This window comes from Fischerella sp. JS2 (genome assembly GCF_032393985.1).
Classification (GTDB): domain Bacteria; phylum Cyanobacteriota; class Cyanobacteriia; order Cyanobacteriales; family Nostocaceae; genus Fischerella.
The window spans coordinates 3,344,952-4,267,697 of sequence record NZ_CP135918.1 but is presented as its reverse complement, the minus strand read 5'-3'; the positions used below and the strand labels follow the sequence as shown (position 1 = coordinate 4,267,697).

The 922,746-nt window shown below is 40.6% G+C and carries 786 protein-coding genes, 2 tRNA genes, 24 pseudogenes, 4 CRISPR repeat arrays and 1 riboswitch (2 of these 817 running past the window's edge); of the genes and pseudogenes, 373 read left to right on the top strand and 439 right to left on the bottom strand.

The annotated features are described in order from the left end of the window. From RS893_RS18120 to RS893_RS18110, 3 genes are all read right to left on the bottom strand, one after another. Positions 1-1,140 carry the 5' portion of a ParM/StbA family protein gene (locus RS893_RS18120; RefSeq protein WP_315786405.1) on the bottom strand. Its footprint begins 9 nt before the window's first position, so only the first 1,140 of its 1,149 coding nucleotides appear in the window; it begins with the start codon at positions 1,138-1,140; the stop codon falls past the left edge of the window. 260 nt (positions 1,141-1,400) lie between these two features. After that, on the bottom strand, positions 1,401-2,015 hold the full coding sequence (locus tag RS893_RS18115; protein ID WP_315786403.1) for a DedA family protein: 615 nt from the start codon (positions 2,013-2,015) through the stop codon (positions 1,401-1,403). A gap of 192 nt (positions 2,016-2,207) precedes the next feature. Further along, the gene (locus RS893_RS18110) at positions 2,208-3,299 is read right to left on the bottom strand and encodes a Gfo/Idh/MocA family oxidoreductase (RefSeq protein WP_315786400.1); all 1,092 of its coding nucleotides are present in this window, start codon (positions 3,297-3,299) and stop codon (positions 2,208-2,210) included. A gap of 646 nt (positions 3,300-3,945) precedes the next feature. Between RS893_RS18110 and queC the strand changes: the two genes are divergently transcribed. Further along, on the top strand, positions 3,946-4,620 hold the full coding sequence (gene queC, locus RS893_RS18105) for a 7-cyano-7-deazaguanine synthase QueC (RefSeq protein ID WP_315786398.1): 675 nt from the start codon (positions 3,946-3,948) through the stop codon (positions 4,618-4,620). Positions 4,621-4,767: 147 nt separating this feature from the next. Here queC and RS893_RS18100 read toward each other — a convergent pair whose 3' ends face one another. Together RS893_RS18100 and RS893_RS18095 are read right to left on the bottom strand one after the other, a co-directional pair. Next, positions 4,768-6,111 (bottom strand): hemolysin family protein, encoded by a 1,344-nt coding sequence (locus RS893_RS18100; protein ID WP_315792014.1) that lies wholly within the window; start codon positions 6,109-6,111, stop codon positions 4,768-4,770. 123 nt (positions 6,112-6,234) lie between these two features. Then, entirely contained in the window at positions 6,235-6,933 is a 699-nt protein-coding gene (locus RS893_RS18095; protein ID WP_315786396.1) for a hypothetical protein, read from the bottom strand. 175 nt (positions 6,934-7,108) lie between these two features. On the opposite strand from RS893_RS18095, the gene RS893_RS18090 reads away from it, so the two are divergent. Then, a tRNA-Ile gene (locus tag RS893_RS18090) sits at positions 7,109-7,181 on the top strand. 208 nt (positions 7,182-7,389) lie between these two features. Here RS893_RS18090 and RS893_RS18085 read toward each other — a convergent pair. Continuing rightward, positions 7,390-7,830 carry a hypothetical protein gene (locus RS893_RS18085; RefSeq protein ID WP_315786394.1) on the bottom strand — a complete coding sequence of 147 codons (441 nt, stop codon included), beginning with the start codon at positions 7,828-7,830 and terminating at the stop codon, positions 7,390-7,392. 201 nt (positions 7,831-8,031) lie between these two features. Here RS893_RS18085 and pyrE point away from each other — a divergent pair, with 201 nt between their 5' ends. Next, on the top strand, positions 8,032-8,652 hold the full coding sequence (gene pyrE / locus RS893_RS18080) for an orotate phosphoribosyltransferase (protein WP_315786391.1): 621 nt from the start codon (positions 8,032-8,034) through the stop codon (positions 8,650-8,652). Positions 8,653-8,736: 84 nt separating this feature from the next. Here the strand turns inward: pyrE and thiC are convergent, their stop codons facing one another. Then, positions 8,737-10,110: a phosphomethylpyrimidine synthase gene (thiC, locus tag RS893_RS18075; RefSeq protein ID WP_315786389.1), complete on the bottom strand. Its 1,374-nt coding sequence runs from the start codon at positions 10,108-10,110 to the stop codon at positions 8,737-8,739. A gap of 7 nt (positions 10,111-10,117) precedes the next feature. After that, positions 10,118-10,212: riboswitch (TPP riboswitch) on the bottom strand. A gap of 1,493 nt (positions 10,213-11,705) precedes the next feature. On the opposite strand from thiC, the gene RS893_RS18070 reads away from it, so the two are divergent. After that, on the top strand, positions 11,706-12,692 hold the full coding sequence (locus tag RS893_RS18070; RefSeq protein WP_315786386.1) for a terpene synthase family protein: 987 nt from the start codon (positions 11,706-11,708) through the stop codon (positions 12,690-12,692). 118 nt (positions 12,693-12,810) lie between these two features. Next, on the top strand, positions 12,811-14,196 hold the full coding sequence (locus tag RS893_RS18065; protein ID WP_315786383.1) for a cytochrome P450: 1,386 nt from the start codon (positions 12,811-12,813) through the stop codon (positions 14,194-14,196). A gap of 7 nt (positions 14,197-14,203) precedes the next feature. Here RS893_RS18065 and RS893_RS18060 read toward each other — a convergent pair whose 3' ends face one another. Then, positions 14,204-19,873, bottom strand: a complete 5,670-nt coding sequence (locus RS893_RS18060) for an ATP-binding sensor histidine kinase (RefSeq protein ID WP_315786380.1) — start codon at positions 19,871-19,873, stop codon at positions 14,204-14,206. A gap of 220 nt (positions 19,874-20,093) precedes the next feature. After that, positions 20,094-20,669, bottom strand: coding sequence for a response regulator (locus tag RS893_RS18055; protein ID WP_315786377.1), 576 nt, complete (start codon positions 20,667-20,669; stop codon positions 20,094-20,096). A gap of 209 nt (positions 20,670-20,878) precedes the next feature. Here RS893_RS18055 and lipA point away from each other — a divergent pair, with 209 nt between their 5' ends. Further along, the gene (gene lipA / locus RS893_RS18050) at positions 20,879-21,754 is read left to right on the top strand and encodes a lipoyl synthase (protein ID WP_315786375.1); all 876 of its coding nucleotides are present in this window, start codon (positions 20,879-20,881) and stop codon (positions 21,752-21,754) included. Between the two features lie 340 nt (positions 21,755-22,094). Then, a complete protein-coding gene (locus RS893_RS18045; RefSeq protein WP_026086226.1) occupies positions 22,095-22,241 on the top strand; it encodes a photosystem I protein PsaX in 147 nt (48 codons plus the stop codon). Between the two features lie 144 nt (positions 22,242-22,385). On the opposite strand, the gene RS893_RS18040 is transcribed toward RS893_RS18045, so the two are convergent. After that, positions 22,386-23,252, bottom strand: coding sequence for a branched-chain amino acid ABC transporter permease (locus RS893_RS18040; protein WP_315786372.1), 867 nt, complete (start codon positions 23,250-23,252; stop codon positions 22,386-22,388). 152 nt (positions 23,253-23,404) lie between these two features. On the opposite strand from RS893_RS18040, the gene hrmK reads away from it, so the two are divergent. Continuing rightward, a complete protein-coding gene (hrmK, locus tag RS893_RS18035) occupies positions 23,405-25,231 on the top strand; it encodes a hybrid histidine kinase/response regulator HrmK (protein ID WP_315786369.1) in 1,827 nt (608 codons plus the stop codon). Between the two features lie 48 nt (positions 25,232-25,279). Here hrmK and RS893_RS18030 read toward each other — a convergent pair. From RS893_RS18030 to RS893_RS18015, 4 genes and pseudogenes are all read right to left on the bottom strand, one after another. Next, a pseudogene (locus tag RS893_RS18030) lies at positions 25,280-26,087 on the bottom strand (Rpn family recombination-promoting nuclease/putative transposase). Positions 26,088-26,235: 148 nt separating this feature from the next. After that, positions 26,236-27,559: pseudogene (locus RS893_RS18025) on the bottom strand (protein kinase domain-containing protein). 390 nt (positions 27,560-27,949) lie between these two features. Beyond that, entirely contained in the window at positions 27,950-29,059 is a 1,110-nt protein-coding gene (locus tag RS893_RS18020; protein WP_315786367.1) for an S-(hydroxymethyl)glutathione dehydrogenase/class III alcohol dehydrogenase, read from the bottom strand. Between the two features lie 115 nt (positions 29,060-29,174). Further along, the gene (locus RS893_RS18015) at positions 29,175-29,999 is read right to left on the bottom strand and encodes a class I SAM-dependent methyltransferase (RefSeq protein WP_315786364.1); all 825 of its coding nucleotides are present in this window, start codon (positions 29,997-29,999) and stop codon (positions 29,175-29,177) included. A gap of 148 nt (positions 30,000-30,147) precedes the next feature. Here RS893_RS18015 and rimM point away from each other — a divergent pair, with 148 nt between their 5' ends. Together rimM and RS893_RS18005 are read left to right on the top strand one after the other, a co-directional pair. Continuing rightward, positions 30,148-30,774, top strand: a complete 627-nt coding sequence (gene rimM / locus RS893_RS18010; RefSeq protein WP_396336371.1) for a ribosome maturation factor RimM — start codon at positions 30,148-30,150, stop codon at positions 30,772-30,774. Positions 30,775-30,879: 105 nt separating this feature from the next. Further along, entirely contained in the window at positions 30,880-31,218 is a 339-nt protein-coding gene (locus RS893_RS18005; protein WP_315786358.1) for a helix-turn-helix domain-containing protein, read from the top strand. 85 nt (positions 31,219-31,303) lie between these two features. On the opposite strand, the gene RS893_RS18000 is transcribed toward RS893_RS18005, so the two are convergent. The 4 genes from RS893_RS18000 to RS893_RS17985 form a co-directional block, all read right to left on the bottom strand. Next, positions 31,304-31,708: a salt stress protein, Slr1339 family gene (locus tag RS893_RS18000; protein ID WP_315786356.1), complete on the bottom strand. Its 405-nt coding sequence runs from the start codon at positions 31,706-31,708 to the stop codon at positions 31,304-31,306. Between the two features lie 330 nt (positions 31,709-32,038). After that, a complete protein-coding gene (locus tag RS893_RS17995; protein ID WP_315786353.1) occupies positions 32,039-32,644 on the bottom strand; it encodes a VWA domain-containing protein in 606 nt (201 codons plus the stop codon). 88 nt (positions 32,645-32,732) lie between these two features. Beyond that, on the bottom strand, positions 32,733-33,338 hold the full coding sequence (locus RS893_RS17990) for a VWA domain-containing protein (protein WP_315786351.1): 606 nt from the start codon (positions 33,336-33,338) through the stop codon (positions 32,733-32,735). Between the two features lie 100 nt (positions 33,339-33,438). Beyond that, a complete protein-coding gene (locus RS893_RS17985) occupies positions 33,439-33,624 on the bottom strand; it encodes a hypothetical protein (protein WP_315786348.1) in 186 nt (61 codons plus the stop codon). Between the two features lie 26 nt (positions 33,625-33,650). On the opposite strand from RS893_RS17985, the gene RS893_RS17980 reads away from it, so the two are divergent. Both RS893_RS17980 and RS893_RS17975 read left to right on the top strand, forming a co-directional pair. Next, the gene (locus tag RS893_RS17980) at positions 33,651-33,896 is read left to right on the top strand and encodes a hypothetical protein (RefSeq protein ID WP_315786345.1); all 246 of its coding nucleotides are present in this window, start codon (positions 33,651-33,653) and stop codon (positions 33,894-33,896) included. After that, positions 33,877-34,176: a hypothetical protein gene (locus tag RS893_RS17975; RefSeq protein WP_315786342.1), complete on the top strand. Its 300-nt coding sequence runs from the start codon at positions 33,877-33,879 to the stop codon at positions 34,174-34,176. The genes RS893_RS17980 and RS893_RS17975 overlap by 20 nt, the downstream gene beginning before the upstream one ends. A gap of 424 nt (positions 34,177-34,600) precedes the next feature. Here the strand turns inward: RS893_RS17975 and panB are convergent, their stop codons facing one another. Further along, positions 34,601-35,377, bottom strand: a complete 777-nt coding sequence (gene panB / locus RS893_RS17970; RefSeq protein ID WP_315786340.1) for a 3-methyl-2-oxobutanoate hydroxymethyltransferase — start codon at positions 35,375-35,377, stop codon at positions 34,601-34,603. A 104-nt stretch (positions 35,378-35,481) separates the two neighbouring features. Next, the gene (locus RS893_RS17965) at positions 35,482-36,624 is read right to left on the bottom strand and encodes a ligand-binding sensor domain-containing protein (RefSeq protein WP_315786338.1); all 1,143 of its coding nucleotides are present in this window, start codon (positions 36,622-36,624) and stop codon (positions 35,482-35,484) included. A 657-nt stretch (positions 36,625-37,281) separates the two neighbouring features. Here RS893_RS17965 and RS893_RS17960 point away from each other — a divergent pair. The 3 genes from RS893_RS17960 to RS893_RS17950 all read left to right on the top strand — a co-directional run bounded on the left by RS893_RS17960 (position 37,282) and on the right by RS893_RS17950 (position 39,607). Continuing rightward, positions 37,282-38,712, top strand: a complete 1,431-nt coding sequence (locus RS893_RS17960; protein WP_315786335.1) for a form I ribulose bisphosphate carboxylase large subunit — start codon at positions 37,282-37,284, stop codon at positions 38,710-38,712. Positions 38,713-38,797: 85 nt separating this feature from the next. Continuing rightward, positions 38,798-39,214 carry a RuBisCO chaperone RbcX gene (gene rcbX / locus RS893_RS17955; RefSeq protein ID WP_315786332.1) on the top strand — a complete coding sequence of 139 codons (417 nt, stop codon included), beginning with the start codon at positions 38,798-38,800 and terminating at the stop codon, positions 39,212-39,214. Positions 39,215-39,271: 57 nt separating this feature from the next. Then, complete coding sequence (locus RS893_RS17950) at positions 39,272-39,607, top strand: ribulose bisphosphate carboxylase small subunit (RefSeq protein WP_315786329.1); 336 nt, start codon at positions 39,272-39,274, stop codon at positions 39,605-39,607. A 143-nt stretch (positions 39,608-39,750) separates the two neighbouring features. Here RS893_RS17950 and RS893_RS17945 read toward each other — a convergent pair whose 3' ends face one another. Next, complete coding sequence (locus tag RS893_RS17945; protein ID WP_315786326.1) at positions 39,751-40,551, bottom strand: Rpn family recombination-promoting nuclease/putative transposase; 801 nt, start codon at positions 40,549-40,551, stop codon at positions 39,751-39,753. 118 nt (positions 40,552-40,669) lie between these two features. On the opposite strand from RS893_RS17945, the gene RS893_RS17940 reads away from it, so the two are divergent. Continuing rightward, complete coding sequence (locus RS893_RS17940; protein ID WP_315786323.1) at positions 40,670-41,929, top strand: ribulose bisphosphate carboxylase small subunit; 1,260 nt, start codon at positions 40,670-40,672, stop codon at positions 41,927-41,929. Between the two features lie 96 nt (positions 41,930-42,025). On the opposite strand, the gene RS893_RS17935 is transcribed toward RS893_RS17940, so the two are convergent. Then, the gene (locus tag RS893_RS17935; protein ID WP_315786321.1) at positions 42,026-42,829 is read right to left on the bottom strand and encodes a tetratricopeptide repeat protein; all 804 of its coding nucleotides are present in this window, start codon (positions 42,827-42,829) and stop codon (positions 42,026-42,028) included. 156 nt (positions 42,830-42,985) lie between these two features. After that, on the bottom strand, positions 42,986-44,089 hold the full coding sequence (gene ruvB / locus RS893_RS17930; RefSeq protein WP_315786318.1) for a Holliday junction branch migration DNA helicase RuvB: 1,104 nt from the start codon (positions 44,087-44,089) through the stop codon (positions 42,986-42,988). Positions 44,090-44,243: 154 nt separating this feature from the next. Here ruvB and hisF point away from each other — a divergent pair, with 154 nt between their 5' ends. Both hisF and RS893_RS17920 read left to right on the top strand, forming a co-directional pair. Next, positions 44,244-45,014 (top strand): imidazole glycerol phosphate synthase subunit HisF, encoded by a 771-nt coding sequence (hisF, locus tag RS893_RS17925; RefSeq protein ID WP_315786316.1) that lies wholly within the window; start codon positions 44,244-44,246, stop codon positions 45,012-45,014. A gap of 107 nt (positions 45,015-45,121) precedes the next feature. Continuing rightward, positions 45,122-45,313 carry a hypothetical protein gene (locus RS893_RS17920; protein WP_009458276.1) on the top strand — a complete coding sequence of 64 codons (192 nt, stop codon included), beginning with the start codon at positions 45,122-45,124 and terminating at the stop codon, positions 45,311-45,313. Between the two features lie 214 nt (positions 45,314-45,527). Here the strand turns inward: RS893_RS17920 and RS893_RS17915 are convergent, their stop codons facing one another. The 3 genes from RS893_RS17915 to RS893_RS17905 all read right to left on the bottom strand — a co-directional run bounded on the left by RS893_RS17915 (position 45,528) and on the right by RS893_RS17905 (position 47,320). Then, a complete protein-coding gene (locus RS893_RS17915; protein ID WP_315785248.1) occupies positions 45,528-46,103 on the bottom strand; it encodes an IS630 family transposase in 576 nt (191 codons plus the stop codon). Further along, on the bottom strand, positions 46,094-46,600 hold the full coding sequence (locus tag RS893_RS17910; RefSeq protein WP_315785251.1) for a helix-turn-helix domain-containing protein: 507 nt from the start codon (positions 46,598-46,600) through the stop codon (positions 46,094-46,096). The genes RS893_RS17915 and RS893_RS17910 overlap by 10 nt, the downstream gene beginning before the upstream one ends. 102 nt (positions 46,601-46,702) lie before the next feature. After that, a complete protein-coding gene (locus RS893_RS17905) occupies positions 46,703-47,320 on the bottom strand; it encodes a transglutaminase family protein (RefSeq protein WP_315792012.1) in 618 nt (205 codons plus the stop codon). 89 nt (positions 47,321-47,409) lie between these two features. Between RS893_RS17905 and RS893_RS17900 the strand changes: the two genes are divergently transcribed. Continuing rightward, complete coding sequence (locus tag RS893_RS17900) at positions 47,410-47,808, top strand: hypothetical protein (RefSeq protein ID WP_315786276.1); 399 nt, start codon at positions 47,410-47,412, stop codon at positions 47,806-47,808. A 163-nt stretch (positions 47,809-47,971) separates the two neighbouring features. Here the strand turns inward: RS893_RS17900 and RS893_RS17895 are convergent, their stop codons facing one another. Then, entirely contained in the window at positions 47,972-48,409 is a 438-nt protein-coding gene (locus tag RS893_RS17895) for a peroxiredoxin (protein ID WP_315786274.1), read from the bottom strand. A 139-nt stretch (positions 48,410-48,548) separates the two neighbouring features. Between RS893_RS17895 and RS893_RS17890 the strand changes: the two genes are divergently transcribed. The 3 genes from RS893_RS17890 (at position 48,549) to RS893_RS17880 (ending at position 51,163) form a co-directional block, all read left to right on the top strand. Next, on the top strand, positions 48,549-48,953 hold the full coding sequence (locus RS893_RS17890; protein WP_315786272.1) for an Npun_F0494 family protein: 405 nt from the start codon (positions 48,549-48,551) through the stop codon (positions 48,951-48,953). A gap of 478 nt (positions 48,954-49,431) precedes the next feature. Continuing rightward, complete coding sequence (gene cobQ / locus RS893_RS17885) at positions 49,432-50,910, top strand: cobyric acid synthase CobQ (RefSeq protein ID WP_315786268.1); 1,479 nt, start codon at positions 49,432-49,434, stop codon at positions 50,908-50,910. 13 nt (positions 50,911-50,923) lie between these two features. Next, entirely contained in the window at positions 50,924-51,163 is a 240-nt protein-coding gene (locus RS893_RS17880; RefSeq protein WP_102152061.1) for a 2Fe-2S iron-sulfur cluster-binding protein, read from the top strand. Between the two features lie 122 nt (positions 51,164-51,285). Here RS893_RS17880 and RS893_RS17875 read toward each other — a convergent pair whose 3' ends face one another. The 5 genes from RS893_RS17875 to RS893_RS17855 all read right to left on the bottom strand — a co-directional run bounded on the left by RS893_RS17875 (position 51,286) and on the right by RS893_RS17855 (position 58,027). After that, complete coding sequence (locus RS893_RS17875; protein WP_315786266.1) at positions 51,286-51,732, bottom strand: SRPBCC family protein; 447 nt, start codon at positions 51,730-51,732, stop codon at positions 51,286-51,288. A gap of 47 nt (positions 51,733-51,779) precedes the next feature. Continuing rightward, entirely contained in the window at positions 51,780-53,219 is a 1,440-nt protein-coding gene (gene zds / locus RS893_RS17870; protein WP_315786263.1) for a 9,9'-di-cis-zeta-carotene desaturase, read from the bottom strand. 208 nt (positions 53,220-53,427) lie between these two features. Continuing rightward, positions 53,428-53,598 (bottom strand): ribbon-helix-helix protein, CopG family, encoded by a 171-nt coding sequence (locus tag RS893_RS17865; RefSeq protein WP_315786259.1) that lies wholly within the window; start codon positions 53,596-53,598, stop codon positions 53,428-53,430. A gap of 338 nt (positions 53,599-53,936) precedes the next feature. Further along, the gene (locus RS893_RS17860; protein WP_315786256.1) at positions 53,937-55,064 is read right to left on the bottom strand and encodes a hypothetical protein; all 1,128 of its coding nucleotides are present in this window, start codon (positions 55,062-55,064) and stop codon (positions 53,937-53,939) included. A 1,310-nt stretch (positions 55,065-56,374) separates the two neighbouring features. Continuing rightward, complete coding sequence (locus RS893_RS17855) at positions 56,375-58,027, bottom strand: DUF6930 domain-containing protein (RefSeq protein WP_315786254.1); 1,653 nt, start codon at positions 58,025-58,027, stop codon at positions 56,375-56,377. Positions 58,028-58,416: 389 nt separating this feature from the next. Here RS893_RS17855 and RS893_RS17850 point away from each other — a divergent pair, with 389 nt between their 5' ends. From RS893_RS17850 to RS893_RS17840, 3 genes are all read left to right on the top strand, one after another. Further along, positions 58,417-58,776, top strand: coding sequence for an iron-sulfur cluster assembly accessory protein (locus RS893_RS17850; protein WP_315786251.1), 360 nt, complete (start codon positions 58,417-58,419; stop codon positions 58,774-58,776). 78 nt (positions 58,777-58,854) lie between these two features. Continuing rightward, on the top strand, positions 58,855-59,277 hold the full coding sequence (locus tag RS893_RS17845) for a tetratricopeptide repeat protein (RefSeq protein WP_315786249.1): 423 nt from the start codon (positions 58,855-58,857) through the stop codon (positions 59,275-59,277). Between the two features lie 90 nt (positions 59,278-59,367). After that, a complete protein-coding gene (locus RS893_RS17840) occupies positions 59,368-59,610 on the top strand; it encodes a hypothetical protein (protein WP_026085987.1) in 243 nt (80 codons plus the stop codon). A 60-nt stretch (positions 59,611-59,670) separates the two neighbouring features. On the opposite strand, the gene thyD is transcribed toward RS893_RS17840, so the two are convergent. Both thyD and RS893_RS17830 read right to left on the bottom strand, forming a co-directional pair. Further along, complete coding sequence (gene thyD, locus RS893_RS17835; RefSeq protein WP_315786243.1) at positions 59,671-60,591, bottom strand: thylakoid membrane protein ThyD; 921 nt, start codon at positions 60,589-60,591, stop codon at positions 59,671-59,673. Between the two features lie 298 nt (positions 60,592-60,889). Beyond that, positions 60,890-61,581 (bottom strand): IS1 family transposase gene (locus RS893_RS17830; RefSeq protein ID WP_315784082.1). Its coding sequence is split into 2 segments (ribosomal slippage): positions 60,890-61,257 and positions 61,257-61,581, totalling 693 coding nucleotides; the frame shifts between segments, so codons are not numbered across the junction. Positions 61,582-61,642: 61 nt separating this feature from the next. Here RS893_RS17830 and RS893_RS17825 point away from each other — a divergent pair. After that, on the top strand, positions 61,643-62,791 hold the full coding sequence (locus RS893_RS17825) for a transposase (RefSeq protein WP_315786241.1): 1,149 nt from the start codon (positions 61,643-61,645) through the stop codon (positions 62,789-62,791). A gap of 292 nt (positions 62,792-63,083) precedes the next feature. Beyond that, positions 63,084-63,431, top strand: a complete 348-nt coding sequence (locus tag RS893_RS17820) for a hypothetical protein (protein ID WP_315786238.1) — start codon at positions 63,084-63,086, stop codon at positions 63,429-63,431. 95 nt (positions 63,432-63,526) lie between these two features. Here RS893_RS17820 and RS893_RS17815 read toward each other — a convergent pair whose 3' ends face one another. From RS893_RS17815 to sufB, 9 genes are all read right to left on the bottom strand, one after another. After that, positions 63,527-64,030, bottom strand: coding sequence for an FHA domain-containing protein (locus tag RS893_RS17815; protein ID WP_315786236.1), 504 nt, complete (start codon positions 64,028-64,030; stop codon positions 63,527-63,529). Positions 64,031-64,351: 321 nt separating this feature from the next. Beyond that, positions 64,352-66,826 (bottom strand): heavy metal translocating P-type ATPase, encoded by a 2,475-nt coding sequence (locus tag RS893_RS17810; protein WP_315786233.1) that lies wholly within the window; start codon positions 66,824-66,826, stop codon positions 64,352-64,354. A 595-nt stretch (positions 66,827-67,421) separates the two neighbouring features. After that, positions 67,422-67,697, bottom strand: a complete 276-nt coding sequence (locus RS893_RS17805; protein ID WP_315786230.1) for a TM2 domain-containing protein — start codon at positions 67,695-67,697, stop codon at positions 67,422-67,424. A gap of 819 nt (positions 67,698-68,516) precedes the next feature. Next, a complete protein-coding gene (locus RS893_RS17800; protein WP_315786227.1) occupies positions 68,517-70,097 on the bottom strand; it encodes a CPBP family intramembrane glutamic endopeptidase in 1,581 nt (526 codons plus the stop codon). A gap of 618 nt (positions 70,098-70,715) precedes the next feature. Beyond that, the gene (locus tag RS893_RS17790) at positions 70,716-71,351 is read right to left on the bottom strand and encodes a Uma2 family endonuclease (protein ID WP_315786224.1); all 636 of its coding nucleotides are present in this window, start codon (positions 71,349-71,351) and stop codon (positions 70,716-70,718) included. A 92-nt stretch (positions 71,352-71,443) separates the two neighbouring features. After that, entirely contained in the window at positions 71,444-72,712 is a 1,269-nt protein-coding gene (locus tag RS893_RS17785; protein WP_315786222.1) for a SufS family cysteine desulfurase, read from the bottom strand. 138 nt (positions 72,713-72,850) lie between these two features. Beyond that, positions 72,851-74,227: a Fe-S cluster assembly protein SufD gene (gene sufD / locus RS893_RS17780; RefSeq protein ID WP_315786219.1), complete on the bottom strand. Its 1,377-nt coding sequence runs from the start codon at positions 74,225-74,227 to the stop codon at positions 72,851-72,853. Further along, on the bottom strand, positions 74,227-75,015 hold the full coding sequence (gene sufC / locus RS893_RS17775; protein ID WP_315786216.1) for a Fe-S cluster assembly ATPase SufC: 789 nt from the start codon (positions 75,013-75,015) through the stop codon (positions 74,227-74,229). Before sufC ends, sufD begins: the two co-directional genes overlap by 1 nt. 116 nt (positions 75,016-75,131) lie before the next feature. Further along, positions 75,132-76,568 (bottom strand): Fe-S cluster assembly protein SufB, encoded by a 1,437-nt coding sequence (gene sufB, locus RS893_RS17770; RefSeq protein WP_315786214.1) that lies wholly within the window; start codon positions 76,566-76,568, stop codon positions 75,132-75,134. Between the two features lie 220 nt (positions 76,569-76,788). Between sufB and sufR the strand changes: the two genes are divergently transcribed. Beyond that, positions 76,789-77,463 carry an iron-sulfur cluster biosynthesis transcriptional regulator SufR gene (sufR, locus tag RS893_RS17765; RefSeq protein WP_315786211.1) on the top strand — a complete coding sequence of 225 codons (675 nt, stop codon included), beginning with the start codon at positions 76,789-76,791 and terminating at the stop codon, positions 77,461-77,463. 152 nt (positions 77,464-77,615) lie between these two features. Continuing rightward, on the top strand, positions 77,616-77,876 hold the full coding sequence (locus tag RS893_RS17760) for a hypothetical protein (protein ID WP_315786209.1): 261 nt from the start codon (positions 77,616-77,618) through the stop codon (positions 77,874-77,876). Positions 77,877-77,953: 77 nt separating this feature from the next. On the opposite strand, the gene RS893_RS17755 is transcribed toward RS893_RS17760, so the two are convergent. Both RS893_RS17755 and RS893_RS17750 read right to left on the bottom strand, forming a co-directional pair. Beyond that, positions 77,954-78,589 carry a hypothetical protein gene (locus tag RS893_RS17755; protein ID WP_315786206.1) on the bottom strand — a complete coding sequence of 212 codons (636 nt, stop codon included), beginning with the start codon at positions 78,587-78,589 and terminating at the stop codon, positions 77,954-77,956. A gap of 352 nt (positions 78,590-78,941) precedes the next feature. After that, the gene (locus RS893_RS17750; protein ID WP_009458250.1) at positions 78,942-79,268 is read right to left on the bottom strand and encodes a YbjQ family protein; all 327 of its coding nucleotides are present in this window, start codon (positions 79,266-79,268) and stop codon (positions 78,942-78,944) included. A 667-nt stretch (positions 79,269-79,935) separates the two neighbouring features. Here RS893_RS17750 and RS893_RS17745 point away from each other — a divergent pair. Continuing rightward, on the top strand, positions 79,936-80,559 hold the full coding sequence (locus tag RS893_RS17745) for a tetratricopeptide repeat protein (RefSeq protein WP_315786167.1): 624 nt from the start codon (positions 79,936-79,938) through the stop codon (positions 80,557-80,559). Positions 80,560-80,561: 2 nt separating this feature from the next. Here the strand turns inward: RS893_RS17745 and RS893_RS17740 are convergent, their stop codons facing one another. Next, the gene (locus tag RS893_RS17740) at positions 80,562-81,413 is read right to left on the bottom strand and encodes an ABC transporter ATP-binding protein (RefSeq protein WP_315786164.1); all 852 of its coding nucleotides are present in this window, start codon (positions 81,411-81,413) and stop codon (positions 80,562-80,564) included. 241 nt (positions 81,414-81,654) lie between these two features. On the opposite strand from RS893_RS17740, the gene RS893_RS17735 reads away from it, so the two are divergent. Continuing rightward, positions 81,655-82,002: a hypothetical protein gene (locus RS893_RS17735; RefSeq protein WP_315786162.1), complete on the top strand. Its 348-nt coding sequence runs from the start codon at positions 81,655-81,657 to the stop codon at positions 82,000-82,002. 154 nt (positions 82,003-82,156) lie between these two features. Here the strand turns inward: RS893_RS17735 and RS893_RS17730 are convergent, their stop codons facing one another. The 4 genes from RS893_RS17730 to RS893_RS17715 form a co-directional block, all read right to left on the bottom strand. Beyond that, complete coding sequence (locus tag RS893_RS17730; protein ID WP_315792011.1) at positions 82,157-83,905, bottom strand: NAD+ synthase; 1,749 nt, start codon at positions 83,903-83,905, stop codon at positions 82,157-82,159. 84 nt (positions 83,906-83,989) lie between these two features. After that, complete coding sequence (locus RS893_RS17725; protein ID WP_315786159.1) at positions 83,990-84,736, bottom strand: NUDIX hydrolase; 747 nt, start codon at positions 84,734-84,736, stop codon at positions 83,990-83,992. Then, entirely contained in the window at positions 84,697-85,296 is a 600-nt protein-coding gene (locus RS893_RS17720) for a nicotinate-nucleotide adenylyltransferase (protein ID WP_315792010.1), read from the bottom strand. The genes RS893_RS17725 and RS893_RS17720 overlap by 40 nt, the downstream gene beginning before the upstream one ends. A gap of 38 nt (positions 85,297-85,334) precedes the next feature. Continuing rightward, the gene (locus RS893_RS17715; protein ID WP_315786156.1) at positions 85,335-86,705 is read right to left on the bottom strand and encodes a nicotinate phosphoribosyltransferase; all 1,371 of its coding nucleotides are present in this window, start codon (positions 86,703-86,705) and stop codon (positions 85,335-85,337) included. A gap of 372 nt (positions 86,706-87,077) precedes the next feature. On the opposite strand from RS893_RS17715, the gene RS893_RS17710 reads away from it, so the two are divergent. Next, positions 87,078-87,215 carry a hypothetical protein gene (locus RS893_RS17710; protein ID WP_009458242.1) on the top strand — a complete coding sequence of 46 codons (138 nt, stop codon included), beginning with the start codon at positions 87,078-87,080 and terminating at the stop codon, positions 87,213-87,215. 575 nt (positions 87,216-87,790) lie between these two features. Here the strand turns inward: RS893_RS17710 and RS893_RS17705 are convergent. After that, positions 87,791-88,486: a hypothetical protein gene (locus tag RS893_RS17705; protein WP_315786148.1), complete on the bottom strand. Its 696-nt coding sequence runs from the start codon at positions 88,484-88,486 to the stop codon at positions 87,791-87,793. Between the two features lie 396 nt (positions 88,487-88,882). Between RS893_RS17705 and RS893_RS17700 the strand changes: the two genes are divergently transcribed. After that, the gene (locus RS893_RS17700) at positions 88,883-89,278 is read left to right on the top strand and encodes a hypothetical protein (protein ID WP_315786146.1); all 396 of its coding nucleotides are present in this window, start codon (positions 88,883-88,885) and stop codon (positions 89,276-89,278) included. Between the two features lie 130 nt (positions 89,279-89,408). Here the strand turns inward: RS893_RS17700 and RS893_RS17695 are convergent, their stop codons facing one another. Then, positions 89,409-90,119, bottom strand: coding sequence for a diacylglycerol/polyprenol kinase family protein (locus RS893_RS17695; RefSeq protein ID WP_396336370.1), 711 nt, complete (start codon positions 90,117-90,119; stop codon positions 89,409-89,411). A 58-nt stretch (positions 90,120-90,177) separates the two neighbouring features. Between RS893_RS17695 and yidD the strand changes: the two genes are divergently transcribed. Next, entirely contained in the window at positions 90,178-90,399 is a 222-nt protein-coding gene (yidD, locus tag RS893_RS17690) for a membrane protein insertion efficiency factor YidD (protein ID WP_315786143.1), read from the top strand. 331 nt (positions 90,400-90,730) lie between these two features. On the opposite strand, the gene RS893_RS17685 is transcribed toward yidD, so the two are convergent. Continuing rightward, positions 90,731-90,880 (bottom strand): hypothetical protein, encoded by a 150-nt coding sequence (locus tag RS893_RS17685; RefSeq protein WP_315786141.1) that lies wholly within the window; start codon positions 90,878-90,880, stop codon positions 90,731-90,733. A gap of 189 nt (positions 90,881-91,069) precedes the next feature. Between RS893_RS17685 and gatB the strand changes: the two genes are divergently transcribed. The 8 genes from gatB to RS893_RS17645 all read left to right on the top strand — a co-directional run bounded on the left by gatB (position 91,070) and on the right by RS893_RS17645 (position 108,155). After that, positions 91,070-92,545, top strand: a complete 1,476-nt coding sequence (gatB, locus tag RS893_RS17680) for an Asp-tRNA(Asn)/Glu-tRNA(Gln) amidotransferase subunit GatB (protein ID WP_315786139.1) — start codon at positions 91,070-91,072, stop codon at positions 92,543-92,545. Positions 92,546-93,355: 810 nt separating this feature from the next. Further along, entirely contained in the window at positions 93,356-94,597 is a 1,242-nt protein-coding gene (gene argJ, locus RS893_RS17675; RefSeq protein ID WP_315786136.1) for a bifunctional ornithine acetyltransferase/N-acetylglutamate synthase, read from the top strand. A gap of 359 nt (positions 94,598-94,956) precedes the next feature. Further along, positions 94,957-96,523: direct repeats of the CRISPR family, unit length 37 nt; unit sequence GTTTCAATCCCTAATAGGGATTAGTGTAAGTTGCAAC. Between the two features lie 89 nt (positions 96,524-96,612). Further along, positions 96,613-97,302 carry an IS1 family transposase gene (locus tag RS893_RS17670; RefSeq protein WP_315786134.1) on the top strand — a complete coding sequence of 230 codons (690 nt, stop codon included), beginning with the start codon at positions 96,613-96,615 and terminating at the stop codon, positions 97,300-97,302. A gap of 20 nt (positions 97,303-97,322) precedes the next feature. Then, a CRISPR array of direct repeats spans positions 97,323-100,843; the repeat unit is 37 nt; unit sequence GTTTCAATCCCTAATAGGGATTAGTGTAAGTTGCAAC. 1,225 nt (positions 100,844-102,068) lie between these two features. Further along, complete coding sequence (gene psaB / locus RS893_RS17665) at positions 102,069-104,297, top strand: photosystem I core protein PsaB (RefSeq protein WP_315786132.1); 2,229 nt, start codon at positions 102,069-102,071, stop codon at positions 104,295-104,297. A gap of 226 nt (positions 104,298-104,523) precedes the next feature. Then, complete coding sequence (locus RS893_RS17660; protein ID WP_315786129.1) at positions 104,524-105,489, top strand: SDR family oxidoreductase; 966 nt, start codon at positions 104,524-104,526, stop codon at positions 105,487-105,489. Positions 105,490-105,507: 18 nt separating this feature from the next. Then, positions 105,508-106,323 carry an alpha/beta hydrolase gene (locus RS893_RS17655; RefSeq protein ID WP_315786127.1) on the top strand — a complete coding sequence of 272 codons (816 nt, stop codon included), beginning with the start codon at positions 105,508-105,510 and terminating at the stop codon, positions 106,321-106,323. Continuing rightward, complete coding sequence (locus RS893_RS17650) at positions 106,304-107,752, top strand: hypothetical protein (RefSeq protein WP_315786121.1); 1,449 nt, start codon at positions 106,304-106,306, stop codon at positions 107,750-107,752. Before RS893_RS17655 ends, RS893_RS17650 begins: the two co-directional genes overlap by 20 nt. Before the next feature lie 247 nt (positions 107,753-107,999). Then, a complete protein-coding gene (locus tag RS893_RS17645) occupies positions 108,000-108,155 on the top strand; it encodes a hypothetical protein (RefSeq protein WP_315786118.1) in 156 nt (51 codons plus the stop codon). Between the two features lie 415 nt (positions 108,156-108,570). Here the strand turns inward: RS893_RS17645 and RS893_RS17640 are convergent, their stop codons facing one another. Beyond that, complete coding sequence (locus tag RS893_RS17640; protein ID WP_315786114.1) at positions 108,571-109,260, bottom strand: dienelactone hydrolase family protein; 690 nt, start codon at positions 109,258-109,260, stop codon at positions 108,571-108,573. A gap of 720 nt (positions 109,261-109,980) precedes the next feature. On the opposite strand from RS893_RS17640, the gene RS893_RS17635 reads away from it, so the two are divergent. Beyond that, the gene (locus tag RS893_RS17635; protein WP_315786111.1) at positions 109,981-110,652 is read left to right on the top strand and encodes a DUF4142 domain-containing protein; all 672 of its coding nucleotides are present in this window, start codon (positions 109,981-109,983) and stop codon (positions 110,650-110,652) included. A 92-nt stretch (positions 110,653-110,744) separates the two neighbouring features. Here the strand turns inward: RS893_RS17635 and RS893_RS17630 are convergent, their stop codons facing one another. Further along, the gene (locus RS893_RS17630) at positions 110,745-111,950 is read right to left on the bottom strand and encodes an MFS transporter (RefSeq protein ID WP_315786108.1); all 1,206 of its coding nucleotides are present in this window, start codon (positions 111,948-111,950) and stop codon (positions 110,745-110,747) included. A 437-nt stretch (positions 111,951-112,387) separates the two neighbouring features. Here RS893_RS17630 and RS893_RS17625 point away from each other — a divergent pair, with 437 nt between their 5' ends. Together RS893_RS17625 and RS893_RS30330 are read left to right on the top strand one after the other, a co-directional pair. Further along, positions 112,388-112,783: a hypothetical protein gene (locus tag RS893_RS17625; RefSeq protein ID WP_315786105.1), complete on the top strand. Its 396-nt coding sequence runs from the start codon at positions 112,388-112,390 to the stop codon at positions 112,781-112,783. Positions 112,784-112,806: 23 nt separating this feature from the next. Beyond that, positions 112,807-112,896 (top strand): annotated as a pseudogene (locus RS893_RS30330) (hypothetical protein); the annotation flags it as partial. A 180-nt stretch (positions 112,897-113,076) separates the two neighbouring features. Here RS893_RS30330 and RS893_RS17620 read toward each other — a convergent pair. Continuing rightward, a pseudogene (locus tag RS893_RS17620) lies at positions 113,077-113,361 on the bottom strand (HEPN domain-containing protein); the annotation flags it as partial. A gap of 1,191 nt (positions 113,362-114,552) precedes the next feature. On the opposite strand from RS893_RS17620, the gene RS893_RS17615 reads away from it, so the two are divergent. After that, entirely contained in the window at positions 114,553-116,310 is a 1,758-nt protein-coding gene (locus RS893_RS17615; protein WP_315786103.1) for a WD40 repeat domain-containing protein, read from the top strand. Positions 116,311-116,616: 306 nt separating this feature from the next. On the opposite strand, the gene RS893_RS17610 is transcribed toward RS893_RS17615, so the two are convergent. Then, entirely contained in the window at positions 116,617-116,871 is a 255-nt protein-coding gene (locus RS893_RS17610) for a hypothetical protein (RefSeq protein ID WP_315786100.1), read from the bottom strand. A gap of 127 nt (positions 116,872-116,998) precedes the next feature. Here RS893_RS17610 and RS893_RS17605 point away from each other — a divergent pair, with 127 nt between their 5' ends. The 3 genes from RS893_RS17605 to RS893_RS17595 all read left to right on the top strand — a co-directional run bounded on the left by RS893_RS17605 (position 116,999) and on the right by RS893_RS17595 (position 120,731). Next, positions 116,999-118,009: a hypothetical protein gene (locus tag RS893_RS17605; protein WP_315786098.1), complete on the top strand. Its 1,011-nt coding sequence runs from the start codon at positions 116,999-117,001 to the stop codon at positions 118,007-118,009. A gap of 468 nt (positions 118,010-118,477) precedes the next feature. Further along, positions 118,478-119,074, top strand: coding sequence for a protein-S-isoprenylcysteine O-methyltransferase (locus RS893_RS17600; RefSeq protein ID WP_315786096.1), 597 nt, complete (start codon positions 118,478-118,480; stop codon positions 119,072-119,074). A gap of 388 nt (positions 119,075-119,462) precedes the next feature. After that, entirely contained in the window at positions 119,463-120,731 is a 1,269-nt protein-coding gene (locus RS893_RS17595; RefSeq protein ID WP_315786093.1) for a hypothetical protein, read from the top strand. A 130-nt stretch (positions 120,732-120,861) separates the two neighbouring features. Here the strand turns inward: RS893_RS17595 and RS893_RS17590 are convergent, their stop codons facing one another. Further along, entirely contained in the window at positions 120,862-121,602 is a 741-nt protein-coding gene (locus RS893_RS17590) for an SDR family NAD(P)-dependent oxidoreductase (RefSeq protein ID WP_315786090.1), read from the bottom strand. Positions 121,603-121,743: 141 nt separating this feature from the next. After that, complete coding sequence (pepE, locus tag RS893_RS17585; RefSeq protein ID WP_315786088.1) at positions 121,744-122,457, bottom strand: dipeptidase PepE; 714 nt, start codon at positions 122,455-122,457, stop codon at positions 121,744-121,746. Positions 122,458-122,713: 256 nt separating this feature from the next. Here pepE and RS893_RS17580 point away from each other — a divergent pair, with 256 nt between their 5' ends. From RS893_RS17580 to RS893_RS17565, 4 genes are all read left to right on the top strand, one after another. Next, a complete protein-coding gene (locus RS893_RS17580; protein WP_315786085.1) occupies positions 122,714-123,823 on the top strand; it encodes a carboxylate-amine ligase in 1,110 nt (369 codons plus the stop codon). A gap of 110 nt (positions 123,824-123,933) precedes the next feature. Then, complete coding sequence (locus RS893_RS17575; protein ID WP_315792008.1) at positions 123,934-125,562, top strand: FAD-dependent thymidylate synthase; 1,629 nt, start codon at positions 123,934-123,936, stop codon at positions 125,560-125,562. A gap of 80 nt (positions 125,563-125,642) precedes the next feature. Then, complete coding sequence (locus RS893_RS17570) at positions 125,643-126,320, top strand: energy-coupling factor transporter transmembrane component T (protein ID WP_315786082.1); 678 nt, start codon at positions 125,643-125,645, stop codon at positions 126,318-126,320. Between the two features lie 6 nt (positions 126,321-126,326). Continuing rightward, entirely contained in the window at positions 126,327-127,829 is a 1,503-nt protein-coding gene (locus RS893_RS17565) for an ABC transporter ATP-binding protein (protein ID WP_315786078.1), read from the top strand. A gap of 258 nt (positions 127,830-128,087) precedes the next feature. Here RS893_RS17565 and RS893_RS17560 read toward each other — a convergent pair whose 3' ends face one another. Then, positions 128,088-128,714 carry a 4Fe-4S single cluster domain-containing protein gene (locus RS893_RS17560; RefSeq protein WP_315786075.1) on the bottom strand — a complete coding sequence of 209 codons (627 nt, stop codon included), beginning with the start codon at positions 128,712-128,714 and terminating at the stop codon, positions 128,088-128,090. A gap of 610 nt (positions 128,715-129,324) precedes the next feature. On the opposite strand from RS893_RS17560, the gene eno reads away from it, so the two are divergent. Continuing rightward, positions 129,325-130,605: a phosphopyruvate hydratase gene (eno, locus tag RS893_RS17555; RefSeq protein WP_315786073.1), complete on the top strand. Its 1,281-nt coding sequence runs from the start codon at positions 129,325-129,327 to the stop codon at positions 130,603-130,605. A 73-nt stretch (positions 130,606-130,678) separates the two neighbouring features. On the opposite strand, the gene argC is transcribed toward eno, so the two are convergent. Continuing rightward, positions 130,679-131,737, bottom strand: coding sequence for an N-acetyl-gamma-glutamyl-phosphate reductase (gene argC, locus RS893_RS17550; protein WP_315786071.1), 1,059 nt, complete (start codon positions 131,735-131,737; stop codon positions 130,679-130,681). A 594-nt stretch (positions 131,738-132,331) separates the two neighbouring features. Here argC and ribBA point away from each other — a divergent pair. After that, positions 132,332-134,011 carry a bifunctional 3,4-dihydroxy-2-butanone-4-phosphate synthase/GTP cyclohydrolase II gene (gene ribBA / locus RS893_RS17545; protein ID WP_315786068.1) on the top strand — a complete coding sequence of 560 codons (1,680 nt, stop codon included), beginning with the start codon at positions 132,332-132,334 and terminating at the stop codon, positions 134,009-134,011. A gap of 113 nt (positions 134,012-134,124) precedes the next feature. Here the strand turns inward: ribBA and RS893_RS17540 are convergent, their stop codons facing one another. Then, positions 134,125-135,102, bottom strand: a complete 978-nt coding sequence (locus RS893_RS17540; protein WP_315786065.1) for a peptidoglycan recognition family protein — start codon at positions 135,100-135,102, stop codon at positions 134,125-134,127. A gap of 274 nt (positions 135,103-135,376) precedes the next feature. Here RS893_RS17540 and RS893_RS17535 point away from each other — a divergent pair, with 274 nt between their 5' ends. Then, positions 135,377-136,084 carry a class I SAM-dependent methyltransferase gene (locus RS893_RS17535; protein WP_315786063.1) on the top strand — a complete coding sequence of 236 codons (708 nt, stop codon included), beginning with the start codon at positions 135,377-135,379 and terminating at the stop codon, positions 136,082-136,084. On the opposite strand, the gene RS893_RS17530 is transcribed toward RS893_RS17535, so the two are convergent. Continuing rightward, positions 136,081-136,956: a type II CAAX endopeptidase family protein gene (locus RS893_RS17530; RefSeq protein ID WP_315786060.1), complete on the bottom strand. Its 876-nt coding sequence runs from the start codon at positions 136,954-136,956 to the stop codon at positions 136,081-136,083. The genes RS893_RS17535 and RS893_RS17530 overlap by 4 nt on opposite strands. 303 nt (positions 136,957-137,259) lie before the next feature. Then, on the bottom strand, positions 137,260-137,694 hold the full coding sequence (locus RS893_RS17525) for an AbrB family transcriptional regulator (protein ID WP_315786057.1): 435 nt from the start codon (positions 137,692-137,694) through the stop codon (positions 137,260-137,262). 1,422 nt (positions 137,695-139,116) lie between these two features. Here RS893_RS17525 and RS893_RS17520 point away from each other — a divergent pair. Next, the gene (locus RS893_RS17520; RefSeq protein WP_315786054.1) at positions 139,117-140,121 is read left to right on the top strand and encodes a succinate dehydrogenase/fumarate reductase iron-sulfur subunit; all 1,005 of its coding nucleotides are present in this window, start codon (positions 139,117-139,119) and stop codon (positions 140,119-140,121) included. A gap of 258 nt (positions 140,122-140,379) precedes the next feature. Here the strand turns inward: RS893_RS17520 and RS893_RS17515 are convergent, their stop codons facing one another. The 4 genes from RS893_RS17515 to psbX form a co-directional block, all read right to left on the bottom strand. Further along, complete coding sequence (locus RS893_RS17515) at positions 140,380-140,904, bottom strand: Tol biopolymer transporter periplasmic protein (RefSeq protein ID WP_315786051.1); 525 nt, start codon at positions 140,902-140,904, stop codon at positions 140,380-140,382. A 64-nt stretch (positions 140,905-140,968) separates the two neighbouring features. After that, a complete protein-coding gene (locus tag RS893_RS17510; RefSeq protein WP_315786047.1) occupies positions 140,969-141,526 on the bottom strand; it encodes a hypothetical protein in 558 nt (185 codons plus the stop codon). 47 nt (positions 141,527-141,573) lie between these two features. Next, on the bottom strand, positions 141,574-142,494 hold the full coding sequence (locus RS893_RS17505) for a Ycf66 family protein (RefSeq protein ID WP_315786043.1): 921 nt from the start codon (positions 142,492-142,494) through the stop codon (positions 141,574-141,576). Positions 142,495-142,700: 206 nt separating this feature from the next. Continuing rightward, complete coding sequence (psbX, locus tag RS893_RS17500) at positions 142,701-142,820, bottom strand: photosystem II reaction center X protein (RefSeq protein ID WP_315786042.1); 120 nt, start codon at positions 142,818-142,820, stop codon at positions 142,701-142,703. Between the two features lie 350 nt (positions 142,821-143,170). Between psbX and RS893_RS17495 the strand changes: the two genes are divergently transcribed. Further along, positions 143,171-143,458, top strand: a complete 288-nt coding sequence (locus tag RS893_RS17495; RefSeq protein WP_315786039.1) for a YggT family protein — start codon at positions 143,171-143,173, stop codon at positions 143,456-143,458. A 78-nt stretch (positions 143,459-143,536) separates the two neighbouring features. Here RS893_RS17495 and accC read toward each other — a convergent pair whose 3' ends face one another. Further along, the gene (gene accC / locus RS893_RS17490; RefSeq protein ID WP_315786036.1) at positions 143,537-144,880 is read right to left on the bottom strand and encodes an acetyl-CoA carboxylase biotin carboxylase subunit; all 1,344 of its coding nucleotides are present in this window, start codon (positions 144,878-144,880) and stop codon (positions 143,537-143,539) included. Between the two features lie 636 nt (positions 144,881-145,516). On the opposite strand from accC, the gene RS893_RS17485 reads away from it, so the two are divergent. Further along, a tRNA-Leu gene (locus RS893_RS17485) sits at positions 145,517-145,597 on the top strand. A 479-nt stretch (positions 145,598-146,076) separates the two neighbouring features. Here RS893_RS17485 and RS893_RS17480 read toward each other — a convergent pair. From RS893_RS17480 to RS893_RS17465, 4 genes are all read right to left on the bottom strand, one after another. Further along, positions 146,077-148,860: a pitrilysin family protein gene (locus tag RS893_RS17480; protein WP_315786033.1), complete on the bottom strand. Its 2,784-nt coding sequence runs from the start codon at positions 148,858-148,860 to the stop codon at positions 146,077-146,079. A gap of 240 nt (positions 148,861-149,100) precedes the next feature. Further along, a complete protein-coding gene (locus RS893_RS17475; protein ID WP_315786031.1) occupies positions 149,101-149,439 on the bottom strand; it encodes a KGG domain-containing protein in 339 nt (112 codons plus the stop codon). A gap of 819 nt (positions 149,440-150,258) precedes the next feature. Then, positions 150,259-150,855, bottom strand: a complete 597-nt coding sequence (locus RS893_RS17470) for a DUF3177 family protein (RefSeq protein WP_315786029.1) — start codon at positions 150,853-150,855, stop codon at positions 150,259-150,261. Positions 150,856-151,487: 632 nt separating this feature from the next. Next, positions 151,488-151,709, bottom strand: coding sequence for a Calvin cycle protein CP12 (locus RS893_RS17465; RefSeq protein WP_315786027.1), 222 nt, complete (start codon positions 151,707-151,709; stop codon positions 151,488-151,490). 364 nt (positions 151,710-152,073) lie between these two features. On the opposite strand from RS893_RS17465, the gene RS893_RS17460 reads away from it, so the two are divergent. Next, entirely contained in the window at positions 152,074-153,285 is a 1,212-nt protein-coding gene (locus tag RS893_RS17460; protein ID WP_315786025.1) for an FIST signal transduction protein, read from the top strand. Between the two features lie 114 nt (positions 153,286-153,399). Here RS893_RS17460 and RS893_RS17455 read toward each other — a convergent pair whose 3' ends face one another. Beyond that, positions 153,400-154,506, bottom strand: a complete 1,107-nt coding sequence (locus RS893_RS17455) for a metallophosphoesterase family protein (protein WP_315786022.1) — start codon at positions 154,504-154,506, stop codon at positions 153,400-153,402. 389 nt (positions 154,507-154,895) lie between these two features. Here RS893_RS17455 and trmB point away from each other — a divergent pair, with 389 nt between their 5' ends. Together trmB and RS893_RS17445 are read left to right on the top strand one after the other, a co-directional pair. Then, on the top strand, positions 154,896-155,537 hold the full coding sequence (gene trmB / locus RS893_RS17450; protein ID WP_315786019.1) for a tRNA (guanosine(46)-N7)-methyltransferase TrmB: 642 nt from the start codon (positions 154,896-154,898) through the stop codon (positions 155,535-155,537). Positions 155,538-155,600: 63 nt separating this feature from the next. Next, a pseudogene (locus tag RS893_RS17445) lies at positions 155,601-155,753 on the top strand (Uma2 family endonuclease); the annotation flags it as partial. 61 nt (positions 155,754-155,814) lie between these two features. Here the strand turns inward: RS893_RS17445 and RS893_RS17440 are convergent. The 5 genes from RS893_RS17440 to ppsA form a co-directional block, all read right to left on the bottom strand. Continuing rightward, positions 155,815-156,990 carry an ATP-binding response regulator gene (locus tag RS893_RS17440; RefSeq protein WP_315786017.1) on the bottom strand — a complete coding sequence of 392 codons (1,176 nt, stop codon included), beginning with the start codon at positions 156,988-156,990 and terminating at the stop codon, positions 155,815-155,817. A gap of 132 nt (positions 156,991-157,122) precedes the next feature. Then, positions 157,123-157,569, bottom strand: a complete 447-nt coding sequence (locus RS893_RS17435; protein WP_026086174.1) for a response regulator — start codon at positions 157,567-157,569, stop codon at positions 157,123-157,125. Then, positions 157,517-159,820, bottom strand: coding sequence for an ATP-binding protein (locus tag RS893_RS17430; RefSeq protein WP_315786004.1), 2,304 nt, complete (start codon positions 159,818-159,820; stop codon positions 157,517-157,519). The genes RS893_RS17435 and RS893_RS17430 overlap by 53 nt, the downstream gene beginning before the upstream one ends. A gap of 522 nt (positions 159,821-160,342) precedes the next feature. Beyond that, on the bottom strand, positions 160,343-161,812 hold the full coding sequence (locus RS893_RS17425; protein ID WP_315786001.1) for a dolichyl-phosphate-mannose--protein mannosyltransferase: 1,470 nt from the start codon (positions 161,810-161,812) through the stop codon (positions 160,343-160,345). 116 nt (positions 161,813-161,928) lie between these two features. Continuing rightward, positions 161,929-164,448, bottom strand: a complete 2,520-nt coding sequence (gene ppsA, locus RS893_RS17420) for a phosphoenolpyruvate synthase (protein WP_315785998.1) — start codon at positions 164,446-164,448, stop codon at positions 161,929-161,931. Between the two features lie 798 nt (positions 164,449-165,246). On the opposite strand from ppsA, the gene RS893_RS17415 reads away from it, so the two are divergent. The 4 genes from RS893_RS17415 to folP all read left to right on the top strand — a co-directional run bounded on the left by RS893_RS17415 (position 165,247) and on the right by folP (position 169,892). Continuing rightward, positions 165,247-166,476: a hypothetical protein gene (locus tag RS893_RS17415; RefSeq protein ID WP_315785996.1), complete on the top strand. Its 1,230-nt coding sequence runs from the start codon at positions 165,247-165,249 to the stop codon at positions 166,474-166,476. Between the two features lie 389 nt (positions 166,477-166,865). Next, on the top strand, positions 166,866-167,921 hold the full coding sequence (locus tag RS893_RS17410; protein ID WP_315785992.1) for a tellurite resistance TerB family protein: 1,056 nt from the start codon (positions 166,866-166,868) through the stop codon (positions 167,919-167,921). Positions 167,922-168,277: 356 nt separating this feature from the next. Further along, complete coding sequence (gene tpiA, locus RS893_RS17405; protein WP_315792007.1) at positions 168,278-169,003, top strand: triose-phosphate isomerase; 726 nt, start codon at positions 168,278-168,280, stop codon at positions 169,001-169,003. Positions 169,004-169,046: 43 nt separating this feature from the next. After that, the gene (gene folP, locus RS893_RS17400) at positions 169,047-169,892 is read left to right on the top strand and encodes a dihydropteroate synthase (protein ID WP_315785989.1); all 846 of its coding nucleotides are present in this window, start codon (positions 169,047-169,049) and stop codon (positions 169,890-169,892) included. A gap of 70 nt (positions 169,893-169,962) precedes the next feature. On the opposite strand, the gene RS893_RS17395 is transcribed toward folP, so the two are convergent. The 4 genes from RS893_RS17395 to RS893_RS17380 all read right to left on the bottom strand — a co-directional run bounded on the left by RS893_RS17395 (position 169,963) and on the right by RS893_RS17380 (position 175,720). Beyond that, positions 169,963-170,802, bottom strand: coding sequence for an SPFH domain-containing protein (locus RS893_RS17395; protein WP_315785987.1), 840 nt, complete (start codon positions 170,800-170,802; stop codon positions 169,963-169,965). Between the two features lie 304 nt (positions 170,803-171,106). Further along, complete coding sequence (locus RS893_RS17390) at positions 171,107-172,750, bottom strand: alpha/beta hydrolase (protein WP_315785985.1); 1,644 nt, start codon at positions 172,748-172,750, stop codon at positions 171,107-171,109. Positions 172,751-172,894: 144 nt separating this feature from the next. After that, positions 172,895-174,391 carry an SLBB domain-containing protein gene (locus RS893_RS17385; protein ID WP_315785982.1) on the bottom strand — a complete coding sequence of 499 codons (1,497 nt, stop codon included), beginning with the start codon at positions 174,389-174,391 and terminating at the stop codon, positions 172,895-172,897. A 354-nt stretch (positions 174,392-174,745) separates the two neighbouring features. Further along, the gene (locus RS893_RS17380) at positions 174,746-175,720 is read right to left on the bottom strand and encodes an ABC transporter ATP-binding protein (RefSeq protein ID WP_315785979.1); all 975 of its coding nucleotides are present in this window, start codon (positions 175,718-175,720) and stop codon (positions 174,746-174,748) included. 380 nt (positions 175,721-176,100) lie between these two features. On the opposite strand from RS893_RS17380, the gene RS893_RS17375 reads away from it, so the two are divergent. Continuing rightward, positions 176,101-176,241 (top strand): hypothetical protein, encoded by a 141-nt coding sequence (locus tag RS893_RS17375; protein ID WP_315785977.1) that lies wholly within the window; start codon positions 176,101-176,103, stop codon positions 176,239-176,241. A 220-nt stretch (positions 176,242-176,461) separates the two neighbouring features. On the opposite strand, the gene RS893_RS17370 is transcribed toward RS893_RS17375, so the two are convergent. Further along, entirely contained in the window at positions 176,462-176,749 is a 288-nt protein-coding gene (locus tag RS893_RS17370) for a Mo-dependent nitrogenase C-terminal domain-containing protein (protein ID WP_315785975.1), read from the bottom strand. A gap of 414 nt (positions 176,750-177,163) precedes the next feature. Here RS893_RS17370 and RS893_RS17365 point away from each other — a divergent pair, with 414 nt between their 5' ends. The 5 genes from RS893_RS17365 (at position 177,164) to RS893_RS17345 (ending at position 182,450) form a co-directional block, all read left to right on the top strand. Beyond that, positions 177,164-178,177, top strand: a complete 1,014-nt coding sequence (locus RS893_RS17365; RefSeq protein WP_315792006.1) for an XdhC/CoxI family protein — start codon at positions 177,164-177,166, stop codon at positions 178,175-178,177. A 129-nt stretch (positions 178,178-178,306) separates the two neighbouring features. After that, on the top strand, positions 178,307-178,927 hold the full coding sequence (locus tag RS893_RS17360; protein ID WP_315785973.1) for a hypothetical protein: 621 nt from the start codon (positions 178,307-178,309) through the stop codon (positions 178,925-178,927). Next, positions 178,896-179,522, top strand: a complete 627-nt coding sequence (locus RS893_RS17355; protein WP_315785971.1) for a nucleotidyltransferase family protein — start codon at positions 178,896-178,898, stop codon at positions 179,520-179,522. The genes RS893_RS17360 and RS893_RS17355 overlap by 32 nt, the downstream gene beginning before the upstream one ends. A gap of 410 nt (positions 179,523-179,932) precedes the next feature. Then, positions 179,933-180,619, top strand: coding sequence for a conjugal transfer protein TrbI (locus tag RS893_RS17350; protein ID WP_315785968.1), 687 nt, complete (start codon positions 179,933-179,935; stop codon positions 180,617-180,619). Positions 180,620-181,202: 583 nt separating this feature from the next. Then, complete coding sequence (locus tag RS893_RS17345) at positions 181,203-182,450, top strand: S-layer homology domain-containing protein (RefSeq protein WP_315785966.1); 1,248 nt, start codon at positions 181,203-181,205, stop codon at positions 182,448-182,450. 69 nt (positions 182,451-182,519) lie between these two features. On the opposite strand, the gene RS893_RS17340 is transcribed toward RS893_RS17345, so the two are convergent. Continuing rightward, positions 182,520-183,833: a sensor histidine kinase gene (locus tag RS893_RS17340; protein WP_315785963.1), complete on the bottom strand. Its 1,314-nt coding sequence runs from the start codon at positions 183,831-183,833 to the stop codon at positions 182,520-182,522. Between the two features lie 354 nt (positions 183,834-184,187). Here RS893_RS17340 and RS893_RS17335 point away from each other — a divergent pair, with 354 nt between their 5' ends. Next, a complete protein-coding gene (locus RS893_RS17335) occupies positions 184,188-184,505 on the top strand; it encodes a DUF3155 domain-containing protein (RefSeq protein WP_026086363.1) in 318 nt (105 codons plus the stop codon). Between the two features lie 625 nt (positions 184,506-185,130). On the opposite strand, the gene RS893_RS17330 is transcribed toward RS893_RS17335, so the two are convergent. After that, positions 185,131-185,661, bottom strand: a complete 531-nt coding sequence (locus RS893_RS17330) for a cofactor assembly of complex C subunit B (RefSeq protein ID WP_315785953.1) — start codon at positions 185,659-185,661, stop codon at positions 185,131-185,133. A gap of 54 nt (positions 185,662-185,715) precedes the next feature. Continuing rightward, on the bottom strand, positions 185,716-186,063 hold the full coding sequence (locus RS893_RS17325) for a PadR family transcriptional regulator (RefSeq protein ID WP_009459843.1): 348 nt from the start codon (positions 186,061-186,063) through the stop codon (positions 185,716-185,718). An 828-nt stretch (positions 186,064-186,891) separates the two neighbouring features. Between RS893_RS17325 and RS893_RS17320 the strand changes: the two genes are divergently transcribed. The 7 genes from RS893_RS17320 (at position 186,892) to RS893_RS17290 (ending at position 194,448) form a co-directional block, all read left to right on the top strand. Continuing rightward, a complete protein-coding gene (locus RS893_RS17320; protein ID WP_315785941.1) occupies positions 186,892-187,461 on the top strand; it encodes a DUF3611 family protein in 570 nt (189 codons plus the stop codon). A 496-nt stretch (positions 187,462-187,957) separates the two neighbouring features. Continuing rightward, entirely contained in the window at positions 187,958-188,182 is a 225-nt protein-coding gene (locus RS893_RS17315; protein WP_315785939.1) for a hypothetical protein, read from the top strand. Between the two features lie 259 nt (positions 188,183-188,441). After that, the gene (serS, locus tag RS893_RS17310; RefSeq protein WP_315785936.1) at positions 188,442-189,722 is read left to right on the top strand and encodes a serine--tRNA ligase; all 1,281 of its coding nucleotides are present in this window, start codon (positions 188,442-188,444) and stop codon (positions 189,720-189,722) included. A 1,080-nt stretch (positions 189,723-190,802) separates the two neighbouring features. Then, the gene (rseP, locus tag RS893_RS17305) at positions 190,803-191,885 is read left to right on the top strand and encodes an RIP metalloprotease RseP (protein ID WP_315785933.1); all 1,083 of its coding nucleotides are present in this window, start codon (positions 190,803-190,805) and stop codon (positions 191,883-191,885) included. A 273-nt stretch (positions 191,886-192,158) separates the two neighbouring features. Beyond that, entirely contained in the window at positions 192,159-192,851 is a 693-nt protein-coding gene (gene nth / locus RS893_RS17300) for an endonuclease III (RefSeq protein ID WP_315785930.1), read from the top strand. Between the two features lie 248 nt (positions 192,852-193,099). Further along, positions 193,100-193,789, top strand: coding sequence for a hypothetical protein (locus RS893_RS17295; protein ID WP_315785928.1), 690 nt, complete (start codon positions 193,100-193,102; stop codon positions 193,787-193,789). 320 nt (positions 193,790-194,109) lie between these two features. Then, the gene (locus tag RS893_RS17290; RefSeq protein WP_009459835.1) at positions 194,110-194,448 is read left to right on the top strand and encodes a P-II family nitrogen regulator; all 339 of its coding nucleotides are present in this window, start codon (positions 194,110-194,112) and stop codon (positions 194,446-194,448) included. Positions 194,449-194,509: 61 nt separating this feature from the next. On the opposite strand, the gene rdgB is transcribed toward RS893_RS17290, so the two are convergent. Both rdgB and RS893_RS17280 read right to left on the bottom strand, forming a co-directional pair. Beyond that, on the bottom strand, positions 194,510-195,085 hold the full coding sequence (gene rdgB, locus RS893_RS17285; protein WP_315785857.1) for an RdgB/HAM1 family non-canonical purine NTP pyrophosphatase: 576 nt from the start codon (positions 195,083-195,085) through the stop codon (positions 194,510-194,512). 58 nt (positions 195,086-195,143) lie between these two features. Continuing rightward, positions 195,144-196,580, bottom strand: coding sequence for a phosphoglucomutase/phosphomannomutase family protein (locus tag RS893_RS17280; protein ID WP_315785855.1), 1,437 nt, complete (start codon positions 196,578-196,580; stop codon positions 195,144-195,146). Positions 196,581-196,909: 329 nt separating this feature from the next. On the opposite strand from RS893_RS17280, the gene arsM reads away from it, so the two are divergent. Next, on the top strand, positions 196,910-197,878 hold the full coding sequence (arsM, locus tag RS893_RS17275; RefSeq protein ID WP_315785852.1) for an arsenosugar biosynthesis arsenite methyltransferase ArsM: 969 nt from the start codon (positions 196,910-196,912) through the stop codon (positions 197,876-197,878). Between the two features lie 225 nt (positions 197,879-198,103). Next, positions 198,104-199,090, top strand: coding sequence for an arsenosugar biosynthesis radical SAM (seleno)protein ArsS (arsS, locus tag RS893_RS17270; RefSeq protein WP_315785849.1), 987 nt, complete (start codon positions 198,104-198,106; stop codon positions 199,088-199,090). A 338-nt stretch (positions 199,091-199,428) separates the two neighbouring features. Here the strand turns inward: arsS and RS893_RS17265 are convergent, their stop codons facing one another. The 5 genes from RS893_RS17265 to RS893_RS17245 form a co-directional block, all read right to left on the bottom strand. Then, positions 199,429-200,007, bottom strand: coding sequence for a methylmalonic aciduria and homocystinuria type D protein (locus RS893_RS17265; protein ID WP_315785847.1), 579 nt, complete (start codon positions 200,005-200,007; stop codon positions 199,429-199,431). A gap of 243 nt (positions 200,008-200,250) precedes the next feature. Beyond that, a complete protein-coding gene (locus RS893_RS17260) occupies positions 200,251-200,457 on the bottom strand; it encodes a hypothetical protein (RefSeq protein ID WP_016869914.1) in 207 nt (68 codons plus the stop codon). A gap of 251 nt (positions 200,458-200,708) precedes the next feature. Continuing rightward, a complete protein-coding gene (devC, locus tag RS893_RS17255) occupies positions 200,709-201,875 on the bottom strand; it encodes an ABC transporter permease DevC (RefSeq protein ID WP_315785811.1) in 1,167 nt (388 codons plus the stop codon). Between the two features lie 665 nt (positions 201,876-202,540). Continuing rightward, positions 202,541-202,996: a hypothetical protein gene (locus tag RS893_RS17250; protein ID WP_315785810.1), complete on the bottom strand. Its 456-nt coding sequence runs from the start codon at positions 202,994-202,996 to the stop codon at positions 202,541-202,543. Between the two features lie 439 nt (positions 202,997-203,435). Beyond that, on the bottom strand, positions 203,436-203,663 hold the full coding sequence (locus RS893_RS17245) for a DUF4327 family protein (protein ID WP_315785809.1): 228 nt from the start codon (positions 203,661-203,663) through the stop codon (positions 203,436-203,438). Positions 203,664-203,836: 173 nt separating this feature from the next. Between RS893_RS17245 and RS893_RS17240 the strand changes: the two genes are divergently transcribed. Continuing rightward, the gene (locus RS893_RS17240; protein ID WP_315785807.1) at positions 203,837-204,376 is read left to right on the top strand and encodes a hypothetical protein; all 540 of its coding nucleotides are present in this window, start codon (positions 203,837-203,839) and stop codon (positions 204,374-204,376) included. 124 nt (positions 204,377-204,500) lie between these two features. On the opposite strand, the gene RS893_RS17235 is transcribed toward RS893_RS17240, so the two are convergent. From RS893_RS17235 to RS893_RS17225, 3 genes are all read right to left on the bottom strand, one after another. Next, on the bottom strand, positions 204,501-205,754 hold the full coding sequence (locus RS893_RS17235; RefSeq protein ID WP_315785787.1) for a DUF4336 domain-containing protein: 1,254 nt from the start codon (positions 205,752-205,754) through the stop codon (positions 204,501-204,503). Positions 205,755-205,785: 31 nt separating this feature from the next. After that, positions 205,786-205,926 carry a hypothetical protein gene (locus RS893_RS17230; RefSeq protein WP_315785785.1) on the bottom strand — a complete coding sequence of 47 codons (141 nt, stop codon included), beginning with the start codon at positions 205,924-205,926 and terminating at the stop codon, positions 205,786-205,788. A gap of 409 nt (positions 205,927-206,335) precedes the next feature. Continuing rightward, positions 206,336-207,073: a DUF2993 domain-containing protein gene (locus tag RS893_RS17225; protein ID WP_315785783.1), complete on the bottom strand. Its 738-nt coding sequence runs from the start codon at positions 207,071-207,073 to the stop codon at positions 206,336-206,338. Between the two features lie 680 nt (positions 207,074-207,753). Here RS893_RS17225 and rppA (RS893_RS17220) point away from each other — a divergent pair. Together rppA (RS893_RS17220) and rppB are read left to right on the top strand one after the other, a co-directional pair. After that, positions 207,754-208,458, top strand: a complete 705-nt coding sequence (gene rppA / locus RS893_RS17220) for a two-component system response regulator RppA (protein WP_315785780.1) — start codon at positions 207,754-207,756, stop codon at positions 208,456-208,458. Continuing rightward, a complete protein-coding gene (rppB, locus tag RS893_RS17215; RefSeq protein WP_315785777.1) occupies positions 208,445-209,848 on the top strand; it encodes a two-component system sensor histidine kinase RppB in 1,404 nt (467 codons plus the stop codon). Before rppA (RS893_RS17220) ends, rppB begins: the two co-directional genes overlap by 14 nt. A gap of 235 nt (positions 209,849-210,083) precedes the next feature. Here the strand turns inward: rppB and RS893_RS17210 are convergent, their stop codons facing one another. Then, positions 210,084-210,686, bottom strand: a complete 603-nt coding sequence (locus RS893_RS17210) for a class I SAM-dependent methyltransferase (protein ID WP_315785774.1) — start codon at positions 210,684-210,686, stop codon at positions 210,084-210,086. A gap of 132 nt (positions 210,687-210,818) precedes the next feature. Continuing rightward, complete coding sequence (locus RS893_RS17205; RefSeq protein WP_315785771.1) at positions 210,819-211,337, bottom strand: pentapeptide repeat-containing protein; 519 nt, start codon at positions 211,335-211,337, stop codon at positions 210,819-210,821. A gap of 204 nt (positions 211,338-211,541) precedes the next feature. On the opposite strand from RS893_RS17205, the gene RS893_RS17200 reads away from it, so the two are divergent. From RS893_RS17200 to RS893_RS17185, 4 genes are all read left to right on the top strand, one after another. Next, on the top strand, positions 211,542-212,291 hold the full coding sequence (locus tag RS893_RS17200) for a TIGR04283 family arsenosugar biosynthesis glycosyltransferase (protein WP_315785768.1): 750 nt from the start codon (positions 211,542-211,544) through the stop codon (positions 212,289-212,291). 173 nt (positions 212,292-212,464) lie between these two features. Then, complete coding sequence (locus RS893_RS17195) at positions 212,465-213,169, top strand: TVP38/TMEM64 family protein (protein WP_315785766.1); 705 nt, start codon at positions 212,465-212,467, stop codon at positions 213,167-213,169. Between the two features lie 132 nt (positions 213,170-213,301). Continuing rightward, positions 213,302-214,066, top strand: a complete 765-nt coding sequence (locus RS893_RS17190) for a TVP38/TMEM64 family protein (RefSeq protein WP_315785764.1) — start codon at positions 213,302-213,304, stop codon at positions 214,064-214,066. Between the two features lie 173 nt (positions 214,067-214,239). After that, positions 214,240-215,787 carry a mercuric reductase gene (locus RS893_RS17185; protein WP_315785762.1) on the top strand — a complete coding sequence of 516 codons (1,548 nt, stop codon included), beginning with the start codon at positions 214,240-214,242 and terminating at the stop codon, positions 215,785-215,787. A gap of 257 nt (positions 215,788-216,044) precedes the next feature. Here RS893_RS17185 and RS893_RS17180 read toward each other — a convergent pair whose 3' ends face one another. Continuing rightward, complete coding sequence (locus tag RS893_RS17180; protein WP_315785758.1) at positions 216,045-216,623, bottom strand: DUF3611 family protein; 579 nt, start codon at positions 216,621-216,623, stop codon at positions 216,045-216,047. A 590-nt stretch (positions 216,624-217,213) separates the two neighbouring features. Next, positions 217,214-217,555, bottom strand: coding sequence for a hypothetical protein (locus tag RS893_RS17175; RefSeq protein ID WP_315785755.1), 342 nt, complete (start codon positions 217,553-217,555; stop codon positions 217,214-217,216). A 586-nt stretch (positions 217,556-218,141) separates the two neighbouring features. Here RS893_RS17175 and mgtE point away from each other — a divergent pair. Continuing rightward, complete coding sequence (gene mgtE, locus RS893_RS17170) at positions 218,142-219,545, top strand: magnesium transporter (RefSeq protein WP_315785752.1); 1,404 nt, start codon at positions 218,142-218,144, stop codon at positions 219,543-219,545. 130 nt (positions 219,546-219,675) lie between these two features. After that, complete coding sequence (locus RS893_RS17165; protein WP_315785751.1) at positions 219,676-221,307, top strand: N,N-dimethylformamidase beta subunit family domain-containing protein; 1,632 nt, start codon at positions 219,676-219,678, stop codon at positions 221,305-221,307. Positions 221,308-221,386: 79 nt separating this feature from the next. Here the strand turns inward: RS893_RS17165 and RS893_RS17160 are convergent, their stop codons facing one another. Both RS893_RS17160 and RS893_RS17155 read right to left on the bottom strand, forming a co-directional pair. Beyond that, the gene (locus RS893_RS17160) at positions 221,387-221,644 is read right to left on the bottom strand and encodes a hypothetical protein (protein ID WP_315785748.1); all 258 of its coding nucleotides are present in this window, start codon (positions 221,642-221,644) and stop codon (positions 221,387-221,389) included. A 153-nt stretch (positions 221,645-221,797) separates the two neighbouring features. After that, entirely contained in the window at positions 221,798-222,658 is an 861-nt protein-coding gene (locus RS893_RS17155; RefSeq protein WP_315785745.1) for an SDR family oxidoreductase, read from the bottom strand. A gap of 709 nt (positions 222,659-223,367) precedes the next feature. Here RS893_RS17155 and RS893_RS17150 point away from each other — a divergent pair. Beyond that, a complete protein-coding gene (locus tag RS893_RS17150; protein ID WP_315785743.1) occupies positions 223,368-224,975 on the top strand; it encodes a peptide ligase PGM1-related protein in 1,608 nt (535 codons plus the stop codon). 218 nt (positions 224,976-225,193) lie between these two features. After that, positions 225,194-226,966 carry a serine/threonine-protein kinase gene (locus tag RS893_RS17145; protein WP_315785741.1) on the top strand — a complete coding sequence of 591 codons (1,773 nt, stop codon included), beginning with the start codon at positions 225,194-225,196 and terminating at the stop codon, positions 226,964-226,966. 71 nt (positions 226,967-227,037) lie between these two features. Here the strand turns inward: RS893_RS17145 and RS893_RS17140 are convergent, their stop codons facing one another. Both RS893_RS17140 and RS893_RS17135 read right to left on the bottom strand, forming a co-directional pair. Then, a complete protein-coding gene (locus RS893_RS17140; RefSeq protein ID WP_315785737.1) occupies positions 227,038-227,526 on the bottom strand; it encodes a DUF1772 domain-containing protein in 489 nt (162 codons plus the stop codon). A gap of 130 nt (positions 227,527-227,656) precedes the next feature. After that, positions 227,657-227,725: pseudogene (locus RS893_RS17135) on the bottom strand (FMN-dependent NADH-azoreductase); the annotation flags it as partial. 162 nt (positions 227,726-227,887) lie between these two features. On the opposite strand from RS893_RS17135, the gene RS893_RS17130 reads away from it, so the two are divergent. From RS893_RS17130 to RS893_RS17120, 3 genes are all read left to right on the top strand, one after another. Continuing rightward, positions 227,888-228,760, top strand: a complete 873-nt coding sequence (locus RS893_RS17130) for an AraC family transcriptional regulator (protein WP_315785735.1) — start codon at positions 227,888-227,890, stop codon at positions 228,758-228,760. Positions 228,761-229,042: 282 nt separating this feature from the next. Next, a complete protein-coding gene (locus tag RS893_RS17125; RefSeq protein ID WP_315785733.1) occupies positions 229,043-229,606 on the top strand; it encodes a pentapeptide repeat-containing protein in 564 nt (187 codons plus the stop codon). A gap of 299 nt (positions 229,607-229,905) precedes the next feature. Continuing rightward, the gene (locus RS893_RS17120; RefSeq protein WP_315785730.1) at positions 229,906-231,087 is read left to right on the top strand and encodes a M20 family metallopeptidase; all 1,182 of its coding nucleotides are present in this window, start codon (positions 229,906-229,908) and stop codon (positions 231,085-231,087) included. 142 nt (positions 231,088-231,229) lie between these two features. Here RS893_RS17120 and ppk1 read toward each other — a convergent pair whose 3' ends face one another. Together ppk1 and RS893_RS17110 are read right to left on the bottom strand one after the other, a co-directional pair. Then, positions 231,230-233,371 carry a polyphosphate kinase 1 gene (gene ppk1, locus RS893_RS17115; protein ID WP_315785727.1) on the bottom strand — a complete coding sequence of 714 codons (2,142 nt, stop codon included), beginning with the start codon at positions 233,369-233,371 and terminating at the stop codon, positions 231,230-231,232. 428 nt (positions 233,372-233,799) lie between these two features. Then, positions 233,800-234,003 carry a hypothetical protein gene (locus RS893_RS17110; protein ID WP_315792005.1) on the bottom strand — a complete coding sequence of 68 codons (204 nt, stop codon included), beginning with the start codon at positions 234,001-234,003 and terminating at the stop codon, positions 233,800-233,802. Positions 234,004-234,114: 111 nt separating this feature from the next. Between RS893_RS17110 and RS893_RS17105 the strand changes: the two genes are divergently transcribed. Further along, positions 234,115-234,510, top strand: coding sequence for a hypothetical protein (locus RS893_RS17105; protein WP_315785724.1), 396 nt, complete (start codon positions 234,115-234,117; stop codon positions 234,508-234,510). A gap of 175 nt (positions 234,511-234,685) precedes the next feature. Here the strand turns inward: RS893_RS17105 and dprA are convergent, their stop codons facing one another. The 4 genes from dprA to RS893_RS17085 all read right to left on the bottom strand — a co-directional run bounded on the left by dprA (position 234,686) and on the right by RS893_RS17085 (position 238,257). Further along, complete coding sequence (gene dprA / locus RS893_RS17100; protein WP_315785722.1) at positions 234,686-235,804, bottom strand: DNA-processing protein DprA; 1,119 nt, start codon at positions 235,802-235,804, stop codon at positions 234,686-234,688. Between the two features lie 180 nt (positions 235,805-235,984). Next, the gene (locus RS893_RS17095; protein ID WP_315785719.1) at positions 235,985-236,677 is read right to left on the bottom strand and encodes an ElyC/SanA/YdcF family protein; all 693 of its coding nucleotides are present in this window, start codon (positions 236,675-236,677) and stop codon (positions 235,985-235,987) included. Continuing rightward, the gene (locus RS893_RS17090) at positions 236,677-237,333 is read right to left on the bottom strand and encodes a DUF2301 domain-containing membrane protein (protein ID WP_315785716.1); all 657 of its coding nucleotides are present in this window, start codon (positions 237,331-237,333) and stop codon (positions 236,677-236,679) included. The genes RS893_RS17095 and RS893_RS17090 overlap by 1 nt, the downstream gene beginning before the upstream one ends. 87 nt (positions 237,334-237,420) lie before the next feature. Further along, positions 237,421-238,257 (bottom strand): SAM-dependent chlorinase/fluorinase, encoded by an 837-nt coding sequence (locus RS893_RS17085; RefSeq protein ID WP_315785713.1) that lies wholly within the window; start codon positions 238,255-238,257, stop codon positions 237,421-237,423. 115 nt (positions 238,258-238,372) lie between these two features. Between RS893_RS17085 and RS893_RS17080 the strand changes: the two genes are divergently transcribed. Beyond that, positions 238,373-238,528: a hypothetical protein gene (locus RS893_RS17080; protein WP_315785710.1), complete on the top strand. Its 156-nt coding sequence runs from the start codon at positions 238,373-238,375 to the stop codon at positions 238,526-238,528. Positions 238,529-238,556: 28 nt separating this feature from the next. Here the strand turns inward: RS893_RS17080 and RS893_RS17075 are convergent, their stop codons facing one another. Next, a complete protein-coding gene (locus RS893_RS17075; protein WP_315785709.1) occupies positions 238,557-238,727 on the bottom strand; it encodes a hypothetical protein in 171 nt (56 codons plus the stop codon). A 472-nt stretch (positions 238,728-239,199) separates the two neighbouring features. Between RS893_RS17075 and psbU the strand changes: the two genes are divergently transcribed. The 3 genes from psbU (at position 239,200) to RS893_RS17060 (ending at position 241,168) form a co-directional block, all read left to right on the top strand. Continuing rightward, entirely contained in the window at positions 239,200-239,664 is a 465-nt protein-coding gene (gene psbU / locus RS893_RS17070; protein ID WP_315785706.1) for a photosystem II complex extrinsic protein PsbU, read from the top strand. Between the two features lie 482 nt (positions 239,665-240,146). After that, on the top strand, positions 240,147-240,347 hold the full coding sequence (locus RS893_RS17065) for a hypothetical protein (protein WP_315785704.1): 201 nt from the start codon (positions 240,147-240,149) through the stop codon (positions 240,345-240,347). Between the two features lie 278 nt (positions 240,348-240,625). Next, positions 240,626-241,168, top strand: a complete 543-nt coding sequence (locus RS893_RS17060) for a hypothetical protein (protein WP_315785700.1) — start codon at positions 240,626-240,628, stop codon at positions 241,166-241,168. Positions 241,169-241,586: 418 nt separating this feature from the next. On the opposite strand, the gene RS893_RS17055 is transcribed toward RS893_RS17060, so the two are convergent. Further along, positions 241,587-241,856 (bottom strand): GlsB/YeaQ/YmgE family stress response membrane protein, encoded by a 270-nt coding sequence (locus RS893_RS17055; protein WP_315785697.1) that lies wholly within the window; start codon positions 241,854-241,856, stop codon positions 241,587-241,589. A gap of 654 nt (positions 241,857-242,510) precedes the next feature. Between RS893_RS17055 and RS893_RS17050 the strand changes: the two genes are divergently transcribed. The 4 genes from RS893_RS17050 to RS893_RS17035 all read left to right on the top strand — a co-directional run bounded on the left by RS893_RS17050 (position 242,511) and on the right by RS893_RS17035 (position 244,961). Further along, positions 242,511-243,473 carry a protochlorophyllide reductase gene (locus tag RS893_RS17050; protein ID WP_315792004.1) on the top strand — a complete coding sequence of 321 codons (963 nt, stop codon included), beginning with the start codon at positions 242,511-242,513 and terminating at the stop codon, positions 243,471-243,473. A gap of 114 nt (positions 243,474-243,587) precedes the next feature. Then, complete coding sequence (locus tag RS893_RS17045) at positions 243,588-243,824, top strand: hypothetical protein (protein WP_315785694.1); 237 nt, start codon at positions 243,588-243,590, stop codon at positions 243,822-243,824. 2 nt (positions 243,825-243,826) lie between these two features. Further along, the gene (locus RS893_RS17040; RefSeq protein ID WP_315785692.1) at positions 243,827-244,060 is read left to right on the top strand and encodes a hypothetical protein; all 234 of its coding nucleotides are present in this window, start codon (positions 243,827-243,829) and stop codon (positions 244,058-244,060) included. Between the two features lie 118 nt (positions 244,061-244,178). Continuing rightward, complete coding sequence (locus tag RS893_RS17035) at positions 244,179-244,961, top strand: alpha/beta hydrolase (protein WP_315792003.1); 783 nt, start codon at positions 244,179-244,181, stop codon at positions 244,959-244,961. 56 nt (positions 244,962-245,017) lie between these two features. Here the strand turns inward: RS893_RS17035 and RS893_RS17030 are convergent, their stop codons facing one another. Then, positions 245,018-245,842, bottom strand: coding sequence for a zinc-dependent peptidase (locus RS893_RS17030; protein ID WP_315785690.1), 825 nt, complete (start codon positions 245,840-245,842; stop codon positions 245,018-245,020). A gap of 142 nt (positions 245,843-245,984) precedes the next feature. Beyond that, a complete protein-coding gene (locus RS893_RS17025; RefSeq protein ID WP_315785687.1) occupies positions 245,985-246,695 on the bottom strand; it encodes a hypothetical protein in 711 nt (236 codons plus the stop codon). 468 nt (positions 246,696-247,163) lie between these two features. Between RS893_RS17025 and RS893_RS17020 the strand changes: the two genes are divergently transcribed. Then, entirely contained in the window at positions 247,164-248,516 is a 1,353-nt protein-coding gene (locus tag RS893_RS17020) for a sensor histidine kinase (protein ID WP_315792002.1), read from the top strand. A gap of 196 nt (positions 248,517-248,712) precedes the next feature. Here the strand turns inward: RS893_RS17020 and RS893_RS17015 are convergent, their stop codons facing one another. Together RS893_RS17015 and RS893_RS17010 are read right to left on the bottom strand one after the other, a co-directional pair. Then, a complete protein-coding gene (locus RS893_RS17015) occupies positions 248,713-249,561 on the bottom strand; it encodes a DUF2382 domain-containing protein (RefSeq protein WP_315785684.1) in 849 nt (282 codons plus the stop codon). 186 nt (positions 249,562-249,747) lie between these two features. Beyond that, positions 249,748-250,671 (bottom strand): DUF2382 domain-containing protein, encoded by a 924-nt coding sequence (locus RS893_RS17010; protein ID WP_315785681.1) that lies wholly within the window; start codon positions 250,669-250,671, stop codon positions 249,748-249,750. A gap of 418 nt (positions 250,672-251,089) precedes the next feature. Here RS893_RS17010 and glgA point away from each other — a divergent pair, with 418 nt between their 5' ends. After that, entirely contained in the window at positions 251,090-252,568 is a 1,479-nt protein-coding gene (gene glgA / locus RS893_RS17005) for a glycogen synthase GlgA (RefSeq protein WP_315785678.1), read from the top strand. Between the two features lie 50 nt (positions 252,569-252,618). Here the strand turns inward: glgA and RS893_RS17000 are convergent, their stop codons facing one another. Next, positions 252,619-253,611, bottom strand: a complete 993-nt coding sequence (locus RS893_RS17000; RefSeq protein WP_315785675.1) for a D-glycerate dehydrogenase — start codon at positions 253,609-253,611, stop codon at positions 252,619-252,621. Positions 253,612-253,723: 112 nt separating this feature from the next. Here RS893_RS17000 and aroC point away from each other — a divergent pair, with 112 nt between their 5' ends. Further along, positions 253,724-254,812 carry a chorismate synthase gene (gene aroC / locus RS893_RS16995; protein WP_315785672.1) on the top strand — a complete coding sequence of 363 codons (1,089 nt, stop codon included), beginning with the start codon at positions 253,724-253,726 and terminating at the stop codon, positions 254,810-254,812. Positions 254,813-255,345: 533 nt separating this feature from the next. Next, positions 255,346-255,579 (top strand): hypothetical protein, encoded by a 234-nt coding sequence (locus RS893_RS16990; RefSeq protein WP_315785670.1) that lies wholly within the window; start codon positions 255,346-255,348, stop codon positions 255,577-255,579. A 381-nt stretch (positions 255,580-255,960) separates the two neighbouring features. On the opposite strand, the gene RS893_RS16985 is transcribed toward RS893_RS16990, so the two are convergent. The 15 genes from RS893_RS16985 to RS893_RS16915 form a co-directional block, all read right to left on the bottom strand. Beyond that, positions 255,961-256,281: a hypothetical protein gene (locus RS893_RS16985; RefSeq protein WP_315785667.1), complete on the bottom strand. Its 321-nt coding sequence runs from the start codon at positions 256,279-256,281 to the stop codon at positions 255,961-255,963. Between the two features lie 142 nt (positions 256,282-256,423). Continuing rightward, the gene (locus tag RS893_RS16980) at positions 256,424-256,648 is read right to left on the bottom strand and encodes a hypothetical protein (protein ID WP_315785664.1); all 225 of its coding nucleotides are present in this window, start codon (positions 256,646-256,648) and stop codon (positions 256,424-256,426) included. A gap of 246 nt (positions 256,649-256,894) precedes the next feature. Then, positions 256,895-257,071 carry a hypothetical protein gene (locus RS893_RS16975; RefSeq protein ID WP_315785661.1) on the bottom strand — a complete coding sequence of 59 codons (177 nt, stop codon included), beginning with the start codon at positions 257,069-257,071 and terminating at the stop codon, positions 256,895-256,897. Between the two features lie 255 nt (positions 257,072-257,326). Beyond that, positions 257,327-257,512, bottom strand: coding sequence for a hypothetical protein (locus RS893_RS16970; RefSeq protein ID WP_315785658.1), 186 nt, complete (start codon positions 257,510-257,512; stop codon positions 257,327-257,329). Positions 257,513-257,932: 420 nt separating this feature from the next. Beyond that, positions 257,933-258,715 carry a peptidylprolyl isomerase gene (locus tag RS893_RS16965; protein ID WP_315785655.1) on the bottom strand — a complete coding sequence of 261 codons (783 nt, stop codon included), beginning with the start codon at positions 258,713-258,715 and terminating at the stop codon, positions 257,933-257,935. A 131-nt stretch (positions 258,716-258,846) separates the two neighbouring features. Continuing rightward, complete coding sequence (locus RS893_RS16960) at positions 258,847-260,379, bottom strand: HlyD family efflux transporter periplasmic adaptor subunit (protein WP_315785652.1); 1,533 nt, start codon at positions 260,377-260,379, stop codon at positions 258,847-258,849. A 179-nt stretch (positions 260,380-260,558) separates the two neighbouring features. Continuing rightward, complete coding sequence (locus RS893_RS16955; protein ID WP_315785649.1) at positions 260,559-263,633, bottom strand: peptidase domain-containing ABC transporter; 3,075 nt, start codon at positions 263,631-263,633, stop codon at positions 260,559-260,561. Positions 263,634-264,009: 376 nt separating this feature from the next. After that, positions 264,010-264,165 (bottom strand): hypothetical protein, encoded by a 156-nt coding sequence (locus RS893_RS16950; protein WP_315785647.1) that lies wholly within the window; start codon positions 264,163-264,165, stop codon positions 264,010-264,012. A gap of 1,426 nt (positions 264,166-265,591) precedes the next feature. Then, complete coding sequence (locus RS893_RS16945) at positions 265,592-266,347, bottom strand: peptidylprolyl isomerase (RefSeq protein ID WP_315785645.1); 756 nt, start codon at positions 266,345-266,347, stop codon at positions 265,592-265,594. Positions 266,348-266,986: 639 nt separating this feature from the next. Continuing rightward, on the bottom strand, positions 266,987-267,184 hold the full coding sequence (locus RS893_RS16940; protein ID WP_315785641.1) for a hypothetical protein: 198 nt from the start codon (positions 267,182-267,184) through the stop codon (positions 266,987-266,989). Positions 267,185-268,082: 898 nt separating this feature from the next. After that, positions 268,083-271,226 (bottom strand): translation initiation factor IF-2, encoded by a 3,144-nt coding sequence (gene infB, locus RS893_RS16935; RefSeq protein WP_315785638.1) that lies wholly within the window; start codon positions 271,224-271,226, stop codon positions 268,083-268,085. Positions 271,227-271,647: 421 nt separating this feature from the next. Then, positions 271,648-271,923 carry a YlxR family protein gene (locus RS893_RS16930; protein ID WP_315785635.1) on the bottom strand — a complete coding sequence of 92 codons (276 nt, stop codon included), beginning with the start codon at positions 271,921-271,923 and terminating at the stop codon, positions 271,648-271,650. A 15-nt stretch (positions 271,924-271,938) separates the two neighbouring features. Beyond that, positions 271,939-273,267, bottom strand: a complete 1,329-nt coding sequence (gene nusA, locus RS893_RS16925; protein ID WP_315792001.1) for a transcription termination factor NusA — start codon at positions 273,265-273,267, stop codon at positions 271,939-271,941. A 243-nt stretch (positions 273,268-273,510) separates the two neighbouring features. Then, on the bottom strand, positions 273,511-273,972 hold the full coding sequence (gene rimP / locus RS893_RS16920) for a ribosome maturation factor RimP (protein WP_009458839.1): 462 nt from the start codon (positions 273,970-273,972) through the stop codon (positions 273,511-273,513). Positions 273,973-274,403: 431 nt separating this feature from the next. After that, on the bottom strand, positions 274,404-275,810 hold the full coding sequence (locus RS893_RS16915; protein ID WP_315785600.1) for a hypothetical protein: 1,407 nt from the start codon (positions 275,808-275,810) through the stop codon (positions 274,404-274,406). Positions 275,811-276,158: 348 nt separating this feature from the next. On the opposite strand from RS893_RS16915, the gene RS893_RS16910 reads away from it, so the two are divergent. Then, positions 276,159-276,815: a peptidoglycan-binding domain-containing protein gene (locus RS893_RS16910; RefSeq protein WP_315785597.1), complete on the top strand. Its 657-nt coding sequence runs from the start codon at positions 276,159-276,161 to the stop codon at positions 276,813-276,815. Positions 276,816-277,035: 220 nt separating this feature from the next. Here RS893_RS16910 and RS893_RS16905 read toward each other — a convergent pair whose 3' ends face one another. The 3 genes from RS893_RS16905 to RS893_RS16895 form a co-directional block, all read right to left on the bottom strand. Then, positions 277,036-277,929: an SDH family Clp fold serine proteinase gene (locus RS893_RS16905; protein WP_315785595.1), complete on the bottom strand. Its 894-nt coding sequence runs from the start codon at positions 277,927-277,929 to the stop codon at positions 277,036-277,038. Then, a complete protein-coding gene (locus RS893_RS16900; RefSeq protein ID WP_315785592.1) occupies positions 277,926-278,063 on the bottom strand; it encodes a hypothetical protein in 138 nt (45 codons plus the stop codon). Before RS893_RS16900 ends, RS893_RS16905 begins: the two co-directional genes overlap by 4 nt. 241 nt (positions 278,064-278,304) lie before the next feature. Further along, the gene (locus tag RS893_RS16895; RefSeq protein WP_315785589.1) at positions 278,305-280,113 is read right to left on the bottom strand and encodes a serine/threonine-protein kinase; all 1,809 of its coding nucleotides are present in this window, start codon (positions 280,111-280,113) and stop codon (positions 278,305-278,307) included. A 694-nt stretch (positions 280,114-280,807) separates the two neighbouring features. Here RS893_RS16895 and RS893_RS16890 point away from each other — a divergent pair. Continuing rightward, positions 280,808-281,716: a c-type heme family protein gene (locus RS893_RS16890; protein WP_315785586.1), complete on the top strand. Its 909-nt coding sequence runs from the start codon at positions 280,808-280,810 to the stop codon at positions 281,714-281,716. A gap of 132 nt (positions 281,717-281,848) precedes the next feature. Further along, a complete protein-coding gene (locus tag RS893_RS16885) occupies positions 281,849-282,802 on the top strand; it encodes a c-type heme family protein (RefSeq protein ID WP_315792000.1) in 954 nt (317 codons plus the stop codon). Positions 282,803-282,932: 130 nt separating this feature from the next. Here the strand turns inward: RS893_RS16885 and RS893_RS16880 are convergent, their stop codons facing one another. Then, positions 282,933-284,360 carry a serine/threonine-protein kinase gene (locus RS893_RS16880; RefSeq protein ID WP_315785583.1) on the bottom strand — a complete coding sequence of 476 codons (1,428 nt, stop codon included), beginning with the start codon at positions 284,358-284,360 and terminating at the stop codon, positions 282,933-282,935. Between the two features lie 363 nt (positions 284,361-284,723). Continuing rightward, the gene (locus tag RS893_RS16875; RefSeq protein ID WP_315785581.1) at positions 284,724-285,632 is read right to left on the bottom strand and encodes a phosphate/phosphite/phosphonate ABC transporter substrate-binding protein; all 909 of its coding nucleotides are present in this window, start codon (positions 285,630-285,632) and stop codon (positions 284,724-284,726) included. Positions 285,633-286,051: 419 nt separating this feature from the next. Between RS893_RS16875 and RS893_RS16870 the strand changes: the two genes are divergently transcribed. Further along, the gene (locus tag RS893_RS16870; protein ID WP_315785578.1) at positions 286,052-288,481 is read left to right on the top strand and encodes an ATP-binding cassette domain-containing protein; all 2,430 of its coding nucleotides are present in this window, start codon (positions 286,052-286,054) and stop codon (positions 288,479-288,481) included. 59 nt (positions 288,482-288,540) lie between these two features. On the opposite strand, the gene RS893_RS16865 is transcribed toward RS893_RS16870, so the two are convergent. The 3 genes from RS893_RS16865 to radA all read right to left on the bottom strand — a co-directional run bounded on the left by RS893_RS16865 (position 288,541) and on the right by radA (position 292,749). Then, entirely contained in the window at positions 288,541-289,341 is an 801-nt protein-coding gene (locus tag RS893_RS16865; RefSeq protein ID WP_315785575.1) for a Uma2 family endonuclease, read from the bottom strand. Positions 289,342-289,408: 67 nt separating this feature from the next. Then, positions 289,409-291,058 carry a serine/threonine-protein kinase gene (locus RS893_RS16860; protein WP_315785572.1) on the bottom strand — a complete coding sequence of 550 codons (1,650 nt, stop codon included), beginning with the start codon at positions 291,056-291,058 and terminating at the stop codon, positions 289,409-289,411. A 143-nt stretch (positions 291,059-291,201) separates the two neighbouring features. Beyond that, positions 291,202-292,749, bottom strand: coding sequence for a DNA repair protein RadA (gene radA, locus RS893_RS16855; protein ID WP_315785569.1), 1,548 nt, complete (start codon positions 292,747-292,749; stop codon positions 291,202-291,204). A gap of 169 nt (positions 292,750-292,918) precedes the next feature. Here radA and rpaB point away from each other — a divergent pair, with 169 nt between their 5' ends. From rpaB to RS893_RS16840, 3 genes are all read left to right on the top strand, one after another. After that, positions 292,919-293,647 carry a response regulator transcription factor RpaB gene (rpaB, locus tag RS893_RS16850; protein WP_026087249.1) on the top strand — a complete coding sequence of 243 codons (729 nt, stop codon included), beginning with the start codon at positions 292,919-292,921 and terminating at the stop codon, positions 293,645-293,647. 92 nt (positions 293,648-293,739) lie between these two features. Continuing rightward, on the top strand, positions 293,740-294,393 hold the full coding sequence (locus RS893_RS16845; RefSeq protein WP_315785556.1) for a cofactor assembly of complex C subunit B: 654 nt from the start codon (positions 293,740-293,742) through the stop codon (positions 294,391-294,393). A gap of 196 nt (positions 294,394-294,589) precedes the next feature. After that, entirely contained in the window at positions 294,590-295,105 is a 516-nt protein-coding gene (locus RS893_RS16840) for a DUF456 domain-containing protein (RefSeq protein ID WP_315785553.1), read from the top strand. Positions 295,106-295,242: 137 nt separating this feature from the next. Here RS893_RS16840 and RS893_RS16835 read toward each other — a convergent pair whose 3' ends face one another. After that, entirely contained in the window at positions 295,243-295,518 is a 276-nt protein-coding gene (locus tag RS893_RS16835; RefSeq protein ID WP_315785550.1) for a peptidase, read from the bottom strand. Between the two features lie 315 nt (positions 295,519-295,833). On the opposite strand from RS893_RS16835, the gene RS893_RS16830 reads away from it, so the two are divergent. Beyond that, a complete protein-coding gene (locus RS893_RS16830; RefSeq protein ID WP_315785547.1) occupies positions 295,834-296,274 on the top strand; it encodes a DUF4363 domain-containing protein in 441 nt (146 codons plus the stop codon). A gap of 167 nt (positions 296,275-296,441) precedes the next feature. Here RS893_RS16830 and RS893_RS16825 read toward each other — a convergent pair whose 3' ends face one another. The 5 genes from RS893_RS16825 to RS893_RS16805 all read right to left on the bottom strand — a co-directional run bounded on the left by RS893_RS16825 (position 296,442) and on the right by RS893_RS16805 (position 299,698). After that, positions 296,442-297,212, bottom strand: a complete 771-nt coding sequence (locus RS893_RS16825) for an MBL fold metallo-hydrolase (RefSeq protein ID WP_315785544.1) — start codon at positions 297,210-297,212, stop codon at positions 296,442-296,444. After that, the gene (locus RS893_RS16820) at positions 297,212-297,820 is read right to left on the bottom strand and encodes an aminodeoxychorismate/anthranilate synthase component II (protein WP_315785541.1); all 609 of its coding nucleotides are present in this window, start codon (positions 297,818-297,820) and stop codon (positions 297,212-297,214) included. Before RS893_RS16820 ends, RS893_RS16825 begins: the two co-directional genes overlap by 1 nt. 123 nt (positions 297,821-297,943) lie before the next feature. Beyond that, positions 297,944-298,576, bottom strand: coding sequence for an ABC transporter permease (locus tag RS893_RS16815; RefSeq protein WP_315785539.1), 633 nt, complete (start codon positions 298,574-298,576; stop codon positions 297,944-297,946). After that, on the bottom strand, positions 298,573-299,316 hold the full coding sequence (locus RS893_RS16810; RefSeq protein ID WP_315785536.1) for an ATP-binding cassette domain-containing protein: 744 nt from the start codon (positions 299,314-299,316) through the stop codon (positions 298,573-298,575). Before RS893_RS16810 ends, RS893_RS16815 begins: the two co-directional genes overlap by 4 nt. Positions 299,317-299,482: 166 nt before the next feature. Continuing rightward, a complete protein-coding gene (locus RS893_RS16805; RefSeq protein ID WP_315785533.1) occupies positions 299,483-299,698 on the bottom strand; it encodes a hypothetical protein in 216 nt (71 codons plus the stop codon). A 204-nt stretch (positions 299,699-299,902) separates the two neighbouring features. Between RS893_RS16805 and RS893_RS16800 the strand changes: the two genes are divergently transcribed. Further along, complete coding sequence (locus RS893_RS16800) at positions 299,903-300,172, top strand: helix-turn-helix transcriptional regulator (protein WP_315785531.1); 270 nt, start codon at positions 299,903-299,905, stop codon at positions 300,170-300,172. A 64-nt stretch (positions 300,173-300,236) separates the two neighbouring features. On the opposite strand, the gene RS893_RS16795 is transcribed toward RS893_RS16800, so the two are convergent. From RS893_RS16795 to RS893_RS16765, 7 genes are all read right to left on the bottom strand, one after another. Further along, on the bottom strand, positions 300,237-300,362 hold the full coding sequence (locus RS893_RS16795; protein WP_315785528.1) for a hypothetical protein: 126 nt from the start codon (positions 300,360-300,362) through the stop codon (positions 300,237-300,239). A 204-nt stretch (positions 300,363-300,566) separates the two neighbouring features. Next, a protein-coding gene (locus RS893_RS16790) for an IS1 family transposase (protein WP_315784082.1) occupies positions 300,567-301,258 on the bottom strand; the annotation gives its coding sequence in 2 pieces (ribosomal slippage) (positions 300,567-300,934 and positions 300,934-301,258; 693 coding nt in all). A gap of 47 nt (positions 301,259-301,305) precedes the next feature. Then, positions 301,306-302,892, bottom strand: coding sequence for a B12-binding domain-containing radical SAM protein (locus tag RS893_RS16785; RefSeq protein ID WP_315785526.1), 1,587 nt, complete (start codon positions 302,890-302,892; stop codon positions 301,306-301,308). A gap of 608 nt (positions 302,893-303,500) precedes the next feature. Continuing rightward, positions 303,501-304,169 carry an S-layer homology domain-containing protein gene (locus tag RS893_RS16780; RefSeq protein ID WP_315785523.1) on the bottom strand — a complete coding sequence of 223 codons (669 nt, stop codon included), beginning with the start codon at positions 304,167-304,169 and terminating at the stop codon, positions 303,501-303,503. Positions 304,170-304,391: 222 nt separating this feature from the next. Next, entirely contained in the window at positions 304,392-304,583 is a 192-nt protein-coding gene (locus tag RS893_RS16775) for a hypothetical protein (RefSeq protein WP_102170973.1), read from the bottom strand. Positions 304,584-304,868: 285 nt separating this feature from the next. After that, positions 304,869-305,945 carry a PstS family phosphate ABC transporter substrate-binding protein gene (locus RS893_RS16770; RefSeq protein ID WP_315785516.1) on the bottom strand — a complete coding sequence of 359 codons (1,077 nt, stop codon included), beginning with the start codon at positions 305,943-305,945 and terminating at the stop codon, positions 304,869-304,871. 125 nt (positions 305,946-306,070) lie between these two features. Further along, on the bottom strand, positions 306,071-307,168 hold the full coding sequence (locus tag RS893_RS16765) for a serine/threonine-protein kinase (RefSeq protein ID WP_315785513.1): 1,098 nt from the start codon (positions 307,166-307,168) through the stop codon (positions 306,071-306,073). 401 nt (positions 307,169-307,569) lie between these two features. Between RS893_RS16765 and RS893_RS16760 the strand changes: the two genes are divergently transcribed. Beyond that, positions 307,570-307,806, top strand: coding sequence for a hypothetical protein (locus tag RS893_RS16760; RefSeq protein WP_315785511.1), 237 nt, complete (start codon positions 307,570-307,572; stop codon positions 307,804-307,806). 13 nt (positions 307,807-307,819) lie between these two features. On the opposite strand, the gene RS893_RS16755 is transcribed toward RS893_RS16760, so the two are convergent. Then, positions 307,820-308,395: a GerMN domain-containing protein gene (locus RS893_RS16755; protein ID WP_315785509.1), complete on the bottom strand. Its 576-nt coding sequence runs from the start codon at positions 308,393-308,395 to the stop codon at positions 307,820-307,822. Between the two features lie 383 nt (positions 308,396-308,778). On the opposite strand from RS893_RS16755, the gene RS893_RS16750 reads away from it, so the two are divergent. Then, complete coding sequence (locus RS893_RS16750) at positions 308,779-311,919, top strand: MFS transporter (protein ID WP_315785506.1); 3,141 nt, start codon at positions 308,779-308,781, stop codon at positions 311,917-311,919. Positions 311,920-312,138: 219 nt separating this feature from the next. Here the strand turns inward: RS893_RS16750 and rpsU (RS893_RS16745) are convergent, their stop codons facing one another. From rpsU (RS893_RS16745) to RS893_RS16735, 3 genes are all read right to left on the bottom strand, one after another. After that, positions 312,139-312,333 carry a 30S ribosomal protein S21 gene (gene rpsU, locus RS893_RS16745; RefSeq protein ID WP_315785503.1) on the bottom strand — a complete coding sequence of 65 codons (195 nt, stop codon included), beginning with the start codon at positions 312,331-312,333 and terminating at the stop codon, positions 312,139-312,141. A gap of 120 nt (positions 312,334-312,453) precedes the next feature. Further along, positions 312,454-312,774 carry an RNA-binding protein gene (locus tag RS893_RS16740; RefSeq protein WP_315785500.1) on the bottom strand — a complete coding sequence of 107 codons (321 nt, stop codon included), beginning with the start codon at positions 312,772-312,774 and terminating at the stop codon, positions 312,454-312,456. Between the two features lie 490 nt (positions 312,775-313,264). Then, entirely contained in the window at positions 313,265-314,134 is an 870-nt protein-coding gene (locus tag RS893_RS16735; protein ID WP_315785497.1) for a substrate-binding domain-containing protein, read from the bottom strand. Between the two features lie 330 nt (positions 314,135-314,464). On the opposite strand from RS893_RS16735, the gene RS893_RS16730 reads away from it, so the two are divergent. Beyond that, complete coding sequence (locus tag RS893_RS16730) at positions 314,465-315,235, top strand: putative hydro-lyase (protein WP_315785494.1); 771 nt, start codon at positions 314,465-314,467, stop codon at positions 315,233-315,235. Then, positions 315,228-316,196 carry a DUF4392 domain-containing protein gene (locus tag RS893_RS16725; protein ID WP_315785491.1) on the top strand — a complete coding sequence of 323 codons (969 nt, stop codon included), beginning with the start codon at positions 315,228-315,230 and terminating at the stop codon, positions 316,194-316,196. The genes RS893_RS16730 and RS893_RS16725 overlap by 8 nt, the downstream gene beginning before the upstream one ends. A 152-nt stretch (positions 316,197-316,348) precedes the next feature. Here the strand turns inward: RS893_RS16725 and RS893_RS16720 are convergent, their stop codons facing one another. Both RS893_RS16720 and RS893_RS16715 read right to left on the bottom strand, forming a co-directional pair. Then, positions 316,349-317,209, bottom strand: coding sequence for a 3'(2'),5'-bisphosphate nucleotidase CysQ (locus RS893_RS16720; protein WP_315785488.1), 861 nt, complete (start codon positions 317,207-317,209; stop codon positions 316,349-316,351). A gap of 89 nt (positions 317,210-317,298) precedes the next feature. Then, positions 317,299-318,168, bottom strand: a complete 870-nt coding sequence (locus tag RS893_RS16715; RefSeq protein WP_315785486.1) for a sugar kinase — start codon at positions 318,166-318,168, stop codon at positions 317,299-317,301. A gap of 140 nt (positions 318,169-318,308) precedes the next feature. Between RS893_RS16715 and rsmI the strand changes: the two genes are divergently transcribed. Beyond that, positions 318,309-319,163, top strand: a complete 855-nt coding sequence (rsmI, locus tag RS893_RS16710) for a 16S rRNA (cytidine(1402)-2'-O)-methyltransferase (RefSeq protein WP_315785483.1) — start codon at positions 318,309-318,311, stop codon at positions 319,161-319,163. Positions 319,164-319,375: 212 nt separating this feature from the next. Continuing rightward, the gene (gene rpsU / locus RS893_RS16705) at positions 319,376-319,555 is read left to right on the top strand and encodes a 30S ribosomal protein S21 (RefSeq protein ID WP_009459242.1); all 180 of its coding nucleotides are present in this window, start codon (positions 319,376-319,378) and stop codon (positions 319,553-319,555) included. A 318-nt stretch (positions 319,556-319,873) separates the two neighbouring features. Here rpsU (RS893_RS16705) and pth read toward each other — a convergent pair whose 3' ends face one another. From pth to psbH, 3 genes are all read right to left on the bottom strand, one after another. Further along, entirely contained in the window at positions 319,874-320,524 is a 651-nt protein-coding gene (gene pth / locus RS893_RS16700; protein WP_315785457.1) for an aminoacyl-tRNA hydrolase, read from the bottom strand. A gap of 85 nt (positions 320,525-320,609) precedes the next feature. Beyond that, positions 320,610-320,858 carry a TatA/E family twin arginine-targeting protein translocase gene (locus RS893_RS16695; RefSeq protein ID WP_315785455.1) on the bottom strand — a complete coding sequence of 83 codons (249 nt, stop codon included), beginning with the start codon at positions 320,856-320,858 and terminating at the stop codon, positions 320,610-320,612. 198 nt (positions 320,859-321,056) lie between these two features. Further along, on the bottom strand, positions 321,057-321,260 hold the full coding sequence (gene psbH / locus RS893_RS16690; RefSeq protein ID WP_009459237.1) for a photosystem II reaction center phosphoprotein PsbH: 204 nt from the start codon (positions 321,258-321,260) through the stop codon (positions 321,057-321,059). Between the two features lie 85 nt (positions 321,261-321,345). On the opposite strand from psbH, the gene psbN reads away from it, so the two are divergent. Continuing rightward, a complete protein-coding gene (gene psbN / locus RS893_RS16685; protein WP_016871838.1) occupies positions 321,346-321,477 on the top strand; it encodes a photosystem II reaction center protein PsbN in 132 nt (43 codons plus the stop codon). Between the two features lie 269 nt (positions 321,478-321,746). Here the strand turns inward: psbN and RS893_RS16680 are convergent, their stop codons facing one another. Continuing rightward, positions 321,747-322,496, bottom strand: a complete 750-nt coding sequence (locus tag RS893_RS16680) for an SDR family oxidoreductase (RefSeq protein WP_315785409.1) — start codon at positions 322,494-322,496, stop codon at positions 321,747-321,749. Positions 322,497-322,627: 131 nt separating this feature from the next. Beyond that, complete coding sequence (locus RS893_RS16675) at positions 322,628-325,990, bottom strand: alpha-mannosidase (protein WP_315785406.1); 3,363 nt, start codon at positions 325,988-325,990, stop codon at positions 322,628-322,630. A 376-nt stretch (positions 325,991-326,366) separates the two neighbouring features. Here RS893_RS16675 and RS893_RS16670 point away from each other — a divergent pair, with 376 nt between their 5' ends. The 3 genes from RS893_RS16670 (at position 326,367) to RS893_RS16660 (ending at position 329,257) form a co-directional block, all read left to right on the top strand. Continuing rightward, positions 326,367-327,806 (top strand): hypothetical protein, encoded by a 1,440-nt coding sequence (locus tag RS893_RS16670; protein ID WP_315785403.1) that lies wholly within the window; start codon positions 326,367-326,369, stop codon positions 327,804-327,806. Positions 327,807-327,885: 79 nt separating this feature from the next. Beyond that, complete coding sequence (locus RS893_RS16665; protein ID WP_315785400.1) at positions 327,886-328,383, top strand: DUF427 domain-containing protein; 498 nt, start codon at positions 327,886-327,888, stop codon at positions 328,381-328,383. Between the two features lie 133 nt (positions 328,384-328,516). Then, positions 328,517-329,257, top strand: coding sequence for an N-acetylmuramoyl-L-alanine amidase (locus tag RS893_RS16660; RefSeq protein ID WP_315785397.1), 741 nt, complete (start codon positions 328,517-328,519; stop codon positions 329,255-329,257). 94 nt (positions 329,258-329,351) lie between these two features. Here RS893_RS16660 and RS893_RS16655 read toward each other — a convergent pair whose 3' ends face one another. Both RS893_RS16655 and RS893_RS16650 read right to left on the bottom strand, forming a co-directional pair. Next, positions 329,352-330,365 carry a metal ABC transporter solute-binding protein, Zn/Mn family gene (locus RS893_RS16655; protein WP_315785394.1) on the bottom strand — a complete coding sequence of 338 codons (1,014 nt, stop codon included), beginning with the start codon at positions 330,363-330,365 and terminating at the stop codon, positions 329,352-329,354. Positions 330,366-330,454: 89 nt separating this feature from the next. Further along, positions 330,455-330,715 carry a hypothetical protein gene (locus tag RS893_RS16650; protein WP_315785392.1) on the bottom strand — a complete coding sequence of 87 codons (261 nt, stop codon included), beginning with the start codon at positions 330,713-330,715 and terminating at the stop codon, positions 330,455-330,457. A 4-nt stretch (positions 330,716-330,719) separates the two neighbouring features. Here RS893_RS16650 and RS893_RS16645 point away from each other — a divergent pair, with 4 nt between their 5' ends. Together RS893_RS16645 and RS893_RS16640 are read left to right on the top strand one after the other, a co-directional pair. Next, positions 330,720-330,941, top strand: coding sequence for a DUF4160 domain-containing protein (locus RS893_RS16645; RefSeq protein ID WP_315785389.1), 222 nt, complete (start codon positions 330,720-330,722; stop codon positions 330,939-330,941). Between the two features lie 6 nt (positions 330,942-330,947). Further along, positions 330,948-331,226: a DUF2442 domain-containing protein gene (locus RS893_RS16640; RefSeq protein WP_315785387.1), complete on the top strand. Its 279-nt coding sequence runs from the start codon at positions 330,948-330,950 to the stop codon at positions 331,224-331,226. Positions 331,227-331,365: 139 nt separating this feature from the next. On the opposite strand, the gene RS893_RS16635 is transcribed toward RS893_RS16640, so the two are convergent. From RS893_RS16635 to RS893_RS16625, 3 genes are all read right to left on the bottom strand, one after another. Continuing rightward, positions 331,366-335,217 carry an N-acetylmuramoyl-L-alanine amidase gene (locus RS893_RS16635; protein ID WP_315785385.1) on the bottom strand — a complete coding sequence of 1,284 codons (3,852 nt, stop codon included), beginning with the start codon at positions 335,215-335,217 and terminating at the stop codon, positions 331,366-331,368. A 349-nt stretch (positions 335,218-335,566) separates the two neighbouring features. Then, positions 335,567-337,288: an AAA-like domain-containing protein gene (locus RS893_RS16630; protein ID WP_315785382.1), complete on the bottom strand. Its 1,722-nt coding sequence runs from the start codon at positions 337,286-337,288 to the stop codon at positions 335,567-335,569. Positions 337,289-337,509: 221 nt separating this feature from the next. Then, complete coding sequence (locus RS893_RS16625) at positions 337,510-337,887, bottom strand: hypothetical protein (RefSeq protein WP_315785379.1); 378 nt, start codon at positions 337,885-337,887, stop codon at positions 337,510-337,512. A 903-nt stretch (positions 337,888-338,790) separates the two neighbouring features. Here RS893_RS16625 and RS893_RS16620 point away from each other — a divergent pair. The 21 genes from RS893_RS16620 to RS893_RS16520 all read left to right on the top strand — a co-directional run bounded on the left by RS893_RS16620 (position 338,791) and on the right by RS893_RS16520 (position 359,250). Then, positions 338,791-340,155: a Rieske 2Fe-2S domain-containing protein gene (locus tag RS893_RS16620; protein ID WP_315785376.1), complete on the top strand. Its 1,365-nt coding sequence runs from the start codon at positions 338,791-338,793 to the stop codon at positions 340,153-340,155. 1,294 nt (positions 340,156-341,449) lie between these two features. Beyond that, positions 341,450-342,892, top strand: a complete 1,443-nt coding sequence (nifB, locus tag RS893_RS16615; protein WP_315785373.1) for a nitrogenase cofactor biosynthesis protein NifB — start codon at positions 341,450-341,452, stop codon at positions 342,890-342,892. A gap of 133 nt (positions 342,893-343,025) precedes the next feature. After that, positions 343,026-343,370, top strand: a complete 345-nt coding sequence (locus RS893_RS16610; protein ID WP_315785370.1) for a 4Fe-4S binding protein — start codon at positions 343,026-343,028, stop codon at positions 343,368-343,370. 95 nt (positions 343,371-343,465) lie between these two features. Then, complete coding sequence (gene nifS / locus RS893_RS16605) at positions 343,466-344,710, top strand: cysteine desulfurase NifS (RefSeq protein ID WP_315785367.1); 1,245 nt, start codon at positions 343,466-343,468, stop codon at positions 344,708-344,710. 45 nt (positions 344,711-344,755) lie between these two features. Continuing rightward, positions 344,756-345,649: a Fe-S cluster assembly protein NifU gene (gene nifU, locus RS893_RS16600; RefSeq protein WP_315785365.1), complete on the top strand. Its 894-nt coding sequence runs from the start codon at positions 344,756-344,758 to the stop codon at positions 345,647-345,649. 208 nt (positions 345,650-345,857) lie between these two features. Beyond that, positions 345,858-346,748 carry a nitrogenase iron protein gene (gene nifH, locus RS893_RS16595; protein WP_180976454.1) on the top strand — a complete coding sequence of 297 codons (891 nt, stop codon included), beginning with the start codon at positions 345,858-345,860 and terminating at the stop codon, positions 346,746-346,748. Between the two features lie 138 nt (positions 346,749-346,886). Then, on the top strand, positions 346,887-348,377 hold the full coding sequence (nifD, locus tag RS893_RS16590; RefSeq protein ID WP_102149992.1) for a nitrogenase molybdenum-iron protein alpha chain: 1,491 nt from the start codon (positions 346,887-346,889) through the stop codon (positions 348,375-348,377). Between the two features lie 152 nt (positions 348,378-348,529). Beyond that, positions 348,530-350,068: a nitrogenase molybdenum-iron protein subunit beta gene (nifK, locus tag RS893_RS16585; RefSeq protein WP_315785356.1), complete on the top strand. Its 1,539-nt coding sequence runs from the start codon at positions 348,530-348,532 to the stop codon at positions 350,066-350,068. Between the two features lie 114 nt (positions 350,069-350,182). Next, a complete protein-coding gene (locus RS893_RS16580) occupies positions 350,183-350,509 on the top strand; it encodes a Mo-dependent nitrogenase C-terminal domain-containing protein (RefSeq protein WP_315785353.1) in 327 nt (108 codons plus the stop codon). 170 nt (positions 350,510-350,679) lie between these two features. Beyond that, positions 350,680-352,140: a nitrogenase iron-molybdenum cofactor biosynthesis protein NifE gene (gene nifE, locus RS893_RS16575; RefSeq protein ID WP_315785350.1), complete on the top strand. Its 1,461-nt coding sequence runs from the start codon at positions 350,680-350,682 to the stop codon at positions 352,138-352,140. Then, positions 352,140-353,462 carry a nitrogenase iron-molybdenum cofactor biosynthesis protein NifN gene (gene nifN / locus RS893_RS16570; RefSeq protein ID WP_315785347.1) on the top strand — a complete coding sequence of 441 codons (1,323 nt, stop codon included), beginning with the start codon at positions 352,140-352,142 and terminating at the stop codon, positions 353,460-353,462. The genes nifE and nifN overlap by 1 nt, the downstream gene beginning before the upstream one ends. Positions 353,463-353,592: 130 nt before the next feature. Continuing rightward, positions 353,593-354,009, top strand: a complete 417-nt coding sequence (nifX, locus tag RS893_RS16565; RefSeq protein WP_315785344.1) for a nitrogen fixation protein NifX — start codon at positions 353,593-353,595, stop codon at positions 354,007-354,009. Continuing rightward, positions 354,006-354,482, top strand: a complete 477-nt coding sequence (locus RS893_RS16560) for a NifX-associated nitrogen fixation protein (protein ID WP_315785341.1) — start codon at positions 354,006-354,008, stop codon at positions 354,480-354,482. Before nifX ends, RS893_RS16560 begins: the two co-directional genes overlap by 4 nt. A gap of 90 nt (positions 354,483-354,572) precedes the next feature. Beyond that, complete coding sequence (locus tag RS893_RS16555) at positions 354,573-354,773, top strand: CCE_0567 family metalloprotein (protein ID WP_315785338.1); 201 nt, start codon at positions 354,573-354,575, stop codon at positions 354,771-354,773. After that, positions 354,770-355,087 (top strand): nitrogenase-stabilizing/protective protein NifW, encoded by a 318-nt coding sequence (gene nifW, locus RS893_RS16550; RefSeq protein WP_315785336.1) that lies wholly within the window; start codon positions 354,770-354,772, stop codon positions 355,085-355,087. The genes RS893_RS16555 and nifW overlap by 4 nt, the downstream gene beginning before the upstream one ends. Positions 355,088-355,097: 10 nt before the next feature. Beyond that, entirely contained in the window at positions 355,098-355,886 is a 789-nt protein-coding gene (locus tag RS893_RS16545; protein ID WP_315785333.1) for a HesA/MoeB/ThiF family protein, read from the top strand. A gap of 92 nt (positions 355,887-355,978) precedes the next feature. After that, positions 355,979-356,350, top strand: coding sequence for a HesB/IscA family protein (locus tag RS893_RS16540; RefSeq protein WP_102173094.1), 372 nt, complete (start codon positions 355,979-355,981; stop codon positions 356,348-356,350). An 86-nt stretch (positions 356,351-356,436) separates the two neighbouring features. After that, positions 356,437-356,736, top strand: a complete 300-nt coding sequence (locus RS893_RS16535; RefSeq protein WP_315785317.1) for a 2Fe-2S iron-sulfur cluster-binding protein — start codon at positions 356,437-356,439, stop codon at positions 356,734-356,736. Positions 356,737-356,981: 245 nt separating this feature from the next. Further along, complete coding sequence (locus RS893_RS16530; protein WP_315785313.1) at positions 356,982-357,233, top strand: FeoA family protein; 252 nt, start codon at positions 356,982-356,984, stop codon at positions 357,231-357,233. Positions 357,234-357,504: 271 nt separating this feature from the next. Next, complete coding sequence (locus tag RS893_RS16525; protein ID WP_315785310.1) at positions 357,505-358,449, top strand: heme o synthase; 945 nt, start codon at positions 357,505-357,507, stop codon at positions 358,447-358,449. A gap of 109 nt (positions 358,450-358,558) precedes the next feature. Further along, positions 358,559-359,250, top strand: a protein-coding gene (locus tag RS893_RS16520; protein ID WP_315784082.1) for an IS1 family transposase whose coding sequence is annotated in 2 segments (ribosomal slippage) — positions 358,559-358,883 and positions 358,883-359,250 — 693 coding nt in all. Because the reading frame shifts where the segments join, the coding sequence is not laid out codon by codon here. Positions 359,251-359,293: 43 nt separating this feature from the next. Here the strand turns inward: RS893_RS16520 and RS893_RS16515 are convergent. Next, positions 359,294-359,503 carry a molybdopterin-binding protein gene (locus tag RS893_RS16515; RefSeq protein WP_315785308.1) on the bottom strand — a complete coding sequence of 70 codons (210 nt, stop codon included), beginning with the start codon at positions 359,501-359,503 and terminating at the stop codon, positions 359,294-359,296. Positions 359,504-360,124: 621 nt separating this feature from the next. On the opposite strand from RS893_RS16515, the gene RS893_RS16510 reads away from it, so the two are divergent. Further along, positions 360,125-360,721, top strand: a complete 597-nt coding sequence (locus RS893_RS16510; protein ID WP_315785304.1) for a CBS domain-containing protein — start codon at positions 360,125-360,127, stop codon at positions 360,719-360,721. A 750-nt stretch (positions 360,722-361,471) separates the two neighbouring features. Continuing rightward, positions 361,472-361,840, top strand: a complete 369-nt coding sequence (locus RS893_RS16505; RefSeq protein WP_315785302.1) for a hypothetical protein — start codon at positions 361,472-361,474, stop codon at positions 361,838-361,840. A 45-nt stretch (positions 361,841-361,885) separates the two neighbouring features. Here the strand turns inward: RS893_RS16505 and RS893_RS16500 are convergent, their stop codons facing one another. Beyond that, on the bottom strand, positions 361,886-362,377 hold the full coding sequence (locus RS893_RS16500) for a hydrogenase maturation protease (RefSeq protein ID WP_315785299.1): 492 nt from the start codon (positions 362,375-362,377) through the stop codon (positions 361,886-361,888). A 166-nt stretch (positions 362,378-362,543) separates the two neighbouring features. On the opposite strand from RS893_RS16500, the pseudogene RS893_RS16495 reads away from it, so the two are divergent. From RS893_RS16495 to RS893_RS16465, 7 genes and pseudogenes are all read left to right on the top strand, one after another. Then, positions 362,544-363,138, top strand: a pseudogene (locus tag RS893_RS16495) (Uma2 family endonuclease). Positions 363,139-363,419: 281 nt separating this feature from the next. Next, positions 363,420-363,650 (top strand): DUF6887 family protein, encoded by a 231-nt coding sequence (locus RS893_RS16490; RefSeq protein ID WP_315785296.1) that lies wholly within the window; start codon positions 363,420-363,422, stop codon positions 363,648-363,650. Between the two features lie 582 nt (positions 363,651-364,232). Then, a complete protein-coding gene (locus RS893_RS16485) occupies positions 364,233-364,733 on the top strand; it encodes a DUF2231 domain-containing protein (RefSeq protein ID WP_315785293.1) in 501 nt (166 codons plus the stop codon). Beyond that, on the top strand, positions 364,730-365,338 hold the full coding sequence (locus RS893_RS16480; RefSeq protein WP_315785290.1) for a DUF2231 domain-containing protein: 609 nt from the start codon (positions 364,730-364,732) through the stop codon (positions 365,336-365,338). The genes RS893_RS16485 and RS893_RS16480 overlap by 4 nt, the downstream gene beginning before the upstream one ends. A gap of 66 nt (positions 365,339-365,404) precedes the next feature. After that, entirely contained in the window at positions 365,405-366,316 is a 912-nt protein-coding gene (locus RS893_RS16475) for a cytochrome c oxidase subunit II (RefSeq protein WP_315785288.1), read from the top strand. 12 nt (positions 366,317-366,328) lie between these two features. Beyond that, entirely contained in the window at positions 366,329-368,032 is a 1,704-nt protein-coding gene (gene ctaD, locus RS893_RS16470) for a cytochrome c oxidase subunit I (RefSeq protein WP_315785285.1), read from the top strand. 110 nt (positions 368,033-368,142) lie between these two features. Next, on the top strand, positions 368,143-368,745 hold the full coding sequence (locus RS893_RS16465; RefSeq protein WP_315785281.1) for a heme-copper oxidase subunit III: 603 nt from the start codon (positions 368,143-368,145) through the stop codon (positions 368,743-368,745). Positions 368,746-369,563: 818 nt separating this feature from the next. On the opposite strand, the gene RS893_RS16460 is transcribed toward RS893_RS16465, so the two are convergent. The 11 genes and pseudogenes from RS893_RS16460 to RS893_RS16415 all read right to left on the bottom strand — a co-directional run. Next, positions 369,564-370,103 carry a hypothetical protein gene (locus RS893_RS16460; protein ID WP_315785278.1) on the bottom strand — a complete coding sequence of 180 codons (540 nt, stop codon included), beginning with the start codon at positions 370,101-370,103 and terminating at the stop codon, positions 369,564-369,566. 314 nt (positions 370,104-370,417) lie between these two features. Further along, the gene (locus RS893_RS16455; protein WP_315785275.1) at positions 370,418-370,876 is read right to left on the bottom strand and encodes an acyl-CoA thioesterase; all 459 of its coding nucleotides are present in this window, start codon (positions 370,874-370,876) and stop codon (positions 370,418-370,420) included. 148 nt (positions 370,877-371,024) lie between these two features. Further along, on the bottom strand, positions 371,025-371,612 hold the full coding sequence (locus tag RS893_RS16450) for a hypothetical protein (RefSeq protein ID WP_315785272.1): 588 nt from the start codon (positions 371,610-371,612) through the stop codon (positions 371,025-371,027). Positions 371,613-371,637: 25 nt separating this feature from the next. Next, the gene (locus RS893_RS16445; protein WP_315785269.1) at positions 371,638-376,305 is read right to left on the bottom strand and encodes an SDR family NAD(P)-dependent oxidoreductase; all 4,668 of its coding nucleotides are present in this window, start codon (positions 376,303-376,305) and stop codon (positions 371,638-371,640) included. Between the two features lie 40 nt (positions 376,306-376,345). Beyond that, a protein-coding gene (locus RS893_RS16440; protein WP_315784082.1) for an IS1 family transposase occupies positions 376,346-377,037 on the bottom strand; the annotation gives its coding sequence in 2 pieces (ribosomal slippage) (positions 376,346-376,713 and positions 376,713-377,037; 693 coding nt in all). Between the two features lie 17 nt (positions 377,038-377,054). Next, positions 377,055-378,296, bottom strand: a complete 1,242-nt coding sequence (locus tag RS893_RS16435; protein ID WP_315785266.1) for a polyketide synthase — start codon at positions 378,294-378,296, stop codon at positions 377,055-377,057. Positions 378,297-378,299: 3 nt separating this feature from the next. Then, complete coding sequence (locus RS893_RS16430) at positions 378,300-379,223, bottom strand: RnfABCDGE type electron transport complex subunit D (protein ID WP_315785263.1); 924 nt, start codon at positions 379,221-379,223, stop codon at positions 378,300-378,302. Further along, complete coding sequence (locus RS893_RS16425; RefSeq protein ID WP_315785260.1) at positions 379,223-381,199, bottom strand: CRTAC1 family protein; 1,977 nt, start codon at positions 381,197-381,199, stop codon at positions 379,223-379,225. Before RS893_RS16425 ends, RS893_RS16430 begins: the two co-directional genes overlap by 1 nt. After that, on the bottom strand, positions 381,196-382,146 hold the full coding sequence (locus RS893_RS16420; protein WP_315785258.1) for a DUF1702 family protein: 951 nt from the start codon (positions 382,144-382,146) through the stop codon (positions 381,196-381,198). Before RS893_RS16420 ends, RS893_RS16425 begins: the two co-directional genes overlap by 4 nt. A 757-nt stretch (positions 382,147-382,903) precedes the next feature. After that, positions 382,904-383,059, bottom strand: coding sequence for a hypothetical protein (locus RS893_RS30325; protein WP_396336463.1), 156 nt, complete (start codon positions 383,057-383,059; stop codon positions 382,904-382,906). Positions 383,060-383,099: 40 nt separating this feature from the next. Next, positions 383,100-383,243: pseudogene (locus tag RS893_RS16415) on the bottom strand (IS4 family transposase); the annotation flags it as partial. Positions 383,244-383,746: 503 nt separating this feature from the next. Here RS893_RS16415 and RS893_RS16410 point away from each other — a divergent pair. Further along, a complete protein-coding gene (locus RS893_RS16410) occupies positions 383,747-387,277 on the top strand; it encodes an AAA-like domain-containing protein (RefSeq protein ID WP_315785255.1) in 3,531 nt (1,176 codons plus the stop codon). Between the two features lie 281 nt (positions 387,278-387,558). Then, positions 387,559-390,201, top strand: a complete 2,643-nt coding sequence (locus RS893_RS16405) for a C1 family peptidase (RefSeq protein ID WP_315785254.1) — start codon at positions 387,559-387,561, stop codon at positions 390,199-390,201. A gap of 231 nt (positions 390,202-390,432) precedes the next feature. Here RS893_RS16405 and RS893_RS16400 read toward each other — a convergent pair whose 3' ends face one another. Further along, positions 390,433-391,149, bottom strand: coding sequence for a pirin family protein (locus RS893_RS16400; RefSeq protein ID WP_315785253.1), 717 nt, complete (start codon positions 391,147-391,149; stop codon positions 390,433-390,435). Positions 391,150-391,507: 358 nt separating this feature from the next. Here RS893_RS16400 and RS893_RS16395 point away from each other — a divergent pair, with 358 nt between their 5' ends. Together RS893_RS16395 and RS893_RS16390 are read left to right on the top strand one after the other, a co-directional pair. After that, the gene (locus tag RS893_RS16395) at positions 391,508-392,014 is read left to right on the top strand and encodes a helix-turn-helix domain-containing protein (RefSeq protein ID WP_315785251.1); all 507 of its coding nucleotides are present in this window, start codon (positions 391,508-391,510) and stop codon (positions 392,012-392,014) included. Beyond that, a complete protein-coding gene (locus RS893_RS16390; protein WP_315785248.1) occupies positions 392,005-392,580 on the top strand; it encodes an IS630 family transposase in 576 nt (191 codons plus the stop codon). The genes RS893_RS16395 and RS893_RS16390 overlap by 10 nt, the downstream gene beginning before the upstream one ends. A gap of 222 nt (positions 392,581-392,802) precedes the next feature. Here the strand turns inward: RS893_RS16390 and dps are convergent, their stop codons facing one another. Together dps and RS893_RS16380 are read right to left on the bottom strand one after the other, a co-directional pair. Continuing rightward, on the bottom strand, positions 392,803-393,366 hold the full coding sequence (gene dps / locus RS893_RS16385; protein WP_315785245.1) for a DNA starvation/stationary phase protection protein Dps: 564 nt from the start codon (positions 393,364-393,366) through the stop codon (positions 392,803-392,805). Between the two features lie 202 nt (positions 393,367-393,568). Next, on the bottom strand, positions 393,569-394,621 hold the full coding sequence (locus RS893_RS16380) for an aldo/keto reductase (protein WP_315785241.1): 1,053 nt from the start codon (positions 394,619-394,621) through the stop codon (positions 393,569-393,571). A 286-nt stretch (positions 394,622-394,907) separates the two neighbouring features. Between RS893_RS16380 and RS893_RS16375 the strand changes: the two genes are divergently transcribed. After that, a complete protein-coding gene (locus RS893_RS16375) occupies positions 394,908-395,312 on the top strand; it encodes a thiol-disulfide oxidoreductase DCC family protein (protein WP_315785238.1) in 405 nt (134 codons plus the stop codon). Between the two features lie 57 nt (positions 395,313-395,369). On the opposite strand, the gene RS893_RS16370 is transcribed toward RS893_RS16375, so the two are convergent. From RS893_RS16370 to RS893_RS16330, 9 genes are all read right to left on the bottom strand, one after another. Continuing rightward, entirely contained in the window at positions 395,370-395,831 is a 462-nt protein-coding gene (locus RS893_RS16370; RefSeq protein ID WP_315785235.1) for a hypothetical protein, read from the bottom strand. An 85-nt stretch (positions 395,832-395,916) separates the two neighbouring features. Further along, a complete protein-coding gene (locus RS893_RS16365) occupies positions 395,917-396,399 on the bottom strand; it encodes a HugZ family protein (RefSeq protein WP_315785231.1) in 483 nt (160 codons plus the stop codon). 320 nt (positions 396,400-396,719) lie between these two features. Beyond that, positions 396,720-398,135, bottom strand: a complete 1,416-nt coding sequence (locus RS893_RS16360; RefSeq protein WP_315785228.1) for a cation:proton antiporter — start codon at positions 398,133-398,135, stop codon at positions 396,720-396,722. Positions 398,136-398,497: 362 nt separating this feature from the next. Then, positions 398,498-400,216, bottom strand: a complete 1,719-nt coding sequence (locus tag RS893_RS16355) for a SulP family inorganic anion transporter (protein WP_315785225.1) — start codon at positions 400,214-400,216, stop codon at positions 398,498-398,500. 763 nt (positions 400,217-400,979) lie between these two features. Next, a complete protein-coding gene (locus tag RS893_RS16350; RefSeq protein WP_315785222.1) occupies positions 400,980-401,849 on the bottom strand; it encodes a nitrate ABC transporter ATP-binding protein in 870 nt (289 codons plus the stop codon). Between the two features lie 100 nt (positions 401,850-401,949). Further along, positions 401,950-403,953 (bottom strand): nitrate ABC transporter ATP-binding protein, encoded by a 2,004-nt coding sequence (locus RS893_RS16345; protein WP_315785220.1) that lies wholly within the window; start codon positions 403,951-403,953, stop codon positions 401,950-401,952. 89 nt (positions 403,954-404,042) lie between these two features. Beyond that, the gene (gene ntrB, locus RS893_RS16340) at positions 404,043-404,882 is read right to left on the bottom strand and encodes a nitrate ABC transporter permease (protein ID WP_315785216.1); all 840 of its coding nucleotides are present in this window, start codon (positions 404,880-404,882) and stop codon (positions 404,043-404,045) included. A gap of 92 nt (positions 404,883-404,974) precedes the next feature. Further along, entirely contained in the window at positions 404,975-406,351 is a 1,377-nt protein-coding gene (locus RS893_RS16335) for a CmpA/NrtA family ABC transporter substrate-binding protein (RefSeq protein WP_315785213.1), read from the bottom strand. 893 nt (positions 406,352-407,244) lie between these two features. Next, positions 407,245-407,424, bottom strand: a complete 180-nt coding sequence (locus RS893_RS16330) for a DUF4278 domain-containing protein (RefSeq protein WP_315785210.1) — start codon at positions 407,422-407,424, stop codon at positions 407,245-407,247. Between the two features lie 336 nt (positions 407,425-407,760). On the opposite strand from RS893_RS16330, the gene RS893_RS16325 reads away from it, so the two are divergent. Then, positions 407,761-408,582: a carbonic anhydrase gene (locus RS893_RS16325; RefSeq protein WP_315785207.1), complete on the top strand. Its 822-nt coding sequence runs from the start codon at positions 407,761-407,763 to the stop codon at positions 408,580-408,582. 154 nt (positions 408,583-408,736) lie between these two features. Here the strand turns inward: RS893_RS16325 and RS893_RS16320 are convergent, their stop codons facing one another. Together RS893_RS16320 and RS893_RS16315 are read right to left on the bottom strand one after the other, a co-directional pair. Continuing rightward, on the bottom strand, positions 408,737-410,011 hold the full coding sequence (locus RS893_RS16320) for an ATP-grasp domain-containing protein (protein ID WP_315785204.1): 1,275 nt from the start codon (positions 410,009-410,011) through the stop codon (positions 408,737-408,739). 575 nt (positions 410,012-410,586) lie between these two features. Continuing rightward, positions 410,587-411,513 (bottom strand): alpha/beta hydrolase, encoded by a 927-nt coding sequence (locus RS893_RS16315; RefSeq protein ID WP_315785201.1) that lies wholly within the window; start codon positions 411,511-411,513, stop codon positions 410,587-410,589. Positions 411,514-411,708: 195 nt separating this feature from the next. Here RS893_RS16315 and RS893_RS16310 point away from each other — a divergent pair, with 195 nt between their 5' ends. Next, complete coding sequence (locus RS893_RS16310) at positions 411,709-413,718, top strand: caspase family protein (RefSeq protein WP_315785198.1); 2,010 nt, start codon at positions 411,709-411,711, stop codon at positions 413,716-413,718. A 123-nt stretch (positions 413,719-413,841) separates the two neighbouring features. Here RS893_RS16310 and RS893_RS16305 read toward each other — a convergent pair whose 3' ends face one another. Then, positions 413,842-414,072: a hypothetical protein gene (locus RS893_RS16305; RefSeq protein WP_315785196.1), complete on the bottom strand. Its 231-nt coding sequence runs from the start codon at positions 414,070-414,072 to the stop codon at positions 413,842-413,844. A gap of 261 nt (positions 414,073-414,333) precedes the next feature. Between RS893_RS16305 and RS893_RS16300 the strand changes: the two genes are divergently transcribed. After that, entirely contained in the window at positions 414,334-414,693 is a 360-nt protein-coding gene (locus RS893_RS16300; protein WP_315785193.1) for a hypothetical protein, read from the top strand. A gap of 325 nt (positions 414,694-415,018) precedes the next feature. On the opposite strand, the gene RS893_RS16295 is transcribed toward RS893_RS16300, so the two are convergent. Next, positions 415,019-415,710, bottom strand: a protein-coding gene (locus tag RS893_RS16295; RefSeq protein ID WP_315784082.1) for an IS1 family transposase whose coding sequence is annotated in 2 segments (ribosomal slippage) — positions 415,019-415,386 and positions 415,386-415,710 — 693 coding nt in all. Because the reading frame shifts where the segments join, the coding sequence is not laid out codon by codon here. Between the two features lie 272 nt (positions 415,711-415,982). Between RS893_RS16295 and RS893_RS16290 the strand changes: the two genes are divergently transcribed. The 3 genes from RS893_RS16290 (at position 415,983) to RS893_RS16280 (ending at position 425,223) form a co-directional block, all read left to right on the top strand. Beyond that, a complete protein-coding gene (locus RS893_RS16290) occupies positions 415,983-420,485 on the top strand; it encodes a caspase family protein (protein WP_315785191.1) in 4,503 nt (1,500 codons plus the stop codon). A gap of 3 nt (positions 420,486-420,488) precedes the next feature. Further along, positions 420,489-421,598, top strand: a complete 1,110-nt coding sequence (locus tag RS893_RS16285) for a precorrin-8X methylmutase (RefSeq protein ID WP_315785188.1) — start codon at positions 420,489-420,491, stop codon at positions 421,596-421,598. Between the two features lie 739 nt (positions 421,599-422,337). Beyond that, the gene (locus RS893_RS16280; RefSeq protein ID WP_315785185.1) at positions 422,338-425,223 is read left to right on the top strand and encodes a DUF4912 domain-containing protein; all 2,886 of its coding nucleotides are present in this window, start codon (positions 422,338-422,340) and stop codon (positions 425,221-425,223) included. A 146-nt stretch (positions 425,224-425,369) separates the two neighbouring features. Here RS893_RS16280 and RS893_RS16275 read toward each other — a convergent pair whose 3' ends face one another. The 4 genes from RS893_RS16275 to RS893_RS16260 all read right to left on the bottom strand — a co-directional run bounded on the left by RS893_RS16275 (position 425,370) and on the right by RS893_RS16260 (position 430,155). Then, positions 425,370-426,263 (bottom strand): ABC transporter ATP-binding protein, encoded by an 894-nt coding sequence (locus RS893_RS16275; protein WP_315785183.1) that lies wholly within the window; start codon positions 426,261-426,263, stop codon positions 425,370-425,372. A gap of 165 nt (positions 426,264-426,428) precedes the next feature. Beyond that, complete coding sequence (locus tag RS893_RS16270) at positions 426,429-427,202, bottom strand: ABC transporter permease (protein ID WP_315785181.1); 774 nt, start codon at positions 427,200-427,202, stop codon at positions 426,429-426,431. Between the two features lie 310 nt (positions 427,203-427,512). Then, a complete protein-coding gene (locus RS893_RS16265; RefSeq protein WP_315785179.1) occupies positions 427,513-427,887 on the bottom strand; it encodes a hypothetical protein in 375 nt (124 codons plus the stop codon). 555 nt (positions 427,888-428,442) lie between these two features. Beyond that, positions 428,443-430,155 carry an AarF/ABC1/UbiB kinase family protein gene (locus tag RS893_RS16260; protein WP_315785177.1) on the bottom strand — a complete coding sequence of 571 codons (1,713 nt, stop codon included), beginning with the start codon at positions 430,153-430,155 and terminating at the stop codon, positions 428,443-428,445. Between the two features lie 896 nt (positions 430,156-431,051). Here RS893_RS16260 and RS893_RS16255 point away from each other — a divergent pair. Both RS893_RS16255 and RS893_RS16250 read left to right on the top strand, forming a co-directional pair. Then, positions 431,052-432,353 carry an acetyl ornithine aminotransferase family protein gene (locus RS893_RS16255; RefSeq protein ID WP_315785175.1) on the top strand — a complete coding sequence of 434 codons (1,302 nt, stop codon included), beginning with the start codon at positions 431,052-431,054 and terminating at the stop codon, positions 432,351-432,353. Between the two features lie 119 nt (positions 432,354-432,472). Then, positions 432,473-433,381 carry a DUF1338 domain-containing protein gene (locus RS893_RS16250; protein WP_315785172.1) on the top strand — a complete coding sequence of 303 codons (909 nt, stop codon included), beginning with the start codon at positions 432,473-432,475 and terminating at the stop codon, positions 433,379-433,381. A gap of 87 nt (positions 433,382-433,468) precedes the next feature. Here the strand turns inward: RS893_RS16250 and RS893_RS16245 are convergent, their stop codons facing one another. From RS893_RS16245 to murG, 4 genes are all read right to left on the bottom strand, one after another. Continuing rightward, complete coding sequence (locus tag RS893_RS16245) at positions 433,469-433,594, bottom strand: hypothetical protein (RefSeq protein ID WP_315785169.1); 126 nt, start codon at positions 433,592-433,594, stop codon at positions 433,469-433,471. Positions 433,595-433,669: 75 nt separating this feature from the next. Then, positions 433,670-433,927 (bottom strand): DUF6737 family protein, encoded by a 258-nt coding sequence (locus RS893_RS16240; protein ID WP_315785167.1) that lies wholly within the window; start codon positions 433,925-433,927, stop codon positions 433,670-433,672. A gap of 339 nt (positions 433,928-434,266) precedes the next feature. Beyond that, complete coding sequence (locus RS893_RS16235) at positions 434,267-434,710, bottom strand: hypothetical protein (protein WP_315785164.1); 444 nt, start codon at positions 434,708-434,710, stop codon at positions 434,267-434,269. Between the two features lie 60 nt (positions 434,711-434,770). Next, positions 434,771-435,844, bottom strand: a complete 1,074-nt coding sequence (gene murG, locus RS893_RS16230) for an undecaprenyldiphospho-muramoylpentapeptide beta-N-acetylglucosaminyltransferase (protein ID WP_315785161.1) — start codon at positions 435,842-435,844, stop codon at positions 434,771-434,773. A 159-nt stretch (positions 435,845-436,003) separates the two neighbouring features. Between murG and RS893_RS16225 the strand changes: the two genes are divergently transcribed. The 4 genes from RS893_RS16225 to RS893_RS16210 all read left to right on the top strand — a co-directional run bounded on the left by RS893_RS16225 (position 436,004) and on the right by RS893_RS16210 (position 440,151). Next, entirely contained in the window at positions 436,004-436,816 is an 813-nt protein-coding gene (locus tag RS893_RS16225) for a nuclear transport factor 2 family protein (RefSeq protein WP_315785158.1), read from the top strand. A 100-nt stretch (positions 436,817-436,916) separates the two neighbouring features. After that, positions 436,917-437,699, top strand: coding sequence for an SDR family oxidoreductase (locus tag RS893_RS16220; RefSeq protein ID WP_315785155.1), 783 nt, complete (start codon positions 436,917-436,919; stop codon positions 437,697-437,699). Positions 437,700-437,871: 172 nt separating this feature from the next. Then, positions 437,872-438,528 (top strand): DUF1295 domain-containing protein, encoded by a 657-nt coding sequence (locus tag RS893_RS16215; protein WP_315785152.1) that lies wholly within the window; start codon positions 437,872-437,874, stop codon positions 438,526-438,528. A 606-nt stretch (positions 438,529-439,134) separates the two neighbouring features. After that, positions 439,135-440,151, top strand: a complete 1,017-nt coding sequence (locus RS893_RS16210) for a 2-hydroxyacid dehydrogenase (protein WP_315785149.1) — start codon at positions 439,135-439,137, stop codon at positions 440,149-440,151. 179 nt (positions 440,152-440,330) lie between these two features. Here the strand turns inward: RS893_RS16210 and RS893_RS16205 are convergent, their stop codons facing one another. From RS893_RS16205 to RS893_RS16195, 3 genes are all read right to left on the bottom strand, one after another. Continuing rightward, a complete protein-coding gene (locus RS893_RS16205) occupies positions 440,331-440,753 on the bottom strand; it encodes a hypothetical protein (RefSeq protein ID WP_315785146.1) in 423 nt (140 codons plus the stop codon). 137 nt (positions 440,754-440,890) lie between these two features. Beyond that, positions 440,891-442,486, bottom strand: a complete 1,596-nt coding sequence (locus RS893_RS16200) for a nickel-dependent hydrogenase large subunit (RefSeq protein WP_315785141.1) — start codon at positions 442,484-442,486, stop codon at positions 440,891-440,893. Positions 442,487-442,660: 174 nt separating this feature from the next. Continuing rightward, positions 442,661-443,623 carry a hydrogenase small subunit gene (locus RS893_RS16195; RefSeq protein ID WP_315785138.1) on the bottom strand — a complete coding sequence of 321 codons (963 nt, stop codon included), beginning with the start codon at positions 443,621-443,623 and terminating at the stop codon, positions 442,661-442,663. 1,054 nt (positions 443,624-444,677) lie between these two features. Between RS893_RS16195 and RS893_RS16190 the strand changes: the two genes are divergently transcribed. The 11 genes from RS893_RS16190 (at position 444,678) to hypB (ending at position 454,871) form a co-directional block, all read left to right on the top strand. Then, entirely contained in the window at positions 444,678-445,628 is a 951-nt protein-coding gene (locus tag RS893_RS16190) for a hypothetical protein (RefSeq protein ID WP_315785136.1), read from the top strand. A gap of 19 nt (positions 445,629-445,647) precedes the next feature. Next, positions 445,648-445,887 (top strand): hypothetical protein, encoded by a 240-nt coding sequence (locus RS893_RS16185; RefSeq protein ID WP_315785133.1) that lies wholly within the window; start codon positions 445,648-445,650, stop codon positions 445,885-445,887. A gap of 8 nt (positions 445,888-445,895) precedes the next feature. After that, complete coding sequence (locus tag RS893_RS16180; protein ID WP_315785130.1) at positions 445,896-446,120, top strand: hypothetical protein; 225 nt, start codon at positions 445,896-445,898, stop codon at positions 446,118-446,120. Positions 446,121-446,268: 148 nt separating this feature from the next. After that, positions 446,269-446,745: a NifU family protein gene (locus tag RS893_RS16175; RefSeq protein WP_315785127.1), complete on the top strand. Its 477-nt coding sequence runs from the start codon at positions 446,269-446,271 to the stop codon at positions 446,743-446,745. A 36-nt stretch (positions 446,746-446,781) separates the two neighbouring features. Beyond that, positions 446,782-447,957, top strand: a complete 1,176-nt coding sequence (locus RS893_RS16170; protein WP_315785124.1) for a hypothetical protein — start codon at positions 446,782-446,784, stop codon at positions 447,955-447,957. Between the two features lie 131 nt (positions 447,958-448,088). Further along, complete coding sequence (gene hypF, locus RS893_RS16165; RefSeq protein ID WP_315785122.1) at positions 448,089-450,494, top strand: carbamoyltransferase HypF; 2,406 nt, start codon at positions 448,089-448,091, stop codon at positions 450,492-450,494. A gap of 85 nt (positions 450,495-450,579) precedes the next feature. After that, positions 450,580-450,834, top strand: a complete 255-nt coding sequence (locus RS893_RS16160) for a HypC/HybG/HupF family hydrogenase formation chaperone (RefSeq protein WP_315785120.1) — start codon at positions 450,580-450,582, stop codon at positions 450,832-450,834. An 80-nt stretch (positions 450,835-450,914) separates the two neighbouring features. Next, complete coding sequence (gene hypD / locus RS893_RS16155; protein ID WP_315785117.1) at positions 450,915-452,042, top strand: hydrogenase formation protein HypD; 1,128 nt, start codon at positions 450,915-450,917, stop codon at positions 452,040-452,042. Positions 452,043-452,390: 348 nt separating this feature from the next. Then, complete coding sequence (hypE, locus tag RS893_RS16150; RefSeq protein ID WP_315785115.1) at positions 452,391-453,476, top strand: hydrogenase expression/formation protein HypE; 1,086 nt, start codon at positions 452,391-452,393, stop codon at positions 453,474-453,476. A 208-nt stretch (positions 453,477-453,684) separates the two neighbouring features. Next, positions 453,685-454,026: a hydrogenase maturation nickel metallochaperone HypA gene (locus RS893_RS16145; RefSeq protein ID WP_315785113.1), complete on the top strand. Its 342-nt coding sequence runs from the start codon at positions 453,685-453,687 to the stop codon at positions 454,024-454,026. Then, entirely contained in the window at positions 454,017-454,871 is an 855-nt protein-coding gene (gene hypB / locus RS893_RS16140; RefSeq protein WP_315785110.1) for a hydrogenase nickel incorporation protein HypB, read from the top strand. The genes RS893_RS16145 and hypB overlap by 10 nt, the downstream gene beginning before the upstream one ends. 173 nt (positions 454,872-455,044) lie before the next feature. Here the strand turns inward: hypB and RS893_RS16135 are convergent, their stop codons facing one another. The 3 genes from RS893_RS16135 to psaK all read right to left on the bottom strand — a co-directional run bounded on the left by RS893_RS16135 (position 455,045) and on the right by psaK (position 457,245). Beyond that, positions 455,045-456,247 (bottom strand): site-2 protease family protein, encoded by a 1,203-nt coding sequence (locus tag RS893_RS16135; protein WP_315785107.1) that lies wholly within the window; start codon positions 456,245-456,247, stop codon positions 455,045-455,047. A 269-nt stretch (positions 456,248-456,516) separates the two neighbouring features. Next, the gene (locus RS893_RS16130; protein WP_315785104.1) at positions 456,517-456,795 is read right to left on the bottom strand and encodes a photosystem I reaction center subunit PsaK; all 279 of its coding nucleotides are present in this window, start codon (positions 456,793-456,795) and stop codon (positions 456,517-456,519) included. 198 nt (positions 456,796-456,993) lie between these two features. Continuing rightward, complete coding sequence (gene psaK, locus RS893_RS16125) at positions 456,994-457,245, bottom strand: photosystem I reaction center subunit PsaK (protein ID WP_315785101.1); 252 nt, start codon at positions 457,243-457,245, stop codon at positions 456,994-456,996. Between the two features lie 105 nt (positions 457,246-457,350). Between psaK and RS893_RS16120 the strand changes: the two genes are divergently transcribed. Continuing rightward, positions 457,351-457,986, top strand: coding sequence for a phosphoribosylanthranilate isomerase (locus RS893_RS16120; RefSeq protein ID WP_315785098.1), 636 nt, complete (start codon positions 457,351-457,353; stop codon positions 457,984-457,986). Positions 457,987-458,047: 61 nt separating this feature from the next. Here RS893_RS16120 and folE read toward each other — a convergent pair whose 3' ends face one another. The 6 genes from folE to RS893_RS16090 form a co-directional block, all read right to left on the bottom strand. Then, a complete protein-coding gene (gene folE, locus RS893_RS16115) occupies positions 458,048-458,755 on the bottom strand; it encodes a GTP cyclohydrolase I FolE (protein ID WP_315785095.1) in 708 nt (235 codons plus the stop codon). 113 nt (positions 458,756-458,868) lie between these two features. Next, the gene (locus tag RS893_RS16110) at positions 458,869-459,588 is read right to left on the bottom strand and encodes an SDR family oxidoreductase (RefSeq protein WP_315791999.1); all 720 of its coding nucleotides are present in this window, start codon (positions 459,586-459,588) and stop codon (positions 458,869-458,871) included. A gap of 372 nt (positions 459,589-459,960) precedes the next feature. Beyond that, entirely contained in the window at positions 459,961-460,941 is a 981-nt protein-coding gene (locus RS893_RS16105; RefSeq protein ID WP_315785092.1) for an acetyl-CoA carboxylase carboxyltransferase subunit alpha, read from the bottom strand. A gap of 144 nt (positions 460,942-461,085) precedes the next feature. Beyond that, positions 461,086-462,105, bottom strand: coding sequence for a long-chain acyl-[acyl-carrier-protein] reductase (locus tag RS893_RS16100; RefSeq protein ID WP_315785089.1), 1,020 nt, complete (start codon positions 462,103-462,105; stop codon positions 461,086-461,088). 512 nt (positions 462,106-462,617) lie between these two features. Further along, on the bottom strand, positions 462,618-463,313 hold the full coding sequence (locus tag RS893_RS16095) for an aldehyde oxygenase (deformylating) (RefSeq protein WP_315785087.1): 696 nt from the start codon (positions 463,311-463,313) through the stop codon (positions 462,618-462,620). A gap of 48 nt (positions 463,314-463,361) precedes the next feature. After that, positions 463,362-463,508 carry a hypothetical protein gene (locus tag RS893_RS16090; protein WP_315785084.1) on the bottom strand — a complete coding sequence of 49 codons (147 nt, stop codon included), beginning with the start codon at positions 463,506-463,508 and terminating at the stop codon, positions 463,362-463,364. 161 nt (positions 463,509-463,669) lie between these two features. Here RS893_RS16090 and RS893_RS16085 point away from each other — a divergent pair, with 161 nt between their 5' ends. Then, the gene (locus RS893_RS16085) at positions 463,670-464,497 is read left to right on the top strand and encodes a carbohydrate ABC transporter permease (RefSeq protein WP_315785082.1); all 828 of its coding nucleotides are present in this window, start codon (positions 463,670-463,672) and stop codon (positions 464,495-464,497) included. Positions 464,498-464,669: 172 nt separating this feature from the next. Here the strand turns inward: RS893_RS16085 and RS893_RS16080 are convergent, their stop codons facing one another. From RS893_RS16080 to RS893_RS16070, 3 genes are read right to left on the bottom strand one after another with little or no spacing between them, the layout of a single operon-like run. Further along, a complete protein-coding gene (locus tag RS893_RS16080; RefSeq protein ID WP_315785079.1) occupies positions 464,670-464,903 on the bottom strand; it encodes a hypothetical protein in 234 nt (77 codons plus the stop codon). After that, positions 464,896-465,165: a hypothetical protein gene (locus tag RS893_RS16075; protein WP_315785076.1), complete on the bottom strand. Its 270-nt coding sequence runs from the start codon at positions 465,163-465,165 to the stop codon at positions 464,896-464,898. Before RS893_RS16075 ends, RS893_RS16080 begins: the two co-directional genes overlap by 8 nt. 6 nt (positions 465,166-465,171) lie before the next feature. Continuing rightward, positions 465,172-465,423 carry a hypothetical protein gene (locus RS893_RS16070; protein ID WP_315785074.1) on the bottom strand — a complete coding sequence of 84 codons (252 nt, stop codon included), beginning with the start codon at positions 465,421-465,423 and terminating at the stop codon, positions 465,172-465,174. Between the two features lie 167 nt (positions 465,424-465,590). On the opposite strand from RS893_RS16070, the gene RS893_RS16065 reads away from it, so the two are divergent. Both RS893_RS16065 and RS893_RS16060 read left to right on the top strand, forming a co-directional pair. Further along, positions 465,591-466,526 carry an SPFH domain-containing protein gene (locus RS893_RS16065; RefSeq protein WP_315785071.1) on the top strand — a complete coding sequence of 312 codons (936 nt, stop codon included), beginning with the start codon at positions 465,591-465,593 and terminating at the stop codon, positions 466,524-466,526. 3 nt (positions 466,527-466,529) lie between these two features. Continuing rightward, positions 466,530-466,709: a hypothetical protein gene (locus RS893_RS16060; protein ID WP_315785068.1), complete on the top strand. Its 180-nt coding sequence runs from the start codon at positions 466,530-466,532 to the stop codon at positions 466,707-466,709. A gap of 186 nt (positions 466,710-466,895) precedes the next feature. Here RS893_RS16060 and RS893_RS16055 read toward each other — a convergent pair whose 3' ends face one another. From RS893_RS16055 to RS893_RS16035, 5 genes are all read right to left on the bottom strand, one after another. Continuing rightward, on the bottom strand, positions 466,896-468,611 hold the full coding sequence (locus tag RS893_RS16055) for a serine/threonine-protein kinase (RefSeq protein WP_315785065.1): 1,716 nt from the start codon (positions 468,609-468,611) through the stop codon (positions 466,896-466,898). A 244-nt stretch (positions 468,612-468,855) separates the two neighbouring features. Further along, positions 468,856-470,823 carry an outer membrane protein assembly factor gene (locus tag RS893_RS16050; RefSeq protein ID WP_315785063.1) on the bottom strand — a complete coding sequence of 656 codons (1,968 nt, stop codon included), beginning with the start codon at positions 470,821-470,823 and terminating at the stop codon, positions 468,856-468,858. 201 nt (positions 470,824-471,024) lie between these two features. Then, entirely contained in the window at positions 471,025-471,456 is a 432-nt protein-coding gene (locus tag RS893_RS16045; RefSeq protein ID WP_315785060.1) for a DUF2358 domain-containing protein, read from the bottom strand. 11 nt (positions 471,457-471,467) lie between these two features. Then, a complete protein-coding gene (locus RS893_RS16040) occupies positions 471,468-472,622 on the bottom strand; it encodes a glycoside hydrolase family 10 protein (protein WP_315785058.1) in 1,155 nt (384 codons plus the stop codon). A gap of 69 nt (positions 472,623-472,691) precedes the next feature. Further along, positions 472,692-473,507: a DUF1206 domain-containing protein gene (locus RS893_RS16035; protein WP_315785056.1), complete on the bottom strand. Its 816-nt coding sequence runs from the start codon at positions 473,505-473,507 to the stop codon at positions 472,692-472,694. 497 nt (positions 473,508-474,004) lie between these two features. Between RS893_RS16035 and RS893_RS16030 the strand changes: the two genes are divergently transcribed. After that, positions 474,005-474,868, top strand: coding sequence for an alpha/beta hydrolase (locus RS893_RS16030; RefSeq protein WP_315785054.1), 864 nt, complete (start codon positions 474,005-474,007; stop codon positions 474,866-474,868). A gap of 3 nt (positions 474,869-474,871) precedes the next feature. Then, positions 474,872-475,462 (top strand): Npun_F5749 family FMN-dependent PPOX-type flavoprotein, encoded by a 591-nt coding sequence (locus RS893_RS16025; protein WP_315785053.1) that lies wholly within the window; start codon positions 474,872-474,874, stop codon positions 475,460-475,462. A 176-nt stretch (positions 475,463-475,638) separates the two neighbouring features. Here the strand turns inward: RS893_RS16025 and RS893_RS16020 are convergent, their stop codons facing one another. The 9 genes from RS893_RS16020 to RS893_RS15980 all read right to left on the bottom strand — a co-directional run bounded on the left by RS893_RS16020 (position 475,639) and on the right by RS893_RS15980 (position 490,286). After that, positions 475,639-476,100 carry a chemotaxis protein CheW gene (locus tag RS893_RS16020; RefSeq protein ID WP_315785051.1) on the bottom strand — a complete coding sequence of 154 codons (462 nt, stop codon included), beginning with the start codon at positions 476,098-476,100 and terminating at the stop codon, positions 475,639-475,641. Next, entirely contained in the window at positions 476,097-479,117 is a 3,021-nt protein-coding gene (locus tag RS893_RS16015) for a hybrid sensor histidine kinase/response regulator (protein ID WP_315785049.1), read from the bottom strand. Before RS893_RS16015 ends, RS893_RS16020 begins: the two co-directional genes overlap by 4 nt. 183 nt (positions 479,118-479,300) lie before the next feature. Further along, the gene (locus tag RS893_RS16010) at positions 479,301-483,164 is read right to left on the bottom strand and encodes a GAF domain-containing protein (protein WP_315785046.1); all 3,864 of its coding nucleotides are present in this window, start codon (positions 483,162-483,164) and stop codon (positions 479,301-479,303) included. Positions 483,165-483,196: 32 nt separating this feature from the next. Then, positions 483,197-483,745 carry a chemotaxis protein CheW gene (locus tag RS893_RS16005; RefSeq protein WP_315785043.1) on the bottom strand — a complete coding sequence of 183 codons (549 nt, stop codon included), beginning with the start codon at positions 483,743-483,745 and terminating at the stop codon, positions 483,197-483,199. An 11-nt stretch (positions 483,746-483,756) separates the two neighbouring features. Beyond that, positions 483,757-484,122: a response regulator gene (locus tag RS893_RS16000; RefSeq protein ID WP_315785040.1), complete on the bottom strand. Its 366-nt coding sequence runs from the start codon at positions 484,120-484,122 to the stop codon at positions 483,757-483,759. Between the two features lie 431 nt (positions 484,123-484,553). Then, positions 484,554-485,807: a response regulator gene (locus RS893_RS15995; RefSeq protein ID WP_315785037.1), complete on the bottom strand. Its 1,254-nt coding sequence runs from the start codon at positions 485,805-485,807 to the stop codon at positions 484,554-484,556. Between the two features lie 936 nt (positions 485,808-486,743). Continuing rightward, positions 486,744-487,511: a serine O-acetyltransferase gene (gene cysE, locus RS893_RS15990; RefSeq protein ID WP_315791998.1), complete on the bottom strand. Its 768-nt coding sequence runs from the start codon at positions 487,509-487,511 to the stop codon at positions 486,744-486,746. Between the two features lie 251 nt (positions 487,512-487,762). Further along, positions 487,763-488,251 carry a hypothetical protein gene (locus RS893_RS15985; protein WP_315785034.1) on the bottom strand — a complete coding sequence of 163 codons (489 nt, stop codon included), beginning with the start codon at positions 488,249-488,251 and terminating at the stop codon, positions 487,763-487,765. 361 nt (positions 488,252-488,612) lie between these two features. Beyond that, on the bottom strand, positions 488,613-490,286 hold the full coding sequence (locus RS893_RS15980) for a DUF3352 domain-containing protein (protein WP_315785031.1): 1,674 nt from the start codon (positions 490,284-490,286) through the stop codon (positions 488,613-488,615). Between the two features lie 320 nt (positions 490,287-490,606). Here RS893_RS15980 and RS893_RS15975 point away from each other — a divergent pair, with 320 nt between their 5' ends. From RS893_RS15975 to RS893_RS15960, 4 genes are all read left to right on the top strand, one after another. Continuing rightward, the gene (locus tag RS893_RS15975; RefSeq protein WP_315785029.1) at positions 490,607-490,954 is read left to right on the top strand and encodes a rhodanese-like domain-containing protein; all 348 of its coding nucleotides are present in this window, start codon (positions 490,607-490,609) and stop codon (positions 490,952-490,954) included. Positions 490,955-491,547: 593 nt separating this feature from the next. Beyond that, entirely contained in the window at positions 491,548-492,639 is a 1,092-nt protein-coding gene (gene hrcA / locus RS893_RS15970) for a heat-inducible transcriptional repressor HrcA (RefSeq protein WP_315785026.1), read from the top strand. Next, complete coding sequence (locus RS893_RS15965) at positions 492,636-493,286, top strand: DUF2834 domain-containing protein (RefSeq protein WP_315785024.1); 651 nt, start codon at positions 492,636-492,638, stop codon at positions 493,284-493,286. Before hrcA ends, RS893_RS15965 begins: the two co-directional genes overlap by 4 nt. 135 nt (positions 493,287-493,421) lie before the next feature. Continuing rightward, a complete protein-coding gene (locus RS893_RS15960; protein ID WP_315785021.1) occupies positions 493,422-493,940 on the top strand; it encodes a hypothetical protein in 519 nt (172 codons plus the stop codon). Between the two features lie 253 nt (positions 493,941-494,193). Here the strand turns inward: RS893_RS15960 and crtW are convergent, their stop codons facing one another. Both crtW and RS893_RS15950 read right to left on the bottom strand, forming a co-directional pair. Beyond that, on the bottom strand, positions 494,194-494,946 hold the full coding sequence (crtW, locus tag RS893_RS15955; RefSeq protein WP_315785018.1) for a beta-carotene ketolase CrtW: 753 nt from the start codon (positions 494,944-494,946) through the stop codon (positions 494,194-494,196). A gap of 97 nt (positions 494,947-495,043) precedes the next feature. Next, complete coding sequence (locus RS893_RS15950; RefSeq protein ID WP_315791997.1) at positions 495,044-495,235, bottom strand: high light inducible protein; 192 nt, start codon at positions 495,233-495,235, stop codon at positions 495,044-495,046. A gap of 350 nt (positions 495,236-495,585) precedes the next feature. Between RS893_RS15950 and RS893_RS15945 the strand changes: the two genes are divergently transcribed. Then, complete coding sequence (locus tag RS893_RS15945) at positions 495,586-496,404, top strand: SDR family oxidoreductase (RefSeq protein WP_315785015.1); 819 nt, start codon at positions 495,586-495,588, stop codon at positions 496,402-496,404. A 207-nt stretch (positions 496,405-496,611) separates the two neighbouring features. On the opposite strand, the gene RS893_RS15940 is transcribed toward RS893_RS15945, so the two are convergent. The 5 genes from RS893_RS15940 to RS893_RS15920 form a co-directional block, all read right to left on the bottom strand. Continuing rightward, positions 496,612-497,463, bottom strand: coding sequence for a peptidase (locus RS893_RS15940; RefSeq protein WP_315785011.1), 852 nt, complete (start codon positions 497,461-497,463; stop codon positions 496,612-496,614). A 150-nt stretch (positions 497,464-497,613) separates the two neighbouring features. Further along, positions 497,614-497,847: a preprotein translocase subunit SecG gene (gene secG / locus RS893_RS15935; RefSeq protein ID WP_315785008.1), complete on the bottom strand. Its 234-nt coding sequence runs from the start codon at positions 497,845-497,847 to the stop codon at positions 497,614-497,616. Between the two features lie 88 nt (positions 497,848-497,935). Further along, complete coding sequence (gene gpmI, locus RS893_RS15930) at positions 497,936-499,534, bottom strand: 2,3-bisphosphoglycerate-independent phosphoglycerate mutase (protein ID WP_315785006.1); 1,599 nt, start codon at positions 499,532-499,534, stop codon at positions 497,936-497,938. A 320-nt stretch (positions 499,535-499,854) separates the two neighbouring features. Further along, positions 499,855-500,546 (bottom strand): IS1 family transposase gene (locus tag RS893_RS15925; RefSeq protein ID WP_315784082.1). Its coding sequence is split into 2 segments (ribosomal slippage): positions 499,855-500,222 and positions 500,222-500,546, totalling 693 coding nucleotides; the frame shifts between segments, so codons are not numbered across the junction. A 64-nt stretch (positions 500,547-500,610) separates the two neighbouring features. Further along, a CRISPR array of direct repeats spans positions 500,611-505,513; the repeat unit is 37 nt; unit sequence GTTGCAACTTAAATAAATCCCTATTAGGGATTGAAAC. Positions 505,514-505,996: 483 nt separating this feature from the next. Beyond that, entirely contained in the window at positions 505,997-506,167 is a 171-nt protein-coding gene (locus RS893_RS15920) for a hypothetical protein (protein WP_315785003.1), read from the bottom strand. Between the two features lie 179 nt (positions 506,168-506,346). On the opposite strand from RS893_RS15920, the gene RS893_RS15915 reads away from it, so the two are divergent. Next, entirely contained in the window at positions 506,347-506,601 is a 255-nt protein-coding gene (locus RS893_RS15915) for a hypothetical protein (protein ID WP_315785000.1), read from the top strand. Between the two features lie 470 nt (positions 506,602-507,071). On the opposite strand, the gene RS893_RS15910 is transcribed toward RS893_RS15915, so the two are convergent. Next, positions 507,072-507,242, bottom strand: coding sequence for a hypothetical protein (locus tag RS893_RS15910; RefSeq protein ID WP_315784997.1), 171 nt, complete (start codon positions 507,240-507,242; stop codon positions 507,072-507,074). 7 nt (positions 507,243-507,249) lie between these two features. On the opposite strand from RS893_RS15910, the gene RS893_RS15905 reads away from it, so the two are divergent. The 6 genes from RS893_RS15905 to RS893_RS15880 all read left to right on the top strand — a co-directional run bounded on the left by RS893_RS15905 (position 507,250) and on the right by RS893_RS15880 (position 510,405). Next, positions 507,250-507,381, top strand: coding sequence for a hypothetical protein (locus tag RS893_RS15905; RefSeq protein ID WP_315784994.1), 132 nt, complete (start codon positions 507,250-507,252; stop codon positions 507,379-507,381). A 133-nt stretch (positions 507,382-507,514) separates the two neighbouring features. Continuing rightward, positions 507,515-507,712 (top strand): ribbon-helix-helix domain-containing protein, encoded by a 198-nt coding sequence (locus RS893_RS15900; protein WP_396336369.1) that lies wholly within the window; start codon positions 507,515-507,517, stop codon positions 507,710-507,712. 238 nt (positions 507,713-507,950) lie between these two features. After that, positions 507,951-508,193 (top strand): hypothetical protein, encoded by a 243-nt coding sequence (locus RS893_RS15895; protein WP_315784988.1) that lies wholly within the window; start codon positions 507,951-507,953, stop codon positions 508,191-508,193. 48 nt (positions 508,194-508,241) lie between these two features. Further along, the gene (locus tag RS893_RS15890) at positions 508,242-509,159 is read left to right on the top strand and encodes a histone deacetylase (protein ID WP_315784985.1); all 918 of its coding nucleotides are present in this window, start codon (positions 508,242-508,244) and stop codon (positions 509,157-509,159) included. A gap of 462 nt (positions 509,160-509,621) precedes the next feature. Beyond that, on the top strand, positions 509,622-509,783 hold the full coding sequence (locus RS893_RS15885) for a hypothetical protein (protein ID WP_315784982.1): 162 nt from the start codon (positions 509,622-509,624) through the stop codon (positions 509,781-509,783). Positions 509,784-509,958: 175 nt separating this feature from the next. After that, a complete protein-coding gene (locus RS893_RS15880) occupies positions 509,959-510,405 on the top strand; it encodes a tellurite resistance TerB family protein (RefSeq protein ID WP_315784979.1) in 447 nt (148 codons plus the stop codon). A 239-nt stretch (positions 510,406-510,644) separates the two neighbouring features. Here RS893_RS15880 and tsaB read toward each other — a convergent pair whose 3' ends face one another. Further along, positions 510,645-511,289, bottom strand: coding sequence for a tRNA (adenosine(37)-N6)-threonylcarbamoyltransferase complex dimerization subunit type 1 TsaB (gene tsaB / locus RS893_RS15875; protein ID WP_315784976.1), 645 nt, complete (start codon positions 511,287-511,289; stop codon positions 510,645-510,647). Positions 511,290-511,510: 221 nt separating this feature from the next. On the opposite strand from tsaB, the gene RS893_RS15870 reads away from it, so the two are divergent. After that, positions 511,511-511,795, top strand: coding sequence for a DUF427 domain-containing protein (locus RS893_RS15870; RefSeq protein WP_315784973.1), 285 nt, complete (start codon positions 511,511-511,513; stop codon positions 511,793-511,795). A 60-nt stretch (positions 511,796-511,855) separates the two neighbouring features. Here the strand turns inward: RS893_RS15870 and RS893_RS15865 are convergent, their stop codons facing one another. After that, entirely contained in the window at positions 511,856-512,617 is a 762-nt protein-coding gene (locus RS893_RS15865) for a PIG-L family deacetylase (protein ID WP_315784970.1), read from the bottom strand. 148 nt (positions 512,618-512,765) lie between these two features. Next, positions 512,766-513,632: a glycosyltransferase family 2 protein gene (locus RS893_RS15860; RefSeq protein ID WP_315784967.1), complete on the bottom strand. Its 867-nt coding sequence runs from the start codon at positions 513,630-513,632 to the stop codon at positions 512,766-512,768. Positions 513,633-514,618: 986 nt separating this feature from the next. On the opposite strand from RS893_RS15860, the gene RS893_RS15855 reads away from it, so the two are divergent. Next, positions 514,619-515,905, top strand: coding sequence for an APC family permease (locus RS893_RS15855; protein WP_315784964.1), 1,287 nt, complete (start codon positions 514,619-514,621; stop codon positions 515,903-515,905). Between the two features lie 226 nt (positions 515,906-516,131). On the opposite strand, the gene RS893_RS15850 is transcribed toward RS893_RS15855, so the two are convergent. Beyond that, positions 516,132-519,032, bottom strand: coding sequence for a methyl-accepting chemotaxis protein (locus tag RS893_RS15850; RefSeq protein WP_315784962.1), 2,901 nt, complete (start codon positions 519,030-519,032; stop codon positions 516,132-516,134). Between the two features lie 1,138 nt (positions 519,033-520,170). Then, positions 520,171-523,056, bottom strand: a complete 2,886-nt coding sequence (locus tag RS893_RS15845; RefSeq protein WP_315791996.1) for a GAF domain-containing sensor histidine kinase — start codon at positions 523,054-523,056, stop codon at positions 520,171-520,173. Between the two features lie 545 nt (positions 523,057-523,601). Here RS893_RS15845 and RS893_RS15840 point away from each other — a divergent pair. After that, positions 523,602-526,229, top strand: coding sequence for a tetratricopeptide repeat protein (locus tag RS893_RS15840; RefSeq protein ID WP_315784959.1), 2,628 nt, complete (start codon positions 523,602-523,604; stop codon positions 526,227-526,229). Between the two features lie 386 nt (positions 526,230-526,615). On the opposite strand, the gene RS893_RS15835 is transcribed toward RS893_RS15840, so the two are convergent. Continuing rightward, positions 526,616-527,161 (bottom strand): COP23 domain-containing protein, encoded by a 546-nt coding sequence (locus tag RS893_RS15835; protein WP_315784956.1) that lies wholly within the window; start codon positions 527,159-527,161, stop codon positions 526,616-526,618. Between the two features lie 137 nt (positions 527,162-527,298). On the opposite strand from RS893_RS15835, the gene RS893_RS15830 reads away from it, so the two are divergent. The 4 genes from RS893_RS15830 (at position 527,299) to RS893_RS15820 (ending at position 536,267) form a co-directional block, all read left to right on the top strand. Beyond that, complete coding sequence (locus RS893_RS15830; protein WP_396336368.1) at positions 527,299-530,346, top strand: filamentous hemagglutinin N-terminal domain-containing protein; 3,048 nt, start codon at positions 527,299-527,301, stop codon at positions 530,344-530,346. Positions 530,347-530,510: 164 nt separating this feature from the next. Next, positions 530,511-531,464, top strand: a complete 954-nt coding sequence (locus RS893_RS30320) for a hypothetical protein (RefSeq protein ID WP_396336367.1) — start codon at positions 530,511-530,513, stop codon at positions 531,462-531,464. Beyond that, the gene (locus RS893_RS15825) at positions 531,454-533,271 is read left to right on the top strand and encodes a ShlB/FhaC/HecB family hemolysin secretion/activation protein (RefSeq protein ID WP_315784953.1); all 1,818 of its coding nucleotides are present in this window, start codon (positions 531,454-531,456) and stop codon (positions 533,269-533,271) included. Before RS893_RS30320 ends, RS893_RS15825 begins: the two co-directional genes overlap by 11 nt. A 314-nt stretch (positions 533,272-533,585) precedes the next feature. Continuing rightward, positions 533,586-536,267, top strand: coding sequence for a CHAT domain-containing protein (locus tag RS893_RS15820; RefSeq protein WP_315784951.1), 2,682 nt, complete (start codon positions 533,586-533,588; stop codon positions 536,265-536,267). Between the two features lie 97 nt (positions 536,268-536,364). Here the strand turns inward: RS893_RS15820 and RS893_RS15815 are convergent, their stop codons facing one another. Further along, positions 536,365-538,569, bottom strand: a complete 2,205-nt coding sequence (locus RS893_RS15815) for a glycoside hydrolase family 65 protein (RefSeq protein ID WP_315784947.1) — start codon at positions 538,567-538,569, stop codon at positions 536,365-536,367. Between the two features lie 580 nt (positions 538,570-539,149). After that, positions 539,150-539,821, bottom strand: coding sequence for a triacylglycerol lipase (locus RS893_RS15810; RefSeq protein WP_315784945.1), 672 nt, complete (start codon positions 539,819-539,821; stop codon positions 539,150-539,152). 598 nt (positions 539,822-540,419) lie between these two features. Between RS893_RS15810 and RS893_RS15805 the strand changes: the two genes are divergently transcribed. After that, entirely contained in the window at positions 540,420-541,016 is a 597-nt protein-coding gene (locus tag RS893_RS15805; protein WP_315784942.1) for a hypothetical protein, read from the top strand. A gap of 225 nt (positions 541,017-541,241) precedes the next feature. Here the strand turns inward: RS893_RS15805 and RS893_RS15800 are convergent, their stop codons facing one another. Further along, positions 541,242-542,315, bottom strand: a complete 1,074-nt coding sequence (locus RS893_RS15800) for a tetratricopeptide repeat protein (RefSeq protein ID WP_315784940.1) — start codon at positions 542,313-542,315, stop codon at positions 541,242-541,244. Positions 542,316-542,349: 34 nt separating this feature from the next. Then, on the bottom strand, positions 542,350-543,081 hold the full coding sequence (locus RS893_RS15795) for a 16S rRNA (uracil(1498)-N(3))-methyltransferase (protein WP_315784937.1): 732 nt from the start codon (positions 543,079-543,081) through the stop codon (positions 542,350-542,352). 345 nt (positions 543,082-543,426) lie between these two features. On the opposite strand from RS893_RS15795, the gene dacB reads away from it, so the two are divergent. Beyond that, positions 543,427-544,881, top strand: a complete 1,455-nt coding sequence (gene dacB, locus RS893_RS15790; protein ID WP_315784935.1) for a D-alanyl-D-alanine carboxypeptidase/D-alanyl-D-alanine endopeptidase — start codon at positions 543,427-543,429, stop codon at positions 544,879-544,881. Between the two features lie 260 nt (positions 544,882-545,141). Further along, entirely contained in the window at positions 545,142-546,053 is a 912-nt protein-coding gene (locus RS893_RS15785) for a hypothetical protein (RefSeq protein ID WP_315784933.1), read from the top strand. A 53-nt stretch (positions 546,054-546,106) separates the two neighbouring features. Here RS893_RS15785 and RS893_RS15780 read toward each other — a convergent pair whose 3' ends face one another. Then, complete coding sequence (locus RS893_RS15780; protein WP_016868198.1) at positions 546,107-546,652, bottom strand: NADPH-dependent FMN reductase; 546 nt, start codon at positions 546,650-546,652, stop codon at positions 546,107-546,109. A gap of 560 nt (positions 546,653-547,212) precedes the next feature. Here RS893_RS15780 and ftsH point away from each other — a divergent pair. Next, entirely contained in the window at positions 547,213-549,129 is a 1,917-nt protein-coding gene (gene ftsH, locus RS893_RS15775) for an ATP-dependent zinc metalloprotease FtsH (RefSeq protein ID WP_315784925.1), read from the top strand. A gap of 113 nt (positions 549,130-549,242) precedes the next feature. On the opposite strand, the gene RS893_RS15770 is transcribed toward ftsH, so the two are convergent. From RS893_RS15770 to RS893_RS15750, 4 genes and pseudogenes are all read right to left on the bottom strand, one after another. Continuing rightward, a complete protein-coding gene (locus tag RS893_RS15770) occupies positions 549,243-550,802 on the bottom strand; it encodes an HlyD family efflux transporter periplasmic adaptor subunit (protein WP_315784922.1) in 1,560 nt (519 codons plus the stop codon). Positions 550,803-550,864: 62 nt separating this feature from the next. Continuing rightward, positions 550,865-553,512, bottom strand: a pseudogene (locus RS893_RS15765) (peptidase domain-containing ABC transporter). A gap of 145 nt (positions 553,513-553,657) precedes the next feature. After that, complete coding sequence (locus RS893_RS15755; RefSeq protein ID WP_315784912.1) at positions 553,658-554,413, bottom strand: peptidylprolyl isomerase; 756 nt, start codon at positions 554,411-554,413, stop codon at positions 553,658-553,660. Between the two features lie 122 nt (positions 554,414-554,535). Next, positions 554,536-558,612: an esterase-like activity of phytase family protein gene (locus tag RS893_RS15750; protein WP_315784910.1), complete on the bottom strand. Its 4,077-nt coding sequence runs from the start codon at positions 558,610-558,612 to the stop codon at positions 554,536-554,538. Between the two features lie 636 nt (positions 558,613-559,248). Between RS893_RS15750 and RS893_RS15745 the strand changes: the two genes are divergently transcribed. The 6 genes and pseudogenes from RS893_RS15745 to RS893_RS15720 all read left to right on the top strand — a co-directional run bounded on the left by RS893_RS15745 (position 559,249) and on the right by RS893_RS15720 (position 562,849). Next, the gene (locus RS893_RS15745) at positions 559,249-559,413 is read left to right on the top strand and encodes a hypothetical protein (RefSeq protein ID WP_315784908.1); all 165 of its coding nucleotides are present in this window, start codon (positions 559,249-559,251) and stop codon (positions 559,411-559,413) included. A gap of 27 nt (positions 559,414-559,440) precedes the next feature. Then, a pseudogene (locus RS893_RS15740) lies at positions 559,441-559,653 on the top strand (DUF4351 domain-containing protein); the annotation flags it as partial. Between the two features lie 665 nt (positions 559,654-560,318). Further along, the gene (locus tag RS893_RS15735) at positions 560,319-561,350 is read left to right on the top strand and encodes an AI-2E family transporter (protein WP_315784905.1); all 1,032 of its coding nucleotides are present in this window, start codon (positions 560,319-560,321) and stop codon (positions 561,348-561,350) included. A gap of 28 nt (positions 561,351-561,378) precedes the next feature. Then, positions 561,379-561,903, top strand: coding sequence for an alpha/beta hydrolase (locus RS893_RS15730; protein WP_315784902.1), 525 nt, complete (start codon positions 561,379-561,381; stop codon positions 561,901-561,903). Between the two features lie 235 nt (positions 561,904-562,138). Then, a complete protein-coding gene (locus RS893_RS15725) occupies positions 562,139-562,321 on the top strand; it encodes a hypothetical protein (RefSeq protein ID WP_315784899.1) in 183 nt (60 codons plus the stop codon). Positions 562,322-562,483: 162 nt separating this feature from the next. After that, positions 562,484-562,849, top strand: coding sequence for a phage holin family protein (locus RS893_RS15720; RefSeq protein ID WP_315784896.1), 366 nt, complete (start codon positions 562,484-562,486; stop codon positions 562,847-562,849). 38 nt (positions 562,850-562,887) lie between these two features. Here the strand turns inward: RS893_RS15720 and RS893_RS15715 are convergent, their stop codons facing one another. Both RS893_RS15715 and RS893_RS15710 read right to left on the bottom strand, forming a co-directional pair. Continuing rightward, complete coding sequence (locus RS893_RS15715) at positions 562,888-563,148, bottom strand: MoaD/ThiS family protein (protein WP_315784893.1); 261 nt, start codon at positions 563,146-563,148, stop codon at positions 562,888-562,890. A gap of 305 nt (positions 563,149-563,453) precedes the next feature. Next, complete coding sequence (locus RS893_RS15710; protein ID WP_315784890.1) at positions 563,454-564,344, bottom strand: LysR family transcriptional regulator; 891 nt, start codon at positions 564,342-564,344, stop codon at positions 563,454-563,456. 167 nt (positions 564,345-564,511) lie between these two features. Here RS893_RS15710 and RS893_RS15705 point away from each other — a divergent pair, with 167 nt between their 5' ends. Together RS893_RS15705 and RS893_RS15700 are read left to right on the top strand one after the other, a co-directional pair. Next, positions 564,512-564,784, top strand: coding sequence for a hypothetical protein (locus RS893_RS15705; protein WP_315784888.1), 273 nt, complete (start codon positions 564,512-564,514; stop codon positions 564,782-564,784). Between the two features lie 69 nt (positions 564,785-564,853). Beyond that, entirely contained in the window at positions 564,854-565,507 is a 654-nt protein-coding gene (locus tag RS893_RS15700; RefSeq protein ID WP_315784885.1) for a glutathione S-transferase family protein, read from the top strand. A gap of 117 nt (positions 565,508-565,624) precedes the next feature. On the opposite strand, the gene RS893_RS15695 is transcribed toward RS893_RS15700, so the two are convergent. From RS893_RS15695 to RS893_RS15685, 3 genes are all read right to left on the bottom strand, one after another. After that, positions 565,625-566,071 carry a GNAT family N-acetyltransferase gene (locus RS893_RS15695; protein ID WP_315784882.1) on the bottom strand — a complete coding sequence of 149 codons (447 nt, stop codon included), beginning with the start codon at positions 566,069-566,071 and terminating at the stop codon, positions 565,625-565,627. Between the two features lie 186 nt (positions 566,072-566,257). Next, a complete protein-coding gene (locus tag RS893_RS15690) occupies positions 566,258-567,082 on the bottom strand; it encodes an alpha/beta fold hydrolase (protein ID WP_315784878.1) in 825 nt (274 codons plus the stop codon). A gap of 75 nt (positions 567,083-567,157) precedes the next feature. Beyond that, complete coding sequence (locus RS893_RS15685) at positions 567,158-567,880, bottom strand: 1-acyl-sn-glycerol-3-phosphate acyltransferase (protein ID WP_315784875.1); 723 nt, start codon at positions 567,878-567,880, stop codon at positions 567,158-567,160. A gap of 636 nt (positions 567,881-568,516) precedes the next feature. Between RS893_RS15685 and metG the strand changes: the two genes are divergently transcribed. The 4 genes and pseudogenes from metG to RS893_RS15665 all read left to right on the top strand — a co-directional run. Next, positions 568,517-570,112 (top strand): methionine--tRNA ligase, encoded by a 1,596-nt coding sequence (metG, locus tag RS893_RS15680; RefSeq protein WP_315784872.1) that lies wholly within the window; start codon positions 568,517-568,519, stop codon positions 570,110-570,112. Between the two features lie 153 nt (positions 570,113-570,265). Further along, on the top strand, positions 570,266-570,895 hold the full coding sequence (locus RS893_RS15675; RefSeq protein WP_315791995.1) for an NYN domain-containing protein: 630 nt from the start codon (positions 570,266-570,268) through the stop codon (positions 570,893-570,895). Next, a complete protein-coding gene (gene lptC, locus RS893_RS15670) occupies positions 570,892-572,178 on the top strand; it encodes an LPS export ABC transporter periplasmic protein LptC (RefSeq protein WP_315784871.1) in 1,287 nt (428 codons plus the stop codon). The genes RS893_RS15675 and lptC overlap by 4 nt, the downstream gene beginning before the upstream one ends. A gap of 377 nt (positions 572,179-572,555) precedes the next feature. Next, positions 572,556-573,101 (top strand): annotated as a pseudogene (locus tag RS893_RS15665) (dihydrofolate reductase family protein); the annotation flags it as partial. A gap of 169 nt (positions 573,102-573,270) precedes the next feature. Here RS893_RS15665 and ltrA read toward each other — a convergent pair. Then, complete coding sequence (ltrA, locus tag RS893_RS15660) at positions 573,271-574,605, bottom strand: group II intron reverse transcriptase/maturase (RefSeq protein WP_315784868.1); 1,335 nt, start codon at positions 574,603-574,605, stop codon at positions 573,271-573,273. Positions 574,606-575,214: 609 nt separating this feature from the next. Between ltrA and arr the strand changes: the two are divergent. The 5 genes and pseudogenes from arr to RS893_RS15635 all read left to right on the top strand — a co-directional run bounded on the left by arr (position 575,215) and on the right by RS893_RS15635 (position 577,441). Then, a pseudogene (arr, locus tag RS893_RS30520) lies at positions 575,215-575,952 on the top strand (NAD(+)--rifampin ADP-ribosyltransferase). A gap of 347 nt (positions 575,953-576,299) precedes the next feature. Further along, positions 576,300-576,560 carry an SDR family NAD(P)-dependent oxidoreductase gene (locus RS893_RS15645; RefSeq protein ID WP_315784865.1) on the top strand — a complete coding sequence of 87 codons (261 nt, stop codon included), beginning with the start codon at positions 576,300-576,302 and terminating at the stop codon, positions 576,558-576,560. 41 nt (positions 576,561-576,601) lie between these two features. Beyond that, a complete protein-coding gene (locus RS893_RS30315; RefSeq protein WP_396336462.1) occupies positions 576,602-576,697 on the top strand; it encodes a hypothetical protein in 96 nt (31 codons plus the stop codon). 94 nt (positions 576,698-576,791) lie between these two features. After that, complete coding sequence (locus RS893_RS15640; protein ID WP_315784863.1) at positions 576,792-577,067, top strand: hypothetical protein; 276 nt, start codon at positions 576,792-576,794, stop codon at positions 577,065-577,067. Beyond that, entirely contained in the window at positions 577,064-577,441 is a 378-nt protein-coding gene (locus tag RS893_RS15635) for a clan AA aspartic protease (protein ID WP_315784860.1), read from the top strand. Before RS893_RS15640 ends, RS893_RS15635 begins: the two co-directional genes overlap by 4 nt. A 7-nt stretch (positions 577,442-577,448) precedes the next feature. Here the strand turns inward: RS893_RS15635 and RS893_RS15630 are convergent, their stop codons facing one another. Then, on the bottom strand, positions 577,449-578,771 hold the full coding sequence (locus RS893_RS15630; protein WP_315784856.1) for a D-alanyl-D-alanine carboxypeptidase: 1,323 nt from the start codon (positions 578,769-578,771) through the stop codon (positions 577,449-577,451). A 497-nt stretch (positions 578,772-579,268) separates the two neighbouring features. Between RS893_RS15630 and plsX the strand changes: the two genes are divergently transcribed. The 6 genes from plsX (at position 579,269) to RS893_RS15600 (ending at position 585,390) form a co-directional block, all read left to right on the top strand. Next, positions 579,269-580,312 (top strand): phosphate acyltransferase PlsX, encoded by a 1,044-nt coding sequence (gene plsX, locus RS893_RS15625; protein ID WP_315784854.1) that lies wholly within the window; start codon positions 579,269-579,271, stop codon positions 580,310-580,312. 121 nt (positions 580,313-580,433) lie between these two features. Next, a complete protein-coding gene (locus RS893_RS15620; RefSeq protein WP_315784851.1) occupies positions 580,434-581,426 on the top strand; it encodes a beta-ketoacyl-ACP synthase III in 993 nt (330 codons plus the stop codon). A 171-nt stretch (positions 581,427-581,597) separates the two neighbouring features. After that, positions 581,598-582,476: an ACP S-malonyltransferase gene (gene fabD / locus RS893_RS15615; protein ID WP_315784849.1), complete on the top strand. Its 879-nt coding sequence runs from the start codon at positions 581,598-581,600 to the stop codon at positions 582,474-582,476. Positions 582,477-582,669: 193 nt separating this feature from the next. Next, complete coding sequence (locus RS893_RS15610) at positions 582,670-583,599, top strand: S41 family peptidase (RefSeq protein WP_315784847.1); 930 nt, start codon at positions 582,670-582,672, stop codon at positions 583,597-583,599. Positions 583,600-584,074: 475 nt separating this feature from the next. Beyond that, positions 584,075-584,623: a Uma2 family endonuclease gene (locus RS893_RS15605; protein ID WP_315784844.1), complete on the top strand. Its 549-nt coding sequence runs from the start codon at positions 584,075-584,077 to the stop codon at positions 584,621-584,623. A 128-nt stretch (positions 584,624-584,751) separates the two neighbouring features. Beyond that, positions 584,752-585,390, top strand: coding sequence for a lysophospholipid acyltransferase family protein (locus tag RS893_RS15600; protein WP_315784843.1), 639 nt, complete (start codon positions 584,752-584,754; stop codon positions 585,388-585,390). A 34-nt stretch (positions 585,391-585,424) separates the two neighbouring features. Here RS893_RS15600 and RS893_RS15595 read toward each other — a convergent pair whose 3' ends face one another. After that, entirely contained in the window at positions 585,425-585,703 is a 279-nt protein-coding gene (locus tag RS893_RS15595) for a lipopolysaccharide assembly protein LapA domain-containing protein (protein ID WP_315784841.1), read from the bottom strand. Positions 585,704-586,234: 531 nt separating this feature from the next. Between RS893_RS15595 and RS893_RS15590 the strand changes: the two genes are divergently transcribed. The 3 genes from RS893_RS15590 (at position 586,235) to RS893_RS15580 (ending at position 587,876) form a co-directional block, all read left to right on the top strand. Then, positions 586,235-587,062, top strand: coding sequence for a PD-(D/E)XK nuclease family protein (locus RS893_RS15590; RefSeq protein ID WP_315784838.1), 828 nt, complete (start codon positions 586,235-586,237; stop codon positions 587,060-587,062). Between the two features lie 126 nt (positions 587,063-587,188). Then, positions 587,189-587,482, top strand: a complete 294-nt coding sequence (locus tag RS893_RS15585; protein ID WP_315784835.1) for a hypothetical protein — start codon at positions 587,189-587,191, stop codon at positions 587,480-587,482. Next, positions 587,445-587,876, top strand: a complete 432-nt coding sequence (locus RS893_RS15580) for a type II toxin-antitoxin system VapC family toxin (RefSeq protein ID WP_315784832.1) — start codon at positions 587,445-587,447, stop codon at positions 587,874-587,876. The genes RS893_RS15585 and RS893_RS15580 overlap by 38 nt, the downstream gene beginning before the upstream one ends. A 3-nt stretch (positions 587,877-587,879) precedes the next feature. Here RS893_RS15580 and RS893_RS15575 read toward each other — a convergent pair whose 3' ends face one another. From RS893_RS15575 to RS893_RS15565, 3 genes and pseudogenes are all read right to left on the bottom strand, one after another. Then, positions 587,880-588,011 carry a hypothetical protein gene (locus RS893_RS15575; RefSeq protein WP_315784830.1) on the bottom strand — a complete coding sequence of 44 codons (132 nt, stop codon included), beginning with the start codon at positions 588,009-588,011 and terminating at the stop codon, positions 587,880-587,882. 504 nt (positions 588,012-588,515) lie between these two features. Further along, positions 588,516-588,803, bottom strand: a pseudogene (locus RS893_RS15570) (tetratricopeptide repeat protein); the annotation flags it as partial. Positions 588,804-589,344: 541 nt separating this feature from the next. Beyond that, positions 589,345-591,015, bottom strand: a complete 1,671-nt coding sequence (locus RS893_RS15565; RefSeq protein WP_315784827.1) for a transglutaminase family protein — start codon at positions 591,013-591,015, stop codon at positions 589,345-589,347. A 292-nt stretch (positions 591,016-591,307) separates the two neighbouring features. Between RS893_RS15565 and RS893_RS15560 the strand changes: the two genes are divergently transcribed. The 4 genes from RS893_RS15560 to RS893_RS15545 all read left to right on the top strand — a co-directional run bounded on the left by RS893_RS15560 (position 591,308) and on the right by RS893_RS15545 (position 597,391). Continuing rightward, complete coding sequence (locus RS893_RS15560) at positions 591,308-594,196, top strand: cation-translocating P-type ATPase (RefSeq protein WP_315784824.1); 2,889 nt, start codon at positions 591,308-591,310, stop codon at positions 594,194-594,196. A 172-nt stretch (positions 594,197-594,368) separates the two neighbouring features. Next, entirely contained in the window at positions 594,369-595,538 is a 1,170-nt protein-coding gene (gene recF, locus RS893_RS15555; RefSeq protein WP_315791993.1) for a DNA replication/repair protein RecF, read from the top strand. A 14-nt stretch (positions 595,539-595,552) separates the two neighbouring features. Beyond that, entirely contained in the window at positions 595,553-596,449 is an 897-nt protein-coding gene (locus RS893_RS15550; protein WP_315784821.1) for an AraC family transcriptional regulator, read from the top strand. 99 nt (positions 596,450-596,548) lie between these two features. After that, positions 596,549-597,391: an alpha/beta hydrolase gene (locus RS893_RS15545; protein WP_315784818.1), complete on the top strand. Its 843-nt coding sequence runs from the start codon at positions 596,549-596,551 to the stop codon at positions 597,389-597,391. 517 nt (positions 597,392-597,908) lie between these two features. Here RS893_RS15545 and RS893_RS15540 read toward each other — a convergent pair. Next, positions 597,909-599,396 (bottom strand): hypothetical protein, encoded by a 1,488-nt coding sequence (locus RS893_RS15540; RefSeq protein ID WP_315784815.1) that lies wholly within the window; start codon positions 599,394-599,396, stop codon positions 597,909-597,911. A gap of 538 nt (positions 599,397-599,934) precedes the next feature. Between RS893_RS15540 and RS893_RS15535 the strand changes: the two genes are divergently transcribed. Continuing rightward, a complete protein-coding gene (locus tag RS893_RS15535) occupies positions 599,935-600,849 on the top strand; it encodes a TauD/TfdA family dioxygenase (protein ID WP_315784813.1) in 915 nt (304 codons plus the stop codon). 200 nt (positions 600,850-601,049) lie between these two features. Here RS893_RS15535 and RS893_RS15530 read toward each other — a convergent pair whose 3' ends face one another. Both RS893_RS15530 and RS893_RS15525 read right to left on the bottom strand, forming a co-directional pair. After that, complete coding sequence (locus RS893_RS15530; protein WP_315784811.1) at positions 601,050-602,561, bottom strand: hypothetical protein; 1,512 nt, start codon at positions 602,559-602,561, stop codon at positions 601,050-601,052. 352 nt (positions 602,562-602,913) lie between these two features. Then, entirely contained in the window at positions 602,914-603,738 is an 825-nt protein-coding gene (locus RS893_RS15525; protein ID WP_315784808.1) for a sulfatase-like hydrolase/transferase, read from the bottom strand. Positions 603,739-604,176: 438 nt separating this feature from the next. On the opposite strand from RS893_RS15525, the gene RS893_RS15520 reads away from it, so the two are divergent. The 3 genes from RS893_RS15520 (at position 604,177) to RS893_RS15510 (ending at position 607,068) form a co-directional block, all read left to right on the top strand. Then, a complete protein-coding gene (locus tag RS893_RS15520; protein WP_315784805.1) occupies positions 604,177-605,619 on the top strand; it encodes a cytochrome ubiquinol oxidase subunit I in 1,443 nt (480 codons plus the stop codon). Between the two features lie 8 nt (positions 605,620-605,627). Next, entirely contained in the window at positions 605,628-606,641 is a 1,014-nt protein-coding gene (gene cydB / locus RS893_RS15515; protein ID WP_315784802.1) for a cytochrome d ubiquinol oxidase subunit II, read from the top strand. 211 nt (positions 606,642-606,852) lie between these two features. Next, positions 606,853-607,068 carry a hypothetical protein gene (locus tag RS893_RS15510; RefSeq protein ID WP_315784799.1) on the top strand — a complete coding sequence of 72 codons (216 nt, stop codon included), beginning with the start codon at positions 606,853-606,855 and terminating at the stop codon, positions 607,066-607,068. A gap of 91 nt (positions 607,069-607,159) precedes the next feature. Here the strand turns inward: RS893_RS15510 and RS893_RS15505 are convergent, their stop codons facing one another. Then, the gene (locus tag RS893_RS15505; RefSeq protein ID WP_315784797.1) at positions 607,160-608,032 is read right to left on the bottom strand and encodes a helix-turn-helix domain-containing protein; all 873 of its coding nucleotides are present in this window, start codon (positions 608,030-608,032) and stop codon (positions 607,160-607,162) included. 190 nt (positions 608,033-608,222) lie between these two features. Here RS893_RS15505 and RS893_RS15500 point away from each other — a divergent pair, with 190 nt between their 5' ends. Both RS893_RS15500 and RS893_RS15495 read left to right on the top strand, forming a co-directional pair. Further along, positions 608,223-609,602 carry an MATE family efflux transporter gene (locus RS893_RS15500; protein ID WP_315784794.1) on the top strand — a complete coding sequence of 460 codons (1,380 nt, stop codon included), beginning with the start codon at positions 608,223-608,225 and terminating at the stop codon, positions 609,600-609,602. Between the two features lie 287 nt (positions 609,603-609,889). Beyond that, positions 609,890-610,132 carry a hypothetical protein gene (locus tag RS893_RS15495; RefSeq protein ID WP_315784791.1) on the top strand — a complete coding sequence of 81 codons (243 nt, stop codon included), beginning with the start codon at positions 609,890-609,892 and terminating at the stop codon, positions 610,130-610,132. 29 nt (positions 610,133-610,161) lie between these two features. Here RS893_RS15495 and RS893_RS15490 read toward each other — a convergent pair whose 3' ends face one another. Both RS893_RS15490 and hisG read right to left on the bottom strand, forming a co-directional pair. Further along, the gene (locus RS893_RS15490) at positions 610,162-610,869 is read right to left on the bottom strand and encodes a class I SAM-dependent methyltransferase (RefSeq protein ID WP_315784788.1); all 708 of its coding nucleotides are present in this window, start codon (positions 610,867-610,869) and stop codon (positions 610,162-610,164) included. Between the two features lie 87 nt (positions 610,870-610,956). After that, the gene (hisG, locus tag RS893_RS15485) at positions 610,957-611,601 is read right to left on the bottom strand and encodes an ATP phosphoribosyltransferase (RefSeq protein WP_315784785.1); all 645 of its coding nucleotides are present in this window, start codon (positions 611,599-611,601) and stop codon (positions 610,957-610,959) included. A gap of 67 nt (positions 611,602-611,668) precedes the next feature. Here hisG and rppA (RS893_RS15480) point away from each other — a divergent pair, with 67 nt between their 5' ends. Further along, positions 611,669-612,361, top strand: coding sequence for a two-component system response regulator RppA (gene rppA, locus RS893_RS15480; protein WP_315784780.1), 693 nt, complete (start codon positions 611,669-611,671; stop codon positions 612,359-612,361). A 60-nt stretch (positions 612,362-612,421) separates the two neighbouring features. Here the strand turns inward: rppA (RS893_RS15480) and RS893_RS15475 are convergent, their stop codons facing one another. Next, the gene (locus RS893_RS15475) at positions 612,422-612,826 is read right to left on the bottom strand and encodes a DUF4359 domain-containing protein (RefSeq protein WP_315791992.1); all 405 of its coding nucleotides are present in this window, start codon (positions 612,824-612,826) and stop codon (positions 612,422-612,424) included. 111 nt (positions 612,827-612,937) lie between these two features. Beyond that, the gene (locus tag RS893_RS15470) at positions 612,938-614,032 is read right to left on the bottom strand and encodes an IS701 family transposase (RefSeq protein WP_315784777.1); all 1,095 of its coding nucleotides are present in this window, start codon (positions 614,030-614,032) and stop codon (positions 612,938-612,940) included. 657 nt (positions 614,033-614,689) lie between these two features. Here RS893_RS15470 and RS893_RS15465 point away from each other — a divergent pair. From RS893_RS15465 to RS893_RS15450, 4 genes are all read left to right on the top strand, one after another. Beyond that, the gene (locus RS893_RS15465; RefSeq protein WP_315784774.1) at positions 614,690-615,562 is read left to right on the top strand and encodes an aldo/keto reductase; all 873 of its coding nucleotides are present in this window, start codon (positions 614,690-614,692) and stop codon (positions 615,560-615,562) included. A gap of 58 nt (positions 615,563-615,620) precedes the next feature. Then, complete coding sequence (ilvC, locus tag RS893_RS15460) at positions 615,621-616,616, top strand: ketol-acid reductoisomerase (protein ID WP_315784771.1); 996 nt, start codon at positions 615,621-615,623, stop codon at positions 616,614-616,616. After that, positions 616,598-616,846: a hypothetical protein gene (locus tag RS893_RS15455; RefSeq protein ID WP_315784770.1), complete on the top strand. Its 249-nt coding sequence runs from the start codon at positions 616,598-616,600 to the stop codon at positions 616,844-616,846. Before ilvC ends, RS893_RS15455 begins: the two co-directional genes overlap by 19 nt. Positions 616,847-616,921: 75 nt before the next feature. After that, positions 616,922-618,853 (top strand): amino acid transporter, encoded by a 1,932-nt coding sequence (locus tag RS893_RS15450; protein ID WP_315784768.1) that lies wholly within the window; start codon positions 616,922-616,924, stop codon positions 618,851-618,853. Between the two features lie 140 nt (positions 618,854-618,993). Here RS893_RS15450 and egtD read toward each other — a convergent pair whose 3' ends face one another. Both egtD and RS893_RS15440 read right to left on the bottom strand, forming a co-directional pair. Next, a complete protein-coding gene (gene egtD / locus RS893_RS15445; RefSeq protein WP_315784765.1) occupies positions 618,994-620,034 on the bottom strand; it encodes an L-histidine N(alpha)-methyltransferase in 1,041 nt (346 codons plus the stop codon). A 277-nt stretch (positions 620,035-620,311) separates the two neighbouring features. Beyond that, a complete protein-coding gene (locus tag RS893_RS15440) occupies positions 620,312-621,319 on the bottom strand; it encodes a hypothetical protein (RefSeq protein ID WP_315784762.1) in 1,008 nt (335 codons plus the stop codon). A gap of 297 nt (positions 621,320-621,616) precedes the next feature. On the opposite strand from RS893_RS15440, the gene RS893_RS15435 reads away from it, so the two are divergent. Then, positions 621,617-622,291, top strand: a complete 675-nt coding sequence (locus tag RS893_RS15435; protein WP_315784760.1) for a rhomboid family intramembrane serine protease — start codon at positions 621,617-621,619, stop codon at positions 622,289-622,291. 338 nt (positions 622,292-622,629) lie between these two features. Here the strand turns inward: RS893_RS15435 and RS893_RS15430 are convergent, their stop codons facing one another. Together RS893_RS15430 and RS893_RS15425 are read right to left on the bottom strand one after the other, a co-directional pair. Beyond that, the gene (locus RS893_RS15430; protein ID WP_315784757.1) at positions 622,630-623,166 is read right to left on the bottom strand and encodes a low molecular weight protein-tyrosine-phosphatase; all 537 of its coding nucleotides are present in this window, start codon (positions 623,164-623,166) and stop codon (positions 622,630-622,632) included. Positions 623,167-623,221: 55 nt separating this feature from the next. Further along, a complete protein-coding gene (locus tag RS893_RS15425) occupies positions 623,222-623,569 on the bottom strand; it encodes a YbaB/EbfC family nucleoid-associated protein (RefSeq protein ID WP_062245087.1) in 348 nt (115 codons plus the stop codon). 413 nt (positions 623,570-623,982) lie between these two features. On the opposite strand from RS893_RS15425, the gene RS893_RS15420 reads away from it, so the two are divergent. After that, positions 623,983-625,089, top strand: a complete 1,107-nt coding sequence (locus tag RS893_RS15420) for a peptidylprolyl isomerase (RefSeq protein WP_315784742.1) — start codon at positions 623,983-623,985, stop codon at positions 625,087-625,089. A 160-nt stretch (positions 625,090-625,249) separates the two neighbouring features. Next, entirely contained in the window at positions 625,250-627,202 is a 1,953-nt protein-coding gene (locus RS893_RS15415) for a S9 family peptidase (RefSeq protein WP_315784740.1), read from the top strand. 143 nt (positions 627,203-627,345) lie between these two features. Here RS893_RS15415 and RS893_RS15410 read toward each other — a convergent pair whose 3' ends face one another. Beyond that, the gene (locus RS893_RS15410; RefSeq protein ID WP_315784738.1) at positions 627,346-627,852 is read right to left on the bottom strand and encodes an Hsp20/alpha crystallin family protein; all 507 of its coding nucleotides are present in this window, start codon (positions 627,850-627,852) and stop codon (positions 627,346-627,348) included. A 389-nt stretch (positions 627,853-628,241) separates the two neighbouring features. Here RS893_RS15410 and RS893_RS15405 point away from each other — a divergent pair, with 389 nt between their 5' ends. After that, on the top strand, positions 628,242-629,321 hold the full coding sequence (locus RS893_RS15405; protein WP_315784735.1) for a glycosyltransferase family 4 protein: 1,080 nt from the start codon (positions 628,242-628,244) through the stop codon (positions 629,319-629,321). A gap of 27 nt (positions 629,322-629,348) precedes the next feature. Here RS893_RS15405 and RS893_RS15400 read toward each other — a convergent pair whose 3' ends face one another. Further along, a complete protein-coding gene (locus RS893_RS15400; protein WP_315784732.1) occupies positions 629,349-630,473 on the bottom strand; it encodes an AAA family ATPase in 1,125 nt (374 codons plus the stop codon). A 313-nt stretch (positions 630,474-630,786) separates the two neighbouring features. Beyond that, positions 630,787-631,572, bottom strand: coding sequence for an RNA ligase family protein (locus tag RS893_RS15395; RefSeq protein WP_315784729.1), 786 nt, complete (start codon positions 631,570-631,572; stop codon positions 630,787-630,789). A gap of 483 nt (positions 631,573-632,055) precedes the next feature. Between RS893_RS15395 and hpsL the strand changes: the two genes are divergently transcribed. The 4 genes from hpsL (at position 632,056) to hpsP (ending at position 637,504) form a co-directional block, all read left to right on the top strand. Beyond that, positions 632,056-633,711, top strand: coding sequence for a hormogonium polysaccharide biosynthesis protein HpsL (hpsL, locus tag RS893_RS15390; RefSeq protein WP_315784727.1), 1,656 nt, complete (start codon positions 632,056-632,058; stop codon positions 633,709-633,711). A gap of 150 nt (positions 633,712-633,861) precedes the next feature. Next, positions 633,862-634,872, top strand: a complete 1,011-nt coding sequence (gene hpsN, locus RS893_RS15385; protein WP_315784725.1) for a hormogonium polysaccharide biosynthesis glycosyltransferase HpsN — start codon at positions 633,862-633,864, stop codon at positions 634,870-634,872. A 131-nt stretch (positions 634,873-635,003) separates the two neighbouring features. Further along, complete coding sequence (gene hpsO, locus RS893_RS15380) at positions 635,004-636,188, top strand: hormogonium polysaccharide biosynthesis glycosyltransferase HpsO (protein ID WP_315784724.1); 1,185 nt, start codon at positions 635,004-635,006, stop codon at positions 636,186-636,188. A gap of 140 nt (positions 636,189-636,328) precedes the next feature. Next, complete coding sequence (hpsP, locus tag RS893_RS15375) at positions 636,329-637,504, top strand: hormogonium polysaccharide biosynthesis glycosyltransferase HpsP (RefSeq protein WP_315784721.1); 1,176 nt, start codon at positions 636,329-636,331, stop codon at positions 637,502-637,504. A 66-nt stretch (positions 637,505-637,570) separates the two neighbouring features. On the opposite strand, the gene RS893_RS15370 is transcribed toward hpsP, so the two are convergent. From RS893_RS15370 to RS893_RS15355, 4 genes are all read right to left on the bottom strand, one after another. Further along, positions 637,571-638,005: an NUDIX hydrolase gene (locus RS893_RS15370; protein WP_315784719.1), complete on the bottom strand. Its 435-nt coding sequence runs from the start codon at positions 638,003-638,005 to the stop codon at positions 637,571-637,573. Positions 638,006-638,009: 4 nt separating this feature from the next. Further along, complete coding sequence (locus tag RS893_RS15365; RefSeq protein WP_315784716.1) at positions 638,010-638,450, bottom strand: NUDIX hydrolase; 441 nt, start codon at positions 638,448-638,450, stop codon at positions 638,010-638,012. Between the two features lie 18 nt (positions 638,451-638,468). Further along, positions 638,469-638,921 (bottom strand): DUF3531 family protein, encoded by a 453-nt coding sequence (locus RS893_RS15360; RefSeq protein ID WP_315784713.1) that lies wholly within the window; start codon positions 638,919-638,921, stop codon positions 638,469-638,471. 253 nt (positions 638,922-639,174) lie between these two features. Further along, a complete protein-coding gene (locus tag RS893_RS15355) occupies positions 639,175-640,113 on the bottom strand; it encodes a Sll0314/Alr1548 family TPR repeat-containing protein (protein ID WP_315784710.1) in 939 nt (312 codons plus the stop codon). 368 nt (positions 640,114-640,481) lie between these two features. On the opposite strand from RS893_RS15355, the gene RS893_RS15350 reads away from it, so the two are divergent. Further along, on the top strand, positions 640,482-641,156 hold the full coding sequence (locus RS893_RS15350) for an energy-coupling factor ABC transporter ATP-binding protein (RefSeq protein WP_315784707.1): 675 nt from the start codon (positions 640,482-640,484) through the stop codon (positions 641,154-641,156). 122 nt (positions 641,157-641,278) lie between these two features. Here RS893_RS15350 and RS893_RS15345 read toward each other — a convergent pair whose 3' ends face one another. After that, entirely contained in the window at positions 641,279-641,539 is a 261-nt protein-coding gene (locus RS893_RS15345) for a hypothetical protein (RefSeq protein WP_315784704.1), read from the bottom strand. 190 nt (positions 641,540-641,729) lie between these two features. Beyond that, positions 641,730-642,629 (bottom strand): pyridoxamine 5'-phosphate oxidase family protein, encoded by a 900-nt coding sequence (locus RS893_RS15340; protein WP_315784701.1) that lies wholly within the window; start codon positions 642,627-642,629, stop codon positions 641,730-641,732. A 297-nt stretch (positions 642,630-642,926) separates the two neighbouring features. Here RS893_RS15340 and RS893_RS15335 point away from each other — a divergent pair, with 297 nt between their 5' ends. Both RS893_RS15335 and RS893_RS15330 read left to right on the top strand, forming a co-directional pair. After that, positions 642,927-646,640 (top strand): NB-ARC domain-containing protein, encoded by a 3,714-nt coding sequence (locus RS893_RS15335; RefSeq protein WP_315784698.1) that lies wholly within the window; start codon positions 642,927-642,929, stop codon positions 646,638-646,640. A 193-nt stretch (positions 646,641-646,833) separates the two neighbouring features. After that, complete coding sequence (locus RS893_RS15330) at positions 646,834-648,189, top strand: cytochrome P450 (protein WP_315784695.1); 1,356 nt, start codon at positions 646,834-646,836, stop codon at positions 648,187-648,189. Positions 648,190-648,267: 78 nt separating this feature from the next. On the opposite strand, the gene RS893_RS15325 is transcribed toward RS893_RS15330, so the two are convergent. Next, entirely contained in the window at positions 648,268-649,317 is a 1,050-nt protein-coding gene (locus RS893_RS15325) for a hypothetical protein (RefSeq protein ID WP_315784692.1), read from the bottom strand. A 367-nt stretch (positions 649,318-649,684) separates the two neighbouring features. On the opposite strand from RS893_RS15325, the gene RS893_RS15320 reads away from it, so the two are divergent. After that, positions 649,685-650,305 (top strand): CBS domain-containing protein, encoded by a 621-nt coding sequence (locus tag RS893_RS15320; RefSeq protein WP_315784689.1) that lies wholly within the window; start codon positions 649,685-649,687, stop codon positions 650,303-650,305. 257 nt (positions 650,306-650,562) lie between these two features. Here the strand turns inward: RS893_RS15320 and RS893_RS15315 are convergent, their stop codons facing one another. The 6 genes from RS893_RS15315 to RS893_RS15290 form a co-directional block, all read right to left on the bottom strand. Then, positions 650,563-651,678, bottom strand: coding sequence for an LptF/LptG family permease (locus RS893_RS15315; protein WP_315791991.1), 1,116 nt, complete (start codon positions 651,676-651,678; stop codon positions 650,563-650,565). 183 nt (positions 651,679-651,861) lie between these two features. Beyond that, positions 651,862-652,590 (bottom strand): LPS export ABC transporter ATP-binding protein, encoded by a 729-nt coding sequence (lptB, locus tag RS893_RS15310; protein ID WP_315784686.1) that lies wholly within the window; start codon positions 652,588-652,590, stop codon positions 651,862-651,864. A gap of 315 nt (positions 652,591-652,905) precedes the next feature. After that, positions 652,906-653,400, bottom strand: coding sequence for an LptA/OstA family protein (locus RS893_RS15305; RefSeq protein WP_315784683.1), 495 nt, complete (start codon positions 653,398-653,400; stop codon positions 652,906-652,908). Positions 653,401-653,593: 193 nt separating this feature from the next. Continuing rightward, positions 653,594-653,989, bottom strand: a complete 396-nt coding sequence (locus tag RS893_RS15300; protein ID WP_315784679.1) for a DUF309 domain-containing protein — start codon at positions 653,987-653,989, stop codon at positions 653,594-653,596. 132 nt (positions 653,990-654,121) lie between these two features. Continuing rightward, positions 654,122-654,487, bottom strand: coding sequence for a ferredoxin thioredoxin reductase catalytic beta subunit (locus tag RS893_RS15295; protein ID WP_315784676.1), 366 nt, complete (start codon positions 654,485-654,487; stop codon positions 654,122-654,124). 216 nt (positions 654,488-654,703) lie between these two features. Then, positions 654,704-655,861, bottom strand: coding sequence for a DUF58 domain-containing protein (locus RS893_RS15290; protein WP_315784673.1), 1,158 nt, complete (start codon positions 655,859-655,861; stop codon positions 654,704-654,706). 242 nt (positions 655,862-656,103) lie between these two features. On the opposite strand from RS893_RS15290, the pseudogene RS893_RS15285 reads away from it, so the two are divergent. Next, positions 656,104-657,335 (top strand): annotated as a pseudogene (locus RS893_RS15285) (type IV pilus twitching motility protein PilT). Between the two features lie 151 nt (positions 657,336-657,486). Here RS893_RS15285 and RS893_RS15280 read toward each other — a convergent pair. Together RS893_RS15280 and typA are read right to left on the bottom strand one after the other, a co-directional pair. After that, the gene (locus RS893_RS15280; protein WP_315791990.1) at positions 657,487-658,074 is read right to left on the bottom strand and encodes a Uma2 family endonuclease; all 588 of its coding nucleotides are present in this window, start codon (positions 658,072-658,074) and stop codon (positions 657,487-657,489) included. A gap of 334 nt (positions 658,075-658,408) precedes the next feature. After that, positions 658,409-660,199, bottom strand: a complete 1,791-nt coding sequence (gene typA / locus RS893_RS15275; protein WP_315784668.1) for a translational GTPase TypA — start codon at positions 660,197-660,199, stop codon at positions 658,409-658,411. A gap of 300 nt (positions 660,200-660,499) precedes the next feature. Here typA and RS893_RS15270 point away from each other — a divergent pair, with 300 nt between their 5' ends. Next, a complete protein-coding gene (locus tag RS893_RS15270) occupies positions 660,500-660,730 on the top strand; it encodes a DUF433 domain-containing protein (RefSeq protein WP_315784665.1) in 231 nt (76 codons plus the stop codon). A gap of 81 nt (positions 660,731-660,811) precedes the next feature. Then, a complete protein-coding gene (locus tag RS893_RS15265; protein ID WP_315784663.1) occupies positions 660,812-661,387 on the top strand; it encodes an HD domain-containing protein in 576 nt (191 codons plus the stop codon). 109 nt (positions 661,388-661,496) lie between these two features. Here the strand turns inward: RS893_RS15265 and RS893_RS15260 are convergent, their stop codons facing one another. The 3 genes from RS893_RS15260 to RS893_RS15250 form a co-directional block, all read right to left on the bottom strand. Beyond that, positions 661,497-661,919, bottom strand: coding sequence for a hypothetical protein (locus RS893_RS15260; RefSeq protein ID WP_315784660.1), 423 nt, complete (start codon positions 661,917-661,919; stop codon positions 661,497-661,499). Positions 661,920-662,124: 205 nt separating this feature from the next. Beyond that, entirely contained in the window at positions 662,125-662,877 is a 753-nt protein-coding gene (locus RS893_RS15255) for a DUF1995 family protein (protein ID WP_315784657.1), read from the bottom strand. Between the two features lie 181 nt (positions 662,878-663,058). Next, the gene (locus tag RS893_RS15250) at positions 663,059-664,225 is read right to left on the bottom strand and encodes a cysteine desulfurase family protein (RefSeq protein WP_315784654.1); all 1,167 of its coding nucleotides are present in this window, start codon (positions 664,223-664,225) and stop codon (positions 663,059-663,061) included. 172 nt (positions 664,226-664,397) lie between these two features. Here RS893_RS15250 and RS893_RS15245 point away from each other — a divergent pair, with 172 nt between their 5' ends. The 3 genes from RS893_RS15245 to RS893_RS15235 all read left to right on the top strand — a co-directional run bounded on the left by RS893_RS15245 (position 664,398) and on the right by RS893_RS15235 (position 668,569). Beyond that, a complete protein-coding gene (locus RS893_RS15245) occupies positions 664,398-665,807 on the top strand; it encodes a phospholipase D-like domain-containing protein (protein WP_315791989.1) in 1,410 nt (469 codons plus the stop codon). Positions 665,808-666,414: 607 nt separating this feature from the next. Beyond that, positions 666,415-667,893, top strand: coding sequence for a carotenoid oxygenase family protein (locus tag RS893_RS15240; protein ID WP_315784651.1), 1,479 nt, complete (start codon positions 666,415-666,417; stop codon positions 667,891-667,893). Between the two features lie 4 nt (positions 667,894-667,897). Further along, entirely contained in the window at positions 667,898-668,569 is a 672-nt protein-coding gene (locus tag RS893_RS15235; protein ID WP_315784649.1) for a DUF2834 domain-containing protein, read from the top strand. A 21-nt stretch (positions 668,570-668,590) separates the two neighbouring features. On the opposite strand, the gene RS893_RS15230 is transcribed toward RS893_RS15235, so the two are convergent. After that, entirely contained in the window at positions 668,591-668,722 is a 132-nt protein-coding gene (locus RS893_RS15230; RefSeq protein WP_315784646.1) for a hypothetical protein, read from the bottom strand. A 179-nt stretch (positions 668,723-668,901) separates the two neighbouring features. Here RS893_RS15230 and RS893_RS15225 point away from each other — a divergent pair, with 179 nt between their 5' ends. From RS893_RS15225 to RS893_RS15215, 3 genes are all read left to right on the top strand, one after another. Then, positions 668,902-669,213: a ChaB family protein gene (locus tag RS893_RS15225; protein ID WP_315791988.1), complete on the top strand. Its 312-nt coding sequence runs from the start codon at positions 668,902-668,904 to the stop codon at positions 669,211-669,213. A 223-nt stretch (positions 669,214-669,436) separates the two neighbouring features. Beyond that, complete coding sequence (locus RS893_RS15220; RefSeq protein WP_315784643.1) at positions 669,437-670,630, top strand: NAD(P)/FAD-dependent oxidoreductase; 1,194 nt, start codon at positions 669,437-669,439, stop codon at positions 670,628-670,630. Between the two features lie 385 nt (positions 670,631-671,015). Continuing rightward, the gene (locus tag RS893_RS15215; RefSeq protein WP_315791987.1) at positions 671,016-671,663 is read left to right on the top strand and encodes an HAD family hydrolase; all 648 of its coding nucleotides are present in this window, start codon (positions 671,016-671,018) and stop codon (positions 671,661-671,663) included. Between the two features lie 113 nt (positions 671,664-671,776). Here RS893_RS15215 and RS893_RS15210 read toward each other — a convergent pair whose 3' ends face one another. Then, the gene (locus RS893_RS15210) at positions 671,777-672,175 is read right to left on the bottom strand and encodes a DUF4278 domain-containing protein (RefSeq protein ID WP_315784642.1); all 399 of its coding nucleotides are present in this window, start codon (positions 672,173-672,175) and stop codon (positions 671,777-671,779) included. Positions 672,176-672,671: 496 nt separating this feature from the next. Between RS893_RS15210 and RS893_RS15205 the strand changes: the two genes are divergently transcribed. Further along, positions 672,672-673,745 (top strand): tetratricopeptide repeat protein, encoded by a 1,074-nt coding sequence (locus tag RS893_RS15205; RefSeq protein ID WP_315784640.1) that lies wholly within the window; start codon positions 672,672-672,674, stop codon positions 673,743-673,745. Between the two features lie 77 nt (positions 673,746-673,822). Here RS893_RS15205 and RS893_RS15200 read toward each other — a convergent pair whose 3' ends face one another. After that, the gene (locus RS893_RS15200; protein WP_315791986.1) at positions 673,823-674,518 is read right to left on the bottom strand and encodes a TrkA family potassium uptake protein; all 696 of its coding nucleotides are present in this window, start codon (positions 674,516-674,518) and stop codon (positions 673,823-673,825) included. 91 nt (positions 674,519-674,609) lie between these two features. Then, on the bottom strand, positions 674,610-675,944 hold the full coding sequence (locus RS893_RS15195; RefSeq protein ID WP_315784638.1) for a TrkH family potassium uptake protein: 1,335 nt from the start codon (positions 675,942-675,944) through the stop codon (positions 674,610-674,612). Positions 675,945-676,226: 282 nt separating this feature from the next. On the opposite strand from RS893_RS15195, the gene RS893_RS15190 reads away from it, so the two are divergent. The 5 genes from RS893_RS15190 to RS893_RS15170 all read left to right on the top strand — a co-directional run bounded on the left by RS893_RS15190 (position 676,227) and on the right by RS893_RS15170 (position 682,065). Next, on the top strand, positions 676,227-677,087 hold the full coding sequence (locus RS893_RS15190) for a methyltransferase domain-containing protein (protein WP_315784635.1): 861 nt from the start codon (positions 676,227-676,229) through the stop codon (positions 677,085-677,087). A 175-nt stretch (positions 677,088-677,262) separates the two neighbouring features. Then, positions 677,263-678,195, top strand: a complete 933-nt coding sequence (locus RS893_RS15185; protein ID WP_315784632.1) for a homogentisate phytyltransferase — start codon at positions 677,263-677,265, stop codon at positions 678,193-678,195. A 147-nt stretch (positions 678,196-678,342) separates the two neighbouring features. Next, the gene (locus tag RS893_RS15180) at positions 678,343-680,235 is read left to right on the top strand and encodes an ATP-binding protein (protein ID WP_315791985.1); all 1,893 of its coding nucleotides are present in this window, start codon (positions 678,343-678,345) and stop codon (positions 680,233-680,235) included. Between the two features lie 30 nt (positions 680,236-680,265). Beyond that, the gene (locus RS893_RS15175; protein WP_315784629.1) at positions 680,266-681,543 is read left to right on the top strand and encodes a sensor histidine kinase; all 1,278 of its coding nucleotides are present in this window, start codon (positions 680,266-680,268) and stop codon (positions 681,541-681,543) included. 51 nt (positions 681,544-681,594) lie between these two features. After that, positions 681,595-682,065, top strand: a complete 471-nt coding sequence (locus RS893_RS15170) for a tetratricopeptide repeat protein (RefSeq protein WP_315784626.1) — start codon at positions 681,595-681,597, stop codon at positions 682,063-682,065. Between the two features lie 156 nt (positions 682,066-682,221). Here RS893_RS15170 and RS893_RS15165 read toward each other — a convergent pair whose 3' ends face one another. From RS893_RS15165 to RS893_RS15155, 3 genes are all read right to left on the bottom strand, one after another. Then, positions 682,222-682,356 carry a hypothetical protein gene (locus RS893_RS15165; protein WP_315784623.1) on the bottom strand — a complete coding sequence of 45 codons (135 nt, stop codon included), beginning with the start codon at positions 682,354-682,356 and terminating at the stop codon, positions 682,222-682,224. Positions 682,357-682,551: 195 nt separating this feature from the next. After that, on the bottom strand, positions 682,552-682,791 hold the full coding sequence (locus tag RS893_RS15160; RefSeq protein ID WP_315784620.1) for a hypothetical protein: 240 nt from the start codon (positions 682,789-682,791) through the stop codon (positions 682,552-682,554). 46 nt (positions 682,792-682,837) lie between these two features. Then, entirely contained in the window at positions 682,838-683,047 is a 210-nt protein-coding gene (locus RS893_RS15155) for a high light inducible protein (protein WP_396336366.1), read from the bottom strand. Positions 683,048-683,173: 126 nt separating this feature from the next. Between RS893_RS15155 and cobA the strand changes: the two are divergent. From cobA to RS893_RS15125, 5 genes and pseudogenes are all read left to right on the top strand, one after another. Then, a pseudogene (cobA, locus tag RS893_RS30310) lies at positions 683,174-684,808 on the top strand (uroporphyrinogen-III C-methyltransferase). Between the two features lie 79 nt (positions 684,809-684,887). Continuing rightward, positions 684,888-685,475, top strand: coding sequence for a dephospho-CoA kinase (coaE, locus tag RS893_RS15140; RefSeq protein WP_315784612.1), 588 nt, complete (start codon positions 684,888-684,890; stop codon positions 685,473-685,475). A gap of 47 nt (positions 685,476-685,522) precedes the next feature. After that, the gene (locus tag RS893_RS15135) at positions 685,523-686,428 is read left to right on the top strand and encodes a LysR family transcriptional regulator (RefSeq protein ID WP_315784610.1); all 906 of its coding nucleotides are present in this window, start codon (positions 685,523-685,525) and stop codon (positions 686,426-686,428) included. A 37-nt stretch (positions 686,429-686,465) separates the two neighbouring features. After that, the gene (gene speB / locus RS893_RS15130) at positions 686,466-687,503 is read left to right on the top strand and encodes an agmatinase SpeB (protein ID WP_315784608.1); all 1,038 of its coding nucleotides are present in this window, start codon (positions 686,466-686,468) and stop codon (positions 687,501-687,503) included. 15 nt (positions 687,504-687,518) lie between these two features. Further along, positions 687,519-687,839 (top strand): MGMT family protein, encoded by a 321-nt coding sequence (locus RS893_RS15125; protein ID WP_315784606.1) that lies wholly within the window; start codon positions 687,519-687,521, stop codon positions 687,837-687,839. Between the two features lie 351 nt (positions 687,840-688,190). On the opposite strand, the gene RS893_RS15120 is transcribed toward RS893_RS15125, so the two are convergent. After that, positions 688,191-688,931 carry an MHYT domain-containing protein gene (locus RS893_RS15120; RefSeq protein WP_315784604.1) on the bottom strand — a complete coding sequence of 247 codons (741 nt, stop codon included), beginning with the start codon at positions 688,929-688,931 and terminating at the stop codon, positions 688,191-688,193. Between the two features lie 867 nt (positions 688,932-689,798). Between RS893_RS15120 and ypfJ the strand changes: the two genes are divergently transcribed. Together ypfJ and RS893_RS15110 are read left to right on the top strand one after the other, a co-directional pair. After that, positions 689,799-690,644 carry a KPN_02809 family neutral zinc metallopeptidase gene (gene ypfJ / locus RS893_RS15115; RefSeq protein ID WP_315784602.1) on the top strand — a complete coding sequence of 282 codons (846 nt, stop codon included), beginning with the start codon at positions 689,799-689,801 and terminating at the stop codon, positions 690,642-690,644. A 288-nt stretch (positions 690,645-690,932) separates the two neighbouring features. After that, on the top strand, positions 690,933-691,517 hold the full coding sequence (locus RS893_RS15110; protein WP_315784599.1) for a GNAT family N-acetyltransferase: 585 nt from the start codon (positions 690,933-690,935) through the stop codon (positions 691,515-691,517). Positions 691,518-691,709: 192 nt separating this feature from the next. Here the strand turns inward: RS893_RS15110 and prfA are convergent, their stop codons facing one another. From prfA to rplC, 31 genes are all read right to left on the bottom strand, one after another. After that, a complete protein-coding gene (prfA, locus tag RS893_RS15105) occupies positions 691,710-692,810 on the bottom strand; it encodes a peptide chain release factor 1 (RefSeq protein WP_315784596.1) in 1,101 nt (366 codons plus the stop codon). A gap of 102 nt (positions 692,811-692,912) precedes the next feature. Next, positions 692,913-693,152, bottom strand: coding sequence for a 50S ribosomal protein L31 (rpmE, locus tag RS893_RS15100; RefSeq protein ID WP_016868067.1), 240 nt, complete (start codon positions 693,150-693,152; stop codon positions 692,913-692,915). Between the two features lie 130 nt (positions 693,153-693,282). Next, the gene (gene rpsI / locus RS893_RS15095; RefSeq protein WP_315784590.1) at positions 693,283-693,699 is read right to left on the bottom strand and encodes a 30S ribosomal protein S9; all 417 of its coding nucleotides are present in this window, start codon (positions 693,697-693,699) and stop codon (positions 693,283-693,285) included. After that, a complete protein-coding gene (rplM, locus tag RS893_RS15090; protein ID WP_315784587.1) occupies positions 693,699-694,154 on the bottom strand; it encodes a 50S ribosomal protein L13 in 456 nt (151 codons plus the stop codon). Before rplM ends, rpsI begins: the two co-directional genes overlap by 1 nt. Positions 694,155-694,280: 126 nt before the next feature. Continuing rightward, on the bottom strand, positions 694,281-695,108 hold the full coding sequence (gene truA, locus RS893_RS15085; protein WP_315784584.1) for a tRNA pseudouridine(38-40) synthase TruA: 828 nt from the start codon (positions 695,106-695,108) through the stop codon (positions 694,281-694,283). A 67-nt stretch (positions 695,109-695,175) separates the two neighbouring features. Next, positions 695,176-695,526: a 50S ribosomal protein L17 gene (gene rplQ / locus RS893_RS15080; RefSeq protein ID WP_016868071.1), complete on the bottom strand. Its 351-nt coding sequence runs from the start codon at positions 695,524-695,526 to the stop codon at positions 695,176-695,178. Positions 695,527-695,619: 93 nt separating this feature from the next. Then, positions 695,620-696,567, bottom strand: a complete 948-nt coding sequence (locus RS893_RS15075) for a DNA-directed RNA polymerase subunit alpha (RefSeq protein ID WP_315784578.1) — start codon at positions 696,565-696,567, stop codon at positions 695,620-695,622. A gap of 473 nt (positions 696,568-697,040) precedes the next feature. Then, positions 697,041-697,436 carry a 30S ribosomal protein S11 gene (gene rpsK, locus RS893_RS15070; RefSeq protein ID WP_009455552.1) on the bottom strand — a complete coding sequence of 132 codons (396 nt, stop codon included), beginning with the start codon at positions 697,434-697,436 and terminating at the stop codon, positions 697,041-697,043. A gap of 54 nt (positions 697,437-697,490) precedes the next feature. Then, positions 697,491-697,871, bottom strand: a complete 381-nt coding sequence (gene rpsM, locus RS893_RS15065) for a 30S ribosomal protein S13 (protein ID WP_016868073.1) — start codon at positions 697,869-697,871, stop codon at positions 697,491-697,493. A gap of 105 nt (positions 697,872-697,976) precedes the next feature. Then, positions 697,977-698,090, bottom strand: a complete 114-nt coding sequence (rpmJ, locus tag RS893_RS15060) for a 50S ribosomal protein L36 (protein WP_071588098.1) — start codon at positions 698,088-698,090, stop codon at positions 697,977-697,979. A gap of 113 nt (positions 698,091-698,203) precedes the next feature. Then, a complete protein-coding gene (infA, locus tag RS893_RS15055) occupies positions 698,204-698,428 on the bottom strand; it encodes a translation initiation factor IF-1 (protein WP_006276978.1) in 225 nt (74 codons plus the stop codon). A gap of 229 nt (positions 698,429-698,657) precedes the next feature. Next, complete coding sequence (locus tag RS893_RS15050; RefSeq protein ID WP_315784249.1) at positions 698,658-699,209, bottom strand: adenylate kinase; 552 nt, start codon at positions 699,207-699,209, stop codon at positions 698,658-698,660. After that, positions 699,209-700,534 carry a preprotein translocase subunit SecY gene (gene secY, locus RS893_RS15045; RefSeq protein WP_315784247.1) on the bottom strand — a complete coding sequence of 442 codons (1,326 nt, stop codon included), beginning with the start codon at positions 700,532-700,534 and terminating at the stop codon, positions 699,209-699,211. Before secY ends, RS893_RS15050 begins: the two co-directional genes overlap by 1 nt. A gap of 155 nt (positions 700,535-700,689) precedes the next feature. Continuing rightward, complete coding sequence (gene rplO / locus RS893_RS15040; protein WP_315784244.1) at positions 700,690-701,133, bottom strand: 50S ribosomal protein L15; 444 nt, start codon at positions 701,131-701,133, stop codon at positions 700,690-700,692. Between the two features lie 98 nt (positions 701,134-701,231). Next, positions 701,232-701,756, bottom strand: coding sequence for a 30S ribosomal protein S5 (rpsE, locus tag RS893_RS15035; protein WP_315784241.1), 525 nt, complete (start codon positions 701,754-701,756; stop codon positions 701,232-701,234). A gap of 170 nt (positions 701,757-701,926) precedes the next feature. Beyond that, positions 701,927-702,289: a 50S ribosomal protein L18 gene (rplR, locus tag RS893_RS15030; RefSeq protein WP_009455540.1), complete on the bottom strand. Its 363-nt coding sequence runs from the start codon at positions 702,287-702,289 to the stop codon at positions 701,927-701,929. Between the two features lie 2 nt (positions 702,290-702,291). Beyond that, a complete protein-coding gene (gene rplF, locus RS893_RS15025; RefSeq protein WP_315784234.1) occupies positions 702,292-702,840 on the bottom strand; it encodes a 50S ribosomal protein L6 in 549 nt (182 codons plus the stop codon). A 174-nt stretch (positions 702,841-703,014) separates the two neighbouring features. After that, on the bottom strand, positions 703,015-703,416 hold the full coding sequence (gene rpsH / locus RS893_RS15020; RefSeq protein ID WP_315784231.1) for a 30S ribosomal protein S8: 402 nt from the start codon (positions 703,414-703,416) through the stop codon (positions 703,015-703,017). Between the two features lie 21 nt (positions 703,417-703,437). After that, entirely contained in the window at positions 703,438-703,983 is a 546-nt protein-coding gene (gene rplE, locus RS893_RS15015; RefSeq protein WP_315784228.1) for a 50S ribosomal protein L5, read from the bottom strand. A gap of 128 nt (positions 703,984-704,111) precedes the next feature. Next, on the bottom strand, positions 704,112-704,462 hold the full coding sequence (gene rplX, locus RS893_RS15010; protein ID WP_315784226.1) for a 50S ribosomal protein L24: 351 nt from the start codon (positions 704,460-704,462) through the stop codon (positions 704,112-704,114). Further along, complete coding sequence (rplN, locus tag RS893_RS15005; protein WP_009455531.1) at positions 704,462-704,830, bottom strand: 50S ribosomal protein L14; 369 nt, start codon at positions 704,828-704,830, stop codon at positions 704,462-704,464. The genes rplX and rplN overlap by 1 nt, the downstream gene beginning before the upstream one ends. Positions 704,831-704,918: 88 nt before the next feature. Continuing rightward, the gene (rpsQ, locus tag RS893_RS15000; protein ID WP_009455529.1) at positions 704,919-705,167 is read right to left on the bottom strand and encodes a 30S ribosomal protein S17; all 249 of its coding nucleotides are present in this window, start codon (positions 705,165-705,167) and stop codon (positions 704,919-704,921) included. Between the two features lie 6 nt (positions 705,168-705,173). Further along, entirely contained in the window at positions 705,174-705,401 is a 228-nt protein-coding gene (rpmC, locus tag RS893_RS14995) for a 50S ribosomal protein L29 (RefSeq protein ID WP_315784173.1), read from the bottom strand. 3 nt (positions 705,402-705,404) lie between these two features. Next, a complete protein-coding gene (gene rplP / locus RS893_RS14990; protein WP_016859441.1) occupies positions 705,405-705,836 on the bottom strand; it encodes a 50S ribosomal protein L16 in 432 nt (143 codons plus the stop codon). 85 nt (positions 705,837-705,921) lie between these two features. Further along, a complete protein-coding gene (gene rpsC, locus RS893_RS14985; protein ID WP_315784165.1) occupies positions 705,922-706,674 on the bottom strand; it encodes a 30S ribosomal protein S3 in 753 nt (250 codons plus the stop codon). A gap of 44 nt (positions 706,675-706,718) precedes the next feature. Continuing rightward, entirely contained in the window at positions 706,719-707,081 is a 363-nt protein-coding gene (rplV, locus tag RS893_RS14980) for a 50S ribosomal protein L22 (protein ID WP_315784162.1), read from the bottom strand. Positions 707,082-707,168: 87 nt separating this feature from the next. Then, positions 707,169-707,444 (bottom strand): 30S ribosomal protein S19, encoded by a 276-nt coding sequence (gene rpsS, locus RS893_RS14975; RefSeq protein ID WP_315784160.1) that lies wholly within the window; start codon positions 707,442-707,444, stop codon positions 707,169-707,171. A gap of 144 nt (positions 707,445-707,588) precedes the next feature. Next, positions 707,589-708,452 (bottom strand): 50S ribosomal protein L2, encoded by an 864-nt coding sequence (gene rplB, locus RS893_RS14970; protein WP_315784157.1) that lies wholly within the window; start codon positions 708,450-708,452, stop codon positions 707,589-707,591. Between the two features lie 141 nt (positions 708,453-708,593). After that, positions 708,594-708,908 carry a 50S ribosomal protein L23 gene (locus tag RS893_RS14965; RefSeq protein ID WP_016868088.1) on the bottom strand — a complete coding sequence of 105 codons (315 nt, stop codon included), beginning with the start codon at positions 708,906-708,908 and terminating at the stop codon, positions 708,594-708,596. Next, complete coding sequence (gene rplD, locus RS893_RS14960) at positions 708,901-709,533, bottom strand: 50S ribosomal protein L4 (protein WP_315784147.1); 633 nt, start codon at positions 709,531-709,533, stop codon at positions 708,901-708,903. Before rplD ends, RS893_RS14965 begins: the two co-directional genes overlap by 8 nt. A 121-nt stretch (positions 709,534-709,654) precedes the next feature. Continuing rightward, positions 709,655-710,293, bottom strand: coding sequence for a 50S ribosomal protein L3 (gene rplC / locus RS893_RS14955; RefSeq protein WP_315784144.1), 639 nt, complete (start codon positions 710,291-710,293; stop codon positions 709,655-709,657). 1,145 nt (positions 710,294-711,438) lie between these two features. On the opposite strand from rplC, the gene RS893_RS14950 reads away from it, so the two are divergent. Beyond that, complete coding sequence (locus RS893_RS14950; RefSeq protein ID WP_315784141.1) at positions 711,439-711,915, top strand: NAD(P)H-quinone oxidoreductase subunit N; 477 nt, start codon at positions 711,439-711,441, stop codon at positions 711,913-711,915. A 104-nt stretch (positions 711,916-712,019) separates the two neighbouring features. Here the strand turns inward: RS893_RS14950 and RS893_RS14945 are convergent, their stop codons facing one another. Continuing rightward, positions 712,020-713,555, bottom strand: coding sequence for a SulP family inorganic anion transporter (locus RS893_RS14945; protein WP_315784138.1), 1,536 nt, complete (start codon positions 713,553-713,555; stop codon positions 712,020-712,022). A 454-nt stretch (positions 713,556-714,009) separates the two neighbouring features. Here RS893_RS14945 and RS893_RS14940 point away from each other — a divergent pair, with 454 nt between their 5' ends. From RS893_RS14940 to RS893_RS14925, 4 genes are all read left to right on the top strand, one after another. Next, positions 714,010-715,011, top strand: a complete 1,002-nt coding sequence (locus RS893_RS14940) for an iron ABC transporter permease (protein WP_315784135.1) — start codon at positions 714,010-714,012, stop codon at positions 715,009-715,011. A gap of 27 nt (positions 715,012-715,038) precedes the next feature. Next, complete coding sequence (locus tag RS893_RS14935; RefSeq protein ID WP_315784132.1) at positions 715,039-715,818, top strand: ABC transporter ATP-binding protein; 780 nt, start codon at positions 715,039-715,041, stop codon at positions 715,816-715,818. A gap of 70 nt (positions 715,819-715,888) precedes the next feature. Next, entirely contained in the window at positions 715,889-716,794 is a 906-nt protein-coding gene (locus RS893_RS14930) for an ABC transporter substrate-binding protein (protein ID WP_315791982.1), read from the top strand. 58 nt (positions 716,795-716,852) lie between these two features. Then, positions 716,853-717,680, top strand: a complete 828-nt coding sequence (locus RS893_RS14925; protein WP_315784130.1) for a carbohydrate ABC transporter permease — start codon at positions 716,853-716,855, stop codon at positions 717,678-717,680. Here RS893_RS14925 and RS893_RS14920 read toward each other — a convergent pair. Further along, complete coding sequence (locus tag RS893_RS14920) at positions 717,661-717,837, bottom strand: hypothetical protein (RefSeq protein ID WP_315784127.1); 177 nt, start codon at positions 717,835-717,837, stop codon at positions 717,661-717,663. The two genes, RS893_RS14925 and RS893_RS14920, sit on opposite strands and share 20 nt — an antisense overlap. 336 nt (positions 717,838-718,173) lie before the next feature. On the opposite strand from RS893_RS14920, the gene psbV reads away from it, so the two are divergent. The 3 genes from psbV (at position 718,174) to petJ (ending at position 719,993) form a co-directional block, all read left to right on the top strand. Next, the gene (psbV, locus tag RS893_RS14915; RefSeq protein WP_315784124.1) at positions 718,174-718,665 is read left to right on the top strand and encodes a photosystem II cytochrome c-550; all 492 of its coding nucleotides are present in this window, start codon (positions 718,174-718,176) and stop codon (positions 718,663-718,665) included. 226 nt (positions 718,666-718,891) lie between these two features. Continuing rightward, positions 718,892-719,302: a plastocyanin gene (petE, locus tag RS893_RS14910; protein ID WP_315784121.1), complete on the top strand. Its 411-nt coding sequence runs from the start codon at positions 718,892-718,894 to the stop codon at positions 719,300-719,302. Positions 719,303-719,648: 346 nt separating this feature from the next. Continuing rightward, positions 719,649-719,993, top strand: coding sequence for a cytochrome c6 PetJ (gene petJ, locus RS893_RS14905; RefSeq protein ID WP_315784118.1), 345 nt, complete (start codon positions 719,649-719,651; stop codon positions 719,991-719,993). 45 nt (positions 719,994-720,038) lie between these two features. Here petJ and RS893_RS14900 read toward each other — a convergent pair whose 3' ends face one another. Continuing rightward, positions 720,039-721,568, bottom strand: coding sequence for a hypothetical protein (locus RS893_RS14900; RefSeq protein ID WP_315784115.1), 1,530 nt, complete (start codon positions 721,566-721,568; stop codon positions 720,039-720,041). Positions 721,569-722,427: 859 nt separating this feature from the next. Here RS893_RS14900 and RS893_RS14895 point away from each other — a divergent pair. The 3 genes from RS893_RS14895 (at position 722,428) to RS893_RS14885 (ending at position 727,276) form a co-directional block, all read left to right on the top strand. Beyond that, positions 722,428-723,513 carry a serine/threonine-protein kinase gene (locus tag RS893_RS14895; RefSeq protein ID WP_315784112.1) on the top strand — a complete coding sequence of 362 codons (1,086 nt, stop codon included), beginning with the start codon at positions 722,428-722,430 and terminating at the stop codon, positions 723,511-723,513. Positions 723,514-724,026: 513 nt separating this feature from the next. After that, positions 724,027-726,066 (top strand): serine/threonine-protein kinase, encoded by a 2,040-nt coding sequence (locus RS893_RS14890; RefSeq protein WP_315784108.1) that lies wholly within the window; start codon positions 724,027-724,029, stop codon positions 726,064-726,066. 157 nt (positions 726,067-726,223) lie between these two features. After that, positions 726,224-727,276: a WD40 repeat domain-containing protein gene (locus RS893_RS14885; protein ID WP_315784105.1), complete on the top strand. Its 1,053-nt coding sequence runs from the start codon at positions 726,224-726,226 to the stop codon at positions 727,274-727,276. 230 nt (positions 727,277-727,506) lie between these two features. Here the strand turns inward: RS893_RS14885 and RS893_RS14880 are convergent, their stop codons facing one another. Continuing rightward, positions 727,507-728,841 (bottom strand): peptidase, encoded by a 1,335-nt coding sequence (locus tag RS893_RS14880; RefSeq protein WP_315784102.1) that lies wholly within the window; start codon positions 728,839-728,841, stop codon positions 727,507-727,509. A 551-nt stretch (positions 728,842-729,392) separates the two neighbouring features. Here RS893_RS14880 and RS893_RS14875 point away from each other — a divergent pair. Further along, entirely contained in the window at positions 729,393-731,459 is a 2,067-nt protein-coding gene (locus tag RS893_RS14875; RefSeq protein ID WP_315784099.1) for a serine/threonine-protein kinase, read from the top strand. A 375-nt stretch (positions 731,460-731,834) separates the two neighbouring features. On the opposite strand, the gene RS893_RS14870 is transcribed toward RS893_RS14875, so the two are convergent. The 5 genes from RS893_RS14870 to RS893_RS14850 all read right to left on the bottom strand — a co-directional run bounded on the left by RS893_RS14870 (position 731,835) and on the right by RS893_RS14850 (position 735,452). Next, entirely contained in the window at positions 731,835-732,155 is a 321-nt protein-coding gene (locus tag RS893_RS14870) for a hypothetical protein (protein ID WP_315784094.1), read from the bottom strand. 102 nt (positions 732,156-732,257) lie between these two features. After that, a complete protein-coding gene (gene glp, locus RS893_RS14865) occupies positions 732,258-733,496 on the bottom strand; it encodes a gephyrin-like molybdotransferase Glp (RefSeq protein WP_315784091.1) in 1,239 nt (412 codons plus the stop codon). A 172-nt stretch (positions 733,497-733,668) separates the two neighbouring features. Next, complete coding sequence (locus tag RS893_RS14860) at positions 733,669-733,854, bottom strand: hypothetical protein (protein ID WP_315784088.1); 186 nt, start codon at positions 733,852-733,854, stop codon at positions 733,669-733,671. Continuing rightward, positions 733,854-734,429, bottom strand: a complete 576-nt coding sequence (locus tag RS893_RS14855) for a hypothetical protein (protein WP_315784085.1) — start codon at positions 734,427-734,429, stop codon at positions 733,854-733,856. The genes RS893_RS14860 and RS893_RS14855 overlap by 1 nt, the downstream gene beginning before the upstream one ends. 331 nt (positions 734,430-734,760) lie before the next feature. Next, positions 734,761-735,452, bottom strand: a protein-coding gene (locus RS893_RS14850; RefSeq protein ID WP_315784082.1) for an IS1 family transposase whose coding sequence is annotated in 2 segments (ribosomal slippage) — positions 734,761-735,128 and positions 735,128-735,452 — 693 coding nt in all. Because the reading frame shifts where the segments join, the coding sequence is not laid out codon by codon here. Positions 735,453-735,545: 93 nt separating this feature from the next. On the opposite strand from RS893_RS14850, the pseudogene RS893_RS14845 reads away from it, so the two are divergent. The 5 genes and pseudogenes from RS893_RS14845 to RS893_RS14825 all read left to right on the top strand — a co-directional run bounded on the left by RS893_RS14845 (position 735,546) and on the right by RS893_RS14825 (position 741,965). Continuing rightward, positions 735,546-737,953 (top strand): annotated as a pseudogene (locus RS893_RS14845) (response regulator). A 151-nt stretch (positions 737,954-738,104) separates the two neighbouring features. Next, positions 738,105-740,507: a response regulator gene (locus RS893_RS14840; RefSeq protein ID WP_315784079.1), complete on the top strand. Its 2,403-nt coding sequence runs from the start codon at positions 738,105-738,107 to the stop codon at positions 740,505-740,507. A gap of 13 nt (positions 740,508-740,520) precedes the next feature. Then, complete coding sequence (locus RS893_RS14835) at positions 740,521-740,901, top strand: response regulator (RefSeq protein ID WP_315784076.1); 381 nt, start codon at positions 740,521-740,523, stop codon at positions 740,899-740,901. A 324-nt stretch (positions 740,902-741,225) separates the two neighbouring features. After that, positions 741,226-741,672 carry a hypothetical protein gene (locus tag RS893_RS14830; RefSeq protein ID WP_315784074.1) on the top strand — a complete coding sequence of 149 codons (447 nt, stop codon included), beginning with the start codon at positions 741,226-741,228 and terminating at the stop codon, positions 741,670-741,672. Next, on the top strand, positions 741,669-741,965 hold the full coding sequence (locus tag RS893_RS14825; RefSeq protein ID WP_315784072.1) for a Mo-dependent nitrogenase C-terminal domain-containing protein: 297 nt from the start codon (positions 741,669-741,671) through the stop codon (positions 741,963-741,965). The genes RS893_RS14830 and RS893_RS14825 overlap by 4 nt, the downstream gene beginning before the upstream one ends. A gap of 143 nt (positions 741,966-742,108) precedes the next feature. On the opposite strand, the gene gor is transcribed toward RS893_RS14825, so the two are convergent. After that, the gene (gor, locus tag RS893_RS14820; protein ID WP_315784069.1) at positions 742,109-743,488 is read right to left on the bottom strand and encodes a glutathione-disulfide reductase; all 1,380 of its coding nucleotides are present in this window, start codon (positions 743,486-743,488) and stop codon (positions 742,109-742,111) included. 365 nt (positions 743,489-743,853) lie between these two features. After that, positions 743,854-745,257 (bottom strand): hypothetical protein, encoded by a 1,404-nt coding sequence (locus RS893_RS14815; protein WP_315784067.1) that lies wholly within the window; start codon positions 745,255-745,257, stop codon positions 743,854-743,856. A gap of 162 nt (positions 745,258-745,419) precedes the next feature. On the opposite strand from RS893_RS14815, the gene RS893_RS14810 reads away from it, so the two are divergent. The 3 genes from RS893_RS14810 (at position 745,420) to RS893_RS14800 (ending at position 748,394) form a co-directional block, all read left to right on the top strand. Beyond that, on the top strand, positions 745,420-745,794 hold the full coding sequence (locus RS893_RS14810) for a response regulator transcription factor (protein ID WP_315784064.1): 375 nt from the start codon (positions 745,420-745,422) through the stop codon (positions 745,792-745,794). Between the two features lie 12 nt (positions 745,795-745,806). Further along, complete coding sequence (locus RS893_RS14805; RefSeq protein WP_315784061.1) at positions 745,807-747,219, top strand: sensor histidine kinase; 1,413 nt, start codon at positions 745,807-745,809, stop codon at positions 747,217-747,219. A gap of 176 nt (positions 747,220-747,395) precedes the next feature. Beyond that, complete coding sequence (locus RS893_RS14800) at positions 747,396-748,394, top strand: zinc-dependent alcohol dehydrogenase family protein (RefSeq protein WP_315784059.1); 999 nt, start codon at positions 747,396-747,398, stop codon at positions 748,392-748,394. A 352-nt stretch (positions 748,395-748,746) separates the two neighbouring features. Here the strand turns inward: RS893_RS14800 and RS893_RS14795 are convergent, their stop codons facing one another. From RS893_RS14795 to RS893_RS14775, 5 genes are all read right to left on the bottom strand, one after another. Then, entirely contained in the window at positions 748,747-750,438 is a 1,692-nt protein-coding gene (locus RS893_RS14795; protein WP_315784056.1) for a sodium:solute symporter family protein, read from the bottom strand. Next, positions 750,438-750,701 carry a DUF4212 domain-containing protein gene (locus tag RS893_RS14790; protein WP_315784053.1) on the bottom strand — a complete coding sequence of 88 codons (264 nt, stop codon included), beginning with the start codon at positions 750,699-750,701 and terminating at the stop codon, positions 750,438-750,440. The genes RS893_RS14795 and RS893_RS14790 overlap by 1 nt, the downstream gene beginning before the upstream one ends. A gap of 49 nt (positions 750,702-750,750) precedes the next feature. Continuing rightward, positions 750,751-751,587, bottom strand: a complete 837-nt coding sequence (locus RS893_RS14785) for a tetratricopeptide repeat protein (RefSeq protein ID WP_315784050.1) — start codon at positions 751,585-751,587, stop codon at positions 750,751-750,753. Positions 751,588-751,815: 228 nt separating this feature from the next. Further along, positions 751,816-752,736, bottom strand: coding sequence for a ribonuclease D (locus tag RS893_RS14780; RefSeq protein WP_315784048.1), 921 nt, complete (start codon positions 752,734-752,736; stop codon positions 751,816-751,818). Positions 752,737-753,316: 580 nt separating this feature from the next. Further along, positions 753,317-753,694: a hypothetical protein gene (locus RS893_RS14775; protein ID WP_315784045.1), complete on the bottom strand. Its 378-nt coding sequence runs from the start codon at positions 753,692-753,694 to the stop codon at positions 753,317-753,319. A 100-nt stretch (positions 753,695-753,794) separates the two neighbouring features. Here RS893_RS14775 and RS893_RS14770 point away from each other — a divergent pair, with 100 nt between their 5' ends. From RS893_RS14770 to RS893_RS14755, 4 genes are all read left to right on the top strand, one after another. After that, positions 753,795-754,472, top strand: a complete 678-nt coding sequence (locus RS893_RS14770) for a response regulator transcription factor (RefSeq protein ID WP_315784042.1) — start codon at positions 753,795-753,797, stop codon at positions 754,470-754,472. A gap of 82 nt (positions 754,473-754,554) precedes the next feature. After that, positions 754,555-754,839, top strand: a complete 285-nt coding sequence (locus tag RS893_RS14765) for a DUF2281 domain-containing protein (RefSeq protein WP_315784040.1) — start codon at positions 754,555-754,557, stop codon at positions 754,837-754,839. Then, positions 754,839-755,249: a type II toxin-antitoxin system VapC family toxin gene (locus RS893_RS14760; RefSeq protein ID WP_315784037.1), complete on the top strand. Its 411-nt coding sequence runs from the start codon at positions 754,839-754,841 to the stop codon at positions 755,247-755,249. Before RS893_RS14765 ends, RS893_RS14760 begins: the two co-directional genes overlap by 1 nt. A gap of 118 nt (positions 755,250-755,367) precedes the next feature. Then, the gene (locus RS893_RS14755) at positions 755,368-756,627 is read left to right on the top strand and encodes a sensor histidine kinase (RefSeq protein ID WP_315784034.1); all 1,260 of its coding nucleotides are present in this window, start codon (positions 755,368-755,370) and stop codon (positions 756,625-756,627) included. Positions 756,628-756,785: 158 nt separating this feature from the next. On the opposite strand, the gene RS893_RS14750 is transcribed toward RS893_RS14755, so the two are convergent. Beyond that, entirely contained in the window at positions 756,786-759,083 is a 2,298-nt protein-coding gene (locus RS893_RS14750; protein WP_315791981.1) for a polysaccharide biosynthesis tyrosine autokinase, read from the bottom strand. Between the two features lie 863 nt (positions 759,084-759,946). Then, entirely contained in the window at positions 759,947-760,915 is a 969-nt protein-coding gene (locus RS893_RS14745) for a ribonuclease Z (RefSeq protein ID WP_315791824.1), read from the bottom strand. Between the two features lie 452 nt (positions 760,916-761,367). On the opposite strand from RS893_RS14745, the gene RS893_RS14740 reads away from it, so the two are divergent. Then, positions 761,368-764,001, top strand: a complete 2,634-nt coding sequence (locus RS893_RS14740; protein WP_315791823.1) for a CHAT domain-containing protein — start codon at positions 761,368-761,370, stop codon at positions 763,999-764,001. Between the two features lie 343 nt (positions 764,002-764,344). Here RS893_RS14740 and RS893_RS14735 read toward each other — a convergent pair whose 3' ends face one another. The 12 genes from RS893_RS14735 to cobU form a co-directional block, all read right to left on the bottom strand. After that, positions 764,345-765,004, bottom strand: a complete 660-nt coding sequence (locus RS893_RS14735; protein WP_315791822.1) for a DUF928 domain-containing protein — start codon at positions 765,002-765,004, stop codon at positions 764,345-764,347. Between the two features lie 578 nt (positions 765,005-765,582). Beyond that, complete coding sequence (locus RS893_RS14730; protein ID WP_315791821.1) at positions 765,583-767,466, bottom strand: CHASE2 domain-containing protein; 1,884 nt, start codon at positions 767,464-767,466, stop codon at positions 765,583-765,585. 90 nt (positions 767,467-767,556) lie between these two features. Then, positions 767,557-768,234 (bottom strand): response regulator transcription factor, encoded by a 678-nt coding sequence (locus RS893_RS14725; protein ID WP_315791820.1) that lies wholly within the window; start codon positions 768,232-768,234, stop codon positions 767,557-767,559. 304 nt (positions 768,235-768,538) lie between these two features. Then, the gene (locus RS893_RS14720) at positions 768,539-769,198 is read right to left on the bottom strand and encodes a hypothetical protein (protein ID WP_315791819.1); all 660 of its coding nucleotides are present in this window, start codon (positions 769,196-769,198) and stop codon (positions 768,539-768,541) included. Positions 769,199-769,642: 444 nt separating this feature from the next. Continuing rightward, positions 769,643-771,052: an HlyD family secretion protein gene (locus RS893_RS14715; protein WP_315791818.1), complete on the bottom strand. Its 1,410-nt coding sequence runs from the start codon at positions 771,050-771,052 to the stop codon at positions 769,643-769,645. Between the two features lie 128 nt (positions 771,053-771,180). Next, on the bottom strand, positions 771,181-773,331 hold the full coding sequence (locus tag RS893_RS14710) for a peptidase domain-containing ABC transporter (protein ID WP_315791817.1): 2,151 nt from the start codon (positions 773,329-773,331) through the stop codon (positions 771,181-771,183). Between the two features lie 91 nt (positions 773,332-773,422). Continuing rightward, complete coding sequence (locus tag RS893_RS14705) at positions 773,423-773,734, bottom strand: hypothetical protein (RefSeq protein ID WP_315791816.1); 312 nt, start codon at positions 773,732-773,734, stop codon at positions 773,423-773,425. 187 nt (positions 773,735-773,921) lie between these two features. Next, complete coding sequence (locus tag RS893_RS14700) at positions 773,922-774,170, bottom strand: CTB family bacteriocin (RefSeq protein WP_315791815.1); 249 nt, start codon at positions 774,168-774,170, stop codon at positions 773,922-773,924. 80 nt (positions 774,171-774,250) lie between these two features. Further along, positions 774,251-774,502, bottom strand: a complete 252-nt coding sequence (locus RS893_RS14695) for a CTB family bacteriocin (protein WP_315791814.1) — start codon at positions 774,500-774,502, stop codon at positions 774,251-774,253. A gap of 42 nt (positions 774,503-774,544) precedes the next feature. Continuing rightward, a complete protein-coding gene (locus RS893_RS14690) occupies positions 774,545-774,793 on the bottom strand; it encodes a CTB family bacteriocin (protein WP_315791813.1) in 249 nt (82 codons plus the stop codon). A gap of 331 nt (positions 774,794-775,124) precedes the next feature. Further along, positions 775,125-775,565, bottom strand: coding sequence for a hypothetical protein (locus RS893_RS14685; RefSeq protein WP_315791812.1), 441 nt, complete (start codon positions 775,563-775,565; stop codon positions 775,125-775,127). 188 nt (positions 775,566-775,753) lie between these two features. Next, positions 775,754-776,326, bottom strand: coding sequence for a bifunctional adenosylcobinamide kinase/adenosylcobinamide-phosphate guanylyltransferase (cobU, locus tag RS893_RS14680; RefSeq protein ID WP_315791811.1), 573 nt, complete (start codon positions 776,324-776,326; stop codon positions 775,754-775,756). Positions 776,327-776,716: 390 nt separating this feature from the next. Here cobU and RS893_RS14675 point away from each other — a divergent pair, with 390 nt between their 5' ends. The 4 genes from RS893_RS14675 to hpsU all read left to right on the top strand — a co-directional run bounded on the left by RS893_RS14675 (position 776,717) and on the right by hpsU (position 780,547). Then, positions 776,717-777,484, top strand: coding sequence for a hypothetical protein (locus RS893_RS14675; RefSeq protein WP_315791810.1), 768 nt, complete (start codon positions 776,717-776,719; stop codon positions 777,482-777,484). A gap of 266 nt (positions 777,485-777,750) precedes the next feature. Then, positions 777,751-778,686, top strand: a complete 936-nt coding sequence (locus RS893_RS14670) for a glycosyltransferase family 2 protein (RefSeq protein WP_315791809.1) — start codon at positions 777,751-777,753, stop codon at positions 778,684-778,686. A 170-nt stretch (positions 778,687-778,856) separates the two neighbouring features. Continuing rightward, positions 778,857-779,798: a glycosyltransferase family 2 protein gene (locus RS893_RS14665; protein ID WP_315791808.1), complete on the top strand. Its 942-nt coding sequence runs from the start codon at positions 778,857-778,859 to the stop codon at positions 779,796-779,798. Positions 779,799-779,932: 134 nt separating this feature from the next. After that, positions 779,933-780,547 carry a hormogonium polysaccharide biosynthesis acetyltransferase HpsU gene (hpsU, locus tag RS893_RS14660; protein ID WP_315791807.1) on the top strand — a complete coding sequence of 205 codons (615 nt, stop codon included), beginning with the start codon at positions 779,933-779,935 and terminating at the stop codon, positions 780,545-780,547. A gap of 146 nt (positions 780,548-780,693) precedes the next feature. Here hpsU and hemH read toward each other — a convergent pair whose 3' ends face one another. Beyond that, complete coding sequence (gene hemH / locus RS893_RS14655) at positions 780,694-781,857, bottom strand: ferrochelatase (RefSeq protein WP_315791806.1); 1,164 nt, start codon at positions 781,855-781,857, stop codon at positions 780,694-780,696. Between the two features lie 94 nt (positions 781,858-781,951). On the opposite strand from hemH, the gene RS893_RS14650 reads away from it, so the two are divergent. Next, on the top strand, positions 781,952-782,575 hold the full coding sequence (locus tag RS893_RS14650; RefSeq protein WP_315791805.1) for a class I SAM-dependent methyltransferase: 624 nt from the start codon (positions 781,952-781,954) through the stop codon (positions 782,573-782,575). A gap of 271 nt (positions 782,576-782,846) precedes the next feature. Here the strand turns inward: RS893_RS14650 and RS893_RS14645 are convergent, their stop codons facing one another. The 6 genes from RS893_RS14645 to RS893_RS14620 all read right to left on the bottom strand — a co-directional run bounded on the left by RS893_RS14645 (position 782,847) and on the right by RS893_RS14620 (position 791,982). Beyond that, positions 782,847-783,611, bottom strand: coding sequence for a DUF928 domain-containing protein (locus tag RS893_RS14645; RefSeq protein WP_315791804.1), 765 nt, complete (start codon positions 783,609-783,611; stop codon positions 782,847-782,849). Positions 783,612-784,026: 415 nt separating this feature from the next. Next, positions 784,027-786,369: a CHASE2 domain-containing protein gene (locus RS893_RS14640; protein ID WP_315791803.1), complete on the bottom strand. Its 2,343-nt coding sequence runs from the start codon at positions 786,367-786,369 to the stop codon at positions 784,027-784,029. 5 nt (positions 786,370-786,374) lie between these two features. Beyond that, complete coding sequence (locus RS893_RS14635; protein WP_315791802.1) at positions 786,375-787,613, bottom strand: DUF1822 family protein; 1,239 nt, start codon at positions 787,611-787,613, stop codon at positions 786,375-786,377. A gap of 6 nt (positions 787,614-787,619) precedes the next feature. Beyond that, positions 787,620-789,152, bottom strand: coding sequence for a sigma-70 family RNA polymerase sigma factor (locus RS893_RS14630; protein ID WP_315791801.1), 1,533 nt, complete (start codon positions 789,150-789,152; stop codon positions 787,620-787,622). 300 nt (positions 789,153-789,452) lie between these two features. Further along, the gene (locus tag RS893_RS14625; protein ID WP_315791799.1) at positions 789,453-790,070 is read right to left on the bottom strand and encodes a class I SAM-dependent methyltransferase; all 618 of its coding nucleotides are present in this window, start codon (positions 790,068-790,070) and stop codon (positions 789,453-789,455) included. Between the two features lie 202 nt (positions 790,071-790,272). Then, positions 790,273-791,982 (bottom strand): serine/threonine-protein kinase, encoded by a 1,710-nt coding sequence (locus tag RS893_RS14620; RefSeq protein WP_315791798.1) that lies wholly within the window; start codon positions 791,980-791,982, stop codon positions 790,273-790,275. Between the two features lie 515 nt (positions 791,983-792,497). On the opposite strand from RS893_RS14620, the gene RS893_RS14615 reads away from it, so the two are divergent. Together RS893_RS14615 and RS893_RS14610 are read left to right on the top strand one after the other, a co-directional pair. Further along, on the top strand, positions 792,498-793,559 hold the full coding sequence (locus tag RS893_RS14615) for an SDR family oxidoreductase (RefSeq protein ID WP_315791797.1): 1,062 nt from the start codon (positions 792,498-792,500) through the stop codon (positions 793,557-793,559). Positions 793,560-793,573: 14 nt separating this feature from the next. Next, positions 793,574-793,777 (top strand): ChaB family protein, encoded by a 204-nt coding sequence (locus tag RS893_RS14610; protein ID WP_315791795.1) that lies wholly within the window; start codon positions 793,574-793,576, stop codon positions 793,775-793,777. A gap of 285 nt (positions 793,778-794,062) precedes the next feature. Here the strand turns inward: RS893_RS14610 and RS893_RS14605 are convergent, their stop codons facing one another. The 8 genes and pseudogenes from RS893_RS14605 to smc all read right to left on the bottom strand — a co-directional run bounded on the left by RS893_RS14605 (position 794,063) and on the right by smc (position 804,468). Then, positions 794,063-794,911 carry an alpha/beta hydrolase gene (locus RS893_RS14605; RefSeq protein WP_315791794.1) on the bottom strand — a complete coding sequence of 283 codons (849 nt, stop codon included), beginning with the start codon at positions 794,909-794,911 and terminating at the stop codon, positions 794,063-794,065. A gap of 360 nt (positions 794,912-795,271) precedes the next feature. Next, positions 795,272-795,394: pseudogene (locus RS893_RS14600) on the bottom strand (photosystem II q(b) protein); the annotation flags it as partial. A gap of 210 nt (positions 795,395-795,604) precedes the next feature. Beyond that, on the bottom strand, positions 795,605-796,165 hold the full coding sequence (locus tag RS893_RS14595) for a DUF4126 domain-containing protein (protein ID WP_315791793.1): 561 nt from the start codon (positions 796,163-796,165) through the stop codon (positions 795,605-795,607). Positions 796,166-796,438: 273 nt separating this feature from the next. Further along, positions 796,439-797,734, bottom strand: coding sequence for an adenylosuccinate lyase (gene purB, locus RS893_RS14590; protein ID WP_315791792.1), 1,296 nt, complete (start codon positions 797,732-797,734; stop codon positions 796,439-796,441). A 225-nt stretch (positions 797,735-797,959) separates the two neighbouring features. Beyond that, positions 797,960-798,856 (bottom strand): YihY/virulence factor BrkB family protein, encoded by an 897-nt coding sequence (locus RS893_RS14585; protein WP_315791791.1) that lies wholly within the window; start codon positions 798,854-798,856, stop codon positions 797,960-797,962. Positions 798,857-799,169: 313 nt separating this feature from the next. Then, positions 799,170-799,559, bottom strand: a complete 390-nt coding sequence (locus RS893_RS14580; RefSeq protein ID WP_315791790.1) for a DNA-binding protein — start codon at positions 799,557-799,559, stop codon at positions 799,170-799,172. 165 nt (positions 799,560-799,724) lie between these two features. Then, on the bottom strand, positions 799,725-800,720 hold the full coding sequence (locus tag RS893_RS14575; protein WP_315791789.1) for a PRC-barrel domain-containing protein: 996 nt from the start codon (positions 800,718-800,720) through the stop codon (positions 799,725-799,727). A 58-nt stretch (positions 800,721-800,778) separates the two neighbouring features. After that, positions 800,779-804,468, bottom strand: a complete 3,690-nt coding sequence (gene smc, locus RS893_RS14570; RefSeq protein ID WP_315791788.1) for a chromosome segregation protein SMC — start codon at positions 804,466-804,468, stop codon at positions 800,779-800,781. Positions 804,469-805,750: 1,282 nt separating this feature from the next. On the opposite strand from smc, the gene RS893_RS14565 reads away from it, so the two are divergent. Beyond that, on the top strand, positions 805,751-806,314 hold the full coding sequence (locus RS893_RS14565) for a 2'-5' RNA ligase family protein (RefSeq protein ID WP_315791787.1): 564 nt from the start codon (positions 805,751-805,753) through the stop codon (positions 806,312-806,314). Positions 806,315-806,533: 219 nt separating this feature from the next. Here the strand turns inward: RS893_RS14565 and RS893_RS14560 are convergent. Further along, positions 806,534-807,106: pseudogene (locus RS893_RS14560) on the bottom strand (Uma2 family endonuclease). 57 nt (positions 807,107-807,163) lie between these two features. Continuing rightward, complete coding sequence (locus RS893_RS14555; RefSeq protein ID WP_315791786.1) at positions 807,164-809,005, bottom strand: tetratricopeptide repeat protein; 1,842 nt, start codon at positions 809,003-809,005, stop codon at positions 807,164-807,166. A 346-nt stretch (positions 809,006-809,351) separates the two neighbouring features. Here RS893_RS14555 and RS893_RS14550 point away from each other — a divergent pair, with 346 nt between their 5' ends. Further along, a complete protein-coding gene (locus tag RS893_RS14550) occupies positions 809,352-809,951 on the top strand; it encodes a DnaJ domain-containing protein (protein WP_315791785.1) in 600 nt (199 codons plus the stop codon). Here the strand turns inward: RS893_RS14550 and rnc are convergent. Next, the gene (gene rnc / locus RS893_RS14545) at positions 809,943-810,632 is read right to left on the bottom strand and encodes a ribonuclease III (protein WP_315791980.1); all 690 of its coding nucleotides are present in this window, start codon (positions 810,630-810,632) and stop codon (positions 809,943-809,945) included. The genes RS893_RS14550 and rnc overlap by 9 nt on opposite strands. A gap of 107 nt (positions 810,633-810,739) precedes the next feature. On the opposite strand from rnc, the gene RS893_RS14540 reads away from it, so the two are divergent. The 6 genes from RS893_RS14540 to RS893_RS14515 all read left to right on the top strand — a co-directional run bounded on the left by RS893_RS14540 (position 810,740) and on the right by RS893_RS14515 (position 813,192). Beyond that, on the top strand, positions 810,740-811,333 hold the full coding sequence (locus tag RS893_RS14540; protein WP_315791784.1) for a Uma2 family endonuclease: 594 nt from the start codon (positions 810,740-810,742) through the stop codon (positions 811,331-811,333). Positions 811,334-811,432: 99 nt separating this feature from the next. Further along, complete coding sequence (locus RS893_RS14535) at positions 811,433-811,798, top strand: CHAT domain-containing protein (protein WP_315791783.1); 366 nt, start codon at positions 811,433-811,435, stop codon at positions 811,796-811,798. A 39-nt stretch (positions 811,799-811,837) separates the two neighbouring features. Continuing rightward, positions 811,838-811,975 (top strand): hypothetical protein, encoded by a 138-nt coding sequence (locus tag RS893_RS14530; RefSeq protein WP_315791782.1) that lies wholly within the window; start codon positions 811,838-811,840, stop codon positions 811,973-811,975. Next, a complete protein-coding gene (locus RS893_RS14525; protein ID WP_315791781.1) occupies positions 811,923-812,093 on the top strand; it encodes a hypothetical protein in 171 nt (56 codons plus the stop codon). The genes RS893_RS14530 and RS893_RS14525 overlap by 53 nt, the downstream gene beginning before the upstream one ends. 131 nt (positions 812,094-812,224) lie before the next feature. Beyond that, positions 812,225-812,350, top strand: a complete 126-nt coding sequence (locus tag RS893_RS14520) for a hypothetical protein (protein WP_315791780.1) — start codon at positions 812,225-812,227, stop codon at positions 812,348-812,350. Between the two features lie 365 nt (positions 812,351-812,715). Beyond that, the gene (locus tag RS893_RS14515; protein WP_315791779.1) at positions 812,716-813,192 is read left to right on the top strand and encodes a hypothetical protein; all 477 of its coding nucleotides are present in this window, start codon (positions 812,716-812,718) and stop codon (positions 813,190-813,192) included. Between the two features lie 335 nt (positions 813,193-813,527). Here the strand turns inward: RS893_RS14515 and RS893_RS14510 are convergent, their stop codons facing one another. Then, positions 813,528-814,115, bottom strand: a complete 588-nt coding sequence (locus tag RS893_RS14510; RefSeq protein WP_315791778.1) for a Uma2 family endonuclease — start codon at positions 814,113-814,115, stop codon at positions 813,528-813,530. Positions 814,116-814,257: 142 nt separating this feature from the next. On the opposite strand from RS893_RS14510, the gene bchD reads away from it, so the two are divergent. Next, on the top strand, positions 814,258-816,375 hold the full coding sequence (gene bchD / locus RS893_RS14505; RefSeq protein ID WP_315791777.1) for a magnesium chelatase ATPase subunit D: 2,118 nt from the start codon (positions 814,258-814,260) through the stop codon (positions 816,373-816,375). 502 nt (positions 816,376-816,877) lie between these two features. Here bchD and RS893_RS14500 read toward each other — a convergent pair. From RS893_RS14500 to RS893_RS14465, 8 genes are all read right to left on the bottom strand, one after another. Beyond that, positions 816,878-818,413: a SagB/ThcOx family dehydrogenase gene (locus tag RS893_RS14500; RefSeq protein ID WP_315791776.1), complete on the bottom strand. Its 1,536-nt coding sequence runs from the start codon at positions 818,411-818,413 to the stop codon at positions 816,878-816,880. 503 nt (positions 818,414-818,916) lie between these two features. After that, the gene (locus tag RS893_RS14495) at positions 818,917-819,957 is read right to left on the bottom strand and encodes a 1-acyl-sn-glycerol-3-phosphate acyltransferase (RefSeq protein ID WP_315791775.1); all 1,041 of its coding nucleotides are present in this window, start codon (positions 819,955-819,957) and stop codon (positions 818,917-818,919) included. Positions 819,958-820,104: 147 nt separating this feature from the next. Beyond that, on the bottom strand, positions 820,105-820,488 hold the full coding sequence (gene arsC / locus RS893_RS14490) for an arsenate reductase, glutathione/glutaredoxin type (RefSeq protein WP_315791774.1): 384 nt from the start codon (positions 820,486-820,488) through the stop codon (positions 820,105-820,107). Positions 820,489-820,530: 42 nt separating this feature from the next. Next, the gene (locus RS893_RS14485) at positions 820,531-821,226 is read right to left on the bottom strand and encodes an MIP/aquaporin family protein (RefSeq protein WP_315791979.1); all 696 of its coding nucleotides are present in this window, start codon (positions 821,224-821,226) and stop codon (positions 820,531-820,533) included. Then, positions 821,192-821,332, bottom strand: a complete 141-nt coding sequence (locus RS893_RS14480; RefSeq protein ID WP_315791773.1) for a hypothetical protein — start codon at positions 821,330-821,332, stop codon at positions 821,192-821,194. Before RS893_RS14480 ends, RS893_RS14485 begins: the two co-directional genes overlap by 35 nt. Positions 821,333-821,576: 244 nt before the next feature. Further along, a complete protein-coding gene (locus RS893_RS14475; protein WP_315791772.1) occupies positions 821,577-821,900 on the bottom strand; it encodes a metalloregulator ArsR/SmtB family transcription factor in 324 nt (107 codons plus the stop codon). 33 nt (positions 821,901-821,933) lie between these two features. Beyond that, positions 821,934-823,145, bottom strand: a complete 1,212-nt coding sequence (locus RS893_RS14470) for an aspartate aminotransferase (RefSeq protein WP_315791771.1) — start codon at positions 823,143-823,145, stop codon at positions 821,934-821,936. 184 nt (positions 823,146-823,329) lie between these two features. Beyond that, on the bottom strand, positions 823,330-824,517 hold the full coding sequence (locus RS893_RS14465; protein WP_315791770.1) for an iron-containing alcohol dehydrogenase family protein: 1,188 nt from the start codon (positions 824,515-824,517) through the stop codon (positions 823,330-823,332). Between the two features lie 393 nt (positions 824,518-824,910). Here RS893_RS14465 and RS893_RS14460 point away from each other — a divergent pair, with 393 nt between their 5' ends. Next, a complete protein-coding gene (locus tag RS893_RS14460; protein ID WP_315791769.1) occupies positions 824,911-825,399 on the top strand; it encodes a peptidoglycan-binding protein in 489 nt (162 codons plus the stop codon). A 127-nt stretch (positions 825,400-825,526) separates the two neighbouring features. Here RS893_RS14460 and RS893_RS14455 read toward each other — a convergent pair whose 3' ends face one another. After that, a complete protein-coding gene (locus RS893_RS14455; protein WP_315791768.1) occupies positions 825,527-826,054 on the bottom strand; it encodes a Ycf51 family protein in 528 nt (175 codons plus the stop codon). Positions 826,055-826,293: 239 nt separating this feature from the next. Between RS893_RS14455 and RS893_RS14450 the strand changes: the two genes are divergently transcribed. From RS893_RS14450 to RS893_RS14425, 6 genes are all read left to right on the top strand, one after another. Next, positions 826,294-827,469, top strand: a complete 1,176-nt coding sequence (locus RS893_RS14450) for an aminotransferase class V-fold PLP-dependent enzyme (protein ID WP_315791767.1) — start codon at positions 826,294-826,296, stop codon at positions 827,467-827,469. A gap of 150 nt (positions 827,470-827,619) precedes the next feature. After that, entirely contained in the window at positions 827,620-828,699 is a 1,080-nt protein-coding gene (locus tag RS893_RS14445) for a glycosyl transferase (RefSeq protein WP_315791766.1), read from the top strand. A gap of 587 nt (positions 828,700-829,286) precedes the next feature. Further along, positions 829,287-829,700: a secondary thiamine-phosphate synthase enzyme YjbQ gene (locus tag RS893_RS14440; protein ID WP_315791765.1), complete on the top strand. Its 414-nt coding sequence runs from the start codon at positions 829,287-829,289 to the stop codon at positions 829,698-829,700. Positions 829,701-829,811: 111 nt separating this feature from the next. Further along, entirely contained in the window at positions 829,812-830,615 is an 804-nt protein-coding gene (locus RS893_RS14435; RefSeq protein WP_315791764.1) for a Nif3-like dinuclear metal center hexameric protein, read from the top strand. A 351-nt stretch (positions 830,616-830,966) separates the two neighbouring features. Further along, the gene (locus RS893_RS14430) at positions 830,967-831,182 is read left to right on the top strand and encodes a hypothetical protein (protein WP_315791763.1); all 216 of its coding nucleotides are present in this window, start codon (positions 830,967-830,969) and stop codon (positions 831,180-831,182) included. Between the two features lie 682 nt (positions 831,183-831,864). Continuing rightward, a complete protein-coding gene (locus tag RS893_RS14425) occupies positions 831,865-832,176 on the top strand; it encodes a DUF6679 family protein (RefSeq protein WP_016868657.1) in 312 nt (103 codons plus the stop codon). Between the two features lie 65 nt (positions 832,177-832,241). Here the strand turns inward: RS893_RS14425 and RS893_RS14420 are convergent, their stop codons facing one another. Continuing rightward, positions 832,242-833,909, bottom strand: a complete 1,668-nt coding sequence (locus tag RS893_RS14420; RefSeq protein WP_315791762.1) for an MBL fold metallo-hydrolase — start codon at positions 833,907-833,909, stop codon at positions 832,242-832,244. 697 nt (positions 833,910-834,606) lie between these two features. Beyond that, positions 834,607-835,959, bottom strand: a complete 1,353-nt coding sequence (gene aroA / locus RS893_RS14415) for a 3-phosphoshikimate 1-carboxyvinyltransferase (RefSeq protein ID WP_315791761.1) — start codon at positions 835,957-835,959, stop codon at positions 834,607-834,609. Between the two features lie 631 nt (positions 835,960-836,590). On the opposite strand from aroA, the gene RS893_RS14410 reads away from it, so the two are divergent. Beyond that, the gene (locus RS893_RS14410) at positions 836,591-837,055 is read left to right on the top strand and encodes a hypothetical protein (protein ID WP_315791760.1); all 465 of its coding nucleotides are present in this window, start codon (positions 836,591-836,593) and stop codon (positions 837,053-837,055) included. A gap of 405 nt (positions 837,056-837,460) precedes the next feature. Here the strand turns inward: RS893_RS14410 and RS893_RS14405 are convergent, their stop codons facing one another. The 3 genes from RS893_RS14405 to RS893_RS14395 form a co-directional block, all read right to left on the bottom strand. After that, complete coding sequence (locus RS893_RS14405; protein WP_315791759.1) at positions 837,461-838,132, bottom strand: response regulator transcription factor; 672 nt, start codon at positions 838,130-838,132, stop codon at positions 837,461-837,463. A 245-nt stretch (positions 838,133-838,377) separates the two neighbouring features. Further along, a complete protein-coding gene (gene era / locus RS893_RS14400) occupies positions 838,378-839,289 on the bottom strand; it encodes a GTPase Era (protein ID WP_315791978.1) in 912 nt (303 codons plus the stop codon). 359 nt (positions 839,290-839,648) lie between these two features. Beyond that, entirely contained in the window at positions 839,649-840,779 is a 1,131-nt protein-coding gene (locus tag RS893_RS14395; protein WP_315791758.1) for a succinylglutamate desuccinylase/aspartoacylase family protein, read from the bottom strand. 305 nt (positions 840,780-841,084) lie between these two features. On the opposite strand from RS893_RS14395, the gene RS893_RS14390 reads away from it, so the two are divergent. The 4 genes from RS893_RS14390 (at position 841,085) to RS893_RS14375 (ending at position 845,322) form a co-directional block, all read left to right on the top strand. Next, positions 841,085-842,134 carry an LD-carboxypeptidase gene (locus RS893_RS14390; protein WP_315791757.1) on the top strand — a complete coding sequence of 350 codons (1,050 nt, stop codon included), beginning with the start codon at positions 841,085-841,087 and terminating at the stop codon, positions 842,132-842,134. An 88-nt stretch (positions 842,135-842,222) separates the two neighbouring features. Then, positions 842,223-843,329: a methyltransferase domain-containing protein gene (locus RS893_RS14385; protein WP_315791756.1), complete on the top strand. Its 1,107-nt coding sequence runs from the start codon at positions 842,223-842,225 to the stop codon at positions 843,327-843,329. Then, the gene (locus RS893_RS14380) at positions 843,329-843,982 is read left to right on the top strand and encodes a glycosyltransferase family A protein (RefSeq protein ID WP_315791755.1); all 654 of its coding nucleotides are present in this window, start codon (positions 843,329-843,331) and stop codon (positions 843,980-843,982) included. The genes RS893_RS14385 and RS893_RS14380 overlap by 1 nt, the downstream gene beginning before the upstream one ends. Before the next feature lie 20 nt (positions 843,983-844,002). Next, positions 844,003-845,322, top strand: coding sequence for an ABC transporter substrate-binding protein (locus tag RS893_RS14375; RefSeq protein WP_315791754.1), 1,320 nt, complete (start codon positions 844,003-844,005; stop codon positions 845,320-845,322). 81 nt (positions 845,323-845,403) lie between these two features. Here the strand turns inward: RS893_RS14375 and RS893_RS14370 are convergent, their stop codons facing one another. Together RS893_RS14370 and RS893_RS14365 are read right to left on the bottom strand one after the other, a co-directional pair. Then, on the bottom strand, positions 845,404-847,476 hold the full coding sequence (locus RS893_RS14370; protein WP_315791753.1) for a S9 family peptidase: 2,073 nt from the start codon (positions 847,474-847,476) through the stop codon (positions 845,404-845,406). Between the two features lie 25 nt (positions 847,477-847,501). Beyond that, positions 847,502-848,137: a hypothetical protein gene (locus RS893_RS14365; RefSeq protein WP_315791977.1), complete on the bottom strand. Its 636-nt coding sequence runs from the start codon at positions 848,135-848,137 to the stop codon at positions 847,502-847,504. 396 nt (positions 848,138-848,533) lie between these two features. On the opposite strand from RS893_RS14365, the gene hemE reads away from it, so the two are divergent. The 4 genes and pseudogenes from hemE (at position 848,534) to RS893_RS14345 (ending at position 851,734) form a co-directional block, all read left to right on the top strand. Further along, positions 848,534-849,589 carry a uroporphyrinogen decarboxylase gene (gene hemE, locus RS893_RS14360; RefSeq protein ID WP_315791752.1) on the top strand — a complete coding sequence of 352 codons (1,056 nt, stop codon included), beginning with the start codon at positions 848,534-848,536 and terminating at the stop codon, positions 849,587-849,589. Positions 849,590-849,937: 348 nt separating this feature from the next. Beyond that, entirely contained in the window at positions 849,938-850,441 is a 504-nt protein-coding gene (locus RS893_RS14355) for a hypothetical protein (protein WP_009460015.1), read from the top strand. A 268-nt stretch (positions 850,442-850,709) separates the two neighbouring features. After that, positions 850,710-851,133 (top strand): annotated as a pseudogene (locus RS893_RS14350) (MAPEG family protein). A 109-nt stretch (positions 851,134-851,242) separates the two neighbouring features. Then, positions 851,243-851,734 carry a YajQ family cyclic di-GMP-binding protein gene (locus RS893_RS14345; RefSeq protein WP_315791751.1) on the top strand — a complete coding sequence of 164 codons (492 nt, stop codon included), beginning with the start codon at positions 851,243-851,245 and terminating at the stop codon, positions 851,732-851,734. A 57-nt stretch (positions 851,735-851,791) separates the two neighbouring features. On the opposite strand, the gene RS893_RS14340 is transcribed toward RS893_RS14345, so the two are convergent. Continuing rightward, positions 851,792-852,349 carry a glutathione S-transferase family protein gene (locus RS893_RS14340; protein WP_315791750.1) on the bottom strand — a complete coding sequence of 186 codons (558 nt, stop codon included), beginning with the start codon at positions 852,347-852,349 and terminating at the stop codon, positions 851,792-851,794. A gap of 189 nt (positions 852,350-852,538) precedes the next feature. After that, positions 852,539-853,003: a hypothetical protein gene (locus tag RS893_RS14335; RefSeq protein ID WP_315791749.1), complete on the bottom strand. Its 465-nt coding sequence runs from the start codon at positions 853,001-853,003 to the stop codon at positions 852,539-852,541. A gap of 329 nt (positions 853,004-853,332) precedes the next feature. On the opposite strand from RS893_RS14335, the gene RS893_RS14330 reads away from it, so the two are divergent. Continuing rightward, positions 853,333-854,046, top strand: coding sequence for a tetratricopeptide repeat protein (locus RS893_RS14330; protein ID WP_315791748.1), 714 nt, complete (start codon positions 853,333-853,335; stop codon positions 854,044-854,046). Between the two features lie 170 nt (positions 854,047-854,216). On the opposite strand, the gene RS893_RS14325 is transcribed toward RS893_RS14330, so the two are convergent. Together RS893_RS14325 and psaM are read right to left on the bottom strand one after the other, a co-directional pair. Further along, positions 854,217-854,627: a hypothetical protein gene (locus RS893_RS14325; protein ID WP_315791747.1), complete on the bottom strand. Its 411-nt coding sequence runs from the start codon at positions 854,625-854,627 to the stop codon at positions 854,217-854,219. Positions 854,628-855,012: 385 nt separating this feature from the next. Then, a complete protein-coding gene (gene psaM, locus RS893_RS14320) occupies positions 855,013-855,108 on the bottom strand; it encodes a photosystem I reaction center subunit XII (RefSeq protein ID WP_016868447.1) in 96 nt (31 codons plus the stop codon). Positions 855,109-855,282: 174 nt separating this feature from the next. On the opposite strand from psaM, the gene RS893_RS14315 reads away from it, so the two are divergent. Beyond that, entirely contained in the window at positions 855,283-856,539 is a 1,257-nt protein-coding gene (locus RS893_RS14315) for an FGGY-family carbohydrate kinase (RefSeq protein WP_315791746.1), read from the top strand. 8 nt (positions 856,540-856,547) lie between these two features. Here the strand turns inward: RS893_RS14315 and RS893_RS14310 are convergent, their stop codons facing one another. From RS893_RS14310 to RS893_RS14295, 4 genes are all read right to left on the bottom strand, one after another. Further along, positions 856,548-857,549 (bottom strand): hypothetical protein, encoded by a 1,002-nt coding sequence (locus RS893_RS14310; RefSeq protein ID WP_315791744.1) that lies wholly within the window; start codon positions 857,547-857,549, stop codon positions 856,548-856,550. A gap of 186 nt (positions 857,550-857,735) precedes the next feature. Beyond that, a complete protein-coding gene (locus RS893_RS14305; RefSeq protein WP_315791743.1) occupies positions 857,736-857,999 on the bottom strand; it encodes a hypothetical protein in 264 nt (87 codons plus the stop codon). A 140-nt stretch (positions 858,000-858,139) separates the two neighbouring features. After that, entirely contained in the window at positions 858,140-859,036 is an 897-nt protein-coding gene (locus RS893_RS14300) for an ABC transporter permease (protein ID WP_315791741.1), read from the bottom strand. Positions 859,037-859,144: 108 nt separating this feature from the next. Beyond that, a complete protein-coding gene (locus tag RS893_RS14295; RefSeq protein ID WP_315791740.1) occupies positions 859,145-860,164 on the bottom strand; it encodes an ABC transporter ATP-binding protein in 1,020 nt (339 codons plus the stop codon). Positions 860,165-860,450: 286 nt separating this feature from the next. Here RS893_RS14295 and cas6 point away from each other — a divergent pair, with 286 nt between their 5' ends. Then, positions 860,451-861,572 (top strand): CRISPR-associated endoribonuclease Cas6, encoded by a 1,122-nt coding sequence (gene cas6, locus RS893_RS14290; protein ID WP_315791739.1) that lies wholly within the window; start codon positions 860,451-860,453, stop codon positions 861,570-861,572. 255 nt (positions 861,573-861,827) lie between these two features. Here the strand turns inward: cas6 and RS893_RS14285 are convergent, their stop codons facing one another. The 8 genes and pseudogenes from RS893_RS14285 to RS893_RS14250 all read right to left on the bottom strand — a co-directional run. Then, entirely contained in the window at positions 861,828-862,472 is a 645-nt protein-coding gene (locus RS893_RS14285) for a hypothetical protein (RefSeq protein WP_315791738.1), read from the bottom strand. Positions 862,473-862,474: 2 nt separating this feature from the next. After that, positions 862,475-863,497, bottom strand: coding sequence for an RAMP superfamily CRISPR-associated protein (locus RS893_RS14280; protein ID WP_315791737.1), 1,023 nt, complete (start codon positions 863,495-863,497; stop codon positions 862,475-862,477). Then, positions 863,494-864,015 carry a hypothetical protein gene (locus tag RS893_RS14275; protein ID WP_315791736.1) on the bottom strand — a complete coding sequence of 174 codons (522 nt, stop codon included), beginning with the start codon at positions 864,013-864,015 and terminating at the stop codon, positions 863,494-863,496. Before RS893_RS14275 ends, RS893_RS14280 begins: the two co-directional genes overlap by 4 nt. Next, the gene (locus tag RS893_RS14270) at positions 864,012-864,965 is read right to left on the bottom strand and encodes an RAMP superfamily CRISPR-associated protein (RefSeq protein ID WP_315791735.1); all 954 of its coding nucleotides are present in this window, start codon (positions 864,963-864,965) and stop codon (positions 864,012-864,014) included. The genes RS893_RS14275 and RS893_RS14270 overlap by 4 nt, the downstream gene beginning before the upstream one ends. A 26-nt stretch (positions 864,966-864,991) precedes the next feature. Further along, positions 864,992-865,612 carry a hypothetical protein gene (locus RS893_RS14265; protein ID WP_315791734.1) on the bottom strand — a complete coding sequence of 207 codons (621 nt, stop codon included), beginning with the start codon at positions 865,610-865,612 and terminating at the stop codon, positions 864,992-864,994. 10 nt (positions 865,613-865,622) lie between these two features. Next, the gene (gene csx7, locus RS893_RS14260) at positions 865,623-866,537 is read right to left on the bottom strand and encodes a type III CRISPR-associated RAMP protein Csx7 (RefSeq protein ID WP_315791733.1); all 915 of its coding nucleotides are present in this window, start codon (positions 866,535-866,537) and stop codon (positions 865,623-865,625) included. Positions 866,538-866,778: 241 nt separating this feature from the next. Continuing rightward, a complete protein-coding gene (locus RS893_RS14255) occupies positions 866,779-867,189 on the bottom strand; it encodes a hypothetical protein (protein WP_315791732.1) in 411 nt (136 codons plus the stop codon). After that, positions 867,186-867,596 (bottom strand): annotated as a pseudogene (locus tag RS893_RS14250) (type III-D CRISPR-associated RAMP protein Csx10); the annotation flags it as partial. The pseudogene RS893_RS14250 and the gene RS893_RS14255, both read right to left, overlap by 4 nt. 244 nt (positions 867,597-867,840) lie before the next feature. On the opposite strand from RS893_RS14250, the pseudogene RS893_RS14245 reads away from it, so the two are divergent. The 3 genes and pseudogenes from RS893_RS14245 to RS893_RS14235 all read left to right on the top strand — a co-directional run. Beyond that, positions 867,841-868,785 (top strand): annotated as a pseudogene (locus RS893_RS14245) (transposase); the annotation flags it as partial. A 64-nt stretch (positions 868,786-868,849) separates the two neighbouring features. After that, the gene (locus RS893_RS14240) at positions 868,850-869,356 is read left to right on the top strand and encodes a helix-turn-helix domain-containing protein (protein WP_315785251.1); all 507 of its coding nucleotides are present in this window, start codon (positions 868,850-868,852) and stop codon (positions 869,354-869,356) included. Beyond that, positions 869,347-869,922 carry an IS630 family transposase gene (locus RS893_RS14235; RefSeq protein ID WP_315785248.1) on the top strand — a complete coding sequence of 192 codons (576 nt, stop codon included), beginning with the start codon at positions 869,347-869,349 and terminating at the stop codon, positions 869,920-869,922. The genes RS893_RS14240 and RS893_RS14235 overlap by 10 nt, the downstream gene beginning before the upstream one ends. A gap of 184 nt (positions 869,923-870,106) precedes the next feature. Here RS893_RS14235 and csx10 read toward each other — a convergent pair. The 4 genes and pseudogenes from csx10 to RS893_RS14215 all read right to left on the bottom strand — a co-directional run. Then, positions 870,107-871,057, bottom strand: a pseudogene (csx10, locus tag RS893_RS14230) (type III-D CRISPR-associated RAMP protein Csx10); the annotation flags it as partial. Continuing rightward, positions 871,054-871,767, bottom strand: a complete 714-nt coding sequence (locus RS893_RS14225; RefSeq protein ID WP_315791730.1) for an RAMP superfamily CRISPR-associated protein — start codon at positions 871,765-871,767, stop codon at positions 871,054-871,056. The pseudogene csx10 and the gene RS893_RS14225, both read right to left, overlap by 4 nt. After that, entirely contained in the window at positions 871,764-872,942 is a 1,179-nt protein-coding gene (gene cas10 / locus RS893_RS14220) for a type III-B CRISPR-associated protein Cas10/Cmr2 (RefSeq protein WP_315791729.1), read from the bottom strand. The genes RS893_RS14225 and cas10 overlap by 4 nt, the downstream gene beginning before the upstream one ends. Positions 872,943-873,017: 75 nt before the next feature. Then, positions 873,018-874,073 (bottom strand): hypothetical protein, encoded by a 1,056-nt coding sequence (locus RS893_RS14215; RefSeq protein ID WP_315791728.1) that lies wholly within the window; start codon positions 874,071-874,073, stop codon positions 873,018-873,020. Positions 874,074-875,443: 1,370 nt separating this feature from the next. Between RS893_RS14215 and RS893_RS14210 the strand changes: the two genes are divergently transcribed. From RS893_RS14210 to RS893_RS14170, 9 genes and pseudogenes are all read left to right on the top strand, one after another. Then, positions 875,444-882,076, top strand: a complete 6,633-nt coding sequence (locus RS893_RS14210; RefSeq protein WP_315791727.1) for a HAMP domain-containing protein — start codon at positions 875,444-875,446, stop codon at positions 882,074-882,076. Positions 882,077-882,361: 285 nt separating this feature from the next. After that, positions 882,362-886,015, top strand: coding sequence for a response regulator (locus RS893_RS14205; protein ID WP_315791726.1), 3,654 nt, complete (start codon positions 882,362-882,364; stop codon positions 886,013-886,015). Positions 886,016-886,190: 175 nt separating this feature from the next. Continuing rightward, a complete protein-coding gene (locus RS893_RS14200; RefSeq protein ID WP_315791725.1) occupies positions 886,191-887,015 on the top strand; it encodes a protein-glutamate O-methyltransferase CheR in 825 nt (274 codons plus the stop codon). 77 nt (positions 887,016-887,092) lie between these two features. Beyond that, entirely contained in the window at positions 887,093-887,674 is a 582-nt protein-coding gene (locus RS893_RS14195) for a chemotaxis protein CheB (RefSeq protein ID WP_315791724.1), read from the top strand. 193 nt (positions 887,675-887,867) lie between these two features. Beyond that, the gene (locus tag RS893_RS14190; RefSeq protein WP_315791723.1) at positions 887,868-890,228 is read left to right on the top strand and encodes a hybrid sensor histidine kinase/response regulator; all 2,361 of its coding nucleotides are present in this window, start codon (positions 887,868-887,870) and stop codon (positions 890,226-890,228) included. Positions 890,229-890,457: 229 nt separating this feature from the next. Further along, the gene (locus RS893_RS14185; protein WP_315791722.1) at positions 890,458-890,787 is read left to right on the top strand and encodes a hypothetical protein; all 330 of its coding nucleotides are present in this window, start codon (positions 890,458-890,460) and stop codon (positions 890,785-890,787) included. A gap of 117 nt (positions 890,788-890,904) precedes the next feature. Beyond that, positions 890,905-891,177 (top strand): annotated as a pseudogene (locus RS893_RS14180) (DUF2887 domain-containing protein); the annotation flags it as partial. Between the two features lie 258 nt (positions 891,178-891,435). Continuing rightward, positions 891,436-892,500, top strand: a pseudogene (locus RS893_RS14175) (transposase); the annotation flags it as partial. A gap of 261 nt (positions 892,501-892,761) precedes the next feature. Beyond that, on the top strand, positions 892,762-894,456 hold the full coding sequence (locus tag RS893_RS14170; protein WP_315791721.1) for an ABC-F family ATP-binding cassette domain-containing protein: 1,695 nt from the start codon (positions 892,762-892,764) through the stop codon (positions 894,454-894,456). A 45-nt stretch (positions 894,457-894,501) separates the two neighbouring features. Here RS893_RS14170 and RS893_RS14165 read toward each other — a convergent pair whose 3' ends face one another. Then, a complete protein-coding gene (locus tag RS893_RS14165; protein ID WP_315791720.1) occupies positions 894,502-895,899 on the bottom strand; it encodes a GAF domain-containing protein in 1,398 nt (465 codons plus the stop codon). A 153-nt stretch (positions 895,900-896,052) separates the two neighbouring features. On the opposite strand from RS893_RS14165, the gene RS893_RS14160 reads away from it, so the two are divergent. Beyond that, a protein-coding gene (locus tag RS893_RS14160; RefSeq protein WP_315784082.1) for an IS1 family transposase occupies positions 896,053-896,744 on the top strand; the annotation gives its coding sequence in 2 pieces (ribosomal slippage) (positions 896,053-896,377 and positions 896,377-896,744; 693 coding nt in all). 42 nt (positions 896,745-896,786) lie between these two features. Beyond that, positions 896,787-898,415: a CRISPR direct-repeat array (repeat unit 37 nt; unit sequence GTTTCAATCCCTAATAGGGATTTATTTAAGTTGCAAC). A 584-nt stretch (positions 898,416-898,999) separates the two neighbouring features. Next, complete coding sequence (locus RS893_RS14155) at positions 899,000-899,179, top strand: twin-arginine translocase TatA/TatE family subunit (protein WP_315791719.1); 180 nt, start codon at positions 899,000-899,002, stop codon at positions 899,177-899,179. A gap of 75 nt (positions 899,180-899,254) precedes the next feature. Here RS893_RS14155 and cphA read toward each other — a convergent pair whose 3' ends face one another. Both cphA and RS893_RS14145 read right to left on the bottom strand, forming a co-directional pair. After that, on the bottom strand, positions 899,255-901,957 hold the full coding sequence (cphA, locus tag RS893_RS14150; protein WP_315791976.1) for a cyanophycin synthetase: 2,703 nt from the start codon (positions 901,955-901,957) through the stop codon (positions 899,255-899,257). Between the two features lie 171 nt (positions 901,958-902,128). Next, the gene (locus tag RS893_RS14145; protein WP_315791718.1) at positions 902,129-902,992 is read right to left on the bottom strand and encodes a cyanophycinase; all 864 of its coding nucleotides are present in this window, start codon (positions 902,990-902,992) and stop codon (positions 902,129-902,131) included. A gap of 1,074 nt (positions 902,993-904,066) precedes the next feature. On the opposite strand from RS893_RS14145, the gene trmD reads away from it, so the two are divergent. From trmD to argH, 6 genes are all read left to right on the top strand, one after another. Then, positions 904,067-904,771, top strand: a complete 705-nt coding sequence (gene trmD / locus RS893_RS14140; RefSeq protein WP_315791717.1) for a tRNA (guanosine(37)-N1)-methyltransferase TrmD — start codon at positions 904,067-904,069, stop codon at positions 904,769-904,771. 163 nt (positions 904,772-904,934) lie between these two features. Continuing rightward, positions 904,935-905,414, top strand: coding sequence for a 2-C-methyl-D-erythritol 2,4-cyclodiphosphate synthase (gene ispF, locus RS893_RS14135; protein WP_315791975.1), 480 nt, complete (start codon positions 904,935-904,937; stop codon positions 905,412-905,414). A gap of 339 nt (positions 905,415-905,753) precedes the next feature. Continuing rightward, positions 905,754-907,547, top strand: coding sequence for an ABC transporter substrate-binding protein (locus RS893_RS14130; RefSeq protein WP_315791974.1), 1,794 nt, complete (start codon positions 905,754-905,756; stop codon positions 907,545-907,547). 203 nt (positions 907,548-907,750) lie between these two features. After that, positions 907,751-908,539 carry a nickel pincer cofactor biosynthesis protein LarB gene (larB, locus tag RS893_RS14125; protein ID WP_315791716.1) on the top strand — a complete coding sequence of 263 codons (789 nt, stop codon included), beginning with the start codon at positions 907,751-907,753 and terminating at the stop codon, positions 908,537-908,539. A gap of 358 nt (positions 908,540-908,897) precedes the next feature. Next, positions 908,898-909,083, top strand: a complete 186-nt coding sequence (locus RS893_RS14120) for a hypothetical protein (RefSeq protein ID WP_026719652.1) — start codon at positions 908,898-908,900, stop codon at positions 909,081-909,083. Between the two features lie 149 nt (positions 909,084-909,232). Further along, a complete protein-coding gene (gene argH / locus RS893_RS14115; RefSeq protein ID WP_315791715.1) occupies positions 909,233-910,618 on the top strand; it encodes an argininosuccinate lyase in 1,386 nt (461 codons plus the stop codon). A 458-nt stretch (positions 910,619-911,076) separates the two neighbouring features. Here the strand turns inward: argH and RS893_RS14110 are convergent, their stop codons facing one another. The 5 genes from RS893_RS14110 to RS893_RS14090 form a co-directional block, all read right to left on the bottom strand. Next, positions 911,077-911,964: an aspartoacylase gene (locus RS893_RS14110; protein WP_315791714.1), complete on the bottom strand. Its 888-nt coding sequence runs from the start codon at positions 911,962-911,964 to the stop codon at positions 911,077-911,079. A 376-nt stretch (positions 911,965-912,340) separates the two neighbouring features. Further along, positions 912,341-913,993, bottom strand: coding sequence for a mechanosensitive ion channel (locus tag RS893_RS14105; RefSeq protein ID WP_315791713.1), 1,653 nt, complete (start codon positions 913,991-913,993; stop codon positions 912,341-912,343). Positions 913,994-914,386: 393 nt separating this feature from the next. Continuing rightward, the gene (gene nadB / locus RS893_RS14100; RefSeq protein WP_315791712.1) at positions 914,387-916,060 is read right to left on the bottom strand and encodes an L-aspartate oxidase; all 1,674 of its coding nucleotides are present in this window, start codon (positions 916,058-916,060) and stop codon (positions 914,387-914,389) included. Between the two features lie 115 nt (positions 916,061-916,175). Next, a complete protein-coding gene (gene tatC, locus RS893_RS14095) occupies positions 916,176-916,979 on the bottom strand; it encodes a twin-arginine translocase subunit TatC (RefSeq protein ID WP_315791711.1) in 804 nt (267 codons plus the stop codon). 217 nt (positions 916,980-917,196) lie between these two features. Continuing rightward, entirely contained in the window at positions 917,197-917,547 is a 351-nt protein-coding gene (locus RS893_RS14090; RefSeq protein ID WP_315791710.1) for a hypothetical protein, read from the bottom strand. Positions 917,548-917,995: 448 nt separating this feature from the next. On the opposite strand from RS893_RS14090, the gene RS893_RS14085 reads away from it, so the two are divergent. Next, positions 917,996-919,039 (top strand): DMT family transporter, encoded by a 1,044-nt coding sequence (locus tag RS893_RS14085; RefSeq protein ID WP_315791709.1) that lies wholly within the window; start codon positions 917,996-917,998, stop codon positions 919,037-919,039. Between the two features lie 392 nt (positions 919,040-919,431). Here RS893_RS14085 and RS893_RS14080 read toward each other — a convergent pair whose 3' ends face one another. The 4 genes from RS893_RS14080 to RS893_RS14065 form a co-directional block, all read right to left on the bottom strand. Further along, positions 919,432-920,193, bottom strand: a complete 762-nt coding sequence (locus tag RS893_RS14080) for an ABC transporter permease (RefSeq protein WP_315791708.1) — start codon at positions 920,191-920,193, stop codon at positions 919,432-919,434. After that, positions 920,177-921,085 (bottom strand): ABC transporter ATP-binding protein, encoded by a 909-nt coding sequence (locus tag RS893_RS14075; RefSeq protein WP_315791707.1) that lies wholly within the window; start codon positions 921,083-921,085, stop codon positions 920,177-920,179. Before RS893_RS14075 ends, RS893_RS14080 begins: the two co-directional genes overlap by 17 nt. 15 nt (positions 921,086-921,100) lie before the next feature. After that, complete coding sequence (gene purU, locus RS893_RS14070) at positions 921,101-921,955, bottom strand: formyltetrahydrofolate deformylase (RefSeq protein WP_315791706.1); 855 nt, start codon at positions 921,953-921,955, stop codon at positions 921,101-921,103. Positions 921,956-922,176: 221 nt separating this feature from the next. Next, a protein-coding gene (locus RS893_RS14065; RefSeq protein ID WP_315791705.1) for a DUF4340 domain-containing protein crosses the window boundary here: on the bottom strand, positions 922,177-922,746 show its 3' portion. Its footprint extends 51 nt past the window's final position; 570 of the gene's 621 nt are visible here — the last part of the coding sequence; the start codon falls outside the window, past its right edge; its stop codon occupies positions 922,177-922,179.

The window sequence follows — 922,746 nt, the reverse complement described above, 5'->3', positions numbered from 1 at the left end:
AGAAGAGCGATTAGCGGATAGCTGTGCCTCTGCATAAATGAACTGACCTAGAGCGTTAGCTTGTCGTGATGGCGATGCTAAGTGGGCATTAATTTTTGCTTCTTTCAACAGACGTTGAACGTCTTCCCAGAAGAACTCCCCACCGCCACCGGTGAGAATCACATCAGTGACACGCTCTGGTAGCCATGCTAACACACGACTGCAAATTTCACGCGAAAACATTTCTATCAAGTTGGGCAGAAAATCATCTAGGTTGGCAGGTTTGCCTGCACCTCTAGGACGGTAGTATCGATCGCCTTTGGGACGGTTAACAGCAGCGATTAAAGCCAAAGATTGACTATCTGCTCCTTCTATTTCGGCGGCTACTAGTTCATAAAACTTACTCATACCAAAGTCTTCACTTTTAGAAGCACCTCGGGCAAAGCGGAAGTTATCTACCATCAAGCAATCGATGGTTTGATGTCCAATATCAACAATCGCTACTGATACCTTAGTAAAATCTGGCATTGCTGCGGTTTTTTTCGGTTGGGCTTCGCACCACAAGAGACTACCATAGCCTTCTGGCATTACCCAAACCTTACTGATGTTTAACGACACATCTTCGCCGCGAAACTTCATTGTGTGAGGACCACTCAATTGGCTAATTAGCTGGGCTTTTTCCTTTTCAAACTGTTCTTGGGAAAGGTAAGGCAAACCCAACACAACAGAAATGTCATCTTTGAGCTTGAAGTAACCAGCACAAGCCAAAGTTTTCACAAGTGCATCTTCTACTTTAGATTGACCTACACCCAAATTAGCACCAAAATCGGCAGCTAGTTGACCGACAGCATAGCCACTACCTTGATACTCCAACCATAAATCCATCAAAGGATCTGTGGCGCGGGCTTCAAAAACGCCTCCCCGCACTTGTTCCATCGACATTTCTTTAACGTTGGCGGAGACGAATATTACATTCCCTGGTTCGCGACTAACACAAGCTTTTGTGGAAGTTCTACCTAAGTCAACACTAAGAATCTTTTTACCTGTGCTGCTACTGACTGTTGGTGTAGGAGTAGCGTTGATCGGAGTCGATGCCGATACTCTATTCATTGGTATGGCTGCGGCATTCATCGGGGTGGCTGCGGAAGGTTGGTCTGTCATGAAAGCTCCTAGTACTTACTTACCTTGAAAAAGTTACCATGCTCATCTTACAAAAATGCGTGTATCAGAAATTATTGGTAAGCTCAACATCTAGCTGAAAACTTGCCAAGAATTACTTAATAACTTAGTGTGAGTTAGTTTGCCAAGGCTATGCTGAGATAAAGTCAAATAGCAAGCCACTTGTAGCACTTTGCCATTTATAGCGCTACTTTTTACACCAAAACAGTTGTTTTTGTAAATTATGATTGGGGACAAGTTTTTTATCTTCTCCTACGTTTGTGCTTCCGCTTTAATACCAAGACAAGAAATGCTAAAAGTATAACCGCAAACACAATTTTTGATACAGGAGCAAGGTACTTGTCCACAAGTTCATATTGGCTACCCAATATATATCCTGAGTATGTTAGCAAACCTACCCAAACAGCGCTACCCACAGTTGTATAAAATATAAAAGATGGCAAGGGCATATTGCTGATGCCTGCGGGTATAGAAATCAAGGTACGAACTCCTGGTACTAGGCGTCCAAACAGTACAGCTTTGTTACCTTGCTTATCAAACCAATGTTTAGACTTGGTAATATCTTTACTAGTAATGGTTATCCACTTACCATATCTATCTGCCCAGACTTTTAAACGGTTTTCCCCAAGAAATTTACCAGGATAGTACCAGATGAGTGCGCCTAGCACAGAACCTACTAGCCCTGCAAAAAATACACCAGTAATGTTGAGCTTCGCATCTGGTAAATTTGCCGTATATCCTGCTAGGGGCATGATCAATTCCGAAGGAATAGGGGGAAAGAGGTTCTCAAGGAACATCAGCAGGGCAATTCCCACATAGCCCATAGATTCGATAGTGGTTTTGATCCAATCTGTCATTGAGTCAATTCCTCAGATTGCTATTGAATTCTATTTGTTAAGTTAAATGTTGTTTGTTGGTTGTTGTTTATTGTTTGGAAAACCCAGCAACCAACAACTATCAACCATCAACAATTTACATAGATTAAAGGAGAGGGAAAGAGTAATTTCTTACTTCTTCCCCTCTCCTGCTGTTTCACTCTCCCACTCCGGTTAAACGGTAGGTGTCAAAGATTGTACTCTCGATTCAGATTCCCAATCCAATGGATTCCAAACTCTTTCTTCCAAAGCCATTTGCTCAATTAGACTTGCCAATCTTAAAGCTTTAAGTGCTTGTTCGCCGCCAACCGAAGGTTGATTACCACCACGTACGCAGTTGACAAAATGTTCCAATTCTGCCCCCAATTTATCAGTATTGCTAGTATAAACTTTTTCAATCACACCATCTTGCTTGTAAAGCACTTGCCGATAGTCTGTCATAGAGTTAGCTATGGTATGACGATGAATCAAAATTTCATTCTTGAGAAAATCTGCCTCTGTATATGAAGTTTTACAATGGGCGACTATACTACGGATTTTGCGGTGAGTGACTTTGCTGGCAGTCAAGGTGGCAACAATGCCATTAGCAAATCCTAAAGTTGCAGTCACGTAATCTAAATAACCAGAGTCTAAGGTACGATTACCACTAGCCGTTAGTTTCACCACTGGTGAGGCGGCTAATTCCAACAGTAAGTCAATATCATGGATCATTAAATCCAGAACAACTGAGACGTCGTTGGCACGATTTGAGTAAGGACTCATACGATGGGCTTCTAATGCCAACACTTCCTCAGTCTTCAACACTTTGCTCAATTCCTGAAAGGCTGGACTAAAGCGTTCAATGTGACCTACTTGGAGAATACAACCAGATTCGGCTGCGGCATTGACTAGCGATTCTGCCTCAGAAATACTGGCTGCGATCGGTTTTTCTACCAAAACGTGAATTCCTGCCAAAAGGCAAGAAATTCCCACAGCGTAATGTAGGCGCGTGGGAACGGCAATGCAGACCGCTTCCACATGGGGCAGCAGATCGCAGTAATCCTCAAAAAAACGCACCTTATATCTACTGGCGGTTTCTAAGCCTCGTTCGACGTTTATATCTGCAACACCAACCAGTTCAACGTCTTTCATGGAACTTAGGATACGGGCATGATGTTGCCCCATATTACCCACCCCGATCACGCCTATGCGGATCGGGCGGGGCTGGGTACGGTGTGCGTGTCCGTTTTGTTCTCCTGCTGACATGCTGCTTTCTTGCACTCTCATTCTCTCCTCAACCACCAATTTAGAGACGCTACAATCGTCGGCTTTGATACTTAAACTGCCGTTGATTAGTCGTCTAAAACCATCCAGATGGTAACATAGAGGTTCTGTTTATGAAGAATTTCAAAGTTTGTTATGAGTTCCCACCATCTGGGTCTGTTTTGTATACTCAGTAGAGTTTGATATTTGTTTTTAAACTTAATAAATCAAAAAAAAGTAGTGTTAATTTTGACCGCAAAAAGTAAGTATGATAACCACATATACTTGGTTGGTTACATTTAATAAATTAATTAGCGGTATAATTATCCAATTATTCCCAGTAAAAATAAATAATTTTTTTGTGAGTTAAATTACCAAATACAGAGAATTTTGACTGAAGAAGGCTTGATTGGAATAGCATTCGCCTGCGTTAAAATCAGCAAGAAAGTCAGCAATGATTGTTGTTTGTAAAAAAAGGTGGGTTTAATAGGGTAAGAGTGTAGGGGTGTAAAGCAATAAACCCGAAGCGCTCGATTCACATATCATCAATGGATTTAAGGGGGTAAGGGTGCAGGGATGTAAGAGGAATCAATTTTATCTATCCCCTATATCTCTATACCCTCATACCCCTACACTCTTATACTTTATATCCCTACACTCAAGCGTGAATATGAAAGCCGTTATTTTATTGTCTGGGGGATTAGACTCTTCCACTGTTCTCTACCAAGCACTAGCAGATAGTTGTGAGTGTTATGCTATTTCCTTTGACTACCAGCAACGGCATAAACGAGAGTTACACTCAGCATTAGCGATCGCAAAAACAGCTGGTGTAGTCCAAAATCAAATAGTAACCTTTGACTTACGGCAGTGGGGCGGTTCGGCACTTACAGATGACACTATTGATTTACCCCAAAAGCGTTCTTTAGAAGAAATGTCGCAAAATATTCCTGTTACCTACGTACCAGCACGAAATACTATCTTTTTGAGCTTTGCCCTAGCCTACGCCGAAACTATCGCCGCCGAACGTGTCTACATTGGTATTAATGCCCTAGATTACTCTGGGTATCCTGATTGCCGTCCTGATTATATCCAAGCAATGCAGGAAGTCTTTCGTTTGGGAACAAAACAAGGACGTGAAGGCAAGGTCATTACTATTGTTGCACCTCTACTTAACCTCAAAAAAACTGAAATTATTCAGCTAGGTAATAAGTTGGGAGTTCCTTGGGAACTGACTTGGTCTTGCTACGCTGGTGGTGATATTGCGTGTGGTGTCTGCGATGCTTGTCAGCTACGTCTTGCTGCTTTTGCTGAATTAGGACTTAAAGATCCACTGGCTTATAGATAAGGTATAGGGGTAGAGGGGTATAGGGGTATGGGGATGTAGATGAAGTTGGAATCTTCTCTCCCATAGGCAGAACCTCGCAGGAGTATGGGGGTGTAGGAGGTATAGGAAGAAAAAATATAATTCTTACACCCTCACACTTTTACACCCTTACTCACATATTCTTACCTGAATTTGGTGCAAGCGGGGTCCTTCGAGTGACGTAACAGTTAATTCTAAATTATGGTAACGGAGAGTTTCACCCAAGGCAGGAATTTTCTGCAATTGGTATAGCATAAAGCCTGCTAGGGTTTGGTATTCTCTTCGCAAAGGCAAATTAAGATGTAAGACATCGTTCAACTCTTCTAAGTTAATTTGCGCTTGTACTAAGAATGTTTGGTCATCTAAAAACTCAATTAGTAATTCATTGTTATTTTCTGCAACACCGATATCACCAATAATTTGGGCAATTACATCTTGAATTGTTACCAATCCAACCGTACCACCAAATTCATCTACTACTATTACCATGCCCAACTTCTCTTGCTGCATCATCGGTAATAATTCACTTAAAGGAGTATGTTCTGGTACAAATCTTACTGGGCGTATTAACGGTTGAATTGGTGTTTCTAAAACTAACTTGCCTACAACTAAGGGTTTGGCTAAGTCTTGAAAGTAAACGATACCACGAATGTCTTCTAAAGATTCTCCAATCATTGGGAAACAAGAGTAACCAGTGGCTACCATTTGTTCAAGAAAAGTTTGCAAAGTGGCATCTTGAGGCAGCACTACTATGTTGTTGCGGGGAACCATGACTGCTTGTGTTGTTACTTCCCCAAACTCAAAAACATTTTTCAGTAGTTCTCGTTCTCCAGCTTCTAATCCAGTAGATTCACGTTCTGTAGAGATAATTAATTGTAATTCTTCAGGAGTAACAGGTGGTCTCCAACTTTGACCTGTATACTCAATGCCAAAAAGTCGTAACAAATAGCGAGTTGATTGGTTGAGAATCCAAATAAAGGGATTAAAAAACCGGACAATTGCTTTGACAGAAGGGCCTAAAAATCGTGCAAGTTGTTCTGAATACAGCATTGCCACTGATTTGGGACACAGTTCTCCTAAAACAATTTGCAAGTAAGCAATGAAAAAAAAGGCAATCGGGATTGATAAAGAATGAGCGATCGCAATATTTATTCCTCCAGGAAGAGGCCACGATTGTAGCCATGATTTGACTAGAACAACAATTGTGCTTTCTCCAATCCACCCCAGCGCCAAACTTGAGAGAGTAATTCCCAACTGAGTTGTAGACAACAATCGGTCTATACTACGCTGTAGAACTTCAACGGCTAGTGCTTGTATGTCACCAGCTTCTACTAACTGATGAATACGCGATCGCCGTACTGTTACCATCGAAAATTCTGCCGTAACAAAAAAAGCATTGATGGCAATCAGTAGCAGCACTGACAACAATCGCAGCCCCACATCCGTCCAGTTCAAGCTAGGAAAACCTATCACTGCCAAAGCCCGTGTAAAATGCACACCCCAATTTGAGATTGGGGATCGGGGATTGGGCATTATTGGTGTTTATTCTCTCCCTTGTCTGGTTTGTTCTCCCAGTCCCCAATTCCCAGTCCCCTGTTACCTTCCTACAGGAATATCCGATACTTCCAACTTCAGTTGTTGAGCTGGGTAATCTGTTAAAGAAAGTGAAATACTTTTAACATCATCAAGCAAAGCTGTAGGAATGCTAACAATACCAGTATATGTGGGGCTGTTATTAGGCAATTCTGATGGTAAACCATCTGTACTCGCACTCAGGGTTCGTCCTCTATCATCCGAGACATCTAAAAAACTATAAAGGAAGCGTACGGTATTTTTACTTTTGTTCTGCATTTTTACCCGCAGTTGCAATGCACCACCAGAATAGCGGGCAGATTGTACCGAAAGATTTACGCCGTCACTTTCAGCAGAAACAGGAAATCCTGGTTGGGGTTTTTCTTCCACTTCTTCTTGGGGCTTTTCCTCTGGCTTCTGTTTGTTGCTAACAGTCTCGGTTTCCTCTTCTTCTTGTTCTGATTTAGGGGCTTTGCTTTTACCCTCTATTCTTGCCTTGACTGTTTTAAGAATTTCTTCCTCTTTTAAAAGCACTAGTCCTCCATGCTGAGAGTTACCCGTCTTAGCACTGGCAAACTTGGTAGTGGGACGAGAATCAGGTGATGTTACGCCTTTGAGTGCTTTACTACCAATATCAAATCCTAAAAAAGCACTTACAGAACCAGCTCCCAACATCAGGGCTAACAAAGTTAAAGTTAAAACTACAGTAGAATTTAGTTTCATTGCTGATAAGCTATGGCAGAAAAATATTGGTTTGTTTCAAACATGATTTCTAAGAGAACTAAATTAATATTAGTCTGCACTATAGCACTATCAAATTGTGCAGTGTTAAAACCTAATAAGCAAGTTGCGATCACGCGCAATTAATAAAATTATGCTATAATCTATCAGACAAAGACCAGGGTTGGCCGAGCGGTTGAGGCAGCGAACTCATAATTCGCCTTAGGCAGGTTCAACTCCTGCACCCTGGATTTAAGTATTTTGGATTTTGGATTAACCCAACGGATCAATCGGCTGTCTTGAGAATTGTGTATTTTAAAATACGAATTAATTCCCAGGATTTATCCGCTTTCTTGTACCCTGGGAGGAATGATAGTAATTAACAGACTATCGACCAAGTCTATGGGTAGGGAACAGGTAAAAAAGAAAATCTCCGTTCTCCCCGTTCCCTTTTAATATTTAGCGAGGGGATATTTGCTCAAACCGAAACTCAGTACCAACCTTAAGCTTGTTAGCATTCAAGCCTGGAGACATTAATAGCGAAGTGTTGTAGGGATTTGGTAAATCGGGAGTACGAAGATAAGGATCATTACTAACCTGCTGGTAGAGAACATCTTGATAGAGAATGTGAACCAACTCACTATCTCTGGCAATTTGGTTTTCAGGAAAAGTATTTCGAGAAAAGGAACCAGGCCCGAAAATATCGTTTATGTCACTTTGACTAGTGATACTACCAAAGAAATTAGGAGCATTTTTAAAATAAGCCCGTTCAAAAGCTTCATTTGGTGTTACATAGCCATCACTTGATGTTTGTGCTTTATCTTGGGCGAAAGCTGGAATAGCGATCGCAGTACTAAACAGCACCAACAACCCACCCAAAAGTCTGAATTTTAAAACCATTTTAATCGCTCCTCTGTATTTGCGTGAATCTTAACTTATCCTTATTGTCAGAACTTCTATTAGCGGCTGTTAGTAGTTGTTAGTTAGTAGTTAATGGTTAACAACCAACTACCAACTACCAACAATTTTATAGTTATGTTTTTTACGTTTGCTTACTGAGAAGTTCAACCATTGGTTTAGCACAAATTTTATTCTTTTGTAATGACTTACCAAGCTCAAACCCCTATCAATACTGACATTTGGGCAGTTAGTGCCGACCTGCCAACCCTACGTAAAAAATTATTAGATTTATTTTGCCAACTTGCATATCAAGAGGGTGATTTTGTCCTCTCCTCTGGACAACCCAGTTCCTATTACATCAATGGCAAGCAAGTTACACTCCATCCCCAAGGTGCTTTAGCAATTGGTCGTACTCTCTTATCACTACTCCCACCAGCCACCACTCAAGCAGTAGCTGGTTTAACTTTGGGTGCAGATCCAATTGTGAGTGCTGTCAGTGTAGTTTCTGCCTATGAACACCGCCCAATACCAGCGTTAATTATTCGTAAAGAAGCCAAAGGTCACGGAACAAAGGCGTATATAGAAGGGCCAAATTTACCAGCAGGTGCAAATGTAATAGTTTTGGAAGATGTTGTCACCACAGGACAATCAGCTATGAAAGCAGTTGAACGCCTTAGAGCAGCAGATTATACAGTTAATCAAGTAATTTCTCTAGTGGATCGCCAACAGGGCGGAGCAGAATTTTACGAGTCGGTAGGCTTGAATTTTCAGGCAATATTTACAATTTCAGAAATTCAAGAACGGTACAAACAACTACTATAAAAACACAAAGGAACACAGAGAACTGAATTTTTCTCTGCGTTCCTTCGCGCTACCTTTGCGTTCCTTTGCGTTTATTAAAAACTGTTAACTTTGAGTTACAGCTTCTTTTGCTAAGAACTTCTCCAGTTCCGTCAACGTATCTGCATCCACCTTAGTCTGCATTGGACAGAACTTCGGTCCACACATAGAACAAAACTCAGCAGTTTTATAAATATCTGCTGGCAAAGTTTCGTCATGGTATTCTCTAGCTCTATCAGGATCGAGTGCTAACTCAAACTGACGGTTCCAGTCGAAGTTATAACGAGCGTGGGAGAGTTCATCATCTCTGTCTCTAGCACCAGGACGATGTCTGGCGATATCTGCTGCATGGGCTGCAATCTTATAAGCAATCAATCCGTTCCTTACATCTTCAGAATTCGGCAGACCCAAATGTTCTTTAGGTGTAACATAACACAACATTGCTGTACCATACCAACCGGCCATTGCTGCACCAATAGCGGATGTGATATGGTCGTAACCAGGGGCAATGTCTGTTACCAACGGCCCTAGTACATAGAAAGGTGCTTCCGAACACTCTTCCATCTGCTTTTTAACATTAAACTCAATTTGATCCATCGGTACGTGTCCAGGACCTTCAACCATCACCTGCACGTCGTATTCCCAAGCTTTACGAGTTAATTGCCCAAGGGTTTTGAGTTCTGCTAATTGGGCTTCATCAGAAGCATCATGAGTACAACCAGGACGAAGTGAGTCACCTAAGCTAAATGAGACATCATATTTCTGGAAAATCTCAATGATGTCTCGGAAGTGGGTGTAAAGTGGGTTTTGTTTGTGATGGTGCAACATCCATTTTGCCAAAATGCCACCACCACGAGAGACAATACCAGTCAGGCGATTTCTGACCAAAGGCAAGTGTTCAATTAAAATCCCAGCGTGGATAGTCATGTAATCTACCCCCTGCTGGGCGTGTTTTTCAATTACATGCAAAAAATCCTCAGCAGTAAGATTTTCTATCCTGCCATGTACGCTTTCTAAAGCCTGATAAACAGGTACTGTACCGATGGGAACGGGTGAAGCTTGAATAATAGCGGTGCGAATTTCATCCAAGTTACCACCGCCAGTGGATAAATCCATGACGGTATCAGCCCCATATTTTACCGCCAGTTTCAGTTTTGCCAGTTCTTCGTTGATATCAGAAGAGTTAGGAGAAGCGCCAATGTTAGCATTCACTTTACACTTGGAGGCAATGCCAATACACATTGGCTCTAAGTTAGGGTGATTGATATTTGCAGGAATAATCATCCGTCCCCGCGCTACCTCATCTCTGATTAGCTCAACAGGGAGGTTTTCCCGCCTAGCGACGTAGTGCATTTCTTCAGTGATCACACCCTGACGAGCATAGTGCATTTGACTCACATTGCTCTCGCCTCTTCGCTTGGCGACCCATTCTGTCCGCATATTTGCTTTCCTCAATAAACAGCTTCCCTGCGCCGGTATTACCCGGATTCAGGTGCAAAGGGTATAATCTCAGCCTGGATACAGGCACCCCTAGCATGAGAGCTAATTTTAGCATTTTGTATAGTGGCTAAGAAGGGGGAATTAACAATTTATGACTATACCTATACCTGTTTGCCTCAAAAACCCTCTATTGAAATTTAACCAAAAGATTTGCCTGCACTATGATTCTGCTGTTTTTTAGTTCATCAAACTTGCGTCAATAATGGCTCTTTTGTCGTTACGAGACCATAAAACATAATGATACATAACTATTTATTAAGTACTTAGACAAAATTAATTACACATTAATTGTTTCTCTATTGCCTGTCTCCGTGAATGAATTTAATTTTGCCTAACCAGTTACGTTTATATCTATGTCCTAACTAACTTGACTAGTAATCATAAAAGTAATTTTTTGTCAATCATCTAATAGGATTATATTAATTAAATGGATATATTTATTACTTTAGAAGGATACTTATAATTGTCATCTACTCACTTCAGTATAAAATTTAATATATGTTAGATAATTTACAAGTATATTAACTAGTACAGATACACGGGAAGCAATAATTACTTTGTTTACTGATTTAGATCTCTCATAAATAAATGGTTCTTTTATTTACGCCGCACTGTATTAGTAACTTAGTGTATTGTTTGTTAACCAAACTAAACATCTATCTATAAAAATATTAAACAATGTCATGAAATATTGATATATTAAAAATTTACTTAATAATAAAGTTATATTTTTTACTTTTTTATAAAGATTTTTATTCTAATAAATATTAGTTAAAACCATAACCAGCAATAAAAATATCAACATCAAAATATACTCTTATAGCAAGTAATAAGTATATTAATAAACAAAAATAGTATTTAATATTACATTGTATCTTTTTATTTTAATTAAGATTAATAATTCTAGGTGATTACGGATAGATTTTTAATAAAAAATTAAACATTATATTTATCAATGGTTTCATGACAAAAATATAGTAAAACAACACAGGCAGTGCGGGTAATTTTCTCCAAAATTGATTTTAATACTGTTTGAGTGCTTGTATGTTTAACCTAATGTCTAAAACCCTATCTTTCCAAGAAATAGGATGTAAATAAGTTCATCCTTATTTATTGGTTACTTTATCGTTTTTATTTCTGCAATATATAATTATCGACCCCAGATAAAGCTTAGTTCTACTATTAGCTTTGTTTAGATTGTGTATCAGAATAAAGAATACACTGGGTGAATTTATACTGCAACTAAATAATCATAAAATTTGATTTAGAGATATGTGTGTAGATGCCTTTAAAAACATATAGCGCAGCTGATTGCAGATACAGTTGCCCTTTGTAAAGTTAAGGATGAATTTTGAATCATCACTGAAGGCTTCAACTTGTTGTCTTGAAAATCAAATAAGTTTGCTACAGATATTTAGTAACAGAGTAAATTGTACTAATAGTTAGTACACTACCAGTATTTTCTTGAAACTTTATACACGTATTAACTTATGGGGTCAAGTTGATTTGCTGTTTACTTGACTTGCAGAGCTTTTATGAATCAATTTACTTTACCTGAATTATACTGCCCGTTTCCGTATCAAATCAACAAGCATGTTGACATTTTAGAAAAACATGCTCTTGAATGGGTGCTGAGATACAACCTTTTAATTGATGAATCTTATTATCAGTATTTCTGTAAGTCAAAAATTTTTCTACTAATAGCAGGTTCATATCCTGCCTCTGATTTGGAAGAGCTTAAAATTGCTAATGATTGGTTAACTTGGATGATATTTTTGGATGATTATTATGATACTCCATATTTAAAAAATCAACCCGAATTAATCATAAAAATACATAATAGATTTTTTGAAATCTTGAATGGTGCAGAAATCACAACTCAAGATATTCCCTATTGTCATGCTTTAAATAACTTACGAAAACGGACACTTCAAATAGGAAGTCCCAGATGGTTCAATTTCTTTGTTTGTACTCTTAGTGAATTTCTAGATGGATGTGTTCAAGAAGCTAACAACCGTGCCAAGGGCATTTTACCCGATGTTGAAACATACATAATTTTACGTAGATTAACCGGAGGAATGGGACCTTTATTTGAATTAATAGAATTTTGTAATCATTTGATTGTTCCCTATTTATTGCGAGAACATGTCATTTTGAAAAAATTAAAAATGATGTCAAATAATATTATTTGCTGGTGTAACGATATTTATTCTACACCTAAGGAGCTTAAAATTGGCGATCAGCACAATTTAGTCCTTTTACTAAAAGATCACCAGCAAATGTCTCTCGAAGATGCAATTACGCATGTTTCGGAAATGCACGATCAAGAAGTACGGAAGATGATGGAGCTAGAATCAACTCTTCCATCTCTTGGAGAAGAGTTAGATGGTGAATTAGCTAAGTATATATCAGGAATTCACGCCTGGATAGCTAGTCATTTTCACTGGTATTCTCATTCTGGTCGCTATGAAGTTACAGAAAAGCTAACACTAGGAGAGGATCTGAAACTGGTTAAAGCTTAAAGAATAGCAGTAACTTTCAAATAAGAAAATGTTACGCTCTACTTTTGAGTAGCAATTACTCTAGAAATCATGCTGATACATGAGTAATTGTATAATTTATTTCGGGATAAAAATTCATATGCAATTACCCAATCGTCTTTCAATTCCCTCTTTTCTGCAAAAGCTTCATTGGGCTATTGATCCTGTAAAATATTTCGAGAGAGCAGCTCAGCAATATCCTGATATTTTTACTGCTCAAATAGTTGGTTTTGGAGATACTGTTGTATTCATTGCTCATCCCCAAGCCATACAAGAAATTTTCACGAATGATAGAAAGAAGTTTGTTGCTGCTGGCGAACTAAACAGGATTATGCAACCTTTGCTTGGAGAAAACTCATTATTGTCGCTAGACAGTAATAGCCACAAACGTCGGCGACAACTTCTAATGCCCTCCTTTCATGGAGAACGGATACGAGCTTACGGTCAGCTAATCTGCAATATAGCTGAACAAATCTTGAGTCAGTTGCCACAAAATCAGCCATTCTCGGCTCACACTGTAATGCAGAATATCTCCCTACAAGTCATCTTAAAGGTTGTTTTTGGCTTAAATGAGGGAGAACGTTACCAAAAAATCCAATATCTAATGCCATTGCTTTTAGATATATTTCGATCCCCCTTGAATTCTAGCTTCTTTCTTTTTTCTTTCCTACAAAAAGATGTAGGAACTTGGAGTCCCTGGGGAAAGTTTCTGCACCAAAGACAGCGAATGGATGAATTAGTGTACGCTGAAATTGCTGAACGTCGTGACCAAGCGAGTCTTGAACGCATCGATATACTCTCATTGTTGATATCTGCGCGTGATGAAAACGGTCAATCGATGACCAATTGGGAGCTACGTGATGAGTTAATGACTCTAGTGTTTGCTGGACATGAAACGACAGCAACGTCAATGGCTTGGGCATTGTATTGGATTCATCATTTACCGGAAGTCCATGAGAAACTTAAAAAGGAACTTAATACCCTTGGAAATTCTCCAGACCCTATGAGAATTTTCCAACTTCCCTATTTGACTGCTATCTGTAATGAAACATTGCGAATTACCCCTGTTGTGCCATTTACACCACCCAGAATGGTACGGGAAACAGTGGAATTACTAGGACATCGATTAGAGCCTGGCACTGTAGTAATTCCCTCAATTTATTTAACTCATCACCGTGAGGATATATATCCACAATCCAAAAAGTTTAAGCCAGAGCGTTTTCTGGAACGGCAATTTTCTCCCTATGAGTTTATACCATTTGGTGGTGGTGCCCGTGGCTGTATTGGTCAGGCTTTGGCTATGTTTGAAATGAAGCTAGTATTAGCAACAATTCTGTCACGCTATCAACTTGAACTGGTGGATAAGCGACCTGAAAAACTTCAGCGTCGAGGTGTTGCGCTTGGGCCTGCTAATGGAGTCAAGATGATAATTACAGGAGAGCGTAGCCAGCAAGAGTCCCAAAACTACACTTGTACCGTTGTCTGATACTTGTTCACTGTTGCATCGGAATCTCAATTACAAACTCAGTCCCCTCTCCTAGCTTAGAATTACAGATTAACTTACCCTTGTGTTTGTCTACAACAATTTGATAGCTAATTGACAATCCCAACCCCGTACCATTTCCAACTGGTTTAGTAGTAAAAAAGGGGTCAAAAATTTTTTGTTGCACCTCTGCATTAATACCATGACCATTATCAGCAATCTTAATCCTCACAAATTTGTCGTTGATGACTTCAGTACAGATGCGAATCAGAGGGATTGGAAATTGATGATGCTCTTTATTCCCCTCATCCAATGCATCGATCGCATTAGACAAAATATTCATAAACACCTGATTTAGCTGACCAGCATAACAAGTCACTTCTGGTAATTCTCCATATTCTTTAATGACCTGTATCTCAGGACGATCATTATTTGCTTTAAGTTTGTGTTGCAAAATCATCAAAGTATTGTTGATGCCCTCATGAATATCTACAGGCTTCATATCAGCTTCATCTAAGCGCGAGAAGTTGCGTAAACCCAAAACAATATTGCGGATACGCGATGTTCCAACCTTCATAGAATCCAAAACTTTTGGTAAGTCTTGTACTAAGAAATCTAGATCTATTTCTTCAGACTTTTCTATAACTTGAGCAGAGGGATTAGGAAATTCATGCTGATAAATAGCAATCAACTCTAATAAATCTTGCACATACTCTTGTGCATGAGTAATATTGCCATGAATAAAGTTGATGGGGTTATTGATTTCATGGGCAATTCCCGCTACCATTTGTCCCAAACTAGACATTTTTTCACTTTGAATAAGTTGCGTTTGGGCGTTTTGCAAATCCACTATTGCTTCTTTTAAGCGTTGATTATTCTCGTTGAGTTCCTGTGTTCTGCGGTCAACTTTCTCTTCTAAAGTATGGCTATATTCCTCCAAACGTTCTTTTGCTTGTGCCAAATCCTTGTATAGAATAGCATTCTCGAGAGAGATTGCCGCTTGGGTCGTAATTACTTGCAGAAGTTCTAGGCGATCGCGTGTAAACGCTCCTGTAGTCAGATTATTTTCTAGATACAATATCCCAATAAGTTTTCCCTGGTTGATAATCGGAATACATAATAAACTCTTGGGTCGCTCACGAAGAATGTAGCGATCATTTGCAATCAATTCTTCTAATTTGGCATCATCAACAACAAAGATTTCCTTTGTACGTTTGACATAATTAATCAAATTAATTGGAAGTTCATAGCTACAAGAAAGGCTAATTGCAGGAAATTCTGTATAAGTAGATGCTAAAGTGGAATTGGAACTTATAGCAGTAACGCTTAAGTCCAAATCATCACCTGGATTTAGCATGAAAGCGCATTTAGAAGCTCCTGCATTTTCCATCACTACTTTCATTAAAGTAGATAACAATTGATTTAGTTCAATTTCTCCAGAAAGTGCTTGTGAGGCTCTAATCACGGCAGTCAAATCTAAAGAGTCAGAAATACTTGTGCGAGAGCTAATTAAAGTTTGGTGACTGCTTTGGGTAGATAAAGTTGTGTGATGAGAAAGAGTACTTTTTTCACTGGTATATGGACTTAGTTTACCTTGCTGGAGAATAGGAGCAAGTAATTGGGGATAACGTTTTGCCAAATCGTCAACTTTGGCTTTTGCACCCCAGCGCAAATAACAATAATATGCATCAGTAAGGTAAGTTTGGGCTATCTTATGTTTGCCCCATTCAAGATAGAACCTAGCGGCAAGTTCGTTAGCAAGAGCTTCTTCATTGATGTATTCATTTTCTTTGGCAAGAGCAATAGCACGCTCATAAGAGTCAATTGCTTCAAGATATTTACCTAAAACCCGATGACGCTCTGCTTCTACTAAATAATATTTGTGCAGATAATTCATTGGGGCATAATGTGCCCATTTCTGCATTTTGTTCTGATTAGCTTGTATTCTATCAAGAATACATTGTTGTTCAGAAATAGTTGCATCTGAATACACAGCCAATCGTACCAATGAATCATAAAAATGGAAAAGAGGAAAAACTAACTGTCCTATTCCACCCTGTAAATAATTTTCTGCTAGATTGGCATTTTCAACACCTTGATGAAATTCCTGAAATAGATAACAAAGATACAGTTTATTGAAAAATAAAAATAGAAGTCCCATGACATCATTATTTTGCAGGTGAATCGGTAACATATTTTTCTCATCATACGATTCACCACTTAAATGACAGGGATTTTCTCTACTCTCTAATAAATTTAAAACACTCTGCCGAGAAATTTCATTCCAGTGAAATACTGTTTTTTGATTGATTTGAGCTATAGCCTTGCTGTAGTTTTCTATCTCCTGCTTTAGTTCTAGCAGTTCTTTACCTATAAAATATGAACAGTAGCAATAAGCATTTAAAGAATAGGCACTATATTCTAAATCTCCAGTTTCTAGTCCAATGAAGTAAGCTGCCAATACAGGTTTTAATATTTTCCTAGCGTGTTCTTTCCAATGTCTGAGAATTATATTAAATGACCCTATGCTTTTGGCTTTGACTTCTTTATCATTGAACTTAGTCAACACATTTGCACCTAAATTGCCAAATTGATAGCCAGATTCAATATCTCCAACTACCCCACAGAGGAATAAGCCGTAATTAACATATACATAAGCAGAAAATGAAGTATTGCCATATTTCAGAGATAAATGGATTTGTTGAAAACAAATCAGTGGATACAATTCAGGAGCAGATAGATAGGCATAGCTACTTGCAGTTAATAGAATACGCATAACCGCTAATGGTTGGGCTTGCGTCATTTCTGGCAAGTTAATTAAGTCCTCAATGTATCTCCCATTTAATTTTGATGTTATTTCTGCCATTGCTAGCTGTACCTCAGACTGGGTAGGATTCTCAGGAAATTCTACTCCTAGCTGTTTGAGAACTACGAGCGCAGTTTTGACTGCTTTTAGTGCTTGGTTCTGCGCTCCATAAGCTTTAATAATTACTTCATAAACTTTCACTTTTTCCAGCAGTGTTTTAGCTTGTGCTAAAACTATCTGGACTAATTGCTCCATTTGTTCAAAATTACCAGCCAGGTATGCCGCTTCTGCTGCTGTTTCATATAAAGATAAAGTCAGGTCGTATTGTCTCTCCCAGCTATCCTCTTTCAATAGTTCAATACCAGTAGTTAAATATTTAATTGCTGTTGTATAAGCTGTTGATGCTAAAGCTCTACGTCCGGCAAGTAAATTCATTGCAGCTAGTTCATCAGTTTCTACCTGGTTGGTCATTAAATCTATCGCTATATTTAACTGATTGACCAGAGCAAAAATATTTTCTTCCCAATCTTGAATTGGAAATTTTTTCAATAACAGCTTTCCAATTTTAAGATGAATTGATTTTTTCTTGTCTTTAGGAATTAGTGAATAAGCAGCTTGCTGAACCCGGTCATGGACAAATTTATATTTTGGTGATTGAAAGTTGGTAATTGATAATTCAGTTGATTGCTTATCATTACCTATTATCAACGACCGATTACTTTCTTCAAGAAATAACTTGTAGTCATCATTTTCAGGAATAATTAATCCTTCGTGTAAAGCTGTCCACAAATCTGAGGCAGTATCTATTGTATTCTTTTCATACACAATTGATAGTGTTTTCAAATCAAATTGATTGCCAATACACGCTGCTAGTTTCAGGACTTCTTGAGTATGCTTCGGCAACTTTTCTAGTTGCATAGCCATAAATTTCACAACGTCGTCTGTAAGCGATAACTTCATGATCTCTGACAAATTATATTGCCAATAACCAACATCAAAATGAAATTTAATTAGTTGTTCTGCATATAAAATCTTAAGAAACTGATTAGTAAAGAATGGATTTCCCTTAGTTTTTGCAAACACCATTTGAGTTAGAGGAATAGCGATCGCTTCTGGACAGTGAAGAGTGTCAGCAATCAAGTGATTTAAATCACTCTGACTTAATGATTTTAGTGTTATACTATTAATAGTACCTCTAATTTCTTCGATTTCATTGAGTGTCAAATAAAGTGGATGTGTTCTAGAGACTTCATTGTCTCGATATGCACCAATTAGTAATATATTTCCTTCATTAGTACCTATTTCTTCCACCTCATATTCTCGTGTATCCTCCGATTTAGTAGAATACAATAGAGGAGACTGAATTGAAGTTGTCAGTAATTGGATAAATTTTAAAGAAGTAGCATCTGCCCATTGCAAGTCGTCTAAAAATATAACCAAAGGATGCTCTTTGCTGGTAAAAACCTGGATAAATCTTTGGAATAATAAATTAAAACGATTTTCAGCAGCATTGCTAGACAGTTCATCAACTGGAGGTTGCTTACCAGTTATTTGCTCTAGTTGAGGAATAACGTTAATAATGACTTGAGCTTGATCACCCAAAGCTGCTAAAATCTTGGCTTTCCATAGTTGAATTTCAGCATCAGATTCTAACAATAGTTGCCTGATTAAATCACAAAAAGCTTCTACCCACCCAGCAAAAGGAATATCGCGTTGAAACTGGTCAAATTTTCCTCTAATGAAGTAGCTGTGCTGACGGGCAATGGGTTTGTGAACTTCGTTGACTACAGCAGTTTTACCGACACCAGGATCACCAACGACTAATATCATTTCGGTTCCCCTTAATTCATTTATAAGGGGATTAGTAAGGCGTTCAAAAGCAGCCAGTAAAGTTTCTACTTCTCGTTGACGACCATAAAGTTTTTCAGGAATAAGAAAACGGTCTGAGATATCCCGAGTTGCTAACTCAAATGCATCAATCTTACCAGTTTCTTGTAACTGTTGTTTGCATATCTCTAAGTCGTGCTTTAAACCTAAGGCACTCTGATAGCGATCTTCAGCATTTTTTGCCATTAGCTTGCTGATGATCTCAGACAAGATTGGTGGAATCCTAGAATTAACTTGGCTAGCTTTTGGTGCTTCTTTGGCAATGTGAGAGTAAACTAACTCCATTGAGTCAGTGGCGGTGAAGGGTAAATGTCCTGTGAGAAGTTCAAAGAAAGTGACGCCAAGGGAATAAAAGTCAGTGCGGTAGTCAATCCCCCGATTCATTCGTCCAGTTTGTTCTGGTGAAATGTAGGATAAAGTACCTTCTAAAACATTGGGATTAGTGAGACATTGAATCTCTCTTGGTAGAAGGGAAGCGATACTGAAGTCAATTATTTTGATCTCTTTTGTAGTGGGTTTGATCAAAATATTAGCGGGTTTGATATCTTTGTGAATGACACGTTGACGATGCAGTTGGTCAAGGATAGAAACAATTTGAATACTAATGTCAAGAAAATCAGTAACGGGTAATTCAAATTTATTTATCTCTCCAACTCCAGGGATTTCTACGCTTTTTTTGTCTAGCCATTGTTGAAGTGAAATACCACCAAAATCTTCCATGACTATAGCATAGCCATTATGGCAATTTTCTAAGCTATAAGTTTTAACTATGCCTGGAAAATCAAGTTTTTTGGTAATTGTATACTGATTGCGAAATTGGGCCAATTCATTAAGGCTGGGGTATTCATTCCGCATCAATTTGATGATCACAGGTTGTTGGTCTTGCTCTCTGATACCCCGATAAACAATAGTTCTACTACCCAAGTAGATTTGCTCAGTAATGCAATAGCCAGGAAAGGGAACAATTCTATCTAATGGTAATAACATTCTTCTAGCCAAGTCTCATTATGGTGTCCATGAATTTAGTATTCCCACTGGTCGATTACTGCTATCACCTTCTTTCATCAAATCGTGGATATTTTGTGCAATATATAAGTAAATTCATACATTGATTATGTGAAATTATAGAAATAATAATTATTCCAACAAAAAAGCCTGCTTTAGCAGGCTAGTAGCTCTAGTTGTGAGCATAAAATTTCAATTAATACTACTTGATTTTCTGTTTTATAAAGGTTACAACCTGAGCTAATTGTTTCTTCAAAGCATCTATTTCCGCTTGCATTTTGACTATTTTTTCATTCAATGCTTGAATCTCATTAGCTGAGAAAGTAATGCCTGCATCGGAAGTTGGTGTGGAACTGTTCTCAGTAATAGATGCGGCTACTGGTGCAGATTCTTGGCGTGGCTGTTTAGCTTTTGTCATGGCTGACTTAATTGCGCCAATGAGTTGCTTTTGGTCAAAAGGCTTACCGAGAAATTCAAAATTTTCAAAAGGTTCTGAGATTTTCTCTGTAACCTCTTCCTTGCGACCAGACATGATCACCAAAGGAATTTTCCTGAGGTCGGGTTGGGATTGAATCTGCTGAAAAACTTCCCAACCACTCATTTTTGGTAACAGGAAATCTAACATTATTAAGCTGAATTTTTCTTGACGGATTAGATTAAGTCCTTCTACGCCGTCTTTTGCTTCCAATACATCAAAGTTGCCTGGAGGCAACATTTCTCGTACTTTTACCCGGACAACTGTAGTGTCATCGATAACTAGAACTTTGTTACTTGTCACGACTGCTTGCTCTAACAGAAACTTTAGGTTTTGATACGGTTTTTACTGCCTTACGGCTCTTGAATTCTCCCACTATACTCAATATTTATCTTGATTGGGGGATAGTATTTTCCTGGAGAATCTTTGATATATGAAAGTGTTTTAACAAACTTCGGCTTTTGTTGACTGTAATTTATGTCATGGTGATAAAGAAGGATGAAGGATAAAGGATGAAGGCTAAAACAAACAATAAGTCTGAAATTGCTGCTATGCCAACGTGGTTGCGTCGCCCAATTGGCAAAGCTAGTGAACTCTCGACGGTACAACGTATTATCAAGCAGCGCCAGATTCACACGATTTGTGAAGAAGGACGTTGTCCGAATCGAGGAGAGTGTTACGCCCAAAAAACTGCAACTTTTTTACTCATGGGGTCAACTTGCACGAGGTCTTGTGCTTTTTGTCAAGTAGATAAAGGACATGCACCTATGCCTTTAGATCCAGAAGAACCGAAAAAGGTGGCAGAAGCTGTACAAATTTTGGGATTACGTTATGTGGTGCTGACTTCTGTAGCCCGTGATGATTTATCGGATCAGGGTGCTGGTTGGTTTGTGAAGACAATGGAAGAGATTCGCCAACTGAACCCAGAGACTCAAATTGAGGTGTTGACTCCAGATTTTTATGGAGAATGGCAACGTATAGCTGCGATCGCTAATGCTAAACCAGCTTGTTATAACCATAATATCGAGACAGTGCAACGGTTAACTGGGCCTGTGCGTCGAGGCGCAAAGTACGATCGCTCACTTTTAGTTTTACAAATTGTTAAAGAAATCGACCCCACCATCCCCACCAAATCCGGTTTAATGTTGGGACATGGAGAAACTATCCAAGAAGTCATCAAAACTATGGCAGATCTGCGTCAAGTCGGATGCGATCGCCTGACAATTGGTCAGTATATGCGTCCTTCATTAGAACATTTACCAGTGCAAAAATACTGGACACCAGCAGAATTTGACGAATTAGGTGCGATCGCCAAAGAAATGGGGTTTAGCCACGTCCGTTCCGGCCCTCTAGTTCGCAGTTCTTATCATGCTGGGGAAGAAGTGTAGGGAGAGTGTAAGGGGTGTGAGGGGTGTGAGGGGTGTGAGGAGAAAAGACTTTTTATATTTCTCATACTTCCCCAATCCACCCTACGGGAAGCCTATGAGCGCACGGCAGATGACGCCACGTGCTTTATGCCGGGAGAAGAGTCCACCGCACTGCCTCGTCTACACACTTCCCCCACTCCTCACACTCCCTCCACTTCTCGATCACCCCATCTCCCCATCTCCCCATCTCCCCATCCTCCCACTTGCTACCCAAAATCACGAAAATATTTTTAACGAAAGTGGCGAATTGGGACATCTGTTTGGTATTTCTGAAGAAGTCCTTAAGTTAGGAGTTCATTTTATGGCAAAAGCAGATACTACAGCAGATTTACCCGTAGCTAAATCAACAACAGCTAAACCCCCTTACACATTTCGTACAGGTTGGGCTTTGCTCTTGTTAGCTATTAACTTCCTTGTGGCTGCCTATTACTTCCACATTATTGAATAGTGAAGCGGGTAAACTTCTGATCTGAATCAGAAACTGGGAATGGAGATCTGGGAGAAGGACAAGGTAGACAGAGGAGATAAGGGAGAAAAAATGCTTCCTTGTCCTCCTTGTCCCCCCTTGTCTCCCTAATCTCCAATCCCCAGATCAAATTGTGCCTTTAAATAAACCTTTGGGGCGAATGAGTAGCACTAAAATCATAATTAACAGAGCTACCCCTTGTTTATACTGTGAACCAAGCAGAGGTGTGCTGACTTCTTGAACAATGCCAATAATAAAAGCTGCGGCGATCGCACCGTAAGGATTACCAATTCCGCCCAAAATTACTGAAGCAAATAAGGGTAGTATTAAAAACCAACCCATGTTAGGACGTACAGCTTCACTTAGACCTAACATACTTCCGCCCAAAGAAGTTAAGCTACCTGCTATCACCCAAGTCCACAAGACAACTTGGTCAACATTAATACCAGATACTCGCGCTAGATCAATATCATCAGCAACAGCTCGCATTGCTTTACCGATTTTTGTATTTTGTAGGAGGTAATGTAGAACTAAAATGACTAATATTGCTAAGACAACCACTAACAGCTTGACTTGAGGTATCTTTATTCCCCAAAAGTCCAAGGCTGGAGCAACTGGTACATTGTATTTTTGATTACTACCACCCCAGAAGAAGATAATGCCATTGCGAAGGAATAGAGCAAGTCCGATGGAAATAATAATGAAGGTGGTAGAAGTAGCCCGAATTGATCGCATTCTTGACCACAGTAATTTTTCTGACAGCAGCATGGCAACAACAGTCCCTACTGCTGCTAGTATCATTGACAACCAAATATTTATGCCCGTGGAATTGACAAGCAGTGTTAAATAAGCACCGAGAGTGAGAAAGTCACCATGAGCAAAATTAGATAACCGTAAAATTCCATAAGTGAGAGTAAGTCCGACTGCGCCCAAAGCGATAATACTTCCTACCGAAATCCCATTGACTACTAATTGAACTAGTTGTGCATTCATATAAAAATTTCATCCAAAAACTTTTGTATTGCTTTTAAACTCGACATTTCCAGTTTTAGTTTATAAATATAAAAAGAGGAGTGCGTTAATATACATAGCATCCTATTTGCACTTTTGTGCAAAATTAAACTTCTTAAGCGGTCTAGTTGACCATGCAGCAGTATTCAAGCTTACCAGAACAAAACTCACAAGTAGATGCAACACCAACAGTTTTGACAACTATCCAACAACTGCGGGCTGAGTTGTGGCTGGAACGCAGCTTGAATCGGTTGCAAAATCGCCTGAATGATTGCCTTATGAATTTTACTAGCAATCAACAAACAGGGTCGGGTGAAGCAGAAATTTTTCAAACAGTGGTTAATGAGCTAAACAGCGTTTTGAATAATAGTAAAGTGGCGATCGCACTTGTAGAACCACAACAAACTGTTGGCAAAGTTTGCTTTATTCCTACTTCTCCACCCCAAAAATTACCATCACTAGTGCTAAAAGGGATGGTGAAAAAGAAAAAAAAACTTCGTTTGAGATTAGCAGAAGAAATAGACATTGATGATTTGCAATTGCTTGCACAGCAAGAACCGCCTAGTGCTTGGCAGTTAGCCAATGATATCGATGGCGTTATTGGCTGGTTAATAATTATCAGAACACCTGTAGAGTCTGATGGCAATTCATTTAAAGACACTTGTGTGCAAATCACATCACAACTGCTGACACGCGCTACCCAGCAATGCGTGACTACCATCACCCAACTCCGGAAAATACAATCTTTGCAGCAACACTGCCAACACTTAGAAACGATCAATCAGGAACTAGAACGTACTAATCAACTAAAAAATCAGTTTTTAGCAAATACCAGTCACGAAATCCGCACTCCTCTCAGTTCAATTACTGGTTTTACCCACCTGCTTCTAGCCCAAGGCTACGACCCCTCTAAAGAACGTCATCAAGAGTACTTAAGCATTATTCAATCTAGTAGTAAGCACTTGTTGGCTTTGATTAACGATATTTTGGATCTGTCCAAAATTGAAGCCAATCAATTGGAAATGCAATGGGAAAAAGTTGATTTGCAAACATTGTGTCGCAACGTTTTAATTCTAGTGAAAGAAAAAGCCGCTAATAAAGGTTTAAAACTATCACTCGAATTAGATCCTAACGTTAATACCTTATTAGCTGATTCCTTGCGACTCAAGCAAATGCTGCTGAACTTGTTGTTTAACGCCTTGAAATTCACCACTCATGGCACTGTTGGTTTACAAGTTAAACCCAACAATGCTTGGATATATTTTACAGTTTGGGATACTGGAACTGGCATCTCTAAAAAACACCAAGCAGAACTTTTTCAACCTTATTTTCAAATTTCTAACAGTGTAGTTAGTCCAAACGAAGGCACTGGTTTAGGATTGGTGGTGACTCGAAAACTTGCTGAACTTCATGGTGGTAGCGTAGAAGTAGAATCAGAGCTAGGTTGTGGTTCCCATTTTACGATTGTACTACCCCTCAAGCAGGAGGAAGGGGAGAGTGAGGAAGAAGTGGGGGGAGGTGGGGAAGATGCGAAAAGTGAAGATAGATCTAGACCTTCTCAACCACTTTCCATAAATAACGATTCCACAAATATTTTATTGGTAGAAGACGACTCACATAATGCTCAATTAATGCAAATTTATCTGGAAAAATTAGGTTATCAGATCAATTTGGCAAATAATGGTGAGCAAATGTGGAAAATCTTAGACAAGCAAAAGCCAGCAGTAATTTTATTGGATATTAAATTACTAAATGAGAATGGTTTAGCAATAGTACAACAATTGCGAGAACATCAGCAGTATCAAAGCATCCCTATAATTGTGCAAACTGCAATGGCGATGAAAGGCGATCGCGAAATTTGCCTAACAGCAGGAGTAAATGAATATATTTCTAAACCGGTAGATTTACCACTACTAGGCAGTTTGGTGGCAAAATACACGAAACCAGCTACATCAGGGTAAAGGGTAAACTCGTTCGGTTAGACATTTTCCCCAACTTTTGCAAGATGTCTATGGATTTGGTGGCGTTTGGTGTGCTACTTGCTGCACTTGTGTAATATCTAAATCTAACGCCTGTGCTATCTGTTCTACGGATAAACCAAACCCAATGCTAATAGTCTAGATACAGCTTCTAATTTTGCTTTTTGTTTACCTTCTTGTTCACCTTCTTCTCTTGCTTGTTTTGTTGATAAACTCGCGTTTGCTTCAACTCACTTAACCCAAACATAGCCTCTATCTCCTCTCCACTCATCTTAGGAAACTTATAAACCAAGATTGTCTCTATTAATTCTAGTAATTGCTGCTGTTGGAAATTAACCGCTTGCTTGGCGCGGCTGATTAAGTCTCTTGCAGTGGTAATTGCTGTATCTTCATTTTCAATGACTAATTTGATGGTAGCAATACCTATCGGAAGTGATGCAACTTCACCCAATTTATCTATATAAATTCTACTGATGCGCTGGCTGAGGAAGAATTCAATGAAATGTTCTCTATCACCAATATCTATACTTCTACTGGGATAAATCACCACTCCTCGCCAAGAATTTTTAGATTTATTTTGCCGCAAATATAAAAGTAATTCTGAAACAAGGCGCAAGTAAATGTCTGAGTCGGGCTGGAATTGAACTTCGACGAAATAAATCGGGCTTTCTTCGTCTTGAGTAGGAAGAAATACACCATCAATTCTGAAGGCTGTTTGCTTGATTTCAACGGAGGAGAATTGATATAAATTTGCGGTTTCGGGAGAATTACCAATCAGTTCAAAGAAGATGCTGGGAAATTCTTGAAATAGGTGATAGAAAATACTGTCAGTTTTCACGCTGAGGTTTTTGTAGCAATGTAAGGCTTATGATTTGTTTATGTGACAATTGAGTAAAACAATATATATCCCATAACACGGCAAATTGAATCTATTGGTGATGCTTTGAATTTGATCGCTGCCGTCACACACCCTACGTTACTCAGCACTACTTCTTGATCTGCCAAATTTTGATAATTTCGTCACGATACCTATCATCTTTCCATGTCCGCTCACTTGAGTAGCTAACAAGCATCTTGCCATCTGAACTTATGGCGAGAGACTTAACACTGCCAGAATGGAGAGTACTAATTTCTTCTCCTGTTGACAGATTCCAGAATTTGATTGTGAAGTCCCCACCCCCACTACCACTGGCAAGGGTTTTGCCATCTGGGCTAATAGCAACGGAATTAACCGTGCTGGAATGACCAATGAGGGTGCTAATTTCTTTCCCTGTTGCCAGATTCCATAATTTGATGGTTTTGTCCCAACTGCCACTAACAAGGGTTTTACCATCTGGGCTGATAGCGACGGAATAAGGCTGTGGAGAAGGTGAGGGTGATGCTAGAGTTAGAATTACTGGCTGGGTTAGGGGTACTGAAGGTGGTGGCGGTAGTGGATTTAAATCTTGTAAAACTCCTGTCGCCGATTGATAACGCTGCTGGTATTCTTCTTGCAACAATTTATCTAGCACACACCCCAAATTCTGACTCACGCCTTGCTGCAAATGTTCTCGCCAACTCGCAACCCAACCATAACCTTGTCGTTTCCACAATTCCCAAGGGTGAATTCCACTCAACAGGTGAAAGCAAGTTGCACCGAGACTATATAAATCACTGGCTGGGTAAACTTCACCTCCCTGCATTTGTTCGGGTGGTGCATAACCAAAGGAACCGATCGCAGTTCCTGGGTTAGTCATCACTGTGGCTGTCAGTTGCTTGGATGCACCAAAGTCAATGAGTACTAATTTCCCATCACTGTGACGAATGATATTTTCTGGCTTGATATCGCGGTGAATGACTTTCTGTTGATGAACCGTCTTCAGAATATCTAACAAATCGAGCAATAATTCTTTGACTTTCTGCTCGTTGAACATTCCTGCTGTTGTAATTCTTTGAATAAATTCTGTCCATTAATAAACTGTTGCACCAAATACAGGCGATTATCTTGCTCAAAATAAGCTAATAGCGTAGGAATTTGCGGATGCTCCCCTAACTATTGCAGTCTTCTAGCTTCTTGCTCAAATAGTTCCGTCGCCTTTTGCAGTCCTGGTACTCCCTGGACTTGCGGTGTAAATTGCTTTTTGATGCACTTTTCGTTTAATTTGTCAATATCTTCTGCCAAATAAGTTTTACCAAATCCGCCGCCACCTAATGATTTTATGGGGCGATAACGGTTCTCAGCACTACTAGTCCTGTCCGGCAGCTAGAGCAAAACTTTGTAATATCAGGATTTGGCGGGTTGTGGCAAGCTAGATTAAGGCAGCAGGTCATAACTGTGCTTTTATGGGCAGATAAGCTTATTATCGCTTAATTACTCTCAGTATAATCAATGAGAAGTGCAAGTATTCCAGATTAGCGGTCAAATGAAAGCATTATAAATAGAGGCAGTAGGGCTTGAGAATTAAGCTGAGTATCTGCCCAAGAAATGCCAAAACTGATGCACTTGATCTTGGCGTGCGATCGCTTAACTTTTAAGACAGCTATCACGGTAAAATTCCATAATGAAGGAATGAAAAATTGAACGAACACAGATGCACACAGATGTAGACGCCCTTACAGGCGGCTTCCCGCAGAGTACACCGATGAATTATGGGTTTGCCGTTAGGTTAATCCCCAATCCCTATTCCTACCAGTAACAGTCCCGCAGTAAGTAATATTGATTTAAAACGTGACTACAGAGCGAATTGATTCACCTTTGTGCATTAAATAAAAAGCATTGTTAATCTCTTCAACTGGCATTACATGGGTAATCAAATCATCAATGTTGATTTTACCTTCCATGTACCAATCAACTATTTTCGGTACATCTGTGCGTCCCCTAGCGCCACCGAAGGCTGTGCCTTTCCAAATACGTCCAGTTACAAGTTGAAACGGACGGGTGCTAATTTCTTCACCTGCACCAGCAACACCAATAATTACACTCACACCCCAACCTTTATGACAGCATTCCAATGCTTGGCGCATGACTTGTACATTGCCAATACATTCAAAACTGTAGTCAGCACCACCTTTGGTTAAATCTACTAAGTAAGCAACTAAATCTCCCTCTACTTCCTTGGGGTTAACAAAATGCGTCATCCCAAATTTTTCTGCAAGGGCACGTCTATTAGGGTTTATATCTACCCCCACAATCATATTTGCTCCCACCATCCGCGCTGCTTGGACGACGTTCAAACCAATACCACCCAAGCCAAAAACTACTACATTTGCTCCTGGTTCTACTTTTGCTGTATTGATAACTGCACCAATACCTGTTGTGACGCCGCAGCCGATGTAGCAAACTTTATCAAAAGGCGCATCTTCACGGATTTTTGCAACGGCTATTTCTGGTAGCACAGTATAGTTAGCAAAGGTAGATGTACCCATATAATGATGAATCATCTTATTATCAACACGGAAGCGACTTGTACCATCAGGCATTACACCCCGCCCCTGAGTAGCACGAATGGCTTGACAAAGATTGGTTTTGAAGCTAAGACAGTATTCACACTGACGACATTCAGGGGTATACAAGGGAATAACATGATCTCCTGGTTTGACACTGGTAACGCCTTCTCCCACTTCAACAACAATACCAGCGCCTTCGTGTCCTAAAATTGTTGGAAATAACCCTTCCGGATCTTTGCCCGAAAGAGTGTAAGCATCTGTATGGCAAACTCCACTGGCTTTGATTTCTACCATCACTTCCCCAGCTTTGGGGCCTTCTAGTTGCACAGTTTCAATAGTCAAAGGTTTACCAGGTTCGTAAGCTACTGCTGCTTTAACTTCCATATTGCTCTCCTGTTTTGCTTGCTCAATCAGCTGATCTGAGTGTATTGCAGGACGTATGATATGAATTTATTTGTAAATTTTTAGTAAAAAGTCTAAGTTAAGCGATCGCGTTTTACTAACATTTTTGAGCAATGTGAAAAGCAGAAATATATGATAGATGAACACTTCCACCAAATTCATGCTCTATTCTATCCCGCAAGCCTGTAAATAATGCCTCTTTACTTCGTGGCTCTAGCTTGAGGTACGGTGAGTAAGTATGCAAAAGTGTCAAATATTCATCAACTGTATAGGTGACTTCAGTTTCAACGTTTCCGGCTACCAAGTCTTTAAATTGTCCAGAATCTGTGATCATTTGCCCTAACCCTCTCAAGATGTCTTCTTGAGTTTTTCTGTCTTCATATCGATTCAGGGATGGAGCGTGAATTTGATAAACTTCGGATAGGCGTTGGTAAACCCTATAGCAGGGCTGAAGCTCTTTGTTCCACAATAAAATTAGGTAGCCGTTTTCTTTAAGAGCTTTTGCTGCTTTCGGATATCCAACTTCCGCAGGTATCCAATGAAAAGAACTCGCAGCTAAAACAGCATTAAACTTTTCAATCTCTAGCATCCATTCTTCAAAGGATGTGTTGTGAATCTCTACATTGGGATACTGTTGACAATTTTGTTGGGCTAACTGATAAAAATCTGTGTTGGGTTCTAAACTAAGGATTGAACAACCCAATTGAGCAAACGCAACTGTTGCAGTTGCAGGGCCACACCCCACCTCCAGAATTTTTGAATTTGAGGAGAGTTGAGCAATCTCCACAACCTGACGAATCAAATTTTGGGGATAGCGGGGTCTGGTTTTGTTATAAGCTTCTGCTGCTGGTGAATACCAAATTTTTCGCTGTTCTAAGTCTTTATTGGAGTAATTGGCGATGATTTCTTTAAGATTTTCCATAATTCTATTGATAAGTCTTAAAGTCTTGAGGAATTAAACCTAATGTATAGAATTGTTAACTGATAACTGTATAAGGCTAAGTGTACAAGTGATCGCCTGTTAGTGTTTAATTTGAATGAACCACGAAGACGCAAAGAACACGAAGAGTATGAAACAAAAGGGGAAAAAGACAAAAGGAGATAGAAAAAAATCCGACTCTTCATCTTCCTATGCTTCTATGTCTACTTCTGTCACTCCTCAATTAGAAAATTGGATAGAAATTGGTACGATTGTTGCACCTCAGGGTTTACGTGGGGAAATGCGAGTTTATCCTGATTCGGATTTTCCGGAACGGTTTGAGGTTCCAGGAAAGCGTTGGTTATTACGTGCAGGAGAGATAGAACCGCAAGTAGTAGAATTACTGTCAGGACGTATAATTCAAGGCAAAAATTTATATGTAATTAAGTTGGCTGGTGTGGATGATCGCAATCAAGCAGAGGATTTGCGCGGTTGTAAGTTATTGGTTTGTGCTAGCGATCGCCCACAGTTGGGAGAGGATGAATATCATGTATTGGATTTAATTGGTTTGTCAGTTTTTATGCAGGAATCTGGCAAACTTATCGGTATAGTGGTTGATGTGATTGCTGCTGGTAATGATTTACTAGAAGTAAAATTACACCAACAACAAAAAACCGTTTTGATACCCTTTGTGAAAGCGATCGCACCAACAGTAGACTTAGAAGCTGGCAGGATTGAAATTACACCACCACCTGGATTATTAGAAATTAATAGTTAGGTGATTAAGAGGTTTGGTAATCCGACGACTGGAAGTCATGGGAGGGTGTCAAATGGGTAAAATAAAAAAGCATAAAAATTCATCTTCCCTAACTCCCAACAAACTATGAAAGCTGAAGCCGAAAATTCCAACAGACTGACGTGTGAAGTGGAAACTACGCTGAAGGTAATTGGTGGACGTTGGAAAGTATTGATTATTAGAGAATTAATGTTGGGAGTAAAGCGCTTTGGTGAATTACAACGAGCTTTACCTGGAATTACACAAAAAATGCTGACGCAGCAACTCAGAGAAATGGAAGAAGATGGGATTATTCATCGTCAGGTTTATCCCCAAATTCCGCCCAAGGTGGAATATTCACTGACACCTCTAGGGGAGAGTCTCAAACCAATTCTCTATGCTATGCATGATTGGGCTGTTCAGCACTACGGTAAAATTACTAAATAATTGTTGTTTGTTGTTGGTTGTTTGTTGATAGTTACTTCTACCAATAACCAATAACTACTAACTACTAACCACTAACCACTATCTACTAACTTTCCTCATTAGCTTGTAAATAATCTATAGCTGCTTCTAATTTTGACGAATATCTTTCGGCAAATCTTTCAAACCATAGTCCCTCTGGCGAGAAAGGATCTAGTTTAGCAAGCCAATCTTTGGCATATTGTTTTAAAGCCTCTCTTTGCTTAGCTTTAATTTGTTCTTGTCTAATCCGTTCTTGTTCTAATTCTTGCTGTATTCTTATTTTTTCTGCTTGATCTAGTTCTTCAAAATCGCTCTTGACTTCTTCTAATAATTTATCTATTAAAGATGCTGATTTTGGGAATTGTGGATGAATATTTGGTGTTGCTATGCTTGGCTGTTGCTTAGGCTGTTCATGGTTGTTTTGCTGATATTCAGCTTGCAGTTCCGCCAATAGTTTATCAATAGAGTCCATGTTATTTAACCCCTGATTTACTGCATTTGCAATATGATTTTTATATCAGTTAAAATACTAAATATTTAGTTATTTTGTTATGTAAAATCAATTATGCTTGACAAGCGATCGCAGAATCACAATCAATAAAATTTTTCTTTACTATTCCCTCTGTTTTACAGGAACAGAGGAGGCGAAACACCGATAGACACCGATTAAATAATGCACTAAGCACTAATGTTTTTTGTTCGGGTTTACTCCTTGAATAACAATTGAAGATTTACTACAATCCATCCAGTAGGTGCAGAAATTGGCATTTGGACGTTTATTTTGAATATTGATGATTAGTAGTTAATCGTTAATAGCATTTAGGAGGACTTCAGATAAACTCATATCTTCCATATCATCCATTGTCATCGTGTCACAAATATCAAACTTTGCACCAGCAGTTTGTAATTCATCATCTAACACTTTGAGAAAACGGGTTGCATGAGGATCTTTGCCCACTTGAATAAAAGAAATAGCTAATTCTTCATCTTTGTCCATACGCCGAGAAGCTTCAATAATAACCTTCATAACAGCTTTGCGGTCATCTGGCTCACCATCAGTAACAACTAAGATTGTTTCGCCATTTGATTTAGTCTGAGCAGCTGATTTCCGTTCAAAATAATTATCAGTGGCGTGTTTTAATACTGCTGCTAAATCAGTTGTGCCAGCTGGATCATTTTCTTGGAATATTTGTGATACTTTACTTGAGGTCACATTTTCGTAGCGCTTGAATCTACCAGAAAACAAATAAACAGTAATACCATCAGGATCAAGTTGTTCGCATTTGCTTGCTAAAGCAAAAGTAGACTCTTGTGCAGCTAGCCATCTGCTTCTACCACCTTTTTGATCCGGTGTAGCCATACTACCGCTTTTATCAATAATCAAAGTATAGTCACGATTTTCCAACATTTTTTTGTTCTCCAGTTATTAGTTAGTGGATAGTGGTTAGTAGTTAGTGGTTAATTGTTACAACCAACAATCAACAACCAACAAATTATTAATCAGTTACCGCATTCATCAAAACATCTGCAAGACTCATGTCTTCCATGTCATTAAGGGTAATTGTGTCGCAGATATCAAACTTTGCACCGACACTTTGCATTTGATCATCTAAAGCTTTCAAAAATTTGGTTGCTTGCGCGTCAGAACCCACCTGAATGATCGAAATTCCTAATTCTTCATCCCTTTCCATCTGGCGAGTTGCACTAATAATGACTTCAAATACAGCTTTGCGATCATCTGGTTCACCATCAGTAATCACTAAAATTGTTTCACCATTCGCTTTGGTTTTACCTGCTGCTTTACGTTGAAAGTAATTATTAATAGCGTCTTGAAGTACACCAGCTAAATTTGTTGTGCCAGCTGGATCATTTTCCAAAAATATCTGCGCTACCTTGGCAGAAGTAACATCATCGTAGCGTTTAAATCTACCGGAAAATACGTAGACTGTGATTCCATCAGAGTCAAATTGCTCACATTTTCTTGCTAAAGCAAGGGTAGATTCTTGAGCAATTTCCCATCTACTTCTACCACCGACTTGATCGGGAGTTGACATGCTACCGCTTTTATCGATGATTAAGGTGTAGTCGCGATCGCTCACCATATATTTCCTTTCATTGTGACTCAACGTTTCTAGTCTAGTCCAGGCTTCTCTAGTATTGCTTAGGTATTCAAGCTTCTTTACGAGTTTTGATACTCATTGGCTACTTCTCTATAGCCGTAGTAGGGTTTAGGTATTCTATCTTGACGAAAAGACTGGAAGTGATGAGATTATAGTAAGCGATCGCTCTACCAGCTTTTCCGTAATTACACGGTTCTCTAATTTCCTCTTCTGATAAATTCAGCAAAAACACTGTTACGCAAATTTGCGGTTCTGATCGAAACTGCAATTATCCAGTTTTTTAGGGTAAATAGTATGACAAACCCTGTAACGACGGTAATCCGAGTCAATCTGGAGATGGCAAAAGAGGTAGCTCTAGAATGGGAAAGAGCTTCATACCAAGAACTTAGTGCTTATTGTTTGGAAATTTTAAGGGAAATAGGATTTTCCACTACCGAACTCCCAGAAAACTTGCAATCTCGTGAGCAGCAGCTAAATTTCATCACAGGATTTGCATCTTACGCTTTTGGGGAGGTGCTAAATGTCCAAACCCTTGGTTGAAGATAGCTTTGATGAGCCAGAACAGGTAAAAGAGACTACTTTACCTGCAACTGATAAGGATTTATTGAATTTAATCCAAAAATTTTCGGGATTTGAAACTCCTACTAAGGTTGTCTTACAAGCTATAGCCATTGCTAGTTACGATTGTGCATCTGCTTTTCGCTACGCTGATAACTATTTGAATATTTTGAAGAATCAAAAGCGGCGGAAAAAGTTACTTCTGCTAGAGTCTGAACCGCAGTTTTGCATTAATCCCAAATACGTTGATTTTCGATATTAGATTTTAGATTGGTTCACCAGACAATCAGACGCATCGATAACAAGTCTACTTGAAGTAGACTTGGACTATAGCAGTCCTAAGTCATTCGTGAACAACAAGATCCCCGATTTTTTTGAAAAGTCGGGGATCTGGCCCTCTTGATTTTCACAATAGGATTGCTATATTAGCGCAAGTTTATTTGCAGGCAAGTTATACCAATCTGAAAAAAGAATACAACACATGGATTATATAAGACCCCACCCCAACCCTCCCCTTAGAAAGGGGAGGGTGGGGTTAGGCGGGTGGGGTTATCTGTCGCACATTATTTGAATTGGTATTAGTTGCTTAGTCTGAAATAATATTTATCGAACTCATGTACTACAGCGTGGCGGAAAAAGCTTTTTGTCTTTTGACTTTTAACTTCTGCGTAGCGGTATTAAACTTTTTATTGTTCTGGAAACTTCTGCTCTCTAACTTCAAAGCTATAATCCAGTACAGCTTTAGTTATCGTCTCACGTAAATTTGCATACGCCTTCGCAAATGGTGGCTGTTTTTCCGAAAGACCAAGTACATCAGAAGTGACTAGTACTTGCCCGTCACAATGTGACCCCGCACCAATTCCAATCGTAGGAATACTGAGTTTGTCTGTAATTTCCAATGCTAAATCACTAGGGATATGCTCTAAGACTATAGAGAACACACCTGCTTGTTCAAGAGCGATCGCTTCTTGTAAAATTCTCTGTCTGTGTGTTTGTGTCTTCCCTTGTTGGCGCAAACCAATTTGATGGACGGATTGCGGTGTTAAACCGACATGACCCATCACCGGAATACCCGCTTGCACTAGACGAGCAATAGTTTCTACCATTGCTGGATAACCGCCCTCTAGTTTAACAGCTTGCCCTCCTGCTTGTTTTAGTGCCAGTCCAGCAGAGTGCATCGCTTGCCGAATGCTTTCTTGATACGTCAAAAATGGTAAATCTACGACCATCAAAGCATGTTTCACCCCACGCCGTACAGCTTTGGCATGGTGTAGTGTTTCTTCTAAAGTGAGTGGTAGTGTTGTATCATACCCCAACACTACTGACATAGAATCGCCCACCAAGATTAAATCTATACCAGCTGCATCTAAAAGTTGGGCGATCGCATAATCCCAAGCAGTCAACGCCACAATTGGACGTCCTTGTTGTTTGTATTGAATTAATTGTCGGGTTGTGATTGCCATTTTGGTTGTTGATGATTGTTGGTTGTTGATTGTTGGTTGATGGTTGGTAGTTGTGAAACAAACGTGAAACAAACAACTATCAACTACCAACTACTAACAAAACTTCACTTCACAGCACGAGTAAAAGCAAGATGGGGTTTTGCAGTTGTCATTTTTGGCATTAGCCAAGCTAGACCTTCGCTAGTACCAATCCACAATTTATTACCAACATCAGGGGTAAGGGCAAGTACACGACTAGAAGGAAGACCAGGAACTTCATCTAGCACAGCACCAGTGTTTGGATTCAATCGTAGCAAACCATTGTTTGTACCGACCCACACACTACCATCTTTAGCAAAACGTATTGATTTGACATCATGTCCTCTTAGACGAGTAACTGATCTGAGTACAGCACCAGTTTTTGGGTTAATTACTAGCAAATTATTTGGCATCCCCGCCCAAATTAATCCATCTGGGCTAGTAGCTAAAGCTTGTACGGTCGTACCTGGTAAATTGTCAATTCGCTTCATGATCAAAGCACTAGCGGTATTAACTCTGACTACTCCATCCAGTGTTCCTACCCAGAGTTGACCTTCTACATCTAAAGTTAGGGCGTTAGCACTGACACCAGGTAATTTTTTTAACGTGGTCATAATCAATCCTTGATCGGGACTAATTAGCGATAAGCCATTATCTGTTCCTGTCCACAAATAACCCCGCTTGTCAACTAACAAAGATAAAACTCTCTTGGAAGGCAAAAATAAATTTTGGGCTGTAATTTCGTTACTACGAGGATCAACTCGCTTTAATCCTTCATAAGTTCCTACCCACAAGCGCCCGACTTTATCTTGGGCTAAAGCAGAAATCGCAACATTTGGTAAACTAACGCGAGCTAAGATTTTGCCAGTATTGGGGTCTATTCGTGATAATCCTCGCCAAGACGCTACCCAGAGATTGCCAGTATAATCTGCTTGCAATGCACTCACTCGATAATCAGTTTCTTGGACGTTTTCGATTAAATTTCGTTCATCTGGTAAGGGATCTACTCGTCCTGGTGGGGCGCTAGCTGGATAAGAGGGAGTTAATTCAGATGGATCAACATTTAGGATTTTGGGCGTGGGAGTATTATTATTTTCTGCTGGATTTGCTAGCACTACAGTATCCAAAATTGGCAGGACTACTAACCCTAGCAAGATAGAACTGATGACTAAACCACCACGTTTGCCAAACAATAGGGCGATCGCATTTTTTTTGGGAACAGTTTCCATCGCTTCACACCGAAAGGCTTAAGGATAAGTTCAGTGTTCCCCAATGGCATGAACAGTTATCAGTGATCAGTTATCAGCGATCGCTATTAGTTTGAAAAATCGCCACTGAGAGCTTGGATCTTGCTTTATATAATTGATTATGTCTTTGTGTAAAGTATCTGTAATCTAAAGTTGAAATTATTCTTTAATAAGAAATTTAAATATAAAAGTTAAAAACTTCCAAAGAATAACTTATTACATTCTTGATATATTGTGAAACAAGTTACAAATTACGTGGTGTGCAATGAAGTGTTTGGCTCACCACTCCCTTAAATAAAGAACACGTTTAGGGGAGTACGAGCAACGAATTAAGTAAACAAAAGTTTATTCCTGGGAAAAGGGAAACATAACAGCGTACAATAGTTCGTGCCTACAACGCAAGTACACTGGTGAGAAAATTTCCCCACAGTCCTTAGGGGTGAAGACTCCAGTCGAGACTTATGAGGGTTTCTATGAAGTCTTCTAAGTCAAAAAACCACTAACCTTAATCTAAAGACAACCCCAAAACAAAAGATGTTCCGAATCTTCTTTTGTGCTTGGGGGAAACAGCTAAGGTTAGCGGGAGTTGCACGCGGCGTGGTTTGTAAGTAGAAAGAGTGACTTCTTGGAAGGGAATTTATGTCTTACGCTCAAACGAAGACTCAGACTAAAGCAGGGTATCAAGCTGGGGTAAAAGATTACAGACTAACTTATTACACCCCTGATTACACACCAAAAGACACGGATATCTTAGCAGCATTCCGTGTTACACCCCAGCCAGGGGTTCCACCCGAAGAAGCTGGCGCTGCTGTGGCGGCTGAGTCTTCCACTGGTACTTGGACAACCGTGTGGACGGACTTGCTGACCGACCTAGACCGCTACAAAGGTCGTTGCTACGATATCGAACCAGTTCCAGGCGAAGACAACCAGTTCATTTGCTACGTTGCCTATCCCTTGGATCTGTTTGAAGAAGGTTCTGTAACCAATATGTTGACCTCAATTGTAGGTAACGTATTCGGTTTCAAAGCTCTACGGGCGCTGCGTCTGGAAGACTTGCGGATTCCAGTAGCTTACCTCAAGACTTTCCAAGGGCCTCCCCACGGTATCCAAGTTGAGCGTGATAAATTAAACAAATACGGTCGTCCTTTGTTGGGTTGTACTATTAAGCCCAAACTCGGTTTGTCTGCGAAGAACTACGGACGCGCTGTATACGAGTGCTTGCGCGGTGGTTTGGACTTCACCAAAGACGACGAAAATATCAACTCTCAGCCTTTCCAACGTTGGCGCGATCGCTTCTTGTTTGTAGCTGATGCAATTCACAAAGCCCAAGCAGAAACAGGCGAAATCAAAGGTCACTACCTGAACGTTACCGCCCCCACCTGCGAAGAAATGCTCAAGCGGGCAGAGTTCGCTAAAGAACTCAAGATGCCCATCATCATGCACGACTACTTAACCGCAGGTTTTACTGCTAACACCACCTTGGCTCGTTGGTGTCGTGACAATGGTCTATTGCTCCACATTCACCGGGCGATGCACGCTGTAATTGACCGTCAAAAGAACCACGGTATCCACTTCCGTGTTTTGGCTAAGACTCTGCGGATGTCTGGTGGAGACCATATTCACACTGGTACGGTGGTCGGTAAGCTGGAGGGTGAGCGCGGCATTACAATGGGCTTCGTTGACCTGCTGCGCGAAAACTATGTTGAGCAAGACAAGTCTCGCGGTATTTACTTCACCCAAGATTGGGCTTCTATGCCTGGTGTCATGGCTGTTGCCTCTGGTGGTATCCACGTATGGCACATGCCAGCATTGGTAGAAATCTTTGGTGATGATTCCGTACTGCAATTCGGTGGCGGTACTCTTGGCCACCCCTGGGGCAACGCTCCTGGTGCAACCGCTAACCGTGTGGCTTTGGAAGCTTGTATTCAAGCTCGTAACGAAGGCCGCAACTTGGCTCGCGAAGGTAACGACGTTATCCGTGAAGCTGCTAAGTGGTCTCCTGAGTTGGCTGCTGCTTGTGAACTTTGGAAAGAAATCAAGTTCGAGTTCGAGGCAATGGATACAGTCTGACGATTTTAGATTTGCGATTTTGGATTTTGGATTCATCTAAAATCCAAAACCCACAATCTAAAATTCACAGGGGCTGGGGTCAAGCATGAATATTAAACAAATTGCGAAGGACACAGCCAAGACGCTGCAAAGCTACCTGACATATCAGGCAGTGAGGACGGTGTTGGCTCAACTCAGTGAAACCAATCCTCCCTTGGCATATTGGCTGCATCGCTTTTCCGCACAAGACAAAATCCAGGATGGAGAAGCTTACATTGAAGAACTTTTCCAAGAAAAGCCGGATTTAGCATTGCGGCTCATGACAGTCAGAGAACATATAGCGGAGGAAGTCACCGAATTCTTACCGGAAATGGTTCGCGCTGGTATTCAACAAGCCAATATGGAACACCGTCGCCAGCATCTTGAGCGGATAACGCAGTTAAATCAAACAAGCCCCTGTTCTGAGTCAGAACAGCAAGCAATCTCAGATCCAAACAATGAACAGAGAACAGTTAACAGTTAACAAACTATAACTGATAACTGAATAACCAATGTCAACCGCAATAATTATCATTTAGCTATGCAAACTCTACCAAAAGAGCGTCGTTACGAAACCCTTTCTTACCTTCCTCCCCTCACCGATGCTCAAATTTCTAAGCAGATCCAGTACATTCTGAATCAAGGTTACATTCCAGCGATCGAGTTCAACGAATCCTCAGAGCCTACTGTATACTACTGGACAATGTGGAAACTGCCTTTGTTCAGCGCTAGAAGCACTCAAGAAGTATTGAGCGAAGTACAAGCTTGCCGTTCACAGTATGGCAACTGCTTCATCCGCGTTGTCGGATTTGATAACGTTAAACAGTGTCAAATTCTCAGCTTTATCGTTCACAAGCCCAATAGCGGCAGATACTAAAGCTTGTAAGCTGTGAGTAATTAATATATTCCCTCAACTAGAGAGGTAGATCACTCTACCTCTCTTATTTACTGAGAAGTTTTTAGTTATCAGTTATTTGGCATTTGGAAGCAACAATCAACAACTACCTATCAATAAAGTTTTTAAGTATTTATATTGTCACTAGAAACTTTTTCACTAGCAACCTTCCGAACTAGTTCAACTTCTATACCCAAAGCTTGAGCTATTTGGTCTACAGTTAATCCCAGTGTTAGCAACTGAGGTATTGTTTCTAACTTACCTTCTAACTTACCTTCCTGAAAAGCTTCCTGATATACCCGTGTTTGCTTTAATTCACCTATTCCCAACATTTGTTCTATCTCCTCCCGACTCAGGCGCGGAAATTTATAGACTATGATCGTTTCTATCAATTGTATGAGTTCTTGTTGAGTAACTTCATTCACTATCTGTTGTTGAGCAGAAGATATTAGCTCCCTAGCTTTTGTTGTTGCAGTGTCTTCTGGTTCTACAATTAATTTAACAGTTTCAATTCCAAGAGATGGTTCTGTTGTTAAAGTTAGTTCATTTAGATAAACACGATTTACCCGTTGAGAATTGAGTAATTCAATGTAGCGTTGTGTTTCTCCTGTATCTACACTGCTACTAGGAAATATAACTACACCGCGCCAATTATTTGTTAATTCAGTTTTATCAAGATAGTTGAAAACTTCAGTAAAGAAGCGAGAATAGAATTTTTTATCAGCTTGAAACTGAACTTCACTAAAATATATGGGTAGTTCAACAGAATAGGGAAGAAAAACGCCATCTATTCTAAATGACAGTTGTTTAACTTCAACTGATGAGAATTGATAAGCATTGGCAAGTTGAGGTGGTTGTTGGATAAGTTCAAAGAAAATGCTAGGAAAGCTTTGAAAAAGACGATAAAAAATACTATCAGTTTTCACAGATGAAGAATTTTTACAACTAACGGTGAAAAAACTTATCTATCTCTAAAGAAGAGTGACTATTTGTCACTAAAAAAATTAACATGATTTTAAGATATTCGATCTATCCCCAAGGTTTATGAGTTACTACATTTCTCCTCGTTTTCTAGACAAAGTTGCTGTTCATATCACCAAAAACTTTCTTGATCTCCCTGGTTTAAGAGTACCTTTGATTTTAGGTATTCATGGACGCAAAGGTGAAGGTAAATCCTTTCAATGTGAGTTAGTTTTTGAACAAATGGGTGTGGAAGTGACTCTCATTTCTGGTGGAGAGTTAGAAAGTCCAGATGCAGGAGATCCAGCACGTCTAATTCGTCTGCGCTATCGGGAAACCGCAGAATTAATTAAAGTGCGCGGTAAAATGTGCGTACTCATGATTAATGACTTAGATGCGGGTGCAGGACGTTTTGATGAAGGTACACAGTACACAGTGAACACTCAGTTGGTGAATGCCACACTGATGAATATTGCTGATAATCCTACTGATGTACAGTTGCCTGGTAGCTATGACGCTACACCATTACATCGTGTACCAATTATTGTCACAGGAAATGATTTTTCTACTTTGTACGCGCCATTAATTCGCGATGGTCGGATGGAAAAATTTTATTGGGAACCAGACCGGGATGACAAAATAGGAATCGTTGGCGGAATTTTTAGTGAAGACGGACTTTCGCAACGGGAAATAGAACAACTTGTTGATACTTTCTTGAATCAGTCTATCGACTTTTTTAGTGCTTTGCGATCGCGCATTTATGACGAACAAATCCGCGACTTTATTTATGATGTTGGAGTTGAACGTGTCTCTATGCGGATTGTTAACAGTTTAGAAGGCCCACCGCAATTTAGAAAACCAAATTTTAACCTATCTCATTTGATTGAGATGGGTAATTTTATGGTAAGAGAACAACAGCGTGTTCTGACTTCTCAGCTAGTCACCGAGTACAATCGTGGTCTGTATTCGCGTAATATATCCCAGCCTACTGCTACACCAATACAACCTAATCAACCTGTTAGTAATGGTGGTAACGGCTATCAAAAATCACAGCCGTCAAACACTCATCTCACCCTAGAAACTCAAGGACAAATACGCGAACTCCTAGCACAGGGTTACAAAATAGGCATTGAACACGTAGATGAACGTCGTTTCCGCACAGGTTCTTGGCAGAGTTGCGCTGTTGGTCAAATCAATGGTGAGTCTGATGCTATCTCTACTTTAGAATCTTGCCTCGCGGAATACAGTGGCGAGTATGTGCGCTTGGTAGGAGTTGACCCCAAAAATAAACGCCGGGTCATGGAAACAATTATTCAGCGTCCAAATGGGAAAGTAGGTGGTTAGTGGTTAGTAGTTAGTAGTTAGTGGTTATTGACTACTTACTCGACCCTTACCTTAAGCCGCGCAAAGCGCGTCTACACACCCCTTACACTCTCCCCATCACTGGAGTTTCAAAAACTTATCCAAAGCAGCCACCATACTCGGGGGCCAGCGACGGATATTTTTTACCCAGTTGATATCCTTGTAGCGAGGATCCAGTCCGTAGGCTGCTACCCAGTTACTTTCAGCTTCACCTTTTTGTCCGTTTACCCAAAGTGCGGCTGTGAGTGCAGCACGTATATCAGCAAAATTTGGGTATTTACGGACTATATTTTTCATTTCTCGGATGGCTTGGTCTATTTGACCAGTTTCATACAAAACTAAGGCATAGTTACCACGGGCAATGACTAAATTTGGGGCGATCGTCATTGCTTTTTGGTAATCTGCTATGGCTTGTTGCCATTCACCCAAACCTGCTTTGGCAGTACCACGATTGTTGTAAGCCATCGCATCGTTGGGATTGACTTCTAAGACATGATTATAGTCTGCGATCGCTTCTTCCCATCTTCCCAAACCCTCCAGCGCTGTACCACGATTTAAATAAGGATCTGTAACATCAGGGGCAAGTTCTATAGCTTTATTAAAATCTGCTAGTGCCTGTGGCAATTTGTTCTGACTCACCCTAGAGTTTCCCCGATTACTCCAAATCGCTGCATTATCTGGAAACCTTTCAATAATTTCTGTCCAGTACTGTTCAGCCTTAGCAAAATTTCCTTTGCTTGTCGCGGCAAAAGCTGATTTTGCCAAATTATCCCATTTTTGTATTTCTTCTGGCGTGAAGTTTGATGTTTGGGGTTGGGCGATGACTGCTTGACTCCAGCCAAACAACAGTAGCAGACTCAACAGAATTACAAATAATCTCATTATTGGGGATTGGGGATTGGGAGGAGACAGGGGGGAGGGGAGACAGGGGAAACAGGGGAGAGGGGGGAGAGGGGGAGATAGGGGGAAATCTATTAGAAATATTCTTCCTTGTCCTCCATGTCTTCCGTGTCTTCCGTGTCCCTGCTTCTCATTCCTTTATAACAACGATAACTGTTCATTCGGTGGCTTAAAGCCCATATGCTTATAAGCTGCTGTTGTCGCTACTCTACCACGGGGTGTCCGACTTAAATAGCCAATTTGCATCAAATAAGGTTCATAAACTTCTTCTATGGTTTGCGTATCTTCACCTGTTGCGGCGGCGATTGTTTCTAATCCTACTGGCCCACCGTTGAATTGTTCAATAATTACAGTCAACATCCGGCGATCTGTCCAATCTAAGCCGCAAGGATCTACTTGAAATAATTTTAATGCTTCAGCTGCAACGTTTTCGCAAACTTGAGAAAAAGATTTTACTTCCGCATAATCACGGACTCGCTTGAGTAGTCTATTCGCTATCCGTGGTGTGCCTCGCGATCGCCTAGCAATTTCTTTAGCACCATCTTTAGTAACAACGGTATTAAGTAACTCTGCACTGCGCTGCACAATCAAGCTTAGTTCTTCTACCTCATAAAATCTCAATTTTTGCACTAAGCCAAAGCGATCGCGTAGCGGGGAAGTCAGCGCGCCTACACGGGTTGTTGCCCCCACTAAAGTAAATTTTGCTAATGGTATACTACGAGTCCGAGCGCCTGAACCTTTGCCAATCGTAATATCTAGTCTGTAATCCTCCATCGCAGGGTATAAAATTTCCTCAGTCATCCGTGATAGACGATGAATTTCATCGATAAATAGAACATCCCCTGGCTTTAGGTTCACTAGTAGCCCAACAATATCTCTAGGGCGTTCTAGAGCTGGGGCGCTAGTAATTTTATAGTTTACCCCCATCTCAGCTGCTAAAATCATTGCCATTGTGGTCTTACCCAAACCAGGAGGCCCGTACAATAGCAAGTGATCTAGCACTTCTCCTCTAGACTTAGCTGCTTTAATAGCTATTTCCAGTACATCTTTTAAATCTTTTTGACCAATATAATCGGCAAACCGTTGCGGTCGAATACTTTCTTCCTGTTTACCTTGTTCATCAATTGCAGCTTCGGGTTGCAAAATATTCTCTTCTAGAGACGTTTTTACCGACTCCCGGCGTTGTTTTGGTTGCTTATCGCCTGATTCGTGAGGCTGTTTTTTCGAGGAGATAATCGCCATATTTCAGCTATTAACTTTTACCTTTACACTAATTGAGGGCAAGTGATAGTGGCACCGATGCGTATAAATACGGAGGAAAATTTTTTTTGGATCAATACGCTTGCCAATTTAAAATTTAAATTCCGGGGAACTACTTAGGAGTACAAAGATTGTCATGCTAGCTAAGAGAATCTTACCGTGCTTGGATGTGAATGCGGGACGAGTTGTAAAAGGAGTTAACTTTGTTAACCTGCAAGATGCAGGCAATCCTGTAGAACTAGCAAAGGTTTACAACGAAGCTGGAGCAGATGAAGTAGTGTTTCTGGATATTACGGCTACTCATGAAGACCGTAATACTATTATTGACGTCGTTTACCGTACTGCTGAACAAGTTTTTATTCCTTTGACTGTTGGTGGTGGTATTCAATCCTTAGAAAATGTTAAAAATCTGTTACGAGCTGGAGCGGATAAGGTTAGTATTAATTCTGCGGCGGTACGCGATCCAGATTTTATTAATCGGGCTAGTGATCGCTTTGGTAATCAATGCATAGTTGTTGCCATTGATGCTAGACGCAGGAAAGATCCTCACAATCCAGGTTGGGATGTGTATGTGCGAGGTGGACGGGAAAATACAGGCATCGATGCCCTCAAGTGGGCGCAAGAAGTAGAAAAACGAGGTGCAGGAGAACTATTAGTGACTAGTATGGATGCCGACGGTACCAAGGCAGGCTATGACCTCGAATTAACAAAAGTGATCGCCGAAACTGTACAAATTCCAGTCATTGCTTCTGGTGGTGCAGGTAATTGTCAACATATCTATGAAGCACTAACAGAAGGTAAAGCCGAAGCCGCCTTGCTAGCTTCACTATTGCATTACGGGGAATTAACTGTGGAGGAAATTAAAAATTATTTGCGCGCTCATAAATTACCAGTACGATTGTACTAGAAATTTTAGCATAGCTTTTGTCTGAAGATAGACTGATCCAGTACTCATCACACTTCCTGAAAAGGATGTTAAACTTGGTAAAGAAGCATTAAAAAATATTAATAAATATGTTGATTCCTATATTAGTATTTGATGTGGCGCTGGTAGCCTGGTCGCTACATTTGATGGAAAGAGCTTACGAAAGTAAGGAATTCTCTTTGATGTTAGCTGGTTTACTAGTTGCATTGGCCGCAGCTGCAATGATGGTAGTTTACTTTTTGATGGGTCATTGTATGAGCTATTTGCTGCATGTTTCTTAATAAGTTAAAGATACTTATTTAGGTAATAAGCCAAAACAATAATAGCTTTGTGGCATTATTCATTAACAATGCTTTTAATTGCCAGCAAATAGAAAATTAAAGTACTAATATTACATTAGGTTATATGTGAACTAAGAGTAACAAGTTCATAAAGCTTCTATAAGCTAAAGTATTAAATAAAGCTATCTACAATATTTATATATCTTATACCAATTCAAAAAATGTTTGCGACAGATAAGGCATTGAGGATGAAGTCATAACCAGTCAAAGAAGCAGCAATTTGAGGAGTGAGGAGAGCTAGGAGTTGAGCAACCTTGGTTTGCAGATGCTCCAGGTGATCAAATAGCTCCCATTTCAAGTCTTGCTTGAGATATTCCCAAACGCGCTCTATGGGATTCAGTTCAGGAGAATGAGCAGGCTGGAACAAAAGAACAATATTCTCTGGAATTTGTAAACGTTTAGCTTTATGAAATAAGCCGTTATCAACTTGGAGAATGTTAAGTGATTTGGGATAACAGGCAGCGAACTCGTTCAAAAATTGTTGGTAGCATTCGGTATCAACATGAGAAAACTGCCAAAATAAACTTTCCCCAGTAAGTGGTTCAACTGCTCCATATAGCCAGAACGCTTTAAATTGCCACTGCCAATCACCAATAGGCTTAACTCCGGGAAGAGTAATTTTACGTCCTTCAATGGTTTTGAGTCCAAATCGACTCTCATCTTGTACAAAATAACGAATATTTTCGTACTGGGGCAAGATAATGGCACTGTATTGAGCAATTAATTGCAAGTCATCACCGAGTTTTTTTTAAAAGACTCTAGTTTTTCTTCGTCCTGTTTTCGGTTACGCGGACGTGGGACTTTCAGCTTGGCTTTGAGCCTGTAACGTGCCAGATGATGTACAGTTGCGTACTCAGCTTGCACACCCAAGGTTTTTTCTAACCAATGTTGTATTTGTGTGTACCGTTGAAACCCACCTTCTGGTTGTTCGAGTTGTTTTTTCAAACTCGATACAGCCCAATCTGGTATTGCTCTTTTTCGACCTGAACTCGTTCCAAATTCAACAACCGCCTCAATTCCTCCTTCTCGATAATCTGCCAACCATCGATGTACTGTAGCTCGATGTTTTCCCAAGATTTTAGCAATCTCACTTACACTCATTTCTTGCCCTTTAATCAGATATAGGGCTTGTATACGTTCTTTGCTCCGAGACTGTTTTTGATGTCTGAGCAACTTCTCTAGTTCCTCGACACTATCAACTATCTCGATCTGTGTTACCCCTACCATCACATACCCTGAATGCTACTTCTGTCTATTTTTACCATCTGTCGCATTCTTTTTTCAAATTGGTATTATTTATAAGAACTTCTTAGAGGACTAATTATATATTTAATTGGTAGTAATTCTCAAAACTAGACCATATTTTTCTAAAGCTGTTAAGGAAACATCCGGCAGATGATGTAGCATGTCGTTCCATGTGGTGGAGGATTGTAGCGCCTCCACAACAACTGACAGAGGTTCACAGAAAATATTTTCAAAATCTGCTTCACCTAGAAGTTTATTTTGATAGGCTAATTGTTCTTGTGGAGGGGTAAATTGAGCATTAATATCTTGACGATTTCCCCTAGCGTCAACACGATACCAACCTATTTCTGGTAAGTACACAGCATTAAAACCATGCAAACTATAGGGTTCCCCATTGTCATGAATACTTAATCTCTGATAGCACAACCCTGCTGGAATACCATTTGCTCTTAGTAACGCTGCTAGTAGGTGGCTTTTAGCATAACAATAGCCTGTTTTGTATCTGAGTACATCTGAAGCTTTACAAGTTACAGGATTCATTTGATAGTCGCAACTGTGATAAATTTCATTCCGTACCCATTCAAAACAAGCTTTAGCGATCGCTTCTGGTGTTTGATGCCTTGATGCAATCTTTTGCGCTAATTCCAGAACTGTAGGATACTGCCAGTCAATAATTTCACTGACTTGTAAATATTCTTTTATGCTCATATAGTAATTATTCAACAAACAAATTCTTAGTTATTTAAAATAGAAACATTATTAACTTGAAATTATGTGTGGGGTAAATCTGCATGAAAATCTCGTTTCTGCCGCTCAAACTTATCGCTGTAACTACTTTAGCAGGAATAGGCTTCGCTTCCCTGCTAATGGCAAAACCTAGCCTTGCTGAACCTAGCGAGATACCGAATTTGCCAAATTACGATCCGCAGAACAACACAGACGACCCATACAACAATAACAATAATCCTTTTTCTAACACCAACACAAATGATGGCTTTGGTGTGTTCAACTTGATCCATCGTGCCAATTTAAGTGTGCCGAATTTGGATATCAATGCCCAAAACCAACAACTTGATGAAGCAACAGAAGCTTTTAAAACTAGACAACGAGCATTGACACAACAAAATCAACAGCTAACACCTAGTTTGCAGATCATTACTCCAGGTGTGAATACTACTCCAAATCGGTAACGTTATTTGTTGCATTGAAGGCAAGTCAAACAATTTTGGATTTTAAATTTGCGATTTTGCGAAAAATAATCTCAAATCCAAAATCCAAAATCTCAAATTGTCACAGTCAAGAGTCAATAGTTTGAATTATTGACTCTTTAACTGTTGATTTTGCTCAGGTTGATTACAATCCCAAGGTAGCTAAAATATCACCAGCATGGGTAGAGGTGTTGACACTAGAGTCAACATGAATAATTTTGCCATTGCCATCAATTACGTAGGTAACACGCTTAGCATAACCGCCACCATCGACATCGTAGGCTTTAATTAATTCACCGTTGGTGTCAGCTAGTAGTGGAAAGTTGAGATTATATTTTTGGGTGAATGCTTGGTGCGAAGCCTCATCATCTGCACTTACCCCCAGCACCACAATATCTTTACTTGTGTATTGCTCCTTAGCATCACGGAAACTACAAGCTTGCTTTGTGCAACCTGGAGTGTCGTCTTTAGGGTAAAAATACAGAACTACTGTTTTACCTTGGAAATCAGATAAAGAAACAGTGTTACCGTTAGTATCTTTAACGGTAAACGCAGGTGCATCTGTCCCAACTGCTAGAGGCATAATTTACCTTCCTAAATTTGAAATTATTGATGCACTTGAAATTTTACAATAATTTACAATACTTACAGGTAAATAAAAAAGACATCAGTTAACTGATAACTGTTAACTGATAACTGATAACTGTTAACTGAAAACCAAAATGCCTATTGTTAATGCTCAGAATCAGAAAACCCTGACATATCCATCTCAGACCATAGAAAGAGCCAAGCGATCGCTACTTTGTTCTCCTTTTAATTTTGATTTATTTGTAGCGATGCTTTCAGGGCGGGTAGCCATGAGTGAAATTATTGGTAATTCTGGTGTTAATAAAGGCTACACCAAAGCTGCTTTGCCTGAATTAAGAGCAGACAACTCTTTGGTATGGTTGATCAAAGTAGGTGTACTGCGACGCGAAGTTGATGGTCAAGGAATTACAGATAGTTTTCGCCTCACACCCCTTGGGCGTCAGATAGTAGAACAATTGCAGCGCCAAGCTTTGCCGACTGTAACATGGCGCGATCGCTTTTTAGATATTGTAGCTCGTTGGTTCAGACTGCCGTTTTAAAATTTGTTGTTGGTTAGTTGTTAGTTGTTGGTAGTAGTTATTAGTTATAAGACTTACGCAAAAATTGCCAACAAGCTTGATTTATTGTAGACGCGCAGCTGCTTCCCGCAGGGTACCGCCAATACGCCAAGAATACCAAGGATTCGTGGAGGGTGCTTAAGTCATAATTTAGTGATTGCCACTAACTACTATCTACTAACTAATTTTGCACTAAAAAGTTAAGAGTCGCCTGGAAGCGGGAACAATATATACGGAAGTCTCAACTGCATTTATGAAGTCTTTACTATGGCTTTGTGACTTGATGTGAGATGTTGCGTAAGATCGTTGTTTGTCTCTAGTTACTTATCATTTGTCCAATGCTAATGATAAGCGAGTAATGATCAATGACTATTTAACGAGTAATCTGACCACTCAAACAGCATTGCCATATTACACTTCATGCTTTTAATATCATACCGGATTAGAAAAACAGTTGAATATGAAAGCAATTATGGTGGTGGGAACAACATCCCACGCGGGGAAATCACTGTTGACGGCGGCTATTTGTCGCATTTTGTCGCGGCGTGGCTGGCGGGTGGCCCCTTTTAAAGGTCAGAATATGGCTTTAAATGCTTATGTCACGGCTAATGGTGGAGAAATTGGTTATGCCCAAGCAGTACAAGCCTGGGCTGCGGGAGTTGTACCCTGGGTAGAAATGAACCCGATTTTACTTAAACCCCAAGGTGATATGACTTCCCAAGTAATTATTAAGGGTAAAGCTATAGGAAAAGTTAGCGCTGCGGATTACTACGAGCAATATTTTGAATTAGGATGGCGCTCAATCGAAGAGTCTTTACAGCATTTGTCAACAGAATTTGATTTGCTGATTTGTGAAGGTGCTGGTAGTCCGGCAGAAATTAACCTCAAGCACCGTGATTTAACTAATATGCGAGTGGCAAAACATTTGAATGCCTCGACTTTACTGGTAGTTGATATTGATCGAGGTGGTGCTTTTGCACATGTAGTTGGAACTTTGGAATTACTCGAACCAGAAGAACGGGCTTTGATTCGGGGTGTAGTCATTAACAAGTTTCGGGGACAGCGATCGCTACTGGAACCTGGTATTAAATGGTTAGAAGAACGCACAGGTATTCCGGTGCTTGGTGTAATTCCATACTTAGAAACTGTATTCCCAGCGGAGGATTCTTTAGACTTATTTGAACGCAAATCGCATAAATCCGGTACAGATCTCAATATTAGTGTGATTCGCTTACCAAGAATATCTAATTTTACCGATTTTGATCCATTGGAATCAGAATCAACAGTCATGATAAAATACTTAAGCCCTAAGCAAGAATTAGGACACCCAGATGCCGTAATTCTCCCAGGTACTAAAACATCAATTGCTGACTTGCTGTTACTCCAAAGAACTGGTATGGCAGAGGCAATTCAAAATTATGCAGCAGCAGGTGGTACAGTTTTAGGTATCTGCGGTGGTTTTCAAATCCTTGGTCAAATGATTGCCGATCCTGAAGGTATAGAAGGACAAGCAGGTAGATTTCAAGGCTTAGGACTATTACCCATCAAAACAGTCATAACGGGACAAAAAATTGCCCGCCAACGTCAAGTGACTTCTAATCATCCCCAAATGGGTTTACCTGTGACTGGATTTGAAATTCATCAAGGGCGATCGCGCATCGAAACCCAAGGAATAGATTCCCAATCCTACTATCCTCTATTTGACGACCCGAACTTAGGATTAGTGGATAGTTGTCAATCAGTTTGGGGTACTTATCTCCACGGTATATTTGACAATGGGCCTTGGCGTCGTGCTTGGTTAAATCGTCTACGTCAACAACGAGGTTTGAAATCTCTGCCTACAGGTGTTGCTAACTATCGAGATCAGCGCGAAAATCTTTTAGATTCTCTTGCCACAGAAATTGAACAGCACTTAGATTTGACTCCTTTATTGTCGTAGTAAGCTCAAAATGATGACTGTGCGTGTCCATTTCTTACCAGATGATGTTACAGTTGACGCCCAAGTGGGAGAACCTCTGCTGGATGTTGCTGATCGAGCAGAGGTAATTATTCCCACTGGTTGTCTGATGGGTACTTGTCACGCTTGTACAGTGGAACTAGAAGATGGAGAAATCATTCGTGCTTGTATTAGCGCAGTTCCAGACGGATGTGAAGAATTAACGATAAACTTGTTTAGCGATCCAACGTGGTAAAAAAGTATGAAGAATTAAGTATGAAGGATGAAGAATTAAGTATGAAGGATGAAGGATTTTTTTATCTTTAATTTTTAACTCTTCATCTCATAGTTTAATATTCACCCTTTATCCTTCATCTTTCACCCTTCAGCCTTTTTTTGTAAGGCGTATTGCTTAAATCGCTCTAAATCCGCGTGTAAAGTTGATTCTACTATTCGTCCTAAAAATAGATTATCCATGATTTTGCCCAGGATACCGGGGATAGCATAGGCAACAGTAAGTTTAACGATACTACTGGTATGGCGATCATAAAAACGAATAGCTCCCCGATTCGGTAAACCATCAATAGATTCCCATTGGATGATTTGATGAGGAATTACTTTGAGAATTCGGGATTTCCAGGTAAATTCAAAACCACCAGATTTCAATTTCCACAATGAGATATCGGGATTATCTTCAGGAACTGTCACCGAATCTATCCACTTCATCCACCGGGGCATTTGCTCCAAATTAGACCAAAGACTCCATACTAAATCTATAGGAGCCTCTACTTCCATCTGCACTGTATGTTCTAACCAATCAGACATTAGATTTTGGATTTAAGATTTTGGATTTGAGATTTTGGATCAGCAAACTATTTTTTCACAGTTTCCAAAATAGCTTTTGCGGCAAGCATTCCTGAAATCGTTGCTCCTTCCATGCTATCGATGTAATCCTGCTGTGTATAACTGCCTGCGAGGAAGAAATTAGCCACAGGGGTTTTTTGACGAGGACGATAAATATCCATCCCTGGTGCTTCTCTGTACAAAGACTGAGCTAGCTTAACTACACTGTACCAAGTCATATTTAATTCCCTTGATGATGGAAACAACTCGTGTACTTGTGCTAAAACGTGCTGAGCAATTTCTTCATTGCTTTTTTTAATAAAAGGATCTCCTGGTGTCAACACTAACTGCAACAAAGATCCTTGCCCTTGCCGATAATAATCGGCAGGGCTAGTCAAAGCCAAATCAGCAAAACAAGAAAAATCGGCATCAGCGGTATATAGCAAATTATCAATCCCTGCTGCGTGATTTAGCTGTTTGCGTGCCTCTGTATCTTGCAGTTCTGTTACCCAACCATCAAATCGTAGCTGCACCGTCGCCACAGGAACCGCATCTAAGTTGTAAATATTGTCAAATTCTGTCCACTTACGCCATTGTTGAGGCAAGAGGCGCTGAATTCCTGGCAGATCACAGGCTGCGACATAAGCATCAGCAGTAATGTTTTCTTCTGTATCACCATTAGCAATTACCAAACCAGTGACACGGATTCGTTCTTCTTTCTCAGCAAATTGAACTTCTCGTACTCTCCGACGAGTATAAATTTTTGTTCCTCTCGCCTCTAGATACTCCAAAATCGGTTTATGCAAGTATTCATAGGGCGAACCCTTAAGCATCCGCAGTTTTGATGCTTCTGTTCTTACAGCAAATAACTGAAAAATTGTCAACATACAACGGGCGGATATGTTTTCACAATCAATAAAACCCAAAGCATAGGCAATAGGATTCCACATCCGCTTAATACTGCCATCACTACCACCGTGGCTACGGAACCATTCAGCAAAGCTAACTTTGTCTAAGTTACGAATATTCTGCATCGCACCGTCAAAGTCTACCAAACCCCTGACAACTGGACTTGTAGAAAGTGCTACAGCATTTTGCAACTTATCTAGCCATGAGAGTTGAGAGGTAGTAAAAAAGGCCTTTAAACCATTGAAAGGCGCACCCATAAAGAAACGAAAATCAAGCGCACCAATCTGTCCTCCCTTATTGATAAAGGTATGAATATGTTCTTTAGGAAGCAGGTTTTCAAAGGCTCCCATCTTCTTCATCAATTTCAACAACTGATTGTAGTTGCCAAAGAAGACATGCAATCCCATTTCAATATGGTTGTCATCTTCATCTACCCAGCTGCTAACTTTTCCACCAACAAACGGACGGGACTCAAAAATCTGGACTTCACAGCCAGCATCAGCTAAATCTACAGCGGTTGCTAGCCCAGCCAGTCCCGCACCAATGATTGCAACGCGCATTCCGTCCTTCCTTTTCAATTTATTTACAAATTGTAACTGGGTTGGTGTCGGAATTTGCTACTTGTATTCCATCCACAGTCTAAGGATTCAAAACACCCAGACAAATCCCAAAAAGAGTCAAATAAAGTAAAAAGTAGAAAGCAAAAACAAATTTTTCCTTTCTTTTTTATTTCTTTTTCTTTGTACTCTTAATCTATTGTCTGCCTCCTTATCTGTTACCATCATTGGTGTCTTCAGCTACAGACAATCCTCGGATCAATTCCCGAATCACGTCAGTTGCAGGTCTACCAGTTTGCTGACAATACTTTTCCAATTTTTCGGCCTCCTGTGCTGCTAAATTCACAGTAATACGTTTTACAGCCCATTTTTTATTAGTCATTTGATTATGTTATTTGCTGTATATCAACATCATTGACAAAATGTTAGTGAGGATGAAAGAGATAAGAATATCAGAGTTTTTGTCAGGAAACAAGCAATCGTTGATGTAAAAAATTTGGTTTACTTGAAGTGTCCTTTATTTTCTAATAGAATCAAAAAACAAATGAATAAAGTATTGTTGTGACAGGAACAATAGCGTATATTGGTTACTACACAACAGAAACTCTGCTGAGGAATAATCAAGCTTGACCAAAAATTTTATAGTTTAGCAAAAATGATTGCTGCTAACTAAATAACTATTTGTTCGAGGATAGCAATGTACAAGAAACTTAGCTACCTCTACAATGTGAGTTTGTCAAATACTTTTGGAGAAAACATGTGCCACAACACCTGTAAATAAGGCATCAAGGTATTAGCTTGTTTAGTATTCAGATGTTGAGATATTTCTTGCTCTAGTAGGTGTAGCATACAGCGAATCAGCTCCCATTGAATTTTTAATCTTGGGTAGAGCATTGCACACAATGGAAACAATTCTTGTTGAATTGCATTCACACTTCCCTCTAAGCTACAAACCCAAAGATAAACTTGGAACATTTCTATATCCCTGATACTGGAAAGTCTGACTAGCGGTTCACTTAATAAACCAGACTGGGAATGATAATTAGGGTAAAGATCAATTATCTTTTGGCAAATTTTATTGGCAATTTGTGTACTAATAGGTAAAAGTTTTTGCACTGCTGTTAAAACTTGAGAATTATAGTCATGATCTGCTGCTGCATCATAAGCACGCTGTAATGGCATATATAAATGATCGTCTATGACTTTTAAGTAACTGCCAAGTACAATTTGTTCCAAAGGTGAAATAGTTTGTAGTAAGCCAAGGTTAGTATAGTGAAACTGCATACTCACAAAGCCAATCACTCTTGGATCATTTTGTGTGTATTTCTGCCGCAGCAAACAAACATTTGTGCTAATGATTGTTGCTATTTGAGTAGAGACAAAATGTTGTGCTTGCATCTGCTGAATCTTTTCAGACACTGAATTTTCTGTATTCAATGATGGGATGTGTGTCGGTAAGTTCTGACTTGATTGTTGCTGGATATATAGATGCAATGCTTGTTCGTATATCTTAAAAGAATCTGCTGTTATCTCCCAAGGATCAATTAATTTCGGGTCAATACGATGCCTTTTGATTTCCTCTGATAACAATGCTTCTGTTTTGTTCCAAGCTTGTAAACTCACAGTACGCAGTGAATTCATTAGCTTTTGTGCTGTTCTTTTTCGTCCTTCAGGAGATACTACCTTTTTAAAGTTTAAAGCATCTTGCTTATCTTCATAGAAGTAGTTCAGTTCTACATTCTGTAAATACTTTTTGGTCCATTGTTGAGCTAAATATAAAACAGCAGATTGTTTTTCTAATTGTAGTAAACCCTTTGAATTATTATCTGGGTTCTCATTCATCTCCATATATTAATACTGTAAATATTGCCGTATAAACACCCTATTTATTGATGTTTTCATTGTATATGTTTTCTAATTTAATTGGTTGTCTTTACTTAATCTTTACTGAATTTGTACTTAAAGTTAGATTTTTATTTTTGTGAAAATTTTAATAAGGAATAGTAAAAAGATTACATTAGTTTGTTTTGATATTATAAACAACTATACAATTTCAAAAATATACATCTTATATAGAAAGTCTATTTTCCTAAACTAGATAGAGCTTAAATTAATATCAGTTTGAAATAAAATCATGTGTTATTTTATACAAAAAAATTGAAGCTATATTTAGTAATAATAGATATAAAAAGAGTAAATATTTTTACTTATAAAACACTAGTAGTTTTTTATAAAATCATTGGGTTCTCATACAGGATCTTTAAGAAAGGCAAAATGCACACAACACAACTAAACTAATCAAGAAAATTTATAATTTTGTAAGTACATAGTAAAGTTTCTGTGAGTTGCCATTAACAATAATTCATGTTTAGTTTTTGCAATATTTAAATAAAAAACTTCCTATAGAAAGAAGTAAAGTAAAATTAACGAACATAGTTATAGGTTGAACAGTAAAGACAAGCCAATACTTCTTAGTCAAAAGGGAAAAGGGATAGGAAAAACACCCCTTATGCTGTTTTACTATGAGTTCTGATATATTTGTCGAGCAGATAAGGGAAGAGGGACAAAGGGGAGGATATATATCAAGAATTTTGTGAAGGGATAATAGGTAATCTTAGATCTTGCATTACTTTTCATCCCGCCAAGAAATACATTTATTGGCTCATAGCTTATAGCAATTAAATATGAAGCTGCATATAATAGGAGAAGTAAACTCAATAAGTTTAAATACTCATGAGCCGAGTGTTTAAGATTGAAATTGCATAGAGCGAAGAGGAACTCAAAAAAACGCCTACCCTAAGCTAGGTTGGGAAATTAGAAAGAAAAGCTACAGATGTTGTGGTAGCTCAAGAGTGGGTAGGTAAACCAACAGGAGGAACTAGGGAAATGCTTGGGCAGACAGAGAAACTTCAACCGTGAGAAGATGGTTGCAGAAATACTGATGTAGTAGGCTTTTTAAGTTATTGGAAGTTAAGAAAGCACCTGAGACATTTTCTATGCAGCTTCACTAAATTGGTATTAAGTCAGATAAACCTGACTGCAACAATAATTTATAACTTGATTAAGAGCGCTTGCTTCCATATACATCCATATACAAAGGATGCAAAAAGTTTTGACTCAAATGAATATACAATTACATCGTGTTATTAGTAAGGTTGTTATTCAAATTGCAGTTGCGGCATTAGCTGGAGAGTACCAATACCTAAGTCTTTAGGTGAAAGCGATCGCGCCTCAAATAAAGCCATCATATCTCGCAACTGGGGATTACCACGGGCAGCACCAGTAAGTCCTTTGGCAATGATCAAACCGCAGAAACCTTTAGTATTTTTACAGCGTTGATTCCATTTTCTTCTAGCCTCAACGTGAACAGGATCATCATCTAAGAACTCCCCAAACAAGAACAATTCGCCATTTTGAGTTTGCAATAAACCCAGATCATAGCGATCGCCACCAAAAGGATCAGCACCAGGATTGAAGCAAATTGCTTTCAGACCTCCTGCTTTTTCTATGTTTTCAATTACGGTCTTAGCTTTAGGGCGCGAAGTTTGAATTAGAATAACTGGCAGACCATCACCGACTGGCTTAACTTCTCCTGCTTGATGGTAATTAACTCCTTGACGTAAGTACTCTAACATTTCCCAAGACACTACACCCAAGCTGAGAAAAGAGTCTTCCGGTATTAAGTCATCTCGCAATGACCTAAACATCGGCATAGATTCAGATTCTATCTCCTCATCCTCTGAGTCTTCTTCATCTTCATAGCCTGCCATTTCCTCCAACTCTGCTGCCAATTCCGGCATACTAGAGACAGTTATAGCTACTGATTTTGTTTGCTCATCACAAGAATCTGGTAGGGAAATGCGGTAGCGACGATTCAAAGCAGGAAAAGAATCGCTACCCAAATGACGACGATGATCGCGAATAAAACGGTAAAGACTTTCTAGGGCAACATATACTATCAGTGCTTCTTCATCGTATAAAACCGAGCGTAGTCCCTCAAGAGGATGAATATTACCAAAGGTAGGTTCAATTTCTGACAGTGGCAGTTTTGCTAAATCCTCAAATTCTTCCTCTTCGTCTGTTTCGTCAGCATGTTCAAACGTCAGAAATAGACAATCTTGCTTGAGGAAAGCTTCTTCTAAATTTCCTTGTGATTCGTCTTCTCTTAAAATTGTGGCCCGAAAATGCTTCAGTGAATCTTCTGAACGATACAAAAGTACTCCATATTCCATCCCTAGCATCCCCATCATTGAGGCGTAGAGTGTGCCAACATCCCATTTGTTGATTTCGATTGATACAATCTGCTGTTCTTCTAATAATTCCCAAGGGGCAGCTTGCCAAATTGCTAAAGCTTTTTCTCGCAAAGCTTTAGCATACTGTGGAGGTAATTCGGGAACTTGAGAGTCGAGAATTTCGGCAAACCCACGAAATAACTCATCAATTAGAGGTAACTCAGGCGAGTAGTCAATGGCAATATCTAAATCTTGCAGGACTCCACGTAAGTAAAATTGTATTTCCCGGTCTCTGACGACAATTCTTTGGGGACGCGCAGGTTTAGCAGGACTGTGGGGATTCTCCATTGCTCGCATCAAAGTGCGAACAATTGCCTCTGGCCCGCTTTCTGGAGGTACTACGTCCATTCCCCGCACAATGCCTTGTGTACCATCCACCCACAGAATACATTCGCCCTTGGTTTCGGAGTCTGAGTGCTGGGTTGGTGATGACAATGGACGGCGATCGCCCTCCCATACAGAAGGAATTTGAGTTAATTTCCGTAAACGGCGGCTGGTAGAGCGATTAAAACTTGTCATAGAGTAAGTGAATCAAAACAAGGGATTTGTAAATATACTTTTGAGTCAGGGCTAGTCTCCAATGAAAACTCCCTTAGCTGTTGAATTAAGAGTAATCGTAACTGTGGGCTGCCAAAGGCTGAAACTCCAAAAATAGCGAATCTCTAAAACACATTGAATCTCTCAATTCTAGAATAAAAATCTTTGCGTGCTTTTGACGGAGTATTTACAATTTGGCAATCTAGAACATCAATATCGCTAAAATGGATAAAAAAGTTTTTATAGACGCGTGGTTTATAAGGCGTCTGTTAAAAAATTCGGGGCTACCCAATGACGAAACTTTTGGGTTAAAGGTTCCCGCTTTGCTTGTATAGGGTAATCGATAACCACATAAGGAGTTAAAAAAGCAGATGACACAGGCAACTCAGTCTTCACAAAGGGGAATTCAGTTAAGCGAAGCAGCATTGCGGCAAGTGAAATTTTTGCAGGAAAAACAAGGCGGCAAAGACTTGTGCTTGCGGGTAGGAGTACGTCAAGGGGGTTGCTCTGGAATGTCTTACTTAATGGACTTTGAAGACCCTAGTAAGATTACCGCAAATGATGATGTTTTTGATTATGACGGCTTCAAAATAGTTTGCGATCGCAAGAGCCTATTATATCTCTATGGCTTAATGCTTGATTATAGCGATGCCATGATTGGTGGAGGCTTTCAATTCACCAATCCCAACGCCAGCCAAACTTGCGGCTGTGGGAAGTCATTTGGGGTGTAAGATCTCATTTGTCCTTTGTTATTTGTCATTTTACGAAGGACTGATGGCCAATGACTAATGACTAATGACTAATGACCAATGACTAATACAGTTGAATCCCTGTTTGATACAGGTTTAGAACGCTATAAAGCTGGGGAATCACCAGAGACTTTGATTCCTGTTTTTAAAGAGGTTTGCGATCGCGCTCCCAAAAGTAGCGCTGCTTGGACTTGTTTAGCATGGTTGTATCTGTTGGATAACAAACCCAACCCCGCTTTCAAGGCTGCACAAAAAGCAGTAAAGTTAAACCCACAAGACCCACAGGCAAGGGTAAATCTCGCTATTGCCATGTTGGAAAGCAATCAAAAAGGCTTACGCCAACATATTGATGCTGCTAATCAATTATTGACACTTAGCCCTGAATGGCAACAGGAAATCAAAGACAGCATCGAAGATGGTTTTAAGAGAAAACCAGATTGGCAGAGTTTGGCAAAAGTCAAAAATTGGTTATTTGAAAATTAATATGTGTTAGTAGTTAGTTGATAGTAGTTAGTAGTTAATTTTCCCACTAACCACTAACTGCTAACCACTAACATTATTCATATTAAGCTTATGAAAGAGAAATTTTTAAGTTGGCTTAACCTAATTTTAGTAGTCGATGTCTTTCTTGTTCTGTTTGGTTTTGGCTGGTTAGCGATCGCAGTGATTGGGAAAGCGTCAGGAGTACCCTTAGGTTTAGATTTATGGTACAAACTCTGGCAACCTGTTTTTAACCCAGCAATTGGAATCCTGATGGGTGGTGCAATTGTTAGTGGTATCATCAATTGGATTTCCCGAAAATTCCAATCTAGTTAGTTGTTATGGAATTATCCTGAACCAACAATCAATCATCAACAATTAACAACCAACAACCAGTTATTTCAAAATTGTTTCTAGAGCTGGTTGTAAATCAGGATATTGAAATTCAAATCCACTTTCAAGAGTACGTTTAGGAAGAACTTGTTGCCCTTCTAAAACTACCACAGCTCCATCTCCCAAAAGAGCTTCTATGGCAAAGTCAGGAACAGGCAACCAAGAAGGACGATGCATGACTTTGCCCATAGTTGTAGATAGTTCTGACATACGGACTGGATGAGGAGCAGTAGCATTATATACACCTGACATTTCTGGTTTAGTTAAAGCTTGGATAATCAAGTTAACTAAATCATCAATATGAATCCACGAAAACCATTGTTTGCCGCTACCAATAGGCCCGCCAGCAAAGAGCTTGAAAGGTGTAATCATTTTACCCAAGGCTCCACCTAGACCCAAAACAATGCCGAATCGTAGAATTACTAATCTGACACCAACTTCTGTCACTTTTGTTGCTTCAGCTTCCCAAGCCTGACAAACTTGGGCAAGAAAATCATCACCAGATGGGCTTGTTTCGTCGAAAGTAGCAGTTTCACTAGTGCCGTAGTAACCAATAGCAGAGGCGTTAACTAGAACACTAGGTTTAGGATCAGCCTTAGTTATTGCCTCCACTATTTTTTGAGTAGTCAGTTTTCGGCTGTTGAGAATTTCTTGTTTTCGTTCTGGTGTCCACCGTCCCTCACCGATGGGTTCGCCAGTCAGATTAACAACACCATCGCATGAAGCGATCGCCTCTTGCCAAGTACCAGATACCGTCGGCGTATAAGCAAGAATTTCTACATTAGAGAAAGCTTGATTGGGGAAAACCTTTTGAGCATGGGCAATGTTACGAGTTAATACTAATATCCGATGACCATCTTTGTGGAGCTGTTCTACTAAGCGACTACCAACAAATCCTGTTGCACCACTTACTGCTACTTTCATAAAAAGCCTCGTGGGAGTTTAGAAACCCCTAGCTTGAAGCTAGCTAGGGAAAAACAACACAGTGGGCTAAAGCCCACTGTGTCCATATCTTGTCTAAATTGTACTTTCGCTGCACATTGTTAATTGTAGCGAAAATATGTTGATGTACCTGACCCAAAAGAACCAAATCCGAGACCTAAGTAAGTCTGAGTTTTTGGCTGTGCGGGAATTGTGTCGGCTGAGTAAAAACCTGTATAACGTGGGTCTTTACACAGTAAGACAATATTTTTTTTCAGGCGTTGCTGAATAAAGGTATGTTTTAGGCAGGTAAGGGAACAGAACGATATTTGAGGTAGTGCAATAACAATCGAACAGAGTATCTCAGCATTTCCTCGGTTTTGGAATAACATAAAGTTTTACGATGAAGACGAGCCAAATAATGTCTAAGCCTTGTGTTTTCATTTTCGACTCGTGTCATGTAGGTCTTACTCACAATTTGGTCACCATCAGGAACAAAACAAGGGTAAACAGGGTATCCATCTGTGACGTAAAAATAACTCTGCCAACACTGGACAATGTTCCATAACTGTTGGAAAGTAGTCGAACTACGATCACCTAAAACCCAAGCAAGAATACCTTGAGTAAAGTGATTTACCGCCGTCCACAACCAGATTTTATTTTTTTTGAACCAATAAATGTTTCTAATTCATCTAGTTCTCCCACCTGCGGAATTTCCTTTGAATTTGGTGTATCCGCCAATTGTGTACCCACTCGTTTAACCCAATGAATAATGGTAGTATGATGAACGTTTTTCACCCTTTCAATTCCACGAAATCCCATACCATTGACGTACATTTTTAGGCATTCTTGTTTGATTTCATCCGAGTAGCCCCTGGGTGGTTTATAGACATCAATGAATTGACGACCACAATCACAGCAAATGTGATTCTGTTTACCTCTTTTCTTTCCATTCTTACGGTTATGACAAGATCCACAGCGTGGACATTCCATGATTAATTGACCTCAATTCATACCGCTATTATGCAACGCCTTTTTTCAGGAGCGTAAACACTTGCGTTATGAGTCTGCTTACCACCTGTGCAAAACCAATGAGAATTACAAACTTCTCAACACAGACATTGCACAGCAAACATTGAAGGTAGTAGATAGAACATTCAAAAGCTTTTATGGGTTGCTGAATGCAGTTAAAAACGGGAGTTACCAACAGAAGGTAAAACTTCCGAGCTATTTGCCCAAGGATAGCTATTTTGCACTGATAATTCCACGAATTGTTGTTAAGGATGGGAAGTTTAGAGTCCCAATGTCCAACGCCTTTAAAAAGCAGCTTGGTGAGGTTTGGATTTCATTCCCTAAGCGACTCAATATTAATTCGATTAAGGAAGTTAGAGTTCACCCAAAATACGATGCTCGATATTTTGAGGTAGAGTTTATCAGCGAAGTTTCACCTGAAACCATAGAAGTGAAAACTGATAGTGCTATTAGTATTGATTTGGGAGTAGATAATCTCGCAGCTTGTGTTGATACCAATGGGGCATCCTTTCTTGTGGATGGCAAACCGATTAAATCTATTAACCAGTGGTTTAACAAGCGTAACGCCCAACTGCAATCTATTAAAGATAAACAGGGTATCAAGGGCATTACTAATCAACAAGTGAAACTTGTGGTAAAACGCAATAATCAAGTCAGAGATTACCTGAACAAGACAGCACGATTTATCGTGAACCACTGCATCCAGAACAGTATTGCTAACTTGATTGTAGGGTACAATCTTGGCATCAAAAAAGAAATCAATATTGGTGGGCGCAATAACCAAAACTTTGTCCAAATACCTTTTCACAGTTTGCGGTTCAAATTGAAAGCACTGTGTAAAAGATACGGGTTGAATTACACTGAACAGGAAGAATCCTACACATCCATTGCTAGTGCGATTGATGGTGATGAGATACCTGTTTATAACGCCGACAATCCCAAAGAGTACCTGTTTTCCGGGTTACGAATTAAACGCGGATTGTACAGAACAAAAAGTGGACATCTGGTTAATAGTGATTTGAATGGTTCATTGAATATTGGAAGAAAAAGTAAGCATGAAGGTTTTAACCGAGTGTCTAGAGGGTCTTTGACCGCCCCAAGAAGGATTAACCTTCTTAAATTGGAGAAGTCCACAAGCGTGGATTTATCCCGCTTATGTACAACTTCTTAGAATCCCCTAGCTTTCCGAATAAATGAGCGAAGCGAAATTTATTCAGCCAGGGGAGTGTCAAAATTTAACCTCTATCAAACCTTATATTAAAGTTTTTATCGCACCTGAGAACAGAAGTTGGGGGCTAGAGTTCAGGGAAAAGGGCAAGGAGTAAGGCACTGCTTTACTCTTACTCTTGTCTTTTAACTTTTTCTCTAGTATCAAGTACTTCCTTAATGAATCTATAATTACTTGCGTTTAAGATGGTTCGATATTATAGGATGGACTGAGTGTTACAAGCCTTGGGTCTATTATGGCTCGCTATACCTGTTCGTTTATTCTTTCTATTCCCGTTCACCATCTCCAGCCGCTACTTGTAGAACTACTACAAGACTGCAACTTGGATGTGCAGTACTCTACATTGGATTACATCATGGCACGTGAGATTGTCGGTACTGTTTCCTACTCAAAAATGGTGACAGTAGAAATATTGATTGATAAAAGCACAGCTACCGAAACAGAAACTCGAATGAGCATTGTGATTAAAAACCAGGAACTGCCACTCCAGCTAGATAATCATTGTCGGCAGGTGTTTGAGTATATCAAGCAGGCAATAGAAGAAAGCCGTCATTGGCATCTGATTGAAAGCCTAGCAGGATAGATATAAATGCTTACAGCAAGGGCGCCTGCTAAAGCTAGCTTTGTGCCAATCTAGCTTAGAGCAAAACGCCATAAAAAATATTACCAACGAACTTTTTAGTCTTCTAAATCGTCAGTCATACCAGGGTTGATAAGTGTAATGTCATATTCACTAACATCAGCCTGACCAGGGGGCATTGTATCACGTTTTAACAGGTAATAAATAGCACGTACCTGCGGTCCAAAAACAACTTCATCTTCATTTTTAAGGTCATGGGCAGGGAGTTTGCGCCCATTAATCATCAGACCATTGGAACTGGGCTTGCCTTTAGCATCGCCATCAACAATTCGATAATAATAACTTTTGCTGTTATCATCTCTGGGCAACCTTACTAAGGTAGCGTGACGACGCGAGACAAATTGTGAGACTAAACGAATATCACATTCTCGGTCTCGACCGATGGAATAAATAGGACGCTCCAGAGCAAATTCCTTACGTCCTTGATCGTCTTCCACGATCAGTATATGGCTTTCATGGTTTTCTGCTGCCATTGACAAATCGTTACTAAAATCGGTTGATGTCTTATCAATTAAGAATTGTTTAGAATTGTTTTCTGCCATTTTCTAAACCAGAGTCTCTAGTACTGCATAGTTATGACTAAGAGTAAAACACTACAGTATAGTTTTACTCTTAGTATCTACAGTGGCATCTACTGGCGCTCTGGGAAAAGAGTCGATGACTTTGTGAGATTTTTTTTAACAGTGGCTTATCGATTTAGTTTAACCTGAGACAGGCAGAACGGATATTCACTCTTTTGAAATATTAAGAGCAAATATTCTACTAGTACACATCAGCGTAAAGAAGGCAACTATTAGTAACATAACGAAAGCTCTTATTATAAGCTTTTGCGCCTTCTGCCTTCTGCCCTCTACCTTCTTGTATTAACTATGAGAAAACCGCCGTAGTAGTAGGGAATTGGTAACAACACTAACCGAGCTAAAAGCCATGAGAGCCGCAGCACCAGCAGGACTAAGAACAAAATGTAGACTGGGCAATAATATACCAGCGGCCAAAGGAATTCCTAACGTGTTATAGGCAAAAGCCCAAAATAAATTTTGGCGAATTTTATTGAAAGTGGCACGACTGAGTTGAATTGATGCGACTACATCGCTTAAACAGTTCCGCATTAAAACAATATCAGCCGTTTCAATCGCCACATCTGTACCAGTGTGTAAGGCAATCCCAATATCTGCTTGAGACAAAGCCGGAGCATCGTTGATGCCATCTCCTACCATTGCGACTACGGATTTTGGATTAGCACTTCTTTCTATATCTCCGTTTTGAAGAGATTGTATCACCTCTGCTTTTTTGGCTGGAGGTACAGCCGCCATGACATCGGCAGTATCTAATCCCAGTTGGTTAGCAGTAGCGAAAGCTGCTGTTGGTGTATCACCACTGAGGAGCATGACTCGTAGTCCCATGTGACGCAACTTGTCTACAGCTGCTTTCGCATCTGGTCTAAGGATATCTTGAATCGCAATGAGTCCAGCAATTGTTCCTGCAATTGCCATTCCCACAACAGTTTTACCATCCTCTGCTAAAGTCTGTGCCTGCTTGTGTACATTTTCATTAATGACAATTCCGTGCCAACTCAACCAATCCCAATTTCCCAAAAGTACTAAATTGCCTTCGACTACAGCAGAAACACCAAGCCCTGGTTCTGTGTGAAAGTCAGTAGCTGGTGGAATAGTTAACTGTTGCTGCTGTACTTGATTCTGAATTGCTGTAGCCAAAGGATGACAAGTACCCCTTTCTACGGCAGCAGCGAGTTGTAATAAGTATTGGGGATTAGGGATTGGGGATTGAGGATTAGTTGTTTCTCCCTGTTTCTCTTGTCCCTCCAGCACAATACAATCCGTTACGGTTGGATTACCACTAGTCAGCGTGCCTGTTTTGTCAAAAACGATGGTATCCAACTGATGGACTTTTTCTAAAACATCACCGCCTTTGATTAATAGACCTCGTTCAGCAGCGATCGCTGTTCCTACGAGAATAGCTGTAGGTGTGGCTAGTCCTAAAGCACAGGGACAAGCTACCACCATAACTGCAATAGCTAACTTCAAGCTCACCAACAACGGAGAGTGATGAGTAGGTACGGGTACAACATAGAAGTGATGGGCCATATTCATGCCAGCTGAGATGGTAACATCGTGCCAAACATGAGTGCCGATAAAGTACCAAAACAAAAATGTCAGCACAGCCGCCGCTAGTACACCGTAGGTAAAGTATCCTGCGACTGTATCTGCTAATTTCTGTACAGGTGCTTTTCTAATTTGTGCCGCTTCCACTAAAGCCACAATTTGTGCCAAAGTGGTATCGTTGCCAGTGCGAGTCGCTTCAATTGCGATCGCTCCTGACTGATTGAGTGTTCCGGCTGTGACCGTATCTCCGCTTTGCTTCAGCACTGGTACAGCTTCTCCAGTCAGCATTGATTCATCAATGGTTGTTTGACCATCAATCACTACGCCATCAACTGGAACTTTGTCTCCTGGCAGAACTTGTAACCATTCGCCTACACGTACTTGTTCGGCAGGAATTTCAATCACTTCGGTCGCAGAAGGTTGCACTGATGCGCCATCTCTCGTCTGTACACCCCGTTTGGGAATCAATCTTGCTAACTGGGGCTGGAGGTCGAGCAAGTTCTTAAACGCAGCGACAACTCGACCTCTGGCTTGTTTTTCTAATGTTCGTCCCAATAAGATAAAGCCCAACATCATCACAGGCTCATCAAAGAAGCACTCCCAGCCCAGCTGGGGAAACAGCAGAGCAACTAAACTAGCTGTGTAAGCAATCAGTGTTCCCAAGCCGACGAGAGTATTCATATTGGGTGCTAGCCGTCGCCAGCTCACCCAGCCATCTATCAAAATTGAGCGGCCAGGAATTAGTAGCGCTACCGTTGCTAATCCGCAGTGAAACCAGATGTTATGCAAAACAGGCAGTACAAAGCCACCACTATTGCCAAAATGTCCGATTCCTGACAACAGCAGCAGCAATGCAGCAATAATTAACTGCCTACGTGCAGACTGAATCTCTTGGCGCTGTCGTTCTGCTGGATCAGATTTGCCTTGGTTTTCATCCGCGACTTTCCCACTTGTTTGCCTCGGTTGAGATGGAAATCCAGCCGCAGTCAATTGCTGTGCCAGTGCATCTGCGTCCAGCGCCCTAGTCTCTAACTCCACAACAGCAATCTCTGTTGCTAGATTTACACTGGCGCTCTTCACTCCAGGATATTGAAACAGTTGGCGCTCTACAGCCTTTACACAGCCACCACATTTCATGCCTCCAACATCTAAGATGATTTTCTCAGTTGTCGGAGTTGGCTCTGGGGAAAGGTTAGTTTTTGGGACAAGTTGCATGGAATAGTGTTTAAATTTGTTACGAATGTAAAAGTACGCCTTAGTGTACCCCTATTTCGAGAGTAGGCGAAATTCGCAACAATGACAGAATGTCAAGGATATGAAGTTTTGTTAAGTAGGGGAGGCAGTGCGTTGCGAGGAACCCCCGTTGTAGCACCTACCATGCGTACAGCCGTACACCCCTCAATATGTATCAGGATTTTTGTGAAAAGGTATGAGTCGACTCTCTACGACTCCAGCGCAGATATGTCAGATAGATGATGACAACTAACTGTGTTGGTATCAAAGCGACCTGACTTCTTAAAAAAGGATTAATCTCTAAATGAGATATGGTAGTAAAATATACCAATCCTAATAAAGCCAAAAATATTAAAAATGTATACTTACGCTTGAAAATTAACATATTACATATTGGTAGAAGGGAGAAAGCAGAGGGGGTGGGGAGATGGGGGGTGTGAAGAGTGTGAGGGGTGTGTAGACGCGTAGCGGCTTAAGGTAAGGGTGGAGTGTGGGGAGTAGTAAAACACTAACCACTATGTACAGACGCGATGTTCCTCGCGTCTCTAACTACTAACCATCAACAACCAACAACTAACTAAAACCAGCCTTGTTTGTTAACAAAGTAGGTATCAACAAATTGGTTGTAGGATTTGTTTAGGTAGATCATTCCTTCTATTAAACCCACAAGCTGCATAATGAATAGGGTTAAACCGTAGGTGAAATAACCTCCTACTAAAGAAATCAGGAGCATGATAAATCCTTCTGTGGTATAACCCAGAACAAACTTATGAATTCCAAGACCTCCTAGCATAATGCCACTGTAACCAGCTAATAGTTGTTTAGTAGCATGACTAGGGTTGAGGTTTGCCATATGAGTATTACTCCTTTATCAGTAATGTATAAAATTGAAATTCTATATTTCTAGCAAAAAGTAAATCTACTGACTATCTTATTTACACTATCTTTTTGCAAAATCAATAAATTTTTACTTTTAATTCAGTATAAATACTGGAAAAAGTAAAAATATAGAACTGACGTTACTTGACCTCACAAGTAACGCTATTTTTTGAAGATATAGTGTTCAGAAATTGTCTAAAACTAGATATCTTCAGAAAACTATTTTGGATAACAATAAAAAACCGCTATATATTTATAATTTTGAACTTGAAGCCAGAAAACTCCGTATTACAGAATTAACGGCTAACATATTGGGTCATAATACTTTATACACATCAGGTAGTATCATTTCCGGATTTTTAATTGTCACGGTAAAGAATTGATGATACTGAGTAAGAGTAATGTAGACACCGTATTTCAGCGGCTTTTTACAGGTGGTTTTCTAAGTTTAGCTAAACAAATAGCTATAAACTAAATTGTGTAAATTTTCCGTAATCATTAAATTGAAAACAGAAATCTAAAATTTAATATTCCCAGACAGAAACTGTCAATAAGCAATGTTTAGCCATTAATGGCTAATTTGTTATTTATTTAACTAAATTGCTTGAGTATTTTATTAGCTATGTATTTTCTCTCAAGCTAGCATTTTTTTATGCTTAATATCAACATACTGTTGGTAGATTTTTGTGACGAAGGGGATTAGGGATCAGGGATTGGGCATTGGTGTTTATTTTCTTCTGTTTCCCCCTTGTCTTCTACTTTCCAGATCCCTATTCCCCGATCCCCGATACTTTTAATTACTGCCACTACCGAGGATAAATAAGCTAAGTAGAGTGCCACTGTTCCAAAGGCTATGAAGGAGCATGGGAGCAAGGAGATTACGCGATCGCGTGTAAACTACTCCTAAAACAATTCCTAAGGCGAATAGTGGTAAAACTTCCGATAAACTCAGATGAGCGATCGCAAACAAAAAGCTACTAGCAATAATAGCCCACCAGACCGACATATAACGAGTCAGAGAAGGTAGCAGAAAACCGCGAAATAGAAATTCTTCAAACAAAGGAGCAGCGATCGCGGCAGTGACGAAAAATATACCTAATGCTAGAGAATCTTGACTTTCCAATGCTAACTGCAACAGAGGATTACTACCACCTTGCCCTTGCCATATTTGTTGATTTATCAAAGACACCACGACTACCACAGGTAAAGCCGCGCAATAACCACCAAATCCCCATAAAAACCACTTACCCCGTAAACTGAAGCGAAACCAGCCAGACTCTAGCGGTAAAAAACGTTTAATAGATAAATACAGTACCGAGATTGCACCTGATGCCACTAATATGTAACTCAAGAATACATAAAATGCTTGCAGTCGTAGATTTTGGGCAGAACGAGGGATAGGAAGTAGGGATAAGACAATGGGGATCAACACCTGTCCCATAAAGAAAAAACCTACGACAAATACCTGCAAAATCGTTTCACCATCCCAAGGTACTGACCAAGCTGCATCAGCATTTTGTCCCAATAAACTAGTTTTACCCTTGATAACACGTTGACCAACTAGAAAAATCAGCAGTCCTACACCAACAAAAGCCCCTAACGCTGGAATAGTACCAATAATCGCCAATTTCACAAATGCTTGTTCCGCAGCTTCTTGTTCTGCTGTTTTAAGGTTTGCTAAAGATTCTTGACGTTGCTGGAGTTGGTAGAGTTGAGTTAAAGCAGTATAACGAAACCAGCCATCTAAATTATCTTGAATTAATTGTTGAGCATTGGGAAGCAAACGAGGCGGACTACTCCACATTCCACTTAACGCCGTAGCAGTTTCGCGCAACTCAGGTTTACTTTGGGGATTTTGCTGCAATTGCTGCCAAGTTTTTAAGGCTGTATCTGTTTGTTTTTGCTGTGCTTGTAAAATTCCCAAGCGCAAATCGATCTCAGCAATTGATTTTTGCAGTTGATCAATTGTTTTTTGTAATTGTTTTTGCTGTACTGAACGAGAAGTATTAGTTGCAGGAGGAATTTCTGGTTGGGGTTTAGGAGTTGCGGGAGTTGTAACAGGTTCAGAACTTAAGTCTGCCAGCTGCTTTTGAGCTTTTTCTAAATTAATTTCAGCCGATTTCCGTGTTTCTTGATACTGCTTAGTGGCGGTTTCCAGAGGTTTTTCACCGATGATTGCTTCTTTGGCTGCTTGAAAATCATTATCCTTGCCATCTGAGATTTGCCACTGGGAAGCTTCTAGGACAATATTTGTCTGATAAAGTTCGAGGCGACTTTGGAATTGTGGTTCTTTCCAACTGTTGAGTAGGGACGAACCTGCAACAAAAATCGCTAATAATGTTAACAAAAATAAACCCAACCGCTTAGGTGTCATTTATTCTCCTCTTGACTCATACTGAGTTGCAATTAATTCGTGCTAGCCGGGGAGGTAGGGGGGATGGGAGCATCCATCACCATCTCATCAGTCTCCACGACTAAATACTACTTTTTTTATCAGCCATTTGGAGTGCTGCACCTAATGGAGATTTGCGATCGCTCTTTACCTTGTGGTGGCTTGGTGGTGAAAAATCATACTTTTTTAAACCACAAAGACACAAAGGTTTATATATTACACTACTGCTAAAGATTTATCTTTTTCCCAGGTGAGTAATTGGTCAAGTTTTCCTAATTCTGTAAAAGTTCTAGCAGCTAGCAGACTATGCAGTAAATCAACACACATTTTTGCTGGATAATTTCCTTGTTGTCCACCAACAACTAATTTTTCAATTTCATCAGGTTTTGATAAATCAACTAATACTAATTTGCCAAATTATTCTGTTGCCGGATTTTAGAGAATTGGTATTACAATATATTTCCCATCTTTATTAGCTAGTTCTTCAAAAACACTGTTCGTTTTTCTTACCTCACTTAAATATTACGATAAGTTAGAGTATACTTTTTCCTGGTGGAATTAAAATAAGAGAGTGAATTCCAAGATTTCTTCACTATCCAACTATTTTATTTTCTTTCTCACCCAAGCGCGAAAAGATTTAAGCAAAGCAATTTCTCCGATTGTTTTACTTTGTTCAATAAATCTATGAATATCACTTACCGAAATTATAGAAAAGGCAACGCTAAATTTGCGCTCTGTATATTGTCCCTCTACCAACTGATAAAATTTCAGAATTTCTCCATCATATCGCCACAGTTCTGGGACACCGAGTGCTGAATAGATCCTAAATTTATTAACTGAACTATTTGTAATATCAATTTCAATTGCTAGATCAGGTGGAGGATCGGTTTCTAAATTTATTGTTTCCCTAGCTCTAACTTTTGACTCAGTTTGTATATAAAAACAATTATCAGGTTCTATGCCTCGATTTGTAATACGTTTTTTTAAAGTTGTAGAACCAGCGCTTTTAATTTCAATTCCTAATTCTTCAGCTAAGACTAATATAAAACGGTCAAACTGAATTTTAGGATTTTCATGTTCAAAAAGTGGGGTCATTATTTCTAAAGTTCCGTCCTCATAAGCAAAGCGGGAACCTCTATCTTCTCCTGTTTCTTTCAGTAAGGTTTCAAAGGTTTCCCAACTAATGTTATGCAGGACTGTTCTTTGTTCAGCGAGTGTTGATGTGGTGACAGACATATTACCCAAATACTAAGCAATAATAAATCGCAGCTAATAAACAAAGTCCGCCTACGCGGACTTAATTATAGCTTGAGGAGGTGTATTGCTCCTTATTCCTCACCGAACAATCCACTAAAAAAGTCAATTGTTTCTTTTAAGGCTTTGATGAAGACATCAATTTCTTCACAAGTATTGTAGAAAGAGAGACTGGCGCGTGCGGTGGCAGGAATTTTGAGATAGCGGTGTAATGGTTGGGTACAGTGGTGTCCAGAACGGATGGCAATACCTTCTGTATCTAGTAATGTTGATAAGTCATTAGCATGAACTTCGGCGGCGGTGAATGCAGCTAAAGCAGCTCTACCTTCACCTTGAGCATTTGGTTTGGGGCCGTATATTCTAATTTGGGGAATTTTTTCTAATTGCTGGAATAGGTAAGCAGTCAATTCTGCTTCGTAAGCATGGATTTTGTTCATGCCAATTTTAGTAAGATAATCTACTGCCGCACCAAGGGCGATCGCTTCTCCAATGGCAGGTGTACCAGCTTCAAATTTATGTGGTAAATCTGCGTAGGTGGAATGGTCTAAAAACACCTCCGCAATCATTTCACCACCACCAAAAAATGGCGGCATAGCTTGCAGTAGTTCCAACTTACCATACAAAATGCCAATACCTGTAGGAGCTAACATTTTATGCCCCGAAGCCACTAGCCAGTCACAGCCAATTTGCTGCACATCAACAGGCATGTGGGGCACACTTTGGCAAGCATCAATTAATACTTTGGCTCCATATTTATGTGCCAGAGTGCAAATTTCTGTCACTGGATTAATGCAACCCAAAGTATTAGATACGTGTACCACCGACACCAATTTTGTTTTATCCGAAAGCAGCTTTTGGAAATGTTCCAAATCCAAAGTTTCTTCCGGTGTCAATTCCACAAACTTCAGTACTGCACCCGTTTTAGCGGCGACAAACTGCCAAGGAACGATATTGCTGTGGTGTTCCATCACCGATAGAATAATCTCGTCTCCTGGATGCAAATTGTTCATTCCCCAACTGTAAGCAACCAAGTTGATCGCTTCAGTTGCATTGCGGGTAAAAACAATTTCCTGACGTGATGCAGCATTAACGAAGGCAGCAACTTTATCTCTCGCTGCTTCATAAGCCTCGGTAGCTTTAGCACTGAGGGTATGGACGCCACGATGGACATTAGCATTGTACTGCTCGTAGTAGTCTCGCAGAGTATCGAGTACGAACAGAGGTTTTTGGGATGTCGCAGCATTGTCAAAGTATACTAAAGGTTTGCCGTTGACTTCCTGGTGTAAAATTGGGAAGTCAAGACGGACTTTATCAGCAAGGGTTCTTTCTTGGGTAAAAGTCATAGAATTTTGGATTTTGGATTTGGGATTTATGATTTTGGATTTGGGATTGGGTAATGGGAATGGGTTGGTTGTTAATGGATGATTGTTTCAGATAACATTTAACAAATAACAAACGCTACACAATCTAAAATCCAAAATCTAAAATCGGTTGACGGTTTGCGTGAGTTTTTCACACAGCGAAGGAACTGGTACTTGGTGAATAATTTCCGCAGCGAAGGCATGAACTAATAAACTGCGCGCACTTTCTTCATCAATACCCCGACTTTGCAGGTAGAAGATTTCATCGTCTTCCAACTGACTAACAGTCGCACCATGAGCGCATTTAACGTTATCTGCGGTAATTTCTAATTGGGGTTTGGTATCAACTCTGGCTTTAGATGATAGCAGCAAATTGCGATTCAATTGTGCTGCGTCTGTCAGCTGCGCTAGTTTAGGAACAAAAACTTTGCCATTGAACACTGCATGAGCGCGATCGCCTACGATAGTTTTGTGCAATTGCCGACTTGTACCATAAGGATAATTGAGAGCGATGGCACTGTGAGTATCTGCTAACTGATTACCACCGATCACCGTCAATCCATTCAAAGTGGTTTCCGTTTGCTCACCAGTTTGCAAAATCTCTAAATTGTGGCGCGAAATTTTAGCACCTAAAGTTATCGCATTACAGGTATAGCGACTGTAACGTGCTTGCGTAACGGCAGTTTTGCCAATGTGGAAATCTGCTACATATTCGCATTGAATTCGGGTATGATTTACCTGAGCATTTTCTCCAATCCAAATTTCTGTTACCGCATTAGTAAAGCCAACAAATTCTGGAGTAGTATTCTCAGGTAATACACCTACTTCACCTGTGCGAGTTGTGTACTCTTCAATTAAAGTGATGCTGCTACCAGTTTCTGCCACTACTAAACAACGTGGTAGAGACATAATGGAAGGCTCAGCTACAGTTATAAACTGTAGATGAATAGGCGTTTCCACCATCACATTTTTGTCAATCCAAACTACTGCTGCATCAGTCATTCCAGCAGTATTGAGGGCGGTTAACACTTCCAGCGCACCCTCAGATTGTGCTAAATATTGCTGCAACAGTTTCTGATATTCCGCAGGTAAATTATCTAAATTACTAACCTTAACCCCTGGTGGCAAGTTTGCGATCGCGGACAAAGCAGGTGCAAAATTGCCATTGACAAATACTAAACGACTTGTTATTGCTTCTGGCAGAGATAAAGGTGTACCTTTTGCATCTGATATTTGTCTCGGTTGAAAACTAAACTTCACCTGCCGTAAAGCAGACAAATCAGTAAACCGCCATTCTTCATCGCGGGTGGTAGGAAGAGTCGAATGACGCACCCAGTTCGCCGCGCGATCGCGTACCTCTTGCAACCAACCCTCTGACTTTGATACAGTCACCCGATTTAATAACTCAGTTAAATAAGCATCTCTATCTAGCAAAGTTCCAGTCAAACTAGCTGCACTTGAGTTAGGAATTGGACTAGGAGAAACTTGCATAGTCATTACACACCCACCTCAGCCGCAAATTCATCTAACAACCAGTCATAACCACGAGATTCTAACTCTAACGCTAACTCCTTACCACCAGACTTAATAATTCGTCCTTGTGCCATCACATGAACATAGTCCGGCACAATATAATTAAGCAGTCGCTGATAGTGAGTAATCATAATTGTGGCATTCTCAGGACTAGTCAATTGATTCACCCCATTTGCCACAATTTTGAGGGCGTCAATATCCAAACCTGAATCTGTTTCATCCAGAATTGCCAGTTTAGGTTCTAGTAACGCCATTTGCAAAATCTCATTGCGCTTTTTTTCACCACCAGAGAAACCTTCATTCACACTCCGGTTGAGAAAAGCCGAGTCCATTTTCACAACTTCCAGTTTTTCCTCTACCAAGTCGTCAAAATCAAAAGCATCAATTTCTTCCAAACCCTGCGCCTTCCGCTTAGAATTATACGCCACGCGCAAGAAATCTAAATTGCTGACACCTGGAATCTCTAAAGGATACTGAAACGCCAAAAATATCCCACTCCTAGCACGTTCTTCCGGTTCCATTTCCAGCAAATTCTGTCCCTGGAAAATCACCTCACCGCCAGTCACTTCATACGCCGGATGTCCAGCCAACACCTTAGAAAAGGTACTTTTACCAGAACCATTCGGTCCCATAATCGCATGAATCTCGCCAGAACGTACTTCCAGATTTACACCTTTGAGAATTGATGTCCCATCAACCTCAGCCGTCAAGTCTCTTACTAAGAGTACAACTTCGCTATTTTCAATAATCATGTTCTCTCTTTTTATATATTCTCTGCGCTCTCTGTAGTTTTTTTATTTCGACCACAGATGCAAGGCGATAAACACAGATATTTATCTGTGTGCATCTGTGTTTATCTGTGTTCGATTTACCCAACACTACCTTCCAACTTCAGACTCAATAGCTTATCAGCTTCCACAGCAAATTCCATCGGCAGGTTATTAAACACATCCTTACAGAAGCCGCTAATCATCATCTTTAACGCATCTTCAGTGGAAATACCTCGCTGTGCAAAGTAAAATAGTTGGTCTTCCCCAATCTTAGAAGTAGAAGCTTCATGCTCTACCTTACCAGTATTATTTTGTACTTGAATGTAAGGGAAAGTATTGGCGTGGGCATTATCCCCAATTAACATAGAGTCGCACTGGGAGTAGTTTCTAGCTCCTTGTGCCTTCGGGTTAATTTTCACTAAACCCCGATAACTGTTACTAGAATTACCAGCAGAGATACCTTTAGAAATTATTGTGCTGCGGGTATTTTTCCCAATATGAATCATTTTGGTGCCAGTATCGGCTTGCTGCATATTATTAGTCAACGCAACCGAGTAAAATTCACCTACAGAGTTATCACCCACTAGTACGCAGCTAGGGTATTTCCAGGTAATGGCAGAACCAGTTTCTACTTGTGTCCAAGAAATCTTGGAATTTACACCCTGACACAAACCGCGCTTGGTGACGAAGTTGTAAATACCGCCTCTGCCTTTTTCATCGCCAGCGTACCAGTTTTGGACTGTAGAGTATTTAATCTCGGCATTGTCAAGGGCAACAAGTTCGACAACCGCAGCATGTAACTGATTGCTGTCGTACATTGGTGCTGTACAGCCTTCAAGATAGGAAACATAGCTGTCATCTTCAGCAACAATTAACGTCCGCTCAAATTGTCCAGTGTCGCCGTTGTTGATGCGGAAGTAGGTAGACAGTTCCATTGGACATTTTACACCTTTAGGAATGTAGACGAAGGAACCATCGCTAAATACCGCAGAATTGAGGGCGGCAAAATAATTATCAGCAATGGGAACAACGCTACCCAGGTACTTTTGCACTAATTCTGGGTGTTCCTGCAATGCTTCGGAAATAGAGCAAAAGATAACTCCTTCTTTCGCCAGTTTTTCTTTGAAGGTGGTGGCGACGGAAACGCTATCAAAAATTGCGTCTACGGCAACGTTCGCCAATCGCTTTTGTTCTGACAGAGGAATGCCCAACTTTTCAAAGGTTTCTAGAAGGGTAGGATCTACTTCTTCCAAGCTTTTCTTTTTTGCTTGTTGCTTGGGAGCTGAATAGTAAATTATATTTTGATAGTCGATTGGTGGATACTTAATGCTAGGCCAAGTTGGTTCTGTCATTTTTTGCCACTGGCGATAAGCTCTGAGGCGAAACTCCAGCATAAATTCTGGCTCGTTTTTCTTGGCAGAGATCATGCGGATGATATCCTCGTTTAGTCCCCGAGGAATTGTGTCTGCCTCAATGTTGGTAACGAAGCCGTACTTGTAAGGCTGATTTACTAAGGTTTTAACAGTGGCACTCATCAGTAATTTTCTCTTGTGTTCGCAACTCTATACTCTTTAAGGATGGGAGAGGGATTTGTCACCAATTCCCAATTCGTGTTACCGAATAGTCACACGACTGTTACAATAGGGATAACTACTAAAACAACAGCTATGTTGTTTAACACATCTTCATTTTACGCTAGATTAACAACAATATTGTTGTCAAAGTGAAATTTAATCATGATTTTTTGGGACGACGATGGTGACTACCCAGCAGTCCTCAACCAAGCAAGATATCCTAGAATATCTCGTTAAGCACGCTCAAGCTACGGCGGTTGAACTGGCCGCAGCTTTAGATATTAGCCCGCAAGCAATTCGTCGCCATCTCAAGGATTTAGAGGCGGAAGATTTAATTGTGTATTCATCGGTGCAGGCTGGGATGGGGCGGCCGCAGCACGTTTATAAGTTAAGTAGTAAAGGACGCGATCGCTTACGAAGAGAAGCGGCTGATAGTTATGGAGAGTTTGCCGTTTCCTTACTAGACACAGTAGCCCAAACAGTTGGACACGACCAAGTCAGCAGTATTTTAAGAAAACAGTGGGAACGTAAAGCCCAAGAATATCGCGAACACCTGGGTAATGGCTCTTTACACCAGAGAGTAGAAACTTTGGTAGAACTTAGGAAAGCAGAGGGTTACATGGCAGAGTATCACCCTATAGACTCCCATGAGTCAGGTAGTGGCGATCGCTTTATTTTAATGGAGCATAACTGTGCCATTTCTAATCTTGCAGAGTCTTTTCCTAGTATTTGTGGGCATGAGTTAGAAATGTTTGCTGCTGTTTTACCAGATTGTACAGTAGAACGTACTCACTGGATTATTAATGGTGAGCATCGTTGTGGCTACTTAGTGCAAGCGAGAAAAGTTAGATCATAAGAAATATATATAGCTTTTCATATTTAGTGTATGTCAAGGATAATGGGCAATTGGTAATTTGTTTAACGGAAAACCAAAGATCTTGTTAACTCTTAGTTAATATTTATTGGCTACTACAAGAGTGCCAATTACCAACAACCAACTACCTATTTATGAATTCAATACCCCAACAACCATCAGAACAATTTTTAACTTTAGAAGAGTCAGCAAAAGTAGATGCTGCTTTGCTGTCTTCCTCAGAAAAGTTTTTATCTCGATTAACTATTTCATCATTAAAACTCTTGAAGCATATCGCCCAAGAATACGCTGTTTCTGTCGAAGATTTGTCAACAGAGCAAGTAATTGCCTGGTTTGAAAAAGATGGCAAAATTAGGCGAGAACAAGGTGTAGAAGCTTCATATTTGAAATGGTAAATAGTTGATAGTTATTTGTTAGTTATTGTTTGTACAACAACTAACAACTATTAACTATCAACTACTAACTACTAACTTTATCTGTAATTTGCTTGAGTACGAGGACTACGAGCGCCGACAGCTGCTCCAATCATAGCAGCAATTAAACCTAGTAAAGAGCCGAATACAAACCACCATAACCCTGAGCGTAAATTTGCAGCTACATCACGAGCTTGCTCAGCAGTAAGGTTCGGTAGATTTTGTGGTATGGCTACACCACCAGGTTGCTGAATTTGGTTAATAACTTCCCCTGCATTGGAGGCTGCTACACCAAAAGCACCGGATACACCACTTGCCAATAACCAAGAACTAACTGCTAAAGTTGTTGCCCAGAGAATTGCACCGTTAAGAAGGGCTGTATTACGGTTCATAGGGCCACAAGCACGGGTTGTTACCCAACCACCAGTGAAAAGGGATATTAATAAGGCTATAGTTGACCAAATACCAACATTTCCAGCAACATTGGGTGTAATTGTTCTTGGTCTGCCGGAAGCTTCAATACTACCTGCTCCAAGGGCAGCAATTATAGCGCTTAAAATTAATTGAGTTGCTATGGCTACTAATAGACCAGAAATAATAGGTCCCCAACGGACGCGATCGTGGTAATCAACTACTGGAGTAACTGCGACAGGTTCATTAATAACTTCACCAGTAGGACGATTTACATAGGACATAAACTCATTTCTCCAGAATAAAAATTTAAGGTTTTTTCTGCTATTTTGATAGTTATCTTAAAATTAAATTGCTATCTCTTGTTTTTAATATCTATCAATAGAAAGAGTTAATATGTCTACCTTGAGTATTAAGTTTATTTGACAGGTATACCCTGTAAGATTTTACATATTTTTTTCTTGATATAAATAACAACACGAGCAAGTCTCAACTCATAGAATCTGTAAAAATAATTTTTCAAATATTAATAAATATATACGTTATTCAAACACGTAACTGTTATGAAATATGCATAATAACAGGCAAGGAGCTAGAGCTATTTGCTGCTTACATGCATATTTTCCACTTTACTACTTAACGCATTTTCACAGCTGTACCTGTAGCTGTGATTAAGAGTAATACTCCTGACTGGTCAACATTGATAGTACCTGTATCAATTTCAATGCCAATTACTGCATCTGCGCCTAAACGTAACGCTCGTTGTTCTAACTCTGCTAGTGCTTTGCGTTGACCTTCTTCAAATAAGCGCTCATAGCTACCTGTACGCCCACCTATTATATCCCGTAAACCAGCAAAAAAGTCTCGTAGAAAGTTACTACCATAGACGATTTCTGCTGTCACAATACCCAAATATGATTGGATAACGGCTCCTTGGATGACATCAGTAGTAGTTAAAATCATAAGTCTACCTCACAAAGATCAATATGTAAGTTTATATATTCCTATGTTCATTAAACTGATTGCAAAAGTCAGAAAACTCAAATAACAAGGGCTAAAAGAAGAAGTTTTTTGTTTATCCTTTAACTGTGTATTAACTCTCTGCTTTCATCAGTAGTGGTGGCTCAAATTTTCCACACCTGACAAAAGTTACTTTTGCTAGAGACTCTATAGACTTTTGTTAAAAAAGCATGAAAACTTGTGATGATCGCAACTTTTACCCCATGTTGAAAACAGGACTGTCTACCATAAAATTCTATTATCTGCTTTGTGGGTTTAGCTCGTCATGGGTCAATAGTTAGAATTTTGAGTATAAATCTGGTATTTTGTATGATTTACAACCAGTAGTCCAGGTATTACTATGATTACCTATCTATTCCCAGTAATTTTTGTAATTATCAAAGTAGATGCTGGAAATTAGCTATAAACCAGAAGACAGAAAACGAAAGAGCTTTTAAATATTTGGTAAAAAAGATGCATATGGAGTTTGCAAAATAGAATATTTTTGTTTTAATGGACAAGCAATCAGAGAAAATCTGTTCAATTGGCACAAACTTTCAGGTTGTTTACTGTGTACAAAGGAACTTTATTCTTATTTAGTGTTCTGTTGATGGGAAACATTGTTACAACAATGCCTTCAGTGACTCAGGCTCAGGTATTAGTAGTACAGCGTCAAAGTACTCAAGAAGTAAAAGAACTATTGGAACAAGGACGTAGCCTAGTAGAGACAGGTGATTATAGTGGTGCGATCGCTGTTTACCAACAAGCAGCAAACCTAGAGCCAAAAAATGCTTCAATCTATTCTGGCATTGGTTATTTGTATGCTTTACAAGGAAATTTTTCCGCAGCATTAACCGCTTACCGTCGGGCTGTTGCTCTTAACCCTAATAACAGTGATTATCAATATGCTTTGGGTTATATCAGCGGGAATTTAGGTAATAACAATGGAGCTAAAGAAGCTTATCGCAAAGCAATACAGTTAAACCGTGGTAACGTCAATGCCTATATAGGTTTAGCAACTATTCTGACACGATTGGGAGAATATACAAATGCTCAATGGGCATATGAGGAAGCTGTAAAACTTGCTCCCAAAAATCCCCAAGTTTATGAGTTACGGGGGACTATGTTAAAAAAACAAGGTAAATCCAAAGAAGCGATCGCTGTTTTTAAAAAAGCCCGTGATTTATACGAACAACAGGGTAAGTTTGACAGTGTGACTAGAATGGAAGCAACCTTACGTGAATTAGGGGTATGAAATTAATCTAACTGACGTCCAGTTAGTTCTACAAAAATATCTTCTAGGTTAGAGGGACGCACCATTATTCCTGTCTTATCTTGTAGCGTGTCTAAATAATTGTTTGCTTCACCCAAGGTGGGGAAAAAGACATATTCCCAACGATCTCCTACTTGTTTCATTACTAAGCCTTCACCATGAGTGGAGCGCAATTGTTGTAAAGTTCCTAAAGAAATTAACTTACCATTATCCATAATGCCGATGCGATCGCATAGATATTCCACTTCTTCCATATAATGCGTCGTTAACAGCATGGTCATACCTTGCTTATTTAAATCTTTGATAATTTCCCAAAGACGCCGCCTGGTTTGGGGGTCTAGTCCCACTGTTGGTTCATCCAAAAATAAAATTTGGGGTTGATGTAACAAAGCCCTAGCAATTTGCAATCGCCGCTTCATTCCACCAGACAGGGTTTTGACTAGGTCATTACGTTTTGGAGTCAATTCCACGTAATCTAGCCATTGGTTAATCAGACGTTGGCGCTGTGGGTTCTGTATGTGATGTAGCCTACCATGTAATTCCATATTTTCCCACACAGTTAAATCGCCATCTACACTGATTTGCTGTAACACTACACCTATACACTGTTTTACCTGCAAGGGTTGGCGTATCACATCATAGCCACACACCTCAATGTTTCCTTGTGTAGGTTTGGTGAGAGTAGTCAACATCCGAATTGTGGTAGATTTACCTGCACCATTAGGGCCAAGTAAACCAAACATTTCTCCAGCAGCAATGTCAAAAGAAAGATTATCGACTACAGGGACTTTGTTGTAAATTTTGTAGACGTTTTCGAGAGAAACGGCAACGGTCATGATTAAGTTGGGTGTTGCTGAGAGCGCGTAAAGTTTTATTAACACTATTTATAATTTTAGGCTGAGCGATACCTACCCTTCAAAATCTGGTCGCAGCAATTTCCCTATTCCTGATTGCCTTGTGCTGTTTATATCTTAGTCAAAGTTTTTTGTCATAATCCATAGGGGTGATTTATATCACTGGTGAGTGATACTTAAAAGTGTCAATATAACTTAAGACATAAAAAAATTGGTGATAGAAATGCTGCATATACAATCCCAACGGAAATTACTGCATACTTTAGAGATTGGTAAATATCAGGCAAAGATATACGAACAAGAAAACAGGCTTGGTTTTGATACTTACTTCTATAAGGAAGGAAAGATATTTCTCAATTTTTGGCTACCAACCGAAGAACAAGCATTAGATGATGCTAAAAGCGAGTTGGAATTTTGGGCGGGTGAAGAAATACCACAATTCACCGTAACTGCATTAAGATTGTTATATCAAGAATTTGCAAGCGATCGCTCTTCATTTGGTGAGGTTAGCGAGTTTCTAAATTGGCTTGAAGAAGGCACACAGGCAAGAGGCAAAGGGCAGAAAGTTTAAGTTTAGATAGGGAGCAAACCCTACCCTACCGTGATATGCCTGTTGGAAATTTGATGAGGGTCTTAAACCCTGGCAACAGACTGTCGCGCAGACAGTTCGGGCAATCAGGAGAAGGGATTATTCCTTCTTTGTGCCCTCTTTTGTGCTTTCCCCTTTATTTCATACTGGGATGAGTATTTTGTCCGTTCCAAAGTGCCAAGGAAGGTGTAGGTATACTTCTCGTATCATAAGTATTTTTAACAGCCAGCCAATTACTAGCAATGGGCATCCGCCATCCAGTACCAAAAGCGCGGTCTGTAATTTTTAATCCTGGGGGTGCTTGTCGCCGCTTGAACTCTGCCCTAGCTAACATTTTCATGACTTTATCAACTATAACTGGATCGTGTCCCGCGCTAACAATTTGGGCGGGTGATTGGTGGTCTTCAATTAGACGTTGCAAGATGTCGTCGAGAATATCGTAGGGGGGTAGGGAATCTTGATCAACTTGACCTGGTTTAAGTTCGGCGCTAGGTGCTTTGGTAAGGACGTTGTGGGGAATGATTTCGCCGTTGCGATTTAACCAGCGACACAGTGCATAGACGCGGGTTTTGGGAACATCAGCTATGACTGCTAAACCGCCATTCATATCACCGTAGAGGGTGCAGTAACCAACAGCCATTTCTGATTTGTTGCCAGTTGAGAGGAGAAGATGACCAAATTTATTGGATATAGCCATCAATAAGTTACCCCGAATTCGGGATTGAATATTTTCTTCTGCTAGTCCCAATTCAGTCTCAGCAAACAAATCTGTAAAGGTTTTGTCATATGCTTGCATTAATTCTCCGATGGGCAAGGTATGAGTTTTGATACCAAGATTTGCTGCTAATGCCAAGGCATCAGTGATGGAATGGTCAGAACTGTGGGGAGAAGGCATGAGAACACCGAGGACATTTTCTTTACCAAGGGCTGCTGTAGCGATCACGGCCACAACAGAAGAATCAATCCCACCACTCAAACCTAGAACTACTTGACTAAAGCCACACTTACGGACATAGTCTCGCACACCTAAAACTAATGCTTGCCAGATTTCTTCTTCTTCGCACTCATAGTTAGGTGCAATAAAACCTAAGTTAAAATCCCGTACTTCTTGATCAAATTCAATGATTAATAAATCAGTGATAAATCCACGCGCCCGACAAATAACTTCACCTTGGCGGTTTAAAGCAAAACTTCTGCCATCAAAAATTAAATCATCGTTGCCGCCCACTTGATTAGCATAGATAATCGGTTGACGAAAATGTACTGCACTGTGACTTAGCATTGCTTCACGGAAGCGTTGCTTGCTGAGTGTATAAGGTGAAGCGGACAAATTCACAATCAAATCCACACCTAAAATTGCTAAGTCAGCAATCGGGTTGACAGTGTAACTACGTTTGCCCCAAAATTCTTCATCGTTCCATAAATCTTCGCAAACAGTGACACCAATATTAATGTCATCCAAAGTGAAATAATTCGCTTGTAAACCTGGTTCAAAATAGCGATGTTCGTCAAAGACATCATAAGTAGGTAAAAGCCGTTTGTGAAAAATTTGTTTTACCTTACCTGCTTCTAACCAAGCGATGCTATTAAATAAAGTTTTGCCGCCAGTGGTTTTGGCTTGAAAATTTTCGTCTACAGTTCCGACTAATACTGCTAACTTAGGTGGCAAGTCTCTAGCTAATTGTTGTAAGGTAATACCCATTGCCTCAATAAAACTAGGATTTAATAATAAATCCCGGGGAGGATAGCCACACAAAGACAGTTCTGGTGTCAGCAATAAACGCGCACCTTGGGCTACTGCTTGTTGTGCAGCTTTAAGGATTTTTTGAGCATTTTTTGGTAAATCACCAATGGTAGGATTAAGTTGAGCGATCGCGATTTTCATGATGGTCAATAGTTATTTGTCATTGGTTATTTGTCAGAAGTCAAATATTAAACCTTCTGCCTCCTGCCTCCTGCCTTCTAGCAATTAAATAAACACTAAAGGCTGATCTTTAAAAGGGGCAAATGCTTCTGCATCAAATCTATATAAACTAGCTGGACGACCTGCACCCCGTGATACTTTAATACCTGTATCGCATAAAAAACCTAACTTGAGTAGACGCGCCCGAAAATTAGAATAATCGGAAAAATTTTCACCTAAAACGGTAGTGTACAACTGATATAAATCATTCAAAGTAAATGTTTCTGGCAAAACTTCAAAAGCTACCGGGCTATACTCTAATTTATTTTTTAAACGTCTATGTCCGTATGCCAAAATTTCATTATGGTCGAAGGCTAATTGTGGGACTCGTTTGACTGGATACCAAGCTATGCCAGCAACTTTATCAGCAATTAATTCGGCTTCTTCAAATCGCACTAAGGCAAAGTAACTGACACTGAGATAACGCACCCCATAACTGTTGCTTGCTTCTCTTGGGTCGCGATTAGGACCACCAAAAGTATACAATTGTTCTAAATAAAGATTTTTGACCTTGATTTTCTCAGCCAGAATGCGGTAGGCGGCGTCTTCTAACGATTCACCTCGACGTACTAAAGTACCCGGAAGACCCCAATAATTTAAAAAGGGTTCTTGTTGTCGCATGACTAATAGTACTAGCAGTCGGTTTTGGGCAGTATCTACTGAAAAAATTACATTGTCAACGCCGACTTTGAAATCAGCCAAAGGTTGTTGGTTTAGCGTATCTGCAAGCTTTTTTTGGATGCGTCCTGGCATTTGTACAAATGCTGTTGATGAATATAGTCAATTACAGAGGGTGTGAGAGCTTCGGAGTCTCCACTGTTACGATAAGCTGTAGAGGATACATCTGGAGCATGTAACTGGGCGATCGCTATTTTTGCTCCGAGATCTTCCACTGTTTGCAAATTAGATTGATCTATTACATATCCCGGTCGTGGTACAACCAAAAGTTGGACTTGATGTAACAAATCTTCTACCCGATACCAGTGTGGTAGTTGAGGGAGTAAATCTGAACCTATGACTAAAGTAAACTCTGTTTGTGTTCCCCAACGTTGCTTGGCTTTGTCCAGAGTTTCGAGGGTTCTTAGACTACTGAGTTCTTGTTCCAAACTGATATTATGCTGTGGCGCATGTATATCATCTATGAGTAGATGTAACATTGCTACCCGATGCTGTAAAAGTGTTTGATGGGATTTAAAGGGATTATCTGCTGCCCAAATAACTACACGGTCATAATGTTGTGACAACCATTTGATAATCGCTTGATGTCCAGCAGTTGGTGGATCGGCACTAGTTCCAAATAAGGCAATTTTCATTTTTTGGTAATTGGTAATTGGTAATTGGTTACTAACCACTAACTAATGCTGATTTTTTTGGTTTCTTCAGTCAATAACTGTAATTTATCAGAGATTTTCATTGCCACTGGTATAGGATTTTCTAAATATCGAGTTTGTTGGAGTAAACTCGTTACGGAAGCGGTGGTACGCTGGCGAATTGTTGCTAATGTTTCTGATGTTTGCATCCGTTTACCTTGTTGCATAAATAGTTGCAATAAAGGTAATCCTTGGAGATTATTTTCATCTGCTAATCCTAAACAATCTGTTTTCAACTTACCTTCTACGAATGAACGGAAAACTTGTTTGCGTCCCGGATAAGTCATCTTGCCACTTGATTGTTTCATTACCGGAATGCCATCAATTTCTACTAGTTTATAGACTCCACTTACAGGTTTTCCTGTTACTAGCCGGGTTCCCACGCCATAACTATCAATCTCTGCACCTGCATTTTTTAAGGAAAGAATTTCTTGTTCATCTAAATCTCCACTAGCAACTATTGATACATCCGGTAGAAGCGATCGCACTTTTTTTGATAATGTCACCAAATCACCAGAGTCTAACCTCACCCCTCTCAATTTCATGTTTCCAGAGTTAACTTTAAGAGCTAATCGTTCGGCAGCAGCAATGGTATCGTAAGTATCAATTAACAAGGTTGCATTTGGGAAATATTGTTGAAATGCAGCAAAAGCTTGATCTTCGCTACCTTCAGTTGCCGCTAGCGCCATCACTAAAGCGTGGGCCATTGTACCACTTGGTTTTTCACCAAGTTGTAGCGCTGCTAATACGTTTGATGTGGCATCAAATCCAGCCGCTAAAGCTGCCCGTGCCGCCCACAGCGCCCCTTGGGGACTAAACGCCCTTCTAGTACCAAATTCCAACAAATTTGCCTTTTCGCCCGCCACATCGCGGATTCTAGCAGCGCGTGTTGCAATCAATGTCTGGTAATTGAGGGTATTAAGTAAATAAGTTTCTACCAGTTGTGCTTGCCACAATGGTGCTTCTACGCGCAACAGTGGTTGATTGGCAAATACTGCTGTGCCTTCTGGTATAGCCCATACATCCCCACTAAAACTTCCTGATTCTAGCAGTGACCAAAACTGTTTTGGTGCATGAGCAAAAATTCCTGTGGATTGCAAAGCTTCTATATGGGCAGGAGTAAAGCGAAATTTTTCTAAATATTCCAGCGCTTGGGCTAGTCCCATTGCGATCAAATAGCCAAAACCTTCTGGTAATTTTCTGACAAATAACTCAAAGCTAGCTCTTCGTTGTTCTATACCTTCACCAGTGTAACAAGCTGCCATCGTCAACTGGTAAAGGTCTGTCAATAGGCTGTAATCTTCTGCACGCGGAGTTAATTCCTGGTTCAATATTCCTGGGTGACAGGTCATGCGATCGCCTCCCTTCAAGGATGCTTATTTACTTTATGGTAATTTTCACTATAAATATTGTCAATGTCTAGAAATGTAACATCCCGAAAAGACTATTCATACAACTTTTACAAGAATAATCATATATTTTTTGTTAAAAATTAAATTATTTTAATGGTTATAATCAACAATAATCTAGATGCTGTAAGCCTGTTATTTACAGTCAGACTTAAACTAGACGGTATCACTATTCCTGAAGCTAAACCTCTGCAAACATTTATCAAGTAACATTGCCATAAATATCAATATGTTGAAGTTGAAAGCAAATCAAAAATCCTAGAATTAGAGTATAGATATTCCTATAAAACTAATAAATTAAGAGGGAGTCTAATTATGAGGGCTATCTCGAATCTCATCGCTAGTGTCACTCGCTATATTACTGAAGCTGCGGTACGGATATTTGGCCCTAATGACGATGCTTATCCCAATATCGGTGTCCAACCCTACACAGGAGATGTTTATTCTGAATAAGCAAAAATGAATCAGTGATTGATAAAAGATCTAAGATGAGTCATTCAATTCAAAATCGGTGAATATGATTGTTATTCACCGATTTTTTATATGTTGGTTATATGTTGCGTGAAGTGCAAATTAAGATCCACCAAAAAATAAATTTCTTGGCTTATAGCTAAAGTCAGATAAATCTGACTGCAACAAGATTTGAGTCCGTTTTAACGGATTTAGGCGATCAAGACGACAGAATTTATTCTCACACCAGTAAATTGGGTAGGTGCAAGATATCCTATCAAATAGGCATAAGAAGTCTTGTTTCAAGATTCTGGAATAACTTATTAATCAATGGTTTTAATCCAAAAATTAAAATCCAAAATTAGTATGAGTTATATTTCCACTACAAACACAGGTATTAGATAATACTCCAATTACCAATCACCCCTTACCTAAAATGATGTTTATAAAATAAATAACCCGCTTGCAAACAAATTTATTATAAGCGGGTTAAATTTATTATCAACTTACAAAAATTCTGTTAAAAAACAACAACATCCCGACTCTTCAGCTTTGTCTTAAACAGTGTCAGAAACCTTTTATTTTGCAACTAAACGCCGTTCATATTGTTGTTGATTAAATAACTTTTGTTCTGGCGTTAAAAGATCGTAATCTTCGATTGGTTGGCGCATATCCCATTGCCACTCTGCCAATACTAGTAAACTAATTGCCATAACAATTCCAGTAGCGCCAAATTGCCAACCACCACACAATGGTAAAATAGCAATACTGATGCAGTGAATTATAGCCATCAGTAAAAAAGTACGCGATCGCACACCCCAAGCTGTCAATAAGTAACCAAGAGCGGTTATTGTTAACCACAAAGGACATAAGTTTATCAAAACAGTACTCCAGCCATAGAAAATTCCTAAATTAGTCAGGGTAACACCTGTAATCATTAAGATTACCCAACCATATAACAGCCAACGCAACTTTTCTACACTTACCCAAAACCATGTCAAAATTATCATACTCACACTACCAATGAGAGTGAGAAATGACCATAAAATAGCTTGTGTATACCAGCTAACAGGTAAAAATTGTGCTGTAATAAAAATACCAGCACAAATCAAACCCCAGAAGATAAATACTTGATCTATTCGGGTATAAAAACCTGACCAAAGATTAAACTTACCTAGTTTCCAATTCAGGCGTAATAAACCTTGTAAATCTTGAACATCTAAATCTTCTTGTTTGTCACGTAGTAGTGGCTGAGATAAAGGCAAAAAAGTCATCCGAAATTTTCGTTGTCATAATTCAGTAGATATTACTAAGTTTATATATTTTTGTATTTTTGTAAAGTTTTCCCAAATAGCAAAATTATTTTGAATTAGACCCTCCCCAACTGTCCTTGATCTCGGGGTAAGATTATCCGCTCTTAAACATTTTTTGAATTGGTGTCAGTTCACCAAGAACAATTTTCATCACAACATTTAGTGATAATCGTTTCCTAGACCAAACACTTGATCTTGAAAATAGGACGGAATCTAAAACTAGCCATTAGTTGGCAGTAAATAAGAACTGCGTGAACCACCAAGCATAAACAATAAACCTTCCAACCTTATAGGTGAGTAGTAAATCAAGGATTGAGAAAGGTTTGTTAAAAAACAAACAATTAGGAGCGTAGAATAATGTTTTGGAAGTTCGTAGTCAGTACTTTAGTATTGCCTATTAGCTTGGGATTAGAAGTAGCCGCAGCACACACCTTGTCATCTACTCAAGCACCCATTATTTCACAGCAAGAAGCCGATGCAATAGAACTGCAACAAACAACACAAAACCAAGATTATAAAATTAGTCAACGACACAGACGCTATCGCTATAGAAGAACGCGCCATTACAGACAAAATCTTCATCATAGACGCCGTTATTATAGGCATCGTTACTACAGACGGTATCACTATAAACCTCATTATCAAAGAGTTTATAACTACCATCCCAGAGTACGCTACCGTAGAATCTACCGTCACGGTGTCAATTTTCCGCAACAAAACTATTACTATCGTAGATACTACTATCACAGGTAATAGGGGAAAGGTTATTTGTCTAGTTACTTTTACCTTTTTTGATCACCAACCACCAACCACTAACGTACAGACGCGATGTTCCTCGCGTCTCTATCCTAACTACTAACCACAAACCACCAACAAACAACAATCAACCACTTATAAACTTAGTTAACACAAAAGCCAGGGCAGCACTACCTAAGGGAACTGTCAAATTGTCAATACCAACAAAAGAAATAGTTTCTAACCCAGTAGCTGCTAAAGCCACTACCACAGATATAACCCAGACTTGCCAAGAGTTACCTTGCACACTCATCAAAATCAAGCTGCAAATAAGAAAACTAACAATAGCCATTGTCAAAGAACCTTCCCAGCTTTTTTGTCCTCCAAAAAGGTAATATTTATGCTTACCAAATCGTTGTCCTACCAGGGCAGCTAGTCCATCACCCCAAGACATAATTAAAATTCCTAGTGCTGCATAATGGGGTTGTTGCAGATACCAAAACCAAGCAACTAAAACACCAATACTCATAGAATAAAAGAAAGTCCCAAAGCTCAGCCTTCCCACACTATTAATACCAGGGAGAATAGGAAAACGGTAGGACAATAAAGTAACAGCACTCGCTAAAATTGAGGCTGTAATACCTGCGATCGCTGGAATATGCAGCCACCAAGCTAGCAAAATCACATTACCAGTTCCTATATGTACTATCTTCCGCACAATTTCTGAATCTGCTTGAGCAAAACGACTAACCCCCCACGCAGTTAACATCACGAGGGATAACCAAGCTGCAACGCTAGCAAGTTGCAGTCCTAAAGGAGGAATTAACTCTAAACCGAAAAACAAACTTAACAACAGCAAAGATTTAAATAAAAATTTTTGACCTTTGTTACCAATTTATTAGAAAAATGTGATCCTGATGAAACTATTATTAATCTGGCTGATCCGGTTCTACCGAATGTTTATTTCACCTTTATTTCTTCCTACTTGTCGTTTTCAGCCTACCTGTTCTATGTATGCCCTCCAAGCCATAGAAAGATTTGGGCCATTACGTGGTTCTTGGTTGGCAGTTCGACGCATTCTACGTTGTCATCCATTTCATCCAGGTGGTTATGATCCTGTCCCAGAGGTGGAAGAGTAGGAGGTGGGGAGTGTAGTTCAGTGATCAGCGATCAGTTATCAAATTATATTACTCACTGTTAACTGTTAACTGATTACCATCAAGTTTTGACGATTGACTTATTGCCAATTATATTAATTTTTTTGTAGATAACTATACAATATTCTTGATATTTGGTATCTCACATTAACACCCTCACTTAGGAGTTGCCTGTGAGTATCTAAAAGTAACTCACAGGATTTCTCATATAAGAATTCGGTTTGATTGATGAACTTAATCATGAAGAGGGGCGAAGGGGAAACATTAAGTGTACTGAAGTTTTTAATGGACTTGAGTTATTAGCCCAGAACTTTCAGTTCAAGACGGGTGAGAATGCAAACGCAACCACATCTAAGTCGAATTTGCGATCATTTCCCAACTCTTCCCCCACCACCAAGCGGATTTCTAACAATGTAGCTAGCAAAACTTCTGTCCAAACAAATCTAGAAGCAGGATACAGCATCTTTCACTTTACCTTGCAGAAAGAGGAAACCCAAGAAGTGATTCTTGAAATCCCACTGGCTTTTAGGTGTGGGAGGATGTCAAGCCTAGCGCCAACACACCACATCTATCCAAACAACCGTATTCAAGCACTGTCCATGCCGATCTAAAATAGTAGCCTAAACAAGAATTAACCATAATTTGTGTTTTTATGACTGCTGCTACAACAGTAAAAACAGAGTACGAAGCGATAATTGGTCTAGAAACCCATTGTCAGCTGAATACCAAAACTAAAATTTTCTCTAGTAGTTCCACAGAATTCGGGGCTGACCCCAATACTAATATTGACCCTGTTTGCATGGGTTTGCCAGGGGTATTGCCGGTACTCAACGAAAAAGTTTTAGAATACGCTGTCAAAGCAGGTTTGGCACTAAACTGTCAAATTGCTAAATACAGCAAGTTTGACCGCAAACAATATTTTTATCCTGACCTTCCCAAAAATTACCAAATTTCCCAATATGATTTACCCATTGCCGAACACGGTTGGTTAGAAATTGAGTTGGTAGACCAAGATGGGAATCCTGTTCGTAAAAAAATTGGTATCACTCGTCTGCACATGGAAGAAGATGCAGGGAAATTGGTACACGCGGGTAGCGATCGCCTGTCTGGTTCTTCCTATTCTTTGGTAGACTACAACCGTGCTGGTGTGCCTTTGGTAGAAATTGTCTCAGAACCAGATTTACGTTCTGGACAAGAAGCTGCGGAATACGCTCAAGAGTTACGCCGGATTATGCGTTATCTCGGTGTCAGTGATGGGAATATGCAAGAAGGTTCACTACGCTGTGATGTGAATATTTCTGTGCGTCCTATCGGTCAAGAAAAGTTTGGCACGAAAGTAGAAATTAAAAATATGAACTCGTTCAACGCCATCCAAAAGGCAATTGAATACGAAATTGAACGTCAAATAGCAGCTATAGAAGCGGGTGAACGCATTATCCAAGAAACCCGGTTGTGGGAAGAAAGCGCTCAACGTACAGTTAGTATGCGAACTAAAGAAGGTTCTAGCGATTATCGCTACTTCCCAGAACCAGATTTAGCACCAATTGAAGTCTCAGAAGAACAATTATTAGAATGGCGAACTGAATTACCGGAACTACCAGCCGAAAAACGCCGTCGCTACGAAGATGAATTGGGGCTTTCAACCTACGATGCGCGAGTTTTGACTGAGGAACGTGCTACTGCTGAGTATTTTGAAGCGGCGATCGCTTGTGGTGCTAACCCTAAAGCTGCTGCTAACTGGATTACTCAAGATATCGCTGCTTACCTCAACAAAAATAAACTCGGGATTACCGAAATTGCTCTTACACCTGCGAATCTCGCTGATGTCATCAGTCGAATTGAAAAAGGCAAAATTAGCAACGCCCAAGCTAAAGAAAAATTGCCCGATTTGCTGAGTGGTGTCTCTCCCGAAAAAGCGTTTGCAGGTCAAGAGTTAATCACTGACCCCAGCGTCCTAGAACCCATCATCGATGAAGTGATTGCTGCAAACCCCAAAGAATTAGAGAAATACCGCAACGGTAACGTCAATCTTAAAGGTTTCTTTGTCGGACAAGTCCTGAAAAAGACCAACAAACGCGCTGACCCCAAGCTGACTAACCAATTGGTAGAGAAGAAGTTGAATGTTTAGGGGTTGGGGAGGTGGGGAGAGTGTGAGGAGTGTGATATTTCTCTTGTCCCCCTTGTCCCCCTGTCCCCCTATTCCCCGATCCCTTGCCGATACTTTTACAATTTTTTAATAAATCAATTCAAAAAGGGGGGTGACACCCCTCATGCCCATAATGCTATACTGTGCTAGTTAGATGCACCCTGATGATCTGGAGAGCTGCCCAAGTAGCTCTCTGTTTTTTTATGATTAATTTTTACTCAGGTTATTTACTGGGTATCTTTGACGAATTAAAATGGCAAAACAAACTGTTGTTCTCCCTAATAGTGCATTTACGGAGATTTTTCAGGAAATTTTGATAAAAAACTTAGTAGGGGGTATTGCCCCACATCCCAAATATGATATATTGTGATAAGTAGATGCACCCTGATGATCTGGAGAGCTGCCCAAAAGGCTCTCTTTTTTTATTTGTTGCTATTTGTTGCGATTGCAGTATGATTTGGCAACTATCAACACAAGATATTTTTCCTAATTTTTCCCTATTACTTTGTTACATCCAGTGAGTTAACTAGAAACAAAAAAAGTTCATTGAGGTGTATTGCCCCTCACCCCAAACATGGTATACTATGTTATATAGATGCACCCTGATGATCTGGAGAGCTGCCCAAGTGGCTCTCTCTTTTTTTTGGTCATTAGTCATTGGTCATTATTTAGTTGGAATAGAACTCTTACTCTAGAGTTGTGAGTCAGGATAAAGGACAAACGACAAATGACAAAGGACTAATAACTGATATAATCGCCAGTCAGCCGGGTAATAGTTGCAAGGGGAAAATCATGGCAGACTGGCATGAAATTACTGGTGGTGTAACTGCACCGAGAGGATATCGGGCAGCTGGAATTAAGGCAGGATTAAAACCTTCGGGGTTGCCAGATTTAGCGTTGATAGTATCAGATGTAGAAGCGATCGCTGCCGGAGTATTCACAACCTCTCAAGTGAGGGCGGCGTGTGTAGATTATTGTCGTCAACGTCTGCAATATAAACAAAGTGCCCGTGCCATTCTCTGCAACGCTGGACAGGCAAATGCTGCTACAGGTGAACAAGGCTGGCTAGATACCCTAGAATCTGCAATGGCGATCGCTCAAGCGTTGAATATCTCCAGTGACTCTGTGCTACTGGCTTCGACTGGGGTAATTGGGCAGCGCATACCGATGGATAAACTCAAAGCCGGAATCCCCCAACTAGTAGCAGCACTATCAGAAACTGGTTCCGATGCTGCCGCCGGTGCAATTATTACTACAGACTTAGTGCCAAAATCAATTGCCCTAGAAACAATGATCGGCGATCGCCCAGTTAGAATTGGTGGTATTGCCAAAGGTTCTGGGATGATTCATCCAAATATGGCTACAATGCTAGCATTTGTCACTTGTGATGCCGCCGTTTCCCCTCATCTTTGGCAACAGATGTTAAGTAGGGCAGCAGATAAAAGTTTTAATGCGATTACCGTTGATGGCGACACGAGTACTAATGATAGTTTGATCGCCCTTGCTAATGGTGAATCCCGCACCCCAGCAATTACTGAAATAGGACACGAAGCCGAAAAATTAGAAGCGATGTTAACAGCAGTATGTCAGCATTTAGCAAAAGCGATCACTCGTGATGGTGAAGGCGCAACTTGTTTGATAGAAGTGCAAGTCACTGGCACACAAGATGAACAAGCAGCACGTCAAATTGCCAAAACTATTGCAAGTTCATCTTTAGTCAAATCTGCGATTTTTGGCCGTGATCCTAACTGGGGACGCATTGCGGCGGCTGCGGGACGTGCAGGTGTGCCTTTTGAACTAGAGAACCTGAGAATTCAGCTAGGGAATTTTTTAATGATGGAAAATGGTCAACCCCTAGCTTTTGATCGCAAAGCAGCAACTGAATATCTACAAAAAGCAGCTGCGGGTGCGTATCTTCAGGAAGATAGCGTGTTAATTTCTGTAAGTGTTGGTAACGGTCATGGTTCCGGTATAGCTTGGGGTTGTGATTTAAGTTATGACTACGTGAAAATTAACGCTGAGTATACCACTTGAAGGCAGAGGGCAGTCCCGATGAAAAAATTTCACCATCAAGCATGAAAAAACCTCACCCCGTCCGATAGGACACCCCTCTGGTGAACTCGCGGAGAGGGGAAGGGGATGATCTTGCCCTTCTCGAACAAGAAAATCATTCATTTTTCACCCCTTAGTAAAGAGAGGGGAAGGGGGTGAGGTTACTTTTAAGTCATAAGGTAATCGCTACCAAAAAACCTCACTCCTCTCTCTTCCACATAATGCATAGCTCGATCTCGAGGAGGGTGCCGTTAGGCGAGTGAGGTTATTGCCCTTAAATTTTTTTTGAATTGGTATAAGTTGCAACTCAATTGGTACTATCCCCCGTACAGCATACTGTAGTTTCAATCCCTAATAGGGATTAGTGTAAGTTGCAACTTGCTAGGAAATATCCACAGGCAACCGTAATCGGTTTCAATCCCTAATAGGGATTAGTGTAAGTTGCAACAATCAAAGATGTGATTTTTCCGGTGGTAAGTGAGGCGTTTCAATCCCTAATAGGGATTAGTGTAAGTTGCAACAGTGCTTCCCGTAACCTGCGGGTTATTAGCTTTTTTGTTTCAATCCCTAATAGGGATTAGTGAAAGTTGCAACTTTGCCCTGCCGTATCTGTTGGTTTTGTACCATGCTGCCGTTTCAATCCCTAATAGGGATTAGTGTAAGTTGCAACCAGGAAACGCCAGACCTGGGGTGTGGTCGTTCACTAGATGTTTCAATCCCTAATAGGGATTAGTGTAAGTTGCAACCATATCAACAGTTATATTGGTTTGCTCACCTCCCCATTGTTTCAATCCCTAATAGGGATTAGTGTAAGTTGCAACTTTTTTTGCACCCCCGACTCAAAAGAATTTTCCGTCTTGTTTCAATCCCTAATAGGGATTAGTGTAAGTTGCAACAGTGGGCGAGTTGGGAGTGTTCAAAGGATCACTGTAATTGTTTCAATCCCTAATAGGGATTAGTGTAAGTTGCAACCTTTCCAGTTGAGCCGGAGGTTATTACAGAGCCACTGGTTTCAATCCCTAATAGGGATTAGTGTAAGTTGCAACTGCCCTCAGCATTACCATCGACAGCTTACACAAGCTTGTTTCAATCCCTAATAGGGATTAGTGTAAGTTGCAACAATTAGGAGGTAAAGTAAATATGTCTAATGCAATGTTTCAATCCCTAATAGGGATTAGTGTAAGTTGCAACTAAAAAAAAGGGGCTTCACATTACTGCCAAAGCCCGTTTCAATCCCTAATAGGGATTAGTGTAAGTTGCAACAGCTCCCGTCGAGCGATCGCTTCACCAGAGAACCGGTTTCAATCCCTAATAGGGATTAGTGTAAGTTGCAACGCAAGTTAGCCAGATTATTAATAGATGTAAACAAGGTTTCAATCCCTAATAGGGATTAGTGTAAGTTGCAACAAAATCACTTCTCCACCTCCACTGCTACCACTAACGTTTCAATCCCTAATAGGGATTAGTGTAAGTTGCAACTGCCCTCAGCATTACCATCGACAGCTTACACAAGCTTGTTTCAATCCCTAATAGGGATTAGTGTAAGTTGCAACAATTAGGAGGTAAAGTAAATATGTCTAATGCAATGTTTCAATCCCTAATAGGGATTAGTGTAAGTTGCAACAAATCGTCAGTGTTAGTGGCATCATTCGACCTGTTTCAATCCCTAATAGGGATTAGTGTAAGTTGCAACAATCACCAGCAAGGTATGGGTTCATAAGTTCTTTCGTTTCAATCCCTAATAGGGATTAGTGTAAGTTGCAACATCTCAGCAAACAACAGGAAAGTACATAAAGGTAGGTTTCAATCCCTAATAGGGATTAGTGTAAGTTGCAACATAATGTTCTTAAGATTCCAGCAACTGATTACACGTTTCAATCCCTAATAGGGATTAGTGTAAGTTGCAACTTCAGAGTAACAACTTGTCTCTCCCCTACATCTAGCAAGTTTCAATCCCGGCGTTGCATAATAGCGGTATGAATTGAGGTCAATTAATCATGGAATGTCCACGCTGTGGATCTTGTCATAACCGTAAGAATGGAAAGAAAAGAGGTAAACAGAATCACATTTGCTGTGATTGTGGTCGTCAATTCATTGATGTCTATAAACCACCCAGGGGCTACTCGGATGAAATCAAACAAGAATGCCTAAAAATGTACGTCAATGGTATGGGATTTCGTGGAATTGAAAGGGTGAAAAACGTTCATCATACTACCATTATTCATTGGGTTAAACGAGTGGGTACACAATTGGCGGATACACCAAATTCAAAGGAAATTCCGCAGGTGGGAGAACTAGATGAATTAGAAACATTTATTGGTTCAAAAAATAAAATCTGGTTGTGGACGGCGGTAAATCACTTTACTCAAGGTATTCTTGCTTGGGTTTTAGGTGATCGTAGTTCGACTACTTTCCAACAGTTATGGAACATTGTCCAGTGTTGGCAGAGTTATTTTTACGTCACAGATGGATACCCTGTTTACCCTTGTTTTGTTCCTGATGGTGACCAAATTGTGAGTAAGACCTACATGACACGAGTCGAAAATGAAAACACAAGGCTTAGACATTATTTGGCTCGTCTTCATCGTAAAACTTTATGTTATTCCAAAACTGAGGAAATGCTGAGATACTCTGTTCGATTGTTATTGCACTACCTCAAATATCGTTCTGTTCCCTTACCTGCCTAAAACATACCTTTATTCAGCAACGCCTCAATCCCTAATAGGGATTAGTGTAAGTTGCAACCTTTTGGTGTCCAGCAAGAGGATCCTATGACGGAGTTTCAATCCCTAATAGGGATTAGTGTAAGTTGCAACCATATTGCGAGTCCAGGCAATGTTTGCATCACGTTTCAATCCCTAATAGGGATTAGTGTAAGTTGCAACATTTTCTCTAAGACTCAGTTCGATGCAAGTCAGTTGGGTTTCAATCCCTAATAGGGATTAGTGTAAGTTGCAACACTTTCTTATTTGTTCTTTTACTTTGGCTTGCTTTTGTTTCAATCCCTAATAGGGATTAGTGTAAGTTGCAACAACTTTACCCCAACTGGCTCAAGAGTTCTTTGAAGTTTCAATCCCTAATAGGGATTAGTGTAAGTTGCAACTGAAAAGTAGTACCCGAATTGCGGTCAATCTTATAGGAGTTTCAATCCCTAATAGGGATTAGTGTAAGTTGCAACGTATTACTTCCGAGCCTGTGAGAGTTAGAGCATTCCTTGTTTCAATCCCTAATAGGGATTAGTGTAAGTTGCAACAAGATATGGGGTTCAAAGCACAAGAAAATCTAGTTTCAATCCCTAATAGGGATTAGTGTAAGTTGCAACCTTTTTCACCTTATCGCCCCCACTCCTGAATATGTTTCAATCCCTAATAGGGATTAGTGTAAGTTGCAACTTGAAACTATCGCAGCTGAAGCTGAAGCTGAAGCTGTTTCAATCCCTAATAGGGATTAGTGTAAGTTGCAACGATTGGTGAGCCTTTCCAACGCAATCCTAAAAGGTAGTTTCAATCCCTAATAGGGATTAGTGTAAGTTGCAACTTGATTGGGTGCATCAGCTATAGCAATGTACTCGGTCGTTTCAATCCCTAATAGGGATTAGTGTAAGTTGCAACAGCGGGTGTCTCTTCTTCTGGAACCAGCACCACTTGTTTCAATCCCTAATAGGGATTAGTGTAAGTTGCAACTCTCGCTCATCCCAAGCTGTCTACTCTTTAGCACGTTTCAATCCCTAATAGGGATTAGTGTAAGTTGCAACCGTGAAGGGGTTGTACTCTGGCGAGAAAGCTAAATTGTTTCAATCCCTAATAGGGATTAGTGTAAGTTGCAACCGTACAGTCAACGGCAGCGAGAAGGGGGAAGTACGGTTTCAATCCCTAATAGGGATTAGTGTAAGTTGCAACGGCGTACTTTTCTTTCATCATCTTTCTAGTACCTGGTTTCAATCCCTAATAGGGATTAGTGTAAGTTGCAACCCTGGGGTTCTGGGGTGGAAGGTACAGTGCCTAAGCCAAAGTTTCAATCCCTAATAGGGATTAGTGTAAGTTGCAACTTTATGCACCTATCATTGCTGCAGTCCCTAGCTCCTTCTTGTTTCAATCCCTAATAGGGATTAGTGTAAGTTGCAACGTGGAAGTTACTATTCAGTCTCCGATGTTCAACCTTGTTTCAATCCCTAATAGGGATTAGTGTAAGTTGCAACTACTATTTCATGAATTGTTGTTGAACCATCCGGATTGTTTCAATCCCTAATAGGGATTAGTGTAAGTTGCAACGCAATGAGTTGGGCGATAACTGCTTGTAGAGATGCGTTTCAATCCCTAATAGGGATTAGTGTAAGTTGCAACTCTACAAGTTTTTGGTCAGTCGAGACACGAGAAATGGGTTTCAATCCCTAATAGGGATTAGTGTAAGTTGCAACTGAACTTCTCAACATCGCCACCATCCGCCAATCCGTTTCAATCCCTAATAGGGATTAGTGTAAGTTGCAACCTTGGTACACATTCATCGCAGACAGCACAGAGGCTGTTTCAATCCCTAATAGGGATTAGTGTAAGTTGCAACGGGAAACTGCTAGTGTCAGCAGGTTCGATGCTGAGTTTCAATCCCTAATAGGGATTAGTGTAAGTTGCAACCTGACTCAGACCAGTCCAAATGCGCCCACCCAGAAGTTTCAATCCCTAATAGGGATTAGTGTAAGTTGCAACACGTGGGGTCAAATCTGCGTTTGTATCTTATTTGTTTCAATCCCTAATAGGGATTAGTGTAAGTTGCAACGTCGCGGAGCAACCCCAGAACCTGCGTTTTTCCGTTTCAATCCCTAATAGGGATTAGTGTAAGTTGCAACATGGATACAGAAGCAGACGGTGTGACAACACAACGTTTCAATCCCTAATAGGGATTAGTGTAAGTTGCAACCAGGGCCTGGGTTTTCTGGCTCTTAGGTCAGGAGTTTCAATCCCTAATAGGGATTAGTGTAAGTTGCAACTGAAAGAGAAACATGCCAAGACAACATTCCACGCAGTTTCAATCCCTAATAGGGATTAGTGTAAGTTGCAACGGGTTGCTCCGCGACTATCTATCTGCAGACGTATTGTTTCAATCCCTAATAGGGATTAGTGTAAGTTGCAACTTTGTTGACCCCGGCAGTGATGAGTGGAGTGGGGATGTTTCAATCCCTAATAGGGATTAGTGTAAGTTGCAACCTCTCGCAGCCCACTATTGGGGTAGGGGAACAGGACGAAGTGTTTCAATCCCTAATAGGGATTAGTGTAAGTTGCAACTCTAGATCATAGCACGATCTAAGGAGAACATTGGAGTTTCAATCCCTAATAGGGATTAGTGTAAGTTGCAACTGACCCCGCTGGTGATGAGTGGGGTGGGCATGACCAAGTTTCAATCCCTAATAGGGATTAGTGTAAGTTGCAACATACGATATCTGCAATTCATCCAGACATCTCTGGTGGTTTCAATCCCTAATAGGGATTAGTGTAAGTTGCAACAGGTCAGAAAAACGCCAGTCCCTGGGGGGGCACAGCGTTTCAATCCCTAATAGGGATTAGTGTAAGTTGCAACCAGCGACTATCTCCCTGTTATCTACCTCTAGATAGATTGTTTCAATCCCTAATAGGGATTAGTGTAAGTTGCAACTTGGATATCTAGATCATAGCACGGTCTAGGCAAGTTTCAATCCCTAATAGGGATTAGTGTAAGTTGCAACTCTTGAGAAGATGGTCAATGAATTAATGGGAAAGCGGTTTCAATCCCTAATAGGGATTAGTGTAAGTTGCAACAGCCATTCGTAGGGACGTTGATTAAGGAGGTTTGAATGGTTTCAATCCCTAATAGGGATTAGTGTAAGTTGCAACCTGATGTTGGATCGAAACGTCTCCTATACCGTACTTGTTTCAATCCCTAATAGGGATTAGTGTAAGTTGCAACGTCGCGGAGCAACCCCAGGGCCTGGAATTTTTCTGTTTCAATCCCTAATAGGGATTAGTGTAAGTTGCAACCGATCCAGGCAAAACATCGGAGATTGTATAGTAACCGTTTCAATCCCTAATAGGGATTAGTGTAAGTTGCAACTCAAACCGATGCTTCTCTATCTTTTGGTAGATTGTTTCAATCCCTAATAGGGATTAGTGTAAGTTGCAACTGACATAATGGATGATAGAGAACAAAACACAGACTACTGGGTTTCAATCCCTAATAGGGATTAGTGTAAGTTGCAACCGCTCAATTTAGAAGCCTTGCTGTATTTGATTTTCAAGGTTCAGTTGCGTACATCTAGGGTAAATATAGCGTTTGAGCGCTCGCATTGTCAAGAATGGCTCGGAAAAAATCACTTCAAAAGCTTTACTGGTCAGAGTTTTAGACATTGCGTCAACCTCTGATGAGATGTGAGGACTTCAAACCCATAACTGACAAAGCTTTCAAGCATAAAATTTTCCTCTGTGTATAAAACACCTACAGGTTGGCGCAATTACAGAAACTCAACCTTCCTCGTTGATAAGCACTAATTAATAACTGTCGAAAAAATGCCTTGAAGTTCGCTTTCTGCCAAAATGCCAAATGTTAGCTCAGTGATCCTGTTATTCTCACTTATTTTTGTAGATGATATTAGATAGGTTATTAGGGAGCATCTTATGAAACTTCAAGGGTTTGGGCAGTATATTACTAATATCGATAGTGATGGTCGTGGCAGTGGTAGATAAAAAACTATCAATATTGGGATAATTTTAAGATATTTTTTGTGAACAAGAAACAGACTTTGTTGATCTCTCCTAAATTGAATTTGGGAGATTCTTGGCTCAACAAGTCTACTCATGTTAAATCCTCTGCGATATCTAACTTAAATACCAATTCTCTATAAATTAGGACTTACGCAAAAACTTTCTCAAATTCTTATTTCTGTTTGTACTCTGTGGTTTGTTTTGTTGTTACCCATGTTTATAAATCTCCATGTTAGAGCGTTTCATTCATAGTCATCTTTTGGAGAATTGGTATTAAGTTTATTGCATTAATTTTGAGTGGTTTTAGAAACGAACCGCAAAGAACGCAAAGAGCGCAAAGTAATTTGAAGTTTTTAGATGTGGCAAGATACAAAAGTTCTGCTAAATCGCTGTTCTAGGAAAATGTTGTTTAAGTAGCAGAACTTCAATTTGTGTTGAAGATGACAAGTTGATGTAATACTAATCTCTCCCCTGAGTCAGAAATGCGATGGAAGTAGTATTAGTAAATTTGTTTAGTACTACTAAGAAATGAATCGCGTCACTCTTAATGGGGACGTATCTGTGGGAGCTAAACCCGTTGTAATCCTCATACCTACTAGCTTTGTTGATTTCAAGATTGACCTCCGACTTGATGCTGTAAGACTTTTTTATTCAATTGCTAGATGTTGCTGGTTTAAAAGATCTAGCAACTTGGATTAGCTAACAGGAGGATGTAATTAAAGTACATGGCCAGAAAATTTCCCAAATTTAGCCAGGATCTTGCTCAAGATCCGACGACACGTCGCATCTGGTATGCGATGGCTCAGGGCAACGATTTTGAAAGCCATGATGACATAACAGAAGAAAATCTTTATCAAAAGATTTTCGCTACTCACTTCGGTCATGTGGCAATCATTTTCTTGTGGGCTTCTAGCTTGTTGTTCCATGTAGCCTGGCAAGGTAATTTTGAAACCTGGATCAAAGATCCTGTTCATATCCGCCCCATCGCCCATGCGATTTGGGACCCCCACTTTGGTAAACCTGCGGTAGAGGCTTTCACTCAAGGCGGAACTAACTATCCAGTGAATATCGCTTACTCTGGTGTTTACCACTGGTGGTACACCATCGGTATGCGGACGAACAATGACCTTTACATGGGTTCTATCTTTCTGCTGTTGTTGGCAGCAGTGTTCTTGTTTGCTGGTTGGTTGCACTTGCAACCTAGATACCGTCCCAGCTTAGCTTGGTTTAAGAGCGCCGAACCTCGATTAAACCACCACCTAGCAGGTCTGTTTGGTGTCAGTTCCCTAGCTTGGGCTGGTCACTTGGTTCATGTTGCTATCCCCGAATCTCGCGGACAGCACGTTGGTTGGAATAATTTTCTGACGACTCTACCACATCCAGCAGGTTTGCAACCTTTGTTCACTGGTAACTGGGGCGTCTACGCTCAAAACCCGGATACGGCACAGCATATATTTGGTACATCTGCTGGCGCAGGTAATGCGATTCTCACGTTTTTGGGTGGTTTCCATCCGCAAACAGAATCGCTGTGGCTGAGTGATATGGCTCACCACCATTTGGCGATCGCGGTTATTTTTATCATCGCTGGTCATATGTACCGAACTAACTTCGGGATTGGTCACAGCATCAAAGATATGCTTGATGCTAAAAATTTCTTTGGTGTCCAAACTGAAGGTCAGTTCAACCTGCCGCACCAAGGTTTGTATGACACCTATAACAACTCGTTGCACTTTCAGTTAGGTATTCACTTAGCTGCTTTGGGAACTGCTCTGTCCCTAGTGGCGCAACATATGTATGCCCTGCCTCCTTACGCCTTTATGGCTAAAGATTACACAACGCAGGCCTGTCTGTACACCCACCATCAATACCTAGCTGGGTTCTTTATGGTTGGTGCATTTGCCCACGGTGCAATATTCTGGGTGCGGGACTACGACCCTGAACAAAATAAGGGCAATGTCTTGGAGCGAGTGCTGAAGCACAAAGAAGCGATTATCTCCCACCTCAGTTGGGTGTCCCTATTCTTGGGCTTCCATACGCTGGGTCTATACGTCCACAACGATGTAGTTGTTGCCTTTGGCACACCTGAAAAGCAAATCCTGATTGAGCCGGTATTTGCTCAATTCATCCAAGCTGCTCACGGGAAAGCGGTATATGGCATGAATGTGTTGTTATCCAATCCCGATAGCATTGCTCACACAGCATGGCCCAACTATGCTAACGTCTGGTTGCCAGGTTGGCTAGATGCTATCAATTCCGGCACCAACTCTTTGTTCTTAACTATTGGCCCTGGTGATTTTTTGGTTCACCATGCGATCGCCCTTGGTCTGCATACTACTACCTTAATTTGTGTCAAGGGTGCGTTGGATGCTCGTGGTAGTAAGCTGTTTCCTGACAAGAAGGACTTCGGCTTCACCTTCCCTTGTGATGGACCTGGTCGTGGTGGTACTTGCCAAACATCTGCTTGGGAACAGTCTTTCTTCCTCGCCATATTCTGGATGTTGAACCTGCTTGGCTGGGTAACTTTTTACTGGCATTGGAAACATCTGGGTATCTGGCAAGGCAACGTGGCTCAGTTCAATGAGTCTTCGACATACTTGATGGGCTGGTTCCGTGATTATCTCTGGGCTAACTCGGCTCAGGTAATCAACGGTTACAATCCCTACGGCATGAATAACCTGTCTGTTTGGGCTTGGATGTTCCTTTTTGGACACCTGGTTTGGGCTACTGGTTTTATGTTCCTGATTAGCTGGCGTGGGTACTGGCAAGAGTTAATTGAAACTTTAGTCTGGGCGCACGAACGTACTCCACTAGCAAATCTAGTGCGCTGGAAAGATAAACCCGTGGCTCTGTCTATTGTTCAAGGTTGGTTGGTTGGTCTAACTCACTTCACAGTTGGCTACATCCTTACCTACGCAGCATTCCTAATTGCTGCCAATGCTGGAAAATTTGGTTGACAAATTTAAGATAGAAGATTCTCTGACTTCTGCTATCTTCTCCTTCTATCCCTGATGGAATAGAGGGAGATTTCTAATTAGGTAATGGGTAATTGCTAATGGGTTTCGACTAAATATAACTTTGTTTCACTCTCTAGGAAGAGGACAATTAATTGCACAGACAACTTACATCAAAGAGAGTGGATGTTTACTCTTAACCAGTGCGATCGCTTAAGGAGAAAGTAGTATGCCACGGCGAATTAGAGATTCAGTTATCGTCATTACAGGTGCTTCTAGTGGCATAGGACGTGCCACAGCACTTGAATTTGCGAAACAGGGTGCAACGTTACTATTAGCAGCTCGCAGGGAAACTGCTTTGCAGGACGTTGCTCAACAGTGTAAACAATTGGGTGGACAAGCTCTAGCAGTACCCATAGACGTTACCGATGAGTCAGCTGTACAAGCATTAGCACGGCGTGCAATTGAAAATTTTGGTCGGCTTGATGTCTGGGTAAACAATGCTGCTGTTTCTTTATTTGCCCGCTTTGAAGATGTTCCTCCGGAAGCTTTCCGGCGAGTGATTGACACCAATTTATTTGGTTATGTACATGGTGCGCGTGCAGCTCTACCCTACTTCCGAGAACAAGGTAGTGGTATCCTGATCAATGTTTCCTCGGTTGTGGCGATTAGTGGTCAGCCATATACCAGCCCTTATACCATCAGCAAATATGCGATTCGTGGACTATCCGATTCCCTGCGGATGGAGTTGTATCTAGACAATGCACCTGACATCCATGTTTGTACGGTGTTGCCAGCCTCGATTGATACACCAATTTTTCAGCACGCAGCCAACTACACTGGTCGCAAAACCAAGCCACTCAGCCCAGTCTATCCTGCCAAAGACGTTGCAGAGGCAATTGTCGGGCTAGTAAATAGACCACAGCGAGAAATCATTGTTGGGCAAGCAGGCTATCTGCTAGCTTTAGAGAAAACATTAGCACCTGATCTTGAAGAACGAATGATGGCGCGCCAAGTTGATCAAGATCACTTCCAAGACAGAAAGCCAGCAGCTCCAACCGATGGTAATGTGTTCCAACCAATGGAAGACTATACAGGCATCAGTGGTAATTGGTTGGGTACTGGTGGAATTACAACCCAAGATGTTTGGGATATGGCCAGGCAGGTAGCACGTGTATTTGGGATGCAAATTTAAGCTATAAAAACAACAAATATGAATCTACCTAAGGGGAGATTGCAAAGCCACTACACAACAGTTGATGGTCTAATAATACATGCACGCAAATCACAGGAGCCTTTGCTAGAATCTACCCCCGTAGTGATTCTGGTGCATGGAGTAGTGGTTTCCAGTCGCTACATGATTCCAACTGCGGAGTTGCTAGCGCCGTATTATCAGGTGTATGCTCCAGACTTCCCTGGTTACGGTGAAAGTGAGAAACCAAAGCATGTATTGGAATTGCCAGAGTTGGCAAATATTTTATGTCGGTGGATGGATGCAGTCGGAATTGAACGGGCAACTATGCTAGGAAACTCCTTTGGTTGTCAGGTAATAGCAGAGTTTGGTTTGCGTTACCCTGACCGCCTGGAACGAGCAGTGTTGCAAGGGCCAACGATTGACCGACACGCTCGTAACTTACCGCAACAGCTTTGGCGTTTTATGCTCAATGCTCCTTTTGAAGATCCTTCCCAAGCTCCACTGCAAGTATACGATTACTGGTTAGCTGGCCTACCACGCATTGTCCGTACTATCCAAATTGCGCTGTCAGACCGCATTGAGACAAAACTACCTTACCTGCACGTACCCACGTTAGTAGTGCGTGGTCAAGAAGATCCTGTTGTGTCACAACAATGGGCAGAAGAAGTTGTTAATCTCCTACCAAATGCTCGATTAGCTGTGATTCCGGGTGGAGGACACACCCTCAATTACAGCGCACCACTAGAACTATCTCGTGTAACTCGAGCATTTATCGAAGCTACGCGATCGCAGTTGCTCCAAAAGGAAAGATTAGATGAAAACACCTTTCTATGATGGAATTTTGGCTTCTTTAACCACAAAATTACGATTAGCTCCGCCTTACATCGCTGGCTTCGACTCTGGTTCCGCAATGCTACGTGCTACTGCTGCTTACCTACGTGGGGAAGATTTTCCCGGGATGGGTGTGCAGCCACCTGCCATTGAGCCGATCGCAACTTTAATTAACAAGCTGCCTCGACAAGTGCAAGAAGTCATCTACACTCTTGGTAGTGCAGGCGAAGCAATTCCTCCAGAACGCTTAAAAGATGTGAATGCTGAGGTAGCCTCACAATGGATTATAAACGAGTATCCTCAACGTCAGTATCCGGCGGTGGCAATTGGTTCAGCTAGTGGTGCTATTGTACATCTGTGTGCTGTCTTGGGTATACCTTGGTTGCCACAAACCTTTATGATCCCTGTACTCCATCCGGAGATCCATCCAGACGAACCAAAAAAGGCGATGGAGTGGGGTAGGGAAAAAGCCAAACCTTTGTTGGCTGCTAACCCCGATCTACAACTGCATCACATGTATGATCCCAACCAAGATCGATTGAGTTTGCGGGGTATGAATTATTTTCGCGTCAAGCGTCTACATCTTGGTGAAATCTACAAGTACTTTTTGGAAAACTGTTTACCAAAAGGCGCTACTATTTTTATCGTTGAGTGTCAACGTACCTGGTCCACTACGCAAGTAGATGATCGCCACATTTTCCAATTTGGGGCATTAGGTGGCGCTACAGAAGCGGACTTTTTTCAAGGTGGTGAAAGTGTAGCAGAGTATTTGCAACGCTACCAGTCACCACGACGACAGTGGAATCCGCCCACACCAGATGGAGAAAGACCAGAGGCAGAGTGGGGTTTTGAGGCGACTTTGCGAGACGATATTGAAAATTTCGCGCGCGATCGCGGTTATCAAATTCGGCGGATCATCTTTCAAGAACCAGAACATCTCAGTCCTTTTGTCGCTGAACTTTATCGTTGGTGGTATAAACAACGTGGCATCATTGCCAACCGCCTGTTAGTGGAATCGTTTATTCTTCTAGAACCAATGTGGACTTTACGCACTGGTTCTGTGCCATTCTGGATGAAGTTTAACATGCAGTCTTCTTTAGATTGGATTGAAAATTATTTAGACAGCACTGATCCATACGATGAAATTTACATGTTCCTTTTCTCTCACGGAGTAAATGCAGTTGGTTTACCTTCAATAGAACGCTGGCGCGAAGTCTTCAAGCGATCTCGTAAGCATGGCGAGTTTATTGGAGTAGAAGAAGATAAATTCCCTAGAAACTTTGCCACGTTAATTCGCTATTACACAGATTTACAACGAGTTATTTCAGCGCGTTATCCGGTTCCTGGTTCGCTAATGCTAGAACAGCTAGATCAATTCATTCAGCAAACAAGCGATCGCTTTCCCGTTCAATGGGAATCAGTGGTCAGTTAACAGTGATCAGTGATCAATAACTGATCACTGATCACTGTGAAAGTGGGTTTTTGTTATGAGCCAGCTATTTATTTGAGCGCGGGATGTTGGGCTTATCAAATCTCTCGAACTCACGTCATAGTTAGTGTTGTTGGAGATTCCTGATATAGCCTTTTGCCAAAGACTGCAATCTAAAATTTAAAATCCAAAATTGGTATCAGCCATTGTTAAAAGCGTCTTTCCTTAAACGACTGCTGTTTCAAAATCTGTGTCACACGACGACGAGCAGCTCCTAGCGGAAACAGGCGATGTAGACAAATTTGATGCTGCTATTTGGGAATCAATCGGTGGAAAAGCAGATAAACAAGCCTCTAGATATTCACAATCTTCACACTCTAGTTTTTTTCCTGGATTAGAACAATGACAGGGAAGATTTGATAGACAATCAGAAGGCTTTTTGTGTTTGAAGATATCTGCTGTAATTTGTAAGCAAATTAATAAATCTTGAATAAACATAAAGTCGATGTTTTCTTGTAAAGCTAATAGATCAAGTTGACTATCTTTTCACCCTTATTCTTTACTTTAGCCTCTATTTTTCATGAGAGTGTATTTAAAATATATTAAATTATCAATCAGATAAAAAATGGTAGCTTCTTCCTTGTAGCTTGACGGTATCATACTTAAGGAATATTTTTATCTTAATTTTTTTGTGTAAATTCAAGTGTATTCTAAAGTAATCTTGCATTTTCTGACGATAATTTAATCACTTAATAAAAAGACTATAAACATTTATATTTGTTTATAGTTTTAGTAAAATTATTTAAAGTGAATTGCAAAGACTAAAGTACACGTACTGAAGAACTATTTAACTGGTCAACGATCCAATCCCGGACAACTTGAGTAACTTCATCAGCCACTTCATCTAAACCATGACCGGCATTAGGATACAGAATTAGGCGTTTGGGTTGCAGGGCAAGTTGATAAACACTTTGGGAGCAATAGGGTGGTAGTACCTGATCCGCCGTACCATGCAACAATAATAGCGAACACTGGGTTGCTAGTTCAGAAACTACATCTGTGCCGTAGGATTGAGTAGCAAGGGTGACAACAGTGCTGACATCTGGAGATTGGGTAGCAGCCTGTATAACTACCGCACCTCCAAAAGAATGACCAACAAGAGCAAAATTTTTAATACCCTCCTCATGTAAGTAGCTAATACCAGCTAATACATCCATAATAGAGTCTGTTAATTGTGTTGGATAGCGGAAACGTACTCTCAAAGAAGCTATGCCATCCTTGATTAACTGCTGACAAAGTAGGGGGTAAAGTCCACGAGCAGGTGTATCCCAACCACCACCGATACCCCCAACCCAAATTACTGCTTTCTCGCTGCTTGGAACTGAATAGTAACGACAGTGAATTGTACCCAAACTCGTAATTAATTTAACTGGATAATATTCTTCCTGCTGTTGTTCAACTTCAACACCTTGGACTACCATCTCATATGATTCATCGTAAATAGGTTGCACAAAATCCTCCATTGTAAATTTTTAAGTCAACCTAATTTCTACAGTAGTTTTCAAATAATAGTGCAGTGAATATTTTCAATTGCCACTATCTGCAATCCTGCTGTATTTTTGCCATTTTGGCTTTCATCCTCGTACACGTTTTCTGCTTTATCTTGGCTCAAAAAGTGGGATACATATCATGTCTCCTGTGACACATTTTGCTAAATAAATGTTTAAATCAATACTCATTCTTTGGATAGAAAAAAAATCTTTTTAACTAAATATTGGGATAATACGCTTTAATGGTGCAGAAATAGTTTGGTTAAAACCTAAACCTGTATTCAAAATTACATTTAAATTTCACATAGTCTATTCCTGAAGGAGTAGTGGTAAATAAAGTTTCACCATCATAAGTTAGAGGAAAGAAAGATTTTAGTTTTTTAAGATTGACTGAAAAGCTCAGATAGTTATACACACAAATAGCATGTCTATTTCTTGTCGGCAGTCATTAATTCTTAGTTTTGGCTGCCCTTAACTATGAAGTATTTTTTACTTTCCATATGCACAAAAGACATTGCTTTAGTTGTAATGAATTTTTTGTTTGTTAGTTTTTGCATTCCCAGGCTGTAGCCCTTGTCGTAGAGTCGTCGAAGAAGGCACGTCTGCTGTGTTTATTCCCAATAACAATCTGAAGTTGGTTTAAAGTGAACAAAAATATTCTTGCTAGGAGGAACGGAAAGTATGCTTAAACCAGTAACACTTTTTACAGCTGTACTTGTTGCTTTATCGACCACTGCTGGTTGCACTACAACAAATCAGTCAGACCAAAGTGCAACTCAACCAAATGAAACGGCGACTCAAACAGGTACAACCCAAACCTACCCAGCTACGCCCCAATCTACTACCCCAATTACCCAGACAACCACTCCCACTAATCAAAACACTACCCCTATCTCCAATCAAGAGTTTGTAACTCAAGCCACACAAGGTAATTTGGCAGAAATTGAGCTTGGGCAACTAGCGCAAAAAAAAGCAGCAAGCGCTGAAGTCAAGCAGTATGGTCAACAGATGATCACAGATCATACTCAAGCTCAAAATCAACTTAAACAGTTAGCTGCACAGAAAAAACTTACCGTACCACAAAGCGTTGGTGAACAAAATAAACAAGTAGCAGCTAACCTGTCCAAGCTATCTGGTGCAGATTTTGATCAAGCATATATGAATCAGATGGTGCAAGATCACCAAAAGACAATTTCCTTGTTCCAAAATGAAGCTGGGAAAGGACAAGATCCTGACCTACAAGCTTTTGCTACTAAAACATTACCAACTCTTCAACAGCACTTGCAGCAAGCTCAATCACTTGCAGATCAAACCACAGGTACTACCACACCATCCCCCACTACCACACCTTAGTAGTTTATCGGATTAATTATGATCGGCTCTGCCAGATCCCCGACTTTTTTAAAAAAGTCGGGGATCTATCCAATCAGAAATTATATAACGAATTACCCTTCTAATTCTTCGCTGGGTGTGCGGCTTGAAGCGACACATATACCCGCAAACACAAATGCGATCGCACTTACCCAAACCCCAATTTCTGGTGTAATTAACTGTGGTTGAGGAAATACTACCGGAAATAAACTTCCTACTAAGGCAAATCCCGCAAAATACATTCCTACCGCTAATCCTGCCCAACGAGGACGCACTAGCGAAAAATAAAAGGGAATGCCACCGTTAAATATTAAACTAAAGCCACATACACCTAGTAATATTACAGGAATATATGTGCCTAAATATAAAATTATCATCAAAAATATAGTAGTGATCCCAACACCAATAATCATGGCTACACGATTACTAATTTTCACAGCCAATGCTCCTGCTGGTATAAATGCAAACGCTATAGTAAGGTTGATGATCAACATTAAACCATCAACATTATCAGTATTTAAATTAACCTTGAGCAGTTTACTCAAAGCATCCATCAATAATCGGGAACCCAAAGCTATACCAACCCCAGTACCTAAAATTAAAGCTAATGACCGGAGAAATTGTTCTAGGTTTGTCCGTGTTTGTATTTGATCTATCGGTGAATCTGGTGGGTTAAACAAGCGTAATGTCGCCGCCGCCCCTAAAAGAGTAAAAGAACCAATTACAAAGGTAAAAATTGGCCCTAAACTGAGAATAAAATTACTGGCTACCGCTCTGAACGCACCAGCTACTCCACCTACGAAAATCACGACGCTGAGTGCTGAAGGTAACTGAGGTGGTATTGCGTAGTAAACTAATAATGCAAAGATTGGGCTGCGAAATACCGTCATTGCTAACGCCCACGCCACCAATGCTAAAGGTAACAGTAATCTTGTCACATCTGATGGTGGGACAAAGGTAACGATACAGGGGATAGCAATAAACAAAACCGAAGAGAGGATAACTCCCAAGGTAATAAAAGGGAAACTGCTTCCGACTCGATACTTGGCTTGATCACAAAGCGCACCCATGAGTGGTTCCATAACTACCGCCAAGGCATTTTCTAAAATAATTATTCCTACTGCCAAAGACTCAGGAAAGTCAAACCCAACTAGCAGTTTGGGTAAATACAGGTTATAAATCAACCAACAGATGATAATTGCTCCCTGCACTCCAGCTAAACTCCAAACTTGCAACCACAAAATTTTTGGCTGAGTCATGACTTTTGGATTTTGTTCCATCCTCTTGTCCTCTGTGTTGTTTCACACAGATATATTCACATTGTCGAGATTGCTTTTCATAATCTTAATTGCCTCAAGCTCGACATTATAAATGTTGCGATCGCACATACTCAGCCCAGAATAAAAATGAGCGATCGCTATTCCCCAACAAGCTGTCGTTAGATCACAAACTTGTGTCGTTAGATCACGAACTTCTGTCGTTAGATCACGATAATTTCATGCATCTGCTTAGAAAAAAATAACTTCTCACAACCTCTAACAAAAAATGGCATAGCGGTAGGGTAATCTGTTTAGACAACAGCAATACTTAAGAGAAATCACCAAAATAAACACAAAATATTGTTAGAAAAAATACAATAATATGCTAATTCTGCTGATTTAGAATTCAGCTTTAGTAAGGCAAGCTAGCTCTATAATCTTTTTTTAGGAGCATATCTATGACTCGTCAAAGACGCACATCTCGGATTCTGGAAAAAGCTCAATTAAGATTCTGTGGACTAAGAGCGATTGATTCAAACATGGATTTTGGGGATACTCGCAATCTCCAAAATATGACACAACTAATGGAACAGTTACGTACAAAAATTGATGCCTATAATACTGCTCTAGCGGTGATTGACTGTTCTAGAATAGAGATTCAAGAGTTGGAAAAAACCTTAGGCGAACTCATGGACAAAATGTTGATTGGAGTTGCCTTTAAGTATGGCAAAGATAGCCGCGAGTATGAAATGGCGGGTGGTGTTCGCAAAAGCGAACGTGTCCGTAAAAGTACGGCCAGCCGTTTGAAAGGTGGTGCAGAGGAGACATCGACTGAGAAAGGTCAAACCGCGTAATCTCTTTAAGAGTATTCTGAAGGGTTCGATCAGTCGCGTTTAGCCCTGATGGCAAAACTTTAGCTAGTGGTAGTACTGACGCGACTATCAAAATTTGGCAGTTGTCTGAGTAACCATTCAATTTTGGATTTTGAATTTTATCCCGGTTAATCCAGACTTATACCAATTTGAGAAAAGAATACAACACATGGATTATATAAGACCCCACCCCAACCCTCCCTTTGCTAAAGGCAGGGTGCCGTTAGGCGGGTGGGGTTATCTGTCGCAAATATTACTTGAATCGGCATTATATTTTAAGATTTTTTAGTAATTTCATGAGACATAGAATTAATTACATTTCTATAAAGTTCCATTGCCAATTTATAGGCCTGCTTTAATTCTCCAGGAGTAGGGTTAAAATCTTCTGTTGCTTCCATTGAATAGCGATATGTTTGGTTATATAGACTTAAATATCCTGCTGCTTTTAAGACTGTTGCAAATTCTGGTTTAAATGTGGAAGCTAATTTCACTAAAGTGTTAATGTTATGAGTATCTCCTGGATCAGTATCGTGAAAAACAAGGAAGCCTTTAAGTGCTTTTTCTGCTCCTTGCTAACAATGATAAATTGCTATAACCGATAATTCTTGAGCTAATTTTTGTGCTGCACTCAAATCACGTTGAGCTTTTTTCAACCAAAAATGTACCAGAATGCGTTTTGCGTTTTCTGTAGAGTAATTTACCTTGTTCTAATATTTTTCTAGTAAGGGATGCAGGAACTGTTTTAAATGTTGCTACATCAGTTTTGGTTTTAATGAGAACATCGACATCAATCATCAGGTCATCAAGAGCATTTATTGCCTTTACTCCCCATTCAATCCGGTCAAAGTCTGGTATATCATTCGGTAAAATAATACATAAATCTAGATCGTTGTACTGATGGGGGGTTCCCTATACATAGGAACCAAATAGGATAATTTCTTCAGGGTTGAGTAAGGCTACTAACCGACAAGTAACTTCTGCAATGATTGAGTTGGTTATAGGTGTTATATTACTACCATGATTCCTTTAAAACTTTACTAACTCACAGCATACTTACTAAATTGCCGCATTAAGAGAGGCTGAATCCTAGTACAATATCTTATTGCGCTAGTTTTTCCATTCGACAATCACCTCATGCTTGCCATTATAAATATCTGATCACACATACTCAGGTGAGAATAAAATCAAGCGATCGCGTCTCACCATTTTTCCTCAGCAACTGCTTCTGTGCGAACAGTATTTTCTTTTCCTGGTTCGTTAGAATAAACTGCTATCAGCTAATTTATTAAGCCTGAATTTGTTACCTACGATATCAATATCTGGTGAGTAGTTGTGTTTGTCCATGCATACCAATAATATAATTGACTAGTTGTTAACTCTAGTTAATCAACTTGAACTGTTGGCTCTGTATAGCATAACGTAGATATGCAGTAGCTTTTTGATGAATTAGCAGGAAAAAGTCTGTGTCCAAATTGACAGATTAAAATTTAACCTTTAAGGGGTGCTATATACCGATCTTTAATTAAGTTACCTGGAGATACAAATCGTGATTATTTTGGTGGGGAAATTTAACTTGACTGATAAAATCAAGTTATTAGATTCATGGAATAACAAAAAATCTATTTTAAATTCCATAGATTTAATTATGGAAATTGCTCATTTATGACTTATTGTTTCTTCTAATTTCATTAAATTCTCTGCACAACTAATTACTGGCGCTATAAGGTTGCAGTACCCTTGTGAGGTTTTCGATGGATTGGATTAGCTTACTCAAAGCTCAACAAGCTGATTTCCTTCAACGGGTGAAAAAACCAAGGACTCATGACGTATCTTTGCTGGAAACTCAAGTCAGAGGTTGCCACACTGAAATCATGGCATTTTCGGGCGAAGCACTGGAAAAAATGTTAATAGTTGCTTGCCAACAAGCAGAAATTCTTGGTAAAAATCCACCTCCCATACCACCTGATTATCCAGAATTTTCCGATTGGAATATACCTTTTTCAGCATACTTTCAGCAGCAAGTAGAAGATTATATTTTGCGAGAGCAAATTGTTGATCAAGTCATGTCTCAACGTTTGGGAAAATCTGTGAAAAAATTACCACAAGATGCTGTAAAAAGTATGGTTTTAGATGATGAAGGAAATTTACGTGGTGAAAGCAAATTTCCTTATTTACTAGTAGACAATCCCAAAAATAAAATTCTTGTTTGTGTGGCTGATGGAGAAAGTTTTAATGGAATTAAAAAAGATAAAGTTAAATGGTCAGTCGCTCAAGAAGATTTAAGAGATTACAGTGTATTAATTTTTGTCTGTCTGTTTTATCCATTTAATGGTGAGAGAGGTTACGAGAAACAAGCGATAGTGACTGGTTTTTTACCAACAAATCAAATTGAATTTAGTGAACCAAAAATTTATGTATCTCCCAGTCAATTGCTGTATGCAGGTGGATTGAGTTGGTATTTAGCAACAGGAATTAGCAAACAAGATACGCCATCATTATTTGATGAAATGTTTGTGCCAGAAAAAACTCAAACTGTGCCACCAGAACATCCTCTCAAAGGCATAATCGGCGATTGGGAATGTTGGCAAACACTGAAAGGACATAGTAGAGGTATAAACTGTCTTGCTTTCTATCCAGGAAGCGAAAATAGCGGCAATTCTACTTTAGTAGCAAGTGGAAGTCGCGGAGAAACAAAATTGTGGGATTTGACAAAGGGAGAACTAGTAGGTACTTTATCTGAACATCCCTGGATGTTGTCTGGACTAGTAGATGAAGTCAATGCTCTTGCTTTCAGTCCAGACGGTCATACTTTGGTAAGTGCAGGTGCAGATTCTACGATCAAGATGTGGCATGTTGGTGCTAGGGATTTGATCGATATTTTGCACAAACATAATGGCATGGTACGGTGTGTTGCTTTTACTCCAGACGGACGCCTGTTGGCAACAGGAGGAGACGACAGAACAATTTGCTTTTGGGACTTAATGCAACGTCGCGTTATAGTTGCCCTCTCTTTGGATGATACTGCTGCTCATTCTCTAGCTTTGAGCCAAGACGGAGAAATTTTAGTTACAGGCAGTTACCGCAAAATTAAGGTATGGCAAGTTTGCCAACAAGAGGGGAAGACTCCAAATGCCCAATTGTTAAATACTCTTACAGGTCATAGTCATATTGTGTGTTCTTTAGCGATGAGTAGTGATCGCAAAATTCTTGTCAGTGGAAGTCGGGATAAAACCATAAAAATTTGGCAACTAGAAACAGGGGAATTGCTGCATACTCTTGAAGGACATAGAGATGGAGTTTATGCGATCGCCCTCAGTCCTGATGGACAAACGATTGCCAGTGGTAGCGCTGACAAAACAATTAAATTATGGCACTTACAAACAGGTGAATTACTAGGTACGTTTACTGGGCATCTTCACACAGTTACGGCAGTAGCATTTAGTACTTCTGGAGAAATTTTAGTAAGTGGGAGTTTGGATAAGACAATTAAAATTTGGCAACGAAGTTAAAGGGAAAGGAAGAAAGGGAAGTTGGACAAATGCAGTGATCGCAAAAGCATTTTTTTAACCCCTTATAAATAAGCGGATATTTATAGATGCATTGATCGCAATTCCTAAGCCTTCTGCCACACGACGACAAATACATCATATTCATTATGAGTTTATTTTTTCCAACTTCGTCGCAATGACTTTGATTTAATAGCCTCTGATCAGAAATTGCAATAATATGTAATATTTAATCCATTTCGGAAATGCGATCGCGCCCTGCCTCAAAATTTGGCTTAGATTTGAGCCTGGGAGAATCAGCCTGTTCTCTCAGGCGGCTAATTCCCCCAATCGCTTATCCACCTCACCTTTGACCTGAGAAATTGCCACTTCTACTTCCTGTCTAACTATCTCTCTGATATCTACACTTGTAGACACTGTAGACACATCTGTAGACGTGCCAAGAATACCCCTGAGCAACCTAGCCGCAGTTTGATTTAGTGACTCATCCTCGGAAATCTGTAGCGCTGAGAGTGCTTGAATTTCGAGTTCACTTAGCCGAAACGAGATTACTTTACTAGCCATTGTGTAGACTTATGTATACGTAATTGTATACATACTAAAGTCTTGTCTACAAAATGTCTACGTTTTTGTAGACATTTTGTAGACAATAAAATAGAATAATTAGCGATTTCACAAAAGAACAACTATTATGGCTATGGCATTTGCCGAACCAAACCCTAATGAGCCTAGTGATACTGAGTTGCATTCCTCGGTAGATTTTGAGCAAGCAGGGCAAGAGGAAAAAACTTCCCTAACCTCCCCAGACCAATCTCTACAAAATTCCCCAACTTCGGATGAGGCTGCTTCTTTGCTGCAAAGCCTATCTGAGGACAAGCAAGTTAATCAGGATACTGAGTCACAAATAGATATTGAAGATTCCGGAGCAATATTTCAAGCTGTTGGGATAATTACTGGAGAAGTTAACTTAACTGAGGACGGTAAAAGCACTGTTACTATCGGTCGTTCTCAATACCCACTTTTCTATGTTCCCCGCAAACGCAAAGTATTTGAAGCTCTGCAAAAAGAAATAGAAGCAACAGGCAACCGCAATCAACGTCTAGTTGTTTATCCAAAAGCAATTCATTTTCCACGCAAAGAGCAACCGCATCGCATCGCTTTTCAGCTAGTTGGCTTTGACAGAGGGCGAGTTGAAGAGGCAGTTTCAGGAGAACTACTAGACCTAGAGTTTAAATTCTCAGGACTATGGCAGTTTATTCCTGTTTGTTCTACTCCTTGCATCTCTGTGTTCCGCAACTTTACTCACGAAAGACTCGAATATATTAAGCAAGCCGAACCTGCCCAAAAGGTAAAATTTATGAAGGCTAGCCATTTACCCTTGCTTTGGAAAGATGCGCCAGTCAGACCCTTTAGATTTAATCCTAAAGCCCCTAAAGAAGATCAAGGTCAGCCGGCATTTGTCACCCTCAAAGCGAAATTTTTGCCGGGGCGTGATGTCTTCGGTTTTGTAGCACTATTAGCTCCACCTCAAGAAACTCCGCCCAAATTTCTCAAAGCATCCAAGAAGGATAAAGCTACAGTTCAGCAAGCATCTAAAAAAGATAAACCTAGAGTACAGCAAGCACCTAAACCTAAAAAGGATAATTTCGAGCGCAGCCATCCTCAGTCAAAACCAATTTTGAAGAAAAAACTAGAGTTGTGAAAAAACCTGTATCAAAGTTTCGCTCAAAAACAGGCGATCCCCGTTGACTGCGAGATACAAAGGTATAAACAAATTTTAGAATGCTGCCTGCAAGTAGCTCAATTGCCTATATGGTGAGTGATGGTAGACCAATGAATGTAATGCCCAAAATTTTGCTCAGGAGCATTAGTATTCATTATTTATAGATTGAATAGCAACTAAATACCAATTGGAAAAATAATTGCGACAGATGGATAGCTCCAAAGCTTATCTAGTTAATGTTTCATAATCTAAAATCCAATTTACGGTATAACTATTGCCATTATTACAAGTGGAAAGTTTTAGAGAATTAGAATGATCCACCAATGCCTACTTTGCCAATGCAACCTTGAAATTGTTGGTGAGGCAATTGAAGCATTGTTTTTTTGAGTATTAAACAAATTCAGTTGAATAGAATAAGTACGCAGAGCTTTCTGGAAAAATTGAAAAATGTCTGAGGCAACTTGTAAAGCAGCGTTTCTGCTTGGCTTTTTAACTGTGTTGGTGATTCGTATTTATTTTGCTCAACAGGTAAAATCTAGTAAAGTTAAAGATGACCGTAAGACCATTCCAGAAATTTTGTTGTTGCTTCTAAGCGTTCTGGGAATGTTTCTCTTACCTCTGGTTGGAGTTTTTACGCCTTGGCTAAAATTTGCGGATTATGATTTGCCAGGTTGGACAGGATGGGTTGGTACGGTTGCTTTTGGATTAGCCATCTGGATATTTTGGCGTGCCCACATAGATTTAGGATTAAACTGGTCAGCCTCTTTGGAAATTCGAGAAAATCATTCGTTGGTGGATACAGGAGTGTATCAATATATCCGACATCCCATGTATGCAGCATTCTGGTTGTGGGGAATTGCTCAAGTTCTACTTCTACACAACTGGATTTATGGGCTGTCTTACCTTGTGTCATTTGTGCCAATGTATTTCCTACGCATCCATCTAGAAGAGCAAATGATGATCGACACGTTTGGCAAGCAGTATCAAGAATACATGACTCGGACAGGGCGAGTGATTCCAAAACTTTCACAAATAGCAGGGTAATCACGCGGGAGTCTTGTTTAAAGATTCTGGAATAGCCTACTAATCAATGGTTTTAATCCAAAATCCAAAATCTAAAATTCAAAATTGGTATTAGCGGCTGACTGGATAATTATTCCCTCATGGCGGATGGAGGGGCAATTCCCCTCAAACAGCCTCAACAACTATCGCTTAGGATTTTATAGAGTATAATTTGATTTTTTAGGAGAAAATCATTACAGACAAATCTAGAAACAGGTTCAAAATGTCCAGTACAGACAAATCTAGAAACAGGTTCAAAATGTCCAGTAGTCAAGTATTTCTGTACACATAAGTAATAAGTATTGATTTATCTACGATCCGTTTCAAGCTGTTTGGTTTATAGGCGAAACAGGAGATCAGGGATATTATTATGACACATAAAATCTCTTTAAGACAGCCCAGGAATATCATTAACACAATCGCAGGTTGTTTAACCTTCTTAGCTGCTGTAACAGCTGTCAAAAGCGAAAATTCTAATGCAAAAACACTTGCTTGGATTGTGGCTGTAAGCAGTGCTGCGATCGGAATAGTCAATGAAGCCAGTTCTCATCTGTATGAAGATAATGCCAATAATCAGATAGATGCTTTTATTAAACCCAAAGATGAGAAAATTGCTGAATTAACCAAGGAAGTAGAGACCAAACTTGGAATTGAGAACCGATTACGCCTAGAGCAGTCAGTTAACAAAAAATTGTTAGATACAGTTGCCAATCTCAAGGCAGAGTTGGAAGTTTATCAAGGTAAAGCAGAAGAAGAAAAGTTATTCGCCGATGCTGTTATAGATAAGTTTTTATTCAATATCAAAGAAATTTTAAATTCCCATATAGAACAGTGTATTGAAAAATTGAAAAAATCAATAGATGCCAAACTTAGGCATATTAAAGATGAAAGAATTATCACTAGATTAAATAAATTTAAGAGTGAGCTTGACATTAAATCAATTAACTACAAAAACTTGCTCACCCAAATAGAACGCAATGAAAATCTGGGTTTTGTGAATGATACTATAGAAATTTACAGTCAAATTCACGAAGACTTAGCGTCTTTGAAAGTTAAATTTATCAGAACCTTGAATATTAGCGATCGCTTGAAATTCTACAATGCTGTCAATCAGAAACAAACCAAAAGTGGGTTAGCTAACATAGGAAATCCAAAGCCTAGCTATACCCACGTCTTAGCAAAACTAGAAGAATCAGAGCGATTAGCCGCTAAGAATGAACAATATATAAAACACGTGATTGCAGAGTTAGAAAAGGCTATGGAGCGGCTAGCTCAAAAAGAAGAGGAAATTAAAGCTCTCAAACGTCCTCAGTATTGGTCTACACCAACTCGTGACGATCAATGGTTAGCAAATATTATTATTGGTTATTTTGAACAGTTAGGAATTATTCTAGACCGCGCTCATAATGATTCCGAGCAGTGGCAAGCAACTCTCTATTTTCACATTGATAGAAATAGACGTTTAATTACAGCAAAAGACCTCAACGAACACTCGAAAAATATAGAACAGTTAGGCTATACACTCAACAGACCTGAATTCAAATTTGATAGTGAATCAGGATTAATGAGTGTTTGGGTACAAATAGCTAGTGATCCTGCTCAGAAAATCATTCCATTCATTCGGATTGCCAGGGATTGACACTCCTTTGGCTACTTACCTCAATAAACACAGAGGGTATAGGGGTGTGAGGGTATAGGAGAAAAATTGTGTTTCTTTCATTTGTTGCTTGTAGCAATCTCCGCTAACCCTTAGCGAAGCGATCGCCATCTCAAGGAAAGTTAGCAATTTTACCGTGGAAGGAGCGCGGATTCTCTGTCAGGATTCGCACTAAAGCCGCAGCTGCTTCTTCTGGACTCCTTAATATTCCTTGTTGCTGATAGCCTCGAAAAACCCGATGCAGTACTTGAGAGCCACCACCAACAGCAGTACGAGCCTGCTGTTGCATTTGCGTCTCTACTACACCAGGTCGATAGACAAAACTAGTGATTTGTGGAGCTTCAGTAGCTAGCTGTCGAGCTAGATGTTCCAGCGCCGCCTTAGCGACAGCATAGGCTCCAATTCCTGCTAAGTTGGAGGAAGCTGCACCTGAACCAACAAAAACCGCAAGACCACTACCAGCCTGCAACAGCTGTGGAACGGATTGGTGAATGAGTTGATATCCCGCCTTTAGATGAGAGTCAATAACCTCAAACCATTGATTCTCTGGTAGTTCCCACAAAAGCGGGCCTGGATTTAAAACCCCAGCGTTATGAATAAAACCATAAAAGTTTCCCAGAGATTGAGCTGTGATCACCATCTCTCGGACAGTTTGAGCAACAGCAGCATCTCCTACCACAACTTCCGCCTTTACACCCAGTCCACTCACGTGTGCTTGTGTTTCCTGTAGAGGTTCTGGTGTGCGAGCTGACAGCACCAGATTAACTCCAACACGCGCTAACTCTAACGCTAGCGCTCGACCAAGACCACGGGAAGCTCCTGTTACAATTAGGGTCTTATTTGTTAAATCCATGATCAAAAAATCGTAGGAATAACTCTTAATTTACTTATCGCAAGAACTGACCGATACTTCTTTGATGGTACAAGCCCCAGAAAAATCTGTGGAGCCAATCCAAAATCTAAAATCGAATGACTTTAGCCGAAGATTGGGCAGCTATTTAAGAAGAAAATCGAGATTGGAATTAGAGTCATATTCAACAATTGGTTCTCCGAACTTGAATAAACGCATTGTTTGCTTACCTATTAATTTCATTGATGAGCCTTCGATATTTAACATAGTTCCTTCTTTTAAGCCAACAACATAAATATCAGGATTGACAACTAAAAATTCTTTAATTCTTTTTTCTCTAGATTCTCCATTATGATTGGGAATTACTGCATCTGTATAGTGAGGATTTATTTGAAATGGAACTAGATTTAATCCGCTAAAATTTATAGGCTCAATGATTGGCATATCATTAGTGGTTTTAATTGTAGGACAAGCAACATTTGAGCCTGCACTCCATCCAATATAAGGTGTACCGTGATTTACTTTTTCTCTGATTATTTCAATAACTCGACTTTTGTGTAACCAATGAGCTAGATGAAAAGTATTTCCACCTCCGACTACTATAGCTTCTGCTTTTGCAATCAATTCATGATACTTTTCAGAGCCATAAATACTTTCGATTTGATAATCTAAATTTTTAAATATTTTTCCAACTCGTTCGGTATATTCATCATAAGTTAAGGTCACACCTGCAAAGGGTATGAACAATATTTTTTGGACAGATTCTCCTAAAAATTTTATAATTTCTTGAAGAGCATAAAATAAGTAACTTTCACCAATATTTGTTGAATTACTGAGCAACAATAATCTTTTTTTCATAAAATTCAAATTTTGATAGTATTTAATAGTTCATTTATTAGTGAACAGGCTTGAGCATCAGCTATGAGTTTCGTCAAATCAAAGATTGATTTTAATAGAACATGTATTAGTCCCAATGGTACAGTTCTTTGGCAAAATATTCTCCCTATTGCCTGACGTAATCTGCTGTGCTTAAAGGGCATAATTGCCACTACCAGATCAAAGACCGCACCAAAACAGCAACCATGTTCGCCTCTAAGCGAAGGAGACATTTGCTATGCCATCCCAAGCAGAAGACTTCACAATCGGTGTTGAAGAGGAGTATCAAATTATCAACCCTACAACGCGTGAGCTTTGTTCACGTGTGCAGCAGATTCTCCCCATTGCACAGGAAGCTCTTGGTGAAAAGGTGCAGCCTGAAGCTCAACTCTCACAAATAGAGATTGGTACACCAGTCTGTCGCACGCTCTCTGAGGTGCGCGCTTCGCTTGTACGTATGCGCCACTCAGTAATTGCAGCAGCAGCCGTTGACGGTAATCGAATCGCTGCTGCTGGAACACACCCATTTTCATCCTGGGAACAACAGCAAATTACACCCAAACAGCGTTATCAAACGCTGATGCAAGATTATCAACAGCTTACCCGCGAACTCATAATTTTTGGTTGTCATGTGCATGTTGGTATCAGCGATCGCTCTATGGCCATTAATGTGATGAACCGTGCGCGAGTATGGCTTTCCCCACTGCTGGCACTTTCTGCTTCTTCGCCCTTTTGGTTAGGTACAGATACTGGTTATGCTTCTTATCGCACTCAAATTTGGAGTAGATGGCCAATATCAGGTCCACCCTTATTTTTCTCCTCACTTGCTGAATATGAAGCGCTTGTAGAAGCTTTATTGAAAACTAAAAGTGTAGAGGAAGCGACAAAGATCTACTGGGATATACGTCTTTCTGAGCGCTTCCCGACACTAGAGTTTCGCGTCACGGATGTGTGCATGACGGTAGACGAAGCTGTGATGATTGCGGGACTAGTGCGAGCGTTAGCGCGGACTTGTTACAAGCAAGCAAAGGCAAACGAGCCGTTAAAAGTGGCACGCTACGAACTTATACGTGCTGCTAATTGGCGCGCTGCACGCTATGGATTGGATGCAGAGTTAATAGATATTGAACAAGAATGTGCTGTTCCTGCACAGGAACTAGTTAAGAGATTTCTTACCTTTGTGCGTCCATCCCTAGAAGAGTATGGAGACTGGGACGAAGTTTCAGCAATCGTGCTAGAAACAATACAACAAGGGAACAGCGCAACACGGCAGCGTGAAATATACAAACGTAGAGGAAGCTTGGAGGATGTTGTTGATTTCATTGTTGCCCAGACAGCAAAAATTTAGAGAATTTAGAAACCTAAATACAGCCGAGCTAATTCATCATTAATAATAGTTAAGTGTCCAACAGCGATTGATAGGCGAACAATCGCAGCACTAAACTGAGGTGGTAAATGATGCAAGAATTTTTGGAAGAGTCGCTCACTGAACAAGAGAGCTTATTATTACATCCTTTTATCACAAATTCGGATCGTGCTGTCTTTGGTTTGCGGAATTTGCCTGAGGTTGTCAAGGGTGCATTATTCTCCCGGTATAGCCGTAGTGATAAAAGTTTACGGCGTATTTTACTCGATGAGTTTATCAAAGCACCAGAAGCTAGTTTTGCTCGCATTGTCAGTGGAGGATCTGACAATGGTGCTGATCAATTAGTGGCGATTCAACAAGCAGAGGCTTTTTATGATCGGGTGTTGATTGGTTATGGTGATGACTCAGTAGCCGAACTAGGAGGCGCACATCTTGCCTGTGAAGGAATTAGTAATATTGCAGCAAAAGCGCTTGAAGACAGTCGTTTAGGAATTTCTCCCTTAGAGAAGTCAACAAGATATGTTCCTTTTAATCGCAAAATCAATGGACGCTACCGCTACTATCGCGAACCGTCAATTATGACATCAAGTCATGCACAGCGTTATGAGGCAACATTAGATCATTTATTCGACACTTACACTCATTTAATAGAGCCTTTGTGGAGTTGGGTACAAAAGTATACCCCTCAAGATACGACTACTTCCGAGCGAGCATATAATAATGCAACAAAAGCTAAAACTTTGGACTTGTTGCGTGGTTTACTGCCAATGGCAACTCTGACAAATGTGGGATTGTTTGGTAACGGACGCGCATTTGAGTATTTGCTAGTCAAGCTTGCTGCCTCTCCTCACCCAGAAGTGCGTACCCTTGGGGCTTCCATGCAACAAGAACTAGATCAAATCATACCTTCATTTGTTAAGCGTGCCAAAACCGAACGGGGCGCTCAATATTCCCGTTACTTATCAACCAATTGGGGACGTACACAATTATTAGCACAAAAACATTTAGGACAAATTCAGCCAGCGGCAAGCTCAACTGTGCAATTAGTTGAGTACGATCCAGATGCCGAACTCAAGATTGTTGCAGCCATCCTTTATCCCCACACTAATTTGACATTCGGGCAAATTCAAGAATACGTTGTTGGTTTATCCACCCAAGAGCGAGTAGAAATTATTAACACTTATGTAGGCGATCGCGAATCGCGATTTCATCGACCTGGACGTGCTTTTGAGGAGACCTACTACACATTTGATATGCTAGCTGATATTGGTGCCTATCGTGATCTACATCGACATCGTGTTCTCACACAAGAACGTCAACACTACTGTGTTCATCATGGGTATGTAGTGCCAACAGAACTGGAAGAAGCAAACCTTGACCAAACATACCGCAAAGCTTTGGAATATGCAGCCGAAATAACCGAATTGATTAGTCAAGATTTACCAGATGCAGCACAATATGTTGTTCCTTTCGCCTATCGAGTGCGCTGGCGAATTAAGTTGAATCTCCGGGAAGTTTATCATCTTGTGGAATTACGAAGTTCGCGACAAGGACATCCTTCTTACCGCACAGTTGCCCAACAAATATATCAGCAAATTAATGCTGTTCACCCAACATTAGTAGCTAACATGCATTTTGTAGACCTCAATGACTATGCTTTGGAACGATTAGCAGCAGAGCAAAGAATTGATACAAAATTGCAGCAATTACATCAAAGCTAAGTTTCAAGTAGCTAAGTAGAGCATCTTGAGGATTGGGGAATCAAATCTTTCTCCCAATTCCAATTCCCCACATCTTGCCTATGCAGCAGCATACTTTCCTAACTCAAATTAATCCCCTACTCAAAATTATTACTAGTATTACTATCCTGAGCATTGCCCTTATTTTGCATAATATCTGGGCAATTACTGTATTAGTGGTACCATTACTCCTACTAGTACTGATTTCGGTGCAAATCAACCTGAAAATTCTGGGGTATGTGAGCATCAGCCTGCTGTTGTTCATGGTTGTTTCCACATGGTTAAGAGACTTCAACACATCTGTTTTTAGTACCCTGCGCCTCGTCGCCATTATATTACCAACACCACTGCTAGCCAGTACAACTTCACCATCTGACTTGATTAGAGCGCTACAAGCTACACGTTTACCCAGCTTTTTAACACTCAGCTTGATGCTGATTTGGAGATTTCTACCAATAATCCAGCAAGAAACTCAGCGTATTCTAGAAGCAAATCAGTTGCGGGGAGTAGATTTGAAATTTCAACCCCAGCAATGGTTTTCTGGTTTATTTCTACCCCTGATGTTTCGGATAGTTGCCTACGCAGACGATGTTACAGTAGGTTTGGAAACTAGAGGTTACGATCCACAAGCTCTGCGCAGTAACAGCAAACCTTTAAGATGGCAATTGCAAGACACCATCTTTACTGTCAGTGTAACTGTGATGCTAGCTATTGTGGTATATACTGAATTATTTGTATAAAAAATTATGGTATCTGCTCCACCTCTCGTTGAAGTCATAGACCTTTTATTCAGGTATCCAGGCAGATCCGAACCCACGATTAAAGGTGTTAATCTTAACCTGTATCCTAGTGAAATTGTCTTGATTGCTGGGGCAACCGGCAGTGGTAAAAGTACTTTGTTAAATTGCCTGGCAGGAATTGCGCCGAATCATACAGGGGGAGAGTTAAAAGGAAAAATTTTTTATCAGGGAACAGAATTAAACGAGTGGTCAGTCAGACAGCGATCGCAATATTTTTGCACAGTACTACAAAATGTTGAGACACAAATCTTTACAGAAAAAGTCTGGGAAGAATTTGTCTTCGGTTTAGAAAACTGGAACGTTCATCCAGAAAAAATCCCACTTCTGGCAGATGCGGCACTAAGAGAATTTGGTCTAGAAGCACAAAGAAATTGGTTAATTAAACAACTCTCAGCAGGACAGAAGCAACGCCTGCTTATCGCGTGTTTATTGACAATTGGACAACCAGTGATGCTGTTAGATGAACCTCTAGCTTATATCGACGCCAAAGGTGTGGAGATGTTACTGCAACTACTAAGGACTAGAGCAGACCAAGGTCAGTCGATAATCATAATTGAGCATCGGTTAGATTTAGTCAAAAAGATATGCGATCGCTCTTATTACTTCCAAGATGGCAAGCTACAAGAGTGGAAATTAGACACACACCTCCCTATCTCCCCATCACCTCTACCCTACGGGAAGCCTATGAGCGCACGGCAGATGACGCCACGTGCTTTATGTCGGGAGAAGAGTCCACCGCAGTGGCTCCTTTATGCCGGGAAAGGAGTCCACCGCACTGCCTCGTCTACACCCCATCACCTCACCACCCCACTACCCCATCTCCCCATTTTTCTTCAGACTCACCAACTCAGTTGGGGCGGGTATCCCACTTTTCCCGATTTGGCAGTTGCAGCAGGAGAAATAGTATTGCTCAAAGGAGAAAATGGTTGCGGTAAGACAATACTACTCAAGCTAATTAGCGGATTACTCAAACCAGACACAGGCAAACTAGAAATTCTGGGTAGAGATATGATCAAACGTAGCGTTGTTCAGATTGCCAAATATATTGGTTTTGTGCTTCAAAACCCTAATCACCAGCTATTTGCTGACAGTGTAAGTGCAGAAATTCTCCAACCAGGAGTAGCACCAGAGGTTGCTAACTCTCTACTATCACAATTAAATTTAAGCGAATTAGCACACAAACATCCCCAGTCCCTTTCTCAAGGACAAAAAAGGCGTTTAGCACTAGGTGCTGTTTTAGCAAGACAACCGAAAATCTGCCTCCTAGATGAAATTATGGTTGGACAAGATCCACATTCCTTATCCTTAATGCTGAATGTTCTCATAAACTTTACCCAGCAGGGAAATGCCCTAATACTCACCTCTCACGTTCCCTTACCAGCAGGAGATTTTCAAGTAAAAGTGTTAGTAGTTAGTACAGACGCGATGTTCCTCGCGTCTGTACAATAGTGGTTAGTAGTTAGTGGTTAGTAGTTAGTGGTTAGTAGTTAGTTGTTAGTTGTTAGTTGTTAGTTGTTAGTAGTTAGTAGTTAGTTGTTAGTTGTTAGTTGTTAGTTGTTAGTAGTTAGTAGTTAGTAGTTAGTAGTTAGTTGTTAGTTGTTAGTTGTTAGTTGTTAGTTGTTAGTGGTTGGTTATTCTCCTCACACTCCCCATTGCCCCTAATCCCCACTCCCCTAAGGGAGTGGGGACCCCGAGTTCCCCACCTCCCTAATCTCCCAGTTCCAACCTTCCTCGATAGCCAGTTATAAGTCGGCTACCATCTTTAAAAATATGAATTTCGATCTGATCGCTTGCCCAAGAAATGTTATCTTTCAAAGCTGGGTTAAAGACGTGAACCCGTTGGTTGCTAGATGAAACAGGAGAGTCAGGTGAGTTTAACGCTAGTGATTGAACGTAGGGGCCATCAATGAGAATATCTAACTGGTCTAATAGTTCTTGAGAGCCAGCAGGAGCATATTCAGATTGTAATTGTTCCAAAGTAAAACCACTAAATGACATCACGTTCAATCCAGCCGCTTTCACTGTGCGAGCCAGATTTGCTAGTGCGGCCGCTTGCCAGAAAGGTTCACCACCAGAAAAAGTTACACCTTGATTGCGAGGATTACTGAGAATTTTTTCCGCCAGACTATCTACAGACACAAGTTGATTGATTTCAAAAGACCAAGATTCTGTATTAAAACAACCTGGACATTCCCGCAAGCACCCTTGTACCCAAATTACAGCACGACATCCAGGGCCATTCACTTCAGATTCATCCACATAGCCCATAATATTGAGATATCCGGCGGGAATCTGCATCAGTGCCATGTATGAGTCGGTTTTATTTTGAGTCATAGTTGTTTCTCTGTAACGAATGTATATACGTCAGTTAATTTGCTGTTATTTAGAAAACTGCACCAAGTCTTTTTCAAGATGCAACTGCGGTTGACAGAGTACTATTTGCAGGCTACAGGTAAAAGGTGAGGAACTCGTGAAGAAGGTGGGGAACTCGGGGTCCCCACTCCCCTAAGGGAGTGGGGATTAGGGGTAATGGGGAGATGGGGAGTATGAAGAGTATGGGGAGTGTGAGGAGTATGAGGAGTAATAAACCACTAACCACTACCCACTAATGTACAGACGTGATGTTCCTCGCGTCTCTACCCACTAACCACTAACTACTAACTACTAACTACCAACAACCAATAACTAACCATTCTTAATTTATCGATGTGTATTTATGTTTAACTGTGATTTGAGACACAGAAACTGAAGGGCTGGGAAATACGATAGATTTTGCCTAAGTAGGTAATACCCAATCCTCAATCATCAACCCCTAGCCCCTAAAATCTTCGTTAATCTCTGCCTTATGCATCTCCCAACAGCCTATGCTAGATAGTCGGGCCAGCCACTGTGAATGTTTTTGTTCAACGGTAAGAACTAATTCAAAAAAAGGACAAAGATATAGATGATTGATACTGCCATTGAAGCAATTGTGGCTCGCGAAATTCTTGACTCGCGGGGTAGACCAACAGTAGAAGCAGAAGTACATTTGGTTAATGGTGCTGTGGGAGTGGCGCAGGTTCCGAGTGGTGCGTCAACAGGCACTTTTGAAGCCCACGAACTACGGGATGGAGACAAAAGCCGTTATGGGGGTAAAGGAGTACTCAAGGCAGTGCAAAATGTTAAGGATATAATTGCCCCAAAATTACTACACATGGATGCCCTGAATCAGGAACTCCTTGACCGCACGATGATCACTCTTGATGGTTCTCCTAACAAATCTCATTTGGGTGCTAATGCGATTTTGGCAGTTTCCCTAGCAGCAGCCAAAGCAGGAGCTGAGTCTTTAGATATTCCCTTGTATCGTTATTTGGGTGGGCCTTTGGCGAATTTGTTGCCTGTGCCATTAATGAATGTAATTAATGGTGGCGCCCATGCGGCGAACAATGTGGATTTTCAAGAGTTTATGATTGTTCCAATTGGGGCGTTTTCTTTCCGAGAAGCGTTGCGATGGGGTGCGGAGGTGTTCTCCACCCTCAGCCAGGTTTTAGATGAGAAGGGTTTACTCACTGGTGTGGGGGATGAAGGTGGTTTTGCACCTAATTTGGAGTCCAATCAAGTGGCTTTAGAGTTGCTGGTTGCTGCGATTGAAAAAGCTGGCTACAAGCCAGGAAAACAAGTGGCTTTGGCGTTGGATGTGGCTGCTAGTGAGTTTTACAAAGATGGACAGTATGTCTATGATAGAAAGCCCCACTCACCATCTGAGTTTATTGACTATCTTGGACAACTAGTTGACCAATATCCAATTGTCTCAATTGAAGACGGCTTACACGAGGAAGACTGGCAAAATTGGCAGTTACTCACCCAGAAGTTGGGCGATCGCGTCCAGTTGGTGGGAGATGATTTATTTGTCACGAATGCTACTCGCTTGCAAAAAGGCATTGATTTCAAAGCTGGTAACGCAATTCTGATTAAACTCAATCAAATTGGTTCGCTAACGGAAACTTTGGAAACAATCGACTTGGGGACTCGTAATGGCTTCCGGTCGTTGATTAGCCATCGATCTGGTGAAACCGAAGACACAACTATTGCTGATCTCGCTGTCGCGACTCGTGCTGGTCAAATCAAAACTGGTTCTCTGTGTCGCAGCGAACGGGTGGCAAAATACAACCGCCTGCTGCGAATTGAAGATGAATTAGGCGATCGCGCGGTATACGCAGGTGTAGTGGGTATGGGGCCAAAGTAGTTAGTAGTTAGTTGTTAGTAGTTAGTTGTTGGTTGTTTACCACTAACTACTAACCACTAACCATTAACTCTAATTATGGATAAAATCCCAACTTTGGTAATCCCAAGGTTTCATCCCAACTCATCATAATATTCATACACTGAATTGCTTGACCTGCCTGCCCTTTGATGAGGTTGTCAATTGCTGACATCACGATCGCTCTACCTGTACGTGGGTCAACTTCTATACCTATGTAACAAAGATTACTTCCACAAGCCCATTTGGTTTGAGGGTAAATGCCAGGGTCGCAAATTTTTACCCAAGCAGAGTTACGGTAAAAGGCTCTGTAAATGGTAATTAAGTCATCTCTGACCAAGCCAGGATCGCGTAAGGATGCATACACTGTAGATAGGATGCCGCGTACCATTGGGATCAAATGTGGAGTAAATTGGATGGTGAGTTCGTGACCGGCAAGTTCACTGCAAATCTGCTCAATTTCCGGTGTATGGCGGTGACGGGCGACACCATAGGCTGCCAGGGAGTTATCTGCTTCGGCTAATAACATATTGATTTTGGCTTCCCGTCCACCACCCGATGTGCCAGATTTAGCATCAATAATGGCTGTTTCGGGGATGATTAATCCTTGTTTGAGGAGTGGAGATAGTGCGAGGAGGCTGGCGGTAGGATAGCAACCGGGACAGCCTACTAACTGGGCTTCCGCAATGCGATCGCGATAGAGTTCTGGTAGTCCATACACTGCCATTGCCGCAGTAGCAGTATCTTGTCGTTGTTTACCGTACCAAGCAGTATAAGTTGCCAAGTTACTAAACCGATAATCAGCACTCAAATCAAGTACCTTACATCCTTTCTCTAGCAATTTTGGAGCCATTTGGCAAGCCAGACCATTCGGCACAGATAGAAAAACTATTTCACAACGGTGAGCAATAATTTCTGCATCTACCGCTTCTATCGATAAATTGACTGTATGAGCCAGATGTGGATATATATCCGCAAACGGCTTGCCAGCAGTGCTATCACCACCTAAATAAACAAGCTCTACTTCTGGATGATCCATCAGTAGACGCACCAGCTGAACTCCACCATAACCTGACGCGCCTACAATCCCAACGGGTACGCGTCTCAAATTGCCCATGATTATAAGATCCTTATCCGTTTTTGGTTAACCTGTTGTCAGTTCTCAACAATCCACACTTTAGCTCAAAGCTATTAGCTCTTAGCATAAGACGGTTGAAGGTTGAATGCTAACCCCTGATGATTTTTGAACTGTTACTGAAAATTTAAGTACTAAAACCTAATTTTAGCGGCAGACTTTTTCGCAGTGTTATATGAAAAAATAGGAAGTTAGATGAATTTTATTCATCTGTAACTGTCTTTGCAATCAGTTAGCAATAGCATTGCTATGATACCTGTCTACAGTATATGTGGTTGACATATCTTACCAGACAGTAAAAATTTTGCTCGAGTAGTCCACCAGCGAATAAAGCTAGAATCATTTTATGAATACTACTTGTGTGTGTATTCAATTCATAGTTATCTATCTATGCTAGGTGCAAAAGACTATATTATACCAGAGCAACACTCAAAGCCTCCTGTTGCACTCTCTAATTCTTGACTTTAGTAATAGTCTCAACTAATCCTTGCTTATCTAAGCTTCTACCCTTCTAAAGGGAGTACAATTTGAAAAACAGGATTTGTTAAAAAAATTTACGTTTGGTAGCTAAAATCTGTGTCTCAGATCAAGACAACTTCAACCCAAGCCTTTGAATTTGATGCGATTGACGCCGCTTTGGCAGATTTGAAAGCAGGCCGCGTCATTGTGGTAGTAGATGACGAAAACCGAGAAAATGAAGGTGATTTAGTTTGTGCCGCCCAATTCGCGACTCCAGACACAATCAATTTTATGGCGGTAGAAGCGCGGGGGTTGATTTGTCTGGCGATGACGGGCGATCGCCTTGATGAATTAGACTTACCTTTGATGGTAAGTAATATTACAGATCCAAATCAGACTGCTTTCACTGTCAGTATCGATGCTGGACCTCATTTAGGAGTAACAACTGGTATATCAGCAGAAGACCGCGCCCGGACAATTCAAGTTGCCATTAATCCAAGTACCACAGCTTCTGATTTGCGTCGTCCCGGTCATATTTTCCCGATTCGTGCTAGGGAAGGTGGTGTACTAAAACGGGCAGGACATACAGAAGCAGCAGTCGATTTATCTAGACTTGCTGGTTTATATCCGGCTGGGGTAATTTGTGAGATTCAAAATCCTGATGGCTCAATGGCACGGTTGCCTCAGTTAATCCAATATGCTAAACATCATAAGCTAAAAATTATTAGTATTGCGGATTTAATCAGCTACCGCCTCCAACACGATCGCATTGTAATTCGGGAAACGGTTGCCGATTTACCCACTCAGTTTGGTCTTTTCCAAATCTACGCTTATCGCCACACATTAGACAACACCGAACACGTTGCCATTGTCAAGGGAGATCCCTGCCAATTTGATGACCACCCGGTGATGGTGCGGATGCATTCTGAATGTTTAACAGGGGATGCATTGGGTTCTCTGCGTTGTGACTGTCGGATGCAACTACAAGCAGCCTTGAAAATGATTGAAAATGCAGGTCAAGGTGTTGTAGTATACCTACGGCAAGAAGGACGGGGAATTGGACTAATTAATAAATTAAAAGCCTACTCGTTGCAGGACATGGGGCTAGATACTGTTGAAGCTAACGAACGTTTAGGATTTCCCGCCGATTTGCGTGACTATGGTATGGGCGCACAAATTCTAATGGATTTGGGTGTACATAAAATACGTTTGATTACTAATAATCCCCGGAAAATTGCGGGGTTAAAAGGTTATAGCTTGGAAGTAGTTGATCGTGTGCCATTATTAATTGAGGCTAATGACTACAACTCCTATTACTTAACCACAAAAGCGAAAAAGCTGGGTCACATGTTGTTGCAGACATATTTAGTCACAATGGCTATCCACTGGGAAGATGACCCGCAAGCAGTTACTGAACGCTACGAACGCTTGGAAAAACTCCGGCATTTAGCAAAAACTCATGATTTATTGTTACAAGAAGAAGCACGTCCTTTAGCGATCGCCCTATTTGACAAGCCATCTTTAACAGTACATTTGGGATTTGACCAACCGCGACTAGCAACCCATGACTGGTACAAACAAAAAAATCATCCTTATGTGCAAGCGATCGGACAAATTCTTGATTATCTTGTGAATTTACCTTATGTACAAAAGTTGGAATTTTTGATTTCTCCTGGTGTTGATCCCCTGAGTAATCTACAAGTGCAATTAGATCGCCAGACTTTCTCGGCAGATATTTTACCTTCATCAATTTGTTGTGACCATTTGGAGACACAGAAAATATACAGTTTTAGTTAGTTATTAGTGGTTAGGAATCAGTGTAGACGCGTAGGGTTTGCCGCAGGCTACAGTGAACAGTTAACAGTCAGTAATATAATTTGATAACTGATCACTAATAACTGATGACTGAATTACGAAATCTGCTGACGAAAAGAGTGAAGTAACTTAAAAAACTTATCAAAATCAAAACTGCGGGGATCAATTCTTGTACCCGAACGATCCACAGCTCGATGGGTAGTAATGCGCTCATCTGGAACGCTACTCTGAGCAATTAACCAAGCAAGAGAATAGTATTGGGCATCAGTATAACCAATGTGATATGGTTCTTTGTTGCGACCCTCTGGTGGGGTTTCTAAAGAGACGTGGTAAGCAAAATTATTCACAGATGGTTCTAAACCAGGATTAGTTTGTACAGTTTCTGGTCCATTTGGCCCATCAAAAACTGAGTTACCAGCACCAAAAGCGCGTTTATCGGGTGGGACTATATAAATAATTGTTCCATCTAAAGTAATTAAGCTATGGTAACTTACTTGCTTATCTTGATCACTATGGACTGTTTGAAAGGTATTAATCGCACTTGATGCTGAATTGGCAGTTTCATGAAGTACTATAATTGCCTGATTGTTAACTGGTACACCATTAACATCTGTAATAAAACGTTCTCCATAATTGCTTGGGTTGGCTAAGGCAATTTCGTAACTAGGGGTATATTGTTTAAAAGCTTTAGTTACTTTGAATGAATATTGAGGAATATTTTGCAGTTTGTCTGCTTGGTTATTTGTTGATGCAAATTTGTCACCAGAAACCGTATTCACTGATGGTTTAGGAGAACTTTGCAGTTTATCTGCTTGTTTTTTCTTGGACTCAACTTTGGGAGTGGGACTAGTATTTGTTAATGATTTGGACAAATCTTGCACTTCCTCTTGTTGCTCTTGTGCTGCTTGTAGTTGGACTTTGGCTGGACTCCAAGCAGCAGGATCTACATCTGAATTTGATGAGATACTGCTATTTTGCTGTAACTTCGCTCTCCCAAGTACAAGAACAATAGTTAAAGAAATAAGCATCAAAGAAATTATTAGCAATCTTTTGATCCAGACGCTAAAACTCATAGGTTTAAAAATAAAAATATTGCTTAAATTTATACTAATATATTCGTTTAAGTAGAAAATTAAGTTGCTCTCTAAAGCAACACAGGAGTATAGGGGTGTAAGCGTGTAGGAGAGAAATAGTGTTACTTTACATTTGTTGCTAGTAGCAATCAATGCTAGTAGCGACGCTCATATCGAGAACAATATCATAATCTCCTATGCTGAAAAATCTTTCTACAGAGCTATTTAAATTCCCATAAGTTTTCAATAAATACCACATAAAAATGAAGAGAATATGACCTCTTTCCCTAGATGGTACTTCAACGAATATAAAATGGCTGGTGTTGGCTTTGAAGATACTGCTCAAGTAGCAGCTTTTGACCGTAACCAACTATCCAGTACTCCAGCAAAAGAACAGGCTTTGGTTCAACGATTAGGAATTTCTTCAGGACATAGTGTTATTGATCTGGGAGCAGGTACAGGAACCTTTGCAATTCAGGCGGCGCTCAATGGGGCTTTGGTAGATGCTGTTGATGTTTCGCAAAGTATGCTGGCTTATGCTCACTCAAAAGCTCAACAAGTAGGAGTTACTAATATCAAATTTCATCAGGCTGGTTTTTTAACTTATCAACATAATGAAAATTTGGCTGATTTTGTGATTACTAAAGCTGCCCTACACATTCTGCCAGATTTCTGGAAAATGGTGGCTTTGATGCGAATGGCTGCGATGCTGAAACTTGGCGGGATTTTTTACCTGCGTGATGCGATCTTCTCATTCCCGGCTAGTAAGTATCAAACCTCGATTAGTCATTGGATTGAGCATTCAGCTAAGCCAGAAGGTGAGGGTTGGACAGTCAAAGACTTTGAAATGCATGTGCGAGAGGAATACAGCACCTTTGCATGGATAATTGAGGGTATGCTGACGCGAGCCGGATTTGAAATTAAAGAAGTTAGTTATCCTACGTCTACTGTTGCTGAGTATCTATGTATTAAGAACAGTTAGACAAAATTAAGTTGATAACCAAACCAAAGTGTTACCGCAGTTAGCAGTAAACATACTATCCCTGCGACTCCAGCTAGAGGTTTTTTGTTCTTACCTGTCACCCAGTCTGAGATTTGCTCGGTGTAATCGATGAGTTGGGCTGTATCTATACAAGCGATCGCCCATATCCAGCCGCTATGCAATCCCCAAGCTAAGCCCAAATTACCGCGATCAACAAACCGTGCTAGTACCAATACTATCCCCATTAGCCATAGTCCAGGAAGCTGCGGTATGGTTTGTTGTTGTTCCCAAATTAAGTGTAACACGGCAAATATCAAGCTAGATATAGTTGCTGCTATCCAAACTGAATAATCTTGCTCTAATTCTGTAAACAAAAATCCACGAAAAACTAATTCTTCAATCCCACCCACAAATAAAGCTATTAACAAAGTAGGTAGCAAAATAGATGGTAGTTGCTTGATGTTGATGTATGTTAACTTGCACCAACCCAGCCAAAGCTGACATGTAAAAACCACAGCTAGGCTGAATAAACCTAAACTAAAACCCAGGGTGACGGAACCAAGGATAGAAATGTTGGTAACAAAGCCGTAATCTGATAAAGGTGTTTTAGTCAGCCAAGTGATTATCCAAAAAATTAAAGGTACCAATAAATAAAGTGACAATAATAAAGGTATCTTTTGCTCTGATTTTAAAGATTTGTTAGGTTGCCAATTTAGAAAAACAACTGACAAGGCTGCAATTGGGAACCAACATCCACCCCAAGCAATAAAAAAAGCCATCACCACAATCAAACTTGGTGCATTTTCCCAAAATGATTGCAAATTGTAGAGTGATGACTTCCATGAGAGTATCAAAATGGAATAAAAAAACACGACAGACTTCTCGCAATCCTAAATTTATAGCTTGTAGAGAGAAAAGCTTTTACTTTTCGAGCAATTTTTAACCAGGAGTAGCGATGTGCGATCGCCTTTTATTTACCCCTTAGTATGACTTGCTTTTTTGTGCTTTTCTCTCTACTTCACCAAGCTTCTACCAAATTCGGTAACTTCTGCAAGTGGTCTAATCGTTATTTTCTACCTGAAAAATCTTTAAACGGTAGCAACCATTTTTTCCTTGCCAAGGAGATGAGTTACTAAGTATTCACTCTTAACTTTAATCCCTACTATGAGAAAAATTTACTCTTCTTCTTCAATCTCATCTTCCTCTTCATCAATGTCTATATCTGACTGGAGTTCTTTTTTGTCACTATCAACTTGAATGAGGTGAATGTGCTTGTATCCCAGCTTAATTTCAAATTCATCACCAGGCTTTAAGCCCATTGCTTTAGTGTATGTCGCACCGATGACTATTTGACCGTTTTGATGAACACTAACCCGGTAAGTCGGTTCACGACCACGACCATCTTTTGGTGCTTCTGGGCTTAAGGGAATTCCCCTAGCGGATAGTAAAGCATCATAAAAATCGGTGAGATTCACACGCACCTGATTATTTTTTGTAACAGTATAATAGCCACACTGTTTTGCTCTTTCTCGACGTGGTAAATTAGAAAGTTCTTTGACTTTCGCAAGCAGTGCTTTTCCGGTTAATGGTGCAGTTGCAGTTTCAGTCATTACGCTCAAAATTTCCTTACTCTCTCCAAACTATTCAAAGGTGTAGTTCTCTGTCAGTTTTTAGCTTTTCGTGATTTACACTAAAGTTGCTGACAAACCCAGAAAAAGGGTGAAACCCTGATTCTAACAAACCAAAATCATCTTTTATGACTACCCATAATTTGTTAGAGTCGCGGTTGTCCCAGGTATTTATTTCGGTAATTTTACGGCATATTTAACCATCATTTGCCATCGAAAATGAAATATTTTTCTTTTCTGATGCTATTGCGACGGTGTAATTTTAAGCCATCTTTACAAACGAAACGAGTTCCACTACTTAATAAGCCGTAGACTCAAGATTTTGCAAGAATTTCCTTATGCTTAACTCAAGCTTAGAACAGCATAGTATTGTCATAAGGTTGTTGAGCATACACTCTTTGATCTTGCCCATAGAGATGAATAAATTTCACCCCTGGTCGTCACGAATAAACAAAGCAGTATCAGCCGCACTTGATCGGCTATTTCGACTGGTTTTGTTTTCTCGTAATTTTATATTAAATACTAACATGCAATCATAATAGCAAAATAATTGTTTAAGTTTGAATTAAACTTATTGCTAGACTTTAAATCTTATATCCTTTACCTTGGGAAGGTAAAAAGCGGTGAGGATTTTCCTCCCGCTTTCTTACCGTTGTGAGTATTGAGGCATGGATTTTATAAAAATTCATCTAATATAGACAAGGAGATTTGAGGACAGAGTTACATGATCAAGTTTGTTGATTGAGACCAGACAAAATATTTCCGAGTATTATGCTGCCTATTAATTACCTCAACATGTTCATTAGCAGCTATAACAATTCTATATAACCAAAAAAATAGCACTTTGCGACTAAAGGAGGAATTTGTACAATTGTTTATTAAACTTGGTGGCATTAGTCAGGAAAAGATTATTGGGGTTGGGGCATAGGAAAATAAAAACTCTTTAACCTTTAACCCTTCCCTTTACCGAACTCTTGCAAAAGTCACTTTTGCAAGAGTTTTATTGACTTCTGTTAACAACAACATAAAGTTATATTCTATAGGTAATAGGGTGTAGCAGTGACAAAACTGTCGCTAAACCCATACAGAGCTTCTACAAGTAGAATTTTTATGCTTATCCTCGAAATCTTTCATGATCAGCATATTAACAGCTACCTTTGAAATGAAAGTAGCTAGAGCATAGCTCGTTGGGTAGGCAACGCCGTTTAGTTAAGAGTAAAAGTAAAAGGTAAAAGGAAATTATAAAGGACAAGTGTCAAGATTAAAGGGTAAAGGGATTTCATCCATTAATCCTTTCCTGCTTCCGCTTTAAGCTTTTGCGTACTGAAGCTTTACCCTTCCTAACTTCTGCAAAAGTCTGTTTCCTATGTAAATGTGAGAATTTCAATATTTAGGTTGGTAATAATGGAAGTACTATTTAAGGTTATTCGACAGCAACATAATTCTTCTGCTAAGGTACAAACTTACCTATTGCAAGTAGAACCAGGTAATACAATTCTTGATTGCCTTAATCGGATTAAGTGGGAACAAGATGGAACTTTAGCATTTCGCAAAAATTGTCGCAATACAATTTGTGGTAGTTGTGCTATGCGAATTAATGGGCGTTCTGCTCTTGCTTGTAAAGAAAATGTTGGCAGTGAAATTTCTAGATTACAACAGTTAGCAGTACATACAAGCAAGGCAAATGCTATTCCAGAAATTACGATCGCTCCACTCGGCAATATGCCTGTAATTAAAGATTTAGTAGTAGATATGAAGGATTTTTGGAATAACTTAGAGGCGATCGCACCTTATGTAAGTACGGCTAGTCGCAACGTACCAGAAAGAGAGTTTTTACAAACACCAGAAGAGCGATCGCGACTTGATCAAACTGGTAATTGTATTATGTGTGGAGCTTGCTTCTCTGAATGCAATGGCTTTGAAGTCAATTCCAAATTTGTTGGTCCCCATGCACTGGCAAAAGCTTATCGAATGGTAGCAGATAACCGCGATAGTGAAACAGAAAACCGCTTGGAAAAATACAACGAAGGTACTCAAGGAGTGTGGGGTTGTACCCGTTGCTTTTACTGCAACAGTGTATGTCCAATGGATGTGGCTCCATTAGATCAAATTACTAAAATTAAACAAGAAATTCTCACCCACAAACAAAAAAGCGATAGTCGTTCCATTCGCCATCGCAAAGTGTTAGTAGAGTTAGTTAAAGCAGGTGGTTGGATTGATGAGAGACAATTCGCTTTACAAGTAGTTGGTAATTATTTTCGGGATTTGAGAGGATTGCTTGGTATTCTACCCCTGGGTTTGCGGATGTTTGCTAAGGGTAAATTTCCCTTTTCATTTGAACCTTCTCAAGGAACTCAACAGGTGCGATCACTTATTGAGGCGATCGAAGAAGAAGGAAATAGAGAATAGGGATTTGGGGAAAGGGGGACAACTAATCAGTTATCAGTTATCAGTTATCAGTTATCAAATAAAACTGGTCATTGATAACTATTGACTGTTTGCTGATTGAGGACAAGGGAGACAAGGGGGACAAGAGAAATATCACACTCCTCACACCCCACCCTACGGGAAGCCGCGCAAAGCGCGTCTACACACTCCCCACACTCCACCCTTACCTTAAGCCTATGAGCGTGTCTACACACTCTCCCCATCACCCCAATCCCTTCCCTACCGTGGATCTTGGGGTATATTCAATGGTTGCCCAGAACGGTTATAGACTAAAATATCCCACTGTCCATTGTTACTGTACTCAAAGGCAATTCTCGTACCATCAGCACTAATTGTGGGGTTGCGGACTTCTGCTTGCAAATTAGCAGTCAAATTACGGGATTGTCTTGTTTCTCTGTTATATAAAAATATGGCTGTGCGACCTTGGCGAGAAGCAGCAAAAACAATACTACGACCATCATCAGAAACACTAGGATGAGAGGCGATCGCATCAAAGGCATTTAAACCAGGTATATCAATCAAGTTACGAGTCACCATATCAAACATATATACATCTTGGCTGCCACGGCGGTCAGAAGTAAAAACAATATATCTGCCAGAAATTTGCGGAGTTAATTCCGAAGCAGGACTATTGAGACTCCTACCGCCAGGATCAAAAGGGTAACTCAAAAGCCGGGGATAGCCAACACAGCCAGTTAATAAACTTGTTAAGGTAAGTATAGGAAGAAAAATATATTTGGTCATTTGTCATTTGTTAATAGTTAGTAGTTAGTTGTCTTCCCACACTCCCCATCCCCCCATCTCCAGACTATGGCACAGGAGCCACAGCACCGTTAGGGATATCTAACTCAATCTCTGGCCCTCGATCTAAGACTTCTACATCCCATTGACCACGGCTAGCGGTTTCAAAAACTACATAGCGTCCATCAGGGCTAATACTAGGATTTCTTACCCAACCGCGATATGTGGGGGTAACGATCTGTGACTGTTGTGTAGCGCGATCGTAAAGTGCCACCACGGGTCTCCCTTGGTCGCTGGTAATGTAGGCTATGTAGCGTCCTGTATAGCTGAGGCTGGGACTTTCAACTATTGTCCCAGGGCGATTTAAGCGTGGTGTACGCAAAAAAATTTGCTGCTGTAAGTCGTATAGCAGTATCTGGTGAGTGCCATTACGGGTTGATACAAACGCTAAAATACGACCATTTCCACTTAAGGTCGGTTGCTCTTCAGTGTAGCGACTGTTAAGAGAAGTCGGCCCAATAGGAATATTTTCTGGACTACAAGCTACAAGTAAACTTGTAAAACCAAAAATCAGACTCCAAAGACAATTTCGTTGGAGCCAAAATCCAGGTGTAAATTTTTTCACCTTAACTGTTTTTTGTTCTCTCTTTTACAACCTCCACATTAGTTTATTTAAACATCATCAAAATCTACTGAATTATCTGATTCGTCTTCTGAACGATTTATCGGTTTATATTCTACATAATCAGTAGGGATAACATCGTCATCTTGACGTTCAGTTAGAGATTCGGAATTATTAGACGGACGACGTCTTCTCGGTGGTTTGGGTGTGGTATCTGTAAGATCGTCAGTAGGGTTTTCTGGACGTAAAGAACTATTAGTTCTACGCCGAGAAGGTCTTCTTTCTTTAGTAGTTGGGCTATCCCAATCATCAACTGTTTTAGAAGTTGTAGTACCCCAATCATCTTCTAAGCCGCTACCACGACTGCTTGGACGTGAACTACTACGCCGACGAGTTGTTCTGTCGCTAGGTTCTGATCTCTCACCATTACTGCGACGTTCTATACGCCGGGGTTCATCTTCATAGTAATCATTACGGGATGAACGGCTTTCTCTACTACCTGGAATGCGAGGACGCGGACGTTCATCTTCATACTCATCATCGTAAGGCAGGGAATCTAATTCTGCGTCCACCTCAGCTTTGTAGGGAGATTTTCTCCGATACTGATAGCGACTACTAACTTCTCGCTCATCATCCACTATGGGAGTGTTACGCTTAGCTTGTTGAGTAGCAATACCCCGCAGACGAATGCTTTCTACCGCAAAAAATACAGTTGAGCCAACCAACAGTAGCTGACCAAACTGTAAAATCGGGTCGAGTCGCCATCCTTGGAAGATAAGAATAAAGCCGCAGAGCAGGCCTACAGCAGCAAAAAAGATATCTTGATCTCGCGAGAGTTCTGGACGTACTGTGCGGAGAAAATACAGAGCAGCCCCAGCGATCGCCAGGAAAATCCCTAGAAGACTGGCTGAGTTGGCCCCAAAATTGACTTGAGCCAGAACACTGGCTGAGTTCAGCCAAAAAGTTAGCATTGTTTTTGTCCTAATATCAAATCTATGTTAGCGAGTTGGTATTTAAATCTCTACTTTAACAAGGCACTAAATATATTGTAGAGACGCAAAATTATAGGCAGCGCCGTGTTGTTTGCAACCGTACGACTGCCATTGCGTCTCTACATAATTACCCAAAGCTAAAAAAGCACTGGTTTTGAGAGTCAAATTAAATCACACACGTATTATTAAGAACGTTGGATTTTATCTTTTTGGCTAATAAAAAGCAATCCTACGGTAATAGGGATAACGACAATCACAGTACCCCAAAGCAGGCTCCAAAGAAAATTTGCTAAAGAAGGCGTCATATTTTTCAACCTTTTTTTACAGACTTTACCTTAATTTTAATAGTCTATTACACCCTTAGAGCAATAGGACATAGACTTCTATTTTAAAAATGGGGATTGGGAATCTGGAAAAGACAAAGGAGAGGAGGGGGACAAGGGGGACAAGGAAGATAAACCAGACAAACCAGACAAGGCGGACAAGCCAGATAAGGGAGAGGAGGGGGACAAGGGGGATAAGGGGGATAAGGGAGAAATTAAATGTTCCCTGTTCCCTGTTTAGCTAAAATAATAATGATTAAGCTTTACAAAGCTTCAAAATTTATAACTTGTGCTTGTTTTTTGTTTATTGCAGAGAGTGAGAAACTCATACCATGACTGGTGTTAACCTTACTGCTTGGATTCTCGGTCTAGGACTGGGATTGATGACACTTTTGTTTATTTTTCGCATAGTTCTAACTTGGTATCCCCAAGTAAATCTAAATCGTTTACCTTTTAATTTAGTAGCTTGGCCAACAGAGCCATTTTTGATACCAATGCGGAAGTTAGTTCCACCCATTGGTGGGGTAGATATTACGCCGATCATTTGGGTTGGTATCTTTAGTTTGCTGAGAGAACTACTTCTTGGTCAGCAAGGACTACTGATTATGATGTCTAGGTAATATAAATCAGTTAACAGTGAACAGTTAACAGTAAGTAATCAAATATGATCACTGATCACTGATCACTGAATTTACCCTCTAGCCTTGCATTTCTTGTATAAAACTGGTGTAAACATTACCCTGTAAAAACTGTGGGTTTTCCATAATTTTCTGATGAAAACTTATAGTAGTAGGCAGTCCAGTAATTGCACACTCTTGCAGCGCTCGTTTCATCCGGTTAATAGCTGTAGGACGGTCTTGTCCCCAAACAATTAGCTTACCGATCAAAGAGTCATAATAAGGGGGAATTTGATAATCGGTGTAGACATGAGAGTCTATGCGGACACCAGGGCCTCCAGGTGGGAGATAACCACTAATCCTACCAGGTGCAGGACGAAAATCGTGATCGGGGTCTTCGGCGTTGATACGACATTCAATTGCATGACCCCGTAAAACTACTTGATCTTGGGTAAGTTTTAGTCTTTCCCCTTGAGCTATGCGGATTTGTTCGACAAGCAAGTCTACCCCTGTAATCATTTCTGTCACAGGATGTTCAACTTGGATACGGGTATTCATTTCCATGAAGTAAAAATGACCTGATCTATCTAAGAGAAATTCAATAGTTCCTGCGCCGGTATAATTGATAAATTGGGCTGCTTTAACGGCTGCTTGACCCATTTTTTCCCGTAGTTCTACATCAAGAGCCGGGCTGGGGGCTTCTTCAAGTAATTTTTGATTACGACGCTGAATTGAGCAATCCCGTTCACCTAAATGAATGACGTTTCCGTAATTATCGGCCAAAATTTGAAATTCAATGTGGCGTGGACGCTCGATAAATTTTTCTAGGTAAACCCCAGAATTACCAAATGCTGCTCCTGCTTCGCCTTGTGCTGCTTGAAAACATTTGATGAATTCGCTTTCTGAACGGACTAGACGCATACCCCTGCCACCGCCACCAGCAGTAGCTTTGATCATCACGGGATAGCCAATTTTTCTGGCGATCGCTAATCCTTCTTTGTCCGAGTCTATTAAACCATCGCTACCTGGTACTGTTGGTACTCCTGCTTTTTGCATGGTTTCTTTGGCTGTAGATTTATCGCCCATCAACCGAATGGCTTCTGGAGAAGGGCCAATAAAAGCAATGTGATGATCTGCACAGATTTCCGCAAACCGGGCATTCTCTGCTAAAAAACCATAGCCTGGATGAATAGCACTCGCATTGCGTGTCAAGGCTGCGGCAATAATATTAGGAATATTGAGATAACTTTTACTGCTTGCAGCTTCACCAATGCAAACGGCTTCATCAGCTAGTTGTACATGCAGTGCATTTCGATCAACGGTGGAGTGTACGGCCACAGTTGCGATTCCCATTTCTTCACAAGCCCGGAGAATGCGAAGCGCGATTTCTCCCCGATTAGCAATTAATATTTTGTCAAACTTCATCTTTATAGTGTCGATATCAGTTAAGTAAATTGACTAAATAAGTCTGAAGTGTAAAGGTTAGAGGATGAAAAGAAGAATGAGGTTTAAAACTTCATACTTTCTCAATAAATACCTTCATGGGGTTGTTTCATCCTACCCTGCACTCCCAGGGCGTAGCCCTTCTCGCAGAGTAGCCGTTCTAACGAGTGTCTACATACTTCATACTTCAGCCTTTGGTTGACATTTTCTCCTGGCTAGTTTAAAACAACGCTTTCGCCTGATTTCAAATTATGACAGGAGATGACATAGCATAGAACTTTTAACAGTTGTCAATTCTCAGTTATCAGTTATCAAAGCAAGTTGTTCACTGTTCACTGAATTTAATTCGCTAAACTACCAACAGCTGCTGGTCTGAAGTTGCCTACTTTGCCCCAAGCGCATCGTAATTCCACAGTTTAAAACTGTAAGAGTGTTAAGTCCACAGGTAGTTCTGGCTATAGCCTTTTTATGCCCCTCCTACTGAGGCTGTATTTCTGCCAGTCTAATAGGTCAAGGGTCAAAATTTTGTGCATACAGACTCTTGAATTTGGGAAAAATTTAATTATGACTCCACTATAGTGATTTTGTTGTGCTATATTTAATCATTAGTGCAACCTTGCGGATGTGGCGGAATTGGTATACGCGCACGTTTGAGGGGCGTGTGGCTTTGCCTTGCGAGTTCGAGTCTCGCCATCCGCATATTTTTAATTTGAAGTTCAATAGAGTATTTTGTTTTGCCAAAATGGCATCCTTAGTTTAATAATCCTATTGTTTAATCTTTTAATGGTTAAGGCTTTGGCTGTTAAAATTAAGCGTTTTGTCTTCTTGTCCGCCCTGCAATAAATTGCGGGCTAATAGTTAAAACCCACTTCAGTGGGTTGAAATGCAATACTACTTGGGGTTTTGAGCCGGGATAAATTTTCGGCTTAAAGCTTAAACCCATTAAAATTGGTTAGAAGATTGCCTAGTAAGCTAAAAGCTTACTTCAGCTATTAGCCCGCAGTTTACTTGCGGGCGAGTTAATTGCTTAGTCTGATAATATTTATCGAACTACTAGGAAACTAGAAAGTTTTTTTAAGGCATAAGGAATGCTGTTCGTTGGAAGCTGACGTTAAGACAAACAAGACAAGAAAAACAAATTGCTTCCTTGTCCCTGGTGTCCTCCTTGTCCTCCTGCTTTACAGTTGAGTTCCTCCTGGCCCAGCAGTAACAACTACAACCTTGTCTGGATGAATTAGATCCTTGATTACCTGCTGTACTTGAGTCATACTTACAGCGTCGATTCGCTTGGGAAATTCTTGGATTTCTGCCAAGGAAAGTCCATAGACGGAATTTTGCAAAATTAAGTCTGCAACATCAGTTGGGTTTGCTAAATCTACGGGGTAACTGTTGGTAATTGAGCGTTTTGCTGTGTTTAATTCCGCTTCTGTTATACCTTGTTGTCGCACCTGCTTAAGTAAAGCGATAGTGCTAGCGATCGCTTTTTGGGCGTCACTCGGGGCTGTTTGCATTTGAATTAAGAATGGCCCTGGCTGAATCCCGGCGGCAAAAGCGCTGTAAATACCATAGGTTAAACCTTGGCGATCGCGTACTTCCGTACCCAAACGACTAGATAAAGTATCACCACCTAAAATTTGATTTAGTACCAAAGCCGCATAAAAACGAGGATCTTTACGGGAGATGCCGTTATAACCGATATAGGTAACAGCCTCAGCTTTACCTGGAATAACTGGGTTGAGGCGTTTTGTAGATGGCGGTAATGATACTGGTGGTAGGTTAATGCTAGCTGGTTTACCTTGGACTTGCCATTTACCAAAAGCTTGATTGAGCAAAGCTTTGACGCTAGCTGGGTCAAAATCTCCTACTAAAGCGATCGTTGTGGTGTCTGGTCGGTAGTGTTCCTGATAAAACTTCAACAAATCTTGGCGAGAAATACTTTTTAAGCTTTCCTGGGTAGGGAAACTATAAAAAGGATGATTTTCAGGATAAATAGCTTGTTGGAATACTCTGCGTCCGAGTCCGCGAGGATCATCTAGCTGGATTTTCAGCGCTGTCAACGCTCTTTCTCGACTCAATTCTAATTGTTCAGCTGGAAATGTAGCATTTTGAACAACGTCTGCTAAGGTTTGAATCATAATTGGTAGATTGGCAGACAATCCATTACCATTAATACTTACTCCCTCACGGCTGGCACTAAAGTTTAAGCTAACTCCCCGGTCTTCTAACTTTTGAGCAAGGGTGAGAGCATTTTGTGTCTTTGTGCCATTCATTAAGTTGGTAGCAACAAGATTTGCGAGTCCAGCATGAGAATTTGTGTCAAATTCACTACCTGCATCAATATTTCCACTTAAATTAATGGTAGGAACACTGCGATCGCGTAATAACAAAACTCGTAAGCCGTTATTCAGCCTAAATTCCTCTGGTAGGGGTTGATTTCTAGATTTGGTAGTTGATGTCGCCGCAGGTAGGTATTTGGCAAGTTCTGTTGGATCTACAGGTTTACCAGGACTGAAGTTTTCTACCGTGCGACCAGCACTAACACTAGAAGTCCCTGGTTTACCGTCTGGTTGAGTGGGTTCAAAAAAGCCGATTGTTTGTTTACTGGGATAGAGGTAAGTTTTGGCAACTCGCTGTATTTCTTGGGGTGTAACTTTAGCGATCGCTGCTAAATACCGTTCTACATAACGATAATCTCCAGCGACAGTTTGGTATAACCCTAGTTGACTGGCTTGACTGGTGATGTCCTGGTTGTTGAGTACAAAGGAAGTTTGTAGCAGCGTTTTGGCCCGATTTAATTCTGCTGTGGTGACTGGTTGCTGTTGCAATTTTGTTAAGGAAGTTTGCAATACCTGATTAATTTTTGATAATTCTTGACCAGGTGCTGCTGTAACATTAATTTCATACCAACCAGGTTCAATTAATTCTACAGGACTAGCACTAATTGAACTTGCGAGTCCAGATTCGACTAAGGCTTGGTAAAGCCGAGAACTACGTCCCCCTGTGAAGACTGCATCCATGACATCAATTGCAGCTACATCTGGATGATGAACGTTTGGTAAGGGATAAACCACTTGCAAAAGTGCAGCACTTCCTGGTTCTTTTAAGACAATAGGAGATTTTTTAGTAGCGTTAGGAGAAGCAGGGAGTTTTTCTTGATTCACCACCTCAGTTTGTCCCCGCGTCAGAGTGTCCTTATTTCCTCTTTTCGGTAGCTTTCCAAAAGTTTGCTGAACAGCTTTCAAAGTTGGTTCAGTGGCAAAATCACCTGTAATTACCAATGTGGCGTTGTCAGGGCTGTAATAAGTCTGGTAATAATTCTGCACCTGAGCAAGTGTAAATTTCTCCACATCAGCTTTTGTTCCTCCTACAGGTAAACCGTAGGGACGATTAGGAAAGGCAGATCGCATAACAGCCCGGCTGAGACGATAACTAGGTGAATTTTCGTATCCCTGCAACTCAGAAATGACTACACGTTTTTCACTGGTTAATTGCTCAGATCCTATTAAAGATTTTTCCATGCGATCGGCTTCTAGAGTCAGCAGTGCTTCTAGTTTGTCCTGCTGTACCGTACCAAAATAAGCAGTTTCATCGTAGGTGGTAAAGGCGTTAAACTGACTACCCAAAGCACTAAATAACCGACCAAACTGCACTGGACGGTCTTTAGTTCCTTTGAACATTAAATGTTCTAATTGATGGGAAATGCCATTTTCCCCTGCTTTTTCGTTGCGCGAACCAACTTTATACCAAACCTGCACACTGACTACAGGTGCAGTGTGAACTTCCTTGGTTAGCACTGTTAAGCCATTATCTAAAACCGTTTTCCGCACTCCTTGCGTTAAGGAAAGTTCGGAAACTGGCGTGACAGCATAGCTGAAGTTATTAGTTATTAGGACTCCACTCAGGGTAAAGCTGAGGAACAAGCCAAGAAGAATATACGCAAGCCGCTTACTAAAGAAACGCATGTTGGAGATACAGATAAATATTCATTTAAGTCAGTAAACTTTGAGTTTACTTTCAATCAGACTAACAAATCACCTTAAAAGCATGGTGGCAATCTTATGAAAAAGTTGCGATCGCTTATGTGAGAAGGAACTTAATAAAGTAAATTAACATTAAAAAATATAAATATAGAGATGCAAAATTTCGCATCTCTACAAACTTCAATCTACTCAAGTGAGTTCAAAAGTCTATAAAATTCAACTTTATTTGTTCTTGTGGCTTTGCCGTCCAGCTTTTGCATGTTGCTCACGGCTACCACCTTGAGTACCTTTTCCTTCTGACTCCTTATTGTCATCTTGCTGATTACTATCAGTGCGATCGCTTCTGTGGGAGTGCTTACCACCTTGTCGACCAATCTCTGCCATAAACTCTCGGTCTTTACTTGTGGTTTCTCCACCTTTACGACCAGCTTCTCTAGCTTCTTCTGATGTAAATTCGTGTGCAGTTCCTTTTTCGTGAGCAGCTTTTCCGCCTTTACTAGCAATTTCACGCTGCTTATCTTCATCCATTGATGCAAATCCACGTTTACTTGTATCTGACATAATAATTCTCCTCTTCTTTGCGTTTTATTTTTGTCACAAAAATTCTCTTTAAAGAATCTATAGAGTTGCTCAAATACCCTTGATTCTATGTCTAATTTACAAATTAAAAATTCTCTAATCCTCTTTCTAATAGAGGAGTTTGTTTAAACAAAAACATGATTTTAATTATAAAAAATAATTCTGTAGTTAGAGTAAGCAACTAAAAAATTTATTCAATTTCATCAATTTTATTATTTACAAGTAAATTATTTTTGTAGCTATAAATTCTAAATTTAACTTTAATAAACATCTATCAATAGAGAGAAAAATACCTTCATACCTAATAAAGCAATCTCATCCATATATTGAGAATTTGAAAACTTCTAATACCAATTTGAAAAAAGAATGCAACACATGAATAATTATGAAATTCCTCCCCAACCCTCCGATATTAAACCCTTATGGATGCTACTAGTTGGATTTAATCTCTTTAATCCCCCCAAAATTTGAGGGGAAACAAAAGATCCTGTTCCCTCCCCTTTACAAGGTCAAATCAACCCAATCTAACTAGTTGGTTAGTTTATCGAAAACACAAGCTCATATTTCTTCCCTTTGACAAGGGGAGGGTTAGGGTGGGGTAAAACCAGAATTCATAAGCTATTTAGACTTATGTGTAGTACACCGTAACCTGTAGTCGGGGAGGGTGTCGTTAGGCAGGTAGGGTTATCTATCTGCCTTTAAAAATTTTTTGAATTTTCTCAAAGGATAGGGTAAAAGTTGGGGGTCTCGTTGTTCATGAATCATTTAGGAATGCTATAGCAATCGCCAAGCAAAAACTAATTATTGTTGTGTAGCTGAACGTCCTTGTTTACCTAACTTAATTAAGACAAAATAAATTAGGTAAAGTACATAAATTACTAAACTAATAATGCCAAGAATGCCGAGAAAGCCAGCACTCGTGTTGGGATGAAACCATTCTTTAAATCCTAAGGGCGCTTCAAACCAGACATAACAATTAGGATTGTTACTAACATTTTCCGAAAAAGCACAACCCAAAAAAGGTATAAAGGCAAGCGAACCTAAAATACAATAGATAGTTATTGCCCAGCGCCAAGAAGTAAAAGTCAGCTTTAAGGGACCACTAGAGTGATACTCAATTTCATCGTTAAGATCCACCCAGAACCACAGCGAAATCGGTATTAGAATACGAGCCATAAATCCTGAGATAAAACTGACTGGATATTGGGCAATCATTAAATAAATTGTGATAGCTAAAAGACTTGATACTCGCCAGTAAATAGCCAGCAAGCGTTGCATCCCTTCGGCTTTTTGCACAAATGCCCAAATCAGCAGAATGAGGGGAAGAACCACTGTAAATAGTACTGCCAGTCTATAGTCCATCCAGACTAAAGGGCGAAACCAAACTTCTTTTTCCATAATATTTCCACGAATGACAAATAATTTTACTCAGAGAATATACAAGTAAAAATTAACCAAGAATCTTATAAATGATAGCTGATATGACAGTTAGCAGTTATCAGTTATCAGTTTTATCACTTGGGTAAGGCTTCCTCCGGCAACCCTACCCACTATACTTCTCTCCTGTTACCTATTGCCTGTTCACTGATTTAAATACTATGCTTAATTAACTGAAGGTAAACAATGCTACATTATATTTCTATATTTTCGTGATCTTGATCTAAATGGTTAACAATTATCAATAATTGATAATTAGATGAAATATGGCTATTAACATAAAAAACAAGTAACTATAAAGATCAAAACTAAATATTTGCCACAAACATAGATACCTCAAAGGAGAGTTGAAAACTGCCCCTGCTTGGCTACATGTTTGATACTTTCAGACTTTTTTACAACTTTTAGTGATTTTGCACTTACTTCTACTTAACAAGTAAATGTAAGTTACACCTTGTGTTTAAATATTTTTTTGAAACTAGGACACAAGGAAGGCTAAGCTTGTCTTAGTAAAAAAGCGAAAGTACAAATACTAGCAAATTGATCTTTGTTACTTGTTGGTCAGTGTTCAGTGAAATTCACTAACTTAGTTTTTAGTCGTCATAAACACGACACTCAGCTGCTTCGGGGTTATCATCACAATATTGCTCAAAAGCAGTTTTATGCTTGGCTTGCTTTTGGTGAGAAGCTTCTGCTTGTAATTCTTCTACTGCATCCCAAGCAGCAGCACATTCAGCAGAATTGCTACCTGATGTATCACAGACAGCGCGGGCTTCTTCAACTTCTTGTTGGATTCTGTTTTGGATGTCTGTCATAGTTCTAATGTTGCTGTGTGTTATTAATACCAGTATAGAAAAAGTACGGAAAGGGCTTTCTTGCACTATTCCACACTATTTTAGCCATTTAGCTGCCACTTTAGTACTCTTGATTGTTACTTCATTACAAAGTACAGCAAATAACAGGACGTAGTGTGTTATAACCTTTTTCTTTTAAGATTTTACTAGGCATACAGTTTGAAGATTATACAATGATCTTTAGATAGATGTAATGGTAATAGCAAACCTAAGTTTCTAGAATTTTATCAAGGGCTAAATTAACCTGATTTTGGGATGCAATTTCATGTTTTCCAAGATAAAAAATAAAAAACTACTAGCCGGATTATAGAAAAGCGTAAAATTCATGGCAGACCAAATGCAGTGGGCAAATGCCCTGTCAACCCGTCCCTCTTTAGAAGCAGCTGTTGCAGATGTGGTACAACGCACAACTTCTTCCTTATCAGCACCTGCGGATTTAGGGCTGGTATTCATTTCGTCTGCTTTTACAAGTGAGTATTCTCGAGTGTTACCTCTGCTAGCGGAGAAACTTTCAGTACCTGTGCTGATCGGCTGTAGTGGTGGCGGCGTTATTGGCACTAGTTTAGCTGGACAAACTCAAGAATTGGAAGCAGAACCTGCTTTAAGTCTGAGTTTGGCTCATCTACCAGGAGTGGATATCAAAGCTTTTCATGTTGTTGCTGAACAATTACCTGACTTGGACGGGCCACCAAATGCTTGGATCGATTTGATTGGTATAACATCTTCACCAACACCCCATTTTATTTTGCTGTCTGCTTCCTTCTCGTCTGGTATCAACGATTTATTACAGGGATTGGATTATGCTTATCCAGGTTCTATGAAAGTTGGTGGTCAAGCAAGTAGTGGTGTAATAGGCGGTCGAATTGCGCTTTTTTGTAATGGTCGCTTGTATGAAGAAGGAACGGTTGGGGTGGCCTTAAGTGGCAATATTGTTTTAGAAACAATAGTAGCTCAAGGATGTCGACCAATTGGTCAGCCATTCCAAGTTACCAGAGGTGATCGCAATATCATTTTGGAACTAGACGAGCAAGCACCACTATTGGTACTACGAGATTTAATTGCTAGTTTGAGCGAAGAAGACCGAACACTGGCTCAAAATTCTCTATTTGTCGGTCTGGCTATGGATGAATTTAAGCCTTGTTTGCAACAAGGAGACTTTTTAATTCGCGATATTTTGGGAGTAGACCCCGCAGGAGGAGCGATCGCGATTGGTGATTATGTTCGTCCCGGACAACGCCTGCAATTCCATCTACGAGATGCTGAAGCCTCGGCGGAAGACTTAGAATTTTTACTGGAACGATATCAAAAAGAACAACAATTCCAACCAGGTGCTGTTGGTGCATTAATGTTTTCCTGTCTGGGGCGAGGTGCGGGACTATATGGCAAGCCAAATTTTGATTCCCAGCTATTTCAGCGCTACCTCAATAATATTCCCTTAGGGGGCTTTTTCTGTGGTGGCGAAATTGGCCCTGTTGGTGGTAGTACGTTCTTGCATGGTTATACTTCTGTATTTGGGATTTGTCGGGCGGTAGGGTAATGGGGATTGGGGATTGGAGGACAAGGAGGAAAAGGGAGAGTATGAGGAGTGTGGGGAGTGTGGGGAGTGTGGGGAGAGAATGACTAATGACAATTGACCATTGACCATTGACCACTAACCACTAACCAACAAAGTACTGTGATTATCTATTAGTGTGGGTGTGCCACAAGTGGCGATCGCACCGTATTTTTCAAAGTAACGACCTACTTCTGGCGGAAAATGGGAACAGTCAAATAATGCATCTCCATTGGCAACGGTAGCCCAAAAGTCTCGTAGAGTGGGAGCTAGTTCTTGAGCCTGCTCTAATGGTAGGCTCAAAGGAGGTAGGGTCAAAAATCTCACTATAAAGGGAAAACTGCGATCGCCCATCCATTTGCGTGAACTGTGTTGTAAATCGGGGAAATCGGGAACTGACTCCACACGATAGGACAACATCTGCAACCATTGCCTACCGTAATGATCGTGACGAAACTCCAGTACCCTATAGGGATGGGGATAGCTAACTAAAGAACCAGTAGTAATGTCGTATATTCCCTGAGAGTATGCTACATCCTGAACATGTAAATGTCCTGTGAATACTAACCTCACTCCGTAGCGATGCAATAAGGGTAATAATTCCCCAGCATTTTCTAACATGTAGCGATTGGCCATTGGGTGGCGTGATTGATTAGGCAAGTGTTCCACAACATTGTGATGTATCATCACTAGCACTAATTCATCACTAGTTGAGGCTAGCACTTCTTCTAACCATCGCAGTTGTTTAATATCCAAACGTCCTACTTGCTCTCCCCGGTCGTTGAACAAGTTAGAATTTAGACCAATTAATCTGATTCCTGGTAAAATCTGACAGGTATAGTAAGATTTTTCTGGATCTTTGTAACCAAATTTACGATAGTAATAAGGGAAATCTGCAAATGCAATTGATTGCTCATTAGCCCTGAACACAGGAACGTCATGATTACCAGGAACGACGTAGGCAGGAAAAGGTAAATGTGATAAACGTTGTGCCAACCAAGCATGGTTTTCTGGTTCACCGTGTTGAGTTAAATCTCCGGGTAGTAAAAGAAAATCTAAATCTAGTTGTGTTAAATGCTCTAATACACTTTCAAATGCTGAAACACTGACTTCCACCAAATGAAAACGGCTAGGGTGATTCCAGATTGTATGGGGAAGGGCAATGTGTAAGTCGCTGACTACGGCAAAGCGAAAATTGGGAATCATTGAAGTAAAGACTATTTTAAAAACATCTAAAAAATCCTTTTAAAAAGAGTATAACCTCTGATTTATAGACATGTGTAGCAATGATCCCGCTTAATATTTGTATACATTGCAAATTTTAAATGACCTGGTATTTTGCATAGAGACTGTTAGTAGTTAGTGGTTAGTTGTTAGTAGCAAAAACGAAAAAAATCAATAAATTCAAAGAGACTATTTGTCACCAAAAAACCTGAATATGATCGTAAGCAAGATTTTTTATGACTACTATGTAAATATTGTCACAATTTTATATATAGTTAAATAGAATAGACAAATAGTATCTATCAAAAAAATATCAACAACTACTAACCAACAACTACTAGCTACTAACCAATAATAAGGAGAGTCATTTTTTGGTACGCGTTCGAGTCCGTCAGCACGTTAATCCACTAGCACAAAAGTATCAAACACCAGCCAATCCTCTAGACTGGGAAAAAGTTTATACAAAGCCAAAGCAACCACTGCACTTAGATATTGGTTGTGCAAGAGGACGATTTTTATTGCAAATGGCTCAGATAGAACCAAGTTGGAATTTTCTGGGTTTAGAAATTCGTCAGCCTTTAGTAGATGAAGCCAATAGATTGGGCGATGAGTTAGAACTACAAAATTTGCACTACTTATTTTGTAACGTCAATAATTCCTTGCGATCGCTTTTATCAACTTTCCCTCCAGGAACTTTACAACGTGTTAGTATTCAATTTCCCGATCCTTGGTTTAAAAATCGTCATGCAAAACGACGGATTGTACAACCGGAACTAGTTGCAGAACTCTCAGATTATTTGATTCCAAGGGGAGTTGTATTTTTACAATCAGATATAGAATTTGTCGCCATAGAAATGTGCGATCGCTTTGCTGTTCATCCTAGCTTTCAAAGACAAGGTTCGGGAGGATGGTTAGCAGAAAATCCCCTCCCAGTTCCTACAGAAAGGGAAATAGCTACTCAAAAAAAAGGTGAACCTGTCTATCGTGCTGTGTTTGAAAGAGTTATGATTTAAGAATTTTAGTTCTAATCTCATATTAAAAGATCAAAATTAGTTCATGTTTGGGAGGCATAGCAAATGCAGATTCAACAACGTTATTACACCCCAGAAGAATATCTAGCATTAGAAGAAGTAGCAGAATTTAAGAGTGAATATTGGGATGGAGAAATAGTACCAATGGCAGGAGGTTCAATCAACCATAACCGTATTGTTGGGAATGTATATACTTACTAAAATTTAATTTACATCGCTAACATTTATGAAAGCGTTGATTTTAGCCAGAAGAATTTGATTAACCTTTAATCAACGGCAGCGTTACTGTAAACGTTGTACCTACTCCCACTTCACTATTAACTGTAATTTCCCCTCCATGTGCCTCCAGACACTTTTTCACAATTGCTAAACCCAAACCAGTACCAGGAATTGAGCCAACATTATTAGCACGATAGAAGGGCTGAAAAAGTTGTTTTTGATCTTCTAGAGGAATACCAATACCTTCATCTTTAATATTGAAAATGACAGTTTGATTTTTAAACCTCAATTCAAAATAAACAATACTATCTGGACGCGAATATTTAATAGCATTACTAAGTAAATTTCCTAAAATATGCCGCAATAAATTTTCATCGCTCAATATTTCAGTTGGTTGTCCAGTAGCGGTAAATACAACTGTAATATGTTTATCGACAGCAATTAATTGTGCTTCTTCAACTAGTTGACGACAAAAATCTTGTAAATTGAGTAAAGTAAATTCTCGCTCAAGCCTACCAGAATCAGCTTTACCCAATAGGGAAGCCTCATCCAATAGTTGGGTCATATTTTTAATTGCAGAACGAATAAGCTTGTAATGATTCAGCTTTTTTTCTGTAGATAGTTTGTCACCACTGTTTTGTAGCAAACCCGCCGCCAATAAAATGGTATTTAAAGGACTACGGATGTCATGGGAGAGCATAGAAACAAATTCGGATTTAAACTGATTGAGTTCTTGGGCTTTGACTAACTCTGCTGTTCTTTCTTCTACCCGAATTTCTAAGGCGTGATTGACTGCACGTAAAGATTCTAAAGTGTGCTTGCGCTCGATCGCATATTTTAAAGCACGAATTAGTACTTCTACATTTACCTGTCGCTTGACTAAATAATCTTGCGCTCCCTGGCGTACTGCTTCTAAGGCAAGTTCATCATCGTTAGTATTTGTTAATACTACAATTGGTACAGTAGGAGCTTGACTAATCAACGGTGCAAGAGAAGTTAATCCTTCACTATCTGGTAAAGTCAAATCCAACAGAATTACATCAAAATCACAGCTGATCTCATTACAATTACTGAGTAAGGACAAAGCATCTCCTAATCTCTTGACGTTGAGAAGAGTAAATTCATGAGACTGGGCTTGCTTAAGAAACTCTTGTAACAATCTAGCTTCCGCCAAATTGTCCTCAATCAATAAAATTTTGATTGAGCTTGCAATCATAGTGTGGTTTGGGTATTGGGGAAGGGGGAAGGGAAGACAAGGGGGACAAGGAGGACAAGGGGGACAAGGAAGAATTTCTCTTTAATATCTTTTCCTAATTCCCGATCCCCGATCCCTGAGCCCCGATTTTTTTTACTCTGATGGTAAAGTCACGGTAGATAACCAAAAATCTTCTATTCCTTTGACGATTTGGAATAGTTGACTGAGGTTGCGAGATTTGGTGATGTAGCAATTCACATGCAAGTCATAGCTATGGAAAATATCTTCCTCGTTGTGGGAAGTTGTCAGCACGACTACAGGAATGCGTTTCAGCTTGGGATCAGTTTTAATCTCCGCTAGAACTTCTCTACCATCTTTTTTGGGCAGATTCAAATCTAAGAGGATCAAATCAGGGCGGGGTGCATCAGCGTACTCGCCCTCTTGGCGCAAATAAGCCATAGCATCCATACCATCTCTAACAGTGATAACCTGGTGTGGTATCATGCTATTTTTCAAGGCTTCTTGAATCAGACGGATATCGGCTTTATTATCTTCGACCAAAAATATGGTTCTGTGCTTTTCGTCCGTTTCTGCGCTCACGATCGCGTCCTCCCACCGGAATAGTAAAGTAGAATGTTGCACCCTCACCAAGTTTCGATTCTACCCAGATACGTCCCCGATGACACTCAATAATTTTCTTACAGATAGCTAGTCCCATACCAGTACCTGGGTACTCATCCCGCGTATGCAGGCGTTGAAAGATGACAAAAATGCGATCGCGAAACTGTGGATCAATACCGATACCGTTATCCCGTACTGAAAATAGCCATTCGTCTTCTAAGCGAGAAGCACCAATATGAATTTCTGGCGCTTGATCACTGCGGAACTTGATAGCATTACCAATCAAATTTTGGAACAATTGCATCAACTGAGTTCCATCAGCCATGACGGTTGGTAACTGATCATAAGTAATCACAGCACCCGTTTCGCTAATGCGTTTCCGCAAATTAGTTAAAGCGCGTTCTAAAGCTGTTTCTACATTTGTCAGTTCAAATTCTATTGCTTGCATATCTACTTTCGAGTATGCTAGCACATCATCAATTAACGTCTGCATCAAGCTAACTCCCTCGACGGCAAAAGTGATAAACTCTTTTGCATCTTCGTCAAGCAATTGCTCATAGCGCATCTCCAGCAATTGCACGTAGTTTGCTACCTGATTTAGCGGTTCTTGCAAATCATGGGAAGCAACGTAAGCAAACTTTTTCAATTCCGCGTTGGAAAGTTCTAAATCATGCGCTAACTGTGCTAATTCATCTGCTTGGCGCAGTACAATATTGACGATTGCTTTGCGCAATTCTAATGCTGCTTTCACTTCCACAGCTTGCCAACGTAAAGAAGTTAAGCGAACCGTTTCTTTCCACAATTCAAAAGATTTACGTGGACACAAGCGCGTATTTCCATCGGAAGTATTCACCTCAAATGCCCGATTTGGATCACCACCCCAATTCACAGTTTGAATGACTTCAGGGCGGAACCACAACACATAATTCTGTTTAGAAATTGGAATTGCTAGTAAACCGCTAGCAACATTTTTAAAATTTTGGGCATCTGGATAAAGACGCGGCAGAGAATCAGTATAGAATACTTCTTCTTCTACATTATTTTTTAGCCATTGGACTAAAAAATTCAAATCTTCTTCTTTGGGAGTTTCACCAATTAAAGTGTAATTACCACCAAAACAGATTGCTGCACCTTGGGCATTAGTTAAATCTAGTAAATTTGGTTGATGTTTAACTAATCCATCAATAAAGTTTTCTTCTTGGGACATATATTCAACCAATGCTGATTGGATATATGTCAGCCGCATCCGATAGTCATAATCTTCAGTTTCTTCTCGGTCTGCAAGTTCTGAAAAAATTACTCTCCCCAAGAATTCGCAAGCTTTTCGCATCTCGTAAGAGACGTATTTAGGCGTTTGGTGATGACAAGCAATTAATCCCCAGAGTTTACCTTCTTTAATTAAAGAAATTGTCAAAGAAGCACCAACACCCATATTGTGTAGATACTCAATATGGCATGAATAAGGACTTCTCAGGATAGAATTTGTTAAATCTGGGCGACGCTGGCTTAGAGGATTAATAGCAGGGAAAATTTCTACAGGATCAGCATGAGTATCTGGAATGATCCTAATCCAATTAGAAGCAAATAATTTTCTTGCTGGTCTAGGAATATCTGACTCTGGATAGTGTAAACCCAGATAAGATTCCATAATTGCTAATTTTTCTTCAGCAAGCACAGAACCATGCCCATCATCATCAAATTTATATAGCATCACTCGGTCAAATCCTGTGACTTTTCGGACTTCTTGCACAAGAATTTGACAGAAATCGTGGAGATTTGCCGTTTCTTCTAATTTATTAATAGAAGCTCTTGCTAAATGATAGAAACTTAAAAATGGAATATTTTCTTGAGAAAAAGCAAGTTCTAATTCCAAAATCAAAAATCCATCTGCACTGCGGTGGAAGATGCCGTCAAATACTACATACTCATCACCCTTAACTCTTGCCCAAATTTTTGTGGGATTAATCATATCTAGACTTTCTTGTAAAAGTCCAGCTTTAATTTTCTCAATTTGAAAGGGATCGAGTAAATCTTCTAATTTTTTTTGCAGCATATTTTCGGGAGTAATCCCAAAAACATCGTAAGTATTACTGCTGACTTGCAAAATATTTAACTCTGGTTCTTCTAAAACCAGAAGCACTCCGTGGGGTTGAATTTGACTAATAGTATGAATTGATGGTTCTTTTAAGCTTGTCAAGTTTAAACTTTGCAATTCAAATTCCATTACCATCACGATCTTCCTCTTTCCTTGTGGATCATCAAATCTTTCACGATTACGTTTAACATTCTAACTAGACTAACTTTTGTAACTTCTCTTTTAATCGCAGTTATAGTTAGAGCCAGACAACAGGACGAAAATCTTCCTAAATTTATCAAGACAGAAAATTTTGCCTAAAAGATAGACTTTTGATTTCCTGATCTGCTTTTACAGTACTTCCCAATCACATTGCGTTCTCAGTCTAACAAACAGAACAAAAGTATTTAGCTAAAAAAGATTAAAAGTTGTTTATTGTTACACCTATAAAATATGTAACTTGATTGATTTGTAGTAAGTTTTATTTCAATTATTTATTATTTATTACATGCATTTCAAAGGCTTACTCTAGAGGTGTAATAACACAAAATCTCACCATAAATGAATATAGATAAAACATCTGTGTTTATCTGTGTGCATCGGTGTTCGTTATAATCACCAATTATTGGGTATAGCCACAATATCGCCCGCAATTTACTTGCGGGCGAGTCTAAAAATCTAAATCCAAGAACTAAACCACATCCGCAATTTATAAGCGTGAGGCGAAAGAGGTAAAGCTAAATAAAGCGGTAGCCAAAAAACAAAAGCCGTCAAAATCATAAAAGTAATAGTGACACCAATAGCCCGGAGTAGCTTGTAATAACTACAAAGACATTGATCTACAAACCAAGCGATCGCCATAAATGCGAACACTACAGCTGTCATGTAGTGATAAATGAAAAGACAGCGAGTTACCCCTACCCAAGGCAGCAAATTGGCAGCATAATTTAAGATTAAATATAAAGCAATCCAAGTATCAACAGAAAGTGTTGGTGTGACGGTAAAACGCTTTTTCTTAACCAGAAAATTTATAGCTTGCCACCCTAACATTACTAATAACAATACAAGAGCAATGACACCAAACCACCACAAAAAGGGATTCCCCATTGCATGGACATCATAAATTACTTCGCCGCTACCCGTGGGCAAAGGCGGACCAACTACAGGTAGAGGATCTTTGGGACTAATTGCTGTTTGGTATAAATACGCCATTGGTCGAGTCAGTAAAGGCCATTTATACCAAGCAGCGCAGTAAGGGTGGACTGTAGGATTGTTACCACCTAAACGCTCATGAAACAACAAAATTTGTTGATGAACTTGGATGAAATTATATCTTTTATCTATTAATAAGTGAGGAATCCAAATCAAACTGTAGATTAATACTGGGATAATTCCTAAATAAAATCCCAAACTCACAAAATTTAGCTGCGTCAAATTTTGTAATGGAGAATTTTCTGGTTCACGTTCCCATAAATTAGGGCTTTCTCTGGAAGTATTTGCCTTACTAATTCTTCCTATTAGTTTCCATCCCCAGGCAAAAATCCAGATCACATAAGTACCCAATAAAAACCATAAACCGTTCCATTTTGTCGCAGCAGAAGCACCAAAAGCAACACCAGCTAACACTAGGTAAAGCCTACGTTGTTGTCTTTGATTTGCCAATGCTAATAATAATAACCACTGTCCTAATAATCCAAAGACAACTATATATATATTGATCAGAGCGTAGCGAGACTCGACGATAAATATACCGTCACAAGCTGTAAACAAACCTGCTAGTAAAGCAAAACTACGACGATAACTTAATTGATAAGCAATTCCTATGATAATTAAGGGAATAAACGAGCCAAATAGAGCATTAATCCAACGATAACTCCAAGCCGGACGCAATGCACCTGTTAACCCATTAACTTGATCTTTCCACAAGGGAATGCGATCGCTAATCCACATTCCCAACGCAATTATCAGTTTACCTAAAGGTGGATGACCATCAAAAAAGGGAGTGTGGGTCAGATATTTATTGGCGAATATAGCATAGTAAACTTCATCAAAAACAAGATGACCAAATCTCCCTATTCCCCAAAACCGCAGGGAAAGCGATAGAAGAAATATACCTACAATGCCTATCCAAAACCATTTTTTAGTCATTGGTCAATGGTTAGTGGTTGGTTGTTGATGGGTAGAGACGCGAGGAACATCGCGTCTGTACATTAGTAGTTAGTGGTTGGTTGTCCCCCTTTCCCCTTTCACCGATTTCCTAATCCCTATCCCTCTACTTTCGCCACTTCTAGCATGGTCTTTAGCACAGAATCAGGATTGAGACTTATTGAATCAATTCCTTGTTCCACCAAAAACTGAGCAAATTCTGGGTAATCACTAGGCGCTTGTCCGCAAATACCTATTTTGCGATTATGCTTTTTCGCAGCTGCGATCGCCATTTTCACCATTCGCTTTACCCCCTGACTGCGTTCATCAAACAACCGTGCTACTAACGCTGAATCTCTGTCTATTCCTAGCGTTAACTGAGTTAGATCATTAGAACCAATCGAAAAACCATCAAATACCTCAGCAAACTCCTCGGCCATTATGACATTATTAGGTAATTCGCACATTACATAAACTTGCAATCCATTCTCACCCTGTTTTAGACCATTTTTTGCCATTTCTGCCAACACTAACCGTCCTTCATCAGGAGTGCGACAAAAAGGAATCATGGGAATAATGTTCACTAAACCCATTTCTTCCCGGACTCTTTTGATTGCCTGACACTCTAAAGCAAAGCCTTCGCGATACCCTTGATCATAATAGCGTGCTGCCCCCCGCCAACCCAGCATAGGGTTTTCTTCTTTGGGTTCAAATTGTCTACCACCGAGTAAATTTGCATACTCATTACTCTTAAAATCTGACATTCTCACAATTACTGGCTTGGGATAAAATGCTGCTGCAATTCTGCCAATACCTTGCGCTAATTTATCAACAAAATACTGCGGTTTGTCATCGTAAAGAGCAGTGATTTCTGCTATTTTTTCTTTGACAAATTGGTCTTTTACTTGGTCATATTTAATTAATGCCATCGGATGAGTTTGAATATGATTGGCAATTATAAATTCAGTCCGTGCCAAACCAACCCCATCGTTGGGAATAGCAGATAAACTAAAAGCTTCCTGGGGATTACCCACATTCATGAAAATTTGGGTGCGAGTACGAGGCAAGTCTTCCAAAGCAACTTCTTGCACATCAAAAGGTAGTAAACCTGGGTAAACTTTTCCTTCTTCTCCTTCAGCACAAGAAATCGTCACCTCTTGACCAGTTTTGATCACTTCCGTAGCATTACCACATCCGACAATAGCAGGTACACCAAGTTCTCTAGCAATAATTGCGGCGTGACAGGTGCGTCCCCCAGAATTTGTGATAATTGCACTAGCGCGCTTCATAATTGGTTCCCAGTCGGGGTCAGTTCTATCTGTTACTAAAACTTCCCCTGGTTGGAATTGGTCAATTTTACTAACTTCGGAAATGACTCGTGCTTTACCTTGACTAATAGCCGAACCAACAGCGCGTCCTGTTACCAGAGGATGAGGTGTAGACGCGCAAGCGGCTTCCCGTAGGGTAGAGGTGATGGGGTGATGGGGTGAAAGTTTGTCTTCACCTCCCCAACTCCCAACCTCCCCATCTCTCAATCGGAGTTTATAAGTCCGCAACAAATTCTGACTTTTCTGAGATTGCACTGTTTCTGGACGCGCTTGTACAACAAATAATTCGTTGGTAATGCCATCTTTTGCCCACTCAATGTCCATTGGAGTGTAGACACTGTTAACTTGGGAATAATGGTCTTCTATCAAACAGGCCCAACGCCCTAGTTGCAAAATCTCATCATCTGTAAGGGCAAATTTATTTTTTTCGCTAGTTGTAACTAGGACATTTTTAGTAAATTTAGAGCCATCATCATAAATCATTTTTAATTCTTTGCTACCCAATTTTTTATCAATAATTGAGCGGAATCCTGCTTTTAATGTTGGTTTAAAAACATAATATTCATCAGGATTCACTGCCCCTTGGACAACATTTTCTCCTAAACCATAGGCAGCTGTAATTAGTGCTGCATCTTTAAAACCTGTCTCAGTTTCGATGGTGAACATTACCCCAGCAGATGCTAAATCAGAACGCACCATTTTCTGTACACCGACGGCGAGAGCGATGTTAAAGTGATCAAAACCTTTAATGTGACGATAAGAAATAGCCCGATCAGTAAATAAAGAAGCAAAGCATTTATGACAAGCTGCTAAAACTCCCGCAGTTGTGGTGACATTGAGGTAGGTTTCTTGCTGTCCAGCAAAACTAGCATCGGGTAAATCTTCGGCGGTAGCGCTAGAACGAACCGCTACATCTGTATCTACGTAGTACTGTTGACACAGAGATTGGTATGCTTGGGCGATCGCATCTCGTAATTCTGATGGAAATGGTGTGTGTATCAGTAGCGATCGCGCTTTTTTACCTCGTTCCCGCAAGTTATTAACATTATCAACATCTAAGTCAGCAAACAATTCGCGCAACCGTGTTTCTAACCTAGCAGACTCAATGAAATAGCGATAAGCATAAGCAGTGGTAGCAAACCCCATTGGCACATTCACACCCTTGGGTGTTAACTGCTGAATCATCTCACCCAAAGATGCATTTTTTCCACCAACTAGCTGTATGTCATTAATACCAATTTCATTGAACCAGAGAATGAGCGATCGTTCTTTGGTAGTTAACTCAGAAGTTTGTTTTATAACTGTAGACACCAGTATTTACTCCTACTAAATTCTTGGATTCCTGCTCAATAATCATGAGTAATTGAGTTTATCGATATATGATAATCAGTCTCTTTATATTTCGTAATTTACTCCATAACTTATTGGGGATCACTATGTCGAAAGTTATAGCGTAAATATTATTTAAATTTATGGTTTAATTTTGCATTTGATAAATTATCAAGGTTGGGTGACGTGAAAACCTCATTTTTTAAAAATGGTGGATGAAACGTTACGTCACCCGGTAATAGATAATTGGTAATGGCTAATGGTACGAACTTGTTCTACTTTTTCCAATGATCACTTGACAATTACCTTCACGTCTCTACTCAATTTTCATCAAGTGTAAATCCGAAATGACATTTATTAATGCTGTATATACATATAAATGATCTTTTGCTTTATCTGGTGGATAGCTTATGTTTGAGCGTTTTACAGAAATCTACAATAACAGTATTGAAATTTTTGCAAGAAACAATTGCAGGATTAGCATTTACAAATACATTAGTTACGGATTGTAACCACTTGTTACTAAAAATAGCTAGTTTTTTTGATTTATGATAATCATTAAGTTTATTACTTATTGTAGCTTAGTAAATATTTGACATTATACAAAATAGGGAGTAAGAATAAATCACTAAGATTACTTTATATTTCGTAGAGTAAAAATTTAAAATTAACTAAAATTATCCTATATATATGTAATGCCAGATATCTACTTTTACAACCAATCAACAACTTACTAGATAAAATAACTTACTTATCTATTAATTATCATTATATTGATTTATGATAAATAACCAAGATAGCAAAATTAAATTTCCTCAAGGGCGTACGGCGTTTATTATTATCCACGGCGTAGGTGAACAAATTCCTTATGAAACAGTAGATTATTTTGCCCAAAATTTAATTAAACATTTTGAAGGACAAAGTTTACCTATCATGTTAGAACACTTAATTGCTAAACGAAGATTACCAAATGGTAATCCTTGGATAGAAAGCTTTGTACGTGTTAGCTCTGCTGAACTGCAACCAGATGATTTTATAGATATTCATGAATATTACTGGGCAGCTGATACGGAAAATAAAATTAGTGTACCAGAAGTATTGCAATGGACAGAACAGACACTAGAAGGGACAATTGCATTTTATAGTCGAGAGGAAAATCAAGATAAATTAGACGAAATTTTGAAAGAAAATAAATGGAAGAAGTTTTTTAAATATCGCTTACGTTGGCTAACTATATTTTTACGTCTATTTAATATAGTATATCCTTGGTTAAGATTGATTGTTTGTATATTACTGCTGTTATTAAGCCCATTTCTTCATGGTCAATTTCTACAACCAGCTTGGAATTTGAGTAAAAAACTGGTTACTCCTTTGCTAGTTAATTTTGTGGGAGATGTTGCTATCTACACTACTACTAATGTAAAATCTCCTTACCATAAAATTCGTAGACAAATACTAGCAGAATCATTAGCATTGCTAAAAGCTATTCTCAAAGATAAAAAAGTAAATTACGACCAAGTAATCATAGCTGGGCATTCTCTCGGTAGCTGCATTGCTTACGATACCTTAAATCTTTTATGCATAGAAGCAAGTCTATCCAAAGATAAAGGCAAAAGTTTACTGGTTGATAAAATTACAGGCTTAATCACTTTCGCATCTCCATTAGATAAAATTGCTTTTTTCTTTAGAGAAATGGCACAGCAACATCAATATATTAGACAAAGAATTTTAGAACACTTAAATTCTTTTCGTGTGAAGCCTTTATATGTTCAGCTAACTTCATACTTGACTAAAAACCCAGTCGAATGTCAACTAGAAAAAGTTCGCTGGGTCAATTATTATCATTTACAAGATCCGATCAGTGGTCATTTAGATTATTACAACAGTTTAGATAACGTTTTACTGGAATATGAAACTTACTGGGGAGAAAAAGCACATTTAGGTTACTGGACAGATCCAAATTTCTACAAAGATATTGCTCAACGCTTTCTAGAATCTAAAAATGAGTAGTACAGTTATTCATTAGACCTCTTGCAAAAGCAATTTTCCAAGAGGTAGGGTAAAGGTTAAAGGGCAAGGGTTAAAGGAAAATTCCATTTCTTTCATCCTGCCCTTTGCTCCTAATCCCTACTGTACGAACACCTTGAGTTTTCTTGAGAGAACTCCACCTTACCCTTTGATCAATGGTATAACTTACGGCAAGACCTTCGCCGCACATAGTATGTCCATATAAAGTTTAGTGATTGATGGTTTGTAAGAACATTAAGAATAGGTTATTCACCTACAAATTCAATGATTACTACTTATAAGTCATTTTTAATTTGAACCTAACAATTAAGGACTAATGACTTCAGGCATTGGTAAACTACCCAATAACACCAGACAACGGAGGGAAAATCATGGGTAAGTACGACAAATTTTTTGAATCAGAAGAGGTATTGGAAGAATCACTCACTCCCAATGAAGCAGTCGCAGCAGTCGCTGTTGTGACTGCAATTGCTGATTCTTCCATAGAAGATGTGGATGCAGATCTATTAACGGATATTCTCTGGGGATTTGAGGTTTTTGACGAATATTCCGATGATGAATTACTAGAAATGATCGATAAACTTCTAGCGCTTGCTGAAGATGAAGGAGTCGGAACACTTTTTAATACTGCTTATGAATCCTTGGATGATGAATTAATACCAGATGCCTTTGCTGCGGGGGTGAGTATGCTGGTAGATGAAGAAGAATTGCGTATCCCCAGGGGGAAAACAACTCTACTCAAAAAACTACAACAAGCCTTAGAACTAGAAGATGAAGAAGCAAAGGAAATTGTAGACGAGGTTATTGCTGCTTTTGAAGAAGCAGAAGACGAAGAAGAATTACTAGATGAAGACAACGAACCATTACTAGAATCAATGTCTAGCCAGCAAATATATGAGTCACCTGCTGGTAATTTTGTAGTCCCTGTTCCATCTCGCCTGCAACAAGGTGCTAAGATTGATACCCAAGAAGGAGTAGTGACTTTTTCTGATGATCTTGGTTCCTTATTCCGAATCGATTATAGCCCCTTGCCTACTCAACAAATGGATGACATGGAAGCTGTGGGACAGGAGGAATATTTAAGGTCTATTCTTTTGAACAAGTATGTACCTAGTGCGATCGCATCTAATTTACCAGATGCTTCTGTGGATAACACGGAATATCTACCAGATGTATTAGAGGGTGCTTACTTTGCATTAGTAAATATGCCTGAAGGTTCAACAGTTCCCAAAACCGGAAACAATGGTACTGCCGTTAAATGTGATGCCTATCGAGGACTGTTAGTATTTATTGATGGAGACTTTTTGTATATAGTCAGTAGCCAACGCAGTTTTTGTGATGGTGAAACTCCCAAGAGTGTCAAACAAGAAGCCCAAAATCTTAAGCAGCAGATTATCAGTTTCGTGGATACTATCGAGTTTACTTAGTTTTAGTAGGCGATCGCACTCATATATTCCGATTCAGAAGGTGGTTTGTTGTGAAAGTCGCCTTCTGTTTTTGCTTAGGAACACGGAGGGGAGGTGGGGAGATGGGGAGATGGGGAGTGTAAGGGGTGTGTAGACACGCTCATAGGCTTAAGGTAAGGGTGGGGTGTGAGGGGTGTGAGGAGTAGTAACCATTAAAAACTAACCACTAACTACTAACGTACAGACGCGAGGAACATCGCGTCTCTACCCACTAACTACTAACCAATGACAAATGACTAAAAAATTAACAAATGATTAACAAAAAGTCCTAAACTGAAGATTGCATTGTGTATAGTTTTGAGCTTGACGAATCACCTGTGCGGAAAATAGTAATTGCCGGAAACTGGAAAATGTTCAAAACCCAGGCAGAGTCCCAGGAGTTTTTACAAGGATTTCTGCCTACCTTAGAAGATACCCCCCAAGATAGAGAAGTGGTATTGTGTGTACCTTTTACTGATTTAAATCTTTTATCTAAAAGTTTGCATGGTAGCCGTGTACAACTGGGGGCGCAAAATGTCCATTGGGAAGACAGTGGTGCCTATACGGGTGAAATTTCCGGACTGATGTTGCAAGAAATCGGGGTACGCTATGTAATTGTCGGTCACAGTGAACGACGACAGTATTTTGGGGAAACGGATGAAACCGTCAATTTACGCCTGAAAGCTGCTCAAAAGCATGGTTTGACCCCGATTTTGTGTGTAGGCGAAACCAAACAACAACGAGATGCGGGGGAAACAGAATCACTGATTATCAGCCAACTAGAAACAGACTTAGTGAATATCAATCAGAGTAATTTGGTAATTGCTTACGAACCGATTTGGGCGATTGGTACTGGTGATACCTGTGAAGCCAGTGAAGCCAATCGAGTCATCGGTGTTATTCGCAAGCAATTAAAAAACCCTGATGTGCCGATTCAATATGGCGGTTCAGTCAAACCGAATAATATTGATGAAATTATGGCTCAGCCAGAAATCGATGGCGTGTTGGTGGGAGGAGCAAGTCTAGAACCTGCAAGTTTTGCCCGAATTGTGAATTACAAGTGAATTACAAGTACTAAGGTGGGCAATGCCCACCTAGCCTGGTGAAATGACAACCAACTTGATTATTCGCGATCGCTGTTTCGAGTGGGGACGGCGGACTTATTTGATGGGCGTTTTAAATGTTACGCCTGATAGTTTTAGTGATGGTGGCGAATTTAATGCGATCGCTTCTGCTTTAGCCCAGGCGCAGACGCTCCAAGCAGCTGGGGCAGATATGATCGATATCGGCGGTCAATCAACCCGGCCTGGGGCAGAACAAATTTCTGTGGCTGAAGAACTCGACCGTGTTTTGCCAGTGTTACAGGTCTTACGCCCGGAAATTTCTCTACCAATTTCTGTAGATACCACACGCTCAGAAGTAGCGATCGCTGCACGAGAAGCAGGTGTAGATATAGTTAATGATATTTCGGGAGGCATGTTTGACCCAGAAATGCTACCATCTGTAGCCAAGTTGGGCGTACCAATTATATTAATGCATATGCGTGGAACCCCCCAAACTATGCAAAAAATGACTGATTATCAAGATTTAATCGGAGAAATTGGCAATTTTTTCTCAGAACGAATTGCAACAGCAATAGCTACAGGTATTGATCAACAAAAAATTATCATCGATCCTGGCATTGGTTTTGCCAAGAACTACGAGCAAAATTTAGAAATTTTTCGCCGCTTGCCAGAATTACGAAAGCTGAGTTGTCCGATTTTGGTAGGACCATCGCGTAAAAGTTTTATTGGCCGTATCTTAAACCAACCAGACCCGAAAGCTCGTGTCTGGGGAACGGCAGCAGCATGTTGTGCTGCTATCTTTGCAGGAGCTGATATCCTCCGAGTTCACGATGTCAAACAAATGCATGATATTTGCTTAGTTGCAGATGCAATTTTTCGACAGTCGTGACTATTTATTGTTTGTTAGTAGTTGATTGTTATTCGTTGGTTGTGATTATGACAAATAACTAATGACTTTTTTATACAGAACCATTTTCTGATTTTTTGTTATTACCTTCTTGATTTACTGTCTCTGAGATTAAATCCATCATATCAGAAGATTTTCCAGGGTCTACAAACACAACTTTGGCATTTTCGCTTTCGCCTAATCTGTAACTGGCATTTATATAATCTTGTGCTACAAGATACCGCAAAATCTCCTTGTTTCCAGGGTTATTACGTAAAGCTTCGGAAATGATTTCCATCGATCTCTTGGTTCCTTCTGCTTTTTTAACTGCGGCTTGCCGTTCCCCTTCTGCTTCTAAAATAGCAGCACGACTTTTAATTTCAGCAGCTCGCTGCTCTTCCATCGACTTCCGCACACTTTCAGGTAGGGTAATACTTTGAATATCTACACGAATAACTTCTACTCCCCATTTTGGTGTAATTCCATTTAAATGATCTAATATGGCTCTATCTATATCAGCTCGGGAGACATTCGTTTCTTCCAAGGTGTGTTGAGCAAGGATTTCTCTAACAGTAGTTGTAGCCAATTGCGACAGTGCAATTTGCAGATCTTCAATCTCGTAATAGCTTCTCTTAATATCTTGAATACGCCAATACACTACTGCATCAATTTCTACGTAAATATTATCTTTAGTGATAATGTTTTGGGGTTTGATGTCTAAAATTTGTTCTCTTGTCGTATCCTCCATCACAATTTGATCCAGTAAGGGAATAATAAAGTTTAGACCTGGGTCAAGTTTGCGATGATATTTGCCTAAACGCTCTACGAGGGCTTCATTTCCTTCGTTAATTAATTTAGCAGAGCCTAAGGCATAGCCTATAAGCACTAAGACTATAGCAATGATTGGTTCCATATATGCTCCTAATTAAGCTTTAAAGGGATTTACTTTTTACTTTAAGGACTTAATTCTAATCTGTCCTACTTTTGTGTCTTTATAATTTGATTATGGTTGAATGTGTAAGTTAATAGCACAAGCAGAGTGTTCAAGCAAGATACTTGAGCAAGAAGCAACGCTATTAAAGCACTTTCGCAGCCATAGTTGCAAGCGCTAATTTTTTGATTAAATTTACCGAGTAGTAGGGTGTAGGAGTATGGGAAGATTTTAGGATTATTAGAATTAAACTCTCCCCATCTCCCCACCATCTAGTTTTCCCCTTTCACTGACTCACTAGCTTCAGCCACGGTTTAAGATTGTCTGGTAATTCTGAAACAAGACTTAACGGCAGTTGTGATGTGGAGAAAGATTGAGCGTAAGCTGGTGTCAGAAATGGTTGATAGGTTCTGGCTTCTGGTGTCTGTTGTTTGATAAACGCTAAACTTACACCTTGCAGCAACTGACGTAAAGCTTTAGTTTCTTCACCTCGCCGTTCTCTAACAATAGTAGTAGCATCACTAGCCTGATAAGTAGGATCGCCAATACTCAAGTGTGTACCACCAACAGCACTAAGTAAGTATTTTTCGCCTCCTAATTGGCTAAAGGGTGTGATTTGATGCTTAAGTGCGGGAGTGAGAGCATCTTCGGTTCCAGTTAAAATAAGAACTGGTTGTTTGACTTTAGCTAAGCCGTTTTTACCAAAGAGATTGCCAACAAGAGGATTAAGAGCGATCGCACTTTTTACTCTTTCATCTTTGAGCCGCAATTTTCGTTCTGGTAGAGAAGCAGCTGCACATTGCAACCAATCACCAGGAGCTTGGCCAATACCTAAAGAATCTTTGCAGAATTGCCGCAATTGTGGCAAGTCAACCTCTGCTCCTAGCAAAGCTAAAGCAGTATAACCGCCTAAAGAATGACCGATCACAATAACTTTATCTGTATTTAATTTTCTTTGCAATTGTCCCGGTTGCCTATCTAGTTTCGCCAGTTCATTAAGTGTAAAACTGATATCCTTAGGTCTATCAATAAATTCAGTCTCTGGTAGTAACCTCTTCAGATTAGGTTGATTTGAGGTTCTACTAATAGCTGTAACATTGCTACCTGGATGTTCAATCGCGGCGACAGTGATACCGTAAGAGGCAAGATGACGCGCTAGATATCCCAAAAATTTACGATTTGCCCCAAATCCGTGAGAAATTACAACCATTGGATTTTGGCGATCGCTACTACTCCAGTAAATATCTACAGGTATAGTACGATTTCGTTGTCGGTCTTGCAGGACGAATGTTTGTTGCTGGACTGTTTGCTTTCCAGGGGCAGCTGGATTGAAATTGGTTTGTATGGGTGTGCTATTTTTGGCAGTTGATTCCCGTGATAACACTGCTCCAAAAATTTGACTTTGCCAGTAGCTGGGGTTTAATTCCAGCGCCACAGAGATTGCTTGAGATGCGTCTACTGTCACATTTTCTTGGGGGTAAGCCCGTAAAAAACCCAGCGCACTCAAACCATTAACTTGCCGCAGTGCTAAGTTGAGGGTTGCTTGCAGACTTTCGGCGCTACTACCTGGGATAACTGCTGTCAACGATGAGATAAATTGTTTGCCTAATGGGTTTTGTTTTAATTCTTCGATGAATTTGTCAGCAACAGCTGGATCTATTTCCAGACGCTTTGTTAGCAATTCTCTAATTTGAGGTGTCAGTATAGATGAAAATATTTGCAGATTGTCTGGTAAATCTCCGGTTTTGGCAAATTTTTCTAAATCCGCGATCGCCACTGACTGTTGAAATGGCCCTAAGCGAATAGTAACTGTTTCTGCCCCTAAAGTTGCAGGCATTGCTGCACCCCAACTCAAAGCTAAAGTCAGGCTACACAGTAATGACTGCCTCCAGGATACATAACGTCGCTGTCTGCCAAGCTGAAATTGCATACTAGTTACTAGTTATATTTATCAGTTCTCAGTGATCAGTTATCAGTTATCAGGCGTATGGTAAGGAATTTTGACTAATTATTCCTTGATGATACAAAGATCCAGAAATTGAACTGATAACTGTTTACTGATAACTGTTTACTGTTAAAACCCAGTGAATATGGATCTGATAATACCGAAGACAGTACCTATAGGATTGAAGATCGCACCAATGGTATCACCAGCTATAGCTGGATTAGAACGCTTAATAATTACAACGTCATTATTGCGAAGTATGGGGTTGGTTTTCTCGTTAATTCCTGCGGAGAAATCCATTTTAACTCTACGCTTAGTGACAGAACCATCAGGATTGAGACGAATTAAATCCACGACAGAACTTCTCGCTCTCGCATCATTAAACCCACCTGCTGCGAGTATAGCTTGATTCAATGAGCTATTAGGCAGAACTTCCACTCTTCCTGGATTTTTAACTTCCCCTACCACACCAACTTGAATGCGTGACGGAGACAGAGTAGTGGTTGCTAGTTGCGTAGCTTCTGCTGGGTTGACTTCGGTAGCGGTGGGGATCACAATAGTATCACCATCTTGAACAATGACGTCTTGATTAATATCACCACTTTGCAGCAATTGCCAGAAATTGACTCTAATTTGTTGCTCTGTACCAGTTCTTGTTGGTCGGCGAATAACTATATCGCGAATATTAGCTTGTGGTGTAATACCGCCTGCTAGTTGGATTGCTCGTGAGACAGTGGGTTGACCAGAAATAGCTGGCGCATTAGTTCCAGTTGTGGTTCCAGTGCCTGCACCTTCTGCTTGTCCTTGTGTAACAAGGTATGTGCCTGGTCGGTTAACCTCACCAGTTACTGCCACTGATCGGGGTTTGGTGATATCAGCAGCAAAGCTAGCGGCGGATATGTTACGGGCATCTGCCAAATTCAAGTCAGTCGCTGTTGGCACAAAAACAGTGTCGCCATCCCGAAGAGTAACGTCTTGCGGTAAAGTGCCTGTTTGAATGTATTTCTTTAAATCGAGGGTGATGACTTGTTCTGGGCCGTATCCTAACTTGCGTCGTAATTGTACTTTGCTGATGTCTGCGGCTTGAGTTACCCCTTGAGCGGTTGTCAGTGCGGACATCACGGTTGGATATTGCACACCAGGATCTTGACCTGCGCCTCCTGATAAGCTGAGACTATAAGCTCCTGGTCGTGACACTTCTCCAGCTACAGTCACATTAATGGGACGAGGTGATAACAGATTCACTGAGATGATGGGACGCTTCAAATAAGTTCTGTAAGCACACTCGATAACGTTAGCAGCTTGCTCTGTTGAGAGACCCTGAACAGGGACAGTGCCAATGAGAGCTAAATTGATTGCTCCACCAGGAGGAATGGTATATTCTCCAGTATATTCCTCGACTTCAAAGACATTAACACGGATGCGATCGCCTCCGCCTAATGTATAACCTGAGTACGAAGCTTGTGTATTTCTACTGTCAGCCAATTCTTGGTCTAAGCACTGTTTCACAGTTGGTATCTGTGTTTGAGCCATGACCGCAGGTAAGAAGTTTGTCAACGCTAGGGTGAAAAACAGTAACCCTGCCACTGGCTGATTAAAAAGTTTCCACAAACTTGTGTTAAGCATATTTACCTGAAATACCATGAGTAAAGCACTGTCTTATCAGTTTATCGTTGACTATACTTAAATATTCGAGTTCCCCAATAATATTATTTTCCGAAAAAACCGTATTCTTCAGAAAAGAGATTGTATGTGCTATTTGAATTTTTAATGAAGCTAATTTCAAGCGGATTTTTAAAAAACTCTAGAATTATGAAAATTATGTGGTAATAATTACAATCAATTTACTTGGTGGTTAGTTATTATTGGTTAGTTGTTAGTTGTTATTAGTTGCTGGTTAGTTTTATTAATTAATGATTAGTTGCTATTAGTTAGTAGTTTATTTATGATATAGCGACGATTGACGACTGACAATTGACCTTATTTTTTATACTTTTGCATCTGTTGCATAAAAAACTCTTCTAGAGATAAACGTGACAAATTCATACTAATCATTTGACCACCCATGAGATTCAGACTTGCAAAAAAATCATAAGCATCACCTTGCAAGTCACCTTGCCAATAACCATTAGATACAAATTCTAGATTAGGAACCCACTTTTGTAGAATTTCCCAATCACCACCTTGACCTTTAACCTGATATGTGTTGTATGTTCCCAAGAGTTCATTGAGAGAACCAGAACAAATTAATTCACCTTGAGCAAGAATAGCAATGCGATCACAAATTTGTTCTACTTCACTTAAAATATGACTATTGAAAAAAATTGTTTTGCCTGCGGCTTTCAGCGATAGAATGATTTCCCGCATTTGTAACCGTCCTACCGGATCTAACCCAGACATAGGTTCATCTAAAAACACCACTTCTGGATCGTTAATTAGCGCTTGTGCCATACCTACACGCTGTAGCATACCTTTGGAGTAGCGACGCATTTGCTTATAACGAGCATCAGCTTGCGATAAACCAACTAATTCTAGCAATTGAGGAATGCGTTGATGTTGCAGCTTTGCAGGAATTTGGAATAAGTCGGCTGCTAGCTGAATAAATTCCCAACCCGTAAGATAGTCATAAAAATAGGGATTTTCTGGTAAATAACCAATACGTTCTTTGACTGTGCGATCACCCAATGGTTTACCTAAAAGTAATCCTCGTCCAGAGGTGGGACGGATAATACCTAGTAACAGTTTTAATAGCGTGGTTTTACCAGCACCATTTTGTCCCAGTAGCCCAAAGGTTTCTCCTTTGTAAACAGTTAAAGAGCAGCTTTTGAGAGATACGACTTTTTGATTCAAAAAGAAACCAGTCCGGTAAACTTTTCGTAGTTCAGAAGTGAGAACCACTGGTGTCTGTTCTTGCGTATGTGAGGGAAAATCAGTAGTATCTGCAACAACTTTCATTTTCGGTTATTTAGTGCTAAAAGTTACATTAAAAAATAACTACTATTTTAAAACATCCTGTAGCAAAAGAACTAGATAGCCTGGAAGAAGGCACAGGACAGTCCCAATGAAAAAATTTCACCCCATCCTATCGGACACCCCTCTGGTGAACTCGCGGAAAGGGGAAGGGGGGTCCTGGGGAACTCGGGGGTCCCACTCCCCTAAGGGAGTGGGGATTAGGGGTGAAGGGGCTGTTCTTGTGAGGTTACTTTCAACTCAGATGGCAGAAGAAACAAGAGTATGGGGATTCAAACCCAAGCAATTGTAGACGACAGGATGGCAATTCAAACGTTGCTGCCTCTTGTATTGCCGGGAGGATGATAATATTAACCGCGATAAGTATGCAGGTACAGGGCGAAAATCCACTTTCTACAGTGATCAGTTATCAGTTACCAGTTATCTATCACTGCTCACTTTTCAATGATGTTGATGAATCCAACGCAGAATTAGGTATGAAGCGATCGCGATGGAAAATTCTCTAAAATTGCAACTTTGTTACTAATGAAAATACCAATCAAATTTTTATTTTATCCAGAGGTTTTGCCCAAACTAATTTAGCGTTTTTTACTGACAAAAGCCTCTGGATTTTATTGGGAACGTGATTGTCATAAATAAATTGCCAAAGCTAATGGTGAAGAGTTTTAATTAAATCAAGTTAAGTGCCAGAACAGTCATGCTGTCATTACTCTTAACCATGAATAATTAGCAATAGGCTGTAATATCTTCACCACATTCATCTGCAAGATAGCAAAGAGCTTTGAAACGTAGACCAACAACTTCTTCATAAAGAGGATTGAGTTTACACATTGGTGGAATGTGGAAAAGTTTCTGGCCAAATACTACAACATCACGTTCAAAAGGACATTGAGCAGGAATAAGTTTACATAGAAAATGGGCTAGTTTAGCGTTATGAACATTAATAGATTCTAACCATTCACGCATAGGAGATAATAAGTCGCGTCTTGTTTGGATTTGAGTAAAGCTAGTCATAATTGTTTTCCTGAAAATTTAAAATTTGTATATTGGTTGAGTTGGCTTTTTGAACCTTTTCCTATATATGTATACAGTTTGGTTCTTGAGTTTTATGCAAAATTCTTGCAAATTTTTTTTGGATTTGAGATATCGCTTTTGCTTTATCTCTCTTCTTTAGGTACACATTTAACTACAAACTCTAAAAACAGGCTTCCGGATCAACTCACGCATTGATGAAAACTTTGCGTTACACTGGGAAAACTTCGCTCTCAAGTTTCCCACTCATCTATATTGTCTAAATTTAGACAGCGATCGCCTTCATCCAAGGGAGTCACCCAATCGGGTGATTTTATTAAGTCAGTGAACAGTAAACACATAGCGAATTACCTGATAACTGATAACTGATAACTGTATAATTAATGGGGTAAATATATCCACTTCTATCAAGTACTTGCTCAAACCTTACAAAAAAATTCCGTCGTCTTAGCTACTGTCGTTAAAACAAAGGGTTCTGTTCCCAGAGAAATTGGTGCTAAGATGCTCATCAGTAGCGATGGTAAGACCTTTGATACAATCGGCGGAGGTGCTGGTGAAGCTAAAGTTTATCAGCAAGCATTGCAAGTATTACAGACAGGCGAAAAGCAGTTTGTAGAAATAGATTTATCTGGTGCATCACATTCACAAACTCAGGGTGTTTGTGGTGGCACAATGCTGGTATGGTTGGAACTATGGTCGGGTTATCAAGCTCTTGAATTAGTCAAGCAAATTTTAAAAAAATTAACATTAGAGCAAACAGCAGTCTTAATTACGCCCTTTACTCCAGATCAAAAACCATATCTGACAACAACACAAACCCTAAATTCACCACTAATACTACGAGATCAAGCTTTCATAGAACTTTTATCACCACCACCAAAGCTATTAATTAGTGGTGCAGGACATATAGCTATTCCTTTGTCGCAAATTGCAAAAATAGCGGGTTTTCAGGTAATTGTCCAAGATGATCGTCCAGATTTTGCGACAAATCAGCGATTTCCAGAAGCTGCAATTGTACTTGCTAAACCAATTATTGCTATTCAAGAAATTTTAAATAATGTATCTGATTTATATGTTGCTTTAGTCACTAGGAGTTATGTACAAGATTTAACAGCTTTAAGGTTGATATTGAATTACCAACCTAAATATATCGGTATGATTGGCAGTGAAAAACGAGTCCATACTGTGTACAAAATCTTACAAACTGAGGGCTATTCGGAAAAATTGTTACAGCAGATATATGCGCCTATAGGCTTAGATATCGGTGCTTTTACACCAGAGGAAATAGCTGTGAGTATCTGTGCAGAATTAATCAAAGTGCGACGTGGTGGAAGTGGATTGTCACTGTCAATAGTCAATGGTCAATTGTCAATAGTCAAGAAGTTAGGGAATCATGAAGTATCTCACTAAATAAGCGAATAGCGAATTTCGCAGAATTTGTGAAATTTACGAAGTGTATACTATAAAAATATTCTTAGAGATGGAAGCGCGATCGCATTGTTATCTGTAGCTTAAATAAAAAGATGAAATGCGATTTGTATGTTGAAAAAACAAATTTTTCAAACACACATATTGAATATAGCAATTAGCTTGATAGGATGTTTCGGAATTAATTTTTTAATATCTTCCCCAGCTTTTTCCCAAACTCAATCAAATTCCCGTACTTACATTACTCCCAGTGGAAATATTATCAATATTGTCCAACCCAACAATATAAAAATTACCTCAGATGGTGAACGAGTGATCACCCCTGCTGGTAGTGTCACAAGCAGTACGGGTTTTATTATCAATCCAGATGGTTCCTTAACTAATTCCTTTGGCACGATTATCACCCCCAGTGGTGTAATTATCACAAGCGATCGCCAGCGTATCCTTACCCCTGTTGGTGGCGTCAACACCAAAGCCGATTATATTATTAATCCTGATGGTTCCTTTAGTGTCCCTGGTGGCCCGACTATTACCTCTGGTGGTTTGATTATTACCAATGATGGCAAACGTGTAATTACCCCTAGTGGTAGCATCAATAGTAATGTTGGCTTTACCACCTTTCCAGATGGTTCCATTGCTACCCCTGGAGGTAATATCATTACCCCAAACGGAGTGATCATCACCCCTAACGGAGAGATAATTGGCCCTGGTCGTCAACGCAGACGTTCATAACCAACAATTTGTAATTATCCTTGCTGCGGGTAGTTCCACCCGCATGGGTACTTGTAAAACCACACTACCTTGGTGTGAAGGTAAGACATTATTAACCTACCAGCTAGAACAGTGGTTAATAGCTGGTTTTACACCTGTGGTAGTGTTAGGTTCACACAATCACCACAGAGGAAGTGACTGTCCTGCTGGGAGTTTGGTTGTAATTAATCCTGATGCAAGTGCTGGGAAAACAACTTCTATTCTCGCAGGATTACAAAATATTCCAACTAATGCTGAGATATTAGCAATTTCTGCTGTTGATCAACCCAGAAAATTACAAATTTATCAGCAACTTTTACAAGCACACAAATATAATTCAGCCTTAATCACTGCACCTATATATAAAAGTAAAATCGGTCATCCATTGTTATTTGCCAAGGAGATACGACCAAACTTGGAAAATATACGCGAAGCAACTTTAGGTTTACGTCAACTTATTAAAGAGTTTTACTCATTAATTTGTAAAGTAGATTTTGACGATCCAACAGTTTTGTTAGATATTAATACACTCGAAGAATATTTAAAAGCAGCTATAGTCTTCCTAAATCATGCATGAGAGACAAGACCACCAACTTCTTCAAAAAGTCAGTTATCTGGGCTTGACAATATTATTTTTTTAGTTAATAAAACTAATCTTTTCATCAATCCAAATATTAGTTTGCTACGGAAATACTTGATTTTTGAAGTTTATTTATAATCTATTCTAATCACATATCACTAAGTTAAAAGTCTTCAGGAACAAAATCATGTAGTTTTGCATCATAGGTAACATAAGCTGTTAATCACTACTACTATTGAAAGTAGCTAAACTACATAATAATGATGTGGAATAAATCTACATAACCTTACTTTCAGCATCAAACTTCTACCATTGGTATACACCGATAGACAGGTTGAACATAACTCAGAAACAATATTCAGTAATATCACGTCATTTAATTTACTAAGGCTAAAGAAGGACTATTTATGAATCGCTTGCTTCATTGGAAATCTAGAACAACAGCATTTATGGCAATGGTAATGTCAACCAGCGCCATAGTGCCTTTATTTGGTCCTGTTGCAACTGCACAACAACCAGCAATTTTTACCAGACCAAATCAACCAATCAGTCAATCAAGGACAGTTTCTATTCCTCCTGGAGTCACAATTCCTGTTACTTTCGATAAAGATAGAATTGTTGTTACTCCTGACGAAACCACATCTGTAACCTTAAAAGTTGCACAGAACGTTGTAGACGGAAATCGAAATATTTTAATTCCTGCGGGAACTAAAATTGAAGGACAATTACAACCAAGAACTATAAATGGTGTAAAAGGTTCTCAGTTTGTAGCAGAAGAATTAGTTTTTAGCGATGGTAGAAGACAACCTATCGATGCAACTTCTCGGGTAGTTACTAGAAAGGAAACAATCAAGAAAGGAGCCAAGACTAGCACAGTATTAACAGATGCAGCCCTAGGTGCAGGTGCTGCTACTGTTATTTCTCTGCTTACAGGTAACAAAAAAGTTGAAGTCCTAGAACCAGTAGCTGGTGGTGCTGTCGGTGCTTTAGCAAGCACTTTACTACGCAAAAGAGAAGTAGAAGTTGTTGTCATTAACCCACAACAAGATTTAGATGTCACTCTCAACTCCAATTTGGTAGTATCCCGCTTCTAAGACGAACAGAAATTAAATTGTGACTTTCATCATTCTAAAAACTGATGACCATACTTTGAGGGGTTTCCTTTATGGAAACCCCTCTCTAATTTATGAAGAAGAAGCATTAAATTATATTGGTTAGATTATGCGCACAGTATGACTAGTTGGAGATTTTATATTCGGAATATAGGAATCCTTAATGACAAAATAACTGATTTTATACATGACAGAGGTTCTTTGTCCATGATGAATTAACTGGCGAGAGAGCATAAAGTCAGATAAAACCTAACTCCACCGTCCTGAGCATGCAAAACCTATATACTAGCTAACACTGAAACAGATTATGAGCCTTTAAATACTGCTGTTTTGCATACATACGGTTTTTTTTTGGATTTGACCGAAACTCTTTTGGTAAGTTTGCGTCAATAAAAACTAAAGGTAAAAATGATAATTTGGCTGAATAAATCCTAGCCAAGTAATAGCATTTTGACTAAAAAAACATCTTTTTTCTATTACAAAATTGAGTATTTTAGGAACATTTTGTTACAGAAAATAATCTTATTAAGTAATAGAAAAAACAAAAATTTAGAGAGGAAAATAAATGTTTACTCAATTCCGTTGGCAATCGGGATGTGCTGCTTTCATGGCATTAGGTATTACAGCAGGTGCGATCGCGCCTTTAGTGACAGCTGCACCATCTTTCGCTCAAACTAGTTTTTCTGATGTTTCTTCTAACTATTGGGCAGGACAATTTATTCAAGAATTAGCACAAAGGGGTGTCATCGCTGGCTTTCCTGATGGTAGCTTCCGTCCAGAAGAACCAGTTACCCGCGCTCAATTTGCTGCCATGCTCAATAAAGCTTTTCAAAAATCATCAGAACGACAGGCTGTAAATTTTGTTGATGTTTCCAGAAACTATTGGGCATACAGTGCTATTCAACAAGCATATACTACTGGCTTTTTGTCAGGATATCCTGGAAATCGATTCGAGCCTGGTCAAAATATTCCTCGTGAGCAAGTTTTAGTTTCTCTCGCCAACGGTCTTGACTATACTGCTAGCGGTAATGTAGACAGTACCCTACAATTTTACAGTGATGCTAATAGCATCTCTAGTTATGCCCGCACACCTATAGCTGCTGCGACTCAAAAGCAGATAGTCGTCAACTATCCAAGTCTGAGATTCCTAGAACCACAAGATACTGCCACACGCGCCCAAGTTGCAGCTTTTATCTATCAAGCTTTGGTTAGTACTGGTCAAGTTGCAGCAATTAATTCCCCATACATTGTCGCTGCCAACCAACAGACTCCACAAAATCCACCTGTAGCTGTGACTATTCCCCAAGGAACTGTTATTCCTGTGAAGTACGATAAAGCAGAAAAAATTCTCGTCACCAAGGATGAAACAGCGCCTTTAACACTGACTGTTTCGCAAAATGTCGTTACAGATGCAGGAACAGTAGTCATTCCTGCTAACAGTCAAGTTGTTGGTCAACTTAAACCAGCTAAAGGCGGTTCTCAATTCGTGGCAGAAAGATTAATTTTGACTAATGGTCAGGAGTACCAAATCAACGCTGCTTCTGAAGTAATTACCAAAACCGAAACTGTCAAAAAAGGTATTAGTACTGGTGCTATTTTAAAGAATACTGTTTTAGGTGCAGGTGCAGCAGCTGCCGTATCTGCGGTTACAGGCGATCGCGCCATTGCTACAGAAGAGGTGTTGGGTGGCGCTGGTATCGGTGCTTTAATTGGTCTATTCTTCGGTAGGAATAGTATTGATCTCATAGCCATTGACCCAGACACTGACCTGCAAATGACCATTGGTCAAAACTTCCAAGTTTCACTCAGATAGATATTGTTAGTTGTTAGTTGTTAGTTGTTGGTTGTTTACTACTAACTACTATCTACTAACCACTAACCACTAACCATTAGCAATCGGCAACCACACAATAAAAGTAGTTCCTGGTGTTTGAGGTGATGTAATAGCTGAATTTAAAGCAGGACTTTTTACTTCAATTTCTCCCTGCATTTGCTCTATAAGTTGTTTAGCAATAGCTATCCCTAAACCTGTACCAGGAATTTCAGTTTGAGCTTGTACACCCCGGTAATGACGTTCACCTAAATGTTCCAAATCTTGCGGTGGGATACCGGGACCTGTATCTGTGATCGCAACTCCTTGAAGATTGTCTTTTTGTTTTCCCGCTTCTATCAATACCTTGCCACCCGCAGGAGTATATTTCAAAGCATTATCGATGATGTTGCTAAACACTTCTGTTAATGCCTTACAGTTAGCGCGTACTAAGGGTAAATTAGACGGAATATTTGCAATCAGTTGCAGGTTGCGTTCTTGTGCTATTGCTTGCGCTGAAATTAACAAGGGTTGCAATATATCAGCAAGATAGCAATCTGCTTCTTTCTCTCCTGTTCCTGGTAGCAATAATGGCGGTTTGTCTTCTTTTTCTACAGTTGCTTCTACAAATATTTCTTCTTGTTCTGGTAGTTTTAAAGGTGCTAAATTCTCTACCCCCAAATCAATCACTTCATCAAATTTCTTCAACAATTCTTGCAGGCGATCGCTTTCCCGCACAATGCTTTCTGCTACTTCTCGGTTAGGGTCTCCCGACCGCAGTCGCTTCAAAAGCAGCTTACCAAAGGTTCGCAATGCTGTCAGAGGATTACGAAATTGATGCAACAGATTATCTAGTAAATCCTGCTGTTTCTCTTGCAGAATTTGTTGTTGATGCAACTGTACCTCTAACCATGTGCGCCGCTGGTCTAAAATACAGGCTATTGCCAGTGTTCGGGCTATACTTTCTATACGACTCCGCTCCTGTTCATTCCATGCCCTATCTTCTCTAGCTGTCACTAGTAGCCCCATCATGACATCTTCATAAACCAGAGGTAAAACGATTTTGTCGCCGCTTAAAAGAGATTCTTCTGGTGAATCCTCTGATGTTCTATTTTCTGTCTTAGAACTATTTGATGGGACAGGAAAATCTTTTGCTGACGTCAATAACTTTTGATTCAGTGTTGGTAATGCCAGAGCATTTGTACTTTGACCTCCAACTGCTTCTGGATAAACTACTAATGGAATCAATTTCGCTTCATTGGTTGGAGCCTCTACCAATTCTTGTGTTAAATATACAACACTTAATGACGCTCCTAGTCCTTGAACTAGTAACGCCATTTGCTCTCGGCACAGAGCAATAAATTCAGAACTGGCAGACATTAGCATTTTTCAGATCTTGCTCAGAATTAGGACAAAACAAGGAAAAAGTGTGAGTTCTATATGTAACAAAGCTTAACTATATTTTGCAACTAATGCATTAATCCGAAGGCAGAAGGCACCAGGGCAGGAGGCACCAGGACAGAAGGCATTAGGTATTGGGCTTTAGTTTATAAATAACCAACCACCAACCACCAACACTGTTCATAATACTTACCAAAGTATTTATCTACGTTAAGAGAAATTATGTTTCTTGTATCAAAAGTTTAAAAACTGTTGATCTTTTGAACTAGAACTTTTATAATTACGACGGATTTTGTAGCTATAACTACAATCTGTAGCTTTGAAGAGGAGGAAAAAAGGTTGGCAAGGAGACGAAAGCGGAAGAGCCGTCGTCGGCAAGAAGGGCGGCGTATCTTAGAGCATGTGCCCCAATATAGCATTGAAAGCGGCGAAGATAAACCTGTGACAGCAGCCAGAAAATTTATTCAAGCTGAAGGGATCTTGCCACCCGCTTTGCTACTCGTAAAGCGCAACGAACATACAACAGATCGATACTTTTGGGCTGAAAAGGGGCTATTTGGCGCTCAGTATGTAGAAGAGAATCATTTCCTATTCCCTAGTCTGAGAACGTTAGAACCTTCTGCTGTCCCAGAACCGATGGCATTGGTTAGTCGCTGAAACATCTAAGGCGATTTAGTAGATAGTGATTGTGGCTTTTGACAATTATTAACTGGCAAAATGCTAAAGATATATAAAAATTTAATTTTTTTTTAGTTTTCAGCTAATTTGCCAGTCAAATTTAGCGGTCTGGATTAAGATTAATCAAATCCTGCCAAACTATTATGTTTGTAGGATGAGGTTTGGATGACAAAGATTACAAAAAACGGGAATGTAGCGACTCCTCCCTAAGCAAAGAGTTCGTGTCATGTGAACGACGTGCTTAGGAGCTAGTTCTCTAGGGAAAAGTAAACCACCAATTAATTTTTGTAAAATTTGCCAAGCCGCTTTGTCAAACAAAATATAATCTACTCTCCACAAGAATTAAAATTCTTGTGGAGAATAATCTATAATCGGGATTAGTTATTTTTGTTTCCATTTCCGACAAATGCTGCCCACAAATCTGCATTTAGTGATTTCAGAGATAGTCAAATAATTTTGGACTTTACGAAAAGTTTGTAGACGCGTAAGCGTCTACGCGCAGTGTTCCGGGGTGAACCTCCAAGCTTTTCAAGACGGATTGATTCCACAGATAAATCAGGCGGCTTGTACCATCAAGGAATCATCGGTGTTCATAGCTTGGTTGCTATTCACCTGGCTTTAGCTTTAATACCCTTTTTAACTCAATCAGTTCATCTCGATGGGCAGTTACAGTAATTCGACTTGAGGATGGTGATTCGCCCTGAGTTTGTTCTACCTTTAGCGATACCTTTTCAAGCTTTCCAGCTTTTTTCCAGTAGAAAATACCACTGACAGGGGATAGCAATACCATCCCGATAAAAAAACTACTCAGGCTAGGGAAAAGTTGTGACAAAACCAGTGATAGACAAAGAATACCAGTAGCACTCAGCACAGTCAAAAATATTGCTAAAAACCAACTGGGTCGAACATTGCCTTCAAATATAACTTGGTTTTGTTCTTGGTCTACCGCTGCCACTCGGTAAGACCTAGCTCGGAAATACTCCCTTAATTGAGACATTAAAGTAGCTTCGTCTTGCTCAGATACCAGTTGTGCAACTTCAGTACGGTCTTTAGTAGAGGCACGAACAAAGAAAAATAATCCGACCGATAACACAAAAGTGAGCAACAACGTGGATGGCAGAATAGCGGTATCCATATAGTGAGTTTTTACTGCTTGAGTGGAGGAGACTTATTCATTATCAATTATTCGTTAATTTGTCCTCCCATTTATGTACTGTTGCCAAAGACGTGCTAAATCCTGTGCTTGTGGAATCCACTCTGAAGAAACTTGGTACATCCGCCGGGGACGTCCGCGTCCTTCGAGTTTTTTCCAATACCCTGTAATAGCTTTGTAGTCTTCGAGAAACTTAATCGCACTGTAAAGTACGGTGTCCGAAAGACGATAGGTGGGGTATTCAGTTTCTAAGCGTTGGATTAACTCGGTTCCGTAAGACTCCCCTTGTAATAAAACGTACAAGATATAACAAACTGCTAGTTCTTGACAAAGGTAAGTTGGCGGAGGATTCTCAAAGAATTGATATATATCCTCAAGTTTCATGGTTAGTGAAGAATGGCTAAAACAATGCCCAAGGGTCGAGCCTACAATCCCTTTTGTGAGTATATAGTGCTACTCCCTATCTGGGTAAGTATATAACGCTACTTAGGCTGGATTGGCAAGCGCACACAATAAAATTATTAACCCAAGTTTTTAATTGTGGGGATGGCACTTCATGCACCGGAAATAAATTCCAGTGACAGCGCCTTATCAATGCGCCAGCTTTAGAGGTGCAAAAATGCACTCCTGCCCCAAGCTCTAGGCAGTGTGGTGAGGAGCAAACAGACAACAGTTTGACCATTGTCTTTGTGTTTAGTGATGCCGAGCGTGTGAGGACTGTTTAAGCATAAATTGTTGCCTTAGCAATTTTAAAGGTAAATTGCAAATTTTTCTGTAAAACTTAATAAACACTTTTTTTACAGCGATCGCACCAGTGCAAATCTTTAAAATACAAAGCATAAGCTAACATCTATCTATCTAATCCTTGCACCTGTTGACACATTCAAGCCAGCATAGTCTACTGAATTTCTAGATTTGGGATACTTTGGGATACTTAAAGACTGTTGGTTATACCCATTGGGAAAATGATTAGGAATGATGGATAACACCAAAGCTTATCCAGTCAAAATTTATCAATCCAAAATCCTTCTTGAAAAGCTTTGAGCCTCGCTAGCGCTTTCGGAACTTACGCTAACGGAGGAAACCTCCGCACCCTAACCTTAAGCCACTTTGTGTCTACAAACTTTTCGCAAAATCTAAAATCCAAAATCCAAAATGGTATTAAGTGTCATAGTTAATCTATCAAACCTCCCCAGCACATAGGTGATCAGTATGTCAGTAGACTCTCAATCATCTTCTTCTCGCCGTCAGGAAATTGCTAAAACCTTTCGCCTTATTGGTTGGATTAGCTTTTGGATTCAGCTAGTACTAGGCGTAGTTTCTACAATTATTGTGCTGTTATTCGGTATTTTTAGCCAAAGGCCTGGCAGCCCTAGTAATAACCCAGGCAATGGATTTGGTGTATTTCTGGCAGTTTGTGGACTAGTTACCTTGGGTGTAGGTGTATATTTAGCTTTCCGTTACACCCGGATTGGCAGACAACTGTTATCTTCTAATCCTAACAATCACCCTAGCAAATTAGAAACAGTCCAAGTCTTACGGTTTGGACTATTAGTGAATTTAGTCGGAATGTTGTTGACTCTGTTAGGAGCGCAGGCGATTGTTGGTACTCTGGTAGCAAGGTCTATATCTCCTCAAGCAATTACTACACAATTATTTGACCCCAACCGCATTATCAGTGGTCTAGATATGCTTGTAGTGCAAGCAAATACTAATACAGTCTCTGCTCACTTTGCCGGACTTGTGGGGTCAATTTGGCTACTCAATCGCATTACTCGCTAGGCGGGAATTGGGGAGGTGGGAGGTGGGGAACTCATCGGTCCCCACTCCCCCAAGGGAGGAGCCGGTGCGGTGGTGAGGCAACGACGGGAACGCAGGGGGTTCTTCCCCCAACCCCAAAGGGGACCGGTGAGTCCCCCATGAGCGATTGCCGTAGACGCGCTTTACTCGGCTTCTGTAAAGTAAGGGTCCCCCGGCATAAAGAAAGAGGCTTTGGAGATTAGGGGCAATGGGGAGTGTAAGGGGTGTGTAGACGCGCTTTGGCGCGGCTTAAGGTAAGGGTGGGGTGTGTAGACGAGCCAGTGCGGTGGTGAGTCAGCGACTTACCACTAACTACTAACTACTAACCACCAACAAATAACAAATGACAAATGACTCTTTTGCGGAATCATTCCTCTGGAGTATGGAGACAAGTACATGTTCCTGACAAAAACATCTAACTAAAGAGTGATACAAATTGAGTAAATAAAGTGATAAAGGTGCTTGGAGGTCTAACACAATGAGAGAATTACAAACTTGGAGATTTGGGATACAGTTCCTTTTCAGTACAGTGATGATTGGTCTTTGTACTTTCCAGCTAGTCAACGATAAAACGAAAGAAAATCAAACACTTTATTGGAGTGGTTTAAGCACTGTGCTGGCATACTGGCTACCTTCCCCTGCTGGGACTCAAGAAGAGCGTTTCAGCCAGGCAAGAGAAAATCAACAAGAAAGACAATCTTAAATAACTATATAATTTCTATAATTAAGTGATAAAAAAGCGATCGCAATCCTCAGATATTGAGACTATTAGTCAGATCAACATAATAAATATTTGGAAAATAACCTTGGAAATGCCTAAAATAAATTGCAGTGTGATAGCCCTGGCAATAAAGCTGGGGCAAAATTTTGATATTGGTCAATAGTCAATCGTCAAGAATAAACACTTAGTTTCTACTGCCTACTGTCTTTTGCCTTTTTATACTAAAAACTAGGAAAAGTCTGTGCTGGATATTAAGCAAATACGGGAAAATCCGCAATTCGTACAAGAAAGGTTGAATACTCGTGGCGGTAACTATGATATTCAGCCGATAGTAGATTTAAATAAACAACAACGTGAATTGGAGGGCAAACGTAGTCAACTCCAAGCACGCAGTAACGAAATTGGTAAGCTAGTTGGGCAAAAGATTAAATCTGGTATAAATCCTCAAGACCCAGACATTCAAGCCTTGCGGGATGAAGGTAACTCTGTTAAAGCCACATTAAGCGAACTAGAACCCCAAGAAAAAGAAATCATAGCCAAAATTCAAGAACTGGTACTTGCACTTCCTAACTTGCCTAGTGACTCTACACCCATAGGCAAAAATGAAGAAGAAAACGTGGAAGTGCGGCGTTGGGGTGATGAGTACATTCCGCAAAATGCCAATATTTTGCCTCACTGGGAAATTGGCGAAAAATTGGGTATTCTCAACGTCGAACGGGCTGTGAAAGTTGCCCAAAGTCGCTTTGTAACGTTGATTGGGGCTGGTGCAGCACTAGAGAGGGCATTAATTTCTTTTATGCTTGATCGCCAAACAGCAGCAGGGTATGTAGAAGTCATTCCTCCATTCTTAGTTAATAGTGCTTCACTAACAGCCACCGGACAACTACCCAAGTTTGCAGAAGAAAGCTTCAAATGCGCTGATGACGACTTATGGCTTGTTCCCACTGCGGAAGTACCTGTTACTAACCTTTATCGTGGTGAAATTCTAGCTGGGGAAGATTTACCTATTTATCACTGTGCTTACACTCCCTGTTTTCGTCGCGAAGCTGGGAGTTACGGACGGGATATGCGAGGATTAATTCGCTTGCATCAATTCAATAAAGTAGAATTAGTGAAATTTGTCCATCCCAGCACTTCCTTTGATGAATTAGAAAAATTAGTAGGTGATGCAGAGGCTATTTTACAAGCATTAAAGTTGCCTTATCGAGTTGTTAATTTATGTACTGGGGATATAGGATTCCATTCTGCCAAAACCTATGACTTAGAAGTTTGGCTGCCTTCTTCTGGTAAATACCGGGAAATTTCCAGCTGTTCTAATTTTGTAGATTTCCAAGCACGAAGGGCTGATATTCGCTTTAAAGAAGCTGCTAAGAAGGGAACACAGTTAGTTCATACCCTCAACGGTTCTGGCTTAGCTGTGGGACGAACAATGGCGGCAATTTTGGAGAATTATCAACAAGAAGATGGTACGGTGAAGATACCGGAAGTCCTACAACCTTACTTGGGACGGGAAATATTGTGATTTTCGATTGGTGTTTGGTAGGGTGTGTTAGCGACAGCATAACGCACCGTAAATCATACTGGGTTACGACGCTAATTAATTTAATGGTCAAAAATTAGATTATTGTCACGCACCTAACTTACTCATTGACGAAGTTCAAATCCTTATCAGCGAGTATCAAAGACTTATTAACGAGGTTCAAAAACTTGTCAGCGAGAATAAAAGACTCATCGGCGAGTATTAAAGACTCATTAACGAAATTTAAAAACTCGTCGGCGAGTATTCAAGATTCGTGTGCGAATATTCAAGACTCATCGGCGAGTATTCAAAACTCATTAACGAGGTTCAAAGACTCGTCAGTGAATATTAAAGACTCATCGATAAGAATCAAAGACTCGTCGAAGAAGTTCTTAGACTCGCACATAAGCCTGTGATTGAAATTGCAGTCTTATAGTGAAAGTCTGCTTAAGCAGACTTTTTGATTTATTTGAGTCGTCTTCAGACGACTTGCGCTATTAACTAAGGGGGAACCAGCCAAACAGCAAATTTTGATTTGCAGATGTGGGATTGGTTAGAGACTGATTGGATTGTGATTCGAGGACAACAAGCACTAATATGATTAGTCCAATTAGGGATAATATTACCTACAAGGGTAAATTTATTTGGGGTAATTGGTTCACTAAAAAAGCCAGCAAACCGGCACTGAGCAATACCTGGAGTAATTTAGGCAGCAAATCGCCGATATTTAATTGGGACATGGGAGACTAACGCAAGCAAGTAGGCGCGTATTAATAAAATAAATCCTCTCAGTAAGACAACTGAGGATTTTAAGAGAGAATTTATTTGCTGAGGATGAGTGCGATCGCTTTTTTATTTGCGTTTTCTGTGTGCCAAAATGACGAGAAAAATAACCCTACTTTTTTGCCTAGAGAAAGGCCACACCTGAGAAACGTACTACTTTTGAGGAGTTCCTAATTCATCATTCCCCCTCAGGAATTAGCGAAAAAGCCCGAAAATTATGCTTTGTTGTAGACCGATGATAGACTTGTACTCATTCTAGAATAAAGAAAAGTATAGCAAGTAAGTTCAAAAAAATTCTCTATGTCAGTTTTAGCGGCGATCGCAGTCTTAGCTGTTCTGATCCTGGTACACGAACTAGGACATTTCATTGCAGCAAGGTCTCAAGGAATTCATGTTAATCGCTTTTCTTTGGGCTTTGGGCCGATTCTTTGGAAATACCAAGGTTCGGAAACCGAATACGCAATTCGGGCATTTCCCTTGGGTGGTTTTGTTGGTTTTCCTGACGATGATCCAGATAGTGACATTCCACCCAACGATCCAAACTTGCTGCGTAACCGTCCAATTTTAGATCGGGCGATCGTCATCAGCGCAGGAGTGATAGCAAACTTAATTTTTGCCTATTTTCTGCTTGTGGCGCAGGTTAACTTAGTTGGTGTTTCCCAAGCAACTCTACCAGGAGTTTTAATCAAACAATTAGCACCAGAGGTTAGTAATGTAGCTGTCCAAGCTGGTGTCAAACCAGGAGATGTCATAATAGCTGCTAATAACAAAGAGTTTGGCACATCACTGCAAGAGATAGAGGCTTTAAGAGAAATAATTAAAACGAATGCAGGTAAGCCAATTCAACTAAAAATTGCTCGTGGTGAACAAAAGCTGTCTTTAAATGTTACTCCTGAAGCAAAACCAGCTGGGGGTAGTATTGGCGTTGGACTTGCTCCCAACGGTCAAATTGTACGGCGTCGTGTCAACTTAATAGAAGCTTTTAACCTTGGTGCTGCCGAATTTCAGCGCATTCTGAATATGACATTTCAAGGTTTTAAGCAATTAATTACCAATTTTGGCGAAACAGCTGGTCAAGTAGCAGGCCCCGTTAAAATTGTGGAAATTGGTGCTAACATTGCTCAAAATGATACAGGCAGTTTATTTTATTTTGGAGCTTTAATTAGCATCAACCTAGCAATTATCAACATTCTGCCTTTACCAGCCTTGGATGGAGGACAACTAGCTTTCCTACTCATTGAAGGGTTGCGCGGTAAACCTTTACCTTCTCGTGTTCAAGAAGGTGTAATGCAAACTGGTTTAATGCTACTTCTGGGATTAGGTATTTTTCTGATTGTCAAAGAAACTTCCCAACTAGAGTGGGTACAAAAATTATTCCAGTAATTGACCTGCCCCCAAGCCCGCAAGTAAACTGCGGGCTAATAACCCAAGTCTACTTTTAGTAGACTTAATTAGTCCTAAATTGAGGCTAAGTAAAAATTTAGCCCCACTTTGCGATCCTTTGCGTTTACAAACAATACAAATTAATACCAACCAGTACTAAAACACTAGGTGCGATCGCCCACAATGAAAGCATGAAAAATTGACCACAGATACACGCCGATGAATCATGAGTTTGCTGATAAGATAATCCCCGATCCCTAATTTCCACGTACAGTGAGCAACACTCGTAAATGGTCATCTCAAAAGCAGCGATCGCTAGAAATATTAGTCCGCCTCAAGCGTCTTTATCCAGATGCGACTTGCTCTTTAAACTATTCCACACCAGTTCAACTCCTCGTAGCAACGATTCTTTCCGCCCAGTGTACAGATGAGCGGGTAAATTTGGTCACCCCAGCACTATTTAGTCGCTTTCCCGATGCGCCTAGTTTGGCTAATGCTGAGTTGAGTGAGTTAGAAAATTTAGTACGTTCTACGGGATTTTATCGTAATAAGGCAAAGAACATTCAAGCCGCCTGTCGCATGATAGTGAATGAGTTTGGTGGTGAAGTACCAAAGCAGATGGAGCAATTATTATTGCTTCCAGGTGTAGCGCGTAAGACAGCAAATGTAGTCCTTGCTCACGCCTTTAGAATTAATGCAGGTGTAACAGTTGATACTCATGTCCAACGTCTCAGCCAACGTTTAGGTTTGACTGAACATACACAACCCATCTATATTGAACAAGATTTAATGCGCCTTTTGCCCCAACCAGACTGGGAAAATTGGTCAATCCGGTTGATTTATCATGGTCGTGCTGTTTGTAAAGCTCGTAATCCTGCATGTGAAGCTTGCGACTTAGCTGATCTGTGTCCATCAGCGAATGGGGAGTTCAAGGTAAAAAGTACAAAGCAAAAGCGAGGAGAGTGATCGCAACTAGAAAAAAGGCGTATTTTACACGGCAGGCTAAGATTTCTGGTAAAAACCACTGGCTATGGGTAAAAATGTATGCTTAACCGTACAAAATAAATTTAACCCAGTCAATTTGCCTCTTTAGCATATGCCAGAAGGCTTTAGTAACTATATAACATAAGTTAAATTATAAAATCTTTGCCCACAGGGAATTTTTCTATTATTCTTGGGCTTAGTTTGTATCATTATTTGCCTCTAAACTCAAAATGCAAACAGCTAACGGCTCTTTTTACGGTCCTAGACCCAGTACGACTACTCAAAATTATTCACCCTCTGTACCCTTATCTGTATATCGAGATTTGGCAGCAGAGTTACAAGCCGCACAGGCAAGAATCAACACCCTTACTGCCCAAAATCAGCAAATCGTTCAAGAAAATCAACTCTTACGCCAAGAAATTGCTAAGGTAGTCCAGTCTGTTCTACATCTACAAAATTTACTTGATGTCTCTAGCCAATCTAAACCTCAGCATTTTCCCCAAACTCAAGCAGCAGATGCAGAGGTAACATCTACATCAGTAGCTAACAAGCAAAAGACAACAGAAGAACCACAAAAATTCGTTCCCAGTAGAGAATTTGCAGGAAATCCTAGAGGCGGTAAACACATAGCAAAACAGGTAAATCATACTAGTAAACCTCCGGCGAAAAAACCGCAGCCACAACCGCAGCATCCTCATCCACGTCCAGCCGTGGTATATACAGAAATGGAATTCCCTGTCTCAATGTCAGAACCAGTGCTTATAGAAGAACAGGAGGTTATAACCTACTCAACTAGCGAACCAGAACTAGAAAGAATGAATGGTTGGTGGTTCTTTTTAGCGATCATGTTAATCATAATTTTGGGTTTTGGTGCTGGCTATTTGGTTGTGCGTCCTTTCTTTGAACATCAAAGCCATTAACTCAAATTCGTTTTGAGTATAGCAAGGACAAAAATATTTCTGTTACCTAAGCTACAAAGTAGTGATAAATTAAGATGGAACCATTACTTTTTTTAAATTACTTCGGTAATGCACTTAGTAAGTGGTTAGGCAAAATTAAAGTTACAGGTGGAGGCAAGGGAACAGGGAACAGCACAGAGAATGTGTAATTAATTTTGTAATGGTACTTATTTTGTACGTATTAAGACTTTTTTACAATTATGGGTTGCGTTATCAGTTAAAGCTTTGGACAAAGGATCTGGTTATATATATAGAAGCTACTCAAAAGCAGGAGATAAAGAATGAAGAAAGTAGAAGCTATTATTCGTCCATTTAAGCTTGATGAAGTGAAGATTGCTTTGGTAAATGCTGGTATAGTTGGCATGACCGTTTCTGAAGTCCGGGGATTCGGGCGACAAAAAGGCCAAACAGAACGTTATCGTGGTTCCGAGTATACGGTAGAGTTTTTGCAAAAACTCAAACTAGAAATTGTTGTAGAGGATAACCAAGTAGATATGGTTGTGGATAAAATTATCTCTGCTGCTCGGACAGGAGAAATCGGCGATGGTAAAATATTTATCTCGCCAGTTGAACAAGTTGTACGGATCAGAACTGGGGAAAAAAATACAGAAGCGGTGTAAATTGGTTAGTGGTTAGTGGTTAGTGGTTAGTGGTCAACAACTAACACCTAACAACTAACACCTATCCTTCCCAATCAGGCAACTTTTGGAGTAAGCTGGCAAAAGCCTTACCGCGATGACTTATACTGCGCTTCAACTCTGGCGTCATCTCAGCGAAGGTCATTTGCATTTCGGGAACGTAAAAAATTGGGTCATAGCCAAAACCACTATTACCACGCGGGCTATAGAGAATTTCACCACGACAAATACCTTCCGATTGTAGAACGATCGCACCATCAGGACGAGCGATCGCTACTACACAGACAAATTGGGCTTGGCGCTGCACCTCATCACCCAATTCTCTTAATAGTCTGGTAATGCGTTCAGCATCAGTTTTGCCATAACGGGCAGAATACACCCCTGGTACACCATCAAGGGCATCTACTTCTAAACCAGAATCATCTGCGATCGCCCAATTTCCCGTGGCTTTGGCAACCTGTGATGCTTTGAGACAGGCATTAGCAGCAAAGGTATCGCCTGTTTCCTCAATTTCCAAATCTTCTGGTTTAAGTTTTAATTCCCAACCAGAATTAGATAGGTAAGCTTGCATTTCCCGCAATTTACCTGGGTTTCCTGTGGCTACTACGAGTAATTTCATAAATTATGAATTATGAATTATAAATTATGAACTATTATTCATCCTTCATCCTTCATCTTCATTCTGCCCACTGTTTTGCCCAAGTCAAAGTTTGATGGACTTGTTCGAGTGTGGAGGCTTCGCAGTAGAGGCGTAAAACTGGTTCTGTGCCGCTAAAACGAATCATCAACCAACTACCATCAGCTAGGCGGAATTTATAACCATCTATTGTTTGGCAATTTGTTACTACTTTGCCGACAATTTCTTTTAATGGTTCTGTTTGTAATTGTTCCAAAAGGCGACCCCGCACTTCCATACTTGCTAAGGGTAAATCGATGCGATCATATGCAGAACTAAAGCCTGTTTGTTGTTGTAAGTGACGGTAATAATCGCTTAAATCTAAGCCGGATTCTACCATCGCTTCGAGTACATACAATGCTGATAATAGGGCATCACGTTCGGGAATATGGCTACCGTAACCAATACCTCCCGATTCTTCGCCACCTAATAACACTGGGGCTGCTAGCATTCTGTCAGCAATGTACTTATAACCAACAGGTGTTTCAAACACTGATAAGTTGTGTAGTGCTGCTACACGGGGAATTAAGTCAGAACCACTTACAGTTTTGACTATTTCTCCTGTAAAACCGCGCCGCAGGGTCAAGTGATCGATTAAGATCGGGATGAGAATTTGCGAACTTAAAAAATTCCCTGCACCATCTACTGCGGCAACGCGATCGCAGTCACCATCAAAAACCAACGCTACCGTTAAACCTGTAGGGTTGTTTTCTCGGTGGGTTTTCATTACTCCAAACAGACGGGAAAGGTATTTAGGTAAAGGTTCTGGCGCACCGCCTTCAAAAGTAGGATCGCGATCACTATTAATTTCCTTAACTGCATCACCTAGTAGTCTTGCAAGTCCACCAGCCGCAGCACCATGCATGACGTCAGCAAATACAGTCAGCTTTCCAGAGGCTATGGTTTCACGAATTTTGACTATATCAACTTTACTTTCTAACTCTTGACAATAGCTTTCCCAGGGATTAAATTTTTTAACCTTGCCTGGAGTTGAGGCAACTGGTACTTCCTCTTCTAAAAGCGCTTCTATTTCTTTAGTTACTTCTGGCGGTACAGAACCACCGAAAGCACTTTTAACTTTTAATCCTAAATACTGCCCCGGATTGTGACTAGCAGTAATCACTAACGCCCCCAAAGCATTGTGATGCTTTGCAGCCCAACTAAAAGCTGGGGTTGGTGCATAGGTTTCGCTAAACAAGACATCAAACCCTGCTGCACAGACAACATTAGCAGCTTTCTGGGCGAAATCTTCCGCCATAAAACGGCGATCATAACCAACTACGATTGTGCGGTTGTCAACTTTTTCACCGTAGGTATTGAATAGTACTTTTGCGGCAACTGGCGCGACAAGGGCTAGACGTTCAAAAGTGAAATCATCGCCAATCACGCCGCGCCAGCCATCTGTACCAAACTTGATTGATTTAGCTGCAACTGGCATTGAAGTATCCCAACTTTTGTTTAGGAGGATTGTAACATTTACACAAAACACCCAGTAAAAAAAGATTTAAGTATTAAAGGTGTTACTAAATATAAGTTTGTAGTTAGGGCTTAGCCCTTATTCATTCAAGCACTAAAGTACTGACTACGAACTCATTAAATCGCATCAAAATAAAATTAACAGACCAACAACTTATGACACAAATTTAAGTGAAACTGTTCCACAAGCCAGAATCTCTCAGCAGAAACTTATCAAACAGAGTTTTTTTAAATATATTAGGATCACAAAGCTGATTCTAGACGCTAATACACTTCAGATCACCGAATGCAATGACTTATCTTGAAACAGCAGCACAATTTTACAGTCAAGTTGCCCAAACACCGGAAGTAGGACTTTGTTGTGTGCAAAGTACACCTCTACAACTACCTGGATTAAAAATTCCCCAACCAATGCAGGAAATGAATTATGGTTGTGGTACAACTGTTCATCCAGGAGAACTAGCAAACCAGCCTACTGTACTGTATGTTGGTGTTGGTGGAGGCTTAGAGGCTTTACAATTTGCCTATTTTTCTCGTCGCACAGGTGCTGTGATTGCTGTTGATCCAGTTGCAGAAATGCGCCAAGCTGCTACACGTAACCTGGCAATTGCCGCTACAGAAAATCCCTGGTTTGATCCTAGCTTTGTAGACATTCGTGCTGGGGATGCTTTTAACTTACCTGTTGATGATGCTTCTGTAGATGTCGTAGCCCAAAATTGCCTTTTTAATATTTTTGAACCAGAAGATTTAACCCGTGCCTTGCAAGAAGCGTATCGGGTATTAAAACCAGGTGGGCGTTTACAGATGAGTGATCCTATTGCTACTCATCCGATTCCACCACATTTACAACAAGATGAGCGCCTACGGGCTATGTGTTTGTCTGGCGCACTTACCTATGAAGAATATATTCAGCGTATTATCAAGGCTGGTTTTGGTCAAGTAGAAATTCGTACCCGTCGCCCTTATCGTTTGTTAGATTGTCAAACTTATAATTTGTCAGAACCATTACTTTTAGAAAGTCTTGATTCTGTATCTTTCAAAGTGATTATTCCAGAAGATGGGGCTTGTGTTTTTACTGGTAAAACAGCGATTTATGCAGGTTCAGAACCATTTTTTGATGATGGCGCAGGTCATGTCTTACAGCGTGGTCTGCCAGCAGCAGTATGTGATAAAACTGCCACTAAACTTGCTGCTTCTATGCCAGATCAAATAATTATTACTGATTCCACATGGCATTATGACGGTGGTGGTTGTTGTTAAATAATAACCTCTCCGGGAGACTTTTTACAGAAGCTTGGGGAAAGGGTAAAGGGGAAGGGTTAAAGGGATATAAAAATCCTTTCCCTTTAGTATTTAACTTTTCTTGAAAAATCGAACACAGATGCACACCGATTAACACAGATGGATTATGGGTTTGCTGTTAAGTCGTACCCCAATCCTTATTTTCAATATAGGTTTAATTGTTAACACGCTAAATATTGAATTATGGTTAAAATATCTGTAACACATTTCAAACAAAAACTTTCTTCACCTTTAACTAAGCAACAAATTACTGTTTTACAAATTAATTTAGGAAAGCGCTGTAATCTTGCGTGTAACCATTGCCATGTAGAAGCAGGACCAAAACGTACAGAAGAACTTTCTCCAGAAGTCTGTCAACAATTAATTGAAATCATTCGTGCATTCCCACAGATTAAAATTGTTGATTTGACTGGGGGTGCGCCAGAAATGAATTACGGATTTAAACCCCTGGTGGAAGCAGCAAAATTAGCAAATAAAGAGGTGATAGTTCGGTCTAATTTAACTATTTATTTTGAAGATGGATTTGGTGATTTACCAAAATATTTTGCTCAAAATCAAGTGCGAATTGTGGCATCTTTACCCTGCTATTTAGCAGATAATGTTGATAAAATGCGTGGTGCTGGTGTGTATGATGGTTCTATTAAAGCACTACAATGGCTTAATCAAGTTGGTTATGGTAAAGAACCAAATTTAATTTTAGATTTAGTGTATAATCCCCAGCTAGCTTCGAGTGAAAAATTTTCTTTGACTCCAGATCAAGTCAAACTAGAACAAGATTACAAAGTGTTCTTACAAGAGCATTTTGGTATTGTATTTAATCATCTCTTCACTATTACGAATTTACCAGTAGGCAGAACTAAACTACATTTGGAACGCAAGAAATTATATGCACCTTACTTACAGTTTTTAGAGTTAAATTTCAACCCTAATACTGTAGAAAATTTGATGTGTCGTGATCAACTTTCTGTTGATTATCTCGGTAACGTGTATGATTGCGACTTTAACCAGATGATGAATTTACCTGCAAAAACTCGTGATGGTGAAAATCTGACGATCGCTAAGTTGCTAGCAGCTGGTAGTTTAGATTTGATCGATGAGATCCAAACTGCGGCGTATTGCTATGGTTGCACTGCTGGGTGTGGTTCTAGCTGTGGTGGGGCTTTGGTGTAGTTCCGTAGGTGGGAGGTGGGGAATGTGTAGACGAGGCACTGCGGTGGACTCTTCTCCCGGCATAAAGAAAGAGGCGTCACCTGCCGTGCGCCCTGCGCGGCTTAAGGCAGGGTGGGGTGTAGTTCAGTTATCAAATTCTATTACTCACTGTACCCTACGGGAAGCCTATGAGCGCGTCTACACTGTTCACTGATGCCTAGCCGCTAACTAATTACAAAAATCTTGTTACAAAAACTGTTACGAGTATGTTGGGATTGGTGAATTATCGTTATGATGGAATCTAGTTAAGCTCCTCACACCACACTAAAAGCCGTAAAACATAATGTTTTGCGGCTTTTTTATTTGTTGTTGTACAGTGACCTTTGATCAATCTCTTGCCAACCATGCAATGGGGCTATACTTTTGATTGTCTCTTCGATGACAATTGGAGGGGCTGCTGAAAGCAAAATACTAGGATAAACTGCTATACCCCACTCAGGATGGACTAGTACACGGCATTTGTTTTCTATGACTGGATAATTGAGTAAAGCTTTCACAACTGCTGTATCGTCGTGAGGAACTATCCCCGGACGAGAAAGCAAAGGATAGCCTGTACGGGGATCTATGAGGTCTGTCAAATAACCGCGATCGCGCAGATTAAAAGCCACATCAAAGCCAAACCTCATAAATTTTTCGCGTAACTTTTCTTTTTCCGCCTCAATTTCTGGCGTACTTACCATCATTGCGTAAGTAGATTGTTGTAAAACAATCACCACCCACAAAAAAAGTTGATGTTTCCAATCAGGTAATATCCGTTCGCAATTGGCACAAATGTACTGACTCGGAGAATGAATTGAAATCTCAACCGCTTGTCCGCTTGTGCCAACCAAATTAATAGGATAGCCTGCAACAAAAGTGTTAAGCGTTGGATAGTTCACTTATCTTATTTTGTTTTTTTCAAGTTTTTTAATTTTTCCTTTGTATAGATGATAACTCTCAAAGCTTCAGAAAAATCATCAAATATAAATAAAAGAATAGGTGAATTTGCAGCTATTATTAATTATTTATTATTTCTTAATCTTGTAGTTAGATTTTCTTAACCTCTTATCAAGAGGGTTAGTAGATAGTAGTTAGTAGTTAGTAGACTAACCACTAATCAACAACCACTATCTATTAACAAATTAATTTAGTTTTAAAGCGTTGACAGGAACTTCATCCCAGGAATCAACTGTTCGTAATTGTGCCACCCAACCTGCAATTTTTTGTGTTTCAGTCAGGTTTTTTTTAAAAGACTCATGACACTCTTTAGCTTGGGACTCATTGCAGCAGGCTATACAGGCATAAACTAAGCCAGATGGATCGATTTGCTCATTCACCCAAATAGTCATGCTATATTCCCTCGAAAAGTCACATCTAAAGAATTGTAGTGTGTTCTCTAGTGATTAGGTAATGGGTAATGGGAAGGAGGTGGGGAGAAGACAATTCAAAATTCAAAATTTAGGAAGAGGGTGTGAGGGGTGTGAAGGGTGTGGTTCAGTTATCAGTGATCAGTTATCAAGTTCTATTCCTTACTGTCAACTGTTAACTATTAACTGTTAACTTATTCCTAACCACCAACAACCAACAAAGAAAACAACTATTAAAATACATCAGCAGGATCAGCAGAATTTAATTTTCGCATAGTGGTAAATGCAGAAATCAAGCACATTGTCACTGTTAAAACAAATACAGTGAAACCCCGCTCAATAGTCATAAAAATGGGTAGCATGGTAGCAGTCGCTGCTAGCTGATAAAGTCCCAAGGAAACAATAAATCCTGGTATGTAACCTAATACTGCTAGGAGTAAAGCTTCTTGAATCAGTACTGCGATTAAATAGCGATCGCTATACCCTATTGCCTTGAGCATAGCGTATTGTGGTAAGTGATCGGCAATTTCAGCATAAATAATCTGATAAACGATTACAATTCCAACAATAAAAGAAACAATCACGCCCAAACCAAAAACAAAACCTATTGGAGTTGTTTTTGCCCAATAAGCTTTTTCTGCCTGTGCAAAACTCTCATTAGTAAAAATCATCACATCATCAGGTAAATCATCTACTAAACTTTGGGCAACTTGTTGTGGATGTGCATCTGCTTGTAACTTAATTAGACCAATTTGAATCTGCTGTGGATGATGATTGGGGAATAAGTGCAGATAAGTTGAGTCGCTGGTAATCACATTTCCGTATGCGCCAAATGATGCACCCAAGGTAAATAAACCTCCAACCCGGACATTGACATCATTTAATTCAGTTTCTACAATTGCTTGCTGTTGCCATAAAGTGGCGATCGGCCCAAATTCTGGTAGAGAACCTTGGTCAAACAACACTGTATCCAGTTTTTGCAACTGACTACGGTTTTGCTCAACTTCAGGAAATTTAAATGCAATCGTTCTCGGGTCTGTACCAAACACTAAAATAGTTAGCAAACGCCGTGTTTGGGGATTTCTCCATTTTCCATAACCCATATAAAGCGGACTTACCGATTCTACCCCTTTAAATCCTAACGCCTGATACAATCGCTCTCGAGAAAAATTTTTGAGTGAATATACACTTTTAAAATGGGAACTTACCATTACCAAATCTGTATCAAAGCTTCTTTGTGGTGCTGTGGAACTATCAAATAGTGAAGCTTCAAACCCCATCTGAGTACAGATCATAATGTTTGCAAAGGCAATACCCACTACTGCTACCGCCAAACGAGTCTTCTGTTTAATTAGCTGTCGCCATGCTAGGAGGATTGTACGAAAGTATTTGCGAAGCATTTACCAGAGTCCTTGGGCAAGTCCTGCTAATATATCTCCGGTAAAAGCGATTCAAAACCGGAGAAAAATGATTTTCGCAAGGGGGACGACTTGGGGGAGTAATTGTTCTCCTTGGTTGATCAGAATGAATAAACTCTAAGAATTTTAGTATTGATACGCAATCGCCATAAAAAGTCCCTTCTGTACTAATACAGAAGAGAGCAAGTTTGCAATTGGAAATACCAGGTTAAACACTATTAGATTTAGCATTGATAAGTTTATTACCTAAAAATAAGGAAACTCTAAGGATTTTATTAGATTTCTTGCAAAAATATTTTTACCCTACCCTAACACTAAGCGAAATCGGAGAGGGAACTAAATCTTCCCCCTTCACGGGGGGATTGAGGAGGGTTAATTCAACTTTTGCAAGAAGTCTATTGATGATAACTGCGATCGCTCTATCGTAATAGGACTTACGCAAAATCTCTCTGAAAGCCTCTTTCTTCGTGTTCTTTGTGTCCTTTGTGAGTCTAGCCCCCCAGTAAGGCGGTTTCCTTTACGTAGACACGTTCACGCAGCGTGTCGCTTTGCGACTCAGTGGCTTCAAGGTAGAGTACCCGGAGGGTGGTTCGTTTTTCCGTTATCACTATGTAAGTACATCGTAGGGATTTACTATTATGTGGTAGTTACGAGTGAGATTTTGCGAGTATTTCTTGCCCTTTGTTGCCCTTATAAGGTGGCAGCTTCATCCACTGAAAAGCAATAAGGTTTAATAACAAACCAAGCAGGAACAAAAGCACGATTAAGGTAATTTGATACCAAACAATTGGCTGAACAAATAAATCCAAAATAACGTGAAGTAAATTCATGATGCTATAAAACACAGTTAAGCCAAAATGAATTACTCGATAACGTTTTGCATCAAAAAAAGTGGTAGCAATTATTGCCAGCATTGGTAGTACAAAAAACCCCAACATTAACCACATAACTCCGGAAATCTCATTTATTGTTGTGGCTGTTTGAGATTCAGCAACAGGTAAACCATGGAAAAGTGGCATCAAACCGAGTTGAGTGTGAAACAGTGTTCCTAGTAAAAAGATTATCCACAGAGCAATGATTTTTTCTCGATAATTAACTGTCATAATTGCTCTCCAATTCCTTTTTGCGATCACCTTGTTACTATCTGAATCATTTCCAAATGCTCTTCATAAGCAACTACACCCTCAACTAACACGACATCTACACCTTAGGGATATTCTTTAAATATCAGCAAAGGGACTATAAACTAAATCCACTTTTCCTGCCAAATTAATCAGCTATTCGTTGCAGTAAGCAGAAAATCAAGTTTGGCGCGATCGCGTTTCATTTGACGACGCTGGAATTTTGGTCAAAAATAGCACCAGTTGGACAAGTATTTACGCATATTCCTTTTGAGGAATGACGAATTAACTCTTGCACTCTGGCTACATCTTGCCCTCATCTCTCAGCATCATGAGATTGGATACGCTGCAATATCTCCCAAGCTGGCTGCCAATAATTTCGTGCTTGCTTGTAATCACCACTCAAGCGATCGCAACTGCATCAGTCTTCGTTCCAATCTTCACGACCTAAGAGGTCTATAATCTTATCCCGAAGCAAAAATTCATTTTTTTCTAGCTCAAGTTCCACACAAACCCAATCACGTCCAGGAATATATCTACATAAAGCATAAATTGGCTCGTTACGACGAATTGCTCCTTTTTTCACAAGTTCACGTGCTTCTTCTTTAATAACTTCAATGTCATACTTAACAAGAGTGTTAGTATCCATAACAAAGCTCCCCGATGTTAATTAGCCAGTGTTTAACCCAAATATCAACACTTGGGCTCTAAGTTCAACTTATCGAAAGTATTTGAGGATTTTGTGAAGATTGCAAATTAAGGTTTTGACACTTCCACCGTTAAAAGTACTCAACGCCATACCCCCGGACACAGCATGAAAAAATGACAATACTACAAAAGAGCGATCGCTCTTTCAACAAAAGAATTTTGCTCTCGACAGTCGCTGTATTAACAGCACTCGCACTTGTCAGTTGCAGTACTCTTGTAACTGAACAGTATGAAGCCACAGCCCTAACTACTTACACATGGCAAGTTAAATATGCATACGATCTCACCAATGAACCATCACCACGTTTAGAAACTTTTGCCACAACTTCTTTGCTAAATCGCAATGGAATCAAGCCCCCTGGAGCAGTTATTGGCCCCGATGACAGGGGTTTATGGTGGCCTACTCTACCACCGCGACCTTCAGTGTCAGAAGTGGAACAACGGCAAAAACCTCAAGAACAGGCAAGTACACCCGAATTATTGAAAGCTGTGGAGTACAGACTGACGTATACGCTAGGTTCTCAACAGAAGACTTTGCCCACAAACTACGCAGTTTATCGCCAGGTAGTCAAAGCATACCCATCAAAAGCCCCTCTGCGGCTAACTTTGGGAGTTGGAGATAACTCGGTGGAGAAAGCGGAAATAGCTAAGTAGGAGGTGGTAGAAATTTTAAAGCTGTGACCAAAATGATGTCTGAGAAATCGACCACCGATACACACAGATTAACACCGATGGACGCAGATAGATTTTCCAGATATGTTTATGTTATTTGTTGGTGTTAGTTTTTCCAAAGATCTAACTCTTTTGGAGGTGTAGCCACACCCCATTTAATCAAATTTGCTTCTAGTTTCTTAATAAATTTAGCATCTTCTGCCAACAGAGGATGGCTGTGGCTGGTAAATGAGTTTTGACTCACAGAGGATTTTTGCTCAAGAAAGGCGAATGCTTGCCGAAATTGCTCCGGACTGGTTTGAATTGGCGAGTCAAAGTGACAGGAAATAATTTGCTGAAAATCCCAATTAGCAACCTGATCAACCCAGTTGAGTACTTGTGTAGGGTCTTGAGGAAAAATCAGAGTTTGCAAAATCGGTGCTACAAATGGACGTCCCTGATTTCTTAACGCTGCAAATGATTGCTGCCAATTTTCTTGCCATCGAAATGGAAATACACCAAAGTAGGCTTTTCTGGAACGGTCTGGTGCTTTGAGGGCATCGCGAAATGCCTGCCCTAATCCTATTGTCTCTAGTGTACTAGGACGGAAATAGATGGCAAACAAGGAAATGCGTTGCCATCCCTTACGACGGTTGACTTCGTTATCTTTGATCGCTTCTGAGGCGTTGTCTCTGGCGTGAAAGAGTAAGGGATAGGGATCTAATTTAAAAATTGCAGGTGGTTCTTCTGGCACAGACACTACAGAATCAATTAGCAGTAGAGTGTGCGATCGCTTGTGGAAAAAAGCAACTTCGGCAAAAGACCCCCGTCCCAGATCAATATCCAAGATTGCATAGTTGAATTCACTACTCATAGGAGCCAGGCTGGGGTTTTCTGGAAGTATGTAAGTGCGTTTGGGAGGAAAGCCTAGCCAACTTAACGGCAAGTTGAACGGAAAACTCCACTGGTGGGGAGCAACAAATACTTGCGCTTGGGGAAAGCATCTAGCGAAAGGGCCAACGAAGACTTTGTGTTCTAAGCCAGAACTTGTGGGCAGAATAATGTATTTAACATCACCATATCTTGCTACCAATTCATTCATGATGCGGATACACTCTCTGGTGGGAGCTACAGGTGCGTAGACTAGAAGACCACCAGTTTCGAGTTTAACTACAGTCATCCGAATTGGAACGATTGTATAGAGAATGCCGTGCAGCTGATCGAATGTCCAGATTGTGTCCTCAACAACTTCACAGCAGCATGTCCGCCGCTTGCCGTAAGGATAAAGTGGTACAGCAGGCCAAAATGGCCATGACCAATCTCTGCCCTGCATTGGTAGTTTCTGTGGCATTACCCCCGAGTTGGATTCCTGTGCATTCATTGTTCACCCAGTTTGCTCTCCTATCCAATTTCTAACATTTGAGGGTTTGGGTTGTGTTGTACCTTTGGATCATTCTTTTGCCCAAATGGGCAGCTAGCAAGTTTTCAGCGATCGCATCTGCATAGGTAGAATAAGGCAGTCCAAATGAAATAAGTTTCACAAGCTTGGCCATGAAAAACCTCACAAGAACAGCCCCTTCACCCCTAATCCCCACTCCCTTAGGGGAGTGGGGCCCCCGAGTTCCCCAGAGGGGACCCCCCTATCCCCTCTCCTTAGCAAAAAGAAGGGTGTCCTCTCTTGACGAGGTGAGGTTGCTTTCAAGTTAGAGGACAGAAGATGGTCTATATAAAACAAGTTTCACTGCCAAAGATAAAAGAGGTTTTTTCTCCTACACCCCCACACCCATTTTCAAGACATAAGGAGTAAGAACTCTCAGGGCAAGGTTTGTGTCAAAAGGTAGAAGACAATATCTGATCTAAACAATTAAGAATAATAAAATGCACTGATAGTCTTTCAAACTCCCCTATTATTGTCTTAAGTTGATAGTAGGGGGTTTTATAAGTTTTTTACCTAAAATCACCCTAAAGTGTAGGTATTTGCTTCATTTTCGCTTCCATCAAAAATACTAAGCTGCCTTTTTGCACTTCGAGATTAAGAATACGGAACCTTGTATCATCAAATTCTAAATATGGCAAGTCGATTAATTCTTTAATCTTATTCATGAGTACCACAACAATATTTAAGGAAATACCCTCTCCTTGAGTACAGTTGAAACTTTCCATCAGTATAGGTTTGTTTAAAGTACGTGGACTAAACATTGACCGAAAGCCAAGTTGGCTAGTATGAGCTTGTTCTTGTATCTGCACTATCCCATCGATTTGAATTTTGCCATCACCAGGTAAAGAAAGTTGGATTTTTTGTAATTGCAACTTTACAGTTTTACCATCCACATTCAAATCAAATGGTCTGAGTTTGCTCCGAACAAAGTCTGAAGTCAAGGCGTGGTTAACATCTGCCTCTTTTAGGACTACACGAACTTTAGTATTTACAGGCTGTTCAAGTTCAATCTGACCAAAAATAGCACTGAGAGGATTGATGGAAATTTGATCGGTTTGTACCTGGATTTCTTGGATGCGAACCTCTTGTACTTCTAGCCCTTTTCCAGCCAAAGAAACAGTATCTGCTTGTCCTTGAACAATTTTGAGCAAATCTGTTTGCACATCTACATCTATTTTTTCTGCTTGATCCAACTGGTGAGACAGAGTATTCTCGGCCGCTTGGGAGAGTAAATTTTCCTCTATTTTTCGTTCTTGTGACATGAGCGTAGTTGTTTCTAGAGCCTTCTGCTTCATTGAAACGCTGATCGCTCACGACTGTATCTGTAACAAGTTATATAAAGTAGTATATATTTGACCGATAATTTTGAGCAGGGTACAAGAAAGCGGATTTATCCGTGGAACCAATTGGGTTTTCTAACACCTAAAATCCTCAAGCCCTTGGTATAGACCGTGGGGTCCTTTTTCTGTTTTAAAAACCCGCTTAGTACACTTTTGCGTAAAATCATAGCGTTTTTAAACGCAGAGGGGCACCGAGTCAGCGCACAGAGAAGTTTGTAGACGCGCTTTGCGCGGCTTCCCGAAGGGTGCGGAGGTTTCCTCCGTTAGCGTAAGATCCTCGCGATAGCGAGGCTCAAAGCTTCGGTGGGGGCGCAGAGTTTTTTAGAATTATATTCGTTACGAATTTGTGAAACGTTGCACTTAGTTGCAGTTTAGATGAAAAATGAAAGGTATTGGCTCAAGAAATAAGGGTAGTAGTCGAGAAAAAAACGAGCAATAATGCCACACCAATCGAGTGAGAAGTTACTGGAGACTTTATATTATCCGTTGCGGTCGGTAATAGGTAATAAGATAGTGATGCTTTGCCTATGCCCAAGCTCTATATCGTAAGTAATTAATCGGACATGATATTACTCATATAAAATCAGATTTGGGGGATTACTATGAGAGTGCTACTAGTTGAGGATGAACCTGATTTAGGTGCTGCAATTAAGCGAACTCTCACCCAGCAGAAGTATTTGATTGATTGGGTAGTTGATGGTAATGATGCATGGGCATATTTAGAAAATAGCTGGACACAATACACACTAGCTATTTTCGATTGGATGCTGCCCGGCATATCAGGATTGGAGTTGTGCAAGCGACTACGTTATCACAAAAATCCTCTGCCTGTGTTGATGCTAACAGCAAAAGACAGTATAGAAGATAAAGTTGCTGGTTTAGATGCAGGCGCGGATGACTACTTGGTGAAGCCATTTGGTATGGCAGAATTATTAGCGCGGTTGCGTGCTTTGCAAAGGCGATCGCCTCAATTTCAGCCACAGAAATTAACGGTGGGTAAGCTGACTCTGGACTACGGCAATAATATAGTTGTCAGTCAAAATGCTGGAGGCAATATACAGGAGATTTCCCTTACTAATAAAGAATTTCAGCTACTAGAATATTTTATGAAACATCCAAATCAAATTATCACTACTGAACAAATTCGCAATCAGCTTTGGGAAGTTAGTGCAGAACCTATTAGTAATGTAGTAGCAGCTCAAATACGTTTGTTGCGTCGCAAACTAGTTAACAGTGGCTGCGAGAACATAATTGAAACTTTGCATGGTATGGGATATCGTCTCAATCTTACCGATGAATCAAAATAAACTGTTTCAATTAACACGCCTGCATTTAGCTTTGTGGTATGCCCTCGTTATGGCATTGATTTTAAGTGTATGCGGCTTTGGTATCTACAGAGCAATTGCTCATGCTCATTGGGTAACATTAGACCGAGAAATAGAATCAGTTGCGGGAACATTACACGACAGTATTGAACTAAAACTACAGCAACCTGGTCGATTGGAACCAATTATACAAGAGCTTCTACCAAATATCTGCGTGGTAGGCAAAAGATGTACTCCAGAACCATCAAATTTACGACGCCATACTCTGAGTGCAATCAAACAAGGTCACTACTATGTACGTTTTTTTGACAATTCTGGGCGTTTGTTTGCCATAGCCGGTTCTGATCCAAAAGGATTGTCACCTAAGTTTAACCAGGAACTATGGCAGACCTTAAAAGACAGTAAAGGTAAGCTTTATCACCAGATTTCTTTAACACTGCATACTCAAAACAATGATGATTGGGGGTATATCCAAGTAGGGCGAAGTCTGGAAGACTTTAATAGTTATTTAGATGCAGTGAAACTCACCTTAGCATTAGGTTCACCAATTGTCATAGGTCTAGTTGGTCTTGCTAGTTGGTGGCTAGCAGGATTAGCAATGCAACCAATTTATAAATCCTACAGACAAATTCAGCAATTTACAGCAGATGCTGCACATGAGTTGCGAACACCTTTAGCAGCAACACAAGCAACAGTAGAATCGGCACTTTTGATGCCACAGTTAGATGAAACAGAGGCACGCGACATTCTGCAAACTGTACAACGTCAGAATCAACGACTCACGACTCTTGTAACAGATTTATTATTCCTTGCTCGCTTAGATCGTCAAACAGTGCCAATGCGACGTGATATTTGCTGTTTGAATGATATTGTTGACGACTTAATAGAAGAATTTGCTGCATTGGCGATCGCAGCAGGGGTGACACTGACATCAACACTACGAGTATCAGATCCTGTGAATATTGTCGGCAATGGCGATCAGCTTTATCGGCTGTTTTCTAATTTAATTATTAATGCTATTCAATACACAGCATCAGGAGGAAAAGTAACTATTTACCTAGACCGTAGTGAGCATGATGCTGTAATTCAGGTGGAAGATACAGGGATTGGTATTCCTCAACAAGAGTTGTCACGAATTTTTGATCGCTTTTATCGCGTGAATTGCGATCGCTCTCGTAGTACTGGTGGTTCTGGATTGGGATTAGCAATCTCGCAAGCAATTGTCCAAGCACACCACGGTAGCTTAAATGTACATAGTGAATTAAGTAAAGGTACTACTTTTACTGTTAAGTTACCTTTCAATATCCGCCCGCTTAATAGTGTTCGCGCTATTTACTTATTTAAAATGCTACATTTCTACTTGCGTAAATGAGTAGGCGATAGCTAATCCAGTAACTGGTGAGTACTTATCTGTTTAAATGGAAAAACCCCTTGATGGGGATTCGGACACATGAATCAAAGTAGTCTAAAATTAACACGATACTCTGAGTCCCTGTTGTGATCGCTATCACCGCTCTGCGTGATTTATATTTTGTGTGCTTAACATCCACCTATGTATGGGTAAAGACAAGGCATTAATTTTGCGATCGCCCTGCTGCTTAGGAACCTCAGTTAATCGCCAGCACACAGAAACCCCGATCTGTCTCTACCAAGTGTGCCTCAGTAAAGCCAGCCGTCGTGAACATCTCGGTCAATCCAGTGCTTGATTGCCCGGAATGAGGAGTAAACCCAAGCGCAATCTTGCCACCGACCTTCATCACTCGTCGTATTGAGCGCAGCCCAGCCATAGCATCTGTCCAAACTTGCATGGAGTTGATCGCCAAGGCTTTATCAAATGTGTGATCTGCAAACGGCAGTTTTTCAACCGAGCCATACTGAAGTTGGACTAAGCCTGTCTCCATCGCTTTCGCATTCCGCGCTTTTGCTTGCTCAACCATTTCTTTTGAATAGTCAACGCCTGCGATGTATCCTGTTGACACCGCAGCTGCCAGAATCTCAATACCTACTCCGGGTCCAAATCCAACTTCTAGCACCTTGTCATCCGGCTGAATTTCGAGCAGATCAATCACCCATTGCGTAAAATCGCGCTTCGTGCGGGCTAAAATAAAACCTCCCAACCGACCCAGTATCCCTTGGGGTCGTCCAAACATTTGCATTAGAAGACTGTCTATAATACCTAAATGCTGCTGTTGTTGCTGATGATTGTGCATACTAGACCAATTAATATCATGTCCGCTTAAACACTTGTATTATTCGTTGAAGTCGATAATGAGTAATCGGTAATTGTATAAGTTTTGAAACATACTGATTCCATCCATATCAGGCTAAACTAACAAGATAATTCAGCGACATCCTAAACTTTCGCGAGTTGACACACCAGTCACTGGATTGATTCCATTAGCGCGATCGCACATCAACTTCACTTGATAAGGATCAACAATTGCACCAGAAAAATCTGCTCCTGTAATCTCTGCCTCAAAAAAGCGACTACTAGCAAGCATCGCATCGCTAAAAATGGCATTAGTTAAATTTGCTTTATTAAAAATGACGCGATCAGCAAATGCTTCCGTAAGATCAGCATTACTTAAATTTGCTTGTAGAAAAGATCCCTTCGTCAGAATAGTTCCACTAAGATTTGCTCCCTGAAAGTTTGCTCCCTGCATTTGTGCACCTGCAAAAGATGTTCCGTGTAAATCTTGATGAGCAAAATCTCGATATCGTAAGTCAGAAAGTGTATAATTAACCGTATTTTCCTGTGCTAGAACAGCAGAAGTATCTAGGATTAGTAGCCAGCTAGTCAAACCAATAAAAAGTAAGACACACAAAATAAACTGTAACCAAGCTGGAAATTTATGCTCCATTGATAATTCCCCAATTACATCATCACTAATACAAAACTTTACTTTATCCCTATATTGTGCAACGCCAACAGTTTAGTAGTGCTTTTGTGATTCCTCCGCTAAAGATTTTACGCAAGGCTATACTAATTTATTTGGTTAGAACATCTTGCATTAGATGGAAAGGGGTTACAACTTTTCCTATTTGTCAGATAATCTCTAAAAAAAATGACAAAGTTTGGAGAAACAAATCGATTGTCAGAAATTATTACTCAAAATATTGCCACTGCTACAATCTCCATTATTATTCCGACTCTCAATGAAGCGCAGAACATCAAAGCCGCCTTAGCTAGTATTCAACCCAGTACTCATATCGAAATCATTGTAGTTGATGGCGGTTCCCAAGATGAAACAGTGAACATAGCTAAGTCATTAGGTGTTAAAGTCATCTCGGCTGCTGCGGGACGTGCCAAACAGATGAATGCGGGTGCTGCTGTTGCTAGCGGTGAGATTTTGCTGTTTCTCCACGCCGATACCTGCTTACCACTTGGATTTGATGTCATGGTTCGCGAAGCATTAGCACAGCCTGGAGTTTTCGCTGGTGCATTTGCCTTGCGAATTGGTGCAGAACAGCCGAGTTTGCGAGTAATAGAATGGGGTGTAAATGTGCGATCGCGTTTTTTACAAATGCCTTATGGCGATCAAGCAATCTTTTTAACAAAAAAAATATTTAATTATGTTGGCGGCTTTCCAGATTTGCCCATCATGGAGGACTTTGAACTCATGCGACGTTTAAGAAGCCTGGGGAAAATAACAATAATTTCTGTACCTATTATTACCTCAGCACGTCGCTGGCTAAAAAAAGGGGTTTGGCAAACAACATTCCTCAATCAAATAGTAATCATCGCTTATTTTCTAGGAATCTCCCCCCAGCGACTTCGCACTTGGTATCGTCAGGAAAAATTTAAAAAGTTTTAAGCTGTTTCTCATTTCATTTACGTATTTTATGAGTGGTTGGTTGTTGATGGGTAGAGACGCGAGGAACATCGCGTCTGTACATTAGTAGTTAGTGGTTGTTGGTTGTTGTTTTTCTGTTTTCTTCCTTGTCCCCCTTGTCCCCTTGTCTCCGATTCCCAATCCTCAATCCCAATATGTATAGAAAACCTAAAATCAAACTAGTGCTATTATTTTGTCTGGCTATTAGTCTAATCATTGCTGCCAAGCAATTCAACATTCAGGGATGGTTGCAGACATCAATCGTCTGGATCAAGAGTCTTGGTTCATGGGGTGCGATCGCGTTTATTATCATCTATAACATAGCAACATTACTTTTTATACCCGGCTCCCTGCTTACATTAAAAGGAGGTTGTTTATTTGGTGTAGTTTGGGGTTCTATTTATGTATTAATTGCTGCAACTATCGGAGCCACTTTTGCATTCTTAATTGGGCGTTATTTAACACGAGATTGGGTTTGTCGACAATTGGAAAAGCATCCAAAATTTAAAGCAATTGATCAGGCAGTTGCTAAACAAGGATTCAAAATAGTATTTTTGACTCGCTTATCTCCTATATTTCCATTTAACTTATTAAATTATGCTTTCGGAATCACCCAAGTTTCACTGAAAGATTATATCTTAGGTTCCATTGGTATGATTCCAGGTACTATCATGTATGTTTACATCGGTTCTCTTGCTACCGACTTGGCAATGATTGGCACTCCTCAACCAACTACCCCAGAAACTGAAATTGGGAAATGGTTAATACAAATAATCGGATTAATTGCCACAGTTATTGTAACTATTTATGTAACTAGAATTGCCCAAAAAGCTCTTCAAGAAAGCGTAAATAGTAACTAAAAATCAAAAAAGATATTTTCTTACTTAATATCTATAAATTAGACATCTGTGTTCATCTGTGTTCATCTGTGTTCGTTAATTCCAATATAATTCTTCACCCAATTACTCAATTAAAACTTAAACCTATCACTCATGAAAAATAAAATATTACAAAATAAACTTGAATCCCAACAATTCCACAACTTCTTAAAACTAACTTTCTTAATCTTACTTGCCTTTAGCTTGACATTTTGTTTCAACGTAGACCTTGCATTAGCACAGCAATCTGTGAACACACCAGGATTCAATCCTCAAGAATGGCTGCGAAATGCTTTACAGTGGATAGATAGCTTAGGTACAGTAGGAGCGATCGCATTTATTATCCTCTACATCATCGCGACAGTCGCTTTTTTACCAGGGTCTATCCTCACCTTAGGCGCTGGTGTTGTCTTTGGTGTAGTTTGGGGTTCCATCTACGTCTTTATTGGTGCAACCTTTGGTGCAACCGCCGCTTTCCTGGTGGGACGCTATCTAGCTAGAGGCTGGGTAGCCAAGAAAATCGCAGATAATAAAAAATTTGCCGCAATTGATCGCGCCGTTGGTAGAGAAGGACTCAAAATAGTTCTCCTCACCCGACTTTCCCCGATATTTCCTTTTAACTTATTAAACTATGCCTTTGGTGTTACCGACGTTTCTCTCAAAGACTACTTTATCGGTTCTGTAGGCATGATCCCAGGAACAATTATGTATGTCTACATCGGTTCCCTAGCAGGAAATCTTGCCATGATTGGTACACAAACTCAACCAACCAACCCAACCGTACAATGGGCAATTCGGATCATAGGCTTTATTGCCACAGTTGCAGTCACAGTTTATGTCACCCGAATAGCCAAAAAAGCCCTTGAGGAGGTTTTGTAGGAGATGGGGAGATGGGGAGATGGGGAACTCGGGGTCCCCTCTGGGGATTAGGGGCGGTGGGGAGATGGGGAGTGGCAAATAACCACTAACCACTCTTGTACAGACGCGATGTTCCTCGCGTCTCTACCCACTAACCACTAACTACTAATCAACAATATAAAAAGGTTATGGCAATGTCTAATTCTGAATTTCAAAAAGTAATAATTCGCCCAGTAGATGAGTATAACCAAAGACTTATTTCCTACGTACATCCTCCTGATTGGATAAACCCCAGACCTGTTGATTGTTATGATTTGGTAGTGATTGGTGCGGGCACGGCAGGATTGGTGGTGGCGGCGGGTGCGGCGGGTTTGGGTTTGGGTTTGAAAGTAGCATTAATTGAAAAGCATCTCATGGGTGGAGATTGCTTAAATGTGGGTTGTGTACCATCAAAATGCGTGATCCGATCAGCGCGGGTTGTGGGTGAAATGTGGAATGCTAGGAACTTTGGAGTGAACATCCCGCAACACATCGATGTGGATTTTCCCGCAGTGATGGAAAGAATGCGAAAGCTGCGCGCTGGAATTAGCCATCACGACTCGGCGGAACGTTTTCAAAAGCTAGGGGTTGATGTCTTTTTGGGTAAGGCTAGCTTCGCCAGCAATGATACTGTAATAGTTGGTGACAAAACTCTCCACTTTAAAAAAGCTGTAATTGCCACTGGTGCCAGGGCGGCGCGTCTTTCCGTCCCAGGAATTGAAGAAGCAGGCTACTTAACTAACGAGACAGTTTTTTCTCTGACCCAACGACCACAACGTTTAGCTGTAATTGGTGGTGGGCCTATCGGTTGTGAATTGGCGCAAGCATTCCGCCGCTTGGGTTGTGAAGTGGTGCTTTTCCATCGTGGTTCTCACATTCTCAATAAAGAAGATGTTGATGCTGCCGAAATTGTCCAAAATGTCTTTCTTCAAGAAGGAATTCGTTTGGTCTTAAATTGCCAAATGCAGCGAGTAGAAAAAACTAGCGACGGCAAGAAGCTTTATTTTAGCTGCAATGGTCGAGAAGATTCTGTCACAGTTGATGAAATTTTAGCAGGTGCAGGGCGTGTCCCCAATGTAGAAGGTCTCGCTTTAGAAACTGTAGGCGTGGAATATGATCAGCAACGGGGCGTGATGGTGAATGATTATTTGCAAACCACCAATCCCAGGATTTATGCTGCTGGTGATATCTGCATGAATTGGAAATTTACCCATGCTGCGGATGCGGCGGCGCGAATAGTCATTAAAAATACTTTATTTTCTCCCTTTGGTTTGGGACGTTATAAACTCAGTAATTTAGTAATGCCTTGGGTGACGTATACTGATCCAGAAATTGCTCATGTGGGGATGTATGAACAACAAGCCCAGGAAAAAGGCATTGATGTAAATATGATCAAGATACCTTTTAGTAGTGTAGATCGAGCGATCGCAGATGGTGAAGAAGATGGTTTTGTCAAAATCCTCCACAAAAAAGAATCAGATCAAATTATCGGTGCAACTATTGTCGCCCGCCACGCAGGTGAGATGATTTCAGAAGTTACCACGGCAATTGTGCATAAGATTGGTTTGAGTAAGATGAGTAGTGTGATTCATCCTTATCCAACGCAGGCGGAAGGAATTAAGAAAGCGGCGGATGCTTATCGCCGGACTTTGTTGACACCAAAAACAAAACGGTTTTTGGGATTGTTGACTAAGTTATCTTAAGATACAAGGTTGGGTTGAGTTTACAAGACCCAAATACTAAAACGAACCGCATAGACGCGCTCATAGGCTTCCCGCTAGGGTAGGACACAAAAAACAAAAAGAAAGGAGATTCAGGAGTTATTTAGAATTGCTATGTAGAGGCTAAAAATAACTAAAAGTAGGGTGTGTTACGGTATTGAGTGACAGTAGATAGCGACAATAAATATTTCTGCCGTAACACACCGTTCATCTCATACCCCACTGACTGACTAATTAACTTAATGGTGATGATAGCTAATCCGACTAATTAGCCAGGCGGAAGAGATGATGCCAACAAATTGAGCCACAATAGTATTAATATTTGCCTGTACCACAAACATATCGAGTGGTTCAATTAATTGACTCGCGTTGTAAATTGCTAATCCTTCAACTTGAGTCAGGGATCTAGCTACAAGAGTACCAACGATCACTTCAACACCAAATAGAGTTAATATCATGCCAATACCATTTAAAGTCAATCCCCGCCAGAGGAGACGCATAACATCTGCTTTTTTGGGATGTAATGCTGGATTTGCTGAGTTTAACTCTTTGCCAATGCGAGTATATCTCCAATCCCAATAAAGGCTGATTCCCAATATCAACAGTCCACCGACTGCACAAAATAAACCTAACCAAGACATGGGGTCTTGAGCCTTGAGATTGAAATTAGGATCTGCGATCGCAAATAATACAATTAATCCTGAAACTACGAGAAGGCTTAGCTGTAGACCGAAGTTAATCCAACCTATGAGGCGAAAATTTGTGGCAATTTCCTGGATGGTTGGTAAACAGGAGTGGGAGTCTAACTTATTTAACATGGTTTATCCTCAGCCACTATAGACAACTTATAGCAAAAAATAAATTTCTTGGCTCATTAGGGATTGATTGCACCTCACCCTGTCCTATCGGACACCCCTCTCCTTAGCAAGGAGAGGGGCTGTTCTTGTGAGGTTGCGTATCTAATTGAGGTAAAAATCCTTATATTGGCACGTCTATCCTTAAATAGTGATTAAGAAATCATCTTTGTGCGTAAGTCATCTAGGGATTGCTGAAGTGTGTTGGGGTTTAAAAACAGCCATGTTTCTAGAACGTGCGGTATGTATTCTAGGAATAGAACCAACTCATGCTTAGTGATCGCCCCTTGCAATACCCAGTTAGTTGTCTTGATATGAGTCACAAGTTCCCGGAAGACTCCAAAACCAGTGGAACTAAAGCCGTAATGACAGTAAGTCGGTAGGTCATAGAAGTTTGTTGTAGAGAACTGGTTATCAAATTCGATGTTTGTAACCGGAACACTTTTTACAAAGACTTTTGATTGCCCAAGAACAATGATATGATTTAGCCCCCAACCTCTACTAGACTCTTTCGACTCACTATTATCAAACAGAGAACGTAATTGTGTATTATCTTAAGCGATTTGTGAACTGAGCTTGAAGTACCTCTTTCTTCTAAGCTCTATATGGTTCTTAGCCATGTTGCTACTCACTATTTTGAGGGTAACTGAAGATTTTACAAGTATCTGCAAGTTCCTTTTAAGTATGTAAGGCTCATCAACGAGTATTGGAACTTCATAGAAGAGTGTTAAAGCTTTGTTTATAAGTGTTAGAACTTTGTCAGCAAGTATCAAAGCTTTGTTTATGAGTATTGAAGCTTCATTAACGAGTATTAGAGCTTTGTTGATCAGGATTGAAAGTTTGTCAGCAAGTATAAAAGCTCCGTTTATGAGTATTGGAACTTTGTCAACAAGCATCCAAGCTTCATTTATTAAGTATTGGAAGTTTGTTAGCGAGTATGAAAACTCCGTTTATGAGTATTGAAGTCTCCTTAACGACCATTTAAACTTCATCGACGAGTATCAAAGCTTTGTTTGTGAGTATTATAGTCTCGTTTTAGACTTGTTCTTTGCCAAAGTCAAGAAATCTAGCTTGAGAAGGTAGTCTCAATGGAAAAACCTCACCCCAGCCCATCTCCTTGGTAAGGAGAGGGGTGTCTAATAGGACGGGGTGAGGTTATTTACACCCTCGTACCCCCGTTTTACGCAACTAGAGGGATTGACGCATTTTGCCAAACCTGAAAATATGCAAGTTAAATGTTTCCACACTCAAAAACAATAAAAATGCAGATAAAAACTTTACATCCACACTAGTCTAAACGAGCAAAAAATAATAAATTTGTTTTTTCCTATTCCCACTTTCCCCTCTACTCGGGGTTGCTTGATTCAAATTGGATCTTTAAAAGTGGTTGCGGTCGCAAAATACGGAATCAATGTAAAATCTATTTTTCCCATCTTAAATATTGGGCAATCAATACACAATCGCATCACCTTCGTTGTCACTATGCAAACTCCAAATAGTAACTCCTCTACTCTCCAAGATGTGTCACGCAGGGAATTGCGGGATTTAGTGCGAGCGCAATTACAAAATTTGTTGGAAGTAGGAGACTTGCGTGGAGCTAAAGCCATTTTAGTCCCTGTACAACCTGTAGATATTGCTGAGGCTATAGAAGGATTACCAGAAGCAATGCACGCGATCGCTTTTCGTTTACTTTCCAAAGATGAGGCGATCGAAGTCTACGAATATCTTGACTACAGTGTACAGGAACGATTAATAGAAGAACTCAGAAGTCAGGAAGTCCGCGATATTGTCGAGCAAATGTCACCGGATGATCGAGCCAAGTTATTCGATGAGTTACCAGCAAAAATTGTCAAGCGCCTGTTAGAACAACTGAGTCCAGCCGAACGGGAATCCACAGCCCAACTTTTGGGTTACGAAGCTGGTACTGCTGGGCGGATTATGACTCAGGAGTTGATCTCTCTTAAAGAAAATTTTACCGTTACAGAAACTCTAGAGCGGATTCGCAGCTTAGCCAATGCTAGCGAGATGATTTACTATCTTTACGTCACAGATGCAGCTAGGCGCTTAACGGGAATTTTATCATTGCGCGAGTTGGTGACGGCTCAACCACAACAAATAATAGGCGAGATCATGACTCGCGATGTGCTGTCTGTGAATACGGATACAGATCAAGAAGAAGTAGCGAGATTGATCCAAAGATACGACTTTTTAGCTGTACCTGTGGTAGACAGAGAAGATCGGCTTGTGGGTATTGTTACCGTTGATGATGTGATTGATATTTTACAAGAGGAAAACACTAGAGATATTTATACCGTGGGTGGTGGTGTGCAATCTGATGGCGACAGCTATTTTCAGTCTAATTTGCTCACAGTGGCTCGCAAGCGGGTGGTTTGGTTGTTTGTTTTGCTGATTACCAATACGATCACCGGCACAATTATTAAGTCCCAAGAAGATATTTTGGGAAAAGTGGTTGTGTTAGCAGCGTTTATTCCTCTATTGACGGGTACTGGTGGTAATGTCGGCGCTCAATCTTCTACAGTAGTCATTCGCGGAATGAATACCGAAGAAATTCGCACCCTGGGAGGCCCGTTGCAAGTGATTGTCCGTGAAGGTTTGGCGGGTGCGCTACTAGGAATCATGCTAGGTGCGATCGCGACGATCTGGGCTTTCTTTCTGCAAAATAATTTACCAGTAGCGATCGCTGTTGGTAGCAGTTTGGTAGCAATTTCGGTTTTGGCTTCTGTTTCCGGTTCCGCATTGCCGTTTTTGTTTCGCCTATTTCGTTTAGATCCAGCGTTGATGTCAGCACCATTTATAACTACGGCAGTGGATGTCTTAGGTGTATTAATTTACTTCAATTTAGCAAGAGTGATCTTAAATGTTTGACTCTCCCCTAGACTTAAGTTATGGATTTAAAGCTCAATTATGATTTTACCCACGTGATATTTTAGTTAGCTCGTGTTAGAAAACACAATAAAAATGAAAAATATAATTGTAAATTATTATATTCATCACTGTGAGCAAAAAGCTAAACCACACTATCAAAGCGCTACTGTTAGCACTTTTAATTTTGATACCAACTCTATTTCTTTTCCCACATGCTAGCCAAGCTGTTAATTTAAATATACCCAAACACTATCGTCAAAATCCGATTGTCGTTGAAAATCAGAAAAAAGGTACTACCAATTGGCAGTTATCTAATCCTGCCACAAAGCGAGAAATTGAAGGTTATGCCTCGCTCACAAGCGTAAATCGTGGCGAAGAAATTAGGTTTTTTGTCAATACATTAGAACCTAGTTATACAATTGAAATTTTCCGTATGGGTTGGTACGGTGGTACTGGAGGACGCCAAATCACACCTGTAATTACTCGTAAAGGGGTACGACAACCACCACCAATAGTAGATCAAGCTAGTGGTTTGATTGAATGTGATTGGAAAGACCCCTATGTATTAAAAATTCCCTACAATCCAGATCATCCAACTTTGTGGACAAGTGGTGTTTATTTAGTAAAACTCACAACCAGCATTAGCGGTAAACAAAGCTACATTATTTTTACCGTTCGTGATGATAATCGTGCTTCCGATATTCTATTTCAATCGAGCGTTACCACATATCAGGCATACAACAACTGGGGTGCAATATCCTTATATCGATGGAACAGTCGTGGAAAACAAGCATATAAAGTTTCTTTTAATCGTCCCTATGCTGCTAGTCCTAATCGCGCAGCCGTGTATGGAGTCGGAGCAGGGGAATTTTTAACTAACTTTCAACCTAAAAGAAGAACTTCTAGTGCTGGCTGGGAATATAATATGGTGCGGTGGCTAGAAAAAGAAGGCTACGATGTCGCCTACTGCACTGATGTTGATACTCATGAAAATCATCTAGACACCTACACTGGAAAGGCAATGCTACTATTGCACAAAGCATTTCTGTCTGTGGGCCATGATGAGTATTGGTCATGGCAAATGCGGCAAAATGTGGAAGCGGCTAAAGATGCTGGTGTAAGTCTAGGATTTTTTTCTGCCAATACTTGTTATTGGCAAATTCGCTTTGAACCCAGCCAAACAACGGGAACTCTTAACCGCACTATTGTGGCTTATAAAGAGAATGCTGCTTTAGATCCCTATGCTAGAGATCAAGATCCAAGCAATGATTATCTGGTAACTACTGTTTGGCGAAGGAAGCCTATAAATCTCCCAGAAGATGCTCTTTTGGGAGTTATGTACGAGACATTTCAGGTAAACGCGGATATAGTCATCAATCACACAGCCCCAGATTGGCTACTTACCAATACACAATTACGGCAAAATGATAAACAAACATTTCTAAGCAAGTTTTTTCAATTACCTAGCAAACAAATCCATCTAGAAGGACTTTTGGGCTATGAAGTTGATCGCATGTTTGGTAATGCCCCAGCAAACACTGTTCGCGTTGCCCATTCACCATATCGTCGTGGACGTAATATTAAATATGCAGATATGACAGTTTACACAACAAATTCTGGTGCAACAGTATTCGCGACAGGTTCTATGCAGTGGAGTTGGGGACTTGATGATTACAATGTTCCACAATTGCGTCCTTCGCTTTTAAATGCTGATGCCCAAGCAATTACACATAATGTTTTACACCAGATGTTAAAGCAGTGAACCGTGTAGACGCGCCCATCCGCTTGCCGCAGACTATAGTAAACAGTTATCAGAAAAAGCAACTGATAACTGATAACTGTTAAAGTTGTGAATCACTGTCAGGCGCTACAATTTCACCTTCACCCAAAGTCAGCATCATGTTTTGATCAATAATCAGATCACTAAGTTCCTTAGCTTGCAAATTCATTTCTTCACAAGCTTTTCTTAATTCTTGAGCAAAGGTATTCAAATCATTACCATAGCCACACTGATAAGCAGCAGTTTCAATTCCCTGCTTAGCATTTGCTCTAGCACAATCTACTAATTCCGTACCATGTAAACGTGTTTTGGATGACATAATAGACAGTTTTTATTAATTTCAACCTTTTTTGCTATATTATCAACTGTTCAAGGCTGGCTCATCTCTCAAATGAAAGGTAAATGAATTTGTTGATTGTTGATTGTTTTCATCCACACAACAAGCAACCATGAACAAATAACTAACAAATCTTTAACCATTTACAATAGTACCACCGTTGGGATGCAGAACTTGACCAGTTATATAAGAAGCATCATCTGAGGCTAAAAATACATAACTAGGTGCAATTTCTTCCGGTTGTCCTGGGCGTTGCATTGGTACTTGTTTCCCAAAATTTGCAACTTTATCTTCTGGGAAAGTAGCAGGTATCAAAGGTGTCCAAATCGGACCGGGAGCTACAGCATTCACGCGAATTCCCTTTTCTACCAAATTTTGTGAAAGAGAACGAGTAAAGGCAACAATTGCACCTTTTGTGGAAGAATAATCAAGCAACTCTGGACTACCTTTATAAGCTGTAACAGAAGTAGTATTAATAATACTGCTGCCCTCTTGCAGGTACTTTAATGCTGCTTTAGTTAAGAAAAACATCGAGAAAATATTTGTGCGGAAAGTCTGTTCTAGTTGTTCTTTGCTAATATCTTCAATACTTTTTTGGGGATGTTGTTCCGCAGCATTATTAACAAGAATATCAAGCTTGCCAAATTCGTCTATTATCTGTTGGATAGCCTGCTGACAAAAGGTTTCATCACCAACATCGCCAGAAATAGTAACTGCTTTTTGTCCTTGTGCTTCTACTAAATGTTTAGTTTCTTTAGCATCATCGTGTTCGTTTAGATAAATGATCGCCACATCTGCACCTTCTTTTGCAAAAGCGATCGCCACAGCGCGGCCAATACCGCTATCTCCCCCTGTAATTAGTGCCACTTTATTTTTTAATTTGCCGCTTCCCTGATATTGAGAATCATCTGCTTTTGGCTTGGGCGTCATTTCTGACTCAATCCCCGGTTGTTGTTCTTGGTGTTGTGGTGGTTGTAATGGTTTTTCTTCTGACATATATTTTTCCTTTGGTTGTTAGTAGTTAGTAATTAGTAATTAGTAGTTAGTAATTAGTAGTTAGTTGTTGGTTGTTTAAATCACCTACTAGCCACTAACCATTAATTACTAATAATTCCTCAAAAACTAACCTTGGATCGAAAATTCAATCCAAGGTTTAGTTCCTACGACTACACCCTGTTGTCATTGGCGAGCTAAATCTTTTTACTCTCTAAGATAATGTCTAGCTTACTAATTGCCGCCGGAGCAAAAGTATGCCAACAAATATTTTCTCCTCACACCAAAAGCACGCTCTTTATTTGACAAGGGAACCTCACTACACTACTCTACCTGATGAATGAATCGCTCCTCTCAGTAATTAAATTAACTGTTAACTGGTTATGATTTATCATTCTCAAGTTATAAACAAAATAAAAATATCTCAATCTTGAGAAGTAAATATATACAATTAAATTTATTTCTTCTAAGTATAACTTAAGCAATAAAATTAACTCTTGTTTTTTAACCCTGTTTAATAGATGATTCACTATATATTGATCCCGATAATCAATACCTACTTTTCACGGAAATTTTACGTGCAACATCGTAAAATTTCAGCAACCACCCAAATGATTTCAAAGAAGTGTTGCATACAATCGCAATCAATTATTCCTTAAGATATATCTGAAATTAAGCAATCCCTCTGAAGGAGCAAAGCAGGGGTAAAATTATGCAAATATTAGACATTTCTAATTTAGAGCAAACTGACTCGTTTAAATTTCTTCAGCTAACTTTACGCGATCGCTGGCAAAGTATTGAAGGGCCTACCGAAAGCAGTGATGTAGATATATTAGTTGTTCCCTCTCTAAGCATCGATCAACGAGAACTTAAAAAAGTGGAGGGTTACGAACACTACGAAGAGCGATTATTGTTCTCACTTATTCGTTTGTGGAATCCCCGCAATCGTCTCATCTACGTGACATCTGTGCCTTTGCACCCCAGTATTATCGATTATTATTTACAGCTGTTGCCAGGAATCCCATTCTCCCATGCTCGCAATCGCTTGCTCTTACTTTCCACCTATGATTCTTCCCTAAAACCCCTCAGTCAAAAAATTTTAGAACGTCCCCGCTTGCTCCATCGTATTCGTCAAGCCTTAAGGCTAGACAAATCATTTATGATATGCTATAATAGTACGCCTTTAGAAGCAGAATTATCTGTAAAATTAGGTGTACCACTGTATGCTGCTGCACCACAATTGCAGACTTGGGGAACAAAAAGTGGTAGTCGTCAAATATTCGCAGAAACCGGAGTACCACACCCAGATGGTAGTGACTTAGTTAAGAGTGTTGCCGATTTGGAAGAAGCTGCTGTGCAGTTGTGGGAACGCCAGCCGCACTTAAAAAGAATGGTGGTTAAGCTGAACGAAGGTATATCGGGAGAAGGAAATGCCCTATTAGACTTAAGACCAATTGCGGATATTGCACCTCCTGGCGGTTCCCATGCCGAACGCTTAGCAGCGATTAGCGATCGCTTACCCCAGATGCGTTTTCAAGCTAGTCAAGAAACATGGGAAAACTTTTCGGGACGCATTGGTGAGTTAGGGGCAATTGTAGAAGCGTTTGTCGAGGGTGAAGTCAAGCGATCGCCCAGTGTCCAAGGACGGATTACACCTCTAGGTGAAGTGGAAATTCTTTCTACCCATGACCAAATCCTTGGTGGTCCTGACGGGCAAGTTTACCTTGGTTGTCGATTTCCTGCGGATGAAACTTACCGCCTACAACTGCAAGTGTTAGGAACAAAAATTGGCATGAAACTTGCAGAAAAAGGCGCACTCGAACGATTTGGCGTCGATTTTATCGCTGTTGACCAAGGTAATGGACAATGGGATATGCAAGCAATAGAAATTAACCTACGTAAAGGCGGAACTACCCACCCCTTTATGACCTTAAAACTATTAACCAACGGACGTTACAACCTTTCCACAGGCTTGTTTTACTCTCAACAAGGACGTCCTAAATACTACATCGCCACTGACAACCTCCAAAAAGACCGTTATCAAGGACTCTTACCCAATGACTTAATGGACATCATCGCCCATCACAGGCTGCACTTTGATACCGGCACAGAAACAGGCACAGTCTTTCATCTAATGGGTTGTCTTTCCCAATTTGGCAAGCTAGGTTTAACCAGCATTGGCGATTCTCCTCAACAAGCAGAAGAAATTTATAATAAGGTCGTTAAAGTCTTGGACGAAGAAACTAACAGCAACAATCAAGACTATTCCTCCGTCTTAGAACATACTTTTCCCATGGTCTGGGATGGGTTTAGTTGTTAGGCATAGGGGAGTGGGGATTAGGGGCAATGGGGAGTGTGGGGAGTGTGGGGAGTGTGAGAATAATATAGTAACTAATTCCCCTTTGTCTTCGTTGTCCCCCTTGTCCTCTTGTCCCCCTTCCTTCTTCCCCCTTTCCCCGATCCCTAATCCCCTAACCCCTATCCCCATTACCCCGGCTCCTGATTATAATCAACATCAGCCATTGTCTTTGAGCGGTTGTGTTCAACACTAGTGAAATTCACTGCATCAATCCAGACTGTCAGCGTCCCTATCCCCAGCTTTGGGGAAACAAATTTTGTAGTTGCTGTGGTGCGCCCCTACAGCTGATAGATCGCTATGTCCCTACTGCACGTTTGGGATCGGGAGGTTTTGCCCAAATTTACACAGTTTGGGATCAAAAGACACAAACAGAAAAGGTGCTGAAAGTGTTGGTAGAAGAATCACCGAAAGCACGAGAATTGTTTGCCCAAGAAGCGGCGGTTTTAAGCAAGTTGCGACATCCAGGTGTTCCCAGAGTCGAACCAGATGGTTATTTTCAACGTATTTGGGTTCATGCTAAGGGACAACAGACTCTGCCTTGTTTGGTGATGGAAAAAATTCATGGTCAGACTTTGGAGGAGATAATATACAAGCAATATCCTCAAGGATGTCCACCAGAGTTAGTGTTGAACTGGTTAAGTCAAGCTGTGGAAATTTTACGCCATTTGCACCAACGCAATATTATTCATCGTGACATCAAACCTTCTAATTTGATGCTGCGTACCTCCCCTAAATCCCCTCCTTTTCAAGGGGGAGAATGGGGTCAACTCGTACTGATTGATTTTGGTGGGGCAAAACAATTTGGTGCAGCAAATATTGCTTCTCAGCCACGATCTACAAAGTTGTTTTCTTCTGGTTACAGTCCACCGGAACAAGTGCTGGGTGGTCATGTTGAACCTAGTGCTGATTTTTATGCTTTGGGGCGGACGATGATTGAGTTGCTGACGGGTAAGCATCCGGTGGACTTAGAAGATCCTTTAACGGGTGAGTTGCACTGGCGATCGCAACGTCATGTTAACCCGCAACTAGCAGATTTGCTAGATGAAATGATGCAGGAACAAGCGCGATCGCGTCCAGCCAATACAGCGATTCTTCAAAGACGTTTGACACAGATTACTCAGGCACGACCAAATCGTGTCGGAACAAACACTGGTAGTCTAACTGTAGCGATCGCCAACCCTAAATCATCTCCGAGTCTGGGATTTTTATCTGATTTCAGAAATCAAATTCAAAACTCTGTTGTTAATTTTGCTCAAAGCATTGTTCAAATTATTCTTTTTGTGTTCGGTGCGATCGCTCAAGTTTTTCGAGCTTGTCTGGATACAATTTGGACAATGATTCTCACCAGTATAGGCGCTGCTGCGGGTACGTATTCTGGTTATGTTTTAGCCTATAATACAAAATGGGGAAAAGAAGTTGGTGAATCGTTGTCTAGTCAGCTATCCCTGTTGCTAGGGAATACTCAGTCTGTGTCGGGAGCAGAAATCCTTTTGTTTGCTGGTGCTGGGTTTGGTACTGCATGGGGAATAGTGACTGCTGGAGGCTATGACCAGCGACGGCGGTTTTTAGTCGCATCACTAATGGGAATTTTTGGCTATGGATTTGGCTGGTTGATTCTGCAATTAATCACACCAAAAGAAGATGGTGAAGGATTAGTAGCATTGATTTTAGCCGCCGTTTCACTGCTTACCTTGGGCTTAGGTCTGCGTAGCCATCATATAGTTCATGCTGTGGTTACTGCTTTTGGTACGGCACTACCGTTTGCATTTTTGCTTTATGTCGGGCTACCACCAACCATATTCAACGATTTTTTTAGTCCTACCCATCATTGGCATGAATTATTGTGGAAAATAGGTTTTTTTAGTTTTGTAGGTGTTGTGGTTAGTTTTTGGTTGGGAGTGAGTCATTATCTAGTCGTGCCTGGATTGCGTTTGTTGGGCTGGCGTTATTGAATGAAGAAAGGCAGCTATGCTGAGGGCATAAGGTTTTAGAAAATAATTGTTCTTTTTGCCCTACCTACTTATCATTTACTGAGTGCGATGGTGAGCAATGCAGATGCTGCAAGCGCCGCCACCGTCCGAATATGATTCCATTTTGTCCAGTTGGTAAGATACCTGTTCCACAGGCTTGCGCTATCAGTGCTACTCGGATCAACAGTCGCCAGCGCATCATTAAGCGGCACATTGAACAGGATTGTCACGCCTACTGTGCCGACAAGATAGAGTAGGCTGCCAAGAAGCAAATAGGCGGCATCAAGTTGATGCCACTTTAACAGTGAGGAGACAGCCAGAAAAATGCAAGCCGCAGCCGTTCCAAAAAGTGCCATCATGAACAATGGATTGATCACTGTGATATTGATCGATTGCATGGCAGCAATGCCTTGTGCTGGTTGGAGTCGGGCAAGGGCGCTCATCACGAAGGTCGAGAAGGCGAAGAAAACTCCAGCTACCAGTCCACAACCCAGTATCGCGACAAGCTTTAATACGAAAAGCCAGTAGCTAGTAAGTGCCATAAAGTCTCCTACAGATTTTGTCTTAGCTTCTGACCAGTTGAGCCAGTTGGGTACGAGCATTGGCGATTGATTGAGTCAAACTCATACCACCAAACTCGTCATAACTCTGCTTCCAAGTCTCAACGAATTATCTTGTGAGTCTGCGGGAGTGCGATCGCTCACCACGCGGACTAGAATCAATGTGTAACAAACGTGCCATGTTTTCTCCTAATTAAACACCATTTCAGCTTAAGCAAACAACCGATACTCAGCTATCTAATTCCTGTGCAATTATCAAAATCTTGCGGTAATTTTTCAGGCTGCTCGATGAGAATCATCCAAAAGTGAATACAATCGGAACTAGGCGAATTGGGTTTGGATCATGAACACGACAGTCTCTCATCAAACTGAATGTGCCAGCTTGCCCATTTTGTCTAGTCGCAACCACGGTTGGGAGAATATTCTGGTCGAACAATTTCAACACCCTGCGGGGGAGGGAAAATGTCATTACAGCGATGAACATACGATTTGTCTATCTCTTGTATCCCGTCCAGTACGCTTGCTGCAAATAAAGGCAGGCAAGACCTACGCAGGGCTATATGGAAAAGGCGATATTTCTATCACACCTGCTAAGGAGCCGTTTTTTGCCCGTTGGGATGGAGATGATCACTATTTGGAAATTCGCATTGCGTCTCGGTTTTTGCAAAATGTTGCGAGAGAAACCATTAACAACAATCCCGATCACCTGAAATTACTCCCCGAATTTCGGACTCGCGATCCATATATAGAGTCTATTGGCATGATGCTGCTGTGTGAACTAAAACACGAAAATTTAGGAGGAAGGCTCTATATCGAATCCCTGGCAAATATCTTGGCAGTACATTTGCTCAGACACTACTGTGCTGCTAAGCCTCACCTTTCAATTTCTGAAGGTGGTTTATCTGAGCGCCAAGTTCTTCAAGTCTTGGAATATATCAACGAACATCTAAATCAAGATATCAAGCTTGCAAATTTGGCTGCATTGCTAGGCATGAGTCAATTTCATTTCAGCCATCTGTTCAAGCAGGCGATCGGCACGGCTCCCTACCAATACTTACTTCAACAACGTGTAGAACGGGCAAAACAGCTATTGAAACAAACAGATCAATCGATTATGGAAATTGCTTTAGAGTGTGGATTCAGTAGCCACAGCCATTTGAGCAAACAGTTTCGGCAATTTACAGGCATGACACCTAAAGCTTACAGAGTTAATTAAGCAACTATGCATTTGTATAGTAAATAAGAATTCCCCCTAGCCTTTTGATTAATTCAGCTGGGGGAATACAATATTTCGTTGCCTATAGAGTTTCAGTATAAAGTTTGATGTTTTTATTCTATGAACTTTGTTTAGTTTTGACTAGGGGAAACTATGAGGTTTTACAGTAATTTTACAGTTTCTTGATGTCTGCTTTATACCGATAAATTTTTGCATCAGTCATATAATGATAACAATACATCACCTAAGTGAATTTTCAACTTTATACTTACTGTAAAAAACATGAAATTCCAGCTTATTGCCACAGCTACTTTGTTAGCTTTTATAGGACTTACAGAGCAAGCTTTTGCTTTTAATCAACTAGATTTAGACCAATTAAAAGCAACAGGTTCTTGTCCTCGATGTGATTTAAGTGGCGCTGACTTAAGTAGATTGAATTTGACTGGAGCAAATTTACGCGGGTCTAACTTAAAAACAGCTATTTTAACTGGTGCTAATCTCACAAATGCCGATCTGACAAGTGCAAATCTGGAAAGTGCTACATTAACCGGAGCGAATCTTTCAGGGACTTTCTTTACAGGAGCGTACCTAAAAGGAGCATCCTTGGATAATACAAATCTGAGTTTTACTGGTTTTATTGGTGCTAATCTAGAGGGTGCTAACCTAAAAGGTGCTAGAGAACAATTGACTAATTATCGAGGCGCAAACTTCCGAGTAACTACTCTACCCAATGGTGTGATCACTTCTAATAAGCCTTATTGGTGGTCTTTACAGCGTTTCTCTGGGGGAGCATGTAACAAATTTGACGATAATAATATCAATGGCTCAACCTGCTTTGCAGAGTGACAGGTAAATTAAATGTATTAAGTAGGGGCGCACAGCCAGTTAGCTGTGTGCCCTGATTCATGAATGTGATTTTGAATTGATCTCAATCTCAAATCCAAAATCAAAAATTCGCACAGTCAAAAGCTAGAGACTAGGAACCAGCTAAATTACTCTTGACTGTAGAGTACTTTCAATGTCAAAGTATTTGTCAATTATTTTACAATAGCTTGGCTCAGTAACATTTATTGGTGTGGGCTAAAAGTTATTGGTCTGTTAACACTTCTTTATCATTAAACTAAAGACTTTAAAATAATTGAAAAATGCTTAGCCGTATTAAAGATTTAGCAACAACCATAGCTCCACGCCTAATAGAAATTCGTCGTCACATCCACTCTCACCCAGAGCTTAGCGGTCAAGAGTACCAAACAGCCGCCTTTGTTGCTGGAGTTTTATCTTCCAGTGGACTGCATGTACAAGAAGGAGTAGGTAAAACAGGTGTAATTGGAGAATTGCAAGGTACAGGCGAGGATAAACGGATCTTGGCGATTCGTACTGACATGGATGCTTTGCCCATACAAGAACGTAGTGGTTTAGAATTCGCCTCCCGTACAGAAGGTATTATGCACGCTTGTGGTCATGATGTTCATACCACAGTTGGTTTAGGAACTGCCATGATCTTGGCTCAAATTGCCGAAGAGATTTCTGGGAAGGTACGATTTTTATTTCAGCCAGCCGAAGAAATTGCCCAAGGGGCAAGCTGGATGGTAGCAGATGGGGCGATGGATCAAGTTAGTGGGATACTGGGCGTTCATGTTTTTCCTTCTATCCCCGCAGGTTCAATAGGTGTGCGTTATGGTGCATTGACGGCGGCGGCTGATGATTTAGAGATTATGATTACGGGTGAATCAGGACATGGGGCTCGTCCCCACGAAGCAATAGATGCTATTTGGATAGCTTCGCAAGTTATTACCACACTACAGCAAGCAATTAGCCGCACCCAGAATCCTTTGCGTCCGGTAGTATTGAGCATAGGGAAAATAAATGGTGGTAGAGCGCCAAATGTAATCGCTGATAAAGTCCAATTGTTAGGAACAGTACGATCGCTACATCCGGAAACCCGGGCAAATTTACCTAACTGGATTGAAAAAATAGTTGCTAGTATTTGTAATTCTTACGGTGCAAAATATCAAGTCAACTATCGCCAGGGTGTCCCTAGTGTCCAAAATGATTACTTTTTGACACAGTTATTGCAATCATCCGCAGAAGAAGCTTGGGGAAGCGATCGCGTGCAAGTTTTGCCCGAACCCTCTTTAGGTGCAGAAGATTTTTCTGTATATTTAGAACACTCTCCTGGTAGTATGTTTCGTTTAGGTGTGGGTTTTAAAGATAGGGTAATTAACTATCCACTACACCATCCCCAATTTGAAATCGATGAATCAGCAATCGTCACTGGGGTTGTAACGATCGCATATACAGCTTATCGGTATTGGCAACAGGTTTAAGAGACTCTAAATGCTTGAAAATTAGGTCTTTTAATTGAGAATCAACTAAAATCATACTTTTTTCAAACAAACGCAGAGGCACGCAAAGTTAGCGCCAAGGAACGCGGAGTTATTGAGTTTGTTGTTTACAATCTCTGATTTTTCATGATTTCGCTGCCATTTCCATAAGTATATTTTGGGTGTGGCGTTCTGGTTCATTTTTGCCAGGATGTCTCTGGGTGTAGGAACCATCTGATTTCAGTTCCCAAGCTTGGCGATTGTCTGCCAACATGATTTGTAGAATGTTTTGCAAGTTTTGTAAAATCTTTGAATCTTCCACTGGTGTAACGGCTTCTACACGTCGATCTAGGTTGCGAGGCATCCAATCAGCACTACCGATATATATTTCATCCCGTCCATTGTTGTGGAAGTGAAAAATCCGTGAGTGTTCTAAAAAACGACCGATAATACTAATGACGCGGATATTTTCGCTGATATCGGGAACACCGGGACGTAAGCAGCATATTCCCCGAATAATTAAGTCAATTTCTACACCAGCTTGTGATGCTTTGTACAAGGTAGCAATGATTTGGGGGTCTACCAATGAGTTCATTTTGGCGATGATTCGACCTTTTTTACCGTCTTGGCTATGTTCAATTTCCCGGCGAATCAGGGCAATCATGCGATCGCGCATAGTAACGGGTGACACTAGTAACTTACGGTAATAATTCTGACAAGAATAGCCAGTTAGGTAATTGAATAAATCTGTTAAATCTGCACCTAATTCTTCTCGACAACTCAGCAGTCCTAAATCAGTGTATAATTTGGCTGTTTTGGGATTGTAGTTACCAGTACCGATGTGGACGTAACGGCAAATTCTCTCTCCTTCTTGACGTACTACCAGCACTATTTTGGTGTGAGTCTTCAATCCTACCAATCCATAAACGACATGCACACCGGATTTTTCTAATTTCTGCGCCCAATTAATATTATTTTCTTCGTCAAAACGGGCTTTTAACTCTACAAGGGCAGCAACTTGTTTACCACTCTCTGCCGCAGCAATTAACGAACTTACAATTTCAGAATCGCCAGAAGTGCGATAGAGTGTCATCTTAATCGCCAGCACTTGCGGATCACGGGCAGCTTGGACGATAAATTGTTCTACAGAAGCGCTAAAGGATTCGTAGGGGTGGTGTACTAGCAAGTCATTTTGCTGAATGACAGAGAAAATATTTTCTGCTTCGTCTAATTGACTAAGATTACTTGGTTGATGAAAATGACGCAGACGAGGTGGAATTACAGGTGTCCAAGGTTTGTCTTTAAGTTCAGGCAATGGCAAAGCCATGAAGGACATTAAATCCTTTAAATTGATTAAACCATCTATTTCATAAACATCACTTTCGGACAGTTCCATTTCTTGCATCAGCATTTTTCGCACAGATTTAGGCATTGATGGTTGAATTTCCAACCGCACTACAGAACCACGAAAGTGTCGCCCGCGTAATTCTTGTTGAATTGCTAGTAATAAATCATCTGCTTCTTCTTCTACTACTGAGATATCAGCTTTACGAGTCAGTCGAAACAGGTGATATTCTTTTATGATCATGCCTGGAAACAAGGCATCTAAATTGTGAGCTACTACCTGTTCAATTGGTACACCAGTCCAATGGTTTAATTTACCGTTTTGCGGTTCTAACTCTTTAGGTAAGGCAATAAATCGAGGCAGAATATTCGGGACTTTGACTCTAGCAAACTTTTCTTCTCCTGTAACTGGATCTTTGACAACTACCGCCCAGTTGAGACTGAGATTTGCCATCAAAGGGAAGGGGTGACTTGGATCTACAGCCAGAGGTGTAAGAACTGGAAAAATCCGTTGTTTAAATAATTCTTCTATGTAAGAACGCTGTTCCCTAGTAATATCTGTGTAATTGAGAAGATGAATACCATCAGATGCCATTTCTTTGCGTAGCACCTTCTCAAACAGATTATGTTGTTCTACGACCATCGGACGCAAAAGTTGAGCGATCGCTTCTAGTTGTTCCTGTGGCGTGCGTCCATCTGGAGTTCGTTGGCTTAGGAGTGCTTGCACTTGATCTTTAAGTATTGCCACACGAACCATGAAAAATTCATCTAAATTAGAACTGAAGATAGCCGTAAATTTAAGTCTTTCGAGTAAAGGAGTGCGGTGATCCAACGCCTCATGCAAAACTCGACGATTAAACTCTAACCAACTTAATTCACGATTAAAGTAATACTGTGAGTCATTAAGATTTATAGGTTTGGCTATCTCTTTAGATTTAGTCATGTTAGTTTTATTACTTCTGAATATTTTTTTGACTTAACCTAATATCCTTAAGTAATTCAGATAATTTTTTGATTTAATTTTTTGCGTAACTATATCAGTCTCTTCATTGTAGATTAATGAAACTTAAAGACGAAATTAAGTAAATTTTAAATATAAATTAATTATCAATTAATGCTCTAGGTAGTTTGCTATAGCAATCCTGTGAGAACCACAAAACTCAGATCCCCTACTTCTCTTGCGAAGTCGGGGATCTTAATCTCTTACGGATGATGTAGGAATGCTATAGAACAGGTTGCGTTTTAAACAGAAAAAATAACATAAATCGGTTGGACTTCCACTCGTCCCATAAACTGCTTAACAATTAATTTTGAGGCGGACAACTAAAGTCTTCTAAAGAAAACTAGTAAGTTATGAATTTGCTAACAAAATTATTTTTCAGAATCACTTTTGTGTTTGTCTTTCTCAAGTGCTTCTTGGATAGCTCTACGACAAAATTCAGGAGGATCATCTTTTTGGGATAATTCCTCTTTCATAGTTTTGGTGATACGTAAATTTAACCTTTCAGTTAATGGTTCTTCTCTATCTGATTTGATTGGTTTTAGATTTTGTGGATTCCCTTTGGGATTAGGCATCTTAAATAAATGCAAATATAACTTGATTCTTTGGTAGGCAAAAGAATAGACTATTTTGAGGTGGGTATCTTGTTCGCTAAACACTGTATACCCACCAAGTCCATCTGAAAATTGACAGACAATAATATGATGACACGAGAACAACTGAAAAAACTTACTCTTCCTGAACTTCAGACACTGGGTAAGAGATATGGTGTTCGGCCTATTGGCAATTGGGGAAAAACAGAAGCTTGGGTAAATACACTTTCTGCGTTCCCATACAAAGCACTCGAGCAAATGAGGGATGGAGTAGGAGTACATTCACCCGGACTAGAAGCTTATCACGCTATTACTGTTGCGCTTGATTTGATTGGACACCCCACTGACAGCCAGCTTGCACTATTAAGAGCGACAAAAAATAATGAATGGTTACAGGAAGAATACTGGAGAAGATACCAGCAGAAGCTTGTGGATTTGTGGAGTGCGAAGTTGATGCTTGAAGAAGTGCTGAAACTGTTAGTTAAGTAAAACAAGTTTGTTAAAGCTTTCTCTAGTTTCACTTGTTCCCAGCCAGAGACTGGGAACAAAATTATAGAGGCTCTGCCTCAACTATCATCATGAGAGGTGGGGCTTCTTAGTTGTGCATTATTTAGCTGAATACATAAACAATACTCCCCGATGTCTCCCTTCTATATCTTTTTTGTCATTTGCGCTTGTACCTCATTCCCGGTTTTTGTGAGACTAAACCCATCAATTCCAACTGTAACAACGCACTAGAAACAGCACTCGCAGCCATGCCTGTTTGTTGGATAATCATATCGAAGGGCAAAGATTCTGAGGAAATTACATTTATTACTTGTTGCAGTTCTGGTGGCAAATTAGGCAAAATTAATTGTTGTGGTTCTAGACAAACGGAAACAGAATCTATTTTTGGTATAGCTCCCAGCATTCTTAACAATTCATCTAATTCTTTGAGAATGGGAGCAGCACCTTGACTAAGTAACTTTAAGCATCCTTGGGATGGGTAGTCATCAATTCTACCTGGTAAGACATAAACATCTCTACCAAATTCATTCGCATAGTTAGCTGTAATCAACGCACCAGATTTTAGCGGTGCTTCCATTACCAAGACAGCGCGACTCAAGCCAGCAATAATCCGATTGCGACGGGGAAATTGAGTGCGTTCAGGTGGTGTTTTGCTGGGGTACTCACTTAAAACTAACCCAGCAGTTAAAATCTGTTTGTACAGTTGCTGATTTTTGGCTGGATAAATGACATCTACACCTGTACCTAAAACTGCTATGGTGCGTCCTCCAGCTTTCAAAGCGGCGGCGTGACTTTCTGTATCAATTCCCTCTGCTAAACCAGAAACGACTGTAAAACCGTTTTTAGCCAAAGCTGTGCTAATTTGACGAGTCCAACGAATACCATATTCTGAGGGTTGGCGCGTACCCACAATCGCAACTAGTGGAGTTTCGCCCAAATTTTCTCGTAGTTCTACTTCACCACGAAAATACAGTAGTGGTGGTGGACTGGGAATTTCCAGTAGTAAACGGGGATATTCTGGATCTACTGGTGTCCAAAAATTGGGATTTTGTTCTTGGTGTTGGATAAGTAATTGTTCAGGATGAAGACGCGATCGCTGTTGTACCACCTTTTGCAATGTCTGAATACCAAAACCTTCCACCGCTTCCAACTGCGTGGGACTAGCTTCCCAAGCTGATTGGAGCGTGCCAAAATGCTGTTGTAACCTTTGCAGCAATACCGGACCAATCCCTGATATTTGTGACCAAGCTAGCCAATACCCACGTTCAACTGCCAATTCTCAATCCTCATTGAGTCTTAGTAAAGATTACTCGCGTTGAGGGTCATTTGTCATTGGTCATTAGTCAATGGTCAATTGTCAATTCTTAGTAGTTAGTAGTTAGTGGGTAGAGACGCGATGTTCCTCACGTCTGTACATTAGTAGTTAGTAGTTATTCCCCATCTCCCCACCTAGCTATCACCCTTTCCAACTCACAACTACTGCATAAACGTAAGCTACTATTTCATTAATAATTGACCTGACACCTGCACTATAAATCCACCATTTATTTGGCTCATAATTTTGTGGTGTGCTGCTAATGATTCCGACTTGAATTTTAGGAGCTAGTGCTTTTTGGAATATCAACCAACTTCTACGAGCATGGGTATCATGGGTAAAAAGATTGATTGCTGTTATTTGGGAATTAGATTTTTCTAACCACTGATGAAGTGCGATCGCAGATGCATAAGTACGATCTTTTTTAACTTCCGGTGAAGAGACAGCTACTATTTTTTCTGATTCTAAACCGATATTTTTTAAAGTTAGGGCAGCAATTTCCGCATAATTTTTATATTCCAAAAGATAGGAACCTTTTTCTAATGGCACTCCTGTAGTAATGATTTGGCTGTAGGATTTTTTCTGATATTCTGTCGCCGCCTGTTTTAGTGCATAGTCTGGTATCCAGCCTTCCACAACTAAAACATCAGCTTGTTGAAGTGGTGAATTAATTGCCAGAAATGGATGTATGTGCATAACAGTCAAACTCGTCATCACAGCAAAAACAGCTATAATAACTCCCCATCCCAAGGTAGTTGGCATCCACAGATATTGACGCCTAAATAAACGCATGATGGGGAATTTTTGCTGTTGATGTTTTACATTTCTCTGCATTAAACTTTGGCAGAGCGTTTTGATTTTAAATAAGCAAACACTGACTTATCTCCAATGTCTGGTGGAATTGCCTGTACTGCTTTCCGCATAGCGAAAACAACAAATAAAATTGCCCACGTTCCTAACAATATCTGTTCTAACTGTATTGGCAATATACCAACTAAATGTCCTAATAACAGTAAAGGTACGATGGGAGTTAGTAATTTTGTTTCCAGGCGATTGAAACAAAATGCTTCTTTGAAATAAATACCAGTCAAAGCTGCGAAGGTAAAACCAACGCCGAATAATGTCAATGGTTGAGTGTAAATAGTAATAGCTAAAGGCTGACTATTCGTAATTCCTAAGATAATTGCGGATATACTACCAATGAGCCAAAAAACTTGTAAAGTTCGGTGTAACTCCACCATGTAAATATGAATGGTGAGTAAACTAATACCAAGACCTAAACTGAAACAAACATATAAAGGCGTCAGTAATTTAAAAGTAGTAGGATTAGGGTTAAACAAAACTAAAGCACTGCCCACAGCAAAGCAAATTGCTGCTAGCATTAACCCACTACGGTAAATAATCACACCATCGCGATCGCCTTTAGTAATTGTAAACTCGCCAAATTGCCCTTGATAAACTTCCGGTGCTGATACTGTTTGCGTAGTCATATATCAAATTAGTTGGTTGTTGGTTGTTATTTGTTGGTGGTTGATGGTTGGTTGTTGGTTGTTTTCTTATAGTTACTCCCCACCTCCCTATCTCCCTACCTCCCCATCTCCCCATCTCCCCACCTCGATTACTACTTGTATGGTATCTCCCAAATTCATCTGTAGTTGCGATCGCGCATTACCGCTATTGATCGCTAGTTCTACCCAACCGTGACTGCCAACAAGGGCGATCGCATCCCCAATTTCCACATCTCCATAAGTTCCGCTTCCTGGTATGATTTTGTCACCCACAAGCACGCTCCAGCTTTTGTCTTGGATGTAAGTTCCAGGGATGTTACTGACTAAGTTACCAAAGTGATCAATATATTGAATACAACCTGTGATTATATTCTCGCTTTGGCTGTATTCAGCTATTTTTAACTTGACTAAGCTTTCTGGATTTATTTGTGTTCCTAGCTGTTGGAGGGAAACACCACTAGCCAGATGCGCCCCCACTGGGGCAAATATATCTCGACCATGAAATGTAGTGCTAGGATTTGAAGTGCGCCAGTAATCAGGATTTGTCAGTTCCATCGCAGCAATAACAGGACTGTGAGTCAACACTCCACTAAATAAGCCGTTATCTGGCCCTACCAAGTATCCATTGGCAAATTCTACAGCGATCGCTCTTCTTTGCCCTCCCACACCTGGATCTACCACCGCTACATGTACTGTTCCCTCAGGAAAGTAAGGGTAAGCATCCATGAGACAAAACCTAGCTGCGACAATATTTTGTGGCGGAATTTGGTGTGTTAAGTCTATCACCTTGAGCTTGGGGTTAATTTGGGCGATCGCTCCTTTCATTACGCCTACATACACATCGCGATCGCCAAAATCACTTAGTAAAGTTAGCAGTCTCTGTGGTTTTTCTTGATTCTTTGACATAAGTAATTATCGTTATATTATTAAGTTTGTTTTTTCTGTAACATATGCAACTAAATTTTTGTTATGTTAAGATCACAAGACATAATTTAAGGACGATTCGACAAGATAAAACCTTATGATTACAAACAGAACGGAAGTAGTTAAAAAAGCACGAGAAGCTCATAGAGAGAACATTAAAAGAAGTTTACAGCATCGCTTGGAAGTAGCTAGAGCTAAGGGCGATGAAAACCTCATTCGCCAGCTAGAGGCAGAGATGAAATATTTCGGTTAAATCATAAAGTTTATTACACATAGGTTGTTCATAGTTCTGTTGTGTTTTTGCCTGCTGTTTCAGCAGGCTTTCTTATTGGTAATATTATTTCACCATCTTCTCCCTTGTCCTCCTTGTCCTCCAAGTCGTCTCCCTTGTCCTCCTTGTCTTCCTGTCTGCCAAAGGTATCAGACTTATGGTTAAACCGTCTAAGACTCAAAACCTACCCCTGTGTTCCTTGAGAAGAAAGCGTAGATAATATTAAATTTTGTAAATAAAATTGACAATCAAGTTAGCTTTTTCTGAGATTTGAGCCAATTTAGTTAGTTTTTTGCATAAGTATTATTGCTAATTTGAAAAATTTTTAGCAAAACTTGGGTCAATCATAGTGTCTGCAAAGATTGTGGATATTAATACGCTGTATATTAGTTTCTGATGACTGCTGTGTGCTGATAAAGCGAATAGCTATCAGCGAAGGGATCAACAACATAATCAGTAGATGCCTTATGGGTTGGTTTTTATAGGGTTTAGCCCTCATCCATCCCTGAAAGTAGGATAAAGTCAAGGCAAACAGAAACCATACAAGCCCTTGAGCTAATTTGGTGAACTTTGTTGCAAAACTTTTCCTACCCTGGAGGCCTTTACAGCCTTGAACTAAGCGCTACTAGCTGAAAACTTTTTATTTCGGTTTAATGGAAAGAGGTGGAAAAATCGTGAAAAAATTGGTGCGTTTATTAACAGTCTTTAGTTTTTTGTTGGTAGGATGCTTGGCATGGTTAGGTACGCCTCAGATAGCCCAAGCAAGCAATTTGAATAGTTTTGCTTTGCCATCGGTTTCTGTTTTAGCGGTTGAACAAATTACCAGCCTGCGTAACCCAGCAGATGCCAAGCTTGCAGATGTATATGGTGACAAAATTGATTTAAATAACACCAATGTGCGAGCTTTTCAGAAATATCCCGGCTTGTATCCTACCCTAGCAGGCAAAATTATCAAAAATGCTCCTTACAAAGAGGTAGAGGATGTATTGAACATTAAAGGATTAAGCGAACGTCAAAAACAAATCCTCCAAGCTAACCTAGATAACTTCAAAGTTACAGAAGTAGAACCAGTCTATACCGAAGGATTTGATCGTTTTAACAACGGTATCTACAGATAAAACTTGAAGAAGGCAGCTATGCTGGAGACAGAAGGCACAAGGAGCGATGTTCCTGGGGGATTATACCCACCAGCAATTCGTATCCGCTAAACTTCGTTTTAGCGGGGGTCTTAAACCCAAAAGCTCGGACGGCAATAGGGCTGCTCAACCGACAACTCAACATAGATGCCTCCTGCCCTGGTGCCTTCTGCCTTCCTCGCGCAGCGAGATAACCGTATTGACGGTTTTTTCCTAAAAAACAGCATCCCACTCCTTAGAAAGAAAGAGTGGGATGTTTTTTAAGAACAAGGGTAAGTAATACTTAATACTCAATCTCCGATACTCGATCCCTAATACCCGATCTCCTCTACCCAAATTAGGGAGTGCAAAATAATCCTTCAGACATACAAAGATATCAGATAAACCAGATTTTAGAAAGATGAATCTGTACCTTTGATTTTTTTAAACTGTTGCCAGTGACTAAATGATAAGGAGTAAACAATATGTCTGAGAAAGGAAACGAAAAAGAAACGACACCTTCTGCTTCTGGTGCTGCTTCTGGTGGTTATCAAACCCCTATTGAAGAAGATATCCGCAAGACTGGTACTGCTGCTCAATCTGACGCCAAAGAATCGGCTACACCAGAAGCAGCTGGGGAAGATACTGTAGCAGGTAGCCCAAATCAAGGAACAGAGTCTCGTTAATTTATTGAGGCTATCTTCAACAATTAGCTCATAGGGTCACCCCTCAATGAGTGATTAGCAAAAATTATGAGTGGGATTGTGTCTATTTGTAGACGCGTTTTCCACTCGATTTTTATTAGCAGTCTATAGTCTGTAATTGGTAAGTTTTGTGAAATTGTTTAACTTTTGAAGTTTGACCTAAACTTCCAAAATTTTTATACCTCAAAAGTGTTAATAATTTATCTGAAAAAAAGAGGTTGCTTATTTATGAATAAATATCACTATATACTAAAAAAATTATGCAGTCGAAAGTTTGGGTTTGTAGTGTTGGATTAGCTTTGTCTTGGTTGATATCACCAGTTATGGCTGTGGAAGCAGTTAAATTACCCAATAGACAAGTGCAGAAAAATACAACTGCTAAACCAATTATTGTAAGTAAAGCTGAATTTGGAGTTCTCAGGGTTGAAAAAAACGGGAAAACTACCCTCATTCCCACAACCAAAGTGCCACTGCAAGAGGGAATAGCCTATGGTTGGCGGATTCAACTCAAAGACTACCAGGGTGAGGTAACATGGCGAGAAGTTCTTCAATTACCAAAACGTCCTGAAAGTTGGGCAACAAGTAACACTGATAATTTCTCATTGTCACCTGATGGTACAGCAGCAAATATTCAACGCACAGACTCAATCAAAGATGGTGTAATTACAAACTCTTGGACGATCGCAAATGGTGATCCTATGGGTAAGCATAAAATAGAAGTTTATGTTGGCGATCGCCGTATTGCTACTTTTGAGTTCGAGGTAGTTCCAGTCAAACGGCAAAAGTCGGCTCCAAAAGCATAGTTGCAAGTTTTCATATGATCAATAATAGAAATTAAGTAAGCTTACACAACAAATGCTAAGGATTAAAATCCTTGGCTTATAGTTAAAGTCGTCTCAAGTGGACTATAAAATCTTTAAATCTACTTGAAGTAGACTTGAACTATTGGCCCCTAAGTAACCTGCGGGCTTTCAAGTTTGCATAATAATAACAAAATAGAAATTAAGTAAGCTTACACAACAAATGCTAAGGATTAAAATCCTTGGCTTATAGTTAAAGTCGTCTCAAGTGGACTATAAAATCTTTAAATCTACTTGAAGTAGACTTGAACTATTGGCCCCTAAGTAACCTGCGGGCTTTCAAGTTTGCATAATAATAACAAAAAGGTAAGGGAAAAACTTTGTCCCTTACCTATTTCCCATTACCCTTAACCCTGAAGTTTTAATATGCTCTGCGAGTAAATTGGTAGTACAAGAAAATTGCAATAATCGCACCAATTACCGCTACGAACAGACCAGGAAGACTAAAACTAGCAGTGGTAATTGCGAAAGTTCCCGTTTGCAATAAATTAACTAAAGTTCCTCCAATGACTGCACCCACAATTCCTAACAGCATTGTTGCCAGAATGCCACCACTTTGATAACCAGGATAAATTGCTTTCGCGATCGCGCCAGCCAATAAACCTAATACAATCCAAGCAAGAAGATTCATGATTGACTCCTAATAGTTTTACAAACAGAATATAGTTGAAGATAGACTTTTAGAGATAATAAACTTAGTGAATTATGACCCTAGACGTTCGCAAATTCCGACCGCTTATATAGAGGTTTGACCTCTCGTTATTTGCGACAAAATAGAGTTAGCTAGCAACACTCTATAACCGTCTATGTCTGTATGTTATATGCACTGTCGGTAGCTTGAGCATTTTTTAATTGCAACTACCGCTAAAGTTTTCGGCGGTTGAACTTTTTGTCAGTGCGGTTTTCTATCATGATTACAGATTAACAGACCTACGAAGCTGACCTAACCATCCATAGTCAGATAGCCTTTATTTCTAGAGTTAGAATCACAAAAACAATGATTATCTACCTTTACACGTAAAAAGCTCATGTTCTGAGCTAATACTTTGAGTTAACGCTATATACAAATGCGATCGCTAACTATTTCTTATAGATGATAGAGATTAAAGTTGAATCTGTCCGTGCCTATTGCCGCAATTCAATGATATGAGTGAATTTATTGTGGTGCAAACATCTACAGATATGAGTAATTCTTACCCGAAGTTTAGTAACAAAATCAGCGCTGGTGGATCACTAGTGTGAGATCATGGGAAAAATCAACGGTGGTCAATGTAGTCTCAAAAGAATGGAACACAATCGGAAGTCAACAGTTATAATCACAGGTGCTTCCTCTGGGGTAGGTTTGTATTCTGCAAAAGCGCTTGCCAAAAGAGGTTGGCACGTGGTTATGGCCTGTCGGGATTTAGTGAAGGCAGAAAAAGCTGCCCAAACTGTGGGAATACCACAGGACAGCTACACAATCATGCATATCGACTTGGCCTCTTTAGAAAGTGTGCGACAGTTTGTCAAGGACTTCAGAGCAAGCGGTAAGTCTTTGGAGGCTTTGGTGTGCAACGCCGCAATTTATATGCCTTTGTTAAAGCAACCATTGCGAAGCCCAGAAGGCTATGAGTTGAGCGTTGCTACAAATCACCTTGGTCATTTCCTCTTGTGTAACCTTATGCTAGAGGATCTGAAAAATTCACCTGCAGCGGACAAACGGCTGGTGATTTTGGGGACTGTGACACACAACCCAGACGAACTAGGCGGAAAAATTCCCCCACGTCCAGACTTGGGCGATCTCAAAGGCTTTGAACAAGGATTCAAAGAGCCGATTACAATGATTGACGGTAAGAAATTTGAACCTGTGAAAGCCTACAAAGACAGCAAAGTCTGCAATGTGCTGACGATGCGGGAATTACATCGACGCTATCACGAGTCAACCGGCATTATTTTTAGTTCTCTGTATCCAGGGTGTGTTGCAGAAACACCTCTATTCCGCAACCACTATCCTCTATTTCAGAAACTTTTCCCTTTGTTCCAGAAGTACATCACTGGGGGATACGTATCTCAGGAGTTGTCCGGTGAACGGGTTGCAGCAGTCGTTGCTGATCCTGAATATGCCCAATCTGGAGTTTACTGGAGTTGGGGAAATCGTCAGAAAAAAGACGGTAAGTCGTTTGTGCAAAGAGTCTCTCCCCAAGCGCGTGATGATGCTAAAGGTGAACGCATGTGGGATTTGAGCGCCAAGTTGGTTGGAATTGCGTAAGGAAAACAGGGTGTAATCAATTTGATGGAGCGATCGCTCCATCAAATCTCATAGATTCTTGGGTAAAATTGCTAGGAGATATTTGCAATTTCATTTATTAGAAAATACTTAGACTTGAACTTTGAAATTATTAGCGATATTACTAACATTGAATCCATAGCAGTTGGAAATTCCATTCGTGAAATTGAAAGATTGCGAAAAACCTATGGTTCAGGGCGTTGGCGAAAACTCAAAGGTATTGCAACTATTCTTTTGAATGACGGAACTGTTTGTACAGCTGAGCTACACTGGTATGAAGCACACGGCATTGGCAAGAAAGAAATCAAAATTAAGCGAATTCTATCGGAGTAGTTATGCAGTCGGTTAATTCAGAAACTCGATTTGTCGTTTGCATTAATAACAAAGATTATCCAGCTTCATTAGAAATCCGTAAAATTTATCAGGTTGTTCCTGACGAGCAAGCTACTAAACATCAAATGATTCGAGTTATCGACGAATCAAATGAAGATTATCTATATCCAAGCAGTTATTTTGTTTCTATTGTCTTACCGAAAGCAGTTGAAGATGTTTTTTCTCTAGCTATTTAAAATCCACCTAATGATTAATGATGTTCATTACTCCTGAGGGAGACCCATCATCTATAGAGGTTTGGTACAGTTACATAGTCTGTGAAAGCTATGTAGTTTGACTTTTAATGAGGTTTTGGTGTTGACATCTTTATTAGTTAATCATCGTGTTGATTTGAAAGATTGCAGCATCTTTTATGAGCAAGGTGGAGTAAATTCAAGTTTAACTCCGATCCTATTTCTACATGGTTGGGGAATTTCTACTGAGCCTGATCACGAAATTTTGGAACTACTGGCGCAGCAGCATTCCCTAATTGCCCCTGATCTGCCTAGTTTTGCCCGTTCGCCTTACCCCCAGGTTATCCCAGACTACGAAAGCTATGCCAAATTTATACTTTCGTTTCTCGAGACTCTCAATATCAAACAAGTGCATGTAGTGGGACACTCGTTAGGTGGAGGAATTGCAATTGCTTTATCTAACGAGTGTCCAGACAAAGTAAGAAGCTTGGTTTTGGTAGATAGTACTGGAGTTCCATCTGCATCTATCCCAGAGATCATACCCCGCAGAGCGATCGAAATGACCGCTCAAATCTCTATCCCTAAGCTGAAATTACAACTGGTTGATATTCCTCAGGTTTTCTCCCATAACTTGTTGTTTAATACTGGCAATGTCATTCAAGCATTGCTAATTTCGTTACAAAAAGATATTAGACATCTGTTACCGACAATCACAGCCCCATGTCTATTATTATGGTCAGAAAAAGACCTAACCACACCCCTAACTATTGCTCAAGAAATGGCTAGAATGATTCCAAGTTCCAAACTCGTCACTGTGGAAGAAGGTTGGCACGAATGGGGACTATGGTATCCTGAAAAATTTACATCAATAGTGCTTGATTTTATTCATCAGGTTGAACAGTGAGTAGAAGCGATCGCTTTGATCCGACGCTACACAAAAGAGCGATCGCAGTTAAATATCTAAATCCATTCCCCAGGATCTACCTGATAATAACCTTGCAATAACTCATACAACGCCGGATGCATCTTCAACAATTGCTGTGGCTTCTCAAAAAAAGTCTCAGTCGCGACAGCAAAAAACTCTGCGGGATTAGTCGCACCATAACTATCCATCACATTTTTTATACCTCGTTGCATATCATTGCAGAGTTGTTGATAAGCTTGTGTCATTACCCTTGCCCAGATGGAATAATCTGATTTTTTGGGCAAAATCGGTACACCCTGCGCTTTACCTTCCTCTTGATCTAACTGGTGAGCAAATTCATGCAGAATCACGTTATGTCCATCACTCCAGTTGCGAGTGTCTTGTTGCACCTGTTCCCAGGATAATACTACTTGATCGCGACTCCACGATTCCCCTAATCTTGCCACACGTCTTTCTTCGACAACATATTCACTAGTGGCAACAGTTTCAATCACAAAATAGGCACTGGGATAAATTAGAATCGAACGTAGTTTAGGAAAATATTCGCCGCGTTCATTCAGTAACAGCAAACATGCGACAGCAGCAATAGTTAGCTTCATTTCTTCTGTTACTTGCAATTCTTGGCAGCCAATAAATTGTTTTTCTGCTAAAAAGACTTGCACATGTCCTTGCAGCCGTCTGCGTTCATCGGGATCAAGACGGGTATAAATGGGAAGATTATTCTCAACTATGGCATTCCAAAGTGGAGGAAAAGGACGTTGTTTCAAACGATTTCTTCGCTGTTTAGTAATAATCGGACTGATTAAAATTCCAGTGATAATTAGACCAATGAGCAGAAAAACAATAATAGTTTGCATCATTGCTTTTTAATTAAGTATTTCGTCACAAATTTAGAGACGCGATTAATTGCGTCTCTACTACTTGGAGTTGTCATCTGTCCAGTGTTTATAGTTTATGCGTCAGGCACAATTAATTATGCCTGACATGTTTTTTTGTAATCAACTATCCAGCTAAGTTACTCATCACAAATCTATTTTCTTGAGTGCATAAAAGCTCAAAAATTGCCATTGTAAAATCTACAAGTTCTCTATCGTTGAGTTCTCGGCGCGATCGCTTGCTGTACTTCTGCTGTAAATACCGTCTTCCCTGTTCTGGATTCCAGCCTAATTGTTTGAGATAAGTATCAGTTTGTGCCATAATTATTGTCCGTAATTCAGTATTTTGGGAAATTTCCGGCTTTTGTATTTGATTGATTTTATGACTAACTTTTTGTTCTAAAGACTGCAACTCAATTTCGTTGTGGTCGTCCCAATAAATCTTGATTGCTTGATAAGTTCTTGGATTGTATATTGTACAGAATACAACTTTTTTATCTCCCGGGGCAACTGCAATTGTTAGTGGTTGATGTAGTTGTTCATTTGTGAGATCATCCAAAGATAGCAATAAGCTTTTAGAGAAGTAGGAATCTCTACCAGAACGGATAACATAAGGTTGTTCTGCTAAAATATGCAAATCTGTTTTCTGTCTTTTTCCAAACTTGGTTTCAACTGTTTTGTTACATTCTATCTTTGTGATTACTCCAGTTAAAGCTTTGTCATAAATTGGAATATGTTTCTCTTCTTCAGAGAGCATATACCAACAGTAATCGGCTTCTTGGCTAACGTAGACATAGTGAGGTTTTGGTACGCTTCCAAATCCTAATTTAATTTCCATATTGCCTCTGTGTGATGTGATGTAGATATTGATTTACCAATGGGTTTTACGGGTTATTCTGCAAAACCCACAGTTTGGTTACACATATTGTTCCCTGATGCCGATAATAATTATTTATTTGGAGCAATATGAGTTAGTATGGATAAATAATTTAGTACAATTGTACTATAAAAGCTATAAAGTAGACCTTTTAGACGAATATCTTTTACCCCACCCTAACCCTAAGCGTAAACGGGGAGAGAACTAAAGGGGGATTGAGGGGGTTTTTAGGATTTATGCAACAGGTGTAGTGAATTATAGCGATCGCATCAAGTACTCTTTCCCAATGACTTTCTTGTAGACAAGGTGTATAAATCGATAACTAGTATATCTTTACACACTTGCTCCAGCTATTTCCCCTAGAAAAGCTTTGCAGAGGTTAAAATGTTGGCTATTCAATCTGCGTGTTTATCAAAACTAGGGTGTCAAGTGGCACAAGAATATTGCTCAGAAATATCACTACCATTACTTTTGAGTGGTAGCGATCGCGATCTTGATTTAGAATCTACTCTTCAAGAGTTACAGCTGTACAACTTCCAAGTTGAAACTAGCTGTACTGGTACAGAGGTAGCTAGAGTATTTGAGAAAAACCCACTGCTACCAGGAGTAATCCTAGTAGAACAAGGAAAATATGCTGGAATGATTTCGCAGCGACGACTGCTGGAATTTTTAATTCGACCTTACGCACAAGAGTTGTTTTTTCACCAACCCCTATGTGTAATTTACAGTTATGCTCGGACTTCTATTTTAATTCTGCCTGAGAGTACGCCGATTTTAGCAGCTATGCAACTGGCGCTGAGGCGATCGCCTGAACTTTTATCCGAACCAGTAGTTGTGCAAACTGTCGATGATACTTACAGACTGTTAGATATACAGCAATTAAATATTGCTTCTTGGCAAATTCGAGGTATTGAAACTCAAGTACGCTATGAACGCAGCCAAGCTCAAATGATTCAAAATGATAAAATGGCAAGTCTAGGACGCTTGGTAGATGGAATTGCCCATGAAATTTTAGATCCAGTCAGCTTTATATGGGGTAACTTAACTTATGTCTGCAACTACAGCCAAGATTTACTCAAACTGATCGCAGCTTATGAAAGTAATTTACCATCACCTAATGAAGAAATTGATTCTCTCAAAGAAGAAATAGAATTTGATTTTTTAGAACAAGATATATTACAAGCCCTTACTAGTATTCGTACTGGCGCAGAAAGATTAAAAAAACTAGTCATCAGCTTACAAAATTTTTGTCATATCGATGAGGTTTATCCCAAACCTGCAGATTTACATGCATGTATAGATAATATTTTGTTAATCATCAATAGCCAAATCCGGGGAGAAATAGAAATCGTTAAAAATTACGGCAGTCTACCTCCGGTGTATTGTTTTATTGGACAACTACATCAAGTATTTATGAATCTTTTAAGCCAGTCTGTAGACTTGTTACTTGATGAAGCTGTAAGACATCAGTTAAATCCTATCAAAAAAGCTGAGAAACCCCAAATTGAGATTACCACAGAAGTTATATCTCAAGAGCCTACTACACCAGGAGCGCCAGATTCACGTTGGGTTGCGATTTCTATTAGAGACAACGGCCCAGGAATGTCTCAGGAATTAAAACAGCAAATTCTAGAATCTTTGTCTGTGAACAAAAGAGCTGATAAAGAAACTAGCTTAGCAGTCAGCTATCGTATTATTACAGCTAGGCATGGTGGTAAATTTAATTTATTTTCCGAAGTTGGTGTAGGTACAAAATTCACAATTTTGTTGCCTTTATTGTAATTTACTAGTTTTTATATCATTTCGGTTTTTTGATAAGTAAAAGACAGTCGCGATAAAAAAATTCACAGCTATACATAAAAAATCCACCCCTCTCCTTAGCAAAGAAAGGGGCTGGGCGTGGTGTTTTTTCAAGATAAAGGTCAGAAGGGAAGAAAAATTTTTAAGGTAATACCTTCTGACTTGTTCAACTAGATTTTTACTTAATTGATGTGCGTTCAAACCACTCCTGATATTTTTTCTGATATTCTTCGTTTTCGACCATAATAGTGACTCGCACCCTTTGACATCCGTGATTTCGCTCTAACGCGATCGCATTTAAAAGTAGGCTAGCAATTTTAGGTGAATTAAAGTCACCAGTTACAGTCAAATTACTATCATATCTATCAACATCATGTTTTTCTACTTGATTCAGTTCGATCCCAGAAATATCTCCTTGATTTAGGTCAATTTCTGCAAGTAATTTGTTTTCTGGACTTGCTTGTTCAACAATCAATTTTTCATACCGAACGGGAACTTGCACCATTCGAGTTTCTATTTCTTTGCGAACAACAACATCTCCAACTTTTCGTTTATTTCTATTAACAACTAATCGTTCACTTAACAACCGGATAATTTCTTCTTCTGTTTTTTGCTCTACACCATCTTGTTCTAAATTGAGGTCTTGAGTGCTATGAATTTTCGACTCTATCTTGGAAGTTTCTAAATTATTATTAGTCATCGGTGATTGTGAATATTCAGGCATATGCTTAATTAGCGATTTGTCTATGTCTAATATAACGGATTTAGTACCTAAATCAATTTTACTAATTAGTTTACTAGGTAATAATAAATAACTATGAATTCCTGAAGATGCTTGATTTGGCAACTCTATAAAACGAGTAATGATGAGATTAACTTGGTGATGATAATCTATAATTAAGTCCTTTACCCGACCAATTAGTAAATTTTGTCTATCAACAACTGCAAAATTCCTAATCTTTCTTCTTAATTTATCAAGTAAATCATTGACATGGACTTTGTTACTATTAACTAATTGCTTTTTCATTTTTTATTAAGAATTTCTATAAAAAATATATAGTCGCTGTGTTTACTTACAGTAAAAGCTATTAAGTGTAGGTAAAATCAATTTGATTCACCTACACTTTTTGCTCAATTAGTCATAAGTTATCTATCTATATTCATCAATTTAAATCATTATAAACTAGAAAATAACTTAGACTAATTGCCTGTATTATTGACGTTCTTCGATTGGCAGATTAGAAGTATTTACATCCAATTCTTCCCGACGAACTGTGTCTTGAGTTTCCACAGTATCGTGATCTACTTCTTTTCTGACTCTGACTTCTTCACGCACTACAGCTTCTTTACGAATCTCAGGAGTTTCTTCGTAGATATCCATACGAGCAACTTCACCTTCACGGAAGTTCGCTTCACCAGGAGCAACTGGTCTACCTGCGTCGTTGGGAGTAACTCTTTCTACAACTACTCGTTCTTTTTCTACAGGAACCGCAACTCGTGCAGTTTCAGTTTCAACATGCTTACCAACTGTTACTTCTCCAACTTTCTGGCGTCGTTTATTAGCAATCAAGCGCTCTTCGTATAGTCTGAGGGTTTGATGATTTTGCTCATTCATCCCATACAAAGATGGTTCGCGATCATAAGTGTAGGTATCACGGTCATATACGGGAGTAGCACCAGTATAACCAGTAGTAGAAACTGACTGAGGCACATCTACACCTGTTTGTGAAGTTAGAGGAGCAGATGCTTCTAGTGGTGCGGATGCATCTACAGGAACTGAGGGAGTACGATATACACCCCGTACCCGTTCTTCATAGTCATAATCAACAGTTTGACGTTCGTCGTATTCAGGTAAGTTATCTGCTTGCTCTCTGGTCATGCCAATAACATAGACGCGATCGCTAGTATGATCTATACGAGAACGTCCCACTGGCAATAATACTTTTTTACCAAAAATCCAAAATCCCATATCCACTACTAAATAGCGGAAATGACCTTCTTCATCGACTAAAACATCATGAACTGTACCGATCTTTTCATTAGTTCCTTCTGCATAGACACTCATTCCTTTGATGTCATTTCCACCAAATGTATCCCGATAATTAGCATCAAAATCTGTTAATTTATAAAGAGCCATATTCTTCTCCCTAAGCTGTTTTTATCTTTTCAGTACTAGCCTATTAAGAGAACGAGTTTTATTACTCTTCCTAGCGAATGAATAAGTTTGTTAGGGATGTTATCTATGGATGTATTTTGGTGTGAGGGAGGTGGGAGGTGGAGAGAAAACAATTTAAAATTCACGTATTAGGAAGAGAGTAGGGGGTGTAGTTCAGTTATCAGTGATCAGTTATCAAATTCTATTACTCACTGTTAACTGTTAACTGATAACTGTTCACTGTTCACTGTTCACTGTTGACTCATTTCTAACAACTAATAACCAACAAGCTTAGATCGCAATTGAAAATATCATCCTGCTACCCTATTGTCAATGAGTACATCTTTCATATACTGGTGAGAAGATCAAAAGATGAAGTTTTGTGAAGTGAGGGTAAGGCATGTATATTGTGCAAATCGCCTCAGAATGCGCTCCTGTAATTAAAGCAGGCGGATTAGGCGATGTAGTTTACGGATTGAGCCGGGAATTAGAAGGTCGTGGGCATTGTGTAGAAATCATATTGCCCAAGTACGATTATATGCGTTATGACCATATTTGGGGACTTCACGATGCTTATATCAATTTGTGGGTACCCTGGTATGACGCTGCAATTCATTGTTCCGTATACTGTGGTTGGGTACATGGACGGATGTGTTTCTTTATTGAACCCCACTGTGAGGATAATTTCTTTAATCGGGGTTGCTATTACGGCTGTGATGACGACAACATTCGCTTTGCGTTCTTTTGCAAAGCTGCTTTAGAATTTCTGCTCAAAAGTAACAAACGACCTGATATCATCCATTGCCATGACTGGCAGACAGGCTTAGTTCCAGTCATGCTTTATGAAATTTACAAATATCATGGCATGGAGTATCAGCGAGTTTGCTACACCATTCATAACTTTAAGCACCAAGGGATAGGTGGTATTGATATTCTCCGGGGAACAGGTTTGAACCGAGAGTCTTACTACTTTCAGTATGATCACTTACGTGACAACTTTAATCCCTTTGCTTTGAACTTAATGAAGGGAGGTATTGTTTACTCCAACGCTGTCACCACAGTTTCACCTTACCACGCTTGGGAAGCCCGCCATACAGATATTGGTTGTGGTTTAGGTCATACCTTGCATCTGCACCAAGACAAATTTAGTGGGGTGCTGAACGGTATTGATTATGATTTTTGGAATCCCGAAATTGATCGCTATATCCCCTATAACTACACCCAAGCTGATTTTGAACAAAAAGCATATAACAAAAAAGCTTTGCGAGAGCGATTAATGCTCAGCCATAGTGATAAACCAATTATTGCTTACATCGGTCGATTGGATAATCAAAAAGGTGTGCATCTTGTTCATCATGGGATTTATCATGCACTCAACAAAGGAGCGCAATTTGTTTTACTAGGTTCCGCTACAGAACCTGGAATTAACACTCATTTCCAGCACGAAAAATTCTTTTTAAACGACAATCCCGATGTCCATTTAGAACTAGGCTTTAACGAAGAATTATCTCACCTAATTTATGCTGGGGCAGATATGATTATTGTCCCCAGCAATTACGAACCCTGTGGTTTAACTCAGATGATCGGCTTAAAGTATGGAACCGTACCTATTGTTCGTGGTGTCGGTGGACTTGTGAATACGGTATTTGACCGGGATTACGACCAAAATGTACCTCCAGAAGAACGTAATGGCTACGTATTCTATGACACCGATTATTATGCTTTAGAGTCCGCAATGGATCGAGCGATCGCACTATGGTATGAAAAGCCCGAAGAGTTTCGCCAACTAGTCCTTCAGGGTATGGACTATGACTACTCATGGAACCATCCAGGAGCAAAATATGTAGAGATTTACGACTGGATCAGACATAAGTGGTAATGGGTAATGGGTAATCGGTAATGGGAAAAATATTTTTCTGCAATTACCTATTACCGATCACCAACCACATTATAAACTTCTGGATTCACACAATTAGGCAATCTTTCTCCTTTTAAGCCAGCTATCAAATTATCAATAGCCATATTTGCCATTTTTTCTCGCGTTTGGAAACTGGCACTACCAATGTGAGGCGTAATAATTAAATTATCAAGACTTAATAATGGGCTATCAGTTGGGATTGGTTCTGGTTCTGTCACATCTATAGCAGCACCCGCAATTTCACCAGTACGTAAGGCTTGGTACAAAGCATTAGGATCTACAATTGCTCCTCGCGCTGTATTGATGAGAATCGCAGACTGCTTCATAAGTGCAAATTGGGCTTCTCCAAATAAATGATCAGTTTCTAGAGATAAAGGTGTATGAATTGTGACAAAATCTGATGCCTGTAGCAAACTAGCAAAATCAGCAAACTCCACACCTAGATTTTGCTCTAATTCAGGATCACATCTGTGCCTACTAGTATAAATAATTTGCATATCAAAACCTTTAGCACGACGGGCTACTGCTTGACCAATCCGCCCAAAACCAACAATCCCCAACGTTGCACCCGCAATATCTGGTCCTAGTAATAAATCTGGTTCCCATGTTTGCCACAAATGCGATCGCACAAACCGATTTGCCTCCAGTACCCGCCGTGCAGCTACCATCAACAAAGCCCAAGTTAAGTCAGCAGTTGCATCTGTCAACACTCCAGGAGTGTTACCAACAGGAATACGCCGTGCCGTCGCAGTTGAAATATCAATATTGTCGAATCCCACAGCCATTTGACTGATTACTTTTAAAGACTTACCCACTTCTATCAACTGTTGATCAATTTGGTCAGTCAGCAAACACAACAATCCGTCTACCTCTTGCACCTTCTCCAATAAAACTTTATCGGGAGGTGGCTGACGTTGGGGCCAAACTTCTACATTTGCAACTTCTTCTAATCGGTGTAGCTGTGTAGGTAAACGACGAGTAATAAAAACTTTAGCTTGAGCCATCTTTTTCTTTGCGTCCTTTGTGTTCTTTGTGGTTTTTTAAAAATATTCCTGTCAGTGTTAGCAACAAAACTTCAGGTAAAATAAACAAGCGAAACAATACTTCCTCAACATCATGGGCAACACATTCGGACATCTATTTCGCATCACTACATTCGGTGAGTCCCACGGCGGTGGTGTGGGAGTTGTTATTGATGGTTGTCCTCCTCAACTAGAAATTTCCACTGAGGAAATTCAAATAGAACTTGATCGCAGACGTCCAGGACAAAGTAAGATTACTACGCCTCGCAAAGAAGAAGATAAATGCGAAATTCTCTCTGGAGTATTTGAAGGTAAAACTCTGGGAACACCGATCGCTATTTTAGTGCGTAACAAAGACACTCGTTCCCAAGATTACGATGAAATGGCACTCAAGTATCGTCCCTCCCATGCAGATGCAACTTACGATGCTAAATATGGAATTCGTAATTGGCAAGGTGGCGGCAGATCATCAGCGCGGGAGACAATAGGTAGAGTTGCAGCAGGGGCGATCGCGAAAAAAATTCTCCGTCAAGTCGCCAATGTCGAAATCATCGGTTATGTTAAGCGCATCAAAGATTTAGAAGCCGTCATCGATCCTGACGCCGTTACTTTAGAACAAGTGGAAAGTAACATCGTTCGCTGTCCCGATGCTGAATGTTGCGATCGCATGATTGAATTAATTGAACAAGTCCGGCGGGAAGGGAATTCTATCGGTGGTATGGTGGAATGTGTAGCGCGGAATATACCCAAAGGTTTGGGCGATCCTGTTTTCGATAAGTTAGAAGCAGATTTAGCTAAAGGGGTTATGTCTCTACCTGCTAGCAAAGGATTTGAAATTGGTTCTGGTTTTGCTGGAACTCTTCTGACAGGATTTGAACATAACGATGAATTTTATATTGATCAAGCAGGTACAATTCGCACTCGTACCAACCGTTCCGGTGGTATTCAAGGCGGAATTTCCAACGGTGAAAATATCATTATCCGTGTAGCATTTAAACCAACTGCAACGATTAGAAAAGAACAAAAGACAGTAACTAATGAGGGTGAAGAAACACTTTTAGCAGGGAAAGGACGTCATGATCCTTGTGTTTTACCACGTGCAGTTCCGATGGTTGAGGCAATGGTAGCACTGGTTTTATGTGACCATCTGTTACGACATACTGGTCAATGTCGAGTTATGTGAACTCTGGTTTTACCCCACCCTAACCCTCCCTTGTAAACGGGAGAGAACTATATCTCTTGTTTCCCCGAGATTTGGGGGATTAAGTAGGGTATTTTCATATAAGTAGAGAAAGGGATGAGAATTTTTTTCTGTTGTATGAAACCACCCTGGGGGATTAAGGGGGTAAATCTAACTTGTGTGTAGCCCCGATCCCGCTTAGGGTTAGAGTGGGGTCAAAAATATTTTTGCAAGAGGTCTAATGAAACGGTATTAGCTAAAGCTAACTTAAGCTATTAGCCCAAAAATTTAGTTTTTGGGCTAATAATTGGACAGGTGCAAAATGTAAATTAACCTATTCCACAGAATGTAGAAAACTGATGTAGTTCTTTTAAGATGACATTTAAAATACATATTTATTTTTCAAATATTTCTAATTGAAAAATTCATAATTATGTAAATATTTGATTTTATTTTTAAATCAAAAAGAATATAATTTGATTTGTTTGTTAACATAAAGCTGGAAGCAAAAAACATATTTTTTGGAGGGAATAAACATGATTGTTGCTGACCTAAATTTTTGTGAACTAGTAGAATTTACAGACATCATCATTGGTGGTGTATCGACTACTCCTAATGGCAATACAAATACTAATTTTGATAATTATGATTTTGAATTACCAAGCAGTAACGTATTTGCTATGGGAGATAACACCAACACATCTAACAACAGTTTAAAAAATAACGATCAGAACATGGAGATGAGAGTAAGTTTTGCAGAATCAAAGTGAATTGATGTAGTTTTAGATAAATAAGTCTGGCTGACTCACTCATTTCAGCAATGCTTTTAATAAGCATAAAAAAATTGGTTTTTAGTAACTTATGTTCAAATAGTTGATTTTTTAGATATTCCCTTGTTTTTGACCAATACAAGGGATTTTTTATATAAATCAGATATTTAATAGCTTAAACTAGGAATATTTATTACTATTAAACTATTAAAATTGGGCAGAATTACTTCTGCCCAATTGTGGAATTAAGTGATCAGAGATTTTGTTAGCGATCGCAAATGTCATGGATGGATACAACATTTTACTGATTTTTAGGATTTTCCCCCGCACACCTCAGCATTTAACTATAATTAACACTCTCCTACGGCTAAAATAGGAGTTCTATAACTCTCCTGATGATGTTGCTATTGCTGTACTTCCAGAGTATGTTACACCATTCTTAGTACCTTGTGCTACATTGGCTACAACTTTGCTATTTTTAGTTTTCTTTGCTGAAATTTTATGCTTGATTCCAAACTTATCTGTTGTTTTCTTTTCCAAAGAACGCTCTCCTGAATACTGATCAAACTCAGCCAAATCATCCCAAAAAACATCTGATATGTAGCTCATAAATGTAGGGTCTATTAAACCACCTTGGATTTGTAGATCATTATCAATCTCAGTTTCGTAAAAACTTAGATCAGCAATTTTCAATCCACTCATAACTACATCCTCCTTTGCAAGATGAGGTAGTTCGCTGAAAGCGTCAAGAAGCTTTCAGTGAAATTAACAAGAGTACTTATTTGGAGTGCAACAAGGTTTGACTTTGAGTTAGTAACCAATCAAAAATAGATTGGTTACATTTTTAATAATATTTGAAGTAGTCTTTGTCGTCCTTCTTGTAGAACTTACGATCGCCGGCTACAGCAACAGAAGTTGCAATTGCAACATTACGGAACTTTTTCTTGCCATATCCACCGCAATCGTCGTACTTATCGCACTTGTCGTAGTCTTTGTACTTACAGCAACCACCACCAATTACTTGATTAGATTCAACAGCTTCGATGTGATTGAGATCAGAAATAATCATGGTTTTCTCCTGAGAATTTATTAATCGTTTTTTGCTGTGATTTCAAGGATGTCTGAAAAGTTTTGGACTCATATAATTCGCTACTAAGCTAAGTTCGTCCAGGAAGTCTAAAGGAAAATTACGATTTTCCTTTAGACACTCGTTACAGCGCCTGGTATGCAATTGCAAACATCACCGAGTGTAAATTCAGTTTGACTTTAACAGACATCCTATTAGTAACCAATCAGAAATAGATTGGTTAGATTTTTAGTAATATTTGTAGCCGTCGTTATAGTCGTCGTAGTCGTTCTTCTTACGATCACCGGCTACAGCAACTGCAACTGCAACTGCAACATTACGCTTTTTGTATTTATGGCCACAACCACCACTAATAACTTGATTAGATTCAACAGTTTCGATGTGATTAAGATCAGAGATAATCATGGATTTATCCTGGGAATTTATTAATCGTTTTTTGCTGTGATTTCAAGAATGTTTGAAAAGTTCTGGACTTATATAATTTGCTATTAGGCTAAGTTCGTCCAGGAAGTCTAAAGGAAAATTGTAATTTTCCTTTAGACACTCGTTACAGCACCTGGTGCGTAATTGCAACCATCGTCGAGTGTGAATTCAGTTTGCCTTTAAAAGACATCGTGTTAGTAACCAATCTATTTTTGATTGATTACATTTTTGATAACCTTACCAGTCGGACTTGTAGAACTTCCGGTCGCCAGCTACAGCAACAGAAGTTGCAATCGCAACATTACGGAACTTTTTCTTACCGTAGTCGCAGTCGTCCTTATCGTAATAGTCGTAGTCGTAACCGCCGCCAATCACTTTACTTGATTCAACAGCTTCGATGTGATTGAGATCAGAGATATTCATGGTTTCTCCTGGGAATTAATTCATCGTTTTCAGTAACCAAATCTATGTTGTTTAGTTACTCTTTTACTTTAGCTTACTATTAGAAAAAAAGACGGTTATTTTAGAGATTTTACAATAAAAATAAGTAATTGAAATTCTAGTATTTTTTGAAAAATAATAATTTTTTGATATGAATAAAAGCAGTAGAAAATAAAGAAGAAAAAATGGACGACAAAGTTTATTTTTATCGTCTATAAAGTGGATTTTATATAGATTTCACCAGTTTATTAAGCTTATTTTTAACTTTTATCCTGATTAACTACATACATTTTATTCAAAACTATTTTTTTAAATATATAGTTTTGGTAAATCATATCTACCCATTTTTAGACTGCAATAGGAATTATTAAATGATTATTTGAATGTTGAGAAATAGCAAAGTTAAGCTTGTTTTGGTACTTCGTTTTGTGATTGCATATTTATATCTTTGTCTAACTCAATCACAATATCCATGCTATTGATTTTTTGTTTTAGCCAATCAGAAAATAATTCCGAAATGATTTGCTGGCGTAATTCATCATCTAATTGGGGTTGAATAATTTCTTCAACCCAAATTAAATACACTCCCTTAGGAGTTGTAATTGGTTTAAGAATTTGAGGTGGAGTTGCTGCAAACACAGCAGCTGCAATTTCTGGACGAAATTCGCGGCGACGTCGAACTCCCTGATATCCACCAGCACGACGTAATTCTGGTTCTTGAATATACTGACGAGCGATATCAGAAAAACTGATTTCGCCTTCTTCTATCTCAAAAAATAGTTCTAAAGCCAAGTCTCTATCTTCAACGATGACTTCATAAGTGGCAGCAGCAACGTATTCTAATTGATTTTGGTAAAATAACTTTTCGACATGAGTCGAAAAGAAATGATTGGCTAACTTGTTGGAGAGAACTTGATTGTAAATTAATTCTTCAAATTCATCTAAAGAGAGATGATGTTTTTTGAGCCATGCCCAAGTATCTTTTGCTTTGATGAGTTTCTTCTCTAAACGCAGTTTATCTCCTTGTTGTTGTAGTTCTGCTTTCTCGATTTGAATACCAGCTTCCTTAGCTGCTTCAGTAATGATTTTTTGAGATGCGATCGCCTCCACAACCTCAGGAAATTGGCACGAAAGTTTGATGTCATGAATAATGTCTGAACAAGTAATGGTCAGATGCTTAAGCATGATGCAATCCCTCTAATCTTGTGATTCGTCCTTTGTTATTTGTCCTTTGTCCCTTGTCTAATAATTAATGACCCGACCAATCACCAACGACCCATGACTATGACCAATGACCAATGATCTATGACCTATGACTAAAGCTTCAAACCATCTTTTTGCAGTCGCTGGAATGGATATAAGACAAAATCAATCACACGCCGTTGACGAATAATGACTTCTGCGGTTGCTGTCTGACCAGCAGTTAACGGAATACGTTGGTTGCCATTTTGGAGATACTGCTGATCTAAAGCAATATTTAACTCAAAGCTTTCTTGTTGACCTTGAGGTGTTTGACTAACTTTTGAGTCGGGAGATATCCAAGTCACTTTACCTTGGGCAATGCCATACTCTTGGAAAGGATAAGCATCAAACTTGATTTTGACTGGCATTCCCACCTTCAAAAAGCCACTGTGCTGGCTAGGCATCTGGGCTTTAATTATGAAAGGCGTATTTTTGGGTGCAATTTGGGCTACTCTTTGACCAAGTTGTACTACCGCCCCTGGCTTGCTGACTGGCAATTCAAAAATTGTGCCATTAATAGGCGATCGCACTATTCGTTGCTGTAACTGTAACCTTAAAGATGTGATCTGACTTCTGCCTTGAGCAATTTGAGATTCTAAGGTAGTGATTTGTGTTTGCAGGTCTTTGAGTTGTTGCTGATTTTTGAGAATTGCCAATTTACCAGCTTGCAATAAGCTTTGATAATTGCTTTGCTCCTGTTGTAACCTGAGTTTTGCTTGCTTAATCTCCGACTCTAACTGATTTATAGTTGCTTGATAACGACTCTGTTCTTCCGCTAAGCGCAATTTGGCTTGTTTTACATCAGATTGAGCCTTTTGATATAGTTGCTTACTTTCCTGTTGCTCTTTTTTAAGTTGGTCAATTTGAGTTATGGAAACTGCACCATCCTGCAACAACTTACTAAAGCGATCAACAATTCTGGAATCTATACTCAAACGTCCTTCAGCCGATTTCAGATCATTGTGACTTGTGTTAATTTGTTGTTGTGCTTGGTTGAGTAATGCCAGTTTTTCTAACTTTTGTAGGTTATAAAGACTCTGTTTTGCTTCCAGGTCTTGTTTAGCCTGGTTCACTTGGGATAGTTTTTCTAAAGCTTGAGATTGGTTTTGTTGCTTCTGAACACTCAGTGCCAACTGGAGTTGGTTTTTGATGACATCAAAGTGCAACCGTTGATTGAGCAATCCAGTTAGTTTTTCTTGAGCTTCTTGGAGTTCGGTTTGCAAAATATTAGAGTCAAGTTCCAGCAGAATCTGCCCAGCTTGGACAGTATCACCTTCCTTGACCTTGACAGCCTTCACACTGCCACTTACCAAGGCATCTAATTTCTGCGTTGAACCTTGAGGTTCTATACGTCCTCTAGCATCACCAGTCTCATCTACTTTGGCAAGTACTGACCAAGGTAAGGCAAGAGCAGTAAAACCTAACAGTACATACAGAACACCACGAGTCCAAATTTTGGGTAAGGCATCTAGCAGTTCTTCCGTAGCATAATGCCAATCTTTAGTCTGCTCTTTAACGGTCGTAAATTCCTGGGCTTGTGAGTAGCTTTGCTTCTCATCCCGTTCATCGGCCAGTGCAGATGAGGAATTAGTGTATGGATGTGGCATGGTTGTGTTCTCTAGAGATGTAAGGAAGTAATACAATTTTGGATTTTGGATTTTGGATTTTGGCTCGTGAAACATTTATTGGATAAACGTTTCAGATTTCCATCTGTCGCAGTCATTTTTCAAATTTGTATAAGAATTAGGAGGTCAGAATCTACCCATCAACAAACAACAACCAACAATCAACCTGTTAGAGATAGTTGTTGTTGATTCAGGTAGTAGTAGTGACCTTTTTTGGCGATGAGTTCGTCATGAGTACCGCTTTCTACTAATAAGCCGCGATCCAAAACCAGAATTAAGTCAGCGTTGCGGACAGTAGAAAGGCGATGAGCAATGATAATACTCGTGCGTTCTTTGAGAATGGTTTTGAGATTGTTTTGAATAATGCGTTCTGATTCTGCATCTAGGTGACTAGTAGCTTCATCCAACAGCAACAAGCGAGGATTTCCCAGTAAAGCACGGGCGATTGCTAGACGTTGGCGTTGTCCACCAGAGAGCATTCCACCACCTTCACCGATTTGGGTTTCATAACCCAATGGCAACTGCCGGATAAATTCATCTGCTCCAGCCATTTGTGCTGTTTGGATAATTTCTTCCAAAGAAGCATTTGGATGAGCTATGGCAATGTTTTCGCGGATAGTGCCACCAAAGAGAAAGGTATCTTGATCTACAACACCAACTTGAGAACGAAGCGATCGCAAAGAAATACTAGTGACATCTTGACCATCAATGAATACTTTGCCATCGGTAGGTGGATATAAACCCAAAATTAATTTGCTAAGGGTCGTTTTTCCAGAACCACTGCGTCCTACCACAGCTACCATTTGTTCTGGCTGGATTTCAAAGTTGATATTTTCTAAAACGTTAGTCTCACTTTCTGGGTGATAGCGAAAGGTAACATTTTGAAAACGAATATAGCCACGTAGACTACCCAATGATTTACGAGGTTTATTTTGTAAGTCTTCTTCTGGTTCTGCTTCTAAGACATCATTAATACGTTCGGTGGAAATAACAATTTCCTGTAATTCATTCCATAGCAGTGAAAGCCTTTGAAAAGGACTGATTACGTTACCTACAAGCATATTGAAAGCAATTAACTGCCCAATAGTGAGTTCTTGGTTAATAACTAACAATGCTCCGTACCAGAGTAAAGCGGTATTCACAAAGGTTTCAATGACACCAGTAATCACCGAGAGACGATTGCCGATTACCTGAGCATTAAAGGCTTTTCTGATTAATTTGTTCAGCAGTTCTTCCCAACGCCAGCGTACCGTCTGTTCTATTGCCAATGAGCGTACAGTGCGAATTCCTGTCAAGGATTCGATGAGATAGCTGTTTTCTTCTGCCCCAGCATTAAAAATCTCTCTAGAGATACGGCGTAAGATACTAGTGCTAGCCAGTGCCAAGATAAAAAATGGCGGTACAGTGAACAATACAAACAACGCCATGCGCCAGCTATACCAGAACATCATGCCCAGATAGATTACCAATGTCAGCAAATCCAGCAAGATAGATAATGTCTGACCAGTCAGGAAGCGCTGAATCTTTTCGTTTTCTTGGACGCGGGAGACGATGTCCCCGACATAACGGGATTCAAAATACGAGAGGGGTAAACGGAAGGTATGTTTGATAAACCCTACAAGTAAGGCAAGGCTAACGCGGTTAGCAGTATGATCCAGCAAGTACTGCCGTACTCCGGTCATCACCACCCGGAATAAGCCAAAAATGATCATCCCTAAAGCGATCGCATTTAAGGTGGTAACGCTGCGTTGTACTAACACTCTGTCTAGTAACAACTGCGTGAACACTGGTGTTACCAATCCAAATAACTGAATCAAGACTGAAGCGATGAAGACTTCTAACAGTACCTTATGGTGAGGTTTAACTAACTCAAAAAACTTCCACAGGCTAGTAGTTTCGTTTTTGGCTTCTTTGAGTAGGGCTGTAGGTTGCAGCAACAATGCATAACCAGTCCAACCCGCTTGAAATTCCTTGGGGGTGAGGGTGCGTTGACCGATGGCAGGATCACCCACAATCACACGCTTTTTCGTCATTTCATAGACGACGATAAAATGCTTGCCTTCCCAGTGAACAATTGCAGGTAGAGGTTGCTCAGTCAATTTATCAAAACTGGCTTTCACAGGCCGAGTAACAAAACCGAGGCTTTCTGCGGCTGTGGCAATCGCGCGTAGAGATGCGCCACTACGGCTGACGTTAGTCATATCGCGCAGACGATTCACACTAAAGTGTTTGCCCCAATAGCTACCAATCATTACTAAGCAAGCTGCACCACAATCAGAAGCGCTTTGTTGGGCATAAAAGGGATAGCGACGGATAAGACGTCCCCACCAGTGTCCCATTTGCACTGTCGGACTGGGAAAATAAGGGCGTTGTCTTGTTCGGTCTGGTTTTAATTGTTTTGTAGATGTTTCTGATCCAGGAAAGGGAATAATTTTTCTGTGGCGTTCGGGTTTATTTACTGGCGGTATTTTTTCCTCATGAATGTCAATTTGTGTTGAGTGCGAACCGTCAAATATTTCTAGCTGTGGCCAGTGATGCAGTGCTGTTTGCCAATTATGACTTTTGAGACAGTAGATAATTGTCGGTGCAACTGCTTGCCAGCTAGTTTGTGTTTTGGGAACACAAACATCTCCTTTAGTTACCTTTTGACCATCAGTATCTAGCAGTTCTCCTTGATAAAGTAGCCACAATTGCTGATCTTGGTATAGTTCTACAGGTAGGGAGCCAATTTCCAAACTGTGCCGTTCACATAAAGATAAAACTTTGAACATTTCTGGCACAGATATCTGAAGCTGTGAAGAGTTTTGGCTATAATCAACCAACAAATCCCAAATTTCTGCTTTTTGATAAAGGCGATCGCGGATTTGAGGAGAACTATGCATCAATCCTTGCAGTATTTCACCCCCGATGAAGCACAATTTTAAGCGATGGGAAGCTCTAGCTACATATGGCTGGAATTCTGCTGTGGGAAACAGGGTCATTTCACCGAATGTTTCCCCTTTTGTCAGAGTAGCGATCAAATTATCACAGCTATCTAGCAGTCTAACTTTACCTGCCATGATCATATAAATTCCAGCTTCAGCTTCTGTGGCTTGCCAAAACTGCTTTGCTACAGATGGTTCTATAATTTCTACTGCCGCCAAACAGTCCTCTAATTCCTTTGTTGAGAGCATCTCACCGAAAGTTATGGTGAGTTGTTGAGCGACTAGTTGTTGCTCAGAAAACACAGATAACACCCGCTCACCTCCAGCAATGAATTTTTTTGGATACCAGCCTCAAAAAAGCATGGCGAGTCGTAAATTGTAATACTTACCAAGATGTTGACTGTACTGAGATATCATAATTATTGCTAGTTGCTGTCAAACAATTTTAGATTTTGCGAAAAGTTTGTAGACGCGTAGACACGTAGCAGCTTCAAGGGAGAGTAGTGGCTTCCTGTAAGGGTGCGGAGGTTTCACGCCACATGCTTTATTTTATGCAGGGAAACCCTTACTTTACAGAAGCCGAGTAAAGCGCGTCTACGGCAATCGCTCATGGGAACTCGGGGTCCCCTTTGGGGTTGGGGGAGGAACCCCCTGCGTAAGAGTCGCTGGCTCACCGTGTAAAGCGCGTCTACAAAGCAGTCCCCGAGGGAACTTCAAAGCTTTTCAAGACAGATTTTGGATTGACTGCACGGATAAATTCGCTTTCTTGTGCCATCAAGTAATTATTGCTCAAGAACAAAATGCAGATACACAAATCCACTTTGGCTGTTTTTGCAATCCTCATGATCAAGTTTTCACAGCTGCAAAATTAGTTAGCTCTAAAAAGCTAAGTTAGCAGTCACTTGAAATCTATTTATTGGCAAGTCCAAAAGTCGGTGCAAGACGGTAATATGAACAATCATACAAAGAGCATGAAAATATGACTCCTCCTACACCCCTACACCCATTTTCAAGCTAGATATAAGTTGTAGAATTACGAGGCTGATCTCCAATGAATTAGCTCATCATGTTACTTACGGATGATGTTAACTAAGCAAAATCTTAATTTTAAGATGTCGCTACTAGAAGACATCGATGCTGAACTGACAGGTGATAGAACATAACCTTGAACATGTAAGCAAAAAGCATGGCTGTTGTAAACTTCAAAGACAACAGTAACTTCAAAATCATTTCTAGCTCTTTGAAATGTTCACTTGGTATATGGTACTGCACAAGGTTGACTACGATTTAAATCCAAGTCGATCTTATGAGCTTCCGTTTGGAACTTCACGCCATTTATCATTAGCCATTAGAACTTAATATTTACTAATGACAAATGATTTATGACGGCAACAAGCATCTTTGTCAAAAATGCTATTGCATCGAAGTTTACCCAATTCTAACAAGAGTCTGTCTGTTTTGTAGAAGTATGGGTGTCTAAGTGCTATCGCTAGTTAGCGAGAGAATTTGCCCTAGCTTAGGCGAAAAAGTTGAGAATCGAAATAATATTTATAGAACCATTGCAACCCCTATTTTTGTGTTTCAAGACTTTCCTAGTAATCTATCAAAAGACTGAATTACCTAACAAAAGATCCTTTTTAGTAAAATGCAACACAACATTTTCCTAAAAAGTTAATGTTGTGCAAAAGTATGATTTTTCAAAGTTATACATGTTTGCTATCTTTAACTAGTACTTTGTGATGTCACTAAGTTGTTGAAAACTGTATTATTAGCCAAAGTGTTGTCAAAATCTAGAAATTATATTGATAGAATGGAGTCTTTGACTAAAATACTGCGATCATTAATTCAATCTCAACCAATAGTTCTTAGCCACTACAATTATTCTGTATATATATATAATTTTTCAACATATTTTTATGAAATTTACAAGACTTGCTTCTTATTGCATTATTTCTTTATCAATTCTTCAAAAATTAGCTTTATGAAATAAGATTTCAGAGATTTTCAAAAAATTAAAGAAGAAGATATTAAAGCCTAAAAACAAAACTCTCGTTTAGCAAAGTTGCTTTAATTCTTAATTTTGAATATTTTTTATTTTTTTTGTCACTTTAGTCGAAATCAAGACGGAGATATTTTAGATTTGACTCGTTTCAATATGACTATCACCATGTAATCTCAGTGTTTATCTGGCAAATAATTAAATTTAGTGTATCAAAAAAATACAACTTCAAAAAATAATTTTGTGTATCTATAATATATCTCAAATGAATCTAAAATGTATCTACATCTAGTTCATAACAATTTAATAAATACTGTGCTTCACTAGCCAACCACTGTTGAAACATATTATTGATAATTTCGTTATATCTTTGAGGCGTTAATTCTGCTGCTATCACTTCTTCAACCATCAAAATATGGTAGCCTTGTTCACTTTTCAATGGACCAATTAAGTGTTTAGGAGGACTCTCAAATACAAACTCAGCTATATCTGGTTGGATAGCCCAACGATATATTTTCCCTTCATAGCCACATTTTTGTCTACGATGCTCATCAATATCATAAATGTGAGCCGCTTCATAAAAACTAATTTCACCTTCTTCAATTTGGTAATAAAGTTCTTGAGCGAGTTTTTTACATACCACTATTATTTGATAAAGAACTATTTGCTCGAATTCTTGACGATTTTGGTTAAAAAATTTTTCTACCTCTTTAGCAAAGAGTGTTTGTGCGAGTTTTGGCGCTAGCAATTGGTTGCGAATTCCAATTTCCCAATCATAAGGACTAACAAGTTGCTTAGCCAACCATGTTAATGTATCTACAGCTTTTTCTAAACGCTGTTTACGACGTTGGCAGTCTGCCTCAATTTCAATTTCTTCTGTAGTTACAATTATGCCCCTCTCTTGGGCGGCATTGTCTATAATTCTTTGATATAAAATTTTTTGACATACTTCCCTCAAACTCATTTCACTTTTGAGGTAGTTAATAATTTCCTCAGGAGAAATACCTATTTGAGAAATATCAGTCATAGCTTTTCAAGACGGATTTTAGATTGCGAAATATTTACACTTATCAGCCCTAAGGAGAAGGCAGAAGAAGAGATAATAAGTGAAGATACATAGTTTCTGCATTATTATCTTTAAACCGTAGAAAAAGAAAGGACTCCGATTTAATTTGGAATTAACAGTACCTAAAAAAGACGCTACACGCCTATGGAATTTGAAATTCACAAGTGTGAATTTCAAATCCTGAACGGGCTTAAGGTAAGTTAATTAAAACATTTTACATATAAAGGTTTTTGGCAGTAATTCATGAATTACCGCTACGCATCATTATGTTTTGTGTAAGTCCTGTAACTTATATACTTTGAAGTCATTTGAAGATAAATAAACACAAAATTATAATTAAAAACATCTCATCAAGAGACTTAATTGAGCATTAAAAAACTGGCTTTCTACTGAGTAAATTTTTATCTCGAAAAAGATAAACTCTAATTGTAGAAAACGCCGCAAATTTTCATACATATTTCCCCTGCTTACAAGATAGGGCAGTTTATGTATCTATATACCTTTTGAGGCAAAGGATTTTTGTCATGTACACACATCTTTAGTTAGGGGAGAATAGCAAAAGATAGTTGTGCTATTTAGGAGAACCACAAGCGGTATATTTCAGTAAGCTAAATTTTCTAAAGTTTCTCGTAGATATCGTTGTACCTGCTGTTCCAAGCTAAGTTTTTGGAATTGAGTATCACGTTCCAACAACCAACGTTGGAAACCAGAACTAGCGGCGATCGCATTCTTTAAATGAGTCCAAATTTGAGGATTATGAGAAAATTGGCGATCGCTAGAAGTTTGAATTAGAGCCATAGGTTTTTTGTCCTTAGTTTTAGTTTAATTGGTAGACTTATTTACATCCTTAATTATGTATACCTCTTAAAAATTAAGTAGATACACTTTTGTAGGAAAGGTTAAAAGGTAATCTCGCCTGCACTCCTATAATTGTGAAACATTACCAAACCTGTTATTAAGGCTAATACTTCTATGGCAGCAAATTCTGTTTCATTTGTGACTAAAAGCGACGTTATGCTTACAGTAAGTTGCTGAAAAAAATGATATTACTGAAAACAGCAAAATGATTTTAATCACAGGACTTACGCAAAAATTGATAAAACTTTTGGTAAAATTTGCTACTGTAAAATTAAAATGTAAACGTAACATCTTCTAATTTAAGTTAATCATCATTACTACCAAGCCAGATTCCCACAGGGGCATACCTACAACTGTTCCCTATTGAGAGTTCCGTATTTTTAATACAGGCAATCAAAATAAAATCCCATAACGAGTGTATGAAAATATGAATATTTATACACCATTACCAAACAAAGCAAAAGTTAAAAGGCACAAGAAAAATACTTTCTTTTTACTTTTTATTTGCTTGTTTGTACTTGTTAATCCCCCACACCCTATTTTCAAGATAGTCAATCATGAACGTTGATAGACAAACATTGCCATGAAAATTCTTACCTCTTCTGCCTTCTGCCCTCTGCCTTATTTTCAAGATAGTATAAATGGAAGTTTATAAATTTAATAAAATTAATTTTTATTACTGAACTAGTTAGATTGTAGTTCTGGCTTGGGAAAAGGTGATCAAGCCAGAGAAAGATTTGATACATATGGGTTTGACATGGATAGTTTTGCCATCAACTTTCCATGTCCGGTGTTTAGCCCAGATACGAAGTGTTCACTTCTTCTCCCAGCCACTGTATTATCTCGCTGCTGCCGAGAGGGTACGACGCTTAGTCACCATTTGGTAGGCTTCGATGATGTCGCCTTCTGTCCAGTCGCTGTATTTGTCGATGCCGACACCGCACTCAAATCCTGTGTTGACCTCGCGGGCATCTTCTTTCATGCGTTTAAGCGAATCCAGAATTCCTTCGTAGACAACTTTGCCGCCACGACGTACTCGCACCTTGCAGTTACGAACCAGTTTGCCAGATTGGACATAACAACCAGCAACAGCTCCGCGACCAACAGGGAAGACAGCACGTACTTCTGCTTGACCCAGAGGTTCTTCTACTAACTCTGGTTCTAACAGACCTTCCAAAGCACCTTGGATGTCTTCTAGAAGCTTGTAGATGATGTTGTATTCTCGTACATCTACGCCAGCTTCATCAGCAGCTTGTCTAGCACCACTAGCGTAAGTGGTGTTGAAGCCAATGATCACAGCTCCACTAGCAGCGGCCAGATCAATATCTGTCTGGGTAATTTCCCCAGCAGCAGCCAACAGCAAGCGGATTTGGACTTCGTTTTGCGGAATTTGCTTCAGCGATCCCACGATGGCCTCGACTGAGCCTTGGACGTCTGCCTTGAGGATCAAGTTGAGTTCTTTCAACTCGCCTTCTTGAGCTTGAGCTGAAATCGCAGCCAATGTGACGCGGCCTTGCATGAGACGGGATTGACGCTGTTTCTCAGCGCGGTCATTAGCGAGTGCCCGTGCTTCTTTTTCGTTTTGGAAGACCTCAAACTCATCTCCAGCTGCTGGCACGTCACCTAAACCGAGTACCTCAACAGCAAAAGAAGGAGTCGCAGCTTCTACTTTTCTTGCTCGGTCATCGATCATGGCCCGCACTTTACCAAATACCGAGCCCGCTACAAGGATATCGCCTACCCGCAGTGTACCATTCTGCACTAACAGAGTTGCAACCGCGCCTTTGGCTTTATCAAGGTGAGCTTCAATCACCGTTCCCTTGGCAGAACGATCAGGGTTAGCAGACAGTTCTTCGACTTCTGCGACCAACAGGATCATCTCAAGTAGCGTATCCAGATTTTCGCCTTTGATCGCACTTACAGGAACCATGATTGTATCACCGCCCCATTCCTCTGGAGTCAGACCGTAATTAGTCAGTTCTTGCTTAACTCGGTCTGGTTGAGCGCCTTCTTTGTCAATTTTGTTAATTGCAACAACAATAGGCACTCCTGCGGCTTTAGCGTGGCTAATGGCTTCAATTGTTTGGGGACGGACGCCATCATCAGCTGCCACAACTAAAATGGCAATGTCTGTAACCCGCGCTCCCCGCGCCCGCATAGCTGTAAAGGCTTCGTGACCAGGTGTATCTAAAAATACTACTTGCTGGACTTTGCCGCCATGTTCTACGTCTACGTGGTAAGCACCGATATGTTGTGTAATACCGCCTGCTTCCCCGGCAGCTACCTTGGTATTGCGAATGGAATCGAGCAAGGTAGTTTTACCGTGGTCTACGTGACCCATAATTGTCACTACTGGTGGGCGTCTCTGGAGGTTTTCCAGGTCTGCCACGTCGATCATTTCTGTGACTTTACGGGCTTCAGCTTCTGGTTGTTGGGTTTCGACTTCTGTGCCTAGTTCGTTGGCGATTAAAGTAATCGTGGGAATATCCAAACTTTGAGTAATACTCACCGCCATGCCCTTGAGGAACAGAATCTTGACGATTTCTGTGTCGGCAACCGCCAAGGCATCTGCCAACTCTTGCACGGTCATCGTGCCTGTGACAATTAGTTTTTCAGGACGTTCACGTTTTTGTTCCTGTGGGCGACGTTGTTGGTCGCGAGCCGCAGCAGGGGCTTTTTTGGTTGGTTTCGGAGCGGCGACCACAGCAGCAGGCTGTGCTGGTTTGCCAGTTTTCGGTTTGGGTGGACGGACGATCGCATTACTGATGGCTACAGCAGCAGCAGCTAGATCTGCATCTTCATCATCAAGGAAATCTTCTTCAAAGTCCTCGTCATCGACAATAGGCTTGACACGTTTGCCTTTAGCGCCGACTTTAGCCTTACCAGATTCTTTGACTTCGTCAATTTCTTCTTCTGGCTGCCATTTTTTACCTGTTTTTGGTTGGCGTGGAGGTGTGGGACGCTTGAGTTCGATGATTTCTGGAGTGTCGTCTTCTGTCTCTGTTTCTACCTCGTCGACTATTTGTGGTTTTACTGGTGATACCGATCCAGGTTTTTGTGGTCCTACTGCTGCTGGTACGGGAGTTGGACGTGTTGGCAGCTTGGGTCTTGGGGTATCTCCTGCAACGGCGACTCCTTTATTGCCTTTTTGCTCCGACTTTGGTTGTCCCGGGACTGGACGCGCTGGTCTAGGTGGCTGTTGAGTGGTTTGTCCAGCCTCTACATTTGTGGCAGGCTGTGGTTTTCCCTTACCTTTGACCTGGTCTCGAGCCTGATCGCGATCGCGCTTCAGGATAGGTCTTTCTGGTTGATGAGGCTGGGGTGTGGATTCAGGTTTATCCGCAGCAGGCCTTGTGGGTGGAGCAACCAGTTGTGGTTTTTGGGGTTTTTCTGGTTTCGGCTTATTTGGTGCAGGGGAAGTTGGTTCTGGTTTTTCCGCTGCCATTTTCTCCTTGGGCTGGTTTGACTTGGGCGTTTTGTCTGCGTCTGTCACAGCAGTTTCTTGGGTTGCCTCAGACTGATTTCGGGAAACAGGTCGAATAGGTGCCGTCGGCTTCATGGATGAGACTGGTGTGGCGAAAGGTCTGGGGGGTGAGAGAGGATTAACTTCAGAAGAAGCAAATTGACTATTGGTAGCAGCTGACGCCTCAAGGGCGTTGCCGGAGTTATTTTTAGGTGGTTTTGGTTTGCGAATTTCTAACAATTCTTGTTTTTGGGATGCAGCTGGTCGATTGCGAGATGGTATTTGTGTTGTATTTGGCTTATGACTACTTGCACCATAATGATCTTTTTTTGACATCTGGTGCGTCGTAGCTGCCACTTTTTCCGCTTGAGAACGAATGCGTTCTGCTTCGGATTCTGTGATGGTGCTGCTATGACTTTTGACCGCGATATTGAGCTGGTCGCAAATTGCTAATAGCTCTTTGTTATCCAAATTCAATTCCTTTGATAATTCGTAGATTCTAACTTTGCCGTTGTTCATCCACTCTTCCCCTTTAATTTACAGTTTTAGCGGATGGATGCCAGCTTTTGCGACATCTCCATCCTTTGATTACTGTTTTTAGGTTGCCGTTTTGTTGCCGGTGCCTCCAATCAGGAAAGAGAGATGTATCGGTTTAAGGCTGGCATCGCCACCTAAAACGATGGTTGACGCCGGACTGCGCGTGGGCGCTACCAGATTGCAATTTTTTATGTTTTTGTTTTGCTGATTCTGAGTCTTCCACAACACATTGAGCGTAAGTCTATATTTGGAGTGTTGCTTCGCCCCCTTAGTTATTAAAGAGCGATTTGCCAGACACCCTATTACTATTTTGGCATTAAATACGAGCATAATAGAGGGTGTGACGATAGCGCTTGGGGTGCGGCTGTCGGCACAATTCCTCTGGGGATTACCGCCAAAGCAATTAAAGCTCGATTTGATTTGGGGGATTACTTTGGGATAGGCGCTGCCACAATGTCTGATACAGTGTTTCTGGCACTGATGCATGTAGCGATCGCCCGAGTTTGTTTTTTTTCTGAGCTGCACTTAAACAACTCATGTTAGGGCAAATATAGGCTGAACGCCCCATGCCCTCATCTAATTGTACCTGCCCAGAAGGAAAGACGCGGGTAATCCGCCAAAACTCATTTTTTAGACCCACTTTGCGACAACTAATACAACGTCGATAGTTTGGTTTCATTTTATAAAGTTTTAACTATTGTGCATCGCGATCGTAAAGTTCGTCTTCAATTTCGTTGTCTAATTCGTCTTCAATTTCGTTGTCTAATTCATCTTCTAACTCTAGTTGATTTTCATCTTTAAATTCCTCCTCGTCTAATTCTTCCTCCTCCATTTCCTCAAGTTCTGCGGCGTATTTCGCTCTAGCAGCAGCAAATTTACTATCTTCTGCTGCATGATCATACTTAGCTTTGTCTTTGATATCTATTTTCCAACCAGTTAAACGAGCAGCCAAGCGGACGTTTTGTCCTTCTTTACCAATTGCTAAACTGAGTTGGTCTTCTGCTACCAGGACGTGAGTTTGCCTAGTTTCTGGATCCATCAGACGCACTTCATCTACTCGTGCTGGACTCAAGGCATTGGCAATGTAGGTAGCAGGGTCTGGAGACCAGCGAATAACATCAATTTTTTCACCTCGCAATTCGTTAACTACCACTTGAATTCGCGATCCTCGGGCGCCAATACAAGCACCCACCGGATCTACATCCCGATCCAAAGTATCTACAGCAATTTTAGTCCGAGGCCCCACATGACGGGATGGGGGGTTAGCTTCCCGTGCTACTGCAACAATGCGTACAACTTCATCTTCAATTTCTGGCACTTCGTTGGCAAATAAATAAACTACCAAACCAGCGTCAGCCCGAGATACTAATAGCTGTGGTCCGCGTTGCTGACCTTGAGAAACTTTTTTTAAATAGACTTTGAATGTAGCACCAATACGATAATTGTCGTTAGGAAGTTGTTCACGCTTAGGTAATTCCGCTTCTACCTCAGGCTGACCAAAACCACTGCTCACAGCTAGGATCACCGATTGCCGCTCAAACCGTAATACTCTAGCTTGTAGAACTGTTCCTTCTAAATCTTGGAACTCTTCTTGAATTAATTGCCGTTGCTGATCCCGCAGCTTTTGCGCCAATACTTGCTTGGTTTGCATTGCTGCCATTCGGCCAAATTCTCCTTGATCTGGGGTAACATCTAGTACTACTTCTTGACCCAATTGTGCTTCTTCGCCTCCCATGTCTTGCACTTGTTGCAAGGCGATTTCATGGTCATTGTTACTAACTTCTTCAACTATTGTTTTAGTAGCAACGACGCGAAAACCTTCTTCTTCTATATCTAGTTGGACATCAAAATTTTCAAAGTAATCTTCATCAAATTGTTTGCGATCTAAATTTTGGGCGCGACGGTAACGTTCATAACCTTTTAATAGCGCTTCTCTAATGGCTGATTGTACCGCTATCCGAGGTAAATTACGCTCTCTACTTATACTTTCAATTAACTCTTTTAAACCAGGTAAACTAACCATTGACATAAGCAATCTCCTTAAATAATTAGGGATCAGGGACTGATGATTAAGCACTGGGGATTATGGAGACAAGCCAAACTAGGGAAAGAAGAGGCGGTGACACTGAGAGTAGGAGACAACAGAGAATTTATCAAAAATATTCTCCCTACCCTCCTTGTCTCCCTTTCCTTGTCCCCCTTGTCTTCCTTGTCTTTTCCCAATACCCGATCATCGATCCCCAATCACCAATCCCTTTCCCCTCTTCTATCGACGCTCATCTAACCGCACTTTGGTAACTTGAGTGAGGGGAATTGCGATCGCCCGACCTTTTTGATTTAAATAAACAGATGTTTCATCCCGACGAATTAATTGCCCAGTCCACTCTTGCTGTCCCTCGTAGGGCGGGGAGGTGGAAACTATCACGGGAAACCCTTTGAAGGAAATAAATTCTCTGTCTGTTGTTAATTGTCGGGAGATACCAGGACTGGATACTTCCAAAACATAGGTATCTGGAATGACTTCTGCCGCATCTAGAGTTGCTTCTAAAGCGCGGCTCATCCGTTCGCAATCATCCAGCCCAGTGTCTTGGTGTGGGTTGCGAATGTCCACCCGTAAAACTGGTGGACGTTGGTTGGTGTGAAAAACTACCCCAACGATCTCTAATTCCAGTTCTTCTGCTACTGGTGTGGCCAAATCAATAATTTGTGGGACTAAAGGATGAGTCATGCGACAATTCCAACAAAAAAAGTGGGTGTTTACCCACTTCCTGCGATAGGGATATCTTCCAAGAAGTCTTTAGACGAATCAAACTTGATTCGCCTCTCTTTGAGTGTAGCGTATTTTTTTAAAGGCGAGAAGCAAGAAGTAATTTGTTGGTGGTTGGTTGTTGTTTGTTGTTTGTTAGTGGTTAGTAGTTAGTGGTTGTACCAAACGTGCCATGGCACGTCTCTACATTGGTTAGTAGTTGGTGGTTAGTAGTTATTATTCGACTCCTCACACTCCTCACACTCCACCCTACGGGAAGCCGCGCAAAGCGCGTCTACACACTCCTCACACCCCACCTTACGGGAAGCCGCGCAAGCGCGTCTACACACCCCTCACACCCCACCTACGGGAAGCCGCGCAAAGCGCGTCTACACACTCCTCACCTCCCCATCTCATTCATTCCTACTCCTCACACTCCTCAACAACCTAGTTTGTTCTAAAATTTTATTAAAATCCTCTTGGGATAGGCGTCTGACGTAGTTCAGCTTGACTTCCTCTAAAAAGTCTACAAGTAAGCTTTGCAGTTCTAAGAGTACGTGTTTTTGTTGTATTTGCTCTCCTAAGGCTTCACTAAAGCGTTGCACTAATTGACTAGAGAGTTTTGCAGAAACAGGATCTTCCACTGTAGTAACTAGAGCATTGTATAGATTTGTGGTGATTTGAGTTGCTAATTGCTCACTTAACTGGGTTTGTATTTTTGTTACTCCAGGCAAGTTTTGCAAGTTACGGTAAACGGGGGAATTATTTAAAGCACCTTCAAGATTGTGCTGCAAAATAGCCACTAGTTCTGACTGAATTTTAGGCAGAACTTGGTAGACGATAGTTTGTACTAAGATTGCAGCGATCGCTTCTACTTCGTTGACGTTATTTATGTCTATATAAGGGCGCAAATTCTCTTTTCGCAAAAACCAACTAACTAATTCACCCCGGCGAATAGAACCTTGCACTTGGTTAATTACTCTCACTACAACTATCTCAGTAATCTCTTCCGCAAAATTTGATACAATACCCAAGTGGATTTGCTGTCTTATTGGTTGCAAATTTAATATTTGTGCTTTATTTAGACGAATGATCACAGTTATAGTTCGTAACCAGCGCCAAAAAGGTAGTAATAAAAATAAATCATACCAGCGCCACAAAATTGCATTCAACCAACTGAAACTGGGATAGCGGCGTTTAATATAATAGCTGCGGATTAGTAATTCCACAGCAAATATGCATACAAAGGGTAAATCAATCAGCCAAAAATAATCAACATATTCACCATTTTCTCCAATCCTCCGATAGTAATTAGTAGCAATTAAAGGTTTAATTTGCTGGTTAAAAAATATAAATTCATTTGTCCAGCCTTTTTGCATTAAATATTCCTGAGTCCAAAAAATTGCGAAGGCTTTTTTTGCGGATTCTTGGTTCATATGAACACGCATTTTATTTTTGATTTTTTCCAACGTGCCACTTTTATTAGCTGATGAAAACGGATTATTTACTATCATTTCAACACTAAGACGACGTAACTCAGCTAGCTGGGATTCTACTTGAGGAGACTGTAATCCAGTTTTACTAACCTGATATTTCAGTTCATCAATAGTGTTGAGATATTTTTTAGTTTCCCTATGAGGCTCAATACCTTTTACTGGATCATAAGCAATCACAATTCGCGGTATATATTGTAAATATCTATCCCGCCAAGAAATATAACTTAAATTAAACAAGACTAAGCATAAGTTGATAGTGGCAATAATTGCCATCACTCGTTCAAACCATAGTTTGGAATTATTGAGAGATTTTGAATTAGACATTCTTACTATCAAGATTGTAAATGGTTATTAGTTAGTAGTTAGTGGGTGATTGTCAAGAATCAAATTATCAATAAACAACTAACATTCACCAACAAGCAACTACTATCAAACAACTCTAATTTATGTTGCTTTAAACTTTTTTGCATATCTTCTTTGCTAAGTAAAAATACTTTTTTCATACAAGTATAAAAAACTTTTTATACAAATTCTCCAATTTTAAACTGAATATAATGCTATTAATCAAAAATCATTAATATTTCAGCCAAAGTATTTATATAAACTTAAAATGCATCTGTTAGTTCTGGTAACATCAATATTTTGCTGGCTTCAGAAAAAGGAGTTTGAATTATGTGGTGTGAATTTGGAAAATCAAGCCTGAGTGTAGCTACTGTTTGTATAGTAACAGTCACAGCAAGTGTAGCGTTCGCACAAACACCTACAATAGTACGGCAACAAATATATACTCCCCAACAATTTCGTAGCGTACTGCAAGGATTAGGTTATAAAGTTACGGTATCAAATGCACCTCTAACAGATGCGGAAACTAAAAAAGCAATTCAAGAATTTCAAAAGGGTTATAGGATACAACCAGCCGATGGCATAGCCGGGCCAAAAACCCAAGCATTTGCGGCAAATATTGTCAAAATTCTCCAAGCAAACTTAAATCTGGTGGCTAAACCAAATCCTCCTTTACCTAAAAACCCATATTATGGACCTCAAACCCAATCCGCAGTTAAGCTTTATCAAAAACAACTCCTACTTCCCCAAACAGGAATTGCCGACTTAGCATTGCGGCAAAGACTTGATAAAGAGGCTAAGAGGATACTTCAAAATCCATCAGCAGCGCCGTCATCTATACCACCATCACCAACATCTACACCATCACCCACAGCAACCCCAACATCTACACCATCACCCACAGCAACACCAACATCTACACCATCACCCACAGCAACCCCAACATCTACACCATCACCCACAGCAACACCAACATCTACACCTTAGACTTAACCAAGGTCACTAAATTTGTCAGTAGTTAGTGGTTAGTAGTAGTTTGTCAATTTTGAATTGATGAATCACAAAGTTCGTAGTCAGGACTTTATTGCTGAAGTTTTAAGGACTACAGTGGTTACTACAAACCCTTAAAACTAGCTTGACAGAACAGTAGTTAGTAAGTAATTGGTAATTGGTAATAGTATTTTTATTTACCCATTACCAATTATCACTAACGCATTTGAGTTGGTTCTTCCAACGGTCTACCTTTGGGACTTGGTAGAATGGGACGACGGTCATCGTAAGGCATGGGGATATATTGTACTGTTGGCCGTCCGCCTTGGGGTTGGGGATACAACTCCATCAAGTCATAAACTATGCGCGGTAGTCCTACTGTTATGGGCAGCCCCATTTCTGTTGCTTCTTCAACTGTGATGGGATAGTCATGAGTAACGCGTCCGGTTGTTAAGGCTTGGACGATATTTTCTATATTTTCTGGCTTAACTTTTTGCCTGGGTATATTGTCTTTTAGTAGAGTCCGCACAAAGTTTTGTACCTGTTGCATAGCTTTGTGCGATAAATCTGCCATAATCAGCGTTTGGTCGTCGATTTCACTGATAGGTTTATCTTCTACAATCTTAAGAATACTTGCTGCCGGGAAATTTCCAAGTTGAGGATCAACAGGCCCTAAAACAGCGTTGGCATCCATAATAATTTCGTCAGCAGCTAAAGCAAGCATGGTTCCACCACTCATGGCATAGTGAGGTACAAAAACTGTAACTTTAGAGGGATGACGAATCAAGGCTCTAGCAATTTGTTCGGTTGCTAAAACTAAACCACCAGGAGTATGCAAAATTAGGTCGATTGGCACATCTGGCGGAGTCAGACGAATAGCCCGCAAAATCTGTTCTGAGTCTTCAATAGTAATGTAGCGTGATAGCGGAATTCCTAGTAAACTAATAGACTCTTGGCGGTGAATCAGAAAAATCACTCTACTTTTACGTTGCCGTTCAAATTCTTGAAGGGCGCGGAAGCGTCGGTATTCAATCTGACGTTTTTGCCAAATCGGTTGAAAAGACGAAAAAAGTAGAAATATCCAAAATAAATCACCGATACCGAAACTCATAGAATTTGAATACTTAAAAATAACAGTTTGCCGTCATTATTGTCCCAATTTTTGAGAATTGGCAGTTCTATCTGGAGAAGCAAAAGCGTATTGGTTGGTGGTTGGTTGTTAGTAGTTAGTGGTTGTACAGACATGCCAGGGCACGTCTGTACATTGGTTATACCAATTTGAAAAAAGAATGCGACAGATGAATTCTGTAGAGACGCGATTTATCGCGTCTCACATTCTGAATGTGTCGCAAACATTTTTTGAATCGGTATTAGTAGTTAGTGGTCAACAGCTTACTACTCCTCACACTCCCCACACTTCTCACACTCCATCACCCCATCTCCCCATCACCCCATTGCCCCTAATCCCCATCTCCCCTCAATCCCCCTACCTGCACTGCCAAATTTTAATAGTGTCGTCATCACTACCACTTACTAAAGTCTGTCCATTTGGACTGTAGGCAACAGATCGGATATAGTTCAAATGACCAGTCAAAGTGTATATCTCTTTACCTGTACTGACATGCCAAATTTTGATGGTTTTGTCCCAACTACCACTAGCTAACCACTCTCCGTCAGGACTAAAAGCAAGTGACCATACTGAGTTAGAATGCCCTGTGAGGGTACAAATTTCTTGACCTGTACTTACTAGCCATAGCTTGATAGCAGAATCAGCGCTGCCACTGGCGATCATTTCACCATCTGGACTGAAAGCGACAGCATTCACAAAAAAGGAATGTCCTCCGAGAGTGCGAATTTCTTGACCTGTATTTATATACCAAAGTTTGACTGTGTAATCAGCGCTTCCACTAGCAATAACTTCTCGATTTGGACTCCAAGCAACAGACCAAACAGTATCAGTATGACCAACAAAAGTCCGAATTTCTCTACCTGTACTGATCTGCCATAGTTTAATCGTACAATCAGCACTGCCACTGGCAAGCATCTGTCCATTTGGACTAAAGCAGACAGAATTCACGCAATTGCTGTGATTTCTGAGAGTGCGAATTACTTTGCCAGAATTGATTGACCACAGTTTAATAGTTTCATCCCAACCAGCACTAGCAAGAATTTCTCCATCTGGGCTGAAGGCGACACTACTAACCATACTGGAATGACCAGAAAACCAACGACCAAGGCTACGCAGTAACTTGCCACTCTCCAAATCCCACAGTTTGATAGTAGTGTCACTACTACCACTAGCCAAAAGCTGGTTGTCACCACTAACTGCCACAGTTTGCACCATGCTGGCATGGCCTTTGAGAGTGTTTGTACATTTCCACTCCCTTTCCCTTTGACTCAATAAAACAGTAGTTTGAGTGTGTGCTTTTGTAGCAATAATTTGTGTGGGTGGTACAGATGAATCTTCTTCAAACTCAGAATCTAGTAGATTTAACCAGTCTTGTACACTTTGAGGACGAAGCTTGGGTTGCAATTCCATACCCCGCACAATTGCCTGACTTACCTTCTGACTAAGATGGGGATTGTAATACTGTGGTGGTTCTAGAGGAATGTTGCGGCGCCTCTCCTCTGCACTGGTTGGTACTATCCCAGTCACCAAACTATACAAAGTAGCTGCTAGACCATAGACATCAATGTATTCTCCCCGTGGTGCTTCTAATTCGTACTGTTCAGGAGGAGCAAAACCAGGAGTACGATAAACTGTATGTTTCTGTACAACATTGGGAATAAATTCCCTGGCAATGCCAAAGTCAATCAAAACAGCTTCTAATTTACCATTGCGAAGCATGATGTTGCGCGGCTTAATATCTCGATGTAGTAAGCCTTTGCGGTGAATAATGGTTACAGCTGCGCCTACTTGCCGTATATAAAGTAGTGCTTCTGTTTCTGGTAGCATTCCTACCCGTTGCAAGCGCTTACCCATGTCTTCGCCTTCGATGTACTCCATCACCATACAAGGCATATTTGCTTCATCGAAGATATTTTCTATTTGCACTATGTGTGGATGGCGACACACAGCTAATCTTACAGCTTCATCCCGAAAGTCAAGCCTTAATTTATCTCTGTGCGGTTTCCAGGCAGGGTTATTGAAGATTTCCTCTTTTAAGGTTTTAATGACCCGCAGTTCTCCATGTTCGTTGGTGGCGAGGTAAGTGATACCAATTCCACCCTCGCCTAGCTTTCTTTGGATGATATAGCGTCCCCCAAACAACCGTTGTCCTGGATTCCAAACCATTAGTAATAATTGCTAAATCTGCTATTTATTTTGACACGACAGCAGCCAACTATGGTTGTAGACACTACTATTTTTCTGACTTGCTGCTTTATTTATTAATTTCTATTTAACGTAGATGCACAACGGCTGAACAAAATATAAGTAGATGGCAGATGACAGATGGCAGATGGCAGAAGGAGAAAGACTGAACTTATCTAGTTTATGGGATAAGCATTTTATGTTTAATTATGTCCACCTACTTAACGGAAGTTCGATAGATTTCATGAGCCCAATATGAGCCTCAAATAAATTTGGGGTGCGGGGTCAAAACCCATTTCAAGTGGGTTGAGGGGCTGATTTATTCTGTCTACTTTAAGTAGAGTTGGGCTATTAGGGCGCAGTTTACTTGCGGACGGGTTAATTGTCTAGTCTGATAATATTGATTGAACTCAGGTTGTTTCTATAAACTCATATTTCAGGAAGTTTATGGGCTAGATAATACCCATTCACTATTCAGAACTAAAAGAATTACCCCTAGTACTAACGATTAAAAATATTAATAAATATATTGCGTAATTTTTGTGTTTTGGGATGTATAACCTAATGTTTATTTTTAAAATACTTTTTATTAATAAAAAATATGCTTCATATCTGGAATGCTGTAATCTAATTTTGTAGTTTATATCATGACTGCAAAAAGCGAGATATGCCCAAAATGCTAAAGAATCTAAAGTTAAGACAAAAATTTACAATTTTGCTAGTTTTTATTCTTATGTTTGGTTTGAGCTTGAGCGGGTTAAGTCTATCTTCTTTACTGAGGCAGAATGCTAAAAAAGAAATTGCGACGAACGCTTTATCGCTGATTGAAACGATGAGTTCTTTGCGTGAGTATACAGTTACTCAAGTTACACCCGAACTGGTAGATAAATTGGAAACGAAATTCTTACCACAAACTGTATCTGCCTATTCAGCACGGGAAGTATTTGAAATTTTACGAAAAAAACCAGAGTATAAAGACTTTTTCTATAAAGAAGCTGCGCTCAATCCTACAAGTCTGAGGGATAAAGCTGATAGTTTTGAGGCAGATATTATCAAACGCTTTACTGATGAGAAAGATTTAAAAGAGTTGAGCGGTTTTCGTTCCTTACCTAGTGGGGATATTTTCTATATTGCTCGTCCACTCAAGCTAACTCAACCTGCTTGCTTACAGTGTCACAGCACTCCTGAGGTTGCACCCAAAACAATGATTGAGCGTTACGGTGCAGAGAATGGATTTGGATGGCAGTTGAACAGTATTATCGCTGCACAGATAATTTCTTTGCCAGCTAGTAAAGTTATTGAAAAAGCACATAAATCTTCTTTTTTGATTATTTTAATTGTGTCTACTGTTTTTATTTCTGTTGTGCTTTTAGTCAATATTTTCTTGGAACGTCAAGTTATTCTTCCTCTTAAGAGTCTAACTCGTATAGCAGAGGAAGTTAGCACGGGACACATGGATGTTGAATTTAAACAGACAAGCAATGATGAAATTGGTAATCTTGCTAAGGCTTTTAAACGGATGAAGTTTAGTTTAGAAATGGCGATGAAAAGACTAAAAAGAAATACAGGAACTACAGAAACTTAAACAATTCCAAATTAAAAATTAAAGATATGTTATTTCTCTCAATTTTGGTAACATAATTAACTCTCAGGCAATTAGAATTGAGAAAAATACAATATTGCATATTTTCTAGCATATTATTAAATGGTTAAAAATATGTTAAAAAATTTACGACTGAAACAAAAAGTTACGATTTTATTACTTGTAATTCTGACATTTGGTTTAAGCTTGAGCGGTTTAGCGTTATCTTCTGTGTTAAGGCAAAATGCTAAACAGGAAGTTACTTCCACAGCTTTGATGTTGATGGAAACTATGATTGCTGTCCGGCAGTACACTAGCACTCAAGTTAATCCGGAACTAGTTGATAAATTGGAAACTGAGTTTTTACCACAATCAGTACCTGGTTACTCAGCACGAGAAGTATTTGAAAATTTGCGACAAAAACAAGATTACCGAGAGTTTTTTTATAAAGAAGCTACCTTAAACCCTACTAACTTGCGGGATAAGGCTGATAGCTTTGAGACACAAGTAGTAAATCGCTTCCGAGGTAACAAAAACTTAAAAGAAGAAAGTGGATTTCGATCGCTTCCTAGTGGAAATATTTACTATATTGCTCGTCCACTCAAAGTTTCTGACGCAAAATGCTTACAATGCCACAGTACAGCAGCTCAAGCACCAAAAAGTATGATCGATCGCTATGGTACGGCTAACGGTTTTAACTGGCAATTAGGTGAAATTGTTGGCGCGCAAATTATTTCTGTACCAGCTAGCAGAGTTATTAACAAAGCAAATCAGTCTTCTTTGTTAATTGTTGGACTTGTATCTATTGTTTTTGTAATTGTTATCGTCCTAGTTAACATCTTTTTGACTCGACAAGTAGTTCTTCCTCTCAAACGCATCACTCGTGTGGCGGAAGAAGTTAGTACAGGACATATGGATGTAGAGTTTGAGCAGTTAACTAATGATGAAATTGGTCATCTCGCCAAAGCTTTTAAACGGATGAAGTTAAGTTTGGAAATGGCTATGAAACGCCTCAAACGTCCTCCTGGAAATACACATGGTACAGGAGGAATGGGGGGTACTGGAAGTAGTGATTATCCCCAACGGTAATTGTTAGAAGGTTAGTGTTTAGGAATCAGTTAACAGTTAACAGTGAGTCAAAGAATTTGATCACTGATCACTGATAACTGAACTACACTCCTCACACTGTTGATCACCCAATCCCTTTTCTGTCTCAATATCAAGAAAATAAGCGTCTTGTAAATTCCAATGCTGCTTCTGACTCTGGGATTTCTCTTGCTAAGAGTTCGACAAATTGGTAAGGCGTGACTTGCGGATTGTCGGCTAAAGTATCTTCTACAATCAGGCTAGCCATAGGGCCAATGTAGAACGCCAAGGTATCTTGACAACGCTGAACAAATGCAGCGTTGAGCGAGGTAATTTGTTGTTGATTTTGATTGGTTGGTTGATTTTGGTAACTAGACTGACCTTGATAAGTTTGGGGATAACGGGAATTCTGTTGATTTTGGTAGCTAGGCTGACTTTGGTAGGTTTGGGGATGACGAGAAGTTTGTGGATTTTGATTAGCCTGTTGAGTCTGTTGACCTTGATAAGTTTGGGGACGGCGAGAAGTTTGTTGATCAGGAAAAGCTTGTTGATTTGGTGGTTTACTCAGCACTGTTTCATCTAAATCTAAATTAGGAGAAGACTGAGCTATTGTTATTGTTGTTTGAGAATCAGGAGTGAGTATAGTAGGAGGAACATCAAACATTGTTGATGATGATGCTGCTTGAGGTCGTCCTAAAAGCTCAAGATCTCTTAAAACTTCCTGAGATGTTTGGTATCTATGCCTGGGTGTGTCTGAGAGCATTTTATCTAGGATTTGAGCAAATCCATCGCTGACATAGGTGTAAAAACGCCATTTCCACTCCAAGCTATACTGATCCATGAGAAAGGATGGGTCTTTACCTGTAAGTAGTACAACTGCTGTGACTCCCAAAGCATAAAGGTCACTACTAGGAGAACACAACCCTAAGCTGATTTGTTCGCGGGGGGCGTATCCTACTTTTCCCACCAAAGACATTTTGCCGACAAAAGTTGCTTGATTGGAATTAGTAACATCATTAAGATCAGCTATTTGTTTTCCAACTCCAAAATCAATTAATACAGGTAAAATGTTACCTTCTGGTAACATGATATTGTCGGGTGAAATATCCCTATGAATAATATGATGCTGATGAATATACTCTAAAACAGGTAATAAATATTTCAGCCACTGAATAACTTCTTGTTCTGTAAAAGTTTGTCCTTGAAGTTGGCGATCGCGCAATAAGGCTGAGTAGGTTTTACCATTAACATACTCTTGTACCAGAAACAGCCGACCATCTCCTTCAAAGCAAGCCAAAAAACGAGGTATCTGTGGATGCTCTAGCTGGTGAAGGATTTTGGCTTCTCTTTTGAATAAATTTCGGCATTTTTCTAATCCTCCCCCCCCAGTACCAATAGGAGCAAATTCCTTGAGTACACAGGCCTCATTAAAGCGCCGAGTATCAAATGCCAAGTAAGTTCGCCCCAAACCCCCCTGCCCTAGAAGTTGCTGGATGATATAACGATTATCAATTAGTGTTCCTGAAGGTATTTCTGGTTTAATTAAGGGGGGCTGAGACATATCATGGTACTCCTAAATTATCTTCCATACATAATTTGGTTATTTATAACTTCAACTCCTAGCCTGTTTATTTTCGTATAAAATATCCAGAATATCTATGAATTTAAGTTTCTAAGCAACTTCAACTATATGTAGTGTTTCTGGCGATTTTCAAGTTTGAGCTTTTTGAGCTTCACTCTTAGCGAACACACGTAGAGGTTTTTACGATTAAATGACGCTTGGAGAATAATATTAGTTTCTGTTTAATTGAAGTTTATTTGTGGAAAAAAATGGCTGCAAGCCTAATTATTTATTCGGTTTAACTCTGAGAAAATATGCAGATAAATTATTAAATTTTATTAACTAGTATTAATTGCTTGCTTGTTAACTTGATTTTTGCTGAGCAGATGTTTCTGGGAGGAGAACAGCGGGTTTTTGCTTTACCCTTGCCTCTATCGGCTGAACTTTTTCGACTAATTTAATAAACTCTTGATAACTAGGTATTTTAGCAGCAGGAACGTAACCTGCATCAGCAGCAATATCAGCAGGTGCATCGTTCATTGCTTTTTGAATTTGCTGCTGTTGATTGCGATCTACTGTAGGCGAAAGTAGCATTACACCAGAGGGAATCCAGCGACTGGTGTGTAAAGTTCTAAACTTGGTTTCTCTAAAACTGCGGCGATAAACCTCAAAATCTTGTTCTGATATGGCGCCAGCATCAACCGTTCCATTACTAATCCACTCAAGTACTGTTTTGGGAGTGGGAGCAAAACGAATTTCAGCTAAGGTTAAACCGTAGAGATCGTACAAAGGAACATAATAACCAGCAGCAGAACCAATTTCTCCTAAAGCAACAGTTTTATTTGCCAAATCTGATATTTTTGTGATTGGTTTATCTTCTCTGACAATCAATAAAGAACGTTGTCTATTACTGACCCCTTCCATCGAAAATAGAGGAATGTAAAGTTCTTTGCCGATCGCGATCGCAGCTAAACCAGGAGGTGCGAATACTAATTCCCATTTTTTATTGCGAATTTGGTCAATAGCTTGCAGTTCGTTGTAAGCTGGTTCCAGATCTACCATTGCCCGAGTTTGTGATGCTATGTAATCTTTAAAACGCTCATACTTATCGAGCGATGTTTTTCCCTCGCCGTAGCTAATCACACCAATTGTCAGTTGGTCAGGTGTGCTGTTTGTTTTTGGTTGGGAATTACACCCTAACCCAAATATTCCTATTAATGCTACTAGTGGAAATAGTAAAAAACGTGGCGGACTAAAAATAGTAGTTTTCATAATTTTAATTACAAGATGATAATAAGGCGCGAATGTATTTTGATTATCTCTACTGCATCTGCTGGTAAAAGGCAAGCGCACTAAAAAGTTAACCTTTTTTACAATAAATGTTGCTATTTGAAAATATATGTTGACTAATGTAGTTTGGTTTTGCTCATGATGGAAGAAACAAAGGTGTTAGTGGTTAGTGGGTAAAGACGCGATGTTCCTCGCGTCTGTACATTAGTGGTTAGTGGTTAATGGCTAATAAAAATTACCCATTACCAATTACCCATTACCTACTAACTAATAACTACCCTCATAATTATCCTTATTCCGTTAAATTACGATGGAAATTTATATACCCATCCGGAAAATCACCTATAAATCCTGTAGGATACGGGTGTGGCTTTAACCAGAGAATAGGTCTAATAAATCTCATGACAGGGAGCTTTGAGCAAGCGACGCTTGTTAGTCCTCAACCTTTTTTGGAACTGAATAACAAAGGTCAGACCCTACGGCTTTATCTCCAAAAAGATGAGCATCGCTTGGGGCGTGGTCGCGAATGGGCAGATTTAGAAGTACCAATAGGCTGGGAAGTCTTCTCCAGAAAACAGGCTACCTTACGCAAAGAAGGAGGAGATTATCGAATTTACGATGGTGATGGCATTAATCCCAGTCGCAACGGTATATTTTTGAACAAAGTTCCTATTGATGCTAAGGGTTATTTGTTAAAAAATGGAGTTGAGCTAGAAATCGGACAATCTCCTCACAACCGAATTCAGCTGACTTACTATAACCCTGTTGATGCTCCTGCAGCGATTCCCACAAACCGCCGCCTGACCTTAAAAGGCTTGAAGGACTGGCCCGTACAACTAGGACGCGCGCCCAAGCCGGATCGCTATTCTTCCATGCAGTTAGATGCGCCTACGGTCTCCCGCCTGCACGCTACAATTTATCCTGATGGGCAAGGAGGACACATTCTCCAAGACTTGAGTACAAACGGTACTTTTGTCAATGGTCAACGAGTTTCAAAACGTATCCAGTTAGTAGATCAAAGCAGAATTAAAATCGGGCCATTTAGTCTGCTTTATCGCCCGGATTCCTTGGAATTATTAGATAGTGGTAGTCAAATCCGCCTTGATGTCAACCGCTTGCAGCGTAAGGTCAAAGACAAAGAGGGACGGGAAAAAATAATTCTCAACGATGTGTCTTTGGTGATTGAACCAGGACAATTAGTCGCGTTAGTAGGTGGTAGCGGTGCTGGTAAGTCCACCTTGATGAAATCTTTATTGGGAATTGAACCAGTATCTTCGGGTACAGTCTATCTCAATGGCGACAACTTGCGGCAAAACTGGCCGATGTATAGATCGCAACTAGGCTATGTCCCCCAGGATGACATTGTGCATCCCGACCTCCGGGTAGAAGAGGTACTGGCTTATGCTTGCAAACTGCGGCTACCACCTGATACAAATGTCAAGCAAGTAGTAGATACTACTTTAGAACAAATTAAACTCACTCACGTACGGACAAATTTTATACGTAACCTCAGTGGTGGACAACGCAAACGCGTCAGTATTGGAGTGGAACTGTTAGCTGACCCAAAACTCTTCTTCTTAGATGAACCGACTTCTGGTCTTGACCCTGGTTTAGATAAAGAAATGATGCGTCTGTTGCGAGAATTGGCAGATCAGGGGCGGACAGTAGTTTTAGTTACCCATGCTACAGCCAATATTGAAGTGTGCGATCGCATTGTCTTCATGGGTAGGGGTGGCAAACTTTGTTACTTTGGCCCTCCTAAAGAAGCACTGCGTTTTTTTGAAATGCCTTCAGAAGACTTAAAGTATTTTTCCGATATTTACATCAAACTTGATCAAGGCGGTAATGGCAAAGACGTTGCATCAACAGTTGATTATTGGTCGCAAAAATACGAAAGATCCCCAGAATGTCAGAAATACGTAAAATCACAGTTAAAGTCTGGTAAAGATAGCACATCAAAAGCAGATGATAGTATCCACACAGGGATATCTCCAATTAAGCAATTGCTGCTATTGAGTCAGCGATATCTGCAATTAGTGATGCGTGATCGCACAAGTATAATTTTTTCATTAGTATCAGGACCGATTGCGATCGCTTTAACTGCTTGGATATTACGAGACGAAACACCCTTAAAAAAACTCAACCCGCCAGAAATTACCCAAGGGCCTCTTGCACTCAAGGTACTGTTTATATTTAGTTGTATAGGAATTTGGGTAGGGCTTTCTAGTTCCGTACGAGAAATAGTCAAAGAAGCAGCGATTTATGCACGAGAACGACTAATTAACTTGGGTTTATTTCCTTACTTGGGTTCTAAAGTTGCCATTCGTTCTAGTTTAGTGCTGTTACAAACTCTCTTAATTCTTGCAGCCGTATTAATTGGCTTTAAATCCCCAGAATATAATCTCATGCCTTGGTTCTTGGGCTTGGGAATTACTACCTTTTTAACTCTGCTAGCGAGTGTCAGTCTGAGTTTAATGGTATCTGCCTTAGTGAAAACAGAAAACGAAGCAAATAGTATTTTGCCTTTGATTATGATTCCCCAAATCATTCTCTCAGGGGTACTATTTGAAATGACAGGCTTAGCAGCTAAACTGGGTTGGTTAACAATTAGTAGATGGTCAATCGGTGCTTATGGAATTTTAGTAAATGTGAATGCAATGGTTCCAGAAAATACGCCAGGTTTGCCATCTCTAGCTGATATTTTTGAAAAGTCTGATGTGTACAACGCAACTTGGAAGAATTTAGGTTTAAATTGGGGAATTTTAGGTGTGCATACGTTGGTTTATTTGATTGTGGCGCTGTTGTTGCAAAAGCGGAAAGATATTGTTTGAACTTGACGTTTTGTATTTTCTACTTACTAATAAATATTAACAACCAACTAACAACTAACTTAATCTATCTCATCAGGGTTAACACCTAATTGGCGTAATCGTTCTGCTAATTGTTCTGCTTTTCTTTTTGCTTGAGCAGCTTCTTGTTCAGCAATAATAGCTCGTTCAGTAGCAGCAGCAGCTTCCTCTGTGGGTGCGGGAATTAATTTTCCTTCTAAAGTGAACCATCTTAACCATAGCCTTTCAATATCTCGAAATGACCCCTGCCATAGTCCTAAACTTAAACTCAACTCTGGCATTTGTAAGCGTCCTTCCACCAAATTCATCGGTTCATAATGACCACCTACTAACTGAAATGCCTGAATTTCATTGGTGTAGCGACTAAAAACAATATAGTAGGGAATCCGCAAGATTCTTTCATAAACTTCCCATTTTGTGGGAGGTTTACCTATTTCATTTTTCCTTGTGCCTAAATCTTCTTCTTCTGTTCCTGGAGATAACAATTCAACGACAACAAAAGGATTTACTCCTTCTTGCCAAGTTACATAACTTAAACGTAAATCACGCTCATTATACAATTTTGGTACTCCAACTACACCAAACCAATCTGGACGTTTATACCACAGAGGATGTTGAACATCGTAGTAGAGATTGAGGTCAGCCGCACTGTAAACTAATTCTAGATTCCAGTTAATTGGTTGAAAAGTTAAATATAAAAGCAAAGGTTGTAAAAAGTGAAAATCGTCTGGCAAACCGGGTTCCTCTGAGTTGTCACTTGGTAAATCATACATTGTTGGTAGAGTTTGCCAAGGAGGAAGGGGAGGATCAGACTGAGGAATGAGATGAGGAGAGGAAGTCATTTGATTTTGGATTTTGGATTTTAGATTTTATAGCCCTACATTCTCTTTTGATGCTGTGATCACAAAACTAGCTGCCTTGCCAAATTTTGATAGTTTTGTCATGACTTCCACTAGCTATAATCTGTCCTTCGTAGTTGAAAGCTACGGAAGTAACCCAGTCGGAATGTCCTTTGAGAGTGAAGATTTCTATACCTGTATTCACTTGCCATAGTTTGATAGTATTGTCCCTACTAGCACTAGCAAGCAACTTTCCATCTGGACTAAAGGCAACTGAATTTACCCATTGGGAATGACCAGGAAAAGTCCAGATGTTTATACCTGTACTCACTTGCCAAAGTTTGATAGTGTTATCCCAACTACCACTAGCCAAAAACCGTCCATCTGGGCTAAAAGCGACACTAGTAACTACATCCATATGGCCTGTGAGAGTACAGATTTCTCTACCTGTACTTAACTGCCAAATCTTGATAGTTTTATCATTACTTCCACTAGCAAGCATTTTTCCATCCGGGCTGATGGTGACACTAGTAACTTCATCCAAATGACCTTTGAGAGAGTAGATTTCTGTACTTGTACTCAGTTGCCATAGTTTTATCTTTTTGTCTCGACATTCACTAGCAAGCAACTGTCCATCTGGGCTAAATATAACGCTAGTAATGAACATCAAAGGACTCGTAAGAGTACGAATTTCTTTAGCTATACTCAATTGCCATAGTTTGATCTTGTTGTCTCGACTGCTACTAGCTAATAACCGCCCATCTGGGCTAAAAGTAATAGAATTAACCCAGTCAGAATGACTTGTGAGAGTTTTAACACATTGCCAGTTTCTGGGAACTGCTTCAGTGTTTTTTTGTGATTGTCGCTTACTAGTAGGTTCTTGATGCGGTATTGTTCCAGTACCCTGCAACAAATTCAACCACTCCTGCACTGACTGGGGGCGAAATTTATAATTTAGCGCCATCCCTTTCATAATTGCCTCATTTACCCTGTTACTGATGTTGCCATTTAATTCTTTAGGTGGTTGTAGGGTAAAGTTTTGCAGCCTGGCAGGAGCAGGCATAGGTAATTGACCAGTTAGCAAAGTATACAACGTACCAGCTAAGGCATAAACATCAATATATTCCCCACGTTCAGCATCAGGGATATACTGCTCTGGTGGGGCATAACCATCAGTAAGCGCCTGTGTATGTACTTGGATAGCACCAGGAATAAATTGTCTGGCAATGCCAAAATCAATTAGCACAGTTTCTGATTTGCCATTACGGATCATGATGTTACTCGGCTTCAAATCCCGATGCAGCAAACCCTTTTCATGAACTAAGCTCAAAGCATCGCCAATTTGCCGAATATATAATAGCGCTTCAGCTTCTGGTAATTTTCCCACCCGCCTGAGACGTTGGGCTAAGTCTTCCCCTTCAATGTACTCCATTGCCATGCACGGCAAATTTTCATCATCAAAGACATTTTCCACTTGCACTATGTGAGGATGGCGACATAAAGCAAGCCGCAGTGCTTCATCGCGGAAGTCATGGCGTAATTTAGCTTGGTGTGGTATCCAAACAGGATCGTTTAATATTTGTTCTTTGAGAGTTTTTATTACTCTTAGTTCACCACGTCTGTTTTTGGCAAGGTAAGTAATGCCTATTCCACCTTCGCCTAACCTTCTGTTAATAACGTAGCGTCCCCCAAATAACGGCTGTCCTGGATTCCACACCATTGCTAAACACCGCAATATTACTGTTATTTATTTTGGCACACCATATATATTGGCTTTTAGCAAGGATATATTTTGCTATTATTTCTCAATTTTTTACCATTAAAAAAGCCCCTCTCCTTCCAGGAGAGGGATTTGGGGAGAGGTCACTCCTCATCCGGTTCTAAATCTTCATCCTCCAACGACGCCTGTGGTATTGCCGCGATAATTGCATCTATTACCTTAGACACCGGCAAAATTTCGATATTTAAGTTGGGAAATTTTTGCCCTTTGGGGACAATCGCCCGCTTAAATCCTAGCTTCGCTGCTTCTTTCAACCGTAGTTCCATTTGTGACACGGGACGCACTTGTCCACCTAACCCCACTTCACCAATTAATACAGTACCAGGATCAACAATACGATCGCGGAAACTAGCAACAACAGCGATCGCTACTCCCAAATCTACTGCTGGTTCTTCGACGTTTAACCCTCCTGCGGAAGCGACGTAGGAATCTAACTTGGACATGGGAACGCCTACCCGTTTTTCCAATACTGCGAGAATCTGCACCAAGCGGTTATAATCTACGCCTGTAGTAGAACGACGGGGAGAAGCGTAACTAGTTGGGCTTACCAAAGCTTGTAGTTCCACAACAATCGGACGTGTACCTTCACAAGCCACGACAATGGCAGTCCCAGGGCCTGGATCATCACGGTTGCCCAAAAATAGTTCACTGGGGTTAGAAACTTCCCGCAAACCGTGTTCGACCATTTCAAAGATGCCGATTTCGTGAGTAGCACCAAAACGGTTTTTGACTGTCCGTAATAACCGATGGGACGCAAAGCGATCGCCTTCAAAATATAACACCGTATCTACGAGGTGTTCTAAAACTTTCGGCCCGGCGATCGCACCTTCTTTAGTCACGTGTCCGACAATTAACATTGTGATATCTTCATGCTTTGCCACCTTCATTAAAGCTGCGGTACATTCTCGTACTTGGGCAACGGAACCGGGTGCAGAGGTGAGGGCAGGAAAGAAGACTGTTTGAATACTGTCAATTACCGTTAGATTCGGTTTGAGAGATTCTACTTCTTTAAGTATCTCTTCTAAATCTGTTTCTGGTAATACATATAAATCTGCATTTTGTCCTTCTACTTGTATTACTTCTGATGTTTCTTCTATGACTTCGGTACTGTTAGTGTTACCATTACCATTGTCGTTACCATTGCTAACTAAGTTGAGTGGTTTAGTTACACCCAGCCGGGAAGCTCTTAATTTCACTTGTTGTCCTGATTCTTCTCCAGAAACGTAGAGAATTCGGTATCTCTGGGCTAGTTCATTGGATACTTGTAGCAGCAACGTAGATTTACCGATACCTGGATCGCCACCGATTAATACCATCGAACCAGGAACAACACCGCCACCGAGGACTCGATCTAGTTCACTATAACCAGAAGGCCAGCGTGTGACTTGGCGATCGCTAATTTGGTCAAATCTCAAAGAAGACCTTGGCTTCGCTGGCTTGTTGGCAGACTTACTTGCGCCTTGCTGAGAATGCCAACTACCTACCCCCCGACTTGGCACATCCGTTGAGGATTGAATGGCAATTTCTTCTTCTAAGGAATTGTATGTGCCGCAAGATGGACACTTACCAAACCATTGCGGCGATTCTGCGCCACATTGGTTACAAACATAATAAGTTTTCGGCTTTGGCATTCTTTAATGTTATTAAATAATCTTAATTTTTTCTTAATTCTTCAAAAAACAAAAATCCAATAATAGAAGTAGTTTCAGCTTTTTCCAACGTAATTATTGGAATGATATCTTAATATTATGGTATGAAAAATTAATCATGAAAAATTTTAGTTAAGGAGCGTTGATTAGCTTGGAAAGTCATAAAGAAAAAATTCTAGTTGTGGATGACGAAGCCAGCATCCGCCGAATTTTAGAAACTCGGCTTTCAATGATTGGCTATGATGTTGTAACTGCTGGTGATGGCGAAGAAGCTTTGGATACTTTCCGCAAAACTGACCCTGATTTAGTGGTTTTGGATGTGATGATGCCCAAGCTAGATGGCTATGGTGTCTGTCAAGAGTTGCGTAAGGAATCAGATGTCCCAATTATTATGTTAACAGCCTTAGGGGACGTCGCTGACCGGATCACTGGTCTAGAATTAGGTGCTGATGATTACGTAGTTAAACCTTTTTCACCGAAAGAACTCGAAGCACGGATTCGTTCAGTACTGCGGCGGGTAGATAAAAACAGCGCTTCTGGCATTCCTAGTTCTGGGGTAATCCATGTTGGTAATATCAAAATTGATACCAACAAGCGGCAAGTATACAAAGGTGATGAGCGTATTCGCTTAACCGGTATGGAATTTAGCTTGCTAGAACTGTTGGTGAGTCGTTCAGGAGAGGCTTTTTCTCGTTCAGAAATTTTACAGGAAGTGTGGGGATATACACCAGAACGTCATGTGGATACCCGTGTAGTAGATGTACATATTTCTCGTTTACGGGCAAAATTGGAGGATGACCCCAGTAACCCTGAATTGATTCTGACAGCAAGAGGTACTGGTTATCTTTTTCAACGGATTATAGAACCGGGAGAGGAGTAAATTATGAATGATGAATGATGAATTATGAAGGCAGAAAGTATAAAAGATAGCATTTACCACATTCAATATTCATCATTCAGTATTGTAGAAGCATGGCTAAATCCGATCCGAATCGTATTTTGCGGCGTCTACCCATTGTTGTCGGGGGGTTAGGCGCTGTACTTCTGTTAATTAACCGTTTACTGACACCAGAAATCACAGAGTCTCAAGCCCGTGCAGATGTCCTGGGTGTGATTTTGAGTGCAGTGCTGATTTTGACGGGTTTACTTTGGCAGCAAGTACAACCGCGATCGCCTGATGCGGTAGAACTAATTGGAGAAGAAGGTTTTGTACTGGCACAAGACTTGCCACAGGCAGTTAAAACAGAACTAGCATGGGCATCACATTTATTGTTAACTAATACAGTGACGCGATCGCTTGTAGTTTTCTATCAAGGTAAAGTTTTATTGCGGCGAGGAATTTTAGGCACAAAATCAGAGGTGACGTTAGGGCCAATTTTAAAACGGGTGCAAGAAAAACAACAGCCTGTTTATTTGGTTAACTTAAAAGTCTATCCAGGAAGAATTGAATTTGATTATTTACCAGAGAATACTCAAGGAGTGATTTGTCAACCAATTGGTAAAGAAGGCGTTTTGATTTTAGGAGCAAATGCTCCTCGCAGTTATACTAAACAAGATGAAAACTGGATCGCTGGGATTGCTGATAAGTTGGCTGTCAGCCTGAGGGAGGAGGTGAGTCCCCCATGAGCGATTGCCGTAGACGCGCTTTACTCGGCTTCTGTAAAGTAAGGGTCCCCCGGCATAAAGAAAGAGACGTTGGGGATTAGGGGCAATAGGGAGATGGGGAGATGGGGAGTAGTAGCCACTAACCACTAACCACTAATGTACAGACGCGAGGAACATCGCGTCTGTACTAAACACTAACCATTACCAATTACCAATTATGCAAATCGTCTATTTATTACTAGTTGCCTTGATGATTGTAGGTATTATTGGCTCTGTGGTTCCTGCTTTGCCAGGTGCTAGCTTAATCTTAATAGCTATTATTATCTGGGGATTTGTCAAAGGTTCTTTTGCTGCTATCAGCACACCATTGATTGTTACAGCTATTGTTTTAGTTCTGAGTATTAGCGTAGATTTATTGGCTGGTTATTTGGGTGCAAAAAAAGCAGGCGCTAGTAAATGGGGACAAATCGGTGCAATTGTCGGTTTAGTAGCTGGGTTTTTAGGATTGTTACCGACTTTGCCTGTAGGAGGCCCACTTTTAGGGATGCTGTTTGGCCCTCTTGTAGGAGCAATAATTGGTGAGTTTATCTACCGAAGGAATTTAATCTTAGCAGTAAAAGCCGGTGTAGGAATTGTAGTTGGTACGGTGGTGGGAAATTTACTTCAAGGAGTATTAGCGATCGCAGCAGTTGTATTTTTCTTAATTAAGACTTGGCCGCAAGTGTTCGGTTAACGGATTCAGATTCTACTGGTTGTCAGCTACCACCAGGAATGATAGATCAAAAACGCGATCGCACTTCAGCAGAAGAGTTTTTTATATAAGTTACAAATTATTAACTAAAAATTATCAAAATTTACTTTTTGTTCCTACTAAGATTTTTGTTTCTTCTGAGCAAATAGACCAGACATACTCAAACCCGTAACTACCAACCCAATAATTCCTAATCCATTCAACATGGGATAGATTGCTTGAAGATGAAATATTTCGCCTGTATGGATACTTAAAATCAAACTAGATGAAAGCCCTGTATTAACAGGCCACTCTCTAATAACAGTTGTTAGCATTCCTGTCAGTGCAGTTAAAATCAATGGCAAAGCAATAATGAGCGCGAGAGTACGGTGATATTTACGAAATAAACGTTTCATAGTGGTTTTTGAGAAAAATTAACTAATAAAATTTACTATAATCGCAAAAATCAACCTTATTAAATATTAACCTAAAATTTATGTTGAAAAATTGAGGTCTGTTCACAAAAACACAACTGGGAAAGAAAGCAAAAATCTTAGTAAAAATTTTAGTTATTTAGGGCTTTGTTAGCTTTATAGTCTTAATACTTCAATCAGGTACTGCTTAGTGATCGTGCTTTCTAAAGAAAAGGTGATATTTTTACTTGTTATCTGATCATTAATACCAAGTACCGAATTAACGATACCTATAATACTTCTGCTAAGGAGTTTTTGATGCACCGTTTTAATCAAGTTTTGCTTATTACCACAATAAGTATGTCGTTCTTAGTCGGATGCAACAATGCTGAACAATCCACTACGCAGACATCACCTACAGCAACTTCCACACCTGCAAGTGCTATATCTAAAAAAACTGCTACTACTACCGTCAAAGACAACAACTTTAAAAGCTTGTTAGCCATTGTCTCCAATACCCAAACAGCTGTTAAGGCTGGGGATTTTACTAAAGCCAAACAAGAGTTTGACAAATTTGAGGATTCTTGGTCAAAGGTTGAGGACGGAGTGAAAAAGAAATCTTCTAAAACCTACAATGCAATTGAAGATGAGGCGGATAAAATTAAAGGAGATTTGAAAGCCTCTGCACCAAATAAAGATAAAGTGTTAGCAGCATTAGAATCTCTCAATACCAATATTAATAGTGTTGCCAAACCTTGAGAGCTAAATATATGGACTTGGAGTGGGGTATTTGAGAGATATTATGTTTACAATCTTGCCAGGAAATTCCAGTATTGTTTAAAAATAGGGATGCTCCTGATCACCCTCTTTAGACCCCACAGTCAAAAACTTAAAAGGCAGGCTAGAAGCCTGCCCTCAAATTTCATCTAAAACTTGTAACTTAAAACTTGTATCGCTCCATTTTCCGGTAAATTACCACGGCTAATACTAATTGTGTCGCTGTTGCTGCGACGTACAGTCATTCCATTCATCACCGTTAAAAAATTATCCAAAGGAGAAATATCGCAGGTAGCTTCATCTGCGGCTTGGGTACGATAATGAGTAGGAATGATTAGCTTAGGATTAATGGTTTGAATTGCCTGCTTTGCTTCTTGGGCATTATAAGCTTTAGCACCACCACCTACGGGAACTAATGCCACATCAGGACGACCAATAAGGATTTTTTGCTCAATGGTAATAGGTGCAGCTGCTCCCCCTAAGTGGAGAATATTAATTCCTGCTTGCTGCCATTGCCAAGCAGCATTTGTACCGAACTGCTTGCCACCTTTACGATCGTGGGGAATAGCAATTCCTTGAAACTTGATGCCTTTGAACTCGTAAACTCCGGGTTCGTAAATTAACTTCGGATTTCCTGGTAGGTCTTCGACTGCGCCTTCATCCAACAATTGACTACTAATTAGTACTAAGTCTGCTGCTACTTTTGGTGGACGGTACTTGGCGGTACAACCAATTGTGCGAAATGGGTTGACAAGAATTTTCGTACCGTCGCCTGTAAACAGAAAGCAAGTATGACCCAACCATTGAACTGATAATGAACCGCTAGATTGGGCGTTAGCTTGCAAGTGAGAACCCAAGCTAGTAACCAAAGTTGTTACCAACCCCGCCCCAGCATAGCCCATTAATTGCCGTCGTTTCATTAATTACTCTCTTGTTTCGTCTGTAATTTGCAAAGAAAGTTTCGCAGTAACTGCTTGCCTGAAGATGTCAGAACACTCTCTGGATGAAATTGGACGCCTTCTATGTGGGGATAGTTCCTGTGTCGTACCCCCATAATTGTGCCATCTTCCACCCAAGCCGTGATTTCTAACACATCTGGACAAGTGTCGCGATCGATTACCAAACTATGATACCGGGTAGCAATAATTGGGTTTTCTAATCCTTGGAAAACACCAACCCCTGTGTGAGACACTTGGGAAGTTTTGCCGTGCATCAACTCTGGTGCCGAAACAATCCTACCACCGAACACTTGACCAATACTTTGATGACCCAAACAAACCCCTAAAATTGGTAAGTCAGATCCAAGTTTCTCTATTAAATCTAGAGAAATACCCGCATCATCTGGGCGACCAGGACCGGGAGAAATTACCACACCATCAGGCTTTAAAGCTTTAACCTCATCTAGGGTAATCTTATCGTTACGAAAAACTTTGATCTGTGCCGCTACAGGGAATTCTACTGCCAGTTCTCCCAAATACTGCACTAAGTTATAGGTAAAGCTGTCGTAATTGTCAATAACGATAAGCACTGCAAATCAACTCCAGTTCTCAACCACTGCATACCATTGTGGTTGATTCTGACAGATTTTGTGTCGCTATGATGCAGTTAATTGTTGGTTGTTAAGACACCAAATGCAGGGGACTCTGTCTTCTTAAAAGTGCAATCTTTTCTCCAACCACCCTATACCCAAATCGGCAAGTAAAGCGATGATTGCTGCCGGAATTGCACCTGCTAAGATCAATTGATTATTGACTGTACTGATACCGCGAAAAATCAACTCACCCAAACCACCCGCACCAATAGCAGCAGCAACAGTGGCAACACCTATACTGATGACCATTGCTACTCGTACTCCAGCTAAAATTACCCCCATTGCCAAAGGAATCTCTACCTGTAACAACAACTGTCTATCTGTCATTCCCATACCGCGCCCTGCTTCTCGAATCGCTGCATCAACGCCAGTAATACCAGTGTAAGTATTGCGAATTATTGGTAGCAAAGAATATAAAGCCAAGGCAAAAATAGCAGGGTTAGCACCAATACCACCAATGAACGGTACAGGGATGAGTAAGCCAAATAATGCCAAGCTGGGAATAGTTTGGAAAATATTGGCAACACCCAAAATCGGTTGACGCAGAGATTTTTGGCGGGTGATTAATATCCCTAGTGGTATACCGATCGCGATCGCAATGGCAATGGCGATCGCCACTAATAATAAGTGTTCTAAAGTACGTTCCCAAATTTCTGGTGCATATTTAATTAAAAAAAAGTCATTGAAGTTCATAGGGCTGGTTTCAGACATTGCAAAAAGGCAAGGGCTTCTGGATGTTGGGAACGCATAAATTCTGCTGGTGTTTCCAACACTACCAATTTTCCCCCATGCATTAAACCAATTCTTGATGCCAAAACAAAAGCTTCTTGAATATCGTGAGTCACAAAAACAACCGTTTTGCCTAATTCCCTTTGTAAGCGTTTAAACTCTTGTTGCAATTCCAGTCGTGTAATTGGGTCGAGGGCGCCAAAAGGTTCATCCATCAACAACACTGGCGGATCGGCTGCTAATGCCCTTGCTACACCAATTCGTTGTCTTTGTCCTCCTGACAGTTCGTGGGGATATCTATTGGCAAATTTCTCTGGTTCTAATCCCACTAACTGCAACAGTTCATAAACACGGCTTTTGATTTGTGTGGGCTTCCAACCTTCCAAGGAGGGAACCAAACCCACATTACGCTCAACAGTAAAATGGGGAAATAAACCAGTTTCTTGAATTACATAACCAATCTTGCGCCGTAATTTAATTTCATCCCACTGGGTTGTGGGAATATCATAAAATAGCACTTCTCCGTGAGTGGGTGTAAACAGGCGATTGATTAATTTCATCGTCGTAGTTTTACCGCTACCACTACGTCCGAGTAATACCAGCGCTTCTCCTTGAGGAATACTGAAATTCAAATTTGATACCAAAGGGCGCTGGTTGCGGCTAAATGTCACATTACGAAGTTCAACAGCAATATCCTGGAACATGGATGGGTTTTACTGGAGGTTGGTGTTCTGTAATTATGTGATATTTTGCTTCTGTAGGTATGCGGCTGTGTAGCGGAGGAAAAAGTTTTTATTATGAGGTTTTTCATTAGAACTGCTATAAGCCAAGGATTAAAACCCTTGGCTATTTTTAAGAATGATACAAAAGTTAAGTTTTAGGATTACTGAATCGGTCTTTCCAAGTTTGGGCTATTACTTCAGCGTCTTTGCCAAAAAAAGCTTCTGTATCGCCATTACACCAAGTGATCACGCAGGCTGGTTGTTGTTTGCACATATTAATATATACTTTGTGGAGGCAAACCTTACGAACGTAAACTAAATTTATCCAGCCTTTACGTGTTTGACAAATTATCGGTTGTGTCATAGATTTAAATCTCTAGTAATAGAGCAGTTAAATCTCTAGTGATAGAGTTAGTAACTGCTCTGGTGATTTACTGGGAAGAAGAGGCGGTTCGTTTTCCAGGCGGTACCGCCTCTTCTATGTTTTGATAGTAATATTAATTTATTACTCTTGTCAATATATCATTAATAAATTATTATTAATAATAAGTGTATGATTTTAATAAAAATGCCTATACAAAATCGAGTCAAAAGCTTCTTAGAAGCCAGAGATTTATCTGCATACCAGTTCATTAAAGATACTGGTATAGCTCCTGCTACTGGTTATAAGTTGGCTAAAAAGTCTAGCTACTTGCCTTCTGTCCGTGTTCTAGAAGTTATTTGTGACACATACAAAGTTCAACCGAGCGAACTTTTAGAATGGGTAGAAGAACAAAAAGACCCTACGGATAGAGAACAGGAAATAGAGAATGAGGAAGAGGATGATGAGGATATGTAAATAGTTTTGTAATCGTACTTCACTTAGCTTGAAAAAATAAATATTTGCAACGAGTCGGTAATTCTTAATGTTTCAGTGCATCCGAGTCAAATTTGCGTGCTTTTACTTTAGAATTTCTCTCTTCTGTCGGTAAGCGATCGCGCAATTCTAGAAAATTTAAAGGCGCGATCGCTTGTATAATACACTTCACCCCTGCCCCTGTTGTATAATACACCTCACCCCTGCCCCTCTCCTTGGAAAGGAGAGGGGTGTCCGATAGGACAGGGTGAGGTTTTGTACAATTGCAAATTGCCATAACTTGGTGTCTTACCGTCTTGGTGGTAAATAAAATTTCTTTTTAAACCACGAGACACAAAGACACAAACTTTTCGGCGTTGCTGAATAAAGGTATGTTTTAGGCAGGTAAGGGAACAGAACGATATTTGAGGTAGTGCAATAACAATCGAACAGAGTATCTCAGCATTTCCTCGGTTTTGGAATAACATAAAGTTTTACGATGAAGACGAGCCAAATAATGTCTAAGCCTTGTGTTTTCATTTTCGACTCGTGTCATGTAGGTCTTACTCACAATTTGGTCACCATCAGGAACAAAACAAGGGTAAACAGGGTATCCATCTGTGACGTAAAAATAACTCTGCCAACACTGGACAATGTTCCATAACTGTTGGAAAGTAGTCGAACTACGATCACCTAAAACCCAAGCAAGAATACCTTGAGTAAAGTGATTTACCGCCGTCCACAACCAGATTTTATTTTTTTTGAACCAATAAATGTTTCTAATTCATCTAGTTCTCCCACCTGCGGAATTTCCTTTGAATTTGGTGTATCCGCCAATTGTGTACCCACTCGTTTAACCCAATGAATAATGGTAGTATGATGAACGTTTTTCACCCTTTCAATTCCACGAAATCCCATACCATTGACGTACATTTTTAGGCATTCTTGTTTGATTTCATCCGAGTAGCCCCTGGGTGGTTTATAGACATCAATGAATTGACGACCACAATCACAGCAAATGTGATTCTGTTTACCTCTTTTCTTTCCATTCTTACGGTTATGACAAGATCCACAGCGTGGACATTCCATGATTAATTGACCTCAATTCATACCGCTATTATGCAACGCCAACTTTTCTAACCAGCTAGCACTTCTGTTTTTTCTTGTTTTGGTACATAGGGCTTTTCTGCACCTTGGGCGAGATATTCTGCCAATTGGGATTCAATTTGATCACGAACAATTTGGCGATACTCGAGAAAATGTTCGTTGTGTGCGCAGGTAGCCAGGTAATGTTCGGCAACACCAGGGTTATGCTTAATAATGCTAAAGAGATGATGCCAGAATTTCCAGCGAGTTTCCCGTTTGATTCCTTGTCGCCAAATTACAATTAATAAGGCTTTGACAACTACCCACTCTGGCATTTTGAAGGGTGCTTTCCATTTCGGCGTACCCATCATTAGAAAACAACGATAGGTGCGGTCTAAATATCTCACTGGGTCATATAAAGCACAAAACGCTTCAACATATTCTCTGGCAATTTCTTCCAGAGGACGGGTAGGGATAAAGTTCATTAAAGTGGTTTGATTGATGTTACCGTCTTTGTTTTCCCGTAATCGTCCTTCTTTTTTGAGGCGATGCCATAAGGCGGTATCTGGTAGCGCTTGTAACATGGCAAAGGTGGTGGAAGGAATTGCTGCTTGTTCGGCAAAACGGACAATGCGATCGCCTGCACCTGCTTTTTCGCCATCAAAACCAATAATAAATCCAGCCATTGGTCGCAACCCGGCTTTGATGATGGTTTGCACAGATTCAACTAGGGAACTGCGGGTATTTTGAAATTTTTTCGTCAATTGCAGACTTTCTTCATCTGGTGTTTCGATTCCCAAGAACACCGCCGCAAAACCAGACTCTACCATTAATTCCATTAATTCTGGATCTTGGGCTAAATCAACGGATGCTTCGGTATCAAAGCGGAAGGGATAATTATGTTGCTGCATCCAAACTTTTAACTCTTTGAGCAACAACTTCACATTGCGTTTGTTGCCGATAAAGTTATCATCTACCATGAAAACACCCCGTCGCCAACCTAATTCATAGAGGTAATCTAATTCTGCTAATAGTTGAGCGGGAGTTTTGGTACGGGGTTTGCGACCATAAAGAACAATAATGTCACAAAATTCGCACTGGAAGGGACAACCGCGCGAAAATTGAATTGACATCATGTCGTAGGCATCAAAATCTAGCAAATCAAAGCGGGGTATGGGGGTTGAGGTGACATCTGGTTTTTCTGTAGCGCGCAAAGTACCAGATGTTTCTCCCCGTTGAATTGCTTGGACAAACATCGGTAGGGTAATTTCTCCTTCATCCAGAATGAGAAAATCTGCACCAGCTGCCTTTGGTTCGCTAGGTGTAGAAGTGGGATAGGGACCGCCGACTGCAACTAACTTACCACGTTTTTTTGCTTCCCGAATTTGCTCGAGCAAATCTTGTTTTTGCACAATCATTGCCGAGAAGATGACTAAATCTGCCCAAGCCCATTCTGCTTCTGTAACGGGACGAATGTTGCGATCTACTAATTTAAATTCCCATTCCTGGGGCAAAATCGCTGCTACAGTTACTAAGCCCAAGGGCGGTAGCAAAACTTTTCGATTTACTAATGCCAATATCTTTTCGTATGACCAAAAGGTTTTGGGAAATACCGGATAGACGAGTAAAACTCGCATAAAGTTTCAATTCTCCTCACATTTTGATTATTAAATTATGCTAACTAGATATAGAGTGTAATTTGCTGTATCTAAATTTGTTAAATTTTAACATTATTAATTTTTTTCTTAGCAAATATAAATTTTTATTTATATATCTATTTTTACTTATCATTGCACTTAACTTACTTTGCAACAGATGAGTCTGAAATTTAGATTTGCCTAATTTTGATCCAGTAAAACTTCATCATTTGGCAATCAAACTCAGTTTGCAATTCATCAACTTACTAAGTGTAAAAGTCATCCTGGAAAAACATACCTAGTATGCAAAGATAAAAAATCCAGTGTTTTCAACCTTAGATTTGCAAAAAAAATTTCATACCAATTTGAAAAAAGAATACAACACATGGATTATATAAGATCCCACCCCAACCCTCCCCTTGCTAGGGGAGGATGCTGTTAGGCGGGTGGGGTTATCTATCGTAAACATTATTTGAATTGGTATAACTACTGTTGGCTAAATCATATTGATGTATGTGTAATATTATGTCCGACTAATTGCTTATGATACAAAACTTGGGCATTGGAAAATCATTAGTATCTTAATTACCAATTATCGATCCTACCAATCAAGGCTGAGGAGGCGCAGGGGGTGCATCTGGGATTTCTGCATCTTGTGCTTGTCTTTGCAGATATTTACTCAATACGTAAGCCATATCACCACGAGTCATGGGTTTTAGTGGGTAAATATTTCCTTGAGTGTCTTTATTGACAAATGCTTCGGCTACTACTGTAGCGATCGCTTTTCTGGCCCAAGGAGGAATAGATGCTGCATCTGGATGGGGAGCAAGAATTTCATTGACAGTATCATCGGGAAACTGAAAAACACCATAGGCTTGAGCAAAAATTGCTAAAGCTTCTGCTCTTGTTACTCTTTGGTTGGGGAAAAACAAGTTACCCCGATAGCCTTTCATTATGTCTGTTTTTAAAACAGTTTGAATATCTTTATAGGTCGGATGAGAGGGTGGTACATCTGGAACGACAATATTTTCTTTGTTGGCTGCTTGTCGTTTATCTAGTCGAAATGCTTTCACCATGATAGAGGCTAAATCTGCTCTACTGATTATCCTTTCTGGATGAAAGTTGTTATCTGGATAGTTAGTCATCCAGTTCGCAGCTAACACCATTTGAATTGGATCGGATGATTGCTTGGCTTGTGGTTGAACTTGAGCAGAACCCACCACTGGAAAAGATTGTATTAATGTTACTAAGGTAAGAATACTTAAAAATCGACGCATAAATATAAATTTAAAAACTGTAGTACTGAAAAATAACACCAACTCTGTTGTACCTCGATCCGGAAACAAACCAGACTTTTTTGGTATTTTATGATCGCTTTTATTGTGTAGGTCTGGTCAAAAAAATGGGTGAACATGTATTGTTTAACACAATATTTCACCCGTATAGTTACACAGTTTAGGAAATTTCTATCAACACGAAACTGCTTGCAATCAACCTAGTTAAACTTGAGTAGCATCTTCCTGATTGATTTGCTGTTCCAAATTAGTGATAGCACCATTTAAACCAGCAAGCTTTGTTTCTAGGTCATCACGCATTGCTTTGAGAAATCTTAGCTTGCGCTCCAAACGATTTTTCCGAGAAACAGGCTCCATATCATAGCAAGAGTTATACCAGAAATTAAAGGGAAACATAACTACCTTTCCAAATCAAAGCCTACTTAAATTCTGGCGAAATTATTCTCAAATTAGGGGAAAGGTGATGGGAGGAAAACCGATCCAATCTTAGTTGTTTGTTGTTTGTTAGTGGTTGGTGGTTAGTAGAGACGCGATGTTCCTCGCGTCTGTACATTAGTAGTTAATAGTTAGTGGTTAGTGGTTAGTTGTTTACCACTTCTCACACCCCACCCTTACCTTAAGCCGCGCAAAGCGCGTCTACACACCCCTCATACTCCCCACACTCCCCATCACCCCATCTCACTAGCGAACTCCAGCAAACCCAGCTCGCTCAATTGCCTTTTGCCCTTGATCGGTAAGTAAAAGTTGAGCGTAAGCTTCACCAACTTGCTGTGCCTGTCCATTGTTTTGCTTAATAATTACAAACAAGTTGGTAGTGATTGGATAACTGCCGTTTTTGATGGCTTCAGTGTTGATTTGGTTACGCTGACGCGGGCATTGGTCTGGTGTGACTAATGAGTCACGATAAGGCGAAATTAATTCAGTGGAAGTCAGACCTAATGGTAAAGGCTTGACAGTACATTGAGGAACTACTGCACGAGCTGAGGCGTAATATAGACTGCCAGGAATTTTACTGACTTGGCGTAAAGCTTCTGTAGTTGAAGATATAAACTTGACATGAGAACCAAGTTGTATGTTCTGCAAGTTTTGATTACGAGAGAAGATCACAGAATCTGCCTTTTCTAAGCGCTCAGACAAAGGGGTAATGGGTAAATCTGGCCCACCTACTTGTTTCCAATTAGTAATCTGTCCCAAATAAATCTGCTGCAACTGATCAACCGTTAAACCTGGCACTTGCAAAGATGGATTGACTACCACTGCAATACCATCAGTGCCAATTTGTCGTTGTTCAAGGGTAAAGCCTCTTTGTTTAGCTAGAGAATGTTCTGATTCTGTGAGGGGACGTGAGGACTGAGCAAAATCTAGTTGCCCGTCTAGTAACATACGTATACCAGAACTAGAACTAGGATTGCCGTTGTTGGGGTCTTGGTAGTGCAACTGTAATTCTGGGCGATCGCTTTGGATTTGTGAATCTACTAGTTGGCGAATCGGGGCCCAAGCTGTACTACCACCATAGTTGACTGATGCAACTGGAACATTAGCAACACTTTGAAAGTTAGATACAACAGGTGAGGCTGGATTGGAATTTTGACTAGAGGTAGCAACAGTATTCTTACGAACCAATGTGTATGGTCTTAACAGCCACCAAGCTACCCCACCAAGAACCAAAATTGTCAATATTTTGCCAATAATCAAACCTCTAAGAAAGAGTGCAATTTCTCCATTAAAAGGTATTTTTCTTCGGTTTGTATTGTCCATATCGATTGTTTGATTTCTTTTGTAACTTACAGGTTAGCAGTCGTGTATTTAGTGATATTGTGTGCTATTTATGGCATAAAGCCAGAAGCAATGAAGTGGTAGATGCAGAAGACCAAAAATTTTTATTAATCTCGTTGTTGAAGATGTAAATTATCTTTAACTGGTTCAAAAAATTGTCTGATAAACTTGAATGAGTGTTGAGGTTGATGCAGGTTGAATATACTCGTTTGTAAAAATATATAAAGAATAAATATTAGCAATAAACTAGTACTAGCACCAAAGCCCATCCCCATTAATAAAATAATTTTTTTGTTGGAAACAGAATAATCATTATGAGTAGTTTTGTCTTTGATTACACGTAAGGAAGACAGTGATAAATCCCTAGCAGCCATGAGTGCTTCTAGCGCTTCTAATGCTGACTGGTAACGCTGGCTAGGGCGCACGCAAACCATTTTATCTATGACATTTGCTAGGCTATCGCTTACCCTTGAGCGATCGCGCCAGATAATTTTTCCTGTATTGCGATCTTTTGATATTTCATCAGGTTTTAAACCTGTTAAAGCTTGAATACCAATGATACCCACTGCATAAACATCGCTACAAAGTTCTGGCTTACCCTTGCTCTGTTCACTGGGCATATAGCCAAAAGTACCCACAGCAACCCTGGCACTAGTGTGTCCATGTTGATTGACTCCCAAGGTGCCAATTTCTTTAATACTGCCAAAATCAATTAGCACAACTTTGCCGTCATTATGTCGTCGCATTAAATTTTGGGGCTTAATATCCCGATGAATAATGTTATTTTGGTGAACAAAAACTACTACTTCTAAAATTTCCTTTAATAGGTTAAAAACAACATCTTCATTTAGACATATGCTTGGAGAAATTTCTTTAGTTAAGTCATGACCATCAACAAATTCTTGGACTAAATAGAAATCGCCATTTTCATCAAAGTGGGCAAATAAGCGGGGAACTTGGTCGTGAGCGTCACCTAGTTGATATAAAACTTCTGCTTCTTTTGCAAATAAACTTTTAGCGATCGGCACATAAATCGGATTTAGATCTTTGGGCTTGAAATGTTTAACTACACAATAAGGCTGCCCTGGTAAATCTAAATCAACAGCCAAGTATGTATCGCCAGAACCTCCGCTTCCCAAAAGTTTAATAATTTTATAGCGATTCCGAAGCGTTATCCCAATTAAGGAGAGGAGATACTGAGTCATACGATGCATCTTGATGCTAAATTAAAAACCAGTGAATTTTATTAGTATTATTTTTAATAAGTGATATTTTATTTATACTCTTTTATTTATACATACAAATGTAATAAGTAGATACAGGAATGTTAAAGATGATGTTACTTGATGTGTATTTTCTTCAAATCAATTTCGGCAAATTTCCCCTTAGTTTGTAAGATGACAATTTATACAAGTTATACTTTTATACGTCCTAATTTTATTTAGTTTATTGAATAATATTAATATAGTAAGAATAAATTTTGAACTCTGAACTTAAGTAAATTTAACACCAATCTCATTGTCAAAAAACAGCTCAGTTTGCTTTGCTGCTAAGCAGGAATCAAAAATAACTCAGGTCTTGCACCTAGTCCTAAGTACGACTTGAATTGAAGTCTGGGCTGCAAGTTAAAGTCCATCAGCCTCCAGTAAATGAAATTACGGCTGTGCAAGTTTGTTTACCTGGAGATCAAAATTTATCTAGTGAAGTTATCAAGCTAATTGAGTTAGGATTAGTGCAATTTTCCTGGAGCGATCGCTATCAACTAGAATTGGAATTTGATCATGGCAAGCAAGATAAGGTACATCGTTTTGAACCGACACTGCCGATTGTAGTCAAATGGTGAATCTCAAATTCTTCTATAAGATTATCTCTTTGCCTTGTTCAGTAAAGCGAACATCTTTAATTCCCCATTGTGGGTTACTTGTGAGAGTTTTACGGAGACTACCAAATAAAGCAAATTGTTCACAACTTGATAGGGAAGTGATTTGCCGTTGGGAATTGGGATCTAGGCGGAAGTCTACTGTTGCAACACCATTTTTGATATTAACTCGATATCCAGAAAAGCTAAAGTCACCGTTATCCCGTTGTTCCAAGATTTTCCCCACCGCAGCTGTCACGGGTTCCTGTGCTGGTACTATAATTGTTTGCGGAACTAACTCTTGACATTGTGTATCACTTGTGTATAGTGTGACATTCACAGTTTTATCTGTGGTAGGTGATTCACTCCTGGGTTGAACGTTGAGCCTGGCTGTGCTTTGAGTTGGTGATTGGGTAGCCGATGCAGGAGTTTCATTATTTGGTGTTGGCGATGTTGTAATGTTAAATTTACCTTCATAAGTAGGGTTAGAACTACAACTGCTGAGACTGGCAGCTATGGCCAAAAATATGCCAGAGAAAATATATTTTTTCCTAGTGTTGATAATTTTGTTCATCTTCAGTTTAGCCTCTAGTTTCTTTTACTAAATTCGCTTTTGCTGTCAGTGAATCAGTATAAATTTAACATTTAGAAAGAATGAATATTCTTTGTGTCTTAGAGTCTTGGTGGTTGGTATTTTTTCACCAACAAGGCACAAAGGCACTAAGCGTTTTGAAGCCAAACAGTTATGTGATAAATCACACAACGAGGAGAGGAAATATTCTATTAGGTCTATCTACTTAAAAAAATAAATATGTTTATTTGTAATCATACTTACGATAGAAGTGTTTCTAACCTGAGGAAGTGCCATGTCCAAAATCTGCTAGCTACGGTGAATAAGTAAACACATTTCTGGACAAAAAGGAAGTGTGTAATTGAACAAGAGTGAGGGAAATATCTATGTTAGCCATTGCAGAATTAGCTCTGAAATGGTATCCCTTGGATTTTGGTTTACTACCTACTAATTTTGCTCAGGTTCTTGTCATCCCAGAAGAAGCTAGTCTTGCTTTTTCTGGAACAAAATTTTTGGTGGCATTCTTAGCAGGATTGGTTATGGCATTTGCCTTCCAACTACTATTAACAAACTTGTCTGTAGCTGTAGGTATCTCATCAGGAATAGATTTAGACGCTGATGAGTCAAGAAGTTTGGGAGGTGCGATTCGTAAAGTAGAAGCTAAAGTTGGTATTTGGGCACTAATAACTGCAAGTATTGCATTATTTAGTGCTTGTTTTTTAGCAGTGAAACTTAGCTTTATTAGCAGTGCATTTGTTGGAGCTATTATTGGTGTAGTCATTTGGTCTGCCTACTTTGCAATTTTAATGTGGCTAGGTTCAAATGCAGTCGGTTCTTTAATTGGTTCTGTTGTCAGCACTGCTACTTCTGGATTGCAAGGACTGATAGGTGTAGCAGGTGCTGCTGTTGGTTCTAACATCGCGCAAAAACAGATGATTTCTACTGCGGAAGATATTACAGCCGCAGTGCGTCGGGAATTAACATTAGGTTTTGACTCAGAAGGTATCCGCAATACACTCCAAAGTTCTTTAGCTTCTATACAATTACCAAAGCTGAATCTGAAAGAGATTCGCAGTCAATTTGAGCAACTGCTGCGTGAATCTGATTTACAATCTATTGCTGATAGTGACTTGCTGCAAAATATCAATCGCCAGACTTTTGTCGATTTAATTAGTAGTCGCACAGATTTTTCTAAAGCAGAAATTAATCAAATTGCTGATCAATTGGAAGCAGCTTGGCAACAAGTTTTGCAGCGCCGAAATCCAACGCAGCAAGTAATTAATTTACTTAAGAAAGCTAGTCCTGAAGAACTGAAATCTGAGAATTTAGGTGAACGACTTCAGGAGTTAGTGACAGTCACAGGAGGTAATGGCAAACAAAGTAATGGTGGGATTAAGCAAGCTATACAATATGGCTTAAGCGCTGCTGTACCTGCTGTAATTAATAAGGTAGATTTCTCTACCTTAGATGTGGACAAAATTACCCATCAATTGGAAGAGTTAAAAGACAAAGTTCAGGAAGTAGATGTTGAGAAAATTACTTCGCAATTAAAACAGCTTAGAGATCAGGCAAATGTACAAGTAGCCCAAAGATTGCCGGGACTATCTTACAACACTATTAAGGCAGATGTTGAAGATTACATACTCTATTCTTTACCCTGGCATTTCAACCGTATTACTATCAAAGATGAATTCAAAGATGTCATCTATGATCAGAATGCAGATCCCAGAACAGTCCGCCGCGAATTAGAGGAAATCAACAAAGAATATCTTACTAGTTTGCTGTCACGACGGGATGATATCAGTGAAGCAAGGAAAAAAGAAATTTCCGAACAATTGGAAAGCATTCGCCAGGAAGTTTTAGAAACTGTCCGCCAAGCCCAAGCACGGGAAAAATCCCAAGACTTGCGTACGCGCATTGAAAATTATTTGCGTTCTACTGGTAAAGAAGAGTTAAATCCAGAAGGTATTGAACGAGATTTTGCTACGCTGTTGGAAGATCCGGAGGCTGGTTTTGAAGAATTAAGTCAGCGCCTTTCTCAATTTGATCGTGATACATGGGTGCAGTTACTCCAGCAACGTGAAGATATCAACCAAGAGGAAGCTAATGATATTGTTAGCCAACTCGAAAGTACGCGCGATCGCGTTTTGCATCGTACTAGAGAACTGCAAGAACAAGCCACAACTCAAGCTGCACAACTGCGACAAAGGGTAGAAGAGTATCTGCGCAATACTAATCAAGAGGAACTAAACCCTGAGGATATCAAGCGCGAGTTTAGAATGCTGCTAGAAGATCCGCAAGCAGGAATTTCTGCTTTACGAGCAAGGTTATCGCAGTTTGATCGTGATACGCTGGTACAATTGTTGAGTCAACGGCAAGATTTGAGTGAAGAACAGGTCAACCAAATCCTCGATAATTTAGAACAAGTACGCGATAACATTCTACAAACACCACAAAAAGTAGCTGATCAAGCAAAACAACAGTACGAACAAACTGCCAAAGCGATCGCCGAGTATCTTCGCAATACTAATTTGGAAGAACTTAACCCAGAAGGTATCCAGCGAGATTTAGAAAAATTACTGGAGAATCCTCAAGAGGGTGCTTTGGCGTTGCGCGATCGCCTATCGCAGGTAGATCGGGAAACTCTGGTGAAGTTGCTGACTCAGCGAGGAGATTTGAGTCAAGAGGATGTAAATCGCATTATTGACCAGGTGCAACAAGCTATTGGTAATATTGCCAGAGTACCGCGACGCTTGGCAAGCCGCACTACTAAACAAGTTCTGGATTTTGAAGCCAATCTTGAAAATTATCTGCGGAACACTCATAAAGAAGAACTCAATCCAGAAGGTATCAAACGAGATTTGCAATTATTGCTGCAAGATCCCCGCACTGGAATTGGTAGTTTAAGCGATCGCCTAGCCAAATTTGATCGTTCGACAATTGTGGCGCTACTGTCTCAACGGGAGGATATCTCAGAAGCGGAAGCGAATCGGATTGTGGATCAAATCGAATCTGTGCGTAACTCAATTGGCGAACAATACCAGCAACTCCAGCACTCCTTGCAATCGGTGATTGATGGAATTTTTGCTAGAATCCGCAACTATCTCAACTCGTTGGATCGTCCTGAACTTAATTATGAAGGTATCCAGCAAGACTTTGCCAAGTTGTTTGACGATCCCCAATTAGGATTGGAAGCCTTACGCGATCGCCTTAGTCAATTTGATCGTGATACCCTAGTTGCTATCCTCAGCTCTCGTGAAGATATTTCCCAAGAACAAGCTAATAGGATTATTGATCGAATTGAAGCAGCAAGAGATAGTGTGCTTCAGCGTATCGAACGTATCCAAGAGGAAGTTAACAAACGTCTTGTTACTCTCAAACAACAAACTCAAAAGCAAGCAAGAGAAACAAGAAAAGCAGTAGCGGATGCTGCGTGGTGGTTATTTAATACTGCTTTTGCTTCTCTAGTTGCTTCTGCGATCGCTGGTGCTTTAGCAGTAACTAGTTCTGGCTTATTTGTTTCTTAAAAAATCCTATCACTCAACAAAAGCCTGCTTATGCAGGCTTTTTTGATTTTGACTATAATATCAACTTCGGCTAATTGCTTACGATATTATGCTTGTTTGGGGGTAATGGGTAATTGGTTTTTCCCATTACCCGTTACCCATTACCCATTACCTATTACCAGCCTACGCGACAGTATAAGTATTCAAGCGAACATAATATGAGTTGTAAGTTGAAAAATTTTACCTGGAATGAAAACCGCCGTTGCGGCGCTGTTTGTGTCTAGCAACAGCTTTACGCTTTTCTTTTTCTAATGGAGTTTCAAAGTGACGCTTTTTCCTCATATCTTGGAATATACCAGCTCTAGAGACTTGGCGCTTGAATCGTCGTAAGGCTGATTCAATCCCTTCGTTTTCTCCCAATACTACTTGCGCCATTGTTATTACTCCTGGTATGAGTGGATACTTTACATCAACAAAGGAAAAAATATTCCAGCAGAGTACAGTCATTTATTAGATCTGCTGGAGACTCTAAGATTTAAAATTTTTTATATAAACTTAGTAACGGCGATTATTGCGGCCACTATTACCCCAATTTCCACCATCAGAAGAGTAACTTCTTTGACTGTTTCTTTCTGGACGAGGTCTAGCTTTGTTAACTTTTAAATCTCTCCCCATCCATTCAGCACCATCTAGCGCTTCAATAGCACTCTCTTCTTCTGCGTCTGACTGCATTTCTACAAAGGCAAAACCACGTAGACGTCCACTCTCACGGTCTGTAGGTAGCTGAACTTTCTTGACTGTGCCATATTCAGCAAAAACCTCCCTCAGGTCTTCTTCTCTAACCTGGTAGGATAAGTTACCGACGTAAATAGACATAGGGCATCTCCCAAATCAATTGCTGTAGAGAGTTAGATTCGGAGAGACGCTTCTTAAAATTAAAACGAAATTCTCAACCGAAAATAAATCCTGTTACTGGGAGTATAGCAAAAAAATTCTTTGACCACATCGCTCAATAAATGAATGTGTCTTCAAATAGAATCTATTTTGGCTCAAGCAAATAAAGCTGCTTAATTGGCTTAAGCTAATTTAAGCATATTTATCTGACTTATGGGTAGGTGAATTATATTGTATCTATTTGAATAACTAATATTGTTGCGTAGGCTGGTCATGGGTAATAGGAAAAACCAATGCCCCATATCGAAGCATAATATAGTAAACAATTAGCCAGACTTGATCCTACAAACGATAGTATCATTACTTTGTCATAAGAACAGCTAATACAAGCACATTCACCAAAAACCTGCTACACCGGATATACTTCTCCCCAACAGACAAAAACTACTAACAATCAACGCTAGCTTCTGCCCTAGTTTTTCTGTGTAAAGACAACAAAGCTATGTTTGGCTAATTCTTCTTTCCCAGTTTTATTTGTGGCATAATTCACAAATTCTTGTACAGAGTTTGCGGGTGATTTTTTGATAAAAATTCCAATCGGTGTAACCATTGGATATTTGTTATTTTTGATATTTTCAAAGCTAGGTTCTACACCATTAAGGCTAAGATGGTTGACTGGTAAATTGTAAGAAATCGCATATGCTAAAGAAAAAGCACCAATACTATAAGGTGTATTTTGAATGGCTGCAATTAATTCACTTTCTCTACCCAGAACAACAGCTTCTGAAGAAATTTTGAGATCTTGACCAAGATAATATTTTCGCAATAAATGCTCAGCAGATTCTTCTTCTGGTCTATTGAAAACAACAATCTTGGCATCAGGACCGCCTAACTCTTGCCAGTTCTTGATACTACCACTATATATTCCTTTGAGTTGTTTGGTAGTCACATTAATTATATTTTTAACACTGGGATGAGTAGCAACTAAAAAACCGTCTTTAGCAAGTAAGTAATATTCTAAGTTATCTGCTTTTTCCTCTAGCTGCAATTCTCGGTTGAGAGTTCCAATGTCTAACAATCCATCTTTAACTCCAGCAATACTTGCTTTTGATGAAAAAGGTGTGAGTATGGAAACTTTGGTCATGGGATTTTTCACCTCATAAGCACTAGCTAACACCTTCAAAGCTGGATAAACACTATTAGAACCAGCAATTTTAATTTCTTGCTCTGCTTGAGTGTTTATGGCAGAATTGGATATAGTCGCATTAGTATTAATACCACAGCTAGGAAGTCCTAAAAGTACAACTCCCATTGCAAATATAAATAAGCTTTTCGTTTTCATGTGCCTTGCTCAACCAAGTAAAGTTACAACCACAACTGAAAAAATAGGAAAAAATTTAGATTACCTAATATCGACACCAAACTCATACTAGGGGCTGGAGATATTTAGGTATTCATTATGAACTGTTTTTGCCAAAATATCATGAAAACCTCACCTCCTACCCCTCTCTTTGGCAAGGAGAGGGGTGTGTGATAGGACGAAGTGAGTTTACTTTCAACTTAGGAGGGAAATTTTACTCAATAAACTAATTTTACTGTTTAGTATTTTAATTTTAATAATGCCCACCTACTTAACTTTCTTTGCAAAATAAAGCCCAGCCACTACATAGTGATGAACAAACTACTGACAGCCAGCGAAATTCGGCAACTGTGTCGCCAAGGAAAATATCAAGCCCCAACTCCTGGAGTTGCATCTGGATATGTACAGGCTAATTTAGTCGTTTTGCCTCTGTCTGTTGCCTTTGACTTTATGTTGTTTTGTCATCGCAACCCCAAACCTTGTCCATTGCTGGATGTAACTGAAGTCGGCAATCCCGAACCCCGTATGATTGCACCAGGTGCTGATCTGAGGTCAGACTTACCTCGTTATCATGTGTTTCGCTATGGTGAACTGGTAGAAGAAGTTACAGATATCAAACAATTGTGGCGTAATGATTTTGTTGGCTTTTTGATTGGTTGTTCATTTTCCTTTGAAGCAGCGCTAGTAAATGCAGGTGTTCCTGTGAGACATATCGAGGAAAACAAAAATGTACCGATGTATAAAACTAGCGTAAATTGTATGTCAGGTGGGGTTTTTTCTGGGCCTTTAGTGGTTTCCATGCGTCCTTTGTCGCCCCTTGATGCTATTCGTGCTGTACAAATTACCAGTCATTTTCCGAAATCGCATGGCGCGCCAGTACATCTAGGTGATCCAAGCGCGATCGCGATCGCAGATATCAATTCTCCTGATTTCGGTGATCCAGTTACTATTCGTGAGGGGGAAATTCCTGTATTCTGGGCTTGTGGTGTGACGACGCAAACTGCAATAGTTCAGGCGAAACCAGAGATAGCGATTACTCATGCTCCTGGTCATATGTTCCTCACGGATATTAAAGATGAATGAATCTTCTATCAAAATCGGGGAAAGATTAACAAGTACAGGAAAAGGGCAAGAAATCATTCACAAAATCGCTCAACTAGAATCTATTTGTGGGCAAGATGTTGGTAGAGGCATTCAACCATTAGTAGCAGCAACAAGGGGAGGACTACTAAAAACTGCTCGTTCGATCGCCCAGCATCCTACTCCACATGTGGCAATTATGACAGGATTCTTTTTGCCCCACGGTAAACCTCCAGCACCGGAAACCGATGGTCCGATTGGTTGTGCGCTGTTAGCGGCAGGTTTGCTGAGGGCAGGTATTCCTGTAAGAATTATTACAGATTCTCTTTGCTTTCGTACAGTCAAAGTAGCAGTGCAAGCAGCAGGAATAACAGCTGAAATTCCTTTTGATATTGTGCCAGTAGAAACGACAAAAAATCAGCAAGCGATTTCTTCACTGCTGACCTTATGGGAATCTTTAGAAACACCTATTTCTCACCTCATTTCCATAGAAAGACCAGGCCCTAGTCATGATGGCATTGTCCGCAATATGCGAGGACAAGATATCACAGCATATACTGCACCTTTACATCTTTTATTTGCATCTCAAAATATCATCACAGTAGGAATTGGTGATGGTGGAAATGAGTTAGGTATGGGCAAAATTCCTCAAGATGTAATTCGTCAACATATTCGACATGGCGCAAAAATAGCTTGTATTGTTAGTTGTGATTATTTAATCGTATGTGGCGTTTCTAATTGGGGGGCAACTGGTTTATTAACAGCTTTATCTTTACTGCGTCCTGATTGGAAAATAGCAATTCTTTCTGGATTAAATTCACAAGCAGAGTTTTATATTTTAGAATCAATTGTTAAACATGGTCCTGCAATTGATGGGATTAAAGGCGTGCCAAGTCTTTCTGTTGATAATTTACCTTTTGAATATCATGCCCACATTATGAAATTAGCCACTCAAATAATTTAGTGGTTAGTGGTTGGTGGTTGGTGGTTGCTTTTTGGTGTTTAGTGGTTAGTAGTTGGTAGTTAGTGGTTATTTTCCACCCCACCCTTACCTTAAGCCGCGCAAAGCGCGTCTACACACCCCTCACACCCCTCAAACTCCACCTCCCCATCATCCTAACTCTTAACTCTATCCCACTCTGCTAAAATCCTTTCTCCTTCCCGACAAAGTATTTCATGAAATTGACCGTTACTAGCTAATAAACCACCCCACTGATTAATATCTCCGGTGTTGTATTGTAATGGTCTACCATCGAAGTGGGTAAATTGACCACCAGCTTCTGTCAGGATTAATTCAGGCGCGGCCATATCCCAATCTTTAGGTGCAGATTTACCAGAAAGAGAAATATAAATATCTGCTTGTTGTTCAACAATAGTGGAAATTTTACAGCCGACACTACCAACAGCTTTTTGATTTTGGCAAGGTAGATGTTGCAGCAAATATTCGAGTCTATCGTTGCGGTGGGAACGACTGACAACGAGAGTTAAATCTTCAATGCGTTCTCGTGATGATACTTTTAGGGGAGTAGTTTGGCGATCGCGAGTTTCTACAAATGCCCCGTTACCTTTAGTCGCATAGTATAATTTATCTGCTTCGGGAACTGCTACCACAGCTAACACTGGACGATGTTCTTGTATTAGCGCAAGGTGAATGGCATACTCACCTGTTTTTTCGATAAAATCCCGCGTACCATCTAGAGGATCAATAATCCATGACCATTGACAACTTGGATGCTTGGCTTGTTCTTCTTTATAGGTTTCTTCACTAATATAAGCAAAGTCTTCATTACCCAAAGCTGCTTGCAATTTCTCCAAAATAAAGTGATTGACAGCTAAATCAGCAGCCGTAACAGGGTCATTATCTTTATAGTGGACATCGAGATTTTTGCAAGTCCCATTGTAGTACGATCGCAGTATCTCTGCTGCACCCCAACCAACAGAACGAGTGATTTCGAGTATATTTTGTAAGTCTGGCATTAATTTTGTCCTATATTTTTTAGGGGTGTAAGGGGATAAGGGTGTAAGAGTGTGTAAGTATTTTAAGTTTTCTATACCCCTAAACCCTATCATTGAAAAGACTCCATCCAAAGGCGTGTGCCAAAAAATTGACAGGAAAAAGCAGCTATTTTTGCTGCTGATGCTAGTGCATCAAGGAAATTTTCCCGTAATACGTAATGACAAAAAGCACCGTGAAAAATATCTCCAGCCCCCAGTGTATCAACAGCAGTAGTTTTTGGCACGTCTATAAAGCCGCTTGTACCCGTTTCCTGTATGAGATACTGGATCGGTTGTTCACCGTGGGTAATGGCGATGTGAGGAATACCAAATTCACTGAGATAGGTAAAGACCTCTTCCTGAGTCTGGCAATTGGGAGGATGGAAATTGGCAGAACAAATGGCGTAATCTACAAAGGGTAAAATTCTATCAAAACCAGGTTTCCAGCTACCACCATCTATGACTACTGGGATATTATTTGTTTTTGCTGTTTGAGCTATTTCTATCCCTAAATTCATTTGATGTCCATCAATTAGGACAATATCAACATTTTGTAAAATGTCTGCTGGGATAGCTTGGCTGTCGGCTTGAGTTTTGACAGCATTGATGGAAATTACTGCCCGTTCGCCACTGGCTTGGGTAACAATAATAGAAGAAACTGGCGGTGGATCGGTTTTAGTGGGATCAAGATCAGTGATTTCTATTTGATATTTTTGTAAGTCTCCACGAATTAATTGTGTCATTGGGTGAGAACCTACTACACCTAAAACTTCAGCTTGATTACCCAAATGGCTAAAAGCAACAGCAGCATTGGTTGCAGGGCCACCTGCGGCAACAGTATAGTCAGTAGCAACTACTTTTTGATTGTTTCTCGGGGGAGATTGGGCGAGGTAAATTAGATCGAGGGTTACTAAACCGACAAATAAGCCATAATTGGTCATTGGTTAGTGGTTAGTAGTTAGTAGAGACGCGAGGAACATCGCGTCTGTACATTAGTAGTTAGTGGTTAATGGTTATAAACCAATTACAAACTACTAATTACTATCTACTAACTACTAACTACTAACAAATTTTAATTTTCATGCAAACTGATCCAAAACCAGGAATACTTTATATCGTCGCTACACCAATTGGAAATCTGGAAGATATGACTTTCCGAGGAGTGCGAATTTTACAAACAGTGGATCTGATTGCGGCGGAAGACACACGTCATACGGGTAAGTTGCTACAGCATTTTCAACTTAAGACACCACAAATTAGTTACCACGAACATAATCGTAGCAGCCGTATCCCAGAATTATTAAAGCTATTGGGTGAGGGTAAAGCGATCGCTTTGGTGACGGATGCAGGTATGCCAGGTATTTCTGATCCTGGGTATGAATTAGTGAAAGCGTGTGTTGCAGCTAAAATCTCTGTAGTGCCAATTCCTGGTGCGAATGCGGCAATTACGGCATTGAGTGCAGCAGGATTACCAACGGATCGATTTGTGTTTGAAGGATTTTTGCCAGCAAAAGCTCAAGGGCGACGAGAACATTTAGAATTTTTGAAGACAGAACCCCGTACTTTAATTTTCTACGAATCTCCCCACCGTTTGCCAGAGACGTTACAAGATTTAGCAGATATCTTTGGTAGCGATCGCCAAATTGTCTTGGCACGGGAGTTAACTAAATTGTATGAGGAATTCTGGCGGGGAACCTTAGCACAGGCGCTTGCTTATTGTAGTGTTAAGGAACCTCAAGGAGAATACACTTTAGTTGTGGCAGGAAGTCCACCCAGCGAACTGGTACTATCAGAAGTAGAATTAAAAGCTGAGTTAACAAAACTCATTACTCAAGGAATGTCGCGATCGCAAGCCAGCAGAGAATTAGCAAAAGTAACTTCCCTACCCCGCCGCCAACTTTATCAACTGACTCTTAGTATAGAGATTGGGGAATAGAAGGGAGACATAATCAATTCAAAATTCAAAATGGGGAAGGGGGACAAGGGAGACAAGGAAGACAAGGGAGAACATCTTCACTCCTCACACTCCCCATTGCCCCTAATCCCCACTCCTTGTGGGAGCGGGAGCCGGTGAGTTCCCCACCTCCCTTATCATCCCAATTCCCAATTCCCATTACAATGGATCATGATTGATAATGAGGACAAAGAATGACCCAGGTGGTTTTAGGAGAGAATGAAGGAATAGAGTCAGCTCTACGGCGCTTTAAGCGTCAGGTTTCTAAAGCTGGCATTTTAGCTGATGTTAAGTATCATCGGCATTTTGAAACACCATTAGAAAAGCGCAAACGCAAAGCAGTGGCTGCTAGACGTAAGCGGCGTTTTAAATAAAAAAATCGGCACTGACGTTGCTTGACAAGATTAATGTTAAAACAGCTACAGAGCCTCCGTTATCATTTTGAAAAAAAATAAGCAAGAATAACCACCCCTCAAATAGGGGTGTAAAATAATTCCCTTGCCAAGTTACGGAGCGCGCCGAGTGTCCGATCATGGTTAGATGGAGCAAGCCAAATTGCTAGCCCATCAACCTAATTATTTAACAAAGACTGTGTGTAGCACAGTCTAATATTTTTAAGATTAATTAATAAAAATATTTGGAGCTTATTCTGGAAACATACGTAAAAGTAAGTCGTAATTATTACGTATTTTTTACTTAATATTTCCAGGTTCAGGATAGACAAGACCATTGTTATTACAACGATTCATTGCTTTTTCCACTCCTTGTTTGAGGCATAATTCTACGCATTCACAGACAAAGTTTAATACCTCAGCAACAAATTTTGTTTCAGTTACCGAAAATTTTCCCAATACATAAGACACAGTATTTTCATCACCATTACTAACACCTTTGGGTCTACCAATGCCGATACGTAGGCGAGGAAAATTTTGTGTGCCTAAATGTGCGATCGCACTTTTCATACCATTGTGTCCACCAGCCGAACCTGACAAGCGCAGACGAGTTTTCCCAAGAGGTAAATCCATGTCATCATAAACAACTAATACAGATTCGGGCGGTAATTTATACCAACTAGTGACAGCTTGTATAGCTTGTCCAGATCGATTCATATAAGTGAGTGGTTTCAACAGACGAATTTTGTCGTTGGTAGGTGCAATACCTTCACCGTACTCACCTTGAAATTTGCGATTTTCTACCAGAGGAATCTGCCAAGAACGGGATAGAACATCCAAAGCGGCAAAACCAATATTATGGCGTGTTTGATCATACTTTGGTTCTGGATTCCCCAAGCCAACAATTAATTGGGGAATCACCAAAGTTGTTTTGGCAGTAGCTTCTGTCATTTGAAGTATGAAGGATGAAGTGTAAAATGAGCAAATAGTAAACAGTTATAAACAAATAACAGATAACTGGTAACTGATCACTGACTTACACTTCTTCCTTTTGAGGTGCTTCTAATTGCTTTGGTTCCAGTTCAGCAGTAGTTTTTACAGCTGCTTCTATCTGAGCTGCTTCTTTTTGAAACTCATTTTGAAATTCCTTAGAAGCATCTTGAAAACCGCGAATTGCTTTTCCCATGCTACGACCAATTTCTGGCAATTTCTTCGGGCCAAATATTAACAGTGCCACTATCATAATTAAAGCCATTTCCGGCAGACCAATACCAAATACGTTCATTTGTGCTTTCTCCTGTCAACTTAAAAACTGTTACAGAAACCCATAAGTTTAGTTTAGACATAAGTTACTGGTTAGTGGTTGATAGTTCTTTATTGGTTGTTCATGGTTGTGGGAGTAACTAACAACAAACTTAACAAAAAAACCCGGAGTGACCGGGTGGGGAAGCGTTTTGATACAAGTGTAAAGGTTCTTTCCCAATTAACGTCCTAAACTCCGCCAATCCACACTGACGTCCTGGATAATTATTGACTTGTTATAGAGTTGCAGAATAATCAGCAGAAACACGAAAAATAGGCCCATAAAAACAGCCATCAGGGGAGTAGTACCCCAACCTGGGGCAACTTTACCATATTCAGAGTTCAGGGGTCTGAGAATATCTCCTAACCGCGTCCGTTGTGCCATATCTCACCTTAAGATAGTTGCCAAAGCATTTTTTAATCTTCTGTAATATTCTATAAGAATAGCACTCATAATCTATCCTTTTATGATGGAACCCGCAACAGTTCTTAGCATTTCCGTTGGTGCGATTGTGATCGTGATCACAGCGCTATCTATTTATACTGCTTTTGGCCCTCCCTCTAAGCAATTGAGCGATCCTTTTGAAGACCATGAAGATTAGCTAAAAACAAGGGACTAGAAACTAGGGGTTAGAGGTAAGTGACTAGGGGCTACTGACTATAGACTAGTAAAAAATTTAACTCACAACTAGTCACTTCCTATTTCTTAGTACAGCTTTGCATAAAAGCGTGGCGATTTAAAACGCAAAGGGACGCAAAGGTAAACGCACCAGGGGCGCGGAGTGTTGTTGCCATAATTTCGCTATGAATTTATGCAATTTTTTACTTAGTTTCTAATTAAAAGTTTAGGAGCAATAATACTTTTATTCACCTACCAAGGTACAGGCTGACCGAGATGGAAAAAGCCACCACTTATACCATCATCGGAAAGGGTTGCTAACTGCACACCTGTTTTTGCTCCCTCAGTAATGTCCATCATTGCACCTTCACCTCCTAATTCGGTTTTAACCCAACCGGGATGGGCGCTGTTTACCTTCACAGGTGTATCTTTTAAGGCATGGGCGAGATGAACTGTAAAGGAATTGACAGCAGCTTTAGACGCATTATAAGCAAAAGGTTTGGAATCATAAATAGGAGAGTTTGGATCAGCATGGAGAGCTAATGACCCTTCAATACTTGCCATGTTGACAATCCGGCCACTTGGGCTTTTCAAAATCAACGGCAATAATGCCTGAGTCACTTCAACCAAGGCAAAAAAATTGGTGTCAAATGTCTTGCGAAGGGTGTCCATTGAAACGGAACTCGCATTACTAATTAACCATTCGCCATCAAGCATCACCCCAGCATTATTGATCAAAACATCCAGCTTGCCAAACTGATCGCCAATTGCTTGAACAGCTGCTTGAATCTGAGTGCTATCGTTCACATCAAGGGCGATCGCTTGAGCTTTCAATCCTTCATTTTTGAGTATCGTTGCAGCTTCTTCTGCGGCTTGCAGTTTGCGGGCTGCAATCAGAACCATTAATCCATGTTGTGCAAGTTGGCGGCTCATTTCAAATCCGAGTCCTTTGTTTGCACCTGTAATCAAGGCAACTTTGCCGTTCGATTCGCCGTTGACCATTGATTTGCTCTCCTTTTGGTTAGGATTTTTACAACACTAGCAAATTTACCACGACGCCGTTCCTAGAAAGTTGGCTAGTTTCTTACTTACTGTGTGATCGCTATTCATCTAATCTAGAAATTGAGTTGCTATCAAGCTGTTGCAGAATCACTTATTATCAACTTCAAATTAATAATTTTCCAGGGTCTGATAGTGAATTTTTGGTCAATAGCTGTAGATGATAATTCAGAAGTAGATAAAGGACGCTCTAACAAATCAACAGATTCCTCTAAACTTAACCCCAGATTATTCTGCAAAGACAACTCGGCTGTTTCTCCATGACATTCATAACAACGCAAAATCCATTTTTGTGGTTCATCTTCTGCTTGTTTAAATGCCATTAAGATTAAATTTTCTGCTGATAACTCTAAGAAACTTGCTTCTAATCCATCTCCATTCACCGAAAGGGGAGGATTCGCAGGACACACAATGACTTGCAAAGGTACATTTAATTCATACCCGCGTTGGACTGTGTGGGCTGATTTCCAATCACCAGCATGGGGATACAAAGCATAGGTAAATTCATGTACACCTCTGTCTGCGTGAGGATCAGGCCAGTTAGGACTTCTTAAAAGTGTTAGCCGTAGTTGATTTGGTTGAGCATCATAACCGTACTTACAATCATTAAGCAAACTCACACCGTAAGGATTTTGGATTGAGAATTGAGGATTAGTGAAAAGTTCTTCCGTGTCTCCCATGTCCCCCATGTTCCCGATTTCTTCTGTCAAATCTGCCCAACGCAAGGCGGGAACTTCCCATTTTGCCTTTTCTGCTGGGGTTTGGGGTTTGGTGGGGCGGCAAATTGCACCACAGGGGATTTCGTAAGTAGCAAAGTCTGCTTCGAGATTGAGAGGAAAGGCTGCTTTTACCAATACATGCTCTTGTTGCCAATCTACCTTCATGGCAATTTTCAGCATAGGTGAAGTTGTTGACAGAATGTAATCACAGCAAAACTCTGATTTACCAAGTTGCTGCACCACACGCAAACGGTGTTGTACTGGCCCTTGTTCTAGCCATTGGATAGATTTCAGAGTTGCTGATGGTAGAGGGTGCTGAACATAATTAGGGTCAATATTCCATGCATCCCAATATTGACCACTATCTTGAAAAGCTTGTAATAGATTCCCTCCTGCTTGAGCGAGAACTTCTCTATTATTAACCTTGTCAAAAACAGTAGATAAATTACCAGTTTGTTCGTCAATAATTACTCGTAAAAATTCATTTTCCAAAGTCAATCTTTCTAGTGAAAATTGTTCTTGCTTTTGCAAACTCAATTTGGTATTCCCAGACTGGGTTGTGTTATTGGCATTTTTATGCTGACAAGGACACAGCCAAAAAATACGGTAGCCAACAGGCGGAATATTCCCAGCTAAAAACAGCAGTGTGGAAGCTTCACCTAACTGGGAAACGACTTGGTTCCCAGAATGATCATAAATCTGCCATGTCTGATTAGGTACAGTGGTAGAGGGTAAGGGAACAGTAACAACCTCAGAACGCTGCCAGTTCAAGGAATTGAAGACAACCACAGGTAAACTATCCGGCTGTGGCGGTGTTGGGAAAGCAATTTGAGTTGCGATCGCTCGCAAAGAATCTTCCAATATCTTCGCACCAACCTTTTCTACTGCCTGCCACTGTGGTAAAGCGTCCTCATAAACTTCAGTAATTGAGGAACCAGGCAAAATATCGTGAAACTGGTTAAATAAAACTTGCTTCCAAGCAGTTTCCAATTCCGCCTTTGGATAATTTACTCCACAGCGAATAGTGGCGATCGCTGCAAACAATTGAGCTTGGTACAACAAATTCTCACAGCGACGATTCCAACGTTTTTGCTCACCGTGGGTAGTATAGCAACCGCGATGGAATTCGAGGTAGAGTTCGTCATCCCAGGTGGGGAGAGGGGGAGGTGGGGAACTCGGGACCCCCACTCCCTTGGGGGAGTGGGGATTAGGGGCAGTGGGGGGAGTGTGAGGGGTGGGGGAATTGACTTTTGAGCGAAGGTGTTGGAGGTACTTTTGTGCGGTTGTAAATTCTAACTCTGGGAAGAGGGGGGATTTCTGCCAGCGTTGGGCAGTTTCTAACATATCACGGGTGGGGCCGCCGCCGTGATCACCGACACCAGGAAGCCACAGCGAGTCTGTAAATCCAGTTTGAGTTTGCCATTCAATCGCATAATCAGCCATTTTCACCGGATCAATACCTTCACCCACAGGCGCGGACATTAAACTTAGTATTTCACTGCCATCAGGAGAACGCCACCAAAACGCACCGTAAGGAAACTTTGTTGTATCATTCCAACGTAACTTCTGTGTGACAAAATACTCAATTCCTCCCTGTTGCATAAACTGCGGCAAAGTTGCACAAAAACCAAAAGTATCAGGAACCCAAACTATATTCGCCAGCTTGCCAAACTTTTCTTGCACATAGCGCTGACCATACAATAACTGCCGCACAATCGATTCACCAGCAATCAAATTTAATTCCGGTTCCACCCAAAAACCACCGACAACCTCCCAACTTCCCGCTGCAACTTTTTCTTGAATAGCTCTAAATAAATCCGGGCGATTTTCCTCTACCCAAGCATACAAAGCTGGAGTCGAATGACAAAAAACTAACTCCGAAAAATCTGCCTGTAACTGTAAAACCGACTCAAAAGTACTCTGCGCCGCCTCCCAAGTTTCACTCACACGCCACAGCCACGCCATATCCAAATGAGCATGACCCAACAAATATATTTTGGATTTTGGATTTTGAATTTTGGATTGCAGTAGATGATTACGTAAAGATAAAAGCCTCCGATTAATCTCTCCCCTCTCTTCCTCTGTGTTCTCTGCGTCTGTGCGGTTCATCACCTCACCCACCACCACCGCTAAACTATCCAACCTCTCAGGCGCAAACCTTTCCAAAAAACGCTGCGTTACAGCCAACTCATCAGCCACAAAACCAGGATCAGGACACTGCTCATCATTTGATTCATAAACCAAAAGCGATCGCATTAACGCCCCATCGCAATGTCCCGGACTCACCAAACGTATAGCGATTAAAAATTCTTCCCCTGGCGTTACCGCCTGACTAACTAAAATCCGAGGCGAACAATCAAACAAATCTCCTTCACCCACCAACTCCCCATTCACATAAATTTTGGCAGAATTCGCCCACCAAACCAAGGCCAGCCGCAAAGACAAACCCTGTAGTCCATAACCTTCTAAATCCTGGGGGATCACCAATTTCTGCACTAACCACAAAACTTTTTGCCCTCCAGCCCAAGCAATATTTCCCTTAGCATTAATCTGGGCAGGTGTCCACTCAGACAACGAAGATGCATTGACATTAGTCACAGCCAAATCACCTGCAAAACAGCACCATTGTGGGAGAATATTCACTTGGCAAAAAGAGCGCAATTTCTCAATTGCCGCTAAGATGATTTTGGTATTGGATGGTGATACGGAAGAGGTCATTCGATTTTAGATTTTGGATTTTGGATTTTAGATTGACTCCACAGATAAATCTGGAGGCTTATACCATCAAAGATATATATGTCATAATTTTCGCTATTATTGATGGCGTAAATATAATGTATTTCTCTTGTAATGTTAATAGATAGTAGTTAGTAGTCAATTACTAACTACTGTACAGGCGAAGTATTTGGATTACCAACAACCAACAACTGTTCACTACCATGCCTTCTGCTTCCTCTGAACGCTATCAAAGCAGACTTTTTAACTTCGTTCACAAACAATCTCGACGTTGGAGTGAAGGAGTAGGACGCACCTTTCGTCATCTACAGGTTGCTGCTTAGGTTGGTCTTTAGAAGCACTAATGTACCCCGTATTTATGCTGCTTCAAAAAGCGCGAGAGTCAGCAGGAAAACAACTACACCCCACTGGACAGCAAACACAAAATCCACAATTACAAGCAAACTATATCGATTTCCAACCAGAAACACCGCCAGCACCTGATATCCCCATTCAGCGAGTGTTAAAGGTTGTAGAAAGACTAAGCATCAACCCCTCACACTCCTCCTACTCCACCCTTACCTTAAGCCGCTACGCGTCTACACACTCGCCCCACCTCCCCATCACCTCACCCCCCCACCTATTACCCATCCAGGGAATTGCCTGCCAGTTATGCGATCGCCAACTGGTACTCGTGACTTCCAAAAATGAAATTTTAGATATATTAACCCCTCAGCAAAAGCACAAATTAGAAGAGCGAATTATTACAGAAATCGCTAATTATTGGCGTCAATGGCGCTTATCCCAATTTAAGGAAGAAAAAAAGCTAGTCACTGAAATTAATCGCTTGCTGACAAAGTTGACTGGTAGTAATGGTGAAACCACAACAGCAGCACTACCATCTGGTAATGCAGAACAAAAAACAGAGGAATTATCTTTATTAAATGCGAAGCGATCGCTAGCTTTGTTAGATGCAACTGTTGCAAAGTTAGAGTCCAATGCTTTAGAACCAATTTCTCATACTAGCCGTGAACTCATCCAACTCTTACAAACTCAACTGCAAATATTTATTTATGGAAAAGAGCAGATATCAGTTAGGAAACAAACTACAACCGCTCTAGAGAATCCCGAAAATCCAACATCAAATCTTCAAAATTTAATTTGGGCAGCATTGAATTTCTTTTTTGGAGAACGCCAGAGTCAAAAATTAAATCAGTCTAGATCCACAAATAATTTTTCTCAAGCTTTACCAATTAGTCATAACAAAAAACAAGGTTATACAACCCAAAAATGGCTGAAAACTTCTAAGTTACAAAGTGATGAACTAGTAGATTTGTGGCTGAGTGAGAGTGATGTCTTTGGTGATATTCAAGTCATCAGGAAATCTAATGATCGTCCAAAAAATACAAATAATATAATTAGCAGCACTACAATTTCTACCTCCGCGCTTTCTATTAGTCAAACAGCAAATAATCCTTTGCACAGCCTAATTCATCGCTTAAGAAGTTTTACATTACAACCTAAAGGGAAATTAGTAATAAAGCAAAATCCAGTTATCAATATCACTTATAATTACACAACATCTAACAAAATATCTGTTGTAGCAAAAACAGCATTTGCAATTTTTCAACAGCAACGCCAGCAAACTACAGGTGTAGAAGCAAAACCAGACTGGATCGAGACAAAAGCCAAAGTCATTGGTTATGAAAAACATCCATTAGAGCAAATTTTGGCATGGTTAGATGGTGCTATGCTGTGGCTAGAAGAAATGATTGTGAGAATATTTAAATTATTACAGCGTCTATGGCGTGGAAAATAATTTAGTTAGTAGTAGATAGTAGCTAATTGTTAAGCACTAACTACTAACCATTAACCACTAACCACTAACAAAAAATAACATGATTAAACCTCAACGCATTGAACCTGGTCCCGGACAAGAATCAGTTTGGGATTATCCCCGTCCTCCTCGTCTTGAGGAAACAAATAAGCATATTCAAATAATATTTAATGATGTCGCGATCGCTGATACTCACCACGCCAAACGTGTTTTAGAAACTAGTCATCCACCTGTCTACTACATTCCTCCAGAAGATATCAAAATGGAATACTTAATCCAATCACCACAATCTAGTTTTTGTGAGTGGAAAGGAAGTGCTAGTTACTACACAATTCGCGTAGGCGATAAAGAAGTGCAAAATGCTGCTTGGTTTTATCCTAATCCCACACCTGCTTTTGCATCCCTCAAAAATTATGTAGCATTTTATGCTCATTTTATGGATGCTTGTTATGTGGATGGTGAAAAAGTACAGCCTCAACCAGGTAATTTTTATGGTGGCTGGATCACGAGTGATATTGTTGGGCCTTTCAAAGGTATTCCTGGTAGTTGGGGGTGGTGAGAACAAATTTTGTTTAATTTTCCGAAATCTCCTTTATTGAATGTGAAGTAGTGATAAAGCAAAGCCAAATTACACAATTCCGACTTTAACAAGTAAATTTGTCGCACTTCACACAATTAAGGAGTTTTATAGTATGAAATTTGGAATTGACATTGGTCACAACTGTCCACCAGATATCGGTGCTACAGGAATTAAGCAAGAAGATGATTTAACTAAAGCAGTTGGCGAAATTGTTATTCAAAACTTACAAAAAGCAGGTTATACGGTTGTTAATTGTACTCCTAGTTCTGCTACTAGTGTAGATGACTCTCTTCGCAAAAGAGTTAATAAAGCTAACCAAGCAAATGTAGATTTTTACGTTTCAATTCACTTTAATAAATTTAATGGTATAGCGAATGGTACAGAAGTTTACGCAATCAGTCCAAAAGCCCGTGAAGTAGCCGATAAAGTTTTAGATGAAATTGTGGAATTAGGATTTAGAGATAGAGGAGTTAAAACCGCCAACTATTATGTTTTAAAAAATACTGATATGCCAGCGATTTTAATTGAATGTTGTTTTTGTGATTCGGCAAATGATATGACAAAATACCATGCCCAAACAATGGCTGATGCAATTACAAAAGGTTTAATTGGTAACTCTCAAACAAACAAAAAACCCCAGACTTTAATGATCAAAACTTCTACTTTCCTCAAGCCTTCCACAGAACAAGTTAAAGATTTACCAAAGGAAAGTTGTATAAAAATTGAACCTGGTACTTATCCAATTTTAGATGCTCATTTTGAAGAAGGACATTATTTAGTCGAGTGGCCTGTCAGTAGTAAAGGTAATCGCCGTGAACATTTTGTTTTTGCAGGTCATAGCGAAGTTAAATAAAATATAAATGATAAATATTAATTTTTTTAGGGGCGTAATGACATTACGCCCCTTCTCATATATTTGTAGTATCAATAAAGTGAATTTGGATAACTTAAATTTTATTGGCAAAAGCTTGCGGTTCAAATATGAGATACGTTCCTCCCAACCCTTCCACAATTGTGCGGGTGTTAGCAGTTAACATCTTTTGGTAAGTATCTCCATAGTTACCTGGTTTCCCCAAATTATCAGTCAAAAGTTGCCTTTCTGAAACTTTCACATTTGCTTGTTTAGCAACTGTATCAATAATATTAGAGTTAGTTGTGGTGTCTACAAAAATTGTCGGCACTCTTGATCTTCTGATTTCTCTAACTGCTGCTTTTACTCTCACAGGTGTAGGTTTAGAATTAGTATTAATTCTATCTAAAGCATTTATAGATGTAATATTATAAGCTTTGGCATAATAAGCCATAGCATTATTAGTCGTAACTAGTATACGATTATTAGCAGGGATACTATCAAGACGTAATTTAATCCATACATCTAACTGGTTTAATTCTTTTTTGATTTTTTGGGTATTCCTGCCATAGGAAGTAGAATTTTCAGGTATAGCTTTACTTAAGTTAGTACTAATAACCTCTGCCATTTTGATGCCATTTTTAGGATTGTGCCAGACATAAGGATTGGATACTAACTTGCCGTTCTTTTGATATTTCAATGGTTTAGGCACAGCACGTTGAGCAACTGCTATTTTTGCTGCACCGTTTTTACTAGCTTTAATTAATTTGAATAAACGTGGTTCAAAGTTATAGCCATTGAAAAAAATAATCTTTGCTTGTTCTATTGCTTGGCGATCGCCTGGTTTTGGTTGGTAGCGATCAGGATCGACACCAGGAGGAATCAAGCAAGTTAGGTTAATTGTGTTTTCTGCCACCTGTTTAACTAGGTCACAAAGTACACTTGTGGTAGCAACCACTTTAGGTAGATTATTGCTTGCTTCACTTGAGGATACAGTAGTTGGAGAAGATGGCCCCAATAAATTACCAGCATAATTACAGCCAACAAGTCCAATAGTGAAGGCAACAAAGATAATACGCAGAGGTTGGGGTGGTAGTAAATTGTTTGACATACATTGCTTACTGGCAGTTTATCATTGCTTGTCTGAAACTGAACTTTCAGGGAATCAGCTTAATAATATACGGTTAATATACAGCTTTGTTACAGTGGCAAACAGCTGTTCATTACTACAAATAATTGTGATTTAAACAAAATTAAACTGCTGTAAGCATTTACTACAAATTTCAAAAACTGACACAAGTAGAGCGATCGCCTAAAATTGGGCGAGTCGCCTATAAAATACAACTGTCCAAGCTGTACTGGCTGAGGTTTTGCATGATTCAATTCAGAGGTATAGTCTACAAGCGATCGCCTAACTAAAAAATACATACCGGAAATTAGCCGTTTTTTCGGAATTATCATCACAATGTATTATAATGACCACCCACCACCACACTTTTATGTGAGGTATAACCAACAAAAAGCCATAGTCAGTATTGAAACCTTGGAAATACTGGAAGGTAAACTTAGCTCTAGAGCTTTTAAACTAGTATCAGAATCGGCAACAATACATCAAACAGAATTGATGGAAAACTGGGAATTAGCTAGAGAAAATCAAACTTTAAACGCAGTCTTACCACTAGAGTAGTGAAAAATGCTTAAAGATATTGTTGCAGTAGAGCCAAGAGAAAATTACCAACTTTACATCCGCTTTGAAGATAGTATTGAAGGAGTAATTGATGTCAGTCAAATCGTTAAATTCACAGGTGTTTTTGCACCTTTACAAGATCGAGAATATTTTGCCCAGGTTGAAGTCAACCATGAAGTTGGTACGATCCAATGGCAATCAGGAGCCGATCTAGACCCAGATGTACTCTATGCAATAATCAGTAATCAGCCTATTCCCAATAATCAGTTAAGTCGTAGTGCTTAGGTTAGTCAGATTCTCGATTATAAATTTTCAGAGCGATCGCCTCAATATTTGTTTATCTATCCCTGCAAAAGTCCTTTGGTAATAAATTCATCGTCGGTGACTCACGCGATCGCTTTTTTGCCAAGCTGTTGAGAAGTGGTTACTTTTTTTCTAGATACTTGAGGATACCTTGAGCGATCGCTTCAGCCATTTTATCTTGATACTCTGGGGTTCTCAATCGAGCAGCATCTTCTGGATTATCAATAAAACCTGTTTCTATGAGAATTGCAGGCACAGAATTGTTTTTGAGGACGTACAAACCTTGACCTGATTTGATTCCCCTATTGAACCAGTCATTAACACTTTGGAAAATATAATTGTGGACTACTTCAGCCAAATGCTTGTTGCGATCGCTGGCATAAAAAGTTTCTAACCCCTTGTATTTTCCATTAAACACATTAGCATGAACACTGATAAACAAACTTGCGTCAACTTGTTTTGCCATATTCACTCTGTACCTCAAGCTTGGTGATACGCTATTTACATCTGAGATACTGATGTTGTTGGCATCTCGCGTCAATACAACTTGTATATCATTTCGCTCTAAAATTTCTGCTATCTTTTTGCTAATCGCTAAAACTAAATCATCTTCTTGCAAAAAACCACTGTTTCCTGTGTCCGGGACAATACCGTGTCCGGGATCAATCACTATTACTGGTTTGCTAGGAGTTGGAAAGGGTGGAGTAGTAGCTGGTGATGTAGAAGGTGCTGGTGCTGAGGCAATACCACAGATTTTACGAGTCTCTTGTGAAATAGCTAACCCACGATCAATCACTTTACGGGGGTCAATACTATAACTTTCTCCCAAGTTCGGTGTATAGGCTAAATAATTGTGTAACCAATCACAGCCCTGTACTATTAGCTGCTTTAAATTTTTTATTTCCCAAATCTTCTTTGTATCATCATCAGAAGCAGTAACTACCTTCTGACCATCTTGGGTAAAATTGGCACTTTTGACTCTATCTTGATACCACAGTGTAGCAATTTCTCGTCCTAGCAAATCCCATATTCGGACAGTGTTGTCATCAGCAGCAGTAACTATCTTTTGACCATCTGGGCTAAAACTAGCACTATTTACTTTATCTTGATGCCACATTGTAGCAATTTCCTGTCCAGACAAATCCCATATGCGGGCAGTGTTGTCATCAGAAGCAGTAACTATCTTTTGACCATCAGGACTTAAAGTTGCATTATTAACCTTGCCGAGATGTCCTTTGAGAGTAGCAATTTTTTTCCCTGACAAATCTGATATCGAAGTGGTTTTGTCATCGTTAAGCGTAACAGTGAGTTTTCTATCAGAAGAAGAAATTTCCTGCTGTTTGCGTTTAGGATCTTGAGTCTCTTGTTTGACAAATTGTTGCCCCGACCACATCCGAACAGTACCATCAGACGAAGCAGTAAGAATCCTTTGTCCATCAGGACTGAAACTGCCGCTATAAACACTATCTTGATGTCCTTGTAAAATGGCAATTTCCCGTCCTGTTAAGTCCCATACTCTAGCAGTATGATCTGATGCAGTCGTAACAATGTGCTGCCCATCCGGGCTAAAATTAGCACTGTAGATCGTGCCTTCATGTCCTCTGAGAATCGCTATTTGCTTTACTGACAATTCTGATACTGAACCTGACAATTCTGATACTAAAACAGTTTGCGGAGATAAGATAGTAAGGATTTTTTGCCCATCAGGACTAAAATTAGCACTACAAACAAGTCCCTGATCACCACTGAGTGAGTTTTGCTGTTTCCCTTCCAAGTCCCATTCTCGGATAGTTTGATCAGAGCCAGCAGTAATAATGCTTTGACCATCTAAACTAAAACTAGCGTTACAGACAATACCTGTATGACCCTTGAATATAGTGAGTTGCTTTCCTGCTAAGTCCCATATTCGAGCAGTTTTGTCTGATGAAGTGGTGATGATGCGTTTCCCATCCGAACTAAAGTTAGCACTCCAGACAGTACCCGTATGACCCTTAAAGGTAGTAAGAAGTTTCCCTGATAAGTCCCACACCTTGGCAGTTTTGTCAAAGGAAGCTGTCACTATACGTTTTCCATCCGGGCTAAAATTGGCTTTCCAAACAATGCCTTGATGTCCTCGCAAGCTAGCAATTAGTCGACCCGACAAATCCCACACTTGGGCAGTATTATCTGATGAAGTTGTGACAATATATTGCCCATTTGGACTAAGACTGGCATTGTTGAAACTACCCTGATGCTGAAGTAACAACTTCTGTTGCCACATTTTGTTTAAGATTGTCTGTAAAGCAAGGACTGGACTTGCAGCAGGATATTGTTGTAATTTTTGCAGGTTATTTTTTTCAACTAGTAGTTTTAGATCCTGTCCATCTTTGAGTGCTGCGGACAAAGCCCCCACTCGATCAAATTCAAATCTCGCTATATCAGCGTTTCCTGCCCGTTCCAGCCGTGTTCCTTCCTGGGCTAGCTGCAATTTCTTAGTATTTAATCCAGCAAGTACTCCTGAGATCACCGCCCCTACCAAAGTTACTCCTAACACCACAGAACCAATTTGAATCTGTCGCTTAGCTTTGTGGTTTGCTACTTCTAAAATCTTTTTTGCCTCTGCTTCTACTTCCAGCCGCTTCTGCACATATTGCTGTTCTAATTCCTGACTGGCTGCTAAAAACTGGTAATCTACATCACTTAAACTCTTACCTGCTGCCCAGGCTTGCGCATATCGCAAAGCCTGTCCTCGTAGCAAACGCGATTCATCCTCACGGTTAGATTCTACCCAAGCATCCAGTGTTTCTGCGTAGGGACGTAACTTAGCTAGTAACTTATTGCACCATTCTTCTTGAAACACCTCTGCATAGATGCGATTGTAAATTCGTAACCTCCCGTCGCGCTTGACTACTAATCCTGTCAGACGCAGTTCTGTTTGTTCAGGGCTATCATCGGCGGGAATTCCATCGGGAGACTGGACAATTTGCTGACATAATCCTAACAACCTCCCGGTACGCTGTTCACCACTTCGCATGATGCGATCGCGAATAGTTCTTAGGTGTTCGGGTTCGTCTTGTGCTTCCCAGTTTTCAATAACGCGCTGCCGCACTACGCAACTAACAAAATTAGAGGGATTTGGTACAGCAGATAAAGAAGACATCGCCGCATAAGGATGTGGTTCTTTACATTTCTCGCTTGCTTGATCTTTGTGTTCCAATAAACTTTGGGCTGCTTGCAACACCAGTTTACAAACCTTCTGAGTTAAAAACGGCTGTCCTCCAGTCCAATACAGCACTGCTGCCATCATCGCTTGCGGGTCGCAAAAATCCTTGAATCCCCGCGCCAGTGGTTCTGTTTCCTGTGGTTCAAATCCAGTTAAATCAATTGCTTTACCAATATTAAATGGTGTGCGTCGCTTGTCTTGAATCAAGTCTGAAGGAGTAGACACGCCTAAAATTGCAAATGTCAAACGGTTATAAACTGGTTTATCTGCGCGACGATTGTAACAATCCCGAATGACAGCAAAAAAATCGTCGGTATGAAATGGCAAACTCAGAATACTGTCAATTTCATCGATAAAAATAACTATATCTGTAGTAATTGCTTCTAGTAATATCGTGTCTAAAAACTTGCTTAACTTCTGGACTGGTGAGATTAAATTATTTTCTATCCACCAAGTTTCTAAATCAAAAGTAGTGTAAAGATTGAAACTACCAATTAAAGTATCAATTACTCCAGCGTACCACTGCTCTAGTGTAATATCTGCCGTGCCAATCGAAGTAATATCAATCACAGCACAGGCTACTCCTTCTGACTGCAGACGCCGCATTACCTGTACCCGCAAGCTAGATTTACCCATTTGCCGTGAGTTAAGAACGTAGCAAAAATCACCAGCTTTCAAGCCTGCATACAGGTCTTTGTCAGCTTGACGGGTAACGTAGGTTGGGGCATCTTGGGGAAGACTACCTCCGACTTGATAGTGGTACTGGGTCATATGGGGATTGAGGACAAGGGAAGGGGGACAAAGAGGACAAGGGAGATTAATTTGTTAGCAAAGCCATAACCCATCTATGTTTATCTGTGTTCATCGGTGTGCATCTGTGGTCGATTTTTTATTCCTTTATTGTGGGGCAAAACCTGTGGAGGCTAGGCATAGGTGGGGTTTCGCTGTCGCTTAACCCAACCTAGTATTTTCTATTTTTCTCCTACTTTTCCTTCTGCCTTCTTGAAAGTAACCTCACCCCGTCAAGAGAGGACACCCCTCTTTGCGAGTTCACCAGAGGGGCTGTTCTTGTGAGGTTTTTCATGCATGGCGGTGAAACTTGTTTCATCAGGACTGCCTTCTAATTAATTCCCAAGCGATCGCTGAAATATTGACAATATAAATCACACAACGGCATGACATCATTGCCTTGCAGTTTGACTAACCCCATGCTACGGAGTTGAAATGCTTCGGTTGTTCCTACATCTACTGGTGAATTTGCTGTCATCACTTGTCTAATTGCTACCAATAAGTTGGCATCATTTTCGATATTCAGCAAGTGGCGACGCAGATGATCGCTGTAGGGACCTTCTTCTGTGGGCGCGATTTGTTGTAGTTTCTCTAAGGTCATACGCCGACGCGCAATTTGATACAATGCTACTCGCACTAAGTAAGGATGACCACCAAACAAGCGCATGAACTGCTCTACTTCTAAATTATTCCAATTTAAACCATGTTTTTGTATTAAATTTTGCACCTGAATTTGCGTAAATTCTGGTAATTCAATTGGCAAACCAACATTAAAAGGTGATTGGTTGATGTTGAGAGGAATGTACACTTCTTTAGAATGTACAATTACCAGTCGTAGCTTTTGCCAGATAGGTTCATTTTTTGCCTTTTCGTGCCAAGAACGCAGCAATCCAAAAAACTCTTGGGCTATTTCGGGATGCTTAAAAACTTCATCAACTTCATCTAAACCCAAAGCTACAGGATGAGCAATCTCAGCCAATAAATAACGTTGGAAATAATTAGTACATTTATTTTTACTGCCTAAAATGCCTTTCCAATAATCAGCTAACTTATCTGGTAAATTTAACCCGTAAGTGATGCTAGCGGAAAACCACTGTAAAAATTTCTCCGAACTATTGAGAAATTCAGCATCTGCATCTTGGAAGTTGATGCATACAGTCTGATAACCTTGTTGTTCAGCGTGATGCAGAATTCGCCTCATCAGTGAACTTTTACCCATTTGCCTGGGTGCTTTCACCCGAATCAAAGCACCAGTTCTCACAATTGCTTCGTAACAGTCGGTTTCAATGGGTGGACGTTCGACATAAAAGGCAGAATCTAGAGGTACTTGTCCCTCTGGTTCTTCTAGGGGAAAAACAGATGTTGTAGAGGTAGGTGTTACCTGTTCTGATTTTTTCGATAGACGAATGACATTGCGATCGCTCCCATTTTCTATTTCACCTCGTTCTTGTGCTGGTGAAACATTGGACGCATAAGAATTTCCAGCTTTGTAAATATTACCTGGGCTTTTTAATACTGGGGTTGAAGACTCTGGAATTCCTTCTAGATCAATAGAAGCACAACCTAACTCGTATGCTTCTTCATAAGTTCTACCTGCGCCCAGAGCATCATAAAACCCAACCGCAAATTCAATTGCAGCCCTATCCCCAATTTTTTGGTTCATGCCAATCACATAATTAATATGTTGGTGAATCGCTTGGGCTTGAGCTTCAGAGTAGCAGGCGTTAAAGAATACACACTCGACTTTATCTTGAAAAAATCTGAATAGCCTAGCTAGAGATTCTGTACTTACAAGTTGCATCTCCCCAGCATTATTTTCCAATGCCAAACCTTGAGCGCCAGCTCCATGTCCAGAAAAATGAACTATTTGTGGTTCATAATCTAATAAAGCACGACGCAAATCGTCAGTACGCACTGCCCATTTGCAGATAATTTCAAACTGATCACGTCCTTTAGAACGTTGCAGCCCTGTTTCAATTTCCCGCACCTCTTCATCTAAGCGGAGCTTAGATGTATTTTTGGGGTTTGCCGATATAATTAATATTCTTTTCACGGTTAGATTAAGTTTTATAAATAGAAAATTTTGATAACAAGTAGTTTTAACTACATCACATTATCAGGTTATTTCTAAATATTTTTGAAAATCGGGAAGGGAGATTGGGGATAAGGGAAGCGAAACAAGGAGGGACACAAAGATATTGTACAGACGCGATTAATCACTATTGTACAGACGCGATTAATCACTATTGTACAGACGCGATGTTCCTCGCGTCTCTACTCAGACATTTCCTCAGTAGTACCTTTTATACGGCTGACAGAACTTCTGTGGATGCGATCGCTTTTACGAACACCACCAGCCATTTCATATTCCAGGCTGTCTTTGCCATACTTAAAAGCAACACCGATTAGCATTTTTTCGGAAAGATCGCCTAATTTCTTTTCCAACTCTTTCATTTCTGTTTTGGCAGAGTCAATCACAGCTAAAGCAGTATTATAAGCATCAAGCTTGGTACGGTATTGCTCGATTAGTTGTATCATATTTTGCAAAGTGCGAGCATCACCAAAATCCATATTAGGATCAATTGCTTTAAGTCCAGAAATTCTTAATTCGGCTTTTTCTAAAATGCGGGACGTGCGTTTTTTACGAGACATAGCTATACTCTTTATACATGCTTTTAGAGCTAGTTTGTCTTAATCAAATTCCATTCTGCATCAGCAAATTTGACATTAAATTGGATTTTTGTTCAATATTTCTGAAATTAGTATTAGTGTTTTTGCTTAGAACCTATTTAGCAAGTAAATATTAAGTAAATATTTAAGTAGGGTGCGTTACGGCTTCAGCCTAACGCATTGTATAATCTGCTGATGCGTTAAGCGTTGCCATAACCCACCCTAAAATTTAAGTGTCCTAACGACACAACTTAATGTCCTAACGAAATCAAAAATTTTGCTTGAAATTGCGTAATTGCAGATCAAATTCGTGTGTTCATAAATTAAGTAAAATGCAAAGTAGCACATGGAACCTTTTACTACTGCTGCGATCGCAATTGGATCTGTAGTCGCCACCAAGGCGTTAGAGAAAACGGGGGAAAAGGTAGGCGAAGTTTTAGTTTAACCTCACTCCCATCCCCTCTCCTTAGGAAGGAGAGGGATGGCGTAGCCGAGGTGAAGTTTTTATGATTTTGATATGATTTGTGATTAGTAATTTTAAATATGGAGTGATCGCTCAAATAGCAACTTTAAATCTTCCTGATGATGGTATTTTTGATGCTTTAATTGCTCAAGCTGCTTTAAAACAGAAATAAATGTTCTCCTGACGCTTAATCCCAGTCACCTTACTAGTTTGGGAAATGCGATCACTCAAATTATCTAAATCCCCAAGTAAATGCGATCGCAATTGATGATGACTTTTGAGACTTTATTTATAAAATAAAAATAAAATTGCCGTAGGATGTATTAAGCACATATTTTAATTTTTGAGAAGATTATAAGTGCCTAACGCATTGCGAGTTAATGTGGCACGTTAGGCTAAAATAACGTATTTTACTTACTTCTATGACAGTAGAAATCAATACTCTGGATTCTGCCATACCTGAGCAAGAACAAGAATTTCACTGGCAAGAATGCTGGTATCCCATCTGCTTTGTACAAGATTTACCAAAAAATCGCCCTTATAGTTTTTCTTTATACGAAGAACCATTTGTCTTATTTAAAAATCAAGATGGACAACTGGTTTGTTTAAGCGATCGCTGTCCTCATCGTGCTGCCAAATTGTCTGATGGACAGATTATCGATGGCAAAATAGAATGCTTATACCACGGTTGGCAGTTTGGTAGTGATGGCGAATGTCTGCATATTCCGCAGTTACCAAAAGATGCCAAAATTCCTGCTCATGCTTGTGTGCGATCATTTCCGGTTGTGGAACATCAAAGCATGGTTTGGATGTGGGCCAGTGCAACAATCACTGCTGATGAAAAACGTATTCCAGCCATCGCAGAATTAGACAAACCTGAAACTGTCAGCATGGACTATATGCGCGATCTCCCTTATGAGCAAAGCTTTTTAATAGAAAATATTATAGATCCGGCTCATGTTTTTATCGCCCACGATGGCAGCGATGGCAATCGCAAATATGCCCAACCATTAGATATAGAGGTGGTGGATAATTCAGTTTGGGGTATTTATGGTAAGTGGCGCATAGCAGGAGAATCCAGGGGGTTTTTCCAAAATTGGCAAAAGCTTGATTTTATTGCCCCAAATTTAGTTCATTATCAATTTAGTGCTAAAAACCCAGATTGGTCATTAGGATTAGCAATATATTCACTTCCACTAGGTAAAAACCGATGTCGTATTCTCCTGAGAAGATATCGTAACTTTATGACTTGTCCTATGCAATTCATGCCTCGCTGGTTCCACCACCTACGCCAAAACAGAATATTAGAAGAGGACATGTCGGTTGTTGTGGGACAACAAGCAGAAATCCAGCGTTTGGGAAACAGCCTCAAAGAAATATTTCTACCTCTCAAAACATCTGACACCTTGGTAATTGAGTATCGCAAGTGGCTGGATAAGTTTGGTTTATCTTTGCCGTATTATCAGGGCTATTCGACATCAAAAAATATTCACGGGAATAATAGCGATCGGCATCAACAAACCCCAACTTTAGACCGATTGTCGCAACACATACATATCTGTAATTCTTGTCATCAAGCCTATCGAGTTAGTGATCGCCTCAAACAAACTTTTGTGGGAATAGCGATCGCACTTGCAGCTTTAGCGATCATTACAGACAGTTCTTCCATACAACTAGCAGCCGTATCTACTTCTGTTGTAGCTGTAGTTTTGGCAATTATCGCTCAAAAAGTTAAAACCCGCCTTGAACGTCCTTACAACCGTCAGGCGAAAGGTTGGTTAAGTTGAACAGATTTGTCTGAATCTTCCTACACCCCTAAACCTTTATATCCCTACACCCATTTTCAAGCTAAATGGTAGTGCGATCGCTTTTATAGTAATGTAGAATAAGTTGGTATTTGGTTGGTAGTAATATCAAGTTCGGTTAATCACTTAGAATAAAAAACCTCACAAGAACAGCCCCTTCACCCCTAATCCCCACTCCCTTAGGGGAGTGGGGCCCCCGAGTTCCCCAGAGGGGACCCCCCCATCCCCTCTCCTTAGCAAGAACAGGGGTGCCGAAGGCGGGGTGAGGTAAAAGGGAATTGTAAGTAATCATGCGAACTTGATATAACTACCAACCAGCAACAACCAATCATCAAACCAAATAGCAATTTTGAGCAACTGAGAAAGCAACATTTAGTGACGATTAAAGTTCAGCAGTAACTTTAGTTACGAGTTTTTGCAATTTATTCTCATTTTTCAGTCGGAAGATTTTCTCTAAGTCGCTCACAGCAAGGCTTTTGCAATACTTCAGCCTTGATTTCCTCCCAATAATTAAAAAAATTTAAATCGCATTTATTATCAAAAAAAAAGTGATATGTTGGATACAGAATTGAATTTCGCATCTTTCTGGAGTAGTTGTCCGTAATCTACTCCAGATTTCTAAACCCCAAAACCGCATCAATAGTAGTACTTTGGGCTGATTGTCATGAGCCTATGAGTGCAACTTAAAAATAAGCTCAAAAAAACTTAATTTATTGGCAAAGCATTGCTGTAACTAGGTTTGAGGTGAGTACAAAAACACTTGTCCCCTTCTCCATAAATACTTGTACTTCCACCCCAAAATACTAGTACCCCTACCCAAAAAAATTTTTTAATTCTTCACAAAGCCCTCATAATTAGGGCTGAGAAATTTGAGTACAAACTTAATAAATCTAATAAATCTTATCCAAGTTGCATATCCAGCCTCCCTATCTCACGGCTGATATAAAACATATATCGCCAATCACTTGACGCACCAATCAAGGAGCGATGAGTGAGTGGAGGGATGAGATAGCACCATGCCCCTGTGAACAGAAGTCGCGGCTGTCAGCGCAAATTCCACCCGCATCTTGTGCATGACACACCAGCCGAGAAAACAAGGGTTAATAGCCTACCCCGAACCCCGGTGGGCAGCGCTATAAACAGACGCGACTTCCATTCCTTATAAATCAGTGAACAGTGAACAGTAAACAATGATCACAAAACTGATAACTGACAACTGGCTAGTGTTCCATCTCCCACAGTGGCTGCCAAGTCCATCGACATCTTGCGAAATTCAATGACTCCACCGTTTACAGGACTCGTCACCTCCCCAATTACGGAAACTATAATTGAATCGAAATCCAGTGGTTGCGGCGGATGCAGCAGCAGCGCCACTGGGGACATGGATGAAAAACTTCAACAGCGCATAGCTAACCATCCCTGCTATAGCGAAGAAGCTCACCATCACTATGCTAGGTTGCATGTGGCAGTTGCTCCTGCTTGTAATATTCAATGCAACTACTGTAATCGCAAATACGACTGTGCTAACGAAAGTCGTCCCGGCGTAGTGAGCGAATTGTTAACGCCAGAAGAAGCAGCACACAAAGTTTTAGTGATTGCTGGCAAAATTCCTCAACTGACTGTTTTAGGAATTGCAGGTCCTGGCGATCCTCTGGCAAATCCAGAAAGGACTTTTCGCACCTTTGAGTTGGTAGCAGAGAAAGCACCCGATATTAAACTTTGTTTATCAACCAATGGTTTAATGCTTCCCGAATATATTGATCGCATTAAACAATTAAATATAGATCACGTTACAATCACCATTAACATGGTGGACCCAGAAATCGGTGCAAAGATTTATCCTTGGGTTCACTACAAACGCAAACGTTACAGAGATATCGAAGGCGTAAGAATCCTCCACGAAAAACAAATGGAAGGATTACAAGCGCTCAAAGAAGCTGATATTCTCTGCAAAGTCAACTCGGTAATGATTCCGGGGATTAATGACGAACACTTAGTAGAAGTTAATAAAGTTATTCGTTCCCACGGTGCATTTCTGCACAACATCATGCCATTGATTTCGGCTCCAGAACACGGCACTCACTTCGGCTTAACAGGACAGCGTGGCCCTACTCCCAGAGAATTAAAGGCAGTACAAGACAGCTGTGCTGGTAACATGAAGATGATGCGCCACTGTCGCCAGTGCCGTGCCGATGCGGTAGGATTATTAGGAGAAGACCGCAGCCAAGAATTTACCAAAGATAAATTCATGGCAATGGCTCCAGAATACGACCTTGCTCAACGCCAAGAAGTTCACGCAGGTATTGAGAAATTTAGAGAAGAACTCAAAGCTGCCAAACAACAGGTTGTAGCCACACCCGTACAAAACGCGCCAAAAATTCTAGTTGCAGTCGCAACCAAAGGTGGTGGCTTAGTTAACCAACACTTCGGTCACGCCAAGGAATTCCAGGTGTATGAAGTCGATGGTAGGGAAGTACGTTTTATCGGTCATCGTAAAATAGACCACTATTGCCAAGGTGGTTATGGCGAAACAGCTACTCTCGAAAATATCATCGAAGCGATCGCAGATTGCAAAGCAGTACTTGTTGCCAAAATCGGTGATTGTCCCAAAGAAAAATTACACACCGCAGGCATCCAAACCGTTGAAACTTACGACCTGATTGACAAAGCTGCTTTGGAATATTACCAGCAATACCTCCAACAAACAGTTATTAGTTAGTAGTATTGGTTAGTAGTTATTAGTTAGCAGTTAACCACTAACCACTATCCACTAACTACTAACCATCACCATTACCCAGCACTCATTACCCAGAACCCAATCCTCAATCTACTCCCTTCAATGGAGGATAGTCATGGCTTACCAAATTACCAGCGAGTGCATTTCCTGTAATCTTTGTCAATCTGTATGTCCGACTGGTGCAATCAAAATGGATGGCGATCGCCCCTGGATTGATCCTGAACTTTGCACAAATTGCGTTGGCAGTATTCACACTGTACCTCAATGCAAAGCTGGTTGTCCGACAAGCAACGGTTGCGTCAAAGTCCCCAGCGATTACTGGGAAAAATGGTTTAATACTTATTACCCTTTGGTAGCAAAAATAACAAAAAAACAAGATTATTGGGAGACTTGGTTTAACTTCTATTCCCAAAGATTCTCCGAGCAATTACAGAAACGTCAGCACCAAGTTGCCTGTTAGTTAATGGTTAGTAGTTAGTAGTAATTTTTGACCACTAACTACTAACAACTAACTACTAACAACAAATAACAAAATGTCAAACAAAATTAGAAGCAATGCAGAAAGATTGTATTTATTTAGATAATAATGCCACTACCAAAGTAGATCCTGAAGTTGTAGAGGCGATGCTGCCTTACTTGACGGATTATTATGGTAATCCCTCTAGTATGCACACCTTTGGCGGGCAAGTAAAAAAAGCAGTTAACAAAGCACATGAACAAATTGCTGCTCTCCTTGGCGCTGATGCATCAGAAATTATTTTCACAAGTGGTGGTACAGAGGGAGATAACGCCGCTATTCGCGCTGCACTGTTGGCGCAACCAGACAAGCGACACATTATCACTACCCAGGTAGAACACCCAGCAGTACTAACTCTGTGCAAACAGCTAGAAAATCAGGGTTACAGTGTTACCTATTTATCAGTAAATCACGCAGGGCAGTTAGACCTAAATGAACTAGAAGCTGCGCTTACTGGTAACACCGCCTTAGTCAGCATTATGTATGCTAACAACGAAACGGGCGTAGTTTTTCCCATTGAGCAGATTGGTCTTAGAGTTAAAGAAAGCGGCGCTCTCTTCCATGTGGACGCGGTGCAAGCAGTCGGTAAAATTCCGATGAACATGAAGACTAGCACCATTGATATGTTAACCATGTCTGGTCACAAAATTCATGCACCCAAAGGAATTGGTGCTTTATATGTGCGACGTGGTGTGAGATTTCGTCCGATGCTCATTGGTGGCGGACAACAACGCGGTAGAAGGGCGGGAACAGAAAACATTCCAGGAGTTGTCGCCCTTGGCAAAGCTGCCGAATTAGAATTATTACATTTAGAAGAAGCGACAGCTAGAGAAAGAAAACTGCGTGATCGCTTAGAACAAACTATTATTGCAACTATTCCCGACTGCCAAGTCAACGGTCATTCTACGCAGAGATTGCCCAACACTACTAACATTGGCTTCAAGTACATTGAAGGTGAAGCAATTCTCCTCCACCTCAACAAACACGGTATCTGTGCCTCATCCGGTTCTGCTTGCAGTTCTGGCTCTTTAGAACCTTCCCACGTTTTGAGAGCAATGGGTTTACCCTACACAATTTTGCACGGTTCTATTCGCTTCAGTCTTTGTCGTTATACCACAGACGCCGAAATTGATACTGTCCTAGCAGTGATGCCTGGTATTATTGAACACCTACGCGCCCTCTCACCCTTCAAGAACGACGAAGCAAGTTGGCTGCAACAAAGAGATGGGGAGATGGGGCAATGGAGAGATGGGGAGAAAAACAAATCCCTCGTTGCTAATTAAAACATCTCTAATTCAAAATCCAAAATCTAAAATCCAAAATCGGCTATGTGGGACTATACAGATAAAGTATTGGAACTGTTTTACAATCCCCAACATCAGGGAGCAATAGAAGACAAGGGTGAACCAGGAATAAAAGTTGCTGTTGGTGATGTGGGTAGCATTGCTTGCGGAGACGCCCTGAGACTGCACCTGAAAGTTGAGGAAAATACAGAGAAAATTCTTGAGGCTCGTTTTCAAACTTTTGGTTGTACCAGTGCGATCGCTTCATCTGAAGCTTTGGTAGAACTCATCAAGGGTAAAACTTTAGATGAAGCTCTGAAAGTTACTAATAAAGAAATTGCTAATTATTTGGGTGGTTTACCGGAAGCAAAAATGCACTGCTCGGTAATGGGACAAGAAGCGCTAGAAGCAGCTATTTATAACTACCGTGGTATCCCTCTCGACAGTCATGAAGATGATGACGAAGGAGCTATAGTTTGCACTTGCTTTGGTATTAGTGATGTCAAAATCCGACGGGTGATTATTGAAAATAACCTCACCACCGCCGAAGAAGTTACACATTACGTCAAAGCTGGTGGGGGATGCGGATCTTGTCTAGCAAATATTGATGATATTATTGCATCTGTGCAAAAAGAAAAAGTATCTGCCACTCCTGTAAGTAATTCCCTCTATCAAACCAATGGCAAGTCAGCCGTAAAACCACTGACACCAGTGCAAAAAATCGCACTCATCCAAAGAGTATTAGATGAAGAAGTTAGACCCGTTTTGATCGCCGACGGGGGAGATGTAGAACTATTTGATGTCGAAGGTGATCGCGTTAAAGTAATTCTGCAAGGTGCTTGCGGTTCTTGTTCTAGCAGCACAGCCACATTAAAGATTGCGATCGAATCTAGACTACGCGATCGTGTGAGCAAAGAACTTGTAGTTGAAGCAGTTTAGTAATTAGTTCCTAGTTGGTAGTTGCTGGTTAGTAGTAAACAACAACCAACAAACAACAAACACCAAAATTATGACAACCATTTTTGCGATAGAGCGAGCACCACCGTTGGTGACGTTCTATAAAGCGGTCACTGCTGACCCAACTAAAGTGAACCTAAACACAAATCCTCTAGACCCACCAAACCAACCAATTGCAGGAGAATAATTAATCATGACTGAGAATATCAGACAGATCGCTTTCTACGGTAAAGGCGGTATCGGTAAGTCTACAACTTCTCAAAATACCCTTGCTGCTATGGCAGAAATGGGTCAGCGGATTATGATTGTCGGATGTGACCCCAAGGCTGACTCCACACGTTTGATGTTGCATAGTAAAGCTCAAACCACTGTGCTGCACTTAGCAGCAGAAAGAGGTGCAGTAGAAGACTTAGAACTCGAAGAAGTAATGTTAACCGGTTTCCGTGGTGTGAAGTGCGTGGAATCTGGTGGTCCCGAACCTGGTGTAGGTTGTGCTGGTCGTGGTATCATCACCGCCATTAACTTCTTGGAAGAAAACGGTGCATATCAAGACTTAGACTTCGTATCTTACGACGTATTAGGTGACGTTGTATGTGGTGGTTTCGCTATGCCTATTCGTGAAGGTAAAGCACAAGAAATCTACATCGTTACCTCTGGTGAAATGATGGCGATGTACGCTGCAAACAACATCGCTCGTGGTATTCTGAAGTATGCTCACTCTGGTGGTGTACGCTTAGGTGGTTTGATTTGTAACAGCCGTAAAGTTGACCGGGAAGCTGAACTGATCGAAAACCTGGCTGAAAGACTCAACACCCAGATGATCCACTTTGTACCTCGCGACAACATCGTTCAACACGCTGAGTTGCGTCGTATGACCGTTAACGAGTACGCACCCGATAGCAACCAATCTCAAGAATACCGTGCATTAGCTAAGAAAATTATCAACAATACTAAGCTCACCATTCCTACACCAATGGAAATGGACGAACTAGAAGCACTGTTGATTGAATACGGTATCCTTGACGACGATACCAAGCACGCAGATATCATCGGCAAACCAGCTGAAGCTTCTGCTAAATAAGTAATACCGTAGTCAAAGGAGACATGGAGATGCAGAGACATGGAGTATTTCTCCCCATCTCCCCATCTCCCCTTTCTCCCCATTCCTCCCTTATATACCTGCAATTACCCTAATCCATAAGTCTAACCGAGGCAGACTATGACACCTCCAGAAAACAAGAACCTCATAGAAGAACATAAAGAACTAATTAAAGACGTTCTCCAAGCGTACCCAGAAAAATCTCGCAAAAAGCGGGAAAAACACCTCAACGTTCACGAAGAAGGCAAATCAGACTGCGGTGTTAAATCTAACATCAAATCAGTTCCCGGTGTAATGACCGCTCGTGGTTGTGCCTATGCAGGTTCCAAAGGTGTGGTTTGGGGCCCGATTAAGGACATGGTTCACATCAGCCACGGTCCTGTTGGTTGCGGTTACTGGTCTTGGTCTGGTCGTCGTAACTACTATGTTGGTAAAACTGGTGTTGATTCCTTCGGCACCATGCACTTTACCTCTGACTTCCAAGAACGTGACATCGTTTTTGGTGGTGACAAGAAACTGGCTAAAATTATTCAAGAAATTGAAGAACTCTTCCCTCTCAACCGAGGTATCAGTGTTCAGTCTGAATGTCCTATTGGTTTGATTGGGGATGACATCGAAGCTGTAGCGAAAAAAGCTGCTAAAGAAATTAATAAGCCCGTTGTACCTGTACGTTGTGAAGGTTTCCGAGGTGTATCTCAGTCTTTAGGACACCACATTGCTAACGATGCGATCCGTGACCACATGTTCCCTCGCTTTGACAAAGCGAAGAAGGAAAACACACTCACCATTGAACCTGGTCCCTACGATGTCGCCCTGATTGGTGACTACAACATCGGTGGTGATGCTTGGGCAAGCCGGATGTTACTAGAAGAAATGGGCTTACGTGTTGTGGCTCAGTGGTCTGGTGACGGTACTGTTAACGAATTGGTTAATGGTCTGGCAGCTAAGTTAGTTCTAATCCACTGCTACCGTTCCATGAACTATATCTGCCGTGCTTTGGAAGAAGCTTACGGTATGCCTTGGATGGAGTTTAACTTCTTTGGTCCTACCAAGATTGCTGCATCTCTGCGTGAGATTGCTGCTAAATTTGACTCTAAGATCCAAGAAAACGCAGAGAAGGTGATCGCTAAGTATACCCCAATCATGAATGCGGTAGTCGAGAAGTACCGCCCCCGCCTCGAAGGTAACACCGTTATGTTATATGTTGGCGGTCTGCGTCCTCGTCACGTTGTACCCGCTTTTGAAGACCTGGGTATCAAAGTTATTGGTACAGGTTACGAGTTTGCTCACAACGACGACTACAAGCGCACCACCCATTACATCGATAACGCCACAATTATTTACGACGACGTTACCGCCTACGAATTCGAGGAATTCGTTAAAGCTAAGAAACCAAGCCTAGTCGCCTCTGGGATTAAAGAGAAGTATGTCTTCCAGAAGATGGGCTTACCTTTCCGCCAAATGCACTCTTGGGATTACTCCGGTCCTTATCATGGTTACGACGGTTTCGCCATCTTTGCTCGCGACATGGATATAGCACTCAATAGCCCAACTTGGGGATTAATTGATGCTCCTTGGAACAAAAAAGAAGCTAAGGCTAAAGTTGCCTAAAAAAAGTCTGAGGACTAGGGATTAGGGGGTGGGGATTAGGAATTAGGTTAGAATTCTTCCCCAATTCCCATTCCCCAATTCCCAATCACCAATCCCTGGTCTGCGATCTGTAAACACCATTACCCACCCCAGCAAGCAAAAGAGATACAAAAATGCCACAGAATCCTGACAAAATCGTAGACCACGTAGACCTATTTAAACAGCCAGAGTATACCGAACTCTTCAAGAATAAGCACGAACAATTTGAAGGCGCACATTCTGCTGAAGAAGTAGAACGAGTTTCTGAGTGGACAAAAGGCTGGGACTACCGTGAAAAGAACTTTGCCCGTGAAGCATTAACAGTTAACCCAGCCAAAGGTTGTCAACCAGTAGGTGCAATGTTTGCAGCTCTCGGCTTTGAAGGAACTCTTCCCTTTGTCCAAGGTTCTCAAGGTTGCGTTGCATACTTCCGTACTCACCTTAGCCGTCACTACAAAGAACCTTGCTCTGCTGTTTCTTCTTCGATGACAGAAGACGCAGCCGTGTTCGGTGGTTTAAACAACATGATTGAAGGTATGAGTGTTGCTTATACACTCTACAAGCCCAAGATGATTGCTGTTTGCACCACCTGTATGGCTGAGGTTATCGGTGATGACTTGGGTGCATTTATCACCAACGCTAAGAATGCTGGTTCTATTCCCCAAGATTTTCCTGTACCCTTTGCTCACACTCCTAGCTTTGTTGGTTCCCACATCACTGGTTACGACAACATGATGAAGGGAATTCTATCTAACCTGAGTGAAGGTAAGAAGAAAGACAAAACCAACGGCAAAATCAACTTCATCCCTGGTTTCGACACCTACGTTGGTAACAACCGCGAACTCAAGCGGATGCTGGGTTTGATGGATATAGACTACACAATTCTTTCTGATACCAGTGATTACTTTGATTCACCAAACAACGGTGAATACGAAATGTACCCAGGTGGCACTAAGTTAGAAGATGCTGCTGAAGCCTGCAATGCTGAAGCTACTGTTGCTCTGCAAGCTTACACCACTCCCAAAACCCGTGAATACATTAAAACCAAATGGAATCAGGAAACTAAGGTTTCGCGTCCCTTCGGTGTCAAGGGTACAGATGAATTTCTAATGACACTGTCAGAATTGACTGGTAAGCCCATTCCCCAAGAACTGGAAATCGAACGCGGTCGCTTAGTTGACGCGATGACCGATTCCTACGCTTGGATTCATGGCAAGAAGTTTGCAATCTATGGCGAACCAGACTTAATCATCAGCGTTGTTAGTTTCTTGTTGGAATTGGGTGCTGAACCAGTACATATTCTTTGCCACAATGGTGACGAAGTATTCAAGAAAGAGCTGCAAGCTATTCTTGATGAAAGTCCCTTCGGTAAGCAAGCGACTATCTGGCTTGGTAAAGACCTGTGGCATTTCCGTAGCTTGTTGTTCACTGAGCCTGTAGACTTCTTTGTTGGTAACTCCTACGGTAAGTACCTGTGGCGTGACACTAAGATCCCAATGGTACGGATTGGTTATCCGATCTTTGATCGCCACCACTTACACCGCTATTCAACTATCGGTTATCAAGGTGGTATCAACCTCCTCAACTGGGTTGTTAACACCATTCTCGATGAAATGGATCGCAACACCAACATCATCGGTGTAACCGATATTTCCTTTGACTTGATTCGTTAAGAATCTCATCAACTCGCGGCGTGCCAATGAAGTAAAAAGTTAAAAGTAAAAACTCTAAAGATTATTCTTTTAACTTTTTACTTTTTACTTTTTCCTTTTTCCTCAAATATAATTATGGAATCGATCAATCACACTCATTCTCACCCTAATTACCACCCGCCTAATCATAAAAAATCTGGCGGTTTTGATCTTCTACGTCCATTACGTCGGCTAGTAGATAGCATCCAAATCAAAAATTATCGTCTTGCTCATTTAATTTGCCAAATTATTCCTTGCTGTTGTCCTTTTCAGCGAGATATTCACGTGTTTGGGCGTATTTTCCACGTTCCCGCGCTATGCAAACTCAATCCTTTATATGACAATTTTGTCGGATTGCGTTTTCGGGCATTATCTTACCTCAGCGATGAATGTGGAGAAGATGTCTCGAAATATATTTGCTAGTCGTTACAAATTACTCATTATTAATACTCATTATCCATTACTAATTAGTTAGTGGTTATTGATTAGTAGTTAGTGGGTAAACAATCAACAAACAACGATGAACTACTAACTACTATCTACTAACTACTATCTACTAACTACTAAAAAATTCATCCAGCGCGAGGAAACAGATGATCATCACTCAAGGCAAAATTAACGAGCTGCTCTCTGAGCCAGGATGCGAACATAATCATCACAAAAATGGGGAAAAGAAAAACAAGTCTTGCACGCAACAAGCTCAACCGGGAGCCGCTCAAGGGGGTTGTGCCTTTGACGGTGCAATGATTGCCCTTGTACCCATCACTGACGCTGCTCATTTAGTTCACGGGCCGATCGCCTGCGCTGGTAATTCCTGGGGTAGTCGTGGTAGCTTCTCTTCTGGCCCTCAACTTTACAAATTCGGCTTCACCACAGATTTGAGTGAAAATGACGTCATCTTTGGTGGTGAAAAAAAGCTTTATAAAGCCATCCTCGACATTCACAAACGCTACAATCCCGAAGCAGTTTTTGTGTACTCCACTTGTGTTACTGCTCTCATTGGTGAGGACATGGATGCAGTTTGCAAAGCCGCTACCAATAAAATCGGCATTCCTGTGATTCCCGTAAATTCACCGGGATTTATTGGTAGCAAAAATCTTGGCAACCGCATCGGTGGAGAAGCCCTACTAGAATACGTCGTTGGTACTCAAGAACCAGAATACACCACACCTTACGACATCAACCTCATCGGTGAATATAACATCGCTGGTGAAATGTGGAATGTATTACCTTTATTTAAAAAATTAGGTATTCGTGTTTTAGCTAAAATTACTGGTGATGCTCGCTACAAAGAAGTTTGCTGCGCCCACCGCGCCAAACTCAACGTGATGATTTGCTCCAAAGCTCTAATCAACATGGGGCGGAAAATGGAGGAACGCTACGGCATCCCCTACATCGAAGAATCTTTCTATGGTGTTGAGGATATCAATCGATGTTTACGAAATATTGCAGCGAAGTTGGGCGACCCTGATTTACAAGCACGCACAGAAAAACTGATTGCCGAAGAAACCGCCGCCCTCGATATCAAACTTGCTCCTTATCGCGATCGCCTCAAGGGCAAGCGTATTGTACTTTATACTGGAGGCGTGAAAAGCTGGTCTATTATCTCCGCAGCTAAAGACTTAGGCATGGAAGTAGTTGCTACCAGTACCAAAAAAAGTACTGAAGAAGATAAAGCCCGCATCAAGCAATTACTTGGCAAAGATGGTATTACTCTAGAAAAAGGTAATCCCCAAGAAATTCTACGGGTGATTAACGAAACTAACGCAGAGATGCTGATTGCAGGTGGTCGTAACCAATACACAGCCCTAAAAGCCCGGATTCCTTTCCTCGACATCAACCAAGAACGTCACCACGCCTATGCAGGTTATAGCGGCATGGTAGAAATGGCCAGGGAATTAGATGAAGCCCTCTACAGCCCCGTGTGGGAACAAGTCCGCAAACCAGCACCTTGGGAAGACGACTCAGAGACACGGGGACAAGGAGACACAGGAAAGTTTTCGTCTTCAACACACCTACCGATCTCTGTATCTTTTGAGGAGGAAGACTACTAATGGCGAAAGTTGTCAGTCCTAATAAGCCAGTTATAGTTAATCCTCTCAAACAAAGCCAAACTTTAGGTGCAGCCTTGGCCTTTTTGGGTTTGAAAGGGATGATACCTTTACTCCACGGTTCTCAAGGTTGTACTGCTTTTGCGAAAGTGATATTAGTGCGGCATTTCCGGGAAGCTATACCCCTTTCCACCACAGCCATGACGGAAGTCAGCACGATCTTGGGTGGTGAGGAGAATGTGGAACAAGCAATTTTGACTTTGGTGCAGAAGTCTCAGCCAGAAATTATTGGTTTGTGTACAACTGGACTAACGGAAACCAGAGGAGATGACATGGACGGGATTCTCAAGGATTTCCGCAAACGTCATCCGGAATTGGATGAATTGCCAATTGTACTTGTCTCCTCACCGGATTTTAAAGGCGCACTGCAAGATGGATTTGCCGCAGCAGTAGAAAGTATTGTCAAAGAAGTTCCGCAACCAGGCGAACCAAAAGCGCAACAGGTGACAATTTTGATGAGTTCCGCCTTCACTCCAGGGGATGTGCAACAAATCAAGGAAATTGTCAGTACTTTTGGCTTAATGCCGATTGTTGTCCCTGACCTTTCTGCTTCCTTGGATGGTCACTTGGATGATTCCTACAGTCCCATTACCGGGGGTGGCACAACTTTAGTACAACTACATAAAATTGGTAGTTCTGTTTATACCCTAGCGTTGGGTGAAAGTATGCGGGGTGCAGCCAAAATTTTAGAACAAAAATTTGGCACACCTTCCGAAGTGTTTACCGAACTGACTGGATTAGAGGCGGTAGACAGATTTATGCAGTTTTTGGCGAATTTGAGTGGAACCGCAGTTCCAGAAAAATATCGCCGTCAACGTCGCCAACTGCAAGATGCGATGTTGGATACTCATTTTTACTTTGGTAGGAAAAGGGTGTCCTTGGCGCTAGAACCAGATTTACTCTGGTCAACGGTATACTTTTTGCAATCAATGGGTGCAGAAATTCAAGCAGCCGTCACCACAACGCGATCGCCACTATTGGAAAAACTTGCGATTGATAGCGTTACCATTGGTGATTTTGAAGACTTTGAAAATTTAGCTGCGGGTTCTGACTTGCTAATTGGTAATTCTCATACTCAAGCGATCGCTAAACGTTTAGGAATTCCCCTTTATCGCCAAGGTATCCCCATTTTTGATCGTTTAGGTAATGGTCAATTTAACAAAGTAGGCTACAGAGGCACTATGGAACTCTTATTTGATATCGGGAACCTCTTTTTACATGCAGAGGAAACGAAAGTCAGGGATAGAGAAGTGCATGGGGATTAGGGGCAATGGGGAACTCGGGGTTCCCTGGTGGGGATTAGGGGCAGTGGGGAGTAAACCACTAACTACTAACCATTAACTACTAATGTACAGACGCGAGGAACATCGCGTCTCTAACCACTAACAAATAAAGATGAAAATAGCCTTCACAACTACTGACCAAGTTCATGTCAATGCTCATTTTGGTTGGGCAAAGATGATCGATGTTTATGAAGTTTCCCAAGATGGTTATCAATTTGTAGAAACTATCAAATTTAATGGAAACCTCAAAGAAGATGGTAATGAGGATAAGCTCGTCCCTAAACTCAATGCATTAAAAGAATGCACAATTGTGTATGTTACAGCAATTGGTAGTAGTGCTGCTGCCAAATTACTGAAAACAGGTGTTACTCCAATTAAAGCACGTTCAGAGCAAGATGAAATTGCTGAGACCCTCAACAAATTAGTCGAAACTCTCAAAGGTAGTCCACCACCTTGGTTACGTAAAGCTTTGCAGCAAAAAAACCTGAATTTTGATGACTTAGAACTGGAAGAAGAAACAACTGTATGAGTACAACTAATAGTGTCAACGGAACCGCCCCTAGTGAAGTTGTAAATTCACCTTTTTTGAAAGCGATCATTCAACAAATTCGTGGACAAGATAGTTACGGTGTATACCGAAATTGGTCAGATGAATTAATCCTTAAACCCTTTATAGTTAGCAAACAAAAGAAACGCGAAATTTCTGTAGAAGGCGAGGTTGACCCAGTAACAATTGGGCGAATAATGGCATTTTATCGTGCTGTCGCTGCCCGGATTGAACAAGAAACTGGTTTGTTATCCCAGGTTGTAGTTGATTTAAGTCATGAGGGTTTTGGCTGGGCACTAGTTTTTTCTGGTCGTCTTTTGTTAGCAGTAAAAACATTACGAGATGCTCATCGTTTTGGTTTTGAGTCACTAGAAAAAGTAGCAGAAGAGGGAGAAAAGCTAGTTCAAAAAGGTGTGGAATTAGCTCAAAAATTTCCTGAAGTGGGAAGATTGTAAATCGTCATTAGTTATTGGCCATTAGTCATTGGTAAAGGAAAATGACAAATGACAAATGAAAAATGAAAAATAACAAATGACAAATGACAAATGAAGGTTGAAGAACTAAAAACTCAAATCAAACGCCTCAACAGTAAAGCAGGTCAAATGAAAATGGATCTGCATGATTTAGCGGAAGGGTTGCCAACAGATTACCAAAAACTTATGGATGTTGCAGCTGCGACTTATGAAATTTATCGTCAGCTAGATGAACTAAAGCAACAACTCAAAATCATGGAGCAAGGCAAATGAGCGAAGATTGGAACAAATTCCAAAAGCTCACAGAAGCGGAGGAATATTTTGAATTTTTTGGATTATCTTATGACCAAAAAGTTGTAAGTGTAAATCGTCTACATATTTTGAAGAAGTTCTCAGAATATATTCAAGAAATTGATGAGAATTATACTGACCTCAGTCCAGAAGATAGATTAAATAAATATTGTGAGGCTTTGCAAAAAGCTTATCAGGTTTTTCTGGAATCCACACCTCAAGAACAAAAGCTGTTCAAAGTATTTAAACAGAAGCCTAAAAATGTAGTCACGCTGACAGAAATCACTTCTGATTAGGAGGTAAAAAGTGATAGACCTAACGCCTACCGAGTTAGAACGTTACCGTCGCCAAATGATGCTCCCAAATTTTGGTGAAGTAGCGCAGAAGCGTCTCAAGTCAGCGACTGTTTTGGTGACAGGTGTGGGAGGATTAGGTGGTACGGCAGCGCTTTACCTAGCAGTAGCAGGCGTTGGTCGGCTGATCCTAGTCCGGGGTGGTGACTTGCGACTGGATGATATGAATCGTCAAATTTTGATGACGCACGATTGGGTTGGTCAGCCAAGAGTTTTCAAGGCAAAGGAAACTCTCGAAGTTATCAATCCTGATGTCAAGGTGGAAGCGGTTCATGAGTATATTAATCAGGAGAATGTAGACTCCTTAGTGCAATCTGCTGATATGGCACTAGACTGCGCCCATAATTTTACGGAACGCGATTTGCTAAATGCAGCTTGTGTACGTTGGCGTAAACCAATGGTAGAAGCCGCGATGGACGGGATGGAGGCTTACCTAACTACGATTATTCCTGGTGTGACGCCTTGTTTATCTTGTCTATTTCCAGAGAAACCAGACTGGGATAGACGCGGGTTTTCAGTTTTAGGTGCTGTGTCTGGTACTCTTGCTTGTTTGACAGCTTTGGAAGCAATCAAACTCATCACTGGTTATAGTCAACCTTTGTTATCGCAACTACTGACAATGGATTTGACCCGCATGGAATTTGCTAAGCGCCGTTCTTATCGCGATCGCTGCTGTCCAGTATGCGGTAACAATGCACCTTGGAGATACTTGCAAACAAAATCCACAGTCATTAGTCATTAAAAAATTGTTGTTTGTTGTTTGTTCTTTGTTGTTTGGAACAACCAACTACCAACTACTAACAAACAACAAATTTGTAAAAGTTAGGAGGTCTAATGACTGTTACTTTGACAGAAAAAGCAGAATTTCGTCTACGGGCATTTTTAGCAGGTTCTGCTCCTGATGCCAATGGTGCTACAAAAGGTATCCGCATATCTGTTAAAGATGGTGGTTGCAGTGGTTATGAATATGCAATGGATGTCACTAGCCAGCCAAAACCAGACGATCTAGTCATCCAGCAAGGTAAAGTAATTCTTTACGTTGATGCCAAAAGTGCGCCATTACTTGAAGGAATCGTCATCGATTTTATTGACGGTGTAATGGAAGGTGGCTTCAAATTTATTAACCCAAATGCAACAGAAACTTGTGGTTGTGGCAAATCATTTAAAACGGGTGATTGCTCATCAGCAGGTGTACCTTGCAGTTAACGGTTAGTGGTTAGTAGAAAACAACTAACAACTATTAACTAATAACTAACAACTAATAACTAAGTTTTTTTGAGGAGAACACAAAAATGGCTACCTACCAAGTCAGATTAATCAACAAAAAAGAAGACCTTGACGCCACAATTGAAGTTGATGAAGATACTACTATCTTAGAAGCAGCAGAAGAAAATGGTATTGAATTACCCTTCTCTTGCCACTCTGGTTCTTGCTCTAGCTGTGTTGGTAAGGTAGTTGAAGGTGAAGTAGATCAGTCTGAGCAAATCTTCTTAGATGATGAGCAGATGTCTAAAGGATTCGCATTACTTTGCGTTACCTATCCTCGTTCTAACTGCACAATTAAAACACATCAAGAACCTTATCTTGTTTAAATCTCTAATTTCTTTCTTCCTTTTATTGTTCTTTCCTTAGCTATTTTCGAGGTCATAGCTATGATACAGCTATGACTTCTTTATTAATAAAGAATAATTTTATACTGGCTGAAGTGAGTAGCTCGTAACAATTATTTTTCAAATATTGTTGTTAATTATAAGATAACCTTATTTTATATATTTTGGTTGATTCTTTAGTTTTATTTTACAAATAAACAATTAGTATTTTTAATACTAACTACTAAATGTTTAACGCTTTCAGTGTCACTGGTTCTTCATTAGAATTACTGAAAATAGGAGAGCAAGGAATTATTCAGTTCTGTAACACTCAGGACGAAAACCTTCTTAATCAAGTGATATCTTTGGGTCTAACTCCAGGAATATACTTCACTGTAGAACAACAATTTCCTAATCTTGTTATCAACGTTAGACAAGGAAGATTAACGATTAGTAAGGAAATTGCTGGTAAAATTTATGTCCGAATTGTTAAAAGATAATTATATGTTTGTTATTAGTTAGGTTATTGGTTGATTTTTAATTCTTTTTAGAATATTTAGATATTGCACCTTAACTTGAGTACGCTTGGAACTAAAGTTCTAGGCTTATAGCAAAGATCCGTTTTAACGGACTAAAGAATACGTAGATACGCTTTCTACTATATTTTCAAGACAGTCAATCACGGGAAAATCCCCACAAGCAAATATGGAAATATGACTTTTCCTACACCCCTACACCCTTACACCCCCACACCCATTTAATAGTAAAAATATGACTGGGAATACCGTCACGCACCACTATCACAACTTTTTACAAGTAGTTCAGAGTTACTATCAACTCACAAAACCCCGAATTATTCCTTTGCTATTGATTACGACAGCTGCTAGTATGTCGATCGCATCTAAAGGAAACTTAGATCCGATATTAATGTTAGTAACTCTGGCTGGTGGAACTTTTGCTGCTGCTAGCGCTCAAACTTTTAATTGTGTCTATGATCGCGATATCGACTATGAAATGGAACGCACGCGCCATCGTCCTTTACCTTCTGGTCGTGTCCAACCTACTCATGCTTTAATATTTGCGATCGCTTTGGCTTGTATTTCTTTTACATTGCTGACAGGGTTTGTAAATTTGCTTAGCGCTTTACTAGCAATGTCTGGGATTTTATTTTATGTAGGCGTATACACTCATTTACTTAAACGCCACACTTCATTGAATATTGTCATTGGTGGTGCGGCTGGGGCTGTTCCCATGTTGGTGGGTTGGGCAGCAGTTACAGGTACACTGAGTTGGACAGCATGGTTATTATTTGTGATCGTTTTTTTGTGGACACCTCCACATTTTTGGGCGTTAGCTTTGATGATTAGCGAAGATTATGCCAAGGTAGGTGTACCAATGCTGCCTGTAGTTACTGATAATATCACCGCCGCCCGGCAGATTTGGGTATATACTTTAATGCTTGTCCCGGCTACGTTTTTGTTGATCGATCCTCTACAAGCAGTAGGTACTGTCTATGGCTGTACAGCCTTTATTATCGGAGCTATCTTGATTAAAAAAGCCTGGGGGCTTTTGCAATACTCAGAGGATAAACAATCTGCGCGATCGCTTTTTCTTTACTCTATTCTTTACATGATGTTGTTATGTGCAGCTATGGTAGTTGATAGTTTGCAAATTACCCACAATTTTACTCAAGCAATGATGAAATTAGTTAATTAAATTGTGTGATTTGTTGGTTGTTGTTAGTTATTTTTTGTGACGCTCAACCACCAACTACCAACAAAGAACGGCGTTGCATAATAGCGGTATGAATTGAGGTCAATTAATCATGGAATGTCCACGCTGTGGATCTTGTCATAACCGTAAGAATGGAAAGAAAAGAGGTAAACAGAATCACATTTGCTGTGATTGTGGTCGTCAATTCATTGATGTCTATAAACCACCCAGGGGCTACTCGGATGAAATCAAACAAGAATGCCTAAAAATGTACGTCAATGGTATGGGATTTCGTGGAATTGAAAGGGTGAAAAACGTTCATCATACTACCATTATTCATTGGGTTAAACGAGTGGGTACACAATTGGCGGATACACCAAATTCAAAGGAAATTCCGCAGGTGGGAGAACTAGATGAATTAGAAACATTTATTGGTTCAAAAAAAATAAAATCTGGTTGTGGACGGCGGTAAATCACTTTACTCAAGGTATTCTTGCTTGGGTTTTAGGTGATCGTAGTTCGACTACTTTCCAACAGTTATGGAACATTGTCCAGTGTTGGCAGAGTTATTTTTACGTCACAGATGGATACCCTGTTTACCCTTGTTTTGTTCCTGATGGTGACCAAATTGTGAGTAAGACCTACATGACACGAGTCGAAAATGAAAACACAAGGCTTAGACATTATTTGGCTCGTCTTCATCGTAAAACTTTATGTTATTCCAAAACCGAGGAAATGCTGAGATACTCTGTTCGATTGTTATTGCACTACCTCAAATATCGTTCTGTTCCCTTACCTGCCTAAAACATACCTTTATTCAGCAACGCCCAAAGAACTAACTATTTTTTTAATCAACAGCAACCATTACATCTGTTGCTTTCACCACAGCATAAGCTTCTTTACCTTCAGCAAGTTGAAGGTTATCTGCTGAAGATTTTGTAATGATTGCAGTTACTTCTACACCAGGAGCTAATTCTAATATAACTTCGGTATTGACAGACCCTGGTACTACTTTTTTCACAGTAGCTTTAAGAGTATTACGAGCGCTTATTTTCATTTTTTCGTATTTTTGGTTATTTTCCTAGATTATGTTATCTATTTAATATAATGTACCTGTGTTTTTTTAGATTTTTTTTATATTTATATAAATTTAGTATAGTATCTACAATATTTTTCTAAATAAAAGTATGGCGAATTACTAGAAGAATCAAAATACTTATCCAAAATATAGTTTGTTTTAATCATTTGATTAACTAATATTACTGCAAAGTTTTATAACTAATTCTTTGTTTAAGTTTGTGATAAAGACTAAGATATGAATGTAGGATAAATTGTTTCCTAAAAAGCTAAATATTCAGTAGGACAAAGTGATATGTTCTCTTGAATTAATGATTTCCGAAACTTTGACTAAATTCTCAATCCTAGAGAATTTAAAATATATTTCAGATCATTAATAATGGGCGAAGGCGTAAATCTTATTCTAAAAAAGTCAAAGAAATTGAGAAATCAGAGAACGAAAATTGACTAAATTTAGTAGTAATCACTTTCTACAGCAGTGATTTTTAGGAATTGCAATTGAGCCTAATTATTTAGATAAAGCGTGTCTCTTCGACGCTTACGCAGCTAGGAAAGAATCAAAGAATCTATTTCCTTGCATAAAGGAAAAGGAGCAGAAATTATGAGAGCCAAGCATATTATGACTCAAGATGTAGCCACTATTCGTGGTTCGGCTACTGTAGCAGAAGCAGTCAAACTCATGAGGCTCAAAGAATTACGGGCGTTGATTGTAGAACCTCGAAACGATGCAGATGCATACGGTATTGTGACTGAGACAGATATTGTATCTAAGGTGGTCGCCTATGGAAAAGATCCCAAAAAGGTATATGTCTATGAAATCATGAGTAAGCCTTGCATCGTTGTCAATCCCGATCTTGATGTGGAATACGTCGCACGGCTATTTGCAAATACAGGTGTTTGGCGTGCGCCTGTCATTCAAGGTGAATTACTTGGCATTATTTCTGTTACCGACATTATTACCAAAGGTGATTTCCTGGAAAAACCCAAATTAGCTTTCTTGCAAAAAGAACTCCAAAAAGCCGTATCAAATGCTCGCTCAATTTCCAGTAGCTACGGCGCGGATTCTAAAAAAGCCGTAGAAGCTTGGGATTTTGTAGACGAACTCGAAGCAGAAGCATGTTTTTATGGCGCACCCAAGCTAGAAAAATCAGCAAGACAGCTATTCTCTAATGGACGTCATCCAGTGAACGTAGGTTAATACGTAAGTATTAAACTATGTAGTTATTATGAGGTGCGTTAACGCGGTGTAACGCACCCTATAAATTTAAGATTTACTTTATTAATTAACTTTTAGTGTAATTATCTTTGAAAACTTTTCTCAAAACTGTTTTTAGAAATTAATAGTTAGTTTTTATAAGCAAAAGGCTTTTTACTGAGCTGATTAAGGTGTTGTTTTCAAAAATAGACAGTGTAGCAGTTTGCTTTTATAATTTAGAAATTGAGAATTATTTTCTAATATAAATATAAAAATTCATTGATATTAACTTGGAGATTACCATTTTACACAGCAATAGTATCAAAGGATTCTTTTTTAAAATTATTTATGTTTATTATAAATCTATCTGGAATTATAAAAGCTTGAAGTATTACTTTTTAGATAGAAAACATCAATCATATAAGTAAAATTGCTACTTCAGCTTTAATCCAGTTATAAACCTAAAATAAATTTTTAATTTTAACGTCAGTACAACGAACCTCTCCCCTTTGCTCTCCTTCTCCTAAAACATAGGAAAGGAGTAATATACAAGTTGGTTTTGTTAGCCTCTAACAGCGTAGAAAAAAGTTTGATCAGAGGTAAAACCATATTCTAAAAACTCACGTTAATCTTAATATATTTACTTTTAATCATGGAAGAGTTACTGGAGGTTGAATCAGTTAGACTAGTAAAAACTGTAATTTCCAGCTTTGTGAGTCTAAATTCTATGTAGTAATTAAGAGAGATAAGGAGATGAATAAGGAATTTTTACCAAAGGATGATTTACACCCTATTCAGCTAACTTCAGCAGATATTATATTGCGTCAGCAACTAGAAAATTCTATTAGTAGTTATTTTTTTAATGCTTGCGATCGCACTGTTCAAAATTTATTATCTAGTTGTCGTTGGTACATTCTTAGCTATGCTAATGCTTTGACTTTAGTAGTTGAATGTCCAGATCAAATTACTAACTGGCGTGTTCTGCAAAAAATTGTGCCAATGGCGGCAATTTTAGGCGACATTATCAGTAGTGCCAAAATTCGTATTTGTCCACCGAAAAAAGAGGGAATGCCTTTTGAAATGAGAGTAGATGAGCTAGCAGTTTATCGAGATATGGCTTAGTAGTTCTTAGTTATTTGTTGGTTGTTGTTTGTTGCTCAATAGACACTAACTACTAACTCCCAATTCAATCATTGCTTTAATTTCTGCAAAAACTAAGTCAGCAGAATCTTTTACAACAGGACTCAACTCCCAACCAAAATCAAGATTTACCACTTCAATTAAATAAACTATCACCTCTTGAGGAAAATCATTCTGAAAGAGTTTTCTACCTGCGGCTAAAGCATTATCCCAACGAAAATCATGCAAATTATAACTGGGTTCTGGCAAGCTCTCTAGTTCTTTTCCTGGAACTCTAAACACAGCGCCTGGTTCGGAACCTGTTGCACTTGCATCAATAATTATTAACTGTTGACAGCCTCTTGCTTGAAACATCACTTCCATTCCAGCAGTACCACAATCATAAACTTGCACATGAGGATGGGGATTTTCGACTAGATATTGCTGTAGGCGTTGAGCGACTATAACACCCACAGCATCATCGCTGCGGTTAAGATTACCGCAACCAATAATAGTTATTTGTGCTTTGTCATTTGTCATTTGTTGTTCTTAAAGTCAGTGAGGTGCGTTAGGCTAAACAAGTCTAGTGCATAATTTTGTTTTATGCAGTATTGGGGATGCAGTCGGTCTCAAAAATGTGTGTTCGTAACAAACAAGCAAGATAGAGATTAGTGTTTGATCTAGCAGACTTAGAGGCAAGCCCAAAATGGTACATGCACCATCCAAAATGCTGACGTTGGTGGAGTTTCTACAATTACCAGAAACTAAACTTGCTAGTGAGTACATTGACGGTCAAATTATCCAGAAACCCATGCCACAAGGGAAACATAGCGCAATTCGAGGAGAATTTGTAGCTGCCATTAATGGTGTAGTTAAGCCTAAGCGCATCGCTCGTGCGTTCCCTAGAGCTACGTTGTACCTAACCTTCGGGAAGCCGCTCTTCGAGCGTCTATGGTAATCGTTCAATTGTTCCTGACATTACAGTTTTTATTTGAAGCCGAATTCCCCGTGATGAAAATGGGGAAGTTGCCAATACATTTTCTGTGGCTCCAGATTGGACAATTGAAATCTTGTCTCCTGATCAAAGCCAGACAAAGGTGACGAAAAATATTCTTCATTGTCTCAAGCATGGAACTCAGATAGGTTGGTTGATCGATCCGGATGAGCAAACCGTGTTTGTTTTTCGTCCTAAACAAGAAATTGAAGTGTTTGATAAATTAGATGCAGTTCTTCCTATGCCATCTTTTGCAAGTGAGCTACACCTAACAATCAAAGATTTGTTTGCTTGGTTGTTGGAGTAAATTGCAAAAGTTAGGTGCTGCAATTGCCAAATCGTAAGCAGTATTACTTGTTAGAATGAGCAACAGGTGGAGTGAGTGACCGGAATGCCTACTGTTGCTCAATTGAAAAGTTTATATCGCGTTAGCTATCAACTGACGTACATCATGACTTAGCCCATACATCTTAATTTGTGTTGATATCGAAGTCGTAACATATATATTAGCTGGGTATGACGAAGAGCTTGAGTTCCAAATCTTACCTAATAGAGAGTTTGCTGATGAGCCGAATTAACCATGATGCAATGTCCGACGCTGAATTGAAACAGTACTTTCTTAAACATCGTGGAGATCAAGCTACTCTTCAAGCATACTTGAACAGAATCAATCAGCGTCCGCTTAGGATTATTGCAAGTTCAGAAGATCCTGATTTTGATGAGAAAGTTCAAGCAGCTATTCGTCAAAAGTTAAAAGCAGCAAGAAGCAGCAGTGGTGAGCAGGCTAACACTGCGTTTGAGCCGACCGAGCAAGAATAATCTATTGGAATCAGGGAAAGCACCGGAACACTAACATGGTCGATTCAGTTGCAAAAGCTATCTGCGGCAGGTAATCGGGAATTTGACCCGCTAGCCTTTGGTTGTGCGGTGAGATAAGTTTGAATAACCCTATATTGTTTTAATTCACATCATATGGAAATTATGAAAATAGAAATATCACCTGATGTTTTTTATTAAAAAATACAATATGTTTCGTATTATATCATTATTTTTTAATCAAAAATTACTGAGAAATACTTTTATTAATCAGCAAAAAGCTTTTCTTAATACATTATTAATAATAGTTCACTATTGACATTTAGTAATTATAGTTCTGATTAAAAAATACATTTTTTAGTTTTGTTTAAGAATATTATCGTTATATGTTAATTGTTAAGTTTTGAGTCTAAAAATTAAACTAAATTCATTGGAACCTAAAACCAAGCTGATTCTTAACTAACCGGATTTCGCCACGCACAGATCATAACCAAATCGGTTAAGTATGAATGCTGGTAATGATATTTATGGACGCCAATCTTGAAAATTGAGCTTATATGCAGCAGATATACCCAGGAGAATTTCATGCTTGAGTATCTAACGCGTTTGAATGACCACAATTTACCCTATCCAGATACGATTCATCCCATCGTTGTTCATTTTGTCATCGCAATGGTGTTGTTTGCCTTCTGCTGTGATGTAATAGGTTATTTTACCCGTAACTCTCGTCTGTTCGAGGTCAGCTGGTGGAATATGTGTCTTGCAACTGTTGCCATCTTCGTTGCGATCATTTTTGGTCAGTTTGAAGCAGGTTTGGCAAAACCTTATCATCTAGCAAAATCAGTACTGAATATGCATACCCTGATTGGCTGGTCGCTTTCAGGAATTATTGCTGCAATCACAGCTTGGCGTTATGTAATTCGTACGCGCAACCCCCAAAAATTACCCATCGGCTATTTAGGAGTAGGACTACTTCTAGTCACCATCGTTGGTATGCAGGTGTATCTGGGAGATCAACTTGTTTGGGTGTATGGACTGCACACAGTACCAGTAATTGAAGCAGTAAAGGATGGTATTTTGCGATGAACGCAGAACTGATTGACCAATTGGGAGCTAAACTAGGCGCAAACGGACTACCCTACACCATTCCTGTTCATCCCAACTTAGTGCATCTGACCTTGGGTTTGTTCATCATTGCCATTCTCTTTGATATTGTCGGTGTATTTTTCCCCTTACATCAATTTGTCTACAAATATTTAGCATTACCAGTGGAACGTGCTAACTTCTTTGATGTTGGCTGGTATAACATGCTGGCTTCAGCCATGATTACCTTTTTGACAGTAGCAGCAGGCTTTTACGAAATCATGCTTGCAGAAGCACCAGTAGATGTTAAAAGTGCCTGGGGTATGCAAGCTATGGAAACAATGTTGTGGCATGGTGTGGGTGGTGTTATACTCCTAGCCTTGATTGTAGGGATGACAGTCTGGCGCGGATTACAACGCTTCATTTGGCGCAAAGACGAAGATAGACAAGTGCAGCTGAGTTATCTCGCTGTCGGAATGGCAATCATGTTTATGATGTATGTTCATGGTACTTTGGGAGCGCAAATGGCTGCGGAATTCGGCATCCATAACACTGCCGACCAATTGCTCAGAATTGGTCAAGACCTCAACGCAATTATAAAAGGTTAGTGGTTAGTAGTCAAACAACAACCACCAACCAACTATCAACAACTAACAACCAACTCTTCTATTGCCATGAAAATCCAGAAATTACTCAAAATTCTCACCTTTGCAACGAGTGCGATCGCACTCACAACTACTAGTCTCTGGATTGGGAAACAGGCTTACTCCTGGCTTCCTCCCCAGGCGGCTGCGGAATCGCGACTCGTTGATGATTTGATTAGCTTCTTGGTAACACTCGGAGCATTTATCTTCCTGGGTGTCACCGGAACTCTGATGTATTCGGTTATTTTTCATCGGGCGAAAAAAGGCGACATCAGCGACGGGCCACCAATCGAAGGAAATATTACCCTCGAAGTCGTCTGGACAGCTATCCCCATTATGCTGGTACTGTGGATTGCTGGTTACAGCTACCAAATCTACGAGCAAATGGGGATTCAAGGGCCAAATGAACACGTCCATTTCCGTATGCCGATGGGGATGGAATCAGCTTATGCAGCACCAAAAGACGCACCTGTTGACGCTACCACTACACCTGTAGAAAAAATCGATGTTCTTGCCAAACAATGGGCTTGGGTCTTCCACTATCCAGAAAAGAATGTCACCAGTAGTGAACTACACCTACCCGCGAACAAAAGAGTGCGTCTCGCACTGCAATCTGAAGATGTTCTGCATGGCTTGTACGTACCAGCCTTTCGCCTCAAACAAGACATAGTGCCTAACCAAACTATAGACTTTGAATTCACCCCCATTCGGCTGGGTAAATATCAACTCACAGATTCTCAATACAGTGGTACATACTTTGCAACCATGCAAGCCGATGTTGTAGTTGAATCACCAGAAGATTACCAGCAGTGGCTCACCAAAGCTGCAACCCGCAAACCTTCTCCAGCCAAAAATCAGGCAGTTTCTGAGTATGCCCAAGCAGCTGGCTGGACAACAGTCGCCCCGGCTGCACCTCCTGTGGTTAATTATCCTGGTTCATAGGAAAACAAAGCGATGACCAACGTTACCATTGAAAGTATCGGTATCGCAGGTGAACAAACTCATCACCCCAGTCCTGATAACTGGAAGCGATACTTCAGCTTTAGTACTGATCACAAGGTCATTGGTATCCAGTACCTTGTTACTTCATTCATTTTCTTCCTGGTAGGCGGTATCTTTGCCATGATACTGCGGGGAGAACTCATCACCCCTGATTCAGATTTAATTGACCGCACCATGTACAACGGCATGTTTACCATGCATGGTACAGTCATGCTGTTCCTGTGGACATTCCCATCCTTAGTTGGTATAGCAAACTACCTTGTACCCCTGATGATAGGGGCGCGGGACATGGCATTTCCTCGCCTTAATGCTGCCGCTTTTTGGATGGTACCAGTTGTCGGCATTCTGTTAATGGCTAGCTTTTTTGTGCCTGGTGGCCCAGCCCAAGCTGGTTGGTGGTCTTACCCACCAGTGAGTCTCCAGAATCCCACAGGTAACTTAATTAACGGACAAGTCATCTGGTTGCTCGCAGTGGCAATTTCTGGTGTGTCTTCAATTATGGGCGCAGTCAACTTTGTCACCACGATTGTGAAGATGCGCGCCCCAGGGATGACCTTCTTTAGAATGCCCCTGTTCGTTTGGGCAGTATTCAGCGCTCAAATTATCCAACTTTTCGGACTCCCAGCCTTGACAGCAGGTGCAGTCATGCTGTTACTCGACCTCACCGTTGGTACTGGCTTTTTTAACCCAGCGAACGGTGGTAATCCAGTCATGTTCCAGCACTACTTCTGGTTTTACTCTCACCCTGCTGTTTACGTGATTATTCTGCCCATCTTTGGGATTTTCTCAGAGATATTCCCCGTTTATGCTCGTAAACCTTTATTTGGTTACAAAGTAGTCGCCGTTTCCTCAATCTTAATTGCCGTAGTCAGTGCGATCGTCTGGGTACACCACATGTATGTCAGTGGAACTCCTGGTTGGATGCGGATGATTTTCATGTTGACAACTATGTTTGTCTCTGTACCGACTGGAATTAAAGTGTTTGCTTGGGTAGCGACAATATGGGGCGGTAAATTACGCCTAACTACACCCATGTTGTTTGCCTTAGGTGGATTGGTGTTGTTTGTCTTTGCTGGGATTACAGGCATCATGCTTTCTTCTGTGCCTGTGGATGTTCACGTCAACAATACCTACTTTGTCGTTGGTCACTTCCACTATGTTCTTTATGGAACGGTGACGATGGGGATGTATGCAGCCATGTACCATTGGTTCCCCAAGATGACAGGCAAAATGTACTACGAAGGTTTGGGTAAGTTGCATTTTTGGTTAGCGTTTATTGGTACTAACCTCAACTTCTTCCCTATGCATCCATTAGGATTACAAGGGATGTTGCGTAGAGTTGCTTCCTACGCTCCAGAGTATGAGTTATGGAATATTGTTGCTAGTGTTGGTGCGTTTATGTTAGGTATGTCTACTCTACCTTTTATTCTGAATATGATTAGTGCTTGGGTAGGTGGCGAGGAAGCATCAGCTAATCCTTGGCAAGCTATTGGTTTGGAATGGGAAGTTTCTTCACCACCACCTATAGAAAATTTTGAAGAGATTCCTGTGGTCATTAGTGAGCCTTATGGATATGGCAAGTTGGAACCTTTAGTTGCTCAAACTCATAGTCATAACTATCTATCTACTAACCCTACTTTAACGAGTATAGATTGACGCAAAGACGCGGAAACTAAAACTCCGCGTTCCTCTGCGCTAAACTCAGCGTTCCTTTGCGTTTAAATTACAACCTGTTGATGCTGCTAACTGTACGGAGAATTTCAGCAATGGACGGTTATCTGATTTCAGAAGAGTTGCACCTGCATCATGCAGAGCATACTCATGACGAAGAAGGCAATAAAATGTTTGGCTTCGTTATATTTTTACTATCTGAAAGTGTTATTTTCCTCAGTTTTTTTGCCGGATATATTATTTATAAACTCACAACTCCTAATTGGTTGCCGCCTGGTGTTGATGGGTTGGAAGTGGTAGCGCCTGCTATTAATACGGTGGTTTTGGTTGCTAGTAGTTTTGTGATTTATTTGGCAGAACGTGCGCTGCAACGCCACAATTTGTGGAGATATCGCCTGTTTTTGTTGGCAACTATAGCGATGGGGACTTACTTTTTGGTTGGACAGGCAATTGAGTGGAAAGGTTTGGAATTTGGTTTTACTTCTGGCGCGTTTGGTGGAATGTTCTACCTGCTTACTGGTTTTCACGGTTTGCATGTTCTCACAGGTATTCTATTACAGTTGATTATTTTGGTGCGTTCTTTTATTCCAGGTAATTTTGAGTCTGGCCATTTTGGTGTGAATGCAACTTCACTTTTCTGGCACTTTGTTGATGTGATTTGGATTGTGTTGTTTGTGCTTCTCTACATTTGGCAGTAAGTTACAGCTACTTTCAATTCAGTCAGGTATAAAACCTCACCCCCTACCCCCTCTCTTTAGTAAGGAGAGGGGGTGAGGTGTGTTTCACTCGATTTTATTGAACAATAAACTGTCTTGGGTTAATTCTACTTTCAAGCGGTTTATGTTATGTTTTGCACCTGTTTTTTGATCGCCAAGAAATAAATTTCTTGCCTGAAAGCGAAAGTAAGCTAAAGCTTACTAAACTTATCTTTCAGTCCGTTTCAACTGACACAGGACTTACGCAACTGGCACGAAGAGCAGGTAGGGCTGTGCCTGACCCCGCGACAATTAAAATCAAACCAAGCACATAAGAATACTTGGGCATTTCAGTTGCTGAATTAAATATAAGACAAGCAAGTTATGCTTGATTTGTAAGTCTTATGACATCTTGCACCATTCTCAAGAAGAGTCAGAGGCTCTTCATCCGTGAAAGATTAAGATAAAGCACCTTTTGTCAATCAGCTAAAATACTCAAAACTTCACATCTATGTAATAAACCTACACCTGTCAACTCCCCAACCCTCCCAGGACAAACGCATCTAAATACCGTTGCCATGATAGTCCTAACTAGTTAACCTGAGTTCGGGATAAGCTGAAACCATGATTCTATCGTTGGACGAAACTCCTATTCCTTCGTAGAACTAGCGGCAAAATCATCTTAACCCGAACTGAGGTTTTGTTAGTGAGCATCGTTGAGCTGTGCTGTTGGTAACTATGGGCGAGTTGAGCAAGCTTGGCAAAACCTCGGCCGCTCTAGCCCCTTTTTAGTCCACGGCGACGGCTCTCAGTTTGGCTGGTTACGGGTTGTGCGTAACCGTAACGGGGAACTGTAGCAGCTGGGCAACGACCTCAGTCGGCGCACCGACAGGCGCAAGGTCAACGGGTTCTTGCAGCCGATAAACAGCACCCTGCGGCGGAAACTGCGTCAGGTTGTCGTTGATCAGCCTGGCTGTCTTAGTGTTTGACAGCACTAAGGGCGGGCCGCCTCCGGGTGGCTTTTCGATGGTAACAGTGAAATCCAGATACATTGTTTGCCGGAAGGTGGGCGGGAGCTGCTTGATGAGTTCGAGCAGACTCAGGGGTGTTACCTCGGCATCGGCCTGACTGATGGTAACTCTGCCAAGTACCGGACTATCAGCCGAAACCTCGTGGCCAATTACTCTTAACTTGACACCGCCGAGACCTTGTGAGAGGTTTTCCTCTACTCGCACGGTGATCCCGCCCTTGAAGTCCAGCGTCACAAGTCCGAGGACATTCACTTGTAGGGGTACGTTGACCGCGTAGCAACTGCACGGGATCTCCATACCGATCGACGGCAAAAGACCAGTAAATACCATAATTAACCTCCATTTAAATCATCTCAATCTGGGAATACTAACCGCAGAGAGCGGTTGAGTATTTCTCCCCAGTGAGGTTTACCAGATTTGCCGATGTACACTCTTGGCATCGGCTATGACTTTTTAGTGGGCTTGCCAACCCAAAATTGTTGGGTGATGGCAAGCAGGGGAGGTTGGGAAATTTGAGGACGCTGGGGGGAGAAGAGAAGGCTGGGAAAGTGCCGGGGCTGGGGGAGAACGTATTATCTATTTCCCCCTTTCTTCCCCTGCTTCCCCTACTCCCTCTGCTCTGTTCTCTCCCCCTGCACTTTCCTCTACCCCAGCACCCCCTGCTTACCACTACCCATCCTGGGTTCCGCATAGGGCTGTAAAGCTTCCCTCAGTGCTGCTGGCACAGGTGTTGGCAGCATTCGCTCTCCTTCTCGTTTCATGCAGGCTATTTGCTGCTCACCACGAGCGATCAATTCTTCGTTACCACTTGTAAGTCTCCAGTACTCAAAGAGCATTGTGATTCGATTTTGGGTAAGTTCTTTCATACGCATCCGGATGGCGATAGTGTCGAAGGCATAAAGTTCGACAAAATACTCACAAGACACCCGAACAGTAGCCAAAGCTAGACCCTGGGATAGTTCTGCCAAAATTGTAGGGGCATAATCTTTAAGAAACATCTCACGACAACGACCCTGCCATTTCAGGTGGTTTACGTAGTAAACATTTCCGACGAGGTTAGTTTCTTCAAAACCCACAATATGTATATATTCATATGCTTTCATCTACCCTCCTTAAACATCAAGTTTGTTGTAGCCTATGCATAAATGGTCACCAACAGACTTATACCAATTTGGAATTTTTAATTAATAAACTTAGATGGAGCAAGACTTTCCTGGTTTAAATCTGTTGTTTCATTTGGGTTAATTGGTATTAAACATCACTCGCTGGAGGAAACCGATGGTAGCGCAGGGCGATCAGCATCGGTATCAGCACGATCAGGTTGTAGAAAAGATGCAGTTCGATTCGCGGCAGCCAGGGTTGACCAGTAAAAGGGCGATCGCTAAAGTATTGAGCGATGATCTGTGCAATACTCACTGGCCCAGCAAATTGATATAGGTTCTTATGGATCAGTGACTGACCTAATAATAAGGCGTGTTCAATGTGATGCCAGAATTGGATAGCAAAGGCAATATTCCACCAGAAAAGCGCCTGTGTAATTGTAATTGCTGGACGCAACAATGCTAAACCCAAAAGCATAAACAGAGCGTGACCGTAGTGCAACCACTCTGAATGCACTAAAGAGGGATAGAATAGTCCGAGTACGCCAAGACATTGGGGTCTAGGCCAATGCAGTACCCAAAGCTGAAATCCCTGAAACAAGTGTTCGGACAAATGAGCAAGGATAACAATCATAAAAATCTGCATGGCTCGTTTATGCCAACGCCCATTTAGGGCATGGATCAGAGATTGGAATATTGGGAATTTGGAGTTTCTGAGGGAATTTTTGGTAATCGTCATCGCAAGTACCTCCTGTAGGTTTAATTCAGAAGTATCGTTTGTTTAGAAGCACAGAAAAGACTAGTTTGTGGGCAAAGGACTGCACAGATATATCAAAGGTGGAGATCGACAAATCTCCTGATTGGAGCAAAACTTCATCATTACTAGCGGTTAAACTAGCGAGGATCAGGGGGGCATTCTCTATAGCCCCAGCCTTCTTGAGACACTCAATTGCTGTCCAAATACGAGTCGCAGCAGTATTCTGGTCTTCTCCCGTTTCCTGATGAATAATTTCTGCTAGTTTGAATCTCTCTATCCCCAGCAAGTCTTGCCAGATTGAGACAGGACGGGAAACTACGGGTTCAACATCACAGCCAATTGCACCTTTGCCGACAATAGCTATAGTCAAAGCTTCGGTATGAGACACAGAAACTTGCTGGCAACCTACTACTTCTGGTTTGCCATCGAATCGCCGCCAGATTGGTACTTTTGACCCAATAGCTTGTTGAATGACGCGATCGCTGTGTACTCGGCGTTCTATATTAGGGTTGCAATCAACTATAATAGCAATATCTGCTGAAGGAAAGCGTTCTTGAATTCGCCGTTCCAGATAGGGGCCGAGCAATGATTCGACCCAAGGATTTTTCGCTAGTGATGACTGAATCACTTTTAGCTGCAATCCCTGCCAGCGTTCTAGAATTTGACCTGAGCGATCGCAAATTTCTAGGTCATAAATAAAGGTGTTGCCATCGTGCGATCGCTCTTTGGCATAGACAAACTGTGGTTCTGTACTTGGAAGACTACTCAATTCCAATCGCTCAACAGCGATCGGCAAAATTGTTGCCTGGGGAATGCACGCCTGCAAGGCATGAACTGCGGCATCTCGGACTGCTGGATCGCCTAAAATTAGTTGTGCAGGTAAGTAAGAGCTAAACCAATTACTGCCTGGATCTGGTGTTATTTCCGCCAGACACTCTTTCGCTCTCAGTTGGCGATAGCTAGACAATCGCCGAAATCGGCCTTGATGGAACAGTATTTCACCATAAAGGTCGCGCTGTGGATTCAGCGAAACAAAATCGGCAACAGATGCCAAATTGAGCGCATGGGTGGATAGTTGACCAATCTCTGATCCCTGTGTGCCAATCCAACAGGTAGCTCGGAAGTGATTCACTGCAAATCCAGTCTGCTCACTTCTGAGTGTAACTTCAATGTGTCCCGACTCATACATCAAGGCAGCAATCTGAATTTTCAAAGGTGTGGATTCGGCAACAACAACAGGACGCTCAAACTTTACCTGCTCGAATACGGGTAGTTCCTCTGTGCTTGCCAATGCCATAGCTACCTGTGCCATTGCCTCTAACCCCAAGACGGCGGGAAACACCCGTTCTCCCTGAAACTGATGGTCATTCAGATAGAGGTCGGTTCCTGTGGATAGGGTGGCATCAACTACAAGTTCTACACCAGGATAGTAGACTCGTGGCTGTTCTAGAAAACGCAGTAATTGCAGTTCTGTTTGCTCAAGCTGGATTGTCGGGAGTCCACCGAAACGCCCAGTTGCGATCGCACAACCAGCGAATGGCTGAGTTAGTAGGTGACGTAGCATGGCAATCCCTTGATCTGTCGGAATCGGAGTAATCCCTTGCCGCAACAGGGTATCTATACTGCCCAAACGGGAACCCATTCCCACTTCAGACCAGATCGACCACTCGATAGCCAAGCAGCGACAATGAGGATGATCTGCTTGCCAGCGTTGAATCAGATGTACTAGCCATTCATTTGCTAGGGCATAGTCCGCCTCACCGGGTAAGCCTGTGCGAGCAATGATCGAACCAAAGCCAATCAACAGTCGCAAATCCTCTGGATTGACTGCGGCCAGGACATTCTGCAAACCCTGAACTTTAGGAGCAAGGGTGTGAAGAAAATCTTGTTGTTCCAGGTTACTCAACAGTTGCGGAACGTTGCGGGCTGCACCGTGCAGAATGGCGGAAATGGAACCGAATGCTGCTTCTGCTGTGTGGATAGCCGATTTCACTGCAACTGCATCAGTAATATCGGTGGCAATGTAACGAAATTCAATTCCCGCAGCAGTCATGCGGTCGAGATTGGTCAACAGTTCAGGATCTCGCTCTGGTTGCGATCGCCCCAACAACACCAATCGCACTCCCGTTTCTTTAGCTAAGGCAAACGCACATTCTGCGGTAATTCCTTTGCCACCACCTGTGACTAGCAACACATCATCTGCTTTCAGGGGAACAGCAGATGTTTCTAACTGGGGTAATACTTTGAGTACTGGCTCGTATCTTATTCCCAACTCATCATAGTGTGCCTCAGAGTAACCTATTGCTGCTCTTGCTTCTGCCAGCACCCATTCGGCCGCTTGGGAACGATCCATTGGCACATTAACTACACAAGTTGTCACCTGTGGCGCTTCTAGATAAAGGGTTCGAGCAAATCCTGCTCCACCTCCACTTTGTTGAACCAGCACAAACCGAGCATTCTCTTGTGCCAACACTGCACTATAGGCTTCTAGCAATAGCTCAATATGAGGAAGTTCCTGTAAAGATGCTGTACCAAGCTCAACAGCAGGAAGACAGACGACTACTCCACTACCCTCACAGTCCTGAAATGCTTGCTGCAAAGGTTCTGCTAAAGGATGATCTAAGGTTGTAATTACTTTCCAAGATCCTGGCAAGTTAGCAACTTGACGACGAGGCAAGGAACGCTCCACTAGTTCAATTGTAAATGTACGCACCCAAGCATCCACACCTGAAGGTAAGCGTTCTGCAACACTGTCAGCTTGCGAACTGCCGAGGCGTAAGAGTTCTTCTAATGCCTGAGCGACTTCAGCAACCGTGGCATCGGCATAACTAATTGGAGCAATCGGTGGGGCGATATTAAGCGATCGCGCTGCTTCGACTACAATTTGGCTCACTGTGATTGAATTGAGATGAAGATCGCTCAACAATCGATGATGATCTGCGATCGCACTGACAGGAAGTTCTGCCCGTTGTGCGACAAGCTGGCAAACTAATTCTAATGGCGATCGATCAACAAAGGTAGAGGGCAGAGGGCAGAGGGCAGTATTCCTTCTGCCCTCTGTTCGCGGCTGCGACCAGGAGGAGCAAGAGTGTAAGAACTCCACTGAACGAGAGTTCAGTGACTCCAAGTCAGGAGGGGTTGAATCCCCTTGTGACTTACCCCTTCTGCCCTCTGCCTCTTGCAGCCTTGGTGCTAACTCACAAGGATTGACAAAGAATTGCGGTTGCCAGTTCAAATCAAATGGTCGGGTAAAGCGATCGCTAAACAGTTCTTTGTGTTTAACTGGTGTGCCAACGACAAACGCCGCACCAACTGCCTGTAGTAAGCCTTTTAAAGAAGAACCGCTAGCATCCAATGATACTATTGGCACGTCCACAAATTCAGTAACTAATCCTGATAAAACGCGACCCGGCCCAACTTCGATAAACAGGTTAACTCCTGCCGCAGCCTTGGTAACTGCCTCAATAAATCTAACGGTGGCAGTGATTTGCCGATGCAGAAGCGATCGCAAATCTTCAGTGTAATCAATCGCTCTCCCCGTCACCGTAGAAACCACAGTTCGCTGTAATGTTTGAAATGCTTCTTGCCCTAAATAGTCTGCGAATGGTTGGGCTGCATCTGCTACCAAAGGTGAGTGGAAAGCATGGGATACAGGTAAGGTAACAGCTTTTAATCCCATTGCTTGCGCTCGATTCACAACTGTGGTGACACCAGTAACTTCACCGGAAATGACTGTCTGTTGAGGCGAGTTCAACCCCGCAATGACAACGCGATCGCCGTTAATTAAATTCTCCACTACAGGTTGCGATGCCTGAATACTCGCCATTGCACCAAGGGTATTACCTACCTTGGTCATTGTCTGCCCACGCACAGTCGCAATCCGTAATAACTCAGCTTCATCAAAAGCACCAGCCCAATGCAGTGCTGAAAGTTCTCCTAAGCTGTGTCCAACGCTGACACTGGCTGCGATGCCAAATTTGTTTAAGACTCTTAATCCTGCCATTGCAGCAGTGACGATCGCAGGTTGTGCCACTGCTGTGGCTTTGCGATCGCTATTTTGTGGAAGATTTGCCCACTGATAAAGGTCGTGTACACACTCAAATCGTCGTTCCCATGCTCCACCATTGAAGTAAGTGGGAGAGGCTTGCCCTGGAAACAAAAATCCGATTTGCGGTTTATCTATGGTTACTCCTAAAAACACTCCCATACGACTGTCGAGCCGAACAGTGAATTCTTCTTGCAACCACGATCGCAAAATCTCTAATTGGGTTGTTAGTTCTTGGGGAGTTGATGTGATAATTGCTGCCCGCACTGTACGATCAGTTAGATTTTTTTCTAACTGAGCAGCTAAATCTGTTAACTCTGAACGAGATAACTTAGGTGCTAAAGTTAACAAATGCTCTACTTGTAGAAGCAAATGATTTGCATCTTCAGCAGCTACCAACATCAGTTCAGCGTCTTGAGCAGAAGATAATAACCTGTGTTCCTGACTACTAAGTACTTGCCGCCTTGTGCTAATTCCTTCTAGTACAACATGGGTATTAATTCCACCAAAACCCATTGCACTGACTCCAGCGCGTAATTGAGAATTAGTAGGCCAAAGTTCACCGCGATCAAGTACCCGTATCGAAGTCTCTTGTGCTAGTTGTGGATGAACCTGCGTACAGCCCGTCATGGGAGGTAAAATTTGTGGCGTTGCTGAATAAAGGTATGTTTTAGGCAGGTAAGGGAACAGAACGATATTTGAGGTAGTGCAATAACAATCGAACAGAGTATCTCAGCATTTCCTCGGTTTTGGAATAACATAAAGTTTTACGATGAAGACGAGCCAAATAATGTCTAAGCCTTGTGTTTTCATTTTCGACTCGTGTCATGTAGGTCTTACTCACAATTTGGTCACCATCAGGAACAAAACAAGGGTAAACAGGGTATCCATCTGTGACGTAAAAATAACTCTGCCAACACTGGACAATGTTCCATAACTGTTGGAAAGTAGTCGAACTACGATCACCTAAAACCCAAGCAAGAATACCTTGAGTAAAGTGATTTACCGCCGTCCACAACCAGATTTTATTTTTTTTGAACCAATAAATGTTTCTAATTCATCTAGTTCTCCCACCTGCGGAATTTCCTTTGAATTTGGTGTATCCGCCAATTGTGTACCCACTCGTTTAACCCAATGAATAATGGTAGTATGATGAACGTTTTTCACCCTTTCAATTCCACGAAATCCCATACCATTGACGTACATTTTTAGGCATTCTTGTTTGATTTCATCCGAGTAGCCCCTGGGTGGTTTATAGACATCAATGAATTGACGACCACAATCACAGCAAATGTGATTCTGTTTACCTCTTTTCTTTCCATTCTTACGGTTATGACAAGATCCACAGCGTGGACATTCCATGATTAATTGACCTCAATTCATACCGCTATTATGCAACGCCAAATTTGTGTATGGAGTGCCATAGTGGCTTTAATTAAGCCAGCTATCCCTGCGGCTGCTTTCGTATGACCAATATTTGCTTTGATCGAGCTAATGACTGCCAAAGGAGTATCAATGGCTGCCTTTTGGAGAATTTGCGAGAGAACTTGAAGTTCTGTGGCATCACCAACTTTCGTACCTGTGCCATGCCCTTCAAAATAAGCAACTGTTGCCGCATCAAAACCAGCACGCTCATAAGCACGGTTTAATCCTATAGTTTGCCCTTCTACTTCAGGACGTGTAATTCCGCCTTTACCGTCCGACGAAATTCCCCAACCGCGAATTACGGCGTAAACTTGATGATGTTGAGCTACTGCATCCTCATAACGCATTAGCACTACAAAGCCACATCCTTCACCTGGCCAGAAACCATTAGAGCCAGCATCATACACGCGCATCTCATCAGATGCTAATGCGCCTGTCTTGGCAAATCCAATTAGTTCAAATGGATCGAGGCTCAGATCGATACCACCGACAATGGCTACATCCAAGTCGCCCACAATCAAGGCTGTACAAGCATTGGCAACCGCCAGCAATGAAGAACTACAGGCTCCATCAACGGTATAACCACCACCTTTGAGGTCGTAATGATTACAGATGCGTCCGGCAATCGTGTTAGAAAGGTTACCTGCTAAAGTTTCTTCAGTTATTTCGGGAAAGGGAGCTTTGTAGGTTGCTTCTAATTCTTGTAAAAATGCAGAACGCTGCTGAGGTGAAAAATCTGCTTTTGCTAATGTGGTTTCTACAACCCGATGTACATACGGCCAGCGCAATCTTAATGTGTTGGCGCGAGAGAATTCTCCTGTAAGCGTGTTACCAACTAGCACTCCCGTTCGCTCATGGGGTAAACCTTTATTGTTTAAAAAATCAGCATCATTTAAGGCTTGAGTTGCCACATCCAAGGCTAACCAATGGACAAAATCAGCCGAACGAAATGTATTTCCTGCGACTCGAAAGTGAAGGCGATCGAATTCATAGCCCTCAATTAGAGCTGCTTGGGTTGTATAAGTGCTGTCAACTGCGTTGCGGTCATCAGACCAATAATCTTCTAATGATAAACGCTCTGATGGTATACGCCGAAACGCTCGACGCTGCGCTAGTACATTTTCCCAAAGCTCAATGGGTGAGCGAGCATCTGGATATTGACAGGCCATTCCAACGATCGCGATCGCAGGCTTCATATTTTATACCTCCACTGCTGTGGCTGATGCCGGAACCATGTTTGCTGGTTCTTCCAGTTTGATCATTGTCTGCACTTGCAGAAGAATCCCGCGAACTGCACAGACAATAGTTAAAGCAAAGAAAAGTCCAAAGACAATATGGGAAACCATCAAAACTCCATAGGTTGCAGCAACTCCGGCTCCAAATAAAATTTGCTCTCTAGGGTCAACGGGTGTTGTACCAGGGTCTGTCACCATGTAAAAGGTAAAGAGAATAAATGCCACACCTGTCATCGGTACTAATGCGGGAACAAGCGGTGTACCAAAAATGAAGCTTCTCAGCAATGCTTGAATGACAAACCCAATTAACCAGGCCGCAATCAAAGGTAATCGACGAGTAAAACGGGCATTGAGAAACGTTCCTGTAATCACGATCAGCCCTGGTAACAACCAATCTCCCATACCACTCAGGTTCTCTGTGAATTGATAGGGAGGTGCAATTCCCACCCAAGGAAAGAGCAGCAGAGTTACGGTAATCCCAAAGTTGGAGGGGTTGAAAAAATGGCGATTACTTTTACCGACAGCAGTGTGAAACATGGCTTTGGAAGCGATCGCCACCGCAGATGCAAAGATGATAGGGAATAACTGCTCATTAGCATAAAGTAGCATTGCCACAGCTAACCCTGTTATATGTGCGGGCAGCAGAAAATCAATAAATTGTTGTATTCCACCAATAAAATGCGGAATGCGCTTCTGTACTACAGCTTCAACTACTTCTAGCAAAATTTCCACGCTGTATGTAGTTGCTAACGCCACCAGAGGTTGCGCCCAGGATTGCTCAAACCCTAGAAAGGAATGCCCTAATAAGTTGAGGAGTGTAATAGCGATCGCAAAGCGCCGCAATCCCCCTAAACGATCTGCTTTACTCCAACTAACTATTGTCGTCATTAAGCCTCCTCTTTGGATAATCCACCTAGCAACACGGTATGCCAACCAGGTTCTAAGTGCAGGGATTTTTCACGAATTCGTCCATTCAGATCCCGCCAGCGCAAATCGACTTGGATTTGAGTTTTCGGCGATAACTGACCCAATCCAAAATGTAGGTCGGGACTGCGATCGCCAGAATGACCATTTCCACCATCTACCTGAGCAATTAACTGGCGACCATCCGCTAGATGAACGGTTGCAGTCGCACCGATCGCAGGTTGTCCAATTACCTCCATTCCTGGATGACCAGAACGCACAACTGTATCAGTTAATGTTGTTGAACCAAGTTCGCGTAGAAGGTGAAGACCCAAAAATGCTCCAGCTTTATTGCTCTTGTTTTTGTAGAAATAAGAAGTTTCCCACTGATTAGCTGTGGCAAAATCCAAATCTCCATCACCATCTACATCGGCTGTCGCAATACCTCGACTAACTTCTGTCGTGTCAATTCCTAAGTCTTGAGCCAAGTCATAGTAACGACCATTTTGTGCCATGACAAAAAATGGATTGTGTTGATGGCCGCTTAAATCATCACCAGATTGCAAACGAGGCCAAAAGCGAGAATCTCTTAAAAGGTCATCGTTTCCCATTGCTAGCTCGTGCAACTCTGGCCAGCGATTGACTGTTCCTTTGACAAAGCCTGTTGCTTGCAATGCTTCGAGAGTTCCATCATTATCAAAATCACCAAACTTTGATTCCCAACCCCAGCCACTACGGGATACACCCATTGGTTCGCTGCGATCAATATAGGGAGCGATACCTTGCTGCATAGACTCAATATTGCCCGTGCTGGTAAACAGAAAGTGACTCTCTTCTAGAGCATATTCAGAAGCAATGTTACTGACATAAATATCGAGTAACCCATCATGATTGATGTCGCCAAAATCTACGCCCATTCCTTTGAAACTGTCACGACCAAGAACTTTCGATCTGGGAGTAGTGAGGCCTCTTTTTCCTTCTAGGAGGGCAAAACGCAACTCTCCTGGTTGGGAGCGATTGTACAATAGGCGATCGGGGCCAAAATCATTTGCGAAGTAAACTTCAGGTAGTAAATCCCCATCAAGATCTGCTGCTGCAATAGCTAAAGTCCAACTATGTTTGATTGACTCATCGAGAACATCTTTAGCTTCTTGAAACTGCACTGTTGGCTCTTTTCCTGTTGTTGCTCCTGTCCACAGAAAAAATCGACTGCTCCCACCGTTCTTAGCTCTACTCATGGAATGTTGCATTTGTTCGCGCCCAGAGGCACTAACATCTAAAATTCGCGCCTCATCTTGGTGGTAATTACCAATGATTAGGTCAGTATGTCCATCACCATCTAAATCGGCAAGGGTAGCAGCATTGGTAAACCATCGCTCACCGTTTGGCACAAGTTCGCGTTCTACGTAGCGATCGCTAGATAACTGCAATTGGTTTTTACCTACTGTTTGTTTTTGCAGATATGCGATCGGAGTTCGTCCCCAGTAATAGGCCAGGATATCAATCAACCCGTCCTCATTTAAATCTCCAGGCAAACAACCCATAGGAGCCATTGTTGTGCGATCGTAAGGCAGTGAGATTGGCTCTAGAGTAAAAGGCTGATAACGGTTGGGTGTTCCCGGAACTGGTGCAATAATAATCTGATTAATTCTTGTGTCTACGTAGCAAACATCATTAGATAATCCGTCTTTATCCAGATCGTTTAATGCTACGGATGCACCTACAGAAGAAGTCCAAGCTGAATGACGGTTTAAACTAGGATGAACTGCTCGTTTAGTATTAGATGAGTAACCTACTAACTCTGGTAAGGGCGATCGTGCAAAATTAAAGTGGCTAGTGAGTGCGTTGCGTTCTACATCAGATAACTCTGGTAATCGAACCAGCCAGAATAATACAAAAATTAAAGAACTCGCCACTATGCGCTTGGCATGGCGCTGTATGAAAGCTATCCAGAACTTCATACTAGGATCTCCTGGGTAAATTTAGCCTGAATTCTGCGTCGCCAAACCTCATACATTGGTTCGCTACCGTTTGGTAATATCTGCGCTAGAGCAGCATCAGTAATTTCCGCAGCATTAGCAGCAGACAAGCCGCACAGTATTTCACAAGCAAGCTCTGTATGCTTTGCTGGGTTTCTAGCTCTCTGCCGTGTCTTAGCAGCAAAGGCTGCTCCTTGGGCTAATTGAGGCTGATAAGATTTTGCTGCTTCTCGTAAAGATTTTATCGTCCAAAGGTCTACACCACCAGCATAAGCACAGGCAAGACCTACACCACTCCAAAGATCTGCATGGCGCTCTTTGGAGAAGTTAGTAATAGTTTCTAAGATTTGATCAATATCAGCACCTTTCACAAACCAGAGACTTCTACCTAATCCTTGATCGAAAACTCGACAGGCATACCCATAAATGGCTTTGGGAACCTGTTGTTTTTCTATAGATTGAGGCCAATGAAAGTAACCCTCATGAAAACCATATCCATCGATCGCCAACCAACCTAATAGAGGATCTAATTGCTCCAAAGTTTTTTCAATCCTTCGATGTAACCTAGCTAAAACCCAGCCAATACCGACATGTGCCATGTATATATGAGATGAGCCAAAGCCTTCTAAATATAATTGCAGCCGCTTTTTATTCCAGGGAGTTATTATATCTAATAAAGCTAAACCCATCCCTGCTCCTTCAAAAGCAAATCCACGAAGTTCTAATTCCACCTGATTGAGTTCAAACTCTAAGGCTTTTAAACCTTCATCCTTAATAGCTGCATGATAGCCGAGGAGAAATGTATATCCTACTTTTTCTAAATGTTTTTCGATTTGACTGTTATTTTTATAAAATCCACGCCGTTCAAAATTAGTTTCTGCGGGTGGAATTTTTAAAATTTCTTTAATTAATTGTTGTAAAATTTTCACTAGTCTTATTCCTTTTTTTGTTAAAAGGCTATGTGTTATATTCAATAGCTTTGCTAATATTATTCGGATTGGCTAGAGCCAACTCTGTTCTTTTGATTAGCTAAAATGCATTAATGCATTTTTGATGAAATTAACTGATTTTTTTAATCTCAAACTGTTTATAACTTTAGTAAAAAAATAATCTCAGTTTCATCAATAAAATACAATAGCAATAAGAGAAAAGTTAAGACAGTTAAGAGAACAGTTAAGAAAATATTTAAGACAGTTAAGAGGATATTTAAGACAGTTAAGAGGATATTTAAGACAGTTAAGCAGATAATAAAAAGATTTAAAACAGTTAATGAATAATAATTACTAATTATCACTTTCTGTAATTAGCTAGAGAATCATGCAGAGAGTCACAGACGTTTGCTTTGTATTTTGTTAAGTGCTACTGCTTCTGCACTGTGAGTTGCTCAACCGCCATTCAAAAAAATGTGATCATCCTTGCCTCCTTTTTGATGAGAGCAACTTCGACGGAATTTAGAATTGAAATTTTCCCTATCTGGCACTGGTATGGCAGTAATACCAATTGGACGTACTAAGCTATTACTAGTAATTTGAGTACCACTGAAGTTGCTAGAGCTTCCCTGAACGTCTTGATAACTTAACCCTCTTCTGTCACTCTCCGAGATAAGCAAGTAGTAAATAAGTAAAATCATCCAGAAGCAAAAAAGGGTTTAAATTGGTTCATTGCACAAATGAGACGATTAAGTAGCTAGACATGATTAAATATAAAACGCTGGACAGAGTAATTACCTTTATTAGCCCGATTTTCAGTACCATAAATCACAGCAAGCGCAAGTTCATACTCATCATCAAAAATTTGTGCAGAAATCTCGTTACGTTTGAGGTGTAACCACTCATCTTCAATACGGTTAATTTGGGGCGAGTAAGGTGGTAAGAAAAAAATGTATAAACCTTAATACTGCTGCTACCATGAACGATAAATTCAGAATTCTATCTCGGCATTCTAACTGTTTGTAATATCTTTGTTGAGCAAAAATTATTGGAGTTAATAACGCTTCTAATTGCTGAGAAATAGCCTCATTATCTATAGTAGGAGTATTATATTTGTGTGCGTGGTCAGAGTTTTGTTTTTGTCGCTTGGGCATGGCGGTAGACCAAACTTTTCATCACCTCGTTTAATCATTGAATTTACATAACAATGTTGCCCAGTACTTACAAAATTATTCTGTCGTAACAATATATTTTTCTTGAATATTTCAACTTTTCAAAGCTCATTTGATAATGATAATTAAATATTGGGGGAGGCGAGCGACGCTCGCCTCCTTCCCCCCACCCCTTACTACGATTATCATGTTCATTAAAAGAGCTTTGAGTATTTTAGCTGATTGACAAAAGGTGCTTTATCTTAAACTTTCACGGATGGGGCGAGGTGCAAGATGTATGTTATCCATCCTTCTATGTGGCGATCGCATCATATTTGAAATTAGAATCGCATGATGGCGCCAATACCAACTTACATTACGCAACTAATAAATCTCACTAATTATAGAGGTATGATTGGCTAATTCAACTTATTTTTGATAGGTGGCTGATGGACAAGAGCTTCCCACCTAGTTTTTACAATTACCAAGTCGGGGGTAGCCTTCCCCAGGATGCTCCTACCTATGTCAAACGTCAAGCAGATTACGACCTGTATGAGGGTTTGAAGGCTGGAGAGTTCTGTTATGTCCTCAACTCTCGCCAAATGGGAAAATCCAGCTTGCGAGTACAGGTGATGCGGCGTCTGCAACAAGAGGGATTTATTTGTGCTGTTGTAGATATTACTGCGATCGGAACCGCAGATATTACTCCAGAACAGTGGTATGCAGGGGTCATTGATACTTTAATTAATAGTTTTAATCTTTATACCAACTTTGATTTGGAAACCTGGTGGACAGAAAATAATTTAATCTCACCAGTCCAGAAGTTAAGCAAGTTTATCGATACTATATTACTAAAAGCAATTACTACAAATATAGTTATTTTTATCGATGAAATTGACAGTATTTTGAGTTTGGCATTTAATGTGGATGATTTTTTTGCAGTTATCCGCGACTGCTATAATCGTCGAGCCGATCAAGAAGTTTATCAGCGTTTGACGTTTGCAATTTTAGGAGTGTCTACACCTTCAGACTTGATTCAAGATCGGCGACGAACACCCTTTAATATTGGTCGAGCAATTAGTTTAACAGGTTTCCAACTTGCAGAAACTGAACCCCTGGCAATGGGACTCACAGTGTTAGGCGAACCGCAAACGGTGATGTCATCTGTGTTGTACTGGACAGGAGGACAGCCGTTTTTAACTCAGAAGGTTTGTAAATTACTGCTAGAGGAAATAAAAAGACACAGAGACGCGAAGACGCGGGGACGCAGAGAAGAAGAATCCCAAATAGGAGAGTGGATTGAGCATTTGGTGCGAAAGCGGATCATTGAAAATTGGGAAGCACAAGATGAACCAGAGCATTTGAAGACTATTAGAGACAGGATTCTGCGAAGTGGGGAAAGGCGTACTGGTAGATTGTTGGGCTTATGTCAGCAAATTTTACAGCAGGGAGAGATTGTAGTTGATGACAGTCCGGAGCATACCGAACTACGGCTGACGGGGTTGGTAGTAGAGCGCGATCGCAAACTGCTAATATATAACCGCATATATGAGCAAGTTTTTAATCAACAATGGTGTGAAAAGGAATTAGCAAAACTACGTCCTTACGCAGACTTACTTAATGGCTGGGTAGCTTCTGGACGTCAAGATGAATCATGCTTGTTGCGGGGACAAAACTTGCAAAATGCTTTGAAATGGGCAACAGGTAAAAGTTTAAGTGATTTAGATTATCAGTTTTTAGCTGCTAGCCAGGAAGTAGAAAAGCGCGAAGTTGAGAAAATTTTGGCAGCACAAGCAGCAGCATCACGCGCCGAAGCCGCAGCCACACGGGCAGAAGCCGCAGCAAAGCAGGCTAAACAACAAGCTCAATTTCAAAAGCAAATCACTTTAGTGGCGATCACATCTTTAATTACCATTACGACTATGGCTGTGATCGCTGTCCAAAAGTGGAAAGCAGCAGATAAAGGTCAAATTCAAGCTTTATTATCATCTTCAAAAGCAAACTTTAGCCTCAATCGCAGTTCATTTGAGCCGCTAGTGGATGCGATGAGAGCAGGAAAACTTTTACAGGACTCTGTTTGGTTGAGAAATGATCCTAAGCTTCTACCTCAAGTCATGGAAGTTTTCAGTGCAGTTTATTGGATTCGAGAAAGTAACCGCTTAGAGAAACACAAAGGTTACGTTCAAAAAGTCAGGTTTAGTCCTGATGGTAAAATTATTGCAACTGCCAGTTTTGATAATACAGCTAAACTTTGGAGTTCCGATGGCAAGGAACTCGTAACACTACGGCATATTGAGCCTGTTGTAGATGTAAGTTTTAGCCCCGATAGTAAAATCATTGCTACTGCTAGCCGGGATGGAACCGCAAAACTTTGGCATGGGGATGGTAGGCTGATAACAACTCTCAAAGGACACAAAGGAGTTGTCTGGAGTGTAAGTTTTAGCCCCGATGGTCAGACTATGGCCACTGCTGGTGAAGATAAAACAGTGAAATTGTGGAGAGCGAATGGTGCTTTATTAAAAGCATGGAAAGCTCATGATCGGGAAATTTATGGTATCAGTTTTAGTCCTGATGGTCAGAAGATTGCTACAGCTAGTGATGACAAGAGTGTGAAACTCTGGAACCTTCAAGGTAATTTGATTGATACTTTTAAAGGACATAGAGCTCCTGTTTTTAGTGTCAGCTTTAGTCCCGATGGTCAAAAACTTGCCTCTGCTAGTAACGATACCACAGTTATTATTTGGAATTTAATCACGAAAAAAAAACTGCTTCTGCAAGGACATGCACTTGAAGTCAGAGATGTTAAGTTCAGCGCTAATGGTCAGACTATTGCTACTGCTAGCTGGGATGAAACAGTGAAGTTATGGCGTAGTCGAGATGGTTCAGTTTTACAAACTTTAGAGGGACATAAAGGTCGAGTTAACAGCATTAGTTTCAGTCCGAATGGACAGATTCTTGCATCTGCTGGTAATGACAAAACGGTTAAACTTTGGCGAGTTAATAACTGGCTGACTACTTTTTCTGGGCATAAAGACCCTATTTACAGCGTTGACATCAATAATGATGGCACAAAGATCGCAACTGCAAGTGGTGACAGAACAGTAAAACTATGGAATTTGCAAGGGCAAGAACTCAAAAGTCTTATAGGACATTCTATGCCTGTGGCTAGTGTTAGTTTCAGCCCAAATGGCAAAATCATTGCCAGTGGTAGTAACGACACAACAATCAGACTTTGGAATTTGCAGGGACAGCCAATTAAACCACCATTTACAGACCATACAGGTTTTGTAACCAATCTTAGTTTTAGTCCTAGTGGCATGAGTATAGCCTCTGCTAGTCGTGACAAAACTGTAAAGATTTGGAATCAACAAGGCAGAGTCTTACATAATTTACAACATAATGCACCGATTTATGGAGTTAGTTATAGTTCTGATGGCAAAATAATTGCCTCTGCAAGTTGGGATGGAACAGTCAAACTTTGGAGTCCTAACGCAACACCATTGCGTACCTGGCAAGCACATAATTCCCCAATTTACAACATTCGTTTCAGCCCAGATAATCAAATTCTTGCTACTTGTAGTGAAGATGGTAGCGTCAAGTTGTGGAATCAAAATGGTCAGCTTTTAAATCAGCCTTTAAAAGGTCATACTGCTGGTGTTGTGGATTTAAATTTTAGTCCTGATGGTCGAATTCTGGCGACTGCCAGTGATGACGGTACAATAAAATTTTGGACATCTAGGGGTGTATTAATTACTACTCTCATTGGGCATCATGATGCCGTAAATTCAGTTAGCTTCAGTCTTGATAGCAAATGGCTTATTACTGGAAGTACAGACACAACAGCACTTTTATGGAATGTAGAGAATTTCAGTCTGGACAAGTTTATCAAACGTGGATGCTATTGGTTGAGTGACTACCTTAAGAATAATCAGGATTCTCCAAAAGAGGTTAATAATTTTTGTCATGAAATTCAAAGGTGAATTATTTGTTAATTTTATTACTGATAAGAAGTGCGATCGCCAAAAATAAATAAAAATAAATATTGATGCGGGGACACGGAGAAAATTTCATGCTTGGTGATTTAGCTTTACCTGGAATAAGCAATTTGTAAGCATTTTTCCGTTGATATTTCACAAGTGCATAAATTATATTACTTGCACCCATTCAGATATAGAAAAAATATTTGAAGAGTTAGCGAAGTATCCAATCGTTGATTCGTACTACCAATTTTTTATACACTCTTTCATAAAGGAAGATCATCATGGCAGATAAAGCAAAACAACAAAAATCAAACACTGATATCACAAAGAAAGGACTTGGTTGGGTTCCAGATTATCCAGACCTGCGTGACTACAATTCAAATAAAGAAAATTCTCTCAAAGATGAATTAAGACTCAAAATAGAAGAAAGGACCGGAAATTTTGAAAATATTATTAAAGGTTTATTAAGTTTATTAATTGAAATTCAGAGAAATGAGAAAGAAGATAAAAATCATATAAAACTCAAAATCGACGCAATTACAAACCAAATATTTGGTGGTATTTTATTTGCTAAAATTAGAGTTCATAGACTTTTAAGAGATGAGTGGAAACAGGATCAGAACAATGCCAAGCATACTTTAAATAAAATTCCATATGAAAGTATACTTTTAAAGCAGGTAGTTGAATTAAAGAAATACCTTGGTGTTTTATTAATAGGAGACTATTTATCACCTTCTAAAGAAGTTAAAGACAGACAAAATAATTTAGTGGATTTCACTCAGCCAGCACAAGTTGTAAATTGGATAGCAGGTTGGATGAGAAACGAAACTTATGATCCAATTGCTAAAGACCTTGTGAAGCAATTTCAATTACTTACTAAAATTAAGGAAGATGGCATAGTAGGACTTGAAACTTACACTACCTTAAACGAGTATTTTTCTGATTATAAAAAGTTATCACAACTTCAACAATCTTATAGAGATTACAAAGATAAAGGACAAAATCAAAATCAACAAAAAACTCTATCTAAGATTAGATTTTTTTCTGTTACCTCGTTAATACCAAGTCAAGCAATTGATAAGATTATAGAAACTTTAATATTTAAATCTGCTCACCAGATATGTCAAGAATACTCTACTCCCAATCAGAGGAGTTTTCGGCAGATTTATGAAAGTATTTTTGAAGATGAATTTTTAAAAAATATTGAAGTTGAAGAAAAAGTTTTTCAACCAGTTAAAGATATTAGGAAAGAATATTTTAAAAATAAATATGTTGATTCAGAACAGAGTCTCATAAAGAATATGAGTATAATCATAAATTTAAAGAATCAAAATTACAATTCATTTTTACCTCAATTTAGTGATATTGTTGAAGTAGTACAGAATTCTTATGTAATTGAGCCAGTAATTTCATTCATTCTGCAAAATATTTCACCATTAGCTAATTGGAAAAACTTATCTTTTGAAGAACTGATAGAACAAGGTTTTAGTATATTGGAAAATGTCTTAATTCAAGAAGAACAATCCAAGACTTATAATCTGGAATTGGGGTGTAGTAAAAAAGAATTAGCTAAAAATGCAATTGCTAAAACAATTTCTTTATTACGATTGGAAATATATTCTCTTGCAGAACAACGAAGAAATATTATACTTATACTAACTTCATATATTCTTATAATCACAAAATCTAAACTTTCGGAAAAAAATAAAATTAATAAAATCTTATACATAATTCAACAGCAAATTAATGCATTTGTAGAACAAGAATTTATAGAAATAGATATTAACACTATTATTAAAAAACATGTTAGTAGTATAGTTTTTTATTTTTTATTAAAAAAATATCTCAATTTTGTTAACAAAAATAGAAAAATGACCAATATATATGAAGAAGGAGAGGCTAATATTTTCGACAAACAGGAAGTATTTGAAATAGATCAGCTAGTTAATTATGATAACTTCTCCTTATTACCTAAAGACGTAAGTAGAGAAGAAAAATTAAAACTGTTTCCAACTTTAGATTTAGAAATACCTATAGTAAATAACAGTTTTATTAAAGAATTAAATTTATATAAGCAAAAGAATATTAAAAATAATAAAAAACCATTCTTCCTGATTCCAAGTGTTATAGATTTAAGCTATTGGTTTTCTCCAATTAGAGATCAAGGTTCGCTGAATTCATGCACAGCATTTGCAGCGATCGCTTTATTAGAATATTTGGAAAATAGAAATTTTGGTAAGTTTATAGATGCTTCTCCTTTATTTCTATACAAAGCTGCACGCAATAAAATGAATGTTCAAGGAGACGTGGGAGCATCTATACGAGAAACAATGAAAGTACTAGCTTTATTTGGTGTTCCTCCAGAAGAAGCATGGCCTTATGAAGAAGATCAAGTAGACGAAGAACCACCTCCTTATTGCTATGCTTATGCTCAGAATTACCAATCACTTAAATACTTTCTTTTAGATTACGCTGGCATTACCACAGAAAGTCTGCTATTTCAGATTAAGGCTGTTTTAGCAGCAGGTTTTCCTTGCATTTTCGGATTTACAATGTATTCTTCTGCCTACGATAATTCTAATTACAATCAGGGTTGGATTGCATATCCCAATCCTCAAAAAGACAAAGTTATTGGTGGACACACTGTCGTTGCGGTTGGCTATGATGATTACAAGTTTATTCAGTGTAGCGATCGCAGATACTACTCAAAAGGTGCATTCTTAATTAGAAACTCTTGGGGGACTGAATGGGGAGTAGAGGGTTACGGGTGGCTTCCCTACGACTACGTATTAGCTGGACTAACAGCTGCTTGGTGGTCACTTCTGAAGGCTGAGTGGTTTGATGAAAGTAATTTTGGGAGATCAGGAACAGGTGGAGGACCCCCAGGTACAGGACAAGGAGGAGAATCAGGGACAGGGAGATGAGATAGTTTGAGACAACAAAACCCATAACTATTCCCCACTTATTCATACTTCTTGTTGTGCAAATTTGAATGCGATCACACGTCCAATTCCCCGCGATGCACCCGTCACAATTGCAACTTTTCCTGCTAAAGATGGCATAGTAAATCTCTGGACAAATTTTCCAAATCCACTAGTTTAACTATAAAAAGTTTTGTAGTGAACGCTGAAGCGCTCACTACGAACTGCTACAATTTAACCCAAATCAAACAACAAGATTTCTGCACCGATATCAGTGCTGATTTCTAGTTGTTCTTCGCCATTTATTTGCACACCATCACCTGCACGAAGTTCTTCACCATTTAATTTGGCGATACCATTAGCAATTTGCAACCAACCATAACGATGAGGCAAAATCTGATAATTGACAACATCACCAGCTTCCAAAACAGATGTGTACAAATCAACATCTTGGAAAATTTTCACAGCACCATCACGCCCATCTTTGGCAGCAATTAAGCGTAATTTACCTTTTCTTTCTTCAAGAGGAAAAGCCTTTTGATCATATCTAGGTTGCAGTCCTTTTTGATTAGGAAGAATCCAAATTTGTAAGAAGTGGCCTGGTTCAGTTTTAGATGGATTAAATTCACTATGTAAAATACCAGTTCCAGCACTCATAATTTGTGCTTCTCCTGGACGAATGACTGAACCGTTACCTAAACTATCTTGATGTTCTATGGCTCCTTCTAGCACATAGGTGAAAATTTCCATGTCTTTATGACCATGAGTAGGAAAACCTGCACCAGGCGCCACACGATCATCATTAATTACACGCAAAGAACGAAATCCCATACGATTAGGATCATAAAAGTTACCAAAAGAAAATGTATGATAACTATCGAGCCAGCCTGTTTGGGTACGACCACGTGCATTTCTATCATGAATGAGATGGGTTTTAGCGTTGGAAACCATAGTCTACTCCTTGGAATTTATATATTTGTATGAATTTGTTTTTTTGAGTTTGCTAATTACGATCTGAAGTGATTTACATACATAATTGACACTTTGCAAACCGCTATATTGCTTAAAATTCATCTGTTTACATATATTTCACCAGAGGTTAAATTGCTCTTAATTAAATATCAATAACGCAAGTATGAACTGCTGATTTATTTTTCCCTGGTTTTTACCTATTTCAATATTAGAGTATATGTCTTCAAAATGAAAAGTAGATACTTAAAAGTAAGGGAGTTACCAAAAAGTTATACCAATTTGAAAAAAGAATGCGACAGATGGTAAAAATAGACAGAAGTAGCATTCAGGGTATGTGATGGTAGGGGTAACACAGATCGAGATAGTTGATAGTGTCGAGGAACTAGAGAAGTTGCTCAGACATCAAAAACAGTCTCGGAGCAAAGAACGTATACAAGCCCTATATCTGATTAAAGGGCAAGAAATGAGTGTAAGTGAGATTGCTAAAATCTTGGGAAAACATCGAGCTACAGTACATCGATGGTTGGCAGATTATCGAGAAGGAGGAATTGAGGCGGTTGTTGAATTTGGAACGAGTTCAGGTCGAAAAAGAGCAATACCAGATTGGGCTGTATCGAGTTTGAAAAAACAACTCGAACAACCAGAAGGTGGGTTTCAACGGTACACACAAATACAACATTGGTTAGAAAAAACCTTGGGTGTGCAAGCTGAGTACGCAACTGTACATCATCTGGCACGTTACAGGCTCAAAGCCAAGCTGAAAGTCCCACGTCCGCGTAACCGAAAACAGGACGAAGAAAAACTAGAGTCTTTTAAAAAAAACTCGGTGATGACTTGCAATTAATTGCTCAATACAGTGCCATTATCTTGCCCCAGTACGAAAATATTCGTTATTTTGTACAAGATGAGAGTCGATTTGGACTCAAAACCATTGAAGGACGTAAAATTACTCTTCCCGGAGTTAAGCCTATTGGTGATTGGCAGTGGCAATTTAAAGCGTTCTGGCTATATGGAGCAGTTGAACCACTTACTGGGGAAAGTTTATTTTGGCAGTTTTCTCATGTTGATACCGAATGCTACCAACAATTTTTGAACGAGTTCGCTGCCTGTTATCCCAAATCACTTAACATTCTCCAAGTTGATAACGGCTTATTTCATAAAGCTAAACGTTTACAAATTCCAGAGAATATTGTTCTTTTGTTCCAGCCTGCTCATTCTCCTGAACTGAATCCCATAGAGCGCGTTTGGGAATATCTCAAGCAAGACTTGAAATGGGAGCTATTTGATCACCTGGAGCATCTGCAAACCAAGGTTGCTCAACTCCTAGCTCTCCTCACTCCTCAAATTGCTGCTTCTTTGACTGGTTATGACTTCATCCTCAATGCCTTATCTGTCGCAAACATTTTTTGAATTGGTATTACTATTCTTTTTATCCTCATTACATTAAATTACAATCAACAGATAAAGTATAAAAAATGGTACGTTACATTGAGCATAACGTACCTAAAAAATTTGTTGTTTGTTGATTTTTGGCAATTATTTACTATATATGCAAATAACTGTTAACTAATAATGTACAGACGCGAGGAACATCGCGTCTCTACTTACTAACTAATAACTACATTGTCTTAATTATTTAGCAGCAACTTTTGCTTTAGTTGTAGCAGCTGTAGCACCATTTTCTGATTTCACTTCTGCTGGTTGCAAATGAGCTTCTAAGAACCACAGTCGCTTGTCAATGGTGCGAGAGACTTCGGTGTAAAGATCGGCTGTATCTGCATCACCTAAATCATTGGTTGTGTCGATCGCTTGTCTGATGTGCTTAGCATAGGGTGCAAAGCGCTCTGCCAATGCGGTAACATGCTGCATACCATCCAAAATATCAACTGGATATTCTGGCAAAATTGAATTAGCTGCTGCCATCCGAGCTGTACCACAAGCATAACCACCTAAAGCGGTGATTCTTTCTGCAAACATGTCGACATACTCTTCCAACTCATCTGCAATTTCATCAAACAATTCGTGCAGTTGGTAGAAGTCGGTTCCTTTGACGTTCCAGTGCGCCTGTTTTGTCTGAGTTTTCAAATCTGTTGTTGCGGCTAGAGTTTGATTGAGAAGTTCAACAATTTTGACGCGTGCATCAGCAGGAAGGTCAATGCGGCTGGGGTAAAGACGTGATGAAAGCTTATCTGCCATAGTCCTAACTCTCTTTGTTCTAGTTCTGTTGTTTTTGATCGACAAAACAAGTCTACAGATTGTACGCTGCCGTACGAAACTCTCTGGCGGTAGATGGTATTTTTCCTTTATCGATATAAAATAATTGCATTCTAGAAAATAGTTAGTAGTTAGTAGTTAGTAGTTAGTGGTACTACTAACCAATATCAATTAACCACTAACATTAAGAATGATGATTGTCTATCAGGTTAAATGTGCCACCGAAAAGGCGATCGCGTATGACTTCATTCTGCAAGAAATCATGGGGAAAACCAAGTTCAATTTGGCTTACTTCGTTGAGACGTTGTAGATGTTCTGGTGACAGATTAATGTCAACACAAGCTAAATTATCTTGAATCTGCGATACCTTCCGCGCCCCAATAATTGGGATAATGACACCAGCTTGAGCGCGTAACCAAGCCAGTGCAACTTGAGAGGGTATACGTCCGATTTCTTGAGCAACATGGGTAACAACTTCGGCGATCGCTAAAGCACGTTCGGAAATATTTCCGCCAGCAGTACTAGAGAGTCTTCCCTGTTCGTTACCATTGCCCTGACTCTTGTTATATTTACCTGTTAATACGCCACCACCTAGAGGAGACCACGGTAATACAGCCAAGTCAAAGGCTTTCGCCATTGGTAGTAAATCTCGCTCCGGAGTGCGTTGCAATAAATTATACTCAATTTGGAGAGCTACAAATGGCGTCCAGCCCTGAAAATGTGCCATAGTATTGGCTTGGGAAACTACCCACGCAGGTGCGTCGGAAATTCCAATGTATAATACTTTTCCTTGACGTACTAAATCATCAAAAGCACGCATAATTTCTTCAACGGGCGTCATAAAATCCCAAGCGTGCAACCAGAACAAATCAATATAGTCAGTCTTGAGGCGTTTCAAACTACCTTCAAGGGACTCTATCATGTTTTTGCGATGATTGCCACTACCATTAGGATTGCCTTTATGGTCATTCATCTGTAAAGGAAACGAGTACTTTGTGGCAACGACAAAGCGTTCCCGTTCCGAGGCAATAAATTCACCAACAATCTTTTCACTAGATCCATCGGTGTAACCATTGGCAGTGTCAATAAAATTACCACCAGCTTCTACAAAAGCATCAAAGACTTTGCGGCTTTCATCTTGAGATGCTCCCCAACCCCAGTCTTCGCCAAAAGTCATGGTTCCTAAGCAGAGTTCAGAGACTCGTAACCCGCTTTTACCCAAGAGTTTATATCTCATGACTACCCTCTTATACGATTTTGGATTTTGGATTGTGAAACATTAATTGGATAAGCGTTTGCGATATCAATGTGTCGCAATCTTTTTTCAAATAAGATTACTTGCTCAAGAAGAGTTTAGCGGACACCCGTATGCTTGTCTTGTCTGTTCTTGCTAAAAATCCAAATATCTTACTTTTGGTGGATATTTGCTTAGTTATTTGCTGTTTGTTGGTAAGAAGTGTACATAGAGTACATAGAGCAAATAGCCTTGATAACTGAGAACTGATCACTGATAACTGACCACTATGAACTACTACGTAATCTACGACGGAAACTGCAATCTTTGCGTTACCTTGGTGCAACTACTAGAAAATCTAGATCAGGGAAACCAGTTTCGCTACATCTCCATGCAAGATCAGCAAACTCTCCAAGAGTGGGGAATTACACCCCAAGATTGTGAGTTGGGTATGATTTTGATTAATGCCAATGCGCCGGAACAACGCTGGCAGGGTAGTGCGGCGGCGGAAGAAATTGGCCGTATATTACCATTTGGTAGTATTTTTGTGGATGCGTATCGGGCTTTACCTGGAGTCAAATGGGCAGGCGATCGCATTTACGAACAAATCCGCGACAATCGTTATAGTCTGTTTGGTAAGCGTTCTAGTACATATCAATCAGTATATTGTGCTGAAAATAATTGCAAATTTTGAAGTGAGTTATCAGAGGGAACAGAGAACATGGAAATGTTATCTGTTCCCCGTTCGTTTTTAACGTTTAGAACGCTGTTGTTGATAATAACCAACTACCTGTTGTACATAAGTACCAGTAAAACCACTGTTGCAGCCTGTGTAACTACCAGTCATCCACCAACAAGCAGTCCCACGCACAGCACTGATTTCATTATTCTTAGTAGCTGCGTACTGATTATTTAACTCACGACGCACAATACATGAAACAACTTGACGTGCTAACTCCGGACTATTTTCAAATTGTATTGGTGTTACTTCTTTTTTCAGACAATTTCTTGACCAACCTTTGAGGGTTTCTGGTTTAACTTGCCAATCGCTGTAGTAGCCATCGTTGGCTTTACCTGTTTTAGGTGCAGCTAGTCGCAATGCTTCTACCATCGCCGCAACTTGGGCATCGGATAGCTGGTTTTGTGTCTGCGCTAAAGCTGGCAATGGTAAAATTCCTAAGCTAGCAATGACTCCGCACAGTAGAAATCGCATGTTTCTCCTCATCAATTCATCTGTTTTTGCAATCTAACAAATTATGACTTCTTTAGATGACGAGTTCCCTGTTCGCTGTTCCCTCTTAACGACCTTTTAGTTTATTAAGGTCATCACCACTAATAAAGTAAGCCGCACCAAAACCAATTACAAAGCGTCCCTCTTTGGGAGTGAGCTTGAACATGCGAAAATCTTGTAAGCCACTCAATACTTCCATAATTTCACCAAAACGAGCGTGAAAATGATTCATAATTTCCCGCCACATATCGGAATCACGCTCAATCAAAGCTACTGTACACTCAAAAGTTAAACGACGACGGGCAAAAATTTGCTCTGTTTTATCCTCGTCCTCGATCACCATTACACTAGCATGAGGATTAACAACTAAGTTTTGGGTGTGAGTTGACAGACCACTAATATATATATAGATATTCTTGAACTCATCAACTACAAACGGAGCATAGCTAGCATTTGGTATTCCTTGCCCGTCAGCTGTAGCAATGATAGCACTTTGACACGTTTGAATAAAAGCTTCATATTCCGTCTGGGCTTGTTCTAGACTGTTCATAAAACAACAAGGGATAAACTAATAAGCTTCCCCCTCATGTTGCCATTTCCTTTGCTTCCACTTCAATCGACATCTCACTTACTCCAAAACCTATAGCAGAACTCTGCGCGACAGCAGTCGCTACAACGGGGGGAACCCCCGCAACGCGCTGCCCACCTTTGCGCTTTCCTTTGCGATCCTCTGCGTTTCAAAAACACTACAATTTTACCCAAACCTGTACGTAAAATGGTATTAGAACAGAAAAAAGAAAAAGCCGTTATGCATCATAAATACACAACAGCTTTTCAGAGTGCTTAGCTGGTTGAAGACAGAAGTGAAAATTACCCAATCAAATCAGCTGGTTCAACTAACTCTTCCGTTTCTACTGACTGTTTGAATGCCAACCGTAAGAAAGGCGGTGCTAAAAAAGTCGTAAGAATTACCATGATAATAATCGCTGCTTGCAGAGGTTTATCGATCGCACCACTAGCTGCACCAATACCCAGGAACACCAAACCTACTTCACCCCGGGGAATCATCCCGACACCGATCGCCAAGCGGTTAACTCCGGGTTGACCAAACACCGACCAACCTGTGACAATTTTGCCAATAATTGCCACTACTACTAAAAAGATCGCAATGATTAATCCTTGTTGATTCTCAGGAACAACAGGATTGAGGACACCTAAATCAACTCTCGCACCCACACTCACAAAGAAAATCGGTACTAAAATATCGGCGATAGGAATTACTTGCTGATCTAATTCTTTGCGTTTATCGGTTTCATCTAAAACTAATCCAGCAGCAAACGCACCTAAAATTGCTTCTAAATGGATGGCGTTGCCAATAAAAGCCATGAAAAATGCAAAGATAAATGCTGGAATAACAAGTTTTCCGCGTGTTTGCAGTTTATCAGCAATGGTGACAAAGGTTTTATTAAAGAATTTGCCCAGGAAAATTGAACCGATGAGAAAAACAGTAGCGCTGACAATCAAGTAAATCACGTTCAAAATATCTACTTCGCCAGTTTTAGCCAGGCTTGCCACTACTGCCAAAACAATAATACCCAAAACATCATCAATGACAGCAGCGCCAACAATAATTTGACCTTCTCGAGATTTGAGATGTCCAAGTTCTGATAAAACTTTGGAGGTAATACCAATGCTTGTAGCGGTTAGTGCTGCACCAGCAAAAATAGCGGGAATTGCTGCGGTGTGAAAGAAAAACATCAGTCCCGCAGTCCCAGCAACAAAAGGAACAGCGACCCCAACACATGCTACTATTGCTGCTTGATAACCAACTTTCTGGAGTTCTCGGAGGTCTGACTCCAAACCAATTTCAAATAAGAGGACAATTACACCCAACTCAGCCAGAATCGAAATCGCCTCACTTTGACTTTGAAAAACAGAATTTACTGCTTCTGGACTGAGATGATCAATATATTGCAGTACCTTCATAATCAGCGAGTCGGAAGCGATCGCACCACTTTCAGGAAATACCAACAAATGCAAGGCGGAAGCACCAACTACAACTCCACCAACCAATTCCCCTAAAACTGGCGGAAAGTCCATCATCCTTGATAATTCACCGCCAAGTTTACTGGCAAGATAAATTACAACTAAACTCAGTAATACTCCGGTAAGAACAACAGGAGCATATTCTGATTCGGTTGCTGTTGCTAATACAGGAAACTGTAACTCAGAACTCCAGGAAGATACCCAAGTAACTGAATTAACTATTAATTCTGGAAAAATCATTTTTTACGTCTCTGTAGCGACTTACTCAGGTTGCGAATGCAGGTGTAATTTTAGATTTTGTAGAGACGTTGAATGTAACGTCTCTTGTTGTTTATTGTTCTAAAGAAGGAAGCTTTTAGGGGCTGGATACTCTTTTCACAGAGGGATAAACCAATTGTTTCCTTCTTTGTGTGTTGTGACTTGAAAGTCACCTCACAAGAACAGCCCCTTCACCCCTAATCCCCACTCCCTTAGGGGAGTGGGCCCCCCCTTCCCCTCTCTTTAGTCAGGAGAGGGGTGGCGTAGCCGGGGTGAGGTTTTTCATGATTGGCGATCAATTTTTTCATTGGGACTGCCCTCTGTGTGCCTTTCTTCCTCAGGTACTACTGAACTACAGCAGTGTCACCAAAATCAGTTCGATATCTGGTGCTGGCAGAAGTACTTGTCTCGGCTGCGTAACCATTCACTAAAATAAGTGCTTGTTGAAGTGCTTCTCTACGATCCATCAGTAAGTGATGTGGAGGCAATAGTTGTATAATGCCTAATTTTTCTAGCCGTCGCTTAATTTTACCAGTTGCACCAACAATAAATACATGCCGACCTTTTTCAACTGCTTCTCTGATCGCATTTTCGATCGCTAGTGAAGCTGTGACACCCAACAAAGGTACATCACTCAAGTCCAAAATAACAACATCGCAGTCTTTGATGGCATTATGTTCACGAGCGATCGCTTTGGAAACTCCAAAAACCATCGGTCCACTTAAGTAGAACAGCAGTACCCGTCCGTTGGCTTGATCTAACAACTGCTTTTCTTGTTCGTTCAAAACAATGGCATCATCCGCATCAGTAATAGTCTTAACTTCTTCAGATTGCAAGTTAGAAAGACGTTCAATGGTTAAGATATTAGCAATGAACACCCCAACGCCAACAGCTACAATCAAATCCACAAACACTGTCAGGAACATCACCCCATACATAATGATTGTTCCCTTCAGGGATACTTGATGAGCGCGTTTGAGGAAACTCCAATCGAGAATATCAATACCGACCTTGAGTGCAATACCTGCTAACACCGCCATCGGAATACTTTCGGTCAGATTCGCAGCCCACAGGATCACAACTAGCAAAATAATTGCCCTAGTTATACCAGATAAAGCTGTTCTTGCTCCTGTTTGAATATTTACTACGGTTCCCATTGTGGCGCCTGCACCAGGTAGCCCACCGCATATACCAGAAACTAAGTTACCAATACCCTGACCAATCAATTCTTTGTCAGATTTGTGTTCGGTGCGAGTCAAGCTGTCTGCAATCACCGAAGTCAACAAAGTATCAATACATCCCAGCATTCCCAACATTGCCGCATCAATGATCGTGACGGTGATTTGGGAGGCAGTAAATTTGGGCATTTGTAATTCTGGCAGACCCATCGGAATTTCACCAATGCGTCTGATCTCTGCATTACCAAAGAAAAGCAGAGAAACTACAGTACCGACAATTAATGCCACTAATTGGGGAGGGGCATAGCGCTTCAATTTCGACGGCATTAAGAAAATAATTGCCAGTGTCAGCACTCCCAAAAAAGTTTCAATGGGATTAATATTTGATAGGAGTTGGGGCAGATTTTGCACCATTCCCAGTACCCCACCTTTAGGATTAGGCTGTCCGACAAAAGGAGCAATTTGCAAAATAATCAAAATGACTCCAATTCCTGACATAAAGCCTGAAATCACACTATAGGGCATGAGGGTAACATATTTCCCTAGCCTGAATACGCCAAATAAAATTTGAAATATCCCTGCTAGCATCACCACAGTGAATGCCATTGCTAAGCCATTGTCTGGGTTATTTGCAGTCATTGTGGCGACAATTCCAGTCATGACTACGGTCATCGGCCCCGTTGGTTCAGAAATCAGGGTCGGTGTACCTCCAAACAGTGCCGCAAAAAACCCGACACAAACAGCACCGTAAAGACCAGCCTCAGCTCCAGCACCAGAGGCGACACCGAAGGCTAACGCGAGTGGTAAAGAAACAATCGCAGCTGTTAAACCACCAAAAAGATCGCCACGTAAATTTCGGAAATGAATCGTATTAGTCAGTTGCATGAATGGGGATGTAATCACAACAGAACTGTGAATTCACTAACTTTTAGCTTGGATTTAGCATTCAAATATGCCAAAATATGCACTTGCCTCAAACCTCAAAAACTTACTTGCTTAAGCTCCCTGCTATTATGCTATAATCAAGTTTTGGTAGATATTTTTATATAGCAGTAAATAGCCGATTCACCTGTGCAACTGGCATGAAATAATCTGTTTTTGAGGTAAATAGCAGTTGTTATTCTGGGACAGTTTTGGCAAAAATCAAGCTTTGTACAAGATATATGAAGACAGTTGTATCGCAAGCAAAATACTACAAGAAATAAAATTTATTTCTTGCTCTCAGTCTGCTTGTTTAAATTGCAAGCATCGCTTGCGTCGAGTTGAGCTTAAAAAGCAGACTCCCGCTATTTAATTTGTAATTTCGCAGATGTTCCCAAAAACCGCACTTATGCGTCAAACGTATTTAACTTTGATATAAAATAGCATACAACTTTTACTGCCCAATAAGTTAATGTTTAGGCAATTATTCTTAAATAAAAAATAATATAGTTTTGATAAATAATTATTTATGTATCGTCAGGAATTCCGACTCAAAGAATTTATGCATTGTTAATTATCTATACTAACCATGAGTTAAGCTGATCATAAATACTTTTTTAACATTAGCTACAAAGACATTCAGCAAATACAATTAGTTCCAATTCAAACAGACAGGCGAGTTTATCCAATTAATAGACTGTTTCGATAAACCCGCCTCTACACTTGGCTATCCTACATCATCGTGGGCATAACGATTAAATAGGAAATCTAGGGCATAGTTACGCAATTTGTAGTATTGCGGATCTTCCATAATCCGGGATCTGTCACGAGGACGGGAAAATGGAATTTCCATGACTTCGCCAATTTTAGCGCGGGGCCCATTAGTCATCATTACCAACTTATCTGCTAAAAACAGGGCTTCATCGATGTCATGGGTAATCATCAAAACTGTGCAACGGTTTTCGTTCCAGATTTTCAGCAGTTCTTCCTGTAACTCTTCTTTGGTAATGGCATCCAGCGCCCCGAAAGGTTCATCTAAAATCAAAACTTTTGGACGAATTGCTAAAGCACGGGCAATGGAAACCCGTTGTCTCATACCACCGGACATTTGGGTGGGTTTCTTATCCATAGCGTCTGCTAACCCCACCATTGCCAAGTGTTCCCTGACAATTGCTGATTTTTCCGCTTCCAACTTGTTAGGATGAACCGCGTTGACAGCTAGGTAGATATTTTCAAAAGCAGTCCGCCAAGGTAATAGCGCATAGTTTTGGAATACGACCATTCTATCTGGTCCTGGTTTAGTAATGGGTTTTCCTTCTAGCAAAACTTGCCCATTGGTTGGTTGGTTGAACCCAGATACCATGTTGAGAAGGGTAGATTTACCACAACCAGAGTGACCAATAACGCAAATAAATTCACCTTCACCGACGTTGAGGTTGACTCCATCTAATACAGTAAAAGGGCCATTTTTGGTGGGATAGACTTTGCTAACGTCTTTAATTTCTAAGTAAGGTTTACGGTTAGAAGTTGCAGTTGCTAGAGGTCTTCCCAGGGTATTTGTAGTGGTATCGGTAATTGTAAAGTTACGGTTTTGCATGGTGGATAGGTAGGAATAGGGTATAGTGTGGGGAGTATGGGGAGTGTGGGGAGTAACAATATTGTCCCTCTTGTCTGGTTTGTCTCCCTTGTCCCTGAAATTAGGCTACTCTCCTAACTGGTGTGTCAAGAATAACTTCGGCAACTGAAAAATCACGTCTAATTCTGAGGCTGTTAAGATAAGCGATCGGGTCATCAGCATTAAAGCTAGTGCCATCGAACAGTTTGATTGGTTGACGGGTATAACTAATATCCATACCCAATTCACGGGCAGCTGTACTAAACACACCGACTCGACATACTCGTTCGACAATTTCTACCCAATTTCGGGGGAAAGGCACTTCACCCCAACGCGCTAATTGGGTCATAATCCATATCTGTTCTGTGCGACTGGGGCGGTTAATCGCAGATTCTCCGTAAAATTGGTGGTGAGCATATTCCCGCATGGGATGGTCTAAGTCACAAGTGGCGTTATTCGGATCTTCGATTTGGATGTACTCCATATCGGTGCTGACATATTCCCGTTGCGCCAAAATCTGGCGAATTTCTTCGGCGTTTTCTGGACGTGAACAGTAATAGCAAGCTTCTAGTAAAGCTTTAGTCAAGGCAATATTGGTGTTAGGATAAGCTGCTGCCCAATCTTCCCGTACACCTAAAACTTTACCTGGGTGTCCTAACCAAACTTCTAAGTCTGTAGCGATGGTAAAGCCAATACCTTCAGAAGCAGCGCGGTAGTTCCAGGGTTCGCCTACACAGTAACCATCGATACTTCCAGCTTGTAAGTCGGCTACCATCTGGGCTGGCGGAATGGTCTTAATATCGACATCGGCGTCAGGGTCAACGCCTCCTGCTGCTAGCCAGTAACGTAAAAGTAAACTATGCATTGAGGAAGGATGTACCACTCCCATGATATGGGGTTCGGTACGGGTACTCTTCAGATACTGTTTGAATTCTGCAACGGTTTGTATGCCTTGGTCGTAAAAACGTTTTGCTAAGGTAATGGCATTACCATTGCGTGTCATTGTTAGGGAGGTAACAACAGGTAGAGGTCGGTTATCATTTCCTCCCAAAGTTAACCACATTGGCATCCCAGAAGGCATTTGGGCTGCGTCTAAATATCCGCCACTCATACCATCGACGATACCACGCCAACTGGTTTCGCGGACTAAATTGACATCATCTAAGCCGTGTTTAGCAAAAAAGCCTTTTTCTTTGGCTATTGCTAGGGGGGCGCAAGCTGTTAGCGGTACAAAGCCGATTTCAAGATTGACTTTTTCTAAACCGTGCTTAGAAACAATTGTAGTTTTGCGCGCCCGAATTTTTTTGATGCGTTTCTGTTGGTTGAGGAAGTAAATCATTTCACTCCGCAAGCTATAGTAGCTGGGATGTTCAACTACTTCCATCCGTTTACGGGGTCTAGGGATATCTACTTCTAGAATGCCACCAATTTTTGATTCTGGCCCATTGGTGAGCATGACTATTCTGTCAGAAAGCAGCACTGCTTCGTCTACATCGTGTGTCACCATGACGGCGGTGACTTCGTTTTCTTCACAGATTTGCATTAGCTGTTCTTGCAAGTTACCCCGTGTGAGGGCATCCAATGCCCCAAAGGGTTCATCTAATAATAGTAACTTGGGACGAATGGCTAAAGCGCGAGCGATCGCTACTCGTTGTTTTTGTCCTCCTGATAACATTCCGGGCGGTTTGTCTGCATGGGGACGCAAACCGACCATATCTATATGTTTTTCGACAATCGCCCGACGTTCCCCCGCAGGCAAATGTGTCATCACAGAATCTACTGCTAAGGCGATGTTTTCTCTTACCGTCCGCCAAGGTAATAGAGAATAGTTTTGAAACACCACCATTCGATCTGGTCCTGGTTTGCTGATGCGTTTACCTTCTAAGGTGACTAAACCTTCTGTTGGTAAATCCAAACCTGCAATCATATTTAATAAGGTGGATTTACCACAACCAGAGTGACCAATTAAGGAAACAAATTCGCCTTTTTTTATTTGGAGGTCAATTCCTTTGAGGGCAATATATTGTCCACCACCAGTGAGATTAAAAACTTTATCAATTTGCTCAACAGCAACAAAAACAGACATAATTCCTGAATTCCTAAGTGATGGGATAATGGGGTGATGGGGTGATGGGGTGATGGGGTGTTATGCTCCCCAACTCCCCACCTCCCCATCTATTTTTGTTCTGCTGGTACGATTAGTGTTTGAATCCAAGCCATGAGTTTATCTAGCAATAAACCAACAGCACCAATATAAACTAGGGCTAAGATGATCTCACTCACGTAGTTATTTTGATAGGCATCCCAGATGAAAAAGCCGATACCAACAATACCTGACATGACGATTTCTGCGGCAATAATTGCTAACCACGCTAAACCGATCGCAATTCTCAAACCTGTAAAAATGTAGGGTAATGCTGCGGGAATGAGGATATTAAAGAAATACTCTTTTTTGGAAAGTTGGAGAACTTTAGCAACGTTGTTGTAGTCTTGGGGAATTTCTTTTACTCCCACGGCAGTATTAATTAAGATTGGCCAAATCGCGGTGATGAAAATTACAAATAATGCTGCGGGTTCGTTTTGTCGCAAAGCAGCCAAGGAAATAGGAACCCAAGCCAGAGGTGGTACAGTCCGCAATAGTTGAAACAGGGGATCTAAAGCTTTGGACATAGTTTTATTGATACCAATCAAAATGCCCAAAGCGATACCAATGACAGCAGCAAAAAAGTAACCGATTGCTACCCGTTGTAAACTTGCCCAAATCTGCCAAAACAAACCTTTATCTATCCCGCCTTTGTCATAAAAGGGGTACAAAATTAATGTCCACGTGTCTTGAATGACTTGAATTGGCCCTGGTAATGTTGCACCTGGCAACCAAGAAAATAACTGCCAGATAACAAGAAAGACAATAATGGCAATAGCAGGAGGTATAAAATCAGAAATTTGTTTTTGAAAGCGGGAAATAAAGCTATTATCAAAATTTGCATTATTACGTCGTCTGCTAGCTATTGTCATTGCTCTTTTCCTTTATTTGTTGATGATTTGAGGATAGTAGATAGTAGTTAGTGGTTAACTTGATCTAATAAATACTAACTACTAACCAATCACTAAACACTGACTTTTTTAACTTTGAGACTCTTCAAATACTCTTCTGGTTTGTCTGGATCAAACTTAATGCCATCAAAAAACTCTTCTACGCCACGAGATGTATTTGTGGGAATGTCAGCCGCAGGAATTCCTGCTTCTTTAGCAGCTTCTTTCCAAATATCTTCGCGATTGACTTTATCAATTAATGCCCTGGCTTTAGCAGCATTATTAGCAATGTAATCTTTAGGCAAGAAACCCCAACGAACGCTTTCGGTAATAAACCACAAATCATGGCTTTTATAAGGATAGGAAACACTACCTTTTTCATCTTTCCAATACAAAGCAGCCATTGATTTATCATCAACTATGCGACCATCGCCCATATTATATTTACCCATAAATGGCTCGAGAAGAACTTCTTCTGGCACATTAAAATATTCTCGTCGTGCCAATATTTTAGTCATTTCTTGACGATTGTCGAAGTTGTCGCACCATTGCTGGGCTTCCATAATACCTTTTAAAATTGCTTTGGTTGCCTTTGGATTTTTATCAACCCAATCTGCCCTGATGGCTAAATATTCTTCTGGATGGTTTTTCCAAATATCTGCGGTTAAAGCTGCCATGTAGCCTATTTTGTCTTTGACAATCCGATAGGGCCAAGGATCACCAGTACTGAAAGCATCCATCGTCCCTGTTTTCATGTTGGCAACAGTTTGGGCTGATGGTACTGGTAGCAAATCAATGTCTTGATCAGGATCAATACCACCTGCACCTAACCAATAGCGAATCCAAAAATCTTGGTTAACGTGGGGAAAGGTATGTGCTGCTTTAAAGCGAGAACCTTTTGATTTGAGTTGACTAACAATTCCTTTTGCTCGGGCTAGTTTGAGATCAATACCTTGTCCTTGCCATTTGGAAGCGATCGCAATTCCATTCCCATGCGTAATTAACTGACATAATAAATACATGGGAAGCTTTTGATTACCCTTGGTAATTACCCCTTCAGTAATTAAATGTGGCATAGGCATTTGCCATTGACCACCATCTATTCCGCCAGCAGCAGATCCAATTTCAACGTTATCCCTGGCTGAACCCCAAGAAGCTTGTTTGGAAAGTTCAACGTCAGTCATGCCATATTTAGCAAAAAAACCTTTTTCTTTAGCAATAATTAAAGGTGCAGATTCGACGATGGGGATATATCCGAGTTTGACTGCCTTTGTTTCTGGTGCTTGTTCTGGGCTAATATTGGCAACTGGCTGTGCTGCTGACTGGCTTTGAGCGTTACCTCCTGATTCTGGTGGATTACCCAAACAACCTTTGAGAAATACAGCACTTGCAGAAGCAGTAGCTGTAACTATAAACTTGCGACGAGAGATTTGATGAAAAAACTCAGACATAATATCTCCTTTTAGTGAATTTTATTTTTTACGCATGAAAACTAGGCACAGGAAACATTGGATGTTTCTTGTATAAGAAAAACCTGTTTAAAACTATGCATGGCAATTTACATCAGCCCATATCATTCAAAGAAAGGCGACGAAAATCCCTTATAAAAACTTTGCTTTTGCAAGTACAGCTTTGTGTATCTTATTGAAACAATCATTAAACAATCATTAAGCCTGTTAGAAATATAGCTTACAGCTTTTCTAGCCACAATGGTTCATTTCTAAATCATTTTTATTAAAAAAATATTGGATTAATTAGATAAGGAAAAGTTTATATATATACTCAAACCATAGTTTGAGGTGTCTTGAATATTTAAAAAATTATGGTATCTATAAATGAGCATCTATGCTTAATTAAATTTTGGGTAAAATCCGCTTCAGAGAGAAATAATGAACAAAATGCCCGCTTTTGAGCCAATTATATAGATTTGTGGATTGTATATATTAAGAGATATAAATTTAATTAGCGATCGCGCATATAATTTGCATATTTAACCTTAGCGATTCTGAAAGTTGTTGAATTTAAATAGTTTCTGAAAAATCTATAGTAATGAGAGATTTTTTCTATGAATTAGGTAATACTATAACAACCTGTCCGTTGTAGTAGCGTGTCAAGACTAAAATAGTGTAAACCGCAGAGGCACAGAGAACGCAGGATTTTGGGTAACGTATAATTAATTTCTGGAGATTGCACAATTGCAGATACTTTATGTCGAGGTAGAGAAGTTAAGGATTTTGAAAACAGAGGCAACTTAACTCTAAACTCAATAGCGATCGCATTGATAAAGTTATGCGATCGCTATGGCGTGATCAAATAAGTCTTGGCTGGAGAACAAGCCTTACCCTTAGCTGACGTAAGTAATACCACGATACTTCAAAAGTCGTGGAGATTGGTGCAGTCTTACAACTGTGTGCAAGCGAAAGTTTGTCTTGACACCTCTGTAGATGCCAATTCTATTTCCTTCAGTTTTGTAGGTATTATAAGGATTGTATTCATAATTAGCAGCCCGATAAATTAATTGCATAATGCTATCCTGTGAGGGAATGTATAAAGCTTACATTCCTACTTATAGGTTGTGGAGAAATAATAGTCGATACAGAAAAGTTAAGGATTTTACTGACTTAACTTGTGATGTTACAGCAAGTTTCATCTGAGTGAGGTACAGAAGAACCCCACCCGCGCTACGCGCACCCTCCTCGCTTGCGCTTAAGGTTAAGGAAGAGTTGGCTACATCGTCGGGGTAATAGCCCTGTATCAACCTATGGTAGAGGAATTATTCTCAATTAACACCTACTATTAAGAAGAAGTAAAATCCCAAGAATCAGCACGTTAAGCCCACAAGTATCTGTGGAATTTGGTAATGAAGAAATTAATTAAAGGTCTGCGTGAATTTAAAGCTAGCTACTTTTCAGCACATCAAGAACTGTTTGAGCAACTTTCTCATGGTCAAAAGCCTAGAGTGTTGTTTATTACCTGTTCCGATTCGCGTGTCGACCCAAATTTGATTACACAAGCTCAGTTGGGTGAATTGTTTGTCATCCGCAATGCAGGCAACATTATTCCACCATTTGGAGCAACTAACGGCGGTGAGGGTGCGACAATTGAATATGCTGTTCAAGCCTTAGATATTCAGCAAATTATTATCTGCGGTCACTCTCACTGCGGTGCAATGAAAGGGCTAATGAAGTTAAACAGTTTGCGAGAGGAAATGCCGCTTGTGCATGATTGGCTCAAATATGCAGAAGCAACCCGAAGGCTGGTTCTAGACCACTACAGTCATTACCAAGGAGAAGAACTGCTAGAAATCATTATTGCCGAAAATGTCCTCACTCAAATAGAGAATTTGCGGACGTATCCAGTAATTCACTCGAAACTCTACCAAGGACAACTCAAAATTTATGCTTGGATTTATCACATTGAGAAGGGAGAAGTTCTAGCATACGACCCCGACAAACACGCCTATGTCTTGCCCCAAAACCAGCTTCTAGAATTAGAAACTAATGAAACACTTCAACCCCAGTTTCCAACTAGCAAGATAGCAATCCATTCTGACCAAAGCCAGCAAGAGGAGATTGAAACTCCTCACAAAATCACTATCTCTGCACATGAGCGGTTTCCCATGACACAACTCTCTCCCGAACAGATGGAGCGAATTTATCGAGGATCGACGCAGGTCAATTGAGAGCATAGGATTTTTACGGGAAGGCGATCGCAAGTATTAACCAGTCAGAATGCGAGAGCCAACCTTGATGACGACAAATTGCATACAGGTAGATTTGGTAATTTGTGATTGCTGGTTTATTTCCATTACCAATTATCTATTACCTATTAGCTTGCTATGGACTGCCGTGCAATCCTTTATGCTGTAGGTTTTGTTCGATCTGCTGCATTTGCTCAATTGTCTCTCCAGTCACAATCGCGGACATTTCAGTGTAGATTTTCCCGTATTTGACCTTCTCCAAAGCTGACAGGATAATAAAGTCTTTACGATCCAGTTCTGCTTTGAGAGTTACTAAAATTGAGTCTAACGTCCCATCCATGCGGTAGTCAGTAGAATATTTAGCTACCTCCTTTCCCAGTTTTAGTAGGGTATGGCGCTGCAAGCACAACGGAGTCGAGCCGTTGACTCGGAAATTGGCATCGATCGCATAAAGTTGTCCGTCTTTGTCTTCTAATACATCGAAACCAATCACGCCAAAATATTCATGCTGGTGAGCATACCGACCAATAGTGGCTATCATTTCAAAGAATTGGCTCATGTCAGTTTGGCGATAGTCAATTAGTCCCCCTAAATAGTCACCTTTGCGGGTCACAAGTTGTCTTGTAGTGCCGATCAGCGTTATATCTCCTGCTTTCTTGATATAGAACTGGACGCAGTAATTTTGTACGGCATTCTTGACAAACTCGGAGACAATAATCTTAGAGAGCAACTTAATATCGAGATATTTCCTTATCTCTTCAAAGCAGTAGTTCAAATCGCTAATGTTTTTGATAATATAAGTACCTTCTCCTGATAGACCGTGAGATGTTTTGATTAAGTAGGGGAATTGCTCTGGTAGCTGAATGTCTTTGAGACTGACAGTGTGTAAATTGTAGCTTTTGTATTGTGGACACTGCACCCCAAGTTCGGCTAGCGTCACTTTGCTGAGCAAATGGTAATGAGTATCCGGATCGATGGCGTGTTTTGTGGGTTTAAGGTGATCAAAGGGAAACAGAGTGATGATTTTGTCAAAGCGATCGCTCTGACTGAGTTCATCTAGATAAGTCGAATAGTGTATGATCTCCATGTTGGAGTAGCTAAAGCCAAAATGCTCCCGCCAGTAGTTAATCAGCAACTTATGCGGCGGAATAATCACAATTCCTGGAATTTTTTCGCCTAACACAGCCAAATTTTTCCAAGGTTCTTTTTGGGAAATCTTGTCAAAGGAGGTTTTGGTGGCTTCACTACTACCGTCTTGAAGAAAGTATTTTTTTGTATTGGGGTAGGCCGCCCAACTGGCAGTTGCAGGATAATTTAGGATAAATGCATAACGTGCATCTGTGGTGTCTTGAGCAAATAAATCGGAAAAAGAACTCCCTTGAAAGTAACGAAAGTCGTATGTTGCGTTCATAAATAATGTTTTCAAAACCCACTCATGCATTTACCTGAGAAACATGGTATTAGTTACAGAAATTTGATTCCTCCATCTGCAAGTAGAAAGGAAATTATGCTTGGTATTGTATCAAGTTCAGTTAATCACTTAGAATGAAAAACCTCACCCCCATCCCCTCTCCTTGCCAAGGAGAGGGGTGCCGAAGGTGGGGTGAGGTAAAAGGAAATTGTCAGCGCTAGTGCCTCGTCGATCGGGGCTTGCTGCTTTAGTGCCGAAGGTGGGGTGAGGTAAAAGGAAATTGTCAGCGCTAGTGCCTCGTCGATCGGGGCTTGCTGCTTTAGTGCCGAAGGCGAGGTGAGGTAAAAGGAAATTGTAAGTAATCAGGCAAACTTGATATTATTCACCTACGAAATCGCCTGAATCCTAAAGGTGTTTTTAGACTTTGTAGCATTAGTCAGGGGAAAGGTTAAGGGGGAAGGGTTAAAGGAATTAAGAAATCCTTTTCTCTACTCTTGCAAAGGTTACTTTTGCAACAGGTCTTTTCTATCCCTTGCCCTTTCCCCTTTATCAAACCGTATTAGTTAAGGTTTTTGTTATTCTTTGTCAATCTGTTTGCCAATAATATTTATAGCGTTGACGACTGCTTGCGGCTGGGTTTGGGGAATGGCATGGCCTGTGTCGGGTAAAATAATTAATTGGGAGTGAGAAAGGCGATCGCGCAATCGGTAAGAATTATCTTTAGCAGAGACAAAATTATCACTGTCACCTACAACAATAACAACAGGGACTTCAATTTCACTGTAGCGTTTTTTCATTTCATCTAACGCTAATTGCAGGTTTTGACTGTCTTCCAAGGCAGCTTGAATTTGAATCGGTCTTGTCCACAATGCCTGTGCTGCTTTTAAATAATCCAAATTTGGGGACTTTGGTAAAAATCCTTTCTTTAAGTGTGCAAAAAGCATATAGCCTACTAAATTAGGTGGAACAAGTTTGAGCAGAAATTCCAATAATGAGGACTGTGCAAATTTTGCTAATGGCAAAAGTGCCTGATCAACTTTATAGGCTATAGCACAAAGGAGAACAATGCCTGCAACTTCGTCAGGATAACGTAGTGCATAGGCAAGAGCGATCGCACTACTCCAAGAGTATCCAACCAATATTGGTTTCTCAACCCCAATTTTTTGCAAGGCGCTACGCAGTAATTGAGCTTGTACAAGTGGTGTGGCTATAGCTGGACGGTCACTGTAACCATGTCCAGGCAGATCAAAAGCATAAACACAATATTCTTGAGCGATGCGATCAATAATTTCAGGAGGATAATCTAGCACAGAACCAGGATTACCATGCAATAAAATCACCGCTTGTTCAGAACCTTTGCAAATATAGTGTAATCTCACTCCAGCCACTTTCACATATTTTCCTTGGGGAGGAAAATCAGCTTCCGCTTGTCGAATTGCTCGGTCGGTGTAAAAAGAACAAGCGATCGCAACTGCTATCAAAATCCCCAACAGGGGTATCATAAGTATCAGCCAGAGCATTGATTTACCTTTGCAAATTTTCTGCTTCCAGCTCCAGTCTACTGCCTCGGAAAACTATCTTGCAGTGATGCAACTACACAAAAAGAAGAAGTAATCATTTTTTACAATTAAATTTGGAAACTAGCGATTTTTTTTGTAGTTGAGTATCGTAGCATCTATTTTTAATAGTTTAATACCATGACTCGTAATATCTACGCCTTACTAATTGGCATTGACGAGTATATCAGTCCTGTCCCTCCACTTAAGGGCTGTGTTAATGACATCATGGCTGTCAAAGAGTATTTGCAAAAGCGTGTAAGTGAAGATGGATATCAGCTACATTTACGTGCAATATTAAATCAAAATGCCACCCGTCAGGCAATTATTGATGGTTTCCGTCAGCATCTATGCCAAGCTAATAGTGAAGATGTGGCATTTTTTTACTTTGCAGGACATGGTAGTCAAGAGGAAGCCCCCGAAGAGTTTTGGAGTTTGGAACCAGACAGGCTAAATGAAACTTTAGTGTGTTACGACAGCCGTAGTCCAGGGAATTGGGATTTGGCTGATAAAGAATTAGCAAAACTAATTGCAGAAGTAGCCGTAAAAAATCCCCATATTGCCATGATTATGGACTGTTGCCACTCTAGTTCTGGAACTCGTGGTGATATAGAAGCAGAAACAGCAGTTCGTCAAGCCCCCATCGATAGGCGCAAGCGACCTTTAAACAGCTTTATTTTTTCCCTAGCAGAAGCTAGTCAACTGTGTGCTTCTCGCAGTTTAGAAGCAAGTCCAACTGGCTGGAATTTTCCCAGAGGAAAACATATTTTCTTAGCAGCGTGTCTAGATAGTGAGTTAGCCAAAGAGTACAACGGAGATGGGCAAAGTCGGGGTGTATTTTCTTACTTTTTGCTGGATACATTAAAGAAAGCCAATGGCAGTTTGACTTATCGAGACTTATTTAAACGCACTCATGCCCTAGTTCGTAGTAAAGTGACAGAGCAATCTCCGCAAATAGAAGCCACTATTTTCAGTGAATTAGACCAACCATTTTTAGGAGGAGCGATCGCTCAACACAATCCCTACTTAACTGTGTATTATCATCCACAGCACGATTGGGTAATTGATGGTGGTGCTGTACATGGGATTCCTCAACCTGCTGGAAATGAGACAACCTTGTTAGCATTGTTTGCTTTTGACACACCTAATGCACAACTACGGCAATTGTCAGCAGCCATAGGCGAAGCTCAAGTATTAGAAATCATGCCGCAACTCAGTAAAGTTAAGATTAGCGGTATTGACAACTTAGTGCCAGAAATAACTTTTAAGGCAGTAGTCACCAGTTTACCCCTACCGCCCAAAGGTGTGTTAATGTCAGGAGAAGCAGCAGGGTTAGAACTTGTTCGGTCTAAATTGCTGAGTGCAAGTTCAGGAAACCAGCCTTCTTTGTATATTCGTGAAGTGGCTACACCAAAAACTGCTGAATTTAAGTTACTTGCCCGTGATGGTCAATATTTAATTACCCGCCCAGCCGATGACCGTCCTTTAGTTGCTTCTATCCCAGGTTACACAGATGCTACAGCCTTGCAAGTAATTCAACGCCTAGAACATATTACCCGTTGGACAAATATTGTTGAACTCTCTAGTCCTGCTACCAGTCGCATTCGACCGGATGCGGTGCAAATGCTAATTTATCAAGAAGGACAAGAACTGCAAGATACTCAAATTCGGCTTGAGTACCGACAAGAAAATGGCAAATGGAAAAGTCCCACTTTTAAAGTCAAGCTCAAAAATACTAGTCAAGAACCTTTGTACTGCGCCCTATTGGATTTAACAGAACGTTATGCAGTCAGTGCAGCTTTATTTGATGGTGGAGGCGTTTGGTTACAACCAAAACAAGAAGCCTGGGCATTAGGCGGTAAAGAAATCTATGCCACGCTACCAGAAAAGCTGTGGAGACAGGGAATGACACAAATGAAAGACATTCTTAAACTCATGATCAGCACCGCCGAATTTGATGCTACTTTACTTGAACAAGAAGAACTGGATTTGCCTTCTCGCTTAGTGAAACAAGCACGCCGAGGTCAAGGAACGCTTAACCGTTTAATGAACAGAGTTTTATCTCGCAACCTTGTAGCTATGCCAGAAGAAGAACTTTATGATGATTGGATTGCCAGTCAAATTGTGATTACAACTGTGCGCCCACATTGAGTTTGGTGCATAATACCAATTTGAAAAAATAATGTGACAAACCATCTTGTAAAGACGCGATGAATTGCGGTAAAGACGCGATGAATTGCGTCTCTACAAGATGTGTTGCTGCTACTGCGATCGCTATTTCGGGAAATATTCGGGGCGATCGCTTGCAAAAGTCAAACAATGCACTTCTGAAAACAGGTGATCTTTTTTTACATTCCCTGTAGCAATTTCCGCTTTCCTTGCAGTAACTTTTGCCTTCACGTTTGCGTGTTTCGCGCAGCTTGTAACAACTTCGGTCTTCTTTGCAGCAACTTTTGCCTTCACGTTTGCGTGTTTCGCGCAGCCTGTGGCAACTTTTGCCTTCACGTTTGCGTGTTTCGCGCAGCCTGTAGCAATTTCCGCCTTGAGGAAAAACAGACTTGTGTTATGGGGTGTAACAGATATTCCTGCGATCGCATATCCTTATATCTGCGTTGATCCGAAAACAACAGTCTCCTAGATTCTAAACAGCACCTAGATATGCGTATACTGGGCTTTTTTATAAAAATCAACAATTTCACGTATGACAATTTTTTTAATAATTGTCCATTATAGAGTTATCAGTGACTAGAAAAATAAGTATTAATTATGGCGAGACAAAAACGCAGATCACGTACTCTTGGCAAAGCTGAAGTACGTCTAGCCAGCATTAAATCTATCAGTCCGACTCTTGATGTCGGAGAAGGATTAACAGTCAAAGATTATACTGAAAAAATTGAAAATCTCAGACAATCTCTAGAAGCATACAATAGCACCCTTTCTACTATTGATGTCTTATTAACCCAGATCATCGAAAATGAAAAAGATTTGGCAGATTATTCTGAGAAAATTTTGCGTGGTATTGCTTATAGATTTGGTAGTGATAGCCATGAGTATCAGATGGCTGGAGGTACTCGCAAAAGCGATCGCAAACGCACTGTAAGTAAAAGCGTGGTTTTGCCAAATTAAGTAGGTGCTAGTACAGTTTTGCATTAATTTGCAGCTTTTTTAAACGCACCAGGGACGCGGAGTCAACGCAGAGAGAAGTTTGTAGACGCGCTTTGCGCGGTTTCCCGAAGGGTGCGGAGGTTTCCTCCGTTAGCGTAAGATCCTCGCGATAGCGAGGCTCAAAGCTTCGGTGGGGGCGCAGAGTCTTTATGAACTTAATTTGTTACGAATTTGTGAAATCCTGTATTTGGCCTAACACTATAACGACGAATTACTCAGGTTGACAAAGGTGCGGTGCGATCGCGCATTATATCCATACTTCGGCGTTGCTGAATAAAGGTATGTTTTAGGCAGGTAAGGGAACAGAACGATATTTGAGGTAGTGCAATAACAATCGAACAGAGTATCTCAGCATTTCCTCGGTTTTGGAATAACATAAAGTTTTACGATGAAGACGAGCCAAATAATGTCTAAGCCTTGTGTTTTCATTTTCGACTCGTGTCATGTAGGTCTTACTCACAATTTGGTCACCATCAGGAACAAAACAAGGGTAAACAGGGTATCCATCTGTGACGTAAAAATAACTCTGCCAACACTGGACAATGTTCCATAACTGTTGGAAAGTAGTCGAACTACGATCACCTAAAACCCAAGCAAGAATACCTTGAGTAAAGTGATTTACCGCCGTCCACAACCAGATTTTATTTTTTTTGAACCAATAAATGTTTCTAATTCATCTAGTTCTCCCACCTGCGGAATTTCCTTTGAATTTGGTGTATCCGCCAATTGTGTACCCACTCGTTTAACCCAATGAATAATGGTAGTATGATGAACGTTTTTCACCCTTTCAATTCCACGAAATCCCATACCATTGACGTACATTTTTAGGCATTCTTGTTTGATTTCATCCGAGTAGCCCCTGGGTGGTTTATAGACATCAATGAATTGACGACCACAATCACAGCAAATGTGATTCTGTTTACCTCTTTTCTTTCCATTCTTACGGTTATGACAAGATCCACAGCGTGGACATTCCATGATTAATTGACCTCAATTCATACCGCTATTATGCAACGCCCATACTTCAGAAATTGTGCGATCACTCATATATTAATGATTTACACTTTCTTATCACAATTAAAAAAGCTTTTTGTTAGTAGCAGCCGAGAGCGATCGCTATTAATTCCTTTCATAAAACTGCATAAATTGCATGTAGTTTTACCCATTTATAAAATTGAGTAGACTTGTAAAAATAGATTGAACTTGACTTGCAGAACACTTTGTGTATACAACAAAGGAGCCAGGATGCCATGTCTGAGTTCTCGCGTAATATGGCGTTTGTTATTGGGATTAACAACTACGGCAACGGTATTTCATCCCTGCAAAATGCGGTTAACGATGCCAAAAAACTTATAGAAATTCTGCGGACAAAGCATGGTTATCACGTATGGGTATGCTTAGATGAAGTCGCTACCCTTAAAACGCTGAAAAATTTTTTAGAAAAAACTCTACCACAACAAATTCAACCAGATGACCGCTTGTTATTTTATTTTGCCGGACATGGAGTCGCCCTCAATGGTGATGATGGGCCACAAGGTTATTTAATTCCCCAAGATGCCAAACTGGGAGACACTAAAACCTATTTAGCAATGACCCATTTGCAGGAGTGCTTGAGTGATTTACCCTGTCGTCATTTCTTGGGGATTCTCGATTGCTGCTTTGCTGGTGCATTTCGCTGGTCGAGTACCAGAGATTTATTAGCTGCACCAGAAGTTATTCATAAAGAACGTTATGACCGTTTTATTACTGACCCAGCTTGGCAGATAGTAACTAGTGCTGCTTATGACCAAAAAGCCTTAGATGCTTTTAATTTGAATACAGAGCGTGGTCAAATTGGCGACCATTCACCCTTTGCTGCGGCTTTATTAGAAGCGCTAGAAGGTAGAGCAGATATATATCCTCCAGCAACACAGGGAAAACCTCAAGGAGATGGGGTAATTACTGCTACGGAATTATACTTATATTTACGAGATGCAGTTGAAGGGGCAACCGAAGAAAATCGCCGACGCCAAACCCCTGGTATTTGGCCTTTGAAAAAACACGACAAAGGCGAGTATATATTTCTTGCACCAGGACATCCACTTAACTTACCACCCGCACCACCTCTAGATGAATCTCAAAATCCCTATCGCGGCTTAGAATCTTTTAACGAAGAACACAGTAACTTGTTTTTTGGTAGACAAGCGTTAACCGAACAGTTATTTACACACATTTATCAGCAACCGTTGACCGTAGTTTTAGGGGCTTCTGGTACGGGGAAATCTAGCTTGGTGAAGGCAGGATTAATTGCTTACATCAAAAAGTTAGAGACAACTCATCAACAGTGGCATATTCTAGCGCCAGTGCGTCCGGGTGAGTCTCCATTACGAGCTTTAAATAATATATTAACCCCAGAAAAATCTTTGATATCTTCAATTACCAGTTTGCCTACACTTGATAAAGTAGAAATTCTTTTCGCCCATTTGGCGATTTGGATGGAATTAAATCCTCAGTCCAAATTGTTACTTGTAATTGATCAGTTTGAAGAATTGATCACCCTCTGCAAAGATGAACAAGAGCGGGAATTATTTCTTAATTTCTTGACAGAAGCAGTAAAAAACTATTCTCAACAATTGCGGTTAGTACTGACGCTACGCTTGGATTTTGAATCTCAATTTAGAGATACCGCATTAAAACAATATTGGACAGTGGCTCGATTTATTGTAACACCAATGACACGGACAGAGTTGCGCCAAGCAATAGAAGAGCCTGCATCTGCCAAAGTGATGTATTTTAAATCGGATGATCCTAATTATCCTTTGGTTGATCGCCTGATTGATGAAGTGGCGAATATGCCCGGTGCGCTGCCTCTGTTATCTTTTACACTGAGTGAACTTTATCTTAAATATCTCAAACGGCAGAGAATTGCTCAACAACGGGGTGAAACTATTGACAGAGCTATCACACAGACAGATTATCAAGAACTAGGTGGAGTAGATGTAAGCCTCAGCCAAAGAGCTGACAGTGAATATGAGGAGTTAGTTAAACAGGATCGAGCCTACAAGCAGACTATCCGCCATGTGATGCTACGGATGGTAGCAGTGGGCGGGAGTGAGCCGACGCGCAGACAAGTGCCATTATCAGAATTGGAGTACCCAGAACCAGAAAACGCTAGGGTGAAGGAGGTAATAAGGCGCTTTACAGATGCACGCCTACTTGTAGAAGGACAAGATCCAGAAGGAAAACCCTATGTTGAACCTGCTCATGATGCTTTAGTGCGAGGATGGCAAAAGCTGAGGATGTGGCAGGATGCAGAGGACAATTTAATTTTGCAACGACAACTGACCCCAGCAGCACAAGAGTGGAAAAATACTCAACACAACAAACAGTCAGCAGACTTGCTTACCAAGGTAGAACCTGTTTTAGATTTAGTTGATCGCAGTTTCTACTTTACCGAAAACTTGTTTAATAAAATCAATGCGAAATTTGTGCGATCGCAGCGACAAACATCAAATAATCAAGAGCGATCGCGTGATCAACCGCAACAGTTTCTTTGGAATGCAAATCCCTATCTAGAAGTATTGCATGAGAAACTCAACTCTCCCGATAACTGGTTCAACCAATTAGAAGCTGAATTTGTACAACAAAGCGTTAGGCAAAAGCAAAGGAACATGCATCTGCGTTGGGGCCTAGCAATTGGTATAATCTTAGGTTTAATCGGGTTGACTACCGTAGCTTTGATGAATCAGAGAAATGCACAGATAGGTCAAACTAGTACTTTTAGAGAAAACGCAGAAATCAAGTTGGAGAAGCAAGCGTTAGATGGGATGATTGAGGCATTACAAGCAGGAAATTCCCTCAAACAACCACTTTTGTGGTTATTCCCCCCAAAATCTCAGCTACGGGAGCAAGTGAGAGGAACGCTGCAAAGGGCGGTTTACACAGTTAAAGAAAGCGATCGCTTTGAAGGACATCAAGGCACGCTCAGAAGTCGTTTTAGCCCAGATGGTAAGTTCATAGCTAGTGCTGGAGAAGACAATACTGTCCGCTTGTGGGATTTGCAGGGTGAAAACAAAGCCTCTTGGAATACAAATCAACGCACAGTCAAAAACCTTAATTTCAGCCCGGATAGTCAGCTTTTAGCTACCGTAGCAGAGGATGGCACTGTCAGCTTGTGGAATTTGCAAGGTCAAAATCAAGCCTCATGGAATACGCATCAAGGCATCGTTAGAAACCTCAGTTTTAGCTCAAATAATCAACTTTTGGCTACCGCAGGGGAGGATGGTACTGTACGCTTGTGGGACTTGCAGGGCAACCCAATTGGTCAACCCTTTCGAGGGCATAAAAAAGATGTTTGGAGTGTGGTATTCAGCCCAGATGGCAACCAACTAGCTAGCACTGGTGATGACGGTACTGTGCGTTTATGGAACTTACAGGGTAAACAGTTGAATCTATTTGCAGGACATCAAGGCGAGATCAGCACTATCATGTTTAGCCCCAATGGTCAGTTACTGGCAACCGGAGGAGAGGACAATATTGTTCGTTTGTGGAACTTACAGGGTAAGCAATTAGTAGAATTAAAAGGGCATCAAGGCAGAATTTGGTGTGTGGGATTTAGCCCAGATGGTCAGCGAGTGGCTAGCGCCGCAGGTGATGGCACTGTCCGTTTATGGAATTTACAGGGTCAGCAGTTGGAGAAATTGGAAGGGCATCAAGGTCCGGTTAGAAGCGTCAGTTTGAGCAAGGATGGTAAGTTACTAACAAGTGCAGGCGATGACGGTACTGTCCGCATATGGAATTTGCAGGGTCAACAATTTGCACAATCAACAGATCATCAACAGCTAATTAATAGCGTCAGTTTTAGCCCTGATAGTCGCTACATTGTTAGTGCCGGATATAATGGTACTTTTCTTTGGAAATTACAAGGTCAGCATTTAATAGCAGCAAAAGCAAATCAAGGCTTGTTTAGTAGCGTTAGTTTTAGTCCTAATGGTCAGCAATGGGCATCTGCTGGTCAAGATGGTGTGATTCGCTTCTGGAATTTACAGGGTCAGTTGTTGGCAGAATTGAAAGGGCATAAAGGTTTAATCAACAGTGTCAACTTTAGTCCAGATGGTCAAAAGTTGGTTAGTGCAGGAGATGACGATACTATCCGCCTATGGAATGTGCAAAATCTGCGTGATTCTCAACAACAGCTTTTGGTTTGGCAAGCACAGCAAGAAGGAGTTAACAGCGTCAGTTTTAGTGGGGATGGAAAATTAATTGTGAGTGCTGGGAAAAATAGTACTGTCCGCGTTTGGAATTTACAGGGTAATAAGCAAAATGAATTTTCCGGTCATTTAGGGGCTGTTAATAGCTCAGTATTTAGCCCAAATGGCAGACAGGTGGCTAGTGGTGGAGATGATGATACTATTCGGTTGTGGAATTTGCAGGGTGAACCGATTGGGGGATTATTTCAACTATATGGATCAAAAGTGACGTCATTGGTATTCAGCCATGATGGCAAGATGATTGTCAGTGGTAATAATAATAGCATTGTACAGTTGTGGAATTTAGAAACAAAAGAGGATGTAGCAGAATGGAATACTGAGCAATCATCGGTAAACAATGTTGCATTGAATCAGGATAATAAGTTACTAGCTACCGCAGGAGGAGATGGCATTGTAAAGGTTTGGCAAATTGAATCTTTTGATCAGTTGATGAATCAGGCTTGTGATCGCCTACATGGCTATCTGAAGAATCATCCAAGTGATCGCCATCTTTGCGATAATTAACCTATGAAAGCAAATGGTTTGACAATCAAAGAACTAACTGAAGCGGTGGGTGGTGGAATTACGCCCCGGATGGTACGACATTACCATCAGTTAGGACTATTACCTCAACCCATGCGATCGCACAGTAATTATCGTCTCTACACAGATACAGATGTCATCCGATTGCAACGGATTGTGGCATTAAAGCAACAAGGTTTTCAACTGAATCATATTCGCCAAATTCTCGAAGTCGAACCACCAAACAATCCCGATGCAAATTTGATGCTGCAACTACAACAGCAATATCAAACTGTGATGCAGCAAATTTCTCAACTGCGACAAACTGCATCTGCATTAGAGGGTTTGTTGGGACGCGATCACAATTGTCAAATTATGCAAGCTGAAGTCCTTGCCCAACTTAAGTTAATCGAAGTAGAAACAAAAGTCGGACTAGGGGAGTTAGAGAAACTCTGGAGTGGTTTAGATGCCCAAATTCATGCTCACCCAGAAGATTTTCATGAATCATTAAAGCATTTGTTACCAGATTTATCGTCTCGTTCTGAGATTGAGCAAGACCTGATTTCTCAACTAGTGTTAGCTTGTGGAGATGTGAGTTTAGCTTCGTTTATCAAGTTGAGTCAGCAAGCGATCGCCAAAAGTCGTGATGCTCTCAAGCTAGGCTGTGAGATTATTGCAGATATTCCTACGGTTGCAACCGCTTTGGATCAAACCCGACTAGTTCATTTGGGATGTCATGTCAAAACCTTAATTGACAATCCTCACGTGACTACTGCTATTGAGGCAGAACAAGCTTTTTGGCAGCAGCAAAAATGGCGAGAAAAGTTACAGCAAGTAAAAAAAGGTTGCATTTTTGTGGTTGGCTATGCACCTTCAGTATTACTGTCTATCTGCCAAGCTATTAAACAACAGCAAATTCAACCAGCATTAGTTATTGGTATGCCTATTGGCTTTAGCCATGCACCTGCTGCAAAACGGCAACTTATGCAAACCAACGTTGGTTGGATTGTGGTTGAGGGAACTATCGGAGGTGGTTTGTTAGCAGCCACTACGCTAAACGCCTTGGTTGAGTCAGTAATTGAGAAACCTGATTGTCATTGTTATCTCAGTCATTAGACTTGTTGCAAAAGTCGAATTAGCCCCTCTTGTGTCCTCCCGTTTATGGGTTACATTGTACACACAAATAATTAAATTACTGCCAAATCCAGATTTGTAGGGTGTGTTGTCGCAAAGCACAACGCACCATCCAGTGGTGTTCCGTCCATAACGCACGCTACCAAATTCAAGCTACGCCACCCCTCTCCTTAGTAAGGAGAGGGGCTGGGGGTGAGGTTGTGTATTTTATTTAATTCGTGTTCCTTAATCTCCAATCCCCTTTTCAGTAAGTATTTATTACAGACTGATTGACAACTTGGGCTACACAGTTAATATGTTAATTTCAATACAAAAATTTTGTTAAACATATTGTTATACAAATGTATCTTCTTAAAAACCATCACCAATGGCATGAAGTTGACAAAGTATGCTTTTTAGCAAAAAATTCTGTTTAATCACGCCAACAATAAAATATTCTAGGAAAAATTTATTTTTAAAGGAGAATATCTCAACTAAAATACTATCCGAAAATCATATCTCAAATAACTCCTGACAATCAGGTATTATCTGCAAAAGTCAGTCAACAAGTATTCATGAGATTGTTTGATATCCTGGTATTCGTTTAAAGCCTTAAGCATTGAATACAATTGTCCGCTCAGAACTATAAATTAGCACCTTTACTCAAATAAAGAGTGATTAAGAAAGGCTTATTTCCCGTTTACTCTACCTAGTTTCCTCTAACTACTTGATCAGAGGGCATATGTATCAAAAAGAAAAAAAAGATAACTCAATAGTCAGCTTAGCGTTACTGCTAACATTGGCAACAACCCCAGTAGCGGTTTCTGTTGTAGTGTCAGACTTGGCACTGGCACAATCTAATGATGTTCCGTCTTTTAAGCTACCCAAAACAGTGCAAAGCGGCACTACTGTGCGGATTGATGGCTCGAGTAGCTTGTATACGATTAATCAAACCATGAAAGAACGGTTTGAGCAAAAGTTTCCTGGCACTAAAGTAGAAGCTGCTGCTAATGGTGCGGATGTGGCGTTGATAGCTTTGAAAGAAGGATTAATAGATATAGCAGCAATTGGTCGTGGTTTAACGCCTGAAGAAAAAAAACGCGGTTTAGAACAACTGCGCTTACGTCGAGAAAAGATTGCGATCATAGTTAGTGAAGAGAATCCCTTCCAAGGAAACCTGAGTAACCGGGGATTTGCCAGAATTTTTCGAGGAGAAGTTACAGATTGGTCAGAACTAGGAAGAGCTAGTGGTAAGATTCGGGTTATAGATCGTCCGCCTAATAGCGACATACGCGAGTCTTTTCGCAGCTACCCAGCCTTTGAGAATGCCAAGTTTGAAACTGGTGCAACTGCGGTTCAGCTAAATGAAGATAGCGCTGTCGAAGTTGTCAAACAGTTAGGCAGAGACGGTATTGGCTATGTTTTAGCGAATCAAGTATCGAAACTTAAAGGTGTGCGAGTCCTGAGGGTGAGTCGAACTCTACCAGACAATCCTAAGTATCCTTTTTCCCAACCTTTGGTGTATGTCTACAAGAAAAATCCTGGTCTGAATGTAGCTTCTTTTCTTGGCTTTGTCACAAATGCACCAGGACAGGAGGCTATAGAAGCAGCAAGAACCACAGAAGCAGAAGCGATCGCAGCTGCAATGACAGTTGAGTCTCCAACAGCAACCACAACCGACAACGCTACTACTTCACCCAATACGGATATTACATCTGCTGCGAGTGTCTCACCAACGACAACAGATGAAAATAATCTCACTACTGCTGATAGTTCTACGTTAGTGGCTCCTGCCCAAAACGAGCAAGCAACCCAAGAGAACAAATTGCTTTTGTGGTCAATATTGACGGTATCAATTGTAGCTATTGCCGGATTTTTAGTGTGGTTTTTACGTAGAAAACGACCAGTCGTCAGAAAAGTAACAGACGTTACAATTAAATCTAGTCCACCTGATTATTCTGTAGATGTAAGCACACCACAGCCAACAACGAATGTTAATTCTGCTACGCAAACAACACCTAGTGAACTGACACAAGACGCAACTAGTGTCCCATCTGAGCAAAATACAGCCAAACATTTGACTCCTACTATGGCTGCTAGTATTGCAGGTGGTGCTGCAATGGTTGCAGGAAGCACATTAGTATCAAAATGGTCTGAGAAAAATTCAGAAACCACGGCTGAAAATCAGATAGATGTGAATGATTCATCTTCTGTGTCAGTACCATCAGCTGATGGATCTCGATTAGACTTAGAAGCACCAGTAACAGTTGTTAATACTCCCTATCCGCAAGTGTCGGATAATTTTCATGCATCTAATCCACAAGCAACATTATTACAGGACAATACTCAAATATTATCTGCCCATCACTCAGATGTGACAGATCACCAGACACCAGCAAATATTGATGTTACCAAAGTGCAAGCACCTGCAGCAGGAGGGGAAATTTCATATTCTCCACTACCAGATGTTTGGGAAGATGCAACCCAAGTGCAAACACCGTTAGCAACACAGCCGGAGATTACCGAAATTACATCCACAGAACAAACACCAACTGTTCCCCAAGAAACTGATTTAGAGTTACCTGAGATTACCGAAATTACATCCACAGAACAAACACCAACTGTTCCCCAGCAGCCAGAAACAAATCAAGCAGCTTTGGATTCGGAAACGCCACCGACAGTCGTAAATACTGCATATCCTCCACTGCCAGATGTTTGGGAAGATACACCCAAAGAACAAAATAATACTGTTGACTCAGATGGAAAAACGATCACAGAACAACCACAAACCTCTGAAGAGTCATTAAATGTGGTAGCAGATACAGCCGAACCTACTGTTAATTTAACGGAGGAAGTAGCCCAAGCTACTCCAACAGCAGATTCCTCTGTAATTAACTTCCACTCCTCAGAACAAGCAACTCCATCGACAGGCGCAGAAATTGGTACATGGGCTACTATTTATGGAATTGGAAATAATCAAAACTTAAGTGCTGACTCACCACAAACTAATATTGGGGATGAAGCTACCCCAGTCACCACAGCAGCTGCCCAACCAAAAGATGTAGAGTCAGAAAATATTATTGTTCTCACACCACGTACTCCTAAATGGGCTTATGTTTCTTGGCAAGTGTCTGATGCTGCCAAACAAGCACTGCGAAAACAAGGTGGATCGCAGTTCACACTGCGACTGTATGATACCACTGACATTGACCTGAGTTATCAAACTCCTGTACTTGTGCAGCAGTATGAATGTGAAGAGACAACAGAAGACCGTTATGTAGCAATTCCGGTAAGCGATCGCAATTACATGGCTGAGATTGGTTATACTACAGCAGATAATAACTGGTTATTACTTGCCCGTTCAGAAATTGTTCGTGTTTTCAGTCGTCCAGAAAAAGATTTCTGGTTTATTGCTGATGCAGAGTTAATTATTCATGGGGCGACTGAACCTGGTTCAAGTGTTACTGTTGCTGGTCATAACATTAAACTCAAACCAGATGGTACTTTCCACCTGCGTATTCCCTTTACAGATAGCTTAATTAACTATGTGATGACTGCAACAGATGCTGATGGTCAACATGCTAAAACCATTCGTATGCACTTTTCGCAGGATGATCCCGAAGAATAAATAGTTAGTAGTTAGTAGAGACGCGATGTTCCTCGCGTCTGTACATTAGTAGTTAGTAGTTAGTAGTTAGTTGTTTGGTGTTTGTTTCATGTGGGCGCAAAGCTTTGCGCCCCTACCAACAATCAACAATCAACACCTAACACTAACTAACATTTTTGTGTTAACTCGAGATAAATATGCTCTAATCTAATTGGCTGTCGTGAAATAGAATCAAGATGAATGCCATCAAAACGTGCAATAATATCCTTTAATTCTAAATGCTCCGGTAGCCAAAAAGCTAAGTCATTACCATAACGCCGGGGTGTGAAACCACATGCAATTGCTTGTGCGATCGCTTTCTCTGCTTCTGGAGTTTGCACCACTAAAATTTCTTTAGCTGGAATACAAGTACGTAACTCCTCAAGGCTACCTTCAGCTAAAATCTGACCATTTTTTAAAATACCAATTTTATTACATAGACGCTCTGCTTCATCTAAAAAATGAGTAGTTAATAAAATAGTAATTCCTTGATTTTTTAATTGTCTAATTAATTCCCAAATCTCATATCTAGCTTCAATATCTAACCCTGTAGTTGGCTCATCTAAAATCACTAACTTTGGCTGATGTACCAAAGCTACAGCTATATTTAACCGTCGTTGCATTCCCCCACTGAGGGTTTCTACCGGACTTTTAGCTCTATCTAATAATTTTACAGCCTTGAGAGTTGCCTTAACTTGTTTGTGTCTTTCTGTTCTGTTTAAACCATAGATTTTGGCAAAAAATTTGATATTTTCTTCACAAGAAAGACCTCTGTATAATAAATTTTCTTGTGGGGCAATACCTATAATTTTTTTTGTTGCTTCTGAAACTAACTGATGATTAACTTTTACTATACCACTATCCGCTTGTAACAAATTACAAATAATATTGATTGTAGTAGTTTTTCCTGCTCCATTTGCACCCAGTAAACCATAAATTTCTCCAGGGGCAACATATAGTGTTAAATCCTGAAGGACTTTCCTATCTTTAAAAGACTTATTGAGCTTTTCTATATACAACATATTTAATAAGTAGCTCTAGAATCACTGCCTACAAAATCCATCAAAATAAGGTTTTCATTTTTATCTTCTATATTTCTATTTCTTGATATCGGCTTTTAAAACCAGTCATTATCCACTACCATACACCTATAGAATAGAAAATAATTTTTCTTCACCATTCACCCTTCACAGCCTTTTTTCTAGCATTACCATCCTTCGATAAGAAAACCATCCACCCAAGATCATCATCAAAGTAAACCCTGATAAAAACTGAAAATGAGAAGCAATATCTTGTACGTTATCCCCCTGGGTTGATACTGCTAAAAGAGCTTGATTCATGTGATAAATAGGATTTATTTTGGCAAGATCAAGTAGTGTTTCTGGTAAAAAACGAATTGGGAAAAAAGCTCCCCCCAAAATCAACAAAGGTACACCAAAAGCAGCTACTAGAGAATTTACATCTTCAGTACGGCGTGCTAATTGAGTACCTAAAATAAAGCCTAAACCAACATAAGCGATAATACTCATTAAGATAATAATTGCACCCAAAAATACAGAACCTTTAAACGTAGTACCCCAAAAAGCAGCAATAGTATAAATAATTAATGTTTGTCCAAAACCAATACAACTATGAGCTAAAAAAATCCCCAAAAAATAGGATGTACCACTTAAAGGTGAAATAAATAAGCGTTTGAGAGTTTGCTGTTCTCGTTCTGAGACTACAGTGGCGACACTACCACCCAAACAACTAAAAAATAGTGCTGCTCCTACCAAAGTTGAAGGTGCAGCATATGCAAAACCCTCTTGTGTTGATAGCTGCATACTTTCTGCTAACACAAATCCGTTAATCAGCAAAATAGAGATAGGGAAAATAATCCAAAAAATTAGACTGCGTCTTCGCCGCAAAAGTTCAATTAAAATACGCTGAGTTATAGCGATCGCTTCACACCAGAATTTCATCTTGTTAATTTATTTGCAACAGTATCTAGTTAATAGTTCAATTTCCCAGAGTACCAATCTCTCATCTGACACCACTTTATTAAGTAGAGTTATGTGATTTATACTACTAAGCATTTTGGTTTTGTCTTAGCAAAACCAAAGTTTTTCAACTAGATACCCTAAATTTAACATAAATGTTAAGTAATGTTGCGTAGCAGGGGCACACAACTATGCGCCCGCGCCCCTGCTGTATATTGCTGATTAATCTAAAAAATAAGCCTGATCGCATTATGCGAATAGGCTTTTTTTGTAACACCAAAATAAATTCAACTTAATTCATTGAATCTAAATCGAGGGATTGCATTCCTCGCTGTTCTACAAAAGACATCATGCTTCCCAACTGGAACCAAACTAATAGTGAAGTCAAAATGGTTACTGGTATACCGACTGCATAAGCAAGCAAGGGTGGAAAACCAAATATTTCAAATCCAGAACACATAAATAACGTCACACCGATAGTTATCCCTAGAAATGGCACAGATAATTGTTTAATCGACAACTGAGAACTAGATTTCTCTGCGCCATCACTTTGCCATTTGGTCACAATTACCTTTAGTGTTCCGGCTAATGCCAAACCAGAGGTTAATGCAGCAAACAAACCAACTATTAATAGTAAATATGGCGGTTGTGAAGAATAGTAGTACATAAAATCTCCTGATTGGTATAGTTTTGAAAGGTAAAAGTGCAGAGTTAAACTTTAAGCTTGATGTGAATTTAAGCTTTGACAAAAATCATGTTTTAGAAATCAAACACCAATGGAAACACATAAAACTAGTAATTGGTAATTGTTGCCTGTTTTCTATTACCAGTACCAGTGAATTCACACTAAGCGTAATTTGGAATTAACTATTTATTATTAACTCATAATTTACAACTCTTAAAACAGGAGATTTTCACAATATACCTCTTACACAAATATCTTTTACCCCACCCTAACCCTCCCCTTGTAAAGGGGAGGGAACTCAAAGAGTTGTTTCTCCCCAGAATCAACATATGTATTTAGCAATATAGATAAGCTTGTAAAGGGGAGGGAACTCGAAGAGTTGTTTCTCCCCCAGATATTCGGGAGAATTAAGGGAATTTTTAGGATTCATGCAAGAGGTCTAATTGTCTGTGCTTAGCTGTGAATGACACCGTAAAAAAGTCAACAGTCAACTAATGTTTGACTCTTGACCCTTGATTTTCCTTCTGCATAAGGTTTTTAGCTTTTCACGCCAAAAGCGGTGATCGCAGTTACTGAAGGTAATATGGCTGCAACTCTCTGTTTGGATAAATCTGTCAAAACTCCGATCGCAACATCTAACAATCGATTCGGTTTTAAATCATCTTTGACTAAGTTCCACAAACTTTGAACTTCTTCGGTATGTAGGCGATCATCTTCGGTAAGAGCTAATATCAGCTGACGCCATAGATATTTGCCTTCATCAGATAGGAGATATTGTAGTCCCAGTTTAGCTGTAGGTAAGACATCAAAATTCTCATCCGTACGGGCGATCGCGATTAAATTTTCTAACCGTTGCCATTGGAATTTACCTTCTTTGAACAGCACGTCTAATAACCGTCGGCGTAATTGTGGAGATTCGCCTGTCAACAGACGCCTTGCTACGTAAGGATAAGCTACTTCCACAATTTTAAAGTTGGGATTGAGGCTGAGGGCAATACCTTCTTGAGTCACCAAAGAACGAATAATTAAAGCAAACTTAGCGGGAACTCGGAAGGGGTAATCATACATCAATTCTGAGAATTGATCTGTGATGGTTTTAAAGTTAAAGTCCCCAACATTTTTGCCGATCGCATTGCCTAATGTTGCTTCTAGGGCTGGTACTATCGGACGAATATCTGTGTCTGGTGTTAAAAATCCTAGCTTGACATAATCTTTGGCTAGATCGTTGTAATCTTTGTTAACTAAATGTACAACCGCATCTACTAGAGTTTCCTTAATGGTTTCATCTAGCTGATCCATCATACCGAAGTCAATGTAGCCCATTCTGCCATCTGGCATGGCAAATAAATTGCCGGGGTGGGGGTCAGCATGGAAGAAACCATGTTCTAATAATTGTTGTAGACCTGAAGTCACGCCGATTTCGATGATCGCTTCTGGATCTAAGCCAGCTTCCTTGACTTTTTTAGTATCGGTTAACTTAAATCCATTTAGCCACTCTAGAGTCAGAACTCTGGTTGAAGTATAGCGCCAGTAAATAGCCGGAACTTTGACACGCGGGTCGTTACGGAAGTTGGTAGCAAATTTTTCAGCGTTGCGACCTTCGTTGAGATAATCTATTTCCTCAAATAATTTGGTGCCAAACTCATCCACAATCAACCTGAGATCGTGACCAAGATTCAGAGGTAGCCAAGGGGCTAACCAACCTGCCGCCCACCGCATTAAATAAAGATCAAGGGTAATAACGGGGCGTAGGTTAGGGCGTTGTACTTTTACCGCTACTTCTTCACCAGTGTGCAAACGACCCCGGTAGACTTGTCCCAAGCTAGCAGCAGCAACGGGATTAGGTGACAGTTCGCTGTATATTTCCTTGACTGGACGACCGAGTTCGGTTTCAATCAGTTGGTAGGCGATCGCATTATCAAACGCTGGTAACTGGTCTTGTAGTTTTACCAGTTCTTCTAAAAAATCTTTACGTACTAAATCTGGTCTTGTCGATAAAGCTTGACCTACTTTGATAAAAGTTGGCCCCAGGCGCGTTAGTAACTGACGTAGTTGGGCTGCGCGTTTTAGTTTGTTCTGTTCAACTTGATTTTGCCACTCATCCCACTTCAGACTAAATATAAACGTAGCAAAAGACCAAATGATATTCAGCGCCCGTGCCCAAGCTAGCCAAGGACGATAGCGGTAATAACTAGCGATCTCATTAGGATCGTAGCGTCGATTATTTTGTATAGGGGTTTGCAGGCTCACTCCCTTATTTACCTCTTTATTTAAAATAAGAATTTACCTCTTTCGAGGTCAACAAATATCCGCCTGACTATTTCTCTGTAGCTTTATAGAATTTAGTCAAGCTTTACTAAAAGTTACTTTGTTATCTTTTATTTTATATTACTACATAAAAGTATATATACTTATGGCGATAGAGAAAATTTTGCTGTTAGTTATCTCAAAAATCTATCCTGTGATAATTTTATCTTGTATATAGGTCTGGAATCATAGAAAAATGGCTTAATTAGCCTATTTTCAAAACATACTATCTTGAAAAAATAATATGTATAATTAATAACATAACATTAAAATATTCAGTGATTACACCAAAGCATTCGACGAATCAAATATATTAATATTTCCTGAGCCACGAATTTATATCAAGTTCACATGATTACTTATAATTCCCGTTTACCTCACCCCGCCTTCGGCATCCCTCTCCTTGGTAAGGAGAGGGGCTAGGGGTGAGGTTTTTTGTTATAAACCAAACTCGATATTAGGAGGTTCAGGGATCAAAGTTAAAGTTATAGCTCTCAAATTAATCTAAATAGCTACTTAACAAGAAATATAAGCGTTTTCAAGCTACAAGAATCAAACTTGATTTACTTAGCTAAAATGTATATATAAAGTTTTATTTATAAAAATTTCGATTGACAAAATAATTGTTATTAAACTACACAATCCTCATAAAGAGTATAAAGACGCAGAATCACTGTTGCTGGTAATAGGTAATAGGGAAAAACACCAATTACCCATTATGGTTGTTTTGTATACACCTAATTTTGTAGTGAATACACTACAAATAGAATCATAAGCTACTGCAAGTAATAGCACCTCAGCATTTAATCAGAAATAATCTTTAAACACTTAAAAAAATTATGTTAAGTATCTCTATAAATAAGCACTTACCACGATCGCCTTACTTAGTAACTTCTTTACCAGGGCCTCGTGCTAAAGAAATTATCAAACGCGATCGCGCTGTGACTTCTCCTTCCTATACCCGTGACTATCCCTTGGTTGTGAGTCGTGGTGAAGGTTGTATGGTCAAAGATGTCGATGGCAATGTCTTTTTAGACATGACGGCGGGAATTGCTGTCACCGCCACAGGACACGCCCATCCAGAAGTTGTGCAAGCTATCCAAGCACAAAGCAGTAAGTTAATACACATGTCTGGTACGGATTTTTACTACGAACCAATGGTAGAACTAGCGGAAAAGTTGTCTACACACGTACAATTTCCTGGTGGTGCAAGAGTATTTTTTACTAACTCTGGTGCTGAATCTAACGAGGGTGCAATCAAGCTGGCTAGATACTACACCAAATGTTCCCTAATTATCGCCTTTTTGGGAGCATTCCACGGACGTACCTATGGAGCAATGTCTCTGACTGGTTCCAAAGCTTTACAGAGAGCAGGTTTTGGCCCTCTCGTTCCAGGTGTAACGCATATTCCGTATGGGACTCACGCTAGTTTAGATTACCTAGAAAAACAACTATTTCCCGCCATGTTACCACCCCATGAAGTAGCAGCAATTTTCGTTGAACCCATTCAAGGCGAGGGTGGTTATGTTGTACCAGAGGATGGATTTTTACAACGGATTCGGGAGATATGCGATCGCTACGGCATTCTGATGATAGTCGATGAAGTGCAATCGGGAATGGGGCGTACGGGTCGATTGTTTGCGATCGAACATTGGGGCGTCACACCAGATATTATTACTACTGCCAAGGGTATCGCCAGTGGTTTACCTCTAGGTGCAATTCTTGCCCGACCAGAAATCATGACTTGGCCGCCTGGTTCCCATGCAACCACTTTTGGTGGCAACCCTGTTGCTTGTGCTGCTGGGCTTGCTACTTTAGAACTATTGAAAAGCGGTTTGATGAAAAACGCTACCGAAATGGGAGAGTTATTGCAAGCTGGCTTAGTGAAGTTACATCAACAGTTTCCCAGAGTTTCCTTACCTCGTGGTAAAGGTTTGATGGTGGCGGTAGATTTATTTGATGATGAGGGGAATTTGGATCGGGAGTTACGCGATCGCATTTTACAAGCAGCTTTTTTGCGAGGTTTATTACTGCTTGGTTGCGGAAAAGCAGCAATTCGCTTTTGTCCACCTTTAATTATTGATAGCGATCAGGTTAAAACTGCTTTGGAAATTTTCGCTAGTGTATTAGCAGAGGTTTAATTTTGTGTAAATCGAACACAGATGGACACAGATGCACACCGATAGACACAGATAGATCATGCGTTAGTAGTTAGTAGTTGGTTTTTCCCCCTTGTCTTCCGCACTTCACATAATCCGATATGAACCCCGAAATTGCTTGTCATCTATGGGAATTACTTTGGCGAGAATATAGCACTAGGGTAAGTTATGCTCAAACCTACGCACAAATGATCACTAAAGCAGGTGGCGCTGTTGCTAATGATCACATCGCTTTCCGGTCTTTACGTATGACTGTAGATAGTCCACAGGGTAAAGTCAATTTGGGAATTGAGTATTTAGGGCAAGTTACTGAAGCTTTAGGTTATGAGGTGGCTGGAGAGTATACTTTTAGTGAAACCCATCTTTATGCCCGTCATTATCGCCATCCGCAACAAGAAGAATTTGACTTACCCAAATTATTTATTAGCGAGTTGATTGTGGATGAATTGCCAGAAGAAACTATTCAACTCATTCAACAAACGGTAACAGGTGTCAACTTACTGATTCCTTCAGCAATATTTAAGACTTTTGAGCATAAAACAAAACGTCTTGCCAAGGAACTGTTGAAAATTTTTACTTGCCCTTGGCAACCTCCCCGACGTTCTGTAGTAGAACAAGTAAATAAAGTTACTCAATATGGTGCTTGGGTATTATTGCACGGTTACGCTGTGAACCACTTTACAGGCTATGTGAATCGGCAAAGTACCCCAGAATATCCAGATATTGATACTACCGCCCGTGGTTTAGGGAATCTAGGCGTACCGATGAAACCAGAAATTGAAGGGGATGTTGCTTGTGGTTTACGACAAACAGCAACGCAAGCAGTGACAGAGATTGTAACAGTATTAGATGAGATTACTGATACGGAAATTCAGATTCCCTGGACTTACGCCTATTATGAAATTGCCCAGCGCTATATGGTGGAAGAATCAGGTAAGCGAGTGTTATTTGATGCTTTTTTAGGCAGGAATGCCCAACAGTTGTTTGAAATGACTCGAATAGAGAATTAGTTTGTTGGTTGTTGTTGAAAAAATCACCAACAATTAACAATTACGTAAGACTGTGAATTAACATAGGCGCTAATAGATCATGGGGAATTAAATAGTAAACATACCAATTACCACCCAACCACCCACGGAAAATCCATCTGTGTCATCTGGAGGACACTGCGTTGCGGGGGTTCCCCCCGTTGTAGCACGTGTCCGTTGTTTATCGGTGTTCATCTGTGGTCGATTTCTAAAAAAACGATTTTTTACCAGACGCAATCTTGCATTTTTTATATCAATTGACCTCAGATGTCAATTTTGATCTGAGATTTCATCTTCTGATAATTGATACGACTCCAAAATGCCACTGCGAATGATTAATTGCGGCCAGATTAATAAGAAAAATCCCATCCATGTGAGTACAGGAATGGCAATTAGAACTGTTAACCAAACTGTCTTGAATATTACCCAGCTTCCACTAATTAGCGTTACCCCTGTAAATAGGATAGACCACGGCTGACACCACCAAGGTTTGAATTTCCAAGGACTTATAGATTTTTGTTTAGACATTTGCTTCAGTTATCAGTTAGGTAAGACTGGGAATTCACTGTTGCTAGAATTGGAAGGAAGACAAGGGAGAAAAAACAACTAACCACCAACCAACAATTTATCTGTGTGCATCTGTGTTCATCGGTGGTCGATTTCCAAAAAATTATTTTTGTCACCGCTTTAATTCACATCAAGTATCAATTATCAGTTATCAAAGCAATATTACTTAAAGTTGACTTAAGGAACTCCAAAAAATAAATTATCCAACTTCTGCACCCAATACAATTTATTCTCCCTTGTCTTCCTTGTCTTCCTTGTCCCCCTTCTCTGCAATTGGATATTTTTTTATTTGGAAGTCCCTTAATTGGGTTTCCATTTTTCTAAGGATACGTATTCATTCTGGATGATATCTAAAACTTGAATATCACCACTCGGACTTAAGACACGAAACCAATAAATCGCGTCAATGTAATCTACATGATTTTCATATACTTGAACTGTGTAGTAAGGTGCTTCTGGAGTCGGAGAACCATCAACCATCGCTGCAACACGTATTTTTCCCTTTGAAAGTCTTTCGATTTCTTTGGCTTTACGTTGGACTTGTGGCAGTTTCCAAACTAAACTGAGGGCTGTTTTTTCGTCAATGGCTTGGGTGACCTGAGAAATCTTGATAGTTTGAGGGGGTTTTTGCTTAATCTGAAAATATTTACTGTGACTTTGAGCAATGGTTGAATTACACGTTAACCCGATGAGCAAGGAAGCCATAAAAGGATAACATAGCGATCGCTTGATGAACCTACCCATAAGCACAGTTGTTTGCTGTTGTTAAAATTTGGTTTTAATTCGTAACATTTCTATTTTCCTCTATTTTTCTACTATTTCCCGCACTAACTGTGCTAATTTCTCTGCACTATCAGCAGGTGCAATAGTTTTAGCTTTTTCCCCCATTGCTTTTAACTGTTGTGGTGAGTGTAACAATCGCAAAACTTCTGTTTGCAATTTCTCAACTGTTAATTCTCTTTGTTGAAACATCAACGCTGCACCCACTGAAGTAAATTCTTGGGCGTTATAAGTTTGATGATCTTCCGCCGCAAACGGATAAGGAATTAAAATTGCAGGCGTACCGCACACAGCTAATTCTGTTAAACTACCTGCACCAGAACGACTGATGGCTAAATTGGCGCGTTGCAGTAACGCTGCCATGTTGTTATAAAAGGGCACAGATATATACTGCGGATGTTTTAAACTTTCGGCTTCTGGATCTTTATCTCCAGTCAAATGTACAATCCAAGCACCAATGTCAAACCAAGCTGTTGCACACTCACGCACCAACTTGTTAATGGCAACTGCGCCTTGACTACCACCAAAGACAACGATTACTGGTACATTCTCCGGAATACCTAAATCTAGTGATGAAGCGACACCTGTTGCTAAAAATTCCGAACGTACCGGAGTACTAGTATATATTGTCTGGGCGCGGGGTAAATACTTAGCAGCAACTTCAAATCCTAATGCTACTGCATTGCACCAAGGTCCAAAAAAGCGGGTGACTTTTCCTGGTAAAGCATTTGCTTCGTGGAGAACCACGGGTATACCTAGCGATCGCGCCGCAATTACCACAGGACCAGCAATATATCCTCCTGTGGTAAATACTCCCTGAAATTGACCATTTTGTAAAATTTTTCGCACTTTGAGAACGGAACCGACCAGTTTACCTAACGTCAGTAGCGATGATATGCCAAAACCTTTTTGAAATCCTTCAACAGAAATAGTATTCAATCTATACTGTTGGGGGACAAGCTGAGTTTCTAGTCGATTGGGTACACCTAACCATTCGATTTGATAATCTGGCAATTCTTGCGCTAATGCGATCGCTGGAAATAAGTGTCCGCCAGTTCCACTTGCTGCTATCAATAATTTTATTGGTGCGTCTACCATCTACCCACTACCATGTCAACGCTTAGTTTCACTAAGATAAAACAATTTCCCTTCCTTGTTGTAAACTGTTTCGGAAATTAATCTGCAACAGCTTTACATCAATGGGTTTGATTTTAAGATGGAAATTTCTCTTGTAGTCAAACTACCAACTTAATACCAATGCGTAGACTGATTATCCTACTCTCTAAACGCCAATCACACCTTGCATCCAGCCGTTGGCTGATTTTGCTACTACTGACTCTAGGTTTTACTGCTGGTTGGAAATGCGCCCAAGCTAGTACGCCAACGAACGCACCCCCTGAACTCAAAAACCTCTTGACCCAAATTGATACAGCAGCAAACCAGCGTAATGTCAAAGCGGTAATGCAATTCTACAGCCCCAGTTTCAAGCATGGGGATGGGTTAAACTATCAAAGCATGGAACAAGCTTTGAATGCGCTTTGGAAACAGTATCCCCAACTCAAATACAGTACACAATTGCAATCGTGGAAATCTCAAGGTAATTTGATCGTTGCTGATACGGTAACGAAAATAACTGGCTCACCTTCGCCGAACAATAATAATATGGCTCTATCCGCCACCATTACCTCGCGACAGCAAGTTTCTGGGGGAAAAATCCTACGCCAAGACATTTTGTCTGAACGTACTCAAGTTACTTCTGGTAGTAAACCACCCCAAATTGATTTTAAATTGCCACAACAGGTGACGGTCGGTCAGCAATATAATTTTGATGCGATCGTCCAAGAACCTCTAGGCGAAGATTATATTTTAGGAACAGCTTTGGAAGAACCAATCAAAGCTAACAAATATCTCAGCCCTACACCTGTAGATTTAGAATTACTTTCATCTGGTGGACTTTTCAAAATAGGTAAAGCACCTATGACTCCTGGTAGCCAATGGGTTTCGGCGGTGATTATGCGCGGAGATGGTATGACAATGATCACTCAACGAATGCAAGTGGTGAAAAAATAACTTGTCAATTGTCAATTGTCAATTGTCCAAAGTTTTTACAAATGACAATTGACGATTGACCCTTGACACTTGACTATTGACCCTTGACCCTTGACCAAAAATGCTTTCTCTCCAAAATCAAATCGTTCTGATTACCGGTGCAAGTAGTGGTATTGGTGCTGCTTGTGCGACAGTATTCGCTAGTGCTGGGGCAAAATTGATTTTAGCAGCGCGACGTCAGGAACGTTTGCAAGAGTTGGCAAATAGTCTTGTCGAAAAGTACCACAGCACACCCGAACAAATACATTTATTACAGTTAGATGTACGCGATCGCTTTGCTGTAGAATCTGCTATATCTAGTCTTCCTCCCGCTTGGTCAGAAATTGACATTCTCATCAATAATGCCGGTTTAAGTCGTGGTTTAGATAAACTACATGAGGGTGATTTTACTGACTGGGAAGAAATGATTGATACCAATATCAAGGGTTTACTTTACCTCACCCGCTATGTTGTACCTGGGATGGTAAGTCGCGAACGCGGTCATGTGATCAATATTGGTTCGATCGCTGGCTATCAAACTTATCCCGGTGGTAATGTTTACTGTAGTACAAAAGCCGCAGTGAGAGCGATTTCTGAAGGTTTAAAACAAGATTTGTTGGGAACTTCTGTGAAAGTCAGTTCTGTTGACCCTGGTATGGTAGAAACGGAATTTAGCGAAGTGCGCTTTCACGGTAACACAGAACGCGCCAACAAAGTTTACCAAGGAGTAACTCCCCTCACCGCCGCAGATGTCGCAGATGTAGTGTTTTTCTGTGCCACCCGACCATCCCATGTCAATATTAATCAAGTAATCTTGATGCCTGTCGACCAAGCTAGCACGACACTCGTAAATCGTCGTAGATAATTAAAAGAGATCGGGGATCGGGACTGACTTGAAAGTAACTCACCCCGTCAAGAGAAGACACCCCTCTCCTTGGTAAGGAGAGGGGAAGGGGTGAGGTTTTTCATGGCAAAGCTCGTGAAGCTTGTTTCATCAGGACTGCCTTATGAATTAAGATAATTGGATCGTTATACTCATGGAAAATACTGCCAACGCCGAAAAAACAGGATTGACAGCACTGACGGCGATTAACATAGCCAAAGTTTTAACTATAGTTTTGTTACTAATTTTTAGCTTTGTTTTTGGTATCCAAGACTTACGACAAGTCATATATCTGTGTCTGCATGTCAGCTACTGTCTCTGGTGGTTGCTAGAACAGTGGTTTTTTCCCCAACGGCGACAGATATTTAGTGAACCTGTAGGGATTGGTGGGTTCATCTTGGCGTTGTTGTTTGTCGGTATGATTTACTCTTTACCAGGATACCTAGCATTTACTAATCCTGTTCCCTTATCAGCGATCGCTACTGCTATAGCATTACCTTTATACATATTTGGCACTCTCATCAATGCTACCGCCGATATCCAAAAGCTGACAGCCAAACAATACGGCGCAGAATTAGTTAGTGACAATATCTGGCGATTTTCCCGCAACATCAATTACTTTGGTGATCTATTGCGGTATCTGAGTTTTGCAATTGTAGCTGGTTCTGTTTGGGCTTATTTAGTTCCAGCAGTAATATTAATTATTTATTTGCAGCGTGTTTCTCAAAAAGAACAGTCTATGTCTGCCAAGTATCAAAATTATGCTGATTATCAGAGATCTAGTAGTCGTTTAATTCCGTTTATTTGGTAATAATCATACACTTCCATCAAGTAATAGCAGTAACAAGTCGAGGATCTTGTCTCTCACGAATGATTGAGGAAGACTATAGCGATCACAATTACGTTTTTTAGCCCCGGAGATTAGAAGTTTGAGGTTCTAAGCGAGAATTTTTTAGTTTGAAGCAAGAATGTTGAGGCTGAAAGCAAGAACATTTTAGTTTCAAACGAGAACGTTGTAGTTTGAAGCGAAAACATTTTAGTTTCAAACGAGAACGTTGAGGTATGAAGCAAGAACGTTGAGGGTTTGAGGGTGTAATTGCAGCCAAAAATTGTTCCAGTCGATGATTATAAGTATTTCTGTGAGTGTTTGAGAGCGATCGCTCAAAATTTCCCAATTAAAAATCCAACATCCGTTAGGGTATTATATCAATTCAAATAATATTTGCGACAGATAACCCCACCCGCCTAACCCCACCCTCTCCTTAGCCAGGGGAGGGTGGGGTCTTATATAATTCATGTGTTGTATTCTTTTTTCAAATTGGTATTAATTGGTTTATTTGCTCTTGTGTACACTCTGGTAATAGTAGAGAATCATTGCAGCTGGAAAATTAAGTATTGAGTTCATCCAGGTCTTTATATGAGAGTTGCAGTCTTCAGCACCAAGTCTTATGACCGTGAATTTTTGGATGCAGCAAATGCAACAGCCCAAGCGAGTCATGAGTTTGTTTACTTTGATACTAGACTCAACCCGAAAACTGCTTCACTAGCGGCTGACTTTCCAGCAGTTTGCGCTTTTGTTAATGATGATTTGGGTACTGAAACTCTGGAAGTTTTGGCTGCACAGAGTACTCGTTTTATAACACTGCGTTCTACTGGTTTCAATAATGTAGACCTAAAAACAGCCGCAGAATTGGGAATTAAGGTAGCCCGAGTGACGGTTTACTCTCCCTTTTCTGTGGCGGAACATGCTGTTGGTTTGGTTTTGATGTTGAATCGCCGCTTGTATCGCGCTTACAATCGAGTTCGGGATGATAATTTTTCCTTAGAAGGGCTACTGGGGTTCGATTTGCATGGTAGCACCGTCGGCATTATTGGTACAGGCAAAATCGGGATTATTTTTGCTCAAATCATGCATGGATTTGGGTGTCATTTGCTGGGGTATGATGCATATCCCAATCCCAAATTTGAGGCGATTGGTGAGGCGCGTTACGTGGAATTACCAGAGTTATTTGCCAAAGTAGATATTATTTCCTTACACTGTCCTCTCACACCGGAAACACATCACCTAATTGATGCAAGTGCGATCGCTAAAATGAAGCCTGGTATGATGCTGATTAACACTAGTCGAGGTGGACTAATTGATACCAAAGCAGTCATTGAGGGTATCAAATCTGGCAAGATTGGTCATTTGGGTATTGATGTTTACGAACAAGAAGATGAACTCTTTTTTAGAGATTTATCTGATACTGTGATTCAGGATGACGCTTTTCAACTGTTACAATCATTTTCTAATGTTGTGATTACAGCCCATCAAGCATTTTTTACCCGTAATGCTTTAACTGATATCTCCACTACAACAGTCTCCAACATCACGGATTTTGAGCAAGGTCATCCCCTGAAAAATGAAATTTCCTATCAACCTCTAGTGGCGTGACCGGATTAAAATAGTGCCATAAATCTCTTCTTCTATCTCTGTGTTCTCAGCGCCTGTGCGGTTTATTAATACACATTTTAAAGCAGTCGCACCAGTAGGGTGCGTTACGCTACGCGATAACACACCCTACTTAGATTTTTTCAATAATCAAACCGGATTCCTATATTTGTTAGTATTTCCTAGATTTCTACACTATATTTTTTGGCAATTTGACAAAGTTGCTCAAACTGTTCTTTTGATGCTAAATTTAGCTTCTCCTCAGGTGGCAATTCATTGTTTGGCCCTTTAGGGACTAAGTACTTGACATACAGAGAAATAAAATCCACAATCGCTGCAATACCAGGCAAAGCATGAGTGTCAGCTTGCTTTCCTGCTACCAAAATTGCCATACTTCCTTCAATCGATTTCCTAGTAGCATCAGCAAATTGACCAACCAATTCTTGAATATAATCTACAGTCTCCAGGTTTTCTAACTTCACCAGATCTGGAGTGAATTCATAGCCTGCTGCTGTTGCTTGTTCCAGCACACACCATTGTGTGAACTCTTGTAGTACTGGTTCGGGAAGACCAGGAAGATACTTGTGTAATTCTAAATTAGACACTAATTTTCCTTTTGAAAGTAAATGTAGTGAGTAGGAGATGAGGAGGTGGGGAGATGGGGGGAGTGTGGGGAGTGGGGGGAGTAAAAAAATATTTTATCCTCATACTCCTCACATCCCTCACACCCCTCCTACTCTCTTTAAGCTGTCCGGAAACGTGCTAGTTCTTCACCGGTTTTAGCATCGTGGGCGTGAACTGTACACACTAAGCAAGAATCAAAGGATCGGGCGACATGACCTACTTCTATAGGATCGGCTGGATCAGCAACGGGTATACCCACCAAAGCTTCTTCAATCGGGCCACGCTTTTGTTCGGCGTCCCGAGGGCCAACGTTCCATGTTGTCGGGGCGATGACTTGGTAGTTCTTGATTTTGCCATCTTCTAGTTCTACCCAGTGACACAGGGAACCGCGCGCTGCTTCTGTTGCACCCCAACCGCGCCCATCTTTTTGTTTGGGTTTGATGTACCAAGGTTCATTTAATTTGAACTCCCGCAGACAGCGTTCGGCTTGACGATACAACTTGACAATTTCGTGAACGCGTGCAAACTGGCGGACATGGACACTAGGGCCGCCCATACGCTTGAAAACATCAAGGATAAATCCATCATAATGTTGCCAAGATTCACCATGTGTACCACCTGCGACTAATTGTCGCGCTAAGGGGCCAGCTTCTAAACGTCCATATTCGATATGGCGTACTGCACTTGACCAAGAATAAGCACCGTTGAAGTCTTTGTGATTTTTGGCGATGGGATTGGTGGTGCGGTCAAAGGGATGAACATCTGCTGTACCTTCGTCATACCAGGAGTTAGTGGTATTCTCCCGAGCAAAGGTATGATCCATCAAGGTGTGAGTGTCACTGTAACTGTCGTACACCCCACTCTTCATAATCATGGCGGCGTTGCGGCTTTCAATGGTGGGTTTTTGGTATTTATCTTCATGGGGTAGATATCCCCAAGTGACGTATTTACCCACACCACCACCAAATTTATCTAAACCAATATCTAAACCCATACGCCAATAGAAGCCCAAGTCCGACTGGCGATGATTGCGATTTTCATGCAACCAAGCCATAAAATCATCATAGGTCTGGATTTGTTCGTAGCGTTCCAAAGAACAGCCCAACCACACAGGTTCTAACCAATTAGTGCGGAAATATTCTAGGATTGACCAGGCGCGGGTAATATCTGTGAGGGTGGGGGCGCACATGACGCCACCAGGAACCATGTAACTAGAATGGGGCCATTGACCACCCAAAAGTGCATAAATTTCTACAGGTTTGGCAGAAATAGTCACACCAATTTCGTAATGCTTGCCAGTAAAAGCAGCAAAGCGGCGGACAGCTTCGTTATAGTAGCGGCTATTTTGGTATTTTTTATTGGTGAGGTCAATGGCAAATAAACCGTAAAAATAGCGGGGGATACTTTGAATTGTTTCGACGATTTGACCAAGGTTTCTGGCTAAAATCGCATTGCGTGGCACTTCGGTTTCCCAGGCAGTATCCAATGCCCAAGATGCACAGGTAAGGTGAGAACCACCGCAAATTCCACAAATACGAGGTGTGACAATTAAGCCTGCTTGGGGGTCTTTGCCGCGTAAAATCACTTCAAAGCCTCGAAAAAGTTCGGCATGAGTCCAAGCGTTGACTACATGACCATCTTCGATTTCTACCCGTACATCTAAATCGCCTTCTACCCTCCCAACGGGTGAGATATCTAATGTTTGAGTTCCCATAATTTATCCTTTTGGTAATTGCTAATCGGTAATTGGGAATTGGTGAACCAGCGCGGTCTTGGGGGTTCTCCCCCAATCCCCACTCCCTGTCGGTCGTGGGGGCCCCGAGTCCCCCATGAGTGACTGGCGAACCCGTAAGGGTAATTGGTGGTTTTCTTTCCCATTACCTATTACCTAAACTAAGAAAAAGTCTTCATCTGCCCAAGCTGGGGCGGCATCTTTTGCCACTACGGTGAGTAAGGCATAATCTTTCTGCTTCACTCCTGGCGGTAGTTCTTTGGGAACTCCCATAACAGTTTGGGTTTTAAATACTGTTCCTGGTTTGAGGTCAAAGAAGGGAAATTCTGGTTCAGTGCAACCCAAGCAAGGCATCCCAGCGCGGGTTTTGGAAGAAACACGGTTCCACAAAATCCGGTTACAGGAAGAATGGGTCATGGGGCCACGACAACCCAAGTCGTAGAATAGACAACCTTTACGCTGACCAAATTCAGCAGTTGTTGCTTTATAAGCAAAATGAATATTGCGAGTACAACCAGTTTGAGTAAAGGTTTTGAAGAAAGTTTGGGGACGATGAAACTCGTCAAGAGTAATATCGCCAATACGACCTGTGGCGATCGCCACTAATATCTGCGTTATCCAGTCGGGATGAGCAGGACATCCAGGTATATTAATTACAGGTAATCCAGCTTTGGAACGGTAATCTACCCCTAAAAACCCACCCTTTTGCCGTTTGAGAAATTGTAAACCTTGCGATTCACTAGGATTAGGGGCCATAGCAGGAATTCCTCCCCAAGTAGCACAGTCGCCGATTGCAACCACATACTTAGCTACTTTTGCTAAATCACTAACCCAATTTTTCATCGGACGATGGGCAAAACGGTTCCATTCTCCCGTACCGTTGGGGGCATTAACTACCGTACCTTCAAATACCAAAATATCTACAGGGATCTTACCTAGCACACAATTCCACAGCATCCCTTGCAAATTTTCTCCTAATTCTAGCCCCAAGGAAGGATGCCACAGTACGTTAATACCAAAGTCAGAAATTAAATCGCAGACAGTTGGTTCTTCTGCATTTAAAAATGACATAGTGTTACCTGAACAGGCACCACCTTGTAGCCATAATACGTTAGTCATTAGCTGCGTGTTTGTATTGTTGACAATAGACTTATTGCAGAAGTTGAGGAATCGGGAATGTTCAGTTATCAGTTATCAGTAAAATACGCAAGCGAAACACCACACCAATTAGTGGTAGGTAACAGTCCCCCACCATAAACCTTGATTACTATGGCTGGTACTGTTCACTGATTTAAATATAGGGTTCTCTTTCCCCTTTTCCCATCTTCCTTCATCCTTTCCCCTGTCCAAAAGGCTATAACAAGTGAAATCTCGTTTATCTTTCAATATCAAATACTTTTCTTTCCAATAATATAAGATTTTAAAAAAATTAAAGTATTAAACCAAACTAATTAGAACTCAAAATCCAGATTTTTAGTAACAATCAATACAAAACACATAGTCTTATTAAACATTATCATAGTCAGTAAAATTTACTATAGTAAAAATGCAAAAATATGATTTTTGTAATTAAAAATAGGAGATTGTAACTGAAATTAGCTATTCAAATAAGTTATTAATTTATCATATTAATAACCTTTTAAACTTTAGATAACCAGTAAAACTAACATGAAATTTACGTATAGTCAGCAAGTGTATACTAGAAGTTTTGCACTTGACAAAATCAAAAAAAATTAAACAATAAATAGTAGGGGCAAAGCATTTAGCAAGGGATTTTCCCATCAAGTCGAATATTTTTACCCAAATATTATGCCCATAAGCTGGTTAGGAGTTAATTTATAAAGTAAATTTAAAGTAGGGTGTGTCACGGCATTAGCCTGACGCACCATGTTATGTTCCGGTGCGTTAGACGCTTTGATAATGTTTTTGTTACCAATCCTCTCAAATCTACGCGCCTAACACACCCTACCGTAATTTTATTTTTACTTTTATAAATGATCTCTAATCGCTAGCACTCAAGAATAAACAATCAAAAACTTTCATCATTATTATTGATTGCCATTCAGCTAACATGTAAACACTTAGTGTCTTGGTGGTTAAAAAGAATCTTGAATAACTAAGACACAAAGACACAAGGATAAAAGATTTTTCTTCTGCCAACTCTACATCTGCTATGACACCAACTATTACAGATGCCGCCACCAAAGCAGCGATCGCTGCTATTGCTTCTGAGTCAGCATCAACAAAAGATAAAATTGAGATGCTAATTGAAATAGCACACGGATTTATTAAAAAACCAAAAACTGCCCAAGATTTATGGAATGCGATCGCACTATATCAAGAAGCAGAAAATTTATGTGGTGAAGATTACTTTTTACTAAAAGCGCGGGCAAAAGTAGGAAGGGCTGGGGCGCTACGGGCAGTACCCCACAACACCGAAGAATTATTATTACAAGCGCAAGTTTTGTACACAGAAGCATTACCTGTTTTACAAGAATTTGCCTCATCAGAGGAAGTGGCAGAAGCCCAAATGAATTATGGCTTGGTGCTACAATCTTTAGTACCATTCAACTTGGCACAAATCGCAGATAGCATCCAGGTATATCAAGAAGCTTTGCGAGTATTTACCTGGGAAAATTACCCGCAGGAATATGCAATTTTACATAACAATATTGCGATCGCCTACCTTTCCATGTCAGGAGGTTTGCAACAGCAATATTTGTTTGAGGGCTTGGCAGTGCAAACTTTTGAAGCTGCACTCAAACACATTAATATCATCGATCATCCCAGGGAATATGCGATGTTGCAGAATAATTTGGGCAATGCCCTACAATATTTACCATCATCTCATCCCTTGGATAATTTAGTGCGAGCGATCGCAGCTTATGACCAAGCTTTAAAAGTGCGTAATCTCCAAGATACACCAATAGAATACGCTAACACCATTGCTAACAAAGCCAACGCCTTACTTAACTTACCCGACAACTTGAGTAAACCAGAAACAGGTAATCTCCAAAACTTCACACAAGCGCGTAATTACTATCAACAAGCTTGGGAAATTTTTACTAAATATGGACAAATAGAAAAAGCGCAAGTAGTAGCCCAAGTATTGGCAGAACTATGAATTATGAGGAGAATAAACTATGACAGATTTACTTACAACCTTAGCATCGGGTGATGTTAACCCGCTTACAGGATTGGTCTGGTTAATCATCGCAACTGGATTATCTGTATTAGGTGGTGCAATTGGCGGCATACTTTTAGCCGGAGAAGAACTAGGTTATAAATTTGCTGCTACCATCGGTGGATTATTTGCCCCTGCTGGTGTGATTCCAGCTATGGTATTAGGATTGTTACTTTTGAATTTTTGTCCAAAGTTCTAGGAGATTTTATGTTAGAAATAGGTTGGTTTTCTGCTAAATTATTTTTTAAGGGTAAACTAATACGTGAACCGCAGTATTTTTGGCGGCAAACTGCTATTGGTGCTGCGATAAGTTTCTTGTTGCTAATTGTACCGTTATTCTTACATTTGCCGTTGTGGTTAACAGTAGTATTATCTAGCGTTACAACGGGTACTATTATGCCTTTCTTACTGCAAGATTTCAGAATGAAATGAATTTTTGATTGTTAGTAGCTAACATGAACTACCTACACCAGGGTATATGAAATTCTTTGTGTCTTGGTGTCTTAGTGCTTCAAGATTTTTTTACTACCAAGGCACAAAGTCACCAAGTTTATAAAAACCAACAATTAACCAATATATAATGACTTCACTAGAAGAGTTAGTACAAGAAATTGGTCGTTTTGAAGCGATAATCTCTGACTGGGAAGAGAGTAAAAGGTGTGTGACTATAGGTTTAAAACGTGCTATTGAAGATTTACATAAAGAAGCTTTAACCCGGTTAATTAAAAGTGTTAAACAAGAGTCAGTATCAGCTTTACGTAATGCTGTTCAAGATGAAGTGGTTTATGGAGTATTACTTTATCATGAACTAGTAAAATCACCAACACTATCTTTACAACAACGTATTCAACAAGCTTTAGATGAAGTCCGCCCTAATTTACAAAGTCATAATGGGGATGTAGAATTAGTGGCGATTACAGCACCAGATACAGTAGAAGTGAAATTAATTGGTAATTGTAGTAATTGTCCAGCTTCGACATTAACTTTATCTGAAGGAATTGAACAAACAATTAAAGCATATTGTCCGGAAATAAATTATGTAATTGCAGTAGGTTAATTTTGTTAATGATTGGTAGTTTTTGTTGGTTATGAAATGGGTTTGACATCAACATTTAAAAATCACGACAATTTACTATTATCACCTAACGGTGCAGAGGTAATTTTAGGTAAAATCATGTTACCAGGAGAATTAGCCACTCCTATTGCACCTAGTGCTGTTGAGATGTTCGGTCCTCGCGCTGTTTGTTTGATATCAGAAAATGGGCCGTTGTGGGTTGCAGATACGGGACATCATCGCTTGTTAGGATGGCGGAATTTACCAACCCAAGATAGTCAACCTGCTGACTGGGTAATTGGACAACTAAACTTTAACAATGAAGGGCAAAATGCTGGCGATCAAGTAGGAAGAAGGAGTTTGAGTGTACCGACTGGAATTTGTCGGTGTGGTCAAGGAATGGCGGTAGCAGATGCATGGAATCACCGCGTTTTGATTTGGAAACAAGTGCCAGAAGATAGTAATGTTCCAGTAGATTTAGTTTTAGGACAAGTAAATTTTAGTGATAACGAACCAAATCAAGGTAAGAAAGAAGCAACAGCAAATTCTCTCTACTGGTGTTATGGAGTTTTCTATCATCAAGGGCAGTTATTTGTAGCTGATACAGGAAATCGGCGTGTGTTAATTTGGCATAAATTTCCAGAAGAAAATGGACAACCAGCAGATTTAGTTTTGGGACAACCAAATATGACATCTCGCAATGAAAATGGCGGTGGTAGTCCTTCTGCTTCCAGTATGCGTTGGTGTCACGATATCACTTTTTGGGGAGAGAATCTGGTTGTCACAGATGCGGGAAATAATCGTGTGATGATTTGGGAGGGGATGCCTACAGAAAATAATACTCCTTGTGCTGTGGTGTTAGGACAAAAAAGTTTTGATGTTGTGGAGATGAATCAAGGGGTTTATTTTCCCAGTGCGAGTAGTTTGAGTATGCCTTATGGTGTTGATGCGGTTGGTGATTGGTTATTGGTAGCGGATACGGCTAATTCTCGGTTACTTGGTTGGCAAAAGCCTGAGTCAATTTTATCTTTGCAAGGGGCAGTAGCTGATGCGATCGCAGGACAAAATAATTTTACCAGCAAGGGAGAAAATCGGGATTTTGGACAACCAAAGCGAGACAGTCTTAACTGGTGTTATGGCATCAAAGTTTGTGGTGACACGGCGGTAGTTGCTGATTCTGGCAATAACCGAGTTTTGCTGTGGAGGATGGGATAAATTATATGAGTTATGGCTATGCCAATAGTAACTTTTTATAAGTCGAACACAGATGCACACCGATAAACACAGATGATTTATCGGTGTGCATCGGTGTTCGTTTTTTATTATATGTCTTTGGATTATGCAAAATGACCACTGAAGAAATTAGGGTTCGTGGTACTGTTCAAGGGGTGGGATTTCGCCCGACTGTATATCGACTCGCAAAGGCTTGTGGGTTGCGTGGTGATGTTTGTAATGATGGTGAAGGCGTTTTAATTCGTGCTTCTGGAACTGATGAATCTATAGAAGAATTTATCAAAAGATTACGGCAAGAATGTCCACCTTTAGCAAGAATTAATCAAGTCATACGCAAGCGTTATGAAAAAGAATTTTTATTTCATGATTTTGTCATTTCTTATAGTATCAGTAGTACTGTCAAAACAGAAATTGCCCCGGATGCTGCTACTTGTCCCCAATGCCAAGCGGAAATATTTGATTTTTATAGTCGCTGGTATCGCTATCCCTTCACAAATTGTACTCATTGCGGCCCCCGCCTGAGTATTATTCGTGCCATTCCTTATGATCGCATTAACACCAGTATGGCGGCTTTCGCCATGTGTGCAGAGTGTAGCAAAGAATATAACGATGTCGAAAGCCATCGCTTTCATGCCCAACCTGTAGCTTGTCATGTTTGCGGCCCAAAAGCAACATTAGAACGTGCCGATGGTAAACCAATTACAGCTTCAATGTTTTCCATGTTGGATGATGTTGATGCTGTGTGTACTTTATTGCAAAGAGGCGAAATTGTCGCCATCAAAGGTATCGGCGGAATTCATCTTGCTTGCGATGCTACAAATGAAACAGCTGTGCAAAAACTCCGCCAGCGTAAACAACGTTATTATAAACCTTTTGCTTTAATGGCACGGGATTTAGAAATCATAGAAAAATACTGCACCATTAACGACAAAGAAAGAGAAGTATTGCAAAGTTCCGCCGCCCCCATTGTCTTGTTGCAGAAAAAAGAACCAGAGATTAAAAATACTCCTCACACTCCACCCTTACGGGAAGCCGCTACGCGTCTACACACTCCCCCCATCTCCCCCTCTGTCGCCCCAAAACAAAATACCCTTGGCTTCATGCTACCTTACACACCTTTACATCACTTAATTCTCAAGCGCATGAACCGCCCAATTGTCTTAACTAGTGCCAATATTTCTGATGAACCACAATGTATTGATAATGATGAAGTGCGAGAGAAACTCAGCCACATAGCTGATTATTTTCTGTTACATAACCGAGAAATAGTTAATCGCGTAGATGATTCAGTAGTGCGGGTAGTTGGTGATCAAATACAAACCATTCGTCGTGCCAGAGGATACGCACCAGTACCAATTAAATTACCACCTGGATTTGAGCAAACTCCAGCAATTTTAGCAATGGGTGGCGAGTTAAAAAATACGTTTTGTTTACTAAAGGATGGACAAGCAATTTTATCTCAACATTTGGGAGATTTAGAAAATGCAACCACCTTTACAGCCTATCAAAATACCCTCAACTTATACTTAAACTTATTCGAGCATAAACCAGAAGCGATCGCAATTGACAAACATCCTGAATATCTATCAACAAAACTCGGTCAAGAACTAGCATTTACCAATCAAATTCCTATTTATTCTACCCAACACCATCACGCTCATATTGCCGCTTGCATGGCAGAAAATCATCTTCCTCTGAATTCATCACCTGTATTAGGTATTGCCTTAGATGGTTTAGGTTACGGTGAAGATAACACACTTTGGGGCGGCGAATTTCTCTTAGCAGATTACCACCAATTTCAGCGATTAGCAACATTTCAACCAGTAGCCATGATTGGTGGAAAACAGGCGATTTATCAACCTTGGCGTAATACTTACGCCCAATTAATATCAGCATTATCTTGGGAAGAAGTCACAAATAAATATAGGAATTTAGAAATAATTAAATTTCTTCAAAATCAACCCCTACCACTTCTCAGTCAACTAGTATTAAAAAAAATAAATTCTCCCTTAGCTTCCTCCATAGGACGTTTATTTGATGCCGTAGCTGCTGCCATCGGTATATGCCGAGAAGAATGTAACTATGAAGGACAAGCAGCAATGGAAATGGAAACTTTAGTTGATAGGAACATCTTAAATAAACATGAAGAAAATCAAAAATATCCTTTTGGAATTAACATTTTAGATAATATTTACTGTATAGACCCAAGCCCAATGTGGAAAGCCTTATTAAACGATTTACAGCAGCAAACTTCTCTAAGAGTTATAGCTGCTAAATTTCATATCAGTTTAGCTCAAGCCATTGGGCAAATGGTTACTTCATTGTGTCAACATCATCACATCAAAACAGTCGTCTTTAGCGGAGGAGTATTCCAAAATCGTATCTTGTTAGAACAACTCAGTAAACACCTTAAAAATTCAGGCATCAACATACTTACTCATAGCCTAATTCCCTGTAACGACGGCGGATTATCACTAGGTCAAGCAGTAATTGCAGCCGCCAAACTCATCAAAAAATGACCCTATTATATATTGTCTAAATCTTATAATTTCTTCCTTTGTGTTCTTTGCATTCTTTGCAGTTTATTAAACAGGAAAATAATCAATGTGCTTAGGCATTCCCGGTCAAATCATCGAAATTACAGACCAAAATCATAAACTAGCGATCGTCAACATCGCTGGTGTCAAACGCCAAATTAACATTGCTTGTATAGTTGATGAACAACACCCTCCCAAATCTTGCATTGGTGACTGGGTGTTAGTTCATGTTGGCTTTGCTATGAACCGTATTAACGAAAAAGAAGCATTAGAAACCTTACAAATGCTGCAAGAAATTACAGAATTAATGGTTAGTAGTTAGTGGTTATTGGTTAGTAGTAATACTATCCATTCTACTAATAACTAACAATTAACTACTATCTACTAACCACTAACATTAATATGAAATATGTAGATGAATTTCGTGATTCTAATAAAGCTAAAGCACTAGTTTGGCAAATAGAAAAATTATCTTGCCAGCTAGATAAACAGATTAAAATTATGGAAGTATGCGGCGGTCATACCCATTCTATTTTTAAATATGGCATCGAAGCAGTCCTACCCAAGGCAATAGAATTAATTCACGGGCCTGGTTGTCCGGTATGCGTTATGCCAAAGGGCAGGTTAGATGATGCGATCGCGATCGCCCAACATCCTAATGTCATCTTTGCCACCTTTGGCGATGCAATGCGGGTTCCTGGTTCTAAAACTAGTCTGCTACAAGCGAAAGCCATTGGTGCAGATATCCGCATGGTTTACTCGCCCTTAGATAGCCTGAAAATTGCCAAAGAAAACCCCAACAAAGAAGTTGTATTTTTTGCTTTGGGTTTTGAAACCACAGCCCCTAGCACTGCTTTTACTATCCTGCAAGCAGCAGCAGAAAATATTCATAACTTCAGCATGTTTTGTAATCACGTTCTTGTGATTCCTGCTTTACAAGCACTATTAGATAATCCTGACCTGCAACTTGATGGATTTGTTGGGCCTGGACATGTCAGTATGGTAATTGGTACTGAACCTTATCAATTTATTTCTCAACAATATCACAAGCCAATTGTCGTTTCAGGATTTGAACCTTTAGATATTCTCCAATCAGTTTGGATGCTAGTACGGCAATTAGTAGAAAAGCGCTGCGAAGTTGAAAATCAATATAGCCGATTGGTAGAAAATCGGGGTAATCAATTGGCATTAACTGCTATGAATACAGTGTTTGAATCACGAGAATTTTTTGAGTGGCGTGGGTTGGGTGATATACCTTATTCTGGGTTAAAAATTCGTTCTGAATATGCCCAGTTTGATGCAGAGTTAAAGTTTACGATTCCTAATTTGAAAGTAGCAGATCATAAGGCTTGTAAGTGTGGAGAAATTCTCAAGGGTGTGATGAAGCCTTGGGAGTGTAAGGTGTTTGGTACTGCTTGTACACCGGAAACACCAATAGGTACTTGTATGGTGTCTTCGGAGGGTGCGTGTGCAGCTTATTACAAATATGGTCGTTTTTCTGTGCTTGGGAAAGAGGGGGTGGGGGTTTAGCGAATTGCAGAATATCTTTTTTTAACGAACCGCGAAGGACGCTAAGGACGCTAAGAAGGAAGGGAAGTTATGCCATTTGTGACTGTTCAAGTTGCTAAGAGTCATTCTATTGAAAAGAAGCGGCAGTTGGTGCAAGCAAACAGCGTAAACGATCAAAGCTGCTGGGGGAGTTGCAAGTGCAACTTTTGTTGATATTTCTGAGAGTGATAGTTGTAATGATTTGATTCAGTTTGCTGTTAATGAGTTTAGACAGTGTGATGGCAGTAGAATAGGCCTCGAAAAATGTCCGAGTGAATGCGATCGCACCAGGTTATTTTGAAAATATCATGTTGAGTGCAAATGCAGAGCATGAAAAGCTGGAAAAGCAAAAACAAATTATCACTTTTACACCAATGGCGTGTCAGCAATGTCCGTGAGACGAATATTACCCTGGCCCATGGTAGTGGTGGTAAAGCAATGCGCGATTTAATTGATGATATTTTTGTCAGTAAGTTTGATAATCCAATTCTTTCACAATTAGAAGACCAAGCAACTTTTGATTTAGCGGGTCTTATCCAACAAGGAGATAAACTAGCTTTTACAACTGATTCTTATGTTATAGATCCTTTATTTTTTCCTGGTGGTGATATTGGAAAACTAGCTGTCAATGGTACTATCAATGATTTAGCAGTAAGTGGTGCTAAGCCTTTATATCTTAGCTGTAGCGTCATTTTAGAAGAAGGTTTATCAATAGAAACATTACGACGTGTTGTTACCAGTATGAAAATTGCAGCCGATAAAGCTGGTGTACAAATTGTCACTGGTGACACAAAAGTAGTACATCGTGGTGCAGCCGATAAGTTGTTTATTAACACAACTGGTATTGGTGTAATTCGTGCAGGTGTTTCTATTTCTGCCCATAATATTCAACCTGGAGATGTAGTAATTATCAATGGTGAATTAGGCAATCATGGTACAGCTATTCTCATTGCCCGTGGAGAATTAGCATTAGAAACAAATATAGAAAGTGACTGTCAGCCATTACATGATTTAGTCAAAAGCATCCTGGATGTTTGTCCTGAAATACATGCGATGCGGGACGTAACACGTGGTGGTTTAGCTACAGTATTAAATGAATTTGCCCTTAGTTCTAATGTCGCAATTCGCCTTCATGAACAATCAATTCCAATTCGGGAAGAAGTACAAGGAGTTTGCGAAATATTGGGTTTAGATCCATTGTATTTAGCCAATGAAGGCAAACTAGTTGTGGTAGTAAAACACGAATATGCTGATGCAGTTTTATCAGCAATGAAATCGCACCCCGCAGGAAAAGATGCTTGTATTATTGGGGAAGTTATTCCCTCTCCTACAGGTATTGTTTTATTAAAAACTATTTTTGGTACAGAACGAATTGTAGATATGCTTGTCGGCGATCAGTTACCACGAATTTGTTAATAATGTTGTATAGACATAACGCCAAAGTAGATATTAAAAAAAAATGAACACCGATGCACACAGATATAGACACCTCTAAGGGCGGCTTCCCGTACTGTGAAGCAGAACCCGCAGGGTAGGGTACACAGATAAATTATCGGTGTGCATCTGTGTGCATCGGTGGTCGAAAAATTGAAACTTTGGGCTAATTAACAAAATTAAAAAACTTATGCATGAACTTGGTATTACCCAAAATATCGTAGCAATTGTATCCGAACATGCCCACGGCTTAAAAGTGCGACGGGTACTATTAGAAATAGGGCAACTTTCAACCATCGTGCCAGATGCAATCCGATTTTGTTTTGATATTTGTTCTCAAGGAACAGTTTTAGAAGGAGCGAAATTAGAAATTTTAGAAATAGCAGGCTTAGGAAAATGCTGCCAATGTGGTTCAGAAATTCCTCTTATACAACCTTTTGGTCAGTGTCAATGTGGTAGTCAGCAAATAAACTTAATTGCTGGTCAAGAATTGAAAATTAAAGAAATAGAAATAGAGGAAATATGTGTGTAACTTGCGGTTGTTCCGATGATAATGACGCCAAAATCTCTAATTTAGAAACGAGTCAAGTCATGCCAATAGATACCAATAGGCATAGTCATCATACTCACACCCACACTTTAGCAGATGGTACTGTCATAACTCATTCTCACAGTCACGACCATACTCAGCAAATAGTATCACATGTTCACGCCAAAATACATGGCACAACAATATCTTTAGAACAAGATATCTTAGTTAAAAATAACTTAATCGCAGCCCAAAATCGCGGATGGTTTAAAGGTAAAAATATCCTGGCATTAAATCTTATGAGTTCTCCTGGTGCTGGTAAAACCAGCCTTCTAACACGTACCATCAATGATTTAAAAAAACAGTTAAATATTAGTGTCATTGAAGGCGATCAAGAAACTATCAACGATGCCAAAAAAATTCAAGCCACAGGCTGCAAAGTTATCCAAATTAATACAGGTACAGGCTGTCATCTTGATGCAGCCATGATAGAAAAGGGATTACAACAACTCAATCCGCCACTTAATTCAGTTGTGATGATTGAGAATGTTGGGAATTTGGTTTGTCCAGCATTATTTGATTTAGGAGAAAACCTCAAGGTCGTAATTCTCTCTATCACAGAAGGAGAAGACAAACCAATAAAATATCCTCATATGTTCCGCGCTTGTGAAGTTATGCTTCTCACTAAAATTGACTTGCTGCCTTACGTCCAATTTGATGTGCAAAAATGTCTAGAATATGCCCAGCAGGTCAATCCCCAAATTCAGATTTTTCCAGTTTCAGCATTAACCGGAACTGGTTTAGAAAATTGGTATGAATGGCTAACTCAAAAAGCAGCTAATTGTTAACAGGGAACAGACAAAAGGCAATAGTAAATAGTAAATAACGCCTAATGTGAATTGAAGAAGCAATATAAGGTTTTTTGGTAATTTTCCAGAGTTTGATTATAAAAACATGATTTTTGCCATACTTTTAATTCACATTAAGCGTAAATGGTTATCTAATTGATAACTGATCAATGTTAATTTGTGGTTGACTTCGCTATCAGCTGTAATTGCAATCCCTGTGGATAACTTCCTTCCTCTTTAATTCGCTTAATCTCAGCATCAGTGATCCGCAAACCCAGATTTTGCGCTACTGTTCTGACAATATCCCCTCGATCAATGATACCCGCAACAGCACCCGCAGGTGAAAGCACGGTAAGGCGGGGTAACTGTTCGTTTTCCAGTTTGTTAATGATTTCAGCGATATTAGTTGATTCCTCAATACTAGGAATTTCTGGTAAGGGATGCACGATCGCATCAACAGTCCTAGTTTCCCACTCGCTTCTTTCTACTGTTCGCAAGTCATCAATGGCAACCATACCCCGGTAACGTCCATCGGACTCAGCAAAATAAATCTGTGCAGGATTTGTTTCTAATAAGTATAGGTCGGCGAAGGTACGTAAGCTTTGGTTGGCATCAACTATGCGAAAATCGCGAGTCATGGCATCAGTTGCTTTTAACTTCAGCAAGGTTTCTTGCAAAATGGTGACGCGATCATAAGTGGTGGCGTTGCGGATACCAAACCAACCCAACAGGGCGATCCATAAACCTGTAACTAACTCGCCTGTAAAATAATCTACTGCCAAGCCCAGGGCGATCGCAGCATAACCTAAAATTTGTCCTGTTTTTGCTGCCCAATGTACAGCTTGAAAGCGATCGCCTGTAGCTTTCCATACAGCTGCTTTTAACACCTGTCCTCCATCTAAAGGTAAGCCAGGAATTAGATTAAATAAGGCTAATACTAAATTAATTCTCGCTAAATCTCCTATCATCATTCGTAGGGCGCTTGTGTCAGGCAATACATCAGCCCCGAGATGCAGCAACACAAATAAGGCAATGCTAACTGCTGGCCCAGCGATCGCCACTTGAAAGGCTTTACCAGGAGTTTTAGATTCTTCTTCAATCGCGGCAATCCCGCCAAATAAAAACAAAGTAATAGAATTTACTTTAATGCCTTGCGATCGCGCCACCAAGCTGTGACCCAACTCGTGTAACAACACCGAAGCAAACAGCAGTAGTGCCATGACTACTCCTGCACTCCAAGCCCAGATAGTCCCTAATTCTTGGTAAGCTACACCAAAGTTCAGGGTTGCCAACCCTAAAATCAAAAACCACAAGGGGTCTAAAAATAAAGGAATCCCAAATAGAGATCCTATTCGCCAATTTGTATTTGTTTGCATTTTTATTTCCTAGATTATTAAGATTTGTTAGTAGTTAGTAGTTAGTAGTTGGTTGTTGGTTGTTAATTGTTGGTTAGTACCACTAACTACTAGCCACTATCCACTAACAGCCACCACGAAAAATACATTTATTTATTGATTTACCTAATTTATAGAATAGACAATTCCAGCCAACCACATAAACACACAAACAAAAACAGCAGACAAAGCCCTTCCAAAAGCTCAAACATCTGCCGCTTTATGTATTGCTTGTAGTATAGTACCAAAATCTACAGCACACCCAAGTTAGTCAACCCCAAAACTGCACCAACACCAAGGATGTGACCAGCGGCCATCGCAGCCAAGAATGTACCAACACTAGGATTATTGAAAACTGAAGGGAAAGGTAAGGGCATTTTTGGACCAACATGGGGATACCAAACAACGCGGGGAATAATAAAAAGACACAACAGACAAGCACCGGTAATATACAAAAATTCCGAAAAGCCCCATGAAGTGTAGGTATTGGGAACAGTACTTTGAACTGCGAATAAAATTGATGACATCACAATTGTTTCTCCTACATAAATAAATAGATTTAGCTGTAGAGAAGCGAAATTCCTTATAAACCCCGCATCTCTACAGCCATGTCCATGCTCTATCCAATTAAGTGACGTATCTTCCTTCCTTGGAGAGGTTAATTCCTCTTTCCTTGGTTAGGATGACCGAAACAATTGTAAATTTGGAATTGGAAATTCCAAATTTGCCTAGATACTACCGATATTTGTCAACCCCAAAACAATGGCAACGCCAATGACATGACCAAAAGCCATCGCAGCGACAAAGGCGGGAACACTCAAGGGAAGCCCAGGCATTTTTGGACCTACTTTGGGCTTTTCAATCCTGAAAGTCAGCAAAACAGCCACCAAACAGCTGATGCTAATAATCAGTGCCACTTTGGGACTCCACTCGGGTGTAGGAGGGACTGCGGCTGTGGCTGCTAGTAAGATTGATGACATCAAGCTTTTGTCTCCTATAGAAAAAATTTGGTGTAGACCACACAAATTATAAGATTGCTAGGGAAAAATTAACTTTTTGTATTGGGAAAAATCTCTAAAATTTTTATGCGGATTAAAATTTGCGGTATCACTCAACCACAACAAGGAAAAGCGATCGCTGATTTGGGTGCAACAGCATTGGGATTTATTTGTGTTACCACTTCCCCACGTTATGTTACTATTAAACAAATTCAGGCTGTAGTAGAAAAACTGCCAAGCAAAGTTGACAGCATAGGTGTATTTGCTAACACGTCCCCTGAAAAAATCAAGCAGACTGTTATTGATAGTGGTTTAACTGGAGTGCAGCTGCATGGAGATGAATCACCACAATTTTGTCAGCAGTTGCGTGAGTCTCTACCTGAGGTAGAAATTATTAAAGCGTTGAGAATATGCACAGCTATAGATTTTGAGAAAGCAGCTATCTATAATCTCTTTGTAGATACACTGTTACTTGATGCCTATCATCCTCAGCAGTTAGGTGGCACAGGTAAAACTTTAGATTGGCAAATACTACATAATTTCCAGCCCAGTTGCCCTTGGTTTTTAGCTGGAGGACTCACACCAAACAACATTTTAGAAGCTTTAAGTCAAGTAAAACCCACTGGCATTGACTTATCTAGTGGAGTAGAACGCGCGCCTGGGGATAAAGATTTACAAAAAGTAGCTCAGTTGTTTGAAAAGTTAGGGATAGGGGATAGGTGATCGGCAGGGAAAGGGGAATTGGTGTTTATTCTCCCCTTTGTCCCCCTCGTCCCCCTTGTCCCTAAAATATCGCCGCTTGATGACGAATCAAGTTAAAAAATTCTTCGCGGGTTTTGTGTTCTTCCTGGAATACACCAACCATTGCACTGGTGACAGTCCACGAACCTGGTTTTTGCACACCCCGCATCACCATGCACATATGGGTGGCTTCAATGACAACAGCTACGCCTTGGGGTTCTAAGATAGCCTGAACCGCTTCGGCTATTTGGCGAGTTAATCTTTCTTGTACTTGCAAGCGACGAGAATACATCTCGACAATACGAGCCAGCTTACTCAAGCCTACGACTTTTTGATTCGGGATATAAGCGACGTGAGCTTTGCCCATAAATGGCAGCATATGGTGTTCGCACAAGCTAAAAACATTAATATCTCGGACTAACACCATCTCGCTATGTCCCTCGTCAAAAATCGCTCCATTCACGATTTCTTCCAAGGACTGGTTGTAGCCACTGGTTAAAAACCGCATGGCTTCTGCCACCCGCTTTGGAGTTTTCAGTAGTCCTTCACGTTCTGGATCTTCTCCTACACCCAACAGTAATGTCCGCACGGCTTCCACCATCTGATCCATTTGTTCTTCTTGTGGTGGGTGCAAATTAGGTTCTCGTCCATCATGAGTATTGCGGTCGGGTCTAGTGGTAATGGCTTCTGTCAAGTCGGGAACTAAAGGAGACTGAAAACGATTGGAACCGTTGGAGCTAACGATAGTCATGGTATGAGTCTTGAATAGTTTTGGAATTTATAGATGACTGGGCGATGAAAACAATTAACAGCAAATAGTCACCAGTATTTACCAATCACTGATAACTGAGTCACTGATAATTGTTAAAGGACGCCAACACTAGGCATCAGGGTCAATTCATCAATCACTGCCTGCTGTGGTAGTAATGCAGTGTGTAGAATCGACTGAGCAACAATTTCTGGAGATAGCATTTTTGAGCGGTCAAAGTCAGCACCGACTGCATCCCAGAGTTCGGTATTGACTGCACCAGGACATATAGCACTAACACGGATGCCGTGGAGGCGCTCTTCTTGTGCCAAAGTTTGCGAAAGAGCTAGAAGACCAGCTTTGCTGGCGCAGTATGCCCCCCAATTAGGAAAAACTTGTTTGCCGGCAATTGATACAATGTTAATGATTGTACCTTTCTTGCGATCGCGCATTCCCGGCAAGACTCCTATAATACACTGAAACACACTGGTAAGATTTAAATCTAGTACCTTTTGCCAGTCAGATAGGGAAGTTTCGCTCAGACTAGCAACATAACCCATGCCAGCATTGTTGACCAAAATATCGATCTCACCAAAGTCATGAGCGATCGCCTGTATTTGTTTTTGCACTTGATCTACACAAGCCAAATCCACAGAATACGCTTTCGCATTTACTCCTACGTGCTGAGCTGCTTGTGCTACTACTGCTAACTTATCAACAGAACGGCTCACCAAGGCAACATCAACTCCTGCTTTTGCAAAAGCCAATGCAGTTGCCTTACCAATACCACTACTTGCCCCAGTAATTAGGGCGCGTTGTTTTTGATCAAAACTCATGCTGTGAATTCCAAATTCTTTGGCAGATAAAATCGCATTGTCACTCACTTTATTCAAATCCTTAAATTTACTGCTGAGATTAAGTAAATCTAAAAATTAGATTAATTATGCTTGACAAATGCTATGATTCATTGCCAGCACGGGCATATACTTTAGTCAATTTTCCCAGATGAAACTGGGATGTTTGCCTTGTAGGCAAGGCGGCATCTTTTCGTTTTGTTATTGGCACAAAACAAATAAACAAATCACTCCTCCAGCTGAGTTGATTTGCCAATAACGTAAATGCCTATGGTTAAAAAGATTGTTAAAAATCTTTAAGAACCATAGGCAATTATAGCATTGCTCTTATGCTAATCAAGAATTTCAGTATCCTTAGTGGGAAACTTCAGTAAAAACACCAATTTTACGGAATTTCTCATAACGTAGTTGACGGCGTTCAGCAGCAGTCAGACGACCCAATTCATCTAGATTGTCTAATAAAGCACTTTTAAGAGTTTGAGCAGTCTTAATCGGGTCAGAATGAGCGCCGCCTACAGGTTCTGGTAGAATTTGGTCGATAATACCCAAGTTTTTCAGATCATGAGAAGTCATTTTGAGAACTGCTGCTGCTTGGGGAGCCTTGCTAGCATCTTTCCAGAGAATCGCAGCACAAGCTTCTGGGGTGATCACCGTATAAACCGAATGTTCAAACATGAGGAGGCAATCGCCTACACCAATACCTAGCGCACCGCCAGAACCACCTTCACCAATCACCGTACAGATGATAGGCACATCCAAGCTAAACATCTCGCGTAAATTATAAGCGATCGCTTCTCCTGCGCCTTGTCGTTCAGCTACCACAGTGGGCAAGGCTCCCGGCGTATCAATAAAAGTTAAAATCGGCATCCCGAACTTATTAGCGTGTTTCATTAACCGCATTGCCTTGCGATAGCCGCCAGGAGTAGCCATACCAAAATTCCGGGCAATATTATCTTTCGTGTCACGCCCTTTTTGATGACCCAACATTACCACAGGTTGACCTCCTAAACGAGCAACACCACCAATTAAAGCTGGATCATCAGAACCACAGCGATCGCCATGTAACTCCATCCATTCATCAGTAATAGCCTGAATGTAATCAAGAGTACTAGGGCGACGAGGGTGACGAGCGACTTGTAGTCGCTGCGATGGTGATAGACTAGTGAAAATTTCCTCACGTAATTGCATAGCACGAGTTTCTAGTTGACGAATTTGACTAGAAACATCGACGCCATTTTCTTCCGCAAGTTGACGGATCTGCTCAATCCGGTTTGCTAATTCTGCCAAAGGCTTTTCAAAATCCAACAGAAGTGGTTTACGCTCAGTAGTTGCCATATTTTACGAATAGGAAATAGGGATTAGAGACTGGGGAGACAAGGAGGACAAGGAGGACAAGGAGGACAAGGAAGACAAGGAAGACAAGGGGGAGAATAAACACCAATTCTCCATTCCCTGTTTTCCGTTACCTATCCCCCATCCTTACACCAACAGTGGTCTAAATCCGTGTTTTATGGAAATTTGACCAATCTGTTCCATCTTTTCTACGGTAATCTGATTACGTCCCCAAGAGAAGTTTGTATGCAACTTCTCAAATTCCAGCAGCATTGATTCTGCAAAACAAGCAAACAACTGTCTTTCTGGGACATCCATATTGACGATTTTCATGATCTTCCAATTAATGTCAAGAGAATGCTCCACAATGCCACCATTAAGAACATACACATCAGGATGCTGGATCTTAGTAGCTAAATTTTTTGGATAGCCTCCATCAATCAATAAACAGGGTTTTTTCAACACTGTAGGATCGATTTCCATACCTTTGGGCATACTAGCAACCCAAACTATAATGTCAGCCAGAGGCAATGCTTCTTCCAAAGCTAAGATTTTTCCCCGCCCTAGTTCTGCTTGCAAATTTGTGAGGCGTTCTTGGTTACGGGCAATTAGCAGCAGATCCTTGACATCTGTTTTTGCCTCTAACCAGCGACAAACGGCACTACCAATATCTCCAGTAGCTCCACACACAGCAACAGTTGCATTCGACAGTTCAATTCCTAATTGTTTTGATGCTTGTTCTACCTGTCTACAAATAATGTAAGCGGTGTGTGTATTCCCTGTGGTAAAGCGTTCAAACTCTAGTTCGATGTTGCGGACTTGTTTGAACTGCTCTAAATTAAAATTTTCAAAAATTATCGAGGAAAATCCACCCAAAGCCGTAATATCTATATCATGCTTTTGAGCAAGAGCCATAGCATTCAGGACTTTGCGTGTAGCTGCTTTAATCCGACGGGTTGCCAGCATTTCTGGCAAAAAGCAGGATTCTACATACTTTCCCTCTATTTTCTGACCAGTAACGCTGGTGACAGTAATGTGATCAACAATTTGGGGCGGGGCGCTGCACCAAAAATCTAGACCTTGATCTGCGTACTCCGGATAGCCTAAGTCTCTGGCTACCGCTTGTGCGTGTTCCAAACTAGTGAGATGTCCGATTAGACCAAACATGAACTATTCTATTAGGCGTATGCTTTTTTAAAAAGCGTGGTGGCAATGAATTTTGGATTTTAGATTTCAAGACGGATTAACCCATGGATAAATCCGGTGGCTGGAAAGTTGTGGATTTGTGATCTAAATAAAAACACCAATGTGTCATCCCAGAAAAACAATCTTCAACTAGTCATCTAAAATCAGAGTGGTCAGCGGGAAAGAAATTTCTAACCCATGAAAATTCTACACAAAGCGCAAGATTCCCTAACAGTTGGATAGTGATTTATACCAAGACCAGGTAAAAGTTAAAAGGTCAATCAATTTTTAATTTCAAATTTGCGTTTAAGATTGATTAATCCAAAATCCGTCTTGAAAAGCTTTGAGGTTCCCTGCAGGACGCTGCTTTGTAGACGCCCGCAGGACGGCTTCAAGGTAGAGTATGCCCCAAGCCCTAGCTCAAACTTTTCGTAAAATATCAAATTGACACGGTCAAAGCCTTAACCTTGTTCCTTCTAACTTTTACCTTGAAATTACGCGGCTCTGAGTCCATAGGCAGACAGACGCATGATATCGCGGGTATTGAAGCCAATATTACTTAAAGCTTCACCGTATTGAATCATAAAATCTTCTACCAACGCTTCTTTTTCCATTGCCAATACTTCGGCATCATCTGCAACTTGGTTAAGCATTTGCCAAACAATAGGAAGATTTTGGCGATTAGCTTCTTCTAATTCAGCTTTTGATTCTTCAAAGTGTTCTTTTAACCAAACTTCTCCAAAATTTAGGTGACTATATTCATCTTTGACAACACCTTCAGTAATTTTACGGGCAAAATCATCAGCAACAGGGATATAGATGTTGTATGCTGCGATCGCAAAACATTCAATGATTAAGGATTGAATCAGCAAACAAGTAACGATTTTGCCTTCTTGTGCTGCTACTTGAAAATTTTGATGCAGTTGGGCAAAAAATTGTTTAGCAAAATCCATATCTGGGGTTACTTGAAGATTACGCCCACAGGCTTCAAATCCCTTTTTATGACGACTTTCCATTTTGGAAAGACGAATTAGCTCATCTTTGTGTTCGCTCAGCAGTTCAGCAAGTTTCAGGTAATTTTCATGCGCTTCTTGTTCCCCTTCAATCACAATTGCATTAATGCGACTATAGGCGTCTTTATAGGTTTCGCTCTTGAAATCAATTTCTGGTTGATCTGCTAGCTGCTGCATTGTACGTTCACTCCTAGATATAGGATACATTTGATACCAAGTTTGTATTTAACCCCGTGAATTGAGGGCAATGGTGAAGGATAAAGTGTGAAGTGTGAAGTGTGAAGGATGAAGTATTAATTTTAATCCTTCTGCCTTCTGCCTTCTGCCTTCTGCCTTCTGCCTTCTGCCTTCATAGCTGCCTTCATCTTTCATCCTTTATCCATAATCCTTATTTTTACTCACTGTGGTTTAATTTAACTTAACAAGTCACTATGTTATAGATTAGCTGTTGCTGGCAGCGATAGCGTAGCTCCTCCGGAGGAAGGCTTGCTCTAGTCACAAAAACAAATGGTTGGATCTTAAAAATTCAGTTCATGTCCAAACCACTCGGGAATCTTAAATACTCTTCTTTTTGGAGTCTGGCAGTACTTTTGTTAGGGGGCTTGATTGTCTTATTACCCCTTTTTGTAGTTTTCTTGACATCTCTTGCACCACCTGGGACTACTCATACTCTGCTTCTTCAGAACGGTTGGTCTTTAGCTAACTACCATGAGGCTTGGCGACGAGGTAAATTCTTGCTCGCATTTGCTAATTCTAGCTTGGTAGCATTAGCTGTCACGGGTTTTCAAATAGTGACTTCTGCATTGGCAGGTTATGCCCTAGCAAGGCTCAAATTTCGTGGCAGACAAACATTGCTATTGATTGTGTTAGCCACACTGGTAATTCCCTTTCAATTACTCGTGATTCCTATATTTTTGGTCTTGAAATGGGGACACCTAATTAACACTTACTGGGCTTTGATTTTACCAACCGCTGCTAATGGTTTTGGTATTTTCTTATTACGACAGTATTTCTTAACAATACCTGTAGAGTTAGAAGAAGCAGCAGCAATAGACGGGGCCAACCGAGTACAAATCTTGTGGCAAATACTATTGCCTTTAGCACGTCCAGCCTTAGTAACTTTGTTTCTGTTTACCTTTATCGGTGAATGGAATGATTTATTTAAGCCGTTAGTGTTTACCACAAAACCAGAATTGAGAACTGTACAGCTAGCTTTGGCTGAGTTCCAGGAGCAATTTACCAATAACTGGCCTTTGCTAATGGCGGCAGTAACTATAACCACTGTACCGATTTTATTTTTATTTCTTCTTGGCCAGCGTCAATTGATTCAGGGTATTGCCACGACAGGAATTAAGAATTAAGGGAATTAATTTATGAATTACACCTAATGTGAATTAAAGAGGTTGAGATTGGAAAGTAAGAACATTAATGCCAAAACGTCGGCGAAGCAAAAAACGTAGTGTGTCAGATGCAATCTTGGCAGCAATATGTACACAAAAACCATCAACGGTTTTGTTAAGTAGGCGTTCGGGATTACGGCCAGTGTGCGTGAATTTCGTGAAAAACGCCTTCTAGACGTTGACGAACACGACTAATAAAACGTTTCAAAGGATGAGAATGTTGAAGATGTTGATGATCGGGTGTGAGGGTGCAAATCCGATAACGAGTGCGACGAGCGATCGCCAATTGCCAATCGGCAGAGATCCATTCCTTATCTGCGTAAATATCACTATATAGAACTGTCTCAATAACACCTTCACTACTCAATTATTTCATCTGTATTAGCAGGGACAATGTCATAAGAAATAGGAACCCCATTCCAGATTGACAGCATCACTAGCTTGTTGTAGCCAAAATCACGCATTTCCCTGGCAGCACACCAACTAGGGGCAGCGTTTCCGGCAAAGTCACTATATCGCTTGTCACGCTTGAGTCCTAACACTGGTAATGGTTTAGTGTCAACAATGAAATATTTTTCACTTTCCCCAAGCAATTGCTCTACCCAACTGCGACGTAATTTTTCTAACATTCCATCTCATTTGCGTAACCGACGATGAAATTGAGTTTGGTCAAGTAAATTTGGAAACCATTCTTTGTAATTACCTCGGATAAAACCCAGAAACTGTGTTTCTCCTGGAAATGGTAGATAATCCATGACTAGTGCCAGTATCATGATTTCACTTTCGCTCATACTTGCTTTCACTCCTGGCTTTAGGAGAGTTGTATTTTTTACTTGCTTTTCATAGCAATCATCTACTACAAAGATTGTCGTTATATAGTGTTCCAAAGTCTATGCTAGTCATGGGGGGAGTCTGAAGTGAAAAGCTGGTAACTTTCATCTTCATTACTTCTCCCACCTTTTTTTCTAATTCACATTAGGCGTAATTGCTAATTTAACTATAATATTATGATGATATCATTTTGAATACTATAAGATATTGAGGCAATAAAAATATGCGCCAGACGATTCGGGAGTTTCCTGCATTTCGAGTCAATGGGTTTGTAGTCTTGTTAGTCGTGGTTGCGATCGCGATTTTGGGTAGTTTGTGGATATTTTCTAGGGTGCAGGGTTTGGAAGCATTGCTGGGTAGAGGATTGAAAGTTACTGACTTTATTGATGAAGGAACGGCTGAACTAATAGCAGCAGCACTAGCTACGTTACTTGTTGTCATTATTCCATCAGTGTCAGGATTTCTAACTGTCGAACCAAACCAAGCCGTAGTACTGACGTTTCTAGGCCGTTATGTCGGTACTATACGTGAACCTGGATTTTGGTGGACAAACCCCTTGACAAACAAACAAAAAGTTTCACTGCGGGTTCGTAATTTCAATAGTAAAATCATCAAAGTCAACGATGCAGAAGGAAACCCAATTGAAATAGCCGCAGTTGTTGTTTGGCAAGTATTAGATTCTTCTAAATCGAAGTTTTCAGTTGATGATTATCAAGAATTTGTTGCCATTCAAAGTGAGACAGCAATTCGGGCGTTAGCAATTCGCTATCCTTACGACGCACCTGACGATATCGAACGTCCTTCACTGCGTGGTATCCCTGATGAAATTGTGCGTGTTCTACAAACTGAACTGCAAGCACGTTTAGAAGTGGCTGGAGTTGAAGTGATTGAAGCACGACTATCCCACTTAGCTTATGCACCAGAAATCGCACAGATGATGTTGCGACGACAACAAGCAAAAGCCTTGATAGACGCACGGCGACAAATAGTTGAAGGTGCAGTTGGGATGGTGAACGAAGCACTGAACCGCCTCAATGAGTCACACATGCTTGATTTAGATGATGAACGCAAAGCTGCAATGATCAATAACTTACTGGTTGTCTTAACTTCCGAACAAACTGCTCAACCTGTAATTAATACTGGCAGCCTTTACAACTAAAATATGAGCCAGAAAAAACGATTTTTGCTGCGTCTCGATGCCAAACTTTATGAGGTATTGGAAAAATGGTCAGCAGATGAATTGAGAAGTGTTAATGCCCAAATTGAGTATTTACTTGCCGAAGCAGCACGAAAAGCAGGGCGTTGGAAGGAAGATAAGCGCAAATCAGATGATAAGTCATGAAAGAGAGTAGTGGCTAATAGTTGCTACCACAAAATTATCACTGTGCAATAAACAGTGGTGCGATTAGCAAGAGAAAAAACTTGCAGATCACAAAAAGCAGAAATAATAAAACTTTTGCCAAAATGTAGAGTTTATTAGCCCGCAGTTTACTTGCGGGCTTACGGGCAACTAATCACCAACTACTAACTAATTATCCTCAGTTTGTGTTGTTGTCTCACTCTTTTCTTGTTTAACTTCCTTTTGTGGCTTTTGTCCTGATTGACTACCAAAGTTAAGATTTTGTTTAACTTCCTGAGTTGGAACTACAACCTCTGGGGGATTTGACTGTTTTGATCCCCTGTTGGGCAAGATTGGCACAACAACTGAACTAGAGTCATTTGTTGATGGCGGTGGTGGAGAAAGCTTGATTTTAACTGAAGATGGTGGTGCTGACTGATTTACTGAAGATGGAGAAGGAGAATTTTGACGAGAGTTACGTATTTCTCGCAGTTTTTCTACTAGAGATGGTGAAGAAGAAGTACTGGGCGTAGTAGGTGATGATACTTGTTGTGAAGATTGTCCCTGTTGTAAATCTTCAGTAGTAGAGTTATTTCTAGTTGATTCTTCTGTGGAATTGCGATTTGAGGTTTCTGGTTGGGAATAACGCCGATTGCGCTTGCTACGTCGCTTGGAAGTAGTAGAGACGTTTGCAGAGTTGACTGTTGACTGGGAAGTCTGTGAGGGTGTTGGCGAGGGTGTATCTGTGGATCGTATTTCTGCGGAAGTAGTTTGATTCGGTTGTTGAAAAACTGGTTTAGGAGTTGGTTGCTGCGGCTTGTTAAACATGGTGGTTATACCAAAACCTGCTGTTGCAGCAATCACAGCTACACCACTACCCAGAAGTACTTTTGGCGATCGCAGTTTTTTACTAGCAGGATTAATTTTGGCAAACAGTGATGAAAATTTTTTTTGATTCGCTATTTTTTGTTTAGGTAAGTTTTCTTGGTGCAACTGGGCAGATAAATCAATAGTTGGCACTGTTTGCGTAACCACGGGCGCTGCTATCTGATTTATTCCTTCCCCTGGTAGTAGTTTCAACCACTCTGCCACTGTTTGGGGGCGGAACTTGGCTTCAATTGCCATACCACGCATCACAGCTTGATTTACTGCTGCACTTAAGTGAGGTTGCAACTCGCGGGGTGTGGGCATTTGTTCGCGATCGCGCAATAATGCGGGCATCGGTACTTGTCCGGTTAACAATGAATACAAGGTTGCTGCTAAACCGTAAACATCAGTTGCAGGTGTACGCGTTGCTTGCGATAAGTATTGTTCAATTGGTGAATAACCCTCAGAGACCATACCCGTGTGAGTCTGCCTCACTCCACTATTAAATTCGCGGGCAATACCAAAATCAATCAGTACTACTTCCTGAGTTCCTTGCCGGAGAATAATATTATCCGGTTTAACATCTCGGTGCAGTAGACCATTTTGATGCACTACTTGTAAAGCAGCCCCGATTTGCCGGATATAATGAATCGCTGTCGCCTCTGGTAGAGGAATGCCAGGTAAAACGTATGCTTCCCCTAAAGTATCACCTGGAATGTACTCCATCACCATGTATGGCAGCCCAGTCTCGACAAAAAAGTCGCTGACCCGGACAATATTGGGGTGGATACATGTAGCCAAGCGCCTGGCCTCATCCTGAAACTGACGCTCAAACTTGGCAAAATCAGGATGTTGTCTTAGCTTTTCATTTAGAGTTTTAATCACTACTACATGGTTTAAAAAGTGATGAGTAGCTTTGAAAGTTATGCCAAAGCCACCCCGACCAATTTCTTGGTCTAAGGTATACTTTCCACCCTGCAATTTTGTACCAGCTAGCATAGTGTTTTGATTTGGGATTTGAGATTTAGATCTGGGCATCCATTTTTAGATTTTAGATTAGCGTCAAATATTATCCTAATGATCTAAAATCGAAAATTTGATGGTGATCGGGGAAGTAAGGAGGTGGGGAGGTGGGGAGATGGGGGGAGTGTGGGAAGTGTGGGGAGTGTGTAGACGCGCAAGCGGCTTAAGGCAGGGTGGAGTGTGGGGAGTGTGAGGAGAATAAGATACCCCTGTGTCTTCCTTGTCCTCCGTGTCCCCCTTGTCCCCGATCCCCTTAAAATCAAAAACGCTGACCGATACCAAAGTGAAATTTACCTTCACCTTGGTCATTGATGCCGTAGTCAGCGCGAATTAAGCCTAAGGGTGAATTAAAGCGTATACCTGCCCCGTAACCAAAACCAATACCTGGTTTACCACGTACTCCCGCCGGGTTGCCGAGTACAGTGTCACCAGAACCCAAGTCAGAAGCGAAGTCACCAAACACAACGCCACCAAAATTTTGCCACACAGGAAAGCGGTATTCTGCTGAAGCCAATACGTAACTCCGACCACTACCAAGCTGACCAGAATCATAACCACGTACAGAATTCGGCCCACCCAAGTTAAATGTTTGATAGGGCGGCAAATCGCCAATCACGGTTCCAGCTTGCAGATTCACAGCAAATACCTGTGGCTGTTGAGAGTCAAATAATTTAATTGGCACAAATTGACTATAATTTGCTTCCAGGCGATTCATCGAAATTTCACCCTGACCAATGGGAATTGATTGTTCTGTTTTCAAACGTAAAACAGATCCTTGAGTTGGATTAGCGGGATTATCCCGATTGTCTTTGCTAGCTACAAAAGATACAGTTGTCAAGTCGTCAATACCTGTACCACTAAAAGATAAAGGATTACCTTGGGCATCGACAGGGGTAATTTTGCCGTTGCTATCACGAATGCTAGTACGACTGTAATTAAATCCTAAGCTGGTATCCCAACCTTCAATTGGTCGCTGGAATGTTAAACCACCACCAAATTGTCCTTCCCGGACTTTATCGCCATTAGCTAATTTAATTTCATCATCAAAGGTATTCGACAGTTCCCGATTACGGAAAGCACCTACACTGTAACCAAGGGCATCAGGGTTATTGCTGCGATAGGGATTAGTAAACTTAGTATCAAACTGGAGGTCACGCGCGCCTACTTGCAGATTAGCACCCAAAGAGTTGTTCACACCACCGACATTCTGGTCTTGAAAGGAAAGACTACCCACTAAACCTTGGTCAGCGTTATAATTGCCTCCGACATTCACAGAACGCGCGCCCCTTTCCTGGAGTTGGTAAATGACGTCTAGCTTGCTTGCATCGCCTTCTAGGGCGACATTGACGCTGTCAAATAGTCCTAATTTGTATAACTGTTGTAAGTCTTGTTTAACTAGATTTTCTTGAAAAAGTTCACCTGGCTTAAGTTTTATTTGTTGTCGGAGAAAATCTGTTTTCGTCCGTCCTGCTATTGGTTTACCTTGTTCATCGACTGTTTGTCCTTGGTCGTTGACAAAGCGAAACTTAATATCGCCTACTAACCCTTCTGCCACATCGATAGTTAAAACTCCTTCACGACTGGGTGTGATTGACAATACTCTGGCTACTTTGTAACCGTTGTCAGCGTACCATTGATTGATTTGCTGTACTGCTTGCTGCAAGTTTGCAGGGCTAATTGGCTTCCCGATTTGAGATTGAAATGGTTTTAAGGCTTGCTGATAGTTAAGGGCTTTTGCACCAGAAAATTGTAGCGATCGCACTACGACAGGTTGCACTTGATAGACTACATTTAATCCTGCCTTGGTACTGCGGCTATTAACACTGGCATTAGCAAATAAACCAGTGTCTAAAATTGCTGCTACATCTTGTTGTAACTGAGTTTGGCTAGTTTCGCCGCCAACTTGAGTTTTGATAATCTTGCTTATAATCTGCTGCAATTCTGGTGTTGCACCAACAATTTGTACATCCGTCGCCGTCACTATTAAATTATTGTCAGTAATTTCTTTAGCTGCCTCTTGGTTTTGAGAAAATTGGGAAACGACAACTGTTTCTGGTGATGCGATCGCATTTACCTGTGCAGGTGTGACTTCAGTTACTGGTATTACTACATTTGCAGTTTTTTGATTCTGAGTAGAATTATTGGCAGGCGTAGCTGTTGCTTGCTGAGTCACATTGCCAGTGGCTAAAGTAGCTAAAGTAAAAATTGCAGCAGAAGAAATTCGCATAATTATAGAGCCTGATTGACAGGAAGTTAGCTTGTACTTGTTTACCGAGGTTAGGCAATGGCGATAACACTAACTACCAGTCCCCTCCAATTATTTTCGGATAGATACGCCATTTATACCTCTTGCTCTTAAAGACAGCCAGAGGTAATTTTTTGTTTCTTTAGTGTTTAAATAAGCGCTCAAGCACTGACTACGAACCCATTAATTATCATCTTTTCCCTTACGAAAAAACTGCTGTAAAATTTCCCCAGGTCTTCTATCCCAAGTATCAATGTGTTTGTATATCAAAGCATCTTGGTTGAGTTTATAGGTAGAATATCCATTAAAAAATATGTGTGCTTGCCAAGGAACACGTAACACACCACGCACAGTCCATGTTGCTGTGATGATATCTTCAGTTGATTGATATACATCGTGCAAATCGAAATGAATTTCTATGAAAAATAAGCGAGCGTGAAAACGCAAAGTCCAGAAAATGATGCGATAATTTATTTTACCTTTAAATTTATTAACAGGGTCTTGAAAATATATATCTTGTGTATAAATATTGTAGGAAATATCTTTTTCAAAAAGTGTGGGTAAATCGTGTTTAAGAGTTTCTATAACTTGATTAATTTGCGTTTGATGCTCCACGCCTCTTGCCTCTAGAAAATAGTGTTAAAAAGTCTTATTAATCTTTGCCAAATAGAAGTTAATCCTATACGATTTTTACTTATTCTATTCAGATCCGCAACAGAGGGAAAAGTCGCTGATTGGGCATAAGGGCCTCTTCGTAAAACCTTAGCAAGGGCATTATTATTTTCTCGTAAACCTTCGTAAAAAAAGAATACTTCTCCTGAAATATCACAAGCACGATTAAACTCAATTGCCTGTACAAGCTGATTAGCACTGATTTCATAGGAACCAATTTTCATTAAAATTCCTGGCGCTAATCTTGCTAATTCTATACCTGCTAATTCCTTATGAAGCAGCTGCTCAAGTGTACATCGATAACTAAAGATATTACGGCGATATATCTGTGGATGCAAAATATCCACTAACCCTTGTTCTAACCAAGTCCGCGAGTCTTGCAGATACTCTTGAAATCCCCAGCCAGGAATATTAGGAGCCATTGATACTATTAAATTAGGATTTATGGCTTTGACTGATTGATACAAACGGGCAAGAAATTCTGTGAGAATGTCAGCACGCCACTTTAACCACTGATAGTCTTTGTAATTTTGTGGGGGGTTTTTACCAAGCTGCTGGTGATAGCGTTCTACAGTAATTTGATCATAACCGCCTTCACAAGGTAAGGCGGGTAAGCGGTCATCACCTTGAATACCATCAACTTCGTAATTTCGCGTGACTTCTAGTATTAAACTCAACATAAAATTCTGAACTTCTGGGTTGAGAGAGTTCAACCACTCAAAGCCGTTCTTCTTAAGTAAATTACCCTTGCAATCACGGGCAGCCCATTCTGGTTTTTTTGCTAATAGTTGTCCCCCATTCATGTTGTAGGAACTAGCAAATCCGTATTCAAACCAAGGAATGACTTTAAGACCAACTCGATGCGCGGCGGAAACTACCTCTGCTAAAGGATCACGTCCCAGAAATGATGGGTCTATTTCCATACCGAAATTCTGCCGCATAACTTGACTAGGATATAGTGTTGCTCCCTTACCCCAGACAACTGGAAAGACAACATTAAATCCTGTCTCAGCTAGAAAGTCCATTGCTTCAGCTATGCCTTCCTGAGAATGGAGAACCTTGCTATCGGTAGTTGTGAGCCAAACGCCTCGAGTTTCAATAATAGTCATCTTAGGGAAGGGGGAACAGGGAACGGGGAACTTGGGCGCACAGGAGAGGGACTGCCCTCTGCCCTGTACCTAATTCGTTCCTAGCTGACTATACCGTGCTTGAACTACCATATATACGCCATAAGCAATCAAACCCAATGCCACAATACCTAGAAGCCAAGACCCGTAAGGTTGTTGCGCTAGGGTCTGTAATGCTTGGTCTAAACCTCCTGCGTGAGTTGGATCATACTGAGTTGCTGCTTGAATTAAAAACCAGCCAATTATGCAGAATACTACACCCCGGGCAGCTACGCCAAATCTGCAAATTGTCATTACCCATTTGCGTTCTGCATTACTCAATTCTGTTAAGTTTAATCTTTTACGAATTTTATTACTAAAAGCTTGATAAAACTGATAAAAAGCAAAACCAATTATTAATACTCCTACAGTACCAATTAGCCATCGACCAAAGGGTTGAGAAAGTATACGTGCAGTCCAATCTTGTGTAGAGTTAGTATTACTATTCCCACCAGTTCCTAGAGCAAGTTTTATTGCGGTGAAAGCTAAACCAGCGTAGATTAAACCGTTAATTATATAACTGAATCTTTGGGCTAGTCCTTTGGCATCTGTCCCTTTATTTTGTGGATCTTTGATGGCTTCTACAAAACGCCAAATCACATATCCAAGTAAGCCGATCGCTATTAAAGCTAGTAAAATTTGACCAAATGGCTGTTTGACTATTGTTTGGAGAGCGCCCTGAGAATCTGTGGTTTTTCCACCGCTTCCTACTGCTGCTTGCAATGCTAAGAATCCAACAATGGCGTATACTACTCCTTTAGATATATAACCAAATCTAGCTAGTCGCTCAATCCAAGATGATGGATGGTGTATGAGTTGCCGTGTCATAGTTTTTGAATATATTCATAGCTATGCTTTTAGCAGCATACAGCTATATTATTCATCCATCTCAAGGATAGTTGCATATTTTCAAGAGATTGATTTATTAGTTTAAGTTGTTGCTATTAAAGCCACATCTTTTTCTTGTTCACGAACCGCTAAGACGCTATGAGCGTCAAGTAAAGATAGAGTTTAGACTTTGGATTTTCAGATATTTACTTAATAAATAAAATTATGTTATAGTATGTGAGAAATATAATGATTTTTTAAAAAGTACTCAAAAAATTAATTTGCAGAGAATTTAATTATTATTTTGAGATTTGTTTTTCTAATTGAAAAATTTACTATTGGCAAATTTAAATAATTAGTAGTGACCAATAATTCCTTGATGTTACAAGCCTCCCAATTTATCTGTGGAGCAAATTCAAAATCTAAAATCCAAAATCTAAAATCCTCTTAGTGGATAACCTCAAGTTAATTACTATTTTTTAGGGGGTAGGTAAGTTATGTCTGTGCTGGAAGCTAACTGGAAGAACGATTATATTACTACTAATGGAATTAGGCTGCATTATATTACACAAGGAGAAGGGCCATTGATGTTGATGCTGCATGGCTTTCCTGAGTTTTGGTATTCGTGGCGTTATCAAATTCCGGAGTTTGCTAAATATTTTAAAGTTGTGGCTGTAGATTTGCGCGGGTACAATGACAGCGAAAAACCAAAAGATCAATCTGCCTATGTAATGGATGAATTTATTAAAGATATTCAGGGAGTAATTAAGGGATTAGGATACGAAAAGTGTATTTTGGTTGGTCATGATTGGGGTGGTGCGATCGCTTGGTGTTTTGCCTATGCTCATCCAGAAATGGTAGAGCGACTAATTGTACTAAATATTGCTCATCCAGCTAAGTTGAGTGAAGGGTTACGTACACCCAGTCAATTGCTCAAAAGCTCTTATATGTTTTTATTTCAACTGCCTTGGCTACCAGAATTCCTGATTCAATCCTTGGATTATCAACTACTTGAAAATGCTTTTAAAGGCATGGCAGTTAATAAAAATGCTTTTATTGAAGCTGATATTGAAGCTTATAAAAATGCTGCTGCTAAACGCGGAGCCTTGACAGCGATGTTGAATTATTACCGCAATATTTTTCAAGGTCAAATGTTTAATAAAAGTTGGGGAATTTTAGAAGTTCCAACATTAATGATTTGGGGTGAAAAAGATACTGCACAAGGGAAAGAACTCACTTACGGTACAGAAGCTTATGTGAGGGATTTGCAAATTAAATATATTCCCGATTGTAGTCACTGGGTACAGCAGGAACAACCGGAATTAGTAAATCAATATATGCAGGAGTATTTGGGGCTTTAAAGTATGTCTATTGCTCCTTGGCGAAATGCGATCGCACGTGCTCTTCATCGCAACCGTAGCCTAGTTTATGCTCGTTATTTACAACTAGCAACGGTAAGAGCTGATGGTCGTCCTGCAAATCGTACTGTGGTATTCCGTGGTTTTTTAGAAGATACTAATAAGCTCAAATTTATCACTGATGACCGTAGTGAAAAAATGAACCAAATTCAACAACAACCTTGGGCAGAAGTTTGTTGGTATTTTCCTAGCACACGCGAACAATTTCGCATAAGTGGCTGTTTAACTCTGGTGGGATGGGATAATTTTGACCCAATGTTACAACAAGCCCGCACTACAACTTGGCAAGAACTTAGTGATGCTGCACGTATACAGTTTGCTTGGCCTCATCCTGGTAAACCCAGGAGAATGGAAGAACAAAAAACCTTTGTTTTGCCACAACCTGATCCGATGCAGGCGCTAGCAAATTTTTGTCTGTTGCTACTCGATCCAGTTAAGGTAGACCACTTAGAATTGCGTGGTGAACCACAAAATCGCTGGCTTTATTGTTACGATGACCAGCAGAAAGAGTGGTCTATCCAAGCTATTAATCCCTAGCGAATTATATGCAGAAAAACTCTGCTACCTGGTGCGCTAACTCTGCGTCCCTCTGCGTTTACAAACTTTATACCAATTCTGTATGAAGATACACTAACGGGCAAAAAATAAAAACGAACCGCATAGACGCGCAAGCGGCTTCCCGCTAGGGTAGGACACAAAAACACAAAGAGAGGTTAACAGCATTTCAAAATTTGTTGCATGTCCAATAAAAAGATAGTTTTTGTAACTTTTTCTTGTGAAACTACAATGGCGTGACTAACAATTTCCAGCAAACTAGACTGATAGTAAGACTGTGATAGTGGTTGCATCATTTCTAAGGGCAACTCGAGTAAATCGGGAGGTTCATATATGAGAATTCCGCAGATTTCACCTTGAAAAATGGATGTAATCAATAAAAAAGATTGGCTTTCTAGTAATTGATGCACATTCTCTATGCCTAAGTGCTGATGTAAATTTAAAATCCGAATTATATTACGACCAATCTGGATTAGTCCCATTTTGCTGAGTTTGTGATTATCTTTAAGAGGGCAATTCACAACTTTTAATACAGCATTGATTGGTAACGCCAAGCAGTAATCTGCCACTGTAAATGTAATAATTTTTTCTACTTTGGACTGGTTTTGCATGGTTTTCATGTAGTCTTCTCCAGCAGATTTGCCACCATCGCTAATAGTTTTTGTTCTATGTAGGGCTTGGTCATATAGACAGTAGCCCCCAATTGCAAAGCAAGCGAGCGGTGCTTTTCGCTACTTTGAGATGACAAAATTAAGACAGGAATATCTGCTAAACCAGGGATTTGTTGACGGGATCTGAGAAATTCAAATCCGTTCATCCGAGGCATCTCGATATCACAGATCACTAACTGAATATCACTGAGGTGCTGGAACTGCTCAAGCCCCTTGTGACCATCCTGTGCTTGAAATACAGAGTAGCCAGCTTTTTGCAGAGCGATCGCCACAGATTGGCGCGTAGTAAAGGAGTCGTCTATGATCAAAATCCTTGCACCTGCTTTGCTATCGGAGTTGGAAGCAGATAGCGCTGGTACAGCACTATGAGACTGAGACAGCAACGGTTGTTTGGGACTTGGTGGAAGCAGCGAAGGTATTGACTTTGCCCAAATACTGGAGGCTTGTTCATCATACTGCTTTGCAAGAACTTTTTGGAGTAATGTTCCCCCATCTATCACCAATGCCAGCTGACCACTAGCCAGAATACTAGCACCGTGAACATAACTAGGTGCTGCAATCATTGACCCTAAAGGACTAATTACCAATTCCTGCTCCCCTATAAGTTGCTCGACTTCTAAGCCAAAAAGTGCATCTTGGCAGCGAATCAAGATTACCGGGAGTGGGGAGGTCGGAGTAGGGGGATGAGAAAGGGGGATAGGAGAATTGTAATTTAGAATACTCGCAAGTGAGTAAATTGGCACTAGTTTCTCATCCTTCTCCTTACCCCAGTGGAGAAATTTGTTGCCATTTCGCTCTTGGATCTGATGAGCTAGGGGAATCAGAATTTGTTCAATGGCATCATCAAGAAAGGCATAGGTTTTGCAGCCAATACTACAGATGAACAACTGAGCGATTGTCAAACTTAAGGGAATCTGTAATATGAATTTAGTACCCTGATGCAGTTTAGAATCAACTGTGATTGAACCCCGAAGAGACTTCAACTGGTTCCGCACTACATCGAGTCCAACGCCACGTCCAGAGAGGTCATTGACCTGGGACGCGGTGGAAAAGCCCGGCTCGAACAGTAAATCTATTAACTGATTCTGATTGAGATTATTTACCTGTTCAAGAGAGATTAACTGTCTTTCTACCGCTCGTTGTCGGATCTGATCGAAATCTAAACCATTGCCATCATCCTGCACTTCAATTACCAGATATCTGCTTTGGTGATAGGCAGAGATTTTGATTTCACCCTTGTGTTGTTTGCCTCGCTGCTGCCGGACTATTACAGGTTCAATGCCGTGATCGAAGGCATTGCGTACTAGGTGTAGTAAGGGATCGAATAGTTTTTCAGCTACAGCCTTATCGACTAGAACTTCATTTCCATGTAGTTGCAACGAGATCGGCTTATTGTATAAGGTTTCTAGCTGTTGCAGAATGTGGGGAAAACGACCAAATATCTCACCTAGAGGTAACATTCGGGCTTCGATTAAAGCACCCTGAGTGATTTTCAGCAATTGCTGCTGCTTTTGTGATGTTTGCTCAGAGGCTCGAGTTAGCAGGTCAATAGCTTCAGCTGTTTCTGCTATTTGTACCGTATGATCTAGAAGTGACTGAATCAGGTAAGCGCTGTCACCAGGCTCTTGTGCCCAGAAATGAGAGTGAGTTGGCACAATACTTGATGAGCGCATATTCTTAGGGGCTTTGCGGGCTTTCTTGCGAGAAGTTGTTTGCGATCGCTCTAGTAAGCTAGCCTGGCGCTTGTACTGATCTTGAAGTTGAATCAAGAGTTTTTGATGTTGTTTAATCTGGTTGAGAAGCGTTTTGCTGCTAGCTTGTAGCTGTTCAGTCTGAAGCGACTGATGATTTTGGTTAGTGACTAACTGGCCAATTGAGTAATTAAGCTGGTCTAGATGCTTCACATTCACCCGGACTGTAGGAGATGGTGAAACTTGTTCTTTGGGAGGTAGAGGATTGAAAGGACTAACTGATTGCTTCGGTTGCGGGGAATTGTACACGGTGCTGAGGTCTTGCTCTATGCTCCCATCTGAATCAGATTGTATAAATTGTTCTAATTTTTGTTCAGTGATGGGCTCAACTGGGGTTGTTTTTTTACCCCAAATGCTTTCTAGACTGGGAATATCTGACTCTTCACCCGCCTCTAAAACAGGTGTAACAAAAAATGTCTCAATCTCAGTGAGATGCTCGGCAAGTTGTTGTAACTCACCAGAAGGTTCACCACCTTGGATGCGATCGCCAGCCAGCACTGCTGCATGTCCGGCTTGTAAGTCCCGCAGGGCAATTTGGGCGATGAGTACTGCTTGGTCTGGGTGGTTGTCCAAAGCAGCAAGTACTGTTTGTGCGATCGCTCCAAATCCTGGTAGATTCAAAGATTCGGCTAAACCCAGGAAAACTTCAGCTTGAGTTCGCAATAGGACAGCGATTTCTTCCGACTGACCATTATCTAAAATCGTGGCAATTTGCTCTAAGCGCTGAGTCACTCCAATTTCAAATAGGGACTGGGTCAAATCGAAGCCTAAATCTGCTGAGGTAGGAAGGTATGCTTCCCGACCAAAAAAGTCTCCTAATTTGTCTTGCAGTCGGGCAAAAATAGCAGCAGCTCGATCTAGAATTTCAGCCTGATTAATCGAGCCACCAGTCAGTTCAGCAACTAAAGGCAGTCGCAGACATTCAAATCCTTCAAACAGTAAGGCTTCAACTTCTGGATCAATAACTACATCAGGTTGACACAGGGCTTTAAAAATATCTTCTAGAGAGTGGGCTACCGTGGCAATAGTTTCTAATCCCACGCTCGTTGCTGCCCCTTTTAAGGTGTGGGTGGCTCTCATTAAATCATTAACTTGATTGATGCCCCAGTTTTCTCTAAGGTTCAACAAACCTTGTTCCAAGGCTTGTAGGAGTTCTGGTGCTTCTTGCAGAAAGTATGGATAGGTTTGGTCACGGATAGTTGGGTCTTGGGTCATGCTTGAAGGTTGATAGTTTTCTCGTTCAGGTGGGAGGTGGGGAGGTGAGGAGTGTGGGGAGTGTGAGGGGTAAGTATTAAACAACTACTAACTACTAACTACTAATGTACAGACGCGAGGAACATCGCGTCTCTACCCAACAACAATCAACAATCAACCACCAACAACCAATCACAAACAAATTTAATTGACTTTGAATTGTTCGCTTTTGGCTTGGAGGTCTTGGGCTGTTGCTAGCAGGTCTTTAAAAGATGCAGAAATTGTGACAGAATCTTTTGAGGTTTTGTTGGCAATGGCTGCTACCTTGGTCATGGTTTGGCTTAATGATTGGCACTGCTGGGTTTGTTCTTGGGTGGCGTGGGTAATACCTGTCACAAGTTGGCTAATTTCAGCCGTAGCATTGACGATCGCATTCAGATTTTGGCGAGCCTCATTGACTACGGTGGTTCCTGAGGTCACTTGTTGAATACCCATTTCCATCGCTCGAGAAACTTCAGCTGTATTCAACTGGATCTCCTGCACTAGTTCCTCAATTTCTGTGGCTGCATTTGCAGACTGACGAGCAAGCGATCGCACTTCATCAGCAACAACGCCAAAACCACGCCCAAACTCTCCAGCACGTGTGGCTTCAATCGATGCATTTAAAGCCAAAAGTTGGGTTTGGGTCGTAAAGCTGCTAATCAAGTTGACGACTCTAGAAATCTTCTGGGAAGATTCAGAAAGGCGCAGCAGTCGCTGGTTGGTTTCCATGACTGTTTCTCGGATGTCTTCCATCTCGTCAACGGTGCGATCAATGGCTGCATCTCCCGCCATCACTGTCTGATTTGCCTGCTGAACTGCGGCTTCGACTTGGTGAGCGTTGGTCTTCACTGCTTCGGTCGAGCTAACCATCATTCCAATTCGTTCCAGGGCTTGTTCGAGGGCTTGGAATTGCTCTTGAGCATGAGTTGCTAGTCTCGTAATGGCTGAGCCATTTGCTTGAGAGATTTGAGTGACTTGACTGGCAGCAGTTTGCATCTGGGTGACGATTTGTCGTAAGCTGCTAATGGTGTTGTTATAGGCGTCAGCGATCGTACCAACTTCTGTGTCTGTGACTGGAGCGCGGACGGTGAGGTCGCCTGTCAATGCAGGTCTGACTGCTGTCAGTAATAAGATTACTTCCTGCTGAAGTCGCTCTTTGGCAGTCTTTTCTCGGTGAGCAGCTTCTGCCAATTGCTGTGATTGTTTTTGCAGTTGCTGGACGTATTCTCCCTGTTGGATGGCAATGTTGAGTTGAGCAGCGATTTGTTGAACAAATTCAATGTCTGTTTGCTGCCAATGGCGAGGGCCACTACACTGGTGGATGCAAAACAAGCCCCAAAGTTCTTCTCCTTTGAGTAAGGGTACGACTAAGTTGGCTCGCACTTGAAACTGGGAAAGAATGTCGATGTAACAATTTGCCAACCCTGCTTGATAAATATCGTTGATCGCACAGAATCGCCCCTTTCTGTACTCTTGGGCCATCTCTTTGCTAAAGCAATTATCTGTGACTTTGACTGCTAAGGCAGAAACGTAACCTGGTCTAACATCCTCAGCAATCGTTTCACCGTCACGGTAGCCAGAGTCTGAGTCAAATTTGTAAAGTGCGGCACGATCAACTTCCATGAAATTACGTATTTCTTTGGCAGTGGTCTGAAAGGTTTTCTGCAAATCCAGAGAATACCGAATCCGCTCAATTGTCTTACCAATAAACTTTTCACGCTCAGATGTCTTCACCACCTGTTCTGATGTAGTTCGCAGTTGTTCGATGTAGTCTATTTGTCGTATTCCTACACCAATTTGCACACAAATTTGTTTCAAAGCTCTGACTTCAACTTCTGTCCATGAACGAGCTTCACTACTTTGGTAAACACCGAGTAGACCCCAGAGTTTGTTGTCCTGGAAAATTGGCGTCAGCACATAAGCTTTGATTTCTATTTCTTCTAAATTTTTGATCGCATCTGGAGAGTGGCCAGAAGTATAAATATTATTCACCACTAGACTTTCACGATGGCGATCCAAATCTTCTGTGTTTGGGAAGACAAATCCCATATACCACTGTTGCCAAGTATCCAAGCCTTTGATTACCGACTCTGCAACTAGTTCGTTATTACCATCGGCATTGCAGCGACAAATTGTTACGCGATCGCACCTCAGCAACTGTCGCACTGTTTGGCTGGTAACACGAAAAATAGTGTCCAAATCCTGAGACTGGAGAATCTTAGGAATTAGTTGGGTAACTACATGGTCTACTTGAGCAGCTTTAGCCATCTGTATGGCTTGTGTCTCTAGCTGCGAGATGTACTCTTTCTCTTGCAGAGTTCTCCCGAGTTGCACAGCAATGCCACTTAGTAAGTTGACATCAATTTCTAGCCAATGCTTGAAACTGCTGTGTTGAAAGGCACTTAATAAACCCCAAAGCTTTTCTCCTTGCTTAATAGCAACAACTAGGCAGGATTTGACACCAAAGTACTCCAAGGCTGCTAAATGGCAATCAGTCAGACCAGCAGTGTAGACGTTATTTACGATATAAGGTTCATTGTTGCGAAACCTACCGCCTCGGTGTTCCTGGATATAAGTGTCTTCCCAAGCACTACCAACCAGCTTGGGCCACCCCCCAGACTCGGACTCGAAAATAAAGTCACCGAAATAGTCTGGGCGAAATTTATAAATAGCGACTCGCTCCACATCTAACAGTTGCCGTACTTCTTGCACAGCAGTTTCGCAAGCGCGGTCTATGTATGAGGCGGAGTTGATCTTTTGGATAAGGGTGGGGAATGACTGTTGATACTTTGCTGTTTTCCGCTTTTCTTCTAATAACTCTATTTGCTGTAAAGCAACTCCTAAATGGCTACTGAACTGAGTTAGAAGTTTAATTTCATCTTCTAGCCAATGCCTGGAGTCGCTGTGTTGATAAGCACATAACAAGCCCCAAAGTTCTTGACCAATAAAAATGGGAGCGATCGCACAAGCTTTAATCTCGAAGTTCTCCAAGGCTTCTAAATAACAATTACTACTACCTCCCATACGAGCAACGTCATCTACTACGTAGGATTTATTTTCCCGAAATCGACCACCTTGGTGCTGCTTGAGACAGGTATCATCCCAAGTCTTACCGACCATTGAGTGTAAGTTTAAAGCTTTAGACTCAAAGACAAAATGACCACAATAGTCTGAGTGGAACTTGTAAATGGCGACTCGCTCGACATTAAGGAGTTTGTGTACTTCTCGAGTTGTAGTCTGGAAAATGTTTTCCTCATCGATTGTCTGGCGGGTCTTTTCGCTGATGCGGGCTAATGCTTGCTGTTCGTTACGAAAAATTAATGACTGCAAACTTAGCCTCAATTCAGTCACAATCTGGTAGAGCAGAGTAATTTCATTTTCTGGCCATTGGCGGGGATGGGAACACTGTTGCACTACCAATAAGCCAAACAATTTATCTCTAACGAATATTGGCAAGCTGAGGCTAGCTTGAACCTGAAACTGCTGAAGCAGTTGACTTTGGTAAAAAGTGAGACCAGTGTTAGCAGTATCGTCAATTGCTATGAATGGTTCTCGTTGGTAGTCGTCTTGGTTGTTGGCTCCAAAGGCGATGATGGGTAAAGATTCCTTCAGGCTAGGTGTATAGCCATTTACCATCGACTCAGCTAAGACAATGCCTTGGTTTTGGCTCTGAAGCTTGTATAACAATACTCTGTCAGCCTGAAAATATTGCTGGACTTCAGTAACTACAACCACAAATAGAGTATCAATTTTTTCTGTCTGGCGCATTTGTTTGGCAATGGTAAATAACCAATCCATGTTCATAGAATCTTTGCTCCAGGCTGGCTGATTATTACTATTAACACTTCTAAATGATGAGTTACCAAAAATCACAGGATTGAATCTTGATTCAGATTGCTCTAGATTCTGCATAGTTGCATTTTGATTGACGTCGTCTATTTGATACGAATCTGGCGAGTTGACATCCAAGGTTAAATCTTCTGACTGGTCAGTCATTTCTTGGTTGTCTTGAGTATTATTTTTCATGAGTTGCCTCATGAATCGCGCAATTGGAGAATTTACGTCTCTCTCTCCTGATGTTTTTTCCATAGAGGGCAATGAATAATCGCTTGGAGGTCTAAAACAGCATCGCTGCACCCTGGTAAAATTCCTTGAATCAGGGGCAACAGATCAGGTGGAAATAAGCCAAAAGGGACTGCTTGGAGTTGCTGTAAGTCGTGCAATTCTATGTCGTTGACTTGTTGGACTGCAAGTCCTATTGATTGGTGATTGATTTGCACTACTATGATGGCGATCGCAGTGGACGTTGGCTGCAATTGCAATAGAGATGGATAACCAACAAAGTTGTTAAAATCCAACAGCCAAAGCATTTCTCCCCGCCAGTTGCAAATTCCTAAGATACAATCAGGTATTTCCGGAATTGGCAAAATTTCTGTCACATTTATTTGGAGAATTTCGGCAATTTGCTCTAAAGGCAACAGCACACTGTCTTGGATTCCTAAAGGAAAGCGGAGTAGACGCACTCTAGTGTCAGGAGGGAGTGGCTCTAATATCAACGCTTCAAGGCTGTTGGTTGCTATTAGCTGTGAATCAGATGATTGCGTCATCGCGTTGGTTCCTATACGGCGGTTAAGCGCAAGACCGTGTTTGTCAACTCTCTTTGGTCTACTGGTTTGGGGAGATAAGCATCTGCTCCTAGCATTGCACCCCAAAGTTTGTCAACTTCTGTTCCCTTTGTTGAGCAAATCACGACTGGAATTTGCGAAGTATTGGCATGGGTCTTTAGTTCACGGCACAGTTCAAAGCCGCTCTGTCCAGGTAAGATGACATCGACAATTACCAGATCCGGTTTTTGTTGACTAAGCTTGATCCGAGCTTCTTCACAATTTGTAGCGCTAACTACTGATAGACCAGCTTGTCTAAGGTAGTAAGTCATTACCTTAGTTTCTGTCAAACTATCTTCAACTAAAAGAACCGTGATCATATTTTTCTTTTGATACGTGATACAAAGTCCTGCAAATTTTTCCCTATACCCTTATACCCCTACACCTTTCTTGCAAGTCAGCCCACCATGTGATTTCTCAGACAACAAAGTATAAAAGTCTTTAATTCCTTCTTCCACGGCGCTTCTTGTTCGTCCGCAGGTAGCGAACCCGCGCCTCCTCCGCCTATTTTTCAAGCTAGCCCCTCACGGGCAATTGCCCACAACGAGGGGATGAAAAATATAACGTAGACGCGTAGCGGCTTCCGTAAGGTACACCGATGCACACAGATGGATTATGGGTTTGCTGTTAAGTTAATCCCCGATCGCTATTTTCAAGATAGAAGGAAAGAGGATTAGAATTACTCTAGATATCTAGAAAAAGTTTTTCGTAAAAGCTCTTAATGTCAAATCCAAAATCTAAATCCAACTTTCTAAAAGCCAATTACAGATGATTCCTTATCCCCAAATTGATATGAGGCTGTTGTTGAGTCCCCGGAAGCAGATAAGGGCGAAACTGGTAGATATTGCCGCACAACAGATAGGACTTTTCCCGCTTCGATTGGCTTTGCTAAAAAGCCTGAAGAACCAACTATTTTTGCCCGCACCCGATCAACAATGCCGTCGCTGCTGGTAATAATAATTATTGGGGTGTTTTTAAAGGCTGAAATCCGGCGGATTTGCGCGCACACTTCATACCCGTTTGCCACAGGCATAAGTAAATCTAAAAAAATCAAATCAGGTTTATGCTCTAGCAACATCGGTAGTGCCTGGATAGAGTCTCTAATATTGATAAATCGATAACCAGCCGGAGCGAGAATACGCCCCATCATCTCGCTATCAAATCGACTATCTTCGATATAGGCAATTAGGGAACCGATTACAGGTTTAACATAGAAGCTGATGTCTGCAACGTGGATTAATCCTATCATTCCTTGGTTGACATAAGGCATGATGGACTGCGTTAAAGGCACTAGTGGTTGTCTCAGCTTGACTGCTAAATCTCTCAGTGTCCAATTGCCGTTTGCCATCGTAGTAAGATTTTGGTAGACAGGCTGTGAAGTCTGTTGTCGCAGTCCTTCGTTATCCCATATGACAGGAGCCAGATTAGGAGAAAAGCCTGCTAAACCAGCTTGTTGCCAAATTTTCCAAGCTTTCCATGCTTGCTGCCAAACCTGCTCAAGCTGGAGTGAAACCAATGTAGAGTCAATCAGGTCTTGTGGAAATTTACTGTAAGCTAGTTGCATTTCTGCATTCTGGCGAGGTAGGTGTACAGCCTGGATCAGATCAAACAGAATTTCTAAAATATTTCCTCCGACGATTGCTGCTAGTTTTGCTTGCGGCAATTTTCCCTGTTTCACCTGATTTAGCAGAGAACTATAGTCCCAATTTTGAGGACGCTCTGTTTTTTGTTGACAAGAGTCAGCAGCCAAATGTGGACAGTGCTGACGTAGTTGTCGATTCCAACGACGCAACGGATGCAACTCACCAGCACCCCAAGTTAAACAACCTTGATGAAAAAACAAACTCCAGATTGCTCCTTGGTTGCCTGAAAAACTGAAATCTAGCCGACCGGAAACTTTATCCCTACTACAAATCTGAATGTATTTTGCTAGCTCATCACTATTTTCTATTTTGTAAAGCGTGATTGGCAGATCTATTGATCTGACAGATGAAGGAGTCAACATTGTTCAAAATTTATAGTTGTAATTATTGAACCTTGTCCCTAGTTGTCTATCTCATTAATTATGAGAGGTTTGTAGTGAGCGATTTATCGCTCAATTTTAAGGGCTAAAGCCCTAACTACGAACTTTTATTACTCATCAAAACTAATGACATAAACCACTACTTGTAGCAGTAGATAGTTTTTTGCATAAAATTCAGGCATGAGACTAGTTTTTCTACCATGCTTTGCTTTATATGCTCAATCATCTGTGTAGGCAAACAAAAATTTTTCTCATCCTACCCTTGAGGTGAGTTTACCTAAAAACCCTACTACTGTATTAAATTGTTTTGGCACCCTTGAAGTTTAATGACTTGGCACCCCTTAATTTTGGATTTGAAATTGTAAATTCAGTTCTTCAAGCAAATCATATGACTTATTTATCTAAACCATAAGTATATAGCCAAAATTAAAGATTATCAATTACCAAGTTAATATCATGTGTATTTAATAGATTAGGCACTAATTATCAGGCAATTATCAAGTTATTTAATGCTGAGATCGCAGAAAATTGTTGATATATTTGACTGCACAGCGTCGAGCATTCATCAACAACATTAAGTATTTGAAGATATTTAGTATTATAAATTACTTTGATCAGCAAAATTGTGAAAGATATACCAATGATAAAAATTTTCTTTAGTATAAATTACTGAAATTTAGGTACGGTATTTGCTTATAAAAATATCAATGATTTTAAGATGAATTAGATAAATATTATCGAATGAAGCAATGAATTCGCCGCACATCAACTGCTTCAATCAGCTATCATTTAACACTGCTCACTGATCAGTGAAAGCCCGCAACCTAAGTGCGGGCTAATAGCCTAAGTACTCCAGCAATGGTTGAGTACTACTTTAAGTAGATTAATTGAATAATTTTTTCAACTATCTACAAAGTCTCAAATTCCAGCCCCATCTAGAAACTCTTGAATGGCCTTATCTCTGAGATTGCAAGACAGACCATCTTGTAAATTTTCACTTTCTTTATGAACGGGCAATTGATTTACAAAAACAAGAGTTTTGGTGTCAGATTGATTTTGCTGTAGGCTTTGTATTTGTTGTTCTAACAATTCAATTCGGTCTACTAAAGCGCGAATTACTTCTGCTTCTGAGTCTGGTAAATTATTGTGTTCCAATGGGGCGACTCGCACACCAGACCGATAAATAATGCGACCGGGTATACCAACAACAGTGCAATTAGAAGGTACATCCCTCAAAACAACTGAGCCAGCACCAATACGAACGTTATTACCAATTTGGATATTACCTAATACTTTTGCACCTGCACCAACTACAACATTTTCACCCAAAGTCGGGTGGCGTTTACCGCTTTCTTTACCAGTACCACCCAGAGTAACGCCTTGATAAATCAGCGCATAATCTCCCACAATTGCTGTTTCACCAATGACTACCCCCATCCCATGATCAATAAATACACTTTTACCAATCACAGCACCGGGGTGAATTTCGATTCCGGTTAAAAATCGGGCAAAATGGGAGATCAAACGAGGAATAAAGGGAATACCAACATGATGCAGCCAATGAGCCAGCCGATGAAATAGCAAAGCTTGTAAACCAGGGTAGCAAAACAATACTTCCAACCAGTTACGGGCAGCTGGGTCACGTTCAAAAATAATGCGAAAATCAGCAAGGAGTGTAGACAGCACGCTCAATGTACCCTCTGTTTTGCCAAACAAGCTACACTCTATCTTAATATTTGTTGGTTGTTTGTTGTTGATTGTTGATTGTTGATTGTTGGGTAGAGACGCGAGGAACATCGCGTCTGTACATTAGTAGTTAGTAGTTAGTGGTTATTTATATTACTCCTCACACTCCCCACACTCCCACACTTCTCCCACTCCCCCCATTGCCCCTAATCCCCACCAGGGGCCGGTGAGTTCCCCACACTCCCCAATCCCTACTCCTCTACAGAAAGCGTGTAGTTCTTTTTGACTTGCGAGTTAAAGGTTGCTACCCAAACTTTATAAGTTCCTGCTTTCCAATCTTTGTCTTCGATACTGGCATCTTTACTGTTACCTGTATCATCACCACAGCGAATAGTGTTATTATCTGGCCCTTGAATGAGTAAGGTGGTATCGTAGCCGCCACTGTTGACCACTATTTTCAGACGGGGAAAGTTTTTTTTCAAAATTAAGATGTGATCTGGAGTTGGATCGGCAAAGCCAATACAGGCATTTTTGTGGCGATCGCGATTGCTAATTGCTGATAGAGAATAAGAGCCGCCAGTATAACCTGTTACTGTCCCTTGTGCTGGTTCAAAGTTGGGTGATAAAGTAATTTTACCAAAATTAGAAGTATCTGCTGATACAGGCAGGGAGATCAGAAATGACAGTGTAACTAAGATCCAACCTCCTCTAAAGAGAAGTCGGGGGCAACGTTTATCCATAGAAGCCCTCCAACGCAGAAATTATAGTTATATTGTATACATTATTGTAACAAAAATAACCTTTGAGTCATTTCGGTGCTGTGCCACATTGGAAGGTGACACAAGAGAGAGTGTGGGGAGTGTGTAGACGAGGCAGTGCGGTGGACTCTTCTCCTGGCATAAAGAAAGAGGCGTCACCTGGTGTCACCTGCCGTGCGCAAGTGGCTTCTTGTAAGGGTGGAGTGGGAGGAGTGTAATTCAGTGATCAGTTATTAAATTACATTACTAACAGTTAACAGTTAACTGTAGCCTGCGGCAAGCCGCTACGCGTCTACACTGATTTCTAACCCCTAACAAATGACCAATGACAATTGACTATTGCCTATTTACCTAATTGAAAGAACACGCCACCTTTGAATATTTCTGTGTCGCTACCGTAACTGCTAATGGTGAGCGATCGCAAGTTCTCGAAGATGGGTTTTGCGAGTATTTCTGCTAGTTTGAGAATTGGAAATTGGCTTTCTAATATTTCTCGGCTTTTTGCCCAATCTAAATACACGTAACCTTGGTTTGGTTGGGGAATGGCAGCAATACTATTTTTAAATTGGCGATCGCTAATTAAGGAATTGTTCTTAGCATTGAGAACTTCATTCATTGTTTCGAGGTTGGAAGCCAAAATTTCGTAATTTCCTTGGCTAATATGCACTCCGGAAACATTTGCTTCAATTGTGTATTTTTCTCGCTGTTGCGGATCAGCTACTTTTGTGGCTTTTAATTGTGTCCAAGCTGAGATTTTTTGTTTGTCTATATCAAAAGTATTCAGTGACAATCCCTTTGAGGATGCTATTTCATCTAAATGAGAAATTCCTGCTGGTGTTGTTTCAGTTTTTTCAACTACAAACACAAAATCGGGATTTGCTTGTCCTGGACGGGGTAATAATCCAATGGCGTATTCTCCCTGTACCCAGCTAAAAATATCTTCTTTTAAATTGATGTCTGACTCTGCTTGCACATCTACCACAGGTTTGATTAAGTCAGAAACCACATCTTTTTCTGAACCGGATATGGCGACTTTGAGTTGTTCCCAGACTTGAGTTAAATTGCTGTTAGGTAAGCTACTCAAATTTTTTCCAGTGATCGCTAAACCTGCTGAGGTAGGAATATATTGTAATGCTCCTACAGGTTGAGATAATGGCTCTAAAGATGGTGCTGTATCGGCTTGTGCTAGTAAGCTAGTTTCTGCTAGTAATCCTTTGTTGGTTAGGATGACCGACACTATTTCGCTGTCATAAGTTGCTGGTTCTGGCAGTTTTAGACCTTGCCATTGAGCGATATTAGGAAGATTGAGAAACGCTATAGCTAATGCACCTTTGGGTATTTGTTTGACAGCTTGCTGGTATTGACTAAAGGTAGTTATATTGAGGTCAGGAGCCTGGACATTATTAATTGCTTCTCGTAGTACTTTGGGATCGTTGGCAAACAAGACAAAATCATCACCAACAGCAGCGCCAGCCAAAGAATTTTGGATTTTGGATTTTGTATCTACTTGTTGAGAGTCAAAAATCAGTTTGATGCCTTCGTATTGTTCTGTAGTTAAGTTTGACCCAGCGATCGCCCGTTTGGAAAATAACAAATCCACAAATTCACGGCTTTTCTCTGAGTTTTTGGTTGCTAGTGCCATTAGATACCCCGGCTGTTGTCCGTTACTAGGATCGCGATCAATGTCTTGGGTTGTGACAGCTAAGGTAATTTCACTGCCCAACCAAGGTTGAATGTCTTGTTTATAATCTAGGCTTGTGTTGGCTAATAAGCTGGTTTTAAGTTTGGATAGTTCTCCTTCACGTTCCAATGGTTGTAATTTATCAGGATTTACCAGCATTGATATCATCACTGGTGCTTGTTGAGATACAAAAATTGCCGCACCAGGCTGTTGTCTAGTTCCACTAATTCCCATAAGAGAATTTGCACCGGATAAGTTACTACAGCCAGAAATAGTGATAAATAGCAGCATCATCGCAATAGCTGCTAGAGAACGAAAGAATAAAACTTGTTTCATAAAATACCTATTTTCAGTTACCAATTATCAATTATGAGGGTATAAGGTATAGGGTATAGGGGATAAGGAATAGAGAAATAAGTAAGATTACAAAATTAATTACACATTCTTCAAGCTGTTCCCTGTTTCCTGATACTGAAATTATTGCTCAAAGTCCTCTAAGTATTTTTTCCTGGTCAAGATGACTATTTTCTGCAAACATAAATAGTATCTAGGAAACGTCTGAGATTGTTTGTGAAAACTTTCTTAGAGGTCTTACCTATATGCTTCATACTTGCTTTGTTTCATCCAAAATCTCAAATCCCAAATTTAAAATCGGAATGAAAGGTCAAGCTATTACCCAAATTAGTGTAGAAGAACTCGCCCAACGTTTATCTAAAGGTGAGTCTAATCTTCAGCTTGTGGACGTGCGTGAACCACAGGAAGTCGCGATCGCTCACATTGAGGGTTTTGTTAACTTACCTCTAAGTGAATTTGCTGAATGGGGAAATGAAATCCACACGTGCCTAGATCCTGATGTTGAAACCTTGGTACTTTGTCATCATGGCATTCGTTCTGCTCAGATGTGTCAGTGGCTGGTTAATCAAGGATTTACAAATGTGAAAAATATTTCTGGTGGTATTGATGCCTACTCAATGTTAATTGACCCTTCAATTCCTATGTATTAACCGTAAATGACGATTGTAAGTCTTTTCTGCTATTGTGAACTCAAGAGTTAATATATTTTACTGAGTAATTAGCAATACTCTTGATCTATGAATTTGCGTAAATATAGTTAAGAAGGCAGATGGCAGAAGGACATCCTCACGAATAAATTCCGGGAATTTAATAAAGTTCCTACGCGTTTGTTTATTTTATATAGATAAATTCACTTTCTTTAAACCATATGGCAAAGAACAGAGGACTTAACTTTTGTATCAAATAATATACTTTTTTCCTTCTGCCATGCCAGGTGACGCCTCTTTCTTTATGCCGGGAGAAGAGTCCACCGCACTGGCTCCTCTGCCCTCTGCCTTTCTTCGGTAAGAATTACTGAGATTCAGAAGGATTTTGCAGTGAGCAATTTTTCACATGTATATCAAAGTCTTTTTCAAGATACTTTTGTTGAGAGATAAAAAAATAGATTTGTTGTAACGTATTTTCAGATACTTCAATTATTTAGTATTTTGCTTAACTAATATTAATGCTTTTTGCTTCTCATCTTAATAAATTTTTGATTTTTAAAAACTAATTAAAATTTTGCTTTGGTAAACATTTAGCTATGCAAGTCCAGCTAACCAATCGTCAACAGCACATTCTTTGGGCAACAGTACGTCACTACATCGCCACAGCAGAGCCTGTTGGCTCCAAAGCCCTGCTAGAAGAGTACAATCTGGGTGTTAGCTCAGCCACGATTCGCAACGCTATGGGTGTGTTAGAAAAAGCCGGGCTACTTTATCAACCACACACTTCTGCTGGGCGAGTTCCTTCTGACTCTGGCTATCGAATTTATGTTGATCAGTTGATCACACCTTCGGAAACTCTAGCCAGACAAGTAGAAGCAACACTGCAAAAGCGCCTGAACTGGGAAGACAGTAGTCTAGAAAGCTTACTGCAAGGGGCAGCCCAAATTTTAGCGACCCTAAGTGGCTGCATCAGCTTGATTACAATACCACAAAATGTTAGTGCTATGGTGCGGCATTTGCAATTGGTGCAAATTGAAGTCGGACGAGTCATGCTGATCGTAGTCACGGATAGTTATGAAACACATTCAGCATTATTAGATTTGCCACCAAAAGGCAAAGACATACAATTTGATCCAGAAGTGATAGATCGAGAGTTGCAACTTGTTTCTAACTTTTTAAATAACCAATTACGTGGGCGCAGTTTGTTAGAGGTGGCTAATCTCGATTGGAGTGATTTAGATCGGGAATTTCAGCACTATGGTGAGTACTTAAAAAATTCCCTGGCAGAATTTAGTCGTCGCAGTTTGACGCCAGGCGTTACACAGATCATGGTGCGTGGGATGGCAGAAGTTTTGCGACAACCAGAATTTGCCCAACTACAACAAGTGCAAACTATCATCCAACTATTGGAGGAAGAACAAGAACAACTGTGGCGATTAATATTTGAGGAAAATGAGACTGAGGAAGTGGGTAAACCACCGGTAACAGTGAGGATTGGCTCAGAGAATCCTCTTGAACCAATTCGCAACTGTAGTCTAATTTCTTCCACCTACCGCCGTGGTTCATCACAGGTAGGAAGCGTGGGAGTTTTGGGGCCAACACGCCTAGATTACGAAGGAGCGATCGCACTCGTTGCTGCTGCTGCTGAGTATTTATCAGAGGCTTTCAGTTATCTAAATCCCTCATGAGAAAAATTGCCTTTGGGTTGCTTTGGATAGGATTGATTGCGTATGCTTTCTTGTTTACTCCTCCCAATCAACCCGATACTTTTGAGTTAATTAAAAATCTATCTACTGGTCAATGGCAAGGTATTAACCCCTTAGTGATTGCATTGTTCAATATTATGGGTATCTGGCCTATTATTTACAGTGCAGTCCTGTTTGTTGATGGTAGAGGACAAAAAGTTCCAGCTTGGCCATTTATTGCTGCTTCTTTTGCTGTAGGGGCGTTTGCTTTGTTACCCTATTTGGTTCTCAGGGAACCAAATCCGCAATTTTATGGTGAAAAGAGTATTTTGATCAAAATCTTAGATTCTCGTTGGACGGGTGTTTTCCTGAGTATTGGGACGGCTATTTTGGTTGGCTATGGTATTAGACAAGGAGATTGGAGTAATTTTGTCCAGCAATGGCAAACTAGCCGCTTTATTAACGTAATGAGTTGTGATTTTTGCCTACTGTGTGTATTATTTCCTGCTTTATTGGGGGATGATATGACGCGGCGTGGTTGGAAAAGTTCTAGAATATTTTGGCTGATAGCTTTAATTCCGTTATTTGGCCCTTTGTTATATCTGTGCATACGTCCATCTTTGCCAGAACTACAGGTGGATTATTCGTGAGTAGTTGAATTTTTGAGATATCGAACACAGATAAACACAGATAAACACAGATGTAGACGCCTGTAAGGATGGCTTAAGGCAGGGTACACTGATGGGTTATGGGTTACTAAATTGATCGCTTTGCTAAAAAATATTTTGACGCTTAATTGGACAGAGGTAAATCCTGTCATCTTATCTTTGTTTTCTTTGGTTGGTATTTGGCTGTTTATTTATTGTGGTCTTCTGTTTTTTGATGGTAGGATGCAATGGCTTCCTTTTTGGCCTTTTGCTTTAGCAACAGTGAGTTCGGGGGTGCTGGGTTTATTACCTTATTCGGCGTTACGCGAATCTAATCAAGAATTTGCTGGGCAGAAGGATGGTTTGTTGCAACTAGTAGATTCTCGCTTTTTTGGTATTGGTCTGAGTTTAACGACAATTGGTTTGTTTGCTTACGCTTTATTTTTTGGTGATTGGACAGGTTATCTCGCTGCGCGAGGAAGGCAGAGGGCACCAGGGCAGGAGGCATCTATGTTGAGTTGTCGGTTGAGCAGCCCTATTGCCGTCCGAGCTTTTGGGTTTAAGACCCCCGCTAAAACAAAGTTTAGCGGATACGAATTGCTGGTGGGTATGAATCCCCCAGGAACATCGCTCCTTCTGCCCCTGCCTCCAGCATAGCTGCCTTCTTCAATTAGCCCCCTTGGCTATCTTTGTCTGCGTCCGTCGCTATCAGAAAATATGAGGGTAGCTAACGAGCAGAGATCAACAGTCCGCAGTATGTATTAACAATAGACTATAGCACTCCTCTATCGATTTGTGAAAATCTCCCCCTCGTCTCTCTATCCTCACGAATCAAATAGGATTGCTACATTGACCGATAATTCCTTAATGGTACAAGCCCCGAGATTTATGTGTAGAACCAATCCAAAATCTAAAATCTAAAATTGGATGACTGTCTGAGTTTATAAATTCCAGGTAGTTGCCACCAAGCCAAATGAGGATATTCGTGATGTTCTCGATGGTAGCCAAAGTGATAACAAGTAATAAAAGATAACCAAATTGGTAGTGAGATAGTTTCAGCGTAGTGAGGCTTACTATAACCTCTTGGAGGTTCGCGATGAGTCAGAAATGTACCAAAATAAAATAACTGTAATGAACTCAACAGCGAAGGTAATGCCCAAAATAAAGTGAGATTAGCTATTGGAATATGAAATATATAACGAATTCCGTTATAAGCAATTATCCAAATGATAATTTGTTCCCAACTCCAGTAATTTTTCATAAAATAAAAATACCAGGCAAAGAAATTTTTATGCTCACCATCGTGGAAATCGGGGTCTAGTTCACTTGCAGGATGGTTGTGATGCATCCAATGCTTTTTCAATAGTGTTTTGTAAGATAAAAAACCATAAAAAAATAAAGATATTGTCCCAACAACGTGATTGATTTTGAGATTGCGAGTAAATGCTACTCCATGCATAGCGTCATGGGCAGTGATAAATAATCCTGTAAAGAGAAAAGTTTGGAAGAAGGTAGCAAGCAATAACGTTAGAATATTTATTTCTGAAATGTTTACTGTAAATAAGAAGATTAAACTAGCTGTCCATACACTTATAATGAAAGTAGCAAGAGAAAGTCCGATAACGCTATCAATAAGTTCATGAGAAAACTGTTCTGACTGCATAAATTTTAATCCAGTACATAACATATAAAATTTAACTAGTTGCCTTGGCTAGCACAACATTTACAATAAGCCAAGACAAATAGTTGCAGAATAAACTCTACTGATTGAGTTGGAGTAAGTCACGTAGAACGCTATAACCTTTTAAATCCCAAAGCAGATATGCAACAAAACCGATCATTGCTAGACGTCCTTGCCACAATTCCGATTGTGGAGTAAAGCCAAATTTAACTGCATTGCGATCGCTACCGTTGTATGCTTTTTCAGTTGCGTCAGTAGGATAAGGTCCCATTGTTAATTTTCCTTGATAAATAATTACCTTTTCATAGTATTTACCCATTAACTTAGTGCTATCTATCTATAGTGTAAAACTGGAAACAATTCTAAAGAATGATATTTTATAGATTTAAGATAGTTATGTTACTCACAAAGATTTTTTATAAATACGTTATTATATAGAGTTTTTTATCGTTAATAAAGTAGTTAAATAAAACAATATAATCATTGAAGTAGAGATATAATTGAGTAAAAGCATCATACTAACTCTAAATTTGCTAACAAAATCTAACAGAAGTCAGAAGTTTTTATCGAAAATTTTAACCAAACTAAAAAACAGTGAATAGTTTGTTCTAGATTTAAGATATGACTCCTACAGCACTGATTACAGGCGGTTCTGAAGGCATTGGTAAAGCAACAGCTTTATTATTTGCTACTAAAGGATATAACCTCGTACTTACAGCTCGTCATACTGACAGATTAGAGACTACAGCACAGCAAATCCAAAGTAATAGTGGCATAGCACCACTAATAGTTACGTGTGATGTGACAGATCCATCTCAAGTAAAAACACTAGTAGGAAAAGCATTAGAGCATTATAGTTACATTGATGTGCTGATAAATAATGCAGGTATATTTGTGGAAGGGCCGATAGAGCAATTTTCTTTAGAAGATTGGCACAAAGTTATCGATACAAATTTGTGGGGTTATATTCACACAATCAATGAACTTTTACCTCATTTTCTGCACCGAGGAAAAGGAACTATTGTGAATGTGAGTTCTATCGGTGGTAAAGTACCTAATCCTTATTTAGTACCATATTGTACAACTAAGTTTGCAGTCACTGGCTTAACAGAATCGCTACATGCAGAATTAAAACCAAAAGGAATTTCTGTTTGTGGCATATATCCAAATTTGATTAAAAGTAGTTTCTTAGAACGGGCTATTTTTCGGGGAAAAGATGAGCAAGATATGCAAAAGCGTCGCCAACAGATTGAAAATCTTTTCCAAAATCCAGTGATCGAGAAACCTGAAGATGTAGCAAATGCAATTTGGGATGCTGTTAAAAATCACAAGTCTGAAGTATTTGTTGGTTCTGCTAATTTATCACAGGCAGTTTATCGTTTATTTCCTGGTTTACTTCAGTGGGCTTCTCGACAAGTGTTTAAAAATGAAGATAAATAATATTGTTGGTGAGTAGGAGCGTATAGTTCTTAAGAGAAATTCATGCTATTAGCCATAGGTTAAAAATCTATGGTAATTTTTGGCATAGTAAAAAAATAACCAGCTATACCAATTACCCATTACCAATGACTGAACTCAACGGATAATATACAGCAGATTTCATCTGAGTGGGATACACTTGAAGAAATTTTAAATTTAGTTAGTGGGCTAACTATAAGGTAAACCATTTTGGATTTTAGATTTTAGCAAACTTCTAAAGCTCTTTGAACTTGCTCTAGTCTGTAAAGTCCATCCCAAACTAGTTGGTTGTTCGTAAACTCGCTTCAGTGTATTTACATCTCTAGCAGAAATTGGTGGGGGATTACGAACTTGGGAAAAGTATAAAGCATCACTCTGTAACTGACTATGTCCCCATATTCCTAAAGCATGACCTAGTTCGTGGCGAGCAGCAGCTAATAGGTATTGTCCTGTTTGGCTAGGACTGAGCAGGATAGTAACGCGATGGTATAAAATATTTTTATTACTGTAGAAATCGTAAGTAGTTTGTGCGGAACGCGCCCGAGGAATATTGCTATTAGGCAACTTTTGTAGTGGTGGGTTTTTTCGTATAACAGTAATATCAGCTACTTCTCGTTTCTCGACAACCTGTAAAGGTAAATAAGCATTCCACTCGTGTACAGCCTGTAAGACACTATTAACCCATGCTTGGGCTTGCTTTGGAGCTATTGTTTGCGGTGTTTCTATATATACCTTAACTGGAAATTCTGACCAAACTAAATAGCCTACTGGCGTTGGTGTAACTTGAGAAAAGTAGTCACCGCTATTAGTTGTATCTTGCCACCGTGTCAGTGTGGGGGGTAGAAGATGGGGTTGGGGAAGAGGTAGGGAGTTAGGGAGGTGGGGAGTGGAGGGAGATGAGGGGGAAATAGCAAAGGACTGCATGTTAGTTAGGATAACGAGCAGTCCCGTGATTACAGCTAATCCAGTAAATGCTAGTAAACGTCGCCAAACTAAACTTATTGAAATGTTAGTAGTTGGTTGTTGGTTGTTGATGGTCAATTGTCAATGAGCATTGAGGCAAACAAGTCAAAAAATCTTAATGCGTGAATTTTGAATTTTTTATCCCCCTCGTCTTCCTTGTCCTCCTTGTCTCCCTTGTCTCTCTTGTCTTCCTCACCACTTCTCACACTTCCCCCACTCCCCACACTTCTATTTAGGGAGCCAACCGGCGCTCAAAACCACAGATAAACCAAGAAAAATAACTGTTAAAGCCCAAGTCACTTGGTTTAATGTTTTTTCTGCACTTTTAGTGCTGCTAAATAATTGGGCTTGTCCACCAATGGCTCCAATACCATCACCTTTGGGGCTATGCAACAACACTAGGACTATTAAAGCTATTGCAGAAAAAACCCAGATACCTTGTACAACGTTATAAACGGTCATAGTAGAAAATGTTTGTGAATTATGAATTATGAATTATGAATTATGAATTGTATGAAATTCTCATTCATAATTCACTATTATTAACTTTTTACAGCCCCACTTGCACGGGTGTGCGAGAAAGTTCCACATCGTACTCTGTTGATTGCACAAGCGATCGCCCGGTCATTTCTGGTGGTTGAGGCAGCTGTAAAATCTGCAAAATCGTAGGAGCGATGTCAGCTAGTTTGCCATCATTACGCAAGGTAACATTGCCGCCATGACCAGGGATTTTCGCCTGTTCTCCTTCGACAAGAATTAGAGGGACTGGGTTAGTAGTATGAGCCGTCCAGGGGTTGCCATTCTCATCTATCATGTGTTCAGCGTTGCCGTGATCAGCAGTAATAATTGCTGTACCTCCAGCTTTACTGATGCTGTTCAGCAGGCGACCTAAACACTGATCTACAGCTTCAATGGCTTCTACTGTAGCTGGGATCTGACCAGTGTGTCCTACCATGTCTGGATTAGCATAGTTAATTACAACTAAGGAATAAATACCCTTTTCAATAGCTGCTGTTGCCACATCTGTAACTGCTTGGGCCGACATCATCGGAGCTTTGTCGTAGGTAGCAACCATAGGACTATTAACTAGTTCTCTGTCTTCTCCCGGGAAGGGTTCTTCTAGCCCACCATTGAAGAAGTAGGTAACGTGGGCGTATTTTTCAGTTTCGGCGGTACGAAACTGTTTGAGATCATGCTGAGAAATTACTTCTCCGAGAATATTACTTAAATTTTGCGGTTCAAAGGCAACCTTTACTGGTAATTCAGGGTCGTACTGTGTAAAGGTAGCAAAGGATAGTGGCGTGATCAGCTTTCTTTCAAAACCATTAAATTCTGGACTAACGAAAGCTTGGGTGAGTTGTCTGGCGCGATCAGGACGGAAGTTGAAAAATATGACCCCATCTCCTGGTTCTATGGCTCCAGGTGCTATTCTGACTGGAACTATAAACTCGTCTGTCACACCTTCTGCGTAGGATGCTTGCAGAACTTCTACCGCAGAATGCCCATTGCCAGAGCTGTCTTTTGTCATCACATCATAGGCACGTTGAACCCGATCCCAACGGCGATCGCGATCCATTGCATAGTAGCGACCACTGAGGGTCACTATGCGTCCGACTCCGATTCGGTCAATGTAGTCTTGGAGCAGTGCGATGGAGTTAACACCGTCTGTAGGGGTGGTATCGCGACCATCTGTGATTGCATGGATGCAAATGTCTGATATTTCCTGACTTTTTGCTAAGTCAAGTAGTCCAAACAGATGGCTAATGTGCGAGTGTACACCACCCTCAGAACAAAGCCCGATGATGTGCAATTTACCATTGCGACTTCGGACTTCTTCACAAATGCTGATAAGTGCTGAGTTTTTGAGGATGGAACCATCTTCTACTGCATCAGAAATGCGTACCAACTCTTGGGGTACAACCCTACCAGCGCCAATGTTCAAGTGACCAACTTCAGAGTTACCCATTTGACCCTCTGGCAACCCTACCGCTTTTCCTGATGTGCGGATAAGGGTATGCGGATATGCTGCCCATAAGCTATCCATTACCGGAGTCTTAGCAGCGGCAATAGCATTTCCTTTTGTCTCCTCGCAGTAGCCCCATCCGTCTAAAATGACTAGCACCACGGGAGCAACAGGTGCTTTGGTCATAATAAAATTGCCCTTTACTTTTTGTAATACCCGAATGATACCACTGCTAACCACAGCTGCAAGTAGATTTGTGCTTATTAACTTCTTATATAAGAGTTTTTCTATTTTTTAGACATTTCCTAAACTTTGTGGTAAGAGGAAGGCAGAAAGCACAAGGGAATCCCCATAAATAAATTTAGGGGAGGTCAAAGAACGGGGAATAGCTTGAAGAATGCGTAATTAATTTTGTAATGGTACTTAATTTTGAATAGTTTACGTCAACAGGAACCAGAAAAAGTTTTTGAGTTACTGAGATGGGCGTTGCTGAATAAAGGTATGTTTTAGGCAGGTAAGGGAACAGAACGATATTTGAGGTAGTGCAATAACAATCGAACAGAGTATCTCAGCATTTCCTCGGTTTTGGAATAACATAAAGTTTTACGATGAAGACGAGCCAAATAATGTCTAAGCCTTGTGTTTTCATTTTCGACTCGTGTCATGTAGGTCTTACTCACAATTTGGTCACCATCAGGAACAAAACAAGGGTAAACAGGGTATCCATCTGTGACGTAAAAATAACTCTGCCAACACTGGACAATGTTCCATAACTGTTGGAAAGTAGTCGAACTACGATCACCTAAAACCCAAGCAAGAATACCTTGAGTAAAGTGATTTACCGCCGTCCACAACCAGATTTTATTTTTTTTGAACCAATAAATGTTTCTAATTCATCTAGTTCTCCCACCTGCGGAATTTCCTTTGAATTTGGTGTATCCGCCAATTGTGTACCCACTCGTTTAACCCAATGAATAATGGTAGTATGATGAACGTTTTTCACCCTTTCAATTCCACGAAATCCCATACCATTGACGTACATTTTTAGGCATTCTTGTTTGATTTCATCCGAGTAGCCCCTGGGTGGTTTATAGACATCAATGAATTGACGACCACAATCACAGCAAATGTGATTCTGTTTACCTCTTTTCTTTCCATTCTTACGGTTATGACAAGATCCACAGCGTGGACATTCCATGATTAATTGACCTCAATTCATACCGCTATTATGCAACGCCATGTATTTTTTATTTTTGATAATAGTTGCAACTTAAATAAATCCCTATTAGGGATTGAAACGTGGAGAGATGGCAGAGCACCAATTTCAGTTCCACATGTTGCAACTTAAATAAATCCCTATTAGGGATTGAAACAACGGCCCCCAGATTAGTATGCGAGAGTAGACAATGTTGCAACTTAAATAAATCCCTATTAGGGATTGAAACATATCACCTTGTTGTCCTGTTCCTCCAAATACCCTGAGTTGCAACTTAAATAAATCCCTATTAGGGATTGAAACAGGTATAGACACAGATTTGAACCTACGAGTGATAGTTGCAACTTAAATAAATCCCTATTAGGGATTGAAACTCCGTAGGGTTTTTCTTTCCCTTTATCATTGAGTTGCAACTTAAATAAATCCCTATTAGGGATTGAAACAATACCCTTGGCTAATTGAGAATTCACTAGTGACTGGAGGTTGCAACTTAAATAAATCCCTATTAGGGATTGAAACGGGTCTATACCGTATCTAATGCTAAACTAAATGACGTTGCAACTTAAATAAATCCCTATTAGGGATTGAAACTTAGTCAGCGAGTCTATGAAAGGAGCGATCGCAAGTTGCAACTTAAATAAATCCCTATTAGGGATTGAAACGATAATGCTCAAACTAGAGCTGATACCAGGATTACTGAGGTTGCAACTTAAATAAATCCCTATTAGGGATTGAAACGTTCAAAAGTGGTGCAATCGTTTACAACAGTTGGGTTGGTTGCAACTTAAATAAATCCCTATTAGGGATTGAAACACTGATTTGGCTATTGATTGAGAATGCGATTCAATTGTTGCAACTTAAATAAATCCCTATTAGGGATTGAAACTGATTAAATCTATTGTTTCGTCAAATGTTTTAAATGGTTGCAACTTAAATAAATCCCTATTAGGGATTGAAACAGGCGGTTATACTTTTGGCTGGTAGATGAACGTAGGGTTGCAACTTAAATAAATCCCTATTAGGGATTGAAACCTGTTAATTTCGTGGTCACTTGTGATGATGATTGGTTGCAACTTAAATAAATCCCTATTAGGGATTGAAACTGGCAATCCAACAAGACTAAGATTATCGGTTGAGTTGCAACTTAAATAAATCCCTATTAGGGATTGAAACTCGTTTTCTTCGTCGGAATAATCTTTTAATCCATTGCGTTGCAACTTAAATAAATCCCTATTAGGGATTGAAACGATTTCGGCTCTATTACCTGCGAAATTGTAAGGTTGCAACTTAAATAAATCCCTATTAGGGATTGAAACCAGTTTGAGGCGTGTACTGAATCAGCAAGTGAACATGAGTTGCAACTTAAATAAATCCCTATTAGGGATTGAAACGATAACAACTCGTTTAGAAGTCTGAAACTACAGTGAAGTTGCAACTTAAATAAATCACTATTAGGGATTGAAACAAGGGCATCTAGGGGCGAGACAATAAAGTTAATAAGTTGCAACTTAAATAAATCCCTATTAGGGATTGAAACAGCATGAGCAGGGCTGTCATCCAGCAGTCGGCTAGCGTTGCAACTTAAATAAATCCCTATTAGGGATTGAAACAGTCCTTAACCTGGTGACAGATAACCAGGATGATAGGTTGCAACTTAAATAAATCCCTATTAGGGATTGAAACCTTGGAGCATCCCCAATGAGGGTTCGATGACACCCAGTTGCAACTTAAATAAATCCCTATTAGGGATTGAAACTTGGTAATCTTTGCTAGGTCAAAAACTTGATTACTCGTTGCAACTTAAATAAATCCCTATTAGGGATTGAAACTCCTCTTTTGCGCGTTTGGTTAGCTGAATTTGGAGTTGCAACTTAAATAAATCCCTATTAGGGATTGAAACCAATCTTTCTCCGCTATTGTTCCGAGATTACCTAAAAAGTTGCAACTTAAATAAATCCCTATTAGGGATTGAAACATTGATTTTTTGAAGGATTAATCCTTTTAAGTCCGAATAAAGTTGCAACTTAAATAAATCCCTATTAGGGATTGAAACAAACTCTCACTTCCTTTGTTTCTCTCAGCAGTTGGTTGCAACTTAAATAAATCCCTATTAGGGATTGAAACCCGACGCTTATTTAGACCCAGAAGCCATAGGAGGCTGGACAGGTTACAACTTAAATAAATCCCTATTAGGGATTGAAACAGCGCCAATTAACTGCTTGACCGCGCCCAGTGCGTTGCAACTTAAATAAATCCCTATTAGGGATTGAAACCCTAAAGTCTCAAGAGACTGCTCCAAAACGAGTCTCGTTGCAACTTAAATAAATCCCTATTAGGGATTGAAACGTTATGAGCTTTAGTGAAGCGGTAACTGAGGTGAGTTGCAACTTAAATAAATCCCTATTAGGGATTGAAACGGGGACTTTTGTCAAAGATGAGGTTATCAATGCTGCATCAAGTTGCAACTTAAATAAATCCCTATTAGGGATTGAAACGCGGTTCATGTTCGCATTGGATCTGCGGCAACACGTTGCAACTTAAATAAATCCCTATTAGGGATTGAAACCCCGCGTGACATACTCCCGACTCTGATGCTTACGCAGTTGCAACTTAAATAAATCCCTATTAGGGATTGAAACTTGGTAAGCGGTTCTCATGTGAGTGTGGTTTATTTGTTGCAACTTAAATAAATCCCTATTAGGGATTGAAACAGAACAGCTAACGTTTTCGTCTCTCAGCTTAAACTCGTTGCAACTTAAATAAATCCCTATTAGGGATTGAAACAACTAGGCTTTGATTATAGGCAACACGCAGTAATCGTTGCAACTTAAATAAATCCCTATTAGGGATTGAAACAAAGCGCCCCTAGATATTCCACTACCGTTGCGATCACTCTTGTTGCAACTTAAATAAATCCCTATTAGGGATTGAAACCCAGTATTAGACAAAAACGGTAAACCACTTATGCGTTGCAACTTAAATAAATCCCTATTAGGGATTGAAACTATACCAAAGACGATGGAACCCTCTGGAAGCGTCACGTTGCAACTTAAATAAATCCCTATTAGGGATTGAAACCTAGTACTGAGGCTTTTCTTAACTTCTTTGCCACAGAGTTGCAACTTAAATAAATCCCTATTAGGGATTGAAACCCGTAAAAATTGTATTTCACAAATACAATGGGGTTGCAACTTAAATAAATCCCTATTAGGGATTGAAACTAATTATGGGTGTCAACAACATTTAATTAATCCTGTTGCAACTTAAATAAATCCCTATTAGGGATTGAAACTCGCCTTTTGGTCAGGACTTTGCCTTCTACTTTGGTTGCAACTTAAATAAATCCCTATTAGGGATTGAAACGTCGTAGAAGCTGGGGCAGCAATCAGACCGAGGGCGTTGCAACTTAAATAAATCCCTATTAGGGATTGAAACAACGCGGCTATCAAAATGCCTGACTTCAATAGGGTTGCAACTTAAATAAATCCCTATTAGGGATTGAAACGACAGATACAGATGGAATTTGACGACATTGACACTCCGTTGCAACTTAAATAAATCCCTATTAGGGATTGAAACCCCTATTTACTAAGGAAGGATACTCAGCTAATAAGTTGCAACTTAAATAAATCCCTATTAGGGATTGAAACAGCGCTTTTTTAAAGGAGGAGCGATCGCCCGATAAAGTTGCAACTTAAATAAATCCCTATTAAGGATTGAAACGGCTAGCAAAGCTATCGCTGTCAGGATGCAAAGTTGCAACTTAAATAAATCCCTATTAGGGATTGAAACGCCCTGTATCGTTGTTTGGTAGTGGCGTCGTAAAGTTGCAACTTAAATAAATCCCTATTAGGGATTGAAACTTAATAAACACATACGTATACGAACTAACCAATTAGTTGCAACTTAAATAAATCCCTATTAGGGATTGAAACTACGTGCATAAAAGTGACGCTCTGCATTGTAGTTGCAACTTAAATAAATCCCTATTAGGGATTGAAACAGGAGTTTCTTGTATTGCTTCTTGTATCCCAATTGTTGCAACTTAAATAAATCCCTATTAGGGATTGAAACAATGCTTCTCTAAATTGAGTACGCATAGCACCAAAACGTTGCAACTTAAATAAATCCCTATTAGGGATTGAAACAGCATCTTTAGCGTGTTCAGGCTTCAAATCTGAAGTTGCAACTTAAATAAATCCCTATTAGGGATTGAAACTCTTCTAGTAGGGCGCGATCGCCAACTACATAATGCTTAAGTTGCAACTTAAATAAATCCCTATTAGGGATTGAAACAGTACTTGTTCCATGAGTTCGACCTGCTCACATGTTGCAACTTAAATAAATCCCTATTAGGGATTGAAACAGCGCTGAATCCTGAATCCATGCTGAGATACCAGGTTGCAACTTAAATAAATCCCTATTAGGGATTGAAACCAGGTAGGCTGTGACCCTTGCGCTTTTGCGACCGCTCAAAGTTGCAACTTAAATAAATCCCTATTAGGGATTGAAACCACTATTTATGGGCGGGCGGTAGGTGATACAAATCTCGTTGCAACTTAAATAAATCCCTATTAGGGATTGAAACAAATCTTCAGGAAAGCTAGATTGCGACCAAACCACTAGTTGCAACTTAAATAAATCCCTATTAGGGATTGAAACCAGAAGTATTGTAGTGAAGGCAAATTGTGTTTTGTTGCAACTTAAATAAATCCCTATTAGGGATTGAAACGTGTGGAAAAGGCCTGTGGAGGGGGTTGACAAACGAGGTTGCAACTTAAATAAATCCCTATTAGGGATTGAAACACCATTGCCTTGGTCAGCCACCACACTGACTAGGGTTGCAACTTAAATAAATCCCTATTAGGGATTGAAACGAGATAATGCGATCGCTGTTTCTAAATGCTCCTTTGTTGCAACTTAAATAAATCCCTATTAGGGATTGAAAAAGTACTAACTTAAAACCATGAACAATCCCATATAAAGTAAAAATAAAATCACTGTAGGGTGTGTTAGGCGCGTATTTTAATATCATTTTTTATGCAAAATATGATTTGAGTGCCTAACGCACCATGTTATTGGCGGTGTGTTAGGCTAAAGCCATAACACACCCTACTTAATATTTACTTTATAATTAGTCTCTTAGAGATTAAAACATAACACCCAAGATTCAATTCTAACAGACATTTTTTACCACTAAATAAAAGGAAAATACCAATTTTATCAAAACACAAAACGAAGTAATTCTGCTTAATACTCTGCGATCCTTTGCGTAAACTTCTGCTAACTGGTGTGTTTAAAAAGAAACTTAAAGCATGGAAATTTTTTCTAAACAAACCCCTATTAGGGATTTAAAAAACACAAAAAAGTGGTAGTCAATTACTTACTACCACAGAACGGTTCACTGTGCAAGAAACGTATGTTGAGTTCTACTAACCAGACTCAACATTTTCTGAAGTTAAAAAAATTTGAAGGTGAAGCAAATCTGTAAGCATTTTTGCTTTTGCCAACATATGCTTACGCATTCTTCCAGTCGCTTTGTAGTTACTAGCTTTTAAGTCCCTTACTTCTGGAACAAACACTTTATTGCTGCTTACTAACATAATGTTAATGCCCTCCTACAGGCTGTATCTGTTGGTTGGGAAGTCCCCCGGTGTGCTAGCACCGGAGGTACTAACTATAATTCTACCCAAAAAGTGAGTACCTGCCCCATAGTAACCCCTTAGTAGTCCCTGATAGTATAAAATTCTTGTTAAAAAGGACTACTAGGGGGTTTAAATTTATGGAAACAGAGAGTGTTCAAATTCAAGTAACCATGCCAGGGACTAACGCACCTAGAATGATCAGAATAGATTTTTCTGTACCAGAAGCCCTTTATCAAGAAGCTTTAGAGTTAGCAGAAGCCGAGGGTTGGAAGCCAGCAGAATTGCACCGGATATTTTGGGAGAAAGGATTTGCAGTTCATGCTGAAGGTAGCAATAAGCGACTAGTCAACAAACACCTGCGAGAAAGAATCAAAAAACAGTTAGAAAAATAAACTAATAAAAACCATGATGAATATCTTGAAAAAGGGACTGGGGATTGGGCAAGAGATTTTCATTCCTCGTTGGGGGTGTAATTCCCCGTGAGAATTTTATCCCATTCTCAAAAATAGTTAAGGATTAAGATCTAAAAGCTGATAGTACAAAGTTATCTTAGGATGACTCAATGATCAAAATTAGTCTACTTTAGTAGACTTAAGCTATTAGCCCCAAATTTATTTGAGGGCGGGATGTTGTGCTTAAAATTTTGACCAATGATTTTTTGATGTTACAAGAAAGCCGATTTATCCCTAGAGTCAATCCAAAATCTAAAATCTAAAATTGTTTGACTGTTCAACAACTAGCAAATACATAGCAAGAATTACTTCATATGTGGATATGAGAGATTGAAACAGGACAAGAAAGTGGTAGCAAGTAATTGACTACCACAAAACTTCACTGTGCAAGAAACGTATGCTAAGTCTAGTTAATAGAACTCAGCATTTTCTGACATCAGTGATATCTGTAGGTGAAGCAAACTTGTAAGCATTTTTGCTCTTGCTAACATATGCTTATGTATTCTTCCAGAAGTTTTATCCTCACTAGCTTTTAAGTCTATTACTTCTGGAACAAACACTTCTTTGCTGCTTACTGACATAATATTAATGCCCTCCTACAGGCCTGTCTGTTGGTTGGGAAGTCCCCAGTGTTCCCAGCACTGGGGGCGTTTGAAAAAGCGATCGCTTTTCTGGTTAACGCCACAAGAGCGATCGCTTTTTCTTTTGTTACAGCCATAACACTGCAACTTTTTCATATTATAACTGAATCTGCATTTTATTGCAATCTTTTTAGCATATTTTCAGATGTTTATTCTGTCTTTGCGAATCTTTGGGCTTACTATAGGATGCGAAAGTGATGATGAGTGATGACGTGAGCAAACGATTTACAGTAACTCTCCCGGACTCAGTATTTGAAGATTTAGAGGTGTTGGCAGATATACAAGGCAGGCCAACAGCTAACCTGGCAGCTTTTTTGATTGAAATTGGTATCAGACAAGCTAAAGAAAGTGGTGAGTTTCCAGAAAAACCAAAAACCTCCAAAACAAAGAAGGCTAAAGAGGACATATGAATCTAAAGACTATCAACTGACTAAGATCAGACTGAATTAACCCCCCTTAATCCCCCCGAAACGGGGGAAACAATAAATCCGGTTCCTTGTGGCGCCGCTGGGGTGAGTTTACTTTCAGGGGATATTACACCTATTGCCTATTCCCTTTTTTGTAAAGCTAACTTAAGACTCAAGATAGTGTAGATATCATCCCAGCACAGACTAAGATGCTTGGCATGTAAGATTTGGGTAAAAACTGATGGATGATAAAAAAATTAATCCCAAGAGTAAGGCAGATATTCCTGGACAAGCAAAAACATCAAGTTCAGGAGGCGATGAAACACAACTGAGTCCAGAGGTGCTTGACAAAATCAAACATCCTCCTAAAATGGATGATGTTTTGCGGGAGTTACCACCAGACGAACTCAAGAGTAACCAAGCAGTTGTGCCAGAAATGCTTGATGAACCAAGTGACGAAATCATTGGTTTTACAAAAGAATAGGGAGGATACAATTTCAATCAGTATCCCGTTGCCAATCTTGCTTGGGCTATGTTTACAGTAATCTACTCTGATGAATTTCTCGATCACAAAACTGGCTATCTCCATCCTGAAAAACCAGAACGGTTGAGTGCTATAACTAGCGCCTTGAAATCTGCGCCGTTTGCTTCGCAAATTGAATGGCGATCGCCTACGCCAGTGGCAAAGCGTCCTTTAATATCGTTAATGGAAGAGGCACACAGCCCAAGTTATATCAAAACAGTCCAAGAATTAGCCTCTGGTGGCGGTGGTTATTTGGATACAGACACAGCTGTTTCTCCCCGCAGTTACGATGTAGCATTACTGGCAGTGAGTGCTTGGTTGGATGGCGTAGATATTGTCATCGAAACTGGTGAACCTGCTTTTGTTTTAGCACGTCCACCAGGACACCATGCTGAAAGAGATTACGGGATGGGGTTTTGCTTATTTGCGAATGCGGCGATCGCTGCTTTCTACGCCCTAGAACAACCAGATACTAACCGCGTCGCCATCTTAGATTGGGATGTGCATCATGGAAATGGAACCCAAGCAATTGTGGAGATGAACCCCCAAATTGCCTATTGTTCGCTGCATCAGTATCCCTGCTATCCAGGTACTGGTAAAGCTACAGAAAGGGGTTTTCATAATAATGTTCTCAATATACCCATACCACCAGGTAATGATATTGGAATATATGAACCTATTTTTGCCAAAAAGGTTGTACCCTTTCTGTCAGACTTTCAACCAGATTTATTGATAGTTAGTGCTGGCTATGATGCCAATGCTGCTGATCCACTAGCAATGATTAATCTCCAACCTCAAGATTACGGTATATTTACTAACTACTGTTTGGGTATAACTCGGCGGATTTTATTTGGGTTAGAAGGTGGTTACGATTTGCCAGCACTTTCTCAATCGGTGGTAGCAACTGTTAATCAATGTCTAGCTTAAAGACGGGTGTGGGGAAAGAGAAATTTAGTTTTTCAGTGTGAACTTTGTTGATGGTGTCTGTTGTATTAATCCTAAAAACTGCCCTCAATCTCCCAAGATTTAGTTCCCTCCCCGATCTTGCTTAGGGTTAGGGTGGCGTGAAAATATTTGTGCAACAGAGTATTGTGAACTTCGTTGTTAAATTTGGGAGGGGAGATTCTTGGTTCAACAAATGATTACAAGAAAAATTTAGGTAAATTTGTTGAATATATTTTTTACATCTACTTACTGTTAACTATATGTCTTAATAAAAGATTGGCAAAAATTATTCAAATCTTTCAAAAGAAAAATAGTTAGGCATCTCGCTAAAGACCTAAAGTTTTGTTAAGATGCATATGCTGGTACTTTAAAGACCGAAAATCAACCATCAAGGTGTGAAGAAACAAATAGTACTAGCACAACAGAGTTAAAGAGAGCAAAGCTATGACCACCTACATTTTCTTCGACGAAGCCCTCCACATACTTGTAAATGCCTTTTTGATATCAGTAGCTCTGCTAATTACAGTTTCTGGTATTGGTTTGGCAGTAATTGAAACAATCGAAAAAACAGGCGATCGCCAAATCTCCCCCAGGCAGTTTCGCTAACTACAAGCTAAAAATTTAACCAATTGTCGAAAACCATTGAGTGTTGTGTTCGCTAGACAAAAATCCTGGGAACACTAAGGTCAAGAGTCTCAACAAGTCTCAATAGCTACCAAGATACTGAAAGCTTAGCAGTAAATATACTGAGCTTGAGACCAGAGCAAAGGAGCAAACAACAATGGGTTTATTCGACAAAATGTTCGGCACACAAAGCCAAGTTCAAGACGCATTCAGTCCAGCAGAAGCATTTGCCGCTATTACTCTGGCTGCAATAGCCTCAGACGGTTATCTTTCTGAAGAGGAGGCGCGTGCTATCTCATCTACCCTGTCTCGAATGAGACTTTTCAGAAGTTATTCCAATGATGTCATTATCAGAATGTTTGACAAACTTCTAGGGATTCTGAGGCGTGAGGGTATTGATGTTTTGTTTAACGCTGCAAAGGAGTCTTTACCAGATGATTTGCGGGAAGCGGCTTTTGCAGTAGCAACAGATTTAGTATTAGCTGATGGAGTTGTTTCTCAGGAAGAACGAGACTTTTTGAATGATTTATATCAAGCTTTGGGCATCTCCAGTGATATCGCCACACAAATAGTACAAGTGATGTTGATTAAAAATAGAGGGTAATTTCAGCCATCCAATATCATTTGTCTCAATTACAGAACAGGGGACGCGCGAAAAGAATAAATTGCTTGCAGAATTGGGAAAAGGTGAAGGATAAAGAACTCAAGAAATTGGAAGACTTTCTTGTATTTCTTCTTTATCTTTTCCTGTAAAGTAGAAAATCTACTTTTGCGAGCGATGTACTGATGCTCTCTGTTGTGAGAGTATTTTTGAGCGATCGCAATAACTAATCTTAACTTTACCTACACCTCAACAGGATGCTGACCATAAAAAGGAAGCGCTTGTGACCAATGAAGGCGCTTTCCTGCTTGCCAGTCTAAATACGCTAGCTGCAAAATACTTGTTACTGTTGCAGCTAATTGTGATGTGGCTTCAACCAGCTGAACATCGCTATTCCAGGTTTCTAACTTTTTCTGCCACGCCTCTGGTGTCAATACAGTATCTGGCAATAAGGCTTTTAATCCCAAACCATCTAGTGCAGGTTGATAAATAGCAGCAAAAATTTGACCCCTTTGTGCTGGCATTTGGACAGCAATCACACGTGTGCTTGCTTGTGAGAAAGCTACCGCCGCCAATGTGGAGATGGCAAATACAGGAATATTTAACTGTTGTCCCAAAGTCCTAGCAGCAACTACTCCAATACGAGTTCCAGTAAAACCACCCGGTCCTCTAGCTACGGCAATAAAAGCCAAGTCTCCCCAATTTTGGGGTTGAATAAATTGTATTAAGTGTTGATGCATGAGACTGGATAATTCACGTTCTAAATTCCAGACACCAAAACGTGCATCTCCAGCAAAGTTACTAATTGCCAAACCTAATTCAGGAGTTGTGGTATGCAGTGCTAAACCGTATCTTTTGGGGTCGAGATGTTCCAATTCAGTAGACAAAGCTGATTTCAATACCAATCTTGCTAGAAATGTACTTGATTTAAGACGAGTTTGATAGATTTCATTCGCCTAAAATCCCACCCTTTCACAGTGATTAGTGGTCAGTTATCAGTTATATTCACTGTTTACTGATAACTGTTCGCTGATTTTACCCCCATTTCCCAGACACCGACAACAAAAAGCATAATTATATATGTAAAGTTTATTTGCGTTCTTTAGTTATGCCAAAAGCAATTTGGAATGGTGCTGTTCTAGCTGAAAGTGATAATACTGTTGTTGTGGAAGGCAACCATTACTTCCCCCCTGAATCGATTAATCAACAGTATTTCAAAGAGAGTGACACCCACACCACTTGTCCTTGGAAAGGTGTTGCTAGCTACTACAGCGTTGAAGTTGATGGACAAGTTAACAAAGATGCAGCGTGGTACTATCCCACTACTAAAGAGAAAGCAAAACAAATTGAGGGTTATGTTGCTTTCTGGCGGGGTGTAAAAGTCGAGGCTTAGTATAAACAATGACACCAACAAGGTAGTTGGTGTCATTGAATTTATTCTTAATGTGTGAAATTAACTTTTAAAAAATATTTCACTAGGTTTAAAAAATCGCCCAATAAAGCTACGAGCAAAGATGTGATGTTGAGAACGATAAACTTGGAAAGCTCGTTGTTTTTTTTCTAGTACAGACTTAATAGATACCACATAAGACTGACCTAGCTTTTCTAAATTTAGCCGAAAAAGCAGCAGTGGCATTCCCCAAAATAACCAGACTGTATATTGAAAAAGTTGAGCTTTAATTCCAGACTTGTTGAGTGCATCTTTCACCAAATCATAAGTAGCTTCATGATCCGGGTGTTTATCATTTTGATGAGGAACGTAGATCTCCTCTGGTTGAAAAGACTGCAATATTTGCACTAACTGATTAATAGTATGCAGTTGCTGTTCACCAGATATTTGCCGTAATTCACCATCTGGCTGGTCGATAAAGTATATGTCTGCTGAGGCGACACCCAATATATTTAGTGCTTCTTGGGCCTCTTGCTTGCGGACTTGAACTATATCCTCTGGTTTAATGTCTAAATATGATTTCTGCCCATCGGTAATAAAAACTACTTTTACTGGAACTCCAAGTTCACGTTTAAGAGCAATTAAACCACCACAACCTAAAGTTTCATCATCTTGGTGGGGAGAAAACACCAATGTTGGTTTTTGAGTTACTGTTAAAGGTTGACTTTTTTTAGGTAAAATCCAATCAAATAATATTTCTGCTTGAATAAATTGCAATATATTTGATAGCTTTCCCTGTAGAGAAAAAATTTTTTGTAGGTACATACTACAGATGGGCAAAAGATTAGTTGTCAAGAAAGTATTGTAGAGATTTAGTATATCTAAACCTCTACTCGTTGAATTTGAAGTCTATCCAAAGTTTAGCTATGAGACAGTTAAAATTCTGTTTAAAATATCGAACTTTTAGGAACATCTAGATTGGTAAGTATTGATACTTAATACAACCCCACAATTGTCCTCCCCGCCACGCAAAACTCATTAACCATTTAGCTAAACTTTCTTTGTCCCGGATTTGTAAAAGTAGAAGTTGTATAGTCAAAGTGACTGAGGTTTTTAAAAAAGTTTTCCATGACACCATCTGAGGCATACCAAGTGGTCTGTGTTTTTTATACACAAGAATTCCGCCTTTACCCACAGCCCAACTGCGACGATAGATACTACCTAAACTGCCACGTAAGCGGATATAAGCGATCGCATCCGGTACGTAGTGAAGTTTAATTCCTACATAATAAGCTCTCCAGCAATAATCTACATCTTCGCTTTGGTATAGGGCTTCATCAAAACCACCAATCTTTTCGTGAATGGCACGTTTGATACCCAAATTGCCGCTACCTGCAAATGGTAGGTAGTAGGTGTTTTCCATGATCCCTGTACCATTTTCTAGTTGGTAACACTTTACTACCCAAGGATTACTTAATTTATTGTAATCATTATGACCAGTGACAAAGTCATATTTTGCAAGTGCTTCACCCATCGCTGCTAACCATCCAGGTGCAACTTCATCATCGGCATCAATGAATAATAGTGACTCACCTTCAGCCGCTTTTGCACCAACATTGCGAGCATGGGATGCACCTTGGCGGTCAGATGCATCAACAATGCGGAGATTGGGTATGCGTGTTTGATATTGTTTTACTATGGATGCTGTGTTGTCAGTGGAACCATTATCAGCAATAATCACTTCCCAAGGCTGCGACCACTGTTGATTTGCAAGTGCTTCTAGTTGAACACCTATAGTCTTTGCTGCATTTAAACACGGTATGATGACACTTAGCTTCATAACAAGTAGTGCTCTCTTCATATTGATATCACCACTTAAAAATATATAAGTAATAAGTCCCAAAATAAACAAAAATAGCCAATATATAGGATAAATTTATGCATAACAAGAATTAGAAAATTAGTTGTTCTGGTTAAAAAGCTGTTAAATAAAAATCAACAAATTTGATAGTCATAAGTAGTTAAATAAAGTAGATAGGTATAAATTAAACATCATCGTCTAAAACTAAATTAGATTTATTCATAGCTATCTACTTGTTAGCAAAATCAGGAGGCTTGAAAAATACCTATTTAGGTAGATATCTATACTTGAAACAGCCACGTGACTGTCCTCCTCGCCAAGCAAAACTCACTCTAGGAGTCTCGGTATAATTCTCTTTTATAAGTGAGCTTTCAATCCATAACCTAAGTTATCCTTTATACCTTTGAATATCTTTTGCCTTCTGACTTGAAAGTAACCTCACCCCCAACCCCCTCTGGCGAACCCGCAAAGAGGGGTGTCCTCTCTTGACGGGGTGAGGTTTTTTCATGCTTGATAGTGAAATTTTTTCATCAGGACTGCCCTCTACCCTCTACCTTTTTTTGTAAATATCAATAAATAAAAATATATAAGTGATTGCCTCTAAATAAGCAAGTAAAAATCGTTCAATTAGACAAATTTCACAAATTCTATAAAAAACTAAATGAACATAAAGAACTAGTAAATAAACTATTCTACAAACTAATTTTATAAAAACAACATCAAAGATTTATACAGTTGAAAATAAATTTGTTGCTTTCTCTGCTTTTTGGTTTAGTGAATATTAATAATTTGAGATATTCCTATTCCTTAAAAGAAGAAAAAATTATGACTTAAGCAGGATGGCTAAGAAATAAAAATTACCATCTGAGGAAGGATGACAAATATTAGACGAAAATCTCGAATAATAGAAATATCTGTTAGCGTTCCTGTAGTTACCTAATCTGGACAGGGAGATAGGAAAAAGCATGTCTGTAAGCAATCTACAGCCAAAATTGAAACGAGAGTTAGGGGTGTTTGGTGCTACTCTCATGGGACTAGGTTCAATTATTGGTACTGGTGTATTTGTTAGTATTGGGATTGCGGCTGGCATTGCTGGGCCTGCGGTAATTTTGTCCGTAGCAATTGGCGCACTCGTTGCCATTTTTAATGGACTCAGCAGCGCCCAACTTGCAGCAAATCACCCCCTGAGTGGTGGTAGTTACGAATATGGTTATAAATATCTGACTCCTAGCTTTGGTTTTACGGCAGGCTGGATGTTTTTGGTGGCCAAAACGGCCTCTGCTGCTACTGCTGCTTTAGGTTTTGCTGCCTATTTATTAAATATTTTGGGTGTAAATTCTGGCTGGGTGGTTCCGACAGCTTTTTTGGCTGTGGTGATGATGACACTGATTGTCTTGAATGGTATCCGCCGCTCAAATTTTGCCAATATCGCGATTGTATCTGTCACTGTTTTATCTTTAGGGTATTTGATTCTGGCTTGTCTTCCCGGTACTATTCAAGGAGGAAATGAGAACTTTACACCTTTTTTTACAGGTTCTGTAGCTGATGTTCTCCATGCTAGCGCGCTGATGTTTGTTGCCTATACAGGTTATGGTCGCATTGCTACCTTGGGAGAGGAAGCGCGATCGCCACGACAGACTATTCCCAAAGCGATGATAGTTTGTCTTTCGGTGACAATGCTGCTTTACATAGCAGTGGCGACAGTTACGATTGGGGCTGTGGGGGTAGATGTTCTAGCTGGTGCTACCCAGCAGACAAAGGCTGCGCCATTAGAGGTGGTAGCCCGGGATGTAACTGGTGTCGGCGGTGCATTGGTGCTAGCCATTGGCGCAGTGACAGCGATGTTGGGTGTACTGCTGAACTTGATTTTGGGGTTATCCCGCGTGTTGCTGGCGATGGGACGTCGCCACGACGCCCCTAGGTTTTTAGCACGTTTGAACCAACAACAAACAACTCCCTATTGGTCTGTAATAGTAGTGGGAGTAGCGATCGCTCTACTTGTTCTAGTTGGTAATGTTAAGACAACATGGTCTTTTAGTGCTTTTAGCGTCTTGATTTACTACGCAATTACTAACTTAGCAGCTTTAAAATTGAGTCCCCAAGAACGACTATATCCCAGATGGATAGCTGTTCTGGGTCTTTTATCTTGCCTGTTCTTGGCATTTTGGGTGGAATCCTCAATCTGGCAAGTAGGTTTAGGATTGATTGTTGCTGGATTAATTTGGCACAAGGTAAGACAAGGGGAAAGGTGAAAGGGGAAAGGGTAATGGGTTAGTAGTTATACCATTTCACTAAAACCTTGATACAAATACAGGCGTGTAGAGACGCGCCATGGTGCATCTCTACAAATTTATATGGATCGTGATTAACGTGAAATGGTATTAGTAGGGGCGTAGACGCGCAAACGGTGAACCAGTGCGGTGGTTGTTACTACCCCTCACACTCCCCATCTCCCTACCTCCCTGATCCCCAATCCCATCACTTCACTTTAAATTTCTCCACAGTTGCTTCCAATTCCCGAGAAATTTCTACGGTTTCCTGTAATGATTGAGAAATAGAACGTGAGGATTCACTAGTAATCTCTGACACTTGGGAAATTTCTGTGATTAATTTAGTAACTGCTTGTGATGTTTCTACTTGAGAAACTGTCGTTTGGGAAATTGATTGGACTAACTCGTCAATTTGCCGAGAGACTGTGAGAATTTGGTTCAGGGAAATTTTGGCATCTTCTACAATGCGAGAACCTTCAACTACCTGAGTAGTTCCTTGTTCCATTGCTTTGATTACTTCGTTGGTTTCCCGTTGAATATTTTCGACAATCTGCTTAATTTCTTGAGTGGCGTCAGAACAACGGGCTGCTAATTCACCCACTTCTGTTGCAACCACCATAAAACCCCGGCTACTTTCACCAGCCCTAGAAGCCTCTAGTCCAGCATTGACTGCTAGTAAGTTGGTTTGCACAGCAATTTCGTTAATTAAAGAGACAATTCGAGAAATTTGTTGGGAAGAATCACCGAGACGCTTGACTTTTTTGGCTGTGTCGTCAATTGTGGAGCGTAAGTTAAAGATTTTTTCTACTGTCAAATCCATTGCTAACTCGCTTTTTTGAGCAGTACGAGAAGCTGTATGAGCAATTTGAGCGGCTTTTTGAGCATTATCTGCTACATCTGCAATGGAAAGTGTCATGCGTTCGACACTATCGAGGGTACGGTTGATTTCCACTGCTTGTTTGATAGCTTCGTTAGCGAGTTGGCGAATTGCGCCTTCGTTTTCTCCAAGGGCTGTATTCACCTGAATTGCCGATGTTTTAACTTTAGTGACTATTTCTCTGAGGTTCTCAACTATGCAGTTGAAGAAGTCTGCAACTGTACCAATTTCCCCGTGGGTAACTTCTGCGTATACCGTCAAATCACCTTTGGATGCGCCTTCTACTTCTCGCAGCAATTTGATGATTTGCTGTTGCAATGCTTCTTTTTGTTGACTTTGTTCGATCGCGAGTAATTCTGCACGCGAACGGGCTTTTTCAGACTGTTCCAACACGTATGCTTGTTCTAATGCGTAACCAATGGGAATTGCCACTTGCTTAAACAAATCAATTTCTGATTCTTGCCATTGGCGGGGACTAGAACACTCATGGGCTATTAGTAAACCATATAGCTTATTGTTGAGCAAAATCGGTGCGACTAAATTTGCTTTGACTGCAAAGGCTTCTAGTTGACCAATGTGACATTGAGTTAAACCTGCTTCGTAAATATTTTCTATTGCTTGAACACGACCTTTTTGATATTTGTCAATATAGTCTTTTGCAAAACAAGGATCTGCAATGTCTGCACCCAAAGCGCTTGGCCATTCATCATCAACGCACTCAGCGACAATTGTTCCTACCCAATTTTCATCAAAGCGGTAGACAACGACTCTATCTACTTTGATGACTTCTCGCATGGTTATGACTGCTACGTTCAAAATTTGGGCAGTGTTGAGCAATCCGCGAATTCGTAAATTTATACTATTGACTTGTTTGGCAATCTTGCCTTCATTTTCTTGCTGGTAAGCTTTTTGAGCAATTGTTTCTGCCATTTGATTAAAAGCTACAGCTAATTGCCCTACTTCGTCTTTTGTGTAAATCCTAACTCTAGCCAAGCGATCGCCATGAGTAAATTTTTGGATTGCGTCTTTGAGTTTTTCTATTTGTTGAATAGTAGTCCGCTTAAATATATACGTCCAAATTCCAATCACAATTAAAGCCAAAACTGCTGCTAGGGCGTAGTGCAATCGATTTTGTCGAAGTAAAGTTTGCAGTTCAGTTTCTTTTGTAATCTGCACTAAAATAGCCACAGGCTGACCTGTAACTACAGGGGTATTTCCTTTAGCTGTGGTAATCGTGAGGTTAGGAATCGCTTTTGCTGCGATCGCATAGGGTTGTTGATCAATAGTTATTTGACCAGTAACAATTTCACCTGAACGTACTGCTGCTTGTGCAAGTATTGATTTATCAGGTAAATTTAGATTTGGTATAGCTTTAGTTAAATCTGTTTCATTACTTTTAGCCAAGATTGTTGCGAGAACAAATTCCCCTGATCCTTTATTTATGTAAACAGCACTGTAAGCATTATCTGTTGCTTCTTGGGTTGGCTGTGCGTTGTCCTCTTTTTCGTTTACTATATCCCCAGCCACTAAAACTCCAATCACTTGATTATTTTCTAGAGATTTTATAGGAGTTAAAGTGTAATTCATCAGAGCAAATTGATTAGCTAAGCTACTACTAATCAAAGGCACTTGTTGACTTAATTCTGAATACTTAATAACAGCGTGAGCTTGAATTTGTCGAGGATTTTTTAATACCTTACTGACTAAGCCTTGGGGATCAAAAACTTTACCTTGATGATTTGAGTTATTATCAGCAATTATCTGTCTATCTATACTCACTAAGGAGAGATATTCTATATTTAAATTTTCAGCTTCATTTTTGAGAATTTGTCTAACTCTGGCGTTGTGATTTTGTTTAGACTGATTAAACTGATTGTCTAATAAATGAACTTCCGCCGCATTAATGATAACAGCATTATGTGCCTGACTACGCAAATTTAAGTTGACTTGATTCAATTTGAAATTATAATTTAAATCTGCAATATTGAGTTCTGACTTGGTCTGTTTAAGTGATTGGCTTTGAAAACTGTGATTAGTTATGATAGTCGAGCTAATACCTAACCCCAGAATCAGACTTAACTGAGACAAAATGAAAACTGTCAAATTCTTGCTGCTGATTGGTAGACTTACAAATTGCTGCCATAGAGATTTTTGTACTTTTGGGGTAGCTGTTGCATTTGTTTGTCTAGTTTTAAAAACATGTTGGTAATTCTTGCGATCAATTTTCAGCATTGCTCGTGTTTCTCAAGTAAACTATCACTACTTCATGAGGCTGCAAATAATTTTCATTCATCAATTATGTTCAGCAGATTCCAAGATTTTTAATTTTCAAAAGGAATAATCTATAACATGTATTCGGTCTTGTAATCAATGGGAATACAAAAACAAACCTTTGTATTTTTCTTTTCTTGTTGCTTTGATCAAACTGAACAAATATAGATAAATGCAATACTAACTAAAATTATTTCAGCCAATTCAGCAACATACTATTCCTTACTAAGAGTATGGAAAGCAAACTCAAATCTTTGATTTGAGCTATAAATTATCAACCCAACTCCTCAAATCAACATCTAAATGTTAAGGAATTTTTTGCCGAGCCAAAATAATTGAAACTATACTAGAGGGAAACACACGATTAAGTAACAAGTAGGCACACCCAATTTTGGTACTTTTTAGCTATGTTAAGCTTTTATCTTGTGCTTGAAAATTAATTATGTATCATTTTACATGAATTTTGATTTTAAAGTATTTTTGAAATTTTTTGCAAGTGTTTTATAAATTGTTTTTCTTAATAATTAACTTTTGCAATAAATGTTGTTAAAATAGCAACCTATTAAAAATATAATTACTTACTTAAGACAAAGCCAATATGAAGTTTAACTAATAGTTTCATGTGTCAGAAAAACTGTCAATAGGATAAACAGGTCTAAATGGAAACATTCTCAATTTCCATACATAGAACCCAAAATTACACATAAAGTCTGCTTAGCTTTTAAATTGCACATTTTAGAACCGTAATATAGCAAGCCTTTGAGAAATATTACAAAAATGTGCTTGTTTCATAATTTTGCGGGAGTGTTAATAGCGCCTGTGGGAAGCCGATATCTTGCACCAAAACAAGGTGCAAGTTTTGTGAACTCAAAATTTTGTAGTCAAGTTAAAAATGTAGCCTCTTTTCTCCATAGCTAAATTAATCTGTCACAACAATGGCTACATTTTGATTGGAGTTACGGCTCATGCCAATTTTGGATTTTGGATTAAAACTATTGATTAATAGGCTATTCCAGAATCTTGAAACAAGACTCCCGCGTGCCTATTTGGTATTACAAGAACCCACTTGGCGTCCGGATGACCGTCGCCTAGTGCTTTTTCAAAGTTTAGAAGAGTGCCGAATTGGAATATTGATCGTAAATTCTGTACCTTTGCCTGGAGTAGATTGGCAGGAGAGTTTTCCCTTGTGTCCATCAGTGATGATTTGGTAACTAATAGATAAGCCCAAACCTGTACCTTTACCTATGGGTTTAGTTGTGAAGAAGGGGTTAAACAGACACGATCGCACACTTTCACTCATGCCAATACCGTTGTCAGCAATGCAAATCCGAACCTGTTGTTCGGCAATCACACGGGTGCTGATTTTAATTTGGCTGGTGTATTTGTGTTCGGGTGATCTTTGGTTGCTGTGTTCTTCTAAAGCATCAATTGCATTGGACAGAAGATTCATAAATACTTGATTGAGTTGACCTGGATAGCAATCAACCAAAGGCAATTGACCGTAATCTTTAATGATTTGGATTGCCTGCCGATTTGGCTGGGCTTTGAGGCGGTGGCTTAAAATCATTAGTGTGCTGTCAATACCTGCATGAATGTCCACAGATTTGAACTCAGCTTCATCAAGCCGCGAGAATGTACGCAAAGATTGGACAATTTCCTGAATTCGTTCAGTACCAACTTGCATGGATGACAGTAAATTAGGTAAATCTTCTGTAATAAAATCTAGGTCAATCTTTTTCAGGTAAGTGCGTAATTCTGTGTCTGGTTCTGGATAGCTTTGTTGATAAAGACGAATCACCTCTAGTAATTGCTGGATATATTCTGTAGCATGGATAACATTGCCATAAATAAAGTTGATAGGGTTGTTGATCTCATGGGCAACACCAGCCACCAATTGTCCAAGACTAGACATTTTTTCAGTTTGTACCAGTTGGGTTTGGGTCTGTTTTAGGTCTTCTAGGGTTTTAGTTAACTGCTGAGTTCGCGATTGAGTTTGTTCCAAGAGTTCTGCTTGTTGAATAGCAACCCCTAATTGATCTGAGGTTTGCATCACTAAGGCAATGTCTATATCTTTCCATTGGCGAGGACCAGAATTTTGGTAAACTGCCAGTAGTCCCCATAAATTGTCTGCTTGGAAAATGGGAACAATCACGTATGCCTGGCAGTGGAATTGTTGCAGCACTGCTCGATAGCAGTCTGGAAAGTTCATAGCATCAACATCATCAACCCGTTTGACTGCACGACTTTGGCTAAAATCTCCTCCTTGGGTTTCCTGGAGATAGGTATCAATGTTGGGAACAGGTGCATCTATAAAGCTACTGACAATACAGCGATCGCTTCGTGATATGTAAGTTTGGATATGTTTATTAGTGGTTTGGACTTGCCGCAGGCTAGTCCAATTCTCTCCAACAGCCTCGGCAACAAAGCCACCACTCCAGTCTGGATTGAACTGATAGATCACTACACGATCAACTTGCAACAGCCGATACACTTCTTCGGTCGTAGTTTGGAAAATTTCACCTAGTTTGAGCGAAGCGCGAATTTTAGCAATTCCGTTGGAAAGAGCTTGTTGTTGTTCTAACAGATGTTGTAGTTCGGCTGTGCGTTCTTCTACCTGTCGTTCCAGATTAGCATTGAGCGATTGCACTTGGCTATATAGGCGATATTGCTGTACTGCCATGACTAAATGGCCCGCAATCACCTCAGCGAGTTTCTTCTCATTTTCAGTCCAGGGTTTTGCCTGTCCGCGCCTAAGTTCTCGCCAAGTCTCAAATGAGATTTGCGTCATGATTTGTCGGGTGTCGTTGTCACAACGCCCTGCCCATAGCCGTTCTGTTTCAATTTCGTTACGGAAAACAGTAAGACAGCCAATCGCTTGCTTACCATAGCGTAAGGGGACAATCAACAAACCTCGGACTTGGGTGGACGCAAAGGAAGTGACAATCGTGCGAAAGATGGGTTCTTGGTAAATGTCGTTAATTGCCCAGCAGTTAGGATTGGGGCGTTCACTCCCAGACAGGTACATTGACTGCATCTGCTGTGCTGACCACAGTTCTTGCCCCGAATCTTGAGTTGCTGCAACTTTGCAAATCTCCTGACCAGGCGATCGCAGGTATTGCTGCCAAAGTAAATGTTGTTCAATTTGCCGTCCACCACCGTTGACTAGTTCGGTAGGCTGTTCACCACACACGTAAAATTGATCAGCTTGATCGGCTGTTTCAGACATTAAATATAGTCGTCCACCCGATGCTTGAAAAATTTCCATTACTGTTTCCAAAGCAGCTTGGAGTTGCACGGTTGGTAAACGATGTAACACGGTGGTAAGTTGATTGACTTTAGCTTCTCTTTCTGCCTGTTCGCGCATTTGGCTCAGCAAGGTTGATTGAGCGATCGCCACTTCAACTTGATCGGTAACAGCTTGAATAAATTGCAGTTCGGCTTCGCTGACATGACGCTGCTGGGAGTGATGTGATACTAACAGACCCCAGAGGCGATGATCATGCACAATAGGGACTACGACTGATGAGCGCACCCCCATTGCTGTTAAATATTCCACATGACAAGGATCAACAGGACGATAGCGCAACTGCTGTTCTGGTTCTTGTGTGGTGGATTGGTTTAGATATTCTATTAAGCCCATGCCTGTTGTTGTTTGGGCAACTATATCAACAACAACACGCTGACGCGATTTGATGAAGAGTTCGCGCGCATAGGGCGGAATATCATCAGCTGGAAAATTCAAACCCAAAAGTGAAGGTAGGCGATCGCCATGAATTGATTCGGCGATTACCTCACCACTCCCATCCGCATGAAATCGATAAATTTTGACGCGATCTGTTTCTAATAGCGATCGCACTTCTGCCGCAGTCGTTTCTAGAATTTCCTGTAACTCCAGTGACTGGCGAATCCTTAATGTGATTCGATGCAGCAAATCTTGACGATGCTGCGATTGCAGAGGGGATTGGGTATCATCTGTACTTAGCATAGGTTCGTAGTTGCGATCAGTCTTACACATAAGATTCCCTATGCTGATGTTTCAATAACATCTGAGTAGACAAATAAATTAGCACTCCACTTCAAGCTTTAGTTGCACACAGATAATAGGCAGTGCCTAGTTCCTGAGTTTCAAATCTCAATGCTCATTATGAATAGTTAGTCAATAATTTTTTGTAGCTTTTTCTATATACGTAAGTATGTTTAAGATTCATAACAAATAGCTATATGGTTTTAATTAGCGAGATGATGAAAATACTAAATACATAGTATCTCAAAATGCTTAATCATTATTAATCAAAATTGTCTGACGAATTCTCTAAAACAGACGCTTAGAATCAGTCATATAACTTGACATAACTGTTGACTACACTTGTTGTCAAAGCAAGCTCAAGGGGAGGTAGTACGCTTTTAGGGAAATCCGGGTGTCAATGCAACTGGTATCAAAGGAATAGTTTGCCAGGAATTTTTTTCTTGTTTGGCTTCACCATAAAAGAGTCTAATCATAGATTTTACAAGTTATCTATTACACTATCTTTGAAAGACAAACTTGTACAATTAAGTTTGCACCCGACACAAGTCACAGGCGTTCGCAAAGCGTGCCGGATGGCATATCGCTTCTCAAAACAAACAGAGTTATTGAATCTGGGGTTAGCAGTGCAACAGGACAACATCAGAGAATCTAATTCTCCTCACCCATCGATTGTAAAATTGAGTTGGGTTCACCAAGATTTAGTGCATTTGCGACCTTTTATTCGCAGCACCGTCAAATTGTTCAAGTTAGCAGATAAAGCTAGTTGCCCAGAAATATTAGTACAAGAGGTGCTGGCGTGGACAGGCGCTCAATCTTTTCTGACCCAAAAGGTTTGTCAATTGCTGTGTGAGCATGAAAATTTTGTTGTTGCTGGTGAAGAAGCAGCCGTAGTCGAGCAGTTGGTAGAAAATCGCTTGATTGCAAATTGGCAAACTCAGGTAGCTGCGGAACATTTACAAACAATTCACGACGGTTTAGTTGCGAATTCCAGATGTGACTCAATATGGCTGTTGAGATTGTATCAGCAAATTTTGCAACAAGGAGAAGTAGCAGTACACGACAGCCTAGTCCAAACAGAATTATTGCATTTAGGTTTAGTAGCTAAACAAGAAAATAAATTAAAAGTAGCTAACCGCATCTACCAATCTGTTTTTAATTTGAATTGGGTTGAACATGAATTAGGGCGTTTGCGACCGATTATTTACAACACCACCAAATTATTTAAACTAGATGAAAAAGCAACTCATCCAGATATAGTTCTGGAACAAGTATTGTTATGGACAAACGCTCAACCTTTCCTAACGCAAAAGGTTTGTCAATTGCTTTGTGAGCATGAAAATTTTATTGCCACTGGTGAAGAAGCAACAGTAGTCGAGCAGTTGGTACAAAATCACCTGATTGCAAATTGGCAAACTCAGATAGCTGCTGAACATTTGCAAGCAATTCAGGAAAGTCTGGTCAAAAATCAATTTTGCAATCCCATTCAACTGCTGAAACTGTATCAGCAAATATTACAATATCCGGAGTTTTCCATTCAAGACACTCCAGTTGAAACCGAATTATTAAATTTAGGATTAGTCGTTAAACAAGAAGATAAATTAAAAGTAGCCAACCGCATTTACCAATCTGTGTTTAATTTGGATTGGGTAAATCAACAATTAGAACGGTTACAACCTTTAATCCAAAATACAATTAAAACTTTCCAGCTACATGAAAAAGCAAATTGCCCAGAAATATTAGTGCAACAGGTACTGGCGTGGACAAGCGCTCAACCTTTTCTGACCCAAAAGGTTTGTCAATTGCTGTGTGAGCATGAAAGTTTTATTGTTGCTGGTGAAGAAGCAGCCGTAGTCGAGCAGTTGGTAGAAAATCACCTGATTGCAAATTGGCAAACTCAGGTAGCTGCGGAATATTTACAGACAATTCACGACAGTTTAGTTGCAAATCCAAGATGTGACTCAATATGGCTGTTGAGATTGTATCAGCGAATTTTGCAACAAGAAGAATTACCAGTACACGATAGCCCAGCCCAAACAGAGTTATTGCATTTAGGCTTAGTAGTTGAACAAGAAAATAAATTAAAGATATCTAACCGTATCTACCAATCTGTTTTTAATTTAAACTGGGTTGACCAACAATTAGCAAACATGCTTGAAGTTCCACCTGCAAGCACACCTATAATGACCTCGCACAGTTTATTTCCAGCATCTATATTTCAGGTCAAAAATTTAATTTCTCATCCAATAGTCTTAATATTTAGAGGTATTTGGATTTTACTAGCCATACTTGGATTCAGCGCCCTTTGCTGGAGTTTTTATAAAAATATAGAAGTAAACATTCTTTTTCAAGACGGAAATAAACTCTTCAATCAAGGAGAATATAAAAAGGCGATCGCTAAATTCGATAAACTTCTCAATATTGATAGCAATTACTATCAAGCTTGGACTAACCGAGGTTATGCACTCGCTGGTTTGCAAGAATATAACAAGATGCTAGAGTCCTGCTCGACAGCTACGATTATAGAACCAAAAGCTGTGTATGCTTGGAATTGTCAAGGAGAGGCACTTTATAATCTCCAGCAGTACTATGAGGCGATCTCTGCTTTTGATACAGCGATCGCTCTTGATACAAAAGACCCGATATTTTGGATTAATAAAACCGAATCATTATTAGCATTAAAACAGGTTGATACTGCACTGCTCACTATTGATGAAGCAATTAGTCTTTTGCAAAAAATGCAGCAAGCTAATCCGCAACAAAATATTACCAAAGAATTAGCAATTGCTTTTAGCCATAAAGGTAAGGTACTATGGCAAAAAAAACAATATAAAGAAGCTCTTGCTGCTTTTGATCAGGCTTTAATTCATGATCCAAAATATTTTACTGCTTTGCGGGGTCGGGGTTTAGCACTTCAAGGTTTAAAGCAATATGAACAAGCGATCGCTCAATTTCAGCAGATGCTCAATGAATCTCCTTTGACAGATACTCAAAAAGCAGAAACTTGGTATTACATGGGACAGACTTATTGTCAGTTATCCCAATTTTCAGACGGAATTGGGGCTTTAGAAGCAGCACTCAAACTTAAACCAGACTACCAAGCAGCAGAAGAAGCAAAAGGTAAATGTAGATAATCAAGGAAGAGGGAAAAAGGGGGGACAAGGAAACAAAATGTGTGTAGGTTATAGTTATTTGTCAACCCTTCTGCCACGCCGTTCTTTGTTCGCCCGCAGCTTTGCAACCCACGCCTCCTCTGCCTTCTTCAAATTGGCTGAAGAGATTCTGTGTTGCTATCATTAAGTGCAGATTGAAAACTTAATTGAATAAACCAGCAAATGGAAAATTTCTTGGTATCTTAGTGTCTTAGTGGTAAAAAATAAAATTTTAAACACCTTAAATGCGTCAGTAACTACCCGCAAAGTAAACACTAAAACACTAAGAGAAAATCTAGCTTCTTAACTCAGATAATAGTTGGTTGTATATCCACTTTGAAAGAGCTAGTTCTAAATGTCTTATCAATTTAAAATGGTAAAAACGGAATCAGTTTCTTCTTCTTTGACAACTTGATATCAGAATAAATTCGACTCACAGTTCTAGAGTCGGGGGGATTGGGTTGTTTAAAATCACTACCAAGCATTTCGTACAAAGCTTGAGAAGCATTTACCTTTTCATTGAAAGTAAATAATACTTGAGCGCTGTAATGACTGCAACCAATACCTCTGCGCTCCACAGCACAAACTACAGGTTGAGTATTTAATTTGTCATTAGTTAAGTAATTGGCACGACCAGATGTATAAAGTTTTTGCAAAGTTTTAGCAGTATTTTCACAGTTTTTTAAAGCTTCTGGAGATGAGAAATACTGAGACAGAAAACTCAGAATTGTCAAATCTCTTGCATTTTCTTGATTAGCAAAACTCGCAACTACTTTTGGTACACTAGTATTTGCTTTACAAGTGACATTCATGGTAGATGTAACTGTATTAGGTTGAGCAACTGCTTCTAGAACTGGAGATGCAAAGATAGAAGCCATCCCTAGCATAGTGACCCAACTTCGGGTTTTGTTCATAAAGTTACTTCCTTTGTTGACCAAAATTTCAGTCTTAATATACTATTTTTTAGTTAATTTTACTTAAGCTTTACATAAAAAGAGAACTTAGGTGAGTTTCAATAAAGTTCATCTGTTAATTTTATTAATTTTTCAAGATGAAACAAGTTGCTCAGCAAATTTTATTTCTTAGTAGTACTGTTATTTGCTATATATTTGCAAGCAGTATCAGTCAGGCACAAATTTCACCAGATGCAACGTTGCCAACAAATGTAAATCAAATTAATAATGTCTTTGAAATTACCGGAGGAACACAAGCTGGTAGTAATTTATTCCACAGCTTTAGAGAATTTTCTGTGCCTAATGGCAGTGAAGCTTTTTTTAAGAACATTGGGAACATAAATATTGTCAATATTATCAATCGCGTTACTGGTGGCTCAGTTTCTAATATTGATGGATTAATTAAAGAAAATTACGGTGCAAATTTAATTTTGATTAATCCGAGTGGGATTAATTTTGGACCTAATGCTCAATTAAGTATAGGTGGCTCTTTTTTAGGAAGTACAGCTAGTAGCCTGAAATTTGCCGATGGTACAGAATTTAGTGCTACAAATATTCAAAATTCTCCCTTATTGACAATTAGTGTTCCAGTCGGTTTGCAATTTGGCCAAAATCCAGCAGCAATCAACGTCCAAGGGCAAGGTCATAATTTATCTGTTGAAAGTCAAATTTTCTCACCTTTTACAAGGGGAGAGACTGCTGGTCTCAAAGTACAGCCTGGTCAAACTTTAGCCTTAGTAGGAGGGGATATCACCTTAGATGGTGGTGTTCTCACAGCCGAAGGAGGACGCCTAGAGTTAGGCAGTGTAGGTGGGAATTCTTTAGTTAATCTTGTTGCTAATCCTGGTCAAGTTTGGACATTGGGCTATGAAGGAGTGCCTAGTTTTCAAGATATCGAAATGCGATCGCGCGCGATCGCAGATACAAGTGGTACTGGTAGCGGTTCTATCCAATTACAAGGCAGAAACATCACGCTTCAAGATGGATCAGCCGTATTAATTCAAACTCAGGGAACAGAATCAGCAGGAAACATCGACGTCAATGCATCTGAATCTTTGCAACTGATTGGCACCACACCAGATGGGCAGATTTCTACTAACATATTTACCGAAACCATTGGGGGCGGCAAAAGCGGGAATATTAACATTACCACCCCCAGTTTATTTGTTCGAGATGGAGCCGTCATATCTGCTGCTACCTACACACCTGCGCCAAGTGGTAATGTCAGTATCAATGCTACTGAATCTTTAGAAGTACTTGGATATTCATCTGTAAACCCAAATCGTTTTAGTGTAATTTCTGCTGCTACCTACGGTGATGGAAATGCGGGGACACTCACAGTCTCTACCAAACGCGTTACAGCAACAAATGGAGGTAATATTGCATCTATTACAGCTGGAACTGGTTCAGGCGGAAACGTAGTTGTAAATGCATCTGAATTAGTCGAATTGGTTGGCTTCACACCATTTGTATTTACACCTAGTCAGATCACTGCTGGAACAGGAGGCCCCGGAACAGCAGGTAACGTAACGATTAATACCCAACGTTTGGTAGTTAAAGATGGAGGTAGGGTAGATGCTTCTACCTTGGCTAGTGGTTCAGCCGGAAGTATCACAATTAACGCCAAAGATGCAGTCGAAGTGAGTGGCACAGTACCAGGATCTGTCAATCCCAGTCTCATCGTCTCCTCTGCCAATATCGTTGATCCTACTTTGCAACAATTATTGAGATTGCCTCCCTATCCTTCTGGGAACTCTGGTAATGTAACAATTAACACAGGTAATTTGCTTGTTACAGATGGCGCTCTCATTACAGCAAGCAATAGTGGGTTTGGAACCTCTGGAAACATCAGAATTAATGCTCGCTCGGTTTTTCTGGACAACGGAGCAAGTATCACATCAGAATTAGGTACAGCAAATGCAATAGGACAGCCTGCTATTTTTTCCCCTGTAACTTTACCAAGTATCAAGGGTGGGGACATTACAATCTCAACCCAGCAACTAGATATCCGGGGTGGGGCTAAAATATCCACTAGCACCTTCAGAGATGCAATCGGTGGCAATATCAATGTGGATGCCTCTGACTTTGTGCAAGTGGTTGGAGTTTCACTCATTAATCCTGCATCGCAGAGCTTGATTAGTGCTTCAACTTTCGGCCCTAGCAATTCGGGAAATGTGACTGTTTCAACAGGGCGATTGAGTATTGTTAATGGGGGATTCATCACCGCCGGCACCTTTGGCACAGGTTCTGGAGGAGATGTAACCGTTAATGCCACTGAAACAGTAGAAGTTATTGGAGTAGAACCATCCCAGTTCATACCAAGCATTCTTGGAGTTTCAACGTTCAATGCTGGAAATGCCGGCAACTTGACTATCACCTCGCCCCAAGTAGTAGTTCGGGATGGTGGCAAAATAGATGCTTCCACATTTTCGACGGGTTCAGCAGGAAACGTTACCATCAACGCCCCTAAATCTGTCGAGGTGACTGGTACGGCCCCAGGGAATCGCAATCCCAGTCTCATTGGCTCTGGAGCCATTGTTGAGAATGAAGTCATCCAACAGATTCTGGGAGTACCGTCTGTCCCGAGTGGAGCCTCCGGAGACTTGATCATTAACACAGGTAAATTGAGCGTTACTGATGGAGCATTGGTGACAACGAGTAATCAAGGTTCAGGAATCTCCGGTAGCATCAAAATTAATGCTCAGTCTATTTTTCTTAATGGTGGCGGTGGCATTACATCAGAATTGGGAGGAAGCTTCAGAGGAGGACAGGTTAATTTCTTTTCTCCTTTCACTATCGGCGGTGACATGGGCGGAGGAATTGATATTTCAGCTCAGCAGTTAACTGTTCAGGGAGGATCTAGTATTTCAACTGCTACCTTTACGAATGCAGCAGGTGGTAACATCAATGTCGATGTCTCGGACTTAGTGCAAGTAGACGGATTTGCCTCTTTTAGTCCTAACGCCCTGAGTTTTATTGGTAGTTCTACCTTTGGTTCGGGAAAGTCAGGAAATGTCAATATTTCCACCGGGCAGTTGCGGGTTCTCAATGGGGCTAGGATAGGTGCTGGTACTTTTGGAACTGGTTCTAGTGGAGACATGACCATTAATGCCACAGAATCTGTAGTAATGCCACAGAATCTGTAGAAGTCATTGGCAAAGAACCAAGCCAATCAGTAGGCAGTTTAATTGGTGTTTCGACCCTGAATGGTGGTAACGGTGGTAACTTAACTATCAATACACCAAAACTGATCGTTCAAGATGGAGGTAGAGTTGATTCTTCCACTGCTGCCAGTGGTTCAGCAGGGGATGTGACAATTAATGCCTCTAAATTTGTAGAGGTAGATGGTGTTTCCAGTCTGATCAGTGCTGGTGCAAACATTGAGAGTGAAATCGCCCAACAGCTTTTTAGACTACCACCTGTGCCGAGTGGCTCATCGGGAGACTTAACAATTAATACACCCCAATTAAAAGTCACAAATAATGGAGAAGTGACAGCTAAGAATGAGGGAACCGGCAACGCGGGCAGTGTAAAGATTAATGCTCGTTCTACTTTTTTGGATCAAGGAGGTAGAATCACAGCCGCAACCGCATCTGGTGAAGGTGGTAACATTTTCTTGCAGACAGAGTCTTTAAAAATGCGCCACGGTAGCCAAATATCTGCGGAAGCAGGCGGTAGTGGTAACGGCGGTAACATTACGATTACTGGCTTTAGTCCTACTGATTTTGTTGTGCTGCTAGAAGGTAGCAAAATTACTGCTAACGCATTTGAAGGCAACGGAGGAAATATCAGTATTAATACACAAGCTCTGTTTGTTTGTCCAGAATGCCAGATTACTGCCAGTTCTCAATTGGGAGTAGATGGTGAAATAGAAATACTGACACCGGATACTAGTACAAATCAAGAAGTTCTTGACTTGCCGCAAGAAATAGCGAAACCTGAAGAAGTGGTAGCACAAGTCTGTCCGGCAGAAAGAAAACAGGGACAGAGCGAGTTTATCATTACTGGGCGTGGAGGTTTACCACCCCGGCCAAGCGAACCACTCAGTAGTGAAGCATTGTTGAGTTTCGAGTCTTCTCCTACTCAAGCAGCAAAAATTTCTGGTGCAGAAATCACTACCAACCGCAACCAAAGCCAACAGTTACCACCAATTGCTAGAGGTTGGTATGTTAATTCCAAAGGTGCAGTCATCCTCACAGCAGCTACCCCCACATCTACCCCCTATGGTTCTGGATTAAGTTCATCGTCTTGTCATGCTAATTAAAAAGAAGTCACTGAGATTTAAACAGGTGGGGATACCGGGACGCAAAGACACAAAAATACAGGGACAAAAATTCTCTTCATCTACCACTGTTTCCCTGCTTTCCCTACTTCCCCTACTGCCTCTCATCCCCCTACTCTCTAATACATCCTCTGCCTGGGGACAGCCAATTAATCCGGTGACGCCAACACCAGAACAACCTAGTCCTACTCCCCTACCTCCTTTAGAAAAACCACTCCAGGTTCCACCGACAACACCACCAACCCCTGAGGAAATCCAGAATGTACCAGGGACAATTGTTGTGCAAAAATTTGAGTTTATTGGTAGTACTGTTTTTAGTCAACAAGAGTTAGAGCAGGCAACAGCTGATTTTGTCGGTAAGTCGGTCACTTTTGCGGAACTATTGCAAGCTGCCAATCAAGTCACTCAACTTTATCTCCAACAAGGGTATATCACCTCAGGGGCCTACATTCCCAGCCAACAGATCCAATCGGGAATCGTCAAAATTCAGGTATTGGAAGGTAGTCTAGAAAACATCAAAGTCAACATTGTCAAAGGGCGGTTAAATCCCAATTATGTCCGCGATCGCATTGCTGTTGCTGGCAATAAACCACTAAATATTAATCGCCTGCAAGAAGCACTGCAATTGTTACAACTCAATCCCCGGATTGAAAGATTAAATGCCGAACTAACTGCTGGTACTAAACCCGGTACTAATTCGCTAGAAGTAACAGTTGTCAGTGCAGATACCTTTAACACCCGCCTGATTCTAGATAATCAGCGCAACCCCAGTATCGGTAGTTTTGAGCGTGGTATTGACATCTCAGAAGCTAGTCTTTTGGGATTGGGAGATGAATTTACTTTTGGTTATCGCAACACCGATGGTAGCAACAGGTTTGAGGGCAGTTATACTTTCCCTGTCAATCCTCGTAATGGCACTGTCGGCTTCAACTACCGCATCACCAACAACAGAATCATCGAAGCACCTTTCGATGAATTGGACATTAAAGTAAACTCTCGCGAGTACGAATTCACCTTTCGTCAACCAGTCATTCAAAAAGCAACCCCCAAACTTAGTCAAGAACTTGCCCTTAGTTTTGGGTTTGCCCGACGAGAAACCAACTCCTCTATTCTCGGAGTAGACTTTCCCGTCTTCCCAGGCGCAGACGACAATGGACAAACCCGTATCTCAGAATTATCCTTCACTCAAGAATGGTTGCAACGGGGCAATCAAGCCGTCCTCGCTGCCAATTCCGAAATTAGCTTGGGTGTTGGTGCTTTTAATGCCACTATTAGTGATGACGACGAACCGGATAGCCAATTTTTAGTTTGGCGCGGACAAATGCTATACTTGCGCCGACTGGCACAAGCAACACCCCCATCACCAATTAGTCCTACCCTGCTAGTGCGTTCCAGCGTGCAATTAGCCAGCGATGCTTTAGTTCCCATTGAGCAGTTTAGTATCGGTGGACCCACAACCGTACGAGGCTACCGTCAAGATGCTTTAGTCACAGACAATGGTATTCTTGCCTCCGTAGAAGCACGTATACCAATCTTCCAGCTACCACAAGCTAAAGGAACTTTACAAATCGCACCATTTATTGACTTTGGCATCGGTTGGAACACAGGTAGAGACAGACCAGATCCTAATACCTTAGTGGGTTTAGGATTTGGTTTACTCTGGCAGATGGGAGAAAATTTTTCCGCTCGTTTGGACTGGGGTATTCCTTTAGTCGATCTTCCAAATTCACGGGGAGAAACATGGCAAGAAAACGGTGTGTATTTTCAATTAGAATACAAAGCATTTTGAACAGAAGGCAGAAGGCAGAAGGCAGAAGGCAGAAGGATGAAATTAATGTATATGGATAATCTATCTGTGTGCATCTGTGTGTATCGGTGTTCGACTTTCTCATAATCAATGATGAATGATAAAAAGTGAAATTAATGCCTACGGATAATCCATCTGTGTCTATCTGTGTGCATCTGGTGTATCGGTGTTCGACTTTCTCATAATCAATGACGAACAGTGAAATTAATGCATATGGATAATCTATCTGTGTCTATCTGTGTGCATCTGTATGCATCGGTGTTCGATTTTTATAACTGATTGAGATTTAAAAGCTCATGATAACCAACAAATACCGTCGTCTAATTATCTTACTGATTTCAGCCCTATTTGGACTTCTTTCCAGTTTAAGCCTGCCGGCTTGGTCGAATTCCCAATCAAATCAAGCGCTACAACTTGCACAGCAAGGTCAACAAAGTTACAACGCCGGTAACTTTGATCAAGCAATCCAGCTTTGGCAAGCAGCTGCTAAAGCTTATCAGCAAATGGGTGATAAAGAAGGGATGACAAAGAGCTTAATCAATCAATCCCAAGCTCTGCAAGAATTAGGATTATATCCCAAAGCTTGTAAAACTTTACTCCAAGTCTTTGCTGTTGATCACCCCACATGTAACCCAGCCCAAATAAACAAATTCCTCACAACTATTTCCCAACAACAAAATTCCCTTTCACTCACCCAAGCTACTGGTTTACGTAGTCTTGGTGAAGTTCTGCGTAAACAAGGGTTACTAGAAGAATCCCAAAAAGTTTTGCAATTAAGTTTAACAGTACTGGAGAAATCACCTCAGTCTGGTGCTGTGTTGTTAAGTTTGGGCAACACCGAACGGACTTTAGGCAACCAAATGCGCGATCGCTGGGATTATGAACAGATAACAGCAATTATTGATCAAAAGTCCGAGGATGCTGCTTTAGCACCATTACAGCAAGCTTTTAAATACTATAAACAAGCAGCCACAGCATCAGCACCAGTAATTGTCAAAATTCAAGCCCAACTCAATCACTACAAGCTTTTACTCGAAAATCAAAGTTGGTGGCGAGAACAAACTGATCGACGCATTGCTTCTTGGTCAAGATTTGGTGAATCTAAGTTAATCGCACGGGCCAAAGATTTTTTGTCTGAGTTGGAACTCAAGCTGAGTCGGGATGGGCAAACTTTGCAAAGTCAAATTGCATCTTCCTTAGTTAATCTTCCTCCATCCCGTGCAACCATTTACGCTCAGATTCACTTTGCTGATATTCTGCTCAAAAATGAACAAGCAAACAAAGCTAAACCTATTTTGGATACAGCACTGCAACAAGCACGTACTTTAAAAGACCAGCGTGCAGAAACTTATGTCTTAGGCTATCTGGGGAAATTTTATGACCAACAAAGCAACTTAAGTGAGGCGATCGCACTCACTCAGCAAGCCTTGCTGTTATCTCAAACACAAAATTATACAGATAATACTCGTGAAATTACGTATCTTTGGCAATCTCAGTTAGGCAGGTTATTGCGAGAAAAGGGAGAGAACAAAGGAGCGATCGCAGCTTACACCGCAGCTTATAATACTCTCCAATCCTTGCGTACCGATTTAACTGCCAACAATCGAGATGTGCAGTTTAATTTTGTCCAAGAGGTTAAACCTGTTTATTTGGAACTAGCGGATTTATTACTCAAATCAAAACTGAGTGAACGTGAACTTAATTCTCTAGTAGTTGCCAATCCCAATATTAACCAAGCAAAATATGAGCAAAACCAGCCAAAAAATCGCTTAGAATTTGCCCGCCGGGTGATAGAGTCTTGGCAATTGGCAGAACTTGATAACTTCTTCCAAGACCCCTGTTCTCAAGAAACAGATGTTGCAGTTCAGATTGATGATATCGACTCCCAAGCAGCCGTTATCTATCCAATTATTTTTAAAGACCGCTTAGAAATTATCCTTTCTTTACCAGGAAAAACTTTACAGCAAGCTACCATTGCGATCAGTGAAGAAAAAGTTAATAACACTCTTGATCAACTTTATGACTACTTAGATAATGTCACCATCAATAACTCTGCTCGCAATATTCTAGCCACTGCTAACCCAGATCCAGATGAATTAAAAGAAAATATTCAAGCAATTCTACCAATTTTGGGACAGCTTTATAATTGGTTAATTCAACCGATTGAAACACAGTTGAATGCAAATCAAATTAAAAATTTAGTCTTTGTGTTGAATGGAAGATTGCAAAGAGTCCCAATGGCAGCCCTCTATAATAATAAAAAATATCTCATTGAAAAATATGGTATTGCTCTGGTTCCCAGTTTGCAACTAATTGACACCAAATTACTGAAGCGGCAAAATCTCAAAGTCTTAGCTGCTGGAGTTAGCAAGCAAATCCAAATCCAAGGAGAAATTTTTCCGGCGCTGGTAAATGTGCCAAAAGAATTAGAGGAAATTCAACAAGCTTTTCCAGCTTCTCAAAAACTTCTCAATCAAGAATTTACTGCGACAACAATTGAAAATGAACTCAAATCCAATTTCCCTGTTGTTCACCTTGCAACTCACGGGTTATTTAGTTCTAATCCCGAAAAGAATTTTATTATTACCGGAGATGGCAAAAGTATTAGTATTAATGAGTTGAGTACTTTATTAAAAGAACAAGAAAACAATCTAGAATTACTAGTGTTAAGTGCTTGTGAAACTGCCACTGGTGATGAAAGAGCTATGTTAGGTTTAGCAGGAACAGCTGTGCGTTCGGGCGCACGCAGTACTCTTGCTACTCTCTGGCCTGTGAGTGATGCTTCCACCGCTCAACTCATGGGTAAATTTTATCAAGAGTTGAAAAAACCAGGAGTGCAAAAATTAAGTGCTTTGCGGACAGCCCAATTATCACAACTTGAGTCTATTCGCAGTCAGCCTTTATTCAAGCAATTGAAGTCTTTACCACCTCATCCTTATTTTTGGGCTTCTTACGTTTTGGTGGGAAATTGGCAATAAAGAAGGCAGAAGGCAGAAGATTTCGCTCAGATGGGAATTCAAACCCCACCTGAACGAAAGCCACGCCCAAGTTGGGATAAGTCCCTTCTGCCCTCATTTATTTCATGAGATCAAACTCATAAGTTTGGTTACGCCACTTCAACTTGAACTGCAAGCGTGTCCAGTTAGCTGGGAGATTAGGACAAGCAATGGGGCCGAAGTTTGTCATCCGTACACCACCAAACCCAAAGATGACTGCTTGCCATACTCCGCCTGCACTAGCTGCGTGAATACCTTCATGGGCGTTACGTCGCACGTCTGCTAAGTCTACCATCGCTGCTCGTGTAAAGTGAGTGTAGGCTTCTGCACTTTGGTTGAGGTCGCAAGCTAAGATTGCATGAATTGCTGGGCCGAGAGAAGAACCATAGGTATGATCGGTACGGGGGCTATAGTAGTCCCAGTTGGTTTGTAAAGTTTGCCGATCAAAGCGATCGCGCAACAGGTACATTAACATTAATACATCTGGCTGCTTGAGAATTTGCTTTTGGCTAGTCGCTTCTACTCCCAACAATCCTTGCATGGATTTGCTACGGGGTTCGTAGTCAGCCAGGTTGACATACTCTAAGTTGTAAAAGCCTTCAAATTGTTCAATCAAACCAGTTTCTAAATCCTGGTTAATGTAGATGTGTTTAGCTATCTTCGCCCACAGTTGTCTTTGTTCTGGCTGCAAGTCAAGTTTTTCTGCTAGTTGTGCTGCTGTGTCAGGATAGGACTTCACTAGCCAATCCCATAATGTCAGGGCAGTTTGCAAGTGCCACTGTACAAATAAGTTAGTGAAGGCATTATTATCGATGCGATCGTGATTTTCATCTGGACCTATAACATCACGGATATCGTAACTGTGACGTTTTTGGTTCCACTCCACCCGGCTTTCCCAGAAAATTGCCGTATCTAAAATCATCTCTGCGCCATAGTTACGCATCCATTGATCATCTCCTGTTGTTTGCCAGTACTGCCAAGCACCGTAAGCAACATCGGTATTAATATGGACTTCAATATCACCGCACCAAATCCGGACTTGTTCACCATTCGGAGTTGGAACCCAGCGAGGAGTGACTTCATCCCCTGTGCTGGCACTTTCCCAAGCATAAAAAGCCCCCTTGTATCCCATTTCCTGGGCTTTACGTCGCGCCCCACGTAAGGTACGGTAGCGGTAGTTTAGCAAGTTCCGTGCCAATGCTGGTTGGGTATGAATCAGCAAGGGGAGGATAAAGATTTCTGTATCCCAAAATATATGTCCGCTATAAGCAAAGCCGGAAAGGGTTTTGGGAGGAATACTAACTCTGTCGTCATGACGTGGTGCTACAGCTAGTATCTGAAAGAGATTGTAACGGACACTCAACTGAGCCAAGCGATCGCCTTCAATGACGATATCACTTTCTTGCCAAACTTGATCCCAAGCGGCTATGTGAGCTGCTAGCAAAGTTGAATAGCTGGGTGCAGCAACTAAACGAATGATTGCAGCTTCCGCCGGAGTTGATATTTCCCGTGAGGTGTAAACGGTGATAATTTTTTCCAGGGTGACGGTTTTGTCTGGTGTAACTGCTAATTTAGTTACAAGTGTTGGGCTATGCTGGTCAAGCTGATGTACATGCACGGTTGCAGTTTCTTCAGCTTCTACCACCAGTTTAGCTGCCATCCCTAGTTCAATAGCAGAATGGAGAGTTTTACTGTGCAACCAAATAGTATTATCTAAACCACCTTGTTTCAAGGTTTGCCAATGTTTGACTCCTTGGGTGTGGGGTTCGGGGTGAAATCCAACTTCTACTTCAACTTCACCTTCAAAATCTACTGATGTAATCTGACATCTGATTGCTAAAAAATGTTGATTTGCTAGACTGGCAAACCTTTCAAAATGAAATTCTAAGGTATGCCCAGCCGGACTACGCCATCGTACGTCCCGACTCACTATACCCAAACGTAAATCAAGTCGACGTTCGTAGCAGAGAATTTCACCACAGTCCATGCGAAATTTTTCTCCAGCTACTTTGATGGTTAGGGGTAGCCAATTGGGGCAGTTTACCAACTCTGTTGAAGCGATCGCCACGTCATCATACACCCCATGAATCAAAGTTGCTGGACAATCCTGGGGATACCCTTCTTCAAACGTCCCCCGGGTTCCTAAATATCCATTACTGAGTGTGAAAACTGTTTCTTGATGATGTAGCTGAGTGAAGTTAAACTCCGTCTCAACAATATTCCAATCGCCAGAGTCAACTAGTCGCTGATTTAGTTGGGAATTTTCGATGGTCAAGTCTAGCATGACAAATAAAGCCTATATTTAGAGTTTTCGGTTGATGAGAAAATAAAATGGTGACAATAATTAGGGGTCAAACAATTTTGGATTTTGCGAAAAGTTTGTAGACACGGAGTGGCTTTCCGCTAGGGTGCTAGGGCTTGGGGCGTTGGCGTCAGCCCCGAAAGCGATTGCGAGGTTCAAAGCATTTCAAGACAGACTTTAAATTTACCTCAATCCAAAATTGGCACTGTCCAATCAGTTCTTCACTTTTCCCCAAAGTCTAGACTATTCTAAAATCTAAACAGAGAAAAAAGACGTGCAACTGAAAATTGGCGTTCCCGTTTTCATCTCCCTATAGAGAGATTTTCTTATTTTTTCTTGGAAAAAGAATCTACAAATATAAAAAAAATATTAATTAATACATTCAGTAAATAAGTACAAGGATATATATATTTATTAATCAATTTCTGTAACTACTTTTTCGGACTCAAATTAGGTAAAATCTTTATTTATCTATTTATATCTCTTTGAGAGATAGCAAGATTTATCTATAAGTTTATAATTAAGCGATTAAAATAGTTACTCACTATAAAGTAAAGTTTTTCTATTTTCCCGGTTTGCTAGCGATCTGGGTATGTAACCAACTTGATGGAAATTGCTGTGTAGCGATCGCCCCAACTGGTTGTGTTAAAGCTTCTGCCACTGCTGACAAACTTCGCACATCACTTAGCATCCACGCATGAGTCATTACAGGAACAATCACCTCTCGACCCACAGGTACTTGTGAACTATTCGCTGGGATAATCATCAAATCATAGGGCGTCCAAATAGATGTAAAATTGATCTGCGAAAGCATCTCAACGTCCTGATTCAAATCTTGTAAAAAAGCACTGTCAGGACGCATCTGTAAACAGCCAAGACCTGGATTACAGTAGGCAACCCAAGTACCATTGTGAGGTGAGGAAATAGTTACAAACCTCTGGACTCTATTTATCCCCCCTAATCGTTGGATATAGTAACGGCTGACAATGCCACCCATACTAAAGCCAACTAAATCTATTAGTTGTTGTGGTGCAAAGGTAGTATCAACAAAATCAGCAACTTGCTGGGCCAAACTATCTAAACTCCCATGACCAGTATTAGGAATCAAATCCAGGTCATATACACTCCAACCCTTTTGGGTTAAGTAAGGAATCATTTTGTCAAAAACTCGACCTGTGTCAAAAATGCCATGTACCAATACAACGGGATTACGTCTGTCAGTTAATTTATCCATCTGCAAAATCAGGATTGTATACAATTTAGAAAAAATCTAACTGAGCTTTACCACTATCCCTATACTAGCGATGACACTCCTGTTACTGGTTTAATTAGTCGATTTGCCAGATCAGGTGTGAGGGTGTAAGAGGAAATAAGAGTATTTTGAAATTCATATCTTTGAAATATCCCTAATCAACATCGTCTACACGCCTACATCCTTTTTTTCTGTTCCCTGTTTCCTGTTCTCTCCTGCCTATTCCCTTATATTACGTATAATGAGAGTAAATGTTAAATTTTGTTAAACTGGCTTTCAGAATGTTGCTCTCATATCCCGAAAAATTTAATAATTGATTTTAAGTATCAACAATTCCAAACCCTTGAGATAAAAAGTTTATAGCATTTTCCAGACCGCCGTGACTTACTTTTTGGTCATTTGTAAAAACAAATGATAAACGGTGCTGGATTTAGCTTTCACGCGTAAGAAGAGCCTAAAAAAATTATTGATTGCAAAAGTTTGAGGTCAACCTAGTAATAACTCGAAGAAATGTAATAATTTTCTCTAATTTTTAATGAAAGTACTCAAATTTCAGGTATAAAAGACAGGAGAAATTGTAATGTTCGGTTTTATCAAAAATTTAATTACTGGAATTATGAAATTCATCACTGGGCTTCTCCCTGGCAAGAAAAAAGACAATGGTTATTATCTGGAACTTAAGGAAGACGCAGAAACTACACCACCAGTTGCAGCGGCTAAAGCTGCTGCGGAAAAAGTTGCCGCTGTTGCAAAGAATGCAGCTGAGAAAGTCACTGAGCTAACTGAGAGTGAAGCTGATAAAGCCGTTGCTGACAGTAATGGTGCAAAAGAATCACCAGCACCAGTTGCAGCTGCTCCAGAAACATCTAACGGAGCAAAAGATGTTAAGAAGCCTTCTCGTAAAACCTCAATTAAGTCAGCGAAAAAAGCTAAAGCAGAAGCGAAGCCTGAACCCGCAGCTCAGGTTGAGTTAGTACAAACAGCTGAAGGCGTGACGGTAGAGCCAAAAGAAAATAAAGCACCCGCAGTTGCTAATGTACAACCAACAGAAACAACCTTCGCACCCAAGTACTTGATGCCTACTAGTACAAATGGTCGTCGTCGTCCCGGAGCGAATATGAATTCTTTCCTGGAGATGGCACGTCAGGTAAAAACCCCTGCTAGTAAATCAAAATAAGTAGGTCGTCATCTGTCATTTGTCATTGATTATTAGGTAGGATCAAAGCATTTGTACTATTACATTCAGTTTTGATGTCAAGATACACATACAAATGCTTTGCCTTTACAGGCTTGTTGACTTCTCGTAACTCACATTACGCTTGTTTCCACTTACCTAATTAATATAAGCGAAATAAGACTTTAACAATAGTAGGTGAAGAATACACCTACTATTATTTTGTGTTTATGCTTCTCCATAAAGAAAAGCTAATCCACTATATAATTGAAAAGCTGAGTCCCAATTACTTTTTTCTTGGCGAAATAGATGTATGTGAGATTGAATATTATTCAGCAGTTCTGTTTGATTTAGTGCTGTTTCTGCAAATGGTGTGAAGTCTGACCAAATTTTTATTTGAAATAATTTTTGTTCTAGAAAGCTAAGTAAATTATTCCAATTAATTCTAATAGTATTTTGGCTAGACAGGGAAGTAATTTCTATCCCTTGTTGAAATTTGTAACCATGATCATAAAGACGCAAAATACAACGTCTTTTTGGTAAATGTAAATCGTAAAAATGAAAATAATCTTGGGTTTGAGTTTTCCGTTCTAATTGGCGGCGGGCATTAACATCCACAACTTCTTCAAAAATTGGTAAAATTCCCTGTACTCGTCCTTTGACTTCTTGCCAGTCAAAGCTGAGAGAACCAAGTTGATGAGCCTGATTGCGACAAATAACAGTAGCTGTAGGGGTTGATTCTGTAAAATATTCGACATGAAAAACTTGAATTTTGGCGATATCAGTTAATTTTGCCCAAAAGCAAGGAATACCTGCATTCTTCAACTGTTCACCATAATATTTAAGTTCTCCGACTGCACCACTACGATATAATCGCCAGCCGCGACTAGGTAGGAGTAAGCGAGCGCTATAGGAGTCTAGTTGCATAATCTGAGCAAATTTTGATGCTGCTTGGGTTTTCAGTTCATTACTTATGGGTTCTAAAATCAATACACCTAGTCCAGCATCATCAGGATGAACTGTTGCTTGAGCGATCGCGCGGATTCTTTCTTCTTGCTTTATTTCCGACAGTCGCTGCAATCCTTGTCTAGCCTGGGTGACAACTTTAGCATTAGTTGTATCTTGCAGCAGTCGTCGATAGACTTTTTCTGCCTCTTGCCGTTTTCCAGATACTTCATACAGCCGTCCGATATAAAATTGTACCCAAGGGTCTGTTGATGATTTTTTTGACAATTCTTTAAGTAACTTTGCGGCTTTTTGATAGTCTTTTTCCTGAAAAGCAATAGCAACTTGCTCAATCATGTATAAATTTTAAATCTATAATTTTATACATCCTTTATATCTCATGAGCAGCCGCAACCAAGGATAAAGCTACAATTGGTGCTGTCACAGCCCTCAGAATCCGCCTTCCTAAAGAAACAGGTTGGAATCCAGCCTTAATTGCATCCTCAATTTCTGTTTCCGTCCATCCTCCTTCAGGGCCAGTGGCAATTACAATTGTTTTCTCCTCATTAAAGTTACTTTCCCAGTCTTCTTTGTTTTCTAAGCAACTGAGCAAATGCGGATAATCACCACGCGCCTCGCAGATATATTTCTGCTTAGCTACCAATGACAAACTACTACAGAAAGACACTGGCTCAAGAATCGTTGGTACTGTAGTCCGTTCTGATTGTTCCGCAGCTTCTTTCACTATCCGCTGCCAGCGTTCTAATTTTTGGGGACTGGGATTGAGTAAAGTGCGATCGCTTAGCACGGGAACAAAACAAGTTACACCTAATTCCGTACAATATCGGACAATTTCATCAAATCCGCTTCCTTTCGGCAATGCAATAATTAACGTTACAGCTATAGGTAGCTCTGTTTTTACAGTAATTGATTGTAAAATTTGTGCTTCCGTATCTGCTAACTGTGCCAACCACCATTTACCCATCCCATCCATAGCGATAAAGCGATCGCCTGACTGAAGACGCAACACCCGATAAAGATAATGTTGTTGTTCAGTAGTCAGAGTGATGTGTTGATTGTGGAATTGAGAAGATGCGATCGTGATTCGTTGTAGTTGTGGCATTGCTTAACAGACATTTGCATCAACAAATATAGCACTTCTCCTAAATATGATTCAGTTAAGGGGAAAAGGGTAAAGGTAAAAGGTGTTTCTCTATTCTTTTATTTAATACTTACCGGAAAAACGAACCACAGAGAACGCAAAGGACACAGAGAAATAAGAGTTTGAGAAGTTTTTTGTATAAGTCCTAAACTTTTTCTTAACAAAGACTCTTGACTAACACAAGTAAAGCTTTATCTGTATTCATCTGTGTTCATCGGTGTGCATCTGTGTTCGTTTCTCTCCCCACACCCAACTGCAAACCGCTATAGTTTTTCTCAGAAATCAAAATTGCCCAAATTCAGAATAATGCCTCAAAAGTCTTCTTGTATTTTTCTACTATTATTTTTTAGTATCCACATCGGTATCAACCAGCAACTAGCAAAAGCACAAACACCCACGCCAACAGCACCACTTTGCCCAGCCCAGCTAAAAACCACTATCGATGCTGTCACTAATCGTCCCCTCTTCAATCGTGTACGCTGGGGAATTTTAGTTCAAAATCTTGGTTCCAACCAAACACTCTATAGTCAAGATGCCCAGAAATATTTTACCCCTGCTTCCAACACCAAGCTCCTAACCACCGCAGCAGCATTGGAACAACTGGGTGAAAATTATCGCTTTCGCACATCTATATATAGAGGTAGCAATAATTTCTTATATGTTGTGGGTAGAGGAGATCCTAGTCTCACTGATGCCCAATTAAGATTATTGGCAAAGCAATTAAAACAAAAAGGTATTACCCAAATTCAGCACTTAGTTATAGACGATCGCCAAATTCGAGGTGATCTTGTTCCCTCCAGCTGGCAATGGGAAGACATATACTCAGACTACGGCGCACCAGTTAGCAGTGTCATTCTCAATCAAAACACTTTTAGCTTCAACCTGCTACCACAAACCTTAGGCAAACCTGCACTCATCTCGTGGACGGATGCTAACGAAGCCAAACAGTGGCGGGTAATTAATCAATCCGTGACAACTGCACAAAATCAACCAACCTCCATAAACGTTACCCGGGAATTATCAGGAAACGTGTTGCGAATTCAAGGACAAGTTGCTGCAAATTCTCAACCTTATCTAGTGACTTTGCCAGTAGTTGACCCCAATTATTACTTTTTGCGACGTTTTCGCAGTGCTTTAGCAGCCGAAAAAATCACCTTGGGACGGACATCAGTAGGAATTTATGCGAATAATCAACAGGAAGTAGCAGCCGTACTTTCCCCACCTTTATCTCAATTGTTAATAGAAACAAACCAGAATAGTAATAATCTTTATGCTGAAGCATTATTAAGAGCATTAGCAATCAAAAAACCCCCACTTCCCAATCAAGCTACAGCAGATGCAGCGTTGGAAGTTTTGAAAACAACTTTAACTCAGATGGAAGTTGATTCTTCTAGTTATGCTTTGGTAGATGGTTCTGGCTTGTCTCGTAAAAACTTAATTAGTCCAGAAGCATTGGTACAAACTTTGCAAGCAATGGCCAAATTACCGCAAGCAGCTGTTTTTCGTGCTTCTCTACCTGTAGCAGGTGTAAGTGGCACTTTAAAAAACCGCTTTCACAATACACCAGCAGCAGGAATTGTCCAAGCAAAAACCGGAACTCTAACTGGTGCGATTTCCCTTTCCGGCTACATAAATCCACCCAAGTACAGGCCTTTGGTTTTTAGTATTATCGTCAATCAAACCGAACAACCTGCCAGCATTGTACGTAAAGCAATGGATGAAATAGTTGTGTCATTAGCACAGTTGCAACGTTGTGAATGAGACAGGTTCGTAGTGAGGACTAAAGTCCTCATTTCATAATTCCCATACCTAGCACAATTGGGTGATAACAATTAGCATCAATACATTTATTTGCTACCTTATGCACTTCCGTACGCTTTCACAATTTTGCAAAGATTAATATTGCTTGCCGTCAAACCAACATATACTAAGTTTGCCAATCTATGATCTGAAAATTAAAATGTCAACAATTTGGTCAGTTGGCGCTATGAATAGCGATCGCCAAATTTGGAGGTAAGACATTGGCAAATGGATCATCCTCGCTCATCGGAGCAAAATTTAATAAGAAGCAAAGTCTCAGTCAAACAATCTCTACTGACTTCGCCAATACTACCCCAGCAATTTCCTTAGTATCTTTAGACTTACCAACTGGTAGGCAGGCTTTGCCTAGCCAAATTATAACTAAAACCTTTAAAGAGATTCTCCCTACAAAAGTAGATAACACTGATATCAAAGCTGAGACAGCTAGCTTGGCTTTATACACTGAACCGAATGAGCGAATAACTGGTTTGACTGCCCTATCAAATGGTACGTTTGTGATTGTCACTACAGCATTAACTAAACAGGGAAATTATAGTAAACTGCTATTTCTTGATAATCAATCTTCTAAATCTAAAAAAATTTCAGGATTTAAAAAATCCAATTGTACAATTGAAAATCTGCTGGCTACGAAAGACGACAAACTGATCGGTATAGCAAGTCTAAATGGAGGTACACCTCCTTTTGAAATGGTAATAATTAATCCAGAAAATGGCAAAGTTTCTTCTGGTTCTGATTTATCTTTACCAGAACTATTACCAGATAGACGATTCAGTAATCTAGCTCTCAGCCCGGATGGAAGAATCTATGCTACCACTCTTGGTAGGGAAGGTATTACAAGATTGGTACAGCTAGACCTGGATAACAGGTCTATGCTTAGTGGTAAGGGAAACATTGTCACCTTATCGCCATTGATGTTCGAGGAACAGCCTTTGCGAAATGATTTACTAAGCCTTACCTTTTCTCCATCAGGAGAAGTTTATGCACTTGCTGATCCTAAACATGAAGGAACTAATTCTCTTTTTTCAGTAGATATAGAAACTGGAGAGGTGATACCTATGTCAAAGGTTGCAGTGGATAAAATTACCTTTTCTCGAAAGTCAATATCTATGTAATTGGATCATAAAAGATAGGTTAGGTTGAGAAACCCAACCTATGTGGTTTCTTACTAATCAACTTCTCGGAGCTTGCGGGTATTATCCACCAAACTCTGAGCAAACTGATCAAATCTTTGAGCAAGCTTTTCATCCAACAACTTCCCTTCAGGACTGAAAGCTTTCCACGCTTGTCCAATAGCAATTTGTTCGGGAATCACCCAGCCGTGTACCCAGCGCATAATGATTCTCAAATCATTCAAGGCGTTGCTGTTAGGTTGTCCCCCCAATACACTAATTAATCCTGTTACCTTACCAGACAATTGCTCAAAACTCATCAAATCCAAGGCATTTTTTAAAACACCACTGATACTGCCATGATATTCTGGTGTCGCCAAAATTAACCCATCAGCACGACTCACAGCATATTGCAACTTTTGCACATCTGGATAATCTGGATACTCCTGTTCCCCGTTACAAAACGGCAACTGCATTTCCCGTAAATCCAGTATTTCCACTTCTGCACCTAAAGCTTCTACCCGTTGGGCTGCCAAACGTAAGGCTATTTGACTGTAGGAGTCTGCCCTTAAACTGCCACCAATGCCTACTATTTTTACCATAATAATTATCCAGCTACTAATTAACGTCAATCAGCAGTGATCATGAACTGCATCTACCAAAATTAGTTGTTCACTACTCCCCACACTCCCCTCACCCATACACTCCTACACCCCTTCAGAGGTTAGCTAAACTACCTGAAGATATATCTTGAAAAACGGAATCATTACGACTATGAGTATATCTTAACTATATATAATTTGGCTTGTCAAATTCCGGTTGCAGGCAATTTTTTCTGATCAAATAATTAATAATTTCTTATCAGCTAGTTTTTTGGTCAAAAAAGTTACTTTTATCTCTGGCTCCAATTGGAAAAAGCTTTAAATAGTAAGTTAATTACTCTTGAGCAAAGTAAAATTAAGATGCTGCAAACATTATGGGCGATGCTTGCCCTGGAACTAGTGGTTAGTATTTCACGTTTACAAGTATGAGTAGAAAAACTTGGGAATGAGTTTTTGTCAGAGCTACACTAGAGTGAGAAAAGGTTATTTCTACTCTTTCTAAAAATAAAGCCATACAAAACCAGCGCTCAGTTCGTGGCAGCGGATAAAGGGTAATTCTTATGAGAAGTTTTGAGAAAAAGGTGTCCAAAAAACAGCGACCGACAAAACGTACAGCTTTAGCAGGGGCGTTGGTAGCTGGTTTAATGATTTTGCCAGGATTTGTGGAGGGTACTCCTCCTGCCTTGGCACAAAAAGCAGAACAGCAGCAGGACAACAACACTCTTACCTATGGTAAACTGCTCCAAAAAATTGAAAATGGAGAAGTCGCCAGGGTAGATTTGGATGAAACCGAAAAGGTAGCAGATGTGTATTTAAAGGGGACAGAAAATGCCCAACCTCTGCGTGTAAAGCTTTTGGATCAAAACCCAGAGTTAATTGCCCAACTTAAAGCAAAAAGAGTTGAGTTTGACGAAGTTTCCTCTGCTAACAGTAGAGCTGCTGTTGGTCTTTTGCTCAACCTCATGTGGATTTTGCCACTGGTTGCTTTAATGTTATTGTTCCTACGCCGCTCTACGAATGCTTCAAGCCAAGCCATGAACTTTGGTAAATCCAGGGCTCGCTTTCAAATGGAGGCTAAAACTGGTATTAAATTCGATGATGTCGCTGGTATTGAAGAAGCCAAAGAAGAACTCCAAGAAGTTGTTACCTTCCTCAAACAACCAGAAAAATTTACTGCTGTTGGCGCACGTATTCCCAAAGGAGTGCTGTTAGTAGGGCCTCCGGGTACTGGTAAAACCTTATTAGCAAAAGCCATTGCTGGGGAAGCAGCCGTTCCCTTCTTTAGCATTTCCGGTTCAGAATTTGTGGAAATGTTTGTCGGTGTGGGTGCATCCCGTGTCCGTGACTTATTCAAAAAAGCCAAAGATAACGCCCCTTGTTTAATATTTATCGATGAAATTGATGCCGTTGGTAGACAACGCGGTGCTGGTATTGGTGGTGGTAACGACGAACGGGAACAAACCCTCAACCAACTACTGACAGAGATGGATGGTTTTGAAGGTAACACTGGTATTATTATTATTGCTGCCACTAACCGTCCAGATGTTTTGGATGCAGCATTACTCAGACCCGGAAGATTTGACCGCCAGGTAATTGTTGATGCACCAGATCGCAAAGGGCGTTTGGAAATTTTAAAAGTTCATGCTCGCAACAAAAAAGTTGATCCGGCAGTTTCCTTAGAAGTGGTTGCACGCCGCACCCCTGGTTTTACAGGAGCAGATTTAGCTAACTTGCTAAATGAAGCAGCAATTTTGACAGCACGCAGACGCAAAGATTCTATAACACAGATAGAAATTGATGATGCTATTGATAGGCTGACAATTGGATTAACTCTCAACCCATTGTTAGATAGCAACAAAAAGCGATTGATTGCCTATCACGAGGTGGGACATGCTCTGTTGGCTACACTTTTGCCTCATGCCGATCCCTTAAATAAAGTCACAATTATTCCCCGTTCTGGCGGAGTAGGTGGTTTCTCGCAGCAAATTCTTAATGAAGAGATGATAGATAGCGGTCTTTACACTCGTGCTTGGATACAAGACAACATTACTATGACACTGGGAGGTAAAGCCGCAGAAGCAGAAGTATTTGGAGAGTCTGAAGTTACAGGTGGTGCTAGTAACGATTTAAAAATGGTTACTAACTTAGCCCGAAAGATGGTGACTATGTATGGTATGTCTGACTTGGGACTAGTAGCTTTGGAAACTCAAAATAGTGATGTATTCTTGGGTAGAGATTGGGTCAACCGCAACGAATATTCAGAAGAGATGGCTACCAAGATTGATAGACAAGTACGGGAGATGGCTATTTCTTGTTACCAACAAGCCCGGAAAATTATCCGTGAAAACCGAGCGCTGGTAGACCGTCTTGTGGACTTGTTAGTAGAACAAGAGACTATAGAAGGAGAGCAATTCCGCAAAATTGTTGCTGAGTATACTCAGTTACCTGAAAAACAACAATTGGTTGTTAGTAGTTAGTTGTTGGTTGATTGTTGATTGTTGTTTGTTGGTGGGGTTTTCCGGTTGTTTTAATGAATAAAGTCTCCGATCATCCCATCCGGTGAATATCCTTTATAGCAATTACTTTTACCCTACCTAACAAACTTCAAACTTTCCATTTTCTTTGTAAACAGGTCAGTAAAAATACTAGCAACGTTGCGTTTGCGAAGTTTGATATTGGTACTTACTGACATCCCTGATTGCAGATTAACTTGGCGATCGCTAATCATTAAATACTGACGTTCAAGAACGACTTTGGCGGGAAATCTGTAGAACGGATAAATATTGTCAGGAGGTAGGGCATCAGAACCAACCCAGACTAGTTTACCTTTGACATCCCCAAATTCACTGTAAGGAAAGGAATCAATTCTGACATCAACATTCATGCCTTCTTTGACAAAGCCGATATCGCGGTTGGTAATAAAGACTTTGGCAACAAGGGATTGATTGGGAACTATTTTGAGAATTGGCGCTGAAGAGTTAGTTACATAACCAGGGTTACGGGCTTGTAAATCGAATACTGTACCTGAAACCGGGGCTTTGAGTTCTTGATAACGTAGATTTTGCTGGGTTTTGCTGATTTGACTATCAATTTGGGCAATTTGCTGCTCATTGTCAACAATTGCTTTAGTTAATTGACTGTCAATTTCTGCAATCCGTTTTTGATTATCAGCAATTTTAGTCAGTAACTCATTTTGACTGAGGGCGATTGCATTGTTTACCTTTTCATCAGCTTGTGTAATTGCATACTGGAGTCGTTTTTCTTCTTCTAAAAGTCGATCTACCTCAGCTTGTCGACTGACGAATTGCTGCTGCTGCTTGTAATACTGATTCCTAGCAATTCCTCCCTCATTTGCCAACACTGTCAAATCTGCAAGAATAGTTTTTTCGACAGCCAGTAATTCTTTAGCACTAACCAACTGGACTTGAGTTTGTTTCAACTGCTTTTGCAATTGATCAACTTCCAACTTAGCAGCACTAATGCGTGATCGCACCTCCGATTGGGCAGACTGCAACCGTTGCTGTTGTTCTGGGGTTAATGGTGCACCAGTTCCAGCACCTTGTAATTGCAGGCGATACAGTTGATTTTCGGCAGCTAATTCTGCCCGGTGTTTTGTTAAAAAAGCTTGTTCAGCAGGTAGGGACGCCAGCAATTTTGAATTAGCAGGAGTTTTACCAGTCATTTGCATTTGGTAATACTGATTTTCTGCCATCAAAGCAGCACGAATTTTTTGCAATGATGTTTGTTCGGCATTATCAACCGTTGGATCAAGAGCAAGCAATAAGTCACCTTGTTTGACTTGTTGCCCATCTTTGACCAAAATCCTTTTGGCTACACCCGCAACAGGTGCTTGCACTTCTGTCACAGCCCCTTCTGGTTCAAGTTTACCTTGTGCAGGAATTGCCTCTTCAAACTGTGCCACAGAAGCCCAGATTACCCCAGCAGTAGTCATGCCGATTAAAGTCCATACTACCGCCCTGGGTAAAATCGACGACTGTCGCAACACCACAGGCTGATCAAACCGTTTCAGTGTCGGTGATACATCAAGGGAAGAAGTTGCTAAGGATGTAGCGCCCTGAGTCGAAACAGCAGTTTTACCGTTATTTCCATGACCATTAGAGTCAGGATGAGAACCGTTGGAGTTATTCATGGGGAGGTGGGGAGGTGGGGAGGTGGGGGAGTAGTGAACAACTAACAACTAACCACTAACCACTAACCACTAACTACTAAGCTATCTTGTTGTTGATATAGGTGGTAGTAGTGACCGCGTTTGTGCATGAGTTGGGTATGGGTGCCGCGTTCTGCTACTTTGCCTCGGTGCATGAGTACAATTTCATCTGCCTGTTGAATTGTGCTGAGGCGGTGGGTGATGATGAACATTGTTCGTCCTCGGAAGGCTTGGATTAAGTTAGTACATACTTGCCGTTCGGTGTCGTAGTCGAGGGCGCTAGTTGCTTCGTCCAAAATTAATAATTGGGGATTTTGCAGAATAGTACGGGCGATCGCAATCCGTTGTCTTTGTCCTCCCGACAGTGCGGAACCGCGTTCACCAACGCGTGTCTTGTAACCGTTGGGCAAGTTCATGATGAAGTCGTGGGCGACTGCAAGTTTGGCAGCAGTGATCACTTCTTCGCTGGTAGCATCGGGGTTGGTGAGGGCAATATTTTCTAGAACTGTGCCGTCAAATAACAACGTGTCTTGGGGAATAATGCCAATCTGCGATCGCAGTGAATACAATTCGACTTTACCAATGTCGTAACCATCGATGAGAATTCGACCTGCGTTTGGTTCATACAGACGCGGTAGCAATTTCATCAATGTACTTTTACCAGAACCACTCATGCCGACGATTCCTACTACCCTTTGAGCCGGAAACGCTAAATTAATATTGTCTAATTGCAGTGGACCGCTTGTAGAAAAACGGAAAGATACGTTTTCGTAGGTAACAGCACCCTGAATGGGAGGCATAGGAATATTATCTTGGTCGGCTTGTGTGACTTCTTGGGGCGTATCAACAATATCACTCAGGCGTTCCAAAGACAGGGCTGTTTGTTGAAAGTTCTGCCATAATTGCAACAATCTTAACAAGGGACTAGTGACATACCCCGCAATAATACGGAAAGCAATCAATTGACCTAGCGAGAGTTCACCCTTGAGTACTAAGTATGCACCGACCCACAGCACCAGTAACCCAGAAAGTTGATTGAGAAAATTACTTGCCGAACCAGCAGCAGTAGAAGTTACTGTGGTTTTAAAACCGGATGAAACATAGCGGGCATAGTGTTCTTGCCATTGCCAACGGGTACGCAACTCTATATTTTGGGCTTTAACAGTCTGAATCCCAGAAAGAACTTCTACTAAATATGATTGGGTTTCGGCGTTGCGCTCGGCTTTCGAGCGCAGTTGTCGCCTGACTATTGGTGCTGCAATCAAGCTGAGCAAGGCAAACAAAGGAATTGTAGACAAAGATACCAGTGTCAATACCCAACTGTAAATCAACATGACAATGATGTAGATCACCGAAAAGACAGAATCTAACACCACAGTCAAAGCTGTACCCGTGAGAAAAGAACGGATGTTTTCTAGCTCATTTACCCTAGTTGCTAATTCTCCTACTGGATGGCGGTCAAAGTAACGCAGAGGCAAACGTAACAAGTGGTCGATAATTTCTGAACCCAAGGCTAAGTCAATTCTATTGGTAGCCTCCGCAAACAAGTAAGTCCGCAAAGTACCGAGAACTGCTTCAAAGATTGCAGCTAACAGTAAAAACACACCCAACACTTGCAAGGTGTCGATACTGTTTTGCACCAAAACCTTATCGATGATCACTTGAATCATCAACGGGTTGGCAAGTCCAAACAACTGCACAAAAAACGAAGCTATTAAAACTTCCAATAAAACTGTGCGGTGACGGTTAAGCGAAGGCAAAAACCAACTCAACCCGAATTTTTGTTGCGGTGTCGCTGCGGTTTTTGTTAGTAAAAGTACCTGTGCTTGTTCTCCCCAATTTTTGAGGAACTCAGCGATTTTGAGACGGACAATACCGCGTTCTGGTACACCCAATACTACTCTTGCATCGCTCGTTTCATAAACCACCACCATACTATTTTGCCAATGAATCAACGCTGGTGTCGGTAAACGATTCATTGCATTCGCTGGGACACTCACCAATTGCGCCTTTAATCCCATGAAATCAGCAATTGCTCCACACAATAGCAGAGAAACTGGTTTAGTTGAATCTTTGTGATTATTGGCGATCGCTTTGTGAATAGCCTCCCGACGAAACGGCATCCCGAAATACTGACTCACCATTTGTAAACAGGCGAGGGTAGCGTTGCGCGAAGAGTCGCGGACGTGGGGGTATTGTTTGGTGGGGAGGTGGGGAGTAGGGGGAGTAGGGGGAGTGGGGGAGTGTGAGGAGTAGAGGGAGTAAATTTTGAGTCTTGACCCTTGACAGTTGACTCCATGAAATAAGATTTCAGGATTGGTTCTTCTTCTAGCAGAGTCAAGAATTCCTGATGTGGAAGCACAAGGCAGAGGGTTTCTTCCTCACAAGCCATGACTTTTTCGCAGGGAACACCCCGCAACAAGCTTTTCCAGCCTACAATCTCCCCTGGTTGTAATCGTTGCAATGTCACAGGTATGTTACTTTGGGGGTCATGGCCGATCAACCGCGCCTGTCCTGTATAGATAATTACGACATCAAGCGGTAACTCTTGCAGTGGTAGGATAGCTTGTCCCATCCGAAAGCGCTGCAATTGCAATCTTTGCGATAACTCTTGCAATTTAGCAGTGGATAGTTGCTCAAAGGGTGGGATACCTGATAAGAAGGTTGGGATTGCAGTGGGAGTTTGGGTCATAAAGCGAGGAGCAATTATCAAAGTGCGAACGATGAATTAATACAATCACCAATCACCCACAAACGAAAAATCTATCTGTGTCTATCTGTGTCTATCGGTGTGCATCGGTGGTCGACTTACAAAAAAATACTTTTTCATCGCTGAATTACATTGGCAGTAAATTTCCATCCTCTTGAGTGTTATTCAGCGGGTTTAATTGTGCAACTTGTTGTCCCAACCACTTGAGAAACAATTCATGCCGCAACTGCCAACGAGTAACATCATTTAACTCAGCAGGAAGTATCTTTTCTAACCTGAGAATGACAAACCACTGGTCTATGGGTGTGGGTGGTAAAAGTTGTCCTGGCTGGGTGAAAGTTAGCAGTTTTGCCAAGGTGGGGTGCAGTTTACCTAGTTCTACTGGCCCAACAATACCTTGAGTGCGGGCTTCTTGCCCTATGGAATATTTGGGAGCCAGTTCCGCAAAAGATTGTTCCCCTGCTTGCAAACGGAAGAAAAGTTCTTGGGCAATACCACTATCTTTGGTATGAATAACAGAATAAATTACCCGATCAAGTTGAGGTTTACGCTTGTCAAAGTAAGCATCGATCTGAGTTTCCCAAGTGGCTTGTTTAAACTTTTCTAACCGTAATGCCCGTGTTACTAATTTACGGACTTGTTCAGAAGTCATACCACGACGGCGTAACCAAGCTTGACGTTCAGCGTCTGTTTTTGAATTTTGCTGTAAGTAAAATGCTTGACAGGCTTTTTCTGTTTCTTCTGGTGTGCAAATAAATGGTGCGATCGCCTGATCTATGATCATTTCTCGCAACAGTTGTGGCAATAACTGGTAATTTGCCAGCAAAGGCACAATTTCTTCAGCCGTAACTTTTTGTTCGCGAACTTGTAGAATTACACTCATTATCAAGAGATTGGAGATTGGGTGGAGTGTGTAGACACGCAAGTGGATTCCCGTAGGGTGGAGTGTGAAGAGTGGGGGGAGAAATTGCTTCCTTGTCCTCCTTGTCCCCCTCTTCCCTCTTCTTAAGCAAAGGCAAAGTTTGCCTGAGTCAGATTAGTAGCTTGAATTCCCAGTAACACAGCCACATCTTGTCCATAAACACCGATGATAGTGTTATCACCTTCTTGGCGAGTTGTCCAATCACCACCGAGAGAGTCATAGGCAAAACTAACGTTAGCAAAGCCAATCACATCTTCTTCACTACTGTTGAAGTCCGTAATTGTGTTAGGCTTTGCTGGCAAGTCTGTTTCATCGGTAACAATCCAAAACTGATCGGCTCCTTCACCGCCAGTCACAAGGTTTTCGCCTCCGCCAATACCAACATATAATTCATCGTTACCTGCACCGGCGTTTATGCTATTTTTTGTACCAGCTAATACGATGTCATCATCATTACCAGTATCAATTTGATTGCCGCTACCAAATCCACTGACATCAACGATGTCATCGCCATCCCCGGTAAAGAGAATTTGATTATCTCCAAAGAATAACTTTGGATAGAGATCAGCATTATCGCAATTGGGATCGTAAAGATAATCATCGAAATAATCATCTTCTGATGTACCGTAGATGATTGATTTGGGGATTCCTAGTCGAGAATCGAGGTTGAGGGGAGTGGACAATTCAACCTTGATAAATTCATTGTTATCTGGTTCTAAGGGATTGCGGATGGCGTTGAACGGATAGTTGTTGTCGTTGGCAAGCAAGACAGTATTTTCATCCAGAACCAGGATATCTTCAATGGTGAGGAAAGGGAAACTAAAGGTGTTACTCCCATCGCCGTTGAGGTCGTTAGGGTCAGCAATGTTGAGTAAATCAATGACTTCCTCTTTGTAGAGATAGCCTTGTTCATTGGTTCGGGAAATATCGACTTTGAAGACTTTCTTGAATTCTGCTTCTGCTCCCGATTTTTCATCTCGTTCAATTATTAAGAATTCGTGATCGTTAATTGGGGTGGCATCGCCGATCGCATGATTCGGATCATCTACTTGATAGTAACCAACTAAATCATCGTTAAAGGATTTTGTCGCAACGTCAAATTCATAAACACGTCGGGAGTCGTTAGGATCTCCAGCAACATATCCTTCGAGTATCGGGTAAAGGGTTTGACGATCTGGGCTGTAACTCATGGCTTCAAAGCCACGGGATCTAGCTAAATTAGCGATCGCTTCGTCTTCTTCTACTCCTGGGTTTTGGGGAGAAGCAACGTCATCGGCGGTAATTTTGTCTTTTGCTGCCACCCCATCATCGACAAAATCGCTGAAGTAGCCGTCTACCCCTAAGCGGATAAACTGCTCGTACTCTAGTTCTGGGTTGCCGTTGTAGTCAGGTGACAAGTAATATTCGTCACTGCGGAAGGTGTATGGATGCACCAACAAGCCTGCTTGGTGAGCATCGTAGACTAGGGTAGTTGGTTCCTGGAGGTATCGATCTGCATCACTAATTTGGCCATCACTGTTAATGTCATCTGGTTTACCGTCGTTATTTTTATCAATAGTCTTGGCTGGTACGATCAATCTTTTGCTAGGGCCGATTCCTTCAGCATAGCTGGCAATTTCTGTCAACCCTTCAGGAGTAATTAAGTCGGCGTAGGTTTGGTCAATTCCCTCATACACATAATCGTAGGGAGCGCCACTACCATCTATTAACTGCACCAAAGGAATATCCACCCCAGCGTTGGGCATGATTTCGTTTTTGAGTTCTTTGAGATTGGAGACTTCAAAGGACTGAATAAAAATGCGGTCAGGATCGATGAAATCGTTGGCAACTAGGGTATCAACTAAAATTTGCGAAGTATTGTAATTGATGGGAGTGCCATCTAAGAATTTACCTTCTTTGGCAAAGTAAGTGGGGTGTTTGGTTTCGGGATAGATACCAAGCTTTACACCTGTTTCAGCTTCGTAGTCTTTGATGAAGTTAATGTATTCTTCCAGTGTGGGAATTTGGAAGTAACCATCATACCTAGCACTTTCAGGGCGGATATTAGGAATACGTTCAACTGCCCGCAGTTCTTTAATTTCAGCCAGTGTGAAATCTTCTGCAAACCAGCCTGTGATCCTTTGTCCATCTAAAACTTTGGTAGTCAGGCAATCGCTAAATTTTTCAAAATTCGCGACGTTAGTTGTTGCTTCACTAATAACGGGTTTGCCGTTCTCGTCGTAAACAATATTGCCGTTTGCATCCGTCTTCACTGCTGCCAATACAGGTTCGTGACGGACAATTAAAACTCCATCTTTGGTGACAACTAGGTCTGGTTCTAGGAAATCTGCTCCGAATTCAGCACCCAAGTTGTTAGAAGCAACTAAATCTCCGCCTAAATCGCCGATTGTATGTTCTGGACGAATGCCAGGCGCACCACCCCGATGACCAATGACGATTGGGTCTTGTCCGTTGAGGGTATTGAGCGGAAAAATATTGGGGGTAGAAATTGGGGCATCTATGAGAACGCCGTTACTGTCAAAATGCAGTAGATAGGGACCAAATTCTTCACCAATCCAAATTGTGCCGTCTTTCCCCAAAACAACAGATTCAGGGTCGAAGTCAGCCCCTGTCAAGAAGCGGTCTGTTGTGGTTTCGTTGACAATTTGCCAAGGAATTAAGTTGTGAGGGTCGGATAGTTGGATGTAGTCAGTCCACTCGGCGTCACCACTGCCATTGTCTGCGGTTTTGAAATCTGGGTCGACTTTATAAATCCGCAGTAGATAATCAGCACTATTAGTCTGGCTACCAAAGCCGTTATCTGACAAAAACCAGTAGCTATCTGAATCGGCAAACTGCACACCGCTAAAACCTTGTACAGGTTGTCCTGGAAATGGCCCTGTACGCCTGTTACTGGAAATGGGTTTGCCATTGCCATCATTTTGACCAGATGGCGGGCCTTCAGCATAGGTATCAGCTGGTAAGGAAGAAAATCCAACTAAAGAGGGTTGTTTCATTGTCAAATCCGTCCATACTAAACTGTGATCTGAAGAAGGAGTGGTGGTAGCATCTTGGCGATCGCCTACTAGTGGATACAGGGGATCAGTAGTGGTAGGCCAGAATACTTGAGCATCCCGAATTTTTAAGTTTTGAGACGGCAGCACATAGTCAACGCGGAGATTACCTGAATTATTATCATTGAAATCTGCTGTGTCATAGGCTGGATCGCTGATATGAGTAGTATTCTTACCTTGGTCCAGTACGGCTTGTTCAGAACCACCTAAGCTACTTGGTGTGACACTGGTATTCACACGGGGATTTTCTAATATCTGCCGAATTGCATAGTTGTAACTGTCCCCATCATTTCGATCAGCGTTTTGGTCGCCCAGAATCACGAAGGCTGCTTTTTCTGTCAGTCCTCCGTAGTTACCGTTGTCATCATATATATAATCACCTGCCCCGGGGATGATATAGTCTGACCAAAAGCGAATCTCATCATGATTGCGCTTGCCGTTGCGGTCTTCTGCACCATCGAATACAGGAGGTGTAGGATGACTCACCAAAGCGTGAATTATTTGACCATTCACCTCAATTGGCACATCCCAATGACTTTTGGAAGATAGCCGTAAAACTTCTTGCTCTTGTTGAGAATACCAGGGAGTATCAGAATTAGGAAGAGCGATCGTTGACAATAAAGAATCGGGCATATCCTTCCACAGAAAATTCTGGAAAGTACGCACATTCTCTGTGTCAATTGGATATTTAGACAGTAATAGCATTCCAAACTGTCCAGGAAAATTGCCGAAACCAAAGGCATCGTCCCCGTATCCGCTTTCTCCTGGTGTAGTTACAATCTTGCCATCGTTGTTGAGGTCATAGCCAGAACTAATACCTGTATTGGAAGGAGCAATGTAGAAGTATGGATAGTCAACGGGATCTGCTCCATTTTGACTGACTTTTAGGTAGTTCTGCCGGAACAAATCAACTGCTTTGGTTGGGTCATCTGCATAATAATCAAATTCTTGGACGCTGATAATATCTGGATTCGTGCGTTGAATGATCTCGGCAATAGCTTTGGCTTGAGAATTTTCTGGTGTGGATAAATCTTCAATTAGCTGCCCTTCCGTACTCCGGTTCAAGGAAGCGTTGAATTGGGCAAAGCGAATTGTGTCCTGTGTCATGGTGAATGCATCCGTAACTTTATATGACCAAGTACTTGCATATTTCTCAAAAAGAGTGAGTTATAGAAAAAGTTCAAGTGGGAGTTGCTTGCAGGAGATTTTATAGTACCTATATTCCTCTCTTTACGAAGTAGTAATTGTTTGGATAATTTGTATTTTTAGTCTACTAGTTAATCGAGATTTTCTCATGAAATAATAATTATTCATGCTGACAAAAATAAACAAAATATATAACTATATTTAGCTTAAATATTCGGTTGAGATCATCTATTTTAAACTAAATAAGAAATAGAAAACAGATCAATTTTTCAGATTAAAGCTGTTCCTCTTAAACAGCATAAATAATCAAGAGAGAACGAAGGAGAAAATTTTTGTCTAATAACACTTAATGGCTTATTGTAGTTTAAAATCGCAGACTTAAAGGATAATATATTTATAGGTTAATCTTTAATTAATATTTGGTTAATTTTTGATGAATAGTTACTAATTAAATGACAAGTCATGAAGAGCGATCGCTTCTCTAAAAAAGCGAATATTTGAAAAATAGTATAATTTATGACTCAATATCTTCAGTCGAAGTCCTAAAATACGACTAATCCAGAACAATTATTAAGTCGAGTTGCAAAGCAAGTGAGTATGATAGAGACTATCGAACAATGTCGAGAAGTCGCAGCGCGGACACAACTTTTAGCAGGGTTGAAGTTTGAAAAAGGATTAATTTGTAGGTTATTTCGAGGTGAAGCCATGCGAGAATCAGTCATTTACAAAATTTTGGAGGAAGGACGCCAAGAAGGAGAATAAGCACTTCTACTCTGATTACTAAATCGTCGGGCTGGCACTATTCCGCCTGAGTTACAGATGCAGATTCAAACTTTAGCGTTAACGCAACTGGAAGAGTTAGGTGAGGCTTTATTAGATTTCTCAGAATTAGCAGACTTGCTTGCTTGGTTGCAGACATCACAACAAGAGGCGATCGCTAACTTACTGATTATCCTACTTGCCAAAGTCATGTGGAGACAGCTTACAGCGTTGAATAAGTAGAAGTGAGTAAATTTTGGACTCAAAAGTGATCAATAAAGTTCAGTAAACTAAACCTGATGTGTTGACTAAAAGATAGTTTTGCCTTTAAAAACATAGGTAAATTCATATCTTACACCTGTCCAACTATTAGATCAAAACTAAAGTTTTAAGCTAATAGCTAAAGTTAGTTCAAGCTAACTAGAGCAGGGATTTTAATCCGTTTTAATGGCTTTTAACTTTTAGCGGGAACTTTAGTTCACGGCTGAATGCAAGATCAAAAATTACCACTCTCAAAATTTATTATTTATTTTTGATATTTATATACATAATAAGTAATAGCTTGGCATAGAAATTTAGCCAAGCATATAACATCAATAATTATCAGCTGGGAGATGTAATTATTTATTACAATATTGCTTTCTTTCCAGAAAATTCTGTTCATCAAGAACAAAATAGATTGAAACGAGCAGCAACTTCTTGGATAATCTAAGTGACAATATTTAGCAAAATAATCTTCATTGAGATTTTGGTAAACGATATGATTGTGTGAAAATTTACCAACTCAATTGTAGAAAAAACCTGATATTTAACTGACATGATTTTTTGATGGTATAAGAAAGCGGACTTACCCGTAGAATCAATCCAAAATCTAAAATCCAAAATTGTCTGACGCTTTAAATGAAATTATGAGTCCACCTCCAAAACCAAGCATTTGGCAAAATCTAAACCTTTTAATCCTGCTGCGTTTGTTGTTACTATTCGCCTGTGGTTGGGCACTCGTCGTACTCATTAGTTACTTTTATAACGTTATTGCCATTTTTACTACAGCCGCTATTATTGCTGCATTGCTGAATTATCCTGTGCAGTGGTTGTCTCGTTATATTAAGCGAGGATTAGCAATTACTATTGTTTTCTTCAGCGCTGTTGTGATTTTAATTGCTGTGGTTACTGCTTTGGGGTTAGAGGTAATCTATCAAGGACAAGGACTAGTCGATCGCATTACTCAAGCACTGAAAACACAAGATTTACTGCCACTTAAAGAATTTATAGGAAATTTAAATCTAGAAAAACTTTTACAAACTCTGCAAACTGGGTTGGTATCTGGATTAGGAATTGCTCAAAATATTTTTTCTAGCGTCTTTACATTGATTTTTCTGGCTGTTATCAGTTTATATATGCTCATAGATGGCGAAAAACTTTGGTTTTATAGTTTACAGTTGGTTCCTGTAAAGTCACGCGATCGCTTTGCCACGACTTTTCAGTGTAGTTTCTTAGGATTCTTGCGGGGACAATTATTGTTGATGCTATTCTTATCAACTGCAAGTTTTCTTGTTTTCTTAATCTTGGGAGTGAACTATGCGTTATTTTTAGCACTCGTTGTTGGCATTTTAGACGCTATTCCTGGTATTGGGGCAACGCTAGCAGTACTCACAATTACTTTATTAATACTGGCATCCCAAGGCTGGGTAATTGCAGTTGAAGTTGTGATTGCCAGCATAATTCTTCAGCAAATTCAAGATAACTTTGTAAGTCCCAAAGTTATGGGCAATGCATTAGAAATTAGTCCAGTCATACTATTTTTAGCTCTATTTATTGGTGAGCGAGTAGCTGGTTTACTGGGTGTGTTTCTATCGATTCCCATTGCAGGGATGATTGCTGCTTGGTTAAGAGCAGAAAACTTAGAAGAACAGCAATCTGCACCAAAAGAATCGCAATAATTAATACATAAAGCTACTTAAACCGATAATGACTCCTTTTAAATTAACCTCTTACATATTTTCAGTAATTATCTTTGTAATTTACAGCACTTTTGTAACAGTATTCCAACCAAAACCTGCCATCAGCGCAGATAATATTTATTTTCCTGTCAGTTCTACTAAATTACGTTTATCAGTTAAATCTTTAGAGGTTTTTGCCAAAGAAGGTCGAATTACAAAAGAATTTGAGTTTTTCGCCAAACGACTTAAACCAGAAAAACTACAGCGTCTTCGCAAACTATTACTGTATAAATTTAATACTAATTCTGTAGCAGTTTCTCAACTTACGTATTCTCCAATCGGAGAAGAATACATCCGCCAATATGGTGCGATTATCAAAACACGTACAGGTCAAAATGGTTTTTATGCTATCCGTTCAGCCTTGGTGCTTGCAGCAGCAGACCCAGAAGGATTAACTGGGTTAAGTTTTATACGTCACTTTCCCACAGATATTCAGATTAGTGTCAAAGATTTTTTAGAACTGTTAGATGAATTGAGTTACCTTACAGGCTAAAAACAGTCCGATACATTGGCGATCGCATCAAATTCCTGTTGGAAACAACTACTTTATTAAATTTTTGAGCTAACTTACTTAACTGGCTTATCTGCTATTGCAACAATAACTTAAAGGTGAAAAAGTAATTGAGAATATTACTTTTAGCACCCATAAGCAAAGTCATAGTAACAAAATCAAAACCCCTGAATTTATCTATAGGGATATCGCTTATTTTGAGCAGGTTACATCTAGTTTGGCAGCCAAGGTCACAACCGCACAAGCATCAGCATTCAAGTCTTGGGTGTTGTCAATCGCTGAAAAAGTAGCAAATGCTGTCAAAGAAGGAGGTTTTCTTGGTATTGGAGGTAAAAGAGTTAGCGATAGCGAAGCTTCTATGCTCAAGAAATTAGAACAAACTTTAGCATTAAAGGTTTAAAATACTGAAAAGTCATCAAAAACGGTATCAAAACAAGTGATTTTATGAGGTCAATTACAGAGCCATTTTATTGATTTGCATAACCCTTCACCTTTACCCTTTCCCCAAACTTCTGCAAGAAGTCTACTGTTGATAATCCCAATTGTTTGCTGAGGTGTATCAATGGCTGGTTTTATCATTTCTGTTGTGGTAATTGCTATTAGTTTGTTAATTATCTCCAAGCTACCTACTGGCGTTGAGATAGATAGTCCTTGGATTGCTTTGATTGCAGGAGCAATTATCGGTGCTTTTAATGGTTTCTGGAGTCTTTTCCCTGGTTGGTTTAGGACAACTAGCGCTGTTATCAGTCTGGGTTTAATTCCTTTGATTGGCAGCATTATTGTATTTGGTTTAGCAGCTTGGCTAGTAGAAGGATTCAGACTGCGATGGGGAATTGCTAGCGCCATTATTGGAGCGATCGCCTTAAGTATTATCAACTCCATTCTGTTCTTTATTCTGCGCCAGATTGGTGTAGTGGCAGCTTTTTAAGTTAAAAGTCAAAAGTTAAAATCATCCTCTCTTCCAGATTAACCACCACTAACAGGGGGAATTAACACGACCTCATCGCCGTCTTGCAAAATAGTATCTGGTTCGACAAATATCAAGTTAACTCCAAACCTGGTTACATCCCGCCATTTGCTTAATTCCGGATGTTCGGCAATTAAGCGATCGCGCACTGCAACAACTGGTGTATTCTCCGGAAATTCCAACACCAGTTCTGGTACTCCATAAGCCTCTTGATAAGCAGCAAATAACTTGACATTAATTCTAATTGTAGGTTCATACATAAAAGCCTAGCCAAAACAGTGTTTTTAAACTGGTCTTAACATTATCTCTTTTTATTGAAAGTACTGAAGGGGCGGCGAATTTTGATGGTATGTTACGCGATCGCCACCCTTGCTGATTAACGTCAATTCGATGGATATAATACTAATGGAAGATACACAGTAATGAAAAAAGTGGGTAATACGCAAAATAAAATGGGTGAAACCCAAGACACTGTAGCGTTTCAATATAGATCCAATACATTTAGTGGGGAGACAATTACGTTTGAGGGTTTCTCCCTCAAAGCCCCAAAATCTCTCATCAAAGCTCAAGTAGAGTCAGCTAAGCTCTGAAAATCAAATTTTTTTAACAATTCTAAAAATTTAAAAACCGCAGGGATGTGCAAAGCGTTGGATAAAACTGCAACGGCCATGACTCTTTTAAGCGGTACTGGCAAACCGTATACTTGTACTTGTGGAGGAATTGGTATTGCTGCTAAACGTGGGAGTATAGCAGCTGTAAGTCCTTGATTCACCATGCTGACAATAGTAGAGTCTTCTTGAATATGGCTAGCAGTATTTAAAAAGGGCGCTAAATTTCTGATATGTTCATGTAAAGGTCGTCCACAGGGTAAGCAACTAAGCATGACTGGTGAATAAACTGCTAAATCTTGCCAAGTAATTTGGAAATTCTCTATTTTGGCATGGGGTGGCAATAAAGCAACATATTCATCCTGGACAATTTCCCAAGTTTCAAATTCTTCAGGTGCAGGTAGATAGGTAATACCAATATCAGCGCGTCCTTCACGTAAAGATTGTTCTACATCCAAGTAAGCAAGGCGTTCTATGATAGTGACAGCTATTTCTGGGAATTGATGGTGAAATTTGGCTATTACTTGCGGTAGCAAATGAGTGGCGACGCTACGAAAAGAAGCTATGCGTACATGACCACCATGTAAACCTTTATGCAGATTTGCTTCTTCTTGCATCATCTCCAAATGTTGCAGAACTGTGCGAGCATGATACAAAATCCGTTCGCCTGCTGGTGTTAATACTGCACCGTAGCGACCCCTAGCAAATAGAGGTACACCCAATTCTTCTTCTAAGGTAGCAATGGCATGACTGATTGCTGGTTGAGAAAGCTGCAATTCACTTGCTGCCTCACTAAAGTTACCACACTCCGCTACTGCAACAAAGGCTCGAATCTGGGAGAGTTTCATCGGTAATTCCAATACAGAAGCTGATTTGTTTTTCTCAAATAGATTGTATCAATAGATTTTTATTATCTATAAACCACATTTATAAAATCTATACAAGCCATGATTTGATTGTTGAGTGAGGCGTTGCTAGAGTTTTGATTGTGGATGAGCATTTCAGGAGTAATTCTATGAAAAATCATGGGATGTGTCTGCAAAATAATGACAGAGAATTAGAACTAGAATTTAGATACAATAGCAGCTCATTTTTTAGAAAAAGCTTGCGTAAATTGTGGCAAACAATAATTAATTATTTAGTAGCTCATCAAGAATTAAAAGTTTGGCAAAAAATGGATCGTCACGGTAATATTTATTGGCAAGCATACGACCCTGTGACTGGTAAGTCTTTTATGTCAGGTTCTGAATCTGATATGCGTGCATGGATTGAACAAATTTATAGATAGTTCAAATTTTTAGAAGTAGATAAGCCGCAGAGGACGCAGAGATCGCAACAGAGAAATAAGGATTGTTATATGACAGATTTAACTCTTGTAATTGGCAATAAAAATTATTCATCTTGGTCATTGCGTCCGTGGTTAGCGATGAAGCAATTTGGTTTAGAATTCCAGGAAATTTGCATTCCGCTATATACCCCAGAAGCTACATCAAAAATTCGTCAATACTCTCCATCAGGAAAAGTACCTGTTTTATTACATGGCAATCAAAAGGTGTGGGATTCTCTAGCTATTTGTGAATATTTAGCTGAAGAATTTCTACATCTAAATTGGTGGCCAGAAGATAAATCTACTAGGATGATAGCTCGTTGTATTAGTGCAGAAATGCACTCTGGTTTTCAAAATTTACGTCAGAATATGCCGATGAATTGCCGTGCTAAACTTCCTGGTAAAGGGATAGCATTAGGGGTACAAAAAGACATTGATCGTATCACTACTATCTGGCGAGATTGTCGAGAAAAGTTTGGTGGTAATGGTGATATGTTATTTGGTCAATTTACTATAGCTGATGCTATGTTTGCTCCAGTTGTCTTGCGGTTTGTGATCTATGATGTGCAGTTAGATAATGTTGCTCAAAATTATGTAGAAGCTATTTTAGCAATACCAGCACTGCAAGAATGGATCAAAGCTGGTAAAGCTGAGCAAGAAATTATTCCTGCTTTTGAGTTTTAGGAATAGTTTATTTTAATGATGTATTGTTGTTGGCGAATAAATATAGCTTTTAAACGCAGAGGGACGCGGAGTTAGCGCAGAGGAACGCAGAGTTTTTCTGTATTAAATCTTTACAAATTAATTATTGCTGGTTTTGGTATTTTCAGGATGAATTTTATTGGTACGGAACATCAGCTGCAACTCACCTACATCTGCGGTAAAACCCCAATGCTTATAAAAAGACATCATCTCTGGTAAACAATAAAGAGCTACCACTTCTACAGAGGATAATTTAGGATGATTGATCGCTAATTCCATCAATTTAGAGCCAAGTCCCATATTTCTATGGCTAGGTTTGACGATGACATCATAAACAGTGGCTCTATATATAAAATCTGTAAGAACGCGAGTAAAAGCAATCAAGCAATCGCACTCATCAACCAATCCAATTATAATATCCGATGCTGCTAGCATCTTCTCGATTTCCTCACGCGTGCGTCGTTGACTCCAGAATTCGTTTTTGTATAAATCTAATAAATCTGAAATTTGAATTTCACTTAGTTGTTCTACAACTTGATAATTCATAAGAGAATTATTATTTGACTGTGAGTTCGACTGAACATAACCCCAACCCCTTCCCTAGTGGGTAAAAAATCTATAATTATAATTCGCCTTTTCTTCTTCTGTGTTCTCTGCTTCTCTATGGTTTTTTACTCAAATTTTATTTTTACAAATCAGATAGGACTGCCACAATTAAATATTATTCTAAATTTATCCTCCGACTTGCATCGCCTCAGCTGCTTTAGCACTAATTTCCAAAAAATCATTTGCCTTCATAATTTCGTAAAGGTTGATCTCTGTTTCTAATAAACAAGCATGTCCACTTTCAGGTAATACCAGAACTTTGGAGTTGGGTAAAATATTAGCTAATCTTTGCGCTTCTGCCAGAGAAGGTAAAAGTCTATCCTGAGTGCTAGCGACTAGTAAAACAGGTTGAGTCAGTTGACGTAACTGTTGTTCATCAACACTGAATTCTCGAATTAAAGATAATCGCCACAGAACGGTTTGTGAAGGTATAGAACGCATTGTTTTCAGCAAATCTTGGCGATCGCTTCTGGAAATACGTGATAATGTTGCTAGAAACGGTAATAAAGCTAGAGCGCCAATATCAAAACAGGATGATGGCACTAAATAAGAAAACTGTGACGCCCACTCGTATAATGGGCGAAGATGAAAACTAGAAGCAGGATTAATCAAAATAATTCTTTTAAATAAATGTGGTGCTGCTACAGCTACTTTTTGAGCTAAACAACCCCCAAAAGATTCGCCACATAGATAAACTGGTCGCTGGGAACTTTTTTCTAATTCTGCATGGATCAAGTCCAACACATTATTAGTTAATACTTCCCAACTAGTCAAATCTTCCCGTGGGATTGCCAAACAACGGACATCGAAACCAGCTTCTAAGCCTGCTGTTTGCGTTCGTAATAGTTGACCAGTTCCATCCATTCCAGGCAAATATACAAATAAGGGATATTCTGGCTGAAGACGTTTAGGAGTCAAAAAACACGGCTGTAGTGCTACTTTTGGAGTCATTGGTTAATAGTCATTGGTCATTGGTCAATGGTCATTGGTCAATGGTCATTGGTCAATTGAAAATGACAAATGACTCTAATAAGATCCTTCATGCAATAGATTAGCAATTTCGCCCTGACAATGTTCTGTTAGTTCAGCAACAACAGTTTTAGCTTGTTTACCTTGGTATAGTTGTTGGTGTTGGGGCGTAATCCAATAAGGACGGCCAATCAACACCGCAACTCGATTGTATATTACCAAAGGATGCCAACCAGGTTGATCGAAAAGTGGTTCGGAAGGATCAAACAAGTTCAATAGTTTCAAGGGAACGGCTGATGTGTTAATTTCTTCTATAGAGGCGATCGCAACTGGCAGAATTGCCAAATCTTTGACATTGGCTCTTAATGCCAGATGAGCAAATCCTCGTTGAAACTCACCCACACTGTTTGGCTGAGTAAATTTCACCATCGGTTCTGTTCCTTCAGGAAAAACTCCAACCAGTTGTTTCGACTTCAACAAAATTTGTGCTTGCTTAAAAAAGCTTTGTTGACGTTGCTGATTTGCCTCTAAGGGAAAGCATCCCAACCCTGCTACTATTTCTCGCATAATGGGTACTTGTCCCATGTAATGATGACAAGCAAATCTAATTGGACTCGAAAGTGCTGCCATCAAGATTGGTGCATCCATAAAGCTACGGTGATTGCTAACTACCAACACACTGGCATCTTGGGGAATGCGATCCTCATAGTAGCGAAACATTTTGGTTGAAAGTGCTGCCAACAACCAGTGAGAAATATTCAGGGGGCTGTTTACACTCATAACTCTTTAATAAAAATATCTCACAAACATAGGTGTTTATCTGCACTTAATCGTTACATTTCTTCACTATGCCTGGGACTGCCTTAAGGTAGAAATGTTTCACTTATAAAATTAGGAAAATTGTTTACACAAAAGTGGCTAATTATAATACTGCCAACAAAAAATTTGTGAAAACTCTTTTTATTGCAGTTTTACACCTCAGATTTAAGATAGCCGCGATCAACAAAGTTCATCACAAGGATAAAAATAGTTCTGCGCCTTCGCTGATCTCAAAGTTTCTTTTCTATAGAAGTCATCTATGAGAAAATTCTCATGAACATCATACGAAAATCTTTTTCTCCAACCCTTAGTCCCTAGTCTCTGGAATCTAGCGGCTATTTTCAAGACAACATATATGTTTCTCTTGTCAAAAGCAATTAAACCTAGAAGTTTCAGAGAAATCAGTCGCTGCAAATTTATTTCTTTTTGATAAAAATTAACTGAATTTATACCTATAAAAAACTAATTCTAAACTAAAGAAATTTGTTAAGATTCTAGTAGAAGTTGAAAATGTGAGGTTTATGTTATATAATGACGTGGTTTTACGTCTATAAGTAAGATAGAAAATAGTTTTAACAACTTATATTTTTATTGTGCATGAATCTAGTGGATCAAACAGAAAAAACATTTGCACTTACAACACCGCTATATTACGTCAACGACTTGCCTCACATTGGCAGCGCATATACAACCATCGCAGCTGATGTGGTAGCACGTTTCCAGAGACTTTTAGGGCGTCCAGTACTACTGGTAACTGGTACAGATGAGCATGGGTTAAAAATTCAGCGGACAGCCGAAAGTAAAGCTATATCCCCACAAAAGTTCTGCGATGAAATGTCTAGTGGGTTTGTTTCTCTGTGGCAAGTACTAAATATTAAATATGATCGCTTTATCCGGACTAGCGATCCTCGCCACGAAGCAATAGTCAAAGAATTCTTTCAGCGAGTATGGGAAAAGGGTGACATCTACCAGGGACAGCAAAAAGGTTGGTATTGTGTCTCTTGCGAAGAGTTCAAAGAAGAACGAGAACTGCTAGAGGGACACCGTTGTCCAATCCATACAAATAAAGAAACAGAGTGGCGAGACGAACAGAACTACTTTTTTCGCCTATCTAAATACCAAACCCAACTTGAAGCACTCTACCAATCTCGACCAGATTTTATTCAACCAGAAAGCCGCCGCAATGAAGTTCTCAACTTTGTTAAGCAGGGGTTACAGGACTTTTCAATTTCACGGGTGAATCTAGACTTAGGTTTTAGAGTTCCAAGCGATCCAAAGCACACTCTTTATGTTTGGTTTGATGCACTATTGGGTTATATAACAGCATTGTTGGAACCAGATGCCCAAGCAACTTTAGAAAATGCCTTAGCAAAATGGTGGCCGATAAATTTGCATTTAATTGGTAAGGATATCCTACGCTTTCATGCAGTTTACTGGCCAGCAATGCTAATGTCAGCTGATTTGCCTCTACCAGGAAGGGTTTTCGGACACGGCTTTTTAACCAAAGATGGTCTGAAAATGGGCAAATCTCTTGGTAATACTCTTGATCCCGTAGCGCTAACTACAACCTACAGTGCAGACGCGGTTCGTTATTACTTCCTTAAGGAAATCGAATTTGGTAGAGATGGCGATTTTAATGAAAGTAGATTCATTGATGTTCTAAATGCAGATTTGGCAAATGACTTAGGAAATTTGCTCAATCGTACTTTAGGGATGGTGAAAAAATATTGTGCTGGTAATGTGCCACCAATTACAAGTGAAGATATACCTAATGATAGTCCTTTGAAATCAATAGGTTTACGTCTAGGGGAACAGGTAAAAAATGCCTATGAAGCGTTAGCGTTCGATCAAGCTTGTGAGGTTATCTTGAAGCTGGTACGAGCCAGCAACAAGTATATTGATGAACAAGCTCCTTGGTCTTTATATAAACAAGGACAGCAACAGGCTACAGAAAAAGTATTGTATGCTGTCTTGGAATCAGTGAGATTGGCTGCTTACCTCCTATCTCCAGTGATTCCAAACATCAGCAACAATATTTACCAGCAACTAGGCTTTGAAATCGATTTTAATAACCAAGCACAAACTGCCATTACTGCTCCTTTTGCTATTCATGGCACATGGGGAGTATTATCCGACAAACAAATATTGGGCGAACCCTCTCCCGTGTTTAAACGCATAGAACCACCTAAATAACATTAGTTAGTTCTTTCAATTTCTGATTTTGTTTACTTACTCGGGGCTGATTCGATTGGCCCTGAAAGCTTATCATAAGTTCTTCAAACTCTTAGTAAATCTCAAAAAATTAAGTATCAATTATTTTTTGATAAAAAATGAGGTATGACAACAATGTTGAATAATCTGGAAAACGACTCGATCTTCACGCCAGAGCAAGTTTTAGAAAATCGAGGTCGTGTTGCCATATTTATTGATGGCTCAAATTTATTTTATGCCGCATTACAATTGGGTATTGAAATTGATTACACCAAGTTATTATGTAGACTAACAGGTGGCTCTAGGTTACTACGCGCTTTTTTTTATACTGGTGTAGATAGAACCAACGAGAAGCAACAAGGCTTTTTACTGTGGATGCGTCGTAACGGTTATCGGGTCATAGCTAAGGATTTAGTGCAACTACCAGATGGTTCTAAAAAAGCTAATTTAGATGTAGAAATTGCGGTAGATATGATGGCTTTAGTAGATTCCTATGATACAGCAGTTTTAGTCAGTGGTGATGGGGATCTAGCATATGCAGTCAATTCAGTTAGTTACCGTGGTGTGCGGGTAGAAGTAGTTAGCTTGCGTTCGATGACCAGCGATAGTTTAATCAACGTGAGCGATCGCTACATAGATCTAGAAGCCATCAAAGAAGATATCCAAAAAACTCCACGTCAAAGTTATCCATATAGACCCCTGACTGGTATGGATTTTTTAGACCAACCCAGAGAAACTGAGGGGCAATTGGAAGTTCAAGAATGAAGCAGCAACACAAAGGACAAGGGGGACATGGGGAACACGCGGGACAAGGAAGTAGTCTTTCCTCCTTGTCTTCCTTGTCCTCCTTGTCTCCCCCCTCTCCCTTGTCTCCCCTCTCCCTTGTCTCGCTTGTGTCCGTCCGTCCTAGAATCTTATTTTTAACTTTCTCGCTTGTAATAGGACTAGCTGCTTGTGGCGGTCAAAATCGCATATCGGATAAATCACCTGTTGAGAACAGATCTCCTCAAGATGCAGATAGTAAATTAACTTTCTTTGATGTCACCTTAGAACAAGCAGATGAAGTCGGGCGACCAATTTGGAAAGTCATTGCTAAACAAGCAAAATACACTAAAGAAAAACAGATTGGTCAGCTTGAAACTCCATATGGAGAGTTATACCAAGATGGCAAAATTGTTTATCAAGTACAAGCAGAAAAAGCAGATATCGAACAGAATGGTAAGCAATTATTTTTAAAAGGAAAAATAGTAGCTACCGATCCCAGTAATGGAATTGTGTTACGCGGTAATGAATTGGAATGGCGCCCTCAAGAAGATTTATTAATTGTCCGCAACCAAATTAATGGAACTCATAAACAACTACAAGCAGTAGCAAAAGAAGCACGAGTCAAAACCCGAACTCAACGCATAGATTTTTCTGGGGGAGTAGTTGCTAACTCTCAAGAACCACCATTGCAAATGCGGACAGAACACTTAATTTGGCAGATCAAAGATGAAAAACTGATCGCTGATCGCCCAGTACAAATTGACCGTTATAAAAATAAGCAAATTACTGATCGTGGTAAAGGAGATGCAGCCGAAGTTAACCTCAAAACTAAAATTGCTACTGTCACAAAGAATGCTCAAATAGAATTGCTGGAACCACCAATGCAAATTGCCAGCAACTCCATGACCTGGAACTTGAATACAGAAATCGTCACCACAAATGCTCCTGTACGGGTATTTCATCGGGCTGAAAATGTCACAGTTACTGCTAATCAAGGTGAATTTAAAATTCCTCAAAAAACAGTTTATTTAACAGGGAACGTCAACGGTGTAGGACAAAAACGCCAGTCCCTCAAATCTAATACAGCAACTTGGTATCTTGATCATAAATTAATGGAAGCTCAAGGTAATGTGGTTTATAAACAAGTTGACCCACCGATGACATTTACTGGTGAAAAAGCCGTCGGTAATATTCAAACAGAAAACATAGTTGTTAGTGGTGGTGATTCTCAAAATAGAGTGGTGACAGAGATTATTCCCCAGGAAAAGTTCAAAAATCAATAAATCAATAGTTAACTAAAAAAAGGTAGGCGATCGCCACCCTTCAATTGCCAACCTAAGACAAAATATTTACTCTTGGGTTGTCGTATTGAGTATGGGATGTTAAGTAGAAACATTCGGCTTTTTATACCCTCATGGGCAGATATATAGAAGATTTCGGCTTTTTTCCCCTTATGGGGAGATATACAGAAAGTTTCGGCTTTTTATCTCCTTATAGTAAGATATACGGAATTTTCCGTATAATAAGTAGTTGGGCGGCATGCGGCGTAACTGAATCAGGCATTGAAAGATTGAAGAAGGAAAAAAGACCTACGGTTTTGAGCCACTCTAGAAGGTTGCTGTTCGTCTAGTTCAGGGTTGCACAGCCTGAACTTGTTTGTGAACTAATTGTCAGTCTTGACGGCTTTGCCCAAGGTCAGCGTTCACCTGGTTATTTTGGCTATTTTGGTCCTGATTTTGCTGACTGGATCAAGACCAACACAGCCGTTCCGCATCGGATGCTCATCGGACGCCGAACCTATGAGATGCTAAATGGACTGCCCGATGAGGCGCGGGACGAAGGATGGAAAACGATGACGACAACACCTGGCTGGCTGTTCTCGCGGACGCTGAAGGCGGCAAACTGGTCGGGCTTAAGCATCGTTCGCGATGACTTGGTGGGCTTTGTGCGTGAACTGAAGCATACTGACGGTTGTGAGTTGCGGACTCTGGGTAGCCTGTCGCTGCTCCGGCAACTACTCGCGGCTGACCTAGTGGATCGTCTCAAACTCGTTGTTTGTCCCTTGATTCTCCCGCAAACAGGTGTCGAACCGATCTTTGCAGGGCTGCCAGACATGGGCTTCGACCTGCTCTCAACCAGGGTTCTGGATGGGCGCGTCCTGCTTCTGGAATATCGACCGACAGGAGTGCCACCATACAGCGATTAGTCGCAAATCGCCGTGTCTAGACTGTTTGTGGTCGAAAGAGGTTCATAAAGGCATATGCAACGTGCTGCCCAATCGGGTCGAGGAGAGCATTTAACTCCCCCCTCCCACACCACCCATCGTGCGGGTCCGCAATGGGCGGTTCATGAAGACGCGCAAACAACACTGATAGTTAAGCGTATCCTTGAACTTTCATCCAAAGATTCCGAATTGATAACAATCCCTGTTGTTCCAACCATTCATTGGTCATTCCCGTTTGCGTCGCTAACGTTTTCGACAACCGCCAATAACCTTTGCGGCTAATGCCGGTCAAAATTGCATGACGCTTACTTGTCCCCAGTTTGAGCAAGTTAGCAATGCGGGTTCTCGGTCTGCGCCACTGCTTCCAATAGCACATGCGAATCCTTCGCCTTAACCAACCATCTAGCTCTTCAATCGGGGTGTAGTGCTGGGAAATGCCAAAGTAGTTCATCCACCCGCGCAAGTATCGGTTCAATCGCTCGAATCGCTCTGCCATAGAAACGCCCCAACTGCGTGACGTTAAGCCGCGCAATCGATGTTTGAACGCTTGCATGGCAATGTCAGAGGCGAAGATGCGAATCCCTCGGAACGTAAATCCCAGGTAATTCAGATCCTCGATCTTGACCACTCGGCTCTTTTCCCGATTAACCTTCAACTTGAGGACTTGTGTGAGGTAACGGCTGATTTTCACCATCACCCGTTTCCCTGCCCGTCTACTTTTGACCAGAATGACTAGGTCATCTACATAGCGAACAAAGCGATGCCCTCTTGCTTCGAGTTCCTTGTCCAAGTCGTCCAATAAGACATTGGAAAACAAAGGTGAAAGTGGAGAGCCTTGCGGCGTCCCCCATTCGGTCGGTTCAACGGTGCTTCCGACCAAAACTCCGGCTCGCAGGTAACGACCGATTAACCGCAATAGCACTTTATCAGCTACTTTACGGGCGATCCGGGACATCAAGACATCGTGGTTGACAGTATCAAAGAATTTTTCCAGATCCAGATCCACCGCGATGCGGTATCCCGATTTGAGGATCGTTTTCACCTGTCGGATTGCTCCGTGAGCCGAACGATTCGGGCGGCACCCATAGCTTGAGTCAGAAAACTCTGGCTCAAAGATGGGCGATAGTACTTGGAGGATGGCTTGCTGGATTACCCGGTCTACGACACAAGGGACACCTAGCTTTCTTTCTCCCTTGCCCTGGGGCTTGGGAATGACCACCCGCCTGACAGGGCGAGGTTGGTAACTGCCATCGAGTAGGGATTGGCGAATCTCACTCCAATGTTCTCTGGCATAAGCTGGAAAATCCTCTAGGCTCATCCCGTCACTGCCGGGGGCACCCTGGTTGGACTTCACCCTTGCCCATGCCCGCTTGACATTGTCGCGCTCTAAGATTCGCGCCATCAGGTTATCTAAGGCTGGTTCTCTGTCATCACGCCAAACCCGATCTCCCCCGTCCGGGTTCATCAATGGGCTTGAGTTGTTCATCACTCCTCCTTAGTTCGTTCATGTTCAGCCCTTCATCCCAGTGGGACTACTATGGCTTCTGCTGACTTCTGGCGGGCTTAACATCGGGGTTTCCCCCAAATGTGCTGTTCTTGCTGCCTTAGGGTTCTGTGGCTCCCTAGCCGTTTCCAGCTAGACCTCAATCAGACTCCCATCGCAGTGAGAACCGCAACCCGACAGACCTCCCCGGATAAGAGTGTGAACTGTCTCTGCACAACCGCGTCATTTACTGTGTTCCCTGAACCAGAGGGCTTCGTTGTGTTGTGCCAACTCGCCCCAGGACTGTCTCAGCCTTCTATGACGTTTCTGTTCGTCGGCTTGCAGATTTGCCGCTGGCTTCCTTCAGACCCTTCCTCACAGAAGTGCCCTTGCCTTAAGCTAGGAGTTGTCGTCACTCGGCTCCAAGACTTTCGAGCATTTGGACGCTGGTTCTCCTCCAGGGGACTTTCACCCCATTAGTTCACGCCCATGCCGGGCGTACACAATTCAAATGCAGCGGACGGTTGAAAGTTTCTGGTGCTGAGGTCAAGGTTATCTGCCGCCGCTCACTTTCGCCGTTAGGCACTCATCGCAGATCAGGAGAATGTAATCATGAGTAAAGGCATTCTTGGTGCCACCGACGACCTGAGTAAAACGCGGTTCTACCACGGCACGCGGGCTGATCTGATGCCAGGAGACCTGATCGAACCCAGCAATTCTCCGAACGTTGGTGAGCGGCACAGGAAGACAACCTATGTCTACCTGACTCCCAATTTGGATGAAGCCATTTGAGAGGCAGGAATCGCGGTCGGCGAAGGTTCCAGCAGAGTCTACATAGTAGAGCCGATCGGCCAGATTGAAGATGCCTCAGACCTGACGAACCAGAAGTCTCCAGGTCATCCGTCGATGTCATGTTGTTCCCGCGAGCCGTTGCGGGTCACGGGCGAGGTCACGGAGTGGCCTCTTTACCATGGCACTCGGGCTGACCTAAAACCAGGCGACCTGATTATGCCGGGCCATACCTCTAATTTTGGCAAGAAGGGTAGGACAGCAAACTACGTCTATCTGACCCGCACTTTGGATGCAGCCACGTGGGGAGCGGAGCTAGCAATCGGTGATGCTCCCGGTAGAATTTACATTGTGGAACCGACTGGCCCGATTGAAGATGACCCCAACCTGACGAATCAGAAGTTTCGGGGTAATCCGACAAAGTCATTCCGTTCCCGAGCGCCTCTACGGGTTACGGGCGAGATCACGAATTGGCAGGGGCACTCTCCTGAAGCACTCAAAGCCATGAAGGACGGCCTTGAACGGCTTGAGCGACTTGGTGTTGAGCCAATAGACGACTGAACCAGGAACTTCATAAAAGGTTGCAGGATCAAAGCAATAAAGTAGAATGAGAAATAGGGTAGCTCAGTAGTATAGCGGTCGGCTCTAGACCGACTGGACGCAAGTTCGAGCCCTGCCCCTTCAATTTTTAGATATTAGTGCCAACGCAGCATAACAATCCGCTTGCACACCGACCGTACAGAGTTCCTTCGTTGAGTCCGAGAAGTTACTAGCAGCGGTTGACTTAATTTTAGGCAACGTAAAGATGCTTCCATAACAGCCAATGCAAGAAGTCGGCTTCGGTTATACAAATACTGCTCACCTGCTGTGCAACAGGAGAGAGCAAACTAACCAAGAAAAGGCAAACTATGATTGATGCCAACGAGGTTCTCAAGGCACTTGCTGGATCTGGTGCTTTTGTTCTTGTACATGGCCGGAACAGTGAAAGGCTAAATCGTGCAGTTGCAATAATTAACTCGATGAGGAAATCCGCCTTACCATTGCAGTTTGATGTTTCAGATGAAATAACAGTTCAAAACGCGTTTAGCGAAATCCGAGAAAAACACGGGCGATTAGATATCCTCGTCAATAATGTTGGTATGCGCGATCGCCGTAAGCTGCTTGGCTAGAAAAACGAACTTCTCTTGGTCGATGGGGAGAACCGAAAGAAATTGCTGGTGCTGTCGTTTTCTTTGCTTCGACTGCTGCCTCCTACGTCACTGGTCAAGTTTTGGCGGTTGAGGGTGGCTATCTCGCTCATTTTTGATTCTTATATCAATTCTGCATTCAGTAGCCCAACACTGTATTAGCAAGTTGCTAAACTTTAGGTTGATAAACCCAAGTAAATAAAATAGAAAACAATGGTAATTCGGCAACCACGCTATAGCAAAGAAGAATTTGCTCAACGAGGGGATGAAATTTATGAGCGTGAGGTGCGTCGCCTCGTTGAGCCAGATCACATAGGTCAAATTGTTGCCATTGACATTGAAACCGGTGCATGGGAGATTGATGCCGATGAAATTGCCGCTTGCGCTCGTTTGGAAGCTCGTAACCCAAACGCGCAAATTTGGATCGTACGTGTTGGTTCTCGGTACGTACGTCGATTTGGAGCGGATCATACTCAGAGAACAGCATGATTAGTGGGTATGTTAACGCTGATTATGAACCCATCATCCGTATCAAGATTCTTGATTCCAACGGACAGATATATGAACAGAACGCAATTGTAGATACAGGTTTTAATGGCTGGCTCTCCCTACCACCGGACTTGATTACGACACTCGGGTTAACTTGGAAACGTCGCGGACGAGCAATCCTAGCAGATGGTAGCGGCACCATTTTTGATGTCTATGAAGCTGTTATTGTCTGGGATGGTCAATTGCTGAGGATTCCAATCGATGAAGCCGATTCAGATCCTCTGGTTGGCATGTTGTTGATGGAAGGGTATGAGTTAACTATACAAGCAGTGGCAGGTGGTACTGTAGTATTGAAGCAGCTACCGACAATCTGACAACTAACTAACTTCTAAACAAAACCTCATTACGATTAGTTGCGCCTAGTTGCGGTACATAATTAATACCAAAGTGAGGAGTAAGAACACTAGGAACGCCCTGAGCTATTTGGAGTTGCTTGAGCAGATTTTGCAGAAACTTATCTTGTTCAGCACGGAATGTGGATACATAGGGGCCACGGTTAATGATCGCGAACCAAACCAAACCGCGATCGCGTGTAGGCATTACACCTGCTAAAGCACTTACATCGTTGAGAGTACCAGTTTTAATCACAGTAGCAACAGGGATGTGTCGAGCGTGCAGTGTCCCCCGGTGATCAAAGCCAGAGGTGGGGAATAAGTCTGCTAAATTTAAGCCATGTGCCATTGCTTCCTGTTGCAGTGCCATTAACATCGCACAAGCAGCACGAGGAGAAATCCGATTTTCAACTCCTAGTCCGGAGCCATTGATTAGCTGAATTTCGGACGCAGGAACTCTTGCTAATTGGGCGGCTGTTGACTGCACAACAAGATGACCTCCCACCAAATCTGCCAACATCTGGGCCATATCATTGTTGCTGAAAACGTTCATCTCTTTAATGATTTGCCGCAAAGGTAAGGAACGATGACGCACCAGCAAAGTTTGTTGTGGATTTAGTTGTGCTTCCACCTTCACAGTACCTGCAATTACGACTTGAGGCTTGGGTGTACCTTTAGGCATCAGCGAGTAATTAAAAATTACTCCACGTGGCCAGGTGGTATAGTTCAGTGCTTGCTTGAGTAACTGGCCTGCTAACAGTGGATCTCGTTGGAAATTCATAGCGAAATAACCAGTAATCACTAAATTACCTTGGACTCGCTTGATCCCCATCTTGTTGAGGGTATTACCAAGAGTGATCGCTTCTTCCCAAACAAACAAAGGATCACCACTACCAATAATGACTAAATCACCTTTTAACACTCCGTTTTGTATTGGCCCAGTAGCGCTAACTAAAGTCTCAAATTGATGGTTTGGCCCCCAAGTTTTGAAAGCAACTAGAGAGGTCGCTATCTTAGTTAATGAGGCCGCAGGCAAAGGAATTGTACCTTGGTGATTTGCCATCAGCATTGGTCCTGACTGTATCCAAATCCCTTGACTTTGGACAGTGTTCGCCGCTACTAATTTTGATGTTGCTAGCTCTTGGAGATACTGTTGCACTGTAGTGACTCCAGCTGGATTTGGATCAGGAGCAACAATTAAGCTAGGGTTACTTTGCCAAGTTAAAATATCCATCGGTTCCAAAGGCTTGATTTGTACTCCAGCCATCTCCAGCCACATTGAAACTAAACCTGAACCAATTAATTCCAGCATTATTCACTCCTCGTATTTATGCAAATATGCTACTGCAAGCAAAAGGCTGTAAAGGATATATTTTAGGCTTTTTAGCTCTTTTTGACTGCGTAGTTATTTTTGCCAAGCTGCACTCATTATTAATTGTTGTAAGATTTTATCTCACCAACAACAAACAACTAACAACTAATGTACAGACGCGATGTTCCTCGCGTCTCTACAAAAAACAACAATCAAAAAACAACAACCAACAACTAACCACTGTACGTTGTTTATTCAGTGGGTGTGGGGAGTAATTCGTGCTATGTTGGGCTTGTTAGTTGCTTTGTTGAAAGCAGAAAAGACAAAAAAGAAGGATAAAGTAAATACAAACCATCGGGTTTATCCGTAGGTTTATTTTATGATTTATACTTTTTCCCTTCAGTCTTGAATTGACAGCTGCGAATTGGCAGCCCCAATCTACTACTTTCAGCAGAGGCATCTGGTAAAATTTGTAAGGTTTCTAGAAGCTCTGAGCAATGGGATCGACTTGCGTACGAATCGCAATTGACGCAATGGGAGGGGATCACGCACCCGGTGAAATCGTCGCTGGCGCACTGCGAGCTAGGGATGAGTTGGGCGTGGAAGTGTTGTTGGTGGGTGATCCCCAACAAGTTGAAGCAGTGCTGCCACCAAAGACTAATTTGGGGCAGGTGCAGATCGTTCCGGCTGAGGACGCGATCGCGATGGATGAGGAGCCTTTAAGCGGTATCAGACGCAAACCCAAGGCTTCGATCAACGTGGCGATGGATTTAGTCAAGCAGGGGCAGGCAGATGCAGTGATTTCTGCCGGTCACTCAGGCGCAGCAATGGCAGCAGCATTGCTCCGCTTAGGACGACTGCCGGGAATTGATCGTCCAGCAATTGGTGCGGTATTTCCCACAATGATAGCTAGCAAACAAGTACTGATACTTGATGTCGGCGCTAATGTAGACTGCCGTCCAAAATTTTTAGAGCAGTTTGCCGTTATGGGGTCGGTTTATAGTCAGTATGTCTTGGGTGTTCCGGAACCGAAAGTCGGTTTATTGAACATTGGTGAGGAAGACTGCAAAGGCAATGATGCAGCTGTGCGCGCCCATCAACTGCTGCGGGAAAATTCTCAGATAGCCTTTGTTGGCAATGCTGAAGGACGCGATGTCCTCTCTGGTCAATTTGATGTGATTGTCTGTGACGGCTTCGTAGGCAATGTCTTGCTGAAATTTGCCGAAGCAATTGGAGAAGTGATGCTGCAAATCGTTAGGGAAGAATTACCCCAAGGATTGCATGGTCAATTCGGTACAGCAATTTTAAAACCCAACTTAAGGCGGATTAAACAGCGGATGGATCACGCTGAACACGGAGGTGCTTTGCTCTTGGGTGTAGACGGCATTTGCATTATTGGTCATGGCAGTTCTCAAGCACCTTCTATTTATAATGCCATTCGATTAGCAAAAGAAGCAGTGGATAACCAGGTGCTGCAAAGAATTCAATCTAAATATCAGAGTAAATCCTCCGGGCAACTATTGCCCGAAAACAGTCAATAGTCATTCGTCAATAGTCATTCGTCAATAGTCAGTAGTTGATTAACTTAAACTATGGACTATTGACTCTGAACTTTGGACTTTTGACACATGACACAATGCCAATAGCTTGGGAGAACCCGGAGTGCAAACATTAGGAATCGCAATTACAGGAAGTGGCTCAGCAGTACCAGCTACTTTTCTGGATAACCAAGGGCTAACGGAACTGGTTGAAACATCAGATGAATGGATTACCACAAGAACAGGAATTCGTCAACGGCGTTTGGCAAATGTAGGTGAATCTTTAACAGATCTTGCCACTGCCGCTGGTGAGGCGGCGATCGCTATGGCTGGCATTACACCGCAACAGTTAGATTTGATTTTGCTGGCAACCTCTACGCCCGATGACTTGTTTGGCAGTGCCTGTCAAATTCAAGCCAAACTAGGAGCAGCAAGAGCTGTAGCATTTGATATGACAGCAGCCTGTTCAGGTTTTGTATTTGGATTGGTAACAGCAGCCCAATTTATTAGAACTGGTGTATATCAAAATGTCTTACTGATTGGAGCAGATATTCTCTCTCGTTGGGTAGACTGGCAAGATCGACGCACCTGTGTACTATTTGGTGATGGTGCTGGGGCAGTAGTATTGCAGGCAAATGATAGTGATCGCTTACTGGGATTTGAACTGAGAAGTGACGGCACTCAAAACGATTGCCTTAACCTTCCCTTCACACCTGACGCCACAGAATTACTCCCAGGTGTTGTTGTTGGTAGAGGTAACTTCCAGCCGATCACCATGAATGGCAAAGAAGTTTACCGCTTCGCTGTCCAACAAGTGCCAGAAGTTATCGATAAAGCTTTGTTTCGCGCCAACCTCAGCGTCGAGGAAATAAACTGGCTCCTATTGCATCAAGCTAATCAGCGTATTATAGACGCTGTTGCCCAGCGCTTGAACATCCCAGAACAAAAAGTTATTAGTAATCTGGCTTACTATGGCAACACCTCCGCCGCCTCTATCCCTCTAGCTTTGGATGAAGCAGTACGACAGGACAAAATTAAGCCTAACGACATTATTGCCGCCTCAGGTTTTGGCGCTGGCTTAACATGGGGGGCTGCTATTTTTCAATGGGGAAGATAATCATTTGTCATTCGTCATTTGTCATTTGTGTTAGTTGCTCGTTATTTGTTGTTGGTTATTTGTTCTAAGCAATTACCATTAACTAACAGTAAGAACAAAATTTAGCTAATCACTAATGACTCATGACTCATGACTCATGACCAATGACCAATGACTAATGACTAATAACTAATGACTAAAACTGCATGGGTATTTCCCGGACAAGGTTCCCAATCATTGGGAATGGGAATGGATTTAATAAACATACCTTTAGTAAAAGATAAATTTGCTCAAGCCGAAGAAATTTTAGGCTGGTCTGTAATTGAAATTTGTCAAAATGATGCCGACAAACTATCGCATACTATCTACACTCAGCCTTGCTTATATGTAGTAGAAAGCATTCTGGCTGATCTCCTACAGGAAAAACAACAACCAGATTTAGTTGCTGGTCACAGTTTAGGGGAATACATTGCTCTTTACGTTGCTGGCGTGTTTGAATGGTCTGCGGGCTTACGCTTAGTCAAACGCCGTGCCGAACTGATGGACAGCGCTGTTGGTGGGATGATGGCGGCTTTGATGAATTTTGACTGCGAACAACTAGAAAAAGTGATTGCCGAAACCCCTGATGTAGTTGTCGCAAATGATAATAGTCCTGGTCAAGTTGTCATTTCTGGCACACCTACAGCCGTGCAAGCAGTCATATCTCAAGTTAAGGCAAAACGGGCAGTTCCTTTAAAAGTCTCTGGTGCATTTCATTCACCTTTAATGGCAGAAGCTTCAACTCAGTTTCAAGAAATATTAGCCTCAGTAGAATTTCATAAAGCTAAAGTACCAGTTTTATCTAATATTGAACCAACCCCAGCGACAGAAGCAGAAATCTTAAAGCAACGCCTCATCCAACAAATGACAGGGGGAGTACGCTGGCGAGAAATTGCACTGGCATTACCAGAACATGGGATTGAGCGAGTAGTGGAAATAGGACCTGGTAACGTATTAACTGGCTTGATTAAACGCACTTGCTCAAATTTAGTTTTAGAAAATATCCGTAATTTAGCTGAGTTACCTACTTAGCTTTTACGATTTGGAGAATTAGAGAGCGATCACGCTAACCCTTGCTTACCCCAAAAAGAACTATAGTTATGGTTCAGGGGTAAAGCGATCGCACAATTGCAATGATAGATTTTTTACTAGCCAAGTCGGCTCCGCACTCCTCGACCAGCTCGGTTAAGAACGTGAGATAAATCATCGTCGTGCGAACATCCTTATGTCACCCGAAGCATTAAAGTATCTCAATGAGGTACTCGGTATCATACAAGCGCATTCAATCAACAGAGAAAGTGTTAACTGGGAGTTGTTGCAAACCAACGCGCTACACGAGGCTAAAGCTGCACAGGCAACTTCAGACACGTATGATGCTATTCGCCATCTGCTAAGCCAAATCGGCAACAAGCATAGTTTTTTCCTCACCCCTACCCAAGCAAAAGAGCTTGAGAATGAGACAGTTAGTCACAACCGAGAACCTGAAGGTAAGTTGCTTGAAAAGAAGATTGGATTTATTCTCCTACCGGAATTTGGATGCATCAATCAACAGCAAAGTAATCAATACGCTTCATTGCTCCAAGACATCATTCGCAGGATTGATGCTGAAGAACCATGTGGCTGGATTGTAGACCTTCGGTTGAATCATGGCGGAAATATGTGGCCCATGCTAGCAGGCATTGGTCCAGTTCTGGGTGAGGGGCAGGTTGGTGCTTTCGTTACTCCAGAGGGTCAGAAAAACTACTGGATCTACAAGAACGGTCAAGCAAAGATGGACAATAAAGTATACGCTCAAGTAGAAGGTTTTCCTTACATCTTGAGTAATCCTAATGTACCTGTAGCTGTCCTAACCAGCCAATTAACAGTGAGTTCTGGTGAAGCAATAGCCATTGCATTTCGTGGCCGTCGTAACACTCGTAGCTTTGGAGAAAATACTGGAGGATTGTCAACAGCCAATGAGGACTTTCTGCTTAACGATGGAGCCATGCTATTTCTGACAATCTCAACCTATGCTGACCGCTTTGGTCAACTTTATGGTGATATCGTGGTGCCTGATCAACTGGTTACAAATCAATCAGATTCTGAGCAAGATGATGTATTGTATGCCGCTGTAGATTGGTTATTGAAGCAAGTAGCTCACTCTCGTTCGGAGTAATGTCAACGAGTGACCTAACAAGGACGCTGAACCGGACGGACGAAAGATCCTGATGAAGATGCAAAGGTTACCTACCGCCAGTTAGCTGGGTCGTTATCCAGTAACTAACTTTAACGATCAACAGTAGTGGCGATCGCTTATCTTCAAATTCTGTCTGAATTATTTAACGATACTTACTCAGTTAGTTTAGGTAAAAGCGATCGCACAACTGTAATATATAGATGTTTTACTGTCCAAGAGTTTTATATAGATTAGAGGATGTCTGAAAACTTTTTGGTGTTGTATTTAAGACTTGTAGATCCCCCTAAATCCCCCTTAAAAGGGGGACTTTGAGATAATTTCCCCCCTTTTCAAGGGGGGCTAGGGGGGATCAAAAGAAATATTTAATACTTCTCAGACATCTTCTTAGGCACTTCCCAACCAAGAAACTATAAAATTGAGCTAGATTGATCACAAGAATGTACACAATTCTGCTATGAAAACTCTAGCTAAGTGGTCTGTGGACGACTATCATCGCATGATTGAGGCAGGCATTCTGCATGGTCGTCATGTAGAATTGCTAGAGGGTGAAATTGTAGAAATGAGTCCAGAAACTCCAATTCACTACACCACTGCTAGACGAGGTGCAAAATACTTAGAGGAGTTACTATCAGATAGGGCTGACGTTCGCTTCAATGGCCCTGTGACGCTATCTGATTCTGAACCTGAACCTGACATAGCGATTGTGCGTCTTCCAGAGTCTGCCTATAATGATCGTCATCCTGCCCCTAGAGATATCTTCTGGATTATAGAAGTTGCAAAAACAAGCTTGAAGAAAGATTTAGAGGTTAAAGCATCTATCTATGCAAAGGCTGGAATTCAAGAGTACTGGATTTTAAGTCTATCCACTAAAAAAGTTATTGTGTTTCGAGAACCTCAAGACGGCAAGTATTTGAAAGAGCAGACAATCAGTGAAGGGAAAATCATACCATTAGCATTTTCAGATATTGAAGTCTCGATTGAGAAACTTTTCGCGTCAGCATAAGACAATTGCAGTTGTCGCAGCTTCATGCTTGAGTCGAGAAACTAGTAATTTATCCAGTAATTAACTTTAACGATCAAAAGTAGTGGCGATCGCTTATCCTTAATTTTGTCTGATTTCAATTATCTTCTGTGGGCAAAAACCGCGAACCGTTAGCCAGTCTTTTACTCTATCAAGCCTTTAAGTGGTCTGTTGTTAGTCCGATGCTACATGTTTACTTTCGGGGCAAGGTTTATGGTGCAGAAAATGTCCCCTTAAGTGGGCCTTTGGTAGTAGTCAGCAATCATGCTAGTAATTATGACCCACCGATAGTTTCCAACTGTGTACGCCGTCCTGTAGCATACATGGCCAAAGAAGAACTTTTTAAAATTCCAGTTTTAAAACAAGCCATTGAGTTATATGGTGCTTACCCAGTCAGTCGAGGAACAAGCGATCGCACTGCTATTCGTGCGGCCTTAAAATATCTGAATGAAGGTTGGGCTGTCGGTATTTTCTTACATGGTACTCGCACTCCTGATGGACGCATCACAGATCCAAAACGAGGCGCAGCGTTGATCGCTGCCAAAGCCAAAGCACCACTGTTACCAGTTTGTTTGTGGGGTACACAAGCAATAGAAGAAAAAGGTGTGGTGATCCCTCGTGCAGTTCCCATAACAGTGAGAATTGGTGAGTTGATTGCTTCCCCCTGTTCTACAGATAAAGAAGAGTTAGAAACATTAACACAAAAGTGTGCTACAGCAATTAATGCCCTCCATGAACTAGGGCGATAATTTCTTCACTGATAACTGATAACTGATAACTGATTCAAAAATCTTCCTCATCGACAAAAAATTCCACGTCATCTTGTCTCGGAGAATAACTTTGCTTAGAACCAGTTAACCTCCACAATGGCTGTAGCAGTGACATGGCAATCATGCCTACACTGGCACACAAAGCCAGTAATAAGCCTACTGGAAGTTGAATGGATCGAAAGCCTAAAAATTGTAAAGATACTGGCGTAGCGTTTTGTACTGAGAGAAGGGCAACAGCCATTATCCAAAAAGCTAGAACTATTATTGTCAATAGGGCAGCAAAGGTTTTCATGGTGATTTGCGACAAATTGCTAAAGCAAAGACTTTCTCCACACGATTATAGAAAAGTGGTAATTATTTTTATTGAGCCATCTATTAATATTTAGATAACAAATTTAACTATTTGTAAGGTATAGGTCGAAATTGCTGTTGTAAAACTTTATCAAAACAAGGCTACTGCAAACATTCGCTCTAGATGTCGATGTACAAAAGCCCCCACCTTTCTCACTGGAGGTAAGCTTACAATGGTATTTAGTAATTTCTAGAGTGGCAACAAAAACACAGTCAAGGATATATTTAATCCCATACTCAGATGCTGGGTTATGGCTATCAGTAGTAAATTTTAATGCTCGAAGCTGAATTTCAGTAACGAGTTTTGTCACTTACTACTAGCATTGCACAATGAAGCTCAGCAATTTTTACCGTCTAAGCAGAATCTGCCATAACTATGAATGGCAGTGCGGTTAGCCACTTGGCTAGCAAACAAGTGAAGCCTATGTAGCTAAATATTATTCCCCGTCTTTTTTCTCACAGTTACTAAGTAATGTCAACCCCCGAGCGACCTTTTGCCAGTTATCATCTTTGGTCTCTAATTGCCCCAGCATCTGGGCAACAACGTTGGCATTGTCAAATGAGACGGGGGTATATTAAAGCACGCCAACACGAACCCCAAGTTAGAGCATTGCTGACAAAAGTTACAGCATCCCAGCGTATAGGCTTGCTAGCACAAAAAGGTGTTTATGAATTTCATCACCACAGATATCTATTAAATCAATCAGACGGCGTAGAAAAAGTTGCTGAACTACTGAGATTGAGCAATTCACCTAGTGAAGTGCAACAGCGTGTGCTGCAAATTTTGAAGAAATATCACGATGACCCATTGCTTTCAGGGAAACGTATTGTCTTGTTAACCCGTGGTGATGAAGGATTTCCCAAACCAATATTAATTGATCAAAAGCATTATTGTTTCCGCCTCTATGCGGCGATGGACTGTATTTTTATTGAATCTTCAGGTAATTTACATATTTTAGATTTTAAAACTGGTAAATCTGCTTTTGACCGTCGTCAGGCATTAGTTTATCTTTTAGCCGCTCGTTATCTTTACCCTAAACATAAAGCTATAGCTTCCTTTTATAATTTAGAATTTTCTAAAAAATCGGAGTTAATTAGTGTTAATAGAAGTGAATTAGATTTGATAGAGTTTGAGTTAGCTAGTATTGCTCAAAAACACCAACAAGATTTGCAAAAATATCAGCAACAGACTCAGAAATTTAGTCAAATATTTCCGCCCAATCCTGGCTATCACTGTCGATTTTGCCCATTTAATTCTATATGTGAATTTTCTGCTTTTAAGGCTTCGCAAACAGTCTAGTTTGAATAAGGAAAAATCAGACTTGCGATCGCTCGAAATCTGTCACGAAACTGCAAAGTCTGTATGTTTTCGTTGTTGATATGATCAATAATATCGATGTGTAACAAAGTTCATCCCAACCGAACTATGACGACCATAACCCTGCAATTATCACCTGAATTAGAGCAAAAACTACGAGAAAGTATCGCACGTCACGACGCCCAAAGCATTCGACAGCTATTGGCTGATGCGTTTGCACCAACAGTAGAAGTATTACTAAGACAAAAAACAGATACTGAAATTCATGATGATGAATTTGAGATAATTGCTGACCAATTAGCTGACGATTTTGCAGCTTGTGTTGGATCAGATGCACTTCCATTATCAGATTATGCAGTGAGTCGTGAGGGTATTTACGAGGAGCATCCTTATAGATACTAACGTTCTGTTGCGTTTTATTTTTCGCACTGATCCACAATACCCAGTCGTAAGAACTGCAATACGAAAACTACGAACTGAGAAACACACACTATATATTTCATCACAAAACTGTATCGAATTTTGGAACGTCGCTACAAGACCCATAGCAAAAAATGGTTTTGGCTTGACCCCTACAGATGTAAAACGAATGCTACAACGGATTGAGCGTCTGTTTCCATTATTACCTGATACACCTGTGGTTACATACAGTGTATCAGGCGTGCAAGTACATGATGCTCGCCTTGTTGCTAGCATGAAAGCAAACGGTGTAACTCATATATTGACATTTAATACTAGAGATTTCGCTCGCTATGTAGTAGAAGGGATTGTAGTAGTTGACCCAGTAACAGTGTAGATTTTATTTGCAAGGTGCGATCGCTTTTTTGTGAGTGTGAATGGCGATCCCACATCCTCCACTAAACGCGATCGCTTTTTTGTGAGTGTGAATGGTGATCGCACAACCACAGGATAATTTAAGACGCGATCGCACATCTCCCCATAAACATGTAGATCCCCGACTTTTTAAAAAAGTTGGGGATCTTGTTTTACGTCAAGTTTCAAGTTCTGAACTCGGAATTTCTTGTTTCAGGTGAGAATGTTCTCGTCCCAACCTGGAAATTTCTTGTTTCAACCTGGAATTTTCTTGTTTCAACCTAGAAATTTCTCGTTTCAACCTAGAAATTTCTCGTTTCAACCTGGAAATTTCTCGTTTCAACCTGGAAATTTCTTGTTTCAAGCGTGATCAATTGCACTCAAACAAATCAAACAGTCTGCTTCAGCAGACATTAGCTATTAGACTGCGATTTGAATCGCAGGCGGGTTTTTGAACATTTGCGATGTCCCTTCCAAACCAGATCGCACAATCATAGAGAATCTGAAAAGCGATGTCTGACGATAAGCTACTGCGTGTCTACGCACCACCTTCCTAATGCTTCTTTCCCCTTCCACCTGTTTACTGCTGATAGTATCTAATCACCCCCAGCGTTTTTTGGTATCACTGTGTATTTCCTTGTTGTCGAAACAGTTCAGCAGCTTTCTGTAAATCGGCTACTGCCCCTTGATTGTCTCCCAATTCTCTGCGGGCTACACCCCGGTTGTAGTAGGCATTGGTATAGTTGGGATTAATTTTGATAGCAGTGTTGTAATCAGTTATAGCCCCTTGCTTGTCTCTCAAATAGTAGCGGGTTGCACCCCGGTTGTAGTAAGCTTGGGCTAAGTTAGGATTGAGACGAATTGCTTGAGTGTAATCAGCGATCGCTCCTTCATAGTCTCCCTTGTTATACTTATCCTCAGCCTAAATAAAGAAATCATCAGCTTTAGGTGCTGTAGCTACAGGCGTATTAGGAGCAGAAACTCCCACATCTACCCCAACTTTTGTTGACAGTCGTAAAAACGTATTAATGGGAATGCCTAAATTAAAGCCTGTTTTACGTCAGTGTAGCTATGCCGAAAACTCTCACACCCCATATCAACAATTGACTAGATATCTCTAGTTTCATAAATTTAATAAAAAAAGAGTAAAGCTCACTTTTACAGGAATAGAATCAGCTACAAACTCAAATTGCAGCATTTCCGATGATGCTTTACATATATCAGTAAAGTTATACCAAATCAAAAAATGTTTAAGGGCAGATAGCCCCACCCGCCTAACGTCACCCTCTTCGAGATCCTACGGTGTATACACAAGTAATCGGATTACCCAAAAGTTGCTCAAAACCTCACCCTGTCCTAAGGGACATCCCTCTCCTTGGTAAGGAGAGGGAAAGATTTTTGCGTAGCAAAAAGCGAGGGTGAGGTTATAGATTCGTGGGTTTGAGAGTTAGCTAAAACGGTGGTAACTCTCCTAAAATGGTGAAGCGAATATGATTAATTGCCAACTCACCAATGGAAATTTCTTCTTTGGTCAGCCTTACACCTTTACTAGTTATAGTTTCAAAGGGAATGCCTTTACCAATTTCAATGTGATACCAGCACAAACCCATAAAAAACCGTGTAGGATAGGGGCCATTATTACCAATATCATCAGGGTTAGATTCCATTGGTAACCAACCGAAACCAGGGATGTAGAATTCTAACCATACATGATTGTAATCTGGTTGCAGGGGAACGTGTTGGTGTTCTGCGTAGGTAGGACATTTGTAGCGTCCGACAGTGCGACAAGCTATGCCATTTAAACGACACAAAGCCAGCAACACACCTACATATTCACCACAAGAACCAACACCTCTTTCTAATACTCGATCTGGAGTATCAATGTAAGGTTTAATACCATAACTTAGCTGATCGTAAACATAATTACGGATACTATACATTTTCCGCAGCAAATTGGTTTCTGTACCAATTGCTTCTTGGGCAGCACGACGAACAATGGTAGTATCCATTGCCAATTCATCATTATCTACGAGATAACGGCTTTGGTATTCTGGCGATAATTCCGGAATATCTTCTACATCTGCTGGAGTGAGACGATATTTGATACCTCGGACTTCTAACATCGCCTTCCAGCCAAACATGTGTCGTTCACCGGGGGTCAGGGCATCAAATTTGAACACAGCCACCCGTTGTCCATCAATGATTTCTTCCGTAAAAGGCAGTCCCACAGGTTCTACATGCTTAACCTTTTGACGATCTGTGTCGCTTGGTAGGGCAATACGCCATTCTAGGTCTTGTAAGTAAACCTCTTCAATCGGCGCTATTTCTTCCACATAGGACATTTCAATTAGATAGCCATTAGAAAGAGCGTAGCGCTTTTCTAAGAAATAACGATATTGAAGTGGGTGAATAAACGTGCGATCGCGATATGCTAGCTCATGATTAGGGTCAGCATTTGGGTTATCGCGTACATAAGGTTCTTCAGAAGCGTAGGCAATATAGAGAGTTTGTTGACCTGTGTTTTTATCAGTTTGTACTGCTATGCCTGTAGGAGATTCAAACGGTGTTAATACACTAAATTTAACTTCCCCTGTAGCTCGATCCATGCAGTAAACGCTTTGTTCTGTTGCATCGCAAGCCCAAAGAATTTCATCAGTCACAGCCAAATTTTCTACCCCCACACCAGGAGCATAAAATCTGGTAATTTCTTTGCGGGTATGGCGATTAAAAATTACGATATCTCCCAATTTTTGGCAACTGACATAGACAGCTGATTCCCAAACAGCAATGCCATTAGCAGGGTAAGGTAAGGTAACAAAATGTTCCAGCCCCCAAGAATTCCATTTACATAAATAAACACTGTTACCCCTTGTCACCCAGAGAGTATCTTCCCAAATTGCCAAACCAGTGACGTCTGTAAATTCCCTGCTTTGGTGAGGATTGAGAATTTTTGTGTTGTCAGTGGCAGGATCTATTTGCAGCAGATACCCTTTAGGAGAGTCAATAGCAATCAGAGTATCCTGGAAGAAAGCAATACCACTCAAAATGGCAGCACCAATTGGTCGAATTGTTTTTTGCCCGAACATCTGGCTAGCGGTCAAACTGGGAAGAGCAAAATTCATATTAAACTGATGTACTTAAAGATTTAGCGCGACTAGGATGTATTTTGATATGTTTTGTGCAATTCCACTCCCAACTTTTATTACTTACAACTATCAAAAATATGTGCTATAAAAAGCATTTACTTTAGGAATAACACTCAGATAATGTCGTAAAAAAAGTAGGAAGATATGAAAAATCACACTTTATGTTAACGCTTGTTAGCAATATCCCTAATGTAACTTTAGTTGATGGTTTTTCTGGCTATCACTAAATTATGATCGAATTCTGTAACCATTTCCTGTAACCTACACGATGTCTGCTCATTCTCTGCCTGATTCAACTATTGTTTGGCACAGTTTAGAAGTTGATAAAGCAATAGAACTGCTCTCTACGAATGCAGACACTGGCTTATCACCTCAAGAAGCGCAACAGCGATTGGAACAATACGGAGCGAACGAACTCGAAGAAACTGGTGGTCGCAGTGCCTGGGAAATTTTGGTAGATCAGTTCAAAAACATCATGTTGTTAATGCTGATCGCTGTGGCAATTGTTTCTGGGATTTTAGACTTGCTGGCTTTGCAAAGGGGCGAGTTAAAAGCGGGAGAAGTACCATTCAAAGATACGATCGCAATCTTAGCAATTGTAGTCCTCAATGGAATCCTTGGTTATGTTCAAGAAAGCCGTGCCGAAAAAGCCCTGGCAGCGCTGAAAAAACTTTCCTCTCCCAACGTCCGTGTCATTCGTGATGGTAAACCATCAGAGGTGGCAGCTAAGGATTTAGTGCCGGGGGATGTGATGCTCATAGAGGCAGGAGTGCAAGTAGCAGCAGATGGTCGCTTGCTGGAAGGATCAAACTTGCAAATCCGAGAATCGGCACTCACGGGTGAAGCCGAAGCGGTTAACAAACAGGCAGAAACCACATTGCCTGAAGAGACAGGAATAGGCGATCGCATCAATTCAGTATTTCAAGGTACAGAAGTTGTCCAAGGACGGGGCAAAGTTCTAGTTACCAATACCGGGATGCAAACCGAACTCGGCAAAATTGCTGCCATGTTACAGTCGGTGGAAAGTGAACCTACACCGTTGCAACAACGGATGACTCAGCTTGGTAATGTTCTGGTGACAGGTTCTTTGGTTTTGGTAGCTGTTGTTGTAATTATAGGGTTGCTGCGTGGTGGCAACTTAACAGAACTATTAGAAGTTTCTTTAAGTATGGCAGTGGCGGTCGTGCCAGAAGGTTTACCTGCTGTGATCACCGTTACCCTAGCTTTGGGAACTCAACGCATGGTGCGGCGCAAAGCTTTAATTCGCAAACTACCAGCAGTAGAAACTCTCGGTTCTGTAACTACAATCTGTTCTGATAAAACCGGGACTTTGACTCAGAACAAGATGGTAGTGCAATCTCTCTACACCAATGCTTCTACCTCAAATCCAGGTGAAAAAACTTCCAACCATCAAGAATTCCGCGTTACAGGAGAAGGTTACGCTCCTACAGGCGAGTTTCAACTGCAAAATAATAAAGTCGAGGTACAAGATTACCGAGAACTACAAGCTTTATTAGTTGCCTGTGCTGTTTGTAATGATTCTGTCTTACAACAGCAACAAGGACAGTGGACTATTTTAGGAGACCCAACAGAGGGTGCATTAGTGACACTGGCAGCCAAAGGAGGAATTGAAAAAGACCAGTGGGATAGTAAATTGCCTCGGGTGGGTGAGTTTCCGTTTTCTTCAGAAAGAAAGCGGATGAGTGTAATTTCTAGAGTTGAACAAGTAGAAACTGGTGTCTCATCTTTAACTGATGTTGATCCGATTATTAGCTATTTGGTGAACTCCCATAACTATTTAATGTTTACCAAAGGCTCACCAGAATTAATTTTGGCTCGTTGCACTCAACTTTATGTAGGTAATGGCACTACTCCCCTGACTCAAAAACAGCGAGATGAGATACTAGCTCAAAATGATCGCATGGCTTCTAATGGTCTGCGGGTGCTAGGTTTTGCTTATAAACCCCTTGGGGAAATTCCACCGGAAGGTTCAGATGAGACATCCGAACAAGAATTAGTTTGGTTGGGCTTAGTGGGAATGCTGGATGCACCCCGTCCAGAAGTGAGGGCGGCGGTACAAGAGTGTCGAGAAGCAGGCATTCGACCGATAATGATTACCGGTGATCACCAGTTAACAGCCCGGGCGATCGCGACCGATCTAGGAATTGCCCAAGCAGGCGATCGCGCCCTGACTGGTCAAGAACTGCAACGGATGAGCGACCAAGACCTAGAGCAAAATGTAGACTTGGTAAGTATTTATGCTCGAGTCGCTCCAGAACACAAACTGCGAATTGTCCAAGCTTTACAGCGTCGGGGCAGATTTGTTGCGATGACTGGTGATGGTGTCAACGATGCCCCAGCCCTCAAACAAGCTGACATTGGTATTGCTATGGGTATCACTGGCACTGATGTTAGTAAAGAAGCCAGCGACATGGTGCTACTAGATGACAACTTCGCCACTATCGTTGCTGCGACTGAGGAAGGTCGGGTTGTTTACACTAATATCCGCCGTTTTATCAAATACATTTTGGGTAGTAACATCGGTGAAGTTCTCACGATTGCAGCTGCGCCTATCTTGGGATTAGGAGGAGTTCCCCTCACACCCCTACAAATTCTTTGGATGAACTTGGTGACAGACGGTTTACCAGCTTTAGCCTTAGCTGTAGAACCCCCCGAACCAGATGTGATGAAGCGTCCGCCTTTCAGTCCCCGTGAAAGTATTTTTGCTAGAGGCTTGGGGTCTTACATGATTCGGATCGGGATTATTTTTGCGATCATTACCATTATTTTGATGATGTGGGCGTACAATCATTCCACTAGCATATCTGGTGATGGGCTGAGTCCAGAACGGTGGAAAACAATGGTATTCACTTCCCTGTGTCTTGCCCAAATGGGTCATGCGATCGCAATTCGCTCCAACAACAGACTGACAATAGAGATGAATCCATTTTCCAATCCTTATGTATTAGGGGCAGTTGTTTTAACCACAATCTTGCAACTGATGCTGGTTTATGTTCCTCCCCTGCGCAATTTCTTCGGCACTCACTATATTACTTTGCCAGAATTGTGGATTTGTCTTGGCTTCAGCGCTTTAATGTTTGTGTGGATTGAAATAGAAAAGATTTTCTTCCGAGTGATGGGCAAGAAAACCGTGTGATGGGGTGTAGACGCGCTCATAGGCTTCCCGTAGGGTAGGGGTGATGGGGTGATAGGGAGAAGTTCTCTCCCCACTGCCCCTAATCCCCACTCCTTGAGGGGAGTGGGGGCCGGTGAGTTCCCCATCTCCTCACCTCCCCACCTCCTACTTCCCCTACTCCCCACACTTCCGTATGTATTTAAAAACCCTCCATCTGCGACAGTTTCGTAACTATCAAGAGCAGCAAGTTGAGTTTACTGCTCCCAAAACGATTTTGGTGGGCAATAATGCTCAAGGAAAATCTAATTTGCTGGAGGCGGTGGAGTTATTAGCAACATTGCGATCGCATCGTACCTTTCGCGATCGCGATTTAGTGCAAGAAGCAGAAGAACTTGCTCAAATTAGTGCTTCTCTCAAACGAGAAACTGGCATTAGCACTCTCAACTTAATTTTGCGTCGTAATGGTCGTCGTACAGTTAACCTCAATGGTGAAAATCTCCGGCGACAAATTGACTTTCTCGGTGTCCTTAATGCCGTACAATTTTCTAGCTTGGACTTGGAACTAGTACGTGGCGGTCCAGAAGGTCGTCGTCACTGGCTAGATACTCTGTTGATTCAACTAGAACCAATATACGCCCATATATTACAACAATATCACCAAGTATTACGTCAACGTAATGCCTTTCTCAAACGCAATATCGAGACTAGCCAAGGCGTACCTGTGCAAACTGAAGAATTAGCTATATGGGATGCACAGCTAGCGACAGCAGGTACACGGGTAATTAGGCGTCGAGAACGAGCTATACAGCGACTCGCTCCCATAGCCAAAATGTGGCACGCTAGCATTAGTGGCAGTCAAGAAATTTTGCAAATCAAATACTCACCAAACGTTCCTTTAGAACAAAATCACTCACAAAAGGTGCAGCAAGCCTTTCTAGAAAAGCTTCAACAAAGAACTATTGCGGAATTGCATCAAGGCACTACTCTTGTTGGGCCACATCGAGACGAAATAGAATTAACAATTAATCAAACGCCAGCGCGTCAATACGGTTCCCAAGGTCAGCAAAGAACCCTCGTACTAGCTTTAAAATTAGCTGAATTGCAACTAATTGAAGATGTTGTAGGAGAACCACCACTGCTACTTCTCGATGATGTTTTAGCTGAACTAGATCCTTCTCGTCAAAATCAATTACTTGATACAATTCAAGACCGTTTTCAGACAATAATTACTACTACTCATTTAGGTGCTTTTGATTCCCAATGGTTGAATTCTTCTCAGATTCTGTACGTTAAAACAGGGAAAATATCTCCAGAAAAAGTAGGAGTTGGTAGACAACAAGCAGAAGGAATGTTCCAAGAATAAAATAATCTCACTTCATGCCTAAACCCATATTGCCAAATTTAGATATGACGAATATGGAGGACTTGAATCAAGTTCTCTATTGTCCACCATTATTGACTAGCCAACAAGCTAACTGGAACAATATTTTTCTCGCTCACTATCAACATCCTGGTTCCGAAACTTGCGAACACACGATGCAACAGTTGACGCTAGAAATTATGGATATCAATTCATGGACGCATCATGAACGCCGTATGGGTGGTAATCATTTGTCATATCGGCTTGGTGGTAGCGAAATTTGTATTTGTCCGGCTTACACTAGTCATTGGACATGGTGGGAAGAAACAATATCTTTTACGATACTGACATTTAAATCCCTATTTTGGGAAACAATTGTTGGTCAGATATTAGATAGGAAGCAACTTGAATTTATACCAAAATGGCAAATTTTTGACCCATTAATTCAAAACGTGGTCAATGCTCTCAAAGCGGATTTAGAAGCTGGGTGTCCAGCAGGAAGTTTATACGGTGAGTCTTTTGGTACGGCTCTAGCAGTACATTTAATTAAAAATTTCTCCGTATCAAAACATTATTTTCCTGTATATTCTGAGGGATTACCAAAATATAAACTCAAGCAAGTTATAAATTATATCGAAGCAAATTTAAGTGAAGATATCAAACTGGCAGACTTAGCAAATATAGCGGGAATTAGTTGTTATTACTTTTGTCGCCTGTTCAAACAGTCGTTACACATGACACCGCATCAGTTTGTAATTTATAGGCGAGTAGAACTTGCAAAGCAGCTTCTCAAACAATTGGATTTAAGTATTGCAGATGTAGCGCTGATGTGTGGTTTTGCTCATCAAAGCCATCTTAGTCGTCATTTTCGGCGCTTGGTTGGTCTGTCTCCTAAGGAGTTTCGGAATTACTAGCAAAAATATGCTCTCAATAGCAAAAATATGAACGACTATACACTTTTGGCTTGAGTAATGTTGAGGTTGTTTGATATGTAATACTCAATACCAAAACTCATGTGCAATACCCTACATGTAGAAGTAAAAGGCGATCGGTACTATTTACAAGATTCAGGTTCAGGTAAAGAATGTGTATTATTACTGCACGGCTGGCCTGATGACAGTAAGTTATGGCGAAATCAAGTTTCAGCTTTAGTGAATGCAGGCTACCGCGTCATTTGTCCAGATTTGCTCGGTTACGGACTCAGTGATCAACCCCAGGATATTGAGCGGTATACAATTTTCACTCTAGCCAATGATATTATCTGCCTACTCGATAGTCTTGGTTTAGATAAAGTTCATTTAGTAGCGCATGATTATGGGGCTGTGATCGGCTGGGAAATTGCAATAGCCTACTCAACTCGTTTAAAGAGTTTTGTGACTATATCAGTTGGTCACTTGGCTTGTTTGCTAGATTTATCTTTTGATATTCTGCGTTATGAATGGATTTACTTTTTGAACATCCATAAAGTTGCACCTCAGCTTTATCGCGCTAGCAATGGTCGATTGTTGCGCGAAGTGCTGCGTACTCACCCAGACAGGGAGAAAATTTTGCAACGTGCTTTAAAGCCAGGTGTACTCGAAGGAATGCAAAAATTAGAGCAAGCCAACCCACTTCCTGAAATTTTGCTTGCTTCCCTAGAGGGAAAATTACCTAAACCTCAATTGGTGTCTGTTCCTACTTTTGCTATCTGGAGTCAGCAAGACGATTTTCTCTGGGAAGCGCAAATCAAAGAATCAAGCAAATATGTAGCAGCAGAATGGCGGTATGAAAGAGTTGAAGAAGCAGGACATTGGTTTATGCTTGAACAACCTCAAAAGATGAATCGCCTACTGCTAGATTGGCTGGTCAAATATTAGACCTCTTGCACAAATATTTTGAATCCCACCTTAACTCTAAACGAAATCGAGAAGCAGGGTGATTTCATACAAATAGAGAAAATTTAATTAGTCCCTTCTCACCCAGAGATATTTATGTTAGCTAACCACAAAGGACACAAAGAACACAAAGAGTTTTAAGAAGTTAGTAGGGATTAGTGATTTTTATTTGGTTATACGAAATCACCCTACCCTAAGCGAAATCGGGGAGGGAACTAAATCTTCCCACGTTCACGGGGGGATTGACGGGGGTTTTTAGGATTCATGCAAGAGGTTTATTAATCATGGTGTGGCAAGATGCGATCGCTTATTCTTCAACTAATTACAACTTTTCTGGGTCGATTCCCTTTTTTTGCAGTCGCCTCACCAATTCTTGATAACGCTGTTTAGTTCGCATTTACTGGCTTAAAATCTTTGCCAAATGTTTGTAGTTCGGCCAAGTTCTTTGTTTGAATAAGCTGGGTTTATTGAAACTATCAGAATTAGTGTGACACTAGTACTAGTTGTTTTTAGTAAACCAAAGTACACGAGCAGGAATGAGATTAGCAGGATTAGGACCAGTAGCAGTGACATGATCGAGATAAACACGACCTAAGAGAAAAAATGTATTTTCTTGGGGGGTTCCTTGATTAAAAGGAATAACACAATAGGGATCATTGGCACAGGAGTAGGGATTAATCCGAATAGCAAACAAATTAGTGCCATCACCAGAGGAGAAAAATCGATTAGCTGAACCTTGAGTATTAAGTCCGACAAAAGAAAATGTTTGTCCGTTGGCAAATCCCTTACTTTCGTAAGAAAAATAAGTTGCTAGTCCCTTGTTAGGGTCTGTGACAACAGTAGAGTGGTCTACGCCAATCAGCATCAAAAAATCACCATTTTCTAGCACAAATCCACAACCAACTGCTGTTACCACAGGAGAAAAGTCGCAGGTATAGGAGGTATAAAGAGCATTTGGCGAATCATATGCACAAAAACCAAAGTTTTCATTGCAAGCTACCGGATCTGAATGCTTTATGGTTTCGGTGATTGTGTGTTTCAGGGTATACCCTTGCTGTTGATAGTAGCTAACTACATTGGCTTGTAATGAATTGAGTTTTTGGTCTAGCAACTTTTGGTATTCGCTATTGTCGATTCTTAAATTGTCTTCCCAACGTTTTAAGTTAGCATCGGTAACATCACCAGTAGTACCTGGACTTTTAACAAAAACAACTTTAGTATTTGGTGCAGTTTGTTCTACAAAGGCATTGACCCGTTGTCTCTCTTGCGCTGTCTGGGTTGTCATGCGGAATAAAAATGACAACTGTGTAGGATTGGTAGTTGTAGCGGCGTTAGCATACTTGGCTGGAAACAAATAGCTATTGATTGCCTTAGCAGGAATGCCAGACTTAATCAAGGCATTTTTGACAACATTAAATGTGTTTGTATTTGATGTGATGACTAGTGCGTAATTGCTGTTGAATGGTGAGGAAGTAGTAGTTTGTAGGTTTCTGTTGTTCAGGTCGAGATTGATGCTTGCCATAGTAATGGCATAATCACTTGAAGATGGATTATATGCCAAAGAGTTGTATAAGGTCATGCTGTAGTAGGTAATCTGATCTGGTGTTTTGCCATAAATCACCACAGCATCGTCACCATCAAGTTGAAAACAAGGCCCAATCATCAAACCTTCATTCTGTTTTTCGGCACACTTTTCTCCTTTAATACCAGCAACATCGGTGTAAGCCCAAGCGTAGCGGGTATTTGAACTACCAAAGCAAAGATTACCTTCAGTTGGAGCGCAAGGAGGCGCTGAGGGTGCCCCAGGTAGTCCAAAACTTGCACAAGAGCATGACTGACCAACTACTAGTGTACCTGCACTGAGCTGATAGCCAGGAGGTAAATTTTCCTGAAATGTAGAATTAGCGGTAGCTTTACCTGACAAACATCCAACTACAGCCGCAGTCCCTGCTAGCAACGAAACTAGCTTGCTTAAATTTATATGCATTTATCGTACTCCTTATTTCAAATCTGAGACCTATTTCTAAAAATCTGAGTAAGCTGTGTTCGGATTTTTTGCAGAGCTTTATTACTTGTATAAGTATTGTATATTAAAAAACTAAGTATTAATAAATAAAAGTAAATTTTATACAAATATTTGATAAAAATAATATTAAGAAGTTAAGAAGATTACTTAATAAAATTTACAGGTAATTTTTTGTCGTTGTCAGATATTACTCAAGAACGACACTTGACCATGCAATCGCCACATTATTTAATTTCTCTCTAAGTAAAGCTGCTCTTGCTCTAACCCTACTACTTAAGTAATAATACAAAAGTGGAGTTATTTTTTACATAACCATAATTTGATAACCAGCATTTGCAGTTAGCTATGCTACTACCACATCATGCGCTTGGGTGTCTAACTACCGTAATATTTTTAACGCTGAAATTTAGGATGCAAGCTAAATAATGCCAATTTGCAACAGACTTGTAGAGTACTCCATAAACTAGAGTAACAATACTTTACATTCCAGACAAAAATTATGCCATCTATAAATATGCAAATAACACCCATTACTGAACAATTTGGTATTACTGTTGAGAGAACAGGCGATGAAAGTATTCTGAATCTAGATGTAGATGAGGTTATTAAATTATTTAAGTCTTCTAGTCTAATACTTTTTAGAGGATTTGAGACTGACGTAGATAAATTTAAAAAATTTACAGAATTATATTGCACTAGCTTTATGACTTATGTCGGCGGTGCTTATAGTAGAGATTCTATCAATGGAGATAACACTGTCTTATCTGTAACAGGTCACAAAATTGCTTGTGCTGTTCCTTTTCATGGAGAAATGTACTACACGAAAACACAGCCAAAGATGATGTGGTTTTACTGTGCTACTCCGGCATTAAGTGATGGCGAGACAACTATTTGTGATGGCATTCAAGTTTATAATGAGTTAAGCCAAACTACTAAAGAATTATTCCATTCTCAGCGTTTGAAGTATATTCGTACTTATCCTCAGGACATTTGGCCAAAAATTTATCAAACTAACGATTTAGCAGTGGTAGAGAAAGTATGCAATGAGAATGATATGCACCTGAAGGTAAATGAAGCAGAAAAATCTATTACTACTGAGTACATAACATCTGCAATTGTTCTTAGTAAATGTGGTAATTACAAGGTATTTCTTAACAACATTTTACCTGTTATAGAGCAAGAAGTACAGGGCAGAAATAATAGTCTGGTCAGGTTTGAAGATGATTCACGAATTCCTGAGAATGTAATTGATGAACTCAAAGAAATTACTGATAGATTAACCCAATTAGTTGCATGGCAAAAAGGAGATATTCTGATGGTTGATAATACCAGATTACTTCATGGTAGAAGAGCTTTTTCTGATAATCAAAGAGACATTTACGTTAGGCTTTGTAATCCAGCTTTTTCGTTTTAATACTAGAGGTAAGTTTTGGATACCTGATAGCTTGCACTTGTCTAAGTATCTAGCCAGAGAATTTATTCTCTGGCTAATTGGCTAAACTTGAGATTTGAGCCAATCAGTTTAATAGCAGGCATAAAAATTAGTGTAATACATAAAATTCAGCAATTTTTCCTAAAATCTATATAAATGGGATTGATTTGCAAACTCTTTTCTTACAAACACAGAGGTTTTTCTTCTACTTTTAGTTGACTATCCCAATCTAAAGTTCCTTGCAAAATTTCCAGGCCACCATTGGGATTGTCTACATATGTCCACTTTCCCTCTTTACGAACTGCAACACGCGGACCAAAAGGATTGGCTGTACCGATAAATAGACCATAAGAAGTGGAAATAAAGTTACGAACTCCATAGTTATAGACGTTACCAAATCCTTGTCGAGTTACTGGTAGCCAGTTCTCACCATCAAAAGTACGCCACACTTCAAAACCACCTTGATATTTAACGATCTCTTCTAATCCCACTTGCTTGAGCATCCGAACTGTTTTGTCTGGTCTCCCTTCTAAGGAGATGTAGCACATAATGTCGCTCCATTCCATAGTTCCTGTATACAGCCAACCATCATGTACTCCCATTCTCCAGACATAGCCATTGCATAGATTATTGAACCCTGCTGATAATCCACTCAGGGGATATCTGCCATCGCGGATATCCCCCATAAGTAAATCCCAAGAACCATCATGATGAATCCTGATGATTTCAGCCCCAGCAGGTCCAATCTTGTTAAGATGATCGTAACCACCATTTTGGATACCAGTACCCACATAAAGGGCATCCTTGAAAACCATCATGCTGGCAGCGATTTGATTCAGACTGCCACGACCTGCACCGTTGGTAATGACATTAGTCCAATGATAAGGAGGTTCTCCTTCTGCTTTGGTACGCCAGATTTGAAAACCATTATTATTGACTGTTCCGGCATAGAGATAGTCTCCAAATCCTCTTAACTCGAAGATTGTGCGATTTTCAGGATCACCAAATCCGCGATCGCTTGCAGTACGCCATTCTCCTTTAGCAGGATCACTACTTTCATATACTTGAGCGACCCCAGAGGTATTTGCATTACCTCCAGTTGCACTGGTTGGTGCAGTAAACAAGCGTCCTTTGAAAGGAATCAGTAAGCGCAAGCTGGTAACAGGTAAACCTACTAACCCTGGTTTAGAGACAACTTCAAAGTTTTTGCCGTCTTCTGTACGCATGATTAGTGGGCCATTGGCCCGCGACCTTGACCAAGTACTGACATACAACGCTGGTTCTGGGTCTGATTTCCCTTGAAATACTGCCATGCCTCGATAGCCAAGGTCACGGCTGAACTCATCTCCCTCCTTAGCCAAGGTCATTGGAGCCTGAAAAACTCGTTCCCAATGTTTGATGACTGGATTGTAGCGCCAGATTTCTGCTCGGGCCCAATTCCGTTCAAATTCTGGGGTATAGACTTTATGAGGACACTCAACAGGCCACATATCAATCTTGACATGAGGCATACTACTACGGATAAGACAGAGGTTCGCGCGAGTTGTTCCAACATATAAGTGTCCATTGAACCAAGACATCGAATGGGCATAGGCATTATTACCATCGCCAAAACCGTTCTTGCAAATTTTACGGAAATTAGCCTCACTCAATCCTCGGTTTGGTTCTGGATTAAAAATTCGCACCTGAGTCATTATGCCAATGAAAGTACATCAAGTTCTGGAACACAAAAATTACGCAGGAAAGAGTTGCACCAGCAACACAATTCTTTTTGACACACTTAATTATTGATTCCTAATATTTTTTCAACTTTTGATTCACACTACAGGAGTAAAATTAGGAAATTACTTAGAAGATTTAGTAAATTTTCATAATCATCAAAAAATTTTGCCTGTATCTTCCATGAGGCGATCGCTAATCGCTATTTCCTAATTCAATTCATCTTCAATATTATCTAAATACAAAGAACCAGTAAGATGGTAGATGCCTTTCAAATTAGTTTGAGGCTTAATCTTATAGTTAAAATGCCAACTTTCACATTTATGACTACGGGCGTATTCCCTCTAAAAATGGAACCTCAAAACACTTAGAATGCATAATTGGTCCGTGTCCAAAATAACCGTCTTCCCCAAATAATTCCCCGTGATCAGCAGTGATGATGATGTGAGTATTGTCAGGACATTTATTAAATAATTCACCAATCAATTTATCTACATACTCCACGCAACTAATTTGTTGCTGATGTAAACGAGTCATTTCTTCTGGTTCAAAAAAGCTTTTTTCTTCTGATTTTTCACCAACTAGCAGAAACTCATCGATATTTTTAAACACTCCATGTACACCTGAAATTCGAGGCAGATCATCTCCCTTCAGCATGTAAGGATAATGAGTTTCACCTAAATTGAAAAAGTAAAAACGAGGTTGGTCATCAGGAAATTCCATTTCATTAATCATGGATGGAAAATCATTATGATTCGGCATTAATTTATAATCATCAAAATGCTTATTAATGTTAGTAAATTGATTAAGAACAGGCATAGAAACTCTGGCGATCGTCTTATAGCCATTGTCCTGTAAAACTTTCGGTAAAGATAAGTAAGGCACAAAAGTTTTAAAAGACAGATTTGGGATATTTAAACGATCTACCCATTTGACAAACTCCTGCTTGTACACCTCTGAAGCGAACACACCACGCGGGCTTTGATGTGGAATCATACCCATCAGCATAGTGTAGTGAGAGGGGGAAGTCCAAGATGCATAGCTATAACGGCACTCTGCTTTTCCTAGTTGATCAATATTGGGTGTTGCAGCTGCTGCATAGCTGTCATATCGACAGCTATCCATGATGATATATACAAGATTGTTTGACATGGGTATAAAGGTTGACTTTAGGAAAATTATACTTCTTCAATAGGTTAGTGTAAATTTTAACTTTCTGACTAGATTTAGCAAAATTTTGATGAAGTATATAAATTGAGCTTTATAATTTTGTCTTTTGATAATAACGACGACAATACAAGTACAATCTCAAGATCTTTTTAGCTAACTCTGCAATTCACCCACGTCTCTCAAGGGAATGTAGGTAGTTCCAGAGGTAATTAATCGTGTTTATAATACCCCGTAAACTTGACGTAATGAATCAAGATTAAATAGTTGCTAAGTATTTATGATTGCTTCCCTCACACTTTCACGACAACAAGTCATACATTAAAAATTTGTAAAGAATTGTCACAGTCACTCGTATTCACTGCTTATGTAGTGGGTGACAATCCTGACACACAGTTGTTCAAGCAGTGAAGGGAAGAACTTATGGAATTTTTGTCTAACACTGTAGCGTTGTCGCGGATGCAGTTTGCGCTGACAGCCATATTTCATATGCTTTGGCCTGTACTGACTACAGGTATGGCAATTTATCTAGTGATTGTAGAGGGAATATGGTTAAAGACCCGTAACCCAGATTACTACTACCATGCCCGCTTTTGGTCAAAACTTTACATTTTAAACTTTGGTATCGGTGTAGCTACTGGTATTCCGATGGAGTTTCAGTTTGGCACAAACTGGGCTCCTCTATCGGAAGCAATTGGTAATTTTTTTGGTAGCGTCATCGGCTTTGAAGCTTCCTGGGCATTTATGCTAGAAGCGGCTTTTTTAGGAATTATGGTTTTTGGCTGGGAACGTGTCCACCCAATCATTCACTTTATTTCTACGATTCTGGTTGCTGTTGGTGCTAACTTATCAACCTTCTGGATTTTGGCAGCTAATTCTTGGTTGCAAACTCCTGCGGGTGGAGAAATGGTCAACGGTAAGTTTATTGTCCACGATTACTTTCAGGGTATTTTCAATCCGTTTATGGCGGTGAGTGTGTCGCATATGTTTTTAGGCACACTGGAGACATCACTGTTTGTAATTGGTGGAATTAGTGCCTGGTATATTTTCAATAATCGTCACAGCGCCTTCTTTGCCAAGGCTTTTAAGATTGCTTTAGCAGCTGCGATCGCTGTTGCACCATTGCAGTTATATGTAGGACACTTGAGTGGGGAACAAGTATATCACTACCAGCCTTCCAAACTAGCAGCAATGGAGGCACAATGGCATACAACCCCAGCTGGACAGCCAGCAGATTGGAGTTTAATAGCTTTACCCAATGAGCAAGCAGAACAAAATGATTGGGAAATCACTATTCCTGGGGCTTTGGGCTACATCTTGGAATTCAAACAAAAACTTTCCGAACCTGTACTCGGTTTAAAAGAATGGCAACCAGCCGATAGACCACACCTAGTAGGATTAATTTACTACTCGTTCCGGATCATGATTGCTATTGGCTTCTTTTTAGCAGGATTGATGCTAGTCAGTACTATTCAATGGCTACGTGGAAAACTCTCCCCAGAAAACATTGCCCAGCAGCGCTTGTTAATGCTGGGCTGGATTTTTGCTGCTCCTTTAGGATACATAGCAGTAGAGTCAGGCTGGATAGTCCGTTGTGTGGGCAGACAACCTTGGACTGTCTACGGACTGATTCGCACAGCTGACGCTGCCTCAAATGTCCCTGCTAGTAACGTCTTAACAACTTTAACAGGCTTCGCTATAGTTTACAGCCTGTTGTTTGTTGCTGTTTTATATTTTGGTAGTAGGATTATTCGCAGAGGCCCCAGACTAGATTTACCAATACCAGGGGTAGAAGACCAACCCGCAGTAGAAACTACTCCTGGAGAGTTTATCCCTGATGAACGTCCTGTGGAAGCACAACAATAGGAGGTTTGATGGAGACGCTAAGTTATTTTTTACCGCAGGTATGGTTCGGTATTTTAGCTCTTTTCCTGTTTCTCTATGTCATGCTGGATGGGTTTGACTTGGGGGTAGGAATTTTATCTCTGACTGCTTCTACAGAAGAACGGCGTGGCATCTTAATGACTAGCTTGAGTAATATTTGGGATGCTAACGAAACTTGGTTAGTTCTCATGGGTGGTGGTTTGTTTGGGGCGTTTCCCCTTGCTTACGGCACGATTTTGAATGCCCTTTACATCCCCATTTTGTTGATGGTGTTTGGATTTATTTTTCGTGCTGTAGCATTTGAATTTCGTGAACAAGCTAAGCGTAAACTATTGTGGAACTTTGCCTTTGGTGCTGGTAGTTTTCTTGCAGCCTTAGGTCAAGGATTCGCCCTTGGCGGCGTACTCAAAGGAATTCAGGTAGACCAAGCAGGTCACTTTATCGGTACAACTTGGGATTGGTTGAGTTGGCAGACTGTGCTGGTAGCTTTGACTCTCATCCAAGGTTATGTCCTAATTGGTTCTACTTACTTAGTTTGGAAAACCACAGGCGAATTACAAGACACCCACTATAAAACAGCGAAAATTGCGGCGGTAACAACTTTGATCGGAGCCATTTTGATTACAATTGGTACTCCAATATTTTACGACTACGCTAGAGAACGTTTGTTTCATCGTCCACAGGTTTACGTATTTGCTTTAATTCCCTTGTTAGGGGTTTTGTTGATTTCGCTATTAATTAGAAGCTTATTTCGTCAAGAAGAAAGAGCGCCTTTTATCTGGACAATTCTGCTTTTCTTGCTAACATTTGTAGGATTGGCAATGGTTGTCTTTCCCTACATTATTCCCACTCAAATCACTATTTATGAAGCTGCTGCTGACCCGAGTGCGCTGGTTTTTATGATTATTTTCATTGGTGCGCTGATCCCCGTGATGTTGTTCTACAACATTTATCAATATATTGTGTTCCGGGGTAAGATCACTGGCGGTCACTACGGGGAGTAAGTAAGTTGATGTCTTGGTGGTGGATAGGATGAATATTAACCACCAAGACATAAAGACACAAAGATTTTTATTCAAGTTCATACTATAGGCCTCTTGCAAAAGTACCCTTTACAAGAGTAGGGAAAAGGTTAAAGGGTAAAGGGGAAAGGATTTTTTAATGCCTTTAACCCTTCCCCCTTAACCTTTCTCCTGACTAATGCCACGAAGTCTCATGTCTAGTTCTTCAGTTAGTGATTTTGACAAAATCAGTCCAACAGCACTTATAGTTGCATATGTTCGGCAATTCAGTGACATTCCTTATACTAGAGAAATTGCCCAACTGACTCATGCAAAGGAGACGGCAAACCAATTTGAGAGTCAGGGACAGCAGCAACCTGTGATTGTGGCAGCCCTGATTGAGGCGCGATACAAAGCAATTGAGCACTAGATGATCTTAGGGGGATGCTTGCAGCAACACGTGTTTTTGCGCTCACTCTTGCATAAGCGATTTGAGACGTATACTGTACCATGCAAGAGATTTAATTTGATCGGTAGGCTGTGGGTGTCCTACCTGTAAGCTGTCGAAATTGCCTACTGAGATGACTGTGACTATCGAAGCCACAAGCCAAAGCAATCTCGACAAGGGATTGATTCGTGTGTTTGAGTAATTGCTTTGCCCGTTCGACTCGTTGTTGGAGGAGGTATTGGTGAGGCGACAGCCCCATTGAGCGCTTGAATAGGCGGCTGAAATGGGATTGACTCATGCCTAGTAATTGGGCAAGATCAGCAAGCTTGATGTCTTGATCTAAAGCGTCATTTATGTAATCTGTGACTTGAAGCAGTTTGCGATCGCTCAATCCACCCTCAAATTGTGCGACACGAGATCGGGTAATTGCATGATCTCGGAGTAAATTCACTACCAATGCATTCGCCAATGACTCAACGTACAATCGCCCCATATAGCCACCCCGATGCAGTTCGGATTGCAGCAGTAGCAAAATTTGCTCCAGTTGAGGATTGCGGACGCGAAATTCTGGCAACAGTTCAACTCGATTAGAATTGATTTCCATAGCCTCTTCGGCAACCTGTTGGAGAAATACCAAGGGAATTTGAATATACAAGTAGTGATCATTCCCCTCAGCTTGATAGCTACTGGCAACACCAGCAGGAGTGATAGCAATATCGCCCTGCCGATAAAGTCCGGTATACTGGCGATCGCCTATTACTTGATGGATACGATGAGGTTGGGTAGCCAGACACAATACAATCACGGGATCTGCTTCAGCTTGCATTTCCGTGCCTCCGGGTGGTTGCCGATACTCCTCAACCAGAAGAGTTTCCCAGCCTAAATCCAGACTGGAGACAATCAGCAAGTCTGGATTATGGTGGTTCGAGGAATGAAATGCCGTCATCCGATTTTAGATTTTTGATTGGTTTGATAGATAAATCTAGGGGCTTGTACGATTGAGGAATTATCGGTCATTAGTGCGATCGCTTCCTTCAAAACTTACAGCAGGATTTTGCAAGGCTGGCAGGATTGTGATAGCTGAGAACTTTGAGTTTACCTAGTTTATAAATTGTAACGTGAAAGGTTTTCCAGGCATGGCAACCCTATATCCTTCTCGGTCGAGTATCCGCACAGAACTCAAAGCTTTTTTGCAACTTGCGATTCCCTTAGCCAGCGCCCAAGTTGCCCAGCTGGCAACGGGCTTTGTTGATACGGTGATGATGGGTCATCTGGGACGAGAAACCTTAGCTGCTGGGGCTTTAGCCTCGATCACTTTTTTCTCATTTCTCGTGACCGCTAGTGGTGTGGTAATGGGTATCAGTCCATTGGTTGCAGAGGCTTACGGTGCAGGTCATAAAACCCGCATTGAGCAATTTACACGGCAAGGATTGTGGTTATGTTTGCTGCTGACTATCCCGATGATGATCGCGATCGCTCATGTGGATTTGATCATGGATCAGCTTGGGCAAGCGGCGACGATAGTAAAGCTAGCAAATGTGTATCTAGATATTATGCTGTGGGGACTTTTCCCAGCTTTAGGATTTGCCATGCTTCGAGGAGTTGTTTTAGCGGTGTCTCAAACACGTCCCATTATGATAATTGTCATTGCAGGCACACTCTTTAACATTTTGGGCAACTATGTTTTGGGGTTTGGCAAACTTGGATTTTCTTCCCACTTAGGGCTTGCAGGGCTTGCTTTAGCAAGTGTTTTAACTCTGTGGGGAATGTTTTTGGCACTGGTTGTCTACTTATTGCAACACAAGCAACTCAGAACCTACCAATTCTTCCATTACTTACATCAGTTTAAACCACAACTACTGTTGGAATTACTTAAATTAGGAGTGCCGATCAGCGTGTTTTCGGCGCTGGAAATTGCCGTGTACACCGCCGTCAGCTATCTCATGGGAGTGTGGGGAACTGACGGACTAGCAGCACATCAGATTGTGTTTCAAACTTTCAATTTGCTTTTTATGATCCCACTGGGAATGTCATTTGCAGCGACTGCACGGATCGGTCAGTGGTTGGGACGACAAAACCTTGCAGGAATAAGACAAGCAGGCATTGTCAGTATCGGTACTGGAACCGTATGGACAGCAATAGTTGCGATCGCACTCCTGTTATTTCCTCAACCAGTTATTAGCTTGTATATTGACATTGATTCTGCTGAGAATGCACCAGTGGTAGTGCTTGGAACCACAATCATGCGGGTTGGGGCAATTGCGCATCTGTTTGATGGGGTACAAAAAATTACTTACGGTGCATTGCAAGGCTTGAAGGATACCCGTGTGCCAATGCTACTGAGTTTTCTGTCTTACTGGTGTATCGGATTAAGCAGTGGCTATTGGTTAGGATTTCAGTTGGGTTTAGGCGGCGTTGGCTTGTGGTTGGGACTATTAATAGCAGTGGCGATCGCAGCAGGAACTTTCATTTGGCGTTTTCAAACACTGACCTCAAAACGAACGGAATTACTATGAAGTAGAAGGCAGAGGGCAGAGGGCAGAAGGAAATATACCATTTCATAAAATTCTTCAAGACTTTTACCCAAGAATTGACAAAAAGTACAAAAAGCTTAATTTATTGAACCACTAAGACGCCTTAGACGCGCTAGCGGCTACTTTCAGAAGCCACTTCGTGTCTACCGGAACGGCAGACGCCAAGGGTTTGTAGACTGTGCGCAGTCCTATTCTTGATACAAATCCTCCCCCTTATCTTCCTTATCTGATAGCCAAATGTATCAGACTTGCAGTTAAACGGTATAACTATGCTACAGACCTTTGAAAAGCAAACAGCGCAAACGACAACTGTAGACAAAAATAAACCAGACAACGTTCTTCTCACACTCGTCAGTTGGTTATTTTTGATCGGTTCATTGATTTTTCAGATTGATGCAATTGTTGAACTCACAGAAGGTTTTTCGTTACACGTTGCTTTGCATTTATCAGCCAGTTTGCTATTTACGGTTGGATCAATTCTCTTTGTCATTCATGATGCCCAGCAAAACTAATTATCGGCTTGGTGGCGATCGCTGCTTTCTCAATCTCTATTTTTTATCGCCACCCAACCGCCAACCCAAAGACCTGTATAAAATCGCATCACACTGCTAAAGCCAGCTTGCTGCAATAATTCCAAGACCCTGGCTTCGCTAATCAAATGAACACCATCATTGATCCTTTCTAGCAATTGTGTCATTTTCTGGGGCGGTATCCCCATTTCTTCCCAATATTTTTTTACGAAAGAAACAGTCTGCTCAAATTCACGAGTGTTTGTTTCACCAAACACATCTACCAAAATAAAAACAGCAGATGATTGCAAACGTTGGGCAATACTTTGGAGAAAAGCTAACTTACTCCCATCATCTGGGATAAAATGCATCACCAAAATAGAAGTTGCCGCATCATATAAAGTCGTAGTCGGTAAATCGTGGGTATATCCCTGAAATAATTTGATTTGTTCAGATAAGTTATGCTGCTGTATTTTCTCTTGGGCAACAGCCAGCATATTAGCAGATGGATCTACACCTAACATTTGCCACTCTCGATTAACTTGAGCAAATCTCACTAACTCCATCCCCGTACCAGCACCGACAATCAAGAGATTTGCTTTTTCTGGCAGATGCGATCGCAAACAAGCCAACACCATTGTATGCATTATTTCATAACCAGGCAGTGCCATACGTGCCATGTTGTCATATTCGCTAGCAGCAACTGTTGGGTTAGTATCAAAATCTATGGTCTGATTCATTGCTAGTCCTGGTAAAGTTCAAATCAATTCAGACTTTGCTTGATGTCTTTGTGGTTAATTTACATCACCAAGGCACTAAGTCCTGATTTATACACTTGCTAATGTGACCTTACGCACTTTAGCTATCAAATTACTAAGATTATCTGTGTTGAGGCGATAGCTTAAAGGATGGGCAATCAACCGCGCTGTACTTTCATACAGTACTGCAATTTCCATCAAACCATTTTCGCGTAATGTCCTGCCTGTGGAGACTATATCAACGATCGCTTCAGACATACCTGTGATTGGCCCTAGTTCTACGGAACCATACAAAGGCACAATTTCCACAGGTAAATCCAAACTATGAAAATATTCTCGCGCACAGTTAACATATTTGGATGCAACTCTACCATGAGCTGGTAAATCTAGGGGCGATCGATAAAGACTGGATTGTTTGACTGCTACCGACATCCGGCAATACCCAAACCGTAAATCCACTAACTGTGCTACTTGCGGCTTTTTCTCGCGCAGTACATCGTAACCAACAATACCCACTTGTGCCTGACCATATTCTACGTAAACTGGCACATCTTGTCCTCTGACTAGTAGTCCTTTTGCTTTGCCATTAGTATCAGTCATTTGTAATTGTCGGTTACTAGAGTCTAAAAACGCACTAAAGTCCAGCCCTACAGTTTGTAGCAGTTGGATGCTATGTTTGAGAAGTTCCCCTTTAGGCAGTGCAACAGTAAGCATAAATAGCGTTAGCGGTCAGCATGATAATAATACAGGAAAGCTGATTCCAAAGTATTGTTGGCTGCTCATGCGAATTTTAGTAGTTGATGACGAAATAGAATTGACTGACCCTTTGAGTCGGATTTTAAGTCGTGAAGGATACAGTGTCGATGCTGCTTATGATGGTACAAGTGGCAGTCAACTGGCACAAACCAGCAATTACGACTTGCTGATTTTAGATTGGATGCTACCTGGAAAAACGGGATTGGAGATATGTCAAGAATTACGCAGGCGAGGGATTACTACTCCTGTATTATTTCTGACTGCGAAAGATACTCTTGATGACCGAGTTGAAGGTTTAGATGCTGGTGCAGATGACTATATAGTTAAGCCTTTTGAACTGCGAGAGTTACTAGCAAGAGTCCGTGCTTTGTTACGACGTTCCGCTTCTCAGATACCGGGTACACCCACACTTCGCTTGACAGTGGCTGATCTAGAACTTGACCCAGAAAATCAAGTCGCCTATCGTCAAGGACGAGTAATAGAATTATCACAAAAAGAAAGTCAGTTGCTGCAATATTTTATGGAAAATACTGGCAAACTTCTGACCCACACCCAAATTATGCAATATTTGTGGCAAGATAACGAGCAACCGAGTAGTAATGTCATTGCTGCGTTAGTACGTCTGTTGCGGCGCAAGATTGAGTTAACTGGTGAAATTCAATTAATTCATAGTGTTTATGGTAAAGGATATCGCTTTGGGATATCTAATGAACAGTGAACAGTTATCAGTTAGAGACGCGAGGAACATCGCGTCTGTACAGTTATCAGTTATCAAGACCTATTTTTGAAATGTGAAAAAATTTCCAAATGCACCAATGGTTTTAAAGTTGTATCCAGGTATTTTGGTAGAGTAGATACTAAAAACTACAAAGTTTTGACGCTCGGTTGATGTGGCGATAAAATCTTTAATGTTATTACTTTGAAAATTTATTCCCGTTGCTAATCCCGATTTACAGGTATTGGCTGTAAGTTTGCTTATATCCTCCCACAACTGGCCTTGTGGTAACTGTGGCCCTTGGCAAACAGCGTTCTGGATTTCGCTGGTGAGTCGTTCTGCGGCATAATTAATATAGGTATTATTATCAGGATTACCAAAAGTCATCACACCCGCAACACTGGCAATAGCTATCAATGTGAATGTGCTTTTTCCTATACCTAAACGATTGTGCAATGATGCCTTCATAAGTTTTTCATCAAACAATGCAACTGACTGCTTGATTGTAAATACAGCAGCAAAGATCCCGATTTCCGAAACCTCAGGTAAAAAGCTGCTACAAGTCCATAGAGTATTGTGTTATGCGATAAGTTCAGTGTTTTGGTTGTGAATCGCTTGATGAGACTTTTGCTGGAAAAGATGAAATTGCATACTCAACATACAGTAAACACTAGACACAATTTCCCACCAACGTTCTATTTGCTCATAATTAGTGATACGGAAATCTGACCAACCTATGTAGTTTTTACTGTGTTTACAGCCATACTCCAGCCAAGTTATTAATCCATAGGGGTTATCTACTACTGAAGTAATAGACTTTGGTAAATTACTCATTAAAAACAAAGTAAAATTCTCAGCAGATTGTTCCCTATTGTTTGTAATTTGCCAATACCTTAGTTCTCGACGGCTACCAAAGATAATTTCACGAATATAGCTTTGTTCTGTTTTGCCGTTACTGAAAATTCGATGAAATTTTTTCCAACTGGTGTACCTCATCTTCTGGCTAGGGGCTAACCAAAAACCAATATTACTTCTAATTGCAACAATGAAATTAAGTTGATATTCATTTAAAATATTCATTAAGGTATCACACTCTCCATAGACAGTATCTGCTAATACCAAGTCAAAGGTGAATCCTCCTTTTTGTAGTTCTTGAATTATCTCAGCAATTAATTGGGGCTTAGTTTTAAAAGTATCTCCCGCTTTTAATCTTTTTAGCGGTCTGAAAACTTTAAATATGAGAGGAAAAATTAAACCATCTAGGAAAGCATAGGCATTTACCGAAACAATTCCATTTTCAACTGTACCTAAGTTACCAATATATTGTTTGTCTACATAATCTGTTGTTTTACCTTTTTTTTTATCTCCAGTATCATCAATAATTAAAGTAAAACTCCTTCCTTGTAAAACTTGACGAATAATTGATAATCTTTGATTTCTGAGTTCGTTGAGTTGCCAGGGTGATTCGGTAACAAAATGGAGTAAAGCTTGATTATTTAATCCTAAATATTTTGCGATCGCAGGCAAACTTTTGCGACTAACATCAGAAACCAAGCCTAAATGCAACCACTTGAAAAATTCAAAACTTCTCACTTCTGGAAAAAGATGCTTGTAGGTTGCACAATAGTTATCCACAAAAGTGAGGGTAGTAGCTGCTTCCCTGGGTTGCGCCATATTTCGCCTCCAGAAAAATTACGGATCCTTATAAATGAGATAGATATTCTTAGTAGCGTCACATAATATAACTCAAAGTTTACTTACAGTTTTATGAAGCTTTATTGAAGTAATTTTTTTTGCTTGTTCTATTTTTCATAGAGTTTTACATAAATTTATTCCCTATCATAAAATTATGATACTGCTTAAGAATTATTTATATGTAAATTAATATACTGAAAAAATTTCCGCTATTATACTGATGATAATTTTACTTATTTCTAAATTTATGAATAGGTCAAAACTTCTTGATTTTAACAGAATTATAGATATTGTGATCTCAACAATCAAGTTATTAAGTATTTAATAGCAGCTTGTATAAAAATAATCTAATACTTAAGTAGCAACAAAAAATACTTTATTTTCTTGATTAAGTAATCATGAACAATTGTGTCACTAGACACATAAAATTTTGTATTACAAGACCTCTCTACTCTGAAATATTTACACCTATTTTTAATTGAGTAATTTAATTGACATAGAGTCAAAGGCTATTAAAAGCGATCGCTTCCATAAATACTGCAAATAACCAGCTATGAAGAGACTACGTTTCTCATCATTCTGCTTCCCGAAAGCGCTAAAGTGAGGTTAAGAGTACTGAAAACCGTAGCCATAAACATGGAAACAAAACAACTAGGCAACACAGGTGTTTATGTAAGTACCATTGGTTTGGGGGGGATGCCGATGTCGTTAAGCAACCGCCCTCCAGAGTCACAGTCAATCAATGTTATTCAGCGCGCTTTGGAGTTGGGAGTCACTTTTATTGATACTGCTGATTCTTACTGTCAAGACGAAACAGACAAGCACCACAATGAGCGACTAATTCACAAAGCTTTGCAAAGTTACAATGGTGATACCAGTAATGTGATGGTAGCAACTAAGGGTGGCTTAATGCGTCCTCATGGTAGTTGGACACGCAATGGAAACCCTAATCACCTGCGAGAAACTATTCGCATTAGCTTTGAGGCTTTGGGTGGCAATAAACCCATTGATCTATGGCAATACCACGCACCTGATCCTGAGTACACCATTGAAGAATCCCTCACACCAGCAAAAGAAGCACTCAGAGCTGGAATAATCAGATTTGTGGGGGTTTCCAACTTTTCTGTAGAACAAATCAAAAGGGCGCGGGATGTAGTTGATATCGTCTCGGTGCAGAATCAATACAATCCTTGGCAGCGACAGCCAGAATTTGACGGGGTACTAGAGTATTGTGAGACTGAAGGTTTAACTTTTTTACCTTGGAGTCCCTTCGGTGGTAGTCGTCGCCATGAGAATTTACAAGACATCCCAGCGATCGCTCAGTTAGCCAAAACAAAAGGCATATCAGTGTACTGTATTGTACTAGCATGGTTACTGGCAAAATCGCCTTGTATCTTACCCATTCCAGGTGCAAGTAAAGTTTCTAGCATAGAAGATTCCGTACGTGCTGTGGATCTAAAATTATCTGCTCAGGAAGTACAAATAATAGATCAAGAAACAGCGTCATAATCGGGTAAAATAACAAGTCTGCAATCAAACAGGATGCTTGCTGACTGGAGACGCGCTTATGGCTCGGATGTATTACGACACAGATGCAAATTTAGACCTTTTAGCTGGAAAAACCATTGCTATTATCGGTTATGGTTCCCAAGGTCATGCTCACGCCCTTAACCTTAAGGATAGTGGCATGAATGTTATTGTCGGATTATATCCGGGTAGCAAGTCAGCGGCAAAAGCTGAAGCAGCTGGGTTAACTGTCAAAAGTGTGGCAGATGCGGCCAAAGCTGCTGACTTGTTAATGATTTTATTACCTGATGAAGTACAAAGAACTGTTTACAAAAACGAAATTGAACCAAATTTAGAACCAGGTAACGTCTTAGCTTTTGCCCACGGGTTTAATATTCACTTTGGTCAAGTTGTGCCACCTGCTGAGGTAGACGTGATCATGGTAGCACCCAAAGGGCCAGGACATTTGGTCAGACGGACTTACGAACAAGGACAAGGAGTACCTTGTCTGTTTGCTGTCTATCAAGATGCTTCTGGACAGGCACGCGATCGCGCAATGGCATATGCTAAGGGTATCGGTGGTACACGCGCTGGAATTCTGGAAACCACCTTCCGCGAAGAAACTGAAACTGACTTATTCGGTGAACAAGCAGTATTGTGTGGTGGCTTGAGTGCTTTAATAAAAGCCGGATTTGAAACTTTGGTAGAAGCTGGATACCAACCAGAGTTAGCTTATTTTGAATGTCTCCACGAAGTCAAATTGATTGTTGACTTAATTGTGGAAGGCGGGCTAGCGAAAATGCGTGATAGTATTTCCAATACCGCAGAATATGGTGACTACACTCGTGGTCCTCGCATTGTCAACGAACAAACCAAGGCTGAAATGCAAAAAATTCTGCAAGAAATTCAAACTGGTCAGTTTGCACGAGAATTTGTTTTGGAAAACCAAGCTGGTAAACCTGGGTTTACTGCAATGCGTCGTAAAGAAGCTGAACATCCAGTTGAGGAAATTGGTAAAGATTTACGTGCTATGTTTAGTTGGATGAAGAAGGATTAACTATAGAAGGCAGAAGGGCAGAAGGCACCAGGGCAGAAGGCACCAGGGCAGAAGGCAGAGGAGGTGCGGGTTGCAAAGCTGCGGGCGAACAAGAAATGCCGTGGCAGAAGGTTGGAAGTATATATATCATGAACGTTGGTACACAACTAAACATGAAAAATTTTACCCCTTTTGCCTCCTGCCTTCTGCCTTACTTTCAAGCAAGACGTTACCAAGCTGAAGATGTTTAACTGTGGAAAGAAAGGTAATCGCTCAAACTCCAGTTATTATCTTTTTTAGTACGCGCCCTGATAGGAGTATTGTTGATGGCTGGGCCTATTATCCCGCCCGAACAACATCGCAAACAAGTAATGCGCTGGTTACTCAAAGAAGAACACAGCGATACAGGAGAACATCCTCAACATCCTTGGTGGCAGGTAATGTGCCTGACGGGGGTAGATTATTTCTCAACGCTGGGGTACCAGCCTGGGATCGCTGCTATCGCTGCGGGGGCGTTGTCTCCTTTAGCTACTTTGATTCTAGTTTTGCTGACGCTGTTTGGTGCATTACCTATATATCGTCGAGTTGCTGCAACCAGTCCTCATGGAGAGGGATCGATCGCCATGCTTGAAAATCTCCTTCCTTGGTGGCAAGGTAAGCTGTTTGTCTTATGTTTACTTGGCTTTGCAGGAACTGATTTTATCATCACGATCACCCTTTCCGCTGCCGATGCTACAGCCCACATTATTGAAAATCCTCTTGTACCACAGTTTTTACACAATCAATCAGTCAGTATTACGCTTATCCTGATAGCATTGCTTGGTGGCGTATTTTTAAGAGGTTTCAAAGAAGCGATCGGTCTTGCCGTTTTTTTGGTTGCTACATATTTGTTGCTGAACTTAATCACGATTAGTGTTGGTGTATACCAGGTCTTCCAACAGCCATCTGTGATTTTTAATTGGCAGAAGGTGTTATTTGCTAATTATCAAAACCCTTTCATCATGATAGGTGCAGCTGCACTGGTATTTCCTAAATTAGCATTAGGATTATCTGGTTTTGAAACTGGGGTGGCGGTTATGCCCTTGGTGAAGGGGACTCAACATGAAACAGAAGCAAACCCCCGAGGACGGATTCGTAACACCCATAAACTGCTGACTCTGGCGGCGGTAATTATGAGCTTCTTCTTAATTACCAGTAGCTTGGTGACAATTCTACTTATTCCTGCCGCAGAATTTCAAACAGGAGGTAAAGCTAACGGACGCGCCCTTGCATACCTGGCTCATGGTTATTTAGGGGATGGCTTTGGCACTATTTATGATTTAAGTACGATTTTTATCTTGTGGTTTGCTGGTGCATCCGCAATGGCTGGGCTATTGAATATTGTCCCTCGTTACCTACCACGCTATGGCATGGCCCCAGATTGGACACGCATGATCCGACCTTTGGTGTTAGTGTATACAGTGATCGCTTTTGTGGTGACGATTCTCTTTCAAGCAGACGTGGAAGCTCAAGGTGGAGCCTATGCTACAGGGGTGTTAGTATTAATGACTTCTGCTGCCTTGGCTGTGACTCTAGCTGCTCGCCGTCGGCGAGCAACCCGAGGAATATTATCCTTTGGTGCGATTACACTGCTGTTTGTTTATACCACCATTGTTAACATTATTGAAAGACCAGAAGGTATTCAAATCGCTGCCTTTTTCATCGGTACAATTATCATTACCTCGTTGATTTCCCGAGTCTGGCGTTCAACGGAACTGCGAGTAGAGCGAATAGAAATGGACGAAACAGCTCGTCGTTTCATAGCTGAAGAAGAAGAACATCAAGGTACGATCCGACTGATTGCCAATCGCTTAGGTGAAGGAGATGAACGAGAGTACTTCTTAAAAGAAAAGGAAGTACGTGAGGACAATCATATTCCCCAAACTGATTCGATTCTATTTTTGGAAATTCAAATATCTGACGCCTCAGTTTTTTCAGAAAGAATTCACGTAAGGGGAGTACAAGTCGGTAAATATCGTATTTTGCGGGCTAGAGGCACTGCTGTACCAAATGCGATCGCAGCTATTCTTTTATATATCCGGGATCAAACCGGCAAACTACCGCACGCCTACTTTGGTTGGATAGAAGGTAATCCTATCCAATATTTGCTGCGCTTTATCCTCTTTGGAGAAGGAGATATAGCTGTTGTTACCCGTGAAGTCCTCCGTAAAGCTGAGAAAAACCCTGAACGCCGTCCCGGTATTCATGTAGGGGGGTAGGGATCGGGGACTGGGGATCAGGGATAGGGAGGAGTGTGTAGACGCGCAAGCGGCTTCCCGAAGGGTGGAGTAGGGGGAGTGTGAGGAGTGTGAGGAGAATTTACTCCTCCTTGTCCTCTTTGTCCCCGCTTCCCGCTCTCCTATCCCCGATTTTGCAACTGACACAGCAATAAGCCAAACAACTGGTTTGCGTCAGTCCACACTTTTTGTGGTACTAAATCTTTGGCTTTTAGTTCTTGCTGGATGCTGTTGAGGCTGAATTTCCGGGAAATTTCGGTACGGATAGTTTCACCTGGTTCAAAATGAACATTGAGTTTGAGGGTGCGTAACTCGACAGTTTGCGATCGCTTACTTTTGAGATGCATCTCAATTTGATGTTCAGTTTCGTTATAAAATGCCCAGTGTTCAAATTGGGTGGGATCAAAATTACCCTCATACCGCCAGTTGAGATGCTCTAACATATTCAAGTTAAATGCTGCTGTTACTCCTTGGTTGTCGTTATAGGCAGCTTCCAGAATATGTTTTGGTTTTTGTAAGTCTACCCCCAATAAAAAATATTCTCCCGCTTGCAAAGCAGCTTTGACTTGGGATAGAAACACATCACACTCTTGTGGATTCAAATTACCCAAAGTGCTACCAATAAAACAAATCATGCGACTGGGTAACTGGCTGGGTTCAATTTGAGAAAGCGCTAATTCGTAGGTTCCTGCCAGTGCATAAACTTGTAGTGAGGGATAGTCTGCTAGTAGGGACAGGGCGCTACTTTCGAGCATACCAGCACTGACATCAATTGGTAAGTAATGCAGAGGTAGTCCTTGTTGCTGATAAGCATCTAGTAAAATCCTGGTTTTAGTAGAACTGCCACTACCCAGTTCTACTATTTCACATGCGCCTGTGATTGCCGCAATTTCACTAGCACGGCTTTGCAAAATTTTTGTCTCTGTGCGTGTTAGGTAATATTCGGGTAACTCACAGATTTGCTCAAATAAATCGGAACCACGGTCATCATAGAAATAACGCGGTGGCAAGGTTTTTGGTGTTTGAGTTAATCCCTTAACCACATCAGTTCCAGCACTAGAAGAAACAATCAAAGTTGGTTCTAGCAAACGCTGTATTTGTAAGCGTTGTTCAATAGTTCTTTGAGAGTTTCCCTTGCTGCTGCCAGGTTTAGATATTGACATTCACCCTCCGTGTTTTTGCCGTGATAGGTTGCGATAACGTATGGCAATAGCTTTAGCGATCGCTTTCCCCAAATGGCTTCTTTTTATGTTAGCCAGTGAAACAAAAAGCCGCAGTGGATACAAAATGCTGATCCACTGGGATTTTCCCATGAAATAGGCTAATTTGTTCTATAGGGAGTTTTTTCGTAGTCCATGCTTGCGATCGCCTATGGGTGAAAAATCATCTTGATCCTGATGAGGAAAAACTACGGGTTTCAATATAGACGAGGTTTATGAGTTAAAAATCCATAAGCACAAAAATAGCATCAACTTCACTCATTGCTATATTTGCATCTTTGATTTGCTGTGTAGAATTGATCCACTCGCTTTGAATTTGCTCTGGTTGATCCAAAAAATCCTCCCAACCTGGTTGTAATTGTTGTAGTAAGATTCGCCATTCATTTACCACATCTGCTGTGCGAATTGTGCGATCAACAAATTCTTCTACGATCATAAAAGCAACTTGACTAGGTTCACTCAGTAACTGTTTTAAAGCTTTTTCACATTTACGAACACTTTCGGCATGAGCTATCTTGAGATTGAGAAATACTTGCTCAGCAGAAGGCAAGCTTGTCAACTTCAAGGTTTCTGCTTGTTGAGGAGTCAGCCCATCTAGATGGGGACGAATGCGATAAAGTATAAATTCTCGATAGTTAAGTTCAAACTCAGCCAAGATTTGAAATGCAAGTTTGAGTTTACTCGCTACGCCTGGAATGAGTTGATCTGGTATTTCTGTTGCTAGTATCTTGATGAATTCAGAACCTTTGCTACCTGTGAGTTTTCCTAATTCTGTTTTGGTAATCAGTATTTCTGCTATTTGAGATTTCACTTGCTCAAGCGATCGCTTCAGTCCATCATCTAAAAATGATAGATGTTGCAACAAATGGGTGCGAACCTCATTTAGGTACTTTTCATACACAATTTCGTAGCTATTCTCAATTTCTACACGCCTTTCTATTTCGTCAATAGAAGGAATTCCTGTGTAAGTTCGACAGACTTGCAATGTCACTTCTACTTGCTTTTTCAAGTCAATATCTACATTTTGCTGCTTTTTCCTGAATTCTTGAAGCATTTTCTCAAAACTGTGTGTTATTTCCTGCCACAGTTGCATGAAGTATTGCTCGAACAACGCTATGCTTGGGGAATCTGACTTTGCCTGTTCTGGAGCCTTATTAGTAATTTTTCCTATAAGGGGAAGATGCTGATCAATGATGTCGGTTATGTTTGAAGTAGTATTTGTGTTCATCTGACAGCTTGTTCGACCAATAGTTTAACGTTTACCGAGAATTGAAGAAACAATCAAAATTTTTACGTAAATATACTTAAGATTTAGTGCATAAATAAATATTTTATTTCTCATTGCCAGTGTTTTCACATGCTCTGGCAAATACAATAAAAAGTATAAGCAGAAAATATAATGATCTGCCAGGCTGACACAAGCATAGCATGTAATTTTTGTTACTTAAGTTTAGATTTTGATTATTATTTTTTAAGCAACCACACAAGCTATATTGCAGTTAATAGATTATTAGGAACAAAACCTGTGTTTCCTCTGTACGATGAAAATCCAACACGAATCACTCCATATCTAACATATGGTTTGATTGGGATGAACGTTTTAGTTTTTCTGCATGAACTCCAACTATCAAATGAACAACTAAATCAGTTTTTGCAGCTGTATGCAGTTATACCTGAACAATTAACTATCAACTTCGCTAGTGAATGGACAACATTATTTACGTCCCAATTCCTACATGGTGGTTGGTGGCATTTAATTTCAAATATGCTGTTTCTATTTGTTTTTGGCAACAATATTGAAGATAGATTGGGACATTTTAAGTATTTAATTTTTTATCTTAGTTGTGGTGCTTTCGCTGCCCTATGTCAGTGGCTTATCAGTATGAATTCTCAGATTCCTTCATTGGGAGCAAGTGGTGCAATTTTTGGAATTTTAGGAGCGTATATTATAGCCTTTCCGCACTCAAGAGTTGTAACGTTAATATTTTTAGGTATTTTTGTCACCACTGTTAGAATTCCAGCCTTGTTTCTGATTGGGTTTTTCTTTATCCAAAATGTGATTTCTGGTGTTGCCAGTCTACAAGCAGCTGCCAATATGAGTGTAGAGACGGGGGGAATAGCTTACTGGGCCCATATTGGTGGTTTTGTCGCTGGAGTGGTACTTGGCCCCTTATTGGGACTACGTAGACGAGACTATTAGTGGTTGGGTGCACAGAAAAACTTGATGGTGGGGAATGGGGAACTCACCGGGTCCCACTCCCCCAAGGGAGTGGGGATTAGGGGCAATGGGGTGGTGGGGAGAAGACTTCACCCTACTATCCCATCTGGTGAACATCCTTTTTCCTTTCTCTTGCTTCTTAAAAAGCGTGATTTGTCAAAAAGATCGAAAAACCACCCTGTCCTATCGGACACCCCTCTCCTTAAGGAAAAAGAGGGGTAAGGGGTGAGGTTATTTTCAAGCTAGAGGGCTTTTATGTTTTATAGAGTTTTTAGTAAACTTAATTGCCTAACGGGCAATTAAGATACAAGTTCCCTAATTTATTGATGAGGTTTTCCTTCTGCCTTCTGCCTTTTGTCTTCTTCATTAGAAACGTATTGCAGCAAACCATTACAAGCATCAAGGAGTAGTTCGATCACCTGATTGAAGCCCTCTGAACCACCATAGTAGGGATCTGGAACTTCTTTAAGAGTATGCTGAGAACAAAACTCACACATCAAACGTACTTTATGGTGATATTGCCCTGTAGGATCAACAGATAGAATATCGTCATAATTTTCTCGATCCATAGCTAAGATCAAATCAAAGTCTTGAAAGTCTGACTTTTGAAACTGACGAGCGCGACCACGGAGTTTGATTCCTAGCTTTTGAAGTGCCGCAGCACTCATGCGTCGATCAGGTGGGCTACCGATGTGATAACTAGATGTGCCAGCAGAGTCACAGATAATGCGATCGCCTGGCGTCTGTAAACAAGACTCGCTCAACCTGTTCTGCTCGATCAAGTAATTCATGATATTTTCTGCCGCAGGCGATCGACAGATATTTCCCAGGCAGACAAACAAAAGTTTGTAAGGCATAGAAATTTTTAGTCCTTTGTCATTAGAATAAGACAAATGACAAATCACCATAAATCTAGAACCCAGGAAGTTCCAATCCACTTGTCAACTCTTCCATGCGTTCCCGCATGGTTGCTGTGGATTTGTTGTAAGCATCTTTCATTGCCGCAGTTACCAGATCAGAAAGTACTTCTGCGCCTTCATTAAGGGCATCAGGAGAAATTTCTACCCGTTTCGGCTCTTGGTTCCCACTGACTATTACCTTCACAAAACCGTTGCCGGCTTCACCTTCTATTTCCATTTGCTCCAGTTCTTCCTGAAGTCGCTTTGCTCCTTCTTGCACCTGTTGAGCTTTCTTAAAGGCTTCAGCCAGTTCTTTCATTTTTCCTAAGCCAAAGCCAAATCCCTGTCCTTTACCTGTCATATGAGATTGTCCACCTGTGTTTTGATTAACAAGTCAATTTCAACAAATTCAATTATAGATGCGGTATGTCATTTACCTATTTTTACTCTCAAATATCTTATTTTCAAAATTTTGTCAATTTTAACAAGAATAAAGAATAAAGGGTGAAGAGTGAAGAATAAAGCATTAAGGGTCAAGGATGAAGAGTGAAGGGTGTAGACGCGCTCATAGGCTTCTCGTAGAGTAGGGTGAAGGAATTAAGTATAAATTTTTATCTTCTGCCTTCTGCCTTCTGCTTCCTGCCTTCTATTGTGTGTACCTGACAGATGTTTCCTGTACTGTGGGAAGATTATTGATGGTTAAGTCCAGTAAGCCCGAATTCCCATTTCCGAATTGTTTTAGTCAAGAAATTGATACTGCGTTTGAACCATCCCATGTTCAAGTTATTAAAATCTCGGTTGAAGAATACTCTCATTACACTCCTGTTGGTAACACTCTTTTTAGGGGTAAGTACAGCTGGGTGGACTTCCTCCAGTAGTGCTGCACTACCAGCAGGAAATGCAATCACTGACGGTAAAGCGCTGTTGCGCTATGCATTACCAATAGATAATAAGCCTGTGCGAGAACTGCAAGGCTCCTTGGAAGATATATCAGACCAATTACGGGCCAATCGACGCTGGGGTGCTGTTTCCAAAGACCTCAGCAAAGCATCACGGCTTCTCAACAATCCTGCTCAAATTTTGGCTAGTGTACCAGAAGTCAATAAACCCCAAGCTGAAGCTTTGATTTCTCAGTTGAAATCAGGTGTAAATAGCCTAGAAGAAGCGGCTAAAACCAAAGACAAAGAACAAATTTTAACAAAACGAGCCGACCTATTAAATCTCGTCGGTGACTTAGAAGATTTGATGGTGCAGGGGTTCCCCTTTGAAGTTCCCAAAGAATATAGCAATTTACCACAACTCAAAGGTCGTGCCACCGTAGAAATGAAAACTACAAAGGGTACTATTACTCTTGTAGTGGACGGTTATAGCGCTCCTGTTACTGCGGGAAATTTTGTTGATTTAGTACAACGGGGTTTTTATGATGGTTTACCCTTCACCCGTGCAGAAGAATCTTACGTTGTGCAAACTGGTGATCCACCGGGTAAAGAAGTAGGTTTTATTGACCCCAAAACTAAAAAATACCGTGCTGTTCCTTTAGAAATCCTTTTTGAAGGTGACAAAGAACCAACCTACGGTATTACATCAGAACAAGCAGGCCGTTACACTGATTTACCTGTGCTGCCATTTTCTGCCTATGGTGCAGTAGCTATGGCTCGTCCTGAAAGTGACAATAACGGTGGTTCTTCACAATTTTTCTTCTTCCTTTATGAACCAGAACTGACCCCAGCTGGACGTAACTTGTTAGATGGTCGTTACACTGTTTTCGGTTACGTCGTCGAAGGAAAAGATGTTTTACGGGAAATAAAAGCAGGTGACAAAATTGAATCGGCAAAAGTTGTCAAAGGAGCAGAAAATTTAGTAGAGCCAAAGGAAGCATAATTACAACACTTTTCCGTGGATTTGAGTAAATTGTTTCTGTAGGGTGGGCGTTGCCCACCTTAAAATTAGAACTGAAGGAAAGGAACAATAGAAAAGAAATTTGTATAGAAAAAAAAATTTGTATTTCAAACTTCACTTTTCAGCGTTCTTGAGTCAAAGGATGCGATTTTTATCACTCTTGTTTGCTACACTACTTGCAGTCTTTGTGCTACCAAGTTTCATGGTTGCTGCTCAAACTTCTGTAATCACTCCCAATGAAAACCTAGTTGTTCAGGGAATTCCACCAATTCCAGCAACACTGGCAGAAACGGTTAATCGCTACACTAATTTTCGTTCTGCTGTTCTTTCTAGTTGGCATCCAGTCCGGCGTGAAATGCTGATTTCCACTCGTTTCGCTGATACTCCCCAAGTGCATTTGGTTAAATTCCCTCTTGGTAGCCGTCAGCAAATGACTTTCTTCCCAGAACGTGTTGGCGGAGGGAGTTTCCAACCAACCCAGGGCGATTATTTTGTTTTTAGTAAGGATATCGGTGGTAACGAATTTAACCAAAATTACCGTTATGATTTGGCGACGGGTGATATTACCTTACTCACCGATGGCAAGTCAAGAAACAGTGGCGGCGTCTGGTCTAATAGTGGCGATCGCATGATTTATACCTCCACTCGCCGCACAGGCAAAGATAACGATTTTTACATTATTGATCCAAAAAATACCCAGAGCGATCGCTTGCTAGCACAAGTTGAGGGCGGTGGTTGGATGCCGTTAGACTGGTCGCCTGATGACCGTCAACTGTTGGCAATGGAATATGTCTCTGTGAATGAAAGTTACCTGTGGTTGGTAGACACCAACTCTGGCGAGAAAAAATTAATTACACCCAACCGAGGCACAGAAAAAGTCTCCTACGCAGGAGGATTGTTTAGCAAAGATGGCAAAGGTTTGTATGTCATCACTGACCGTAACTCAGAATTTTTACGGTTGGCATATGTTGATTTAGCTACTTTAAAATACACTAATCTGACAAATGACATTCCCTGGGATGTAGAAGATTTTGACCTGACAGAAGATGGTAAGTATTTAGCTTTTGTCACCAATGAAGACGGGGCAAGTATACTGCACCTATTGGAAACCACAACAAAGCAAGAAAAGCCTTTACCTAAACTACCAGTGGGACAGGTATATGGCGTTACCTGGCATCGTAATAATGAAGATTTAGGCTTGACTCTAGTTTCAGCTCGTTTCACCGCAGATGTGTATTCTGTGAATATCCGCACTAACAAAGTTGAACGCTGGACAGAAAGCGAAACTGGCGGACTGAATACAGCAAATTTCTCTAATGCAGAATTGATCCGTTGGCAAAGCTTTGACGGCAAAACCATATCTGGTTTTCTTTACCGTCCCCCTGCTAAGTTTCCAAGTAAGCGTCCGGTAATTATTGATATTCATGGAGGACCAGAAGGACAGTCTCGTCCATCTTTTTTGGGTCGTTATAACTACTATTTAAATGAGTTAGGCGTTGCTTTACTCTTTCCTAACGTCCGGGGTTCTACTGGTTACGGCAAAACTTTTATGACCTTAGATAATGGCTATAAAAGAGAAGATTCTGTCAAAGATATCGGTAGACTCCTTGACTGGATAGCAACTCAACCAGACTTGGATAAAGACCGAATTTTGGTAACAGGCGGTAGCTATGGCGGTTACATGTCCTTAGCAGTCGCAACAAAATATAGCGATCGCATTCGTGCAGCTATTGATATTGTTGGTATTTCCAACTTTGTCACCTTCCTAGAAAATACTGAAAGTTATCGGCGTGATTTACGACGAGTCGAGTACGGTGATGAACGCGATCCGCAGATGCGAGAATTCCTACTGAAAATTTCACCTGTCAATAACGCCAGTAACATCAAAAAACCGCTATTTGTAATTCACGGTAAAAATGACCCCCGTGTTCCTCTCCAGGAAGCCGAACAAATTGTAGAGACACTCAGAAAGAATAATGTTCCTGTTTGGTATCTGATGGCGAAAGATGAAGGACATGGGTTTAGTAAGAAAAAAAACATTGATTTCCAGTTTTACGCAACGGTGATGTTTGTGAAAGAGTATTTGCTGAAGTAGTAACGAACACAGATAAACACAGATACACACCGATAATCTATCTGTGTTTATCTGTGTCCATCGGTGTTCGTTTTCTCAAACAGATTTTTTCCCGTCGAAGCAGGAGAATTGACAGCTTTTACAAGAAGTCTAATAATTTCCAACTAGTTTTGAGAGTTAACTGTTTGAGCAGTTGCGTCTATGCTTTTCTCAACATCAGCAGTATTTTCACCCAAATTAATTTTTACAACGCGATTGCGGACTTCTTCGACTTTGGGGAGAGTCAGAGTCAGGATACCATCGCGGAAGTCTGCTTGTACTTTGTCATTTTGCACAGCGACAGGCAAATTAATAACTCGCTGGAACTTGCCATAACGAAATTCTGAATGCAAGTAATTGGCATTTTCAGACTGATGCTGACGCTGACGTTCCCCTGCGATCGCTACAGCATCACGAGTTACCTGTATATCCAGGTTTTTAGCTGCTACACCAGGTAATTGTGCATGGAAAACCAAGTTATCGCCCGTATCGATTAATTCTACAGCAGGAACCCAAGCTGTTGATGTATCGCTTGTTTGAGCAGTTTGTGCTGACAATTCATCAAAAACTAAATCCATTTGCCGACGCAAGTTTTCTAGTTCGCGGATTGGTTGCAAGTAGCGAATCATCATAATATTATTCACCTTTGCATTGATAAATAGATTGTTGTTTTATTTAGGCTCAGCAGTTTATTAGCTTCCTGGAACTGCTGACATTCACAATATTGCCCCAAGTTCTATGAAGTGAAAATCCAGACAATACGAATTAGAGAGTGGGGTTTTACACACCTGGTAATTGAAGTTGGAATTCGCAGTTGTTTGATAGTAAAAAAGATTAAAAACTAATATTTTATAAAATATTTATCTGGTATTAAGTACGGTTCCTTCTACTTTAAGTGTAGTATTTATAGGTCTTTACGATTAAATCTATATTTCTGCTAAATTCTAATCACAACTCTTATTCTTCAGAAACTGAATTAAATCAATTCTTTGAGCTATTTCTTACCAATTAGGAGATTGACATGCGAATTGCTCAAATTGCTCCTTTGTGGGAGAGAGTGCCTCCTCCCGCATACGGTGGTGTTGAGTTGGTTGTCGGTTTATTGACTGATGAATTAGTCCGGCGTGGTCATGAAGTGACGCTATTTGCTTCAGGGGATTCGATCACTTCAGCCAAATTAGAGTCAGTTTATCCTCAAGCTTTGCGTTTAGATCCTAATGTTAAAGAATATAATGTTTACGAAACTTTGTTACTGAGTCGTGCATATCAACAAGCACAGGAATTTGACATCATTCATTCTCATGTAGGTTATCCAGCTTTAATTTACGCAGATTTCGTCACCACTCCTACAGTTCATACATTACACGGTATATTCACCCCAGATAACGAAAAAATTTTTTCTACAAGTTACAAACAACCTTTTGTCAGCATATCTAATGCTCAGCGAGAGCCAAAATTGGGGTTAAATTATGTTGCAACTGTATACAATGGCATTGATACAGACAGCCATCAGTTCTATTCCCAACCCCAAGATCCTCCCTATCTGGCATTCTTAGGGCGGATGTCTCCAGAAAAGGGGCCGCATATCGCGATTGAGATTGCGAAAAGAGCAGGTATACCACTCAAAATGGCGGGTAAGGTTGATCAGGTAGATATAGACTATTTTGAGAGCCAGGTGAAGCCTCATATTGATGGTAAGCAGATTGAATTTTTGGGTGAAGCTAGTCACTCGCAGAAAAATGCACTCTTAGGTGGGGCCTTAGCAATGCTGTTCCCCATCACTTGGCGCGAACCTTTTGGACTGGTGATGATCGAGTCGATGGCGGCTGGAACTCCTGTACTTGCAAAACCCTTAGGTTCAGTGCCAGAAGTGATTGTGGATAGTAAGACAGGCTTTTTGTGCGATCGCATTGAAGATTTTGTAGAAGCAATCAATCGTATAGGAGAAATCGACCGTCGTGCTTGCCGCACACATGTAGAACAAAACTTTAGCGTGAAAAGCATGGTGGACGGTTATGAAGCTGTTTATCAGCAAATTCTTGGTGAAAAATTTGCTCGCAATGGTTATTCTCGCACTCTCGCAAGTCAACTAATTAAATAGTGATCACACTAGACCTTTGCTGTATTCTCAGCCCAACACCACCCAGTCTACTACTTGGGCCTCGGTGATATCCGGCACTTCTAAGCGATTCTTCATCCGGTAAAGTACTTTCTCTGGTACTTTTGCCGGGTGATCGCGATTTCTGCGTAGTAGTTCTGGCCAAGGTGCTTCCAGATAGACAATGTGAATCCTAGCTTGATAACTAGCAAACAGACGAATCAACATACAGCGTAATTGGCGGCTGAGATTGGTTGCATTCCAAACAAAAGATTGTCCACTTCGTAGATATTCTTTAGCGATCGCTTTCGCTGCATTCGTCACTACACCTTGGTCGTCTTCAGGATCTATCCCCAACTTCTGCCGCAGTTCATCAAGGGAAATCACCAGGCTGTCTGGCAGATTTTCCTGAATCCAAGTATCTTTGCCCGCACTGGGTAATCCTGACATGATCACCACCTGTAAGCGTGTATCATCGTAGGCTTCATAGTTTGGGTTGCCATCTTCTTTTTGGAAATAAACAAATCGACTATGTGCTGATGGAAACATGCGTGGTTGTTCAAAGCAGTGATTTTCCTGACAAAATTCCCGAAAAAAATCAATTCGTTCCAGTAATTGTGCTTGATCATTGCAGTAACGTCCCCGCACGTCTGCCTCCGCCAACAAACTCAGCAGATCACAACGGACAATTTGGCTAGCTTTAATTACAGCGCGTTCCGGATTAGGTTTATCCCAAAACCACAAAGGCAAACTACCGTATTTCACCAAAGCAACGATCGCTTCGCGTTGTTTGAGTGGCACATGCAAATCCCAGAGAATCTCCTGTGCCATTTTTGCACCTTGGAGGACGTGACCTTTGGAGGTGATACTACCATCTGCTTCTCTTTGGGTAGAGGCGGGTTTAGCGATATCATGCAGCAAAGCAGCAGCGAACAATACCGAACGTTCAGTAGCTGGTAATGCCCGCCATTGAGGTAAAGCAACTAAAGCCTCGTATACCAATTTTGTGTGAATAAGTACATCTCCTTCCGCATGATAACGCGGGTCTTGGGGACAATCAGCAAGCGATCGCAACCAGTTAAATTCTGCTTCTAGTGCTGGCCAATTTATTGACCAGTCGGTTTCGTTAGGACAATGAGGAAAAGACCACAACATAAAAAATCCTCTGTAAATTATGTTTGAGAAATCGCTTGAAAATAAGGCAGAAGGCACTAGGGCAGAGGGCAGAAGGGGTAAGAATTTTCATACTTAGTTGTGGGATGTTCTTATGAATGGCTATCTTGAAAATAGTGATCGAGGATCAAATCAGGAGCAAAGCCATAATCCATCGGTGTGCATCGGTGTTCATCTGTGTTCGTTTAATTCATCCCCTCGTTGTGGGCGCGATCATCCTGGGGTTCTGTCTTGAAAATAATGCATAAGACAGAAGAGGTAAGAATTTTAGCTTTCTCCCCCACACCTGTGTTTCTTAAGAAAACAAGTCAGCATCAGGACGTAGTAAATTTGGTATAATCGGACGATTCAGCCACTGTCCATCCGATTGTTTGATGGTGGTTAAAAAACTGGAACGTACGTATTTATAACGAGCTATTACTGTATCATCTGGTTCAACTTTAATGTATAAACCTTCCATCAGAGAACTTTGGTCAGTTTGTTTAAGCGATCGTTCCACATCTAGCCCTTTTTCCTGACATACTTGACACAAACTTTGCAAATATGCAGGCGTTTGGTAATGGGATTTAGCCAATAGCCCAATGAGTTGCTGATAAGATTGGAGACTGCCAGTAAATAGCACGGGTACAGAAACCAAAGGCAACCCAGCTAATAACTGCTGGCGGTTTTTGCTGCTGAGAAATACTTGCTTTTCTAAATCCAGCACATCATACTCAAGAAAATAGTGGGGCAAAGCATCATAAAATATTGTGTGCTTCGCATAAAGCCACTCTCCAAAGAGAATAAAGCGACTTCCCAATACTTGCCAAAATGCGACTGCGTGAGTATTTGCCCATTGTTTAAACAAATTAAAGTGCTTTTCCCGTGCCCCACCTGTTAAATAATGTCCCCGGCTTTGTAGGCGAATTTGACCGTCAGCAGCAAAACTAATAGCAGCGTTAGCACCATCAACTTTTTCTTCCACTACTACATACTGCTCTTTAATAGCAGCAAAAGGGATACTATCGAGGTCTTCATCCCCTGGTTGTAAACGCGAACCCTGAATGTGATGGGTACGCGGAAATTTATAAATTTGTTGCATTACTTCCCTACCTTGGCAACTGCAATCAAATTAATTTCGTAGCGAATTGAAACGAATAAGCATGAGGATTATAGCTATTCGCGATCGAGCTAAATTTGATTGAGACCAGGGGATTACATATGCCGTTACCGTTTTTTCCAAGAGTAGTATTTTTATAATACATATACTCCACAAGCTGGAGTAGTCTTTCCGGATTGTTGCAGTATAGCGATTTTCAATTCGATGCAATACACTTTATACCTCACCCCTAGCCTCTCTCCGCGAGTTCACCAGAGGGGTGCCCGATAGGGCGGGGTGAGGTTTTATAGTTCACACAACTGAGAACCGCCATATATTCTTGGCTTGATAGGAGGAAAGCCAAAAATCTATCCCTTTAACCATTCCCCTTACCCCTTTTACCAATGAATTTAATGTATATTTATTTACGTTCTCATACTTCCAAGGCTATGATCAGCTATTCAAGGGACGTATTAATAGCAAATCATGCCGAAATCAAAGCAAAAATCCCAGAAAAATCAAAAAACAAAAAAGCAGAAAAAACAAGAGGTTCCTACTCTTACCCTCAAAGAACGTTTAGCCCAAAAACGCAAAGCAGCACAGGCACGTCAAGAACTTATTAATACACTTACTCCAGCCATTGGTGGTGGTTTATTCCTTGGTTTTATTCTTTTTTTAGTAGCTGGAATTAAGGCAGCTGTCCCGGCAGTAATGGGAATAATAGTTATGTCCCTTGCCTACAAATATCCTCGTCAAGCTTTGTTTGCCTTTATTTTTTATGTGCCGTTTGGCGGAACTATCACTTACTACATCGGTAATAGTCCCGTATTGCAATTGGCTAAAGACGCTTTCTATGTTCCTGCTTTAATTGCAATTTGGCAGAATTGCCGCAAACAGAAACTACCTATAATTATTCCTGAAGGAATTAAAACCCCATTATATATTCTATTAGGCTCATGCATAATCACACTATTATTTGTAAATGGTGGACGGCAATTTAATCCGCCTCCTATTGGACCCTTTAAAGAAGCACCCAAAGAAATTCCTCTTGGTATGGGAATTTTAGGATTAAAAGTATTTTTAGGCTATGTACCTCTAATTGCTTGTATTTATTATTTAATTCGTAATAAACGAGACTTTTTATTTATTTCACGCTTACAAATAGTGTTAATCCTTGTTGCCTCTGTTCTAGGATTTATGCAATATTTATTATTATTAACTGGCATATGTGAAGGTACAAGAAATGCAGTTGGTGCTGCTTTATTTAAAGCTTCATTAGAAGCACGATGTTTTTTTGGCGGCTCATTAGTTTATAGCCCTAGTCAAGGAATGATTCGCTTACCAGGAACTTTTGTTGCACCTTGGCAATGGGCATGGTTTCTCATTTCTAGCACGTTTTTTACTTTTGCAACTGGCTTTAGTGACCCTTCTATTATTTGGCGAATTATCAGTTTAGCTTCAATGGCATCTGTCTTTATTAATGCAGTAATCTCTGGGCAAAGAATAGCTTTAGCTTTAGTACCAATCTGTTTTGTAATGTTACTTGTACTGACTGGTCAAATTGGTAATTTAAAAAGATTTATTCCTATATTTGGAGGACTAGCCCTACTTTTAGGAATTGCAATAGTTAGTAATCCCACCGTTGTCCAAGAGAGAACAGATAGTTTTGTAGCCCGTTGGAATGCCTCTCCTCCCTATGAATTTATAGTGCAACAATTTGAAGAAAATTGGAAAAGCGTAGATGGACCATTTGGAAGTGGTTTAGGTCGTGCTACTAACTCTGCCCGTGCAATGGGACCAACTAAATTAGTAGAAACCTATTATCCGAAGGTTCTTTATGAAGTAGGAATATTTGGGTTATTAGGATTTATAGTTTTAGTCACTACCTTAACAATTATTTGTTTCCGGCAGTATCGTTTGGTAAAAAACCGTAATTTCCGCAGTTACGGTGCTGCTATGTGGGTGTTTATATTGTTTATTAGTTACAACACTTATTACTATCCTCTGGATGTTGACCCAGTCGCTGTTTATTATTGGTTTGCTGCTGGCATTCTTTTAAAATTGCCGATTGTAGACAAAATGGAAAGACTGCAACAAGCACAAGCGGAAGGGGAGACAGGAGGGAAAAAGGTGATGGGGTGATGGGGTGATGGGGAGTATGAGGAGTGTGAGGGTGTGAAAATAACCATTGGCCATTAACTATTGAATTAGCTATTGACTACTAATGTACAGACGCGATGTTCCTCGCGTCTGTAACCACTAACTACTAACAAATGACAAATGACTATTAATATGAATTTACCTCTTATTTCTGTAATTATTCCAACTTATGGTCGTGAAGAACCACTGCGAGACAGTGTTGTGGATTTATTGAAGCAAGACTATTCAAATTTTGAAGTTTTAGTAGTAGATCAAACTCCAAAACACGAACCAGAAATTGAAGCTTTTTTATCAGAACAAGCAACAGCAGGTAAAATTCAATGGTTCCGTTTAAATTGGGCTAGTTTACCAGGGGCGCGCAATTATGCAGTGCGACGCGCAAAAGGAGAGATAATTTTATTTATTGATGATGACGTAAAGTTAAATTCTGGATTTTTAACAGCTCATGCTAAAAATTATTTAGATAAACCAGAAATAGGGGCTGTTGCTGGGCGAGTTTATGACAGGATGAAAATAGCTGATACTGCCCAAGGAAGAACACAGGGAGATGCACCTTACAAGAGTATTGAATATTTACCTCCCCAGGCTATGGACCCTGGTATTGCTTGGTATTATATAGATTTGGTGCATACAATCAAACCCCAAGAAGTTCTGACAGCAAGGGGTTGTAATATGTCATTCCGCCGCGAGATTTTTACCAAGCACAGGCTGCATTTTGATGAGAGATTTCGCGGTAGTGCAGTCCGAGAAGAATCCGATTTTTGTTTGCGGTTGCGGCAAACTGGCTATAAGATTTGGTACGACCCAGAAGCTAGTTTAGTGCATTTAGGGGAAGAGACAGGTGGTTGCCATGATATTAGTATGCGATCGCTCAAATATCAACTCACCTTCTATCACAATCATTTCTTACTGGGATTGAAAAATCTGACTGCTAGTCAAGCTTTACGTCTTTACGCCCGTTTATTTGATTGTCACGTCTTGGGACGTCCCCCTTGTCACAAAAGTGGTTCCCCAATCAAAATTTTTACCCGCGCTATTTTCTACACTTTAGGTTTTGCGAAAGCTTTAGGAACAATCATCCAATCTCTATGGAATGATGGACAAATTTACACTCATCTAGATAAACAAATTGAGAGTATTTAAACTTGATTGTTGATAGTTGATAGTTACTTCGTAAAACAATTAATTCCTAACGAATTCTCTATATAAATTCTCTGCGTTACTCTGCGCTAACTTGGCGTTACTCTGCGTTTAAATTACCTATTATCTTTTTTATGAAAATATTAGTTGCTAGCCATACTTATATTGTAGACCTTAACTGCGAAAAATTACGCACATTATCTCAGCTAGAACCTAATATCGAAGTAACAGTTGTAGTACCAAAAAAGTGGCAACCTGGAGGAGTTCAAAACAAAATTATCGAATCAAAATATCGTGAAAAAGGTCAATTTCGCATCGTACCTGTTTCTAATTTTAGTCAAAATCATCAAGGTCTGCTGACTTTTGGTAAAGATTTAATATCTTTGTTGCGACAGTTTCGCCCTCAAATCATTCAAGTAGAACAAGCTTCGAGAAGTCTTGCTTATGCTCAAATGATTACCTTAAATAAATTATTAGACCTGAAAGCAAAAAACTTATTTTTTACTTGGTGGAATTTACCATACAAATTAAAATTTCCAGCTTCTTTATTAGAAAAATATAATCTGCAAAATAGCCACGGTATTATTTCTGGCAATCAAGACGGTGCTGAGATTTTACGTCAACGTGGATACCAAGGCCCAATAAAAGTCATGCCTCAATTAGGTGTAGATGAACGTGTATTTCAACCCCAACCCCAACCAGAATTAGCCAGACAATTAGGTATTCAACCCGAGGAATTTATTGTTGGTTTCGTGGGGCGATTTGTGAAAGAAAAAGGCTTGTTAACCCTCATAGATGCTTTAACCCTTCTACCAAAAGATCAACCTTGGAAACTACTGCTACTTGGACGTGGAGACTTACGAACAGAGTTAATCAATAAAGCTATAGAAAACAAAATTCAAGACAGAATCATCATCGTAGAAAGCGTACTCCATGATCAAGTTTGTAGATATATCAACTTAATGAATACCCTGGTACTACCATCAGAAACAACATACAAAATTAAAACATTAACAGCCATTGGTTGGAAAGAACAATTCGGTCACGTATTAATCGAAGCAATGGCTTGTCAAGTCCCTGTCATTGGTTCTGATTCTGGTGAAATTCCTCACGTAATTGGTGATGCTGGTTTAGTATTCCCTGAAGGAAATGCCCAAGCCCTTGCTAATTGCATACTCCAATTAATAGAAAAGCCAGATTTTGCTCAAACTTTAGGTGAAATAGGCTACCAAAAAGCAATGGCACAATATACGAACAAAGCTCTAGCAAAACAACAACTAGAATTTTATCAAGAATTAATCAATATTCAAAAACAATAACAAAAAACCTATCTGTGGTCATCTGTGTTTATCTGTGTGCATCGGTGGTCGAATAATAAAAATCATATTTTTCCAGCCTTAATTCATAGTTAAACATAAATTTTAAATTCACGACTTATGACTAAGAAAAAATATAAATTATGCATATTCTACAGATTGTCCCTTCCATTTCCCTAATTTATGGTGGACCTAGTCAAATGGTACTGGGATTAGCCCCGGCTTTAGCAAAAGAAGGTGTAAAAGTAACTGTGATCACAACTAATAGTAATGGTGATAACGGTCAAAAACCTCTAGATGTCACCTTAAATGTCCCTCATCAAAAAGATGGTTATGAAATAATTTATTTTCGTTGTGCCCCTTTTCGTCGCTACAAATTTTCTCTTGATTTATGCAAGTGGTTAAATCGCTATGCCCAAGAGTTTGATGTAGCCCATATTCATGCACTTTTCTCTCCTATTAGTAGTGCTGCTGCGGCAATTTGTCGTCAACAAAAACTACCTTATATTTTGCGTCCTTTAGGTACTCTTGATCCAGCCGATTTACAAAAGAAAAAATACCTGAAACAAATTTATGCTGCCATATTAGAATGTGGCAATATAGCTAATGCTGCTGCACTTCATTTTACGAGTGTTCAGGAAGCGAAAATTTCAGAAAGATTTGGAGTAGCGACACAAGATTTAGTGATTCCTTTGGGTGTTATTCCTCCTAAGCAAGATGGGGAAAATTTGGTGCGACAGCAGTTTGGTATTGCTGCGAATCTACCGTTAGTGTTGTTTATGTCGCGAATAGATCCAAAAAAGGGTCTGAGTTTATTAATTCCAGCTTTGGAAAAGCTTTTAGCTGAAGGGTTAAATTTTCACTTTGTTTTAGCTGGAACTAATCCCCAAGATCCAGTTTATGAACAAAAAATCAAATCACAGATAGATAATTCTACCTTGCGATCGCACACTTCGATTACTGGTTTTGTCACTGGCGAATTAAAATCTAGTCTACTGCAAGCAGCCGATTTATTTGTCTTGCCTTCATACTACGAAAATTTTGGTATCGCTGTCGCTGAAGCAATGGTTGCAGGAACACCTGTAGTAATCTCAGATCAAGTACATATTTGCCAACAAGTGCATGAAAGTCAGTCAGGATGGGTAACAACAACAGATGTGCTAGCACTTACTGAGTCACTGCGTACTGCTTTGCAAAATCCTGCGGAATGTCAACGGCGGGGATTAAATGCGAAAGAGTATGCATTGCACAACTATAGTTGGGATGCGATCGCTCGTCAAATAATTCAAGCATACAAGCAAATTTTAGTTAGTAGGTAGAGACGCGATGTTCTTCGCGTCTGTACTGGTTAGTAGTTGGTAGTTCAAACAACAAACAACAAATCTTTATAAAAATTCTAAAAACTGCTCAGGTACTAATCTCAATTCTCCTGATTTGCAGCGATAAATATCAACCCAAAGCGCCTTTTGAGGATAATTATATGTCAATTCAGTAAAAATTAATTCCTGAATCTGGTAAAACTTTTGTTCGACAAAATCGCATTCATAAATTTGGACTATTTCATGTCCTGGCTTACCTTCAAAAATAAATAGATTTTCTAAACAACCCTGATAACGAATATTAGTTAATTCTGCTTGAATTTCTTCTTGAAACTCTCTTTCCAAGGCGGCGCGGCTAGTTTCGCCAAATTCAATGCTACCACCTAATGCCCGATAGTATTTTTGTTGCTTAACAGAGTCATATCCTTCACAAACAAATAGGCGTTTTTCATCGTGAATTAGTCCGAATACTTTGACACGAATTTGTTGAGATTTATTCATTAACTCATGTTTTTTTTATTAAAAACTCTAAAAATTGCTCTGGCACTAATTTTAATTCTCTAGATTGAAAGCGACTAATTTCTATCCAAAGAGCAGTTTTTTGCCGCTTACTTTCAGTAAATACTATTTTTTCTAACTGATAAAATTTGGGTTCCGCAAAATCACATTGATAAAGTTGAATGATTTCGTGTCCAAGCTGACCATTATAAGTAAAGATATTTTCTAAACAGCCTAAGTAATGAATATTAGTTAGTTCTGCTTGAATTTCTTCATAAAATTCGCGCTGTAGGGCTGCAAAACTCGTTTCACCAAAGTCTACTCCACCACCCATAGCACGGTAAAAAGTTTCCTGTGTTTGTGGGTCATAGCCTTGGGAAATAAAAACACGATTACCATCGCGAATTAATCCCAAAGCTAGGACACGAATTTCGTTTTGTTTATGCATAATAACTAATTTTTGTTACTAGTTATCATATATAAACGAAGGACGACTGTCACTTTCTTCGACAGGCCAGTCATCATTTTCGCCGCCGATGTAAACTTCATCAATGGTGACGTATTCTACACCCAGCTGTTGCAGGGCGTTAATGAGAATATCTAAGGCGATCGCATCTGAAGTTCCCAAATCAAACCAGCAACGCCCCCATTGACCCTGATACTCAAAGTCACCTTTGTTGTGCATTAGTGCTAACAAAGTTCTATCATACGCATCAGAGTCATAATTCATATAGCTGAGATCTAACCCTGTTTCCTGTACCTGGAGATTTTCAGCATTAAATGCACCCAGTTTACCCATGTAAAACCAGGAATCAAAAAGTTCTTCTACGTACTCCTTTTCACGTTGTGAAGGCATAGTACTGAACTTCAGCCAAATCCACAAATCAAAAGGGTTAAATTCACGAAACTGGATTTTCATTACTTAAAATTGCTGAACAGAATCTTACTCAAGCTACCAAACTAAATTATAGGTGAGTAAAGCAAGAAAACTAGGACAAAGAAAAGTTCGTAGCAATTCAGATCTTGCACCAAGATCAACAAGAGCTAGAGGCTCTAATTATTGTTACCAGGTTGAACCTGGCAACAAGGGTAAATGGAGTAAACTTCTTTTTCAGTCTTCTTTGGAAGTCTTTCGCTATCAGCCTGCGATTTGAATCGCAGGCGGGTTATTGCTACCTTTGAGCGTGAGCAATATCCTGTGCAGTTTTGCGGCGTTCACGTTCAATTTGTTTTACCAAATCTGCTGGTAGTTGAGATTTCTTCGCCAGTGCTTGGTCAAAATTTATTACTGCTTCCTGTAAAAGTTTTTGATTTTTCTCTTTTCCTGCCATCCCCCGCAAAATTTGAGCTTTCAGGTAATATACCTCTGGATTATTAGATGTCGCCTTTAAAGCACGATTTGCATATTCCAGTGCTTGGTTGTACTGTTTTAAATCTCGATACCCATAGGCAATACCCCGATCCGCCAAGTACTCAGGACCAGCATTTTTGTCTAAGCGTTCAATTGCCTGTTGGGGATTGGCAAAAGGCAAGTTTACAGCTAGCATCAAGTCCATGTAACCCTTGAGTAAATTGAGTTCTGGATCATTGGGAGAAATAGCCTCTGCTTTATCTAAATGCTTATAGACTTCTTGTAACTTATTTAATGCCTGTGTAGCACCGTTGACAGTACCTTGACGACGAACCAGTGCTGCTCCCTCTAAGAAATGACCGACAGCAGTGTAAATATTACCACGCAACGGGTCGCTCGTAATTAACTTTTGCCCAATTTCTAAAGTTTTTTTGCTGTAAGTATCTAGAGTTGTCCAATCTTTGTTGGTGTATGCTAGCGATGCCTTCATTGCATAGGCTAAAGGTTCATTAGGTTCGCTGACTAATGCCTGTTGCAGGTAAGTTTCTGCTGCTTTGTAGTCTCCCTGTTGGAAAATAGCTTTAAAAGCTGCCTCAGTTTTGTCACCGATATTACGTGCTTCTTTGGCGCGAAAAGGATCAGCAGCAACAGAAGGATTAACCCATACATTTAGAAATAAAGTTGCTGCAATACCTACTTGGACAAAGGTTTCAAGCTTAGTAGACCGAATTGCTTGCATAGATGGAAACCATTTACTCATTGTTGTGTTTCCTTCAGAATGATTACTGACGAGATTGTTTTATACGTTACTTAGAATTCAAAAAGATAAACGAAGACTAACGGGTGTTTCGCAAAAAAACTTTGTATCCAGTTTGACTGTCTTGATGTTAGCGGGTTCCCATATTTTGTTTTAGCTGTTGTTCCAAAATAAGTTTGCCACAATAAAAACAATTGGGAGCGATCATTTCTGTTGCTCTTAGAATTTAAAGAAAAGCAGAATATCTTATAGCTGCAAAATATTTACTATGTAAGCATAGCTAATATCCTGTTAACTTTTTCGGGACTTAGCAGATGCGAGCGTGTGTAGTTATATAGATATGTCCTAACTCTTTTTGGTAGTCTTAACAAATGCTCTATCTCAGAAATGTAGTTTACCATCCCACAGCTTGTCCAACAGCAATTCTCAAATCAATTAATCTGGACTTGGCACCCCAGCAGTTGGGTTTGATTATTGGACCAAGTGGTTCTGGAAAAAGTACGTTACTCGAAATTTTATCCGGACTAGCTGAACCTACATCCGGTTCTGTTGCTTGGCACGAACAAACCCTGACTGCCGAAGAGTTACAACAATTAGGGGGTTTAGTATTTCAGTTTCCTGAACGGCATTTTTGCGGTGGTACGATTTTAGAAGAATTACGCTTAGGACATCCAGAGTTAGGAACACAAAGAGTTAAAGAAGCGCTGCAAGAAGTGGGATTAGAGCATTTATCATTGGCTACATCACCCCAAGCTTTGAGCGGAGGCCAGCAGCGACGTTTAGCCCTAGCTGTGCAATTGATTCGTCAACCACACTTATTATTACTTGATGAACCTACTGCCGGCTTGGATTGGTCGATGCGTCGGCAGTTAGTCAATTTATTAGCAAAACTTAAAAAAGATTGGACTCTGTTGATAGTAACTCACGATGCAGGAGATATGTTAGCAGTCGCCGACCGTTGCTGGAGTATCAAACATGGTGAACTAGAGGCAATTGACCCTTTGACCCTCAAAAGCAAGGTTGAAGAACCCCTTTCGGTGGTGTGATTGGGGAGATGGGGAGTGTAGTTCAGTTATCAGTTATCAGTTCTCAAATTCTATTAATCACTGTTAACTGTTAACTGTTCACTGATTCTACCAACAAATGACTAATGACAATTGACAATTGACTAAATTCTTCTAAATTGCCTGGTACTAAGTACTGCTTCTCCATGATCTGGTATCCAGGCTATCCACTCATCTTGAGAAATTGGACACAGCAGTAGTGCTTCGTCAAAGCTGTAGGGGTTGAGTAGTTCCAACAGTCTCACCCAGGTATTAGATTGAAAATGCTGCTGTTTAGTTTTGATGCCAAACTCCTCACTTGACCAATTCAGATCCTGTCTTTTGGCTTGTAATGCAAAATCTGGTCTACTAAAATCTAATTTCATGGCTTTGTCTTCCCCTCAGCCAAGTGCTAATTCAAAAATATTTCTGTAACTAAGACTACAAAATAACTAATATTCTAGAAAAGAGATTGTTTTATAACTTAACTTTTTAGTTAAATTTGGGTTAAGGGTATTCCTGTTAAGGTGTCAAAGATAAACATGAAGTGAGAATTTTTCAGCTAAATTTTAATGCTCATTTTGGATTCACTGGTGAATATTCCCCAAATCGCCAGCGTAAGGGAGTAGCATTTTGAGTTACCAAAATTTGGTTTATCTCAAAATTAACCAAACGTTGCGCCCCAGTAAAACTATTTAAGCGCTCTGCATCCCAAATCACTTCTGCTTTCCCTGTTAATTGCAGAGTATGTCCCTTTTCAAAATCAATAAACAATAAACCTGCACTTGCATTTATAGCCAAGTTGCCGAAGGTTTGAAACATATTGTTACCAGCATAATCGGGAAACACTAGCTTGTTGCTATGCACAACTTGTACAAATCCTGGATATCCGCCTCGATGCGATGCGTCTGCACCAACCTCTGGATGGGAACTAGCAATGAAAAAAGTATCGGCTTGGGTAATCCAGTATTTATCCTTCTCATTCAAAGCTTGTCTGGTAAAGACTACAGGGTTTTCTAGAGATTCTGTTATCCCTGTTTCTAAGTGACGCACTTGAATATACTTAGGACAATTAAAAAAAGCTTGCTCAATACTGACTTTTATCTCACCTGCTGGCTGAATCTCCGCTTTGCCATTGAGACGCAAACGCCTACGATTTACCAAATCAATTACAAGTAGACCGATGTGTGGATTATCGTGCAGGTTCTGATACAGTAAATTCTCTGGTAAGAGAAATGCATTAATTTGTAAAGTCTGCTGGTTTAACACTTCTACAAAAGCAGGTTGTCCCGTGAGTAACGATGCCCAAACTCTGCCTTTTGCATCTACTGTACTAGCAATAACCAACTGCTGAGTGCGGAGGAATTCTTGAGCAGTTGGCTTAATGACATTATTAATTAGACTGCACAAACGTTGTGCTTCTTCTCGTACCCCCGCCTGGGTTTGGACTGCAATTTCTCCAGAATGAAAAGACATTGGAATTTTGGATTTTAGATTTTGGATTTTGGATTGCTTACAACTCAGGCATATTTACATATCTTGGTAGTTGTTTTATCCGCTCAATCCAAGCAATTACATTGGGATAAGCTTCTAAATCAACTTTCAATTTTGATGATGTCATCTTATTTACTCCAGATCAGTTTTGCGATCGCCAAGAAAAATAAAACTGATCTAGGCAAAAATTTATTAATATGATATTGCAAATCATGTTTGAGTTCTGCGATATTTCTACCTATAAGAAATAGGTAGAAATCAGGACGCATAAAAAATATAGTGGCTACTCTCAAAGCTTCTCAACAGGGATTAGCAAAAATTAAGCAAGCCAGAATTGCCAAAGGGTGGTCTGTCGATGATTTTAGATGGATTCAGTCAGCTAGTGAAATTTTAGGAGTTTGTTGGCAAGAACAAGGAGTTCTGGCTTTAGGCATTTCAGAAGGAACTTGGAAGCGCTTCCTAGCAGGAAAATACCCAATTAATGCTGAGGCGTTTAAAGCCTACTGCCAAGTTTTGGAACTGAGTTGGGAAGACGTGGTAGAGAAGAAGGCAGAAGGCAGGAAACAGAAGGCAGAAGGCAGAAGGCAGAAGGCAGAAAGTATAAGCCATATTCTAAATTCTCCCCATCTCCCCATTGCCCCTAATCCCCACTCTCTTGGAGGAATGGGGCCGGTGAGTTCCCCACCTCCCCATCCTTACACAGACTGGGGCGAAGCGCCTGACGTTGCAATTTTTTATGGACGTGCAGAAGAATTAAACACAGTTCAACGCTGGATTGTGCAAGAAAATTGCCGCTTGGTGATGCTGCTGGGGATGGGTGGAATTGGTAAAACCACTTTGGCAGTAAAGCTGGCGCAACAAATTGTTGTAGAGACACGACATGTGGAATCTCTACATTGTGTAATTTGGCGCAGTCTTCGCAATGCTCCCCCAGCTGAAGATATTTTGGCTGAGTTGATTCAGTTTTTATCCAGACAGCAGGAAACAAATTTACCAGCTAACTTAGAAGGCAGAATTTTGCTGTTACTAAAATATTTACGTTCGTTGCGTTGTCTGTTGATTCTGGATAATGCTGAGTCAATTTTACGCTCAGGCGATCGCACGGGTAGTTATCGTCCAGGATACGAAGGTTACGGTCAACTTTTTCGCTGTATCGCTGAAACTTCACACCAAAGTTGTCTGCTGTTGACTTCACGGGAAAAACCGAAAGGACTATCTCAATTCGAGGGTGAACTTTTACCTGTACGTTCTGTGCAACTTACAGGTTTACCAGAGAATGAAGGACGTTCATTATTTAGCGTCAAAGGAAAGTTTACAGCTACAGATGCTCAATGGCAAATCTTGATTTCCCGCTATGGTGGTAATCCTCTGGCTCTCAAGATTGTAGCGTCTGCGATCCGAGATTTTTTTGATAGTAATATTTCGCAGTTTTTAGATATTTCTCAGCAAAGTGCATTTATCTTCGACGATATCCGCGACTTACTCAATCAACAGTTTTATCGTCTCACAGATTTAGAACGGGAAATTATGTACTGGTTAGCAATTAACCGCGAACCAGTTTCATTACGGGATCTGCAAGCAGATTTTGTTACTAAAGTCCTATCCCGTGAAATGTTGGAATCACTCAGTTCTTTGCAAAGGCGATCGCTAATTGAAAAAAGCGCCAGTAGCTTTACTCAACAACCAGTGGTGATGGAATATGTAACCAACCAATTAATTGAGCAGGTTAGTCAAGAGATAATCACTCAGAAAATAGCCATTTTTAGAAGCCATGCTTTGCTGAAAGCGCAAACCAAGGATTATGTGCGAGAAACTCAAACTGGTTTGATCCTGCAACCGATTGTGAATGAATTGATCGCACAACTTGGTAGTCCTGAAAATATTGCTAGTTGTCTGAGTCAAATTCTTTCGCATCTTCAAAGAAAATCACGGCAAGAAACCGGGTATGCAGGGGGAAATGTACTTAATCTTCTGCATCAAGCACAGGTTGATTTCAGTGGCTATGACTTCTCCAATCTAACTGTTTGGCAAGCTTATCTTCAGAATGTAAACCTGCATGATGTGAATTTTGCAGGTTCAGATTTATCCTCATGTGTTTTTACGGAAACGCTAGGTAATATTTTGTCAGCTACTTTTAGCTCAGACGGTCAGCTTTTAGCAACCTGCGACACCGACTGTCATGTCCGTCTGTGGGAGGTGAAAACAGGAAAATTATTGTTGATTTGTCAGGGTCACACCAACTGGGTACGCTCAGTTATGTTTAGTCCAGATAGTGAGACGATCGCAAGCTGTGGAGCTGATCAGACTGTAAGGTTATGGAATGTACGGGATGGCATATGTATAAAAACGTTGATTGAACACAATCATGAGACTTTTTCCGTAGCATTTAGTCCCGATGGTTTAACCTTAGCCAGTGCTAGTGGCGATCACACAGTCAAACTCTGGGATATCCGTGATGGTATTTGCCTGAAAACGCTGATTGGACATACAGATTGGGTGCGTTGTGTTGCATTTAGTCCCGATGGGAAAACTTTGGCAAGTAGTAGTGCCGATCACACAATTAAGCTATGGGATGTTGCTACAGGCAAGTGCTTAAAAACACTGACAGAACATCATGGTTGGGTGCGTTCAATAGCCTTTAGTCCAGATGGGCAAACTTTAGCCAGTGGGAGTGGCGATCGCACCATCAAACTTTGGAATTATCACACAGGTAAATGCATAAAAACATATACTGGACATACCAACAGCGTCTATGCAGTGGCTTTTAGCCCTCAAGGAGAAATACTCGTTAGTGGTAGTGGCGATCATACTGTAAAACTTTGGGATTGTCATAGCCACACTTGTATCAAAACACTACACAGACAAACCAATGAAGTTTGTTGCGTTGCTTTCAGTCCAGATAATCAAACCATCGCTTGCGTCAGCTTAGACCAAACCATGCGGTTATGGGATTATGGTAATGGACAATGTTTAAAAACTTGGTACGGCAATACAGATTGGGCGCTGCCTGTTATCTTCAGTCCCAATGGGCAAATTATAGCCAGTGGTAGTAATGATCAAACTGTGAAACTATGGGACAGGGAAACAAGCAAATGTCTTGTCAGCCTAGAAGGACATACAGACTTTATTTACGGTCTGGCTTTTCATCCTAACGGAGATATATTAGCTAGTGCTAGCACTGATGCCACAGTGCGATTGTGGAATGTAAACACAGGGCGATGTTTGCAAATTTTACAAGGACACACAGACTGGGCTTATAGTGTGGCTTTTCACCCCCAAGGTGAGATGGTTGCTAGTGGGAGTGCTGATTGTACGATTAAACTATGGAACTGGCACACCGGGCAATGTCTGCAAACTTTTACTGGTCATCGAGATAAAATTTTTGCGATCGCCTTTAGTCCAGACGGAAAAATGTTCGCTAGTGCCAGTGCTGATCAAACTGTGAAACTATGGAATTATGAAAGTGGTCTTCTGCAAACTTTAGCCGCTCATGATGCCAGGATTTACGCTGCGATATTTAGCCCAAATCCTTCGCCTCCCTTATTAAGCAGGGTTGGGGGGGTCTTAGCGACTTGCAGCACAGACCAAACAATTAAACTTTGGGATTGGCAGACGGGGAAATGTCTGAGAACTCTTACAGGACATACAAACTGGGTTTTTTCGATTGCTTACAGTCCAGATGGGCTAACTCTTGCTAGTGCTTCCCATGACCAAACAGTGAGAATTTGGGATGTGAAAACTGGGGAATGTCGTCATATCTGCGTTGGACATACTCATTTGGTATCTGCTGTGGCTTTTAGTCCAAATGGGCAATTTGTTGCTAGTGGTTCCCAAGACCAAACAGTGAGGGTTTGGGATGCAAAGACAGGAGAGTGTATAAGAATGTTGAGGGCAAAAAGACTTTATGAAGGGATGAATATTACTGGTGTGAAAGGGCTAACAGATGCGACGCTTTTGACGTTGCAGGCGCTGGGTGCGGTGGTGGAACAATAATATCAAGTTCGCATAGCCTTTAAGGGGACATGATATTATGCTGCATTTGATAGATATTACCTCACCCCCATCCCCCCTTTGCAAGTTCACCAGAGGCGTGCCGAAGGCAGGATGAGGTTTTTCAACACAACTTGGTATAATATGAATTGATCTTGTCAGTCCACTCATATGGAATAATTCAAAGCAGGACTACATGACAACTACCAATACCACTACTTCTTTGCCTTTACCTCCCGGTAGTTTTGGTTTACCTCTAATTGGGGAAACAATACCATTTTTAAACGATCCAAATTTTACCGAAAAGCGATACAAAAAGTATGGTTCTCTGTTCAAAACTCATATATTTGGACGTCCAACTTTAATAGTTACAGGTGCACAAGGGAATAGATTTTTATTCAACAACGACCATAAATATTTTTCCAATAATTGGCCTTACAGCACCAGAATACTTTTAGGCCCTGCATCTTTATCAGTTCAGAAGGGTACAGAACACCAAAATCGCCGTAAACTACTATCTCAAGCTTTTCAACCAAGAGCTTTAGCTAGTTATGCCAGTACAATGGAGCAAATTACCCATCAATATTTAGATAGATGGGAAAAACTCGCCACATTTGCTTGGTATCCAGAACTCAGAAATTACACTCTTGATATTGCCTGCAAGTTGCTTGTAGGAGTTGATCGCGCTTCCCAAACTCAATTGGGTGAGTGGTACAAAACCTGGGTGGATGGTTTATTCACCCTACCTATAAATTTACCGTGGACTAATTTTGGTAAAGCATTACGTTGTCGAAAATTATTGCTAGCCGAAATTGAAAAGATTGTCCATCAACGTCAAGAAACCGGAGACTCATATCAAGACGTTTTAGAACTACTTTTACAAGCAGAGGATGAAGAAGGTAAACGCTTAAGCCTCAATGAACTTAAGGATCAATTGTTGACTTTGCTATTTGCTGGACACGAAACTCTGACCTCAGCCTTAGCATCACTATGTCTATTATTAGTACAAAATCCACAGGTTTTAGCAACTGCCCGCAGTGAACAACAGCAGCTTGGTGTAGATACACCTCTGACTTCAGAAAATCTTAAACAAATGACTTACTTAGAGCAAGTCTTAAAAGAAGTGATGCGGCTGATTCCGCCTGTAGGTGGTGGCTTTCGAGAAGTAATCCAGCCCTGTGAATTTAATGGTTTCCACATTCCTCAAGGTTGGTCTATACTATATCAGGTAGGTAAAACCCACAAAGATCAAAGTGTTTATAATCACCCAGAAGTATTTGATCCAGAACGTTTTAGTCTACAGAGGGCAGAAGATAAACCCAAAGCTTTTAGTTATATACCCTTTGGTGGCGGAGTACGGGAATGCCTGGGTAAAGAATTTGCCAAACTAGAAATGAAAATGTTTGCAGCCCTTTTACTGCGTCACTATCAGTGGGAACTACTACCGGAACAAAACTTAGAGATGATTATGGTTCCAACCCCGCATCCTCAGGATGGCTTAAAAGTAAGCTTTCATAAATTATCGAGTCATATTATTTCACAAAATTCTTGATCCAAATCCTCTTCCTTGTCTTTCTTGTTCCCCTTGTCTCCCTGGCTGCTAAAGGTATCAAACTTATAGTGGCTCGTGCTATCTGGGATACGAAATACCATTAATCTGGCGTTCACCTGTATACAGCCCAGGAAATTGAGAAGGCGATGGGGGGTTATTTTGTGGTAATTGAGTGGGCTGCTGCAAACTAGAAGCATCGCCATTGCTGGAATTAACAACGCTTTGACTTGGTATTGGGGTATAGGATGGCGTCACATTAGAAGATTGGGTAGGGGTAATAGATGTTACCGCAGATGTGGGTGATTGGACATTGGTTGTCGAAAGGTTGGGATATTGGTTAGGGTAGTTTGTACTATGATTGATGGGAGCGATCGCATTTCCATTTAGTCCCGTCGTCGATGAAAAATTTTGATTCGGTAACAATAATGAATTTGTCTGAGTTGAAGTTGTACGACTCCCCAAAGACGAACTTTGATTGGATGATTGATTGAGAGCAGTTTGTAAGGGACTAACCACAGTAGCATTGTGGTTATAGTTGACAGGATTAATAAATCCCATCTCCACATTCGTAGAGGTTTGTTCTGTACCTGTTGGCATAGACGCCGCCGTTATACCGTTTACCCCTAAAAAGTGGCTATTATTCTGATCATTTTTGAATTGCAATAAATTTTCTGTTTGTACCACAAATGGATTTTCTAACTTTGGCGTCGATGCCGGATTTACTAATTGCAAGCCAGAGTTGGAATCCGCATCGGTGGCTATTGTCTTTTGTTTGCTTAAGCTCTCTAAAATAGAATTGCTATTGTCTACCTTGGTCTTTTGCTTCACATTAGTTGCTGTGGAAGGTAGAGTTCCATGAGTAAAGTCATAAAATAAGATTGGTAAGTTATCAATATCGGCGGCAATGGCTTTATCTTCTTCTGAAAGAGAAGAATTTACAGGCTTTTTGGCTTCAGCTTGCTGATATTGCCTAAAATAAAAAAAATCTGGGTGTTTCCAGTATTTTCTAACTACTAACCCCACCACGGCTAAAAAAATTGCTGTTCCCCAAAAACTAGGTCGAGCCAAATTCCATAACCTAGTTTTGAGATAGCGTAAGTAGGCGGGAGGGTAGCGACGACCTGACATAGGTAAATCTGATGGAATGAACAGAGAACGAGTAAGAATTTTATCCTAGCCTCTCAATTCTTATGTAGTCATTATTAATATATGACTCTTAGTATAAAATTTACAGAAGAAAGTATGAAGGATGAAGTAAGAATTGGTACAAGCCTCCCCTCTGTTAGACAAAAAAATTAAGTTTTGCCTGATTCATGCCCCATCCCTTTATGGGTAGAGTAATTTTATACTTCATACTTCAGCCTTCAGCCTTTAGTTGACATTTGCCTGCATCAGGTCGGTTTTCCCTTTTCCTTCTGTCAGTTTCGATATCATCTGAAATTTAAATCTGCTCTAACTTAGTGCTTGTGGCTGGGCAATCAACAGGAGCAGTAGCATGAAAGTAGAAGATATCATGACCAAAGATGTTGTTAGCATCCGCAGTTCAGCAACAATCGCCGAAGCAGTAGGTGTGATGAAGGAAAAACGATTGCGGGCTTTGGTTGTGGAGCGCAATCATGAGAATGATGCTTATGGTATTATTACGGAGACAGATATTATCTACAAGGTAACAGCTTATGCCAAAGATCCCAAACAAGTACGGGTCTACGAAATTATGAGTAAGCCCTGCATTATCGTCAATCCTGAATTGTCTATAGAATACGTCGCCCGGTTATTTGCCAACACAGGTATCCGTAGAGCGCCCGTAATTCAAGGTAAGCTGTTGGGCATAATTTCTGTCACTGATATCCTCACCAAAAGTGATTTTGTTGAAAGTCCACAATCAGTTTTGCTAGAGGACAAAATTCAACAAGCGATCGCAGATGCTCGCGCGATTTGCTCTTTATACGGTACATTATCTTCAGAATGTGCTACAGCTTGGGTGACAGTAGAAGAAATCCAAGCAGAAGCAGCCCATCAAAAAGCTGGACATATGGCATTTACCAAATCATCCTTTGAGCAATACTGTGCAGCCAACCCAGATGCACCAGAGTGTCGGATTTATTATGAAGATTAACTAGAAGGTTAGTGGTTAGTAGTTAGTGGTTAATGGCTACTATTCCCCACACCTGTCACACTCCCCACACTCCACCCTACGGGAAGCCACTTGCGTGTCTACATACTCCACCCTTACCTTAAGCCTATGAGCGCACGGCAGATGACGCCACGTGACGCCTCTTTCTTTATGCCGGGAAAGGAGTCCACCGTAGTGGCTCGTCTACACACTCCCCACCGCCCTATCTCCCTATCTCCCTATCTCCCCAATCCTCAATCCTACCGCCGTGCTGTCCGTACTAGTAAAAATAAACCTAATGTTAACCCCAAAAAATTGGGTAGCCAAGCTGATACAAAAGGAGAAAGAAAACCCGTGTCTCCTAATGTACGGGCAACCTGTAATGTTGTGTAATAAGTAAAAATAACTGCTAGACTAATTCCAAAGCTTGCTGCCCGACCTGTACGTTGGGGTATTGTTCCCACAGTAGCACCAACTAGCCCACAGACGACACAGGCAAAAGGAAAGGCAATTTTTTGTTGAATACGGACTCTCAGTTGACGAACTTTTTGCTCATTTCCACTAATACTTTCTATTTCTAGTTGTTCTAGTGACTGGGCAATATTCATCTCTTCAAAGTCACGGCTTCTATTTGCCACATCCAATGGTGTGCGGGGAAGTTGTAATTGTTGATGTTTAAATCGAGCTATGTTGCGGTAAGAACGGTCAGGCGCAACTAGATAGATAGTACCGTTATAAAAATCCCAAACACTTTGTGAACCATTCCATTCTCCTGACTCTGCTACAACGATTTGATTGAGACCTTCTTGAGAACGGTCTATAAGCGTCAGACCCTTCATCCGCTTGCCATCAAACTTGTCAGCATAAAACAAGCGTGTCAGTATTCTTTCTTTACTACCATCCGGTTGTTTAACATTTTGGTATTCAGGATAAAAGATATTCTCTTGCTTAAATGTTGGTTTGTCGGATTTGAGAGCTTTATCTAGAGTCACAGAGGCTTCATAATTGGCTGCTGGTGCAATTTGCTCACTGACAACAAATGTTATCCCTGCTACTAAAAAACTCATGACCACAGCAGCTAGTACCATACGATACACACTTACACCACAGCTACGTAGGGCGATCAATTCACTTTCAGCAGAGAGACGACTGTAGGTCATCAAAGTGGCTAGCAGTGTTGACATCGGAAAAACATAGACAATTACCCGTGGTAGCTTTAACAAAAAAACCTTTAAAGCTATTTCTAGTGGTAATCCTGCTTGGACTACTTTTCGCAGCAATTCATATAAGCTATCCGCCGTGAACACAAGGGAAGCAAAAATCCCAAAACTAAATAAAAACGGTGGGATTAATTCGCTTGCAAGATAGCGATCCATTATAGAAATGGACAGCAATGAATTGAGGTTGTGGAAAGATTTAGATTTAGCCATGAGTCATTAGTTATTGATCATTGGTCATTTGTCATTTGTCATTGGGTATTTGGTTAACCACTAACCAGTACAGACGCGATGTTCCTCGCGTCTCTACCTACTAACCATTAACTACTAACTAACAAATGACTAAACCTGAAAATTATCACCTAAGTAATATTGCCGCACCAAGGCATTATTGTAGAGTTCGTCGGCATTGCCAGAAGCAAGAATTTGACCTTCGCGCATGATGTAGGCACGATCTGTAATAGCAAGGGTTTCGCGGACATTGTGATCTGTAATCAAGATCCCCATGTCGCGTTCCCGCAATTGTGCAATGAGATACTGAATCTCTGAAACTGCGATTGGGTCAACTCCTGCAAAAGGTTCATCTAACAGTAAAAATTTTGGCCCTTCTCTACCAGCTGCTAATGCTCTTGCTAATTCCGTCCGGCGTCGCTCACCTCCAGAAAGTTGAATTCCTTTACTATTAACTACTTTTTCTAAACGAAACTCTTGTAATAATTTTTCTAGTCGCCGTTGCCATTGCCAGCGAGGTACGTTTGTTTGCTCTAGCACCAACAGTATATTATCTCGTACTGATAATTGACGAAACACACTGGCTTCCTGTGCTAAGTAACCAATACCTAGCCTTGCCCTTTTGTGCATAGGCAGTGCAGTGATGTCCTGATGATCCAACCATACAGTTCCCCGGTCTGGTTTTTCTAAACCTGTGGCAATGTAGAATGTTGTGGTTTTGCCAGCACCATTTGGGCCAAGTAACCCCACTACTTCGCCCTGGGCAACAGAAACGTTGACGCGATTGACAATCACTCGCTTGCCATAAGATTTGCGAATATTTTCTAGGACAATTTTCACGTTCTGTGTGCTTTGTTAGTTGTTGATGGTAAGTCCAGCCCTCATATTGGCGGTTCCCGTCACGTAGACGAGGCAGTGCGGTGGACTCCTTTCCCGGCATAAAGGAGCCACTGCGGTGGACTCTTCTCCCGGCATAAAGCACGTGGCGTCATCTGCCGTGCGCTCATAGGCTTAAGGTAAGGGTAGGGGGACTGGCGTAGACGCCCGAAGGGCGGCTTCAAGGTAAGTAGGGTTGGTTGTTATGAAGAACTACCTACATAAGTTAACTGTATAAGCGCAGTATTTTACGCCTCTACTATCTACTCAGTTCTTAATTTAATTAGAACGCTGAAGGGGAGGTGTGTTTGGGGCAGGTGTAGTCGCTTGGTTTACTTGGCTGTCGTTGACAATGTAGATGGATTCTACTTGACGACCACTCTTGGGTGTGGCGACAAATCGTCCTTCATCAATCAGATATGTCACTGTCTCACCCCGAATACTATTGCCTCCCTTTTGCAAAATATAAACATTACCACTTAGAACTATGCGGCGTTCTTTGCTGAAATATTGAGCTTGGGCTGCTGTTGCTTGAATTCCTCGGGCTTCATATACCATTTGTACATTGCCGCGAGCAGTTGCTACTTGTGTTTTGGCGTCGTATTCTTGCACATCAGAGTGAATAGTCAGAGGGCGACTTCCAGCTGATGTCTGGGCGGTAGCAGTTTGTAGTTGACTGGGAAATGCGATCGCACCAAAAAGTGCAGCTGGTAGCATGAAGGCTAATCCAAAGCGGCGCATTGGCAATAAAAATAATTGATACCAAGAGATCATAGCAATTTAAGAATTAATATTTTAGCTTGTATTCTAATTATCTCAACTACTAGAGTATGCCAGAATAACTACTAGCTGAAATAATTGACGTTCGCCACAAACTCAAGGTTTCACCGAAGAAAGGCACAGGGCAGATCGTTTAAGAATAAATTCCTGAAATTTTCAATGATTTCTCCCTTGTCTGGTTTGTCCACTAGTCTTCAGTCCCTACTACTATTTTGGGTAAAGGCAATGCTTCAGCCTCCCCTAATTTCATCGTGGCTAGTTTCTCTGGTTCTGTTTGTTGTAATGTTCTTAATAATGCAGCACTTTGCTCTAATAATTCATCTACATCGATACCGCCGTAAACAGATGGATAACGCCGCAGGCGGTTGCTACCTTCTCCTAACAAAATTGCTGCGCCTCGCCAATTGTGATTACCCAAATGGTACAGTGCTACTGCTATTTGTAAAATTCCTTGATAAAAAGTTTTCTCTGGCTCTGTTGCTTCCATCCATAGAGCCTCTAGAGTGTCATGACAAGCGTAGAATTCTCCTGTATTGAACTGTTCTACACCTTGCCAGAATTGCTGGGGTTGGTCATCACTCATCAGTTATCGCTCATTTTTAATAACAGTAATTTTTACTTTTATTAATTAAAAAATACATTTCTTGATAAATATACCAGTGAGCAGTAGATAAATACCTGATAACTGTTCACTGGTAACTGTTTACTGATTCTATTAACCCATGCTTTCGCGCACTTGTTTGATTGTTTCCAAAGCAATTTCTTGTTTGTCGCCAGCAAACTCATTATCTGGGGTGAGGAAAAGCATACAATGGCACTCTTTACGTTCCCGCATTGGTACACAAGGACAGTTCCAAAAAGCAGCGTTGACCTCTGCTTCTTTATCTTCGTAGTGGCGACAGGGACATAAAGGCGCTCCAAGTTCATCTTTGTGTTTAGCAAGTCCCTCTATTACCACGGCGGTTACAGAAGGTTCAGAACAGAAGTAAGTTCCAGTGCGCTTGGCATATTGTTCGGAAAAATGCCGCATTGCTTCTAAATTTTTATCGCTGGATTTAGTATTTACTTCTGGTGAGATCATAGGAACGGCTACTCATAATTTACACATTTCTTTGCATTGTACCGCAGCCTTGGTAAGCTATAACTGGGGATAATCCCCCCTTTTTTTAGATACTCGCACGCTAGGTATATCCCTCAAATATATTTTTTTGCTGAGTCTGTGGCGATCGCAAATTATTAACTGTCCTTGTCTCATCCAAGCATTGTAATTATGAATAGACAAAATAGAAGTAGCCTATCAACTCAAAGCCTGTTGTAGCTGGAGTTGTAGTGATTGCCCTGGTTGCACAACAATCCCGGAATAGTCTCGATTCACCACTACTTGTTCTGTTGCTGTTTGCAGATTTTGCCACAATAACCAACGACTACCACTTGGAAGCGAAGAAAGGGTTAAGGGATTTTGGGTGAGCCAAATTAATGCTTCATTTGTAGGAGGAAGATTTGTAGCATCTTCACCAGGATGAGTTGCTGCTAAGGATTCCATAACGACGCGATCGCCTGTGACTAAACCTGTAAATGCTGTCCACATTTGTACTTGTATTTGCTGTTTTTGTGCGTAAACATACAGTGAAGCTGCGGCAATTACTGCTTGTTCAAAACTTGATTCTTCCCATTTAGTACTGCTATCAAGGGCAATAACTGTCTTTTGTGCCGCAGTAATAAATTCTAACTCTCGTAACCGCAATTCCCCGTAACGAGCGCTAGTACGCCAGTGAATTAGACGCATGGGATCACCTATGCGGTAAGGACGTAGCGATCGCACCAGTCCTTCGTTGGCTGTCTGCAAAGGTAGACCACGAGGATCGCCTCTGCGACTGTCTTCTTGCCCAATTCTATCTATCAAAGGACAACTGACAAGGTTTAACACTGGGGGATAGACTATGACCCTCGCTGTACATTCACGCTGGCGACGACACCAAAACAGCCCTAAAGGCGCACCACTAGCTAGTTCAACAGTCTCCCAGCGATAAATACCCCGGCGTTGGGTAGGGTAATAGTACATCCAACGGTAAGTGTTCTGAGGCAGGATAGTTTCTATGGCTTGCTGTTGTGGTTTTCCCAAGATGAAGGGTAGCACATCTGCAACTTGCAGCAAGTTAACTGGCTTCTTTGTAGGATTGATAATATCCAATTCAACCTTTAGATCGTTTCCAGCTGTGACTGGTGAAATTGGATGGCGCTTAACTACTAAATGAAAGAGCGATCGCGGTGGTAAGACAGCAGCTATACCAAGTAAGGCAAAACTAATCCCACTAATCGCATAAAGCCAGCCAGCCATTGTATTAATCGCAGCCCCAAAAAAGCAAATAGCGATTCCTGTCAATACCCAACCACTGTATGCAGGAGTAGAAGCACGGATTTCTAACCAATTAGTAATAGGTTTAATAATTTTCATTGTTGATCGGTAATGGTAATTGGACAATATCAACAAATAACTTAACCTATCAATGTCTGAAATTCATAATACCTACGCGTTTTTCTGAAGAGTTGATGAAGTTAATTATTTCAATAAGTAGATTAACTGATTAGATTTACAATCTAAGAAAGTTCAAGTTTTAATTTGTATATTTTTAAAGTTTAGTTAAACCGTTGCTTTGAAATTTATCTGTAATTTGTTTTTACTAAAGGATATAGTAAATGAATAATGAAACCACTGCTCCAATGGTGAATTCTAAGCTTTCGCATTTACCACTACCGCCACCACCCAATAAAGCTTTGTTAGAAAGAATAGGAAAAATCCATAAAAATGCTATTTCTCTTGAGAAGATAGTGCGTGATGCCTATACACAAAAAGCCTCTGATATTCATATTCGTGTTGGTGAAATACCACGATTACGGATTCGAGGCGAAATGGTAACTTATCAGTCAGAAGCAATAGTGACATCAGAAATTTTTGAAGCTTATTTATCAGAAATTCTCACTCAATCTCAACGCCAAAAATTTGCAGAAACCAAGGAATTAGATACAGCGATTTATTATCCTGGATTTTTGCGCTGTCGTGTCAACTGTTTTGAAACCTTGACAGGTGGGGCAATTGTATTAAGGCTCGTTACACTCGAAGTTCCTGCAATTGATAGTTTAGGTTTGCCGCCTATCCTCAAAAAATTATTCATAAAAAACAAGGCTTAATATTAGTTACTGGTGCAACAGGTGCAGGCAAATCTACTACTCAAGCGGCGATGATTCGCCATTTAAATGAAACCACAAAAAAACATATTATTACCATTGAAGACCCGATTGAATATATTCACTCTTCCCAAAAAAGTTTAATTAGTCAGCGAGAAGTGGGATTACATACCCAGGAATTGCACCAGGCTTTGCGTTCAGCTTTGCGTGAAGATCCAGATGTAATTTTGATTGGAGAAATGCGCGATCGCATTACAGTAGATACTGCAATCAAAGCTGCACAAACAGGTCATTTAGTGATCGGAACTTTACATACCAAAAATGCGATCGCGGCGATTAATCGCTTACTCAATATTTATAAACCTGATGAACAAGCAGCAGCAAAAGTGCAAATTATTGATTCCTTAGTTGCTGTGATTGCTCAAATTTTGTTACCCACAACCGATGGAAAGAATACAGCAGCAATGGAAATTTTAATTAATACGCCCACTATGCAAGATTTTCTCCTCAAAGGTGAGGAAATAGAAGCCTTGCAACTAATGGAAAATAGTACCAACGAAGGGATGCAAATCATGAATCAAGCCCTTTGCAAGTTGATGCTATCTGGTCAAATTACCATTGAAGACGCGCTGAGTGTCTCCCCCGATATTGGTGACTTGCGGCGTCGCGCCCGCAATGATGGGATTAACCCATCTCATTCAACTCGACGGAATTTAGGTTATTCTGACTTTTTTCCAAGATAACAGGACGTACGCAAAAATCGCAAAGGATTCTTAGAGTGTGCGTAAATCCTATACTCAACATATGAGTCCAAAAACTCTGCGTACCTCCGCGCTAACTCCGCGTTCCTCTGCGTTAAAAAATATATTACTTCGACTTCCCTAGTACTGTAAATTAAGAAATTTTGTGAGGAAAAACAGCAGATAAATCCAGCAATGGAGGTGAGGCTATAGATAATTCAACTGATTGATTCGCTAAAAATATGCGTTTGAAGCGGTAGCCAAAATTATTTTGAGAATCTTTATAAGGTTCGCTGTAAGCTTCTAATTGATTAGTAACTACATTAAATATCCAGTAGTGAGAAATTTCAGCCTCGGCATACAAAGGCATCTTAACATCGCGATCATAATCTAAAGACGAATCTGCAATCTCAATGACTAGAAAAATATCTGCAGGTGTGGGGTGTGCAGATAAGTAATTATCGGGAGTGGAACGAACTATGGCAAAATCGGGTTCGGGTTCACTGTCTGATGGTAGAGTTATAGGATCTTGGCATCGTAACTCAGCTTTACCAGCGACTAATTGTGCTAGTTCTCGAATTAAATTACTGCAACAGGTTGTGTGTGCTGTTCCTTTGGCTACCATCTGTACTAGTTCACCGCGAATGAGTTCGACACGTTCGTCTTCGTGGAAAAAACCTAGTTCAATTAAACGATGGTACTCGTCTAGTGTAAAGCGTCGCGTTGTTGTCTGGCTCAGCATTTGAGTTGCAGTCAAGGTTTGTATGTCTTTTCTATTTTTACAAATTTACTACTTTAGGGTGTTGGTGCGATCGTCCCAGATAAATTCCTCAGTCTCGTAACCAACTGAATAGATTTTCCACAGTCAAACAAAAATCTTTGGCAAATTCTGGTACTGGTAATTGTACCTCTGGTTAATCATAAAAAGTTGTTGGTTGATCCGAGGTGTTTGTACCATTGTAATTTTCCTCAATATCTTCAGTCGCACAGCTTGTATTTGTCATTGTACAAATTATGACCAGACAAAAAAATAGAGACGTGCCATTGGCACATCTCTACAGATAATCTATTGTTAATTAACGTTTTGCCAACTTCTTCGCCATCTTCCGCAAACGAATTGATTTGGGTGTAACTTCCACCAATTCATCTGGACCGATGTATTCCAAAGCACGCTCAAGACTCATTTCTACTGGTGCTTGCAACTGTACTAACTCATCACCACTAGCAGCGCGGTGGTTGGTAAGCTGCTTAGTTTTGCAGACATTTAATTCTAAGTCTTGGGGACGATTGTGTTCACCGACAATCATACCCTTATAGACTTTTGTGCCGGGAGTAATAAAGAATACACCTCTATCTTCGGCGTTCTTCATTGCATAGAAGGTGGAAACACCTTCTTCAAAAGCAATCAGTACACCTTTATTACGGGCTTCAATATCTCCACTGAGGGGGCGGTAATCAAGGAAACTGTGGTTCATAATCCCTTCGCCCCGTGTCATCCGCATGAATTCACCCCGAAATCCGATTAAACCACGCGCGGGAATGACAAACTCTAGTTGGGTGCGTCCATTACCACCAACTTGCATATCTTGCATTTCACCGCGACGTTGTCCAAGGCGTTCAATACAGCTACCAACACCATCTTCGGGAACGTCCAGTACTAGAAGTTCGTAAGGTTCACAAGGTTGACCGTTAACTTCGCGGTAAATTACCTGTGGCTGAGATACTTGGAATTCGTAGCCTTCACGGCGCATGGTTTCAATCAAGATACCCAGGTGTAACTCACCACGACCGGAAACCAGGAATTTATCAGGAGAGTCGGTTTCTTCGACGCGGAGGGCGACGTTAGTTTCTAATTCGCGGAAAAGGCGATCGCGCACTTGTCGAGAAGTTACCAACTTACCTTCTTGACCTGCGAAGGGTGAATCATTCACCCAAAAGGTCATTTGTAATGTTGGTTCATCGACTTTGATCAGTGGTAAAGCCTGGGGTTCGTTAGGATCAGTGATTGTTTCACCAATATTCGCATCGGCAAAACCAGCCACTGCCACAATATAACCAGCAGAGGCTTCTTCCATTTCTACCCGCTTCAAGCCTTCAAAGCCCATCAATTTCGTGATTTTGCCCTTGACAATATTTCCACTTTCTGTAACTAAGGCGGCCTGCTGTCCCATGCGGATTGTACCGTTGTGAATTCTACCGATCACAATCCGTCCCAGATATTCAGAATAATCTAGGGTGGTGACTTGCAATTGTAATGGCTTGTTGACATCCCCTACTGGTGGTGGAACATGACGAAGAATAGCATCAAACAGGGGCTGCATGTCCTTAGGTTCGTCATCCAAGTCATTTTTGGCATAGCCACTTAAACCAGAGGCGAACAAATAGGGGAAATCACATTGATCTTCGTCTGCACCTAGTTCTAGGAACAGGTCTAAGACTTTATCAATTGCACCATAGGGATCAGCTTGCGGGCGATCAATTTTGTTGACGACGACAATCGGGCGGAGTCCCTTTTCTAAGGCTTTCTTCAACACAAAGCGGGTTTGGGGCATGGGGCCTTCATTGGCATCTACAATTAGGATGCAACCATCAACCATCCCAAGAACCCGTTCCACTTCGCCGCCAAAATCAGCGTGTCCGGGAGTGTCAACAATATTGATCAGCGTTTCTTTGTATTTAACAGCAGTATTCTTAGAAAGAATAGTAATGCCTCGTTCCCTTTCCAGGGCATTGGAGTCCATGACGCAGTCCGGAACGTCTTCCCCTTCACGGAAAATGCCGGATTGTTTGAGAAGAGCATCAACGAGGGTTGTTTTGCCGTGATCTACGTGGGCGATAATAGCGACGTTACGGATTGGGAGCGTCATAATAAGCGCGTTCCAGTACTTTAAAAGGGGTTACAGTTTATATATAGTGGTGGACTGCTTTAACAGAATTTGAGGGAAAATACAGATTCTGTAAATAAGCCTTAACAATTCTACAATTCTATCGTAATCTAAATTATTCCAAGGCAACGAAAAAGCTTTCGGCTAGTAAGCCTAGTATGTGGTCAGTGCGTTCGTAGTGAGGACTTCAGTACTCTTCATTCCTATTTTCATGCAGCCTTTACAGTTTTAGTCTTAAGCTACTCTAGACTTGGAGAGGTATTACGTAGTTTATAAGCAACTATGAGCTATCGCGATATTATTACGATTGAGCCAGACAAGCGAGGTGGTAAGCCTTGTATTCGGCGGATGCGGATTACTGTATATGATGTTCTAGGTTGGTTAGCAGTGGGTATGTCTCATGCAGAAATTTTAGAAGATTTTCCTGAGTTGACACAAAAGGATATTAGAGCCTGTCTAGAATTTGCTGCTGATCGCGAACATCGTTTAGTTGCTTCGGTAGGTGCTACTTGAAGTTGCTTTTTGATCAAAATTTAAGTCGTAAGCTGGTTATAAAAGATTTTTCCCCTTAGATCGCATTGGTACAATTGAATAATGTTATCAGAACGCTTTACCCAAGCCCTTACCTACGCTACCCAACTGCACGCGAACCAGGTTCGCAAAGGTTCAGGTGTTCCCTATATTGCTCATTTGTTGGGTGTTGCTAGTATTGCCTTAGAATATGGGGCAAATGAAGATGAAGCGATCGCTGCACTTTTGCATGATGCAGTCGAGGATCAAGGCGGTGCTGCTACACGGGAAGAAATTCGCCGTCGCTTTGGCGATAATGTAACTGCAATTGTCAATGGTTGCACTGACGCCGATACTACACCTAAACCTCCGTGGCGAGAACGTAAAGAAGCATACATTGCTCATATTCCTACTGCTTCCTCTTCTGTGTTACTTGTGAGTGCGGCTGATAAACTGCACAATGCCCAATCAATTCTTAAAGATTATCGGATTTTGGGCGCATCGCTTTGGCAACGATTTCAAGGAGGCAAAGCAGGTACGCTTTGGTATTATCGGGCATTGGTAACTGCTTTTTACCAAACTGGTTCTAGTCCAATTTTTGCAGAATTAGAACGGGTAGTTTCGGAGTTGGAGAGGCTGGTAGTAAAAGATGAGAGGTAATTTACATTTGATGAAAATTATAGCAATGACCACAGTCGCGACATTTGATTATGAGGATGCTTACTGATCACTGTTAAGTGATCACTGACTGAGATCCTTTTGAAACTTGTCACTTGTTGATCAAGTTTTTTAACTTTGATGTGTCTAAGCTGATTTTCCAAAAGCCTTCTAGAGGTGAGGATAATATTTGACGATCACCAACTAAATCACTGTCATATTCCAACCCAATACTAAACGTATCACTTAGAGGAATCTGCCCTAATTTGCCAAAGCCTTCAATCTCGTTTGGATCAGTTATATCCGGCTGCTTTAACTGAATAGTTGTTTGGTATCCACCATTAAAATAGATTGTGGCTCGATTCTGTTTGAAGCTTACCTGAACGTCGTAAACTCCACCTGTTGCGTAATAGTAAGCTTTGGCGTCTATCTTTTTGTTATCTATATTTTTCCCCTGATACTCGGCTGCTGTGGCAGGTAAATCTAACATAAATAGACCAGTAACAGCAGCTATAATTAGCTCTGAGATTTTCATATTTGCTCTCAGTTAAAGTTTGAATGAGCTATATCTTTTATGGTAGAGCATAGCTTAAATAGTAATAGTTATAACAATGCGATCACTATTAGAATAGAGTAAAACAGAAGGCTGATATTACCTCTATCCCTATTCCTTGTTCCCTTTTAAAAACACAAATCCCCGACTTATTAACAAATCAGGGATCTAGAAAATTTGCGAAGTTCTAATTCCTTAGTGCTTTGATGAACCTCTGCAAACCCCTAAACACACTTGGCTTTTTCCCTGGTACTGCTGCGGTAGTTTCTCCTTGTGCTGTTGCTGTTGCGGCTTGTCCTTTAGCAAGAATCATGTCTAAGTCGTCGCCGGAGGGTTTTTGTGGTAATTGTGCGATTTTTTGATACTCTCCGTTATTTTCTACCAAAATTTCCCATAATCCAGGATAACAACGAAATAATGCGACATCTGGATATACAGAACGCAAGTAGTAACAAGATTCTATTGTGCTAAGAAAACGGATACGGGTTTGCCTAGCAGCGTAACCAATACCTATCTTGCCGGCATCTTCCAGAAAAGGATTTAGCATTACTAAGGGGCGATCGCCTATTACCGCACAAATTTTTTCTAATTGTGGCACTTCTGGGGAACCAGGGGCGATAAACAAGAAAATTTCATCTTCTGGTTGAACTTTTGAGTCAATAGAGGCAGCCCTACCAGTACCGATATCGGTGATTTTAAATGGTACATCTGTCCAGTCGCGACGGGCAAGACCAGCACCACCCGCATCTGCAAAGAAAACTTTGAGTTTGTCGTTGTATTGTGCAAACATGGGCAGAAATTGCTGGGCTACCTCCATCAATTTCAATTCTGGAAACAACAACTCAACTTGTAACCGAGTATAGCCATCTGCAATCGCGGCTTGGGTAGCTATACGCGCTTGGGCGATCGCATCTTCTAAAGAGTTTGGTAGTTCAGCCATCTTAAAAAATTTTGGAATGAAATTGTTAGTAGATAGTAGATAGTAGTTAGTAGTTAGTAGTTAGTAGATAGTAGATAGTAGTTTATCTAAATCTTTAACCAATAACCACTAACCACTAATGTACAGACGCGATGTTCCTCGCGTCTCTACCCACTAACCAATAACCACCAACCAATAACCACTAACTAATCACAACCAATTCTACAGGTGATAGTCGCTGCAAAACCTGCTTGAACACCATCGCTACCCAATCTACATCGGCTGCGGTGGTATCTCGCCCTAGTGTCATGCGTACACTGGCGAAGGCTGCTTTTTCTGAGTAACCCATTGCTAACAAAATTGGGCTAGGGCTGAGTTTACCACTATTACAAGCAGCCCCAGCACTAACTCCAATCCCAGCGCGGTTTAATTCTCGTACTAAAGTTCTACCACTGACTTTTTCACCATCGGCGTGTTCTAAACAAAAGCTGACATGGTGGGGTAAACGATGAACTAAATCACCTGTAGGTATTAATCCGGGGATGTCTATTAACTGCGAAAACAGGCGATCGCGCAACTGCATCAACCTGGGTGTTTCGATCGCCATTTCTTGGGCTGCTAATTCGGCGGCGACACCAAACCCAGCGATCGCGGGTACTGCTTGTGTTCCGGAACGCGATCGCTTCTCTTGTCCTCCGCCACCCAGCAAGGGAACCAATTCTAAGTCTGGACGCACATACAACGCCCCTGTACCTTGCGGTCCGTAAATTTTATGGCTAGAAAGACTCAGTAAATCCACAGGCAAATTTTGCACATCAATGGGTAAGCGTCCTACGACTTGGACTGCATCTGTATGAAACAAGACGCCAGCGCTGTGGGTAATATTTCCCAATTCGGCAATTGGCTGGACTGTACCCACTTCACTTTGTCCATAAATTACTGACACTAATATAGTGTTGTCTTGCAATGCTGCTTTTAAATCCAAGGGGTTAACTCTACCTTGGCTATCAATAGGGAGGCGAGTCACTTGCCAACCCCACTGTTCTAATAACCGTGCCGGTTCAGAAATAGCGGAATGTTCCACATTGGAAATAATTAGATGTTGGGGTTTGCTATACAAACGGGCAACACCCATAATTGCTAAATTATCTGCTTCTGTACCACCAGAAGTAAAAATAATTGATTCCGCAGGTGCATTGATGAGTGCGGCTACCTGCAGCCTAGCTTGTTCTAGTACAGTTGCTGCCCGTTGTCCCCATTCATGCAAACTAGAGGGATTACCCCACTGTTGAGTGAGGACTGTTTGCATTGCTGCGATCGCTTCTGGGCGAGTAGGAGTAGTAGCACTGTAATCTAAATAAATTTGCATAGACTCTCTAGTCAATACACTGGGCAACGGGCTGTCTCTATTTTCAGCTAATACAGTTAATTTTTCTATTTTTGACAATCAGGGGCATTATATTTACTCTCCTATGCGTTTAATAACCTTACATCATGGGAATGATAAATTTGTCCAACCAAGTAACTTTTATCAAACCACTGTGTCTTTTTTCTCTACCCAATGGCGTTTTTCTTCTATATTTTTAGTAATACTAACTTTCAGCGCTTGTCAACGAGCCAAGTTTGACAATCAGCGGTTAAAACCACTACCGCAAGATCCATTTGTACAAGTTTACTTTAACCATTCTCAGTCTTCCGAATACTTAGAACCTTATCGTCACCAAGCTCATCAGGGAGATGATTTAGAACAATTAATTGTTGAGACTATCTCCCAAGCAAAATCAACAATTGATGTGGCAGTGCAAGAATTACGTTTACCTAAAATAGCACAGGCACTTGTAGACAAGCAAAAAGCAGGCATAAAAGTTAGAGTAATTTTAGAAAATAATTATAGTCGTCCTTGGAGTAGTTTTACTGCTAACGAGGTGAAGAAATTAGATAAAAGAGAACAAGAACGCTATCAAGAATATAGGTTATTTGCAGATAGTAACCAAGATGGAAACCTGAGCCAAGAAGAAATTACTCAGACAGATGCATTAGTAATTTTAAAGCAAGCCAAAATACCTTTGATAAATGACACCAGCGATGGTTCTCAGGGTAGCAGCTTGATGCATCATAAATTTGTAGTTGTAGACAATCGTTTTGTGGTCGTCACCTCTGCTAACTTTACCATGAGTGATATCCACGGTGATTTTACTAATACTAACAGCTTGGGTAATGCTAATAATTTATTAAAAATTGACAGTCCCGAAATAGCAGATTTATTTACCAAAGAATTTAACCTGATGTGGGGTGACGGAGTGGGCGGTAAGCTTGACAGTAAATTTGGTTTGCAAAAACCTCTACAAAATTCTCATCAAATTATCTTAGGCGATAATCAAATCACAGTCAAATTTTCACCGAACTCTCCCACACAGCCTTGGAATTATAGCAGTAATGGTTTAATAGGTAGTACCTTAAATTCAGCAAATAAATCTATAGATATGGCTTTATTTGTATTTTCTGAACAGCGTTTGGCAAACATACTCGAGATGCGCCACAACGATAATGTGAAAATTCGCGCCTTAATTGAATCGGGTTTTGCCTATCGTCCCTACAGTGAAGCATTAGATATGATGGGGGTAGCTCTCACTACAAAATGTCAAAATCAAGTCGATAATCATCCTTGGAAAAATCCCATCACTACTGTAGGCGTACCTGTTTTAGCCAAAGGTGATTTATTGCATCACAAATTTGCCGTTATAGATCATAAAACAGTAATTACTGGTTCTCACAACTGGACAAAAGCAGGTAATAACAGTAATGATGAGACACTTTTAGTAATCGAAAATCCCATAGTTGCCGCTCATTACCTAAGAGAATTTGACAGAATTTATGCCAATTCTAGATTAGGTATTCCACCAAAAATTCAGCAAAAAATCAAAGCACAAACGAAAGAGTGCCAGAAATAACTCATAATTAGTACTTCCTAACTACTAGTAATAACCATGACTATCAATTACACCATCTCATGACATAAATACAAACGAAAAATCATCAGTGTCCATCGGTGTGCATCGCCTTGCACGGTGTTAGATTCATCAAAAATATCGCGGTTTGTGAGCAAATTTAGTGGAGAAAAAAACGAACACAGACAAACACAAATGAACACCGATAAATACCATACCACTAGACCGCCAACGCCCAATACATCTGTGTGCATCGGTGTTCATTTGTGTTCGCTTTTTCAAACATAATCTTGGTCACAGCTTTAATTTTAATCAAAGTTACGAAAAAACTTTAGCTACTACCAAAAGTATGATATATATATGAAAATTTTTCTTTATAAATAAACCCTTCTCTAGAAAGAAGAAAAACACTCATTTACATTCATAGCATCAGAATATTGTAAATTTTCGCTCCTCAAAAATTATAAACACCTTGGAGATAAAACATTATGAAACTAAACTTAATGCTATTTTGGGTAATATTGGCATTCGTAATTGTAGGAGCGCTCGCATTAATTATTCAACCTTATATCGATACTCATTGATGTTGATGTAAGTAAACTTTGATATCATGCAAACAACTCGCTCACACCAGGAAATCTCTCTTCAGTCTAAACCCTACACCATCGAAGACTGGCGGGGAGGTAATCGTTCCCTTAAGCAAGAATTCGCATATCCCATTAAAGATGTAGAAGGAGAAATTCCCACCAATCTCAACGGCACCTTGTTTCGTAATGGCCCCGGACTACTAGATGTTTTTGGTAGGCGTCTGCATCATCCATTTGATGGCGATGGCATGGTGTGTGCGATCTCATTCTCCAACGGACGCGCCTATTTTCGTAATCGCTTTGTCCGTACCGAAGCTTACTGTGCTGAAGGCTTAGCAGGACGAATGCTATATCGGGGGGTGTTTGGTACACAGAAACCAGGAGGTTGGCTAGCAAATGCTTTTGACTTGCGAAAGAAAAACGTTGCTAACACCAATGTAATTTATTGGGGTGAAAAACTGCTAGCACTATGGGAAGCTTCCCATCCCTATCGTCTAGATCCCAAGACACTGCACACTTTCGGGATAGAAACCCTTGATGGTGTGTTACATAAAAATTCTCCCTTTGCAGCCCATCCCAAGATTGATCCAGGTGATGAAAATCGGGAACCCCGTTTAGTCAACTTTGCCATTAAACCAGGGCCACTGACAACAATTAGCGTTTATGAATTAGACTTAACAGGCAAAGTAGTCCAACAACACGATCATAAAATTCCCGGCTTTGCCTTTATCCACGACTTTGCCATCACGCCTCAATATTGCCTATTCTTTCAAAACCCCCTTTCCTTCAACCCGCTACCCTACATCCTGGGTTTTCGGGGTGCAGCAGAATGTATCAAATTTGAGCGCGATCGCCCCACAAAAATCTGGATTATTCCCCGTAACCCCACTCAAGAAGCCCAAGTCATTGACACAGACCCCTGTTTTGTTTTTCACCACGCTAACGCCTTCGAGCAAGGCAACGAAATTATTGTAGACTCAATTTGCTATGAAAGCTTTCTCGCCATTGACCATAACCTCAATTACGAAGAAATTGACTTTGATAGTCGTCCTCCCGGGCAACTCTGGCGTTTTCACCTCAATTTACAAACTTCCACATCCCACCGACACTTAATTCATCAGCGTGCTAATGAATTTCCCTTTATCAATCCTGCATCTATAGGTAAACCTTATCATTGTGTGTACTTAGCAGCTGCCCATCAGCTAGAAAGCGATGCACCTCAGCAAGCGATCATCAAAGTCGATCCGGAGTTTGGCGAACAGCAATTTTGGAGTGCTGCACCTAAAGGATTTGTTGGTGAACCTGTGTTTGTACCTTGCACTCCGACAAAAGGGGCTGAAGATGATGGCTGGGTACTAACCCTAGTCTACGATGCCACTTCTCACTGCAGTGACGTAGTAATTTTAGATGGAAAAAATCTAGAAAAAGGTGCGATCGCCCGTCTCCACCTCAAACACCATATCCCCTATGGGTTACATGGTAGTTTCACCTCCGAAGTGTAATGCTATGGCTGTGAGAAAAATCATTCTGGCGATCATCTGGCTAGGTTTTACTGCTTACACTATATGGTTAGCCCCCCTAGATCAACCAGATACCCTACCTTTGGTAGTCAAACTGTTGACATTCCAATACGGACAACTCAATGCCATTATCCCAACAATATTTTGGCTAATGGGTGTCTGGCCGATGATTTATGGCTGTCTGATGTTTGCTGATGGCAGAATGCAAAACTTGCGTGCTTGGCCCTATTTTATTGGTGCAAATTTTACTGGTGTCATTTGTCTTTTGCCTTACCTAATTTTGCGAAAACCTCATCAAGAATTTGATGGTCAAAAAGATAAATCGCTAGACTTTTTTGATCGGCGTTCCACAGGAATTTTTCTTTTAGTAACTACTATTAGCTTACTAATTTATGCAATTATAGCTGGCAATTGGCAAGATTACATTTATCAATTTCAAACTGTACATTTTGTACATCTGATTAGCTTAGATTTTTGTTTAATGTGCCTGACATTTCCTCTGACTGATTTATTTGATGATGATATGGCACGCAGAGGAATTAAAGATACTCGTATTTTCAGGATGGTGGCACTCTTACCTTTATTCGGGTCATTACTTTATATCTGTCTACGTCCACCTCTGCAAAGTAATTTATCAAGCTTACTTCAATTGATCTAGTGGTATGGCATTTATCGGTGTTTATCGGTGTTCATCTGTGTTCGTTTTTCCCTCTACTAAATTTGCTCGTAAACCGCGATATTTTTGATGAATCGTAGACACGCTCATTGGCTTTCCGTAGCGTACACCGATGCACACAGATGGATTATTCATGTGGATTTAGTCTTAATATTCGTGTTTCTTCTCTAAAAACAATAATTAATTCACATTAGACACAAATTATTACTCCGGGTTAAGCCAAATATATGCTTGTAGAAAGAGGAGAATCGCTCTTACGGTTTTTACGATGAATATCAAGACTAATTTGAGATAAAGTAATTCGGAGTGGAATGATGACTGATATTAACGTAAACCAATCAGAAAATACAAATAATAACGTTGAAGAATCACCAGAATCAATTAAAAATAACAATGCTGGGATTTTAACTGAAGAAATTAAAGGAGAATTGCCTCAAGAAGCTCAACAAATTTTCGCTGCTGCTTTCAAAGCTGCCCAAAGTGATGGTATGAGTGAAGAGGGCGCTCGTCAAGTTGCTTGGAACAGTGTGAAAAATCAATATGAGAAAGGTTCTGACGGTAAATGGCACGCTAAAGGCGAAGTTACTGCCCAACATTACAAAGCTGTAACTTCTGGTGGTAATTAATTGCTATAACGCATTCCATAAATTGTCTTGGTGTCTTAGTGCCTTAGTGGTTTAATAAAATTTATTTTTTCACCACCAGCACCAAGATACAAAGAAATAGAAGGCGGTTTGTGATTGCCACAAACCGCCTATTGAATTTAATACTGTTTATTAAGAAAAATCCTGGAATAAATTATTAAACTGATAGAAGTTGCCCTACTGGGATGCATAGCCCATTATACACATGAGCGAACATAAAACAAGAATCTGTATACTGGGTGGAGGCTTTGGTGGCCTCTACACAGTTTTGAGGCTGAGTCAGTTACCTTGGGAGTCTTTACCCAAGCCGGAAATAGTTTTGGTAGATCAAAGCGATCGCTTTGTTTTCTCTCCCCTGCTTTACGAATTGCTAACTGGTGAATTGCAAACTTGGGAAATTGCCCCTCCGTTTACAGAATTATTAACAGATACGGGGGTACGTTTTTATCAAGCTGCTGTGTCGGGAATTGACACACAACAGCAAAGAGTATATTTACAAGATGGACCGGAAATTGGCTATGATCGCCTAGTTTTGGCGCTGGGTGGCGAAACACCTTTGGATATTGTACCTGGTGCAACTTCTTATGCTTATCCTTTCCGTACAATTGCTGATACATACCGCTTAGAAGAGCGCTTGCGAGTGTTGGAAGAGTCTGATAGTGACAAAATTCGTGTGGCAATTGTTGGTGGTGGTTACAGTGGTGTAGAGCTAGCATGTAAACTAGCAGACAGGCTGGGGTCAAGAGGACGCTTTCGGTTAATAGAACTTACTGATCAAATTTTGCGAACCTCGCCAGAGTTTAATCGCGAAGCAGCTAGAAAGGCATTAGAAGAACGAGGTATATTTATTGACTTAGAGACCAAGGTAGAAGCGATCGCCCAAGATACGATTTCCCTGGAATATAAGGGTCAAGTAGATATTATTCCTGTGGATTTGGTAATTTGGACAGTGGGAACGCGAGTCTCACCTGTAGTCCGCAATCTGCCTTTTAAGCAAAATCAACGTGGTCAAATTACGACTACACCAACCCTCCAAGTCTTGGATCATCCAGAAATTTTTGCATTGGGAGATTTAGCAGAATGTCGCGATGCGGAAGGACAACTAGTCCCCGCTACTGCCCAAGCAGCTTTTCAACAAGCCGATTATGTAGCTTGGAATATTTGGGCAAGTCTGACTCGTCGTCCTCTAATTCCATTCCGCTACCAATACTTAGGTGAGATGATGACGTTGGGGACAGACAACGCAACTCTGACTGGTTTAGGGATCAAATTAGAAGGTTCTTTGGCTTATATCGCCCGTCGTCTAGCTTATTTGTATCGAATGCCAACTTTAGATCATAAACTCAAAGTAGGTTTTAACTGGCTAGCTCGTCCTATTATAGAGACATTATCACAATAATAGATGGTGTATTAAGCGTCTGTTTTCAAACTGCCTAACACCCTTGATACTAATTTTGGATTTTAGATTTTGGATTCAGAGTCTTTACCAAAAAGATATTCCAGCAATCTCAAATAATACTACTTATCCCTCTTTGGTATTAAAGGTGAACAGTAGTCACAATAACGGGTGAAATTCCCAAAAGCGTGCTACTTCGGCTAGACAAACTCAGTCTGTTTGTGCGGATAAAAAAAATCATACTTTGGGCTTTGCATATGTAACTCCAGGTTTGGATCTGTGAGATGATTAGCTTGAAAACATGCTTATCGTCTTGTCGTTAGACATGACGCTTTACACCGAATATATTATTTCTTCAAAATCTAAAATCCAAAATAGTCATAGGTTGATGGAACGACCGAAAGTTATTTTTTTAGATGCAGTTGGCACTCTCTTCGGCGTCAAAGGCAGTGTAGGTGAAGTTTATAGCCAAATTGCCCAGGAGTTTGGTGTCGAAGTCTCTGCCGAAACTTTGAATAAAACATTCATCCAGAGTTTTAAAGCCGCACCACCACCTGTGTTTGCAAATGCCCAAGAACAAGATATCCCGCAGTGGGAGTTTGAGTGGTGGCTTCGCATTGCCTCCGATACTTTTCAAAAAGCAGGTGTTCTAGAGAAATTTTCTGATTTTTCGGCTTTTTTTAGCGAAGTTTACATCCATTTTGGCACAGCTGAGCCGTGGTTTGTCTATGCTGATGTTTTACCATCTTTAACAAACTGGCAAAAGATGGGGATTGAACTGGGGATAATATCGAACTTTGATTCCCGCATCTACTCTGTATTGCAGGCTTTGGAACTGAGAGACTTTTTTAGTTCCATTACCATTTCTACGCAAGCAGGCGCAGCCAAACCCGATCCCAAAATTTTTACTATTGCTTTAGAAAAACATAACTGTCCACCAACAGCCGCATGGCACATTGGGGACAGTATTGCAGACGATTATCAAGCGGCAAAAGCAGCTGGATTAAGAGGTATTTGGATAAATCGTCAAAAGTAGAGGCGCTTTGTGCCTCTACTTTTGTTGGTTGGTGGTTGGTGGTTAGTGGTTAAATATCTCTCATTCACTACTAACTACTAATGTACAGAGGCGATTAATCGCGTCTGTATCCACTAACTACCAACCATCATTTGCCTTGCCTCATCCTCTAATAAACGAATGAGAGTTTGATCTCCTTTTTCTCTCGCCACTTGCAGGCGATGTTCTAAATTGCGGCGGATATGGTTAAGATGAGCATTTGCTAAGTCTTGACCAGATTTTTGTCCTGTTTTTTCAGTAGCGATCGCTTTAGGCTGTCTGCGTAGTTTCATTGCTTCTACGTCTAGAGGATCGCCAACGTAATAAGGCACTCCGCGATACTTCAACTCTGCCACTGGTTGAGGTACACGAATGTGTCTAGGATAATGACGTCTCCATTGCTGGCCACGATACTTACCACCCATTTCCCCTGGAATCAGTTCCACAACCAGGGGATTCGATTCATAATCTACACCGCGATAGGTTAGTTTCATTTGCTTCGCCTCGCTTTTAATTTTTTTTGCAGGTTGGAATTAAATAGAGGCGCGTTCCTTCAGGATTTCTCCCTACTTCCGTCTCTTAAGCTGATTTCCTTCCTCGCTGTCATCAAAAGCGTTATGTTGTCATTGGTTTGTAGTAGCGCTTAGGTTTTACTACAAATTCAATGTGGTATTACAGTCTTCAAGAGATGAACGATTTTATTTCTGTATTTATTGTAACATTTTTCTGATAAAGTCAAGAAATTCGCATAAAAATTTAATTATTTAAATCTTGCCTTCAAATAAATTTGGGGCTATCAGCCAAGGATTTCAATGCTTGCTCTTGATGAATAAACACCGATGCACACCGATGGTTATGGGTTTGCTGTTAAGTTGCTCCCTGTTCTGTTTTCACTAGCATCAAATTAAATTTGTCACAACTTAATTTTTATCTATGTACTGGGTATTCTGACTTTATGAGCATTTAGCAATCAGTACAGGTCTGTCGGTCATGTCTCAAAAATATCAACTTCGCCTGTGGTTTACCGGTCTATCTTCTGCTTTTTTGGTGTTAATAGCACCAACAATGACTGAGTTACCAGGAAGCAAGCTGCTAGCACAAAATGTTGTTTCTCAGAATTTGGAAGCAGCTAGTTACTTTCAACAGGGAGTAATGCGCTATCACCATCAAGATTTGCCTGGTGCAGAATCTGCGTTTCGTCAAGCTTTGCAAATAGACTCTAATATTGCTGCTGCACATAATTATTTAGGTAACATTATGTTACAGCGAAACCGTTTTGATGCAGCCGTACAAGAATATGCAGAGGCAATTAAACTGAATCCCAGCTTGGGCGAAGCTTATTATAACTTGGGCTTGGCATTGCATAAACAAGGACAAGCTGATGCTGCTATTACCGCTTATCGTCAAGCCTTGATTATTAATCCGACGCTGGCAAATGCTCAGTATAATTTAGGATTAGCTTTGTATGAAAAAGGACAGGCGAATGAAGCGATCGCAGCCTACCAAAAAGCAATTAATTTAAATGCCAACAATGCTAATGCTTACTTTAATTTAGCGATCGCACTGCAAGAACAAGGACAATTAGAAGAAGCGATCGCAGCTTATCGCCAAGCCCTCAAAATCAATCCTGACAATGCTGTAGCTTACAATAACATGGGTAGCCTTTTGACTATCCAAGGTCAAACATCTGAAGCTGTTGCTACTTATCAAACAGCTATTAAACGCCTTCCTAATAATGCTGAGGCTTACTACAACTTGGGAGTAGCTTTATATAATCAACGCGAGTTCAAAAAAGCCAGCAGCGCTTTTAAGCGTGCGCGTAATCAATATCGGGAACAGGGTAACACAGAGCAAGCTAACAAAGTTGAACAGTTAATGCAGCAAGTTGCACAGATGCAAGAACCAAAGCAACCCCAAGTTAGTCAAGCCTCAACTGATGACTTACCAAACTTAGACACTTCTGTAGATACACAAGAAAACCCAAGTGAAACTGCCACTCCAGAGGAAATCAATCCCGAAGAAGTACCCTTTTCATTAAAACCATCACCTATGTTTAGGCAGTGATAGTTAGTAGTTAGTAGTTAGTAGATAGTAGTGAATATATTTAACCACTAACCATTAACCACTAACCACTAACAACTTCAAATTGGTAAACGATTAATATCTTTGTTGCAACCAATCACTACAATTGCTGAACCACGTTCAAGACGCTGATTTGGATAAGGATTAATTTGAAATTTGCCATCATGACTTACCGCCAACAAATTCAGTCCATAACGGTTACGCAACTGTAGTTCAGAAATAGTTTTGCCATGAAATTCATCAGGAACAATTAACTCTACAATACTGTGATCTGGGTCGAGATCAAATCGTTCTAATATTGATGGTTTAGTCAGTGATCGCGCTAGTGAACATCCGGCTTCGTACTCAGGAAATACAACATGATCAGCCCCTACTCGTAAAAGTAGTTTCCGGTGAACTTCACTAGAAGCTTTTGCCACTACATGAGGTACACCTCCTTCTTTCATATTGAGGGTAGTGATAATACTTTCTTGAATATAATTTCCAATTGCGACGATCACCGTATCAAATTCAAAAACGCCTGCTTCTTTCAGCGCGGCTGGTTCTGTTGAATCTAGCTGTAAAGCATGACCTACTATTTGGTCAGTTAAAGCATCAAATACTCGTTTTTCATCAATATCTGTTCCTAACACTTGATATCCTGATTTATGTAGGGTTGAACAGACAGCACGCCCGAATCTACCTAAACCAATTACAGCAAATTGATGATTGTCTTTACGCAGACTACGAAAAAAACCTAATGATGACAGATTCACAGTTGTTTCCTTTGTAAATGGTAATTGGTAATCGGTAATTGGTAATTGGTAATTGGCTTCCAAACAACAATCAACAACCAACAACCAACAATCAACCTACAAGTAAATTTTCTTCTGGATAGTGAATTCTGCTAGGACGCGGATCTCCTAGTATAGCTGACATTAGTAGTAAAACACCGACTCTACCCACATACATTGTGACAATTAATATCAGTTTAGCTGCTGTGGAAACAGTACCCGTAATCCCGGTCGAAAGTCCCACAGTAGCAAAGGCAGATACTACTTCAAATAAGATTTGAATAAAATCAAGCTTTGGATCTGTTAAGGTTATTAAAATTATTGAAAGAATAACTGTACCAACAGAACCAATTAACACGCCAACAGCTTTTAAAACTAAAGATAATGCTATCCTTCTTTCGTAGAGGATAACTTCTTCTTTCCCTCGTAGAATTGCTTGTGTGCAACTAGTAAGAACTCTCAAAGTTGTGGTTTTTATCCCACCTCCTGTACCACCTGGACTTGCACCAATAAACATGAGTGCAATCGTAATAAATAAGCCGGCTGTTGTCATTTTACTTATATCAATTGTATTAAAACCCGCAGTCCTAGTAGTCACAGATTGAAACCAAGCAACTAAAAATTTGTTGAAAAAATTGAGATTTGCAAATGTTTGTGGATTTCTCAACTCTACAAAGAAAAAAGCAATTGTCCCCACAATTAAAAGCACAATTGTTGTACTAATTGCAACTTTAAAATCCAGGGAAAACAAGAGTTTTTCTTGTTTGTTGCGGATACGATCGCGTATCCACAGAAAAGTTTCTAAAATGACTTGATAACCAATACCACCAATAATGATTAAACCTGTAACTGTCAACACAACTAAAATAGAAGATTGATAACCAATAAAGCTATCTTTAAACAAACTAAAACCGGCATTATTCCAAGAATTAATACTATGAAAAATTGCTAACCACAGTCCTTGTTGCCATCCATAATCGGAGACAAAAGCTGGCAAAAGTAAAAATATCCCTGTGATTTCAAAAATCAATGTCATAGCAATAATTGAGCGAATAATTTGAGTACTACCGCTCATTCCCGGACGATCTAAAGCTTGTTGAATGGCAATTTTTTGGCGGAGGTCAAATTTACGTCCAATCAGCAGAATCAAAAAGGTGGTGGTTGTCATGTAACCCAACCCACCAATCTGAACCAATAGTACGATAAATAACTGACCCCAAAAAGAAAAATAAGTACCAGTATCAACTACTCCTAATCCAGTCACACAAACTGCTGAAGTTGAGGTAAATAAGGCAACTATGGGGTCATTCCATTCACCACTACTGGTAGAAAAAGGCATCATTAGCAGGATAGTTCCTACTGCGATTACTGCCAGAAATCCCAAACAAATTGTCCGAGAAACAGTCATATTTAAGTAAAAAAACAAACAGAATTAGGGATTGCTCGCAGGATGATAACTGCCTAAAAGCAAAAACACCCTTATTTAATTAAAAACACACATGGTAGCCTACGAGTATGTGTATTTAAATTCAGTGAATAGTTATCAGGCGTACGGTGGAAGTCAAAGTCCGCGCTACCAACGTATTTTAGTCTAATTGCTAGGGAATTTATACCCAGTAATAAAACTGATAACTGTACAGACGCGATTCATCGCGTCTCTAACTGATAACTGTTAAACTCTGCTTTATCCATGAGCGCAACTCTTTACAAGCAAATTCAGGAATTTTACGATGCTTCTTCCGGTTTATGGGAAGAAATCTGGGGTGAACATATGCACCACGGTTACTATGGTGTAGATGGTACAGAGAAAAAAAACCGTCGCCAGGCACAAATTGATTTAATTGAAGAGATCCTCAATTGGGCAGATGTACAGCAAGCTGAAAATATTTTGGATGTGGGTTGTGGAATTGGTGGTAGTTCCTTATACTTAGCAGCAAAGTTTCATGCTAGGGCAACTGGTATTACTTTGAGTCCTGTGCAAGCTGCTAGAGCCAAGGAAAGGGCTAGTGAGTTTAATTTGAGTACCCAAACTAATTTTCTAGTGGTCAACGCTCTAGAAATGCCCTTTGCTGACAATTATTTTGACTTGGTATGGTCGCTAGAAAGTGGCGAACATATGCCTGATAAAACCAAGTTCATGCAAGAGTGCTATCGGGTGTTGAAACCGGGTGGAAAGCTGATTATGGTGACTTGGTGTCATCGACCTACAGATGAGTCGCCACTGACGACAGATGAACAGCAGCATTTAGCAAAAATTTATCAGGTATATTGCTTGCCCTATGTGATTTCTTTGCCAGAGTATGAAGCGATCGCTAAGCAATTAGGTTTAAAAAATACCCGCACTGCTGATTGGTCAGAAGCGGTAGCACCTTTTTGGAATGTGGTGATTGATTCGGCATTTACTCCCAAAGCGATCTTTGGCTTACTGCGATCAGGTTGGAGTACGATTGTTGGGGCCTTATCTTTGGGGTTGATGCAGCGCGGTTACGAACGTGGGTTAATTCGATTTGGGTTATTGTGTGGGGAGAAGGAAGGTGGGGATATAGGGTGATGGGGAGTGTGGCGAGTGTGAGAGGACAAGGGAAGGGGGACAAGGGGGATGGTTAACAACTAACAACCACCAACTAACTACTAACTATTAATGTACAGACGCGAGGAACATCGCGTCTCTACCCACTAACCACTAACAACAACCAACAACTAACCATCAACCACCAATAAATTTTATGAATCAAGTTTCACAATCAAATTCTCCGAGTACTTGGCTTTATGCTTTTTGGAAATTCTCTCGTCCGCATACAATTATTGGCACAAGTTTAAGTGTAGTGGGGTTATATTTAGTTGCTTTTGCTATTAGTAATGGCAGTTTTTCTCTATCCCCAATTTTGCTAGCGTGGCTTGCTTGTTTATGCGGCAATGTTTATATTGTGGGGTTGAATCAACTAGAAGATGTAGCCATTGATAAAATCAATAAACCACATTTACCCATTGCTTCGGGAGAATTTTCTCAACAAACAGGAAAAGTAATTGTGGCAATTACTGGTGTTTTGGCACTGGCAATTGCTTGGTTAGGCGGGCCATTTTTATTGGGGATGGTGACAATCAGTTTAGCAATTGGTACAGCTTATTCTTTGCCGCCAATTCGTTTGAAAAGATTTCCTTTTTGGGCGGCATTATGCATTTTTTCTGTGCGGGGGGCGATTGTTAACTTAGGTTTGTTTTTACATTTTAGTTGGGTGTTGAGACAAAATAATTTGATTCCAGTTATTCCAGCAGCAGTATGGGTATTAACAATTTTTATTTTGATATTTACGTTTGCGATCGCTATTTTTAAAGATATCCCAGATATGGAAGGCGACCTCCAGTACAATATTACTACTTTCACGATTCAACTTGGTAAGCAAGCAGTATTTAATCTTGCCCTTTGGGTATTGAGTGTATGTTATATCAGCATGATTTTAGTTGGCTTACTACGCCTAGCTGAAGTTAGTTCTCTATTTTTAGTACTTACTCATTTAGTAGCACTAGGTGTGATGTGGTGGCGTAGCCGGAGAGTAGATTTACAGGATAAAAATGCTATTGCCCGTTTCTACCAATTTATTTGGAAGCTCTTTTTTATAGAGTATCTAATTTTCCCTATTGCTTGTGTTTTGGCTTAGGTTAGTTTTGTTTGATCGCAGAAAATATATGATATTTGTCTATACAAACTCATACACATATAAAAAAATGCGATCGCGTTCCCTATTTTATGATCTGGAAATCTAGGGTTGTAGGCATGTTTTGGAAATCCAGCAACCTTTAATATGATGTTGAAATTTTTAAATCATCCTTTCCAATCTAATGCTTTTGTCCCTCATGGACATTGCTATCTCTGGAAAACTGGACTAGTTTGGCTGCACATCATTTCTGATGGAACCATCGCCCTCGCCTATTATTCTATTCCCCTTTTACTTATCTACTTTATTTATAAGCGCAAAGACGTTCCTTTCCACGGAGTCTTTCTGCTATTTGGTGCTTTTATTATTGCCTGTGGTACTGGACATTTAATGGACATCTGGACGCTTTGGCATCCTAATTACTGGATCGCTGGTTTTTTAAAGGCTGTAACTGCCATTATTTCCATATACACGGCATTTGCATTAGTTGATCTCATGCCTCAAGCCTTAACATTACCTAGCCCTGCTCAGTTAGAAGCTATTAACCGAGTACTCAGCAGTGAAATCGTGCAGCGTAAGCGGATTGAGCAAGAACTACGCCAAGCAGAAGAAACTGCGAAAAATTCCAGCCAAGCCAAGAGCGAATTTCTCGCCAATATGAGTCATGAGTTACGTACACCCCTTAACGGTATTTTAGGCTACGCGCAAATCCTCCAACGCACGGAACCTTTAACTGAGAAAGGACGCAAAGGAGTTGGTATTATTTACCAATGCGGTTCTCATCTGTTAACTCTCATTAATGATGTTCTGGATCTCTCCAAAATTGAAGCCCGAAAACTAGAATTAAATCCTATTGATTTTTACTTGCCTGCGTTTTTAGACAATGTGATTGAAATTTGTCGCATCCGGGCACAACAAAAAGTCATTGGGTTTGATGCTCAACTTGATCCTAATTTACCCACAGGTATTCGTGCTGATGAAAAACGCTTGCGTCAGGTATTGATCAATTTACTTGGTAATGCGGTTAAATTTACTGAGCAAGGTAACGTCACTTTCACAGTAGAGGTAATAGGAAAGGCAGAAAAACCAAAGCAATTACCAATTACCAATTACAAAATTCGCTTTGAAGTCACAGATACAGGTGTGGGTATCGCCTCTAAACAAATCGAGAAAATTTTTCTACCCTTTGAACAAGTGGGAAATCAGAAACGACAAATTGAAGGTACTGGCTTGGGATTAGCAATCAGTCAAAAAATTGTGAGTTTGATGGGTAGTCAAATTCAAGTAAAAAGTGAATTTGGTAAAGGTAGCACTTTCTGGTTTGAGGTGGAGTTACCAGAAGCCCAAGATTGGGCAAAGGTTTCTCGAGTGGTAGAACAGGGAACAATTATTGATTATCAAGGGCAAAGGCGCACGATTTTAATTGTGGATGACAAATGGGAAAACCGATCAGTTGTTGTAAATTTACTAGAACCAGTTGGGTTTAATGTTGTAGAAGCAAGTGACGGACACCAAGGATGGGAAAAAGCAATTGTCCACAAACCAGACTTAATCATCACCGATTTAATCATGCCAGTGATGGATGGATTTGAGTTGATCAAACGTTTGCGTCAGTCGTATCCCTGCAAAGAGATTGCTGTGATTGCTTCTTCAGCCAGTGTGTTTGCAACTGATCAGTATAAAAGTATTGAAGCAGGTGCAGATGCGTTTCTACCAAAGCCTATAGAAGCTGAGGTGTTGTTAGAACTGCTGCGACAATATTTACAACTGAAATGGATTTATGACAATAAGATGGACAAAATTAAAAAAACCAATGTAGCGAATCTGGATTATCCTGTTGAGATGACTCTTCCTGCCAAGGAGGTTTTACTACAGTTACTGGAATTATCCCAAGACGGTGATATTCAAAGAATTTTAGAAATAGCTCAGCAAGTTTCTACATCTGATGAGAAATTGACAACTTTTGCTCAGCAAATTACGCAACTGGCTAGCAATTTCCAACTCAAACGTTTAGAAAATTTTATTAAACAACATATTAATTAATTAGAGGTAAATTTCACTTTTAAATCCATCATGCCAAACACCTCAAATACCGGATTTATTTTAATTGTGGATGATAATCCGACAAATTTATCTGTTTTATGCGAAGCCCTCAATAGTGAGGGGTTTCGTTTTCGTGTTGCAGTCGATGGAGAAAGTGCGATCGCTCAAGTCGAACGAAATCAACCAGAGTTAATTTTACTGGATGTACAAATGCCGGGGATTGACGGATTTGAAACCTGTCGTCGCCTCAAAGCCAATCCTGTTAGCCAAAATATTCCCATTATTTTCACCACTGCCTTAAATGATATCGAAAGCAAAACTAAGGGCTTTGCCCTTGGGGCAGTAGACTACATCCCCAAACCGTTTGCCCAGGAAGAAGTGATTGCTAGGGTACGTGTGCATTTGCGATTAAAACAACTAACTGAATCTTTAGAACAACAAGTCAGCGATCGCACTGCTACCTTAAAAAAAGCTCAAGTGCAATTGGTGCAACAAGAAAAACTATCAACTTTGGGAGAGTTAATTGCTGGTGTTGCCCACGAAATCAATAATCCTATCAGTTTTATCGCTAGCAATCTCCCGCCTTTAGAAGAATACATCGCCGGAGTTAGCGAAATTATCCAACTGTATCAACAAGAGTATCCCAACCCGACAAGTAGAATCACCACTGCTATTGAGAGATTAGATTTGGATTTTGTTCTTGAAGATATGTTCAAAATCTTAGAATCACTCAAGGTAGGATCTGAACGCATTGAAAATATTTCTACATCACTACGCACTTTCTGTCGTTCGGATTCTGCTCTCAAAACGCCTGCGGATTTACACGAAGGACTTGATAGTACGTTGATGATTTTGCAACATCGCCTCAAGGGTAATAGCGATCGTCCGTCCATTGAAGTTATCAGAAATTATGGCGACTTGCCAGAGGTAAACTGCTATATCGGCCAGATGAATCAAGTATTTATGAACATTCTGGCAAACGCAATTGACGCCCTTGATGAAGCGATCACCCAAGGCAAAATTAGCGATTCTATTCCTCAGATTCAAATTACAACAGAGGTAGATACTGAGCAATGGGCTGTCATTAGAATTGCTGACAATGGCATGGGTATTCCTGAACCTATCCAACAAAGGCTATTTGAACCTTTGTTTACCACAAAACCTGTTGGCAAAGGTACAGGACTTGGCTTATCGATTGCCCATCAAATAGTTGTGGAAAAACACAATGGTGAATTAGTAGTTAATTCTCAACCAGGTAAAGGAACTGAGTTTATCATCAAAATTCCAATCATGAGTGCCACAGTATAAACTAGTTTGCGAGGGATATATACCCAAACTAGGATAGGGTGAGCAATAAAAATGGAATTATCTCAAACCAGTAACTTCGTAGCTACATTTATAGTGTTAATTAGTTTATCTATTCTGATTTTTTTGGCAAGAAGAACTCTCATTACCGACAAATATTTTCAAACAGGAATTAACCTTTACCAACAAAAAGATTTTCCGGGTGCAGAAGCAGCTTTTCGTCAGGTAATTGCGATTAACTCTACTAATGATGTTGTACATTTACTGTTGGGTGATGTACTTATCCAACAAGGTAAAGTTGAAGCCGCAATTGTTGAATTTCAAGATGTAATTAAGCGCGCGCCCAAAAAAGTCGATGCTTATTTACGCTTAGCTCAAGCTTTGATGCAACAACAAAAACTACAAGAAGCTATTACGGTTTTGCAACAAGCCCAAGATTTATTACAAAAGCAGCGTCGAGTTGATCAAGCTGAAAAAATTAAGCAGCTATTGCAACAGATTTCTTCAGCGTCACGTGATGTTTAATTCTTTGGATGAAAACTGGCTGGGAGCGAAAATTTTCAAAAAATCACGAAAAGCCCCAATATATTCAAAAATTTTAGCACATCAAATTTCATCGGTGTGTATCGCCTTGCACTGTGTACCCTACGGGAAGCTGCGCAAAGCGCGTCTACGAGTTTTTTAAGATTGTGGCGAAGTCGCAGGGACAATAATTACGAACACCGATGTACACAGATGAACACGGATGTAGACGTCCTTAAGAGCGGCTGCGGTGTAGCCTACACAGATGGGTTTTGTCGCTGGTATTTCGACCATAGCTTTAACTCATATCAAAGCTGGATAGTTACCTTATATTCCTACTGCGATCGCAACTATTAGGTAATACGCCAATTACCAATTACCAACACGAGCAGATAGTATATGTTGTTCAAGCGTAAAAATGTAAAAAGAAGTCTTGGTTTTGAAGACCAAAACTTCTAATTTTTCTCTTAAATTTGACACACGACCTCTTTACATAATGTGATTGAAGTAGATCGCCCACAGACTGCCACTGATTCCAATTGCAATCAACAAGTTGGTGAAAAATCTACCTAGTTCAATTTCTTGACCTAGTACTTTGTCTTCTTTACCTGCGGTGAAAAATAACGACCAAGCTTGATTGAGATTGATTTTCTCAAAGTTATTGAAATCAGGTCTAAATACAACAGGACCAAGTAAGTCTTTGTTGGGGTAGTTAAAGTCAGTTTTCATATGTTTCTCCAATCCAAAATCTAAATTTCAAAATTTCAAAAAACTATTACAGGTTAGTCAGCCATCCAATCACGCCGTGTCCGGTGAAAACTTCTAAAGCTATCAGTGAGACAAAACCAATCATTGCTAATCGTCCATTCAGCTTTTCGGCATATTCGGTAAAACCTGTGCGGGGAGTTGCCTCAACATAAACTTTTGGTTCAAGGGCGTAGTTGTTGAGTTGACCGCGTTCGTTGATTGTAAAGCTTTTTACCATGATGTTTCCCCTTTGATTACTTCTTGTAAAGAAATATAACAATTTATAACAAGTTTTTGCAATATATTGACTTAATCATTAAAGTACAGTAGACCGTACAAGGCAGGTTGGGAATGCCGTATAAACATGACAAATCAAAAAGGTAAAGTTTACCTCGTGGGTGCAGGATTGGGAAATGTGGCATACCTAACGGTGAAGGCATACAACCTGTTAGCGATCGCTCAAGTTTTGATTTACGATGCCCTGATCGATGGGGAGTTATTGCAGTTAGTACCAGCCGATTGCTTAAAATTAGATGTAGGTAAGCGTGGCGGCAAACCCAGCACACCACAAGCAGAAATTAATCATTTACTAGTTAAATACTGTCAGCAGGGTAAACAAGTAGTCCGACTCAAAAGTGGTGATCCGTTTATTTTTGGTCGCTGTAATTCGGAAATGGCAGCTTTGACAGCGAATGGTTGTGAATTTGAAGTTGTACCAGGAATATCGTCTGCCTTAGCAGCACCTCTTTTCGCAGGCATTCCCCTAACAGATCCGGTTTTGAGCCGTTGCTTTGCTGTGTTTACTGCCCACGATCTCGACGCTTTAGATTGGGAGGCGCTGTCTCGGTTAGAGACATTGGTAATTTTGATGGGGGGGCAGAACTTGGGTGAGGTTATTAAGCGGTTACAACAACAGGGGCGATCGCCATCTATGCCGGTAGCAATTATTCTCTGGGCAGGAACTAAACAACAACAAATTTGGACAGGAACACTCGAAACCATTGTGGAGCAAACATCCGGAGTTTTACTCTCGCCAGTGGTAATTGTAATTGGGGAAGTAGTGGGGTTACGCAGAAACTAACAACCTGAGAATATAGTCTTAGACGATTCCCAGAATGCACGACTCCCAAAAGCTATGGCAAGCAACCTCTCCTCCTCTGGCTCTATTGCCGTTCCTACCGCTTCCCACTTACCCCTCAACGGTAAAACTATTCTGGTAACACGTTCGGTTGGACAGTCGAGTCAATTTACAGAACTCTTAGTAGCAGCAGGCGCCCATGTTGTGGAAATGCCTGCTTTAGAAATTGGCCCGCCTTCTAGTTGGGAAGCTTTGGATGATGCGATCGCTCGATTATCTGAATTTGACTGGTTAATTCTGACCTCAACCAACGGTGTAGGCTACTTCTGTGAACGACTGATGGCCCAGGGTAAAGACATTCGCGCCTTAGCGGAAGTCAAAATTGCCGCAGTCGGTGAAAAAACTGCCCAAACCCTCAGACACCATTGTTTACAACCAGATTTCATCCCCCCAGACTTTGTTGCTGACTCCCTAGTCGAACACTTTCCTGAGGAACTTACAGGTAAGAAGATTTTATTTCCCAGAGTCGAAAGCGGCGGACGGGAAATTTTGGTGAGGGAACTAACTGCTAAAGGTGCAGAAGTAATAGAAGTGGCGGCATATCAATCTTGCTGTCCGGATAGTGTTCCTCCTTCAGCAGAACTCGCTTTACAGAGTGGAACAGTTGATGTGATCACCTTTGCCAGTTCCAAAACAGTCCAATTTTTCTGTCAACTGGCAGAAAAAATCTTCTCTGGTAACTCATCAGAAAATCAATTATCCGTAGTGGCAAATTCTCTAGAAGGAGTTTGCATTGCTTCTATTGGTCCACAAACTTCTCACACTTGTCGTTCTCTGTTAGGACGCGTAGATGTGGAAGCCCAAGAATATACTTTGGAGGGTTTGACCGCAGCACTAATAAAATGGGCGACAGATTCGTAGTCAATTGTTCAGAGTCAATTGTCCATTGTCAAAAGTATAGATAATTGATAATTTCCAATTGACCATTGACCATTGACAAATGACCCAAAAAATCATTGGCTTAACAGGTGGTATCGCCACAGGCAAGACAACTGTTGCCAATTACTTGGCACAAGCCTATAACTTGCCAATTTTGGATGCAGATATCTATGCCCGAGAAGCAGTCTGTGTCGGTTCACCTATTCTTGACGCGATCGCTACTCGTTACGGTAAACAAATTTTACTACCAAACGGGAACCTTGATCGTCAAAAATTAGGCGAAATCATCTTTAAAAACTCCGAAGAACGTACTTGGATAGAAAATTTAATTCATCCTTACGTACGCGATCGCTTTTTAACAGAAATTCAAGCATCTACCGTAGAAACACTAGTATTAGTTGTGCCTTTATTATTTGAAGCGGGAATGACTGATTACGTCACAGAAACTTGGGTAGTGTGGTGTTCACAGCAACAACAATTAGCAAGATTAATACAGCGAAATCATCTCACCTTCGAGCAAGCACAAGCGAGAATCCACAGCCAAATGTCCCTAGCAGAAAAAGCAGCCCGTGCTGATGTAGTCTTAGATAATTCCTCCACCTTAGAAGCACTGTTAAAACAAGTTGATGCAGCTTTAACCAAAATCTAATCCCCCCACCTCCCTATCTCCCTACCTCCCCATCTCCCCATCCCCCAATGGAACTGCGACACCTACGATACTTCGTGACAGTAGCTGAGGAATTACATTTTGGACGGGCGGCGGAACGCTTACACATTGCCCAACCTCCTCTAAGTCAACAAATTCATCAGCTAGAAGTAGAGTTGGGCTTTCAATTGTTTCATCGCACGAAAAGGAATGTACAATTAACGGCAGCTGGGCAAGTATTTTTAGGTGAAGTTCAAAAAATTCTGAAGCAGCTAGAACAAGCAGTGCAATTAGGAAGACAAACTAGTCGCGGTTTGGGGGGACAGGTTGTAATTGGCTTTGTCAGTTCTGCGGCGTATAATATATTGCCAAGCATTCTGCGGACATTTCGTAGTTGCGTACCAGATGTAAATCTGGAATTACATGAACTAACAACAGACCAGCAATTACAACGGTTACGCGATAACCGCATTGATGTTGGTTTGTTACGTCCACCAGTGGAAGAAGACAAATTTTGCTGGGAGATAATTTTATATGAATCATTAGTGGTGGCGTTACCAGAAACCCATGCACTAGCTCATCAATCGAGTATATCGTTGTTTTCACTCCAAACTGAACCCTTCATTTTATTTCCTCGTCCTTTAGCCCCGGGAGTGTACGACTCGATCATCAGTTTTTGCCAGCAAGCCAATTTTAGTCCTACCGTTGCCCAAGAAGCAATTCAGATGCAAACTATTGTGAGTTTAGTGGCAGCAGAAATGGGTGTAGCGATCGTACCGGAATCTCTGCAAAATTTACAGAGAACAGGAGTAGTTTATAAACCCATGCAGGAACCGACGCCTAAAGTAGCGCTAGCGATGATTTGGCGACGTGACAATACATCCGCAACTGTGCAGAGGTTTTTGGAGGTAGTGAGGCAAGTTGCTATTGCTTGGGAAAAAGCTGCGCTACCATAATGCAGTTGTCTACTCACACACATTTTGCAAATAATCAATGAATAATCTCCAAAACTATAATCCTAGTGGCATAGGAAAAATCAATGGCAATCTCTTCGGTTTGCCCTTTGATTATGAATCTGCAAATTTAATTATTTTTGGTGTACCGTGGGAAGTAACTGTTTCCTATGGTGCGGGTACTGCCAATGGGCCACAAAGAATTTTAGATGCTTCACCCCAATTAGATTTGTTCGATTTTGATCATCCTGATGGATGGAACCAGGGAATTTTTATGGTAGAAATTCCCCAAGATATTTTAGATAAAAATGCATATTATCGTGCTTTAGCCACACAAATTATTGAACGCTTAGAGGAAGGTAAACAATTAACAGACACACCAGATTTAACTCCTGTTCTGGCAGAAATTAATCAGGCTTGTCAAAAAGTAAATCAATGGTTATTTGAAAACTGTCAGGAAGCAATTAATCATGGCAAAAAAGTAGCTGTCATAGGTGGAGATCACAGTTCACCTTTAGGTTATTTCCAAGCATTAACAACTAAGTATTCTGACTTTGGTATCTTACATATCGATGCACACGCAGATTTGCGGGATGCTTATGAAGGATTTGAATTTTCTCACGCTTCTATCATGTTTAATGCTATGAAACTACCGCAAGTTTCCAAGTTAGTGCAGGTAGGTTTGCGTGATATTTGTCATGATGAAGTAGAAATAATAAACCAATCCGATGGTCGAATTATTGCTTATTATGACCCAGTAGTGAAACAAATGCTCTACTCTGGAAAGACTTGGATTGAGTTATGTCGACAAATAATTAATCATTTGCCTGAATATGTTTATATTAGCTTTGATGTCGATGGTCTTGATCCAAAACTTTGTCCAAGTACAGGTACTCCTGTTCCTGGTGGAATGGAATTAGAGGAAACTTTTTGTTTGTTCCGTGAATTAGTAAAAAGTGGTAGAAAAATTATTGGTTTTGATGTGTGCGAAGTTGGTGATGCTGAATGGGATGGTAATGTCGGGGCGCGAATTGTTTATAAGTTGGCAAATTTAATGGATTTATCTCAGCAAAAATAGAAGCTTCAAGGGCAAATGTCTACCTACGATGAAATCTATAAAATAGTCTGTCAGATACCCCAAGGTCGAGTAGCTACTTACGGTCAAGTAGCTGATTTGGCTCACTTGTATGGTAAAGCACGTTTAGTGGGATATGCACTTTACCGTGTAGATACCGTCTCATCTAATATTCCTTGGCATCGAGTAGTTAATGCTAAAGGTGAGATATCCCACTCATCCTTACGACATGGAGGAGATTATAGACAAAGAATACTCCTTGAACAAGAAGGAATACAATTCAGCCCTGAGGGAAAAATTAATTTACGTGAGTACTTGTGGCGACCTCAAGCAAAATAATAGACCTCTTACATGAATTATAAAAACATCTCAATCCAACTTTTATAGCTTCTTTTGAAGGAGTTTGTATGACGAAATACATTGAATTAGCTGTTGTTAATGATGATGTACGTTGGGTAGAAACTGATTAATAACAAATAGCTTTTGCTACGAATGCGATCGCTGTTCTCATTGCGTGAATTACAGAATCGATAAAGCAATCAGGCATTTTGAGAAAATAAATATAATAAATAAGAAAAGAATCTAACATTAAAATGGATTAAAATTTCTACTTTTATAGCTAAAGCTAACTTCAGTTTATATTTAATATTAAAAATTAGTCCAGTCTTTAAAGATGCACCCAAGTTGTGTTTAATTAGTCTTAGTTGCTGTGATTGCAACAAGTAGTGATGCCAAAATCAGCAACAATGCACAATAAAATGCCAGACCATATATAGAATACTCGTTTAGTAATAGTGAGGACTTATTACTCACTGTAGGGTCAGGAATAAAGCTTGTAGCGACCATTCCTGTATAATGCATCGATGAAATTGCTATACCCATTAATATTGCTGGGAAAAGTTTTGCTTGTTTGCTGGGATAACGGGAAAAGTTTAAATCAATAAAGTATCCTAGCGATATGTATGATGCGACAAATGCAATTATAATAGATAAGATGACAATAACAGAATTATAGCTAGTTTTTGCAGCCATCTTCATTGCTGCCATTCCCGTATAATGCATAATTGAAATGCTGATTGCTAAAATCAAAGCACTAATTAATAAACGCTTTTGAGAAGGACGATTCACCTTTTTAGGTTTAGGAATAAGCGTATGGAATGCTATGCTTGCTCCAAGTGCTGCTGGCAAAATTGATAAAATAGTGATGAAAATGTCATATTTTATCTCTAATTTTGCTGTCAGGGCCTTCATACCTATAAAATGCATCGTCCAGATACCAAGACTCATCAGTACGCCTGTGGTTAATGATATAAATCTAGTTTCATTTTCTTTTTTGGTAAAGGAAGGGAAAATATTCAGCACTGCGTAGGAAGCAATTATTGCTACAAGAATTGAGAGTACAACAAACTTTAGATCGTAAGATGTTTCCATTTTTTTATATCAATCGAAAATTTTGTTGAGCAAAATGAGCCGTATTAATACTGTTAAACTAATGTATACGGCTTACCAAATTCATATACAGCAATAATCATGTTGCTGTATGTGAGACTGTAATTTCTTTTTGATTACGGTATTCTAATTTTTTACCTTTGGATAAAAGTTTTTATTGTTACCCATTTATTTGTTTTTTACGCACTTTAGTTATGCTTACATGGGTAAAACTGGGAAGTCATCAGATATATTAACCAAATAATAATGAATTATTAGTTACTATGGCTATTCAGGAGCAATGTATTCGTAAGTTTTAATTTTTACTAATAAAACTAGGAATATTACTTAAATAATGAAATGTGTAATAATATATTTTGTATGTTAGATGCTATACATATCGTTAATTTAATATATAAAAATAGGTTATTTTTTTATCATACTAATTACTGGTAGCAAAGAAAACGTATATATAACAAAGCTAATTTAGAACATTTATTAGGCTGTCATAATCAAGTTATTAAATTGATACAAAAATAAGAATTATATTGTAGTTATCTTAACTCAGTACACTAAATTTAAGATATTTAAGTGCGGGTCTTAGTTTTAATCTGTTTGTGATCGCATCAGTGAATTATACGAAGGCGGGCAACAAACCTACAATTTGTTTCCAGATATTTTAAGCTACTGAAAACATAGATTGATGCGATCGCACCTGTTTTTACCAAAAGCAATAGTAATTTTTATTTGACCATTCCTAAGTATGACTTTTAATCTTTCCTTCGGGCAGATGAGCTAGATAAATCAAACCACTAATAATTGTGGTGGATTAGGGAAAGTATTGCTTGGCTAGTTGGGAGACTATAGATTATGCGGTGGGAATTTGGTCGTAGAAGTACCAATGTTGAAGATAGACGTGGAAGTCGGGTTTCTGCTCCTGTAGTGGGGGGTGGTATTGGGGCTGTGGTTTTGGCGGTGATTGTTGCTTTATTAGGTGGTGATCCCAGCATTATCTTTGAGCAAACCCAAACACCGAGCGATCGCTCTTCTCAAACACAACGTCCAGCAACAGAAGATCAAGCTGCTGAGTTTGTCTCGGTTGTCCTAGCTGATACTGAGGATACCTGGAGTAGTCTATTTCAGCAAAGTGGAAAGACCTATGTAGAACCTAAATTAGTTCTTTTTACAAATGCCGTCGAATCTGCCTGTGGTTTTGCGCGATCAGCTGTTGGCCCCTTCTACTGTCCTGCTGATCAAAAACTCTACATTGATCTCAGCTTTTATCAGGATTTGAAAAATAAATATCAAGCACCAGGAGACTTTGCCCAAGCCTATGTAATAGCTCACGAAGTAGGGCATCACGTCCAGAATCTCATGGGTATTTCCAGCCGAGTCAGTAGATTGCAGCGTCGAGCCAGCGAGGTAGAAGCAAATCAACTTTCAGTACGGCAGGAATTACAAGCAGATTGTTTTGCTGGTGTTTGGGCGTATCATGCCGACCAATCACGACAAATTCTTGAACCAGGTGACATTGAAGAAGCACTAAATGCTGCCAGCAGTATAGGCGACGATCGCTTGCAAAGTCAATCAAGAGGATATGTCGTCCCAGAGTCTTTTACTCATGGTAGTTCAGCCCAGCGAGTTCGCTGGTTCAAGCGGGGTATTCAGACGGGTAATCCTGCCCAATGTGACACCTTTGCAGTCGCTAATCCCTAGAACAGGGAACAGAAAAAGAACCCCTCCCTAACCTTAAGCGAAACGGGGAGGGATTCGGATTTCTTGACCCTGTAAACATTTCTTGTCGAGATCGCCTCAGCAAGCTGCTTACCTAGTCGAAGATCGCTTTACTTTGATTACTACATACAACAACACCAGTAAAAAAATTACCTCTTAAAAAACATGGTCGTTTCAGTCAATATCGTGTAGAACTTAACAACCAAAGATAGTTAAGAGTTATGAATAGTGAGTCATATTCTTAACTCCTAACTATTAACGTCTAATTGTATGAGCAGCATCAATCCGCCTTTAGAAACCCATCGTTTAATCCTCAGAGACTTTGTAGAATCAGATTGGCCAGCAATACATGCCTACGCTTCTGATCTAGAAGTTGTTCGCTATTTGCCCTTCGGTCCCAATAGCGAAGAAGATACTAAAAACTATTTGTATACAGAGATTAAAATGCGGCGGAAGAAAATACGTGAGCATTTTGCATTTGCGATCGCATTAAAAGCAGATAAACAAGTTATCGGTTCGTGTCACATTTCCATAACTGATCGCAATAAGCAAGAAGGTTCTATTGGATACTGCTTGGCTAGGGAATTTTGGGGTCAAGGATATGCAACAGAAGTAGCACAGAAGTTATTAGAGTTTGGTTTTAAGCAACTAAGTTTACACCGGATTTTTGCTTTGTGTCATCCCAAAAATAAAGCTTCGATGCGAGTGTTAATTAAAATTGGGATGCGACAGGAGGGTTATTTGCGAGAATACGAATGGAGTAGAGGAGATTGGCAAGACAGGTTACTATTTGCCATGTTGGATCGGGAGATGATGCAGATGCAATTTCTCTGTATGGAGACTGAAAAAGTGTAGGGTGATTTTGTCCTCTTACCTTTTGACCTCTGTTGTCCTCTGCGGTTAAATAAATATACTTCCGCCGAAACACAGAGAACGCAAAGAGGAAAAAAGAGATTAATCTAAAACCAATTGATGGGAGACGTTGGTGGTGGTAACAGCCCCACACCATACGCCTTGATAACTGTTTACTGAGTTTAACAGTCTCTACTAATTCGTTGCCCCAGAAGCAGCAAGTTCTGCCAAGCGTTCTTGCTGGTCTTGAGAGATACAAGACTGAATCAGTGCTTCTAAATCACCTTCTAGAACTGGGTTGAGGGAGAAGTTTTGACCAAGACGGTGGTCAGTAACTCGGTTATCTTTATAATTGTAGGTGCGGATTTTTTCGGAACGTGATCCTGTACCTACTTGCGATCGCCGCATAGAAGTTACTGCTTCTTGTTGTTCGCGTAACTTCATTTCATACAGCTTTGCCCGCAGAATCTGCATAGCCCGTTCTTTGTTTTGTAACTGGCTGCGTTCTTCGGTACAGAAAATCCGAATCCCCGTTGGTTTATGGAACAAGTCAACGGCAGTTTCTACTTTGTTGACGTTTTGTCCACCAGCACCACCAGACCGCGCTGTAGTCATTTCAATATCTTTGGGATCAATGTGGACTTCCACATCATCGACTTCTGGCATTATCGCCACGGTAGCTGTGGAAGTGTGAACTCTTCCTCCCGCCTCGGTGACTGGTACACGCTGAACACGATGCACCCCAGCTTCAAATTTTAATTTGCTGTAAACGTTATCTCCCTGAATTTCCAGGATTGCTTCTTTGAAGCCACCCATCTCTGCCAGGGATTCACTGACTAGCTTGACTCGCCAACCTTGAGTGTCGGCATAGCGAGAATACATCCGTACTAAGTCGCCTGCCCAGATACTAGCCTCTTCACCACCAGTCCCTGCGCGAATTTCCAACATGATGTTTTTATCATCATTGGGATCGCGGGGTAGAAGCAATATCTTCAGACGGTTTTCTAAGTATTCTATTTTCTCTTCTAATTCTTGAACTTCCAGGGCTGCCATTTCTTGCAGTTCGGCATCTCCCTGAGATTCTTTCAGTATTTGCCGCGCCCCTATGAGTTCTTCTTGGGCTGTTTTCCAAGTTTCATAAGTATTAACTACCTCTTCTAACCCTGAGCGCGCCTTTGCTACTTTCTGATATTCATCAGGGTTTTTGGCGGTATCGGGGTCAGCAAGACGACGGGTTAATTCATTAAAAGTTTGTTCAACAGATCTAAGTTTCTCCAGTAAATATTGTTCAGCCATGATGAGTGCGATTGCTCCTTAAAATAACAAGTTGGCCCGAGCATTTATGACAAGCGACCCAGCAGATGCAGGGTCGTCATTACCAGCAACAGAGCCAAAGCGCTACTTTTTCTTTTTGCCGCCAGAAGCTTGATCGCCCCTCATGCCATACTTCCGCATGAAGCGCTCAACACGACCTTCAGTGTCAATAATCTTTTGAGTGCCGGTGTAGAAGGGGTGGTTTCCAGACCAAACATCTACATGCAGTTCTGGCTTGGTGGAGCCGACGGTCATTACAACCTGACCGTTGCAGTAAACTTTAGCTTCTGGATACCACTCAGGATGAATACCAGGTTTAGCCATTGTTCCTTTTGTGGTGAATATACTACAATTATAGCTTTGGTGTTCGGTTAGAACTAAGGACAGTTATCAGTTATCAGTTATCAAATTAAACAAGTAATTGTTAACTGTTAACTGATTCATGCCCAATCTCTTAACGCTTTGAGTACTGGGGTGCTTTGCGAGCTTTATGCAAGCCGTATTTTTTCCGTTCTTTAGCACGCGGATCGCGGGTGAGATAGCCTTCTACCTTCAGAGGTGAGCGGTTATCAGGATCAAGCTGGCATAAAGCACGAGCCACTCCTAAACGAATTGAATTGGCTTGGCCAGTCAAGCCACCGCCTTCGGCTTTCACCAAAATATCATATTCGTTTTCCAGTCCTAAAGTTTCTAGAGGTGCTTTGATACCTCCGAGATAATTAGGATTGAATTGGAAATATAAATCTCCAGGTTTGCCATTGACAATCAATTGTCCACTACCTGGAACTAGGCGTACTCGTGCGACCGCAGACTTACGACGGCCAGTACCCCAGTACATAGCACGACCGCTAGTGTTATCTGTTGCTTGCATTAATCTTGTTCTCCTGGAATAGTATTAATTTTTAGCTCTTTTGGCTTTTGGGCTTCATGGGGGTGAGTTGGCCCAGCATATACTTTTAACTTAGTGAACAACTGTCGTCCCAAGCTATTTTTCGGTAGCATTCCTTTGACAGCGTGTTCAATAATTCGTTCTGGTAAACGCCCTTGGAGTTTGGCAAAAGTTTCCGTTTTCATCCCGCCAGGACGACCGGAGTGACGACGATAAATCTTTTGGGTACGCTTTTTACCAGTTACGGCTACTTTATCAGCATTGACTACTATTACGAAGTCACCTGTATCCAGGTGAGGCGTGTAATGAGGTTTATTTTTGCCTCGCAGAACCATAGCGATTTCGCTAGCTAGGCGTCCAAGACGTTTGTCGGTAGCATCTACGACGTACCAATCACGCGTTATGGAATCAGTAGGAGGAAGATATGTTTTGTTCATAGTTAATTATTGTTTGTTGATTGTTGTTTGTTGTTTGTCATTTGTCATTGTGTTATTTATTGGTTGTTCTAATCAATTATCAACTACTAACTACCAATTACTAACCACTAAATTAATGACCACTAACTAATGACTAATGACAAATAGTGGCTGAGTGTCAAACCAGACTGCTTTTGGCAAGGGAAAATCTGGATAACCGACTCGTAATAAGCATAAGCCGTGGGCAGGCGCAGCATATTTTACTTCTTCCCGGCGTTCATTTTTCCAAAGGTCAGTGAAGTTAGCAAGCGATAGCTCTTTTGTTCCTACCTGCACTAACATTCCTACCAATAGCCGCACCATGCCATATAAAAATCCATTGGCTTGTATTTCTATATGGAGAAACGGCCCATTTCGATAACACTCTACTGCTTGCACCTCGACCCAAGAATGCTTACGTGCTGAGTTGCTACGGTGAAATGCAGCTAAATGATGATGTCCGAGTAAGGGTTTTAATGCTGCCTGAATTAAAAATTCATCTAGGGGTGCATGGTAGTAATGCCAACTGAAGTGCCTCATAAACAAGTTCGGCTGTTCTCCAGTGTATATGTTGTAGCGATAACGCCGATATACTGCGCTAAACCGAGCGTGCCAAGTTTGGCTGACACCTGCTGAAGCTAAAATCAATATATCTTCGGGCAGGTAACTATTTAGAACAGTTGCCCATTTGTGAGCGGGAATTCTACCAGTCGCATCAAAATGAGCTACTTGAGCTGCGGCGTGGACTCCGCTATCAGTACGTCCCGCTCCGTGTAGTGTAACAGAATGACCTAGTAAATTTGCTAAGACTTTCTCTACTTCTTCCTGTACACTACGGTGATACGGTTGCCTCTGCCAGCCATGAAAATGAGTGCCCAGGTATTGAATTACCAGGGCGACTCGTTGTTTTGGTGTAGGCTGGTGGCTTTCTAACATAGAATCAACTCAAGGCTGAAGTGTGAAGTATGAAGTATCTTTTTTCATCCTTCATCCTTCATCCTTTTTAAACAAGTTCAATGATTGCCATCTCAGCATTATCACCACGGCGAGGCACGGTATGTAGGATACGAGTATAGCCGCCTTGACGATTTCCGTAACGAGTGGGAGCTTGCTCAAATAGAGCATGAACTAATTGTTTATCATAAATGTAGCCAAGGGCTTGACGGCGCGCTGATAGGGAACCGTCTTTGGCTAAAGTAATCATTTTATCTACTTCGGCTCTTACTACCTTAGCTCGCTGTAAGGTGGTGGTAATTCGACCATGACGAATTAACTCAGTGGTGAGGGCGCGCAACAGGGCGCGACGTTGATCAGCTGGTTTGCTGAGTTTTTTGACACGACAACGATGACGCATAACTATGAACCATTTAAAGATAACGCTTACTAAGAAAGTTATTAGTTAGTCCATAGTCTAATCAATAATTGACTATTGACTACTGACAAATGATTAACCGTGTTTAGAAGACCTTTCGGTTGGTAAGGTAATGCCTAAGCGTCGCTGTAGTGCTTCAACTACTTCTTCCGCTGACTTCTGACCAAAGTTTTTAATTTCTAACAGGTCTTCTTGGGTGTAATCCAACAAATCTGCTACCGAGTTAACTTGTGCCCGTTTGAGACAGTTATAAGCTCTTACAGAAAGCTGCAACTCTTCAATCGGAATTTGAGCGGTAGGATCATCTGGGATATCAGAATCTGTATCTGTTTGTCTGATATCAATATCTTTTAAGGGGTTGAATAAGTCTACCAAAATTCCAGCTGCAGAAGAGAGAGCTTCTTGAGGGCTAAGACTGCCATTTGTCCAAACTTCTAGAAGCAATCTATCTCTTGGCATTCCGTTATCACCACGAGTCTCTTCAACACTGTAATTAACTTTTCTGACTGGCATAAACACCGAGTCTATTTGCAGAAAGTCTAGAGATGTGGCTTCCTCACGACCTCTTTCTACAGTGCGATACCCTTTGCCTTTTTCAATCCGAAATTCCATTTCTAGCTTTCCCCCCTCGGCGAGGGTAGCTATGTACTGGGTCGGATCCATTACTTCTACTTCACTCGGTAAATCAAAGTGTGCTGATGTGACTGTAGCCGGACCAGTGACGAGTAAACGACCTATTTGGGGTTGAGAGGAATAACTTTTGAGAATTACTTCCTTCATTCTCATAAGGATTTCTAGTACATCCTCTCTAACACCAGGAACGGTGGCAAATTCATGTGTTACTCCTGCAATTCGTACTGCTGTCACAGCCGTACCTTCTAAATTTGACAACAATACGCGTCTAAGAGCGTTGCCAACGGTTGTTCCTTGACCCCGTTCCAGTGGTTCTAGGATAAATTTACTGTAGTGGCTCCGACTTTCCTCTGTACTAGACTCTACACATTCAATTTGAAACTGCGCCACGGAGTAGCCTCCCTTGTTTTAACAGTTATCAGTTATCAGTTATCAGTTATTAGTTATCAGTTTCATTACTGGCGAAAACCACACCAAATAAGTGTTAGCCGTTGGTGGTGCGTCCTAGTAACCCCACCATATGCCTGATAACTGCGGCTGGTACTGTTCACTGATTTAAGGTCTTACTAGTAGACAAAATAGAGTGTCTACAAATTTGGATTCTTGCCTTGCGTTTGAGGTTGAGCAAACTAAATACTTTGTTAATGAGCAATAAGTTTAACGCTCTACCAACTTACAGGCGCTACTATTGTTTAGGTTTTCCGAAGCTTAGCAGCCCCCTGTACACTAGGGCTTACGAACTTCGGACGGCCACTATACGTGTGAGGGAAACAGTTATTCAGTTATCAGTTATCAAAATATTAATTGCTGTTCACTGTCACTGGTTACTGTCCACTGACTACCTTTACCACCCAAAGTCGTATTTAGACTCGACGGCGTTTGGGGGGGCGGCAGCCGTTGTGAGGAATTGGAGTAATATCCCGAATGAGCGTAATTTCAAGCCCTGCTCCTTGCAGCGCTCGGATAGCCGTTTCCCGACCTGCTCCTGGGCCACTGACCATTACCTCAATTTGGCGCATTCCCTGATCGATCGCTCGACGTGCTGCACTTTCAGCTGCGGTTTGAGCTGCAAAAGGAGTTCCTTTTTTTGCTCCTTTAAAACCGCTAGAACCAGCACTTGCCCAAGAGATCACATCTCCGTTTTGATCGGTAATCGTGACAATGCTATTGTTGAAAGTAGATTGGATGTAAGCAACACCATTTGGTACGTTGCGTTTTTGTTTTTTACTCCCGGTTTTTTTGCTTGGTTGTCGCGCCATATCGTTGTGATTGGATGAATGTAAAACTTGCTAACAGCAAGCGTTGCCAAAAATTTATTTCCCTGGTGCCTTCTTCTTACCAGCGACTGTTTGTCGTCTTCCTCGACGGGTGCGGGCATTGGTGCGAGTTCTCTGTCCTCTCACTGGTAAGCCCATGCGATGACGACGCCCTCTATAAGTACCAATATCAACTAGGCGCTTGATGTTCATCGCTTCCCAGCGCCTCAAGTCACCTTCGACTTGATAGTTTTCTTCTACTTCTCCCCGTAGGGCTGCGACATCAGCATCGCTGAGATCCTTGACACGAGTATCAGGATTTACACCCGTAGCCTTTAAAATCTCCTGCGATCGCGATAAACCAATTCCATAAATATAAGTTAGACCTATTTCAACACGCTTATCGCGTGGTAGGTCTACTCCGGCAATACGTGCCACAACAATTGTCTCCCTAATTTGCTTGCTAGTGATGTCATTTAAGTGTTTAACGATGGTTTTGTCGTTTCACTTTACCAAGTCTTAAAAGTTAGGTCTTAATTCGCTCTAACCTTGACGCTGTTTATGCTTAGGATTGGAACAGATCACCATAACGCGACCCCGACGGCGGATCACGTTACACTTTTCACACATTTTTTTGACTGAGGCTCTAACTTTCATGCTAACTAATTGACTCCAAATGTTAAATTATAGCATTTTCCGATAAATATTCAGTTAAATTCCAGGAAGAAAACTAAATTTTTTGAACGTGTGGTATATTAACTTACATAGAGCTATTTCTTCCGTAATCGATAAGTGATTCTACCCTTTGTCAAGTCGTAGGGAGTTAGCTCTACCTTGACGCGATCGCCAGGTAAAATTTTGATATAGTTACGGCGAATTTTGCCAGAGATATGAGCTAAGACGTTGAAGCCATTGTCTAAATCAACGCGAAACATGGCGTTAGGCAATGATTCGGTAACTGTACCTTCCATTTCAATTAAATCTTGCTTAGACAATTTATTTTTCCCTCAATTCAACACTTCTTTATTCATTTACAGCTATTCATAGTCTGGAAATGAACATATTTTTAGAAAAATATCAACAGTTATTAATATATCTTATCCAAGATTTACATGTATCTGCCTACTGTTGGGGGAGTATGGGTATAGGGGTGTGGGGGTGTAGGTGAGTTTGAGCAATAAATTCGTCTTACACCCATATATCCTTATCCCCTTAAACCCTTTTTCATGAAATAGCCTTTTTCAGTTCGGCTGTGACTTCTTCTAGGGACTGATTGCCGTTGACAGTGATCAATTGGTGGCGATCGCCATAATAATCAATTAAGGGAGCGGTTTGAGAGCGGTAAACTTCCAGGCGACGGCGAATTACCTCTTCTGTATCATCAGCACGCCCTCGTTGTAGCAGACGATTAACAACAACATCATCTGGCACATCTAAATTGACTACTTTTTCCCCCTCCTGTTCAAGTTTTTGCAGTAATTTTCCCAGAAAAGCTGCTTGCTTCACAGTCCGAGGAAAGCCATCCAAAATCCAACCTGGCTTGGTATCCGGTTTACAGAGGCGTTCTTCCACCATTTCCTCTACAAGCTGATCGGGAACTAGCTCACCCCTATCCATATAAGCTTGGGCTTTGATACCCAAAGGAGTTTGCTCTTTCAATGCTTGGCGCAAAATATCACCCGTGGAAATATGAGGAATTTCGCAGTCATGGGCTAATGTTTTAGCTTGAGTTCCTTTACCAGCACCCGGCGGTCCCAAGAAGATTAATCGCGTCACTATTGCTTCACCATTCCTTCATAGCGCTGAGAGATCACATAAGTTTGGACTTGCTTGGCTGTATCAATCGCCACACCTACAAGAATCAGCAAAGAGGTAGCACCCAATCCTCTAAAAGTTGGGACTCCTAAAGCTTTTTCCACAGCAGTGGGGATGATCGCAATCAAGCCTAAAAAGATAGCACCCAAAAAAGTTAGTCGATTCAAAATGCGCTCTATATACTCACTAGTGGCTTTTCCTGGGCGTATTCCAGGAATACTAGAACCCATTTTTTTCAGGTTCTGGGCCACATCAACTGGGTTTACTATCAAAGAAGAATAGAAGTAGCTAAAAAATACAATTGAAACGAGGTAAACAAGGGCATATACCCAAGACTGAGAACCACCAGGACTGAGATAAGTGTTGATAATATTCGCCAATTCTGGATTTTTGGTGAAATTGGCTATAAACAGTGGCAAACTGAGGATTGCAGCCGCAAAAATAATTGGCATAACTCCACCTTGGTTCAGACGTAAGGGGAGATAGCTGCGCTGTTCAGCAAAAATGCGCCGACCAACTTGGCGACGAGCAGAAATAATTGGAATACGGCGAATTGCTTCCTGAACAAAGACGATACCAACAATTGTGAATAGAAAAACTAGAACCAGTACAATTACTGGACCCACTCTTTCTCTAACAATTTCTTGACCACTACCTTGGATATAAGCAATGGTATCACTGAGGGATTTAGGCAGTGTTGCCACAATGTTGACAAAAATCAACAATGATGCTCCATTACCAACGCCACGCTCTGTAATAACTTCTGATGCCCACATTACAAACATCGAACCAGCTACAAGCGCAACAGCTGTTTCAATCACAAAAATGGGGCCAAAATTCAAGGCAAAAGGTCTTAACCAAAATGCTGCCAAGAAAACACTTTGTAGAATTGCCCAACCCAAAGATACATAGCGGGTAATTTGGGAAATTCTCCGCCTTCCCGCTTCCCCTTCGTTTTTTTGTAAGTTTTCAAGATATGGAATCGCAGCAGTGAGCAATTGGATGATAATCGAAGCATTGATATATGGCAGAATACCCAAGGCAAAGACACCCAATGCAGAAAGACCGCCTCCGGAGAATATATCCAAAAAGCTGAATATCTGATTATTACCATTAATTGCTGCGGCAAACTGCTGTCGGTCAATTCCTGGTATGGGTATATGTATACCTAGACGAATCAAAATGAGAATACCGATGGTAACAAGCAGCCGACCTCTTAACCCGGCTGCTTGTGCCATCTGCATAAAAGTTTCTTGAGCGGTTGGGGGTTTATCTCGACTGATCATAGAGGGCTACCTTTGAAGTATGAAGTATGAAGATCAGAAGTGTGAAGAATGTAGAAGTGTGAAGCACGAAATTTGAAGTATTAAGTTTTTCATCTTTTATCCTTCATCCTTCATCCTACCCTGTGGTAAGCCACCTTAAAGGGCGTTTACAACCTTCACACAACCTCACAACTTCCGCCTGCTGCCTCAATTTTGCTACGAGCTGTACCTGTAAAAGCTGCGGCCTGTACTTTGAGCGGAACATTTAATTCCCCATTTCCCAAAATTTTCAATGGCCCCTTGGCAGCAGTCAGGATACCTGCTTCTTGTAAAGAGGTCAAAGTAACTTCTGTGTTAGCTGGAAGTGAGGCGAGCTTCTCTACATTAATCGTAGTGTAATTTTTACGGTTAACTAAGGGAAAGCCTTTGAGTTTGGGTATGCGACGGTACAAGGGCTGTTGACCACCTTCAAAACCAGGTCTGGTACTGCTACCAGAGCGAGCTTTTTGACCCCGCATACCTTTACCAGCACTTGCACCTTGACCAGCAGAGATACCTCTACCTAGACGGCGACCGCGTTTTTTAGACCCTTTTTGGGGGCGAACATCGTTGAGTCTCATAAGCAATAAATTAAGCAAAATTCGTCATTTGTTATTGGTCATTTGTCATTTGTCATTTGTCATTTGTTAAGGACAAAGGACTAAGGACAAATGACTTTTTAAATGTAAAGATTCTCCACAGTAATACCCCTATCTTCAGCTACTTCCGAGAAGGTACGTAAGGTAGTGAGGGCATTGATAGCAGCTCTGGCATTATTTAGGGGATTGTTGGAACCAAGTTGCTTAGCTAAAACATTACGCACACCTGCCAACTCTAGTACGGTACGAACCGCACCACCAGCAATTACACCAGTACCAGGTGCTGCTGGTCGCATAATCACTTTTGCACCACCGCCAGTACCATCAACGGGATGAGGTATGGAGTTAGATTTAGTAATAGGAATGTCAATCAGATGTTTTTTACCATCGGCTACACCTTTTTTCACCGCACCAATTACATCTGAAGCTTTACCTACTCCTACACCAACTTGACCGCGTTCATTACCAACAACTACGATCGCGCGGAAGCTGAGTTTTTTACCACCTTTGACTACCTTACTGACGCGTCGGATCTGAATGACCCGCTCTTGCCAGTTAGTTTCTTCTTTTTTAACGCGGTTAGTTTTACGACGATTTGTTGCCATTGTCTAATTTCCTTTGCCATTTGTCATTTGTCATTTGTCATTTGTCATTTGTCATTTGTCATTTGTTGTTTGTCATTTGTTGTTTGTTGTTGTTGGAAGCAACCACTAACCACTAACTAACAACTACTAACTACTCACTATTAACTAATGACTATTGACTCTTGACAAATTTAGAAATCTAACCCAGCTTCACGTGCTGCATCAGCTAGTGCTTTAACGCGACCGTGATAAAGATTACCACCGCGATCAAAAACGACTTTGGTTATACCTTTTTCTAATGCTCGCGTTGCAATTAGCTTACCAACTTCAGTTGAGGCTTGAATATTCCCTCCAAAGGTGAGCTTGGATTTAAGTTCTGGTTCTACAGTAGAAGCTGCAACTATGGTGTGATGTTGGGTATCATCAATTACCTGAGCATAAATGTGTTGGTGGGAGCGAAATATTGCCAATCGTGGACGTTCTGGAGAACCGCTAACTTTCCCACGAATGCGCCGATGACGACGCTGTTTTGATTCTCTACGAGTAAGTTTCATATTTACTTCTTACCACTCTTACCAGTCTTACCAGCTTTACGTCTAACTGCTTCGCCAGCGTAGCGAATACCTTTGCCTTTGTAAGGTTCAGGTGGACGGACAGCACGAATTTTAGCTGCTGTGTTACCGACTACTTCTTTGTCGTAACCGCTGACAATTACGTTAGTATTATTTTCAACTGCAAACTGAACTCCCTCTGGTGGAGCTATCTGTACCTGATGGCTGTAACCCATATTCAGTAATAGGTTACGTCCTTGGACTTGTGCCCGGTAGCCAACCCCTTGAATTTCCAAACGGCGTTCAAATCCTTTGGAAACTCCCTCTACCATGTTGGCGACTAAGGTACGAAATAAGCCATGTAACTGCCTAGAAGTACGTGACTCATCCCGACGATTAACTGTTAGTGTTTCCCCATCTTGGGACAAAATCACATTTGGGGGAAGTTCGCGCGAAAGTTCACCTTTTGGACCTTTGACAATAACCTTGGCGTTATCAAAAGTTACTTGTACTTTTGCGGGAACTGTAATTGGGCGTTTACCAATTCGAGACATAATTTTTTTCGTTGTTAGTTGTTTGTTGCTTGTTGGTTGTTAGTTGTGAGTCAGCGACTCTTACGCAGGGGGTTCTCCCCATGAACGACTGCGTTCGCGTAGCGTCCCGGAGGGAACTACCCGGAGGATTGGTTTTTACTACTAACCACTAACTACTAACCACTAACTAAATGACTACCAAACGTAGCAAAGTACTTCACCACCCAAGTTCTGACGCCGTGCTTCTCTGTCGGTCATAATGCCACTAGATGTAGAAATAATGGCTATGCCTATGCCACCTAAGACCCGTGGTAATTCTTTTTTATTCGAGTAAACGCGCAAACCTGGTTTACTTACCCGTTTCAGAGTAGTAATAATAGGTTGACGATTTTTACCCTTATATTTAAGTGCAATTACTAAGTTGCGCTTGCTTCCTTCTCCAACATCTTCGTAATCACCTATGTATCCTTCTTCTCGAAGCACTTTGGCGATATTACGGGTCATTTTTGTGGATGGCACTTGTGTAGTTTGATGCCGCGCCAGATTGGCATTGCGGATGCGCGTCAACATATCAGCAATTGTGTCGTTAGTCGCCATCGTCTCCTCTTTTAATTGAACTTATTGTTCCCGGAAGGGCATTCCCATTTCTTTTAGTAAGGCACGACCTTCTTCATCATTCTTAGCTGTGGTAATGATGGAAATATCCATCCCTCGGATTTGGTCGATGCTGTCGTACTCAACTTCTGGAAAAATCAACTGTTCTCTAACACCAAGGGTATAGTTACCACGACCATCAAAGCTTTTAGGACTGACACCACGAAAGTCACGAATTCTGGGTAGAGTCAGGTTGATTAATCTGTCGAGAAAGGCATACATTCGTTCACCTCTTAAGGTAACCATGATCCCAACAGGCATACCTTGACGAATTTTGAAGCCTGCGATCGCTTTTTTCGCTCTTGTTACTACAGGCTTTTGCCCTGTGATCAAAGCAATTTCACTTAAAGATGCTTCTAGGGCTTTAGCGTTTTGAGCGGCTTCTCCCAATCCTCGGTTGACAGTCACTTTCACCAATTTTGGTACTTGATGAACGTTGGTGTATCCAAACTGTTTAGTGAGGTTGGGGACTATTGTTTCTTGGTATAAACTTTTAAGTCTTGTTGCCATAGTTTTTTGTTTTGGTTGTCCCTGGGCTTTGTCAGGGAATTAAATAAAAGTATGAAGTGTGAAGTATGAAGTAACTAATAAAGTTGTGAACTACTACAGTTTCATCCTTCAGCCTTTATACTTCATCCTTATTTATCAATGATCTCACCTGTTTTTTTGAGCATCCGTACCTTCTTACCTTCATCGGTAAAGGTGTAGCAGATGCGACTGGCGACATTCTGCTTGGTGGAGTAAAGCATGACGTTGGAACTGTGAATTGGGTATTCCTGGGTGACTATGCGCCCAGATTCACCTTCTGCTTGGGGCTTGACGTGTTTGGTTTTGATATTGACGCCTTTGACAATGACTTTGCTTTCTTGAGGCAGTGCTTTGATAATCTCGCCAACTTTGCCTTTATCTTTACCAGCAATTACCTGGACGGTATCTCCAGCTTTGACATGCATTTTGTAGAACTTTGGCTTTTCTTTTTTGCTTGCCATTACAGCACCTCCGGAGCCAAAGAAACAATTTTGGTAAAGTTTTTATCACGCAGTTCTCGAGCAACGGGGCCAAAGACGCGAGTGCCTTTAGGATTGCCGTCTTTATTGATGATGACTGCGGCGTTATCATCAAAACGAATGCTCATACCGCTATCCCGCTTAATATTGTGGCGTGTACGAACAATCACTGCTTCTACGACATCTGATTTTTTGATAGCCATATTTGGCTGGGCATCTTTGACAACAGCAATGATTCTATCGCCTACAAAACCGTAGCGACAGTTACCTGCTCCTAAAACACGGATACACATGAGTTTACGAGCGCCGCTGTTATCTGCAACATTTAGGTAAGTCTGGGGTTGGATCACAATAACTCTCCTTTTGGTTGGTAATTGTAAATTGATAATTGCTAATCGCTTTTTAAGCCATTACCCATTACTTATTACCCATTACCCATTAAGTATTTTTTGTAGTCAGAATTTCTGTGACTTGCCAGCGCTTAGTTTTGCTCAGGGGTCGGGTTTCTTGAATGCGGACGCGATCGCCTATCTTACAGCGATTCTCTTCGTCATGAGCCTTATAACGCCGGGTATTCACCACAATTTTGCCGTACTTAGGATGGGGAGCGCGGTTTTCAACAGCGACTACAACTGTTTTTTGCATTTTGTCGCTCACTACCAAGCCAACTCGTTCTTTAACTGCCATAATCTCCTACTCTTGTTCTTCTGCGGCTTGACTTGCGGCCCGTTTGCGTTCTGACTCTACCGTCAGCAATTGAGCTAGGCGGTGTCGGGCATGTCGAAACAGGTGTGGTTTTTCTAGCTGTCTAGTTGCTTTTTGCAAGCGCAATTGAAATAACTGTTTTTTGACGGCAAGAATTTCCTCAGCCAGCTTTTCGTCACTTAATTCTCTTGCTTCCGAAATCTTGGGAAGAGGCATAACTTACTCCTGCTCCTGTGGTTCTATTTCAGAGCGTGAAATGAATTTAGTTTTAATTGGTAGCTTATATGCGGCTAGGCGCATTGCTTCGCGGGCGGTAGCTTCAGGTACACCAGCAATTTCAAATAAAATTCGTCCTGGCTTAACGACTGCTACCCAATATTCAGGAGAACCCTTACCAGAACCCATCCGGGTTTCTGCGGGTCGCATTGTTACAGGCTTATCAGGGAAAATGCGAATCCAGATTTTACCACCCCGACGGATGTAACGGGTCATGGCTCGACGTGACGCCTCGATTTGTCGAGCTGTGATCCAAGCTGGTTCTTGGGCTTGGAGAGCAAAATCACCAAAGTTCAGGGAACTACCAGCAGTGGCTAGACCTTTCATGCGTCCGCGCTGCTGTTTCCGGAATTTCGTTCTTCTAGGACTTAACATGGTTTGCTAATTGGTAATTGCTAATTGGTAATTGCTAATTGGTAATTGCTGGTTTTCTTTCCCATTACCCATTACCCATTACCCATTACCCCTCGTTAGAGCGGTCTTCAAATTGCTGACGACGGCGCTGTTGACGACGGCGTGGTTCACGTTCCCGGGTTGTTGGTGGGGGAGGTGCTTCTTCTTGTCCAGGAATAATTTCTCCTTTGAATACCCAGACTTTGATGCCAAGAATACCGTAGATGGTTTTTGCTGTGCAGTAAGCGTAGTCAATGTCAGCCCGTAGGGTATGTAAAGGTACTCTACCTTCACGTGTCCACTCTGTGCGAGCGATTTCTGCACCATTGAGACGACCACTAACCTGGACTTTAATACCTTGTACACCAGCACGTTGGGCGCGCTGAATGGCTTGACGCACAACTCGTCGGAAGGAAACACGACGTTCTAGCTGTTGAGCGATGTATTCAGCAATTAGGTAAGCATCAGCATCAACACGTTGTACTTCCACAACGTTGATGCGGATCTGACGATTGCTGCCCAACAGGTCTTGCAGTCCGGTACGCAATGATTCAATACCTTGCCCACCTCGACCTACAACTACACCCGGGCGTGCCGTGCGTACTTCCAGATCGATTTGATCGGCTTTGCGCTCTATCCGCACTTCTGAAATGCCTGCATTGTTCTGAGCGTATCTACCCAGTTTTTCCTCAATGAAGCTACGAAGTTTGTGGTCTTCTTGTAAGAGTTCTGGATAGCGGCTATGGTCAGCAAACCAACGAGATTGATGCTCTTGGGTAATTCCTAGACGAAAACCAACTGGATGTATTTTCTGTCCCACAAATGCTTTCCTCTAAAATTTCTTTCAGTTATGGGTGTAAGTAGTTATTGGGCTGAGGCTCCTGGAGCAACAGCGATTGTAATATGACACGTTGGTTTGCGAATTTGGTACGCTCGACCTTGCGCCCTTGGTTGAAACCGTTTTAGAACAGAGCCTTGATCTGCATAGGCCTTGGTAATAACTAGATCTGCCCGATCAAATCCTTCGTTATGCTCTGCATTGGCAGCAGCGCTTCTGAGAACCTTCAATATTGGTTCACAAGCGCGATAGGGCATAAATTCTAGAATGATCAGTGCTTCTCTATAAGACCGTCCACGAATTTGATCGAGTACCCGACGCACCTTATAAGGGGACATGCGTATATAACGGGCGATCGCTTTTACTTCATTAGTAGTATCTACTGCCATAGTTTTCTCCGTTTTTGTTAGTAGTTAGTAGTTAGTAGTTAGTAGTTAGTAGTTATTACCCACTATCTACTAACCACTAACCAATAACTATCTTCCTGCTTTTTTATCTTTGGCATGACCTCTAAAAGTACGTGTGGGAGCAAATTCGCCCAGCTTATGTCCCACCATTTGGTCACTGATGAAAATGGGTACATGTTGCCGTCCGTTATGAACGGCAATGGTATGACCAACCATTTCCGGCAGAATTGTGGAAGCTCGTGACCAGGTTTTGATCACTTCTTTTCTATTGCTTTCGTTAAGCTTCTCAATTTTGCTGAGCAAGTGATCTGCTACGAAAGGACCTTTTTTAAGAGAACGACCCATAATTTGATTTTGGATTTTGGATTTACCAATTTTGGATTTTGGATTTTGGATTTTGGATTAATGGAGGATTAAGTCAATTACAAAAATTTCTTTCCTACTCACTAATAACCTCAATCTAAAGTCCAAAATCTAAAATCTAAAATTCTATGATTCACGACCACCGCGACCGCGCTTAGAGGACTTACGGCGACGACGTACAATCAACTTGCTACTTGGCTTTTTCGGTTTACGTGTCTTCAGACCCAATGCTGGTTTACCCCAAGGAGTAACAGGTCCCGAGCGACCGATAGGTGCGCGACCTTCACCACCGCCGTGGGGGTGATCGACTGGGTTCATGACGCTACCTCTGACATGGGGGCGGCGGCCTTTCCAGCGATTCCTACCTGCTTTACCTGCACTCAAGTTTCTGGCATCAATGTTACCGACTTGTCCAATAGTGGCATAGCATTCCCGACGGATCATCCGGACTTCTCCTGAAGGCAACTTCAGGGTGACATAATTGCCTTCTTTGGCTACGACTTGAGCTGTTGCGCCAGCAGAACGAACGATTTGGCCTCCTTTACCGGGAGTCAGTTCGACGTTATGAACGCTCGTACCCAAAGGAATGTTTGACAAAGGTAAGGCGTTGCCATCTTCAATGGGAGCATTGGCGCCAGCGATTACTGTTGTTCCAACTTTCAATCCGTTGGGCTGGAGAATATAACGTTTTTCGCCGTCTTGGTACTGTAAAAGGGCGATGCGGGCGTTACGGTTGGGATCGTATTCAATGGCGATGACTTCAGCGGGAATATCACGTTTATTACGTTTGAAGTCGATGATACGGTAAAGTCGCTTGTGTCCGCCTCCCCGAAAGCGGCTGGTGATCCGCCCTTGGTTATTGCGGCCTTTAGCGCGATGTACATATTTGGTTAAAGACTTTTCCGGCTCAGTTTTAGTAATTTCTGAAAAGTCGGAAATAGTTACCTGGCGAGTACTGGGGGTATAAGGGCGAAAAGAACGAGTACCCATAATTTTAGTTGTTGGTTGTTAATTATTAGTTATTAGTTGTTAGTTGTTAGTTGTTAGTTGTTTGGTTGTCATCCCTAACGAGTTATGGGCGCAAGGTATTCCCTACTATCCACTGACTACTAACTACTAACCAATAACTAGTTACACTTCGGGGAATAGAACTTGTCTGATCTTGTCTTCATCCCCAGTCGCCACTGTAACAATGGCTCGTTTGTATTGGGGTTTATAACCAATAAATCTACCGACGCGACGCTTTTTGCGTGGACGATTGCTGGTATTGACTTGTACTACTTTGACGTCAAACAAACTTTCTATTGCCGCTTTGATTTCTGGCTTCGTTGCTTTGGGAGAGACTTCAAATGTATATTTATTCTGCTCCATTAGTATGGTCGCCTTTTCGGTAACAATGGGGCGACGCACTAGGTCAGGGAGTTTGCGGGGGTCGAAGTTAGGCACTGTAGACCTCCTGAATTTTTTCTAGGGCTGATGCGGTAACAACGATTTTGTCGGCGTAGAGTAAATCGTAAACGTTGAGGTTATCAGCGGCGATGAGTTTAAGATTCTCAACGTTACGAGCTGACAAGATTACGTTTTCGCTTTTTTCAGACAAGACTAACAGTGTCTTCCTTTCCGGGTCAGCACCCCAACGAGTGATCGCTGACACTAATTCTTTGGTCTTCGGACGCTGTAGCTGTTCGCTAAATTCTTCTACCACAATTAAGTCATCAACACGGCTAGCAAACGCTGTTCGCAATGCTAACTTCCGCTCTTTGCGGTTCATCTTGATTTCATAATCTCTGGGTTTCGGCCCGAAGATGACACCACCACCACGCCACAGTGGAGAACGAATAGAACCCGCACGCGCCCGACCTGTACCTTTTTGCCGCCAAGGTTTGCGGCCGCCTCCTCTGACTTCAGAGCGGGTTTTGGTACTGGCGGTTCCTTGACGAGCATTGGCCATTTGTCTAACCAAGGCTCTATGCACGACATGAGCCGCTGTTTGTTCTTTGGCAACCCGCAAGTCAAAGCTTTTTTGCCCGACTTGTTCTCCCTGCCAATTTTTGACTACACATTCAAACATTGTTAATGTCCTTTGTCATTTGTCCTTTGTCATCTGTTTGATGTTGCTTGTTGTTTGTTGTTTGTTGTTTGGAAGTACAACCAACGATCAACTACCAACAAATAACCAATGTGACTATTGACTATTTCTTACCAACTACCTTGGCAGGCAAAATATTTAGCAATGACCCGGGTTTACCAGGGATAGATCCCTTGATTAGCAATAAGTTGCGTTCCGAGTCTACTCGTACCACTGTTAATTTCCGAACTGTGGTGCGGCTACCTCCTAAACGACCTGGCGCCCGCTTACCAGGGTAAACACGACCAGGTGTTGTCCCAGCGCCGGTAGAACCAGGCGCTCTATGGTTTTTGGAACCGTGCGACATAGGCCCACGACCGAAGTTATTGCGTTTTTGGTTACCTGCAAAACCACGACCGATGCTTGTACCGATGACATCTACTTGTTGACCTGCGCTAAATATATCCGCTTTAACCTCTTGACCCAAGGCGTAATCACCAGAGTTATCGAGGCGATACTCTTTTAAATAACGTAATGCTGGGGCAGAGGATTTCGCTAGATGACCTAATAAGGGTTTGTTTAGCGCTTTTGGCTTGACTTCGCCATAGCCTACTTGGATGGCGGAGTAACCGTCGGTCTGTTTTGTTTTAACTTGAGTCACTGTACATGGTCCTGCCTGAATGACAGTCACAGGAATAGCTACTCCTGCATCGTCAAAGATTTGGGTCATGCCCAGTTTGGTGCCGAGAATACCTACAGACACAGTTACTGGCTCTCCTTTCTACTTTTTTCTTGGGAAACTTGGATTCTTCAGGACACTGGTAGAGTAGCTGTTGCGGCTACTTTCCGCTTGTGAGCGGCACCTATTGAAGTCAGGAGCGGCTTAGGTATGGCGGCTCCAACTTCCCCGGTCTTTCACCAAGTATCCATACTAATTACGTGAATCCGTTTGCTTTCACTCAGATGCGATTAGAACAACCAAAATACCTTTCCACTGGGGAAAGTATATTGTTTGGGTTCAATACAAGGCTTTGGAGCTTTGTGCAACAATGCTTCTATCTAAGCAATTGCTCTGGCACTTTACTTGCTTGTAGCAGGACTTAGGCAGCAAGCTACCCAGTATCCTTGTAACTGAGACTTACGCCATGCTACAAACCAACATCACTGCTCAGTTTCTACCCCTCCAATTACCTTAAACTATAATCTTTAAGGTTTTGCCTGTCTTTAGCTCTATTACAAGAGTGAACCTGTTTTACTGACTGGGGTGAGTTTGAGTTTTTGACTCTACTCTTTTACCTTGACCTGAAAGTTTTTATAGTTTACCAGTCTCTTGTCTATTCTAGCCAGCTAATTCTGTTGAGAATTTAGCCATTAGCTTTAAACACTAAATCGTGGCTAGCAGTAACAATGAAGGGGTATCCTAAATTTGGTCACAATCTAAAAATATAGATCAAATATTTACTTTTGTCTATTAATTTTTTTAGAGAAATGAGAATTAGGAAGATGAAAAACAAAGCGATCGCCTAATTAAACCACTTTTTTGCCTCAATTACAGAAAAGGAATCTTAACAAAGTGCGATCGCTTTTGGGTATTTGCCAGCTTGTTATCTAAACCCAAGATCAAGCTAGTAGTCGAGCAACCCAAAATTGACAGGTAAAGACAGACATACCAGACGCAGTGAGGTGGTGAGTACCAGACAAGTGAGAATCTCAAAAATATTCTCCATCTTCCTGTGTCCTCCTTGTCCTCCCAATCCTCAATTTCCTATTCCCTGTTCCCTGATTTTGGTATTACATTCAAGAAAATTATGCTATTTGCTTTATCCTATCGATAAGATAATCGTTTAACGTAATTTCATAACTGAAAGTAAATAATAGAGATATCTAAGTCGGACAAGACAAAAACCTATGGCACTAATTACCACTGGTAACACTTTAATTCGCGATCTAGAAAAAAATGGCGCTCTTGGCGTATACGTACCTCTAGAAGGAGGTTTTGAAGGTCGTTACAGACGCCGACTACGTGCAGCAGGTTATATCACTCTTCATATCACTGCTAGAGGACTAGGTGATCTAGCTGCTTATCTCACAGGTGTACATGGAGTTCGGCCTCCCCACCTTGGTAAAAAAAGTACTGGTAGCGGGGCGGCAGTTGGTTACGTATATTATGTGCCACCAATCGTTAACTATCAGCTAGAGCAGTTACCACCAAAATCCAAAGGATTGGTATTGTGGATTATTGAAGGGCATATTCTTTCAGATCAAGAAATTGATTACCTAGCGAACTTGCCCAAGCTGGAACCACGAGTCAAAGTTGTAATTGAACGCGGTGGCGATCGCACCTTCCGTTGGACACCTCTGGAAAAAACCCTGTTAGCTAGCTAGATAGAAGCGATAGGGAATAAGGTATAGGGGACACGGAAGACACGGAGGATAAGGAAGACAAGGGAGAAGTAGTCCTTTATCTTCTCCCGATTCTCTATACCCGATCAAGCTACTTGACTAGAACTTGATCTAAAATTAACTAAATATTCTGACACTCCAGATTTGCAAACAGTGTTGTGGCTTTCCTGATTTAGCCCAATGATGGTAACTTGCTTACCAAGGCGATGATATTTGCTCACTACTTTGGCGATCGCATTTGCTGCGGCTTGATCCCATACGTGGGAACGATGAAAATCAATGACAACTTTGTCTGTATCTCTACCATAGTCAAATAACTCTACAAAGTGGTTCGCAGAACCAAAGAACAATTGACCGTGAATGTAATACACTTTGTGATCATCGCGATCAATAGTTGCTGTAGTCCTAACTTGGGCTGCCTGCCAACCAAATATAAGTAAATTTAGAATTACCCCTGCCAAGACGCCTTTGGCTAAGTCGTGTGTGAGTAGTGCAACTATGACTGTAAAAGGCATTACTAATGCTTCTGGTAGTGGTGTCTTCCGTAATATCTTGAGGGAATTCCAATCAAAGGTTTCAAAAGATACCATAATCATGACACCAACTAATGCAGCCATAGGAATTTGCTGCACAATATCCCGCAGGACAAAGATAGAAAACAGTAAAAATGCGCCAGAAACGAAAGTAGACAAACGACCTTTGGCGCCACATCGGTTATTGATAATAGATTGTCCTACCATGCCACAGCCTGCCATACCACCCATGAAGCCAGTAATTGTATTGGCTATTCCCTGACCTCTTGTTTCTCGGTTTTTGGAGGTGCGAGTGTCAGTTAGCTCATCGACTAATGTGGCTGTTAATAACGATTCTAAAAGACCGACGATCGCTAATGTTAGTGAGTAAGGTAAAATAATTAGGAGTGTTTCTAGAGAGAAGCTAACTTGAGGTACATGTAGCACAGGTAAATTGCGCGTAATTTCTCCTATGTCTCCGACTCTGCGAATATCCAAATCCATTGTGATCGCTACAATAGTCATGGTGATAATTGCTATCAATGGTGAAGGTATACTCTTGGTAATACGTGGAAATAAGTAAACGATCGCTAGTGTGACAGCTACCATGACATACATCTGCCAAGGTTCTCCAGCAAATAGCCTTAACTGAGCGATAAAAATCAAAATTCCCAGAGCATTCACAAACCCAGCGATAGCAGATTGGGGAATAAAACTAAAGCATCTTTCTAACTTAAAAACCCCAATCAAAAATTGAATTATTCCCGTCAGAATGGTGGCAGCAAATAGATATTCTACTCCATGCTTTTCAACTAATGTTGTCATTAGTAATGCCATTGACCCAGTTGCTGCTGAAATCATGGCTGGGCGTCCTCCTACCAAGGAAATGACCACTGCCATACAAAATGATGTATACAGGGCTACCATTGGGTTAACTTTGGCGATCGCAGCAAATGCTAAAGATTCTGGAATCAGTGCTAATGCTACTGTTGCACCTGCAAGTATTTCGGTTTGAATTGTAGATAGATGCAGATTTTTCCTTAGCTTTAACTGAAAAAATTTAATTTTATTCTTCTGTTTTTTTTTGACGTTTTCTTGATTGAAAAGCATGTTTAACCCTGCTACTGTGGTATGGCTGTGTAGCTATATTGTTGGCAAGTTGAAGAAGGCAGAAGTTAGAAGGCAGACGATATGCTGCCTTCTGCCTTGAAGGGCAGATAAAACATAATTGCTTCAAAAATGCAATTAATGCAGATGTCTTTATCAAACGTGCAATACACCTGCTTGAACGCATGGTTTACAAGTACATTAGTATGAGATAGAAATCCAAACTAAGCTATTTTTACACCATTAAAGCTGTATATTTTAGATTTATTTGTCAGGCAATTATGATTTTGATTTCATCTTCATACTGACATCAAGATGTATAAAGTTTTGATAAAGACATCGGATACAGACCGTAAAAACCCTAGTGAAGATGTCTTGGCAAACCATGATCATTACATTAGGTTTGTTGAAGAGGAACTGCGGCTAGAAACAGATTACCACCAAGAACCAAATACTAATGTTTCTACAAAAAATCATCGAGAGAAATCGGCTAGTAGTGGCAACTTTGCTCTTGTGTGCTGCATTGGTAGTGATGATTGGAATTTCTTTATCGTTGGGGGCTGTGCCAATAACACCAATTCAGTTATGGAGAGCAATTTGGCATCAAGGAGACTCACTTTATCAAACAATTCTATGGGATTTACGACTACCGAGAACTTTGGCAGCAATGCTTGTGGGTGCAGCCTTAGGCACAGCAGGCGCATTATTACAAGGAATGTTGCGTAACGGTTTAGCTGATCCGTTCCTCCTTGGTATCTCAGCAGGTGCAGGTTTAATTGCTGTGGCAATGTTTAGTTTTGGGATATTACAGGCGTGGGTTCCCCTGGCAGCTTGGATTGGAGGCTTATTCACAACTATCGTTATTTATTTTTTAGCTCGTAGAGGTGATGGTATTTCAGTTGAAAGATTAATTTTGAGTGGAGTGGCTGTCAGTTCTTTATTTGGCGCGATTCAATCGGTATTGTTACTAATGGCTGAAGATGGGCAAGTGCAAGCAGCATTGAATTGGTTGATTGGTAGCTTGAATGGACGAGGATGGACTGAGGTCAAAACAGGGGGAATTTATATTTGCGTATCTTTGCTGGTAGGATGTTTGCTAGCTCGTACCTTGAATTTGTTGAATTTGGGTGATGAATTAGCAGTGGGGTTAGGAGTTTCCCTTATGCGATCGCGGATTTTGATTGGTGGTATCGCTTCGTTATTAGCTGCGGGTGCGGTAAGTATCGGTGGATTAATTGGCTTTGTCGGCTTGATTGTACCGCACGGCATCCGTTTACTTGTAGGTGCAGATTATCGTGCTGTTCTGCCACTTAGTGCTATTGGCGGTGCTTTTGTCCTCACTCTTGCCGATGTAGTTTCTCGCTCAGCAGCTGTAGAGTTACCAGTGGGTGCAGTGACTGCTTTATTGGGTTCACCTCTATTTATTTGGTTACTTTATAGTCGCCAAACAAGTATTTAAAATCTAAAATCTAAAATCCAAATTGGTATGCCTGTAGAAATTCACAATCTTACTGGTGGTTATGCAAATCAACAAATAGTTAAAGATATCAATATTACTATTGCGAAAGGAGAATGGTTGAGTTTAGTAGGTGCTAATGGTTCAGGAAAAACTACACTGCTAAAACTCCTCAGCCGTCTCATGAAACCACAACAGGGAACTGTGTTGCTAGATGGTAAGGCAATTCACACACAACCTAGTACAGTAGTAGCGCAAAAATTAGCTTTTTTACCACAACAGCAAACAATTCCAACTGGTTTAACAGTAGAACAGTTAGTTAGTTTAGGACGCACATCTCATCAAGCGTGGTGGCAATGGGAATTAAATACAGAAGATCGTAGCAAAGTAGAGATGGCTTTGCAGCTAACACAAATGGAAAATTTTCGCGCTCGCACTATCGAAAAACTCTCAGGTGGAGAACGTCAACGGGCTTTTTTAGCATTAGCTTTGGCACAAAATCCTCAAATTTTATTGTTAGATGAACCGACTACCTATTTGGATATTCGTTATCAATTAGAATTATTAGATCTGCTCAAAAAACTCAATCAACAGCAACAGTTAACTATAGTAACTGTTTTACATGATATTAATTTAGCTGCCAGATATAGTTCTCGAATTGCCCTACTTTACCAAGGACAAATATTTACTGTTGGAACCCCAGAATTTGTTCTTAACCCTGCCTATTTAGCTGAAGCTTTAGGTGTTAAAGTTGCAGTAATAGAAACACCTGTTGGTTTACAAATTTTTCCTTTAACTTCAACAATCTAATAAAATTTAGAGATATAACTTTGATTTTACAACCATAGAAAATTAATCATTTACTATGAGTAAATTTAATATACGTTACTCCGGGATAATATTCTGTTTGCAAGTATTATTGATAGTGAATTTAGTTGCATGTGGCACGAATATTAATCAACAGATTCAAAAATCTCTTCCTACTCCTGCTCAATTAGTACCGAAAGATACAGCCAACAGAGTTGTTTCTCTTTCTGCAATTACAACTGATATTATTTCCCAACTTGATCAATCTAAATTGGTAGGAATGACTGGTAGTAGCTTGTTTAAGAACAATAGCAGATTGCAAAACATTCCCCGTGTTAATGAGGTAAGAACACCACTAAATTTAGAAAAAGTTATTGCACTCAAACCAGACTTAATTATTGCTCCAACAGGTTTTTATGTCCAAGAAATGGGAAAGTTACAACAGCTAGGGATTGCTACTTATACTTATCATCTTAATAGCTGGGAAGCTTTACAACAACTAACTCAAACTCTTGCTCAATTAATTGCTGCTGACCCACAACCTTTATTAAACCGTTATCAATCATTTTTAGCAAATAAGTCTAATTACCAATATTCAACTTTGGTGTTAACGAGTATTAAACCAGTTTTATCACCGAATAAAAATAGTTGGGCTGGTGATTTACTCACAAAATTTAAAGCCAAAAATGTCACAGCAGACTTACAAGGTAAAAGTCAATTTCGAGGATATGTCACTCTTTCCCCGGAAAAAATTTTGCAGGAAAATCCAGAAGTATTAATTTTAGTTAATACTCCCCAACCTCAGTCTCGAACAGAACTCTTAGAGTCTTGGCAAAAAGAACCTTTTTGGCAGCAATTACAAGCTATCAAAAACAATCGTGTTTATATTTTTGACTATCACGGACTCGTGAATCCAGGTAGTATAGATGCGATAGAAGCAACTTGCAAACAGTTACGCTTGGCTTTATCTGGGCAATAATTAAGTTAGAAGTACTGTTGGCATTTAGAAAATAAGGATTAGGGATCGAGAAAGAGAAATGAAATCTGTAGCAATAGGGAAAAGACTGCTATATGTCCTGTTGATGCTGTATGCTATCATTACTCTCATCCCGTTTTTGTGGGCGCTTTCGGCATCTTTTAAACCCCTCTCGGAAATAGTCAATGGTGAAGCTAATTTTTTGCCCAAAAACTTTACTTTTGACAACTATAAGCAAATTTTTCTACAAGAACCGCTATTTCTGCGTTGGTTGTTCAACAGTATAGTGATTGCAGTTTGCGTCACTGTTTTAAACTTATTGTTTAACTCAATGGCTGGTTATGCTTTGGCAAGACTGCGATTTTGGGGTAGAAATTTTTGGTTCTTACTAATTTTGGCAGTATTAGCAGTGCCAGCACAAATTACTCTAATTCCAACATTTTTGATTTTAAAAGCGTTCGGCTGGCTGAATTCCTACCAAGGTATGATCATCCCTAGTATGGTGAATGCCACTTTTATTTTTATGATGCGGCAGTTTTTTGTTAATTTTCCTAAAGAATTAGAGGAAGCTGCTGCACTTGATGGTTTAACTGCCTTGGGCATTTTTTGGCGTATTGTTTTACCTTTGGCAAAACCAGCATTGGCAGCGCAGGCAGTTTTTGTATTTATGGGTAGTTGGAATAATTTTTTGCTGCCCATAGTGATACTGTTTGATCCAGAAATGTTTACCTTGCCTTTAGGGTTAAATTCTTTTAAAGGTCAATATATCAGCTACTGGAACTACATTATGGCAGCTTCAATGGTGTTTACTCTGCCAGCTTTGGCTATTTATGCCTTTTTCAACAGATATTTTATTCAAAGTGTGACTTTTACGGGAGGCAAGGGGTAATAATTGAGGACAAACCAGACAAGGGGGACAAGGCAGAAGGATGAAGGATGAAAGGTAAATAATTAGGATTTATCCTTTTGCCTTCTGCCTTATTTTCAAGACGGATACCAGAATCATGCAAGTGCGATCGCAACTTCTTTCCAGTAAAAATACTCATATTTATATTTCTCTATTTTCCTGTCTCCCTACCCAGTAGTTAAGGCAACAAATTGGCCTCTTAACGTGATATTTGTATAACAGCGACTCTATCTATATCTGTCAGTTAACCTAGTTTATGAGTTGTGCAAACCTATTAATCACAAAGATACCAGCAGATGATACCCCTCTTAGAGGATAGATGTCATCTGTTTGCAACCAATATAGTTTAGTTCTTTGTTAGTGGTTGCTAGAACAAACAACAAATAACAAACATTTGACAACTGGCAGTTAACAACAAAAGATTGAGTATCGTGATAATTAGCTGTGTTGAGCGTCAAAATCTTTAAGGGGAAAGATGTTAAAAAGACTAATTGGCATTTTTGTAGTTACTGTGTTGCTGACTTTTCAGTTTGTTGTCGGTAGTGCAACAGCTGTGGAGTTAGATAAAGCTTCACGCACAGTACAGTTAAATGAAAAAGGTGACACTGTTGTAATCAGTTTGAAAGAGCTTACTGAAGGCAAACGCTTGTTTAACGAAACTTGTTCTCAGTGTCATCCTGGTGGTATCACCAAAACCAACCAGAACGTTGGACTTGATCCTGAGGCTTTAGCGTTGGCAACACCACCCCGTAACAACATTGAAGGACTAGTGGACTATATGAAAAACCCCACTACCTACGATGGAGAAGAGGAAATTTCTGAGTTACATCCCAGCATCAAGAGTGCTGATATTTTCACAGAAATGAGAAATCTCACTGATGATGACTTGAAGGCGATCGCTGGTTATATCCTAGTACAACCAAAAGTCGTGGGACTTAAGTGGGGTGGTGGTAAAATTTATTACTAAGTAATCGTTAACCAACATAGTCATCATTTCTGAGTCATCAGTTATTAGTCATTAGTCTTTATGTTAAGTAGTCCAAGATAAATAGGACTACTTACAAAAGGCTAGTGACTATAATTTTGCTTGCTTTTCTCAAAAAAACTTACATCTACGACATATTGTCATATTTAGCGTTAATTTATATCTAAAATGAATAGAGGAAAATAAAACTTGTTGATTGGAGAAGGCTATGAAATTGATTGCGGCAGGCTTGCGTCGCTTTGGTTTAGCAGTATTAACAATTCTTTTAGTTGTTGGCAGCTTTGCTGTTTTTACTCCTAGTGCTGCGGCTGAAACATATACAGTCAAACTCGGCAGTGATAAGGGAATGCTGGCATTTGAACCTGCAAAATTGACTGTCAAGCCAGGTGATACTATTAAATGGGTAAACAACAAAGTTCCTCCCCACAATGTTGTATTTGATCCTGCTCAATCTAAAAGTGCTGATTTAGCTAAATCTTTGACTCATAAGCAGTTACTGATGAGTCCTGGCCAAGGATATGAAACCACAATCCCCGCAGATGCTCCCAAAGGTGAATATACCTTCTACTGTGAGCCTCACCGTGGTGCTGGCATGGCTGGTAAACTCATTGTTGAATAGCACTCCACTCTAGTTCTAATAGATACTTCTGTGGAAAATTGACAGTGCCAATTTTGGATTTTGCGAAAAGTTTGTAGACGCTTTGCGGCTTCCCGTACGCCGTAAGGCGTTCCCGTAGGGTAGGGTACTAGGGCTTGGGGCTACTCTACCTTGAAGCCGAGAAAGCGGGCGTCTACGCACATCGTCTCGGAGGGAACCTCAAAGCTTTTCAAGACTGATTTGCCAATTTTGGACGCAAATCTAAAATCCAAAATTGGTTGGCTCTACCTTGAAAGCTTTTAGCAACCATAGAATATTACTGAAAGGATTTTTTCAGGGGCTAAAAGCTTATCCCAAGGAGATTATTTTGAGAATTATATTATTAATTTTGCTATTTGCGATCGCGCTGTTATTTTTTATATTTATCAGTCCAGCACAAGCAGCCGAAACATCTGATGCTGCCAAAATATTTAATTCTAATTGTGCTGCTTGTCATATTGGTGGTGGTAATATTCTTATCGCTGAGAAAACCTTGAAAAAGGAAGCCTTACAAAAATATCTGAAAAATTACAACACTGACTCTATGGCAGCGATTATTCACCAAATACAAAATGGGAAAAACGCCATGCCTGCTTTTAAAAGCAAGTTAAGCGAAGATGAAATCATCCAAGTAGCTGCCTACGTTTTTCAAAAAGCAGAACAGGGTTGGTAGTATTAAATCAGTGATCACTGATCACTGATCACTGATCACTGATCACTATTGATTTGAGTTTTGTCTTTGCTGTTTAACTTGGCGCAATTGTTGTAATAGTTTTTTGTTGGGTTTTTGAGTGTTATTAACTTGCAACTGAGATGCTTGTGGGGTGGATTGAGCCTGATTTGTTCCTACTTGCGCTGGTGATGTTGTGGGTTTTACAGTCGTTTGTATGGGTTGCTGCTGTTGAGGTAATTGTTGATTTTGGGAAAGCGATCGCAAACGCTGCTGTAAATTTTGTTGCCCGCTTGGAGATGACTGTGTTTTACTTGTTTCCAAAATCGGCAATTTTTGAGGAACTAATGCAGGCAATTTTGGTGGAGTAGCAGCTGCGGGAGTGATGTTACTATTTGGTAAGAAAGAGAGCCTGAATGGATAGTACTGAGGTTTACCATTGGCCTGCACAGGATTCTTTTGGAAATAATCTCTAAAGTATTCCCGTGCTGCAACTTTCAGGCTAGATGAAACTGAATTGTCCAGAAACTCTATAGAATCAACTTTGCCGTCTGTGTAAACTAAACCACCTTCTATTTCACCTTGCTGTCCTCTTTGACCACTAACAGTTTCGGAGATAAGTTTTTTGGTTTCAATGTTGGGATATTGATCCCTTACTTTGCGTAATTGATCATTTAAAGAAGTGATTTTCGCGATTTGCTGCGCTGTCACCTGGGATGTTGTCGGTGCTGGTGGTGTCAATTCAGGCTTTTGAGGCGTAGGCTGTTGTGGTTGCCATTGTGGTAAGCTTGTACCCCCCATCGCTAAGTTGTCTCCTGGTTGCGGAGTGCCACTAGGAGCCACAAATTCCTGATTTGGAAGCCCTGGTGGAGTATTAGGGTTATTTGAAGAGATGGAAGTCGGGGTATTAGGCAGATTGCTGGGTATGTTAGCAGCCTGTAAATCTGGCAAATTTGTGGGGTATACGGAGTTAGACGTGTTGACAGAAGATGGTAGCGGTTGCGGTTTTCCTAAGCCAATTTCATCTTGCAAACGAGTAACCTTCCTGTCATTGACACGCGGAATAGTTGTTGTGTCGTTCTGGCTGACATCATACTTTGGTTGAAGTTGGAAGTTTTGTTTTTGAGCTACCTGCAACTGATTCTTTTGCGGTAGGGGCAGGATTCTAAGTCGGTTAGGAGATAAGGGAACAGAGGTTAGTGGTGGTTCAACCAAAGAAGTTGTTGGTGGTTGTGTCGGTAAGGGTGTTGATTTGAACGCAAAGTTGGGGAAAGGAGGAACTTGCGCTTGTACAGGAACTTGCCCAGCTTGGGGTAACTGTGCCTGTAAGGGAATTCCTGGTTGCTTAGGAAGCCCAGATGTAGTTGTTTGCGGTAGACGGTTTTGATCAGCCTGGTTTAATTCAACAAGTCCGACGGCGGTTTTTGGTGATTTTATCTCTTTTGGTTTAGTTTCCAGTTGCATCCACGGCAGAAATAAGGCGATTACACCGTGGATACCAACAGAGGCTAATACTGCTATCCCTGTTGGCTGACTAATGATTTCTGGTATGGTTTTTAATATGGAGACGTATGACATAGCTGTTCTCGTTCACTCGGCTTGATTGAAGTAAGCTAAAAAACTTATATTTTTGACCACAGTAATAACTTCAGTAAGTGCGTTCCTCTATAAATAATAACTTCCTACACCATCAGGCAAAACAGGAAAGCTGCAACGTCTTAAAAGTGATTTTATTAAAATTGATCTAACATTGTACTAGAAATTCTCTTCTGTCAATGCTTATCTTCAAAAATAGTTATTTTTAAGTACTCTACAATCATTAAGGTTGTCAGAGCCAAAAGACACAGTCAAGCTGATATTGGCTAATAAAGTCTAAATTGGCAAAAAGAGAAAGAAAAAGTTTTACTTTGTAATTGCAAATACAAACATACAAAAGCTCCTCAATAATAACAGTTGTTAGAGGTGCTTAAGTATAACTTAATCTTTTCAGGTTGGCTGAAAATATATTCAACAAGCAGTTAATATCAGTTTCAAACTTTATGCCTGTAAAGTAAAACTTCTCCTCAACTAAAGGTGCTTCTGTTGTAGTAGGCTACCGTGTATACAACAATTTTTCTAAATTAGAAGTTTGCCCAGGTCAGGATTTGACAAAGATACAGTCAGAATACTGGCACAAATAAAATTTTGTGGTTACATTAAAAACATTCTTGGTAACTAAGTCAATTATCAAGATTGGGTGAGGTGAGAACCTCATTATTTAAAAGCGATGAATAAAACGGCACGTCACCTGCTAATTGGTAATAGGTAATTGGTAAGAACTTGTTCTAATCTTTCCAACCACCAATTGACAATTAACAACTACCGGAACAACCGCGCTATTAAATATTGGGCGAATCACCCTCATTCGGTTTTTCATTCTCAATTCCCTTGTTGTGCAATGAATCGCTTTTCTTCTGCTTCCAAGACATCAAGTTTTCATGCAGACATTCTCAAGAAAACTCAGATTGGTCAACTTTGTGGTTGTTCAAAATTATTTCGCGATCGCTACGAAATTTTACGCATTTTGGGTAGAGGTGGTTTTGGCATCACGTTTTTAGCTAAAGATGCAGTATTACCCGGAAATCCTTTATGTGTAATTAAACTGCTTTGTCCGAAAGTGACAAGTCACCAAAGCCGAGAACGCGCTTGTAGGCATTTTAAAAAAGAAGCAAAAACTTTAGCTCAACTTGGTAGCCATTCCCAAATTCCCATGCTTTTAGACTATTTTGAGGTCAATGGGGAATTTTATCTAGTTCAAGAATATATACATGGTGTGAATTTAGCATGGGAAGTCAAACGTAAAGGCCCTAAAAGTGAAGCACAGGTGAAGCAGTTTCTACGAGAACTACTATCAGTATTGCATTATGTTCACAAACATCATGTTATTCATCGAGATATTAAGCCTCATAACTTACTGCGTTGTGAGGACGATCAAAGATTAGTGCTAATTGATTTTGGTGCAGTCAAAGAAGAATTACTAGATGCCGCAGACGGAATGACTGAAATCAATCATACACATTTTGTGGGAACGATGGGATTTGCACCACCAGAACAATTTTCCCTACATCCTGTCTATGCTAGTGATATTTATGCTGTAGGTGTCACCTGTCTTTATCTGTTAACAGGAAAATCACCTTTAGAATTTGACCAAGATCCAATTTCCGGTGAAATTAGTTGGCAAAAACAAGTTAAAGTTAGCGAACATTTGGCTCTAGTTTTAAATAAAATGCTCAAATTTTCTTTGGATGAGCGTTTTCAGTCAGCAGATGAAGTGATGTGGACTTTGGGTATGGAGTCCTACGTGCCAACTTTAACTAGCTGTTTAACTAACCAAAGGCTGGGAAGTGCAACTAAAACTACCAACAAACTTGCTGATGCATACTTGCCACCTGTAGCAAGAACTGCAAGCGCCATTCGGGAGTGGCAAGCAAAACTCAAGGCCCGCAAATCTATTGAACAAAGAAATATTTATATATCAAATTAATCTTCCAACAATATAAATTAATCAACAAATAAATGCATACTATAGACGCTAGTTTGAAATTTCTGAAGCGACAGTAATAAATTAATATCATTTATTGTGCTTAATTACTGATTACTAGCAATCTCAATCATGAATTTGGTCAATCAAGTCCTGTTAGCATTTCTTTGGAGAAGCTGCGCTAAATTCTCGCTATACCTCTTCGTATTTTTTGTGTCCTACCCTACGGGAAGCCTATGAGCGCGTCTATTTGGTTCGTTTTTATTTACTGCGCGTCAGCCCATTTTCATACAGAATTGGTATGATGTATCTAATATATCAAGCCTTGACATTGTAAAATTCTGTGATGACATAACTTGATATTTACTTAATCTATTAATCTACTAGCTTGCAGTCAGAAAAGGTACAAAATTTTTAATATAAATTTAGTATAATACAAGAGATTATTAGTCATATACAAAAATTTTCAGGGCATCCTTAATCTCATTTACCATGCAGTTGTACCTCTTGTAATCAATGATCTGCTGCTTAAATCCTGATTGCCCACATCCCCTTAATCCTGATGGAAAGGAGTTCTGCCAAACTTGTAACAGTCCACTCGTGCAACTGTTACGGAAGCGCTTTCGTGTTATCCGGGTGCTTTCAGATGAGGGTGGATTTGGTAGAACCTATTTGGCAGAAGATATAGATAAACTTAATGATCGCTGCGTTATCAAGCAATTAGCACCAAAATTCCAAGAAAGCTGGGCCCTTTCCAAAGCAATGGATCTATTTCAACGAGAGGCACACCGGCTACAACAACTCGGAGAACATCCGCAGATACCAACTTTATTGGCTTATTTTGAAGAAAACACATACCTGTATTTGGTGCAGCAGTTCATAGATGGACAAAACTTATTAAAAGAGTTGCAACAAAAAAGAGGATATAGTGCCAAAGAAATTCGAGAAATTTTGTTAGATTTACTACCTGTTCTTAGATTTATTCATGAACGAGGAGTTATTCATAGAGATATCAAGCCACAAAATATTATCCGCCGTAAAAGTGATGGACGTCTATGCTTGATTGATTTTGGTTCTTCCAAGCAATTAACGGCAAAAGTACACAAACAGATTGGTACTTCCATTGGTTCACATGGCTATTCAGCGATTGAACAAATCAGAGATGGGAAAGCCTATCCAGCCAGTGATTTGTTTAGCTTAGGGGCTACTTGCTTTCATCTGCTTACAGGAATTTCCCCTTTTAAACTCTGGACAGAATATGGCTATGCCTGGGTGCAAGATTGGCAACAATATTTGAAAAGTCCGATCGCTAATGAACTGGCTAGAGTTATTGACAAGCTATTAGCAAAAGATATTCAGCAGCGCTATCAATCAGCAGAACAAGTTCTCAAAGACTTGATGCCGAAGCAACTATCAGATCAAAAAACACTAGTTGCTAACTCATCAGTAATATTACCACCTACTCAACCACCATTTGTACCAAGAAAATATGCACTGCTGAGAAATTTATTCTTGGTTAGTTCTTTTGTCATATTGGTAGTGTTGGGTGAATTTTTTTATCGGCAGTCTCATCACTTTAATATCTCTGTTTCTTCTCGTTTTGGTCAATCGGACGACACCTCAACAAATACTGAAGCCATTCTTCCCCAATCTTCTAAACTACCTTTGGGGAATTTTTATTTAGCGCATACTTTCAAGTCGCCCTCGAAATCGGTTTTGTCTGTTGCAGTTAGCCCAGATGGTAAGACAATTGTCAGCAATAGTGGCAACAGCATTAAACTCTGGAGTTTAGCTACCGGACAGGAAATTATTACTCTCAAAGGGCATAGCGATCGCGTTAATGTTGTTAGCATCACCCCAGATGGGCAAACCTTGGTCAGTGGTAGTGAGGACAAAACCATCAAACTCTGGAATCTGGCCAGAGGACAGGAAATCCGAACTTTTGAAGGACACACGAGTTCAGTTCATACCCTTGCTATTAGCCCTGATGGCAGTATTTTAGCTAACGGTAGCGATGACAATACGATTAAACTGTGGGATTTAACAACAGGTCAGGAAATCCACACTCTCTATGGTCACACTTCTTGGGTACGAGCGATCGCCTTCAGTCCGGATCAAAAAACTTTAATCAGTGGGAGTCGCGATCAAACTATCAAAATTTGGGATGTGGCAACCGGAAACCAAATCCGTACTCTTACCGGACATACTCAAACTGTAACATCGCTCGCCATCACGCCGGATGGGAAAACCCTGATCAGTGGTAGTGATGATAAGACCATCAAAATTTGGGATTTGACAACCGGGAACCTAATTCGTACCCTCACAGGTCATTCTGGAGGAGTTCGGTCTATTGCCCTTAGCCCTGATGGTCAAACTCTAGCTAGCGGTAGTGGCGACAAGACTATTAAATTGTGGAATCTAAAAACAGGTGAAGAAATTCGCACCCTAGCAGGACACGGCGACGGAGTTCAATCTCTGGCTTTTAGTCAAAATGGCAACATTCTTGTCAGTGGTGGTTTTGACAACACCATCAAAATTTGGCGAATCTCAAGTTAATCATTTTTTTACATATAAAAAGTAATGTTAAAGATTCGCCAATAAATCTGAAAAGTTATTCATCCAATGGGTAAATAAATTTATCCCCACAAAAATATATACAATCTCTGGTTTGTGAATTTCACAGCGTGAGACCTAAGCAACTGCTGAATTTGTAATGTCTGTACAAATGAGTTACTCAAAAATAAAAATTTTAACGGGTGCGGCGATCGTGCTTTTAGGAGCTGGAGGAACTTGGCTGTGGCAGTCTGCCCCAGGCGTAACCAGCTTATCTGCTCAAAGCACTAATCAGCTAGATAAATCGGCGTGGGTAAATGTTGGGATTGGTGACGCTCTTACTCTCAAAGGACATGCCAACTCTGTTTGGTCTGTCGCAATTAGCCCTGATGGGAAAAAAGTCGCTTCTGCAAGCACAGACAAAACTATCAAAATTTGGGATCTGGCAACAGGAACAGAGTTACACACCTTGAAGGGGCATTCTCAATGGATCAATTCTGTTGCTATCAGTCCTGATGGCAAAATGCTTGCTTCCGCCAGTGCAGATAATACCATCATTCTTTGGGATTTGCCAACAGGAAAATTAATTCGTACCTTAAAAGGACATTTAGCTTCGGTTCAGTCTATCGCCTTCAGTTCAGATAATAAAGCTTTAGTCAGTGGCAGTTGGGATCAGAGCATTAAACTGTGGAATGTAACCACAGGAAAACAAATTCGCAGCCTGAAAGGAGATTGTGATGTAGTAGATGCGATCGCCATTAGTCCCGATGGGAACACGATCGCTAGTAGTAGTTATTTTGATAACGCTATCAAAGTGTGGAATTTAAAGACAGGAAAACAAATTCGTGTGTTGAGAGGTCACGAACAGGCAGTTCATTCCCTTGCTTTTAGCCCTAATAACAACACTCTAGCAAGTGGTAGCTGGGACAACACGATCAAACTGTGGGATTTGAACACTGGTAAAGAAACCTACACATTCACAGGGCATACCAACAAAGTCTGGTCTGTCAGCTTTAGTCCGGACGGCAATACTTTGGCTAGTGGCAGTTGGGACAAGACCATCAAACTTTGGAATGTAAACACTGGGCAAGAAATTCGCACCCTTGCTGGACATGACGACAAAGTTTGGTCTATCGCCTTTAGTAGTGATGGTACTTCTGTTGCAAGTAGTAGTCTTGACAAAACGATCAAGATCTGGCGGGTGTCGCAATGAAAGAGTTAGTGGTTAGTGGTTAGTAGTTGGTTGTTAGTTGTTAGTTGTTAGGCATTTATGAGAAAGCCTCACAAACCTTGCCGTAACAATATAACTCCTTCTACACCTTTACACTCATGTTCAAGTTAGTAGTTGGTTGTGGATGATTTATTGTTGATCTTTTACCACTAACCACTAACTACTAACTACTAACAGTCTCCCTGAAAAAACTTTTGTCTACACTGCCTAAATTAAAAAACAGTCAATCGATATCTACCTGTTCGTTGAGGAACAGAGGAAATTACCACAACATAGTAAGTGTCATCTTTAGGTAACTTAGCTCGATCAATCAGGGCGGTGTATCTACCATCTTTGTCATTATCTGCGGCAATCACTTGACCTCTAGAATTGAGTAGGACGATATAGGGAGGAAACTGTTCTAGGACGCTATCTACACGTATGCTCACAAGTTGGTCTTTTTTGCCTTCAAACTTAGAAACATTGTAAAGGCTGCCATTTTTTCTAAGGCTAGAGCCATTTGCCGTTAATTGATCTGATTCATCAAGAGTATAACTAGCTCTGTCGTTCCTTAAAGCCAAACTATAGCGTCCTATTTCACCAGGATTACGGCTAGTGACTGCGATTGTATAAACACCTCTCACAGGAAGTCTGACAAACAAAAATGCATCTTTAGCTTCCCCATTACTACCAGTTTCCCCACTACTTCTTTTAGCAAGAACGTTATTGTTGGGGTCAAGCAAAATCATAAACGGATTGAGGTTCAGATTGCCAGAACGGCGTTGATCAGCACTACCCACAAGTCTGATTTGAATTAATTGATTTTCTCTGCCCTCAAACTGATAAAAATGAAAATACCTGCCTTGGGATTTAAAGTCACCTGGTGCTAAGACACCTAATTGAATGTCTACAAAGTTAATTGGTCTGGCGTTAGGTATTTTGCTGCCAGAAACAGGTGATCCACCAGAATTCCTATTATTGTTTGTACCCTGATTGTTAGTTGGCTTGGGAGTCCTAGAACGTGTAGAATTCGCAGGACGAGAATTCGGCTGTGGTGCTGGTTGAGTATTGGTTGGTTTAGGTGTATTCGGTGTAGAAGGGCGGTAAGTAGGTTGTGGTGCTGGACGATTACTCGGAGGAGAAGGACGATAAGTAGGCTGTGGTGCTGGACGATTACTTGGAGGAGAAGGTCGGTAAGTAGGCTGTGGTGTAGGAGTTGATGCTGGAGTCGGAGTTGGGGAACCAGTACCGGAAGGCTGTGGTGTAGGAGTTGATGCTGGAGTCGGAGATGATGTGGGTGTGGGGGGGATGGGAGACTCTACTGGTGGATTAGTTTGAGCAGGTGTAGACGGTTGCGTAACAGGAATCTGCTCGATAGCTTGTTTTACTGCTTCTGGCTCTCTTTCATCTGGTGTTTTGGCAATATTGAATTCTCCCGATTGTTTTGGAATCTCTAAAGCATTGATAGGTAGAGCATTATTTGTAATCAACAAACTACTACTAAGAGAAATAATGAAAGCCAAATCAAATTTATTCCCAAAATTTTTGTTGCTTTTTCTTTTGAACATATCACTCCTCAAAATGCTGATGTATAGATATTAAAACCTCTATTTTTGAGTTTAAAACTGCTAGACTTTACTAAAAACTATTTTGGCTTTGATATTAATTTTAGAGACCATTTGAATAATATTTGAGAGTAGCATGACTTATTAATAAGATATGACTTAGAGGAAATACCTTCTGTTTTTACTACTTTAGATAGTTGCTCTTATAAAATTTTAAATGCAGTAACAATACAACTTACGGTGTATTGATTTTGCACAGACTTTATCTTACTAAAGCGGTATTTCTGAAATTTTTAACTGACATCGGTAAAAGCCTATTAAAAATATTCTTTACGTACTTCTTTCGCAGTATACAATTTGGGTACACAAGCGTACTTATCGCAGTGGGTGTTCTGCTAGTAACCATGATTATAGAAAAATGTCTATACTTTAATTTTAGATTGCTTAGTTACCAGTAGATTTCTTCCTGAGTCAGAAAGTTTATTTTGGCAACTTAATAGCAAAATGATACGACATGAATTAATATATACTCAAGCTGCAAATTTATTTTTAGTATGATTTGCTGCCTGAATCCCGAGTGCCAACATCCTTTAAATCCTGATGGTAGCCAATATTGTCAGAGTTGTAAAACACCACTAGTACCTCTGCTGAGAGGTCACTATCGTGTTATCGAAAGATTGTCTGTAGAAGGTGGATTTAGTATCACCTATCTAGCGGAGGATATCGACAAACTAAATGAAAAATGTGTTGTCAAGCAATTAGCGCCAAAAGTCAAAGATACGGGGGCGCTAAAAAAAGCGGTTCAGCTTTTTGAACAAGAAGCTAAACGATTGCAAGAGTTAGGAGAACATCCACAAATTCCCCATCTGCTAGCTTACTTTGAGCAAGATAGCTATTTATATTTAGTACAGCAATATATTGATGGACAAAATTTACTCAAAGAATTGCAGCAGCGAGGTAGATTTGGCGAAAGGGAAATTCGAGAACTTTTACTAGATTTACTGCCAGTCCTCAAATTTATCCATGATCGCGGAGTAGTTCATCGAGACATTAAGCCTCAAAACATTATTCGCCGTAAATCTTTGCATCCTTCCTTAGAAAGAGATGCAAAAGGGGAGCTAGTATTAATTGATTTTGGAGCCTCGAAACTGCTGACCACAACAGTACAGCCAAAAATGGGAACAACTATCGGTTCACACGGCTACACTCCCATTGAACAAATGCAGGATGGAGAGGCTTATCCAGCGAGTGATTTATTTAGTTTGGGGGCTACTTGTTTTTACCTGCTAACTGGAACTTCTCCATCCAAATTGTGGATGCACCAAGGTTATGCTTGGGTATCATCTTGGTGGCAATATTTTAGTACTCCTAGTAGGGGTGGACTTGCCCTTTCTATGGAATTGGGTAGGGTTTTAGATAAGCTACTAAAGATAGAGATTCAAGAACGCTATCAATCAGCCGATGATGTGATTAAAGATTTATCACGTCAACTACCGCCATTACCAGAACTTGATGAAACCATACTGTCAGGTTCGCCAGAAAATAGAGGCGGATTTTTTGCAAAATCAAGTAAACAACTAAAAAATCGTCTGTTAGTTAATGCTGTGATTGTCATCTTAGCATTAGCAGGGGTTTGGTATTTTCAATCTCGCCAACAGACAACTCTGTCTTCTGATTCTGTTCCACCTCAAGATATTATTGTCCAAAACTCTGACGAACCCAGCACTTTGAAAGGACATGCCAGTGATGTTAATTCTGTGGCTTTTGATGCGGATGGACAAAAGCTGGCTAGTGGTAGTGATGACAAAACTATTAAGATATGGGATTTAGCAACCCAAAAAGAAATTCAGACTTTGAAAGGACATTCCGAATGGGTTTGGGGTGTGGTCTTTAGTCCAGATGGGCAAACTCTTGCTAGTGCGAGTGCAGATAAAACAGTCAAATTATGGGATCTAGCAACTGGCAAGGAAATTCGCACTTTTAAAGGACATAAAGCAGGGGTAACATCTGTAGCCTTTAGTCCAGATGGGCAAACTCTTGCTAGTGCTGGCTTAGACAAGACAGTCAAATTGTGGAATGTGAGAAGTGGAAAAGAAATTTGTACTCTTACTGGACATGCTGGGGCGATCGCTTCTGTAGCTTTTAGTCCCGATGGGCAAACTGTTGCCAGTGGTAGTTGGGACAAGACGATTAAACTATGGAATGTCAATACTGCCAAGAATATCCGCACCTTGAAAGGACACTCTGATTTGATTATTTCTGTAGCTTTTAGTCCCGATGGTACTAGCCTAGCTAGTGGCAGTAAAGACAAAACTATTAAACTGTGGGACTTGGCAACAGGAAAAGCAACTCTAACTCTAAAAGCGCATACCGATAAAGTCAATTCCGTTGCCTTTGTACCTAACACCGCTAAAAATAAGTCTTTAGAAACAGTCAGACTTGTAAGTGGTAGTAGTGACAATACGATTAAACTGTGGGATTTGAAAACAGGAAAAGAAATTCGTACTCTCAAAAGAGATTCTGGTTATATCTATTCTGTTGCCATTAGTCCAGATGGGCAAACAGTTATTGGTGGGGGTAGTGCAGATAATATTATTAAGATTTGGCGAGTGCAGAATTGAGTTTGGGGATTGGGGAGACAAGGGAGACAAGGAGGACAAGGAAGAGTGGTATTTTATTGTTTACCCTTTGCGCTTTAATCTTTTTCCAGCTTACACCCATCAAACTAGGTTTGGTGAAGTATCAATTCCCAATCCTAAATTTTGCCTGGATCAATTAGCTTGCTAGGTCTATTTTAGGTTAGTCGAATGGGTATTGAGAGCGATCGCACTCTAGCAATCAATCCTATCTGCTTTGTGAGAGGAATTTGAAACCCAATTACACGGCGTATTAGTTGAGCTAGGTAAATAAAGATTAACAAAAAATCACCAGCTTTTACACTAGTGATTTAGTCATGAGTAAAATCGCAATAAAATTAAACACTTTTACTAATTGTTCTAATTTCCAATTCCGAAGTCTGTTGGTTGAATAATTATGGGATTTGCCCCCATATCTAGAATATCCTGTTGCGTTTGTAATCCCCTTTGCCAAATATAATATTGGGCATTCCTTGTATCTCTCTGTTGCTTAATTTGAGCGACTCTATAACAATATTCAAGGTCTTGATTGTCCAATTGTCCCGACTGATATGCTTCGACGCACTGATCATAAACATCATCAAGGTCGTCAGCTTGCGCCATACCTGCATATAAAAGAGAAAGGCTAACTCCAACAGTTGCTATTAAGGTTGTTACAGCCAAAAAGCGAGACTTTAACATTTTGATATTTCCTATTCTAGGAGAACGGACAGAAGTTACTACAAGGAAATTTTTATAAATTCTAGGAAAATCTGTTCACAAATCAAATAGGAATGCTACATCTCACCCAAACTCATTAAGTAAAACTTGTACTTCTTCTCCTGAAGAAATTAATGTTTGCCCCACAGATATGACAGCTAAAGCGTTAATTTGGGCGAGATTAATTAGATTGCCAGAACTTTGAGTGCCACCAGCTAGATGAAATTCGTAAATTCCATTTTGTAAATGTAATTTGCCCCAAAAATAAGTTTCCCACTTACCATTAGATCGCAATTCCTGATGATTTAATGCTTTAATAAACTTTGGTTGCCAACCATCTACCAACCCAGAAACTTTTTTGATAGTTGGTTGTACGAATCGCCAAAATGTCACCAATGCTGATGCTGGATTTCCTGGTAAACCAAAGTAAATTACTTGATCTCTAAATGTTGCAACTGTGAAGGGTTTACCGGGTTTCATTGCCACTGCTTGAATGTGAATTTTCCCCTCTAAAGACTTGATAATTTGCTCAACATAGTCATAATCTCCCACAGAAACACCACCAGAAGAAATCACTATGTCGGCGTTGGATACTGCATAGGCGATCGCTTTTTCTAAGGCAGCTGGTTCATCTGGGACTATGCCTAACATTAATGGTTCTGCCCCACTCTGCCTAACTAAAGCTGCTAAAGCATACTGGTTAGAATCGACGATTTGCCCTGGTTGCAGGGGGTTTTCTGGGGGGACGAGTTCATTCCCTGTAGAAAAAATTGCTACTCGTGGACGGCGATAAACACTGACTTGTGTACACTGGGCAGTCGCTAAAACAGCAATTTCTGACCCATGTAACATAATTCCCGGTGGTAATAATTGTGTCCCGGCTTTATAGTAAGCTGCACGTTGTCTAACAAATTCTTGTGGTTTTTGAGGCGCTGTCAGGATCAATACACGCTTTTCCTGTCGCTGCGTATTTTCCTGCATCACCACAGTATCCGCACCTGCTGGCATGACTGCACCAGTAAAAATCCGCGCTGCCTGCCCTGGCCGAATTGTAGATTGGGGTTGATACCCGGCTGGAATTTCTTCAACAATTTCTAAAATTGCAGGCTGTTGTTGAGTCGCCTGCTGTACATCAGCGTAACGTACTGCGTAACCATCCATCGCGGAATTATCCCAATAGGGAAAGTCCAACTGACTCGCAACCGCAGAAGCAAGAATGCGACTATCTGCTGCTAACAAATCGACAATTTCTATATCCTGCTGGTTATCCAGAGGTGATACTAAATTGAAAATAGTTGCTTCTGCTTCACTAACTGAAAGCATTAGAGATAGCTCCAACTAAAAAGAGTACACCAACTTCAGACTAAAACCAAACGAAATAATCTATCCGTGTACATCTGTGTGCATCTGTGGTCGATTTCTTATACATAAATTTTGCCGTGACATGAAATTACGACTCAAGCATTAATAGAAGTAGGATTAGTTCGGCTGTGAATTATGAAAAGTCGTCCATTGGTTTACGACCTAACGTAAAAAATATAGTTATATCGTTCCAGATTCCTTTTTCTGTAACTAGTGCCTCTAGTTGTGCATCATACTCAGTGTTAGCTTGTGCTTCATCGTAATGATGACTTCTAAGGCTATATAAATCAGCAGTTTTGTGCTTGTATTCGTTTAGCATTAACCATTCACATCTATTTCTGGCCAAAGTCTTTCTAATTGGCGTCGCCAAGCTGCTAAAGTTTCTTCTCTTGCTTGTGGAGTTTGGTTTTCGTCTCCCATTAATCCTTCGGCGTAGAAGCGTTCAAGATTTTGCATTGTGGATTCTAGGGACTGACCTTGGAGTTTTGCTGCTATAATTACCTGGCGAATACGATTTTCTACTAGCCGATTAAAGGCATCATCTAAACCAGCCGCATGTAAAGCAATCAGTCTGGCGATCGCATCTCGAAAATCTTCTACAACCAAGCTTTTACAGCTATGTTGAAATACTCCCCAAACTACACCTTGCTGTAAGGCATAACGTACTTGCTGAGTATCATCAAAATTTGCTTCTAAAAACTGTTCTAAAAAAGGTTGGGCTTGTTGTGCTGGTACGATTGGTATCAAAATTCGCAACCAACTTTCATCGTCTGAAAGTAGTACCAGTAGACGAAAGGTAGAAGTTTCTACTTGCCAAGAACCGGATGCGATCGCCTTGACGTCTGCTTCACCAAATAATTCTGCTAGCGTACTTGCAATTTCTGAAGGTGTCATAGTGTTTTTTTTGATCCACCCTCTAGCCTAGCGCAGCTTTAGTATTAGTTGATTGTTAGATGTTGGGTGTTGATTGTTGGTGTTGGTGTTTACCACGAACCACTTTCTTGAGCAAATAGATGCATCGCGCTGTAAGCTTCGCATAAAGCCGATATTAGCGCGGATTAATGGATATGATAACCTTTTCTCCTTTGACAAACCAACGCTAAATCAGATGTTGACATTTACAAAGGCAAGCCAAACAACTGATCTAATTCAGGCTAGGCTTGAAATATAACTTTCAAAAATTTTTGCATATCATAATTTTGGCGTTGCTGAATAAAGGTATGTTTTAGGCAGGTAAGGGAACAGAACGATATTTGAGGTAGTGCAATAACAATCGAACAGAGTATCTCAGCATTTCCTCAGTTTTGGAATAACATAAAGTTTTACGATGAAGACGAGCCAAATAATGTCTAAGCCTTGTGTTTTCATTTTCGACTCGTGTCATGTAGGTCTTACTCACAATTTGGTCACCATCAGGAACAAAACAAGGGTAAACAGGGTATCCATCTGTGACGTAAAAATAACTCTGCCAACACTGGACAATGTTCCATAACTGTTGGAAAGTAGTCGAACTACGATCACCTAAAACCCAAGCAAGAATACCTTGAGTAAAGTGATTTACCGCCGTCCACAACCAGATTTTATTTTTTTTGAACCAATAAATGTTTCTAATTCATCTAGTTCTCCCACCTGCGGAATTTCCTTTGAATTTGGTGTATCCGCCAATTGTGTACCCACTCGTTTAACCCAATGAATAATGGTAGTATGATGAACGTTTTTCACCCTTTCAATTCCACGAAATCCCATACCATTGACGTACATTTTTAGGCATTCTTGTTTGATTTCATCCGAGTAGCCCCTGGGTGGTTTATAGACATCAATGAATTGACGACCACAATCACAGCAAATGTGATTCTGTTTACCTCTTTTCTTTCCATTCTTACGGTTATGACAAGATCCACAGCGTGGACATTCCATGATTAATTGACCTCAATTCATACCGCTATTATGCAACGCCATAATTTTAATTAGTAACTTAACAATTAATAAATTGCGGTGATAAAAACCGCTATGAGAATTCTATTAGTTGAAGATGATGAAATTATTGCGGAATCACTTACCAAATCTTTGACAAACCAGCACTATGCTGTTGATTTTGCCAAGGATGGGCAAGAAGGTTGGAATTTGGCAGAGTTATTTACCTATGACGTAATTCTGTTAGATGTCTTGCTGCCGAAGCTTGACGGTATCAGCCTCTGTCGCCGATTGCGAGCAAGCGGCAATCACACACCTATTCTCTTATTAACAGCCCAAGATACCAGCACAAATAAGGTCATGGGCTTGGATGCTGGTGCAGATGATTATGTTGCCAAGCCTTTTGATTTCCAGGAATTACTGGCTCGCATTCGTGCTTTATTACGTCGGGGTGGTTCTGCTTTACCGCCTCACCTAGAGTGGAAAAATTTGTGGCTTGACCCAAGCACTTGCGAAGTCACCTGTGATGGTAAACTTCTACATTTAACTCCCAAAGAATACGGTCTGCTCGAACTTTTTCTCCGTAATCATCATCGGATATTTAGCTGTAGTGCCTTGATAGATCATCTGTGGTCTTTTGAAGAACCACCGACGGACGATACTGTTAGATCCCACATGAAAGGGTTACGACAAAAACTAAAAGCAGCAGGAGTTGCAGATGATCCAATTGAGACAGTTTATGGTATGGGATATCGACTCAAGCCAGCCCAAAAAGGAAGGGGAAAGGGGGAGACACAGGGACGCACACAAAAAAATGTTGTGTCCCCACATCTTCCACTCCCTACATCTTCCCCACGCCAAAATCAGGTTGTGACTGGAGTCAATAAAGTTTGGGAGGAAGTAGTACAGAAACTCGAAGAGCGAGTGACTACGATTGAGCAAGCCTCTGCCTTATTATTGTTAGGTAAATTAACTGCGGAAATACAGTCAAAAGCGAAGCTAGAGGCTCATAAGTTAGTTGGTTCATTAGGGATGTTTGGATCTGATCAGGGTTCCTGTCTGGCTCAAGAGATAGAATCTTTGTTGGAAATGGGAACTAAGCTAGAGCCAAAAGTAAAACAGAATCTCTCACAATTAGTTGTGGCATTGCGTCAGGAACTGCAACTGTTGAACTCTAAGTATCAGCCGAAATTACTCTCAGTTAACCAACTGGCAAATGAACTTCCCTTACTGTTAATTGTCACACACGATAGAGAATTCGCTGAGGCCTTGCTGAGAGAGGCAAATAGCTGGGAAATGCGATCACAAATTGTCTCAGATGCGATCGCAGCAAGGGAGTTGATGACAGAAAATAGCCCTGACGTTGTACTGCTTGACCTTTGCGCTAGTGTTACCAGAGAAAATACTCTCAGTTTACTGGCAGACCTCAGTGGTCGGACTCCTCCAGTACCAGTGATAGTTTTTACAGCCCAGGAAAGTTTGCTTGATCGGGTAAAAGTTGCTCGCTTGGCTAGGGGTATTATCTTACAGAAGCCTGTATCTCCAAGCCAAGTACTGGAAACGGTGAATCAAATACTACAGCAATCTCGCTCTGCTGAAGCAAGAGTGATGATTGTAGACGACGATCCCCAAACATTAACTGCTCTGCATACTTTACTCACGCCTTGGGGCTAAAGGTTTATACCCTAGAGAATCCCTTACGATTCTTGGAAGCAATGGCAGTTGTGAAGCCAGGTTTACTGATTTTAGATGTGGAAATGCCTGGAGTTAGTGGTATAGAATTATGCCAAGTCGCTCGTAACGATCCTCAATGGAGTGGGCTACCTATCTTGTTTCTCTCTGCTCACAGTGATACTACAACTAGACAGCAGGTATTTGCAGCAGGTGCTGATGACTACATCAGCAAACCAATTGTAGAACCCGAACTCATTACTCGTATTTTCAATCGACTAGAGCGAGTGCGCTGGCTGCGAAATCTCTCAGAAATAGATGCCCTGACCTTCATTGCCAATCGCCGCAAATCTACTCAAGATTTGCATCAGTATCTTCAGTGGAGCGATCGCTACCATCAACCGTTCTGCTTCGCTATTGTAGATTTGGACTACCTCAAACAAATTAACCACCGATACGGTCATGCTCTTGGCGATCGCGTTTTGTCTCGACTCGGGGAACTGTTGCGGCAAACATTCCATAACCAAGATGTAGTCGGTCGTTGGGGAGGAACAGAATTTGTAGTGGGGATGGCGGGAATCACCAAAACTGACGGGGTGCAAAGACTTTGGGAGGTTCTCAAGAGTTTGCGTCAAATTGAGTTTACATCTGCCAATGGTGAGAAATTTTACGCTACTTTCAGTGCAACAGTTGTCGAGTATCCTCAAGATGGTGACAATCTCCAGGCACTCTACCAGACTGCTGATACAATCCTTGACCAAGCAAAGGCAATGGGAAGAAACCGGGTGCTAAGTTATGAAACGCACAATACAGAAGGCAGGGGACAGAAGTAGGGTAAATAGCAAAAACTCCTAATCCAAAATCCGTCTTGAAAAGCTTTGAAGTTCCCTCTGGGACGCTGCGCGTCTACAAACTTTTCGCAAAATCCAAAATCCAAAATTGGTATTGCTGGCTCGTAGCTGATGCCCGTAAATAGGAGACTATATGTCGGAATTATTACATACCTTATTACATTCAAGCCCCTTTATTCCCCACGGGCATTGTTATCTCTGGAATCCAGGGCTAGTATGGTTGCATTTGTTGTCGGACTCCCTAATCGCTCTAGCATATTATTTAATTCCCTTGATATTGCTTTATTTTATCCAGAAGCGGCAAGATGTTCCCTTTAAAAGTGTCTTTCTTTTATTTGGAGCCTTTATTATTGCTTGTGGCACAACTCATCTGATGGAAGTTTGGACACTGTGGCATCCAACATACTGGCTATCTGGACTGATTAAAGGCATTACGGCTATTGTTTCACTGTACACGGCATTTATGCTGGTGGAATTAGTGCCTAAAGCCCTGGAATTACCTAGTACAGCCCAGTTAGAAATCCGAGTACAACAACGGGCTACTGAGATTTTAAAAGCTAATGAAGCACTTCAGGCTGAAATTGCCGAACGCAAACGAGCAGAAGAAGAACTGCGTCATCTGAGTCAGGCGTTGGAAAGTGCAGTCGAGGGTATCTCCGAGTTGGATAAACAGGGACGATATGTCAAAGTCAACTCGGCTTATGCCAGCATGGTTGGTTATCAAAGTGAGGAAATGATCGGGATGGAATGGCACTTAACAGTCTATCCTGAGGATTGGGAAAAATTGAACGCTGCCTTCCAACAAATGCTCACTAACGGTAAGGCAGAAATAGAAGCTAGAGGTGTACGGAAAGACGGTTCAGTTTTTGATAAACAAGTAGTGATGGTCAAAGCCTATGACCAACAGCAGCAATTCATTGGAAATTATTGTTTTATCAAAGATATTAGCGATCGCCGGGAAGTAGAACGCCTCAAGGATGAATTTATCTCAGTAGTTAATCACGAATTACGAACACCTCTAACTTCCATTGCTGGTGCATTGGATTTGTTGGCGAATGGGGTCTTGCAAGCTGCTCCTGAAGATGCTCAACGTATGCTAAATATTGCTGCAACTAACACAGATCGGCTGCTGCGTCTAATTAACGATATTCTGGATATCGAACGTATTGAGTCAGGAAAAGTACAAATAATTAAGCAAACATGTGATGTTGCCGATTTAATGAGTCAGTCAGCAGAGGTGATGGAGGAAATGGCAATGCAAGCGGGGGTAACATTATCAGTTTCTCCCCTATCAGTTCGCATCTGGGCTGACCCCGACTGGATTATCCAGGTTTTTACCAACCTACTCAGCAATGCGATTAAATTTTCGCCAGCTGGTTCTACGGTTTGGTTGAGCGCAGAATTAAAGGGAGAAAAAACTCCTACTCCTTCTACTTCCCACACTCCTCCTACTCCCCCTACTCCCCATATTCTCTTCACCGTAAAAGACCAAGGGCGCGGTATTCCAGCCCAGAAGTTGGAATCTATTTTTGAGCGTTTTGGCCAAGTCGATGCCTCTGACTCTCGTCAAAAAGGGGGAACCGGTTTGGGTCTAGCCATTTGTCGCAGCATTTTGCAGCATCATGGCGGGCAAATCTGGGCTGAAAGTATCTTGGGAGAAGGCAGTACTTTCTTGTTTACTTTGCCAATCCTCTCAGAAGAGGGAGTAGGGACAGATACGGAAAAATTCTCCTCATCATTCCACCACCCCATTACCTCATCTTGCCATCCTCCTTTAGTACTACAGTGTGATGATGATCCCTCTGTTCGGGCTGTATTGCAAACCATGCTGGAACGGCAGGGCTATCGCGTCATGACAGTGGCTTCAGGACTAGAGGCAGTGGAACAGGCAACAGTAAACCATCCTGATGCAATTATTCTCAACTTGATGATGCCTGATATGGATGGATGGGAAACTCTGGCAATTCTCAAACAGCAGCCAAATACCCAAAATATCCCAGTTATTATCCTTAGTGGTTTGTTACCTGATGCTAGCAAACCTTTTCCGGACGGTGTGAGTGACTGGATTATCAAACCTCCAGATTTAAGGTTGTTGTGCCAAGCTTTGGAAAAAGCTACTGCCCAACAAAATCAAAGTATTAAAGTACTGATTGTAGAAGATGACTTTGATTTGGCGCAGGTATTCATTGCTATGTTTGATCGCCACGGTATTGCTACCTTCTATGCCCAAACCGGACGCGAAGCTATACAGGTCAGCCAGCGCGTTATCCCTGACTTACTGGTACTGGATTTAGGACTGCCAGAATGCGATGGTTTTACGGTTGTAGATTGGCTACGGCAGCATAATCGCCTGTGCCAAGTGCCGTTAGTTGTGTACACGGCGCGTGATTTGGATGAGAATGATCGCCAGCGATTAAGGTTGGGACAAACGTTATTCTTTACCAAAGGACGCATTACGCCACAAGAATTTGAACAGCGAATTATTAACTTACTCAATAGGATGATTCGCAATCAGGGCGAAGAGAGTGATCTATAAAAATGGACTTGATATGACCACAAGACGCATTCTGATCATTGATGATGAATATGATATCCGGGCAGTAGCTGAACTCTGTTTGAAAGCAGTAGGCTGTTGGCAAGTCTCAACGGCAGCTTCTGGTAGTGAGGGAGTGGCTAAGGCAGCCAGTGAACAGCCGGATGTTATCCTACTGGATGTAATGATGCCGGATATGGACGGAATTGCTACCTTTCAAGCGTTACAAGCGAATTTAGCCACTAAAACAATCCCCGTAATTTTGCTGACGGCAAAGACACAAGCTGCCGAACAACGGCGATTTGCCGAACTAGGAGTGCGAGCAATTATTACCAAGCCTTTCAAAGCCATGAAATTGCCTGCTCAAATTGCAGCAGTTCTAGATTGGGAGACTTGAATAAAATTTTTCCATCTCCACAATATCTGCATTTTTCAGTTTTAAAGTAAAAAATAACTGAAACACCACCAACTTGATCACACTTTACGTATTACTAGATTACATGGTGCATTAGGCGCTCATATAATTTTTTCGCGAAAAATCTAGGTCAAAATACGCGCATAATACACCTTACTGGACTCTCTACTGTTGCAGCTATACCAATTAGAGGCTGGAATACTACATATTAAAACTACAAATGAATTGATTAGATAAAATTTTCTCAGCTAATATCTGAACTGACATGAATAGTAGAAAAAATATTCTTTCAGAGGGATATTAATTATGTCTGAACAAAATTATTTAGAACTATTTTACATTTATCTTGAAAGAGTGATCTACATCTTAAAGATTAAAGATAAAACACTAGTAGAATATTGGTTAGAAGAACTCAGTATGAATATAGATATTGAGTATACAGATTATCTTTTAATAGCAGCAATATTTGAATTATCTGTTGTAGATATTCAAACATTCCACTGGACTTTAGACAATTTTTTCGATTTGCATCCTTACACTCAATTGCTAGAGTCAGTGACTAGATTTGCAATTAAAAAACTGATCAAAAAGGGATTTATACCAGGTCAAGATTTTAGTACTAATTCCCAAAGACAACTTTTGCTCAATGAAAATGCAAAAACTGTGTTAATGGCAGATACTTCTAAATCAGATAAACTCTTGCTGGAAAAAGTATTGCTAATTCATAAACCAATTCATTCATTAACACTATGATCTCAATCACTACATTAACGTCGTTAATTCTTGTAAGTACCCTCTTGCAACCAATCCGTCAATGGCTTGATTCTATCAAAATCGAAGATTCCCATTTGGCGCGATTGCTCTGTATTATTATCCCTGCTAGCTGTCCTTTTGAACGAGAAATTAAACTCCGCAGCCGTACTATTCTTTATATTCCACCCCTGTGTAAACTCAATCCTTTCTACGAACAATTAATAGAACTGCGTTTTAAAGCTTTAACTTATTTAGCAGATGAGTGTGGTGAAGATATAACGTTGTATTGCTAATAATATTATGTCCATTTGAGGACTACTCATATCTGTGAAGATCGGTAATTGGTAATAGGTAATAGGAAAAACCAATTACTTATTACCTATTAGCTATTATCAGCACTCTAACAGTATTAGTAGTTGCAGTCAATAACCAACAACTACCGCATTGTGACAAATTCTTCTGCTGATGTAGGATGGATACCAACAGTGGCATCAAAATCTTTTTTTGTTGCGCCCATGTTAACAGCGATCGCTACACCTTGAATAATTTCACCTGCATTTTCTCCTACCATGTGAGCGCCTAATACTTTATCAGTGCTGGCATCAACTACCAATTTCATCATGGTTCTTTCTTGGGCTCCCGTCAAACTGTGGAACAAAGGACGGAAACGAGTACGGTATATTTTCACCCCATCGTCTCCCAGCTTTTCCCGGGCTTGGGCTTCTGTGAGACCAACTGTGCCTGCTTCCGGTGTAGAAAAGATAGCAGTCGGGACATTTTCGTGACTAAATATACGGCGGTTGTTACCAAATTCACTATCTGCAAACGCCCGCCCTTCACCAATAGCGACGGGGGTTAAATTCATGCGGTCAGTAACATCACCTACTGCAAAAATGTTTGCTTGGGAAGTTTGGCTGTATTCGTTAACAGTGATCGCATCCATTGTGCTATATCCAGGGCCTTCGATGGAACCGCAACAGGTTTCAACTCCAGCTTTTTCTAGACCTAACCCTTCGATATTGGGGACGCGGCCAGTTGCCACTAAAAACACATCAGCAATAATTGGTTCTTTGTTTTCTCCAGATAACTTAATTTTGATACCTTCCGGCACTTTCTCCACTGCTTCCACTACATGATTCTGGATAATTTTAATGCCGTGATTGGTCATCCCCTCTTGAATATTTGTGCGGATTTCTTCATCAAATCCATTGAGGATGAGATCCTTACGGACAATTTGGGTAACTTCGCATCCCAAACCCCGCATAATACAAGCAAATTCCGTGCCGATGTAACCAGCACCAATAATTGCTATATGCTTAGGTTTTGCTTGGAGATGAAACATATCATTAGAGGTGATGCCATATTCCATCCCTGGTAAATCAGGTTTGACAGGACGACCACCAACAGCAATTAAAATTTTATCGGCAGTGACTTTGCGTCCATCAACTTCGATAGTGTGTGGGTCTAAAAGAGTAGCACGACTGGGAATAAGTTCTACCCCGGCTTTTTCCAAGAAACCAATATGTAGTTGGGAAAGCCGTCGTACTTCCTTATCTATAGCTGTAATAAAATATTCCCAGTCTAATTCTGCTTCGCCTACCTTCCAGCCATAGCCTGCTGCATCGTGGAATAATGCCGGAAAATGGGAGCTATAGACCATCAATTTTTTAGGAATGCAGCCACGAATGACACAAGTACCACCGACTAAACTTTCTTCAGCGATCGCTACTTTTGCTCCGTAGCTAGCAGCACGTTTAGAAGCTGCTAGCCCCCCAGAACCAGCACCAATGACAAACAGGTCGTAATCGTAGGTCATAAATTTTTAGATGTCTTTTGCAAAGAAATAAAATTTGATACCAATTTACCAACGAAAAATTGTGAAATTTTAGCCAGGTAAAATGGTATCGAGGCTTTGAATATTAACGGTGGCGTTTGGCCTACACGTGAACGCCTAACAAAACATGTTCAAACTACCCTCAACCACTATCTTGATCGTAGCTTGCTCATCCAAGATCCGAAAATTGAGACAGTAGTGGTGGAAAGCGATCGCTTTTTACGAAATTGTTTCTTAAAATTTTCTGCCTTCTGTCTTGAAAGTAACCTCACCCCGTCAAGAGAGGACACCCCTCTTTGCGGGTTCACCAGAGGGGCTGTTCTTGTGAGGATTGGCACTGCCTTTCTTCATCGCTGGTCTTGTGGTTGTAGCCTGTACCAGCCAAACCAGTGACGAACCGCTAACCAAACTGCCGAAAGAAAACCAGCTAAGCTAAGCGTCAGTCCACTGTACGGTACTAACAATCCCAACACGGGTAGCACAGCTCCAGCTATAGTACAAATAACCGCAGCCAGGGAAGCACGAACATTTGTACCCAGTCCCCAACTCAGCACCAGTAAAGCCAGGGAAATCAAAGTCCAAGCAAACTGGGGACTCATCACACGACTGGTATAAGTCAAAGCCAACAAACAAGCAAAAAATATCCCACCAGCAACAGCGATATTTTTTAAATTCATAGGAATAGATAAATATAGCAACAATATCCACCATAAAAATAATGCTGGCGCTAGCAACAACAGGCGGGGAAGTACCCCTGTATTAAGAACAGGATTAGTATTTGTAAATACTCCAAATGGGTTTCTCACAGAAACATTATCGTCAAATACCCAAGTAAATCGGGTGCTTTGTCCCTCGCCTGCAATTTCAGTTGGTACAATGCCGCTAGCAAAATCAGCCCCTGGAAAGTTAGCAATAGCTACCAAGCGAAAATTCTGGAGTAACTGTCCATCAGCACTATAAATCCAACGGGGACCGCCTTGAGCTTTGTAGGAGACTCGAAAGGTGGTTTCTTCTCCTTGTCTTAAACGAAAGGGAAAGCTGTAATTACCCGGGCTAGTTTGTTGTAGTCTATTACCAGCTTGCTCTATTTTGTAGCCAGAAAGTAGTGAGTAGCCATTGGGGGGTGGTGCTTCCCAAAAGAACCGATCAATGTCTTCTGGAAGCTGATTAACTACTTTATAGTCAGCCGTATAATCTACACGATATGTTGCACGGCGATTTTGGACATCGGGAGTTTGGTCAATTTTGACTTGAATTTGTGAACCAGCTAGTGTCAGATAGCGACTTTCTTCTCGGGTTTCATTGACTTTGACAATCTTGCCATTAACTTGTGTAGTGTAACTGTATGGAATTTGCACTACATAACGTATTTGTGGGGCAATTTGTTCTAGTCTGTCACCAGCAACACTTGCTGCTACTTGCGCCACTTTTGCCTGTTCCCAGTGGTGATATCTATTGCTCAAAGTTGAGCAAAGAAAAAATCCTCCTATTAATAGAATTAAAACTAAAGTTAAGTGTGGTAATCCCGCTAAAATTTGCGAGTAACGAATTGCCCATTCATCAATAAAATTAGCTTGTTCTACTTGATGGCGACGCAGGGAAAAGTTAACCACAGCGATCGCAACTCCCAAAGCCACAATCACAAATACTAGTAACAGCGAAACTTTCAGAACATCAGTGCCAAATTGGACAAGTTCCGTAGGATGAGTAAGATCAGGTATTCCTGGAATACCTTTAGCTGATTCAGGCATAAGAGAAATTTCGGAGAACGTGAAGAATCTGACCGAGAAAATCTCTCAGAAGTTTCTTACTTTTGATTACAAAATTTCATAAATTTGTTTCTCTAGAGAGATGTTTTAGATATTACATTAACCATTAAATATTCACAATACGCCACTATTTCTTAAACAAGTATGCCCCACATATTACTAGTAGATGATGAAGAAGCTTTGCGAGAAAGCCTTTCTTATACGTTGCAAAAAGAAGGCTATAGCGTCACAACAGCAGCAGATGGTCACACTGCAATCAAACAGTTTCACAAGCAAGTACCAGATGTAATTTTGTTAGATTTGATGCTGCCAGAGGTTGACGGGATGGAAATTTGTTGGCGGATTCGAGCCTTCTCTGATGTACCAATTGTGATGCTGACTGCTAAAGATCAAGACATAGATAAAATTTGGGGATTAGAGGCAGGAGCAGATGATTATGTCACAAAACCTTTCAATACTCGTGAACTTTTGGCACGTATAAAAGCTGTGCTGCGTCGTCGCGCAGAAAAGCAATCTTAATAGATATAAATAATGGGTTGGATATCGAAAATAAAGTGGAATTCCATTCACACTAAGCTCTTAGCCACGTACTTGCTACTGACAAGTTTGGGAACCTCGCTAATGGCAGGATATGTGCTTTGGTCATTTCATGCCTACTTCATGAACATGAGGCAGACAGAAATGCGAAACTGGAGTACTGCCATCACTGAAAGTGTTGCTGATGCGTTGGAAGAAAATGACCGCGAACGAGTAAGGCTCATAATGCAGCGCTATGGTGCAGCTGAAACTATCACCATCCGAGTTTTTGACACTAAAGGTAAACTTATCGCTTCATCTAGCCCTCAACAAGACCAACAAGTGAAAAACTGGCTGGAAATACCCGGGATACATGCAGCCTTAGAACAACAAGAAGTGCAAGGCTTCGCCAAAGGTGTTTTGAGTAATGATGATAGACTCTTCATTGCCCAACCAATAGTTCGTAACGGACAGTTGTTGGGTGTACTAAGGATGTCTATTACCCTACAACAATTTCAACGCCAGTTCGCTATAGTTATTTGGACAGTACTAGGAACACTAGTCTTTACACTTTTACTCTGCACTTTCATTAGCGAGTGGCTAGCACGTAGCCTTTCCCATCCAATTCAAACTATGAAAAATTTCGCTATTCGTCTAGGTAGCGGACATTTTGGTGATAAATTGCAGATTCGCCAAAGCAATGAGTTGGATCAGTTAGCGCTAGAACTAAACCGTATGAGTGAACGCTTGGCTTCACTGGATCAAGAACGTCGAGCATTTTTAGCAAACGTATCTCACGAACTCCGTACTCCCATTAGTAATGTATTGGTGACAGTTGAAGCCCTCCGCAACGGCGCTGCTTCTGATCCAGCAGTGAGCGATCGCTTTTTTCAAAACGTAGAAGATGAAACCAAACGCCTATCACGCCTCATTGGTGATTTGTTGGATTTGGGACGTTTGGAAGCTGGGGTGACACTTTTAGAAAAGCAGCATATTCAACTGCTAAGCTTGATTAAGCGTGCAGTTAGAGCAGTGGAAACGCGAATGCGAAATTCCCAAATCTCTGTGCAAGTCAACGTGGCTGACTTGCAAATCCAGGGTGACTCCGAAAGGCTGTTGCAAGCATTGCTCAATCTGTTAGATAACGCCATCAAGCACTCACCACCCAATTCCCAAATATTTATCAGTGGTTCCAAACAAGGTAAACAAGCAGTTTTAACGATTCGCGATCAAGGTCAAGGGATCAAAGATAGTGATCTCTCCCGGATTTTTGAACAATTTTACACTGGCGATCGCTCTCGCAAAGGTCGGGGAGTCGGGTTAGGTTTAGCGATCGCCAAACGCATCATTGAAGCCCACGAAGGTAGTATTACTGTTAGCAGTAAAGTAGGGGAAGGAACTACGTTTACTATTTATTTGCCTGTATAAAGAATTACTGATGATCTCGTAAATATTTGAGTTTATTTTTAAACGCAGAGGTTCGCAGAGGTTTACGCAAAGGAGCGCAGAGTGTTAAGCAGGTGTTAATTCGATAGCATAAATTTAGCGATCGCTCTGCCTATTTGCGGTAAATTGACAAATGCAAGCACGCGGAGGAATAAGTCATGAAAGCAGTTCTAATGACAGCACCTGGCAATCCTGAAGTTTTGCAACTACAGGATGTCACAAATCCTGGTGTACCTGTTGGTGAAACTGAACTTTTAGTACGATTAAGAGCGGCTGGTGTTAACCCTATTGATACCAAACTTCGCAAACGTGGCACTTTTTACCCTGATCAAATGCCTGCGATTTTAGGATGTGACGGTGCAGGTGTAGTTGAGGCTGTTGGTGCTAGTGTACAAAAATTCCGTGTTGGGGATGAAGTGTATTTTTGCAATGGTGGCTTGGGCGCACACCAAGGCAACTATGCTGAGTACACTACAGTAGATGAGCGTTTTGCTGCTCACAAACCCACATCTGTATCTTTTGCAGAAGCAGCCGCAGCACCTTTGGTATTAATTACTGCTTGGGAAGCTTTATACGAACGTGGCAAACTAGAACCAGGGGAAAAAGTTTTGATTCATGCTGGTGCTGGTGGTGTTGGTCATGTAGCTATTCAACTGGCTAAACTTAAAGGTGCAAATGTCTGCACAACAGTCAGTTCTCAACAGAAGGCAGATTTTGTCAAACAACTCGGTGCTGATTATCCAATTTTGTATAAACAAACAGATTTTGTGCAAGCAGCTTTAGATTGGACTGGTGGTGAAGGTGTAGACTTGGCTTTTGATACAGTCGGTGGAGAAACTTTTCACAAAACCTTCTCAGCAGTGCGGATATATGGCGATATTGTGACGATTTTAGAACCAGATGCCAATACGGTTTGGAAAACTGCTAGAAATCGCAATCTCCGCATTGGTTTAGAATTAATGCTTACACCGATGCTACAAGGAATAGTAGAAGCACAACAGCACCAAGCAGAGATCTTGGCAGAGTGCGCTAAATATATTGATGCAGGTAAGTTAAAGATTCATGTCAGTCAGGAGTTACCATTAGCAGAAGCCGCAAAAGCCCACCAGTTAATTGAATCTGGCTCGACGACGGGTAAGATTGTTCTGGTGGTCTAGTATGATCTTGCTCTTAGGAAACCTAATATTTTTCCACCCATAAGGCTAAGTGCGATCGCATTCATCATGTAGTAGCGCGTCTATCTTTTGATCTTCTCGTTTACCTGCGGAATGTGGGTTTCATCCCGCTAAGAAATAAATTTCCCAGGCCCATAGCTTAAGTCAGATAAACCTGAGTGCAAGAGAATTTATTCTCTGGCGATATATTGGGTAGGTGCAAGATGAAAGTATAACCATTTCGGTAGAGTAAATAGAGAGCGATCGCTCTCTATTTGGAGAGATTGACCGCAGTTATTCAATCCCTCAATACTTGCAATTTTACCTGTTTGAGAAAATGAAACAGACCTGCCTACTAATCTAGATGATCTTCGTCCAGTTCCTCAATTGCCGGTGGTTCATCACCAGGGGTTCTTAGTACCTCAACCATCTCTTGAACTTCCAATGGTGGAGGTGGTGTGAGTCGAGAAACGCTCCAAGTGACAACAAAGTTGATTAACATACCAAGAGTTCCTATTCCTTCGGCAGAGACTCCGAAGAACCAAGGTTGCATTCCGTAGAATTTCACTCCGACTATATAAAATATAGTGAAGCACAAGCCGACTACCATACCGGTGATCGCTCCTTCTCGGTTTGTCCGCTTGTCGAATACTCCCAAAATAATGATCGGGAAAAAGCTAGCCGCAGCTAAACCGAAGGCAAATGCCACTACCTGAGCAACAAAACCAGGCGGATTCACACCAAAATAACCCGCGATCGCGATCGCAAAACCAACCATGACTCTACCTACCATCACCCGTCGGGATTCGGAGGCTCCCGGATTGATCATGCGGTAGTAGATATCATGGGCTACTGCACTGGAAATTACTAACAGTAAACCTGATGCTGTAGACAAAGCCGCAGCCAAACCACCGACTGCAACTAAAGCAATCACCCAAGGTGCTAATTTTGCTACTTCTGGGGTGGACAAGACAATGATATCTGGATCGATGCTAATCTCACTGGTTTTTTTATCTGGTGTTAACTCAATTCGCCCATCACCATTTTTGTCTTCAAAGGTTAATAACTTGGTGTTTTCCCACTTTTTCGCCCAATCAAACTGATGGATTTGCTCGATCGTTTTATTGTGTAAAGAATCAATCAGATTGTAACGGGCAAATGTTGATAAAGCAGGTGCTGTTGTATACAGCAAAGCTATTAATAACAATGCCCAACCCGCAGAATAACGTGCTGAACGAACATCTGGTACAGTATAAAAACGTACTATAACGTGAGGAAGCCCCGCAGTCCCCACCATCAAAGCGATCGTAGTAAATAAAACATCTACCATCGATTTGTTAACAAACGGTTTTGTGTATTCCTGGAAACCAAGGTCAACTTGGATTTGGTTCAGTTTCGGGACAATATCACTAAAAACAAAGGCTAGTTGTGGGATAGGATTTTTAGTCAGCAGGAGGGAGATGGCAATAGCTGGAATTAAGTAAGCAGTAATTAATACACAGTATTGGGCTACCTGCGTCCAGGTGATGCCTTTCATACCTCCCAACACTGAGAAAAAGCCGACGATCACCATCCCAATCACAACGCCGGTGCTGATGTCTACTTGCAGAAAGCGGCTAAACACAATCCCGACACCGCGCATTTGTCCGGCGACGTAAGTCATCGAGACAAAGATAGCAGCGATGACAGCCACGACGCGGGCGACGCTAGAGTAATAGCGATCGCCCACAAAATCAGGAACTGTATATTTACCAAACTTCCGCAGATATGGGGCTAGCAGCAAAGCCAACAAAACATAACCGCCAGTCCAACCCATGAGGTAAATTGAACCGTCGTAACCTAAAAAAGAGATTAACCCCGCCATCGAAATAAACGAAGCGGCTGACATCCAATCAGCCGCCGTCGCTGCACCATTAGCCAGGGAGGGAACCCCCTGTTCGGCGATGAAAAAGCCTTTACTATCTTGAACGCGAGAGCGCCAACCGATATACAGATATACAATAAAAGAAAGGATGACAAGTGAAGTAGTCCAAGCTTCAACTGACATTATTTACCTCCCCTTTTGATACCGTATTGGCGATCAAGCTTATCCATCTGCACGGCGTAGACAAAGATTAGCACCACAAAGATAAAAATTGCACCTTGCTGTGCCATCCAAAAGCCGACAGGTAGACCACCTAAACGTAAATTGTTCAATGGCTGCACCAGCAGAATACTGCAACCAATAGATACCAAAGCCCAAACCAGGAGAAGATTTCTAATTAAAGCCGTGTTGGCACGCCAGTAAGCCTGACGTTTATTTTGGTTCATAATAATGACTTGTTAAACGCTTAGGAAATAATTATTCTACAGAAATGGTCTAACGCTGAAGATCGTTGATATTTTGCATTACTTGCTGATACAGTTCTGTATTCTTTTGTTTTTGAAAAATCTTGGCGGCTTGTTGTAGGTCAGAAATTGCTCCTTGTTTATCTCCTATAGCGGCGCGGGTATTACCGCGATTATTGTAGGCTGCGGCAAAATTGGGATTGAGGCGAATAGCTTGATCAAAATCATTAATTGCCCTCTGTTTATCGCCTTGAGCAGAATAGGCATTGCCTCGGTTATTGTAAGCAACAGCATACTTAGGATTGAGGCGAATAGCTTGATCATAATCTGCGATCGCTTCTTTTCTTTTGCCCAAGGCAGCGTAAGCATTACCTCTGTTATTGTAGGCTTCAGCATAGTTGGGAGCAATACGAATGGCTTCGTTATAGTCTAAGATTGCCCCGTTGAGATCTCCTGTAGAGGCCCGCGCATTACCTCGGTTGTTGTAGGCTTCGGCATAGTTGAGAAACAGCCGAATCGCTTGGCTGTAATCGGCGATCGCCTTTTCTTTATCTCCCAGATCAAAATGAACAAGTCCCCGACCATTGTAAGCTTGGGCATACTGGGGATTAAGCTTGATCGCTTCTGTGTAAGCTGCGATCGCACCTTGAGGATCGCCTTTGATATGCCTATACTGACCTTGAGTGTAAAAATCTTCTGCTTTTGATGGTTTAGATGTTGGACTTTTGGGAGGACTGACACCAATTTCTGTTACTAATACCTCATTACTCCTCGCACAAGAAACAATTGCAACGGCTACAAACGCGATCAGCATAGCTATGCTAACTGTTACTCTTGTCAATTTTTGCTCCTCTAACCACACTTTCATAAGTATTTATAAATAGGTAGATGTTCCTAAATATTGTGCTGATTAGCTCTATAATTTTCCATTGTTGTTTATATTTAACTATAAAAACTAAAAAACATATCATTCATCAAGCAATACTAAGATTATGTTTCAAAAATCACCCAATATCGTTTGTATATAGACTTGGTGTGCTTTGTGATTAGTTACTAAAAACTCTGTAAATTAAAAAAAATTACAATAATACACAATTTACTCATCTTTATCGGTATCTTCTTCATTTTTAGCTGTCAAGCGCCAATATTGATTTTTCTCTACCTCTACCGATAATTGTTCCAGATTTTCTCCCAAATCTTTTTGCATTTTCTGAGTCAATATAATTGGTAAATCTAGTTCAATATCTTTAATTTGTATTAATCTAGCTAACTCTGTTAAGGCAACTTTTACTGTTGTGCGTTCATAACTATTTAACTTAAAATCAGAAGTTTCAGCTAAATTTTGAGCTTGCATAGCTTTTTTGATTCGCTCTTGTAAATGTTCGTACTCTGATTTAACTATTTTCCAAGTTTGTTCAACTTCTTGGTATTTTTTTGCTAGTGCCATTAAGTCTTCTGTTTCAGGGTCAGGATTATTTTTTTGGTTCAATTCTATTAGCCGTGCATGTACCTGAGCGAGATAAATACAATCTAGGTAAGCATATTCTATTTGTTCTTCAGTTAGAGGTCTTTGTCCCCAATCGCTTGTTTGTTCTTGTTTGTCAACATGTAAGAATTTACATAGTTTGTCAGCTAGAGTTTGAAGCCGATAGTTAGGTAATGGCAGGATATAGTAAGGAATTTTTTTTGCCATGTCTAGAGTACAAGTGACATTTTTGGCTTTTTTGTTACCTAAAAACTTCAAATCGTAGCTGGCATTGTGAAAGACCTTTTCAATTGTAGGATTCATCATGATTTGAGCAATGAAATCAGCTACAAGATCCGGCAAATCTAATACATCTAAAATATAAATGCGATCGCCACTCATATCTGTGGGATCATCTAGTACCTGAATCAGCGACAATCTGGGATTCTTACTTTTATAATCAGCCACTTCTGTATCTATCCATAAAGTAGAGCTTTGAGTAAATTCAGCAATCTGAGAACAAATGGCACTAGCTGATGTCAGATAAGGCATGTTAAACAGAGCATATAAAATTTAGACAATATTCTACAAGTGTATCGTTGCTCTTTGTGAAAAGTTCAAATTTGCTCCTATTATGAAGTTGTAGTCTTTTTTCTCAACTTTTGAGAGTTAAATAACATCCATATTAAACCTCTTGCATAAATCTTCAAAACCCCCTCCATTCCTCTGTTACGGCGGAAAATATTTGTGCAAAAGCTCTATTTATACCTCCATCTACAGGTTAGTTTCTGAAGAAGGCAACAAAATTTTTCAGTGGAGTTTCTAATAGAATTTTTATCCCATTTTCTGGAATCCTGATGCTAATTTCATCAGTAAAAAATAAGTTATATGCACACCTGAGCAAGAATGCGATCGCCCCTTTGTCTTCCTTGTCTCCCCGGCAAATGTGTCTTTTGGGCAAAAATAATGCCCGATGTGAATTCAAGCTGTGACCAAGATCATGTTTTATAAATCGACCACAGATACACACCGATGGACACCGATAGACACAGATAGATTATCCGTATGTATTAAGATTTTTTGCGGTAGTAGATTTTAGAGCCGCGATCACCGATTGGGGTGCGTTACCAAGTTAATAGCGAATTAGTTCTCTGACTCGCTCCCGCGATAAGCCCAACTCGCGACTGAGGTTGGCTTCAAGTTGATCGGGTTCGGTGATTGGGAACTCAAACGTCATCTTTTTGAGAGGTGAGTGATTTGTTTTCACATTCACTAACGAAATCCCTTCTTGTGCAAGAACTTTCACCTCTATAGCTACTATCTTTTTCATGAGCTGCCGTGTCAATTGTGTATCCGCTAGCAGATATTTTTTGTGGCTGTAGCCACGACTCAGGATTTGATCTCCCACTAAACCACTTCCCAGCCAAAAAACCAGCCCAATCAAAGGCAAGGATAACCAAAACACAAACCCTAATGTTCGTAAAACTGGAAAAATTTGCAATTGACGCATGGAAGGGATAGGGTTAATTGCTGAACGTCACTTTTATGTCACTGTTTTAGCTTAACCTTAGAACTAAGAAGTGAAAATTACACCAAGCTGAACAAATGGGATGTTGATCTTACTAGTTGAAGACGACCCAGCCCAGTTGGAACCTCTGCGGGCAGCATTATTAAAAGTGGGGCATACAGTAGATGCGATCGAAGATGGAGAAACAGCACAATGGTTTGCTTTTCACAAAGATTATGACTTACTGATTCTAGATTGGATGTTACCTAAGGTGAGTGGAGTGGAATTGTGTCAGTCATATCGACGGGCGGGTAAAGTGGCTCCAGTGCTAATACTGACTGCAAAAGATACGGTTTCAGATAAGGTGATGGGTTTGGATGCGGGAGCAGATGATTACTTAGTCAAGCCAGTGGATGTGTTAGAGTTGTTGGCGCGGGTGCGGGCATTGGGAAGGCGATCGCCAATGTGGCAAGGAGATGTACTCAGCTTAGGTGATTTGCAGTTGCATTTAGCTAATTTAACTATCGAGCTTGATTCAGTCACAACTCAACTTTCTAGCCGGGAGTTCCAATTGATGGAATATTTGATGCGTCATCCCCGTCAAGTTTTATCTCATGATCAGATTGAGCAAGCCTTATGGAGTTGTGGAGAAGAACCCGAAAGTAATGCAGTTACAACTTTGGTGCGGCGCTTGCGTCAACGTCTGCAAATCATTGGGGCCAGAGATTGGATCGAAACTGTGCATCGGGTAGGCTATCGGTTGAATCCGCCGAACTCATAACAATACTTTCGCCAAATTTAAGAACCGCTAGTATTGATGCAGTTATTCTTGAATTTTTCATCCAGTAGAGGAGATACCTACTATGACTATCAAACAACAGCTTCTCCAAGAAATTGAATCCACCCCAGATACCATTCTGGCAGAAACGCTAGATTTTTTACGCTTTCTGAAAACAAAGGAAACCCAAACACGTACTTTTTTGGAAGCAGAATCTATTACTGACACTCTAGTAAATTCCACAGGTCGCTCATTGCTAGAACACTTAAAAACCATTGGTAAATGGTCAGGTGATGATTTACAAGAGTATCTCCAGCTAGTTTACGCTACTCGTGGGAAAGCCAAATTTGATGATAACCCCTTTGAATAATGTACCTATTAGATACAAATCACTGTAGCCTTACAATTCTTAGTGATGTCAATCTGCTTCGTCGCCTCGCTGAAGTGGAAAATTCTGTGGTTACAACCTGCGTCATTGTTCAAGGAGAACTGATAGATATGGCAGAACGTTCTCAACGCAGAGAAGATAACTTAGCTCTTATTCACCTTTTTCTAACGGGTATATACATTCACAACATTGATAGATTTACTGCTATTATTTACGGAAAACTCAAAGCCGCTTTATTTAATCAATTTGCACCCAAAGAGAAAAGCAAGCGACGGAAAACTAAAATAACTAATTTAGGCTTTGATGAAAATGATCTTTGGATTGCTGCTGTAGCCCTACAATACAGCCTTACTGTTGTATCAACTGACACTTTAGGAGGATTCAACAAGTAAGAACATTGTCCGTTGAATCTTGGTTGTAAGCGCACCAGGGACGCAGAGTATTTGGGAATTTAAAATCCTTACGAATTTGTCTAATGTTGTAAGTATAAGAGTGGACTTTTCTGACAAAATGTTTGATCGTAGTCGCCGTAATCTTGCTCACTGGTTTGCTTTATCGATGGGTGGAATTCTGTTTGTCTTTGCAGGAGTAGGCTACTGTCTAAATGTAGAAGATCAGTTGCGCTTTTTTGATGAGGAACTGTTTGCTCAAAGTAAAACTTTTGCTAGTAAAATCCAATACACCCTTGATCAAAATCAACGCGATCGCACTCCTGTAGAGAAAGACGTGTCATTAAATGGAGGACTGCTGTACGCCCGATGGTACAACGCTGACAAGCAACTTGTACAGTACATTGGTTCATTGGGTACGAAACAGTTGACCGCAGAACCAGGATTTCAAACTTTGCAAGAGCGATCTGGCATAGAATACACTGAGACCTTTTGGGTTCGCCAAATTACTATCCCCGTTTTGCAAAATAAAGAGCTGATTGGCTACTTCCAAGCAGCAGCTAGCTTGGAATCTCTACGCAGCAGATTGAATCAAGCCCGCTTGTTTTTAGCTTTGGGTGTTCCCTTCACTTTTGGCGTGATTGGGATTACAGGTTGGTTTTTAGGAGGATTGGCAATGCGCCCAACTCGCCGGGCCTATCAGCAATTACAGCGATTTACAGCCGATGCTTCCCATGAACTACGCACACCTGTAGCAACGGTATTAAGTAATGCTCAAGTTGCCTTAATACCACCCGAAGATCCTGTGGAACAACGACTGCGGTTGCAAAAGATTGTAGAAACTGCCAAGTCTATGAGTACGCTGATCAATAATCTGCTCTTCCTTTCACGCCATGATGGGCCATTAGCAGAAACTATATTAAAACCGATTGATTTGAGCGAACTTTTGCGATCGCTTGCTGTGGAGTTTGCCGCCCAAGCTGCTGCTCAAAGTTTAAATTTCAGCACGCAAATTCCAGAGCAACCTGTGATTTTACACGCTGATCCTAACTTGCTTAAACAAGCCATAATCAATCTCCTGAGTAATACTTTGAAATACACTCCAACACAAGGTAAGGTACAGTTACGTCTTTTCACCCAGTCCCACCGCGCTGTGATTCAGGTGGAAGATAACGGTATTGGCATTCCCGCTAGCGATTTGCCTTATATCTTTGATCGTTTTTATCGCGTAGACACCGTTCGCTCTCGCCAAACCGGTGGCTTCGGACTTGGGTTGGCGATCGCTCAACAAATTGTGCAAGCACACCACGGACAAATCTCTGTCAAGAGCGTGCTTGCTCAAGGTTCAACCTTTCAAATAGAATTTCCCCTGAAAATGTGAAAGAGATCGGGGAGGTGGGGAGTGTGTAGACACGCAAGTGGCTTCCCGTAGGGTGGAGTGTGTAGACGCGCAAGCGACTTCCCGCAGGGTGGAGTGTGGGGAGGTGGGGAGTGTGAGGAGTGAGATTTTCTCCCTTGTCCCCCGTGTTCCCAGTTGTTTCACTGAGCAGTATTTGCAATAATGCCAACTACATTCAAGTTTTTCAAAATGTCTGTTACTTGAATTACATCAGCTTGAGTAATTTTACTAAGACGAGACACTATAATGATGCGATCGCACAAGGTTGCTAAAATTCTGGCATCAACTGTCTTGAGAATCGCAGGAGCATCGATTAACACTAAGTCGTAAGTCTGCTCAAATGATTCCAGTAGTTCCTTCATACGTGCAGAACTGAGCAATTTGACTGCATCTTCGGTTGGGGAACCTGCTGTTAAAACATCAATCGAGGGATGAACTGGTTGAATGTAATCTTGATCAGAGGTATTGCTTTCATCAACCAACAACAGAGATAGTCCCCAATCGTTGCCAAGTTCCAAGGTTTTGTGCAGACTCGGTTCTCGCAGATTGGCATCAATCAATAACACCCGTTTATGCATACGAGCAGCACTTACCGCTAGTCCCAAAGCGATGCTCGTCTTGCCTTCTTTTGGTTGTGCGGATGTCAACATCACACATTTAGAAGAAGGTGTGATGATTTGTAGGTTTTGATAAGCTATATCCAACTTTTCGTGAGATGGCCAAGTAGCATAGACAGGTAGAGTTTTGCCTTCAGATGTGTTTTTATCTTTGTGAGAGTGCCACATCTTAGGCAAGTGTAAAAGCTGTTTGTAACGACGAGGTTTGCTCAGTTTTGGAACTGTTGCCAGTAATCGCAGATTTGTTAGCTTTTGTAATTCTGAGGGAGAAGAAATCACATCGTCAAATAGTTCCCGGATTACGGCTGTTCCGACACTCAATAAAGGTGCAATGATTAATCCTCCCAAGAGGAAGAATAAGCTGTTGCTGCCTAAATAAGTTCCGCGTTGGGGTTCTTCCAATACTTGCAAGTCAGAGCCTGTTTGAGCAATTCTTAATCCTAAAGCCTGTTGCGCTGCTGTCATTTGCTCAAGTTTTTTGCGAGTTGCTTGCACTTCAGGTAACAAACGATTGTACTCGGAGATCAGGCTGGGATACTTGCTGAGTTCTGAGCGAATTTGCTTTTCTGATTCCACCAAACTCTGTTCACTGGCACGTAGTCCCTCAGCCGTTGTCTGTACCTCGATTAATTGTTGCATCAGCTTTTGATCTACTTGTGTTAGCAATTGTGGGATTAATTGCTGTTGTTCTGGGTTGGCTGCGGGAGATAGTTTTTCTGCCAATGCTTGCTGGAGTGCTTCCCACTTACTCAGTTCGGTCGAGTTTGTGTCCGTTGCTTGCTTGGGCGAGTCTTTGGTAGTGAGCGATCGCTCAATTTCTTTTTGTAATAACTCTAGTTGGCTTTGGTGCTGCTGAATCAAGTCTTTGATTTTGGGAGAGTCATCTGTATAGCGTTGACGTTCCTCAGCTAAAGACAGTTCTGTTTTTTGAATTTCATCAAGTAGTGTTTGGTAACGGTTCGGCTGATTCAGACTTGAGGTAAGAGCTAGATTTTGGGGAGAATAAGCTATTTCCTTTTGCAGATTTTTGTGGCGCGCTTGGACATCTTGCAATTGAGCGCGAGTGGTTTGTAATTGTTTTTTTATATCTGCAAGCGTTTCTAGCAGAATTTTACCTTGTACTTCTGGGTCGATTAAGTTGTACTTTTTGCGAAACTTTTCCAGATTGCCCTCAGCTTGCTTGACTTCCTGTTTAATTTTAGTAAGGCGAGCATTTACAAAATTTAGTGCTTGATCAAGGCGCTGTTTTCGTTGTTTAAGCTCATAATCTTTGTATACCTTTTGGAGAGCTTGTAGAACTTTCTGTGCTTTTATTGGATCATTACTCTCAAAAGAAAGCTCAAATACTTGTCCAAAGACTTGATTAGCTCCTCCAGTATCGATAATAGTGATGGCTAAAAGTCCTTTTTGGGGAGTTTTATGATTACCTTTGATATCTTCAACTGTTAGTTCAGGATACTCAGAACGCAATGAATCTACAGCTTTTTGGATCAGTTTTGAGCTAAGTATCAAACCAAAGTGATGATTATATTCTACACCTTTGAATGTAGATTCAATTAAGTTTTGATTTGGATTTTTTGAGATATTACTTGCTGTTTCATCTTCAGCTATATCAGAACTAACAAGTAACTGCATAGAGCTTTGGTATGTAGGTTTTGCTTTCCAAGCCAATAAACCTGCAATTGATATCACAACACAGGAAATTCCCAAAATCAAGAAGCGTCTACGAAACAAAATCTTAGATATTTGTTGAATATTAGCCGTGTCTTTTTGGGAAATTAAAACCAGTTTCCCTCTATGCAAACTAGTGTCATTCACAATTATAATCCTCGATTAAATGTGCTGTATACCTTGAAACTGTTAACTATTAACTGTTTGAAGAGTCATGTAAATCGGCATAAATAAGCAAAGAGAAGAAACTTGATAGTTCGTTGATAATTAACGCTATTTTTAGTTCATATCAACCTAAAGTAATCATCTCTAAATCGTCAAGTCTCCTGATGAATCTTTATGATTTCCTTATGAGATTATATTGTTAATAGCAATAAACAACTTTAAGTGATTTATACAAGGATTTTGAGTATTCGATTTTAGTAGTAAATTTTGCTAGCATTTCATTCATATTAAATCATGAATGATTTCAAAGTTAAGTTGTATACGACGGTACTGGTATATCAACTAACCTATCAATATCTACCCTAACTTGTAAATACAACTTAAGTGATCAAGATAAAATGCTTATAAATTAAAGCTGAATTAAACAAAGTATGTCTAATTACGGATTCTTTTCAAGTTTAATTATTGGATAAATAGAAACATATATAAACTTTACAATCTATTCCAATAAGCAATAGCAACAATGAAGTGATCTGGTATAATCATAAAATTAATAAGAGTCTACAAATATTCAATCAAGTATAATATCTTCCTAAAGATTGTATTTTTTGTGGCAAAAAATAATTAAACTACCTAAATATTTATTCTTCTCTCTGCTAAATCCAATTAAAGATTCTGTAAAGTCATTTGCTCTTAACCAGAGGTAGCTATTACTAGAATAGTGCGATCATAAATTAATTAACATCCAAGGTAATTGATAAGGTAGTCATATCACCATTATTCAAAGATGTTCCTATTCCTTCACTGGCTCATATACACCTTTCTCAAATGTTGGTTAAGCCTCATTTTTATTGAGTAGATACACTTGTGTGGGTTAATTCTATTTCTCGCCGTCTGGGTACTTCATAACTCATGAAGTCATAAGCCATTTCTGTTTTGGGGAAAATAGCACGGGCTTCCTGAAGTAGGTCTTTTAACTCTATGCCATTACCAGGAGCGTAACGAGGGCTAAAATGAGTCATGATCAAGCGATGTGCCCCAGCTGCTAAGGCTGTTTGCGCCGCCATTGTAGATGTAGAATGTAGACGCTGAAAAGCCATCTCAGCATCTTGATGAGAAAAAGTTGCTTCGTGAATTAACACATCTGCATCCTGTGCTAATTCCACAGCGTTCTCAGAATAAATTGTATCTGTGCAGTAGGCTATCTTGCGTCCAATTTCTGTCGGGCCACTAAAATCTGCACCATTAAATTCTCTGCCATCGGGTAGAGTGACGGTTTCACCACGTTTGAGTTGACCATAAACGCGGCCAGGGGGAATTCCCATAGCTTTGGCTTTTTCAATGTCAAAACGTCCCGGTCGGTCTTTTTCTGCCACACGGTAGCCGAAGGTGGTAATACGGTGATGCAGAGAATTACAGGTGACGCTAAACTCGTCATCTTCGTGAATTATTCCTGGACGAATGGCATGAACTTTGACAGGGTAAGAAAAATGTGTGTGAGAGTAGCGCAAGGCTGATTGCAAATATTCATTCAATCCGGGTGGACCGTATATATCAATACGTGCGACATTGCCTGCTAAACCACAACTGGCCAGTAGACCCATTAAACCAAAGATATGGTCGCCGTGCATGTGAGTAATAAAAATTCGGGAGAGTTGGCTGCTTTTGAGTTCACTCCGTAAAAGTTGGTGCTGAGTGCCTTCACCACAGTCAAATAGCCACAACTCTGCTCTTTGGGGTAATCTCAAAGCGACACTGGAAACATTACGTGATCGCGTTGGTACACCTGAACTCGTCCCTAAAAATGTGATTTGCACAGCGTTATACCCGCCCTCCTTTAACTACTAGCTGCAATTTGGTGCTTCATTTTATATAGTGGCATGGAATTTTGACAGTTTGCCGAGAATTGGAGTGCATCTTTATAGGGGAAAGGATTTTTTAATCCCTTTAAGCCTTTCCTCAATAACTGCTACAAAGCCTATTAAATAGTAGAGGAAAAGCAATTCTTCATTCTGTCGTTATTAGTATCTACCTATGGATGTATATCTCAAAAATATTTAAATTAATATTTATTAATATGTATAAATATTTTAACACATACAAAAACTTTGCAAATTTATATGATTTATTTACAGAATATTTATAAAATATCAGTTTTTTTTGCAATCAAAACGTTAGATTTGAAAAAGTAATCATTATATAGCAGTAAGTAAATTAATCGACATATTAGCTCAAGTAAATTATTAAGATTTACTACTAAAGTTGTCCTATGTTAAGCAGACATCGGATATCGAATATCCGACGCTTATTGCAGTTTTTATTTATATGCATTTTTGCCTGTGGCTTGTGCATAAAATATTTTCCATCATGGTCAAGAATAGTTAGCGAAGTAATTTCAGTAAAAGCAGTAGTTCAAAATGAATACACTCAAAACTTTCTAACTCCACCAACTGATGTCAATCAGCTACTAAAGCGAGGTGAGAAAAGATATGAAGCAGAAGATTTCCAAGGCGCGATCGCAGATTGGCAAACAGCTTTAAATCTATCCAATGAAAATCAAAAGACCAGCAGCAAGATAGCCATTGTTGAGAAACTGGCAAGGGCATATCAGAAAATAGGTAAGCCAAAAGCAGCGATCGCCTATTGGGGAGAATTAGTTGCCTATTACCGCCAAATTAACAATTGGCCAAATGTGGGGCAAATTCTAATCCAGCAAGCGCAAGCATATAATAGCCTAGGTGAATTTAATGATGCGAGGAGACTTTCTGAAGTTGCTTTACAAATTGCTCGGACTCACCATGATGATACTTTAGAGTCTGCGGCTTTACGAATTAGAGGTGAAGCTCATCGCATCGAAGGCAATTATAATAAAGCGATCATTGATTTAAAATTTAGCATTAAAGCTGCTCAGGATACTCATAATTTAGCATATCAAGCTGCTGCTTTCACTCAACTGGGAATTACTTATATAAATTTGTCTAAACAAAATTATAACTATGCCAAAATCGCCTGGGATACAGGTGAGAATGACGAAGCTGAAGCTTTTATCAAACAAGCATCAAGATATGATTTTCAAGCTTTAGAATCTTTCCAAAATAGTTTAAATATCTTCCGTAAATCCAAAGATAAAATTAACGAAATAAAATTATTAATCTACTCTATTCCACCTGCGAATCGAATTGGAAAATCACAACTAGCAATAGCAAAATTACAACTAGTTTTCTTGCTGTTAGAACACTTACCAATTTCAGAAGCAAAAGCTTATGCAGCTATTGAATTAGCTGAATTATTGAAGGATTTTTCATCTGAAAGAAATTTATTTTTTGCCAAATGTCCAACTAATTATCGAGAATCACAAGCTATTAATTTACTCAATCAAGCTGTATTGATCGCTCAAAAGTTGTCAGATCATCGTGCTTTATCTTTTGCTTTTGGTAATCTCGGTCATATTTATGAGTGTCACCATGATTACGAGCAAGCACTAAAATTAACGAAACAAGCACAACAAGCTGCACAAACAAAACCAAACGCTCAAGATAGCTTGTATTTGTGGTATTGGCAAGCAGGAAGAATTTTAAAATCACAAAATAGACCACTCGAAGCGATCGCAGCTTATGAACAAGCTGTGACAACCCTAGAAAAAATCTACACCCAGATAGTTGTCACTAATCCAGACTTACAGTCAGATCCCTACAATACTTTAGAATATATTTATCACGAGTTGATCGCACTAAAGTTAAGTCTTGAGGATGTTGACGGCGAATCGAGTTCTCTTTACTCTGCAATCACTAGCCTTGATGCTCTTAAACTAGCACAACTGCAAAATTACTTCCACAAAGATGATGTGGCAGTAAAGTTTCATCAAGCTACTGATTTATTAAGCGCTAACACAATTACAGCTGTCTTTTGGTCAATAGTCTTAGAAGACCGTACCGCAATTGTAGTTTATCTTCCTAATGGTGAAACTAAATTAAAGTGGATCAACTTTGATAGTCAAAGGTTTAAAGATGAAATTACCAAATTTCGCCTTGGGTTAGAAAGGCGCAGTGACATCATTTATAATCGCAGGCAGGCACAAAAGCTATATGATTTGATCGTTCGTCCTTTTGCTCATGAGTTAGAGTCACTACAGGTTAAAACACTAGTTTTTGTACCAGACAGTTTTCTCCGTAGTGTACCAATGGCAGCACTACATGACGGTCAGAATTTTTTAATTGAGAAATACGCGATCGCATCTACCCCGAGTTTGACTCTGACAGATCCATCCAAAATCAAATCGGAAAATTTACGGGCTTTAGCTGTGGGACTGACTCAAGATGCAAAGGTAGATGGTCGCATATATAAAGCTTTGACCAATGTCAAAAAAGAAATTGATCAAGTTTTGATGATTATACCGGGTAGCAAGCAGTTATTAAATCAAAATTTTACACGTGCTCACTTGCAAGCAGAACTCCAGCGCAGTATTTATCCAATAATTCATATTGCTACTCATGCTGAATTTGGTATTGCTCCTGAAGATACATTTCTGATCATCGGTAAAAACGAAAAGCTTACCATGACAGACTTGTATAGGATGATTCAAGACGTATCACAGGGTATAAATTCAGTTGACTTATTGTTATTAACTGCTTGTGAAACCGCCCGTGGAAATGACCATACTAATTTGGGTCTAGCTAGTGTGGCAGTCTCAGCAGGTGTGAAAAGTACTCTTGCGTCTCTATGGTCAATCAACGATGCAGCTACAGTGACTTTAGTAACAAAATTTTATCAATATTGGTATGATTACGGTTTAAGTAAAGCAGAAGCTTTACAGAAAGCACAGCAAGATCTGATTACTCTAGGAAAAAAATATGCCCATCCTTACTATTGGGCGCCATTCATCCTCTTAGGAAATTGGTTGTAGATTAACTTTTACCCTTTTCCTACTATATAAATCTCACCCTAGCCCTAAGCGATCTCGCTTAGGGAACTAAATCTTCCCCCCATGAACGGGGGGATTAAGGGGGTTTTTGGGATTCATGCAAGAGGTTTAATGGGTAATATCAAGTTCGCATGATTACTTACAATTCCCTTTTACCTCACCCCGCCTTCGGCACCCCTCTCTTTAGCAAGGAGAGGGAATGGGGGTGAGATTTTTGATTCTAAGTGATTAACCGAACTTGATATAGTAGGTAACGGAAAAAACTAATTACCTATGACCAACAAAATTAAATCCTTAAAGGAAAGAACACTCCAGCTTTAGACGCCTATTGATTTTGTCCTAAAGCAACTTGAGATAAATCTCTAATTTCTGGTGACTTTTCTAAGCTTGCTAGGTCTTTTAATAAATTTGCTGCCAGTTTCCCCAATTCGCCATCGCCACTGTCAGCTAAGGCTTCACCCAAGGCATCGTACCACATACCTGCTTCAGCATAGAGACTAGCTCTTTGGGTGCGATCGCCCTTATGATGCAGTGCTTCTTGTAAATTGGCTGGCATGGGTACAATTGCAATATCTGCTGTGGCTAGTAAATTGCGTGAAGGATAGTTAAAGTCACACAAAATTTCTACTTGCCATAGATATTTTTTACCCAAGGCTAAACCAGGTAAATTCTCTGGTAAAGATAGTTTCATAACCCCTGGCGAACTCTGCAATCGAGATTTATAAGTTAGTTTTAGTTGCTCATTACTGCCTAACTCATAAATAGAGAACTCTAGCGGTACTCTTTGGTGATGAGGTACAAACCAAGCAAAGGTGGGATGGCTGGAAGTGGTTTGTCCAATATGTGTAGAAGGAGCAAGCAGGGTTACAGAATCAGCATCTATAGCTTTGCATTTTCCCCTAACTCCCGATGATTCTGTATAACCACTTGGTGGTTTTTGATTGCGGGGAGGTTTATACGCAGCTAAAGTTATTTGAGTAAACAAGAAAGGGATGGTCAAAGCACAAATTATTAAAATCTTATGATTAAAAATTTTGTGCAAGAGCCACTGTTTGTGAGTCATTATCTTTCCCTCTTGGCATTGCACTCAAAAAATTCATAGTAATTGGTAGATATGTAGTTGCTTGGAGATTAGCAATTATTAATAGTTAATTGCAATTAACCATCTTGCCATAGCTCATTGAGGATTACCATTGCTCAGGAGAAATACGTTTTGTGTGCCAAGCTACATATCTATCTTAATTGTATTACTAGTAAATGACTAAATTCATTTCATATTTTAGTCATTCGCATTACTGAAAACTACATAATGCTGGCTTATATTTACTATATCTCACATTTTTTTAAAATATTTATTATATTACTTGGCAAGTATCAGAATATTAGTAATAGACAAAAATACTTGTATATTATATATTCTGAAACTCACATACAGAAAGCCACTTTTTCAGGTTTTCACACGAATCGTCTAACTTTGGATTTGAGGTTTTAGATTGGTCAGAAGTAGCTTTCATAGCGCTTGTTTGGAATTATCACTCAAAATATTTTTATTAAAAAAAACATTTACCAAAAGCCAAACTTTGCCACAGGCCAAGATACTTCACAAAGAGTACCTCGAGGGGAAAGAGGCGATCGCGTAAATTTTCCTCTTAATTGTCGAGCTAGATTTCGGAACTGTTGTGTTCCTCGACCTTCTTTAGCAGAGATGCTACCCAAGCCATCATCAATAATTTTTAGAGTGTACCATCCTTCATTTTGGGTACAACTAACCACTAAGCGAGTTACACCTGTGGCGTGCTTGCCTACGTTACACAAAGCTTCTTCTAAAAAGCGACAAAGTCCACGTTTTTGTTCAATACTTAAGTGATCATCAATTGGATCAAATGTTACTATCTTAACCCTGAGTGTACTAAAGCAAGAAAATTCTCGCTGTAATGTATGGTCATAAACTTGATAGAGAACTGTATGAATAGGGTCTTGTAAATTTAGCAGTAGACCATTTCCGAGATATAAACTTCTATCTTGAGTTAGAGGTTCTCTTTGTAAAAATTCATATATGCCTCTTAGCTCATAATTTAATTTTTCTAATTCTTTTTCAAGTCCGGGTATTAATTCTTCTGATGATAATTTTTGTTCGCGAATTGTCTTCAATGCTTTAGCCAGGGTTTGCAATGGCCCATTATGAATTGTTTCAAAAGTACGTTCAATTAGGGCTTGACGAGCTTCTATTCTAGAACGCAATGCTTGGTCATACTGGTATAAAGCTGTCATGGCAATCCCATTTAAATTTAGAACAAGGATTGCTGGTACTAGTGGAACCCATAAACCCCAACACAACAAAAGTAGATAACTGACAGCTATTAAAATAGTACTGGCTATCACAACAGCAACCAGATTTCGCCACGGAGATTTGGTGAGTCTAGCGAAAGCAATTCCTAAAACACCCCAGCCGATTATCCATGCATATTCCCAGCAGTCTGCCCAACTATACAACAGTGATCTGGAGTCTAGCACTGCACTAACTATTGCAGAACTAGCATGTGCTTGAACTTCCACTCCATAAATACGTCCCTGTGCAGGTTGTATAGATACTACAGCAGAAGTAGTGATGAAGTCTTTCACACTAGGCGCAGTAATACCAATAATTACAATGCGATCGCGTATCCACTGCGGCTGATATTTTCCATTTTTAATATCATTAAGAGATAAAATTCTAAATCTTTTTTGACCACTGCGAAAATTGAGCAGCATCTGCACTCCACCAGCATCAGTTCTGACATATCCTCCAGAATTGGGAAAAAATCGGGGTAGTTCAAGATTCCCAAACCTAAGCGCTTGGGGGTCACGAATACCGTTTTCTAGGCTATAACCTTGCTTAGCTAAATAAGTTTTTGCCAAGCAAACAGATAAAGAAAATTTATATTCTTGTTCTGTAGGTGTTGCCAACAAACTGCGTCGTAATTTACCATCAGTATCGATGATTTGATCTGAAAAACAAACTTGTTCTGGAGGTAATTTTGGTGGAGGAGCAACTTTTTCAGGTAATACTTTTTCAATCGCAACTAATTTTTTGATATCCTTAAATGCACTAACCAGTTCTGTATGTCCAGGTTCAACAGGTAAATCTCTAATAATATCAAGACCAATAACTCTGGGTGCTAAAGAATTGAGCTTTCTCAATAGTGCTGCAATTTCTCTATCTGGTATGGGGTAGGTTCCAACACTACGGATATCTTCTTCATTTATTCCGATAATGACAACACGTTCGTCAATTGGTTCAGCAGGACGTATACGCAAAAAATTATCAAAGGCTAACCATTCAAGAGACTGCATATAACCACTTAAACGAGTAATTATTACCAGCACTATAACTGCCATCCCTGGTAATGCACCTACACGCCAAATGGCTATTTCCTCTTTAATAATTCTCCACAGTTCAGCCTGCATTGGTTTATTATTTGTTGTTTGTTGTTTATTGTTTGATGTTAGTTGTTTTGTATTTTTTCTAACCAACAACGAACTACCAACAGCCAAATACTAATCAATTAATCCTTCTTCTCTGGCTCGCATTTCCGTTTGAATTCGCATATTTTTTCCCTCTTCAGGATAAACATCTAAAGCATCTTGTAACTTGCTCCAATAATGACGTACCATACGTTCGCCAACACACATGCGCTCTGCGATCGCCTTATCTGTTAATCCTTCTTCAAATGCGAGAGTTAGCACCCTTAACCATTCTGGTTTGACTTCTAAGCCAGCATGAACACCTTTAATATCTTTTGTATGAGTTAATCCCTGTAATGCCCAATCTACTCTAGTCAACATTTCCTGGCTAGAAAGACTTTTATCGGCGACTGTAAAACCTCCTTTATGAATATCAATATCAGGTCTGATTCGTACTAATGTTCTTACATGAGCGCTTTGAACTACGATATTCAAATTTATATGGTTTTTCATTAAGTTTCTAAGTAGTTTGACACCTGTATCTGGTCGTGCCATTTTGCCAGGACTTTCTGGTAGAGAAAGATCCATAACTACTAAATCAGGTTGCATCTTTGCTACTTGATCAAGCGCTTCTTGAGCTGTAACTGCTGTTAAAAATTCAGCATCCATGTATTTTTTTCGTAGTACTTCTATGGTTCCACCCAATACTGATTCATGATCATCTATGACTAAAATTTTTAGCAATGCTTGTCTTGTTAACGCTTGTTTCATAATTCACACCCCAACAATTAAGTAGATAACTATTACTGCTATCTAGAAAATTCAAAGCTTGTCATAGAGTGTAGACGCATTCTGTGGAGTTTTCCACAGGTTCTTCAATTTTAGATTTTGGATTTTAGATTTTAGATTTTAGATTTGGTATTGATTCCACAGATAAATCTGGGAGCTTGTATTCTGTTCAGAATTATTAGCCAACAGTAAAAGTTCAAATAAATACTCTGTATTAAAAATGATAAATTAAAATTTATTTAAATATACTTTAAGTATAGTATAAACGTAATCAAGTAATATTTCTCTACCAATATAGGTAGCAAACTAAACTGAGATTATTAATACAGCAAAAACATTTGCCTGATGTTAAAAATCTAAAAGTTTTACAAATATATTCTCGTTCAGGTAAATTTTTGTAAAATACGAGAGTAGAAATATCAGGATAAGTAATTTTTAATACAAGCTTACCGAGATTAGTTTGTTGTTGTAGACAGATGTAAATAGAAATTTGTGTTAAAACTTCAGGTAAACTAATTTTCAGTAACTCTTCTAGAGTCCTTAAAACAATTAGACTGCGATCTACTGATTCATGTCGCCAAGACTTAGGCATATCAAGATGAAAATATATCTGAGAGTGAGATGCAAGCCAGGGTTCTAATAGATGCTGAATTGCCAAAGGCAAATTGTCTTGGATATAGACTGGAAATAAGCGATCGCTCAATTGCACCAAAGATTGGTGAAAATTATCAAATTTTTTTAAAAGTTCTTGAGTTTGATTTGTTGATAACTCTAAATTACCTTCTGGTAATAATTCTAGACTACGACGAATAGTAAAAGATTCCTGTAATATACTGTCTCGAATTTTCTCTGCTTCCAAGAACATTTTTAGTGATTGTCTACAAGACCACCATTGTAATGCTTGTTGAGTTTTACAGGAATTTCTCACTAGCAAAGTTAGTGTCATAAAGTAGAAAATCAAAACTATAATTTGTACAGCCAATTGGTAATTCACAGTACATTGCTTTCTTAATTATTTTCTGAGACCAATGGAGTAGTATTAAATAGCATACGATATGTTTCTCCTGAAGAAATTGCTTTAAATAGACAATATTTTTGTTCAAAAAAGCTGTTTTTATTACCGAAAACTGCATAGTTTCTTACCTATATATAGGACTTTTTTGATTCATTAATATTTAATGTTTAATAGCCAATAGTAATTAACAACCATTGACTAAAATAATTTTATTTTTAAGTTTCTAATTAAAACTAGAAGACTCTAGTATCTGAGATATTGCTTCTTTCAAGGGCAATAGCTAGAGGCTCTTATTACCACATCTAGTAACAAATGTTTAGATACTCCGCTCCTGCCTATTACAATAAGTGCAAGAAGCGATTTCATCATGAAATGTTATAAATCAGTGATTAATCTGGCTTTCCTAAGTAAAAATTTCAGAGCTGTTTCTTGTTTTGAAATAATATCAGCAGAAGCATTCATACCTGGTTGTAAATTACAGGTATGTTCATGATTTCCAAAACTATAACTTTCGGGTTTGATCATTGCTTCAAAAGATCTAGCAGCAGGACTTGGACTACTTACTGCACTCACATCTGAATTATTGACAGGTGCGATTGTGTCTGGAGAAACACTAGTAACAACACCTTGGAGAGTACCATAATCAGGATATGGACAAGCATCAACTCGCAACTGTACTTTTTGACCAATTTCCACCTTTTTAATCTCAGCCGCAGGAATGATGGCTTTCACGACTAAAGGCGCGTGCTGAGGGACAATCTCTACAACAGGTTCTGAGGGGCGTACCACCTGACCTGGATTACGTAAATTGAGCTTGAGAATCACACCATCGCTAGTAGCACGAATGACACTACTTTGCATTTGAATGATATTTTTTTGTAATTCCTGTTGGTATTGTTTGATTTGATTTCTAAGTTCAATTTGTCGCTGAATTAAAGTATTTTTCTCTCTAATTAAAGCAGCGATACTAGATTGACCTTTTGCCTTTTCTTGGGCTATGCGTTCCTGAGCAATTTCCACCGTTGCTGCACTAGGATTAAGAGCAGCTTTTGCTGTTTGCAGGCTAGCTTTAGCTATATCTATAGCTCTTTTTTCTGCCTCTACTTCTAATTGTGCTTGTTCAACAGCTAATTTTCTCTGCTCATAATCCCGTTTACCAATTGCTCCATATTGTGCTAATTCTTTGTAGCGATCGCGATCCTGTTTAGCAAAATTTAAATCTGCTTTAGCTTTTTTTAAACTTGCTTCAGCTTTTTGCAAATTTGCTTCTGCTGATAGTAATTCGCTTTGAGTTTTGACTTGCTCTTGTTGATAATCTCTTTGATTACGTGTCAAGTCTGCTTGAGCAGAAATAACTGTTGTTTCAATGACTTGTTTTTCAGCATCTATTTGAAGATCTAAAGCTTGGATTTGGGCTTTAATTTGAGCTAATTGTAAATTACCTTCTTCAATACTATTTTGTAATTGACTATTTTTGATATGTAGTTCCATATCATCAAGCTTAGCAATTACATCTCCTTGTTTAACTATCTGATTTTCTTTAACAAAAATGCCTTTAACAGTTCCTTCTATTTCTGGTTGCACGATCCGAACATCTCCTGTAGGACGTACAGTTGCAGAAGTCTTGACAGTAACATTGTATTTAATGTACGAAGCGAGAGCGATCGCTGTGGCGACATTTGTAACCAAAAATATACCAGCTAAGGTTGTCCAACGACTAATTGGTGGTAAAAACTCATCGATATTAACTGAAGGGAGAAATTTTTGATTATGAGTATAAAGCATGATTGTTAATAGTTAGTGGTTAGTGGTTAGTGGTTAGTAGGGACGTAGACACCTGTACAGTAGTTAGTACGCATTTTTTATTGATTAACCACTATCTACTATCTACTAACTACTAACCAACAACTAATTCAAGGAGTTAAAAAATCTAAATGATCACCAGGAATCGAGCTTAATTCTTCCACAGATCCTTTTAGTTTTAACCTACCTTGTTCTAAAAACACAATCCAATCAGCACGACTAATAACTCGCGGACGATGGCTAATCAAAATTGTTGTTTTTCCTCGACGATGTTGAAGTAATTTATCTAATACTTGTGCCTCACTAACTGGATCTAATCCAGCTGTAGACTCGTCCAAAATTAAGATTGGTGGATCGTTAACAATAGCACGTGCTATAGCTAATCTTTGACGTTGACCACCAGAAATATTTGCTCCAAATTCGCCTAAAACAGTTTGATATTTATCAGGTAATTTACTGATAAATTCATCGGCTTCTGCTATTTCACAACATCTAACAATTTGCTCAAAAGTAACATGAGGTGTTCCTAAACGGAAATTTTCAATAATTGAACGACTCCAAAAGTGAGCATCTTGGGGAACTAAAACTATTTGATGACGTAGACAATCAAGAGCCAGATCATCTAAGTTATATAATCCTATGCGGATATTACCAGATTGTAATGGGTATAAGCCTGCAATTAATTTAGCAAGAGTACTTTTACCACAACCAGACTTACCAATAAAAGCAATTACTTTACCACCTGGAATTGTTAATGAAAAATCTTCTAACAAATCCATCCTACCTGCATAGTGAAAGTTGACATTAGTACAAATAATGTCAGCATCTCCAGGTATCTTGGCAAACTGCTTTTTACCATCTTTATCATCTTCTGGGGTGGCATCTATAACTTCCGTCAGCCGTTGAACAGCAGTTTTTGCACGAGTATATTCATCTACAAAACCAATTACACTACCAATTAAACCCAGGAAATTAGCATTCATTGCGTTAAAAGCTAATAATTGCCCAATACTCAGATTTTCCTCGGGTTGAATTACTAAATTTCCACCAAACCACAACAAAATAACACCGCCAACAGCAGCAACAAATCCTGAGAATGTACTATTGACGATCGCAATTTGAATTGTATTTAAAGTTATGGTTGTCAAGCGACTAAATCGACTTTGAAATTCATCCCAAAATTGTGGTGATGCAGTAGTAGTTTTTAGGGTAAGTGCGCCTTTAAAAGTTTCTACTAAAACACCTTGATTTTCTGCCTCTTGAACTAATAGTTCACGGGTTTTATTTCGTAAAGTAGGCTGAAATATAACTGTAGAAATGCTCATTGCTATAGCAATAAATATAGCTACCGTCGTTAACTTCCAGCTATAAAACAGCATGAAGCCAAAAGAAATAAGGGCAATAAAAAATTGGCTAGGTAAACCAACAATAACTTGAGCAACTAACTGATTAACCTGATTTATATCCCGTAAACGGCTGACAATTTCTCCACTGCGACGAGCTTCGTAGTAAGAAAGAGGTAAGCGCAGAATTTGTCGCCCAAATTCCAACACCAAACCTAATTGCAGACGCTGAGCAAAATGAGCAATTAAATTAGACTGTACAAACGAAAGACTAGTAGAAACAAAATGCATCACAACCACAGCGATAGCCACAGTTGTGAGCAGCCTTGTATCTCCTCTTACCAAAACATCATCAGTAAGAATTTGGAGCAAAAATGGCGAGGCTAAAGATAGCAGTCCTAAAATTAAGTTTAAAGGTAACGCTTGGACCAGTATGCCACGAAAAGCCCAAACACGCCGGAAGAAACGCCAAAAGCCGCTCACTTTATCATCCTCTTGGGAGAAAAAGCGAGTTTGATCTGGCTGTAACAACAGCATTAACCAATCTGTCCAATTATCTGCTACATCCTTTTTAGACAGATAACGAATACCTACAGCCGGATCAGCAATGACACATTTGTTACCTTGCTTGCCATATAAAACAACCCAATGATTTCCCTGCCAGTGAATAATTGCTGGCAGAGGTGCTTCTTTCATTCGGTTTAAAAGTTCTGGTGAAGTTTTAACTGGACGAGCATTAAATCCAAGTGATTCTGCACCCCGTTTTAACCCTAATAAAGTCGTTCCAAACTGTCCAGTACCTACCATTTCACGGATGTGATTAAGAGTAAAATTACGTCCATAATGCCTAGAAATGGTAGCTAAACAAGCAGCTCCACAGTCTTCTTCACTATGCTGTTTAACAAACTTGTATTTCATCTGTAGTCCACCCAAAAGATTGAGAACCTGAAGGTTTAGTCAATCTGTTTGCTTGTTGCTGAAGTGACTTAACACTGACGATAATCTACTATTAACTAAAGAGATAAAAAATGAGTCGACGTAAGATTTCCAAGCCACTCAAACCGTATTTACGTCCCCGTAGTCCACTAAAATTAAAACCAAAGGTAACTTCTGAAAGTGAATATCCAGTTTGTTGCTTAGATGAAATGTTGTGTACATCATCTGAAAAATTATTTTCATGATTTGCAAAAGTTACAATGTTTGTCTTTTTAATGACAAAATCATATAGTGAAGATGAGCGCCCTCCAGTCGTAATTTCCTGTTCTTTTTCAGATAACTCTACAAAAAGCTCAGAGTTTGTTAATTCTCTATCTGTAGACACAGTTTTACCTCTTTGCTATGCCTGTATATACAGCTTAAAAAAGTATAAGTACTCAGACAAAATATTTGCTGTTATCAACAGTCAGCTATCCGTTGTATATATGAGTTCGATAGCTGACTTTCATCAACATGCTTGTAGATATTCAGTTGAATTCAATAATTGATTCAACTACATTAATTATCCACATCTAGTCATCTAGACCGTCGTAATATCCGCCATAAGGATCGACCAAGAAATTCTTATAAGCGCTGGTATCAATCGTTTGGGTAGCAAATTGTTGGGTTACATAACTACCATTAGGACCAGATGCAACTGCAAAATTAAAAGCAGTTAAGTCTTGATAGTAATTAGTGTTGATATAGTCGGCGATACTTGTACCCCCAACAACCATTTGCTGTTGTTCTTCACACACTTCAGTAAACAATTCGTTAGACATGATAAAAAACTCCTTGCTCAGGTTTATATTGTCATGTTGAAAGTTGAGTAGCCAAATGAAGCACTCAACTTTCGACTGACTTAGTATGGATAGTAAAATTGGGGATTGAGTTGGAAACTCTTGTAAGCACTGGTATTGATTTCTTGTTCAGCAAATTCCTGAGTTACAACACTACCACCAGGACCAGATGCTGCTGCAAAAGCAAACGCTGTTGTATCTGCATTAAAGTAGGTGCTGAGATAGTCATTAATACTCTTGCCACCAGCAGTCATTTGCTGTTGTTCTTCGCTGATTTCACTGAACAGATGAGATGCAAAAGCTTCGTTAGACATGGTTGAAAATCCTTTATTTTTGATGTGGAACTTTGGAATTATTTAATATGAGTAGAAGTAGGGATTGAGTTCAAAAGTTTTGTAAGCACTGGTGTTAATTTCCTGCTCAGCAAATTCCTGAACTACTTGGCTGCCACCAGGACCAGATACTGCTGCAAAAGCAAAGGCGGTTGTATCTGCATTAAAGTAGGTGCTGAGATTGTCGTAGATAGTCTTACCACCAGCAACCATTTGCTGTTGTTCTTCGGTTACTTCACTAAACAAATTAGATGTAGATGTTTCGTGAGACATAGTTGCAAGACTCCTTGCTTGTATTGTTGTTGTTATGTGTGATAATTGAAGTTGAGTAGCTTTTTTGCTTTTTGAGTAGCTCAACTTCTTCCTTGCCTATTACGATATACCCTTGCTAATACATAAGTCATTTGCAATTTCTGTAAACTTATTTACCAGCTTGAGAAGCTTTAATTGCAGGATTATACGAGTGCTATTTCTGAAAAATACATGCCTATAAAATTGAAAACCCGGTTTTTATAGAAAAACCGAGTTGCAGATTATCCACAATATAAAAATAATCGGAAAAATAATCAGAAAAATATTGAGGCCAAATCACTTTATTCAATAATCAACTATTAGAACGATGAGAAAACTCATTTATTTTTTCAAGTTGATCGCTAATTAATTTTAGCTGTATTTGACTGTTGATAGGCCCTCTGGGAAGAGGAACTTCTGTATTTGGCCAGTCAGATAAATCATTGCATGGACATGACTCAGCAGGCATACCTATACTTCGCACAGGTATAGGCATTGTACAGCGCGAACAAGCAAACATTTCCCAATTCGATGTTAGCAATTCAGCAATAGTTTCGCTTGTACCTTCAAGATAGCAATCACCTGCTTTTTCAGAGATGATTTTCCGCCAGCATTCTTCAAATTCATCACTATAGCGATCGCCTGCAATCACAGACTTAGGCAACAAAGCTTCTGCACCATTACTGATGATTACTTTTTTGCCTAGCTGAAACCAGTAAGCTAGATATTTTTTAACTTCATTTTGAGATGCCATACTCTAAATTTTATTTAGATTTTGGATAATCAATTTGGAATAAATAATTAAGAATGGTCAATGGTCAATTGTCATTTGTTATTTATCATTGGTGTTATTTGTCATTTGTCATTATTAGTAGTTTATACTCCTCATACTCCACCCTGCCTTAAGCCGCGCAAAGCGCGTCTATACACTCCTCATACCCCTCACACCTCCCCATCACCCCATCTCCCTACCTCCCCAACAGACAACGGCGAACCAAGTAAACTGAGATTGAGAACATGACCACCAGTGACTAAATACACAGGTTCACATATTGAACCTAAGTGTCGTACTAAGCTACCTAAGCGATCGCGAAAACTTCGACCCATCGGATAAGCTGGAACAATACCCCATCCTGTTTCCTCAGCAACAAAAATCATATCGGCTGCAACTAGTTGCAGCGTCTCTAATAACTCTTGCATAGTCTTTTCCCACATAGCCTCTTCCTGAGAGAGTAGATTCGCTACCCAAGTTCCCAGAGAATCAACTAAAACGCAGGTATTTGGTTGCATTTGGGCAAGAGTAGCAGACAATTGCATTGGTACTTCCAATGTCGTCCAACCATGAGGACGGCGTTGTTGATGTTGTTGAATACGTTGCTGCCACTCTTGATCATCAGGATCGCGCGTTGCAGTTGCTATATAAACTACTGATTTGTGTGATTGTATCGCCAAAGCTTCTGCCCACTCACTTTTACCAGAACGTGCAGGCCCAGTCACCAGAATAATTTGATTCATCTTTTGCTTAATCAACCGAAAATTATAAAAATTTCATAACACAAGGGTAAAAATGAAATTAAGAAATGGGAAATGGGAATTATGAATTAAAACTTAGAAATTATTATTACCCTTACCCCATGCCTGATCCCCGAGGCGAAATGCCCTATGTTCCTAGTTGGTGGCTTTACTCCAAGCTATTTCCTTAGTATCTTGGATTAACTAGGGTTGTAACGATTTACCATAAATTTTCACTTTGGGGATGAGATTGTTGACCCCAAATAACTTTTAAGAGATAAAATTAACACTCAGCATCTCATTGATGTAACTATTGGGAAAAGTCAAAAATCCCAACTATCAATTCAGCATCATCCACAATCACAAGTCACAGAATAGTTAGAGATTCCTATTATGAAAGCAGGCTTAAAGCGTATTGAGGCTACTCTACACGATTTAGGAAATCGCGACATCACCACCACTGAGACATCAGAAGTCAACAAGCAGTCTTTATCATTTCGGATCAGTGTTGGTGGAGCAGAAAACTCAGAAAATGATGATATCCAAACTGAAGATGAGTATGATCAGCAACCAGAAGAATACTCTCAGTTTCATCACACCTCTGTACAGACATTCCCAGTAGAAGAAAACGGTTGCAAAACACCAAGCCTACCCAAATTTAAAACTCCTAGCTTTAGTAACCATCGCAATGCAGCCAACCCAGCATTGGCAATGAATCTGTTGCAAGAAATACAGGAAATTGTTGCCAGTTGGCAGACAGAACTACAAAAAATCGTGCGGCAAATACAAGATGTTTATCTAGAAGGACCAATAGTCAATGGTTGGTTAGAATCGCACACAGACAACGAACCAACAGGAAGCGCTACACTACGTCATGCAGAAGTTAACCGCTTAATGGATTATGTAGAAGAAATTTGTGCCCAACAAGCCAAGATTTCCTATCAATCATCTGCTAGTGGCTACCGTTTGTGTGGTTTGGATGCTTCCGGTACAGTGTGGACACGTCCGTGTCCCCCGGATCAGGTTGCGAGTGTGAGTATGGCGATCGCTCGTTACCAAAAGTTACGTCAGTTGTTAGGACGCAAGCAATACTTAGAAACTCGTCTTTCACAACTAGCTGAAACGCTTGTGGTATTACATGGTCACATTCAATGTCAGTAAAGCAACTAACAGGCAATTTAACAATCAAGCCTCAAAACTTTTAATTTGCGATGATAGCAAATTTAGCTATGAGCATCTTATGTGAAGATATCAGGGTGATTTCCGAAAAAACTCGGTTGGTGAGTCAGGTTTCTTTGGTATAGATTAGCTCCAGAACAGGCAAGTATTGAATTTTTTTATGGTTAGTAGTTAGTAGTTAGTTGTGATTAAAACAACAACCAACAACCAACAACTAACAACCAACAACCAATAACCAAAAACTCCCTATGCCAGATACGCCAATCTCTGCCATTATCTGTACTCACAACCGAGACAATTATTTAGGCGCTGCTATAGATAGCCTCCTCGCGCAGGATTTTGCTTCTGGCTTTGAAGTGATAGTGGTGGATAATGGTTCTAGCGATCGCACTCGTGATGTTGTAGAACAAAGGGCAAATTATCCCCACCTCAAGTATGTCTTTGAACCTATTATTGGTCTATCTGTAGCCCGGAATACAGGCGCTCAAGTTGCAAGTGGTAAAATTCTGGCATACCTTGATGATGATGCTGTCGCTAGCCTTAGCTGGCTGCAAGTTTTATATAACGCTTATAAAAATAACCCAAAATTAGCGATCGCTGGTGGCAAAGTCAGCTTGTTATGGCCTGAGGGAATGCAATCACCACAATGGCTTTCTCCAGGACTAGCTGCTAATTTAGGGGCATATGATCTCGGTGAAAACACAGTCTGCATAGACAAGCCTAGTTTAACTCCTAGAGGTTTAAATTACTCCATAAGTCGCGCTTTTCTCGAAGAAATTGGAGGCTTTGATCCTCAGCTTGGCCGTATAGGTAAAAAATTATTATCTAATGAAGAACTACAAATGACTGAACTTGCCCTCCAAGCAGGTTGGCAAGTCATGTATCTACCCGAAGCCCACGTGTTTCACAATGTTTCCCCCGAACGTATTAAACGTTCTTGGTTTTTAAATCGGGGTTGGTGGCAGGGTATTAGTGAGTGTTATCGAGAACAACTAGCAGGAACAGCAGGATTTAGCCAGCTACAACGCGGTAGCGAGCGTTTTTTGCGTGGCTTGTATAAAGCAGTTAAATATTTTGCTGATCCCGCAGAACGATTTGACAAACTTGTCTATGCCTATGGTCAGATCGGTTATTTAAATGCTGCCATTGCAGGATTACTAGCAAAAAGAGTCAAGAGTCAATAGTCAATAGTTATTTGTTATTTGTCATTTGTCATTTGTTATTAGCTGTTAACTAATGCACAGTTACACATTTTTGTAATCCTACCAATCAACTAACAACAACTAACCACTAATGTACAGACGCGAGGAACATCGCGTCTCTACCCACTAACCACTAACCACTAACAAATATTATGTCATCTTCTAAAATACCAGTTTCTGTACTAATTCCAGCTAAAAACGAAGAAGCAAATTTACCAGCTTGCCTTGCTAGTGTACAAAGAGCAGACGAAGTTTTTATAGTAGATTCACAAAGTAGTGATCAAAGCGTCGAAGTTGCTAAAAGTTATGGTGCAAATGTCGTGCAGTTTCATTTCAACGGACGCTGGCCTAAAAAGAAAAATTGGTCTTTAGAAAACCTCCATTTTCGGAATGAATGGGTTTTAATTGTCGATTGCGATGAGCGTATCACCCCTGAGTTATGGGAAGAAATTACCCAAGCAATTCAAAATCCCGAATATAATGGCTACTACCTTAATCGCCGCGTATTTTTCTTAGGTAAATGGATTCGCCACGGTGGTAAATATCCAGATTGGAACTTGCGTTTATTTAAGCATCAAAAAGGGCGTTACGAAAACCTGAATACAGAAGATATTCCGAATACAGGTGATAATGAAGTTCACGAACACGTCATCTTAGAAGGAAAAGTAGGATATCTGAAAAATGATATAATTCACGAGGATTTCCGTGACCTTTTTCATTGGTTAGAACGACATAACCGCTATTCTAATTGGGAAGCCCGTGTTTACTATAATTTGCTTACAGGTAATCACGATAACGGTACTATTGGCGCTAAATTATTCGGTGATGCTGTGCAGCGCAAACGCTTTTTGAAAACAATTTGGGTGCGACTCCCATTTAAACCGTTTTTACGGTTTGTGTTGTTCTATTTTATTCAGCGTGGTTTTTTGGATGGTAGAGCTGGATATATTTATGGAAGGCTGCTGAGCCAATATGAGTATCAAATTGGGGTTAAACTCTACGAATTACGCCACTGTGACGGCAAACTTAACACTAAGTCTACTTCAGTGACAACAACTGCTTTCCCTCAGAAAGTGGGACAGACAGTTGTTTGATGGGGAGATGAGATGGGGAGGTGTGAGGAGTGGGGGGAGTGGGGGGAGTGGAGGAACCAGCGCGGTCTTGTTGGTTTCCAACAAAGAGGACTGGCGTGGAGTGTGAGGAGTATAAAACTACTAAATAATCACAAATGACTAATGACCAAGCATTTATAGATTTACGCAAATATGACCAATCTTGGTTTGATCGGGGACGTCCAAGTTGGTATGTTTTGTTATGGTGGTTTGTGCAAGCGATCGCTTTTCCTTTGACTCCTCATCCGTTTAATGGTCTGCGTTGTGCTTTGTTACGTCTGTTTGGCGCTCATGTCGGTAAAGGAGTATTAATTAGACCTACTGCTCGCTTCACTTACCCTTGGAAAATCACAATAGGTGACTATAGTTGGATTGGTGATGACGTAGTTCTATACAGTTTGGATTACATACATATCGGTGATAATTGCGTAATTTCCCAGAAAAGCTACCTGTGTACTGGTAGTCATGATATGTATGATCCAGCCTTTGGCTTGAAAACAGCGAATATCTGCATAGGTAATGGGGTATGGGTAGCAGCAGATTGCTTCATTGGTGCAGGAGTTACAATTGGTACAAATGCAGTCATTGGTGCGCGTAGCAGTGTTTTTACTGATATTCCTGCTGCTCAAGTATCATGGGGTACACCATGTCGCCCTCGCTATCCTAGATTGAAGACAGAGGGCAGAGGGCAGGAGGCAGAAGGAAGAAACTGTTTTCATCCTTTGTTGTGAACTCTGTTCATGGTGTCTAACCTGAAAGTAACCTCGCCCTCTCCTTGGTAAGGAGAGGGGCTGGCGGTGAAATTTTTTGATTGGGACTGCCTTTGTTTGTAAATAACTAAACTCATTAACTTTTGAATTTTAAGTCCATATGGCAGTTACAAAATCCCGATCATATGCAGTAAACCACGTCCGGTAATCAATTCAATCATCAAAGCAATAAAGCCAAGCATAGCAATGCGCCCATTCCAGACTTCCGCACTCGTAGTAATACCCCATTCCCAACCCTCTGGCGGATAGATTTTTACCTTTTTCTTCATTTGGTAAACTTGCGAGAGCTTTACACTAGGCTCTTTAAGAGCATCAACAACTAAGTCTGCTAAAGCTTTAATAAATACTGGATGGGTGTTGAGAGCAGGTACACGACGGAAGTTGTGAATTCCTGCTTCTTCTGCTATTTCTCGATACTCAAGATCAATTTCTTCCAGAGTTTCGATGTGTTCGGAAACAAAACTGAGCGGCACAACTACTAAGTCTTTAATACCTTTTGTTGCTAGTTCTGGGATAGCATCTTCCGTATAAGGTTGTAGCCATTCTACTGGCCCAACACGACTTTGGTAAGCTAATGTATGGGCATTAGGTCGATCAAGTGTCCGCATAATTAAATAGGTGCATTCCTCAATCTCTTGCTGATAGGGATCGCCTGCTTCTTCTACATAGCTTTTAGGAACGCCGTGAGCACTAAAGAAGACGTGAGCTTCATTCGGATTAGGTAGTAGGTCAATTTCCTGGGCTATCAGTTCTGCCATTGCCTGGAGATAGCCTGGTTGTTTGTACCAAGAGGGAATTACTGTGTATTCTATCTGCTGGAGTCTGGGGTCTTCTTGCCAAAGTTTTTCTAAAAGCCGGAAGCTAGAACCACTGGTACTGATAGAAAATTGCGGATAAAGAGGTAATATAACCAGTTTTTCAATGCCATCTTGGATGATGCGAGCGATCGCTTCTTCGGTGTAAGGATGCCAGTAACGCATACCGATGTAGATTTTCGTATCTTGCCCTAAGGCTTGCAATTGTCCTTTCAGGGCATCTGCTTGAGCTTCGGTTATACGCCGCAGTGGAGAACCACCACCAATTTTGCGGTAGTTCTCTTGAGATTTTTTTGTACGCCGTGAAGCAATAAACCAGGCTAGGGGTTTTTGCAACCAGGGAAAAGGTAGGCGAATAATTTCCGGATCAGAAAACAGATTAAAAAGAAACGGCCCTACATCTTCTAATTTCTCCGGGCCACCGAGATTGAGCAGTAATACGCCTACACGACCCATAGCAGTAACAATCCCCCAATCTTTTCAGGTTTTTTACTAATGTTAACAATATATCTTTATTAAATATATAAGTTAACGACTAAGGATAGAGACAGTGGCTACAATTTTACGAGATTGGAGTTATCGTTACCAGTGGCTGTACGATGGTATATCCCGTTTGGCAGCTATTAGTGTTGGTGGTGAACAACGTTTTCGACAATTGGCTTTGCAAAACTTAACAATTCACTCAGATACTAAACTTCTTGATTTATGTTGTGGCAGTGGACAAGCAACACAATTTTTAGTGAAATTGTCACAAAATGTAACAGGATTAGATGCATCACCGTTATCTCTGCTGAGGGCAAAACAGAATGTTCCCCAAGCAGAATATGTAGAAGCTTTTGCAGAAGAGATGCCCTTTGCAGACAATGAATTTGATTTGGTGCATACAAGTGTTGCCCTACACGAAATGCAGCCCGAACAATTGCGAAAAATTATTACAGAAGTACATCGTGTGCTTAAGCCTGGTGGAGTATTTACTCTTGTTGATTTCCACAATCCTCATAATCCCTTATTTTTGCCATCTGTATGGCTGTTTTTGTGGTTATTTGAAACCGAAACCGCTTGGCAGTTGTTAAAAACTGATTTACCTGGGTTATTGATGGAGATGGGGTTCAGTATCGACAAGCAAAGTTTGTATGCGGGTGGAAGTTTGCAGGTAATACAGGCGAGGAAATGATACCGTTTCACTATCATTCTGATACGCTTTGGTAATCAGACAAGGAGGACATGGAGGATAAGGGGGACAAAGGAGATGGGGAGATGGGAGTATAAGGAGTATAAGGAGTGTGTAGACGCGCTTTGCGCGGCTTAAGGTAAGGGTGGAGTGTGAGGGGTAAATAACAACCACCAACAAATGACCAATGACAAATGACAATTTACCATTGATCATTGACCAACAACCCATTACCAGTCTACGCGACAGTATAAGTATTCAAGCGAACATGTTATTATTTCACCTGTGTTACTTCTCCCACAATAGGCTTTGATGCAAAATCAGCTAAACCAATATCCTGCAATAAATTAGCCCAATCATTAGCAAAAATAGGATTTTTTGTTTCAGCGAGGCGGAGTTTAGCTAACTCAGACAAAGCTGAATACCAAATGCCATTTTCAACATAAATAGCGATGCGCTGCCGTGGTGTGGTAGCTGATTTCAAAAGACTTGCTAATTCAGGTTTGATTGGTATTCTTTGCACCCATCCACGCACAAATATCGGGTTAGATAGTTGTTGCTTAGAACAATAAAGTTTGAAGTACCATTGATAGTCTTGGTTAACTGTTAAGGCTACTGTAGATGGTAGCTTCAAGCTCACAACACCTGGTGTATTAGGTAGAGTAAAATTAGTTCGATAAACGTCATTATTTGTTTCATCTTGTAATACAAATTCGCCAATCGGTGTCTCTGTTGATTTATAAGGAACAAAAACCCAAAAGCTAGGAGACTCATCAACAGTCAAACCTACATTTTTTTCTGGTATCAATGCAGTCGTTAAAACATCTACAGATGGACAGTCACCACGGCTTCCAGTTCCTCCCCTTTTAATAGGTCTGCCTCGGCTTGATCCATCTGGTTCTTTGTCCTGAAAGTGAATTTGTATAGGTTGAGAATTGTTATTAGCTGGTTGATTAGGTTGTGCTGTTACTGGTACGAAATAGCTCATCCAGCCAAGTAACATACAAGCTATAGTCAATGCACATTTTGATTTGCTCATTTGTCATTGTTTTTGTATGTTTAATCAATAGTCAATAAGGTTGAGCATAGAGTAATCAAATCAAAAAACTATTGTTTTCTTGATTAGTTACATATTTTTGGATTTTCTCCTAGAGAATGCAATTTTTTCGGTTTGATTATTTAAGAGACATCAGTCAAGTCTGTTAAGTTAATCTTTCTATTATTCTTTATTGGTGGAATTAAAGTCAGATTATGCACTTGGAGTAATGTATAAACATAAAAATTTTTTATGCACGGTATAAAGTTGCATATTTTTGTACTTTTTTAACGCAAAGACACGCGGAGTTAGCGTACCAGGTAGAAGAGTCTCGCTAAATTTGATCCACTACGAATTAATGAAATGGTGTACTAGGTTACAATAGTCTTTTGATTTTACTTAACAAATAAATATATTTTTACTCTTCGGTTTGAGATGAATTTATGGTTGCTACGCTTGCTCCACTAGCTAGTAAGACTAATGTTGAGGGAAGCAACGGTATCCAACCACCTTGTATTAATAAGTACAAGCAAGATATATATAAAATGCTGATCGCACCCGTTAAAGCAATCAGCAGGCGTAAGCGCGATCGCACCTGCCAAGCTAGTACACCACCAACTACACACCAAATCCAGATCCACAAGATTTCACACCACTTTGGTAAAACCCATAATAACGGTCGCTCATCCAGGACAGCACTAAGGATTTGACTTACCATATGTGCTTGTACAACTACTCCTGGCATTTGATGACTGTAGGGAGTAGACCAGTAATCGTGAAAACTTTCGGCAGTTGTACCAATTAGAACTATGCGATCGCGTACTAATTCGGCAGTAAGTTGATTTTTGAGAACTTGTTTGAGAGTAACTTGTTGAGCAACTGGATCGGCAGCACGCCAATTTAACAACACTTGATAACCGAGATTATCTATACCACTGTAACCACCACTGTTTGGCTCTATATTTTTAAATACCACCTTGCCGAACTGCCAATTATTTTCAGGAGTCAGTTGAGGTTGAATACCGCGATTTTTTAAGTAACGACTCGCCAGGCGAAAACTCAAAGATTTATCAGTCGCACAGGGAGATGCAGGAGCCATAGCCAAGATTTGGCGACGGATGACGTTATCAGGATCAGTAACGACATCACTAAAACCTTGGCGTTGGATTTGGGTAGAAACTTCTGGGGGTGGTGGAACACCAGGATTAGTTTTGTCTTCACCGGCTCTACATATAGCAATAAAGCGATCGCTGGTTTGCATTGTCTTAGCTAAATCTGCATATTCTGGTTTGGTTGGGTTCTCACGATAGATATCCAAACCAATAACCCTGGGGTTGAACTGTTCCAGTTTTTTCACAACTTCAGCCAAGGCTTTGTCTGATAGTGATGCTCCTGCTCTTTCTGTGGCGGGTTGGGCGCTCACATCAGCTTCTGTGACTTTTACTACCAGTATACGAGGATCAAGGTTTTCAGGAGGGCGCGATCGCATCAATAAATCAAAAGCTGCCAGTTCCCACGACTGCAACATACCTAGTGATCTAATGCCCACAGTAAGGGCAGTGATTACCACGCTAGTTTTCAAGATGATGGGGAGAATGCGTCGGGGAGGCAAAATCGGGTGGCGATCACTCTCGTGTTGTTGTGGCCAAACTAACGGTTCTGCTGTTGGATTCTGGCAAATCACCGGCAACCAGCTGGCACAGGGAAATTCATTTTCCAAACCTTGTAATTTATTCTGTGCTTCTCGTAGCGCCAAATAAAAAGATTCCCCATGAGCAAAAGCTTCGAGAAAGTGCTTTAAAAATTCTTGGGCGACAAAATCGGGGACTGGTTCGCGCATAACAATCATTTGGGGAATATGCAGAGAACCTAATTCTCGCGCTAATTCCAAACCTTCGCAGGAGTTAAAAATTACTAAATTTAGACCCCGTGCGATCGCTGCTTGGAGAGCATTTTTTAATTGAGCGATCGTCAAGGTATCTGTTTGATTGATATGAAGCCGACCACTTTCTCCTTCAGCACCAGTGGAACCATGACCTGCAAAAAATAGCATATCCCAGCCTCGTCGATCCCAAAGCCAGCGATCCAACTCTTGCCGTTGTGGTTCCACCAAAAAAATAATTTCCGCGCCTGGTAACTGTTCTAGAATCGCCCGATCTTGCTGGACATTAATTCCTTGACTATTACCCAGAACAGCGAGAATCCTGATTTTTCGCCCAGGTTTTTTACGTAACGGCTTAACTTGCTCAACTTCTAAAACACTTGAACATGCCACTGCTTTTTGGTAGTCTTCAAAAAAATCCCACAGATGCCAAGGCAAACGCCTAACTTGGTGATCTTCTGTTGCCAGAATTACCCGGATTTCATCATCGGGATTTAATTTTGTGCGTAATTTTTGGTCAATGTGACGAAATTGTTCAGATTTCAGCCAGGAATTAATTTGTTTGTGTAGATCCTCACATAAATTACTAAAATCAACAGAGGAAACATTCGTGACATCATCTTCGTCTATCTCAATCTCTGTATCCTCTAAATCATCTGTGTAACTACGCCAATCCAAGCTAGGGTAAAGAGCTTCATAGAGTAACTGATAAAGCAGCTGCCAACGTTTGTAGAGTGACCAAAGTTCTGGTGCAGCTGGTAGGCTACCCGTAAATTGCATAACGATGGGATTGCCTTCTTCCCAGAGTGCAGCAGTAACAGAGGGAAAGCCTTGCTTTAAATTACCCTTTCCCAGGTTTAATACAACTAGTTTACTCATGGCTGTTAGCCAACAAGCTTCTCAAGCATAAAATCTTCTTTAATACTGATATCACCTAAGGTCACTTGTAAACTAAAACTTTTGCCTGGGGGAGATTTAAATTTTTTAAGTTGAATGAAATTGTCGTGACTTCTAGATTGTACTTCCTGAAGAATGTTTCCCGACCCCGAAAGTAAAAGTAATTTCAGATCAGGTGGTAGATATACTTCTTCATTAGCTGGATGTAATTGGACACGGATACTGACTTTCTCATCTATTTCTGATGTCAAACCAATCAGCAGCACCACAGCAGTATTCCTGAGTTGCATCCCTAAATCAATCAACTTAGCTCCCTTAACACGAACCTCATTCAAGGTTGCATCATTGCGGAACTGCACAGCTAAAGTATTTTGTTGTGAACTAACGAGGCTGTCAAAAGAGTGCCAACCTGCTTCAAAGACATTTTGAAACCATTTACTCAAGTTATTTACCAAGGGTTGATTGTATGCAACTAAATTACCTTTATGTTTTGCAAGCCTTTTTTGGTATAAATCCTGTCTTCCTTCATCTAGTGCTAGTAATGCCATCCATTCTTGCTCACTCACATTCTTGGGTAAATCAGGAGTCCAGTCATCCAGTTGCTTGAGTAGTTTCTCTATTTGTATACTTGACAACTTTGGCAAAATTTTTAGCTCTGGTTTTTGCACAGAACATACTTCCTGTGCCACCCACATCACATTTATATCTGCAATTAAATCTTCTTCATCCAACAAGTAAGTTCGATCCATCAGGTCATATTTAGCTTTTGCTCGAATTTGTTGGTGGGTTGTGTATCCCCACACTCCTATCCAGTTTTCTTCTAAGTTGATCTGCACAGCTAGATAATAATTAGCCACCCAGTTAGGAATATCAACCCATTCTTGGGGTATGCGAAACTCTGTCAGATTACTTTTATCGCTAGGAATTAGCACTAGTCGCAGATCACCTAAAGTTAAACAAGTACCATTGACAAATTCCCAAAAACTAGGTAACTGATGATAATTGGGCCAAACACTTGGAGTTTCACCTAAATCAGGATCTTCTTTCAACCAATCTAAAAAAGCATTCAAACATAAACAATTAAGATAGGCATTCCAACGGGCAGCAGGGTTAGAGTAATAATTTTGAGCAGATATTTGCCATGCAGTTTGTTGTTCTTGGGCTGATAACTCCAACCATAATTTATCTGGGTAAAGCACCATTAAATCATTCATTTCTAATTTCATATAATTTCATCCCTGTTTGGCAAAATATAATTTGCTTTTCAACCATTCTTCAATGAAGTCAGCTATTTTATGATTCACTACTTCTAGAGAATTGTGTTCTAAATTCATGCTCTTTGCCAATTCATCTTTGAAAGATATAATTAGGTTTTGTTTTACCTGTGACAATACACTTGATGCTTCCGATAAAAGAATAGCAATCTGCTGATAGTTTTGTTGTCCTAAAAGATGAATTTCCCGAGAAATAGTTAATAATTTCTCTTGTTCTAAAGATTGTTTTTCAATTCTATCTAATGTTGAATATAATAGCTTTTGGCAATGAGATTGAATACATTCATTCATAGCATCTTTAATATTTTCAATATCTTTTTCATTGTGAAGACAAACATCTGGATGAATTTTATTCAATTCTATAGCTAAATCTTTTAATATATTTTTTAGATATCTGGATAATTGACGAGCTACTTGATATTGTTTTTGTAAGCCTGGATAACTAGCTTTTAAAATTGTTGCTATTTCAGTTTGAGTTAAGCCCAGCCCTTGCCAAAGTTTTAACATTATTTGACCAGTCTCTGGTATAGAGGCAAATAAATTTGAGATAATTGAGTGAACTTGTTCCCATGCTTCTTCTTGTATGAGATTATCCCAAGGTGTTAGTGTAGGGTCAAAAATATTGTCATATTCTTCTAAGGATAAAAAACGTTTGGTACGATAATCACGAGCTGCCCGCACACAGGTTGATAACATAGATTGAACTTTCTCGCTGGAAACTGGCGCTGTAGGAAAATCTAGTTTGTTTATTTGCTGGTTATAACAATGGGCAATTTCTTGGAGATGCTGTTGATTGGGAGGTTCCAAACTACGACCTCCTTGACAGCGTGTTGGTTGATAGATTTTATCTAGACATTGCCAAATTAAGTAGTAAGAATTAAGTTTTTTGTGATTTATCCCTTTAAAGAACAATGCTTCGCGTAATTCTTTAGCGTTTAAATCTTTAAGTAAACCATAGTCAGAAAATTTTCCTCTCTTTGCTTCTATATCATGCCGATAAATTGTATTGCTAATCAACCTTATGATTGCTGTTTTAGCATATCCTTCGATATTAGTCAGTGGATATTCAACATTAAAATTTTTCAGGAGTTTAGCTGGGGGATTAGCAGCTGCATTAGCGATTTGAAAATATTCTTCTAATGGATATTTATGCCGGAGATATTTAAATCTTTGATAAGCTTTTTGAGAAGCCCACAAGCAAGCTTCTTGCAAATATGCAGACATATGTCTCCCAGCGATAAAAGAACTATGTGGTGGGGTGAAATATTTCTCCCCATCTTCTTGACTCTGAGACTGAGATTCCTCTCTGAGAACTTTCAGAAAGTACTGCGCCCAAAACTCTTCATTTGCATCTGGTTCTGACTCCACTAAACTTTTTATACAACGTTCTAAGTCTGGATCTGTTTGCCAAATAGGATTTACGTCACTACTGGAGTTGCCAAAACTGAGAAACGTTGAGAACTTTTCAATGATATCTTCACGTTTTTTCATGAAGTGTCCTCTGGTTTTTGCTTCGGTCAACTATTAACAAGTCAACCTGACCCTCTAAATCTGAGGGATGTTGCTACTTATGTATGGGAATTGCAAACACAGGATTATGCAGGAAATGGCACAAAAAGACCTAAATTTTATGAAAATTTTGGCTGAGGTGTTCTTAAACTGATTTTTATATGTCGAATTAGCGATCGCATCAATCCCTCAGCTAAGCAAAACTACCAATCTCACCTATATAATTTACCCGCTCCCCGTTAATCACTGTCGTGGGGAGGAAAATTTTACCACTAGATTAAGTTAACTAGCCTTAGTTGCGATGCCTTTGTAAAGATATCCCAGAATCTTAGGCGTTTTTTCAGCATAAAACTCTTCCAAGCTCACTGCATCGAACTGATTCTCTACAATTTGTCGGATATTGCGATTCAAATGACAACCGCCTGCAATTATTTTTTGTAATGGGGTCAATCTATTTTGCCAGACTTGAACATTAGGTTCATTGCTGAGTCCATGTTCAATGAAAAAAAATTTTCCTCCTGGTTTTAGCACCCGATAGATTTCTTTAAGAGCTTGTTCAACATTCTCAATACTACATAAAGTCCAAGTACTGACTACGCTGTTAAATGTGTGATCTGCCATTGGTAGGTTTTCACCACTTAAAATATGATGGTCTACTGTAATAGAAGATGCCTGAATACGTTTTTGGGCTAGTGCATGAATGCCTGGGTTGACATCAACTGTGATAATTTTGCGAATGTGTTCTGGATAGTAGGAAAGATTTACTCCGCTACCAAATCCAATTTCGAGAACTTCTCCTTCTACACTTGCTAAAACCTCTTGACGATATTTAGCCAGACTAGGATCTGATAGTGACCAATCAATAAGATAGGGAAGAATTTTTTGTGAGTAAAAGCCCATTTATTTCTCCTAGTTATAGAAGTACTATTATCCTAGCGATCTTTAACGCAAAGGAGCGCAGAGGTAGCGCAAAGGTTCGCAGAGGTTTTGCAAATAGCTACTTAATCAGTAATTGAATATCTATCAGTGTCTATCTGTGTGCATCTGTGTTCATCAGTGGTCGATATATAAAAAATAATTTTGTCACCGCTTATACTCATACTTATAAATTACTAGGTATTGTTTTAAACTTATCTGCTGCTCCTAACGAATAATCTTCTAACTTAAAATCAGCAAATGGTTTCTTTTCTAATCTATTGCGGAGGGCTTCATCTAAAACTACACCTTCTGATTGTTTCCGCACACCAATAATAATAATGCTCCTTTGGTATGCTGTTAAATCTTGGTTTGATTGACAATTATTGCGTTGAAATTGACCAAGATTTAATAACCGGTAACCTTTAACGCTAGATACATGAAAGAATAATTTTTTGACTAAAAGTTGGATTTGTTTAGCACGTTCAAAAGCTCTACGTTCTTCTATTTGTGGTGTGCCCTCGCAAGAAGCTGTCCCCACTGAGATGATCTCAGTTGGGTTTTGCATAATTGTTTGGATTCCTTCTTGTTCTAAGTTGACCCTTAAATTTTCCAGATTGATAATTTGATTGTTATGTTTAATTTGATAATTGCTGCCTAAAAGCCATTTGTATTCTACTGACAAAACAGCGATATTAAATTCTGCTGTTCTACCTTGGCTATCTTTTCCTTGCTGATAGGGGAAGTAGTCTACCTTACCTTTTTTCTGTGGTATTTGCCCATAATTAATAGGTAATGAAGCAAATTTGGGCGATCGCATTGCCAATGCTACTATACCGAGTAAACCCAATGACACAAGCAATGCGGCAAACCATGCTAGTAGAGGTATTCTTCGTTGCTGTGTTTTTGGTGGTAAAGTTGTAGTTGCTGGTTCTAACTGTTCTGTTGTCAAATGCCCAACTACATTAATAGTTGCAGCAGTGCTTGGCGTGAGTTGACTTTCCTGTTCTGCTAGACGTTGTAAAATTTCTTGGGCGTTAGTAGGACGCTGCGCTACATCCCTCGCCATTAGCCAATCAATTAAATCCAACAGTAAGGGTGAGACATGAGTAGCGCGATCGCGCCAGTACAAAACATTGTGGTATGAATCATACATATCTAGGGGATGACGCCCCGTCAGCAAAAATACAAAGGTGCGTCCCAAGGCAAAAAAATCTGACTGGGGTACAGCTTGACCGTTCATTTGTTCTGGGGCGCTGTAGCCAGATGAGGTAATTGCTGTGATTCCGCCTCCACCACTGCTGACTTTGGCAAGATAGGTTCTGGTTAGTTCCCTAGCAGTACCAAAATCAATCAATACCAACTGCCCATCAGGGCGAATCATAATGTTAGAGGGCTTGATATCTCTATGTAAGTACTGCTTCCCATGTACTAAAACTAAGATCTCTGCTAACTGGTTTAACCAGGCGATCGCTTGGGCTTGAGAAATTGGTCGATTTTGCTGCTGCTTTAGCCATCCCTCTAAGTTGGGACCTTCGATTTTTTCCATAGCAATGCAGTGCAGCAGCAAGCCATCTCTAGTTTGATAGGGGAAATAACTATCTTCGTTGGGAATTCCTGGATGATCTAATTGTCCCAACACAACCGCCTCTTGCTGAAATAGTTCTACGGCTTTGGCATCACTGTTAAGATTTTCCTTGAGTACCTTGAGGATTTTCGGTCTGTCTTGTTCATAAGCCTCATAAATCTTACCAAAACCAGTTTTGTCACTCAACAAACGCATTACTCGGTAGCGTCCTAACAACTCCAGCACAGAACCACAACTTTGACAAAAACGGTTCTCATCGTTATCTGGATGGTTGGGTTGCAAACAGTGGGGGTTGATGCAAAGGCTCATGACTGATTTATCCGTGGTAGAAGTTAGCAAGCCGCTAATACTCTATCTTCAGACAGTTGCAAATAAAATGAAGTTGCATTTGTACCAAGAAAATTCGGTTAAGGGTAAGCCTTAACAAGGAGAGGGGTGTCCGACAGGACGGGGTGAGGTTTTTTCATGCTTAGTGGTGATTTTTTTCATCGGGACTGCCCTGTGCCTTCTGCCTTTTGGCACAGTCACAATCAAAGCAACACGACCATAGAAAGAGGAGAAAATTTGTTCAACTTTTTAGGATAGTTTTATAACATCAACAATTTTTAAAGATAAATATTTATATTTTTTATTAATAGCGCTAAAAGCTCTACACCCCGATAAAAAAAGGGTTGAATTTGAATATGAAAAAATGTTTGCAGCCTTTCATTCAGGATAGATAAAAAGGTTTAAAACCTACTGCAAATAGAGTTCAGTATTAGGAATTTTTAGATATTACGGTCACACAAAAATATCAAATTTCACAATCACAAAGCTAAGTAAAGATGAATATTAATTATCAAAACTATCAAAACCCATTAATTATAGCTGTACTGATTGTAGCTGCATTACTTGCCATACAAGCTATTGGGCGCTGGTGGCGAGAACAGCAATATAACCTGAAGGGTAAAACAGTGCTAATTACAGGTGGTTCACGAGGACTCGGCTTGGTAATGGCACGCCAGCTAGTCCAAAAAAACGCGCGTCTGGTGATTTGTGCGCGTGATACCTCAGAATTAGAAAAAGCGCGGATCGATTTACAGCAACGGGGTGGAGAAGTACTGGCTGTACCTTGTGATGTCACAGATGAACTTGAAGTTAAGCAGATGATGCGATTTGTGAGCGATCGCTTTGGTCAGATTGATGTGCTGATTAATAATGCAGGCACTATCCAGGTAGGGCCGATGCAAGAGATGACCCTTGATGACTACGAAGAAGCCATCAAAATTCATTTTTGGGCGCCATTATATACTACTCTGGCTGTTCTGCCTATGATGCGCCAGCGACGTGAGGGACGCATCGTTAATATTTCTTCGATAGGTGGTAAGCTGAGCGTACCACATCTGTTACCTTACAGTGCCAGTAAGTTTGCTTTAGTTGGGCTTTCGGAAGGAATGCACTCAGAATTGGCAAAGGACGGGATTGTTGTGACTACTGTTTGTCCCGGTTTGATGCGTACTGGCAGTCCCTATAATGCTTTCTTCAAAGGTAAGCATCGTCAAGAATACGCTTGGTTTAGCATTAGTGATTCTCTACCCCTAATCTCTATGAGTGCTGAAAGTGCAGCTAAGCAAATTATTGCTGCTTTTAGACGGGGAGATGCGGAAGTCACACTATCGTTACCAGCGCAGATAGGCGATAAATTTCACGCCCTATTTCCTGGTTTCACCTGTGTACTTCTCGGTTGGGTAAACAGATTTTTACCAGAACCAGATGGTATTGGTAGCGATCGCGTTCAAGGTAAAGACAGTCAATCTTCTATCTCACCATCTGTCTTAACAAGCTTAAGCGACCAAGCAGCACAGCAAAATAACCAATTTTTTCAAGAAAATTCAAAAATGACATAGGGGAGTGTGATTGTATGCCTTATCAAGAAATAGCAGATTTACCGGACTCTGTGAAGAAGCATCTGCCCAAACACGCAGCCGAGATATTTCTTGCAGCCTTCAATAATGCTGCAAAAGAATATGATGATGAGGAGACAGCTTTTCGTGTGGCTTGGGCAGCTGTGAAGCGAGATTATGAAAAAGGTGAGGATGGCAACTGGCACAAAAAACCAGAATGAAGTTTTAAAGTTGTGATCAAAATCACGCCTAATGTGAATTAAAACTATGGCAACAATCATGTTTTTAAAATCGTAGACGCCCCCAAGGGCGGCTTCCCATAGGGTATACAGATAGATTATCGGTGTTCATCTGTGTGTATCTGTGTTCGTTAATCAAAAGCAACTAGGCAATTGCCACAAAACCTTTATTGCTTCTTCAATTCACAGTCTTACGTAAATGATGTTTTAGAAATCGATCACCGTGCAAGATGATGCACACAGATAGATTATTTGTATGCTTTTGGGTTACGGAGTTTGATGTTCTTGCAAAAAAGCTTCTACAGCTTGGTTAAAGGCTTCAGGTTGGGTCAAAAACGGCCAATGATTACCAGGAACTTGGCATAGTTGTAAGTTCTTGAGGTATGTTTTGTAAGGCTTGAGTTGCCATTGTTGACGGTTAAGACCTTTTTCTGGCTGGACAAATAAGGCGGGAGTATGAATTGGAACTGTTAAACCAGGAACCTGCATGACTTCCTCAAAAATGTGATCGCGTGCAGCTATTGTAAATTTGCTACCCCAGTTACCATCAGGTTTTGGTTCTATACCTGCTTGAAAAACTTTTTGTTGTAAGGGACTCCAGCCTTGATATTGGTTCAACTGACGGGCTTGTTTTTCGGCTGCTTCGTAACTAGGAAAGGGGCCCATTGCTTTGAGAAATGACAAGAAGCGATACAACATGGGAAATGTCGCCTTCAAGAAACTGGGCATTTGCCAGATAAAAATCGGGTCGACTAGAATCATACTCTGCAATCGTTGTGGATTTTGTCTAGCCCAGATGCAAGCTAATTTACCACTCCAAGAGTGGGCGACAATGTGGGTACTTGCCCATCCTAATTTATTCATCAATGCTTCTAGGTCTGCGATCGCACTTTCAAAGCTATAATCTTTCTCTGGTTTACTACTCTCACCATGACCGCGTAGATCAGGAGCAACTATGTGGTAGTGTGGCGCTAGGTAATCTCCCAAACTAGACCAAACTAGGGCATGGTCAGCTAAACCATGCAGTAGTAATAAATTTTCTTGACCTTGATTTTGGTTCCACTCCAAATACGAAAGTTGAATATCAGGCTTTGCTAAAGTTTGACGTACAGGCATGATTGCAGAATTACTTGTAAAGAGATTACTTGCGGTTTTTATAGTACAGAACCTTTGACTAATAAAAAAAGAGCGCTCCACAACGAAGCGCTTTTGTTAAGCAATCATAGAACAATAAACTTAAGTTTAATATCAAAAACCGATCTTTAGATTACGGAAACTGGGGCAACAAAGCCATAAAGAAAAATAATGAAGCTTGTGTTTGTGCATCTACATCCGTTCCAGTAATTATTACAAGTTTTTAAGAGTCAATTATGCAAATTGATTAATTAAGAAAAAGCTCCTCAAGGAAGCGCTAGTCGTGGTTGTAATTCATCATGCACTCATAGAACAACAACCGAAATCTGAATTCCTAAAAATCTAACCGTTGATTGCAGGAGTATTAGCAGCCAAGTCTAGAGGAAAGTTGTGGGCGTTACGTTCGTGCATCACTTCCATCCCCAGATTGGCACGGTTGATGATGTCTGCCCAAGTGTTAATTACAAAACATAACCTGTTCGGTCTTTACAACTATCAGGTTTATCAATCGCTGAAGGACAAGCTATTTTTAGCTGCAAAGGTAGCTTCATTGGCTCAAGCTATGACTGGCAAACTCTAATTCAATCTTACGCTGGTAATCCACTAGCCTTGAAGATTGTAGCGACTACTGTTCGCGATTTATTTGATAGTGATATTTCCCAGTTTTTAAAGCTCTTAATTAGCTCGGCGGTACTGCTTAAGGTTTTGCCAATATCGGCGATACCAATATTGACCACTACGAAGGGCAAACCAAAGCAAGACGAGAGCAATTAATCCTCCTTGTCGGGGGGCGCCAAGGGCAAAAAATACTAGGACAATACATAATAAATCTTGAATAAAGACTGCCCATAGGGGTATGCCGCGCAAACGAAAGAACCAGCCGACTTGAGTTAGCTGGAGTAATAAGGCAAATGTACCTCCAACCAGGGCAATCAGCCAGTTAGCAGGTGCTGTGGCTGAAGCTACTGCTAACCCCATGATTGCTCCTACAAGTGGAGACAAGACAAGCTGCACCACTTGCAGCACTCGTTGTCCCATCAGTTTTTTAGAAGCAAGTAGTTCCACAAATGACCAACTTGTGAGAATGCCTAACAAGAAAGGTGAGGAAATATGAGATAAGATTGGTACTTGCGACCAAAGAAGGTGACCTTGTAATAGTCCAATAAACAGCAAGGGTAAGGCAGTTCTCATTCCTGCTGCGGCTGAGGCAGAAAGTGCGGCTAGGAGTTCAATCATAAGGGTGAAAACCACAAATGCAGAAGCAAAGAGTAGCCATTTACACTTTTCTGTGATGTAATTTTTTCACAGAATAAATAGCCTTGGTATCAGAATACTGAATTATGTCAGTATCTGAATATATTAATGTTGTATGCTAATTACGTATAATTTTGGTAGTGGTTAATGGTTAGTAGTTAGTAGTTAATATCTACCACTATCCACTAACTACTAACTACTAATGTACAGACGCGATGTTCCTCGCGTCTCTACCTACTAACTACTAACTACTAACTAAATTCCCAGCCGTTGATAGACTTGCTCTAGGTGCTGCAAGTGGTGTTGTGGATCAAAACACGCTGCAATTTCTGCTGATGACAATTTAGCGGTGACACGGGGATCTTTACTAATCAACTCGCGGAAATTGCCTTCCGATTTGTTCCAAGCGGTATGAGCATTTTCTTGGACAATTTTATAGGCTTCTTCGCGGCTGATTCCCTTTTCTACCAAGGTGAGCAAAACTCTTTGGCTAAAGACAACGCCGCCATAAACATTCATATTCCGTGCCATATTTTCTGGATACACCAGTAGGTTTTGCACCAAGTCGGTTGTCTCCACAAGCATAAAATGCATCAAAATGCAAGCATCTGGCAAAATTACTCGTTCTACAGAACTGTGGGAAATATCCCGTTCATGCCAAAGGGCAACATTTTCTAAAGCTGCAACAGCATGACTTCTGATGATTCTAGCCATACCTGTGAGGCGTTCGGAACGGATGGGGTTGCGTTTGTGAGGCATGGCAGAAGAGCCTTTTTGTCCTTTCGCAAAGAATTCTTCGACTTCCAAAACATCGGTTTTTTGGAGGTTGCGAATTTCCACTGCAAAACGTTCAATGGAAGCTGCAACTAAAGCCAACTGTTGCACGAAGTCGGCGTGGCGATCGCGTGAGATTACCTGTGTTGATGCTGCATCAGGTTGGAGTCCGAGTTTTTGGCAGGTGATCGCTTCTACGCGTGGTTCGATATTGGCATAGGTTCCCACTGCACCGGAAATTTTACCTACAGCGATCGTTTTCCGGAGAATTTGCAGACGTTCTTGATGGCGCAATATCTCTGCTAGCCACCCAGCTAGTTTAAAACCAAAGGTGATGGGTTCAGCATGAATTCCATGAGAACGTCCGATCATCACCGTGTAACGATGTTCTTTCGCCTTCTGACGAATCACATCAATTAATGCTTGCACATGTTGCAACAATAAATCCAGACTAGCAACAAGTTGCAATGTTAAAGCTGTATCCAACACATCAGAACTGGTTAAACCCAAGTGAATGTAGCGTCCAGCATCACCTACATATTCATTGACATTTGTCAAAAAAGCAATGACATCGTGACGGACTTCCGCTTCAATTTCTAACACTCGTTTGGGGTCGAAATTCGCCTTGGCTTTAATTTCTGCAACCGCCTCGGCTGGAATATAACCTAATTCCGCCTGTGCCTCACAAACAGCGATTTCTACTTGCAACCAGGTTTTAAACTTATACGCATCTGTCCATAAATTGCCCATCTCAGGCAAGGTATAACGCTCAATCACAGTCCGCCACAGAGTACAACCGTCATATTGTACAGTGGCCTGTGGGTTAAAGATCGGGGAGTGTGGGGAGGTGAGGGGTGTGTAGACGCGCTAGCGGCTAGCGGCTTCCCGTAGGGTGGAGTGTGGTGGAGTGTGGGGAGTATGAGGAGTGAAGATATTCTCCCTTGTCTGCCTTATCGTAAGTCAGAAAACAGTGACTAGTTTAATTTGATCACTGATAACTGATTATTTCTCTTCCTTATTGCTTTCTTTTAGAGGAACTGCGTAATCAGCTGGGATAATGCGAGAACCATATCTGCGGGCGTAAACCTGAGTAAATTCTGCACCAAAAAACAAGATTTGAGCGGTATAGTAAACCCAAACTAAGATTACTACTATTGAGCCAGCAGCCCCATAGGTAGAACCAAAAGTATTGTTGCCTAAATATTGTCCAAGTGCATACCTACCCAAGGAGAATAAAAGTGAGGTAATAGCTGCTCCAATTAAAACATCTTTCCAAACTATTTTGGCATCTGGCAGAACTTTAAAAATTAACCCAAATAGTAAAGTAGTGATGACAAAACCCAGGATGAAGTTGACAATTTGCCAGACAAAATCGACACCTGGCAGTAAATTTTGAAAGTAGTTAACAAAGGCTGATAATACTGTACTGATTACCAAAGAAACGAGGAGCAAAAAACCGATCGCTAACACCATAGCAAAGGACAAAAAACGTTGGCGAACCATGTTTTTTACCATTTTTCCTGGTTTGGGTTGTACTTCCCAAATGGTATTGAGGGAATCTTGTAATTCCGTAAATAAACCAGTAGCACCAAATATTAAGACTACTATACTAATGAGTGAAGCAATAGTTCCTGCTCGCGGTTGGCTAGCGCTTTCAATAGCATTTTGAATCACTTGTGCACCCGCAGGGCCAATTAATCCTTGAAGTTGGGTAAAAATTGCGTTTCTTGCTGCTGCTTCTCCAAATACTGCACCTGCGATCGCAATAACAATAATTAATAATGGGGCGATAGAAAAAATTGTGTAATAAGCTAATGCTGCCGCCAATCGCGACGCTTTATCTTGCTGCCATTCATTAAATGTTTCTTTAAGTAAATCCCAAATCACTGTTAATTTCATTAACTTACTCTCCTTTGTCAGGATGGTTTGTTTGACCTCCCGCTTTGATAAATACTAGATTTGTAGTATTTCCCACATCTTCCTCAAGATGTTGATGCAATGTCCTGGAGGTAGAATTATGGCTGACGGGAATTTCGGATGTACCGAAAATCATGTTTTGAAAGACGAACACAGATGCACACCGATGAACACTGATAGATTACGCGTTGGTGGTTGAGTGAAACTATTCAAAATACAAAACGAAGTAGCTTTGATTAACACTCTGCTACCTGGTGCGTTGACCTCTGCCATCCTCTGCGTTTAAAAAGGTTAATTAAATAATTTCTAGTTCTTGATAGCCTGTTTGTTCATCTATTGTTCTGGTAAAAGCAAATTCTTCTGTGTATCCAATCACTATTTCCGCAGTTGTGTAGATAATACATCCATCATCAAGATGTCCACCAATAGTTTTGCCTTCTTTGTCAGCGATCGCAATGTGGAGGTGAACACCTGTGCTGGCAATTGTACCGTTAAGAGAAAGAATTTCAAATTTATCTGTTAAGACTGTACTTGTTTGTTGATTAGCAAAACGAATGGTTGCTTGTTTGAGACTACCAATGGTAGTTAGGATAAATCCCGCGTTAATCTTTTGATTGATGGCAAAAATTTTTAGGCTCTTTCTTAAATCTTCATTAGACTTGAGTCTAAAAGCAACTACTTTCATAGAGTATTGATAAATCTTCTAGTTTGTGGAAATAGAAAATGCGATCGCTTCAAAGTCTGCAAAACTACCCCTAATTAAAAATCCCCGACTTTTCTCCAAAGCCGGGGTTTTATACTTGAACGTTATTAGTTTTTGCTCACTGATAACTGTCCACTGTTCACTGATTTAATACCCGCCTTCTTCTTCGTACTCTGGCATTTTCTCTTTCACTTTCTTGGGAATGTTTACCGGCTTTGGTGGTTCATCATCCCAAGCGTCGCGTTTGAGATCGTCGTCGTAATCATCATATTCTTCTGTATATGATGATTTGGTGGTATAAGGCTGGGGTGGTTCGTAGGGTTGGGCTTCATACCTATCTTTACCCGTGGCTTCACTCCAGTTGTCTTCTTCCTCTTCTTCTTCGTAGCGGATGGACTCGTAAGATCGTGCTTCCATCACCCGTCGTTGAGGACGTTCTTCCTCATAATAGTCTTCGTCCCATTCCTGTTCTACCACAGGTTCGGGAGCGCGAACTTTAGGCTTAATTGGTTCTATTGGCACTCCACTCGGTAACTGGTTGGAAGGTGCTACTGTTCGGGGAGCGTAGTTGTAATCTTCTACGTCTTCCCGCTCCCAAGGCGCTCTACCGATACCAAGACGCTCTAGAATACCAACTGTTAGCTGAGTTACCCGTTCTTCAGCACCCTCGAATACAATGAGCCTGTTAGGGCCTGTACTAACGATTTCTTCTACTGAAAGTTCATAGGTACTTAAGAAAGAATCAGGAATTTGGGGTAGTCCTAAGGAGGCGATAGTGATAGAATATATTTTCCCTGTCTCGCCGTTGAACTTGAAGCCCCGGACTTTACCTAAGACTTCACCTGTTTCTGTAATTACTTCCCAGTTAATCAGGTTGCTGAAAACCTCAACCTCAATGTCTTCGATGACATCCTCGTTATCAACCAAAATCACATCCCCGATTTGGTTGATGTTGTTGAGGTACATATAGCGCGGTATGCCAGAGACGGAGATCAGGCTGTCTCGTAAGCCAAGAGCCACAACCTCTCGCTGATCTACATCAACCCAGACTTGACTGACTATGCCTAGCCTTTTACCGTTGTCACGGGTGATTACCTGGGTATTTAAAATATCGGAACGCCTAATTATCTGTTCAGAGGTCATTCTATACCGAGTCCTGATCTCGAATCCGGTTTATCTATACACTATTATTAACAAAAACTCAAGCCGACGTATTAGATGATTGTAACTTAATACCCAGCACTTGAGTAAAAGCTCCTCTTGCTTGAGTAACGCCAATCGTGCGTTCGGCTGATTCTATCATCGGGCGACGCAAACTCACAACTATAAATTGTGCTTGTTGCGCCTGTTGTTTAATCATTTTAGCTAATCGTTCCACGTTTGCCCCATCCAGAAACATATCTACTTCATCAAATGCATAAAATGGCGAAGGACGATACCTTTGGAGAGCAAAAATAAAGCTTAAAGCTGTGAGAGATTTTTCTCCCCCAGACATGGACGCAAGGCGCTGTACTGGTTTACCTTTAGGATGTGCGACTAAATTTAAGCCGCTACTAAATGGATCTTCGGGATTGTCGAGTTGCAAATAGCCGTCGCCTTCAGAAAGGGTAGCAAAAATTGATTTAAAGTTTTCATTGACGGCATCGAATGCTTCTTTGAAAGCGCGTTGACGCAAAGTAGTAAAGTTTTCAATTCTTAACAATAATTCTGTACGTTCTGCTTCTAATGTTTGCAATTTTTGAGTGAGTTCTTCTAAACGTTTTTGAGTTCGTTCGTATTGTTCTAACGCCAGCATATTCACTGGTTCCATTGCTTGCAGGCGCTTGGCAAGCGATCGCAATTCTTTTTGTAATTCTTCTAAATCGACTTTATCTGGTACTTCTGGTAACGGCGATGGTAAATCCGCCGCTACTGTTTGCAGTTGTGCTTGGACGTTAGCTAGTTCTTCCCGGCGCGTTTGCTGGGTTTGTTGGAGTTTTTGAATTTCCCACTCTAATTGTTGTTGACGTTGGGTGTCAGCACGCAATTCCTGTTCGGTGCGATCGCGTTTTTGTTTTTCTTCGCCCAAATTCGCTTCCATTTCACTCAAACGCTGGCGGGTTTGGAAAATTTGCTCCTCAATTGTGGTGATTTCAGTGGAGACACGATTCATCGCGTCTCTACAAGTGGTTTGTTGGGTTTGGTATTCAATAATACGTTGTTCGGATTCTTGAATTTTCTCCTGTAAGCGCTGTTGCTGATTTTCTAGATCTTTGAGGTTTTGTTCGGCTGAGCGTAATGCTTGTTCTCGTTGTTGTAATTGTTGCTCTTGTTCTTTGATCACAGCTTGGATTTGCTGCCATTCCTGGGGAGTTTGGGAGGCTTCCAACTCTGCGAGTGCGTGGCGTAGTTGTTGTAATTGTTGCTCTTGTCCTGGTAAATCCCGATCCAGAATTTCCAAACGTGATTGAGCAGAAGTTAACTTTTCGGTATTTTGGCTAAGTTGCGATCGCGTCGTTTCTAACTGGGTAGTGAGGGTTTTGATTTCTTTTTGTAACTGTTCTAGTTGCAACTGCTGTTCGCGTCGTGTTTGACGTGCTTCTGTCAATTCTTGCGAAAGCTGTTTGGTGCGAGTTGAAAGAGATGCGATCGCTTCGGTACAACGTTCTAAAATTCGATCAATATCTCCCAATCGTTTTTTCAGCGCCAAAACTTCTTCCGATTCCGCCGCTTCACCACTCCCAAAGCGCAACGCCGAACGCTGGAAGACGCTACCGCCAGTCATCGCGCCACTGGTTTCTAACAATTCGCCTTCGAGGGTGACAATCCGGTAAAGTCCCAAATTTTTACGAGCATGTTCTAAGGTGGAAAACACAACTGTATTGCCAAAAACGTAGGCGAACACATCCCGATAACGGGGCGCACACTCTACTAAGTTCACAGCATAGCCGATAAAACCTTGGGCTAAACGCAGCGTTGCATCGGGTGTAAATTTCGGAGTCTGAATTTTATTTAATGGTAAAAAAGTCGCTCTCCCAGCACGCTTTTGCTTTAACAATTCAATTCCGGCGGCGGCGATCGAATCGTCTTCTACCACAATGTGTCCTAGACGCGCACCAGCAGCAATTTCCAAAGCGAGTTGAAAACGCGGTTCCACTCGCCCTAACTTGACAACCATCCCACAAATACCAGGCATTCCTGATTGTAGAATGACTTTACTCGCGCCAGTACCTTGGACTTCTTGTTGTGCTTGTGCTTGTGCTTCTAATTTATCTAATTGGCGTTGTTTTTCCCGTTGTTCTTGTAATAGGCGCTTTTGGGTTTCCTGTTGAATTTGTAGTTCTTGTTCTGTGGCGGTGAGATTTTCCGCTAATGCTTGAATTGGTTCGCTAGAGGAATTAACTTCTGTTTCTAGGCGACTACACTCAGTTTGTTTTTCTGCAAGTTGTGGTTCTAGAGTTTGAATTAACTGGGTTTGTTCTTGAATTTGCTGTTGGAGTTGGTTGTTTCGTTCCCTTAGCTGTGCTTGTTCAGTGCGTTGGGGTTCGACGGTTTGCAGCAAAGTTTCAATTTGGCGATTGAGTGCTGTTTGTTGTTGTACCCACGCTTCCGAAGCAGAAGCAATTTCTGCTGCTGCTTGACGAGACTTTTCTAATTCTTGTTGAGTTGCATCTCGTTGTTGTTGTAGAGATACGAAATTTTGCGTTTGTTCACTCTGTTGTTGCACCAGTTGTTCTATAGTTTGCTGGTGCTGTTGAATTTTTTGCTGAGTTTGAACAAGACGCTTGGCTGTTTCTTGGGATGCTGTTTCTAGTTCTATTTGCTGGCGCTGGAGTTGTTTACGTTCGGCTTCTTGGTTAGCGAGGGTGGATTGTACTGCTAACAGTTCTTCTTCTCCCAATGCTTTCACACGGGCGTTGAGTTGTTCAAGTTCGATATTTTTTTGGGTAATTTGGGTGTTAAGGTGAGTAAGTTGTTCGGTGAGTTCGGTGGAAGTGCGATCGCCTGCTTGAATTTGGTTCGCTAACTTTTCTTGATGATTTTGCAGGGTACGCCAAGATAAAACCGCTTCCCACTTTTGTTTTTCTAAGTATTCAGTGCGGAGTTTTTGGTATTTTTCGGCTTTGGCTTTATCTTGAGAGAGGCGATCGCACTGTGCAGTTAACTCTGTCTCAATAATTCGACAACTGTCTTCTTTTTCGCGAACTTCTTCTAAAGTGTCTTTCGCTTGATTAATTTTACGGTCAAAGGCTGCCACCCCTGCCAACTCATCAATAATTTCGCGCCTTTCCCGTGCATTCATCGAAATAATACTAGTTACATCCCCTTGCAAAACGACGTTGTAACCTTCTGGATAAACGCGCAGGTGTTCTAATTCTTCGTGTAACTCTGTGAGAGTACTGGGAATACCATTAATGTAATAGTTTGATGTATAAGTTCCTTGGGGAGTCACCCGTAGCCTGCGGGTGACACTCCATTCTCCACCGGGTATGGCGCGGATTTTTTGTTTGCGATTTTTCTCGTCTTCTATTTGTTCCACCCCCTCTATATCCTCCTCTGCAACGGGGGTTTCGTCATCGAAGCTGTCGACTTCGACAGTAGAAACAATCGGTTCAACTTCTAAAAATTCATCTGGTTCATGATCCGATAAATCAAACGTCACAGTCACACTAGCTTCGACAGCAGCACGAGATTTGCTAGTTTGGGTAGTGTTGACGAGATCGGGTAAGCGATCGGCGCGCATTCCCTTAGAACTAGCGAGTCCTAAGCAAAATAGCAGTGAGTCGAGAATATTCGATTTTCCGGAACCATTAGGCCCAGAAATAACAGTAAACCCCGGCAACAGAGGGACAGAGGTTGTGCCACCGAAGGATTTAAAATTGGTAAGTTCAACCCTTTTTATATGCACCATAGGCGCTGATTAGTGGGGAAGGCGGAAAGTTCAAGTGTATCAGTGAAAGTAGTAAATAGTCATTGGGGAATGGGGATCGCGTAGAGTTCTAGTACTCTATTAAGGCAACTCGGTTAAACTTTTTTCTTTGCGTTCTTTGTGTATGAATACTTGATTCAATTGTCCGGCAAAACATGGGATTGGAGGTATATCACTATAATTTTTCACAACTTCAATAGTGGGGCGAGTATTATTCGCTTTGAGACGATATTTGACAATCAAAATAGTATTGTCGATACCTTGATGAATATTAAAGGCGATTTTATTTTTGGTATCTGCTCTGGAAAAGGATCTTTAGCTATCGCTGATACTGCGAATGCGCTGGATATCCTCTTGCATTGACAAGTTTAATTTAGTTCCCCTCAATGTGTTTTTTATATTAATTATTACCAGAAAATAGCTAATTTACTTAAAATAAATGAGGTCTAGCAGAAGCCTGCTAGACCAGAAATTTTATTTAGAACTAGAACGCGATCGCAATTAATTAAAAATGTATTGCGTCACTAAGAGTTATCGATGGGAGTAATTACAACAACTAAGGGTGGACAGTAAGACACTGCAAATTAGTTCATATACATAGGAAGCTCAAAAGAAAGCACTCACCGAGTTAAAAATTAAACAGTGCAACTGAAAACAAATGTGATATTCAAGTGAACTATTGCAATGCTGGACTTTGGCAGGAGGCACAAGCTTTTGCCCGTAGGTTAAGTATATTAACGTGTGCCTGTCGTTAATGCGACTTAATTATATACAACTAGATTATTCAGATTTTGCTCAAAAGTCAAGTGCATTCTTAAGATAATATTAAAAAATAAGCTTTTTTGATTTTTAGTGATAAATAGCAGAGCGTCAGACTTTTTGAATTTGGCTTTTAGAAGAGGAGGTTGAGAGGTTCATCGAACTAATGTTATATTATTTGACTGATGCTCTAGAGCTTAATAAAGTATTAAATAGAGTAAATTCATTTAGGACTTACGCAGTAGTAACGGAAAAACGAACCACCCTCCGGGTACTCTACTTTGAAGCCGCCCTTACGGGCGTCTACGCCAGTCCCCCTACCCTTACCTTAAGCCACTGTCGCAAAGCGACACGCTGTGCGAACGTGTCTACGTGACGAAAACCGCCTTTTTGGGGGGCTGGAGTCACAAAGAACACAAAGAAAGAGGCTTTCAGAGAGATTTTGCGTAAGTCCTATTGATTATTTGATAACTGATCACTGATAACTGGTAACTGATAAACTTCCTTGCAAAAATCACAAACTCTTTTTTTCATTGCCCTGCTGCCACCACTGGAAATTCAGGATTATGTCAACCAAATAAAGCAGCACTTTGCCCTCCACTACGCCAGTCGTCACGCCCAAAAATCTCCACCTCACATTACTCTACAACCACCTTTTGAATGGTCTGATCAAAACCTGCCAGTATTAGAAGCATGTTTGCAGGAATTTGCCAGCAGCCAAAATCCAATACCAATTACCTTAAGTGGATATGGTGCTTTTGTTCCCCGCGTCATCTATATTAATGTGGTGAGAAGTTCAGAGCTATTGGCATTGCAAGCGAATTTAATGACACACTTAGCCGATCAATTGGGAATTGTTGATCAGGTATCTTTAACTCGACCTTTCGCACCTCATATGACAGTGGCGTTTAAAGATTTAACACGGCAGAATTTTAGATCTGCTTGGCCAGAGTTTGAGAAGCGTGAGTTATATTTTGAATTTACAGCAGATAATTTGACATTACTGCGACACGACGGTAAGCGGTGGAATGTGAAAGCAGAGTTTCCATTTGTGATTGGCGATCGCTAATTAAAACGCACCAGGGACGCAAAGTCAGCCCACAGAGAAGTTTGTAGACGCGCTTTGCGTGGCTTCCCGAAGGGTGCGGAGGTTTCCTCCGTTAGCGTAAGATCCTCGCGATCGCGAGGATCAAAGCTTCGGTGGGGACGCAGAGTTTTTTTAGAGGGAATTCACTAGGAATTAATGGAAGGCTTGACTTGATACTTCATACTTCAGCCTTCAGTTGACTTACCAAATCTCTGTTAAATCTAAGATAAATCCTGGTAGTACGTCTTCACCTGATACATTACTGGGATGATCTAATATTTCTATATCTTTTCGTTGTCTGTAGATTTCAACTTGGCGATTTTTTCGGTTAATCAACCACCTTAACTTGGCTCCATTTTTCATATATTCTTTCATCTTGTCGCGCAAAGTTTCTAGGCTGTGGGAGGGCGATCGCAATTCCACGACAAAATCTGGACATATAGGTGCAAAACCTTCTTGTTCTTCTTTTGTGAGTTTTTCCCAGCGTTCCAATTTTATCCAAGCTGCATCCGGAGAGCGATCGGCCCCGTTTGGTAAGTGAAATCCTGTAGAAGAATTAAAAGCTTTGCCTAATTTGGTTTGACGGTTCCAAAGCTAAAGCTGTCCTTCAATATCTAGGTTATGGTAGCCAGTATCGCTTCCTGTAGGGGGTATAAGTATTAATTCTCTGGTTGTTCTTTCTAGTCTGATGTCATAGTTAACACTAGCGAGTTCCTTGAACTGTTCATGAGTGACTTCAAAGTCTGGAGGGATGGCAATGGTTAGGTTAGGCATAGGGAAAGCTTTACAATAATTACACTACAGTCAGTCCTTAACTAAAAATAATCATCTCTACATCTCGCCTCTATATTCTTCTAACAACTGTGGAATATAATCGTACCCATCCACACCAATTACAGAAATAATTTTGGGGCGATTTTGCTGCAATGCGTTTTGAAAACCTTCTACCCCAAGTTGACCTTGTAATATTGTTAGTAATCTCGCTACTTTTCGCCATTCTTGGGAAGCAATTTGGTTCAATAAATACATTCCCAAACAACCTGTGTAAATTGCTCTGGCAAAATTTGCTGAGTTATAATTCGCTTCACCTAAATTAGCTAAATTCAATCCTTGGAGATATAAATCACCGGATATTTGCGCTGTTTTAAAGCCTTCTTCTAAATATTTAATAGCATTTTGGGAATCTCCAATTACCAAATAAGCAATACCTAAACTGCTTAAACACAAAGCTTTACTTTGGACATCGCCTAATTGTTCGGATAGTTTTAAACCTTGTTGCAAATAGTTAATCGGCATTTCATAGGTTTCGGGTTCTATTTGCTCTTGTTGTTGAGCCTGCATGACTTCGCTGTAACCCAAGTTTACCAAGGCATAGGCTTCTCCTGTCCTATCCCCTGTTTGCCGACTCATGATTAATGCTCTTTGACTATAATCTATTGCCTCTGCATATCTTTGCTCTTGCACATAAGTACGGCTAAGATGGTTGAGATTAGCTATTTCACAGGGGCGATCGCCTGCATGACGAGCAATCTCCAAAGCCTGTTGATGAAAGTTAATTGAACTTTCGTATTGTCCCAACGCTCGTTGTGAGTAGCCTAAAATTGTCAATATCCGGGCTTTTTCTTGGGTTCCTTCGACTCTCCGCAATGGTTCATCTAGGTAATTCAGGGTATCGCGCAAGTAACTACCAGAAAAGGAAGCGAAGATCCCACCATACAAGGGAAAATACTGAGCTTGACTAAATAATCGCAATATTTGTAACATCACTTGCGAAGCTGCATTATTGTAGGTGATATCTTCACTAAAACCATTTGCTAGTTGACTCCAGATGACTGCAAAAGTCAAATATGTAGAAATAGAAAGCTTAGAACCAGCTTTAACGTTGTAAGGTTGTTGGTCAAACCAGTGGACTAATCCCCGTTGCAGGTATTGTAAGATGAGTGTAATTTCTACCCAATCTCTCAGGCTGACTTGGTACTGCCTAGCAAATTCAATCGCAGATTGTTCTGTTGCTAAGGTACGAAGCAGTGCATGGGGTAACTCGCTTTGTACTTGTTTTGCCCAAGTTGCCCAAGGACCACTTTCTTCTGGTATACCGCCAAAACCCAAAGCTTCACGATTTTGCTCGTACATCCAGCTAACTAAATGGTTTTGTAGTCGCTGCCAAGATGCAACGCCACGAGCAATACCTTCAGAAATTTGCTGTAAATCAGAATCTGCTTGGGCAAACTGTTGTAAAGCTTTTGACAATTGCTGAAGCTGTTGTAAGTTGAGGCGATACTTGCTGTTTGGATCTGTGACGCGTAAAAAGGTAGCCAGTCGTTCCTCAGTTGAGGCTGTAGTAATTTCTTTAACTGCGGTAGCTGTGGCTTCTGTGGCTTTGTTTTGTTCTTGTACCCGTTGCCATTGACTTTGGATTGTTTTTATGGCCCTAAGACTACGGGTAGCTTTGGCTTTTTTGAGTTCGTCTTTTTCGTTGTCTACTTGCTGCTGAATACTATTAAGGCGATCGCTCAATGCCAATTCAAATATTTCCCCCGTTCCAGCCGTGATACCATTGAGCAGGATTTGATACACTTGCTCAACAGAACTGATCTTGCCCTTGAGGGTAATTTCAACAATTTCATCGACTAAAGCCAGGTAGCGATCGCGAACAGATACAGACTCAGACACTTTCCAAACCAAGACACACTACGTCAATTCTAATTGTTGTCTTAACTTGGATGTAGAACGACACAGGGTTAATAACACGAAACACATTGTTAAAACATCCGTATAAGCTGCTAGTAGCAGGATATGTTAGTTGGGTTGTCAGAGGCAATCTCCTCATTTTCAAGCTAGTCCCAATGAAAAAATTTCACCGCTAGGCATGAAAAAACCTCACAAGAACAGCCCCTCTCCTTCCCTACCTCCCCACACTCCCTGTTCCCTAAAAATGGCAATTTGGTCTTTATGATTAAGTACCTTAAGGATTAAGCTATATGCTGATAGCTGATACTAATGCTTCTTGTAGATCACGATGGATCTTGGAGATTGCTACCGTTTGTTGGGTTTAAGGTCGGGTGCTTCTTTTGCTGATATTAAAGCGTCTTATCGACGATTGGCGCAGCAGTATCATCCCGATATCAACCCAGATGACAACAAAGCCAAAGATAAGTTTATTGCCTTGACTGAGGCATACAGGTTGCTATTGCAAGTGGTAGCCCCACAGGAAATAGCCCCACAGCCAACTCAGACAGCAACTGTAACTCGCCCGGAACCAACCGTTACAGAAAAGCCGAAAACAACACCGCAAACCAAACCGATGCCACAACCGCCTCAAGTGTCGGAAATTGAACAACAATTGAAGTGGCAAACTTACGAACAATTGCAAATATTTTTGAAACAAAGAAGATTCCCGCAAGCGATCGCCTTAGCAGAGGCTTTAGCAACACGTCTACCAGAAGATGCAGAAGTACGTCAATGGCAAGCGATCGCTTATCAAATTTGGGGACGGGTTTTAATTAAAGAAAATCAGCCGCTTAAAGCCAAAATATATTTGAAAAAAGCCCTCAAAACAGACCCTCATAACAAAGCTTTGTGGAATGAGGTGCAGCAGGACTTTCAAAAATTAGAGTAAATTTTTTGAGTTTTCTTTCACCTTCACCAAAGCATCTTCAGCAGCAGCTTTCTCAGCATCTTTTTTGCTGCGTCCCCTACCTATGCCATAAACTTTTTCACCCACAAATACCTTAGCAACGAATTCTGGTGCGTGAGAATAACCTCCCACTTGTTCTGTCACATACTTAGGTGGAGTAGGGGTAATGTTCTTTTGCACCCATTCTTGAAAGCGATTTTTTGAGTCTACATTCGCCCGATGATCAACAATATTTTCTGGTACATCTGCAAACAGTGGTTCCACAACTGCCCGAATCGCCTCGATGTCAGAATTATTATCTAAATAATAAGCACCAACCACGGCTTCAAAGGTACTACTGAGTAAATTCGGGTTTTGAAAACCGCCATCGAGAATTGCACCTTTACCTAACCGCATTCGTAAATCTAAACCTACCTCGATCGCAAACTTAGCTAGTTGCTTCTCATCTACCAATGCCGATCGCCTTCTAGTTAATTCATCTTCTCCTTTTTCAGGGTAACGGCGATAGAGATATTGACCACTGAGGAAATTGAGTAAAGCATCACCAAGAAATTCCAAACGTTCGTTGTGTTCGCCTTCTGTTGGGTTTTCATGGACATAGGAACGGTGTGTCAGCGCTTGGCGTAGAAGTTTGTCATCATGAAATATTAAAAGTTTGTGCATCTCGGGCAATTTCTCTTTCATGCCATTATTATCGAAAAATTTCAATATCAATATTGTTTAAGGAAAAGTTAGCCTAAAATGTAACGCTATTGAAAAGGAAAGCCGTTATGAACCAGACAGCAAGCGATGCTCCGAAGGAGCCGCTACGCGAACGCGTACGCTGGACTACCACAGACATAAACCTCCTACCCGAAAACGAGGGTACGCGCTATGAGATTATAGATGGAGAATTATTCATGACCAGAGCGCCCCACTGGAAGCATCAACGTAGTTGCGGTCGCATCTTCCGAGAACTTGATTTTTGGTCAGATTCTAGTGGTTTGGGACAAGCAAGTATTACTCCTGGCGTTCTGTTTTCAGAAACTGATAATGTGATCCCAGATGTGGTTTGGGCGAGTCATGAACGTTTAGCGGTTCTGTTAGATGAAGCGGGACATTTAACAGGCGCACCGGATTTAGTGGTAGAGGTGTTATCGCCTGGTGTGGAAAATGAACGCCGCGATCGCGAAGCGAAACTCAAGCTTTATGCATCACGGGGAGTCAAGGAATATTGGATTGCAGATTGGCGATTGCAACAAGTTGAAGTTTATCGGCGGGAAAATGCGAGGTTAACATTAATTGCAACGCTGCTGGATAATGATGAATTGAGTTCTCCTTTGTTGCCTGGTTTTAGTTGTGCTGTGAGTCGATTTTTTGTGTAATTAAGCTTTACTCAACTATTAATAAAATCCCAGCTTTAGATTTGGATTCAGCAACTAAGTGTGATATTTTTTACTGATTTAACTCTTATACTTGCCTGAATGAACAGTGATATTCCGATCAAAATCCTGTTTCTAGCGGCCGATCCCAGTGATGCTTCTGGGTTATGCTTAGGGCAAGAGTTACGAGATATCAAAGAAAGACTGCAAATTGCTAAAGAGCGAGACAAGTACCTGCTAGAACAAAGAGAATCAGTTCGTGTAAGAGATATTACTCAGGCAATATTTGATGTCAAGCCGCAAATTATACACTTTTCTGGGCATGGGACAAGTCAGAGTGAGCTTGCTTTTGAAAATGAACTGGGTAATTATCAGCTTGTAGAACCTGAAGCTTTGGCTGCAATGTTCGAGTTGTTTGCCGACCAGGTCAAGTGTGTAGTGCTAAATGCTTGTTATTCTGAAATTTAAGCCAAAGCAATTGCTGAACATATCCCCTTTGTAATTGGGATGAATGATCAGATTGGTGACAAAGCAGCCATAGCTTTTGCTGCTGATTTTTACAAAGCATTAGCAGGCGATCGCACTATCGAAGATGCATATAATAGTTCAGCTAGTCGGTTTCCTGTTAGTTCGCCGCTACAATGACTATATTTTTGAGCAGGGACGCACCCGCAACCCAACTTTCACGCTTGAGGATGTGGAAGCAGTAATTAATGATCCGAAGTTATTTCAACAGGGACGCTACTATTTTGATGGAGTGTGAGGTCAGGCGGCGCAGGGTGCTGCTGGTCAACAGGAAATTCTCAAGGTGCTTGCTGATCATCCAGAAAGGTTGAGTCAAGAGGCGATAAATTTTAGAGACGCGATGTTCCTCGCGTCTCTACGATGATCAATATGGATAAGGAAAGTTTACAGGAAGCACTGAAGACTCTGAAGCGTCATGATGTTGTTGAGGAGACTGAGGAACGTTGGCGAATTATTGTAGAATTATTTCGCCGTTGGGTATTGCAATTATTGTAAATATAGTGATTTTGGACGAGCGTAAAATATAAAACCTCACCCCGCCCTATCGGGCACCCCTCTCCTTACCAAGGAGAGGGGCAGGGGTGAGGTGTATTCTACTCAAATGCAAAGTGGTAGGGTGGGTTATGGACATTAGTCCTAACGCACCAGGGATCTAGGATGGTGCGTTGCGCTACTATCGGACACCCCTCTCCTTACCAAGGAGAGAGGCAGGGGTGAGGTGTATTCTACTCAAATGCAAAGTGCTATAACTTTGTGCGATCGCTCTACTTCTGTGGGAACTATAACAATAGATGACTCTTTTGCACCTGTGGGTAGCAAAGTTGTCATTTCCCCAGTAATATCACCAGAGAAAATTGACTATGGCTTATCAAAATGTTACTGCTACCCTTTCAGAAGCGGATCTTCAAGAAATCAAAGCAGCACTGCAAACAATTCAAAAAAAGCTACCCTTTCTAATTACCTTGAGTAACGAAGAAAGACGCAAGTTAGTCAAAATGGGTGATAAAAGTCTAGCTTTTGTCAACAATAGTCTCACTGCTGCTCAGTCCAACCGCGACATTCTACCACCGAGTTTTGATTTAGAAGAATTTGTCCGGGATTATCAATTAGCCAATTCTCTCACAGAAGTTTTACTCAGACTGCGCCAACTCACAGAACAAGTCGATGATACTCTCTTGGCAGTTGGTAGCGAAGCCATGAGCAGCAGTTTAACGGTTTATGATTACGTCAAGACAGCTGCGAAAAAGACTCCCGGATTAAAAACCCTGGCTGAACAGTTAGGCGAACGCTTCAAGGCTATTAAAAACAAACCCGTTAAAGCTAATTGTGTCTCGTAAGCAGAAAAAAGACTCGTTGATGAGTATTATGATCTCGTCAATGAGTCTTGATAACTCGTGAATGAGGATCAGAACCTGGTTGATGAGTCTTCGCATGTCGTGATTGAGTCTTTAAGTCTCATACGCGAGTATTCATAACTTTGTTAATGAGTATTTTTAGCTCGTGCGTGAGGATCAGAACTTCGTTAATGAGTGTTAAAGCTTTGTTATTGGGTCTTGGGGATTCGTGAATGAGTATTAGAAGCTGGTTGATTTAAATTAGCGCTTTTAAACGCAGAGGGACGCAAAGGTAAGCGCAGAGGAACGCGGAGTTTTTGTATACGTTTCTTTTGTTCTTAAGCATTTTGTTTTGGTGGCAATACCTTACTTAAATTGAGGGATAATTCTGGAAAGCAAGGCAAGGATATCGCTTGATTAGATAAGACAATTCTTTTATTCAAATAGCCATATTTACTTTGATAATCTTGATATGGTTCGCTGTAATATTCTAAATTATTATCACCCAAATTAAATATCCAATAATCAGTAATACCTGCTTGAGCATAAAGAGTTTTTTTCACATCTTGATCATAATCTAAAGAAGAATCGGCAACTTCTATAACTAACAACACATCAGCAGGTTGAGAGTGAGCACAAGCGTAATCATCAGAGCTATTTTTGAGAATAGCAAAATCTGGTTCTGGTTCGCTGTTGGGTGGTATGGTTATCGGGGCTTGAGTTTGTAAAGTTGCTCTGTCTCCCACAAGTTTTGGGAGTTCCTTTAATAATCTTCTTAAAAAAGTTTCATGGGCTTTGCCCTTTGCTACCATTTGAATAATTTCTCCGTTGATTAGTTCAATGTGATCATCCTCCCCGAAAAAGCCCAATTCTGTGAGTTTGTGGTATTCAGCTAGTGTAAAACGTTTAGCCTGAGCAATACTCATACATCCTTCCTCCCCAAAAAAGCGATCGCCCTCATCACCCCAATTACTTCCACATTAATTCTAATCTCCCCCCACCTCCCCACTGCCTCTATATGTCCCAGATTTGGTAAGCTAAAAACCTAGACAAACTATTATAAAAACCATGCCTGCGCCTACTATCACTCCTACAACTACCACCTTTCCTTTGCCCGCCGTTGTCGGTCAAGAAGCCATCAAACTAGCTTTACTCTTAGCAGCAGTCGATCCGGGGTTGGGGGGGGTAGCGATCGCAGGTCGTCGCGGTACGGCAAAATCTGTCATGGCGCGTGCGATCCACGCCCTACTACCACCAATTGAAGTTGTCAAAGGTTCGATCAGCAATTGCGACCCCAATCACCCAGAGGAATGGGATGATAAATTACTGGCAGAGTACCCTTCCCTCACCCTCGCCGTTGACGGGGTAGAAACTGAAGTTATTCCTGCACCCTTCGTCCAAATTCCTTTAGGAGTCACCGAAGACCGTCTCATCGGTTCTGTGGATGTGGAACAGTCGGTGAAACAAGGGCAAACTATTTTTCAACCAGGACTACTCGCCGCCGCTAACCGAGGTGTCCTCTATGTCGATGAAATTAATTTATTAGATGACCAAATTAGCAACCAACTTTTAACAGTATTATCTGAGGGACGCAACCAAATTGAGCGGGAAGGTATAAGTTTCCAGCATCCCTGTAAACCATTATTTATTGCCACTTACAACCCAGAAGAAGGGGCTTTACGAGAACATTTACTTGATAGAATTGCCATTGTTCTTTCTGCTGATGGTGTTTTGGGTTTAGACCAAAGAGTGCAAGCAGTCGAAGTTGCGATCGCCTACTCCAAATCTCCTCAAGAATTTCTCCAGCAATACAGCGAAGATATCGACGCCCTCAAAACCCAAATTATCTTTGCGCGGGAATGGCTAAAAGATGTCTGCATTACCCACGACCAAATCACTTACTTGGTAGAAGAAGCAATCCGGGGAGGAGTCCAGGGACATCGGGCGGAATTATTCGCTGTCCGTGTTGCCAAAGCCTCAGCAGCATTGGATGGACGCACCCAAGTCAACGCCGATGATTTGCGTCGTGCGGTGGAATTAGTCATAGTCCCACGCGCAACTCAGATCCAGACACCTCCACCCGATCAACAACAACCTCCACCACCGCCACCCCCTCCCCAAGACGAACAAGAACCTGACGACGACAATCAAGAACAGGAAGAAGAGGAAGATAAGGAAGAACAACAGGAACCACCCAACATTCCCGAAGAATTTATCTTTGACCCCGAAGGAGTTGTTCTGGATCAGAGTGTGCTTTATTTTGCTCAAATGGCACAGCGACACGGTAAATCTGGTAGTCGTAGCTTAATCTTCTCCGAAGACCGGGGACGTTACATTAAGCCAATGCTGCCCAAAGGCAAAGTCCGTCGTATTGCCGTAGATGCCACAATGAGAGCCGCAGCACCGTATCAAAAAGCACGACGGGAACGATATGAAAGGGGAAGAAATGGGGAGTTGGGGAGGTTGGGAGATGGGGAGAAAAATTTCACCCCATCACCCCATCACCCCATCACCCCACCCTCGAAAGGGCGGCGGGTATTTATCGAACAAGGCGATGTTCGCTCGAAGCGCTTGGCACGCAAAGCTGGGGCGTTGGTTATATTTATAGTTGATGCATCTGGTTCGATGGCGTTGAACCGGATGCAGTCTGCTAAAGGTGCAGTAATGCAACTGTTGACAGAAGCATACCAAAATCGTGATCAAGTAGCCTTAATTCCCTTCCGAGGAGAACAAGCAGAGGTATTATTACCACCAACACGTTCGATCGCTTTAGCCCGGAACCGCTTGGAAAGATTACCCTGTGGTGGCGGTTCCCCACTAGCACACGGTTTGACACAAGCTGTCCGCGTTGGGTTAAATGCCCAGATGAGTGGAGATATCGGGCAAGTCGTACTCGTGGCAATTACTGATGGACGAGGTAACATTCCTTTATCGCGTTCTTTAGGTGAACCGCAAGAACCAGGAGAAAAGCCAGATATCAAAGCCGAGTTGTTGAATATTGCTGGAAGAATCCGGGCTTTAGGAATGCAGCTGTTGGTGATTGATACTGAAAGTAAATTTGTTTCCACTGGCTTTGCCAAAGAAATAGCCAAAACAGCAGGAGGCAAATATTATCACTTGCCCAAAGCCACAGACAAAGCGATCGCTGCCATGACTAAAGGTGCGATCGCCGATATTAGAAAGTAGTCTTCTTGAAGAAGGTACACAGAGGAGAGGGCAGAAGGCACAGCTGCCTAATAACTACATAATATTATCAATAAGCACCATTTTTCTTGAGAGGGGCTGTTCTTGTGATGTGAAATGGAAATTGTAAGTCATCAGGCGAACTTGATATTACTTGAAATTTTCTAAGAGTAACACTTTTACGATTCTTGTTGCCCCTTAACAGATTAGGAAAATTCTTAATTACGAACACTCTCTTGAAAATAGACTTTTGCCAAAGACCTATTGAACTGCTTTCTATGAAGGCTTGGGTAGGGTAAGATAGCGATCGCATGTCATCGATTTCTTGTGAAAGTTTGCGCTTCAAGTTACATCTGTCTTGCAACAATCAGCCCAAACCCGCTTCCACAGGTTAAAACCCCTATTCCGGTTAGCTTTCAGCTAACTTAGGCTTTTAGCCCCACATTTATTTGAGGGCGGGATTTTGCGCTACTTTCTTATCCATCAATTTAAACTTGACAAATAGCTACCTTGGTCTTCCTAAAGTAGTCACATACAAAACTACCTCTTCCGCAGGAATACCTAAAACATCATTCACTAGGTCATCAAAGAAACCACCAATACCGCTAACACCTAAGCCGAGGCAAATAGCTGCTAAATTGAGTCTTTGTCCTAAATGACCAGCATCTATATGTAAGTAACGGTAAACGCGATCGCCATACTGGGCAATGGCTGCTTTGAGATCAGCTGTATGGAATAATACCACTGCTGCATCCCGCCCTAAATCTTGTCCTAAACAGAGGAAATGTAACTCACGCCGAAAATTTTTAAAGCGAATTTGGCGTAATTCTTGGGCTTTGGGTGCGTAATAATAACAACCAGACTCTAATCCATTAACTCCAGAAACAGCAATAAATGTTTCAATTAAATTGAGGTCAAAGTAGTCTGGAGAAATATCAAAGCCTTGGTCGATATAATTTTGAGGTTGGTAAGTAAAATCAAGTAAAGCTTTTAATTCATCAAATGTTAAATCTTCACCTGTATAAGCACGAGTAGAACGACGCTTGAGAATCGTACTTTCTAAATCTATTAGCTTTTCACCCCAGTTAATTGGTGCTGTTACAGTAGAAATTTTTTGACAAAAAGGAAAATTGTATTTATCCTCTAAAGATTTTTCTTGTTTAACCTCAGGTAAATTGAGCTTACCAGTAATTCCTGGTTGGATCTGGGTTGCTTGATGGAAGTATTTCAGTAACTCGCCATCGGGAATTTTAGGATAATTAGTTTCTGTAGCAGAAGGTAAAGCAGTTCGCCACGTTGGTAAGTTCTGTTGAATATCTAGCATATCTGCTAGAGGCAGAACTGCGATCGCTCCTTCTTGTAGAGAATCAATATAAAGCAACTCATTTACCGCCTCATCCACAAAGCCGCCTATTAAGTGAGGACGATAGTTAGTAATACTACCAGCTAACTCGATATTACCTAATAAATGTCCTGTGTCTAAAAAAATACGACGATATGCCCTATCCTCATAGCGCCATGCAGAACGATAAAAAACCGCAGTAATAATAATTGCCAGTTGGGTACTCTCTAAAGCGGGATGCCACAAACAAGCTTCTTGCAAAGCTTGCCAAACGTCACTTTCCCAAAAATGCATCAAAGAATGACTCCGACACTGGTAATTATACAGTCCTGGAGGTAACAACGACGTACCACGAGAAACTACATACACTTCCGCCGGATATAACCCACCAGCACTAGGCGCAGCACGGAGATATACTGCACTTCCCATCGAAGGCATTCTCGCAGTTAGTCCATAACTGCAAAACAAAAGCCGTGATAATCTTTGCCACCATTGCGCTTGTGGATTATGAGTAAAAGCTTCTGGCTGATTTTGAATATAGGGCTTAAGGTCAAAAGTAGAACCTATTTTATACTCTTTAAACGGCACTGGCTGCTTTGCCCAGTCTAACCCTCTACTTCTAAAAGCAATAGTCTGAGGGTCATACTTAGTGCGTTCGTGGTAGTGCTGAGCAATAGAAGATTGGCGTAGTTCTGGCATAAGAATTTAAATATGCTTCTGCTACAATCTTGGCATTTCTGAGTACTAATATTTCGTTATAAATTGTACAAACCTATTACTAGTCTTTGAAGTTTTTGTAAGATTGGTATGAATAATACATTGCTCTTTACAAACATAAAATTTTTAATGTCAAAATTGAAACAACCTTTTCTTGCAAGATTTGGACATGAATAGATGTATTATTTGAATCAAGTATAAAGCTAATTGACTGTGTAGAATAGGAAATTATATACCTTAATTTTATAAATTTAGATAACTAAGTAAGTCGTCGGCAACAAATAAAACTATGATATGAAACTTGAACATTATTGAAATCCTTTCCAAAGACGAATGACAACCCTGGTCAGTTAGCTTTATCTATATCTATACCAACCTGACTTGAGAGTAACTTCACCCCATCAAGAGAGGACACCGCTCTCAGTAAGGAGAGGGGAGGGGTGAGGTTTTTTATTATTTTTCGTGTACGCAGTTCTAACGGCTACTTACTTTTTGATGAGTTTATTAATTTGATTTTGAATTTTTTCTCGTAATGCTTGTGCTTGTTGATAACTTACTGCACGTTTCTTATCTGAACTATTTTTATAATTTTGTTGTAGATGAGTTGTTTCTAAAGGTTGAATAAAGTAACGTAGATGACTTTTGGCTGCCCAAACACCCATAGATGGAAACAGAATGAATACCAACATTAAAGGCGATAAAGGTAAAAAAGGTAATTTGAATAATCTCTGTAATCTTTGAAAGTTAGTAGCCCAAGGATGTAGATGCTCATTACCAATACAAATTATAGGTAAAATCGGAATTTGCAAACGTTGGCTCAACTGGATAAAACTCACATCAAACTTTTCTAATTGATAACGTTTTTGCCAACCTTTTCTTGGTCCCCGTAACCCTTCTGGTGCATATAAAAGAATCGTGTGATCTTGCAAAGCTGTACTAAATTCATTTAACTCTGCTCTCACACCACCCAAAACTGTTGACCATCCAGGTGGCAACCACCAAATCATCCAAGCATGATCAAATAGAGATACACCAGCTAAGGTTTTTAAGATCCATCCTCGCTCTTTACCTAATAAATAACATAAGGATAAAAAATCCCAAGGAAAACACATTCCTGCATGGTTCATGGCTACCAGCATTGGTTTTGTATTTGGTAAGTTTTCTAATTGATGCAATTCACTATGAAAATAATGTTCAACAATAGGAGCTAAGATTTCCTGACTAAAAACTTGTTGATAGCTAGGATCAAATTCACTAGTTTCTTGTCGTGGACTCCGACATCCAAGACGCAACCAACGAATAAATATTGCTAAATAAAAACCACCAGGAATTAAAAATAAAATATACTCTAACCAATTCCAACCATCAGTATCGCAATGATAATGCTGCCAGTGGCGGTTAAATAAAATTAGCCAACCAGGAGGATACCATAAGCAAAACCAGTCAAACCAACTAAATTTATATCCATTACTAGAAGGAGATTCAATTGATGAGTTAACTATATTTTCTTGATTTTGATTAATCACAGTTAACAATAAATTTAAAATTATACCAAATTAATATATTAAGCTTTAAAATTTGTTAATTACATCTTGCTTCAGACATAAAACAAAAAGTTCATAGTGAGCATTTAAGCATTGACTACAAACTTTAAATAATTATTATTTTTGTTTTTAGCGGAGTTCTGCAAGCAATTTCACGACTTGTTCTTTGACTTGCTCACGGACACGGCGGAAGGTTTCAATTGATTCTCCTTCTGGATCTTCAAGTTGCCAGTCTTCAAATACTTCTGTTGTCACCCAATTCTCTGGCAAATTCACTCCACAGCCGCACAAAGAAATCACAGCATCGTAATCTTCTGGCTTAAAATCACTTAGAGGTTTGGAGGTTTGATTACTGATATCAATGCCAATTTCTGACATGACTTGGACTGTAATTGGATCTACATGAGAACCTTCTAAACCTGAACTGGTGACGGCAACTTTTCCTTGACCTAATGTACGAGTGAATCCTTCTGCCATTTGGGAACGACGAGAATTTTTTTGGCAAACAAACATTATTTTTTTCATGATTTTGTTGATAGTTGGTATTAATATCTCTTATTCTCTTAAGTCTTGAAATCCATTTGAAAGCTGGCTATATATCAACACCGCTAATTGTGTTCCCAAAATAGGTGCTAACCAATAAACCCAGTGATGTTGCCAAATACCTGCGATCAACGCCGGACCTAATGAACGCGCCGGATTCATACTTGCACCAGTAATTGGCCCCATAAACATAGCTTCCAATCCTACAGTTAGACCAATTGCTAACCCAGCAAAACCAATTGGTGCGCGGCGATCCAATCCGGAACCAAAAATTACAAACATCAAAATGAAAGTGAGAAGTGTTTCCAGGACAAAAGATTGCAACCAATTGTTATTTAGTGGTAAAGTTGCCCCCAAATTTCCAACTTTCCCTAAGCTAATTCGTAATGTAGCTGAGGCTGCGATCGCTCCAATTGATTGTGCCAAAATATACGGTAAAACTCGCCGTTTGGGAAAAAAACCACTAGTCCAAAATGCCAGTGTTACTGCTGGATTAAAGTGTGCGCCGCTAAGATGACCAATGGAGTAAATTAAAGCAGCTACCACTGCACCAAATACAAAACTAATTCCTACATGGGTAACAGCACCTTTACTGACTTCGTTCACCATTACTGCACCTGTACCCGCAAACACTAAAGTAAAGGTGCCAATTGCTTCTGCTAATACTTCTTGTCTAAATAAAAAAAATTCTTTTATCAATGATTTTATTGCCTACTGTACTGGTTTGCAGGGGAAGTTTGCGTGGATGTATGGGATTTATACCAATATCCCAAGCGCGATCGCTAATTTCTCTCCTGTCGCGTTCATGTTTCACCTTGTAGCTTATGTGATAGTTATATTTCTATCATTTCAAAAAAAGTTGATTTGTCAATGAGCAACAAGCTAGTGTTTACAAAAATCCATCAAAAAAAATTGATGAATTAGGTATACTAATTAAATTAATTGCAAATAAAATTCTCAAAAACTCTGCGAACCTTTGCGTTTAAAGACAATTGAAAATCGACCACCGATGCACACAGATAGACACAGATAGATTTTCCATATGCATTGATGTTATCTTATTGGTCTTGGCAACAACGTGCTGGCAATATCTGCTGCAAACGACTGTAATCTTCTAAATACTCCCCTAAAACAGCAAATTGAGGCAAATTAAGACTGTAATAAATCCAACGTCCTTCCTGACGGGAGAGGACTAAATCTGCTTCCTTAAGAGTCTTGAGGTGAAAGGATAGCTTGGATTGACTTACCCCCAAAGCATCACACAAATCACATACACACAATTCGCGTTCTCGTAGTAATTCCAACACCTTTAACCGTAATGGTTCGGACAAAGCATGAAAGCCAGAAATAATCGTATAGGGAATAACAGAGGGGGTTTGCATTAATCACAAGCAGATTATGAGGGTACGCCTTCTCTATTTTGAACTAGAAACGACAGCCTCGGTTTGATAACGGATATTAGCTTGTTGGAATCTGTGTAAGACTTCACCCAAGCAATCGCAATCAGCAATTAAACTAATTCGCACGTACCCTTCACCGCCACTGCCAAAGGCATTACCAGGAGTGACAACTACGCCAGTTTGTTGCAACACCCACAAGGCAAAGTCTGTGGAACTCATTCCCTCAGAACAAGGAACCCATAAATACATTGTTGCTTTGGTTTTGGGAATATCCCAACCTAATTCTGTCAAGCCTTGAATGAGAAAATCACGACGCGTACGGTAGCGAGTTTGGACTTCTTGTAAATAAGAATCTGGTAGTTGTAAAGCAGTTTCGGCAGCTGCTTGTAAGGCTGCGAAAATACCGTAATCCAGGTTAGTTTTGAGCGTCCGCAAACCTTGAATGACATGACGATTGCCCACCACAAACCCCACACGCCAACCCGCCATATTATAGGTCTTGGACATAGTGTGGAACTCCACACCAATATCTTTCGCACCGGGAATTTCTAACAAGCTGGTTGGTTGATAGCCATCAAAAGCTAACTCGGCATAACACAAATCATGCACCAAAAGAATTTCGTATTTTCTGGCAAAGGCAACGATTTCTTCAAAAAATTCGCGGGGTGCAGTTGCGGCAGTGGGATTGCTGGGGTAATTAAAATAAAGTATTTTTGCCTGTTGAGCAACAGTGTCAGGAATTGCTGTCAAATCAATTAACCAGTCATTTTCTGGTTTGAGAACCAAACTGTGGACATTTCCCCCAGCAATTACCGGGCCACGAAAATGAACCGGGTAGGAAGGTGATGGTACTAATACCACATCACCAGGATTGATGTATGCCAATGCCAAATGTGCTAATCCTTCCTTAGAACCCAGTAGTGGTAAAGCTTCGCTATCTGAATCTAAAACAACTCCATAACGACGCTGATACCAACTAGTGATCGCACGGCGGAAACTTGCAGTTCCCTCAAAGGGAGGATAGCCGTGATTACTGGGATTTTGCAAAGCAGTAACAGCAGCTTCTATAACTGGCTGCGGTGTAGCACCATCTGGGTTGCCCATGCCCAAATCAATTAAATCCAGCCCTTGTTCCCGTGCTTTATTTTTGAGTTCATCCAAACGGGCAAATGGATAGGCTGGTAATTTTTGTATGCGTCCGGCTGGGGCGATCCAATGCAAGTTCATTGATGTAGTTCCGATGCAGTTAATTTATTTAGTTATTAGTTAGTGGTTAGTGGTTAGTAGTTAATAGTTGGTGGTTAGTGGGTAGAGACGCGATGTTCCTCGCGTCTGTACATTAGTGGTTAGTAGTAATTCCTCCACCTCTCACACTCCCCATCTCCCTTATCCCCGATCCCCGATCCCCAATTTAGTGTTCAACTTGTTCATGAATTTCTCTCGTTGAGACACGATGAATAGAATCTTTATTATCTACTGGTGCAGTAGTAGAAACCATTGCCGCCATTAATTGTTCTAATGTGACTTTAAACGGTAGCCTATGAATGTCAGAATTAGGAGTAAGGGCTATTTCTGCCGCTTTTTGCAACTCGCCCAAAGTGACACAGTTCAACCCTAAATCACTAAATGTCTGCGGCAGTCCAATTTCGGCATAAAATTTCAATAATTGTTGCCGTGCTGCTGCTGCTAGTTGATTGCCTTGGATCATCTCTTCTAAACGCAGTTGCACTAAAATACCATAGGCAACCTTTTCACCGTGAATACTGCCACTTTTACAAATGTGCGTTAAACCATTATGTACGGCGTGAGCGGCAACAGTGCGACACTGAGCGCCACCAACACCACCAATCACCCCAGCTAATAAAACAGTGGCGTCTACAACTTGCTGCCACACTTCGCTTCCGGGTTGTTGAAGGGCAAGAGCAGATTTTTGGAAGAGGATATCTCGCAATACCCGTGCTTGTTGCACAGCAGCAATAGTTAAAGTTTGTTCCGAGTGTCCACTACTAACTGAAGCTTCATACCACTTCGCGATCGCATCTCCTATACCCGCTACTAGAGTGCGTGGTGGTGCAGTGAGAATTAAATCATAATCAAGAATCAATAAATCAGGACAGCGATCCAATACCACATCATATAAAAAAGCCCCCTGAGCAGAGTACACATTCGAGAGTGCAGTCCAAGCAGCACAGGTAGCTGCTGAAGTCGGAATTGTTACCACTGGTAAGTGCAACTGATGTGCAAGCAATTTTGCTGTATCCAGCGCTTTTCCGCCACCTATGCCGATAATTACATCAGCTTTATGTTCCTTAACCGCAGCCCTTAAAGCTTTTAGACTCGCTTCGCTACAATCTGGAGTATACTCACTAAAGGCAAATTGTAACTGCTGCTGTTCCAACAGTGGTTGCAGATGGGGTTGGATGGCTTTTTGGGTATGATTGCCAGTTACAATCAATGGACGATGACCCAAGCGGGTAATTTCCTCAGATACCTGTGTCAAGATTTGAGAACCACGGATTACTTTTGCTGGCGCTACCGTTAGCGGTATTAACAAAGGAGGAGTTTGAGTAGACAACTTTTCTGAAAAATGAATAGGCATATAACTAATGAATTAACAGTAACATTTCTAGATATTTTGGAAAACTTCTCAATATAAAAGATTGCTTATAATCTTCAGACTACCTACTACTGTGAGTAAAAACAGGTTGTAAAACCTGCCTTTAATTGCAAGTTTTGTAGCAGTTTTGATAAGTAAATTAATATTTTAACCAAATAATAATCAATTATGTATTATAAAACACAAAAAATATACTTCTTCAAGTACAATCAGTGCGCTCTTGAGGAGATAGTGTGATGCTGAGGCACTGGACTAGCTCTTTTATACCGGGTAAAGGCTTCCGTAAAGTAACGGTTGAAGTACCCCACTTGAGTGATGCAAGTTGATGCTTAAAAAATTACACTGTAATAAATACCGCTCCCAAGGAGTAGGAATATGCAATTAACAAGTGATAGCGGCAACAGCATACCAGAAATAGCACAGCCTAAGCAAAACAAACCAGAGTTGCAATTAGGTTCCAATGGTGAAGCGGTGGAGGAGCTACAACAACTTTTAACTAATTTAAGTATTTATGCTGGTAAAATTGATGGCGTTTTTGAAGAAATTACACAAGAAAGCGTCAGACAATTTCAGCGTCAAGTTTTTTTGCCAGAAGATGGCATTGTTGACGATAATACTTGGCAAGCATTGTACAAAGGAGGGCCAGTAAATTTACCGAAATTGCAAAAAGGCAGTCAGGGAGAATTGGTAATGAAGGTACAACGTATTCTGAAATCTACTCAAGATTATGTAGGCTACGTTGACGGTGAGTTTGGATCAATTACAGAGTCAGCCGTGCAAAGCTGGCAAGTACGTAATAATCTCCCTGACACCGGCATTATTGATGAAGTTACTTGGTGTACTTTAAGCCAAATTCCACAATAGATGAAATGGTTAGTAGTTGGTTGTTAGTTGTTAGTTGTTAGTGGTTATTGGTTAGAATTCAGTACCAGCCGCAGTAAGCAATAGAATTTGAGAACTGATAACTGATAACTGAATTACACTTCCTATCCTAAGATGAGGAATTAGATTTTGGCAGTTGGGCAAATTTATCTTGGTAAATGTCAATTGTCATTTGTGGATCTTCACGACTAGCAAGCGATCGCTTGACTTGACCTAAATAGAGTGGTACTGACACTCCTGGCTCCGGATGTATGATTGTACGAGCGCGAATAGTCAACTGGTTGTCACCAGGTCTACCTAAGCGACCGTAAGAATATAAATCACTGGCTGCTTGGCGTAAAGTTGCTTCTAATTGGGTAGGACTGATTTGAGGAGAGATAGCAATTACAGTTTGTGTTGAACCATTATCGTAGACCAAATTGTACCGTACTGCTCCCGGAATGACTGTGCGTGTCAAAGGTGCTAAGGAGAGGGAAAATAAACCAACTGTCAGCACTAGCATAAAGCCTGTTGTACCCACTAGCCGAAAGCGCAGACCCCATTTAAAAATAAAACCCAAGACTGCTAGAACAGCAAATACTAAGGTGATAATACCTGACCATTGGGCGTATTGGATAAAATCAGCTTGTGAGAACATAGATATAACTTAAAAAACTAAGGTAGGAAATTTCAAAACCTACTAGTTACACCCAGAAATTCTACACAATTTCTGGGTGTTACGTTTGCGGTGAAGTGGGATCGGGAGGTGGGGATTAGGGGAGATGGGGAGTGTGGGGAGTATGTAGACACGCTCATAGGCTTAAGGTAAGGGTGGAGTGTGAGGAGAAAATGACTAATGACTAATGACTATTGACCATTGACTATTGACCATTGACTATGAACAGGTTGCATCTTTATCGACAGCAGTTTCCAGCTTTAGAGAATAAAACTTATTTTAACTATGGTGGTCAAGGTCCAATGCCTCAAGTGGCAATGGATGCGATTACTCAAGCTCAAAATTATATACAGGAAATCGGGCCTTTTGGCACTGAGGTAGGTAGTTGGATTGATGAGGAAACAAAAGCTATTAAAGTAGCGATCGCTGCTGAGTTACATGTGCCTCCCGCAACGATTACAATTACTGAGGATGTCACTGTTGGTTGCAATATTGCTATGTGGGGTATCGACTGGAACTCAGGAGATCACCTGTTATTAACTGACTGTGAACATCCAGGTATTGTAGCCATCGCCCAAGAAATCGGACGCAGATTCGCAGTTGAAGTTACTATCTGTCCTTTGATAGCAACGTTAAATGACGGTGATCCAGTGGCAGTTATTGCCCAACACTTACGCTCAAATACCCGCTTGCTAGTTTTAAGTCATATCCTCTGGAATACTGGTCAAGTTTTACCTCTTGACAAAATTTCTAAAATATGCACAGCTAATCAAACTAGACTTTTAGTAGACGCTGCCCAGTCTGTTGGTTCATTGCCATTGAATTTAACTGAATTAGAGGTAGATTTTTATGCTTTTACTGGTCACAAGTGGTTGTGCGGGCCTGGCGGTGTAGGCGGTTTATACGTACGACCCCAAGTGAGAGACAGTTTAAAACCCACATTTATCGGTTGGCGTAGCATTATTACAGACAGTCAAGGTAAGCCTGTAGATTGGCATCCAGACGGAAAACGTTATGAAGTTGCTACTTCTAACTATCCGCTTTACGCAGGCTTAAGGCAAGCGATCGCCATTCATCAGCAATGGGGAACAGCACAAGAACGCTATCAGCAAATTTGTCATCACAGCGAATACCTGTGGCGACGTTTAGCAGCGCTACCTAATGTGATTCCCTTGCGGACATCGCCTCCTGAGAGTGGTTTAGTCTCGTTTCAACTTACCCAAAAGACTCCCCAAGCTCATCGACAACTAGTAGAGTTTTTACAATCAAAAAAAATATTCACTCGCACAATTGCTGATCCAAGTTGTATACGTGCTTGTGTCCACTACTTTACACTTGAGTTGGAAATTGACCAACTAATTGAAGGAATTCAGGAATGGTTATTAGTTAGTAGTTAGTAGTTAGTGGTTAGTGGTTAGTGGGTAGAGACGCGATGTTCCTCGCGTCTGTACATTAGTAGTTAGTAGTTAGTAGTTAGTAGTTAGTTATTAGTTGTTAATGACTTACTACTCCTCCCACTCCCCACACTCCCCATCTCCTTATCTCCAATGAAACGTCCCATTTTATACATAGCGATTACTAATCACGGTTTTGGTCATGCTACTCGCAGCGCAGCAGTTGCAGCCACTATCCAAAAGTTATGTCCAGAAATCTTACTAATTATTGTGTCAACTGCTCCACGGTGGTTACTAGAGTCTTACATTGAAGGTGATTTTATTCATCGTCCCCGTGGATTTGATGTAGGTGTGGTGCAAAAAGATAGCTTGGCCATGGATAAAGCAACAACATTAGAAAAGTTGCTAAATATTAAAAAGAATCAAAACTCTATTATTGCTTCGGAAGTCAACTTTATTCGCCAAAATCGTGTGCAGCTGATTCTGGCAGATATTCCCTTTTTAGCGACAAAATTTGCCAAAGTTGCTGGTGTTCCCTGCTGGATGATAAGTAATTTCGGCTTTGATTTTATTTATAGAAGTTGGGGTAGCACCTTTAGTGAGGTTGCTGATTGGATTAGTGATTGCTACAGTCAATGCGATCGCTTGTTTCGTCTTCCTTTTTATGAACCAATGGCAGCATTCAGCAATATTACTGATGTCGGCTTAACGGGTGGTTCTCCCCATTACTCTACCGAGCAAATTCGAGCCATTTGGGGGATTACTGCACCAAAAGAAAAAACCATCTTACTTACTTTTGGTGGTTTGGGTTTGCAACAAATTCCTTACAAACATCTGCAAAAATTTTCAGACTGGCAATTCATCACCTTTGACCAATCGGCCCTAGATTTACCCAATATCATCAAAATTGATGATCATAAATACCGCCCTGTGGATTTTATGCCTATTTGCGGGCGAGTTGTCTCTAAACCTGGTTTCAGTACTTTTGCCGAAGCCACTCGCTTAGGTGTACCAATCGTATCTATCACCCGTGATGATTTTGCAGAAGCAGCCTTTTTGTTAGCAGGGATTTCTCTGTACAATCAGCATCAAATCCTGACGCCATCAGAATTTTTTGATGGTAATTGGGAGTTCTTACTGCAACCACTCCAACAACCACTTTCTTCAGAACCCATTGCAAAGGATGGTAACGAAGCCATTGCCCATGAGGTTTTAAGTTTTGTTGGTGGTTGATTGTTTTTTGGAATGTTTCACTACTAACCACTAACCACCAACAAATAACTAAATTAATATTAAAAATCCTCTGCCCTAGAAGAGCGGAGGAATGTGAAGTACCATACCTTGTCTTTGACGAAGGTATGGCTTCGCGTCTCATTCGCCGTTGCCACGTTGGGGATTCCTATTGCTAGGAGTTCGGGACTAAACCCGATGATGGCCTTATACAGCGTCTTTCGGTTTACACCGTTTATCCTCTCAAGGAGGAACCCGCGCAGCCGCCTGTCTTCCACAGACAGTTTGACTTTTATTCAAGAATTCGCAGCTCGTGTGCTTAATTCGTAGATGTCCCTGATGAATCTGTTGATGCCAAAAGTGAGCAGAAGCACTCACTAATTACCCTCAGTTTAACTAGCAAGCAACAACAGAACAACCGTAATTTCCACTAGTGTGTAACAATGCACAGATACTCAATAAGTAATTACCGTATTCATATGCAGTTTCTAAAAGTCTTTAATCAGAACTGGAGGAAAATTATGAATGATAAATTAGAGTTAGGAGATTATTGTTCCTCTAGTACAAGCCTAGAATTGATAGTTATTTAGATGGCTCACTACCAAAAGTTGCTCAGAATTTCCACCACTGGCAAATCCTTGCACAACATTACCGCCAAAATTGAAGCCATAGTCGCAGAGTCAGGAGTTGAAACAGGACTTTGCACTTTGTTTTTGCGCCACACTTCTGCTAGTTTGCTGATACAAGAAAACGCTGACCCAGATGTACTTAGAGATTTAGCAAATTTTATGGCAAAACTTGTGCCAGAATCAGCTCAGTATATTCACGATACTGAAGGATCAGACGATATGCCAGCACATATACGTACCGCCCTCACTCACACATCAGAAACCATCCCCATTAACAGAGGCCACTTAGTTTTGGGAACTTGGCAAGGCATCTACATTTGGGAACATCGCCAACATAGTCATAATAGGGAATTAGTAGTTCATATTTCTGGGTAGCTGAGTGGGGAGGTGGGGAGGTGGGGAGATGGGGAGGTGGGGAGATGGGGAGTGTGAGGAGAATAAATAGTAACTTTTGACTAATAACAATTGACCATTGACCATTGACAAATGAAAATCGCTGATTTAGTAGCTTGGTTTGAAGAATGGGCAAATCCAGCTTGGCAAGAAAGCTGGGATAATTGTGGCTGGCAAATTGAACCGGGTGTATTAAAGGAACAAGCAAGGGTTCTAGTTTGTCTGACACCGACTTTGGCAGTGATGGAGGAAGCGATCGCTTATCGAAAAGCTGGTATCTCTGTAAATCTAATTTTTGCCCACCATCCCCTTATCTTTAATCCGCCAAAGTCTCTGTGCGGTGGCAACCCGATTGCGGAAATGGCGCGGTTAGCTTTTACCCACAATATTGGTATTTACACTGCTCACACTAATTTTGATCAAGTTCAAGATGGTACTGCTGATGTTTTGGCGCAAATCTTGGAACTTGAACAAGTTTCTCCAATAGTACCCACACAAGCAGGTTTGGGTTACGGGCGTGTTGGTGTTTTACAACCTGCTTTAGGATTGCGGAATTTACTAACAATAATTCAATCTCGGCTAAACTCTCCTTCTGTGATTGTTTCTCCTACAGTAGATTTGCAGCAAAAAATTAACAAAGTAGCAGTCTTAGGAGGTTCGGGAGCAAGTTTTATCTCGGCAGTAGTCAAAACTGGCGCTCAAGTCTATCTAACTTCTGATTGTAAGTTTCATCAGTTTCAAGAAAGCCGCGATCGCGGTTTAATTTTAGTTGATGCTGGTCATTATGCTACCGAACGTCCTGCTTGCGCTCGTCTAGTGCAGAAGTTCTGTACCTTAAATCTCGATTGGGTAGAGTTAAGTCAACAAGATGAGGATTTCCGCTTGTTTATTCGATGAACTACGTGTAATCTTATTTGCTCATCACATCCTCAGCGTATATAAAATTAAAAATTTTAAATATTATAGTAGTTTATTGAACTCTTTCTATCTAGAATTAATACTTAATTTATAGTATTAAAATTTACCAAAATAGAACGAATATAAATCAAATATAGAAAATTTTAATCGAACTAAAATATACAAAATACTCGTCTTAGAAGCGCTTAGCAACGGTTAGAGAAGAGATGTGATTTTAATCACATCAAATTTCAACTCCAATCACTTATATTTGCTGATCTGTATCAACTCAATAAAGATGAATTTATTCCACAGTAGAGAAAAGAATCGCCAAATTATGCTCTAATCACAATGATCCGCGCACTTATTGAATCTGCTTTTGAAACAGGATATCTTAGTGTTGAATCCGAGGGTCTTCTTCATCAAATGCTGGCGACAAAAAGCTATCAGCCAGAGGATTTAACCGCCCTTTCAATATTATTAGATGCTGTTCGTGCGGGTCGTATTAAGCGAGAAGCTTCTTCAAATCTGGTCATGGAATGTCCCAAATACTACAAAAGAAACTAATAAGCAAAACTCAGGGAAACCCTTGACCTATTGACTATTGGCCTTATGGGGCTTTATGCCTCCAAAGCGTGAAGACAGTCGCTACAACCCAATGTCAAGTGCTACAATGCTCTTAACCTGTAGATTAGCACACTCAACTCGTACTGTAGGATGCTGCCTCATCACCGCAAAGGCTCATTTTTGACTTTTTATTAAGCATTAGTTGTTTAAAAGCATGAAGGTTACTAGAGAATAAGCTAAGATCAATTACGTAGGGATAAAAGTAAAGCCGAGTCCCCAGACTTCCCAGCAATGCCAATGAATACAAGTAGGCAACTTCGACAACTGCAACCTAAGCTTGTTTTTAAGTATCTTTTATTACATAATGATACTAAGGACTCACCAGCGAATACTATCGACCTGGTCAGCTTAACTCCTGAATTATGTGACTTATGTGAGATGAACATTCCCTGAATGGCCTCAACAGGTGGGGTTAAGTTGGTGAAATAAACACAAGCCAACTTTAAATTGATGATTCAAAATTTCCATTGGTTGATAACCACAAGCAAGTCTTGGGTTTGGGTCAAACAGAGCATCTTTAATAAGGGTTAATTTTCATCAACCCAAAAAGAGTGCTATAAATTGGGGAATAAAACCCAGATGTTAACAGATTTAACTAGATTTAAAAAGGCAGAAGCAGTAGATGCTACACCGCAAGATTTATCAACTGTGTTGCGATGGGCGGGAGGTATGTGTGTTCTTGCGGGACCAGCAACGCTGGATTGAACGCGCCCGCATCATCGATATAGAGGGAGATTTAGTTACCCTACGCTATGAAACAGAAGAAGACGAGGAAATCTGTTCTTGGGAGGAAATGGTTCGTCTTGAAAGTATTGGTGCCATAACTCAGAAATTAGCTTCCGTGCCGCGTGGCAATGTTGAACCTTTGTTGACCGAAGACTGTCCAGAGGTAGAACGTATCCGCAATCGTTACACAGATTCTAATCCAGACTAGCTGGTTGGTGGTTAGTGGTTAGTAGACCTACTAACTACTAACAACTAACTAATAAATAAGTACTATTAACTATCACTGCCACGCTCAAAAGCTGGACAGTAACCATCAAGGGTTACTTTGAAGTTATATAAAGGGGACGCGGGATTCCAGCACCGTTGTCCCCTTTGATGTCGGCAGGTTCCGCAGCAGTCTACATCAGACCACACATAGCGATCGCTACTTTGATTCAAAAGTTCTCGTTGTGACAACCCCCGCAATACTAGTTCTTCTCCTTGCCAACGGGCTTCTATTAAACCTGTATCAGCAAATTGTTGCCAACGGGGATCAGCTGTAATCGCATCAGGAAGGGCAATCGTTACAACCGTTTCTAACTCGGTGAGTTCACCTTCATAATTCGTTTCTGGCGCAGCTGGTTGTAAAAATGTTTCACCAATCAGTAGTTCTACCAATGTCCCTACTTCTGGAGAATGTACGTGGTAACGATTTTGCAATTCCTCCAAGCTAGTCAAGTCTGCCAAATAGGTAGGAGAAGCATGAACAAAGATGACATGCTGAGGTCGCAAATTATGAATTAGTTGAGTAGTACCGGGGCCATCACTATGTTGGGCAAGTAGATAGCTTTCAAGAGTGACAATTCCGGGAAACTGTTCATAATTAATTTTTATGTCAGTTTTTTCTGGTAAGAGAATCAGCCAGGGCCCTGTATCAGGTTGCATGTACTGACTCAGGTCAACTGTAGAGTCGGTGACGATAATACAAGGAAACTTACCGACAGTTGCACGCTGGTGTGGCTGCAAACGCCGGACACGAGGACGTATCCGTTCATCCCAAAATAATGGTTGATGACGGGCAAAATTTTGTACCGAGGGCGGAAAGTGGGGTAATAACTCTAAATAGGCATCACAGCCAGTAGCAACAGCACCGTTAACCCAGATATCAAGGTCACGACCTGTAAAGTGATGATGGCTGCGTAAAAGCATTAATAGTTCTTGACCCAACCCTAAAGCAGGTGTAGGCATAAGTACAGAGTAACGGTCAGCGATCGCCCGATTAATTCTTTCTGCTAGTTGATTTTCTTGGTTACGACGGTGAGGGTGACGAGAAGTACCATACGTCCCTTCAATAATTAGCACATCTAACTCCAATCCCCGCAATTCTTCTAAGCGCAAACCCTCCACTAATCGTGAGTTAGATAAGAAAAAGTCACCAGTATACAATAACTTATAGGTACGCTGTGGGGTAACATAGGTAAATAGAATTGCCGCAGCCCCTGGTAAATGTCCCGCCGGAAATAATTCCACCACCAGACCATCTTTTACTTCTAGTGGCGATCGCAAAGGCAAAGCCTGACAAAATTGTGATAATTCTTGACTATCTTGATCAAGCCAATTTAACGGCAGTAACTTACTAGTTACCTCACTAGCGTAGATGGGTAACAGAGGAAAAGCTTGATGTAGTGTCAGCAAACCCCTGGCGTGATCTGGGTGAGCATGACTTACAAAAACAAAGTCAGCAGGTAGAGGCGAACTACCCCGCCGTGCTGACTTTGTAACTTCTTTCAGAATAGGCGAAATATCTGCCAAACCACAGTCTAGTAAAAAGCGGTGTGGTCCCATTCGCACTAACAAACACACACCTTCATCAGTGTGGTTGACACCATAGGGTACACATTCTAACTCACTTGCTACTTCCCCTGAATCCATACGCGAGGATACTGACAGACGATCGCTCATGCTTTCCTCCCCGCCGAACTCATTTTTATGAATATTTCCAACAAACCAAGAACTTTTACGAAAATATTTATCACTTTATCTAGGGGCTAATTTCCTAACTTACGCCCCTACGCCCTTGGAAAGCGGATTTGCTGTGGGGGAGGAAGTCTTCACAGAACAGTTATCAGTTATCAGTTCTATTACCTGGGTTGAGTCTTCCACTATGGGGAGGGTCAGTACCAAAGCTTGATCACTGTTTACTGATTTAAGAAAACGTGGGTCATCATGAAGTCCTGATTAGACAGATTAGGGGCGATTGCCTTTAGCTGTATTTCTATCAATGTGCAGAGCCATTGCCGTGGTAGTTGTCAGAATCGTAGAACCCGTTTTTAGTGCCAAAGAACAAGCATGATACAGTAAAAATTGCAGTCAGTGCGATTAATATTAGCTTTACATCCATTTTGCTTGTTGCCCTCTACTAAAATACTTTCTTCTATTATTAAGTGATTCCACAAGCGAGGGTAATCACAGGACAGTCTCTACCATTTTTATGTTAATTGTACAATGAGTCAATTTACTGCTCTCAGTCCGATTGTAGAATTTTTCTTTGAGACTGTCTATCTGTTCGGGGAGCGAGAGGTGGGGAGTGTGGGGTGATGGGGAGGTGGGGAGAATAAAAGTGATTAATGACTAATGACGATTGACGATGGACTATTGACTATTGACTGATGACTGTTTTCAGGGTGGGGACAAAATTTGGATAGGAGATACTTGCTGCTTCTGCACGTTGGATGGTAGTTGTACCAGTGGCAGCTAAAGCAGCGATCGCTAAACTCATGGCAATGCGATGATCTGTATAACTATCTACATCTGTTCCAACTAGGGGAGTTCCACCAGTGATTTCCATCCCATCAGTTAGTTCAGTTACTTTTGCTCCCATCTTATTTAGTTGCTGAGCCATAACAGCAATGCGATCGCTTTCTTTAACCCGTAATTCTGCCGCATCTTTGATTACAGTTGTACCCGTAGCAAATACTGAAGCTACTGCTAAAATTGGGATTTCATCAATCAGCCTGGGTATGATTTCCCCAGCAATTATGCAACTTTGTAAACGACTGGAACGCACCCGCAAATCGGCTACTGGTTCACCAGCAACTTCCCGTTCATTCAACCTTTGAATATCTGCCCCCATCATTGCTAAAGCTTCTAAAATACCTGTACGAGTCGGATTAACGCCGACATTCTCAATCACTAACTCGGAATTTGGTACAATTGCCCCAGCTACTAACCAAAAGGCTGCGGAACTGATATCCCCAGGAACAATTACTGTTTGTCCAACTAGTTGAGCAGGGCCTGTAATTGTCACACTATGAGTTTGGGGATCAATATCTAATTTTGCCCCAAAGGCCCTGAGCATTCTTTCACTATGATCGCGGGAAAGGGCTGGTTCAGTCACAGTAGTTTGTCCTTGTGTTAGCAAACCTGCCAGCAAAATACAGGATTTGACTTGAGCAGAAGCAATAGGAGAGTGATAATGAATTGGTTTGAGAGCCTGTCCAGAAATGGCCAAAGGTGCTAAAGAAGCGTCTTTACGTCCCCAAATTTGCGCCCCCATCTGTTGTAGTGGCTTAACCACACGAGACATCGGACGCGATCGCAAAGAACTATCACCTGTAACAGTAAAAAAGCGTCCTGGATGGGATGCTAATAATCCCAACATTAATCGTATCGTTGTACCTGAATTACCAGCATTCAACACATCTGTTGGTTCTTGTAAATTGCCCAAACCAATACCTGTAACTGTTACAAGTTCACTATTCAACTCAGAAATTTCTGCCCCCATTGCTTGGAAACAGCTAGCAGTGCTGCAAGGATCTTCACCTAAAAGTAACCCTTTGATTTGGGTTTGACCTTGAGCGATCGCACCCAACATCAAAGCACGATGAGAGATAGATTTATCTCCCGGAATCTGAATTTGACCTTGTAAAGATAATCCAGAAGTATACGGCTGAATAATTAAGTTTTGCGAAACGTTTTCTTTAGTTTCTAAGGTGATAACAGAATGCGACATTAGGATAAACTGACTTGTGACTGCATCGGAAGTTGACCGATAGCAAAAGCTTTAACAGTTATCAGTTATCAGTTATCAGATACCAATTGATCACTGAATAACTGTTCACTGCTCACTGAATTGAGCTACTGCTAGTTACTTCCTCGCTAGTATCCTATCGCTTTCTTTTGCATGAAAATTAATCAAATACGCTCAGAGTCTATTTAAGTACTAAACAAAATTAATTACACATTCTCTATAAATATGTTCCTTGTTCCCAGTTCCGCTTTCCCTGTTCCCTGTTAGTCAGTAGTGTTTGAATACTTCAGGAAGTCACGTTTTGCGCTTCTACAACGAGTCTGACTTCCTTATAATGTTACCAGCAAGTTTCCCTGAGCTAAAAGCGGTTTAAGTACAAGTGTATTTACTTTAGTTACAACACATTGCAACCACGTAAACTATCATTTGCGAAAGCTAAATTTAGAAAAAGCCCCATCAAGGCTGCATAGATTGGTATCTTAGCTTGTTTTAAACCCAATTTGTCCAGTTGATCCAAGTCTAGCTAAACAAGGTTCCGTTGCTTACCATTAATTGTCGATCACCTGATATTTGATTTCGTTTTACTCCTTAGCTTCTAGCCTCTATCGCTCCCATGCTGACACATCACCGCAAGCCCGTGTGCTTATCACTTATTTCTACAGATCTGCCACTCTGGTCTGTTGTTGAAACTGCCGCAACACTGTATCAAAAAGATCGCGATCGCTTTCATTTACTGTTGACAGCACCGACTGTAACCAACAGTAAAGAGGCACTAAATTCCAGTAGTCCCAGGGTATTATGGCTGGAGATTTCCCCTTACCGAGTTACTATGACTATGCAAGGTAATGCTCAGTTGAGTTACCGACATTTTTGGGAACGGGGTGTATACGGCATTACCCGCTATTGGTTGCCAAATGAGTCCCTACAACCCAACCAACCAATTCGCTTACGTAATTTTACTCGTAACCTAACCCTAAACGGACACCCACTGCCAGAACATTTACGAGTGGAGTATGAGTTATGGGCAGGAAAAGTCCAATTGGGATGCTATATTCTCAATTTGGAAATACATCATTGATTTGTTGTTGGTTAGTGGTTAGTGGTTAGTGGTAAAAAACTACTAACTACTAACTGCTAATGTACAGACGCGAGGAACATCGCGTCTCTACCCACTAACTACTTCACCCAATGAGATGATATCTACTGGGTGAGGTGCTATCACTGCTGTCAGTTCTACACTGGAAATCTTGCGGAATTTTGGGCAAACTCATGTTCTTGTTGATTTTCAACACTGACAGCAACAACTGGATTCCACATAATTCTCGTCCTGAATCCGAATCTCATTTCAATATGAGTAATAGATGTCGTCACACTGCTTGTCAAATTGCAGAAGATTTGCAACGTGTTCAAGACAATTACTATCTAGAACGATGTAATCTCTTTTAACTAAAATATTTTTGTTCACTGATAACTGTTCACTGATTTAAACCAATCCGGAACGCAAGGCTACAACAGCAGCCTGTACACGATCATCAACAGATAATTTATTCATGATTCCCCGGACATGAGTTTTCACAGTGTTGGGGCTGAGGTAGAGTTTTTCAGCAATCTCTGGGTTGCTATAGCCTTCTACCATCAGTTTCAAAACTTCTAATTCGCGTTCAGAAAGATGGGCTACATTGCTTTTAGGGGAAGGTGGTTTGAGATTTTCAATTACTTGTCTGGCAATTTGGGGATCAAGGTAAGTTGCACCTTCCACAGCAGCTGCGATCGCACTTAAAAGTCGCTCTACACTAGCTCCTTTAATACAATATGCATCAGCGCCACTAGATAAAGCAGCAATAATTTCCGTTTCTGTTTTATGAGACGTCAGCATCACCACATGAGTGTTGGGTAATGCAGCTTTGATTTGTTGTGTCGCTGCAATTCCATCTAAACGGGGTAAGCCAATATCCATTACTACTACATCTGGTTTGAGTTTCAATGCCGCTTGTACACCCAAATAGCCATCTTCAGCTTGTCCAATAATTTCCAACTGGGGATGCGCCATCAGCGACTGTTCTAAACCCAATAGCATCATCGGATCATCTTCAATGATTAATACTTGTAATGGTGCAGCATCTGGAGGCAGATTAATAGAAGTATCAATAGACATAATTAATTTTGTTAATCGTCAATTGTTAATTGTCAATTGTTATTGGTTAGTAGTTAGTTATTTATCCAAACAACAAACAACAACCCTACCCTTCAAGAACCCCTTGAAGGGGAACGGGTACTCTACTTTGAAGCCGCCCTTTGGGCGTCTACGCCAGTCCCCCTACCCTTACCTTAAGCCGTGTAAAGCGCGTCTACGTGACGGGAACCGCCTTTTTGGGGGGCTGGACTCACCAACAATCAACTTTACTCTTCTACCCGATATCCGAATTCTGCTAAACGAATGCGTGACTGACGCCATTTTGGTTGCACTTTCACAAATAATTCTAGGTAAACTTTGCCTGCAATTAACTTTTGAATTTGTTCTCTGGCTGCACTACCAACGGCTTTCAGCATCGAACCACCTTTACCAATGAGAATTCCTTTTTGAGAATCACGTTCGACGTGAATCGTGGCTAATACGCGGGTAATAGTTGTTGTTTCTTCTACTTTATCGATGGATATTGCTACAGAATGGGGAATTTCTTCGCGCGTTAACAGCAAAATCTGTTCTCGAATTAATTCGCCCATGATAAAGCGTTCTGGTTGATCGGTAACTAAGTCGGGAGGATAGTAGTAAGGCCCGGGTTCTATATTTTGAATTAGTAATTGTTGTAATTCGCCTAATCCTGTACCTGTTTTGGCAGAAAATTTTACCGTCTGCCATTGATGAGCATTTGCTAACTGCGTGTAACTTTCATCTATAGCCAAGGAATTAGCTACCTGTTGGTCGATTTTGTTTAGACCTAAAATTACAGGTGTGCTGCTGCGACTCAGTAAATCGGCAATGTAGCGATCACCTGCACCACAAAAAGTTGTAGCATCAACTACAAATAGCACCACATCCACAGATTCAATCGCTATTTTGGCATTTTGCACCAGCACTTCACCCAACTGATGATGAGGTTTATGAATTCCTGGTGTATCCACAAAAATTAATTGTGCCTCTTTTGTGGTTAATATGCCCCGCAATCGATTGCGTGTAGTTTGGGCTACTGGTGATGTAATGGCTATTTTTTGTCCAACTAACTGATTCATCAACGTAGATTTACCGACATTGGGACGACCAACAATACCGATAAAGCCTGACCTGAAACCAGGAGGAGCCTGTGGAATCATTACTTCCCCTGCAAAAGAGAAGATATCATTATTACTACTATTCACCTGTGACTCCGTTTACTCTACGTTTGCAATTAGTAATATGGTGTGTAGAGACAAAAGAAACATAGAATCACCCTGACGTTTTTAGCTATTGCCTTTGCTTAAGTTTAATCTACTACTAAATATATTTAACTACCTAAATATATTTCACATACCAAATATCAAAGCATTTGGCTTAGACAATGTTACGAATCACTAACAAAGCTAAACTAAATAATACCCTAGTTCCAACTACCTAAAACTACCTATAGGATAGATATTTATTTATGAATATATATATTTGTGCATTTTTATCCCGCCTTCTGCCCTCTACCTTCTTAATTAATCACTCCCAACACAAACTCCCCTTCATTTACGGCTTGATTAGTTGCAACATCATAAACTAATCCATCTTGTTCAGCGTAAATGTCACTTATCTGAGGTAATTTACCTTCTTTATTGAAACTCAGAATTTGATAAAGCTTTTCTCCAGCTTTAATTTCACTGCCTAACTCAACTCTCGCTTGAATCATTCCACCGACAGGGGCATAATATTTCCTAATTTGACTTCTGGCTCTAAAAGTCATTTTGTGAGATTCACTCTTTGCTAAAGGAAAGCCAGCAATTTTAAGTACTCCTTTGGATGCTAAATAGTTTTTGATTCCTAAAATACCTTTGGCTACTGAATCAAGATTCATTTGCATACCCATACCTAACTCAAGTGTCCAGGCTTCTACTTCAAACTTGATATTTCTTCCTAGTTCTTTCAAATATTTTTCTAATGCTAACCAAGGCTTAATAAATGCTTCATCAAAGGCATCTCCGTCATATTCATCAAGTACAATCCCAAAATTCAGTAAAAAGTATTTAGCACTGTCTTCTCGATTGGGAAAGTAATAAAGGTAATTTAAACCTTGATTGGTAGAACTATGTAAATCAATTAAGTAATCAGCATCTAAACTTAGAGATTGTAGTTTGTAGCGAAACTTCTCAGTATAAGGTACGCTACTGGGAGAATTAATTTTTTCTAAAAGTTCAGTAAATTTTTGCTGAATTAAGGCAAGATAATTTTGTTTGACGACCTCCGAATTTAAATGAAGTTGAGATTTAGCAAATATAGCTAAATCATCAGCTTCTTTTTCGTAATCCCAAAATATACGGTTCCAATCTTTCGCTTCGTAAAGACAGTATCTACCAGGAGAAAAGTGATGTATACGTGTATTCGTTCCCATCGGATTACAAACAGGAACTAACCAAATTTCGCCAATTAAATCAGTATCATTTAGTGTCAATAAAAATTCAATGAATTGGTGAATTACTGCATTACCAGCTATTTCTGCACCATGTAGATTAGATTGAATGTAAACTTTTTTGCCTGGATAAGTGCCAGTAAATTTATATAATTGCAGTGACAAAAAATCACCAGAAGCCATCTGGCGTAGAGGAATTGTAGAAATAGTAGGTTGCATTTTAAGTAACAGGAAAGGGGGATGGGGTGGTGGGGTGGTGGGGTGGTGGGGAGATGGGGAGAAAACAATTCAAAATTCAAAATTTAGGAAGAGGGTGTGGGGAGTGTGGGGAGTGTGGGGAGTGGGTACTGGACATGGTTAACAATTGCTAACCACTAACCAACAACCAACCATCAACAATCAACAATCAACCACCAACCAACAACTAAGTTCTCATTATTCTTTTGAAGTTGAGATTTTCTTTGTGATAACTTTATGGTTCATGTCTTAGTGATTCCATCTATTCCTTAAATCTCAATTTATCAATGCAATCTCAAGTTATCATTCCGCCACCCCTGCAACCTAGTGACTTACTACGAGTTATTGCGCCTAGTGGTGCTTTACGAGAACTTACAGCATTTGAACAGGGAGTAGAAATTTGGCGATCGCGCGGCTACCGACTAGAAGTAATACCAGAGATTGATGACAAATGGGGATACTTAGCCGGTAAAGATGAGACTCGTCGTCACCACCTAGCATTAGCATGGCAAGATCCTGAATGTCGCGGTATTCTCTGCGCCAGAGGTGGTTTCGGTAGTACCCGAATTTTGGAAAATTGGCATTGGGGAGTAGGGACAGTGGGGAGGAGGTGGGAAGAACCGGAGGTGGGGAGAACCGGAGGTGAGGAGAGTTTCACTCTAAGTTCTCCTTATCACCCCTACCCTACGGGAAGCCGAGTAAAGCGCGTCTACACCCCATCACCCCATCACCCCATCACCCCAACTTATTCTCCCAAGTGGCTGATTGGCTTTTCCGACATCACCGCTTTACTGTGGAGTCTTTATCAGGCGGGAATTTCTGGTGTACACGCGCCTTTGTTAACCACGATCGCTGATGAACCAGATTGGTCAATTCAACGTTTATTTGATTGGGTCGAAGGACGTTCCCTTCCTTCCTTAAAAGGTTGTGGTTGGGGAGGTGGTATAACTACTGGTATCTTGCTACCTGCTAATCTGACTGTGGCTACCCATCTTTTGAGTACACCCATCCAACCGGATTTAGATGGTGTCATCCTGGCTTTTGAAGATGTGACAGAAGCCCCCTACCGGATTGATAGAATGTTGACGCAGTGGCGCCTGTGTGGTGCTTTATCTAAAGTTCGTGGTATCGCTTTGGGTAGCTTTAGTAAATGTGAAGCACCATTAGGTATTCCTAGTTTTACAGTGGAAGAAGTTTTGCGCGATCGCTTGAGTGATTTGGGTATTCCTGTTGTCTCGGATTTACCCTTTGGTCACGAAGCACCAAATGCAGCATTACCAGTAGGTGTAAAGGTGATTTTAGATGCAGATCAAGGCATATTGGATATTGTCAGATGAACTGTAACTGTTGTCGAGAGAGATCCAGAAATAGCTTATAATACGCACGTTGTCCTCAAGTGTTCAAATATTTTGAGGAATTAATTGCATGGCTAAACAATATGTATCTACCGCTTATTTACAGCAGCATGACAGCAAGCTGTATGCTATTTTTGCTTGGAGCCAAAGACAAGCGGAAATAATTCCAGCAAAATCATGGTTGACTGTAATGGAGATATTTGTTCATGAACATTCTTTAGAAAAAGCCTATCAAATATTTCAAGAAATTAAATTAGCTCCAACTGCCAATCAAATCATAGATGAAATCAATAAATACGCAGATTTACTTTCCAATGCTATAGTATTTGTAGCAGATAGCCAAATTACAATTTATGGCAAAGGTTTTCGGAGTTTTATCGAAAAAGATATGCAGTTTGAACTTGGTTCATTAAGTCGAAAAAGTTACCAAGTTCTCCTACAATTATTTACTCATCTACAATTAGAAGATGACTTAGAAAAAATTCAGAATATAAAAGACTTTTTTAAATTAGTAGAAAAACTAGAAAATTTAGGTTTATTATCTCCTGCCACAGGCTCTATTAATTGGGGAGATTTAAAAAAGACAGTTCCTATTTGTCAAGCATTTGGATTGACAAGAGGAACTCCTGTGGATCGCTACTATCTCCGGAAATTTATTGACGAGATTCATGCACAAGTAGTTGGCAATATTTTGGAAGTAGGTGGGACTCCTAAAGATAAAGATTTCTATCAAATGAATCCGGGTAGTTCCTATCGGATTCTTAACTTAGAATCAGGGCCAGAGGTAGATATAGTTGGGGATGTTCATGATGTATCTATGATCGAACCAAAGTCTTTAGATTCAGTGATTATCTTTAATGTTTTAGAACATTGTTACGCACCCTGGATTGTCATTGAAAATATTCATACCTGGCTAAAAAAGGGTGGCAAATGTTTTGCGATGGTTCCAAGTGCGATTCGAGTTCATGCTACCCCGCTGGACTATTGGCGGCCTTTACCAGATGCTTTTGCTTGGATGTTTAGAAATTTTTCTCGACAGAAATTGTATGTTTATGGCAATCCGATTACTGTCATAGCTAGTTATCATGGTATTGCCGTCGAAGAATTAACCCCCAAAGAACTAGACGCTTTTCATCCAGATTATCCCGTCGCAACTTGTATCGTAGCTGAAAAATAATGAGTAGTATAATTTTCGACTACACACCCGAGATATCAATAATTCTATGTACTTACAACCGAGCAAAATATTTAAATAACTGTATTGATAGTGTTATTAATCAAACTTTTAAAAATTACGAATTGATTGTAGTTGATGACGGTAGCCAAGATAATACTTTTGAGATTGTCAATTTTTATCTTCAGCAGTTCCGGAATATTCGCTATCTTAATCATCAAAATCGCAAGTTAGCCTACTCTAAAAATGCTGGAATACAAGCATCATTCGGTAAGTACATTACATTTATTGATAGTGATGATACTTATCAACCAAATCATTTAGAATCCCGACTTCAATTTATGCAAGCTAACCCAGAAATTGATTTGATACAAGGAGGATTTGCAAGTGATGAAGAAATTTGGGTAGCAGATTATTTTCAACCAGGAAAAACAATTAATTTAAGGGAATGTGTCTTAGGTCCTACTTTTTTTGGAAAAAGACAGGTATTTTTTAATTTGCATGGGTTTAATAATATTGCCTATGGAGAAGATACAGACTTGTGGGAACGGGCAGAAAAAATCTTTAAAACTTACAAGTTAACTGAACCGCAAACTTATAACTATACAAGAGCAGAAACAAGTATTACTAAGAGTGTATTAGAAAAATTATCCTAAATATATATAAACTGCTGAGCATGAACATAAGATTTTTAATCTGCCAAATTAGAAATTATGTACGCCAGTTTATGAGTTCGGCTTGGCAAATTTCAATTGTGGGAGTTTGCTTATGTTTGTTATTATTTATATATGGTTGTCAAGCTACACAAAATAATGACAATGGAGTTATTCATCTGACACTTTGGCAAGGAATTAATCCCCCTGTCAATCGAGATGTATTTCAAAAATTGGTGGATAAGTTTAATCAAACTCATCCAAATATTCAAGTAGAATCTATTTATGCTGGTCAGCTTGACCAACAATTACCGAAAGTATTAACAGCAGTGGTGGGTAATGTTCCACCCGATATTCTGACATATTATCCGCAAATTACAGGTCAGTTGATAGAGTTAGGTGCAATTCGACCTCTAGAAGATTGGTTAGATAAATTGCCCATAAAATCAGAAATTATTCCAAATTTATTTGAAGAATTACAGTTAAATGGTCATACTTGGTCAGTACCACTGTATACCAGCAATATGGGTATTTTTTACCGACGGGATCTATTTAAAGCTGCGGGAATAAATGAACCACCGAAGACTTGGGAAGAATTGCGACAAGTTGCGAAAAAATTAACTTTAGATCGTAATGGTGACAACCGTCCCGAACAATACGGCATATTATTACCCTTGGGAAAGGGAGAATGGACTGTGTTTAGTTGGTTTCCTTTCCTATTTGGTGCTGGGGGAGAGGTAATCAAAAATAACAAACCAGATTTGATGAACAAACAAGCGATCGCAGCTTTGCAATTCTGGCAAGATTTAATTAAAGATGGTTCAGCTAAATTATCACCCCCAGAACGGGGTTATGAAGAAGATAATTTTACCTCTGGTCGCGTGGCTATGCAAATTACTGGACCTTGGACTTACATCATGAAATCTGATGTTGATTTTGATGTCTTTCCTATTCCTGGAAAATTGCAACAAGCTACAGTAGCTGGTACTGGTAACATGTACGTCATGAAAACCACACCAGAAAGAGAGCAAGCTGCACTCAAGTTTCTTGAGTACATGTTGAGTGAAGAATTTCAAACTGAGTGGAGTATTAGTACAGGTTTTTTACCAGTAAATATTAAATCTGCTCAAAGTCAAGCTTTTGTGGAACTTATCAACCAAAAACCAGTGTTAAAAGTCTTTTTAGAGCAAATGTCTGTGACACGCGCTAGACCAATAATTGCTGGATATAGTCGTCTTTCTGATAGTCTGGGGAGAGCTATTGAGGCGACTTTGTTAGGTGAATCTCCCGAAAAGGCTTTAAAAGCTGCTCAAGAACGTTTAGATATGATTTGGGGGAAGTAGGAGATTGGGAGGAGTGTGGGGTGATGGGGTGATGGGGGTGAAGATGTTCTCCCTTGTCCCCCTTCACTTATCCTCTATCCTCTATCCCTTTTGTACTCCCAATCTATCCAACACAAAAGCATACTCAAACGCCAGTTCTTTGAGACTTTCGTAACGTCCAGATGCGCCACTGTGTCCTGCACCCATGTTGATTTTCAGCAAGAGAATGTTGTTATCTGTTTTGAGTTCTCGTAGTTTTGCTGTCCATTTTGCAGGTTCCCAATATTTAACGCGCGCATCATTTAATCCAGCTGTAATTAACATATCTGGGTAATCTTTAGCCTCGACGTTATCGTAGGGTGAGTATGATTTCATGTAGTCGTAATAGACTTTATCGTTGGGATTCCCCCATTCTTCCTGTTCCATTGCTGATAAAGGTAAAGAAGTATCTAGGATGGTTGTGACTACATCTACAAAAGGCACATCCGCAACTACTACTTTAAACAAATCTGGGCGTATATTGACTACTGCTCCCATTAATAAACCGCCAGCACTACCACCGGAAATAGCAAGTGCATTACTTGTTGTCCACCCTTGGGAGATAAGATATTCTGCACAGGCAATAAAATCTGTAAAGGTATTTTTTTTGTGCAAAAATTTGCCATCTTCATACCATTTGCGGCCCATTTCTCCGCCGCCACGAATATGAGCGATCGCAAATACAATTCCCCGATCTAACAATGTCAATCTAGTTGAGGAAAATGATGCCGGGTAATTTGCCCCATAAGCACCATATCCAGTTAGATACAAAGGATTTTTGCCATCTTTTTTAATTCCCTTTTTATAAACAATAGATATGGGGATTTGTGTACCGTCAGGAGCCGGAACCATTAATTTTTCACTGTTATACTGGGTTCTGTCGTAGCCTCCCAAAACTTCTGTTTCTTTTTTCAGTTCCCGCTCATTTGTTTCCATATCGTAATCAAATACAGATGGCGGCGTAATTAAAGAAGTGTAGTGTATCCGCAAAGTAGTAGTGTCAAATTCCGGGTTACTACCTTCAAAAAATGAGTAGGTTGGTTCGGGAAAAGTAATATTATGTTCTTCTCCACTCCTCAGGTTTTGTACCCTACCAGTTGGTAATCCATCCTTGCGTTCGTAAATAACCAAGTGATTGGCAAACAAACTAATTCCTGATAACATCACATCTTCCCGATGGGGAATAACAGTTTGCCAATTATCTTTACTTGGTGAATTTACCGGAGTTTTCATTAACTTAAAGTTAATTGCTTGTTCATTTGTGACTATATAAAAATCATCACTGTGATGATCAATGTCGTATTCTACCCCTGTAGTCCGGGGACGAAATAACTGAAAGTTTCCGGTAGGATGATTAGCGTCTAAATAGTGGACTTCTGAGGTGATTTTGCTCCCTAAGCTCAACAAGATATAAGCTTGGCTGCGAGTTTTGCCCACTGCTAAATAATAAATATCGTCCGGTTCGTGATAGATAAGAATATCTTGATTAACATCTGTGGCTAATGTATGTCGAAATAACTGAAATGGACGATTGGCATCATCTAATTTCGTGTAAAATACAGTTTGATTATCATTCGCCCACGCCAAAGAAAAATAAGTATCAGAGATACTTTCGGGATAAAGTTGACGAGTATTTAAATCCAAAAAAAACAGTGTATATCTTTCAGAACCAGTTGTATCTACCGAATAAGCTAATATTTGATGATTAGGGCTAACTTGTAGTACTCCGATACTAAAAAAATCATGCCCTTGGGCTAGTTCATTTTGGTCTAGTAGTATTTCTTCAGAAGCATCAAGACTACCTTTTTGGCGACAGTAAATTGGATAAGCTTTACCCTCTTCTGTGCGCGAATAATAATAATATTCATCTTTACGATAAGGCACGGAAAGGTCTGTTTCTTTAATGCGAGACAGCATTTCTTCGTATAGCTGTTGTTGAAAAGCTTCCGTGTGCTGCATCATAGCTTGGGTGTAAGCATTTTCTGCTTTCAAGTAAGCGATCGTTTTTGGATCTTGGTGATCGCGCATCCAAAAGTAATTATCAATCCGCCTGTCACCGTGTAACTCTAATACATGCGATCGTTTTTCAGCTACGGGTGGAGTAACTGTTGTTTGTGAGGAGTCGATTTTATTCATCTTGTTTCACCTGAGTTTGCTGCAACTACTGACGTGCAGTGATGCGGCGGGAGTAGATTTTCAACCTGCAAAAGCCAATGGCTGGAATAACTCCTAAAATAATTGCCGTCAATGCTTGTCCACTTAAATACAATATCTGAGCGCGACTGACTTCTGGAATCAGGTCTTGTAAAAAAGAAAGCAACCAGACAAAGATACTGATGCACAAATATGAAAATGAAGGCAGAAAATTCCACCACCAAGCACCTGCGGTCTTCCGCCGCAATACTAACCACTGGAGAAATCCTAGCCAAATTCCAGACAAAACATAGGAGATTGTTGATAAACTTCCAAAAAAGATGACATCCTCAAAAGATAAAGTTTTATTCAAGGAGTTAGCTATAGATGAAATATACTCAATCCATGCTGTAGAGACATTATTAGCAACCAACCAACCAACGCTGGTAGCAAGTACCCACAACCACCATGCAGATAGATAGCGGCGCAAGACGAGTGCTTGATCGGCGGCGAAAATCATCGCAAACACAACACTACTAATAGATTTTACCCATCCATCCCATGAGGGTTCTTGTTGCAGCAGACCTGGCGAGAGTGTTTGTAGGAGATATTTTTCGATAGCGATACTAGCAATTCCACCTACAACCCATCCAGTGAAAGTCATCAGGGTAAATTGGATAAAAAATTTACGTCGCTGCGATCGCGGTATTAAAAACCTCAATACTGTTGTACCAGTGCTAGAAATATAAACCTGTCCAGAGGGTATATTGGACTCTATTTTCATAGATATTCAAGTAAAAATATTGACGATCAAGATTAAATACTGAAATTAGAATAAGGTAAAAATAAAAAATGTAAATATTTATGGTTGGTAGTTAGTAGTTAGTAGTTAGTGGGTAGAGACGCGATGTTCCTCGCGTCTGTACATTAGTAGTTAGTAGTTAGTAGTTAGTGGTTTAACTACTCCTTACACTCCCAATCCCAACTTGTCTGAAAAACCGCAAAGCTGGAATGATAAGCTAAACAATGACATAAATAAAGAGTTTAGGATGAGTTATTAATGGGTATTTCCTCTAATGATCCCCTTCTCCTTAGGGCAGCTCGTGGTGAAGTTGTAGATCGTCCGCCAGTATGGATGATGCGGCAAGCGGGACGATATATGAAAGCTTATCGGGATTTAAGGGAGAAATACCCTTCGTTTCGTGAACGATCTGAAATTCCAGAAGTGGCGATCGAAGTTTCCTTACAACCTTGGCGGGCTTTTCAACCAGACGGTGTAATTTTATTTTCTGATATTGTGACACCATTGCCTGGTTTGGGCATTGACATGGATATTGCTGAAGGGAAGGGGCCAATTATTCACTCTCCCATCCGTACTCAAGCACAAGTTGATAACTTGCTTCCCCTAGATCCAGAAAAGTCCTTGCCGTTTATCCAAACTATATTGCAAGCACTGCGCCAAGAAGTAGGCAATAAATCAACGGTGTTGGGATTTGTAGGTGCGCCGTGGACTCTAGCAGCTTACGCTGTAGAAGGAAAAGGTTCTAAAACCTATTCCATAATCAAAAACATGGCATTTTCTGATCCCACAATTCTGCATCAGTTTCTGGAAAAACTTGCAGATGCGATCGCTACCTACATGCGCTATCAAATTGACTGTGGCGCCCAAGTTGTGCAAATGTTTGATTCTTGGGCAGGGCAATTAAGTCCCCAAGATTATGAAACTTTTGCTTTGCCTTATCAACAGCGAGTTTTCCAACAAGTTAAGGAAACTCATCCAGATACACCCCTAATTCTATTAGTTAGTGGTAGTGCTGGTTTATTGGAAAGAATGGCAAAATCTGGTGCAGATGTAATTACTGTAGACTGGACAGTAGACATGGCAGACGCCCGGGCAAGATTGGGCAAACACATGAAAGTGCAAGGAAATCTTGATCCTGGTGTGTTGTTTGGATCTAAGGAATTTATTCGCGATCGCATTCTTGACACTGTTCGCAAAGCTGGTAATTGGGGTCACATTCTTAACCTTGGTCACGGTGTTCTCCCTGAAACCCCAGAAGAAAACGTCGCCTTTTTCTTTGAAACTGCCAAGCAACTTAATGCTGTTAGTTGTTAGGAGTTGGTTGTTAGTTGTTGGTGAGACCAGCCCCCCCACAAAGGCGGTCTCCGTCACGTAGACGCGCTTTACGCGGCTTAAGGTAAGGGTAGGGGGACTGGCGTAGACGCCCGAAGGACGGCTTCAAAGTAGAGTACCCGTTCCCCTTCAAGGGGTTCTTGAAGGGTAGGATTGTTGGTTGTTATCCCTCTTATAAGAGAGCAGAAGTGCGCTCATCAAAATATACCTTCTTTCCTTCTGCCCTCTGCCTTCCTTCAAAAATCGTAGCTATATATAACTTAAAGCAGCTTTGCGTTTACTCTCAGTCTGATAGAATATCTAGGTTGTTTAATCTGATTCCGTCCGTCTTTGAGTCAGTCAATAGACCTTATCAACATCGATACATTAGCCCAAGAACTGGCGACCATCCAGCAAACTGGTTCTAAACGAATCGCCTTATTGGGTTCCCGTCATGTCCCGATTACACATCAAAATCTTATTGAGATGATGACTTACGCCCTGGTTTTATCAGGCAACCAAATCATCACCTCTGGTGCAACGGGTACAAATTCAGCTGCGATCAAGGGAGCAATGCGGGCCGATCCCAAATTGTTAACTGTGATTCTGCCCCAAAGCTTGGAACGCCAACCCTATGAATCCCGCCTGCAACTAGAACAAGTTATGCATTTGGTGGAAAATCCTAGTAACGATCATTTGTCCCTCGCAGAGGCTAGTTACCTGTGCAATAAGGAGATTGTCTCCCGTTGCCAGCAATTAATTTGCTTTGCGTTTCATGACAGTGGTACTTTGTTGCAAACTTGTCAAGAAGCAGAAGAAAATAGAAAATTGGTGACGCTGTTTTACTTCGATTAGTTATTAGTCCTCATGCCAGCGGTACATTCCCTCCAAAACAATTAGGAGTGAGTTTTGTCAACTGTAAGACTAGTGACTCTTAAGTGATGGCTAAGCTTAATCATTATGGACACATTGTAAGTCAGAAAAACTGTCTTGCAAGTGTCCTAAGGTTTGTGCAGCTGTGAACAAAATAAGCAGCAAAAATTATGTTATTATGGTTACTTTGAATTTTGGATTCTAGATAGGGAATTTAATTTTTTATAAATAATTATTATAAATTTTATTTATGTTGATGCAATTATTGCCGTCTCCTGTTTCTGCAATTTTTCTGTATGCGATCGCGGCTGCGGCTATGCTGTTTTATCTAGCCTTTATATTGGTAAGTTATGCTCGTGCGCGTGTAGGCTATGATCTATATGCCCCCGTGCTATGTTTGATAAACTGCCACTTTATGCTCAAAGGGCAACCTGGGCTCATCAGAACTCTTTTGAAATATTTATAATATTTGCTGCCGCAGCATTAATGGCATACATTACAGATGTAAATTCTCCCACAGGAGTAAGAGCGGCTATTGCCTTTGTAGTAGCACGATTTTTTACTCAGTTTTTTATATTTTAAATATTCCCATTTTGTGATCTCTCATGTTTGCTATTGGTTGCCTAAGAACTGCTACGATTTTTGTACTAAGTATAATCAAAGCTACAAGTTAGTTATTTTGTGTTGTTTGTTAGTTGTTGTTTGTTGTTTGGGAAAATGATTAACAACGAACTAGCAACTACCAACTCCTGAGTACCAACCATCTACTACTAATTTTTTCCTATGGCTTCTACGTATTCCTTTGATATCGTGAGTGATTTTGACAGACAAGAATTAGTTAACGCTGTCGATCAAACTGCACGAGACATTAAAAGCCGTTACGACCTCAAAGATACTCAAACTATAATAGAACTAGGTGAACAAAGCATTATTGTTAACACTGATAGCGAATTCACCTTAGAATCTGTACATAATATTCTGCGAGAAAAAGCCGCCAAGCGTAACCTTTCTCAAAAAATATTCGATTTTGGTAAAGTTGAATCAGCTAGCGGCAACCGTATTCGTCAAGAAATCAAATTGAAAAAAGGCATTAGTCAAGAAATTGCCAAGCAAATTTCTAAGTTAATTCGCGACGAATTTAAAAAAATCCAAGCCTCAATTCAAGGTGATGCTGTGCGTGTCAGTGCTAAGAGTAAAGATGAATTACAAGCAGTTATTCAACGATTAAAACAAGAAGACTTTCCTGTAGCTTTGCAATTCACAAACTATCGTTAAATTGGTTAGTTGTTAATTGATAGATAAACAACCAACAACCAACAACCAACCAAATCTTTATTTACGAGAACCGATAGTTGCTTGAAAAGCAGGGCGTTCAGACAGCCGTTTTACATAGGTAAATACAGCTGGGTGAGAACTCAAGTCTAACTTTAACATTAGGGGAATATAAGATAAGACAGACCCTACTGCAACATCAGCAACAGTAAATTTACCACCTACCAAAAATAGTTGACGCTGGAGAATTTCGTTGAGGGGAGTCATCAGACGAGGCATTTCTCGCTCACGATTAGCTTCTACAAATATGCCTGTAGCCAAGGTGGAATTAGCAAACAATACCCACTGAGCCATTTTCGCCCTTTCTTCTGGTGAGTGCTGACCTTTACCATACTTTTCATCCAGATAAAGCAAGATTGCCCCTGATTCCCAAAGTTGCAAATCACCATCAATAATTGCTGGCACTTTACCCATTGGGTTAATTGCTAAGTATGCTGGTTGACGATGTTCTCCAGCTTGCATGTCTAGCATGACAAATTCGTAGGGAATTCCCAATTCTTCGAGATACCATTGCACAATTGAGGCACGACTACGAGCGCCACCGTAAAGTTTAAGCATAAATGATTGTTGATTGTTGGTTGTTAGTTATTGGTGGTTGGTGGTTGGTGGTTAGTAGTTAGTGGTTAGTAGTTGTTCACTACTCCTTACACTCCTTACACTCCTTACACTACCCTACGGGAAGCCACTTGCGTGTCTACACACTCCTCACACTCCTCATCTCCCCACCTCCCCACCCTCACATCTCCACTAAAGAACCTTATGAGTGTGAGAATGCTGTTTGACGTTGTCTTCTTTGGTGACAACTCGAGTAGCGTTCAGTACGCGTTTGCGTTCGGTGGAATATTGAAAATCTGTATAGGTAGTGCCAATGGGGACTAAGGATTTTGCCTTTTCCTTGCGCTTGTATGTGCGCGCAGCTGCAAAAGTGCGTTGCATAAATTCATCACTAAACTGGGCTGTCTCTGGAAAATTGGACGGCTTTTGCAGTGTATCACCATCCACAACAGTTCCCAAAGTGGTGGCACAAGCAAATTTGTAGGAAGTAGGAATTCCTTTGACAAGGGCTTCTAAAGCAGCTGAGGGAATAGGTTCTATAACTTCGACTTGATGAACTTCTCCGTCTTCTTTGATGAAGCAGGTAGCTAAACCGATGACTATGTAATCTTCGGTTGTGAGGTCAGGTGCATTGGAGTAAGAAACTGTTGTTGTCATAGGAATTTGTTTTCAAAACTATAAGTTCAACTAAAAAAGTCTGAATGGTTTGTTCGCATTTTACCAAGTTGTTGCTCCTACTACTTGACTAGTCTACTAGATTGATATTTGCTGTTTCTGGAATTGAACTTGGGGATGACGTATCTAATATTAAACTCAAGGATTAATTGAAATATGACGTTACTCATCGTGTAGTGATGGGTAATATTCATATAGGGTGCTTCTCTATGTACTCATAGACACCTTATTAAGTGACACAGGGGCAGAACCACAAACACTGCAAATTATTATAAGTTGATTCACAGAGCAAGCAGCTCAGGCAGGAAGATATGAACAGCCACTCATTTTTAGCATCTGGTGAGCAGCAAAATCACAGATACAACAACGTGTTAAAAACTACCAAAAATCTTCAGCAGCGAGAAAATAACGGTAGCGGCGAATCTGCTTTCGGTGACAGCTACTTACGCTCTTGTGCTTTGAAGTCAGCCCAACAAGGAGACTATATTAAGGCGATCGCACTGTTGAGTCAGCTGATCAACCGTCATCCCCAAAATGCGATTGATTACAACAACCGGGGACTAATTTATTTTCAATGCGGCGAAAGCCAAAAAGCCTTTTGTGATTACAATACAGCTTTGCAGCTTAATCCTAATTTGGTCAGTGCTTATAATAATAGGGCTAATTACTACGCTGCTCGTGGAGAATTAGTAGCAGCGATCGCGGACTATGATCAGGCACTGGATTTGAACCCTAGTTATGTCCGAGCATGGTTGAATAGAGGCATTACTTTACGTGACTTAGGAAAATATGAAGAGGCTATTGATAATTTTGAAGTAGCGCTGCTTTTTGGTCAGTTAGAAGGTCGTATTCTAGCAGAACGCGGTAGAACTTATCATCTGTGGGGTGACTGGAATTGTGCTGTGGCTGATTATCGTCGTGCTTTGTTTTTACTACCGTCGTTTGACACCACGCAAGACATTACAACCTCACGCTTGCGTTTTCAAGTGGAAAATTGGTTCCACGAGTTAACCAAAATTCAGTGAACAGTTACCAGTGAACAGTTATCGGTGAACAGTGAATAGTCAGAACTAAAGAATAGAAAAGTGACTTCATCTGTATAAACATTCAAATTAACATTTTTACTTTAAATTCTCTAACTTTTAAGTTGTGAGAGATGAACTGGTAACTGATAACTGATAACTGATAACTGAACTTAAGGAGAAGATTCTACTTGTTCAACTTCTACCGCTTTCGGCTTAATAAGCATTATAGGACGCTGGTTTGGATCAAATCGGTATCCTTGCTCTTGCATAATGCTCTTAGCTTGACGCGGATCAAAATTACGGCTAAATTCTACATTCAAAGCGTTTACTCGTGCTTCTACCTGCCTAAGTTCCGTGTTAATTTCTTGTAACTTAGCTTGCCGCGACCAGTGATAAGGTAAAAGTTTTACCAGCGCAGTTACTGCTGCTACTGAAATCACAACATTAACCCCTATCTTAACTGTTGTCTCCAACGCTATCACTTGATAAGAACGTTGACGTAGATGCCGCTTTGGTCTAGGAGCAACTCGGCGTCTTGGTGTTGGTTGTAGCGGGGGTCTGGATGGTTGAACAGCATTCATAATAATTAAAAGAACCTCGCTGATTAATATTGATGCACCGCAACAATGCTCCAGTGCTGTTTACGGTTTTATTTAGCTGTCATATTACTTCATTTTTCGGAAATTGCTACACGTATGCAGTTAGTTAAAAATAAACCTGACATACGTACGTATCTGCACACAAAGAATTCACGGTAATAAACCGTCAACTTCCGGCAAATGCACCCGTATTGCCAGGTTATTGGCTTTTATATGCGATGTTAAAAGTACATGAATAAGGCAGCTATGCTGAAGGGAATCTATGCAAAAAATACAACAAATCGAAATCAGGCGGGCAGAACTCAGAATGAAGGATTATCCGAATTACTGCTTGCCAATTTCGACTTGTTTTGGTTACGGCAATGGCTTATTTATAAAGTTCTGTTGCTAAACGCCAAGCCAGAAATCCTGGAAGCAAAGCCACAACCAAAGCGATGTAGACTTGAGTATCAGATATACTCATGGTTTCAAACCTCCTAATCTCAACAAATTTTGATTACGTTTACTACTTTTCCTTGTTTTGCCAAGAATGGGGAATAGGTTGTTACAAGATGAAACAAATCAATCAATGGTCAATCGTCAATAGTCAATAGCCAAGGGGTTGAGAATCAAGTTTTTCTCAAAAATTTATAGAAATATGGGTTTTTATCTAGGTATTGATTTTGGGACATCTGGCGCACGGAGTATCGTGATTGATGAAGTAGGGATTATGCAACAACGGGTGATATACCCGTTTGAGATATCCCCTAGCGTTGACTTAGCAAATATTTGGCAGATGGCTTTATTTAGCCTGCTAGAGCAAATTTCTGGGGATTTGCGGCGAGAAATTAGAGCGATCGCTATCAATGGTACTTCTTCGACTGTCTTATTGTGCGATGCTAGTGGTAATCCTGTAGATGCGCCTTTGCTGTACAACGATGGAAGGGGTGCTGTGGTGATGGATCGGTTAAAGAATGCAGCACCCCCAAATCACACTGTTTTAAGTGCAACCTCAAGCCTGGCTAAACTTTTGTGGATGTCACAGCAAGCTTTTTTCACGCAAGCTAAATATTTTTTGCATCAGGCAGACTGGCTAGCATTTCTATTGCATGGACAATTGGGTATTAGCGATTACCATAACGTTTTAAAACTGGGTTATGACGTAGAAGCTTTGCAATATCCAGAATGGTTAAAGAAACTACAAATTTCCATTCATCTACCAAAAGTAGTAACTCCTGGTAGTCCTATCGGTGAATTGCGTCCAGAAATTGCTGCTAAGTACAATTTCCCCAAAGATTGCTTGGTGTGTGCTGGTACAACAGACAGTATTGCGGCATTTATTGCTAGTGGTGCGGAGTCTCCAGGGGAAGCGGTGACTTCTGTTGGTTCTACACTAGTGCTGAAGCTTTTAAGCCGTACCCGTGTAGAAGATGTCAGATATGGTATCTACAGCCATCGTTTAGGGAATTTATGGCTAACTGGAGGCGCTTCTAATACTGGTGGTGCTGTGCTGCGGCAATTTTTTACTAACGCCGAATTAGAAAATCTGAGTCAGGAAATTGATGCCAGTCAAGCAAGTGCTTTGGATTATTATCCCTTGTTGAAACCGGGCGATCGCTTTCCGATTAATGACCCCTATTTACAGCCACGATTAGAACCACGTCCAGACAATCCTGTGGAATTTCTACATGGATTATTAGAAAGTATTGCCCGGCTTGAGGCGCGTGGATATGAGTTACTGCAAGAATTGGGGGCAAATAAGTTAACTCGTGTTTATACAGCTGGCGGTGGTGCGGCAAATGACACTTGGACAGCGATTAGGGGGCGATATTTGCAGGTTCCAGTACTGCGTTCGGTGAATACGGAGGCAGCTTATGGAACAGCGTTATTGGCAATGCGGGGAATAGAGAAATGAACTGCTTTTCACACCTGATAATTATGAATCTTTTGGTAAACCAAATCCCTGAGGATATTTGCTTTTGAATTCGTAATTGAACTGTGCAAACTCCGCAGAGTCATCCGCACTAAAAGATTTTTTTGATGGGGTTGCATACTCAAGCGTTGAATTGCTTGTGGAGGAAGTTGGTGATAATGAGTTTCACTCAATACATCCACTGATTCCAAAAGTTCAGCGTCATTGCCTAAAGCCTCTATTATTTGTTCGCAGATATCTTCCAATTCTGTATCTACTGGCGTGACAATTGACATATCGCGGCTGATACTAGGTTGATTAGAGACTGGGCGGTAAGGTTCTAGATTTGTCATTTGGGCTGCAATACGGGGGTGGGGACTTCGTAAGAAGCGAATGTCATCTATTCCCTTTACTAGCATTGCCAAACGATCTAGTCCCCATCCTGATGCTAAACCCCTAGAATGCGATCGCAACAAATCAGGATGAACTTCCCCACATTCTCCTATTTCAATCCATTTGTTATCAACTGAAACCTCTATTTCTAACCCGTTGCGGGTGTAAGGATGTGAGGTTTGGTTCAGGCGGTAGCATACTCCTGGAAGCACAGCATAGAGAATAGTTTCAATGAATTGGACTTTAGAGACGCGACTACCAATTAACCATACGTCCATTTGATGAGGTTCACCCACATGGCTTTTATCCACCACGTCCCGGCGATAACAGATACCGGGGTGGAGGATGAGTTGTTCTCCCTGGAGATGGGAAAGTAACTCTGGCATAATTGCGGTGGTGTGAGTTCTGAGTAACCTATCGTCGTTCAGGTAGCGGGTGTATTTTGGAGAACGAGACAAACTATCTGAAGTGAAATAAAGTTTGTCGAAATTGTCGGCAACTGTGGTTATGGGCGAAGAATGCCAAATAGTTGGTTCTGGATATCCAGACTTGGACAAAGCCTCAGCAATTTTGTAGACGATAAGATTAATGACGTGAATGCCATTTGCTGGGTTCGTCAAGTCCGGCTTTAGAAGTCCCGATGGTTCATTTTTAGCCTCTCTAGTTTACTTGTAATATGAGTGTAACACAAGGAGGATTAATAACATTACTCAAATGGGTGAACCAACAGATGAAATGCGTACAGATAATCCTTATCTGTGTACATCTGTATGCATCAGTGGTCGATTTCTAAAAAATAAAAGTTTTTACTCATCTTCACTTCCAGGAGCAATCATCGAACCAGTAGCCTCACCTTGAGAACCTAACTGGACTTGTTCCACTGATGCTTCCATACTGGTATCAGTGACATCACTAAAATATGTACCAAATAGTTTTTCATAATTGGATGCAACCGCAAGAAATGCTCCACCCAAAATATAAATAGGTAGCGGTAATTGTAATCCTTGCACCCAATCAAATAACTGTGCTAAGGCAAACAGCACTACAAAGCAAGCTAGCCAAACTCTCATCTTCCCATCCACCGAGTTCAAATTTGTCTACCCATTTTAACGAAAGAGGCAGGAGGTAGGGCTTTGACTAGGAAAAATTTAAAGGGAAGAGGTAAACTTTTGACCCCTTTCCCTTTACTTGTTCACCTTTGCTTTCCAATTTAAGAAAGAGTCCGCCGCAGTCGGGGTTGAATAATTAATAAAGCAACAACAGCAAAACCCAGCAACACAGCTAAGGCGCTACCAAAGGTAACATCACCCCAAAAGGTGTGCATCACCACGCTACCTAAGCCCCAATCTTGATGGGTGTAAAGATAGCGAATAGGCTCAATGGCATAGCTAAGGGGATTAAGGGTAGCTACAACCTGTAACCACTGGGGCATAAACGATAATGGAGCTAAAGCTGTGCTAGCAAATAATAGCGGCAGGTTTGTAACAAAAATTACTGCTATTAGTTCAATATGTCCGGGTAGGGCAAAAGCCAAACCTAAGCTGAGGGCTGTTACACCCAAAGCCAGGAGAAAGACAATCAAAGCAATAGTAGTCAAACCAGCTATATCTGGCACTCCTGCACCGAGAAATCCTGCTGCTGCGACTATCACGGCTGCTTGCAGCAAACTTTGGCTGATGATAAAGATGGCAGAAGCCAATACAATCGAATATCGTGATGCCAGAGGAGCAACTAACAGCCGATTCAAAAAGCCGAATTCACGGTCAAACATGACTGGTAAACCAGCATTTAACGCTCCACCAAAGGCAGTAAAAACAATGATACCAGCACTGAGAAATTGGGCGTAATTTGTTGTACTGCCAAAAATTCCTTTGGGTGCGTTTTGAAATAAGGCGCCAAATAGCACTAACCACATTACAGGTTGAATAATGCCTGCAAGTAGAGTGGAAGGACGGCGTTGCAATTGAATAAACAAGCGGCGTGTCAAAGCCAAGGTTTCTTGAACTAGTTCACCAACAAAATTAGGAGCTGTATCAGCGTAAACTTGTGGTGCAGCCACTTGCTGCCAGTTAATTTCTGATTTGGGAGGTATAACAGTACCACTCATATCAATTTTGGATTTTAGATTTTGGATTTTGGATTGGGAATTGTTAGTGGATAGTAGTTAGTGATTAGTGGAATAACTAACTACTATCCACTAACTACTAATCATCATCTATCTCATATTTTGCTTTTTCTCTGCTTTGGGATCACGGCTTCCCAGGGCTGCTAGTTCTGCATCCATGAGGGTGCGTCCTGTGGCGGCGAGGTAAACGTCGTCTAAACTAGGACGAGATTGGGCAATACCAAATACAGGTAGTGCAGCATGATTGAGCGCTTGTTGGATGGTAATCAAAGCATCGTTTTGTGGTGTTACCACTAAGTTGAGAGAATTTCCTTGAGCGCTGTTGATGATCACTTCCTGTACAAATGGCAGAGGTGCGAGTAAGTTTTTGGCTTTTTCTGCTTCTTCTGGGGGTGTAAACTCGCGGATACGCAGGGTGATGCGATCGCCTCCCACTTTATCTTTGAGTTGGGATGGTGTACCATTGGCGATGACTACACCCCGGTCAATTATCGCCACCTGATCGGCTAAAGCGTCAATTTCTTCTAAATAATGGCTGGTAATCACTACAGTAGTTCCAGCTTCGCGCAATTTACGCAGAAATTCCCAGACGATAAAACGACTTTCTATGTCCAACCCCACTGTTGGCTCATCTAAAACTAGGACATCTGGTGCATGTAGTAACCCAGCTGCTAAGTCTAGGCGTTTGCGTAAACCACCAGAGTATGTGCCAGTTTTTTGCTCTGCGTATTCTTGCAAACCGAGTAAATTTAGCACCACTTCAACGCGCTGTTTTGCCACCGTCGCGTTTAAGTGATAGAGTGCTGCTTGCAGTTGCAGGAGTTCGCGTCCAGTTAATACCTTATCTATAGCTACTTCCTGAGCTACATAACCAAGTCTTTTTCTAGCTGCTCTTGGATTATCTATCACGGAAATACCAGATACTTCGATTTTACCAGCATCTGGTGTGGTGAGAGTACACAAAGCGCGTAGGGTAGTAGTTTTGCCGGCTCCGTTGGGGCCAAGTAAACCAAAAATTTCTCCTGGTTCTACCTGAAAGGAAACATCCTTGACGGCTTCAACCGAACCGTAGCGCTTTTTAAGGTTTTCAATTAAAACGGCGGGAGCCATGACAGGTAATCCCTAATAACTATACAAATCTCAACAGTGTCTACTCTTATTTTAAGAGTTAGAAGTTAAGACTAATGATTAGAAAAATATTTAACTTTCATCATGTGATTTTTATACTAAGGTGATTGAATGCCATCAGTCCTCGGACAGATGAATTTTATGCTGCTACTTTTAATATGTAAAAATTTTATCTGCTCAACCCTCAAAAGCGATCGCTTTGTTAAAATTACCTTTTGTTCCCCTAATGGGGAATAAAAAATTAATGATTTATTCTAAATTTTAAACAATGCCTCCAAGTAATCCAAGCATAATTAATAACTACGAATCTCACCTCAGCTGGTTAGCAAATACGGAACTAGTGGGATTGGTTTTTGAATTAGCCCCCAAAGCAGATGTTTCCATCTATCCCCAATATACTATTGGACTGCACGCCTGGTTTCTCGATCAAGTGCGTGCTGTAGATCCAGAACTGTCTGCTTACCTCCATGATGGCGAGTCAGAAAAACCTTTTACAATCTCTGCATTAGATGGAAAATTGGTCAGTAGTGGTAAACAGTTGCACCTTTTTGCTAGCAATACTTACCATTGGTATGTGACAGCTTTATCAAAGCGGCTAGTAACATGGCTGGTGCAATGGCTGAAAAATGCGCCCACAGAAGTAAATTTACGGAATGCGCCCCTACAAATAAAATCGTGTCAAATTACTCATGCGGTCACGTATGCTGAGTTACTCAACTCTGACCATGAAGACACAATAGCACTACAATTTTTAAGTCCAACCAGTTTCCGTCGCAAAGGTCATCATCTACCCTTACCAATGCCTACCAATGTCTTCCACAGTTATCTGCGTCGTTGGAATGACTTTTCTGGTATGCCTGTTGACCAAGAAACATTTCTGGCTTGGGTGGATGATCATGTGTTAATTACTCGTCACCAAGTGACATCCGCAAAAGTACTAGCAGGAAAGAAAGGTGCTGTCACAGGATTTACAGGAGCGGTAGAGTTTGGTTTAAGTAAAGAAGCAGCTAAGCGACCGGAGTTTTATCAGTTATTTTATGCTTTAGGGAAGTTTGCACCTTACTGTGGTACTGGTCACAAAACTACCTTTGGATTGGGTCAAACACGCTTAGGTTGGTCATTACAAGCAGGGACAGAAGTGCCAAATGTAGAAAGTCTGTTGGCAAAAAGAATTGAAGATTTAACAGATATTTTTAAAGCGCAACGCAAGCGGACAGGAGGAGTGCGGGCGGAAGAGATAGCAACTAAATGGGCTACTATTTTGGCGCGTCGGGAAATGGGAGAATCTTTGCAAGTTATCGCCCAGGATATGGGGATCCCTTATGAAACGGTGAAGACTTATGCAAAGTTGGCACGCCGGGCTTTGGTGAACAATTCTGATTGTGTTTGAGGGTTGAAGTTGAAACGCAAAGGGGCGCAGAGGTTGGCGCGGAGGGACGCAGAGTTTTGGTTGGGTTGAAGGCGAAGGCGATCGCTTTGTTCTACTTGTGTGGGAATATTGGGTAATCTGTTGAGTATTCTTCACTTTAAATTCAGGTTTATATAATAACGAACACCGATACACACAGATGCACACAGATAATTTATCGGTGTGTATCTGTGTTCATCTGTGTTCGATTTCTCCAAAATCTGAATTTTTGTCATTTTATGAATCAACACACTTAACGCTTTTAATACTGCTATCTTCTTTGAGAGACACAATCTTCACCTTCACTGTTTGTCCTTTCTGGAGAACACTGACTTTCTTCGGTTCTTTCTCAGTTAATTTAATTGTTCCTAGTATCTCATAAGTCACTTTGTTACCATTGATTTTGGTGACTTTTGCCTCTAATATTTGCTCAACTTGAAAGTCTTGCGACTTCACTAGTTTGGCTATTTCTACTTGACGTGCTGACTCTAGAGATGGGGTAGAAATGGCAATTTCTCCTATTGGTACACCTGCATCTTTGTAGTAACGCATTAGGCGAGATACCCAACCTAATATTTGCAGGATTTTTTGAGCATCGGTGATAGTTTTAAGATAGTTACTACAAGTTTTCTCGATACTGCGGTAGTAATCTATAGTTCGGTTACTGTGACTGATTTGTTTAGCGTTACTCACTAATGTTTTTAGATATTTGAAAAACCTAGAAGTTGCATCTAGTTTTTTGACAATAGTACGCAAATAGGCGATCGCTTTTCCTAATTCGTTGACGTCTGTATCTGCTTTGACTAAAGTTTGAGCGATCGCATGGGCAATATCCCATTCTACATCTGTTAGGGATTCGGAATCAAATTCAACTAAAGTCATAATTAATACATTTCTGCTGGCGGTTCACGGTCGGTAGGGTAGCGCAGTATGGCTGTAAGTTCTTCTAATTGAGTTTTCTGAATCAGGTGTAAGTGAGCAGCTTGAATATTTTTTTGTATAAATTTTTGTAGTTTTTCTCCTGTTAATTCATCAGATTCACTTAGCTGATATGATGAATAGCGTTGCTTGAGGTCTTGCGGTTGTTCGATTTTTTCCACACTCATCGTCATTGTCCCCATACCGATAGATTTACCACTTCCCACTTTCAAAGCAATGGGGTATTTGGGGTCTTGTCCTAAGATAATTAATAAAGTTCCTAACTCTTCTGGTAGTAAATTCTTAAAGTGCAACTGAGTTGTGAAAGTATACTCTCTTGCAGCTTGCTGTACGGGGATTCCGGCATTTTGCCCTTTATCTATTGCCCTAATTGTATGGTAGTAAAATTTGCGACCTGCTACTAGACCACGAACAAAGTATGCTTGGCGTTGTTCTGGACGGGGAGGATATAGCGAAGGCATAAAGCCAGCAGTAAAACCCATTTTCTCACACTTGGCATCGTTGAAATCTAGCAACCCTTGCCAATCTAACGCACCGAATACACGACTGGCGGGACAAAGTTGTTCTTTGTTACGGCAAGGTAATCTTTCTCGGGGAATTTGAGATTTATACTTAGAAGTGATTACTGCTAAAGTGCTGTTGGTAATTGCTTCGTATACAGACCGGATGCAGCCTTTGAGGGAACTACCGCCAATTGCAAGCTTTTGGTCAACACCTTGGATCATGGTTTTGATCAAGGGAATACGGTTGTTACCGATATCGCTACCCATAACAACTACGCCGGTGGATACGTGAACAGATGTCTGCACTTTCAGCTTCAGATACAAAGTGCCATGTAGGCGATCGCTCAAATATTTATGATGTCCCACAGGACGTTGTAATTTCGGACGATCTTTAGGAAAAGAGACGAATTGATAAGGTTTTGGTGCTAGTTCAGGGTTAGGACGTTGTGGGCGATTTGTTGTCATAATTGCGGTAGTTCTACAGTCAAAGCTACAAATTGCACAGTTGAAGTTTGATCATCAATAAAATAACGTTGAGCTAACTTTGGCTTTTTGTTATTTTCTTCTTGAAGTCGAATATCTAAATCTTTTGGGAAAATCAGCTTTTTAGGAAAACGAGTTTCCTCCGGTCGATATCCATAAGCGGGATATGCGTTGGATGGAAATTTTTTGATATCACTTGGTTCGATTCGCCAAGCTTGACCCACTAACTCAAAATTGTGATGATTTTCATTAATGGTTAATAACAGTACTTCATAAGTATTTTTTTGCTTGTATTTCCACCGCAGTTCATACTCATGATTAAACATTTGTCCTTCCAGCATGGGAAAGTCTGTTTCTGTTGGTATTTTTTCGACAATCCCACTAACTTTATGAGTCCAGCGTAAAAAATAATAACTAGGTTCAACAATCAATTTTGGGATTAAATCTAGCAGTTCTGAGACTGATAAAGGTTGTTTTTTATAACCAACAAAAGGTTTCATTTTGCTCCTACAAGTAATTTACTCCAAGACTTGACAGAGCGTTCAAACAAATCTTGAACTCTTCCTTCTTCCCAAATCAGTTGTACACCAAAACCTAAATCCATTTCTTGGGCTGCAACTGGTGTGTCTTGATGATCATCTGTGGGGAAAGCATATAATTTTGCTTCATCTGGTTCTAAAAATTCACCTACACCTAAAAGGAAAGTATTAGACCATTTTTTTTCACTACCGAGAGCGTTGATTTCTTGTTTATTTTCTGACAAAATACAGCCAGGATATTGCACAACGGCTTGATTTAACTTCACCTCTACAGTACCTAAACCACGAGATTTTGCAAAACCTAAGCCGAACCAACCATCATTTAAATCTCGCAATACTAAACCAATTAAACCTAATTGTGCCAAGGTAAAATTCTTTAAATGAATTTTGGTACGAAATTTCCCAGCAGTACAAACTTGATAATTGAACAATGCTCCAGGAATTGTTGAACCAAATACCCGATCAATTGCTACGCCATTACGTTCATCTATTTTTAATGGTTGGGATTGATCAGGATAAGCATCTTCTATTCTGACACGGCTAGCAATAGAAGTATTGCCAAACATTTGGTCTGTAAAAGAGGAAAGTTTGTAAATCTCACTAGACGATTTATTTTGGAGATAATCGTATTTATCGTTTAATGGATCATTTGCCCAAAGCATATCTAAATTATTAGAATCGCGTTTATCTCTACCTACCGTCCTAACAATTCGTTCTGCATGGGCGCGAATAGCACCTTTTAAACTGCTTCCTGGTAAATATATAGAACGTCCTCCTGCATGATATGTTTCCACAAATTCCATATCAGGCTTAGTTGGATCAGCCCCTTCTTTGCCAGATTTAATCAGAATAGGACCATCGGGAATTAGAGTTATATCAATTGTGCAGTGATTAACAAATCTTTTGTGCATAAACAAACTTAGTAAAGGGATAAATCTTAAGCAGCTACTAGATTATTTAATTGCGATTCACACTGCTTAAATATGTAATTAACAACAGCAAAGAGTTTATCTAAATCATAGATAGTGCAAGGAGTAATATTTTTAGTAAAGCTTTCTGCTTCTAACTTTCCAAATTGCCATAATCCCCCATTAGAAACAATCCCAAATATAGTTATGACAAGTTCATTATTTAGTTTATGTGCTGCGATCATCTCAGCAATACATTGTGCCCAAGCTGCTTCAAAGTTATCCTGTTTTGCTTCTACTAAGATGCAATATGGCTTATCAAAAACTACTTTTCCTAAAGGCGATCTTTTCGCAAGAATATACTCAGGAAAGCCTGACAATTTCTCATCATAATTTAATGATTGGTGACTCCAAAGAATAAACTTACTGCGGTAGCATTTCCAAACTTCTTTGAGGACGGGGTAAATTAGATTTTCACAAATAGCGAACTCGGAATTATCAACAACGCCGTCTCGCATCATAGTTTCTAGGTCTTCCCGGAAATAATCAGGGATATTAAACGGAGTTTCAACAACAAAATTAGCTTCTGTGTAAATAACCTGAAATGCTTTGAGAACTTCACCTATAGTTTTGTAGTTACTGAAAGCCATATTGACCTCCTCAAGTATTTGGCTGAATAGTGGTAGATTGCTTAGCTATATTCTCTCTAAGATAAGTAATAAGGGCATGAGTCCAAATATCTTTGAACTGTTTACCATCTGCATAGCTGGAGAGATTATCTGTCGTATGATTACTGACTAATTCTTGTAAGTATGTCAATAATTTTTCTGCATCGTTAGCAACATCAATCCAGTCCATTTTGTCTATTTCCAGTCTAACCACACCCAAACCACGAGAAAGTCCACCGCCTAAAGGTATTTGTTCTGTTTCAAATTGGTGCAAGCCGATCATTAATAGTCCTAATTCCCATTCTTCTGCATTTTCCACCACTGCTTGAAATTTAAATTGCGTATCACCAGGGACTACTTGGAAATCATAGAGTTTTCCATCTGCTGCTGTTTCTGTATCGCGATCAATTGCAACACCATCTCTTTGTTGATATTGTCCAAACCAAGTATCGGGTACTACTGTTAAATCTCGGATTTGGAATTTGCTAGCAATCCAAGGAGAACCAAACAGGTGAGAAATTAAATCTGTTTCGTTAATTATCTTTTCTGTTAGTAGTTCATCTCTTTTAGCGCTGCGTTCATTCTCTGGATATTGCTTGAGTTCTTCTTCTACTTTTTCTTTGATACCATTTTTACCATTGAGGCGTTCGTTTGTAATTGACCATTCTGCTTCGATCGCAGGATTAGCTGCAAAATTTGGGTTGATACCCCGAAGAAAACTTTCGAGACGCGATCGCATTGCACCTTTAAAGCTAGAACCTGGGATGAGTGGATTACCCAAAGCATCTTTCATGACTGGTAAATCAGATCCTATTGGTTCACTCGAACGACCTGCACTAATTCTTAATGCGGTGATTGTGGTGAGTTTACCTGTAATTTGCAAGCGATTTTTGAAAGTGTCGAACATAGTTTCAGTTAATTATTTTCAGTAAAAGTTAAGATATATTGCAAAAATCAGAATATATTTTTATTACGACCACAGATGTAGATGCGCTCATAGGCTTAAGGCAGGGTACACTCATGGAACACAGATGATTTATCGGTGTTTATCGGTGTTCATCGGTGTTCGTCTTTTAAAAAATAGACTTTTGCAATAGGTATAAATAAGAGTTATTCTCATAGTTTCTATCTCTAAACAGTATTATTATTTATGCTGCACCGTCGCGTTTATATTTTAAATGACGCGCGCCATAACCTAAATAACGACGAATTAACTCTAACCAAATCGGTTGAAAATTGGTTTGGCAAGTTTTAGCAATTTCTTGAGCTTTTTTATTGATATTACCATCAATATCTTCAATAATTTTTTCAGCTAGTGATTCTTTGCCTCTACCCCATTTTTTATCTCTACCAACTTGATAGCGGATGAAATTTTTAATGACTTCTGCACTTTCAGTTGTGTCAGAAACTCGCACTAAGTTACGAAATTGTGATTCTTCTAAGTCGCCATATTTTGTTTTATCTAAAGCAGTTTGAATCCAAATAACTAGATCATCTTCAACTTGAAGAATTTCCTTTTGAATCTTGAGTTGTTTTTGTGGATCTGATTGTTCATTCATTTAGCTTTCTCCCGAAATACACTATGAAATTCATTGCAAACTTGTACTTGTCCAAAACCTTCAGATGTGCGATCGCCTACTCCTTTTAGTTCTAAATCCTTTAATTTTTCTATCCATAAATCCGGTTGATTTGTACTAAATAAATATACAGAACCTCTATCAGTGACTAATTCTATATCTTTCATTAGCCCCCAAGCTGCATTCCAACCAGAACGATAGTTATAGCTGCTATATACTACTTCTAATTTGAGAAAATTATCTTTTTCATCTGTATTTAATTGTAATAATTCATGCTCTAAACCTACAAATTGACACAACATTTCTGCGGAAATTACCGTGGTGTGCTGCCAATTTTCTGTAAGGATTGCGTCAGCTTGCAGGTCAAGAGTAAAATAAATACGATTTTCCTTATATCTTGCACCTCTCTGGATAAACCACTAATACACGAATAGAGGGTGTAAGAAAGTGACACCAGAAGCGAAAATGAGCTTACGTGATACTGAGAAATTAATATAACTGTATTATTTAGGAAATTACGCAAACAAGTAAGGGTGCAGGTGATCGCCAACTTGGAAGACTGCCTGGATTTGCACATCAGATCCGAAATATGAGAAAAAAGGGCGTGAATAGCATTATGGAAAAGCAAGAACAATGAAATCAATTCTTGCCCACGCCCAAGGGTTAGTTTACACCTTAGTGTCGTTGATGCCGTCTACATACCAACAACAAAACCTAGAAGCGATGTTGGGGTTATTTTTGGAGGCGCAAGGATATCCCTTACCTGAACATAGTAGAAGTAAGTCTGCCAGTGCCTTAAGTCGATTTCTCAATATTTACGACTGGTCAACCAAGAGTGTAATTCGCACAATTCGTGCGCGCATCATGCAGGAGATATTGTCCGAGTGCCCAAAGGGGCGCAAACCGTTTTTACAGGTGATGATCGACCTCACAACTGTGGAAAAATTTGGGAAATTCAAGTCTTTTAAGAATTTAATCAGTGTCTATAACGGAAAACGAGGGTTGCATTTGGTTGTGGTGTATTTGGTCGTTGGTCAGTGGCGAGTACCTTGGAATTTTCGTGTTTGGAGAGGCAAGGGAACTACTTCACCCGCACAGTTAGGATTAAAGCTAATCAAGTCATTACCCAAAGCTTTAACCAAACATTTTAAGGTGATGATTTTAGCAGATACTGCCTTCGGAAGTATTGAGTTTCTCCACGGGTTACGTAAGCTTAAATATCACGCCGTTGTTGGAGTACGGATTGACCGTAAATTACTCGATGGGCGTATTTTACGACATTTACATAAACGCGGACAGCAAGTACGATTCGTGGGTTTAAAGTTTCCTGTTACAGTGTCTTGGTATTATCTCAAACGTGATGATGGCAAGTTGGAGAAAATGTTTATTCTATCTACTAGACCTCTCAAGGCGAGTACTATTAACTGGTGGGGTAAGCGTCGCTGGCAAATTGAGGGTTGGTTTAAAATTGCAAAGCATCGTTTTGGGTTAAACCGCTTCGGTCAAGGAAAACTTTTGGGCGTTTATCGCTGGTTAGTACTTTCGCTAATTGCTTATATTTTGGCGCATTGGGCTTATACCAATTTGAAAAAAGAATGCGACAGATGGTAAAAATAGACAGAAGTAGCATTCAGGGTATGTGATGGTAGGGGTAACACAGATCGAGATAGTTGATAGTGTCGAGGAACTAGAGAAGTTGCTCAGACATCAAAAACAGTCTCGGAGCAAAGAACGTATACAAGCCCTATATCTGATTAAAGGGCAAGAAATGAGTGTAAGTGAGATTGCTAAAATCTTGGGAAAACATCGAGCTACAGTACATCGATGGTTGGCAGATTATCGAGAAGGAGGAATTGAGGCGGTTGTTGAATTTGGAACGAGTTCAGGTCGAAAAAGAGCAATACCAGATTGGGCTGTATCGAGTTTGAAAAAACAACTCGAACAACCAGAAGGTGGGTTTCAACGGTACACACAAATACAACATTGGTTAGAAAAAACCTTGGGTGTGCAAGCTGAGTACGCAACTGTACATCATCTGGCACGTTACAGGCTCAAAGCCAAGCTGAAAGTCCCACGTCCGCGTAACCGAAAACAGGACGAAGAAAAACTAGAGTCTTTTAAAAAAAACTCGGTGATGACTTGCAATTAATTGCTCAATACAGTGCCATTATCTTGCCCCAGTACGAAAATATTCGTTATTTTGTACAAGATGAGAGTCGATTTGGACTCAAAACCATTGAAGGACGTAAAATTACTCTTCCCGGAGTTAAGCCTATTGGTGATTGGCAGTGGCAATTTAAAGCGTTCTGGCTATATGGAGCAGTTGAACCACTTACTGGGGAAAGTTTATTTTGGCAGTTTTCTCATGTTGATACCGAATGCTACCAACAATTTTTGAACGAGTTCGCTGCCTGTTATCCCAAATCACTTAACATTCTCCAAGTTGATAACGGCTTATTTCATAAAGCTAAACGTTTACAAATTCCAGAGAATATTGTTCTTTTGTTCCAGCCTGCTCATTCTCCTGAACTGAATCCCATAGAGCGCGTTTGGGAATATCTCAAGCAAGACTTGAAATGGGAGCTATTTGATCACCTGGAGCATCTGCAAACCAAGGTTGCTCAACTCCTAGCTCTCCTCACTCCTCAAATTGCTGCTTCTTTGACTGGTTATGACTTCATCCTCAATGCCTTATCTGTCGCAAACATTTTTTGAATTGGTATTATTTATCGCTTGCCACTACAGATCTACCTGATTGGGGACAAGCTGCACAAATTGCTATTCAAGCTTGCTTGCCAGGATTTCTTGTGTTTTCAATTTTACTGAATCTTGAACGAATGCGTTCTTTCTTACTTAGTCAAGATATTAACATTCATATTTCCAGATGCAAGATATAAGTTTCTATGAGATTTTTTTCTGGTTCGCCAAATACTGACCACAATTTCCAACGTTCTTCAAGTTGTTTGTTAAATTTTGTGATTCTTGCTTTGATGTCTGCTGAGAGTTCCTCTATTTTTGCTTTTATTACAACCTTGCCTAAACCTCGTGAAGTTGCACCACCTAAACGAAAATTATCAGAATTTTAATTGATAAAATTACTCAGAGACTTGGCTAAATCTGGATTTTGAATTAAAACTGAACTTCGATAAACAACAGGATGCCAGTTTTTAGGATTTGTGTGTGGATCTTCAACAAATGATTCGTTTAAAACTTCAATGCTGTAAAGGATATCATCTTCTGATGTGGCTGTGCGACGATTAATTCCAACTCGTGTCAGAAAGCGAGTGCTAATAGAATGACTGCGGTATTTATTGTCGTTAGTTTTGCTGTAGAAGCTGCTGTATGGTTCAATCCGTGCATCGGTTTTCTCTTTTAGAGATTTCGGATCGCTAGGGTCGTAAGGATAATTGTATGCATCTGCACAAAATCGGTCTATTAGTGTATCAAAAACTCCATTACCTTTGGGTAAAAAACCTGGATTTGTTTTAGAACTAACTGCTGTTGCAGGTAAAAACATAACTTCATCATTCACAATTCTAGAAAAGAGTTCAGACTTAGTTTTACCAGAATTGGACTCATCTGCAATCTTAGCTACAGCTGGATAAGCATTTTGAAAAATAGCAGGTTCATCACTTAAAAAAAGTGATTCAAAGTCACCGCCGCCTAATACTAAATTTTGTTCTGATATGCCTGGTATTTGCTGATTAGATAGTTGGAGAATTTGAGATGCGATCGCACCTCGAATCACTGAACCAGGAATATGATCTTCGGCTTCACTCACAGAACCAGGTTTTTTCGCAGCGATCGCTAATGGAGACAAAGCTGTAATCTCTAATTTGATTCGTATCATAGCTTTACCTCTGGTATTAACAATTTCCAGGTTTGATCATCTTTGGCTAGTGTTTTGAGTCCCTTCCACTTCAACCAACCCAATCCAACAGATTTACTACCACCCAATGCGTGGATATGGCGCAAAGCAGCTAATATCAAAGGCTTGGCGTATGATGGACATTCTGGAAGTAAATGAATTTCCCCTATAAATTCCAGTTGATTATTCGCTGGGGAAATTTCTAAAAAGTAGAGTTTTTGTTCTTCTGCGGTACGACGGCGACGGTTGATGGTGACACCAGGACGCAACACCTCTGGTAAGTCTTCTCGTTCGATGTCACAAATAAGATCATCAACCACAATTCGCGATGGAAGTATAGGATTACCGAAGATTTTGGAAATAAAACAGTGATAGCCTTGATAATTAGGTAGTTGGTAATTAGACTGAAATGCAGGATTAACTTGTGCTTGTGTTGGACAAAGTGTTTCTGCTTGGGGTGATGCAAAGATTTGCCACCCTAATCCTCTTGCTAGCTTTTCGCATTCATGGCGTAGTCTACCCTTTAATTGAGAAGCGGGAATAATCAATTGTCCTTTAGCATTGCGGACTATGGGTTTGTCTGCAAGGGAACCATCAGAACCGCCAGCACCAACACACAATGCAGTATCAATGACTGCGATGAGTTGAATAGTTCTAATTTGATTTTGAGGTAAGTTCTGCAAAAAAATCATGTTGACGAAGTCTGTTGTTGTGTCTTTGATGGATTGGAAGTGTTCTGTGACTTTTTAATAAAAGGATATAAATCTACTAAATCTAGCCAAATAGTTTCATAAGTGACTTTTTCTTGAGATCCTTCTTTGTCCTCTTTTAAAGACATCCAAGGTGCAAGATTTCCGTTGTTATTTTGCTGCTTTGGTTTGCACCATGCATCTTCAAATTGAGTTTTCAATAAATTTTGAGCGTTTTTGTTAGTTAGTCGCAGTCGAAAATAACGATAGTTAAGTATCGCTGTCTGTTTACCCCGTTCTAGTAAACTACGAATTTGGTACAGTTGCGATCGCGGAAATTCTGCATCTTTTAAAACCTGAGCAGTTTCCAAAAGTTCACCTAGTTCGTATAGAGTATAGGGTGCAGCATATAGCTTGAGTTTTTGCTTTCCTTGTCCTGATTTAATTAATCCCTGAGAACGAAATTCCGCAATATTGGAAGAAATCATCGTTACAGCTTTCATCACCAAAAAGTCAACTGTTCCACCATAATAATTATGTTTTTTCAGGTCTTTTGCGTATTTTTTGGCAGATTTTAGTAATTGACTGGTAAGTTTTTCTGCATAGTAAATTGGCGTGTCTTCAGCAGTAATTAATACTCCTATTGACATACTTAATTTACATTGTTCTTCACCAGAGATTGTTTTTTCACCTTGATAGCGATGTACTAATTGTGAGTTATAAGTCTTGTCTGATTCATAAAGTGTTCCTTTGTTTAAAAGTTGTTTTTCAAACTCTTCACCAATTGTTTTAGCAATAGCAAGTGCTTTATCTGCTGGCACAATCAACATTACATCATCCCCACCAATAGTTAAGATTTCAAAGGGATGAATCCAGTGACCATTACGTTGTACTTTATCTTGATCCTTAATATTTTTGAGTTGATGGGGGTGTAAATGTTTAGCTAGTGCCTTATAAACTGATTTTTCAGTAGCATCGAAAATATCTTTACTGAATTGCTGATATTCTTGTGGAGTTTGAATTTTCTGAATGTAACCACCCATATTATTGCCATCAGCATAAATGTAGGCAATAAATCCATGAGGGTTAGTGGCATTACCAATTTCTATTAAAGAACGCGCTTCTTCTGGTTGTTTAACTCCGTGATAATAATGATTCTCTAATTGATTTTTAACCAAAAAATCCTCAAATTTTTTTACCCAACTAGGAATATAAATTTGATTGGGTTGCCAATCAAAACCAGCGTTATAGTATCAAGCTTTGGGACTATCATCAAGTTTAGAAATCTGTCCTACGATGCGCTTACGTGCTAATGCTTCTGAAAACCAGGGTGCGTTAGGAAGTCCCTCGGCTTTCATTACTACTGAACGTCTATCCCCTTCATCTCTTTTTAAATAAGGGTGTGTTTCAAAAGTTGGTGGATAACGATGACTAGGACGATTTATCCAATCATTACCATTACGTCGCTGGTTGAACAGAGAAGCAAGCTTAGCAACCAACTGATTAAAACTCTTGCTTTCTTTAAAAGTTTGTTGCGGATCGTTTACGTCAGGCTGAGCAAAATAGGCTTGTATGAGTGGATGTTCTATACTTGTTTGATATTTATTAAACCAGAACGTTTGATCGATTTGATTTGGTAGTAGACCAAACCGGAATTCTAATGGTTTAAATTTAGCTCCAACTGCACAAGAATTAGCTGTTAAAGTTTCTTCGGTGTAACGTTTTTCAATCGCATTGGCTAAATCATCAACCAATTCAGCAGGACAAAATGCCAGAATATTACCACCAGTAGAGTAAATAATTAATTCTGGAATTAATGCAATTTCTAACTCAGGAAAGTGCTTTCTTAACCATTGAGAAATTGAGATTGATTTAGGAAAGTCTTCATATTTACCAAAAAAAGCAGGCAAATCAACTAAATTAATCCTGTCAAGTAATGCTGATGCACCGCGAATATCCGGAAGTTTAGCCGCTTCAAAGACATACTGTTTAATCTTGGTCGCACCACCGTAAACTAAGCCAATCTTAGAATCCCACAGTAATGGATAATTCTCTGTATACTGCTTCAGTTCTTCTAATTTCTCTGGAAATTTCAAATTCTCTAACTCTTGTACTTGTTCAACAAGTAATCGCACTTGTTCTGGTACTTCTGTCCCTTCATGCAAAGCCTGTCGCATTTGCTGTAATACAGGTAAATCAAACTTAGGTTTTCGTTCATCACCCCAAGCTAAACACCAGCAAATAGCTGTAGTGATGCTATTGGAATTGTTGACTTGTAATGTAGCTTTAGTCGCGGTTGAATCAGTCATTACACTTTATAGTGGTTTTACTGAATGTATCAAATTATAGACTACGTATGGAATCAGCCTTTTCCAGATCCTAGCCAAAATACTATAGACTCTACTTATTATGTAAAAAATTTACAAAATGTTTATAAGTATAGAAGTCTGCAAACACAGGTTAAGCGATCGCCCACTCGTAAAGCCGTTACGATTCCCGATAGGACAGCGCATTTCCAAGCGATCATAGTATTGAGGAAGTATAAGATCCCAGAAGGCGAACGCAAAACTATTTTGGCGGACTCAGAAACTATAACTTCTTGCTCATATCTCACTATTTATACCGTTTATCCAAAAAATAGACTTGTTGCAAAAGTCGAATTAACCCCCCTCATTCTGTTTCACCATAAGTCTGATACACTTGGCGAACTGGAAGACAAGGAGGACAAGACAAGGAAGAGAATTTATATCAATAATTTTGTGAAATCGTATCAATCCTGAAGCGAGAGGAAGAAATCTTAACTCCCTCCGGTTTCGCTTAGGAGTTGGGGAGGAGTTCTTGTTATTTTTGTAAGAGGTCTAGAAGTTTATTGTTTATAGAGAAGCGATACAAATGAATCTATCTGTGTTCATCCGTGTTCGTTTTTTCTTCACTGGAATTAATCACAAACCGTTATATCTTTGATATATCGAACACCGATACACACTGATGAACACAGATGTGGACGCGCTTATCGGCCTAAAGTAGGGTATACTCATGGAACACTGAATTCATCCTAACCACAAGCGTATCGCCTTATTTAAGGTGTTCGATTTACATCATAATTATTTATCAAGAAAAGCTTCAGGCTGATGGCAGAAGGTAGCTATGTGAAGATCTAAAGTTTTCGTTCGTGATTGAGTCATCTGTACCCTCTACCAAATGGGTTTAAGACCCCCAGTAAATCTTCGATTTCCTGGTCTGCAATGTTCCTGGGGGTCACAAGACGCGGAGCGGCTTCCGCAGGTATCCCCCTTTAATTCCCTTCTGCCACGGCGTTCTTTGTTCGCCCGCAGCTTTGCAACCCACGCCTCCTCTGCCTCCGTACTTCTGCCTTCTTCAAGTCGTGGTTAATTTAAATTTAGAAGCGATCGCTTTGTTTGAATCACCCTCTCAAACTTGTTTTTTAACTTAATAAAAATTAATCATACCTTGGATAGATTTATATCTATTCCTTGATCGCGATTTTGAGAAATTTCGTTATAGTCTATACATCTAAAGTCTGCATAGCCAGCTGACGAAGAGCAAAGTTCCCCTGACATGACTAATTGGTTGATATACCTTTTATGAGCAGAGTGTGATTGAAACTAGTAGCAGGCTATAGCAGAAAGAGTGTATACTTTATTTTGAAGCCATCAGTATGCCCACTGAACAGTTAAGCAAAGAAAGTGACAATTTAGACTTAAAACAACTGCTCAGAACGCTGTCAGCAGTCAAAAAAGGCGACTTTTCGGCACGGATGCCTATCGACCAAACTGGTATGGCAGGAAAAATCGCCGATACACTCAACGATATTATTGAGCAAAATGAACGGCTAACAGCAGAATTACAACGGATTGGGAACGTTGTTGGTAAAGACGGCAAAATTAGCGAACGCGCTTCTTTGGGTAATGTGCGTGGTGGGTGGTCTGCCTGTGTTGATTCTGTGAATACATTAATTACTGACTTAGTCCAGCCTACAGCTGAAACAGCGCGGGTAATCAGAGCAGTGGCAAATGGCGATCTTTCCCAAACCATCGCCCCAGAAATGGACGGTAGACCCCTCAAGGGAGAATTTCTCCAAACTGCCCAAATGGTTAACACAATGGTGGGGCAGTTGAATGGGTTTGCCAGTGAAGTGACGCGGGTTGCCAGAGAAGTAGGAACCGAAGGAAAACTTGGTGTACAAGCACAAGTTCCAGGAGTGGCAGGTACTTGGAAGGATTTAACCGATAGCGTTAACTTAATGGCAGGAAATTTAACTGCACAAGTCCGTAATATTGCGGAAGTGACGACAGCAGTAGCCAATGGCGACCTCTCCAAGAAAATCACGGTTGATGTTAAGGGTGAAATATTGGAGTTGAAAAACACTGTCAACATCATGGTGGATCAACTCAACTCCTTTGCAAGTGAAGTGACGCGGGTTGCCAGAGAAGTGGGTGCAGAAGGTAAACTCGGTGGACAAGCCCAAGTGCCGGGTGTGGCAGGGACTTGGCGAGACTTGACAGAATCTGTGAATATGATGGCAGGAAATTTAACTGCCCAAGTCCGTAATATTGCGGAAGTGACGACAGCAGTAGCCAACGGCGACCTCTCCAAGAAAATCACGGTTGATGTCAAGGGTGAAATATTGGAGTTGAAAAACACCGTCAACATCATGGTGGATCAACTCAACTCCTTTGCCAGTGAAGTGACACGAGTTGCTAGAGAAGTGGGTGCAGAAGGTAAACTCGGTGGACAAGCCCAAGTGCCGGGTGTGGCAGGTACGTGGAAAGATTTAACAGATAGTGTTAACTTCATGGCGGGTTCCTTGACGGCACAGGTACGGAACATCGCCGAAGTGACGACAGCAGTAGCAAATGGTGATTTGTCTAAGAAAATCACTGTCGATGTTAAAGGCGAAATTTTAGAACTCAAGAACACCATCAACACAATGGTGGATCAACTCAACTCCTTTGCAAGTGAAGTTACCCGGGTGGCGAGGGAAGTAGGAACCGAAGGGAAACTCGGCGTCCAAGCAGAAGTGCGGGGTGTGGCAGGCACTTGGAAGGACTTAACCGACAGCGTCAACATGATGGCTGGTAATTTGACAGGGCAAGTCCGTAATATTGCAGAAGTAGCTACAGCCATTGCCAACGGTGATCTTTCCAAGAAAATTACGGTTGATGTTAAAGGCGAAATTTTCGAGTTGAAGAACACTATTAATATTATGGTGGATCAACTTGGTTCCTTCGCCAGTGAAGTCACTCGGGTTGCCAGAGAAGTGGGTTCGGAAGGAAAACTCGGTGTCCAAGCCGATGTTAAAGGTGTGGCGGGTACGTGGAAAGATTTAACAGATAGCGTTAACTTCATGGCGGGTTCTTTGACAGCACAGGTGCGGAACATTGCCGAAGTGACAACAGCTGTGGCAAATGGTGATCTTTCCAAGAAAATTACCGTCGATGTGAGAGGCGAAATTCTGGAGTTGAAAAACACCATCAACACAATGGTGGATCAGCTTAACTCTTTTGCCGGTGAAGTCACCCGAGTTGCCCGAGAGGTAGGTGCAGAGGGTAAGTTAGGCGTACAAGCTGAAGTCAAAGGCGTTGCAGGTACTTGGAAAGATTTAACAGATAGCGTCAACTTTATGGCGGGTTCTTTGACAGCACAGGTGCGGAACATTGCCGAAGTGACAACAGCTGTGGCAAATGGTGATCTTTCCAAGAAAATTACCGTCGATGTGAGAGGCGAAATTCTGGAGTTGAAAAACACCATCAACACAATGGTAGATCAGCTGAGTTCCTTCGCATCTGAGGTGACACGGGTTGCCCGAGAAGTGGGAACCGAAGGCAAACTCGGCGTACAGGCAGAAGTAAAAGGTGTTGCCGGCACTTGGAAAGACCTCACCGGGGCAGTGAATATGATGGCAGGTAATCTCACTGATCAGGTGCGGAATATTGCAGAGGTGGCCACAGCGATCGCTAACGGTGATCTCTCCAAGAAAATTACTGTGCAGGTGAAAGGGGAAATTTTCGAGTTGAAGAACACCATCAATATTATGGTGGATCAACTCAATTCTTTTGCCAGTGAGGTGACACGAGTTGCCAGGGAAGTAGGTTCGGAAGGAAAACTCGGTGTCCAAGCAGACGTCAAAGGTGTGGCGGGTACGTGGAAAGATTTAACAGATAGCGTTAACTTCATGGCGGGTTCTTTGACAGCACAAGTCCGCAACATTGCCGCAGTCACAACAGCTGTAGCCAACGGTGATCTTTCCAAGAAAATTACCGTCGATGTCAAAGGCGAAATTTTAGAGTTGAAGGACACCATCAACACAATGGTGGATCAACTCAATTCCTTTGCCAGTGAAGTGACACGAGTGGCGCGGGAGGTAGGAACCGAAGGCAAACTCGGTGTGCAAGCAGAAGTGCGGGGTGTAGCGGGTACTTGGAAAGATTTAACAGATAGTGTGAACTCAATGGCGGGTTCCTTGACTTCCCAGGTACGAAATATTGCCGAGGTGACGACGGCGGTAGCTAATGGTGATCTCTCCAAGAAAATTACTGTCGATGTTAAAGGTGAAATTTTGGAGTTAAAGAACACCATTAACACAATGGTGGATCAACTTAATTCCTTTGCCAGTGAAGTGACACGGGTTGCCCGGGAAGTGGGAACTGAAGGGAAACTCGGCGTCCAAGCCTATGTTAAAGGTGTTGCTGGCACTTGGAAAGATTTGACCGATAACGTTAACTCAATGGCAGGCAACCTGACAGCCCAGGTGCGGAATATTGCCGAGGTGACAAAGGCGGTGGCAAATGGCGACCTCTCCAAGAAAATTACTGTTGATGTCAGGGGCGAAATTTTCGAGTTGAAAAACACCATAAATGTCATGGTGGATCAGCTGAGTTCCTTTGCATCGGAGGTGACGCGGGTTGCGAGGGAGGTAGGAACCGAAGGCAAACTCGGCGGTCAAGCCCAGGTGCAAGGCGTAGCAGGTACTTGGAAAGATTTAACCGACAATGTCAACTCAATGGCGAGTAACTTAACGGCACAGGTACGGGGGATTGCTAAAGTGGTGACGGCGGTTGCTAATGGTGACTTGAAGCGAAAATTAATGCTAGATGCCAAAGGTGAAATTGAGGCTTTGGCAGAAACCATTAATGAGATGATTGATACCCTCGCGACCTTTGCCAACCAAGTGACGACCGTGGCACGGGAAGTGGGTATTGAAGGTAAATTAGGCGGACAAGCGAAAGTCCCCGGGGCGGCTGGTACGTGGAAAGATTTGACCGACAACGTCAATGAACTGGCTGCCACACTGACTACCCAGCTACGGGCGATCGCAGAAGTTGCAACTGCGGTGACTAAGGGTGACTTAACCCGGTCAATTTCTGTGGAAGCTTTAGGTGAGGTTGCCATCCTTAAAGACAATATCAACCAGATGATCGCCAACCTGCGCGAGACTACTCAGAAAAACACCGAACAAGACTGGTTGAAGACCAACCTGGCCAAGTTTACCCGCATGTTACAAGGGCAGCGCGACCTGGAAACTGTATCCAAACTGATACTCAGAGAGTTAGCGCCCTTAGTTGGAGCAGCCCACGGCGTCTTCTATATCATGGAAAATACGGGTGATCATCAGTATTTAAAATTACTGAGTAGCTATGCTTACCGTGAACGTAAACATCTAGCGAATCGCTTTCAATTGGGTGAAGGCTTAGTTGGACAGTGTGCTTTGGAAAAAGAACGCATTCTGCTAACAGAAGTGCCGCACGACTATATCAAAATTAGTTCTGGTTTAGGTGAAGCAACCCCAGTTAATGATGTAGTGCTACCTGTACTATTTGAAGGACAAGTGACGGCGGTCATAGAACTTGCTTCCTTCCGGCGCTTTAGCGAAATTCATCTGACATTTTTCGACCAACTCACAGAAAGCATTGCGATCGTCTTGAACACCATCGCTGCGAGTATGCGTACAGAAGAGTTACTCAAGCAGTCCCAGTCTTTAGCTGAGGAATTGCAAAGTCAGCAAAATGAACTGCGAGAAACCAACAAACGCCTCGAACAACAAGCCCGAACCCTGAAAGCATCCGAAGATTTACTCAAGAAACAGCAAGAAGAGTTACAAAAAACCAACGCCGAACTCGAAGAGAAAGCAGAACTCTTAGCTGTACAAAACAAAGAAGTAGAACGCAAAAATCATGAAATCGAACAAGCCAGAGTGTCATTGGAAGATAAAGCTGAACAACTAGCACTATCTTCTAAATATAAATCTGAGTTTCTTGCCAATATGTCCCACGAATTGCGGACACCACTCAACAGCTTGCTGATTTTAGCTAAGTTGTTAGCAGATAATATTGAAGGCAACCTCAGCGACAAGCAAATCGAATACAGCCGCACAATTTACTCCGCCGGCAATGATTTGTTGTCCTTAATTAATGACATTCTCGACTTAGCCAAAATTGAATCGGGAACCATGTCTATTGATATGGATCAGATACGATTAACTGATCTGCGCGAACAGGTGGAACGCACATTTAGGCAAGTAGCAATAGACAAAAGACTAAATTTCACAATTGAATTAGACCCAGAACTACCACCGACAATCTATACTGATGCCAAGCGGCTGCAACAAATCCTCAAAAACCTACTAGCTAACGCTTTTAAATTCACAGAAAAAGGTGAAGTTATCTTAAAAATATTTGTAGCCAAACAAGGCTGGAGTTTTGATCACGAAACATTAAATCAAGCTGCAACAGTTATTGGTTTTGCAGTCAAAGATACAGGTATTGGTATCGCCCCTGAAAAACAAAAAATCATTTTTGAAGCATTTCAACAAGCAGATGGTACTACCAGCCGTAAATTTGGTGGTACAGGATTAGGTTTGTCAATTAGTCGAGAAATTACCCGTTTGTTTGGTGGGGAAATTAAACTAGTTAGTCATCTGGGTGAAGGTAGTACCTTTACCTTATATTTACCCCAACCGCTTTCTGGTGCTGGGGAGATGGGGAGATTGGGAGATGGGGTGAAGTCTTCTGTCCACCACCCCACCACCCCACCACCCCATCACACTCCCCCTACTCCCCTCACTCCTGCGAGTCCCTCCTCTGTCGTCATCGACGACAGAGACAACATCCAACCGGGCGATCGCACACTGTTAATTGTGGAAGATGACACTAAGTTTGCCCGAATTCTCTTGGACATGGCGCGACAAAATGAATTTAAGGGCATTGTTGCCCACGGTGGCAACACAGGTTTAGCCTTAGCCCAAGAATATCAGCCTTCTGCAATCATTTTGGATATTCGTCTGCCAGGGATGGATGGCTGGACGGTGCTAGATCGCCTCAAACATGACGCCAACACCCGCCACATTCCTGTACATGTGATGACAGTAGAGGAAGGGAAACAGCGCAGTTTACAACAAGGTGCGATCGCTTATTTGCAAAAACCCATCAGTAGCGAGACACTACACCAAGCACTCACTAAAATCAAAGGTTTTGTTGAACGACGTGTCAAAAATTTACTAGTTGTCGAAGATGATGAAAATCAACGGCTAAGTATTGTGGAGTTAATTGGTAATAGTGATGTTGCTACTACAGCTGTTAGTACTGGCGCTGAAGCATTACAAGCCATACAAGATGGCCAATTTGATTGCGTAGTCCTTGATTTAGGACTACCAGATATGAATGGCTTTGAATTGATTGAACAAATCAAGCAATCTCCCAATGGTGAAGCCTTACCGATCATCGTCTACACAGCCAGAGAATTGACGAGGGCAGAAGATGTGCAGCTGCGGCGCATTGCAGAGACAATTATTATTAAAGATGTGCGATCGCCTGAACGTCTTTTAGATGAAACTGCTTTATTCTTGCATCGTGTCCAAGCCGATTTACCTGCACCTAAACGTCTAATTCTTGAACAATTACAAAATTCTGACTTCCAACTGGCAGGTAAAAAAGTTTTGATTATCGATGACGATGTCCGCAATATCTTTGCTTTGACTAGTATGTTGGAACGTTATCAAATGCAGATTTTCTATGCAGAAAACGGTAGTGATGGCATAGAAGTTTTGCAAAACAATCCCGACATTAATGTTGTGTTGATGGATGTAATGATGCCAGAAATGGATGGTTACGAAACCACCCGCCGCATCCGCGCTAACCCTGATTTTAAATCTCTACCGATTATTGCCTTGACTGCCAAAGCTATGCAAGGCGATCGCGAAAAGTGTATTGAGGCTGGTGCATCTGATTACATTACCAAACCTGTTGATATTGAACAGTTGCTTTCACTATTGCGTGTCTGGTTATATCAGTAAACAGTTATCAGTTATCAGTTATCAGCACCTTACTCTGCACTTGCCTTGGAATTCATTCCAAGGCAAATTGTTAAATTCAGTTAAACTGACTAATATCAAGTTCGGCTAATTACTTTATATTCTCACTGCGATGCCTCAAAGGAGTGGTCTTTGACCATCGCAATTATTAGGTAATACTCCAATTACCTATTACCAATTTTCAATTACCGACCTCAACGGTTAGTATAAGGGATACCTTTTTATCTCGCTGTTCACAGATAAATTGATTGCTCCAATAAATAACAAATGGTAAATAACTATTTCAAAATTGGTACAAAGATAGGTGCAGGATTTGCTTTGGGTTTATCCATAATTGCTGCACTGGGAATAATATCATACCGCACTACTAACAACTTAATTGAGAATTCTCGTTGGCAAGCCCACACTTACGAAGTTATTAACGAATTAGATGATTTAATTTCTCAACTCAAAGATATAGAAACAGCACAAAGAGGTTATATTATTACCGGAGAACAGCGTTATTTACAACCTTATAATAATGCCTTACCAAATATTCAGCAAAATCTCAAAGATTTACGGAAATTAACAGCAGATAACCCTCAACAACAAATTAGATTAGATAATATAGAGCCATTAATTAATCAAAGACTAGCTGTAGCTCAAAAAAGTATTAATTTGCGAAACAATCAAGGCTTTGAAGCTGCAAGACAACTGATATTAACGGATCAAGGTAAGAATTTAACAGACAAAATTCGTAGTATAATCACAGATATGGAAGCCGAAGAAATTCGACTTCTACAACAGCGCACAAACAAGACTAAAATTGCTGCTCAAGAAGCAACTGACACTATTATTTATGGCATTCCTCTGGCTTTTTTATTGTTAACTTTAATTGGTATTTATCTCACCAGAAATATTTCTAAACCACTTGCAGAAATTTCAAAAGCTACAGAAAAATTAGCAGAGGGAGATTTGTCTGTAAATGTGCCAGTTGACAACCGCAGGGACGAAATCGGGATATTGGCACAAGCATTTAATCAGATGATCGCTAATCTCCGCGAAACAACTCTCAAAAATAATGAACAAAACTGGCTCAAGTCCAATCTTGCCAGGTTTAGCCAGATGTTGCAAGGTCAGAGAAGCCTGGAAAAGGTTGCCAGAATGATTCTCTCAGAACTTGCACCACTGGTAGATGCACAACAGGGTGTTTTCTACTTGATGGACTTTGAAAATGAGCAACCTATCCTCAAACTACTGGGTAGTTATGCATACCAAGAACGCAAAAATTTATCAAATAAATACCGCTTGGGTGAAGGGTTAGTAGGACAATGCGCCTTAGAAAAACAAAAAATTATACTTACAGATGCACCAAGTGATTATATTCGTATTAGTTCTGGTTTGGGAGAAGCTAAGCCCTTTAATATTATTGTTTTGCCTGTACTATTTGAAGACCAGGTAATAGCAGTAATTGAATTAGCATCTTTTCATAGATTTAGTGAAATTCATCTCACTTTTTTAGAGCAAGTTAGCGAAACTATTGGTGTAGTCTTGAATGCGATCGCTGCTGATATTCGCACTCAAGCACTACTAGAAGAATCCCAGCAATTAACCCAACAACTACAAATACAGCAACAAGAACTTACACAAAAAAATCAGCGTTTAGAAGAACAGGCGAAAGAACTACAAACCTCAGAAGAACTCTTGAAACAGCAACAACAAGAATTAGAAGAGTCAAACGAAGAATTGCAACAACTTAACGCTGAACTTGAAGAAAAAGCAGAATTATTATCCAACAAAAATACAGAAGTAGAGCGCAAAAATCAAGAAATCGAACAAGCCAGATTATCATTAGAAGAAAAAGCCGCACAACTAGCACTATCTTCTAAATACAAATCTGAGTTTCTCGCCAATATGTCCCACGAATTGCGGACACCACTCAACAGTTTGTTAATACTAGCAAAAATTCTCGCAGACAATGTTGAAGGCAATCTCAACCAGAAGCAAATCGAATATAGTCAAACAATCTACTCCTCAGGCAATGATTTATTGTCACTCATCAACGATATTCTCGACTTAGCCAAAATTGAATCGGGAACCATGTCTATTGATATGGTTCAGTTAAAAATTGCTGATTTATATGAGCCATTAGAACGAACTTTTAGACAAGTCGCAATTGACAAAGGACTGAATTTCACAATTGAATTAGACCCAGAACTACCACCGACAATCTACACTGATGCCAAGCGGCTGCAACAAATCCTCAAAAACCTACTAGCTAACGCTTTTAAATTCACAGAAAAAGGTGAAGTTACCTTAAAAATATTTGTAGCCAAACAAGGCTGGAGTTTTGATCACGAAACATTAAATCAAGCTGCAACAGTTATTGGTTTTGCAGTCAAAGATACAGGTATTGGTATCGCCCCTGAAAAACAAAAAATCATTTTTGAAGCATTTCAACAAGCAGATGGTACTACCAGCCGTAAATTTGGTGGTACAGGATTAGGTTTGTCAATTAGTCGAGAAATTACCCGTTTGTTTGGTGGGGAAATTAAACTAGTTAGTCATCTGGGTGAAGGTAGTACCTTTACCTTATATTTACCCCAACCGCTTTCTGGTGCTGGGGAGATGGGGAGATTGGGAGATGGGGTGAAGTCTTCTGTCCACCACCCCACCACCCCACCACCCCATCACACTCCCCCTACTCCCCTCACTCCTGCGAGTCCCTCCTCTGTCGTCATCGACGACAGAGACAACATCCAACCGGGCGATCGCACACTGTTAATTGTGGAAGATGACACTAAGTTTGCCCGAATTCTCTTGGACATGGCGCGACAAAATGAATTTAAGGGCATTGTTGCCCACGGTGGCAACACAGGTTTAGCCTTAGCCCAAGAATATCAGCCTTCTGCAATCATTTTGGATATTCGTCTGCCAGGGATGGATGGCTGGACGGTGCTAGATCGCCTCAAACATGACGCCAACACCCGCCACATTCCTGTACATGTGATGACAGTAGAGGAAGGGAAACAGCGCAGTTTACAACAAGGTGCGATCGCTTATTTGCAAAAACCCATCAGTAGCGAGACACTACACCAAGCACTCACTAAAATCAAAGGTTTTGTAGACAGGCGAGTTAAAAATCTGTTGATCGTAGAAGATGACGAAAATCAACGTCAAAGTATTGTGACATTAATTGGTAACGGCGACGTTGCTACCACTGCTGTCAGTACTGGTACTCAGGCATTATCTGCGATCGCCAATGGACAATTTGATTGTGTAGTTCTAGATTTAGGACTACCAGATATGAGTGGTTTTGAATTGATCGAACAAATCAAAAAACTACCAACCGGTGAAACACTACCCATTATTATCTATACTGCCAGGGAATTGACCAGAAGCGAAGATACACAACTGCGACGCATTGCCGAAACAATTATAGTTAAAGATGTGCGATCGCCTGAACGTCTTTTAGATGAAACTGCTTTATTCTTACACCGTGTCCAAGCCAATCTACCCGCACCAAAACGTCAAATTCTCGAACAATTACAAACTTCTGATACCCTACTAGCAGGCAAAAAAATATTGATTATCGATGACGATGTTCGCAATATCTTTGCTCTGACTAGTATGCTGGAACGTTATCAAATGCAAGTCTTATATGCTGAAAATGGTAGGGATGGGATTGCTGTTTTAGAAAATAATGCTGATATTAATGCTATCTTGATGGATGTAATGATGCCAGAAATGGATGGCTACGAAACCACCCGTCGTATCCGCAGCATTCCCAGATTTAAATCTTTGCCAATTATTGCCCTAACTGCCAAAGCTATGCAAGGTGATCGCGAAAAGTGTATTGAGGCTGGTGCATCTGACTATATTACCAAGCCTGTCGACACTGAACAATTGCTTTCACTATTGCGTGTTTGGCTGTACCGATAGTATTCGTTCCTCAGATAGAGTATGAGTTATTATTTTTAAGTTGTGGGTAGATGCGGAATTTAATACTTTCACATTATAAATAAGATGGTCAATTTTCAATTGTCAATTGTCAATGAGAAACTACCAACTAACTACTAACAAAAATATATTTATTTCATCTGATTAATTAAAAAACATGGAGAGAGAAGAACTGGAAGATGTAGAAATTCAATTGTTATTAGAAGGTATATATCGTTATTACGGGTTTGATTTTAGAAACTATGCTTTAGCTTCCCTCAAACGCCGGATTTGGAATACTGTTAAAACGGAAGGTTTAACTACTGTCTCTGGACTGCAAGAGAAAGTTCTTCATGAACCAGAATGCTTAGAGAGATTATTATTAAATTTATCGATTAATGTCACGGCAATGTTCCGAGACCCGAGCTTTTTTTTAACTTTTAGAAAAAAAGTAATTCCCATCTTAAGAACTTATCCTTTTATCCGTATTTGGCACGCTGGCTGTTCTACAGGTGAAGAAGTATATTCGATGGCGATTTTGCTCAAAGAAGAAGGACTTTATCACCGCTCGCGTTTATATGCCACTGACATTAATGAAACAGTTTTGCGTAAAGCTAAATCAGGAATTTTCCCATTAGCGATGATGCAAGAATATACTCAGAACTATATACAAGCAGGTGGCAAGAAATCTTTTTCTGAGTATTATACAGCAGCCTACGGAAATGCTATCTTTTCATCAGAACTTAAAGAAAATATAATTTTTTCATTACATAATTTAGCTATTGATAATTCTTTTAATGAATTTCATGTAATTTTTTGCCGTAATGTCTTAATTTATTTTAATAAATTTCTTCAACATCGAGTTCATAAACTTTTTTATGAAAGTCTAATTAGATTTGGAATTTTAGGATTAGGACGTCAAGAATCGATCAGATTTACGCCCCATGAACAAGATTATGAACAATTAGTTAGTAGTGAAAAAATTTATCGGAGAGTAAGTTAAATTTTGTTGTTTGTTGCTTGTTGATTGTTGCTTGGAGAATCAACCACCAACCACCAACCACTAACACATAAAAAAATATGAAATACCAAATTATTGTAATTGGTACATCTTTAGGCGGGTTAGAAGCATTACAAGTCATATTATTGGGCTTGCCAAAAACTTTTCCTATACCAATAGCCGTTGTCCAACACCGTCACAAAGCTTCTGATGATACACTAAGAGACTTATTACAAAGCTACACTAACTTAGTGGTCAAGGAGGCAGAAGACAAAGAAGAAATTTTGCCTGGGTGGGTATATTTAGCTCCCGCAGATTATCACTTGTTAATAGAAAGTAAAGATAAAACAGTGTCTCAATCTTATTTTTCTCTATCTACAGATGCTCCTGTCACTTACGCACGTCCATCCATTGATGTGCTATTTGAAACTGCAGCAGATGCTTATAATCAAAAAGTTATCGGTATCCTGTTAACAGGAGCAAATCAAGATGGTGTGCAAGGACTGGCAAAAATCAAAGCACGGGGAGGAATGACTATAGTTGAAGAACCCGACAGTGCCTTTTGTTCAATTATGCCCGCAGCTGCGATCGCATTGGGAGTTGCAGATCAAGTTTTACCCTTAGTAGATATTCCCGCTTTCTTAGTAAAAATTTGTAATTGATGTCACCTATTTTAGAGAAGCTATAAATAGTGTACAAATAAGTATATAAAACTCATTGTTACCATCCCCAAGACCTATTTTCAAGCCAGATAAAGTTATAACTTAAGATAGTGGGAATTCAGCTAGCTTTAGCGTCACAGTCAATAGGAAGACGTAAAACGGCTTGTTCTATTTCTAAAAGTGTATATTTGAAATGTCATTTGAGCCTAAAGTTAATGTTCTGTTGGTAGATGACCATCCAGAAAATTTGCTAGCCCTAGAGGCAATTTTAGACAGCCTTGGTCAAAACTTGGTAAGGGCTACATCGGGCGCAGAAGCCCTGCGAAATCTATTGAATCAGGATTTTGCCGTGATCTTGCTGGATGTGCAAATGCCAGATATGGACGGGTTCGAGACAGCAGCCTTGATTAGACAACGAGAGCGATCACGGCATACACCAATAATTTTTGTAACGGCATTCAACACCAGTGACAACATGGTCTTTAGAGGATATTCTCTAGGTGCAGTAGACTATCTCTTTAAACCTATAGAACCAGAAATATTGAAGTCCAAAGTAGCAGCATTTATTGATTTATTCCAAAAAAGTGCCGAAGTGAAGCGACAAGCCGCACAGTTAGCAGCAATGAATGCTGAACTTAAAAAACGCGAAGAAATGTTTCGTTCTTTGAGTGCTTGTTCACCCGTAGGAATTTTTTTAACTGATCCTAGTGGTAAATGTACTTATGCTAACCCCCGCTACCACGCTATTTTTGGTTTAACCCCAGAGCAAAGTTTAGACCAAGGCTGGATCACAACAATTCATCATGAAGAACAACAATCAGTAGTAACAAATTGGTATACTGCTGCTGCTGAAGGTAGGGGATACAAAGGTGAATTTCGCATCATGACTCCAGCAGGAATTGAGCGCTGGGTTTATATGTCTTCATCACCCATGCTTTCAGAAGAAGGTAATGTCATTGGTTTTACAGGTACATCAGAAGACATCACAGAACGTAAAAAAGCTGAAGAAGAACATATCAAGCTTATTCGCGAACAAACAGCACGCCAAGAAGCAGAAACAGCAAATCGCCTCAAAGATGAATTTTTAGCCACCCTCTCTCATGAACTCCGCACACCTTTAACATCTATACTGGGTTGGGCAAGACTGCTGCGTCAGCGAAAATTGAATGAAGAAGCCATCACTCGTGCTATAGAAACAATTGAACGCAATGCTGGTTTGCAAGCTCAGCTTATAGAAGATATCTTAGATGTCTCGCGCATTATGCGAGGCAAGCTTACTCTTAATATTTGTCCAGTTAACTTAGTTAACTTAACTGCAACAGTTGTAAATAGCATACGTCTAGAAGCAGAAGCAAAAAAAATTCAACTTGAATATGTAGTTGAACTCAATGAAACAGAAAACACGGCGACGCAACGACACGAAGACATGGAAAATGAAGAGGACGGGCTGAGGTGGGGACACAAAGACACGAGGAATACAGATGAAATACTCTCCGCGTCCTCACATCTTCCAGTCACTGCGTCTTCCGAAACCGCGTCTTCTGTGATCGTCTCTGGCGATCCTAATCGTCTACAACAAGTTCTATGGAACTTGCTTAACAATGCCATGAAATTTACCTCCTCTGACGGCAGAGTAGAAGTACGCCTAGAAGTCGTCAAGGAAAATGGATCATTGGAAATGGCGCAAGGTGGACAAGGAAGACAAGGGGGACAAGGAGGACAAGGGAAATATGATACTCCTTACACTCCCCCCTCCCCTGTTTATGCCCAAATCACCATCACTGACACAGGTGTTGGCATTAGTCCAGAATTTCTCCCCCACGTTTTTGATCGCTTCCGTCAAGCAGATGGCAGTATAACAAGAAACCACGGCGGTTTAGGATTGGGACTCGCGATCGTACGTTATTTAGTGGAAATGCATGGCGGTAGCGTTCATGCTGATAGTCCAGGAGTGGGACAGGGAGCAACCTTTACTGTAAAGTTGCCAATGTTGTCAACACAGCAACAATCCAAAGATCAGGAATCTATAAACCAGGAATGTGCTGTTGCTACCAAAGCAGAGGGAAATTTCCCGAAAGCGCCTATTCCTCAAAGATGGAAATTAAAACAAACAGAACAAATAACGAAAACTACTTCCCCCACTTCTATTACAGAATCATCCTTAAGTGGTTTGCAGGTATTAGTAGTGGATGACGATACTGATACACGAGAATATGTAACCACCGTGCTGCAAGAATCGGGAGCAGAGGTAACAGCAGTTGATTCAGTACAATCGGCACTTTTAATGATTGCAAAATCCCTACCGGATGTGCTGATTAGTGATATCAGTATGCCAGAAGAAGATGGATACACGCTAATACGTAAAATACGAAACTTCGAGCCAGAACAAGGAAGAGATTTACCTGCGATCGCATTAACGGCTTACGCTAGACCACAAGATTGTCAGCAAGCCCTTGATGCAGGTTTTCAGATGTATGTCTCCAAGCCAGTTGAACCAAATAAATTAATTCACTCTGTTGCCAAATTAATGCAGAGATTAGGTACGGGAAGCTAAGCGGGAATGGGGGATAGGGGAGATGGGGAGTAGTAAGCCATTAACCACTAACAACTAACCACTAATGTACAGACGCGATGTTCCTCGCGTCTGTACCTACTAACCACTAACCATTAACTAATATGTAAATTTTTCATAATATTAAATTAAGTACTGCTCATATTTATATTTCGTTATTTAATTGCCTGGTTAGTTGTTCTATACTAAATTGACATTACCTGAAAGATTAATGCTCGATTTCAACAGCTTAGTTGAGTTATCCCGCACCAACTGCGTTAGCATTTGTGCATTTCTCGTGCCAGCAAATTTACTTGCAACGCTGTTGACGATGGTTTTAGCTGCACTCCGTCGCCCCTCATCTCAAGTTTGGCAATCAGCAATAGTAGCCTGTACATTTGCTGTTGTGATGATATTGCACGTTTACACTTGGTTTATGATCGGCGTAGTCATGATTCCCACCTATGTTTTATTGTGGCTAGCTATTACCTGTTTGCTTTGTAATGTAGGGTCAATTTTATTTCACAGACGCAACACCAACGCCCCAATTTTCGAAAGATAATCCCTAACAAGCTAAACAATAAAGTATATTCAGTAGCCCGTCTGTACGGGCTTTTATTAGTATTTTCCAACAAAATTAGAATATTATGTAGAATCTTAGAATTTCAAAAGAACGCTGTTAATAGATAGAACCAAAGAAGAGGTAAACTCTCAGTTACAACAGCGGCAATTATTAGAATTAATAGAGACTATTTTAGTTTATAAGTTTCCAATGATGAGTAGGGAGGAAATAGAATTTATATTTGGATTGAGTGAGTTAAAGCAAACCAGAGTATATCAAGAAGCATTTCAAGAAGGTAAACAAGAAGGTAAACGCAAAGCTAATTTAAAAGCAATACGCCGATTTTCAGCAGCAATAGGGCTAAGTGTGGAACAAATCGCAGAGGGATGAGGTTTGAGTGTAGACTTATATCTTGCATCTCTCTGGATAAACCACTAATACACGAATAGAGGGTGTAAGAAAGTGACACCAGAAGCGAAAATGAGCTTACGTGATACTGAGAAATTAATATAACTGTATTATTTAGGAAATTACGCAAACAAGTAAGGGTGCAGGTGATCGCCAACTTGGAAGACTGCCTGGATTTGCACATCAGATCCGAAATATGAGAAAAAAGGGCGTGAATAGCATTATGGAAAAGCAAGAACAATGAAATCAATTCTTGCCCACGCCCAAGGGTTAGTTTACACCTTAGTGTCGTTGATGCCGTCTACATACCAACAACAAAACCTAGAAGCGATGTTGGGGTTATTTTTGGAGGCGCAAGGATATCCCTTACCTGAACATAGTAGAAGTAAGTCTGCCAGTGCCTTAAGTCGATTTCTCAATATTTACGACTGGTCAACCAAGAGTGTAATTCGCACAATTCGTGCGCGCATCATGCAGGAGATATTGTCCGAGTGCCCAAAGGGGCGCAAACCGTTTTTACAGGTGATGATCGACCTCACAACTGTGGAAAAATTTGGGAAATTCAAGTCTTTTAAGAATTTAATCAGTGTCTATAACGGAAAACGAGGGTTGCATTTGGTTGTGGTGTATTTGGTCGTTGGTCAGTGGCGAGTACCTTGGAATTTTCGTGTTTGGAGAGGCAAGGGAACTACTTCACCCGCACAGTTAGGATTAAAGCTAATCAAGTCATTACCCAAAGCTTTAACCAAACATTTTAAGGTGATGATTTTAGCAGATACTGCCTTCGGAAGTATTGAGTTTCTCCACGGGTTACGTAAGCTTAAATATCACGCCGTTGTTGGAGTACGGATTGACCGTAAATTACTCGATGGGCGTATTTTACGACATTTACATAAACGCGGACAGCAAGTACGATTCGTGGGTTTAAAGTTTCCTGTTACAGTGTCTTGGTATTATCTCAAACGTGATGATGGCAAGTTGGAGAAAAGGTTTATTCTATCTACTAGACCTCTCAAGGCGAGTACTATTAACTGGTGGGGTAAGCGTCGCTGGCAAATTGAGGGTTGGTTTAAAATTGCAAAGCATCGTTTTGGGTTAAACCGCTTCGGTCAAGGAAAACTTTTGGGCGTTTATCGCTGGTTAGTACTTTCGCTAATTGCTTATATTTTGGCGCATTGGGCTTATTTATCGCTTGCCACTACAGATCTACCTGATTGGGGACAAGCTGCACAAATTGCTATTCAAGCTTGCTTGCCAGGATTTCTTGTGTTTTCAATTTTACTGAATCTTGAACGAATGCGTTCTTTCTTACTTAGTCAAGATATTAACATTCATATTTCCAGATGCAAGATATAAGTAGAGGAAGTTAAACAACTAGCACAACAGCAGTCTTCTGAACAAGACGATATTTAAAATTTATACAGCAACTATCAATGCATCACTCATTAAAATCTTTTTCTTTGTCTTCAAGGAATTTTTCACATCGAATTTGTAGTTAAATTTTGTTAAGATTGGACTCGATGTGAGTTAGCCTTCCCTGCTTGTTGCTTACCTTGGAGACACTCAATGCTGCGACTAGAACATATTAGTAAAATTTATCCGACTGGCGAAGTTCTCAAGGATATCAATTGGGAAGTTAAGATAGGCGATCGCGTTGGTTTAGTTGGTGTTAACGGCGCTGGTAAATCTACCCAACTCAAAATCATCACCGGTAAAATAGAGCCAACCTCTGGTGAAGTTATTCGTCCAGCTAGTTTACACATAGCCTATCTCAATCAAGAATTTGATGTAGATCCCAGCCGCACTATTAGAGAAGAATTGTGGACAGTCTTCAAGGAGGCAAACCAAGTACAGTTATCTTTGGTGCAGGTGCAACAGCAGATGGAAACTGCCTCTCCAGAAGAACTGGATAAACTAATTAATAAATTGGATAAGCTACAACGGCAATTTGAAGCCCTAGATGGTTATGGCTTAGAAGCACGCATTGGTAAGATATTACCAGAAATTGGCTTTGAACCAGAAGATGGCGATCGCCTCGTTAGTGCCTTCAGTGGTGGTTGGCAAATGCGGATCAGTTTAGCTAAAATCCTTCTGCAAGAACCTGATTTATTACTGCTAGACGAGCCAACAAACCACTTAGATTTAGAAACAATAGAGTGGCTAGAAAATTACCTCAAAGGCTTGAATACACCAATGGTCATAGTTTCCCATGACCGGGAATTTTTAGACCGTCTCTGCACTCAAATAGTCGAAACAGAACGAGGTGTTTCTACTACTTACCTTGGTAACTACTCAACATATTTACAACAAAAAGCTGAAAATCAAACAGCACAATTAAGTGCCTACGAACGTCAGCAAAAAGAATTAGAAAAACAACAAGCTTTTGTGGATAGATTTCGTGCTAGCGCCACCCGTAGCACCCAAGCCAAAAGCCGTGAAAAACAACTAGAAAAAATCGAGCGTATCGAAGCCCCTACAGTTGGAGTTAAAACACTACAATTTCGTTTTCCCCCTGCACCTCGCAGTGGCAGAGAAGTTGTAGAAATTAAAAACTTAACTCATATTTACGATGACAAAATTCTATTTTTAGGGGCAAATCTCCTGATTGAAAGAGGCGATCGCATAGCTTTTGTTGCTCCTAACGGTGCTGGCAAATCAACATTACTGCGCCTAATTATGGGTATGGAACAGCCCACAGAAGGTGTTGTCAAACTAGGCGAACATCATGTAATTCCAGGATATTTTGAACAAAACCAAGCAGAAGCTTTAGACTTAGAAAAAACAGTCATAGAAACTATTCATGACGAAGTACCTGATTGGAAAAACGAAGACGTTCGCACCCTCTTAGGACGCTTTTTATTTAGTGGTGATACAGTCTTCAAAAAAGTTGCTGCTTTAAGTGGTGGTGAAAAAGCGCGTTTAGCATTAGCAAAAATGTTGTTGTGTCCAGCAAATTTACTCATATTAGATGAGCCAACAAACCACTTAGATATTCCAGCCAAAGAAATGCTGGAAGAAGCATTACAAAACTACGATGGCACAGCGATTATTGTTTCTCATGATCGCTATTTTATTTCTCAGGTTGCCAATAAAATTGTAGAAATTCGTGATGGTGAATTCCGAGTTTACTTAGGTGACTATCATTACTACCTCGATAAAATTACTGAAGAAAAAGAACAAGCAAGATTAGCAGTGATCGCGGCCGAAAAAGCTGCCAAAAAGGCGGCAAAAGCTGCTAAGGCTACTGGGAAGAAAAAGTAAGTTCTTTATAAGTGCCTTTTAAATTTTTACTTTTGCCTTATTTGGTCATTCTTCAAAAAGTGATGGACTTGACTCTATAGAGTTATCAAAATCGGGCGTTGGGAATTGCATGGATCGCCGCATCTTTGTCACAAGTCTGATTAGTACCTCCTGTTGTTGTTTGATGCGTTGCAAATTACCAGTTTGCTTATGTACATGTTGGTTTAGCTCATGTTCGTGAATTGCGAAGGCAAATTGTTTACCCACCTCCGTTGCTAGTTCAATTTCTTCAATTGTCCACTCACGCGCTTGTGTCTTTGTGGATTCTCGCCAAGCATTAAACGATTGACGGGGGTACAACTGCCGCTCATCGAAGTCAAACTCTCCTGCCCACAAGGGTTCTGTCTGGGCTTCGTCTCGGAAAATACTTAAGTACCCCAGCAATTGCTGACGATATATAAGTGGAATCATTAAGATGCTACGAACTTTGGATGAAGTGAAAGCCACTTGCAAAAAACGCAACTCATGTATTTGATAGATGTCTGAAATTGCCCAAACATCACAATTTCCATACTTGTAATGTTCCTGCCAGATGCTGTATTGCTCCATCAATTGATATTTTGCCAGTTCTGGCATCACAGGTTGTTTGCCGTAGGCATAAACCTTGAGGTAATTGCTGGAGTCCAAAGAGTCTAGAAAGCTCTTGGCATTGCCGTCTTGGAGATTAAATCCTTCATTTCTCATGCACAGCCTGCCACCAGAACCACCGAATGCACCAACGATTTGTGCCAAAGCTGACTGAAATTCGACAGTAGACAGTGAATGTAGTAGGGTGACAATGTGCTTAATGGTAGCTTCTTGTGAAGCTGTTTGCGGTACTTGGGAAAGAAGGACACTTTGAGCGATCGCTACTGACAACTGATCAACAACCATCTGCACCACTTCCACTTCCGATTCTGCAATCGAACGAGGTTCTGAATGATGAGACGCCAGCAACCCCCAAAGTTGATCATCATGCAGAATAGGTAATACGAGAGAGGATTTAACACCCATCGCTGTTAAGTATTCCAAATGGCAGGGGTCTACAGGGCGGTAGCGGAACTCCTCAGGGATCATCTCTCCTGTTTCCGAATCATACAGAGGGCTTTGACCAATTTGCTTTCTATCAACATTCACAATCGAACGTACCCGTACCTTAAGATACAATTCACGGTATTGAGGCGGAATTTCATCTCCAGGAAAATGTAGCCCCAACACCGATGGCAACCGATTATGATCTACAGACTCAGCAATAACTTGACCGCTTCCATCTAGATTAAACTGGTAAATTTTTACTCTATCAATTCCTAAAAAAGACCGTAACTCTGCCACTGTTGCTGTCAAAATAACCTGCAATTCTACCTTTTGACGAATATAGCTTGTAAGCTGGCGCAGTAAGGTTTTTTGTTTGATATTATCCTGCATATATTAAAATTTGAGCAGTAATGAGGGAACAACCAAGTTAGCTATTTTTGCTTTCATCTAAGCATTTTGGCGGACATCCGCATCTTGGCAACAATTTTTCACAATCATCTCAGGGCGTTGCATAATAGCGGTATGAATTGAGGTCAATTAATCATGGAATGTCCACGCTGTGGATCTTGTCATAACCGTAAGAATGGAAAGAAAAGAGGTAAACAGAATCACATTTGCTGTGATTGTGGTCGTCAATTCATTGATGTCTATAAACCACCCAGGGGCTACTCGGATGAAATCAAACAAGAATGCCTAAAAATGTACGTCAATGGTATGGGATTTCGTGGAATTGAAAGGGTGAAAAACGTTCATCATACTACCATTATTCATTGGGTTAAACGAGTGGGTACACAATTGGCGGATACACCAAATTCAAAGGAAATTCCGCAGGTGGGAGAACTAGATGAATTAGAAACATTTATTGGTTCAAAAAAAATAAAATCTGGTTGTGGACGGCGGTAAATCACTTTACTCAAGGTATTCTTGCTTGGGTTTTAGGTGATCGTAGTTCGACTACTTTCCAACAGTTATGGAACATTGTCCAGTGTTGGCAGAGTTATTTTTACGTCACAGATGGATACCCTGTTTACCCTTGTTTTGTTCCTGATGGTGACCAAATTGTGAGTAAGACCTACATGACACGAGTCGAAAATGAAAACACAAGGCTTAGACATTATTTGGCTCGTCTTCATCGTAAAACTTTATGTTATTCCAAAACCGAGGAAATGCTGAGATACTCTGTTCGATTGTTATTGCACTACCTCAAATATCGTTCTGTTCCCTTACCTGCCTAAAACATACCTTTATTCAGCAACGCCAAATACATTAATAAAGTTGTTTCAATCCCTAATAGGGATTTATTTAAGTTGCAACACTTGGCTCTATTCCTGAGTGGCTAAAGACAGAAAGTTTCAATCCCTAATAGGGATTTATTTAAGTTGCAACGTAATTCGAGTGTGCCAAGGGAGCTACCGGAGAAGTTTCAATCCCTAATAGGGATTTATTTAAGTTGCAACTAATTATTTTCTGGGGTAAAACTGGGGTAAATCGTTTCAATCCCTAATAGGGATTTATTTAAGTTGCAACGTACCTGCCGTTTTCCTGACCTAAGAGCCAGAAAGTTTCAATCCCTAATAGGGATTTATTTAAGTTGCAACGCACTGCATATTAAGCAGCTTGTGCGATCGCAAGAATTGGGTTTCAATCCCTAATAGGGATTTATTTAAGTTGCAACTGGGCGGGAATTTTGGCTACGTCCCCTAAATAAACGGTTTCAATCCCTAATAGGGATTTATTTAAGTTGCAACGTATTGGTCTCCTTGGCTTGATCCCAAACACCCCGTTTCAATCCCTAATAGGGATTTATTTAAGTTGCAACCCTAGATGAGCGCACTTGTCCTAAGCCAGACTTGAGTTTCAATCCCTAATAGGGATTTATTTAAGTTGCAACCAGATAGTCGCGGAGCAACCCCAGAACCTGCGTTTTTCTGTTTCAATCCCTAATAGGGATTTATTTAAGTTGCAACACGTGGGGTCAAATCTGCGTTTGTATCTTATTTGTTTCAATCCCTAATAGGGATTTATTTAAGTTGCAACCACTACCTTCAACCAGGGTTTGGTTACTGAAAATGGTTTCAATCCCTAATAGGGATTTATTTAAGTTGCAACTGAATAGTTGGATCTCGGGGAATGGGACTACCGGTTTCAATCCCTAATAGGGATTTATTTAAGTTGCAACCATCGGAAGTGAGGTATTCACCCATATAGCTAAGTGTTTCAATCCCTAATAGGGATTTATTTAAGTTGCAACAGGGATCTGGGGTTTTCCTGGCTTTTGTCAGGAAGTTTCAATCCCTAATAGGGATTTATTTAAGTTGCAACCGTATCTGATGTTGGATCGAAACGTCTCCTATACCGTACTTGTTTCAATCCCTAATAGGGATTTATTTAAGTTGCAACATTTCAGTTCCACATATGTATATGTCTGCGTTGAGTTTCAATCCCTAATAGGGATTTATTTAAGTTGCAACGATGTCGGATCGAAACGTCTCTTATACCGTACCTGTTTCAATCCCTAATAGGGATTTATTTAAGTTGCAACTCAGTGGTCGGCTAAAAGGTCAAGTAGAGGAGCAAGAAGTTTCAATCCCTAATAGGGATTTATTTAAGTTGCAACTCCAAAGTCCATGTCTTAGGCACAAGCACACATGTTTCAATCCCTAATAGGGATTTATTTAAGTTGCAACTCTAGTCAACTTTAGGTTCTTCTATATAAAAGAGAAAGTGTTTCAATCCCTAATAGGGATTTATTTAAGTTGCAACCTGTGAAAGCTAGGGCGGTTGCTAACCCGTTACCTAGTTTCAATCCCTAATAGGGATTTATTTAAGTTGCAACGCAGGCGATGGGTCTACAACTTTCAACGTCCCTGTTTCAATCCCTAATAGGGATTTATTTAAGTTGCAACAGCTCGTTCTAGAAGCCTTATTCTATTTGATTTTCAAGGTTCAGTTCCGTCAACCTGGAATCAATATAGCTTTTCAGCCATTGAGGTGTCAAGGCAGGCATTGAGAAAATAACCTCAAAAGCTTGTCTGGTCATAATTTCAGACTTTGCGTCAACCTCCATTGAAGCGTGAGAGGGTTATAAACCAAAACTAGTAAAGCTTTCAGCCATTAAAATTGATCTCTTCTAAAAAACACCTATAGGTTGACGAAAACACAATAATTTTCTTGGTGTCTTAGTGTCTTAATATCAATTAGAAAAAAGAATACAACACATGGATTATATAAGACCCCACCCCAACCCTCCCCTTTCCAAGGGGAGGGTGGGGTTAGGCGGGTGGGGTTATCTGTCGTAAACATTATTTGAATTGGTATTATACCAAATTGCGATAGTTAGTATTGTTTTAAATTGTTGGAACAGCCTTATAGCAAAGACTTCCCATCTAAAATCTAAAATTGGTATTAGTGGTTCAAATAAAAATCACAACATCATCTATACATCCCCACCCTACTATATTTTAAGTAGAGTTTTTCACAGGAGATACACATGTTTGGACTGGGATGGACGGAAGTAGGTGTAATCGCGATCGTCGCCTTGCTAATTTTTGGGCCGAAAAAAATCCCCGAACTTGGAAGCGCACTAGGCAAAACCTTACGGGGTTTTAAAGAAGAAATGAATAAAACCACAACTGATGAGGATATCAACCCCGAGGAAGAAGAAAAATAAAAATAGCCATTTGTTCTTGGTCATTAGTCCTTTGTGTTTACAAACGACTAATGACTGATGACAAATGACCATTGACTAAATAATCGAATTCACAACAGATGAAGTCACACCCATTTGAGCATCTACAGTCGTGGGGGTGGTATTTTGTTGGGGAACTTCTTCTTTAACAACACCACGGGCTTTTATTAACTTGATGGCACGATTGACGCTTTCTGGTAAAATCACCACCAAACTGTTCTCAGGGGCAATATCTAAGGCTTTGTTAATAGCTTGGGTTTCATCCAGAATCACTTCAAATTCGTAATTAGGGTTTACTTGCTTAATACCTTGAACAATTAATTCCGCAGCCGAACCTCGCGCCCTACCTCTAGTGTCGTCATCTTCTTTGACAATTACGTGGTCAAAAATTTCTGCTGACAGCTTACCCAAAGCTACAAAGTCTTGATCACGTCGATCGCCAGGCCCACCGATAACACCAATGCGATCGCCATTTGTCCAGTTGCGGACAAAGGAACCTAAAGCTTCGTAACTGTGGGGATTGTGGGCATAATCTACCAAAGCGTGGAAGTTACCCAAGTTAAACAAATTCATCCGCCCTGGTGTTTGACTTACCGAAGCCCGGAATGTATTTAAGCCAGCCCGAATTTGCTCAATTGACACGTTTTGCACAAACGCCGCTAAGGAAGCTGCCAAAGCGTTGGCAATCATAAATGGCGCCCTTCCACCCATCGTCAGGGGAATATTTTCTGCGCGTTCGATGCGGTGTGTCCAATCCCCTTTTAATATTGACAAAAAGCCATTTTCGTATACTGCTGCAACTCCACCCTTTTGGATGTGGTTTCGCACCAATTCCGATTCTGGGTTCATGGTGAAGTAAGCAATATTAGCTTTTGTTCGTTCTGCGATCGCGGCTACACGGGGATCATCGGCGTTGAGAACAGCGTAGCCATCAGGATAAACGGCTTCGGCAACCACACTCTTGAGATGTGCTAGCTGGTCGATTGTGTCAATGTCACCAATACCTAAGTGGTCAGCAGCCACATTTAACACTACACCCACATTAGCGGCTTCAAAGGCTAAGCCAGAGCGAAGAATCCCGCCCCTAGCTGTTTCCAAGACTGCTACTTCGACTGTCGGGTCTTGCAAAATTAACTGGGCGCTTTGTGGGCCTGTGTTGTCACCGACTTCAACTAAGTAATCTCCGATATAAGTCCCGTCCGTAGTCGTATAACCTACTACCTTGTCTGTCTGTTTGTAGATGTGAGCCAGTAGGCGGGTAGTAGTTGTCTTGCCGTTTGTACCCGTAACACTCAAAATTGGAATCCGACTCGCTTGTTCGTTGGGAAACAGCATATCAATGACTGCACCTGCAACGTTACGGGAGATGCCTTGACTGGGAGCAACATGCATTCGGAAGCCGGGAGCAGCATTAACTTCTACAATCACACCGTCAACCTCTCGTAAAGGGCGACTAATATCCGATGTGACGATATCAATGCCGGCGATATCTAAACCGATAATCTTGACGACACGCTGGGCTAACCAAACGTTTTCCGGGTGAATTTCATCTGTCCGGTCTACAGCAATACCACCCGTACTTAAGTTTGCCGTTGCCCGTAAATAGCAAATTTCGTCTTTAGCTAATACGCTGTTGAGGGTGTAACCTTGCCTTTCTAGTAACTGATAACTGGTGCGGTCAAGTTCAATTTTGGTGAGAACCTTATCATGTCCGTCACCACGATTTGGGTCTTTATTGGTTTCCTCTATCAATTCCGCAATAGTAGATCTGCCATCACCAACCACATGAGCAGGTACACGTTCCGCAACTGCCACTACTTTACCGTCTACAACCAAGACTCGATGGTCACGCCCTGTGTAATACCGCTCTACAATAATTGAGCGAGAAACTTGTCTGGCGGCGTCGTAGGCTGCCTCTGCTTCTTCCCAATTTTGGATGTCGATGGTGATGCCACGCCCGTGATTGCCGTCTAACGGTTTGATAACGATGGGATAGCCACCAACATATTCAATTGCTTCTGGCAAATCGTCCAAAAAGTTAATCACCGTACCTTTAGGAACTGGTACACCTGTACTGGCAAGAATGCGTTTAGTGGCTTCTTTATCGCAAGCCAGTTCTACTCCCAAAATACCGGTGTTATCGGTCATGGTTGCTTGCATCCGCTTTTGGTTGACACCATAACCAAGTTGAATCAAAAAGCGTGCCCCTAGTTGCATCCAGGGAATACCTCTTTTTTCAGCTTCTTTGACGATTGACTCTGTGGAAGGCCCCAGGGCTGCATCACGCCATAAGTCTTTTAGGTCTTGTAAATCTTGTTCTAACTCAGCCTTTGGATAACGACCTCGGTCAACAATACTTTGGCACAGCCGGACTGCGGCTCTACCTGCATAGCGTCCGGCTTCCTCATTTAGATACTCAAAGACGACTTGGTAAACACCTGATGTAGACGTTTCCCGAGTACGACCGAAGCCGACGTGCATACCGACTAATTCTTGCAGTTCTAGGGCTACATGTTCCACGATGTGACCCATCATGGTACCTTCGCGAACTCGCATCAAAAAACCACCACGACAGCCCGGCGAGCAGTAGTGACCCTCCAGACTAGGCAGAGCCTCAACTAGTCCTTCATAAAAGCCAGGGATCTCATTCGAGGGCGTCTCGGCAAGATTTTCTAGATCAAGGCGCATGACGATCAGCTTGTGGCGTCGAATGCTCCAGTAGTTGGGGCCGCGTAAGGTCTGGATTTTGAGGATTCTCATGGGAATAGGTAGATGGAGATTCGGAACCAAAATTCTAGTTTCTTACTGAAATTGACCGCCAAACTGTTCATGGTAAACAGTTTTTTCTTCTTACATCGTATTACTCTCATTTTTTTGCTGCAACGTAGAATTGCGCGATCAACTCAGTGTAACTCCAGATACTTAAGTCCGTCAGCTGGAGATGCGGTAGACAGCAGGTAAAACAGTGCGTTGGTAAAGGTGGAAGCGATCGCCATGACTGAGGATATGCAGGCGTAAATTGTGAAGATTCAAAGGTTCAGTTGCTCCCACATGGGGTTCGTTGGTGTGAGTGACTTCGGTCGGATCTATTATTGTAACCGAACCTTTGCCCAAAACTTGTAACCAACCATCACGTTCAAACAACGCACAAGTATCTTCATCAATGCCAATCCCAAGACGATCTGGATGAGAAGCGATCGCGCTCATCAAACGCCCCATGCGATTACGATTGTTAAAATGTTGGTCTACAATCACTTCAGGTATAAATCCCAAACCCGTTGCCATGTCCACTAAGGAACGATTGGGTGACTCACCACTACCACCGCCTGCAATCATGTGATGTCCCATGACAGCTGCACCTGCGCTAGTACCTGCGAGAGTTAGTTCTCCAGATCTAACTCGCTGCCGGATAATATCCATTGCTGGTGTATCTGACAAGACGCCACACAATCGTAACTGATCACCTCCTGTTAAAAAAATCCCGGTACAAGCTTCCAGGGACTGTTGGTAATCACGGTATTCACACTGCTCTCTTTCTCGTATATCCAAAAGCTCAACCTTTTTAGCACCCATATCTTCAAAAATACGGATATACCGACCACCGATGATTGAGGGTTCGCGAGAGGCAGAGGGAATAATTGCTATGTGGGCATCATTAGCGCCAGCACGAGCAAAAAAAGTCCGCAAAATCTCGCGGCCATGGACTTTGTCTTCTGCGCCTCCGATCACCAGAACGGCAGTTTTTGTTGCTTGGGGTGTCCTCATTTCCAGCAATTTAGCTTGTAATTCCGGCATTGTGTTTCTCCTGTCAACAACTTCAGGTGAAAATTACAAGGTCAGCAGCCTAATTATTTTCGCGCCTAAATTGGTAGTGGGTAATTGGTAATGGGTAATGAGTAATGGGTAATGGGTAATTGGAATATTGATGATTTTTCTATACCCGCTCCCTGATCCCCGTTCCCCGCTCCCCGATCCCCCATATTCCTTGCCGTCACGGTGGCGACAGATTTGCAGTTGTAGTCAATAACATCTTGTTGTGGTGACTGCGATCGCAATGCCATGAGCTTGTAGACGCTTTTTTGCGTGTCCCTTAGGTGGTTGTCCGTTTGAGTGTCTCCTCGAATTTTGGGAAACAGAAACAGGTATTGACGCACTTTCTTTTTAAGGCTGGTTCGATGCATCCTAGAAGTTGTTAACCTAGTCAGAATAGTGAAGTACCCACCACTAAACGCTTCGCGTTATAGCGGAAGCTTCGCGTCTCATTTGCCGATGCTCTGTTAGGGACATCATTTAAAGATGTTCGTCACTGAAGACGATCTGAGCCTTACTCAGCATCTCTGGCTTTTGTGCCTTTATCTCCTCAAAGGAGAACCCGCGCAGCCACCTTGCTTCCCAAGGCAGTTATAAGTTTATTTTTCTTCCGGCTGATATCCCACTGCTAACTTTGGGTATAGCCCAGGACTTAAGCCGAATTAGTTAAATTTAGATGTGACAATATTTAAACATAAATTAAGTAATTAGAAAAACTTTTATTGACTCATAGAATGCCACTATTTCTAGTACTTATAGATACACCCAAACAAGCTCATATGTGTTACGTACGACATCGGCTGGTTTGAAGTCAGCGCTAAAAAGCAGCTATGCTGCTATGCTGTAGACGCTCGTTCAGACAATGTATCTGGTGGGTAGGCAAAAGGGAACACCAAAAGTTTTTGCCTGTAGCAGCAATTTTTGGGAACCCTGGCAGAAAGAATTAATCACCATAACATCTACCCATTTTTTGACTTTTTTATTAACTTTCTAACGATTTCTGCCGTACTGTGCTGGACATTCCAAATTTAAGATTAGTGTTCTCCAATACGAAATACTGTGCGCTTTGATATAGTTACGCTATTTCCTGATAGTTTTACCTCTATTCTGAATTCAGGGCTGATTGGTAAAGCCTTGTCTAAACAGATTGCTCAGGTAAATTTGATAAATCCCCGCGACTTTACTACTGATAAGCATCGCAAAGTCGATGATGAACCCTACGGTGGTGGTGTTGGAATGCTAATGAAGCCAGAACCAATTTTTGCCGCCGTTGAATCCCTGCCTGTTTTACCCAGAAGAGAGGTGATTCTGATGAGTCCCCAAGGACAAACAATGAATCAACTTCTGTTACGAGAGTTAGCAAGCAATTATGACCAATTGGTGGTAATTTGTGGTCACTATGAAGGTGTAGATGAGCGAGTACTACATTTAGTCACCCGTGAAATATCCTTGGGCGATTTTATTCTGACCGGTGGGGAAATTCCAGCAATGGCTTTGATTAATGGTGTAATGCGCCTATTACCAGGAACTGTTGGCAAAGTCGAGTCCCTCAAATCAGAAAGTTTTGAAGAAGGATTATTAGATTATCCCCAATACACCCGTCCAGCAAATTTCCGTGGTTGGAAAGTACCGGATGTACTGCTGTCTGGCAATCATAACGAAATTGCTAAGTGGCGATTGCAACAACAAATTCAAAGAACAGGCGATCGCCGTCCTGATTTGCTCAAAGCTTGGCTAGAGCAGAAGGGGGGGAAGATGGGGTGATGGGGTGATGGGGAGTGTGGGGAGTGTGGGGAGTTTGAGGAGTAAGTATTAAACAACTACTAACTACTAATGTACAGACGCGAGGAACATCGCGTCTCTACCCACTCACTACTAACCATTGACAATTGACAATTGGCACGTGACACTTGACACTGGACTCAAAATGAACATTCGGATTGGCAACGGTTATGATATTCATCGGCTAGTGAGCGATCGCCCTCTGATTCTTGGCGGTATCAATATTCCTCACTCTCTGGGTTTACTAGGGCATAGTGATGCTGATGTCCTCACCCACGCGATTATGGATGCGATGCTAGGATCTTTATCTTTAGGCGATATCGGACATTATTTTCCCCCTAGCGATCCGCAATGGGCAGGAGCTGATAGTTTGGTATTATTAAGTAAAGTCCACCAATTAATTCGCTCCCAAGGCTGGCAAATAGGCAATATAGACTCGGTGGTAGTAGCAGAACGCCCAAAATTAAAACCTCATATTGAAAAGATGAAGGAAAAAATTGCAGGAGTTTTGCAATTACAACCAAATCAAGTCGGAATTAAAGCTACTACCAATGAAAAACTAGGCCCTGTTGGAGAAGAACAAGGTATTTGCGCTTATGCAGTTGTTTTAATTTTACAAGCGTGAATTCAGAAGACAGGAGGCAGAAGGCAATCTAACCTTAAACAGAATATCTTGCAGCAATCTCTAATTATGCCCAACATCCCGCCCTCAAATAAATTTGGGGCTAATAGCTGAAGTCTACTGAAGTAGACTCATGCTTTTATTGGAGTCATCTTTTAGATGAGTTGTGCTATTAGCCAAGGATTAAAAACCTTTGCTGTTGTTGAGAATGATGTAATTTATCAGTGCAACCCATCTAATCAGGTTAAATAGTTCATAATTAAAGTCAGCTAAAAGCTGACTTTAGCTATTAGCCCCAACTTTTGTTGAGGGCAAATGAAAATATTTTGATATTAATAAATGATGAGTTTTGCTAGTATCCTTCCCTCTATTAAGCGTTTTCGCTTATTAATAATTCTGGCTTTAATCACAGCACTGGTAACTGTTGCTTGCAACCCGTCTAATTATCAAACACAAGCCGCTCAAGTGCCGCAAATGATTGTGGCTGTTTTGGGTGAGCCTTCCACTTTTAACTCAGCACTAAATGAGTCAGCATACAGTGTCTTTGGGCCTCTTTACGACTCATTAATTAACGAAAATCCTTTAACTAATGAGTTAGAAGCTGGTTTAGCTGAGTCTTGGCAAGTTCTTGACAATGGACAGCGAGTTGTCATCACTCTCAAAAAAGGACTCAAGTGGTCAGATGGTAAACCGATGACTGCTGATGATATTGTATTTAGCTACAATGACATCTATTTAAACCCCAAAATACCCACGCCGACGAAAGATTCTTTGAGAATAAATGAGCGTGGTGACACTCCCAAGGTACGCAAAATAGATGATCTCAAAGTAGAATTCACTGTACCGGAACCATTTGCTCCTTTTTTGAGATGGGTAGGTGGGATTACAATTTTGCCTGCTCATGCTCTCAAGGAATCTGTCCACACGACTGATTCTAGTGGTAATCCCAAGTTTCTAACAATGTGGACAACAGGCACTGATCCCAAAGAAATTATTGGTAATGGGCCTTATGTCATGGAAACCTATATTCCCAGTCAGCGAGTCATATTCCGACGCAATCCATACTATTGGCGCAAAGATGCTCAAGGAAATCCCCAACCTTACATAGAAAGGTTAATTTTCCAAATAATTGAATCGACTGATAACCAATTAATCAGTTTCCGCTCGGGCCAGCTGGATAATCTCGAAGTTCCTCCAGAAGGTTTTAGTTTATTGAAACGGGAAGAAAAACGGGCAAACTTTAAAATCTATAATGGTGGGCCAGATACTAGCACTACATTTATTGCTTTTAATCTCAGTAAAGCTAAGAATGCTAAAGGTCAGCCTTTTGTAAATCCAATTAAATCTCGTTGGTTTAATAAGAAGGAATTTAGACAAGCAATAGCCTATGCTCTTGACCGCGAAACAATGAAAACAAATGCATTTCGTGGTTTAGGTGAATTGCAAAATTCCTTCGTTTATGTCAAAAGCCCCTATTATCTGCCTCCAGAAAAAGGCTTAAAGGTTTACAATCATGATCCAGAAAAAGCCAAGAAATTACTTTTGCAAGCAGGGTTCAAATATAATGCAAATCAGCTAGTAGATGAAGATGGCAACCGAGTCAGATTCACCCTGCTGACAAATGCCGAAAGGAAAGTCAGGGGGGATATGGCAGCACAAATTAGGCAAGATTTAGCTAAGATTGGCATTCAAGTTGATTTGCAAATCCTCAGTTTCAACGCTTATTTGGAAAAACTAAAAGTTACCCAAGATTGGGATTGTTATCTTGGTGGTTTTGCTGGTGGTGGTGTTGAACCTCATAGTGCTAGTAACATCTGGAGAATTAAGGGTGCATCCCATGCATTTAATCTTGGCCCTCAACCAGGCGATCCGCCTATAACTGGTTGGGTAGTTTCTGATTGGGAAAAGGAAATAGACCGTCTTTATATTAAAGGCGCTCAAGAAATAGATGAAAACAAACGTAAGGAAATTTATTACGAGTATCAGCGCATAGCCTCAGAACAATTACCATTTATTCACTTGGTAGAAAGATTAGATTTGCAGGCAGTACGCGATCGCTTCCAAGGCATCAAGTATACCGCCCTTGGTGGCCCGTTTTGGAATCTTTATGAGTTAAAAATTGCTGAGGATAATTAAATTAAGGTGGGGAGATGGGGAGATGGGGAGTATGAGGGGTGTGTAGACACGCTCATAGGCTTAAGGTAAGGGTGGAGTGTGAGGAGTGGAAAATAACTACTAACTACTAACCACTATTGTACAGACGCGATGTTCCTCGCGTCTGTACCTACCAACTACTAACCACTAACCACTAACAACCAACAACCAATGACCATTGACAAATGACAAATGACGAAAATTTACGATCGCTCCTCCAAGCAGTTGCCAATGGTAATGTTTCCCTGGATGTCGCACTGGATGAACTTAAATATTTAGCTTATGAACCGGTGGGTGAGTTTGCCAAAATTGACAATCATCGTACTATCAGAACTGGTTTTCCGGAAGTGATTTGGGGTCCTGGCAAAACCCCCTATCAAATTGCTCAAATTATGGAGACAATGCGTCTACGTAACTCTGTAGTTATGGCAACTCGCATCGAACCGGAGATTTACGCAGCACTGCAACCCAAGGTAAGAGATTTACGATACTACGAATCAGCAAGAATTTGTGCGATCGCTCCCCCGAATCTTGAACCACGTTATCCCGGCACAATTGGCATTCTTTCTGCTGGTACAGCCGATTTACCTGTAGCTGAAGAAGCCGCTGTTACGGCAGAACTTTCTGGCTTTCGTGTCCAACGTCTCTGGGATGTAGGGGTTGCCGGCATACACCGCTTGCTAAGTAACCGCCGTGTGATTGCAAATGCCTCTGTGTTGATTGTCGTCGCAGGTATGGAGGGTGCTTTACCGAGTGTAGTAGCAGGTTTAGCAGACTGTCCGGTGATTGCTGTTCCTACTAGCATTGGTTACGGTGCAAGTTTTGGAGGTTTAGCACCTCTATTGACAATGCTCAACTCTTGTGCTGCTGGAGTTGGTGTAGTGAATATTGATAATGGCTTTGGTGCAGCAGTGCTAGCAGGACAAGTTTTGCGAACAGCCGAGAAATTGCGGATGGCATCATCTGATTCTTGAGTTATGACGGTGATGTTACTTTTACATTTAGTGAAAAACACCACTCAGCAATGAAAATTTTGATTACGTTGGCTGCCTTTGCCTTAAGCTTTTGGCTAACGATCAGTATCTCGATGTAATCAGGGTGAAAGGGCAAAGGTGTAATACCATTTTGGATTTTGGATTTTAGATTGGAAAGTGGGATTACGGATTAGGGATTGGTAAAAAGTTATCCTTCTTATCTGAAACCAGTAAACAGTGACCAGTGACCAGTTTAATTTGATAGCTGATAACTGATAACTGATTATTTGTCTTCCTTGCCCCTTTTTTACCCAATATTCAAGAATAAATTTGAACAATTCAATTACTTAGTGATTCGATGTCTCAGTTAATTTGGCATTTACCGGAAAATTTGACTATCCTAGCTCAAAACATCACTGACCCAAATCTTATTGGTCAGATGCAAAAAGCCTTTACGCATTTTGTCCAATCAGGTCAAGCCTGGGCGCTCTTGATTGGATTGGCAATTGGTTATATGATTCGGAATCTGACAAGTTTTGGTTAGTGGTTGTTTGTTGATGGTCAATTGTCATTGGTCATTTGTCATTGGTAAGAGGGAACTCTTAATAGGAAATAAGTATATTTCTCCCTTATCCTCCTTGTCCCACACTCCCCATCCCCCCATCTCCCTTTCCCGATCCCCAGCCCCTGAACATGACTGAACAGCAAACTTGGAGCCAGCGATTTGAATCAGCCTTGCATCCTGCGATCGCTCGTTTTAATGCAAGTATTAGTTTTGATATTGAATTAATAGAATATGACCTGACTGCTTCTGTTGCTCATGCTCAGATGCTAACTAAATGCGGGATCATTTCTCCAGAGGAGGGAGAGCAATTAGTTGCTGGTTTAGAACAAATCCGGCAAGAATATCGCCAAGGCAAGTTTAACCCTGGTATTGAAGCAGAAGACGTACATTTTGCTGTTGAGCATCGCCTTGTGGAAATTATTGGAAATGTAGGTAAAAAGTTACACACAGGACGCTCCCGGAATGACCAAGTAGGCACAGATACCAGATTATACCTACGTGATCAGATCCAACAAATTCGTAAGCAACTGCGAGAATTCCAAAGTGTCCTATTAAATATTGCTGAAAATCACGTTGAAACTTTAATACCTGGTTACACCCACCTGCAACGCGCTCAACCCCTGAGTTTGGCTCACCACTTGTTGGCATACTTTCAAATGGCACAACGAGACTGGGAACGCTTGGGAGATGTTTGGAAGCGAGTGAATATTTCTCCTTTGGGCTGTGGTGCTTTGGCAGGAACAACTTTCCCGATAGACCGCCATTACACAGCTCAACTCTTGCATTTTGATAGTGCTTATGCTAATAGCTTGGATGGGGTGAGCGATCGCGATTTTGCGATCGAATTTTTGTGTGCTGCCAGCTTAATTATGGTTCATCTGAGCCGACTTTCAGAAGAAATCATTCTTTGGGCGTCTGAAGAATTTGGTTTTGTCACCCTGAAAGATAGCTGTGCAACTGGTTCCAGCATCATGCCTCAAAAGAAAAACCCTGATGTCCCAGAATTAGTGCGGGGTAAAACTGGGCGTGTTTTTGGTCATCTCCAAGCTTTGTTGGTAATTATGAAGGGACTACCTTTGGCATATAACAAAGATTTACAAGAAGACAAAGAAGGTTTATTTGACAGTGTTAAAACTGTCAAAGCATGTCTAGAAGCAATGACAATTTTGCTACGAGAGGGTCTGGAATTTCGTACGCAACGTTTAGCACAAGCAGTATGTGAAGACTTCTCCAATGCTACCGACGTAGCAGATTATTTAGCAGCACGAGGTGTACCATTTCGAGAAGCATACAACCTTGTGGGCAAAGTAGTAAAAACTAGCATTGCTGCTGGCAAACTCCTTAAAGATTTAACCTTAGAAGAGTGGAAACAACTTCACCCAGCATTTGCAGCCGACATTTACGAAGCAATATCTCCTCAGCAAGTAGTTGCTGCCCGCAATAGCTACGGTGGTACAGGTTTTGAGCAGGTAAGAATAGCATTATCTAATGCCCGTACTCTAATTGCTGAATAGTTTGCTGCTGTTGGTTGTTTAGTATTTGGAAGAACTAACAATTTAAAATGATTTAGATAAATATTATCAAACTAAACAATGAAGTCGCCCGCAAGTAGACTGAATTAATAAGCCCTTCAACCCACTTGGAGTGGGTTTTGACTGTTAGCCCCAAATTTATTCGAGGGCGGGATGTTGCACTAATGAAATCTATTAGATATCTTGCAAAAGTCATGGCATGATTAGCTGTCTTGAAAATAGGTATCGGGGATTAATACCAATTCAATTAATGATTGCAACACATCCTTGGTTCAAGACGCGATGAATCGCGTCTCTACAATATGATCTATTTGTCATATTCTTTTTTCAAATTGGTATAACTTAATAGCAAACCCATAATCCATCTGTGTTTATCTGTGTACATCTGTGTTCGACATTCCATGATAGAGGCTCACTGATGAACTACTTCCCTCTGTCTCCTATTCCCAATTCAAAGTCACTTCCTGTTTTTGAGTTAAACAAATGGCAATTCCCTTCTCATAGTAAGCAGCTTCATTAATAAAAATTGGATAAACAGTTGATTCTCCTTCATAAGTAATTTCTTGACCATCAAAGCTGAGAAATATTGGCTCACCAGGATGGAGAGGTTCATAATCTCTAAACTGAAGCTGGGGATGGATCATCGCCTGAATTTCTCCTAATTTATTTCTGGGATAATCGATAGTCCCGATGTTTTGATAAAGTGTTAGTCTGTGATTCACTGATGAAATTGAATTTTTATTATATGCTTCTAAATAGTCCAAAATGGTGTAAATAAGCCTCTCTGTCTTGAAAAATAAATCTGCATTTAAAACACCTTGGGCGACAGGGCCAACTTCAATTACAAAACCGTACTGACATAGAGATTTAAGTAAAGAACTATCTAGATCTGTTGTTGTCAAACAAACTTTTACTAGAGGATTGATTTCACTTAGATAAGCAGATAATTGCAAACAAAATGGATGTTGGTTACCTATAATAATACTTAAACCCATATTTGCTGTTGTAGTGTGCAAATCTAATATCACATCTACTTGAGGATTATCTTTTGGCCCTAATATTTGGTTGATAGCTTTTGCCCGAATGTCTTCATAACTAGAAAGTGTCAATTTTTGTAAGTCTTGATTAAGGAAGCAACGATTCAAGTCTTTGTCAATATAACGTCTACCAACCTTGAAAGCTTCAGGATTGGCTAGTAAAGTTTGAATCCTAAAGCTGGATCGCTGAATTAGGTGAGGATACTGCTCAAATTTTTTGATTAGGTATGCCCCTGTAAATTCATTTCCGTGAGTTGCCCCAACTATTGCAACATGATTGATTTTATTCATAAGATTAACTTATAATATATTAGCTCGAACACTTAATATTATCCGCCTAGGTCGATAATGGGTGATTGGGATATTACCTAGTATTGGCAATGGTTAAAGACTACTCCTTGTGAGCATCTTAACGGGAATATAAAAACACCATAAACCGAGTTTTTGGAGTCACAAAAACTCGGTTTATCACTTCAAGCTGTAGTACTAGGTTAGTGGTTTGGGTTGTTTAATAGACCTCTTATATGAATCCTCAAAACCCCGCCCCAACCCTCCCCTTACTAAGGGGAGGGAGTTAATGTATTATTTCTCCCCTTGCCAAGAGGGAACTAAGGGGGGTATTTCAAATATTCGTGCAAGAGGTCTAATGATGTGCTTGCAAGTTGAATTAACCTCTATTTTTGAAAGATTCCAACCATTGTTGCACTTGTTCTCTGGCGAGATCGCGAGATCCTAAACCAAAGGCAAGAGCGATCGCCACTGCGATCGCACCTAGTAGCAAGCCAAAGGCAAGATTGACAATATCGGGTGCAACACCGATTTGTTGTAATGCCATTGCGGCAACTAGGGTAATGATTGCTATCCGTGTCACCTGACCTAAAATTCTCGCTTGGGGATTACCGGAACTGGTAATAATGTTAAAAGCTAGATTGGCTAGGTATAAACCAATAGCAAATATAATCACTCCAGCTAAAATTCGTCCGAGTACGACAACAATCCCAGCTACTAGCACTGTGAGGGCAGGGATATTAAGGATATTCACTGCTGCCACAGTCGCAAACAGCATAATCCCAACTAATACAATAATGCCCGCAATTTCCGAGGGGGTGCGGCTGGGGGGAGTTGGTGCTGTTGGTTCTTCTGCAGGAATCACAATTCGTCTTGGAGGTGGTGATATTCCCAAGACAGACAAAATATTGTTAAAACCTATACTGGTCAAAATGTTGGTGACTAAATCTGCCACAAACCGCCCCAAGAAATAGGCAAGAACTAAAATGGCGATCGCTGTGAAGATTGCGGGAAGTACATTGAGAACTTGTTGCAACATCGCGATTGCCGGCACTGAAATCGCTGCTATTTGCAGAGTATTCAAAGCAGCGATCGCTACAGGAATCAAAATCAGAATATAGACAATTGTGCCGATGATTCTGGAAAGAGGTTGAGTCCCCGCAGTGCGTGATAATCCTACTCGAGTTCCAAAATTGTCAATTCCTGTTGCTGCAAGTAAATTTGTGACAATCCGTTGGACAACAGTCGCTAAAAACCAACCAACTGCGGCAATTATTATTGCCCCAAGAATGTTCGGTAAAATCGCCAAAATCTCTGTTACCAGCACTTCCACTGGTTGTAGCGCCCGTTGTAACCCCAGAGTATCTAGTATTGGAATCAGAAATAGTAAAAAGATGAACCAATACAGAGCATTACCAATCGTATCGCTCAGAGGTAATTGATTTTGAGTAGTACTACTATCTTCTGGTGGATTTAAACGTTCGTCTATTCTTAACGCCCGCAGTCCTCTAATTGTGATTAGCTTGACAACAGTGGCTACTAACCAAGCAACTGCTGCAAAAATCAGCGCGCCCACCAATCTGGGTAAAAAGTCACCAATTTGATTGAGAAAAGCATTAAGCGGTTGAGAAGCAACCCTTAATTCCAATGTGTCTAGAACGGCGACTAAGGTTAGCAGTAGAATGCCCCAAAATACCAAGTTAGAAATTAATTTTTCTACTTGAGGAAGTTCATTGCTGTCTCCACGTCCAACTACGCCAGCAGCTATGCGGTTATCTATTTGCGTGCGATTGAGAATTCCTCGCGTCACAGCAGCAACACTAGCAGCAATCAACCAGCCAACCAACAAAATTAATACTGCTCCCAACAACCGAGGCAGAAATGCACCTATCTGTTGGAAAGAGTTTTGCACATAAGTGTTGAATCCAGCGTCTTGTGGTGGTAATGTAGGCGATTGTGCTAAAAATGTTTCTACCCTAATCCACAAACCAGCTCCCATCACTTGGGTTATATTTTGCCAAGTTGTATTCATGGTTTTCCGGTATTAAAGTTAAGTTTGATCGCAGAAAACACTGTAGATGCTTTTGGAGTAGATTGCCCTGGACAATTCCACATGCCAACAACTTCGTAGTGTTTTACATTTGAATTTAACTGTCAATTTTACAGGCAATTGATCTCAAGCATTCTTTGTGAGAATTTTTTAATTTGTTATTGAAAAAAGCAAATTAATACATCTATCTATTAGTAGTTGACTAGTATTGACAAATACTATTATTCTTAATTGGATCATCTGTAATTAATCATTGGTCAAAAGTTAATATGCTAATTGTGAGTGATTAATAGTCATATAGTTATACTAATTAGGCATAGTTAACAACACAAAATAACAAACAACAACCAACCACTAACAATAAACAACTAAATCCTATTCCAATACAGGTGCTTGCCACCAATTGTAGTACTGTACCAATGTATGAACTTGCCAATTAGGATCTGGTTGGGGATAGTCTAAGCGATAGTGTCCTCCCCTGCTTTCTGTTCTAAAAGCAGCACTGGTGAGGATTAAATAAGCTACATCCAATAAATTGCGAGTTTCTGCCCACAGTCTCAATTGTCGTTCTACATCTGGCAATTTGAAACTAAGGCTTTGTTTAGGGGGTAAACAAAGTAAAAATTGGCTGAGTTGCAAATCAGCAAAATCTTGCTGCCAAGATTTGACGGTGGCGATCGCTATTTCTAAGCCTGAGTGTTCTCGACAGATACCAGCATGTTGCCACACTAAACGGGGAATTTTTTGCCGCAAATCTTCTAGATGGGCTTGTTGTTTGTGCCAATTGTCTATATCTGTAACAAATTCCCGCACTGTTGGAAGTGGTTGTTCACTCACCAATTCGCTTTTCAGTTCCAGATGGGCCATTTGTGCGCCAAAAACAATACATTCTAATAAAGAATTACTAGCAAGGCGATTAGCACCATGTACCCCTGTACTTGCAGTTTCTCCGACGGCGTATAAACCAGGAATGTTGGTGCGATTCATCATATCTGTGAGAATACCACCCATCCAGTAATGAGCAGCAGGGGCAACGGGAATTGGTTCAGAAAAAACATCGATACCCCAGCGTTGACAAACATTAATGATGTTAGGGAAGCGGTGACGAATTTTGTCAGCAGGAATAGGGCGCATATCTAACCACACGTGGGCAGTGGCGGGGTCAGCAGTAGTTTTTTGTAAATGACTAAAAATTGCCCGACTCACGATATCTCTGGGAGCGAGTTCACCAGCAGGATGATAATCAAAAGCAAAACGCCGTCCTTGATTATCTATTAGATGCGCTCCCTCACCACGTACAGCTTCACTAATTAAAAAGCGTTCCGCTCCTGGTTTTGTCAAAGCAGTAGGATGGAATTGGACAAATTCTAAATCTCTGAGAATTGCCCCAGCACGAGCTGCGATCGCAACTCCATCTCCGGTACTCACAGCTGGGTTGGTAGTTTGAGCAAATACCTGACCGCCACCACCTGTTGCTAGCACTACAGCACCAGCTTTTACCCATGTAATTTCACCTTGATAAAACAAGCTAATCCCCTGACAGGTTTGCGTTTGAGGATCTATCCACAAACTCAATGCCAAAGCTTGTTGAATGACTTGAATATTTTTCCGTTGCAGTACTCGAGCAGTAAGGGTGGTGATTACTTCTCTACCTGTAGTGTCAGCAGCATGAAGAACCCGGTGCTTAGAGTGGGCGGCTTCTAAAGTTAAAGCTAAATGATTGTCGTGACGATCAAAAGCGACTCCAAGCTCTACCAGAGATTTAATGCAGTCTGGGGCATGTTCGGCAAGGAATTCGACTGCGGGGCGATCGCATAAACCCGCTCCTGCTTTGATTGTATCCTCAATATGCAACCGTGGTGAATCATCAGGAGCGATCGCAGCAGCAATACCACCCTGCGCCCAATCACTAGCAGACAAGGTTAAAGTTTCTTTGGTAATCAGACCAACTCGTAAGGACTGTGGTAAACAAAGCGCCGTATACAGTCCAGCAGCACCAGCGCCGACTACTAAAACATCAAATGGGTTAAGAATATCTATCTGCACCAAGGTAGGGGGAGTGGGGGAGTGGGGAGTGTGGGGGAGTGGGGAGTGTGGGAGAAATCTTTATCCGTGTCTTCTTTGTCCTCCTTGTCTCTCTTGTCTCCCCTGTCTGGTTTGTCTTCTATTTACCTATAAGCTTAACTAGCCCAATTCCGCTAAAGTACAGCCCTAGTACGGCTCCCGCTAGGAGAGTTTGGGTCAGGGGGTCTGTAGAAGGCGTAATTACGGCCCCTAAAACTACTGCACCTAAAATTACATAACGCCAGCCAGAAAGCATTTGACTTGACGAGACAATTCCTAAACTACCGAGTAAAAGTTGGATAATCGGTACTTGGAATGCTAAACCCGTACTAAATAGTAACAACAGGACAAATTCAAAATATTTGTCAATTGACCATAGTTGTTCTACAACATCTGCACCGTAGCTAATAAAGAATTTTAAAGCAGCTGGAATCAGTAGGAAATAAGCAAATACTAAACCTACTGCAAACAGCACAGTTGATCCTAGAACTATAGGAGCTAATAAGCGACGTTCTCGGCGAGTTAAGCCTGGCAGCACAAACTGGACGATTTGGTACAGTATGAAGGGACTAGCAAGGAGTAAACCACTATAGCCTGCGACTTTCAGAGATACAAAAAAGTATTCTCCGGGTGCAAGCTGGAGAAATTTGACTCCTTTGGCTGGCACTTCCAACAACTGAACTATAGGCTTAACAGCAAAAAAGCAGCCAACCACACCTACTGCTACTGCAATCAGTGCATAAAAAATCCGCAGTCGCAACTCCTCTAGATGCTCAAAAAGGGTCATTTCGACCTCTCCTGGCAATTCATCCAAAGGATCGGTTTCTTTTTGCTCATTGGTTTCAAAATCAACACCAGGAGCAGTGTGAGCAGTTACAGTGTTTGCGTCTTGTGAAGGCGTCATGAGTCAGCTAGCGAGCATCATTTGTTAACTATTTTATCTGGGGTCGCCGCTACTCGGATCTCGGACTTCTCGTAGAAGTTGAGAATTTGATATCATGTTCGCTTGAATACTTATGCTGTTGCGTAGGCTAGTAATTGGTAATTGCTAATTACTAATGGGAAAAATCTCTTCCCAAATGCCCAATGCCCAATAGCTAACAACGAAGCATTACACCTAACTATAAATTTCCATCTAACAGATATTCCAATTCTTTCTTTAAGGCTTTGATATCTGCGACTCTTGCTACTAGTAAGTTATCTGTGCCAGCATCTATTAAACGTGCTTTCCAATAACGAATAGTCTCAGAATTCTGCATCCAAAAATTAATGACTGTACCTACAACTTCATCTTTGTCCCAATTCCATTTTTGTGGTACTGGCTCCACAGATTCTAGCAGTGCATCTAATGTACATGTATGCGTTGCGATATATTCCACACCTTGGTGTTGCGGTTTGTGCAAAGTTTCTTGTTGATGATTAAAAAACTGTAAAACTTGAGATACTCCAACAATATCAAAAGTGTATTTCATTGCTGTTACCCCAATCTCAAACTTTTTAAACTATATATATCTGGAAATTAGTTGGCAATGTATCTGAAAAAAGTTTTATTACACTCTATACCAGAGGTATTAAAATCTTCAACAAATTAGCACTTTTCTATCTTGAGTGCTAAAGTTTATCCAGCAAAAAATTAGCAGTGTTGTGCATTAAGTGCTAATGTTTATAAAAGTATTTTTATTAAAATATGAAAATTTTGGAGTAATTGAAAAGGGGGAAATATTATTTTTAATAATTTTTTAAATTCGTCATTAACCGCCTTCAATGGAAGGCAAGCGTTAAAAGGCAGAAGCGCCATTATCCCGCCCTGCAATAAATTGCGGGCTAATACCTCAAGTACGTTGAAACACCTCTTATCAAGACTGATGATAACGCTCGGGATTAGACCCCTGATCAATTCGCTAACAGAATCATTTATTTATGGGATTCCCTTATCACTTCTGCCTTCTGCCTTCTGTCTTCTTCATAAGTTTTCAAGGTGAAATAGCAGCTTTGTCTGCTGCCTGTTTGTGGGCGATCGCATCTGTGGTGTATGGGCGTTTGGGTGAGCGTATCCCGCCTCTGCAACTCAACTTACTGAAGGGCATAGTTGCGATCGCTCTACTTTTACTTACTATTGTACTGAGTAGCGAATTATTTCCTAGCATCGCCCCCATTCCCCTTTCTCTAATTCTCCTCAGTGGTGTAGTGGGTATTGGTTTTGGTGATACAGTCTTTTTTGCTTGTATCAATACTTTAGGAGCGCGACGCGCTTTACTGATGGGAACCTTAGCCCCGCCCATAACAGCTATTGGTGCAATGATTTTTCTCCAAGAACAGCTAAATCTCAGTGCTTGGTGTGGGATTCTGCTGACGATTTTAGGAGTTGCTTGGGTGGTAACAGAACGGACTCCTGAAGGCAGGGGGATGGGGGGAGAAAGGGGACAAGGAGGACACAGAAGCAGATTTTCCTCTTTGTCTGATGCTACAACAAGTTTATGGCGGGGAATAGGGTTTGGAGTGTTAGCAGCAGTTGCTAATGCTGTGGGGGCTTTGTTTTCGCGTGCAGCATTCGCACAATCTATTATGAACCCTTTGTGGGCAGCTTTGTTGCGGTTGAGTGCTGGTGTGCTGATTCTGCTGATTTTTACGTTTTGCAATACTGTATTAAAATCTTTGTTACACAAGCAAAACCTGCACAGACAAGTTTTAGAATCCCCATCGGAAAACTTAGTTAGTATAGCCAAGGCTAGGCGATCGCGAGTCTTAATAGCAATTATTTTTGCTGCTTTTTGCGGAACTTACTTAGGAATTTGGTTACAGCAAATAGCTTTAAAATATACTGCTGCGGGGGTTGCTTCTACCTTAGTGCAAACTAGTCCGGTGTTTGTGATTCCCATTGGGATGTGGCTAGGCGAAAAAGTTACCTGGAGAGCGATCGCAGGTGTGATCATAGCGATCGTGGGAGTAGGATTATTGTTTTGAGTAGAAGGCAGCAGATGGCAGATGGAGAAAGACTGACCTTATCTAGTAAGCACGTGGCGTTCCGTTATAGCACCTGGGGTCATTGGGCATTGGAAAATCATCAGTATCTATAATTACCCATTATATCGAGTTCGGTTAATCACTTAAAATGAAAAACCTCACCCTGCCTTCGGTACCCCTCTCCTTGTCAAGGAGAGGGGATGGGGGGTCCCCTCTGGGGAACTCGGGGGCCCCACTCCCCTAAGGGAGTGGGGATTAGGGGTGAAGGGGCTGTTCTTGTGAGGTTAAACGGGAATTATAAGTAATCATGCGAACTTGATATTACCCATTACCAATTACCAATTACCGACCCCAACGGATAATATTAAGTATTCAAGCAAACATGATATCAGTTATCTTTGTCGCCAATCGAGCTTGCGTCCTACGAACCAAAAAGTTAATAAAGTAAAACCCAATAAAGCAGCTAAATCTATTAGCATTTGTCCTGTAAGGGGCGAGAGTAAACTTTGGCGCAGAGCAGATGCAGCGTAGGTAGCAGGACTTAATTTGCCGACACTCAGTAGAAAACTTGGTAAACGATTTGCTGGGATGAGTACCGGGCCGAGAAACAGCATCCCCATAGTTAAAAGCAAGCTAAAAGAGTCGCTTTCTTGGGGTGTACGCGCATTGACACCAATGAGCGCTCCTAGTCCCGCCATTGGTAGGACACATAGGGGAATAACCAACAGGATCATCGGGTGAACAATTAATGGAATTTTCAAAAAGAAAACACCAAAGATAATGTTTACCAACAGCGATGGTAATGAGAGCAGAAAAAATGCCAGAACACAGGCAATGATTAAAGCAACACGGCTAATGGGTAGAGTAGCGTAGTATTCTAGAGTGCCAGCAAATCGCATGTAAGCGAATCGAGATGCCATGTTATCTTGGTTGCCAAACATCAACGCCATCACCAGATTACCCGTGAGAATGTACCCCAAGGTTTCCTGTCCCGAATCTTGAGCAAAGCTACCTAGAGCAATAGTACTAAGCATCGGAGTAATGGCACTGGTGAGAGCAATAGTCCGCCATGACCAACGCCAGTTAGTCAGTTCCATTAAAAATAAGTCCAGTAATTGCACTGGCAAAGAAGGTAAGTTACGCTTTGCTGGCATAGTGCAGGTATAAATCTTCTAAAGTGGCTGAATAAAGGCGAAAGTCATCTAGCATCTCTAAATTTAGGCTGTTAAGGGCAGGATTAACTTGGTTCCATTCCAACAATAATTGCCAGTGACCAGGTTCCAAAGCAATAGGAATAAGATGAGGTGGCAAGCTAGGGGGAGTTTCCGGTGCGAAAAAAAGTTCTAACCGCAACATTCTATCTACTTGTTGCTTGAGTTCGCTAGGACGACCAACAGCTACTAATTCACCAGCGCGCATGATACCTACTCGTTGAATTGCCTTTTCCGCCTCGATCGCATCATGGGTAATGAGAATAATTGTAGTGCTTTGTTCTTGGTTAATCTGGCGCAGAATATCCCAAACCAGTTTGCGACGCTGGGGATCGAGGTCGTTGGTTGGCTCATCTAAAATTAACACAGGTGGAGAACCTGCAACTGCCACTGCTAACCGTAGCAGTCGCTTTTGTCCGCCGGAAAGGCGAGAACTTGGTTGATGACACAGTTCGCGAATTTGCCACAAATCAAGTAGTGCATTACATTCCTGACGAGCATCAACGCGGCTCATGCCTCGCAAATGAGCAGTATAATATAAAGCTTCGCCCACCGTGAGATTGTTCAATGCTCCGCTTTCTTGGGGCATATATCCAACATTCATTTGTACCAAATGGGGAACTGCAACTATATTATTTCCGAATAAAGTGATAGTTCCAGAATCACTAGTGAGTAAGTTTACCATTTGGCGAACAAGGGTACTTTTACCTGCTCCGTTATCACCTAAAATCCCAAAGATTTCTCCTTGGTAAATCTGCAAAGTGATGTTTTTATTAGCAGGTTGAGTTTGACCTGGATAGGTTTTAACTAAATTTTGAATGTCGTAAACAATCACGTTTTTATAGATAATTTACTCAAATACTACTGTGCGGTTGCCATAAACCAACACACGATTTTGTAAATGTGATCGCACTGCCCTTGCTAAGACAATTCTTTCTAAATCCTTACCTTTTCTAATCAAATCTGCAACTTCATCGCGGTGACTAACTCGCACGACATCTTGTTCAATAATTGGGCCTGCATCTAAATCAGAAGTCACATAATGGGCTGTTGCACCAATAATTTTGACGCCGCGTTCAAAAGCTTTGTGGTAAGGATTTGCACCCACAAAAGCAGGCAAAAAAGAGTGGTGAATGTTAATAACTTGCGGAAATTTAGCAATAAAATCAGCGCTGAGAATTTGCATATATTTTGCCAATACAACCAAATTAATTTTGTACTGATGCAGTAATTCTAGTTGTTTGGCTTCTTGTTCTAATTTATTATCTTGATTAACACAAATGTGATGATAGTCAATCCCAAATTGCTCTGCAACTTCCTGAAGTTGAAGATGATTGCTGATAATCAAAGGAATTTCCGCAGTAAATTCTTTCGCACGACGTCGCCAAATTATGTCAAACAGACAATGGTCTTGCTTACTAACCCAAATGGCAATGCGGGGAACAGTATCAGAAAAGTGTAGTTCCCATTTTGCATTTAATGGTTGAGCGATCACATTAAATGCTGGTGCAATAAACTCCCGTGATAAATTAAATCCTGTTAATTGCCACTCTAGGCGTGTGAGAAATAACCCAGCCGCAAAGTCTGTGTGTTGGTCTGCATGGATAATATTACCACCATTGGCATAGATAAAATTAGCGAATTTAGCTACAAGTCCCTGTTGCTCAGGACAGGAAATTAACAAAGTTGCTGTTGGACTTGTCATAATTAAAAGAATGAAGAATATCTATTAACTCATACCTGATAAAAATTTCAACTCCGATAAAAATAATTAAAAAACGAACACAGATACACACAGATAAACACCGATAATTTATCTGTGTGCATCTGTGTTTATCTGTGTTCGTTCACTTAGAGATATGGGACTTACGCAAAATACCTCTCCAACTTTTGTTGCTTCGTTTCTGGGTCTGATCATTTACTTTTTTACTTCTTTTTGGGAATGGGTAAATTTAAACTTGGCAAAGGTGTACTTTCACTCTGATTTGGAATTTCTTTCCATTCTGATAATTCTCGATTCACTGCATTTCCAAAATCTTTAGATACTAGTAGCACATCTACATTATTATCTGGTTTATAATTTGGATCGGCTTGAGCATATAAAAAACGACTATTAAAGTCAGCTTTCCCCAAAAGTAACTGGTGGTTTTGTTGATTTTTGAGTTTAATATCGATAGTTGCTTGAGGTGCAGCTAAGCCAAATTCTCCTAGTTGATTAACAGATGTTGATATAGTGCGATCGCTTTCACCTTTGACTAATAAATCCATTAAATAGGAAACTATAGCATCATTTGCTGGCACTTGTTGAGGAGACGTCATTCGCCACTTAGGGCGTTCAGATTTATTGTTGCGTTCCAAAATAATAGTGGCATTTTTAGTCTTGATTGCTAAAGACTGTACATCATCCTCCTCAAAAGAAAAAATTTGCTGCTTTTTATTTTTGACTTCCTCTTGCTGAGTTTTCCAATAAAATTCATGAAAATAAACAAAACCACC

Coding starts and splice junctions, on each gene's coding strand:
- RS893_RS18115 (WP_315786403.1), bottom strand. CDS start 2,015: ATGACAGATTGGATCAAAACCACTATCGAATCTATGGGCTATGTGGGA.
- RS893_RS18110 (WP_315786400.1), bottom strand. CDS start 3,299: ATGAGAGTGCAAGAAAGCAGCATGTCAGCAGGAGAACAAAACGGACAC.
- queC (WP_315786398.1), top strand. CDS start 3,946: ATGAAAGCCGTTATTTTATTGTCTGGGGGATTAGACTCTTCCACTGTT.
- RS893_RS18095 (WP_315786396.1), bottom strand. CDS start 6,933: ATGAAACTAAATTCTACTGTAGTTTTAACTTTAACTTTGTTAGCCCTG.
- RS893_RS18085 (WP_315786394.1), bottom strand. CDS start 7,830: ATGGTTTTAAAATTCAGACTTTTGGGTGGGTTGTTGGTGCTGTTTAGT.
- pyrE (WP_315786391.1), top strand. CDS start 8,032: ATGACTTACCAAGCTCAAACCCCTATCAATACTGACATTTGGGCAGTT.
- thiC (WP_315786389.1), bottom strand. CDS start 10,110: ATGCGGACAGAATGGGTCGCCAAGCGAAGAGGCGAGAGCAATGTGAGT.
- RS893_RS18070 (WP_315786386.1), top strand. CDS start 11,706: ATGAATCAATTTACTTTACCTGAATTATACTGCCCGTTTCCGTATCAA.
- RS893_RS18065 (WP_315786383.1), top strand. CDS start 12,811: ATGCAATTACCCAATCGTCTTTCAATTCCCTCTTTTCTGCAAAAGCTT.
- RS893_RS18060 (WP_315786380.1), bottom strand. CDS start 19,873: ATGTTATTACCATTAGATAGAATTGTTCCCTTTCCTGGCTATTGCATT.
- lipA (WP_315786375.1), top strand. CDS start 20,879: ATGAAGGCTAAAACAAACAATAAGTCTGAAATTGCTGCTATGCCAACG.
- RS893_RS18045 (WP_026086226.1), top strand. CDS start 22,095: ATGGCAAAAGCAGATACTACAGCAGATTTACCCGTAGCTAAATCAACA.
- RS893_RS18040 (WP_315786372.1), bottom strand. CDS start 23,252: ATGAATGCACAACTAGTTCAATTAGTAGTCAATGGGATTTCGGTAGGA.
- hrmK (WP_315786369.1), top strand. CDS start 23,405: ATGCAGCAGTATTCAAGCTTACCAGAACAAAACTCACAAGTAGATGCA.
- RS893_RS18020 (WP_315786367.1), bottom strand. CDS start 29,059: ATGGAAGTTAAAGCAGCAGTAGCTTACGAACCTGGTAAACCTTTGACT.
- RS893_RS18015 (WP_315786364.1), bottom strand. CDS start 29,999: ATGGAAAATCTTAAAGAAATCATCGCCAATTACTCCAATAAAGACTTA.
- rimM (WP_396336371.1), top strand. CDS start 30,148: ATGAAACAAAAGGGGAAAAAGACAAAAGGAGATAGAAAAAAATCCGAC.
- RS893_RS18005 (WP_315786358.1), top strand. CDS start 30,880: ATGAAAGCTGAAGCCGAAAATTCCAACAGACTGACGTGTGAAGTGGAA.
- RS893_RS18000 (WP_315786356.1), bottom strand. CDS start 31,708: ATGGACTCTATTGATAAACTATTGGCGGAACTGCAAGCTGAATATCAG.
- RS893_RS17995 (WP_315786353.1), bottom strand. CDS start 32,644: ATGTTGGAAAATCGTGACTATACTTTGATTATTGATAAAAGCGGTAGT.
- RS893_RS17990 (WP_315786351.1), bottom strand. CDS start 33,338: ATGGTGAGCGATCGCGACTACACCTTAATCATCGATAAAAGCGGTAGC.
- RS893_RS17980 (WP_315786345.1), top strand. CDS start 33,651: ATGACAAACCCTGTAACGACGGTAATCCGAGTCAATCTGGAGATGGCA.
- RS893_RS17975 (WP_315786342.1), top strand. CDS start 33,877: ATGTCCAAACCCTTGGTTGAAGATAGCTTTGATGAGCCAGAACAGGTA.
- panB (WP_315786340.1), bottom strand. CDS start 35,377: ATGGCAATCACAACCCGACAATTAATTCAATACAAACAACAAGGACGT.
- RS893_RS17965 (WP_315786338.1), bottom strand. CDS start 36,624: ATGGAAACTGTTCCCAAAAAAAATGCGATCGCCCTATTGTTTGGCAAA.
- RS893_RS17960 (WP_315786335.1), top strand. CDS start 37,282: ATGTCTTACGCTCAAACGAAGACTCAGACTAAAGCAGGGTATCAAGCT.
- rcbX (WP_315786332.1), top strand. CDS start 38,798: ATGAATATTAAACAAATTGCGAAGGACACAGCCAAGACGCTGCAAAGC.
- RS893_RS17950 (WP_315786329.1), top strand. CDS start 39,272: ATGCAAACTCTACCAAAAGAGCGTCGTTACGAAACCCTTTCTTACCTT.
- RS893_RS17940 (WP_315786323.1), top strand. CDS start 40,670: ATGAGTTACTACATTTCTCCTCGTTTTCTAGACAAAGTTGCTGTTCAT.
- RS893_RS17935 (WP_315786321.1), bottom strand. CDS start 42,829: ATGAGATTATTTGTAATTCTGTTGAGTCTGCTACTGTTGTTTGGCTGG.
- ruvB (WP_315786318.1), bottom strand. CDS start 44,089: ATGGCGATTATCTCCTCGAAAAAACAGCCTCACGAATCAGGCGATAAG.
- hisF (WP_315786316.1), top strand. CDS start 44,244: ATGCTAGCTAAGAGAATCTTACCGTGCTTGGATGTGAATGCGGGACGA.
- RS893_RS17920 (WP_009458276.1), top strand. CDS start 45,122: ATGTTGATTCCTATATTAGTATTTGATGTGGCGCTGGTAGCCTGGTCG.
- RS893_RS17910 (WP_315785251.1), bottom strand. CDS start 46,600: ATGGTAGGGGTAACACAGATCGAGATAGTTGATAGTGTCGAGGAACTA.
- RS893_RS17900 (WP_315786276.1), top strand. CDS start 47,410: ATGAAAATCTCGTTTCTGCCGCTCAAACTTATCGCTGTAACTACTTTA.
- RS893_RS17895 (WP_315786274.1), bottom strand. CDS start 48,409: ATGCCTCTAGCAGTTGGGACAGATGCACCTGCGTTTACCGTTAAAGAT.
- RS893_RS17890 (WP_315786272.1), top strand. CDS start 48,549: ATGCCTATTGTTAATGCTCAGAATCAGAAAACCCTGACATATCCATCT.
- cobQ (WP_315786268.1), top strand. CDS start 49,432: ATGAAAGCAATTATGGTGGTGGGAACAACATCCCACGCGGGGAAATCA.
- RS893_RS17880 (WP_102152061.1), top strand. CDS start 50,924: ATGACTGTGCGTGTCCATTTCTTACCAGATGATGTTACAGTTGACGCC.
- RS893_RS17875 (WP_315786266.1), bottom strand. CDS start 51,732: ATGTCTGATTGGTTAGAACATACAGTGCAGATGGAAGTAGAGGCTCCT.
- zds (WP_315786263.1), bottom strand. CDS start 53,219: ATGCGCGTTGCAATCATTGGTGCGGGACTGGCTGGGCTAGCAACCGCT.
- RS893_RS17865 (WP_315786259.1), bottom strand. CDS start 53,598: ATGACTAATAAAAAATGGGCTGTAAAACGTATTACTGTGAATTTAGCA.
- RS893_RS17860 (WP_315786256.1), bottom strand. CDS start 55,064: ATGGAGATGAATGAGAACCCAGATAATAATTCAAAGGGTTTACTACAA.
- RS893_RS17855 (WP_315786254.1), bottom strand. CDS start 58,027: ATGACAAGTTTTAATCGCTCTACCAGCCGCCGTTTACGGAAATTAACT.
- RS893_RS17850 (WP_315786251.1), top strand. CDS start 58,417: ATGACACAGGCAACTCAGTCTTCACAAAGGGGAATTCAGTTAAGCGAA.
- RS893_RS17845 (WP_315786249.1), top strand. CDS start 58,855: ATGACTAATACAGTTGAATCCCTGTTTGATACAGGTTTAGAACGCTAT.
- RS893_RS17840 (WP_026085987.1), top strand. CDS start 59,368: ATGAAAGAGAAATTTTTAAGTTGGCTTAACCTAATTTTAGTAGTCGAT.
- thyD (WP_315786243.1), bottom strand. CDS start 60,591: ATGAAAGTAGCAGTAAGTGGTGCAACAGGATTTGTTGGTAGTCGCTTA.
- RS893_RS17820 (WP_315786238.1), top strand. CDS start 63,084: ATGGCTCGCTATACCTGTTCGTTTATTCTTTCTATTCCCGTTCACCAT.
- RS893_RS17815 (WP_315786236.1), bottom strand. CDS start 64,030: ATGGCAGAAAACAATTCTAAACAATTCTTAATTGATAAGACATCAACC.
- RS893_RS17810 (WP_315786233.1), bottom strand. CDS start 66,826: ATGCAACTTGTCCCAAAAACTAACCTTTCCCCAGAGCCAACTCCGACA.
- RS893_RS17805 (WP_315786230.1), bottom strand. CDS start 67,697: ATGGCAAACCTCAACCCTAGTCATGCTACTAAACAACTATTAGCTGGT.
- RS893_RS17800 (WP_315786227.1), bottom strand. CDS start 70,097: ATGACACCTAAGCGGTTGGGTTTATTTTTGTTAACATTATTAGCGATT.
- RS893_RS17790 (WP_315786224.1), bottom strand. CDS start 71,351: ATGTCTGTCACCACATCAACACTCGCTGAACAAAGAACAGTCCTGCAT.
- RS893_RS17785 (WP_315786222.1), bottom strand. CDS start 72,712: ATGACTTTTACCCAAGAAAGAACCCTTGCTGATAAAGTCCGTCTTGAC.
- sufD (WP_315786219.1), bottom strand. CDS start 74,227: ATGACTATGCAAGTTTCTCCTAGTCCAATTCCTAACTCAAGTGCAGCT.
- sufC (WP_315786216.1), bottom strand. CDS start 75,015: ATGATTATTGAAAATAGCGAAGTTGTACTCTTAGTAAGAGACTTGACG.
- sufB (WP_315786214.1), bottom strand. CDS start 76,568: ATGAGTGCCACTGTTAAAACCTTAGTAAATCAGCCTTACAAGTACGGC.
- sufR (WP_315786211.1), top strand. CDS start 76,789: ATGGTGACTACCCAGCAGTCCTCAACCAAGCAAGATATCCTAGAATAT.
- RS893_RS17760 (WP_315786209.1), top strand. CDS start 77,616: ATGAATTCAATACCCCAACAACCATCAGAACAATTTTTAACTTTAGAA.
- RS893_RS17755 (WP_315786206.1), bottom strand. CDS start 78,589: ATGTCCTATGTAAATCGTCCTACTGGTGAAGTTATTAATGAACCTGTC.
- RS893_RS17750 (WP_009458250.1), bottom strand. CDS start 79,268: ATGATTTTAACTACTACTGATGTCATCCAAGGAGCCGTTATCCAATCA.
- RS893_RS17745 (WP_315786167.1), top strand. CDS start 79,936: ATGCCTTCAGTGACTCAGGCTCAGGTATTAGTAGTACAGCGTCAAAGT.
- RS893_RS17740 (WP_315786164.1), bottom strand. CDS start 81,413: ATGACCGTTGCCGTTTCTCTCGAAAACGTCTACAAAATTTACAACAAA.
- RS893_RS17735 (WP_315786162.1), top strand. CDS start 81,655: ATGCTGCATATACAATCCCAACGGAAATTACTGCATACTTTAGAGATT.
- RS893_RS17730 (WP_315792011.1), bottom strand. CDS start 83,905: ATGAAAATCGCGATCGCTCAACTTAATCCTACCATTGGTGATTTACCA.
- RS893_RS17725 (WP_315786159.1), bottom strand. CDS start 84,736: ATGCCAGGACGCATCCAAAAAAAGCTTGCAGATACGCTAAACCAACAA.
- RS893_RS17720 (WP_315792010.1), bottom strand. CDS start 85,296: ATGAAAATTGCCTTATTTGGAACTAGTGCCGATCCACCAACTGCTGGA.
- RS893_RS17715 (WP_315786156.1), bottom strand. CDS start 86,705: ATGACCTGTCACCCAGGAATATTGAACCAGGAATTAACTCCGCGTGCA.
- RS893_RS17710 (WP_009458242.1), top strand. CDS start 87,078: ATGAGGGCTATCTCGAATCTCATCGCTAGTGTCACTCGCTATATTACT.
- RS893_RS17705 (WP_315786148.1), bottom strand. CDS start 88,486: ATGACTTTTTTGCCTTTATCTCAGCCACTACTACGTGACAAACAAGAA.
- RS893_RS17700 (WP_315786146.1), top strand. CDS start 88,883: ATGTTTTGGAAGTTCGTAGTCAGTACTTTAGTATTGCCTATTAGCTTG.
- yidD (WP_315786143.1), top strand. CDS start 90,178: ATGAAACTATTATTAATCTGGCTGATCCGGTTCTACCGAATGTTTATT.
- RS893_RS17685 (WP_315786141.1), bottom strand. CDS start 90,880: ATGCTGTATCCTGCTTCTAGATTTGTTTGGACAGAAGTTTTGCTAGCT.
- gatB (WP_315786139.1), top strand. CDS start 91,070: ATGACTGCTGCTACAACAGTAAAAACAGAGTACGAAGCGATAATTGGT.
- argJ (WP_315786136.1), top strand. CDS start 93,356: ATGGCAGACTGGCATGAAATTACTGGTGGTGTAACTGCACCGAGAGGA.
- RS893_RS17670 (WP_315786134.1), top strand. CDS start 96,613: ATGGAATGTCCACGCTGTGGATCTTGTCATAACCGTAAGAATGGAAAG.
- psaB (WP_315786132.1), top strand. CDS start 102,069: ATGGCCAGAAAATTTCCCAAATTTAGCCAGGATCTTGCTCAAGATCCG.
- RS893_RS17660 (WP_315786129.1), top strand. CDS start 104,524: ATGCCACGGCGAATTAGAGATTCAGTTATCGTCATTACAGGTGCTTCT.
- RS893_RS17655 (WP_315786127.1), top strand. CDS start 105,508: ATGAATCTACCTAAGGGGAGATTGCAAAGCCACTACACAACAGTTGAT.
- RS893_RS17650 (WP_315786121.1), top strand. CDS start 106,304: ATGAAAACACCTTTCTATGATGGAATTTTGGCTTCTTTAACCACAAAA.
- RS893_RS17635 (WP_315786111.1), top strand. CDS start 109,981: ATGCTTAAACCAGTAACACTTTTTACAGCTGTACTTGTTGCTTTATCG.
- RS893_RS17630 (WP_315786108.1), bottom strand. CDS start 111,950: ATGGAACAAAATCCAAAAGTCATGACTCAGCCAAAAATTTTGTGGTTG.
- RS893_RS17625 (WP_315786105.1), top strand. CDS start 112,388: ATGACTCGTCAAAGACGCACATCTCGGATTCTGGAAAAAGCTCAATTA.
- RS893_RS17615 (WP_315786103.1), top strand. CDS start 114,553: ATGGATTGGATTAGCTTACTCAAAGCTCAACAAGCTGATTTCCTTCAA.
- RS893_RS17610 (WP_315786100.1), bottom strand. CDS start 116,871: ATGGCTAGTAAAGTAATCTCGTTTCGGCTAAGTGAACTCGAAATTCAA.
- RS893_RS17605 (WP_315786098.1), top strand. CDS start 116,999: ATGGCTATGGCATTTGCCGAACCAAACCCTAATGAGCCTAGTGATACT.
- RS893_RS17600 (WP_315786096.1), top strand. CDS start 118,478: ATGTCTGAGGCAACTTGTAAAGCAGCGTTTCTGCTTGGCTTTTTAACT.
- RS893_RS17595 (WP_315786093.1), top strand. CDS start 119,463: ATGACACATAAAATCTCTTTAAGACAGCCCAGGAATATCATTAACACA.
- RS893_RS17590 (WP_315786090.1), bottom strand. CDS start 121,602: ATGGATTTAACAAATAAGACCCTAATTGTAACAGGAGCTTCCCGTGGT.
- pepE (WP_315786088.1), bottom strand. CDS start 122,457: ATGAAAAAAAGATTATTGTTGCTCAGTAATTCAACAAATATTGGTGAA.
- RS893_RS17580 (WP_315786085.1), top strand. CDS start 122,714: ATGCCATCCCAAGCAGAAGACTTCACAATCGGTGTTGAAGAGGAGTAT.
- RS893_RS17575 (WP_315792008.1), top strand. CDS start 123,934: ATGCAAGAATTTTTGGAAGAGTCGCTCACTGAACAAGAGAGCTTATTA.
- RS893_RS17570 (WP_315786082.1), top strand. CDS start 125,643: ATGCAGCAGCATACTTTCCTAACTCAAATTAATCCCCTACTCAAAATT.
- RS893_RS17565 (WP_315786078.1), top strand. CDS start 126,327: ATGGTATCTGCTCCACCTCTCGTTGAAGTCATAGACCTTTTATTCAGG.
- RS893_RS17560 (WP_315786075.1), bottom strand. CDS start 128,714: ATGACTCAAAATAAAACCGACTCATACATGGCACTGATGCAGATTCCC.
- eno (WP_315786073.1), top strand. CDS start 129,325: ATGATTGATACTGCCATTGAAGCAATTGTGGCTCGCGAAATTCTTGAC.
- argC (WP_315786071.1), bottom strand. CDS start 131,737: ATGGGCAATTTGAGACGCGTACCCGTTGGGATTGTAGGCGCGTCAGGT.
- RS893_RS17540 (WP_315786065.1), bottom strand. CDS start 135,102: ATGAGTTTTAGCGTCTGGATCAAAAGATTGCTAATAATTTCTTTGATG.
- RS893_RS17535 (WP_315786063.1), top strand. CDS start 135,377: ATGACCTCTTTCCCTAGATGGTACTTCAACGAATATAAAATGGCTGGT.
- RS893_RS17525 (WP_315786057.1), bottom strand. CDS start 137,694: ATGACTGAAACTGCAACTGCACCATTAACCGGAAAAGCACTGCTTGCG.
- RS893_RS17520 (WP_315786054.1), top strand. CDS start 139,117: ATGGAAGTACTATTTAAGGTTATTCGACAGCAACATAATTCTTCTGCT.
- RS893_RS17515 (WP_315786051.1), bottom strand. CDS start 140,904: ATGACCAAATATATTTTTCTTCCTATACTTACCTTAACAAGTTTATTA.
- RS893_RS17505 (WP_315786043.1), bottom strand. CDS start 142,494: ATGCTAACTTTTTGGCTGAACTCAGCCAGTGTTCTGGCTCAAGTCAAT.
- psbX (WP_315786042.1), bottom strand. CDS start 142,820: ATGACGCCTTCTTTAGCAAATTTTCTTTGGAGCCTGCTTTGGGGTACT.
- RS893_RS17495 (WP_315786039.1), top strand. CDS start 143,171: ATGACTGGTGTTAACCTTACTGCTTGGATTCTCGGTCTAGGACTGGGA.
- accC (WP_315786036.1), bottom strand. CDS start 144,880: ATGAAGTTTGACAAAATATTAATTGCTAATCGGGGAGAAATCGCGCTT.
- RS893_RS17480 (WP_315786033.1), bottom strand. CDS start 148,860: ATGCGTTTCTTTAGTAAGCGGCTTGCGTATATTCTTCTTGGCTTGTTC.
- RS893_RS17475 (WP_315786031.1), bottom strand. CDS start 149,439: ATGTCAGATACAAGTAAACGTGGATTTGCATCAATGGATGAAGATAAG.
- RS893_RS17470 (WP_315786029.1), bottom strand. CDS start 150,855: ATGGAAAAAGAAGTTTGGTTTCGCCCTTTAGTCTGGATGGACTATAGA.
- RS893_RS17465 (WP_315786027.1), bottom strand. CDS start 151,709: ATGACAGACATCCAAAACAGAATCCAACAAGAAGTTGAAGAAGCCCGC.
- RS893_RS17460 (WP_315786025.1), top strand. CDS start 152,074: ATGGCAGACCAAATGCAGTGGGCAAATGCCCTGTCAACCCGTCCCTCT.
- RS893_RS17455 (WP_315786022.1), bottom strand. CDS start 154,506: ATGATTCCCAATTTTCGCTTTGCCGTAGTCAGCGACTTACACATTGCC.
- RS893_RS17440 (WP_315786017.1), bottom strand. CDS start 156,990: ATGATTGCAAGCTCAATCAAAATTTTATTGATTGAGGACAATTTGGCG.
- RS893_RS17430 (WP_315786004.1), bottom strand. CDS start 159,820: ATGGTAATGGAATTTGAATTGCAAAGTTTAAACTTGACAAGCTTAAAA.
- RS893_RS17425 (WP_315786001.1), bottom strand. CDS start 161,812: ATGACTAAAAAATGGTTTTGGATAGGCATTGTAGGTATATTTCTTCTA.
- RS893_RS17415 (WP_315785996.1), top strand. CDS start 165,247: ATGATAAATAACCAAGATAGCAAAATTAAATTTCCTCAAGGGCGTACG.
- RS893_RS17410 (WP_315785992.1), top strand. CDS start 166,866: ATGGGTAAGTACGACAAATTTTTTGAATCAGAAGAGGTATTGGAAGAA.
- folP (WP_315785989.1), top strand. CDS start 169,047: ATGACAACCAACTTGATTATTCGCGATCGCTGTTTCGAGTGGGGACGG.
- RS893_RS17395 (WP_315785987.1), bottom strand. CDS start 170,802: ATGGAACCAATCATTGCTATAGTCTTAGTGCTTATAGGCTATGCCTTA.
- RS893_RS17390 (WP_315785985.1), bottom strand. CDS start 172,750: ATGCAATTTCAGCTTGGCAGACAGCGACGTTATGTATCCTGGAGGCAG.
- RS893_RS17385 (WP_315785982.1), bottom strand. CDS start 174,391: ATGCTTAACACAAGTTTGTGGAAACTTTTTAATCAGCCAGTGGCAGGG.
- RS893_RS17380 (WP_315785979.1), bottom strand. CDS start 175,720: ATGAAAGTTGTTGCAGATACTACTGATTTTCCCTCACATACGCAAGAA.
- RS893_RS17375 (WP_315785977.1), top strand. CDS start 176,101: ATGCAGGTACAGGGCGAAAATCCACTTTCTACAGTGATCAGTTATCAG.
- RS893_RS17370 (WP_315785975.1), bottom strand. CDS start 176,749: ATGACTAGCTTTACTCAAATCCAAACAAGACGCGACTTATTATCTCCT.
- RS893_RS17360 (WP_315785973.1), top strand. CDS start 178,307: ATGTTGAAAAAACAAATTTTTCAAACACACATATTGAATATAGCAATT.
- RS893_RS17350 (WP_315785968.1), top strand. CDS start 179,933: ATGAATCGCTTGCTTCATTGGAAATCTAGAACAACAGCATTTATGGCA.
- RS893_RS17345 (WP_315785966.1), top strand. CDS start 181,203: ATGTTTACTCAATTCCGTTGGCAATCGGGATGTGCTGCTTTCATGGCA.
- RS893_RS17340 (WP_315785963.1), bottom strand. CDS start 183,833: ATGCTAATGTCTGCCAGTTCTGAATTTATTGCTCTGTGCCGAGAGCAA.
- RS893_RS17330 (WP_315785953.1), bottom strand. CDS start 185,661: ATGGATACCGCTATTCTGCCATCCACGTTGTTGCTCACTTTTGTGTTA.
- RS893_RS17325 (WP_009459843.1), bottom strand. CDS start 186,063: ATGAAACTTGAGGATATATATCAATTCTTTGAGAATCCTCCGCCAACT.
- RS893_RS17320 (WP_315785941.1), top strand. CDS start 186,892: ATGTCAGTAGACTCTCAATCATCTTCTTCTCGCCGTCAGGAAATTGCT.
- RS893_RS17315 (WP_315785939.1), top strand. CDS start 187,958: ATGAGAGAATTACAAACTTGGAGATTTGGGATACAGTTCCTTTTCAGT.
- rseP (WP_315785933.1), top strand. CDS start 190,803: ATGTCAGTTTTAGCGGCGATCGCAGTCTTAGCTGTTCTGATCCTGGTA.
- RS893_RS17295 (WP_315785928.1), top strand. CDS start 193,100: ATGCAAACAGCTAACGGCTCTTTTTACGGTCCTAGACCCAGTACGACT.
- RS893_RS17290 (WP_009459835.1), top strand. CDS start 194,110: ATGAAGAAAGTAGAAGCTATTATTCGTCCATTTAAGCTTGATGAAGTG.
- rdgB (WP_315785857.1), bottom strand. CDS start 195,085: ATGAAATTACTCGTAGTAGCCACAGGAAACCCAGGTAAATTGCGGGAA.
- RS893_RS17280 (WP_315785855.1), bottom strand. CDS start 196,580: ATGCCAGTTGCAGCTAAATCAATCAAGTTTGGTACAGATGGCTGGCGC.
- arsM (WP_315785852.1), top strand. CDS start 196,910: ATGACTTATCTTGAAACAGCAGCACAATTTTACAGTCAAGTTGCCCAA.
- arsS (WP_315785849.1), top strand. CDS start 198,104: ATGGTTAAAATATCTGTAACACATTTCAAACAAAAACTTTCTTCACCT.
- RS893_RS17260 (WP_016869914.1), bottom strand. CDS start 200,457: ATGACTATTTGGGTGAATGAGCAAATCGATCCATCTGGCTTAGTTTAT.
- devC (WP_315785811.1), bottom strand. CDS start 201,875: ATGCTTCGCAAATACTTTCGTACAATCCTCCTAGCATGGCGACAGCTA.
- RS893_RS17250 (WP_315785810.1), bottom strand. CDS start 202,996: ATGACAGTTAATTATCGAGAAAAAATCATTGCTCTGTGGATAATCTTT.
- RS893_RS17245 (WP_315785809.1), bottom strand. CDS start 203,663: ATGGATACTAACACTCTTGTTAAGTATGACATTGAAGTTATTAAAGAA.
- RS893_RS17240 (WP_315785807.1), top strand. CDS start 203,837: ATGACAATACTACAAAAGAGCGATCGCTCTTTCAACAAAAGAATTTTG.
- RS893_RS17235 (WP_315785787.1), bottom strand. CDS start 205,754: ATGAATGCACAGGAATCCAACTCGGGGGTAATGCCACAGAAACTACCA.
- RS893_RS17230 (WP_315785785.1), bottom strand. CDS start 205,926: ATGGCCAAGCTTGTGAAACTTATTTCATTTGGACTGCCTTATTCTACC.
- RS893_RS17225 (WP_315785783.1), bottom strand. CDS start 207,073: ATGTCACAAGAACGAAAAATAGAGGAAAATTTACTCTCCCAAGCGGCC.
- rppA (WP_315785780.1), top strand. CDS start 207,754: ATGAGAGTGCTACTAGTTGAGGATGAACCTGATTTAGGTGCTGCAATT.
- rppB (WP_315785777.1), top strand. CDS start 208,445: ATGAATCAAAATAAACTGTTTCAATTAACACGCCTGCATTTAGCTTTG.
- RS893_RS17210 (WP_315785774.1), bottom strand. CDS start 210,686: ATGCACAATCATCAGCAACAACAGCAGCATTTAGGTATTATAGACAGT.
- RS893_RS17205 (WP_315785771.1), bottom strand. CDS start 211,337: ATGGAGCATAAATTTCCAGCTTGGTTACAGTTTATTTTGTGTGTCTTA.
- RS893_RS17200 (WP_315785768.1), top strand. CDS start 211,542: ATGACAAAGTTTGGAGAAACAAATCGATTGTCAGAAATTATTACTCAA.
- RS893_RS17195 (WP_315785766.1), top strand. CDS start 212,465: ATGTATAGAAAACCTAAAATCAAACTAGTGCTATTATTTTGTCTGGCT.
- RS893_RS17190 (WP_315785764.1), top strand. CDS start 213,302: ATGAAAAATAAAATATTACAAAATAAACTTGAATCCCAACAATTCCAC.
- RS893_RS17185 (WP_315785762.1), top strand. CDS start 214,240: ATGTCTAATTCTGAATTTCAAAAAGTAATAATTCGCCCAGTAGATGAG.
- RS893_RS17180 (WP_315785758.1), bottom strand. CDS start 216,623: ATGTTAAATAAGTTAGACTCCCACTCCTGTTTACCAACCATCCAGGAA.
- RS893_RS17175 (WP_315785755.1), bottom strand. CDS start 217,555: ATGCTTGTTGACAAAGTTCCAATACTCATAAACGGAGCTTTTATACTT.
- mgtE (WP_315785752.1), top strand. CDS start 218,142: ATGCAAACTCCAAATAGTAACTCCTCTACTCTCCAAGATGTGTCACGC.
- RS893_RS17160 (WP_315785748.1), bottom strand. CDS start 221,644: ATGTCATCCAAAACACGTTTACATGGTACGGAATTAGTAGATTGTGCT.
- RS893_RS17155 (WP_315785745.1), bottom strand. CDS start 222,658: ATGTCAGAAGAAAAACCATTACAACCACCACAACACCAAGAACAACAA.
- RS893_RS17150 (WP_315785743.1), top strand. CDS start 223,368: ATGCAAATATTAGACATTTCTAATTTAGAGCAAACTGACTCGTTTAAA.
- RS893_RS17140 (WP_315785737.1), bottom strand. CDS start 227,526: ATGGCACTTACTAGCTACTGGCTTTTCGTATTAAAGCTTGTCGCGATA.
- RS893_RS17130 (WP_315785735.1), top strand. CDS start 227,888: ATGAACACGACAGTCTCTCATCAAACTGAATGTGCCAGCTTGCCCATT.
- RS893_RS17125 (WP_315785733.1), top strand. CDS start 229,043: ATGAAATTCCAGCTTATTGCCACAGCTACTTTGTTAGCTTTTATAGGA.
- RS893_RS17120 (WP_315785730.1), top strand. CDS start 229,906: ATGCTTAGCCGTATTAAAGATTTAGCAACAACCATAGCTCCACGCCTA.
- ppk1 (WP_315785727.1), bottom strand. CDS start 233,371: ATGACTAAATCTAAAGAGATAGCCAAACCTATAAATCTTAATGACTCA.
- RS893_RS17110 (WP_315792005.1), bottom strand. CDS start 234,003: ATGCCTAATCCCAAAGGGAATCCACAAAATCTAAAACCAATCAAATCA.
- RS893_RS17095 (WP_315785719.1), bottom strand. CDS start 236,677: ATGCAGAGAAATGTAAAACATCAACAGCAAAAATTCCCCATCATGCGT.
- RS893_RS17090 (WP_315785716.1), bottom strand. CDS start 237,333: ATGACTACGCAAACAGTATCAGCACCGGAAGTTTATCAAGGGCAATTT.
- RS893_RS17085 (WP_315785713.1), bottom strand. CDS start 238,257: ATGTCAAAGAATCAAGAAAAACCACAGAGACTGCTAACTTTACTAAGT.
- RS893_RS17080 (WP_315785710.1), top strand. CDS start 238,373: ATGATTACAAACAGAACGGAAGTAGTTAAAAAAGCACGAGAAGCTCAT.
- psbU (WP_315785706.1), top strand. CDS start 239,200: ATGGAAAGAGGTGGAAAAATCGTGAAAAAATTGGTGCGTTTATTAACA.
- RS893_RS17065 (WP_315785704.1), top strand. CDS start 240,147: ATGTCTGAGAAAGGAAACGAAAAAGAAACGACACCTTCTGCTTCTGGT.
- RS893_RS17060 (WP_315785700.1), top strand. CDS start 240,626: ATGCAGTCGAAAGTTTGGGTTTGTAGTGTTGGATTAGCTTTGTCTTGG.
- RS893_RS17055 (WP_315785697.1), bottom strand. CDS start 241,856: ATGAATCTTCTTGCTTGGATTGTATTAGGTTTATTGGCTGGCGCGATC.
- RS893_RS17050 (WP_315792004.1), top strand. CDS start 242,511: ATGGAACACAATCGGAAGTCAACAGTTATAATCACAGGTGCTTCCTCT.
- RS893_RS17040 (WP_315785692.1), top strand. CDS start 243,827: ATGCAGTCGGTTAATTCAGAAACTCGATTTGTCGTTTGCATTAATAAC.
- RS893_RS17030 (WP_315785690.1), bottom strand. CDS start 245,842: ATGATGCAAACTATTATTGTTTTTCTGCTCATTGGTCTAATTATCACT.
- RS893_RS17025 (WP_315785687.1), bottom strand. CDS start 246,695: ATGGAAATTAAATTAGGATTTGGAAGCGTACCAAAACCTCACTATGTC.
- RS893_RS17015 (WP_315785684.1), bottom strand. CDS start 249,561: ATGAAAAAGCAATTAGTTAATAGTAACAAAGTCCATGTCAATGATTTA.
- RS893_RS17010 (WP_315785681.1), bottom strand. CDS start 250,671: ATGGCTCTTTATAAATTAACAGATTTTGATGCTAATTATCGGGATACA.
- glgA (WP_315785678.1), top strand. CDS start 251,090: ATGTATATTGTGCAAATCGCCTCAGAATGCGCTCCTGTAATTAAAGCA.
- RS893_RS17000 (WP_315785675.1), bottom strand. CDS start 253,611: ATGGCTCAAGCTAAAGTTTTTATTACTCGTCGTTTACCTACACAGCTA.
- aroC (WP_315785672.1), top strand. CDS start 253,724: ATGGGCAACACATTCGGACATCTATTTCGCATCACTACATTCGGTGAG.
- RS893_RS16990 (WP_315785670.1), top strand. CDS start 255,346: ATGATTGTTGCTGACCTAAATTTTTGTGAACTAGTAGAATTTACAGAC.
- RS893_RS16985 (WP_315785667.1), bottom strand. CDS start 256,281: ATGAGTGGATTGAAAATTGCTGATCTAAGTTTTTACGAAACTGAGATT.
- RS893_RS16980 (WP_315785664.1), bottom strand. CDS start 256,648: ATGATTATTTCTGATCTCAATCACATCGAAGCTGTTGAATCTAATCAA.
- RS893_RS16975 (WP_315785661.1), bottom strand. CDS start 257,071: ATGATTATCTCTGATCTTAATCACATCGAAACTGTTGAATCTAATCAA.
- RS893_RS16970 (WP_315785658.1), bottom strand. CDS start 257,512: ATGAATATCTCTGATCTCAATCACATCGAAGCTGTTGAATCAAGTAAA.
- RS893_RS16965 (WP_315785655.1), bottom strand. CDS start 258,715: ATGCTTAAGCATCTGACCATTACTTGTTCAGACATTATTCATGACATC.
- RS893_RS16960 (WP_315785652.1), bottom strand. CDS start 260,379: ATGCCACATCCATACACTAATTCCTCATCTGCACTGGCCGATGAACGG.
- RS893_RS16950 (WP_315785647.1), bottom strand. CDS start 264,165: ATGAGGATTGCAAAAACAGCCAAAGTGGATTTGTGTATCTGCATTTTG.
- RS893_RS16945 (WP_315785645.1), bottom strand. CDS start 266,347: ATGACTGATATTTCTCAAATAGGTATTTCTCCTGAGGAAATTATTAAC.
- RS893_RS16940 (WP_315785641.1), bottom strand. CDS start 267,184: ATGGCTCTAATTCAAACTTCTAGCGATCGCCAATTTTCTCATAATCCT.
- infB (WP_315785638.1), bottom strand. CDS start 271,226: ATGAACAACGGCAAAGTTAGAATCTACGAATTATCAAAGGAATTGAAT.
- RS893_RS16930 (WP_315785635.1), bottom strand. CDS start 271,923: ATGAAACCAAACTATCGACGTTGTATTAGTTGTCGCAAAGTGGGTCTA.
- nusA (WP_315792001.1), bottom strand. CDS start 273,267: ATGGTTAGTTTACCTGGTTTAAAAGAGTTAATTGAAAGTATAAGTAGA.
- rimP (WP_009458839.1), bottom strand. CDS start 273,972: ATGACTCATCCTTTAGTCCCACAAATTATTGATTTGGCCACACCAGTA.
- RS893_RS16915 (WP_315785600.1), bottom strand. CDS start 275,810: ATGTCTAATTCAAAATCTCTCAATAATTCCAAACTATGGTTTGAACGA.
- RS893_RS16910 (WP_315785597.1), top strand. CDS start 276,159: ATGTGGTGTGAATTTGGAAAATCAAGCCTGAGTGTAGCTACTGTTTGT.
- RS893_RS16905 (WP_315785595.1), bottom strand. CDS start 277,929: ATGAGTTTCGGTATCGGTGATTTATTTTGGATATTTCTACTTTTTTCG.
- RS893_RS16900 (WP_315785592.1), bottom strand. CDS start 278,063: ATGTCTGTACAACCACTAACTACTAACAACCAACCACCAACCAATACG.
- RS893_RS16895 (WP_315785589.1), bottom strand. CDS start 280,113: ATGGTTTGGAATCCAGGACAACGGTTGTTTGGGGGACGCTATATCATC.
- RS893_RS16890 (WP_315785586.1), top strand. CDS start 280,808: ATGCTAAAGAATCTAAAGTTAAGACAAAAATTTACAATTTTGCTAGTT.
- RS893_RS16885 (WP_315792000.1), top strand. CDS start 281,849: ATGTTAAAAAATTTACGACTGAAACAAAAAGTTACGATTTTATTACTT.
- RS893_RS16880 (WP_315785583.1), bottom strand. CDS start 284,360: ATGTCTCAGCCCCCCTTAATTAAACCAGAAATACCTTCAGGAACACTA.
- RS893_RS16875 (WP_315785581.1), bottom strand. CDS start 285,632: ATGAAAACTACTATTTTTAGTCCGCCACGTTTTTTACTATTTCCACTA.
- RS893_RS16870 (WP_315785578.1), top strand. CDS start 286,052: ATGACAGGGAGCTTTGAGCAAGCGACGCTTGTTAGTCCTCAACCTTTT.
- RS893_RS16865 (WP_315785575.1), bottom strand. CDS start 289,341: ATGACTTCCTCTCCTCATCTCATTCCTCAGTCTGATCCTCCCCTTCCT.
- RS893_RS16860 (WP_315785572.1), bottom strand. CDS start 291,058: ATGGTGTGGAATCCAGGACAGCCGTTATTTGGGGGACGCTACGTTATT.
- radA (WP_315785569.1), bottom strand. CDS start 292,749: ATGCCAAAGCCGAAAACTTATTATGTTTGTAACCAATGTGGCGCAGAA.
- RS893_RS16845 (WP_315785556.1), top strand. CDS start 293,740: ATGGCTAAATCCGATCCGAATCGTATTTTGCGGCGTCTACCCATTGTT.
- RS893_RS16840 (WP_315785553.1), top strand. CDS start 294,590: ATGCAAATCGTCTATTTATTACTAGTTGCCTTGATGATTGTAGGTATT.
- RS893_RS16835 (WP_315785550.1), bottom strand. CDS start 295,518: ATGAAACGTTTATTTCGTAAATATCACCGTACTCTCGCGCTCATTATT.
- RS893_RS16830 (WP_315785547.1), top strand. CDS start 295,834: ATGCACCGTTTTAATCAAGTTTTGCTTATTACCACAATAAGTATGTCG.
- RS893_RS16825 (WP_315785544.1), bottom strand. CDS start 297,212: ATGAAACGACGGCAATTAATGGGCTATGCTGGGGCGGGGTTGGTAACA.
- RS893_RS16815 (WP_315785539.1), bottom strand. CDS start 298,576: ATGAACTTCAATGACTTTTTTTTAATTAAATATGCACCAGAAATTTGG.
- RS893_RS16810 (WP_315785536.1), bottom strand. CDS start 299,316: ATGTTCCAGGATATTGCTGTTGAACTTCGTAATGTGACATTTAGCCGC.
- RS893_RS16805 (WP_315785533.1), bottom strand. CDS start 299,698: ATGACACAACCGATAATTTGTCAAACACGTAAAGGCTGGATAAATTTA.
- RS893_RS16800 (WP_315785531.1), top strand. CDS start 299,903: ATGCCTATACAAAATCGAGTCAAAAGCTTCTTAGAAGCCAGAGATTTA.
- RS893_RS16785 (WP_315785526.1), bottom strand. CDS start 302,892: ATGCGAGTTTTACTCGTCTATCCGGTATTTCCCAAAACCTTTTGGTCA.
- RS893_RS16780 (WP_315785523.1), bottom strand. CDS start 304,169: ATGCGTCGATTTTTAAGTATTCTTACCTTAGTAACATTAATACAATCT.
- RS893_RS16775 (WP_102170973.1), bottom strand. CDS start 304,583: ATGTTTCCCTTTAATTTCTGGTATAACTCTTGCTATGATATGGAGCCT.
- RS893_RS16770 (WP_315785516.1), bottom strand. CDS start 305,945: ATGGACAATACAAACCGAAGAAAAATACCTTTTAATGGAGAAATTGCA.
- RS893_RS16765 (WP_315785513.1), bottom strand. CDS start 307,168: ATGACTCAGTATCTCCTCTCCTTAATTGGGATAACGCTTCGGAATCGC.
- RS893_RS16755 (WP_315785509.1), bottom strand. CDS start 308,395: ATGAACAAAATTATCAACACTAGGAAAAAATATATTTTCTCTGGCATA.
- RS893_RS16750 (WP_315785506.1), top strand. CDS start 308,779: ATGTTAGCCATTGCAGAATTAGCTCTGAAATGGTATCCCTTGGATTTT.
- rpsU (WP_315785503.1), bottom strand. CDS start 312,333: ATGGCGCAAGTAGTATTGGGAGAAAACGAAGGGATTGAATCAGCCTTA.
- RS893_RS16740 (WP_315785500.1), bottom strand. CDS start 312,774: ATGTCTATTTACGTCGGTAACTTATCCTACCAGGTTAGAGAAGAAGAC.
- RS893_RS16735 (WP_315785497.1), bottom strand. CDS start 314,134: ATGAAAACGAAAAGCTTATTTATATTTGCAATGGGAGTTGTACTTTTA.
- RS893_RS16730 (WP_315785494.1), top strand. CDS start 314,465: ATGAACAAACTACTGACAGCCAGCGAAATTCGGCAACTGTGTCGCCAA.
- RS893_RS16725 (WP_315785491.1), top strand. CDS start 315,228: ATGAATGAATCTTCTATCAAAATCGGGGAAAGATTAACAAGTACAGGA.
- RS893_RS16720 (WP_315785488.1), bottom strand. CDS start 317,209: ATGCCAGACTTACAAAATATACTCGAAATCACTCGTTCTGTTGGTTGG.
- RS893_RS16715 (WP_315785486.1), bottom strand. CDS start 318,168: ATGACCAATTATGGCTTATTTGTCGGTTTAGTAACCCTCGATCTAATT.
- rsmI (WP_315785483.1), top strand. CDS start 318,309: ATGCAAACTGATCCAAAACCAGGAATACTTTATATCGTCGCTACACCA.
- rpsU (WP_009459242.1), top strand. CDS start 319,376: ATGACCCAGGTGGTTTTAGGAGAGAATGAAGGAATAGAGTCAGCTCTA.
- pth (WP_315785457.1), bottom strand. CDS start 320,524: ATGACAGAAGCTACTGCCAAAACAACTTTGGTGATTCCCCAATTAATT.
- RS893_RS16695 (WP_315785455.1), bottom strand. CDS start 320,858: ATGAACGTATTTGGTATTGGTCTGCCGGAAATGGCTTTAATTATGATA.
- psbH (WP_009459237.1), bottom strand. CDS start 321,260: ATGGCACAACGGACGCGGTTAGGAGATATTCTCAGACCCCTGAACTCT.
- psbN (WP_016871838.1), top strand. CDS start 321,346: ATGGAACCCGCAACAGTTCTTAGCATTTCCGTTGGTGCGATTGTGATC.
- RS893_RS16680 (WP_315785409.1), bottom strand. CDS start 322,496: ATGGTCAACGGCGAATCGAACGGCAAAGTTGCCTTGATTACAGGTGCA.
- RS893_RS16675 (WP_315785406.1), bottom strand. CDS start 325,990: ATGACCTCTTCCGTATCACCATCCAATACCAAAATCATCTTAGCGGCA.
- RS893_RS16670 (WP_315785403.1), top strand. CDS start 326,367: ATGCTGCTTCAAAAAGCGCGAGAGTCAGCAGGAAAACAACTACACCCC.
- RS893_RS16665 (WP_315785400.1), top strand. CDS start 327,886: ATGATTAAACCTCAACGCATTGAACCTGGTCCCGGACAAGAATCAGTT.
- RS893_RS16660 (WP_315785397.1), top strand. CDS start 328,517: ATGAAATTTGGAATTGACATTGGTCACAACTGTCCACCAGATATCGGT.
- RS893_RS16655 (WP_315785394.1), bottom strand. CDS start 330,365: ATGTCAAACAATTTACTACCACCCCAACCTCTGCGTATTATCTTTGTT.
- RS893_RS16650 (WP_315785392.1), bottom strand. CDS start 330,715: ATGATAATTCCGAAAAAACGGCTAATTTCCGGTATGTATTTTTTAGTT.
- RS893_RS16645 (WP_315785389.1), top strand. CDS start 330,720: ATGTATTATAATGACCACCCACCACCACACTTTTATGTGAGGTATAAC.
- RS893_RS16640 (WP_315785387.1), top strand. CDS start 330,948: ATGCTTAAAGATATTGTTGCAGTAGAGCCAAGAGAAAATTACCAACTT.
- RS893_RS16635 (WP_315785385.1), bottom strand. CDS start 335,217: ATGACCCAGTACCACTATCAAGTCGGAGGTAGTCTTCCCCAAGATGCC.
- RS893_RS16625 (WP_315785379.1), bottom strand. CDS start 337,887: ATGTCTCGTAAAAAACGCACGTCCCGCATTTTAGAAAAAGCCGAATTA.
- RS893_RS16620 (WP_315785376.1), top strand. CDS start 338,791: ATGACAGTAGAAATCAATACTCTGGATTCTGCCATACCTGAGCAAGAA.
- nifB (WP_315785373.1), top strand. CDS start 341,450: ATGACTCCACCGTTTACAGGACTCGTCACCTCCCCAATTACGGAAACT.
- RS893_RS16610 (WP_315785370.1), top strand. CDS start 343,026: ATGGCTTACCAAATTACCAGCGAGTGCATTTCCTGTAATCTTTGTCAA.
- nifS (WP_315785367.1), top strand. CDS start 343,466: ATGCAGAAAGATTGTATTTATTTAGATAATAATGCCACTACCAAAGTA.
- nifU (WP_315785365.1), top strand. CDS start 344,756: ATGTGGGACTATACAGATAAAGTATTGGAACTGTTTTACAATCCCCAA.
- nifD (WP_102149992.1), top strand. CDS start 346,887: ATGACACCTCCAGAAAACAAGAACCTCATAGAAGAACATAAAGAACTA.
- nifK (WP_315785356.1), top strand. CDS start 348,530: ATGCCACAGAATCCTGACAAAATCGTAGACCACGTAGACCTATTTAAA.
- RS893_RS16580 (WP_315785353.1), top strand. CDS start 350,183: ATGGAATCGATCAATCACACTCATTCTCACCCTAATTACCACCCGCCT.
- nifE (WP_315785350.1), top strand. CDS start 350,680: ATGATCATCACTCAAGGCAAAATTAACGAGCTGCTCTCTGAGCCAGGA.
- nifN (WP_315785347.1), top strand. CDS start 352,140: ATGGCGAAAGTTGTCAGTCCTAATAAGCCAGTTATAGTTAATCCTCTC.
- nifX (WP_315785344.1), top strand. CDS start 353,593: ATGAAAATAGCCTTCACAACTACTGACCAAGTTCATGTCAATGCTCAT.
- RS893_RS16560 (WP_315785341.1), top strand. CDS start 354,006: ATGAGTACAACTAATAGTGTCAACGGAACCGCCCCTAGTGAAGTTGTA.
- RS893_RS16555 (WP_315785338.1), top strand. CDS start 354,573: ATGAAGGTTGAAGAACTAAAAACTCAAATCAAACGCCTCAACAGTAAA.
- nifW (WP_315785336.1), top strand. CDS start 354,770: ATGAGCGAAGATTGGAACAAATTCCAAAAGCTCACAGAAGCGGAGGAA.
- RS893_RS16540 (WP_102173094.1), top strand. CDS start 355,979: ATGACTGTTACTTTGACAGAAAAAGCAGAATTTCGTCTACGGGCATTT.
- RS893_RS16535 (WP_315785317.1), top strand. CDS start 356,437: ATGGCTACCTACCAAGTCAGATTAATCAACAAAAAAGAAGACCTTGAC.
- RS893_RS16530 (WP_315785313.1), top strand. CDS start 356,982: ATGTTTAACGCTTTCAGTGTCACTGGTTCTTCATTAGAATTACTGAAA.
- RS893_RS16525 (WP_315785310.1), top strand. CDS start 357,505: ATGACTGGGAATACCGTCACGCACCACTATCACAACTTTTTACAAGTA.
- RS893_RS16515 (WP_315785308.1), bottom strand. CDS start 359,503: ATGAAAATAAGCGCTCGTAATACTCTTAAAGCTACTGTGAAAAAAGTA.
- RS893_RS16510 (WP_315785304.1), top strand. CDS start 360,125: ATGAGAGCCAAGCATATTATGACTCAAGATGTAGCCACTATTCGTGGT.
- RS893_RS16505 (WP_315785302.1), top strand. CDS start 361,472: ATGAATAAGGAATTTTTACCAAAGGATGATTTACACCCTATTCAGCTA.
- RS893_RS16500 (WP_315785299.1), bottom strand. CDS start 362,377: ATGACAAATGACAAAGCACAAATAACTATTATTGGTTGCGGTAATCTT.
- RS893_RS16490 (WP_315785296.1), top strand. CDS start 363,420: ATGTCCGACGCTGAATTGAAACAGTACTTTCTTAAACATCGTGGAGAT.
- RS893_RS16485 (WP_315785293.1), top strand. CDS start 364,233: ATGCTTGAGTATCTAACGCGTTTGAATGACCACAATTTACCCTATCCA.
- RS893_RS16480 (WP_315785290.1), top strand. CDS start 364,730: ATGAACGCAGAACTGATTGACCAATTGGGAGCTAAACTAGGCGCAAAC.
- RS893_RS16475 (WP_315785288.1), top strand. CDS start 365,405: ATGAAAATCCAGAAATTACTCAAAATTCTCACCTTTGCAACGAGTGCG.
- ctaD (WP_315785285.1), top strand. CDS start 366,329: ATGACCAACGTTACCATTGAAAGTATCGGTATCGCAGGTGAACAAACT.
- RS893_RS16465 (WP_315785281.1), top strand. CDS start 368,143: ATGGACGGTTATCTGATTTCAGAAGAGTTGCACCTGCATCATGCAGAG.
- RS893_RS16460 (WP_315785278.1), bottom strand. CDS start 370,103: ATGGTATTTACTGGTCTTTTGCCGTCGATCGGTATGGAGATCCCGTGC.
- RS893_RS16455 (WP_315785275.1), bottom strand. CDS start 370,876: ATGAAAGCATATGAATATATACATATTGTGGGTTTTGAAGAAACTAAC.
- RS893_RS16450 (WP_315785272.1), bottom strand. CDS start 371,612: ATGACGATTACCAAAAATTCCCTCAGAAACTCCAAATTCCCAATATTC.
- RS893_RS16445 (WP_315785269.1), bottom strand. CDS start 376,305: ATGACGGGCTGTACGCAGGTTCATCCACAACTAGCACAAGAGACTTCG.
- RS893_RS16435 (WP_315785266.1), bottom strand. CDS start 378,296: ATGAAGCCTGCGATCGCGATCGTTGGAATGGCCTGTCAATATCCAGAT.
- RS893_RS16430 (WP_315785263.1), bottom strand. CDS start 379,223: ATGACGACAATAGTTAGTTGGAGTAAAGCAGATCGTTTAGGGGGATTG.
- RS893_RS16425 (WP_315785260.1), bottom strand. CDS start 381,199: ATGAAGTTCTGGATAGCTTTCATACAGCGCCATGCCAAGCGCATAGTG.
- RS893_RS16410 (WP_315785255.1), top strand. CDS start 383,747: ATGGACAAGAGCTTCCCACCTAGTTTTTACAATTACCAAGTCGGGGGT.
- RS893_RS16405 (WP_315785254.1), top strand. CDS start 387,559: ATGGCAGATAAAGCAAAACAACAAAAATCAAACACTGATATCACAAAG.
- RS893_RS16400 (WP_315785253.1), bottom strand. CDS start 391,149: ATGGTTTCCAACGCTAAAACCCATCTCATTCATGATAGAAATGCACGT.
- RS893_RS16395 (WP_315785251.1), top strand. CDS start 391,508: ATGGTAGGGGTAACACAGATCGAGATAGTTGATAGTGTCGAGGAACTA.
- dps (WP_315785245.1), bottom strand. CDS start 393,366: ATGGCAGATAAGCTTTCATCACGTCTTTACCCCAGCCGCATTGACCTT.
- RS893_RS16380 (WP_315785241.1), bottom strand. CDS start 394,621: ATGAGATATAAACTCTTGGGTAAAAGCGGGTTACGAGTCTCTGAACTC.
- RS893_RS16375 (WP_315785238.1), top strand. CDS start 394,908: ATGAACTACTACGTAATCTACGACGGAAACTGCAATCTTTGCGTTACC.
- RS893_RS16370 (WP_315785235.1), bottom strand. CDS start 395,831: ATGCGATTTCTACTGTGCGGAGTCATTGCTAGCTTAGGAATTTTACCA.
- RS893_RS16365 (WP_315785231.1), bottom strand. CDS start 396,399: ATGAACAGTCTAGAACAAGCCCAGACGGAATATGAAGCTTTTATTCAA.
- RS893_RS16360 (WP_315785228.1), bottom strand. CDS start 398,135: ATGATTTTTCCAGAATTAATAGTTAATTCAGTTACTTGGGTATCTTCC.
- RS893_RS16355 (WP_315785225.1), bottom strand. CDS start 400,216: ATGCAACTGACTAATACGATTCATTTCCGAAATTTACGTGGCGATCTT.
- RS893_RS16350 (WP_315785222.1), bottom strand. CDS start 401,849: ATGCAAAACCGTAACTTTACAATTACCGATACCACTACAAATACCCTG.
- RS893_RS16345 (WP_315785220.1), bottom strand. CDS start 403,953: ATGTCTGTTTTTGTTGCTGTTGAGCAAATTGATAAAGTTTTTAATCTC.
- ntrB (WP_315785216.1), bottom strand. CDS start 404,882: ATGACAATAGCTAGCAGACGACGTAATAATGCAAATTTTGATAATAGC.
- RS893_RS16335 (WP_315785213.1), bottom strand. CDS start 406,351: ATGTCTGAGTTTTTTCATCAAATCTCTCGTCGCAAGTTTATAGTTACA.
- RS893_RS16330 (WP_315785210.1), bottom strand. CDS start 407,424: ATGCAATTAATTTATCGGGCTGCTAATTATGAATACAATCCTTATAAT.
- RS893_RS16325 (WP_315785207.1), top strand. CDS start 407,761: ATGAAGAAATTAATTAAAGGTCTGCGTGAATTTAAAGCTAGCTACTTT.
- RS893_RS16320 (WP_315785204.1), bottom strand. CDS start 410,011: ATGAACGCAACATACGACTTTCGTTACTTTCAAGGGAGTTCTTTTTCC.
- RS893_RS16315 (WP_315785201.1), bottom strand. CDS start 411,513: ATGATACCCCTGTTGGGGATTTTGATAGCAGTTGCGATCGCTTGTTCT.
- RS893_RS16310 (WP_315785198.1), top strand. CDS start 411,709: ATGACTCGTAATATCTACGCCTTACTAATTGGCATTGACGAGTATATC.
- RS893_RS16300 (WP_315785193.1), top strand. CDS start 414,334: ATGGCGAGACAAAAACGCAGATCACGTACTCTTGGCAAAGCTGAAGTA.
- RS893_RS16290 (WP_315785191.1), top strand. CDS start 415,983: ATGTCTGAGTTCTCGCGTAATATGGCGTTTGTTATTGGGATTAACAAC.
- RS893_RS16285 (WP_315785188.1), top strand. CDS start 420,489: ATGAAAGCAAATGGTTTGACAATCAAAGAACTAACTGAAGCGGTGGGT.
- RS893_RS16280 (WP_315785185.1), top strand. CDS start 422,338: ATGTATCAAAAAGAAAAAAAAGATAACTCAATAGTCAGCTTAGCGTTA.
- RS893_RS16275 (WP_315785183.1), bottom strand. CDS start 426,263: ATGTTGTATATAGAAAAGCTCAATAAGTCTTTTAAAGATAGGAAAGTC.
- RS893_RS16270 (WP_315785181.1), bottom strand. CDS start 427,202: ATGAAATTCTGGTGTGAAGCGATCGCTATAACTCAGCGTATTTTAATT.
- RS893_RS16265 (WP_315785179.1), bottom strand. CDS start 427,887: ATGTACTACTATTCTTCACAACCGCCATATTTACTATTAATAGTTGGT.
- RS893_RS16255 (WP_315785175.1), top strand. CDS start 431,052: ATGTTAAGTATCTCTATAAATAAGCACTTACCACGATCGCCTTACTTA.
- RS893_RS16250 (WP_315785172.1), top strand. CDS start 432,473: ATGAACCCCGAAATTGCTTGTCATCTATGGGAATTACTTTGGCGAGAA.
- RS893_RS16245 (WP_315785169.1), bottom strand. CDS start 433,594: ATGAACACCGATAAACAACGGACACGTGCTACAACGGGGGGAACCCCC.
- RS893_RS16240 (WP_315785167.1), bottom strand. CDS start 433,927: ATGTCTAAACAAAAATCTATAAGTCCTTGGAAATTCAAACCTTGGTGG.
- RS893_RS16235 (WP_315785164.1), bottom strand. CDS start 434,710: ATGGGTAGGTTCATCAAGCGATCGCTATGTTATCCTTTTATGGCTTCC.
- murG (WP_315785161.1), bottom strand. CDS start 435,844: ATGGTAGACGCACCAATAAAATTATTGATAGCAGCAAGTGGAACTGGC.
- RS893_RS16225 (WP_315785158.1), top strand. CDS start 436,004: ATGCGTAGACTGATTATCCTACTCTCTAAACGCCAATCACACCTTGCA.
- RS893_RS16220 (WP_315785155.1), top strand. CDS start 436,917: ATGCTTTCTCTCCAAAATCAAATCGTTCTGATTACCGGTGCAAGTAGT.
- RS893_RS16215 (WP_315785152.1), top strand. CDS start 437,872: ATGGAAAATACTGCCAACGCCGAAAAAACAGGATTGACAGCACTGACG.
- RS893_RS16210 (WP_315785149.1), top strand. CDS start 439,135: ATGAGAGTTGCAGTCTTCAGCACCAAGTCTTATGACCGTGAATTTTTG.
- RS893_RS16200 (WP_315785141.1), bottom strand. CDS start 442,486: ATGGGAACTCAAACATTAGATATCTCACCCGTTGGGAGGGTAGAAGGC.
- RS893_RS16195 (WP_315785138.1), bottom strand. CDS start 443,623: ATGACTAACGTATTATGGCTACAAGGTGGTGCCTGTTCAGGTAACACT.
- RS893_RS16190 (WP_315785136.1), top strand. CDS start 444,678: ATGACACCAACTATTACAGATGCCGCCACCAAAGCAGCGATCGCTGCT.
- RS893_RS16185 (WP_315785133.1), top strand. CDS start 445,648: ATGACAGATTTACTTACAACCTTAGCATCGGGTGATGTTAACCCGCTT.
- RS893_RS16180 (WP_315785130.1), top strand. CDS start 445,896: ATGTTAGAAATAGGTTGGTTTTCTGCTAAATTATTTTTTAAGGGTAAA.
- RS893_RS16175 (WP_315785127.1), top strand. CDS start 446,269: ATGACTTCACTAGAAGAGTTAGTACAAGAAATTGGTCGTTTTGAAGCG.
- RS893_RS16170 (WP_315785124.1), top strand. CDS start 446,782: ATGGGTTTGACATCAACATTTAAAAATCACGACAATTTACTATTATCA.
- hypF (WP_315785122.1), top strand. CDS start 448,089: ATGACCACTGAAGAAATTAGGGTTCGTGGTACTGTTCAAGGGGTGGGA.
- RS893_RS16160 (WP_315785120.1), top strand. CDS start 450,580: ATGTGCTTAGGCATTCCCGGTCAAATCATCGAAATTACAGACCAAAAT.
- hypD (WP_315785117.1), top strand. CDS start 450,915: ATGAAATATGTAGATGAATTTCGTGATTCTAATAAAGCTAAAGCACTA.
- hypE (WP_315785115.1), top strand. CDS start 452,391: ATGAAAAGCTGGAAAAGCAAAAACAAATTATCACTTTTACACCAATGG.
- RS893_RS16145 (WP_315785113.1), top strand. CDS start 453,685: ATGCATGAACTTGGTATTACCCAAAATATCGTAGCAATTGTATCCGAA.
- hypB (WP_315785110.1), top strand. CDS start 454,017: ATGTGTGTAACTTGCGGTTGTTCCGATGATAATGACGCCAAAATCTCT.
- RS893_RS16135 (WP_315785107.1), bottom strand. CDS start 456,247: ATGCAAACAAATACAAATTGGCGAATAGGATCTCTATTTGGGATTCCT.
- psaK (WP_315785101.1), bottom strand. CDS start 457,245: ATGTCATCAATCTTACTAGCAGCCACAGCCGCAGTCCCTCCTACACCC.
- RS893_RS16120 (WP_315785098.1), top strand. CDS start 457,351: ATGCGGATTAAAATTTGCGGTATCACTCAACCACAACAAGGAAAAGCG.
- folE (WP_315785095.1), bottom strand. CDS start 458,755: ATGACTATCGTTAGCTCCAACGGTTCCAATCGTTTTCAGTCTCCTTTA.
- RS893_RS16110 (WP_315791999.1), bottom strand. CDS start 459,588: ATGAGTTTTGATCAAAAACAACGCGCCCTAATTACTGGGGCAAGTAGT.
- RS893_RS16105 (WP_315785092.1), bottom strand. CDS start 460,941: ATGGCAACTACTGAGCGTAAACCACTTCTGTTGGATTTTGAAAAGCCT.
- RS893_RS16100 (WP_315785089.1), bottom strand. CDS start 462,105: ATGTTTGGTCTAATCGGACATCTCACTAGTTTGGAACACGCACAAGCG.
- RS893_RS16095 (WP_315785087.1), bottom strand. CDS start 463,313: ATGCAGCAGCTAGCAGATCAACCAGAAATTGATTTCAAGAGCGAAACC.
- RS893_RS16090 (WP_315785084.1), bottom strand. CDS start 463,508: ATGAAAGATGAAGGCAGCTATGAAGGCAGAAGGCAGAAGGCAGAAGGC.
- RS893_RS16085 (WP_315785082.1), top strand. CDS start 463,670: ATGTCCAAACCACTCGGGAATCTTAAATACTCTTCTTTTTGGAGTCTG.
- RS893_RS16075 (WP_315785076.1), bottom strand. CDS start 465,165: ATGTTAGAAAAATTACGTCGCAGTTGGGTAGAGCAATTGCTTGGGGAA.
- RS893_RS16065 (WP_315785071.1), top strand. CDS start 465,591: ATGCGCCAGACGATTCGGGAGTTTCCTGCATTTCGAGTCAATGGGTTT.
- RS893_RS16060 (WP_315785068.1), top strand. CDS start 466,530: ATGAGCCAGAAAAAACGATTTTTGCTGCGTCTCGATGCCAAACTTTAT.
- RS893_RS16055 (WP_315785065.1), bottom strand. CDS start 468,611: ATGCCCAGATCTAAATCTCAAATCCCAAATCAAAACACTATGCTAGCT.
- RS893_RS16050 (WP_315785063.1), bottom strand. CDS start 470,823: ATGCGAATTTCTTCTGCTGCAATTTTTACTTTAGCTACTTTAGCCACT.
- RS893_RS16040 (WP_315785058.1), bottom strand. CDS start 472,622: ATGACTATTATTGAAACTCGAGGCGTTTGGCTCACAACTACCGATAGC.
- RS893_RS16035 (WP_315785056.1), bottom strand. CDS start 473,507: ATGACACGGCAACTCATACACCATCCATCATCTTGGATTGAGCGACTA.
- RS893_RS16030 (WP_315785054.1), top strand. CDS start 474,005: ATGTCTGTGCTGGAAGCTAACTGGAAGAACGATTATATTACTACTAAT.
- RS893_RS16025 (WP_315785053.1), top strand. CDS start 474,872: ATGTCTATTGCTCCTTGGCGAAATGCGATCGCACGTGCTCTTCATCGC.
- RS893_RS16020 (WP_315785051.1), bottom strand. CDS start 476,100: ATGAAAACCATGCAAAACCAGTCCAAAGTAGAAAAAATTATTACATTT.
- RS893_RS16015 (WP_315785049.1), bottom strand. CDS start 479,117: ATGACCCAAGACCCAACTATCCGTGACCAAACCTATCCATACTTTCTG.
- RS893_RS16010 (WP_315785046.1), bottom strand. CDS start 483,164: ATGAAAAATAATACTCAAGACAACCAAGAAATGACTGACCAGTCAGAA.
- RS893_RS16005 (WP_315785043.1), bottom strand. CDS start 483,745: ATGACGCAATCATCTGATTCACAGCTAATAGCAACCAACAGCCTTGAA.
- RS893_RS16000 (WP_315785040.1), bottom strand. CDS start 484,122: ATGATCACGGTTCTTTTAGTTGAAGATAGTTTGACAGAAACTAAGGTA.
- RS893_RS15995 (WP_315785037.1), bottom strand. CDS start 485,807: ATGTTGACTCCTTCATCTGTCAGATCAATAGATCTGCCAATCACGCTT.
- RS893_RS15985 (WP_315785034.1), bottom strand. CDS start 488,251: ATGGATAAACGTTGCCCCCGACTTCTCTTTAGAGGAGGTTGGATCTTA.
- RS893_RS15980 (WP_315785031.1), bottom strand. CDS start 490,286: ATGAAACAAGTTTTATTCTTTCGTTCTCTAGCAGCTATTGCGATGATG.
- RS893_RS15975 (WP_315785029.1), top strand. CDS start 490,607: ATGAAAGGTCAAGCTATTACCCAAATTAGTGTAGAAGAACTCGCCCAA.
- hrcA (WP_315785026.1), top strand. CDS start 491,548: ATGCAAGTCCAGCTAACCAATCGTCAACAGCACATTCTTTGGGCAACA.
- RS893_RS15965 (WP_315785024.1), top strand. CDS start 492,636: ATGAGAAAAATTGCCTTTGGGTTGCTTTGGATAGGATTGATTGCGTAT.
- crtW (WP_315785018.1), bottom strand. CDS start 494,946: ATGCAGTCAGAACAGTTTTCTCATGAACTTATTGATAGCGTTATCGGA.
- RS893_RS15950 (WP_315791997.1), bottom strand. CDS start 495,235: ATGGGACCTTATCCTACTGACGCAACTGAAAAAGCATACAACGGTAGC.
- RS893_RS15945 (WP_315785015.1), top strand. CDS start 495,586: ATGACTCCTACAGCACTGATTACAGGCGGTTCTGAAGGCATTGGTAAA.
- secG (WP_315785008.1), bottom strand. CDS start 497,847: ATGACCGTTTATAACGTTGTACAAGGTATCTGGGTTTTTTCTGCAATA.
- gpmI (WP_315785006.1), bottom strand. CDS start 499,534: ATGACCAAAGCACCTGTTGCTCCCGTGGTGCTAGTCATTTTAGACGGA.
- RS893_RS15920 (WP_315785003.1), bottom strand. CDS start 506,167: ATGTTAGTAAGCAGCAATAAAGTGTTTGTTCCAGAAGTAAGGGACTTA.
- RS893_RS15915 (WP_315785000.1), top strand. CDS start 506,347: ATGGAAACAGAGAGTGTTCAAATTCAAGTAACCATGCCAGGGACTAAC.
- RS893_RS15910 (WP_315784997.1), bottom strand. CDS start 507,242: ATGTCAGTAAGCAGCAAAGAAGTGTTTGTTCCAGAAGTAATAGACTTA.
- RS893_RS15905 (WP_315784994.1), top strand. CDS start 507,250: ATGCCCTCCTACAGGCCTGTCTGTTGGTTGGGAAGTCCCCAGTGTTCC.
- RS893_RS15895 (WP_315784988.1), top strand. CDS start 507,951: ATGGATGATAAAAAAATTAATCCCAAGAGTAAGGCAGATATTCCTGGA.
- RS893_RS15890 (WP_315784985.1), top strand. CDS start 508,242: ATGTTTACAGTAATCTACTCTGATGAATTTCTCGATCACAAAACTGGC.
- RS893_RS15885 (WP_315784982.1), top strand. CDS start 509,622: ATGACCACCTACATTTTCTTCGACGAAGCCCTCCACATACTTGTAAAT.
- RS893_RS15880 (WP_315784979.1), top strand. CDS start 509,959: ATGGGTTTATTCGACAAAATGTTCGGCACACAAAGCCAAGTTCAAGAC.
- RS893_RS15870 (WP_315784973.1), top strand. CDS start 511,511: ATGCCAAAAGCAATTTGGAATGGTGCTGTTCTAGCTGAAAGTGATAAT.
- RS893_RS15865 (WP_315784970.1), bottom strand. CDS start 512,617: ATGTACCTACAAAAAATTTTTTCTCTACAGGGAAAGCTATCAAATATA.
- RS893_RS15860 (WP_315784967.1), bottom strand. CDS start 513,632: ATGAAGCTAAGTGTCATCATACCGTGTTTAAATGCAGCAAAGACTATA.
- RS893_RS15855 (WP_315784964.1), top strand. CDS start 514,619: ATGTCTGTAAGCAATCTACAGCCAAAATTGAAACGAGAGTTAGGGGTG.
- RS893_RS15850 (WP_315784962.1), bottom strand. CDS start 519,032: ATGCTGAAAATTGATCGCAAGAATTACCAACATGTTTTTAAAACTAGA.
- RS893_RS15845 (WP_315791996.1), bottom strand. CDS start 523,056: ATGCTAAGTACAGATGATACCCAATCCCCTCTGCAATCGCAGCATCGT.
- RS893_RS15835 (WP_315784956.1), bottom strand. CDS start 527,161: ATGAACAAAACCCGAAGTTGGGTCACTATGCTAGGGATGGCTTCTATC.
- RS893_RS15830 (WP_396336368.1), top strand. CDS start 527,299: ATGAAACAAGTTGCTCAGCAAATTTTATTTCTTAGTAGTACTGTTATT.
- RS893_RS15825 (WP_315784953.1), top strand. CDS start 531,454: ATGCTAATTAAAAAGAAGTCACTGAGATTTAAACAGGTGGGGATACCG.
- RS893_RS15820 (WP_315784951.1), top strand. CDS start 533,586: ATGATAACCAACAAATACCGTCGTCTAATTATCTTACTGATTTCAGCC.
- RS893_RS15815 (WP_315784947.1), bottom strand. CDS start 538,569: ATGCTAGACTTGACCATCGAAAATTCCCAACTAAATCAGCGACTAGTT.
- RS893_RS15810 (WP_315784945.1), bottom strand. CDS start 539,821: ATGGATAAATTAACTGACAGACGTAATCCCGTTGTATTGGTACATGGC.
- RS893_RS15805 (WP_315784942.1), top strand. CDS start 540,420: ATGTTCGGTTTTATCAAAAATTTAATTACTGGAATTATGAAATTCATC.
- RS893_RS15800 (WP_315784940.1), bottom strand. CDS start 542,315: ATGATTGAGCAAGTTGCTATTGCTTTTCAGGAAAAAGACTATCAAAAA.
- RS893_RS15795 (WP_315784937.1), bottom strand. CDS start 543,081: ATGCCACAACTACAACGAATCACGATCGCATCTTCTCAATTCCACAAT.
- dacB (WP_315784935.1), top strand. CDS start 543,427: ATGCCTCAAAAGTCTTCTTGTATTTTTCTACTATTATTTTTTAGTATC.
- RS893_RS15780 (WP_016868198.1), bottom strand. CDS start 546,652: ATGGTAAAAATAGTAGGCATTGGTGGCAGTTTAAGGGCAGACTCCTAC.
- ftsH (WP_315784925.1), top strand. CDS start 547,213: ATGAGAAGTTTTGAGAAAAAGGTGTCCAAAAAACAGCGACCGACAAAA.
- RS893_RS15770 (WP_315784922.1), bottom strand. CDS start 550,802: ATGAATAACTCCAACGGTTCTCATCCTGACTCTAATGGTCATGGAAAT.
- RS893_RS15755 (WP_315784912.1), bottom strand. CDS start 554,413: ATGAGTGTAATTCTACAAGTTCGCGAACAAAAAGTTACGGCTGAAGAA.
- RS893_RS15750 (WP_315784910.1), bottom strand. CDS start 558,612: ATGACACAGGACACAATTCGCTTTGCCCAATTCAACGCTTCCTTGAAC.
- RS893_RS15745 (WP_315784908.1), top strand. CDS start 559,249: ATGATAGAGACTATCGAACAATGTCGAGAAGTCGCAGCGCGGACACAA.
- RS893_RS15735 (WP_315784905.1), top strand. CDS start 560,319: ATGAGTCCACCTCCAAAACCAAGCATTTGGCAAAATCTAAACCTTTTA.
- RS893_RS15730 (WP_315784902.1), top strand. CDS start 561,379: ATGACTCCTTTTAAATTAACCTCTTACATATTTTCAGTAATTATCTTT.
- RS893_RS15720 (WP_315784896.1), top strand. CDS start 562,484: ATGGCTGGTTTTATCATTTCTGTTGTGGTAATTGCTATTAGTTTGTTA.
- RS893_RS15715 (WP_315784893.1), bottom strand. CDS start 563,148: ATGTATGAACCTACAATTAGAATTAATGTCAAGTTATTTGCTGCTTAT.
- RS893_RS15710 (WP_315784890.1), bottom strand. CDS start 564,344: ATGAAACTCTCCCAGATTCGAGCCTTTGTTGCAGTAGCGGAGTGTGGT.
- RS893_RS15705 (WP_315784888.1), top strand. CDS start 564,512: ATGAAAAATCATGGGATGTGTCTGCAAAATAATGACAGAGAATTAGAA.
- RS893_RS15700 (WP_315784885.1), top strand. CDS start 564,854: ATGACAGATTTAACTCTTGTAATTGGCAATAAAAATTATTCATCTTGG.
- RS893_RS15695 (WP_315784882.1), bottom strand. CDS start 566,071: ATGAATTATCAAGTTGTAGAACAACTAAGTGAAATTCAAATTTCAGAT.
- RS893_RS15690 (WP_315784878.1), bottom strand. CDS start 567,082: ATGACTCCAAAAGTAGCACTACAGCCGTGTTTTTTGACTCCTAAACGT.
- RS893_RS15685 (WP_315784875.1), bottom strand. CDS start 567,880: ATGAGTGTAAACAGCCCCCTGAATATTTCTCACTGGTTGTTGGCAGCA.
- metG (WP_315784872.1), top strand. CDS start 568,517: ATGAATCTAGTGGATCAAACAGAAAAAACATTTGCACTTACAACACCG.
- RS893_RS15675 (WP_315791995.1), top strand. CDS start 570,266: ATGTTGAATAATCTGGAAAACGACTCGATCTTCACGCCAGAGCAAGTT.
- lptC (WP_315784871.1), top strand. CDS start 570,892: ATGAAGCAGCAACACAAAGGACAAGGGGGACATGGGGAACACGCGGGA.
- ltrA (WP_315784868.1), bottom strand. CDS start 574,605: ATGAACAACTCAAGCCCATTGATGAACCCGGACGGGGGAGATCGGGTT.
- RS893_RS15645 (WP_315784865.1), top strand. CDS start 576,300: ATGATTGATGCCAACGAGGTTCTCAAGGCACTTGCTGGATCTGGTGCT.
- RS893_RS15640 (WP_315784863.1), top strand. CDS start 576,792: ATGGTAATTCGGCAACCACGCTATAGCAAAGAAGAATTTGCTCAACGA.
- RS893_RS15635 (WP_315784860.1), top strand. CDS start 577,064: ATGATTAGTGGGTATGTTAACGCTGATTATGAACCCATCATCCGTATC.
- RS893_RS15630 (WP_315784856.1), bottom strand. CDS start 578,771: ATGCTGGAATTAATTGGTTCAGGTTTAGTTTCAATGTGGCTGGAGATG.
- plsX (WP_315784854.1), top strand. CDS start 579,269: ATGGGATCGACTTGCGTACGAATCGCAATTGACGCAATGGGAGGGGAT.
- fabD (WP_315784849.1), top strand. CDS start 581,598: ATGACTAAAACTGCATGGGTATTTCCCGGACAAGGTTCCCAATCATTG.
- RS893_RS15610 (WP_315784847.1), top strand. CDS start 582,670: ATGTCACCCGAAGCATTAAAGTATCTCAATGAGGTACTCGGTATCATA.
- RS893_RS15605 (WP_315784844.1), top strand. CDS start 584,075: ATGAAAACTCTAGCTAAGTGGTCTGTGGACGACTATCATCGCATGATT.
- RS893_RS15595 (WP_315784841.1), bottom strand. CDS start 585,703: ATGAAAACCTTTGCTGCCCTATTGACAATAATAGTTCTAGCTTTTTGG.
- RS893_RS15590 (WP_315784838.1), top strand. CDS start 586,235: ATGTCAACCCCCGAGCGACCTTTTGCCAGTTATCATCTTTGGTCTCTA.
- RS893_RS15585 (WP_315784835.1), top strand. CDS start 587,189: ATGACGACCATAACCCTGCAATTATCACCTGAATTAGAGCAAAAACTA.
- RS893_RS15565 (WP_315784827.1), bottom strand. CDS start 591,015: ATGAATTTTGCTCTTCCCAGTTTGACCGCTAGCCAGATGTTCGGGCAA.
- RS893_RS15560 (WP_315784824.1), top strand. CDS start 591,308: ATGTCTGCTCATTCTCTGCCTGATTCAACTATTGTTTGGCACAGTTTA.
- recF (WP_315791993.1), top strand. CDS start 594,369: ATGTATTTAAAAACCCTCCATCTGCGACAGTTTCGTAACTATCAAGAG.
- RS893_RS15550 (WP_315784821.1), top strand. CDS start 595,553: ATGCCTAAACCCATATTGCCAAATTTAGATATGACGAATATGGAGGAC.
- RS893_RS15545 (WP_315784818.1), top strand. CDS start 596,549: ATGTGCAATACCCTACATGTAGAAGTAAAAGGCGATCGGTACTATTTA.
- RS893_RS15540 (WP_315784815.1), bottom strand. CDS start 599,396: ATGCATATAAATTTAAGCAAGCTAGTTTCGTTGCTAGCAGGGACTGCG.
- RS893_RS15535 (WP_315784813.1), top strand. CDS start 599,935: ATGCCATCTATAAATATGCAAATAACACCCATTACTGAACAATTTGGT.
- RS893_RS15530 (WP_315784811.1), bottom strand. CDS start 602,561: ATGACTCAGGTGCGAATTTTTAATCCAGAACCAAACCGAGGATTGAGT.
- RS893_RS15525 (WP_315784808.1), bottom strand. CDS start 603,738: ATGTCAAACAATCTTGTATATATCATCATGGATAGCTGTCGATATGAC.
- RS893_RS15520 (WP_315784805.1), top strand. CDS start 604,177: ATGGAATTTTTGTCTAACACTGTAGCGTTGTCGCGGATGCAGTTTGCG.
- cydB (WP_315784802.1), top strand. CDS start 605,628: ATGGAGACGCTAAGTTATTTTTTACCGCAGGTATGGTTCGGTATTTTA.
- RS893_RS15510 (WP_315784799.1), top strand. CDS start 606,853: ATGTCTAGTTCTTCAGTTAGTGATTTTGACAAAATCAGTCCAACAGCA.
- RS893_RS15505 (WP_315784797.1), bottom strand. CDS start 608,032: ATGACGGCATTTCATTCCTCGAACCACCATAATCCAGACTTGCTGATT.
- RS893_RS15500 (WP_315784794.1), top strand. CDS start 608,223: ATGGCAACCCTATATCCTTCTCGGTCGAGTATCCGCACAGAACTCAAA.
- RS893_RS15495 (WP_315784791.1), top strand. CDS start 609,890: ATGCTACAGACCTTTGAAAAGCAAACAGCGCAAACGACAACTGTAGAC.
- RS893_RS15490 (WP_315784788.1), bottom strand. CDS start 610,869: ATGAATCAGACCATAGATTTTGATACTAACCCAACAGTTGCTGCTAGC.
- hisG (WP_315784785.1), bottom strand. CDS start 611,601: ATGCTTACTGTTGCACTGCCTAAAGGGGAACTTCTCAAACATAGCATC.
- rppA (WP_315784780.1), top strand. CDS start 611,669: ATGCGAATTTTAGTAGTTGATGACGAAATAGAATTGACTGACCCTTTG.
- RS893_RS15475 (WP_315791992.1), bottom strand. CDS start 612,826: ATGAAGGCATCATTGCACAATCGTTTAGGTATAGGAAAAAGCACATTC.
- RS893_RS15470 (WP_315784777.1), bottom strand. CDS start 614,032: ATGGCGCAACCCAGGGAAGCAGCTACTACCCTCACTTTTGTGGATAAC.
- RS893_RS15465 (WP_315784774.1), top strand. CDS start 614,690: ATGGAAACAAAACAACTAGGCAACACAGGTGTTTATGTAAGTACCATT.
- ilvC (WP_315784771.1), top strand. CDS start 615,621: ATGGCTCGGATGTATTACGACACAGATGCAAATTTAGACCTTTTAGCT.
- RS893_RS15450 (WP_315784768.1), top strand. CDS start 616,922: ATGGCTGGGCCTATTATCCCGCCCGAACAACATCGCAAACAAGTAATG.
- egtD (WP_315784765.1), bottom strand. CDS start 620,034: ATGTCAATATCTAAACCTGGCAGCAGCAAGGGAAACTCTCAAAGAACT.
- RS893_RS15440 (WP_315784762.1), bottom strand. CDS start 621,319: ATGAACACAAATACTACTTCAAACATAACCGACATCATTGATCAGCAT.
- RS893_RS15430 (WP_315784757.1), bottom strand. CDS start 623,166: ATGCCTTACAAACTTTTGTTTGTCTGCCTGGGAAATATCTGTCGATCG.
- RS893_RS15425 (WP_062245087.1), bottom strand. CDS start 623,569: ATGACAGGTAAAGGACAGGGATTTGGCTTTGGCTTAGGAAAAATGAAA.
- RS893_RS15420 (WP_315784742.1), top strand. CDS start 623,983: ATGTTCAAGTTATTAAAATCTCGGTTGAAGAATACTCTCATTACACTC.
- RS893_RS15415 (WP_315784740.1), top strand. CDS start 625,250: ATGCGATTTTTATCACTCTTGTTTGCTACACTACTTGCAGTCTTTGTG.
- RS893_RS15410 (WP_315784738.1), bottom strand. CDS start 627,852: ATGATGATTCGCTACTTGCAACCAATCCGCGAACTAGAAAACTTGCGT.
- RS893_RS15405 (WP_315784735.1), top strand. CDS start 628,242: ATGCGAATTGCTCAAATTGCTCCTTTGTGGGAGAGAGTGCCTCCTCCC.
- RS893_RS15400 (WP_315784732.1), bottom strand. CDS start 630,473: ATGTTGTGGTCTTTTCCTCATTGTCCTAACGAAACCGACTGGTCAATA.
- RS893_RS15395 (WP_315784729.1), bottom strand. CDS start 631,572: ATGCAACAAATTTATAAATTTCCGCGTACCCATCACATTCAGGGTTCG.
- hpsL (WP_315784727.1), top strand. CDS start 632,056: ATGCCGAAATCAAAGCAAAAATCCCAGAAAAATCAAAAAACAAAAAAG.
- hpsN (WP_315784725.1), top strand. CDS start 633,862: ATGAATTTACCTCTTATTTCTGTAATTATTCCAACTTATGGTCGTGAA.
- hpsO (WP_315784724.1), top strand. CDS start 635,004: ATGAAAATATTAGTTGCTAGCCATACTTATATTGTAGACCTTAACTGC.
- hpsP (WP_315784721.1), top strand. CDS start 636,329: ATGCATATTCTACAGATTGTCCCTTCCATTTCCCTAATTTATGGTGGA.
- RS893_RS15370 (WP_315784719.1), bottom strand. CDS start 638,005: ATGAATAAATCTCAACAAATTCGTGTCAAAGTATTCGGACTAATTCAC.
- RS893_RS15365 (WP_315784716.1), bottom strand. CDS start 638,450: ATGCATAAACAAAACGAAATTCGTGTCCTAGCTTTGGGATTAATTCGC.
- RS893_RS15360 (WP_315784713.1), bottom strand. CDS start 638,921: ATGAAAATCCAGTTTCGTGAATTTAACCCTTTTGATTTGTGGATTTGG.
- RS893_RS15355 (WP_315784710.1), bottom strand. CDS start 640,113: ATGAGTAAATGGTTTCCATCTATGCAAGCAATTCGGTCTACTAAGCTT.
- RS893_RS15350 (WP_315784707.1), top strand. CDS start 640,482: ATGCTCTATCTCAGAAATGTAGTTTACCATCCCACAGCTTGTCCAACA.
- RS893_RS15345 (WP_315784704.1), bottom strand. CDS start 641,539: ATGAAATTAGATTTTAGTAGACCAGATTTTGCATTACAAGCCAAAAGA.
- RS893_RS15340 (WP_315784701.1), bottom strand. CDS start 642,629: ATGTCTTTTCATTCTGGAGAAATTGCAGTCCAAACCCAGGCGGGGGTA.
- RS893_RS15330 (WP_315784695.1), top strand. CDS start 646,834: ATGACAACTACCAATACCACTACTTCTTTGCCTTTACCTCCCGGTAGT.
- RS893_RS15325 (WP_315784692.1), bottom strand. CDS start 649,317: ATGTCAGGTCGTCGCTACCCTCCCGCCTACTTACGCTATCTCAAAACT.
- RS893_RS15320 (WP_315784689.1), top strand. CDS start 649,685: ATGAAAGTAGAAGATATCATGACCAAAGATGTTGTTAGCATCCGCAGT.
- RS893_RS15315 (WP_315791991.1), bottom strand. CDS start 651,678: ATGGATCGCTATCTTGCAAGCGAATTAATCCCACCGTTTTTATTTAGT.
- RS893_RS15305 (WP_315784683.1), bottom strand. CDS start 653,400: ATGATCTCTTGGTATCAATTATTTTTATTGCCAATGCGCCGCTTTGGA.
- RS893_RS15300 (WP_315784679.1), bottom strand. CDS start 653,989: ATGAGTGATGACCAACCCCAGCAATTCTGGCAAGGTGTAGAACAGTTC.
- RS893_RS15295 (WP_315784676.1), bottom strand. CDS start 654,487: ATGATCTCACCAGAAGTAAATACTAAATCCAGCGATAAAAATTTAGAA.
- RS893_RS15290 (WP_315784673.1), bottom strand. CDS start 655,861: ATGAAAATTATTAAACCTATTACTAATTGGTTAGAAATCCGTGCTTCT.
- RS893_RS15280 (WP_315791990.1), bottom strand. CDS start 658,074: ATGCTGAGCCAGACAACAACGCGACGCTTTACACTAGACGAGTACCAT.
- typA (WP_315784668.1), bottom strand. CDS start 660,199: ATGACGCTCCCAATCCGTAACGTCGCTATTATCGCCCACGTAGATCAC.
- RS893_RS15270 (WP_315784665.1), top strand. CDS start 660,500: ATGAGCTATCGCGATATTATTACGATTGAGCCAGACAAGCGAGGTGGT.
- RS893_RS15265 (WP_315784663.1), top strand. CDS start 660,812: ATGTTATCAGAACGCTTTACCCAAGCCCTTACCTACGCTACCCAACTG.
- RS893_RS15260 (WP_315784660.1), bottom strand. CDS start 661,919: ATGAAAATCTCAGAGCTAATTATAGCTGCTGTTACTGGTCTATTTATG.
- RS893_RS15255 (WP_315784657.1), bottom strand. CDS start 662,877: ATGGCTGAACTACCAAACTCTTTAGAAGATGCGATCGCCCAAGCGCGT.
- RS893_RS15250 (WP_315784654.1), bottom strand. CDS start 664,225: ATGCAAATTTATTTAGATTACAGTGCTACTACTCCTACTCGCCCAGAA.
- RS893_RS15240 (WP_315784651.1), top strand. CDS start 666,415: ATGCAAACAACTCGCTCACACCAGGAAATCTCTCTTCAGTCTAAACCC.
- RS893_RS15235 (WP_315784649.1), top strand. CDS start 667,898: ATGGCTGTGAGAAAAATCATTCTGGCGATCATCTGGCTAGGTTTTACT.
- RS893_RS15230 (WP_315784646.1), bottom strand. CDS start 668,722: ATGAATAATCCATCTGTGTGCATCGGTGTACGCTACGGAAAGCCAATG.
- RS893_RS15225 (WP_315791988.1), top strand. CDS start 668,902: ATGACTGATATTAACGTAAACCAATCAGAAAATACAAATAATAACGTT.
- RS893_RS15220 (WP_315784643.1), top strand. CDS start 669,437: ATGAGCGAACATAAAACAAGAATCTGTATACTGGGTGGAGGCTTTGGT.
- RS893_RS15215 (WP_315791987.1), top strand. CDS start 671,016: ATGGAACGACCGAAAGTTATTTTTTTAGATGCAGTTGGCACTCTCTTC.
- RS893_RS15210 (WP_315784642.1), bottom strand. CDS start 672,175: ATGAAACTAACCTATCGCGGTGTAGATTATGAATCGAATCCCCTGGTT.
- RS893_RS15205 (WP_315784640.1), top strand. CDS start 672,672: ATGTCTCAAAAATATCAACTTCGCCTGTGGTTTACCGGTCTATCTTCT.
- RS893_RS15195 (WP_315784638.1), bottom strand. CDS start 675,944: ATGACTGTTTCTCGGACAATTTGTTTGGGATTTCTGGCAGTAATCGCA.
- RS893_RS15190 (WP_315784635.1), top strand. CDS start 676,227: ATGAGCGCAACTCTTTACAAGCAAATTCAGGAATTTTACGATGCTTCT.
- RS893_RS15185 (WP_315784632.1), top strand. CDS start 677,263: ATGAATCAAGTTTCACAATCAAATTCTCCGAGTACTTGGCTTTATGCT.
- RS893_RS15180 (WP_315791985.1), top strand. CDS start 678,343: ATGTTGAAATTTTTAAATCATCCTTTCCAATCTAATGCTTTTGTCCCT.
- RS893_RS15175 (WP_315784629.1), top strand. CDS start 680,266: ATGCCAAACACCTCAAATACCGGATTTATTTTAATTGTGGATGATAAT.
- RS893_RS15170 (WP_315784626.1), top strand. CDS start 681,595: ATGGAATTATCTCAAACCAGTAACTTCGTAGCTACATTTATAGTGTTA.
- RS893_RS15165 (WP_315784623.1), bottom strand. CDS start 682,356: ATGGTCGAAATACCAGCGACAAAACCCATCTGTGTAGGCTACACCGCA.
- RS893_RS15160 (WP_315784620.1), bottom strand. CDS start 682,791: ATGAAAACTGACTTTAACTACCCCAACAAAGACTTACTTGGTCCTGTT.
- RS893_RS15155 (WP_396336366.1), bottom strand. CDS start 683,047: ATGGTAAAAAGCTTTACAATCAACGAACGCGGTCAACTCAACAACTAC.
- coaE (WP_315784612.1), top strand. CDS start 684,888: ATGACCCAAAAAATCATTGGCTTAACAGGTGGTATCGCCACAGGCAAG.
- RS893_RS15135 (WP_315784610.1), top strand. CDS start 685,523: ATGGAACTGCGACACCTACGATACTTCGTGACAGTAGCTGAGGAATTA.
- speB (WP_315784608.1), top strand. CDS start 686,466: ATGAATAATCTCCAAAACTATAATCCTAGTGGCATAGGAAAAATCAAT.
- RS893_RS15125 (WP_315784606.1), top strand. CDS start 687,519: ATGTCTACCTACGATGAAATCTATAAAATAGTCTGTCAGATACCCCAA.
- RS893_RS15120 (WP_315784604.1), bottom strand. CDS start 688,931: ATGGAAACATCTTACGATCTAAAGTTTGTTGTACTCTCAATTCTTGTA.
- ypfJ (WP_315784602.1), top strand. CDS start 689,799: ATGCGGTGGGAATTTGGTCGTAGAAGTACCAATGTTGAAGATAGACGT.
- RS893_RS15110 (WP_315784599.1), top strand. CDS start 690,933: ATGAGCAGCATCAATCCGCCTTTAGAAACCCATCGTTTAATCCTCAGA.
- prfA (WP_315784596.1), bottom strand. CDS start 692,810: ATGGCTGAACAATATTTACTGGAGAAACTTAGATCTGTTGAACAAACT.
- rpmE (WP_016868067.1), bottom strand. CDS start 693,152: ATGGCTAAACCTGGTATTCATCCTGAGTGGTATCCAGAAGCTAAAGTT.
- rpsI (WP_315784590.1), bottom strand. CDS start 693,699: ATGCAAGCAACAGATAACACTAGCGGTCGTGCTATGTACTGGGGTACT.
- rplM (WP_315784587.1), bottom strand. CDS start 694,154: ATGAACAAAACATATCTTCCTCCTACTGATTCCATAACGCGTGATTGG.
- truA (WP_315784584.1), bottom strand. CDS start 695,108: ATGTTAGAAAGCCACCAGCCTACACCAAAACAACGAGTCGCCCTGGTA.
- rplQ (WP_016868071.1), bottom strand. CDS start 695,526: ATGCGTCATCGTTGTCGTGTCAAAAAACTCAGCAAACCAGCTGATCAA.
- rpsK (WP_009455552.1), bottom strand. CDS start 697,436: ATGGCGCGACAACCAAGCAAAAAAACCGGGAGTAAAAAACAAAAACGC.
- rpmJ (WP_071588098.1), bottom strand. CDS start 698,090: ATGAAAGTTAGAGCCTCAGTCAAAAAAATGTGTGAAAAGTGTAACGTG.
- secY (WP_315784247.1), bottom strand. CDS start 700,534: ATGATCAGTCGAGATAAACCCCCAACCGCTCAAGAAACTTTTATGCAG.
- rplO (WP_315784244.1), bottom strand. CDS start 701,133: ATGAGACTCAACGATGTTCGCCCCCAAAAAGGGTCTAAAAAACGCGGT.
- rpsE (WP_315784241.1), bottom strand. CDS start 701,756: ATGGCAACAAATCGTCGTAAAACTAACCGCGTTAAAAAAGAAGAAACT.
- rplR (WP_009455540.1), bottom strand. CDS start 702,289: ATGAAACTTACTCGTAGAGAATCAAAACAGCGTCGTCATCGGCGCATT.
- rplF (WP_315784234.1), bottom strand. CDS start 702,840: ATGTCTCGAATTGGTAAACGCCCAATTACAGTTCCCGCAAAAGTACAA.
- rpsH (WP_315784231.1), bottom strand. CDS start 703,416: ATGGCGACTAACGACACAATTGCTGATATGTTGACGCGCATCCGCAAT.
- rplE (WP_315784228.1), bottom strand. CDS start 703,983: ATGGCAACAAGACTTAAAAGTTTATACCAAGAAACAATAGTCCCCAAC.
- rplX (WP_315784226.1), bottom strand. CDS start 704,462: ATGGCAAGCAAAAAAGAAAAGCCAAAGTTCTACAAAATGCATGTCAAA.
- rpsQ (WP_009455529.1), bottom strand. CDS start 705,167: ATGGCAGTTAAAGAACGAGTTGGCTTGGTAGTGAGCGACAAAATGCAA.
- rpmC (WP_315784173.1), bottom strand. CDS start 705,401: ATGCCTCTTCCCAAGATTTCGGAAGCAAGAGAATTAAGTGACGAAAAG.
- rplP (WP_016859441.1), bottom strand. CDS start 705,836: ATGTTAAGTCCTAGAAGAACGAAATTCCGGAAACAGCAGCGCGGACGC.
- rplV (WP_315784162.1), bottom strand. CDS start 707,081: ATGGCAGTAGATACTACTAATGAAGTAAAAGCGATCGCCCGTTATATA.
- rpsS (WP_315784160.1), bottom strand. CDS start 707,444: ATGGGTCGTTCTCTTAAAAAAGGTCCTTTCGTAGCAGATCACTTGCTC.
- rplB (WP_315784157.1), bottom strand. CDS start 708,452: ATGGGTACTCGTTCTTTTCGCCCTTATACCCCCAGTACTCGCCAGGTA.
- rplD (WP_315784147.1), bottom strand. CDS start 709,533: ATGTTTGAATGTGTAGTCAAAAATTGGCAGGGAGAACAAGTCGGGCAA.
- RS893_RS14950 (WP_315784141.1), top strand. CDS start 711,439: ATGGCACTAATTACCACTGGTAACACTTTAATTCGCGATCTAGAAAAA.
- RS893_RS14945 (WP_315784138.1), bottom strand. CDS start 713,555: ATGCTTTTCAATCAAGAAAACGTCAAAAAAAAACAGAAGAATAAAATT.
- RS893_RS14940 (WP_315784135.1), top strand. CDS start 714,010: ATGTTTCTACAAAAAATCATCGAGAGAAATCGGCTAGTAGTGGCAACT.
- RS893_RS14935 (WP_315784132.1), top strand. CDS start 715,039: ATGCCTGTAGAAATTCACAATCTTACTGGTGGTTATGCAAATCAACAA.
- RS893_RS14925 (WP_315784130.1), top strand. CDS start 716,853: ATGAAATCTGTAGCAATAGGGAAAAGACTGCTATATGTCCTGTTGATG.
- RS893_RS14920 (WP_315784127.1), bottom strand. CDS start 717,837: ATGAGTATTTTTACTGGAAAGAAGTTGCGATCGCACTTGCATGATTCT.
- psbV (WP_315784124.1), top strand. CDS start 718,174: ATGTTAAAAAGACTAATTGGCATTTTTGTAGTTACTGTGTTGCTGACT.
- petE (WP_315784121.1), top strand. CDS start 718,892: ATGAAATTGATTGCGGCAGGCTTGCGTCGCTTTGGTTTAGCAGTATTA.
- RS893_RS14900 (WP_315784115.1), bottom strand. CDS start 721,568: ATGTCATACGTCTCCATATTAAAAACCATACCAGAAATCATTAGTCAG.
- RS893_RS14895 (WP_315784112.1), top strand. CDS start 722,428: ATGAATCGCTTTTCTTCTGCTTCCAAGACATCAAGTTTTCATGCAGAC.
- RS893_RS14890 (WP_315784108.1), top strand. CDS start 724,027: ATGATCTGCTGCTTAAATCCTGATTGCCCACATCCCCTTAATCCTGAT.
- RS893_RS14885 (WP_315784105.1), top strand. CDS start 726,224: ATGTCTGTACAAATGAGTTACTCAAAAATAAAAATTTTAACGGGTGCG.
- RS893_RS14880 (WP_315784102.1), bottom strand. CDS start 728,841: ATGTTCAAAAGAAAAAGCAACAAAAATTTTGGGAATAAATTTGATTTG.
- RS893_RS14875 (WP_315784099.1), top strand. CDS start 729,393: ATGATTTGCTGCCTGAATCCCGAGTGCCAACATCCTTTAAATCCTGAT.
- RS893_RS14870 (WP_315784094.1), bottom strand. CDS start 732,155: ATGTTAAAGTCTCGCTTTTTGGCTGTAACAACCTTAATAGCAACTGTT.
- glp (WP_315784091.1), bottom strand. CDS start 733,496: ATGCTTTCAGTTAGTGAAGCAGAAGCAACTATTTTCAATTTAGTATCA.
- RS893_RS14860 (WP_315784088.1), bottom strand. CDS start 733,854: ATGCTAAACGAATACAAGCACAAAACTGCTGATTTATATAGCCTTAGA.
- RS893_RS14855 (WP_315784085.1), bottom strand. CDS start 734,429: ATGACACCTTCAGAAATTGCAAGTACGCTAGCAGAATTATTTGGTGAA.
- RS893_RS14840 (WP_315784079.1), top strand. CDS start 738,105: ATGTCGGAATTATTACATACCTTATTACATTCAAGCCCCTTTATTCCC.
- RS893_RS14835 (WP_315784076.1), top strand. CDS start 740,521: ATGACCACAAGACGCATTCTGATCATTGATGATGAATATGATATCCGG.
- RS893_RS14830 (WP_315784074.1), top strand. CDS start 741,226: ATGTCTGAACAAAATTATTTAGAACTATTTTACATTTATCTTGAAAGA.
- RS893_RS14825 (WP_315784072.1), top strand. CDS start 741,669: ATGATCTCAATCACTACATTAACGTCGTTAATTCTTGTAAGTACCCTC.
- gor (WP_315784069.1), bottom strand. CDS start 743,488: ATGACCTACGATTACGACCTGTTTGTCATTGGTGCTGGTTCTGGGGGG.
- RS893_RS14815 (WP_315784067.1), bottom strand. CDS start 745,257: ATGCCTGAATCAGCTAAAGGTATTCCAGGAATACCTGATCTTACTCAT.
- RS893_RS14810 (WP_315784064.1), top strand. CDS start 745,420: ATGCCCCACATATTACTAGTAGATGATGAAGAAGCTTTGCGAGAAAGC.
- RS893_RS14805 (WP_315784061.1), top strand. CDS start 745,807: ATGGGTTGGATATCGAAAATAAAGTGGAATTCCATTCACACTAAGCTC.
- RS893_RS14800 (WP_315784059.1), top strand. CDS start 747,396: ATGAAAGCAGTTCTAATGACAGCACCTGGCAATCCTGAAGTTTTGCAA.
- RS893_RS14795 (WP_315784056.1), bottom strand. CDS start 750,438: ATGTCAGTTGAAGCTTGGACTACTTCACTTGTCATCCTTTCTTTTATT.
- RS893_RS14790 (WP_315784053.1), bottom strand. CDS start 750,701: ATGAACCAAAATAAACGTCAGGCTTACTGGCGTGCCAACACGGCTTTA.
- RS893_RS14785 (WP_315784050.1), bottom strand. CDS start 751,587: ATGAAAGTGTGGTTAGAGGAGCAAAAATTGACAAGAGTAACAGTTAGC.
- RS893_RS14780 (WP_315784048.1), bottom strand. CDS start 752,736: ATGCCTTATCTGACATCAGCTAGTGCCATTTGTTCTCAGATTGCTGAA.
- RS893_RS14775 (WP_315784045.1), bottom strand. CDS start 753,694: ATGCGTCAATTGCAAATTTTTCCAGTTTTACGAACATTAGGGTTTGTG.
- RS893_RS14770 (WP_315784042.1), top strand. CDS start 753,795: ATGTTGATCTTACTAGTTGAAGACGACCCAGCCCAGTTGGAACCTCTG.
- RS893_RS14765 (WP_315784040.1), top strand. CDS start 754,555: ATGACTATCAAACAACAGCTTCTCCAAGAAATTGAATCCACCCCAGAT.
- RS893_RS14760 (WP_315784037.1), top strand. CDS start 754,839: ATGTACCTATTAGATACAAATCACTGTAGCCTTACAATTCTTAGTGAT.
- RS893_RS14755 (WP_315784034.1), top strand. CDS start 755,368: ATGTTTGATCGTAGTCGCCGTAATCTTGCTCACTGGTTTGCTTTATCG.
- RS893_RS14740 (WP_315791823.1), top strand. CDS start 761,368: ATGTTAAGCAGACATCGGATATCGAATATCCGACGCTTATTGCAGTTT.
- RS893_RS14730 (WP_315791821.1), bottom strand. CDS start 767,466: ATGCAGGCTGAACTGTGGAGAATTATTAAAGAGGAAATAGCCATTTGG.
- RS893_RS14725 (WP_315791820.1), bottom strand. CDS start 768,234: ATGAAACAAGCGTTAACAAGACAAGCATTGCTAAAAATTTTAGTCATA.
- RS893_RS14720 (WP_315791819.1), bottom strand. CDS start 769,198: ATGACACTAACTTTGCTAGTGAGAAATTCCTGTAAAACTCAACAAGCA.
- RS893_RS14715 (WP_315791818.1), bottom strand. CDS start 771,052: ATGCTTTATACTCATAATCAAAAATTTCTCCCTTCAGTTAATATCGAT.
- RS893_RS14710 (WP_315791817.1), bottom strand. CDS start 773,331: ATGAAATACAAGTTTGTTAAACAGCATAGTGAAGAAGACTGTGGAGCT.
- RS893_RS14700 (WP_315791815.1), bottom strand. CDS start 774,170: ATGTCTAACGAATTGTTTACTGAAGTGTGTGAAGAACAACAGCAAATG.
- RS893_RS14695 (WP_315791814.1), bottom strand. CDS start 774,502: ATGTCTAACGAAGCTTTTGCATCTCATCTGTTCAGTGAAATCAGCGAA.
- RS893_RS14690 (WP_315791813.1), bottom strand. CDS start 774,793: ATGTCTCACGAAACATCTACATCTAATTTGTTTAGTGAAGTAACCGAA.
- RS893_RS14685 (WP_315791812.1), bottom strand. CDS start 775,565: ATGGCATCTCAAAATGAAGTTAAAAAATATCTAGCTTACTGGTTTCAG.
- cobU (WP_315791811.1), bottom strand. CDS start 776,326: ATGAATCAAATTATTCTGGTGACTGGGCCTGCACGTTCTGGTAAAAGT.
- RS893_RS14675 (WP_315791810.1), top strand. CDS start 776,717: ATGAAAGCAGGCTTAAAGCGTATTGAGGCTACTCTACACGATTTAGGA.
- RS893_RS14670 (WP_315791809.1), top strand. CDS start 777,751: ATGCCAGATACGCCAATCTCTGCCATTATCTGTACTCACAACCGAGAC.
- RS893_RS14665 (WP_315791808.1), top strand. CDS start 778,857: ATGTCATCTTCTAAAATACCAGTTTCTGTACTAATTCCAGCTAAAAAC.
- hpsU (WP_315791807.1), top strand. CDS start 779,933: ATGACTAATGACCAAGCATTTATAGATTTACGCAAATATGACCAATCT.
- hemH (WP_315791806.1), bottom strand. CDS start 781,857: ATGGGTCGTGTAGGCGTATTACTGCTCAATCTCGGTGGCCCGGAGAAA.
- RS893_RS14645 (WP_315791804.1), bottom strand. CDS start 783,611: ATGAGCAAATCAAAATGTGCATTGACTATAGCTTGTATGTTACTTGGC.
- RS893_RS14640 (WP_315791803.1), bottom strand. CDS start 786,369: ATGAGTAAACTAGTTGTATTAAACCTGGGAAAGGGTAATTTAAAGCAA.
- RS893_RS14635 (WP_315791802.1), bottom strand. CDS start 787,613: ATGAAATTAGAAATGAATGATTTAATGGTGCTTTACCCAGATAAATTA.
- RS893_RS14630 (WP_315791801.1), bottom strand. CDS start 789,152: ATGAAAAAACGTGAAGATATCATTGAAAAGTTCTCAACGTTTCTCAGT.
- RS893_RS14625 (WP_315791799.1), bottom strand. CDS start 790,070: ATGGGCTTTTACTCACAAAAAATTCTTCCCTATCTTATTGATTGGTCA.
- RS893_RS14620 (WP_315791798.1), bottom strand. CDS start 791,982: ATGAGCCTTTGCATCAACCCCCACTGTTTGCAACCCAACCATCCAGAT.
- RS893_RS14615 (WP_315791797.1), top strand. CDS start 792,498: ATGAATATTAATTATCAAAACTATCAAAACCCATTAATTATAGCTGTA.
- RS893_RS14610 (WP_315791795.1), top strand. CDS start 793,574: ATGCCTTATCAAGAAATAGCAGATTTACCGGACTCTGTGAAGAAGCAT.
- RS893_RS14605 (WP_315791794.1), bottom strand. CDS start 794,911: ATGCCTGTACGTCAAACTTTAGCAAAGCCTGATATTCAACTTTCGTAT.
- RS893_RS14595 (WP_315791793.1), bottom strand. CDS start 796,165: ATGATTGAACTCCTAGCCGCACTTTCTGCCTCAGCCGCAGCAGGAATG.
- RS893_RS14585 (WP_315791791.1), bottom strand. CDS start 798,856: ATGAAATTAACAGTGATTTGGGATTTACTTAAAGAAACATTTAATGAA.
- RS893_RS14580 (WP_315791790.1), bottom strand. CDS start 799,559: ATGAAAGTAGTTGCTTTTAGACTCAAGTCTAATGAAGATTTAAGAAAG.
- RS893_RS14575 (WP_315791789.1), bottom strand. CDS start 800,720: ATGACCTCTGAACAGATAATTAGGCGTTCCGATATTTTAAATACCCAG.
- smc (WP_315791788.1), bottom strand. CDS start 804,468: ATGGTGCATATAAAAAGGGTTGAACTTACCAATTTTAAATCCTTCGGT.
- RS893_RS14550 (WP_315791785.1), top strand. CDS start 809,352: ATGGATCTTGGAGATTGCTACCGTTTGTTGGGTTTAAGGTCGGGTGCT.
- rnc (WP_315791980.1), bottom strand. CDS start 810,632: ATGCACAAACTTTTAATATTTCATGATGACAAACTTCTACGCCAAGCG.
- RS893_RS14540 (WP_315791784.1), top strand. CDS start 810,740: ATGAACCAGACAGCAAGCGATGCTCCGAAGGAGCCGCTACGCGAACGC.
- RS893_RS14535 (WP_315791783.1), top strand. CDS start 811,433: ATGAACAGTGATATTCCGATCAAAATCCTGTTTCTAGCGGCCGATCCC.
- RS893_RS14530 (WP_315791782.1), top strand. CDS start 811,838: ATGAATGATCAGATTGGTGACAAAGCAGCCATAGCTTTTGCTGCTGAT.
- RS893_RS14525 (WP_315791781.1), top strand. CDS start 811,923: ATGCATATAATAGTTCAGCTAGTCGGTTTCCTGTTAGTTCGCCGCTAC.
- RS893_RS14520 (WP_315791780.1), top strand. CDS start 812,225: ATGGATAAGGAAAGTTTACAGGAAGCACTGAAGACTCTGAAGCGTCAT.
- RS893_RS14515 (WP_315791779.1), top strand. CDS start 812,716: ATGGCTTATCAAAATGTTACTGCTACCCTTTCAGAAGCGGATCTTCAA.
- RS893_RS14510 (WP_315791778.1), bottom strand. CDS start 814,115: ATGAGTATTGCTCAGGCTAAACGTTTTACACTAGCTGAATACCACAAA.
- bchD (WP_315791777.1), top strand. CDS start 814,258: ATGCCTGCGCCTACTATCACTCCTACAACTACCACCTTTCCTTTGCCC.
- RS893_RS14500 (WP_315791776.1), bottom strand. CDS start 818,413: ATGCCAGAACTACGCCAATCTTCTATTGCTCAGCACTACCACGAACGC.
- arsC (WP_315791774.1), bottom strand. CDS start 820,488: ATGTTTGTTTGCCAAAAAAATTCTCGTCGTTCCCAAATGGCAGAAGGA.
- RS893_RS14475 (WP_315791772.1), bottom strand. CDS start 821,900: ATGCAAACCCCCTCTGTTATTCCCTATACGATTATTTCTGGCTTTCAT.
- RS893_RS14470 (WP_315791771.1), bottom strand. CDS start 823,145: ATGAACTTGCATTGGATCGCCCCAGCCGGACGCATACAAAAATTACCA.
- RS893_RS14465 (WP_315791770.1), bottom strand. CDS start 824,517: ATGCCTATTCATTTTTCAGAAAAGTTGTCTACTCAAACTCCTCCTTTG.
- RS893_RS14460 (WP_315791769.1), top strand. CDS start 824,911: ATGCAATTAACAAGTGATAGCGGCAACAGCATACCAGAAATAGCACAG.
- RS893_RS14455 (WP_315791768.1), bottom strand. CDS start 826,054: ATGTTCTCACAAGCTGATTTTATCCAATACGCCCAATGGTCAGGTATT.
- RS893_RS14450 (WP_315791767.1), top strand. CDS start 826,294: ATGAACAGGTTGCATCTTTATCGACAGCAGTTTCCAGCTTTAGAGAAT.
- RS893_RS14445 (WP_315791766.1), top strand. CDS start 827,620: ATGAAACGTCCCATTTTATACATAGCGATTACTAATCACGGTTTTGGT.
- RS893_RS14440 (WP_315791765.1), top strand. CDS start 829,287: ATGGCTCACTACCAAAAGTTGCTCAGAATTTCCACCACTGGCAAATCC.
- RS893_RS14435 (WP_315791764.1), top strand. CDS start 829,812: ATGAAAATCGCTGATTTAGTAGCTTGGTTTGAAGAATGGGCAAATCCA.
- RS893_RS14430 (WP_315791763.1), top strand. CDS start 830,967: ATGATCCGCGCACTTATTGAATCTGCTTTTGAAACAGGATATCTTAGT.
- RS893_RS14425 (WP_016868657.1), top strand. CDS start 831,865: ATGCTACACCGCAAGATTTATCAACTGTGTTGCGATGGGCGGGAGGTA.
- RS893_RS14420 (WP_315791762.1), bottom strand. CDS start 833,909: ATGAGCGATCGTCTGTCAGTATCCTCGCGTATGGATTCAGGGGAAGTA.
- aroA (WP_315791761.1), bottom strand. CDS start 835,959: ATGTCGCATTCTGTTATCACCTTAGAAACTAAAGAAAACGTTTCGCAA.
- RS893_RS14410 (WP_315791760.1), top strand. CDS start 836,591: ATGCTGACACATCACCGCAAGCCCGTGTGCTTATCACTTATTTCTACA.
- RS893_RS14405 (WP_315791759.1), bottom strand. CDS start 838,132: ATGTCTATTGATACTTCTATTAATCTGCCTCCAGATGCTGCACCATTA.
- era (WP_315791978.1), bottom strand. CDS start 839,289: ATGATTCCACAGGCTCCTCCTGGTTTCAGGTCAGGCTTTATCGGTATT.
- RS893_RS14395 (WP_315791758.1), bottom strand. CDS start 840,779: ATGCAACCTACTATTTCTACAATTCCTCTACGCCAGATGGCTTCTGGT.
- RS893_RS14390 (WP_315791757.1), top strand. CDS start 841,085: ATGCAATCTCAAGTTATCATTCCGCCACCCCTGCAACCTAGTGACTTA.
- RS893_RS14385 (WP_315791756.1), top strand. CDS start 842,223: ATGGCTAAACAATATGTATCTACCGCTTATTTACAGCAGCATGACAGC.
- RS893_RS14380 (WP_315791755.1), top strand. CDS start 843,329: ATGAGTAGTATAATTTTCGACTACACACCCGAGATATCAATAATTCTA.
- RS893_RS14375 (WP_315791754.1), top strand. CDS start 844,003: ATGAACATAAGATTTTTAATCTGCCAAATTAGAAATTATGTACGCCAG.
- RS893_RS14370 (WP_315791753.1), bottom strand. CDS start 847,476: ATGAATAAAATCGACTCCTCACAAACAACAGTTACTCCACCCGTAGCT.
- RS893_RS14365 (WP_315791977.1), bottom strand. CDS start 848,137: ATGACTTTCACTGGATGGGTTGTAGGTGGAATTGCTAGTATCGCTATC.
- hemE (WP_315791752.1), top strand. CDS start 848,534: ATGGGTATTTCCTCTAATGATCCCCTTCTCCTTAGGGCAGCTCGTGGT.
- RS893_RS14345 (WP_315791751.1), top strand. CDS start 851,243: ATGGCTTCTACGTATTCCTTTGATATCGTGAGTGATTTTGACAGACAA.
- RS893_RS14340 (WP_315791750.1), bottom strand. CDS start 852,349: ATGCTTAAACTTTACGGTGGCGCTCGTAGTCGTGCCTCAATTGTGCAA.
- RS893_RS14335 (WP_315791749.1), bottom strand. CDS start 853,003: ATGACAACAACAGTTTCTTACTCCAATGCACCTGACCTCACAACCGAA.
- RS893_RS14330 (WP_315791748.1), top strand. CDS start 853,333: ATGAACAGCCACTCATTTTTAGCATCTGGTGAGCAGCAAAATCACAGA.
- RS893_RS14325 (WP_315791747.1), bottom strand. CDS start 854,627: ATGAATGCTGTTCAACCATCCAGACCCCCGCTACAACCAACACCAAGA.
- psaM (WP_016868447.1), bottom strand. CDS start 855,108: ATGAGTATATCTGATACTCAAGTCTACATCGCTTTGGTTGTGGCTTTG.
- RS893_RS14315 (WP_315791746.1), top strand. CDS start 855,283: ATGGGTTTTTATCTAGGTATTGATTTTGGGACATCTGGCGCACGGAGT.
- RS893_RS14305 (WP_315791743.1), bottom strand. CDS start 857,999: ATGAGAGTTTGGCTAGCTTGCTTTGTAGTGCTGTTTGCCTTAGCACAG.
- RS893_RS14300 (WP_315791741.1), bottom strand. CDS start 859,036: ATGAGTGGTACTGTTATACCTCCCAAATCAGAAATTAACTGGCAGCAA.
- RS893_RS14295 (WP_315791740.1), bottom strand. CDS start 860,164: ATGGCTCCCGCCGTTTTAATTGAAAACCTTAAAAAGCGCTACGGTTCG.
- cas6 (WP_315791739.1), top strand. CDS start 860,451: ATGCCTCCAAGTAATCCAAGCATAATTAATAACTACGAATCTCACCTC.
- RS893_RS14285 (WP_315791738.1), bottom strand. CDS start 862,472: ATGACTTTAGTTGAATTTGATTCCGAATCCCTAACAGATGTAGAATGG.
- RS893_RS14280 (WP_315791737.1), bottom strand. CDS start 863,497: ATGACAACAAATCGCCCACAACGTCCTAACCCTGAACTAGCACCAAAA.
- RS893_RS14275 (WP_315791736.1), bottom strand. CDS start 864,015: ATGAAACCTTTTGTTGGTTATAAAAAACAACCTTTATCAGTCTCAGAA.
- RS893_RS14270 (WP_315791735.1), bottom strand. CDS start 864,965: ATGCACAAAAGATTTGTTAATCACTGCACAATTGATATAACTCTAATT.
- RS893_RS14265 (WP_315791734.1), bottom strand. CDS start 865,612: ATGGCTTTCAGTAACTACAAAACTATAGGTGAAGTTCTCAAAGCATTT.
- csx7 (WP_315791733.1), bottom strand. CDS start 866,537: ATGTTCGACACTTTCAAAAATCGCTTGCAAATTACAGGTAAACTCACC.
- RS893_RS14255 (WP_315791732.1), bottom strand. CDS start 867,189: ATGAATGAACAATCAGATCCACAAAAACAACTCAAGATTCAAAAGGAA.
- RS893_RS14240 (WP_315785251.1), top strand. CDS start 868,850: ATGGTAGGGGTAACACAGATCGAGATAGTTGATAGTGTCGAGGAACTA.
- RS893_RS14225 (WP_315791730.1), bottom strand. CDS start 871,767: ATGATTTTTTTGCAGAACTTACCTCAAAATCAAATTAGAACTATTCAA.
- RS893_RS14215 (WP_315791728.1), bottom strand. CDS start 874,073: ATGACTGATTCAACCGCGACTAAAGCTACATTACAAGTCAACAATTCC.
- RS893_RS14210 (WP_315791727.1), top strand. CDS start 875,444: ATGCCCACTGAACAGTTAAGCAAAGAAAGTGACAATTTAGACTTAAAA.
- RS893_RS14205 (WP_315791726.1), top strand. CDS start 882,362: ATGGTAAATAACTATTTCAAAATTGGTACAAAGATAGGTGCAGGATTT.
- RS893_RS14200 (WP_315791725.1), top strand. CDS start 886,191: ATGGAGAGAGAAGAACTGGAAGATGTAGAAATTCAATTGTTATTAGAA.
- RS893_RS14195 (WP_315791724.1), top strand. CDS start 887,093: ATGAAATACCAAATTATTGTAATTGGTACATCTTTAGGCGGGTTAGAA.
- RS893_RS14190 (WP_315791723.1), top strand. CDS start 887,868: ATGTCATTTGAGCCTAAAGTTAATGTTCTGTTGGTAGATGACCATCCA.
- RS893_RS14185 (WP_315791722.1), top strand. CDS start 890,458: ATGCTCGATTTCAACAGCTTAGTTGAGTTATCCCGCACCAACTGCGTT.
- RS893_RS14170 (WP_315791721.1), top strand. CDS start 892,762: ATGCTGCGACTAGAACATATTAGTAAAATTTATCCGACTGGCGAAGTT.
- RS893_RS14165 (WP_315791720.1), bottom strand. CDS start 895,899: ATGCAGGATAATATCAAACAAAAAACCTTACTGCGCCAGCTTACAAGC.
- RS893_RS14155 (WP_315791719.1), top strand. CDS start 899,000: ATGTTTGGACTGGGATGGACGGAAGTAGGTGTAATCGCGATCGTCGCC.
- cphA (WP_315791976.1), bottom strand. CDS start 901,957: ATGAGAATCCTCAAAATCCAGACCTTACGCGGCCCCAACTACTGGAGC.
- RS893_RS14145 (WP_315791718.1), bottom strand. CDS start 902,992: ATGCCGGAATTACAAGCTAAATTGCTGGAAATGAGGACACCCCAAGCA.
- ispF (WP_315791975.1), top strand. CDS start 904,935: ATGAACATTCGGATTGGCAACGGTTATGATATTCATCGGCTAGTGAGC.
- RS893_RS14130 (WP_315791974.1), top strand. CDS start 905,754: ATGAGTTTTGCTAGTATCCTTCCCTCTATTAAGCGTTTTCGCTTATTA.
- larB (WP_315791716.1), top strand. CDS start 907,751: ATGACAAATGACGAAAATTTACGATCGCTCCTCCAAGCAGTTGCCAAT.
- RS893_RS14120 (WP_026719652.1), top strand. CDS start 908,898: ATGTCTCAGTTAATTTGGCATTTACCGGAAAATTTGACTATCCTAGCT.
- argH (WP_315791715.1), top strand. CDS start 909,233: ATGACTGAACAGCAAACTTGGAGCCAGCGATTTGAATCAGCCTTGCAT.
- RS893_RS14110 (WP_315791714.1), bottom strand. CDS start 911,964: ATGAATAAAATCAATCATGTTGCAATAGTTGGGGCAACTCACGGAAAT.
- RS893_RS14105 (WP_315791713.1), bottom strand. CDS start 913,993: ATGAATACAACTTGGCAAAATATAACCCAAGTGATGGGAGCTGGTTTG.
- tatC (WP_315791711.1), bottom strand. CDS start 916,979: ATGACGCCTTCACAAGACGCAAACACTGTAACTGCTCACACTGCTCCT.
- RS893_RS14090 (WP_315791710.1), bottom strand. CDS start 917,547: ATGAAATACACTTTTGATATTGTTGGAGTATCTCAAGTTTTACAGTTT.
- RS893_RS14085 (WP_315791709.1), top strand. CDS start 917,996: ATGGGATTCCCTTATCACTTCTGCCTTCTGCCTTCTGTCTTCTTCATA.
- RS893_RS14080 (WP_315791708.1), bottom strand. CDS start 920,193: ATGCCAGCAAAGCGTAACTTACCTTCTTTGCCAGTGCAATTACTGGAC.
- purU (WP_315791706.1), bottom strand. CDS start 921,955: ATGACAAGTCCAACAGCAACTTTGTTAATTTCCTGTCCTGAGCAACAG.